797 protein-coding genes, 1 tRNA gene, 3 rRNA genes, 12 pseudogenes and 3 riboswitches (2 of these 816 running past the window's edge) are annotated in these 922,746 nt (G+C 71.1%); of the genes and pseudogenes, 499 read left to right on the top strand and 314 right to left on the bottom strand.

The features are described 5' to 3' along the window. From secD to HUT12_RS10820, 4 genes are all read left to right on the top strand, one after another. Window positions 1–506: the 3' end of a protein translocase subunit SecD gene (secD, locus tag HUT12_RS10805; protein ID WP_176093287.1), read on the top strand. The gene continues 1,378 nt to the left of window position 1, outside the view; only the last 506 of its 1,884 coding nucleotides appear in the window; its start codon lies beyond the left edge, outside the window; its stop codon occupies window positions 504–506. A 1-nt stretch (window position 507) separates the two neighbouring features. Beyond that, complete coding sequence (gene secF, locus HUT12_RS10810) at window positions 508–1,716, top strand: protein translocase subunit SecF (RefSeq protein WP_176093288.1); 1,209 nt, start codon at window positions 508–510, stop codon at window positions 1,714–1,716. 101 nt (window positions 1,717–1,817) lie between these two features. Next, the gene (locus tag HUT12_RS10815; RefSeq protein WP_131055195.1) at window positions 1,818–2,384 is read left to right on the top strand and encodes an adenine phosphoribosyltransferase; all 567 of its coding nucleotides are present in this window, start codon (window positions 1,818–1,820) and stop codon (window positions 2,382–2,384) included. 197 nt (window positions 2,385–2,581) lie between these two features. Beyond that, window positions 2,582–5,026 (top strand): bifunctional (p)ppGpp synthetase/guanosine-3',5'-bis(diphosphate) 3'-pyrophosphohydrolase, encoded by a 2,445-nt coding sequence (locus tag HUT12_RS10820; RefSeq protein WP_176095730.1) that lies wholly within the window; start codon window positions 2,582–2,584, stop codon window positions 5,024–5,026. Between the two features lie 70 nt (window positions 5,027–5,096). On the opposite strand, the gene HUT12_RS10825 is transcribed toward HUT12_RS10820, so the two are convergent. Then, a complete protein-coding gene (locus HUT12_RS10825) occupies window positions 5,097–5,930 on the bottom strand; it encodes a peptidylprolyl isomerase (protein ID WP_131055198.1) in 834 nt (277 codons plus the stop codon). Between the two features lie 62 nt (window positions 5,931–5,992). Next, entirely contained in the window at window positions 5,993–6,904 is a 912-nt protein-coding gene (locus HUT12_RS10830) for a peptidylprolyl isomerase (RefSeq protein ID WP_176093289.1), read from the bottom strand. 247 nt (window positions 6,905–7,151) lie between these two features. On the opposite strand from HUT12_RS10830, the gene HUT12_RS10835 reads away from it, so the two are divergent. Together HUT12_RS10835 and hisS are read left to right on the top strand one after the other, a co-directional pair. After that, window positions 7,152–7,871 (top strand): MBL fold metallo-hydrolase, encoded by a 720-nt coding sequence (locus HUT12_RS10835; RefSeq protein ID WP_131056184.1) that lies wholly within the window; start codon window positions 7,152–7,154, stop codon window positions 7,869–7,871. 54 nt (window positions 7,872–7,925) lie between these two features. Continuing rightward, window positions 7,926–9,254 carry a histidine--tRNA ligase gene (hisS, locus tag HUT12_RS10840; protein ID WP_131056186.1) on the top strand — a complete coding sequence of 443 codons (1,329 nt, stop codon included), beginning with the start codon at window positions 7,926–7,928 and terminating at the stop codon, window positions 9,252–9,254. Window positions 9,255–9,348: 94 nt separating this feature from the next. Here hisS and HUT12_RS10845 read toward each other — a convergent pair whose 3' ends face one another. Next, on the bottom strand, window positions 9,349–9,855 hold the full coding sequence (locus tag HUT12_RS10845) for a PaaI family thioesterase (protein WP_176093290.1): 507 nt from the start codon (window positions 9,853–9,855) through the stop codon (window positions 9,349–9,351). 55 nt (window positions 9,856–9,910) lie between these two features. Between HUT12_RS10845 and HUT12_RS10850 the strand changes: the two genes are divergently transcribed. Next, window positions 9,911–10,381, top strand: a complete 471-nt coding sequence (locus HUT12_RS10850) for a helix-turn-helix domain-containing protein (RefSeq protein ID WP_176093291.1) — start codon at window positions 9,911–9,913, stop codon at window positions 10,379–10,381. On the opposite strand, the gene HUT12_RS32750 is transcribed toward HUT12_RS10850, so the two are convergent. Both HUT12_RS32750 and HUT12_RS33175 read right to left on the bottom strand, forming a co-directional pair. Continuing rightward, window positions 10,326–10,757, bottom strand: coding sequence for a hypothetical protein (locus tag HUT12_RS32750; protein WP_254876773.1), 432 nt, complete (start codon window positions 10,755–10,757; stop codon window positions 10,326–10,328). The genes HUT12_RS10850 and HUT12_RS32750 overlap by 56 nt on opposite strands. A 68-nt stretch (window positions 10,758–10,825) precedes the next feature. Beyond that, complete coding sequence (locus HUT12_RS33175) at window positions 10,826–10,960, bottom strand: hypothetical protein (protein WP_303393480.1); 135 nt, start codon at window positions 10,958–10,960, stop codon at window positions 10,826–10,828. Between the two features lie 247 nt (window positions 10,961–11,207). Here HUT12_RS33175 and HUT12_RS10860 point away from each other — a divergent pair, with 247 nt between their 5' ends. The 5 genes and pseudogenes from HUT12_RS10860 (at window position 11,208) to HUT12_RS10880 (ending at window position 17,178) form a co-directional block, all read left to right on the top strand. Beyond that, window positions 11,208–12,260: a S1 family peptidase gene (locus tag HUT12_RS10860; RefSeq protein ID WP_176093292.1), complete on the top strand. Its 1,053-nt coding sequence runs from the start codon at window positions 11,208–11,210 to the stop codon at window positions 12,258–12,260. Between the two features lie 280 nt (window positions 12,261–12,540). Then, window positions 12,541–14,346, top strand: coding sequence for an aspartate--tRNA ligase (gene aspS / locus HUT12_RS10865; RefSeq protein WP_131055628.1), 1,806 nt, complete (start codon window positions 12,541–12,543; stop codon window positions 14,344–14,346). An 80-nt stretch (window positions 14,347–14,426) separates the two neighbouring features. Further along, window positions 14,427–15,201 (top strand): annotated as a pseudogene (locus HUT12_RS10870) (NAD(P)-dependent oxidoreductase). An 88-nt stretch (window positions 15,202–15,289) separates the two neighbouring features. Next, window positions 15,290–15,883, top strand: coding sequence for a helix-turn-helix domain-containing protein (locus tag HUT12_RS10875; RefSeq protein WP_176093293.1), 594 nt, complete (start codon window positions 15,290–15,292; stop codon window positions 15,881–15,883). Next, window positions 15,880–17,178 (top strand): MFS transporter, encoded by a 1,299-nt coding sequence (locus tag HUT12_RS10880; RefSeq protein WP_176093294.1) that lies wholly within the window; start codon window positions 15,880–15,882, stop codon window positions 17,176–17,178. Before HUT12_RS10875 ends, HUT12_RS10880 begins: the two co-directional genes overlap by 4 nt. Here the strand turns inward: HUT12_RS10880 and HUT12_RS10885 are convergent. Then, a complete protein-coding gene (locus HUT12_RS10885; RefSeq protein WP_176093295.1) occupies window positions 17,085–17,876 on the bottom strand; it encodes a GNAT family N-acetyltransferase in 792 nt (263 codons plus the stop codon). The two genes, HUT12_RS10880 and HUT12_RS10885, sit on opposite strands and share 94 nt — an antisense overlap. Window positions 17,877–17,994: 118 nt before the next feature. On the opposite strand from HUT12_RS10885, the gene HUT12_RS10890 reads away from it, so the two are divergent. Further along, the gene (locus tag HUT12_RS10890) at window positions 17,995–18,204 is read left to right on the top strand and encodes a hypothetical protein (RefSeq protein ID WP_176093296.1); all 210 of its coding nucleotides are present in this window, start codon (window positions 17,995–17,997) and stop codon (window positions 18,202–18,204) included. A gap of 75 nt (window positions 18,205–18,279) precedes the next feature. Next, window positions 18,280–19,818, top strand: coding sequence for a replication-associated recombination protein A (locus HUT12_RS10895; RefSeq protein ID WP_131057797.1), 1,539 nt, complete (start codon window positions 18,280–18,282; stop codon window positions 19,816–19,818). 228 nt (window positions 19,819–20,046) lie between these two features. Here the strand turns inward: HUT12_RS10895 and HUT12_RS10900 are convergent, their stop codons facing one another. Further along, window positions 20,047–20,244: a hypothetical protein gene (locus tag HUT12_RS10900; RefSeq protein WP_176093297.1), complete on the bottom strand. Its 198-nt coding sequence runs from the start codon at window positions 20,242–20,244 to the stop codon at window positions 20,047–20,049. A 2,837-nt stretch (window positions 20,245–23,081) separates the two neighbouring features. Here HUT12_RS10900 and HUT12_RS10905 point away from each other — a divergent pair. From HUT12_RS10905 to nusB, 25 genes are all read left to right on the top strand, one after another. Next, the gene (locus HUT12_RS10905; protein WP_131055270.1) at window positions 23,082–23,738 is read left to right on the top strand and encodes a hypothetical protein; all 657 of its coding nucleotides are present in this window, start codon (window positions 23,082–23,084) and stop codon (window positions 23,736–23,738) included. Between the two features lie 149 nt (window positions 23,739–23,887). Then, window positions 23,888–24,349, top strand: a complete 462-nt coding sequence (locus tag HUT12_RS10910) for a DUF948 domain-containing protein (RefSeq protein ID WP_131055269.1) — start codon at window positions 23,888–23,890, stop codon at window positions 24,347–24,349. Between the two features lie 20 nt (window positions 24,350–24,369). Next, window positions 24,370–24,675 (top strand): hypothetical protein, encoded by a 306-nt coding sequence (locus tag HUT12_RS10915; RefSeq protein WP_131055267.1) that lies wholly within the window; start codon window positions 24,370–24,372, stop codon window positions 24,673–24,675. After that, a complete protein-coding gene (alaS, locus tag HUT12_RS10920) occupies window positions 24,672–27,350 on the top strand; it encodes an alanine--tRNA ligase (protein ID WP_176093298.1) in 2,679 nt (892 codons plus the stop codon). The genes HUT12_RS10915 and alaS overlap by 4 nt, the downstream gene beginning before the upstream one ends. A 73-nt stretch (window positions 27,351–27,423) precedes the next feature. Then, on the top strand, window positions 27,424–27,885 hold the full coding sequence (gene ruvX / locus HUT12_RS10925; protein WP_176093299.1) for a Holliday junction resolvase RuvX: 462 nt from the start codon (window positions 27,424–27,426) through the stop codon (window positions 27,883–27,885). Then, window positions 27,882–29,078, top strand: a complete 1,197-nt coding sequence (gene mltG, locus HUT12_RS10930) for an endolytic transglycosylase MltG (RefSeq protein WP_176093300.1) — start codon at window positions 27,882–27,884, stop codon at window positions 29,076–29,078. The genes ruvX and mltG overlap by 4 nt, the downstream gene beginning before the upstream one ends. Then, on the top strand, window positions 29,075–29,914 hold the full coding sequence (locus HUT12_RS10935) for a shikimate dehydrogenase (protein WP_303393481.1): 840 nt from the start codon (window positions 29,075–29,077) through the stop codon (window positions 29,912–29,914). The genes mltG and HUT12_RS10935 overlap by 4 nt, the downstream gene beginning before the upstream one ends. A 163-nt stretch (window positions 29,915–30,077) precedes the next feature. Continuing rightward, window positions 30,078–30,245: a DUF397 domain-containing protein gene (locus tag HUT12_RS10940; protein WP_254877044.1), complete on the top strand. Its 168-nt coding sequence runs from the start codon at window positions 30,078–30,080 to the stop codon at window positions 30,243–30,245. 386 nt (window positions 30,246–30,631) lie between these two features. Then, window positions 30,632–32,341 carry a glycosyl hydrolase gene (locus HUT12_RS10945; RefSeq protein ID WP_131054027.1) on the top strand — a complete coding sequence of 570 codons (1,710 nt, stop codon included), beginning with the start codon at window positions 30,632–30,634 and terminating at the stop codon, window positions 32,339–32,341. 258 nt (window positions 32,342–32,599) lie between these two features. Then, window positions 32,600–34,507 carry a hypothetical protein gene (locus HUT12_RS10950; RefSeq protein WP_176095733.1) on the top strand — a complete coding sequence of 636 codons (1,908 nt, stop codon included), beginning with the start codon at window positions 32,600–32,602 and terminating at the stop codon, window positions 34,505–34,507. A 93-nt stretch (window positions 34,508–34,600) separates the two neighbouring features. Next, window positions 34,601–35,143, top strand: coding sequence for a DapH/DapD/GlmU-related protein (locus HUT12_RS10955; RefSeq protein ID WP_131054028.1), 543 nt, complete (start codon window positions 34,601–34,603; stop codon window positions 35,141–35,143). After that, window positions 35,136–36,761 (top strand): lipopolysaccharide biosynthesis protein, encoded by a 1,626-nt coding sequence (locus tag HUT12_RS10960; protein WP_176093301.1) that lies wholly within the window; start codon window positions 35,136–35,138, stop codon window positions 36,759–36,761. Before HUT12_RS10955 ends, HUT12_RS10960 begins: the two co-directional genes overlap by 8 nt. Window positions 36,762–36,876: 115 nt before the next feature. Then, window positions 36,877–38,118, top strand: coding sequence for an O-antigen ligase (locus HUT12_RS10965; protein WP_236145809.1), 1,242 nt, complete (start codon window positions 36,877–36,879; stop codon window positions 38,116–38,118). Further along, window positions 38,115–39,698, top strand: a complete 1,584-nt coding sequence (locus tag HUT12_RS10970; RefSeq protein ID WP_131054030.1) for a lipopolysaccharide biosynthesis protein — start codon at window positions 38,115–38,117, stop codon at window positions 39,696–39,698. The genes HUT12_RS10965 and HUT12_RS10970 overlap by 4 nt, the downstream gene beginning before the upstream one ends. 7 nt (window positions 39,699–39,705) lie before the next feature. After that, window positions 39,706–40,608: a sulfotransferase domain-containing protein gene (locus tag HUT12_RS10975; protein ID WP_131054031.1), complete on the top strand. Its 903-nt coding sequence runs from the start codon at window positions 39,706–39,708 to the stop codon at window positions 40,606–40,608. Continuing rightward, window positions 40,605–41,867, top strand: a complete 1,263-nt coding sequence (locus HUT12_RS10980) for a hypothetical protein (RefSeq protein ID WP_176093302.1) — start codon at window positions 40,605–40,607, stop codon at window positions 41,865–41,867. The genes HUT12_RS10975 and HUT12_RS10980 overlap by 4 nt, the downstream gene beginning before the upstream one ends. 224 nt (window positions 41,868–42,091) lie before the next feature. Continuing rightward, window positions 42,092–42,568, top strand: a complete 477-nt coding sequence (locus HUT12_RS10985) for a UDP-N-acetylglucosamine--LPS N-acetylglucosamine transferase (RefSeq protein ID WP_131057871.1) — start codon at window positions 42,092–42,094, stop codon at window positions 42,566–42,568. A 68-nt stretch (window positions 42,569–42,636) separates the two neighbouring features. Continuing rightward, the gene (locus tag HUT12_RS10990; RefSeq protein WP_176095734.1) at window positions 42,637–43,254 is read left to right on the top strand and encodes a glycosyltransferase; all 618 of its coding nucleotides are present in this window, start codon (window positions 42,637–42,639) and stop codon (window positions 43,252–43,254) included. After that, complete coding sequence (locus tag HUT12_RS10995; protein WP_176093303.1) at window positions 43,251–44,171, top strand: glycosyltransferase family 2 protein; 921 nt, start codon at window positions 43,251–43,253, stop codon at window positions 44,169–44,171. The genes HUT12_RS10990 and HUT12_RS10995 overlap by 4 nt, the downstream gene beginning before the upstream one ends. Window positions 44,172–44,267: 96 nt before the next feature. Further along, window positions 44,268–45,446: a chorismate synthase gene (gene aroC, locus HUT12_RS11000; protein WP_131053405.1), complete on the top strand. Its 1,179-nt coding sequence runs from the start codon at window positions 44,268–44,270 to the stop codon at window positions 45,444–45,446. Further along, window positions 45,443–45,964, top strand: coding sequence for a shikimate kinase (locus tag HUT12_RS11005; protein ID WP_131053404.1), 522 nt, complete (start codon window positions 45,443–45,445; stop codon window positions 45,962–45,964). The genes aroC and HUT12_RS11005 overlap by 4 nt, the downstream gene beginning before the upstream one ends. A gap of 9 nt (window positions 45,965–45,973) precedes the next feature. Then, window positions 45,974–47,050: a 3-dehydroquinate synthase gene (gene aroB / locus HUT12_RS11010; RefSeq protein WP_131053403.1), complete on the top strand. Its 1,077-nt coding sequence runs from the start codon at window positions 45,974–45,976 to the stop codon at window positions 47,048–47,050. Then, window positions 47,047–47,487 (top strand): type II 3-dehydroquinate dehydratase, encoded by a 441-nt coding sequence (gene aroQ / locus HUT12_RS11015; protein ID WP_131053402.1) that lies wholly within the window; start codon window positions 47,047–47,049, stop codon window positions 47,485–47,487. Before aroB ends, aroQ begins: the two co-directional genes overlap by 4 nt. 511 nt (window positions 47,488–47,998) lie before the next feature. Continuing rightward, on the top strand, window positions 47,999–48,559 hold the full coding sequence (efp, locus tag HUT12_RS11020) for an elongation factor P (protein ID WP_131053401.1): 561 nt from the start codon (window positions 47,999–48,001) through the stop codon (window positions 48,557–48,559). A 23-nt stretch (window positions 48,560–48,582) separates the two neighbouring features. After that, on the top strand, window positions 48,583–48,993 hold the full coding sequence (gene nusB, locus HUT12_RS11025) for a transcription antitermination factor NusB (RefSeq protein WP_176093304.1): 411 nt from the start codon (window positions 48,583–48,585) through the stop codon (window positions 48,991–48,993). Window positions 48,994–49,109: 116 nt separating this feature from the next. On the opposite strand, the gene HUT12_RS11030 is transcribed toward nusB, so the two are convergent. Next, window positions 49,110–49,598, bottom strand: a complete 489-nt coding sequence (locus HUT12_RS11030) for a transcriptional regulator (RefSeq protein ID WP_117229180.1) — start codon at window positions 49,596–49,598, stop codon at window positions 49,110–49,112. A 314-nt stretch (window positions 49,599–49,912) separates the two neighbouring features. On the opposite strand from HUT12_RS11030, the gene pyrR reads away from it, so the two are divergent. The 20 genes and pseudogenes from pyrR to HUT12_RS11130 form a co-directional block, all read left to right on the top strand. Next, on the top strand, window positions 49,913–50,500 hold the full coding sequence (gene pyrR, locus HUT12_RS11035; protein WP_131053399.1) for a bifunctional pyr operon transcriptional regulator/uracil phosphoribosyltransferase PyrR: 588 nt from the start codon (window positions 49,913–49,915) through the stop codon (window positions 50,498–50,500). After that, window positions 50,497–51,423, top strand: coding sequence for an aspartate carbamoyltransferase catalytic subunit (locus HUT12_RS11040; protein WP_131053398.1), 927 nt, complete (start codon window positions 50,497–50,499; stop codon window positions 51,421–51,423). Before pyrR ends, HUT12_RS11040 begins: the two co-directional genes overlap by 4 nt. After that, entirely contained in the window at window positions 51,420–52,751 is a 1,332-nt protein-coding gene (locus HUT12_RS11045; protein WP_131053397.1) for a dihydroorotase, read from the top strand. Before HUT12_RS11040 ends, HUT12_RS11045 begins: the two co-directional genes overlap by 4 nt. Next, a complete protein-coding gene (gene carA, locus HUT12_RS11050; RefSeq protein ID WP_131053396.1) occupies window positions 52,748–53,911 on the top strand; it encodes a glutamine-hydrolyzing carbamoyl-phosphate synthase small subunit in 1,164 nt (387 codons plus the stop codon). The genes HUT12_RS11045 and carA overlap by 4 nt, the downstream gene beginning before the upstream one ends. Continuing rightward, window positions 53,904–57,275, top strand: a complete 3,372-nt coding sequence (carB, locus tag HUT12_RS11055) for a carbamoyl-phosphate synthase large subunit (protein ID WP_131053395.1) — start codon at window positions 53,904–53,906, stop codon at window positions 57,273–57,275. The genes carA and carB overlap by 8 nt, the downstream gene beginning before the upstream one ends. After that, window positions 57,272–58,312 carry a quinone-dependent dihydroorotate dehydrogenase gene (locus tag HUT12_RS11060; protein WP_176093305.1) on the top strand — a complete coding sequence of 347 codons (1,041 nt, stop codon included), beginning with the start codon at window positions 57,272–57,274 and terminating at the stop codon, window positions 58,310–58,312. Before carB ends, HUT12_RS11060 begins: the two co-directional genes overlap by 4 nt. 460 nt (window positions 58,313–58,772) lie before the next feature. Then, window positions 58,773–60,047: an adenosylmethionine--8-amino-7-oxononanoate transaminase gene (locus HUT12_RS11065; protein WP_131055413.1), complete on the top strand. Its 1,275-nt coding sequence runs from the start codon at window positions 58,773–58,775 to the stop codon at window positions 60,045–60,047. Between the two features lie 76 nt (window positions 60,048–60,123). Next, a complete protein-coding gene (gene pyrF, locus HUT12_RS11070; RefSeq protein WP_131055411.1) occupies window positions 60,124–60,960 on the top strand; it encodes an orotidine-5'-phosphate decarboxylase in 837 nt (278 codons plus the stop codon). A gap of 171 nt (window positions 60,961–61,131) precedes the next feature. Next, a complete protein-coding gene (mihF, locus tag HUT12_RS11075) occupies window positions 61,132–61,449 on the top strand; it encodes an integration host factor, actinobacterial type (protein WP_117229171.1) in 318 nt (105 codons plus the stop codon). A 25-nt stretch (window positions 61,450–61,474) separates the two neighbouring features. Beyond that, window positions 61,475–62,008 carry a guanylate kinase gene (locus HUT12_RS11080; protein ID WP_176093306.1) on the top strand — a complete coding sequence of 178 codons (534 nt, stop codon included), beginning with the start codon at window positions 61,475–61,477 and terminating at the stop codon, window positions 62,006–62,008. A 52-nt stretch (window positions 62,009–62,060) separates the two neighbouring features. Next, a complete protein-coding gene (gene rpoZ / locus HUT12_RS11085; protein WP_007075826.1) occupies window positions 62,061–62,324 on the top strand; it encodes a DNA-directed RNA polymerase subunit omega in 264 nt (87 codons plus the stop codon). Between the two features lie 13 nt (window positions 62,325–62,337). Further along, a complete protein-coding gene (gene coaBC, locus HUT12_RS11090; protein WP_131055407.1) occupies window positions 62,338–63,549 on the top strand; it encodes a bifunctional phosphopantothenoylcysteine decarboxylase/phosphopantothenate--cysteine ligase CoaBC in 1,212 nt (403 codons plus the stop codon). A gap of 86 nt (window positions 63,550–63,635) precedes the next feature. After that, window positions 63,636–64,829: a methionine adenosyltransferase gene (gene metK, locus HUT12_RS11095; RefSeq protein ID WP_176093307.1), complete on the top strand. Its 1,194-nt coding sequence runs from the start codon at window positions 63,636–63,638 to the stop codon at window positions 64,827–64,829. 7 nt (window positions 64,830–64,836) lie between these two features. Further along, complete coding sequence (gene metK / locus HUT12_RS11100; RefSeq protein ID WP_176093308.1) at window positions 64,837–66,030, top strand: methionine adenosyltransferase; 1,194 nt, start codon at window positions 64,837–64,839, stop codon at window positions 66,028–66,030. Beyond that, window positions 65,979–68,021 carry a primosomal protein N' gene (locus HUT12_RS11105; RefSeq protein WP_254876774.1) on the top strand — a complete coding sequence of 681 codons (2,043 nt, stop codon included), beginning with the start codon at window positions 65,979–65,981 and terminating at the stop codon, window positions 68,019–68,021. Before metK (HUT12_RS11100) ends, HUT12_RS11105 begins: the two co-directional genes overlap by 52 nt. 282 nt (window positions 68,022–68,303) lie before the next feature. Beyond that, complete coding sequence (locus HUT12_RS11110) at window positions 68,304–69,287, top strand: AAA family ATPase (RefSeq protein ID WP_131055808.1); 984 nt, start codon at window positions 68,304–68,306, stop codon at window positions 69,285–69,287. 55 nt (window positions 69,288–69,342) lie between these two features. Continuing rightward, window positions 69,343–70,611 (top strand): cytochrome P450, encoded by a 1,269-nt coding sequence (locus HUT12_RS11115; protein WP_131055814.1) that lies wholly within the window; start codon window positions 69,343–69,345, stop codon window positions 70,609–70,611. Window positions 70,612–70,654: 43 nt separating this feature from the next. Next, complete coding sequence (gene def / locus HUT12_RS11120; protein ID WP_131055810.1) at window positions 70,655–71,215, top strand: peptide deformylase; 561 nt, start codon at window positions 70,655–70,657, stop codon at window positions 71,213–71,215. Between the two features lie 4 nt (window positions 71,216–71,219). Beyond that, window positions 71,220–72,146 (top strand): methionyl-tRNA formyltransferase, encoded by a 927-nt coding sequence (gene fmt, locus HUT12_RS11125; protein WP_131055812.1) that lies wholly within the window; start codon window positions 71,220–71,222, stop codon window positions 72,144–72,146. A gap of 44 nt (window positions 72,147–72,190) precedes the next feature. Then, a pseudogene (locus tag HUT12_RS11130) lies at window positions 72,191–73,558 on the top strand (RsmB/NOP family class I SAM-dependent RNA methyltransferase); the annotation flags it as partial. Between the two features lie 52 nt (window positions 73,559–73,610). Here HUT12_RS11130 and HUT12_RS11135 read toward each other — a convergent pair. Continuing rightward, window positions 73,611–74,495 carry a septum formation family protein gene (locus HUT12_RS11135; protein ID WP_176093309.1) on the bottom strand — a complete coding sequence of 295 codons (885 nt, stop codon included), beginning with the start codon at window positions 74,493–74,495 and terminating at the stop codon, window positions 73,611–73,613. Window positions 74,496–74,573: 78 nt separating this feature from the next. Then, the gene (locus HUT12_RS11140) at window positions 74,574–75,461 is read right to left on the bottom strand and encodes a septum formation family protein (RefSeq protein ID WP_176093310.1); all 888 of its coding nucleotides are present in this window, start codon (window positions 75,459–75,461) and stop codon (window positions 74,574–74,576) included. A 246-nt stretch (window positions 75,462–75,707) separates the two neighbouring features. Here HUT12_RS11140 and rpe point away from each other — a divergent pair, with 246 nt between their 5' ends. The 8 genes from rpe to HUT12_RS11180 all read left to right on the top strand — a co-directional run bounded on the left by rpe (window position 75,708) and on the right by HUT12_RS11180 (window position 84,138). Next, a complete protein-coding gene (rpe, locus tag HUT12_RS11145) occupies window positions 75,708–76,388 on the top strand; it encodes a ribulose-phosphate 3-epimerase (protein ID WP_176093311.1) in 681 nt (226 codons plus the stop codon). Continuing rightward, window positions 76,354–77,370 carry a response regulator gene (locus tag HUT12_RS11150; protein WP_254876775.1) on the top strand — a complete coding sequence of 339 codons (1,017 nt, stop codon included), beginning with the start codon at window positions 76,354–76,356 and terminating at the stop codon, window positions 77,368–77,370. Before rpe ends, HUT12_RS11150 begins: the two co-directional genes overlap by 35 nt. 375 nt (window positions 77,371–77,745) lie before the next feature. Continuing rightward, on the top strand, window positions 77,746–78,807 hold the full coding sequence (ribD, locus tag HUT12_RS11155) for a bifunctional diaminohydroxyphosphoribosylaminopyrimidine deaminase/5-amino-6-(5-phosphoribosylamino)uracil reductase RibD (RefSeq protein ID WP_176093312.1): 1,062 nt from the start codon (window positions 77,746–77,748) through the stop codon (window positions 78,805–78,807). Between the two features lie 2 nt (window positions 78,808–78,809). After that, the gene (locus HUT12_RS11160) at window positions 78,810–79,427 is read left to right on the top strand and encodes a riboflavin synthase (protein WP_131057555.1); all 618 of its coding nucleotides are present in this window, start codon (window positions 78,810–78,812) and stop codon (window positions 79,425–79,427) included. 76 nt (window positions 79,428–79,503) lie between these two features. Next, window positions 79,504–80,763, top strand: a complete 1,260-nt coding sequence (locus tag HUT12_RS11165) for a bifunctional 3,4-dihydroxy-2-butanone-4-phosphate synthase/GTP cyclohydrolase II (protein ID WP_131057558.1) — start codon at window positions 79,504–79,506, stop codon at window positions 80,761–80,763. Window positions 80,764–80,768: 5 nt separating this feature from the next. Further along, window positions 80,769–81,269, top strand: a complete 501-nt coding sequence (ribH, locus tag HUT12_RS11170) for a 6,7-dimethyl-8-ribityllumazine synthase (RefSeq protein ID WP_176093313.1) — start codon at window positions 80,769–80,771, stop codon at window positions 81,267–81,269. A gap of 251 nt (window positions 81,270–81,520) precedes the next feature. Further along, a complete protein-coding gene (locus HUT12_RS11175; protein ID WP_131052973.1) occupies window positions 81,521–82,663 on the top strand; it encodes a helix-turn-helix domain-containing protein in 1,143 nt (380 codons plus the stop codon). Window positions 82,664–82,968: 305 nt separating this feature from the next. Continuing rightward, window positions 82,969–84,138 (top strand): helix-turn-helix domain-containing protein, encoded by a 1,170-nt coding sequence (locus tag HUT12_RS11180; protein ID WP_131052971.1) that lies wholly within the window; start codon window positions 82,969–82,971, stop codon window positions 84,136–84,138. A gap of 86 nt (window positions 84,139–84,224) precedes the next feature. On the opposite strand, the gene HUT12_RS11185 is transcribed toward HUT12_RS11180, so the two are convergent. From HUT12_RS11185 to HUT12_RS11205, 5 genes are all read right to left on the bottom strand, one after another. Then, a complete protein-coding gene (locus tag HUT12_RS11185; protein WP_131052970.1) occupies window positions 84,225–84,878 on the bottom strand; it encodes a hypothetical protein in 654 nt (217 codons plus the stop codon). Window positions 84,879–84,952: 74 nt separating this feature from the next. Beyond that, the gene (locus tag HUT12_RS11190; protein WP_176093314.1) at window positions 84,953–86,956 is read right to left on the bottom strand and encodes an acyl-CoA dehydrogenase; all 2,004 of its coding nucleotides are present in this window, start codon (window positions 86,954–86,956) and stop codon (window positions 84,953–84,955) included. A gap of 83 nt (window positions 86,957–87,039) precedes the next feature. Continuing rightward, window positions 87,040–87,789, bottom strand: coding sequence for an amino acid ABC transporter ATP-binding protein (locus tag HUT12_RS11195; protein ID WP_303393483.1), 750 nt, complete (start codon window positions 87,787–87,789; stop codon window positions 87,040–87,042). A gap of 2 nt (window positions 87,790–87,791) precedes the next feature. Next, on the bottom strand, window positions 87,792–88,637 hold the full coding sequence (locus tag HUT12_RS11200) for an amino acid ABC transporter permease (RefSeq protein WP_131052967.1): 846 nt from the start codon (window positions 88,635–88,637) through the stop codon (window positions 87,792–87,794). Continuing rightward, window positions 88,634–89,494, bottom strand: coding sequence for an ABC transporter substrate-binding protein (locus tag HUT12_RS11205; protein WP_176093315.1), 861 nt, complete (start codon window positions 89,492–89,494; stop codon window positions 88,634–88,636). Before HUT12_RS11205 ends, HUT12_RS11200 begins: the two co-directional genes overlap by 4 nt. A 120-nt stretch (window positions 89,495–89,614) precedes the next feature. Between HUT12_RS11205 and HUT12_RS11210 the strand changes: the two genes are divergently transcribed. The 10 genes from HUT12_RS11210 (at window position 89,615) to pheT (ending at window position 99,108) form a co-directional block, all read left to right on the top strand. After that, window positions 89,615–89,896: a phosphoribosyl-ATP diphosphatase gene (locus HUT12_RS11210; RefSeq protein ID WP_217706071.1), complete on the top strand. Its 282-nt coding sequence runs from the start codon at window positions 89,615–89,617 to the stop codon at window positions 89,894–89,896. Between the two features lie 44 nt (window positions 89,897–89,940). Beyond that, entirely contained in the window at window positions 89,941–90,786 is an 846-nt protein-coding gene (gene hisG / locus HUT12_RS11215; protein WP_131052965.1) for an ATP phosphoribosyltransferase, read from the top strand. Then, window positions 90,783–91,838: a DMT family transporter gene (locus HUT12_RS11220; protein WP_217705969.1), complete on the top strand. Its 1,056-nt coding sequence runs from the start codon at window positions 90,783–90,785 to the stop codon at window positions 91,836–91,838. Before hisG ends, HUT12_RS11220 begins: the two co-directional genes overlap by 4 nt. Next, window positions 91,835–92,362, top strand: coding sequence for a PH domain-containing protein (locus tag HUT12_RS11225; RefSeq protein ID WP_131052963.1), 528 nt, complete (start codon window positions 91,835–91,837; stop codon window positions 92,360–92,362). The genes HUT12_RS11220 and HUT12_RS11225 overlap by 4 nt, the downstream gene beginning before the upstream one ends. A gap of 668 nt (window positions 92,363–93,030) precedes the next feature. Continuing rightward, a complete protein-coding gene (infC, locus tag HUT12_RS11230; protein WP_131052962.1) occupies window positions 93,031–93,666 on the top strand; it encodes a translation initiation factor IF-3 in 636 nt (211 codons plus the stop codon). Between the two features lie 20 nt (window positions 93,667–93,686). Then, entirely contained in the window at window positions 93,687–93,881 is a 195-nt protein-coding gene (gene rpmI, locus HUT12_RS11235) for a 50S ribosomal protein L35 (protein ID WP_131052961.1), read from the top strand. Window positions 93,882–93,914: 33 nt separating this feature from the next. Continuing rightward, window positions 93,915–94,307: a 50S ribosomal protein L20 gene (rplT, locus tag HUT12_RS11240; RefSeq protein WP_131052960.1), complete on the top strand. Its 393-nt coding sequence runs from the start codon at window positions 93,915–93,917 to the stop codon at window positions 94,305–94,307. Between the two features lie 67 nt (window positions 94,308–94,374). Continuing rightward, window positions 94,375–95,172: an RNA methyltransferase gene (locus HUT12_RS11245; protein ID WP_131052959.1), complete on the top strand. Its 798-nt coding sequence runs from the start codon at window positions 94,375–94,377 to the stop codon at window positions 95,170–95,172. A 255-nt stretch (window positions 95,173–95,427) separates the two neighbouring features. Further along, window positions 95,428–96,498 carry a phenylalanine--tRNA ligase subunit alpha gene (gene pheS, locus HUT12_RS11250; RefSeq protein ID WP_131052958.1) on the top strand — a complete coding sequence of 357 codons (1,071 nt, stop codon included), beginning with the start codon at window positions 95,428–95,430 and terminating at the stop codon, window positions 96,496–96,498. 39 nt (window positions 96,499–96,537) lie between these two features. Continuing rightward, window positions 96,538–99,108 (top strand): phenylalanine--tRNA ligase subunit beta, encoded by a 2,571-nt coding sequence (pheT, locus tag HUT12_RS11255; protein WP_176093316.1) that lies wholly within the window; start codon window positions 96,538–96,540, stop codon window positions 99,106–99,108. 79 nt (window positions 99,109–99,187) lie between these two features. On the opposite strand, the gene HUT12_RS11260 is transcribed toward pheT, so the two are convergent. Then, window positions 99,188–99,787 carry a Crp/Fnr family transcriptional regulator gene (locus HUT12_RS11260; RefSeq protein WP_254876776.1) on the bottom strand — a complete coding sequence of 200 codons (600 nt, stop codon included), beginning with the start codon at window positions 99,785–99,787 and terminating at the stop codon, window positions 99,188–99,190. 451 nt (window positions 99,788–100,238) lie between these two features. Between HUT12_RS11260 and HUT12_RS11265 the strand changes: the two genes are divergently transcribed. The 13 genes from HUT12_RS11265 (at window position 100,239) to argH (ending at window position 114,965) form a co-directional block, all read left to right on the top strand. Next, a complete protein-coding gene (locus HUT12_RS11265; protein ID WP_176093318.1) occupies window positions 100,239–101,054 on the top strand; it encodes a hypothetical protein in 816 nt (271 codons plus the stop codon). Then, window positions 101,051–103,339 (top strand): hypothetical protein, encoded by a 2,289-nt coding sequence (locus tag HUT12_RS11270; protein WP_176093319.1) that lies wholly within the window; start codon window positions 101,051–101,053, stop codon window positions 103,337–103,339. Before HUT12_RS11265 ends, HUT12_RS11270 begins: the two co-directional genes overlap by 4 nt. Further along, the gene (locus tag HUT12_RS11275) at window positions 103,336–104,160 is read left to right on the top strand and encodes a hypothetical protein (protein ID WP_254876777.1); all 825 of its coding nucleotides are present in this window, start codon (window positions 103,336–103,338) and stop codon (window positions 104,158–104,160) included. Before HUT12_RS11270 ends, HUT12_RS11275 begins: the two co-directional genes overlap by 4 nt. Before the next feature lie 224 nt (window positions 104,161–104,384). After that, on the top strand, window positions 104,385–105,587 hold the full coding sequence (locus HUT12_RS11280) for a nucleotide sugar dehydrogenase (protein ID WP_176093320.1): 1,203 nt from the start codon (window positions 104,385–104,387) through the stop codon (window positions 105,585–105,587). Continuing rightward, complete coding sequence (locus HUT12_RS11285; RefSeq protein WP_236145813.1) at window positions 105,584–106,384, top strand: glycosyltransferase family 2 protein; 801 nt, start codon at window positions 105,584–105,586, stop codon at window positions 106,382–106,384. Before HUT12_RS11280 ends, HUT12_RS11285 begins: the two co-directional genes overlap by 4 nt. An 8-nt stretch (window positions 106,385–106,392) precedes the next feature. Further along, window positions 106,393–107,418: an NAD(P)-dependent oxidoreductase gene (locus HUT12_RS11290; RefSeq protein WP_131054061.1), complete on the top strand. Its 1,026-nt coding sequence runs from the start codon at window positions 106,393–106,395 to the stop codon at window positions 107,416–107,418. A gap of 106 nt (window positions 107,419–107,524) precedes the next feature. After that, complete coding sequence (gene argC, locus HUT12_RS11295) at window positions 107,525–108,526, top strand: N-acetyl-gamma-glutamyl-phosphate reductase (protein ID WP_131054060.1); 1,002 nt, start codon at window positions 107,525–107,527, stop codon at window positions 108,524–108,526. Continuing rightward, on the top strand, window positions 108,523–109,692 hold the full coding sequence (gene argJ, locus HUT12_RS11300) for a bifunctional glutamate N-acetyltransferase/amino-acid acetyltransferase ArgJ (protein ID WP_176093321.1): 1,170 nt from the start codon (window positions 108,523–108,525) through the stop codon (window positions 109,690–109,692). The genes argC and argJ overlap by 4 nt, the downstream gene beginning before the upstream one ends. Window positions 109,693–109,891: 199 nt before the next feature. Beyond that, a complete protein-coding gene (gene argB / locus HUT12_RS11305; protein WP_131054058.1) occupies window positions 109,892–110,779 on the top strand; it encodes an acetylglutamate kinase in 888 nt (295 codons plus the stop codon). A gap of 17 nt (window positions 110,780–110,796) precedes the next feature. Next, window positions 110,797–112,008 carry an acetylornithine transaminase gene (locus tag HUT12_RS11310; protein WP_131054064.1) on the top strand — a complete coding sequence of 404 codons (1,212 nt, stop codon included), beginning with the start codon at window positions 110,797–110,799 and terminating at the stop codon, window positions 112,006–112,008. Next, window positions 112,005–112,931: an ornithine carbamoyltransferase gene (gene argF, locus HUT12_RS11315; RefSeq protein ID WP_131054057.1), complete on the top strand. Its 927-nt coding sequence runs from the start codon at window positions 112,005–112,007 to the stop codon at window positions 112,929–112,931. The genes HUT12_RS11310 and argF overlap by 4 nt, the downstream gene beginning before the upstream one ends. Further along, the gene (locus tag HUT12_RS11320; RefSeq protein WP_117230175.1) at window positions 112,928–113,443 is read left to right on the top strand and encodes an arginine repressor; all 516 of its coding nucleotides are present in this window, start codon (window positions 112,928–112,930) and stop codon (window positions 113,441–113,443) included. The genes argF and HUT12_RS11320 overlap by 4 nt, the downstream gene beginning before the upstream one ends. Before the next feature lie 58 nt (window positions 113,444–113,501). Then, window positions 113,502–114,965 carry an argininosuccinate lyase gene (gene argH, locus HUT12_RS11325; RefSeq protein ID WP_176095740.1) on the top strand — a complete coding sequence of 488 codons (1,464 nt, stop codon included), beginning with the start codon at window positions 113,502–113,504 and terminating at the stop codon, window positions 114,963–114,965. A gap of 197 nt (window positions 114,966–115,162) precedes the next feature. Here the strand turns inward: argH and HUT12_RS11330 are convergent, their stop codons facing one another. Then, the gene (locus HUT12_RS11330; RefSeq protein ID WP_131056199.1) at window positions 115,163–115,591 is read right to left on the bottom strand and encodes a DNA-binding protein; all 429 of its coding nucleotides are present in this window, start codon (window positions 115,589–115,591) and stop codon (window positions 115,163–115,165) included. A 415-nt stretch (window positions 115,592–116,006) separates the two neighbouring features. Between HUT12_RS11330 and HUT12_RS11335 the strand changes: the two genes are divergently transcribed. Then, complete coding sequence (locus HUT12_RS11335) at window positions 116,007–116,612, top strand: DNA-3-methyladenine glycosylase (protein WP_176093322.1); 606 nt, start codon at window positions 116,007–116,009, stop codon at window positions 116,610–116,612. A 20-nt stretch (window positions 116,613–116,632) separates the two neighbouring features. Here HUT12_RS11335 and HUT12_RS11340 read toward each other — a convergent pair whose 3' ends face one another. After that, the gene (locus tag HUT12_RS11340; protein WP_176093323.1) at window positions 116,633–117,322 is read right to left on the bottom strand and encodes a LysE family translocator; all 690 of its coding nucleotides are present in this window, start codon (window positions 117,320–117,322) and stop codon (window positions 116,633–116,635) included. 2 nt (window positions 117,323–117,324) lie between these two features. Continuing rightward, window positions 117,325–118,071, bottom strand: a complete 747-nt coding sequence (locus HUT12_RS11345) for a metallophosphoesterase (RefSeq protein ID WP_131056205.1) — start codon at window positions 118,069–118,071, stop codon at window positions 117,325–117,327. Window positions 118,072–118,162: 91 nt separating this feature from the next. Here HUT12_RS11345 and HUT12_RS11350 point away from each other — a divergent pair, with 91 nt between their 5' ends. From HUT12_RS11350 to HUT12_RS11360, 3 genes are all read left to right on the top strand, one after another. Further along, window positions 118,163–118,771 (top strand): ABATE domain-containing protein, encoded by a 609-nt coding sequence (locus HUT12_RS11350; protein WP_131056207.1) that lies wholly within the window; start codon window positions 118,163–118,165, stop codon window positions 118,769–118,771. Window positions 118,772–118,941: 170 nt separating this feature from the next. Next, window positions 118,942–120,072: an LLM class flavin-dependent oxidoreductase gene (locus tag HUT12_RS11355; RefSeq protein ID WP_176093324.1), complete on the top strand. Its 1,131-nt coding sequence runs from the start codon at window positions 118,942–118,944 to the stop codon at window positions 120,070–120,072. Next, window positions 120,069–120,692, top strand: a complete 624-nt coding sequence (locus tag HUT12_RS11360; RefSeq protein ID WP_131057739.1) for an FMN reductase — start codon at window positions 120,069–120,071, stop codon at window positions 120,690–120,692. The genes HUT12_RS11355 and HUT12_RS11360 overlap by 4 nt, the downstream gene beginning before the upstream one ends. A gap of 50 nt (window positions 120,693–120,742) precedes the next feature. Here HUT12_RS11360 and HUT12_RS11365 read toward each other — a convergent pair whose 3' ends face one another. Together HUT12_RS11365 and HUT12_RS11370 are read right to left on the bottom strand one after the other, a co-directional pair. Next, window positions 120,743–121,588 (bottom strand): universal stress protein, encoded by an 846-nt coding sequence (locus HUT12_RS11365; RefSeq protein WP_131057738.1) that lies wholly within the window; start codon window positions 121,586–121,588, stop codon window positions 120,743–120,745. A gap of 79 nt (window positions 121,589–121,667) precedes the next feature. Further along, window positions 121,668–122,423 carry a hypothetical protein gene (locus tag HUT12_RS11370; RefSeq protein WP_254876778.1) on the bottom strand — a complete coding sequence of 252 codons (756 nt, stop codon included), beginning with the start codon at window positions 122,421–122,423 and terminating at the stop codon, window positions 121,668–121,670. Between the two features lie 155 nt (window positions 122,424–122,578). Here HUT12_RS11370 and HUT12_RS11375 point away from each other — a divergent pair, with 155 nt between their 5' ends. The 3 genes from HUT12_RS11375 (at window position 122,579) to HUT12_RS11385 (ending at window position 125,353) form a co-directional block, all read left to right on the top strand. Further along, complete coding sequence (locus tag HUT12_RS11375; protein ID WP_131054947.1) at window positions 122,579–123,058, top strand: GNAT family N-acetyltransferase; 480 nt, start codon at window positions 122,579–122,581, stop codon at window positions 123,056–123,058. Window positions 123,059–123,124: 66 nt separating this feature from the next. Then, window positions 123,125–123,760, top strand: a complete 636-nt coding sequence (locus HUT12_RS11380) for a hypothetical protein (RefSeq protein WP_176093325.1) — start codon at window positions 123,125–123,127, stop codon at window positions 123,758–123,760. A gap of 147 nt (window positions 123,761–123,907) precedes the next feature. Next, a complete protein-coding gene (locus tag HUT12_RS11385) occupies window positions 123,908–125,353 on the top strand; it encodes a hemolysin family protein (protein ID WP_176093326.1) in 1,446 nt (481 codons plus the stop codon). A gap of 32 nt (window positions 125,354–125,385) precedes the next feature. On the opposite strand, the gene HUT12_RS11390 is transcribed toward HUT12_RS11385, so the two are convergent. The 4 genes from HUT12_RS11390 to HUT12_RS11405 all read right to left on the bottom strand — a co-directional run bounded on the left by HUT12_RS11390 (window position 125,386) and on the right by HUT12_RS11405 (window position 127,830). Beyond that, on the bottom strand, window positions 125,386–125,697 hold the full coding sequence (locus HUT12_RS11390; protein ID WP_131054950.1) for a PRC-barrel domain-containing protein: 312 nt from the start codon (window positions 125,695–125,697) through the stop codon (window positions 125,386–125,388). Beyond that, complete coding sequence (locus tag HUT12_RS11395) at window positions 125,684–126,064, bottom strand: hypothetical protein (RefSeq protein WP_176093327.1); 381 nt, start codon at window positions 126,062–126,064, stop codon at window positions 125,684–125,686. The genes HUT12_RS11390 and HUT12_RS11395 overlap by 14 nt, the downstream gene beginning before the upstream one ends. Beyond that, entirely contained in the window at window positions 126,061–127,287 is a 1,227-nt protein-coding gene (locus HUT12_RS11400) for an NRAMP family divalent metal transporter (protein WP_176093328.1), read from the bottom strand. The genes HUT12_RS11395 and HUT12_RS11400 overlap by 4 nt, the downstream gene beginning before the upstream one ends. A gap of 150 nt (window positions 127,288–127,437) precedes the next feature. Continuing rightward, entirely contained in the window at window positions 127,438–127,830 is a 393-nt protein-coding gene (locus tag HUT12_RS11405) for a PaaI family thioesterase (RefSeq protein WP_131054953.1), read from the bottom strand. 99 nt (window positions 127,831–127,929) lie between these two features. On the opposite strand from HUT12_RS11405, the gene tyrS reads away from it, so the two are divergent. From tyrS to HUT12_RS11435, 7 genes are all read left to right on the top strand, one after another. After that, window positions 127,930–129,216, top strand: coding sequence for a tyrosine--tRNA ligase (gene tyrS / locus HUT12_RS11410; protein ID WP_176095741.1), 1,287 nt, complete (start codon window positions 127,930–127,932; stop codon window positions 129,214–129,216). A gap of 619 nt (window positions 129,217–129,835) precedes the next feature. Continuing rightward, window positions 129,836–131,351, top strand: a 16S ribosomal RNA gene (locus tag HUT12_RS11415). Window positions 131,352–131,811: 460 nt separating this feature from the next. After that, a 23S ribosomal RNA gene (locus tag HUT12_RS11420) occupies window positions 131,812–134,925 on the top strand. A gap of 96 nt (window positions 134,926–135,021) precedes the next feature. Beyond that, window positions 135,022–135,138: ribosomal RNA gene (rrf, locus tag HUT12_RS11425) — 5S ribosomal RNA — on the top strand. Together the 16S, 23S and 5S rRNA genes form the textbook arrangement of a ribosomal RNA operon. 151 nt (window positions 135,139–135,289) lie before the next feature. Beyond that, the gene (locus tag HUT12_RS32760; protein WP_254876779.1) at window positions 135,290–136,924 is read left to right on the top strand and encodes a hypothetical protein; all 1,635 of its coding nucleotides are present in this window, start codon (window positions 135,290–135,292) and stop codon (window positions 136,922–136,924) included. Next, window positions 136,891–137,898 (top strand): lipopolysaccharide assembly protein LapB, encoded by a 1,008-nt coding sequence (locus HUT12_RS11430; protein WP_236145966.1) that lies wholly within the window; start codon window positions 136,891–136,893, stop codon window positions 137,896–137,898. Before HUT12_RS32760 ends, HUT12_RS11430 begins: the two co-directional genes overlap by 34 nt. After that, window positions 137,895–138,914: an HAD-IIA family hydrolase gene (locus HUT12_RS11435; protein ID WP_176093329.1), complete on the top strand. Its 1,020-nt coding sequence runs from the start codon at window positions 137,895–137,897 to the stop codon at window positions 138,912–138,914. Before HUT12_RS11430 ends, HUT12_RS11435 begins: the two co-directional genes overlap by 4 nt. Before the next feature lie 57 nt (window positions 138,915–138,971). Here HUT12_RS11435 and HUT12_RS11440 read toward each other — a convergent pair whose 3' ends face one another. Continuing rightward, complete coding sequence (locus HUT12_RS11440) at window positions 138,972–139,310, bottom strand: SCP2 sterol-binding domain-containing protein (RefSeq protein ID WP_131056384.1); 339 nt, start codon at window positions 139,308–139,310, stop codon at window positions 138,972–138,974. A gap of 113 nt (window positions 139,311–139,423) precedes the next feature. Here HUT12_RS11440 and HUT12_RS11445 point away from each other — a divergent pair, with 113 nt between their 5' ends. The 13 genes from HUT12_RS11445 to HUT12_RS11505 all read left to right on the top strand — a co-directional run bounded on the left by HUT12_RS11445 (window position 139,424) and on the right by HUT12_RS11505 (window position 154,938). Beyond that, window positions 139,424–140,056: a phasin family protein gene (locus tag HUT12_RS11445; RefSeq protein ID WP_176093330.1), complete on the top strand. Its 633-nt coding sequence runs from the start codon at window positions 139,424–139,426 to the stop codon at window positions 140,054–140,056. 94 nt (window positions 140,057–140,150) lie between these two features. Then, window positions 140,151–140,375: a hypothetical protein gene (locus HUT12_RS11450; protein WP_254876780.1), complete on the top strand. Its 225-nt coding sequence runs from the start codon at window positions 140,151–140,153 to the stop codon at window positions 140,373–140,375. 15 nt (window positions 140,376–140,390) lie between these two features. Then, window positions 140,391–141,251, top strand: coding sequence for a TlyA family RNA methyltransferase (locus HUT12_RS11455; protein ID WP_176093331.1), 861 nt, complete (start codon window positions 140,391–140,393; stop codon window positions 141,249–141,251). Window positions 141,252–141,330: 79 nt separating this feature from the next. Further along, on the top strand, window positions 141,331–142,215 hold the full coding sequence (locus HUT12_RS11460) for an NAD kinase (protein ID WP_131054652.1): 885 nt from the start codon (window positions 141,331–141,333) through the stop codon (window positions 142,213–142,215). A 57-nt stretch (window positions 142,216–142,272) separates the two neighbouring features. Further along, window positions 142,273–144,030 (top strand): DNA repair protein RecN, encoded by a 1,758-nt coding sequence (gene recN / locus HUT12_RS11465; protein WP_176093332.1) that lies wholly within the window; start codon window positions 142,273–142,275, stop codon window positions 144,028–144,030. Window positions 144,031–144,149: 119 nt separating this feature from the next. Further along, window positions 144,150–145,328, top strand: coding sequence for a putative cytokinetic ring protein SteA (gene steA, locus HUT12_RS11470; RefSeq protein WP_131054654.1), 1,179 nt, complete (start codon window positions 144,150–144,152; stop codon window positions 145,326–145,328). Between the two features lie 27 nt (window positions 145,329–145,355). After that, window positions 145,356–146,294: a copper transporter gene (locus HUT12_RS11475; protein WP_131054655.1), complete on the top strand. Its 939-nt coding sequence runs from the start codon at window positions 145,356–145,358 to the stop codon at window positions 146,292–146,294. Window positions 146,295–146,383: 89 nt separating this feature from the next. Next, entirely contained in the window at window positions 146,384–147,250 is an 867-nt protein-coding gene (locus HUT12_RS11480; protein ID WP_131054658.1) for a hypothetical protein, read from the top strand. A gap of 1 nt (window position 147,251) precedes the next feature. Further along, window positions 147,252–148,904, top strand: a complete 1,653-nt coding sequence (murJ, locus tag HUT12_RS11485) for a murein biosynthesis integral membrane protein MurJ (protein WP_176093333.1) — start codon at window positions 147,252–147,254, stop codon at window positions 148,902–148,904. Between the two features lie 108 nt (window positions 148,905–149,012). Beyond that, entirely contained in the window at window positions 149,013–150,173 is a 1,161-nt protein-coding gene (locus HUT12_RS11490; protein ID WP_176093334.1) for a glycosyltransferase family 4 protein, read from the top strand. Beyond that, entirely contained in the window at window positions 150,173–152,452 is a 2,280-nt protein-coding gene (locus HUT12_RS11495) for a hypothetical protein (RefSeq protein WP_176093335.1), read from the top strand. The genes HUT12_RS11490 and HUT12_RS11495 overlap by 1 nt, the downstream gene beginning before the upstream one ends. A 138-nt stretch (window positions 152,453–152,590) precedes the next feature. Beyond that, window positions 152,591–154,324 (top strand): CTP synthase, encoded by a 1,734-nt coding sequence (locus tag HUT12_RS11500; RefSeq protein WP_131055551.1) that lies wholly within the window; start codon window positions 152,591–152,593, stop codon window positions 154,322–154,324. After that, complete coding sequence (locus HUT12_RS11505) at window positions 154,321–154,938, top strand: NUDIX hydrolase (RefSeq protein ID WP_131055549.1); 618 nt, start codon at window positions 154,321–154,323, stop codon at window positions 154,936–154,938. Before HUT12_RS11500 ends, HUT12_RS11505 begins: the two co-directional genes overlap by 4 nt. Before the next feature lie 60 nt (window positions 154,939–154,998). Here HUT12_RS11505 and HUT12_RS11510 read toward each other — a convergent pair whose 3' ends face one another. Beyond that, the gene (locus HUT12_RS11510) at window positions 154,999–155,328 is read right to left on the bottom strand and encodes a TM2 domain-containing protein (protein WP_343232782.1); all 330 of its coding nucleotides are present in this window, start codon (window positions 155,326–155,328) and stop codon (window positions 154,999–155,001) included. A gap of 217 nt (window positions 155,329–155,545) precedes the next feature. Here HUT12_RS11510 and ald point away from each other — a divergent pair, with 217 nt between their 5' ends. The 9 genes from ald (at window position 155,546) to HUT12_RS11555 (ending at window position 164,078) form a co-directional block, all read left to right on the top strand. Continuing rightward, a complete protein-coding gene (gene ald, locus HUT12_RS11515) occupies window positions 155,546–156,661 on the top strand; it encodes an alanine dehydrogenase (RefSeq protein WP_131055545.1) in 1,116 nt (371 codons plus the stop codon). Between the two features lie 10 nt (window positions 156,662–156,671). Next, the gene (locus HUT12_RS11520) at window positions 156,672–157,661 is read left to right on the top strand and encodes a tyrosine recombinase (protein WP_176095743.1); all 990 of its coding nucleotides are present in this window, start codon (window positions 156,672–156,674) and stop codon (window positions 157,659–157,661) included. 230 nt (window positions 157,662–157,891) lie between these two features. Continuing rightward, complete coding sequence (locus HUT12_RS11525) at window positions 157,892–158,815, top strand: ParA family protein (protein ID WP_117230487.1); 924 nt, start codon at window positions 157,892–157,894, stop codon at window positions 158,813–158,815. 95 nt (window positions 158,816–158,910) lie between these two features. Continuing rightward, on the top strand, window positions 158,911–159,861 hold the full coding sequence (locus HUT12_RS11530; protein ID WP_254877045.1) for a ScpA family protein: 951 nt from the start codon (window positions 158,911–158,913) through the stop codon (window positions 159,859–159,861). Then, the gene (gene scpB, locus HUT12_RS11535; RefSeq protein ID WP_176093336.1) at window positions 159,858–160,772 is read left to right on the top strand and encodes an SMC-Scp complex subunit ScpB; all 915 of its coding nucleotides are present in this window, start codon (window positions 159,858–159,860) and stop codon (window positions 160,770–160,772) included. Before HUT12_RS11530 ends, scpB begins: the two co-directional genes overlap by 4 nt. Next, complete coding sequence (locus HUT12_RS11540; RefSeq protein WP_131056471.1) at window positions 160,759–161,529, top strand: pseudouridine synthase; 771 nt, start codon at window positions 160,759–160,761, stop codon at window positions 161,527–161,529. The genes scpB and HUT12_RS11540 overlap by 14 nt, the downstream gene beginning before the upstream one ends. A gap of 159 nt (window positions 161,530–161,688) precedes the next feature. After that, complete coding sequence (gene cmk / locus HUT12_RS11545; RefSeq protein ID WP_176093337.1) at window positions 161,689–162,369, top strand: (d)CMP kinase; 681 nt, start codon at window positions 161,689–161,691, stop codon at window positions 162,367–162,369. 118 nt (window positions 162,370–162,487) lie between these two features. Beyond that, the gene (der, locus tag HUT12_RS11550; protein WP_131052866.1) at window positions 162,488–163,870 is read left to right on the top strand and encodes a ribosome biogenesis GTPase Der; all 1,383 of its coding nucleotides are present in this window, start codon (window positions 162,488–162,490) and stop codon (window positions 163,868–163,870) included. Between the two features lie 134 nt (window positions 163,871–164,004). Next, a tRNA-Pro gene (locus HUT12_RS11555) sits at window positions 164,005–164,078 on the top strand. Window positions 164,079–164,318: 240 nt separating this feature from the next. Here HUT12_RS11555 and HUT12_RS11560 read toward each other — a convergent pair. Next, window positions 164,319–164,822: a hypothetical protein gene (locus HUT12_RS11560; RefSeq protein ID WP_201272353.1), complete on the bottom strand. Its 504-nt coding sequence runs from the start codon at window positions 164,820–164,822 to the stop codon at window positions 164,319–164,321. A 293-nt stretch (window positions 164,823–165,115) separates the two neighbouring features. Between HUT12_RS11560 and HUT12_RS11565 the strand changes: the two genes are divergently transcribed. Beyond that, entirely contained in the window at window positions 165,116–165,463 is a 348-nt protein-coding gene (locus tag HUT12_RS11565) for a DUF4212 domain-containing protein (RefSeq protein WP_131052853.1), read from the top strand. Next, window positions 165,460–167,145: a sodium:solute symporter family protein gene (locus tag HUT12_RS11570; RefSeq protein WP_131052854.1), complete on the top strand. Its 1,686-nt coding sequence runs from the start codon at window positions 165,460–165,462 to the stop codon at window positions 167,143–167,145. The genes HUT12_RS11565 and HUT12_RS11570 overlap by 4 nt, the downstream gene beginning before the upstream one ends. A 122-nt stretch (window positions 167,146–167,267) precedes the next feature. Here the strand turns inward: HUT12_RS11570 and HUT12_RS11575 are convergent, their stop codons facing one another. Genes HUT12_RS11575 through HUT12_RS11585 form a run of 3 tightly spaced genes read right to left on the bottom strand, consistent with a single transcriptional unit; the run spans window position 167,268 to window position 169,322 of the window. Beyond that, window positions 167,268–168,032, bottom strand: a complete 765-nt coding sequence (locus HUT12_RS11575; RefSeq protein ID WP_176093338.1) for an ABC transporter permease — start codon at window positions 168,030–168,032, stop codon at window positions 167,268–167,270. After that, window positions 168,029–168,754, bottom strand: a complete 726-nt coding sequence (locus tag HUT12_RS11580) for an ABC transporter ATP-binding protein (RefSeq protein ID WP_176093339.1) — start codon at window positions 168,752–168,754, stop codon at window positions 168,029–168,031. The genes HUT12_RS11575 and HUT12_RS11580 overlap by 4 nt, the downstream gene beginning before the upstream one ends. After that, window positions 168,747–169,322 carry a TetR family transcriptional regulator gene (locus tag HUT12_RS11585; protein ID WP_254876781.1) on the bottom strand — a complete coding sequence of 192 codons (576 nt, stop codon included), beginning with the start codon at window positions 169,320–169,322 and terminating at the stop codon, window positions 168,747–168,749. Before HUT12_RS11585 ends, HUT12_RS11580 begins: the two co-directional genes overlap by 8 nt. Window positions 169,323–169,473: 151 nt before the next feature. On the opposite strand from HUT12_RS11585, the gene nhaA reads away from it, so the two are divergent. Next, window positions 169,474–170,775 (top strand): Na+/H+ antiporter NhaA, encoded by a 1,302-nt coding sequence (gene nhaA / locus HUT12_RS11590; RefSeq protein WP_176093341.1) that lies wholly within the window; start codon window positions 169,474–169,476, stop codon window positions 170,773–170,775. A gap of 165 nt (window positions 170,776–170,940) precedes the next feature. Here the strand turns inward: nhaA and HUT12_RS11595 are convergent, their stop codons facing one another. From HUT12_RS11595 to HUT12_RS33350, 12 genes and pseudogenes are all read right to left on the bottom strand, one after another. Further along, a complete protein-coding gene (locus HUT12_RS11595; RefSeq protein ID WP_217705970.1) occupies window positions 170,941–171,264 on the bottom strand; it encodes a monovalent cation/H(+) antiporter subunit G in 324 nt (107 codons plus the stop codon). Window positions 171,265–171,275: 11 nt separating this feature from the next. After that, on the bottom strand, window positions 171,276–171,533 hold the full coding sequence (locus HUT12_RS11600; RefSeq protein ID WP_176093343.1) for a monovalent cation/H+ antiporter complex subunit F: 258 nt from the start codon (window positions 171,531–171,533) through the stop codon (window positions 171,276–171,278). Next, a complete protein-coding gene (locus HUT12_RS11605; protein WP_131052861.1) occupies window positions 171,530–171,889 on the bottom strand; it encodes a Na+/H+ antiporter subunit E in 360 nt (119 codons plus the stop codon). Before HUT12_RS11605 ends, HUT12_RS11600 begins: the two co-directional genes overlap by 4 nt. Continuing rightward, window positions 171,886–173,400: a monovalent cation/H+ antiporter subunit D family protein gene (locus tag HUT12_RS11610; protein WP_131052862.1), complete on the bottom strand. Its 1,515-nt coding sequence runs from the start codon at window positions 173,398–173,400 to the stop codon at window positions 171,886–171,888. Before HUT12_RS11610 ends, HUT12_RS11605 begins: the two co-directional genes overlap by 4 nt. Then, entirely contained in the window at window positions 173,397–173,813 is a 417-nt protein-coding gene (locus HUT12_RS11615; protein WP_131052863.1) for a sodium:proton antiporter, read from the bottom strand. Before HUT12_RS11615 ends, HUT12_RS11610 begins: the two co-directional genes overlap by 4 nt. Beyond that, window positions 173,810–176,614, bottom strand: a complete 2,805-nt coding sequence (gene mbhE, locus HUT12_RS11620; RefSeq protein WP_176093344.1) for a hydrogen gas-evolving membrane-bound hydrogenase subunit E — start codon at window positions 176,612–176,614, stop codon at window positions 173,810–173,812. Before mbhE ends, HUT12_RS11615 begins: the two co-directional genes overlap by 4 nt. A gap of 244 nt (window positions 176,615–176,858) precedes the next feature. Continuing rightward, complete coding sequence (locus tag HUT12_RS11625; RefSeq protein WP_176093345.1) at window positions 176,859–177,557, bottom strand: TrkA family potassium uptake protein; 699 nt, start codon at window positions 177,555–177,557, stop codon at window positions 176,859–176,861. Beyond that, window positions 177,550–178,878, bottom strand: a complete 1,329-nt coding sequence (locus HUT12_RS11630) for a TrkH family potassium uptake protein (RefSeq protein ID WP_176093346.1) — start codon at window positions 178,876–178,878, stop codon at window positions 177,550–177,552. The genes HUT12_RS11625 and HUT12_RS11630 overlap by 8 nt, the downstream gene beginning before the upstream one ends. A gap of 337 nt (window positions 178,879–179,215) precedes the next feature. Then, the gene (locus HUT12_RS11635) at window positions 179,216–180,862 is read right to left on the bottom strand and encodes an ABC transporter permease (RefSeq protein ID WP_176093347.1); all 1,647 of its coding nucleotides are present in this window, start codon (window positions 180,860–180,862) and stop codon (window positions 179,216–179,218) included. Then, window positions 180,862–181,776: an ABC transporter ATP-binding protein gene (locus tag HUT12_RS11640; RefSeq protein WP_176093348.1), complete on the bottom strand. Its 915-nt coding sequence runs from the start codon at window positions 181,774–181,776 to the stop codon at window positions 180,862–180,864. Before HUT12_RS11640 ends, HUT12_RS11635 begins: the two co-directional genes overlap by 1 nt. Window positions 181,777–181,887: 111 nt before the next feature. After that, window positions 181,888–182,361 (bottom strand): hypothetical protein, encoded by a 474-nt coding sequence (locus tag HUT12_RS11645; protein ID WP_357219587.1) that lies wholly within the window; start codon window positions 182,359–182,361, stop codon window positions 181,888–181,890. A 33-nt stretch (window positions 182,362–182,394) separates the two neighbouring features. Next, window positions 182,395–182,562, bottom strand: a pseudogene (locus HUT12_RS33350) (TetR family transcriptional regulator); the annotation flags it as partial. 130 nt (window positions 182,563–182,692) lie between these two features. Further along, window positions 182,693–182,866: riboswitch (cobalamin riboswitch) on the top strand. Between the two features lie 30 nt (window positions 182,867–182,896). Here HUT12_RS33350 and HUT12_RS11650 point away from each other — a divergent pair. The 8 genes from HUT12_RS11650 (at window position 182,897) to HUT12_RS11685 (ending at window position 190,748) form a co-directional block, all read left to right on the top strand. Continuing rightward, window positions 182,897–183,880: an ABC transporter substrate-binding protein gene (locus HUT12_RS11650; RefSeq protein WP_176093349.1), complete on the top strand. Its 984-nt coding sequence runs from the start codon at window positions 182,897–182,899 to the stop codon at window positions 183,878–183,880. A gap of 71 nt (window positions 183,881–183,951) precedes the next feature. Next, complete coding sequence (locus tag HUT12_RS11655) at window positions 183,952–184,944, top strand: iron ABC transporter permease (protein ID WP_254876783.1); 993 nt, start codon at window positions 183,952–183,954, stop codon at window positions 184,942–184,944. Beyond that, the gene (locus HUT12_RS11660) at window positions 184,944–185,705 is read left to right on the top strand and encodes an ABC transporter ATP-binding protein (RefSeq protein WP_176093350.1); all 762 of its coding nucleotides are present in this window, start codon (window positions 184,944–184,946) and stop codon (window positions 185,703–185,705) included. Before HUT12_RS11655 ends, HUT12_RS11660 begins: the two co-directional genes overlap by 1 nt. Further along, window positions 185,702–186,400, top strand: a complete 699-nt coding sequence (locus tag HUT12_RS11665; protein ID WP_176093351.1) for a ferredoxin — start codon at window positions 185,702–185,704, stop codon at window positions 186,398–186,400. Before HUT12_RS11660 ends, HUT12_RS11665 begins: the two co-directional genes overlap by 4 nt. 94 nt (window positions 186,401–186,494) lie before the next feature. Then, window positions 186,495–187,235 (top strand): ThuA domain-containing protein, encoded by a 741-nt coding sequence (locus HUT12_RS11670; protein ID WP_176093352.1) that lies wholly within the window; start codon window positions 186,495–186,497, stop codon window positions 187,233–187,235. After that, the gene (locus HUT12_RS11675) at window positions 187,175–188,275 is read left to right on the top strand and encodes a Gfo/Idh/MocA family protein (protein WP_176093353.1); all 1,101 of its coding nucleotides are present in this window, start codon (window positions 187,175–187,177) and stop codon (window positions 188,273–188,275) included. The genes HUT12_RS11670 and HUT12_RS11675 overlap by 61 nt, the downstream gene beginning before the upstream one ends. A 186-nt stretch (window positions 188,276–188,461) precedes the next feature. Next, on the top strand, window positions 188,462–189,484 hold the full coding sequence (locus HUT12_RS11680; RefSeq protein WP_176093354.1) for a CPBP family intramembrane glutamic endopeptidase: 1,023 nt from the start codon (window positions 188,462–188,464) through the stop codon (window positions 189,482–189,484). 127 nt (window positions 189,485–189,611) lie between these two features. Next, window positions 189,612–190,748 carry a glutamate--cysteine ligase gene (locus tag HUT12_RS11685; protein WP_176093355.1) on the top strand — a complete coding sequence of 379 codons (1,137 nt, stop codon included), beginning with the start codon at window positions 189,612–189,614 and terminating at the stop codon, window positions 190,746–190,748. A gap of 109 nt (window positions 190,749–190,857) precedes the next feature. Here HUT12_RS11685 and HUT12_RS11690 read toward each other — a convergent pair whose 3' ends face one another. Further along, complete coding sequence (locus HUT12_RS11690; RefSeq protein ID WP_176093356.1) at window positions 190,858–192,642, bottom strand: N-acetylglutaminylglutamine amidotransferase; 1,785 nt, start codon at window positions 192,640–192,642, stop codon at window positions 190,858–190,860. A 437-nt stretch (window positions 192,643–193,079) separates the two neighbouring features. Then, the gene (gene glnA / locus HUT12_RS11695; RefSeq protein ID WP_176093357.1) at window positions 193,080–194,477 is read right to left on the bottom strand and encodes a type I glutamate--ammonia ligase; all 1,398 of its coding nucleotides are present in this window, start codon (window positions 194,475–194,477) and stop codon (window positions 193,080–193,082) included. 110 nt (window positions 194,478–194,587) lie between these two features. Here glnA and HUT12_RS11700 point away from each other — a divergent pair, with 110 nt between their 5' ends. Both HUT12_RS11700 and HUT12_RS11705 read left to right on the top strand, forming a co-directional pair. Then, window positions 194,588–195,370: a transposase family protein gene (locus HUT12_RS11700; RefSeq protein ID WP_176092643.1), complete on the top strand. Its 783-nt coding sequence runs from the start codon at window positions 194,588–194,590 to the stop codon at window positions 195,368–195,370. 164 nt (window positions 195,371–195,534) lie between these two features. Beyond that, window positions 195,535–195,735, top strand: coding sequence for a hypothetical protein (locus HUT12_RS11705; RefSeq protein WP_176093358.1), 201 nt, complete (start codon window positions 195,535–195,537; stop codon window positions 195,733–195,735). A gap of 949 nt (window positions 195,736–196,684) precedes the next feature. On the opposite strand, the gene HUT12_RS11710 is transcribed toward HUT12_RS11705, so the two are convergent. The 8 genes from HUT12_RS11710 to HUT12_RS11745 all read right to left on the bottom strand — a co-directional run bounded on the left by HUT12_RS11710 (window position 196,685) and on the right by HUT12_RS11745 (window position 210,334). Then, the gene (locus HUT12_RS11710) at window positions 196,685–198,133 is read right to left on the bottom strand and encodes a TIGR02710 family CRISPR-associated CARF protein (protein WP_176093359.1); all 1,449 of its coding nucleotides are present in this window, start codon (window positions 198,131–198,133) and stop codon (window positions 196,685–196,687) included. 2 nt (window positions 198,134–198,135) lie between these two features. Beyond that, window positions 198,136–200,325, bottom strand: a complete 2,190-nt coding sequence (locus tag HUT12_RS11715; protein WP_176093360.1) for a hypothetical protein — start codon at window positions 200,323–200,325, stop codon at window positions 198,136–198,138. A 6-nt stretch (window positions 200,326–200,331) separates the two neighbouring features. Then, window positions 200,332–202,665: an AAA family ATPase gene (locus tag HUT12_RS11720; RefSeq protein WP_176093361.1), complete on the bottom strand. Its 2,334-nt coding sequence runs from the start codon at window positions 202,663–202,665 to the stop codon at window positions 200,332–200,334. A gap of 85 nt (window positions 202,666–202,750) precedes the next feature. Then, the gene (locus HUT12_RS11725; protein ID WP_176093362.1) at window positions 202,751–204,202 is read right to left on the bottom strand and encodes a hypothetical protein; all 1,452 of its coding nucleotides are present in this window, start codon (window positions 204,200–204,202) and stop codon (window positions 202,751–202,753) included. Between the two features lie 85 nt (window positions 204,203–204,287). Beyond that, window positions 204,288–207,545: a DEAD/DEAH box helicase gene (locus HUT12_RS11730; RefSeq protein WP_176093363.1), complete on the bottom strand. Its 3,258-nt coding sequence runs from the start codon at window positions 207,543–207,545 to the stop codon at window positions 204,288–204,290. Then, window positions 207,542–208,933, bottom strand: a complete 1,392-nt coding sequence (locus HUT12_RS11735; RefSeq protein WP_303393484.1) for a hypothetical protein — start codon at window positions 208,931–208,933, stop codon at window positions 207,542–207,544. Before HUT12_RS11735 ends, HUT12_RS11730 begins: the two co-directional genes overlap by 4 nt. Continuing rightward, complete coding sequence (locus HUT12_RS11740) at window positions 208,924–209,664, bottom strand: PP2C family serine/threonine-protein phosphatase (RefSeq protein ID WP_176093365.1); 741 nt, start codon at window positions 209,662–209,664, stop codon at window positions 208,924–208,926. The genes HUT12_RS11735 and HUT12_RS11740 overlap by 10 nt, the downstream gene beginning before the upstream one ends. Window position 209,665: 1 nt before the next feature. Further along, window positions 209,666–210,334: a VWA domain-containing protein gene (locus tag HUT12_RS11745; protein ID WP_176093366.1), complete on the bottom strand. Its 669-nt coding sequence runs from the start codon at window positions 210,332–210,334 to the stop codon at window positions 209,666–209,668. Window positions 210,335–210,957: 623 nt separating this feature from the next. Between HUT12_RS11745 and HUT12_RS11750 the strand changes: the two genes are divergently transcribed. Continuing rightward, window positions 210,958–211,740, top strand: coding sequence for a transposase family protein (locus tag HUT12_RS11750; protein ID WP_176092643.1), 783 nt, complete (start codon window positions 210,958–210,960; stop codon window positions 211,738–211,740). Between the two features lie 13 nt (window positions 211,741–211,753). Here HUT12_RS11750 and HUT12_RS11755 read toward each other — a convergent pair whose 3' ends face one another. The 3 genes from HUT12_RS11755 to HUT12_RS11765 all read right to left on the bottom strand — a co-directional run bounded on the left by HUT12_RS11755 (window position 211,754) and on the right by HUT12_RS11765 (window position 213,596). Beyond that, window positions 211,754–212,470, bottom strand: coding sequence for a tyrosine-type recombinase/integrase (locus HUT12_RS11755; protein ID WP_217705971.1), 717 nt, complete (start codon window positions 212,468–212,470; stop codon window positions 211,754–211,756). Window positions 212,471–212,768: 298 nt separating this feature from the next. Beyond that, the gene (locus HUT12_RS11760; protein WP_131051034.1) at window positions 212,769–212,963 is read right to left on the bottom strand and encodes a DNA-binding protein; all 195 of its coding nucleotides are present in this window, start codon (window positions 212,961–212,963) and stop codon (window positions 212,769–212,771) included. 162 nt (window positions 212,964–213,125) lie between these two features. Further along, window positions 213,126–213,596 carry a hypothetical protein gene (locus tag HUT12_RS11765; protein WP_176093367.1) on the bottom strand — a complete coding sequence of 157 codons (471 nt, stop codon included), beginning with the start codon at window positions 213,594–213,596 and terminating at the stop codon, window positions 213,126–213,128. 300 nt (window positions 213,597–213,896) lie between these two features. On the opposite strand from HUT12_RS11765, the gene HUT12_RS11770 reads away from it, so the two are divergent. Beyond that, a complete protein-coding gene (locus HUT12_RS11770) occupies window positions 213,897–214,541 on the top strand; it encodes an alpha/beta fold hydrolase (protein WP_176093368.1) in 645 nt (214 codons plus the stop codon). A 100-nt stretch (window positions 214,542–214,641) separates the two neighbouring features. Next, window positions 214,642–215,235 carry a hypothetical protein gene (locus HUT12_RS11775; RefSeq protein ID WP_176093369.1) on the top strand — a complete coding sequence of 198 codons (594 nt, stop codon included), beginning with the start codon at window positions 214,642–214,644 and terminating at the stop codon, window positions 215,233–215,235. Between the two features lie 55 nt (window positions 215,236–215,290). Here HUT12_RS11775 and HUT12_RS11780 read toward each other — a convergent pair whose 3' ends face one another. Further along, entirely contained in the window at window positions 215,291–215,872 is a 582-nt protein-coding gene (locus HUT12_RS11780; protein WP_176093370.1) for a hypothetical protein, read from the bottom strand. 40 nt (window positions 215,873–215,912) lie between these two features. After that, on the bottom strand, window positions 215,913–216,479 hold the full coding sequence (locus HUT12_RS11785) for an HAD domain-containing protein (RefSeq protein WP_357218011.1): 567 nt from the start codon (window positions 216,477–216,479) through the stop codon (window positions 215,913–215,915). A 615-nt stretch (window positions 216,480–217,094) separates the two neighbouring features. Between HUT12_RS11785 and HUT12_RS11790 the strand changes: the two genes are divergently transcribed. The 8 genes from HUT12_RS11790 (at window position 217,095) to HUT12_RS11825 (ending at window position 232,240) form a co-directional block, all read left to right on the top strand. Then, window positions 217,095–223,856, top strand: a complete 6,762-nt coding sequence (locus HUT12_RS11790) for an RHS repeat-associated core domain-containing protein (RefSeq protein WP_368660243.1) — start codon at window positions 217,095–217,097, stop codon at window positions 223,854–223,856. A 14-nt stretch (window positions 223,857–223,870) separates the two neighbouring features. Beyond that, window positions 223,871–224,395 carry a hypothetical protein gene (locus tag HUT12_RS11795; protein ID WP_176093373.1) on the top strand — a complete coding sequence of 175 codons (525 nt, stop codon included), beginning with the start codon at window positions 223,871–223,873 and terminating at the stop codon, window positions 224,393–224,395. Window positions 224,396–224,984: 589 nt separating this feature from the next. Then, window positions 224,985–225,869: an ATP-binding cassette domain-containing protein gene (locus HUT12_RS11800; RefSeq protein WP_254876785.1), complete on the top strand. Its 885-nt coding sequence runs from the start codon at window positions 224,985–224,987 to the stop codon at window positions 225,867–225,869. Beyond that, on the top strand, window positions 225,866–226,405 hold the full coding sequence (locus HUT12_RS11805; RefSeq protein ID WP_176093375.1) for a hypothetical protein: 540 nt from the start codon (window positions 225,866–225,868) through the stop codon (window positions 226,403–226,405). Before HUT12_RS11800 ends, HUT12_RS11805 begins: the two co-directional genes overlap by 4 nt. A 3-nt stretch (window positions 226,406–226,408) precedes the next feature. After that, on the top strand, window positions 226,409–227,545 hold the full coding sequence (locus HUT12_RS11810; protein ID WP_176093376.1) for a sensor histidine kinase: 1,137 nt from the start codon (window positions 226,409–226,411) through the stop codon (window positions 227,543–227,545). Then, window positions 227,538–228,188 (top strand): response regulator transcription factor, encoded by a 651-nt coding sequence (locus HUT12_RS11815; RefSeq protein ID WP_176093377.1) that lies wholly within the window; start codon window positions 227,538–227,540, stop codon window positions 228,186–228,188. Before HUT12_RS11810 ends, HUT12_RS11815 begins: the two co-directional genes overlap by 8 nt. Window positions 228,189–228,343: 155 nt before the next feature. Then, window positions 228,344–228,826: a hypothetical protein gene (locus HUT12_RS11820; protein WP_176093378.1), complete on the top strand. Its 483-nt coding sequence runs from the start codon at window positions 228,344–228,346 to the stop codon at window positions 228,824–228,826. Window positions 228,827–228,937: 111 nt separating this feature from the next. Continuing rightward, window positions 228,938–232,240, top strand: a complete 3,303-nt coding sequence (locus HUT12_RS11825) for an FG-GAP-like repeat-containing protein (protein WP_176093379.1) — start codon at window positions 228,938–228,940, stop codon at window positions 232,238–232,240. A gap of 162 nt (window positions 232,241–232,402) precedes the next feature. On the opposite strand, the gene HUT12_RS11830 is transcribed toward HUT12_RS11825, so the two are convergent. After that, on the bottom strand, window positions 232,403–233,419 hold the full coding sequence (locus HUT12_RS11830) for an NADP-dependent oxidoreductase (RefSeq protein ID WP_217705972.1): 1,017 nt from the start codon (window positions 233,417–233,419) through the stop codon (window positions 232,403–232,405). 23 nt (window positions 233,420–233,442) lie between these two features. On the opposite strand from HUT12_RS11830, the gene HUT12_RS11835 reads away from it, so the two are divergent. The 4 genes from HUT12_RS11835 to HUT12_RS11845 all read left to right on the top strand — a co-directional run bounded on the left by HUT12_RS11835 (window position 233,443) and on the right by HUT12_RS11845 (window position 236,539). Then, entirely contained in the window at window positions 233,443–234,420 is a 978-nt protein-coding gene (locus HUT12_RS11835) for an AraC family transcriptional regulator (RefSeq protein ID WP_217705973.1), read from the top strand. 69 nt (window positions 234,421–234,489) lie between these two features. Beyond that, complete coding sequence (locus tag HUT12_RS33180; protein WP_303393485.1) at window positions 234,490–234,621, top strand: hypothetical protein; 132 nt, start codon at window positions 234,490–234,492, stop codon at window positions 234,619–234,621. A gap of 49 nt (window positions 234,622–234,670) precedes the next feature. Next, entirely contained in the window at window positions 234,671–235,132 is a 462-nt protein-coding gene (locus tag HUT12_RS11840; protein ID WP_176093380.1) for a hypothetical protein, read from the top strand. Window positions 235,133–235,354: 222 nt separating this feature from the next. Then, window positions 235,355–236,539: a GDSL-type esterase/lipase family protein gene (locus HUT12_RS11845; protein WP_176093381.1), complete on the top strand. Its 1,185-nt coding sequence runs from the start codon at window positions 235,355–235,357 to the stop codon at window positions 236,537–236,539. A 165-nt stretch (window positions 236,540–236,704) separates the two neighbouring features. On the opposite strand, the gene HUT12_RS11850 is transcribed toward HUT12_RS11845, so the two are convergent. From HUT12_RS11850 to HUT12_RS11865, 5 genes and pseudogenes are all read right to left on the bottom strand, one after another. Further along, complete coding sequence (locus tag HUT12_RS11850; protein ID WP_176093382.1) at window positions 236,705–236,851, bottom strand: FxLD family lanthipeptide; 147 nt, start codon at window positions 236,849–236,851, stop codon at window positions 236,705–236,707. A gap of 14 nt (window positions 236,852–236,865) precedes the next feature. Beyond that, window positions 236,866–237,297: pseudogene (locus tag HUT12_RS11855) on the bottom strand (methyltransferase, FxLD system); the annotation flags it as partial. A 339-nt stretch (window positions 237,298–237,636) separates the two neighbouring features. Beyond that, window positions 237,637–237,927 (bottom strand): annotated as a pseudogene (locus tag HUT12_RS32765) (aminoglycoside phosphotransferase); the annotation flags it as partial. Between the two features lie 248 nt (window positions 237,928–238,175). Then, entirely contained in the window at window positions 238,176–238,706 is a 531-nt protein-coding gene (locus HUT12_RS11860; protein WP_176093383.1) for a GNAT family N-acetyltransferase, read from the bottom strand. 49 nt (window positions 238,707–238,755) lie between these two features. After that, window positions 238,756–239,982 (bottom strand): helix-turn-helix transcriptional regulator, encoded by a 1,227-nt coding sequence (locus HUT12_RS11865; RefSeq protein WP_176093384.1) that lies wholly within the window; start codon window positions 239,980–239,982, stop codon window positions 238,756–238,758. Between the two features lie 595 nt (window positions 239,983–240,577). Between HUT12_RS11865 and HUT12_RS11870 the strand changes: the two genes are divergently transcribed. The 9 genes from HUT12_RS11870 (at window position 240,578) to HUT12_RS11910 (ending at window position 249,066) form a co-directional block, all read left to right on the top strand. Then, window positions 240,578–241,675 carry an FAD-binding oxidoreductase gene (locus HUT12_RS11870; RefSeq protein WP_254876787.1) on the top strand — a complete coding sequence of 366 codons (1,098 nt, stop codon included), beginning with the start codon at window positions 240,578–240,580 and terminating at the stop codon, window positions 241,673–241,675. A gap of 1 nt (window position 241,676) precedes the next feature. Continuing rightward, window positions 241,677–242,378: an N-acetyltransferase gene (locus HUT12_RS11875; RefSeq protein WP_254876788.1), complete on the top strand. Its 702-nt coding sequence runs from the start codon at window positions 241,677–241,679 to the stop codon at window positions 242,376–242,378. 96 nt (window positions 242,379–242,474) lie between these two features. Continuing rightward, window positions 242,475–242,864, top strand: a complete 390-nt coding sequence (locus HUT12_RS11880) for a hypothetical protein (RefSeq protein WP_176093386.1) — start codon at window positions 242,475–242,477, stop codon at window positions 242,862–242,864. 56 nt (window positions 242,865–242,920) lie between these two features. Next, window positions 242,921–244,315, top strand: coding sequence for an APC family permease (locus HUT12_RS11885; RefSeq protein ID WP_254877047.1), 1,395 nt, complete (start codon window positions 242,921–242,923; stop codon window positions 244,313–244,315). An 11-nt stretch (window positions 244,316–244,326) separates the two neighbouring features. Beyond that, window positions 244,327–245,355, top strand: a complete 1,029-nt coding sequence (locus HUT12_RS33185) for a hypothetical protein (RefSeq protein ID WP_303393486.1) — start codon at window positions 244,327–244,329, stop codon at window positions 245,353–245,355. Then, a complete protein-coding gene (locus tag HUT12_RS11895; RefSeq protein ID WP_176093388.1) occupies window positions 245,352–246,590 on the top strand; it encodes a histidine decarboxylase in 1,239 nt (412 codons plus the stop codon). The genes HUT12_RS33185 and HUT12_RS11895 overlap by 4 nt, the downstream gene beginning before the upstream one ends. A gap of 452 nt (window positions 246,591–247,042) precedes the next feature. After that, a complete protein-coding gene (locus HUT12_RS11900; RefSeq protein WP_176093389.1) occupies window positions 247,043–247,822 on the top strand; it encodes a hypothetical protein in 780 nt (259 codons plus the stop codon). Then, a complete protein-coding gene (locus HUT12_RS11905; RefSeq protein WP_176093390.1) occupies window positions 247,819–248,184 on the top strand; it encodes a GntR family transcriptional regulator in 366 nt (121 codons plus the stop codon). Before HUT12_RS11900 ends, HUT12_RS11905 begins: the two co-directional genes overlap by 4 nt. A 279-nt stretch (window positions 248,185–248,463) precedes the next feature. Continuing rightward, the gene (locus tag HUT12_RS11910; protein ID WP_176093391.1) at window positions 248,464–249,066 is read left to right on the top strand and encodes a DUF998 domain-containing protein; all 603 of its coding nucleotides are present in this window, start codon (window positions 248,464–248,466) and stop codon (window positions 249,064–249,066) included. Window positions 249,067–249,193: 127 nt separating this feature from the next. Here HUT12_RS11910 and HUT12_RS32775 read toward each other — a convergent pair. From HUT12_RS32775 to HUT12_RS11920, 3 genes and pseudogenes are all read right to left on the bottom strand, one after another. Next, a pseudogene (locus HUT12_RS32775) lies at window positions 249,194–249,426 on the bottom strand (IS5/IS1182 family transposase); the annotation flags it as partial. Window positions 249,427–249,612: 186 nt separating this feature from the next. After that, window positions 249,613–250,575 (bottom strand): DUF4394 domain-containing protein, encoded by a 963-nt coding sequence (locus HUT12_RS11915; RefSeq protein WP_217705974.1) that lies wholly within the window; start codon window positions 250,573–250,575, stop codon window positions 249,613–249,615. A 358-nt stretch (window positions 250,576–250,933) separates the two neighbouring features. After that, window positions 250,934–251,848 (bottom strand): hypothetical protein, encoded by a 915-nt coding sequence (locus tag HUT12_RS11920; RefSeq protein ID WP_176093392.1) that lies wholly within the window; start codon window positions 251,846–251,848, stop codon window positions 250,934–250,936. A gap of 215 nt (window positions 251,849–252,063) precedes the next feature. Between HUT12_RS11920 and HUT12_RS11925 the strand changes: the two genes are divergently transcribed. Both HUT12_RS11925 and HUT12_RS11930 read left to right on the top strand, forming a co-directional pair. Beyond that, entirely contained in the window at window positions 252,064–252,939 is an 876-nt protein-coding gene (locus HUT12_RS11925; RefSeq protein ID WP_131052190.1) for a polysaccharide deacetylase family protein, read from the top strand. Between the two features lie 11 nt (window positions 252,940–252,950). Beyond that, on the top strand, window positions 252,951–253,907 hold the full coding sequence (locus tag HUT12_RS11930; protein WP_161594919.1) for a family 16 glycosylhydrolase: 957 nt from the start codon (window positions 252,951–252,953) through the stop codon (window positions 253,905–253,907). Window positions 253,908–253,930: 23 nt separating this feature from the next. Here HUT12_RS11930 and HUT12_RS11935 read toward each other — a convergent pair whose 3' ends face one another. The 8 genes and pseudogenes from HUT12_RS11935 to HUT12_RS11970 all read right to left on the bottom strand — a co-directional run bounded on the left by HUT12_RS11935 (window position 253,931) and on the right by HUT12_RS11970 (window position 262,712). Then, entirely contained in the window at window positions 253,931–256,144 is a 2,214-nt protein-coding gene (locus HUT12_RS11935; protein ID WP_176093393.1) for a hypothetical protein, read from the bottom strand. Then, entirely contained in the window at window positions 256,141–257,556 is a 1,416-nt protein-coding gene (locus HUT12_RS11940; protein WP_176093394.1) for a lipopolysaccharide biosynthesis protein, read from the bottom strand. Before HUT12_RS11940 ends, HUT12_RS11935 begins: the two co-directional genes overlap by 4 nt. Next, the gene (locus HUT12_RS11945; RefSeq protein WP_131057841.1) at window positions 257,553–258,848 is read right to left on the bottom strand and encodes a glycosyltransferase family 2 protein; all 1,296 of its coding nucleotides are present in this window, start codon (window positions 258,846–258,848) and stop codon (window positions 257,553–257,555) included. Before HUT12_RS11945 ends, HUT12_RS11940 begins: the two co-directional genes overlap by 4 nt. Beyond that, window positions 258,845–259,855, bottom strand: a complete 1,011-nt coding sequence (locus HUT12_RS11950; protein WP_176093395.1) for a glycosyltransferase family 2 protein — start codon at window positions 259,853–259,855, stop codon at window positions 258,845–258,847. The genes HUT12_RS11945 and HUT12_RS11950 overlap by 4 nt, the downstream gene beginning before the upstream one ends. A gap of 1 nt (window position 259,856) precedes the next feature. Continuing rightward, window positions 259,857–260,792: a glycosyltransferase family 2 protein gene (locus HUT12_RS11955; RefSeq protein ID WP_254876789.1), complete on the bottom strand. Its 936-nt coding sequence runs from the start codon at window positions 260,790–260,792 to the stop codon at window positions 259,857–259,859. Window positions 260,793–261,442: 650 nt separating this feature from the next. Continuing rightward, window positions 261,443–261,637: pseudogene (locus HUT12_RS11960) on the bottom strand (IS256 family transposase); the annotation flags it as partial. 74 nt (window positions 261,638–261,711) lie between these two features. Then, a complete protein-coding gene (locus tag HUT12_RS33355) occupies window positions 261,712–261,933 on the bottom strand; it encodes an OmpA family protein (RefSeq protein ID WP_176093397.1) in 222 nt (73 codons plus the stop codon). 53 nt (window positions 261,934–261,986) lie between these two features. Next, window positions 261,987–262,712, bottom strand: coding sequence for a VOC family protein (locus HUT12_RS11970; protein ID WP_131056318.1), 726 nt, complete (start codon window positions 262,710–262,712; stop codon window positions 261,987–261,989). On the opposite strand from HUT12_RS11970, the gene HUT12_RS11975 reads away from it, so the two are divergent. Next, the gene (locus tag HUT12_RS11975; RefSeq protein WP_176093398.1) at window positions 262,707–263,561 is read left to right on the top strand and encodes a helix-turn-helix domain-containing protein; all 855 of its coding nucleotides are present in this window, start codon (window positions 262,707–262,709) and stop codon (window positions 263,559–263,561) included. The genes HUT12_RS11970 and HUT12_RS11975 overlap by 6 nt on opposite strands. Before the next feature lie 210 nt (window positions 263,562–263,771). On the opposite strand, the gene HUT12_RS11980 is transcribed toward HUT12_RS11975, so the two are convergent. The 4 genes from HUT12_RS11980 to sigK form a co-directional block, all read right to left on the bottom strand. Beyond that, a complete protein-coding gene (locus tag HUT12_RS11980) occupies window positions 263,772–265,265 on the bottom strand; it encodes a molybdopterin-dependent oxidoreductase (RefSeq protein WP_254876790.1) in 1,494 nt (497 codons plus the stop codon). A gap of 95 nt (window positions 265,266–265,360) precedes the next feature. Further along, window positions 265,361–265,987: a fasciclin domain-containing protein gene (locus tag HUT12_RS11985; protein ID WP_217705975.1), complete on the bottom strand. Its 627-nt coding sequence runs from the start codon at window positions 265,985–265,987 to the stop codon at window positions 265,361–265,363. Window positions 265,988–266,119: 132 nt separating this feature from the next. Beyond that, window positions 266,120–266,854 (bottom strand): anti-sigma factor, encoded by a 735-nt coding sequence (locus HUT12_RS11990; protein ID WP_176095751.1) that lies wholly within the window; start codon window positions 266,852–266,854, stop codon window positions 266,120–266,122. After that, entirely contained in the window at window positions 266,851–267,471 is a 621-nt protein-coding gene (sigK, locus tag HUT12_RS11995; protein ID WP_176093401.1) for an ECF RNA polymerase sigma factor SigK, read from the bottom strand. The genes HUT12_RS11990 and sigK overlap by 4 nt, the downstream gene beginning before the upstream one ends. 190 nt (window positions 267,472–267,661) lie before the next feature. Here sigK and HUT12_RS12000 point away from each other — a divergent pair, with 190 nt between their 5' ends. The 3 genes from HUT12_RS12000 (at window position 267,662) to HUT12_RS12010 (ending at window position 271,014) form a co-directional block, all read left to right on the top strand. Then, window positions 267,662–269,437, top strand: coding sequence for a serine/threonine-protein kinase (locus HUT12_RS12000; RefSeq protein ID WP_303393487.1), 1,776 nt, complete (start codon window positions 267,662–267,664; stop codon window positions 269,435–269,437). 104 nt (window positions 269,438–269,541) lie between these two features. Next, window positions 269,542–270,333, top strand: coding sequence for a hypothetical protein (locus HUT12_RS12005; protein WP_176093403.1), 792 nt, complete (start codon window positions 269,542–269,544; stop codon window positions 270,331–270,333). Between the two features lie 12 nt (window positions 270,334–270,345). Next, window positions 270,346–271,014 carry a class F sortase gene (locus HUT12_RS12010; protein ID WP_217705976.1) on the top strand — a complete coding sequence of 223 codons (669 nt, stop codon included), beginning with the start codon at window positions 270,346–270,348 and terminating at the stop codon, window positions 271,012–271,014. Window positions 271,015–271,198: 184 nt separating this feature from the next. Here HUT12_RS12010 and HUT12_RS12015 read toward each other — a convergent pair whose 3' ends face one another. Further along, window positions 271,199–274,930: an RICIN domain-containing protein gene (locus HUT12_RS12015; protein ID WP_176093404.1), complete on the bottom strand. Its 3,732-nt coding sequence runs from the start codon at window positions 274,928–274,930 to the stop codon at window positions 271,199–271,201. 546 nt (window positions 274,931–275,476) lie between these two features. Here HUT12_RS12015 and HUT12_RS12020 point away from each other — a divergent pair. Then, on the top strand, window positions 275,477–276,310 hold the full coding sequence (locus HUT12_RS12020; protein WP_176093405.1) for a tetratricopeptide repeat protein: 834 nt from the start codon (window positions 275,477–275,479) through the stop codon (window positions 276,308–276,310). Between the two features lie 134 nt (window positions 276,311–276,444). On the opposite strand, the gene HUT12_RS12025 is transcribed toward HUT12_RS12020, so the two are convergent. Next, the gene (locus HUT12_RS12025; RefSeq protein WP_176093406.1) at window positions 276,445–279,174 is read right to left on the bottom strand and encodes a PIG-L family deacetylase; all 2,730 of its coding nucleotides are present in this window, start codon (window positions 279,172–279,174) and stop codon (window positions 276,445–276,447) included. Between the two features lie 493 nt (window positions 279,175–279,667). On the opposite strand from HUT12_RS12025, the gene HUT12_RS12030 reads away from it, so the two are divergent. Further along, complete coding sequence (locus tag HUT12_RS12030; RefSeq protein ID WP_176093407.1) at window positions 279,668–280,816, top strand: ROK family protein; 1,149 nt, start codon at window positions 279,668–279,670, stop codon at window positions 280,814–280,816. A 167-nt stretch (window positions 280,817–280,983) separates the two neighbouring features. After that, window positions 280,984–281,472 carry a hypothetical protein gene (locus HUT12_RS12035; protein ID WP_176093408.1) on the top strand — a complete coding sequence of 163 codons (489 nt, stop codon included), beginning with the start codon at window positions 280,984–280,986 and terminating at the stop codon, window positions 281,470–281,472. A gap of 259 nt (window positions 281,473–281,731) precedes the next feature. On the opposite strand, the gene HUT12_RS12040 is transcribed toward HUT12_RS12035, so the two are convergent. Together HUT12_RS12040 and HUT12_RS12045 are read right to left on the bottom strand one after the other, a co-directional pair. Beyond that, entirely contained in the window at window positions 281,732–282,175 is a 444-nt protein-coding gene (locus HUT12_RS12040) for a hypothetical protein (RefSeq protein WP_176093409.1), read from the bottom strand. A gap of 170 nt (window positions 282,176–282,345) precedes the next feature. Beyond that, entirely contained in the window at window positions 282,346–284,202 is a 1,857-nt protein-coding gene (locus HUT12_RS12045) for a sigma-70 family RNA polymerase sigma factor (RefSeq protein WP_176093410.1), read from the bottom strand. Window positions 284,203–284,332: 130 nt separating this feature from the next. Here HUT12_RS12045 and HUT12_RS12050 point away from each other — a divergent pair, with 130 nt between their 5' ends. Continuing rightward, the gene (locus tag HUT12_RS12050) at window positions 284,333–286,846 is read left to right on the top strand and encodes a S8/S53 family peptidase (protein ID WP_176093411.1); all 2,514 of its coding nucleotides are present in this window, start codon (window positions 284,333–284,335) and stop codon (window positions 286,844–286,846) included. A 210-nt stretch (window positions 286,847–287,056) separates the two neighbouring features. Here the strand turns inward: HUT12_RS12050 and HUT12_RS12055 are convergent, their stop codons facing one another. The 4 genes from HUT12_RS12055 to HUT12_RS12070 all read right to left on the bottom strand — a co-directional run bounded on the left by HUT12_RS12055 (window position 287,057) and on the right by HUT12_RS12070 (window position 292,781). Beyond that, a complete protein-coding gene (locus HUT12_RS12055; protein WP_176093412.1) occupies window positions 287,057–288,028 on the bottom strand; it encodes an NAD(P)-dependent oxidoreductase in 972 nt (323 codons plus the stop codon). After that, entirely contained in the window at window positions 288,025–290,511 is a 2,487-nt protein-coding gene (locus HUT12_RS12060) for an alpha/beta fold hydrolase (RefSeq protein ID WP_217705977.1), read from the bottom strand. The genes HUT12_RS12055 and HUT12_RS12060 overlap by 4 nt, the downstream gene beginning before the upstream one ends. Before the next feature lie 86 nt (window positions 290,512–290,597). Further along, on the bottom strand, window positions 290,598–291,620 hold the full coding sequence (locus tag HUT12_RS12065) for a 3-oxoacyl-ACP synthase III (RefSeq protein WP_131051834.1): 1,023 nt from the start codon (window positions 291,618–291,620) through the stop codon (window positions 290,598–290,600). 261 nt (window positions 291,621–291,881) lie between these two features. Beyond that, the gene (locus HUT12_RS12070) at window positions 291,882–292,781 is read right to left on the bottom strand and encodes an SDR family NAD(P)-dependent oxidoreductase (protein ID WP_176093414.1); all 900 of its coding nucleotides are present in this window, start codon (window positions 292,779–292,781) and stop codon (window positions 291,882–291,884) included. On the opposite strand from HUT12_RS12070, the gene HUT12_RS12075 reads away from it, so the two are divergent. Then, window positions 292,780–293,079, top strand: a complete 300-nt coding sequence (locus HUT12_RS12075; protein WP_368660244.1) for a hypothetical protein — start codon at window positions 292,780–292,782, stop codon at window positions 293,077–293,079. The two genes, HUT12_RS12070 and HUT12_RS12075, sit on opposite strands and share 2 nt — an antisense overlap. A 92-nt stretch (window positions 293,080–293,171) precedes the next feature. On the opposite strand, the gene HUT12_RS12080 is transcribed toward HUT12_RS12075, so the two are convergent. Then, complete coding sequence (locus HUT12_RS12080; protein WP_254876791.1) at window positions 293,172–294,074, bottom strand: alpha/beta fold hydrolase; 903 nt, start codon at window positions 294,072–294,074, stop codon at window positions 293,172–293,174. Window positions 294,075–294,178: 104 nt separating this feature from the next. Here HUT12_RS12080 and HUT12_RS12085 point away from each other — a divergent pair, with 104 nt between their 5' ends. Continuing rightward, window positions 294,179–294,778, top strand: coding sequence for a TetR/AcrR family transcriptional regulator (locus tag HUT12_RS12085; RefSeq protein WP_176093417.1), 600 nt, complete (start codon window positions 294,179–294,181; stop codon window positions 294,776–294,778). Window positions 294,779–294,991: 213 nt separating this feature from the next. Next, window positions 294,992–295,999 carry a zinc-dependent alcohol dehydrogenase family protein gene (locus HUT12_RS12090; protein WP_176093418.1) on the top strand — a complete coding sequence of 336 codons (1,008 nt, stop codon included), beginning with the start codon at window positions 294,992–294,994 and terminating at the stop codon, window positions 295,997–295,999. 34 nt (window positions 296,000–296,033) lie between these two features. Here HUT12_RS12090 and HUT12_RS12095 read toward each other — a convergent pair whose 3' ends face one another. Together HUT12_RS12095 and HUT12_RS12100 are read right to left on the bottom strand one after the other, a co-directional pair. Continuing rightward, on the bottom strand, window positions 296,034–297,815 hold the full coding sequence (locus HUT12_RS12095; protein ID WP_176093419.1) for a substrate-binding and VWA domain-containing protein: 1,782 nt from the start codon (window positions 297,813–297,815) through the stop codon (window positions 296,034–296,036). Window positions 297,816–297,901: 86 nt separating this feature from the next. Beyond that, window positions 297,902–299,167, bottom strand: a complete 1,266-nt coding sequence (locus tag HUT12_RS12100) for a serine/threonine-protein kinase (protein WP_176093420.1) — start codon at window positions 299,165–299,167, stop codon at window positions 297,902–297,904. A 235-nt stretch (window positions 299,168–299,402) separates the two neighbouring features. Between HUT12_RS12100 and HUT12_RS12105 the strand changes: the two genes are divergently transcribed. Continuing rightward, on the top strand, window positions 299,403–299,795 hold the full coding sequence (locus HUT12_RS12105; RefSeq protein ID WP_176093421.1) for an SH3 domain-containing protein: 393 nt from the start codon (window positions 299,403–299,405) through the stop codon (window positions 299,793–299,795). A 170-nt stretch (window positions 299,796–299,965) separates the two neighbouring features. After that, a complete protein-coding gene (locus tag HUT12_RS12110) occupies window positions 299,966–300,337 on the top strand; it encodes a helix-turn-helix transcriptional regulator (RefSeq protein ID WP_131051837.1) in 372 nt (123 codons plus the stop codon). Window positions 300,338–300,407: 70 nt separating this feature from the next. Here the strand turns inward: HUT12_RS12110 and HUT12_RS12115 are convergent, their stop codons facing one another. The 5 genes from HUT12_RS12115 to HUT12_RS12135 all read right to left on the bottom strand — a co-directional run bounded on the left by HUT12_RS12115 (window position 300,408) and on the right by HUT12_RS12135 (window position 307,121). Next, window positions 300,408–301,868, bottom strand: a complete 1,461-nt coding sequence (locus tag HUT12_RS12115; protein ID WP_176093422.1) for an SDR family NAD(P)-dependent oxidoreductase — start codon at window positions 301,866–301,868, stop codon at window positions 300,408–300,410. Between the two features lie 238 nt (window positions 301,869–302,106). Further along, on the bottom strand, window positions 302,107–303,102 hold the full coding sequence (locus HUT12_RS12120) for an ABC transporter permease (protein WP_161594909.1): 996 nt from the start codon (window positions 303,100–303,102) through the stop codon (window positions 302,107–302,109). Beyond that, complete coding sequence (locus HUT12_RS12125; protein ID WP_176093423.1) at window positions 303,092–304,582, bottom strand: sugar ABC transporter ATP-binding protein; 1,491 nt, start codon at window positions 304,580–304,582, stop codon at window positions 303,092–303,094. The genes HUT12_RS12120 and HUT12_RS12125 overlap by 11 nt, the downstream gene beginning before the upstream one ends. Then, window positions 304,579–306,048, bottom strand: a complete 1,470-nt coding sequence (locus HUT12_RS12130; RefSeq protein WP_176093424.1) for an amidase — start codon at window positions 306,046–306,048, stop codon at window positions 304,579–304,581. Before HUT12_RS12130 ends, HUT12_RS12125 begins: the two co-directional genes overlap by 4 nt. 26 nt (window positions 306,049–306,074) lie before the next feature. Continuing rightward, window positions 306,075–307,121 carry a sugar ABC transporter substrate-binding protein gene (locus tag HUT12_RS12135; RefSeq protein WP_176093425.1) on the bottom strand — a complete coding sequence of 349 codons (1,047 nt, stop codon included), beginning with the start codon at window positions 307,119–307,121 and terminating at the stop codon, window positions 306,075–306,077. A gap of 386 nt (window positions 307,122–307,507) precedes the next feature. Here HUT12_RS12135 and HUT12_RS12140 point away from each other — a divergent pair, with 386 nt between their 5' ends. From HUT12_RS12140 to HUT12_RS12210, 16 genes are all read left to right on the top strand, one after another. Then, window positions 307,508–308,224: an aspartate/glutamate racemase family protein gene (locus tag HUT12_RS12140; RefSeq protein WP_176093426.1), complete on the top strand. Its 717-nt coding sequence runs from the start codon at window positions 307,508–307,510 to the stop codon at window positions 308,222–308,224. Next, window positions 308,221–309,015 carry an alpha/beta fold hydrolase gene (locus HUT12_RS12145; RefSeq protein WP_176093427.1) on the top strand — a complete coding sequence of 265 codons (795 nt, stop codon included), beginning with the start codon at window positions 308,221–308,223 and terminating at the stop codon, window positions 309,013–309,015. The genes HUT12_RS12140 and HUT12_RS12145 overlap by 4 nt, the downstream gene beginning before the upstream one ends. A gap of 85 nt (window positions 309,016–309,100) precedes the next feature. Then, complete coding sequence (locus tag HUT12_RS12150; protein WP_176093428.1) at window positions 309,101–309,895, top strand: 2-keto-4-pentenoate hydratase; 795 nt, start codon at window positions 309,101–309,103, stop codon at window positions 309,893–309,895. Beyond that, window positions 309,892–310,830 (top strand): acetaldehyde dehydrogenase (acetylating), encoded by a 939-nt coding sequence (locus HUT12_RS12155; RefSeq protein WP_131051819.1) that lies wholly within the window; start codon window positions 309,892–309,894, stop codon window positions 310,828–310,830. The genes HUT12_RS12150 and HUT12_RS12155 overlap by 4 nt, the downstream gene beginning before the upstream one ends. Then, window positions 310,827–311,882, top strand: a complete 1,056-nt coding sequence (dmpG, locus tag HUT12_RS12160; RefSeq protein ID WP_176093429.1) for a 4-hydroxy-2-oxovalerate aldolase — start codon at window positions 310,827–310,829, stop codon at window positions 311,880–311,882. Before HUT12_RS12155 ends, dmpG (HUT12_RS12160) begins: the two co-directional genes overlap by 4 nt. Then, entirely contained in the window at window positions 311,879–312,829 is a 951-nt protein-coding gene (locus tag HUT12_RS12165; RefSeq protein WP_176093430.1) for a PDR/VanB family oxidoreductase, read from the top strand. Before dmpG (HUT12_RS12160) ends, HUT12_RS12165 begins: the two co-directional genes overlap by 4 nt. Before the next feature lie 88 nt (window positions 312,830–312,917). After that, a complete protein-coding gene (locus HUT12_RS12170; protein WP_131051816.1) occupies window positions 312,918–314,102 on the top strand; it encodes an aromatic ring-hydroxylating dioxygenase subunit alpha in 1,185 nt (394 codons plus the stop codon). Next, window positions 314,092–314,913: an alpha/beta fold hydrolase gene (locus HUT12_RS12175; RefSeq protein ID WP_176093431.1), complete on the top strand. Its 822-nt coding sequence runs from the start codon at window positions 314,092–314,094 to the stop codon at window positions 314,911–314,913. The genes HUT12_RS12170 and HUT12_RS12175 overlap by 11 nt, the downstream gene beginning before the upstream one ends. A gap of 78 nt (window positions 314,914–314,991) precedes the next feature. Then, window positions 314,992–315,123, top strand: coding sequence for a hypothetical protein (locus HUT12_RS33190; protein WP_255446597.1), 132 nt, complete (start codon window positions 314,992–314,994; stop codon window positions 315,121–315,123). Window positions 315,124–315,151: 28 nt separating this feature from the next. Continuing rightward, the gene (locus tag HUT12_RS12180) at window positions 315,152–316,471 is read left to right on the top strand and encodes a M20 family metallopeptidase (protein ID WP_201272292.1); all 1,320 of its coding nucleotides are present in this window, start codon (window positions 315,152–315,154) and stop codon (window positions 316,469–316,471) included. Next, complete coding sequence (locus tag HUT12_RS12185; RefSeq protein ID WP_176093432.1) at window positions 316,468–317,400, top strand: MEMO1 family protein; 933 nt, start codon at window positions 316,468–316,470, stop codon at window positions 317,398–317,400. Before HUT12_RS12180 ends, HUT12_RS12185 begins: the two co-directional genes overlap by 4 nt. A 30-nt stretch (window positions 317,401–317,430) precedes the next feature. Further along, entirely contained in the window at window positions 317,431–318,282 is an 852-nt protein-coding gene (locus HUT12_RS12190; RefSeq protein ID WP_131051813.1) for an alpha/beta fold hydrolase, read from the top strand. Continuing rightward, window positions 318,279–319,301, top strand: a complete 1,023-nt coding sequence (locus tag HUT12_RS12195) for an LLM class flavin-dependent oxidoreductase (RefSeq protein ID WP_131051812.1) — start codon at window positions 318,279–318,281, stop codon at window positions 319,299–319,301. Before HUT12_RS12190 ends, HUT12_RS12195 begins: the two co-directional genes overlap by 4 nt. Next, window positions 319,298–320,626 carry an MmgE/PrpD family protein gene (locus HUT12_RS12200; protein WP_176093433.1) on the top strand — a complete coding sequence of 443 codons (1,329 nt, stop codon included), beginning with the start codon at window positions 319,298–319,300 and terminating at the stop codon, window positions 320,624–320,626. Before HUT12_RS12195 ends, HUT12_RS12200 begins: the two co-directional genes overlap by 4 nt. 100 nt (window positions 320,627–320,726) lie before the next feature. Continuing rightward, window positions 320,727–321,416, top strand: coding sequence for a TetR/AcrR family transcriptional regulator (locus HUT12_RS12205; protein WP_131055310.1), 690 nt, complete (start codon window positions 320,727–320,729; stop codon window positions 321,414–321,416). Window positions 321,417–321,593: 177 nt separating this feature from the next. After that, on the top strand, window positions 321,594–322,616 hold the full coding sequence (locus tag HUT12_RS12210) for an asparaginase domain-containing protein (RefSeq protein WP_161595020.1): 1,023 nt from the start codon (window positions 321,594–321,596) through the stop codon (window positions 322,614–322,616). A 1-nt stretch (window position 322,617) separates the two neighbouring features. On the opposite strand, the gene HUT12_RS12215 is transcribed toward HUT12_RS12210, so the two are convergent. Continuing rightward, on the bottom strand, window positions 322,618–323,175 hold the full coding sequence (locus HUT12_RS12215) for a dihydrofolate reductase family protein (RefSeq protein WP_131055305.1): 558 nt from the start codon (window positions 323,173–323,175) through the stop codon (window positions 322,618–322,620). 191 nt (window positions 323,176–323,366) lie between these two features. On the opposite strand from HUT12_RS12215, the gene HUT12_RS12220 reads away from it, so the two are divergent. Further along, window positions 323,367–324,092: a flavodoxin family protein gene (locus tag HUT12_RS12220; RefSeq protein WP_131055303.1), complete on the top strand. Its 726-nt coding sequence runs from the start codon at window positions 323,367–323,369 to the stop codon at window positions 324,090–324,092. A gap of 335 nt (window positions 324,093–324,427) precedes the next feature. Continuing rightward, window positions 324,428–325,369, top strand: a complete 942-nt coding sequence (locus HUT12_RS12225) for a DUF5996 family protein (protein ID WP_131055301.1) — start codon at window positions 324,428–324,430, stop codon at window positions 325,367–325,369. A 66-nt stretch (window positions 325,370–325,435) separates the two neighbouring features. On the opposite strand, the gene HUT12_RS33195 is transcribed toward HUT12_RS12225, so the two are convergent. Then, a complete protein-coding gene (locus HUT12_RS33195; protein ID WP_176093434.1) occupies window positions 325,436–328,171 on the bottom strand; it encodes a LuxR family transcriptional regulator in 2,736 nt (911 codons plus the stop codon). Between the two features lie 309 nt (window positions 328,172–328,480). On the opposite strand from HUT12_RS33195, the gene HUT12_RS12235 reads away from it, so the two are divergent. The 4 genes from HUT12_RS12235 (at window position 328,481) to HUT12_RS12250 (ending at window position 337,538) form a co-directional block, all read left to right on the top strand. After that, window positions 328,481–328,789 (top strand): GNAT family N-acetyltransferase, encoded by a 309-nt coding sequence (locus tag HUT12_RS12235; protein ID WP_131053373.1) that lies wholly within the window; start codon window positions 328,481–328,483, stop codon window positions 328,787–328,789. A 120-nt stretch (window positions 328,790–328,909) separates the two neighbouring features. Beyond that, window positions 328,910–329,155 carry an Arc family DNA-binding protein gene (locus tag HUT12_RS12240; protein ID WP_131053372.1) on the top strand — a complete coding sequence of 82 codons (246 nt, stop codon included), beginning with the start codon at window positions 328,910–328,912 and terminating at the stop codon, window positions 329,153–329,155. Then, complete coding sequence (locus tag HUT12_RS12245) at window positions 329,152–329,580, top strand: type II toxin-antitoxin system VapC family toxin (RefSeq protein ID WP_236145745.1); 429 nt, start codon at window positions 329,152–329,154, stop codon at window positions 329,578–329,580. The genes HUT12_RS12240 and HUT12_RS12245 overlap by 4 nt, the downstream gene beginning before the upstream one ends. Window positions 329,581–329,828: 248 nt before the next feature. Beyond that, window positions 329,829–337,538, top strand: a complete 7,710-nt coding sequence (locus tag HUT12_RS12250) for a hypothetical protein (RefSeq protein ID WP_176093435.1) — start codon at window positions 329,829–329,831, stop codon at window positions 337,536–337,538. 79 nt (window positions 337,539–337,617) lie between these two features. Here HUT12_RS12250 and HUT12_RS12255 read toward each other — a convergent pair whose 3' ends face one another. The 8 genes from HUT12_RS12255 to HUT12_RS12290 all read right to left on the bottom strand — a co-directional run bounded on the left by HUT12_RS12255 (window position 337,618) and on the right by HUT12_RS12290 (window position 349,931). After that, entirely contained in the window at window positions 337,618–338,511 is an 894-nt protein-coding gene (locus tag HUT12_RS12255) for a hypothetical protein (RefSeq protein ID WP_131053370.1), read from the bottom strand. Window positions 338,512–338,688: 177 nt separating this feature from the next. Continuing rightward, a complete protein-coding gene (locus HUT12_RS12260; protein ID WP_176093436.1) occupies window positions 338,689–341,433 on the bottom strand; it encodes an ABC transporter permease in 2,745 nt (914 codons plus the stop codon). Beyond that, window positions 341,430–344,588, bottom strand: a complete 3,159-nt coding sequence (locus tag HUT12_RS12265; RefSeq protein ID WP_176093437.1) for an FtsX-like permease family protein — start codon at window positions 344,586–344,588, stop codon at window positions 341,430–341,432. The genes HUT12_RS12260 and HUT12_RS12265 overlap by 4 nt, the downstream gene beginning before the upstream one ends. Before the next feature lie 7 nt (window positions 344,589–344,595). Continuing rightward, complete coding sequence (locus tag HUT12_RS12270) at window positions 344,596–345,318, bottom strand: ABC transporter ATP-binding protein (RefSeq protein WP_176093438.1); 723 nt, start codon at window positions 345,316–345,318, stop codon at window positions 344,596–344,598. After that, the gene (locus HUT12_RS12275; RefSeq protein ID WP_131051509.1) at window positions 345,315–346,244 is read right to left on the bottom strand and encodes an ABC transporter ATP-binding protein; all 930 of its coding nucleotides are present in this window, start codon (window positions 346,242–346,244) and stop codon (window positions 345,315–345,317) included. Before HUT12_RS12275 ends, HUT12_RS12270 begins: the two co-directional genes overlap by 4 nt. A 59-nt stretch (window positions 346,245–346,303) precedes the next feature. Next, complete coding sequence (locus HUT12_RS12280) at window positions 346,304–346,882, bottom strand: hypothetical protein (RefSeq protein ID WP_176093439.1); 579 nt, start codon at window positions 346,880–346,882, stop codon at window positions 346,304–346,306. Between the two features lie 84 nt (window positions 346,883–346,966). Continuing rightward, window positions 346,967–348,397 carry a class I adenylate-forming enzyme family protein gene (locus HUT12_RS12285; RefSeq protein WP_176093440.1) on the bottom strand — a complete coding sequence of 477 codons (1,431 nt, stop codon included), beginning with the start codon at window positions 348,395–348,397 and terminating at the stop codon, window positions 346,967–346,969. Beyond that, window positions 348,387–349,931: an NAD(P)-binding domain-containing protein gene (locus HUT12_RS12290; RefSeq protein WP_176093441.1), complete on the bottom strand. Its 1,545-nt coding sequence runs from the start codon at window positions 349,929–349,931 to the stop codon at window positions 348,387–348,389. Before HUT12_RS12290 ends, HUT12_RS12285 begins: the two co-directional genes overlap by 11 nt. Before the next feature lie 63 nt (window positions 349,932–349,994). Between HUT12_RS12290 and HUT12_RS12295 the strand changes: the two genes are divergently transcribed. From HUT12_RS12295 to HUT12_RS12330, 8 genes are all read left to right on the top strand, one after another. Beyond that, entirely contained in the window at window positions 349,995–351,491 is a 1,497-nt protein-coding gene (locus HUT12_RS12295; protein WP_176093442.1) for an aromatic amino acid ammonia-lyase, read from the top strand. 10 nt (window positions 351,492–351,501) lie between these two features. Continuing rightward, complete coding sequence (locus HUT12_RS12300) at window positions 351,502–353,064, top strand: NAD(P)-binding domain-containing protein (protein WP_131051504.1); 1,563 nt, start codon at window positions 351,502–351,504, stop codon at window positions 353,062–353,064. Window position 353,065: 1 nt separating this feature from the next. Beyond that, window positions 353,066–354,127 carry an alpha-hydroxy acid oxidase gene (locus HUT12_RS12305; RefSeq protein WP_176093443.1) on the top strand — a complete coding sequence of 354 codons (1,062 nt, stop codon included), beginning with the start codon at window positions 353,066–353,068 and terminating at the stop codon, window positions 354,125–354,127. Further along, on the top strand, window positions 354,124–355,461 hold the full coding sequence (locus HUT12_RS12310; protein ID WP_236145574.1) for a cytochrome P450: 1,338 nt from the start codon (window positions 354,124–354,126) through the stop codon (window positions 355,459–355,461). The genes HUT12_RS12305 and HUT12_RS12310 overlap by 4 nt, the downstream gene beginning before the upstream one ends. Further along, on the top strand, window positions 355,458–356,726 hold the full coding sequence (locus tag HUT12_RS12315; RefSeq protein ID WP_131051502.1) for a cation:proton antiporter: 1,269 nt from the start codon (window positions 355,458–355,460) through the stop codon (window positions 356,724–356,726). The genes HUT12_RS12310 and HUT12_RS12315 overlap by 4 nt, the downstream gene beginning before the upstream one ends. Before the next feature lie 52 nt (window positions 356,727–356,778). Continuing rightward, window positions 356,779–357,450, top strand: coding sequence for a response regulator transcription factor (locus tag HUT12_RS12320; RefSeq protein WP_131051501.1), 672 nt, complete (start codon window positions 356,779–356,781; stop codon window positions 357,448–357,450). Next, window positions 357,450–358,727 (top strand): HAMP domain-containing sensor histidine kinase, encoded by a 1,278-nt coding sequence (locus tag HUT12_RS12325; RefSeq protein ID WP_176093444.1) that lies wholly within the window; start codon window positions 357,450–357,452, stop codon window positions 358,725–358,727. Before HUT12_RS12320 ends, HUT12_RS12325 begins: the two co-directional genes overlap by 1 nt. 84 nt (window positions 358,728–358,811) lie before the next feature. After that, window positions 358,812–359,348, top strand: a complete 537-nt coding sequence (locus HUT12_RS12330; RefSeq protein WP_176093445.1) for a hypothetical protein — start codon at window positions 358,812–358,814, stop codon at window positions 359,346–359,348. A 49-nt stretch (window positions 359,349–359,397) separates the two neighbouring features. Here HUT12_RS12330 and cpt read toward each other — a convergent pair whose 3' ends face one another. Next, entirely contained in the window at window positions 359,398–359,925 is a 528-nt protein-coding gene (cpt, locus tag HUT12_RS12335) for a chloramphenicol phosphotransferase CPT (RefSeq protein ID WP_176093446.1), read from the bottom strand. A 205-nt stretch (window positions 359,926–360,130) separates the two neighbouring features. On the opposite strand from cpt, the gene HUT12_RS12340 reads away from it, so the two are divergent. After that, complete coding sequence (locus HUT12_RS12340; protein ID WP_176093447.1) at window positions 360,131–360,514, top strand: helix-turn-helix domain-containing protein; 384 nt, start codon at window positions 360,131–360,133, stop codon at window positions 360,512–360,514. 9 nt (window positions 360,515–360,523) lie between these two features. Here the strand turns inward: HUT12_RS12340 and HUT12_RS12345 are convergent, their stop codons facing one another. From HUT12_RS12345 to HUT12_RS12355, 3 genes are all read right to left on the bottom strand, one after another. After that, entirely contained in the window at window positions 360,524–360,910 is a 387-nt protein-coding gene (locus tag HUT12_RS12345) for a RidA family protein (protein ID WP_176093448.1), read from the bottom strand. A gap of 148 nt (window positions 360,911–361,058) precedes the next feature. Continuing rightward, the gene (locus HUT12_RS12350; RefSeq protein ID WP_176093449.1) at window positions 361,059–361,889 is read right to left on the bottom strand and encodes an RNA methyltransferase; all 831 of its coding nucleotides are present in this window, start codon (window positions 361,887–361,889) and stop codon (window positions 361,059–361,061) included. A 90-nt stretch (window positions 361,890–361,979) separates the two neighbouring features. After that, window positions 361,980–362,813: a phytanoyl-CoA dioxygenase family protein gene (locus HUT12_RS12355; protein WP_176093450.1), complete on the bottom strand. Its 834-nt coding sequence runs from the start codon at window positions 362,811–362,813 to the stop codon at window positions 361,980–361,982. A 266-nt stretch (window positions 362,814–363,079) separates the two neighbouring features. Here HUT12_RS12355 and HUT12_RS12360 point away from each other — a divergent pair, with 266 nt between their 5' ends. Further along, window positions 363,080–363,847 carry a trypsin-like serine protease gene (locus HUT12_RS12360; protein ID WP_176093451.1) on the top strand — a complete coding sequence of 256 codons (768 nt, stop codon included), beginning with the start codon at window positions 363,080–363,082 and terminating at the stop codon, window positions 363,845–363,847. 115 nt (window positions 363,848–363,962) lie between these two features. Here the strand turns inward: HUT12_RS12360 and HUT12_RS12365 are convergent, their stop codons facing one another. Continuing rightward, the gene (locus tag HUT12_RS12365) at window positions 363,963–364,892 is read right to left on the bottom strand and encodes a YafY family protein (protein WP_254876792.1); all 930 of its coding nucleotides are present in this window, start codon (window positions 364,890–364,892) and stop codon (window positions 363,963–363,965) included. On the opposite strand from HUT12_RS12365, the gene HUT12_RS12370 reads away from it, so the two are divergent. Next, window positions 364,869–365,912: an alpha/beta hydrolase gene (locus tag HUT12_RS12370; protein ID WP_254876793.1), complete on the top strand. Its 1,044-nt coding sequence runs from the start codon at window positions 364,869–364,871 to the stop codon at window positions 365,910–365,912. The two genes, HUT12_RS12365 and HUT12_RS12370, sit on opposite strands and share 24 nt — an antisense overlap. A 280-nt stretch (window positions 365,913–366,192) precedes the next feature. Here HUT12_RS12370 and HUT12_RS12375 read toward each other — a convergent pair whose 3' ends face one another. Further along, complete coding sequence (locus HUT12_RS12375) at window positions 366,193–366,633, bottom strand: hypothetical protein (RefSeq protein ID WP_131051489.1); 441 nt, start codon at window positions 366,631–366,633, stop codon at window positions 366,193–366,195. Between the two features lie 378 nt (window positions 366,634–367,011). Here HUT12_RS12375 and HUT12_RS12380 point away from each other — a divergent pair, with 378 nt between their 5' ends. The 3 genes from HUT12_RS12380 (at window position 367,012) to HUT12_RS12390 (ending at window position 369,709) form a co-directional block, all read left to right on the top strand. Then, on the top strand, window positions 367,012–367,458 hold the full coding sequence (locus tag HUT12_RS12380; protein ID WP_176093453.1) for a VOC family protein: 447 nt from the start codon (window positions 367,012–367,014) through the stop codon (window positions 367,456–367,458). A 285-nt stretch (window positions 367,459–367,743) separates the two neighbouring features. Continuing rightward, complete coding sequence (locus HUT12_RS12385; RefSeq protein ID WP_176093454.1) at window positions 367,744–368,514, top strand: DUF6585 family protein; 771 nt, start codon at window positions 367,744–367,746, stop codon at window positions 368,512–368,514. A gap of 316 nt (window positions 368,515–368,830) precedes the next feature. Further along, on the top strand, window positions 368,831–369,709 hold the full coding sequence (locus HUT12_RS12390; RefSeq protein ID WP_176093455.1) for a hypothetical protein: 879 nt from the start codon (window positions 368,831–368,833) through the stop codon (window positions 369,707–369,709). A gap of 607 nt (window positions 369,710–370,316) precedes the next feature. Here HUT12_RS12390 and HUT12_RS12395 read toward each other — a convergent pair. Next, complete coding sequence (locus HUT12_RS12395) at window positions 370,317–370,895, bottom strand: hypothetical protein (protein WP_254876794.1); 579 nt, start codon at window positions 370,893–370,895, stop codon at window positions 370,317–370,319. A gap of 209 nt (window positions 370,896–371,104) precedes the next feature. Between HUT12_RS12395 and HUT12_RS12400 the strand changes: the two genes are divergently transcribed. The 3 genes from HUT12_RS12400 (at window position 371,105) to HUT12_RS12410 (ending at window position 373,082) form a co-directional block, all read left to right on the top strand. Further along, entirely contained in the window at window positions 371,105–371,485 is a 381-nt protein-coding gene (locus HUT12_RS12400) for a PadR family transcriptional regulator (RefSeq protein WP_131051486.1), read from the top strand. Next, window positions 371,482–372,378, top strand: coding sequence for a hypothetical protein (locus HUT12_RS12405; RefSeq protein ID WP_176093456.1), 897 nt, complete (start codon window positions 371,482–371,484; stop codon window positions 372,376–372,378). The genes HUT12_RS12400 and HUT12_RS12405 overlap by 4 nt, the downstream gene beginning before the upstream one ends. Before the next feature lie 176 nt (window positions 372,379–372,554). After that, window positions 372,555–373,082, top strand: a complete 528-nt coding sequence (locus HUT12_RS12410) for a nuclease (RefSeq protein ID WP_236145570.1) — start codon at window positions 372,555–372,557, stop codon at window positions 373,080–373,082. 51 nt (window positions 373,083–373,133) lie between these two features. Here HUT12_RS12410 and HUT12_RS32795 read toward each other — a convergent pair. Both HUT12_RS32795 and HUT12_RS12415 read right to left on the bottom strand, forming a co-directional pair. Beyond that, window positions 373,134–373,739: pseudogene (locus HUT12_RS32795) on the bottom strand (zinc-binding dehydrogenase); the annotation flags it as partial. A 329-nt stretch (window positions 373,740–374,068) separates the two neighbouring features. Next, complete coding sequence (locus tag HUT12_RS12415) at window positions 374,069–375,040, bottom strand: aldo/keto reductase (RefSeq protein ID WP_176093457.1); 972 nt, start codon at window positions 375,038–375,040, stop codon at window positions 374,069–374,071. Between the two features lie 108 nt (window positions 375,041–375,148). On the opposite strand from HUT12_RS12415, the gene HUT12_RS12420 reads away from it, so the two are divergent. Next, a complete protein-coding gene (locus HUT12_RS12420) occupies window positions 375,149–375,661 on the top strand; it encodes a MarR family winged helix-turn-helix transcriptional regulator (RefSeq protein WP_176093458.1) in 513 nt (170 codons plus the stop codon). A 61-nt stretch (window positions 375,662–375,722) separates the two neighbouring features. Here the strand turns inward: HUT12_RS12420 and HUT12_RS12425 are convergent, their stop codons facing one another. From HUT12_RS12425 to HUT12_RS12435, 3 genes are read right to left on the bottom strand one after another with little or no spacing between them, the layout of a single operon-like run. Next, window positions 375,723–377,213 (bottom strand): CoA-acylating methylmalonate-semialdehyde dehydrogenase, encoded by a 1,491-nt coding sequence (locus HUT12_RS12425; protein WP_176093459.1) that lies wholly within the window; start codon window positions 377,211–377,213, stop codon window positions 375,723–375,725. Between the two features lie 50 nt (window positions 377,214–377,263). Next, a complete protein-coding gene (locus HUT12_RS12430) occupies window positions 377,264–377,710 on the bottom strand; it encodes a dimethylsulfonioproprionate lyase family protein (RefSeq protein WP_131051478.1) in 447 nt (148 codons plus the stop codon). Then, window positions 377,707–378,495 carry a hypothetical protein gene (locus HUT12_RS12435; protein WP_131051477.1) on the bottom strand — a complete coding sequence of 263 codons (789 nt, stop codon included), beginning with the start codon at window positions 378,493–378,495 and terminating at the stop codon, window positions 377,707–377,709. Before HUT12_RS12435 ends, HUT12_RS12430 begins: the two co-directional genes overlap by 4 nt. Before the next feature lie 355 nt (window positions 378,496–378,850). Between HUT12_RS12435 and HUT12_RS12440 the strand changes: the two genes are divergently transcribed. From HUT12_RS12440 to HUT12_RS12520, 17 genes are all read left to right on the top strand, one after another. Continuing rightward, entirely contained in the window at window positions 378,851–380,464 is a 1,614-nt protein-coding gene (locus HUT12_RS12440) for an ABC transporter substrate-binding protein (RefSeq protein WP_131051476.1), read from the top strand. A 121-nt stretch (window positions 380,465–380,585) separates the two neighbouring features. After that, window positions 380,586–382,646: a hydantoinase/oxoprolinase family protein gene (locus HUT12_RS12445; protein ID WP_201272280.1), complete on the top strand. Its 2,061-nt coding sequence runs from the start codon at window positions 380,586–380,588 to the stop codon at window positions 382,644–382,646. After that, window positions 382,643–384,649: a hydantoinase B/oxoprolinase family protein gene (locus HUT12_RS12450; RefSeq protein ID WP_176093460.1), complete on the top strand. Its 2,007-nt coding sequence runs from the start codon at window positions 382,643–382,645 to the stop codon at window positions 384,647–384,649. Before HUT12_RS12445 ends, HUT12_RS12450 begins: the two co-directional genes overlap by 4 nt. A gap of 90 nt (window positions 384,650–384,739) precedes the next feature. Beyond that, window positions 384,740–385,039, top strand: a complete 300-nt coding sequence (gene eutM, locus HUT12_RS12455; RefSeq protein WP_117230296.1) for an ethanolamine utilization microcompartment protein EutM — start codon at window positions 384,740–384,742, stop codon at window positions 385,037–385,039. Window positions 385,040–385,074: 35 nt separating this feature from the next. Further along, a complete protein-coding gene (locus HUT12_RS12460) occupies window positions 385,075–385,848 on the top strand; it encodes a hypothetical protein (protein WP_176093462.1) in 774 nt (257 codons plus the stop codon). Beyond that, window positions 385,845–387,002, top strand: coding sequence for a class I SAM-dependent methyltransferase (locus HUT12_RS12465; protein ID WP_131052473.1), 1,158 nt, complete (start codon window positions 385,845–385,847; stop codon window positions 387,000–387,002). The genes HUT12_RS12460 and HUT12_RS12465 overlap by 4 nt, the downstream gene beginning before the upstream one ends. A 1-nt stretch (window position 387,003) precedes the next feature. Then, entirely contained in the window at window positions 387,004–387,633 is a 630-nt protein-coding gene (locus HUT12_RS12470) for a hypothetical protein (protein ID WP_131052472.1), read from the top strand. A 19-nt stretch (window positions 387,634–387,652) separates the two neighbouring features. Beyond that, entirely contained in the window at window positions 387,653–387,940 is a 288-nt protein-coding gene (locus tag HUT12_RS12475; protein WP_131052471.1) for a EutN/CcmL family microcompartment protein, read from the top strand. A gap of 1 nt (window position 387,941) precedes the next feature. Then, window positions 387,942–388,451 carry a BMC domain-containing protein gene (locus HUT12_RS12480; RefSeq protein ID WP_254876795.1) on the top strand — a complete coding sequence of 170 codons (510 nt, stop codon included), beginning with the start codon at window positions 387,942–387,944 and terminating at the stop codon, window positions 388,449–388,451. 1 nt (window position 388,452) lies between these two features. After that, complete coding sequence (locus tag HUT12_RS12485) at window positions 388,453–389,241, top strand: alpha/beta fold hydrolase (protein ID WP_176093463.1); 789 nt, start codon at window positions 388,453–388,455, stop codon at window positions 389,239–389,241. Beyond that, window positions 389,238–390,653, top strand: coding sequence for an FAD-dependent oxidoreductase (locus HUT12_RS12490; RefSeq protein WP_176093464.1), 1,416 nt, complete (start codon window positions 389,238–389,240; stop codon window positions 390,651–390,653). The genes HUT12_RS12485 and HUT12_RS12490 overlap by 4 nt, the downstream gene beginning before the upstream one ends. A gap of 192 nt (window positions 390,654–390,845) precedes the next feature. Continuing rightward, window positions 390,846–392,018, top strand: coding sequence for a CoA transferase (locus tag HUT12_RS12495; protein WP_254876796.1), 1,173 nt, complete (start codon window positions 390,846–390,848; stop codon window positions 392,016–392,018). An 11-nt stretch (window positions 392,019–392,029) separates the two neighbouring features. Beyond that, window positions 392,030–392,665 carry an isochorismatase family protein gene (locus HUT12_RS12500; RefSeq protein ID WP_217705979.1) on the top strand — a complete coding sequence of 212 codons (636 nt, stop codon included), beginning with the start codon at window positions 392,030–392,032 and terminating at the stop codon, window positions 392,663–392,665. Then, complete coding sequence (locus HUT12_RS12505; protein ID WP_176093467.1) at window positions 392,665–393,678, top strand: ABC transporter permease; 1,014 nt, start codon at window positions 392,665–392,667, stop codon at window positions 393,676–393,678. The genes HUT12_RS12500 and HUT12_RS12505 overlap by 1 nt, the downstream gene beginning before the upstream one ends. Next, on the top strand, window positions 393,671–394,537 hold the full coding sequence (locus HUT12_RS12510; RefSeq protein ID WP_131052465.1) for an ABC transporter permease: 867 nt from the start codon (window positions 393,671–393,673) through the stop codon (window positions 394,535–394,537). Before HUT12_RS12505 ends, HUT12_RS12510 begins: the two co-directional genes overlap by 8 nt. Next, the gene (locus HUT12_RS12515; protein ID WP_131052464.1) at window positions 394,534–395,571 is read left to right on the top strand and encodes an ABC transporter ATP-binding protein; all 1,038 of its coding nucleotides are present in this window, start codon (window positions 394,534–394,536) and stop codon (window positions 395,569–395,571) included. Before HUT12_RS12510 ends, HUT12_RS12515 begins: the two co-directional genes overlap by 4 nt. Further along, window positions 395,568–396,527, top strand: a complete 960-nt coding sequence (locus HUT12_RS12520; protein WP_176092177.1) for an ABC transporter ATP-binding protein — start codon at window positions 395,568–395,570, stop codon at window positions 396,525–396,527. Before HUT12_RS12515 ends, HUT12_RS12520 begins: the two co-directional genes overlap by 4 nt. A gap of 43 nt (window positions 396,528–396,570) precedes the next feature. Here the strand turns inward: HUT12_RS12520 and HUT12_RS12525 are convergent, their stop codons facing one another. Then, window positions 396,571–397,227: a GntR family transcriptional regulator gene (locus HUT12_RS12525; RefSeq protein WP_131052462.1), complete on the bottom strand. Its 657-nt coding sequence runs from the start codon at window positions 397,225–397,227 to the stop codon at window positions 396,571–396,573. Between the two features lie 74 nt (window positions 397,228–397,301). Here HUT12_RS12525 and HUT12_RS12530 point away from each other — a divergent pair, with 74 nt between their 5' ends. After that, a complete protein-coding gene (locus HUT12_RS12530) occupies window positions 397,302–398,204 on the top strand; it encodes a hydroxymethylglutaryl-CoA lyase (protein ID WP_131052461.1) in 903 nt (300 codons plus the stop codon). Between the two features lie 267 nt (window positions 398,205–398,471). On the opposite strand, the gene HUT12_RS12535 is transcribed toward HUT12_RS12530, so the two are convergent. Next, window positions 398,472–399,317, bottom strand: coding sequence for an NAD(P)-binding domain-containing protein (locus HUT12_RS12535; RefSeq protein ID WP_254876798.1), 846 nt, complete (start codon window positions 399,315–399,317; stop codon window positions 398,472–398,474). A 129-nt stretch (window positions 399,318–399,446) separates the two neighbouring features. On the opposite strand from HUT12_RS12535, the gene HUT12_RS12540 reads away from it, so the two are divergent. Beyond that, a complete protein-coding gene (locus HUT12_RS12540) occupies window positions 399,447–399,785 on the top strand; it encodes a helix-turn-helix domain-containing protein (protein WP_131052456.1) in 339 nt (112 codons plus the stop codon). 111 nt (window positions 399,786–399,896) lie between these two features. On the opposite strand, the gene HUT12_RS12545 is transcribed toward HUT12_RS12540, so the two are convergent. Further along, entirely contained in the window at window positions 399,897–401,399 is a 1,503-nt protein-coding gene (locus HUT12_RS12545) for a cellulose binding domain-containing protein (protein WP_131052455.1), read from the bottom strand. Window positions 401,400–401,558: 159 nt separating this feature from the next. Here HUT12_RS12545 and HUT12_RS12550 point away from each other — a divergent pair, with 159 nt between their 5' ends. Next, the gene (locus HUT12_RS12550) at window positions 401,559–402,704 is read left to right on the top strand and encodes a helix-turn-helix domain-containing protein (RefSeq protein ID WP_176093469.1); all 1,146 of its coding nucleotides are present in this window, start codon (window positions 401,559–401,561) and stop codon (window positions 402,702–402,704) included. A 72-nt stretch (window positions 402,705–402,776) separates the two neighbouring features. On the opposite strand, the gene HUT12_RS12555 is transcribed toward HUT12_RS12550, so the two are convergent. Together HUT12_RS12555 and HUT12_RS12560 are read right to left on the bottom strand one after the other, a co-directional pair. After that, the gene (locus HUT12_RS12555) at window positions 402,777–405,080 is read right to left on the bottom strand and encodes a helix-turn-helix domain-containing protein (protein ID WP_176093470.1); all 2,304 of its coding nucleotides are present in this window, start codon (window positions 405,078–405,080) and stop codon (window positions 402,777–402,779) included. Window positions 405,081–405,137: 57 nt separating this feature from the next. Beyond that, window positions 405,138–405,569, bottom strand: coding sequence for a DUF4260 family protein (locus HUT12_RS12560; protein WP_176093471.1), 432 nt, complete (start codon window positions 405,567–405,569; stop codon window positions 405,138–405,140). Window positions 405,570–405,729: 160 nt separating this feature from the next. Between HUT12_RS12560 and HUT12_RS12565 the strand changes: the two genes are divergently transcribed. Beyond that, window positions 405,730–408,861, top strand: a complete 3,132-nt coding sequence (locus HUT12_RS12565) for a LuxR family transcriptional regulator (RefSeq protein ID WP_176093472.1) — start codon at window positions 405,730–405,732, stop codon at window positions 408,859–408,861. Between the two features lie 10 nt (window positions 408,862–408,871). Here HUT12_RS12565 and HUT12_RS12570 read toward each other — a convergent pair whose 3' ends face one another. Genes HUT12_RS12570 through HUT12_RS12605 form a run of 8 tightly spaced genes read right to left on the bottom strand, consistent with a single transcriptional unit; the run spans window position 408,872 to window position 416,207 of the window. After that, entirely contained in the window at window positions 408,872–409,240 is a 369-nt protein-coding gene (locus HUT12_RS12570) for a holo-ACP synthase (protein ID WP_176093473.1), read from the bottom strand. Then, the gene (locus tag HUT12_RS12575; protein WP_217705980.1) at window positions 409,240–410,457 is read right to left on the bottom strand and encodes an acyl-CoA dehydrogenase family protein; all 1,218 of its coding nucleotides are present in this window, start codon (window positions 410,455–410,457) and stop codon (window positions 409,240–409,242) included. The genes HUT12_RS12570 and HUT12_RS12575 overlap by 1 nt, the downstream gene beginning before the upstream one ends. Further along, on the bottom strand, window positions 410,450–411,148 hold the full coding sequence (locus tag HUT12_RS12580; RefSeq protein ID WP_176093474.1) for a hypothetical protein: 699 nt from the start codon (window positions 411,146–411,148) through the stop codon (window positions 410,450–410,452). Before HUT12_RS12580 ends, HUT12_RS12575 begins: the two co-directional genes overlap by 8 nt. After that, window positions 411,145–412,017, bottom strand: a complete 873-nt coding sequence (locus tag HUT12_RS12585; protein WP_176093475.1) for a hypothetical protein — start codon at window positions 412,015–412,017, stop codon at window positions 411,145–411,147. Before HUT12_RS12585 ends, HUT12_RS12580 begins: the two co-directional genes overlap by 4 nt. Window positions 412,018–412,029: 12 nt before the next feature. After that, window positions 412,030–412,287 (bottom strand): acyl carrier protein, encoded by a 258-nt coding sequence (locus HUT12_RS12590; RefSeq protein ID WP_131051154.1) that lies wholly within the window; start codon window positions 412,285–412,287, stop codon window positions 412,030–412,032. A gap of 48 nt (window positions 412,288–412,335) precedes the next feature. Further along, entirely contained in the window at window positions 412,336–413,634 is a 1,299-nt protein-coding gene (locus HUT12_RS12595; RefSeq protein ID WP_254876799.1) for an alanine racemase, read from the bottom strand. After that, complete coding sequence (locus HUT12_RS12600) at window positions 413,631–415,016, bottom strand: ATP-grasp domain-containing protein (protein ID WP_176093476.1); 1,386 nt, start codon at window positions 415,014–415,016, stop codon at window positions 413,631–413,633. Before HUT12_RS12600 ends, HUT12_RS12595 begins: the two co-directional genes overlap by 4 nt. Window positions 415,017–415,025: 9 nt before the next feature. After that, complete coding sequence (locus HUT12_RS12605; protein ID WP_217705981.1) at window positions 415,026–416,207, bottom strand: 3-oxoacyl-[acyl-carrier-protein] synthase III C-terminal domain-containing protein; 1,182 nt, start codon at window positions 416,205–416,207, stop codon at window positions 415,026–415,028. 377 nt (window positions 416,208–416,584) lie between these two features. Between HUT12_RS12605 and HUT12_RS12610 the strand changes: the two genes are divergently transcribed. The 6 genes from HUT12_RS12610 (at window position 416,585) to HUT12_RS12635 (ending at window position 423,197) form a co-directional block, all read left to right on the top strand. Then, window positions 416,585–418,381, top strand: a complete 1,797-nt coding sequence (locus HUT12_RS12610) for a condensation domain-containing protein (protein WP_176093477.1) — start codon at window positions 416,585–416,587, stop codon at window positions 418,379–418,381. Beyond that, complete coding sequence (locus tag HUT12_RS12615) at window positions 418,378–419,286, top strand: ABC transporter ATP-binding protein (RefSeq protein WP_217705982.1); 909 nt, start codon at window positions 418,378–418,380, stop codon at window positions 419,284–419,286. The genes HUT12_RS12610 and HUT12_RS12615 overlap by 4 nt, the downstream gene beginning before the upstream one ends. Next, a complete protein-coding gene (locus HUT12_RS12620; RefSeq protein WP_254876800.1) occupies window positions 419,283–420,170 on the top strand; it encodes an ABC transporter permease in 888 nt (295 codons plus the stop codon). Before HUT12_RS12615 ends, HUT12_RS12620 begins: the two co-directional genes overlap by 4 nt. A 28-nt stretch (window positions 420,171–420,198) precedes the next feature. Continuing rightward, on the top strand, window positions 420,199–422,016 hold the full coding sequence (locus HUT12_RS12625) for a carbamoyltransferase C-terminal domain-containing protein (RefSeq protein ID WP_176093478.1): 1,818 nt from the start codon (window positions 420,199–420,201) through the stop codon (window positions 422,014–422,016). Between the two features lie 266 nt (window positions 422,017–422,282). Beyond that, the gene (locus tag HUT12_RS12630) at window positions 422,283–422,939 is read left to right on the top strand and encodes a hemerythrin domain-containing protein (protein ID WP_176093479.1); all 657 of its coding nucleotides are present in this window, start codon (window positions 422,283–422,285) and stop codon (window positions 422,937–422,939) included. A gap of 87 nt (window positions 422,940–423,026) precedes the next feature. Next, a complete protein-coding gene (locus tag HUT12_RS12635) occupies window positions 423,027–423,197 on the top strand; it encodes a hypothetical protein (RefSeq protein ID WP_162854322.1) in 171 nt (56 codons plus the stop codon). Window positions 423,198–423,432: 235 nt separating this feature from the next. On the opposite strand, the gene HUT12_RS12640 is transcribed toward HUT12_RS12635, so the two are convergent. Together HUT12_RS12640 and HUT12_RS12645 are read right to left on the bottom strand one after the other, a co-directional pair. Next, window positions 423,433–423,720, bottom strand: coding sequence for a hypothetical protein (locus HUT12_RS12640; RefSeq protein WP_176093480.1), 288 nt, complete (start codon window positions 423,718–423,720; stop codon window positions 423,433–423,435). 252 nt (window positions 423,721–423,972) lie between these two features. Next, on the bottom strand, window positions 423,973–424,554 hold the full coding sequence (locus HUT12_RS12645) for a TetR/AcrR family transcriptional regulator (RefSeq protein ID WP_176093481.1): 582 nt from the start codon (window positions 424,552–424,554) through the stop codon (window positions 423,973–423,975). Between the two features lie 66 nt (window positions 424,555–424,620). Here HUT12_RS12645 and HUT12_RS12650 point away from each other — a divergent pair, with 66 nt between their 5' ends. Beyond that, complete coding sequence (locus tag HUT12_RS12650) at window positions 424,621–425,631, top strand: hypothetical protein (RefSeq protein WP_176093482.1); 1,011 nt, start codon at window positions 424,621–424,623, stop codon at window positions 425,629–425,631. A 93-nt stretch (window positions 425,632–425,724) separates the two neighbouring features. Here HUT12_RS12650 and HUT12_RS12655 read toward each other — a convergent pair whose 3' ends face one another. After that, window positions 425,725–426,135, bottom strand: coding sequence for an ATP-binding protein (locus HUT12_RS12655; RefSeq protein ID WP_254877049.1), 411 nt, complete (start codon window positions 426,133–426,135; stop codon window positions 425,725–425,727). A 197-nt stretch (window positions 426,136–426,332) separates the two neighbouring features. Between HUT12_RS12655 and HUT12_RS12660 the strand changes: the two genes are divergently transcribed. Beyond that, entirely contained in the window at window positions 426,333–426,686 is a 354-nt protein-coding gene (locus tag HUT12_RS12660) for an STAS domain-containing protein (RefSeq protein WP_176093484.1), read from the top strand. A gap of 14 nt (window positions 426,687–426,700) precedes the next feature. Here HUT12_RS12660 and HUT12_RS12665 read toward each other — a convergent pair whose 3' ends face one another. The 7 genes from HUT12_RS12665 to HUT12_RS12695 form a co-directional block, all read right to left on the bottom strand. Further along, entirely contained in the window at window positions 426,701–427,957 is a 1,257-nt protein-coding gene (locus tag HUT12_RS12665) for a PP2C family protein-serine/threonine phosphatase (RefSeq protein ID WP_176093485.1), read from the bottom strand. Window positions 427,958–428,022: 65 nt separating this feature from the next. Beyond that, window positions 428,023–428,991, bottom strand: a complete 969-nt coding sequence (locus HUT12_RS12670) for an NAD(P)-dependent alcohol dehydrogenase (RefSeq protein ID WP_131051165.1) — start codon at window positions 428,989–428,991, stop codon at window positions 428,023–428,025. A 20-nt stretch (window positions 428,992–429,011) separates the two neighbouring features. Next, window positions 429,012–429,278, bottom strand: coding sequence for a hypothetical protein (locus HUT12_RS12675; RefSeq protein ID WP_131051166.1), 267 nt, complete (start codon window positions 429,276–429,278; stop codon window positions 429,012–429,014). Then, window positions 429,275–429,628: a winged helix-turn-helix domain-containing protein gene (locus tag HUT12_RS12680; RefSeq protein WP_131051167.1), complete on the bottom strand. Its 354-nt coding sequence runs from the start codon at window positions 429,626–429,628 to the stop codon at window positions 429,275–429,277. The genes HUT12_RS12675 and HUT12_RS12680 overlap by 4 nt, the downstream gene beginning before the upstream one ends. Window positions 429,629–429,828: 200 nt before the next feature. Continuing rightward, window positions 429,829–432,285: a low temperature requirement protein A gene (locus tag HUT12_RS12685; protein ID WP_176093486.1), complete on the bottom strand. Its 2,457-nt coding sequence runs from the start codon at window positions 432,283–432,285 to the stop codon at window positions 429,829–429,831. A 133-nt stretch (window positions 432,286–432,418) separates the two neighbouring features. Continuing rightward, a complete protein-coding gene (locus HUT12_RS12690; protein ID WP_176093487.1) occupies window positions 432,419–434,056 on the bottom strand; it encodes a triacylglycerol lipase in 1,638 nt (545 codons plus the stop codon). 266 nt (window positions 434,057–434,322) lie between these two features. Beyond that, a complete protein-coding gene (locus HUT12_RS12695; protein ID WP_176093488.1) occupies window positions 434,323–434,901 on the bottom strand; it encodes a hypothetical protein in 579 nt (192 codons plus the stop codon). Window positions 434,902–434,986: 85 nt separating this feature from the next. Here HUT12_RS12695 and HUT12_RS12700 point away from each other — a divergent pair, with 85 nt between their 5' ends. Further along, window positions 434,987–435,598: a CGNR zinc finger domain-containing protein gene (locus tag HUT12_RS12700; RefSeq protein WP_176093489.1), complete on the top strand. Its 612-nt coding sequence runs from the start codon at window positions 434,987–434,989 to the stop codon at window positions 435,596–435,598. A gap of 214 nt (window positions 435,599–435,812) precedes the next feature. Here the strand turns inward: HUT12_RS12700 and HUT12_RS12705 are convergent, their stop codons facing one another. After that, window positions 435,813–436,628 (bottom strand): DUF3152 domain-containing protein, encoded by an 816-nt coding sequence (locus tag HUT12_RS12705; RefSeq protein ID WP_176093490.1) that lies wholly within the window; start codon window positions 436,626–436,628, stop codon window positions 435,813–435,815. 131 nt (window positions 436,629–436,759) lie between these two features. On the opposite strand from HUT12_RS12705, the gene HUT12_RS12710 reads away from it, so the two are divergent. The 5 genes from HUT12_RS12710 to HUT12_RS12730 all read left to right on the top strand — a co-directional run bounded on the left by HUT12_RS12710 (window position 436,760) and on the right by HUT12_RS12730 (window position 441,690). Further along, window positions 436,760–437,263: a SigE family RNA polymerase sigma factor gene (locus HUT12_RS12710; RefSeq protein ID WP_131051172.1), complete on the top strand. Its 504-nt coding sequence runs from the start codon at window positions 436,760–436,762 to the stop codon at window positions 437,261–437,263. Next, window positions 437,260–437,988 (top strand): hypothetical protein, encoded by a 729-nt coding sequence (locus HUT12_RS12715; RefSeq protein ID WP_176093491.1) that lies wholly within the window; start codon window positions 437,260–437,262, stop codon window positions 437,986–437,988. Before HUT12_RS12710 ends, HUT12_RS12715 begins: the two co-directional genes overlap by 4 nt. A 75-nt stretch (window positions 437,989–438,063) precedes the next feature. Next, window positions 438,064–438,657 (top strand): TetR/AcrR family transcriptional regulator, encoded by a 594-nt coding sequence (locus tag HUT12_RS12720; protein WP_176093492.1) that lies wholly within the window; start codon window positions 438,064–438,066, stop codon window positions 438,655–438,657. A gap of 199 nt (window positions 438,658–438,856) precedes the next feature. Then, window positions 438,857–440,401 (top strand): MFS transporter, encoded by a 1,545-nt coding sequence (locus tag HUT12_RS12725; RefSeq protein WP_176093493.1) that lies wholly within the window; start codon window positions 438,857–438,859, stop codon window positions 440,399–440,401. Between the two features lie 185 nt (window positions 440,402–440,586). After that, window positions 440,587–441,690, top strand: a complete 1,104-nt coding sequence (locus tag HUT12_RS12730; RefSeq protein ID WP_176093494.1) for a glycosyl hydrolase 53 family protein — start codon at window positions 440,587–440,589, stop codon at window positions 441,688–441,690. 88 nt (window positions 441,691–441,778) lie between these two features. Here HUT12_RS12730 and HUT12_RS12735 read toward each other — a convergent pair whose 3' ends face one another. Continuing rightward, window positions 441,779–443,329, bottom strand: coding sequence for a hypothetical protein (locus HUT12_RS12735; protein WP_176093495.1), 1,551 nt, complete (start codon window positions 443,327–443,329; stop codon window positions 441,779–441,781). Between the two features lie 132 nt (window positions 443,330–443,461). On the opposite strand from HUT12_RS12735, the gene HUT12_RS12740 reads away from it, so the two are divergent. Beyond that, a complete protein-coding gene (locus HUT12_RS12740; RefSeq protein ID WP_176093496.1) occupies window positions 443,462–444,106 on the top strand; it encodes a response regulator transcription factor in 645 nt (214 codons plus the stop codon). Between the two features lie 66 nt (window positions 444,107–444,172). Here HUT12_RS12740 and HUT12_RS12745 read toward each other — a convergent pair whose 3' ends face one another. Together HUT12_RS12745 and HUT12_RS12750 are read right to left on the bottom strand one after the other, a co-directional pair. Continuing rightward, window positions 444,173–445,516: a sensor domain-containing protein gene (locus HUT12_RS12745; RefSeq protein ID WP_176093497.1), complete on the bottom strand. Its 1,344-nt coding sequence runs from the start codon at window positions 445,514–445,516 to the stop codon at window positions 444,173–444,175. Window positions 445,517–445,641: 125 nt separating this feature from the next. After that, on the bottom strand, window positions 445,642–446,814 hold the full coding sequence (locus tag HUT12_RS12750) for an acyl-CoA dehydrogenase family protein (protein WP_131051179.1): 1,173 nt from the start codon (window positions 446,812–446,814) through the stop codon (window positions 445,642–445,644). 171 nt (window positions 446,815–446,985) lie between these two features. Between HUT12_RS12750 and HUT12_RS12755 the strand changes: the two genes are divergently transcribed. Genes HUT12_RS12755 through HUT12_RS12815 form a run of 13 tightly spaced genes read left to right on the top strand, consistent with a single transcriptional unit; the run spans window position 446,986 to window position 460,116 of the window. Then, on the top strand, window positions 446,986–447,753 hold the full coding sequence (locus tag HUT12_RS12755) for an IclR family transcriptional regulator (protein WP_176093498.1): 768 nt from the start codon (window positions 446,986–446,988) through the stop codon (window positions 447,751–447,753). Continuing rightward, window positions 447,750–448,988 (top strand): CaiB/BaiF CoA-transferase family protein, encoded by a 1,239-nt coding sequence (locus HUT12_RS12760; RefSeq protein ID WP_176093499.1) that lies wholly within the window; start codon window positions 447,750–447,752, stop codon window positions 448,986–448,988. The genes HUT12_RS12755 and HUT12_RS12760 overlap by 4 nt, the downstream gene beginning before the upstream one ends. Continuing rightward, window positions 448,985–450,208: a thiolase family protein gene (locus HUT12_RS12765; RefSeq protein WP_176093500.1), complete on the top strand. Its 1,224-nt coding sequence runs from the start codon at window positions 448,985–448,987 to the stop codon at window positions 450,206–450,208. Before HUT12_RS12760 ends, HUT12_RS12765 begins: the two co-directional genes overlap by 4 nt. Then, window positions 450,192–451,475 (top strand): ABC transporter substrate-binding protein, encoded by a 1,284-nt coding sequence (locus HUT12_RS12770; protein WP_176093501.1) that lies wholly within the window; start codon window positions 450,192–450,194, stop codon window positions 451,473–451,475. The genes HUT12_RS12765 and HUT12_RS12770 overlap by 17 nt, the downstream gene beginning before the upstream one ends. 19 nt (window positions 451,476–451,494) lie before the next feature. Further along, window positions 451,495–452,328, top strand: coding sequence for an amidohydrolase family protein (locus tag HUT12_RS12775; RefSeq protein ID WP_131051184.1), 834 nt, complete (start codon window positions 451,495–451,497; stop codon window positions 452,326–452,328). 2 nt (window positions 452,329–452,330) lie between these two features. Beyond that, window positions 452,331–453,212, top strand: a complete 882-nt coding sequence (locus HUT12_RS12780) for a branched-chain amino acid ABC transporter permease (protein WP_161594881.1) — start codon at window positions 452,331–452,333, stop codon at window positions 453,210–453,212. Continuing rightward, a complete protein-coding gene (locus tag HUT12_RS12785; RefSeq protein WP_176093502.1) occupies window positions 453,212–454,234 on the top strand; it encodes a branched-chain amino acid ABC transporter permease in 1,023 nt (340 codons plus the stop codon). The genes HUT12_RS12780 and HUT12_RS12785 overlap by 1 nt, the downstream gene beginning before the upstream one ends. Then, window positions 454,231–454,950, top strand: coding sequence for an ABC transporter ATP-binding protein (locus HUT12_RS12790; RefSeq protein ID WP_131051187.1), 720 nt, complete (start codon window positions 454,231–454,233; stop codon window positions 454,948–454,950). Before HUT12_RS12785 ends, HUT12_RS12790 begins: the two co-directional genes overlap by 4 nt. Continuing rightward, window positions 454,947–455,717 carry an ABC transporter ATP-binding protein gene (locus tag HUT12_RS12795; RefSeq protein ID WP_217705983.1) on the top strand — a complete coding sequence of 257 codons (771 nt, stop codon included), beginning with the start codon at window positions 454,947–454,949 and terminating at the stop codon, window positions 455,715–455,717. The genes HUT12_RS12790 and HUT12_RS12795 overlap by 4 nt, the downstream gene beginning before the upstream one ends. Continuing rightward, complete coding sequence (locus tag HUT12_RS12800) at window positions 455,701–456,663, top strand: thiamine pyrophosphate-dependent dehydrogenase E1 component subunit alpha (RefSeq protein ID WP_176093503.1); 963 nt, start codon at window positions 455,701–455,703, stop codon at window positions 456,661–456,663. Before HUT12_RS12795 ends, HUT12_RS12800 begins: the two co-directional genes overlap by 17 nt. Next, window positions 456,660–457,616 carry an alpha-ketoacid dehydrogenase subunit beta gene (locus tag HUT12_RS12805; protein WP_176093504.1) on the top strand — a complete coding sequence of 319 codons (957 nt, stop codon included), beginning with the start codon at window positions 456,660–456,662 and terminating at the stop codon, window positions 457,614–457,616. The genes HUT12_RS12800 and HUT12_RS12805 overlap by 4 nt, the downstream gene beginning before the upstream one ends. Then, on the top strand, window positions 457,613–458,416 hold the full coding sequence (locus HUT12_RS12810) for a hypothetical protein (protein WP_176093505.1): 804 nt from the start codon (window positions 457,613–457,615) through the stop codon (window positions 458,414–458,416). Before HUT12_RS12805 ends, HUT12_RS12810 begins: the two co-directional genes overlap by 4 nt. After that, on the top strand, window positions 458,413–460,116 hold the full coding sequence (locus tag HUT12_RS12815) for a thiamine pyrophosphate-binding protein (RefSeq protein WP_176093506.1): 1,704 nt from the start codon (window positions 458,413–458,415) through the stop codon (window positions 460,114–460,116). The genes HUT12_RS12810 and HUT12_RS12815 overlap by 4 nt, the downstream gene beginning before the upstream one ends. A gap of 78 nt (window positions 460,117–460,194) precedes the next feature. On the opposite strand, the gene HUT12_RS12820 is transcribed toward HUT12_RS12815, so the two are convergent. Further along, the gene (locus HUT12_RS12820; RefSeq protein WP_176093507.1) at window positions 460,195–461,595 is read right to left on the bottom strand and encodes a S8 family serine peptidase; all 1,401 of its coding nucleotides are present in this window, start codon (window positions 461,593–461,595) and stop codon (window positions 460,195–460,197) included. A 210-nt stretch (window positions 461,596–461,805) separates the two neighbouring features. On the opposite strand from HUT12_RS12820, the gene HUT12_RS12825 reads away from it, so the two are divergent. Continuing rightward, a complete protein-coding gene (locus HUT12_RS12825) occupies window positions 461,806–463,464 on the top strand; it encodes a hypothetical protein (RefSeq protein WP_176093508.1) in 1,659 nt (552 codons plus the stop codon). Here HUT12_RS12825 and HUT12_RS12830 read toward each other — a convergent pair. Further along, entirely contained in the window at window positions 463,383–465,317 is a 1,935-nt protein-coding gene (locus HUT12_RS12830; protein ID WP_176093509.1) for a hypothetical protein, read from the bottom strand. The two genes, HUT12_RS12825 and HUT12_RS12830, sit on opposite strands and share 82 nt — an antisense overlap. Window positions 465,318–465,449: 132 nt before the next feature. On the opposite strand from HUT12_RS12830, the gene HUT12_RS12835 reads away from it, so the two are divergent. After that, complete coding sequence (locus HUT12_RS12835) at window positions 465,450–466,994, top strand: S8 family serine peptidase (RefSeq protein ID WP_176093510.1); 1,545 nt, start codon at window positions 465,450–465,452, stop codon at window positions 466,992–466,994. A 12-nt stretch (window positions 466,995–467,006) separates the two neighbouring features. Next, entirely contained in the window at window positions 467,007–468,203 is a 1,197-nt protein-coding gene (locus HUT12_RS12840) for a S8 family serine peptidase (protein ID WP_176093511.1), read from the top strand. 7 nt (window positions 468,204–468,210) lie between these two features. On the opposite strand, the gene eccCa is transcribed toward HUT12_RS12840, so the two are convergent. Further along, entirely contained in the window at window positions 468,211–472,158 is a 3,948-nt protein-coding gene (eccCa, locus tag HUT12_RS12845; RefSeq protein WP_217706076.1) for a type VII secretion protein EccCa, read from the bottom strand. A 187-nt stretch (window positions 472,159–472,345) separates the two neighbouring features. Here eccCa and eccD point away from each other — a divergent pair, with 187 nt between their 5' ends. The 14 genes from eccD to HUT12_RS12915 all read left to right on the top strand — a co-directional run bounded on the left by eccD (window position 472,346) and on the right by HUT12_RS12915 (window position 499,298). Beyond that, a complete protein-coding gene (eccD, locus tag HUT12_RS12850; protein WP_176093513.1) occupies window positions 472,346–473,743 on the top strand; it encodes a type VII secretion integral membrane protein EccD in 1,398 nt (465 codons plus the stop codon). Window positions 473,744–473,748: 5 nt separating this feature from the next. Further along, entirely contained in the window at window positions 473,749–475,146 is a 1,398-nt protein-coding gene (gene eccB, locus HUT12_RS12855) for a type VII secretion protein EccB (protein WP_176093514.1), read from the top strand. A 58-nt stretch (window positions 475,147–475,204) separates the two neighbouring features. After that, window positions 475,205–475,504: a hypothetical protein gene (locus HUT12_RS12860; protein WP_131053794.1), complete on the top strand. Its 300-nt coding sequence runs from the start codon at window positions 475,205–475,207 to the stop codon at window positions 475,502–475,504. Window positions 475,505–475,532: 28 nt separating this feature from the next. Further along, window positions 475,533–475,829, top strand: coding sequence for a WXG100 family type VII secretion target (locus tag HUT12_RS12865; protein ID WP_131053793.1), 297 nt, complete (start codon window positions 475,533–475,535; stop codon window positions 475,827–475,829). 13 nt (window positions 475,830–475,842) lie between these two features. Continuing rightward, a complete protein-coding gene (locus tag HUT12_RS12870; RefSeq protein WP_131053792.1) occupies window positions 475,843–476,166 on the top strand; it encodes a hypothetical protein in 324 nt (107 codons plus the stop codon). Between the two features lie 45 nt (window positions 476,167–476,211). Beyond that, window positions 476,212–478,572, top strand: a complete 2,361-nt coding sequence (locus tag HUT12_RS33200) for a hypothetical protein (protein ID WP_176093515.1) — start codon at window positions 476,212–476,214, stop codon at window positions 478,570–478,572. Window positions 478,573–478,586: 14 nt separating this feature from the next. Then, complete coding sequence (locus HUT12_RS12880) at window positions 478,587–479,057, top strand: YbaB/EbfC family nucleoid-associated protein (RefSeq protein WP_176093516.1); 471 nt, start codon at window positions 478,587–478,589, stop codon at window positions 479,055–479,057. Further along, on the top strand, window positions 479,054–479,389 hold the full coding sequence (locus HUT12_RS12885; RefSeq protein ID WP_131053789.1) for a hypothetical protein: 336 nt from the start codon (window positions 479,054–479,056) through the stop codon (window positions 479,387–479,389). The genes HUT12_RS12880 and HUT12_RS12885 overlap by 4 nt, the downstream gene beginning before the upstream one ends. 29 nt (window positions 479,390–479,418) lie before the next feature. After that, on the top strand, window positions 479,419–491,136 hold the full coding sequence (locus HUT12_RS12890) for a toxin glutamine deamidase domain-containing protein (protein ID WP_176093517.1): 11,718 nt from the start codon (window positions 479,419–479,421) through the stop codon (window positions 491,134–491,136). Continuing rightward, window positions 491,133–492,167 (top strand): hypothetical protein, encoded by a 1,035-nt coding sequence (locus tag HUT12_RS12895; protein ID WP_176093518.1) that lies wholly within the window; start codon window positions 491,133–491,135, stop codon window positions 492,165–492,167. Before HUT12_RS12890 ends, HUT12_RS12895 begins: the two co-directional genes overlap by 4 nt. A 75-nt stretch (window positions 492,168–492,242) precedes the next feature. After that, window positions 492,243–494,405, top strand: coding sequence for a hypothetical protein (locus tag HUT12_RS12900; RefSeq protein ID WP_176093519.1), 2,163 nt, complete (start codon window positions 492,243–492,245; stop codon window positions 494,403–494,405). Then, window positions 494,402–497,716 carry a right-handed parallel beta-helix repeat-containing protein gene (locus HUT12_RS12905; protein ID WP_176093520.1) on the top strand — a complete coding sequence of 1,105 codons (3,315 nt, stop codon included), beginning with the start codon at window positions 494,402–494,404 and terminating at the stop codon, window positions 497,714–497,716. Before HUT12_RS12900 ends, HUT12_RS12905 begins: the two co-directional genes overlap by 4 nt. A 146-nt stretch (window positions 497,717–497,862) precedes the next feature. Beyond that, window positions 497,863–498,426, top strand: coding sequence for a sigma-70 family RNA polymerase sigma factor (locus tag HUT12_RS12910; RefSeq protein ID WP_254876801.1), 564 nt, complete (start codon window positions 497,863–497,865; stop codon window positions 498,424–498,426). A 44-nt stretch (window positions 498,427–498,470) separates the two neighbouring features. Beyond that, the gene (locus HUT12_RS12915) at window positions 498,471–499,298 is read left to right on the top strand and encodes a zf-HC2 domain-containing protein (protein ID WP_176093521.1); all 828 of its coding nucleotides are present in this window, start codon (window positions 498,471–498,473) and stop codon (window positions 499,296–499,298) included. 3 nt (window positions 499,299–499,301) lie between these two features. Here the strand turns inward: HUT12_RS12915 and HUT12_RS12920 are convergent, their stop codons facing one another. After that, window positions 499,302–500,978: a ricin-type beta-trefoil lectin domain protein gene (locus tag HUT12_RS12920; protein ID WP_176093522.1), complete on the bottom strand. Its 1,677-nt coding sequence runs from the start codon at window positions 500,976–500,978 to the stop codon at window positions 499,302–499,304. A gap of 233 nt (window positions 500,979–501,211) precedes the next feature. On the opposite strand from HUT12_RS12920, the gene HUT12_RS12925 reads away from it, so the two are divergent. From HUT12_RS12925 to HUT12_RS12940, 4 genes are all read left to right on the top strand, one after another. After that, window positions 501,212–501,913: a CPBP family intramembrane glutamic endopeptidase gene (locus HUT12_RS12925; RefSeq protein WP_176093523.1), complete on the top strand. Its 702-nt coding sequence runs from the start codon at window positions 501,212–501,214 to the stop codon at window positions 501,911–501,913. A gap of 367 nt (window positions 501,914–502,280) precedes the next feature. Further along, complete coding sequence (locus HUT12_RS12930) at window positions 502,281–503,681, top strand: hypothetical protein (protein WP_176093524.1); 1,401 nt, start codon at window positions 502,281–502,283, stop codon at window positions 503,679–503,681. 61 nt (window positions 503,682–503,742) lie between these two features. Beyond that, window positions 503,743–504,987, top strand: a complete 1,245-nt coding sequence (locus HUT12_RS12935) for a MoxR family ATPase (RefSeq protein WP_131053554.1) — start codon at window positions 503,743–503,745, stop codon at window positions 504,985–504,987. After that, the gene (locus tag HUT12_RS12940; protein WP_176093525.1) at window positions 504,984–506,225 is read left to right on the top strand and encodes a VWA-like domain-containing protein; all 1,242 of its coding nucleotides are present in this window, start codon (window positions 504,984–504,986) and stop codon (window positions 506,223–506,225) included. Before HUT12_RS12935 ends, HUT12_RS12940 begins: the two co-directional genes overlap by 4 nt. Window positions 506,226–506,379: 154 nt before the next feature. On the opposite strand, the gene HUT12_RS12945 is transcribed toward HUT12_RS12940, so the two are convergent. Beyond that, window positions 506,380–507,303 carry an AraC family transcriptional regulator gene (locus HUT12_RS12945; RefSeq protein WP_176093526.1) on the bottom strand — a complete coding sequence of 308 codons (924 nt, stop codon included), beginning with the start codon at window positions 507,301–507,303 and terminating at the stop codon, window positions 506,380–506,382. Between the two features lie 100 nt (window positions 507,304–507,403). On the opposite strand from HUT12_RS12945, the gene HUT12_RS12950 reads away from it, so the two are divergent. Continuing rightward, window positions 507,404–508,318 carry an NADP-dependent oxidoreductase gene (locus HUT12_RS12950; RefSeq protein WP_176093527.1) on the top strand — a complete coding sequence of 305 codons (915 nt, stop codon included), beginning with the start codon at window positions 507,404–507,406 and terminating at the stop codon, window positions 508,316–508,318. A gap of 15 nt (window positions 508,319–508,333) precedes the next feature. Here HUT12_RS12950 and HUT12_RS12955 read toward each other — a convergent pair whose 3' ends face one another. Beyond that, a complete protein-coding gene (locus HUT12_RS12955) occupies window positions 508,334–509,059 on the bottom strand; it encodes an SDR family oxidoreductase (protein ID WP_131053558.1) in 726 nt (241 codons plus the stop codon). Between the two features lie 128 nt (window positions 509,060–509,187). Here HUT12_RS12955 and HUT12_RS12960 point away from each other — a divergent pair, with 128 nt between their 5' ends. Both HUT12_RS12960 and HUT12_RS12965 read left to right on the top strand, forming a co-directional pair. Then, on the top strand, window positions 509,188–509,676 hold the full coding sequence (locus HUT12_RS12960; RefSeq protein ID WP_176093528.1) for a MerR family transcriptional regulator: 489 nt from the start codon (window positions 509,188–509,190) through the stop codon (window positions 509,674–509,676). 207 nt (window positions 509,677–509,883) lie between these two features. Further along, window positions 509,884–511,098, top strand: coding sequence for a S8 family peptidase (locus tag HUT12_RS12965; RefSeq protein WP_131053560.1), 1,215 nt, complete (start codon window positions 509,884–509,886; stop codon window positions 511,096–511,098). A 147-nt stretch (window positions 511,099–511,245) separates the two neighbouring features. Here the strand turns inward: HUT12_RS12965 and HUT12_RS12970 are convergent, their stop codons facing one another. The 3 genes from HUT12_RS12970 to HUT12_RS12980 form a co-directional block, all read right to left on the bottom strand. Beyond that, window positions 511,246–512,460 (bottom strand): DUF2786 domain-containing protein, encoded by a 1,215-nt coding sequence (locus tag HUT12_RS12970; RefSeq protein WP_254876802.1) that lies wholly within the window; start codon window positions 512,458–512,460, stop codon window positions 511,246–511,248. A gap of 148 nt (window positions 512,461–512,608) precedes the next feature. Beyond that, complete coding sequence (locus HUT12_RS12975) at window positions 512,609–513,874, bottom strand: ricin-type beta-trefoil lectin domain protein (RefSeq protein WP_254876803.1); 1,266 nt, start codon at window positions 513,872–513,874, stop codon at window positions 512,609–512,611. A 236-nt stretch (window positions 513,875–514,110) separates the two neighbouring features. Next, window positions 514,111–515,691 carry a non-reducing end alpha-L-arabinofuranosidase family hydrolase gene (locus HUT12_RS12980; RefSeq protein WP_176093530.1) on the bottom strand — a complete coding sequence of 527 codons (1,581 nt, stop codon included), beginning with the start codon at window positions 515,689–515,691 and terminating at the stop codon, window positions 514,111–514,113. A 251-nt stretch (window positions 515,692–515,942) separates the two neighbouring features. Here HUT12_RS12980 and HUT12_RS12985 point away from each other — a divergent pair, with 251 nt between their 5' ends. From HUT12_RS12985 to HUT12_RS13020, 8 genes are all read left to right on the top strand, one after another. Further along, window positions 515,943–517,520: a phenylacetate--CoA ligase family protein gene (locus HUT12_RS12985; RefSeq protein ID WP_176093531.1), complete on the top strand. Its 1,578-nt coding sequence runs from the start codon at window positions 515,943–515,945 to the stop codon at window positions 517,518–517,520. Between the two features lie 2 nt (window positions 517,521–517,522). After that, window positions 517,523–517,963 carry a DUF4188 domain-containing protein gene (locus HUT12_RS12990; protein ID WP_176093532.1) on the top strand — a complete coding sequence of 147 codons (441 nt, stop codon included), beginning with the start codon at window positions 517,523–517,525 and terminating at the stop codon, window positions 517,961–517,963. After that, the gene (locus HUT12_RS12995; protein WP_176093533.1) at window positions 517,960–519,048 is read left to right on the top strand and encodes a hypothetical protein; all 1,089 of its coding nucleotides are present in this window, start codon (window positions 517,960–517,962) and stop codon (window positions 519,046–519,048) included. Before HUT12_RS12990 ends, HUT12_RS12995 begins: the two co-directional genes overlap by 4 nt. Continuing rightward, the gene (locus HUT12_RS13000; RefSeq protein ID WP_176093534.1) at window positions 519,049–520,020 is read left to right on the top strand and encodes a nitroreductase; all 972 of its coding nucleotides are present in this window, start codon (window positions 519,049–519,051) and stop codon (window positions 520,018–520,020) included. Between the two features lie 290 nt (window positions 520,021–520,310). Further along, window positions 520,311–522,023, top strand: a complete 1,713-nt coding sequence (locus HUT12_RS13005) for a cellulose binding domain-containing protein (protein WP_176093535.1) — start codon at window positions 520,311–520,313, stop codon at window positions 522,021–522,023. A gap of 157 nt (window positions 522,024–522,180) precedes the next feature. Next, window positions 522,181–522,483 (top strand): DUF1905 domain-containing protein, encoded by a 303-nt coding sequence (locus HUT12_RS13010; protein WP_176093536.1) that lies wholly within the window; start codon window positions 522,181–522,183, stop codon window positions 522,481–522,483. Window positions 522,484–522,970: 487 nt separating this feature from the next. After that, window positions 522,971–523,933 (top strand): LamG-like jellyroll fold domain-containing protein, encoded by a 963-nt coding sequence (locus HUT12_RS13015; RefSeq protein WP_176093537.1) that lies wholly within the window; start codon window positions 522,971–522,973, stop codon window positions 523,931–523,933. Between the two features lie 473 nt (window positions 523,934–524,406). Continuing rightward, entirely contained in the window at window positions 524,407–525,969 is a 1,563-nt protein-coding gene (locus tag HUT12_RS13020; RefSeq protein WP_176093538.1) for an Ig-like domain repeat protein, read from the top strand. 63 nt (window positions 525,970–526,032) lie between these two features. Here HUT12_RS13020 and HUT12_RS13025 read toward each other — a convergent pair whose 3' ends face one another. Together HUT12_RS13025 and HUT12_RS13030 are read right to left on the bottom strand one after the other, a co-directional pair. Beyond that, window positions 526,033–527,850 (bottom strand): HAMP domain-containing sensor histidine kinase, encoded by a 1,818-nt coding sequence (locus tag HUT12_RS13025; protein ID WP_254876804.1) that lies wholly within the window; start codon window positions 527,848–527,850, stop codon window positions 526,033–526,035. Further along, the gene (locus HUT12_RS13030) at window positions 527,847–528,554 is read right to left on the bottom strand and encodes a response regulator transcription factor (RefSeq protein ID WP_176093539.1); all 708 of its coding nucleotides are present in this window, start codon (window positions 528,552–528,554) and stop codon (window positions 527,847–527,849) included. Before HUT12_RS13030 ends, HUT12_RS13025 begins: the two co-directional genes overlap by 4 nt. Before the next feature lie 90 nt (window positions 528,555–528,644). On the opposite strand from HUT12_RS13030, the gene HUT12_RS13035 reads away from it, so the two are divergent. From HUT12_RS13035 to HUT12_RS13045, 3 genes are read left to right on the top strand one after another with little or no spacing between them, the layout of a single operon-like run. Then, window positions 528,645–529,868, top strand: a complete 1,224-nt coding sequence (locus HUT12_RS13035) for a hypothetical protein (RefSeq protein WP_176093540.1) — start codon at window positions 528,645–528,647, stop codon at window positions 529,866–529,868. A gap of 32 nt (window positions 529,869–529,900) precedes the next feature. Then, entirely contained in the window at window positions 529,901–530,680 is a 780-nt protein-coding gene (locus HUT12_RS13040; RefSeq protein WP_131052987.1) for an ABC transporter ATP-binding protein, read from the top strand. Next, on the top strand, window positions 530,677–531,894 hold the full coding sequence (locus HUT12_RS13045; protein ID WP_176093541.1) for an ABC transporter permease: 1,218 nt from the start codon (window positions 530,677–530,679) through the stop codon (window positions 531,892–531,894). The genes HUT12_RS13040 and HUT12_RS13045 overlap by 4 nt, the downstream gene beginning before the upstream one ends. Window positions 531,895–532,042: 148 nt before the next feature. Here HUT12_RS13045 and HUT12_RS13050 read toward each other — a convergent pair whose 3' ends face one another. The 7 genes from HUT12_RS13050 to HUT12_RS13080 form a co-directional block, all read right to left on the bottom strand. After that, complete coding sequence (locus HUT12_RS13050; RefSeq protein ID WP_176093542.1) at window positions 532,043–532,624, bottom strand: hypothetical protein; 582 nt, start codon at window positions 532,622–532,624, stop codon at window positions 532,043–532,045. A 149-nt stretch (window positions 532,625–532,773) separates the two neighbouring features. Beyond that, window positions 532,774–534,393: a CotH kinase family protein gene (locus HUT12_RS13055; protein ID WP_176093543.1), complete on the bottom strand. Its 1,620-nt coding sequence runs from the start codon at window positions 534,391–534,393 to the stop codon at window positions 532,774–532,776. Beyond that, window positions 534,393–535,070, bottom strand: coding sequence for a DUF4956 domain-containing protein (locus tag HUT12_RS13060; RefSeq protein WP_131052984.1), 678 nt, complete (start codon window positions 535,068–535,070; stop codon window positions 534,393–534,395). Before HUT12_RS13060 ends, HUT12_RS13055 begins: the two co-directional genes overlap by 1 nt. Window positions 535,071–535,085: 15 nt before the next feature. Further along, entirely contained in the window at window positions 535,086–535,850 is a 765-nt protein-coding gene (locus HUT12_RS13065; protein WP_236145708.1) for a polyphosphate polymerase domain-containing protein, read from the bottom strand. A gap of 265 nt (window positions 535,851–536,115) precedes the next feature. Then, window positions 536,116–537,789, bottom strand: a complete 1,674-nt coding sequence (locus HUT12_RS13070; protein WP_254876805.1) for a right-handed parallel beta-helix repeat-containing protein — start codon at window positions 537,787–537,789, stop codon at window positions 536,116–536,118. A gap of 707 nt (window positions 537,790–538,496) precedes the next feature. Next, entirely contained in the window at window positions 538,497–539,834 is a 1,338-nt protein-coding gene (locus HUT12_RS13075) for an amidohydrolase family protein (protein ID WP_176093544.1), read from the bottom strand. A gap of 26 nt (window positions 539,835–539,860) precedes the next feature. Then, window positions 539,861–540,589 (bottom strand): Atu4866 domain-containing protein, encoded by a 729-nt coding sequence (locus HUT12_RS13080; RefSeq protein WP_176093545.1) that lies wholly within the window; start codon window positions 540,587–540,589, stop codon window positions 539,861–539,863. Between the two features lie 127 nt (window positions 540,590–540,716). On the opposite strand from HUT12_RS13080, the gene HUT12_RS13085 reads away from it, so the two are divergent. Beyond that, the gene (locus tag HUT12_RS13085) at window positions 540,717–541,544 is read left to right on the top strand and encodes a helix-turn-helix domain-containing protein (protein WP_176093546.1); all 828 of its coding nucleotides are present in this window, start codon (window positions 540,717–540,719) and stop codon (window positions 541,542–541,544) included. A 21-nt stretch (window positions 541,545–541,565) separates the two neighbouring features. Here HUT12_RS13085 and HUT12_RS32590 read toward each other — a convergent pair whose 3' ends face one another. The 4 genes from HUT12_RS32590 to HUT12_RS13100 form a co-directional block, all read right to left on the bottom strand. Further along, the gene (locus HUT12_RS32590; protein WP_254876806.1) at window positions 541,566–541,697 is read right to left on the bottom strand and encodes an Atu4866 domain-containing protein; all 132 of its coding nucleotides are present in this window, start codon (window positions 541,695–541,697) and stop codon (window positions 541,566–541,568) included. Window positions 541,698–541,770: 73 nt separating this feature from the next. Next, window positions 541,771–542,232: a DUF6069 family protein gene (locus tag HUT12_RS13090; protein ID WP_176093547.1), complete on the bottom strand. Its 462-nt coding sequence runs from the start codon at window positions 542,230–542,232 to the stop codon at window positions 541,771–541,773. Window positions 542,233–542,260: 28 nt separating this feature from the next. Further along, a complete protein-coding gene (locus HUT12_RS13095) occupies window positions 542,261–543,253 on the bottom strand; it encodes an RNA polymerase subunit sigma-70 (protein WP_176093548.1) in 993 nt (330 codons plus the stop codon). Between the two features lie 146 nt (window positions 543,254–543,399). Continuing rightward, window positions 543,400–543,999 carry a TetR/AcrR family transcriptional regulator gene (locus tag HUT12_RS13100; protein ID WP_254876807.1) on the bottom strand — a complete coding sequence of 200 codons (600 nt, stop codon included), beginning with the start codon at window positions 543,997–543,999 and terminating at the stop codon, window positions 543,400–543,402. Window positions 544,000–544,090: 91 nt separating this feature from the next. Between HUT12_RS13100 and HUT12_RS13105 the strand changes: the two genes are divergently transcribed. After that, window positions 544,091–544,840 carry an SDR family NAD(P)-dependent oxidoreductase gene (locus HUT12_RS13105; RefSeq protein WP_176093549.1) on the top strand — a complete coding sequence of 250 codons (750 nt, stop codon included), beginning with the start codon at window positions 544,091–544,093 and terminating at the stop codon, window positions 544,838–544,840. A 12-nt stretch (window positions 544,841–544,852) separates the two neighbouring features. Here the strand turns inward: HUT12_RS13105 and HUT12_RS13110 are convergent, their stop codons facing one another. Together HUT12_RS13110 and HUT12_RS13115 are read right to left on the bottom strand one after the other, a co-directional pair. Further along, a complete protein-coding gene (locus HUT12_RS13110) occupies window positions 544,853–546,469 on the bottom strand; it encodes a LamG-like jellyroll fold domain-containing protein (protein WP_254876808.1) in 1,617 nt (538 codons plus the stop codon). 825 nt (window positions 546,470–547,294) lie between these two features. Beyond that, window positions 547,295–547,924 carry a TetR/AcrR family transcriptional regulator gene (locus HUT12_RS13115; RefSeq protein ID WP_176093550.1) on the bottom strand — a complete coding sequence of 210 codons (630 nt, stop codon included), beginning with the start codon at window positions 547,922–547,924 and terminating at the stop codon, window positions 547,295–547,297. A gap of 252 nt (window positions 547,925–548,176) precedes the next feature. Between HUT12_RS13115 and HUT12_RS13120 the strand changes: the two genes are divergently transcribed. The 4 genes from HUT12_RS13120 (at window position 548,177) to HUT12_RS13135 (ending at window position 554,059) form a co-directional block, all read left to right on the top strand. Beyond that, window positions 548,177–550,348 (top strand): MMPL family transporter, encoded by a 2,172-nt coding sequence (locus HUT12_RS13120; RefSeq protein WP_254876809.1) that lies wholly within the window; start codon window positions 548,177–548,179, stop codon window positions 550,346–550,348. A 258-nt stretch (window positions 550,349–550,606) separates the two neighbouring features. After that, window positions 550,607–551,320, top strand: coding sequence for a hypothetical protein (locus HUT12_RS13125; RefSeq protein ID WP_176093552.1), 714 nt, complete (start codon window positions 550,607–550,609; stop codon window positions 551,318–551,320). Window positions 551,321–551,654: 334 nt separating this feature from the next. Next, a complete protein-coding gene (locus tag HUT12_RS13130; protein ID WP_176093553.1) occupies window positions 551,655–552,332 on the top strand; it encodes an HAD family phosphatase in 678 nt (225 codons plus the stop codon). Window positions 552,333–552,685: 353 nt separating this feature from the next. Continuing rightward, window positions 552,686–554,059 (top strand): hypothetical protein, encoded by a 1,374-nt coding sequence (locus HUT12_RS13135; RefSeq protein ID WP_176093554.1) that lies wholly within the window; start codon window positions 552,686–552,688, stop codon window positions 554,057–554,059. Window positions 554,060–554,233: 174 nt separating this feature from the next. On the opposite strand, the gene HUT12_RS13140 is transcribed toward HUT12_RS13135, so the two are convergent. From HUT12_RS13140 to HUT12_RS13155, 4 genes are all read right to left on the bottom strand, one after another. Next, complete coding sequence (locus HUT12_RS13140; RefSeq protein WP_176093555.1) at window positions 554,234–554,719, bottom strand: hypothetical protein; 486 nt, start codon at window positions 554,717–554,719, stop codon at window positions 554,234–554,236. Window positions 554,720–555,079: 360 nt separating this feature from the next. Further along, a complete protein-coding gene (locus HUT12_RS13145; protein ID WP_176093556.1) occupies window positions 555,080–555,520 on the bottom strand; it encodes a hypothetical protein in 441 nt (146 codons plus the stop codon). Between the two features lie 121 nt (window positions 555,521–555,641). Further along, complete coding sequence (locus HUT12_RS13150) at window positions 555,642–556,433, bottom strand: NAD-dependent epimerase/dehydratase family protein (RefSeq protein ID WP_368660247.1); 792 nt, start codon at window positions 556,431–556,433, stop codon at window positions 555,642–555,644. A gap of 53 nt (window positions 556,434–556,486) precedes the next feature. Further along, window positions 556,487–557,631 (bottom strand): IS3 family transposase gene (locus HUT12_RS13155; RefSeq protein ID WP_176092604.1). Its coding sequence is split into 2 segments (ribosomal slippage): window positions 556,487–557,358 and window positions 557,358–557,631, totalling 1,146 coding nucleotides; the frame shifts between segments, so codons are not numbered across the junction. 123 nt (window positions 557,632–557,754) lie between these two features. Between HUT12_RS13155 and HUT12_RS13160 the strand changes: the two genes are divergently transcribed. From HUT12_RS13160 to HUT12_RS13170, 3 genes and pseudogenes are all read left to right on the top strand, one after another. Next, window positions 557,755–558,408, top strand: a complete 654-nt coding sequence (locus HUT12_RS13160; RefSeq protein ID WP_217705952.1) for a tyrosine-type recombinase/integrase — start codon at window positions 557,755–557,757, stop codon at window positions 558,406–558,408. A 291-nt stretch (window positions 558,409–558,699) separates the two neighbouring features. Beyond that, window positions 558,700–559,257 carry a hypothetical protein gene (locus tag HUT12_RS13165; RefSeq protein WP_176093559.1) on the top strand — a complete coding sequence of 186 codons (558 nt, stop codon included), beginning with the start codon at window positions 558,700–558,702 and terminating at the stop codon, window positions 559,255–559,257. Window positions 559,258–559,309: 52 nt separating this feature from the next. After that, window positions 559,310–559,507: pseudogene (locus tag HUT12_RS13170) on the top strand (IS5/IS1182 family transposase); the annotation flags it as partial. Between the two features lie 90 nt (window positions 559,508–559,597). On the opposite strand, the gene HUT12_RS13175 reads toward HUT12_RS13170, so the two are convergent. Beyond that, the gene (locus HUT12_RS13175; protein ID WP_176093560.1) at window positions 559,598–560,038 is read right to left on the bottom strand and encodes a hypothetical protein; all 441 of its coding nucleotides are present in this window, start codon (window positions 560,036–560,038) and stop codon (window positions 559,598–559,600) included. A 230-nt stretch (window positions 560,039–560,268) separates the two neighbouring features. Continuing rightward, window positions 560,269–560,535 (bottom strand): tetratricopeptide repeat protein, encoded by a 267-nt coding sequence (locus HUT12_RS33360; protein WP_368660248.1) that lies wholly within the window; start codon window positions 560,533–560,535, stop codon window positions 560,269–560,271. Between the two features lie 158 nt (window positions 560,536–560,693). Here HUT12_RS33360 and HUT12_RS13185 point away from each other — a divergent pair, with 158 nt between their 5' ends. The 3 genes from HUT12_RS13185 to HUT12_RS13195 are packed head-to-tail and all read left to right on the top strand — an operon-like array spanning window position 560,694 to window position 565,384. Further along, a complete protein-coding gene (locus tag HUT12_RS13185) occupies window positions 560,694–562,085 on the top strand; it encodes a glycoside hydrolase family 43 protein (RefSeq protein ID WP_131051037.1) in 1,392 nt (463 codons plus the stop codon). A 44-nt stretch (window positions 562,086–562,129) separates the two neighbouring features. After that, on the top strand, window positions 562,130–563,947 hold the full coding sequence (locus HUT12_RS13190) for a family 43 glycosylhydrolase (protein ID WP_176093562.1): 1,818 nt from the start codon (window positions 562,130–562,132) through the stop codon (window positions 563,945–563,947). 27 nt (window positions 563,948–563,974) lie between these two features. After that, window positions 563,975–565,384 (top strand): RICIN domain-containing protein, encoded by a 1,410-nt coding sequence (locus HUT12_RS13195; protein WP_176093563.1) that lies wholly within the window; start codon window positions 563,975–563,977, stop codon window positions 565,382–565,384. A 102-nt stretch (window positions 565,385–565,486) separates the two neighbouring features. Here the strand turns inward: HUT12_RS13195 and HUT12_RS13200 are convergent, their stop codons facing one another. Next, on the bottom strand, window positions 565,487–565,903 hold the full coding sequence (locus HUT12_RS13200) for a pyridoxamine 5'-phosphate oxidase family protein (protein ID WP_236145524.1): 417 nt from the start codon (window positions 565,901–565,903) through the stop codon (window positions 565,487–565,489). A 457-nt stretch (window positions 565,904–566,360) separates the two neighbouring features. Further along, window positions 566,361–567,047, bottom strand: coding sequence for an AraC family transcriptional regulator (locus HUT12_RS13205; protein ID WP_217705985.1), 687 nt, complete (start codon window positions 567,045–567,047; stop codon window positions 566,361–566,363). A gap of 193 nt (window positions 567,048–567,240) precedes the next feature. On the opposite strand from HUT12_RS13205, the gene HUT12_RS13210 reads away from it, so the two are divergent. The 3 genes from HUT12_RS13210 (at window position 567,241) to HUT12_RS13220 (ending at window position 568,860) form a co-directional block, all read left to right on the top strand. Continuing rightward, entirely contained in the window at window positions 567,241–567,621 is a 381-nt protein-coding gene (locus tag HUT12_RS13210; RefSeq protein ID WP_176093564.1) for a hypothetical protein, read from the top strand. Next, complete coding sequence (locus HUT12_RS13215) at window positions 567,618–567,983, top strand: DUF4345 family protein (protein ID WP_176093565.1); 366 nt, start codon at window positions 567,618–567,620, stop codon at window positions 567,981–567,983. Before HUT12_RS13210 ends, HUT12_RS13215 begins: the two co-directional genes overlap by 4 nt. A 157-nt stretch (window positions 567,984–568,140) precedes the next feature. Further along, window positions 568,141–568,860 (top strand): VOC family protein, encoded by a 720-nt coding sequence (locus tag HUT12_RS13220; RefSeq protein WP_176093566.1) that lies wholly within the window; start codon window positions 568,141–568,143, stop codon window positions 568,858–568,860. A gap of 124 nt (window positions 568,861–568,984) precedes the next feature. Here HUT12_RS13220 and HUT12_RS13225 read toward each other — a convergent pair whose 3' ends face one another. From HUT12_RS13225 to HUT12_RS13255, 7 genes are all read right to left on the bottom strand, one after another. Then, a complete protein-coding gene (locus HUT12_RS13225; protein WP_176093567.1) occupies window positions 568,985–569,644 on the bottom strand; it encodes a class I SAM-dependent methyltransferase in 660 nt (219 codons plus the stop codon). A gap of 710 nt (window positions 569,645–570,354) precedes the next feature. Further along, window positions 570,355–570,567: a hypothetical protein gene (locus HUT12_RS32805; protein WP_254876810.1), complete on the bottom strand. Its 213-nt coding sequence runs from the start codon at window positions 570,565–570,567 to the stop codon at window positions 570,355–570,357. Window positions 570,568–570,744: 177 nt separating this feature from the next. After that, window positions 570,745–571,889 (bottom strand): IS3 family transposase gene (locus tag HUT12_RS13235; protein WP_176092604.1). Its coding sequence is split into 2 segments (ribosomal slippage): window positions 570,745–571,616 and window positions 571,616–571,889, totalling 1,146 coding nucleotides; the frame shifts between segments, so codons are not numbered across the junction. An 81-nt stretch (window positions 571,890–571,970) separates the two neighbouring features. Next, window positions 571,971–573,332 carry an IS4 family transposase gene (locus tag HUT12_RS13240; RefSeq protein WP_176092250.1) on the bottom strand — a complete coding sequence of 454 codons (1,362 nt, stop codon included), beginning with the start codon at window positions 573,330–573,332 and terminating at the stop codon, window positions 571,971–571,973. Window positions 573,333–573,481: 149 nt separating this feature from the next. After that, on the bottom strand, window positions 573,482–574,978 hold the full coding sequence (locus HUT12_RS13245) for an alpha/beta hydrolase (RefSeq protein WP_217705986.1): 1,497 nt from the start codon (window positions 574,976–574,978) through the stop codon (window positions 573,482–573,484). A gap of 215 nt (window positions 574,979–575,193) precedes the next feature. Further along, window positions 575,194–575,796, bottom strand: a complete 603-nt coding sequence (locus HUT12_RS13250) for a response regulator transcription factor (protein ID WP_131050853.1) — start codon at window positions 575,794–575,796, stop codon at window positions 575,194–575,196. Beyond that, a complete protein-coding gene (locus HUT12_RS13255) occupies window positions 575,793–576,944 on the bottom strand; it encodes a sensor histidine kinase (RefSeq protein ID WP_131050854.1) in 1,152 nt (383 codons plus the stop codon). The genes HUT12_RS13250 and HUT12_RS13255 overlap by 4 nt, the downstream gene beginning before the upstream one ends. 104 nt (window positions 576,945–577,048) lie before the next feature. Between HUT12_RS13255 and HUT12_RS13260 the strand changes: the two genes are divergently transcribed. The 3 genes from HUT12_RS13260 to HUT12_RS13270 are packed head-to-tail and all read left to right on the top strand — an operon-like array spanning window position 577,049 to window position 579,358. Next, on the top strand, window positions 577,049–577,930 hold the full coding sequence (locus tag HUT12_RS13260; protein ID WP_131050855.1) for an ABC transporter ATP-binding protein: 882 nt from the start codon (window positions 577,049–577,051) through the stop codon (window positions 577,928–577,930). A 25-nt stretch (window positions 577,931–577,955) separates the two neighbouring features. After that, window positions 577,956–578,675, top strand: a complete 720-nt coding sequence (locus tag HUT12_RS13265) for an ABC transporter permease (RefSeq protein ID WP_131050856.1) — start codon at window positions 577,956–577,958, stop codon at window positions 578,673–578,675. Beyond that, window positions 578,672–579,358, top strand: coding sequence for a GPP34 family phosphoprotein (locus HUT12_RS13270; protein ID WP_131050857.1), 687 nt, complete (start codon window positions 578,672–578,674; stop codon window positions 579,356–579,358). The genes HUT12_RS13265 and HUT12_RS13270 overlap by 4 nt, the downstream gene beginning before the upstream one ends. On the opposite strand, the gene coaD is transcribed toward HUT12_RS13270, so the two are convergent. Continuing rightward, a complete protein-coding gene (gene coaD, locus HUT12_RS13275) occupies window positions 579,336–579,761 on the bottom strand; it encodes a pantetheine-phosphate adenylyltransferase (protein ID WP_254876811.1) in 426 nt (141 codons plus the stop codon). The genes HUT12_RS13270 and coaD overlap by 23 nt on opposite strands. A gap of 29 nt (window positions 579,762–579,790) precedes the next feature. After that, window positions 579,791–580,324 (bottom strand): DUF6817 domain-containing protein, encoded by a 534-nt coding sequence (locus HUT12_RS13280; RefSeq protein WP_176093569.1) that lies wholly within the window; start codon window positions 580,322–580,324, stop codon window positions 579,791–579,793. A 285-nt stretch (window positions 580,325–580,609) separates the two neighbouring features. Between HUT12_RS13280 and HUT12_RS13285 the strand changes: the two genes are divergently transcribed. From HUT12_RS13285 to HUT12_RS13305, 5 genes are all read left to right on the top strand, one after another. Continuing rightward, entirely contained in the window at window positions 580,610–581,365 is a 756-nt protein-coding gene (locus HUT12_RS13285) for a hypothetical protein (protein WP_176093570.1), read from the top strand. 102 nt (window positions 581,366–581,467) lie between these two features. Next, window positions 581,468–582,622, top strand: a complete 1,155-nt coding sequence (locus HUT12_RS13290; protein WP_176093571.1) for a helix-turn-helix transcriptional regulator — start codon at window positions 581,468–581,470, stop codon at window positions 582,620–582,622. After that, window positions 582,619–583,152, top strand: a complete 534-nt coding sequence (locus HUT12_RS13295; protein WP_176093572.1) for a hypothetical protein — start codon at window positions 582,619–582,621, stop codon at window positions 583,150–583,152. Before HUT12_RS13290 ends, HUT12_RS13295 begins: the two co-directional genes overlap by 4 nt. 210 nt (window positions 583,153–583,362) lie before the next feature. Further along, window positions 583,363–585,237: an ABC transporter ATP-binding protein gene (locus HUT12_RS13300; RefSeq protein ID WP_217705987.1), complete on the top strand. Its 1,875-nt coding sequence runs from the start codon at window positions 583,363–583,365 to the stop codon at window positions 585,235–585,237. After that, a complete protein-coding gene (locus tag HUT12_RS13305) occupies window positions 585,234–587,054 on the top strand; it encodes an ABC transporter ATP-binding protein (RefSeq protein ID WP_176093573.1) in 1,821 nt (606 codons plus the stop codon). The genes HUT12_RS13300 and HUT12_RS13305 overlap by 4 nt, the downstream gene beginning before the upstream one ends. Here HUT12_RS13305 and HUT12_RS13310 read toward each other — a convergent pair. After that, window positions 587,033–587,299, bottom strand: coding sequence for an acyl carrier protein (locus tag HUT12_RS13310; RefSeq protein WP_131050859.1), 267 nt, complete (start codon window positions 587,297–587,299; stop codon window positions 587,033–587,035). The genes HUT12_RS13305 and HUT12_RS13310 overlap by 22 nt on opposite strands. A 200-nt stretch (window positions 587,300–587,499) precedes the next feature. Here HUT12_RS13310 and HUT12_RS13315 point away from each other — a divergent pair, with 200 nt between their 5' ends. The 4 genes from HUT12_RS13315 to HUT12_RS13330 all read left to right on the top strand — a co-directional run bounded on the left by HUT12_RS13315 (window position 587,500) and on the right by HUT12_RS13330 (window position 593,039). Then, window positions 587,500–588,927 (top strand): condensation domain-containing protein, encoded by a 1,428-nt coding sequence (locus HUT12_RS13315; RefSeq protein WP_176093574.1) that lies wholly within the window; start codon window positions 587,500–587,502, stop codon window positions 588,925–588,927. Between the two features lie 120 nt (window positions 588,928–589,047). Beyond that, window positions 589,048–590,721 carry a lysine--tRNA ligase gene (lysS, locus tag HUT12_RS13320; protein ID WP_217705988.1) on the top strand — a complete coding sequence of 558 codons (1,674 nt, stop codon included), beginning with the start codon at window positions 589,048–589,050 and terminating at the stop codon, window positions 590,719–590,721. A 114-nt stretch (window positions 590,722–590,835) separates the two neighbouring features. Beyond that, window positions 590,836–591,939 carry an Ldh family oxidoreductase gene (locus tag HUT12_RS13325; protein ID WP_176093575.1) on the top strand — a complete coding sequence of 368 codons (1,104 nt, stop codon included), beginning with the start codon at window positions 590,836–590,838 and terminating at the stop codon, window positions 591,937–591,939. Further along, window positions 591,936–593,039 (top strand): glycosyltransferase, encoded by a 1,104-nt coding sequence (locus HUT12_RS13330; protein WP_176093576.1) that lies wholly within the window; start codon window positions 591,936–591,938, stop codon window positions 593,037–593,039. Before HUT12_RS13325 ends, HUT12_RS13330 begins: the two co-directional genes overlap by 4 nt. Before the next feature lie 38 nt (window positions 593,040–593,077). Here HUT12_RS13330 and HUT12_RS13335 read toward each other — a convergent pair whose 3' ends face one another. The 7 genes from HUT12_RS13335 to HUT12_RS13365 form a co-directional block, all read right to left on the bottom strand. Further along, the gene (locus HUT12_RS13335; RefSeq protein ID WP_176093577.1) at window positions 593,078–594,148 is read right to left on the bottom strand and encodes a sulfotransferase; all 1,071 of its coding nucleotides are present in this window, start codon (window positions 594,146–594,148) and stop codon (window positions 593,078–593,080) included. Next, complete coding sequence (locus tag HUT12_RS13340; RefSeq protein WP_131050865.1) at window positions 594,145–595,827, bottom strand: radical SAM protein; 1,683 nt, start codon at window positions 595,825–595,827, stop codon at window positions 594,145–594,147. Before HUT12_RS13340 ends, HUT12_RS13335 begins: the two co-directional genes overlap by 4 nt. Before the next feature lie 64 nt (window positions 595,828–595,891). Beyond that, window positions 595,892–596,362, bottom strand: coding sequence for a DUF6027 family protein (locus HUT12_RS13345; RefSeq protein ID WP_131050866.1), 471 nt, complete (start codon window positions 596,360–596,362; stop codon window positions 595,892–595,894). Window positions 596,363–596,390: 28 nt separating this feature from the next. After that, on the bottom strand, window positions 596,391–597,365 hold the full coding sequence (locus HUT12_RS13350; RefSeq protein WP_131050867.1) for an arginine deiminase family protein: 975 nt from the start codon (window positions 597,363–597,365) through the stop codon (window positions 596,391–596,393). Beyond that, complete coding sequence (locus tag HUT12_RS13355; protein ID WP_176093578.1) at window positions 597,340–598,689, bottom strand: sulfotransferase; 1,350 nt, start codon at window positions 598,687–598,689, stop codon at window positions 597,340–597,342. The genes HUT12_RS13350 and HUT12_RS13355 overlap by 26 nt, the downstream gene beginning before the upstream one ends. Continuing rightward, the gene (locus tag HUT12_RS13360) at window positions 598,683–600,719 is read right to left on the bottom strand and encodes a methyltransferase domain-containing protein (RefSeq protein WP_217705989.1); all 2,037 of its coding nucleotides are present in this window, start codon (window positions 600,717–600,719) and stop codon (window positions 598,683–598,685) included. Before HUT12_RS13360 ends, HUT12_RS13355 begins: the two co-directional genes overlap by 7 nt. Beyond that, window positions 600,716–601,171 (bottom strand): rubrerythrin, encoded by a 456-nt coding sequence (locus tag HUT12_RS13365; protein ID WP_176093579.1) that lies wholly within the window; start codon window positions 601,169–601,171, stop codon window positions 600,716–600,718. Before HUT12_RS13365 ends, HUT12_RS13360 begins: the two co-directional genes overlap by 4 nt. 346 nt (window positions 601,172–601,517) lie before the next feature. Here HUT12_RS13365 and HUT12_RS13370 point away from each other — a divergent pair, with 346 nt between their 5' ends. Then, window positions 601,518–602,270, top strand: coding sequence for a class I SAM-dependent methyltransferase (locus HUT12_RS13370; protein ID WP_201272239.1), 753 nt, complete (start codon window positions 601,518–601,520; stop codon window positions 602,268–602,270). Window positions 602,271–602,335: 65 nt separating this feature from the next. Here HUT12_RS13370 and HUT12_RS13375 read toward each other — a convergent pair whose 3' ends face one another. Continuing rightward, window positions 602,336–603,508 carry a sulfatase gene (locus HUT12_RS13375; RefSeq protein WP_201272240.1) on the bottom strand — a complete coding sequence of 391 codons (1,173 nt, stop codon included), beginning with the start codon at window positions 603,506–603,508 and terminating at the stop codon, window positions 602,336–602,338. 146 nt (window positions 603,509–603,654) lie between these two features. Between HUT12_RS13375 and HUT12_RS13380 the strand changes: the two genes are divergently transcribed. Genes HUT12_RS13380 through HUT12_RS13395 form a run of 4 tightly spaced genes read left to right on the top strand, consistent with a single transcriptional unit; the run spans window position 603,655 to window position 607,825 of the window. Continuing rightward, window positions 603,655–604,425: a QueT transporter family protein gene (locus tag HUT12_RS13380; protein ID WP_131050871.1), complete on the top strand. Its 771-nt coding sequence runs from the start codon at window positions 603,655–603,657 to the stop codon at window positions 604,423–604,425. A 7-nt stretch (window positions 604,426–604,432) separates the two neighbouring features. Then, window positions 604,433–606,115, top strand: coding sequence for an ABC transporter ATP-binding protein (locus HUT12_RS13385; protein ID WP_131050872.1), 1,683 nt, complete (start codon window positions 604,433–604,435; stop codon window positions 606,113–606,115). Next, complete coding sequence (locus HUT12_RS13390) at window positions 606,112–606,909, top strand: energy-coupling factor transporter transmembrane protein EcfT (RefSeq protein WP_176093580.1); 798 nt, start codon at window positions 606,112–606,114, stop codon at window positions 606,907–606,909. Before HUT12_RS13385 ends, HUT12_RS13390 begins: the two co-directional genes overlap by 4 nt. Window positions 606,910–606,958: 49 nt before the next feature. Continuing rightward, on the top strand, window positions 606,959–607,825 hold the full coding sequence (locus tag HUT12_RS13395) for an HAD family hydrolase (protein WP_176093581.1): 867 nt from the start codon (window positions 606,959–606,961) through the stop codon (window positions 607,823–607,825). Here HUT12_RS13395 and HUT12_RS13400 read toward each other — a convergent pair. After that, window positions 607,770–608,963 carry a DUF455 family protein gene (locus HUT12_RS13400; RefSeq protein WP_176093582.1) on the bottom strand — a complete coding sequence of 398 codons (1,194 nt, stop codon included), beginning with the start codon at window positions 608,961–608,963 and terminating at the stop codon, window positions 607,770–607,772. The two genes, HUT12_RS13395 and HUT12_RS13400, sit on opposite strands and share 56 nt — an antisense overlap. Before the next feature lie 212 nt (window positions 608,964–609,175). Here HUT12_RS13400 and HUT12_RS13405 point away from each other — a divergent pair, with 212 nt between their 5' ends. Both HUT12_RS13405 and HUT12_RS13410 read left to right on the top strand, forming a co-directional pair. Continuing rightward, complete coding sequence (locus HUT12_RS13405) at window positions 609,176–609,931, top strand: phytanoyl-CoA dioxygenase family protein (RefSeq protein WP_161594865.1); 756 nt, start codon at window positions 609,176–609,178, stop codon at window positions 609,929–609,931. Between the two features lie 61 nt (window positions 609,932–609,992). Next, entirely contained in the window at window positions 609,993–611,624 is a 1,632-nt protein-coding gene (locus HUT12_RS13410; RefSeq protein WP_176093583.1) for a radical SAM protein, read from the top strand. Between the two features lie 31 nt (window positions 611,625–611,655). Here HUT12_RS13410 and HUT12_RS13415 read toward each other — a convergent pair whose 3' ends face one another. Further along, complete coding sequence (locus HUT12_RS13415; protein WP_176093584.1) at window positions 611,656–613,077, bottom strand: sulfatase-like hydrolase/transferase; 1,422 nt, start codon at window positions 613,075–613,077, stop codon at window positions 611,656–611,658. Between the two features lie 119 nt (window positions 613,078–613,196). Here HUT12_RS13415 and HUT12_RS13420 point away from each other — a divergent pair, with 119 nt between their 5' ends. Further along, the gene (locus tag HUT12_RS13420; protein WP_176093585.1) at window positions 613,197–614,141 is read left to right on the top strand and encodes an NAD(P)-dependent oxidoreductase; all 945 of its coding nucleotides are present in this window, start codon (window positions 613,197–613,199) and stop codon (window positions 614,139–614,141) included. Further along, window positions 614,131–615,030 carry a PHP domain-containing protein gene (locus HUT12_RS13425; RefSeq protein ID WP_176093586.1) on the top strand — a complete coding sequence of 300 codons (900 nt, stop codon included), beginning with the start codon at window positions 614,131–614,133 and terminating at the stop codon, window positions 615,028–615,030. Before HUT12_RS13420 ends, HUT12_RS13425 begins: the two co-directional genes overlap by 11 nt. Here the strand turns inward: HUT12_RS13425 and HUT12_RS13430 are convergent. Continuing rightward, window positions 614,983–616,485 carry a class I adenylate-forming enzyme family protein gene (locus HUT12_RS13430; protein WP_176093587.1) on the bottom strand — a complete coding sequence of 501 codons (1,503 nt, stop codon included), beginning with the start codon at window positions 616,483–616,485 and terminating at the stop codon, window positions 614,983–614,985. The genes HUT12_RS13425 and HUT12_RS13430 overlap by 48 nt on opposite strands. Window positions 616,486–616,593: 108 nt before the next feature. Between HUT12_RS13430 and HUT12_RS13435 the strand changes: the two genes are divergently transcribed. Together HUT12_RS13435 and HUT12_RS13440 are read left to right on the top strand one after the other, a co-directional pair. Beyond that, window positions 616,594–618,264: a thiamine pyrophosphate-binding protein gene (locus tag HUT12_RS13435; RefSeq protein ID WP_176093588.1), complete on the top strand. Its 1,671-nt coding sequence runs from the start codon at window positions 616,594–616,596 to the stop codon at window positions 618,262–618,264. A gap of 40 nt (window positions 618,265–618,304) precedes the next feature. Then, a complete protein-coding gene (locus HUT12_RS13440; protein ID WP_176093589.1) occupies window positions 618,305–619,612 on the top strand; it encodes an NAD(P)/FAD-dependent oxidoreductase in 1,308 nt (435 codons plus the stop codon). On the opposite strand, the gene HUT12_RS13445 is transcribed toward HUT12_RS13440, so the two are convergent. Beyond that, window positions 619,601–620,494, bottom strand: a complete 894-nt coding sequence (locus HUT12_RS13445) for an aminoglycoside phosphotransferase family protein (RefSeq protein WP_254876812.1) — start codon at window positions 620,492–620,494, stop codon at window positions 619,601–619,603. The genes HUT12_RS13440 and HUT12_RS13445 overlap by 12 nt on opposite strands. Window positions 620,495–620,667: 173 nt before the next feature. On the opposite strand from HUT12_RS13445, the gene HUT12_RS13450 reads away from it, so the two are divergent. The 5 genes from HUT12_RS13450 to HUT12_RS13470 are packed head-to-tail and all read left to right on the top strand — an operon-like array spanning window position 620,668 to window position 626,278. Beyond that, on the top strand, window positions 620,668–621,684 hold the full coding sequence (locus HUT12_RS13450; protein WP_131050885.1) for an ATP-binding cassette domain-containing protein: 1,017 nt from the start codon (window positions 620,668–620,670) through the stop codon (window positions 621,682–621,684). Then, a complete protein-coding gene (locus HUT12_RS13455; RefSeq protein ID WP_176093590.1) occupies window positions 621,681–622,505 on the top strand; it encodes an ABC-2 family transporter protein in 825 nt (274 codons plus the stop codon). The genes HUT12_RS13450 and HUT12_RS13455 overlap by 4 nt, the downstream gene beginning before the upstream one ends. Continuing rightward, on the top strand, window positions 622,502–623,311 hold the full coding sequence (locus tag HUT12_RS13460; protein ID WP_176093591.1) for an ABC transporter permease: 810 nt from the start codon (window positions 622,502–622,504) through the stop codon (window positions 623,309–623,311). The genes HUT12_RS13455 and HUT12_RS13460 overlap by 4 nt, the downstream gene beginning before the upstream one ends. A gap of 16 nt (window positions 623,312–623,327) precedes the next feature. Next, on the top strand, window positions 623,328–624,404 hold the full coding sequence (locus tag HUT12_RS13465) for a hypothetical protein (RefSeq protein ID WP_176093592.1): 1,077 nt from the start codon (window positions 623,328–623,330) through the stop codon (window positions 624,402–624,404). Beyond that, on the top strand, window positions 624,401–626,278 hold the full coding sequence (locus HUT12_RS13470; RefSeq protein ID WP_176093593.1) for a GMC oxidoreductase: 1,878 nt from the start codon (window positions 624,401–624,403) through the stop codon (window positions 626,276–626,278). Before HUT12_RS13465 ends, HUT12_RS13470 begins: the two co-directional genes overlap by 4 nt. On the opposite strand, the gene HUT12_RS13475 is transcribed toward HUT12_RS13470, so the two are convergent. Beyond that, on the bottom strand, window positions 626,256–627,485 hold the full coding sequence (locus HUT12_RS13475) for an aminotransferase class V-fold PLP-dependent enzyme (protein WP_254877050.1): 1,230 nt from the start codon (window positions 627,483–627,485) through the stop codon (window positions 626,256–626,258). The two genes, HUT12_RS13470 and HUT12_RS13475, sit on opposite strands and share 23 nt — an antisense overlap. A gap of 52 nt (window positions 627,486–627,537) precedes the next feature. Further along, window positions 627,538–627,653, bottom strand: a riboswitch (SAM riboswitch). A 492-nt stretch (window positions 627,654–628,145) separates the two neighbouring features. Between HUT12_RS13475 and HUT12_RS13480 the strand changes: the two genes are divergently transcribed. From HUT12_RS13480 to HUT12_RS13505, 6 genes are read left to right on the top strand one after another with little or no spacing between them, the layout of a single operon-like run. Then, window positions 628,146–631,724 (top strand): hypothetical protein, encoded by a 3,579-nt coding sequence (locus tag HUT12_RS13480; protein WP_176093595.1) that lies wholly within the window; start codon window positions 628,146–628,148, stop codon window positions 631,722–631,724. A gap of 52 nt (window positions 631,725–631,776) precedes the next feature. Beyond that, window positions 631,777–631,962, top strand: a complete 186-nt coding sequence (locus tag HUT12_RS13485) for a hypothetical protein (protein ID WP_176093596.1) — start codon at window positions 631,777–631,779, stop codon at window positions 631,960–631,962. Then, window positions 631,959–634,391, top strand: a complete 2,433-nt coding sequence (locus HUT12_RS13490; protein WP_176093597.1) for a LamG domain-containing protein — start codon at window positions 631,959–631,961, stop codon at window positions 634,389–634,391. The genes HUT12_RS13485 and HUT12_RS13490 overlap by 4 nt, the downstream gene beginning before the upstream one ends. 33 nt (window positions 634,392–634,424) lie before the next feature. Further along, window positions 634,425–635,699 carry a ComEC/Rec2 family competence protein gene (locus HUT12_RS13495; protein WP_176093598.1) on the top strand — a complete coding sequence of 425 codons (1,275 nt, stop codon included), beginning with the start codon at window positions 634,425–634,427 and terminating at the stop codon, window positions 635,697–635,699. Between the two features lie 2 nt (window positions 635,700–635,701). After that, window positions 635,702–640,177 carry a DUF6603 domain-containing protein gene (locus tag HUT12_RS13500; RefSeq protein ID WP_176093599.1) on the top strand — a complete coding sequence of 1,492 codons (4,476 nt, stop codon included), beginning with the start codon at window positions 635,702–635,704 and terminating at the stop codon, window positions 640,175–640,177. Next, entirely contained in the window at window positions 640,170–642,005 is a 1,836-nt protein-coding gene (locus tag HUT12_RS13505; protein ID WP_176093600.1) for a hypothetical protein, read from the top strand. The genes HUT12_RS13500 and HUT12_RS13505 overlap by 8 nt, the downstream gene beginning before the upstream one ends. A 105-nt stretch (window positions 642,006–642,110) precedes the next feature. Here HUT12_RS13505 and HUT12_RS13510 read toward each other — a convergent pair whose 3' ends face one another. Further along, window positions 642,111–642,947 (bottom strand): alpha/beta fold hydrolase, encoded by an 837-nt coding sequence (locus HUT12_RS13510; RefSeq protein ID WP_176093601.1) that lies wholly within the window; start codon window positions 642,945–642,947, stop codon window positions 642,111–642,113. A 62-nt stretch (window positions 642,948–643,009) separates the two neighbouring features. Next, window positions 643,010–643,711, bottom strand: coding sequence for an alpha/beta fold hydrolase (locus HUT12_RS13515; RefSeq protein WP_131053149.1), 702 nt, complete (start codon window positions 643,709–643,711; stop codon window positions 643,010–643,012). A gap of 459 nt (window positions 643,712–644,170) precedes the next feature. Here HUT12_RS13515 and HUT12_RS13520 point away from each other — a divergent pair, with 459 nt between their 5' ends. Beyond that, window positions 644,171–644,473, top strand: coding sequence for a hypothetical protein (locus HUT12_RS13520; protein ID WP_176093602.1), 303 nt, complete (start codon window positions 644,171–644,173; stop codon window positions 644,471–644,473). Between the two features lie 93 nt (window positions 644,474–644,566). Here HUT12_RS13520 and HUT12_RS13525 read toward each other — a convergent pair whose 3' ends face one another. After that, window positions 644,567–647,431, bottom strand: coding sequence for a BTAD domain-containing putative transcriptional regulator (locus tag HUT12_RS13525; protein WP_176093603.1), 2,865 nt, complete (start codon window positions 647,429–647,431; stop codon window positions 644,567–644,569). Between the two features lie 86 nt (window positions 647,432–647,517). Between HUT12_RS13525 and HUT12_RS13530 the strand changes: the two genes are divergently transcribed. Together HUT12_RS13530 and HUT12_RS13535 are read left to right on the top strand one after the other, a co-directional pair. Beyond that, on the top strand, window positions 647,518–650,265 hold the full coding sequence (locus HUT12_RS13530) for a LuxR family transcriptional regulator (RefSeq protein WP_217705991.1): 2,748 nt from the start codon (window positions 647,518–647,520) through the stop codon (window positions 650,263–650,265). A gap of 119 nt (window positions 650,266–650,384) precedes the next feature. After that, the gene (locus HUT12_RS13535) at window positions 650,385–650,864 is read left to right on the top strand and encodes a sigma-70 family RNA polymerase sigma factor (RefSeq protein ID WP_254876813.1); all 480 of its coding nucleotides are present in this window, start codon (window positions 650,385–650,387) and stop codon (window positions 650,862–650,864) included. A 7-nt stretch (window positions 650,865–650,871) separates the two neighbouring features. Here HUT12_RS13535 and HUT12_RS13540 read toward each other — a convergent pair whose 3' ends face one another. After that, on the bottom strand, window positions 650,872–651,408 hold the full coding sequence (locus HUT12_RS13540) for a TetR/AcrR family transcriptional regulator (protein WP_131053144.1): 537 nt from the start codon (window positions 651,406–651,408) through the stop codon (window positions 650,872–650,874). A gap of 87 nt (window positions 651,409–651,495) precedes the next feature. On the opposite strand from HUT12_RS13540, the gene HUT12_RS13545 reads away from it, so the two are divergent. Beyond that, window positions 651,496–652,386, top strand: a complete 891-nt coding sequence (locus tag HUT12_RS13545; protein WP_131053143.1) for an NmrA/HSCARG family protein — start codon at window positions 651,496–651,498, stop codon at window positions 652,384–652,386. Between the two features lie 72 nt (window positions 652,387–652,458). On the opposite strand, the gene HUT12_RS13550 is transcribed toward HUT12_RS13545, so the two are convergent. From HUT12_RS13550 to HUT12_RS13605, 12 genes are read right to left on the bottom strand one after another with little or no spacing between them, the layout of a single operon-like run. Continuing rightward, window positions 652,459–652,896, bottom strand: a complete 438-nt coding sequence (locus HUT12_RS13550) for a RidA family protein (RefSeq protein WP_254876814.1) — start codon at window positions 652,894–652,896, stop codon at window positions 652,459–652,461. Then, on the bottom strand, window positions 652,893–653,624 hold the full coding sequence (locus tag HUT12_RS13555) for a 2-keto-4-pentenoate hydratase (protein WP_176093604.1): 732 nt from the start codon (window positions 653,622–653,624) through the stop codon (window positions 652,893–652,895). Before HUT12_RS13555 ends, HUT12_RS13550 begins: the two co-directional genes overlap by 4 nt. Beyond that, complete coding sequence (gene dmpG / locus HUT12_RS13560; protein ID WP_131053141.1) at window positions 653,621–654,658, bottom strand: 4-hydroxy-2-oxovalerate aldolase; 1,038 nt, start codon at window positions 654,656–654,658, stop codon at window positions 653,621–653,623. The genes HUT12_RS13555 and dmpG (HUT12_RS13560) overlap by 4 nt, the downstream gene beginning before the upstream one ends. Continuing rightward, window positions 654,655–655,587 carry an acetaldehyde dehydrogenase (acetylating) gene (locus tag HUT12_RS13565; protein ID WP_176093605.1) on the bottom strand — a complete coding sequence of 311 codons (933 nt, stop codon included), beginning with the start codon at window positions 655,585–655,587 and terminating at the stop codon, window positions 654,655–654,657. Before HUT12_RS13565 ends, dmpG (HUT12_RS13560) begins: the two co-directional genes overlap by 4 nt. Next, complete coding sequence (locus HUT12_RS13570; RefSeq protein ID WP_176093606.1) at window positions 655,584–656,378, bottom strand: 2-keto-4-pentenoate hydratase; 795 nt, start codon at window positions 656,376–656,378, stop codon at window positions 655,584–655,586. The genes HUT12_RS13565 and HUT12_RS13570 overlap by 4 nt, the downstream gene beginning before the upstream one ends. Beyond that, a complete protein-coding gene (locus HUT12_RS13575) occupies window positions 656,375–657,886 on the bottom strand; it encodes a 2-hydroxymuconic semialdehyde dehydrogenase (RefSeq protein ID WP_176093607.1) in 1,512 nt (503 codons plus the stop codon). The genes HUT12_RS13570 and HUT12_RS13575 overlap by 4 nt, the downstream gene beginning before the upstream one ends. A gap of 18 nt (window positions 657,887–657,904) precedes the next feature. After that, a complete protein-coding gene (locus HUT12_RS13580; RefSeq protein ID WP_131053137.1) occupies window positions 657,905–658,180 on the bottom strand; it encodes a EutN/CcmL family microcompartment protein in 276 nt (91 codons plus the stop codon). Next, on the bottom strand, window positions 658,180–658,506 hold the full coding sequence (locus tag HUT12_RS13585; protein ID WP_176093608.1) for a BMC domain-containing protein: 327 nt from the start codon (window positions 658,504–658,506) through the stop codon (window positions 658,180–658,182). Before HUT12_RS13585 ends, HUT12_RS13580 begins: the two co-directional genes overlap by 1 nt. Before the next feature lie 22 nt (window positions 658,507–658,528). Continuing rightward, the gene (locus HUT12_RS13590) at window positions 658,529–658,819 is read right to left on the bottom strand and encodes a BMC domain-containing protein (RefSeq protein ID WP_117230022.1); all 291 of its coding nucleotides are present in this window, start codon (window positions 658,817–658,819) and stop codon (window positions 658,529–658,531) included. A gap of 10 nt (window positions 658,820–658,829) precedes the next feature. After that, on the bottom strand, window positions 658,830–659,669 hold the full coding sequence (locus HUT12_RS13595; RefSeq protein WP_176093609.1) for a 2-amino-5-chlorophenol 1,6-dioxygenase subunit alpha: 840 nt from the start codon (window positions 659,667–659,669) through the stop codon (window positions 658,830–658,832). Further along, on the bottom strand, window positions 659,662–660,642 hold the full coding sequence (locus tag HUT12_RS13600) for a tRNA U-34 5-methylaminomethyl-2-thiouridine biosynthesis protein (protein ID WP_131054367.1): 981 nt from the start codon (window positions 660,640–660,642) through the stop codon (window positions 659,662–659,664). Before HUT12_RS13600 ends, HUT12_RS13595 begins: the two co-directional genes overlap by 8 nt. After that, window positions 660,639–662,657 (bottom strand): hydantoinase B/oxoprolinase family protein, encoded by a 2,019-nt coding sequence (locus HUT12_RS13605; protein WP_176093610.1) that lies wholly within the window; start codon window positions 662,655–662,657, stop codon window positions 660,639–660,641. Before HUT12_RS13605 ends, HUT12_RS13600 begins: the two co-directional genes overlap by 4 nt. Window positions 662,658–662,825: 168 nt before the next feature. Here HUT12_RS13605 and HUT12_RS13610 point away from each other — a divergent pair, with 168 nt between their 5' ends. Continuing rightward, entirely contained in the window at window positions 662,826–663,650 is an 825-nt protein-coding gene (locus HUT12_RS13610; protein WP_254876815.1) for an IclR family transcriptional regulator, read from the top strand. 5 nt (window positions 663,651–663,655) lie between these two features. On the opposite strand, the gene HUT12_RS13615 is transcribed toward HUT12_RS13610, so the two are convergent. The 8 genes from HUT12_RS13615 to HUT12_RS13650 form a co-directional block, all read right to left on the bottom strand. Further along, window positions 663,656–665,275 (bottom strand): thiamine pyrophosphate-binding protein, encoded by a 1,620-nt coding sequence (locus HUT12_RS13615; protein WP_176093612.1) that lies wholly within the window; start codon window positions 665,273–665,275, stop codon window positions 663,656–663,658. Further along, a complete protein-coding gene (locus tag HUT12_RS13620) occupies window positions 665,272–666,021 on the bottom strand; it encodes an enoyl-CoA hydratase/isomerase family protein (protein WP_131054371.1) in 750 nt (249 codons plus the stop codon). Before HUT12_RS13620 ends, HUT12_RS13615 begins: the two co-directional genes overlap by 4 nt. Beyond that, window positions 666,018–667,376, bottom strand: a complete 1,359-nt coding sequence (gene purB / locus HUT12_RS13625) for an adenylosuccinate lyase (protein ID WP_176093613.1) — start codon at window positions 667,374–667,376, stop codon at window positions 666,018–666,020. The genes HUT12_RS13620 and purB overlap by 4 nt, the downstream gene beginning before the upstream one ends. Continuing rightward, window positions 667,376–668,926, bottom strand: a complete 1,551-nt coding sequence (locus tag HUT12_RS13630; protein ID WP_176093614.1) for a class I adenylate-forming enzyme family protein — start codon at window positions 668,924–668,926, stop codon at window positions 667,376–667,378. Before HUT12_RS13630 ends, purB begins: the two co-directional genes overlap by 1 nt. A gap of 4 nt (window positions 668,927–668,930) precedes the next feature. Continuing rightward, on the bottom strand, window positions 668,931–670,940 hold the full coding sequence (locus HUT12_RS13635; RefSeq protein ID WP_176093615.1) for a hydantoinase/oxoprolinase family protein: 2,010 nt from the start codon (window positions 670,938–670,940) through the stop codon (window positions 668,931–668,933). A gap of 73 nt (window positions 670,941–671,013) precedes the next feature. Continuing rightward, window positions 671,014–671,844: an ABC transporter permease gene (locus tag HUT12_RS13640; protein ID WP_176093616.1), complete on the bottom strand. Its 831-nt coding sequence runs from the start codon at window positions 671,842–671,844 to the stop codon at window positions 671,014–671,016. After that, a complete protein-coding gene (locus HUT12_RS13645) occupies window positions 671,841–672,665 on the bottom strand; it encodes an ABC transporter ATP-binding protein (protein ID WP_236145888.1) in 825 nt (274 codons plus the stop codon). The genes HUT12_RS13640 and HUT12_RS13645 overlap by 4 nt, the downstream gene beginning before the upstream one ends. A gap of 17 nt (window positions 672,666–672,682) precedes the next feature. Then, window positions 672,683–673,639, bottom strand: coding sequence for an ABC transporter substrate-binding protein (locus tag HUT12_RS13650; RefSeq protein WP_176093617.1), 957 nt, complete (start codon window positions 673,637–673,639; stop codon window positions 672,683–672,685). Window positions 673,640–673,973: 334 nt separating this feature from the next. Between HUT12_RS13650 and HUT12_RS13655 the strand changes: the two genes are divergently transcribed. From HUT12_RS13655 to crcB, 3 genes are all read left to right on the top strand, one after another. Continuing rightward, window positions 673,974–674,735 carry a MaoC/PaaZ C-terminal domain-containing protein gene (locus tag HUT12_RS13655; protein WP_254876816.1) on the top strand — a complete coding sequence of 254 codons (762 nt, stop codon included), beginning with the start codon at window positions 673,974–673,976 and terminating at the stop codon, window positions 674,733–674,735. Window positions 674,736–674,962: 227 nt separating this feature from the next. Continuing rightward, window positions 674,963–675,478 carry a CrcB family protein gene (locus HUT12_RS13660; RefSeq protein WP_176093619.1) on the top strand — a complete coding sequence of 172 codons (516 nt, stop codon included), beginning with the start codon at window positions 674,963–674,965 and terminating at the stop codon, window positions 675,476–675,478. Next, the gene (gene crcB / locus HUT12_RS13665) at window positions 675,475–675,849 is read left to right on the top strand and encodes a fluoride efflux transporter CrcB (RefSeq protein WP_176093620.1); all 375 of its coding nucleotides are present in this window, start codon (window positions 675,475–675,477) and stop codon (window positions 675,847–675,849) included. Before HUT12_RS13660 ends, crcB begins: the two co-directional genes overlap by 4 nt. 57 nt (window positions 675,850–675,906) lie before the next feature. Here the strand turns inward: crcB and HUT12_RS13670 are convergent, their stop codons facing one another. Next, window positions 675,907–677,481 carry a DUF4139 domain-containing protein gene (locus HUT12_RS13670; RefSeq protein WP_176093621.1) on the bottom strand — a complete coding sequence of 525 codons (1,575 nt, stop codon included), beginning with the start codon at window positions 677,479–677,481 and terminating at the stop codon, window positions 675,907–675,909. Between the two features lie 453 nt (window positions 677,482–677,934). Between HUT12_RS13670 and HUT12_RS13675 the strand changes: the two are divergent. Together HUT12_RS13675 and HUT12_RS13680 are read left to right on the top strand one after the other, a co-directional pair. After that, a pseudogene (locus HUT12_RS13675) lies at window positions 677,935–678,657 on the top strand (endo-1,4-beta-xylanase); the annotation flags it as partial. Between the two features lie 119 nt (window positions 678,658–678,776). Then, complete coding sequence (locus HUT12_RS13680; protein ID WP_176092250.1) at window positions 678,777–680,138, top strand: IS4 family transposase; 1,362 nt, start codon at window positions 678,777–678,779, stop codon at window positions 680,136–680,138. Window positions 680,139–680,197: 59 nt separating this feature from the next. Here HUT12_RS13680 and HUT12_RS13685 read toward each other — a convergent pair whose 3' ends face one another. The 5 genes from HUT12_RS13685 to HUT12_RS13705 form a co-directional block, all read right to left on the bottom strand. Beyond that, window positions 680,198–680,482 (bottom strand): hypothetical protein, encoded by a 285-nt coding sequence (locus HUT12_RS13685; protein ID WP_176093622.1) that lies wholly within the window; start codon window positions 680,480–680,482, stop codon window positions 680,198–680,200. A gap of 9 nt (window positions 680,483–680,491) precedes the next feature. Then, a complete protein-coding gene (locus tag HUT12_RS13690; protein WP_176093623.1) occupies window positions 680,492–681,283 on the bottom strand; it encodes a DUF6082 family protein in 792 nt (263 codons plus the stop codon). Window positions 681,284–681,332: 49 nt separating this feature from the next. Continuing rightward, a complete protein-coding gene (locus HUT12_RS13695) occupies window positions 681,333–681,947 on the bottom strand; it encodes a DUF6879 family protein (RefSeq protein WP_176093624.1) in 615 nt (204 codons plus the stop codon). Continuing rightward, the gene (locus tag HUT12_RS13700) at window positions 681,940–682,209 is read right to left on the bottom strand and encodes a hypothetical protein (protein WP_176093625.1); all 270 of its coding nucleotides are present in this window, start codon (window positions 682,207–682,209) and stop codon (window positions 681,940–681,942) included. Before HUT12_RS13700 ends, HUT12_RS13695 begins: the two co-directional genes overlap by 8 nt. A gap of 244 nt (window positions 682,210–682,453) precedes the next feature. Beyond that, the gene (locus tag HUT12_RS13705) at window positions 682,454–683,599 is read right to left on the bottom strand and encodes a helix-turn-helix domain-containing protein (RefSeq protein ID WP_176093626.1); all 1,146 of its coding nucleotides are present in this window, start codon (window positions 683,597–683,599) and stop codon (window positions 682,454–682,456) included. A 485-nt stretch (window positions 683,600–684,084) separates the two neighbouring features. On the opposite strand from HUT12_RS13705, the gene HUT12_RS13710 reads away from it, so the two are divergent. Next, a complete protein-coding gene (locus HUT12_RS13710; protein ID WP_254877051.1) occupies window positions 684,085–684,651 on the top strand; it encodes a phospholipase D family protein in 567 nt (188 codons plus the stop codon). A gap of 133 nt (window positions 684,652–684,784) precedes the next feature. Here HUT12_RS13710 and HUT12_RS13715 read toward each other — a convergent pair whose 3' ends face one another. The 3 genes from HUT12_RS13715 to HUT12_RS13725 form a co-directional block, all read right to left on the bottom strand. Then, window positions 684,785–685,216, bottom strand: a complete 432-nt coding sequence (locus HUT12_RS13715) for a hypothetical protein (RefSeq protein WP_176093627.1) — start codon at window positions 685,214–685,216, stop codon at window positions 684,785–684,787. 159 nt (window positions 685,217–685,375) lie between these two features. Then, window positions 685,376–691,849, bottom strand: coding sequence for a hypothetical protein (locus HUT12_RS13720; RefSeq protein ID WP_176093628.1), 6,474 nt, complete (start codon window positions 691,847–691,849; stop codon window positions 685,376–685,378). Window positions 691,850–692,302: 453 nt separating this feature from the next. After that, the gene (locus HUT12_RS13725) at window positions 692,303–693,283 is read right to left on the bottom strand and encodes a LysR family transcriptional regulator (protein ID WP_176093629.1); all 981 of its coding nucleotides are present in this window, start codon (window positions 693,281–693,283) and stop codon (window positions 692,303–692,305) included. A 225-nt stretch (window positions 693,284–693,508) separates the two neighbouring features. Here HUT12_RS13725 and HUT12_RS13730 point away from each other — a divergent pair, with 225 nt between their 5' ends. From HUT12_RS13730 to HUT12_RS13750, 5 genes are all read left to right on the top strand, one after another. Continuing rightward, complete coding sequence (locus HUT12_RS13730; RefSeq protein WP_217705993.1) at window positions 693,509–694,501, top strand: glutamate ABC transporter substrate-binding protein; 993 nt, start codon at window positions 693,509–693,511, stop codon at window positions 694,499–694,501. An 11-nt stretch (window positions 694,502–694,512) separates the two neighbouring features. After that, window positions 694,513–695,193: an amino acid ABC transporter permease gene (locus HUT12_RS13735; protein WP_217705994.1), complete on the top strand. Its 681-nt coding sequence runs from the start codon at window positions 694,513–694,515 to the stop codon at window positions 695,191–695,193. Further along, window positions 695,190–695,984: an amino acid ABC transporter permease gene (locus tag HUT12_RS13740; RefSeq protein ID WP_131056158.1), complete on the top strand. Its 795-nt coding sequence runs from the start codon at window positions 695,190–695,192 to the stop codon at window positions 695,982–695,984. Before HUT12_RS13735 ends, HUT12_RS13740 begins: the two co-directional genes overlap by 4 nt. Before the next feature lie 29 nt (window positions 695,985–696,013). Continuing rightward, window positions 696,014–696,805 carry a class II glutamine amidotransferase gene (locus HUT12_RS13745; protein WP_176093631.1) on the top strand — a complete coding sequence of 264 codons (792 nt, stop codon included), beginning with the start codon at window positions 696,014–696,016 and terminating at the stop codon, window positions 696,803–696,805. A gap of 77 nt (window positions 696,806–696,882) precedes the next feature. Next, window positions 696,883–697,449: a DUF2087 domain-containing protein gene (locus tag HUT12_RS13750; protein ID WP_176093632.1), complete on the top strand. Its 567-nt coding sequence runs from the start codon at window positions 696,883–696,885 to the stop codon at window positions 697,447–697,449. A 58-nt stretch (window positions 697,450–697,507) separates the two neighbouring features. Here the strand turns inward: HUT12_RS13750 and HUT12_RS13755 are convergent, their stop codons facing one another. After that, on the bottom strand, window positions 697,508–697,684 hold the full coding sequence (locus tag HUT12_RS13755; protein WP_161595041.1) for a hypothetical protein: 177 nt from the start codon (window positions 697,682–697,684) through the stop codon (window positions 697,508–697,510). Between the two features lie 86 nt (window positions 697,685–697,770). Beyond that, on the bottom strand, window positions 697,771–698,994 hold the full coding sequence (locus tag HUT12_RS13760; protein ID WP_254877052.1) for a serine hydrolase domain-containing protein: 1,224 nt from the start codon (window positions 698,992–698,994) through the stop codon (window positions 697,771–697,773). Between the two features lie 404 nt (window positions 698,995–699,398). Between HUT12_RS13760 and HUT12_RS13765 the strand changes: the two genes are divergently transcribed. The 6 genes from HUT12_RS13765 to HUT12_RS13790 all read left to right on the top strand — a co-directional run bounded on the left by HUT12_RS13765 (window position 699,399) and on the right by HUT12_RS13790 (window position 706,959). Then, window positions 699,399–702,503 (top strand): hypothetical protein, encoded by a 3,105-nt coding sequence (locus HUT12_RS13765; protein ID WP_176093634.1) that lies wholly within the window; start codon window positions 699,399–699,401, stop codon window positions 702,501–702,503. A gap of 169 nt (window positions 702,504–702,672) precedes the next feature. Continuing rightward, the gene (locus HUT12_RS13770) at window positions 702,673–703,158 is read left to right on the top strand and encodes a hypothetical protein (RefSeq protein WP_176093635.1); all 486 of its coding nucleotides are present in this window, start codon (window positions 702,673–702,675) and stop codon (window positions 703,156–703,158) included. Window positions 703,159–703,213: 55 nt separating this feature from the next. Continuing rightward, window positions 703,214–705,190 (top strand): GAF domain-containing sensor histidine kinase, encoded by a 1,977-nt coding sequence (locus HUT12_RS13775; RefSeq protein ID WP_254876817.1) that lies wholly within the window; start codon window positions 703,214–703,216, stop codon window positions 705,188–705,190. 52 nt (window positions 705,191–705,242) lie between these two features. After that, window positions 705,243–705,884: a response regulator transcription factor gene (locus tag HUT12_RS13780; RefSeq protein WP_131054581.1), complete on the top strand. Its 642-nt coding sequence runs from the start codon at window positions 705,243–705,245 to the stop codon at window positions 705,882–705,884. A gap of 111 nt (window positions 705,885–705,995) precedes the next feature. Then, window positions 705,996–706,517, top strand: coding sequence for an SRPBCC family protein (locus HUT12_RS13785; protein ID WP_254876818.1), 522 nt, complete (start codon window positions 705,996–705,998; stop codon window positions 706,515–706,517). 64 nt (window positions 706,518–706,581) lie between these two features. Then, window positions 706,582–706,959, top strand: a complete 378-nt coding sequence (locus tag HUT12_RS13790) for a helix-turn-helix transcriptional regulator (protein ID WP_176093637.1) — start codon at window positions 706,582–706,584, stop codon at window positions 706,957–706,959. On the opposite strand, the gene HUT12_RS13795 is transcribed toward HUT12_RS13790, so the two are convergent. Further along, window positions 706,946–707,500 (bottom strand): hypothetical protein, encoded by a 555-nt coding sequence (locus tag HUT12_RS13795; RefSeq protein ID WP_176093638.1) that lies wholly within the window; start codon window positions 707,498–707,500, stop codon window positions 706,946–706,948. The two genes, HUT12_RS13790 and HUT12_RS13795, sit on opposite strands and share 14 nt — an antisense overlap. Before the next feature lie 100 nt (window positions 707,501–707,600). Continuing rightward, the gene (locus HUT12_RS13800; RefSeq protein WP_176093639.1) at window positions 707,601–708,557 is read right to left on the bottom strand and encodes an FAD-dependent oxidoreductase; all 957 of its coding nucleotides are present in this window, start codon (window positions 708,555–708,557) and stop codon (window positions 707,601–707,603) included. Between the two features lie 110 nt (window positions 708,558–708,667). On the opposite strand from HUT12_RS13800, the gene HUT12_RS13805 reads away from it, so the two are divergent. Beyond that, window positions 708,668–709,576, top strand: coding sequence for a LysR family transcriptional regulator (locus HUT12_RS13805; RefSeq protein ID WP_217705995.1), 909 nt, complete (start codon window positions 708,668–708,670; stop codon window positions 709,574–709,576). A gap of 28 nt (window positions 709,577–709,604) precedes the next feature. Here HUT12_RS13805 and HUT12_RS13810 read toward each other — a convergent pair whose 3' ends face one another. Genes HUT12_RS13810 through HUT12_RS13825 form a run of 4 tightly spaced genes read right to left on the bottom strand, consistent with a single transcriptional unit; the run spans window position 709,605 to window position 712,618 of the window. After that, window positions 709,605–710,084 carry a hypothetical protein gene (locus HUT12_RS13810; protein WP_131053317.1) on the bottom strand — a complete coding sequence of 160 codons (480 nt, stop codon included), beginning with the start codon at window positions 710,082–710,084 and terminating at the stop codon, window positions 709,605–709,607. Then, window positions 710,081–711,328 carry a signal peptidase I gene (locus HUT12_RS13815; protein WP_176093640.1) on the bottom strand — a complete coding sequence of 416 codons (1,248 nt, stop codon included), beginning with the start codon at window positions 711,326–711,328 and terminating at the stop codon, window positions 710,081–710,083. The genes HUT12_RS13810 and HUT12_RS13815 overlap by 4 nt, the downstream gene beginning before the upstream one ends. A 12-nt stretch (window positions 711,329–711,340) precedes the next feature. After that, window positions 711,341–711,973, bottom strand: a complete 633-nt coding sequence (locus tag HUT12_RS13820; protein ID WP_131053315.1) for a hypothetical protein — start codon at window positions 711,971–711,973, stop codon at window positions 711,341–711,343. A 9-nt stretch (window positions 711,974–711,982) separates the two neighbouring features. After that, complete coding sequence (locus HUT12_RS13825) at window positions 711,983–712,618, bottom strand: SipW-dependent-type signal peptide-containing protein (RefSeq protein WP_217705996.1); 636 nt, start codon at window positions 712,616–712,618, stop codon at window positions 711,983–711,985. A gap of 159 nt (window positions 712,619–712,777) precedes the next feature. Here HUT12_RS13825 and HUT12_RS13830 point away from each other — a divergent pair, with 159 nt between their 5' ends. Continuing rightward, the gene (locus tag HUT12_RS13830; protein ID WP_176093641.1) at window positions 712,778–713,515 is read left to right on the top strand and encodes a VOC family protein; all 738 of its coding nucleotides are present in this window, start codon (window positions 712,778–712,780) and stop codon (window positions 713,513–713,515) included. Between the two features lie 13 nt (window positions 713,516–713,528). Here HUT12_RS13830 and bluB read toward each other — a convergent pair whose 3' ends face one another. After that, on the bottom strand, window positions 713,529–714,164 hold the full coding sequence (gene bluB, locus HUT12_RS13835; RefSeq protein WP_176093642.1) for a 5,6-dimethylbenzimidazole synthase: 636 nt from the start codon (window positions 714,162–714,164) through the stop codon (window positions 713,529–713,531). 39 nt (window positions 714,165–714,203) lie between these two features. Further along, window positions 714,204–714,407: riboswitch (cobalamin riboswitch) on the bottom strand. A 65-nt stretch (window positions 714,408–714,472) separates the two neighbouring features. Between bluB and HUT12_RS13840 the strand changes: the two genes are divergently transcribed. The 3 genes from HUT12_RS13840 to HUT12_RS13850 all read left to right on the top strand — a co-directional run bounded on the left by HUT12_RS13840 (window position 714,473) and on the right by HUT12_RS13850 (window position 717,008). Next, the gene (locus HUT12_RS13840) at window positions 714,473–715,630 is read left to right on the top strand and encodes a MalY/PatB family protein (protein ID WP_254876819.1); all 1,158 of its coding nucleotides are present in this window, start codon (window positions 714,473–714,475) and stop codon (window positions 715,628–715,630) included. Between the two features lie 58 nt (window positions 715,631–715,688). Then, complete coding sequence (locus HUT12_RS13845) at window positions 715,689–716,297, top strand: TetR/AcrR family transcriptional regulator (RefSeq protein WP_131053312.1); 609 nt, start codon at window positions 715,689–715,691, stop codon at window positions 716,295–716,297. A gap of 147 nt (window positions 716,298–716,444) precedes the next feature. After that, a complete protein-coding gene (locus tag HUT12_RS13850) occupies window positions 716,445–717,008 on the top strand; it encodes a hypothetical protein (RefSeq protein WP_176093643.1) in 564 nt (187 codons plus the stop codon). On the opposite strand, the gene HUT12_RS13855 is transcribed toward HUT12_RS13850, so the two are convergent. The 4 genes from HUT12_RS13855 to HUT12_RS13870 are packed head-to-tail and all read right to left on the bottom strand — an operon-like array spanning window position 716,992 to window position 718,900. Beyond that, the gene (locus HUT12_RS13855; protein WP_131053309.1) at window positions 716,992–717,276 is read right to left on the bottom strand and encodes a DUF427 domain-containing protein; all 285 of its coding nucleotides are present in this window, start codon (window positions 717,274–717,276) and stop codon (window positions 716,992–716,994) included. The genes HUT12_RS13850 and HUT12_RS13855 overlap by 17 nt on opposite strands. A gap of 41 nt (window positions 717,277–717,317) precedes the next feature. Beyond that, window positions 717,318–717,815 (bottom strand): metallophosphoesterase, encoded by a 498-nt coding sequence (locus HUT12_RS13860; RefSeq protein WP_131053308.1) that lies wholly within the window; start codon window positions 717,813–717,815, stop codon window positions 717,318–717,320. Window positions 717,816–717,858: 43 nt separating this feature from the next. Further along, on the bottom strand, window positions 717,859–718,449 hold the full coding sequence (locus tag HUT12_RS13865; protein WP_176093644.1) for a DinB family protein: 591 nt from the start codon (window positions 718,447–718,449) through the stop codon (window positions 717,859–717,861). 52 nt (window positions 718,450–718,501) lie between these two features. Further along, window positions 718,502–718,900 carry a helix-turn-helix domain-containing protein gene (locus HUT12_RS13870; protein ID WP_236145741.1) on the bottom strand — a complete coding sequence of 133 codons (399 nt, stop codon included), beginning with the start codon at window positions 718,898–718,900 and terminating at the stop codon, window positions 718,502–718,504. 88 nt (window positions 718,901–718,988) lie between these two features. Between HUT12_RS13870 and HUT12_RS13875 the strand changes: the two genes are divergently transcribed. Further along, complete coding sequence (locus HUT12_RS13875) at window positions 718,989–719,369, top strand: VOC family protein (RefSeq protein WP_131053306.1); 381 nt, start codon at window positions 718,989–718,991, stop codon at window positions 719,367–719,369. On the opposite strand, the gene HUT12_RS13880 is transcribed toward HUT12_RS13875, so the two are convergent. Further along, a complete protein-coding gene (locus HUT12_RS13880; protein ID WP_176093645.1) occupies window positions 719,279–720,289 on the bottom strand; it encodes an AraC family transcriptional regulator in 1,011 nt (336 codons plus the stop codon). The two genes, HUT12_RS13875 and HUT12_RS13880, sit on opposite strands and share 91 nt — an antisense overlap. A gap of 89 nt (window positions 720,290–720,378) precedes the next feature. On the opposite strand from HUT12_RS13880, the gene HUT12_RS13885 reads away from it, so the two are divergent. Further along, window positions 720,379–721,212: an NAD(P)H-binding protein gene (locus HUT12_RS13885; RefSeq protein ID WP_176093646.1), complete on the top strand. Its 834-nt coding sequence runs from the start codon at window positions 720,379–720,381 to the stop codon at window positions 721,210–721,212. A gap of 62 nt (window positions 721,213–721,274) precedes the next feature. Here HUT12_RS13885 and HUT12_RS13890 read toward each other — a convergent pair whose 3' ends face one another. The 3 genes from HUT12_RS13890 to HUT12_RS13900 form a co-directional block, all read right to left on the bottom strand. Next, the gene (locus HUT12_RS13890; RefSeq protein WP_236145740.1) at window positions 721,275–721,562 is read right to left on the bottom strand and encodes a hypothetical protein; all 288 of its coding nucleotides are present in this window, start codon (window positions 721,560–721,562) and stop codon (window positions 721,275–721,277) included. A gap of 114 nt (window positions 721,563–721,676) precedes the next feature. Next, window positions 721,677–722,045: a VOC family protein gene (locus tag HUT12_RS13895; protein ID WP_176093647.1), complete on the bottom strand. Its 369-nt coding sequence runs from the start codon at window positions 722,043–722,045 to the stop codon at window positions 721,677–721,679. Between the two features lie 28 nt (window positions 722,046–722,073). Then, window positions 722,074–722,391, bottom strand: a complete 318-nt coding sequence (locus HUT12_RS13900; protein WP_176093648.1) for a MerR family transcriptional regulator — start codon at window positions 722,389–722,391, stop codon at window positions 722,074–722,076. Between the two features lie 799 nt (window positions 722,392–723,190). On the opposite strand from HUT12_RS13900, the gene HUT12_RS13905 reads away from it, so the two are divergent. Next, window positions 723,191–726,577 carry a S8 family serine peptidase gene (locus HUT12_RS13905; protein WP_176093649.1) on the top strand — a complete coding sequence of 1,129 codons (3,387 nt, stop codon included), beginning with the start codon at window positions 723,191–723,193 and terminating at the stop codon, window positions 726,575–726,577. 140 nt (window positions 726,578–726,717) lie between these two features. On the opposite strand, the gene HUT12_RS13910 is transcribed toward HUT12_RS13905, so the two are convergent. The 4 genes from HUT12_RS13910 to HUT12_RS13925 form a co-directional block, all read right to left on the bottom strand. Beyond that, window positions 726,718–728,277 (bottom strand): MFS transporter, encoded by a 1,560-nt coding sequence (locus HUT12_RS13910; RefSeq protein ID WP_176093650.1) that lies wholly within the window; start codon window positions 728,275–728,277, stop codon window positions 726,718–726,720. Further along, a complete protein-coding gene (locus HUT12_RS13915) occupies window positions 728,274–728,831 on the bottom strand; it encodes a TetR/AcrR family transcriptional regulator (protein ID WP_176093651.1) in 558 nt (185 codons plus the stop codon). The genes HUT12_RS13910 and HUT12_RS13915 overlap by 4 nt, the downstream gene beginning before the upstream one ends. A gap of 453 nt (window positions 728,832–729,284) precedes the next feature. Continuing rightward, on the bottom strand, window positions 729,285–729,635 hold the full coding sequence (locus HUT12_RS13920; protein ID WP_131053450.1) for an Lsr2 family protein: 351 nt from the start codon (window positions 729,633–729,635) through the stop codon (window positions 729,285–729,287). Between the two features lie 519 nt (window positions 729,636–730,154). Further along, the gene (locus HUT12_RS13925) at window positions 730,155–730,823 is read right to left on the bottom strand and encodes a lytic polysaccharide monooxygenase (protein ID WP_236145754.1); all 669 of its coding nucleotides are present in this window, start codon (window positions 730,821–730,823) and stop codon (window positions 730,155–730,157) included. 411 nt (window positions 730,824–731,234) lie between these two features. On the opposite strand from HUT12_RS13925, the gene HUT12_RS13930 reads away from it, so the two are divergent. From HUT12_RS13930 to HUT12_RS13980, 11 genes and pseudogenes are all read left to right on the top strand, one after another. Beyond that, the gene (locus HUT12_RS13930) at window positions 731,235–732,527 is read left to right on the top strand and encodes a GAF domain-containing protein (protein WP_176093652.1); all 1,293 of its coding nucleotides are present in this window, start codon (window positions 731,235–731,237) and stop codon (window positions 732,525–732,527) included. Window positions 732,528–732,596: 69 nt separating this feature from the next. After that, a complete protein-coding gene (locus HUT12_RS13935; RefSeq protein WP_176093653.1) occupies window positions 732,597–733,511 on the top strand; it encodes an aldo/keto reductase in 915 nt (304 codons plus the stop codon). Between the two features lie 136 nt (window positions 733,512–733,647). After that, a complete protein-coding gene (locus HUT12_RS13940; protein WP_176095781.1) occupies window positions 733,648–734,205 on the top strand; it encodes an RNA polymerase sigma factor in 558 nt (185 codons plus the stop codon). Continuing rightward, window positions 734,202–735,002, top strand: coding sequence for a hypothetical protein (locus HUT12_RS13945; protein WP_176093654.1), 801 nt, complete (start codon window positions 734,202–734,204; stop codon window positions 735,000–735,002). Before HUT12_RS13940 ends, HUT12_RS13945 begins: the two co-directional genes overlap by 4 nt. Window positions 735,003–735,070: 68 nt before the next feature. Beyond that, complete coding sequence (locus HUT12_RS13950) at window positions 735,071–735,871, top strand: ABC transporter ATP-binding protein (protein ID WP_176093655.1); 801 nt, start codon at window positions 735,071–735,073, stop codon at window positions 735,869–735,871. After that, the gene (locus tag HUT12_RS13955) at window positions 735,868–737,202 is read left to right on the top strand and encodes a hypothetical protein (protein WP_176093656.1); all 1,335 of its coding nucleotides are present in this window, start codon (window positions 735,868–735,870) and stop codon (window positions 737,200–737,202) included. Before HUT12_RS13950 ends, HUT12_RS13955 begins: the two co-directional genes overlap by 4 nt. After that, window positions 737,199–737,798 (top strand): hypothetical protein, encoded by a 600-nt coding sequence (locus tag HUT12_RS13960; RefSeq protein ID WP_131053458.1) that lies wholly within the window; start codon window positions 737,199–737,201, stop codon window positions 737,796–737,798. The genes HUT12_RS13955 and HUT12_RS13960 overlap by 4 nt, the downstream gene beginning before the upstream one ends. Before the next feature lie 264 nt (window positions 737,799–738,062). Then, a pseudogene (locus tag HUT12_RS13965) lies at window positions 738,063–738,851 on the top strand (class I SAM-dependent methyltransferase); the annotation flags it as partial. A 73-nt stretch (window positions 738,852–738,924) separates the two neighbouring features. Beyond that, the gene (locus HUT12_RS13970; protein ID WP_131053459.1) at window positions 738,925–739,308 is read left to right on the top strand and encodes a metalloregulator ArsR/SmtB family transcription factor; all 384 of its coding nucleotides are present in this window, start codon (window positions 738,925–738,927) and stop codon (window positions 739,306–739,308) included. Further along, window positions 739,305–739,781, top strand: coding sequence for an SRPBCC family protein (locus HUT12_RS13975; RefSeq protein WP_176093657.1), 477 nt, complete (start codon window positions 739,305–739,307; stop codon window positions 739,779–739,781). Before HUT12_RS13970 ends, HUT12_RS13975 begins: the two co-directional genes overlap by 4 nt. A gap of 152 nt (window positions 739,782–739,933) precedes the next feature. Then, window positions 739,934–742,360 carry a tetratricopeptide repeat protein gene (locus HUT12_RS13980; protein WP_176093658.1) on the top strand — a complete coding sequence of 809 codons (2,427 nt, stop codon included), beginning with the start codon at window positions 739,934–739,936 and terminating at the stop codon, window positions 742,358–742,360. Window positions 742,361–742,411: 51 nt separating this feature from the next. On the opposite strand, the gene HUT12_RS13985 is transcribed toward HUT12_RS13980, so the two are convergent. Then, window positions 742,412–743,236 carry a serine protease gene (locus HUT12_RS13985; protein ID WP_176093659.1) on the bottom strand — a complete coding sequence of 275 codons (825 nt, stop codon included), beginning with the start codon at window positions 743,234–743,236 and terminating at the stop codon, window positions 742,412–742,414. Window positions 743,237–743,436: 200 nt separating this feature from the next. On the opposite strand from HUT12_RS13985, the gene HUT12_RS13990 reads away from it, so the two are divergent. Genes HUT12_RS13990 through HUT12_RS14000 form a run of 3 tightly spaced genes read left to right on the top strand, consistent with a single transcriptional unit; the run spans window position 743,437 to window position 746,233 of the window. Continuing rightward, a complete protein-coding gene (locus tag HUT12_RS13990; protein ID WP_176093660.1) occupies window positions 743,437–744,213 on the top strand; it encodes a (Fe-S)-binding protein in 777 nt (258 codons plus the stop codon). A gap of 17 nt (window positions 744,214–744,230) precedes the next feature. Further along, window positions 744,231–745,640, top strand: a complete 1,410-nt coding sequence (locus HUT12_RS13995) for a lactate utilization protein B (RefSeq protein ID WP_176095782.1) — start codon at window positions 744,231–744,233, stop codon at window positions 745,638–745,640. Next, complete coding sequence (locus HUT12_RS14000; RefSeq protein ID WP_176093661.1) at window positions 745,622–746,233, top strand: LUD domain-containing protein; 612 nt, start codon at window positions 745,622–745,624, stop codon at window positions 746,231–746,233. Before HUT12_RS13995 ends, HUT12_RS14000 begins: the two co-directional genes overlap by 19 nt. Before the next feature lie 28 nt (window positions 746,234–746,261). Here HUT12_RS14000 and HUT12_RS14005 read toward each other — a convergent pair whose 3' ends face one another. Then, window positions 746,262–747,437 carry a low temperature requirement protein A gene (locus HUT12_RS14005; protein ID WP_176093662.1) on the bottom strand — a complete coding sequence of 392 codons (1,176 nt, stop codon included), beginning with the start codon at window positions 747,435–747,437 and terminating at the stop codon, window positions 746,262–746,264. 333 nt (window positions 747,438–747,770) lie between these two features. Here HUT12_RS14005 and HUT12_RS14010 point away from each other — a divergent pair, with 333 nt between their 5' ends. Further along, window positions 747,771–748,547 (top strand): hypothetical protein, encoded by a 777-nt coding sequence (locus tag HUT12_RS14010; RefSeq protein WP_176093663.1) that lies wholly within the window; start codon window positions 747,771–747,773, stop codon window positions 748,545–748,547. Window positions 748,548–748,590: 43 nt separating this feature from the next. Here the strand turns inward: HUT12_RS14010 and HUT12_RS14015 are convergent, their stop codons facing one another. Then, entirely contained in the window at window positions 748,591–750,039 is a 1,449-nt protein-coding gene (locus HUT12_RS14015; RefSeq protein ID WP_176093664.1) for an aldehyde dehydrogenase family protein, read from the bottom strand. A 146-nt stretch (window positions 750,040–750,185) separates the two neighbouring features. Here HUT12_RS14015 and HUT12_RS14020 point away from each other — a divergent pair, with 146 nt between their 5' ends. Further along, on the top strand, window positions 750,186–751,325 hold the full coding sequence (locus HUT12_RS14020; protein ID WP_176093665.1) for a thiolase family protein: 1,140 nt from the start codon (window positions 750,186–750,188) through the stop codon (window positions 751,323–751,325). After that, on the top strand, window positions 751,322–752,116 hold the full coding sequence (locus HUT12_RS14025; RefSeq protein ID WP_176093666.1) for an SDR family NAD(P)-dependent oxidoreductase: 795 nt from the start codon (window positions 751,322–751,324) through the stop codon (window positions 752,114–752,116). Before HUT12_RS14020 ends, HUT12_RS14025 begins: the two co-directional genes overlap by 4 nt. Here HUT12_RS14025 and HUT12_RS14030 read toward each other — a convergent pair. From HUT12_RS14030 to HUT12_RS14070, 9 genes are read right to left on the bottom strand one after another with little or no spacing between them, the layout of a single operon-like run. Continuing rightward, a complete protein-coding gene (locus HUT12_RS14030) occupies window positions 752,096–752,503 on the bottom strand; it encodes a nuclear transport factor 2 family protein (protein WP_176093667.1) in 408 nt (135 codons plus the stop codon). The genes HUT12_RS14025 and HUT12_RS14030 overlap by 21 nt on opposite strands. Beyond that, window positions 752,500–753,528 (bottom strand): CaiB/BaiF CoA-transferase family protein, encoded by a 1,029-nt coding sequence (locus HUT12_RS14035; RefSeq protein WP_176093668.1) that lies wholly within the window; start codon window positions 753,526–753,528, stop codon window positions 752,500–752,502. Before HUT12_RS14035 ends, HUT12_RS14030 begins: the two co-directional genes overlap by 4 nt. Then, entirely contained in the window at window positions 753,525–753,833 is a 309-nt protein-coding gene (locus HUT12_RS14040; protein WP_131055210.1) for a DUF4387 family protein, read from the bottom strand. The genes HUT12_RS14035 and HUT12_RS14040 overlap by 4 nt, the downstream gene beginning before the upstream one ends. Continuing rightward, complete coding sequence (locus tag HUT12_RS14045) at window positions 753,830–755,248, bottom strand: acyclic terpene utilization AtuA family protein (protein ID WP_176093669.1); 1,419 nt, start codon at window positions 755,246–755,248, stop codon at window positions 753,830–753,832. The genes HUT12_RS14040 and HUT12_RS14045 overlap by 4 nt, the downstream gene beginning before the upstream one ends. Window positions 755,249–755,251: 3 nt before the next feature. After that, window positions 755,252–756,316 (bottom strand): acyl-CoA dehydrogenase family protein, encoded by a 1,065-nt coding sequence (locus HUT12_RS14050; protein WP_176093670.1) that lies wholly within the window; start codon window positions 756,314–756,316, stop codon window positions 755,252–755,254. After that, the gene (locus HUT12_RS14055) at window positions 756,313–757,725 is read right to left on the bottom strand and encodes a 4-hydroxyphenylacetate 3-hydroxylase N-terminal domain-containing protein (protein WP_131056652.1); all 1,413 of its coding nucleotides are present in this window, start codon (window positions 757,723–757,725) and stop codon (window positions 756,313–756,315) included. The genes HUT12_RS14050 and HUT12_RS14055 overlap by 4 nt, the downstream gene beginning before the upstream one ends. After that, window positions 757,722–758,897 (bottom strand): acyl-CoA dehydrogenase family protein, encoded by a 1,176-nt coding sequence (locus HUT12_RS14060; protein ID WP_176093671.1) that lies wholly within the window; start codon window positions 758,895–758,897, stop codon window positions 757,722–757,724. The genes HUT12_RS14055 and HUT12_RS14060 overlap by 4 nt, the downstream gene beginning before the upstream one ends. A gap of 2 nt (window positions 758,898–758,899) precedes the next feature. After that, window positions 758,900–759,691, bottom strand: coding sequence for a crotonase/enoyl-CoA hydratase family protein (locus HUT12_RS14065; protein WP_176093672.1), 792 nt, complete (start codon window positions 759,689–759,691; stop codon window positions 758,900–758,902). Beyond that, window positions 759,691–760,464, bottom strand: coding sequence for an SDR family NAD(P)-dependent oxidoreductase (locus HUT12_RS14070; protein ID WP_131052315.1), 774 nt, complete (start codon window positions 760,462–760,464; stop codon window positions 759,691–759,693). The genes HUT12_RS14065 and HUT12_RS14070 overlap by 1 nt, the downstream gene beginning before the upstream one ends. Before the next feature lie 210 nt (window positions 760,465–760,674). Here HUT12_RS14070 and HUT12_RS14075 point away from each other — a divergent pair, with 210 nt between their 5' ends. The 15 genes from HUT12_RS14075 to HUT12_RS14145 all read left to right on the top strand — a co-directional run bounded on the left by HUT12_RS14075 (window position 760,675) and on the right by HUT12_RS14145 (window position 773,283). Next, the gene (locus HUT12_RS14075) at window positions 760,675–762,237 is read left to right on the top strand and encodes a class I adenylate-forming enzyme family protein (protein WP_176093673.1); all 1,563 of its coding nucleotides are present in this window, start codon (window positions 760,675–760,677) and stop codon (window positions 762,235–762,237) included. Next, complete coding sequence (locus HUT12_RS14080) at window positions 762,234–763,070, top strand: enoyl-CoA hydratase/isomerase family protein (protein WP_176093674.1); 837 nt, start codon at window positions 762,234–762,236, stop codon at window positions 763,068–763,070. Before HUT12_RS14075 ends, HUT12_RS14080 begins: the two co-directional genes overlap by 4 nt. Window positions 763,071–763,129: 59 nt before the next feature. Beyond that, window positions 763,130–763,807 carry a TetR/AcrR family transcriptional regulator gene (locus tag HUT12_RS14085; protein WP_161594924.1) on the top strand — a complete coding sequence of 226 codons (678 nt, stop codon included), beginning with the start codon at window positions 763,130–763,132 and terminating at the stop codon, window positions 763,805–763,807. 132 nt (window positions 763,808–763,939) lie between these two features. Continuing rightward, window positions 763,940–764,953: a LysR family transcriptional regulator gene (locus tag HUT12_RS14090; RefSeq protein WP_176093675.1), complete on the top strand. Its 1,014-nt coding sequence runs from the start codon at window positions 763,940–763,942 to the stop codon at window positions 764,951–764,953. Window positions 764,954–765,150: 197 nt separating this feature from the next. Further along, the gene (locus tag HUT12_RS14095) at window positions 765,151–766,230 is read left to right on the top strand and encodes an ABC transporter substrate-binding protein (protein ID WP_176093676.1); all 1,080 of its coding nucleotides are present in this window, start codon (window positions 765,151–765,153) and stop codon (window positions 766,228–766,230) included. Window positions 766,231–766,247: 17 nt separating this feature from the next. After that, window positions 766,248–767,051 carry an ABC transporter ATP-binding protein gene (locus HUT12_RS14100; protein ID WP_131052317.1) on the top strand — a complete coding sequence of 268 codons (804 nt, stop codon included), beginning with the start codon at window positions 766,248–766,250 and terminating at the stop codon, window positions 767,049–767,051. Then, the gene (locus tag HUT12_RS14105; RefSeq protein ID WP_131052309.1) at window positions 767,048–767,932 is read left to right on the top strand and encodes an ABC transporter permease; all 885 of its coding nucleotides are present in this window, start codon (window positions 767,048–767,050) and stop codon (window positions 767,930–767,932) included. The genes HUT12_RS14100 and HUT12_RS14105 overlap by 4 nt, the downstream gene beginning before the upstream one ends. A gap of 3 nt (window positions 767,933–767,935) precedes the next feature. Further along, window positions 767,936–769,084, top strand: a complete 1,149-nt coding sequence (locus HUT12_RS14110; RefSeq protein WP_131052308.1) for an acyl-CoA dehydrogenase family protein — start codon at window positions 767,936–767,938, stop codon at window positions 769,082–769,084. Window positions 769,085–769,087: 3 nt separating this feature from the next. Beyond that, window positions 769,088–769,606 carry a gamma carbonic anhydrase family protein gene (locus tag HUT12_RS14115; RefSeq protein WP_131052307.1) on the top strand — a complete coding sequence of 173 codons (519 nt, stop codon included), beginning with the start codon at window positions 769,088–769,090 and terminating at the stop codon, window positions 769,604–769,606. Between the two features lie 12 nt (window positions 769,607–769,618). Then, entirely contained in the window at window positions 769,619–770,779 is a 1,161-nt protein-coding gene (locus tag HUT12_RS14120) for a CaiB/BaiF CoA-transferase family protein (RefSeq protein WP_176093677.1), read from the top strand. Between the two features lie 68 nt (window positions 770,780–770,847). Further along, entirely contained in the window at window positions 770,848–771,183 is a 336-nt protein-coding gene (locus HUT12_RS14125) for a hypothetical protein (RefSeq protein ID WP_131052305.1), read from the top strand. 53 nt (window positions 771,184–771,236) lie between these two features. Next, window positions 771,237–772,022: a spermidine synthase gene (locus HUT12_RS14130; RefSeq protein ID WP_176093678.1), complete on the top strand. Its 786-nt coding sequence runs from the start codon at window positions 771,237–771,239 to the stop codon at window positions 772,020–772,022. Window positions 772,023–772,118: 96 nt separating this feature from the next. Beyond that, on the top strand, window positions 772,119–772,466 hold the full coding sequence (locus tag HUT12_RS14135; RefSeq protein ID WP_131052303.1) for a helix-turn-helix transcriptional regulator: 348 nt from the start codon (window positions 772,119–772,121) through the stop codon (window positions 772,464–772,466). Beyond that, entirely contained in the window at window positions 772,463–772,930 is a 468-nt protein-coding gene (locus tag HUT12_RS14140; protein ID WP_176093679.1) for an SRPBCC domain-containing protein, read from the top strand. Before HUT12_RS14135 ends, HUT12_RS14140 begins: the two co-directional genes overlap by 4 nt. Next, complete coding sequence (locus HUT12_RS14145) at window positions 772,927–773,283, top strand: nuclear transport factor 2 family protein (RefSeq protein ID WP_131052301.1); 357 nt, start codon at window positions 772,927–772,929, stop codon at window positions 773,281–773,283. The genes HUT12_RS14140 and HUT12_RS14145 overlap by 4 nt, the downstream gene beginning before the upstream one ends. A gap of 95 nt (window positions 773,284–773,378) precedes the next feature. Here HUT12_RS14145 and HUT12_RS14150 read toward each other — a convergent pair whose 3' ends face one another. Both HUT12_RS14150 and HUT12_RS14155 read right to left on the bottom strand, forming a co-directional pair. Beyond that, window positions 773,379–773,567 carry a DUF397 domain-containing protein gene (locus HUT12_RS14150; RefSeq protein WP_176093680.1) on the bottom strand — a complete coding sequence of 63 codons (189 nt, stop codon included), beginning with the start codon at window positions 773,565–773,567 and terminating at the stop codon, window positions 773,379–773,381. Next, on the bottom strand, window positions 773,564–774,418 hold the full coding sequence (locus HUT12_RS14155) for a helix-turn-helix transcriptional regulator (protein ID WP_176093681.1): 855 nt from the start codon (window positions 774,416–774,418) through the stop codon (window positions 773,564–773,566). Before HUT12_RS14155 ends, HUT12_RS14150 begins: the two co-directional genes overlap by 4 nt. A 410-nt stretch (window positions 774,419–774,828) precedes the next feature. On the opposite strand from HUT12_RS14155, the gene HUT12_RS14160 reads away from it, so the two are divergent. Genes HUT12_RS14160 through HUT12_RS14170 form a run of 3 tightly spaced genes read left to right on the top strand, consistent with a single transcriptional unit; the run spans window position 774,829 to window position 776,272 of the window. Then, window positions 774,829–775,047, top strand: a complete 219-nt coding sequence (locus tag HUT12_RS14160) for a hypothetical protein (protein ID WP_176093682.1) — start codon at window positions 774,829–774,831, stop codon at window positions 775,045–775,047. Further along, complete coding sequence (locus HUT12_RS14165) at window positions 775,035–775,316, top strand: hypothetical protein (RefSeq protein WP_254876821.1); 282 nt, start codon at window positions 775,035–775,037, stop codon at window positions 775,314–775,316. Before HUT12_RS14160 ends, HUT12_RS14165 begins: the two co-directional genes overlap by 13 nt. 14 nt (window positions 775,317–775,330) lie before the next feature. Then, window positions 775,331–776,272 carry an acyltransferase domain-containing protein gene (locus HUT12_RS14170; protein WP_176093683.1) on the top strand — a complete coding sequence of 314 codons (942 nt, stop codon included), beginning with the start codon at window positions 775,331–775,333 and terminating at the stop codon, window positions 776,270–776,272. Window positions 776,273–776,293: 21 nt separating this feature from the next. On the opposite strand, the gene HUT12_RS14175 is transcribed toward HUT12_RS14170, so the two are convergent. Next, window positions 776,294–777,769 carry an NAD(P)/FAD-dependent oxidoreductase gene (locus HUT12_RS14175; protein WP_176093684.1) on the bottom strand — a complete coding sequence of 492 codons (1,476 nt, stop codon included), beginning with the start codon at window positions 777,767–777,769 and terminating at the stop codon, window positions 776,294–776,296. Window positions 777,770–778,095: 326 nt separating this feature from the next. Here HUT12_RS14175 and HUT12_RS14180 point away from each other — a divergent pair, with 326 nt between their 5' ends. Beyond that, the gene (locus tag HUT12_RS14180; protein WP_176093685.1) at window positions 778,096–778,521 is read left to right on the top strand and encodes a Fur family transcriptional regulator; all 426 of its coding nucleotides are present in this window, start codon (window positions 778,096–778,098) and stop codon (window positions 778,519–778,521) included. A gap of 40 nt (window positions 778,522–778,561) precedes the next feature. Then, the gene (katG, locus tag HUT12_RS14185; protein WP_176093686.1) at window positions 778,562–780,838 is read left to right on the top strand and encodes a catalase/peroxidase HPI; all 2,277 of its coding nucleotides are present in this window, start codon (window positions 778,562–778,564) and stop codon (window positions 780,836–780,838) included. A 108-nt stretch (window positions 780,839–780,946) separates the two neighbouring features. On the opposite strand, the gene HUT12_RS14190 is transcribed toward katG, so the two are convergent. From HUT12_RS14190 to HUT12_RS14205, 4 genes are all read right to left on the bottom strand, one after another. Further along, entirely contained in the window at window positions 780,947–781,567 is a 621-nt protein-coding gene (locus HUT12_RS14190; RefSeq protein WP_176093687.1) for a DUF1775 domain-containing protein, read from the bottom strand. Continuing rightward, window positions 781,564–783,462 (bottom strand): FixH family protein, encoded by a 1,899-nt coding sequence (locus tag HUT12_RS14195; protein ID WP_176093688.1) that lies wholly within the window; start codon window positions 783,460–783,462, stop codon window positions 781,564–781,566. Before HUT12_RS14195 ends, HUT12_RS14190 begins: the two co-directional genes overlap by 4 nt. Window positions 783,463–783,477: 15 nt before the next feature. Continuing rightward, on the bottom strand, window positions 783,478–784,185 hold the full coding sequence (locus HUT12_RS14200) for a YcnI family protein (protein WP_176093689.1): 708 nt from the start codon (window positions 784,183–784,185) through the stop codon (window positions 783,478–783,480). A 110-nt stretch (window positions 784,186–784,295) separates the two neighbouring features. Continuing rightward, the gene (locus HUT12_RS14205) at window positions 784,296–785,135 is read right to left on the bottom strand and encodes a class I SAM-dependent methyltransferase (protein WP_254876822.1); all 840 of its coding nucleotides are present in this window, start codon (window positions 785,133–785,135) and stop codon (window positions 784,296–784,298) included. Window positions 785,136–785,377: 242 nt separating this feature from the next. On the opposite strand from HUT12_RS14205, the gene HUT12_RS14210 reads away from it, so the two are divergent. The 3 genes from HUT12_RS14210 to HUT12_RS14220 are packed head-to-tail and all read left to right on the top strand — an operon-like array spanning window position 785,378 to window position 786,440. Further along, window positions 785,378–785,740 (top strand): DUF2089 domain-containing protein, encoded by a 363-nt coding sequence (locus HUT12_RS14210; protein ID WP_176093690.1) that lies wholly within the window; start codon window positions 785,378–785,380, stop codon window positions 785,738–785,740. Continuing rightward, window positions 785,737–785,997, top strand: coding sequence for a hypothetical protein (locus HUT12_RS14215; protein WP_176093691.1), 261 nt, complete (start codon window positions 785,737–785,739; stop codon window positions 785,995–785,997). The genes HUT12_RS14210 and HUT12_RS14215 overlap by 4 nt, the downstream gene beginning before the upstream one ends. Before the next feature lie 20 nt (window positions 785,998–786,017). Then, window positions 786,018–786,440, top strand: a complete 423-nt coding sequence (locus HUT12_RS14220) for a hypothetical protein (RefSeq protein ID WP_176093692.1) — start codon at window positions 786,018–786,020, stop codon at window positions 786,438–786,440. Window positions 786,441–786,482: 42 nt separating this feature from the next. Here HUT12_RS14220 and HUT12_RS14225 read toward each other — a convergent pair whose 3' ends face one another. The 13 genes from HUT12_RS14225 to HUT12_RS14285 all read right to left on the bottom strand — a co-directional run bounded on the left by HUT12_RS14225 (window position 786,483) and on the right by HUT12_RS14285 (window position 801,835). Further along, a complete protein-coding gene (locus tag HUT12_RS14225; RefSeq protein ID WP_176093693.1) occupies window positions 786,483–787,970 on the bottom strand; it encodes an FGGY-family carbohydrate kinase in 1,488 nt (495 codons plus the stop codon). Next, complete coding sequence (locus HUT12_RS14230; protein WP_131053019.1) at window positions 787,960–788,481, bottom strand: PPC domain-containing DNA-binding protein; 522 nt, start codon at window positions 788,479–788,481, stop codon at window positions 787,960–787,962. Before HUT12_RS14230 ends, HUT12_RS14225 begins: the two co-directional genes overlap by 11 nt. Before the next feature lie 20 nt (window positions 788,482–788,501). Further along, on the bottom strand, window positions 788,502–789,389 hold the full coding sequence (locus HUT12_RS14235) for a carbohydrate ABC transporter permease (protein ID WP_131053020.1): 888 nt from the start codon (window positions 789,387–789,389) through the stop codon (window positions 788,502–788,504). A gap of 4 nt (window positions 789,390–789,393) precedes the next feature. Next, window positions 789,394–790,266: a carbohydrate ABC transporter permease gene (locus tag HUT12_RS14240; RefSeq protein ID WP_217705998.1), complete on the bottom strand. Its 873-nt coding sequence runs from the start codon at window positions 790,264–790,266 to the stop codon at window positions 789,394–789,396. A 133-nt stretch (window positions 790,267–790,399) separates the two neighbouring features. Continuing rightward, window positions 790,400–791,749 carry a sugar ABC transporter substrate-binding protein gene (locus HUT12_RS14245; RefSeq protein ID WP_161594951.1) on the bottom strand — a complete coding sequence of 450 codons (1,350 nt, stop codon included), beginning with the start codon at window positions 791,747–791,749 and terminating at the stop codon, window positions 790,400–790,402. Next, entirely contained in the window at window positions 791,746–792,585 is an 840-nt protein-coding gene (locus tag HUT12_RS14250) for a cyclase family protein (protein WP_131053023.1), read from the bottom strand. The genes HUT12_RS14245 and HUT12_RS14250 overlap by 4 nt, the downstream gene beginning before the upstream one ends. Further along, entirely contained in the window at window positions 792,582–793,403 is an 822-nt protein-coding gene (locus HUT12_RS14255) for a cyclase family protein (RefSeq protein ID WP_131053024.1), read from the bottom strand. Before HUT12_RS14255 ends, HUT12_RS14250 begins: the two co-directional genes overlap by 4 nt. A gap of 92 nt (window positions 793,404–793,495) precedes the next feature. Continuing rightward, window positions 793,496–794,233 carry a GntR family transcriptional regulator gene (locus tag HUT12_RS14260; RefSeq protein WP_161594952.1) on the bottom strand — a complete coding sequence of 246 codons (738 nt, stop codon included), beginning with the start codon at window positions 794,231–794,233 and terminating at the stop codon, window positions 793,496–793,498. Between the two features lie 400 nt (window positions 794,234–794,633). Beyond that, complete coding sequence (locus tag HUT12_RS14265; RefSeq protein WP_131053026.1) at window positions 794,634–797,447, bottom strand: DUF5682 family protein; 2,814 nt, start codon at window positions 797,445–797,447, stop codon at window positions 794,634–794,636. Next, the gene (locus HUT12_RS14270) at window positions 797,444–798,556 is read right to left on the bottom strand and encodes an AAA family ATPase (protein ID WP_131053027.1); all 1,113 of its coding nucleotides are present in this window, start codon (window positions 798,554–798,556) and stop codon (window positions 797,444–797,446) included. The genes HUT12_RS14265 and HUT12_RS14270 overlap by 4 nt, the downstream gene beginning before the upstream one ends. A 14-nt stretch (window positions 798,557–798,570) precedes the next feature. Then, window positions 798,571–799,974, bottom strand: a complete 1,404-nt coding sequence (locus tag HUT12_RS14275) for a VWA domain-containing protein (RefSeq protein ID WP_176093695.1) — start codon at window positions 799,972–799,974, stop codon at window positions 798,571–798,573. Beyond that, window positions 799,971–801,368, bottom strand: coding sequence for a hypothetical protein (locus HUT12_RS14280; RefSeq protein WP_176093696.1), 1,398 nt, complete (start codon window positions 801,366–801,368; stop codon window positions 799,971–799,973). Before HUT12_RS14280 ends, HUT12_RS14275 begins: the two co-directional genes overlap by 4 nt. Next, complete coding sequence (locus HUT12_RS14285; RefSeq protein WP_176095785.1) at window positions 801,368–801,835, bottom strand: hypothetical protein; 468 nt, start codon at window positions 801,833–801,835, stop codon at window positions 801,368–801,370. Before HUT12_RS14285 ends, HUT12_RS14280 begins: the two co-directional genes overlap by 1 nt. Window positions 801,836–802,195: 360 nt before the next feature. Here HUT12_RS14285 and HUT12_RS14290 point away from each other — a divergent pair, with 360 nt between their 5' ends. Then, a complete protein-coding gene (locus HUT12_RS14290; protein ID WP_176093697.1) occupies window positions 802,196–802,387 on the top strand; it encodes a hypothetical protein in 192 nt (63 codons plus the stop codon). A gap of 43 nt (window positions 802,388–802,430) precedes the next feature. Here the strand turns inward: HUT12_RS14290 and HUT12_RS14295 are convergent, their stop codons facing one another. Beyond that, complete coding sequence (locus HUT12_RS14295; protein WP_131054996.1) at window positions 802,431–802,886, bottom strand: STAS domain-containing protein; 456 nt, start codon at window positions 802,884–802,886, stop codon at window positions 802,431–802,433. Window positions 802,887–803,116: 230 nt separating this feature from the next. Further along, window positions 803,117–803,797, bottom strand: a complete 681-nt coding sequence (locus HUT12_RS14300; RefSeq protein WP_236145901.1) for an HAD family hydrolase — start codon at window positions 803,795–803,797, stop codon at window positions 803,117–803,119. Between the two features lie 151 nt (window positions 803,798–803,948). Here HUT12_RS14300 and HUT12_RS14305 point away from each other — a divergent pair, with 151 nt between their 5' ends. Both HUT12_RS14305 and HUT12_RS14310 read left to right on the top strand, forming a co-directional pair. Further along, the gene (locus HUT12_RS14305; protein ID WP_176093699.1) at window positions 803,949–804,701 is read left to right on the top strand and encodes an alpha/beta hydrolase; all 753 of its coding nucleotides are present in this window, start codon (window positions 803,949–803,951) and stop codon (window positions 804,699–804,701) included. A 417-nt stretch (window positions 804,702–805,118) separates the two neighbouring features. Continuing rightward, window positions 805,119–805,529 (top strand): helix-turn-helix domain-containing protein, encoded by a 411-nt coding sequence (locus tag HUT12_RS14310; RefSeq protein WP_131054994.1) that lies wholly within the window; start codon window positions 805,119–805,121, stop codon window positions 805,527–805,529. 10 nt (window positions 805,530–805,539) lie between these two features. Here HUT12_RS14310 and HUT12_RS14315 read toward each other — a convergent pair whose 3' ends face one another. Beyond that, entirely contained in the window at window positions 805,540–806,055 is a 516-nt protein-coding gene (locus HUT12_RS14315) for a phosphoesterase PA-phosphatase (protein WP_236145902.1), read from the bottom strand. A 316-nt stretch (window positions 806,056–806,371) separates the two neighbouring features. Here HUT12_RS14315 and HUT12_RS14320 point away from each other — a divergent pair, with 316 nt between their 5' ends. The 3 genes from HUT12_RS14320 to HUT12_RS14330 all read left to right on the top strand — a co-directional run bounded on the left by HUT12_RS14320 (window position 806,372) and on the right by HUT12_RS14330 (window position 809,374). Then, window positions 806,372–806,884: an ImmA/IrrE family metallo-endopeptidase gene (locus HUT12_RS14320; RefSeq protein WP_176093701.1), complete on the top strand. Its 513-nt coding sequence runs from the start codon at window positions 806,372–806,374 to the stop codon at window positions 806,882–806,884. Between the two features lie 14 nt (window positions 806,885–806,898). After that, the gene (locus HUT12_RS14325) at window positions 806,899–808,113 is read left to right on the top strand and encodes an MAB_1171c family putative transporter (RefSeq protein WP_176093702.1); all 1,215 of its coding nucleotides are present in this window, start codon (window positions 806,899–806,901) and stop codon (window positions 808,111–808,113) included. Window positions 808,114–808,249: 136 nt separating this feature from the next. Then, window positions 808,250–809,374 (top strand): AbfB domain-containing protein, encoded by a 1,125-nt coding sequence (locus HUT12_RS14330; RefSeq protein ID WP_176093703.1) that lies wholly within the window; start codon window positions 808,250–808,252, stop codon window positions 809,372–809,374. A 345-nt stretch (window positions 809,375–809,719) separates the two neighbouring features. Here HUT12_RS14330 and HUT12_RS14335 read toward each other — a convergent pair whose 3' ends face one another. Next, a complete protein-coding gene (locus HUT12_RS14335) occupies window positions 809,720–811,243 on the bottom strand; it encodes a non-reducing end alpha-L-arabinofuranosidase family hydrolase (protein ID WP_176093704.1) in 1,524 nt (507 codons plus the stop codon). Between the two features lie 749 nt (window positions 811,244–811,992). Between HUT12_RS14335 and HUT12_RS14340 the strand changes: the two genes are divergently transcribed. The 4 genes from HUT12_RS14340 (at window position 811,993) to HUT12_RS14355 (ending at window position 815,093) form a co-directional block, all read left to right on the top strand. Then, a complete protein-coding gene (locus HUT12_RS14340; RefSeq protein ID WP_131053868.1) occupies window positions 811,993–812,400 on the top strand; it encodes a Fur family transcriptional regulator in 408 nt (135 codons plus the stop codon). Between the two features lie 141 nt (window positions 812,401–812,541). Further along, window positions 812,542–812,934 carry an SCO5389 family protein gene (locus tag HUT12_RS14345; protein WP_176093705.1) on the top strand — a complete coding sequence of 131 codons (393 nt, stop codon included), beginning with the start codon at window positions 812,542–812,544 and terminating at the stop codon, window positions 812,932–812,934. Beyond that, complete coding sequence (locus HUT12_RS14350; protein WP_236145790.1) at window positions 812,924–814,012, top strand: LLM class flavin-dependent oxidoreductase; 1,089 nt, start codon at window positions 812,924–812,926, stop codon at window positions 814,010–814,012. Before HUT12_RS14345 ends, HUT12_RS14350 begins: the two co-directional genes overlap by 11 nt. A gap of 124 nt (window positions 814,013–814,136) precedes the next feature. Then, window positions 814,137–815,093, top strand: coding sequence for an ATP-binding protein (locus HUT12_RS14355; RefSeq protein ID WP_176093706.1), 957 nt, complete (start codon window positions 814,137–814,139; stop codon window positions 815,091–815,093). A gap of 100 nt (window positions 815,094–815,193) precedes the next feature. Here HUT12_RS14355 and HUT12_RS14360 read toward each other — a convergent pair whose 3' ends face one another. Beyond that, window positions 815,194–816,450, bottom strand: a complete 1,257-nt coding sequence (locus HUT12_RS14360) for a GTP-binding protein (protein WP_131053865.1) — start codon at window positions 816,448–816,450, stop codon at window positions 815,194–815,196. Between the two features lie 147 nt (window positions 816,451–816,597). Here HUT12_RS14360 and rpmB point away from each other — a divergent pair, with 147 nt between their 5' ends. From rpmB to HUT12_RS14380, 4 genes are all read left to right on the top strand, one after another. Next, the gene (gene rpmB / locus HUT12_RS14365) at window positions 816,598–816,834 is read left to right on the top strand and encodes a 50S ribosomal protein L28 (protein ID WP_131053864.1); all 237 of its coding nucleotides are present in this window, start codon (window positions 816,598–816,600) and stop codon (window positions 816,832–816,834) included. Beyond that, window positions 816,834–817,001, top strand: a complete 168-nt coding sequence (rpmG, locus tag HUT12_RS14370; protein WP_095565727.1) for a 50S ribosomal protein L33 — start codon at window positions 816,834–816,836, stop codon at window positions 816,999–817,001. The genes rpmB and rpmG overlap by 1 nt, the downstream gene beginning before the upstream one ends. After that, window positions 817,001–817,306, top strand: coding sequence for a 30S ribosomal protein S14 (gene rpsN / locus HUT12_RS14375; RefSeq protein WP_131053863.1), 306 nt, complete (start codon window positions 817,001–817,003; stop codon window positions 817,304–817,306). Before rpmG ends, rpsN begins: the two co-directional genes overlap by 1 nt. A 120-nt stretch (window positions 817,307–817,426) precedes the next feature. Next, window positions 817,427–818,101 carry a hypothetical protein gene (locus HUT12_RS14380; protein WP_161594980.1) on the top strand — a complete coding sequence of 225 codons (675 nt, stop codon included), beginning with the start codon at window positions 817,427–817,429 and terminating at the stop codon, window positions 818,099–818,101. Between the two features lie 88 nt (window positions 818,102–818,189). Here the strand turns inward: HUT12_RS14380 and HUT12_RS14385 are convergent, their stop codons facing one another. Beyond that, window positions 818,190–819,059: an amidohydrolase gene (locus HUT12_RS14385; RefSeq protein ID WP_131053861.1), complete on the bottom strand. Its 870-nt coding sequence runs from the start codon at window positions 819,057–819,059 to the stop codon at window positions 818,190–818,192. Between the two features lie 113 nt (window positions 819,060–819,172). Here HUT12_RS14385 and HUT12_RS14390 point away from each other — a divergent pair, with 113 nt between their 5' ends. From HUT12_RS14390 to HUT12_RS14415, 6 genes are all read left to right on the top strand, one after another. Continuing rightward, the gene (locus tag HUT12_RS14390; protein ID WP_161594979.1) at window positions 819,173–820,432 is read left to right on the top strand and encodes a M20 family metallopeptidase; all 1,260 of its coding nucleotides are present in this window, start codon (window positions 819,173–819,175) and stop codon (window positions 820,430–820,432) included. A 64-nt stretch (window positions 820,433–820,496) separates the two neighbouring features. Then, window positions 820,497–821,504, top strand: a complete 1,008-nt coding sequence (locus tag HUT12_RS14395; protein ID WP_176093707.1) for a Gfo/Idh/MocA family protein — start codon at window positions 820,497–820,499, stop codon at window positions 821,502–821,504. Between the two features lie 15 nt (window positions 821,505–821,519). Continuing rightward, window positions 821,520–822,818: an ABC transporter substrate-binding protein gene (locus tag HUT12_RS14400; RefSeq protein ID WP_254876823.1), complete on the top strand. Its 1,299-nt coding sequence runs from the start codon at window positions 821,520–821,522 to the stop codon at window positions 822,816–822,818. A 61-nt stretch (window positions 822,819–822,879) separates the two neighbouring features. Beyond that, a complete protein-coding gene (locus HUT12_RS14405; RefSeq protein ID WP_176093708.1) occupies window positions 822,880–823,839 on the top strand; it encodes a carbohydrate ABC transporter permease in 960 nt (319 codons plus the stop codon). Beyond that, window positions 823,836–824,669, top strand: a complete 834-nt coding sequence (locus HUT12_RS14410) for a carbohydrate ABC transporter permease (RefSeq protein ID WP_131055423.1) — start codon at window positions 823,836–823,838, stop codon at window positions 824,667–824,669. The genes HUT12_RS14405 and HUT12_RS14410 overlap by 4 nt, the downstream gene beginning before the upstream one ends. A 122-nt stretch (window positions 824,670–824,791) precedes the next feature. Next, on the top strand, window positions 824,792–825,109 hold the full coding sequence (locus HUT12_RS14415; RefSeq protein WP_161595024.1) for an L-rhamnose mutarotase: 318 nt from the start codon (window positions 824,792–824,794) through the stop codon (window positions 825,107–825,109). A gap of 56 nt (window positions 825,110–825,165) precedes the next feature. Here HUT12_RS14415 and HUT12_RS14420 read toward each other — a convergent pair whose 3' ends face one another. Next, window positions 825,166–826,296: a mandelate racemase/muconate lactonizing enzyme family protein gene (locus HUT12_RS14420; protein ID WP_131055419.1), complete on the bottom strand. Its 1,131-nt coding sequence runs from the start codon at window positions 826,294–826,296 to the stop codon at window positions 825,166–825,168. Between the two features lie 130 nt (window positions 826,297–826,426). On the opposite strand from HUT12_RS14420, the gene HUT12_RS14425 reads away from it, so the two are divergent. From HUT12_RS14425 to HUT12_RS14460, 8 genes are read left to right on the top strand one after another with little or no spacing between them, the layout of a single operon-like run. Continuing rightward, complete coding sequence (locus HUT12_RS14425) at window positions 826,427–827,362, top strand: thiamine pyrophosphate-dependent dehydrogenase E1 component subunit alpha (RefSeq protein ID WP_176093709.1); 936 nt, start codon at window positions 826,427–826,429, stop codon at window positions 827,360–827,362. Next, window positions 827,355–828,335 (top strand): alpha-ketoacid dehydrogenase subunit beta, encoded by a 981-nt coding sequence (locus HUT12_RS14430; protein ID WP_131057882.1) that lies wholly within the window; start codon window positions 827,355–827,357, stop codon window positions 828,333–828,335. Before HUT12_RS14425 ends, HUT12_RS14430 begins: the two co-directional genes overlap by 8 nt. Then, window positions 828,332–829,093: an SDR family NAD(P)-dependent oxidoreductase gene (locus tag HUT12_RS14435; protein WP_176093710.1), complete on the top strand. Its 762-nt coding sequence runs from the start codon at window positions 828,332–828,334 to the stop codon at window positions 829,091–829,093. The genes HUT12_RS14430 and HUT12_RS14435 overlap by 4 nt, the downstream gene beginning before the upstream one ends. Before the next feature lie 43 nt (window positions 829,094–829,136). Further along, window positions 829,137–830,456 carry a hypothetical protein gene (locus HUT12_RS14440; RefSeq protein ID WP_161595002.1) on the top strand — a complete coding sequence of 440 codons (1,320 nt, stop codon included), beginning with the start codon at window positions 829,137–829,139 and terminating at the stop codon, window positions 830,454–830,456. Continuing rightward, complete coding sequence (locus HUT12_RS14445) at window positions 830,453–830,752, top strand: YciI family protein (RefSeq protein WP_161595003.1); 300 nt, start codon at window positions 830,453–830,455, stop codon at window positions 830,750–830,752. Before HUT12_RS14440 ends, HUT12_RS14445 begins: the two co-directional genes overlap by 4 nt. Then, window positions 830,749–832,320 (top strand): hypothetical protein, encoded by a 1,572-nt coding sequence (locus HUT12_RS14450; protein ID WP_176093711.1) that lies wholly within the window; start codon window positions 830,749–830,751, stop codon window positions 832,318–832,320. Before HUT12_RS14445 ends, HUT12_RS14450 begins: the two co-directional genes overlap by 4 nt. Window positions 832,321–832,377: 57 nt before the next feature. Continuing rightward, window positions 832,378–832,656 carry a helix-turn-helix transcriptional regulator gene (locus HUT12_RS14455; protein ID WP_131054497.1) on the top strand — a complete coding sequence of 93 codons (279 nt, stop codon included), beginning with the start codon at window positions 832,378–832,380 and terminating at the stop codon, window positions 832,654–832,656. 12 nt (window positions 832,657–832,668) lie between these two features. Next, window positions 832,669–833,058: a VOC family protein gene (locus tag HUT12_RS14460; RefSeq protein WP_131054498.1), complete on the top strand. Its 390-nt coding sequence runs from the start codon at window positions 832,669–832,671 to the stop codon at window positions 833,056–833,058. Between the two features lie 73 nt (window positions 833,059–833,131). On the opposite strand, the gene HUT12_RS14465 is transcribed toward HUT12_RS14460, so the two are convergent. Together HUT12_RS14465 and HUT12_RS14470 are read right to left on the bottom strand one after the other, a co-directional pair. After that, window positions 833,132–833,812 (bottom strand): lytic polysaccharide monooxygenase, encoded by a 681-nt coding sequence (locus tag HUT12_RS14465; RefSeq protein ID WP_201272429.1) that lies wholly within the window; start codon window positions 833,810–833,812, stop codon window positions 833,132–833,134. A 262-nt stretch (window positions 833,813–834,074) separates the two neighbouring features. Further along, window positions 834,075–834,896 (bottom strand): helix-turn-helix domain-containing protein, encoded by an 822-nt coding sequence (locus HUT12_RS14470; RefSeq protein WP_131054499.1) that lies wholly within the window; start codon window positions 834,894–834,896, stop codon window positions 834,075–834,077. A 102-nt stretch (window positions 834,897–834,998) separates the two neighbouring features. Here HUT12_RS14470 and HUT12_RS14475 point away from each other — a divergent pair, with 102 nt between their 5' ends. The 10 genes from HUT12_RS14475 (at window position 834,999) to HUT12_RS14520 (ending at window position 857,873) form a co-directional block, all read left to right on the top strand. Next, window positions 834,999–835,913, top strand: a complete 915-nt coding sequence (locus HUT12_RS14475) for an oxidoreductase (protein WP_131054500.1) — start codon at window positions 834,999–835,001, stop codon at window positions 835,911–835,913. 129 nt (window positions 835,914–836,042) lie between these two features. Then, window positions 836,043–836,411: a hypothetical protein gene (locus HUT12_RS14480; protein WP_131054501.1), complete on the top strand. Its 369-nt coding sequence runs from the start codon at window positions 836,043–836,045 to the stop codon at window positions 836,409–836,411. A 144-nt stretch (window positions 836,412–836,555) separates the two neighbouring features. Next, window positions 836,556–836,723 (top strand): hypothetical protein, encoded by a 168-nt coding sequence (locus tag HUT12_RS14485; protein ID WP_161595004.1) that lies wholly within the window; start codon window positions 836,556–836,558, stop codon window positions 836,721–836,723. Next, the gene (locus tag HUT12_RS14490) at window positions 836,720–838,315 is read left to right on the top strand and encodes a sensor histidine kinase (protein WP_176093713.1); all 1,596 of its coding nucleotides are present in this window, start codon (window positions 836,720–836,722) and stop codon (window positions 838,313–838,315) included. Before HUT12_RS14485 ends, HUT12_RS14490 begins: the two co-directional genes overlap by 4 nt. Next, the gene (locus HUT12_RS14495) at window positions 838,312–838,989 is read left to right on the top strand and encodes a response regulator transcription factor (RefSeq protein WP_131052233.1); all 678 of its coding nucleotides are present in this window, start codon (window positions 838,312–838,314) and stop codon (window positions 838,987–838,989) included. Before HUT12_RS14490 ends, HUT12_RS14495 begins: the two co-directional genes overlap by 4 nt. 471 nt (window positions 838,990–839,460) lie before the next feature. Continuing rightward, a complete protein-coding gene (locus HUT12_RS14500) occupies window positions 839,461–844,761 on the top strand; it encodes a type I polyketide synthase (protein WP_176093714.1) in 5,301 nt (1,766 codons plus the stop codon). 1 nt (window position 844,762) lies between these two features. Then, complete coding sequence (locus tag HUT12_RS14505; protein WP_131052235.1) at window positions 844,763–848,023, top strand: type I polyketide synthase; 3,261 nt, start codon at window positions 844,763–844,765, stop codon at window positions 848,021–848,023. Further along, on the top strand, window positions 848,020–856,152 hold the full coding sequence (locus HUT12_RS14510) for a non-ribosomal peptide synthetase/type I polyketide synthase (RefSeq protein ID WP_131052236.1): 8,133 nt from the start codon (window positions 848,020–848,022) through the stop codon (window positions 856,150–856,152). Before HUT12_RS14505 ends, HUT12_RS14510 begins: the two co-directional genes overlap by 4 nt. Before the next feature lie 5 nt (window positions 856,153–856,157). Then, complete coding sequence (locus HUT12_RS14515) at window positions 856,158–857,288, top strand: LLM class flavin-dependent oxidoreductase (RefSeq protein ID WP_131052237.1); 1,131 nt, start codon at window positions 856,158–856,160, stop codon at window positions 857,286–857,288. Window positions 857,289–857,345: 57 nt separating this feature from the next. Beyond that, on the top strand, window positions 857,346–857,873 hold the full coding sequence (locus HUT12_RS14520) for a flavin reductase family protein (RefSeq protein ID WP_236145639.1): 528 nt from the start codon (window positions 857,346–857,348) through the stop codon (window positions 857,871–857,873). Window positions 857,874–858,134: 261 nt separating this feature from the next. Here the strand turns inward: HUT12_RS14520 and HUT12_RS14525 are convergent, their stop codons facing one another. After that, window positions 858,135–859,679, bottom strand: a complete 1,545-nt coding sequence (locus HUT12_RS14525; RefSeq protein ID WP_161594921.1) for an MFS transporter — start codon at window positions 859,677–859,679, stop codon at window positions 858,135–858,137. A gap of 236 nt (window positions 859,680–859,915) precedes the next feature. Continuing rightward, the gene (locus HUT12_RS14530; protein ID WP_131052239.1) at window positions 859,916–860,290 is read right to left on the bottom strand and encodes a cupin domain-containing protein; all 375 of its coding nucleotides are present in this window, start codon (window positions 860,288–860,290) and stop codon (window positions 859,916–859,918) included. Window positions 860,291–860,369: 79 nt separating this feature from the next. On the opposite strand from HUT12_RS14530, the gene HUT12_RS14535 reads away from it, so the two are divergent. Then, window positions 860,370–860,843, top strand: coding sequence for a MarR family winged helix-turn-helix transcriptional regulator (locus tag HUT12_RS14535; RefSeq protein WP_176093715.1), 474 nt, complete (start codon window positions 860,370–860,372; stop codon window positions 860,841–860,843). Window positions 860,844–860,952: 109 nt separating this feature from the next. Then, window positions 860,953–861,588: a TetR/AcrR family transcriptional regulator gene (locus tag HUT12_RS14540; RefSeq protein WP_131052241.1), complete on the top strand. Its 636-nt coding sequence runs from the start codon at window positions 860,953–860,955 to the stop codon at window positions 861,586–861,588. A gap of 46 nt (window positions 861,589–861,634) precedes the next feature. Here HUT12_RS14540 and HUT12_RS14545 read toward each other — a convergent pair. Beyond that, window positions 861,635–862,267, bottom strand: a pseudogene (locus HUT12_RS14545) (acyl-CoA dehydrogenase family protein); the annotation flags it as partial. A gap of 6 nt (window positions 862,268–862,273) precedes the next feature. Here HUT12_RS14545 and HUT12_RS14550 point away from each other — a divergent pair. From HUT12_RS14550 to HUT12_RS14580, 7 genes are read left to right on the top strand one after another with little or no spacing between them, the layout of a single operon-like run. Further along, window positions 862,274–862,663 carry a hydantoinase B/oxoprolinase family protein gene (locus tag HUT12_RS14550; RefSeq protein WP_254877054.1) on the top strand — a complete coding sequence of 130 codons (390 nt, stop codon included), beginning with the start codon at window positions 862,274–862,276 and terminating at the stop codon, window positions 862,661–862,663. Next, entirely contained in the window at window positions 862,660–863,907 is a 1,248-nt protein-coding gene (locus tag HUT12_RS14555; RefSeq protein ID WP_176093716.1) for an amidohydrolase family protein, read from the top strand. The genes HUT12_RS14550 and HUT12_RS14555 overlap by 4 nt, the downstream gene beginning before the upstream one ends. Then, entirely contained in the window at window positions 863,904–864,317 is a 414-nt protein-coding gene (locus HUT12_RS14560; protein ID WP_176093717.1) for a nuclear transport factor 2 family protein, read from the top strand. The genes HUT12_RS14555 and HUT12_RS14560 overlap by 4 nt, the downstream gene beginning before the upstream one ends. Further along, entirely contained in the window at window positions 864,314–865,318 is a 1,005-nt protein-coding gene (locus HUT12_RS14565; RefSeq protein ID WP_176093718.1) for a zinc-binding dehydrogenase, read from the top strand. The genes HUT12_RS14560 and HUT12_RS14565 overlap by 4 nt, the downstream gene beginning before the upstream one ends. Beyond that, entirely contained in the window at window positions 865,315–865,644 is a 330-nt protein-coding gene (locus HUT12_RS14570) for a TIGR04076 family protein (RefSeq protein WP_176093719.1), read from the top strand. Before HUT12_RS14565 ends, HUT12_RS14570 begins: the two co-directional genes overlap by 4 nt. Next, window positions 865,644–866,642: an LLM class flavin-dependent oxidoreductase gene (locus HUT12_RS14575; RefSeq protein WP_176093720.1), complete on the top strand. Its 999-nt coding sequence runs from the start codon at window positions 865,644–865,646 to the stop codon at window positions 866,640–866,642. Before HUT12_RS14570 ends, HUT12_RS14575 begins: the two co-directional genes overlap by 1 nt. 11 nt (window positions 866,643–866,653) lie before the next feature. After that, window positions 866,654–867,748, top strand: coding sequence for an alpha/beta hydrolase (locus HUT12_RS14580; RefSeq protein ID WP_176093721.1), 1,095 nt, complete (start codon window positions 866,654–866,656; stop codon window positions 867,746–867,748). A 54-nt stretch (window positions 867,749–867,802) separates the two neighbouring features. Here HUT12_RS14580 and HUT12_RS14585 read toward each other — a convergent pair whose 3' ends face one another. From HUT12_RS14585 to HUT12_RS14635, 11 genes are read right to left on the bottom strand one after another with little or no spacing between them, the layout of a single operon-like run. Then, window positions 867,803–868,447, bottom strand: coding sequence for a helix-turn-helix domain-containing protein (locus tag HUT12_RS14585; RefSeq protein ID WP_176093722.1), 645 nt, complete (start codon window positions 868,445–868,447; stop codon window positions 867,803–867,805). 51 nt (window positions 868,448–868,498) lie between these two features. Further along, entirely contained in the window at window positions 868,499–869,122 is a 624-nt protein-coding gene (locus tag HUT12_RS14590; protein ID WP_217705999.1) for a GNAT family N-acetyltransferase, read from the bottom strand. After that, entirely contained in the window at window positions 869,119–870,663 is a 1,545-nt protein-coding gene (locus HUT12_RS14595; RefSeq protein WP_176093723.1) for an ABC transporter ATP-binding protein, read from the bottom strand. The genes HUT12_RS14590 and HUT12_RS14595 overlap by 4 nt, the downstream gene beginning before the upstream one ends. Beyond that, the gene (locus tag HUT12_RS14600) at window positions 870,660–871,493 is read right to left on the bottom strand and encodes an ABC transporter permease subunit (protein ID WP_176093724.1); all 834 of its coding nucleotides are present in this window, start codon (window positions 871,491–871,493) and stop codon (window positions 870,660–870,662) included. Before HUT12_RS14600 ends, HUT12_RS14595 begins: the two co-directional genes overlap by 4 nt. Beyond that, on the bottom strand, window positions 871,490–872,434 hold the full coding sequence (locus HUT12_RS14605) for an ABC transporter permease (RefSeq protein ID WP_176093725.1): 945 nt from the start codon (window positions 872,432–872,434) through the stop codon (window positions 871,490–871,492). Before HUT12_RS14605 ends, HUT12_RS14600 begins: the two co-directional genes overlap by 4 nt. Continuing rightward, entirely contained in the window at window positions 872,431–873,978 is a 1,548-nt protein-coding gene (locus HUT12_RS14610) for an ABC transporter substrate-binding protein (RefSeq protein WP_176093726.1), read from the bottom strand. Before HUT12_RS14610 ends, HUT12_RS14605 begins: the two co-directional genes overlap by 4 nt. Before the next feature lie 29 nt (window positions 873,979–874,007). Further along, a complete protein-coding gene (locus HUT12_RS14615) occupies window positions 874,008–875,312 on the bottom strand; it encodes an MFS transporter (RefSeq protein WP_254876824.1) in 1,305 nt (434 codons plus the stop codon). After that, window positions 875,309–876,337, bottom strand: a complete 1,029-nt coding sequence (locus tag HUT12_RS14620; protein WP_176093727.1) for a dipeptide epimerase — start codon at window positions 876,335–876,337, stop codon at window positions 875,309–875,311. The genes HUT12_RS14615 and HUT12_RS14620 overlap by 4 nt, the downstream gene beginning before the upstream one ends. Continuing rightward, a complete protein-coding gene (locus tag HUT12_RS14625; RefSeq protein ID WP_176093728.1) occupies window positions 876,334–877,389 on the bottom strand; it encodes a PLP-dependent cysteine synthase family protein in 1,056 nt (351 codons plus the stop codon). Before HUT12_RS14625 ends, HUT12_RS14620 begins: the two co-directional genes overlap by 4 nt. After that, the gene (locus tag HUT12_RS14630; RefSeq protein ID WP_176093729.1) at window positions 877,386–878,213 is read right to left on the bottom strand and encodes a DUF364 domain-containing protein; all 828 of its coding nucleotides are present in this window, start codon (window positions 878,211–878,213) and stop codon (window positions 877,386–877,388) included. Before HUT12_RS14630 ends, HUT12_RS14625 begins: the two co-directional genes overlap by 4 nt. Next, window positions 878,210–879,508, bottom strand: coding sequence for an ATP-grasp domain-containing protein (locus tag HUT12_RS14635; protein ID WP_176093730.1), 1,299 nt, complete (start codon window positions 879,506–879,508; stop codon window positions 878,210–878,212). Before HUT12_RS14635 ends, HUT12_RS14630 begins: the two co-directional genes overlap by 4 nt. Before the next feature lie 101 nt (window positions 879,509–879,609). On the opposite strand from HUT12_RS14635, the gene HUT12_RS14640 reads away from it, so the two are divergent. The 4 genes from HUT12_RS14640 to HUT12_RS14650 all read left to right on the top strand — a co-directional run bounded on the left by HUT12_RS14640 (window position 879,610) and on the right by HUT12_RS14650 (window position 883,627). Beyond that, window positions 879,610–880,053 (top strand): GNAT family N-acetyltransferase, encoded by a 444-nt coding sequence (locus HUT12_RS14640; protein WP_176093731.1) that lies wholly within the window; start codon window positions 879,610–879,612, stop codon window positions 880,051–880,053. A gap of 902 nt (window positions 880,054–880,955) precedes the next feature. After that, window positions 880,956–882,104, top strand: coding sequence for a helix-turn-helix transcriptional regulator (locus HUT12_RS14645; protein WP_254877055.1), 1,149 nt, complete (start codon window positions 880,956–880,958; stop codon window positions 882,102–882,104). 184 nt (window positions 882,105–882,288) lie between these two features. Continuing rightward, window positions 882,289–882,447 (top strand): hypothetical protein, encoded by a 159-nt coding sequence (locus HUT12_RS32815; RefSeq protein WP_254876825.1) that lies wholly within the window; start codon window positions 882,289–882,291, stop codon window positions 882,445–882,447. Further along, window positions 882,437–883,627, top strand: a complete 1,191-nt coding sequence (locus HUT12_RS14650; protein ID WP_254876826.1) for a helix-turn-helix domain-containing protein — start codon at window positions 882,437–882,439, stop codon at window positions 883,625–883,627. Before HUT12_RS32815 ends, HUT12_RS14650 begins: the two co-directional genes overlap by 11 nt. 81 nt (window positions 883,628–883,708) lie before the next feature. On the opposite strand, the gene HUT12_RS14655 is transcribed toward HUT12_RS14650, so the two are convergent. Continuing rightward, complete coding sequence (locus tag HUT12_RS14655) at window positions 883,709–884,170, bottom strand: GNAT family N-acetyltransferase (RefSeq protein WP_176093734.1); 462 nt, start codon at window positions 884,168–884,170, stop codon at window positions 883,709–883,711. Window positions 884,171–884,479: 309 nt separating this feature from the next. On the opposite strand from HUT12_RS14655, the gene HUT12_RS14660 reads away from it, so the two are divergent. Further along, window positions 884,480–885,871: an RICIN domain-containing protein gene (locus HUT12_RS14660; RefSeq protein ID WP_176093735.1), complete on the top strand. Its 1,392-nt coding sequence runs from the start codon at window positions 884,480–884,482 to the stop codon at window positions 885,869–885,871. An 85-nt stretch (window positions 885,872–885,956) separates the two neighbouring features. Here the strand turns inward: HUT12_RS14660 and HUT12_RS14665 are convergent, their stop codons facing one another. Further along, entirely contained in the window at window positions 885,957–886,727 is a 771-nt protein-coding gene (locus HUT12_RS14665; RefSeq protein WP_131052414.1) for a FadR/GntR family transcriptional regulator, read from the bottom strand. Window positions 886,728–886,874: 147 nt separating this feature from the next. On the opposite strand from HUT12_RS14665, the gene HUT12_RS14670 reads away from it, so the two are divergent. From HUT12_RS14670 to HUT12_RS14685, 4 genes are read left to right on the top strand one after another with little or no spacing between them, the layout of a single operon-like run. Next, window positions 886,875–888,143: an ABC transporter substrate-binding protein gene (locus HUT12_RS14670; protein ID WP_176093736.1), complete on the top strand. Its 1,269-nt coding sequence runs from the start codon at window positions 886,875–886,877 to the stop codon at window positions 888,141–888,143. Between the two features lie 4 nt (window positions 888,144–888,147). Then, window positions 888,148–889,113, top strand: a complete 966-nt coding sequence (locus HUT12_RS14675; protein WP_176093737.1) for a carbohydrate ABC transporter permease — start codon at window positions 888,148–888,150, stop codon at window positions 889,111–889,113. Continuing rightward, window positions 889,113–889,940 (top strand): carbohydrate ABC transporter permease, encoded by an 828-nt coding sequence (locus tag HUT12_RS14680; protein ID WP_131054886.1) that lies wholly within the window; start codon window positions 889,113–889,115, stop codon window positions 889,938–889,940. The genes HUT12_RS14675 and HUT12_RS14680 overlap by 1 nt, the downstream gene beginning before the upstream one ends. Before the next feature lies 1 nt (window position 889,941). Continuing rightward, a complete protein-coding gene (locus HUT12_RS14685) occupies window positions 889,942–891,198 on the top strand; it encodes a mandelate racemase/muconate lactonizing enzyme family protein (RefSeq protein WP_176093738.1) in 1,257 nt (418 codons plus the stop codon). A 93-nt stretch (window positions 891,199–891,291) separates the two neighbouring features. On the opposite strand, the gene HUT12_RS14690 is transcribed toward HUT12_RS14685, so the two are convergent. Next, window positions 891,292–894,837, bottom strand: a complete 3,546-nt coding sequence (locus tag HUT12_RS14690) for a ThuA domain-containing protein (protein WP_131054888.1) — start codon at window positions 894,835–894,837, stop codon at window positions 891,292–891,294. 437 nt (window positions 894,838–895,274) lie between these two features. Here HUT12_RS14690 and HUT12_RS14695 point away from each other — a divergent pair, with 437 nt between their 5' ends. The 6 genes from HUT12_RS14695 to HUT12_RS14720 all read left to right on the top strand — a co-directional run bounded on the left by HUT12_RS14695 (window position 895,275) and on the right by HUT12_RS14720 (window position 903,257). Further along, window positions 895,275–896,786 (top strand): sugar ABC transporter ATP-binding protein, encoded by a 1,512-nt coding sequence (locus HUT12_RS14695; RefSeq protein ID WP_176093739.1) that lies wholly within the window; start codon window positions 895,275–895,277, stop codon window positions 896,784–896,786. Then, window positions 896,783–897,757, top strand: coding sequence for an ABC transporter permease (locus HUT12_RS14700; protein WP_176093740.1), 975 nt, complete (start codon window positions 896,783–896,785; stop codon window positions 897,755–897,757). Before HUT12_RS14695 ends, HUT12_RS14700 begins: the two co-directional genes overlap by 4 nt. Next, on the top strand, window positions 897,754–898,737 hold the full coding sequence (locus HUT12_RS14705; RefSeq protein WP_176093741.1) for an ABC transporter permease: 984 nt from the start codon (window positions 897,754–897,756) through the stop codon (window positions 898,735–898,737). Before HUT12_RS14700 ends, HUT12_RS14705 begins: the two co-directional genes overlap by 4 nt. A gap of 11 nt (window positions 898,738–898,748) precedes the next feature. Then, on the top strand, window positions 898,749–899,933 hold the full coding sequence (locus HUT12_RS14710) for a substrate-binding domain-containing protein (RefSeq protein WP_176093742.1): 1,185 nt from the start codon (window positions 898,749–898,751) through the stop codon (window positions 899,931–899,933). A 6-nt stretch (window positions 899,934–899,939) separates the two neighbouring features. After that, window positions 899,940–900,791 carry a sugar phosphate isomerase/epimerase gene (locus tag HUT12_RS14715; protein ID WP_176093743.1) on the top strand — a complete coding sequence of 284 codons (852 nt, stop codon included), beginning with the start codon at window positions 899,940–899,942 and terminating at the stop codon, window positions 900,789–900,791. 72 nt (window positions 900,792–900,863) lie between these two features. After that, window positions 900,864–903,257 (top strand): RICIN domain-containing protein, encoded by a 2,394-nt coding sequence (locus HUT12_RS14720; RefSeq protein WP_217706000.1) that lies wholly within the window; start codon window positions 900,864–900,866, stop codon window positions 903,255–903,257. An 80-nt stretch (window positions 903,258–903,337) separates the two neighbouring features. Here the strand turns inward: HUT12_RS14720 and sodN are convergent, their stop codons facing one another. Next, window positions 903,338–903,742, bottom strand: a complete 405-nt coding sequence (sodN, locus tag HUT12_RS14725; RefSeq protein WP_131054169.1) for a superoxide dismutase, Ni — start codon at window positions 903,740–903,742, stop codon at window positions 903,338–903,340. A gap of 245 nt (window positions 903,743–903,987) precedes the next feature. On the opposite strand from sodN, the gene HUT12_RS14730 reads away from it, so the two are divergent. Together HUT12_RS14730 and HUT12_RS14735 are read left to right on the top strand one after the other, a co-directional pair. Then, window positions 903,988–904,911 carry a CDP-diacylglycerol diphosphatase gene (locus tag HUT12_RS14730; protein WP_176093744.1) on the top strand — a complete coding sequence of 308 codons (924 nt, stop codon included), beginning with the start codon at window positions 903,988–903,990 and terminating at the stop codon, window positions 904,909–904,911. 357 nt (window positions 904,912–905,268) lie between these two features. After that, window positions 905,269–906,039 (top strand): Crp/Fnr family transcriptional regulator, encoded by a 771-nt coding sequence (locus tag HUT12_RS14735; RefSeq protein WP_176093745.1) that lies wholly within the window; start codon window positions 905,269–905,271, stop codon window positions 906,037–906,039. A gap of 99 nt (window positions 906,040–906,138) precedes the next feature. Here HUT12_RS14735 and HUT12_RS14740 read toward each other — a convergent pair whose 3' ends face one another. Both HUT12_RS14740 and HUT12_RS14745 read right to left on the bottom strand, forming a co-directional pair. Further along, entirely contained in the window at window positions 906,139–907,446 is a 1,308-nt protein-coding gene (locus HUT12_RS14740) for a hypothetical protein (protein WP_176093746.1), read from the bottom strand. A gap of 375 nt (window positions 907,447–907,821) precedes the next feature. Further along, entirely contained in the window at window positions 907,822–908,361 is a 540-nt protein-coding gene (locus tag HUT12_RS14745; RefSeq protein ID WP_176093747.1) for a DUF4240 domain-containing protein, read from the bottom strand. Between the two features lie 500 nt (window positions 908,362–908,861). Here HUT12_RS14745 and HUT12_RS14750 point away from each other — a divergent pair, with 500 nt between their 5' ends. The 14 genes from HUT12_RS14750 to HUT12_RS14815 form a co-directional block, all read left to right on the top strand. Next, entirely contained in the window at window positions 908,862–909,818 is a 957-nt protein-coding gene (locus HUT12_RS14750; protein WP_131053153.1) for an ABC transporter permease, read from the top strand. A gap of 38 nt (window positions 909,819–909,856) precedes the next feature. Continuing rightward, window positions 909,857–910,648, top strand: a complete 792-nt coding sequence (locus tag HUT12_RS14755; RefSeq protein WP_131053154.1) for an ABC transporter ATP-binding protein — start codon at window positions 909,857–909,859, stop codon at window positions 910,646–910,648. Further along, entirely contained in the window at window positions 910,645–911,466 is an 822-nt protein-coding gene (locus tag HUT12_RS14760; RefSeq protein ID WP_131053155.1) for an ABC transporter permease, read from the top strand. The genes HUT12_RS14755 and HUT12_RS14760 overlap by 4 nt, the downstream gene beginning before the upstream one ends. Before the next feature lie 20 nt (window positions 911,467–911,486). Continuing rightward, window positions 911,487–912,665 carry an ABC transporter substrate-binding protein gene (locus HUT12_RS14765; RefSeq protein WP_201272375.1) on the top strand — a complete coding sequence of 393 codons (1,179 nt, stop codon included), beginning with the start codon at window positions 911,487–911,489 and terminating at the stop codon, window positions 912,663–912,665. Between the two features lie 113 nt (window positions 912,666–912,778). Next, window positions 912,779–913,570, top strand: a complete 792-nt coding sequence (locus HUT12_RS14770; RefSeq protein WP_161594958.1) for an IclR family transcriptional regulator — start codon at window positions 912,779–912,781, stop codon at window positions 913,568–913,570. Between the two features lie 58 nt (window positions 913,571–913,628). Then, window positions 913,629–915,113, top strand: a complete 1,485-nt coding sequence (locus tag HUT12_RS14775) for an NAD-dependent succinate-semialdehyde dehydrogenase (RefSeq protein ID WP_176093748.1) — start codon at window positions 913,629–913,631, stop codon at window positions 915,111–915,113. Beyond that, window positions 915,107–915,976 (top strand): nitrilase family protein, encoded by an 870-nt coding sequence (locus HUT12_RS14780; RefSeq protein ID WP_176093749.1) that lies wholly within the window; start codon window positions 915,107–915,109, stop codon window positions 915,974–915,976. Before HUT12_RS14775 ends, HUT12_RS14780 begins: the two co-directional genes overlap by 7 nt. A gap of 129 nt (window positions 915,977–916,105) precedes the next feature. Next, entirely contained in the window at window positions 916,106–916,669 is a 564-nt protein-coding gene (locus HUT12_RS14785; RefSeq protein WP_199489138.1) for an amino acid synthesis family protein, read from the top strand. A 30-nt stretch (window positions 916,670–916,699) separates the two neighbouring features. After that, complete coding sequence (locus tag HUT12_RS14790) at window positions 916,700–918,064, top strand: aminotransferase class III-fold pyridoxal phosphate-dependent enzyme (protein WP_176093750.1); 1,365 nt, start codon at window positions 916,700–916,702, stop codon at window positions 918,062–918,064. Between the two features lie 47 nt (window positions 918,065–918,111). Then, a complete protein-coding gene (gene hydA, locus HUT12_RS14795; protein WP_131053160.1) occupies window positions 918,112–919,527 on the top strand; it encodes a dihydropyrimidinase in 1,416 nt (471 codons plus the stop codon). A 42-nt stretch (window positions 919,528–919,569) separates the two neighbouring features. After that, window positions 919,570–920,577: an LLM class flavin-dependent oxidoreductase gene (locus tag HUT12_RS14800; protein ID WP_176093751.1), complete on the top strand. Its 1,008-nt coding sequence runs from the start codon at window positions 919,570–919,572 to the stop codon at window positions 920,575–920,577. A 109-nt stretch (window positions 920,578–920,686) separates the two neighbouring features. Next, the gene (locus HUT12_RS14805; protein WP_131053162.1) at window positions 920,687–921,517 is read left to right on the top strand and encodes a nitrilase-related carbon-nitrogen hydrolase; all 831 of its coding nucleotides are present in this window, start codon (window positions 920,687–920,689) and stop codon (window positions 921,515–921,517) included. Next, window positions 921,514–922,212, top strand: a complete 699-nt coding sequence (cofC, locus tag HUT12_RS14810) for a 2-phospho-L-lactate guanylyltransferase (protein ID WP_131053163.1) — start codon at window positions 921,514–921,516, stop codon at window positions 922,210–922,212. The genes HUT12_RS14805 and cofC overlap by 4 nt, the downstream gene beginning before the upstream one ends. A 69-nt stretch (window positions 922,213–922,281) precedes the next feature. After that, on the top strand, window positions 922,282–922,746 hold the 5' portion of the coding sequence (locus tag HUT12_RS14815) for a DMT family transporter (RefSeq protein WP_176093752.1). The gene runs 519 nt beyond the window's last position; the window shows 465 of its 984 coding nt (coding positions 1–465); the start codon lies at window positions 922,282–922,284; its stop codon lies off the right edge, out of view.

Here is a 922,746-nt window from a genome sequence, read left to right on the forward strand (position 1 = left end):
TCGGCTCGGTCATCTTCCTGAGCCTGGTCGCGTCGGCGCTGCTCCTCTTCGGCGCCATGGTGTTCCTCGGCCGGCAGATCGGCTTCACGCTCACCCTCGCCGGCATCGCCGGCATCATCGTCTCGCTCGGTGTGGCGGCGGACTCCTTCGTCATCTACTTCGAGCGACTCAAGGACGAGATCCGCGAGGGCCGCAGCCCGCGCAGCGCGGTGCCGCGAGCCTGGATCCGGGCCCGCCGGACGATCATCTCGGCGAACGCCATCACCATCCTGTCGGCGGTGGTGCTCTACATCGTCTCGGTCGGCACGGTGAAGGGCTTCGCCTTCGCCCTCGGTCTGGCCACGGTGCTCGACCTGCTCGTGGTCTTCCTGTTCCGACACCCGATCATGACGATGCTCGCCAGCACCAAGGCGTTCCTGTCCCCGCGGGTCAGCGGGCTCGGCCGGGTGCTGCCCGCCCGCTCGGCGCCGACCCAGCCCCGCAACCAGCGCGCCAAGGAGGCGTGACATGTCCGCTGAGAACGGTCTGGCAGCTCGCCTCTACCGGGGCGAGGCCGGCCTCAACATCGTCGGCCGGCGCAAGATGTGGTTCACCATCGCCGCGGTGCTGGCGACGATCGCGCTGGCCAGCGTCATCTTCACCGGGTTCAAGCTCGGCATCGAGTTCGCCGGCGGCAACTCGTTCCAGATCCCGACCAGCGTCGGCACCCTCCAGGACGCCGAGGCGGCCACGAAGGACGTTGTCGCTGCCCAGGGCGGCCAGGTGGTCACCGCGCAGCAGGTCGGCGGTGGTAGCGGCAACTTCTACGAGCTGCGGACCACCGAGCTGAACGGCGAGCAGGTCCAGGCGGTCAAGACCGCCCTGGGCCAGCAGTTCACCATCGACCCGGAGTCGATCAGCAGCAACCGGGTCAGCGAGGCGTGGGGCAGCCAGGTGACCAACCGGGCCCTGCTCGGTCTGGTCATCTTCCTCGCGCTGGTCACCGTCTACCTGGTCCTGCGCTTCGAGCTGAACATGGCCATCGCGGCGCTCTTCTCGCTGCTGATGAACCTGGTCCTCACCGCCGGCATCTACTCGATCGTCGGCTTCGAGGTCACTCCGTCGACGATCGTCGGATTCCTCACCATCCTCGGCTTCGCCCTGTACGACGTGGTGGTGGTCTTCGACAAGGTGCAGGAGAACACCAGAGGGATCACCGCGAACAACAACCAGACGTACGGCGAGGCGGCCAACCTGGCCGTCAACCAGAGCCTGATGCGGTCGATCAACACCTCGGTGGTCGCTCTGCTCCCGGTCGGTGCCATCCTGTTCATCGGGGCCGGCCTGCTCGGCGCGGGCACCCTGAAGGACCTCGGTCTGGTGCTGTTCGTCGGTATGGCGATGGCCTTCATCACCTCGATCACGCTGGCCACGCCGCTGCTGGTGGTGCTCAAGAACCGCGACCCGCGGATCGACGCGCACAACAAGCGGGTGCAGGCCCGGCGGGCCGGGATCACCAAGGGCGAGACGCCCGCCAAGGGCTCCCGCAAGGCGGCGGCGACCGAGGCGATCGAGGCGGACGAGGAGCCGGTGACCGCCGAGACGGGTGCCGCCCTGGCCGGTGCCGCCGCGCCGAAGGTGGGCGCGCGTCCGGCCGGCAAGCGTTCCGGCGGGGCCCGTGGTGGCCGCCCCGGCGGTGGGGGCGGTAACCGCCCGGGTGGCGCCAAACGGCGCTGACCGGGCCGGGACCGACCCGGTAGGGACGAACACGACGGCGTCCTGCATGCTGTGCGAGCAGCGTGCAGGGCGCCGTTGTCTGGCGGAAGGGACCAAGCGTCGTGACGGAGACCCACAGCAGCGCGGTACGCGGCGACAGCGGCCCGGAGACCGCCCGGCTGGTGGCCAGCCGGGTGCTCGATGTGCCCGACTTCCCGAAGCCGGGCGTCATGTTCAAGGACCTGATGCCGCTCTTCGCCGACGGTGAGACCTTCCGGACGGTGATCGACGGCATCGTCGCGCACCACGGGCGGGACTCCTTCGACACGGTGGTCGGCATCGAGGCGCGGGGGTTCGTGGTCGCCGCCGCGATCGCGTACGCGACCGGGGTCGGTGTGGTGCCGGTGCGGAAGGCCGGCAAGCTGCCCCGCCCGGCGTACGCCGCCTCGTACGAGCTGGAGTACGGCGAGGCGACGCTGGAGGTGCACCAGGACGCCTTCACGGCGGGGCACCGGGTGCTGGTCGTGGACGACGTACTCGCCACCGGCGGCACCGCCGCGGCCACGCTGGACCTGGTGGAACGGGCCGGTGGCACGGTCGCCGGTTTCACCGTGCTGCTGGAGCTCTCCTTCCTGGGCGGGCGGGCGAAACTGGCGCCCCGTCCCGTCCATGCCCTGCTGACCGTTTGAACCGACCCGCCCCCGGCGACGGAGGCGGCACGGTACGTCCGGCGGAGCGGCAGGGCACCGTCGGTGCGGGTAGCATTGCCCATTGCTGACCGGACGGTGAGCCGTCCGAGAGGCGCGAGACCAGACCGGCCGACGCACGGTCGGTGTTTCCCCGGCGAGCGGTGAGGAGGCCGGTGTCCCACGATGTCGTCCCTCCGGTGGAGGGCACGGTGCACCCGACAGGTGACGCGAACGGCTCGCTGACCGACCCCGACGGCGCCACACCGGCCGTCGCCGGGGCACCCGGCCGGGTGCCGTCCAGCGGCGACGTGGCGGTCCCCACCGCGTCCGACGGCGCGTCCGTCGCGACCACCGGTGACCCGTTGCCGAGCAGCGGATTCGGGCTCTCCAACGCGCCCACCGGCCGACGGGTCCGGGCGCGGCTGGCGCGGTTCAACGCGCCGTGGCAGTCCTCGCAGGTCAGCGAGGTGTTGGAGCCGCTGATCTCGTCGCACCGGGAGAACCATCCCAAGGCGGACGCCCGGCTGCTGCAACGGGCCTTCGACACCGCCGCGCGGTGGCACTCGGGTCAGTACCGCAAGTCCGGCGACCCGTACATCACGCACCCGCTCGCGGTGGCCACCATCCTGGCCAACCTGGGCATGGACACCACCACGCTGGTCGCCGCGCTGCTGCACGACACCATCGAGGACACCGAATACTCACTGGACCAGATGCGGACGGACTTCGGTGGCGAGGTCGCGCTGCTGGTCGACGGCGTCACCAAGCTCGACAAGGTCAAGCTCGGCGACGCGGCGAAGGCCGAGACGATCCGCAAGATGGTCGTCGCCATGGCCAAGGACCCGCGTGTCCTGGTGATCAAGCTGGCCGACCGGCTGCACAACATGCGGACGCTCTCCTTCCTGCCCGCGCCCAAGCGGGAGCAGAAGGCCAAGGAGACGCTGGAGATCCTCGCCCCGCTGGCCCACCGCCTGGGTATGAACACCATCAAGTGGGAGCTGGAGGACCTCGCGTTCGGGACGCTGTTCCCGAAGCGGTTCGAGGAGATCAACCGGCTGATCGGGGAGCACCAGCCGCAGCGTGAGGCGTTGCTGCGGCAGGTGACCCAGAAGGTTCAGGTGGATCTGAAGGCCGCCAAGATCAAGGCGGAGACGACGGGTCGGCCGAAGCACCTGTACTCGATCTACCAGAAGATGATCGTGCGGGGTCGGGACTTCAACGACATCTACGACCTGGTGGGTGTGCGGATCCTGGTCGACACGGTGCGGGACTGCTACGCGGCGTTGGGTGTCATCCACGCGAACTGGCAGCCGGTGCCGGGCCGGTTCAAGGACTACATCGCGATGCCCAAGTTCAACATGTACCAGTCGCTGCACACCACGGTGATCGGGCCGACCGGCAAGCCGGTGGAGATGCAGATCCGCACGTACGCGATGCACCGTACGGCGGAGTTCGGCATCGCGGCGCACTGGAAGTACAAGGAGAAGGGCACCCAGATCGTCGGTCCGCCGGCGCACATCGACGAGATGACCTGGCTGCGGCAGTTGCTGGACTGGCAGCGGGAGGCGGCGGACCCGAGCGAGTTCCTGGACGCGTTGCGGTTCGACCTGTCCAGCCAGGAGGTGTACGTCTTCACCCCGAAGGGCGACGTGATCCCGTTGCCGACGGGGTCGACGCCGGTGGACTTCGCGTACGCGGTGCACACCGAGGTGGGGCACAAGTGCATCGGGGCGCGGGTCAACGGCAAGTTGGTGCCGTTGGAGTCGACGCTGTCCAACGGCGACGTGATCGAGATCTTCACCTCGAAGTCGGAGACGGCCGGGCCGACGCAGGACTGGTTGGGCTTCGTCAAGAGCCCCCGGGCGCGGACGAAGATCCGGCAGTACTTCAACAAGGAGCGGCGCGAGGAGGCGATCGAGGAGGGCAAGGACGCGATCGTCAAGGCCATGCGCAAGCAGGGCATGCCCCTGCAGCGGATGCTCACCTCCGACAACCTGATGGCGATCGCCCGGGACCTGCACCTGGCCGACGTGGCGTCGTTGTACGCGGCGGTGGGGGACAGCCAGGTCTCCGCGCAGTCCGTGGTGCAGAAGCTGATGGCCACCTACGGCGGCGAGGAGGGTGCGGCCGAGGACATCGCGGAGACGGCGGTGGCCACCCGGCCGCCGCGCAGCCGGGCCTCCAGCCACGACCCGGGTGTGGTCGTACGCGGTGTCAGCGACGTCTGGATCAAGCTGGCCCGCTGCTGCACCCCGGTGCCGCCGGACACGGTGTTCGGCTTCGTCACCCGGTCCGGCGGGGTGAGCGTGCACCGCGACGACTGCGCCAACTCCGAGGACCTGCGCGCCCAGGGCGAACGGGTGGTCGAGGTGAGTTGGAAGCTCACCTCCGCCTCGACGTTCCTGGTCGCCATCCAGGTGGAGGCGCTGGACCGGCACAAGCTGCTCGCCGACGTCACCCGGGTGCTCTCCGAGGAGCGGGTCAACATCCTCTCCGCCACCGTCACCACCACCCGGGACCGGGTGGCGGTGAGCCGGTTCAGCTTCGAGATGGCCGACCCGAAGCACCTGGGGCATCTGCTGGCCGCCGTCCGCAAGGTCGACGGGGTCTTCGACGCCTACCGGGTCACCTCCGGCGCCTGACGCGTACGACCGGACGACGAAGAGCGCCCGCCGGCTCAGCCGGCGGGCGCTCTCGCGTGGAACCGAGGCGTCAGGCGTCGCTCATGGTGAGGTCGGTGATGACGATCTCCTTCTTCGGGTGACCGCCGCCGGCCTGCTGGGCGAACGCGCCGTCGTCACCGGCGGCGGCGACGTCGTTGACGATGTCCATCCCGCCGGTGATCGTGCCGAGCACGGTGTAGTTCGGGTCCAGCGGTGAGTCGCCGTAGACGATGAAGAACTGGCTGCCGGTGCTGGACGGCTGGCCCGAGTTGGCCATCGCGATGACGCCGGCCTCGTACGGCGGGCGCTTGTCGGTGGGCAGGTTCTCCTCCGGCATGCGGTACGCCGGGCCGCCGGTGCCGTCGGTCTCGCGCCAGCCGTCGCCGGTGGAGCTCGGGTCGCCACACTGGAGCACCTTGATGCCCTCGGTCACCAGCCGGTGGCACTTGGTGTTGTCGAAGAAGTTCTGCTCGGCCAGGTGGGTGAAGCTGCCTGCGGTGCAGGGCACCGCCGACCGGTCGATCCGCGCGGTGATCGGGCCGAGGTTCGTGGTGATCGTCATGGTCTGGGTGCCGACCCGGCTCTGCTCGGCGTTCGGCAACCCGACGTCCTTGGTCGTCGGGGTCCGCTCACCCGCCGGGATCTCCACCCAGCCGCACTCCGCGGTGCTGCCGCCCTGGGCGGCGGTGTCGCCGCCGCTGTCGTCGCCGATCAGGTTGGTGGCGAGCCAGGCCGTGCCGGCGACCACCAGCAGCAGGACCACTCCGGCCCCGACCACCGCCTGGGTCTGGCGGCGCTTGCGCGCCCGCGTGGCCCGCTCGGCCATCTCCTTCTCGAGCCGGGCGCGGGCCGCCGCGCGCTGCCGCTCTCTGGTGGACGTCACGCCTCGATCCTCCTGGACTGTATGTGGATGCCGCTGGGGCGGGTGGAACCGCCGATTACCGATCAGCCGGCGCTTGCGCTGGCCTCGGGCGCGCCGGAGGCCGCCGGGCTCGCCGTGCCCGCCGGCGTGGGCTCGGCCGGCGACGCCGGGTCCAGCCCCGGCTCGCCGACGGTCAGGCTCTGGATGACCACGTCGTCGTCCTTCGGCTTGACCTTCTCCCCAGCCTCATTCTCCACGGTCGGCAGTGCGCCGATCTTCTCCACCACGTCCAGGCCGCCGGTGACCCGGCCGATGACCGGGAAGCTCGGCTCGGCGGTGGTGAAGTCCTCGAAGAAGATCAGGAACTGGCTGCCGTTGGCACCCGGCGGGTTGCTGATCATCGCCACCGTGCCCTTGGGGTACGTGGGCGGCTGGTCCGGCGACGGGCTGGGCGACGCCTCCGGGGCGGTCGGCACGTTCTCGTTGTGGAACGAGTACGACGGGCCGCCGAGACCGGTGCCGCTCGGGTCGCCGCAGCGCACCGCCCCGTCGGCCGTGATCTCGTGGCACTTGGTGTCGTTGTAGAAGCCCTGCCCGGCCAGGTGGGCGATGCTCGCGGCGGCGCACGGGGCGTTCGCGAGGTCCAGCTCGACCGAGATCGGGTCGCCCTGGTTGGTGGTGATCGTCATCGGTTGGGTGCCGGTCACCGGCAGGCCCGTGGCGGCCGGCTCGCCGACCTGGCGGAGGTTCGGGTTGCCCTCGGTGTTCTGCGGGGTCCAGAGGCAGACCTCGTCGTTCGCGGTGTCCTGTGTCGGCTCGCTGTCGAAGGCGCCCAGCGCCCACGCCGAACCGGCGACGACGAGCACGAGGATCAGGGCGGTGCCGACACCGGCTCGGATCCGTCGGCGGCGCCTGACGGTGGCGGCCCGGCGGGCCTGTTGCCGGTCGAGCTTGGCCCGCGCCAGTTTGCGCTGCCGGTCCCTGCTGGAAGCCACCCGTGCTCCCCTTTCCTCTACCCTGGTCGTCACCTGGTGGTCGCGTACCCGTCGGGCGGCAGGTGCGCCACGCCACACGCCCGCCAGAGTGTACGGGTACCGGCTGGGAAAGTCGTGTACGAGGTCGGTGCACATCCGCATCGGAGTCCGTCACTGCCCCCGCGCGCCGGTGGGACGACCGGCCCGAGCCCGCCGGGGGACGCCGGTAGGCTGCTGGCGAGGACGACTCGACGGAAGGGGAGCGGACGTGCTCGTGGCCGGCTTTCCCGCGGACGCCTTCGGCACCAACTGCTATGTGGTCGCCGCCGCGCCGGGGGAGCAGTGCGTGGTGGTCGACCCCGGCATCGGGGTGATCGACCGGCTCGACGCGCTGCTCGCCGAGCATCGACTGCACCCGGCGGCCGTGCTGCTCACCCACGGGCACCTCGACCACACCTTCTCCGTCGCGCCGGTGTGCGGCGCGCGCGGCATCACCGCGTACGTGCACCCGGCGGACCGGGAGTTGCTGGCCGACCCGACCAAGGCCCTGTCGATGGACCTCACCCAGCTCTTCGGTGGCCGGCTGCCGTACGCCGAGCCGGAGGATGTCGCCGAGCTGTCCGACGGGACGACGCTCAGCCTCGCCGGTCTGGAGATCACCGTCGACCACGCACCGGGCCATACCGGCGGGTCGGTGCTGTTCCGGCTGCCCGGCGCCGGCTCGCCGTGGGAGGCCGAGCAGATCTGTCTCTCCGGTGACGTGCTGTTCGCCGGCTCGATCGGCCGCACCGACCTGGCCGGTGGCGACATGCCGACGATGGTCGCCAGCCTGCGGGACAAGATCCTCCCGCTCGCCGACGACACCGTCGTGCTGCCCGGCCACGGCCCCACGACCACCATCGGCCGCGAGCGCGCCACCAACCCGTACCTCGTCGAGGTGGCCGGGATGGGCGGCGGACGACCGGCGGCCCCCACCCGCGGCCTGTAGTCGCCGCGGACCAGGACCTCCCCGCGCCGCTCGCGCGGGTGCCGAAGGAGCATCATGAGCAAGCCCACGCCCATCTCCGGCTTCCCGGAGTGGACGCCCGCCCAGCGGATGATCGAGCAGTACGTCCTGGACCGGATCCGGTCCACCTTCGAGCTGTACGGCTTCGCGCCGCTGGAGACCCGGGCCGTCGAGCCGCTGGACCAGTTGCTGCGCAAGGGGGAGACCTCGAAGGAGGTCTACGTGATCCGGCGCCTCCAGGGCGATCCGGAGGGTCCGGCCGGTGACGACGCCCTCGGCCTGCACTTCGACCTCACCGTGCCGTTCGCCCGGTACGTGCTGGAGAACGCCGGCAAGCTCCAGTTCCCGTTCCGCCGCTACCAGATCCAGAAGGTGTGGCGGGGCGAACGCCCTCAGGAGGGCCGGTACCGCGAGTTCCTCCAGGCGGACATCGACATCGTCGACCGGGACACCCTCGCCGGGCACCACGAGGCGGAGATGCCGCTGGTCATCGGCGACGCGTTGCGGGCGTTGCCGATCCCGCCGGTACGCATCCAGGTCAACAACCGCAAGATCTGCGAGGGGTTCTACCGGGGCATCGGGCTGACCGACCCGGAGGCGACGCTGCGCGCGGTCGACAAGCTCGACAAGATCGGCCCGGCCGGCGTGACGGAGCTGCTGGCGACCACGGCCGGGGCGAGCGAGGCGCAGGCCAAGGCATGTCTGGCGCTGGCCGAGATCTCCGCGCCGGACGCCTCGTTCGCCGACGCGGTCCGCGCGCTCGGGGTCAGCGACCCGTTGCTGGACGAGGGGGTCGCGGAGCTGACCGCCGTGGTGGAGACCGCCGCCGCGCACTCGCCCGGTCTCTGCGTGGCCGACCTGCGGATCGCCCGTGGCCTGGACTACTACACCGGCACGGTCTACGAGACGCAGATGATCGGGTACGAGAAGTTCGGCTCGATCTGCTCCGGCGGCCGGTACGACAACCTGGCCAGCGCCGGGACCACCCGCTTCCCCGGGGTGGGCATCTCGATCGGGGTGACCCGGCTGCTCGGTCTGCTCTTCGGCGCCGAGGCGCTGACCGTCTCCCGGTCCGTGCCGACCTGTGTGCTGGTGGCGGTGACCAACGAGGAGCTGCGGGCCGACAGCAACCGGGTCGCCGAGGCGCTGCGGTCGCGGGGCGTACCCACCGAGGTGTCGCCGAGCGCGGCGAAGTTCGGCAAGCAGATCCGGTACGCGGAGCGACGCGGCATCCCGTACGTCTGGTTCCCGGGCGCGGAGGGCGCCCCCGACGAGGTGAAGGACATCCGCTCCGGTGAGCAGGTCGTCGCGGCGGCGGGGGAGTGGTCGCCGCCTCGGGCGGACCTGACACCGCTGGTCAGCTGAACCCGGATGTAAGGAAGGGCCCCCTGCTAACGCCTCGCGTATAGCAGGGGGCCCTTCCTAACGTCGGGCCGAGCGGCCGGCAGCGGCGGAGCCCTCACTCCAGGGGGAGCAGCAGGCAGCTCGACGTGGCGTGCGCGACGAGGCGGGACTGCCCGTCGGTCAGCCGGGCCTCGGCCAGGGCGGTCCGTCGACCGCGTTGCAGCACGGTGCCTTCGCAGCGAAGCGTCCCGGAGCGGACGGTCACCGGGCGGAGAAACTTCACGTTGAGGTCCAGCGAGGTGTAGCCCATGCCGACCGGCAGCGTGGTGTGTACGGCGCACGCGGCGGCGGTGTCCAGCAGCGTGGAGAGCACGCCGCCGTGCACGGTGCCGAGCGGGTTGTAGTGGAACTCCTGCGGCTCCAGTTCGACGACGACCCGGCCCTCCTCGGCCTCCATCCGGGACATGTCGATCAGGTGCATGACCGGTGGGGCGGCCAGCTCCCCGGCGATCATCGCGCGGAGCAGTTCCAGTCCGCTGCGCCGGCCGACCTGGTCGGCGTTGAGGCCCGGGTCGGACCAGGAGAAGGTGCGGCTGCGCGTCGCCCCCTGCATCTGCGTCATGGACGCAGCCTGTCAGGGCTTGCTGGGTCTGTCAATCAGACCTAGCCTGGCGGGCATGAGACCCGTGGCCCTGGACTGGTCGATCGACAACTGCACGGTCGCCCGCGCCATGGAGGTCCTCGGCGAGAAGTGGACCCTGGTGGTGCTCCGCGAGGTGTTCAGCGGCGTCCGCCGCTTCGACGACATGCGGGTACGCACCGGCGTCCCCCGGCAGGTGCTGGCCAACCGGCTGGCCACACTGGTCGCGCAGGGGGTGCTCCGGCGGGAGCCGTACCGCGAGCCGGGCAGCCGGCTGCGCCACGAGTACCGGCTCACCCCCAAGGGAATGGATCTGTGGCCGGTGCTGGTCGCCGTGCTGGCCTGGGGGGACCGGTACCTCGCCGACCCGGAGGGGCCGCCGCTGAGCGTCGGACACCGCGACTGCGGCGCCGAGGTCGGGGTGGAACTGCACTGCGCGGACGGGCACCACGTCACCGACGCGCGTGACGTGGTGCCGCGTCCGGGCCCGGGCGCCCGTCGACGATGACGCCCGGCCGGTCTCCGGCGGTGGTGCCCGGCCGGTCTCCGGCGGTGGTGCCCGGCCGGTCTCCGGCGGTGGTGCCCGGCCGGTCTCCGGCGGTGGTGCCCGGCCGGTCTCCGGCGGTGGTGCCCGGCCGGCCTCCGGCGGTGGTGCCCGGCTGCGACCAGGCGAAGCCGACGGGGTAGGAGACGTTCGCCAGGACCTGCTGGCCGCTGGCGTTCGGGTGGAAGTAGTCCCAGGCGGAGAGCGGGGAGAGGCTGAACGGGTAGCCGAAGACCGCGTTGCCGTCGTACCGGCAGTTCGGCCTGTACGCGGCGCAGGCGGCGGCGAACTGGCCGTTGAAGTCGATCACCCGCTGCCGTACCCGGTGGCGTCGGTCCACCTCGGTCTGGGCGGTGGAGGTCGGGTTGGCCAGCAGCGACTGGCCGGTGCAGGCGTCGTTCGCGCCGATCAGGATGGTGACGTACCCGGCTCTCCGGCTAACGGCGGTTCCGGGCCGGGTGCGGCCAGGGCGGGGGCGGTGGCGAGCAGGACGAGGACGGTGGCGGCGGCGAGGGTGGCCAGCGCGCGTCGGACGAGGGTCATGGGTGGCCTCCGGTTCACGGTTGCCGGGTGGCGGCGGTGAACAGAGCGTATAGATGACCGTCTGTGTCCACAATGTTGCAGAGAGGTGACGTGGGGGTGGTTGGTCGATTCGGCCGGAGGCGGGGCTTGTTGACGATCTTAAATGTGTGAATACTTTCCCTCGCTTGGCCATTTCCCCAGGTGGCCGAGTTGCCCCCGCTCCTGTCGACGTGACAGGGCACGAAACCCCCTACCGGGAGGCTGTTACATGCGACCCACAAGGTCAATGCTCCGCCGCGTCTTCTCCGTCGCCGCCGCCGGAACTCTGGTCGCCGGCGTACTGGCCGGTGCCCCGGCCCAGGCGGCGCCCGCGTCCGCCACACCCGACGCGGCCTCCGCCCTCGCCGACCGCCTCGGCGACCGCGCGGCGGGTGCCTACGCCGACGCCAGCGGCGCCATGGTCGTCGCGGTGACCGACGCCGTCGCGGCCCGCCAGGTGGCCGCCGCCGGCGCCACCCCGAAGCTGGTCACGCGTGGTGCCACCGAGCTGAACCGGGCCACCGCCGTGCTGGAGCGCTCCGCCGCGATCCCGGGCACCGCCTGGTGGACCGACCCCGCCACCAACCAGGTCGTCGTCTCCGTCGACAGCACCGTCACCGGCGCCAAGCTGGAGCAGGTCAAGGCCGCCGCCGCCCGCACCAACGGCGCCGTCCGTATCGAGGCCCAGGCCGGTGTGCTGAGCACCCGCATCTCCGGTGGCGAGGCGATCTATGCGCAGGGTGGCGGGCGCTGCTCGCTCGGCTTCAACGTGCGCGCCGGCAGCACCTACTACTTCGTGACCGCCGGCCACTGCACCAACATCGCCGCGAACTGGTACAGCAACTCGGCGCAGACCGCGCTGCTCGGTTCGCGTACCGGCAGCGTCTTCCCGGGCAGCGACTACGGCATCGTCCGCTACGCCAACCAGAGCGTCGTGCAGCCGGGCAACGTCTACCTCCACAACGGCACCTACCGGGAGATCACCGCTTCCGGCAACGCGTACGTCGGCCAGTCGGCGCAGCGTTCCGGCAGCACCACCGGTGTGCGCAGCGGCTCGGTGACCGCCCTCAACGCCACCGTCAACTACGCCGAGGGCCAGGTGCGCGGCCTGATCCGGACCAACATCTGCGCCCAGCCGGGCGACAGCGGCGGCTCGCTCTTCAGCGGCACCATCGCGCTCGGCCTGACCTCCGGCGGCAGCGGCAACTGCAGCATCGGCGGCACCACCTTCTTCCAGCCCATCGGACCGGTGCTGAGCCGGTACGGCGTCAGCGTCTACTGACCCGTACTCACGTATCTGACCTTCTCCTCCGCCAGCGGGCCGCCGGATTCCTCCTCCGGCGGCCCGCCCGGCTTGTAAGCAGGGGTCCCCTGCTAACGCCTGCGGTATAGGAAGGGTCCCCTGCTAACGCCAACCGGCGCGCTGGTGTTAGTAGGGGACCCCTGCTATGCACGAGGCGTTAACAGGGGGCCCTTCCTTGCACCCGGGGAACGGGGACGGGGGAGGGCTGACAGAATGCCGGGAGCAACGGACGTAGAGCCAGACGAGGGAGACGCACGTCGTGATCCGTACCCATGACGCCGGCAGCCTGCGCGCGACGGACGCCGGCACCACGGTGACGCTCGCCGGGTGGGTGGCCCGCCGGCGCGACCACGGCGGTGTCATCTTCGTCGACCTGCGCGACGCATCCGGCGTGGTCCAGGTGGTCTTCCGCGAGGAGGACGCGCACGCGCTGCGCAACGAGTACTGCGTCAAGGTCGTCGGTGAGGTCACCCGTCGCCCGGCGGGCAACGAGAACCCGGAGCTGCCGACCGGCGAGATCGAGGTGACCGCCGCCGAGTTGGACGTGCTCTCCGAGGCCGCTCCGCTGCCGCTGCCGATCGACGACCAGGTGGTGGCCGGCGACGACGTCCGCCTCAAGTACCGCTATCTCGACCTGCGCCGGGGCGGCCCGGCCCGGGCGATGCGCCTGCGCTCGCGGGCCAACCAGCTCGCCCGTGGCGTGTTGCACGAGCGGGACTTCCTGGAGATCGAGACGCCGACGCTGACCCGGTCCACCCCGGAGGGCGCCCGCGACTTCCTGGTCCCGGTCCGCCTGCAACCCGGCAGCTGGTACGCGCTGCCGCAGTCCCCGCAGCTGTTCAAGCAGCTGCTCATGGTCGGCGGCATGGAGCGGTATTACCAGATCGCCCGCTGCTACCGCGACGAGGACTTCCGGGCCGACCGGCAGCCGGAGTTCACCCAGCTCGACATCGAGATGTCCTTCGTCACCGAGGAGGACGTGATCGACCTCGGTGAGGAGATCGCCGCCGCCCTCTGGTCGGACCTGGCCGGGTACGAGATCCCGCGCCCGATCCCGCGCATCACCTGGCACGACGCCATGGCCCGGTACGGCTCGGACAAGCCGGACCTGCGCTACGGCGTGGAGCTGACCGAGCTGACCGACTACCTGCGCGGCACCCAGTTCCGGGTCTTCGCCGGGGCGATCGACGCGGGCGGGTACGTCGGTGCGGTGGTGATGCCCGGCGGCGCCGGTCAGACCCGCAAGGAACTGGACGGCTGGCAGGACTGGGCCAAGGCGCGCGGTGCCAAGGGACTGGCGTACGTGGTGTTGGACGCCGAGACCGGCGAGCCGCGCGGGCCGGTGGCGAAGAACCTCTCCGCCGAGCACCTGGCCGGGCTGGCCGACGCCGTCGGCGCCAAGCCGGGCGACGCCGTCTTCTTCGCTGCCGGCCCGGAGGCACGCCCGGCCCAGGAGCTGCTCGGTGCGGCCCGGATCGAGATCGCCAAGCGGGCCGGTCTGGTCGACGAGAGCGCCTGGGCGTTCTGCTGGGTGGTGGACGCGCCGATGTTCGAGAAGACGGACGATGGTGGCTGGACGGCCGTGCACCACCCGTTCACCTCGCCGAACGCCGAGTGGATGGACCGCTTCGAGGAGGCGCCGGACCGGGCGCTGGCCTACGCGTACGACATCGTCTGCAACGGAAACGAGATCGGCGGCGGCTCGATCCGTATCCACCGTCGTGAGGTGCAGCAGCGGGTCTTCGAGCTGCTCGGCATCACGCCGGAGGAGGCGCAGGACAAGTTCGGCTTCCTGCTGGAGGCGTTCAGCTACGGCCCGCCCCCGCACGGCGGCATCGCGTTCGGCTGGGACCGGGTCTGCATGCTGCTCGCCGGTGTCGACTCGATCCGCGAGGTCATCGCCTTCCCGAAGACGCGCGGCGGCTTCGACCCGCTGACCGGCGCACCCACCCCGATCACCGGGCAGCAGCGCGCCGAGGCCGGTATCGACGCCAAGCCGAAGCCGGCCCAGGTCCCGCACACCGGCACCGCCGGCCCGGCCGCCCCGGTCGCCGACCCCACCTGACCGACACCGCGTGAGGTCGGTGGGGCAGCACCCCGCCGACCTCACGGCGCGTCGCGGAGCGGTCCAGGGGGTGCAGGTCGGTGCGGTTACTGGTGGTGGGTGGCAGCGGGTTCCTAGGCCGTGAGGTGTGCCGGCGGGCGGTCGCTGTCGGGTGGGATGTGGTCGGCACATACCACTCGGGGCAGGTCGAGGTCCCCGGTGTGGTGTCACACCGGATCGACGTGACCGATCGGGCCGCGGTGCGCGAGCTTGTCACACGGGTACGCCCGGACGCGGTGGTCGGCACCCCCTACCGGTACGCCGACGGGGCGGCCCACGTCGCGTGCGCGTCTGGTGCACCTGTCCAGCGACGCGCTACACGCCGGCCGTTCCGAGGCGTACGCCGATGACGATGTGCCCAGCCCGATCTACCCGTACGGTGCGGCGAAGGCGGCCGCCGAGACGGCGGTGCGGGCCGTCGACCCGGGCGCGGTGTTGGTGCGTACCTCGCTGATCTTGGGGGAGGGGAGTCCGCAGATCCGGCTCTGCCGGAACGCGCAGGCCGGGCGGGCCGCCCTGTTCAGTGACGAACTGCGCTGCCCGGTGGATGTCGGCGACCTGGCGGCGGCCGTGCTCGAACTGGTGGAGTCCGACTACGCCGGTCCGCTGAATGTGGCCGGGGTCGACGCGGTCAGCCGGGCCGAGCTGGGTCTGCTGGTGGCCCGGCGGGAGGGCCTGGACCCGACCGGCCTGCACACCACCACCGGGGTCGCTGCCGGGGTGCTCCGTCCCGGCGAGGTGCGCCTGGACTCCACGCGCGCCGCCACGCTCCTGCGGACGCGGTTGCGTGGCGTCACCGAGCTTCTCGCCGTCTGAGTCGAACCACGAACACCGCTCCGCCCGGATGCACGATCTCTATGCACAATACTTGTGCATAAGAACTGTGCACCGCTACGGTGTGGTCATGGGAGACGTGCAGAAGCCGGCACCGCGACGGGTGCGGATCGATCATCGGCAGGTCCGGGCGTTGGCGCACCCGCTGCGTAACCGGCTGCTCGGTGCGCTGCGGGTGAAGGGGGCGGCGACCGCCACCACCCTCGCCGAGCTGCTGGACACCAACACCGGCGCGACCAGTTACCACCTGCGCCAGTTGGCCGAGGTCGGGCTGGTCGTCGAGGAGACCGACCGCGGCGCCGGGCGGCAACGCTGGTGGCGGGCCGCGCACGACGTCACGAGCTTCGAGAGCACCGACTTCGACGACGATCCGGACGCGCGGGCCGCGATCGAGTGGATCCAGGCCGACCAGGTGCGCCTCTTCGTCGAGCACGCCGAGCGATGGTTCGCCGTACGCGACCAGTGGTCGCCGCAGTGGCGCGAAGCCTTCGGCATGAGCGACGTCTTCATGACCATCCCGGCGGCCCGGCTCAAGGAACTCCAGGCGGAGCTGTTGCAGATCCTCCAGCGCTACCACGCCGAGGCGGATCCCGATGCGCCCGGCGCCGAGCAGGTGCAGGTCGTCCTGGCCAGCCACCCGCTGCTGATGGGGGAGAAGCGGTGACGAGCGACCTGTCCGTGCTCCAGATCCGCCGTCGTTTCCTGGTCCTGCACGGGCTCCGGTGGTTACCGGTCGGTCTGATGATCCCGGTGACCATCCTGCTGATGCAGGAGCGGGGCCTGACCCTGACCCAGATCGGCCTGGCCGTCGGCGCGCAGGGGGTGGTGGTGCTCGCCCTGGAGCTGCCGACCGGCGGGTTCGCCGACGCGCTGGGCAGCCGGCCGGTGCTGGTGGTGGCGAACGTGGTCGGCCTGGTGTCGCTGGCCCTGCTGGTGGTCGCCGACTCCTTCGCCCTGCTGGCCGCCGTCTGGGCGTTGCAGGGCGTGTTCCGAGCCCTGGACAGCGGGCCGTTGGAGTCCTGGTACGTCAACAGCACGCTCGCCGCCGACCCGGACGCCGCGTACGAGAAGGGGCTCGGTCAGGGTGGCGCGGTCCTCGGCCTGTCGATGGCGGCCGGTGCGCTGCTCAGCGGCGGGCTGGTGGCGCTGGGGCCGGTGGGTCCGGTCAGCGCGCTCACCACGCCGATCGTGATCGCGGTCCTGTTGCAGGCCGTCGCGCTGGTGGCGTTGCTGGCGCTGCTGGTGGAGCAGCGCCCGGCGGCGGGCGCGGGTGCGCTGCGGTCCTCGGTCCGCGCGGCGCCGCGGATGGTGGGCGAGGCGTTCGGCCTGCTGCGTCGGTCCCGGGTGCTGCTCGCGTTGGTCGCGGTCGAGCTGTTCTGGGGCTTCGGCATGATGACCTTCGAGGGCCTGCTGCCGGTGCGGCTGGCCGAGGTGGTGGGTGACCCGGACCGGGCCGCCGCCCTGCTCGGTCCGGCCAACACCGTGGCCTGGCTGGCGTCGGCCGGCGGTGCGGCGCTCACCCCGCTGCTGATCCGTCGGCTGGGGGCCGCACCCGGTGCCGCCCTGCTGCGGATCGTGCAGGGCGTCACGGTCGTCGGCATGGCCCTGCTGGCCGGTCCGGTCGGCGTGCTGATCGCGTTCATCGCCTGCTACGCCGTGCACGGCGCGTCCAATCCGCTGCACATGGGACTGCTGCACCGGCAGGTGGACGGTCCCTACCGCAACAGCGTGATCTCGGTGAACTCGATGGTGGCCATGCCGGCGGGAGCGTTGGGCGGGGCGGTGCTCGGCTTCGTCGGCGACCGGGCCGGGGTGGGCACGGCGATGCTGGTCGGCGCGGTGGTGCTGGCCGTGGCCGCGCCGCTCTATCTGCCGGCCTGGCGGGCTGCCCGCGCGTCCGCCGGGGCGTCCGCCGGTGCGGGGAGACGGACCGAGGTGAGCGGGAAGGCGCCGGTGTAGCCGAGCCGCCGGTACAACCGGATCGCGCCGGTGTTGTCCGGGTAGACGCCGAGCGCCACCATGTCGTACCGCCGGGACAACGCCCGGGTCATGCCGGCGGTCAGCGCCGCGCCCAGCCCCTGGTTGCGGTGTGTCGGGCAGACGACCAGCCCGGCGAGGAATCCGACCTCGTCCCGGGTCCGGTCGGCCCCGGCGGCGATCAACCGGTCGCCGTCGCGGATGCCGTACCAGTCGACGATCCGGGGATCGCCCGGCCGCGCCGTACTGGTGGGGAACGCCGCGTCGATCAGCGCGGTCAGCGCCGGATGGTCCGCCGCGTCCAGGCGGACCACGTGTTCCTCACCGGGCTGCGGCGGCGGCGCGCCGGTCGTCCAGAGAAAGTCCCAGTCCCGGTACGCCGCCACGACCGCACCGGCGCGGTCGGTGGCCGGATCCCGCCGGGGCAGGTGCACCCACTGGCCCGGGTCGAGCGTCCGCTCCTCGGCCAGCGCGGCGACCAGTGTGACAGCCGCGTCCGGCGGCCCCACGGCGGCGCAGACCGTCGACTGTGGCGACGACAGCAGCCAGCACACCGCCCCCTCGTGTCGCCAGCCGCGCACCGGGGCGTGGCGCGGCACCGTGTGCCGGAAGAAGGGGTGGTGGTCCACGGCGGTCAGGATCGCCTCCCGGCCCACCAGCGCCTCCGCAGGGATGATCACCGCAACAGCCTAGGTGGGGGCGCTGCGGGGCGGCTCGCATCCAGGGTGGAGATTGGCGAGCCGACCGATCGGGTACATCCCGCGCCGAACCTACTGGAACCCCCACCGGAGGAACGACATGCTCGCCATCGCCGCCGCTGCGGTCTTCGGCTTCGCCCTGTTGCTCGACCTGCTCGACACCGACCTCGGCGCACCGGACCTGTTCAACTGGAACACGCTCGTGCTGATCGGCCTGCTGCTGCTGGCCCTCTTCCTGGCCGGCGTCGGCCGGGGCGGCGGTGGCGGTGGCGGCCGCTGGTACCGGGGCCGCCGGCCGGGGCGCGGCTGACCGAGAACGATCACCCCGGGCTCGACCGGCAGCGCGATTCCGGCGTTGTCGGTCGAGCCCGGTACTGTTCTCGTGATGGAGTCCGACGCCCTGTTCACCCTCAGTGAACCCACGGCAGCACCCGGTGCGCCGACGGGTTCCGGCGGCGTCGGCGGCTTCACTCCGGCCGGTCCGGACGCGCCGCTTCCGGTCCGGATGCGCCCGGCCACCCTGGACGAACTCGTCGGTCAGGACCACCTGCTCGCCCCGGGAGCGCCCCTGCGGCAACTCGTCGCCGGCAACGCGCCGATGTCGGTCATCCTCTGGGGCCCGCCGGGCAGCGGCAAGACGACCATCGCCCACCTGGTGGCCGCCGCCACCGACCGGCGGTTCGTGGCCATGTCGGCGCTCTCGGCCGGAGTCAAGGACGTCCGGGCCGTGATCGACACCGCCCGGCGGCAGCGGCGCACCGGTGGCCCGCCGACCGTCCTCTTCATCGACGAGGTGCACCGGTTCAGCAAGACCCAGCAGGACTCCCTGCTCGCCGCCGTCGAGGACCGTACGGTCACGCTGCTCGCCGCCACCACGGAGAACCCGTACTTCTCGGTCATCTCGCCACTGTTGTCGCGGTGCGTGCTGCTCACCCTTCAGCCTCTCGACGACGCGGCGGTCCGCGCGCTGCTGCGCCGGGCCCTGACCGACGAGCGTGGTCTGGGCGGCGCGCTCGTCTGCGAGCCCGAGGCGGAGGACCACCTGGTCCGGTTGGCCGGTGGGGACGTCCGCAAGGCGCTGACCGCGCTGGAGGCGGCAGCCGGGTCGGCGACCGCGCTGGGCGCCGGCCGGATCGACCTGGCCACCGCCGAGCGGGCGGTGGACACCGCAGCCGTGCGGTACGACCGGGCCGGTGACGCCCACTACGACGTGACCAGCGCGTTCATCAAGAGCATGCGCGGGTCGGACGTGGACGCCGCGTTGCACTGGCTGGCCCGGATGCTGGTCGCCGGTGAGGACGCCCGGTTCATCGCCCGACGGCTGGTCATCTTCGCCAGCGAGGACGTCGGCATGGCCGATCCCGGTGCGCTGAGCGTCGCCACCGCGGCCGCGCACGCCGTCGAGTACGTCGGCCTGCCAGAGGTCCAGCTCAACCTCGCCCAGGCGGTGATCCACCTGGCCACCGCCCCCAAGTCGAACTCGGCCACCGCCGCGATCGGCGCGGCGATCGCCGACGTCCGGGCCGGTCGGGGTGGCCCGGTCCCGCGCGGACTGCGTGACGGCCACTACGCCGGCGCCCGAGGGCTCGGCCACGGCATCGGGTACCGCTACCCGCACGACGACCAGCGGGGCGTGCTCACCCAGCAGTACGTGCCGGACGACCTGGTCGGCACCGACTACTACCAGCCGAGCCACCACGGTGCGGAACGATCGGTGGCCACGCGGCTGCCGCTGCTGCGCCGGATCGTCCGCGGGCTGCCCGCGCCCGCCCGCGTACCGGCGGAGAGCACGGGTGACCGGGCGGCGCCGACGGACCGGGCCGAGACGCCGCCGTCCGGAGTCGACGGCGGCCCGTCCACGGGCACGGACGCCCACGCGGCGGATGAGGTCGGCCGCAGCGCCGACGGGAAGGGTCAACAGTGAAATCGTCGGAGCGACCGGAGGACGGCCAGGAGGAGCGGCGTCCCAAGGGCCGCCGCTGGGGCCGGAGCAAACCCGAGGCCGCCCCGGAGGACCCGGGCCCCGGTGAGGACTTCGGCTGGATCGACGACCTGCGCTCGGCGAAGCAGCAGCGCGGCGAACTCGGCCCGGACGGGGTCGCCCCGCCTCCGGACGGCCCCGGCGCCCGCCCCGGCCCGCCGGCACCGCCGGTCACCGACCGTCCCGGCCAGGTACCTCCGGTCCGTCCGGGGCAGCCGCCCGCCGGACGCCCGGCGTCACCGGCCGGGTCCGTTCCGCCGCCGCCTCCCGGATCCGTCCCGCCACCTCCCGGAGCAGTCCCGCCGCCGCCCGGCGGCCGGGCCCCGATGCCGCCCGGACCCGGCGCACCGGATCCGTCCGCCGGTCCACCGGCTGCTCCGCCCCGCCGGCTCCCGACCGAGACACCACGCTCCCGTCCGGTCGACGGGCCGTGGCCTGGCGCACCGGCCCCCCGGCCGCCCGCCGGTCCGCCGCCTCACGCTGGTCCGCCCCCGGCTGGTCCGCCTCACGCCGGTCCGCCTCACGCTGGTCCGTCTCCGGCAGGTCCGCCTCACCCTGCTTCGCCCGCTAGCGGGCCCCGGCCGGCCGCCGCCGCGCCTCCGGCCTCCGGCCCCCGGCCACCCGCCGGACCTGGCGACCGGGCTCCAGGTCGGCCGCCGTTCGCTGCCGGTCCGTCGCCGACGGAACACGGCGACCGGGCCCCGGGTGGACCGCCGTTCGCGGCTGTCCCGCCGCCCGGCGGGCGGCGGGAAGCCGGCCCGACGGGCGAGCCGACCGGTGGCTGGTCGTCCGTCGAGGCGGGCGGTCCGCCCGGTTGGCGTGGGCGTCCCGGACCCGCCGAGCCGCCCTCGGGTGCGCCGGGCGGTCCCACCTCCGCGATGCCGACCGGCCCGGTCCCTGGCACGCCGACCGGCCCGGTCCCGGGTGTGCCGACCGGGCCCGAGTCCGGTGGACCGGCCGGCCCCGCCCCGCATCAGCCCGCTCCACGGCGGAACCCCTCCGGGCGGCCCAGCGGGATTCCGGCCAGCGCGCGCCGGACCGTCCCGCGCGGTCCCGCCCGGGGCACGCCGCCGGATCCGGGCGCTGGTCCGCGTACCGCTGACCGCACCGACCCCGACGTGACCGCCGGCGGCCGGAGCGGAGGCCTCGGTGGCCCCGCCGTCGCTGGTGGGCCCTCCGCCGAGCCGGCGGGAGGCCGCCGGGGTGGACGGCGCCGCGCCGCCGAGCCCGAGGAAGAGCAACCGATCGTCCCGCTGTCCGGCAACGCGCCGGAGATCCCCGGCGTGCCGTCCGGCGACCCGTCGGCGATTCCTGTCGCCCCGCCGGAGACCCGCACCGCTACTCCGGCAGGCACCGACAGTTCGTTCCGGGGCCGCCGCGCCGCGCTGGAGGAACCGGCGACGCCACCGGCCGCGCGCCGGACCGACGAGCAGACCGAGACACCGGTACGGGGCCGCCGCGCGGCCGACGTCCAGGAGACGCCGCCCCAGGGGCGGCGGGCCGCCGACGAATCCGGGCGCGCTCCCGCCCCGGGCGACACCGGCGAACGACCGTTCGCGGCCCGGCCGGGTGACACGGGTGGGCGTCCCTTCGCGTCGCGGTCCGGCGACACCGGTGAGCGGCCCTTCGCCTCGCGGCCCGCTGACACCGGTGAGCGTCCCTTCGTGTCCCGGCCGGCTGACACGGGTGAGCGTCCGTACGTGTCACGGCCCGGTGACACCGGTGAACGGCCGTTCGCGGCCCGGCCCGGTGACGGTCGGGCCGGGCGTCCGGAACGGCCGGCCGACTGGCTGCGGCAGGCCGGGCGGGGACACCACACCGATCCGGCACTGCCGACGGTCAAGAGACGGCCCGGTACCCCGCCCGGCGGTCCGGCCGGGCACTCGGGCGGTACCCCGTCCGGCGGTACGGCGATGCTCGGTGGTCGTCGTGACCCGGACGGCCCCTCGCGCGCGATGCCGGACGACCAGACGGAACCGGGCGGGATCCCGGGCTGGCCCGCCGCAGCCATTCCCGGAGCCGGCAACGCCGCGCCGGTACGCCCCGGTGGTGCGCGCCCCGACGGACCGTCGACCGACGGGCCACCGACCGACCGTGGTCGGCCCGACGGGTCGCCGGCCGAGCACGGCCGCCCCGACGCACCGCGCGCCGGTCGTGGTCGCCCCGACGGCACGTCGGTGGATCGTGGTCGCCCTGACCGAGCGCCGGTGGATCGTGGTCGGCCCGACGGGCCACCGGTCGGGCGGGGCCGGGCCGAACCACCCGGTGGAGCCGGACCGGCCGGGCCCGGGGCAGTCCCCGGCCGACCCGGACCCGAGGCGTCCACGGGCCGCGCCCGACCGATCGGTCACCCGGACGGCGGTCCGGGTGGGCCCCCGCGTGGCACCGCTCCGACGGACGGCATGCCCCCCGGGCCGCCGAGGGGCAGCGCACGCCCCGACGCCGGTCCTGCGGCGCGTGGACCGCTGTCCCCGGACGCCACCGCGGCGCGTGGACCGGTGTCGCCGGACGGCGGGCCGCCGCGTGGTGCCGTACCCCCCGACGCCGGCTCTGCGCCGCGCGGACCGGTGCCTCCGGACGCTGGGCCGCCGCGTGGCGCGACGGGCCCCGAGACGATGGCGGCAGGTCCCGGCGCGGGACCGGGCCGTCCCGGCGGCATGCCACCGGGACCCGCGCGCGGTGCCGCCCGGCCCGCTGGCCCGCCCCACCCGGAGGGGGGACCGCGCCGCCCCGACGGCGGTCCGGCACGCCCTGACGCGGGCCCCCGTCGCCCCGACGGCGGTCCGGCGCGCCCCGAGGGCGGTCCAGGTGGTGGGCCTGACAGTGGTCCGGGACGACCCGAGGGTGGCCACGGGCGTCCGGACGCCGGTCCGGTGTCCGGTGCTGCGCCCGGCCGTCCGTCGCCGCCCGCCGCAGGTCCCGGCGAACCGCCGGCCGCAGTGGCCCGCGCCACCGCGTCGGCCCCCCGCCCCGACGACCGGCCGGCCGGTCGGGCCACGCCGCCACAACGGGACCCGGCCCGCGAGCCGTCCGGTGCCGCACCGGTGCCCCCGCCGCCGCGTTCCGGGGAGGCGCCTGCGGTGGCCCGGGCCGCCGCCGTGGTGCCCTCCGCCGACCCGACCGGGCCCCGGCCCGCACCGGATCCGGCGCTACGGCGACCCACCGACCCGGACGACGGGGACGGCGACCGGCCCGACGAGGAGGCACTGGAGGCCGACCCGGAGACGCGCCGTCAGGCCGGTGCCGGCCAGCGTCGCCGTACGCTGCTGCTGGCCCTGGTCGCCGTGCTCCTGCTCGGTGGTGTACCGGCCTTCTTCGGCGTGCAGGCGATGAACCGGGACCCGGTCTTCGTCTCGCTCGACGAGCTGGAGGTGCCGGAGTGGGCCGCGGCGCAGCCGGAGGACTTCACCAGCGGCAGTCGCTGGTGCCTGCTCGACTGTCGGCTGCGTGAGCGGACCGCCACCTCCGAGCGGTCGCCGGAGGAGACGGCCCAGGTGTACGAGGACGCGCTGAGCCGCGACGGCTGGCAGCCCTGGCAGCCCGCGTACTGCCCGGGGCAGGAGGAGAAGGGCAGCTACACCTGCTGGCGGCGCGACGAGTTGACGCTGGACCTGTGGGTCCGGGAGCCGACCTGCGTACCGCCGCCGGTGGACGGTGAGCCGGCGGTCGTGCCGTCGCCCGACCCGTCGACCGCAGCCGAGGAGTGCTCCGGTTCGTTGGTCTCGGTGAAGGTCCGCAATGCGATCGACGACGAGCGGACCAGGCCACAGCCGGACACCGATCCGTCACTGACCGGTGAGGATCCCTACCCGACGCTGACCGACGATCCGCTGGGCGAGTTGACGCCGTCACCACCGTCCTGAGCCGATTGTCATCACGGACGGTAGGGTCTGCATCTGGCGGCCCGCCCGCTGCCAGCAGGCGCGAGGCGGGCCACCGATGACGGCGTGGGCGAGAAGGTCGTACGTCTCGTGGGCCGTGGTGTCCCGGGACCGTGTTGAGGAGGACAGGCGTGGGCTTTTTGGAGGTCGCGGCGTTGATCGCGGCTATCGCGTTCGCGATGCTGGTGCTGATCCTGACGCTGCCCATCCTGCGGCTGCGGCACACCGTGGACGCGACCACCCAGATGATCAACGACCTCAACGACCGGACCGGGCCGTTGCTCGGTGACGTGAACACCACCGTGCGGAACGTCAACGTCACCCTCGAACAGGTGCAGACGTCGCTCGACGGGGTGAACCTCCAGCTCGCCAAGGTCGACACCATGACCAGTCACGCGCAGAACATCAGCGCCAACGTCGCCAACCTGGTCACCGTCGTCTCGGCCGCCGCCGCCAACCCGCTGGTCAAGGTGGCCGCCTTCGGCTACGGCGTGCGCAAGGCCGCCTCGGCCCGGCGCAGCGCCGAGACCGAGCGCGAGGTCCGCGACACCATCAAGTCCCAGCGGCGCGCCGCCCGGCGCGGCAACCGCTGACCGACGGCGGAGGTACGAGCATGAAGCGGCTGTTCTGGCTGGGCATCGGTCTGGCCGTCGGCGTGGTGGTGGTGCGCCAGGCGACCCGTGCCGCGCACGCCTACACCCCGGCGGGGATCGCCGACAACCTGTCACAATCCGCTGGCGGTCTCGTCGAGGAACTGCGTAGCTTCGTGGCGGACGTACGCGCCGGGATGGCCGAGCGGGAGCACGAGATCCACGAGGCGTTCGCCCAGGGCGAGGCGTTCGACGACCAGTTCGCCGACGTGCGCGACGAGCCGCGCATCGGTGACAGAGACATCTTTCCGGAGGAACCCCAGCGATGAAGACGGCGGAGATCAAGCGGCGGTATCTCGCCCACTTCGAGGCGAACGGCCACGCCGTGGTGCCGTCCGCTCCGCTGCCCGCCATCAACGACCCGAACCTGCTGTTCGTCAACGCCGGCATGGTGCAGTTCGTCCCGTACTTCCTCGGGCAGCAGACGCCGTCGTTCTCCCGGGCGGTGAGCGTGCAGAAGTGCATCCGCACGCCGGACATCGACGAGGTCGGCAAGACCAGCCGGCACGGCACGTTCTTCCAGATGAACGGCAACTTCTCTTTCGGCGACTACTTCAAGGACGGCGCGATCCCGTTCGCCTGGGACCTGGCCACGAAGCCGGTCGAGGCGGGCGGCTTCGGGCTGGACCCGGAGCGGGTCTGGGCGACGGTCTACCTGGACGACGACGAGGCGTACGACATCTGGCGGCGCGTCGGGGTGCCGGTCGAGCGGATCGTGCGCCGGGGCAAGAAGGACAACTTCTGGTCGATGGGCATTCCCGGCCCGGCCGGCCCCTGCTCCGAGCTGTACTACGACCGTGGGCCGGAGTACGGCGCCGAGGGCGGCCCCGAGGTCGACGAGGACCGGTACCTGGAGTTCTGGAACCTCGTCTTCATGCAGTACGAGATCGCGGACGTGCTCGACAAGGAGCAGTTCCGGATCGTCGGTGAGCTGCCGAAGAAGAACATCGACACCGGCATGGGCCTGGAGCGGATGGCCTCCATCCTGCAGGGCGTCGACAACCTGTACGAGATCGACGAGGTCCGGCCGATCCTGGACCGGGCCGCCGAGCTGACCGGCAAGCGGTACGGGACGCACTCCGGGCACGCGGCGAACCAGTCGCACCCCGACGACGTCCGGCTGCGGGTGGTCGCCGACCACGTGCGCACCGCGTTGATGCTGATCGGTGACGGGGTGACCCCGTCCAACGAGGGCCGTGGCTACGTGCTGCGGCGGATCATGCGCCGGGCGATCCGCGCGGTGCGACTGCTGGGCTGGCAGGAGCGGGCGCTGCCCGAGCTGCTGCCGGTGGCCCGGGACTGCATGGCCCCGTCGTACCCGGAGCTGGCCGCCGACTTCGACCGGATCTCCGCGTACGCGTACGCGGAGGAGGACGCGTTCCTGGCGACCCTGCGGGCGGGCACCACGATCCTGGACACCGCGATCAGCGAGACGAAGTCGGCGGGTAGGCCGGCGCTCTCCGGGGACAAGGCGTTCCAGCTGCACGACACGTACGGCTTCCCGATCGACCTCACCCTGGAGATCGCGGCCGAGCAGGGCCTCCACGTCGACCAGGAGGGCTTTCGGCGGCTGATGGCCGACCAGCGGTCCCGCGCCAAGGCCGACGCGCAGGCCCGCAAGACCGGGCACACCGACCTGTCGGCGTACCGGTCGGTGCTCGACGCCGGTGGTCCGGTGACCTTCACCGGTTACACCGAGGTCTCCCGCGAGTCGACGGTGCGGGCGGTGCTCGGCACCGACGGGCCGCGTGCGGCGGCGGTCGAGGGTGACCTGGTCGAGCTGGTCCTGGACACCACGCCGTTCTACGCCGAGGGCGGCGGGCAGCAGCCCGACGTTGGCATGATCACCGTGGGCGGCGGGCAGGTCGAGGTCCTCGACGTGCAGCAGCCGGTGCCGGGGCTGATCGTGCACCGGGCCCGGGTGCTCCGGGGCGAGGTGCGGGCCGGCGAGACCGGGTACGCCGAGATCGACTCCAGCCGTCGACGGGCCATCTCCCGGTCGCACACCGCGACCCACCTGGTGCACCAGACCATGCGCAACTTCCTCGGCGAGTCCGCCACCCAGGCCGGTTCGCTGAACGCCCCGGGTCGGCTGCGGTTCGACTTCAACACCGCGACCGGGGTGGCGCCGAGCGTGCTGCGGGACGTGGAGCAGCAGGTCAACGAGGTGCTCCTGGCGGACCTGGAGGTGCACGCCTTCGTCACCTCGTTGGAGGAGGCGCGCCGGATCGGCGCCATGGCGCTCTTCGGCGAGAAGTACGGCGACCAGGTCCGGGTGGTCGAGGTCGGTGACTACGCCCGCGAGCTGTGCGGTGGCACCCACGTGGCCCGCTCCGGCCAGCTCGGTCTGGTCAAGATCCTCTCGGAGTCGTCCATCGGTTCCGGCGTCCGTCGGGTCGAGGCGCTGGTCGGCATGGACGCGTTCAACTTCCTGGCCCGCGAGCACCTGCTGGTGGCCCGGCTCGCCGAGCTGTACCGGGTCCCCTCCGACCAGGTGGCGGACCGGGTCGAGCAGACCGTCACCCAGTTGCGCGACGCGGAGAAGGAACTGGAGAAGCTGCGCGCCCAGCTCGTACTCGGCGGTGCGGCGGCCTTCGCCGCGCAGGCCCGGGACGTGCGCGGGGTGGCCTACGTCGGCATCGAGGCGCCCGAGGGGGCGGCCGGCAACGACGTCCGCACGTTGGCCCAGGAGATCCGGGGCCGGATCGACGCGGCCCGGCCGGGCGTGGTCGCGGTGGCGGCCCGCGCGAACGGCAAGGCGTCCCTGGTGGTGGCGGTGAACTCGGCCGCCCGCAGCCGTGGTGTCGCCGCGAACGATCTGGTCAAGGCGGCGTTCTCCGGGCGCGGCGGTGGTAGCCCGGACCTGGCCCAGGGGGGCGGCCTGCCCGAGTCGGAGGTCCCGAACCTCCTGCTCGCAGTGGAGAAGACGGTCGCCGAGGCGTGATTCCTCAGTACCTGACGGCAGGGCGGACCGACCCGGTCCGCCCTGCCGCCTATTCCGGGCGAGGTGACGAAGCGTGACCGGGTTGTCCCGCGGTGTGCGGTTGGGCGTGGACGTCGGACAGGTCCGGATCGGGGTCTCCCGGTCGGATCCGCACGGGGTTCTCGCCACCCCTCTGGTCACCCTCTCGCGGGATCAGAACCCCAGGTCAGACGCGGTACCGACGGACCTCGTCCAGGTGGCCGCACTGGTCGCCGAACATGAGGCGGTCGAGGTGGTGGTGGGCCTACCGGTCAACCTGGCGGGTAAACACGGCCCCGCAGCGGAGCACGTGAAGGCGTACTCTCGACAACTGGCCGATGTGATAGCGCCTGTTCCGGTGACGCTGACTGACGAGAGGATGTCCACGGTCGTGGCCAGTCGTAGGCTTGCCGAGCGCGGTGTCCGGGGGAAGAAACAACGGGCGGTGGTCGACCAGGCCGCCGCGGTGGAGATTCTGCAGAGCTGGCTGGACGCGCAGCGGAGGCGGACCGAATGATGGACGATCTGGACCTCGGGTTCGACGAGCAGGACCGGGGGGACAAGGGCAAGCACCGGCGTGGCCGCAAGCGCGGCGGCCGGTCCGGTGGCGGCAAGGGCAAGACAGTGCTCGCCCTGCTGCTGGCGCTGGTGCTGCTCGGCGGCATCGGCGGCGGCGCCTTCTACGGCTTCGACCGGATCCAGAGCTACTTCGTCACACCGGACTTCGACGGCGACGGCACCGAGGACGTGACGATCCAGATCCCGCAGGGCGCGTTCCTCGCCGACATGGCCGTGGTGCTCCGCGACGCCGGCGTGATCAAGAGCACCAAGGCGTTCACCGAGGCGGCGCAGGAGAACTCCCGCAGCCGCAACATCCAGCCCGGCACGTACAAGCTGCGCAAGGAGATGAGCGGCGCGAACGCCCTGGCCGCTATGCTCGACCCGCAGAACCGGATCGTCAACGGGCTCACCATCCCCGAGGGGCGCACCGCAAAGAGCATCTTCAAGCTGCTCAGCGAGCAGACCGACATCCCGGTCAAGGAGTTCGAGGCCGCCGCGAAGGACCCGGAGAAGCTGGGCGTACCGGACTGGTGGTTCAAGCGGGAGGACGGCAAGAAGTCCGCCAAGTCCATCGAGGGCTTCCTCTTCCCGGACACCTACGAGATCCCGCCGAACGCCACCGCCGAGGCGATCCTGGGGCAGATGGTCGACCACTTCCTCTCCGTCACCGGGCAGATGAACTTCGCCGACCGGGTGCAGAAGGAACGCGGCGGGATCAGCCCGTACGAGGCGTTGATCGTGGCGTCGCTGGCCCAGGCCGAGGCCGGCACCAAGAAGGACCTCGGTCGGGTCGCCCGGGTCGCCTACAACCGGGTCTACTCGGGCACGTTCGACTGCAGCTGCCTGGAGATGGACGTCACGGTCAACTACTACTTCGAGTCGATCGGGCAGGAGGGCAAGACCTCCGGCCAGATGACGCGGAGCGACCTCGACAACCCGAAGAACCCGTACAACCGCAAGCTCCCGGGCATGGTCCCGACGCCGATCAACAACCCGGGCAAGGAAGCGCTGGAAGGCGCGATGGACCCGCCCCCCGGCGACTGGCTCTTCTTCGTGGCGATCGACAAGGAAGGCAACTCCGCCTTCACCAAGGACTACAGCCAGCACGAGCGCAACATCGAGAAGGCCAAGGAGAACGGCGTCCTGTGACGGTGGTGGCACGGCGGGCGGCAGTGCTGGGCAAGCCCATCGCCCACTCGCTCTCCCCGGTGATCCACAACGCCGGCTACGCCGCCGCCGGGCTCACCGGCTGGTCGTACACCCGGATCGAGTGCGCGGCGGCGGAGCTGCCGGACCTGGTCGCCGGGCTGGGCCCGGAGTGGGCCGGGCTGTCGGTGACGATGCCCGGCAAGGAGGCGGCACTGACCGTCGCCGCCGAGGTCTCGCCGGTCGCCGCCGCCGTCGGCGCGGCCAACACGCTGGTACGCCGCCCCGACGGCACCTGGTACGCGGACAACACCGATGTCACCGGCATGGTCGACGTGCTGACGTCCGCAGGCGTACGCGCGAGTGCGTCCGTCACGGTGCTGGGTGCCGGTGGCACGGCGCGGGCGGCGCTGGCGGCGGCGGCCCGACTCGGCGCGACCGGCGTGACCGTGGTGGCCCGCCGCCCGGTGGCCGTCGACGAGTTGGCGCCCGTGGCGACCGCGCTGGGCCTGACGCTGACCGCCGCTTCCTGGGCGGACGCGGCGGAGCTGACCGACGTCGACCTGCTGATCTCCACGGTGCCGAAGGGCGCCGCCGACGAGCTGGCCGATGTGGTGCGCTGGCGTCCCGGCACGGTGCTCTTCGACGCCATCTACGACCCGTGGCCGACCCCGCTGGCCGCGTCGGCCGCTGCCGCCGGCTGCCCGGTCGTCTCCGGCCTGGACCTGTTGCTGGCCCAGGCCGTCGGCCAGTTCGAACAGTTCACCGGCGTTCCCGCCCCCCGCGCCGCAATGGCCACCGCACTGACCGCCGCTCGGGTCGCTGCTCAGGTCGACTGACCGCCGTGTGGTCGGCTTGGCCGTCGCGCGCTTACCGCATCTCGGGTCGACTGACCGCTCGATCCAGGATCGAGTGGCCTTCTTCTGCTCGGGAAGCCACTAAATCCTGGATCGAGTGCCTTCGCCGCCTGTGGTCGGGGCGTCCGGGGTGGGGCCGTCCGGGGTGGCGGCGTGGGGCTGCCCAGGCGAGGAACCGGGTGAAGAGGGTGGCCGGGTCGGGGCCGTCGTGCTGGTCCGCGACACCAAGGACCGGGACGGCGGCACCCTGCGGTTCGCGCCGACCGCCTGGCAGTCGTTCGTCGCGCTGGCGAAGCAGGCCGCCCCGAACTGAGCCGCACGTGCGGCACCGAAGGCCCCCGACCACGTCGGGGGCCTCCGTCGTGCCCGTGCCGCTGAGTGCGCCCGTACCGCTGGGTCGCGGCATCGCCCGGCGCGGACTTGCGTATCGGTCGTCACTGGGGTAGATCATCGATCCCGGCCCGGATGCGACGCCGCTCGGCGCTGAGATGTGGTCCCCGCTGCGGCGCTGACCTGCGGATCGGCCGGTGCTGAGTCGCCAGACTGCCGGTACGCTGCCGCAGCTCCGACCGGGCGCGGTGTCGCAGCGTCGGCTTAGGCGAACTTTAAGACGCGCTTAGGTTCCCCGGTCATTCACACGCTCTGTTGTGTACGCCGATACGCTCCACAGCGTTATCGCCGAATTCACAAGGAGTCTGAGTGACCAGGCGCGGACTGCACCGCCTCATCCGGCATCAGGGCCCCCGGCGCAAGGCCGTGGTGCTCGGTGTCCTCGGCACCACGGTCGTACTCGGCATCGGCGCGACCATGGTGCCCCTGATCGCCGACGACGACCTCTCCATACCGGTGGTGTTCGACACCACCGCCACGAGCGTTCCGCAGGACGGCGACAACAGCGTCAAGACGACGTTGGCCACCTGCGCCGCCCCGTGTGACGGCAACCCCCGTGGGGACCGGCAGGCGGTCCTCGCCTTCTCGGTGACCTCACTTCCCGCGAACGCGACGAACATCCGGGCGACGTTGCGGGTGCACTCCTGGCAGGCGTTCGACGCGGCGGTGACCGCGCACGACTCCGGGCTCGACGCCCGGGCCGCCCGGCCGGCTCCCGGTCAGGTCGGTGCCGCCCTGGACGCGGTGTCCGGCGTCGGCAAGGGCTTCAACGAGTGGGACGTCTCCAAACTGGTGACCGGCAACGGCACCTGGACGGTGTCGCTGGCACAGGCCGGGCTGGGCAGCCGGATCTACTGGGCGTCGGGGGAGAACCGCAACCCGGACGTCCGTCCCCGCCTGGTGTTGCGCTACGACGCGGGTACGCGTCCGGCACCCGCCCCGTCCAGCGTCTCGCCGACGCCCTCGGCCGCGTTGCCGACCCGTCCACCCGCCTCGCCGACCGTGTCGCCGAGCGTGAGCCCGAGCCCGGCCCGGCCCAGCCCGACGCCGACCAAGCCACCGGCGGACCCCGGTGCGTGCGGTCAGGTGTCGGCGAAGCTGGTGCCGTCCTGCGGTGCCTGGTGGGGGATGTACTCACCCTCCGGGGCGGGCAGCGGATGGGACCACGGTAAGGCGATCACCGACGTGGAGAAGCAGGTCGGGCGGACGTTCGACATCGTGCACCGCTACCACGACTTCTCCAACAGCGGCAGCAACGGTGCCTTCCCCGACGCGTACCAGCAGCAGCAGATGCGCGAGGGTCGGCTGATGTTCTTCGCCTGGGAGAGCCGGGTCTTCTCGTCCGGCACGGTGCTCACCTGGCGGGACGTCTACAGCGGCCGGTACGACCAGACGATCGACGACGTGGCCGGCCGGATCAAGGCGGCCGGGGTGCCGGTGTTCATGGGCTTCGACCACGAGCCGGAGGACGAGCCGGAGAAGGGCAGCGACGCCGAGTTCGTCCGTGCCTGGCGGTACGTGCACGACCGGTTCGCCGCGGCGCAGGTCCGTAACGCGGTGTGGGTCTGGACGATGATGGGCTGGTCCGGCCACTACAACCGGTACGCCGGCCTGTACCCGGGTGACGCCTACGTCGACTGGGTGGCCTGGGATCCGTACAACTTCCACGTCTGCAACGGCAGTACGACCTGGAAGAGCCCGAGCACCACGATCGGTTCGTTCTACCGCTGGTTGGACGACACCGGGATCGGCAAGGGCAAGCCCCGGATGCTGGCCGAGTTCGGCACGAACTTCGACAGCGCCGACCCGAACGCCAAGCGGCGGTGGTTCGAGGAATTCCCGGCGGCGCTGAAGGCGCATCCGAAAATCAAGGCGGCGATCTACTTCAACTCTCCGGGGATGACGAAGACGACGAACGTCTGCAACATGACAATGAACCAGGACCCCAGCGCGGTGGCCGGATTCGCCGCCGCCGGACGCGACAGTTACCTTCGGCAACCCACCGGAGGCAGCCGCTGACCTGAGGTAACCCGCGGGCGGTCCGGTGCCGAAGAGGTGCTGTCCGACATGCGACCGCCCGCGGTGTTGTCTGCAACTGGATGAACTGACCGCCCAATCGGCGGATGTCGCCTCCGGGGCGAACGGGAGAAGCTACGCAACGCACATTCCCGTCCACCCTGGAGGCGCAGCGTGCCCATAATCTCCTTCCCGTGGCGGAACACCCGCCGAAAGCGCGTACGGGCAGGGGCTGTCGCATTAGCAACCGTCGCGGCCGTCCTGGCCGTGCCCAGCGCGACATCCGCCGCCGTGGTGCCGGTTCCCGAACCGGCGACTCTGGTGTCCGCGAACCCCGCCGACGAGACCCCGCACGCGCGGGACGGTGAGGCCCGTGCCTTCGCACAGGTCGGCAACACGGTGTTCGTGGGAGGAAGCTTCACCCAGATCCGGCAGACCGTCAGTACGCCGTGGATCACCCAGCGTTATCTCTTCGCCTACGACCGGACCACCGGGACGATCTCCACCGCCTTCCTGCCGGTGCTCGACGGGGCGGTCAACTCGCTCATCGCCGGTCCCGGCGGGACGCTGATCGTCGGCGGCGTCTTCAAGAACGTCAACGGGGTGGCCCGCCGCAACCTGGTGGCGCTCGACCCCTCCACCGGCATGATCATCGACAGCTGGGTGGGCCGGTCCGACGGTGGCACCGTGCGCGACCTGGTGCTGCACGGCAACTGGCTCTACGTGGCCGGCGCGTTCAACTGGCTCAACGGCACGGCGCACGCCGGGCTCGGGCGGCTGAACGCGACCACCGGTGCGATCGACCCGACCTTCAACATCAACACCTCGGTCGGTCGACACGACACGAGCATGTACGCGTGGGCCATCGACGTGTCGCCGGACGGCAACACGCTCGTGGTCGGCGGCAACTTCATGTTCGTCAACGACCTGCCGCGCAACCAGATCGCGCTGATCGACCTGACCGGTACGCCGAGCGTGATCGACTGGAGCAGCGAACGGTTCGTGGCGCCGTGCGCGGCACCCACCACCTTCGTGCACTACGTCCAGGATGTGCGTTTCGGTGGTGACGGCAGCTGGTTCGTCGTCGGCACCAACGGCGGCGCGGGCTGGCCGTCGGCGTACTGCGACGTGCTGGTGCGCTTCGAGACCGCCGCCCGGGGCAGCGGTCAGAACGCCACCTGGGCCAACTTCACGGGCAACGACACCATCACCTCGGTCGAGGTGGCCGACAACATCATCTACCTCGGCGGGCACTTCCGCTGGTTGAACAACCCGAACGCCAGCGACAAGGCGGGCAACGGCGCGATCGACCGGCTCGGCATCGGCGCGGTCAACTCGGCCACCGGCATGCCGGTGAACTGGAACCCGCGTCGCAGCGGCGGCTCGGCCCTGCCCTCGGGCGCCAGCTCGTGGGGCTCGACCGTGCCGGTCCTCTGGCGGGGTCCGGACGGCCTGTACTTCGGGCACAACTCCGACGGCATGGGCAACGAGTACCACGGCCGGCTGGGCATGTTCCCGGTCAGCGGTGGACGCACCATCACTCCGCGCAACCCTCCGACGGCCGCCAGCGGTCACCTCTACCTGAACGTCGGTAGCGGTTCGGTGGCGAAGGTGCCGTTCGACGGCAGCACCCTCGGCACCGCCACCACGGTGAGCCAGGCCAACTACACCGGTGCCGGGGCGACCTGGCGGGTGGACGACCGGATCTACTGGTCGCGGCTGGTCTCCGGTTCGCCGACCGGCAGTCGGATCGACATCTCGATGTTCAACGGCACCACCATCGGTGTGCCGTGGGAGGCGTCCGGCTACAACGACTGGTTCAACCCGGCGCAGCTGAACGGGGCGTTCTTCCTCGACGGGCGGCTCTACTACACCCGGACCGGGACGAACAACCTGTATTACCGGTTCTTCGAGATCGACGGCAACTACCTGGGTGCCACCGAGTTCACGGTGCCGACCACGGGCATCACCTGGTCGTCCGTACGCGGCATGGCCTGGGTGAACGGGAAGATCGTCTACGGGGCGACCGACGGGTCGCTGCGCAGCGTGCCCTTCGACCCGACCCTGGCCCCCGCTGCGGCGGCCACCGGTGCCGAGGCTACGGTGATCGCCACCGCTACCACGGAGCTCACCTGGTCGACGTCGTCGATGTTCTTCTCCGTGCAGTAGCGTTCACTGTTCGTAATGTAACCTCGGTAAATTGTTCATGTTGGGCCGGCGGCGGATCCACCGTCGCCGGCCCACGGAACGTGGGGAGGACCGTTGACCGGCATCCGGCGTGGATTCGTGGTGCGCATGGTCTTCGCGATCAAGCGTCGCTGGTACGCCCTGCGCTATCCGCGCCTGACCCTCGGGCGGGACGTCGAGATCCGGGGACGGATTCGGCTGCGGCGCGGGGTCCGCGTGACCATCGGTGACCGGACCAGGGTGAACAAGCTGGTCCGTTTCGCCGGTCCGGGCGAGGTGCGCGTCGGGGCCGACTGCCTGCTCAACGCGACATGGGTGGGCACGTGGACGTCGGTGACGATCGGGAATCGGTGCCTGTTGTCCGACTGCGAGTTGCTGGACAATGACTTCCACAACCTGCCACCGGCTCAGCGGCACGATCCGCCCACCCCGGCCACGCGTGCGCCCATCACGGTCGAGGACAACGTCTGGATCGGCGCGCACGCGCTGGTCATGAAGGGTGTACGGATCGGCCGGGACAGCGTGGTGGGGGCTGCGACCGTGGTGCGGACGGACGTGCCGCCCGGAGTCGTGGTCATCGGCAACCCACAACAAACGGTGAAGAAGTTCAATGACTGATGCCGCTCCGAGCCCCTGGGCCAACGACGGTGCGAACGCCGAGTCGTCGCCCCGCTCCGTCACCATCAGCGACGTGCTGCGCGTGCCGCTGCACCGGATCCGGCAGGTCGGCGCGGTCGCCGCGCTCGGGCTGCTGGCCGCCGCGGGCTACGCGTTCCTGGCCCCGTCGGCGGTGAGCGCAAACGCGGTGGTGGCGGTCCGTCCGGTGGTCACCGACGCGTTCACGCCCAGCGGCGCCAACGCCGACCGCGCGGTGAACATGAACGTGGAGAGCCGCATCGCCACCGGCACCGAGGTGGTCGGGAAGCTGGCCGACGAGTTCGGCTCGGACCAGCGTTCGGTCCGCGACGCCCTCGAGGTCGAGGTGCCCACCGGTGGGCAGATCCTGCGCTTCGTCTACCAGGCCCGCAGCGCCGACGACGCGGTGCTCGGTGCCAACCTCGCCGCGGAGAGCTACCTGAACGTCCGGCGGGCCATGTACGAGCGGCAGCGCGAGGAGATGCTCCGCTCGTACGACGAGAGCATCGAGAAGGTCGCCACCCAGCAGGCGGCGGCGCAGCGACGGGTGAACAACTCCCGGGACACCGCCGCCAGCAACGTGGCCGTCGCCGAGCTGAGCGCGATCAACAACCAGCTCACCCAGCTCAACTCCGCCCGCACCGAGATCGCCGCCGTCGACGTGAACCCGGGGTGGGTCACCCAGTCCGCCGAGCGGGCGCTGACCTCGGCGGCCGGCAACGCACCCATGCTGATGGCCGCCGGGCTGCTCGGTGGTGCCCTGATCGGTCTGGTGCTCGCGTTCGCCTGGGAGTCCTTCGACCGGCGGGTGCGGACCGTCGTCGACGCCAAGGACAACACCGGTCTGCCGCTGCTGGGCACCATCCGGTACACCGGCCTGCGCGGGCGGGCCGTCGACGCGGACGTGCGCTACGTCGCGATGGCCATCGCCGAGCGGGTACGCCATCCGGCCCGGGTCGCCGTGGTCACCGCCCGGGAGGACGCCAGCGCGATCACCGCCGGGCTGGCCGTGGCGCTGGCGGTGGCCGGTCGCGAGGTGTTCGTCGCCGACGACAGCGGCCGGATCGACCGGCTGCGCGCCGCCGTGCAGGCCGACCGGGACCGGCTGCCGCCCAGCATCGACCCGAGCCGGCCCACCGTGCCCAAGCCGCGCACCGCACCGGCCCGGCCGGTCAGCATGGAGGGGCCGGACGACTCGCCCACCGAGATCATCCGCCGTCCCTCGCCGCACCCGCCGGGTGCGCGTCCCTCGACCGACCCGGAGGCGACGATCACGATTCCCCGGGTCACCTCCGCCAAGGCCAGCGTCACCCCGGTCGTCAACGGTCAGGTGAGCACCGGTGACCAGGTGACCGTGGGCGCCGGCAGTGTCCGGTTCGGCACCTGGCGTCAGGGTGCGGACCAGCGTCTGGTGCTCTACAACGCCCCGCCGGCCGAGGCCGACGAGCGGGGTGTGGCCGTGGCCCGGCAGGGCACCGCGGTGGTGGTGGTCGAGCGGGACCGGACCAGGCAGACCGATTTGCGTCGGCTCGCCGAGCGACTGCGGGCGGCCGGGGTGAATCCGCTCGGCTTCGTGCTCTCGCGCAGCGGCCGAGGCTGAGGCGGTGCCGGTGATCCAGGCACCGCCGGCCACCGAGCCGGCGCCGCCGGCAGCCGCCGACACCCCGTCGGTCCTCGCCCCGCCACCACGGCTGCCGCTGTGGCCGCTGATCGCCATGTTCGGGCTGGTGCCGATCTGGTGGCTAGCCGGATTCTTCTATCTCGGCTGGCCGCTGCTGGGCGCGTTGCTGTTCGTGCTGCTGGTCACCCGAGGGCGGGTGCCGTTGCCGCCGGCCACCGGGATCTGGCTGCTGTTCCTGGCCATCGTGCTGGTCAGCGTCACCCAGTTGCAGTCGCCGGTGTCGTTGCTGACCTTCGCCCTGCGGCTGGGCTTCTACCTCACCGCGGTGGTGGTCGGCGTCTACGTCTACGCGGTCGCCCGGGAACGCCCCGACCAGACCGCCGTCCTGGTGCCGCTCTGCGCGTTCTGGTTCGGGCTGGTCGTGCTGGGCTGGCTGGGTGTGATGGTGCCGAGGTTCGAGATGACCACGCCGGTCGAGGTGCTGCTGCCGGGCGGGGTGTCCGGCACCCCGTTCATCAACGACATGGTGCACCTGGCCACCGCCGAGTACAGCGCCCGGTCGTTGAACCCGATCTTCCGGCCGGCGGCACCCTTCGCGTACACCAACAACTACGGCAGCGCGTACGCGATCACGCTGCCCTGCGTGGTCGCCTTCACGATGCTGCGCCGACGGGGGCTGCTGCGCTGGGCGCTGCTCGCCTCGCTGCCGCTGTCGCTGGTGCCGGCCTTCCTCACGCTCAACCGCGCGATGTTCCTCAGCCTCGGCGCCGGCCTGGCCGTGCTCGGCCTGCGCGCCGCGTTGCGCGGCAACGTCCGGGTGGCGGCCTCGATCGTCGGCGTGGTGCTGGTCGGTGGCCTGGTCACGCTCTTCATCCCGGTGACCGAGTTGATCGGGAACCGGGTCGAGTCCAGCGACACCAACACCGACCGGTTCTCGCTCTACTCGGAGGTGTTGCGCCGGGTGGGCGACTCACCGTGGCTGGGCTACGGCGCCCCGGTGAACGTCGACACCGTCTCCGCCGACGCGCCGATCGGCACCCAGGGCCAGCTCTGGATGGTGCTGTTCAGTCACGGCGTACCCGCGCTGCTCTGCTTCCTCGCCTGGTTCGTCGTCGCCGCGTTCGTCTGTGCCCGCGCCACCTCGGCAGCCGGGCAGTGGCTCTCCATCGTCCCGGTGGTCTGCCTGGTGCAGGTGCCGTTCTACGGGATGGCCAACCAGAACCTCGCCGTCGCCTTCTTCGCGGTCGGCTTCGCGATGGCGCTCACCGAACGGGAGGTGCACCGCGCGGACAGGCGGTCCCGACCACGACCACGACCGGCGGTGCGACCGACATGACCGTCACCACCAGTTCCCCGGCCGGGGACCGGCCCGCCGGAACGGATCCGGGCCGGGACGACGGCGCGACCGAGACCCGGCGCAGCGTCCGCAGCGGTGTCGCCGGGCTGGTCGGCGCCGCCACCAGTGGCCTGTTCGGCTTCGTGCTGGCGGTCGTCATCACCCGGGGGTACGGCACGACCGGGTCCGGCGCGTTCTTCGCCGCGATCGGCGTGGTGACCGTCGCCGCCGCGGTCTGCACCCTGGGCGCGGAGACCGGGCTGATGTGGGCACTGCCCCGGCGCCGGGCCGGGGCGAGTGGCGACGCCGCCCGGGTGCTGCCGGTGGCCCTGGTGCCGCCGCTGCTGTTCGCGGTGCTGATCGCGATCGGTGGTGCGTTGCTCGCCGGTCCGCTGGCCGGGCGGCTGCTCGGGCCGGAGGGGGAGTCGCTGCTGGTGGTCACGTTCGTCGCGGTGCCGGTGGTGGTCGCGATGAACCTGCTGCTGGCCGTGGTGCGGTGCGTGCGCCCGATCCGCTCGTACGTGGCGGTGCAGTTCCTGCTGCTGCCGGTGGCCCGACCGGCGCTGGTCGGCATGGCGTTGCTGGTCGGCGGCGGGCTGGTCGCCGGCATGACGGGCTGGCTGGTGCCGGCCGCCGTCGGGTTGCTGGTCTGTCTGATGATGGTCGCCCGGCCGCTGGGCGTGGGTCGCGGCGTCCGGCTGCGTCCGGAGCCCACGGACTGGTCCACGTTCTGGCGGTTCGCGCTGCCTCGGGCCGCCTCCGCCGCGATCGACGCCGGCAGCATGTGGGTCGGCGTCCTGCTCACCTCGGCCCTGGCCACCCAGGCCGACGCCGGTGTCTTCGGCGCGGTCGGCCGGTACGTCCTCGCCGGGCAGTTGGCGATGCAGGGCCTGCGGGTGGCGGTCTCGCCGCAGTTGTCGCGGTTGCTCGGGAGGGGCGAGCGGGTCGCCGCGGCGGCCGTGCACCGGCAGTTGACCACCTGGGGGCTGGTGCTGTCCTGGCCGGTCTACCTGCTGCTCGCCGTGTTCGGACCGGCCTTCCTGGCGCTGTTCGGTCCCGAGTTCACCGCCGGTGCCGCCGCGTTGACCGTGCTCGCCCTGGCGATGCTGATCAACACCGGCGTCGGCAACGTGCAGAGCCTGCTGCTGATGGGTGGGCGCAGCGGCCTGCACCTGGCCGGCGCGCTGGCCGGACTGGTGGTCACCGTCGGTCTCGGCCTGGTGCTGATCCCCGCGTACGGCGCCACCGGCGCGGCCCTGGCCTGGGCGGCCGGCATCGCGACCGAGAACCTCACGGCGGTCACCTGCGCCCGGCTGGTGGTACGCCAGCCGTTGGTCGACGCGGGGATGCTGCGGGCGGCGGCGGCCACCGTCGGCGGCGTCGGGCTGGCCTCGGTCGCCGGCCTGGTGGTGGGCGGTCGGGGCATTCCCGGCCTCCTGGTGGCGGTGGCCGTGTTGGCCGCCGGCTGCGTCGGCTTGTTGACGTTACCCCGGGTGCGACGCGGCATCCGGGCGACCATGGTGCAGATTCGGGGCGGGTCGCCGCAGGGCACCCCGCCCCCGCCGTCGAAGGGCAGGTGAGGTCGTCGTGTCGTCCATCCGGGACCGGGTGAAGCAACTGGTGCCGACCCAGGTGACGAATCGGGTGCGGGAGAGCCTCGTCGACTACGGTGTCCGCACCAGCGACCGGCGTCCGCTGCCGGACTTCCTCATCATCGGGACCAAGCGGGGCGGGACCACCTCGCTGTGGAACTACCTCATCCAGCATCCGCTGGTGCCCCGGCTCTTCCCGGCCTGGAACACGAAGTCCTCGCACTACTTCGAGGAGCACTGGGGTCGCGGCGAGGCGTGGTACCGCTCGCACTTCCCGACCCTGCGCCAGCGGGAGGCGCTGGAGAGCCGCCACGGCGGCCCGGTCCGCGTCGGCGAGGCGGCACCGCTGTACATGTTCCATCCGCTGGCCGCCGAGCGGGTCGCCGCGCTGATGCCGACGGTGAAGCTGATCGTGCTGCTGCGGGACCCGGTCGAGCGGGCGTACTCGCACTGGAAGGAGCGGCGGACCAACGGCGTGGAGCCGCTGGACTTCGCCGCCGCGTTGGCCGCCGAGCCGGAGCGTACGGCGGGGGAGCGGGAGCGGTTGATCGCCGAGCCGGAGTACTTCAGCGAGCCGTACGACTGGCACACCTACCGGGCCCGGGGCCGCTACCTGGAGCACCTGGAGCCGTGGCTGGACCGGTTCGACCGTTCGCAGCTGCTCTTCCTGCCCAGCGAGGACCTGTACGGCGACGCACGGGCCACCTACCGCCGGACCCTGGACTTCCTCGGCCTGCCCGCTTTCGACCTGCCGGACTTCAAGGTCTACAACGACCGGCGGTCGGCACCGCTGGAGGCGGACCTGCGTGCCGAGCTGACCGAGTACTACCGCCCGCACAACGAGGCGCTGCGGCAGCGGCTGGGGCTGTCGCTCGACTGGCCGGACCGGGTCGCGTGACCACGGCGGCCACCGCGACGGCCGACCCCCGCTCGCGGGACGACGGCCTGGGCTGGGTCACCCGGGCGGTCTTCGGCGACGAGCGGATCGCCCTCTCGGTGGACGCCGGGCCGCCCGCCGGGCACACCGTGGTGGCCCGGTACGCGGTCGTCCCGTCGATCGCCCGGGCCCGGTTCCTGCTGCCGCTGGGTGCGCCCCGGGTGACCGCGGCGGCGCTGCTGGCGTACAACGCGTTGCGGCCGGCGAAGGTGCGGGCGGTGCGGGCCGCGCTCGGTGCGGCGGCCCGGGTCGGCATCGTCGACCGGGCCTCGTTCCCGGTGCTCACCGTCGCGGTGCCGACCGGGCTGGACCCGGCCGAGGCGCTGCTGGCCGCCCGGGTCGCCGCCGCGCTCGGCGACGAGCCGCTGTACGCGGCGTGCGGGGTCCGCCCACCGGATCCGAACCACAAGCCGACCCTGCAACTGTTCGACCGCACCGGTGCGCCCCGTGGCTACGCGAAGATCGGCTGGAACGACGCCACCCGCGCCCTGGTCACCACCGAGGCGGCGGCGTTGCGGGAGGTGGCCGCCTCGGCCGGGGTGGGCGGGCATCCGGGCACCCCCCGGCTGCTCACCGAGCTGAGCTTCGCCGGGCAGGTGGTGGCGGTGGTCGAGCCGCTGCCGGCGCGGATCCGGGGCGTACCGGTCGACGGGCCGCCGGAGGTCGCGGCGCTGCTCGCGGTGGCCCGCCGGGGTGGGCCGGCGACCGCCTCCCGGCCGCTGGCCGGTTCGGCGTTCCTGGCCCGGCTGGCCGAGCAGGCACAGCGGTCCGCCGCGGCCGAGGGGGTCGGTGACCGTGCGGTGACCGCCGTCGCCGCACTGGCCCACCGGTACGGCGACGTGGACGTGGAATTCGGCCACTGGCACGGCGACTGGGTGCCGTGGAACCTCGGTCGGCACGACGGTGACCTCGTCGCCTGGGACTGGGAGCACAGCGGGCCGGAGGTGCCGGTCGGATTCGACCTGGCCCACGACGCGTTCCAGCGGTCGGTGGTGCTGCGCGGCGAACCGGCCGCCCACGCCGCCGGGCAGGTCGACGCCGGGCTGGCCCGGCACGGTGCCGCCCTCGGGTTGGATCCGGCCCGGCAGCGGCTGGTCGCCGACGCCTACCTGGTGGAGATGTGGTTGCGTACCTGGCGGCTCGCGGACGCCGGGGCGGGGTGGAATCCGGCACTGCATCCCGCGTTGCTGGACGTCATCGAGAAACGACATAGCGGCTGATCCATCCGCAGCACCACACTGTCGATGTCGGACAGTGACGAGAAAGTTCCAGGTGGTGACGATGGTCGGCGGCCGGTCGGCCACTCGGCCCACCGCAACCGCCACGTACGGAGATCACGTCACACCCGGTCACACCTTTCACCGCCGGGCGACGTGTGGTCTGCTGCTGCGTGGCGCCGACAGGAATTCCAAGCGAACTTGTGGGGAGTCGCGTGGACGCGAAGATCGACGAGCCCGGGTCCGACCAGCAGCCGGTGTTACTGCTGGTCGGTTCGAGTGGCGGGCACCTGGCCCAGCTGCTGGCCCTACGGCCCTGGTACGAGACGTGGCGACGGTGCTGGGTCACCTTCGACACCCCGGAGGCGGTGTCGCTGCTCGCCGGGGAGGACCTGGTGCCGGCGTACCATCCGACCACCCGCAACGTGCGCAACCTGCTGCGCAACGCGGTGCTGGCGGCCCGGGTGCTGCGGCGGCGCAACGTGGCGGCGGTGGTCACCACCGGGGCCGGCGTGGCCGTCCCGTTCGTGGTGCTCGCCCGGCTGCGCGGGATCCCGACCGTCTACATCGAGGTCTACGACCGGATCGACACGCCGACGCTGACCGCCCGGCTGTGCCGCCCGTTCCTGTCGGCGATGCTCGTGCAGTGGGAGGAGCAGCGCCGCCAGTACCCGGAGGCCACCGTCGTCGGGACGCTGCTGTGAGCGCGGCCGGCGACGCGCACCGGGTCGCGCCGGTACGCCCGCGCCCCACCCGGGTCGAGCCGGGCCGGGTGCCCGCGCCGCGCGGGCCGCACCCGGACGGCCGCACCCACGTCCTGGTCGCGGTCGGCACCGACAAGCACCCCTTCGACCGGCTGGTCGACTGGCTGCGGGACTGGCACGGCGAGGTCGCCGGCGAGGTGGTGCTGACCGTGCAGCACGGGCACACCCGCGCCGACGGGCTGCCCGACGCGGTGCCGTTCCTCGGCCACGCCGAGCTGCAGACCGCGATGGCCGGGGCCGACCTGGTGGTCTGCCACGGCGGGCCGGCCACCATCCTGGAGGCGCGCCGGCACGGGCACATGCCGATCGTGGTGCCCCGCGACCCGACCCGGGGCGAGCACGTCGACGACCACCAGTTGCTGTTCGCCCGCCGGCTCGGTGCGGCCGGGCTGGTGGCGCTCTGCGAGTCCCGGCAGGAGCTGCTCGACGCGCTCGCCGCCGGTCGGGCCGACCGGTCCCGGTTCGCCGTGACGGTCGACGCCGAGGCGGTCGAGGGGCAGCGGGCCGCGGTCCGCCGGGTGGGGACCATCGTCGAGGAATTGGTGGCCGAGGCCGCGCAGCGGCGTCACCGGCCGTGGTGGCGGCCGTGGCGTGGGCCCGGTCCGAACGGAAGGCGGAACCGATGACCTCCTACCCGAGCGTGAGCGCCGTGGTGCCCACCCGGGATCGCCCCGAGCTGCTGCGGGCCGCGGTCCGCGCGATCGTGGCGCAGGACTATCCCGGCCCGGTCGAGGTGGTCGTGGTCTACGACCAGTCCGAGCCGGACCCGTCGCTGGTCAATCTCTCCGGCCCGGACCGGACGGTCCGCGTGGTGACCAACACCCGCACGCCGGGGCTGGCCGGGGCCCGCAACTCGGGCACGCTGGTGGCCACCGGTGAGCTGATCGCCTTCTGCGACGACGACGACGAGTGGCTGCCCGGGAAACTGCTGGCACAGGTCGACGCGCTGAACGCGGTGCCCGGCGCCGAGTTCGTCAGCTGCGGCATCCGGGTCACCTACGACGGGCACACCGTCGAGCGGGTGCTGGACCGCGACTCGATCAGCCTGGCCGACCTGCTGCGGGACCGGATGACCGAGCTGCACCCGTCGACCTTCGTGATCCGCGCGGCCGCGTTGCGCGACGGGTTCGGGCTGGTCGACGAGGAGATCCCGGGCAGCTACGCGGAGGACTACGAGTTCCTGCTCCGGGCCGCCCGTAGCGCCCCGCTGGTGAACCTGCGCGCCCCGTACGTGACGGTGCGCTGGCACAAGCGGTCGTACTTCGCCCAGCGCTGGGACACCATCTCCGAGGCGTTGCAGTGGTTGCTGGAGCGGTATCCGGAGTTCGCCACCCAGCCGGCGGGGGAGGCCCGGGTCGCCGGGCAGATCGCCTTCGCCCGAGCCGCCTCGGGGGACCGTCGCGGAGCGGTGCGCTGGGCCCGGCGCACCATCCGCCGCAACCCGCGCGAACCCCGGGCGTACCTGGCCCTGGCCGTGGCCGGACGGGTGGTCCGCGCCGACGCCGTGCTGCGCACGCTGCACAAGCGCGGCCGGGGCATCTGACCGATCGGGTCTCGGCGTGCCGTTCGCCGCGTCCGCAGGGCGGGACGCGGCGGGCGGTGCGCGTCGGCGGGCACCGGGCGTGACAGACTGGCCGCTGTGTTGCGCTGGTTGACCGCAGGGGAATCACACGGGCCCGCTCTCGTCGCGATGCTGGAGGGGGTGCCGGCCGGGATCGAGGTGACCTCCACCGAGATCGCCGGGGAGTTGGCGCGTCGCCGGCTCGGCTACGGCCGAGGTGCGCGAATGGCCTTCGAGCAGGACGAGATCGAGATCATCGGCGGCCTGCGTCATGGCGTGACGCTCGGTAGTCCGGTCGCGATGCGGGTCGGCAACTCCGAGTGGCCCAAGTGGCGCACCGTGATGGCCGCCGACCCGGTCGATCCGGAGGAGCTGGCCCGGCAGGCCCGCAACGCCCCGCTGACCCGGCCCCGGCCCGGTCACGCCGACCTGGCCGGCATGCAGAAGTACGGCCACACCGACGCCCGGCCGATCCTGGAGCGGGCCAGCGCGCGGGAGACCGCCGCCCGGGTGGCCGTCGGCACGGTGGCGAAGGCGCTGCTCCGTCAGGCCCTCGACGTCGAGATCGTCTCGCACGTGGTCGAGTTGGGTCCGGTCGCCGTCAAGCCGGGGCTGCGTCCCCGGCCCGAGGACGCCGAGCGCATCGACGCCGACCCGCTGCGCTGCCTCGACCCGGAGGCGAGTGCCCGGATGGTCGCCGAGGTCGACGCCGCGAAGAAGGCCGCCGACACCCTCGGCGGCGTGGTCGAGGTGCTGGCGTACGGCGTACCGCCGGGCCTGGGCAGCCACGTGCAGTGGGACCGCAAGCTCGACGCCCGACTGGCCACCGCGCTGATGTCGATCCAGGCGATCAAGGGTGTGGAGATCGGCGACGGCTGGCAGCAGGCCCGGTCCCGGGGCTCCGAGGCCCACGACGAGATCATGCCCACCGCCACCGGCGTCCGGAGGGTCACCGACCGGGCCGGCGGGCTGGAGGGCGGCATCACCACCGGTGAACCGCTGCGGGTGAAGGCCGCGATGAAGCCGATCTCCTCGCTGAACCGCGCCCTGGCCACGGTGGACGTGACCACCGGCGAACCGGCCACCGCGATCAACCAGCGCTCCGACGTCTGCGCGGTGCCCGCCGCCGCCGTCGTCGCCGAGGCGATGGTGGCGCTGGTGCTGGCCGAGGCGGCGGTGGAGAAGTTCGGTGGCGACTCGATCGCCGAGATGCGGCGTAACCTGACCGGCTACCTCGACGCGCTGGTGATCCGGTGACCGCTCCGACCCGCCCGGTCTGCGTCCTGGTCGGCGCACCCGGCTCGGGCAAGACCACCGTCGGGCAGGGGCTGGCGGAAGCGCTCGGGGTCGAGTTCCGCGACACCGACGCCGACATCGAACGGCTCGCCGGCAAGCCGATCCCGGAGATCTTCCTCGACGAGGGGGAGGCGCACTTCCGCGCCCTGGAACGCGCCGCGGTGGCGGCGGCACTGGCCTCCTGCTCCGGCGTGCTCGCCCTGGGCGGTGGCGCGGTGCTCGCCGAGGAGAACCGGGCCGCGCTGGTCGGGCACCGGGTCGTGCACCTCTCCGTCGAGTTGCCCGACGCGGTCAAGCGGGTCGGTCTCGGTGCCGGACGGCCGCTGCTGGCGATCAACCCCCGGGCCACCCTGAAACACCTGATGGACCAGCGCCGGCCGCTCTACACCGAGGTGGCCACCCACACGGTCGTGACCGACGGCCGGACGCCGGAGGAGATCGTCGCCGAGATCGCGCAGCTGCTGCGCACGGAGGGTTAGGTTCCCGCGATGGACGAGGTGACCCGGATCCCGGTCGGCGGCGAACGGCCGTACGACGTCCTCGTCGGGCGGGACCTGCTCGACACGCTGCCGGGGCTGCTGCCCGACGCGACCCGGGTGGCGGTGCTGCACACCGCGGCGCTCAAGGAGTCGGCCGACGCGATCGGCACCCGGCTGGCCGCGTCCGGTGTGACGCCGCTCGCCATCGAGGTGCCGGACGCCGAGGCCGGCAAGCACGTCGACGTGGCGGCACACTGCTGGGACCGGCTCGGTGAGGCCGGCTTCACCCGTACCGACGCGGTCGTCGGGTTGGGTGGCGGCGCCGTCACCGACCTGGCCGGCTTCGTGGCGGCCTGCTGGCTGCGCGGGGTCCGCTGGGTGCCGGTGGCCACCTCGCTGCTCGGCATGGTCGACGCGGCGGTCGGCGGCAAGACCGGCATCAACACCGCCGCCGGCAAGAACCTGGTGGGTGCCTTCCACCCGCCGGTCGGGGTGCTGGCCGACCTGGCCACGCTGGACAGCCTGCCCCCGGTCGAGTTGGCCGCCGGAATGGCCGAGGTGGTCAAGTGCGGCTTCATCGCCGATCCGGCCATCCTCGACCTGGTCGAGCAGGCACCGGCGGCGGCCACCGACCCGACCGGCCCGGTCGTCCGGGAACTCATCGAACGCGCGATCCGCGTGAAGGCCGATGTGGTCGCCGGAGACCTGCGCGAGTCGGGCGTACGCGAGGTGCTCAACTACGGGCACACCCTCGCCCACGCGATCGAGAAGGCCGAGGGGTACCGCTGGCGGCACGGTCACGCGGTCGCGGTCGGCCTGGTGTACGCCGCCGAACTGGCCCGGCTGGCCGGCCGGCTGGACGAGTCCACCGCCCGCCGGCACCGCGACGTGGTGACCGCACTCGGCCTGCCCACCGAGTACCCGGCCGACGCCTGGCCCGGGCTGCTGGCCACGATGCGGGTCGACAAGAAGACCCGGGGCAGCCGGCTGCGGTTCGTGGTGCTCGACGGGCTGGCCCGCCCGGCCATCCTCGAAGGCCCCGACGACGACCTGCTCCGTGAGGCATACCGGGCGGTATCCCCATGAAGGTCTACGTGCTCAACGGGCCGAATCTGGGGCGGCTGGGCACGCGTCAGGTCGACGTCTACGGCGTGACCAGCTACGCCGACCTGGTCGAGCTCTGCGAGTCGACCGGACGCGAACTCGGACTGAGCGTCACCGTCCGGCAGACCGACGCCGAGCACGAACTGCTCGGCTGGCTGCACGACGCGGCGGACGAGGGCGCTGCCGTGGTGCTCAACCCGGCCGCGTGGTCGCACTACTCGATCGCGGTCCGGGACGCCTGCGCCCTGTTGCGCGCCCCGCTGGTCGAGGTGCACATCTCCAACATCCACGCTCGGGAGGAGTTCCGGCACCACTCGGTGGTCTCGGCGGTGGCCACGGGAGTCATCTGCGGGCTCGGCGTGGACGGCTACCGCCTGGCCCTGCACCACCTGGCCACCCACCTCGACCAGGACGGCTGACCCGGCCCGCTGCGCTGACCCGGCCCGCTGCGCTGACCCGGCCCGCTGCGCTGACCCGGCGCGTGGCCGAGATTGATACCCGCTCCGGCGCTGAGGCGTGACGGTAGCCGGGAGTGACGGTCGCGCTGAGTGATTGCCCGGAGCGGCGGTCGTGGTGGTCCCGCTGGCCTTTGCTCTGCTTCAACCCACGCAATAGCTGCTGAACAGGGGCGATGTGGGGCGTGGTCTCCGCTGTCCGGGTTCGATCAACGCGGACGGTGACCGTTGCGTGGGTTGAAGCAGAGCAAAGGCGGCGTGGGGGGGGTGATCCTGGGGAACGGCGACGCTACCGGCCGTGACGATCGAATGGGTGCGGTGGTCCTCCGGGCCCTGCCCGATCGCCCCGACTGGCGGGACCGGGTGGCCGCCGGATCGGGGGTCGCGGGGTGAGCGGGACGGCGGCGGGCAGCGGGTCGGGCGGCGGCGAGTAGACTTGTCAGGTCTGTCCGCCAGCTGATGATCAAGGCAGGAAATGGCCACCACCAACGACCTGAAGAACGGCCTGGTACTCAACCTCGACGGGGAGCTCTGGGCCGTCGTCGAGTTCCAGCACGTCAAGCCCGGTAAGGGTGGTGCGTTCGTGCGTACCACGCTGAAGAACGTGCTCTCCGGCAAGGTCGTCGACAAGACCTTCAACGCGGGCACCAAGGTCGAGACCGCGACCGTGGACAAGCGCACCATGCAGTACCTCTACGCCGACGGCGAGGACTTCGTCTTCATGGACATGGAGACGTTCGACCAGATCACGGTGCCCGGCGGGACGGTCGGCGAGGCCGCCAACTATCTGCTGCCCGAGGCCGAGGCGATCGTGGCCACGCACGAGGGCGTCCCGCTGTACATCGAGCTGTCGACCTCGGTCGTGCTCGAGGTCACCTACACCGAGCCCGGCCTGCAGGGTGACCGTTCGACCGGCGGCAACAAGCCGGCGACCGTGGAGACCGGCGCGACCGTGAACGTGCCGCTCTTCATCACCACCGGCGAGAAGATCAAGGTCGACACCCGCGACGGTCGTTACCTCGGCCGCGCCTCCTGATGGCCGAGGGTCCCAAACAGCAGATGCCGGCGCGCCGCAAGGCGCGCAAGCGGGCGCTGGACGTGCTCTTCGAGGCCGACCTGCGTGATCGTCCACCGGTGGAGGTGCTCGCCGGTTACATCGAGCGGCTCGACAAGCCGCATCCCGAACACCTCGGGTACGCGGTCGGCCTGGTCGAGGGCGTGGCCGGGAACCTGGACCGGATCGACGAGCTGATCGCCAGTTACGCCGAGGGCTGGACGCTGGACCGGATGCCGACGGTCGACCGGAACCTGGCCCGGATCGCGGTCTACGAGCTGCTCTACATCGACGAGATCGACGACGCGGTGGCGATCAGTGAGGCGGTGGAGTTGGCCCGACAGATGTCGACGGACGACTCGCCACGCTTCCTCAACGGTCTGCTCGGCCGGATCGCCGAGTACGCGACCCGCTGAACGCTCCCGCCGACAGGCCGGACGCACCAGGGCCGGCGCGACAACCGGTCCCGCGACAGCCGGACCTACGACAAAGGGGCCCATGCCGGATGGCAGGGCCCCTTTGTCGTCAGGGGTCAGGAGGCGAAGAACGCCCGCGGGTCGGCGACGAGCACACCGTGCTCGGTCAGGCGCTCGATCAGGCCGGACGGGGAGGCGTCGTAGACGATGGCGAGGGCGCGCAGGTCGTCGGCGCGGATCGACAGCACCCGACCGTTGTAGTCGCCCCGCTGCTGCTGGATGGCGCGGGCGTACCGGGCGACGTAGGCGAGCTCCTCGCTGGCCTCGTCGTAGAGCCGCTCCAGGTCCAGCACGATCTTGCTGGTGGGCTCGTGCCGCACTCCGCTGCCGTCGGGCAGCAACTCCGATACGGGAACGCGGTAGAACTCGGCCAACTCGGCCAGACGGGACACGGTGACGGCACGGTCGCCGCGCTCGTACGAGCCGACCACCACCGCCTTCCAGCGCCCGTTCGACTTCTCCTCCACGCCCTGCAGGGACAGGCCCTGCTGCTGGCGGATGGAGCGCAGGCGGGCGCCCAGAGACTTGGCGTATTCAGAGGGCATTCGGACACTCCCAGTGCTGCTCGGGGTTCTCCCAGCGATCGCTACGGAGCGTGACGGTACGGGGATTCGTACACCCGGTCAAGTGGTCGAGAGCCGCCGGTTGGAGGCTCCGGGTGAGTTGTCCCGTTCTGCCCGCTGAACCGATACGCGTACGGTCACGCCGTGCGTGGCCGGGACCACTCGCTCCCGAGGGTGGTCGCGGCGACGACCACTGGTAACGTGGCCGAAGCCCCTCCGCCGGCCGATCTTGACCGGTCCGGAGTACCCGACGTCCTTTAACGACCCGTCCCGTGAGGCGGGGAAGGAGGTCCGCCGTGGCCTACCCATCGGCTGCCCATTCGTCGCCGCCGCGACAACCCTCGGTGAAGGTGATCCTGACCAGCGCCGACGTGCAACGCGTCGTCGACCGGATCGCACACCAGATCCTCGAGAAGACCCAGGGCGCCGGCGACACCGTGTTGTTGGGCATCCCGACCCGTGGCGCCCCGCTCGCCCGGCGCCTCGCCGCGCGGATCAGCGCCTTCGAGGACGTCTCCGTTCCGGTCGGCGTGCTGGACATCACGCTCTACCGCGACGACCTGCGCCGCAACGCCACCCGGGCGGTCGGTCCGACCCAGCTCCCGGCCGGCGGCATCGACGGCATGCGGGTGGTCCTCGTCGACGACGTGCTCTTCTCCGGCCGCACGGTCCGCGCCGCGCTGGACGCGCTCGGCGATCTCGGACGGCCCTCCTCGGTGCAACTCGCCGTGTTGGTCGACCGGGGCCACCGGCAGTTGCCGATCCGCGCCGACTACGTGGGCAAGAACATCCCGACGGCCCTCGCCGAGAGCGTCAAGGTCACGCTCGCCGAGACTGACGGTGCCGACGAGGTCCGTCTCTACGGGGAGGTAGCCCTCTCGTGATCAGGCACCTGCTCTCCGGCGCCGACCTGGACGCCGAGACCGCGACCCAGATCCTGGACACCGCCGGGGAGATGTCCGCGGTGGCCGGGCGTGAGGTGAAGAAGCTGCCCGCGCTGCGCGGCCGGACGGTGGTGAACCTGTTCTACGAGGACTCCACCCGTACCCGGATCTCCTTCGAGGCGGCGGCGAAGCGGCTCAGCGCCGACGTGATCAACTTTTCCGCGAAGGGTTCCAGCGTCGCCAAGGGCGAGAGCCTGAAGGACACCGCGTTGACCCTCCAGGCGATGGGCGCCGACGCGGTGGTGGTCCGCCATCCTGCCTCCGGTGCCCCGCACCGCCTCGCCGACTGGGTCGACGGCTCGGTGGTCAACGCCGGTGACGGCACCCACGAGCACCCGACGCAGGCGCTGCTCGACGCGTACACGATGCGCTCCCGGCTGGGCCGCCTGGCCGGCCTGTCGGTCGCGGTGGTGGGCGACGTGCTGCACTCCCGGGTGGCCCGCTCGAACGTGCTGCTGCTGTCCACGCTCGGCGCGAAGGTGACCCTGGTCGGGCCGCCGACGCTCATCCCGCGCGACATCGTCGCCGCCCTCGCTCCCGGCACCGACGTCTGCTACGACCTGGACGCGGTGCTGCCGTCGTCGGACGTGGTGATGATGCTGCGGGTGCAGCGGGAGCGGATGGGCGACTCCTACTTCCCGTCCGCCCGCGAGTACGCCCGCCGCTACGGCCTGGACGGCCCGCGGATGCGCCGGCTTCCGGAGCACGCGATCGTCATGCACCCCGGTCCGATGAACCGGGGCATGGAGATCACGCCGGAGGTCGCCGACTCGCCCCGCTCCACCATCGTCGAACAGGTCGCCAACGGGGTCTCCGTGCGGATGGCCGTCCTCTATCTGCTGCTCGGGGGGAACAACCGGTGAACTCGTACCTGATCAGGAACGTCAGCGTGCTCGGTGCCGCACCGACCGACCTGCTGATCCGCGACGGCGTGGTCGCCGAGGCCGGCGCGGGGCTCTCCGCGCCGGACGCGACCGTGGTCGAGGCCGCCGGGCTGGTCGCCCTGCCGGGCCTGGTCGACCTGCACACACACCTGCGCGAGCCGGGCCGGGAGGACGCCGAGACGGTCGAGACGGGGTCGCGGTCGGCGGCGCTGGGCGGGTACACGGCGGTCTGCGCGATGGCGAACACCTCGCCGGTGGCGGACACCGCCGGGGTGGTCGAGCAGGTGTGGCGGCTCGGTCGGGAGGCCGGGCTGGTCGACGTGCAGCCGATCGGCGCGGTCACCGTCGGGCTGGCCGGTGAGCGCCTCGCCGAGCTGGGCGCGATGGCCGACTCCGCCGCCCGGGTGCGGATCTTCTCCGACGACGGGCACTGCGTCGCCGACCCCCGGCTGATGCGCCGCGCGCTGGAGTATGTCAAGGCGTTCGACGGCATCATCGCCCAGCACGCCGAGGAGCCCCGGCTCACCGAGGGCGCGCAGATGCACGAGGGCGAGGTCTCCACCCGGCTGGGCCTGACCGGCTGGCCGGCGGTGGCCGAGGAGGCCATCATCGCCCGGGACGTGCTGCTGGCCGAGCACGTCGGCAGCCGACTGCACGTCTGCCACGTCTCCACCGCCGGCAGCGTCGAGGTGCTGCGCCAGGCGAAGGCCCGGGGGGTACGGGTCACCGCCGAGGTGACCCCGCACCACCTGCTGCTCACCGACACTCTGGTCGGTGGGGGAAGCGAGCTGGCCAGCCCGGAGGTCGCGGACGGATGGAGCCCGGCCGGGTCGTACGACCCGGTCTTCAAGGTGAACCCGCCGCTGCGGACCGCCACCGACATCGCCGCCCTGCGGGCCGCCCTGGTCGACGGGGTGATCGACATCGTGGCCACCGACCACGCCCCGCACGCGGTGGAGGACAAGGAGTGCGAGTGGGCGTACGCCCGGCCCGGGATGCTCGGGCTGGAGACGGCGCTGTCGATCGCGCTCGACGTGCTCGGCCCGGAGTGGGACCTGATCGCCGAGCGGATGTCGCGCACGCCGGCGCGGATCGCCGGTCTGACCGAGCACGGGCACGACCCGGCGCCGGGCATACCGGCCAACCTGACCCTGGTCGACCCGGAGGTCCGCCGGGTGATCGAGCCGGCCGAGATGGCCAGTCGTAGCCGCAACACCCCGTACGCCCGGATGACGCTGCCGGGTCGCATCGTGGCGACCTTCCTGCGTGGCGAGGCGACGGTCCTGGACGGAAAGGCAATCAAGTGAGTCGTAGGCGTCCCGCGATTCTCGTCCTGGAGGACGGTCGCACGTTCCACGGCGAGTCGTACGGCAGCGTCGGGGAGACCTTCGGCGAGGCGGTGTTCAACACCGGCATGACCGGTTACCAGGAGACGCTGACCGACCCGTCGTACCACCGTCAGGTCGTCGTGCAGACCGCCCCGCACATCGGCAACACCGGGGTCAACGGCGAGGACGACGAGTCACGACGCATCTGGGTGGCCGGGTACGTGGTGCGTGACCCGGCCCGGGCCAGCTCGAACTGGCGGGCCACCGGTGGCCTGGAGGACCGGCTCGGCACCGAGGGCATCGTCGGCATCAGCGGGGTGGACACCCGGGCGTTGACCCGGCACCTGCGCGAGCGCGGCGCGATGCGGGTCGGTATCTCCAGCGTCGAGGACGACCCGCGGGCGCTGCTGGCCCGGGTACGCGAGTCGCCGCAGATGCTCGGCGCGGACCTCTCCGCCGAGGTGACCACGGCGGAGCCGTACGTGGTGCGGGCCGAGGGCGAGCACCGGTTCACGGTGGCCGCGCTCGACCTGGGGATCAAGCGCAACGTGCCGCGTCGGCTCGCCGCCCGTGGGGTGACCACGCACGTCATGCCGGCGCACTCGTCCATCGAGGACCTGCTGGCGACCGGGGCGGACGCGGTCTTCTTCTCGCCCGGTCCGGGCGACCCGGCCACCGCCGACGGGCCGGTCGGGTTGGCCCGGGAGGTGCTGCGGCGGCGGATGCCGCTGTTCGGCATCTGCTTCGGCAGCCAGATCCTGGGGCGGGCGCTCGGCTTCGGCACCTACAAGCTCGGTTACGGCCACCGGGGCATCAACCAGCCGGTCATCGACCGGGTCACCGGCAAGGTGGAGGTGACCAGCCACAACCACGGCTTCGCGGTGGAGGTGCCCGGCGTGACGCCGGGTGCGGTGGTGCCGGACCAGGTGATCGAGACCGAGTTCGGCGGCGTGCAGGTGAGCCATCTCTGCCTCAACGACAACGTGGTCGAGGGGCTGCGGGCCCGGGACGTGCCCGCCTTCACCGTCCAGTACCACCCGGAAGCGGCAGCCGGTCCGCACGACGCGGACTATCTCTTCGACCGGTTCGCCGAGTTGATCGAGGGCCGGACCCACAGCGAGGGGCGTACGAATGCCTAAGCGGACCGATCTCAAGCACATCCTGGTGATCGGCTCCGGGCCGATCATCATCGGGCAGGCCTGCGAGTTCGACTACTCCGGCACCCAGGCCTGCCGGGTGCTGCGCAGCGAGGGGATCCGGGTCAGCCTGGTCAACTCGAACCCGGCGACCATCATGACCGACCCGGAGTTCGCCGACGCCACCTACGTCGAGCCGATCACTCCGGAGTTCGTGGAGCTGGTCATCGCCAAGGAGCGGCCGGACGCCGTGCTGCCCACGCTGGGCGGGCAGACCGCGCTGAACACCGCCGTGGCGCTGCACGAGGCCGGTGTGCTCGACAAGTACGGCGTCGAGCTGATCGGCGCGGACGTCGAGGCGATCCGTCGCGGTGAGGACCGGCAGCTGTTCAAGGACATCGTGGCCAAGGCCGGCGTACGCATCGGGATCGAGGACCCGGCCGGGCTGGTGCCGCGGTCGCGGGTCTGCCACTCGATGGACGAGGTCCGCGAGACGGCCGGTGAGTTGGGTCTGCCGGTGGTGATCCGGCCGTCGTTCACCATGGGCGGCCTCGGTTCGGGCATGGCGCACACCGACGCCGACCTGGAGCGCATCGCCGGTGCCGGGCTGGACGCCAGCCCGGTGCACGAGGTGCTGATCGAGGAGAGCGTGCTCGGCTGGAAGGAGTACGAGCTCGAACTGATGCGGGACCGCCACGACAACGTGGTGGTGGTCTGCTCGATCGAGAACGTCGACCCGATGGGCGTGCACACCGGCGACAGCGTGACCGTGGCGCCGGCCATGACGTTGACCGACCGGGAGTACCAGGACCTGCGTGACCTGGGCATCGCGGTGCTGCGTGAGGTCGGCGTGGACACCGGCGGCTGCAACATCCAGTTCGCCATCAACCCGGCCGACGGCCGGATCGTGGTCATCGAGATGAATCCCCGGGTGTCGCGTTCCTCGGCGCTGGCCTCGAAGGCGACCGGGTTCCCGATCGCGAAGATCGCCGCGAAGCTGGCCATCGGCTACACCCTGGACGAGATCCCCAACGACATCACCCTCAAGACGCCGGCGGCCTTCGAGCCGTCGCTCGACTACGTGGTGGTGAAGATCCCCCGGTTCGCGTTCGAGAAGTTCCCCGGCGCGGACCCGGAGCTGACCACCACGATGAAGTCCGTCGGCGAGGCGATGAGCCTCGGGCGCAACTTCACCGAGGCGCTGAACAAGGCGATGCGTTCGCTGGAGACCAAGGCGACGGGTTTCTGGACCCTGCCCGACCCGGCGGACGCGACGAAGGAGAACACCCTCGCGGCGTTGGGCGTACCGCACGACGGCCGGCTCTACACGGTGGAGCGGGCGCTGCGGTTGGGCGCCTCGATCGCCGAGGTCAGCGCCGCCTCCGGCGGGATCGACCCGTGGTTCCTGGACCAGATCGCCGGGTTGGTCGAGCTGCGTGCCGAGATCGTGGCCGCGCCGGTGCTCGACGCCGGACTGCTGCGCCGGGCCAAGCGGGCCGGGCTCTCCGACCGGCAGCTGGCCGTGCTGCGTCCGGAGCTGGCCGCCGAGGACGGGGTACGCACGCTGCGGCACCGGCTGGACGTCCGGCCGGTCTACAAGACGGTGGACACCTGCGCCGCCGAGTTCGAGGCGAGCACTCCTTACCACTACTCCTCGTACGACTCCGAGACCGAGGTGGTCGGCTCGGCGCGGCCGAAGGTGCTGATCCTCGGTTCCGGGCCGAACCGCATCGGGCAGGGCATCGAGTTCGACTACTCCTGCGTGCACGCGGTCCAGGCGTTGCGGGAGGCGCCGGCCGGTCCGGCCGGCGCCGGCGGGTTCGAGACCGTCATGATCAACTGCAACCCGGAGACGGTCTCCACCGACTACGACACCGCCGACCGGCTCTACTTCGAGCCGCTCACGTTCGAGGACGTGCTGGAGGTCTGGCACGCCGAGGACACCTCCGGCCGGGAGGCCGGCGGGCCGGGCGTGATCGGGGTGATCGTGCAGCTCGGCGGGCAGACGCCGCTCGGGCTGGCGCAGCGGCTCAAGGACGCCGGGGTGCCGGTGGTGGGCACCTCCCCGGAGTCGATCCACCTGGCCGAGGAACGTGGCGCGTTCGGGGCGTTGCTGGCCCGGGCCGGGCTGCGGGCGCCGGCACACGGCACCGCCACCTCGTACGAGGAGGCGAAGGGGATCGCCGACGAGATCGGCTACCCGGTGCTGGTCCGCCCCTCGTACGTGCTCGGCGGGCGGGGCATGGAGATCGTCTACGACGACGTGACGCTGCGCGACTACATCGGGCGGGCCACCGACATCTCGCCGGACCATCCGGTGCTGGTGGACCGGTTCCTGGACGACGCCATCGAGATCGACGTGGACGCGCTCTGCGACGCCGACGGTGAGGTGTACCTCGGCGGGATCATGGAGCACATCGAGGAGGCCGGCATCCACTCCGGCGACTCCTCGTGCGCGCTGCCGCCGATCACCCTGGCCAGTTCCCACGTGGCCCAGGTGCGCGGGTACACCGAGGCGATCGCCCGGGGCATCGGCGTACGCGGCCTGCTCAACGTGCAGTACGCGCTCAAGGACGACGCGCTGTACGTGCTGGAGGCCAACCCGCGTGCCTCGCGGACGGTGCCGTTCGTCTCCAAGGCCACGGCGGTGCCGCTGGCCAAGGCGGCGGCCCGGATCGCGCTCGGCGCCACCGTCGCGGAGCTGCGCGCCGAGGGCATGCTTCCGGCGACCGGGGATGGTGGCTCGCTGCCGCCGGACGCCCCGATCGCGGTGAAGGAGGCGGTGCTGCCGTTCAAGCGGTTCCGCACGCCGGCCGGCAAGGGGGTGGACTCGCTGCTCGGTCCGGAGATGAAGTCGACCGGCGAGGTGATGGGCATCGACACCGCCTTCGGGCACGCCTTCGCCAAGTCCCAGTCGGCCGCGTACGGCTCGCTGCCCACCCAGGGCAAGATCTTCGTGTCGGTGGCGAACCGCGACAAGCGCGGCATGATCTTCCCGGTGAAGCGCCTGGCCGACCTGGGCTTCGAGATCGTGGCGACCAGCGGCACCGCCGAGGTGCTGCGCCGCCACGGCATCGCCTGCGAGCTGGCGGCCAAGCACTACGAGGCCGGTGCCGACGACGACGCCGTCTCGCTGATCCGCTCCGGTCGGGTGGCGCTGGTGATCAACACTCCGCAGGGTTCCGGCGCGAGTGCCCGCTCCGACGGGTACGAGATCCGCAGCGCGGCGGTGACCGCGGACATCCCGTGCGTCACCACGGTGCCCGGTGCCGCCGCTGCGGTGATGGGCATCGAGGCCCTGATCCGGGGCGACATGCAGGTACGCCCGTTGCAGGACCTGCACGCCACTCTGCGGGCCAGCCGGTGATCTTCGAGCGGACGCTGCGGCGCGGGCTGTTCCGCATCGGTGGTGGTGACGCCGAGGCGGCGCACGAGTGGACGCTGCGCCGGTTGGCCGCCCTCTCCGGGCGGCCGGTCGCGCTGGCGGCACTGCGGGCCCGGTACGCCGTGCCCGCCCCCCGTACGGTCTTCGGGGTGCGGTTCCCCAACCCGGTCGGCCTGGCGGCCGGGATGGACAAGGACGGTGCCGCGCTGCCGGCGTGGCCGGCGCTCGGCTTCGGCTTCGTCGAGGTCGGCACGGTCACCGCGTACCCGCAGCCGGGCAACCCTCGGCCGCGGCTGTTCCGGCTGCCGGACAGCGAGGCCGTGATCAACCGGATGGGGTTCAACAACGCCGGGGCCGAGGCGCTGGCCGCCCGGCTCGCGGCGTTGCCCCGTCCGCTCGGCGTACCGCTGGGGATCTCGCTGGGCAAGTCGAAGGTGACGCCGCTGGACGAGGCGGTGGAGGACTACCGGGCGTCGTACCACGCGTTGCGCGGGCACGGCGACTACTTCGCGGTCAACGTCTCCTCGCCGAACACGCCGGGGTTGCGCGCGTTGCAGGACCGCGCCCACCTGGATGCGCTGCTGGCCGCGCTGGTGGGGGAGAAGCCGGTGCTGGTGAAGATCGCGCCGGACCTGACCGACGCGGCCATCGCCGAGCTGCTGGAGGTCTGCCTGGCCCGGGGCGCGGCCGGGGTGATCGCCACGAACACCACCCTCGGCCGCACCGGGCTCGCCCCGGCCGACGAGGCCCGGTCCGCCGAGACCGGGGGGCTCTCCGGCCGCCCGCTGGCCGACCGGGCCCGGCAGGTGGTGTCCTTCGTGCACACCGAGACCGGTGGCCGGCTGCCGATCATCGGCGTGGGCGGCATCGTGGACCCCGACGACGCCGCCCGGATGTTCGACGCGGGCGCCAGTCTGGTCCAGCTCTACACCGGCTTCATCTACCGGGGGCCGGCTCTGCCCCGCGCGGTCGCCCGCGCGGCGGCGGCTGCCCCGGCTCCGGCCACGACCGGGTCGTGAGCCGGATGAGGCGGCGGCGCCACCCCCGCTCCCGCCGGAGCGGACGGCCACGAACACCAGGCGCCGCCGCCCCCACCATGCCGACCTCGGCATGCTCGCCTCACCCGGGGCAATCGCCTCTCCCCGAAGGCCCGCCTCTCCCCGGACACCGTCGTGCCTCCGTGCCCCGGAGTCCGTCCGCGCGCTGGCGGGGTACGGCCGGTCGGCCGGTGGGGTGCTCCCGCGTGGCCTTTGCTCTGCTTCGACGGGCGCATCGGTGGGGTCCGGCCGGTCGGCCGGAGGAGTGCCTCCGCGCGGCCTTTGCTCTGCTTCAACCCACGCATCGGTTTCAGCCGAGAACCAGTGCGTGGGTTGAAGCAGAGCAAAGGGGCCACAGGGGAGTGCGGGGCGGTCGCGCGGACGGCGAGTCCCCGCTACCGGAGGCGGGAGTGGGCATGGGCAGCGTGGAGAGGGAGGGCGGATGACGCCGGAGGAGATCCTCACCGCCGACGCGGCGCACGTCTGGCACCCGTACGCGGCGCTGCCGCCGGCGGTGCCGCCGTACCTGGTGACGGAGGCCGAGGGCGTACGGCTGCGGCTGGCCGACGGCCGCACGCTCGTCGACGGCATGTCGTCCTGGTGGTCGGCGATCCACGGTTACCGGCATCCGGTGCTGGACGCGGCGGTGACCGACCAGCTCGGCCGGATGAGCCACGTGATGTTCGGCGGGCTGACCCACGAACCGGCCGTGCGGTTGGCCCGGACCCTGGTCGAGTTGGCGCCGGAGGGGTTGGCGCACGTGTTCCTGGCCGACTCCGGGTCGGTCAGCGTCGAGGTCGCGGTGAAGATGTGCCTGCAGTACCAGCGGGCCGTCGGTCGGCCGGAGCGCCGCCGGCTGGGCACCTGGCGGGGCGGGTACCACGGCGACACGTTCCACCCGATGAGCGTCTGTGATCCCGAGGGCGGCATGCACCACCTCTGGGGCGACGTGCTGCCCCGGCAGGTGTTCGCGCCGGTGCCGCCCGGTGGCTTCGCGTCCGATCCCGACCCGGCGTACGAGGCGGCGCTGGTGGAGGCGGTGGAGCGGCACGCCCACGAACTGGCGGCGGTGATCGTCGAGCCGGTCGTCCAGGGGGCCGGTGGGATGCGTTTCCACCATCCGCACTACCTGCGGGTGCTGCGGGAGGTGACCCGGGCGCACGGGGTACTGCTGATCTTCGACGAGATCGCCACCGGCTTCGGTCGGACCGGGACGATGTTCGCCGCCGAGCACGCCGGGGTCAGCCCGGACGTGATGTGCGTCGGCAAGGCGCTCACCGGCGGCTACCTGACGCTGGCCGCCGCGCTCTGCACGGCGGAGGTGGCGCGGGGCATCCGGACCGGCGGGGTCCTGGCGCACGGCCCGACGTTCATGGGCAACCCGCTCGCCTGCGCGGTCGCCAACGCCTCGCTGGGACTGCTGCGGGCCGGTGACTGGGCCGGTGAGGTGGCGCGGCTCCAGCGCGGCCTGCATGACGGGCTGGAGCCGCTGCGCGGCGCACCGGGCGTGACGGACGTGCGGGTGCTCGGCGGGATCGGCGTCGTGCAGCTGGACCACGAGGTGGACGTCGCCGCCGCCACCGCCGCCGCGGTGGCCGAGGGCGTGTGGCTGCGGCCGTTCCGGGATCTGGTCTACACGATGCCGCCGTACGTCACCTCGGACGCCGATCTGGCACGGGTGGCGACCGGTGTCGCGGCAGCTATCAGGGCGGGCTGAGTAGATCGTCGCGGATCAGGGACACAGGTTGAGTAGACGAGCGCGACAGGTTGAGGACGAGAGGAAAAGCTGGCTGATGGAGAGTTTCGGCACGCGGCTGCACCGGGCGGTCGACGAGCGGGGTCCGCTCTGCGTAGGCATCGATCCCCATCCGGAACTGCTGGCGAAGTGGGGGCTCGACGACGACGTCGACGGGTTGCGACGCTTCGCCCGGACCGTCGTGGACGCCCTCGGTGACCGGGTTGCGGTGGTCAAGCCCCAGTCGGCCTTCTTCGAGCGGTTCGGGTCTCAAGGGGTGGCGGTACTTGAGTCAACTATCCGACAGTTACGAGATTCCGGATCGCTCGTTCTGCTGGACGTCAAGCGCGGCGACATCGGTTCGACCGTCCGCGCGTACGCCTCGGCGTACCTGGACCCATCCAGTCCCATGTATGTCGACGCGGTGACCGCGAGCCCCTTCCTGGGGGTCGGCTCGCTCGCTCCGATGTTCGAGCTGGCCGTCGAGCACGGCGGCGGAGTCTTCGTCCTGGCGCTCACCTCCAACCCCGAGGGCGCCTCGGTCCAGCGTGCGCGCGGTGCCGACGGGCGCACCGTCGCGCAGACCGTGATCGACGAGATTTCCCAGCTCAACGCGGGTGCCGCCCCGCTGGGGAGCATCGGCCTGGTGGTCGGTGCGACGGTCGGCGAAACCGGCTGCGACCTCTCCGCGGTGAACGGTCCGCTGCTCGCACCCGGGCTCGGCGCACAGGGCGCCACGGCCGACGATCTACGGGTCGTCTTCGGTTCGGCCCTTACCTCCGTGCTGCCCTCGTACTCCCGGGAGGTGTTGGGAGCGGGCCCACGGCCGGAGGCGCTGCGGGCCGCGGCGGAGCGCGCCGTGGCGGACTGCCGGGCGGCCCTGGCGATGTCATGACTGACTGACGGCTCGGTCACTTTGCGGTGATCATCGCGTGCCCACGTTGCCGAAAGCTCCGTTGACCGCTAGTTTTCCCCGCGCTGGGAACCCCTTGGTTCACAGCGACACCACGTTTCACAGATGCGGCGGTGCGTCCCGCCCGTCGCGATAGGGACCTGAGGAGAACTGGTGCCGCTCCCGTCACTGACCCCTGAGCAGCGCGCAGCCGCGCTGGAGAAGGCTGCGGAGATCCGCAAAGCCCGTGCCGAGCTGAAGGAGCAGCTCAAGCAGGGCAAGACCACCCTCGGAGCCGTTCTTGCGCGCGCCGAGTCCGACGATGTCGTCGGCAAGCTGAAGGTGTCGGCCGTGCTGCAGGCGATGCCCGGAATCGGCAAGATCCGAGCCACCCAGATCATGGAGAAGCTCAAGATCGCCGACAGCCGTCGCCTGCGTGGCCTCGGCGAACAGCAGCGCAAGGCCCTGCTTGGGGAGTTCGCCGCCAACTGAGCACGGCTGCGTGTAGAAACAAGCAGTGAGCTTGGATGACGAGACGCGCCCGGCGGCTCGGCTCACTGTCCTGGCCGGCCCATCCGGCGCCGGTAGGGAGAGTGTCGTCGAGCTGGTCCGGGCGCGTTCTCCGTCTGTGTGGACGCCGCTCGCGGTCACCACCCGGCCCCGCCGGGAGGGCGAGATGGAGGGCGTCCACCGGCACTTCCTCGCCCCGCGGGAGTTCGACCGCCGGGTGGCCCGCGGCGAACTGCTGGAATGGAGCCGCTACGGGGCGTACCGGCGTGGCACGGAGCTGGCGCCGGTGCGTGACCGGCTCGCCGCCGGAGCGCCGGTCCTGCTGCCGCTCGACCTCGACGGGGCGCTGCTGGTCCGCGCGGTGGTACCCGACGCGCGACTCGTCCTACTCCATCCGCCCGGCCGCCGTCCGGGTACGGCCGTCCTGACGTCCTTCGACCGCAGCGTGTCGCACGACCGCACCGAGCGCGTGGTGGACGAGCTGGTAGGGTTGATCGGTTCTTCATTCCTGGCTTCGGCCCGGCCGCGTCCGCGCGGTTGAGCGCCGGCCCCGCGTGCCACGCGGTCCGTGCGAAAGACGCAGAGGTTAATCCGTGGGATCCATCGCCAACCCCGAAGGCATCACCAACCCGCCGATCGACGAGCTCCTGGAGAAGACGACGTCGAAGTACGCGCTGGTCATCTTCGCGGCCAAGCGCGCGCGTCAGGTCAACGCCTACTACAGCCAGCTCGGCGAGGGCCTGCTGGAGTACGTCGGCCCGCTGGTCGAGACGACCCCGCAGGAGAAGCCGCTCTCGATCGCGATGCGCGAGATCAACGCCGGCCTACTCACCGCCGAGCCGACCGACCAGCCGTAGGCTCCGCGCGTCGATGAGCGCCCGGATCATCCTCGGTGTCGGTGGCGGCATCGCCGCCTACAAGGCGTGCGAGGTGCTACGCCGGTTCACCGAGTCGGGCCACCAGGTCCGGGTCGTGCCGACCGCCGCCGCGTTGCGGTTCGTCGGCGCGCCGACCTGGGCGGCGCTCTCCGGTCAACCGGTCTCCGAGGACGTCTGGTCCGACGTGCACGAGGTGCCGCACGTCCGCCTCGGTCAGCAGGCCGACCTGGTGGTGGTCGCACCCGCCACCGCCGACCTGCTGGCCAAGGCCGCGCACGGCCTCGCCGACGACCTGCTCACCAACACCCTGCTCACCGCCCGCTGCCCGGTGGTGCTGGCGCCGGCCATGCACACCGAGATGTGGGAGCACCCGGCGACCGTCGCCAACGTGGCGACGTTGCGGGCCCGGGGCGTACGCGTCATCGAACCGGCGGTGGGTCGGCTCACCGGTGCCGACACCGGCAAGGGCCGGTTGCCCGATCCGGCCGAGATCTTCGCGGTCGCCCGCCGCGCGCTCCGCCGGGGCGTCGACGCCCCCGCCGACCTGGCCGGCCGGCATGTCCTCGTCACCGCCGGCGGCACCCGTGAACCGCTGGACCCGGTGCGCTTCCTCGGTAACCGGTCCTCCGGCAAGCAGGGCTACGCGTTCGCCCGGGCGGCGGTCGCCCGAGGTGCCCGGGTCACGCTGATCTCGGCGAACGTCGAGCTACCCGACCCGGCCGGAGCGGACATCGTCCGCGTCGGCACCACCGGCGAGTTGCGTGACGCCACGCTCGCGGCCGCCGTCGACGCCGACGCGGTGGTGATGGCGGCGGCTCCGGCCGATTTCCGTCCCGCGACGTACGCGCCTGGCAAAATCAAGAAGTCGGACGACGGCACCGCGCCCAGCATCGCGCTCGTGACCAACCCGGACATCGCCGCCGAGTTGGGCCGGAGCCGCCGACCGGAGCAGCTGCTGGTGGTGTTCGCTGCGGAGACCGGCGACGCCGAGGCCAACGGACGGGCCAAGCTCGCCCGTAAGCGGGCCGACCTCATCGTGATCAACGAGGTCGGGCCGGACAAGGTCTTCGGTGCCGAGACCAACGCGGCCACCGTCATCGGTGCGGACGGTTCGGTCACCCAGATGCCCGAACAGTCCAAGGAGGACCTCGCCGACGAGGTGTGGGACCTGGTGGTCTCCCGGCTCGCCGACGGCGCCGCCTGACCACGATCCACCTGTTGACCATCGACCGGCGCTCGGCGGTGAGTGACTAGACTGCCGCGGAACGACGTCCACAACTTAGGAGTGCCGTGACACGCCGCCTCTTTACGTCCGAATCGGTCACGGAAGGCCACCCGGACAAGATCGCTGATCAGATCAGTGACGGTATTCTCGATGCCCTGCTCACTCAGGATCCGCATAGCCGTGTGGCGGTGGAGACTCTGATCACGACTGGTCAGGTGCATGTGGCGGGTGAGGTGACGACGAAGGCGTATGCCGATATTCCGTCGATCGTGCGGGAGACGATTCTGGGTATCGGGTATGACTCGTCGAAGAAGGGTTTCGATGGGGCGTCGTGTGGGGTGAGTGTGTCGATTGGGGCGCAGTCGCCGGATATTGCGCAGGGTGTGGATAACGCCTTTGAGTTGCGGACGGGTTCGTCGGAGTCGGCGTTGGATGCGCAGGGTGCCGGTGATCAGGGGATGATGTTTGGTTTTGCGTGTTCGGAGACGCCGGAGTTGATGCCGTTGCCGATCGCGTTGGCGCATCGGTTGGCGCGTCGGTTGTCGGCGGTGCGGAAGGACGGGACGGTGCCGTATCTGCGTCCGGATGGTAAGACGCAGGTGACGATCGAGTATGAGGGTCTGCGTCCGGTGCGGTTGAACACGGTGGTGGTGTCGTCGCAGCATGCGGCGGACATCTCGTTGGAGTCGTTGTTGGCTCCGGATGTGCGGGAGCATGTGATCGGGCCGGAGTTGGAGGGCCTGGGGTTGGATGTTGAGGGGTATCGGTTGTTGGTGAATCCGACGGGCCGGTTTGAGATCGGTGGTCCGATGGGTGATGCGGGGTTGACGGGTCGGAAGATCATTGTGGATACCTATGGTGGGTATGCGCGGCATGGTGGTGGGGCGTTTTCGGGTAAGGATCCGTCGAAGGTGGATCGGTCGGCGGCGTATGCGATGCGGTGGGTGGCGAAGAACGTGGTGGCGGCGGGGTTGGCGGAGCGGTGTGAGGTGCAGGTGGCGTATGCGATCGGTAAGGCGCATCCGGTGAGTTTGTTCGTGGAGACGTTCGGTACGGAGACGGTGTCGGTGGCGTCGATCGAGCGGGCGGTGTCTGAGGTGTTCGATCTGCGTCCGGCGGCGATCATTCGGGATCTGCACCTGTTGCGTCCGATCTATGGGCAGACGGCGGCGTATGGGCATTTCGGTCGGGAGTTGCCGGATCTGACGTGGGAGAACACGGACCGGGCCGCCGACCTCAAGTCGGCCGCAGGAGCCTGACACAAGCGTGTCACGCCGCCTCTTTACGTCCGAATCGGTCACGGAAGGCCACCCGGACAAGATCGCTGATCAGATCAGTGACGGTATTCTCGATGCCCTGCTCACTCAGGATCCGCATAGCCGTGTGGCGGTGGAGACTCTGATCACGACTGGTCAGGTGCATGTGGCGGGTGAGGTGACGACGAAGGCGTATGCCGATATTCCGTCGATCGTGCGGGAGACGATTCTGGGTATCGGGTATGACTCGTCGAAGAAGGGTTTCGATGGGGCGTCGTGTGGGGTGAGTGTGTCGATTGGGGCGCAGTCGCCGGATATTGCGCAGGGTGTGGATAACGCCTTTGAGTTGCGGACGGGTTCGTCGGAGTCGGCGTTGGATGCGCAGGGTGCCGGTGATCAGGGGATGATGTTTGGTTTTGCGTGTTCGGAGACGCCGGAGTTGATGCCGTTGCCGATCGCGTTGGCGCATCGGTTGGCGCGTCGGTTGTCGGCGGTGCGGAAGGACGGGACGGTGCCGTATCTGCGTCCGGATGGTAAGACGCAGGTGACGATCGAGTATGAGGGTCTGCGTCCGGTGCGGTTGAACACGGTGGTGGTGTCGTCGCAGCATGCGGCGGACATCTCGTTGGAGTCGTTGTTGGCTCCGGATGTGCGGGAGCATGTGATCGGGCCGGAGTTGGAGGGCCTGGGGTTGGATGTTGAGGGGTATCGGTTGTTGGTGAATCCGACGGGCCGGTTTGAGATCGGTGGTCCGATGGGTGATGCGGGGTTGACGGGTCGGAAGATCATTGTGGATACCTATGGTGGGTATGCGCGGCATGGTGGTGGGGCGTTTTCGGGTAAGGATCCGTCGAAGGTGGATCGGTCGGCGGCGTATGCGATGCGGTGGGTGGCGAAGAACGTGGTGGCGGCGGGGTTGGCGGAGCGGTGTGAGGTGCAGGTGGCGTATGCGATCGGTAAGGCGCATCCGGTGAGTTTGTTCGTGGAGACGTTCGGTACGGAGACGGTGTCGGTGGCGTCGATCGAGCGGGCGGTGTCTGAGGTGTTCGATCTGCGTCCGGCGGCGATCATTCGGGATCTGCACCTGTTGCGTCCGATCTATGGGCAGACGGCGGCGTATGGGCATTTCGGTCGGGAGTTGCCGGATCTGACGTGGGAGAACACGGACCGGGCCGCCGACCTCAAGTCGGCCGCAGGAGCCTGACCGGCACGAGGAGTGACGACCGGCGACCCGCTGACGGGTCGCCGGTCGCTCGTGTCTGTGTCGACGTACCGCTGCCGCACCTGGATCGGCTCTTCGACTACCTGGTCCCGTCGGACCTCGCCGACGACGCGGTCCCCGGCGCGCGGGTGAAGGTCCGCTTCGCCGGTCAACTCGTCGACGGTTGGGTGCTGGAACGGGCCGACCGCTCCGACCACCCGAAGCCGGTGTACCTGACCAAGGTGGTCTCGCCGGTGCCGGTGCTGGCACCCGAGGTGGCACGGCTGGCCCGGGCCGTCGCCGACCGGTACGCCGGCAGCCTCGCCGACGTGCTGCGCCTCGCCGTGCCGCCCCGGCACGCCCGCGTCGAGAAGGAGATCCTCACCCCGCCCCCCGACCAGGCGCCGTCGGTCACCGAAGCCACCCCCACCCCGGAGACACCCGATCCGGGTGGGTGGCGGGACTACCCGGCCGGACCGGCGCTGCTGCGCGCCCTGACCGAGGGGCGGTCGCCCCGGGCCGTGTGGTCGGCGTTGCCGGGGGAGGACTGGGCGGCCCGCTACGCCACCGCCGTCGCCGCCACCGTGGCCTCCGGCCGGGGTGCGCTCGTGGTGGTCGCCGACGGCCGGGACCTGGACCGGCTCGACGCCGCGCTCACCGCCACGCTGGGCGCCGGGCGGCACGTCTGCCTCTCCGCCGCGTCGGGACCGGCCCGTCGCTACCGGGCCTTCCTGGCCGCCCGCCGCTCCACCGCCCCGGTGGTGATCGGCACCCGGGCGGCCATGTTCGCTCCGGTGGCCCGGCTCGGTCTGGTGGCCGTCTGGGACGACGGTGACGACCTGCACGCCGAGCTGCGGGCCCCGTACCCGCACGCCCGCGAGGTGCTGCTCACCCGGGCCCAGCTCGACGACGCGGCGGCGCTGGTGGGCGGTTACGCGCGTACCGCCGAGGCGCAACTGCTGGTGGAGACCGGCTGGGCCCGCGAGGTGGTCGCGGACCGGGCGGTGCTGCGGGCGCGTACCCCGGCGGTCGCTCCGACCGGCGACGACCCGCAGCTGGCCCGCGATCCGGGCGCGGCGACCGCGCGGCTGCCGAGCCTGGCCTGGACGGCGGCCCGGGAGGCGTTGCGGGCGGATCTGCCGGTGCTGGTGCAGGTACCCCGTCGGGGTTACATGCCCTCGGTGGCCTGCCAGGACTGCCGGACCCCGGCCCGCTGCCCGCACTGTGCCGGGCCGCTGGCGTTGTCCTCCGCCGGTCGGCCGCCGGCCTGCCGCTGGTGCGGCCGGGTCGCCGCCGCGTACGCCTGCCCGCACTGCGGGGGACGGCGGCTGCGTGCCTCGGTCACCGGTGCCCGGCGTACCGCCGAGGAGTTGGGCCGGGCCTTCCCCGGGGTGGCGGTCCGGACCTCCGGGCGGGAGGAGGTGTTGGCCGACGTGCCCGGCGGCGCCGGACTGGTGATCGCCACGCCGGGTGCCGAACCGGTCGCCGAAGGTGGGTACGGCGCGGTGCTGCTGCTGGACACCTGGGCCATGCTCACCCGGGCCGACCTGCGGGCGGGGGAGGAGGCGCTGCGCCGGTGGGCGGCGGCTGCCGCGCTGGCCCGGCCGGCGGCGGCGGGCGGCCGGGTGGTGGTGGTCGCCGACGGCGCGTTGGCGCCGGTGCAGGCGTTGCTGCGGTGGGATCCGGGCTGGTTCGCCGCCCGGGAGTTGGCCGAGCGGCGGGAGTTGGGCTTCCCGCCCGCGATGCGGATGGCCAGCGTGACCGGGCTGCCGGTGGCGGTGGCCGACCTGCTGGCGCAGGCGCGGCTGCCGGAGGAGGCGGAACTGCTCGGCCCGGTGCCGGCCGACGGCGACCGGGAACGGATGCTGGTCCGGGTGCCCCGGGCGCGGGCGGCGGCCATGGCCGAGGCGTTGCACGCGGCGGCGGGGTCGCGCACCGCCCGCAAGGCCGCCGAACCGGTACGCCTCCAGGTCGACCCGCTCACGCTGTTCTGACGCCGAACGGTGACGCTGAGTGACTGTCGGTCGCCGGATGTGACCTGATCCTCGCGTGTGGTGTCGACGCGCCGCTCCCGAGTTGCGCGCGCGGGAGTCCCGTGGTCAAGGTGGTAGCATCGCCCGTCATGCCGGGGCGCACGACGAGTCCAGGTCGTGACGCGGCGTCAGGCACGTGGAGCCGGAGTTGTCGCGGGTCGGCGTGGTGACGGCGGGACCGGGTCGGTCCGGCGCGATATCGATGACGATCCAGTACAGCCGGTGATCAGGGGTGGACCAGTCGTGACCGTTCGTCAGTCGATCGTCTTCAACGGTGACCTCGGCAGCGGCAAGAGCACCGTGTCGGTGGTGATCGCCGAGCGGCTCGGCCTGCGCCGGGTCAGCGTCGGTGACCTGTACCGGCAGATGGCCCAGGAGCGTCAGATGACCGCGCTCCAGCTCAACCTGCACGCCGAACTCGACCAGGCGGTCGACGGCTACGTCGACCAGCTCCAGCGCGACATCGCCGCCTCCGGCGAGAGCCTGGTGATGGACTCGCGGCTGGCCTGGCACTTCTTCACCGACGCGCTCAAGGTGCACATGATCACCGAGCCGGGTGAGGCGGCCCGCCGGGTGCTGCTGCGGCCCTCCGGCCCGGCGGAGAGCTACACCTCGATGGAGGAGGCAAAGGCCAAGCTGCGGGAACGCAGCGAGAGCGAGCGCAACCGCTTCGTGGTCCGGTACGGCGTGGACAAGGCCCGGCTGCGCAACTACGACCTGGTCTGCGACACCACCCGGGCGCCCGCCGGCGAGGTGATCGAGCGGATCGTCGACGCGTACGAGGGCCGGCTCGCCCCGGAGGTGCTGCGCGCCGCGCCGCCGCTGCTGCTGCTCGACCCGGCCCGGGTCTACCCGACCGAGGACGTGACGGAACTGCGCGGGCTCTGGGACTCCAGCGTCGTCGACGAGGTCGTCGCCGCCGGTGAGACCGCCCTGGAGCCGTTGGAGATCGGCTACACCGGCGAGTACTTCTTCGTGGTGGACGGGCACCGTCGCCTCAGCGCCGCGCTGCGCGGCGGGTTCCGGCTGGTGCCCGGCCGGCTGGTGGCCGAGGTCGACGAGCCCGTGGTGGGGGGGATGAGCGCGGTCGACTACTTCGCCGCGCAGGCCCGGCCCAGCCTGATCCACGACTGGGAGGCGGCCCACGACATCCGCCTGCCGCTGCCGGAGCACGCGCTGCTCGGCGGGGACGCGGTGCTGGCGGGGGAGTCCGGCACCGCGGGGTGAACCGCCGCCGTGCGGCGCGGGCATGATGGAACCTCCCGACCCGCAGGAGGCCGCCATGGACGCCGCCGGCACGCTCGCGCTACTCATGTCGCCCACCGGGCGGGTCGATCCCTATCCGGCGTACGAGCGGATGCGTGCTTTCGGGCACGTCGTCCCGGCCGGTCCCGGCTTGTTCGTGGTGACCGGGTACGCCGAGGCCGACGAACTGCTCCGGGACCCGAGTTTCCAGGTGCTCGACGGCGAGTTGCGGGACCAGGTCCTGCCGCAGTGGCGGGAGAGCCCGGCGCTGTCGTCGATCGCCCGGTCGATGCTGCGGACCAACCCGCCGGACCACAGCCGGATGCGGCGCCTGGCGGCGGGCGCGTTCACCCCGCGCCGGATCGCGGGTATGCGGGACGTGGTGTCCGCCCAGGCCGACGAGCTGATCACGGCGATGGCGGCGGCCGGCCGCGACGGCGTACCCGTCGACTTCATGGCCGAGTTCGCCTACCCGCTGCCGGTCGCGGTGATCTGCGAGCTGCTCGGTGTACCGTCCGCCGACCGTCCGCTGTTCCGGCGGTGGGCGGCCGACCTGACCGGGGTCCTGGAACCCGAGATCACCCCGGCGGAGCTGGCCGTGGCCGACGCCGGTGCCACCGAGCTGCGCGACTACTTCACCGAGCTGGTGGCGGCCCGCCGCCGACAGCCGGCCGACGACCTGACCACCGCGCTCGTGCAGGCGCACGACGCCGGTGACCGGCTCTCCGGCGAGGAGCTGCTGGCCAACCTGGTGGTGCTGCTCGTGGCGGGCTTCGAGACCACCACCAACCTGCTCGGCAACGGCCTCGCGGTGCTGCTGGCGCACGCGCGGGAGGCCGACGTGCTGCGCCGCCACCCGGAGCACGCCCCGGCGTACGTCGACGAGCTGCTCCGCTTCGACTCGCCGGTGCAGTTGACCACCCGGACCAGCACCGCGACCGTCCGCCTCGGCGGTGTCGAGGTGCCCGCCGGCAGCTGGATGTTGGTGCTGCTCGGCGCGGCCAACCGCGACCCCCGGCGGTACCCTGAGCCGGCGCGGTTCGACCCGTGGCGGGCCCAGCTCGGCCCGCTCTCCTTCGGTGCCGGCCCGCACTACTGCCTCGGTGCGGGGCTGGCCCGGCTGGAGGCGCAGGTGGCGTTCCCGGCCGTGCTGCGGCGACTGCCCGGGCTGGCTTCGGCGGGCACCCCCCGCCACCGCACCCGGTTGACCCTGCGCGGGTACGACACGCTGCCGGTCACCGTCGGCGAGCTGGCGCCGCACGCCGATCGTGGTGCGCCGACCGGCACCTCCGCGGGCACTCCGTAGACTGGTACGGCACTCCCGTCCCACCGTTAAGGAGCCGACCCGCGTGACCGTTCAGCCCATCCGTCTGTTCGGGGACCCGGTGCTGCGCACGCCGGCCGATCCGGTGGTCGACTTCGACGTCGAGCTGCGTTCGCTCGTCGCCGACCTGACCGACACCATGCGTGAGCGCAACGGCGCCGGCCTCGCCGCGCCGCAGCTCGGGGTGGGCCTGCGGGTGTTCACCTTCGACGTCGACGACGTGCTCGGTCACCTGGTCAACCCGGTGCTGGAGTTCCCCGACGAGGAGGAGCAGGACGGCCCGGAGGGCTGCCTGTCCATCCCCGGGCTGTACTTCGACACCAAGCGACGGCAGAACGTGATCGCCAAGGGCTTCAACGGCTACGGCGACCCGATGCAGATCGTCGGCACCGGCCTGATGGCGCGCTGCGTGCAGCACGAGACCGACCACCTGGACGGGGTGCTCTTCATCGACCGGCTGGACCAGGCCGGCCGCAAGGAGGCGATGAAGGCGATCCGGCAGGCCGAGTGGTACGACGTCGCCGCGCCGCCCACGGTGAAGCTGAGCCCGCACGGCAGCGGCAGCCCCTTCGGTCTGGGGCGGTGAGTCGATGCGCGTGATCTTCGCCGGTACGCCGGCCGTCGCCGTCCCCGCCCTCGCCGCCGTGGCCGCCTCGCGGCACGAGCTGGTGGCCGTCGTCACCCGGCCGGACGCCCCGGCCGGACGCGGTCGTGGCCTGCAACGCTCACCGGTCGGCGCCTGGGCCGACGAGCACGGCGTCGAGGTGCTGACCCCGGCCCGTCCCCGGGAGCCGGAGTTCCTGGAGCGGCTGCGCGAGCTGGCACCGGACTGCGTGCCGGTGGTCGCCTACGGCGCGCTGGTGCCCCCGGTGGCGCTGGAGATCCCCCGGCACGGCTGGGTGAACCTGCACTTCTCGCTGCTGCCGGCCTGGCGGGGTGCCGCACCCGTGCAGCACGCCGTGCTGCACGGCGACGAGCTGACCGGGGCCAGCGTCTTCCAGTTGGAGGAGGGGCTGGACACCGGGCCGGTGTACGGCACCCTGACCGACGAGATCCGACCCGCCGACACCTCCGGCGACCTGCTGGAGCGGCTGGCCGACAGCGGTTCAGGGCTGTTGGTGGCGGTGCTGGACGCGCTGGAGGACGGCACCGCCCGCGCCGAACCGCAGCCCGCCGACGGGGTCTCGCTGGCCCCGAAGCTGACCGTCGAGGATGCCCGGGTGCGCTGGGCCGACCCGGCGTTCGCGGTGGACCGCCGGATCCGCGCCTGCACCCCGGCGCCCGGCCCGTGGACGACCTTCCGGGACGAGCGGGTGAAGCTCGGCCCGGTCACCCCGGCACCCGACGGCCCCGATCTCAAGCCCGGTGAGCTGCTGGTGGAGAAGGCGCGGGTGCTGGCCGGCACGGCCACCGTCCCGGTCCGCCTCGGCGAGGTGCGGGCGGCGGGCAAGCGGGTCATGCCGGCGACCGACTGGGCACGCGGTGTCCGGGTCGCCACCGGGGAGGAGTTCGCGTGAGGGAGACCACCGCTCGTCGAGGGCCCGAGCGCCGTGGCCCCCGGAGCGGGCGCAACGCCGCGGACCGGCCACGTCACGCCGCGTACGAGGCGGTCGCGGCGGTGCACCGGGACGACGCGTACGCCAACCTGGTGCTGCCGGCGATCCTGCGCGACGAGGGACTGATCGGCCGGGACGCCGCCTTCGCCACCGAGCTGACCTACGGCACGCTGCGCCACGTCGGCACGCTCGACGCGATCCTCACCGCCGCCGCCGGTCGGGACGTGCAGCGGATCGATCCGCCGGTCCGTGACGCGTTGCGGATCGGCGCGTACCAACTCCTGCACACCCGGGTGCCCGCCCACGCGGCGGTGTCGTCCACCGTCGACCTGGTGCGGGTGGTGGGCCCGGGGGCCACCGGCTTCGCCAACGCGGTGCTGCGCGAGGTCGCCGAGCGCGACAACGAGGCATGGGTGGCCCGGCTGGCACCGCCGCTGGAGACCGACCCGATCGGTCACCTCGCCCTCGCCTACAGCCATCCACAGTGGATCGTCCGGGCGTTCTCCGAGGCGCTCGGCGGGGACCTCGGCGAGACCACCCGACTGCTGATCGAGGACAACGAGCGCCCGCCGGTGCACCTGTGCGCGCGGCCGGGCCGGGCCGACCCGGTCGAACTCGCCGACGAGGTGCGTGGCGCTCCGGGCGCCTTCTCGCCGTACGCGGTCTATCTCGGCGGCGGTGCCCCCGGCGACCTGGCGGCGGTGGTCGACGGCCGGGCGCACGTGCAGGACGAGGGGTCCCAGTTGGTGGCCGACGCCCTCGCCGCCGCGCCGCTGGACGGGCCGGACGGCCGCTGGCTCGACCTCTGCGCCGGTCCCGGCGGCAAGTCGGGGCTGCTCGGCGCGATCGCCGCGCAGCGGGACGCGCGGTTGACCGCGGTGGAGGTGGCCGAGCACCGGGCCCGACTGGTCGAGAACGCGACCCGGGGGCTGCCGGTGACCGTGCTGCACACCGACGGCCGGCTGGTCGGCGGCGAGCCGAAGCTGCCGGAGGAACACTTCGACCGGGTGCTGGTCGACGCGCCCTGCACCGGCCTGGGCTCGCTGCGTCGCCGGCCGGAGTCGCGCTGGCGGCGCCAGCCCTCGGACCTGCCCGCCCTGACCCGGTTGCAGCGTGAGCTGCTCACCGCCGGGCTGCGGGCGGTACGCCCCGGCGGGGTGGTGGCGTACGTGACCTGCTCGCCGCACGTGGTGGAGACGCACGTGACGGTCACCGAGGCGGCCCGCCGCTGCGGCGCACCGGTGGACTTCGTGGACGCCCGGCCGTTGCTGCCGGCCGGCATGCCCGGGCTCGGCGACGGGCCGACCGTGCAGTTGTGGCCGCACCGGCACGGCACCGACGCGATGTTCCTGGCTCTGCTGCGCCGCACCTGAGCCTCGCCGCACCGCGTTGCCGGGCATGGGCGAAGCGCCCCGGGCCCGCCGGTCAGGTGATCGGCAGGGCCCGGGTGCCGCCGCCCTTGAGTGACCGGGTCAGGGTGCGCTCGTGCAGCCACAGGAAGCACTGCACCCCACGGTCGCCGCTGCGCCAGTCCGGCTCGGAGGGGTGGTAATAGATCGTGCCGACGCGGTATTGCAGGTTGCCGTCGTCGGGTACGCCGGCGTACTTCGCGATCAGACTGCGGCAGGCGCGGTGCGCCCGCGCGCTGTCCTTGAGGAACGCCGAGTAGCTGGTGGCCGGGGCCTTCCACACCCCGACGAACTCGGCCCGGTGCCGGGCGCTGCACTTCACGGCCACCATCTCGGTGACGTCGTCACCCTTGGTCTCGGCCTCGAAGCAGCCGTGCCGCAACGGCGACGACCCCTCCAGCGTGCCCGCCAGGCTGGCGGTGCGGCGGACCGGGTTGGGGGTGTCCAGCCCGCGCATCTCGTGGGCGTCGCAGCGGAACCAGCGGGCCCCGCCGGTCCAGGCCCGGGGCGACGGGAAGACGACGGTCAGCCCGATCCGGGCGGTCCGCCAGTCGCCGCCCAGCACGCCCCGGACGGCCCGGTCGCACTCGCCGTACGCGGTGCGCATCGCCCGGCTGCCGGCCTCGGGCGGAGCCGTCCCGCCCGCCCCGGTCAGCCGCCCGACGTGCAGCGTCTCGGCCCGGTGCGGCTGCGCGCAGTCCACCGGCGCGTACCCGCCGAGGTATCCGACGTCCTGCGGTTGGGTGTGGCAGGTCTGCGCCGCCGGGGTGAACACCTCCGGCGCGGCCATCACCGGCCAGTCGTCGACCAGGTCACCGTCGATGCCGGCCGGTCTGGTGCTGCACGCGGCCAGCGCCAGCGTCACCGCGCCCAGCGCGACCCCGATCCACCACCGTCGCATCCCCCGTCGACCTCCTGCCGCGCGTGGCCGTGACCGCGGACACGGCACGCCACGGTGCGGCAGCATACGGCACCGTGGTCAGGTGACGGGTAGTCCCTGCGGGCCGACACCGCGCATGGAGCCGGTCAGCTTGCGGTCGTCGCTCCACAGGAAACACCGCACTCCCCGGTCGCCCTCCTCCCACTCGCGCTGCGACGGCGGATAGAAGATCGAGCCGGCACGGTACGGCAGGTCGGCGTTGTTCGGTACGTCGGCGAAGGAGGCGATCAGCTCCATGCACCGCTGGTGCGCCCGGGCGGAGGAGTCGACGAACTCCTTCCAGCTCATGTCCCGCTCGACGTAGACCCCGACGAATTCGGCGCGGTGCGGTTCGGTGCAGAGCACCGGTGCCATGTAGTTGAGGTTGTCGCCGATCAGCTTCGGGTCGAAACAGCGGTGCACCAGCGGCGAGTCGCCGATGAGGGCACCGCGCAGGCTGCCGGTGCGGTTGACCGGGCGGGTGTTGTCGATGCTGTCGGTCTCGCTCAGGTCGCAGCGGAACCACCGGGCGCCGCCGTTCCAGGCGGAGACCGAGGGCAGCGCGATGTTCATCGTCAGTCGTGCGGTGTGCCAGTCGCCGCCGAGCACCAGGCGGGCCCGCTGGTCGCACTCGGCCCGCGCGGTCCGCAGCGCCGCCGAGCCCGGTTCCGGTCGCCGTCCCCGCGCGTCCGACCCGGTGAACGTGCCCACGTGGACCGCCTCGGCGAGGTGGTTGCGGGCGCAGTCCACCGTCTCGTATGTGCCCGCCTGCACGATCGGGGTGATCCGGGGCAGGCAGGCACCGGTGGCCGGGACGAACATCGTCGGCGCCCGCAGGGCGGGCCAACCGTTGGTGATGTCGCCGTCCGTCCCGCCCGGCCGTACGCAGCCACTGAGCACCATCGCCGCCGCGCCGGCCAGCGCCAGCGTCGCGAGCCACCGTCGCATCGTCCGCCCTTTCCGGGAACCGTCGCCCGGCTGTCGGCTCCCGTGCCCACCGGCCTGCACGTTACCGTCACCGTCCCCGATGGAGTGTTGCCGCGATTCGGACCATTGGCCAGTCAAGTCCCCGCTTCGTCCGGTTCCACTGGTCCGAAGGGGGTCATTCTGCACCAATGGTCACGCCCGAGTCACCGGGCGTCCCCGTTGGTGGCGTGCTGCCGCGACCGTCGGGCGCGTTCGTACACTGGCCCAGTGACCGTACCGCCGCCGATCGTCGCGCCCAGTATCCTCGCCGCCGATTTCGCCCGTCTCGCCGAAGAGGTCCGTGCCGTCGAGGACGCCGCGGACTGGCTGCACGTCGACGTGATGGACAACCACTTCGTGCCCAACCTGACCATCGGGCTGCCCGTCGTGCAGAGCCTGCGGGCCGCCACCCGGCTGCCCTTCGACGTGCACCTGATGATCGAGGACCCGCAGCGCTGGGCACCCGGCTACGCCGACGCCGGCGCGTACAACGTGACCTTCCACGCCGAGGCGTGTGACGACCCGGCGGCCCTGGCCAAGGACCTGCGGGCAGCCGGCGCCAAGGCCGGCCTGGCGATCGACCGGGACACCCCGATCGAGCCGTACCTGGACCTGCTGCCGAGCTTCGACACGCTGCTGGTGATGACCATCAAGGCCGGCTTCGGCGGGCAGCGGTTCATGCCGCAGTTGCTGGAGAAGGTCCGCCTCGCCCGGCGGCACGTGGACGCCGGCCATCTCGAACTGCGGATCGAGGTGGACGGGGGGATCGCCGCCGACACCATCGAGCAGGCCGCGGCAGCCGGTGCCGACGCCTTCGTCGCCGGCACTGCGGTCTACGGCGCGGACGACCCGGCCGAGGCCGTACGCCGACTGCGTGCGCTGGCGGAGCGCGCGGCGCCCGGAGCCTGAGGTGGAGCCGGCCGGGGAACACAAGGACGTGATCCTGGTCGTCGACGACGACCGGGACATCGCCCGTTTCGTCGAGGTGAACCTGCGACTGCACGGCTTCGAGGTGGTGCTCGCCGGGGACGGTCAGGAGGCGCTCGAACTGATCGAGCGGCAGCGGCCGGACCTGGCCGTGGTGGACCTGATGATGCCCCGGGTGGACGGCCTGGAACTGACCCGGCGGCTGCGCGCCGATCCGATGACCGCCGCGCTGCCGGTGATCATGCTGACCGCCAAGGGGATGACCGTGGACAAGGTCCACGGGCTCAGCGCCGGTGCCGACGACTACCTGGTCAAGCCCTTCGACACCGCCGAGCTGGTCGCCCGGGTCAGCTCCACGCTGCGGCGCAACAAGGAGTTCCGCGAGGTCTCCCCGCTGACCGGGCTGCCCGGCAACAGCCGGATCCGGCGGGAGATCGCCGACCGGATCCGGGTCGGCTCGGACTACGCCGTCGGCTACATCGACGTCGACCGGTTCAAGAGCGTCAACGACCGGTACGGCTTCTCCCGGGGTGACGGCTTCATCTCGGCGCTGGCCCGCAGCCTGCACCGGGCGGTGGTCTCGGTCGCGTTGCCCCCGGCCTTCCTCGGGCACGTCGGCGGCGACGACTTCGTCTTCGTCTGCACCCCGGAGCAGGTCCTGCCGCTCACCTCCCGGGTCTCGGCGGACTTCGAGACGGCCGCCGACGCGCTCTACGACCCGACCGACCGGGAACGCGGCTACGTGGAGCTGAAGGACCGGCGGGGCAACGTCCGGCGGGCCGCGCTGGTCACGCTCTCCATCGGGGTCTCCGTCTCGGACCGGGACAAACGCCTCACCGACCCCCTGGAGGCGATGACGATCGCCTCGGAGATGAAGACCGTGGCCAAGAGCCAACCGGGCTCGTACGTGGCGGTGGACCGCCGTCGGGGTGTCGCCGACCCCGGTCACCGACATGTGAAGTAGCTCGCCGGGGTGGCGCAGAACCCTGCGAAGCGTGTAAGACTTCCCTCAGTACCCACCACGCGCTGGCGGGACTCGGTGTAATTCCGAACCGGCGGTGATCCACGGTCCGACCGTGGTAAGCCCGCGACCCGGGAGCGGTTCGTCCGCCCGGTGGACCTGGTGAGAATCCGGGGCCGACGGTTGGGGGCGGCTGGTCCGCACCCAGACAGTCCGGATGGGAGACAGCGCGCGGGACGGCACGGGCGTGTGGTTCGCCGGACTCTCGGCGTGCCCACCGTCTGCCGGGGGCGGCTGTGCCGTACCCGGATCTGCGCCGCCTGCTCGCGAGTCGATCTTCCTGCCCGCGCGAGCAGAGCGAGAGGGCAGGGCCAGGTGATGGCGAGCGTCTCCGTCGACGAGGCGATGCGTCGCGCGATCGAGCTCGCGGCGCGCGGACTCGGCACGACCAGTCCGAATCCCGTGGTCGGCTGCGTCCTACTCGACGCCGACGGCGAGGTGGTCGGCGAGGGCTTCCACGCGTACGCGGGCGGACCGCACGCCGAGATCGTCGCGCTGGCCCAGGCCGGGCGGCGCGCCAAGGGCGGCACCGCAGTCGTCACCCTGGAACCCTGCGACCACACCGGCCGCACCGGCCCCTGTAGCGCCGCCCTGGTCCAGGCCGGGGTCGCCCGCGTGGTGATCGCCGTACCGGACCCGAACCCGGTCGCCACCGGCGGCGCGGCGACCTTGCGGGCCGCCGGGGTCCGGGTCGACCTGGGGGTACGCGGCACCGAGGCGGAGAGCGGCAACATCGCCTGGCTGACCGCCATGCGCCGGGGCCTGCCCTTCGTCATCTGGAAGTACGCCGCGACGCTCGACGGCCGTTCGGCGGCGGCCGACGGCACCAGCATGTGGATCACCTCCGAGGCGGCCCGGATGGACGTGCACGCGCTGCGGGCCACCGTCGACGCGGTGGTCGTCGGCGTCGGCACCGTGCTCGCCGACGACCCCCGGCTCACCGTCCGCAACCTGCGCGACGGCAGCCTCGCCATCCAGCAGCCGCTGCGGGTGGTGGTCGACTCGGCGGGGCGTACCCCGGCCGACGCCGCGGTCCGCGACGGTGCGGCCCGGACCTGGATCGCCACCGCCGCCGAGGTGGGCACCGGCCCGGACGGCGGCGTGGACCTCTTCGCGCTGATGGCCGCGCTGCACGGGCGCGGGGTACGCGCCGTGCTGCTGGAGGGCGGCCCGCGCCTGGCCGGGGCGTTCCTCGCCGCCGGCCTGGTCGACCGCGTCGTCGGCTATCTCGCTCCCCGGCTGCTCGGCGCCGGACCCGCCGCTCTGGTCGACGCGGGTGTGAGCACCATCGCCGAGGCCATCGACCTGGAACTCACCGACGTTACGCAGATCGGTCCCGACCTGCGGATCACCGCGCTGCCCCGAAAGAGGGAGGGCTAGGCATGTTCACCGGCATCGTCGAGGAACTGGGCGAGGTCGTCGGGATCACCCCGACGGCACAGGATTCGGCCACGGTCGCCGTACGCGGCCCACTGGTCACCTCCGACGCCCGACACGGCGACTCGATCGCGGTCAACGGCGTCTGCCTGACCGTGGTGGAGGTCGACGGCGGAGTGTTCACCGCCGACGTGATGGGCGAGACGCTCCGGCGTACGGCGCTGGGCGCGCTGCGCGCCGGCGACCCGGTCAACCTGGAACGCGCCGCCGCACTGAACAGCCGCCTCGGCGGTCACCTGGTGCAGGGGCACGTCGACGGGGTGGGCGAGGTGATCTCCCGGGAACCGGCGCCGCGCTGGGAGACGGTCCGGTTCCGGCTGCCCGCCGCACTCTCCAAGTACGTGGTGGAGAAGGGGTCGATCACCGTGGACGGGGTGTCGTTGACGGTGGCCGAGGTCGGTGACGACTGGTTCTCCGTGGGCCTGATCCCCACCACGCTCTCGCTGACCACGCTCGGCGGCCGGACCGTCGGCGACCCGGTCAACCTGGAGACCGACGTCCTGGCCAAGTACGTCGAGCGCCTGCTCACCGCGCGCTCCACCGGAAGCGGAGTGCCGGCATGAGCGAGCGTCAGCGAGCGAATCATCGGTGCAGTAAGGCGCTGCCTCATGGCGGCACGGAGCGAAGCGGAGTGCCGGCATGACCTTCGATCGCATCGAGGACGCGCTGGCGGAGATCGCCGCCGGTCGACCGGTCATCGTCACCGACGACGCGGACCGGGAGAACGAGGGCGACCTGATCTTCGCCGCCGAGTTGGCCACCCCGGAACTGCTCGCGTTCACCGTGCGGCACACCTCCGGCTTCATCTGCGTACCGCTCACCGAGGACGAGTGCGACCGGCTCGACCTGCCGCCCATGCACCACACGAACCAGGACCGGCGGCAGACCGCGTACACGGTGACCGTGGACGCCCGCGAGGGCGTGAGCACCGGTATCTCCGCCGCCGACCGGGCGCACACCATCCGGCTGCTCGCCGACCCGGCCACCGGCCCGGCCGACCTGGCCCGACCCGGTCACGTGGTGCCGCTGCGGGCCCGCACCGGCGGGGTGCTGCGTCGGCCGGGGCACACCGAGGCGGCCGTGGACCTGACCCGGTTGGCCGGGCTGCGTCCGGCCGGCGTGCTCTGCGAACTGGTCAACGACGACGGCACCATGATGCGGTTGCCGGACCTGGAGAAGTTCCGGGCCGAACACTCGCTGACCCTGATCACCATCGCCGACCTGATCGCCTACCGACGGCGCACCGAGAAGCAGGTGGAGCTGGTCGCCGACGCGCGGATGCCCACCGAGCACGGGGTGTTCCGGGCGTTGGGCTACCGCAGCGAGTACGACACGGCCGAGCACGTGGCGCTGGTGATCGGCGACATCGGTGACGGGCGCGACGTGCTGGTGCGGGTGCACTCCGAGTGCCTGACCGGCGACGTCTTCGCCTCGGTGCGCTGCGACTGCGGGCCGCAGCTCAACGCCGCGCTGGAGCGGGTGGCCCGGGAGGGGCGGGGCGTGGTCCTCTACGTCCGAGGCCACGAGGGACGCGGCATCGGCCTGTTGCACAAGCTCCAGGCGTACCAGTTGCAGGACCAGGGCCGGGACACCGTCGACGCGAACCTGGACCTGGGCCTGCCGGCCGACGCCCGGGACTACGGCACCGGCGCGCAGATCCTCTACGACCTCGGGGTCCGCACGATGCGGCTGCTGACCAACAACCCGGCCAAGCGGGCCGGGCTGGAAGGCTACGGGCTCACCGTGACCGGCCGTGAGGGCCTGCCGGTGCGCCCGCACCCGGAGAACGTGCGCTACCTGCGCACCAAGCGGGACCGGATGGGGCACCTGCTCGACCTGGACGAGGTGTCGGAGGCCCCGATGGGCCGTCCGGTCGCCGGCAAAGAGATCGGAGCGTAGGCGAGATGGCGGGTTTCGGCGAGCCGGGGACGACCCCGGTCGACGCGTCCGGGATGACCGTGGGAGTGGTCGCCGCACGGTGGCACGGTGAGCTGACCGACCACATGCTGGAGCGGGCGGTCGCCGCCGCGCAGGCGTGCGGGGCGCGGGCCGTGACGGCCCGGGTGGCCGGCTCGGTGGAGCTGCCGGTGGTCGCGCAGGCGTTGGCCCGCCGCTGCGACGTGGTGGTCGCGCTCGGCGTCGTGATCCGTGGCGCGACCGCGCACTTCGACTACGTCTGCCGCTCGGTCACCGACGGGCTGACCCGCATCGCGCTGGACGAGGGCAAGCCGGTGGCACACGGCGTGCTCACCGTCGACACCATCGAGCAGGCCCGCGACCGGGCCGGGCTGCCCGGCTCCGCCGAGGACAAGGGCTGGGCCGCCACCGTCGCCGCACTCGACGCGGCGCTGGCCGTCCGGCAGGTCGCCACCGCCGGCAACCAACGCGTCGGCTTCGGCGCCTGACCGCCCGTCACCCCTCCGTCGCCGGAGGGGTGACGGGCGGTCAGTGCAGAACTGCGAGCCGGCGCTTCAATTGATCAATGAATCGGTGGAGGATGTCGCTGGGAACCGCAACCTCTCTTCTTGGGTGGGTGCCTACGCGGATCGGAACGTGGCCTTTCGGCAACGACCAGCAGAGGCGAATTTCTCAGCGTGAAGCGGCGGATCCCGACGCCAAGTCCTAGGACAGGTCCGGACGACGAGGGGACCGGGATATGCCTCCACGTGCCAGCACGATTGTGGACCCGCGTTTCGCTGCTGAGTTGCGGCGGTTGCGTGAGGAGCGGGGGCTTTCTCTGCGACAGTTGGCCGCCGTTGTCAACCACGGCAAGAGCCTGATTCACCAGTTCGAGTCGGGGCAGACCAAACCCACCGTGGAGATCGCGGCCCGGCTGGACCGGGCGCTCCAGGCACAGGGAGCATTGGCCGGGATGGTGTCGACGGCTCCGGAGGTGGGGGAGCGGCTGGCATTTGCGGCGCTGCGGCCCCACCACGTCGATTCCGCTGCGGTCAACGCTCTCGGCAATCTCCTCGCGGGTTACCGCCTCTTGGAGGATGCCATCGGGTCTGGACCCGTGATGGGAGCGGTCCGGATGCAACTCGACACGGTGGTGTCCCTGCTGCGCGACGCACCTGTGGGGACGAGAGCCGAGATGGTGGACATGGCTGCTCAGTGGGCACAGTTCGCGGGATGGCTGGGTATCGCCCGAGGGGACGCGAGTGCGGCGACTACCTGGCATGCGCGGGCTCTGCAATGGGCGAACGAGGCCGGCAACAAGAATCTAGTCGCCACTGTGCTGTCGTTTCAGGGCCACCAAGCGGAGTGGCAGGGTGATCTGCCGGCAATGGTCGGACTGTCCCGCGCCGCTCGACGGGACGACAGCGTCGATGCTGCGCTGCGAGCCTACTGCGCAGGTCAGGAGGCTAGAGGATTGGCTATGGCGGGCGCGGCTGCCGCCGAAGTGAGTAGCTGCTTGGCCGAGGCGTCCGAGTTGGCCGACCAGGCTGCGGAGGGGCCATTGTCCCCGTGGGGCTACTGGTACACGCGGTCGTTCTTCGCCGTGCAGCACGGCATCGCGTGGCGCTACCTCGGCGCGACCGACAGCCGTGCGAACGACCGAGCGCTGGAATTGCTGATGACGGGTGTCGCAGGGGTGAGCGAGGAGGCGGCCGGAGCGGATTGGCACGGGCGCAACCTCGTGCACCTTGCCATCGCACAGGGGCAGGCTGGCGACCTGACAGCGGCCCGCGAGACGTTGGCAGCGGCGGATCAGATAGCCGTTGCCTCCGCGTCTCGACGGCTGACCAACGAGGTCATTGCGGCTGTCCGCGAACTCGCTCTGTCCGGCATGCCGTAGCGGACGAGGCGACTCGCTCGACTTGCTCTCCGTGATCTCAGGATGATCGAGGGTGACGGCGGCAGCAGTTATCATCCTCCATCCTCTTGCCGCCGCGCCCTCGTCGAAGGGCCGGGAAATGGGCAGCAGAGACCGTCGGGCATCAGCGAGCCGTGGCGAAGAGATCGAGGCGGCCGAGCGGGAGGCCGCAAAGCAGCGGATTCTCGATCTCGCCGAAGCGGAGCGGATACCGGCCGAGGAGACAACCCGCGTGCGTCGGGCCGGCCGGGGCCGTCGTGCGGAGTGAGGTGCCGATAGGGCGCCGCATGGCGCAGTGGCGGGTGCGGCGGCGAATGACCCAGCAGATGCTCGCCGATCGGCTGGGAAAGTCGAAGAGTTGGGTCGACAAGGTGGAGCGAGGTGCCCGTGCTCTCGACCGGTACCCCCTGATCGAGGAGATCGCGCGGGTCCTGCGGGTTGATCCCTCCGTGTTGCTTGGTCGCCACGTCGGTGGGCTCTCATCGACGGTCAGCGACAGAGCCGACGGGTTGGACGAGGTCTATGCCGTCGTCGCCTGCCATGACGTGTTTCGACCCAGCGCATCGAGCCGGTCGAGCGCTGTCGAAGAGGTTCGGCGACAGGTCACGCATGCCTGGTTGACCTATCACCACGCTCATTACCCGCAGGTGTTGCGGACTCTTCCGGAGCTGTTGGCGTCCGTGCAGCACACACATCGGTCCGATGTCCGGGCAGGAGTCGAACTCCTGGTGCAGGCGTACCGGATCACCTCGTTAGTGTCGGTGAAGATCGGCGAGGTCGCTCTGGCATGGCTGGTGGCAGACCGGGCAGTGACCGTCGCGAACCTCGATCCGTTGCTGGCGGCAACCGCTGCAATCCCACTCGGTCAAGCCTTACGGGCAGCAGGCCGGAACCAACTCGCGGTTGCGGTAACGATCGCTGCGGAACGCTGTCTCGACCAGGGGCAGGCGGGAGCGGGAGATCTGTCCGTGCGGGGCACGCTGTTGCTGCAAGCCGCGATGGCTGCTGCCGCCGCCTCGGACACGTCTGGTGCGGTGGCGTCGATCGAGCAGGCTGCTGGAATCGCCAACCGGATCCGAGACGGGGGTGCGGACTGCCACGTCACCTTCGGGATGACGGCAGTGGAGATGGCCCGAATGGTCGTGGCGACTGAACTCGGTGATGTCGGCGACGCTCTGTTCCGGCACGAGAACATCCTGCGACGGGGGTTGCTGCGGCGGTTGCCCGGGGAGTATCAGGCGGCCTACCTCCTCGACGCCACGCGGGCGTACCTCCAAGCGGGTGACATGCGGGGGGCCGGCCGCACGCTGGTCGAGGCGCATCGGACGGCACCGGCAGAGGTCCGGTGCCGTCCGCTGGCTCGTACGCTGATCGCCGAGATCGCCCGGGGCTCACCAGCAGCGGCCGACGTCGCGCGACTGGCGACGCTGGTCGGCGTGACGCGACGAACGCCGTGAATCGGGACCGGCCCTCGTTGAGACAGCCGTCGCCACGAGTGCCGTCTGTCGCCGGGGGCCGCGTCCGGGTCCCCGGCGACGGCGGCTCAGGCCTCGTCCTCGTCCGGGTCGAACTGCTCGCGGACGGCCTGCTCGACGGTCTTCGCGCCCAGCGTGGTGACCACCTGGTTGCGGACCGTGCAGCCGGCCCAGTAGGCGCCGGTGGGCTGCGAGCCCGTGATGCTCATGTAGTCGCCGTCCCACTTCGCGACGTCCTTGTTGACGGATTCGAGGTCGGCATCGCTCTTGAGGACGTGCGGGATGCCGTTCTTGCTGATGTACATGAAGTCCGTCGGCATGTAGATCGTCACGTCGTTCACCCCGGCGGCGGCCAGCAGCGTGCCCAGCGTGGTGACGTCGTGCCCGGTGTGACAGACGAGGAACCAGAGCGTCCGGCCGCTGATGCCGGCCGGGGTGAACTTCGCCGTGACGTCCTGCACGAACTCGTCCAGCCAGCGCCCGCCGACCCAGGGCCGCTCCTCGTGGTGCCGGTCGTCGAGCGCGTAGCCGGAGTGGGCGAGGACGAGTACCGGCTCGCCGGGTGCGAGCGGGGGTGCGAGCGGGGTCTGCATCTCAGCGATCTTGCTGTTCAGCACGGACCGGGCGACGTGTGCCGCGACCGCCTCGTTGGCCTGCAGGCGCGTGAGGTCGGCCGCGAACACGCGGCTCAGCTTGCTCTTGCTCTCGATGATCCAGATCACCAGGAGGTCTCCCGTCGGTGAGGCGTGTCGCCCCAGGATGGGGTACCGCTGGTGATCACCCTGTCCGCGATCCGTTACCGATCAGTCGGGAACCGGTCGTGAGCGGCCATCGCCTCCTGCCGGTCGCCCTCCTCCCGCAGGATGGCGCAGTGCAGCCACGCCTCCGGGATGGCGAAGCCGTCCACCAGCGTGCGCATCTGCGGGCGCAGCTCCTTGAGCAGGCTGTTCACCACTGCGGTGATCGCCTTGGCGCGGGCCGGGGTGAGCCGGCCGTGCTCCAGGAACCATCCCTTGTGGGCCTCGATGACGCTGAGGGCGTACAGGTCGCAGACGCGGGAGAGCAGGGCCGCGACGGCCGGGTCGGTGGTGCGTTCGATGCCGGCGACGAACGCCTCCAGCGTCACCCGGTCGATGTGCGCGGAGGCGACGGTGAGGACGTGGTCCTGCACGTCGTTGAAGATGTCGAAGGGCCGGTCCCGCTTGCTGTTCGCGCCGTTGCGCAGCCGCCGGACGGCGCCGTCGAGGAGGTGCTTCTCGCGGTCCTCGAAGACGGAGAGCTGCCAACCCCGGTCGGTGACGGCGACCTCCTCGTCCCGGCCGGGCACGGCGCTGACGAGCCGCTCGATGAGTGCCCGCGCGGCGGTACGCTCCAGCACCATCTCGCGGACCTGCTCGGCGACGAAGGACGCCCGCCCCCAGCCGTCCAGCGAACCGAACTCGTCCTTGTAACCGGTGAGCAGTCCCTTGGCCACCAGTTGCAGCAGGACCGTGTTGTCGCCCTCGAACGTGGTGAAGACGTCGGTGTCGGCCTTGAGGCCGGGCAGGCGGTTCTCGGCCAGGTAGCCGGCGCCGCCGCACGCCTCGCGGCACATCTGGATGGTCCGGGTGGCGTGCCAGGTCTGGGCGGCCTTGAGGCCGGCGGCCCGCGACTCCAGCTCCCGCTGCCGGTGCTCGTCGACCGGCTCGTCGCTGCCCTGCACCTCGTGGACGGCGGCCACCAGTTCGGCCTGGGCGAAGTGCAGCGCGTACGTGGTGGCCAGCGCGGGCAGTAGCTTGCGCTGGTGAGCCAGGTAGTCGTTGAGCAGCACCTCACGGTCGGCGTCGGGCGTGCCGAACTGACGGCGGAGGTCGCCGTAGCGGACCGCGATGGTCAGCGCCGACTTGGTCGCCGCCGCCGCCGCGCCACCCACGCTGACCCGGCCCCGGACCAGGGTGCCGAGCATGGTGAAGAAGCGTCGGGAGTCGTCGGCTATCGGGCTGGCGTAGGTGCCGTCCGCCGCGACCTGGCCGTATCGGTCCAGCAGCATGTCGCGCGGCACGCGCACGTGGTCGAAGCTGAGCCGCCCGTTGTCCACGCCGAGCAGCCCGGCCTTGGGGCCGGCGTCGCCGATGGTCACGCCGGGCATCGGGGTGCCGTCGGCGTCGCGGATCGGCACCAACCAGGCGTGTACGCCGTGCCGCTGCCCGCCAGTGATCAACTGCGCGAAGACCACCGCCATCCGCCCGTCCCGGGCGGCGTTGCCGATGTAGTCCTTGCGGGCGGCCTGGTGTGGGGTGTGCAGGTCGAAGGTCTGCGTCTCCGGGTCGTACGTGCAGGTGGTGCGCAGCTGCTGGACGTCCGAGCCGTGACCGGTCTCGGTCATCGCGAAGCAGCCGAGGAGGTCGCCCGCGACGATGTCCCGGAGGTGGGCGTCGTGGTGCCGGCGGGTGCCGAGCGCCAGCACCGCCCCGCCGAACAGCCCCCACTGCACGCCCGCCTTGACCATCAGCGAGAGGTCGACCTGCGCCAGCATCTCGCTGGCCACGATCGAGGCGCCGATGTCGCCACGGCCGCCGTACTCGGTGGGGAAGGCCGTCGCCATGCCCATCTCGGCGGGTAGCTCGGGGAGCAGCCGGCTGATCCGATCCCGGGCCTGCTCGCTGCTCTCCCCGTAGACCGGGAGGAAGCGGGCGTCGAGCTTGTTCCGGTGTGCGTCGCGGACCTCGGCCCACGGCCCGTCGAGGACCTTCCGCAGGTGGGCGACGTCGACGGGGTCGGAAGCGGAACGGGTCACGGCTACCTCTACAGACGTCGTCATGGTCGGTTTGTACCCAATCAAGGGTACAAACCTGCCGGTCGGCGCAGGTGACCGTCGTCACGATGCCCGATACGCGACGCCGCTCAGCCCGGCAGCCGACCCGCCTCGATGATCCGGGCCAGGAACTGCCGGGTACGCGGCTGCGTCGGCGCCCCGAACACCTGGGCCGGCGGGCCCGACTCGACCACCCGGCCGCCGTCGAGGAAGCAGACCTGGTCGGCCACGTCCCGGGCGAAGCTCATCTCGTGCGTGGCCAGCACCATGGTCATGCCGTCGGTCTTGAGGTCGCGGATCATCGTGAGCACCTCGCCGACCAGCTCCGGGTCGAGCGCCGAGGTGACCTCGTCGAGCAGCAGCAGCCGGGGCGAGTTGGCCAGCGCCCGCACGATCGCCACCCGCTGCTGCTGGCCGCCGGAGAGCCGATCCGGGTACGCGTCGGCCCGGTCCCCGAGCCCCACCCGTTCCAGCAGCTCCCGGGCGTGCGTCTCGGCGTCGGTCCGGGACCGTCCGTGCACCCGACGCGGGGCCAGCGTCACGTTGTCCAGCACGCTCAGATGCGGGAAGAGGTTGTACGACTGGAAGACCATGCCGATGCGGCGGCGTACCCGGTCCGGGTCCACGCCCGGGGCGGTGATCTCCTCGCCGTCCAGCTCGATCGTCCCGTCGTGCAGTTCCTCCAGCAGGTTGACGCAGCGCAGCAGCGTCGACTTGCCGGAGCCGGAGGCCCCGATCAACGCCACCACCCGGTGCTCGGCCACGGTCAGGTCCAGCGAGTCCAGCACCACCCGCCCACCGAACTCCTTGCGCAGCCCCCGACACCGCAACACGTCCACGGTCAGCCTCCGGACTGGCGTCGGGCCGCCCGCAACGTCACCTGGTCGGTGACCGCGATCAGCGGGATGGCGAGCAGGACGAAGAGCACCCCGGCCACGATGTACGGCGTGTAGTTGAACGTCTGGGCGGTGGCGATCTGCGCGGCCCGTACCGCGTCGATCGGCCCGGCCAGGGACACCAGCCCGACGTCCTTCTGCAACGCCACCACATCGTTGAGCAGCGGCGGCGCCACCCGCCGGACCGCCTGCGGCAGCACCACGTGCCGCATCGTCTGCCGATAGGTGAGCCCCAGCGAGCGGGCCGCCGCGAGCTGGCTGGAGTGCACCGACTCGATGCCGGCGCGGAACACCTCGGCCAGGTACCCGCCGTAGGTGAGCACCAGCGCCAACCCGCCCAGCACCAGCACCGGCGGCATGCCCTGCAACCGCAGTCCCGGCACGCCGAGGGTGAGCACGTACAGCACGATGATCAGCGGCAGGCCGCGGAACGTGTACGTGTAGCCCGCCGCGAGCGCCCGGATCGGGAAGAACACCGGCCCGCGCAACGTCCGCAGGACGGCGATCAGCAGCCCGAGCAGCAGTGCGCCGATCGCGCAGCAGACCAGCAGGCGGACGTTGAGCCAGAGCCCGGTGAGCACCCGGGGCAGCGCGTCCCGGGCGATCTCCGGATCGAGGAACGACTCGCGTACCCGGTCCCAGCCCGGTGCCCCGGTCACCGCGACCGCCAGCAGCGTGCCGATCGCCGCCGTGGAGGCGGCGGCGACCAGCACGCTCAGCACGGTCTGCCGGCGGCGGTACGCGTCCCGGGCCCGCTGCGCGGGCGACGGATCGTGGGTGAGGGTGCTCACGTGAGTTCGGGTGCCCCCGCCACCTGGGCGAGCCACTGCTGCTCCAACTGCTTCAGCACACCGTCACCGGAGAGCTGACCGATCGCACCGCTGACGCAGCCGGTCAGCGGGGAGTCCTTGTCCAGCAGCAGCCCGAACGCCTCCGGCGAACCCACCTGGGGGAACTGCCCGACGATCACCGCGTCGTCGATCTCGGCCGAGGTGATGTAGAACGCGGTGGGCAGATCCACCACCAGTCCGTCGATCTGCCCGTTCTGCAGGGCCTTCTTGGCGTCGTCGTTGCTGTTGTAGACCTGCGGTTCGACGGTCGGCTTCACCAGGTCGGTGATCGCCTGGTAGCTGGTCGTGCCGACCTGGGCGCCGAGCTTGGCGTCGCGCAGGTCGGCCAGGGACTTCTTGCCCGCGATCGGGGACGACTTCAGCGCGATGACCGACTGCCGCACCAGGTAGTACGGCGCGGAGAAGTCCACCGCCCGCTTGCGCTCGTCGGTGATGGAGAACTGGTTGATGTCGAAGTCGAACTCCTTCGGCCCGGGAGCGACGGCGGTCTCGAACTTGACCCGGGTCCAGACCACGTCCGCGCGGGAGTACCCGAGCTTCTCGGCCACCGCGTACGCCACGGCGGACTCGAAACCCTCGCCGTTGTCGGGTTTGTCGTCGACGAACCACGGCTGGTAGGCGGGCTCGTCCGTGGCGATGGTGAGCTTGCCCGGCGTGCGGGTGACCAGGCTCTCCTTGTCGCACGCGGCGGACGCGGTGGGCTGGGGGGCGGGTGCGGATTCGGGCGCGCAGGCGCTGACCGCGAGCAGGACCGAGCCGGCGGCCGCGAGCGCGAGGAGGCGAGGAGTGCTGACCATGGCGCACAGCGTACGACCCGCATCGGCGGACGTCGAAGGGGTGTCCCACCATGTCGGTAGGGAATTCGGGTCCCGCCCAGCGGTCGGCACCGGACCCGTGGTCACGGCGACCGAGGGCGACTGAGAGAATCCGATTCCGTGAAGACGTTCGAGGAGTTGTTCGCCGAGCTGCAGGCCAAGGCCGCCGCCGGCACCCCGGGCTCCGGCACGGTCGCCGCCCTGGAGAAGGGTGTGCACTTCATCGGCAAGAAGGTCGTCGAGGAGGCGGCCGAGTCGTGGATGGCCGCCGAGCACGAGGGGCCCGAGCGCACCGCCGAGGAGATCTCCCAGCTGCTCTACCAGGTCCAGGTGCTGATGCTGGCCAGCGGTCTCGACCTGAAGGACGTCTACCGACATCTGTGAGTGCCCCGCCGTCGACCTCAACCCGATCGAAGGAGCACTCCGTCATGCTGCGTGTCGCCGTACCCAACAAGGGCGCCCTGGCCGAGTCGGCCGCCAAGATGCTGCGCGAGGCGGGCTACCGCCAGCGCACCGACCCCAAGGACCTCGTCTGCCGGGACGAACCCAACGACATCGAGTTCTTCTACCTGCGGCCGAAGGACATCGCCACCTACGTCGGCTCCGGTGACCTGGACGTCGGCATCACCGGCCGGGACCTGCTGATCGACTCCGGCGCGCCGGCCGAGGAGATCGTCGACCTCAACTTCGGGCGGGCCACCTTCCGCTTCGCCGCCCGCCCCGACGACGTCGACGACGTCCGGGAACTCGGCGGCCACCGGATCGCCACCGCGTACCCGGGCCTGGTCGAGCGGCACCTGGCCGAGCTGGGCGTGAAGGCCGAGGTGACCCGGCTCGACGGGGCGGTGGAGAACGCCATCCGGCTCGGCGTCGCCGACGTGGTCGCCGACGTGGTCGAGACCGGCGCCACCCTGCGCCAGGCCGGGCTGGTGGTCTTCGGCGAGCCGCTGCTGCGCTCGTCGGCGGTCCTGGTCCGTCGCGCCGGCGCCACCTCCCACCCGCAGGCCGAGCAGTTGCTGCGCCGGCTGCACGGGGTGCTGGTGGCCCGCCGCTACGTGATGCTCGCCTACGACGTACCAGCCGGTCTGCTGGACCGGGCCAGCTCGCTGACCCCCGGCATCGAGTCGCCGACCGTCTCCCCGCTGCACCGGGAGGGCTGGGTGGCGGTGCAGGCCATGGTGCTCCGCGACGACGTACACCAGATCATGGACGAGCTCTACGACCTCGGCGCCCGAGCGATCCTGGTCACCAACATCCACGCCTGCCGGCTGTGAGACCGCGCCCGGCGGCGCTGGCGCTCGTCCTGGTCACCCTCGGCGGCGTCGCGTCGGCGGCGCAGGGCGCGGTCAACGCCGAGTTGGGGCAGCGGACCGGCAACGCCACCCTGGGCGCGGTCGTCAACAACCTCGGCGGCTGCCTGCTGGTGCTGGTCGGGCTGCTGGTGCTGCCGTCCATGCGGACCGGGCTCGTCGCGCTGCGGCGGGCCCGGATGCCCTGGTGGTCGTACCTCGGCGGGCTGGGCGGCGCGGCCATCGTGGTGCTCGCCGCCTACGCCGTGCCGGTGCTCGGCGTCGCGGTCTTCACCATCGCCCAGGTCGCCGGCAGCAGCCTCGGCGGGCTGGCCTCGGACCGGTCCGGCCTGGCCCCGGTGGGCCGGCTGCCGCTCACCCCGCCCCGGGTCGCCGGGGCGCTGTTCGGGGTGGCCGCGGTGGCGCTGGCCCAGACCGGTCGACCCGTCGGTGACCTGGCCGTCGGCGTGCTCCTGCTCGCCGTGCTCGGCGGTGTCGCCGTCGCGTTGCAGGCCGCGCTCAACGGCCGGATCTCCGCCGCCGGTTCGGCCGCCGCCGGGGTCGCGGTCAACTTCGTCGTGAGTACGCCGGCGGTGCTGCTCGTCGCCGCACTGGCCGGCGCCTTCACCGGCCCGTCCGTCAGCTGGCCGAGCGGTTGGCACCTCTACACCGGCGGCCTGCTCGGCGTCGGCATCGTCGCCGCCCTGGTGATCGGCGTCCGCGCGGCCGGCGTCCTGCGCACCGGCCTGGCCCTGGTCGGCGGCCAACTCGTCGGCGCCCTGCTCCTGGACGTGCTGCTGCCGCAGGGCCCCGGCGCCCGGCTACCGGTCCTGGCCGGTGCCGTGCTCACGCTGCTCGCCGTCCTGGTCGCCGGCCGAGGCCCCCGCGCCGCCACCGCCCCCGCCACCGGCACCCCACCTCCGCCCCCGGCTCCACGTGCCTCCCCGGTCGCCGAGGTCGGGCCCGGTGGGGACGACGGTGTGGTCCGTGTGGCGCCGGACGACGTGCCGGGGCCGGATGGCAAACTGGGGACATGAGTGAGCGGCGGGACGCGACGCAGGTCAGTGCCGGCACGAGCGAACGCGAGCCGGCGGACGGCACCGAGCGGATCCGCCTGCGACCGCGCCGCATCCGGCTGGTCTGCTGGATCTCGGCAGCCGTACTCGTCGTCGTCTTCGCGCTGATCGCCACCACGCTGACCGGCCCGACCGGCAACGGCTACGGCAGTTTCCAGCGCGGCGACCAGTTCGCCATGATCGGGCTCGGCGTCCTCTTCGCCCTCGGCACACTGCTGTTCACCCGCCCCCGGGTCGAGGCGGACGCCCACCGCATCCGGGTCCGCAACATCATCGGCTCGTACGAGCTGCCCTGGGAGGTCGTCCGCGGCGTACGCTTCGACCGCGGCGCACCGTGGGCCGCCCTGGAGCTCTACGACGACGACCTGCTGCCCGTGGTCGCCCTCCAGGCCGCCGACAAGCAACTCGCCGTCGACGGAGTCCGTGCCCTGCGTCGCCTGCACCAGGCGCACCTGACCGCCGTCGCCGACCGCGCCACCCGCTGACCCGCCCCCACCTCCGTCCCGACCGGTCCCCGGCCAGCCCCAGCCCAACGTCGACCGGACCGCAACGCCGCCGGTCGCTGTCGAGCTGAGGGCGTCGACGGATCGCCTCGTCTTCAGTTCATGGGTGATGGCGTCGACGGTTCAGGTCGATAGGGCGGGGTCCGAGTGACTGTTCGTCGTGCCCTTTGGAGCTGAGGGCGTCAACGGGTCGCTGCGTCCTCGGTTCTTGGCGATGGCGTCGACGGTTCAGCTCGACAGGGCGCGAACTCGGGTTCCTGACCGTGGCGCCGGCGGGGGAGTGCACCAGTCCCGGCACGGGAAGAGCCAGCGCACGGTCGAGCCGGCACAGGGGCGGGTCGGTTTGGGGGCCCGGTTACCCGGGGTGTAGTGTGGTCGAGTCGACCAGGCTGTCCGCGTTGCGCGGGCGGCCATGAAAGTGGGGCGCCTGCTCCCACCCGAGTCGCCGACTACGGCGGCCGGGTCCGGTCTCCGGTTCCGGGCATGTCCCGGGCCGGGATGCGCGATCCTGTGATCGTGCCGACCGGTCGAGCGGGCCCTGGCATGTGCCGGGGCCTTCTGCTTTCCGGGTCGGCTCCCAACCGGGAGCCGCAGGGTCGGACACGCATGAAGAACCGACTCGAGGAGGCCCCATCAGCGTCGAACCACGCGTGAACGAGCAGATCCGGGCACGTGAGGTCCGACTGGTCGGCCCCGAGGGTGAGCAGGTGGGCATCGTCCCGCTGGAGCGCGCCCTTCAGCTGGCCGCGGACGTCGATCTGGACCTGGTCGAGGTTGCGCCCATGGCGCGCCCGCCGGTGTGCAAGCTCATGGACTTCGGCAAGTTCAAGTACGAGAGCGCACTCAAGGCGCGCGAAGCGCGGCGTAACCAGCAGCAGACCGTCATCAAGGAGATGAAGCTCCGGCCGAAGATCGATCCGCACGACTACGAGACCAAGAAGGGTCACGTGGTGCGGTTCCTCAAGGCCGGCGACAAGGTCAAGGTGACGATCATGTTCCGCGGTCGCGAGCAGAGCCGCCCGGAGCTGGGTTACCGGCTCCTGCGCCGGCTCGAGAGCGAGATCTCGGAGCTGGGGTACGTCGAGGCCGCTCCCAAGCAGGACGGTCGAAACATGATCATGGTGCTCGCGCCGCACCGCGCCACCAAGGCCGCCGCGGTCGCCGCGGTCGCCTCCCGGGGCGGGGCGCCCCGGGACCGGGCAGCGGATGAGTCCGCCGCGCCGGAGGCCGGCGAGACCGCAGCAGCCGGTGACACCGGCACCGTCGCCGACAACAGCGGCGAGTAACAGGGGAGAAGACGTTCCACATGCCGAAGATGAAGAGCCACACGGGGACGGGCAAGCGGGTTCGCGTGACCGCCAAGGGCAAGATCATGAAGCAGCAGGCCGGTCTGCGTCACAACCTGGAGAAGAAGCCCTCCACCCGTACCCGGCGGCTGACGGGCCTGGTCGAGGTCGCCAAGTCCGACGTCAAGCGCCTCAAGAAGCTGCTCGGCCGCTGACGCGCGCCAACCTGAGTCCAAGAAGGAGTTGAGATGGCACGCGTCAAGCGGGCTGTGAATGCCCAGAAGAAGCGTCGTACCCTGCTGGAGACCGCGAGCGGTTACCGCGGTCAGCGCTCCCGGCTGTACCGCAAGGCCAAGGAGCAGGTGCTGCACTCGATGCAGTACGCCTACCGGGACCGTCGCGACCGCAAGGGCGACTTCCGGCAGCTGTGGATCCAGCGGATCAACGCGGGTGCCCGTGCCAACGGGATGACCTACAACCGCCTGATCCAGGGCCTCCGCCTGGCCGGCATCGAGGTCGACCGCAAGATCCTGGCCGACATGGCGGTCCACGACGCTTCGTCGTTCGCGGCGATCGTCGAGCTGGCCCGGGCCGCGGTCAAGGCCGAGGGCACCGGCGGCGCGCCGGCTCAGGCCGCCTGATCCCCGCACAACGCAGTGAGGCGTCCCCACGACCGGGGGCGCCTCGCGCGTGTGTGGTGAGGACGAGATGACCTTCACACCGCGTACCCCCAGGGTGGTCGCCGCCCGCCGACTCCAGCGCCGCCGGGACCGCGAGGCCACCGGCCGGTTCCTGGCCGAGGGGCCGCAGGCGGTCCGCGAGGCACTGGCCCGCCCGCGTACGGTCCGCGAGCTGTTCGGCACGCCGACCGCTCTCGACCGGTACGCCGACCTCGCGGCAGCCGCGGCCCGCGACGACGTACCCGTCTCCGAGGTGACCGAGGAGGCGCTCGCCGCGCTCGCCGAGACCGTCGCGCCGCAGGGCCTGGTCGCCGTCTGCGAGCACGTCGACGTACCCCTGGAGACCGCTCTGGCCGGACGGCCGCGCCTGGTCGCGGTCCTCGCCGGTATCCGTGACCCGGGCAACGCCGGCACCGTGCTGCGGACCGCCGACGCGGCCGGGGCCGCCGTGGTGGTCTTCGCCGGGGAGGCGGTCGACCCGTACAACGGCAAGTGTGTCCGCTCCTCGGCCGGCAGCCTGTTCCACGTCGACGTGGTCCGCGAACGCGACCCCGCCGAGGTGGTCGACGCGGTGCGGTCCGCCGGGCTGACCGTGCTCGCCGCCACCGGGCACGGCGCCGACGACCTCGACGACCTGGCCGACGCCGGTCGGCTCGCCGCGCCCACGGCCTGGCTGTTCGGCTCCGAGGCGCACGGCCTCCCCGCCGAGCTGGCCGGGGCCGCCGACGCCCGGGTCCGGGTGCCGCTGCACGGGCGGGCGGAGAGCCTCAACCTGGCTGCGGCTGCGGCCGTCTGCCTGTACGCTTCGGCGAGAGCACAGCGCTGACCTCCGGTCAGGCGCACCGCACGAGTAGGCACCGCACGAGACATGCCGTGCGACAAGACTCAGCACGAGGAGAGCGGCCCCCATGGTGAACGCGACCGGGCGTTCCTTTAGCCAGCCCGCCGGTGTCGGCGGGCGGCGGGCCTGACCTGCTCCCCACGCGACTCCCACCGGCGGGCTGCGGCGTAGCCGCGCGTCCGTAGACTCGCTTCGCCGCCCGTGAGGGCCGGCACCGCCGTGAGGGAGTGCCCGTACGCCATGAGCTACCGCAACGATCCGTACGACCCGAAGCAGGTCGCCCTGCTCGACCCGGCCGCCCTGGCCGAGGCCGTGTCCGAGGCCGAGAAGGCGTTCGCCGCCGCCGGCGACCCCGACGCGCTGGCCGTGGTGCGCCCGGCGCACCTCGGTGACCGCGCCCCGGTCTCGCTGGCCCGCCGGGAGATCGGCGCGCTGCCGCCGGCCGCCAAGTCCGACGCCGGCAAACGGGTCAACGAGGCCCGCCGCGCCATCGAGCAGGCCCACGCCGCCCGCGCCGAGGTGCTGGAGCGCGAACAGGCCGAGCGGGTGCTGGTGGAGGAGCGCGTCGACGTGACGTTGCCCCACGACCGGCGGCCGCGCGGCTCCCGACACCCGGTCAGCCTGGTGACCGAGCAGATCAGCGATCTGTTCGTCGGGATGGGCTACGAGGTGGCCGAGGGCCCCGAGGTCGAGTTGGAGTGGACCAACTTCGACGCGTTGAACATCGGGCCGGACCACCCGGCGCGCGGCCTGATGGACACCTTCCACATCGCACCCGCCACGGAGTCCGGGCTGGTCCTGCGGACCCACACCTCACCGGTGCAGGCGCGGACCATGCTGACCCGCAAGCCGCCGATCTATGTGGTCGTGCCCGGCCGGGTCTATCGCACCGACGAGTTGGACGCCACCCACGCGCCCGTCTTCCACCAGGTCGAGGGCCTGGTGGTGGACAAGGGCATCACCATGGCCCACCTGCGCGGCACCCTGGACCACTTCGCCCAGGCGATGTTCGGCGCGGGGGCGCGGACCCGCTTCCGGCCGCACTACTTCCCGTTCACCGAGCCGTCGGCCGAGTTCGACGTCTGGTTCCCGGAGCACCGCGACGGCCCCCGGTGGGTGGAGTGGGGCGGCTGCGGCATGGTCAACCCCCGGGTGTTGCGCGCCTGCGGCATCGACCCGGAGGTCTACTCGGGGTTCGCCTTCGGCATGGGCATCGACCGCACGGTGATGTTCCGGCACGGGGTCAGCGACATGCGGGACATGGCCGAAGGCGACGTGCGGTTCACCCGCGCGTTCGGGGCCGGTGTGTAGGGCGACGGGTACGAGTCACGGAGACGGTGGTCACAAGTCATGCGAGTTTCTGTCAGTTGGCTGCGGGAGTACGTCGATCTCCCGGCCGACCTGCCCGCCGCCGACCTGGAGCGGGCCCTGGTCGACCTCGGTATCGAGGTCGAGTCGATCGTGGACCTGGCCGACACGGTCCAGGGGGCGCTGGTGGTCGGTGAGGTCCTCGATATCGAGGAGCTGACCGGCTTCAAGAAGCCGATCCGGTTCTGCCGGGTCGACGTCGGGGCCGCCAACGGCACCGGCGAGCCGCAGGAGATCGTCTGCGGGGCGCGCAACTTCGCCCCCGGCGACCGGGTGGTGGTGATCCTGCCCGGCGGCGTCCTGCCGGGTGGCTTCGCGATCGGCGCCCGCAAGACGTACGGGCGCAACTCCAACGGCATGATCTGCTCGGAGCGTGAGCTGGGCCTCGGCGACGACCACGACGGCATCGTGGTGCTGCCCGAGGGCACCGCCGGCAAGCCCGGCGACGACGCCCGCCCGATGGTCGGCCTCGACGACGTCGTGGTCGAGGTGGAGATCACCCCGGACCGGGGCTACCAGATGTCGCTGCGGGGGCTGGCCCGTGAGTTGGCGCTCGCCCTCGGGGTGAACTTCCGGGATCCCGGTCTGGTGCCCGCGCCGACCGGCACCGCCGACCCGGTGTACCCGGTCGAGGTCCGCGACACCGTCGGCTGCGACCGGTTCGCGGCCCGGCTGGTGCGCGGCGTGGACCCGACCGCACCGAGCCCCGAGTGGATGCAGCGGCGGCTCACCCTCGCCGGCATCCGCACCATCTCCCTGCCGGTCGACATCACCAACTACGTGATGCTGGAAACCGGCCAGCCGATGCACGCCTTCGACGCGGACCGGATCACCGGTGCGCTGGTGGTTCGACGGGCCGAGGCGGGCGAGAAGCTGACCACGCTCGACGGGGTGACCCGGGTGCTCGCGCCGGAGGACATGGTCATCTGCGACACCGGGGCGCCGAACCCGCTCGCCGGCGAGGGCGTGCCGATCTCGCTCGCCGCCGTGATGGGCGGCGAGACCAGCGAGGTGGTGCCCGGCACCGTCAACGTGCTGTTCGAGGCCGCGCACTGGGACCCGGTGATGGTCGGGCGCACCGCCCGCCGGCACAAGCTGTTCAGCGAGGCCGCCAAGCGGTGGGAGCGGGGCGTCGACCCGGCCCTGCCGCTGGTCGCGCTGGACCGCGCGGTGCGGCTGCTCACCGAGTACGCGGGCGGCACCGTCGCCGACGAGGTGCTGGACATCGACCACGTCGCACCGCGTACGCCGGTGGTGCTGCCGGTCGACCTGCCCACCCGGCGGGTCGGCGTGGAGTACCCGCCGGCCCGGGTGGTGGCCCTGCTGGAGCAGGTCGGGTGCACCGTCGCCCGGGGTGCCGACCGGCTCGCCGAGGACGCGGGCGAGGTGGGTGCCGTCGGCGGTGTCGAGGCGCTCAGCGTCACCCCGCCCACCTGGCGGCCCGACCTGACCGATCCGGCCGACCTGGTCGAGGAGGTGGCCCGCCTCGACGGGTACGACAAGGTGCCGTCGGTGTTGCCGACCGCGCCGCCCGGGCGGGGGTTGACCGCGCGGCAGCGCCGTCACCGCGCGGTGTGCCGCTCGCTTGCCGAACGCGGCTTCGTCGAGGTGCTGGCGCACCCGTTCGTGGCGACCGAGCTGGCCGACCAGCTCGGGCTGCCCGCCGACGACCCGCGTCGCCAGGCGGTCCGGTTGGCCAACCCGCTCTCCGAGGAGGAGCCGCTGCTGCGGACCACGCTGCTCGGCCCGCTGCTCGGCATCGTCCGCCGCAACCTCGGTCGTGGTCTGCGTGACCTGGCGCTCTACGAGACCGGCGCGGTCTTCCGCGCGCGTCCGGGTGCCGGCCGACCGCCGGTCATGGGCGTCGACCGGCGGCCCACCGACGAGGAGTTCGCCGCCGCCGACGCGGTCGTCCCGGACCAGCCCCGGCACGTCGCGGTCGTGTTGACCGGTGACGTCGAGCCGGCCGGCTGGTGGGGTGCGGGTCGGGCGGCCGGCTGGGCGGACGCCGTGGAGGCGGGTCGGGCGGTGCTGGCCGCCGCCGGGGTGCCGCAGGACAGCATCGAGGTGCGGGCCGCCGAGTACGCCCCCTGGCACCCCGGCCGGTGCGCCGCGTTGCTGGTGGACGGCACGGTGGTCGGCCACGCCGGTGAACTGCACCCGACGGTGCTCGCCACGCTGGAGTTGCCCCGCCGGACCAGCGCCATGGAGCTGGACCTGGACGCGCTGCCGGAGGCGCCGGTGGCGCTCGCGCCGACGGTGTCCGGCTTCCCGCCGGCGCTGATCGACGTGGCGTTGGTGGTGGACGAGTCGGTCCCGGCGGAGGCGGTGCGGCAGGCTCTCACCGAGGGCGCCGGCACCCTGCTGGAATCGGTGCGGCTGTTCGACGTGTACGCCTCCGAGCAGGTGGGCGCGGGCCGCAAGTCGTTGGCCTACAAGCTGACCTTCCGCGCACCGGACCGGACGCTGACCGTCGAGGAGGCGGTGGCCGCCCGGGACGCCGCGGTGGCCCGCGCCGCCGAGCGTTACCACGCCACCCTGCGCGGCGCCTGACGCGTATGTAAGGAGGGGTCCCCTGCTAACGCCTCGTGCATAGCAGGGGACCCCTCCTAACATCCGGGGTGTGCTCCGGTCAGTTCTCGTCGTCGAGGCGACCGAGGGCGCGCAGCCCGTCCAGGTCGCGGACGGTCATCCGCCGATAGTCCGTGTCCACCAGGCCCTCGTTGCGCAACTCGCGGAGACTCTTCTGGATCGAGGTCTCGGAGGCGCCGCAGATGGTGGCCAGCTCCGACTGGGTCAGCCGGACGTCGATGACGACCCCGCCGGCCGCCTGCCGACCGTGGGTGCGGGACAGCTCCGCCACCACCCTGGCCACCCGGATGGTCACCGGGTAGGAGGTGAAGTCGATCCGCCGCCGGTTCGACCACCGCAGCCGGTCGGAGACCATCGCGGCGAGTTCGAGCGCGGCGTCGGGATGGCCCTTCAGGAACGTACGGAACCGGTCGGACGGGATCACGCAGTACCGGGCGGGCCCGCAGGCGGTGACGGTCGCCGAGCGTGGCTGGTCGTTGAGCGCCGACATCTCCCCGATCAGGTCGCCCCCGACCCGCAGGGACAGCAGCGCGGTTCGTCCGTCGGCCAGCGCAGCGGTGACCTTCGTCAGGCCCTCCTCGATGAGGATCAGGTGGGACTCCCGCAGGCCTTCGTGGATCAGGATCTGACCGGCCGGCACCCGGCGACGGACCCCGAGTTCGAGAAGGGCGGCGCGTACGGGAGGACCCAGTCGTTGAAGAAAGGTGCCGTGAGGCCACTCCGGAATCTGGGGTGGATCTCGCCGCATCAAGGCTCCCAATCTGCTTAGCCAACGACAGCGGTCGAAGCGTAGCCGGTCGCCTACAATCTTCGGCGCCCACCGGAACAGAGCCGCTGTGAGCAGGAATCCGACCAGCAGACCGAGGGTAGGCAGCAACTCCAGATCCAGCCCCAGGAGCAGGTCGATCGGAACTGTCCACATACGGCGAGTACACCGCCCGGAGCTGGCCGGAATGCCCGCTCAGGACGGAATGACGGTTGGTCGACAACCCCTGTGATGCCGTACTTCTACGGGGTCTGCGCCCGTCGCCACGGCTTGGATGTCCCCTGGTGCCAGGACCGGCAGGGTGTGGTGACGAAGGGGTGACGACATGAGACATCCAGAACGGCGGATGCTGATCTGCGTGGACATGGAGCGCTACAGCGGGCGCGGTAACGTCCAGCAGTACGAGGCGCAGCAGGACTTCCACCGAGTGCTGCGGGAAACGGCCGAGGAGGTGGGCCTGCGACGGGAAGACTGGAGGACGCAGCAGTCCGGTGACGGAGAACTGGCGATCCTGCCCCGCGAGCTTCCCGAGGCACACCTGATCGGTCGGTTCGTGCCGGAGCTGAACCGTCGACTGCGTCGCTACAACGCCAGTCGCCTCCCGGCGGCCCGCATCCGGCTGCGGATCGCGGTGCACCAGGGCATGGTGCACCTGGACGGCGCCAACGGCTTTCCCGGTCAGGCGGTCGTACTGGTGAGCAGGCTCTGCGACGCCGCACCGGTACGCCGTGCGCTGGCCGCGTTCCCGGACGCCGGGATCGCGCTGGTGGTCTCCTCGGACATCTATCGCGACGTGGTCACCGAGTATCCCGAGCAGATCCGCCCGGACCGCTTCAAGCGGATCGACGTGCGCATCCCGGACAAGCAGTTCCAGGCTCAGGGGTGGCTCTGCGTCGTGGATGAGGACGTCGCCTCGTGGGTGGGGGACGAGTCGCCGGAGGTGTCCGGTGGGGTGAGCGAGCCCAGGCTGGAAGAGGAGAGGCGGGGCGGCTACCCCGCGTACCGTGCCCCGGATCCGGTGGCCGGCGGAATCCGTACCGGTGACATCCGTGTCGACGGCCAGAACGCGGTGGGACACGGCGCCATGGCGATCGGTTCGGTGGGCCGGGACGTCCATCTCCGTCCTGGTACGGACCGATGACCGACCCGAACCCGCAGTCGGCTCCGCACGACTCCGTGACCGGCACCGTCCCGGACACGCCGCAGTCCGCGCCGCCGAGTGGTGAGACACCAGCGCCCCACGACGGACCGGCACCGGAGGCCGGTGCGGGCACGTCGGGGCCGGCCGAGCCGGCCGGGCCGGAGGAGCCGGAGGACGTCGAGGAGCCACTGGATCCCGGCGATGTGCTGCGCCGACTCGCGGGTCTGCTCGGCGGCGTCGCCGGCGTCGAGGTGGGCGACGTCCTCGTCCGGGGACAGAACGCCACCGGACACGGTGCGATGGCGATCGGCACGGTCAACGTCACCGCGACGGCAGCGCAGGCGGGCCGGGTCTGGTCCGAGACGCTCAGCGCGACAATCGTCCGGGACGTGGTCCACGGCTACGCCCCGGCCGTCAGTGACCAGCAGCTCGACCGGGTACTGAAGCAACGCCACGTGGTGTGCTTGTCCGGCCCTGCCGGCAGTGGGCGTTTCACCTCGGCGCTGGTCGGAGCCGCCCGCCGGCACGGTCTCGACCGGGTCGGCGTACTCGGTGTCGCGCAGCCCGCCGACCTGCTCGGTGGTGCGACGGGCCCCCGGTCGGGGTGCGGGTACGTGCTGCGGCTCACCGACGAGGCGGTGCGCGGCGTCGACGGTTACACGTTGGTCCAGTTGGCGTCGCGGGCCGAGTCCGAGGGGGTGACGCTGCTGCTGGTCGGTGACTTCTCCCGACGTGCCCGGGACCTTGGCGGGCACGTCATCGAGCATCGACCGGCGCCGGCCGGGGACGTGTTCCGCGCTCGGCTGCGACGGGAGTTGGCCGGACGCTGCGTCGGTTTCTGCGCCGACCGCTGCGACGGGGAGTGCCTGGAGCGTTACGTGGACGAGGAGTGCGCCCGCCATCCGCTGCTCGCCACCTATCTCGCCGCCGAGCCTCGGTCGCGCGAGGTGGTGCCGGTGGTCGAGGCGATCGCCCGGACGCTGCCCCGTGCCGGCCAGCTCACCGAGCGGCTGGCGCAGTTGCTTCCCCAGCAGCTCCGGGAGCGCGCCGCGCGCATCCTGGATCCGCAGGACGGTGCCGGCATCCCGGTGGGCTGGTCCGGCGAACAGGTACGTGCGTTCCGACTCTCCTGTGTGGTGTTGGCGGGGCTGTCGACAGCGGAGATCCGGTTCGCCGCCGGCCGGCTGGTGGCGGCCGACGCGCCGGAGCGTCCGCCGGGGGCTCCCGTGCCGGAGCGGTCACCGGCGACGGCGGTACGGCTGCGGGGCACCGCGCTCGACGATCTGCTCGGGGCCACCCTGCGTGCCGCCGTGGTGGTGGAGCCGGCCGACGGATGGGCCGTCGGTGGGGTACGGGTGCAGTTCGCGACGGGCAGCGAGGATCTGCGGTCGGCCGTGCTCGACGTCGCGTGGGCCGAGTGGTGGCCGCCGGAGGTCCTGCTCGGCTGGCTCGCGGACATGGTCCGTACCGACCTGCCGGAGGTGCGGCAGGCCGCGGCGGGGGCGATCGGTTGGTCTGCCGGCCGGGACGTCCGGGCGGCTCTGGACGCCGTGCGGGACCTGGCCCGGGACCGGCGAGCCGGGGTTCGGCAGGCCGCCGCGATCATCCTGGTCGCGATGGCACTGCAGCCTCGCCTGCGTCAGCGGGTACGGGTCGAGTTGGACGGCTGGGCCGCCGGAACGGCCGCGCACCTGCGGGACACCGTGGCCCGAGCCCACGAACTGGGGTTGGCCCGTCTCTGGCCGGACGCGGCCCTGGTCCAACTGCGGATGGTCGCGTCGGCGCGGATGCAGCGGTGGAACAACTCGGTGTCACGCGGGCTGGTCGAGGTGTACCAGGGCGGGAACGCCGCCGCGCTCGTCCCCGACCTGGCCGGATGGACCCGTTCGAGCGATCGGGAGGTGCGGCTGCACGCCGCGAGGACCCTCCGGGTGCTGGCGGAACGGTGGGCGCCGGCACCCCGGGAGCAGTGGCCGGAACTGCTGGACCTGGCCCGGGCGGAGATCGTGTCCCCGCATGACCTGGCCGAGCTCTGGGCGACGGCGTTGAGCCTCCCGGAGACGGCGTACCGCGCCTGGCGGACGCTCGGTTTCTGGCTGGACCGGGCCGACGGGCAGCCGGAGGTCGCCGGCCACGTACTGGCGCTGCTGCGGCTCGTGGTGGCCGGACGGCCTCCGCTGCGCCGCCGGCTCGACCACCAGTTGCGTCATGTGTGGCGTCCCGTCATGCCGCGCAAGCCGCTACTCGACGATGTCGAACGACTGATTCGTGAGGACAGCCGATGACCACTGCATCCCCGGGGAACACGCCCACGCACCATGCCGTACCGCGTCAGCCGGAGCGCTCGTGGTGGCAGCGCATCTTCTCGCCGATGCCCGTTGCGCCAGTGCCTGTGCCGAGGCCCGCGCCGGTGCGGGTGACCTTCCGGCAGGACGTACCGAGACCGATGCTGGTGCCGGCCAAGGGGGACGCCTTCGACTTCTGCCTGTACGTGGCCTACCTGTGGACGGCGTCGAACATGCCCTTCGAGGAGCTGCAGATGCGTGCCGAGGGTCTGCTGCCGTGGGCGCGGAGCATCGTCCGGGAGCGCGTGATCGACCTTGCCCGCGAGTACGAGCCGCACCGGGCCCACGATCTGGAGCGGGCGCTGAACAACGTGTTGATGCACCAGCGGTGGCCGCAGGAGCAGGGCCAGCTGCCGCAGTTCGGGGTGCGTATCCGGGTCAGCCCGGAGGATCGGGTGCGCGAAAGACTCCGTCCGTACTGGGAGGAGCGGATCAGGCTGGAGTGCGACCACGAACTGCAGAAGATCCGGGCTCGCCAGGCCGACGAGTTGACTCGCCGGTGGGGCACGGTGCTGCGTGACCTCGAGGACGACCCAGTCACCGCCCACGCGGCGGCCCTGGCCGGGGAACAGTTCGCCGATATCTTCCGGCGCTACGTCGAGGAGCGTCGGGGCAGCGTGCCGGACCTGGTGCGGCTGCTCCGCGAGGCGGTCAAGGGGCACAGCGACCTTGCTCTCGGGCCGTCCGAGTACACGCAGGCGTGGGATCTGGCACTGCGCACGTATGAGCGGCAGCACGGGTTGTCCGAGCAGGTCAACTGAAGCGTCAGGGCGCTCGTAGAGATGTTAGGAAGGGTCCCCTCCTATGCATGAGGCGTTAGGAGGGGACCCTTCCTTGCATCCGGTCCTTGCATCCGGGCAGAGATCGGCCGAAAGGCTGGCATCGATAGCTGTTTGGTTACCCGCGAGTCACGTGCGAGCGGTTAGCCTGCTTGGACCCCGCGCACCGCCGCCGATCAGACCCGCCACCCCACGGGAGCCCCCTCATGTCCGACGAGCCACCCCCTGCGGTCGACGTCTGCATAGTCGGTGGTTGTGGCCGGGTCGGCCTGCCACTGGGCATCGCCTTCGCCGCCCGCGGACTCTCCGTCGTGTTGTACGACCTCAACGCCGACGCGGTGGACACCGTCAACGCCGCCACGTTGCCGTTCGCCGAGGCGGGTGCCGCCGCACCGCTGGCCGAGGCGGTGGCCGCCGGTCGTCTGCGGGCCACCACCGACCCGGCGGCCGTCGGCCTCTCCGCGCATCTGGTGGTCGTGGTGGGTACGCCGGTCGACGAGCACCTCAACCCGGATCTCGGTGCCGTGCCCCGGGCCCTGGAACGCTGTGCGGAGCACCTGCGGGACGGTCAGCTCGTCGTGCTGCGCAGCACCGTCTATCCGGGAGTGACCGCGCTGACCGAGAAGCTGCTGGCCGCCAAGGGTGTGCACGCCGACGTCGCCTTCTGTCCGGAGCGTATCGCCGAGGGCCACGCGATGACCGAGTTGTTCGCGCTGCCGCAGATCGTGGCCGCGCGGACGCCGGAGGCGCAGGCCCGGGCGGAGCGGCTGTTCCGGCACCTCACCGAGCAGATCGTGCCGTTGCAGCCGGAGGAGGCGGAGCTGGCGAAGCTGTTCACCAACACGTGGCGTTACATCAAGTTCGCCACCGCCAACCAGTTCTGGATGATGGCCAACGACGTCGGGCTGGACTTCGCCCGGATCCGGCACGCCGTGGCGTTCGACTATCCGCGCGCGGCGGACCTGCCGATGCCGGGCTTCGCCGCCGGACCGTGCCTGTTCAAGGACACCATGCAGTTGGCCGCCTTCAACCGGAACAATTTCGTGCTCGGTCACTCGGCCATGCTGATCAACGAGGGGCTGCCGCTGTATCTGGTGTCCCGGTTGGAGGACCGCTTCGATCTGGCCACGTCGACCGTGGGCATCCTCGGCATGGCGTTCAAGGGCGGCAGCGACGACCCTCGGGAGAGCCTGGCGTACAAGCTGCGCAAGATCCTCGCGTTGAAGGCCCGCGAGACGCTCTGCACCGACCCGTACGTGGTCGACGAGCGGCTCCTCGACCTGGACGAGGTGGTGCGCCGGTCGGATCTGCTGGTCATCGCGGCCCCGCACGAGCAGTACGCCCGCCTCGACACCGACCGGCCGGTGATCGACATGTGGGGCCTGACCGGGCAGGGGGTGCGGGTGTGAACCCGCGCGTCTCGGTGATCGTGCCGGTCTACGACGAGGGCGAGGCGATCGTCCGTTGCCTGGAACGGATGCTGCGGGAGTTGATGCTCCCCGCCGAGGTGCTCATCGTGCACGACCAGCCCGAGGACACCACGGTGCCGTACGTGGAGCAGATCGCGCGGACCGATCCTCGGGTGCGGGCGGTGCTGAACACCTACGGCCGGGGCCCGGCCAACGCGATCCGGTTCGGCATCGACGCGGCCCGGGCGCCGGTCGTGGTGGTGACGATGGCCGACGGCTGTGACGACCCCCGGCAGATCGACGAGCTGGCCCGGCTGGTGGACCGGGGTGTGGTGGTCGCGGCGGCGTCCCGGTACATGCCGGGCGGCCAGCAGGTCGGCGGACCACGGCTGAAGCGGATCATGTCCCGGTGGGCGGGCCGGAGCCTGTACACCTTCGCCCGGGTCGGCACCCGGGACGCCACCAACAGCTTCAAGGCGTACGACACCGCGTTCGTGCGGGAGGTCGGTATCGAGTCGCGGACCGGCTTCGAGATCGGGCTGGAGCTGACCGCCAAGGCGACCCGGCTGCGGCTGCCGGTGGCGGAGATCCCGACGATCTGGCTGGACCGACCGCTCGGCGAGTCCCACTTCGACCTGGGGCGTTTCCTGCCGGGCTACCTGCGTTGGTACGTCTTCTCCTACGGTCGGCGGCTGAGCCGGGAGAAGATGGCCGCCCGGCGCGGGCCGGCGGTCGTGGCGGTCCCGCGCGGCGCCGGGTACGAACAGCGCGGCACCGAGTACGAGAAGACGGCTTAGGAGCGTACGTGGCGAAGGTCCTGGTTACCGGTTCCGCCGGCTTCATCGGCGGCTATCTGGTCTCCGAGTTGCTCGATCGCGGGCACGAGGTGGTCGGGATCGACGACTTCTCGAAGTACGGGCCGGTCACCCACAGCTACGACACGCACCCGCGTTTCCGGTTCGTCGAGGGTGACGCCCGCGACGTCGGCCTGCTCACCGACCTGCTCGACGGCTGCGACCACCTGGTCGCCGGTGCGGCGATGATCGGCGGGATCTCCTACTTCCACGCGTACGCCTACGACCTGCTCGCCACCAACGAACGGATCATGGCGGCCACCTGTGACGCGGCGATCCGGGCCCATCGGGAGGGTCGGCTCGCCAAGGTCACCTATCTGTCCTCCTCGATGGTGTACGAGTCGACGACGCACTGGCCGAGCCGGGAGGGCGACGAGCGGCGGATCCCGCCTCCGCTCTCCTCGTACGGCTTCCAGAAGCTGGCCGTGGAGTACTACGCCCGGGCGGCCTGGGAGCAGTACCGGCTGCCGTACACGATCGTGCGGCCGTTCAACTGCGTGGGCGTGGGGGAGGGGCGGGCCCTGGGCCAGGCCGAGGTGCTCTCCGGCAACGTCAAGCTGGCCATGTCGCACGTGGTGCCCGACCTGGTGCAGAAGATCGTCAAGGGGCAGGACCCGCTGCACATCCTCGGCGAGGGCGACCAGGTGCGGCACTACACCTACGGCGGTGACCTGGCACGGGGCATCGCGCTCGCCGTCGAGCACCCGGCCGCGTTGAACGAGGACTTCAACCTCTCCACCGCGCGGTCGACCACCGTACTGGAGCTGGCCGAGGTGATCTGGCGCAAGATCAAGGGGCCGGACGTGCCGTTCCGTCACGTCAGTGACGACCCTTTCGAGTACGACGTGCAGAGGCGTGTGCCGGACACCACCAAGGCCGCCGAGGTGCTCGGTTTCACGGCCGCCACCTCGCTGGACGAGATGCTCGACGAGGTCGTCCCGTGGGTGACCCGGGCGGTGGCCGAGGGGCGGCTCTGACCGTCCCGTCCGCACCCGGTGACATCACCATGCAGCGGTATGCATGACCTTGCGGTCAGTCATCGGCCGCTGCTAACCTCTTCTGCATAGTCATGCGGAGGTAGGTATGGGAATTCGGGTCGCAGTCGCCGGGGCGAGCGGATACGCCGGAGGTGAACTGCTGCGCCTGTTGGCCGGGCACCCCGAGTTCGACCTGGTCGCCGCCACCGCGCACCGCCAGGCGGGGCAGCCGCTGGACAGCGTGCACCCGCAGCTCACCGGCATGGACCTGACGTTCGCGGCGACCACCCCGGACGTCCTGGCCGATGCCGACCTGGTCTTCCTCGCCCTGCCGCACGGTGAGTCGGCGGCGCTCGCGTCCCGGCTGCCCGCGCAGGTGCGGGTGGTGGACCTCGGCGCCGACCACCGCCTGGTCGACGGGGACGCCTGGACCCGCTACTACGGCGGCACCCACGCCGGCGCGTGGACCTACGGGCTGCCCGAACTGCCCGGTCAGCGGGAGCGCATCGCCGCCTCGACGCGGGTGGCCAACACCGGCTGTTACGCGGCCACCATCGTGCTGGCGCTGGCACCACTGATCGCCGCCGGAGCCGCCGACCCGGCCGACGTGGTGGTCGTCGCCGCCAGCGGCACCTCGGGCGCGGGCCGGGCCGCCAAGACCCACCTGCTGGCCAGCGAGGTGGCGGGCGACCTGTCGCCCTACAAGGTCGGCGCCCACCAGCACGTACCCGAGATCAAGCAGGCCACCGGCGCGACCGGGCTGTCGTTCACGCCGGTGCTGGCGCCGATGCCGCGCGGCATCCTGGCCACGGTCACCGCGCGGCCGACCGGCGAGGTGGACCCCCGCGCGGTGCTGGCGCAGGCGTACGCGGACGCGCCCTTCGTGCACCTGCTCCCCGAGGGCCGGTGGCCGCACACCGCCGCCACCCTCGGTGGCAACTCCTGCCACCTCCAGGCCACCGTCGACGTCGACTCCGGTCGGCTGATCGTGGTCGCCGCCCTGGACAACCTCGGCAAGGGCGCCGCCGGCCAGGCGGTGCAGAACGCCAACCTGATGTTCGGTCTGCCCGAGACCACGGGCCTGTCCTGCTTCGGAGTCGCGCCATGACCGTCACCACCCCCGGCGGGTTCCGGGCGGCCGGGGTCGCCGCCGGCCTCAAGACCAGCGGCGCCTCCGACGTGGCCCTGGTGGTCAACGACGGCCCGGACGCCGGGGTCGCCGCGGTCTTCACCAGCAACCGGGTCAAGGCCGCCCCGGTGGTCTGGACCCAGCAGGTGGTCCACGGCGGCCTGGTCCGGGCGGTGGTGCTCAACTCCGGCGGCGCGAACGCCTGCACCGGCCCGGCCGGCTTCCAGGACACCCACGCCACCGCCGAGCACACCGCCGCCGAACTGAGCGCGGTCAGCGGCCGGGAGTACGGCGCCGGTGAGGTGGCCGTCTGCTCCACCGGTCTGATCGGCGAGCGGCTGCCGATGGAGAAGCTCCTGCCGGGAGTGGCCTCGGCGGTGCGGGCCCTGGCCGGTGACGGCGGCGACGCCGCCGCCGAGGCGATCATGACCACCGACAGCCGACCGAAGACCGCCGTGACGCGCGGTGACGGCTGGACCGTCGGTGGCATGGCCAAGGGCGCCGGCATGCTGGCTCCCGGCATGGCCACCATGCTCTGCGTACTCACCACCGACGCGGTGGCCCCGCCGGAGACGCTCGGTGCGGCGCTGCGGGCCGCCACCCGGGTCACCTTCGACCGGGTCGACTCCGACGGCTGCATGTCGACGAACGACACCGTGCTGCTGCTGTCCAGCGGTGCCTCCGGGGTCACGCCGAGCGAGGCGGAGCTGACCGGCGCGGTCACCGCCGCCTGCCACGACCTGGCGAGGCAGTTGCTGGCCGACGCCGAGGGCGCCACGAAGGAGATCGCCATCGAGGTGGTCGGCGCGGCGAACGAGGACGAGGCGGTCGAGGTGGGCCGGTCGGTGGCCCGCAACAACCTGGTGAAGACCGCGCTGTTCGGCAACGACCCGAACTGGGGGCGGATCCTCGCCGCCGTCGGCACGACCGCCGCCACGTTCGAGTCGAACGAGATCGACGTCGCGGTCAACGGGATCTGGATCTGCCGCTCCGGCGCCGCCGCCGAGGACCGGTCCCGCGTCGACCTGACCGGACGCGACGTCACCATCCGCATCGACCTGCACGCCGGCGCCGCCGAGGCGACGGTGTGGACCAACGACCTGTCGCACGGGTACGTGCACGAGAACTCGGCGTACTCGACGTGAGCGCGAGGAACGCAGCGAAGCGGAGTCCCGCAGTCGCGAACAGAAGGTCAGCGACGTGAGCGCGAGGAACGCAGCGAAGCGGAGTCCCGCAGTCGCGAACAGAAGGTCAGCGACGTGAGCGCGAGGAATGCAGCGAAGCGGAGTCCCGCAGTCGCGAACAGAAGGTCAGCGACGTGATCTATTACGGAAGGCCGGTCCGGTGACCCTGACCTCGGATCTGACCCGCGCCCAGGAGAAGGCCGCCACCCTGATCGAGGCACTGCCCTGGCTGGCCCGTTTCTCCGGCTCCACGGTGGTGGTCAAGTACGGCGGCAACGCCATGGTCGACCCCGAGTTGCAGCGGGCCTTCGCCGCCGACATGGTGTTCCTGCGCTACGTCGGGCTCAAGCCGGTGGTGGTGCACGGCGGGGGGCCGCAGATCTCGGCGATGCTCGGTCGGCTCGGCATCGACAGCGAGTTCCGGGGCGGCCTGCGGGTGACCACCCCGGAGGCGATGGACGTGGTCCGGATGGTGCTGGTCGGGCAGGTCGGCCGGGAACTGGTCGGGCTGATCAACGCGCACGGCCCGTTCGCGGTCGGGCTCTCCGGCGAGGACGCCGGGCTGTTCACGGCGGTACGCCGGCACGCGTACGTGGACGGCGAAGCGGTCGACGTGGGTCAGGTCGGCGACGTCGAGTCGGTGGACGTCTCGGCGGTGGACGACCTGATCGGAGCGGGCCGGATTCCGGTGATCTCCACCGTGGCGCCGGACGTGGACGGGGTGCTGCACAACCTCAACGCGGACACCGCCGCCGCCGCGCTGGCGGTCGCGCTGCGCGCCCGCAAGCTGGTCGTGCTCACCGACGTGCCCGGCCTGTACGCCGACTGGCCGGACACCTCCAGCCTGGTCAGCGAGATCGGCACCACCGAGCTGGCCGCACTGCTGCCGTCGCTGGAGTCGGGCATGGTGCCCAAGATGGAGGCCTGCCTGCGCGCGGTCAGCGGGGGCGTACCCGCGGCCCACGTGGTCGACGGTCGGGTCGCGCACTCCACCCTGTTGGAAGTTTTCACCTCGGAAGGCTTCGGGACGATGGTGATCCCCTCATGAGCGGGCGGAGTGCCGGCATGACGCTGGTCGAGCGGTGGCGGCAGTCGATGATGGACAACTACGGCACGCCGCCGCTGGCCCTGGTGTCCGGTTCCGGCGCCGTGGTCACGGACGAGGCCGGTCGGGAGTACGTGGACCTGCTCGGCGGCATCGCCGTCAACTCCCTCGGGCACGCGCACCCGGCCGTGGTGGCCGCCGTGTCGAAGCAGGTCGCCACGCTCGGGCACGTCTCCAACCTGTACGTCGCCGAACCCCCGGTGGCCCTGGCGGAGCTGCTGCTGGCCCTGGCCGGACGCCCGGGTCGGGTGTTCTTCGCCAACTCCGGCGCCGAGGCCAACGAGGCGGCGTTCAAGCTGTCCCGGCGTACCGGCCGCACCCACGTGGTCGCCACCGTCGGTGGTTTCCACGGCCGGACCATGGGTGCCCTGGCGTTGACCGGTCAGCCGGCCAAGGCCGACCCGTTCCGTCCGCTTCCCGGCGAGGTCGACCACGTCCCGTACGGTGACGTCGCCGCCCTTGAGGCGACGGTGACCGACGCGACCGCGATGGTGATCCTGGAGCCGATCCAGGGCGAGAGCGGCGTGGTGGTCCCACCGGCCGGCTACCTCGCCGCCGCCCGGCGGATCACCGCCCGGCACGGCGCGCTGCTGGTGGTCGACGAGGTGCAGACCGGTGTCGGTCGCACCGGACACTGGTACGCGCACCAGGCCGAGGGTGTCGAGCCGGACGTGGTGACCCTGGCCAAGGGGCTCGGCGGCGGACTGCCGATCGGTGCCACCCTGGCCTTCGGCCCGGCTGCGGACCTGCTGGTCGCCGGGTCGCACGGCAGCACGTTCGGCGGCAACCCGGTGAGCTGCGCCGCCGCGCTCGCGGTGATCTCCACGATCGCCCACGAGGGGCTGCTCGACCACGTCAAGCGGATCGGGGAGCGGCTGCGCCGGGGCATCGAGGGGCTCGGGCATCCGCTGGTCGGCGGGGTGCGGGGCGCCGGGCTGCTGCTCGGCGTGACCCTGACCGCGCCGGTGTCGGCCGCCGCCGCCGAGGCGCTGCGCGGCGCCGGTTTCCTGGTGAACCCGATCCAGCCGGACGTGCTCCGGCTGGCCCCGCCGCTGATCCTCACCGCCGACCAGGCCGACGCGTTCCTGGCCGCGCTGCCCCTCGCCCTCGACGCGGTGACGCCCACCCCCGGCCCGGCCGGTGACCTCGACCCGACGGAGGCCAAGGCATGACCCGGCACTTCCTGCGTGACGACGACCTGTCGCCCGCCGAGCAGGCCGCCGTGCTCGACCTGGCGGCCCGGATGAAGGCCGACCGGTTCGCGTACGCGCCGCTCGCCGGTCCGCGGTCGGTGGCGGTGCTCTTCGACAAGCAGAGCCTGCGGACCCGGATCTCGTTCGACGCCGGCATCGCCGAACTCGGCGGGCACCCGCTGGTGGTGGACACCCAGGTCACCCACTTCGGGCGGGGGGAGACGCTGGCCGACGCGGGGCGGGTGCTGTCCCGCTACGTGGCCGCGATCGTGCTGCGGACGCACGGTGACGACCGGATCGCCGAGGTCGCCGAGGGGGCCACCGTGCCGGTGGTCAACGCGCTGACCGACGGCTTCCACCCCTGCCAGCTCCTGGCCGACCTGCTGACCGTGCGGGAACGCTTCGGCGACACCGCCGGGCGCACCCTGGCGTACGTCGGCGACGCGGCGAACAACATGTCCCACTCGTACCTGCTGGCCGGCGCGACCGCCGGGATGCACGTCCGGGTCGCCGGTCCGGAGGGCTTCGCGCCCGACGCCGACGTGGTGGCCCGTGCCGAGGCGATCGCCGCCGACACCGGCGGCAGCGTCCGGGTGCTCGTCGACCCGGTCGACGCGGTCCGGGACGCCGACGTGGTCGCCACCGACACCTGGGTCTCGATGGGGCAGGAGGGCGACGGGCTGGACCGCGCCACCCCGTTCCTGCCGTACCAGGTCAACGAGGAACTGCTCGGGCACGCCGCACCGACGGTGATCGTGCTGCACTGCCTGCCGGCGCACCGGGGCGAGGAGATCACCGGCGAGGTGCTGGACGGCCCGCGCAGTGCCGTCTTCGACCAGGCGGAGAATCGGCTGCACGCCCAGAAGGCGTTGCTGGCGTTCCTCCTGGAGGAGAAGACATGAGTGCACCGCTGACCCGTGCCGCCCGGCACGCCCGCATCGTCGAGCTGATCCGTGACCGGGCCGTCCGTTCACAGACCGAGCTGGCCGAGTTCCTCGGCGACGAGGGCGTCCAGGTCACCCAGGCCACGCTCTCGCGGGACCTGAAGGAACTGGGGGCGGTCACCGCCCGGGGCGGCGACGGTCGGGCCGTGTACGTCATCCCGGAGGACGGCCACCGGCCGTTGCGCGACGCCGAGGCGGCGCCGGCCCGGCTGGTACGGCTGCTGCGGGAACTGCTCAACGAGGTCGACTCCAGCGGCAACATCGCCGTGCTGCGGACGCCGCCGGGGGCCGCACAGTATCTGGCCAGCGCGTTGGACCGGGCGGGACTGCCGGAGGTGGTCGGCACCATAGCCGGTGACGACACCATCCTCGTGGTGGCCCGCGAATCCGACGGCGGGGCCGCGCTCGGCGAACGGCTCGCCGGCTGGGCCCGTCGCGACGAGTACACCGAAGGGAACACAGCACCATGACCGAGCGGGACTTCGGGCGGGACGCCCGGTGCGGAGCGTCGCGGTGGTGACCGCCAGAATGGGCCAGGTGGACGACAAGAGCCTGACCGAGAACAGCGCGCCCGCCAACCGTACGAGCCTGTGGGGTGGCCGGTTCGCCGGTGGCCCGTCGGAGGCGCTGGCCCGCTTGTCGGTGAGCGTCCAGTTCGACTGGCGGCTGGCCCCGTACGACATCGCCGGTTCGCGGGCCCACGCCCGGGTGCTGGCCGGCGCCGGCCTGCTCGACCCGGACGAACTGGGCCGCATCCTCGCCGCCCTGGACGACCTGGAGGCGGCCTGCGCCTCCGGCGCGTTCCGGCCCACGGTCGACGACGAGGACGTGCACACCGCCCTGGAACGCGGGCTGCTGGAACGGCTCGGCAGCCTCGGCGGCAAGCTGCGCGCCGGCCGGTCCCGCAACGACCAGGTCGCCACCGACCTGCGGCTCTATCTGCGCGACCACGCCCGGGGGGTGGCGTCGCGGCTGGTCGAGCTGGCCGAGGCGCTGGTGGAGCAGGCCGAGCGGCACGTGGACACCGCCGCGCCCGGGATGACGCACCTGCAGCACGCCCAGCCGGTCACCTTCGGTCACTGGCTGCTCGCCCACGTGCAGCCGCTGCTGCGGGACCTGGAGCGGCTGCGCGACTGGGACCACCGTGCCGCCGTCAGCCCGCTCGGCGCGGGCGCGCTGGCCGGGTCGGGGCTGCCGCTGGACCCGGTGGCGGTCTCCAAGGAGTTGGGTTTCCGCACCTCGTTCGCCAACTCGATGGACGCGGTCGCGGACCGGGACTTCGTCGCCGAGTTCCTCTTCATCACGGCGCTGGTCGGCGTGCACCTGTCCCGCCTCGGCGAGGAGGTGGTGCTCTGGACGTCGCACGAGTTCGGCTGGGTGGAGCTGGACGACGCCTTCGCCACCGGCTCCTCGATCATGCCGCAGAAGAAGAACGCGGACATCGCCGAGCTGGCCCGGGGCAAGTCGGGACGGCTGGTCGGTGGGCTGGTCGCGGTGCTGACCATGCTCAAGGGTCTGCCCATGACGTACGACCGGGACATGCAGGAGGACAAGGAGCCGGCCTTCGACGCGGTCGACACCCTGGAACTGCTGCTGCCGGCCCTGGCCGGGATGATCTCCACCATGACGGTACGCGTCGACCGCCTGGTCGCCGCCGCGCCGGTGGGCTTCTCGTTGGCCACCGAGGTGGCCGACTGGCTGGTCCGCAAGGGTGTGCCGTTCCGCGACGCGCACGAGATCACCGGCAAGCTGGTGGCGCTCTGCGCGGTCCGGGACTGTGCCCTGGACGAGGTCTCCGACGACGACCTGGCCACGGTCAGCGAGCACCTCGACCCGAGCGTGCGCGACGTGCTGTCGGTCCGCTCGGCGCTGGCCGCCCGGATCACGCCCGGCTCGACCGGCCCCGGCCCGGTCGCCGACCAGCTCGCCACCGCCGCCGACCGGTTGGCCGGTTGGCGGGAGTGGGCGGCGGAGCAGGTCGTACCCCGCTGAGGCGGACGGCCCGGCCGACATCGGCCGGGCCGTCCGCTCGTTTCCCCAGTACGTCGGCTTCGGAGGACGGGCTCGTCGCTCCGGGTACTTGTGGTTGGTGTCCTTTCGAGCTGAACCGTTCGTGCTGTCGGGCCTGGGGCCCGCCGGTGGTGGCGACCTCCGGGGCAGGGTGCTGCGACCCTGGTGCAGCACCCGGCTCAGTCGGCGGCCTGGTCCGGTCGGGTGCGGGCGGCCAGCCGGTCGTAGCGCTGGCGGGCGGCCTGGGCGCTGCCCAGGCCGAGTCCGTGCCCGATCGCCTGCCAGGTCAGCCCACGGCTGCGCGCGAGGTCCAGCAGTCCCGCCTCCATGGTGTCGATCTCCGCCCGCAGGTGCGGGAAAAGGGTCAGCGCGGCGAGCAGGTCTCCCTCGTCGACCGGTTCCTCACCGTTCGTAGCTTCGGCGGCCCCGGCGGCCAGGGCCAACACCACGGCGATCGCCGCGTACGGATCGGCCGCGTACGGGTTGGTGTGTCGACGGCGCTGGGCCTCGGTGGCGGCGTGCCGCTCGGTGAGCCGGTGCAGGGCCGCGTAGGTGCGGTGGGCCGGATCCTGGGCTGCCTGTGCTGAGGTGCGGGCGGAGGCGGTCATGCCCCCAGTCCACTACTTCAACGAAGCGTTGTCAACAAGGTGTTGAGCCCTTGAGGTCGGAGGGGCGTCGATCGGCGGGCGTCGGTGGGGCGTCGCTTGTCCATCGAGGCGCCTGTCGAGCGGACCGCAGCAGCGGATCGGGCATAGCCGTCCGCACCTGGGGGCGGGCGATAGCGCCGACGGTTCAGCTCGAAAGGCGACCAGGAGGAGCACCGCAGGCCCGATTCGTCGAGGGTGCGCTCCCGCCGAGGGGTGGGATCGACATGCCGACCGTCTCAGCCGAGCGCGATGTCGTCCCGGACATGTTCGGCCGCGACCTGGACTCCCAGGTCATACCCGGGACGGACCATGCTGGGCTCTCCGAGACGTCGGCGCGTGGTTGCCGATCGAACCCCGGTCGCGGTTACCTGGACGGGTGGACCACTCCTGGCTGACCGCGCCCGCCGCCGAGATCGCCGAGACCGCGCGCAGGCTGCTGGGCTGGGAGGTCTCGGCCGGCGGCGTTCGGATCAGGCTGACCGAGGTCGAGGCGTACGCCGGGACGGGCGAGGACCCGGCCTCACACGCCCACCGGGGGCCGACACCGCGTACGAAGGTCATGTTCGGTCCGGCGGGCCACGCCTACACGTACTTCGTCTTCGGGATGCACTGGTGCCTCAACGTGGTCTGCGGGCGCGAGGGGGAGGCGGCGGCGGTCCTGCTGCGGGCCGGTGCGGTGGTCGACGGGGTGGATCTCGCCCGCAAGCGTCGCGGCGAGGTGCCCGACCGGGACCTGGCGCGCGGCCCGGCCCGGTTGGTGGTGGCGCTGGGGCTCGACGCGACGGCTAACGGCACCAACCTCGTCGACGGCAGCGGGCCGTTGCTGCTGACTCCGCCGACGCGTCCGGTCGCGCCGTCCGAGGTCTCCGCCGGCCCCCGCGTCGGCGTGGCCGCCGCCCACGACGTCCCCTGGCGCTTCTGGATCACCGGTGACCCGACGGTCAGCACCTACCGTCGCCACGTGCCCCGGCGACGGCACTGACTCGGGTCTGCCAGGCCGCTCTATCCGACCGCGGTGCGGACACCGAGACCGACCAGGAGCGCGCCGGTCAGCCGGTCCAGTGCCCGGCGGACCCGGAGGGTGCGCAGCAGCCGGGCCGCCGCACCCGAGACCACGGTCCAGCCGGCGAGCCAGCAGGTGTGCAGCACCGCGTGCGCCGAGGCCAGCACCAGCATCGGCACCAGCACGGAGCGGTGGGAGCCGAGGAACTGCGGGGCCAGGGTCAGGTAGACGGCGGCGGCCTTGGGGTTGAGCACGGTGCCGAGCAGCCCCTGCGCGTACGGATGGTGCCCGCGCCACGGCAGGCGCCGGGGCCGGCGGACGGTGGCCGGGCCGTCGGACAGAGCAGAGCCGTCGGACAGCGCAGGGCCGTCGGGCGGGGCAGAACCGGTCGGGTGTCGGCGACGGATCGTCGACCACAGCAGCCACAGCCCGAACCCGACCAGATAGGCGGCGCCGAGCAGCTTCACCGTCCAGAACGCCTGCGACGAGCGCAGCACCAGAGCGGCGAGGCCGATGGCCGCGAGCGTGCCGTGCACGTAGATCCCGGTGACCGTACCCAGGATCACCCACCAGCCCTGCCGGGGCCCACCGGCGGCGACCCGCGAGACGACCAGGGTCAGGCTGGTGCCCGGGGTCAGGGTGATCGGCGCGACGGCGACGAGGAAGCCGAGCACGGCGACCCTGTCCAACCTCAGACCACCACGCGGTAGTGGGTGGTGAACAGTCCCGCGTCGTCGTACACGTGGAACGCCACCCCGGGTGGCTGGCGCAGGTCGACCAGCGGTCCGTCACCCTCCCAGGGCAGTCGGAGCGTGGAGACGACGCCGGGCGCGATCCGCAGGGGTCGGCCGGCGAAGGTGCTCGCGGCGGCGGTGTGGAAGTGGCCGGTGAGCACGGCGACGACCTGTGGGTGGGCGGCCAGCAGGTCGGCCAGCGGCGCGGTGGGGGAGAGCCGCATCGAGTCGACGACGGGGTGGTGCAGGGCGACCGGCGGGTGGTGGAAGGAGACGAAGACCGGAGTCCCGGCCGGCACCGAGCCGAGTTGTCCGGCGAGCCACTCCATGGTCTCCTCGTCGAGGTGACCGTCGTTCTCGCCCGGGATCGACGAGTCCGCGAGCAGGAAGACCGCGCCGGCGACGTCGTGCCGGGTGTTGATCGGGCCGTCGCCGCCGCCCGCGTCGCCGAGCAGACCCTTGCGGTACGCGTCGCGCACGTCGTGGTTGCCGGGGCAGACCATCACCGGCAGTGGCGACGCGAAGAGTTCCGCGGCGAGCCGGTACTCGGCCTCCTCGCCGTGGTCGGCGATGTCCCCGCTGATCAGGATCGCGTCGACCGGTCGGGGCAGGGCGTGCAGGTGGTCCATCACCCGGGCGGTCCGCTCGGCCGAGCGGGGATGACTGTCGAGGTGCGTGTCGCTGAGGTGGGCGATGACGAGCACAGCAATCCCCTAATGGTTGTAGCGTCCGCAAGCATTAGGGAAACTACACTCGATCGCACGGGGCGCGTCAAGCAGGACCTGAGGAGGCCCGATGTCACAGCAGCTCGTGCTCGCCCTGGCGAGCACCATCCGGCACGACGGCAACGGGGGCGTGGCCGACGACCTCGCGGACGTGGCCGGGCTGGCGGCCTGGCTCCGGGAGCAGGCCGAACCGCTGCGGGAGTACGCCGCCGAGCCCTTCGCCGGTACGCCGGACGAGCACCTGCGGCGCGACGTGGTAGCCGTACGCCGTGCCGTCCGGGCACTCTTCGCGCACGCGGTCCGTCCGGGGCCGCCCAGCCGGGCCGACTCCTCGACGTTGATGCCCGTGCCGGACGCCGTCGAGCGACTCAACGAGGATGCCGGCCGGCTGCCCGTGCGGCCGGTGCTGAGCTGGCCGGACGGGTCGACGCCGACGATCGCCTGGCGGGGTGCCGCGACCGACGCCCGGCGGTGGCTCGTCGCGGTGCTGGCCCGGGCGGCGATCGAGTTCCTCACCGGCCCGGCCCGCACCCACCTGCTCGCCTGCCCGGCGCCGCGCTGCGTGCGCTACTTCGTGAAGGACCATCCGCGCCAGGCGTGGTGCAAGCCGTCCTGCGGCAACCGTGCCCGGGTGTCCCGGCACTACCAGCGCCACGCGGCGAGCCCGACGGTTCCGTAGTGTTTCGGCGGCGTCCTCGGCTTCCCGGCGGCGTCCTCGGCCGGGCGGATGAGCGCGGCGTGACGGGGGACACTGGTGGGGGCCGGGGTTACGGAATAGTTGACGAGTCAAATATGTTGTCCGCGACGCCGGGTACGAACCGCCCGGGTCGGACGACACGAGGAGCTGTCATGCAGTTCGGAGTCTTCACCGTCGGCGACGTCACGGTCGACCCGACCACCGGTCGTGAGCCGACCGAGGCGGAGCGGATCAAGGCGATGGTGGCCATCGCGCTCAAGGCCGAGGAGGTCGGTCTCGACGTCTTCGCCACCGGCGAGCACCACAACCCGCCGTTCGTGCCCTCGTCGCCCACCACCATGCTCGGCTACATCGCCGCCCGCACGGAGCGGCTGCTGCTGTCCACCGCGACCACGCTGATCACCACCAACGACCCGGTGAAGATCGCCGAGGACTACGCGATGCTCCAGCACCTGGCCGACGGCCGGGTCGACCTGATGATGGGGCGCGGCAACACCGGCCCGGTCTACCCATGGTTCGGGCAGGACATCCGCAACGGCATCCCGCTCGCCATCGAGAACTACGACCTGCTGCGCCGGCTCTGGCGGGAGGACGTGGTCGACTGGTCGGGCAAGTTCCGTACCCCGTTGCAGTCGTTCACCTCGACGCCGCGACCGCTCGACGGCGTGCCGCCCTTCGTCTGGCACGGCTCGATCCGCAGCCCCGAGATCGCCGAGCAGGCCGCGTACTACGGCGACGGGTACTTCGCCAACCACATCTTCTGGCCGGCCGAGCACACCCGCCGGATGGTGGGCCTCTACCGGCAGCGTTTCGCGCACTACGGCCACGGCTCCGCCGACCAGGCCATCGTCGGCCTCGGCGGGCAGGTGTTCCTGCGCCGCAACTCCCAGGACGCGGTCCGCGAGTTCCGGCCGTACTTCGACAACGCGCCGGTCTACGGGCACGGCCCCTCGCTGGAGGAGTTCACCTCGCAGACGCCGCTGACCGTGGGCAGCCCGCAGCAGGTGATCGACCGGACCCTCGGGTTCCGGGAGTACGTGGGCGACTACCAGCGTCAGCTCTTCCTGGTCGACCACGCCGGCCTGCCACTGAAGACGGTGCTGGAGCAGCTCGACCTGCTCGGCGAGGAGGTCGTGCCGGTGCTGCGCAAGGAGTTCGAGTCGCTGCGGCCCGCCCACGTACCTGCGGCACCGACGCACGCCTCGCTGCGCGCCGCCGCCGAGCGGGCCGCCTCGGGCGGCGACGCGCTGGCCGGCGCCGCGTCGGCGGAGGGGGAGCGGTGACCGTACGCGCGATCGCCGTCGTCTCGGCCGGCCTCAGCCAGCCGTCGTCGACCCGGTTGCTCGCCGACCAGCTCGCCACGGCCACCCGTGACGAGCTGGTCGGGCGCGGCGAGCAGGTCGAGCTGCACCACGTCGAGTTGCGCGAGTACGCCCACGACATCGTCAACCACCTGCTCACCGGGTTCGCCCCGGACGCCCTGCGGCAGGTGCTCGACCAGGTCACCGGCGCGGACGGGCTGATCGCCGTGACGCCGATCTTCAACGCCTCGTACAGCGGCCTGTTCAAGTCGTTCTTCGACCTGCTCGACGCCGACGCGCTGGGCGGACGGCCGGTGCTGATCGGGGCCACCGGTGGCACCGCCCGGCACTCCCTCGCGCTGGAGCACGCGCTCCGCCCGATGTTCGCCTACCTGCGGTCGGTGGTGACGCCGACGGCGGTGTTCGCCGCCTCCGAGGACTGGTCCGGCGGTACGGCCGAGGGCGCGCTGCGGTCCCGGATCACCCGTGCCGCCGGTGAACTCGCCGAGCAGGTGCACCGTGCCGCTCCGTCGAGCGGGCCGGCCGACCCGTTCGCGCTCGGCACCGACTTCGAGCGGCTGCTGCGCGGCGGCAATTCCTGACCGTACGACGCGGACGCCCTCGCCGTGACCACGGCGAGGGCGTCGGTGACTCAGACCTCCGGTCCGTGCGGGTGGGCGACCAGCACCGGGCAGCGGGCGTGCTGCACCAGCGCCTGGCTGACCGAGCCGAGCAGCAGGCCGGCGAAGCCGCCCCGACCACGGGAGCCCGCCACCACCAGGGCCGCGTCGGACGTCGCCTCGATCAGCGCCTGGTCCGGCTTCGCCGCGGTGATCAACCGCTCCGCCACGGTCAGCCCCGGGTGGCTGCCCCGGGCCGAGGCCGCCGCCGTGGCCAGCAGTGCCGCCGCCTCCCCGCCGTCGTCCGTGTGTCGCTCGTCGGCGACGTGCGCCAGCACCAGCGTGCCGCCGCGCCGGACCGCCTCCTCGGCGCCGTACCCGAGGGCCAGTTCGGCCGACTCGGAGCCGTCCACCCCGACCAGCACCGGCCCCTCCGTCGGCAGGGGACGGTCCGGCGGCCGGACCACCAGCACCGGACAGTGGCCGTGCGCGGCGACCTGGGTGCCGACCGAACCGAGCAGCAGCCCCGCGAAGCCGCCGAGACCCCGGCTGCCCACCACGACCAGTTCCGCCCGCCGGGACTCCTCGACAAGCGTCGCGCCTGGGCCTCCGGCCACCTGGCGTACCTCGACGGTGAGCCCCGGCCACCGGTCGGCCAGCTCGGCGGAGGTCTGTTCGAGCATCTTCCGGCCGTCCTCGGTCGGTGCCGGCACCCCCACCTCGTACGGGTTGATCGGCACCCCGTAGCCGAGCGGGTGCAGGTAACCGTGCACCAGGTGCAGCGGGCGGGACCGCCAGACCGCGGCCTGTGCCGCGTGTTCCGCGGCGACCAGGCTCGGCGGTGATCCGTCCACCCCCACCACGACAGGTCGATTCATCGGCCCTCCAGATTCGCCTCTGCCCAATTGTCGGGGCCGTCCCCGGCCGGGACCGGCCCCGACACACCATGCCCGCTCGCTACCAGCCTGACCCACCCGGCGCGGCCACGGTCCGTGGACCACGGTTCCGGTCCGGGTGGCCGGGTCGGCCGGCGGACTCCGCGAGATCACCGACCGCGACCAGCCCCAGCGGACGCAACCCGACCGGGTGGGCGGTGTCGACCGGTGCCGTCCCCACCAGGGCCGCCGCCAGCGCCAGCACCCGCAGCCCGGTGTCGGCCATCCGCTGCGCGGCGGCGGTCAGGGTGGTCACGTCCCCGTCGACGGCGTCGAGCAGCGGCATGCGCAGCACCCCCTCCGGCGTACCCGTGCAGACCACCAGGTACCGGCGGTCGCAGCAGCGGTGCACCATGGTCGTCCGGCGCAACCGGCGGTCGAAGGGGCGGGCGGCGATCCGTGGCCAGGCCGTCCGGGTGGAGACCGGGTCCAGCCCGCAACGGGCCGCGAAGGTCACCAGCGCCGCCTCCACCGGATCGCCGACGGCGTACCAGTCCGGTCGGTCGGCGTCCGGCGGGGCCACCGAGGCGTCGGCGCAGAGCAGCCCGGCCCGCGCCAGCCGGCGCAGCTCGTCCGGCACGGCCACCGGTGTGCCGTCGCGGTGCACGCCGCCGAACGGGGCGTACCCGGTGCCGGTCACGTCGAAGCGGTCGCCGTCCGGGGTGACCACGTGCCGTACCGCCCACCGCCTCTCGGTGCGGGCGCCGCGCGCCCCCTCCACGACCACGCCGGTGCGCGCCGTCGTCGTCCCGCCGGTGACCTGGACCTGTCCGGCCAACGTCCGCTCCGCCCTGTGCCGGGGCCGTCCCGCTGACGGCTCTCCCGGTGCCAGCCTGGTCCGGTCCGACGCCGGGCGGCAGGGGCGATCCGCCCGCGTGGCCCGGGACCAACGGCCCTGCCCGACCGAAGGAGTCACTGCGTATCGTCTGAGGAATGACCGACGACCTGCGGCTGCGGCCCGTCGGCGAGGACGACCTGCCGGAGTTCTACGCCCACCAGCTCGACCTCGAGGCCAACCGGATGGCCGCCTTCGGTCCGGCGGACCCCGCAGACCCGCGGGTGTTCGCCGCGCGCTGGGTCCGGATCCTGACCGACCCGGACATCGTGTCCCGCACCGCGACCGTCGGGGACACCGTGGTCGGTTACGTGCTGGCCTTTCCCGTCGGGGACCGCACCGAGGTCAGCTACTGGATCGATCCGGCCCGGTGGGGCCGGGGCCACGCCACGCGGGCACTCGGCGCGCTGCTGGAGGAGGTGACCCGACGGCCGCTGCACGCGCGCGCGGCGGTCGACAACGCCGGCTCGCTGACCGTGCTGCGTCGCTGCGGGTTCGTCGTGCGCGGCACCGACCGGGGGTACGCCCCGGCCCGCGACCAGGAGGTCGACGAGTACGTCCTGGAACTGCCCGCCTGAGCGTCCGCCCCGCCTGACCGTCCGCCCCGCCGGGGCGTTGACCTGGGCGGCGACTACCCTCGCGGGGTGAACTGGCTGGATCTCGTCGGCTGGGCCGGCTCCGCGTTGCTGGTCTGGTCGCTGCTGCAGACGCGCATCCTGCGGCTGCGCGCCCTCAACCTGGTCGGCTGTTTCGTGCTGATCGGCTACAACGCCGCCGTGCAGGTGTGGCCCATGGTGGGGCTGAACGTCGTGCTGGCCGTGATCAACGTGTGGTACCTGCGCGGGCTGCTCACCACCCGGCACGACGAGCAGACCTACCAGGTGGTCGAGGTCGGTGCCGACGACGCCTTCCTGGCCCACACGCTGCGGGTACACGCCGCCGACATCGCCCGGTTCAACCCCGGTTTCCACCCGGGGCGGGTGGCCGGCCGCACGGCCTTCCTGGTGGTACGCGCCGACGAGATGGTCGGCGTGGTGCTGGCCCGGGACGTCGGCGACGGCGTCGCCCAGATCGACCTCGACTACGTCACCCCGCCGTTTCGCGACTTCACCCCGGGGGAGTTCGTCTACCGGCGCAGCAGCCTCTTCACCGAGCGTGGTTTCCGCCGTGTGGTCAGCCCACCGGGCATGGTCGGCGCGTACTACCACCGGCTCGGCTTCCGCCGGGAGGGCGACTCGTTCGTGCTGGACCTGCCGGCACCGACGGTGCCGTCGAGCTGACCTTCCGCGTCGGTGCCGCGCCCGGTCGGAAGCCTCCTTCCGATACCAGGATTCGGCGTCGGGACGACGGGGAATTGGCACCGCTACGCCGCGGGGCCTCCGCCGGCGACGCCACCCGGCGTGGTCCAGTGAGGGAGAGAACCGGGCGTGCAGAGCTACTGGAGCCAGCTGGCCCTGGTCGGAGTCCTGATCGTGATCAACGCGATCTTCGCCGGTAGTGAGCTGGCACTGGTGTCGCTGCGGGACAGCCAGGTCCAGCGGCTGGAGCGCACCGGCCGGGCCGGACAGGTGCTGGCCCGGCTCGCCCGGGACCCGAACCGCTTCCTGGCCACCATCCAGATCGGCATCACCCTGGCCGGCTTCCTCGCCTCGGCCGCCGCCGCCGTGTCGCTGGCCCGGCCGCTGGTGCCACTGCTGGACGACGTCTTCGGCCGGGCCGCCGAGATGGTCGCGATCGTCCTGGTCACGCTGGTGCTGACCTTCGTCACCCTGGTCTTCGGCGAACTGGCCCCGAAGCGGATCGCGATGCAGGTGCCGGAGCGCTGGGCGCTGCTGGTCGCCCGCCCCCTCGATCTGCTCGCCGCCCTCACCCGGCCGGTGGTGTGGGTGCTCGGTGCCACCAGCGACCTGGTGGTGAAGCTGTTCGGGCTCGACCCGAAGCCGGAACCGGACGAGATCAGCCCCGACGAGCTGCGGGACATCGTCTCCGGCCACCACGGCTTCACCAAGGAACAGCAGACCATCATCGCCGGGGCAGTGGAGATCGCCGACCGCCGGCTGCGCGCCGTGCTGGTGCCCCGGCTGCGGGTCTTCTGTCTGGACAGCGGCACCACCGCCGAGGACGCCCGGCTGGTGCTCGCCGCGTCCGGGCACTCCCGGGCGCCGGTGGTCCGGCACGGCGGGCTGGACGAGGCGGTCGGCGTCATCCACCTGCGCGACCTGGTCGGCGTCCGCGACGACCGGCCCGTCGACGAGTACGTCCGCCCGCCCATGCTGCTGCCCGACTCGGTGCCGGTGGTCGACGCGCTGCGCCAGTTCAAGGCCGAACGGCAGCACATGGCGCTGGTCGTGGACGAGCGGGGCGCCGTGGACGGCATCGTCACGCTGGAGGACATCCTGGAGGAGATCGTCGGCGAGATCTACGACGAGACCGACCGGGACGTGCGCTCGGTGCGCACCGAGCCGGACGGTGCGCTGCTGCTGCCCGGCACCTTCCCGGTGCACGACCTGCCGGACATCTCCGTGGAGCTGCCCAGCCGCCCGGAGGGCGACTACACCACCATCGCCGGCCTGGTCCTGGCGGCGCTGGGCCGCATCCCCGGGCAGGGCGAGCACGTGACCGTCGACGGCTGGCTGCTGGAGGTCACCGAGGTCGACACCCGGGCCATCCACGGGATGCGGCTGTGCCGCCCCGGCGACCCGGACACCCCGGCCGCCTCCGCCGAGCAGTCCTCGACCGACCCGGCGGAGCACGCGCCGGCCGACGCGCAGGCCTCATCGGTGGCGGAGCCCGCGCAGGCGTCATCGGTGGTGGAGCCCGCGCGGGCCGCGACGCCGGAAGAGCGGACCGTGCTGGACGGCACCAGGCCCTGAGGCTCGCCTGCTCTCATGGCACCCGCCTTCGGTCAGCCCGGCGGCACCCCGTCGCCGGGCGGTTCCGGTAGCGGGGGATCCAGCCGGACCCGGTGCAGCGGCACCTGCACGGTGCTGCGGCCGAGTCGCCGGGCCACCGCGCGGAGCGCCCACGGGGCGGACGGATGCCGCTCCGGCCCGATCAGACGCCCGCTCACCCGGCCGTACCAGTGCCGGGTCACCACCAGGTCGGTCAACCGCAGCGGCCCGGCCGGACCACCCCGCACCACCAGGTCGACCACCCGACCCAGCCGCCGGCCGTGCTCGTCGTACACGGTCCGGCCGAGCAGCTCACCCGCTCGCACGCCCGGACCCCGGGATGCGGCCGATCAACCTGCGACGCAGCCATTCCTCCACCGGTGAGGGCGTCAGCTCCTCGGCCGGTACCCGCAGCCGCACCGCGCTGTCGACCCGGTCGACCAGGTCGTACGGGATGCGCAGCGGCGCTACCGGGCGGTCCGTGACGAAGCGTTCGGCGGTGAGCACCAGCATCCGTCCGAGCCGTCCGCCGACCCGTGCGCCGAGCGCGCCGGGCCCGCTGAGCAGCGTGCACAGGTACGGCACGCCGTTCGCGTCGAACGCGAACTCCACGTCGTCCACCTTGCCGACCAGCCGACCCGCCACGTCGACGAGTTGGCGGTCCAGCAGTTGCCGGCTCACCCCGATCCTCACTGTCCCATCCTCGTGCCCACGGCCAGCGGAACGGCGGCGATCGCCGCCGCGACGATGACCAGCAGGATCACCGCGCCGAGCAGGTTGAGTGCCCGCCCGTTGACCCGGTCGCCGAGGTACGTGCGGTCGTTGGCGACCACCAGGATCGGCAGGTACGTCAGCGGCAACGCCACCGCGCTGATGATCAGCATGTACTCGGTGAGCGTCACCGGGTCGATGGTGGTGAGCAGCAGCAGGACCCCGAGCAGCACACTGACCAGCAGCACGGTGTGGAACCGCGCCGCCTCGCGCGGGCTGACCCGCTTGCCCCACTGCCACCCGAAGTACTGCGCGGCGGCGTACGCGGCGGAGAGCCCGGTCTCCAACGCGGCGCCGAAGGTGACGGCGAAGAACGCCAACGCCGCCACCGCCAGTCCGACCGTGCCGAAGGCCAGCACGACCGGGTGGGCGACCTCGTCCAGGCTGCTCACCGTCAACCCGGCCGGCCGCAGCACCACGGCGGCGGTGGCGATCAGCGACAACGCGAGGAACCCGCCGATCGGGAACCCGACCAGCACGCTGAACCGGGCGTCGGCCAGGTCGGCCGCACTCCAGCGTTCCTCCACCCCGCCGGAGGAGAAGAAGAACACCTCGTACGGGCTGACCGTGGAGGCGAACAACGCCACCGCCACGAACCAGTACGCGCCCCAGCCCTGCCCGGAGTCGCTCGGCGAGATCGCGCTGCGGCCGAGCTCCGCCCAATCGGTGGGCAGCCAGAACAGCGCCACCGCGAAGACCACCAGGGTCAACCCGGCGAGTCCGAACACCCGCTCCATCAGCGGGAAGCGCATCCGCCACAGCACCAGCCAGACGGCCGTCCCGGCGATCGGCACCCACACCAGGTACGGCACCCCGGTGGCCAGCCGCAGCGCCAGCGCCACCCCGCCCAGTTCGGCGGCCAGCGTGATCACCGTGACCAGGTACGACGCCGCCAGGTTGACCAGGGCCACCCGCGCGCCGAGCCGTTCCCGGACGAGGTCGAAGACCGCCCGGCCGGTCACCGCCGCGATCCGTCCGGCCATCTCGGCGTACGCGCAGATGGCGACCACCCCGAGCAGCAGCACCCAGGTGTGCGCCATGCCGAATCGCGCGCCGGCCTGCCCGGCGGCGACCAGGTCGCCGATGTCCACGAAACCGCCGACCGCGGACAGGATGCCGAGCGTGGCGGCGAGCAGCTTCCTCACGTCGGCGGCGGGGCGGGCGCGGTCATCGACGCGACCATATCGCCGTTAACGCGTCAATTTTCCACAAAACCGGCATCCGCTGCCGGGCTCAGCCGTGGTCAGGTGCGCGCACCACCGAGCCGCGCCCCGGCGTCGGACGTCCGGTCGGGGTCAGGCGTTCGGGTAGAGGTTCTGCAGGCGTACCTGGCCGCGGGCCACCAGCCGGCCATCCGCGTCGGTGATCTCCACCTGCCAGAGCTGCTGGCTGCGTCCCCGGTGCACCGGGGTGCCCACCGCGGTCAACTCGCCGTCGCGCACCGCCCGCAGGAAGTCCGTCTGGTTGGACACGCCGACGACCTGCCCCCGGTCACCCAGCCACACACCGCCGCCCACGCTGGCCGCCGTCTCCACCACCGCGCAGTAGACCCCGCCGTGCTGGAGCCCGTACGGCTGGTGCAACTCCGGGCGTACCCGCCAGCGAATCGTCACCCGGTCACCGCTGATCTCGGTGAACTCCAGCCCGAGCAGTCCGGCGAAGCCGCTCGACACGTCCGGGAACTCCACGGCAGCCTCCTCGATCTTGGCGTCGTCAGCGTAACCGGAGCGTCGGCACGGGCTGACCCGGTAGGGCCGAACCCGGCCGATGGGGGAGAATCGGTGACCGTGACCGAGAGCAGCCTCCCGCCGCCCCGGCGGGACTCCCTGACCGATGACCTGCGGTGGCGCGGCCTGATCCAGGACTCCACCGACCCCGACGAGCTGCGTGGGCTGCTCGACGGCAGCGGGGCCGCGTTCTATGTCGGCTTCGACCCGACCGCGCCGAGCCTGCACGCCGGCCACCTCATGCAGGTCACCACCGCCCGCCGTCTCCAGCTCGCCGGGCACCGACCGCTCCTGCTGGTCGGCGGCGCGACCGGGCAGATCGGTGACCCGAAGGAGAGCGCGGAGCGGACGCTCAACGCCCCCGAGGTGGTGGCCGGATGGGTGAGCCGCATCCGCGACCAGCTCGCCCCGTTCGTCTCGTACTCCGGGGACAACGCCGCCGAACTGGTCAACAACCTGGACTGGACCGGCGAGATGTCGGTGGTCGAGTTCCTCCGCGACGTCGGCAAGCACTTCCCGGTCAACAAGATGCTGGCTCGCGAGGTGGTGCGGGCCCGGCTGGAGAGCGGGATCAGCTTCACCGAGTTCAGCTACCAACTCCTGCAGGCCAACGACTTCTTCGAGCTGCACCGCCGGCACGGCTGCCAGCTCCAGTTCGGCGGCTCGGACCAGTGGGGCAACATCACCGCGGGCGTGGACTACGTACGCCGTCGCGGGCTCGGCCCGGTCCAGGCCTTCACCACTCCACTGGTCACCAGGTCGGACGGCACGAAGTTCGGCAAGACCGAGGGCGGCGCGGTCTGGCTCGACCCGGAGATGACCAGCCCGTACGCCTTCTACCAGTTCTGGATCAACGTCGACGACCGGGACATCGGCCGTTACCTGCGCTACTTCAGCTTCCGCTCCCGGGAGGAGCTGGAGGCGTTGGAGAAGGAGAGTGCGGAGCGCCCGGCGGGTCGGGCGGCACAACGGGCCCTGGCCGAGGAGTTGACCACCCTGGTCCACGGCGAACGCGAGATGGCGCAGGTGGTCGCCGCCAGCCAGGCGTTGTTCGGGCGGGGCTCGCTGGCCGACCTGACGCCGGTGACGCTGCGCGCCGCGCTCGCCGAGGCCGGCCTGGTACGCCTCGACCACCTACCGGACGTGGCCACCCTGCTCAAGGAGTCCGGCCTGGTGCCGAGCATGAAGGAGGCCCGTCGGGTGATCACCGAGGGTGGTGCCTACCTCAACAACGAGCGGGTGACCGCGGTCGACGCCGTACCCACGGCGCAGGACCTGTTGCACGGGCGGTACCTGGTGCTGCGACGGGGCAAGCGCTCGTTCGCCGGCGTCGAAGTGGCGAGCTGAGCGCGGTGTGACGCGGGACGCGCCCGGCGGATTTGACGATCAATCCGTCGGGCGCGTAACTTTCTCTCTGTCAGCGCGGAACGGACGAAACGGTCGAAAGACCTAAGGCCGGGGTGCTGGTCAACCCCTCGAGTGCGGTGTATACACTCATCGAAACCGAGGCCGGGTGGTGCACCCCGATTCGCCGCGAGGCGGATTTGGCGAGGCGGAACCGACCGGGTAGGGTTGACGACCGGCAGGGAACCGGGCGAGCTAGCGGGAAATCGCAAGCGGCCGGCCTGCCAAAGCCACGAGACGAGCGGCGACAGCCGAACGGATCTGTGGTGCCCGACAAAAGGGTGGAAGCGCGACAAACCAGCGGAAGCGGGTTTGACACGGTTGAAACCAGCGGGTAACGTAGTAAAAGTGCCCGCCGCGAGGTGGGTGCGGGTGATGCCCCGGAGGGGTGCCTGCTGGTGTGGGTGTTCTGATGGTGTGTGGTTGTTCTTTGAGAACTCAACAGGGTGCTTGATAAGCCAGTGCCAAATTGTTTTATGATGCCCCGTGCCAACTTTCGGGTTGGTGGGGATTCCTTTGGCAACAACATTTTGTTGCTGGGGTTTGCTTTTCCAATAGGTTTTTGTTGGAGAGTTTGATCCTGGCTCAGGACGAACGCTGGCGGCGTGCTTAACACATGCAAGTCGAGCGGAAAGGCCCTTCGGGGTACTCGAGCGGCGAACGGGTGAGTAACACGTGAGCAACCTGCCCTAGGCTTTGGGATAACCCTCGGAAACGGGGGCTAATACCGAATATTCACTCATGGGCGCATGTTTGTGGGTGGAAAGTTTTTCGGCTTGGGATGGGCTCGCGGCCTATCAGCTTGTTGGTGGGGTAATGGCCTACCAAGGCGACGACGGGTAGCCGGCCTGAGAGGGCGACCGGCCACACTGGGACTGAGACACGGCCCAGACTCCTACGGGAGGCAGCAGTGGGGAATATTGCACAATGGGCGGAAGCCTGATGCAGCGACGCCGCGTGAGGGATGACGGCCTTCGGGTTGTAAACCTCTTTCAGCAGGGACGAAGCGCAAGTGACGGTACCTGCAGAAGAAGCGCCGGCCAACTACGTGCCAGCAGCCGCGGTAAGACGTAGGGCGCGAGCGTTGTCCGGATTTATTGGGCGTAAAGAGCTCGTAGGCGGCTTGTCGCGTCGACTGTGAAAACCCGTGGCTCAACTGCGGGCCTGCAGTCGATACGGGCAGGCTAGAGTTCGGTAGGGGAGACTGGAATTCCTGGTGTAGCGGTGAAATGCGCAGATATCAGGAGGAACACCGGTGGCGAAGGCGGGTCTCTGGGCCGATACTGACGCTGAGGAGCGAAAGCGTGGGGAGCGAACAGGATTAGATACCCTGGTAGTCCACGCTGTAAACGTTGGGCGCTAGGTGTGGGGGGCCTCTCCGGTTCTCTGTGCCGCAGCTAACGCATTAAGCGCCCCGCCTGGGGAGTACGGCCGCAAGGCTAAAACTCAAAGGAATTGACGGGGGCCCGCACAAGCGGCGGAGCATGCGGATTAATTCGATGCAACGCGAAGAACCTTACCTGGGTTTGACATCGCCGGAAATCCTGCAGAGATGTGGGGTCCTTCGGGGCCGGTGACAGGTGGTGCATGGCTGTCGTCAGCTCGTGTCGTGAGATGTTGGGTTAAGTCCCGCAACGAGCGCAACCCTCGTTCGATGTTGCCAGCGCGTTATGGCGGGGACTCATCGAAGACTGCCGGGGTCAACTCGGAGGAAGGTGGGGATGACGTCAAGTCATCATGCCCCTTATGTCCAGGGCTTCACGCATGCTACAATGGCCGGTACAATGGGCTGCGATACCGTGAGGTGGAGCGAATCCCAAAAAGCCGGTCTCAGTTCGGATCGGGGTCTGCAACTCGACCCCGTGAAGTCGGAGTCGCTAGTAATCGCAGATCAGCAACGCTGCGGTGAATACGTTCCCGGGCCTTGTACACACCGCCCGTCACGTCACGAAAGTCGGCAACACCCGAAGCCGGTGGCCCAACCCTTGTGGAGGGAGCCGTCGAAGGTGGGGCTGGCGATTGGGACGAAGTCGTAACAAGGTAGCCGTACCGGAAGGTGCGGCTGGATCACCTCCTTTCTAAGGAGCACCATCCGGCGAAAGCTGGTATGGAGCCCGCGACCTGCGAATGTCGGGTCGGGGTGCTCAATTGGCGGAGACACTGGCGAGTTTTCTTTCGGCAACGGCCGGCAGGTTCGAGTACGGCCATCTCTTTGCGGGGGTGGTGTGGAAAGAGTTCTGCTGGTGCGGCTGTGGGGGAATGATTAGCACCCTGTTGAGTCCTGAAGGAACAACCCTTTGGTGTTGTTTGCTTCAGAACCGATGGTCGGGACGTGATGTTCCGGATTGGTTTCCAGGCATGACCTGGTGTGGCATACCGCCGGCGGTGGTCGGGTTTGGTGTCGCGCTGTGGGTTGTGGGTTGGTTGTTTGTTGAGAATTGCACAGTGGACGCGAGCATCTTTGTGGTCAAGTTGTCAGCTGTGGGTTGTGGGTTGGTTGTTTGTTGAGAATTGCACAGTGGACGCGAGCATCTTTGTGGTCAAGTTGTCAAGGGCGAACGGTGAATGCCTTGGCACCAGGAGCCGATGAAGGACGTGGGAGGCCGCGATAGGCCTGGGGGAGCTGTCAACCGAGCTGTGATCCCAGGGTGTCCGAATGGGGTAACCCGGCATCAGTCATGTGATGTCACCTGCACCTGAACTCATAGGGTGTGTGGAGGGAACGCGGGGAAGTGAAACATCTCAGTACCCGTAGGAAGAGAAAACAAATAGTGATTCCGTGAGTAGTGGCGAGCGAAAGCGGATTTAGGCTAAACCGGTTGCGTGTGATACCTGTCAGGGGTTGCGTGGTCGGGGTTGTGGGACTCTGTGTGGTGAGCTGACACTCATCGAAGAAGTTACAAAACCAGTTGTTAGTCGAATGGTCTGGAATGGCCGACCGTAGACGGTGAAAGTCCGGTAGGTGAAAGCAGCTGGTCTTCTATGGATGTTCCCGAGTAGCGGCGGACTCCTGAAATCTGCCGTGAATCTGCCAGGACCACCTGGTAAGCCTGAATACTTCCTGGTGACCGATAGCGGACGAGTACCGTGAGGGAATGGTGAAAAGTACCCCGGGAGGGGAGTGAAATAGTACCTGAAACCGTTCGCCTACAATCCGTCGGAGCCTTGAGGGGTGACGGCGTGCCTTTTGAAGAATGAGCCTGCGAGTTAGTGGCATGTGGCGAGGTTAACCCGTGTGGGGGAGCCGTAGCGAAAGCGAGTCTGAAGAGGGCGTTTGAGTCGCATGTTCTAGACCCGAAGCGGAGTGATCTAGCCATGGGCAGGCTGAAGCGCGGGTAAGACCGTGTGGAGGGCCGAACCCACCAACGTTGAAAAGTTGGGGGATGACCTGTGGTTAGGGGTGAAAGGCCAATCAAACTCCGTGATAGCTGGTTCTCCCCGAAATGCATTTAGGTGCAGCGTCGCGTGTTTCTTGCCGGAGGTAGAGCACTGGATGGTCTAGGGGGCCCACAAGCTTACCGAAATCAGCCAAACTCCGAATGCCGGTAAGTGAGAGCGCGGCAGTGAGACTGCGGGGGATAAGCTTCGTAGTCGAGAGGGAAACAGCCCAGATCACCAGCTAAGGCCCCTAAGCGTGTGCTAAGTGGAAAAGGATGTGGGGTCGCACAGACAACCAGGAGGTTGGCTTAGAAGCAGCCACCCTTTAAAGAGTGCGTAATAGCTCACTGGTCAAGTGGTTCCGCGCCGACAATGTAGCGGGGCTCAAGTACACCGCCGAAGCTGTGGCATTCACACGTGTGCTTCGCAGGATTCTTTCGGGTTTCTTGTGCAGGTGTGTGGATGGGTAGGGGAGCGTCGTGCCGGGGGTGAAGCAGCCGAGTGATCGAGTTGTGGACGCGGCACGAGTGAGAATGCAGGCATGAGTAGCGAAAGAAGGGTGAGAAACCCTTCCGCCGGATGACCAAGGGTTCCAGGGCCAGGTTAATCCGCCCTGGGTGAGTCGGGACCTAAGGCGAGGCCGAGAGGCGTAGTCGATGGACAACGGGTTGATATTCCCGTACCCGCGAAAGAGCGTCCCTGATGAACCTCGTTGTGCTAACCACCCAAACTGTTTGAGACCTTCGGGTTGATGATGGGGAGCGTGGGAACCTGGCGGGTAGTAGTCAAGCGATGGGGTGACGCAGGAAGGTAGCTGAGCCCGGCCGGTGGTTGTGCCGGGGTAAGCGTGTAGGCCGTGCCATAGGCAAATCCGTGGCGCATGTAGGCTGAGACGTGATGCCGAGCCGATTCAGGTGAAGTCAGTGATCCTATGCTGCCGAGAAAAGCCTCTAGCGAGTTCTTAGCGGCCCGTACCCCAAACCGACACAGGTGGTCAGGTAGAGAATACCGAGGCGATCGGGCGAACTGTGGTTAAGGAACTCGGCAAATTGCCCCCGTAACTTAGGGAGAAGGGGGGCCGGAGACGTGAAGCCCCGCGCGGGTGGAGCGTTGTATGGCCGCAGAGAGCAGGGGGAAGCGACTGTTTACTAAAAACACAGGTCCATGCGAAGAAGTAATTCGATGTATATGGACTGACGCCTGCCCGGTGCTGGAACGTTAAGGGGACCTGTTAGCTCTTCGGGGCGAAGCGGAGAACTTAAGCGCCAGTAAACGGCGGTGGTAACTATAACCATCCTAAGGTAGCGAAATTCCTTGTCGGGTAAGTTCCGACCTGCACGAATGGCGTAACGACTTCCCCACTGTCTCAACCACAGGCCCGGCGAAATTGCAGTACGAGTAAAGATGCTCGTTACGCGCGGCAGGACGGAAAGACCCCGGGACCTTTACTATAGCTTGACATTGGTATCTGAGTTAGCTTGTGTAGGATAGGTGGGAGCCGGTGAACCTCATACGCCAGTATGGGGGGAGGCAATCTTGAAATACCACTCTGGTTGATTCGGGTATCTAACTTCGGACCGTTATCCGGTTCAGGGACAGTGTCTGGTGGGTAGTTTAACTGGGGCGGTTGCCTCCTAAAAGGTAACGGAGGCGCCCAAAGGTTCCCTCAGCCTGGTTGGCAATCAGGTGTTGAGTGCAAGTACACAAGGGAGCTTGACTGTGAGACTGACGGGTCGAGCAGGGACGAAAGTCGGGACTAGTGATCCGGCACTTGCGTGTGGAAGCGGTGTCGCTCAACGGATAAAAGGTACCCCGGGGATAACAGGCTGATCTTCCCCAAGAGTCCATATCGACGGGATGGTTTGGCACCTCGATGTCGGCTCGTCGCATCCTGGGGCTGTAGCAGGTCCCAAGGGTTGGGCTGTTCGCCCATTAAAGCGGTACGCGAGCTGGGTTTAGAACGTCGTGAGACAGTTCGGTCCCTATCCGCCGTGCGCGTAGGATACTTGAGAAGGGCTGTCCCTAGTACGAGAGGACCGGGACGGACGAACCTCTGGTGTGCCAGTTGTCCCGCCAGGGGCACGGCTGGTTAGCTACGTTCGGAAGGGATAACCGCTGAAAGCATCTAAGCGGGAAGCTCGCTTCAAGATGAGGTATCCCACCCACCTTTGGTGGGGTAAGGCCCCCAGCTAGACGACTGGGTTGATAGGCCGGAAATGTAAGCCCGGTAACGGGTTCAGTTGACCGGTACTAATAGGCCGAGGACTTGACTATCAAAGTTGCTACGCGTCCACTGTGTAACTCACAACAAACAAACACACCCCGACACGTTGGTGTTGGTGCGGATTGTGTTTGACATGTTGATAAGGTTACGGCGGTCATGGCGGAGGGGAAACGCCCGGTTACATTCCGAACCCGGAAGCTAAGCCCTCCAGCGCCGATGGTACTGCACCCGGGAGGGTGTGGGAGAGTAGGACACCGCCGGACACACGTTACAGTCGAGGGCCGCCCGAAATCGGGACGGCCCTCGACTGCGTTGCGTCGTGGAACGACGTATTCAGGAAGGATGTACCAGTGAGTTCTGGACCTCAGGGCGACGACCGTCCCCGGGGCTACGAGGGACGGCCCGGCGACCGCGATGGCGACAACCGCCGTGGCGACCGTCCGTCGTACCGCGACGATCGCGGTCGGGAGCGTGACTCCCGCGACGGTGGACGTGGCGCCGGCGGTTACGGTGCTGACCGTTCCCGGTCCGGTGGCTTCCGTCGGGACGGCGACCGTCGTGAGGGCGGCTACCGAGGTAGCGACCGGGGCACCGGCGGCGGCTTCGGTGGCGACCGACGTGGCTCCGGTGGCGACCGGGAAGGCTCCCGCGGCGATCGCGGCACCGGCGGCTTCCGTGGTGAGCGGCGTGAGGGCGGTTTCGGCGAGCGTCGCCAGGGCGATGACCGACCGGGTTTCCGCCGCGACAACGACCAGCGCGGCACCGGCGCCCGAGGCGACCGGCCTACCGGTGGCTTTCGGGGCGGTGACCGTCGCGAGGGTGGTTTCCGTGGTGGCGACCGTCGCGAGGGTGGCTTCCGGCCGGAGCGTCGCGATGGTGGTGACCGTCGTGAGGGTGGTTTCCGCAGCGACCGCCGGGACGGCGACAGTCGGGACAGCGGCTTCCGCCCCGACCGTCGTGACGGTGGTGGCGACCGCCGTGAGGGCGGTTTCCGTGGCGGCGAGCGCCGTGAGGGCGGTTTCCGTGGCGGTGACCGTCGTGAGGGTGGCTTCCGGCCGGAGCGTCGTGACGGTGGTGACCGTCGTGAGGGCGGTTTCCGGGGCGGCGACAGTCGCGAGAGTGGCTTCCGTGGTGGCGACCGTCGTGAGGGCGGTTTCCGGCCGGAGCGTCGCGATGGTGGTGACCGTCGTGAGGGCGGCTTCCGTGGCAGCGACAGTCGCGAGGGCGGTTTCCGTGGTGGCGACCGCCGCGACGGCGGTTTCCGTGGCAGCGACCGCCGCGACGGTGAGCGTCGTGAGGGCGGTTTCAGCAGGGGCTCCCAGGACCGGGGTGGTTTCCGCAGCGACCGTCGCGATGGTGACCGTCGCGAGGGCGGTTTCCGTGGTGAGCGTCGCGAGGGTGGTTTCCGGGACGGCGGTTCGCGGGACCGGGACGGTGCCTCGCGCGGTCCCGCACGTGACTTCGGCTCGGGTGATCGGCGTGAGGGCGGGTACCGGCCGGATCGACGGGACGAAGGCTCTCGCCGGGGTGGCGACGACCGCCGTCAGGGCGACGGCGGTGGCTACCGGCGTACCGAGGGCGGCTTCGGCGGTGCCCGCCGGGAAGGCAGCGCACGCGACGGTGACCGTCGTGAGGGCGGTTTCCGGGGCAACGATCGCCGCGAGGGTGGCTTCCGGCCGGACCGTCGGGACGGCGACCGTCGGGACGGCGGCTTCCGTGGCGGTGAGCGTCGTGAAGGCGGCTTCCGGGGCGGTGAGCGCTCGGAAGGTGGTTTCCGGGGCGGTGACCGTCGTGAGGGTGGCTTCCGCGACCGCGCGTCGAGCGGCTCGGGCTTCCGGGACGGTGAGCGTCGGGACGGTGGCTTCCGCGACGACCGGGACCGACGTGACGGGTCGGACCAGGCCGAGGGTGGGCGTACGCCGGCCCCGGTGCTGCCGGACGAGATCGTCGCGACCGATCTCGACAAGGACGTACGCGCGGAGCTGCTGTCGCTGTCGAAGGGGGTCGCGGACAGTGTGGCCCGGCACCTTGTGGCGACCGGGCAGCTGATCGACGAGGACCCCGCCGAGGCGCTGGCCCACGCGATGGCCGCCCGTCGGCTGGCGTCCCGGATCGCCGCCGTGCGTGAGGCGGTCGGTCTGGCCGCGTACCACGCGGGCGAGTGGCAGACGGCGATTGCGGAACTGCGGACGTACCACCGGATGAGCGGTGTGCAGAGTCACCTCGCGGTCCTCGCGGACTGTGAGCGGGCGCTGGGTCGGCCCGAGCGGGCCATCGACCTGTTCCGTGGAGCCGAGCAGGAGAAGCTGGAGGCCGCCGTCGCCATCGAGCTGCTGATCGTGGCCGCCGGTGCGCGAGGCGACCTGGGTCAGCGGGACGCGGCCGTGGCCATGCTCCAGGTGCCCGAGCTGACCACCGACACGGCCCAGCCGTGGACGGCCCGGCTGCGGTACGCGTACGCGGACGCGCTGCTCGCGGTGGACCGCCGGGCCGAGGCCCGGGAGTGGTTCTCCCGTGCGGCCGAGGTCGACGCCGAGGCGGAGACCGACGCGGCGGAGCGGCTGCTCGAACTCGACGGCGTGGTCATCGAGGGCGACGACGAGGACGAGGCCACCGAGGAACTGGTCGCGGGCCCCGGCACTCCGGGTGCGGTACCGGCCCGGCCGGACAGCGAGCTGACCGAGGACGGGCGCCCCGACGACGTCGATACGGCCGAGGACGCGGTCGACGACGTTGCTGGGGTCGAGGACGAGCACACCGACGACGTCGACGCGGTCAGCGACGATCGTGCCGACAACGACGCGATCGAGGACGAGGACGCGGTCGGGGACGACCGGGTCGTGGCCGTCGAGGCGGAGTCTCGTGGTGACGAGGTCGTCCAGGCGGATGCCGTGACGGCGTCCGACGCTGCGGCGACGAGTGGTGCCGTGACGGCGTCCGACGTCCCGGCGGCGAGTGGTGTCGGCGAGTCGTCCCCGGCGGACGGCGAGCGGTCCGGGGATTCGGAGACCGAGCGGCGATGAGCGGTGACGGGGAGCGGCTGGTCGACGGGTACGCCCTGGTCGTCTTCGACCTGGACGGGGTGATCTATCTGATCGACCGGCCGATCCCCGGCGCGGTCGAGGCGGTCGCCCGGCTGCACGGCGAGGGTCGGGCGGTGGCGTACGCGACGAACAACGCCTCGCGCCGGCCGGCCGACGTGGCCGACCTGCTCACCGGGATGGGCGTACCGGCGCGGCCGGACGAGGTGCTGACCAGCGCGGCCGCCGCCGCTCAGCTGTTGGGGGAGCGGCTGCCGGCCGGCGCCCCGGTGCTGGTGGTGGGTGCCGAGGCGCTGCGGGCGGAGATCCGCGAGGCGGGTCTGACGCCGGTCTCCGGTGCCGACGAGTCGCCGGTCGCGGTGATCCAGGGGTACGGCCCGCAGGTCGGCTGGGCTGACCTGGCCGAGGCAGCGGTGGCGGTACGCGGCGGGGCCGCGTGGATCGCCACCAACACGGACCGGACGCTGCCCAGCGGGCGGGGCCCGCTGCCGGGCAACGGTTCGTTGGTCGCCGCGCTGGCGACCGCGCTGAACCGGCAGCCCGACGAGGTGGTGGGCAAACCGTCGCCGGAACTGTTCGCCACCGCCGCGCGACGGGCGGGCGAGGGCCGGTCCCTGGTGGTCGGTGACCGACTGGACACCGACATCGAGGGTGCCAACCGGGCGGGACTGGACAGCCTGTTGGTGCTCACCGGCGTCAGTGACGTACCCGAGTTGCTCGCCGCGCCGCCGGACCGCCGGCCCACGGCGGTGGCCTGGGACCTGGCGGGGCTCTTCGAGCCGACCGCGATGGTGCGGGTACCGGCGGCCGATGCGGAGCACGGTGGCTGGCGCGTCACGACCGGGCCGGACGGCTGGGAGCTGACCGGCGCGGGTCGACCGCTGGACGCGCTCGCGGCGCTCTGCGCCGTGGCGTGGGAGCGTCGGTCGGAGGGTGTGCCGCGCCCGGGTTCGCCGGAGGCGGCGACGGCGCTGGAGGCACTCGGCCTGACCGGCTGAGCCACGCGTGCCGAGAAGTGCCACCGCTCCTGTCCGGTGCGGTGAGCGTGCCGGCACTCAGAGCAACTTGCGCAGTTTCATCAGGTCGAACGGGTTGGCCTTGATCGAGACGCGTCGGCTGGCCACCGCGCGGGTCACGTCGAGGTCACCACGGACCAGGGCGATCAGGTCGTCGCTGGTGGTGGTCATGGCGATCTTCGCCTTGGGATCGTCGCCGTCGGTCAGCCCGAGCAGCCGTCCACCGGTGAGTCGACCGTGGAAGGCGGTCTCCAGGTCGCTGATCCGGCAGGCCAGGGTGCGGTCCAGGTCGACGTGCTCGCGGACGGTCTCCGCGTTGCGGTCCAGCCGCGCGGCCAGATCCTGCAACGCCTGCCGACACTCGTCCACGGTGGCCACCGTCGCCTCCTCGCCTCACACCACGTCGTACTCCGGGCACCGTACCGCACGGGACCCCGACCGCGGCCCGGTAGCGTGACACCTGCCGGAACCGCGGGTGAAAGGACTCAGGCATGCAGGACGCGTGGCGCGCCTACCTCGAACTGGCCATGGGCCTGACGGAGGCGCCCCGGAAGAAGGCGCAGGACGCGGTACGCCGGTTGGCCGGTTCGACCGGCGCGACCGCCGCACAGCTCCAGACGTTGGCCGAGGAACTGCGCTCGACCGGCGCGGAGAACCGGGAGGCGCTGACCAAGCTGGTGCGGTTCGAGGTCGAACGCGCGCTCGGCGCCGTGGGGCTGGCCACCGCCGACGAGGTCGAGGAGTTGGAGCGGCGGGTACGCGAGCTGGAACGCCGGCTGCGCGCGGCGGCCGACACCACCGCCGTACCGTCGCCGGTCTCCGGAGGTCCGGAGGTCGGCACGCCCGCCGACCTGGCGGCCGAGGCCGCCGAGACCGCAGCGGCGGCCCCACCGACCGGGCACGCGGCGGCGAAGAACCCGGTCGCCAAGAAGGCCGTGGCGAAGAAGGCGGTCGCGAAGAAGGCGGGTGCCGTGCCGCCGCCGGAGGATCAGCCGGCGGCGAAGAAGGCCGTGGCGAAGGTCGCGAAGAAGGCGGTGGCGAAGAAGACGCCGGGTTCGGTGGCACGTCCCGCCGACGGTGACGCCCCGGCCCGACCCGCCAGCCGCCCGGACACCACGCCGTGACCGGCCGTCGCTCGCGGCGCCCCGGGCCGACGCGGTCGGCCGTGGGGCGGCGAGACGTCGGATCGGGTGCTGCGACGCGGGCCGGAGCGCGGCGGTGAGCGTGTCGCCACGGCCCGGGCCACCACCGGGACCGCGCCCGGGTCCACCGCCGCAGTCGTGGAGCGAGGACGGCGCCGACGACGGGGGACACCCGGCGGTGGACGCCGCCGTGCAGGCGATGGCGAACGCCGCGAACCTCGCGCCGGCCGACCAGATCGCGCAGTACGAGGCCGCGTACCAGACGTTGCGGGAAACGCTCGCCACCATCGACCAGGCCTGAGGAGACCCTCCGCCCATGGCACGTCGTAACCGGTTGGACGCCGAACTCGTCCGTCGTGGCCTGGCCCGATCCCGGGAGCAGGCCGCCGACCTGGTGGAGGCCGGTCGGGTACGGCTTCGGGGGGTGGTGGCCCGCAAGGCCGCCGCGATGGTCGACCCCGCCGACCCGCTGGTGGTCACCGGCGCCGACCCCGCCTCCGAGTACGTCTCCCGGGGCGGACACAAACTGGCCGGTGCGCTGGCCGCCTTCGCCCCCGGTGGGCTGACCGTGACCGGCCGGCGGTGCCTGGACGCCGGGGCGTCCACCGGCGGCTTCACCGACGTGCTGCTGCGGGCGGGCGCGGCCGAGGTGGTGGCGGTCGACGTCGGCTACGGACAGCTCGCCTGGTCGCTGCGGACCGACGAGCGGGTCCGGGTCCTGGAACGGACGAACGTCCGGACGCTGACCGCCGAGGCGATCGAAGGGCAGGTCGACCTGACGGTGGCCGACCTGTCGTTCATCTCGCTGCGGCTGGTGCTGCCGGCCTTGGCCGCCTGCACGGCCGTCGACGGCGACCTGGCGTTGATGGTCAAGCCCCAGTTCGAGGTGGGCCGGGAACGGGTCGGTGCGGGTGGCGTGGTGCGGGACCCGGCGCTGCGGGCCGAGGCGGTGCTCGACGTCGCCGCGTCCGCCGCGACGCTCGGACTGGGGCTGGCGGAGTTGGCGGCCAGCCCGCTGCCCGGCCCGAGCGGCAACGTCGAGTTCTTCGTATGGTTACGCCGGGACGCGCCAGCGGCCGACCCGGACCGGGTACGGGCCGTGGTGGCGGCCGGGCCCGGTGCGCCGGCGGCCGCCGGTGACGCGCGTGACGAGGTGACGAAGGAGGTGGCCGGGTGAGTGAGGGCAACTCCGCCACGGCGGGGGTAGGTCCGGGTGGTTCGACGCGACGGCCGACCCACGGCGGGCGGGCCTTCCGGTGACCCGTACCGCCCTGCTGGTGACCCACACGGGTCGCCGGCGCAGCACGGAACACGCGCGTACGGTCGCGGCCGACCTGATCGCCGCAGGCTTCGAGGTCCGGGTGGTGGCCGAGGAGGCCGAGGATCTCGACCTGCCGGGCGCGGTGCCGGTGACCGGGCCGGAGGCGGCCGAGGGTGCCGAGATCGTCTTCGCGCTCGGTGGTGACGGCACCTTCCTGCGCGCCGCCGAGCTGGCCCGCCCGGCGAAGGTGCCGCTGCTCGGCATCAACCTGGGCAAGGTCGGCTTCCTGGCCGAGGCGGAGATCGACGATCTGGATCTCGCGGTGCGCGACGTGGTGGGCCGCAACTACAGCGTCAACGAGCGGCTCACCCTGGACGTCACCGCCGAGTTCGACGGCGGGCCGACGATCGAGTCGTGGGCGCTCAACGAGATCAGCGTCGAGAAGGGCGAACGGGCCCAGATGCTGGAGCTGCTGGTCGATGTGGACGGTCGCCCCCTGTCGCGGTACGGGTGCGACGGGGTGGTCTGCGCCACGCCGACCGGCTCGACGGCGTACGCCTTCTCCGGCGGCGGGCCCGTGGTCTGGCCCGAGGTGGAGGCGCTGCTGCTGGTGCCGATCAGCGCGCACGCCCTGTTCAGCCGGCCGCTGGTGACCGCGCCCACCTCGACCTTCTCGATCACCGTGGACCCGTTCACCACGCTGGCGGTGCTCTCCTGCGACGGGCGGCGGGTCTACGACCTGCCGCCGGGCGCCCGGGTCACGGTGCGTCGCGGTGTCCTGCCGGTGCGGATCGTGCGGCTGCGCGACCGGTCGTTCACCGACCGCCTGGTGGCCAAGTTCGACCTGCCGGTGCACGGCTGGCGGGGCAACCGCCGCTGACCCGGGTCGCCGCGCCGGCTGGTCAAGTGTCGGGCCACGCGTCTACTGTCGGGTGCTGTGCTGGAGGAGCTACGGATCACCGGACTGGGCGTCATCGAGGACACCACGCTGCCGCTCGCCGGTGGCATGAATGTCATCACCGGCGAGACCGGTGCCGGTAAGACGATGGTGGTCACCGGCCTTGGCCTGCTCTTCGGGGGCCGTGCCGACGCGGGGCGGGTGCGTGCCCAGCCCGGTCGGGCCGTCGTCGAGGGGCGCCTGCGTCTCAGCGGTCGGGTCGCCGAATCGGTGCACGCCCGGATCACGGACGCCGGGGGCGAGCCCGACGACGACGGCGCGATGCTGCTGAGCCGGACGGTCACCGTGGAGGGTCGCTCGCGGGCGCATCTGGGCGGGCGGAGCATGCCGGTGTCGACGCTCGGCGAGGTGGGCGAACAGGTGGTGGCCGTACACGGCCAGTCCGACCAGTTGCGCCTGCTGCGTCCCGCCGAGCAGCGGGCCGCCCTGGACCGCTTCGCCGGGCCGGAGCACGAGAAGCTGCTGGAGGCGACGCGCGAGGCGTACACGCAGTGGCGTCGGGTGGTGGACGACCTGGCGGACCGGCGGCGCAACGCGCGGGAGCGCCACCAGGAGGCGGATCTGCTGCGGCTCGGGCTCGACGAGATCACCCGGGTCGATCCGCAGGCCGGTGAGGACGACGAGCTCAAGACCGAGGCGCAGCGGCTGGAACACGCCGAGGGACTGCGTACCGCGGCGCAGGTCGCCCACCAGTGCGTGGCCGGCGGGTTGGAGGCCACCGACGACACCACGGACGCCTCGGCGCTGCTCGGCACCGCCCGGCGGACGTTGGAGGCCCAGGCCGGCACCGATCCGGCCCTGGGTGAGCTGGCGGCGCGGTTGGAGGAGGCGGCGACCCTGGTCGCCGACGTGTCGGTGGAACTGTCGACGTACCTCACCGGGCTGGACGCCGACCCGGCCCGGCTGCAGAGCATCTACGAGCGCCGGGCCGCGCTGCGGGCGTTGACCCGCAAGTACGCCGACGACGTCGACGGGGTGATCGCCTGGGCGGAGCGGGCCCGGACCCGACTGTCCGACCTGGACATCTCCGACGAGGTCCTTGAGGAACTGGACCGGGAGGCGTCCCGGCTGGCCGGTGAGGTGGCCGAGTTGGCCGGCCGGTTGTCGGCGTCCCGCCAGGAGGCGGCGGTGCGCTTCGCCGAGCAGGTGACCGTCGAGTTGGCCGGGCTGGCCATGCCGCACGCCCGCGTCGAGGTGGCGGTGCTGCCCCGGCCGGCCGGGCGGACCGAGCCCACGTTGCCGGTCAACGGGGTGGAGGTCGGTGTCGGGCCGGACGGCGGCGACGAGGTCGAGTTGCGGCTGCTGGCCCATCCCGGTGCGCCGTCGTTGCCGTTGCAGCGCGGCGCGTCCGGCGGTGAACTGTCCCGGGTGATGCTCGCCATCGAGGTCGTCTTCGCCGGTTCGGGCGGTCCGCCCACGCTGGTCTTCGACGAGGTCGACGCGGGGGTCGGCGGTCAGGCGGCGGTGGAGATCGGCCGTCGGCTGGCCCGGTTGGCCCGCAGCCACCAGGTGCTGGTGGTGACCCACCTGCCGCAGGTGGCCGCGTTCGCCGACCGCCACCTGGTGGTGGCGAAGGACACCGGTGGCGCGGTGACCACCAGCGGGGTGCGGGTGGTGGAGGACACCGAGCGGGCCCGGGAACTGGCCCGGATGCTCGCGGGTTTGCCGGACTCGGATCTGGGTATCGCTCACGCGGAGGAGTTGCTGGCCGTCGCGGCCCGAGAACGGCGGTCGTGAGAACCGTCATTGTGAGCGGAGGCACACCGGCCTTCGCCCATCTGTGCTTCCCTGGGTAGGCGGCCCTGCTCAGGCATGTCGCGACAGATTCGCCTGCCTCACATGCCAGGATGGTCACGATGCGTCTACCCACGTTGCGCCGGACCCGGAACGCGGAACCGGGACGAATCCTCGGCACCGCCCGCCTCGACCGCCGGACGAAACGCCTGGTCGGTCGGCTCCGCCCCGGTGACATCGCCGTGATCGACCATGTCGACCTGGACCGGGTCGCCGCCGACTCGCTGGTCGCCGTGGGCGTCGGCGCGGTCCTCAACGCCAAGCCGTCGGTCTCCGGCCGCTATCCCAACCTCGGTCCGGAGGTGCTCGTCGCGGCGGGCATCCCACTCCTGGACGACCTCGGTGAGGGCGTCTTCGAGCGGATCCGCGAGGGCGACACCGTGCGGATCGAGGGCAACACCGTCTATCTCGGCGACGAGCCGCTGGCGCACGGCAGCCTGCAGGACGCCGAGAGCGTGGCCAAGGCGATGAGCGACGCCCGCGAGGGCCTGTCGGTGCAGTTGGAGGCGTTCGCCGCCAACACCATGGACTACCTCAAGCAGGAACGTGACCTGCTGCTCGACGGTGTCGGCGTACCGGACATCGCGACCGAGATCCAGGGCCGGCACTGCCTGATCGTGGTGCGGGGGTACGACTACAAGGCCGACCTGGACGTGCTGCGCCCGTACATCCGGGAGTTCAAGCCGGTGCTGATCGGCGTCGACGGCGGGGCCGACGCGCTGGTCGAGGCGGGCTACACGCCGGACATGATCATCGGTGACATGGACTCGGTCACCGACGACGTGCTGCGCTGCGGCGCCGAGGTGATCGTGCACGCGTACCCGGACGGCCGGGCTCCCGGTCTGCCCCGGGTCAACGGCCTGGGGGTGCCGGCGGTGACCTTCCCCGCCGCCGCCACCAGCGAGGACCTCGCGATGCTGCTGGCCGACGAGAAGGGCGCCTCGCTGATCGTCGCGGTGGGCACCCACGCCACCCTGGTCGAGTTCCTGGACAAGGGGCGCGGCGGCATGGCGTCGACGTTCCTCACCCGGCTCAAGGTCGGTGGCAAGCTGGTTGACGCCAAGGGTGTGAGCCGGCTCTACCGGCAGAGCATCTCGGGTTCCTCGTTGTTGCTGCTGGTGCTCTCGGCGGTGGCGGCGATGGCCTCGGCGGTGGCGGTGTCCACCGTCGGCAAGGCGTATTTGGGCGTGGTCTCCGAGTGGTGGGACAATTTTGTGTTCCAGCTCGGCCAGCTCTTCTAGCTCCCGACCGATCAAGAGGCTGCAAGCGTGATCAACTTCCGGTACCACGTGGTGTCCCTGACCGCGGTCTTCCTCGCGTTGGCGATCGGCCTGGTCGTCGGTACAGCCGCCCTCAACGGCCCGGTCGCGGACTCGCTCAAGGAGACCGTCAACTCGCTGCGCAAGGACAACCAGCAGATGCGCCAGACGGTCCAGAACATGCAGCGCGAGCTGGAGCTGGAGGAGGAGTTCGCGGCCGAGATGGCCCAGGTGATCCTGCCGGGCAAGCTGACCGGCAAGCGGGTGCTGGTGCTCAGCCTGCCCACCGGCCGGGACCACACCGAGGGCGTGGTCAAGATGCTGGAGCTGGCGGGTGCCGTGATCACCGGGCGGGTCGACCTGCAGGACAAGTTCATCAACCCGGAGAACAACAACAACCTGCTGGAACTGGCGGTCACCGCGGCCCGGCCCACCAGCGCGCCGACCAGCGGACTGCCCGGCAACGGGCACGGCGTGGAGACCTCCAGCGCGCTGCTGGCCACCGTGCTGCTGGATCAGCCCGCCGGGGCCGAGCCGGTCACCGAGGCCGACCGGCGGGCGGTGGTGACCGCGTACGGCAACGCGAACTACCTGACCACCGCGGACCGGATCACCGACGCCGCCGAGGCGGTCGTGGTGATCAGCGGCCAGCCGTACGTGGACAAGGACTCCGCCAAGAAGGACGAGTCGGTGGTGAAGATCGCCGAGCAGTTCGACCGCACCGGCGGCATCGTGGTCGCCGGCAACGGCTCCACCGGCGGCAACCTGGTCTCCTTCGTCCGGGGCGACGCGGTGCTGGCGCAGACCATCTCCACCGTCGACAACGCCAACACCGTCCAGGGGCAGCTCGTCACCTCGCTGGCCGTCGTGCAACAGCTCAACGAGCGCAAGGCCGGCCAGTACGGCGTGGGTGACAACGTCGAGCTGGTGCCTAGACTGCCCCAGTGAGTCGACGGGACACCCCGGGTGTCCGGTTCGACGATGTCGCCCGCCGACCGGCGGCGCAGACGGCGTGAGCGAGCGAGGTGAGCTGGGGCGTGGGCGTACTCGGTCGACTGCTGGCGGCGGGGGTCGGTGCGGCTGCCGCCCGGTACGCGCTCCGTGAGATCCGTACCTCCCCGGCCGGTCCGACACTGGCGCGAACGAACTTCCGTGGCCGTACGGTGACGCTGGCGGCCGGGCCGGCGCTGGCGGTGAGCGCCTCCGGGGCGGCGGCCGGTGGTGCGCCCAGCGTGCCGGGAGGAGCGGCGGTCCTGGTGGCGGGGCTCGGCGCCGGTGCCGTCGGGCTCTACGACGACGTGGTCGGCGCCCGGCCGGAGCAGAAGGCGGACAAGGGCTTCGCGGGACACCTCGCCGCGCTGCGGCAGGGGCGGGTCAGCACGGGCCTGGTCAAGATCGTCGGAGTGGGCGCGGCCGGTCTGGGGGCCGCCGCGCTGCTCGCCGCCGACCCCCGGGTGGCCGGGCACCGTGGTCGGCGACGCCAGGGCGGGCTGGGCCGGACCGTGGACGTGCTGCTCGGCGCCGGTGTGGTGGCCGGCACCGCCAACCTGCTCAACCTGCTCGACCTGCGACCCGGGCGGGCGCTGAAGTCGGGCCTGCTGCTCGGCGCGCCGCTGCTCGGTGGCGCGACCGGTGGGATCGCCGCCGGTGCGGTGGGCGCCGCCGCCGGGCTGCTTCCCGCCGACCTCGACGAGGACGTGATGCTCGGCGACAGCGGCGCGAACGCGCTCGGCGCCGTGCTCGGCGTGGCGCTGGCCGCACGCACCGGCCCGATCGGTCGGGCCGGGATCCTGGCGGTGCTCGCCGGCCTGACGGCGGCCAGCGAGAAGGTCAGCTTCACCGCCGTCATCGCGCGCACCCCGGGCCTGCGTGAACTCGACGCGCTGGGCCGTCGCGACGACTGACGTGACCAGACCGACACCCCTCGCCGGCGCCGGCCGGGTGGCCGGGGCCGCCGCGCTGATCGCCGTGCTCACCGTGGTCAGCCGGCTGGCCGGGTTCGGCCGTACCGCCGTCTTCACCTGGGTGGTGCAGGACAGCGACCTGGGCGCGATGTACGTGATCGCGAACACCGTCCCCAACATCATCTTCGAGATCGTGGCCGGCGGGGCGCTGGCCAGCCTGGTCGTACCGCTGCTCGCCGGTGCGGTCGCGGCCGGCGACCGGCGGGCCGTGGCGGCGACCACGAGCGCGCTGCTGACCTGGACGGTGACGCTGCTGGTGCCGTTGGCGGTGCTGGTGGCCCTGGGCGCCGAGCAGATCGTGTCGGTCTTCCACAGCCGCAGCCCGGAGGAGCTGGCGGCCGGGGCCCGGATGCTGCGGGTCTTCGCGCCGCAGGTGCCGCTCTACGGCATCGGGATCGTGCTGACCGGTGTGCTCCAGGCCCACCGCCGCTTCGCCTGGCCGGTGATCGCGCCGCTGCTGTCCAGCCTGACGGTGATCGTGGCGTACCTCGTCTTCGTGGCCGTGGCCGGTCCGGGGGCGAGCGTGGCGCAGGCGGGCCGGGGCGCGGAACTGATCCTGTCCGGCGGCACCACGCTCGGTGTGGTGGTGCTCTCGCTGTCGCTGCTGATCCCGTTGCGGCGGCTCCGCCTGCGACTGCGCCCCGGATACGGCTTCCCGGCCGACGCGCGGGCGCGGGTGGGTGGTCTGGTCACCGCCGGTGTGGTCACCGTCACCGCCCAGCAGGTGGCCACGCTGGTGATCCTCTATCAGATCTCCGGTGGTCGGACCGAGGCCCCGCAGGTGTTCAACCTGGCCCAGACGTTCTATCTGCTGCCCTGGGCGGTGCTGGCGGTGCCGCTGGCCACGGCCGCGTACCCGGCGTTGGCCGAGACGGCGGCCGGCGGCGACGAGGCCGGCTACCGGGACACCCTGTCCGGCACGGTGCGCGCGGTGCTGCTGTCCAGTTGCCTCGGCGCGGCGGCGCTGGTCGGGGTGGCCGGTCCGATCGGCCGGTTCTTCCCGCTGGACGCCTCCGCCACCGCCACGGCCGTCGCCGGCTTCGCCCCGGGGCTGCTCGGGTACGGGCTGTTCGCGGTCCTCTCCCGCGCCCTGTACGCCCGGGGCGCGACCCGGGAGGCCACGCTCGCCATCAGTGCCGGATGGCTGGCGGTCACGCTCGGTACGCTGCCGATGGCGGCGCTGCTCCCCACGGCCGACCGGGTGCTCGCCGTGGCGCTGGCCAACTCGGCGGGCATGCTGCTGCTCGGCGGGCTGCTGCTGCTGGCGGTCCGGCGCGCGGCCGGTCCGGCGGCGCTGGCCGGTGCCGTGCGGGCCGGTGCCGCCGGGGTGCTGGCGGGTGCGAGCGCCGCCCTCGCGGCGCTGCTGCTGCTCGGTTGGTGGGGCGGGACCCCGACGCGGTCGGCGGCGCTCGTGCAGGGCATGCTGTCCGGAGTCCTGGTCGTCGTCGTCTTCCTCGGCGTGGTCTGGTTGGTCGACCGGCGGGACGTGCGGCCACTGCTGACCGGGTTGCGTCGACGCCTACGCCGGACCCGGAGCGGAGGCGGGCGAGGGGACGGGAAGGCAAGCGCCGAAACGGAGGGTCGATCCGGGTGAGCGCGAGGAGTGAGCTTGCGAGCCCCGCAGTCGCGAACGGAAGGTCGGCTCGGTGAGCGCGAGGAGTGAGCTTGCGAGCCCCGCAGTCGCGAACGGAGGGCGTGACCGGTGAGCGCGAGGGGTGCGGATGCCCGGTGGGGCACGGTGGTGTTGTTGCTGGCCTCCAGCACCGGTGGTGTCGGGCAGCATGTCCGGGCGGTGGCCCGTGGGTTGACGGCGGCCGGTGAGTCGGTGCTGGTCTGCGGGCCGGCGGCGACCCAGGACCAGTTCGACTTCGTGGCGACCGGGTCACGGTTCGCGCCGGTGGAGATCCCGGCCAGCCCGACGCCGGGTGACGTCCGTGCGATCACCACGCTGCGCCGGGTGCTGGCCGGTGAACAGGTGGGTGTGGTGCACGCGCACGGGCTGCGCGCCGGCTTGGTCGCGGTGCTCGCCCGACCGGCCGCCCCGCTGGTGGTCACCTGGCACAACGCGGTGCTCGCCGGTGGGCTGCGGGGCAGCCTGTCCCGGTGGGCCGAGAAGATGGTGGCCCGGGGCGCCCGGGTGACGCTGGGGGCGTCCGCCGACCTGGTGGCCCGGGCCGTCGGGCTCGGGGCCGGGGATGCCCGGCTCGCCCCGGTGGCCGCTCCCGAGCTGCCCGCGCCGCGCCGGGGCCGGGCCGCCGTACGGGCCGAGTTCGGGGTGGCCGCCGACCAGCCGTTGATCCTCTCGGTCGGTCGGCTGCACCCGCAGAAGCGGTACGACGTGCTGGTGGACGCCGCCGCCCGGTGGCGGGAACGGGTGCCGCCGCCGGCCGTGGTGATCGCCGGGAGCGGTCCGGCGTACCTGCCGTTGGCCGCCCGGATCAGTGCCGCGCGGGCGCCGGTGACCCTGCTCGGGCACCGCACCGACGTGGCCGATCTGCTGGCCGGGGCGGACCTGGCGGTGGTGACCAGCGACTGGGAGGCCCGACAACTGTTCGCGCAGGAGGCGCTGCGGGTCGGCGTACCGCTGGTGGCGACCGAGGTGGGTGGCCTGCCGGACCTGGTGGGGGACGCCGCGGTGCTGGTGCCGCCGGGCGACGTCGACGCGGTCGACGCGGCGGTCGGTGACCTGCTCGACGACGCGCCGCGCCGCGCCGAGCTGGGCCGTCAGGGTGTCGCGCGGGCCGCGACCTGGCCCACCGAGGCGCAGACCGTGGCCCAGCTGGTCGCGCTCTACGCCGAGTTGACCTCGGGCGGGGCCGGGCCGACGCCCGGTGCCGACACGCCGTCGACGGGACGCCGGTGATGTTGCGCCGAATCGCACCGATCCTGTTGACCCTGGTCGTGGTGGCGCTCGGCGTCACCGTGCTGGCGGCCCGTCCGGAGAGCCCGCCGCCCCGGCAGAGCGCCGACTACGTGGTGCTGGTCGGGGTGGCCGGGCTGCGGTGGGAGGACGTGGACGCGCAGCGGACGCCGACGTTGTGGCGGATGGCGCAGGAGGGCTCGATCGGTTCGTTGTCGGTGCGGTCGGTGTACCGACCCACCTGCCCGGTGGACGGCTGGCTCACGCTCGGCGCGGGGGGCTTCGCCGCCTGGGCCGGCAGCCCGACCGACGGGCAGTGTCCGCCCGCCGACGTGACGGTGGAGCAGCCCGACGGCATCGGCGCGAACCTGCCGCAGCAGGAGAGCGTCGTGCTGCGCAACCAGGAGCGGCTGCCGTGGGGCACGGTGCCCGGCGCGCTGTCGGAGTCGGTGCGCTGCTCGGTGGCGGTCGGCCCGGGTGCGGCGGTGGCCGCCGCGCGGCCGTTCGGTCGGGTCGACCGGTACGCGCCGACGCTGCCGGAGGATCCGGCCGAGCTGCTCGGATCCTGCGTGCTGAGCATCGTCGACGCCGGCACCGTCGAGGGTGAGGACGAGGCGTCGCGGTCGGCGTCGGCGCAAGCGGCCGACGCCCAGCTGGCCCGGGTGCTGACGGGTCGGCCGCCGCGGTCCCTGGTGATCGTCGCCGGGGTCTCCGACACCGAGCGGCCGTCCCGGCTGCACGTGGCCGTCGCCGACGGCCCCGGCTGGGAGGAGGGCTGGCTGACCTCGCCCAGCACCGGTCGGCAGGGCTACCTGCAACTGATCGACCTCGCGCCGACCGCGCTGGCGGCGCTGGGCCGTCCGATGCCGGACCGGCCGTTCCTCGGCCGGCCCGCCGAGTCGGTCGGTGGGCGGCCGGCCGACCTGGCCGCCGCGATCGCCGAGCCCGCCGACGCGGACCGGGAGGCCGCCGCGCAGCGGCAGGTGGCGGGCGGATTCTTCACGGTGCTGGCCGCCGTGCAGGTAGCGCTGGCCCTGGCGGTGTTGCCGCTGCTGCGCCGCGCCCGCCGGCACGCCGGACCGTACGGGCCGAAGCCGGTGTCCCGGCGGGTGGTGGCGGTGGTGGAGCTGCTGCTGGTGGCGGCGGCGCTGGCCATCCCGGCGGCCCTGCTCGCCGAGGCCGTGCCGTGGTGGCGCAACGTCCACCCGGCCGCTTCCTTCGCCGGGCTGACCATGGTGCTGCTGGCCGCCGCGACGTTGCTGGTGCGGTTGACGCCGGGATACGGCACCACGTTGGGACCGCTCGGCGCGGTGGCCGGTCTCACCACGTTGGCCGTCGGCCTGGACGTGGTCACCGGGGCCCGTCTCCAGCTCAACGGTGTGATCGGGTACTCCGCGTTGGAGGGCGGCCGGTATGCCGGGCTCGGCACCGTGGGGCTCGGCGTCTTCGTGGCCGGCGCGCTGCTGACCGGCGGCTGGCTCGCCCAGCAGGTGCACCGGACGTGGCGACCGATGGTGATGGTGCTGGTGGGCGGTGCCGCCGTGGTGGTGGTCGGCAGTGCGTACCTGGGTGCCGACTCGATCGGCGCGATCGCGGTGACCGCCGGGGTGAGCGTCGCGGCGGCGATCAGCGCGGGCGGGTGGCTGACGTTGACCCGGTTGGCGTGGGCGACCATGGCCGGACTGGCGGTGATGGTCGGGTTCGCGGTCGTGGACCTCGGCCGCCCACCGGCCGATCGCGGCAGCCTGGGCCGGTTCCTCGCGGCACTGGGCGACGGCACCGGTGGGTTGACCGTGCAACGGTCCAGCGCCTCGAACATCGACACCCTGATGAACAGCCCGTTGACCGTGCTGGCGTTGGCCGGTGCGTTGCTGGTGTGGTTCGCCCTGCTCCAGCCGTGGGGCGGGCTGATGCGGCTGTTCGGCATCTATCCGGCAATCCGGGCGGCGATGGCGGGCACCGGTGTGGCCGTCGGCATCGGCGGGGTGCTGAGCGCGGCGGCGCTGGACGTGGCGGGAGCGGCGGCGGCCGTGGTGGTGCCGATGGCGGCGCTGTCGGCGTTGCGGGTGCTCGACCACTCGGCGGACCGCACCCGGCCCGGCACCGACCGGCCGTCGGACACCATCCGGTCCGACACCCGGGCGGGCGACGCGGCCACCCCGGGTGCCGAGGACACGGCGTGCGCCGGTGCGCCGGTCGAGGACGCCGCCGGGGCCGGTACCGAGGGTGAACGCGGGCGTGGCCGGGCGGTACGGTCGTCGGCCGAGGTCGCGACCGGGTGACCCCGGGAGCGGTACCTCGGGTGCGGCCCGGGAGTGCCTTAGGCGAGGTGTTACCGTGGAATCCCGTGGATCGCGTGATCACTTCGCTGATTGGCTCGGCGGTCTGCACGACCGCGACGGACGACACGGGAGCAGGCCTTGGCCCCTTCAGCACGGACGACCAGGCACATTTTCGTCACCGGGGGAGTCGCCTCCTCGCTGGGTAAGGGGCTCACCGCCTCCAGCCTCGGCAATCTGCTCACCGCGCGGGGACTTCGTGTGGTGATGCAGAAGCTCGACCCGTACCTCAACGTGGACCCCGGCACCATGAACCCGTTCCAGCACGGCGAGGTGTTCGTGACCGAGGACGGCGCCGAGACCGACCTGGACGTCGGTCACTACGAGCGTTTCCTGGACCGGGCGCTGTCCGGCAAGGCGAACGTCACCACCGGCCAGATCTACTCGGAGGTGATCGCCAAGGAACGGCGCGGGGAGTACCTGGGCGACACCGTCCAGGTGATCCCGCACATCACCAACGAGATCAAGTCGCGGATCCTGGCGATGGCCGATCCGGACGACGACGGCCGTACGCCGGACGTGGTGATCACCGAGGTGGGCGGCACGGTCGGCGACATCGAGTCGCTGCCGTTCCTGGAGGCGATCCGGCAGGTCCGTCACGACCTGGGCCGGGACAACTGCTTCTATCTGCACGTCTCGCTGGTGCCGTACCTGGCGCCCTCGGGGGAGCTGAAGACCAAGCCGACCCAGCACTCGGTGGCGCAGCTGCGCAACATCGGTATCCAGCCCGACGCCATCGTCTGCCGCTCGGACCGGGAGATCCCGGACAAGCTCAAGCACAAGCTGTCGCTCTACTGCGACGTCGACGCCGAGGCGGTCATCGCCGCCCCGGACGCGCCCAGCATCTACGACATCCCGAAGGTCCTGCACCGGGAGGGGCTCGACGCGTACGTGGTGCGCCGCCTCGGGCTCTCCTTCCGGGACGTGGACTGGGAGGGCTGGGACGACCTGCTGGAGCGGGTGCACCAGCCCCGGCGCACGGTCACCGTGGCGCTGGTCGGCAAGTACGTCGACCTGCCGGACGCGTACCTGTCGGTCAGCGAGGCGATCCGGGCGGCCGGCTTCGGCAACCGGGCCCGGGTGCAGGTGCGTTGGGTGCCCAGCGACGACTGCGTCACCCCGGCGGGCGCGGCGGCGGCCCTGGCCGGTGTCGACGGCATCGTCATCCCCGGCGGGTTCGGCGTGCGGGGCATCGAGGGCAAGATCGGCACCGCCCGGTACGCGCGGGAGAACGGCATCCCGCTGCTCGGGCTCTGCCTCGGCCTGCAGTGCATGACCATCGAGGTGGCCCGGCACCTGGCCGGGCTGGACGGCGCCAACTCCGTGGAGTTCGACGCCGAGGCCGTGCACCCGGTCATCGCCACCATGGCCGACCAGGAGGACATCGTGGCCGGCAAGGGCGACCTGGGCGGCACCATGCGGCTCGGCGCATACCCGGCGGCGCTCGCCGAGGGGTCGATCGTCGCCGAGGCGTACGGCAGCACCGAGGCCAGCGAACGGCACCGGCACCGGTACGAGGTGAACAACGCCTACCGCGACCAGCTCGCCAAGGCCGGGCTGCGGATCTCGGGTACCTCGCCGGACGGGCGGCTGGTCGAGTTCGTCGAGCTGGACCGCGAGCTGCACCCGTTCTTCGTGGCCACCCAGGCCCACCCGGAGCTGAAGAGCCGCCCCACCCGACCGCACCCGCTGTTCGCCGCGTTCGTCCAGGCGGCGGTGGCGTACTCGCAGGCCGACCAGCTTCCGGTCGACCTGGACGGTGCCGAGCGGGCCGCGCGCAACGGCACCGCCACGACCGTCCCCTCGGCGTCGTGAGCGACGCCGGCAGGGCGGTCGAGCACCGCTACGAGGTGCTCTCCCGCGAGGTGCAGTACCGCGGTCGGATCTTCGACGTGGTCACCGAGCAGGTGAGCATGCCCGGCGGCGGGACGGCCCCGCGTGACCTGGTCCGGCACGTCGGTGCGGTGGCCGTGGTGGCGTTGGACGACGCCGGCCAGGTGGTGCTGATCCGGCAGTACCGCCAGCCGGTCGGCCGGCGCCTCTGGGAGCTGCCGGCCGGGCTGACCGACGTCACCGGCGAGGACCCGGCGGTGACCGCGGCGCGGGAGCTGGCCGAGGAGGTCGACCTGACCGCCGGTCGGCTCGACGTGCTGGTCGACGTGCACAGCTCACCCGGGTTCACCGACGAGCTGGTCCGGGTCTTCCTGGCCCGGGACCTCGGCGAGGTGCCGGCGGAGCAGCGGCACGACCGGCACGACGAGGAGGCCGACCTGCAGATCGTCCGGATCGACCTGGACGAGGCGGTCGGCATGGTGCTGGCCGGTGAGGTCACCAACGGCCCGTGCGTGGCCGGGCTGCTGGCCGCCGCCCGCGCCCGCGACGCCGGTTGGTCGGTGCTGCGCCGGGCGGACACCCCGCTGCCGGGCTGAGCGGGAGGACGACGACAGGGGCCGCGCGGATCACCGCGCGGCCCCTGTTCGCATGCCGGATCAGTCGCGCAGCGGGCGACCCTGTCCGTCGACGCCACCGTTGACCAGGATCAGGATGCCGTCGATCAGACCCCAGAGGCTGCCGATACCGCAGGTCACCAGCGTGACGACGAGCTGGATGACGCCGGTCTTGGTGTCACCCATGTAGAACCGGCCGACGCCGAAGCCGCCCAGCAGGATCTGCAGGACACCGGCGATGACCTTGCTCTTGTCGGAAACGCCCTGGGGGTACCCGGGCTGATAGGGGGGAATAGTCATGAGGCGACACGATAGTGATCCACACCGACGCTGTCCGCACCGGTAGGCACCACGTGGGACGATGTCGACCAATACTGTCCTGTCGGCTGAGGTGGACCCGGCCGGTGGGCTGCCCGTACACCTGACACATCGTCAGGGTTCGCGGCCACCGGATGTCATGGTGCACGCTCCCGCGACGCGCCGGTACGCCTAAACTGCCGCCCACGGGACCGGTCGACCGTCGCGGCAAAGGGGCCGCCGCGGCACCGCCCAGTCGGGGGAGCCGTCCCCGGAGAGAGGTGTCTGCATCGTGAAGGTCGGCATCCCCCGCGAGGTCAAGAACCACGAGTACCGGGTGGCGATCACGCCCGCGGGCGTCAACGAGTTCACCCGCGGCGGTCACCAGGTCTTCGTCGAGGCCGGTGCCGGGGTCGGCTCCAGCATCACCGACGAGGAGTTCACCGCGGCCGGCGCCAAGATCCTGGACACCGCCGACGAGGTGTGGGACGCCGCCGACATGGTGCTCAAGGTCAAGGAGCCGGTCGCCGAGGAGTACCACCGGATGCGCGAGGGGCAGGTCCTCTTCACCTACCTGCACCTGGCCGCCTCGCGCGACTGCACCCAGGCGCTGCTCGACCGCAGGGTCACTGGCATCGCGTACGAGACGGTCGAGCTGCCGGACCGCTCCCTGCCGCTGCTCGCCCCGATGTCCGAGGTGGCCGGCCGACTCGCCCCGCAGGTCGGCGCCTTCCATCTGATGCGTACCGGAGGCGGCCGGGGCGTGCTGCCCGGTGGCGTCTCGGGCGTGTACGCGGCGAAGACCGTGGTCATCGGTGCCGGGGTCTCCGGCATGAACGCCGCCGCGATCGCGCTGGGCCTGCAGTCCGAGGTGCTGCTGCTGGACAAGAACGTCGGCCGGTTGCGGCAGGCCGACGCCATCTACCGGGGACACCTGCAGACCGTCGCCTCCAACGCGTACGAGATCGAACGGGCCGTGCTCGACGCGGACCTGGTCATCGGCGCGGTGCTGGTGCCCGGCGCCAAGGCACCGAAGCTGATCTCCAACGAGCTGGTGTCCCGGATGAAGCCCGGCAGCGTGCTCGTCGACATCGCCATCGACCAGGGTGGCTGCTTCGAGGACTCGCGGCCGACCACGCACGACGAACCGGTCTACCGGGTGCACGAGTCGATCTTCTACTGCGTGGCGAACATGCCCGGCGCGGTGCCGAACACCAGCACCTACGCGCTCACCAACGTCACCCTGCCGTACGCCCTCGAACTGGCCAACCACGGCTGGCGGGAGGCGTCGCGGCGCGACCCGGCACTGGCCCTGGGCCTGAACACCCACGCCGGCCAGGTCGTCTACGGCCCGGTGGCCGAGGCGCACGGCCTGCCCACCCTCGCGCTCACCGAGGCGCTGGGCTGAGGGGGAAGCGCTGAGCACGGCGACCGACGAACGGGCCGGCCCCGAACCGGCGCCGGCCCTGCGTCGTGCGCTGCGCGGCTACCTCGACCACCTCACCGTCGAACGTGGACTGGCGGTGAACACCCTCACCTCGTACCGCCGCGACCTGGACCGCTACCTCGACTCGCTGGCCGCCGCCGGGGTGGACGACCTCGCCGGGGTCTCGGCCGGCGAGATCGAACGGCACCTGGCCCGACTGCGCACCGGTGACGACGGCCGCCCGCCGCTGGCCGTCTCCTCGGCCGCCCGCGCCGCCAGCGCCGTGCGTGGGCTGCACCGCTTCGCGCTGCGTGAGGGCCTGGTCGGCGCCGACCCGAGCCGTGACGTACGCCCACCCACCCCACCGCGCCGACTGCCCCGCGCGCTGCCCGTCGACGCGGTGGTCCGGCTGCTGGAGACCGCCGGCCCGGTGGACGCGGCGGGGGAGCAGGCGCCGCTGGCGCTGCGCGACCGGGCGCTGCTGGAGTTCCTGTACGGCACCGGCGCCCGCATCTCCGAGGCCATCGGCGCGGCCGTGGACGACGTGGACCTCGACGACGGGGTGGTGCTGCTGCACGGCAAGGGCGGGCGCAGCCGACTGGTGCCGGTCGGCGGGCACGCGCTGCGGGCGCTCGGCGCCTACCTGGTCCGCGCCCGGCCCGGACTGGTCACCGCCGGCCGGGGCACCCCGAGGGTGTTCCTGAACGCCCGGGGCGGCCCGCTGACCCGGCAGGGCGCCTGGACCGTGCTGCGTCGCGCCGCCGCCCGGGCCGGCCTGCCGGTGGAGGGGTCCGAGGCGGTCTCCCCGCACACCCTGCGACACTCGTACGCGACCCACCTGCTCGACGGCGGCGCCGACGTCCGGGTGGTGCAGGAGTTGCTCGGCCACGCCTCGGTCACCACCACGCAGGTCTACACGCTGGTGACCGTGGACCGCCTGCGTGAGGTCTACGCCACCGCGCACCCGCGTGCCCTGCACTGACCCGAGGCGCGGGAAACGCCGCCGGCCTGGCCGGTGGAGGTGGGGCGGGACGGCACCGGTCGGTACCACCGCCCGACACGCCGAGCGGGTAGTGAACGCCCTGCTCGTCGGTGGCGTACAGTCGGGATCGGCGCGGCCTGGCGGCGGGATGACCGGGGTGCGCAGCGGCGCCGCGAAGGACGTCGGGCGGCTCCGACGCCAGATGGTCGTCGGGAGGGGGCAACGAGGACATGGCTGGCAACGGTGACCGTGCCGAGACCTGGACGTCGGAGCTCCGCGAACAGCAGAACGCGCTCGGCTCGGACCTGGGTCCGGCCGACCCGGCCGCCTACACGATGCGCAAGCCCATCCCCGAGCCGATGCCCACGGACCGGCACGGCCCGGCGCGGATCATCGCGATGGCCAACCAGAAGGGTGGCGTCGGCAAGACCACGACCACCATCAACCTCGGCGCCGCGCTCGCCGAGTACGGCCGCAAGGTGCTCCTGGTCGACTTCGACCCGCAGGGCGCCCTCTCGGTCGGGCTGGGCGTCAACCCGCACAACCTCGACCTGTCGGTCTACAACCTGCTCATGCAGGACGACGTGACCGCCGAGGACGTCCTGATCAAGACCGACGTGGCCGGGCTGCACCTGCTGCCGGCCAACATCGACCTCTCCGCCGCCGAGATACAGCTGGTCAACGAGGTCGCCCGCGAGATGGCTCTGGCCCGCGTGCTCAGAAGCGTCCGCAAGGAGTACGACTACATCCTGATCGACTGCCAGCCCTCGCTCGGCCTGCTGGCGATCAACGCGTTGACCGTGGCGCACGGCGTCCTCATCCCGCTGGAGTGCGAGTTCTTCAGCCTGCGCGGTGTCGCCCTGCTGCTGGACACCATCGACAAGGTGCGCGAGCGGCTCAACTTCGACCTGGAGTTGGAAGGCATCCTCGCCACCATGTACGACAGCCGCACCACGCACTGCCGGCAGGTGCTCCAGCGGGTGGTGGAGGCGTTCGGCGACAAGGTCTACCAGACGGTGATCACCAAGACGGTGAAGTTCCCCGAGTCGACCGTCGCGGGTGCCCCGATCACCACGCTCGACCCGGCCTCCTCGGGGGCCCGTAACTACCGTCAGTTGGCCCGCGAGGTGATCGCCGCGCAGGCGGAGCGGTAGGCCGGTAACCATCGGTGTCCAGGCCGTGGACTACGGTCGTCGGCGTGAGCGCGCCGCCAGCCGACCCGACCACCGCGCCGGAGCATCCGCTCGCGGTGACGGAATCCGGCGCGCCGGAGGAGACCCCGGTCGCCGTTGCGGACGACGCTGCGGACACCGGCAGGTTCACGGTCCGGCTGGACAACTTCACCGGCCCGTTCGACCTGCTGCTGCAACTGATCGGCAAGCACAAACTCGACGTCACCGAGGTCGCCCTGCACCAGGTGACCGACGAGTTCATCGCGTACATCCGGGCCATGGGCGACGACTGGGACCTGGACGAGGCGAGCGAGTTCCTGCTGATCGCCGCCACCCTGCTCGACCTCAAGGCCGCCCGGCTGCTGCCCTCGGCCGAGGTGGAGAACGAGGAGGACCTGGCGCTGTTGGAGGCGCGGGACCTGCTCTTCGCCCGACTGTTGCAGTACAAGGCGTACAAGGAGGCGGCGGCGCACATCGCGGTGCTGGAGGAGGTCGGCGGACGCCGTTATCCGCGCGCGGTCACCCTGGAGGCCCGCTACGCCGATGCCCTGCCCGACCTGGTGCTCGGCATCGGCCCGCAGCGACTGCTCAAGCTCGCCGTCCGGGCGATGACCCCGAAGCCGGTGCCCGAGGTCTCCATCGCCCACGTGCACATGGTGCGGGTCAGCGTCCGGGAACACGCCGCGATCATCAGTGAACGGCTTCGCCGCGCCGGCACCGCCACCTTCTCGCTGCTCTGCGCCGACTGCGAGGCCACCCTGGAGGTGGTCGCCCGGTTCCTGGCGCTGCTGGAGCTGTACCGGCAGGGTGTGGTGGCCTTCGTGCAGGAGCAGGCGCTGGAGGAGCTGACCGTACGCTGGACCGGTCCCGCCGACGGCAGTCCGGCCCTCACCATCGACGAGTACGCCGGCAACCCGGACGAGGCGGCCCCCGGGTCCGGTGCGCCGACGACCGCGTCCGGAGCGGCGTCGACGGGGTCCGGTGTGTCGACGGACGAGGCGGTAACGACGGAGGAGCGCGCCGGATGAGTAACGAGGAACGCCGGGACTCGCTGGCCGACCAGGCCGCCGCCTGGGTCCCGCCCTGGCAGCGCTCCGCCCCCGAGTCCGTCGCCCCGGACCCGGCCGACCCTGATCCCGTCGAGGCTGAGCCCGTCGAGCCCGATCGCGCGGAGCCCGAACCTGCTGCCCCGGAATCCGCCCAGCTCACCGCACCCGCAGCCGTCGAATCGGCCGAACCTGCGGATCCCGCCCCCGAACTCGGGGCTGCCGGGGATCTCGGTGCGGAGGTGCCCCTGGAGGGGTCGCCGGGTGCCAAGATCGCGGAGGAGGGGGCGGGGCGGAGGCAGCGGGGTGGGCGGACGCGGGTGGTGCCGGAGCCGCCGCCGGTCCTCGACGACGCCGAACTCCGCGGGGCGCTGGAGGCGATCCTGCTGGTGGTGGACGAACCCGTCAGCGAGCTGACGCTGGCCCAGATCCTCGAACAGCCCGCCGAGCGGGTCGGCCCGATCCTGGACGAGATCGCCGCGGGCTACACCGCCGCCGGACACGGGTTCGAGCTGCGCCGGGCGGCCGGCGGGTGGCGGCTCTACACCCGGCCGGAATACGCCACCTACGTGGAACGGTTCGTCCTCGACGGGCAGTCGGTCCGGCTGACCCAGGCCGCGCTGGAGACCCTCGCGGTGGTGGCGTACCGGCAGCCGGTGACCCGGTCGCGGATATCGGCCATCCGGGGCGTCAACTGCGACGGGGTGATCCGTACCCTGGTGACCCGTGGGCTGATCGAGGAGTGCGGCACCGAGTCGGACAGTGGGGCCTATCTGTACCGGACGAGCACGATGTTCCTGGAGAAGCTCGGCCTGAACAGCCTCGACGACCTGCCGCCCCTGGCCCCGTTCCTCCCCGACGACGTAGAAGAGCTTGCCGATGCCGCGCGATGACCGCACCCCCCGCCCCGACGCCCCCGTCTACACCGGCCCGGAACGCCTCCAGAAGGTGCTCGCCGCGGCGGGGGTCGGGTCCCGGCGTGCCTGCGAAGACCTGATCTTCCGTCGGCGGGTGACGGTCGACGGGCGGGTGGCCCAGCTCGGCGACAAGGTCGACCCGACCACATCCGTCATCCACGTCGACGGCGAGCGGCTGGTGGCCGACACCCGACTGGTGTACCTGGCGTTGAACAAGCCCCGTGGCGTGGTCTCCACGATGGCCGACGAGAAGGGGCGCACCGCGCTCGCCGACTTCGTCGGCAACCGGGTCGAGCAGCGTGTCTACCACGTCGGGCGGCTCGACGCGGACAGCGAGGGCCTGCTGCTGCTCACCAATGACGGGACCCTGGCCCACCGGCTGATGCACCCCTCCTACGGGGTGGCCAAGACGTACCTGTGTGAGGTGGCCGGGCCGATCCCGCGCAACCTCGGCAAGCGCCTCGCCGCCGGCATCGAGCTGGAGGACGGCCCGGTCACCGTGGACTCGTTCCGGGTGGTGGGCAGTCTGGGACGTACCGCCCAGGTCGAACTGACCCTGCACGAAGGCCGCAAACACATCGTCCGGCGTCTGCTCGACGAGGTCGGACACCCGGTGAGCCGGCTGGTGCGTACCTCCATCGGGCCGATCCGGCTCGGCGACCTGCGTCCCGGGCGCACGCGGCGGCTGACCAACGCGGAGGTCGCCGCCCTGTTCAAGGCCGTGAGTGACTGACCCCGCGCTGGCGGGTACCGCTGACGGTAGGCTCCTGGCGGCCCGGGGCAGGGCCGGCGGGCCGTGCGCCACGGCGCCGGGCATGATGGAAGCTGTGTGGGCAACCGCTCGCGTCCGCCGATGAGGCGGATCGCGGGGTACGGGCTGAGGAGGACAACGGTGGAGGAAAACGTACCGGCTGGGCGCTGTGTGGTGGCTGTGGACGGGCCGTCCGGTTCGGGTAAGTCCACCGTCTCCCGGCGGCTGGCGGCGAGCCTCACCGCCCGCTACCTCGACACCGGCGCGATGTACCGGGCGATCACCTGGGCGGTGCTGCGCTCCGGCGTCGACCTGACCGACGCCGAGGCGGTCGGCAAGGTCGCCGCCGAGGTCGACCTGCGGATCGGCACCGACCCCACCGGGTACGGCGTGACCGCCGACGGCGTGGGCGTCGAGGCCGAGATCCGGGGTCCCGAGGTGACCGCCGCCGTGTCCGCAGTGGCCTCCGTGCCGGCGGTCCGGGCGCTGCTGGTGGCCCGGCAGCGCGACATGATCGCCAAGGCGGGCCGGATCGTGGTCGAGGGCCGCGACATCGGGTCCGTGGTCGCCCCCGACGCCGACCTCAAGGTCTACCTCACCGCCTCGGCGGCGGCCCGCGCCGCGCGCCGCAGCGCCGAGGACGCCTCCGACGTGGCGGCGACCGCCGCCGACCTGGCCCGGCGAGACAAGATCGACTCGACCCGCAAGGCCGACCCGCTCGCCCAGGCCCCCGACGCCGTGGTGCTGGACACCACCGAGTTGGGCATCGACGAGGTCGTGGCGAAGCTGCGGGCGCTGCTCGCCGAGCGGAACGTGGCGTGACCGGGCGCGACAACCTGCCGGGTCTGCCGGCGATCGGACCATCCGGCGCGGTGGCGCGGGCGTTGCCCGCCACCGGCCAACGAAACGAGGCGTGGGCGTGACTGACAACGACGGTTGGGTGGAGCTGCGGGAACCGGACCTCGACATCGAGGAGCCGGCCGGTCCGCAGCCGGTGGTGGCCGTGGTCGGCCGCCCCAACGTCGGCAAGTCCACTCTGGTCAACCGGATCATCGGGCGTCGCCAGGCGGTCGTCGAGGACGTGCCCGGCGTGACCCGGGACCGGGTCCCGTACGACGCGCAGTGGTCCGGTCGGACCTTCACCGTGGTGGACACCGGCGGCTGGGAACCGGACGCGAAGGACCGGGCGGCGGCCATCGCCGCGCAGGCCGAGACGGCCGTGTTCACCGCCGACGTGGTGATCTTCGTGGTCGACGCGACGGTGGGCTCCACCGACGTCGACGAGGCGGCGGTCAAGATGCTGCGCCGCAGTGCCAAGCCGGTCATCCTGGTGGCCAACAAGGCCGACAACACCAACATCGAGCTGGAGGCCACCTCTCTGTGGTCGCTCGGCCTCGGCGAGCCGCACCCGATCTCGGCCCTGCACGGTCGAGGCTCCGGTGACCTGCTCGACAAGATCCTGGAGGCGCTGCCCGAGGCGCCGAAGATCGTGGAGAACCGCCCGCGCGGCCCGCGCCGGGTCGCGCTGGTCGGTCGGCCCAACGTCGGCAAGTCCAGCCTGCTGAACCGCTTCTCCGGCGAGGAACGCGCCGTGGTCGACGCGGTCGCCGGCACCACCGTCGACCCGGTCGACAGCCTGGTCACCATCGGCGGCGACACCTGGCACCTGGTGGACACCGCCGGCCTGCGCAAGCGGGTCGGCAAGGCCAGCGGCACCGAGTACTACGCCAGCCTGCGGACCGCCTCGGCGATCGAGGCGGCCGAGGTGGCGGTGGTGCTGCTCGACTCCAGTGAGCCGATCAGCGAGCAGGACCAGCGCATCCTGACCATGGTCACCGAGGCCGGGCGGGCACTCGTCATCGCCTTCAACAAGTGGGACCTGGTCGACGCCGACCGTCGGTACTACCTGGACAAGGAGATCGACCGGGAACTGCGCCGCATCCCGTGGGCGATCCGGCTGAACCTGTCGGCACAGACCGGACGGGCCGTCGACAAGCTCGCCGCCTCCCTGCACCGGGCCCTGGCGAGCTGGGAGACCCGGATCCCGACCGCGCAGCTCAACGCGTGGCTCACCGCCCTGGTGCAGGCCACCCCGCACCCGGTACGCGGGGGACGGGCCCCCCGCATCCTGTTCGCCACCCAGGCCGGGGTCGCCCCGCCGCGCTTCGTGCTCTTCACCACCGGCCCGCTGGACGCCGGCTACCAGCGCTTCGTGGAACGCAAGCTCCGCGAGGAGTTCGGCTTCGAGGGCAGCCCCATCGAGATCTCGGTACGCCCCCGCAAGAAGCTCGGCCCCGGCGGCCGAGGCAAGGCCCACGGCTGACCCACACCCCACCCTCCTAGGACGCTCTAGGGGTGGTGGGGGTGGTCACGATCGTGGGGAGGGGGCTGTGCGGCGCAGAGGAGAAGCTGCGCTAAGCTGAACCGGCTGTCGCGGGCAGGATGACGCGAGAGCATCGGGACGTGGCGCAGTTTGGTAGCGCACTTGACTGGGGGTCAAGGGGTCGTCGGTTCGAATCCGGCCGTCCCGACGCAGGTCAGAGGGCTGATCCGGAAATCGGGTCGGCCCTTCCGGCGTTCTGGGGACCACGCCGGTCAAGTGGGTCACCCGGCAGCGCTCCTTGACCGCTCGTCAAAGCGCTGAGCGTTGGCACGTCACCACTCTTGCCTCCGACCCGTCTGTCGCACCCGTCAGTGCCACGCGCGCAGGTCGTTGATCTGGCCGCCGTCTAACGTGGGCGGTGCGAGCTTCCTCTGCCCTGCGGCGGAGTTCAGCGCAGCGCGAGGAGCCGCATTCCGGTACGGATCAGGACGACCGTGCCGCCGGCAGCCATGACCATGCCGATGCCGGGCATCAGTTGACCCCAGGCGCCGGTGCTGGCGCTGAGACTGATGAGGCGGGCAGCCTGCCAGCCGACGATGAGGGCCACGGTCACCCCGGGGATCAGGCTGTGCGCTATGGCCACCTTGCGGTACGGCAACAGGGCGCCGGCGATGGCGAGGAATCCCACGCTCAGCGTCCACAGACCTGGACCTGCCGCGCCGTTGATCGAACCGAACGGCGTGATGACCCAGGGCAGCACCGAGCCGACGAGCACGAGCAGGCCACCGACGAGCATGCCGAGGCTGCCGGCGTGGAGGATGCGGCGGCGGACCGGAGCGGCGGGGGATGCGGTGTCTGCCATCACCGGATGGTAGGTGCTCAGTGTTCGTTCACCGAGCGGCTGATCGGTGAACGGCCGGAGCGCGTCGGTGGACGGTCCGCCGGGCAGCACGAACAGGAGCAAACCGGACGGCGATCGATGCTCACGCGTACCGTTCGACCGCTCGTCGCCTGTCAGGGACCGCTCACCGCCCCGAGGGCCCACCCCGCAGATCACCTATTGCCCGACGCGCGCGGGTCGCGTTCGCTTTCCCAAACCTGAGGGTGTGATCGACCGCACATCCCGTGGCTGGGATTGCTACCGGGGTGTGGATCGGGCCGCGGCACCACCACCGCGACCTCGCGGTCGGCGTGCCGCAGCCACTCGCTGGAGCCGGTTCCGTACCGACTAGGAGGGCACCACACATGACCGAGGTAACCCCAGACCAGACGGGTGGTGGCGGTGAGCCACCACCGTCGCCACCTCCGGCATCGCCGGACAACGGCTGGCGCAGAGAATATTGGAGCCGGAACCTCCGGCTCATGGTCATCCTGTTGGCCATCTGGTTCATCGTCTCGTTCGGGTTCGGCGTTCTGCTGGTCGAACCGTTGAACGAGATCGTCATCGCCGGCTTCCCGCTCGGCTTCTGGTTCGCCCAACAAGGATCGATCTATGTCTTCGTGGTCCTGATCTTCGTGTACGCGAAGATGATGGACCGTCTCGACCGCCAGTTCGGTGTCGACGAGCAGGAGACCGAGGGGGCGGCGTCGTGAGCCAGATCCAACTCTGGACCCTCATCTTCATCGGCGCCTCGTTCGCCGTGTACCTCTACATCGCCTGGCGCAGCCGGGTGAAGGAGACCGCCGGCTTCTATGTGGCCGGTCAGGGGATCCCCACCATCGCCAACGGTGCCGCTGTCGCGGCCGACTGGATGTCCGCGGCCTCGTTCATCTCGATGGCCGGCCTGATCGCCTTCCTCGGCTCGGACGGTTCCATCTATCTGATGGGCTGGACCGGCGGTTATGTGCTGCTGGCCCTGCTGATTGCGCCCTACCTGCGCAAGTGGGGCAAGTTCACCGTGCCCGAGTTCGTCGGTGACCGCTACTCGGAGCTGGTCCGCACCGTCGCCGCCGTGGCCGCCATCATCATCTCGTTCACCTATGTGGTCGGGCAGATGCGCGGTGGCGGCATCGTGTTCAGCCGATTCCTCGGCCTCGACGTCACCGGTGGTGTCATCGTCGCCGCTGTGATCATCGGCCTGTACGCGGTGCTCGGCGGCATGAAGGGCATCACCTGGACCCAGGTGGCCCAGTACTCGGTGCTGATCGTCGCCTATCTGATCCCTGCGGTGGCGGTGGCCCAGCAGATGACCGGCATCCCGATCCCGCAGGTGTCCTTCGGGCAGATCCTCGACGAGCTCAACGCGATCAGCCTGGAGCTGGGGATGGCCCAGTTCACCGACGCGTTCGCGGCGCGGCCGCAGATCGACGTGTTCCTGGTGACCATGTCGCTGATGATCGGCACCGCCGGCCTGCCGCACGTGATCGTTCGCTTCTACACCACGAAGAGCGTGCGCGGAGCCCGCTACTCGGCGTTCTGGGCACTGCTGTTCATCGCCCTGCTCTACACCACGGCTCCGGCCGTCGGCGCGTTCACCAAGTTGAACCTGTTGCAGGGCGTCAACGGCGTGTCGGCCGACGCGTTGCCCGCCTGGGTGGACAACTGGGCGGCGACCGGCCTGGTCACCGTCGGGGATGGCGTGACGACGATCGGATCGGTCAGCAACAATCCCGCCTCCGGCGCGGACCTGATCGTCAACAACGACATCCTGGTGTTGGCCAGCCCGGAGATCGCCGGCCTGCCGGCCCCGATCGTGGGTCTGGTCGCCGCTGGTGGCCTGGCCGCCGCGATGTCCACCGCTGCCGGACTGCTGCTGGTCATCTCCTCGTCGTTCTCGCACGACCTCTACTTCCGCCGGGTCAAGCGGGACTCGACCGACAAGCAGCGGCTGCTGGCCGGTCGGATCGCGATGGGTCTGGCGGTGCTGATCTCGATCTACGCCGGAATCAACCCGCCTGCCTTCGTGGCCCAGGTGGTGGCGTTCGCGTTCGGCCTGGCGGCGGCGAGCTTCTTCCCGGTCATCGTGCTCGGCATCTTCTGGAAGAGATGCAACTCGGCGGGTGCGGCAGCCGGCATGATCACCGGCATGGTGTTCACCGCCACCTACATGATCTATACGTTGCCGGTGTTCGGCACCGCGGCCAACCCGCACATCCTCGACATCAGCCCGGAGGGCATCGGCACCATCGGTGCCATCGTCAACTTCATCGTGACGATCGTGGTGTCGAAGATGACGGCGCCGCCACGGGACGAGATCGCGGAGATGGTGGAGAACATCCGCTACCCGTCCGAGCGTCGCCCCGTGGCTGCCGGCAACGTCACCGGAACGCCCTGACCCGAATCATCCACATCGGCACCCCACCGGTCGCCGGCCCCACACAGGTGGGGGCCGGCGACCGGTGAGCATCCACGAACGATCGGCGCACTCGACCTCAGCCGCCCGGTCCACGGCCCGGGTCAGCGATCGAGTTGGAGCCGGGCCCAGGCGGTGATGGTCAGTGCGGCGAAGATTGCCGGTACGACCGTGACCAGGGCGAGTTGTGCGGGGCTCACGGCGTCGGGTCGTAGCGCCCACAGGGCGGGTGCGGCGATGGGGAACCATGCTCCGGTACCGGCGATGGCGGTGACCTGTGCGGTGACGATCAGCCCGATGGTGGTGGCGATGCCGGGCAGCAGTCCTCGTCCGAGTGTCGCCGCCCACGCGGCCGGGGTGGCGACGAGGGCCGACGAGACGGTGAGCACGAGTTGTCGCCCGAGAGCCGCGCTGACGTCGGTGTTCCAGGCGCCCAGGCCGAGAAGCGTCCCGGTCAGCGCGATCGCGGCGGTCAACGCGATGGCCACCAGTGCCGTCCAGAACAGGTGCGACAGCAGCTTGGCCGCGACGAGGACCGGTCGGGAGACGGGCTGGGCGAACAGGCCGGTGACGGTGGCGTCGCTGAATTCGCGGCCGACGAGCCAGCTCAGGGCGACGCCGAAGGCGAGCAGACCGCCGGCGGCGGTGCTCTGCGCGGCGACGCCGGTCAGCAGGGCCCATCCGGTGGCGTCGGCCAGTGGACCGAGCTGCGCGATGACCTGGTCGTTTCCGCTGCGGGCCGCGTAGGTGAGCGCGCTGGTCAGGATGGTGATGCCGGCGACGAGCAGGACGGTGGTGGTGCGGATGACCCTTGAGGCCGCCAGTTTGTGGAGTTCGACGTCGAGTGCGGCGGTCAGGGCGGGAGTCATCGCGGGTGGTCCTGTTCGTGCTGGTAGACGAGGGCGAAGAAGGTGCGTTCCAGGTCGGCGGTGTCGGGTTCGAGGGTGCCGATGAGCCGCCCGCGGTTGACGACGGAGATGCGGTTCGCGATGCGGGCCACCTCGTCGAGGTGGTGGCTGGAGACCAGGATCCCGGCACCGGCTTCGGCCCGTCGGGACAGGACGGTGCGCAGCCGGATCACGCCGGCCGGGTCGAGGGCGTTGGTGGGTTCGTCGAGGACGATCAGGTGAGGGTGGTGCTGTGTCGCGGCGGCGAGACCGAGGCGCTGCCGGTTGCCTTGCGACAGCCGTCGGGTGGTGATGGTGGCGTACCGGGTCAGGTCGAGTTCGGTCATGGCGTGTTCGGCCAGGCTGGCGGCTTCTGCGGCGGGTCGGCGGCGGAGGCGTGCGGCGAGCCGCAGGTTGGTCCGGACGTCGAGTTCGGGGTAGGCGAAGGGGTGTTCGACGAGATGGCCGACCCGGGCCCAGTCGTCGGCGGTGAGCTGGGTCAGGTGACGGCCGTTGATCTGGCAGGTGCCGGTGGTGGGGTGCAGCATGCCGAGGATCAGACGCATGAGGGTCGTCTTGCCGGCGCCGTTGAGACCGACGAGGGCGTGGATCTCGCCGGGGTGCACGGTGAGGTCGATGCCGAACACGCCCGCGCCGTCGCCGAAGTCGTGGGCCAGGGCGGTGGTCGTGAGTCGTTCAGTCATGGCGGGTGCCCTCGACGGTGTCCAGGGCGACGCTGATGGCGTCGGTGAGGCTGGTGGGCGGCGTAGCCGTCGCCCATTCCAGGAGGGCGCAGGTCAGTGCCGCGAGAGCGACGGCGGCGGCGACCCGGGCGGGTAACGGCGGGACGCCGTCGGTGATGAGTCGGTCGGCGATGGCCGTCTCGGTGGCCGCAGTGGTGCGGGTCATGCCGGCGCGCAGGGTCGGGGAGTGGGCCACGATCCGGACGCGGCGTCGTGTGGTCTCGTCCGCCAGGTCGTCCAGGCGCGTCAGCGCTGCGCGCAGACCGCGCGTGACCCGGTGCAGCGGTGGCAGTGTGTCCGGTTGCCCGGCCACTGCCTCGGCGATCAGGGGGTCGTACGGGTCGTCGAGGACGACCATCTCCTTGCTGGTGAAGTAGCGGAAGAACGTCATCTCCGAGACCCGGGCGCGGGCGGCGATCTGGGCGACGGTGGTGCCCTCGAATCCCTGTAGTTCGAACAGGTCCAGGGCGTGGCTGACCAGGCGGTGACGGGTGTCGGCCCGTTTGCCGTGCAGGGGTGGTTGCCTCACCCGTCGAATGTTAGTCACTAACATTCCGCGAGTCCAGGCATCCGAACCGCAACGGCGGGTGGAGTGATCATGGCGGCGCGGGGAAGCCGGGGAGGGCGTGTCTGTCGGCGATCGGCCCCGACAGGCATCACGCGTGACGGAGGCCCGGTTCATGGCGGAAGTGCATCGAGACTCTCCTTCGCCCCGGTATGGCAGGTTCCGGCGATGGGTGTCGTTGGAGACCACGAGTGGGGCGCTGCTCCTCGTGGCGGCCGTCGCGGCGCTGGTGGTGGCGAACTCGCCGTGGCGCGGGGCCTACGCCAGCCTCTCCGCAGCGAGGATCGGGCCGTCCGACCTGCATCTGGATCTGTCCGTGTCGGCGTGGGCGGCCGACGGGCTGCTCGCGATCTTCTTCTTCGTGGTGGGTGTGGAGCTCAAGCAGGAGATCGTCGCCGGGAGTCTGCGCCGGCTCGGCGAGGCGGCGGTGCCGGTGCTCGCTGCGGTCGGCGGGATGCTGGCTCCGGCCGTGGTCTTCGTGGTGGTGGTCGTGGCGCGGGGCGACCCGGCGGCGTTACGCGGCTGGGCGATTCCGACCGCCACGGACATCGCGTTCGCGTTGGCCGTCCTGGCGATCTTCGGTCGGGGTCTACCCGTCGCGCTCCGCACGTTCCTGCTGACCCTGGCGGTGGTCGACGACCTGTTGGCGATCATCGTGATCGCCGTGTTCTACAGCGGCGATCTCGACGGGCTCGCTCTCGTGCTCTCGTTCGCCGCGGTGGCACTGTTCGCGGTGGTTGCCCGGTCGAGACGACCGAGCTGGTGGCTGTTGCTGCCGGCGGCGGCGCTGGCGTGGGGTTTCATGCACGCGTCGGGGGTGCACGCGACCATTGCCGGGGTGCTGCTCGGGCTCTGCGTGACGGTCCGGCCGGTCTTCGGCGAGCCCGAGGGTCGGGCCCACCGGTTCGAGCAGGCCGTGCGTCCCGTCTCGTCCGGCTTCGCGTTGCCGGTGTTCGCGTTCTTCGCCGCAGGCGTCACGCTCGTCGACGGCGAGGGCATCGGGGTCCTGTTCGCCCAGCCGGTGCTCCTGGCGATCGTGCTCGCCCTGGTGGTCGGCAAACTCCTCGGCGTGCTCGGGGTCACGGCGTTGGTCACGCGGTTCACCGGTCTGCGGTTGCCGGATGCGATCGGGGTACGTGACCTGTTGCCGATCGGGTTCCTCACCGGCATCGGGTTCACCGTCTCGTTGCTCATCTCGGAGCTGTCGTTCCCCGATGCCGTGCACACCGACGGTGCGACGGTCGGCGTGCTGGCCGGTACGCTGCTCGCCGCCTTCCTCGCTGCGCTCACCCTGCGGTGGGACGCCCGTAGGGCGCGGGAGCGGGACATGAACAGGGACGGTGTCGTCGACAGCGACACCCGTCCGATCCGCGATCCCGCCGAGGAGGAACCCGGCCCGGGGTTCGGGAGCCGATGAGCACAGCGCCGGCCCCGCACGCACGGACCCGCCGCGGGTCGTGCTACTGGCCGACCAGAAGTCGCATCAGCAACGCCATGAGGGCCACGAACAGCACGGCACCGGCGAGGACGAGGATTCCGCCGTTGGCGTCACACCATTGGCTCCATCGGGAGGGCATCACTGTCACCCGTTCCTTTCCGGCTGATCGGTGATCTCGCCAGGGTCGGTGTTGCTGCTGAATCGGTGACCGGACAGCACGGCGGACCGGGCGATCACCATGCCGCCGACGGCCGAGGTGGCCAGTTGCAGCACGATGGCGATGATCGCCTTGACCGTGTTCGACAGGTGGGGGTCGAGGAAAGCCGCTCCGGCGACGATGAACGTGATGCCGAGCCCGGCGGCGGTGGCCACTGCCGAGGTGCGGGTGTAGGGGTCGGGCAGGCGGTGCAGTCCGATGGCCGCGGCGACGAAGATGGCCGCGCCGAGGAGTGCGAGGACCTGTCCCACGATCTCCAGGATCATCGGCGTCCGTTCGCGATCGCGCGGGCCAACGAGACGGCGGCGAGGAACGCCACCAGGGTGGCGACCAGGACCAGGTCGAAGGTGCCGTGGCGGTGGGCGCGTACGCCGATCAGTGCGATGAGACCGATGACGGCGAAGGTGAGCAGGTCGGCGGCGATGGCCCGATCGGCGGGGGTGGGTCCACGGGCGATGCGGTAGGCCGACACGAGGAAGGCGAATCCGCAGCCGGCGGTGGCGATGTCCAGAAGGATCATGGTCGGTCTCCGAGGCTCAAGGCGAGCAGCATGCGTCGTTCCATGTCGCGAAGGTCGGCCAGGGCGCTCTCGGTGTCCTGGTGGTACATGGAGTGCACGAGCAGCGCCTGACCGTCCTGGTCGTGGGCGACCACGCCGAGGGTGAGGGTTCCGGGCGTGAGAGTGATGAGCACCCCGATGAGCGCCACGTGCAGGTCGGTGCGGGAGTCCAGCGGCATGCGCACCACACGGGGGGTGGTGGTCAGGCCCGGCGTCAGGATGTCGACCAGGACCGTCCAGGAGGACTGGACGATCTGGCCGGCGAACCAGAGCGTGAACAGCACGAGCCGGATCGGAAGGGTGAGTACGCGTGTCATCGCCGCACCGCCTCGAGGTAGGAGGAGGTGTCGAGCAGGCCGTCGGCGGCGGTGGAGGCCAGGCCGAGCAGGAACTCCCCGCCGAGGCCGAGGCAGACGGTGACGGCCGCCAGGATCGCGGCCGGTACGACCAGGCTGGTCTTCACCGTGGTGCGCTCGGCGGTGAGCAGTTGTCCGGTGCCGGCGGCCGGGTCGTCGGGACTGTCCGGTGGGGGAGACGCGGCGAACACCGCGTTCCAGATCTTCAACATGGACAGCAGCGTGATCAGGCTGACCGCGAGCGTGATCGCGACCACCGCCAGGTGGCCCGCGTCGGCGGCGGCCATGATGAGGGTCAGTTTGGCCACGAACCCCGACAGCGGTGGCAGGCCGGCCAACGACAGCGCGGCGAGACCGAAGCTGACCGCCAGCACGGGTTCGCGGCGGACGATTCCCCGGAGCCGGTCGAGTCGGCCGGTGCCGTAGTGGGTCTCTATCGCGCCGGTGGACAGGAACAGCGAGGCTTTGACGATCATGTGGTGCAGCAGGTAGAAGATCCCGGCGGTCAGTCCGGCGGGCGTGAACAGGGCCACTCCGAGCAGGATGTAGCCGATCTGGCTGACCATGTGGAAGGCGAGGATCGAGCGCATGGTGTCCGCGCCGACCGCGGCCAGCACGCCGACGAGCATCGTCGCGCTGAACACGACCAGGCCGATCCACAGGTAGCGCTGGTCCCCGTCGAACACCACGGCGTAGATGCGGTAGATCGCGTAGATCGCCACCTTGGTGTGCAGGCCGGAGAAGAGGGCGGTCACCGCCGGGGAGGTCGAGGGGTAGGCGCGGCCCAACCAGCCGTAGGTCGGCACCACCGCCGCCTTCATCGCCAGCGCGAACAGGCAGATCGCGGTCGCGGCCGCCACCAGCGGTGAGTCGGCGGCGGCGCCGGCGAGTTCGGCGAGGTTGACGGTGCCGGCCGTGCCGTAGAGCAGCGCGATCCCGGCGAGGAGGACGGTGGAGACGAAGAGGTTGAACGTGACGTACAACCGGGAGCCGCCCACCGCCGCCGGGTGGCCCTGCTGCCGCCGGGCGAGGATGAACAGCCCGTACGACGGCAGCAGCATGACCTCGATGAAGACGAAGAGGTTGAACACGTCGGCGGTGAGCAGCGCGCCGTTGACGCCGGCGGTCAGGGCCAGCACGAGCGGTGCGAACAGGCGCAGCCGTCCGGTGCCGCTGGCGAGCGCGAACAGGACACATACCAGGGTGAGGAGCCCGGTGACGGTCACCATGAGCGCCGCGAGGGTGTCGGCGACGAACGGGATCGCGATGCCGGACGTCCAGCCGCCCACGCCATGGGCGAGAACGGTGCCGTCCCGGGTCGTGGTGACCAGGGCGACACCGGCCGCCAGGTTGGCGGCGAGCACGGTGACCAGCAGCCGGATCGGCCATCGGGTGTCGGCACGCGCGAAGGCGGTGATTCCGGTCCCGGCGAGCGGGACCGCGACGAGAAGCGTCAGCAGCGTACCGGTCACGACGTCACCTCCTGCCGGTCGCGGGGCTCGCCGGTGCGGTCGTGCCCGGTGCTCGTGGTCGCCGCTCCGGTCGGCCTCTCGGGATCGTCGGGTTGCGGCGCCTCGGTCGACTGGTCACCCGACGGTCGGGGCCGACCGGTGACGGCCAGGACGAGCAGGTAGATCGTGATCGCGAAGGCGATCACGATGGCGGTCAGCACGAACGCCTGCGGCAGCGGATCTGCCGTGGTCGCCGGATCCGGGTCCGGCCCGAGCGGCTCACCGCGCCGGTTGATGCCCCCGGCGCTGAACAGCAGCAGGTTGACGGCGTGGCTGAGCAGGACGAAGCCCAGCACGACGCGGAGGAAGTCGCGTTGCAGCAGGAGGTAGACCGCTGCGGTGACGAGCGCTCCGACGGTCAGCGCGAGAATCACGGCGTGGCCCCCTCGGTCTGGCGGGCGTCGGCCCGCGTGTCGGTGTGGGGCTGGTGCGGTGGCGTCGGCGGTCGTCGGCCGGGTGTGTCGGTCGAGGCGGCGCCGAGCAGGCGTAGCGCCGCCAGGATCACCCCGAACACCGCCAGGTACACGCCGACGTCGAAGACGAGGGCGGTGGTCAGCTTCACGCCGAGAACCTCGGCGTGCAACGGCCGCAGGAACGAGCCGTCGACCAGGCCCAGCGCGCCGGTGCCGACCGCCACCAGGATGCCGGCGCCGGCGATGGCCAGGAAGGGCCGCTGGAGCATGCGGGTACGGGCGGAGGACGCCGACAGGTACGCCAGCGCCAGCGCGCAGGTCCCCAGCAGGGCGGCGATGAACCCGCCGCCTGGTGCGGTGTGGCCCCGCAGGAGCGCGTAGAGCGAGCCGAGCAGCATCAGCGGGACCAGGAAACGGTCGAGCACGGTCAGGAACACGGCGTTGCGCTGCGGATCGGACAACGGGTTGTCGACCTGCGGCTCCGACGTGCCCCCGACGGCCGGGTGGGCGGTGAGCAGGGCGCTCACCGCCATCGCCGCGACGGCGACGACGACGAGTTCACCGAAGGTGTCCAGGGCGCGGAAGTCCACCAGGATGGTGTTGACGATGTTGGTGCCGCCGGTGAGGGTCTGCGCCTCGCGGATGAAGTGTTCCCCGGCCGGGGAGAGCGAGCGGTGTCCGGTGAACGCCAGCGTCGCCAGGGTGGCGGTGGTCCCGGCGGCGAGGGCGGCTGCGGCGGCCAGCACCGAGCGCCTGGTGCCGACGGCAGCGAAGCGGGGACGCATACGACGGAGCACCAACACCATGATCACGACGGTGAGGATCTCGACCAGCAGTTGCGTCAACGCCACGTCGGAGGCGCCGAGCACGAAGAACCACATGGCGACGGAGAACCCCACGACGCCGGTGGCGATGACCGCGGTCAGGCGTACCCGGGCGCGGACCACCGTGACGATCCCGACCATCATGACCACCAGTAGTCCCACGTCGATCGCGTGCGGGCGCAGGGTGGGCGGTGCTCCCGGCCACCCGGCGACCACCCCGAGGCCGGCCAGTCCGAGCAGTACGACCGGCGCCGCCATGTGGGCGGCGGGGGCGTCGTTGCGGGTCAGCGCACCGACCCGGCGACCGAACGCGATGGTGTTGTCGTGCAGGGACTGGACCGCCCGTACCCCTGAGCCGGGGAACAGCGCCCGGTCCAGGAGCCGGTCGGTGTGGCCGCGCCACACCGTCAGGAGCACCCCGGCCGCGATCGCGAGCACCGACAGCATCAGCGGCCCGCCGAAGCCGTGCCACAGGTAGACGCCGCCGATCTCGGAGAGTGTGGTGCCGGCGGTCGCCGCCGCCGCGCCGCGCACGAGATCGGCGAGCAGCCAGCCGGCGACTCCGAAGACGGTGCCGGCGAGTGCGGTGAGGCTGATCGCGGCGGACATCGACGCGGTCGGACGCCAGGGCCGGACCTCCGGGGCGGGGCCGGGGAGAAGGGTGAGGATCACCCGGGCGCTGTAGGCGACGGTCAGCACCGCACCGGCGGCGGCGACCAGCGCCACCAGCCAGCCGATCGCCGGTGCGGCGGGTGCGTCGAGCATGGCCTCGAAGATCATCTCCTTGCTGATGAACCCGAGGGTCGGCACGATTCCGGCCATGCTGGCCACGGCGAGTGTGATCATCGCGGCGGCCCACGGCATGGACCGGGCCAGGCCACGGAGGCGGCGCAGGTCGCGGGTGCCGGTCCGCCGTTCCATCAGCCCGACGTGCATGAACGCCGCCGACTTGAACAACGCGTGCGCGGCGATGTGCACGCTGGCGGCCAGCATCGCCTCGGTGGTGCCGATGCCGATCACCGCGACCAGCAACCCGAGTTGGCTGACCGTCGAGTACGCCAGCAGTTCCTTCATGTCGTGCCGTTGCAGCGCGAACAGTGCGCCCATCACGGCGGTGAGCAGGCCGACGGTGACCAGCAGGACCGGCCAGACCGGCGCGTGCGATGCCGCACCGGCGAAGAGCATCAGCAGGTAGATGCCCGCCTTGACCATCGCGGCGGCGTGCAGGTAGGCGCTGACCGGTGCGGGTGCGACCATCGCGTCGGCCAGCCACGCGTGGAACGGGAACTGGGCGGCCTTGGTCATCGCCGCCACCGCGACCAGCACCGCCACCGTGGTGCCGAAAGCCGCGTCGGCGGCCCACGCCGGATGCGCGAGGGCGGCGGTCAGGTCGGTGGTGCCCGTGCGGGCCGCGACGAGCGCCACGGCACCCAGCAGCGACAGCCCGCCAGCCACCGTCACCAGCAACGTGCGGGTCGCCGGTGGTCCGGCGGTGGGGCCGGACCGGGCGATCAGCAGGTACGAGCAGACGGTGGTCAGCTCCCAGGCCACCCAGAGCACGACCAGGTCGTCGGCCAGCACCAGCAGCAGCATCGCCGCGGCGAATCCGGTCATCAGGGTGTAGAAGCCGGTCGGCCGCCGATCGGTGAGGTACGACGTCGAATAGACCATGATCACGGCGCCGATCCCGAGGACCAGCACCGCGAAGAGCATCGAGAGCCCGTCGAGCCGCAGTCGCAGCGCCACGTCGACCGTCGGCATCCACGACACGGTCTCGGACACGGTCCGTGTACCCGCGCCGGCCTGGATCAGTACGCCGACGGCCAGCAGCAACCCGCCGCCCAGGGCCCAGCCGGCCTGTCGGCCGAGCAGGCGGGTGAGGACGGGGACCAGCGGCACGGATACCGCGACGACGAGCAGAGCCAGGGTCAGGGACATGGCACGGCCCTGGTCCGGGCGATGGATACGCGTGATCTCAGCGTGGGGGTGACAAGGTGCACGGGGTCTCTTTCGGGGTCGGCTCGACTATCGCCGACCAGGCTTCCCGGCACACCTGCCACGCAGCCTAGTACACGTCTTCCCTGCTGAGCGAACCCAGCAGGGCGAGATCAATGCCTCATCGACCTGTCCGAACCCCGCCGTCGACGGTGCCGGGAGCGGTCGGCGGGCGAGAGCCGTATCGTCAGCGCAACCTGCCGAACGCTTCGGCCCTGGCCGTTTCGCCCGCCACGATGATGGTGTCGTCGCTGCCGAGAACCGTGTCCGCCGTCGCGTAGCCCCAGGTGCCGGTGCGGGGCTTGACCGCGACCACGGTGATGCCGTGGGTGGCCCGGACGTCGGTGGTCCCCAGCGGTCGACCGACGACATGGGCGGGCGGACGCGTCTTGACCATGGCGAACCCGTCCTCGATCTCGATGAAGTCGAGGATGTCGCTGCGGACCAGATGCGCCTCGCGGCGTCCCATGTCGTGCTCCGGGTACACCACGTGGTGGGTGCCGAGCTGCTTGAGGATCTCTCCGTGGGCGTCGCTGGTGGCTTTGGCCCACACCGTCGCCGCGCCGAAGCGCAACAACAGCGAGGTCGTGAGGATGCTCGACTGCAGGTCGCTGCCGATCCCGACCACCGCGCGGTCGAACTGGTGCACCGACAACTGCCGTAACGTCGTCTCCTTCGTCGAGTCGGCGCGCACCACGTGAGTGAGACGGCCGTTGAGCGACTGGACGGTCTCTTCGTCGGCGTCGATGCCCAGGACATCGGTGCCGGTGGCCATCAGCTCCAGCGCCAACGCGCTACCGAAGCGTCCCAGGCCGATCACGACGACCGCGTCGGCGCCGAGAGAACGGCCGGGCCGTCGGAAGGAGAAGGGGTTCGACTTAGCCAATGATCGGCCGCTCCTTGGGTAGTTCGTACAGGCGGGTGCGGTGGCGGAACACCAACGCCGTGGCCAGGGTGATCGGCCCCAGGCGGCCGACGAACATCAGCACCACCAGCAAGACCTGTGCTGCTGCCGGCAGATCGGCGGTGATGCCGGTGGACAGGCCGACCGTGGCGAAGGCCGAGACGACCTCGAACAGGGTCCGGTCCAGACCGAAGTCGGTGGCGGCCATCAACGCGATGGTCGAGGACACCACGACGGCCACCGCCAGCAGCGCGATGCTGATCGCCTGGCGGTGGGTGGAACGCGGTAGCCGCTTGCCGAGGATGTTGACGGCTCGCTCACCCCGGATCTCGGTGATGATCACGAATAGCAGCACCGCGAAGGTCGTGACCTTGATTCCTCCGGCGGTCCCGGCCGGCCCGCCGCCGATGAACATCAGGACGCTGGTGCCCAGCCAGGTGACCGGTTCCATCGCTGAGGTGTCCACGCTGTTGAACCCCGCCGAGCGCGCCATCGTCGAGTGGGTGAACCCGGCGAGGAGCTTGGCGGGCACGCCCAGCGGCCCGAACGTGCCCCGGTTCGACCACTCGCTCACGGTCACGAAGATGCTACCCAGCAGGAGCAGTGTGCCGGACATCAGCAGGACGATCCGGGTGTTCATCGTCCAGTGCAGGGGGCTACCCCACTCTCTGCGCAGTTGCAGCAGCACCGGATAACCCATCCCGCCGAGGATGACCGCCGCGCACAGCGGCAGACACACCCACGGGTCCGCGACGTAGCGCACCAGGCTGTCGCTGTGCAGCGCGAACCCGCCGTTGTTGAACGCGGAGACCGTGTGGAACACCGCCAGCCACGCGGCACGGCCCGGTGCGGACTCGTAGCCGGCGAGCAACCGTACGAACACCACCAGCGCGACCACCGCCTCGATGGCCAGCGTGGTCTTCACGATGCCGGTGACCAGCGCACCGACGCTGCCGATGTCGACGGTCTTGACCTCCTGCGCCATCGACAGCCGCGACCGCAGACCGATCCGACGCATCACGCTCAAGCCCAGCAACGAGGCGAACGTCATGACACCGATCCCGCCGATCTGGATCAGTACGAGGATCACCACGTGTCCCAGCGGCGTCCAGTAGGTCGGCGTGTCGACCACCACCAGGCCGGTGATGCAGACCGCCGACACGGCGGTGAACAGCGCCTCGACGAAAGTGGCCCGCCCCGGCCCGGGGTGCGCGGCGGGCAGCATCAACGCCCCGGTACCCAGCACCACCGACACCGCGTACGCGAAGACGATGACCTGCGGCGGGCGGATCCAACGCCTCATCCGGCCACGCCAGGCGACGTGTGGTGTCGATGATGAGGATCGGAACGACCTCGCCGGGCACCACTGCGGCGACCCGAGACCGGACAGTCGCCCCCAGACGGTACGTGGCGTGTCAGCAGCGTACGGCGAGGTCGTCTCCTCGCACTGCTCTCGGCCCGAACCGACACCGGCGGTCGCCTCTCACTAGCCTCGCGACGCCCGTGTCCGAACGTCGGCCGACCAGACTTCCCGGCACACCGGCGGCCATGTTACGCACGACCCGCCGGCCGGGGCCGGCGGGTCGTGCGTATGAGGCGGCTCCCACCTGCGTCACCGACCAGCCACGACGAGCCGGGGCTCAGGCGCCGCCGGTCAGGTCCCGTCGACCGAAGGCGGTCACGGCCGCCCGGAGCAGGGCACCGGAGAGCAGGATCAGCACCGCGACCGCGACCACGCTGACGTTCTCGCGCGGGTACTCGCCGACGTGCGCGAACGGCGACAGCCGGAGCAGCCCGTCGGGGATGTCCAGGATCGGGGCGAAGTAGGCGGCGATCAGCCCGTATCCGAGCGGCACCCAGATCACCGGCAGTGCCCGGGGTGCGGTCGCGTACAGCACGGCGGCGATGGACAGTACGAGCCAGACCGCCGGGGTGTGCGCGACATGACCGATCAGCAGGGGGGCGATCAACCCGGCGTCGCCGGTGCTCACCGCAGCACCGACGCCCATGCCGAGCCCGGCGACCAGCAGCAACCAGAGCACGCCGACGGCGGTGACTGCCACGTGGCCGCCGAGCCAGCCGGCCCGGCTCACCCCGGTGGCCAGCACCGGCTCGGTCCGTCCGTCGGTCTCCTCGGCGCGCAGCGTGTGCATCGCCAGCACCGCGTAGACCCCGACGGCCAGCGCCATGGTCACGCCCATCATGCCGAGGTAGCCGTCGAGCATGTTCGCCGGGCCGCCCATGATCTCCACCAGGTCCGGTGGGGCGTCGGCGAAGCCGTCGACCAGCGGTTGGGTGAACGACCCGTAGGCGACACCGGCTACGAGCAGGGCGACGCTCCAACCGATCAGGCCGGCCCGCTGTAGGCGGAACGCGAGCGCCGACGGTCCGTCCAGCCACGCGGCGGCCCGGGGCGATCCCGGCCGGGGCGGTACCAGGCCGGCGCCGAAGTCCCGGCGCGTCGACAGGACGTAACCCAGCGCGGCGGTCGCCGACGCGGCCAGTAGTGATATCACCAGAGGCCACCAGCGGTCGTAGACGTACGGCGCGGTCTGCTGGGACCAGCCGATCGGCGACAGCCAGGACAACCAGGTCGCTCCGCTGCCCTGCACCGTTGCCATGTCGCCCAGCCCACGCAGGACGAACGCGGCGCCGAGCGTGGCACCGGCAGCGCCGGAGGCCGCCCTCGGGTACTCCGACAGTTGGACCGTGAGCGCGGCGATGCCGCCGAAGACCAGCGCCGCCGCCCCGATGGACGCGCCGAACAGCAGCGAGCCGGTCGGGTGGTAGCCGCGGGCGGCCATCATCGCGCCGGTCAGCACGGCTACCAGCACCGCCATCGCGGCGGTGAGGATCAGTGCGGCGGTGAGCGGAGCGTGCCGGCCGACGACGTTGGCCCGGATCAGTTCGGCGCGGCCCGAGCGTTCCTCGGCGCGGGTGTGCCGCACGACGGTCAGCATCCCCATGAGGCCGGCACCGATGATCACGTAGAGCCCGTACTGCCCGGCGAGAAACCGCTCGACGGTCAGGTCGTCGAAGCCGAAGCCGGGTCCGCCGAACAGCGCTCCGGCGGGGCTGGAGGTGAAGGCGGTCAGACCCGCCAGGTCCTGCGGGGTCTGGGCGACGGCCTCCAGCGCGGTGGTGAAGTACGCCATCAGCAGTGGCAGGCCCAGCGTCCACGCCGGGAACCGCAACCGGTCCCGGCGCAGCATGAACCTGAGCAGGGTGCCGGTCCCGGTGGCGGAGGAACCGGTGCGTACCGGGCCGCGCGGCGTCGTCGTGGTCATCACGCCACCTCCGTGGCCGAGGCGTGCGCGGGCTGGTCGCCGTAGTGACGCAGCAGCAACTGCTCCAAGGTCGGCGGGCGGACGGTCAGTCCTTGCACCTCCAGGTCGCCGAGCCGGCGCACCACGGCGGCGAGGTGTTCGCCGTCGACCTCGAAGCGGAGGTGGCCGTCCTCGGCCCGCAGTCCGTGTACACCGGCCATCCCGGCCACCGCGTCGGCGGGCTGGTCGGTGACCACGTCGACCGACGTACGGGTCAGGTGGCGTAGCTCGGTCAGCGAGCCGGTCTCGACGATGCGTCCCTGCCGGATGATCGAGATCTGGTCGGCGAGCACCTCGACCTGCGCGAGGATGTGACTGGACAACAGCACCGACCGGCCGGCCTCCTTGGCCTCGCGGATGCACTCCTGGAACACCGCCTCCATGAGTGGGTCAAGCCCCGCGGTGGGCTCGTCGAGCAGCAGCAGTTCCACGTCGCTGGCGAGCGCGGAGATGAGCGCCACCTTCTGCCGGTTGCCCTTGGAGTAGGTGCGGCCCTTCTTGCTCGGGTCCAGGTCGAAGCGTTGGCACAGTTCGTCGCGGCGGACCGGGTCGGCACCGCCGCGCAGCCGGGCGAACAGGTCGATCGCCTCGCCGCCGGTGAGGTTCGGCCACAGTTCCACGTCGCCGGGGACGTACGCGAGCCGACGGTGCAGGGACACCGCGTCCGCCCACGGGTCACCGCCGAGCAGCCGGGCCTGGCCTTCGTCGGCGCGCAGCAGGCCCAGCAGGATCCGGATGGTGGTGGACTTGCCGGCGCCGTTGGGGCCGAGGAAGCCGTGCACGGTGCCGGCGGCGACGTGCAGGTCCAGCCCGTCCAACGCGCGGACGCGGCCGAAGGACTTGGTGACGTGTCGGATGTCGATGGCAGCAGTCATCGCGGGAGACCTCGTTCGAGGAAGGCCCGGCACACCGGGCCGGAACGGATGCCGCCGACCGGTGGGACCGGCGGTGGAAGGAGGGGCCACGCCCAGAGGGCAATGTGGTGACTACGGTGCAGCGGTGTCCGCGCCGGGGGCGGCAGGCGGATCCGGGACGTACATCAGGTACTCGTCGAGCATCGACCGGTCGACGAGCAGCCCTTCGGTGAACAACTCCAGGGCCGGCAACGTGAGATCGTCGATGTAGCGGCGGAACAGGGCCGCGAACTGGTCCGGGGCGGCACCGGCTCCGTGCAGGGTGAACCAGAGCACCATGCTGCCGGTGGCCTGGTAGGCCAGATACCGCGCACGGGCGGCGGGGTCCCGGCTGGGCTTGATCACACCGGCGGACTCGGACGTGGAGAGGTATTCCTCCGCGTCGGCGATCATGTGCTCGATGAGTGTGGCCACCAGCTCACCACCGGCCTGCATGCTGCGCAGCAGGTATCGCACGATCGGCGCGTACTGCTCGACCTCCGCCAGTTGCGCCAACAGGGTCGTGCCGGTGCCGTCGGTCAGTGTCTTCGCCTTCTGCTCGCGCATCACGGCGAGCACCTGTTCGTCGCAGGCGCGACGCAGGCCGTCCTTCGAGCCGAAGTGATGAACGATCAGACCGGCGGCGACACCGGCGTCGGCGGCGATGGCGCGCAGCCCGGCACCGAATCCCTCCCGAGCGAAGCGGGAGATGGCGGCGTCACGGATACGGCTCGCGGTGGCGAACTCGCCACCGCGCCCTGCCGACATCACGTCGTCCGACGCCACGACACCAGATTAAACACCCGTTCAACGATCCCGCAATGGCCGTCCCGGGGCAGGCGGAGCCGACGTGGACTCCCGCCATGATCTAGGCCACTGACGGTGCTGCCTGCGTTGGTTAGGGTGACCTCGCCGTGGTGCTCGGGAAGCCGGTGTGAAACCGGTGCGGCCCTCGCCACTGTGATCGGGATGCTGGAGGCCACCGCAAGGTCACTGGGCGTATGCCTGGGAAGGCCGGCCACCGGCGCACCACCCGTCAGCCAGGAGACCGGCCACGGCACCTGTACGACCCGTCCACGAGGTGCTGGAAGGTGGTCCCGCTATGCGGTTCCCTGCGTCCTGGCGCGTTGCCGCGCCGCTCTCCGTCATGCTCGCCCTGGTCGGCGGATGCTCCGCGACCGGCCACAGTGAGCCGACTGCCACGGCCCCCGCCGCCGGGCCGGTCTCGGTGACCAACTGCGGCACACCGGTCACGGTCCCGAGCCCTCCGGCGCGGGTGGTGACGATGAACCAGCCTGCCACCGAGATCATGTTGGCGCTCGGCCTGGAGGACCGCATGGCCGGCACCGCCTACCTCGACGACGAGGTGCTACCCGAGTACGCCGCCGCGTACGCGAAGGTGCCGGTGTTGGCCAAGGAGTACCCGTCGAAGGAGAAGTTGCTCGAACTGGAGCCCGACTTCGTCTACGCCTCCTTCGCGAGCGCGTTCGGCGACGAGGGGGCCGGTGACCGCGCCGACTGGCAGAAACTCGGCGTGGGCACGTACGTCTCCGCCGCCGGATGTCCGAAGGAGACGCGACCGGCGAAGCTGGCGATCGACGACGTGTTCACCGAGATCCGGGAGATCGCCACGATCTTCGGCGTCGCGGAGCGGGCCGAGACGCTGATCGCCGACCAGAAGCAGCGCATCGCGAACGTGTCGGCGGGCGCGAAGGGCACGCGGGTGCTCTGGTGGGACGGCGGCAACGACGCGCCCAGTGCCGGCGCCTGCTGTGGCGGCCCGGCGATGATCATGTCTGCGGCCGGGGTCACCAACGTCTTCGACGACCTGACCGGCAGTTGGGCCGACACCAACTGGGAGGCCGTCGTCGAGCGCAACCCCGACGTCATCGTGCTCGTCGACGCGAGCTGGGACACCGCCGCCGACAAGCAGGCGTTCCTCGAGAAGCACGCGGCGCTCAGGGACCTGCCGGCCGTCAAGGGCAAGCGGTACGTCACCCTGGCCTTCTCCTCCACCGCGGCCGGGGTGCGGAACGTGCTCGCCGTGGAGGCGCTGGCCCGGGGCGTCGGCGGGGTGAGCAGCTGACCACCGTCACCACCCGGCCGGCGCAGACTACGCCGGCGAAGCCGGTCCGAGCGGTGCGCATGGTGGCCGTGGTGGTCGTACTCGCGGGTGGCCTGGTGTTGTCGGTGGGCGCGGCCGTGACGGTGGGGCCCGCAGACCTGTCGCTGGGCACCGTGTGGCTGGTGATCACCGATCATCTCGGCCTGACGAGCGCCGACGTGCCGCTGCTGCGCGACCACATCGTGTGGGAACTGCGGCTGCCGAGGGTGCTGGGCGCCGCCGTGGTCGGGGCCGGCCTCGCCGCCTGCGGGGCGGTCATGCAGACCGTCACCCGCAATCCGCTCGCCGACCCGTACCTCCTGGGTGTCTCCTCGGGGGCGTCGCTGGGTGCCGTGGCCGTCCTGGTCCTGGGACTCGGCGCGGGTGCCGTGGCGCTCACCGGGGGCGCGTTCGTGGGGGCGCTCGCCGCGTTCGCCGTCGTGGTCGCCGCCGCCGGCCGGCGCGCGGTCCTGCGACCGACCCGGGTGGTGCTGGCCGGCGTCGCCGTCGCGCAGCTCTGCGCCGCGCTGACGACGTTCGTGATCATCTGGGTGGCCCATCCGCATGCCACCCAGAGCATCACCTTCTGGCTGTCCGGCTCGCTCGCCCGCGTCGACTGGACCGCACTGGCGTGGGCGACGCCGCTGCTCGCGGTGGGGTTCGCCGTGATCCTCCGGTTCGCCCGCGCGCTCAACGCGTTCGCGTTCGGCGAGGAGGCCGCCGCCGCCCTCGGCGTGGACGTCCGGCGTGTCCGGTGGCTGCTGCTGGTCACCACGGCGCTGCTGACCGCCGTGCTGGTCTCGATAAGCGGCGCGATCGGGTTCGTCGGCCTGATCCTGCCGCACGCCGTGCGGCGGTTCACCGGCCCCGACCACCGGCGGCTGCTGCCGGTCGTGGTCCTCGCCGGAGCGATCTTCCTGATCTGGGTGGACACCGCGGCCAGGACCCTGTTCGACCCCCGCGAGCTGCCGGTGGGCGTGCTGACCGCCCTGCTCGGGGTGCCCGCGTTCGTGCTACTGCTGCGCCGAGGGGACCGGAACACCTGATGCTGGAGATCCGCGACGTCTCGTGGTCGGTGCCGGCCGCGCGACTCCTCGACGGCGTGACGTGCGCAGCGCCGCGCGGCACCCTGGTCGGACTGCTCGGCCCCAACGGGTCCGGCAAGACCACCCTGTTGCGGGTCGTCGCCGGGTTGATCGCCCCCCGATCCGGGACCGTGACCGTCGCGGGCGACGACGTGGCCGGGCTGCCGCGTGCCACCGCGGCACGGCGGATGGCCCTGCTCGCCCAGTACGCCGAGACCGACCTCGACCTGACCGCGCTCGACGTGGTGCTGCTCGGCCGCACCCCGCACCGCCGCTCCCGCTGGTCGGACACCGACACCGACCGGGCCGCCGCCGCCGACGCGCTCGACCGCGTCGACATGACCGGGTACGCCCACCGCCGCTGGCAGACGCTCTCCGGCGGGGAACGCCAACGGGTCCAACTCGCCCGGGCCCTGGCCCAGGAACCGCAACTGCTCCTGCTCGACGAGCCCACCAACCACCTCGACATCGGCCACCAGCTCCAACTGCTGGGCCTGGTCCGTCGCAGCGCCGTCACCACCCTCGCCGCCCTGCACGACCTCAACCTGGCCGCGATGTTCTGCGACCTCGTGGTGGTGCTGCACCACGGTCGGGTCGTCGCCACCGGAACGCCTGCCGACGTGCTGACGCCTGCGCTGCTCGCCGACGTGTACGCCGTGGACGCCGACGTGACGGTCCATGATGGACGACCGGTCATCACCTACCGGGCCCCGGCAGTATGAACGTCCTGCTCGTCTCGCGCGGGGCGGCCCACCACGGCGGCCACGACGCGATCCACCGCCTCGCCGCAGCGGTCGCCGAGGCCGTGGGCGTACCGGTGCGGGCCTGTTTCCTCGACGGCGCCGAGCCCTCCCTGCACGTCGCCCTCGACGCCGTACCGGAGCATGACGAGGTCCTGCTCGTGGCCGTGCACCTGCCGCCCGACCGGTACCTCGACACCTGGCTCCGCCGCGCGGTGGCCCACTGGCGTACCACCCGGGACCGGCAGGTACGCGTGCTGCTCGCCCCGCCGTTGGCGACACAGCCCGCGCTGGTCACGGCAGTCAGCGACGCCGTCACCGGCGACCACACCACGCTCGACGGCAACCCCGGACCGTTCCGCAGCCCCGCCTGGTCGCAGATCACCCGACACCGCCGACACGTGCTGGTGTGCCGTGGGCCGCGCTGCACCGCGTACGGCGCCAACCAGGTCGCCGCCACCCTCGGCGACCGCCTGAAGGCGAACGGCCTCGGCGACGACGACGTCCTGGTCACCTCGACCGGCTGCCTGTTCCCCTGCAACCTCGGGCCGCTCGTCGTCGTGCATCCCGACGACACCTGGTACGAACACGTCGACGCGGACCTCGCCGTCCTCATCGCCGACGTGCACCTGCGCGACGGCACACCGGTCGACGGCAGACGCCCACGCGACTCGTGACCGCGAAGCCCGGTACGGTTATCGACGGTCGTCATGGCGTGGGCGTCGGCCCGGACGGAAGCGTCCTGGGGCGACGGGTCGGGAAGGAGCGGGTGTGGTGCGGCGCAGAGCCCTCGTGGTCCGAGGCGGATGGGCGGGTCACCGGCCGGTCGAGGCGACGGAGCTGTTCATCCCGTTCCTCGAACGCAACGGATACGAGGTACGGGTGGAGGAGTCGACGGAGGTCTACGCCGACGCCGCCGAACTGGCCGCCACCGACCTGATCGTGCAGTGCATGACGATGTCGCAGATCACCGGGGAGCAGGTGGCGGGCCTGGCGGCGGCGGTCGTCGCCGGGACGGGTTTCACCGGCTGGCACGGCGGCATCGTCGACTCGTTCCGGGCCTCCTCGGACTACCTGCACCTGGTGGGCGGCCAGTTCGCCGTCCACCCCGGCGTCGAGCCGTGTGCCCGTGGCGGCGGAGAGCAGGACAGCTTCCTGCCCCACTCGGTCACGATCACCGACCTCGGCCGGAACCATCCGATCACCGCCGGGATCGAGGACTTCGACCTGGTCACCGAGCAGTACTGGGTGCTGCACGACGACTTGATCGACGTCCTGGCCACCACCACCCACCCGACTCGGGAGTGGCACCCGTGGCACCGGCCGGTCACCTCGCCGGCGATCTGGACCCGCACCTGGGGAGCCGGGCGGATCGTCGTGACGACTCCGGGACACAGCCTCGACGTGCTGGAACACACGGCCGTCCGTACCGTCATCGAGAGGGGAATGCTGTGGGCGACCCGCACGGCGTCGGCATCGTCGGTCTCGGGGTCATCTCCCGCGCGTACCTGAGCACGCTCGCCCACCACCCCCGGGTCCGCGTCGTCGCGGTGGCCGACCTGGACGCGGCCCGGGCTTCCGCTGCCGCCGCGACCATTCCCGGCGCCGAGGCGGTGAGTGTCGAGCGGCTGCTCCACCACCCCGAGGTGGCGACGGTGCTGAACCTGACGATCCCGGCGGCGCACGCCGAGATCTCGGGCGCGGCGATCGACGCCGGACGGAACGTCTACGTCGAGAAGCCGCTCACCGTCACGTTCCCGGAGGCCCGGTCGCTCATCGACCGGGCCTCGTCGGCGGGCGTCCGGGTCGGATGCGCGCCGGACACCGTCCTGGGCACCGGTACGCAGACCGCCCGGGCGGCGATCGACGGTGGACTGATCGGCCGCCCACTCTCCGCGTCGGCCGTCATGGTCACTCCGGGCCACGAGCGGTGGCACCCCGACCCCGACTTCTACTACGCCCCGGGTGGAGGCCCGCTGCTGGACATGGGGCCGTACTACGTCTCGTCGCTGGTCCACCTGCTCGGGCCGGTGCGTGCGGTGATCGGGGCGGCGAGCCGGCTGCGGGATACCCGGACCGTCGGCTCGGGCCCCCGACTCGGGCAGCGGATCCCGGTCGAGGTGCCGACCCACGTCAGCGGCGTGCTGGAACACGCGGACGGCGCCCTGTCCACCCTCACCACCAGTTTCGACGGTGTCACCACGACGGCCGCGCCCATCGAGGTGCAGGGGGAGAGCGGCACCCTCGCCGTACCCGATCCGAACACCTTCGACGGCGAGGTCCGTCATGTCGCGCTCGACGGCCCCGGGTGGCGGGTCCTCGAACCGGGGGCCGGCTACGTCGCCGCCACCCGAGGGGTCGGCCTGATCGATCTCGTCGGGGCCGACGAGGCGCGTCCGCCCCGGGCCAGCGGCGAGGTGGCGCTGCACGTCCTCGACATCATGACCGCCCTGCTCCGGTCGGCCGCCGAGGGCCGACGGGTCGAGTTGACGACGACGGTGGCACGCCCCGCACCCGTCCCGTTGACCCCGGCGCAGGAGTGGTCCCGGTAGCCGGTCCTCGGCGCGGGCGACCGGCCTTGTGGAGCACGTGCTGAGCGCGTGAGCGGCGACCGTACCCGCAGCCCGTGCCGGTGGCTGCGCGGACGGGGCAGCGGCGCGAATTCCTACGATAGTCGTAGCCGGGGTTCATGCAGACGACAGACGATCCGGCGGGCGCGTCCGGACAGGCTGTAGCGCATGACGATCACGCTTCCCGAGTCGGCGAGCCCCACTCCGGCGCCCGCTCCGGTCCCGTATCACCGGCTCGCCCGTACCGACCGGCACCGCTGGTGGCGGCCCCTGCTCGGCACCCTGCTGATCATGGTGGGGTTGCCGGTGGTGCTGATCGGCGGGTTCGGGGCCGCCAGCGCCGTGGTGTGGTTGCTGGACGGGCCGGAGGATTTCCTGGGCGGCGGCCCGGAGGTCGAGCTGGCCATCACCATGGTCACGCTGGGGCTGCTGATTCCGTTGACGCTGCTGGCCGCCCGCTGGGTGCAGCGTCGTCCGGCCGGGACGGTGTCGTCGGTGGTGGGCCGGTTGCGGTGGCGGTGGCTGGCGACGTGCCTCCTGGTCGCCGTACCGGCGTTGGTGCTGCATCTCGGGGTGCTGAGTCTGCTGCCCGGTGGCGGCCAGGCGAGCGACTGGGCCGGGTGGGAGCGGGTCGCGGCCGGTCTGGCCGTCGTGGTGCTTCTGGTGCCGTTGCAGGCGGCGGGTGAGGAGTACCTGTTCCGGGGCTGGATGATCCAGGCGTTCGGGTCCTGGATCCGGTCGCCGTGGCCGGGGATCGCGGTGTCGTCGGTGCTGTTCGGCCTGGCCCACGGCTGGGGCACCGGCTGGGGCATGGCCGACCTGGTCTTCTTCGGCGCGGTGACGGCGGTCGTGACGATCCGCACCGGTGGGCTGGAGGCCGCCATCGCGCTGCACGTGGTGAACAACGTGGCCGGGATCGGGCTGGCAGTCGTCACCGGCACGCTGGAGGCACAGCAGGCCGACGTGTCGGCGAGGGCTGCGATGATCAGCATGTGCGTGACCGGACTCTACGGTGGTGTGGTGCTGTGGTTGGCCCGTCGCCGCCGCGTCGAGAACGGCACCGGCCACGGATCGGTCGGCAACGACGACGCGTTCGACCTGGTCAGCATTCCGCTCTGGATCTTCGGTGCCTACCTCGCGGTGGTCACGGTCGCGCCGGACGTCGCGCCGGTGTCGTGCTGCGCGGCCTGATCTGCGGCCGGACGGGGGCGTGTGATGGGCGTGGTGGTGGCGGGGACGTCGTTTGCCGGTGTCGTGCTCGGGAAAGCGGGGTCTCCGGCGGCGAGCATCGTCGCCACTGGCGGATGGGACGTCGAGGATGGGTGATCACGGGGTGTCGGCGCCGGAGTTCGAGGTGACCCCACCCCTGACCCTGGGGGTCGAGGAGGAGTTCCTGCTGCTGGACCCGGCGACCGGGGAGAGCCTGCCGGTGGCCGGGCAGGTGCGGGCCGCCCTGCCCGCCGATGCCCGTCGACAGAGCCGGCAGGAGTTCCGGCACAGCATGGTCGAGATGGTCACCCCGGTCTGCACCGAACTGAGCGAACTGCGGGAACACCTGCTGACGCTGCGCCGCGCCGCCGCCGACGCCGCCCACGCCGCCGGAGCGAGCCTGGTCGCCCTCGGCGCCACCCCGGTGCGGGAGGAACACCGGTCCGTACCGGAGGAACCGCGCTACCACGCGATGTCCCGCCGATTCGGCCCGGTCGCGCACGATCCCGCCGTCTGCGGCTGTCACGTGCACGTGGGCCTGCCCGACCGGGAACTGGCCGTCCAGGTCGGCAACCACCTACGGGTGTGGCTTCCGGTCATCCACGCCATCACGGTGAACTCGCCCCTGCACGACGGGTACGACACCGGGCACGCGAGCTGGCGTTCCATGCAACTGGAACGCTGGCCGAGCATCGGACCGACCCCCTACTTCGCCTCCGCCGCCGAGTACGACGCCACCGTCGCCGACCTCGTGGAAGCCGGGATCATGCTCGATCCCACGATGGTCTACTGGTATGCCCGTCCCTCGGCGAACTACCCCACGATCGAGATCCGGGTCGGTGACGTCTGCCCGAGCGTCGACGACACCGTGCTGCACGCGGCGCTGGTCCGTGCCCTGGTCACCACCATGGTCGACGACATCCGGCGTGGCACCCCCGCACCCCGGCTGCGCAGTTGCCTGGTCGCCGCCGCCCACTGGCGGGCCGCCCACCACGGGCTCGACGGTGACCTCATCGACCTGCGGACCACCCGGCCCCGACCGGCCTGGGACCTGGTCGCCGACCTGCTGACCGTGGTCAGCCCGGCATTGGGCGTGCACGGCGACCTCGACTACGTGCGGCAGCAGCTCGACCGGCTCCGCCGCACCGGCACGGGCGCCGCCCGGCAGCGGCTCCTGCTCGGCGACACCGGCGGCGACATTCCCACGCTGCTGCACCACCTCGCCGTCCAGACCACCACCGGCTGACCGGCTCCGGGCGCGCACGGCTGCCGTGCTCGGGCGCGTGCACGGTGACCAACCGGCCCGCCCGTTCGCCGGAGCGGGTGGGGTGCCCCGCCACCCAGGGGGCGGTCGGTCAGCGGATGTCGTGGGTCTGGAGCCAGAGTTCGAGCAGACCGAGCTGCCAGAGCTTGTTGCTGCCGGCCGCCGCCTGCGCCGCGTCGGGGTCGTCGAGCAGGTACGCGACGTACTCCGGCCGGAACAGGCCCCGCTGCCTGGCGGCCGGGGCCCGGAGAGCGTCGACGACCATGTCCCGTACCGCGCCGTCCACGTTGCGCAACGCGGGAACCGGGAAATAGCCCTTGGGCCGGTCGATGACGTCGGCGGGCAGCACCTCCCGCGCGACCTCCTTGAGTACGCCCTTGCCGCCCTGGGCCACCTTGTGCTCCGGCGGGCAGGCCGACGCCAACGTCACCAGATCCTGGTCCAGGAACGGGGTGCGGACCTCCAGCCCCCAGGCCATGCTCATGCTGTCGACCCGCTTGACCGGGTCGTCGGGAAGCATCCGGTGGGTGTCCAGCCGCAGGACGGCGTCCAACGCGGTCTGCGCGCCGGGCGCGGCCAACTCGGCGAGGAGCAGCTCGCGGCTGGCATCGTGGTCGCAGGCGTACGCGGGGGAGACCACCCGGCGCAGTTCGGCATGATCACGGTCGAAGAACGCCGACGCGAAGGTCTCCACCGCCCCGTCGCGCGGCACCTCGGCGAGCGGCTGGTGGTAGCCGTACCCGGCGAACACCTCGTCGGCGCCCTGCCCCGACTGGGCCACCTTGACGTGCCGGGCCACCTGCTCGGACAGCAGGTGGAAGGCGACCACGTCGTGGCTGCCCATCGGCTCGGTCATCGCGGCCACCGTGGCGCGTACCGCCGGGACCAGGTCGTCGTCGGCGAGCCGGATCCGCTGATGGTCGGTGTCGAAGGTGCGGGCGACCAGGTCGGAGAAACCGAACTCGTCGCCGGCCTCGCCGCCACGGCTGTCGAACCCGATGCTGAAGGTGCGCAACTGCTCCTGCCCGGCCTCGGCGAGCAGCGCCACGATGAGGCTGGAGTCCAGTCCACCGGAGAGCAACACCCCGACCGGTACGTCGGCCACCAGCCGTCGGCGTACGGCGGTGCGCAGTGCGCCGCCGAGCGCCGCCTGCCAGTCCCGGGCGTCCATGCCGGAGTGGGCGGGGTCGCGGGCGTACTCGGGTCTCCAGTAGACGCGTTCGCGGCTGCGCCCGTCCGCCTCGATGACCCGCAGCGTCGCCGGTGGCAGCTTGCGCACGCCGCGCAGCACCGTGCGGGGCGCCGGGACGATGGAGTGCCAGGAAAGATAGTGGTGCAGGGCCACCGGGTCGATGGTGGTGTCGACGTCGCCGCCGCGCAGCAGCGCGGGCAGGGTCGAGGCGAACCGCAGCCGTCCCGGGGTCTCGGTGAGATAGAGCGGCTTGATGCCGAGGCGGTCGCGGGCCAGGACCAGCCGTCGACGCGTCCGGTCGACCAGCCCGATGGCGAACATGCCGACCAGGTGGTCGACGAACGCCTCACCCCAGTGCGCGTACGCGACGAGGATGACCTCGGTGTCGCTGGTCGAGGTGAAGTGGTGCCCGGCGGCGCGCAGCTCCTCGCGCAACTCGGGATAGTTGTAGACACAGCCGTTGAAGACCAGGGCGAGCCCCAGATCCTCACGGACCATCGGCTGGGCACCGGCCTCGGAGAGGTCGATGATGGTGAGCCGCCGATGCCCGAGAGCCACCCAGTCGTCGCTCCACAGCCCTTCGCCGTCCGGCCCACGGGACCGCATCGCCGTACTCATCCGGTCCACCGCGTCGGTGTCCGGCCTCGCGCCGTCGAACCGTGCCTCCCCGCCGATTCCGCACACGTCAGTGGGTCCTGATTCCTGCGGGTGATGCCGGCACCGGTGACGACTCCTGTCTTCGGAGGCAGGTAGTGGTGGTGCGCCGCGACGTGCCGCCGAGTCGGGTGGGCGGTCCGCATACCCGCTGGTCAACGCCCGAAACCGCCACCACGCGGCGCCGCTCGCTGCCGTACTGGCGTGTGGCCGTGCCTGCCACCGTGCGGTCGTGCCTGCTGTGTGCGGCCGGGTCCGCGTCGTGTGGCCGTGCCCGTCGCCGGGAGTCGTGCCAACGCGGCCTGCTGCCGGGTCTCGGCGAAGCGTTGTGGCGTGCTGGGGGAGGTGGGGAGATTTGTTGTCGCTCCAGCGACAACAAATCTCCCCACCTTCGCCGTGGTTGGTGGCCCCACCCGTTCGGGCCGGCTTCGCGGTAGCGGAGCCGGCCCGAGTGGTGTTGATGGGTGTCAGCAGTCGAAGTACATGGCGAACTCGTGTGGGGTCGGGCGCAGGCGGACGGGGTCGACTTCGTTGGCGCGTTTCCAGTCGACCCAGGTGGAGATCAGGTCGGGGGTGAAGACGCCGCCTTCGAGGAGGTAGTCGTGGTCGGCTTCGAGGGAGTCGAGGACGGCGGGGAGGGAGCCGGGGACCTGCTTGACGTCGCCCCATTCCTCGGGCGGGAGGTCGTAGAGGTCCTTGTCGATGGGGGCGGGGGGTTCGATTTTGCTCTTGATGCCGTCGAGGCCGGCCATCATCATCGCGGAGAAGGCGAGGTAGACGTTGGCGGACGGGTCGGGGACGCGGAACTCGACGCGTTTGGCCTTGGGGTTGCTGCCGGTGACGGGGATGCGGGTGCAGGCGGAGCGGTTGCGTTGGGAGTAGACCAGGTTGACCGGTGCTTCGTAGCCGGGCACGAGGCGGCGGTAGGAGTTGACCGTCGGGTTGGTGAAGGCCAGCAGTGACGGGGCGTGGTGTAGGAGGCCGCCGATGTACCAGCGGGCGGTGTCGGACAGGCCGGCGTAGCCGGTCTCGTCGTAGAAGAGGGGTTCGCCGCCGAGCCAGAGGCTCTGGTGGGTGTGCATGCCGGAGCCGTTGTCGCCGAAGAGGGGCTTGGGCATGAAGGTGGCGGTCTTGCCGTTGGCCCAGGCCTCGTTCTTCACGATGTATTTGAAGAGTTGGAGCTGGTCGCCGGCGTGTAGCAGGGTGGAGAACTTGTAGTTGATCTCGGCTTGGCCGGCGGTGCCGACCTCGTGGTGGGAGCGTTCCACGGTGAAGCCGGTGTCGATGAGGCGGCGTACGATGCTGTCGCGGAGGTCGGCGTAGTGGTCGACCGGGGGGACGGGGAAGTAGCCGCCCTTGTAGGCGGTCTTGTAGCCGCGGTTGCCGCCTTCTTCTTCGCGGCCGGTGTTCCAGGCGCCCTCGATCGAGTCGATGTAGTAGAACGACTGGTGGGCGGAGGTTTCGTGGCGGATCGAGTCGAAGATGTAGAACTCGGCCTCGGCACCGAAGTAGGCGGTGTCGGCGATCCCGGACGCGGCGAGGTACGCCTCGGCCTTCTTCGCGACGTTCCGCGGGTCGCGGGAGTAGGCCTCGCGGGTGAACGGGTCGTGGATGAAGAAGTTCAACGCGAGGGTCTTCTGCGCCCGGAACGGGTCGATGAAGGCGGTGGCGACGTCCGGGAGCAGGAGCATGTCCGACTCGTGGATCGCCTGGAAGCCCCGGATCGACGACCCGTCGAACGCGAGACCATCAGTGAAGAAGTTGTCGTCGACAGACTCCACCGGCAGATTGAAATGCTGCATCACACCCGGCAGGTCACAGAAACGTACGTCGACGAACTTCACGTCCTCGTGAGCCATTTTCATCGTGACGGTGCAGGTCACGGGTGGTGCGGGAAGCCGGTGTCCAGGTAGGACGAGGCTCCCGGTAAGACAGCAATCGACCAAGATCAGATGCCCCAACCGGGAGCCTCGCTGTGCTGTCTTACCCTGCCGCGATTCCGTTGTCCACCCGCAGCCTGAACCACCTCGCCGCCCTCATCCGAACCCGCCGCCAGCAGCGACGGTCCCGGTGGCGACGCCTCGCCCCCGGCCGGCAAGCCCTGCTCGCCCTTGCCCACTTGCGCAACGGCGACACCCTGGCCCGCCTGGCCGTCGGATTCGAGATCGGCGTCACGACGGCCTGGCGCTATGTCCGCGAGGCCATCGACCTGCTCGCCGCGACCGCCGGCGACCTGGCCACGGCCATGACCAGGATCCGGCTGCTCGCCTACGCGATCCTCGACGGCACCCTGATCCCGATCGACCGGGTCGCCAACCAGAAGCCGTACTACTCCGGGAAGCACAAGCGTCACGGAGTGAACGTGCAGGTCATCGCCGATGCAGCCGGGCGTCTCGTCTGGGCCTCGGCCGCGCTGCCCGGCTCGACGCACGACCTGACCGCCGCCCGCGCCCACGGCATCATCGACGTCTTGACCAGCGCCGACGTGATGACCTTCGCGGACAAGGGCTATCAAGGCACCCACGGCAGCGTGCGCACCCCGTTCAAGCGGCGCCGCTTCCGGCCGAAGCTGTCATCCCGGCAGAGAGCCGTCAACCGGGCCCACGCGAAGATCCGCGCTCGCGGCGAACGCGCGATCGCCACCCTCAAGACCTGGAAAATCCTGATCAAGCTGCGCTGCTGCCCACGCCGAGCGACCGCGATCGTGCAAGCCATCCTCGTCCTGCACCACGTCGAAGCCGACCGCCACGCACGATGAAATGGCTCGATGATCGGCTGGATGGCTTCGGGTGGCAGGTCGAGGTCGAGCCGTGTGGTCAACGTGTCGTACAAATCGCGCAGGCGCGCCTCGCGTTCCACCGGGGCATCCTCTGGCCCTGTACGGGACAGGTAGGCGCGCACCTCGTGGGATTTTCTTAGCATGTGTACGACGTCGGTGACGCTGAGCTTTCGCGCCATCCCTTTGCCGATGGTGGCCAGCAGGGGCGGCAGCACGCGCCCGGCATGCCCTTCGGCGTACCGCAGGAACAGGTCGGTCGGTTCCGTGACCTGGTTTGCGACACCTCCAGCCAGCATGCCGACGCAGGCGTCGGCAAGTCGGACCGGCGCCCGGCGAACCCATGAGTTCGCAGGTCGGGTGATACGGCGTCGCTTGTGCGTGACGTGCCGTAGCAGTGACGAACTGGTGGCATGGGTGAAGTACTGCGACGCTGGTCGGTATGCCTGGTCGTACAAGTGAATAGTCAGCGTGGCGCTGGTCTTGGCGTCAATCTGGGCAGCCATGGATCGCACGTCGGGGAACTTCTCCGGCTCGCCGAGGGCGCGCACGGCCTGCCGGATCAGCGTGTCGGGGATCAGCCCGGTGCTCGATAGGAAGGTCAACATCGCCGGCGTGGTCTTAATCTCCGAGGCGCGTAGCTTGCTGGCGGCGGCGGGGTTGTGCAGGCACCAAAGACCGAGGATGCACGTCTCCATCGAGGTGCGCGCCAACAGCGCTGCGGCCTCCCGCTGGCGGGTTCGTACCGCACGGCGCGTCTCGCGCTGCAGCCACAGCAACCGCAGCAGTGCCAGTTGCGCGAAGTCCAACCCAGTTGTGGTCGTCGCATCCTGCGGCCACGGGGTGCGGATAGCGAGGTCGCGGGCACGGCTCCGGACGCGGGCGCGGCGCAACAAGTCGGGATACGGCAACACACCACGAAGGACCATTCGGGCGATCACCAGCACGATGGGTGTCACAGTCGACAGCATCGCAGGTCCACCATGCTCCGACCTCGCAATTTCGCCCGGGTCGGCCCATTCTGTCGTACCGGGCCGGCAAGATGTGGTCATGCCGATCCGGCAAAGGCGAAGTGCGATTGGACCACTGCTGCTGTGCCTGCGGGGGAGAGCGGCCCCGTGCCCACGCTGTGCGCACCAGACGTTGTCAACGGCGCTGGCGACCACTGGCTCAAGCATCCGGCCCCGATGCTGCCGTCACGCTGCGGCGGGTTCCCAGAAAAACAGGAACTTTGGGTGGTAGATGAGAACGGGCTTTCCCTCGTCTTTGTCTGGCCAAAGAGAGCTATGTTTCGGCTCATCGATCTTTAAGGATGAACTGAAGTCGATCGCACAGTATGCGCACGTTGGTGTCGGACCCGTGTAGCTGCCAGAATGTGGACAGCAGGTGCTCTGCTCGGCCGCGCAGTCGCTCCGATTGTTCGGGAGTGATTGTCCGGTACCCGTGCGCCAGAACCGAGTTGTTGCGAATCTCCGCTAGATCGCGCAGATTGGCGATCGCAGAGGGGGTGTTCAGCTTCGCTCTGGTTACGAACTCATCGTTGAGTGAATAGAGCAGAGTGGCGGACTGGATGAGGCTGATGCTTGACGGGAGTTCGTTGCTGGCCCGACCCCCGGTGACCTCCAGTGCCTGCTGGTAGCCGCAGGTAACGGCATCCAAGTTGCCCAGGAGGCTGTAGTCGGGATTTTTGCATGTGAAGCCGGGGGATATCAGCTCAAGGCGCCGCGCCAAACAGCCCTCGATTGTTCGATAAAAGAGCAATGCGGCAAAGTCCTGCCGTCCGATCTTGCGGTAGTGCTTTCCGAGTACGAAGAAGCTGACCAGCAGGGCGGCCGGGCTCGGTGGCTCTGTGGTCAGTGTCCGGAGAAAATTCAATTGATCAGCTACGGTCTTGCTGGTTTGCTGGGTCAGTTCACGCTCCGCCGCTTGCTGTGCCGCATCGACTGCTCTGATGCATGCCGGTAGGGCGGACAGATTGAGATCGCACCATGCCCGATACAGGGCGCTGACCGAGCGCATGAAACGCGCGCGGGCCGGTTCGGCAATCTGCTCGCACAGCTCGCTGTACTGGGCGTGGGCGCTATCGAACGCTCCGCTGCGAAAGGTTTCAAGTGCGGCCGCCATCTCCTGTTCTCCGAAGAGGGCGGTTGGATTAGCCAGCAGTAGCGGTCGTTCATCGCCCGGCACGACACGACGGAACTCGGGGTCGTACTCTCCGTCCAGGTAGCAGAGATCGAGGTTTAACTGCCAAGCGGCGAGGGCGGCTGCCGCGCTCATGACCTTCTTGCCGCCGGTTATATCGATGATCGCCGAAGGCTTCCGCCTGTCCGGCGTTTCATATCTCGCCAGTACGTCCTTCACCTCTCGGTACACACCTTGCGGGTCGGTCGGTTGTACGGGGCGATGCATGAAGTCCTGGTACCGCAGGCGGCCGCCGCCGACGACGTGCTTACCGATGAAGTCGATGCTCGCGTCCGCCTGCGCTGAGTAGATCACGAGTAGCCGGGTGGGGCGGATGAGCTCATACGCGAGGATCGTGGTGAGCGGCGAAAAACCGCTCATGCTGATTAGCAGGTCCACGGGGCGGGCGAGAGCCCGATTCCCCCGCCGGATGCGGGTGACCACCTCATCGAGCATTTCACTGAGAAAGTAGGACGTCGCCTGATCCGACGGCGATCCGTCACACCACCGATCCTCGCCCCGCAGGATTCGTCGCAGCTTTACGTCGTGCTGGATCGCGCCCATGCTTATCTCCTGGTTCCCGATTCGTCGGAGCCCAGGCACCGTTGACACTCTGGCCTGGACCGCAGGGTCGATCCACCGCACTTGCCGCAATCCGGACAGATGTACGCCGCGGTTGCGGCAACCTCCCAGCACGGCACCGCGAGCACCTCATTGCCGGGGCCGCTCGTCGCGTCCGAGCGGCTACTCACCGCCTGCCGGTTACCTGTTTCGATCACCGGATAGTTCGTCCCGCACGAGCCGCACGATCGGGTCCCCCATTCGTTGTGGCACCTGGGGCAGGTGGCGACGAATGTGCCCGATCTGGGGTGGAAGTCTTGGGGGGACGCGAGCTCAGTGCCACACACCGGGCAGTGGGCCAGTCGGCGCAGGTGCGCCAACGCGGCGTCGACGTCCTTGAGGAGGGCATCCGCAGCGGTGTGGTGTTCCCCGCGCCTGCCCGGAGGTACGCGCTGCGCGCGCCAGCGGGCGACCCGGTCGCGCAGAACCATCCGCTCCGCCTGGGTCGGCGGGCGTTCCAAAGCGAGGTGCCGCTCGTCCGTGGTGGCGCCCAACCACCTCTCGCCCGCGGCCGCCAGTTCGCCGAGCAGGTCCTTGGGACAGCGGACCCGGGGCGGATACAGGGCGGCGTCCGACGCGATCCGGGCCCACTGAAGAGCCCGCGTCATGCGCTCCACGCTGTCGATCTCGGTCGGGGTCGCCGGCAGCAGCCCGACGCCCCAGCCGCCAGGCAGGTCGTTGCCGATGGTGTCGGCGCGGGCGCGCAGGCGCAGGGGCAGCGCCTGAAGCTCCTGGCGGGTCCCCGGGTAAACGACGACGCGGGGCGCGCCGGCGCCGGCGCGGGTTCGGTCCAGTTCGTCGACGAATGCGAGCAGGTCTGGGGCACCGTTGGCGGTGAGCGGGTGCGACAGCGGTACGCATACCAGCAACGGACGATCGTCCCGGTTCACCTCCACGCTGCCGTCAGTCCTGATGCGCAGCACGACCGTGTCGTCACCCGGCCCGATGTAGTGGATGTCTGGTCCGCCGGTAGTCGGGGCATCGACAGCGGTGGTCTGATAGCCGAGGGTGTCCAACGACCTAGCGACGAGCAGTGCGACGAATTGGTCGTAACTGTTGCAGAATATGCGGGGTGCGACTGAGAGGTGGAGCCCTACCTCGCGCCTGACTCGCGCCCAGGCTCGCCACAGCGCGGCCACCCGACGGTAGTCCTCGTGGTGAATGAACATGTTGGTCTGCCGGAGGTCCGAGGAGAACTCCCTACGCCGACTCACCCGGCGGTCCTGGTAGAGCCAAGAGGTGAGCAGCCGGCCGAGCCGTCGGCGGTGCTCCTGGGTACGACCAAGGAGTCGTCGCACGTCGTCGTTGAGATCCACGTGGTTGGCGAACTCGCCGACGAGCCGGGCGAGCCGGTGCCCGATACGCCAAGGCCGGTCCCTGAGCTGACCGGCGAGCTCTTCGAGGTCCGCCAGGACGCTGCTGGTCGCCTCTAGCTTCTGCCGCCGCCACTCGAGGAACGCGATCAGGTGGTCAACCAGCTGGACTGCGGCCTGATTCTCGTACAGGTCCGGGTCCGGGTCATAGTGGATCGCCCGGAGGCGTCGGGGGAACACTCCGGTGACGGACCGTCGCTGCCAGTCCTCGGTGTGTGCGGCGAGGTAGGTGATGGCGTCTGGGGCCATCCGACGGGTACGCGAGAGGAAAGCGACGCTCGTCTCGGGCCGGAGCCTCGTCTCGGGGCGCTGGCACACGGCTTCCAGGCGGCCCAGGTCGGCGTCGATGGCCTGCTCCAGCAAGTCCACCGGATCGTCGTCGCTCACCCCACGCAGCTGAGCGATGAGGTCGGTGGCCAACGGTGGCACGGCGACCCAGCGCTCGTAGGCCGTCCCATCAGGCGAACCTGGCTCGGCCGGAGATTCGTGGGCGGCGGTGCCCAGGGCATTGGCGATGGCGACGGTGCGCGCCGCTAACGCCGGGTCGGGCAGCGCATCGCGGGAGAAGTACCCCTCGCCGAGGCTGCCGAACACGCGTACCGACCAGCGGCCGGAACCCGTCGGAGTGACGGGCGTGTGCGGCCCGGCGTCGTGCCCGTTGACCTTGCCGGGCACTGTCAGCTGGTAGCGGCCGAGCAGCGGGCGGGCCGGTAGTCGCCCGGCCCGCGCTCCGGTCACCCGGTCCCAGAACTCGTGCGCCACGGATCCTCAGGCCCCTGCTTCGATAAGTTCGTCGAGCAGCGCCCGCGCGGCGACTGGACCGTCCCCGCCGTCGACCTGGGTCGCGCCGAGGTGGGACCAGCCCTCGTCGATGAGGTCACGCAGTTCCTGAAGCTTCTCCGGTCGCAGGTTGTAGCGGCCGCGTAGCCGTCGCAGGACCCGGGTGGCGAGGATGTGGTCGGCGGCTTCGCCGGGCGACCCACCGGCAGCCACCACGACCGGAGCGAAGTCCCTAACCTGCTGTTCGAGCCGAGGCCCCCAACCGATCTTGAACTCAATGGCGAGGGTACGGGCGAGATATTCCCGGAGGAAGGAGACCACCTGCTCCTGGGCATCATGGTGGTCACGGCCCGCGTTGCCGAAGCTTCTGGCCAGGGCCCGGCGGGAGATCGCCTCCCGGGGCGGGACCTTTCGCGGCGTCAGCGGCGGTGGTGTGGTCGGCAGTTCGATGACGTGTGCGCGGTCGTAGGTCTTGTCGGCGAACTGCACGGTCGTCTCGTCGTGGTTCGACGTCCCGAAGAACCATACGTTATCGGGAATCGGCAGGTGGATGCCTTTGTCCACATCGAGCAGCCGTGGTCGGGGCTCCATTTGGTGGCTGGTGAGCTGAAGTCGGAACCGCGAACCCATGTTCTCCAGCCCGGAGAGCACATCGGCGAAGTACTGCTCGGGGTGGGCCAGGTTCATCTCATCGAGGATGATGAAAAACGGACGGTTCCGGTGGGCCGGGCACGCGGCCTGGTAGATCGCCTTTGTGAAGGCGGTCTCGTAATACCGGCGTTCGAATGCGTTCAGGTGGCCGATGAGGTCCTGCCGGTCACGCCAGCCAGCCTGCACCTCGATGACCGCGAAGTCGGCGCCGATCGCCTTGGCGAACGCCTTGGGGAACGTGGTCTTGCCGATCCCGCTGATGCCCTGGAGGATGTGCAGCCTGCTCATGGCCATGCCGCCGAGTAGGCAACGGATGTCACGTGCACGGTACGCCAGCGGCGTGCTGCCGCGTCGATTTGTCTCGTCTGCCAGGATGCGCTGCTGGGCGTAGGCGACCAGGTCGGTGAGGTCGGGCGAATTGTCGGTGACCCTCCGTTCCTGCTGGAGGTCCGGATTGTCATCCAGCTCCGTCAGGCCTGGGAACGGATTGACTCCGTGCGCGCTGCTGACCAGCTTGTCCAGCTCGACCTGGGTTTGAGCCAGCAACTCCTTGTGCCTGTCGACGGAGTGCTGAAGCGCATCGCGGTGCTCGCGCAGCTCCTCCAGCTCCGTGTTGGCGATCCGGTACGCGTTCTGCTCGGTCCGCAGTTTCTTGTTGTCGAACTCCAGCCTGGCGCGGACCCCCGGGCACTCGGCGTGCTCGCGCTGAAGTTGGGCCAGCAATTCCAGGTCGGCTGCGGCGGGCACCGTGGCAACCCGCTGCATCAGCCGTTCGTTCTCCTCGGTGAGTTGACGTACCCGCTGGTGCAGCAGTTCAGGTGATTCGAACCCGGCGAGGCGTAGCGACTCGTTCCGCTCGTCGAGCTGTCGTTGCAGGTCGCGGGCGTGCCCCTCCACGACCTCGTACTGCCTGGCGATTCGGTCCCGGGTCAGTTCCAGCTGCCTGAGCTGAGCCGCGACAGCTAGCTCCGCCCGCTGTTGTAGGTAGGCGCGGTCCTCTTCCTGGTTCTCCTCCAGTGCCCGTAACTGTCGCTCACGCTCGCGGAACTGCCTCTCCCGGTTGTCCGCAGCCGCCTGCCTTTGCTCCAGCTCGGCTTCCGCCTTGAGCCGCGCTGCATCAAGTTCGGCCGCTCGGCGGCGCCACTGCTCCTCCTGCTCCGCGTGAAGCCGCTCCACATCGGTCAGGAGCCGATGGCGTTCCGCCGTGAGGTCCGCCAGCAACTGACCGCGCTGCTCGGTCAGCCGGTGCAGGTGGGCGCGTTCCTGTTCGAGGTAACCGGCCTCGGCGTCGAGGCGGCCCTGCTCGACCTGCAACGCCCGGGCGTTGAGCTCCCTTTCCCGCCGGTCCAGCTCGGCGCGGCGGTCGTCGAGCTGCCCCTCGGCCTCGTCGTGCCGGCGGCGATCCTCGTCCAGCTCGGCACGGGCGCCGTCGACAGCTTGCCGTGCGTCTGCCGCCGCTTCATTCGCGTCGGCGATCCGCTTCGCCTCCGCGTCGAGTTCGTCTTGCCGGTCGGCGACCCTCGTCAGCTCTTCGTCGATTTGCTGACGGGCCTTGCGGTACAAATCCGCCAACTGCTGTGCCTCGACCCACGCCTCCTGGGCCCGGCTCAGCGGGAGGTCCGCAGGTACGGGTGGCGGCGAATCCGGCGTGACCCCTTCCCGGTCCGCCACTGCTGTGGCGTCCCGGCCGCCCCGTCGGACGTCCCGTAGGAGGCTGTCCGCCTTTGGGTTCGTCTGCTGAGGTATGCCGCCGGTCTTACGTCGAGACATCCAGGCCCCTACTCGCTGTCGTCTGCTGGAAGAGAAGGTGGGAAACGGTCCAGTAGGCCAGGTCGAGTACGTCGTCGGCCTCGTGCGCTGTGGGCTCCCGGTCCTCGCCGTGGGAACCCTGGTTGCGCAGCTTGGTCGTTCCGTCAAGCCGGTCGAGGAGGTCGGGGCGGTGCCGGATGCTGCTGCGTAGCGGATGGTCTGGGTGCTCGGCGCTGGCGAGCAGCACCGCGACCAGCAACGGGCGGAGCGAAGGCAGGTGCCCTTTCGCGGCGCGGGCGACCTGGTCGCCGTCCTGTTTCAGCATTCCGTCAGGCACCTGCCCACCGATCTCCGACAGCTCACGTGCCCGATCGAGGGCGGCTTTGAGCGCCTTAGGCGCCAGGACGGGGTCGCGGAGCTGGCGGAGAATGTGCTCCGCGAGTGGGTACGCGTTGTGGACCCTGGCGAAGACGTGTTCGAGGACCTTGCCAAGGTTGTTGACCGCAGTCTGTCGGTACCGCCCGCCGACATCGGCCAGCAGCCGAGCCTCGGCGAGGTCGGCCTCCACCTCGGTCAGCAGTTGGAGGATCTTTTGGTGGTCCGTATCGTGAATCGGAGCGCCCAGCCGGCGCTCGATCCGCACCGCCGCCTCCGCGCGCCGGCGGGTGTATTCCGCCCGCCTCTTCTCGGCATCGTCCTCGGTGAGCTGGCCTTCGATCCCGGCGAGGAGGGCGGCCAGAGTGTCGTCGTCGGCCAGCCGGGCCCGCACCGATTCCTTGAGCCAGGCGTTCGGCCAGCCCGTGAAGGGATCAAGCACCTCCCAGTCGGTGCTGGTGACCGCGTCGTCGGGCAGGTACAGGTAGCCGGCCAGCAGCACCGGATCGGGCCGTTCAGTGATGAAGGAGACCCGGGAGACCTGAGCCGTCGGCGGTGACGCCTCGTTCTCAGGGCTCGCCCCGTCGGGTTCGCTGGCCGTGGCCGCTGCACGCGCCGCGGCGATGATCTCCCCTGGGCTCGGCCGGGGTGGCGGGGTGAGGCGGCGCGCCTGCGCCACGACCGGTTCGACCGGTGGTGAGTCCCGCCGGGTGTCCAACCGCAGCCGCGGCCGGCCCCCCGATCGGTAGTCGACGTGGGCGTAACCCAGGGTTTCGACCAGCGCCGGCCACAGACGATGGGGCGACGGAGCGCAGAAGGGGTCCTGGAAGAGATGCACCAGCCGGGTCTGCGATGCGTCCGCGCTCTCGCCGGCCAGCATGGCCCGTCCTGTCTCCGTCAGGTTGCCTCGGCTGTCGATGAGTCGTTGCTGCTGCAACATGAGCAGGATCTGATTGCACAGGTCTCGGTGCAACCTCGTGAGCCGGGCCATCTCGCTCGGGCTGGTGACTCCTGCCTGACAAAGCCGGGCGATCACCCGGGCAAAGGCGTCCAGGTGCCGACGGGTCAGATCCGGCACCAGCACCCGCCAGCACCAAGCCGGCCACAGTATCCACCGGCCGCCCGGCGGAAGGTCCTTCCTAAGGGGGCCCAACTCAAGCACTGGTGTGTCAGGGGCGAACGACACGGCCGTACCGTCCTTCGCAGAGTCTCCGGAACGCGACCAGTCCGCGGACCTCACCGCCGGTAGCCGAGGCGTCGAACATGGCGGCGTCACCTACCGCGATGAGCAGCCGTTTCTGCCTGCTCATCGCGACGCAGAGCCGGTTGGCGAGCAGGAGATGGCCGTACTTGCGGCGATTGGTCCTCGGTTCGCCGCCGGGCAAGTCGTTACTCCGGGTCACCGACAGGAGTACGACGTCGAACTCTCGCCCCTGAAACGCGTCGACGGTACCGACGTGCAGCCGGCCGGCGAGGGCTCCGATCGCCTCGTAGTTCCCTGACACGTTCCGGGTGGCCAAGCCGACGATGTCGAGCGCCTTCCAGATGGCCTGCACCTGCGCACGGTAGAAGGCGACCACACCGAAGGTCAGGTCGGCGGGAACCTCACCGCTGAGCGTGGTCAACTCGCCGGCGATCCAGTCCGCCTCCACCTTGCGAGACTTGCTGCGGCCAGCGGTCTCCCCGCCGTGCCTGATGCGCGACAGGTCGGCCCAGATCGCCACGGCGTCGCCGTACCGCTCGACGCCATGGTGTAGCGCGGTGCTGTCCGAGCCGGAGTCGAGTGCGGTGTCGTCCGAGTAGAAGGCGTCGCTGACGAAGTCACCAAGCACCTGGTGCATCCGGAACTGTGTGTCAAGGGTGATCTCCCGCTCCGCCTGGCCTTGGGCCTTCGCGTTGCGAAGATATTGGAAAAGCCGTTCGAACATGCTTTGCCGGAGCGCCAACAGCATCTCGTCCTCCGCCGATGACTCGAGCTCGCGCTCGATGTCCGGTTCGAGAAGGTGGGGGAGCTGTCGATGGTCGCCAACCAGGATGATCCGGCGACTGGCCAGACAAAGCGGGATCATCAAGTCGAGCGGGTTGGCCCGGGCTGCCTCGTCGACGATGACAGTCTCGAACCGGATCTGCTGGCCCCGGACGTGGTCGGCCATTGTGCCGGAGCTGGCCTGCTGGCAGGTGCTGGCGAGAACGCTGGTGAAGTTGCGGATCGCCTCGGCGACGCCGTCCGGGTCGTTCTCCAACTCGTCGACGAAGGCGGTCACCGCGGCGGTGACGCCGTCTGCCGAAGCCATCAGCCGCTCCTGAAGGGCGCGGACGACGTCGCTGAACAACTGGATCAGATCGTCGTCGGGGACGGCCTGCACCGGGCCGGTGACTGGTGTGGCGAGGTCCAGCAGCCGGTCCCGCAGGTCCGCGAGACGTTCCAGGAACGGCGGTGGCGCGGCGTTGTCGAAGGCCGCCGCCTCCGCCAGCAGCGCCCGGTCCGCGTCGGCGAGGGCGGTCGGCTGAGCCGAGAGCCGTAGCAGGGCCCTGCGGGCCATGTGTGGGCCGTCATCGGCGAACGCGATCGGGTCGACGCGGATCGCCGCGATCGACCGGCGCAGTGGTGCCAGGTCGTCCACCATGAACCGGGGCCTGCCGCTGGCCTCCGTCAACTCGACGTGCGCGGAGATCAGGCGTGCGCGGATTCCGACGGGCAGGTGGCCGCCAACCAGGTTATCGATCTGGGCGATCAGGTCGGCGGTGCGCTCCGGGGTCGGTGGCTGTAGCCCGTACCCGACGACTAGCGCCTCGACGGTGCGGACGGCGCGGAACAGGTGGCCCTCCTCGGGGAGTTCCGCGCGGAGTTCCGCCGCTTTCCGAGCGCACCAGTCCCGCATGCCACGGTCATCGCCCTCCCGTGGCCGCGCGGTGACCTTGACCGCGGGCAGCCCGAGTACCTCCGTCCGCCGGACAACCTCGTCGACGGCGTCGTGCTGGAAGCTGGTTAGTAGCACGCTGTGCCCGACGTTGCCGGCCTCCTTGCGAAGCTGCGCCAGGCACTCCTGGATGGCGGTGATCACGCGGGTCTTGCCGGTCCCGGGCGGGCCCTGGATGAGCGCGATGTCCGGAGTGTTGAGTGCGATCCGGACCGCGTCCTCCTGCTTGGAGGTGAAGTCGTGGTACTTCCGAAAGGCGTGGAGCTCCCGAGGCTGGATCATCCGCATGGGCGCGGAGTACGAGGGCAGCAATTGGCCCTCGAGGATCGGCCCGAGTTGGGGCATCGGGGTGCGCAGCTCCTCGATTAGTTTCCGGGCGTTTCGCTGGCGGTTGATCCGGACCCGGTCGCCCATCAGGCTCAGGTAGAGATCCCCGGTCGGCGGCGGAGGGGTAGATTGCCGCCCCTGCGGTGCCTGGAGGGAGATGGTGCAGGCCGACTGGTTGATTTGCGTGATCCTGCCGCTGAACTCGGACGCCGGTGGCCGGTCCTCCAGTTTCAACGTGTGGTCGCGCAGGCCGTCGGGCGCCCGGTCAGACGCGGCGAGGTCGTTCTCGTCGCCGAGCCGGGACAGGAACTCTCGCCCGCCGTTGGGGTCGAGGTGGAAGCGGTAGGTGCGGCTGTCCACCCGGCGGACCTGGAGGTACCGCGACACGCCGAGGGTGAAGGCCCGCTCGACGACCTGCCGACGTTCCTTCTCGCTGTATTCATCCCAGCGGTTGAGATACTGGCGGCCGCTGCTCAGCAGCTCGGTGAACTCGGTGTGATGCCGCTCCCGGAAGGTGCCGGCAAAGGTCTCGTCACGGAACGAGGCACCCGCCTCGACCAACGTCAGGGCGACGGCCGTGCGGTCGGCCCGGTTGGCCCACCGCACCGTACGCAGCCACAGCCGACCGTCCCGGCTCTCGACATGCGCCGTGATCCTCGACCCGTGTAGTCGGAATCCCTGGTCAAAGCTCACCGCGCGTTCGGGCGCTGCCGATGCGAGGAACCGGGGTGCGCGATTCGTCCCGGTGGGGGCCGCGACCAGGAACTCGTCGGCCAGCCACTTCGTTGCCTGATCGACGCGCCGCCGACCAGACAGCAACCGGGCCAACGCCTGGAGGCTGTGGTCGTCGAGACCGATCACCAGGTCCCGATCCCACCGGACGTGATGGGCGAAGCGGTGCACCTGTACGGTGATCGTGTCGTCTCCGACCCTGCTCACCCAGGCGACCCGTGCCCCGCCGCTGTCGAGGACCTCGTCCAGGTGGTCCTGGTCGGCTGGTCCATGGCCCTCAACCGGCCAGACGCCCTTGTCCACGACGAGCATGGCCGCACTGCTGGCCCGCGATGTGCGCAGCGTCGCCTCGTGACCGATCTTGACTGAGTTGCCGGAAAGCGCCTGGTCGAGCGGCTTCAGGACGATGCTCGTCGTCGCGCCGCATTGGAGATCCTGGAGCCTCACTGTCGACCCCCCGGGTCCGTCGCGAAGCACAGCCAGCGGTTCGGGCGGCCCAGCCGGGCGAGCCGGAGGCTCCACATCTCGCCCGCCCTGCCGGCCCGGATGCTTGCCACCTTCTCATGCGGCAACGTGTGGAACTTACCGCCGTCTGGAGCGACGAGCTCGATCGCACGGCCGGCGTAGTTGCCGATCTTCATGTGGTCGCCCTCCCAGCGGAGCTGGAGCATTAGCCGGTCGGGGTCGGCCACCCGGCCGAGCACGAATCCGCGCGACACGCGGAGTTCGTCGCCCTGGACGGTGACCAGCTCACCCCGGTCTGCGACGGGCGGTCGGGAGTGGTCCGGTGTCATGCCATCGGGAAGATCGAGCAGCAGTCGAACGTGCAGGGTGGGCGGGCGGGGAGCCTCGTCGCACCATGGGCAACGCTCCACCGAAAGGTCAAGCTGGTACGTCAGGCCACACGCCGGGCAGGGCACGACGGACGTGCCGGCGTCGCGCAGGGCATCAGCCCATCGCCCGGCGCCAGGTCTCCGGTCGCGGCGCCGCAACCCGTCCACGAAGGTCGCCCGGAACATGCTCTCCAGAGCGGGAGGGAGCACTAGGCCGCGCGGTTGGATACCCCTGGTCGACACGTTGGAACGGTCGGTCGGATGGTCGACCCAGGGGTAGGATCCGTTCAACGCCTCTGCCTCTGCCTCCTCGTCATCCTCGTAGAGTTCGTCGCCCACAAAGGGGTGGTCCAGGGTGAGCAGCTCGAAGGCGACGACCGTGAAGGCGAAGATGTCGCTGAGGCTGTCCGCCCAGCGGCCTGCGCCGGGACGCAGCTCCGGGGCCGAGTAGCGGCGGGTGTAGACGGGGCGTCCCCGGGCGCCGGCGTAGGAGACGTTGTCGGTGTCGATGAGCCACACCTGGTCGCGATCGAGCAGCTCGGAAACGAAGATATTGCTCGGCGACGGATCCTGGTAGACGAGGCCCCGGGCGTGCAGTGTGGCGAGCACGTCGGCGAGCCGGGCGAGCAGGCTGAGTCGTCGCCTGAGCCCGCCGGTGTCGCGGTAGTGCTCGACTGCACGGGACCCTGCCGGAACGGAGGTCAACCTGCTCAGCGGGGTAAGGCCGTCGAGCAGGTCCATCACGTACCCCACGTGTGGCGGTGCGAGGGTGTCGATCGGGCTAGCGATGGACAGACCATCGAGTGGCAGGCGGCGGAGCGCCTTCAGTCGTACCGCCCATTCGGCAGCCCGTTCGGACGTCGCTTCCCGGAGCACTTTGACTGCGTGCCGGCCCCCCTCGACCTCGTACACCGATCCCTGGCCGCCCCGACCCAGCTCGCGGACGAGCCTCAGTGTGGTGCCGTTCGCCGTGCGGACTTTACTCGGAAGGGTCAGTGACATGCCGACGCACCTCGATTCGTCCAGTGCAGGGCCAGCGTCTTGTCGTCGAAGTGACCGGGCGTCGGCCAGGCGCGCAATTCGGCGACGAGGCGACGGTGTCGTTCCGGGGGTGGCAGCGGCCTGAACTCCTGTTCCAAGTGATCGATGAACGGGCCAAGCGACTCCGGGCGAAGGTCGTCAGCCACTCCGTCGGTGGCCAGCAAGACCCGGAATTCGCTGGGCGGCGACGGCAGCCACCGGCTGCGCCATAGCGGCCGGCGGCCGGGCAGACCCAGCGCGTCGGTCTCATTACCGAAGCCAGCCCGCTCGGTCACCAGCCGTTCGGTGGCGTGCCCAGAGCCGAAGGCGATCAGTCCGTCGCCGACCTGGCCTACCAGCACGCCTCCGGAGCGGTGGATGAGGGAGAGCATCACCGTGGTGCTGCACTCGGCCGGATCCCGGGGGGCCAGCTCGGCGCGCCAGTTGGTCTCGATGCGGGCGAAGAGGCGCGACGGGTCTGGTACCTCGTGGTCGGCGAGTCCCCGCACGGCCCGGTGTACCGCCCGGCACACCGCGACCGCGCCGAGTCGGCTGTGCGGCCGGGAACCTAGCCCGTCGGCGACGACGACCAGCGAGCCGAACCGCCCGTGGGTTCCCCACCAGGCGTCCTGCTTCGCAACATGGTGCCGGCGGTGCGCCGGCCCGCAGACCGAGGCGCCGAACCAGGTTCGAGTGGTTGGTCCCGTCCCCACGTCAGTCGATGACGATGTCGGCCGAGCGGTCGGCGAGTGGCGGCGGTCGGAAGTCGAGCTCGCCGCCGGTCGCCTGCTGGCTGACGCTCATTGTCAGCCAGTCGAAGAACTCCACGATGCGGTGGGCGTTCTCCGCGCGGACCACTCCCTCGGCGCCGGCGGTGGCGAACCGTTCGAGCACGTCCACCGCTTCCTCGTCGACGTCGTTGCCGATGGCCACCGCGAATCTGGTCGCCTTCCTGGCTCTAGGTGCTCCGAGCAGTTGCTCCATGGCGCCTTCCCAGTCGTCGGTGGGGCGACCGTCGGAGGCAAGGACCAACACCGGCTTGGCGGAGCGTCCCGGCACCTGTGCCCGGTCCTCTAGCAGGTCACCGGCGATGCCGAGGGCCCGGCCGAGCGGAGTCGGCCCCTCGGCGGGCATGTCGCGCCACTTGAGGCTGCCAGCCGGGGTGAATGGCTGGTGGATCCGGGCGACACCCCCGAAGGTGATCACCGCAACGGTGATCTCGTAGGTTGCCTCACGCAGCTCGGTGAACGACCGGATCATTTCCCCGATGCTCCGGTTGAGTGTTTCGATCTTCGATTCGTGCGCCATGCTGCCGCTTACATCCGCCAGAATCAATACTGGCAGCGTGCGGGGCGTTGTGGTGACGAAATCCTTGAGGGGCATTGGAATCCTCGGAGTCACGGAAACCAAGGCGGCGGAGGGCGCATGGCATCCGAGGGGTTGGGCCGTAATCGTCGTTGGATAGTAGTGGCCCAACCGGAATGACTGCCACTGAGAAACTTGCCTGTCGGAATGCCGACACGAGTCTGGCGGGTCCGTCATGGTGTGTGCAGGGCGACGCCTTGGCACTCCGATGCTACCCAAATCAGGATCCAGTTTTGTCCAAATGCCATCGATGAGCTGCTGGCTACGCTCCACGCCGTCGATCCATGGCCGCCTTGATCATGCGGGTGCGTTTGCCGATGCCATCATGGGAGCCGGGCCAGCGATGCCGGGGAACCGTCATTGGCCCGTTGGTCGTGCGCCTACAGAAAGGGGTCATGGCTGCGGGCGTGCCTGGAAGGGGACGTCGTGCACGACGGCGTCGCTGACCTACCGTAGCCCTATCGGTCGTGCCCCGGGCAGGGCGCTGAACGCCGGGTCCATGGCAAGGAATTTCCACTGAGCCATTTTCATCGTGACGGTGCAGGTCACGGGTGGTGCGGGAAGCCGGTGTCCAGGTAGGACGAGGCTCCCGGTAAGACAGCAATCGACCAAGATCAGATGCCCCAACCGGGAGCCTCGCTGTGCTGTCTTACCCTGCCGCGATTCCGTTGTCCACCCGCAGCCTGAACCACCTCGCCGCCCTCATCCGAACCCGCCGCCAGCAGCGACGGTCCCGGTGGCGACGCCTCGCCCCCGGCCGGCAAGCCCTGCTCGCCCTTGCCCACTTGCGCAACGGCGACACCCTGGCCCGCCTGGCCGTCGGATTCGAGATCGGCGTCACGACGGCCTGGCGCTATGTCCGCGAGGCCATCGACCTGCTCGCCGCGACCGCCGGCGACCTGGCCACGGCCATGACCAGGATCCGGCTGCTCGCCTACGCGATCCTCGACGGCACCCTGATCCCGATCGACCGGGTCGCCAACCAGAAGCCGTACTACTCCGGGAAGCACAAGCGTCACGGAGTGAACGTGCAGGTCATCGCCGATGCAGCCGGGCGTCTCGTCTGGGCCTCGGCCGCGCTGCCCGGCTCGACGCACGACCTGACCGCCGCCCGCGCCCACGGCATCATCGACGTCTTGACCAGCGCCGACGTGATGACCTTCGCGGACAAGGGCTATCAAGGCACCCACGGCAGCGTGCGCACCCCGTTCAAGCGGCGCCGCTTCCGGCCGAAGCTGTCATCCCGGCAGAGAGCCGTCAACCGGGCCCACGCGAAGATCCGCGCTCGCGGCGAACGCGCGATCGCCACCCTCAAGACCTGGAAAATCCTGATCAAGCTGCGCTGCTGCCCACGCCGAGCGACCGCGATCGTGCAAGCCATCCTCGTCCTGCACCACGTCGAAGCCGACCGCCACGCACGATGAAAAGAGTGGCTGATCATGTTCCGGAGGCCATGTAGGCGGCGAGGATGTAGTTGGGGTGGCGGTCGAGGTTCTTGCGGGCGCGGTCGTAGCGCATGGTGGTGCGCGGGTCGGCGTGGCGAGCGGCGATCTGCACGTCGCGGAGGCTGACGCCGGCGTCGACCATGGTCGTCACGAACGTGTGGCGCAGCATGTGCGGGTGCATCCTCGGCATCCGGATCCCTGCGGCGTGGGCGAGGTGTTTGAGTCGGCGGGTGGCGGCGTGCCGGTCCATCCGCCCACCATGGATGTTGCGCAGGATCGGCCCGGCGTTGCGGTCGTCGACGGCCCGGTCGATGGCTCGGGCCACGGCTGGCGGTAGTGGGACGAGGACGACCTTGCCGCCTTTACCGCGTACGCGTAGGACCCGGTGGCCGTGTTCCTCGCCGAGGTCGGTGATGTTCGCCCCGCAGGTTTCGAAGATCCGCAGCCCGAGCAGGCCCAGGAGCGCGACCAGGGCGAAGTCGTTCGGGTTCGAGGAGTTGCGAGCGGTGGTGATCAGGGCTTCGAACTGTAGGTGCCCCAGTCCGAGGGTCGGTGATTCGGCTGGCACGGTGGGTCGGCGGACGTAGTCGGCCGGTGAGTGCTCCAGGATGGCGTCGATGACGCAGACCCGGTAGAAGCCGACCACGACGGACAGCCGACGGGAGACGGTCGAGGGCTGGTACCGGCGGATGTCTTGCAGCGATCGCACGTACCGCTCGATGTCCACCCGCGCCGTAGTGAGCGGGTCCAGGTCGTGGTCGGCGCACTAGCGCAGGAAGACACGTAGGTCGGACTCGGTGTGCACGCGAGTCTGGCCGCGGTAACGGCCCAGGAAGGCCGACACCGCGGCGCGCACAACGAGTTGATCGGCCGGTACCACAGGAGACGCGGAAGCAGGAGAGGTAGCCATACATCACCGTGCGTCACCACCGGTGATGAACACCAGTCCACCCCGAGCGGCAGATGCGGGCGTCGGGGTCCACTTGGCACGTCGGGTCAGGCCGTCGTCAGCTCAGCCCCAGATTGTGCTGTTCGAGGGCGGCCTCAATGATGTCCAGTGCTTTCGGCCCCATGCCGTGCAACCTGGCAAGCTCCGCGCGCGGCACACCCGCGAGCTGGCGTAGCGCGGTGTAGCCGGCAGCGTCCAGCGCCCGCGTCGCAGGTGCGCCGATCTTCGGTAAGGTGTCAAGGGACAAACTCACCGCTCGATGCTAGACCGCCGACCCCACCTCCGATGCACTTGTCGCGGCAGAAGCGGACGTGGGCGGGCACGCTCGCCGTCAGTGTGTCCTGCATGATGGTTGTCGCCGACGTATCCCCCCGGCCGCATGGACGACAGTCGTACCTCAGCGGATGCGGCGATGCTACGGAATGCTCTCCTTCCGCATGGGCTCCACGCTGTCGGCCGGCACCGTCGCAATCATGTAACCCTCGGTCAGGTCTGGCTGCACGTCGACCATCGCGTTCCTACCGACGTAGCGGACGACGAACCTGGTCTCGCGCAACCACGTCTCGTCATAGTCGGCAAGACTCTCCGACGCTTCACCCACGAATCGCACTTCGTCACCCGGCTTGACCGCAGCATCCGCCGGAGCCTCATCGCGTTGGATGGCCGTGATCGCCTGGATGAGAGTCTTCAGCGGTTCGGTGTCCGCGCCGTAGTGAACCAGATGGCCTGCCTGGCCGAAGATGACATCGGCCTGGGCTCTGCTCAAGTCGGCGAGCGCCTCGGCCGCACCGGCCGCCAGAGCCGGTCCCCCCGACGTGTCGAGTTGCGCCGCCAACGCTAGGAGCAGGCGATCGATGACACGTTCCGTAGTCTCCTCGTCCGTCACCCGGCAAGCCTATGACCCAGCCGACGGCACCGTTGTCGGCCAGCGCATGCAGGGCAGATCCGGTGTCATGCAGACGGCCAGTCCGTCGGCATCCGCTCATCGGCTCGTCCGGGACGTCGGCGACCGGCACCGGCGTCATCTTCGATGACGCACACCTGGTGCGGCAGATCCGGTCGATACGGGAACAGCGCTGAGGTTGGAGGTCTCCATCTTGGTCGAGTGAGGTCTTCGGCGGCTGACCTGGTGCTGGCGAACCGGGCCGTGTGAATGGCTGTCGTACCCGTGTGTGAGGCTTCGGGCATGGCGACTTTCGTTCTGATCCACGGCGGTGGGGGCAGCGCCTGGGACTGGCATCTTCTGGTCCCTGAGCTGGCTGCCGCGGGCCATGACGTGGTGGTGCCGGAGCTGCCGATCGAGGACAGGTCTGCGGGGTTTGCCGAGTTCCGCGAAACGGTCGTCAGCGCGGTCGGCGACTGCGGCGACCTGGTGGTCGTCGGACACTCGTACGGTGCGTTCACCGCGCCGCTGATTGCCGACATGCTGCCGGTGCGGCTGATCGTCCTGCTCACGCCGATGATCCCGCAGCCCGGTGAGAGGCCCGGGGACTGGTGGGACAACACCGGTTACCGCAGCGTGGAAGGGCTCAGCGAGGAGCAGCAGTTCTACAACGGCGTGCCGGCCGAAATCGTCGCGGAGGCCGCGGCGCATGGCCGGGACCAGGTCAGCGCGGAGTGGAACGAGCCGTGGCCCCTGGACGCCTGGCCGGAGGCGCCGACGAAGGTGCTCATCGCCCGCGAGGACCAGTTCTTCCTGGCGGACTTCCAGCGCCGGGTGGCCGCCGAGCGACTCGGCATCACCCCGGATGAGATCGACGGTTGCCACTCAATTGCACTCAGCCGCCCGAAGCAACTCGCCGACCGGCTGACCGCGTACCTGCTGCACTGAAGGCGCCAGCAGCCTGTCCCACGGCCCTGACGGCTCAGTGTTTCGGCACCGCATCGCGGCATGAGCGGTTTTCCTATTGCTGGATATCGAGTACTGGCCGATGATCGACGTCGTAGTGGATGCGAACCGGCTGTCGACGTTGTGGGACCAACGGTGGCCGGGTTGCTCGAAGCTGCCCTATGAAGTGCGGGAGATCCGGGACCAGTGGGTGCGGTTCCACGCCTTGCCAGGCTCGCAGCGTTACCCCGACACGGAGATCGAGTACGGCATCGTTCTGGCTCGACACAACACCGTCTTGGCGGAGTTGGTGACCGGCCCCGCCGTGCTGGTGATAACCGCTGGCTATTCGGACCAGCCCGACCCGCGGGAACCCGGCCGATCAGCTGAAACCATCGAGGCGCACCGGTCCGGGGCATATTGGACGAGTAGCTGCATCGATGACGAGCCGGGCTTCGAAAGCTGGATGCATCTCTATGCCAGCGAAACAACCTGGTCGCCCGGCTGCCTCGACCCGCTGCTACGCCACGTATCCGACGGCGTCATCGGCAACGTCCTTGTCTGTGACGTAGTTCTGAGCTGGCTCTATCACCCGTACGACGGGGGCATGGACATCGTCCTGCCCACCACCGCTGACCGTGACGCCCTGCGGAGCCGACACCAGGACTGGCTCTCCGCACACCCACGAGGCCTGTAGGACTCATGTCCCAGATACTGCCAAGCAGCGCGAGTACCGAATGGCGCGTCGCGTCTCAGGTGCTGGCGGGGTAGTACTTCATGCCGTCGGGGCTGGGCGTCAGGATCGCGTGATAGCGCTGGTCGCCGTTGTTGCCGTGGTCCTCATAGACTTCAAAACCGATGAGTGCACGGTGGAACGGCACCTCGCCGTGAACGGCGATCGCGATGTCAGCCAGCCACCGGTCGAGCGGGCTACGCCAGGTCAACGATTCCACGCCGCTGGATTCGTCGAAGGGGTAGCCGCCGACGCGGCGGTCGACTCGGGTCAGCGCGCCCAGCGGTAGGTAAAGCTCCAAGGTATCCGTCCCCTCGTACCGGGACAGGAAAGCACCGCAGACGACGCGGGCGCCCGAGGGCAGCGTCAGCGTTCCGCGTACGTGACCATGCTCGTGGAGAGCCACCACGCCAAGGTCGACTGCCGCGAACCCGGTCCCGTCGCCGCGAAGACGATGGCAGCCCTGGACGTCGGCGGCACGCCACAGGCACGATAAAACCCGGCCGACGGTGGCATCGTCAGATGCGCCGAGCACCAGGCACAGTTCGTAGAAGCCACCCGTCCAGTTCTCGTCGTCGTTCATATCGTCCGCGATCCGCACCGCATCACCATCGCCGATTCGCCCGCAGACGTCACCCTGGTTATCCGTGCCGCACCGCGTCGCGGCCATGAGCCGACGAGCCGGTACGCGACGGATGGCCCAGCGGATCAAGCTGTCTGTTCCGGTGGTCGAGCCAGCGGCGCACTGCCGCGAGGTCGAGGTCGGTCAGTCCCACGTGCGGGTCGACGCGGTTCAGCAGCGTCGGGTGTGGGTGATGTGCGGCGGCCCATCGCCGGTCGGCGTCGGTGATCTCGTCGTCGAGCCAGACGAATGGACGTTCTGCCGCCCACCGCGCCACCGATGCGGTCTTCCAGTGCACCCCGCTCGGTGGTTCTTCGTCATCGTCGATCCAGTCGACGACAGGCAGAGCAGGTAGGCCGAGCCGAGGTGCCACTACCTCGTTCGCCTCGGCCATCCACGTACTCGCCCAGACCAGCTCACCCGGCAAGGCGAGGAGCCGGCGACCGTCATCGAGGTCAAGACGATCCAGCAGGGGATTGCCGTAGCAATCGGGACCGTCTTCCGCGCTGCCGCTGTGTGCACGCCCGGCAGCGGCTGGCCGGGCCCGAAACGGGATGAGCACACCGTCGATGTCAACAAAGACCACCGGTCTTCCGTCGCTGGCAGACACCGCCGAACCGTACCGCTCATCGGCGGTCAGCGATCGTCGCGGCCAGCTACCCGAACCTGACGTAGCGCGCGGCCTGCGGCTGAAGCGGATGCAGGGCAAGGCGCTGAATTGGCGCACTCCGCGTGGCGTTGATGACGGACACGACCTCGACGAGCGCCGGCACATGGCCGGCCTAACCCTGGGCGATACGGCAGGCCGCCCAACCATGACTACGTCGGGGCGCCACCGACCGGGGCAGCCCACCTCACCTCCTGCCGGCGGCGAATGAGCGAAACTCTTTGCAAGATCGCTGTGCGTGAGGATGCTGGCCTCGGTCAGGCGGTGATTGGTGGGCGCTGGGCGTTTTGGGTCGGTAAGGAGTGGCGGCGGGTCTGCTACTGAACATTGCCTGTCGATGCGGAGCGTGTTTGTCCCTGGTGGACCTTCGTTCGGGTCACCTCGGTGAGGTCTTGTGTCGAGGCTTGGCGATGTCTAGCGTGTCGATCACTTTCTTGATCGACGGGGAGTGTTGCCATGTTTGCTGGCTGCCGCGGGGGCACCGCATTTGACCGTTTTGGCGTACGTGGAAGGGTCAGGGCGGGAGTTCTGGCGGTGGCGGTGCTGGCGGCGTTGCTGCCGGTGGTGCAGGTGCGGGAGCCGGCGGCGGCTGCTGCGCCGGCCTTAGCGCCGGGTGATTCGGCGTCGGTGGCGAGTCGCGGTTTGCGGCAGGTGGAGCAGGGCCCGGATCCGGACGATGAGCATGCGGTGACTGAGCCGTTGCCGGAGGCGGAGTTCCCGGCCGGTGGTGAGACGGTGCTCGATCTTCAGGACGCGGCCGCTGCGCGGCAGGCGTTCGGTGTGACCGTGGCGCAGGCAGGCGACAGTGTGGCGGGGCGTGGTGTCGCCGTCGATGAGGTCGGTGCGGTGCGGGTGCGGGCGTTCGACCGGGCGGCGTCGGTGGCGTTGGGTAATGCGGGTCCGTTGTATTCGTTGGCGCGGGCGGACGGGTCGACGGCCACTGGTGCGGTGCGGGTGGAGATCGACTATTCGGGTTTCGCGCAGGCGTTCGGTGGTTCGTTCGCGGATCGGTTGACCTTGGTGCGGTTGCCGGAGTGTGCGGCGTCGACGCCGGAGGTGCCGGAGTGTTCGGCGGGTCCGGTCTGGGTGTCGTCGGTGAACGATCCGCATGCGCAGAAGCTGACGGCGGTGGTGGACGTCGGTGGTGACCCGAGCGGTGCCGGTGGTCGCACTGGGGTGTTCTCGGGATTCGCGACGGACAGTGCGGTGGCGTCGGCGGGCGTGTACGCGTTGGCGGCGTCGGCGTCGGGTGGGTCGACGGGGTCGTACACGGCGACTGACTTGAAGGAGTCGGGTTCGTGGCAGGTGGGGGAGAGCGCGGGGTCGTTCTCGTACTCGTATCCGTTGCCGGAACCGCCGCTGCCGTACGGACGTGCGTTGGGGCTGGGATTGTCGTACAGCTCGTCGGCGGTCGACGGAATGACCCACGGGACGAACAACCAGTCGGGCCCGGTGGGCTTGGGTTGGTCGTACACGCCGGGGTTCATTGAGCGGGCGTACAAGCCGTGTCCGGCGCATCCGACGGAGATGTGTTGGGAGTCGCCGGACGACCATGATGGTGAGGCGGCCACCACCGATCAGGGCTCGGCGTTGATGACGATCTCGTTGCAGGGCCAGTCGACGCACATCGTGAAGACCACGACCGGGGTGTGGAAGACCGTCGATGACCTGGGTTGGCGGGTGGAGTTCCTTCCCGGTGGTGCGGAGGACGACGGCTACTGGAAGGTGTGGACGCAGGACGGCACGGAGTACCGGTTCGGGTTCGAGCGGGATTCGGTGTGGAAGATGTCGTTCCTGGGCGATGAGGCGGGGGAGCCGTGTCATGGCTCGTATCCGGGTTCGTGTCGGGATCCGTGGCGGTGGAACCTGGACCGGGTTCGGGACGCGAATGAAAACGACACGGTGCTGTCGTGGACGCGGGAGACGAACCATTACAAGCGGGCGTTGACCGGGTCGGTGTTGGAGTACGACCGTGGTGGCTACCTGTCGGAGATCCAGTACGCGAAGAACTCGACCGAGGCGGGTGCGGTCCCGGTCGGCCGCACGGTGCTCAGTTGGGCGAGCCGGTGTGTGGAACGCACCGCCGAGGACGACCCGTTGAACAACACGCCGGCGGCGTGTCCGTCGATGTCGTCGAGCCCGTCGTCGTATCCGGACGTACCTGCTGATCTGAGTTGTGGGTCGTCGTCGTGCGGCAACTACAGCCAGTCGTACTTCACCAGCCGGATCCTCGATCGGGTGACGTCGTATCAGTGGAACGCGGGTGCGGCGGCGTGGAACAACGTCGGTCGGGTGCAGTTGTCGTACAAGGTGATCAACCCGCCGGGGCTCACGGAGCGGGTGTTCATCCTGGACTACATCCGGCCGGTGGGGTTGATCGGCGCGGACGCGAACAAGATCGATCTGCCGCCGGTGAACTTCGACTACGTCGACGGGGTGCAGCCGGACTACCGGGACGGCCGGGTCGACTACGACGAGGCCGGGTTGGGCGTGTCGGCGATGCGGATGCCACGGCTGCTCGTGGCCCGTAACGGCATGGGCGGCCGTACCGAGGTCACCTACGGCACGCAGCGGCCGTGTCCGCAGGGCGGGTCGAACCAGTCGGGCTACACCACCTGGCACAACAGCAAGCAGGGCAACTGGGACGTCAACACGCAGGACTGCTACCCGATCTTCCACACCCCACCCGGCGCGGACCCGGGCTTCGGGATCTTCCACAAGTATCTGGTCAAGAAGGTCGTGGTGAAGGACCAGGTGGGTGGCTCACCGGACCAGGTCACCCAGTACGACTACTCCGTCGGCACCCCGGCCTGGAAGACCCCCCACAGCCCGCTGATCGCCGACGAACACGAGACGTGGAACCTGTTCGCGGGCTACAACAAGGTCCGTGTCGTGCAGGGCTCAGGCACGGACCCGTCGAAGTACACGGTGTCGACGTCGACGTTCTTCCGCGGCATGTACCACGACTACTACGACCCCGGCAGCGGCGGCGGCCTCAAGGAAACCACCGTCACCGACTGGGCCGGCAACACCTACGACGACCACTACGCACGCGCCGGACGGGTCCTGCAGACCCAGCAGTACCGAATGACCACCTACAACGCCAACCCCGCCAACGCCTCCTACACCGAGGTCGGCAGCACCCGCTACGACCACGTCATCCAGGGCAACCTCAACGGCCCCGGCTGGTGGAACCCCCGCCAGGTCCGCGTCGGCCTGGAGAACCACCGCGTCAAACTCGAGGACGGCAACTGGCGGGAGACCTCCCAGCACACCGTCTACGACGCGACATACGGCCTACCAGTACGTTTCCACCAGTACCACCAGACCGGCGTCGCCGACAACATGTGCACCTCCTACACCTACGCCCGACGCAACGAGCCAGGCTCCTTTTACCTGGTCAACTACCCGGAACGGGTCGAGACCTGGTCCGGCGACACCTGCGGCTCAGGAACACTCCTGTCGCGCACCGTCACCTTCTACGACACCTACACCGTCGAAGGCTCCCAGACACCGTTCGACGGCAACGTCGCCGAGGTCCGCACCTACCACAGCCCGACCAGCTTCGTGTCTACTGGTCGGAGCACCTTCGACAACACGGGTCGACCGATCACCTCGACGGACTCGGCAGGGCTGACCACCACGACCAGTTACAGCCCGGCGGTGAACTGGCCGGACAACGGAATCACCAGCACGGTCGGTGGCGGCTTCAACCACGCCACCGTCACCCTGGTAGACCGGCACACCGGGCAGCCCTCACAGATCAGAGACCCGAACGGCAAGGTCACCGACCTCGTTTACGACCAGGTCGGCCGGCTCGCCGAGGTGTACCTGCCCGGGCAGGCCAAGTCATCCGGGGTGCCATCGCTGCGGTTCAGCTACCAGATCACCTCCAGTGGCACCGGCCAACCAACCGCACCCTCCCGCACCAGGACCGAAACGCTGCGTTCCCACAGCGGCAGCCCTGTGTTCTTGAACTCCTACCAGTACGTCGATGGTCTCGGCCGAGCCAGGGAAACCCAACAACCCGGCCCGAACGGCGGACGCATCGTCGCCGCCACCACCTACGACGCCCGCGGCAACGTCGCTGCCACCACCGACCGCTTCCACAACAGTTCCGCAGCCGGTGCCGGACTGGTCAACCCGAACCTGACCGCTGTCCCCGCTGTCCGCGAGACCACCTACGACCACCTCAACCGGGCAACCGTCGAGGTCGACAAGAAACTCGGCACCGCCTGGCGGCAGAGCACCGCGACCTACTACGGCGACCGCGTCATGGTCGTGCCCCCGGCCGGGGGCACCAAAACCGTCAGCCACCTCGACGTACGCGGCAACGTCACGCGCCTGGACGAGTACACCTCAGCCACCAACCCGAACACCCACCAGAGCACCACCTACACCTACGACCTCCTCGACCAACTCACCGCCGTAGTCGACCCGGCCGGCAACACCTGGACCCACACCTACGACCTCGCCGGCCGTCTCACCCAGAAGGCCGACCCGGACGCAGGCACCAGCAGCACTCACTACGACGCTGCCGGCCGACTCTCCTACACCATCGACGGCCGCGGACAGAGAATCTCGGCCCAGTACGACGGCAAGTCCCGGACCATCGGCCGCTGGGCCGGCGACGTCGGCACCGGCACCCGATTGGCGAGTTACGTCTACGACAGCCTCGCCAAGGGACAGCTGACCTCGTCCACTCGCCACGACATCGGCGGCAACTACACCACCACCGTCACCGGGTACACGGACCGCTACCTGCCCACGGGTACCAGCGTCACCATCCCGGCAGCCGAAGGCGCCCTCGCCGGCACCTACACCAACACACTCACCTACGACAAAGCCGGAAACGTCACCACCAGCACCCAGCCAGCCATCGGTGGACTACCCGCCGAAACACTGACCTTCGGCTACGACAACAACGGCTACCCCACCACCATGACCGGCCTCGACACCTACGTCGCCGCCACCAGCTACTACGCCCACGGCCCCACCCACCAACTCCTCCTCGGCGCCACCGGCAAACGGGTACGCCTCACCCAAACCATCGACCAGCAGACCGGACGCCTCGACGCCACCAACATCGACCTCGAAGACAGCCCCGGCACCTTCACCAGCAAGTACGCCACCGGCTACCGCTACGACGCCATCGGCAACATCACCTCGATCCTCGGCAGCACCGACGGCACCGCCGACCAGATCGAATGCTTCCGCTACGACCCCCTCCGCCGACTCACCACCGCCTGGACCGGTAACACCCCTACTGCCACCGCCTGCGACCAAACACCGCAACGAGGCGGCAGCATCGACCCCTACTGGCGCTCCTGGGGATTCGACACCGTCGGCAACCGCACCACCCAAACCGACCACAATCCCGCCGGCAACACCACCTGGACCTACGCCTACCCCAACCCGGGCGCCAGCCGACCCCACGCCGTCACCAGCATCACCGCCACCGGCCCCCTCGCCACCACACCGACCCGGTCCTACACCTACGACACCGCCGGAAACACTCTCACCCGCCACACCGACAGCGGAGTGGCGCAGCAACTGGCGTGGGATGCCGAAGGTCGCGTCGACACCCTCAGCGAAGGCAGTGACGAGACCACCTACATCTATGACACCGCAGGCAACCGGCTGATCAGCCGCGGTCCTGACAAAGCCACCCTCTACCTCGGCGCCACGGAACTCACACTTCCCGCCGGCGCCACCCAGACTGACGGAACCCGCTACTACAGCGCCGCCGACGGCATCATCGCGGTTCGCACACACACCGGCCTCGTCTGGAGCGCAGGTGACCACCACGGCACCGAGCAGATCCAAATCAAGGCCGACAACCTGACCACCACCCGCAAGCGACTCCTGCCCTACGGAGAAGATCGCACCACGCCACCCTCCATTTTCCTCGGCACTCGGGGATTCGTCGGCGGCACCCAAGATGACACCGGTCTCACGCACCTCGGCGCCCGAGAATACGACCCCACAATCGGTCGATTCATCAGCGTCGACCCCATCCAAGACCTCGCAGACCCACAACAATGGAACGGCTACAGCTACGCCAACAACAACCCGACCAGCTTCAGCGATCCCACCGGCCTCTACGCCATCGGCGACCACGGAGGCAACCTCCGCGACTACAGCCCCAAACCCGGCAAGCACAAGATCGTCGACCACCGCCAACCCCACGAGAAGCGCCACAAGCCGCCCCGAGAGCCCGAAAGGACGCAGCCGAAGGGCGGCGGCGGGAAAGACCCGGAACGCGCGCGTAAAGCTGCCAAGGACGCCTTCCTGCAGACCTACACCGAAGACAACCTCGCCTGCCGCGCCCACCGCAGCACCTGCTCCGCCATGCGAGACGCCGTCATGAATGGCTACGACCCCATCAAGGCCGAAATCCAGGTCCAATGCGGCGACTTCAGCTACGATCGATTCGCCTGCATGAACAGCCTCGGCTGGGAATGGGACTGCGGCGTCGCCCCCTGCCCAGAGTCCTGGATCTACAGCTGGGAACTCGCACTAGCCGCCACTGACGCCATAGCGATCATGGCCACCGTCAAAGCCATCCGGCATCTGTGCAGCTTCAGCCCCGAAACCCACGTCCTCCTCGCCGACGGCACCACCAAACCCATCAGCCAACTACTGGTCGGCGACGAAGTCTTAGCAACTGACCCGAAGTCCGGTGAGAGCGGGAAACGGCGGGTCACGCACGTGTGGGTCCACGAAGATGACGTCCGCACCCTCGGCGTTGATGGAGCCACCCTCGCCACAACCGAAGATCACCCCTTCTGGAATGAGACGGACCGAGAGTGGCAGCAGGCAGCGGCACTCGAGCCCGGCCACCGGCTTTCTAGTCCTTCGGGTGAAGTAGCGGCGGTCACCGAGAGAGTATCGTTGACCGGCTGGCGCGCCCTCGCCTACAACCTCACGATCGCAGACATCCACACGTACTATGTGCTCGCTGGCAAAACCCCGGTGCTGGTCCACAACACCTGTCCGGAAGCTGCCCGTCTTACTAGCAGCCCTAGCGTTCCGGTAATTAACAGCAAAACGGTGCACATGGACAAGAACGGCCGCTTCCGGATCGATGTCGAGAACCAGAATCCGGGACGCCCTGGCGCAAATATTCACCTTCAGCCCATGGGGCGCGGTGCCTCAGGTAAATACTACTATCATCAGAGCACGGGACAGTGGATTTCGGAAAGCGGAGAGGTGCTGGCGCCAAGGATTGCAAATCAGGTGCCGCGAAGTGCGATCAGTAAGGCTTATCAATATTTGGGGATTACGCCGCCGTGAAGATGAATTCTCACATGTTCGACGTTCTCGTTCGTGGACCTGTGGAGCTAAACCATGACCTGTCACCCGACTTGGATGAAGTCGCAAGGGCTGGCTGGGCACTCGGCCCCTGCGGTGCAATCCTGCTGAAGTCCTTGTGGGGGCCTGGATGGCGCACCAACATTGACGCCTCGGAAGTGGGATCCTACGAGTACGAGGTGAACGATGTTTACGCTTCACTGTCCGACCTTGCAGTGAACAAGGCGGCGTATCTGAATGGCGCGGCTATACGAGGCATCTCGTTTGCTACCCGCATGCTGAGAGATGCCTCCGATTTTCCGGAGGCCGATAGCCTACTGGCGGTAGTGGGCATATCGGTGGATGAGGAAGATGAGGACTTCTTGTTGCAGGGAGCCAGTGTTAGGTTTTTTAGCCGTCGCGGCGATTACCCAACCTGGTTCGAAGACCTGGAACGGTATCGGAAGGAAGCGATTGCTGTAGTTGATATGGCCGATCTTGCCGGGCCTGACCCATTAACCCAATTTCGCCGCAGGAAGTGACACTGGAAATACGGCGACTCCTGAGAATTCGGAGAGTGGTGAGGGTCTGCACGCAGTGGTCGTTGTCAGCCCGCGTTGCCGTCACGGTTGCCGTCAGCCGACCAAAGACATGGCGCATTCTCCGACGGATTTCACCGCAGGGGAGTGGGAGTCCGGTGGCGTCGCCTCGCGGTGTGCCGTCGATCCCCGGAACCACTCCCCAACGGTGGAGGGAAGCGGGTGGTGGAGCAGTGGGGGCAGCGTCGGCTTGATGAGCCGACGCCGTCGGAGATTGAGCAGCTCGGTGAGTACGTCAAGGCGAATGTGGTGGCTCGCTGTTATGCGCGGGGTGGGCGTAGTGCGGTGGAGCATCTGATCGCGGCGTGATCAGGTGTGCCAGGAGACGGCGGACCTTCGCCGAGGGTAAGGGGGATGAGGTCGTCATCGGATCTGGTGCCCCTCTTACGCGGCGGCGGCGGTGACGGCGAGGTAGGCGTGGGCGCACACATCGAGTGAGCGCCGACATCGCCCGGCGTGGTACGGCGGTACCACGCCGGATGGGCACCGTGGTCGGATGGCGGGCCGCCCGACCGTCCGTAACGTCGGCCCGGTGATCGAAGTTCACGCCCTGACCAGGAGGTATGGCGACGTCTCGGCAGTGCGGAACGTGTCGTTCCGCCTGGAACCCGGTGTCCTGCACGGGATCCTCGGCCCGGCCGGCGCCGGCAAGTCCACGACGCTGCGCCTGATGGTCGGGCTGGAACGGGTCACGTCCGGCCGCTGCCTGTTCGACGGCCGGTCCTACCGTGATCTGGCGTACCCGCTGCGGGAGGTCGGCGTCCTGCTCGCCCCGCCGCCGGCTCATCCCGGCCGCACAGGCCGCGACCACCTGCGGATCCTCGCCCGGACCCACGGGATCCCGGACCGCCGCACCGATGAGGTCCTGGAGCTGACCGGGCTGGCCGACGTCGCGCGGCTGCGGGCCGGCGTCTATTCTCCCGGCCTGCGGCAGCGGCTCGGCCTGGCCGGGGCGCTGCTGGGTGACGCGCCGGCCCTGCTGCTCGACGATCCGGCGGCCGGGCTGGACCCGGACGGTGTCGCCTGGCTGCGCGCCCTGCTCCGGACGCTCGCCCGCGAGGGCCGGGCCGTCCTGGTCACCGGCCGCCTGACCGGGGAACTGGCCCGCGACATCGACCGGCTGATCATTTTGGGGCGGGGCCGGGTGCTCGCCGACGCTCCGGCGGCCGAGGTGATCGCACGGAACACGGTCCCGGCGGTGTGGGTCCGCCCGGACCGCCCGGGCGACCTGGAGAAGTTGCTGCGTGGGCACGGCGCGGCCGTCGCTCTGCGCCCGGACGGCCGCTTGGAGATCACGGGGCTGACCTCGGCCGACATCGCGGGGCTGGCCGCTCGCGCCGGGATCCTGCTGATCGAGAACACCCCGGTGCACGCCTGCCTCAATGACGTCTACCTGGCGCTGGCCCGCGGCCGATGATCCGCCTCGTCGCCGCCGAGTGGCTGAAACTCCGTACCCTGACATCGTTCTGGATCTGCGCGGCAACCGCGCTGGTCCTCACCCCCTCGGCCGCGGCGCTGTCCGGGCTCCTGGCCGCTGCGGTCCTCCAGACGGTGATCATCGTGCTGGCGGCTGTCGTGCCCGGTGCGGAGTACGCCACCGGAACCATCCGGACGACCTTCCTGGCCACGCCCCGCCGGATCGCCGTGATGACCGCGAAGGCCCTGGTGGTGACCGTGGTCGCGGCGGTGCTCGGGGCCGTGTGCCTGATGCTGGCGTACGCTGTCGTGACACCGGTCGATGTGCGCTACGGCACAGTCGTGGGCCGCTCGGCCGTCGATATCGGATACTGCGTGCTCGTGGCGCTGCTCGCGTTCGCCGTCACGCTCGCCGTCAAGCACACGGCGTCCGCTGTCAGCCTCGCCCTCAGCGCCGTCCTGCTGATCAGATTGGTGCTGATGGTGGTGAGCATGATGTTCGGGGCCGACCCGTCGACGGCTTTCTGGAACCTCTGACCCGTGGAGCCCGACACCGGGATCCGGGTCTTCTGGGCCCACCATCCCCACCTGGCCACCGTCATCGTCGTCGTGGTCAGCCTCACGGCCGGCCTCGACTTCGACATGCTGACCGGCGACATGACCCGCGCCAGCTGGTGGGCGGTGGCCGTCAACACGGTGATCTCGCTGGCGCTGATCTGGCGGCGGTCGTGGCCGTGGGCGGTGCTGGCGGTGACCGTGACCGGCGACGTCCTGTCCGGCGACACCCAGCTGATCGCGTTCGCCGTGGTGATGTATGCGCTGGTGGTACACCGCTCGTTGCGGGCTGCGACGATCGGCGCGGTGCTCTCGGTGGCCGTGCTCGGGGTGGTCACCTTTCAGCATGAGGGCCGCTACGGGCTCGGCCCCTTCATCGGCCTCTACGGCCTCGCGGTGATTATTCCGGTGCTGGTCGGCGCGACCGTCGCCACCCGCCGCCGGCACGTGCGGTCACTGGAGGACCGGGCCGCCCGGCTGGCCCGTGAGAAGGAGCAGGAGGGCAAGCTGGCCGCCGCCCGCGAGCGCGTGCGGATCGCCCACGACATGCACGACATCGTCGCCCACAACCTGACCATCATGGTCCGCCTGGCCGACGGCGCGACCGCGGTCGCCGACACCGACCCGGAGCGTTCCCGCAAGGCCGTGCAGCGGGTCGCTGCCCTGGGCCGGGAGGCGATGACCGACATGCGCCGGCTGCTCGGCGTGCTGCGCGAGGACACCCCGGACACTCCTGGTGACCTGGAGAGCCTGATCGAGACGTTCCGGATCGCCGGCCTGCCGGTGACCTTGCGCCGCCACGGGCCGGATCCGTCCTCACCGGGTCTGCAGCGGGTGGTGTTCCGGGTCGTGCAGGAGTCGCTGACCAACGCGCTGCGCTACGCCGACAGGCCCACCGACGTCCTGGTCGACCTGGACTACGGCGACGACCCGATCCGGATCATGGTCGCCGACGACGGCCGGGGCACCACGCCGGCCCCGTCGGTCGGCAGCGAGCAGGGTCTGAACGCGATGCGCGAACGAGTCGCCATGTACGGCGGCACCGTCGAAGCCGGCCGTCAGGTGGTCGGGTGGACCGTACGAGTAAGCCTGCCCCATCCCGCAGAAGGCGCCGATGTCTGAGATAACCCTGCTGCTCGTGGACGACCAGGAACTGCTGCGCGAGGGCATGGCCATGGTCCTCGGCGCGGCACCCGGCCTGCGTGTCGTCGGTGAGGCCGGCGACGGCCGGGCCGGTGCCCTGCTGGCCCGGGAACGCCGCCCCGACGTGGTGCTGATGGACGTCCGCATGCCGATCATGGACGGGATCGACGCGACGCGGGACATCGTCGCCAACTGTCCCGGCACCCGGGTCCTCATCCTGACCACCTTCGACCTGGACGAGTACGCGTTCACCGGCCTGCGCGCCGGGGCCAGCGGCTTCCTGCTCAAGGACGCGCCCTCGGCCGACCTGATCGACGCGGTCCGCACCGTCGCAGCCGGCGCGGCGGTGGTCTCGCCCCGGATCACCCGCGCCCTGCTCGACCACTACCAGGGCGGGCGGGCCCCCGACCCGGCGGGCACTGGCCTGCTGGAGGAACTGACCGCCCGGGAGCGCGAGGTGCTGGTCGCGATCGGCCGTGGACTGTCCAACCCTGAGATCGCCGGGGAGTTGTTCCTGTCCGAGTCGACGGTGAAGACCCATGTCGGCCGGGTGCTGGCCAAACTCGGGGCCCGCGACCGGGTGCACGCGGTGATCTGGGCGCACACGAACGGGCTCGTCTGAGTCGTGTGGTACCGCGGTACCACTCAGGATGAGCACCGTGGTCGGATGGCTGCCCGGCGGGGCGTCCGTAGTGTCATTCCCGTCAACGAGGTCGATGAAAACGGCCTCTGAGCAGGAGAAACCCGCCCCGCGTCGCGCCGGAAGAGGAATGTGTCATGACCACCAGAACCCGCGTCAACCCCCTCGTGATCTGGGCGCCGGTCTCGGTCGCCGTGCTCGTCGCCGCGTTCGTGGCCTGGATCGGCTGGCCGGCCGGACCCGCCCAGCTGCCGCAAGGCGCCTCGACCGTCGACGTCTATCTGATCAGTGACGAGCTGAGCGAACCGGCCGAGCGCGGCCAGACCGACGGTTGGTTCGGCGGTCTCGGCCTGCCGTGCGGCACCGACGCGTGGTACGTCGAGGCGAACAACACCGCGATGTGCGCGGCGCTGGACGGCCCGAAGGGCACCGTCGTCGTGAACACCAGGGACAAGCAGATCTCGCTGCCCGACGCGTCGCAGGCCGCGCTGAAGGTCTGGGCCACCGAGGCCGACGCCGGCACCGAACAGCACACCACCCGCGTCCTGCTGGTGCAGGACAGCACCGCGGTCGCGATCGTCGCCCTGGCCAGTCCGGCCACCGCCGCCCCGGTCGACTAGCCCCACACCCGAATCGCGTGACGGGCGCCACCGGCGTCCGCGGCCCAGTCGCGCCCCTTTCCGCAGACAGGAAGTCCGATGAAAACAAAAATCCCCCTATTTGTCCGCAGCGTGTTGAGTGCGCTTCTCGCCGTGGTGCTGGCCCCGGTCGCCGTCGTGGTTCCGGCACGTGCCGCCGCTGACTTCACCTGGCGATTCGACGTCCGCTACCCGGCCGAGCAGGAACACTTTGTCGAGCGGGCGCTCGCGAGCGCCTACCCCGCCCGCTACTACGACCTCGATGCCGACGACATGCCGCTCGACCCGGACGAGCTGGTCAAGCGGGACCTGACATGCGATGTCGGCAGCATCGCCGACAAGACCGCCGATGAGCTCATCTTGTGCGGCCTGAGGAAGAAGTACAACGCGAACCCGGACGGCACGCTGCCGAAGAAGGTGGAGATCGAGCTCCATCAGGGCACGGACACGACCACGATCGAGATCACGGACACCACGCCACCGGACGCGAACGGAGGAGAGTGGGCGTCGGCCGGAATGTCGATCGTCGGTAATGTCCTGCGGGTCTTCCTGGAGGCAGCCTGCCTCGACTACCGCGTCAACCGGGGGCACCTCGCTTCTGACCCGGTCGTGGTGGCCACCTGTGCCGCCTTCGGCGAGGCACTGTCCAACTTCATCAGTCGTACTGCGGAGAACGCGAGGACCGGCCTGATCAACGACCTGCACGCCTGGGGCGCTGATGTCATTGCCGTGCTCGTCGCCGCCGGGGTTGCCGGCCTGTGGGAGTGGAAACTTGTCGGCCAGGTGGTGGACGATAAGGGGGAGTTCTTCCGACAGGTCGTGGCCGTCATCGACCGGATGGCGAGTGGTGTCGGCCGGGTCTGCCCGTTGTGCAGGACGTACCTCGGCTCCGTCTACAAAGCGCTGTACGACAAGTTCATCAGGTCCGCCCCGCCGGTCCCGGCGATCCCGCGGGGGCTGGCCGCGTTGCGGGTGATGCCGCTCGGTGACTCGATCACCTACGGCGTCGGTGTCGACAACCCGGACGGCACGGGATATCGCGCACGCCTCTTCGACGGGCTGAAGGACGACGCGGTGCTCGACCTCGTCGGCTCGCAGAGTTCGGGGACCCTGCCGGACAAGAACCACGAGGGCCATCCGGGCTGGCGGATCGACCAGATCGACCGGCTGGTGGAGTGTGCGATCCCGCGCTACCGGCCGAACGTGGTGCTGCTGCACATCGGCACCAACGACATGTCGCGCAACTTCGAGGTGGCCGGCGCTCCGGCTCGGCTGGACGCCCTGATCGGCAAGATCGTCACGCTGGCCCCGGAGACCACGCTGCTGGTGGCGCAGCTCGTGCCGGCGTACAACGCGGGCACCAACAACCAGGTGCAGGCGTACAACCGGGCTATCCCCGGCATCGTCGCCAAGCACGCAGCCGCCGGCAAGCGGGTCCGAGTGGTCGACATGAGCGCCGTGACCCGGGACGACCTGACCGACTCGGTCCACCCGAACGCCGACGGCTACCGCAAGATGGCCGACGCGTTCCTCGGCGCCGTCCGGGCCGCCCGCGCCGCCGGCACCATCGTCGACCCGGTCGGTGGGAGAGCCGACGCGTGCGCTGGTGAGGTCGGCAAGGCGCCCGACTCGATCTCAGACGGCAGCACCGCGTCCGGTACCGGGTGGCGCTGGGAGGGCATCGTCGCCCCGGGCGTCGGCGCACCCCGCAACCGGGTGCAGTTCGCGGACGTCGACGGGGACGGCCTGGACGACTACCTGGTGCTCGACGATCAGGCCAGGGTCAAGGCGTGGACCAACGCGCACACCCTCGGTGGCGGGTACGGCTGGAAGTATCGCGGGACGGTCGCGACCGGGGTGGGGACGGTTCCGGAGAACGTCAGGTTCGCCGACGTCGACGGGGACGCACTCGACGACTACCTCGTGGTGGACGGCACCGGCCGGGTGTCGGCGTGGATCAACCAGTTCACCCCGGCGGGCGGGTTCGGCTGGTCGTACGCCGGGGTGATCGCCACCGGCGTCGGCGCCACCCGCGACCAGGTGCGGTTCGCCGACATGACCGGCGACGGCAAGGACGACTACCTGGTCGTCGACGATCAGGGCCGGGTCACCGCGTACGCCAACGCGTACTCGACCGCCGGCGCGTACGGGTGGTCTTCGATGGGGCAGGTGGCCAGCGGCGTGAACGCGACCCGGGACCGGGTCCGGTTCGCCGACGTCAACGGCGACGCCCGCGACGACTACCTGGTCGTGCACGACGAGGGGCACGTCAACGTCTGGTTGAACACGCTTCCCGCCCTGACCGTCCAGGCACCGGGAACCCGACCCCCGAGCATCGTGTGGCAGAACCACGGACGTACCCTGACCGCCGCCGGCGCGAACCGCGACCAGGTCAGGTTCGCCGACATCAACGGCGACGGCAAGGACGACTACCTGTTGGTCGACTCCGCCGGCCGGGCCGCCGCCGCGCTCAACGACAGGTACGGCCGCCCGGACGTGTGGGACTGGCAGGGCGTCATCGGCCGCAACCCGGACCCCACGACCCGCAGCGGCATGGTCGACCTGACCGGCGACGGCCGAGCGGACTGGGTGGCGATCCGCGCGGACGGCAGCGTCGCCGCCTGGGTCAACCGGGTAGGCCAGGGCGGCGGTTACGGCTGGGACTACGCCGGAGCGATCACCACCGGCACCACTCCGGGCCGGGACCGGGTCCGGTTCGCCGACGTGGACGGCGACGGCAAGGACGACTACCTCGTCCTCGACGACAACGGCGCGACCCGGGCATGGCTCAACAGGTACACGCCCGACGGCGGCTTCGGTTGGAACTACGTCGGTGTCATCGCCCCGGGTGTCCAGGCACCCAAGGAACAGGTGCGGTTCGCCGACATGGACGGTGATCGCAAGGACGACTACCTCGTCCTCGGCGACGACGGCGGAGTGAGGGCCTGGCTCAACAGGCGTACCGCATCCGGGTGGGGCTGGGACTACGCCGGGTCGATCGCGCCGGGCCCGCACCCGGTGCGCGACGAGATCCACCTGACGGACCTCAACGGAGACTTCCGGGCCGACTACCTGCTGGTCGACGCCGCCGGACGCGCCTGGGCCTGGCTCAACGCGTACGGCAACAACCGCTTCACCTGGCGTTTCGACGGACTGGTCGCCTCCGGGGTCGGGGCGAGCGGCTCGCAGGTCAGGTTCGCCGACCTGAACGGCGACCGTCGGGCCGACTACCTGGTGGAGAGCCCGGACGGCCGGATCAAGGCGTGGACCTTCCACGGGTACGTGGTGAACGAGCCGGCGTCGCAGACGCCGATGCCCGGCGCACCGACCGCCCCAGACGTCGACATCACCTTCGATCCGTGTCTGCTGGAGGTGGCCAACCGGCTGCCCTGCTGACTCTCTCAACGAGCGCGACCGTCACCCGCCCCCGTCCGGCGGGTGACGGTCGCGCCACGACTGCGCCAACTCCACGCCGAGACGCTCGGCGGGGGCGAGGGTCGTCATGGGTACCGACGGCAGCCAAGACGACGTGCCCTCCGTCGGCGGGTCGTCCTCCGATTACGGGAGCAGGATGAGTTTGCCGCCGGGCCGCCCGGAGCAGCTGAGTTCGGCGGCTTCCTGGATGGCGTCGAGGGTGACGGTGCGGGCGATCGTGACGGTCAGGACGCCACTGCCGGCCAGCCGGGCGATCTCGTTCAGTAGGTCGAAGCGCATGTCGATATACGTGATCCGGGTACCGAGTTCAGCCGCGACGGCGAAGTCCGAGATGGTCAGGACCCGGTCGGGGTTGCCGGTCAGGTCGATCAGGGCCGGCAGCGAGCTACCGGACGGGCTGGTCTGGCCGGGGCGGTCGGTCCGGCCAGCGATCGGGGTGGTGTCCAGAGCCCGGTCGATGCGGCCGGCGGCCAGGGTGGCGACCCGCTCGCTCATGCCTTCGCCGTAGCCGGTCACGGTAGCGCCGGCCTGCCGTAAGGTGGTGGCCTTGGCCGATCCGGAGGTGGCGATCACCCGGACGCCGCGGTGCAGAGCGAGGCGCACCGCCGCCTCGCCGACGGTGGAGCCCGCGCCGTGAACCAGCAGCAGCTCACCCGGCTGGACGCCGAGGTCGTCGAGGGCGTGCCACGCTGTGTCGGCGGCCATCGGCAGCGCGGCGGCCTGCTCGTCGGCGACACCGTCGGGAAGGCGTGCCCATGTGGTCATCAGCGCGTACTCGGCGGCGCCGGCCGTCGGGCCGTCGTAGGGCGCCGGTCCGAACACCCGGTCGCCGACCTCGATGTCGGTGACGCCCTGGCCGACCGCGTCGACGACGCCGGAGACCTCAAGTCCGAGGCCGCGCGGCGGTGGCGGCAGTTGGTCGGCGAAGAGGCCGGCGACGATCGCCCAGTCGGCGGGATTCAGGCCGCACGCCCGTACCGCGATCCGGATCTGGCCGGTGCCCGGTGCGGGTGTGGTGACGTCGCGGAGCACGAGGACGTCGGGGGTTCCGAAGCGGTCGAACTGCAGAGCCCGCATCCGGTGACGACGATCGTGCCGGGGCTCGGTGGCGTCCGGGGCCCGCACTGCCTTGTTGATCATGTTGTAACCGTACGGAACGCAGAATGACCCAGTCGATGCTCTTCTGCGTCAGATCGTTAACCTTGCGCATCATGGATGTGGTGAGTGACGTGCTGAGAGTGGCCAGGGTTCGAGGCACGCTCGGCGCGTGCGTCGAGGCCGGCGGGCGGTGGGCTGTCGCCGGCGAGGACAGCTCGGCTGCGGGTCTGCACGCCATCACCGCGGGCGAGGCATGGCTGACGAGGGCGGGGCATTCGCCGCTGCGGCTGGACGCCGGTGATGTCGTCCTACTCGCGGCGGGAGTCTCCTATGTGCTGGGAGACGCCCCCGCTTCACCGGTGACAGCCTGTGATCCGGTCGAGCTGGCCCGGGTCCGGCGGACGGGCGAGGCGGTCCGGCTCGGCACCAGTGCCCCGGACACCAGGATCATCACCATCACCTACGAATCGGACTGCGACCGCACCTTGAAGACCCAACTCCTTTTCGCCCTGCCCGAGCTGATGCACGTCCAGGGCAGCACCGGTGCCGGCGGCCTCGACGACACCGTCCGGATGCTCGGCCGCGAACTCGCCCATCCGCAGATTGCCACCACGACGGTGCTCGCCTCGCTTATCGACATCGCCCTGATCCAGGTGCTGCGCGCCTGGTTGCCCACTCGTGCCGGCGAACGCCGGGGCACTTGGCTCGGCATGATGGGCGACCTGGTGGTCCACCGCGCATTGCAGCACCTCCATGCCGACCCTGCCCGCCAATGGACCACCGAGAGCCTCGCTGCCGCGGTCGCCGCCTCACGGTCGACCCTCACCCGCCGCTTTTCCGCGGCTGTCGGCCTGGCACCCGCCGCCTACCTCACCCGATGGCGGCTGGACGTCGCCGCCAGCCGTCTGAGGACCACCGACCAGCCCGTCGAGTCCATCGCGGCAGCCGTCGGCTACAACTCCGCGCCGGCGTTCAGCCGTGCCTTCACCCGGTCACATGGTGCCCCGCCCGGGCGTTACCGGACGATGTGCCGCCCGAGCTGAGCAGGGACCCGAGACTGACGCGGTGAACTCAGACGTTCCCCGCACGGTCAATGCGGTGGATACGTCGGAGTGGATGTCCTGCCCGCCTCGTTCGAGGGCCTGCCCGAGACGCTGGACGCGGCCACGAAGACGGAGATTGCTCACCGGCTGGAGCGTGGTGGTCTGCTGACGCAGGCGCAGTGGGCCGACCTCAACCCCTGACCTGGGTACTGGTTGACACTGACGTGGTGATCGGCCCGATACTCGACGGGTGATCTATGCGACTGCGGACGCCTCGGAGGGCGATGACGTCGAGTCCGTCAATCTTGACTGGGAGCAGGGTCGCAACCTCAACAGCTGTCGGGAGCCCGGGGATGTCGACGCGGCCTTCGACCGAGGCGAAGGGCACGTCGGGGTTGCGCTGATCGCTCTGGTGCACAACAACCCCGACACCGATGCGGTCCTGCCCAGGGTCGCCCGAGGGCTACGGTCGCCGAATCCGGAGACCCGTCGACAGAGCCTGCTCGCTCTGACGCATACAGCTCGACTCCATGGCCGGGTGGACGCGATCACCGTGGAGCTGCTTCACGCCCTGCTGTCCGACCGGACTCCGATCAACGACGAAAGTGCGTACGAGGTGCGAGGCACGGCGACTCAGACGGTCGGGGACCTCCAGGTGTTCCTCCCATCTGAGCAGCTGCCGGCCTGGGTGAACCACTTCACCGGCTGCTGAGGTGCCAGAACGCCCCAGGCCAGCGGCTCCGGGGGCTGCTGCACCGATAGGTGACATCTGAGTTGGCTTACCCTGGTGCCGGGCTGGAAGGAAATCGCTGTGCCCGAGCTTAAACCCCCGCTATGAGGCGGCACGGTACGGCCGCGAGCACGACTGGCAGTACCCGGTACTCGGATGGTCCTCGCCCTGCGCGACCACCCATCCCGACCATGGATTGAGAGTATGACCTCCTCCTGGATCACTACCCCGATCAGCACGGACATCCTGCGCGGCGCACTTGACGTGGAGCACACCGTACGTGGGCTGTTGCCGCATCGGCTGCCAGCCTGGGCCCGCGCCCAGAACACCGACGGACAGCTCGCCATGGTGGAGGCCCAGCCCGCCGGCGTGCGGTTGGCCGTTCGCACCCAGGCCACCGTAGTCGAGCTGGACACGCTGCCCACCCGATACATCTATCCCGGCCTGCCGTCCCGCCCCGACGGCGTCTACGACCTGCTTGTCGAGGGCCAGCTGGCCGGCCAGGCCAGCGTCACCGGTGGCGACACGGTAACCATCGACATGACCACCGGGACGACGGAGCGTCGGTCTGGTCCACCCGGCACCCTCCGCTTCACCGGCCTGCCCGACCGGATGAAGGACATCGAGATCTGGCTACCGCACAACGAGACAACCGAGCTCGTCGCCCTGCGCACCGACGCACCGGTGACACCGACACCGCAGCAGGGACGCCGGGTGTGGCTGCACCACGGCAGTTCCATCAGTCAGGGCTCCAACGCGACCAGTCCCACCGCCACCTGGCCCGCTCTCGCCGCGTCCTTCGGCGATGTCGACCTGGTTAATCTCGGCTTCGGCGGGAGCGCGTTGCTCGACCCGTTCACCGCCCGATCCATGCGCGACACTCCGGCCGATCTCATCAGCGTGAAGATCGGCATCAACCTGGTCAACACCGATGTGATGCGGCTTCGGGCGTTCGCCTCGGCCGTACATGGGTTCCTCGACACCATCCGCGAGGGCCACCCGAGCACGCCGTTGCTGGTCGTCTCCCCGATCTACTGTCCGATCCACGAGGACACCCCCGGCCCCGGTGCCTTCGACCTCGCCGCCCTCAGCGCCGGCCAGGTGCGGTTCCGGGCCACCGGCGACCCGGCGGAACGGGCAAGCGGGAAGCTCACCCTCGGCGTCATCCGCGACGAACTGGTGCGGATCACCGCCCAGCGCGCGACCCGCGATCCGCATCTGCATTACCTCGACGGCCTTGACCTCTACGACAAGACCGACTTCGCCGAGATGCCGCTGCCCGACGAGCTTCACCCGGACACCGCCACCCACCGGCGCATCGCCGAACGCTTCGCGAAGCAGGCATTCACCGCCGACGGCCTCTTTGCGGGACGTGACTCCTTGCCGTGAGACAGCGAGGTCAGGTCGGGCCAGGCCGGCAGGACCAGGCCGTCCGGGTACGCGGCGACTCTGATCAACGCCGCACCAGGAGTGGAGAACACGATGCACCACCGAGACAGGGCAGGGCCCGGCGTCGGCGGACGCCGGGCCCCGAGAGTGGGTGTGAAGGGTCGGTTACTTGCCGCCGCCGGAACAGGCGTTCGAGCCGGTGTTACCCGAGCCGCAGCCGTCGTCGGTGCTGGTGGCGTACCCGCCGGCGGCGGGCCCGGAGTCCACCAGCGTGATGTCCAGGTCCAGCTCGTCGAGTTCCGTGTTCTCCACTCGCGTTTCCCTTCCTATGCGGGGGTGAAGGTGAGGACCATGCGGCTGTGCCGCTTGTCCAGCACCGTCCCGGCCGGCACGTCGCCGTCGGGAGTACCTGCGGGCAGAACGGCTCTCCCTGGGCGCAGCCGTGCTCAGCCTCCCCGTGCGCTCAGCACCGCAGACGGCTCGCCGGCGTCCACCCATGCGCGCATCTGTGCCACCATCCGCGCCGCCCACACGGCCGCGTCCGGCCCGTGCGCACACGCGCCGACGTCGAACACGTCGCCGCTCCACCGCAGCGCCGACCGGTACACGAACGTGCCCCGGTGCAGGGCGGCGGGTGTACCGAAGCGCCACGCCGGGGCCACGACACCGGCGTCCACGGCGTCCTGCTGCGCCGTCAACACCACGACCTCGTCTACCTCGTCGCGAAGACGGGCCGCCAGCCACAGATCCAGATCAGCACGGCTACGCACGCGGGGGTGATCCTGCCTTTCCGTACTGGCGATGAGCGCCGCGAGGCTGCTCCCCGCGCACGCGGGGGTGATCCCTAACCTCGCGCCTGGGCGGGCGGCAGGGTGCGCTGCTCCCCGCGCACGCGGGGGTGATCCCGTGGTGATCGGTCGAGGCGCAGGAGTCGCCGTCGGATGGGGTCGCGGTGCTGACGGTCGGATGGGACGGTGGATTTCCACGTCCGTGCGGTGCCCGCCGGTGCCGCCGTTGCTGGTGCAGCAGGTCAGAACGGGTGCCCGGCGGCCTCATGTGGGACGTAGGGCTGAACGAGGCGGTCTCGCCTTGCGCGGCTACCGCCCGAGTGCCGTGAACGGTGTCCGGCGTGTGGAGTCGTCGCGGTCCTGGATGGATCGCAGGCGGAAGGTGAACTCCCGCGCGATGTCTGGGCCAGAGGCGAGCAGCGGCACGGCGGCGGCGACCATCTTCAGTTCGCGCGTTTCGCGCAGGAGCGGCCAGGCGGGGTCGGTGGTGACGGCGTAGTCATAGGCGGTGGAGAGGCGGCGGTGGGTGCCGGATCGGTGGAAGCGGGTTTCTCTGACCGGTACGACAACGAGGCCGATCTGCCAGGGGCCGAGACAGGTGCCGCCTGGCCTCCGGGTGGCCGGTGCTTCGGCAGATCCGGATGTTGCGGATGACCTTGTGGCTGGCGCAGTCGGCGGACATTGACGTGCAGCGACGGCGACAGTTGACACATCGACTCAGCACGTTGCGCGACGGATCGGCTCCGGCTGGCTGGACAGGTTTCTAGACCTGCTACTCGGCGATCCCAGGGCGCAGGCGACAGCGACTGTGGTTGTGGGGCTGATCGGGGAGGCGTGACCCCAATGGTTCATGTGGCCGATCCCCTCAACGGTAGGACCAGCAGGTCCATCGTGGGGCCCCACGGAAGCACCGACGTTGCGGCCTGTTGCCACCCCGCTCGTTCATACATCAGACGGGCAGCCGACGCGGGGTTGGACGCGAGAGTCGCGTACTTCTCCGGGCGGCCGGCAAGTAGCTTGCTCATCAAATCCGCACCGATGCCCTGACCTCGATGACCCGGGTGCACCATCCACTCCATCACGGCGAATTTGTCCGCGTCGAGAACCTCTGGTGACGGATCCTGATCGGCGCGTGACCACCAGGTGCCGGTCGGCATCGTCCAGCCGTAGGCGGCACCGACCAGTAGCGCGCCATCGTTAGCGGTAACCAGACTGAACCCCAGCCGGGTCACCTCGTCCGGGAGACCTGCACGAAATCGAGCTACCTGCTCGGGTCCCTCACGGTACGGAGACTCCGCGTAGGTCGCCGCATACAGGTTTTGCAGGGCGTCGAACAGCCGGAGGGCATCGTCCCTTGCGACACTGCTGTACGCGACCATTCCTCGATGGTATGTCCGGCCTATCGGAGGTGCGTACCGAAGGGTGCGGTCAATCGGGGAGCGTCAGCTGGGTGCGTTCCACGAGTTCGCTGTATGACGATCGCCGCCGCTCGGTGTCGGGCACCGCCGCAACAACTTTCCGCGCGACCGTACGCACGAGTTGGTTGTGCTGGCTGGTGGGCAATCGGTCTAGCAGATCAGCAGCCAGGTGCAATCCGTCCGGTACGTGCCCAGTCCGGATGAGCGCCTCCGCTCGGTGCAACTCCACCTGCGTGCGTAGTCGTATCTGTGATGCTGGATAGAGGGCGAGCGCTCGTTCTTGCGCCTGCTCTGCCCGTCTGTAGTTGTTGGCGTGCGTGTAGACCCAGGACTCGGTGTGCCGCAGCCGGTGTTCCGGCCATCCCCACAGGCTCTCGACATCGTTGACCACGTTTGCCGGTAGCCGTTCCGCCTGCTCGGCCAACCGCTCCACCGTTGCCACCGCTTCCGAGTGCCGTCCGGCGAGGGAGAGCGCCTGCGCTCGCCCGGAAAGCAGACCACACGTGGCAGCGGTGGCCTGCCCCGTCAACAGTGGCAGCGCTTCGTCAGACAACGCGACCACCTGCGCCGCCGGACGTCCGTCGTAGGAACCGTCCACCACATCCCACGCCCGCACCATGACTTTCGTGTCCCGGTCTCCGGACTCATCGGCGAGCCGTTGCGCAGTGTGCCACCAGCGACGGGCGGCGATCGTCTGCCCGGATGCGAACAGTCCGAGCGCGACGATGATCGACAGTTGGCCACCAGCCCACAGTAGGCGCGGCCGGCGCTCTCCCGGCTCTGCGGCGATCTGATGTTGGAGCACTGCCAGATCGTGGCCCAACTGCATCATCACCTGGCCGCGCGGCTGCTGGTAGTAAGCCCTGCCGTAGGCGGCTATGATCTCCGGCCACTCGTCATGATCGATGTCCACGGCGGCGGTGAGGCCGTGCCGTAGCGCCTCCAATCCGACGAGGCGATCCCCGGTGGGCGCAGCGGCGATCGCGCCCATGGCATGAAGAACTGATCGTCTGCGCATGTCACTGCCACCCGCCTCACGTACGTAGGCCTCGTCCAGCGTACCGCCGGTTGCCAGTGCTTTCTCACATGCCTCCGCCATCGCCTTCGTCGGACGACGCTCGCCTCGCTCCACCTGGGAGATGTGGCTGTACTGGAAGTTGATGCGAGATGCAAGGTCGCGCAGGGACAGACCGGCTGCGGTGCGGTGTTGCCGGAGCAGGTGCCCGAACGATTCCACATGACCCCCAGATTTGTGCGCAGATGCGTGTGCACACAGTGCACACCTGCCGATCGCTCAGCATATCGGTAAGGCTGAGCGTGCCAACGCATTAGAGGGCAACGGATTGATGGTTCCCGGGGCCTACTCGACGGCCTATCCAGGTCGGGGAGCTGTGAAGCCGAGCACCTGTCTCATTGGAATCCGACAGAAGTCTTGAGAAACGAAGGTGACGGGTGAAGGTCCAGACTCGACGTTGCTTCAGGCTAGCTCATCGGGTCGGTCTCGATAGTGCTGGACGGCTCGATAGCGGTACCCCTGGACCTCTTTCGGGGGTCGTCGGAACTTCGGCGCTACGGAGCATTCCTCGCCGTCCTCAGGCCCTTCAAAGGGCAGAACTGCGTGGCGGGGATGCCGCACCTGTGACGCAAATGATGAAGCTCCCCGACCTTCTTGCTACTCAGTCCAGCAAGCGTCGTTCGGCATCACTCGCGCAGGCTCAGTCGTCATCGATTCAGGAGAAGTTGGCATGGTAGCGGAGCCTCCGCAGACGTGGTCAGCGGCTTCGGAGGCCCACGCCGCTGACCACTTCTGGGCGTACCTGGAGGACCGTAGTGTGCGGTTCCTGCCGCTCCAGCTTGCGCCGATCTTCTTCTCGACGCTGCGGGAGTCGGTCGCGGGCCGGGGTGATCCGGCGGCCCGGCGGGCGGGTCTGGCGGTGTTGGCCCGCATGTACCGCCGGTTCGGTCTGCAGTCGTATCACGACACGTGTATCGCGGCGGCCATGGTGGACACGGTCCGGCGGTTCCCCGACGACCGGTGGGGTCAGGCCCCGGCCGGTGCGTGGGAGCGGGGGTGTCGACGGGCGTTGCGGTTGGCGGACCGGGCGGCGGGCGTGGTGGGGGAGGGGCCGCAGGTCACCGTCGGTGAGGTCGAGGCCCGCGAGTCGCCGTCGGACGGTGTCGCGGTGCTGACGGTACGGCCGATGCGGCGGCTGCGGTACCTGCCGGGTCAGGCATTGCCGGTGTGTACGCCCCGCCGACCCGGGCAGTGGCGGTGGCTGTCCCCGGCCAACGCGCCGCGTCCGGACGGGACGGTGGACTTCCACGTCCGTGCGGTGAGCGGCGGTCGGGTGTCGCCGCTGCTGGTGCAGCGGGTCACGGCGGGGGAGACGCTGTGGTTGGGGCCGCCCTGCGACGTCGGACTGTCTCTCGCTGCTGCCGGTGACGCGGATCTGCTGCTGGTGGCCGGCGGCACCGGGTGGGCGCCGCTACGGGCCATGGTCGACCAGGTCGCCGCCGCCCCAGGCGGGCGGCGGGTGACGCTGGTCGTCGGCGCCCGCACGGTGCTGGACCTGTACGACGCGGTCGCGGTGGACCGGCTCGCCCACACGCACCCGGACTGGCTGACGGTGGTGCTCGCGTTCTCCGCCGACCCGCACGTCGACCCGGCCGTGCAGGGCGACGCGTTGAGTCTGGCCCTCTACCACTACCGGCAGGGACAGGCGATCTATGTGTGCGGCCCCACCCCGCTGATCGCCGCCGCGCGGCGGCGGCTGCCGCTGACCGGAATCCCCGCCGGTGACGTGCACCTGGCCACCACCTTCGACCGGGCCCTCGACACCACCCGGTGGACGAACCAGCACCCCGACACCACCGGCCGACCGGACCCGTGCACCGGCGACCACCCATCCGACCGATCCTGGGGGAGCTGACATGCCGCCGACGAACCCGGCCGTGCGACCCGCCCACCACGGCGACTCCGCCGCTCTGGCCGCCCTGCTGGCCGGGCAGCTGCACCGCCAGCGGCTGGGTGCCTGGCTGGTACCCGACCCCACCGCACGCCCGACGATGCTGCACTCCTACGCCCGGCTCATCGTCGCCCACGCCCTCACCCACGGCCGGGTCGACACCACCGACGACCACACCGCCGTCGCCATCTGGCACACCCGACCCGAGACCTCGACCGCCGGCCACGACACCCTGCCCCTGCTGCCCGGCGGACGTCACGGCCGCTTCGCGCTGCTGCACACCTACACCGCGACGGTCCACCCCGGCACACCCCACCACCACCTCGCCCACCTGGCCGTCCGCCCCGACCAGCACGGCCAGGCTGCCGGCCACGCACTGCTGACCCACCATCACCGGCACACCGACCCGCAGGCACTCGGCGCGTACGCGGACGTCAGCACCCACCGCCCCCGCGACCACCTCCTCGCCCGCGCCGGCTACCTACCCCGTACCCCGATCCTGCTGGCGCCCGGCGGTCCAGTGCTGTGGCGGATGTGGCGCCCACCCCATCCGGCCCGCCACCCCCGCTCGTGCGCTGCGGAGTTGCCCCGTCGAGTCCGCCTCCACCGGGCCGCGACACCGTTCCACAGCACCGTGCTCACCACCGCCACGCCACGGTCACCCTGACCCGCTCACCCCGCCGACCATCAGCCGCTGCCGCCCACCGCCGCCCAGCAGGCCACTGCACCACGCCCTCGCACCCTCCAGAAGGGACCACTTCCCATGCTGTCCACCAGCCACCCCCACACCACCCTCGCCCTGCGCAGACGCACCCTGCACCGCGCCACGACCACACCCCTGGGCGTGTCGGCCCCCACCGCAGCGGGCGCCGACACCACCCCGGGAGCCGCCATGCCCAGCGAATACCTGTGGGGCTACGCCATCCGCCGCCAATGGCCCGACGGCAGCCACGACCTGTTCGGCTTCACCCCCGACCCGCAGACCGCCGCCCACCGCCTCACCCGCGACCGCAGCTACTGGCGCACGGGCCCCATCCGCCCGACGGCCGTGTACCTGGTGCCCACCAACGACGCCACCGTCCACCACCACCCGGTCACCGGCTGCCGCCACCACAGCTGCCCCGACAACCCCGACCGGAGGCCCACCCCGTGACCGGACAGGTCCCCGTCGCCCTCGCCCGCCGCACGCTCAGCCCCGTCGGCCTGTGGATGTTCGGCGCCGCCGCCTCCGCACCCATGGTCGTCCTCGCCGCCGGCATCCCCGCGATCTACGCCACCACCGGCGTCGTCGCCCTACCCCTCACCTACCTGCTCGTCGCCGCAGGCGTCGCCGTCCTCGCCGTCGCCTACACCAGCATGGCCCGACAGATCACCCACCCCGCCGCCTACTACGGCATCCTGGCCCACACCCTCGGCCGAGGATGGGGCGTCGCCGCCGGCATGGTCGCACTCCTGGCCTACGGCGCCATCCAGACCAGCCTCTACGGCCTCGCCGGCGCCACCCTCGCCGCCCACCTCGGCGGCACCTGGTGGGTATGGGCCGCCATCACCCTCACCACCGTGGCCACCCTCGGCGTCCGCACCATCGTGCTGTCGACCCGCCTGCTGGCCGCAGTCCTCGCCCTGTCACTGCTGATCATGGCCGTGTTCGTGCTGGCCGCCCTGACCCGCCCCACCACCGACACCCTCAGCTGGCACGGCTTCGACGCCTCCGGCCTCGCCGTCACCGGCATCGGCGGCGCCGTCGCCTTCAGCGTCGCCTCCCTCATGGGCATCGACGCCCCCGCCAGCTTCGCCGAGGAAACCACCGACCGCGCCGCCATCAGCCGCGCCACCATCGCCGCCGCACTCCTGCTCGGCGCCGTCTACGCCACCGCCGCCTGGGCGATGGGCGTCACCGTCGGCCCCGACCACATCGCCCACGCCGCCGCCGACCCCACACCCCTGCCCTACACCATCCTCGACCGCGCCGGCACCGGCTGGTCCACCGCCGCCGCCGTGACCCTGATCCTCGCGATCGTCACCTCGATGCTCGCCTTCCACAACGTCTTCGCCCGCTACGTGTTCGCCATGGCCCGCGAAGCAGTCCTCCCGACCCGCCTCGCCGGCACCAGCGGCGGCACCCGCCTCACCGCACCCCGCGGCGGCTCCCTGACCCAAACCGTCCTGGCCGCCGCCACCGTCGCCGGGTTCGCCGCCACCGGCGCCGACCCCGTCACCACCATGTTCACCTGGCTGTCCACCCTCGGCGCGATGGGTCTGCTCACCCTGCTCCTCGCCGCCTCCATCGCCGCCCTCACCGCCCCGGCCAGCCTCCACCACACCCACACCACCCGGTGGCAACGACGCATCGCCCCCACCCTCGGCGTCGCCGCCGGCACCACCCTGCTCACCACGATGCTCGGCAACACCGGATCACTGCTCGGCGCCGCACCCGGATCACCGCACCCGTACCTGCTGCCGGCGATCCTCACCACCACCGCCGCCCTCGGCGGCATCTGGGCCGCGCACCTGCGCCGCACCCGCCCCGACATCTACGCCGGCATCGGCCGCGGCACCCCATCCACCCACGCCGTACCCGACGCCATCACCATCTCCATCTGACGAGGCCCGCCATGACGATCCACGCCGCCACCGACGCCGGACACCACCGCCACGACCCGCTGCACCCCAGCTGGCAACCGCCACAGCACCCACCGCCGGCCACCGCGCACCGGCCCCCACCCGGCCACCGGCCCCCACCCGGCCACCCACACCACTCGCCCTACCCACCCACCCCGCACCCACTGACCGCGCCGCACCCCACGCCCACCACGCCAGCCGACACGGCCCGCCACCCCGACACCGGCCACCACCCCGACAGCCTCACCGACCCGGGCCACCACACCACCGCAGACGATCCGGACGACCTCGCCGGACACCGCCACCGCACAGACCTACGACGCCAGGTCGCCTACCGCGCCAAACGCCTCAACCACGGCCACCTCGTCGAAGCCGACCTCCGCTACGGCACCCGCGACGCCCTCGGCCCTCACGCCGTCATGCTCTTCTTCACCACCCCGGCCCCCGCCGAGCCCCACGGCTACCGCCTGCACACCAGCTACCGCCTCTTCCTCGCCTCACCCGAAGCCGACGACCTCACCCGGCTCCTGCACGACCTCACCACCGTCGCCCACACCGCCATCACCCACGCCGCCGCCACCGGACACCGCTGGCACCCCCACGGCCCGCACGCCGCCATGGTCAACGGCGGAGACATGACCCTCCCACCCCACGCCCACCACGTCGGCACCGGTGTGTCCACCCTCGACACCGACGACGGCCGCTGGGACCAACTCGCCCGCAGCCTGCGTACCCCCACCGCCACCGGCCCCCGCCGCTCCGCCTGGGACCTCAAAGGACAGTGCTACCTGCTCCTCACCGACGGCACCGCCATGCACATCGACCGCAACCCCCACGCCCGCCTCGGCGACGACGGCATCCGCAGCAGCACCCCCCTCGACCCCACCTGGAACCCCCACTGGCACAACCCCCACCGCACGCTCACCCAACACGGCGACCACACCACCCGACAACGGTGGCGCCACCTCGCCGCCCTGCACAGCCTGCTTACCACCCACCTGCACCCGGGACGGCCCGCGTGACCGCCACCCTCGACCCCACCACCGCCGCAGACCTGCGACACACCCCGATCGACCCCACCGCCGTCCTCGACCACCTCACCGCCGACGCCACCGCCACCGCACCCACCAGCATCGGCTACCCCGGCGCCGTCGACCTCGACCACAGCGCCGTCATGACCCGCCTCGGCACCCGCCTCTGGAACAACATCGGCGACCCCACCGACACCACCGGCGCCGCCCACACCCGCACCCTCGAACACGCCGTCATCACCTGGACCGCCGACCTGCTCGCCATGCCCACCGACGACCGCTGGGGCTACGTCACCACCGGCGGCACCGAGGGCAACCTCTCCGCCCTGCACACCGCCTACCGACGCTGGCCCACCGCCCGCATCTACCACTCCACCGCCGCCCACTACTCCATCCCGAAAATCATCGACCTGCTCGGCGCCCGCGCCGTCCCCGTCCACGCCGCCCCCGACGGCGAAATCGACTACGACGACCTCGCCGCACAGTTGCGCAAACGCCGACGCTGGCCCGCCATCGTCGTCGCCACCGCCGGCACCACCATGACCGAAGCCGTCGACGACACCAGCCGCATCCACGCCCTCCGCACCGAGTACGGCATCCCCGGGCACCTGCACGTCGACGCCGCCCTGTCCGGCATCCCGCTCGCCCTCGACGGCCGACTACGCCTCGACGACACCAGCGGCATCGGCTCCATCGCCATCTCCGGACACAAGTTCCTCGGCACCCCCACCCCCTGCGGAATGGTCCTCATCCGCGACCACCTCCGCCGCCCCCACCTGCGCCACGTCCCCTACACCGCCGCCACCGACACCACCATCACCGGCTCCCGCTGCGGCCTGGCCGCCGCCCTGCTCTGGCACGCCATCGCCACCCACGGCCGCGAAGGACACCGCTGGCGCACCGCCGAAGCCCGCCGCCTCGCCGCCCACGCCGTCGACCAGATCCGCGCCACCGGCTGGACCGCCTGGCGCCACCCCCACGCCTTCACCGTCGTCCTACCCACCCCACCTGCCGCCGTCCGCGCCAAGTGGCTCCTCGCCAGCGACGGACCCGTCAGTCACCTCATCTGTATGCCCGGCATCAGCAAAGGTCAGATCCATGCCTTCGCCGCCGACCTCGCCACCGCCATCACCACACCGGCGCTCGCCCTGCCACGACCCCGCACACCCGGCGCAGCCACCCCTGACCATCGCGCCGTCCCCCGCCCGACCTCCGCCACCACCTGAACATCGGCCCGGACCAGTGAGAACCCGACTCGCAGCCCGGGCCCACCCGGGTAGCCGCCGTCGACGCGGCCACCCCGACCGGCCGCCGCTCACGCAGGGACGACGGCCGGTCCCGGGGCCGGCGGCAGTGACTTCCTCCGGCTCCTGCCGCCGGCCACCCCATCCATCACAAGGAAAGCCTCATGTCGTCCATTGTTATGAAGATCGTGGTCGTGGCGATCGTCGTTCCGCTCGTCCTCGCGTGCGGCCTGTCCATCGCCCCGCCGGATCCTGGCCGTCCAGTGGCGGATGGGCTCGTCGTCAGCAGTCCGTTGCGATCAAATCAGGTGCCGGGTGTACGGGAGTCGTGGGGACCCCGCCGGTGGCGCCGGGAGCGTCCTCCGCCCTTGACTTTGTCGCATGCTATGCAGCATTCTGCTGATACAAGACTTGCGACATTCGGAGGTGGTGGCATGCGCCAGGCAGATGTCCCGGAGGCGAGGCGGTGGCTGGCCCGGCACGGCCTGACCGACGTCGAGCCGACCCCACTGATCGCGACACGGCTGGAGGCCCGCCGGCACGCCAAACTGGCCGACAGCGTCCTGTTGGCCGGGTTCCTCATCGGTGCGGCGGTCACGCACGCTGCGGGGCGGCTCGCCGACCCGGCGTTCTCCTGGCCACCGTTGCTGGCACTGGTGGCGTTGGCCGTCGGGCTGCTGGTGGGGCAGTGGCTGATCGGCTGGTGGGTACGGCGGGTCGACCGGCGGGCGGGCGCCCAGCTTCCCCGGCGGGTGGCCCACCCGGTCGAGCTCGGCTGGCCGGCGGTGCTGGGCCGGTCACACGCCATCTACACCGCCGCCACCTTCACCGCCGCACTGCTGCTGGCGGTGAGCGTACTGCCGATGTCGGACCTCGGCCTGCGGTACGGGGCGATCGTCGTCCTGATCGGCCTCGCCGGGGCCGGCGCCGGGACCGTCCTGCAACTGCGCCAGGTGCTGGTCAGCCCGGCCGTGGCAGAGGACGAGGCGTCACTCACGGCCGACGTCATCATGCGCGTCGAGGACGCCCGTGCCCTCGCCACACCCAGCCTGGTGTGGTCACTGCCGCCCATCTTCCTGTACGGGGAGTCGCTCGGCTGGTGGAACGCCGCCGCCCTGGCGCTCGTCGTGGCGGGAGTGATCGCGTTCGGCATGATCCAGATGCGGACCGCAGGTGTCGGGACGGCGGCACGGCAGGCCCTGGCCGCCCGATGATCGTCATCGACGCGGGCTCGCCGACGCCGCCGTACGAACAGCTCCGGGCCCAGCTCGCGCGGCAGATCCAGGAACGCTCGCTCGCTGTCGGTACGAGACTGCCGACGATCCGTCGGCTTGCGGCCGACCTCGGCCTCGCCGTGAACACCGTCGGTCGGGCCTACCGGGAGTTGGAGGAGGCCGGGCTGATCGAGACCCGTGGACGGGCCGGCTCGTTCGTCTCCGCCGCCGGCGAGCAGGCCCTGGAGCAGGCGCACCAGGCCGCCCGCGAATACGCGGCGGTGATCTCCAGCGTCGGCATCGACCGTACCGAGGCGATCCGGATCGTCGAGGCGGCGCTGGGCCGACCGGCGATGCCGTGAGCCACCGCCGAGCCAGAGCCCGGCGTCGAACTCGGTTGCTTGCCAAATCGCGGTGACAGTCGCCGTCGCCGTTGAATCTCGTGCCTCAGATGATGGATCGGACCGTAGGGGTGGTCGGTGAGCGAGTAACCCCGAACACCAGGGCGCACGTTCGGCAGCGCGCAGAGTACTGGTCTTGTCTGCTGCGGGCTCCGTGACCATCGGCACTGTGGTGGCCGGCAGCCGCGCGATGTACTGAGACTTCGGAGAGTCCGACGCGCTGGTAGGAAGAAGAGTCACGTGGTCTTCTGGGTGGGCGGCGCCGGTGCGGTGCTGTTCGTGTTGGTGTTCCTCATCGACGGTTGGAGCCGGCCGCACTACGCACCAGTACGCCACCCGGTCAGCGCTTTGGCGCTCGGCGGGCGAGGCTGGATCCAAACGGCGAACTTCCTCGTCTCTGGCTCCGCGATCACGGTAGGGGCACTCGGGGTGGTCGTCGAGGGGCCGGGCGTCCCGGTCGGTGTGGTCCTGACGGTCTTTGGGCTCGGCATCGTCGCATCCGGGGTGTTCCGGATGGATCCGATGCTCGGATATCCGCCGGACGCTCCAGCAGGGATACCCGAGGGGCACAGCGCCCAGCACCGACTCCACGATCTCGCCGGTGCCGTTGTCTTCCTGTCCCTACCCCTCTCCGCGGCTGTCGGCGCGTTCACGCTGCCCGGGGCATCCTGGAGAATCACCTCGGCCTGTTTCGCCCTCGCCCTGTTCTTCGGATTCAGCCGGTTCGGCAGGGCGTGGGACGAGGTGTCACCGCGCCTCGGCCTCGTCCAACGCGCCATCATCATCCCCGGATGGGGCTGGCTCGCCGCCCTGTTCACCGCCCTGGCGCTCGGACTGAGCTAGCTTGACCACCGGCTGTCCTGGGCGCGCAGCTCCCGCATCCCGGTGTGCCTTGTCCCTCAGCGTGGCACGGCGTGGATGATTGCCGCCCTGCAGTGAAGCGGGCGATAGCGATGGCGTTTGGAAGAAAGGTGTGGACTGAACCGTCGGCGCCTTGGTGCGCCGTGTCGGCGAAGGTCATCACGTTCGCGTCGGCCAAGTCGGCGATGACTTGCACACCAATGCCGTGTCGTCGGTGTTTTCTGCAGTAGGAGGGCTTCTGGTCGTACACGTGGTCGATCGGTATCAGAGCGTCGGCGAGGATCGTGTTGGCCAGCCGTCGGATCCTGCTCATCGCCCGTTCAGGTCATCGGTGGTGGAGGCGCGACGTCCCCATTGGGGTCGGGTCATGTTGTAGGGCCGGTGGCCGTTCCGCCGGGAGTGGCTTTGGTGCCCTGGCCTGCGGAAACTCCGCGAGTGTCACAAACGCCCCTGCGGGTCTGCCCTTTGTGGAAGGTTTCGCTCGGGGAAGGTTGCCGACCTTCGACGGTGCCGAACGAGCAGAGGCGGTCACTGCCGCAGGAGCAAGGCGAGATCAAGCACCACACGACCGCTGAAGCTGCCCGTCGTGTGAGCTTCGCCGGTCAGTAGGTCGACTCGGTACACCCGGCTGCCGGCGGCGCCGTTGAGCACGGCGTAGGCGTTGTTGGCCACGGCGCGATCGCCACGCAGAGCGCTGTGGATGTCGAAGCCTGCTTGTAGCGCCGCGTTGACTCCGAGTGAGCCGGTGGCGGCCAGTTGCCCGGAGTTCGCGGGGGATTGCAGCGCGACCTGGTCGAGGGTGGTGTCGATGTCGAACAGGGTCGTGGCAGTGGCGGGGTTGAGGTCATTGTTGGTGTAGGCGGCCCCGGTGACACCGATGGCGGCGGTGGCGGGCGGGTAGGTGAGGGGGCCGTCAACGATGGTCGTACCGCCGGGGTTGATGTTGTGGCGCAGGTTCTGGCCGGTGTCGCTGATGACTCGGAGTCGGTCGGCGGCGGGGTTGAAATCGACGCCGAACGACGTGCCGTTCAGTGCGACGGTCAGTTGACTGACCTTCGTAGCGACGGCGGTGCGGGTGCTCAGTGCGTAGACGCCGCCGGTGTTGCCGACGCCGTAGAGGTTGCCGTCCTGAACGCGGAAGTCGATGCCGATGAGTACTTCGCTACCGGGCAGGTCGACCGAGCCGATGGTGCAGGCCAGGGCAGGGGTATTGACGGCGAATTTGATCAGCTGCTGATCGGCGGTGAGGCCGACGGCGACGAGCCCGTTGCGCCCGCCCGCGTTCAGTAGGTCCCACAGCAGCGTGCAGGTGCCGGTACGCAACGACGGTAGGCCGTGAGACGGGATGCCTTCTGCGGTGCTGTGGCTCGTTGGGGCGGCGCTGACCGGTGTCGAGGTGACCCCGACGGTGGTGACCACCATCGTGGCGGCGCAAAGCAGCCCACGGAAAAGCGTACGGTGCATGAGAGGCACTTCCTTGATCAGAGGCACCGACGGACTCCTCGGCGGAATCCGGCGCCCTAGTGGCGGCGGTGCGGGGATGAATTCCCTGGTCAAAGCCTATGAGCGGTGAATCCCCAGGTCTTGTCGGATATCATACTTTCCTCCGACTTTCGCACCTTCTGCACAGAGCAGTGACCGAAGACGCCCTACCTCGCTCGGAGCGTTGATTGCCCGCTTCGCGACCAGAGCCCGCTTGGAACGATCTTGGGGAAACGCGCTGGGCGCACATGTTCCATTGCCGCAGCTGGACGTCGTCGTCGCCGACCAGGATCTGCGCGGGTAGCCGGTGGCGGTTGCGGTATCGCTGCCAGGCGTCGCGCCACTGCGGCCGGGTGGGCCGGCGTGGTCAACCCGCCGGCCCAGACCGGACGCAGGCCCGGTACACCGCCTCCTCGAACGCGGTGATCGCGGCTTTCAGCTCCTGGGTCGCCGGCACCACGGTCGCCCGCGTGGTGTCATCGGTGGCGACCAGCATGCCGCAACGCTCCCGACCCGCGCGCCACCGCTCGACCTCCGCCGTCACGGGCAGCAACTCCACGATGTGTCGTAGCTGGGTCCCGGTGTCGCCCGGCGGGGGAGAGGAGCAGACGAAGGCATACCACGACTCCAGATGACGATCGCTTTCCTTGCCGATGGCGATGAGAGCCGCCCGCCGCTGCTGGTTGGTGAGCCGAAGCTCGACGACAGGCAGGTCCGCCTGCGGCGGCACGGCCCGGAAATGGGTCTTCACCAGGTTCGCGATCGTCTGGGCGGCGTGCTGGACCTCGCTGCCGACCTCCACGGCCGTGGACTGGCGGACCCGGGAACCGAGTTGGCCCATGCGGTCCCGTGTCTGCCCCATCCGGCGTACCGGCTCGGTGAAGTCCTCGCTCACGGCGATCAGCTCCACCTCGGTGTCCGGGCCCCACCGGCCCTGGTCGAAGCAGTAGCGGGCCACCTCGTTCAAGAACCGTCGGGCGGACTCCCGCACCGGATCCACGCTCCACTGCGGAGTCTGCTGCTGCCGAGCCCGTTCCCGTCGCCGCCCCTCGACCAGACGGGCGGCCTGCTTTGCCATGACCAGGGCGGGGTGCAGCCCGCTGCGCCGGTCTGCCTCGAACTGGAGCTGGGCGTCGACGGCATCGCTCGCCGCCGAACCCGGCGGACGTTTGTCGACCGGCGAGAAGTCGTACGACGTGTGGTCGGGCGTCCGCCGCCGGCGTGCCTGCCGCCCGCCCCAGGTGCCTCGTGCGACCTGCTTGTCGTTCGGCGCAGGTGTCATCTCGCCCCCTCCAGCCAAAAATCCACGATGGTGGTCGCGCGAGCCAGCGTGACACCCGGGGTCTGCTACCCGACAGGGCGGGTCGTCCGAGGGTCAGCGGAGGGGGTGACGCTCTCGACCGTGGCGATGCGCCGTCCTCACGTCGGCCACGACAGCGCGACCGGTGAGCGCGCCAAGCAGCCAAAACAAGGCGATATGCCCGCTATGGTGAGCGTATGGCGGTGCGGGCTGGCGAGGGCATGACGGAGGAGCGGCTCGGCAACCCCACTCCGATGTCCGTACTGATGTACCACTCGATCTCCCGGCTCGACGGCGGCCGACTCCGGTCGCTCGCTGTCGAACCGCGACGGCTTACCGACCACCTGGCGACGCTGTCGGACGCCGGCTACCGTCTGGTCGGCCTGAGCGCGGCCCTGGACTCCCTCGCGGCGGGCCAATCGGACACCCCACAGGTGGCGCTGACCTTCGACGACGGGTACGCCAACTTCCTCACGGCCGGTCTCCCCGCTCTGACGGCGGCCGGCGCGTCGGCCACCCTCTACCCCGCAGTCGGCAGCCTCGGGGGCAACGCGGACTGGCTCGGGCGGCAGGCGGACGCGTTCGGTCCGCTGCTGACCTGGGAACAGTTGCGGGATGTCGCAGAGGCCGGCGTGGAGATCGGCAACCACGGCCTGATCCACCACCCGCTCGACGTACTGCCTCGGGGCCGGCTCGAACAGGAGATCCGGGACAGTCGGGACCGACTGGAGCAGGAGCTCTCCCGTCCGATCCGCTCGTTCTGTTACCCGCACGGCTACCACAACCCGCAGGTACAGGAACTGGTCCGGGCCTACGGGCACGACAACGCCTGCGAGGTCGGCCGGCGGCGCTACCGTCCGATGGCCAACACGCGTTCCGCCGCCACCGGGGCCGGCGACAGTCGCATGGCCATACCCCGGCTGCAGCCCACCCCCGATCTGACCGGGGCGGACCTGCTGACGCTGGTCCGAGGTCACGGCCCGACGATCGGACCCGAGGTGCGACGTCTGGCGCAACCCGCATGGCGGCTGACCCGGCGGCTCGCCGCCCGTGCTGGCTGGCGGCTGACCTGAGGAGAGCGGCGATGGGCCGGGCCCGGTCGTGGTGGCGTCGCCTCGTACGCCGGCCCGACGACCCGGTTCCGGCGCAGTCCCGGCTCGCACGGCCAGGTTTCGGACCCTGGTGGACCGGGCTGGCGGTGCTCGCCACGGTGGCCACGGTCGGGTTCGTCGTGGTGATCGATCCGTTGAGCAACCACCGGTCCGGCCGGAAGAACACTCCACATCCGTCGCACCCGGTGCCCGGTGGCACCCCCGGCCCCGGCAGCGGACAGCTACCGGGCCAGGTCGGCTCCTCGGGTGTACCGATGCCCCGGGGCGATCTTCCGGGCTGGCGGCAGATCTTCGCCGATGACTTCTCCGGCACGGCACTCAGCAGCGACTGGTTCGCGTACGAGGGGCAGCCGGACGGCGACCCGGGCGGGTGGTTCGATCCGTCCCACGTCATGGTCGCCGACGGCCTGCTGACCATCGGCGGCTGGCGCGAGCCCGCCCGGGGTGACCTGTACGTGACCGGAGGCGTGTCGAACCGGCACGCTGTCAGCCGCAGCTACGGCCGGTACGACATCCGCTTCCGGATGGACCAGGGCACCGGTATCGCCTACGCCCTGTTGCTCTGGCCGGCCGACAACCAGTACCCGCCGGAGATCGACATCGCCGAGGACAACGGGCGCGACCGCCGCCGGATGTACGGCGTCCTGCACCCGCCGCAGGGGCGGCCGGTCGAGCGCAGCGTCGCCGGTGACTTCACCCAGTGGCACACCGCCGGTCTGGAGTGGACCCCCGGGCGGCTCGTCTTCACCCTCGACGGTGTGCCCTGGACCACCATCACCGGCGACGGCGTTCCCCGCGAGCCGATGGCGCTCGCGCTGCAGAGTCAGGCGTGGTACTGCGGGCACACCTGGGAGGCGTGCCCGGACGCGACCACACCGGCCCGGGTCGACCTGACGATCGACTGGGTGACCATCTACGCGCCGACCTGACCGGGACGCCGCTGTTCAGCGGGTCATCCGGTGAGCCGGTAGACCACCACCCCGTCATCCCGGTGGGCGACCGACCACCCGGGCGCGGCGTCGAGCGCCTGGGCGAGCCGATCCACCGCGCCGTCGGGCAGGTGCCCGAAATAGGCGACCTGTCGGCGCATCCCGTCGCTGACCACCAGGTAGGTCTCGGTCCCGGCGAAGCCGCGCAGGAACTCCTCGATCTGCGGGACATGTTCCGGGCCGAGCAGGGCGTGCCGCAGGCCGGCTCCCTCGACGAGATCCGGTTCGCCGACGGCGACGCTCCGGTTGAACTCACCGTAGTCGGCGCTGAGCCGACCCGGAAAGTTCGAGGAGACGGTGGCGATCGTCGAACCGGGGGCGGCGGTGGCGTAGAGATGACGCGCGGCACGCACCTCGGCCGTGCTCTGCCGGTCGACCATGAGCTGACCGTGCCGGCCCTGCATGGTGGCGAGCGCGGCGACCCCGAGCACGGCGGCCAGGACCGCCGCCGCAGCGACCGGTACCCGGCCTGTACGGGCCGACCCGGGTCGGCCCGCGTGGTCGCGCGGTGCCAGCAGCGCGGCGGCGATCAGGTACGCGCACCACGGCGCGGAGAAGAGGAAGACCCGGTAGATCGCCTCACCGCCGTAGTTCTGTGCGGCGAGCAGCAGGAACGGGGCTGCGGCCAGCACCGCTGGCACGGTCACCGGGTGGGAACGGCGCCATCCGTACCACGCGGCCAGCGCGGCCCCCGTCCAGACGGCGAGAGCGAGCACCCGCACCACGATCGCCGAGAACGCCTGCCCGTCCGAGCCCCAGCCGTCGGCGTTGCCGGAGGCGTTGGCGAAGAGGTTGAGGCCGTCGAAGATGGAGAAGGAGCCGCTGACCATGCCGTACCTCGGTGCGAGGTAGGCCAGCAGCATCGCGGCCAGCGGCAGCGGCAGCCACCCCGGCCGGACCTGGCGGAGCAGCACCAGCGCGGTGATCTGCGCCAGCAGCAGGTACGGCGAGAGTTGGTGCCCGGCGGTGAGCACGGCGAAGACGCCGAGGAGGCCGGCGATCGCCGTCACCCGGACCCGCCCACCGGCGGTCGCCGTGCCGGGACGCTCTCCGGGGGCCGCTGCCGGCCGGTCGGGGACCGGGCGGCGCAGCCAGCGGAGCACCACCAGCAGGGCACCGAGGCTGAGCAGGAACGCCAACGCCTGAGGGGAGAGGTAGTCCTCCTCGATCCAGTTGATGCAGAGGAACCCGAAGACGGTCAGGTAGCCCACCCGCCGGTCGGCGTGGAGCGTGCCGGCGACGGCGAGAAGCACCAACGCGCCCGCGAGGTTGAAGAAGACCGCCGACCAGTCGGCCAGCGCGGTCACGCCGACCCCGGAGACGTCGGCGAGCTGGGCGGTGGCCGCGAAGAGGGCAGGCCACTGCTGGTAGATGTCGCCCGACGCGCCGACGCCCCCGCTGGTCTGGATGAACTCGACAACGCCGAGGTGCTTGAACGTCCAGGCGTACTGGGGCTGGTCGAGCAGGAGCGGCGTGGTGCCGTGTAACAGCAGGACGAGCAGCACCAGGTACCCGGGGAGGGAACGGGAGGGCACACGCCGCCCGGGGCCGAGGAGCCCGACGGCGAACCCGGCGACGCAGAGCGCCAGCGCGCCGAAGAAGGCCGGATGGACCGTCGCCAGAAGACCGTACTGCCCGACCCGCGTCACGTCCGTACCGGCGAGCGCCACCAGCCAGAGGGCGACAGCGGTGGCGAGCACGGCGGGGTGCGTCGCGGCCCGGACGCCCGGGGCGGTGGCCAGCCGGAAGCCGGCGCGCCAGGGCCGGGCGGGGCGTCGCCCGGCCCGGACGAGCCCGACCAGCGAGACGATCCCCACCACGGCGGCCCCCGCCAGGGCCAGCGCCGACGGGTACCACCGACCGGTCCAGGCGGCCAGGGTCGCGGTCGCCGTCCAGCCGCAGACGCTCACCAGCAGCGCCAGCGCCCAGCCGGCCAGCGGCTGGCGGACCCGGCGCAGACCGACGAGCGCGGCCCCCGGCCCGAGGCAGGCGAGGCCGAGCGCGGCCAGCGCGCGCAGCGGCTGACCGGCCACCATCCCCACCGGTACGGCGAGCGCGACCAGAAGTCCCGTCCAGGACAGCGCCCGCTGGTGGCGGCGCGGACCGGCATCCGTGCGTGGTGCGGCCGACGCCGCCCGGCGCAGGATCGGCGGGCTCGGGGTGGCGAGGCGGCTCATGTGGAACCTCCCAAAGGTGCGGCGACCGTCTCCGGCCGTACGGCCCAGGCCGGACGGTGCTGCGGTGCCACCACCGCTCGCAGGCGTCGCCGCAGACCCGGCAACAGCACCAGGGCGGTCGCCGCCTGGGCCAGCAGCAGCGCCACCGCGGGTGCGACGATGCCGAGCCGGGGCAGGCCGTACCAGCCGCCGCCGAGGAAGAGCAGGGCGGCGGTGGACTGGACGAGCACCATGCGCCACATCCGCTTCTCCATGATCGCGAAGGCGGCGTAGAGCAGGATCACCCCGGTGAACGGCAGCGAGAGACCGATCAGCCGCAGGGCGTCCGCCCCGTGCGCCGCGTACTGCCCACCCAGCGGCGCGAGGAGCGCTCCGGCGGCACCGCCGAGCGTCACGGCTCCCGCGCCGACGACCAGTCCGACCAGGACGAGCGCCCGCCGGACGTGGACCCGGGCCTCGGCGCCGTCGCTCGACGCGGCCACCACGAACGAGATGACCACGTTCCACAGCAGGGTGGTCCCGGCCACCCCGATCGTCCACGGCACATAGAAGTAGGCACTGGCGGTGGCGCCGAGCGCGTGGGCGACCAGCACCGGCGGCAGGAACGCCACAGCGTTGTTGACCAGACCGGTGACGTACTCCGCCGAGGCGAAGCTGGTCATCCCGTGGCGGGCCCGGCCCGGCAGCGGAACCGTCCCCACCCGGGGGGTCAACCGGGCCAGGATCCACCAGTTCGTCACCAGCATGGTGACGAGCATCGGCAGCACCCAGGCCAGCAGCACCCCGTCACCGGCGACCACCCCGGCCAGCAGGGGCAGCAGCGCCAGTTTCGCGCCGGAGGCGACGATGTTCTTGGCCGGCACCAGGCCGGGACGGCGTAGCGCGGCCAGCACCCCGTCCTGGATGAAGAAGATCGCCGAGGCGAGCACCGCTACCACGAAGACCAGCCGGTGGACCGGCCGGTCGCCGATCAGACCGCTGCCCAGGCCGAGCGCCAGGAAACCGACCGCGAGCGCGAGGGACATCGCCGCCGACGCGCCGTACCCGACCAGGACCAGGCGTCGGGTACGGGCGCCGGCGCCCGGCAGGAAGCGGGCGTAGAGGCTGGTCAGGTTGAGCTGGGCGAGACCGGCGAGCAGCGACATCGAGGCGACCACGCCGGAGGCCCGGCCCACCGCCTCGGTGGGAAACCAGCGCGCCGCCACCACCCAGAACAGGAAGCCCAGCGCCGCGCTGGCCACCGTGGAGGACATCAGCGCGACCGCCGTGCGGACCAGCAACGGCCGCCGTCCGGACGGCACCACCCCAGGGACGGCGCCGCCACGGGCGACCCCGGCACCACCCGACGGCTCGGCGACCTCCGGCGGGCACGCGGGCGGCCCGGTGCCGGTGGTCGGCGGGAGAACGTTCATCGGGGAGGACCTTCCGGTGCCGTCGAGGAGGTCGGGCGCCAGCGGCGATCGCGCCACCGGGCGCGCAGGTAGGCCAGCGGGCCGCGGATCATGCCCCGCCGGTTGGCACCGAGCAGTTCACGCGGGAACCCGGCACCGATCCCGGCCAGTCGCGGGCCGTCCGCGCGACGCAGGTCACGCAGGGCGGTCGGCGCCAGCCGCGCCAGCGGCAGCAGCGTCCCCGGCCGGGCGAGCACGAGGCTGGTGTACGCGGCGGTCAGCCCGGTGCCATAGCCGACCATCTGCTGGCGCAACCCGGCCAGGTCACGCCGGTGGTAGTGCCGGACCAGGGCAGCCGGGTGATACACGACCGTGCCGCCGGTCAGGAGCACCTGGGTCAGCGCCAGGGTGTCCTCCGACCCCATCGCCACCGTGCCCGCGCCGAGAGCGGGGTCGAACCCGCCGATCCGTTCCACGGCACCGGGCCGGAAGGTCATGTTCCCGCCGGTGCCGAACGGTGGCAGCGGATAGAGCGGGCTCTGGAGGTGCGCGGTGGCCGGGGAGAAGACCTGGGGTGTGAACCCCCGCCCCTTGCTGTGCCCGCCGAACTCCTCGAACCACAGCTGGGCGTCGGTCTCCAGCTCGGCCGGGACGATGGCACCGGAGACGACGTCCGCCTCGGGGTGTGCGAGCAGCGCCCGGCCCAGCTCGGCGAGCCAGTATGGGTCGGCCGTCTCGTCGTCGTCGATCCAGGCGAGGATCTCGCCGGGCGCGACGGCGACCGCGCGGTTGCGGGCATGCGACAGTCCCGGTCGCGGTTCGACGACGTACCGCACCGGCCCACGACGGGCGGCCTCGGCGACCACATCCCGGGTGGCCGTGCTGCTCGGGGCGTTGTCCACCACGAGGACCTGGAACCGGGGATAGTCCTGGCGGAGGAGGCTGTCCAGGCAGCGGGCCAACCCGCGCGGACGTTCCCGGGTGCAGACGACCACGGTGATGTGCGGTGCGTCCCGCAGCACCTCGGCGCGTTCGGCCAGGTACGCGGAGCCGTCGGTGGGCACCGGCCCACCCCACCGGGCGCCGATCTCGCGCCCGAGGTCGGCCCCGGTCAGCCCGGCCTCGGGTACCGCGAGCAGGAGCGAGCCGATCGGCTCGGTGTGCCGTCGGACCAGCAGCCAGGCCCGTTCGACACGCCGACCGTCCGGGCCGTACGCCGGGATCGCCGGCAGCGGCTCGGTCAGCTCGACATCGCGTACCAGGGCCGGCAGCCGGCCCGTGTCGGCGACCGGCGTCGAGACTGGCGTGTTCATCGGTCAGCTCCAATCCGGTCTGGATCCACCGGTGCCGGCGGCACCGGCGGGGCACCGGCCGGCGAGGCCAGTTCCACCAGGGCGCCGACGCCGGCGGCGGTCGCACCGAGCAGGACCGCCCCGGCCCGGAGAGCGGGCTGGGCACCCCGTCCGCCCAGCGACCCGGCGAGACCCCGCAGTACCGCCCGGGGCAGTGTCCGGAGCAGATAGCCGCGCTCGGCATCGAGGCTGCGTCCGGAGTGGTCGCGGCCACCGAAGGCACCTCCGTCGAGCAGCCGAGCCATCGCGACCTTGCCCCGGCCCTCGGCCACGCAGCGGTGCAGGAAGGCACGCAGCGTGGCCCGCTCGGCCGGCACCGGGTGGACGACGACGGCGTCCGACACGTGCACCCAGTGGCCGCCCGCGTGCCGGGTCAGTCGCAGGCAGAGCTCCGTGTCCTCCGGCCGGGCACGGTCTCCCACCTTGCCGAAGTCGGTACGGAAACCCTGGACGGCCTCGAAGGCGTCGCGGCGCACGGCCATGCTGGCGGACCAGACATTGCGCACCCGCACCGTGCCGGTCGAGGGACAGGTACGGGAGACGCCGACCGTCCAGAGGAACTCGTCGGGCAACCAGGTCGGCCGGAGGGTCTCCCAGTCCGGCGCGATGCCCCCGCCGGTGCCGACCACGGCCGGGTCGGCGAGCGGCTCGCACAGCCCGGCCAGCCAGCCGGGCTGCGCGATCACGTCGTCGTCGAGGAAGACCACCACGGGGGTGACGGCATGACGGGCACCGGTGTTCCGGTTACCGGAGACACCGCGCGGCAGGCGGTTCTCCAGCACCGTCACGTCGGGCAACTTCCGACGGACCAGTCGGTGCAGGTGCGGGTTGTGGTCGACCACCACGATGATCTCCGCAGGCGGCGGGCTCTGCTCCCGGACGGCCTGCACCACCCGGACCAGCCGGGGAAGGCGGTGTTCGCTGTGGGTGGGGATGACCACGCTGACCGGGGACTGCGCGCGGGGCATCTCAGCGCACCTCCTCGGTCCAGGTGTCCTGGCCGCCGTGGTCGCGCTGGCCGAGGGGGGCGGCACCGGCGTGGTGCAGGGTCGCCGCCACGGGTGTCGGGGCGGGCCGGGGGAGGGACACGCGGACTTGTCCCGTGGCGGGTGCGGCGGGACCGGAGGCGGCGTGCGCGGCATGGTTGGCGAGGCCGGAGTCCTGGTGGCGTCCGCGCCGGGCGCGGCGGAACTCGCTGAGGATCGTGCGGAGCACGCGGGAGCCGTCGCGGAACGTGTGGAGGTTACTCTCGCCATGGATCCGCAGGTACTCGATGCTCGGCACCTCACGTACCTGGTAGCCGGCGGCGGCCATCCGGATGTTGATCAGGGTCTCGATCTCGAACCCGTCGCCCCAGAGCTTGCCTTTGGGCGGTGGCGTCGACGCCGGGTGGGGCAGCTCCATGGCCGGGACCAGATCCCGCCAGAAGGCGTTGTAGCCGTAGCAGAGGTCGGTGAAGCGGGTGCCGAAGAGGGCGTTGACGATGCCGTTCAGCGCACGGTTCCCCCAGCGGCGCAGCGGGGTGATGTCGTCGCTTCCGCCGCCGTACCGGAAGCGGGTTCCCTTGGCGAAATCGGCGCCGGACACCAGGGCCTCGACGAAGCTGGGGATCTCCTGCGGGTCGGTCGAACCATCCGCGTCGATCATGACCACGATGTCGCCGGTGGCCGCAGCGAAGCCGCAGGCGAGCGCGTTGCCCTTGCCGGTACGGGTCTGCTCGATCACCCGCACGGTGGGCCAGAGCTCGCGGGCCACGTCGGCGGTGCCGTCGACCGAGCCGCCGTCGACCAGGATCACCTCGGCGACGCCGTGGGGCAGACGCGCGAAGACGTGCGGCAGGTTCCGGGCCTCGTTGCGGGCCGGGATCACCACGGACAGCGAGGGATACCGGTCGTACGAGGGCATGGGGTGACGGTCAGGGGCGAACGTGGACATCGCAACAGGTCCCTTCCGGCAGGTCAGCCGTCTGTCGGTGGGCGGAGGACCGCGTCGTCCGGGCCCGTGGTCGTCACGGCTCTTCAACGGCCAGCCACGGTGGATATTTCGCTTATGTCCGGCAAACCGACGGCCGTGAATGCCCTGTGTCCCGTCCGTCACGTGCGCACCACAAATACGCCCGAAACCTCACATAATCTCCACAGTGAGGAAACTCACTACGGCCGAATGCCGGGGACGCGGCGAAGGCCGCCTGCTACCCAGAACTGCCGGAGCCAACGCACGCACTCACCACGGCGCCGTGTCGACAATCCCGGGTCAGGATCGCCGGCACGGCGCCGTCGTGAGTGCGGACGAGCCCGTCCGAGCGCAGCTGGTCCCGGACGGGCTCACGGAGGTCCTCCCGCTACTGACCGCAGGCTTTCGCGGTCCAGTCGAGCGAGCCGAGGGAGCAACCCTTGATGTCCGTGCCGACTCCGTCCGTCTTCGCGGCGTCGAAGTGCACGGAGGCCGAACGGGCGGCGGTGATCCCGAGCAGCGGCCGACCGTCGGGGAGCGCGTCACGGTAGCCCGTGCTGAGGCTGGTGAAGGCTCCCCAACCGCTCGCCCGCAGTACCTTCGAGGTGATCGGTCATCTCCTCGTTGAGCGCGGTCTCCAGGACCGTCTTGGTCAACTGCTTGAGCAGCCCGTCCGGGCCGGTCAACGACAGCCCTTGTTCCTTCGCGGCCCGGACCAGCTCAGCAGCGGCTTTCGCCTCCGCCGACGGCTCGGGCCGCTTCTTACGTCCGGTCTGGTCGTTCAGTGTCGCGGTCATCACGGCACCCTCCTCACCAGGCACAACGCCCGGCAGGTCAGGCCGGAAACACCTTTAGATCCACAGGCCCTAGCTCAGAGGCTGAGTTTCCCGGGTGCTCGGTGATGTCGGAGACCCCCAACTGCCTGGGCGCGGCGCATCGACAGTGGATTGTCGATGGCGTCGGTGCCGGAGGAGTCGGCGTGGCCTGCCACCGTCACCACTGCGGCGGGGGAGGCGTCGATGAGCTTCGCCGTACGGGCCATGACCGACCTGGCTACGGAGGTGAGGGTGGCCTTGTCCACCGCGAACAGCACATCGGCGGAGAGGTTGACCTGCAGGTCCCTGCCGTCGTCGACGCGGTCGACACCTACGGCCGGTCGCCCTGGACTGAAGGAGGGTTTCCGGCGCGGAGGCTCGCCATGTTCGCGATCGTCCCGTTGTCGAACCAGAGGATCTCGGTGTAGATGCCGGTCAGCGGGCGGGAGTCGAAGTAGGCGAAGCGGCTGCCGCCGGTCGAGAAGTCGCCAGCCTGTTCGACCGGGCCGAAAACGGCGGCCAGATCGGCGGCTGCGGCGTCGAAGTCGTACACCTGGAAACCGAGGTGGTGGAAGCCACCGGCCGGTCGTTCGTCGAGGAACTCGGTGTAGAGGTTGGGATCCCCCTCGGGGCGGGGGCTGATGACTTCGATGTTGACGTCGCCGATGTAGCCCAGAGCCATGTCGACACGCAGGTCGATTGGCTCACCGCGCAGCGTCGTCGCCAGCAGCGGCGCGTTCTCGAGAATCCAGAACCCGGCGGGGCCGTAGACCTTCTCCAACTCGGCGCACTTGGCATGCAGGTCGGGTGCGACCACACACCACTGGAAGAAACCCTGGGCCAGTTGGTTGGTTGCCGGGCGAGCCAGGTCGAACACGGTCAGTTTCTCGATGGTCTCCGGCATCGGGGCCTCCTCGGGGACGGGGTGCTGCGAGTCATGATCGAAGCTAGGCGGGAAGCCGCCGACCGTCCGGTCTAAAGTTGCGGTCATCTGCGGCAGATGTTGAGGTGTGTCATCGAACTGGGAGAGGAATTCCGGCGGCTGACCCGCGTGCACTTCGATAGTCGCCGGGCGGGCTGGCGATCGCTGGACCTCGAACTCCTGTCGGTCGACGCCGAGGCCGAGCGGGTCGAGCTGCCGGCGATCGACGCCCAGCTGATCGACCTGCAGATCCACGGAACCCGGCTGGTCTCCAGCCGCCGCAGGAGCGGCTGGGCGACGGGCCTGCTGGGTCCCGGATCGCTGTCCACGACGGCGCCCGGCGCGACCAGCAGCCTGCGCTGGAGTTCACCGACCGGCGACGACCACGTCACCCAGATCCGGCTGCTGATCCCCGCGCCGACCATGACCCGGGTCGCAAGCGAGGCGTTCGGCGGCAGCGCCAGCCGGTTCCGCCCGCCGGACGGGCTGGCGTTCGACGACGACGTGCTGCGCGCCCTGCTGACCCGCCTGCACCGGGCCGCCCGGGCCGGGGTTTCCGAACTGTACGCGGCCACGGCCGCCGAATTCATCGCGGTCCACCTGCTGACCAACCACGGCACCGCACCCGCCCCGCCCCGGCCGGCGCGCGACGACGCCCGGGTCGCCCGCGCCGTCGATCTGCTGCATGACCGGCTCGACCGCCCGGTGACCCTGGCCGAACTGGCCGCCGAAGCCGGCCTCAGCCGATTCCACCTGCTGCGACTGTTCCGGCAGCAGACCGGCGAGACCCCGGCCCGGCTCCACCAGCGCCTTCGCCTCGATCTCGCCCGGCGACTGCTGCGCACCACCTCGCTCACCGTCGCGGCGGTCGCGCACCGATGCGGGTTCGCCGACCAGTCGCACTTCGCCAAGGCTTTCCGCCGCCAGGTGGGCGCGTCCCCCACCGGCTACCGGGCGGACGCCCAGCGGCCGAGTGACCGATGATCGGTTCCACGAAGGCAGGAAGGTGACCTGAGCGGAACAGGTCGACACACCGTGTTGTGGCGATCACCAGCAGGGTAGTTTCGAAGTCGGGGGTCGCACCGCACGTGAAAATCGACGACAGCATCCGGACGCCCGATCTCGTGACGATTCGGCGATCCGACGACCTGGCCCAGACCACAGCCGGGCGGCCGGGTCGCCAAGCCCTGCTGTTCAGGTAATGGTGAGGGTGATGCTGTGCCAGCCTGTGGCGCCGTCGGGGTATGGCGTCCTGCGCTGTTCCGGCTGGGTGGTGCCGGTGCTGTCGGATGCGCGGACGCGGATGGTGTGGCTGCCGGGTGTGGCGTTCCAGCGGTACGCCCACTGCCGCCACAGATCTGGTGACGGTCCCGCGGCGAGGCGCGCGGTCTGCCACGGCCCGTCGTCGATCTGCACCTGCACGGCGGTGATACCGCGACGTTGGGCCCAGGCGACCCCGGCGATCATGACTGGTCCGGCGGGGCGTCGGGTGAAGGGTTTGGGGGTGTCGATGCGGGAGGCGGTCTTGACCGGTGCGTCGGGTGCCCAGCCGCGTTCGACCCAGTAGGTGTCGAAGGCGTCGAACGTGGTGACGGTCATCGCGGTGAGCCATTTGCAGGCGCCGACGTAGCCGTAGAGGCCGGGGACGAGCATGCGTACCGGGAATCCGTTGTCCAGGGGGAGAGGTTCGCCGTTCATGGCGACGGCGAGCATGGCGTCGCGGCCGTCGAGGATCGCCGCGAGTGGGGTACCGATGGTCATACCGTCGACGGCCCGGCTGACGAGTTGGTTCTGGCCGGGTCGGATGCCGGCCTCCCGGAGCAGGGGAGCCAGTGGCACCCCGCTCCAGCGGGCGGTGCCGATGTAGGGGCCACCGACTTCGTTGGATACGCAGTTGAGGGTCAGGTCACGTTCCATCAGGCCCCGGGCCAGTAGCTCGTCGAAACGCCACGTTCGGGGTCGGTCGACGGCGCCCTCCAGGGTCAACCGCCAGCGGTCGACGTCGACCTGCGGGACGGTGAGGGCCGTGTCGACGCGGTAGAAGTCCCGGTTCGCCGTGATGAACGGTGCCACGCCGTCCACTCCGGCGGACGTGTCGGCGGGCAGCGTCGCCGCGGGTTGCATCGGGGCGGGAAGGACGACGGTGGCGCGGGAGCGGCTGCCGGCGGCGTTGCGGGCGGCGAGCGCCGTCCCGGCGGTGGCCGCACCGGCCGCGGTCGCGGTGGTGCCGGCGGCGGTGACGAGGAACTGACGGCGGTTGAGTAGTCGGGGCCGTCCAGCGGTGCCGGGAGAGTTGGTCGTGGCGGTGCGGAGCAGCAACAGCATCGCGGCGGCGCCGACGGCCGCGCCGCCGAGTGTCGGCAGGGTGTCCAGTGCGGTGGCGGTGGGGCGGGTGAGGATCGCGGTGACGCCGATGCCGCTGAACGCGGCCAGCCCGAGTAGGCCGTAGCGGCGCCTCTGGAACGCCGCCACCCCGATCGCCGCCGCCGCGGCGGTCAGCACGGCGTAGACACCGGTCAGAAGGACGAGCTTGTCGGCAGTGCCGAAGGTGCGGATCGCCCACGCCTTCACAGGTTGGGGGGCGGCGTCGATGGCGGTGGCGCCGACGGCCAGCACCGGATCGGAGGCCGGGCCGAGGAACGCGGCGACCAGCCGGGCGACGCCCAGTGCGATGGCGGCGCTCAGCACGCCGACCAGGACGGCGCGTGGACGCCACCGGTGGGGTCTGGGGCGTGGCCCCGACCGGCGGTCTGCCGGCCGGGGCGCGGTCGGTGTGGACATCGTCAGCTCGCGGGCATCAGGACGGTGTCGACGATGTACACGGTGGCGTTGGCGGTGGAGACGTTGCCGCAGACCACCAGCGAGGTGTCGTTGACGGTGAACGAGGTGCCGCTGCCGGTCACCGTGAGCTCGTCACCCTGCAGGGTCTCGTGTGTGCCGGCGATGGTGTCCGGGGACAGTTGGCCTTCCACCACGTGGTACGTCAGCACGTCCTTCAGGGTGGCGTCGTCGGCGAGGACCTTGTCCAGGTCCGCCTTGGGGATCTTGCCGAACGCGTCGTTGGTCGGTGCGAACACCGTGATGCCCTGCGCGCTGTTGAGCGAATCGACCAGGTTGGCCTTGTCCACGGCGGTCACCAGCGTCGACAGCAGAGGGTTGCCCGAGGCGGCGGTCGCGACCGGCACCTTGGCCATGGCCTCGAAGCTGCCCGGGTCCGCCGTGTCGGTGGGCACGGCGGCGCAGCCGGGACCGAACTGGGCCGCCGCCGATGGCGACGCCATGGGGGCACTGGCCGACATGCTCGGGGCGGTGCCGGTGTCAGCGGTGTCGGTACTGCTGTCGCCGTTACCGCAGGCGGACAGGGCAAGAACGGCGATCGCGCCGGCGGCGACGAACGTACGCCGAGACATGTGAGCTCCTTGCATCCGGGGTTGGTGGTGCGTTCACCGGTGTTTCGGAGCCTGAGGCCGGGCGGATGGCCGCCGAACGCGAATTTCTTCGTGCCGACCCGTTCACGGTGTCTCAGACCAGTGCCGCCCCGCTCACCGCAGTGCCACCAGGACGACGACGTCAGTCGGTGCCGGCGAACCGGACGCGGGCTCGTTGGACACGCCGAACGCCGCGACGTCGGTCAGCGGGCCGACGAGGGTGGTCGTGGCCGTTCCTCCGGCGGGGAGCAGGCCGACCGCACGCGGTGCTCCGGCCGACGGGATCAGCCACAGTTGATAGGCCCGGCCGACACCTGGATCGGGTAGTTCCCGCAGCACGGCGACTGCCTGGTCTCGCTGCGCGGACGACACCACCGTGGCACTGCCGCCGCCGTCGACGGCCTCCTGGTGGACACGCGCGTCGCCGGCAGCGACCACCTCGGCGATCTGGCGGATGCGATCGTCGCCCGGCTGCTCCTGCCGATCGCGGTCGTCGACGACCGCCCACGTGACGACGCTCGCGCCGGTTGCTGCGACGGCGGCGATCGAGGCGGCGGCGACCCACTGCCGCCATCGCGGCGTCGAGGCGGTGCGGCGGCTCTCGGCGGTGGTGAGGCGTTCCTGGGGAGTTCGGGCCGCCTGCCCCAGGGTCCGCTCTCGGAGTCCTGCGGGCAGTGCCGTGTCGTCGGGTGTGTCGTCGGCGAGGCGGGCGGCGGTCTCCCGTAGTTCGGCCACTTCCAGGCGGCAGGTGTCGCAGGCGGTGAGGTGCCGCTCGAACCCGGCTCGTTCCACCTCGTCGACGGCATCGAGGGCGTACGCGCCGGCGAGGGTGTGGATGTCGCTGTTCATGCCCGCTCTCCCATCGTGACGCCGAGGCAGTCGCGCATCCGGATCAGTCCGTCCCGCATGCGTGTCTTCACCGTGGGTAGTGGCGTGTCCAGCCGTTCGGCGACCTCCCGGTAGGTGTAGCCGCCGTAGTAGGCCAGCGTCACCGCCTCGCGCTGCAGGTCGGTCAACCGCCCCAGGCAGCGGCGGACCTGCTCCCGATCCAGCCGGGCGCTGACCGCCTCGGCCACCTGGTCGTGCGGCACCTCCACGTCCGTCGCCGCGACGCGTTGCGTCCGGTCGGCCAGCGCCTGCTCCGAACGGACCCGGTCCACCGCACGCCGGTGCGCCAGCGTCAGCACCCAGGCGAGGCCGGAGCCACGATCGGCGTCGAAACGGGCCGCGGTACGCCACACCTGCACCATGACCTCCTGCGCGACCTCCTCGGCGAGCTGCGGGTCACGCAACACCCGCCGGGCCAGGGCGAGAACCTTGCCGGTGACGGCGTCGAACAAGCCGGCGAATGCCTCCTCGTCGCCACGACCCACCCGCTGCAACAGCTCCTCCACGCTCGGTGGTGGTGGCGGAGTCACGTGCAGCGGTCGCCATCGACGAGCCCGCCCTTGGTTGGATTCCGCCATCTTCTGTCCCCTCTCCGTGCACGCATACCGCTCCCGTTCGGTTCGACGCGGGATGCCCGGTCGGATGGGTCGCCACCACCTGCCGCACCGCCGGTCGCGGCAGGGTCACTATCCGCCACATCTTTCCTGATGGAGTCGACGTGACCTCGACACCCATCCGGCCAGCCGTCGGCTACGAAGACCTCTCGTGATGGAGGATGCGCAGCTTATCGGGCGGTATCGGCTCATCCGATGCATCAGCCAGGGTGTCGCGGGCCGGTTGTGGCTGGCACGGGACGAGTTGTTGGACCGCGACGTCGCGGTCAAACAGGTGCTGTTCCGTGTCGGTCTGACCGAGCGGGAGGATGCGGAACTGCGGGAGCGGACCCTGCGGGAGGCGCAGGCGGCGGCCCAACTGGTGCACCCGAACGTGGTGTGGGTCTACGACGTCATCACGGTCGAGGACCAGCCGTGGATCGTGATGCAGCACGTTCCCTCGCGATCCCTGCACCGGGTGCTCACCGACGACGGGCCACTGCCGGTCGACGCCGTGGCGCGGATCGGGATCGAGCTGGTGGGGGCGCTGGGCGCCGCGCATCGAGCGGGGGTGCTGCACCGCGACGTCACCCCCCGCACCGTGCTCATCGCCACCGACGGGCGGGCCCTGCTGGGAGGCTTCGGATCCGCGGTGATCGAGGGCGTGGCGGCGGTCAGCCAGTCGTGGGGCATCACCACCTCACCGCAGTACGTGGCCCCGGAGCGGGTCCGCGACGGCGTCTCCTCGCCGGGGGCGGACCTGTGGGCGCTCGGTGCGACCCTGTACGCCGCCGTGGAGGGCCGTCCGCCCTACAGCCGACCCGGGCTGGTGCAGACGTTGATGGCGCTGGCCACCGACCCGCCGGACCGGATGCAGCGCGCCGGCCCGCTCGCACGGATCATCGAGGGACTGCTCGAACGGGACGTACGCCAGCGGATGGGTGCCGCCGAGGTGACCCGCAGGTTGCGGAAGATCACCGGGCCGGTGCTGGCGTCGTCGTACCCGCACGCGCGACGCGTCGCACCCGCCGATGACCCCAGCCCTCAGCCGGGACTGCCGGACGCCGCCCACGACACGACCCGCGCACTGCCCACCACGTGGCCGGACGCCCGCACCCGGGTGCTTCCCGCCACCAGGTCCGGCGACACGACGCAGGTGCTACCCGTCAGCGGCACTCCGGCCGACCGGAACACACCGACGGCGCGGCTGCGGGCACTCGCCACGGCCGACGGCCGGACGGGCCTGCGCAGCGCGCTGACCCTCGTGGTCGCGGTCGCCGCCCTGGCAGCGGGTGGCGGCCTGGCCGTGGTCGGCGCGCAGCGCACCCTCGACGGCCTTCACAGTGCCGTCACCGGAACCGGCGGCGGCACACCCGCCGACGACGGCGGGCAGGCCCCGGTCGGCGCCACGGCGAGCACGATACCCGCGGCGCCGTGTCTGGCCCCAGCTCAGGAACCACCTCGCATGGTGTCCGAGGATGCGTCCGCACGCGGCGACCGTGCCGTGCCGCCGGACTGGTCGTGGCACGCCGACGATGAGGGCTTCGGCATCGCGGTACCCCCGGGGTGGCTCCGTTTCACCGATGGTGACGTCGTCTGCCTCCAGGATCCACACCAGGATCGACTGCTGGCCGTGGATCTCACGGTGCAGAGACGGACGATCCCGAGCGACCACTGGAGCGCTGAGGCCGACCGCCTGACCGAGGCCGGCGCGCTGCCCGGCTACACGAGGATCAGCATCGGCCCGCTGATCCGGCCCGGCGGCGCCGCCGAGTGGGAGTACGCCTGGGACGGGCCGGACGGCGAACGGCGGCACGCCCGTCGACTGTTGGTCAACGGCACCAGCCCAGGGATGGCGTACGCACTGACCTGGGTGACCCCAGACGCCACCTGGACCGACAGCGAATCCGTCTACCGCGTCCTGTCCGGCAGCTTCCGTCGCAGCGCGTGAGCGATCTGTGCGTGCCGGACCCATCCGGCTCGTCCGCCGCACCGAACACCCGACGACGACACCCGGGCGCCGCAGCCGGGTCCACCTGATAGGAGAGACCTTTCGTGAGACTGACCCGCAGCCTGCTCGCCCTGCCCGCAGTGGCGCTGGTCCTCGCCTTCCCCGGGACGGCGTATGCCGACGAGAGCGTCCAGGTCAAGCTGCTGGACCTCAACGAGACCGGCGCCACCGGCACCGCCACGCTGACCGCCACCAGCGGCGGCGACCTGAAGGTGCAGATCAGATCGCAGGGCATGACACCGAACTCGCCACACGCGCAGCACATCCACGGCGCGGCCAACGGCATGGACTTCCACTGCCCCGACAAGTCCGCCGACGCCGACGGCAACGGATACGTCAGCACCGAGGAGGGCCTGAAGATGTACGGCGACATCTTCATCTCCCTCACCACCACCGGAGACACGACCAAGGCCAGCGGCCTGGCCGTGGACCGCATGCCCACCGCCGACGCCGACGGCAACCTGACCTACGAACGCACCATCCCGGCGGCGGAACTGCCCGCCGGCACCATCGAGCACCTCAAGGACCTGCACATCGTGCAGCACGGCATCGACGCCAACGGCAACGGCAAGTACGACATGGAAGCCCTCGGCGAATCGACCTTCGCCAAATCGGTCGGAGTCAACGGCATCCCGGCCGAAGCCACCGACCCGGCCACCTGCGGCATGGTCAGCGGCGCCGCCGCCGGTTCCGTCCCCGCCGGAGGTGTCGCCACCGGCGACGGCAGCACCGGCATCAGCTCCGGAGCCCTCAGCCTGTATGCGATCGGCGGTCTGGCGCTGCTCGGTGTGGCCGGCCTGGCCGTGACGCGTCGCCGCCTGGCGCGGCAGAACTGACCGGAACGCACGATGACCATCACCCGGCTCGCCACGCGTGGCGGTGACCGCCGGAGGCGTACGCTCCCGGCGGTCACCGCCATCCTCACCGCGATAGCCACCATCAGCGCCGGGGCTTGCTCGTCCGGCGACGTACCCGTCGGCGCCCCGCCGCCGCCGAAGGCCGACGCCGCCGCCTCATCCGGCGGCCAACGCGACGAACTCACCACCGGTCCACTGATGCCCAGCTCACCGCCAACCCGGGTATCCATCCCGTCGCTGAAGATCAGCGCCCCGACCGTGCCGCTCGGACTGCAACCCGACGGCACCATGCAGGTGCCCGACACCGCCACCGACGTCGGCTGGTACACCAAGGCACCCACACCCGGCGCCCTCGGGCCCGCCGTCCTCGCCGGCCACGTCAACTGGAAGGGCCACGACGGCAGCTTCCACGACCTCGCCGCACTCGCGCCTGGCGCCACCCTTACCGTCGACCGCGAAGACGGCAGCCGGGCCACGTTCACCGTCACCAAAACCGAACGGCACCCCAAGGACACTTTCCCCACCGACGCCGTCTACGGCCCCGTGGACCACGCCGCACTGCGGCTGATCACCTGCGGCGGCCCATTCGACACCGCACGCGACAGCTACCGCGACAACATCATCGTCTACGCCACACTCACACACGCCCAGCCCGCATAGCCACGCCAACCAGCCGATGGCCCGCAGCCACGCTCTACCGGCTTTCCGTGGCCGCCCCGCGGGGGTACCCGGCTGTGGAACATCCCGCTGACCGGAACCTACGGCCGGCTGCGCACCGTGGAGTGCGGGCCGGACGAGCCCACCCCGGCCGGGTCCCTGTCGTGGGGGCCCGGCCGGGAGGGGATCAGCTGGTGGCCGCCTCCCAGACCCAGGTCTGGATCGGCCCCGGGCCGGAGGGGTCGACGGTGAGCTGCTGACCGTACCCGTGCTCGGTGAGGTACAGGTCGGTCGGCACCCCGTTGACCTCGGTCCGGTTGGCCAGGGTGAAGGAGTCCCCCTCCTGCCGTACGCACCACAGGTACTCGTCGGTGTCCGGGCGGAAGTCCTGCAGGGTCACCCCCGCCCCGAAGGTGGCGTTCCCGGTCGCCGAGGAGCTGAGGTACCGGCCCCCGTTGACCAGGTAGTAACAAGGGGTGTCCCCGGTGGACCCGGCGGGGATCCGGATGAACCGCTGGTTGGTGCCGTCGGTCTCCTGATAAAGGATGATCGGGGTGTTGACGCCGGTGCTCTCCCCGGAGACGTCGGCGACCAGGTCGTGGGTGCCCTCCAGCGGGTAGTGGGTGATCTCCTGCAGGTCGGTCATCTCGGCCTCAGACTGGAGGAAGAAGCGTTGCCGGGCCGACCCGTCGGGATCCCGGCCGGCGAGCAGCCCCAGCTCCGGCACGACGGTCAGCAGTTGGTCGGTGACCCGGTTACGCAGGGTCCAGGTGCCGTCCTCCTGCGGATCGGGCCACCAGAGTTGGTCCAGGGCCTCCTGGTGCCACTGGACCACCCAGCCGTCCCGGGCTCCCTCTGCCTGCCCCATCAGGCTGCCGGTCAGCAGGTTCATGATCTGGTAATACCCGGGGTGCTCTCCGCTGCGGATCAGGGACCACTTCTGCTGAAAGCCGCTGTGGTACGGGGAGTCCACCAGGAGGTGGCTGGTGCCGTTGTGGACGATGTCGACGACGTTGGTGGTGTCCGCGCTGCGCAGCAGGATCCCCTGCCCTGAGGGTGGCTCGGCCACCGGGGGCCGGGGCTCGGCGGCGGCCTGCAGCACCAGGTCGAACTGCACCGGCAGGTGGTCGGAGAGAACGACGTCGGTGCGCACCGTGCTGCCCGTGACCCGGGGCGCCGCCACCCCACGGGGTACCACCGCGTAGTCCAGCAGTGCGGTCGGGTTCGTGGAGGGGTGGGTCGCGGCTGCGGGGGTGTGCACCGCGAAGTGGGCGGCGTCCAGCACGGCGGCGAGGTTGTCCGGGTGTCGGTTGAAGTCCCCCATCGCCACCCAGTCCCGGGGGGTGTTGTTCGGCCCGGCGGTGAGCATCCGGACCCGGATTGCCTCCAGCAACCCCGGCAGGTCGTTGCCCCCGGGGGACCAGCCGTGCAGGCTGAAGAAGACCGTCCCGCCGACGGTGACCCCCAGGGCGGGGCGACCTCCCAACGGGCTGGCCACCACGACGATCCCGGCCGGGTCGACCCGCTCCCGGGTGGCGATCGCCAGGTTCACCCGGCCCGCGGGTTCTGGGTTGGTGTCGGTCCACAGCCAGTAGAGGTATCCCCCGGGGCGACTGTTCGTGCCGCCGTACCGGTACTCCTCGACGTCGGGGGTGAAGAGGCCGTGTTGCGGGTCCTGGCGCACGAAGTCGAGTTGCGGGTGGTCGGCGAGGTGGTGGGCGCCCCCCGGAGGGCTGCCGGCCTCCTGCAACGCCAACACCTCCGCGTCGCGCAACAACCGCAGCAGTCCGCTGGTGTACTTGTTGTCATAGGAGCCGTCGGCGCGCGACCCCGCGCCCTGCATGTTCCAGGTGGCTGCCTTGTGGGCCTCGTCCTGCCGAGGGTCGAGCTGCCCGGCGTCGTGCAGGAACAGGGAGGGGCGGCGTCGGTCGGCCAGCTGGACCACCCCCTGGCCGCCGGAGTAGTCCAGGGTCTCCCGGCCGGACCAGTCGGGGATGACCGCGCCGGACTGGGTCAGGTGCCGGAACCGGGCGGGGTGGGCCGGGTCCGAGCCGAACTGGTGCACCGCGTCGGCGGGCACCCCGGGGCTCGCCGCCGAGTAGGGGGTGTAGGGCGCGAAGGGACCCCCGGGGGTGGCCTGCTTGGTCAGGATGTTGCCGTGGAAGACGTTCTGCGGCCCGGTGGAGCCCGACCACTTGATCGCCTTCGGTCCGGCCCCCCACCAGATCGGGTACCAGGTGCCGTCGTCGAGTTCACCCCCTTCCCCGCCGCAGTTGGCGGTGCAACTGCCGGAGCGGTGTTCGTAGGGCACCCGCACGGTGTTGCCCTCGAAGAGGTTGTACCGTTCCCAGCCGCCGTGCAGGTTGAGGTCGGAGTCCAGGTCGTTGCGGAAGGCGACGTTCCGGCTGGCCGACCACTGGAAGGTGAAGTGCCGCAGGTTGCGGCTGGTGTTGTACGCGTACAGGGAGTCCCAGACCCGGCTGCCGCGCAGGTACCCGTTGCCGCCCTTGCCCTTGTTCCAGGCCCCGTCGAAGGTGTTCCCCTCGATGTGCAGGTTCCGGGCGACCTCGGTGACCAGGGGGTGGGAGCCGGTCATGGTGCCGTTGAGGCCCCGGGCCCAACTGTTGGCCGCCCACTTGAACAGGACGCCGTGCATGGCGTACTCCGGTGCCAGGTTGCCGTAGTTGTGCACCGCGTCGGCGGGGGAGAGGGCGTAGCTGCCGCCGCCGACCTTGGGCAGCCCGGTCATGTCCTGGGTGAAGGCGAAATCCTCGAACCCGACCCCCTCGACCACCTTCAGAGGAGTCACCTTGCTCTGGAAGGGGGTCTCGGTCAGCAGCGGGGCGGAGCCGTCGGAGACCGAGTCCACCGGCAGGTCGAACTCCAGGGGCCGGTCCAGGGTGATGGTCTTCGCACTGCCGGAGACACCGACGACCCGGAACATCTGCTGGCGCATGTGCAGGTTCTCGAACATGCTGCCGTGCTCGGCGTAGCTGAGCCCCTGCTCCTCGTAGAACTTGATGCTGTTGGCCGCTCCCACCCAGACGTGCCCGCCCAGGCTGAACTTGCCCATGTCGGCGTTGCTCACCAACTGGATCACGCTCTGCCCGGCCCGGGCGGAGAACCCGGGGTCGGCGGAGCGGGCGGCGACCCGGATCCCGGAGACCCAGTGCTGGTTGACCGAACCCTCGAAGAGGTCCTTGCGGTTGGCCGGGGCGGACTGCCACTCGTCGGCGTACCGGGTGGCCACCTCCCGGTTCTGCACCTTGAACAGGGCCCGGCCCGGCCAGATCCAGCCGCCCCGACCGGTGTCGTTGCCGCTGCCCCAGGTCATGGTGGTCGGTTCCCAGCGGCTGCCGTCGGAGCTGAGGGTGTCGTACCGGGTGTTGGTGTCCGGGCGGAACACCACCCGGGTGCCTCCGGTGCCGGAGCCCTGCCCCTTCAGCAGCAGGAAGCTCGCGTCAACGGAGATCTGCCGGGAGACGTCGAGCCGGCCGGCGGGTAGCTCGATCAGAGAGAGCCGGTAGTGGCTGGCGGTGGGGGAGCAGTCCGAGCGGATCGTGTCGATGGCCTGTTGCAGGCCGGCGCTGTCGTCCACCCCGTCGTCGGGGACCACCCCGAACTGGCTGGCCAGTCGGGACGGTTCGATGCGGCAGGGGGCCGCCCCGGTGACGTATCCGGCGGACGGGACCTGGCCGCCCAGGTATCCGGCTCGGGACCAGTCGGGCAGCCCCTCCCCGGCGACGAACCGGTTGGCCACCCCCAGATCCGGCTGGCCGGGTGGGTCGGCCATCGCGGCCGAGGGCAACGTCCGGGCCGGGGGGCGGGCCCCGGCGGCGGAAGCCGGGGTTGCCACCCACGGCGGTACGAGCATCGCGACGGTCAGGACCGCGGCGAGCGTGGTGCGATCGATTGTCACGCATGAAGGATCGGGGAGTCGAGACCGGCTGTGAAGGTCCGACGACTATGGGTGATCCCACAGTCGGATCGGCGGCTCCCGCAACCCGTGCCCCCCGGGGGCTCGTCAGATCCAACCCGACCGTCGTCGCGGCGACGACGACCCTGGTGAACGGCCGCGTCCACCGGTGCAGGGGGCTGATCGTCGATGTCCAGCATCTGTCCCGGCGCACGACCGTGCTGCTGGCGACCATGGTCACCGTGGCGGTGGGCTTCGCCTCGCCGGGCGTCGCCGCACCAGCGCCGGCGTCGGAGCCGACGAAGGTGACCGCTGGCAAGACGGAGATCAAGACGGCCACTGTCATCGAAGGAACCGCAGGTAAGGCGACGACCAAGACGGTACCCGACACCCGCAGCGGCATGTCCGCCGATCCGATCCAGGTGACGTGTCCTGTCTACAACTCGGCACGCCGCCGGGCTAGAACACGACCGGCCCCAGTTCACGACCGACCTCGCCGCCACGCTCTACCGTCACCTCGAGGGCGGCGGCTACACCCACGCCGAGGCGTTGCACGGCTACGCGCTCGAAGCGGCACAGTACAGCGGCGACCCGGCCCGACACGGCGTGGCGCTGACCAACATCGGTGCCGTACACCGGCTGCTCGGCCGCTACGAACTCGCCGAGACGCACCTGTCCGAGGCCGTCGCGATCCTGAACCGGTGCGGCGACCAACTCGGCGCCGCCCGGGCCCTGTCCAACCTCGGCATCGTCTACGAACGTCTCGGCCGCGACGACGCCGCCGCGCACCAACGGGCCGCGCTCGCCGCCTACCGCCAGGCCGGCGACCGGTACGGCGAAGCATCTACGCTGGTGAACCTCGGCAACGCCAATACCCGCCCGGGCCATCTCGGCGAGGCGTACGACCAACTGCTTCGCGCCACTGCCCTGTTCCGCGAGGCCGGTGCCGCGGTCGGAGCGGCCAGCGCCCTGACGAACCTCGGCGACGTGTGCACCAGCCTCGGGCGGCACGACGAGGCGGCCGGGCATCTGTCGGCGGCACGCGACATCTTCCGCGCGGCCGGACACGTCTACGGCGAAGCCGTCGCGCTCACGAACCTGGGCCGGGTGCACGGCATTCGCGGCGACCACGCGCGGGCCATCGGCGACCTGACCGTGGCGATCCGCATCCTGCGTTCGATCGGGCATCGCTACGGGGAGGCGAGCGCACTCAACATCCTCGGTGAAGTACTGACGGCCGTGGGCCGTACCACCGAGGCCGTGGCCCGGCACGCCGCCGCGCTGTCGATCGCCACCGCGACCGGCGACCACGACGAACAGGAACACGCACACGAGGGCATCGCCCGCGCCCAGCGGGAGCCGCTACGCACGACAGGCAGGTGATCCAGACTCCGTCCGGGCCGATTCCGAACTATGCGGTAGGCGGCTGTCAGTTCCGGGCGGGTACGCCGATGGGCCGGGCCGCAAGGCCCGGCCCATCGGGGCCGCGCGTCAGATCGACGCGCTGACCTGTCCGGTCAGCTCAGCCGGTGAGCGAGACCGGTGGTGGCGGCGCCGTGCTCGTACGAGACGAGCAGCGACGTACCGGCCGGCAGACGCCCGCTCAGCGGCAGGACAAGGGTGTGGCTCTTGCTCAGCGTGGCCGTGGTCTGTGCCAGCACCCGCTCCCCGTCCCAGATGAAGACCCGGGCGGTGCCGCGCTGCTTCACCTGGAGGTCCACCGAGACCTTCGAGGAGGTCCGGACGACCTTCTTGATCTTGACCGTGTTGCCCGGTAGTGCCGCGTAACCACCCGGCGCCACTCCGTCCGAGACGGACTGCAGGATCGTCTGCGGTGATTCGACGCTCAGCGCCGCGGTGTCGGGCATGATCGGCGCCTTCGGCGCCGACGGCAGCGCCGGCAGACCCGGCAGGGTCGTGATGCCCCACCGCCACGGGTCGGCCCGCACACCGCTCCAGGTCGACCAGCCGACCCGGGTCTGCGCGGTCAGGTCCTGCGTGTCCGAGTCGTTCACCAGGATGTTCAGGCCCATCCGCGCCGGGTCGACGGCGTCCGGCAGCACGTCGAACGGCACCTTGACCTCGATTCGGTAACCGGTGTACGGGTTGCTGGTGACGACAGAGGCGATCTCGAGACCCGGTGCGGTCTCCGGGCCACCCTGGTGGTTGTCCCGCTCCCGGGCGAAGCACGGCGGGTTGCCGTTGGCCGGGTCGTCGGTCGTCGGGAAGAGCGCCACGTTGAACACCGTGGAGGTGTTCGCCGAGTTGCCTCGCGGGTCGATACCGAACTCGATGTTGTCGTTGCGGCGCGGACGCTTGCAGTCCTCGGGAGGCAGGACGGTGCCGAGTACGTCGTCGGTGATGGTGAAGATGGCGTACAGGGCATCGTCGGTGTAGGTGAGCTGCGCGGTGCCGGAGATGTCCTGCGGCGGTGCGTCGGTGCCCTCCCAGCGGGTGGAGATGTCGATGACCTCGCCGGTGTACTCACCCGGTGCGGCCGTGCCGTCGACGGACGGCGCGGTGGTGGCCCTCGGGATCGTGGTGACCGGCACCAGGTTGAACGCCCCCGGCTCGGTGGCGCTGCCACCGTGGTAGCTGGTCTCGATCCGCACCCGGTACGCGCCGTTGTCCGGCGCCCGGTTGGCGGTCGGCAGGGAGGCGTCGGTGTTGGTGACCGTGAAGGTCACCGAACCGCGGGCACCCGGCTGCAGCCCGGTGTACGGCAGTTGCTGCTCCGCCACCGAGAATCCGGCCGGCACGTGCAGCTTGACGGTTCCGGACTGGACCTGGGTGCTGTGGTTGGTCAGGTCGACCCGGACGCTGCGGGTGGCACCACTGGGGATGCTCAGCAGGGACTCGATGAGCGCGTTGAGCTGCTGGTTCTTGTTGCGCAACGTCCACTCACGGAAATCGGCGATCTCCGGCAGCGGCTCAAGGGTGCCCCGGACCGGAGCGGTCGCCTGCACCCGCGCACTGCTGGTGCCACTGCCGTCCTTGCGGCTGGTCATCGTGGCCTCGATGCGGAACCGCGTACCCACCTCGAGCTGCGCGGGCGGGGTGACCGTGAAGCTCTTCACGACCTGCTTGCGCGGGGTGAGCGTACCGACGTCGCCCTTGCCGCTCACCTTCCAGCCGGCCGGAACCTTCAGGGCGACCTTGGCACCCGGGACGGCCCGCTCGGCGTACAGGACCGTGTCCACGCGGATGGGCTGTCCGGCGAGGACCTCCCAGTTCTGCGGTCGTACGTGGATCTCGGTGCCGAGCGGCAGCCCACCGGGAGCGCGCAGGGTGGCGCCCTGGAGCGCCCCGGTGCCGGCGCCCACGTTGGGGTCCGGATACGGGGTGCGGCTGTCGATCAGGTTCAGCCGGTTGCAGCCGATGCTGGCCGGGTCGGTCGTCGGGAAGGCGCTGTTGCCCCAGCCCTGCGACACGTACTCCCGGCGGGCGAAGGTCTGGACCGTGTTCCACCGCTGGCCGTCGTGACGCGCCGACTCGTAGCCCTGCCAGGTGCCGAAGATGACGTCACTGGACTCGGTCGGCGTGAAGGTGGTCTCGCACGCGGGGCCGCTGCTGCCGGAGCCGCTGCCGCCGGTCTGGAAGATCCGGGAGACCCGCCAGGGCTTGAGCCCTTCCTTGGTGATCTGTTCCGGGAAGGCCTTCGGGTCGGCCGCGGCGTAGAAGGCCTCCACGGCCAGCATGGCGGCCTTCTGGTGGTTGCCGTGGTTGCCCTGGGTCGCGGAGGGGTTCATCGTGAGGATGACCTCGGGCTTGGTGGTGCGCAGGACCCGCACGATCCGGGACAGGGTCTCCTCGTAGCCCCAGACCTCCTCGGTCAGGGGAGCGCTGGCGGTGTACCAGAAGTCGAGCGCGTCCAGGTTGTAGATGTGGTCGATACCGGACCAGGCCACCGCCCGCCGCTCCTCGGCCTCCCGGAGGATGCCGAGTGCAGGGCCTTCCTCGAGGCCGACGGCATTCCCGCCGCCCTCACCGCGGGTGGTGGTGATGACGCCGGCCTTCATTCCCTGGTACTCGTTCCAGTACCCGAGCATGCCGAGTTGGCTGGCCTCGTCGTCGGGGTGCGCGCCGATGAACATGATGTCCAGGTCGACCGGCTTGTCGGACTTCTTGGACGGGCTCTTCGAAGTGGACTTGGGCGATGAGCCCTCGGGGTGGGCCTGAACCGGACTGGCCAGGCCCAGCGACAGCAGACCGCACATGGCGATCGTCGCTGTGGTGCGCCATCTCATGGGCATACCTCTCGTGGGGACGAGTGCTGCGTCTAGGGCGGCTACCGGCGGGCCGAAGGTCGACAGACGCGTGACTCGCGCCGGGCATCGATCGCGGACAGGTGTCCGCTGGAGACCGGGAACGGTCTCCGTGCGTCGTGGTTGCTAGACGGTGGTGGTGCGCGTGCCGTCGCAGACTGGGCGGTACGCGCGATGGGGGATAGCGGCTGGTCAACGTAGAGGTGATCAACCGGAAGGCCTTCGGGCGGTAACGCTAGGGATGCGTCAGATACATAGTCAAGAGTTTCCGGCGACTTTCTTCCTTCTCTGAAGAAACGATTGCGCTGAGGACGGTACCTGTGGCGGTCCCGCCACCCGAGTCGATAAGAAAGGTTTGCCCGGCTTGGAGCCTTTTTGGTAGCTGGGGTCGATGTCCCATGCGCCGGTAGGACTGACGTGCGTCGAGATAATTCCGTTACTTGACGCCGCCTTTTCTTCTCAGTAGGAAGGAAGCGTGTCCAAGCAAGCGCCGACCAGTCCGGTCAGTCGCGAACGCTCCCGGGAGATCAAACGCCTCTCGGTGATCGTGGCCGCCCGGCAGGCGCGGCTGCTGTCCCGAGTGGACCTGACCGAGACGACCGGCCTCCCCGCAGCCACCGTGACCGCACTCGTGCGGGAACTCATCGCCGAGGGCTACCTCATCGAACGGGGACCGGGTGCTGCCACCACCGGGCGACCCCGGGAGATGCTCGAGTTCAACCCACGCGCCGAACTCGTCGCCGCGGTCTCACTCGAGCCTCCGCGGATCAGCTGCGAGATCGCCGACAGCGAAGGCGTCCTCATCGCGCACCGCACCGCGCGGCTCGGTGACGACGTGGTCGACACCATCTGCACGTTCGTCCTCGAACTGGTCGGCAGCAACCTGCCGGCGCTGCGTGGGGTCGCGATCGCCGTGCCCGGGGTCTCCACGAACGGTGCGGTACGACTCGCACCGTCGGTGGGACTGGTCGATGCGTGGCCGATCGGCGAGTCGGTGCAGCGGCGGCTCGGCGTACCCGTCGTCGTCGACAACGACGTCAACCTCATGGCTGCCGGCGAGTGCGTCTCCGGCGCCGGGGCGGACGTCACCGACCTGCTCCTGATCCACGTGGCCGACGGCATCGGCGCGGGACTCGTCCTCGACGGCAAGGTCCGCCGGGGCGCCAGCGGCGCGGCGGGCGAGGTCGGCTTCCTACCCCTGGACAGCGCACCGAGACGCAGCAACCGCGGTGTCGGCGAGTTCGAGGCCCGGTGGTCGGCGAACGCCATCGCGAAACGGGTGGTCGCCCTGCATCCGGGACGCCGACCCGAGTCGCCGGTACGGGAACTGATCCAGCTGGCCGCCGCGTCCGCACCGGCCCGCGACTATCTCGACGAGGTCCTCGACGCCTGGGCCAGGCTCATCCTCTCCTGCGCCTGTGTGGTCGATCCGGGACTGGTGCTGCTCAGCGGCGCCGCCGCCGAGCTTGACGACGCGCGCCTCGCCCAGATACAGAGCCTCGTCTGCGCCGGGACTCCGGCTCCCACCCAGGTACGCCGAGCCACCCTCGGTGACCAGGCGGTGCTGCATGGAGCGATCAGCTACGCGCTTTCGGCCACCTTCCCCCTGCCCCTGCTGCCCTGACCGGGAGCCTTCACCACCCTCGAAGCCGGAACCACGCTGGTGGTCCGTGCCGGACAGATCGCGACGGCCACCCTCTCGTCCGCGGGAGAAGATCCCGTCCCTGCCGGGCACGGATCCTCCCGGTGCGGGTGCGTCGGATGTCGTCGGGTTGGGCTATCCTCGCCCGCGTGGATGATGGCATCTGGGACCAGGACTCCGACGCTTCCCTGGTTATCCGTACCGACTTCTCCCGTTCGCAGGAATGGGAAGAGATTCAGGTAGCGATCGCTGAACCGCAGACGAAGGAAGGGTTCACGGCGTTCGTTGCATTCGTCGATGACCGCGCCTTCGAGAACATCACGCCGCCGCAACTGGTGGAGATGGTGCCCGCAGACAGCGATCACGCCGTCGCTTTCCTCGTCGACGAAGAGACGCTCACCCACCCGGACCGCCCGATCCTGGTGGTGAACCTCGACGACGAAGATGACGAAGACGACGAGGACGAAGACGACGAGGACGACGACGAACAGGGCCAGGGGCCTCAGTACTCTGCCACGTTCCGAGTCGTGCCGTCAGAGATGTGGTCGGTGCAGAACAATCTCACGATCGCGAACATGGACTGGGAGGATTTCGCCGAGAACGTCGACGGCGACGGCATCTTCCGCGGCTTCAAGTAGCACCCCACTATGGTGCGCGCCAGGGTAATACGGCCCACGCTTGAGGTCAGCGACTGCGAGAGGCGGGCAGCCGCCACATAGCTGACGTCCGAGGAATTGAACGCGAAGATGAACGTGTCGATCGGGGAGCGGGCACTCTCTTCCTGCATGCCCCAGTAATACCGGCCGTTTCACGTGCGCTTGTCCCTGGCCGCCTTCCGACCATGGTGAACCACCCTGGTCACAGCACTACTAGCCGCACCCGGACAAAGGCGTCGGGTCAGGTCCGCTTGCGGCTCGCGATCTCGTCAGCGAGCTGCTGCACGCGGGCGGGGTCCGCGTCCCTGGCAAGGGCGACGTAGTGGTCCATGACGGCCGGCCGGTAGCGCACGGGCAACGTCTGTCCTGGGGAGAGTCGGGTGAGCTCGGTGATCGTGAGGTCTTCGTCTGCGATGCCGCGAAACGAGGTGCCGTCGGCGGTCTCCACGTCGAACATCAGGACCACGCGTGGACTGCCATCGTTGCTTACCTCTCGCCAATCGACGAGAACGCCGAGCGCAAGCGTCCCCGTACGCAGTTCCGCATTGCGCTTCTGTGCATCTCTGCTGAGGAGCGGGTTCGGCGCGATGCCCGGGAAGTCGGGTCCGACGCCGAGCGATTCCCGACTCAGGTCGGGCCTGAGCTGCGCCACCAGGTCGTTGAGCTTGTTCTTCCAACCGAACATCCTGACACCTTTCTCACGCCGGTGCCGGAATCTCGGCCTGGCGCTTCGTCCTCACCGCGATCATAGGTCGCTGGTCATTAGGGGCACCCGCCGCCAGGTGGGTGCCCCCAGGATCGGTAGGGGAGCGGCCGGAGGCCACCCTTCGGGCGACCGGTGCCGGGCGCGGCCGGTCAGCCCGGCCGGATACAGGGATCGGCGACCGTGGTGGCCGAGGTCCGCGCGGCCTGGCCGTCCACACCGGTTGCTTGTACCCACCACGTCACCGTCGCCGTCCGGAGCCGCTGCACTGTGGCCCGCGCCGAGCTTCCCTGTCCGGTCATGGCCCGACTCGCCGTACGGCCACCCGCCGGTCTCCAGTACACCTGCGCCGCCTCGACTGTGGTGCTGCCGGTGGCGTGGACGACCAGGTTGTAGCTGTCCGCGCCGCAGCGCACGTGCGCGTCGGCCGAGACAGTGAACGGCGCGACCAACCGCGCCGTGGCCGAGGGTCGGGGCGCCGCCGGGCGTGGGGTGCTCGGCCGGACCGGACTCGGCCGCACCGTGGTCGGCCGTACTGTGGTCGGTCGGAGCGCTGTCGGGCCTGCGGTGGGCGGGGTGGTCGGCGTGGGCGGTGGTTCCGCACCGACGGTCCCACCGTCCTGCCGGGGCGCAGGTGCCCCACCGGAGACGCCGTCGGTGTCGTCCCCTCGCCGGCCCGCCGGGTCCGCCGCCCCGGCAGGCCCCGTCGGCCCGTCGGCCGGTACGCCGGCGACAGTCACCCGGTCGCCGATGAGCGGCCCGGGCGTGAGCGCCCAGACACCGGCGCCGACCAGGAGCGCCCCCAGGAGGGCGGTCGCGGCCACCCGACGTCGCCGACGCGACCTCGCGGACGCCTGACGACCGGAAGACCCTGCGGTACGCGCACCCCCGCCTCGGGTCGGCCCGCCGCGACGGGCCGTCGGCTGGTCCGCCTCGGCAGCGGTGTCGTCGCCCGCCTCCACGCCCTGCCCCGCCCCACCGGCAGATTCCCCGGTCCGCACCGCCACCTTCCCCGACGAGGAGCCCTCCGCCGCGTCACCGGAGCCGTCCCCCGACGAACCCTGGGGGGAGACACTCTCCGACGGGTCCCCGGACGAACCGCCCCCCGACGAACCCTCCGGGGAGACACTCTCCGACGGCTTGCCGGACGAACCGGCGCTCACCGGATCGCCCGGCGAGACGTCCTGCACCGTCTCCCCGGGCGAGACCGCATCGGTGCCGTTCTCGGCTGTCTCGGAGGTGGTCGGGTCCGGCCACGACGCGTCAGCGGCGACGAGGAACGCCGGTGCCGTGTAGGCCGACAGCAACGCCGCCGGACTTAGCTGGTCCCGCCGGAGCAGTCCGCACCGCCCACAGTCGTCGACGTGCCGGGCGACCCGTTTCCGCAGGGTCGGGGTGAATCGGCCCTGCCAACCCGCCACCAGGTCCGCCAGAGCCGGACAGTCCCGGGCACCGCCGCGCGCCACGAGCAGAGCGCCGAGCGCCCGCTCCAACTGAGAGCGGGCCCGAGACAGACGGGCGTGGGCGTGGTTGGCGGGCAAACCGAGGGCCGCGCCGATGTCGGCGGACGACAGATCGTGGCGGATCGCCAGGTGGACCACCTCGCGGTCACCGGGGCTGAGGGACGCCGCAGCGGCGTGGACGAGAGCGCGCACCTGGTCGGCATTGACACCCACCCCCGGGTCCGGCAGGTCAGCGACCGGGTCGTCGGTCTCTCCCCACGGCCTGGAACGGGCCCCCTCGCGAAGGTACCGCAGGCACTCGTTACGCACGATCGCGTACAGCCAGGGACGAAGACGGTCAGGATCGCGCAGTTGATCCATACGCCGGCCGGCGACGAGGAACGCGTCATGAAGGGCGTCGGCGGCGGCCTCCGGCTCGTGCACTATCGCCCGGGCGTACGTGTGCAGCCGGTCGGCGTAGCGCCGGTACACGCCCTCCAGCCCGGCCGGGTCACCCCGGCGTACCGCCTCGACCAGGCTCCTGTCGTCCTGAGCCGCCGTATCCATCCCTGCTCCCGCCCCCCGTCGACGGTTCCATTAGAGCGAAGCGGAAAAACTTCTGGACTTTTCTGTTGGCATCCCGACCCTCGGCTGCTCCCACCGGTGTCACCGCATCACCGACATCGAGGAGACACCGATGACACCGACACGTCCCGTCCACCGGCGGGCACCCGTCCGCCGCCTGCTGACCGCCGCCGTGGTGGCCACACTCGCCGGTGGGCTCGTCACGTCCACCCCGCTGGACGCCGTCGCCGCGCCCACCCCCGGCGGCCCGGCCACGGCCTCCGGCCCCACCGTGGCGCCGCCGCTGGCCTTCCGGGTCGACCCGGCACTGTCCGCACCCCGCCTACCGATCGACCCGGTGGGTCGGCTCGGAACCGACCGGGAGCTCGGGGTGGTGGCGGGGCCGAGCGGGTCCCCCGCCGGGCTGGTCCTCGACGAGGTGATGGTGCGGGTCGCCGACCAGGCCGAGTTGGACGCCTTCCTGACGCGCTGGGGCGGACAGGTCCTCGACTCGTTCGCCCCGGACGACCAGGGGCAGGACCACCTGGTCCGGGTGGACGCCGACCGGGCCGACCCGGCCGGGCTGGTCGGTGACCTGCTCGCCGCCGAGCCCCGACAGTCCGGCGAGTACCGGGTCGGTGACGAGCGGGCACTGCGGCTGCTCGCCCTGGCCGCAGCCGAGTGGCGAGTCGGCACCGAACTCGTCCTCGACTGGCTGGTGGAGCCGACCGGCATCACCGACGGCGAGGTCTTCGAGGCGCCCGACTTCGCGCACAACGTCTTCGACTGGTCGTTCATGCGGGCCGGGGGTGCGATGGACACCGGCGTCGCGCCCGCCTGGCAGCTCCTCCAGTCCAAAGGTCGGCTGACCAAGCAGGTGAAGTACCTGGTGCTCGACGGTGGGTTCACCCACAACCCCGACTTCCCGGACAAGGTGTCGCTGCACACGGTGGAGTGGGGCAAGGCCAACACCAACGACTGCACCGGGGGTACGCCCTGCCCGTGGCACGGCACCGACGTCGTCCTCGCCGGCATGGGCCGGGTCGACAACGACTACGGCACCGCCGGACCGGCCGGACCCGTGGTCAAGGAACTCGTCGCGGTTCGCAACGGCATCGACTACTGGACGGTGCTGCGCCGGCTGGAGAAGGTCGCCGAGGCGACCCACCCGGACGTGGTCAATCTCAGCTTCACCCGCGACGTCGACCTCGGCAAGTCCCACGCGCGTACCTGGACCGACCGGCGGATGAAGAACGTGCGGGACACCGGCGCGTTGATCGTCGCCGCCGCCGGGAACAACGGTGTGGACGTCGACGGCGACACCCTCTACGTACCCTGCGAGAGCACCCACGTGATGTGTGTGGGCGGTATGCGGGACACCGCAGCGGTGGCGGGCGGGTCGAACTACGGCACCAGCGACCACACCCGCTCGGTCGAGATCTACGGTCCGATGTGCGTCAGGGGTCTCGCCGACCCCGGGAAGCCGGGGAACAACACGACCCGCGCGAACGCCTGTGGCACCAGCGTCGCCGCACCGTTTGTGGGTGGGGTCGCCGCCCTGGTGCTGGCCGCCGATCCCACCCTCACCGCCACCGAGGTCCGGGACATTCTCAACGACACCGCGCACGTCGGTGGACTGGGCGCCAAGGTGACCGGCAGCCAACGCCGGATCGACGCCCTGGGCGCGGTCGCCGAAGCGCTGGGAGTGAAGGTCGGCAAGCCGACGGTGACCATCAGCACCCCGAAGACGGGTCAGCAGTTCGGGGTGGGGCAGACGGTGGACCTGTGGGGCTCGGCAACCGACTTCCTCGGCAAGGAGATCCCACTGACCTGGACCAGCAGCATCGACGGCCTGCTGGCCCAGGGGTCGCAGACCTTCGCGACGCTGTCGGCCGGTACCCACGTCGTCACCGCCACCGCCACCGACAGCCTGGGCCGCACCGGCTCCGCCGCGGTGACCGTCACGGTGGTGGACAGCCCGACGACGGTGGCGGTCATCTCGCCGCCGGTGGGATCGACCCTGCCCGCCGGGCAGTCGGTCGGTCTGGTCGGCACCTCTCACGACCCCGACGAGCCCGGGTCGGTACCCGACTCGCAGGTGTCGTGGACGGTGCGGCGCGGCAACACCGTGGTGTTCCAGAAGAACGGCCACCAGGCACTCCTGCCGGCGGCCACGGTCACACCGGGCTCGTACACGGCGACCTTCACGGCGGACGGCGTCAGCGCCCACCGCGCCTTCGCAGTCGTGGCGGCACCGGCCGGGAAGACCACGCCGACGGCCACGATCACCGCCCCGGCACAGGCCCTGACGCTGACCACTGACGACGGCACTCCCCGGACGGTCGCCTTCGCCGGTACCGGCACCGACGCCGAGGACGGGGCGATCAGCGGGATGCGTCTGCGGTGGACCGCGTACGGCGACGGGGGTGTCAAGAAGGTGCTCTGCCAGGGCAGCGCCGTGCCCACCGGCGGCCCGGTCGACGACGTGGTGCTGCCGAAGAGCTGCTCCGGTCTCACCGCCCCGCTGGGCCTGTTGGACAGCGGGACCACGGTCACCACCTGGGTGGTGTGGCTGGAGGTGTTCGACTCCTCCGGTCTGGTCGGGGTGGACTCCGTGCCGATCCGAATCGAGTCGGTCACTCCCTGACCCCGGCTGCGATACCACCTGCTCCCGGTGGCGTGTCCCGTGTCGCTCCGGCGGCGCGGGACACGCCCGCTACGGCCCGGGGAGGCAGGGCGTGGACATCTACCGGCGCGCACGGTCCACCGGTAGGGAACTGCATCGTCGTCAGCCGCCGTTGTCGACCCGGCCACAGTGATGCGCCAAGGGCCCGTCGGTGGCCACGAGCGCGGGAACCTACCGGTACGCCGCAGCCAGCCGAACGAAGCCCTCATCCAGCGTCACCTGTGGTGACCAGCGCAGTGCCTCTCGGGTCCGGCTCTGGTCGAACCAGTGCGCGGTGGACAACTGCTCGGCCAGGAACCGGGTCATGGGCGGCTCGTCGGTGCGCCCCAGCGTCGACCACAGCCACTCCACTGCGGAGCCGCCGGCCTTCGCTGCCGCCACCGGCACCCGGAGTCTCGGTGGCGCCGCCCCGGCGGCGACGCAGATCCGCTCGACGAGTTCGCACACCGTCCGTGGCTCGCCGTTGGTGACGACAAAGGCCTTCCCGTGTACGTCCGTCTCGGGCACCCGGTCGAGCGCGGCGACGAGGGCGTCGACGGCGTTGTCCACGTACGTGGTGTCGATCAGGGCGGTTCCCTGGCCGACCAGTGCCAACCGGCCGGCCTGGGCCCGCGCGACGATGCGCCCCACCAACTGGGTGTCACCCGGTCCCCAGACCAGGTGGGGGCGGATCGCCACCACGGCGAAGTCGGGCGAGTCGGCGGCCAGCGCGAGCAACTCCGCCGAGGCCTTGCTGCGGGCGTAGTGTCCCCGGGCCCGCTCGGGGTCGGCGGCGCCGGCGTCGACGCCGACCAGACCGGTGCCATGGTGAGCGACCGACGGCGAGGACACGTGCACGAATCGGGTCACCCCGGCTGCCCGGGCGGCGGCGAGCACGGTGGCCGTACCGCCGATGTTGATGTGCTCGAACTGTCGCCACGGGCCGGTCATCGACACCTTCGCGGCCAGGTGGACGACGGCGTCGACCCCCTCCGCAGCCGCCCGGACGGCTTCCGGATCGGTGATGTCGCCGTGGCGCTCGTCGACCCCGACCAGGCCGCTGGGTCGACGTTGCAGGACGCGGACCTCGTCGCCCCGCCTCCGCAACGCGGTGGCAGTGGCGCCGCCGAGCATGCCGCTGGCACCGGTGACCAGGACTCTCACAGTCCGCTCACCCTCCCGCCGGCGAGCACTCGTTCCGCCCAGTCCCGTAGCCGCGTGCGGTCGATCTTCGAGTTGTGGCGGATGTCGGTGGGCAGGGACGGGACCACCAACACGGCCGCGACCGGCGGCACGGCCGCGGCGCGTACCGCGTCGGTCAGTTCCCGGCTCGCCAGTCGCGCATGGCGGGTTGCGGGCAGGGTCTCGGCGACGACCACGACCTTCGCCACTCCGGGCGGCCCCACACCGACCACTGCGGCGCGCGCGATCTGCGGCACCGATTCGACCTGCTGCTCGATCCCGACCGGGGCGAGCACGCCGTCGGAGGTGAGCAGGATGTGGGCCAGCCGACCCTGCACCCACAGCCGGCCTTCGGGATCTAGGTAGCCCACGTCGCCGGTGCGGTGCCACCCGGGATTGCGGGAACTGTCCCGTTCGGTCAGCCAGAGCCCGTCGTACCGATCCTTCACATGCCCGGCCCTGACCAGGATCTCGCCCGTCAGCCCAGGAGCACCACCAGGGTGCTCGGACGGCGTACCGGTCGAGTCCAGCGCAGCGATCGCCACCTCGACGCCCGGCAGCGGCCGGCCGACGCACACACCGTCACCCGGCTCGGCCTCGACGATCTCGTCGAGGGTGATGTCGGTGACCGGGAGGACCTCGGTCATCCCGTAGGGGGTGTGCGGCTGCGCCTTGGGCATCAAGGCCCGCGTCTGGGTCAGCAGCGCGGCGGGCACCGGCGCGCCCGCGCTCAGCAGCAACGTCACGTTCTCCAACGCGGTGCGCTGGCGATCGTCCACCCCGTCGCCGGTGTCGACCACGTTGCGCAGCGCGGCCGGTGACGCGAACACCGCCGAGGCGTCGACTGCGGCCACCGCCTCGGCGAGAGCGGCGGCGGTCAACGTCCGTGGGGCGGTGACCTTCATGTCCGGGATCGCCGACGGGGTGCCGAGAGCCGGTCCGAAGAGTGCGAACGGCGCGAAGGCCGCCACGATTCCGTCGTCGGCGGTCACTCCGAGGCCGAACAGCGCGTCACGCATCGCGGCGAGTTGGCGATGGGTGTAGACCACACCCTTCGCCGGCCCGGTCGAACCGGACGTGAACAGCACGGCCGCGTCGTCGTCCGGCTCTGGCGCGGCCGGAAGGTCCCGGACGTCGGCACCGAGACGGGCGAGCTTGCCCAGGGTGAGCGCGCCCATCACGGCGGCGCCAGGTCCGGCCCCGAGAGGCCTTCCGGGCCACCGCAGGGCGCGGGCGAGGGCGAGCCCGGGGCCGACGGCGACGAGGTGCGCGGGGTCGGCGCTGCGCAGCGCCCGGCTCATGCCGCCCAGTCCCAGCCCGGGATCGGCTACCACGATCACCGCACCGATGCGAAGGCACGCGTAGACGGCGGCGGTCAGATCGGCGCCGGGCGGTACGAGCAGTGCCACCCGATCGCCGCGACGCACGCCGGAGGCCGACAACCCGGCCCCGATCTCCCGAATGCGTCGCCACAACAACGACCAGCTGATCTGCCGACCGTTCTTCGCCAGCTCCACCAGAGCGACCGACCGGTCCTCGGCACGCTCCGCCAACGCCGCCCACAGTGGACGCCACGGCACCGCCGGTTCCGGCGACGCGTTCGGCTCGGCGGGCCGGTGGTCCAGGTCGACCAGCCACTGGGCGACCGCACCGGCGACGTCAGCGTCCTCGGCGAGCAGGTGACCCGCGCCTTCGAACCGGTGCAACTGGGCATGCGGCAGCCGGCTTCGCAGGTCACGCAGGTGCACCTCGCCGAAGACCGGGTCGCGTGGCCCCCACAGCAGCAGCGCCGGTATCCCCGCCAGCGTGTCCAGACGCTGCGCGACCTCTTGCAGCGCCTGCCAGCTCGGATGTTCAGGCCCGAGCGGGATGTCCGCGACGAAGCCGCCGATCGCCGCCCGTCGCTCCACACCGCGGTACGGAGCGAGATAGCCCGCTCGGACAGGCTCCGGCAGCCACGGGTTCGCCAATGCGAGGGTGGCCTGCAGGAACGTCTGCGTCCGCACGGTCACCGCCGGCAACACGCCGGGCAGCCGGGCCAGGCGAATCAGGGCGGGCGCCGGCGACCCACTCGGCTGGTGCACCGCGGTGTTGGTCAGCACGACACCACGTAGCTGATCCCGGTGACGCAGCGCCCAACCCAACGAGATGGACCCACCCCAGTCGTGCCCGACGGTGACGACCGGCCCGGTGATACCGAGCGCGTCGGTGACCGTGGTGAGGTCGTCGATCCGCTGCGCCAGCCCGCGTACGGTGCCAGTGCGCTCCGAGAATCCCATGTCCAGGTGGTCCACGGCGACCACCCGCCACCGCGGTGCGTCAGCCCGTTGGAACCGGGCCAGCAGGTGCCGCCACAGGTACGACCAGGTGGGATTGCCGTGCACGCACAGCAGCGTCCCCACGGGTTGGATCGCGCTGTCCGAGTCGGCAGCGGCGGTGTCCAGGACATGCCAGGTGCGCTGCACGCCCTGACTGTCCGTTGCCGTGACCCACCGGGACCAGGCACTGTCCAGACCGGGCAAACCGAGCGGCGGCCCTTCCTGCCGGCTGCTCACCACACGATCTCCAGGGCGCACGTGTTCAGGCCCGAGCCGACCCCCATGCACAGCACCCGGTCACCGGAGTGGAGTGATCCCGCGTGGTGGGCCAAGGTCATCGGTAGCGATGCCGGGCCGACGTTGCCCCACAGCGGGAACGTCGCCGGGACCCGCCGAGGGTCGAGGCCGAGCCGCCTGACGACGCCACGCGTGTGGGCCGCCGAGACCTGATGCATGACGTAGAGGTCCATGTCCTGCCAACCCCACGACCGCGCATCCGCCCAGGTCGCCTCCGCGAGCTCCACACCCGCGTCGAGGAGACCCTTCGCATCGGTACGCATCCGCGTGTTGTCCCCGACGCACAGCTCGTGATGCTGGGTGGCCGCCCTGCTCACACCGCCGATCAGCCGATGCTCCTGGTGATGGCTGCCGGCGGCGCCCAACACCATCGCGGCCGCGCCGGAGCCGAGGGTCAACGTGGCGAACTGCTCCCGGACGTCGTCGCGGGTGGAGTCGGATCGACGTAACCGCTCGATGGTCACCTGCTGGGCCTCGCGGGAGCTTTCGCCCGCCACGATCAGCGCGTACCGGATCTGCCCGGCGTCGATCATGTTGGCCGCGACCTGGATCCCGTTGACGAATCCGAGGCAGGCGTTGGCGATGTCGAAGTTCAAGGCCGACGGTGGCAGGTCCAGAGCGTGGTGGATCGCGACCGCGGTCGAGGGCTCCAGATGCGCGCGGGACACCGACGTGTTGATCAACAGGCCGACGTCACGCGCGTCGACACCGGCTTCCGACAGTGCCTTGGCGCCGGCCGTTGCCGCCGCCTCGGCGAATCCGAAGCCCTCCGGCCACCACCGTCGTTCCTGAACTCCGGCGATCCGCTGAAGCATCCCTGGGCGCAGTCTCAGCCGCCGGAAGGTCTCGCTCAGCTGCTCGTCGAACTGATCAGAGGTGACGATGACCGGCGCCTCCAAAGCCGTAACCGACAGTATCGCCGTGTTCGCGTAGCGATACTCAGCGTTGCCATGCGTCATCCAGCCTCCGCCCGTCGCCCACCCTGAGGGCTCGAAGCTATCCACTCGGCCCCCCCGCGCACCAACGGTCAGTCGGCATCGCGGCGAACGTCACTCGCCCGCGCACGCCCGTCGACAGGCCGCGGCCCGCCAGTTCACCTGCGGGCGGCGACGTCGACCCGCAGGTGCACATGCTGCACCCGGCCATTATGTCGGGCGGGCTTGTCTCGCCCACGGCTCTGTCTCGCATTCGGCGGTGACGAGGGGGCCGGTTGGCCTGCTCTACAAGGTGACCGGCAGCCCGACCAGTTCGGCGCTGTCTCGCCACAGGCGATCCCGTACGTCGTCGCGGCGGGCCAGCTCGGATGGGGAGGTCCAGGTGAGCTGCCCTCGCACGAGCCGTGCGTAGTAGGCGCCGACGGGCGGCACCGTGCGGCCCGAGGCGATGTCGGCCAGCGCGCCGCCGGCCGCCGCGACGGTGTTGAATCGGGGCATCAGTGCCCGCAACGGGGTGCCGAAGCGCCAGATGAGGCGGACCGGGGGCGGGGTGTTGCGCAGGAGGCCCGTACCCGGGGTCGGGCCCGGGTCGAACGCGACGATCCGCAGCCGTGACGCCTCCGGCTGGGCGGCGAGGCCCCGGACGGTGAGGATGTTGCAGAGCTTGGACGAGGCGTAGGCCCGGCCGCCCGCCGCGCGGGCCTGCTCGTCGCGTTGTGGATCCCGTTCCGGGTTGGCCAGCAGCCGGGCGTCGGCGTGGTGGGGCGGGGTACTGCTCAGCATGGTCCTGACAGTCGGGTCGTGCGTGCCGCTGGTGGTCAGCGCGACAACGGCACCAGATGCGAGCTGGGGCAGCAGTAGCCGTAGCAGGAGGTAGTGGGCGAGGTGGTTGACGGCGAAGGTCGTCTCGAAGCCGTCCACCGTGCGCTCGTCGCCGGAGGTCAGGCTGACACCCGCGTTGAGCACGAGCGCGTCGACTTCCGTCGACCCGAGCCGGTCCCGCACCGCGGTGGCGAAGGAGCGGACGCTGTCGAGCCGGGCCAGGTCCAGCGGGTACGTCTCGACGCCCGCCGGCCCGGCGCCCCGCGCGCCGAGCAACAGCCTGGTGCCGGTGGACTTCGTCAGCTGGCCCAGGGCGTACGCACCGAGGCCGGACGTGCCTCCGGTCATCAGAATGGTCTTCATGGTGCTGCTCCAGTCGGGTGGTCGGAGAGGCAGGGAGCTTGCGAGACGAGGCGTGGACCTGCACGCCGACGAGGGCGCCGTGGCCGAGGCCACCCGAGACCTTCAGCAGTCGATCGGTGAACTGCTCGGTCGCGCCCAGCAGGCAGCCAGAGTCCGCGTCGACATTGACGTGCGAACGCTCATCGCGCTGATAGCCGGTGCCGCCCACGCGATCGGGTACGTCAGCCAGGATTCCGCAGTAGAGAGCCGCGTACTGGCGGTGACTTTCGACGGCCTCCGCCCACCGCTGTCGCCCTGAGAGGCGGCGGCAGGGCGTCGGCACTGCACGCCACCGGGCGGTGTTGTGGCGGATCATCGAGGCCGCGAGCGGTCGTTCACATGAGGGCGCACCTACTTGGTGTCGATGGTGAACGTGCCGGAACTGTCAGCGGCCTGCTTCTCCCATGCCTGCCAGGACGTCGAGTCCAGACCGAGGACGTCGAGCAGGTAGGCGGAGACGGCGTCCGCGACGAGTGCGACACGGGCGGGGTCTTCGTCGGTGGTCTCCTTGACGGCCTCTCCGGCGACCCCGCCCAGGGTGTGCTCGCCGTCGGAGATACTGAGCAGCCGCTTCGGTGCCGGGCTCAGGTGGTAGGCGTCGGTGAACCAGTCGGGGCCGCGGGTGGACATGGCGGACTGGTCCTTGCCCCCGGCGACCACAAGGGCCGGGGTCGTCATCGTGGCGTAGCCGGGGCGCATGAACGGTAGGTGCGCCACGGCGAACGGGGTCAGGCTGTCGCCGGTGCCGGTCGCGGCGATGAGCGCGCCGGCCTTGACCGCAGGGTGGGAGTAGTCCTCACCCGGCGTGCCGGCGGCGTCCAGGACGCGGGCACCTAGCAGCGCTCCGGCGGTCTGTGCGCCCCAGGAGTGCCCGACGATCGCGATGCGCGTGTGGTCCGCTCGGGCGGGCAGGCCGCCAACCTGGTCGAAGATGTCGCCGAGGTGGTTCAGGATGGCGTGCAGGTCCGCGATTCGCACGCGCCAGATGCCGGCGAAGCGGGGGTCGTCGAAGCCGATGCGGTTGCGGCGGGAGTCCAGGTGGGTGGGCTGCACGACGATGAACCCGGCGGCCGACCACCGTTCGATGAGTGGCTCGTACCCGTCCATCGACCAGGCATTGCCGTGGGAGAAGACGATGACGGGCAACGTGTCGCCCTCGATGGGCGCGGTGACCTTGACCTGAAGCGGGATGCTGCGGCCGGTGGTGGGCACGGTGAGTGGCTTGACCGAGACGATCTGGCGGTTAAGCGGCATAGCAGGCATGAGTGCCTCCAGTGCGGGTCGTGGGTTTGCTAGGTTTGACGGAACGTCGTTCCGCAAAGTTAGCGGAACATTGTTCCGCCAACAAGGGGGGTGCGGTGTCCGACACAATCGGTGTGCGCCAGGCAGGTGCACGTCGCAGCCGCGAGGCGGTGCTGACGGCGGCGGCCGCAGCGTTCGTCGAGCAGGGTGTGCAGGCCCCCGTCCGCGACATCGCCGGTCGCGCAGGTGTGGGAGTGGGAACGGTGTACCGGCACTTTCCGACGAGGGCGGATCTGGTGAGTGCCGTCTATCGCCACCAGGTCGACGACTGCACCGCCCTGGCCGCGCACCTGCGGCAGCAGCCGATCCCGGCCGTGGACGCTCTGGATCGGTGGATCACGGCCTTCGTCGATTTTCTGGTGACCAAGCATGGTCTCAGCGTTGCCCTGGGCTCGAACGACCCGAGCCTGGCCAAGCTCCACGCGCTGGTGCTCGACGAGCTTGTGCCCGCGTGCGAGACGCTGCTGGCGGCGAGCCAGGAGGCCGGGGAGATCGACCGGCAGATCACCGCGTACACGCTGCTGCGAGGCATCGGCAACCTGTGCATCCTCGGGCCGGACTACGACAGGGGTGACGCCAAGCAGATGGTCGCCCGCCTCCTGGCCGGCTGCCGCAGATCCGACGCACCCGCGCCACCGGCACCCTCTTCGACCTGATGCGGTGAGCCGGAACGCGACGATCGGTTCGCGGGCGGCGATCGACTTGCCCGCGAAAGGAGCTTGCCCGTGCGCCGTGCGACAGGCCTGTCACCGCCCTCGCGGATGCTTGCCCTATCGCCACTGGAGCGTGCGGATCGTGCGCGCGACACTGAGGAAGAACCGCCCGTCCCGGCGCATCGCACGCCCAGAACCACCAGGAGGAGCGTCGATATGACCGACCTGATGAAGGCCGTCGTGCTCGCCCGTTTCGGAGGGGCCGATGCTTTCGAATTGCGCGACGTCTCCGTGCCGCGAGTCGAATCCCGCCAGGTGCGGGTACGCGTCCATGCGACCGCCGTCAACCCACTCGACTATCAGATCCGTCGTGGCGACTACGCGGATCACGTGCCGTTGCCCGCGATCATCGGGCACGACATCTCCGGCGTGGTCGAGGAGGTCGGGTCCCACGTGACCGAGTTCCGCGCCGGCGATGCGGTGTACTACACCCCCCAGATCTTCGGCGGCCCCGGCTCCTACGCCGAGCAGCACGTCACCGACGTCGACCTCGTCGGCCGGAAGCCGGAAAACCTCACACACCTGGAGGCGGCGAGTCTGACCCTCGTCGGCGGCACGGTCTGGGAGGCCCTGGTGACGCGAGCTCAGCTCACCGTGGGAGAGACTATCCTCATCCATGCGGGTGCGGGCGGCGTCGGCACGATCGCGATCCAGGTCGCGAAGGCGATCGGCGCACGCGTGATCGCCACCGCGAAAGCCAGCGACCACGAGTTCGTACGCTCTCTCGGAGCCGATGCGGCGATCGACTACACGTCGACGGACTACGTCGACGCCGTAGCCGAGATGACGCGAGGCGAGGGCGTCAACGTCGTCTTCGACACGATCGGCGGCGACACGCTCACACGAAGCCCGCTGACGCTTGCCGACTTCGGGCGCGTCGTCAGCATCGTCGACATCGCGCAGCCGCAGAACCTCATCGAGGCGTGGGGCAAGAACGCCGCCTATCACTTCGTCTTCGCACAACAGAACCGAGGCAAGCTGGACGCGCTCACCACGCTGGTCGAACGCAGTCTCGTCAAGCCGGTCATCGGCGCGACTCTTCCGCTCGCTCGCATGGGCGAGGCTCATGAACTACTGGAGAACAGGCGGTCGTACGCGCTCCGCGGCAAGGTCACGATCGATGTGGCGGGCGAAACCGTTGCGCTTCCCCCTCGCATCTCGTAACAGCGGTTCCGGCCCATGCCGGCCAGGGGGTACGTCAGAAGCTGCTGACCAGCTTCACGAACGCCTCGTCGATCATGGCGGGGTCGGTGGCGTCGTAGGCCTTACCCGACGACGCTTTGGCGATCCTGTCCAGGGTGGCGAAGTCCGACTCCCGGTCGAAGGCGATGCAGAACACCTTCACCGGACGCTGCGGGTCCAGGGCGACCTCGTCCAGCAGGCGGGCCAGGTCGTTGTCCTTGGTGTACTCGTTCTTGCCGTCGGTCAGCACGACGATCGCGTTGATCCGCTGCGGGTCGTACCGGTCGAGTAGCTCCCGATGTGCGGCCCGGACCGTCGCGTAGAGCGCGGTGCCACCCTCGACGTGCAGGCCCTCGATCTTGCGAGTGATCCGCTTCTGGTCGAACGCGTCGAGAGGAACCTCCTCACGGTAGGGACTCTTCGGTCGCTTCGAGGTCTCCGAGGAGAAGGACCAGAGCCCCACCCGGTCCTCGGAGTTGAGCAACGCGAGGCCCTTGCCCGCCGCCGTCGAGGCGACCTGGAAACGGGTACGGGTGCCGATCATCGCCTGCATCGACCCTGACGTGTCCAGGGCGATCAGGATGTTGGCCTTCTTACGGAGGGTGCGCCAACCGTCCAACATCGCAGCGACCACCTGCGGGTCCGGGGGCTCGAAGTAGGTCAGCCCGCCGGCGGGCTCGTCACCGACGCTGGCCAGCAGCTCCGCCGACGCGCGGCGTTCGTGGTCCCGGAAACCCAGGTGGGTGAAGCTCTCCTGCTGGGCGTCCTCGGTCAGGAATGCCTGGAAGTCGGCCGCTGCCGCGCGCTGCCGCTCATCGGCGGAGGGCAGCACCACGAACGGGTGGTCCAGGTTGAACGTGCCCTCCTTGGGGTGGACGGCGACCAGGGGGACGTTCGGCCGGCGGCCCCGCTCCTGCCCCTCCTGCCGGGGGCTCAACGCACCCGTGTTGTAGAGGTCCACCAGTTCCTCCTGCAGGACGATGGCACTCATGTCGTCCGTACGGCCCGCCAGGTCCGCCTCGGCGAGGCTGCGCAGCAGGTCCACCGAGTCGTCGCTGTAGTGCGCCACGTTGGCCTCGATCCGGCGCACGAACTGGGTGACCGCAGGTTTGGCCAGGTCGGACCGGGTCAGGTCACTGGCCCGTTGCACCGCCGCGTAGTAGGTGGCGATGGTCGCCGCCAGCCCGGAGGTGGACAGGTTCGGATTGTCCTTGCCGAACGTGAACCGGCCCCATTCCGGCTTGCCGAAGCCCGCCCACCCATCCCGCCCGGACAGGCCCAGGATCTCCCCCCAACCCAGCGGCCCGCGCTGGCGTACCAGCTCGGCCTTCGGCTGCGGCATCGCGATCACCAGCGGGCTGTTGGCGATCGACGAGTAGCGGTCCGGCGTCTGCGGCGCCCGCCCAGCGGCCATGTCGAGCAGCCGTAGCTGACCCGTCCACAGGCTCGACGTCGGTAGCCAGACCTGTGGTCGCGGCAGGCCGGTGTCAGTCCATCCGGTGGCCAGCGCCTCGGTGGCCTTGCCCGAGTTCAACGCGCTGACGTGCACCTGGGCGCAGCCGCCGCCGTCGATCGACCGGGTGCTGCGGTTGTAGCGCTCGGCCAGTTCGACCAGCAGCTCCGCCTTCTCCGTGGAGGAGTTGACCTGGAGGGCGATGGCGCAGTCGGTGCGGGGCCCCTCGCTGCCCGCTTCGCGCTGTTGGACGAAGGCGAACGCCCCGACGATGACCACCAGCCCGGCGGTGACGGCGGCGGTGTAGGGCAACCACTGCCGGGTACGCGGAGCGGATGGGGTCATCGGGAGGTCCTCCTCGGCGGGCGGCTGGTGGCAGTCAACCTATCGATCCGGCGCCAGCCGGCGCCTCAGCCCTCCACCGTACCGAGTCATCCGTGGTCGGACCCTCCTCCGAACGCCGTCGCGACGAGTAGCCGAACCAGGTAGACCACGACGAAGGTGACCGCTCCGACGGCGGCGGCCGGGCCGATCGCGCTCGACGCGATGTAGCCGGCGGCGGCGCCTGCGAAACCGAGGAAGAGTGCGGTCGAGATGCCCCAGGCGTCCACGGACTCTCGACGCAGTCGCCGCAGCGCGCCGTCATGACCGGCATCGACGGCGGGCTCCGTCACGGGCACGTGTTCCACCCGGGTCGGCCGGGCCTGGGTCGGCACCGTCGGCTGGGCCGGAGTCTGCGGCAGCGTCGGGTGCGGCTGCGGTGCCGTCGGCGTGATCTGGGGGAGCGGGTGGTTCGGTGTCGGCGCACCCGCTGTCTCGTTGCCGACTTCGAGCAGATTCTCCCGACGTAGCGGTGTGGTGAGCGTGGCGTCCTGTCGGAGCAGCCGTACCAGTACACCTTCGGCACCCGGGCGATCCGCCGGATCCTTGGCCAGGCACTCCCGGATCAGATCGTCCAGTGCGGCAGGCAACGCGGGCAGCTCGGGCGGATCGTGCAGCACCCGGTGCATCACGGCGAAGAGCGAGTCATTGCCGAAAGGCGGCTGACCGCCGGCAGCGAAGGCGATCGTGGCCGCCCAGGCGAAGACGTCGCAGGGCGGACCGACCGCGTCGTTGCGGAACCGCTCCGGCGCCATGTAGGCGGTGGTCCCCATGACCCGGCTGGACGCCGTCTCGGTGACTCCCAACGCGCGTGCGATGCCGAAGTCGATCACCCGAGGGCCGTCCTTGCCGAGTACGACATTGTCCGGCTTCAGATCGCAGTGCACCACGCCGGCGCCATGGATCGCGGCGAGCGCGGTGACAGTGCCGACCGCGAGCCGGTGGAGGGCGTTGCCGGTCACCGGGCCGTGCTCGCGGACCTGTCGGTGCAGGGTCGGACCCTCGATGAACTCGCTGACCACATAGGGCTGCTCGCCGTCCACCTCGGCGAAGAGCACCTGCGCGGTGCAGAACGGAGCGACCCGGCGGGCGGCGGCGATCTCCTTCACGAACTGCGAGCGGGCCCGTGGATCACTCAGATCGGCGTTGATCATCTTGACCGCGACCCGGTCGCCGTCGTGGTCCTCGCCGAGAAAGACGACCCCCTGCCCACCCGCGCCCAGCCGGCCGACCAGCCGGTACCCGCCGGCGGTGACCGGATCGTGCGTCCACAGTTTCGTCAATCCTGGCACCGGCGTGCCGGTCAGTTCTGACATCCCGACTCCATCCGCGTCATGCCCGGCCACCGGCGGCGCAGGACACGGCCATCGTGCCATGTCCGCCGCTGGTGACCGAGAACTCCGAGTACGGGCTGAGGCCGCCGCCAAACAAATGACTGTGATCGACTTCGATGCGCGCCCTAGAGTGAAGTAGATCGATATTTTGCCGCCGTTCTCGCTGCTCCGGGCAATGCCGCATGGGCGGGGACGACTACGAGACAGGGAGTGGCAGATGAAACTCACCACCGTCGCACGCCTGACCGCGTGCGCCGTGGCCCTCGGCCTGCCGGTCGTGGCCGCCGGCCCGGCGATCGCGCAAACCGCCCCGCAGACCTCGACCGAATCGACCACGGCGATGGCGCCACGTTGTGGTTGGCTGCCCGGCGCCAACGAACCGTACAGCGTCGGCTTCTCGGGTGCCGGTATCCGCCTGCGGACCGGTCCGTCGACGACCTGCACCGTGCTGGGCCTGGGCTACGCGGGCCAGAGCGCGACCCTGCGCTGCGGCGCGGTGGGCGACGACGGGTGGAGCTGGTACTACGTCAGGAACAACAGCACCGGCGTCACCGGCTTCGTCCGCGGTGACGGCCTGACGGGCGTACCGATCTCCACCCTGGCCTGCTGACCCCCGGCGTCGACCGGCAGCGGTCGACACCGATCTCCGGGCCGCGTCGGGCACCTGTCCGGCGCGGCCCGCGCCGCCCACCCGGTCCGACGGCTCCGGGCGTGGGCTCACCCGATCTCCGGGTGATCCTGCCCTCGTTCACCAGCGGATTGATGGGTTTTGCTGCAACGATGCAAGACGTGGGAACTGTGAAGACTACGACGCCTGCCATCTCGCCCCTCGCCGGCGAGCCGATCGAGCGTGCCGATGCCGAACGGCTCGCGGGGGTGCTGAAGGCGTTCGCCGACCCGGCCCGGCTGCGACTGCTCAGCCTGATCCAGTCGGCTCCGGAGGGAGAGGCGTCGGTCAGTGACCTCACCGAGCCTCTCGGACTCTCCCAGCCGACCGTCAGCCACCACCTGCGGATCCTCACCGAGGCAGGCCTGCTCGAACGGGACAAGCGCGGCGTCTGGGCGTACTACCGCCTGGTGCCGTCCGCCATCGCTGCGGTCGCCGACCTGTTGACCCCACCCCGCAAACGCGCAACGAAGAAGACCCGCTGACCGACACCGTGGAACACCGCTGCCGGCGGCGGGTGACAGGGCCCGTGAGCCGACCTCCGGTGGCAGCCGATCACCAGGCGCAGGGTGCGTAGTCCTTGAGGAAGCAGCCGTACAGGTCTTCGCCCTGTTCGCCGCGGACGATCGGGTCGTAGACCCGGGCCGCGCCGTCGACCAGGTCCAGCGGGGCGTGGAAGCCGTCCTCCGCCAGCCGCATCTTCGTCGGGTGCGGCCGCTCGTCGGTGATCCAGCCGGTGTCGACGCTGGTCATGAGGATGCCGTCGGTCAGCATCTCCTGGGCGCTGGTGCGGGTCAGCATGTTCAGCGCAGCCTTGGCCATGTTGGTGTGCGGGTGCCCCGGCCCCTTGTAGCCACGGCCGAACTGGCCCTCCATCGCCGACACGTTCACCACGTACTTGCGGCGGGCGGCCGCTGCGGCCATCGCCGGTCGCAGACGGCTGACCAGCACGAACGGTGCGGTCACGTTGCACAGCTGCACTTCGAGCAACTCGACCGGGTTCACCTCGTGCACCCGCTGCACCCAACTGTTGACCGGGTCGAGGTCCGGCACCAGACCGCCGGCGTCGATGGCGCTGGCTGTCGCGATCCGGTCCGGCGAGGCGGAACCGCTGGTCAGCGCCAGCGCGGTGAGCGCGTGCGGGGTGATGGTGGGAGAGTGCGCTGGGGCGACCAGGCTGCCCGCCGGGTCGCCCCGGCCGGCCGGCTTGGCGAACGTGATCATTTCCGGTAGCGGGCCGTCCGGCAGGGCCGCCGCCTCTGCGGCGACCAGGTGCGCGTACGCGGCAGGCGTGCGGCGGACGGTCTGCGCCGCATTGTTGATCAGAATGTCGAGTGGTCCCTGATCGCTGACCGAGTCGGCGAGGGCGATCACCTGGGCGGGGTCGCGCAGATCGATCCCGACGATCCGCAGGCGGTGAAGCCACTCCGCGCTGTCGGGCATCGCGGCGAATCGGCGGACCGCGTCGTGGGGAAACCGTGTGGTCACCGTGGTGTGCGCGCCGTCGCGCAGCAGCCGCAGCGCAATGTACATGCCGATCTTCGCCCGGCCGCCGGTGAGCAGCGCGCGCCGGCCGGTCAGGTCGGCGCGGGCGTCCCGGCGCTCCCGGTTCAGGGTGGCGCAGGGCGGGCAGAGCTGATGGTAGAAGGCGTCCACGTCGCGGTAGCGCTGCTTGCAGATGTAGCAGCCGCGCGGCTTGTGCAGGACGCCGGCCGTGGCGCCCACGGTGGGGGAGGCGAGCAGGTTGCCCTGGGTCTCGTCGTCGATCCGGCCCGGGGCCCCGGTGGCGGTGGCCGCCGTCACCGCGCGGTCGGCCGCCGCGATGGCATCCCGCCGTTCCTCGCGTCGCCGCTGCTTGATCGTTTTGTAGAGCTTCGCGGTGGCCCGCTGCACCCGCACCACGTCGGGGTGGTCGGGAGGCAGGTCCTCCAACGCCTCGAAGACGCTGAGACAGGTCTCCAGCCGGGTCGGGTCAATGCGGTAATGACCGTTCTCCGTATTTTTGTCCGCTGTCATGCTCTCGCTGTCTCGTCCCGTTCCCTGCGCCGGAGCCATCCGGCCCACCCCCACGTCCGACCAGGAACTGTACGCACCGCACGGCCTCCGACGCATCCCGCGCCCGTGCGCCGACCCGACGACGCGCACGGGCGGACAGCTTTTCTGGTGCTGGGCTGGCGGGTGGGAACTCACCCGCCAGCGCCGCTGGTGTGGAGAACCGGTGGTGCGGGCTACGGTGCCAGGGCGTGCGGCGGTGTCAGGCTCGCCCCCGGCTCTGCAGCCGGTCGAGTGCCACGGCTGCGATGAGGACCGTGCCGGTCACCACGCCCTGCCAGAACGAGGAGACTCCCATGAGACCGAGTCCGTTCTGCAGGACCGCGATCAGCAGCACCCCGACCACCGTGCCGCTGATACCGCCGATACCGCCGAAGAAGCTCGTTCCGCCGAGCAGGACGGCCGCGCCGGCGGTCAGGGCGATGGTGGAACCCGCGGTAGGTGAGGCAGCCGAGAGGCGGCTCGCCATCACCAGGCCGGCCAGCGCCGCGGTCAGTGACGCGATGGTGTAGACGGAGATCAGCACCGCCGTGACGTTGATGCCGGCGAGTCTGGCGGCCTCGCGGTTACCGCCGACGGCGTAGACGGCCCGGCCGAACGGGGTGAAGCGCAGCACGGCGCCGGCCAGCAGCACCGCGCCCAGGGCGATCCAGATCGGCGCCGGTACGCCGAGGACACTTCCGTTGCCGATGGCGTAGAAGATGCCGGGGGAGTCGATCGAGTACGTACTGCCGTTGGTGGAGACCTGGACGAGCCCGCTGATCAACGTCATCGTGCCGAGGGTCACCACGAAGAAGTTGAGGCGGAAACCCCCGATGAGCAGGCCGTTGAGCCCGGCGCCGAGCAGCGCCCCGGTCGCGAGCCCGGCGACGAGCGCCACCGGCGCCGGTGCCCCGGCATCCAACACGAAGTAGACCGTGACCCCGGTCGCGGCCATCACCGAGCCGACCGACAGATCGAAGCCCGCGCTGAGGATGACGAAGGTGAGCCCGACCGCCACCAGCATCAAGGGACTGTTGGTCGCCAGGACGTTGAGGATGTTCGCCTTCGTCAGGAAGAACGGTTGGGTGCTGATCAGATAGACGAGCAGGATCAGCAGGCCACCGAGGGCGCCCCCGTACCCCTTGACGCTCTGGTAGACGTGGCCCACGACGGCCCGGCCGGCCGGTTGCGCCGCGATCGCAGTGTCACTGCTCATGTCCACCGGCCGCATAGTGGGCCACCTCCACCTCTTCCAGTCCGTCGCACTCGCGCTCGGCCACGACGCGCCCGTCGAAAAGCACCAGCACCCGGTCGCAGACACCGATCAGTTCGGAGTTCTCAGAACTGCTGAGCACCACCGCCACCCCGGCGGCGGCCAATTCGTCGATCAGGCCGTAGATTTCCGACTTGGCACCCACGTCGATGCCCCGCGTGGGCTCGTCCAGCAGCAGAAGCCGGGGGCCCAGCGCGATCCACTTGGCGAACACCACCTTCTGCTGGTTGCCGCCGGAGAGCTCGCCGGCCAACCGGTCGGGGTCCGGTGGCCGGATCCGCATCCGCTCGATCAGCTTCGTGACCGTGGCGGCCTCGCCGCGCCCGGAGATCGGCCGCAGCGAGAGCCGCCCCCGGGCGAGGGTGATGTTCTGCGCCACGCTGCGGCTCAACACCAGGCCCTCGCCCTTGCGGTCGCCGGTGACGAAGGCGACGCCGGAACGGATCGCCGCTCTGGGCGAACCGGCGCGCAGTTGCCGGCCGTTGACCTGGATCCGGCCCTCGGTGGGCCGGTCGGCACCGAACACCGCGCGCAACACCTCCGTACGCCCGGAACCCACCAGCCCGGCCAGCCCGAGCACCTCGCCGGCCCGGACGGTGAAGGACACGGTCTCGGCCCGGCCACCCGCCGCGAGCCCGGAGACCTCCAGGACCGGTTCCCCCGGACTGCGCCGACGGGAACGGTGGAAGTAGTCGTCCAGGGAACGCCCGACGATCAGTCGGGTGATCCGGTCCTCGGTCGCCTCCGCCACGGGCAGCGTGCCGACCACCTGTCCGTCGCGCAGCGCGGTGATCCGGTCCGCGACCTGACTCAGGTCGGGGAGCCGCTGCGAGATGAAGATCAGCCCCAGGCCCTGGTCCCGCAGGCGTCGCACGATGTCGAACAGGGCCTGGGCCCGGTCCTCGGTCAGCGAGCTGGTCGGTTCGTCCAGCACGATCACCCTGGCCTGGGTGGCCAACGCGCGGGCGATGGCCACCACCTGACGGTCGTTGGGGGCCAGCGCCGACACCGGTGTCTCGGGATCGAGGGTCGACTGGAGCTGGTCGAGGACCTGTGCGGCCTGTTCCCGCATCCGTCGCCGGCTGACGACCGTGCCGGCCCGGGGCCACCGTCCGAGGACGATGTTCTCGCCGACGCTGAGGCTGTCGACCAGCGGAACCTCCTGCGCGACCGCCACGACGCCGTGCCGGGCGGCGTCCTGCGGGGTACGCAGGGTGACCGTCTCACCGTCGACGCGGATCTCCCCGGCGGAGGGTTGCAGCTCACCGTAGGCGATCTTCATCAGGGTCGACTTGCCCGAGCCGTTCTCCCCGACCAGCCCGTGCACCTCACCCGGGCGCACCTCGAAATCCACCCCGGAGAGCGCGGCCACCGGGCCGAACCTCTTGTGGATTCCGGTCAGTTGCAGCAGCGGAGCGCTCATTCCCGTACCCCCGCTCCGGGCCGGGCCGTCGTGCCGGCCAGCCCGACCGGATGCCGACCGGCCCACGGGCGGGCGTCCTCCAGCTGCGCGGCGAGCTGGAGCAGCAGGTCCTCGCGGCCGTAGTCGGCGACGAGTTGCACGCCGAGTGGCAGGCCGTCGCGTTCGAACAGCGGCACCGCCACGGCGGGCTGGCCGGTGCTGTTGAACTGGGGAACGAACCGGAGGAACTCGATGGACCGCCGGACCCCGGCCGGCCCGTCGAACCAGCCCAGCGGCGGCGGCGGCCACGGCGACACCGGCGTGACCAGCACGTCGTGTTCCCGCCACCAGGCCAGCATCCGCTCGCGGTACCGGTCCATCCAGGCCATCACCCGCCGGTGACTGGTGGCGTCGAGGGCCCGCCCCCGCTCGATCCAGAAACGCGAGATCAGGCCGTGCTCGCTCTCGTCGACCGGGCGACCGACCATCGTCGGGATCAGCTCGGCGAGGAGGCTGACCGCAGGGCTCAACGCGTCCACGAACCGTTCGTGGTAGTCCGGGTCGAACAGCGCCTCGGGGTGTGAGGTCCGCACGGTGTGCCCGAGCTGGCCGAGCAACTCGCCGCACTCCCGTACGGCGTCGCGGTTGGCGGGCTCGACGAACTCCGGCGGCAGCCGGTCGGCGTCGAGGAGCCCGATGGTGAGCCCGGCGGCGGGACGGGTGATCGCCTCGGTGTAGCTGCTCGACGGTGCAGGCGCGACCGCCGGATCGCCCGGCTCGTAGCCCTGGAGCAGGTCGAGCAGCGCGGCCGTGTCGCGCACCGACCGGGTGAGCACCCCGAACGTCGCGTGACCGACCAGGGCGTCCGGGGTGTCCGGGCCGGAACTGACCCGGCCCCGGCTGGGCTTGAGCCCGACCAGCCCGCAGTAGGCCGCCGGGTTGCGGATCGACCCGCCGCCGTCGCTGCCCTGGGCGAGGGGGACCATGCCCGCCGCCACCGCCGCGGCGGCGCCACCGGAGGAGCCCCCGGCGACCCGGTCGAGGGCCCACGGGTTGCGGGTCGCGCCGTGCGCGGCACTCTCCGTGCTGCCCGCCAGGCCGAACTCGGGGACGGCGGTCCGGCCGAGTACGACGAAACCGGCGGCCCGCAACCGGCGGGTGGCGTGGGCGTCCCGGGTGGCCCGGTGGTCGGCGTCGCGCAGGACCACCGAACCCTGCTGGTCCGGCTCGCCGGCCATCGTGCAGCCGAGGTCCTTGAGCAGCATGGGCACTCCGGGGAAGGGCAGGTCCGAGCGCCCGGCCAGGGCGTCGGCCTCGGCGACCGCGGCGGCGAAGCGGCGGTGGATCACGGCGTTGACCGTCGGATCCATCCGTTCGATCCGCGCGACCGCCGCCCGCACCAGGTCACCGGGCGTGAGCCGGCCCGCGTGGACCAGGGCCGCCTGGCTGTGGGCGTCCAGCCAGGTCAACTCCTCGGTAGTAGTCATCGCTCTCCCTGCTCGGTGCCGGCCGGTCAGCGCAGGTGGTCCGGGCATCCCCCGTTGGCGCAGGTCAGCTCGCCACTTTCGATCTGCCTGATCGCCTCGTCCCAGTCCAGGCGCTCGCCGATGGTCTCCTGGGTGTAGAGCTCCGGCTGCAGGTAGGTGACCGGCTTGACCGTCTCGCCCGCGAGGAGCCGCCGCATGATCTCGACCCCGACGAGGCCCTGACGCCAGGGAACGAGGTCGACGATCGCGTCGATCTGCCCCTGCTGCACCGCGCGGGCACCCTCCGGGTCGCCGTTCTGCCCGACGATCACGACACCGTTGATGCCGGCCCGCTTGAGCGCCACCGCGGCGCCGATCGCGCTCGCCGTGTTGTAGGCCATCACCGCGTCGATCTCGCCCCGGAACCGGGCGATCGCCTCGGTGGCGGCCCGCTCCCCGCCGGCCTGGTCGTCGGTGGCGTTGTCGACGGTGCCGAGCCACTCGATGCCCGGCCGGTCCTCGGTCACGTACTTCTCGTAGTTCTCGACCATGAACTTGATCGAGGGAACGGGAGCGCCGATGCCGATACCGAGCACGCGGCCCTTGCCGTCGAGCCGCTCGGCCACATGGTCGGCGAGCAGCCGGGCGCCGCCGACGTCGGAGTTCTGGTTGAAGGCGGCGTCGTAGGGCGCGACCGGTTCGGTCGGCTCGTTCTCGGAGATGATCGCGGAGGCGCCCAGCACCTTGATCCCGGCGGTGCGGGCACGTTCGAGGGCGGGGTCGACCGCGTTCGGGGCGAGCGGGAAGACGATCACGCCGTCCATCTGCTGGGCGACGAACTGGTCGATGTCGGAGACCTGCTTGTTGGCGTCGAGGGCGGCGTCGAGCACGGTCACGTCGATGCCGGCGCGCTTGCCCGCCGCGATCGTGGCCTGCCCCCAGGCGCGGTCGAGCGGTTGTGACGACACCGGGTCCGACAGGCCCACCCGGTAGGAGCCGTTCGCGGCGGCGGAGTCATCGCTCCCGCAGGCCGCCACGGAAGGTAGGAGAAGAACTGCCACCGTCGCCGTCACGGCAGAGGTTTTCCACTTCATCTGGCACTCCCAAATGGTCGAGACACCGCGGGACGGATCGGGGATACGGGGTTCGGCAACTACGGGGAACTTCGGCGGCCTGCATCACTGAGGACATCACGCTCCGTGCGGGCCACACGCTTGCCGTACTATGTACCGTTCGATGTCACCCGGTCAAGGGGTGGATACGTGATCGTGACTTCCAGGGTCTCCCACCAGCTCGATCGAGAGGTCGGGTCGTCCTCTCGTTGGCCTTTCGCCGGGCGTGCACCCTTTTCTGAAGATGAAGGTGCTCACGCGAAGTAACTGCGGGCGGCAATCCCTGGTCGTTCCGGACAGCCTACCGTACGTTGTACGAGTCGACACCGGTTCGGTGACGGCCTTCGGCGAGACACGGAGGTGGTGGTATGAGTCTGGGATTCGGCACGGCGGCGCGGATCGGACATCTCTATCCGTCCGGTGGCCTCTGCGACTACGAGTTGCAGTTGATGGCCCCCGACGGGGTGCAACTGGTGACCACGCGGATGCCGTTCCGTCGTTCGAGCCTGGCCGACGATCATGCGCTCCTGGCCGACCTGGAGGCGCACAGCCGGCTGCTGGCCGACGCCGAGGTCGACCTCATCGCGATGAACTGCACCGCGGCCACGCTGCTCGCCGGCCCGGAGTCGGTGAACGCCCGCATCCACGCGAGCACCGGTCTGCCCTCGACCACGACCATCGAGGCGGTGCTGGACGCGCTCGAACGCGCCGGGATCGGCCGGATCGCGTTGCTCACCCCGTACGTCGAGGAGGTGACCTCGGCCGAGGTCGAGCTGCTCACCGCCCGCGGTCTCGAGGTCGTCTCCGTCGCGAGCCTGCCCTGTGCGACCCCGGTGGAGCAGGCCACGCACGACCCGCAGGTCTGGCGGGACCTCGCCGCCGGTCTGGGCGGCAGTACCGCGGACGGGCTGTTGATCAGCTGCGCCGGAATCCGGCTGGCGCCGGTGCTGGCCGCGATCGAGGAGGACTTCGGCCGACCGGTGGTCGCCAGCAACCAGGCACTGCTCTGGCACTGCCTACGGATCTGCGGCGTGGCCGAGCGGCCACCGGGATACGGCGCGCTGTTGGCGGGGGAGTTCGATTGAGCGCCCGCCGTCGGTATGTCGACACCGCTCTCGGGCAGGTGCACCTGGTCGAGTGTGGCGCGGGCCCGCCGGTCCTCTTCCTGCACCAGACCCCGCGATCCTGGCACGAGTACGCCGGGGTGCTGCCCCTGGTGGGTCAACGCACCCGCGCGATGGCGATGGACACCATCGGGTTCGGCCAGTCGGCGCGGGTGACCGACCCGTGGTCGATCGGGCTCTTCGCCGACGGGGTCGAGGCCCTCCTCGACGCACTCGACCTGCCGTCCGTGGCCCTCGTCGGCAACCACACCGGCGCGGTGGTGGCGGTCGAGGTCGCCGCGCGGGCCGCCGAGCGGGTTTCCGCGCTGGTGCTCTGCGGCATGCCCTACGTCGACGAGGCACGTCGCCGCCGGGTCCGGGCCCAGCCGCCGATCGACCACGTCGAGCCGCGTGCCGACGGCACCCACCTGACCGAGCTGTGGTCCCGCCGCCGGGGCTTCTACTCACCCGGCGAGGAGCGCTTCCTGACCCGGTTCGTGGCCGACGCGTTGGAGGTCGCCGACCGGGTCGAGGAGGGGCACGTGCGGGTGAACGAGTACCGGATGGAGGACCGGCTGCCGCTCGTCCGCGCGCGCACGCTCGTGCTCTGCGGTGCGGACGACCACTACTCGCTGCCGGACGTGCCGATCCTGTCCCGGCTGCTCGCCTGCCGCAGCGTGGTGCTGGCCGATGGCGGGGTCGCCCTGCCCGAGCAGCGTCCCGAGGCTTTCGCCCGAGAGGTGCTCGCGTTCCTCGACGGTGCCGAACGGTGAACCCTTGACCCGTCGTACTATGTACGGTACAAAGCTTTGACGTGGTCGACACAGGCCAACGCCCCCCGATCGGCAGGAGCATGACGTGACCGAGCAGCAGCTCACGGAGGCCGCTGAGCGCCTGCACGAGGCGGTGCGCACCGGCCGGCCGTGCGCGCCCGTGCGGGATCTGTTCGCCCCGGGTGACGTCGACGGCGCCTACGCGGTGCAGCGGCTCAACGTCGCACGTGCCCAGGCCGCCGGCGCGCGACGGGTCGGCCGAAAGATCGGCCTGACCTCGGTCGCGGTGCAGCGGCAGCTCGGCGTCGACCAGCCCGACTTCGGCACGTTGTTCGACAGCATGGCGGTGGGTCAGGACGAGCCGATCGCGGCGACGCGGCTGCTCCAGCCGAAGATCGAGGCCGAGGTGGCGTTCGTCCTCGCGGTGGACCTGCCGGACCGTCCCGTCACCACGCTGGACGTGCTGCGGGCCACGGAATTCGTACTTCCGGCTCTGGAGGTGGTGGACAGCCGGGTGGCGGCCTGGGACATCACCATCGTGGACACCGTCGCCGACAACGCCTCCAGCGGCCTGTTCGTGCTCGGCACCAGGCCGGTGTCGCCGGGCGCGATCGACCTGCCGGCGGCGCCGATGCGGCTCGACCGCGACGGCGTGGAGGTCTCCGCCGGCGCCGGCGCGGCCTGTCTGGGCGATCCGGTCAACGCGGTGGTCTGGCTCGCCAACACCGCCCAGCGCCTGGGTGATCCGCTGCGCGGCGGCGAGCTGGTGCTCAGCGGGGCGCTCGGCCCGATGGTCCCGGTGACCCCGGGGGCGCGGTACGCGGCCACGATCGGCGGCCTCGGCACGGTGCGCGCGACGTTCGGCGAGGAGGGCCAGTGAGCAGCACGACGAAGGTGGCCGTGATCGGCTCCGGAAACATCGGCACCGACCTGATGATCAAGGTGCTCCGGCTCTCCGAGACGCTGGAGATGGGCGCCATGGTCGGCATCGACCCCGCCTCCGACGGGTTGGCCCGCGCCGGGCGGCTCGGCGTGCCGACCACCGCGCAGGGCGTCGAGGGGCTCGTCGCGATGCCGGGCTTCGCCGACATCGAGATCGTCTTCGACGCGACCTCGGCGGGCGCGCACGCCCACCACGACGCGGTACTTCGCCGCCACGGCAAGCAGGTCGTCGACCTGACGCCGGCGGCGATCGGGCCCTACGTGGTGCCGACGGTCAACCTCGACGAGCATCTGCAGTCGCCGAACGTGAACATGGTGACCTGCGGTGGCCAGGCGACCATTCCCATCGTCGCCGCGATCTCCGCGGTGACACCGGTCCGCTACGCCGAGATCGTGGCCTCGATCGCCTCCCGGTCGGCGGGGCCGGGCACCCGGGCCAACATCGACGAGTTCACCGAGACGACCGCCCGGGGCCTGGAGGTGGTCGGTGGGGCCACCCGGGGCAAGGCGATCATCGTCCTGAACCCGGCCGAGCCGCCGCTGATCATGCGCGACACCGTGCTGTGCCTGGTCGACGACTGCGACCAGGCCGAGGTGGCCGCCTCGGTCGCCGAGATGGTCGCCCGGGTCCAGGAGTACGTGCCGGGATACCGGCTCAAACAGCAGGTCCAGTTCCGGCGGGTGGCGCAGGGGGAACCGGTCGACGCGCTCACCGACGCCCCCGGCGGGCACGACTGCTGGGTGGTGCAGGTCTTCCTCGAGGTGGAGGGGGCCGCCCACTATCTGCCCGCGTACGCCGGGAACCTGGACATCATGACGTCCGCCGCGCTGCGCGTCGCCGAGCGGATGGCGCGACGGGAGGCACAGGCATGAGCGGGCCCCGGGTCTACGTCCAGGACGTGACGCTGCGCGACGGCATGCACGCCGTTCGGCACCGTTACTCGATCGCCCAGGTGACCTCGATCGCGGCCGCCCTCGACGCGGCCGGCGTCGCCGCCATCGAGGTCACCCACGGCGACGGGCTGGCGGGCAGCAGCCTCACCTACGGACTCGGCGCCCACACCGACTGGGAGTGGATCAGCCAGGCCGCCACGGTGGTGCGCGACGCGAAGCTCACCGCGTTGCTGCTGCCGGGCATCGGCACGCTGCACGATCTGCGCCGCGCCCACGACCTCGGCGTGACCTCCGTGCGAGTCGCCACCCACTGCACCGAGGCCGACATCTCCGCACAGCACATCACGCACGCCCGTGAACTGGGGATGGACGTCTCCGGCTTCCTGATGATGTCGCATCTGGCCGAGCCGGCGGAACTGGCCCGACAGGCCACGCTGATGGAGTCGTACGGAGCGCACTGCGTCTACGTGACCGACTCCGGCGGTCGGCTGACCATGGACGGCGTCCGCGACCGGGTCCGGGCCTACCGCGACGCGCTGCGCCCCGAGACGGAGATCGGCATTCACGCGCACCACAACCTCGGGCTGGGGGTGGCGAACTCGGTCGTCGCGGTGGAGAACGGCGCGTCGCGGGTGGACGCCTCGTTGGCCGGCCAGGGCGCCGGCGCCGGCAACTGCCCGCTGGAGGCGTTCATCGCCGTCGCCGATCTGCTCGGCTGGCAGCACGACTGTCAGCTCTTCCCGCTGATGGACGCGGCGGACGACCTGGTCCGGCCCACGCAGGAGCGACCGGTGCGGGTGGACCGCGAGACGCTGACGCTCGGCTACGCCGGGGTGTACTCCAGCTTCCTGCGGCACGCGGAGGCGGCGGCCGAGCGCTACGGGCTCGACACCCGGTCCATCCTCGTCGAGGTCGGCCGACGAGGGCTGGTCGGCGGGCAGGAAGACATGATCGTGGACGTCGCGCTGGACCTGGCAGCGGCGTCGACCGCCGCCTCCGGCACCGGCGATGCGGAGGGAGAGCAGCCATGACGGTGTCGGAACCGGAGTGGGAGCTGCTGGTCCGGACCATGCGGTGGGAGTCCGACTGCGTGATCTCGGTGGTCCTCGAGGACCCCGACGGCGGCGAGCTGCCGGCCTGGGCGCCGGGCGCCCACATCGACCTGCTGCTGCCCGCCGCGACGCGGCAGTACTCCCTCTGTGGCGACCCGGCGGACCGGCGCCGCTACCGGGTGGCCGTGCTGAACGAGCCGGCCAGTCGGGGCGGCTCGCGGTATGTCCACGAGTCGCTGCGCCCCGGCGACCTGGTCCGGGTGCGTGGCCCCCGCAACCGGTTCGCGCTGGAACCGGCGCAGCGGTACCTCTTCATCGCGGGCGGCATCGGCGTGACGCCGCTGCTGCCGATGGTGGCGCAGGCGCAGGCCGACGGCGCCGACTGGCGGCTCGTCTACGGCGGCCGGTCGCGACGCACCCTGGCCTTCCTCGACGAACTGGACCACCACGGCGACCGCGTCCATGTGGTGCCCGAGGACGAGGCGGGCCTGTTGAACCTCGCCGAGCTGCTCGGCGACCTCCGGCCGGGCACCGTCGTCTACTGCTGCGGGCCCGAGAGGTTGCTCGACGCCGTCGAGGAGCGTTGCGCCGGATGGCCCGGCGGGACGCTGCACCTGGAGCGGTTCCGGGCCCGGGAGGTCGTCGTCGAGGGGGAGGACCGCCCCTTCGAGCTGGTCTGCGCGGCCTCCGGCGTCACCGTGACGGTGGGGGCCGACGAGAGCGCGGTGGATGCGCTGGACGCGGTGCAGGTCTCCATTCCCAGCGCGTGCCGGGAGGGCATCTGCGGCACCTGCGAGGTGAAGGTCCTCGACGGCGTCCCGGACCACCGCGACTCTCTGCTCACCGACGAGGAGCGGGTGGCGGGCCGCACCATCATGCTCTGCGTCTCCCGGGCTTCCGGTGAACGTCTGGTCGTGGACGCGTGACCTGGGGATCTCTTGACTCCCGTGCACTAGACCGTACTATGTACCGGACATGCGTAGTCCGGCGAAACGCCAGCCGAGAGGACGGGTCATGACTGTTCAGCCCAAGGACGAGAGCGCGCCGTCCCGCCCCACCGCCGGTCGCGCGAACCGACCCCAGCCCGGCCAGGACTGGTCGCAGTGGCCCACCTACGACGCGGCCACGCTGGGCTTCCGCAACTACTGGTACCCCGTGGTGTGGGAGCGCGAGATCGGCGACAAGCCGCACGCGGTGACGCTGCTGGGCGAGAAGATCGTGCTGGTCCGCAAGGGCGACGTCGTGCACGCCCTGCACGACCGGTGCCCGCACCGCGGCGTGCCGCTCTCCCTCGGCCGGCGTCAGTTCCCCGGCACGGTCAGCTGCCCCTACCACGGCTGGACCTTCGACGTCACCAACGGCAAGCTCGCCGCCGTCCTCACCGACGGCCCGGAGTCGCCGATCTGCGGCCGGGTGTCGGTCAAGACCTACCCGACGGCACAACGCCTCGGACTGGTCTGGGTCTTCGTCGGCGACGACGAGCCGCACCCGATCGAGCAGGACATCCCGGCGGAGCTGCTCGACAACGACCACGTGCTGGGCGGCAAGTACGACATCCGCGAGGGCAACTGGCGCTTCGCCGCCGAGAACGGCTTCGACGAGGGGCACGCGAAGTACCTGCACAACACCGCGCTCTGGCGGCTGTTCAAGGTGATGCCGGCCTGGAACAAGACCCGGGTGGAGGAGCACGGCCCCTGGCTGATCCGGGTGCAGGACGAGGTGCACTGGGACGCGCACTTCCCGGGCCTGGGCACCTTCACCAACAAGCGCTGGTGGAAGCGGATGCCGCTGCCCGACGCCCCGGGCAAGGGCAAGAACGTCAACCCCGTCATCGCCGGCCTGAACCTCCCCGGCTTCGTCTCGATCCGGTTGCCCGGGCTGCTGCGGGTGGCGTACCCGGACTTCATCCACTACGAGTGGTACGTGCCGGTGGACGCCGACCGGGTCCGCTACGTGCAGATCATGGTGCGGTTCGAGGACGGACCCAAGGGCCTGCTCTTCAAGGCGAAGTACCTGGCCGCGATCCGATGGCTGTTCCACGGGCAGTTCACCGCGCAGGACGCGTGGATGGTCGACGTCATGGACGCCCCGCCGGAGAAGCTCTACCGGCCCGACCTGTCCATCACCGGCTGGCGGCGAATGATCGAGAAGGCGGCGCCCACGCCGCAGCCGCACAAGGCACCGCCGAATGGCTGCTGAGGCACTGCGGGTCGACGCCGCCGGAGTGGCGTTGCACTACCGCGAACTGGGCACCGGCCGACCCACCGTGGTGTTGCACGGCGGCGGTCCCGGATGCTCGGCGTGGAACGACTTCGGCCCGGTCGCGGATCGGCTCGCCGCCGGGCGCCGACTGATCCTGCTCGACCTGCCGCAGTTCGGGGCCTCCGACGTGCCCGTGGTGACCGATCCGGTCTTCAGTTGGCACGCCCGGCATCTGCTCGCGGCCCTCGACGCGCTCGAACTGCCCACCGTGGATCTGGTCTGCCAGTCCTTCGGCGGCTCGGTCGCGCTGCGGCTGGCCGCCCTGGCACCCGAGCGGGTGAGGCGGATCGTACTCACCGGCAGCGTGCCGATCCCGAACCCGACCGGCACCGGTGTCTCCGGACCGGCGATCCGGGACACCTACTTCGGCGGCGACGGACCGTCGTTGGCGAAGATGGCGGACCTCATCGGCAGGTACGAGTGGTTCGACCGCGCGGGAGCGCCGGCGCAGACCGTGCGCGACCGGTACGCGGCGAGCATCCGGCCGGAGTGCCGGGCCATCGCCACCGACGCCGGCCGACGCGGCGCCCCCGAGGACCTCACCCGACACCTCCCACAGGTGGCGGCGCCGGTGCTGCTGCTCTGGGGCTCGCACGACCCCTTCGCCGACCCGGCGTACGCGCTGCGCCTCGCGTCGGCGCTGCCCCGCGCCGACGTCCACGTGCTCGGTCGCAGCCGACACCACCCGCAGCAGGAGCGGCCGGCGGCCTACACGGCCGTGGCCCGCGCCTTCCTGGACGCCGACTGACCCGCCTCGCCGACTGACCCGCGTCGCCGACCGGCGAACCAGCGGACGTCCCGCAGTACACCCAGTGGAGGAGGACCCATGCGCAAAGTGTTGCTGTCCGTTCCGGTGCTGGCCGTCGCGGCCCTGACCATCCCGCCGGTACGCCGGTGGCTGGACACCGTGCTGATCCGCACCACGGGCACGACCGTCCGGACGAACCGGAGGGTGTGAGGTGTCCGCGACCGCGAGGAGCACCGACGTGAGCACGACCCCCCAGGAGCGGGAGTGGATCACCGCCGCCCGGGACCAGATCGACCGGGCCGAGCTGCGCGACCTGATCGCCGGGATGACGAGCATCCCGAGCCCCACCGGGCAGGAGGCACCGCTGGCACGGTGGCTCGCCCAGGAGTTGACCACCCGCGGTCTGGACGGCCGATACCAGCCGATCGACGAGGAGCAGGGCAACGCCGTAGGCCGCCTGCGCGGCGACGGGACCGGCGCCGACCTGCTGCTGTACGCCCCGATCGACACCCTCACCGTCGGCACCGAGCAGGAGGACCTGCCCTGGATCGGCGACGAACTGCGGCGCGACATGCGGGCCGAGGCGTCGATCGAGGGCGACTACGTGCTCGGCCTCGGTGCGAGCAACCCCAAGGGACACGGCGCGTGCCTGATCGCCGCTGTCGACGCCGTCCGCAGGGCCGGGGTGCCGCTGCGCGGGGACGCGATCGTCGGCCTCGGCGCGGGCGGCATGCCCACCAACCGTCGCCCCGGGGCGACGCGCTACAACGCCGGTCAGGGCAACGGCTGCTCGTTCCTGCTGGAACAGGGCGTCTGGGCGGACTACGCCCTGATCGCCAAGCCCGGCTGGGCCGTGCACTGGGAGGAGGTCGGGCTCTGCTGGTTCGAGGTCACGGTGCGCGGCACGTACGGCTATGTCGGTAGCCGGCACCGGGTGCCGTACCGCAACGCCATCGTCGACGCCGGCATCGTGGCCCAGGGCCTGGAGCGCTTCTTCGTGGCGTACGCCGAGTCGCACACCCGGGGTCTGGTCGCGCCGCAGGGCCACATCGGCTCCATCGAGGGCGGCTGGCCACGCACCGCCGCCATCTCGCCCGCCCAGTGTCGACTCCGGGTCGACCTGCGGCTCGGCCCGGACCAGGACCCGATGTCCGTCAAGCGGGAGTTCGAGGCGGCGCTCGCCGGGATCGTCGCGGCCAACCCCGGACTCGACGCCAGCTCGGAGATGACGTTGTCGATCCCGGCCACGGCGACCCCCGAGGAGAACTGGATCGTCCGGGCGGCAAAGGCCGCCTGGGCGGAGAGCGAGGGCCGGCCGCACGAGCCGATCCTGGCCAGCAGCGGCGCGACCGACGCGAACATCCTGCGCGCCCGGGGGCTACCGACCGCGCGGATCGGCATGAACCGGGCCGGCGCGGGCGCCCCGCTGCCGGTCGACTTCCCGATGGGCATGAACGTCGTGGACGTACGGGAGATGGAGCGACTCACCCGCACCCTGATCCACGCGATCGTGACCACCTGCACCCGCGACCGCGCAGAGCTGGAGAAGCTGCCATGAGCTCGATCGTCCTCGGTGTCGGCGCCTCGCACAGCACCCTGATGAACACCCACTGGGACGAGGTCGCGGACGAACCCGGCGCGATCGACTTCCGGGCGGGCCTCGCGGCAGCCCGCGACGAACTCGCACAGGCCCGCCCGGACACCGTGGTCATCATCGGCTCGAACCACTTCCGGGGCATGTTCCTGGACCTGATGCCGGCGATCACGGTCGGGGTGGGGGAGGTGCTCGGCGCCGGAGAGGCGAAGACCCCCGAGGGGCGGCTGCCCGCCGACCCCGAGCTGGCCCGGCACCTGGTCGACACCCTGAGCGAGGACTTCGATCCCGCCTTCTCGCTGCGAATGCAGGTCGACCACGGGATCACCCACAGCTACCAGCACCTGGTGCCGTCGTTGGACGTGCCCATCGTGCCGGTGGTGGTGAACATGTTCGCCCCGCCGCTGCCGTCGTTGCGCCGCTGCCATGCGCTCGGCGCGGCGATCGGGCGGGCGATCCGCGCAGACGGGCGGGACAAACGGGTCGCGGTCATCGCCTCGGGTGGCCTGTCCCACCGGCTGCCCTGGCCCAAGTGGTACGAGACGCTCTCCGACGACGACCGCTTCCTGGTCGAGGCATGGCTGGAGGGCCGCAACTCCTGGCAGGAGTACGAGGTCCGCCGACGCCAGATCATCCGGGCCGCCGAGGCGGACATCAACCCCGAATTCGACAGGCGGTTCCTGGCGGCGTTGGAAACCGGCGACCTCAGCGAGTTCGTCGGGCTCTCCGCCGAGCAGGTCGACGAGGAGGCCGGCAACGGCGCCCAGGAGATCCGTTCGTGGGTGGCCATGGCCGCCGCGGTCGGCCCGGCCCAGAGCACCACCCACGCGTACGCGCCGATCGCGCAGTGGCTGACCGGCATGGCCGTCGCCTCGCTGCGTCCCGCCTCCTGACCGTAGACAGACTCCCGAATCGAGGTATCCATGAGCATCTGGACCGACCTGACCGAGCTGGAGTTCCAGCTCCGCTTCGTCGACGCCAACGGGGTCCGCACCCGGACGCTACAGGCGGGTTCGGGCGACCCCGTGATCTTCCTGCACGGCACCAGCGGGCACCTTGAAGCGTTCGTCCGCAACCTGCCGGCGCACGCCGCGCGCTTCGCCTGCCACGCGATCGACATGCTGGGCCACGGCTACACCGACACCGTGGCGGAGCCCTACCGCATCGAGCGGTACGTCCGGCACGTGCTGGACTACGCGGATGCCGAGGGTCTGGACCGCTTCCACATCGTCGGCGAGTCGCTGGGCGGCTGGGTCGGCGGACGGCTCGCGGCCGACCACCCCGACCGGGTTCGTCACCTGACGCTGGTCGCCCCCGGCGGCACCGTCGCCAACCCGACCGTGATGGAGCGGATCAAGACCAGCACCCGCGCCGCGGTCACCAGCGACGACATCGACCTGACCAGGAAGCGCCTGCACCTGCTGATGTACGAGCCCGCCAAGGACGTCAGCGAGGAACTGGTGGAGATCCGCCACGCGATCTACCACCGTCCCGAGTTCGTCGCGGCGATCGACAACCTGCTGGCGTTGCAGGAGATCGAGAACCGCCAGCCGGACCTGCTCACCGAGGAGCAGATGGGCCGGATCCAGGCGCCCACCCTGATCGTCTGGGGCGCGGAGAACCCGTTCGGTGAGATCCCCGAGGCCAACCGCATGCACAAGAGCATCCCCGGCTCCACACTGGAGATCTTCCCGAAGTGCGGCCACTGGCCGCAGCACGAGCACAGCGAACGCTTCGACGAGCTGAACATCGCGCACCTGTCGAGAGCGGCGTGAGCGTCCGGATCGGCATCCGGCTGCCGGCCTGCCGCCCGGTCGACCAACTGGCCCGGGCGGCACAGCGCGCCGAGGAACTCGGCTTCGACGAGGTCTGGGTGCCGGACTCCCAACTGCTCTGGCGAGACGTCTTCGCCACCCTGACCGCGATGGCGCTGCGCACCGAGCGGCTGCGCCTCGGCACGGCGGTGACCAACGTGGAGACCCGGCATCCGTCGGTGGTCGCCTCAGGGGCACGGACCGTGGCCGAGGCGGCGCCGGGCCGTTTCGTGCTCGGCGTCGGAGTGGGCAACAGCGCGGTGGAGCCGGTCGGGCTGCGCTCCACCACCCAGGCCAACCTGCGGGAGCGGCTGGGGCAGGTCCGCGACCTGCTCGGCGGCGCGGAGGTCGACTTCGGCCCGGTGCGCTCGCGGCTGCGCGACCCGGACGCCGAGCTGCCGGTCTTCGTCGCGGCGAGCGGACCGAAGAACCTGCGGCTGGCCGGTGAGATCGCCGACGGGGTGATCCTGCTCTCCGGGGTCTCCCCGGCGACCCTCACCGCAGGTCTCGGCCGGGTCCGGGAGGGCGCAGAGGCCAGCGGCAGGTCCCTGGCGGACCTGGAGATCGTGGTGTCGGCGTACTGCCACGTCACCGACGACGTCGAGGCCGACGCCCGGATGCTCAAGCCGATCTGCGCGGGGATCGCGCAGAAGGGCGGCGCCGCCGCGCTGGCCCTGGCCGGGATCGACGTGCAGGTGCCGCCGGTCGTGCCGGGGCTCTACCCGGACACTGTGCACGCCGAGGACTGGGCCGAGGCGGTCCGGGTCTGCGGTCAGTGGATCACCGACGAGATGGCGGTGCGTTTCGCCCAGGCGTTCTGCCTCTTCGGCACCACCGCACAGATCGCCGCCCGGATCGACGAGGTCGCGGCGGCGGGAGCGACGAACGTCTTCCTCCAGCACGTCGGCTCCTACGACCTGCCGTACGAGCTGATGGAGTCCTTCGCGGACAACCTGTCCGCCAGAGAACGGTCGGCATGAGCGGCTCGCTCGTCCCCGCACTCGTCGCCCGCGCCGACGCGGTGGTCGACGCCGTCGACCCGAGCGTGCGCACGCGCGTCGGCCTGCACCTGCTGGACGCGCTGGGCTGTCTGGTCGCGGGCGTGACGCATCCCAGCGTCGCCCCGCTGCGCCGCTTCGCCGACCTCGTCGACGAGGCGGGGCCGGTGCCCGTGCTGGGCGACGCCTCGCCCCGTTCGCTGCGGACGGCGGTCCTGCTGGAGTCGACCTACCTGCACCTGGACGAGTTCGACGCGATCCACTCGGCCGGTGCCGTGGTGCCACCGGCGGTCGTCGTACCGGCGGCGCTGGCCGTCGCCGCCCGGGTCGGCAGCTCCGGCCGGGACCTCGCCGATGCGCTGCTCGGCGGCTACGAGGTGGTCGTCGAGGCGGGGCTGCGGCTCGGCGGCCCGGGACTGTACGCGTACCGCTGGTGGCCCACCGCCGCGCTCGGCGCGCTCGGGGCGGCCTGGGCCACCGCCCGGTTGCTGGGTCTGGACGAGGCGGGCCGGCGGCAGGCGGTGGCGCTGGCCGCGCACGCCAGCGGTGGCCCGATCGGCGGCGGGGCGCTGGGGGAGGGGCACTACCTGGCGGGCGGTCGGGCGGCGGCCTGCGGCGTGGAGGCCGGCTACCAGGCGGCGGCCGGTCTGCGTGGGGACGTCGCGTTGCTGGACGGGGGGCTGCCGGGAGCGGCGGTGCCACCGACGCCGCCGACCGGGAGCAGCATGCCGCACCTGCTCGGCTGTGCCGTCAAGCGCTACCCCTTCGCCCGGCCGTTGCATGCCGCGCTCGCCGCGCTGGACCGACTGTCGGCCGAGGGCACGCCGGTAGCGAGGGCGCGGCGGGTGGAGGTGCACCTACCGGCCCCGTTGTGCCGCTTCGTCACCGACACCCGGTCGCCGCAGGGGCCGGCCGAGGCGGCAGCGAGCGCCACGGTCGCGGTCGCGGCCCATGTGGCCGGCCGCACCCGCGACGTCACCTTCATCCGCGCGGCGCTGTCTCCGGCGGCGCCCCCGGTCGAGCTGGTGCCCGCCGAGGACCTGACGGCGGATCTGCCGGCGCGCTGGAGCGCTCGGGTGGAGGTGTATCTGCCCGACGCGGAGCCCGTCCGGGCGTACGTGGGCGATGCGCCCAGCCTGGACGACGAGCGGGAGATCATCGAGAAGTACCACCGGAACGTGGGAGCGGCGATGCCGGGCCCCACGACGGAGCTGATCGGGCTGTGTGCCGGCCTGGACGAGCTGCCGTCGGCGGCCCGGCTGCGTGCGGTGCTTCTTGCGACGGTGACGCCGACGACGATCGGATGAGGCGCCCTCAGCCTCGCGGCCGATCGCAGGAACGCTGTACGGTATGGTGCACCAACGAGGATCGGTGGTGAGTGCTTCACGGCCACTTGGAGGATCGACGATGCCGGCTTCCCGCACGAGCAGAACGTCGCTGCCCCGCAGCACGGTCACCCGCGAGCACATCATCGAGGCGGCGACGCGGATCGCGGACGAGGAGAGCATCGAGGCCCTCACCATCCGCCGGCTCGCCGCCGACGTCGGCAGCGGTGCGATGACGCTCTACAGCTACTTCCGCAACAAGGAAGAGATACTCGACGCCATCGCCGACCACGTGCTCGGTGGCTTCACCCTGCCGCCGGCAGAGGAGACGGAACCGCGGGCGGTGGTGCAGAGCCTGGCCTCGGCGTTCCTCCGGATGATGCGGGAGCATCCCAGCATCGTGCGGCTCTTCACCACCCGCGTGACCACCAGCCCGGATTCGCTGCGTGGCGCGATGGAGGCGGTGGTGGGCAGGCTGCGCGAGGTCGGGTTCGAGGGCCGTGAGGCGGTCCAGGCGTACGGTCTGATCGTCCACTACACCCTCGGCTTCGCCAGCTACCAGGCACCCCGACCGTGGGGCAAGCCCGACCTGCCCGACGTCGAGGAGTTGTGCCGCCAGCGGACCCACTTCTACTCCGCGTTGCCCCTGGCGGAGTTCCCGAATCTGGTGTCGCTCGCCGGCGACGTGACGACGCTGCCGAGCGACGAGCAGTTCCAGTTCGGATTGGACTGCCTGCTCGACGGGCTCCTGCGTCGGATTCAGGCGAACTGACCAGCGGAAACACCTTCCGCCCCGCGCCTCGTTCCGCCGCCAACCGTTCTTGATTACCCGTATCGTACGAAGTACGATACGGGTAATGTCAGGCTCGGAGTTCCGATCACCAGGAGAGGTGGCCCCGACGATGCTCGGGAGAGCCACCGCGTCGGCGCGCAGACGACCGGCGCGGACGTGAACGCAGCGAAGGTCGTCGCCCTGGTCGGCACCGGCGGCACGATCACGGGCTGGTCGCCGAGCAGTCTGGACCTGACCGGTTACGCGGAAACGGAGTCGCAGCGGCTGTCGCTGGCCGAGGTGGTGGCCGCCGTGCCGGAGGTCGCCGACATCGCCGAGATACGGCAGATCAGCCTCCCCGCAGCCCCGAGCCACGCCCTCGACCTGCCGGACATGCTCGGCATCGCCGGACACGTGCGCACCGCCCTGGCCGACGACGAGGTGACAGGGGTCGTGATCACCCACGGCACCAACACCCTCGAGGAACTGGCATTCCTGCTGGAGTTGGTGCTCGCACCCGGCAAGCCGGTGGTCCTCACCGCCGCGATGCGCCCGCTCTCGGCGCTGAGCGGGGACGGCCCGCTCAACCTCGTCGACGCGGTACGGGTGGCAGCCAGCCCACAGGCGGCGTCGCGGGGACCGGTGGTGGCGATGAACGGGGCGATCTGGTCACCCCGTCGGGTGACCAAGGCCAACACCGCCGGATCCGACGCCTTCCGCAGCGCTGAACTGGGACCGCTCGGCTTCGTCGACCCCGATGGCACCGTGATCTTCCACCACCGGGAGGAACACACCCCGCCGGTGCTGGACGTCATGGGCGCCTCCGTACCACGGGTGGATCTGGTCGTCTCCTATCCCGGCGCCGACGGGGTGCTGGTCGACGCGGCGGTCGCCGCCGGCGCGGCCGGTCTGGTCAGCGCCGGCACCGGTGCCGGATTCCCCACTCCCGCCGAACACGCCGCCCTGGTCCGCGCGGTAGCGGCTGGGGTGGTGGTGTGCCAGTCGTACCGCAGCGCTGCGGGCCGGGTGCGACTCAGCCCCCGACTGCGCCGAGCCGGCATCGTCGCCGGTCAGGGCCTCAACCCCGGCAAGTGCCGGATCCTGCTCGCGCTCGCCCTCGCCACGGGCGCCGAGGCCGGACGGATCCAGGAACTACTCGACCGCGTCGACGGCCGCGAACGGGGCGACGGACCGCGGTGACTCAACGCGCGCGACGGTAGTGCACGGCCACCACACCGTTGCGGAACGGCTCCGCCGAGACCAGTTCGAGCCGGCGCGTGCCGGGCAGCCCGCCCTGGTGCAGCGTCGGACCGTGGCCGGCGATCCGAGGGTGGATGAGCAACTCGTACTCGTCGATCAGGTCCAGCCGGTCGAGCTCGGTCGCCAGCGTGCCGCTTCCGAGCAGGACCCCGGCCGGTGTCTCGTCCTTGAGCTTCTGCACACCCTCACGCAGGTCACCGTCGATGTGGTGGCTGTTGGCCCACGGGAAGTGGTGGCGCGTCGACGACACCACGTACTTGGGTTTGGCCTCCAGCTTGACCGCCCACTCACGCAGGGCCGGCGGCGCCTGTTCGTCGCCGCGAGCGACGGCCGGCCAGGCGCTCTCCATCATCTCGTAGGTGACGCGGCCCCACAGCATGGCCCCGGCCTCGTCCATGAGACGAGTGAAGAAGGCGTGCGTCTCGTCGTCGGCGATCCCCTCCTGGTGGTCGACGCAGCCGTCCACCGTGAGGTTGAGTCCGAAGGTGAGCAGTCCCATGACCGGCGAGTCTAACTCCGGACGTCGCCCCACCCGGGGAACTCCGGTCCGGCGACGCACATGAGGCGAGTCGCGCGCAGGACCGACCGATTGACCGGCCGATCCGGCGCGAGCCGCCGCCTCCGACACTCGTGACGTGGGCCTACCCGAGCGACGGTCCGCCGGTACGACCGACCACACGGAAGGACCCCATGACCGCGACGGCGATCGAGAAGCCCGACTTCACCGGGCTGCGTGCGATGTACATCAACTGCACCCTCAACCGGTCTCCCGGCCGTAGCCACACCCAGGGGGTGGTCGACCGCAGTGTGGCGATCATGGAGGCGAGCGGGGTCAGCGTGGACCAGATCCGCGCGGTCGACCACGACATCGCCACCGGCGTACGACCCGACATGACCGAGCACGGGTGGGACGGCGACGAGTGGCCGGCGTTGCTGGCGCGGGTGTTGGCGGCCGACATCCTGGTCATCGCGGGTCCGATCTGGCTGGGTGACAACAGTTCGGTGACGCGTCGGGTGATCGAGCGGCTGTACGGCTATTCGGGTGTCCTCAACGAGCAGGGCCAGTACGCGTATTACGGGCGGGTCGGTGGCTGTCTGCTCACCGGCAACGAGGACGGCCTGAAGCACTGTGCGATGAGCATCCTGTACAGCTTGCAGCACATCGGTTTCACGGTGCCGCCGCAGGCCGATGCGGGGTGGCTCGGCGAGGTCGGCCCCGGGCCGTCCTACCTCGACGAGGGTTCTGGTGGGCCGGAGAACGACTTCACGAACCGCAACACGGCGTTCATGACGTACAACCTGCTGCACCTGGCGTCGATGATCCGCCAGGCCGGTGGGTTTCCGGCATACGGCAACCAGCGCACCGCCTGGGACGCGGGAGTGCATCCGGACGCCGCCAATCCCGAATACCGCTGACGCCACGGCCGAACCCCGGACAGGACCGGGCTCTCGCCTCCGCCACACCACGAACAGGATGAGGACCGACGAGCACCACCTTCGGGGCCGTGGAACTGGCGCTGCCGGGCCAGGTCGTCGAGATCGGCGCGGTCGTCCTGCTCGACCTGCCGCGCTGACCCGTCGTGCCCCCTGGTCGACCGTGCATCCGCAAGCAGGCCGCAGCGTTCGCCACGTGGAACCCACCGGACGCGCCTACGCTCGGAAGGCGCTCGACGGGTGCGACCGGCCGAACCCGAGGACCCGACTCCGACGACCGTTACCTGCTGGTGACAGCGCCAAGGATGTGAGTGATCATGACAGATCCGGTATCGATGAGTTGGCCGAGCCTGCGGGTGTCGGACTGGACCGACACCCGCGACACCCTGCACATGTGGACCCAGATCGTGGGCAAGATCCGTATGGCGCACGCCCCGATGGTCAATCACTGGTGGCAGGTGACGTTGTACGTGAGCCCACGCGGGTTGACGACGTCCGCCATCCCGTACGGGACGGGAGCCTTCGAGATCGAGTTCGACTTCATCGGCCACCGGCTCGACGTGCGTAGCAGCGACGGTGGGGTGCGGAGCCTTCCGCTGCGGCCGATGGCGGTCGCCGAGTTCTACTCGCGGGTGATGGCGATGCTCGACGAACTCGGGATCGCCGCACCGATCCGACCGCGCCCCAACGAGGTCGACCCGGCGATCCCGTTCGCCGAGGATCATGAGCATGCCTCCTACGACGGTGCGGCGGCGGCGCTGTTCTGGCGGCAGTTGGTGCAGGCGAACCGGGTGGTGGGTGAGTTCCGGTCGCATTTCGTGGGCAAGGTCAGTCCGGTGCATTTCTTCTGGGGCGGGATGGATCTGGCCTGCACCCGCTTCTCCGGCCGGTCGGCTCCGCCGCATCCGGGTGGGATGCCCAACTGTGGGGACTGGGTCATGGTCGAGGGCTACTCCCGCGAGTTGTCCAGCTGCGGGTTCTGGCCCGGCGGCGGTGCCGAAGGCGCCTTCTACTCGTACGCCTATCCCACACCGGACGGCTTCGCCGAGCAGCCGGTCGGCCCCGATGGCGCGTTCTTCAGCACCGAGTTCCAGCAGTTCCTGCTGCCGTATGAGGTGGCGCGTGCCGCACCGGATCCGGACCGTGCGGTCGCCGAGTTCCTGCGCACCAGCTACGAGGCCGCCGCGAACCTCGGCCACTGGGACCGCGCCGCGTTGGAGGACGACCCACTGCGCTGGCAGCGCACCGACGCACCCTGACGACCGCCACCGGTGTCGGCACCCACCGGCGGCTCGAACGGTCCACGGCACCGCCCGCACGGCGGTCTAGCTGAGCCGCAGGTCCCCGTCGAAGTCGATCCTGGCTAGCTCGGCACGCGAGGTGATGCCCAACTTGGGATAGACGTTGGCCAGGTGGTGGCCGACCGTACGGGGACTGATCAACAGCTGCGCCGCGATCTCCCGGTTGGTCAGACGGTCCGCAGCCAACTGCGCCACCCGCAACTCCTGCACGGTCAACCCCGCAGCGGTCGAAGGATCGGCCCCACGCCGGTCGGTCAGCGCCAGCTCGCGTAGCGCCCGCCCCCGCAGGGGGCCCGCGTCCAGGCGGTCGAAGGTCTCGGCTGCGGCGACCAGCTGAGTACGGGCGTCGGCCCGGCGACGTGCGCGCCGCAGCCACTCCCCGTACAGCAGCCGAGTGCGGGCGTACTCGAACGGCTGCGCCCCCGCTCCCGCGACGTCCAGGGCGGCTCGGAACGAGACCTCGGCCGCCGAGCCGCCCTGGACGAGGGCCCGGAGACGATGACCGGCCGCGCGGGCCCAGGTCGCCCCCGACCGCTGCGCCCACTCCTGCACCATGGCGATCTGAGACTCGGCGACGTCGCCGTCACCGACCTGCACCGCCGCTTCGACGGTGTCCACGGCGGCGAGCAACGCGAAGGTGGCATGGGACGCCTCGTGGCCCGACTCGACGAGGCACAGCAGGTCGCTCAGCGCCTCCTGCGGACGACCGTCGAACAGCGCCGCCCGGCCACGAAGCCAGTACGCCGACGCGGTGAGCGCCCGCACCCCACGCGGTACCGAGAATCGCAGGATCCCCCTGGTGTGCTTGTCGACGGCGCGATGGTCGCCCCGGGCCGCAGCCAGTACGCCCAGGCAACTACGGCTCTGCGTGGCGAGGTGCGCCGCCCCGACCTCCTCGGCCAACCGCAGGCCCTCGGCCGCCGCCGCCTCGGCAGCACCCCACCGGCCCGCCGCCGTGTCGAGGACCGCGATCTGCGCCAACACCAGCGCCAACGCGGTGAGCTCGTGTCGACGTCGCAGCTGTGCGGCCTGCACCCGCAGCACGTCGAGCAGCCGAGCCTCCACGCCCCAGACCTGGGCCAACGGTACGGGCGGAAGCAACTCCCAGGCGACCGTACCGAGCCGACCGACGGCATCGCTGGCCAGCTCCGGGGACGGCGGGGGAAACTCGCCGCTCAGGTCGTAGCAGGACCACCAGTTCCGCAGCACGGGCATCAGCCCCGACACCGTCGCGTCACCGTCGGTGTCCACGGCCCGCAGCCGGTGCAGCGACTCCTGCTGCAGGTCGGAGCGACCAGCAGTCCAGGCGGCGCGGACCGCGACCGTACCCAGCTCCACCGCGCGTCGGGCCTCGGTGACCACGGCCATGTCGCCCGCCAGGTAGTGGTGGGCACGCTCAGGCATGCCGTACGCGAACTCCAGGATCCCGCGCAGCCCCCCGCTCAGCCGGACGACGGGCTGCACACCGCCCAGGCGTTCGGCCTCTTCGAGCACCTGCCGCGCCGTGTCGGCCTGGCCGGCATGCCAAGCGGCGCGGGCGGCCGCAGCCAGCCGGCGTGCGGCGTCCCCCGGCTCCGGCGACAGCTCGGCGGCCCGACACAGAGTCCGCGCCGCCATCGAACCCGCACTGCGTCGCAGACATTCCTCGGCGGCGTGTTGCAGCAGCGTGGCGACGTCCTCGTCCGGCCCGTCCGCAGCGGCCGCCAGGTGCCAGGCCCGCTCCATGGTGGCGTCCCGCGGCAGAGCCTCGGCCAGCGCCCGATGCGCCGCCTGCCGTTCCGAGAAGGGGGAACCGTCGTAGACGGCTGCCGGGATCAGCGGATGCCGGAACTCCAGGCGGGCACCCGAGGCACGGAGCAGACCCGAGCGCAGGGCCGCGTCCCAGGTGGCGGTGTCGACGCCCCAACCGGCCCCCGCCCGGTGCACCACGTGCCGGTCGCCCCGACCCTGGGCGGCAGCCAGCAGCAGCAACGCCCGGGTCGACGGCTTCAGGGCCTCGAACCGTGCGCGGAATGCCCGCCGCAACCGTGGCCCCACCGACACCGCGTTCCCGGACGGCGACAGCGTCGAATCGCCGTCGGTCTCGTGATCGAGGGCGGGCAGTTCGTGCAGCGCCAACGGGTTGCCTCCCGCCGCCTGCACTGTCCGCTCGACAAGCGTCGCGTCGGCCTCCGGCACGACGGCGCTCACGAGCCGGCGGGCGTCGTCGTCGGCCAGACCGCCGATCTCCAACGTCGGCAGCCCCTCCCACGGCCCCGAGGCAGGATCCTCGTGTCCGGTCAGCAGCACCGCGACCGGCTCCGTCGCCACTCGACGAGCGACGAACCCCAGGCAGTGCGCGCTCGCCTCGTCGACCCACTGCGCGTCGTCCACCACGACCAGCACCGGTCGCTCCCGCGCAAGACCGGACAGCAACGACAGCACGGCGGCGCCGATGAGGAAACGGTTGGCCGGGTCCCGGCTCATGCCCAACGCACCCCGCAACGCCGCAGCCTGCGGGACCGCGAGCGTCTCCAGCCGATCCAACACCGGCCACAGCAGTTCGTGCAGCGCCGCGAACGCGAGCCCTGCCTCCATCCGGGTGCCCCGACACCGCAACACCGTCGCGTCGGACGCCGCCTCGACGGCGTACCCCAGCAGAGCGGTCTTGCCGATGCCCGGCTCACCCCACAGCACGAGCCCGGAACCCGCGCGATCCGCCGCCCGATCCAGCAGCCGGTCCAGCACCGCGGTCTCGGCGCGCCGTCCGAACAGCTCCATGTCCCACCCCAGAATGTCGCGCCCGGCCGTGATGGCACCGCCGTTTTCAAGGCTATAGCCCGGTCTGCCCCATCGCGGACGACCGATCGACCGACCGATCCGCGTCGGCCACACTGCGGCACACTCGATCCGTGACCCCTTTCCGGCCGGACCGCTGCTTCTCCCGGCGGATCGGTCCGTTCGCGCTCGACCGCGTCGGGCGCGTCACCCATGACAGCGCGGACACGTCCGAGGCGTCAGTGACGCGGTGTCACGAACGCTGGTGACGTGGTGTCACTGCTCGTAGCAACACCGAAAACTGGAGGACGTATGGCAGTGAATGTGAAGGATGTTCCCGAAGCTAGCCGGTACGAGGCTCGGGTGGAGGGTGAGTCCACGGTTGCGGGTTTCGCGCAGTACATCCGTACCGCGGAGTTGGTCGCGTTCGTGCACACGGAGGTCTCGCCTCAGTACGAGGGCAGAGGAGTGGGCGCGGCCCTGGCCCGTGCCGGTCTGGACGAGGCCCGCGCCGCGGGTCTGTTGGTGTTGCCGACCTGCCCGTTCATCGCGGGGTGGATCGCCCGGCATCCCGAGTACCGGGACCTGGTGTACCAGTCCCGCAGCAGAGTCACCGACTGACCGGCAGGGCGCGGCGGCGATACCGGTCAGCGATACACCACGTGCGCTCTGAGCGCATCGAGGCGGCCGCCTGACCTGCGTGCTAGCATTGCTCTCATTGTCTCAGGTGAGGAGATGGTGATGGCAGCGCTCAGCATCAGAGATCTCGACGACGCGGTGCGGGAGAAGTTGCGCCGTCGCGCTGCGCAGCATGGCCGATCGATGGAGGCCGAGATCCGCGACATCCTCACCAGGGCAGTCGCCGAGGATGCGCCGGTGAATGACCTATTCGGCGCACTCACTGATCGATTCGCCAGACTCGGGGGCGTCGAACTGGAGCTGCCGTCTCGGTCGACATCACCCCGCGCAGCGAGCCTGCCCGAATGATGATCGTTCTGGACACCAACGTCGTTTCCGAACTCATGCGGGCCGAGCCCGCACCGGTGGTTCTCGCGTGGATCCAGCGGAACTCGCGTGCCGGCCTGTACACCACGGCGATCACTGTCGCTGAGATCCGCTACGGCATTGCGCGGCTGCCGGCAGGGCAGCGCCGGGAGTCACTGCACCAGGCCGCCAACGAGATCTTTGCCGCCTTTCCCCGCCAAGTGCTGCCCTTCGACCTCGGCGCAGCCAGCGCCTATGCCGACGTCGTCGCCGGGCGGGACAGGCTCGGCCACCCGATCGACGGGTTCGACGCCCAGATCGCCGCCATCTGCCGCGCCCAAGCTGCCACCCTCGCCACCCGTAACACCAAGGACTTCACCGATACAGGGATCGGCGTCGTCGATCCCTGGCAGGAGCCGTCCGCCTGAAGCCACTGTTCGGTCTGCCACATCAGCGGCACGTGTGAAACGCTCCCGAACCCTGGCAGGTCGAGCAGCCCAAGACCGTGAGCTGAACCGAGACCACCCACCGTCCGGTCCGTGCGCCGGGCCGCGCCCATCAGGGATGTGTGTCCCTTGTCGACATAGATTCCGGCGATGCCGGGGACGACCCGGCGGCCCGAATGGGGACTTTCGGCGGTCCGGCCGAGGGATGTCATGTTGGCCGGTGGGGAGGCGTGCCGGCGTCACGTCGCTTCGGTGATGACGGCGATGAGGCGAGGTACCTGGTGCGCGGCGGAAACGTCTGCAAAGAGATCATGGCCGTTCCTGGCCGGTTCGTGTTGACCGGAGCGATGACCCAGGAACGCCACTCGACCGCGTTGGCCGTGTCGATTGCCACGCCACCACCAGCCGAGGGCATGCTGGTACATCTCATCGAGGAGTCGCCGCGTTCGGCGGTGGGGTTGGACCATCTGCGCGGGCAGCCCTTTGCCGATGAGATGGTGCTGGTCCCATGGGACATCGATCGTTGGACGACGGGACCACGCCCGCTGCCGGATGACCCGGAGGCACTGGGCGGCCTGGCCGATCTGTACCGGATACAGGTGCAGGTGCCGGTGGGTAGCGCCCGTTTGCCTCGGCTCGTTCCGGTCGGCGTGGATGGTCGGGAGTCGTCGTGGCCGGACGCCGACGCGGTACGCGTGTTGCCGTGGTCGCAGGTCGCGGGACGGGCGGTGGTGCAGGCGGCGTACGCGCGTGTCGTGGCGGGCGAAGAACCGGGTCGGCGGCGGCTGGACGGGGTGTTGGCCGACCTGGCGGGGATTCAGCAGGGCTTGCGGGTAGCGATTCCGCCAGGGTCCCTGGCTGCCGCTGTCCACCTCGCGTGGGCCGGCACTGAGACGCAGGCGGCGGAGCTGGTGCGGCGGGTGCTGCCGGTCGCCGTCTCGAAGTTGCCGGAGGTGGTCGGTGAGGCTCCGGAGGCGGTGGACGCCACCGTGTTGCTCGACGCCCTGCGAGACAACCCGGGTTCGGTCGCCCTGGCGTGGTTGCGGCAGCCCGGTGGGGCGCCGACGGTGGCGTGGCTGCTCGGGGACGGCGCGGAGGTGCGGTGGATCGGGGCCCTGGAGTCGCAGGGTGCGGGAACCCTCATCGGATCGATCGACGACCGACGGTTGACCGCGCTGCGCGGCGGCCTTACGGCGGTGCTGCTGGACAGCGCTGGCGGGCGCCTTCGACCGGCCAGGGCGACAGAATCGATCGTCGCGCGGGCCCGATCCGCTCCGGCGTCCGGTCAGGTCTCCGACGTGGTGCGACCTCGTCTCGCCGAGTTGCGTCGGATGTTGATCGAACGCTCGGGTGAACTGACGAAGCTGCGCTCTGAGATGGTGACAACCGGAGCGGTCAGGGACGCGGGGAGTGTGGCAGCCTCGGTTGGGGCTGCCGGCCTGACCGGGCGGGAGCGAACCCTGCAGGCGGAGATCGCCCGGCTGCGCGCCCGCATCACCGAGCTCACCAGGATCGCGGCTGACTTCGGGGTTGAGATGACCCCGACAGGTCTGGTCAGCCAAATCAGGGTGCGGCAGTCAGGAGGCGGTGACCCGGGTTGGCTCGATGTGCCGGTGCTTGTCGATGGGACGGGCGTCCACGGCCTGCATCCGGAGACCAACGAGCGGACCGGGGACTTTCGCCTGGTCGACGGTGAATGGCGGGCCCGGCTGCGTGGGGGCAGCGGGATGCCGGGCGACGACTTTCGCCAGGACGACGAATTCTGGGAGGGTATGTGGGTCGGCGACCGGGCCTCGCTGCCAGTACCGATGGACGTGGACGCGACGGTGGATCCGGCCCTTCTGCCGGTGGTCGATCCGGTCCCTCCGCCGGTCCTCGACTCGGACAAGCACTGGCAGCCCCCGCAGAGAGCGGCGTTTGTCGGCACGCTCTCCACCACCGGGAAACTGGCGGTGATGGGCCGCCTCGTGAAGCTGAGGCCGGTGAGCCGTAGCACCACGGTCGGGTACTGGACCGACGACACGAGGGTGTGGGTTCAGCTGCCTGATGGCGGTCGGGTCATGGTCGTCTACCCGCACCCGGTCTTTGGTCTGCGTGGCACCAGAACGAGAATAGTCGAGGGCTGGCGGCGGGTGCCCGGCGTGGAGGCGACGGCCGCTCGGCGAGGCATTCCGGATAGTAAGAGTCGGCTCTCTGTAGACGGTCGCCGGATAACGCTGAACGGCCTCGGCGGGACTGAGGTCGAGTACCGGTACGACGCGACGACGGTGTGGCTGCTGTTGCCTGATGGCAGAAAGATCATGGCTACCCACTCACATCCGGTCTTCGACCCGGCGGCGGCCGGGCCGGTGACGGAGGCCGGCTGGTCACGCGAACCGGGCGAAACGGCCACGTGGCACAGCGGCAAGATGTCGGGGAGTCGACTCTGGGTGAACCACCGACGAGTGGTTCTCGGGTCCGACGTTCACGCCGATGCCGATCTCCGGTACACGTATGACGCGACGACGGTGTGGCTGATCTTGCCGAGTGGACAGCAAATCATGGTCACGTATCCATACCCGGCCTTCTACCCGGCTGGTGCCAGTCCCGTGGTGGAGGAGGGTTGGCCGCGGGAACCGAGCGGGAAGGCGGCAATGGCCCGGCTCGGGACCGCCGGTGACAACGGTCTGGATGTCGACGGGCGGGAGGTTCCGTTGTGGCCGACACACGACGGGAGCCCTATCAAAAGCCAGGTCGCGTACCGGTTTGACGAGACGACGGTGTGGGTGCGGTGGCGTGATGGCCGGAAGGCCATGGTCACCTACCCGCATCCGGTCTTCGGTCCGTCGGCAGCGGGTCGGGTGGTGGTGGATGGTTGGCGCGATCCCAACTACCTGATGGTCTCTGACAACTGGCCCGAGCCGGGCGGCGGTCCGATGGAGCTGGACGGATCACTGCAGGCGACGGTGGTGCCGGTGCCGGGATCCACCGGCGTGGTGGTGGGCGGTGGCGAGCCGAGTCGGCTGAGGAGCGATGGCTGGATGCCTCCGCAGGAGGCAGCGTCCTCCGCAATGCTCCATAGCGGCACGATGACCGTGAAGGGTCGCTCGGTGCGGCTGCCAACCAAGTACGGCGATACCGAGGTCACGTACTGGGCTGACGATACGAGGCTGTGGGTCCTTCTGCCGGATGGCAGAAAGGCCATGGTCGTCTTTCCGAATCCCGTCTTTGGCTCCGGTTACGATCGATCGACGGTGATCGGAAGCTGGGAGCGGCAGCCGAGTGGGCTCGCGTCGGCGGCTCGTCCCGGCACTCTGGACAGGCAGAAGCGACTCGCTGTCGACGGCCGCGTCGTGCTGCTGGCCGGTCACCTTGAGGCCAAAACCAAGGTCGAGTACCGGTATGACGCGACGACGGTGTGGGTGCGTTCGCAGGACGGCCGGGAAGTCATGGTCACCTATCGGTATCCGATCTTCGACCCGGCGGCCGCGGGACCGCTGATGGTGGAGGGCTGGCCGCAGCAGCCGAACGCGATGGCGGAGTTCAGAAGCAGCAATCTGGTGCAGGGACAGGTACGTGTCAACAACCGTGTCGTGCAACTGGGGAGGAAGTACCCCGACAGCCCGCTCGACTACGCGTACGACGCGAGGACCGTATGGGTGCGTTTAGCCAATCGCAGGAAAGTCATGGTCACCTATCCGTATCCCGTCTTCGACCCGGCTGACCGTAAGCCGGAGGTGGAGGAGGGCTGGTCACGGGAACCGAGCGCGCAGGCGGCGATGGCCCGACTCGGCACAGTCAGTGCCTTCGGCCAGATCTCAGTCGACCGGCTCCTCCTGTACTTCGGGAAGAAGATCGGTGGGACATCGACTCAGGGACCGGTCGCGTACCGGTTTGACGAGACGACGGTGTGGGTGCGGTGGCGTGACGGCCGGAAAGCCATGGTCACTTTCCCCTATCCGGCTGCTGCCCCGGCTGCTGCGGGTCCGGTGGTGGTGGATGGTTGGCGTGATCCCAACTACCTGATGGTCTCTGCCGACTGGGACGGTGGCCCGGTGGATCAGGGTGAGGATCCGGTCTCGCTCGATGTAATTCGCCAGGACGAGGAGTTCCGGGCGGACATGTGGCACGACAGTGAGAAGGAGTCACTGTCCGGCCCGATGGACCTGGACGGAACGGCTGATGACGATGCTGTGTCAGTGGTGGTGGATCCGGCCGACACGTCGTTGGCGGATGCCCCCGCAACACCCGCGGCGAGTGTGAGCGACGCGGAAGCCAGCGATGGCGAGCCGAGTCAACTGACGGAGGATCCGTGGCAGCCGCCGCAGAGCGCACCATCCACCGGCAAGATCCGCAACCGGAACTTGCCGGTCATGGGCCGCGACGTGCGGCTGAGATCGAGTCACGCAGGTGCCACAGTTCCGGGCGGCACGATGGACCCGGCCCCCATGTCCGTGGTGAATCTGGCCGATCTATCGATGGTGGATGCCCCGGCAGCGCCGGCGGTGGGTGTGGGCGGCGCGGAAAGCGATGTTGGCGGGCCGAGTCAGCTGAGTGAGGAGCGGTGGCAGCCGCCGAAGGAGACGGCGTCCGCCGGCAGGCTCTCGTCCGGGACCCTGATGGTGATGGGCCGTGAGGTGTCGACGAGGTCGAGGTACGCCAACGTCTGGGTCGAGTACTGGACCGACGACACCACCGTGTGGGTGCTTCTGCCTGACGGTGATCGAGTCATGGTCGTCTACCCGCAATCGGTGTTCGGCCCGCCCGGCGCTAGATCGACGTTCGTCCATGGTTGGCTACGGGGGCCGAGTACGCAGGCGACGGCGGCTCGGCGCGGCATGACGAACAGTGCGGGTCGACTTGTTATCGACGGCCGCAAGGTGTCTGTGGGTAGATACCGTCGTACCGAGGTGGAGTACCGGTATGACGCGACCACGGTGTGGTTCGCTCTGCCGAGTGGCGAAAGGGCCATGGCCACCTATCCGTACTCGGCTCTCATCCCGGCTGCTGCCGGACCTTCGGTGGAGGACGGCTGGCCACGACAGCCGGACGCGACGACGGAGTGGGGCACCGGCAAGCTGTCACGAGGAGAACTGTGGGTCAACGACCGGCGGGTCAAGTTCGGGGCCGACAAGTACCCCGATGCTCAGGTTCTGTACGCGTTCGACGCGACGACGGTGTGGCTGACTCTGCCGGGTGGCAAACAGGCGATGGCCACTTTTCCGTACCCGGTCTTCTATCCGCCGGGTGCGGAGCCGGTGGTGGTGCAGGGCTGGCCGCGGGAACCGGGCCCAGGGGCAGCGACGGCCCGGCGCGTCACCGTGACGCACGGCGGTCATCTGTCTGTGGACGGGCGCACGATTGCGCTGGGAGAGACAATCGATGGGACGTCGACCGAGGGCCTGGTCGGCTTGCGATTCGATGCGACGACGGTGTGGGTGCGGTGGCGTGATGGTCGGAGGGCCATGGTCACGTTCCCGCACCCGGTGCTCGATCCCGCTGCTGCGGGCCCGGTGCTGGTGGATGGTTGGCGTGATCCCAACTATCTGATGGACTCGGACCTCTCGCCCGAAGAGGACGATGGTCCGGCAACATCGCTGCCCGTTCTGATGGATCTGGACGAGCCGCTGAACGCGGCCGTCCGGCCGGCGGTGAATTGGGTGAGCTGGCCGCCTCCCGAGGAGACAGCGTCCACCGGCGATCTCCGCAACGGAAAATTGATCATCCAGGGTCGCGTCGTGCAGTTGGGGCCGAGGCACGGAAGCGGCACCGTCGAGTACTGGACTGACGACAAGACGGTATGGGTACGGCTGCCGGATGGCAACGAGGCCATCGTCGTTTACCCGACCCCGACTTTCGGCACGAGTGGTGCCACGCCGACCCTGGTGCAGGGCTGGCCGCAGCAGCCGGATGACCTGGCGGCGGCAACTCGGTCCGGTAAGCCGGACAGCGGCGGCCAGCTGCGTCTCGACGGCCGCCACGTGTCGCTGGGCGCACACTTCGCGGCCGGGGGCGAGGTCGAGTACCGATACGACGCGACGACGGTGTGGGCGCGTTCACCGGGTGGTGGCACGGAGATCATGGTTTCCTTTCCGTTCCCGGTATTCGATCCTGCTGCTGCCGGTCCGGTGGTGGCGGACGGCTGGTCACGCCAACCGGACCCGTCGGCGCGGTTCGTCCGCGCCGCCCTGAAGCAGAGGACTCTGAAGGCGAACAACCGGTTCGTGCGTATCGGGGAGCGCTATCCCGATGCCACGGTCGACTACACGGTGGACGCGACGACGGTGTGGGTGCGGTGGCCCGATGGTCGGAAGGCCACCGTCACGTACCCGTACCCGGTCTTCGATCCGGCGGAACGGAGGCCCGTGGTGGTGGAGGGCTGGCCGCAGGAGCCGGGCGAGCAGGCGACGCCGGCCCGGCTCGGCACGATCAGTGCCGCGGGTCAGATGTCAGTCGACAAGCTCATGGTGTATTTCGGGCAGCGGATCGGTGGCAGATCGCCGCGGGCCGTGGTGGCGTATCGGTTCGACGCGACCACGGTATGGGTGCGGTGGCGTGATGGTCGGAAGGCGATGGTCACGTACCCCTATCCGGCTCTTGTCCCGGCTGCCGTAGGCCCGGTGGTGGTGGATGGGTGGCGTGATCCCAACTACCTGATGGTCTCCGACGACTGGCCTGAGCACGACGGCGGCCGAGCAAATCCTCGTGAGGAGCCAGTCTCGCTCGGCCCGCCCATGAGCGCTCAGTCGGTGGCAGCCACTCACGAGAGTGCCGCTGTCGCCGAGGTGTCGGTCGGCCGTGGTCGCCGTGGGGTAGCCGATGACCGGGGTGTGGTGGTGGTGGGTGAGATGGCTCGGTGGCGGGAGTGGTCGCAGGCTTCGGCGGTGGTGGTGGCGGCGCAGTCGTCTGCGCGTCCGGTGGTGGTGGTCGATGCGGGCGAGGGCCTGGGGCCACGCAGTGCGGTGCTGTCTGCCCTCGGCATGGTGTTGTTGCAGTTCGGCCGCCGTCGACAGCAGCCGCTGGTGGTGGCGACGGGGCTGGTCTCCGAGGTGACGACGGTGGTCGGTCGTTACGGGTTGCCGGTGATCGGTCCGGATGGTGCGGGTCCCGATGCGAGGTGGCAGGTTGTCGGTCCGGATGGTGTGGTGCACTGGTCGGCCCGGGCGTTCAGCATGGCCTCGTTCGCAGTCGCCGGTGAGGTGTCGCCGAATGCGGTGCAGCGTGCCGATTCCGAGGTGCTGACGCAGTGGTTGGCGCAGCCCGACTGGCCGGCGGCGGAGAGTTTCCTCCGGGAGAACACCGGCGATCTGCTGCATCCGCAGATCCGGCAGGAGTTGGTGCAGTTGAGTGAACAGGATCCGGCCAACCGGTTGCTGCCGGTCTTCAAGACCATTCTTGACCTGGTGGGGGAGAACGGTCGCGCGGTCGATCCGGCTGACTCCCGGTATCGCGCTCCGGGACCGTCCGTGGTGGAGCCGTTCGACGGGGTGCGGGGGCCGCTGTCGGTGACCTTCGCTCTTGACTATCTGGAGCCGAAGCCCGATCCGTCGCACCGTAAGCCCTGGGATGACCGGTTGCTGCGGTTGATGTATCTGGACCCGCGAGCTCGTGATCGGGCAGGGCTTCTCGCTGCGGGGGTGCTCGGTGAGCAGCGGGGGCGAGTCGATGACGGCAGGTGGAACGCGACCGTGTTCGGTGCGGTGACCACGGCGCTGGGAATGACCGTGGAGCAGGCTGTGGAGCAGGCCGCCAAGCCATGGCCCGTGGGTGCCTGGGGGAAGGCGTTGGAGGATGTGGCCTGCTGCGAGGCGAACCCGGAACACCGGATGTACTGGATTCCCCGGATGGACGAGTTGCGTGACCTGGTCTCGGTGATCGGTATTCCTGGGTGGATCGACGGTCCGGCGCCGGCACATGGGCAACTGTTGGAGGTGCTGACCGAGACGCTCGCCAGTTGTTGAGGCGCCTGCGCCGTACCGTCTGCCCGTTCCTGAGCGACCGAGCCCCCGTGGCGGGACGAGGGTCGGCGCAGCGTATCGATCAGAGATAGACCACCCGGCTGCGGCGGTCGGCGGTGACCGCGTCCAGTCCCGGCGCGTCGAGGTCCACGTAGAGCTGGAGCAGTTGCACCACCGGGTCGAGGTTGACCCCGGCCGGGAGCGGAAGGTTGATGGTGTCGTTGTTGGGCCGGTTCGGTGAGCTGGCGGCGTCCCACACCGCGCGGACCACGTTGCCGTCCGGGCCGGTCGCCTCGACCTGGGCCCGCAGCGTCTTCGGGGTGCCGGTGGCCTCGATGACCGCGGTGAACGATCCGGTCGCGGGATCCTTGGTCACCGAGAGCTTGACGCCACCGACGACCTGCACCACGGCCCCGATCGTCAGGCCGCGTACCGCGAAACTCAGCGTGCGGGCCAGCCCACCGGTGAACCCGGTGGAAGCCGGGTTGGGGGCCACGAAGACCTGGCCGTCGGTGAATGCGTGCAGATCGGGCTCGCACTTGTACGCGCCACCCTTGGGCAGCGGCTGGTACACGCTGGTGTTCGTCGCCGGTTCCGACTGGGTCAACGTGTAGGAGAGTCCCACGTCGTCACCGGAGACGTTGTGCGCGTACAGGTTCGGTTCACCATCAATGTTGATCACCTCGAACTGCACGCCACCGGTCTGGTACGGGTCGGAGGTCTGCCCCCGCTGCGCCAGCACGAGCATCGGCAGGACGTTCGCCGCCACGCTCGCCACCTGCACCAGGGAGCCCAGCCAGTCGTCGAGCCCGGCCAGGCTGGCCCGTGCCGGCTGCACCGCTGCGGGGCCGGGAGCCGCCGTCGCGCTGCCCGGTGCGGCCAACCCGACCGTTGCGGCGGCACCGCCGAGCACGGCCGCGCCCCGCATCACGTCCCGGCGACTCACCGACCGACGACGGTGCTGTTCGTCCTGCATCTCCGACCTCCGCATCCGGCTGTGGTGTGCCGCGAGGCCGGTGTCGCACCCGTCGCCACACCGTGGGTGAAGGTGATGTTACTTGCGGTAAATATCGAAGTCTATCGTTCAATGGGGTGGGTTCGTGTTTCACCACGCGACGATGAACCACGGCACCACGGTCGACCAGGATGCCGGTCACTCGCCGGCGCGGAGGACCTCGCTCAGCCGGTCGCGTCGCCGCAGCGCCGCCTCGACAGGTACGACTGCGGCGGCCGTCGCCACCAACGTCGCACCGAACAGGCCGAGCAGCCACCACGGCAGAACCGTCGCCGGATCGGCGGCCTGACCGGTGAGCAGCCGCAGTTCGAGCGGGCCGAGCGTCAGGTGCGCGAGCAGGGCCCCGAGCAGCGGGCCGCACACCGCGGCGACCACGACCGGCGGCAACAGTTCTCCGGCGGCGACCCAGCGGGCGTCGCGGGGCCGCAGGCCGAGGGTCCGCAGCCGACTCAGGGTCTGCCACCGTTCCGAGGCACCCGCGGCGGCGGCGAGGGTGAGGCCGAGCAGTCCCAGCGCCAACACCACGATCGCGGCCGTCCACGCCAGTCGGAGTGTCCCTGCGGTCAGCGGAGCCGCTCGTTGCACCCGCTGCACGTCCGTGCGCAGGACGACATCGGCGGCGACGCCGGTTGCCGACACGGCCTGCGCCGCACCGGAGCCGGTCACCCAGACGGTGTTCGGAACGGCGGGCAGCCCCGCCTCGGCGAGGGCCGTGGCGTCCACGATGACGACGTCGCCGGCGCCGCCGACGGAGGGAGCGGTACCGACCGAGGTGAGACGGATCGCCGGGCCGCCGTCCCGTGACAGCTGCAGCCGGGTGCCCGTCGGCACGTCGCCGCCGCCCGATCGGACCAGCGCGGGGACGTCCGCGGAGCCGGGGCCGGGTGTCGCGAGCCGCGCCAGCGCAGGCGCGTCGGGCAGCGGGGTGGTGGCCAGCAGGCGCGCGAACGCGGCGGCGTCCACGACGACCAGGCGTGGGGTGAGCGGCGTCGACTCGGTGAAGACGCGCGCCGAGTCGGTCACCTGCGCGACGACGACCTGCTCGACCCCGGGTGCGGCAGCGATGCGCTCGGCGAGTGCGGGCGTCGCGCTCGCGGCGTCGGCACCGACGTCGAGACGGGCGTCGGCACCGACGGTGCTCCACGCGCCGTCGGTCAGACCCCGGGTGATGGTGGCGCCGACGACGAGCGCGAACGACGCGAGCGCCGTGGCACTGATCAGCACCAGCAGCGGCAGCGCCCGTGCGGCCGTGGTGGCTGCCCGCGCGGCGCCGAACACGGCCAGCGGACGGCGTGAGCGCAGGGACTGGCGCAGCGCGAACCGCGCTCCGACGGGCAGCAGCCGCAGCACGACGAGCGCGCCGGCGAGCGCGCCCAGCGCGACGGCACTGATCGGGAGGACCAGGTCGCCGGTCAGCTCGCCGGCATCGTCGTCGGAGGCGACGGGCAGGAGCCCGCGCTGGTGCAGCGTCACGACGGCGGCGAGCGCCGCGATCAGCAGAGTCGCCTCCACCGCGGCACGACGCAGCCGGCCGGTGGCCAGGATCCACCGCCGCGCGGCCGGATTGGCCGGTTGGCGCCGGTCGCGGCTGGCGCGGGCCGCAGCGAGGATCCCGAACGTCGGCCCGGCCACGGCACCGGCCAGGACCACGGGGACGGCCCAGGTCCAGGAGACGCCCGGTGCGGCCGCGCGGGCGAGTACGAGCCCGACGGCGGCGGCCGACAGCGCCACCATCGTGGACTCGACGACCAGTTCCACACCGAGGTCGGGGAGCGCCGCACCGCGCTGCCGAGCCGCGGCCAGTGCCGGAGTGCGGCGACGGACCAGCAGGTCGGCGGCGAGCAGCAGGACCAGTACCGTGGCGGTCAGCACTCCGGCGAGCAGGACAGCGGCCTGCACGGACGCGGCGCTGATCTGGGTACGGGAGTCGCGTAGGACGCTGTCGAGCGACGATTCCCACTTCAGGGAGTCGTCGCGGACCGCCGACGAGCCGGAGGCTGCCTTGAGCTTGACCACCTGGCCGGCGAGCGTCGCGGTGGCACCCCAGGTCAACGCGCCGGGTTCGGGGGCGAAGTGGACGGTGCGCCGCAGTTGGTCCTGGTCGAAGGCGAGCCGGGCGTCCGGCAGCGACTCGCGTGACAGCAGACCGGCGAACCGGGTGGTGCCCACCCCGTCGGCACCGGGCACGGGACGCAGCAGCGCCGGGGCGAGTCGCCAGGCAGGGTCGGCGCTGTCGGCGGGTCGATAGATCCCGCTGATCCGGACGTCCTTGCCGTTGCCCTGGCCGTCCTGGACCGCGAGGCGATCGCCGGGGCCCAGGCGGAGGGCGGCGGCGTCGGCCTCGGAGAGGCCGACCTGCACCGGCCAGGGCGGTCCGTTATAGGGGACCTCGACGGACCGCTCGGGGACCGTGGGGCCGGGTGCGCTGCCGGCGATCCAGGTCACGTCCGGGCCGCCGAGGTCATCGGCCAGGTAGGTGAGCTGGAAGGTACGCGGCAGGTTGCCGCCGGTGATGGTGAGGACCGGGGTGTTGACCACGGCGATGGGCGGCAACAATGCGGCGTCCAGGTCGGGTCCGAGCGCGAAGGCCGCCCGTTCGCGGAAGTCCTCGACGTCCTCGGCGAGGCGGGACATCCGGAACCGGCCGCCGGTCGGCCCGTCGTCGCGTTCCCAATCGGCGTGCACGAGAACGTTCGCGTCGGTGCCCGCGCGGCGGACCGTGTGCTGGACGGCGTCGTCGGCGGCGGCACGGAGCAGCGCCGGTACGGCCCCGGCGAGCAGCGCGACGGCCGTGATGACGGCGGCGGTGAGCAGCAACGCCCCGGCGTCGGCCCGGCCCCGGCCGCGGACGCTGGGCCAGTGCGGCGCCGGCCGCCGCGTCACGGTGCCACCCGCAGGTGCGCGGCGTCGGCCCGGCGGACCTGGACGGTGACCACCGCGGCGACCGCGAGCAGGCAGGCGGCCAGCAGGACGGCGAGCAGCGCAGCCTCGGCCGGCCACGGCCAGTGCGGCTGGACGGCCGGGATGGGCGCGGCGCCGGTGTCGGAGCGGACCAGCAGGGGAGCGACGAGGCCGGTGGCGAGCGCGCCGACGGCCGCGCCCGCCGCGAGCAGGGGCAGCAGGATGACGGTGTGCTGACCGAGGAGCACGGCCCGGATGCCGCGCCGGGTCATCCCCAGGCCGCGCAGCCGCGCCACCTCCACGGCGCGGGCCTGCAGATCGCAGGTCACGTGCAGGACGACGCCGGCGAGCAGCAGCAGGGCCGAGGCCGCGACGAGAAGCCGCAGTACGGCGGGCAGCGCGGCGTGCAACGGGCCGCCGGTGAGACGGGCGGTCTCCGCCTCGAGAGTCGTGACGGTGCCCAGGTGCAGAGCGGTGGCCCGCTCGGCGATGTCGGGACCGGTGGGGTGGCCGACCCACCAGGCGTCGACCGGGAACGTCAGGTCGCCGGTGACGGCGCGGGCGCGCGACAGCATGTCCAGGTCGGCCAGGACGGCGACGGCACCGGGGGCCGACGGTACGGTCGGCACGACCTCGGTGACGACGATCGGGACGGGCGTGGTGCCGACCGTGACGCTGAGCGTGGTGCCGATGCCGCCGACCGCGTCGGCGAAGCGGGCGGAGACGGCGACGGGCACCGGGCCGGGGTCGGGGAAGGCGGTGGCGACGAGGGTGCGGGCGCCGTCCGCGCCACCCAGGTCGACGGTTGCCGCCATCCGCAGCGCGGTCTGCGTCGGCGTGGCGGCGAGTTCGACGGTGGGGTCGCGCAGCCTGGTCGGGATCGGCGGCGCGGACGTGGCGGTCCACCCCGCTGCGTCAGCCGATCCGCTGGGCGGCACGGTGAGGGTGACGGCGACGGCGACGCGGCTGCCGACGGCGGCATCGAGGTCGGCCGTGATCGGCAGGGACACCGCGACCAGGTGCAGTCCGTCGGCGGTCGCGCACGCGGGCAGCCGGTGCTCCCGGCCGTCGAGCGGCACGGCGGGACCGGTGCAGGACAGGCGTAGACCGGCGGCGTCCTGCAGCAGCAGCTGGGGGGTCACGGCGAGTGGAGTGTCGCCGGTCGCGGTGCCGCTGAGCAGCAGAGGCGCACCGGCGGCGAGCGGGAGACCGGTGGTGCGGGTCGGTGGGGCGAGTCGCGCACCGACATCGGTCCAGGTGCGGTCGTGGTCGAGTCGTCCGCGGAGCAGCGTGTCGGCGCGGGTGGTGTCGACAGCGACCAGGCGCGGCGCGTCGCCGGCGGTGCCGAGCCACTGACCGACGGCGGTACCCCGGCGGAGAACGGGACTCACCGCCCCCGAGGTAGCCGCGGCGACGTCCACGCCGTCTCCGGACAACGGCGTCGCGCTGAGGGACAACGCCAGGTCGGTGCCGACGGAGAGCGCCGCCTGGTCACGCTGCGACTGGTGCCACGTGGTGTCGAAGGCGAGGCCGAAGGTCGCCGCCGCGCAGGCCAGCCCGACGAGGAGACCGGCGGCGACCGCCTGGGGCCGGCGGGCGGCTTCGGCGACCGCCAGCACCACGGCCAGCCCACGCGCGCGGTACGCCAGCCGGTCGGCGCCACGCAGGGCGGGCAGTACCACCCGCAGCGCCAGGGCGGCACCGGTGGCGAGCAGCAGCGCCGGTGCGAGCACCCGGACCGTGTCGGCGCGAGGGCTGGCGATGGTGGGCTGCGCGTACAGCTGCCACCACGCGGTGGCGGCGAGAGCCGCGAGCATCAGGTCGGCGCCGGAGCGGGCCAGCAGTTCGCGGCGGGTGCGTCGGTCGCCGGGTGCCGGGCCCGGCCGGATCGCCAGGACGGTCAGGACAGCGGCGAGCGCCAGCGCACCGCCGGCGACGGCGAGGACCTGCGCACCGGTGATGCCCGGCCGGGCGCCCAGGCCGGCGTCGGCCAGGGGAGACAGGTGGGTCAGGCCGGCGTGCAGGGCCGACGACGCCGGGATCGCGAGCGCGGCGGCGACGGCGGCGACGAACCCGGCGTCGAGTGTCGCGGTGGCGGCGAGTTGACGGCGGCTGGTGCCGAGGGCGGTCCGCAGGGCGGTCTCGTCGGCCCGTATGCCGGCGGTCAGCCGGCCGGCGAGGACGAGTGCCGTCGCGGTCAGGACACCGCCGAGGACGGCGATGGCGAGCACGAGAGTGGCGGTGGCGTGCCGTTGCTCGTCGGCGGTACGCAGGGTCAGCGGCAGGTCGGAGGCGACCCGAGCGAGCCGGACGCGCTCGCCGAGGGTCCCGGCCAACAGACTGTCGGCGTTACGGACGGCCCCGGCCACCGTCTCCAGGTCGCGGCGGGTGACCTGGGACAGGTCCGGATGGGCCGTGACCTCCATCCGGTCGACGGTGGCGCCGGTGGTGAGCAGGTCGGTGAGGTCGACGAGGAACGGTCCGTAGGCGTTGACCGGCTGCCGGAAACGGCCGTCCTGGTGGCCGGTGGCGACGCCTGCCGCGGCCAACGGGTCGCGGTCCCAGCCGCGACCCGGCATCGGGCGCACCACACCGACGACGGTCACGTCGACGGCCGGGACGGGATCGTGGGCCAGCTCGGCGCCGAGGCGTACCCGGTCGCCGGGGGTGAGGCCGAGCAACCGGGCGGTGGACTCCAGCACCACCGCGTCCCCACGCTCGCGCGGCCAGCCTCCGGCGATCAGCTCGGCTCGGGTCGGCAGGTCGTCGAGCCCCGACAGGTACGCCTGGGCCGGCACGGTGGTGCCCGCGGCGAGCCCGGGCGGCAACGCCCGCAGCACGGTCGAGGCCCGCGCGGTGGTGGTCACCGGGAACGGGGCGAGCGCGGCGGCCAGCACGGTGCGGGTGTCGGCGGCGACGGACCGCGCGTCCGGACCTTCGACGCTGCCGGTGTAGACGGTCACGTCGACGTCGGCGGGAGCGGCGCGACCCATGGCGACCTCCAGCGCCCGCTCGGCGGTGCGGGTGTTCAGCAGGGTGCAGGTGCCCAGCAGGGTCGCGCCGACCGTGACCACCCCGATCAGAGCCGCCAGCAACGGCCACTGCGCGCGGGCACGCCGGCTGACCAGCCTCAGCATCGGCGCGTCACTCCGCGCCTGGCACGGGCTCGTCCGGCCGTCCGGCCGTCTCGTCGTGGAGCTGCCCGTCGTGGATCCGGATCACCCGGTCGGCCAACGCCATCATCACCGGATCGTGGGTGGACACCAGGGCGGTGACGCCCTCGGACTCGACCACCCCACGCAGCAGGGCCATCACCGACAGGCCGGTCTCCGCGTCCAGTTGCCCGGTGGGTTCGTCGGCGACCAGGAGCCGGGGCGAGGCGGCCAGCGCGCGGGCGATCGCCACCCGCTGCTGCTGGCCGCCGGAGAGCTCGGCCGGTCGCTGCCGGGCGTGGTCGGCCAGACCGACCAGATCCAGCAGCAACGCGACCCGCCGCTCGCGCTCGGTCGGGGCCATGCGGGCCAGCCGCAGCGGGGCGGCGACGTTCTCCGCGGCCGAGAGCACCGGGATCAATCCGAAACTCTGGAAGATGTACGACACCTTCTCGCGCCGCAGCCGGGACAGACCGTCCTCGTCGAGCGCGGTGACGTCGGTGCCGTCGACGTGCACGGTGCCGGAGTCCGGGCGATCCAGGCCGCCGATGGTGTTGAGCAGGGTGGTCTTGCCTGACCCGGACCGGCCGACGAGTGCCACCATGGCACCGGGAGCCACGTCGAACGACACACCACGCAGGGCGTGCACGACGCTCGGCCCGGTGCGGAAGCGCCGGTGCACGTCGCGCACGCGCAACAGCGGCTCACTGTTCATTCGCCGTCTCCCGAGGGCCGGATCGTGATGTGGTCGGGTTCCAGGGCCAGCCGGACCCGTCGGGTCAGCGCCAGCGCCTGGCGGAAGTCGCGGGGCACCTGGACCCGCCCGGCGCGGTCCATCACGGCGTACTCCTCGGCGACCATGTGCGTGTCGCCCACCGCGTCGGTGGTGGTGCGGCGCAGCACCTCGCTGCTGGTGCGCCCGTCCCGGATCGCGACGGTCCGTTCGACCTGACCGCTGACCTGCGGGTCGTGGGTCACCACGACAACGGTGACGCCGTAGCGCCGGTTGACGTCCCGCAGTACGCCGAAGACCTCCGCCGACGTGGCGGCGTCCAGTTCGCCGGTCGGCTCGTCGGCGAGCAGCACCCGTGGTCGGTTGGCCAGCGCCACCGCGATCGCGACCCGCATCTGCTGTCCGCCGGAGAGTTGACCGGGGCGCCGATCGGCGCAGTCGGCGACACCGAGGCTGTCCAGCAGCTCGGCCGCGCGGTCCCGGCGCTCGGCCTTCGCGGTGCGGGCCGCCGTCATCGGCAGGTCCACCATCTCCCGTGCGGTCAGGTACGGGATCAGGTTGCTGGCGGTCTGCTGCCGGACGAACCCGACGGTGTGCCGCCGGTAGTGCACCCGGTCGGTGCGGGACATTCCCAGCAGGTTCCACCGGTCGACCCGGACCCGTCCGGCGGTCGGGGCGTCGATGCCGGCCAGGATGGACAGCAGCGTCGACTTGCCCGACCCGGATGCACCGACGACGGCGACCAGTTCCCCGCTGTCCACGGTCAGGTCCAGTCCCTGCAGTGCCTGCACCTCGATCGCACCGGTCTGGTAGATCCGCACCAGGTTCTCGCACACGATGAGCGCGTCCCGACCGAACTCGGGTGCCCGCGCGGGTGGCTGCGGCAGGGACAGCGGTGTGCGGGACATTGCTTCCTCCGTCCGGGTGGTGCCGACGCCGAGCCAGCCTATGTCTGCGCCACCGGCGGTCAGTCGGGGCGCTGCTCGCGGCCCGTGTCGTTCAGGCCGTCGACGAGGATCTCCGCCTCGTCTGTCGAGATGGCCATCGTGGTGCTGAGCAGCTCGATCGCCTGTTCGCGCTGCCCGGCCTCCACCAGTGCCGCGATCCGGAGCCAGGCGAACGTGTCGGCCATCGCGTCGTTCTTCCCGCCGGGTGCCGACGGCCACCCGGCCGGCGGAGCAGTGGCGTCCTGAGCTGATCGCTCTTGCGCCGTGGCATCCGGGTAACCCACGCCGGGTGCCGCCGCATCCGCGTCGGACACGTCGGACGTCGGCGCGTCAGAAGGGGCTTCAGCAGGGACGGGATCACGGGAGGCCGCCTCGCGCATGCGGGCGTCGGCGATCCGGGTGGCCGCGTCCCGCAGGCGGGTGTCCGCGTCCGGGGACGCCGCCGCCCGCGTCTGCATCTCGCGTACCTGGGTGCCCAGCAGGTCCTGGCGGCCACTGCGGCGGCGCAGGACGATCGTGATCACCGTGATGAGCGTGATCGCGACGAGGAAACCCGCCACCAGCTCCACCAGGCTCACGTCGGTGCCACCGGGGCTCATCAGGTCAGCCCGTCTCGACCGGGACACGGCCGGCCGGCCCCGCCACTGCCGCGATCCCACCTCATGCGGGGCATCGTAGTGCTGCTAACAGGTCATGCGTGCCAGGGTGCGCTTGTCCGGCTTACCGCTCGGCCCCACCGGCACCCGCTCGATCGACTGGATCGTCTGCGGCGCCGACGCCCCTCCGAGGGTCTCCGCCACCAGGGCACGCAGTCGTGCCGCGTCGGGTGTGTGGCCGTCGGCCGGCACCACGTAGGCGTGCACCGCCTCCCCGGTGAGGTCGTCGGGTCGGCCGACGACGTAGGCCTCGGCCACGGTGGGGTCGGCGGCGAGGACCCGTTCGATCGGCCCGGCGTACACGAGGGTGGCGTGCACGATGATGACGTCCCGGATCCGGCCGAGCAGGTGCAGGTAGCCGTCGCTGTCCAGGCGGGCAAGGTCACGGGTGCGGACCCAACCGTCGACGAAGACCTCGGCGGTCTCGACGGGGTCGCCCTGGTAGGCGGTGGCCTGCGCCGGTGTCCGCACGAAGAGTTCACCCTCGGTGGCGGGGCGGCCGTCGGCGTCACGGATGGACAGCTCGGTCACCGAGGGTGCTCGGCCGACCGAGGCGAGCACGGTCGGGGAGGCCAGCATCTCGGCCGGCGTCACCATGGTGATCATGCCGGTCTCGGTCTGGCCGTAACCGTGGAAGATCACGGGGCCGAGGACGTCGAGTGCTTCGGCGAGCCGACCCGGCGCGAGGGGGGAGCCGGAGACCAGCAGCGCCTGCAGGCTGCTCAGGTCGGTGGGTGCGGTGCGGTGGTCCTGGACGAGTTGGTGCAGTTTACCGACGGTGATCACGCTGGCGGTCGCCCGGTTCCGGCTGATCATCCCCGGGAAGCCGGGGGACCGGTCGGCGATCAGGGTGCCACCTGCGGTCAGGGCGAGAACGGCGTACTCCAGCATCACCTGGCTGCTCAGCGAGCCGAAGACGAGATAGCGCTGGAGGCGGGGGGCGAGGTCGGCGACCGCCGGGGGCCAGCGGTCCGGGTACGGGGCCCAGGCCGCACTCATCGCCGCGTAGGTCTGGGCGCAGCCCTTCGGGGTGCCGGTGCTGCCGCTGGTCCAGGTGATCCGGGCGATGTCGTCCAGGCGTCCGGCCGCGACCAGCGTGGTCCCGGGGTCGGGGGTGGCCGCCAGGTCGGTGACGTGCGCGTCGGTGACGTGCAGGGGGTTGTCGTCGAGTTGGTGGGTGAGCTGCGCCGAGGGCAGGTCGGGACGGATGCCGGAGACCCGGGCGCCGACGGCGAAGGCCGCGATGATCGTCGCGAACGCCTCGGCGGTGACCCCGAGTTGCAGGGCCACTCCGACACCGGGCCCGGCTCCGGCGGCGCGTAGTCCGGCGGCGATCCGGCGGACCAGTCCGGACATCTGCGCGGCGGTGACCGTCCGGTCGCCGTCGCGGAAGACCGGTCGGTCGCCGCCGGTGGCGAGCAGGTCCAGCACGGGCTGTGGCCAGATCTCAGTCGGCATCGGACAGCACGCCTTTGAGGAAGAGCACGAGTGGCTGGTGGTGCACGGCGGGAAGGTCCCAGTGGTTCTCGAGGTTCTCGGCGAGGTGGTGCTCGGCGACGAGCCGCCCGCCGCGGTGCACCCGGATGACCGGATGCAGGTAGCTGGCGTCGTGGGCGTGTTCGGCGTCGTTCTCGGCGATGCGGGGGATCGTGATGTCGAAGGGGTCGACCTGGTCGTGGTCCGGTCCGTACTCCAACGTGGCCACGACGGCGAACGGTGCGGGTCCCAGGCCGCCGTCGTGCAGGTAGTCGACCGGTACCTCCTCGTGGTAGCGCGCGGTGTCACCGGAGACGGTGACGACGTCGCCGAGGACGGCGAACTGCTGCCACAGTGCCGAGGTGCGGTTGAGGCGGGTGATGAGGGCGTCGGCGATCGCCTCCGGAGTGTTCTCCAGTGGTGTGGACGGCCAGGGTGAGTCGTGGTGGCGGACGGTCAGGATGCGGTGCAGGGCGCGCACGCCGTACCGGAAGCCGTGGATGAATCCGCTGGTGGAGCGTTTGAAGTCGCGTTGTTGGGTGAGGGTGCCGGCGAAGTGCAGGCCCGGGACGTTCACCGACTCGTAGGCGGAGTTCTGCTCGGGGAAGCGGTCGTTGTGCACGAGTCGCGGTCGGGCGGAGGGGTCGAAGATGCTCGCGTCGAATCGGAACCCGGTGCAGAGGATGATCCGGTCGTAGTCGAGGTGCCGGGTCGACTCGACGGTGCGGGCGTAGCGGAAGTCGATGCGGTAGCCGCCGTCGTCGCGTCGGGTGATCCGTTCGACGGTGCCGTCGAGCACCGCGTTCTGTGACTTGAGCTGGTAGGTGTCGAGGAAGTTGTTGTTCACCGCGCGCAGGTGCCCGACGTAGTGGGACTGCCACGCCAGTTTGATCGAGTGCGGGCCGGCGACGTGGATGACCGCGGCGGTCTCGACGAGCGCGTCGGCGGTCTCGAAGGCCGAGTTGCCCTTGCCGATGATGAGCACACGCTGGTTGGTGAAGTCGTCCGGGTCGACGCTGACGGTGTCGTACCGCTCGGCGAGTGCGATGCCCTCGATCGGCGGGACGTAGAGCTGGGAGACCCCGGTGGCGACCACGACACGGTGGGCGGTCAGGGTGTCCTCGCCGGTGCAGACGGTGAACACGTCGCCGTCCCGTGCGACCCGGGTGACCCGGGTGTCGTATCTGACCTGTAGGCCGTGGGCGAAGTCGGCGAGGTACCGCAGCAGGTCGTCCGCGTGGGGGAAGTAGCGCCGGCTGTAGTTCTTGAACAGCAGCGCCGGATCGTCGGTGAGCAGCGAGTTCCAGTCCGCCCGCAGGTTGAACTCCGGATCCTCGGAACCGGTCCAGATCTTGTTGATCGAGATGAGTTGCCGGTGCCGGGGATAGGTGGTGAAGAAGGTGCCCGGTGTGGGACCGGCTTCCAGCACCAGATAGTCACGACCGTCGCGCTGCAACAGGGCGGCGAGCTGGAGTCCAGCCGGTCCGGCTCCGATGATCAGGTAATCGAGCGGCATGCAGCGCAACGTAACGAGCTGATCTCAGAGCGTTCTGAGATTCCGCCTCTAGGGTCCGGTCGCATGACGAGAAAGGTAGATCTCGCGGCCCCGCTGCGGATCGCCGACCTGAGCGCCGCTCGCGACCCGGTGACGGTCGTGGTCGGGCCGCAGGTCCGGCAACGGGTCGCGACCGCCCGCGCGTTCCTGTCCGACGTGCTCGGCGACGACCGCGCGGTGTACGGCGCCACCACCGGCTTCGGTGCCCTGGTGGGGTACGCGGGCCGGGCCGAGCTGCGCGACCAGGCCGACAACACACTCGCGCACCTCGGTGCGGGGCAGGGCCCGGACCTCGGACCGGAGGTCGTCCGCGCGACCCTGCTGATCCGGGCCCGGTCACTGGCCCGAGGCGCATCGGGAGTCTCCCCGCACGTCATCGACGCCCTCACCGCGATGCTCGCGACCACCTTCGTCCCTGCGGTGCCCCGACTGGGATCGGTCGGCGCCAGCGGCGACCTGATCCCACTCGGCGCGGCCGCCCAGGCGCTGCGAGGACGCGGGTACGCCTACCTCGACGGCGTACGACTGCCCGCCGCCGAGGCGCTGGACAAGGCGGGTCTGACACCCCTGCCACTGGACGGCCGCGACGCCCTGGCCCTGGTCAACGGCACGTCGCTGACCACCGCGGCGGCGGCCCTCGCCCTGGACTCGGTGCGCGCCTCGCACCGGGCGGTCCAGATGCTCACCTGCCTGCTCGCCGACCTGCTCGGTAGCGACCCGCAGTTCCTCGACGCCCGGCTCCTGCGCGCCTACGGCCACCCGGGTGCCACCGACGTGGGCGCGTACATGCGCCGGGTCAGCGCCGGGCTCGTGCCGTCCGGCACACGCCCACTACAGGAGCCCTACAGCATCCGCTGCACACCACAACTGCTCGGCGCGGCGCAGGACGCCCTGCGCTACGTCGACTCCGTCGTCACCGCCGACCTCGACGGCGTCAGCGACAACCCGTTGTTCTTTCCCGACGAGGACCTCGTCGTGCACGGCGGCAACTTCTTCGGCCAACCGGCCGCGTTCGCCGCCGACCTGCTGTCGATGGTCGTGGCGCAGGTCGGCAACCTCGCCGAACGTCAACTCGACCTGCTCGTCGACCCGCACCGTAACGGCGGTCTGCCACCGATGCTGGCCGCTGGACCGGGACAGCAGCACGGCCTACAGGGCGTGCAACTGGCCGCGACCGCGCTGGTCGCCGAGATCCGCCGCGACGCCGTACCGGCGAGCATGCAGAGCCTGCCGACCAACCTGCACAACCAGGACGTCATCCCGCTGGGCACCCAGGCCGCGCTGCGGGCGCTGGACCAGGCCCGGCTGCTGCACCTGATCGTCGGGTCGCTCGCGGTGGGGCTGCGCCAGGCCGCGTACGTCGGCGCCCGTGAACCGACCGCGCCCGGCTGCGCCGAGGTGCTGGCCGCGCTGGTCGCGGCCGTACCGCCGATCGACCCCGACCGGCCGTTGGACGGTGACGTACGGCGCGCCGCCGACGTCATCGCGACTGTCGACGTTTCTCCGAACTCTCTCACCTGAGGTGGCTGCTGTGACGCTTGACTATCTGATCATCGGGGCCGGGCCGGCCGGCCTGCAGCTCGCCGCCCTGCTGGAGGCCGACGGTAAGCACGACTATCTGGTGCTGGAGGGCGCGGACATCCCGGGGGCGTTCTTCGCCCGCTATCCCCGCCACCGGCAACTGATCTCCATCAACAAGCCGCACACCGGCTCCGACGATCCCGAGGCGAATCTGCGGCTGGACTGGAACTCGCTGCTCAGCGACGATCCCGCACTGCGGTTCACCGGCTACACCGAGCGGTACTTCCCGCACGCCGACGTGATGCTGCGCTACCTGGCGGACTTCGCCGCGAAGACGGGCGCGAAGGTCCGCTACGACTCCCGGGTGACGTCGGTCGGCAAGGTCGACGGGATCTTCGAGGTCCAGGCCGGACAGACCTACCGGGCGCGGCGCCTCATCGTCGCCACCGGTGTCTCCCGGCCGTACCTCCCGCAGATCCCGGGCCTGGAACTCGCCGAACAGTACGCGGACATGTCCGTCGACCCGCGCGACTACCTCGACCAGAAGGTCCTGATCATCGGCAAGGGAAACTCCGCCTTCGAGACCGCGGACAACCTGATGGAGACCACCACCCTGATCCATCTCGCCGGGCCGAGTTCGGTCCGGATGGCCTGGCGGACCCACTACGTGGGGCACCTGCGCGCGGTCAACAACAACTTCCTCGACACCTACCAGCTGAAGTCCGCGAACGCGATCCTGGACGGCGACGTCCGACGCATCGAGCGCGACGGCACCGGCTTCCGGGTCACGTTCGCGTTCTCCCGCGCCGACGAGGTGACCAAGGAACTCTGGTACGACCGGGTGCTCGCCTGCACCGGATTCGCCTTCGACCCGTCGATCTTCGACGACACCTGCCGCCCGGAACTGACGATCAAGGACCGCTTCCCGGCCCAGACCCCCGCCTGGGAGTCGGTGAACGTCCCCGACCTCTACTTCGCCGGAACCCTCAGCCAGCAACGCGACTTCAAACGCTCCACCAGCGGCTTCATCCACGGCTTCCGGTACGCCGTGCGGGCCCTGCACAAGATCCTCGAACGACGGTACGACGACACGCCCTGGCCGTCGGCGGCGCTGGACGCCACCGCGGAGTCGATCACCGATGCCATCATCGCCCGCGTCAACCGCACCTCCGCCCTGTGGCAGCAGTTCGGCTTCCTCGCCGACGTGGTCACCGTCGCCGGACCACACGCGCGCTACCACGACGAGGTACCCGTCGACTACTTCACCGAGACCGGCCTGCGCACCGCCGACCACGACCACCGGCACGCTTTCGTCGTGACCCTGGAGTACGGCCCCGAGCACGACCAGGTGGATCCGTTCGACATCACGGTCGGCCGGGTCGCCCAGAACGTCGTCGGCCAGGCCCACGCCGCCGCCTACCTGCACCCCGTCGTCCGCTACCACCGGGACGGGCAGGTCGTGGACACCCACCACCTGGCGGAGAACCTGGAGAACCAGTGGGACCGACCCGATGTCCACGTCGCGCCGCTGACCGCGTTCCTCGACCGCTGCCTGAGCAGCGCACAGGGCTGACATGCTCACCCTGGACGGAACGCAGCTCAACCTGGCCGACGTGGCCGACGGTGCACGGCGTCGCCTGGACCCCGTGCACTGGGACTTCTTCGCCGGCGGGGCCGGCGACGAACGCACGCTGCGCGCCAACGAGGACGCCTTCACCCGACGCTGGATCCTGCCCCGGATCCTGCGCGGCACGCGCGACCGCGACCTGCGGATCTCACTTCTGGGCAGGCGAGTCTCGATGCCGGTGCTGATCGCACCGACCGCCTTCCACCGGCTGGCCCACCCCGAGGGAGAGGTGGCCACCGCGCGCGCCGCCGCCGACGCCGACACGATCATGGTGGTCAGCATGGCCGCGACCCGGCCGGTCGAGGAGATCGCCGCCGTCGGCGGGCCGCTGTGGTTCCAGCTCTATCCACAGTCGGATCTCGCGTTCACCGCAGCCCTGGTCCGGCGCGCCGAGGCCGCCGGTTGCCGCGCCCTGGTCGTCACGGTCGACTCGCCCGTGTTCGGCCGACGCGAACGCGACCTGCGGCACCGCTTCGTCGACCTGCCACCCGGCCTGGTCTGCGAGAACATGCGCGACCCGAGCGGCCGGATCCGCGACATCGAGATGGACGCCGGGCTCGACTGGGGACGCATCGGCCGGCTGCGGGAACTGACGACGCTGCCGATCCTGCTCAAGGGGATCCTGCACCCCGCCGACGCCCGGCTGGCCGTCGCACACGGCATCGACGGTGTGCTGGTCTCCAACCACGGCGGCCGACAACTCGACGCAGCGGTCCCCACCCTCGACGCGTTGCCCGGCATCGTCGCCGCCGTCGAGGGTCGACTACCGGTGCTGCTCGACGGCGGCATCCGCCGGGGAACCGACATCCTGGTGGCGCTCGCACTCGGCGCGACCGCAGTGCTGATCGGACGCCCGGTGCTCTGGGGCCTCGCCGTGGGCGGCACCGACGGCGTGCGGCACGTCCTCGACCTGCTGTACGCCGACCTCGACCGGGCGATGGCGCTGGCCGGCGCCGCCGTACCCGGCGACCTGACCGGCGACCTGGTCACCACGGCGGCACCCGGATGAGCACAACGACCGTCCTGACCGTCCTGATGGTGTGCGGCGCCGCCTGGACCGTCCCGTACTGGCTGCCACCGGCCGTCGTCCGGCTCCGGGAATGGGTCTTCGCCAGAGTCAACGGCAGTGAGGGCATTCCGGTCCCGGGCCCCACCGTCGGCATGGACCACTTCGAGCGGGTGTACGCGGACCCGGCCGCCGACGGCCGCAGCCGGGGAGCCGGACTGTCGGACCTGTTCTGGTACTGGCTGGCACCCGGGCCGCAGATGCACCAGGAACACCTGGAGCCGGGCGAGCGCTACCGGACGGTCGCCGCCACCACCAGACGGGTCCTGGCCATCCGCCGGGAACGCGCCGACGCCCTCGCCACCGCCGCCACCCGCCGGGTGCTCGACGAACTACCCGCTGACCGAACCAGCCACGTGCGGCTGCGTGACCTGATGATGCCGGTCTGGGCCGAGGTCTACCACGAGCTGGTCTTCGACGAGGTGGCCACACCCGCGGCCCGGGCCCTCATCGTCGCCAACGCCGACGACGTCGTCACCGCGCTCAAGTGCCTCGGGCCGCGCCACATGCACCGACGCGACCGGTTGACCCGACACCTGCGCGACCGGATCGAGGCAGGCACGTGTCCGGTGACACTGCCACCCCCGTTCTCCACCCAGGACACCGCCTGGTACCTACAGGGCGCCTTCTTCAACACCGCGATCGTGCAGATGTCCGAGGCGATGGCGCACGTGCTGCTGGCGCTGGCCACACATCCCGAGCTCCAACACGATGCCGACGACGACGCGCTCGACCGGGTCATCGACGAGACACTGCGGGTGTACCCGCTCTTCGGCGTCGCCCACCGGATCACCTCGGCACCGATCACGCTGCCCACGGGGCTGTCCCTGCCCACCGGGTCGGTGCTGCTGTTCAACTACCCGGCCTTCCACCGAGGGGGAGCCGCCGCCGATGGCCGGTTCGCCCCGGACCGCTGGCGCACGCTCGCGCGCGGCGACGCACACTTCATCCCGTTCGGCGTACCCGCCAACCGGGCCTGCCCGGCCCGCGGCACCGCGCCGATCATGCTGCGCGCGGCGACCCGCGAGGTCCTGCGCCGGTACGCCCTGACCTCCTCGGCCTCCCACACCCGGTCGCTGCCGAGCCGAGGCCCCGCCTACCTGACCCCGCCCGGGCACCCCGGCCCGGGACGGCTGCGGCTGGCCGCCATGCGGCTGCGGGACCGGTGGGCCGATGTGGGCCGCAGCGTCCGACAACTGGTCTTCGGCACCTTCATGGTCGTCGACGCCCGCCGGAAACGGTTGTGCACCACCTACTTCGAGAAGGCGGTCCGATGACCCCCACAGAGCTGGCACCACGGTTCTTCATCGCCGTCACGGTGATCCTGATCTTCTGCAAAGGAGTCGCCTGGCTCCTCGGCAAAGCCGGCCAGCCCGCCGTGGTCAGCGAGATGCTCGCCGGCGTACTGCTCGGTCCGTCGCTGCTCGGACTCTTCCTGCCCGACGTGCAGAACGCCCTGTTCCCCGCACCCCTGCTGCCGATCCTCTACGTCGTGGGCCAGGTCGGTCTGGTGCTGTTCATGTTCCAGGCCGGGTACGCGTTCAGCGCCCACCGGGTCGCCGGCCTCGCCGGCACCGCCGGAGTGGTCTCCCTGGCCGGGGTCCTCGCGCCGCTCCTGCTGGGAGTGCTGCTGGTCCTGGTGACCGCCGACGCCGTCCCGGTCAGAGCCGACGGCACCTCACTCGGGGTCTCCGCCGCGTTCGTCGGCGTCGCCCTGGCCATCACCGCGTTCCCGATGCTGGCCCGCATCATCACCGAACGCGGCCACGCCGGCACCCGGCACGGCACACTCTCCCTGGCCAGCGGCGCGATCGACGACCTGGCCGCCTGGATCATGCTCGCCGCCGTCCTCGCTGTCGCCTCCGGCCGCGCCGGTCCCGCGATCGTCACCGCCGGCGGCACGCTCCTGTTCGGACTTCTGCTCTGGTTCGGCGGACGTCCGATCACCACCGCGCTGATGACCCACCGCGCTCTCAACGACCGCGCCCGGCTGCTCGGCACCGTCGCGCTGCTCTTCCTGGTCGCCTGGTACACCGACGAGATCGGGCTGTACGCGGTCTTCGGCGCGTTCGCCGTCGGCGTGGTGATGCCGCGCACCGACAACACCGACCGGGTGGTGGACACCCTCACGCCCGTCGCGGCGACGCTCTTCCTGCCGTTGTTCTTCACCTACTCGGGTCTGCGCACGGAATTCGGACTGCTCGGCTCACCGCCGGTGCTGCTCTTCGCCCTGGCGTGCGTGACCGCGGCGATCGTCGGCAAGTTCGGCGCCTGCTGGGCTGCGGCCAGGCTTCGAGGGGAGCCGTCGGGTGTCGCGTTGCGCGTCGGCGCACTGATGAACGCCCGCGGCCTCATGCAGCTCATCGCGCTCAACGTCGGGTTGGAGGCGGGCATCGTGAACCCCGCCCTGTTCACCGTGCTGGTCCTGGTCGCGCTGGTCACCACCCTGATGACCACGCCGATGCTGAGCTGGATCGCGCGTCGGGAAGCCCGACACTCCGACACCACACACCCACCCGCGATGGCGGTTTCACATAGTTGAAGAGACAACTATTGGTTATTGCATCGGCATGGATCTATGGGATCGTGGACACATGCGGGGGGAAAGATCGAACCGGCTACTGCTGGTCGAGGACGACGACGACCTGACCGAGTTACTCACCGAGACGCTCAGCCACGACGGCTACCTCGTCGACCGCGCCTCCGACGGCCAACGCGGACTGCATCTCGGGCTCACCCGACCCTACGACGTCATGGTCATCGACCGTAAGCTGCCCGCCCTCGACGGCCTCGACCTCGTCACCCGGCTACGCGCCCGCGCGATCCCCGCCCGGACCCTCATGCTCACCGCGCTGGGCACCGTCGGCGACCGGATCGCCGGACTCGACGCAGGCGCCGACGACTACCTGATCAAACCCTTCGACCTCGACGAACTCAGCGCCCGCGTCCGGGCCCTGTGCCGACGCACCACCGAGCCGACCCACGTACTCCGTATCGGCGCCGGACTCCTCGACCTCGCACCCCGCGACGCGGTCCTACCCGACGGCACCCGAATAGCCCTGTCCACCCGCGAATTCGAACTACTGCGGGTCCTGGCAGCCCAACCCACCACCGTCCACCCACGAACCACCCTGCGCCGCAGGGTCTTCGAGGAGGCCGCCGCCGCATCCATCGTCGACACCTACGTCTACTACCTCCGCCGCAAACTCGGCCGCACGGTCATACGCACCGTGCACGGCCTCGGCTACCGGCTCGGCACCCTCTGATGCAGGCGACCGACCACGCGATCCTCCGACGGACCCGACTCCGCATCGGCCTGTTCGTCGGCCTGACCATCGGCGCCCTACTACTCCTGGCCGGCGGCATCTCCTACGCGATCCTGGTCCACAGCCAGGAAGCGCAGATCCAACGCGAGTTGGCGTGGGGCACCGCACACGGCTCGATCGCCGGCCCACCCGCCTGCAGCTGGATCTTCCACTACGACGGCACCACCGTGCACACCGGCCTCAACCCACCGCCACCGGGCTTCCCGCTGACCGGCGCACTGGACGCCGTGGCGACCACCCGGACCACCGAGACCACCACGCTCACGCGCAACGGCACCACCTACCACATCCGCACCGAAGCCCGCGGCGACCGCGTGATCCAAGCAGTGTTCGACGCCCGCTTCCAACTGTCCGACCGCCGGCACCTTCTGCTCGCCTTCAGCCTCGCCGCAGCGGTCGGCGTACTCGCCGCCATGCTGACCGGTGTCATCGTCGGCCGCCGCGCCGTCGCACCACTCGCCGAAGCCCTGACCCGACAACGCCGTTTCGTCGCCGACGCCAGCCACGAACTGCGCACCCCGATCGCCCAGGTGCACACCCGAGCCCAACTGATGGCCCGACGAGCCCGCAACGACGGCACCCCCACGAACCTCGACGACCTGGAGCGGCTGATCGGCACCACCCGCCGACTCGGCGAAGTCGTCGACGACCTGCTGCTCTCCGCACGCCTCGCCGCCGCACCCGCCGACCGGCCACCAGACCCGCCGGTCGACCTCACCGCACTGATCGCGACGACGGTCGCCGCCGAGACCGAACGCGCCGCCGAACGTCAGATCACCCTCGCCCTGGACATCCCCGCCGACCCACTGCCGGTGCCCGGTGTCGAGTCGGCCCTGCGCCGCGTCGTCGGCGAACTTCTGGCGAACGCGCTGACCCACACCCCCGCAGGAGGCCGGATCACCGTCACGCTGCGGACCGTCGACAACTGCGCCGAACTCGTCATCGCCGACACCGGAAACGGGTTCGACCAGGCGGACGCCAGACGGATCTTCGACCGGTTCCACCGCGGCCCAGGCTCCGGAGACCGCCGATTCGGCCTCGGACTGGCGCTGCTCCAGGAAGTCGTCACGAGCCACCACGGCACCATCGAGGCCGAGGGCCATCCGGCCCGAGGCGCCCGCTTCACGGTGCGCCTTCCCACGCGGTCACCGATCCTCACGCGGAGAGCGGCACGGATCAGGAAGCTCCGGACACGGCAGCTACGAGTCGGTACGTGAACAACTGCCCAGGTGGGCCGCTCGGTCGGCGACCGCCCACCTGGTAGCTTCCTACCGCAGAGCCGCCGCCACCGTGGGAGATCGATGATCGCCGAACACGTCCGCGATGCGGCAGCCACCGCTGTCGTCTTCGGGTTCTTCGCCATGAGTTGGTTCGGCTGGGCACAGGAAGCACCTCCACCGCGCTGGCGCAAGCCACTCGTCGCCGCCTCGATCGCGGCCGTGCTCGTGCTGGTACTCGGAGCACTCGCGGCCTGGCGGCACTGGTCGGATGGCACGTCGTTCACCGCGGAGACCAGCCGCACCTTCGGCATCGTGGTCGGCATCGAATTCGCGCTCGCCGCGCTCGGTGCCGGCATCCTTGCCGCCGTACGCCGCCGCGACATCATCCCGGCCTGGATCGCGTTCGTCGTCGGCGTGCACCTGTTCCCGGTCGCCGCCCTGATCGGCTACCCGCTGATCCACGTGGTGGCGGCGCTGATCACGCTGGTCTCGCTCGCAGCCGTGCCGGTGGCCCGCAACCGTGCCCTGCCGGTCAGCGCGGTCACCGGGCTCGGCACCGGCGGTGTGCTCCTCACGGCCGCCGTCTCCTCCCTGATCATCGCCCTGCTCGGCTACTGAACCGTGTCCCGCTCATAGGGCTCCACGGCGAGTCGGATACCGAGGACTACTACAGGCACGCCACGATCTCGTGGGCACACCGGATCGACTCGGTATGCGTGGTGTCGACCTCCAGGTCGTACACCACGCCCCGGTGAACCACGTCAGCCTGCGCGACGGCCATCCCTCGAATCCGGTCGCCACGGGCGATCTCCCGGCCGGCGGCGACCTCCGCATCGCAGCGGACACCGACCCATCTCACGTCCAGGCCGTCGAGCACGGCCCGCCACCGCTGCTGAGATCCGGCGCCGCCGAGGAAGACGTCATCGATGATGACCCGGGCACCGGCGCCAGCAGTCGCGGCGACCCCGGCCATCCACGCCTCCTGGAGCCGGTCGAACTCCGGCCCGACGATGACGGTGCCGTCTGCGGCAAGCTCGATACTCTCCGGCGAACGCCTGGTCGCGGGCATCGCCTCGATAAGCCGGTCGACCCCCGTGGCGAGCCACGGATCCGGCAGGATCGCCTGGAGACAACGGACGATCCCCGACTTCCCTGCGCTCGATCCGCCGTTGAGCACGATCACCTGCGTGGGCATGAGCTCACGGTACGGTCCCGCACCTGCAGTGTCGCTGGATATCTGGGAGTGTCCGCACGCGCGCCGACCGCCTCGCCGCACTGGCCGCCCGCCCGATCAGCGTCGGGCGCGAACGGCTGCGGCAGTGGCGGCCGACAGGTCGACAGGGGCGCCCAGGAGTCAGAGTCCGGGCGCCCTTTCTCGGGGGTGAACTAGGGTGGGCCGGATGGGGAACAGACAGGAGATCGGCGTGTTGCCGCCCGAGGCCGACCTGGCTCGGGCCGATTCGCTGGCGCGGGAGATCTTCTCGGACATCGCCAACAAGTGGTCTCTTCTCATCATCGAGTTCCTCGGCCTGCGGACCATGCGGTTCAACGAGCTACGCCGCGAGGTGGGCGGCATCAGCCACAAGGTGCTGGCGCAGAACCTTCGTACGTTGGAGCGCAACGGCCTGGTCGAGCGCACCGTGTACCCGACTGTGCCGCCCAGCGTCGACTACTCGCTGACCGAGGCCGGCCAGGCGCTATGCACAGTGGTCGACGGCATGTGCGACTGGACCCAGACATACCTGGGCCACATCGAGGACTCGCGCACACGCTTCCCGAGTTGATCGGTGCGGTTAGTCGATCACGGCCGTCGCCTCGATCTCGACCAAGTGCTCGGGGACGTCCAAGGCCACGATGCCGAACAGCGACGCGGGCGCCTCGATGGTGACACCCAGCTTCGCCGAGGCGCGGGCGATCCCGTCCAGCACCTGCGGCATGAGCTCGGGCTTCCAGTCGACCACGTGCATCGTCAGCTTGACCACGTCAGCGAACGTAGCCCCGACGCCGGCCAGCGCCGTGCCCACATTGAGGTAGCTCTCTTCGACCTGCGTGGCCAGATCGCCGCCTCCCCACGCGACCTGACCGGCGACGTGGACAAGTTTCGAACCCGTTGCCACCGACACCTGCTTGTAGATCGGGATCTCGGGCAACCCGGGTGGATCGATCAAGTGAACAGCCATGAACCGACCGTACGGGCAAGGAGCCAGGCCCGGAAGAGAGCACTTTGCCGAGCCCAGGGCACCTTTTGGTAACCGCGTCGTTCGCCGCTGTGGTTCCGGTCGGATCGACCCCGATGCCATCGTGGCCAGACGTTGAGGCCGGAGGACCCTACCGCCGGGCCACGGCGGCCCGCTGACGTGCCGATTCGTACAGCACGACAGTCGCGGCGGTCGCCGCGTTCAGGGAGCTGGCGGATCCGACCATGGGAATCCGGACGAGTTGGTCGCATGCCTCGCGCCAGCCGGAACTGAGGCCGGTGGTCTCGTTGCCGATCAACGCCAGGGTGGGTTGCGTGAAGTCGTACTCGGCGGCGTCCAGACTGCCGCGCTCATCGGTGCCGACGATGCTCATGCCGATGCCTTGGGCGCGGAGGTCCGCTACCCAGGAGAGAACGGCCTGGTGGGAGGGCACCCGGACCACGGGCACGGCGAACAGCGAGCCGGTGCTCGCCCGGACCGCCTTCGGGTCGTACACGTCGGCGGCGTGGCCGGTGACGATGACACCACCGGCGCCGAAGGCATCCGCCGACCGCACGAGGGTCCCGATGTTGCCGGGGCTGGTGGGCCGGTCGAACACGACGGTGAGCATGGTCGGACCGACCGGGACACGACGCAGGTCGTCCTCCGGCAACGCGACCACGGCCAGCAGCTCGGGAACCGTGTCTGCCTTGCCTCCCAGCTCGTGCATCAGGTCCTGGGAGACGGCGAACGTCTCGGCCCGGACCGCGTCCAGGGTCTCGCGGGCCCAGCCGGACAGCTGAACACTGCTGTCGTAGAGCAGCTCCCTGATCTGCCAGCCGTGTTCGACGGCCATGGTGATCGGCCGTACGCCCTGCACGAGGAACTCGCCACGCCGCTGCCGCTTGGTCCGATTACCGAGGAGAGCTTCCCACTGCTGGAACCGCGCGTTGCGGCCACTGACTCGCAGAACCACTGCCAACCCCGTCTCCGTACTCGCCCATACCCTGCCTGCCACCCGTCACCGGCCTCCGGCTTCCCGGGGTTACCGACACGACTTTCTGCCAGGCGCTCAGGAACGCACGGAGCGAGTCGCCACGGCGCTGCGGTCGGTGCCGTCCCCGTCCGGACCGAGGGCATCCTGTCCGAGACCCCGACGGATCGCGATCTCTACGGGTGAGTATGCGCCATCGGCCCGCTCCAGCTCGTACGGCGCGGCTGGCATCAGCGGCGGTTGCGCCATGAAGCGGGGCCGCGTTCCGTGGTGCGGCTGCGCCGCGTGCACCAGGAACGGGTGGCACAGGAAGACATCACCCGGAGATCCGGTCGCGAGGGCGAGTGGCCGGTGCTCGGACGCCGCCACCAGGTCAGGCGCAAGAGCCAGTCCGCTCGCTCCGTCCTCCCCGTACTTCTCCAGCACCTTCGGCACGTCGAGGTGGGAGCCGACCCGGATCCGGGTCGGGGCGTCCGCCTCACCGACCTCACTGAACAGGAACAGCATCAGCAGTGCCCGCCCTTGGGAGCGCAGATTGGTGAAGTACCAACTCTCGCCCTCCGGCAGATAACTGCCCTCGATGTGCCAGCCCGCGTCGTCCGGCTCCTCCTCGTGCGGGAAGCGCAGCGGAAACGCGCCCAGCGAGTAACGCGGCTCCCAGCGTCCCGCACCGACGAGCAGGTCGTACGCGTGATGGAGGAACGGGGAGTTCGGAGCGGCGGCGAACGGCCCCTGCGCCAAGCCGGGCACCCAGTGCACGGGCTGCGTCCACGTCGCTGAATCGTCCGGGTCGCAGCCCGTCTCCCGCCAGAGCAGCCGCGCGCAGTCCGCCGCGACGCGCGGCGCGACGGCGCCCTCCAGCTTGACGAAGCCGTCCCGAAGAAAACGGGATACCAGGGTCGTGTCATCCATACCCCCATCGTGCGACGGCGCCGGCCCCGATCACCCGACACTTTCCGTACCTCTTGTGTCGGGTGCCCACCGGTGCGCCGAGGTCACCAGGATGGCTCCACCCCGACAGCCGTGGCGCGATGCGGAATGCCAGCTCAGTGGACGTGCCGCTCGGGCGTTGCGCAGTGCGCTGTCCGATCCGGCGCGCCGATTGCCTCCGGAATGCAACGAAGATGCCGTCGAGTTCCGTTCTACCTCCGTACCGGTAGATCTTCGAAGGGTGTCAGATGCGTGTGAAACGACTCCTGGTCGCCGTGGTGGCGGTGGCCGCCGTGCTGGTGTCGGCCGCTCCGGCCGCCGCCATCAGCGGCGGTGAACGGGCCGCGCCCGGTGAGTTCCCGTGGATGGTCCGGCTCCTGCCGGTGGGTTGCGGCGGAACCCTCATCCACCCGCAACTGGTGCTCACCGCCCAGCACTGCGTCGATGAACAGCCCGGCGACAGTTTCACCGTCGTCTCGGGCGCCGTCGACCTCAAGCACCCGCGCCGGACGGTGACCCGATCCACCGCCCACATCGGCGGAACCGAGTGGTGGAATGGACCGGACTGGGCGGTGGTCAAGCTGGAGCGGCCACTGGACCTGCCCGTCCTGCGGCTGGCCACCGAGCCCCGACAGGTGCGGACGCTGACCGTGGCGGGCTGGGGCACGAAGAAGTCAGGCGACCCTCAGGAACGTTTTCTCCACAAGGTGAAGCTGCCGTTCCTGCCGGACGAGCAGTGCTTCGACGATCCCTGGTGGGATGAGCACCCCGAGTACCCGAGGTCGACGATCTGCGCGAAGTCGGTGAAACAGAAGAGTCACTGCGCCGGTGACTCCGGTGGGCCCGCCCTGCACCGTCTCCCCAACGGCATCTGGGAGCAGGTCGGCATCGTGAGCGCCGGTTCGGACTGTGACTGGGACAACGGAGAAGAGCCGACCCCCAACTACACCGACGTCGCCTACTTCAGCCAGAGCATCCAACGCGCCGCCGACCAATTGCTCTCACGCTCCAACTGATCACCACCCGGCAGAGGCAGCCCCACCGGACACGGCGCCGACACTCGCGTCGGCGCCGTGTCCGGATCACATCTGAGACCGAGTACGCACGGGCGCCAGCCAGGGCACGCCACGCCTACCCGTATCGTCCGACGAGCGCGTTGCCGATCGAGGCCAGGTGGCCTCGTACTCCCGGAGGGCCGGTCACCTCGATCCATTCGACCAGCCCGGCCAACTCGCCAGCGAGGGTGTGTTCGTCGTTGCCGCGGATCACGACCTCGATGCGGCCGTCGGGCCTGGAACCTCCCACCTCGAGCCGACTGCCGAATCCGATCCGGAGCACGCCTATCCCTTGCGGCGTACACACTGCCTGCACTTCGAGGGGTGTCCGCCTGCGATCGACCTCGTCGGCGATCGCGCGCCAACTCTCGGCGAGGTCGAAGTCGTCGGGCCGGTGCACCGGGTCGCGGGTCGCAACGGCGGTGGACACGCGGTCGATGCGGAAGGTCCGCCGACCGGCGTCGGTGTTGGCGACGAGATACCAGGAGGGGCCTTTGGCCACGATGCCCAGCGGGTGCACGGTGCGCTCGGTTGCAGTGCCGTCGCGGTCGACGTAGCCGAGCCGGACCTGGACGCCACGGATCACCGCGTCCTGGAGCGCGTCGAGGAAGCGAGGCGGTCGGGGCTCGACCCGGCTCCACCCCCATCGCTGCGGGTCCGTGACGAGCGACGACGCTGCCGCCTCGGCCTGCACCCGGAAGGGTTCCGGCAGAGCTCGGACGAGTTTGCGCAGCGCCGCCTTCACGGCCGGCGTCGCGGACGAAGCCGGGCCGGCGACCAGGAAGAGGGCGCGGGCCTCACCCGCGGTCAACCCGGACAGGTCGGTGCGGGCACCGCCCACGAGGCGCCAGCCGCCGCCCCGGCCCTGCACGGAGTACACCGGAACCCCGGCCACACCCAGGGCGTCGAGGTCGCGGCGGGCGGTGCGCTCGGATACCTCCAACTCCCGGGCTACCTCCGCTGCTGTCACCTGCTCGCGCCGTTGCAGCAGCAGGAGGATGGCCATCAACCGGTCGGCTCGCACCCCGCCGACACTTTCACGAAAACCGGTCAGGAGGTGACCGGTATCGGTCGGCAGGATGCCGGCATGACAAACGGTTTTCCCGAGCCCACCCGCATCGCCGTCAACGGGGTGGAACTCGAAGTCTTCGAAGTCGGCCGGCAGCACGCGGGGAACCCCGTCGTGCTCTGTCACGGCTGGCCGGAGCACGCCTTCTCCTGGCGCCATCAGATGCCCGCCCTGGCGGCAGCGGGCTACCACGTCATCGTCCCGAACCAACGAGGCTACGGAAACTCGTCCCGCCCGACCGACGTCACCGACTACGACATCACCCACCTGTCGGGTGACCTCGTCGCACTGCTCGATCACTACGGATACGCCGACGCCACCTTCGTCGGCCACGACTGGGGTGCCGCCGTCGTCTGGGGCCTGACCCTGTTGCATCCGAAGCGGGTCAACAAGGTGATCAACCTGAGCCTGCCGTACCTCGAGCGAGGGGACAGGCCCTGGATCGAGGCCATGGAGGAGATGCTCGGAGGCGACTTCTACTTCGTCCACTTCAACCGGCAGCCGGGCGTCGCGGACGCCGTCTTCGAGGAGAACACGTTCCAGTTCCTGCGGAACCTGTACCGCAGGGACGTGCCCCTCACGGCGCCGCAGCCGGGCAACGCGATGATCAACCTCGCCAGGAGGAAAACCCCACCCGGCGAGCCCATCATGAGCGACAGCGAACTGGCCGTCTTCGTCTCCGCCTTCGAAGCAACCGGATTCACCGGCAGCGTCAACTGGTATCGAAACCTGGACCGCAACTGGCATCTGCTGGCGGACGTGGACCCGATCATCCGACAACCCACCCTCATGATCTACGGCGACCGCGACACGGTCGCGAGGTCGCAGAGACTGACAGATTTCGTGCCGAACGCCGACGTGGTCAGCCTCGATTGCGGTCACTGGATCCAACAGGAGAGGCCGGACGAGACAAACCAGGTGATCCTCGCGTGGCTGGACCAGCGGGATCCCGCCTAGGGCCTGTGTCGAAGTCCTCGGTCGAGCCGAGGCGGAGTCCAGGCTGCGGTCCGGCAAGGCGGGAATTGGTCCGGATACCGGTGTTGTATCCGGACCAATTCCCAACGCGGCCGGTCGTCGCCTGGGCCCGCCGCAGGCCGGCCAGGGACTTCGACACAGGCCCTAGCGCTTTCGCAGCAGATCCGCTGCTTCAGGTCGCATGAAGGATGTGCGGACCGTCGTCGCTGATCATCCTGCGGGCTGCCCGGGTCGGCGACGACCTGATGGACCCGGCAGCCGGTCAGCGGCGACCGGTGGCCAAGGCGACGAGGTATTGCCCGCCGCCCGCGTCGACACTCGCGGTCACCGGCAACCCGGGCACCAGCCGGGAGAACCGGTCGACCAGCCAGTCCGCCGCCTCCTGGGCATCCTTCCGGCTCGGACAGCGGGCGACCAACTCGCGGCCCCCCTTGCGTTCGAGTCGCTCGGCGACGGCGATGAGCGGTGCGGGCTCCACCACGTGCAGACGGTCCGGCCAGGCGATGACCACCTTGACCGCGCCCTTGCGGGTGTTACAGGCACGATGCGCGAGCCGCTCGGTGACCTTGGCCTTCTTGTCGGCGGTCCGGCTGTCGACGCTGGGACCGCGCGGGTCGTTCACCGACATGTGGGCGTCGACCACCTCGTCGCAGACCCAGCATCGCCAGTTGTCACGCCTCGCGACGTCATCGAGGAGACTCATCCGAGCAACCTAGCCTGCCAGCCCCCGGCGAACGACAGGCCGGGCCACAACGAGCACCGCCGGTCGGGAGATGACGATAGGGGAGAGGCCGAGGCAGCCTGGGCCGACGCGAACGAGATCGAGGCAGTTGACTTCGATGTCATGGCGAAGGCCGAGATGCGCGCGGAAGCTCGGCGTCGGGCGGTGAGAGCGAACGAAACGGTGCGGGCTGCTCCCCGAACGCACTTCCCGTGATCCGAAGACCGACACGGTCCTGGACTTCGGCCTCCCCGAGTCATGGATGCATAAGGTGGCGACAGGCCCGGTGAATCGGCTCAGGTGCCGAGAACGCCGACCGGGGCAGAGGCGCTGGTCGGCAGGGCGATTGGAGATCAGCTCATGTCATTTGTGCGGCGCTTCGACCACGTCGGCATCACCGTCGCGGATCTCGATGTGGCGTGCGCCTTCTTCGTGGCGCTCGGCCTGCAGGTCGAGGGTAGGACGTTCGTGGAGGGCGAATTCTTGGACACGGTCTGCGGCATTCCCGACTCCCGTACCGAGATCGTCATGCTGACGTCGCCCGACGGCGGCGCCCGCGTGGAGCTCTCAAGGTTCGTGCGGCCCGAGCTCGTAACGGGCTCGCCGACCGCCATGGCCAACGAGCTGGGACTGCGCAACGTGGCCTTCGAGGTCGATGACGTGCACGCCGTTGTCGAGTGGGCGGCGAATGAGGGTTACGGACTGGTCGGCGGCATCGGTGAGTACGAGGGAGCGTGGCGGATGGCCTACGTCCGAGGGCCGGAAGGGATCATCGTTTCCCTGGCCGAGCGGCTCGGTCAGTCCTGACACCCTGGACCTGCCGTGACGGGAGCACGGCGGGGGATCCACCCCCACGGTGGCCCTCGAACCCGCAGGCTCCACTGTGATTACATCCCGGCCGTGCCCGTTCCTTCCGTGGCAGGGCGCGATGTCAGCGAAAGCGGTCTGTCTACCGCCGGAGTCTCTCCGGCCAGCGTCGCTGTTGGTCAGTCTCCGGGACCGGTACTCCTCCTCGGGCCTCTCCAACGACCTGCCAGGCGGTTTCGGCGTCTCCAGAACTTCGACGTGGCCTGGGCGCTCTAGCCTGAAAGCATGTCCGGCTTACCAGACTCGATAGAGGACGCCGCGCGGGAGAACGGATTCGGTCGGGTGGAGCGGGCCTTCCGGCCGACCTACTCGCTCAGCGTCACCTCCACCTTGATCTTCCTCGGGTTCGCAGTGATCTTCGGCTTTGCCACGACCGCAGTCACCGCCACGGTCGGGATCGTGGTCATGGGTGGTCTGACCGGTGCGGCCGTGCTGCTCGCCGGGTGGGGCGCGGTGGACACCCGGCGGCTGATCAGGCGCCGGTTCTACCTGTGCGACGGCGGCCTGCTGGCCGCCGAGGACCACACCCGACTCACTCACGTGATCGCCTGGAACGACATCGCCGAGGTCTGGCGTTACCACCTTCGCATGTACAGCGAGAGCGGCGCGACGACGATGCACCGCTGTCGGTTGCGGCTCGCCGACGGCACCAGGATCAACCTGGAGAAGCCGCCGCTGGTCGACGGTGAGGACCTTGGCGAGCAGGTGGAGCGCCGTTCGGCCTCGGCCCGCCTCCCGCAGGTGCTCGCCGAACTGGAGTCGGCTGGACGTGTGGAGTTCGGGCCGCTCACGGTGACCCCGGACGGGATCGCCTCGGCCGGCGGGTATGCGTCCTTCTCCGACATCGCCGTGGTACGACTGCGTCGGGTTCGGCTCAAGATCTGGATCCGCGGCGCCGAGAAGCCAGTTTCGGTCCAGGTCCGCCGGGTGCCGAACCTGTGGGTGCTGTTGTTGCTCCTCGAACGCAACGGTCTACCGGCCGAGATTGATCGGTAACGGACAGCCGAGCACACGCGTCGGGGAAGCAGTGCGACAGGCATCCGGAACCCGCCCGAGCACGGGCGACCCTCACTGACGCGCTGCCGCGACAACGACGATCCTCTGCGGTCGCATTCGATCAGTCCAGCGCGACCTCTGGGCCGTCGCCCGGGGGGCAACAAGACCAACAAGTCCCTTCTCAATCGATCTGCATGGATGACAGGAAGGGCGTTGCCCGGGACGGAAACGGTCAGCAACCTGTGCATGACCGAACCCCGAGCAGAAGGAGCGTGACCGTGACCTCCACCCACTCGCCGACCGGTACGGAGTGACGATGCGACGCAAGCTGCTGAGTGTGTTCACCGCGCTGGCGCTCGCCGGTGGCGTGGTAGCGGTACCGGCGAAACCAGCCAGCGCTGCCGTCGACTTGGCGACCATCATCAAGGTCTACGGGTACGTGCAGAAGGCGTACGGGTACTGGAAGTCCCTGCAAGGATTCCTCAACAGCGGCGGCAGCAGTGGCCTGTCGCTGGAGCAGGCGACCCAGGCGATCATCAGCGAGATCCAGACGTCCCGCAACGAGATCGTCTCCCACATGACCTCTATCGCGACGGCAGACGTGCGGGCCTGCGCCGTCCATCACGTCATCGAGTTCGCCGACATCGAGAGGTTCAACGACCAGATCCTGCAGCAGTGGGCGCAGGACGCCACCTCATGCGTCACCCGCATCTCCACCCTCTACACCTCCCTGCCGGCCAACAGCTACGCCGCCTGGAACGACCTCGGTGCCGCGTTGGGTGTGGTCGGACCGATCGCCCTCATCGCCCGGACGCGGGCAGGCTTCGGCACCGCCGGCCTGACCGACCTCCTCGTGCAGGCGTTCCAACGGGTGGCCGCCACCTTCCCCGTGAGCTGCGGGATCGTGCCAGAAGGCTTCAACTACAGCGACGAACAGTGGCCGACCTACCCGATCTACATCTCGACCGTTTATACATGCACTTCCGCCGGCTTTTTCCAGATCCCCTACGCCGGTGTCAGCTGGTGGGGATACGCCTGGTGGCAGATCCACGTCTACCTCGACCAGAACTGCCGATGCGCCTCCTCGCATCCGGACTACAGCAACATCGACGGTCAGAACCTGATCGCGGCGACCGAGGCGAAGACGGCCCGGGGAATCGCCCTGGACGCGCTGGCGAAACTACGCAGTCCGTGACACCGCTGGCCCGGCCCCCTGGGTGATGCCGTCGCGGCGGCCCACCGGGTGAGCGAGGACGGGTGACCGGCGCCAAGCCGGTCACCCCACCACGGTGGCGCACCAGAACAACCCTCAATGGCTGCTCGACCTGACGTGTAGCGACCGTGACGAAGCGCTGCCGGCAGTGTCGGTGCCCCTCGTCCTGTACAACACGGTCGCGGCGGCGGACTGCTCCGGCGGTCCCGGCAGTGGCACTGCGCCACGACATGCCGTAACCGGGTCACCGCCTGCGAAACAGCCCCTGGCTCCGCATGCCGGTCAGGCTGCGGGTCGGCGCGTCCCGATAGCCCAGCCGGACCGTGCGTTGACTGGCGGCGATGAATCGACAGCCTGCCTGACGCCGCCCGGAGACGGCAATGGCGCAACCACGACGACCGCGGTGTGCACCGGGATTCTGGCAGCAGCAGCAGCCGCACGCTGGCGAGTCCTGTAGGCAATGGCGATGCCGAGATCGGGCATGGCCCGCAGTCTGGCCGATGGGTGTGGCGGCAGCGGCTCGGCTGGACGTTGATCTGCTGCCGGTACGGATTGGTGCCAGGTTGATCTGCATGAGGAGGAAGGGGCGTCAGGCGGGGGCGACCTCGCCTTGGGTCAGCTTGAGGTTCGGGAACTCGTATCGTTCCCGCATGGCGGCGGCCAGGTCCGCGGTCGGTTGGTCGACCATGACCATGACGCCGGATCCGTCGGCGCGGGGTGCCACGGACGCGACGGCCACTCCTTCGGTTTGCCAGTACGGGATGTCCTTCTTGATGCTGTCCGACACCTCGTTGAGCACGGTGCGTGGATGCTGCGCGTCGGCGAAGGCCAACTGGATTTCCGGGTGTCGAAGGCGCAGACCGGTGTCGAGTTCGTCCACTCGTGGCACTGGCACGCGGTGGATCACCAGCGCCGCTCCATCGGCGCTCATTCCTGAGTACGAGTTGGTGAGATAGGTGCGTTCGGCGTCCCGGCTCAGCAGATCTCGCGGTGTGTCACCAGAAGCCGTGGAGGGCGTCGTCAGGAGTTCCCGGGTTTGGGCCGGGTTTGGCCCCGCCGGCTGTCCAAGATCGTTGGCTTCGGATCCGGCGCACCCGGCTGTCGCCGCCAGGAAGCTGGCTGCTGCGACCAAGCCGATTCGTTGCAGACGCATGGCAAGAATCAGCATAGCTGCGGACCTGCCGTCCGTGCGGCCGACGGTGAGGTCATCGGGTCAGCTGGTGGCGATGGGGTGTGGTGGCGGTCGACATCGTCATCCCGTGATTGTCCGACGGTGACGCTCGACCGGCGGGCGTGGCGACGCACAGCTCGATCCAGCTCCAGTGGACGGTATGGTCACCCTAGCTGGATACTCATCTAGCTTGTATATTGAGCGTCATGCGATCTACTTCGCGTCCCGCGCTCCGAGAACCGTCGTATTTCGTCCTTGCTGCCCTGCTCGGTGGCCCGCTCCACGGTTATGCCGTGATCAAGCGGGTGACCGAGCTGTCCGACGAGCGGGTGACACTCGCTGCCGGCTCGCTGTATTCGGTGATCGACCGGCTGCTCGGCGAGGGACTCATCACCGCCGATGGTGAAGAGATCGTCAACGGGCGTGCCCGTCGCTACTACCGGCTCACCGACGAGGGTTACCACGTACTCGCCGAGGAAGCCGACCGGCTCGCCCGCGCCGCCCGGGTGGTCATGGACCGCCTGCCGCAAGGGGGTTCCCCCCAGGGGAGCGCCCGACCTTCTATCGGGAGGATCAGACCAGCATGAGTTCTGATGTTCTGGAGAAGCGCTACCGCGTGCTGCTGCGGGCGTACCCGGCCAGCTACCGCCGCGAACGTGCCGACGAGCTGATCGACACGTTGATCGGTGACGAACCGACCACCCGCCGCTGGCCCAGCGTCCGGGAGGCGGCCTCGCTAATCCGGGGCGCCCTCCGGGTACACGGCGGCAGCACCGCGGCGCGACCCACCGCCGTCCTGCTCTGGCAGGGCATCCATCTGGCCGCGATGGCGCTGCTGGCGCTGGGTGTGCTCATCGGCCTGGACGACATCGTCGAGGCGTTCCAGTTCGGCGGACTCTCGGACCCTCTGGCCGTCCTGCGGAATCAGGGCATCCACACGATCATGGTGGGCGCGGCCCTGGTGGCGCTCGTCGCGGGACGTACCCGCACCGCTGCCGTCCTGGTGGTGGCTGCGGCGGTGGTGCCGACCGCGATCTCCCAGTACCTGTTCCTCAACTCCCTGCCACAGTGGTGGGCGCCGGTTCTCGCCACGCCTCTGATCGTGGTGGGCCTGCGGCGTCCGGCGGACGTGCCGCCAGCACCCCGGGTCAACGCCGTTCTGGTCACCGCCGGGATCCTCGCCCTGCACCTGATCTCCGCCGGAGGCTTGCGCAGGGTCGACACGAGCGCACAGATCGTTGCCGCCGGCATGGTGATAGCCGGTGCGGCCGCCTTCCTGTGGGTGGCGACGGCCGACCAGCGCCTGTTGATCGCCGCCGCTCCCACCCTCCTGCTGGGCACGCTCCATCAACTGGGCAACGCCGGGCCGTCGGGGGAACTCCTGTACCGGCCGGACGCCCTGCCGTCCCTGGTCGTCGCGGTCCTCATGGCGATCGGCGCGGTCGTGTCGACCAGGTTGCGGCAGCGCACCCGCGCCTGACCGATCCCCGGGCGGTCCGGCCTCGGCCGGACCGCCCGGGCTGGTAGGCAATACCCTGACCATGAGCACAGTGTTCTCCGGCGCGTCACCGCGCGGGCTCGACCGGTCCGCGCTCGCTGTTCGACTTGAGAGGCACGTCTATGCCCGAAACACCGGAACCCGTCACATATCTCATCGTGGACGGGGAGAACATCGATGCCACGCTCGGCAACAGTGTTCTGGAACGCCGGCCGGCCCCCGCCGAGCGACCCCGGTGGGAGCGTCTGCGGGAGTTCGCGCGGGACACGTGGCAGCGGCCGGTGAAGGGACTGTTCTTCCTCAACGCCTCGGGTGGCGGTCTGCCGATGCCCTTCGTCCGGGCTCTCCTGAGCATGGAGTACCGGCCCATCCCGCTCGCGGGGTCGCCGGATCAGAAGGTGGTGGATATCGGCATCCAGCGGACGTTGGAGGCCATCGCCCGGCGCTCGGGCAATGTCATGCTGGCAAGCCATGACGGCGACTTCCTACCGCAGGTCGGCGAACTCCTGCAACGTGATCATCAGGTCGCGATCGTCGGATTCAAGGAGTTCCTCAACGCCGGCTTCGCCGACCTGCCGGGCCTGCAGATATTCGACATCGAAGAGGACGCGGGCTGCTTCACGAACGTGCTTCCGCGGGTGCGCATCATCGACCTCGAAAGCTTCGATCCCGAGCGCTTCCTGTAGGCCGGACCGCATCCACGGACCGGCCGCAGGGGCGGCCGGCGCCGTACCCCTGGCTCGGTAGGTGCTGTCGATCTTCACCGGTAGGGTGCCGCTGTCGACGAGCCTGTCCAGATCACGCAGGTCCTGTCCGCTGGGACGCATGGACAGGAACCGGTAGGTGAAGTCTCCGGCGCGTGCGCGCCGCCGGGGCACGAGTGTGGCGAGCCACAGGGCCGTCTCGAGGGCTGCGGCACGCCAGGCGGGCATCGGGTAGTCGTGCCGGATCGATCCGGGCGTCGGGATCGGGGTGATCGTCACGAACCGGCCGCCAGGGGACACCAACTCCAGCAATGCGGTCATCTGAGGACCGCCGACGAGGTCGAAGATCCTGCTGAACCGCGCATGGGCGGCGCCGACGCGTCGGGATCGGTAGTCGATGACCTCGGCGGCGCCGAGGTTACGCAGGAGCGGTTCGGACGCGGCGGAGGCGGTGGTCACGACGTGGGCGCCGGCCTGGGCGGCGAGTGCGGTCGCGAACATGCCCACCATGGTGGAGCCACCGGTGATGAGTAGCCTGTCGTCGGCCTGGACCACGAGGGCGTCGCGGATGGCCTGGAGGGCGGTGGTGCCGGCCAGCGGGACGGCCGCAGCGGCGGTGAAGTCGAGTGTGCGCGGCATCGGTGCGACCAGGTCTGCTTCGATGGCGACCTTCTCTGCCAGTGCACCGAGGCGTGCCTTGTTGGTGCGGCCGAAGACGGCGTCGCCGACGGCGAGGCTCGTCGCTCGGGAGCCGATGGCCGAAATGAAGGTCTCCAGATCGGGTCGATGTCTGTCTGGTCGGGGCAGACGACGTGCCGTCCAGGCGGGGTCGGGCGGGCACCGGATCGGCGGCGTGCCGGGCGGCTCCACGATCTGACCATCTGCTGACGGCGGACGTGACGACGCTGCTGACCTCGGACAGACCGCCCGGCGATCCGTTGTGCAGCCGCTGCGTGCGTCCACTGTCCTCACCCTTCGATGCCGGCCATGTCGGCCGCGGCGTGTCGATCGCCGGAGGCCGGGGTCAGGTTGTTCAGGCGGGCGATCTGGCCGGCGGTGAGGCGGATGCCGTCGGCGGCGCAGTTCTCCTCAAGTCGGTCGACGCGCCTGGTGCCCGGAATGGGCGCGATGCCCTCACCCTGCGCGAGTAGCCAGGCCAGCGCGATCTGCGCGGGCGTGGCACCCACCTCGCCGGCGACGTCGCGGACCTCCTCGACGATACGCAGGTTGCGGGTGAGGTTGTCGCCGGTGAACCGGGGGTTGGTGCGCCGCCAGTCGGTGGCGTCCAGGCCGTCGAGGGAGCGGATGTCGCCGGTGAGGAAGCCGTGTCCGAGCGGCGAGTAGGGCACGAGGCCGATGCCGAGTTCCCGCAGCGTGCTCAGCACGGCGCCGTCGGGGTCGCGGGTCCACAGCGAGTACTCCGTCTGGACGGCGGCCACCGGATGCACCGTGTGGGCCCGGCGGATCGTCGTCGCCGACGCCTCGGACAGGCCGATGTGGCGCACCTTGCCCGCGACCACCAGTTCGCGCAACGCTCCTACCGTGTCTTCGATGGGGGTGCCGCGGTCGACCCGGTGCTGGTAATAGAGGTCGATGTGATCGGTGCCGAGCCGTCGTAGGGAGCCCTCCACGGCCATGCGGATGTTGGCGGGGGTGCTGTCCGTTCCCGGTCTGCCGGTGTGCGAGACGAGGCCGAACTTGGTGGCCAGGACGACCTCGTCGCGGCGGCCCCTGATCGCGCGACCCACCAGTTCCTCGTTGGTGTACGGCCCGTACACCTCGGCGGTGTCCAGATGGGTGGCGCCGAGGTCCAGAGCACGCCGGATCGTCCGGATCGACTCGGCTTCGTCGCGGCCGGCTCCGGTGTAGTAGGCCGACATTCCCATGGCCCCGAGGCCGATGCGCGAGACGTCGAGTCCGCCCAGTGAGGTGGTGTGCATTACGTGGTCCTTCCCGGTCGATCCACCGGCGCCACCCGGCTAACTTGACGCTTCAAGTTCTACCTGCCTGAACTTGAAGCGTCAACAACTGACGCGTAGGGTGCCCTCATGACCAGGGAAGGGGCAGCGGCGAGGTCCACCGGAACCCGGTGGCTGAGTGACGACGAGCGGGCGGCATGGCTGGCCAACTCGGCGATCATGATCAGCCTGCCGGCTGCCCTGGACGCGCGGATGCAACGCGAGTCTGAGCTGACGTTCTTCGAGTACATCGTGCTCTCGGTGCTGTCCGAGGAGCCGGAGCGCACGATGCGGATGAGTCGTCTGGCAGCGCGGGCAGCGGCATCGCTGTCCCGCCTGTCGCACGTCGTCGGTCGGCTGGAGAAACGCGGACTGATCGCGCGCTCACGGATCCCCGGCGCGGGCAGAGCCACCAACGCGACCCTCACCGAGGCCGGCCACCAGGTTGTCGTGGCCGCGGCGCCGGGACATATCACGGCGGTCCGCGAGTACCTGATCGACCAGCTCGAACCCTGCGACCTGGCGGCCTTGAGCCGCATCGGGACTGCGGTCGAGGCCGCCATCAACCGCGCCACTGCCCCGTCCGGGACATCCGCGCCATAGCCGCGAGGGGCCGGATGCGCTGACCGGCGTAGAGAGGTCCGCGCCGGTCAGCGCCGACCGGTCAGGTGGCGGTGGGGAAGTGGAAGTCCGGGCGGGCCGTCGGGGTGGTGCCCGGCCACCTGGAGGTGACGACCTTGCCACGGGTGTAGAACGCCACGCCCTCCTGGCCGTGGATGTGGGTGTCGCCGAAGAGTGACGCCTTCCAGCCGCCGAAGGAGTGGTAGGCCATCGGCACCGGCAGCGGCACGTTCACCCCGACCATGCCGACCGAGACGGTACGCACGAAACGGCGGGCCGCCGCTCCTGCGGAGGTGAACAGGGCGGTGCCGTTGCCGTACGGGTTGGCGTTGATGATCCTGATCGCCTCGTCCAGGCTCTCGGCCCGCAACACCACCAGCACCGGTCCGAAGATCTCCTGCTGGTACGCCTCCATGTCGGGGGTCACCCGGTCCAGCAGGCACGGGCCGACGAAGTATCCGTTGTCGTGGCCGTCCACCCGCAGGTCCCGGCCGTCGACGACCACTGTGGCCCCGGCCTTCTGCGCACCGTCGACGGAGGTGATGACGCGGTCGCGCGCCTCGTCGGTGACCACCGGACCCATCTGGGACGACACCTGGTCGCCGGGGCCCACCACGATGTCCGTGGCCTCCCGCCTGAGCAGGTCGACCAGTTCGTCACCGGCGGCGCCGACCGCGACCACGGCCGAGATCGCCATGCACCGTTGCCCGGCCGACCCGTACGCCGCCGAGGTGATCTGCCGTGCCGCCTCGGCCAGGTCGGCGTCGGGCAGCACCACGGCGTGGTTCTTCGCTCCGCCCAGCGCCTGCACCCGTTTGCCGGAGGCGGCGGCGCGTTGGTGCACGTGCCGGGCGACCGGGGTGGAGCCGACGAACGACACCGCCGCGACGTCCGGGTGGTCGAGCAGCGCGTCGACCGCCTCCTTACCGCCGTGCACCACGTTGAACACGCCGTCGGGCAGGCCCGCGTCGGCGTAGAGCTGCGCGACGAGGTTCGACGCGGACGGGTCGCGTTCGCTGGGCTTGAGGACGAAGGTGTTGCCGCAGGCGATGGCGATGGGATGCATCCACATCGGCACCATCACCGGGAAGTTGAACGGGGTGATGCCGGCGCAGACCCCGAGCGGCGCGCGCAGGGAGTACGAGTCGACACCGGTGGAGACCTGGTCGGAGTAGGCGCCCTTGAGCAGCTGCGGGATGCCGCAGGCGAACTCGACGACCTCCCGGCCCCGGATCACCTCGCCGCGGGCGTCCTCGACGGTCTTGCCGTGTTCGGCGGTGACCAGCCTCGCCAACTCGTCCTCGTGCCGTTCGACCAGGTCACGGAAGCGGAAGAGGACCTTGGCGCGCTGGGACAGGGACACGTCGCCCCACGACTCGAAGGCCCGGGTGGCCGCCGCGACGGCCTGGTCGATCTCGGGCTGGGCGCCGATCGCGACCTGTGCCTGGGGCTCGCCGGTCGCGGGCTGGTACACGGTCGCGTACCCGCTGCCGGCGACGGACGCCCCAGCGATCCAATGTTCGATGCTGCGCACCCTCGTCTCCTTCGTCGATCCACGGTTGCGTCGATGTGCGGTGGGTCCGGCTAGAGCCACCTGGTGCCGATTCCCCGCAGGTCGGGGGTGCTGAAGGAGTACACGAGCTCCATGCCGTCGGCACTGCCGGTCTCGATGGCGTGGGCGACGCCGGCGGGGATGTACATCGCGGTGCCCGGTCCCGCCTCGAACTCCTCGTCGGCCAGCGTGAACCGGGCCGTCCCGGAGAGCACGTAGTAGAACTCGGCGGAGTCGGCGTGCAGGTGCAGCGGGTGGGCCATCCCGGGTTCCATGCGGTAGACGCCGGTGAGGAACTCGCACTCCGGATCGCCGGTGGTGTCCCGGTCGACGAGACGGTGCACCAGTCCCTCGTCGTCCGGGTTGTGGTTGAGGGCGGAGATCAGTTCGTACTCCAGCTCGTCGCGGCGCACGACGAACGGCGGGCGCGGCGTCCCCGGTGCGCTGCGGCGGTGGCCCTCGTGGGGTAACCGGGTCACCGTTCGGCGTCCACGCTGGTGGCGCCGAGGGGGATCTGCGGGCTGGTGAGTGGTCCGTGGTGCTTGGAGAGGCAGATGGCCTCCCAGCCGGTGACCACGCCGTGGATGACGCCCGGCGCCCAGCACAGGTACTCACCGGCGTGGTACACGTGCTCCGGGTCGGTGGCGCACCAGCCGCCGAGGAAGAAGATCTCCTCGGTGCTGTGGTGGAACTCCAGGGCGGTCTTGGCGAACCTCCGGGGCAGGACGAACAGGATGGTGTCCTTGCCGCTCTCCTCGACCTTGCGCAGCCGGATGCACTGGGTGGGGACCTCGAGGTCGCCGTGGCTGCTGGTGTCGGTGACCCCCGCGAACGCCTCCCGCACCGGCTGCCAGTTGGCCTGGTCGAAGATGTCGACGGTCTCGCCCAGCGGTGTCGACGGTGCCGGTGGTGCGTCCGTGCGGACCTCGAAGGGGGAGTCGGTCCAGAAGATCAACGTGGCGCCGTGCTCCGACGAGATCGGGCCGAGTTCGGTGCCCGAGGGCAGGAAGAGGTAGTGCCCGGGGCGGCACTGGCGCCCGGCGATGGTCAGGTCGCCGTCGCGGACCAGCAGTTCGAGGTCGGCGCCGTTCCAGTGCGCCGGCATGTGCCAGCCGGGCGGGACGTCGACGACCAGCGTCTGCGCTCCGGTCTCCGGGTCGGCGTTGATCTCGCGGGTGAGAAGTCCGAAGGGCAGACCCGCTGCCCGCCACACGCGGTGCGGCACCTGATCGATGATGACCCGTCGCTTACCGGCATGAGTCACGGTGACCTCCTTCACGTTGAGGCGGATTGTATGTAATCCGTGGGAGGGCGTCTAGGTCCGCGAGTGGCACTCGCGCTGGCTTCGCAGCTAGTAGCTCTGGGCTCAGTGCGGCGCTAGGGTGTCGCAAAGTCCGTGTATGCAAAGCCTGGCAGGGGTGCACGTGCTCCGGTGCGTGCGGGCGTCTGCCGTGCTGACCGTCGGGTGCCCGCTCCTGACTGATCGGGGTGGCCCCGATCTGGCTGAACGAGGCCTTGACAGCCGGCAACCTGTATACAAACATCGCATCCTGTGATCCGCTTCACCAAGTCAAGTACGCCTGATAAAGCAACCTTGCACACAATGTGGAGGTGTCGGCATGGGAACGACTTCCGTTCGGATGCGCGCCGTGGCGGCGCTCGCCGTGACGAGCCTGGTAGTCGCGGGCTGTAGTGGAAACGACGGCGACGACACGGACGCCGGCAGCAGCCAGGCGTTGACCGTCGCCGCGCCCGGCGTGGTCTCCAGCCTCGATTCCGAGCGCTACCAGGGCTTCATCTCGATCGACCTGCTACCCAACATCTCCGGAACGCTCGTGCGCTTCACCAAGCCCGAGGCCGGCGCGACGACCCTCCAGACCCCGGACCAGATCGAGCCCGAGCTCGCCGAATCCTGGGAGCTCAGCGACGACCGCAAGCAGATGACCTTCACCCTCCGCGACGCCAAGAGCCAGTTCGGCAACGCCCTCACCGCCGAGGACGTGAAGTGGTCCGTGGACCGCATGGTCAACAGCGAGGGCGTACCGATCGCCAAGATCCTCATGGGCATCGGCGGCTGGGACATCGAGAACCCGGTCACCGTCACCGACGACCGGACCGTCACGATCAACGTCGCTCAGCCGAACGCGGTCAGCGTCTCGATCCTGAGCACCTTCTTCATGACGATCTACGACTCGGTCGAGGCCAAGAAGCACGCCACCGGCGACGACCCGTACGCCTACAAGTGGCTGGGCGAGAACACCGCCACCTTCGGCCCGTACGAGGTGCGCTCGTTCGACCCGGGCAAGGAAGTCCGGCTCACCGCCAACAAGAACTACTTCCGGGGTACGCCCACGGTGACCGACGTGGTAGTGCGTGCCGTCGCCGACACCTCCAACCGGCTCCAGCTGGCTCAGAGCGGGCAGGTCGACGTCGCCAGCGCGCTCACCTTCGACCAGCTCTCCTCGCTGGAGAACAGCGACGGCGTCCGGCTCGAACGGGTGCTCTACCCCAACATCGACGTGCTGGTGCCGAACCTCAAGGCCGAGCCCTTCGACGACAAGCGGGTCCGCGAGGCCATCTCCTACGCCGTCGACCGCACGGCGATCGTCGACTCCGCGTACCAGGGGTACTCCACGGCGTCGAGCGACTTCATCCACGACGACTTCGGCGCCCCGGCGGCGGCGCAGCCCTTCACCCACAACATCGACCGGGCCAAGCAACTGCTGGCCGAGGCCGGCCTGCCCAACGGCTTCCCGATGGAGCTGGCCTACAACGCGGCCAACGTCGGCGCACACAGCGAACAGGTGGCCGTCCTGCTGCGGTCGCAACTGGCCAAGGTCGGCATCGAGGTCAAACTGAACAACGTCGCCTCCGGCGCCGACTTCGACGCCGCCAAGCGCGAGGGCAAGCTGCAGAGCTGGTTGGCCACGAGCACCCCGCTGGTGCCCGACCCCGCCTACTACCTGCAGGTCTTCTACTCCACCGGCGGCCTGACCAACCTGCAGAACTACAGCTCCACGACCGTCGACGGGCTGTCCCGGCAGATCCTCGAGACCCAGCCCGGCCCCGAGCGGGAGGCGTTGGTCAAGCAGGTCAACGACTTCATGGTGGGGGACATGCCGGCCATCCCGCTGGTCGACTCCCAGAAGTTCTACGCCTTCCGCGACGGTGTGACGGGCTTCGTCAGCTACTCCCAGGGCCACGTCAACTACTACGACATCTCCGTCTCCTGACCCGGCCGGCGTCCCCGGTGCACACGCCGGGGACGCCGACCGGCGGGGCCCACACCCGGTCCCCGTCGGGCCGACGACGACGTTCCGAGACAGCTGACGTTCCCGAGAAAGCAGGTCGTTGATGTACCGACTTGGAGTCGACGTCGGTGGCACGTTCACGGACGTCCTTCTGATCGAAGAGGCGACCGGCAGGACCCGCCGCACGAAGGTGCCCTCCACGCCGCAGGACCAGTCCGTCGGCGTCGTCGAGGGCGTGACCCGGGTCCTCGCCGACGCCACCGCCCGCGCGGCCGACATCCGTCAGTTCCTGCACGGCACGACCGTGGCCACCAACGCCGTCCTGGAACGCCGGGGCGCCCGGGTCGGCCTGATCGTGACCGTCGGCTACCGGCAGGTCCTGCACATCGCCCGGTCGTTCGTGCCCGGCGGACTCGGCGGCTGGATCGTCTGGGACCGACCCGCCGAACTGGTCGCACTGGAGGACGTCCGCGAGGTCCGGGGCCGCCTGGACGCCCGGGGCACCGAGATCGACCCGCTGGACGAGTCGGCCGTGCGGGCCGCCGTCCGCGACCTTGTCGACCGGGGTGTGGACGCCCTGGCCATCGGCTTCGTCAACTCCTACGCCAACCCCGCCCACGAACAGCGGGCCGCCGAGATCGCCGCCTCCGAGGCACCCGACGTACCGGTCTCCACCTCCGCCGGCGTCCTGCCCGAGCTGGGCGAGTACGAGCGGACCCTGACCACCGTCGCCAACGCCTACGTCCGGCCCGGCGTCGGCGCCTACCTGCGCAACCTCAGCAGCAAACTGGTCGCCGAAGGACTGGTCGGCGACCGCCGGGTGCTGCGCTCCGACGGCGGACTGATGACCTTCGAACGGGCCGAGGACATCCCGGTCAGCCTGCTGATGAGCGGACCGGCCGGCGGCGTCGCCGCAGCGGTGGCCCTCGGACCGGCCGCCGGTTTCCGGGACCTGCTCACCCTCGACATGGGCGGCACCTCCACCGACGTCGCCCTGATCGAGGACGGCACCCCGGTCATCCGCCGCGAGACGACCGTGGCCGACCTCGCCGTCCGATCACCCTCGATCGACGTACAGACCGTCGGCGCCGGCGGCGGCTCCATCGCCCACGTGCCCGAACTGACCGGCGCGCTCCGGGTCGGCCCGGCCAGCGCCGGCGCCCTGCCCGGACCGGCCACCTACGGTCGCGGCGGCGTCCTGCCCACGGTCACCGACGCCAACGTCGTGCTGGGCTACCTGCCGCACGCGCTGCTCGGCGGCGCGATGCCCCTCGACGTGGAGAAGGCCCGCACCGCCGTCGGCACCGTGGCGACCAGGCTCGGCGTGACGGTGGAGGCCGCCGCCGCCGCGATCATCGACATCGTCAACGAGAACATGCTCGGCGCCCTGCGACTGGTCTCGGTGCAGCGCGGCTACGACCCGAGACGCTTCGCCCTGTTCGGCTTCGGCGGTGCGGGCCCCCTGCACGCCAATGCCCTGGCCAAACTCCTCGGCTCGTGGCCGGTGGTGATCCCGCAGTCCCCGGGGGTGCTCTGCGCCTACGGAGACGCCTCCACCGGTGTGCGCGCCGAGGCGAACAAGTCACTGGTCCGCCCCCTCGACGACCTCGACGAGACGCACCTGCGGCGCGAGTTCACCGACCTGGCCGCCCAGATCGACACCGAGTTCGACCGGGCCGAGGTGCCCGCCGAGGCCCGGACGGTCCGCTTCGAGGCCGACGTGCGCTATCACGGGCAGGGCTTCGAGGTCCCCGTCGGCGTCCCGGCGTCCGGCCAGGAGCCGCTGATCCCCACGCTGCGCGACGGTTTCGACGAGGCCCACCGACGCCTGTTCGGCTTCGCCCTCGACGAGCAGCACGAGATCGTCAACATCCGCGCGGTGGGGGTCTCCGACGCCGAACGGATCAGACCCGTCGAGATCGAGTCGGGCGACCACGACGCCTCCCGCGCGGTCATCGGCCGCCAACGCGTGTACGTCGACGGCGGCTGGCAGGAAGCGGCCCTCTACGACCGCACCGCCCTGCGTGCCGGCGACGAACTGCGCGGGCCCGCGATCGTGGTCGAGATGGATTCCACCAGCCTGGTCCTGCCGGGCTGCGTCGCGCGCGTCGACAGGCTGGGCAACCTGCTCATCCTGCCCGCCGAGGAGAAAGGGCTCCGATGAGTGCCGTCATCGTCGAGACGACCCGGCCCCAGCGTCCGGTCGAGGTCGAGACCGCTGTGCTCGACATCGTCGAGAACGCACTGCGTAACGCCCGTTTCGAGATGGACGCGGTCGTCCTGCGCACCGCGATGTCCCCGGGCATCCGCGAACAGAACGACGCCTTCCCGCTGATCGCCGACCGCAAGGGTCGGATGGTCGCCGGACAGTTCGGCTCCTTCATCGACGGCTTCCTCTCCGGCTACGACGGCACGGTGGAGGAGGGCGACGTCTTCTTCACCTCCGACCCGTACGCCTGTGACGGCGCGATCAGCCACGCCAACGACTGGCTGGTGCTGCTGCCGATCTATGCCGACGGGACGTTGGTCGGCTGGGCGGCGATGTTCGGCCACATGAGCGACGTCGGCGGCAAGGTGCCGGGAAGCCTCCCGACCGACGCGGTGTCGATCTTTGAAGAGGGCGTCATCGTCCCGCCGGTGAAACTGGTCCGGGGCGGAACGCTCGACCAGCAGCTGCTGGACACCGTCCTGAACCAGGTGCGCCTGCCGAACTGGAACCGGGCCGACCTCAACGCGGTGCTGGCGTCCTGCCGGACCGCCGAGACCCGGGTCCGGGAACTGTGCGAGCGCTTCGGCCTGGACACCTACCTCTCGACGCTGGACCTGCTGCTGGAACGCAACCGGCAGGCCATGGCGAAGCTGTTCCGGCAGGTCGTGCCCGAACAGCCGGTCACCTTCGAGGACTACATCGACGACGACGGGCGCGGCAGCGGACCGTTCCGCATCCGGTGCACCCTCTGGCGCGACGGCGACCGGGTGGTACTCGACTTCACCGGCACCAGCGACCAGGCCGAGGGCTCGATCAACTTCCTGTTGAACGAGAACGTGCTGCGGATGTTCTTCGGCGTGTACACCATCATGGCCGTCGACCCGTTGATCATGTTCAACGACGGGTTCTATCCACTGGTCGACGTCCGCATCCCCGAGGGCAGCCTGCTCAAGCCCCGACGACCGGCGGCACTGTCCTGCCGGACGCACGCCCTGGGCCGCCTCTTCGACGTCCTGGCCGGGCTGCTCGGCCAGTGCCAGCCGGACTTCCTCTGCGCGGCCGGCTTCTCGTCCAGCCCGCACCTGATGTACTCCGGCCTGGACCGCTCCGGCACCTGGTTCCAGCTCTACCAGATCGGCTTCGGCGGGGTACCCGCCCGACCGATCGGCGACGGCTTCGACGGCCACTCGATGTGGCCCTCGTTCACCAACGTGCCGAACGAGTACCTGGAGGCGTACTACCCGCTGCGCATCGAGTCCTACGAGTCGATCCCGGACTCCGGCGGCGCCGGCCGCCACCGCGGCGGCAACGGCATCCGGGTGGGCTACCGGTTCCTCGAACCGGGCGAGGTCTCCATCCACGACGACCGGTGGTTCACCAAACCCTGGGGTGTGCTGGGCGGTGAGCCGGGCCAGCGCGGCACGAAGATCCTGGAACGGGCCGACGGATCGCAGCAGACCGTGCCGGCCAAGTGCGACCACGTCGGCGTACGCCCCGGCGACCTGCTGCACTTCGTCACGTGGGGTGGCGGCGGCTGGGGCGACCCGCTGGAGCGCGACCCGGAGCAGGTGCGCCACGACGTCGAACGGGGACTGGTCACCGTCGAGGGCGCCCGCCGCTACGGGGTGGTCCTGGTCGGCGACCGCGTCGACGAGGACCAGACCCGCCGACTCCGCGCCGAGATCGCCGTGAACCGTGCGGAGCTGCCCCGCTTCCACCGCGGCGGCACGGTCGAGGAACTGCGGGCCCGCTGCCGGACCGAGACCGGCCTGGAACCGCCCCGCGAACCGGCACCCAGCCGCGCATCCGCGCAGCCCACCGGCGGCACCGGGCCCGGCGGCACGCCGTCGGCGGCACCGGGCGGCGCACGGTCCACCGGAACGCGTCCGCAGACGACCCCCCGCACCCCGCTGGAGGTGCTCGTGCACCGCATCGCCCGGCAGGTGACCGGGCGATGAACGAGCACCCCCGCCACACCCGCAAGGCCCTGAACAGCGGCGGACACCCGTCCGCCGACGAACTACCGGAGGAGAACTGTCATGGCTGACCTGCAGATGTCCGCGCTCGGAATGATCGAGACCCGCGGCCTGGTCGCGGCGATCGAGGCTGCCGACGCGATGGTCAAGGCCGCCACCGTCGTGCTGGTGGGCACCGAGTACGTCGGCGGTGGCCTGGTCACCGTGGTCGTGCGCGGTGACGTCGGCGCGGTCAAGGCCGCCACGGACGCCGGGGCGGCCAGCGCCTCCCGGCTCGGTGAGGTCGTCTCCGTGCACGTCATCCCGCGCCCGCACGGCGAGGTCGAGGCGATCCTGCCGACCGGGGCCACCCGGGGCGGAACCAAGGCCTGAACAGGGCGCCGCGTGCTCGTCGAAGGAGTTGATACATGAGTCGGGTATGGACTGCGGTCGATATCGAAGACGTCGCCCGGTCGACCGGGCCGCGCGAAATCCTTCTGGGCGCGCGTGACCTGATCTCGCCGCACGCGGAGGACCTCGCCCGCAACCTGGGCATCGACGTCCGCAGAGCAGGACAGGACGCGCCACCGCCGACGCCCGCGCCACCGGCACCGACCGGTTCCGGCGGCACGGGCGCCGGGTGCGGCGACGCCGACGACTGCTCGTGCGGCTGCACCAGCGCCGAGGAAGAGGCGGAACGGACCATCCGTACCGTCGCCGCCGCCGTGCTGTCGGCGAACCCGGACGCCGACGCCTCGACGGTGGCCAACGAGACGCTCAAGGCGCTGGGTGCGTTCGGCGGACCGGGAGTGGGCCGCCCCGACCAGGCACAACCGCTGCCCGGGCAGTCGCTGCCCAAGAAGGCGAAGGGCGCCCGCCCGCAGTTCTTCGCCGAACCGGGCATGGAGGCCCTCGTCTCGACCGTGGTCACCCTCTCCTCCGAGGTGTGGGTGCTGCGGGAACGGTTGACGACCCTGGAACAGATCCTCGCCGACCGGCGGGTGGTCGAGCGCGGCGCCGTGGACGCCTACCCGGTCTCCGACGCCGACGCGCAGGCCCGCGAAACCGAGGCGGCGGCGTTCGTCGCCCGGGTGCTGCGGGTCTTCTACGAGTGGCGCGAGGAGATCGTGCGGGAGGAGACCCCGGAGTCCTACCGGGAGGTCATCCGGCAGGCCTTCGCACAGGTGGGGGAGGGGAAATGACGCAGCAGGAGCACGGTGTCCTGCCCCGCGAGAACCACGACGAACTCGCACGCGAGAACTTCGTCCGGGCACTGAAGTCGCACATCTCCACCGAGGTGACCCCCGGGGTCCGGGAGCTGTACGCCCACCGCGTCGCCCCCCGCTACCAACAGGAGATGGGCGTCGCACCCCGGGACCGGGAGGCGGTCCGCCGCGCCATGGAACCGGAGCCGTACTACCAGCTCTGGAGTTCCGTGCGCCGGGCGAGCCAGGACCTGCTCTGGAACGTGGTGGCCGACAGCATCGCCCGGCAGTGGGACGACCTGGCCGCCCGCGCGCAGCGGGCGGAACGGGGGCTCGGCTCCCTCGACCTGGATCCCGCCTTCGAACTGCCCTGGTACTTCTGGGGCATCGACATCCACGCCATGCCCGGCGGCTACCGGGGTGAGTACGTGGCGGACGACCTCACCGCCGGAGCCCTCTACGACCGGGGCGTCTACGTCTACGCCATGGGCCAGATGGGTGCCCTCAACGACGACTACGGCCAGTCCGTGGTCAACAACTACCTCAAGCAGTCCCACCGGGACTTCCGCCCGAAGCGGATCCTGGAGATCGGCTGCGGGGTGGGCAACTCGACGCTGCCCTACGTCGACGCCTACCCGAACGCCGAGGTGCACGGCATCGACGTCGGCGCGGCCCTGCTGCGCTATGGCCACGCCCGCGCCGAGTCACTCGGCCGCAAGGTGCACTTCTCGCAGCAGAACGCCGAGGCGACCTCGTTCCCGGACGGGCACTTCGACCTGATCGTCTCGCACATCGTGCTGCACGAGGTGCCGCCGGACGCGGTACGCGCCATCCTGCGCGAGTGCCACCGGCTACTCGCCCCCGGGGGCATGATGATCCACGCGGACTTCCCCGGCTACGCCGGACTCGACCCGCTGGTGCAGTTCCTCATCGACTGGGACACCTGGAACAACAACGAGCCGTTCTGGGGCCCGATGCGGGACATGGATCTCCTCCAGGCCGCCCGGGACGCCGGATTCACCGGCGACTGCTCGGAGCTGTCCTGCAAACGCGAGTGCGTCGAGGAGGTCAGCACGCCGACCGGTCGCGTCCTGCAGAGCGGCGAACGTCGGCGCAGTGGCACCCTCTCGCTGCTCGTGGGTCGGCGCTGACATGGCCGGCAGCGAGGTCGAGCTGCGCACGTACGCCTTCGTCGACCGACTCCAGCCACAGATGGCCGCACTGCTCGGCAGCGTGATGTCCGGTGACCCGGTCGTCGAGGGGATGTCCCAGCTCTTCCTGGAGATCTCGCCCGGCAGCGACGTCTACGCCCTGGTCGACGCGGCCGTCAAGGGCGCCGGGGTCCGGCCCGGCTCCCAGGTCGTCGAACGCCAGTACGGCATGACGGAACTGCACTCGATGTCGCAGGACGCCGTACGCCAGGCCGGTCGCACCATCCTCGACCTGCTCGGGATGACCGAGGCCGACGCACAGCCTGCGGAACTGGTCTCGGCGAAGGTCGTCTCCAATATCGACGCCTATCAGGCGCAGCTGGTCAACCGGTCGAAGAAGGGCTCCCTGCTGGTGGCCGGCGAGTCGATGCTGGTGGTGGAGTGCCAGCCGGCCGCCTACATCTCCGCCGTCGGCAACGAGGTGGAGAAGTCCGCCGACGTCAAGATCGTGGACGTGCGCGGCGTCGGCCAGTTCGGTCGGTTGTGGGTCTCCGGGCTGCACGCCGAGATTGAGTCGGCCCGGCAGGCCGTCCGGCAGGCCTTCGAGAAGACGCCCTGGTCCCGGCGATAGAGGAACGAGGTGATCCGGTATGCGTATCGCCCGGGTGATCGGGTCGGTGGTCAGCACCATCAAGGCCGACACGCTGACCGGCGCCAAGCTGCTCGTCGTCACGCCCCTGGGTGAGGGACACGCCGTGGAGCCGTACGTCGCCGTCGACACCGTCGGCGCGGGCCGGGGCGAGGTCGTCCTGGTCGCCTGCGGCAGTGCCGCACGACTGGCGGAACGGCAATCCAGCCAGGCGCCCGTGGACTCCACCATCGTCGCGATCGTCGACCGGTTGGAGACCGAGGCGTGGGTCAACTATGTGAAGGACTGACGTGGACCTGTGGAATGCGGGTGCGCTCGGCATGGTCGAGACGCGCGGACTGGCTGCCTCGATCGTCGCCGTCGACGTGATGACCAAGGCAGCCGAGGTGACGGTGATCGGCGTCAGCCGCATCGGCGACGGTCTCGTCACGGTCTCCTTCATCGGCGACATGGCCTCGGTGACGGCGGCGGTGGACAGCGCCCGACGGGCGGTCGCGGCGACCGGCGGCACGATCGCCGCGACCGTCGTGGGTCGTCCCGCCGTGCCGGCCCACCTCGTCCGGGACACCCCACCGACCGGCCGGCACCCCCGCGCGGCCGAAGGACCCGACGACGCCGGACCGGAACCCGAGGCCACCCGGGTGGAGGACCGGCCGGACCCGGTCGGGGAGAGCACCGTCGAGGGCGACCGCCCCGCGTCGCCCGCACCCGGCGGGAGCCCGAAACGACGCTCCGCGCGGTCGACGGCCCCGAAGCGGCGGCCCCCGCCGCCCACCCCACCGATCGAGCGAGGGGAGTGACATGCGCGGATACGTGGGCCCGCAGGGGGCCCAGATCCACTACCGCAGCAGCGGCACCCGGGGACCGGCCCTCGTGCTGTTGCACGAGTCGCCGCAGGCCTCCAACGTCTTCGCGCCGGCCATGCCCGCGCTCGGCCGATCACTGCGCGCGTACGCCTTCGACACCCCCGGGTACGGGCAGTCCGACCCGCCGCCCGAGCCCCCGGACATCCCCGGCTACGCGCGCCTTCTGCTCGACGCCGTCGACGCGCTGGGCATCGACGAGTTCGCCGTCGCCGGACAGCACACCGGCGCCTCCCTGGCGCTGGCGGTCACCGACCTGGCCACGCCCGGCCGGGTCACCCACGCGATCCTGTCCGGCCTCGTGCTCGACCGGGCCGAACGCGAACAGTTGGGTGCCACCTGGGCGCCGGACAAGCCGATCGACCCGTCCGGCCAGCATCTTCGCGACCTCTGGGCGCGCTACCTGGACATCTGGGAACAGCCACCGGAGCTGGTCAACCTCGCGGTGGCCAACATCGCCTCGGTGTTCGACCGGTACAACTGGGCCTACCGCGCCGCCTTCCGCTACGACCCGACCGAGCCGCTGCGCACCGCACCCTGCCCGGTCCTGCTGCTCACCGCGGCACGCGACATGCTCGCCCACTGCGACGACATCGCCCGGCTGATCCGTCCGGACGCGACGTCGATCCAACTGACCGACACCACCGGGCAACTGCCGTGGCGGGTGCCGGAGGAGTTCGCCGCCGCAGTGGTCTCCTTCGTCACCGGATCCGGGCGGACACCGTGACCGGCCACGCCGACGTTTTGGTGATCGGTGCCGGCACCGCAGGTCTGCCCTGCGCGATCGAGGCGGCCCGGGCCGGGCTCCGGGTCGACCTGGTCGACACCGGCACCGACATCGGCGGCACCCTGCGGGTCTCCGCCGGGCACATGAGCGCCGCCGGCACCCGTCGGCAACGCGCCGCCGGCATCGACGACGACCCGGACCGGCACTTCGCCGACGTGCAGCGCATCGGGCACGGCCACGGCGACCCCGCCCTGATCCGCCTGGCCGTCGACGAGGCACCCGGCGTCGTCGACTGGCTCGACGAGAACGGCTTCCCGTTCGCACCCGGTATGCCGGTTCTCTACCACGGGCACTCGCCGTACTCCCGGCCCCGCACCTACTGGGGCGTCGACCGGGGCCGCTCGATCCGCGAGACGCTACGACCACTGCTCGCCGCGCAGGTGGACGCCGGCCGGGTCACCCTGCGGCTGCGCTCGCGCGCCCTGCGACTGACCACCGAGGGCGGTGCCGTCACCGGCGCCGTCGTACGCACCCCCGAGGGTGACCGCGAGCTGCGCGCCGGCGTCACGGTGCTGGCGTCGGGCGGGTACGGGGCCAACCCGCAGATGTTCTCCGCGGTGACCCCGGGCGCACCCCGCCTGGTGACCAACGCCGAGCCCACCTCCACCGGCGACGCGGTCGAGATGGCGACGCCGCTGGGTGCCACCGTCCGCTTCGCCGACCTGCACACCCCGCGCCTCGGCCTGCTCGAACGTCGCTCGACGCCGGGCCGGGTGGACTTCTGGTCCGAGGTGGCGCATCTGGCGCCCGCCGAACGCGCACCCCGGGAGATCTGGGTCAACGCCGACGGCGACCGGTTCGTGGCCGAGGACCTCGGCGACGTCACGCGTCACGAGCGGGCCGTGCAGAGCCAGCCGGGCGCCGCGTTCTGGATCGTCTGCGACGACGCGGCCGTCGACGCCGGATCACCCCTGGTGCCCGCGTGGGGGCCGGACGGGCTCCGCGCCCAGGCGCGGCAGGGGGACGTCGCCTGGGTCGCCGACGACCTGACCGACCTGGCCGTGCGGGCGGGAATCGATCCGGACGGCCTGCGGCGCACCGTGCGGGCGTACCACCTGGCGCTCGACCGGGGCGTCGATCCGCTGGGCCGACGCGCCCTGGACCACCGGGTGGCCCGGCCGCCCTTCTACGCGGTGCGGTCGGCCGCCGCGCTGCTCTGCAGCTTCGGCGGCCTGGACGTCGACCCCACCTTCCGGGTACGCCGCGACGACGGCGGGGTCGTCGCCGGTCTCTACGCCGTCGGTGAGGCCATCGGCATGGGAGCCACCAGCGGCGCCGCGTTCTGCGGGGGAATGGCGGTGACCCCGGCGTTGGCGTTCGGGCGACTGCTCGGCCGCCGGCTCGGCGGGTGACCCGGATGGCACCGCACTGACCGTCCTGTATGCACGGAGGTTCATCACGGGAATCAGCTTTGGCTCTGGCCGGTAAAAGCCGCTGTTGACAGCGGGTGACGCAGAACTATTGTATACAAACACCCAGTCGGGTGGCTGCTATGAGAGGTGTCCATGTCTAGCGATACGCACCACGAAGGACCGCTCCACGGCGTGCGCGTGATCGAGTTCGGGTCCCTGCTCGCGGGCCCCTTCTGCAGCCAACTGCTGGCCGACTTCGGCGCCGACGTCATCAAGTGCGAGCCGCCGCGCCAGGGCGACCCGATGCGCGAGTGGGGCCAGGAGAAGCCACACGGCAAGTCACTGTGGTGGCCGATCGTCGCCCGCAACAAGAAGTCGATCACCGTCGACCTGCGCACACCCGAGGGCCAGGCGGTCGCCCGACAGCTGATCGCGCAGAGCGACGTGGTGGTCGAGAACTTCCGACCCGGGACGATGGAACGCTGGGGCCTCGGCTACGAGGACCTGTCCGCCGACAACCCCGGCCTGGTCATGGTGCGCGTCTCCGGCTTCGGCCAGACCGGACCGTACTCCAGCCGACCCGGCTACGGCTCGGTCGGCGAGGCGATGGGCGGCCTGCGCTACGTCGTCGGCGACCCGCAGACCCCGCCCAGCCGGGTGGGCGTCAGCCTCGGCGACTCCCTCGCCGGCACCTTCGCCGCCCTGGGTGCGGTGATGGCCCTGCGGGTACGCGACCAGAGCGGTCGCGGCCAGATCGTCGACTCGGCGATCTACGAGGCGGTCCTGGCGATGATGGAGTCGCTGCTGCCCGAGTACACGCTCGGCGGCCACGTCCGCGAACGCACCGGCGCGATCCTGCCGAACATCGCACCCTCCAACGTCTATCCCACCCGCGACGACGGCCTGCTGCTCATCGCCGCCAACCAGGACACCGTCTTCCGGCGCCTGGCCGCGGCCATGGACATGCCCGAACTGAGCACCGACGCCCGCTTCGCCACCCACGCCGCCCGAGGCCACCACCAGGGCGAACTCGACGCGATCATCGCCGAGTGGTCGGGCCGGCACGACACCGAACACCTGATGGCCGTCATGATCAAACACGACGTCCCGGTCGGCCGCGTCTACCGCGCCCCGGAGATGCTCGACGACGAGCACTTCGCCGCCCGCGAAGCCATCGTCCGAGTCGACCACCCCGAATTCGGCGAGTTCCCGATGCAGAACGTCGTGCCGCGACTGTCGAGGACACCCGGCCGGGTCAAATGGACCGGCCCCCGCCTCGGCGAACACACCGACCAGGTGCTGACCGACATCGTCGGCCTGGCCAAGGCCGAGATCAACGAACTGCGTGCCAGCGGCGTCATCTAGAGGCGGACACGGTGAATGACCTCCACGCGGACTACCGCGACGCCGGCTTCGGCGGCGACCTGGGCCACGGCACCCGCCGCGCGCTCCTCATCGTCGACCTGGTGCGCGCCTACCTCGACCCGGCCTCCCCCCTCTATGCCGGCGACGAGAACCCGCCGGCCCTGCGGGCCTGCACGGTCCTGCTCGACGCCGCCCGACGCCACGGCGTCCCGGTGATCCACACCCGGGTCGAGCTCGCCCCCGGCGGGATCGACGGCGGCCTGTTCGCCCGCAAGGTGCCCGCCCTGCGGGTCTTCGAACGCGGCAGCGAACTCGCCGACGCGCCGCCGGCCCTGGCACCCGCCGCCGGCGAGGCGGTCGTGACCAAGCAGTACGCCAGCGCCTTCTTCGGCACCAGCCTCGCCAGCACCCTGCGCGTCATGGGAGTGGACGCCCTGCTCATCGCGGGCGCCTCGACCAGCGGCTGCGTCCGGGCGAGCGCCGTGGACGCGCTGCAACACGGCTACGTGCCACTCGTCGTCGCCGACGCCTGCCTCGACCGGGACCCACGCCCGCACGAGGCCGCCCTGTTCGACCTCGGCGCCAAGTACGCACAGGTCCTGACCCTGGACGAGGCGACCACCCTGCTCGAACCGGGAGGTGCGTGATGCGGGTCCTCAGATACGCCCGCCGACGGATCCTCTTCCTCCCGGTCGGCCTGCTCTCCGTCATCGTGCTGGCATTCCTGCTGGTCAACGCGCTGCCCGGCAACCCGGCCGGCGTCATCGCCGGACCGGCCGCCTCCCCGACGGAACTGGCCGAGATCGAACGCCGACTCGGCCTGGACCAGCCCCTGTGGGAACGCTTCGTCACCTACCTCGGCAACCTGGTCCAAGGCGACCTCGGCTCGTCCTACTACACCGACCGGCCCATCCTCGACGAGATCCTGCGGTTCGCCCCGGCGACCCTGGAACTGGTGTTCCTCTCGCTGACCCTCGCCGCACTCCTCGGCATCGGCCTCGGCACACTGGGCGCCTACCGCAAGGGCACGGTCGCCGACCGCACCTCCCGCTTCATCGTCACCACCTTCCAGTCCATCCCCGACTTCTTCCTGGCGCTGCTCCTGATCTACCTGCTCTTCTATCTCGCCGGGTGGGCGCCGGCACCGGTCGGACGACTCGGTCTGATGGACGAACCACCGCCGACCGTGACCGGGGCGCTGCTGCTGGACTCCCTGCTCGCCGGTGACATGGGCACCTTCCGATCGGCGGTGGCGCACTCCGTGCTGCCCGTCCTCACGCTCGGCATCTACTACTCCGCGTACTTCGCCCGCAGCACGTACGCCTCCCTGGTGCCGGCCCTGGAGTCCAAACAGGTCGAATTCGCCCGCGCCAGCGGCCTGCGCGAGCGCACCGTCCTCGCGTACGCCTTCCGCCAGGCCCGGACCCCGATCCTGACCTACGGCGGCATCCTCCTCGCCGCGCTGCTCGGCGGCGCGGCCATCATCGAGACCATCTTCTCCTGGGGTGGCTTCGGCGAGTGGGCGATCGACTCGATCCTCCAGCTCGACATCCCGGCCGTGCAGGGCTTCATCCTGGCCGCCGGACTCGGGACCCTGTTGGCCTTCACCGCGCTGGACATCCTGGTCGCGGCGCTCGACCCGAGGGTGCGCTATGACTGAGACCCTGGCCGCCGACCCCACCACGGTCACCGCCCCGACGACCAAGAAACGACCCCGGGGCCACCGACGGTGGCGACTGTGGGTGCCCGGCACCATCCTGACCAGCATGCTCGCCGCGGCCTATCTCGCTCCACTGCCGCACGACCCGGCGGAACCCTCCACCAACACCCTCACCGCCCCCGACGGCGAGCACTGGATGGGCACCGACAAGTTCGGCCTCGACGTGTTCAGCCGCCTGGTGGCCTCCGCCGGGGTGGACATCCCGTTGGCCCTCGCCGGCATGCTGATCTCACTCGTGATCGGCGTGCTGCTCGGGCTCGCCGCCCTGCACCGCGGACCGTGGGGCGAACGGGTCGTCCGGGCCCTCGACGTCTTCCAGGCGTTCCCGCTGCTGATCCTGGCCATCGCCCTGGTCGCGCTGATGGGCAACAACATCGAGAACGTCGTCGTCGCCATCGCCATCATCAACGTCCCCCGCTTCGTCCGACTGGTCCGCAGCGAGGGACTGACCATCCGGGAGAGCCGCTACATCGAGGCGGCCCACGCCATCGGCGCGACCGGGCCGCGCGTGATGTTCCGGCACGTCCTGCCGAACATGACCGGCATCATCCTGGCCCAGGCGTCACTGGCGGTCGCGCACTCGATCGTCGTGATCGCCTCCCTCTCCTTCCTCGGCATCGGCATCAACGCCGCCGACGCGAGCTGGGGCGCGATGATCCAGACAGGAGCGCAGAACATGACGACCGGCCAGTGGTGGGTCTCGGTCTTCCCCGGACTCGCCATCTTCCTCACCGTGCTCTGCTTCAACGCCATCAGCGACGAACTGCAGGACACCTTCGGCCGGGCGAGGCAACGATGAGCCTGCTCAACGCGCGACGACGACCCGACAGTCGACCCACCCCGCCGCCGTCCGACGGCTCCGCCGGACGCCTGCTGGAGGTCAACGGCCTGACCACCCGGTTCGACACACCCGACGGCCTGGTCCACGCGGTCAACGGCGTCGACTTCCACGTCGACCGGGCCGAGATCGTCGGCGTCGTCGGCGAGAGCGGATGCGGCAAGTCGGTGACCATCCGGTCCATCCTCGGCCTGGTCCGGCCCCCCGGTCGGGTGGTCGAGGGCACCGCCCGCTTCGACGGGGTCGACCTGCTCGGCCTGCGCCGCACCGAGCTGCGCCGACTACGCGGCAAGGAGATCGGCTTCATCGCCCAGAACCCGTTCAGCGCCCTGAACCCGGTGATGCGCATCCACCGGCAGTTCGCCACCATCATGGCCGCGCACGGGGTCAAGGCCGACGGCGAGGTCCGGGACCGGGCCCGTACCGCCCTCACCGACGTCGGCATCGCCGGACCGGACCGGGTCCTCGACGGCTACGCCCACCAGTTGAGCGGCGGCATGGCCCAACGCGTGGTGATCGCCATGGCCATGTTGCTCAACCCGACCTTCGTGATCGCCGACGAACCGACCACCGGCCTGGACCTGACCGTGCAACGGCAGATCCTGGACCTCATCCGCCGACTGGTCCGCGAACACGACCGCTCGATGCTCCTGGTCACCCACGATCTCGGCGTCGTCGCGCAGTACTGCGACCGGGTCGTCGTCATGTACGCCGGCAAGGTCATCGAACACGGCACCGTCCGGGAGGTCCTCAAGGACCCCCGCCACCCGTACACCCAGGCGCTCATCCGCGCCATTCCCCGGCCCGGTCAGCCGCTGGTGCACCTCACCGGTCGACTGCCCGACCTGATCGACTACCCGTCCGGATGCCCCTTCCGGGACCGCTGCCCGCACGCCTTCGAACCGTGCGCCCAGGTGGTCCCGGCCGCGGTGACCCAGACCTCCGGCCGGACGTACTGGTGTCACCTGCCCCAGGAGAAGGAGGCAGCGCAGTGAGTCTGCTGGAGTTGACCAACGTCAGCAAGGAGTTCCACGTCGGCGGCAGCACGCGGGTCTACGCGCTGGACGACGTGTCGCTCTCGGTGGACGCCGGAGAGACCGTGGCGGTCATCGGCGAGAGCGGATCCGGCAAGTCGACGCTGGGGCGGCTGGCACTGCGCCTGATCGAACCGACCCGGGGCTCGGTACGCTTCGACGGCACCGACATGCTCGCGCTGCCCGCCGCCGAGATGCGCAAGCTCCGCGCGAAGATACAGATCATCTTCCAGGAGCCGTTCGAGTCGCTGAACCCCCGGATGCGGGTGGCCGACATCATCGGCGAACCACTGGCCATCCACCGGCCTGCGATGACCACACCACAGCGCCGTGACCGGGTCGCGCAGATGATCGAACAGGTCGGACTCGCCCCCGACATGGCACGACGGTATCCCGGCGAACTCAGCGGCGGGCAGCAGCAGCGAGTCGGCATCGCCCGAGCCGTGGTGACCGAGCCGTCCCTGGTCGTGCTGGACGAACCCACGTCCTCCCTCGACCTGTCGGTCCGCGCCCAGATCCTGCGCCTGCTCGCCGACCTGCAGGCCGAACTCGGCATGGGCTACCTGTTCATCTCCCACGACATCCACACGGTCCGGTACGTCAGCGACCGCATCGCCGTCATGTACCGGGGGCGGGTCGTCGAGACCGGCCCGTCCGAGCTGGTGTTCTCCGATCCACAGCACCCGTACACCCGCGCCCTGCTGGCGGCGGCCCTGCCCGTCGATCCCGACCAGGAACTGGCCCCGGCCCGGCTGGTCGGTGACCCGCTGAGTCCGACCCAGCTCGTACCGGGATGTGTCCTGCACGGACGCTGCCCGGTCGGTGAGGACCGATGTGTACAGACCGAGGTGCGGCTGACGCCGATCGGCGCCGACCGGGAGGTGGCCTGCATCAAACCCGGAGCGCCCGGGAGCTGACGCCCACGACGGCGGGGAGGCGGGTGCGGGCCCGGCGGACCGGTCACAGGTCGGGGCGGTCCACCATGCCGTCCAACAGCACCGTCCGGGCGGCCAGCACGTGGGCCCGCATCGTGCTCGACGCCCACTCTGCGTCCCTGGCCCGCAGCGCCGCCACCAGGTCCCGGTGGTGCGCCATGCTGCGGGCCAGGGCGTCCGGCGTGTAGAGGCGGAACGCCCGCACGACCAGCGGCACCTCCACGACCGCGGACAGCAGCGAGGTGAGCCGAGGGCTGGCGGCGGCCTTCAGGACCGAGTTGTGCAACTCGGCGTTGAGGGTGGCGATCCGGTCCAGGTCCTGCGGACCCATCCGCCGGGCCAACTCCTCCATCTGGTCGCAGAGCGCGTCCAGCCGGTCCAGGACCTCGGCGTCGATGCGCTTGGCGGCCAGGGCCGCGCCGTAGCTCTCCAGCCGGGCGCGGATCTCGTAGATGTCCTGCAGATCGCCGAGCGACCATTCGGCGACCCGCGCCCCACGGTTGGGCTGGAAGACGACGAGGCCCTCCGCGGTGAGCCTGCGCAGTGCCTCCCGGATCGGCGTCCGGCTGACGCCGAACTGCCGGGACAACTCCATCTCGCCCAGGCGGGCGCGCGGGCCGATCGAGCCGTTCAGGATCGCGCTCCGCAGCGCCTCGTACGCGTCCTCCGCGGCATTCGTCACCCGTGCCTCCGTCGTGTGAGCCGCATGTCGTCGGCACCCTTGCCGCCGCTCTGACAGTCTGAGATTGTATACATATGGTGGTTCAGGTGGTGGAGGTGTCTCCACGGGACGGTCTGCAGAACGAGCCCGAGATCCTGTCGACAGCAAGCAAGATCGAGTTGATCCGGCGCTGTGTCGAGGCAGGAGCCCGACGGGTCGAGGCGGTCTCCTTTGTCCGCGCCGACCGGGTGCCGCAGATGGCCGACGCCGAAGCGGTGATGGCCGCAGTGCCACGACGCAGCGACGTATCGTACATCGGCCTAGTGCTCAACCGACGCGGGCTGGACCGTGCGCTGGCGGCAGGAGTGGACGAGGTGAACTGCGTCGTGGTCGCCACCGAAACCTTCAGCCAGCGCAACCAGGGCGCCTCCGTCGACGCCATGCTCGGCGCCTGGACCGACATCGCCAAGGCCGCCCACGCCGCCGGAGTCCGGGCCAGCGTGACCGTGGCCGCCGCGTTCGGCTGCCCCTTCGAAGGCGACGTCTCCGCAGCGACCGTGGGTGACCTGGCGCGCCGCCTGGTCGAGGGCGAACCCGACGAGATCGCCCTCGCCGACACCATCGGTGTGGGCGTACCCGCCCAGGTGCGGGCCCTGGTCTCCGCCGTGACGGCGGCGGCGCCGGGCGTGCCGCTGCGCGCCCACTTCCACGACACCCGCAACACCGCCATCGCCAACGCGTTGGCGGCGGTCGAGGCCGGCGTGACCGTGCTCGACGCGAGCGTCGGTGGGATCGGCGGATGCCCCTTCGCCCCGGCCGCCACCGGCAACGTGGCCACCGAGGACCTCACGTACGCGCTGCACCGCTCCGGCCACCCCACCGGCCTCGACCCGACGAAGGTGATCGAGACGGCGGCGTGGATCGGCGACCAGCTCGGCAAGGACCGGCTACCCGGCGCCCTCGGTCGGGCCGGCTGGTTCCCGACCGACCCGCAGTAGCCGGACCGAACGCTCCGAACAGCGGCTTCTTGCAGAGCGGCGACGTGGCCCGCGACCGTGCCCTGCCGGTCGGCGTCGGCTGCCTCCTCGCAAGCACATCGGCAACATCTTCGGCAAACTCGACCTGCCAGCCACGACGGACGGCCACCGGCGGTACTCGCGGTGCTGGCCTACCTGCGGCGTGGAGCCGCACCGGAACCGACCGCGGCGTGGCTGCCCAGGTGCCAGATCGCAGAATCCGCCGTCGGCCTGGTATGCGTGCGCCGGTCACCGCAGCAGCAGGTCGATCGTGCCCGTCAGGTCCTCTTCGCCGCTGCCCTCGGCGAGGCGGCGACGCATCAGCGCGAAGTAGGGGCTGAGCAGTTCCGGGCTGACGCCCTGCTGCTCAGCGGTGCGCAGGAAGGTCGGCATGCCGGCCACCTGCATGGCGAGGGTCGAGACGACACCCGTGGTGTAGTCGCCGCTGCGCAGCTGATCGGCGGTCTGGTGAACCGCCGGGGCCATCGCCACGAGCCAGTCGGCGAGCAACGGGGCCAGCGACGTGGGATCGATGTCCTCCCTGCGGATCAGCGCGAAGGCGTGCGCGGCTCCCGCGAACATCCCGTACATCGCGCTGAGCAGGGCCACGTCGTGCAGGGCCGCGAAGCCTGCGTCCTCGCCGACATAGGTGGTGCCCGCCGGAACGCTCAGGGTCTCCTGATGCCGCTCGAACAGCTGCCGTGAGCCGCTGTAGAAGGCGTACCCGCCGGCCTCCGGAACGCCGATCATCGGAGGGACGGCCATGATGCCGCCGTCCAGGTAGCGAGCACCGCGCTCGCGGGTCCACTCGGCGCGGGCACGGGCCTGCACAGGGGTGCTGGTGGTGAGGTTGACCAGGTCCTTGCCGGTAAGGTCGGTGCCGGCCAGCACCTCCTCGACAGCGGCGTCGTCCAGCAGGCAGACGACGACCAGGGTGTTCGCGGCGACCGCCTTGGCCGCGCTGTCCGTGACCCGTACGCCCTCGGCATCGAACGCCGCGGCACGGGCTGGGGTGCGGTTCCAGACGGTCAGTGGGTGGCCGGCGGCCATCCAGGCACGGGCCAGAGCGGTGCCCATCGCGCCGAGGCCCAGCATCGTGACGGAGGTTCCAGCAGTGTTCGGTGCCATACGGGTGAGCCTGGCCAGGGACCCGATGATGAACAAGTACGCACTTCGGAGTGGGTGGTTACCCCGGGGTGCGCGAGCAGGTCAGAAGGTGGGGGCATGACGACGCTGAACCGGCCGGGCACACCGGATGGACATGTGTGCGGGATCGATGCCGCGATGGAGGTGATCGGCGGCAAGTGGAAGGTGCTGATCCTCTGGGCTCTTGACGAGCACCCCTGCCGGCGGTTCGGCGAACTGCGTCGACTGCTTCCGGGGATCACCGAGAAGGTCCTGGCCTCACACCTGAGGGAGATGGAGGCGGACGGCGTCGTACGTCGTGTCTCCTTCGACGAGGTGCCGCCTCGCGTCGAGTATTCGCTGACCGAGAGCGGCGCGCGCCTCAACGACGCACTCGAGCCGCTGGCAGCGTGGGGGCGTGAGCGCTCGACGGCGTGATCAGTCCCAGGAGAGGGCTGGCCAGTGGGGGAGACGGCGGTCCCCGGGATGGGGCGGCGCGCGAACAGGGGCCCGGCAGCGTGTGCTGCCAGGCCCCTGGTGCGTGATCGGTCAGGCGCAGGTGTTGCCGTTGAGGGTGAACGGTGCCGGCGTGTTCGGCGTGCCGGTGGCGTTGAAGCCGAAGGTGACGGCCCCGCCGTTCGGGATGCTGGCGTTGTAGGCCAGGTTCGACGCCGTGACCGCGGTGCCGTTCTGGGTGACCGCGGCGTTCCACGGGGTGGTGACGGTGCTGCCGGCCGGCAGGTTCCAGGTCAACTGCCAGCCGTTGACGGCGGCGGCCGAGTTGTAGACGGTCACGTTCGCGGTGTACCCGCCCGACCAGGTGGTGACCTGGTAGGACACCTGGCAGGTGGCCGGACCGGCGGTGGCGGTCACCGGGACGATGTCGCCGAAGTCGTCGCGGACGGTGGCGAAGTCCTGGAAACCGATGCCGGTGCCGGCGCCGCTGGTGTGGGTGCCGGCGGCCAACACGGAGCCGTTCGGGTTCACCTGGTAGAGCGGGCCGCCGCTGTCGCCGCCGTAACCGGTCTCCCCGCCGTCCAACTGGGTGGCCTCGACCAGGTCCTGCTCGTCGGTGTAGTGGAACTGCACCTCGAGGTTGCAGATCGGGGCGCCGTGGATCTCGGCGGTGGTCTGCCCGGACTGGCAGAGGATCTGGCCGGGGAAGACCTGGGTCCAGCCCGCCACCGGCACCGTCGTCGACTCGTGCAGGCCGCCGACGTACACGTCACTGCCGGCCGACGCCGCGCTGAGCAGGGCGATGTCGTGCGGCTCGTGGCGCTCGACGATGAACCCGATCGGGTCGCCGACGCCGTCGAACCACTCACCGCCGAGCGGCCCGCAGTGCGCGGCGGTCAGCACGTACGGGGTGTCGTCGGCGAGATCGCGCACCCCGAAGCCGGACGTGCAGAGGGCGCCGCCGCCGTTCCAGATGCGTGCGCCACCCTTCCACGGGGCCGCGTCGTCGAAGCGGGTGGCGTGCTGCTCCAGCTTCTCCGCCGCGACGGTGCTGGTCTTGACGCCGGTGGCGGGCAGCGCCGGGACCTTCGCACCGCCGGTGGTGTCGACGGCGACCTCCAGCCCGCTGCCGTCGGTCTTGATCCGCACGGCGTGCGCGGCATCCGCACGATCCTTCGCCACGACCGGGCGCAGCTTCGCCGCCGCGGCCTGTAACTCTCTCCCGCTGTACCGGGCCGGCTCCACCCGTACCTCGGCGAGCTTCTCGACGCTTCTGACGGCGGTGGCGATGTCGGCCGGTACGGCTCCCTTCCACCAGAGCGTGACGTGGCCGTCGACCAGGCCGAGGCCGGCGTAACCACGCGGGGCACCTGCCTCCACGGCGGATCGGATGACGCTGGCGGCGTCGACGAGCGCCACCTGCCCGGCCATCCGCTCCTGTACGGCGGGTGACAGTCTCTCGAACAGATTCGCGGCGGGTACGCCGGATGGCGCGGCCGGCGGGGCGGCGGCGACACCGCCCGTGGTCAGGCCGACAGTGGACAGCGCGAGCGTGGTGGCAGCGGCCACTCGCAGGGCGGTTCGGAAGGTCTGCATGGCCCAGAGTCAACCGAGAGTGACGACGCAGAACCATGCAGAAAGACCGGCAACTTCACCGTGAGCATGTGGCCAGTAACACAACGCCAGCGCTGCTCCTACCGGAGCGTAATCACTAGCGTCGCTGGGGACGGCCGAACACACACCGGGGACGGGGCTGTGAGTGACGACGGACGACTCGCCGGCGGTTCCGCGCTGAGGGCGCTGCGTACCGCCGCCGGACTGACCATCGACGACCTGGCCGCACGATCGGGCGTCAGCCTGCGCACCATCGGCGGCATCGAGCGGGGACGCATCCGCCGCCCGCACGAGGGCACCCTCACGGCGCTGGCCGAGGCCCTGCGCCTCGGGCCGGACGACGGTGATCGGCTGCGCGCCGCGGTCCGGATCGAGCCGGCGGTGATCGGCCTACCCAGACTGACACCCTGCTTCACCGGGCGCGACGACGACCTCGACCGGCTGACCGGCGCCGTGTCCCGACACCGGGTGATCGAACTGGCCGGGCTACCGGGCATCGGCAAGAGCGCCCTGGCGGCACAGGCCGCCACCAGACTGAGCGGCGACTTCCCCGACGGGGTGCGCTTCGTTGCGCTGCGCGGCTCGTCCGCCCCGCACCCCGCCGCGCTGGCCCGGGACCTGGCCCGCTCGCTCGGCGCTGACCTGCCCGACGACGACGCTGGTGCGGTCGTGGCGTGGCGGCGGCTGCTCGACGAGCGGCGCGTGCTCCTGATCCTCGACGATGCGACCGACGCGGTCCGGCTGGCACCGCTGCTGCCGCACCGGGGGGAGTCGGTGGCGGTCGTGACCACGTCCGGGCCGCTGAGCCTGCCACCGAGGCGCGCCCGGCGGGTCCTCACACCGTTGCCCGTGCCGGACGCCGAACTGGCGCTGCACCGGATGATCGGACCGGCGGTCCCGGACGCCGGCATAGCCGAGCTGGCGCGGCACTGCCACGGCCTTCCGCTGGCGCTGCGCATCGTGGCGAACCGGGTCCGTACCCGGCACGGATGGTCGATCGCGCGCCTCACCGCGCAACTCGCCCGGCCGGGACGGCACCTGGAGGCCCTCACCGCCGGAGACCTGTCGGTGGGCGCGGCCCTCGACCGCGGTTACCGGCAGATGCCGGAGTCGCTGCGCGCGGCGGTCCGCGCGCTGGCCGCGCCGACGCCACCGGCGGCAGCGCTCGCCGACCTGGCCGGCTGCGGATGGATCGCTCCCCACCACGAGGTCAATCCGATCCTGCACGCGTTCGCGGTCGCCCGCACCCGGGACGTTCGTCCGGCGGTGCCGTCCACCGCAGCCTGACCCGGCTGCGGCCCACCGGTCCGCACGCACCCTGCGGCTCTGCACACCTGCGCCACACCGGGCCGCCGTAGCTTAACCCCTTTCCGCACCGGCCTTCAGTTCGGCCTGCGCCGCACCGGCCTTCAGTTCGGCCTGCGCCGCACCGGCCTTCAGTTCGGCCTGCGCCGCACGGGCGTTCAGTTCGGCCTGCGCCGCACGGGCGCGAGCGACGCTCTCGGCATCACCGAGGACCCCGGCCAGCTCGATCGCCACCGCCAGGTGCTCACCCGCCTCCGCGCTGCGGCCGGTCCGGCGCAGCGCCTCGGCCAGCTCGATCAGCGCCCCCAGCTCCTGGGTCCGTAGCCCGCAGGCGCGCGCGCCCGCCACCGCCTCGCCGAGGATGCCGACCGCCTCACCCCAGCGCCCCAGATCCGCCAGGTTCAACCCGATCCACCGGCAGGTGATCGCGTCCGAGTAGGCGCGCGGCACCGCAGCGATCGGAAAACTCGTGTCGCGCAGGAGCCGCAGCGTCCGCCGGTGCACCCGCAGCGCGTCCGGCGTGCGGCCGAGCGCCCGCAGCGCGATGCCGAGCATCGACATGGCCTGCGCCGTGCCCTCGTGGTCCCCGGCCGCGCGCAGCACGCCGCCTCCCCGCCGTAGCAGCCGCTGGGCCGCGTCGAAGTCGCGCAGCCGTAGTTGCGCCGAGGCGGCGTACAGCAGCGCCCAGCCCTGCTGGGCACGGTCACCGGCGCGCCTTGCCGACCGCAGCGCCGCCTGGGCGGTGGCCAGGCCGGCGGAGGCGTCGTTCAGACAGAGCGTCTGCGCCCAGGAGAGATAGTTCAGGTGCGTGGCCTGCCGGGCCAGGTCGCCGGTGCGGGTCGCCGCCTCGGCGGCCAGCCGGAAGACCTCCGGCCAGATGTCCAGATAGATCCGCTGGTCGGAGAACCAGTGCAACGCGTCGGAGACCGCCACGACGAGATCGTCCTGCCCGCTCTCGGCCGCGATCCGCAGCGCCGGGAGCCAGTTCGCCCGCTCGGCGTCGAGCCAGTCACGGGCCCGGTCCGCGTCCGAGTCGTCATCCGCCGCCGGCCCACCGGGCTCGAAGTGCCGCCCGGCTCGCACGGTCGCCTCCAACAGCCAGGTCACCAGGCTCTCCCGCAGCGCCGGCACGGCCGACGGTTCGTCCCGCTCCAGACAGGTCGCGGCGAAGTCACGGACCAGGTCGTGCAGGCCGTAACGGTCCGGTGGTCGGAGCCCGAGCAGCCCGGACTCGACCAGCCCGTCGAGCCGATCCTCGGCCTCGGCCAACTCGACCCCACACACGGCGGCGGCGGCGTCCGCCGTGAAGTCCGGACCCGGAATCAGCGCCAGTCGCCGCAGCGTCGCGCGCCCGGTCACCGGGAGCCAGCGGTACGACAACGCGAGCGCCGCAGACAGGCCGGAGTCGTCACCCTCGATGACGGCGACGCGGTCCCGGGCCTGTGCGAGCCGAGCGTTCAGGTCGGAGACGGTGAGCGTCGGGTCGTCGCGTAGCCGCTGCCCGGCGATCCGCATCGCGAGCGGCAGGTGCCCACAGTGCCCGGCCAGTGCGGTGATCCGCTCCGGCGCGACGCCCTCGACCCGGCCGATGGTCCGCAGCAGCACCGTCGACTCGGCCGGAGACAGCGGCTCCTGCGGCAGCCAGTGCACCGCCTCCAACCCGCTGAGCCACCGCCGACAGGTGAGCAGCACAAGGGCCGGGCCGTCGCCGGGCAACAACGGCCGTACCTGCTCCTCGGAGGCCGCATTGTCCAGCACCAGCAGCGCTCGCCGGTGTCGCAGCAGCCCACGGTAGATCCGGGCCCGGTCGTCGACGTCGGTCGGTATCCGCGACTCGCTCAAGCCGAGTGCCAGCAGCAGCCGTTGCAACACCTCACCGGCGGTCGCCGGGTGCTGATGCGTGCCGCGCAGGTCGACGAAGAACCGCCCGTCCGGGTACCGGTCGGCGAGGTCGTGGGCCGCGCGCAGCGCCAGCGCCGTCTTGCCCACGCCGGGCTGGCCGGTCAGCACCGCGACGACGGCCGAGGGCTGTGCCGACTCGGCGAGGTCACCGAGCCTGCCGAGTGCCTCCGCCCGACCGGTGAAGTCTGCGGGCGGTGCCGGCATCGGGCACGGTCCGGGCGACAGGCGGCCGGCGTCGGCGGTCTGCTCGATCAGGGCGCGGTCGGCGGAGGGCGGCGCCAACACGTCGAGGACTGCGGTCAGGGTCCGGCGCTGCGGCCGGCGGACCAGGTCACGCTCCAGGTTGCTCAGCGCCCGGGTGCTCACGCCCGATCGGTCGGCGAGTTCCTCGATCGTCAGCCCGGCCGCCACCCGATGGTGCCGCAACAGCCGCCCCAGACTGGTGTCCTCGCCCACCCGCACCCCGATCCCCGTGTCCGTACTACGTGGACGGTGCCATCGTATCGACGGGTCTCATGATCTTGTGTTATCCCGTTCCTGTCGGCGGGTCAGCGCGGCCTGTCGAGCTTTCCCGATCAGACCGAGATGGGTGTGTTCGAAGCCCTCTGCCGTCTTGAGTCCGTAGCCGACGGCGCGGTCGACGGCGATGTGGAACGCCCACGCCACGGCCAGGATGCCGATCCAGTCGATCCGGTCACCGAACCCGGCCGCGACCACGGCCACCACGCCCAGCGCGGCGGGCACCAGATAGGAGTGCGCCAGGTTGTAGCAGGCGGCGCCGAGACGCGGGCCGCGCAGGTAGCCGAGCATGGACAGGTCGAAGACGAGGAAGAGCGCGAGCAGTGACCACCACGGGTACCCCACGGCGACGGTCACCACGACGGCGAGGGCCGCCACGGCAGCGGCCTCGACACGCTGCACGACGACCGGGCTCAGGTACGCCATCTCACACCTCGATGTCGATGTCGGTCGGAAGGTCGGGTGGACGTTACCGTCGTCGGAGGCGACCAGGTGCCCGTACACCCCTGACCGCACCTCGGGAAGTTGTGTACTCAGAGCGTTGAATCGCTCACCCAGCGTAGATCATCGATTACAATCTATTTCTGTGGTGGGTGGGGAAGCCGACGGCGTGTCCAACGCGTCACACGGTCGGACGACGATCGGGAGGCAACCAGGTCGAGCGAGCGACCCCCTGGTCGGCCGGGACGGCGAACTCCACCGCCTGGACCAGGCGATCGGGCGCCTCACCGACGGGGCCCAACTGATAGAGATCAGCGGCGACCCCGGCATCGGCAAGTCCCACCTGCTCGCGGAGCTGACGCACCGGTGCCAGCGTCGCAGCCTTCCGGTGCTCACCGGCCGGGTCCCACCGGGCGGAGCGGTCTTCCCGTTCGGCGCCCTCATCGACGCCCTGGACGACCGGCTCCGTACGGTGCGGGCAGACGCCTGGGGCGCCCTGCCGACCCACGACGCCCGGGTACTGGCCGACATCTTCCCGAGTTTCCCGTATCGCACCGAGAACGGACCCGCGCCGCCGACGGTGCCGCACTTCCGACGTCTGCGCGCCATCCGGTCCATGCTGGAGGTCCTGGCATCGACGGGACCTCTGGTGGTGATCCTCGACGACCTGCACCGCGCCGACGACGACACCATCGACGCACTCTGCTACCTGGTGCAGTCCCCGCCGCAGGCGGCGACGCTGCTGGCGTTCGGCTACCGCACCCGTCAGGCACCACCGAGACTGCGCGGCGCGGCGGCCAGAACGGGCACCTCGCTGGTGCGGCTACCGCTCACACCCCTGTCGCCGACCGCCGTACGCACCCTGCTCGCCGACTGTGTCTCGGACGCCGAGAGTGACGAACTGTACCGATGCAGCGGCGGCAATCCCCGCTACCTGTGGGCACTGCTCGACGGCGCGCGCGCCTCGACGCACGACCTGACGCCCGCGCGGGGGACCGCTTTCCCCGTCACGGGGACGGCACCGGAACCCGCCACCGCGCAGCCCGGCCGGACCTACTCGGCAGCGGAGACCGCGATCGCCGCCGAGCTGGACGAACTCTCCAGCCAGAGTCGGCTCGCCGCAGCGGGAGCAGCGGTGGTCGGTGAGGTCTTCGACCTGCCGGCCGTCGGGGTGGTCGCCGAACTCGTCGAGGAGACCGTCCGTCGCACGATCGACGAGTTGGCCGGCGCCGACATCGTCCGGCACGTGCCGGACACGACCCGGTTCAGGTTCCGCCATCCTCTCGTCCGCCACGTGGTGTACCACGGCAGCCAACCCGGATGGCGGCTCGGCGCCCATGCCCGGGCCGCCGCCGCGCTGGCCGGTACCCCGGACGAGGAGGTCGCCCGGGCGCCGCACCTGGCACTGGTGGCCACCCCCGACGACGCCACCGCACCCGGCACGCTCCGCCGCGCCGCCGCAGCCGTCGAGCGCGACTCCCCGGAGACGGCCGCCCGGTGGCGTCAGGCAGCGCTGCGGCTGACGTCGGTCGCCGGCAGCCCACCGGCCGACCGGCACCTCCTCCTGCGCCAGGTCGCCACGGCCTACGCCGCCGCCGGACGGCCCCGGCACGCCCGGGACATGCTGCTGGCCGCGTTACGGCAGCCGGTCGCGACACCGCCCGCCGAACGGGCCGATCTGGTCATCCGATGCGTACGGCTGTGCCTGTCGCTCGGCGAGCCCGCGCCCGCCCGCGACCTGCTCGCGGAAGAGGTCACCCCGCCGGATCCGTCCTGCCGGTCCAGCCGGGTGAACCTGCTGCTGGAGCAGGCGTTCCTGGAACTGGCCGACGGATCGGCCGTGGCGGCTCGGGCAGCCGCCATCACGGCACTGCGGCTGGCACAGGACGACCGGCCGAGGACGACGGAGCACATCCGCGTCAAGGCGGTGCTCGCCGCCGCCGACGGGCTGACCGGCGCCTTCGTGTCGGCGGCGGCGACGCTGACCGACGTGGTGCCCCTGCTGGACGCCACGGGCGACGCAGAACTGGCCGCCCACCCCGACGCGATCTACTGGATCGGCTGGAGCGAGTTCGCGCTGGAGCGCTACCCCGACGCGCTGCGGCACCTGGAGCGGGTCAGGGCGAGTCCGACCGATCGCCCGGCCCGGGCAGCCCGGCCGGGACCCGATGTGGTGACGCTCTGCGACGCGCTGCTGGCGCGTACCTGGATCCTCGCCATCACCGGCCGCCACACCGTGGCCGTCGGTACCGCGGCCATGGCCGCCGACGTCGCCTACCGCTCCGGCAGCCCGCATCTGCGGCAACGGGCGGCGATCCTGCGCCGCTGGGTGGCGGCGGAGCGGGCCGGCAACCGTCCCGGCCCACGCGGCCCCGGCCCGGCGGACTCGGCCCCCGGTCGCTCGACCCGATGGTGTGCCGGGGGCTGTGCGGCCGGCACGTCGGGCCGCCCCGGGGACGCGATCGGCGGCTGCACGGACCTCTCCTGCTCCCCGTCGGCCGCCGACTCCGGTGGCTGGTCGGCCATGCTGACCCGCCTGATGCTCGCCGAACTGCGACTCGCCGGGGGCGATCCCCGGGGCTGCCTGGACCTGCTGACGACCGTGCCCGCGCTGACCTCGCTGCGCGGAGTCGACCCGGGAACCCGGATGGTCCACCAGGAACTGGTGGTGCGGGCGGCGGTCGCCGCCGGTGACGTCACCGCAGTCACCGCGGCGGCCGTCGACGAGGTCGCCCCGGCCACGGGAACCACCCGCCAGCACGTCCCCGCCGAGCCGTTGAGCGGCCCGACCACGGCGACGCGACCCCACGGGGCGGTCGGTCTCGCTCTCCTCGCCCGCGCACAGCTGCTCGTCACCGAGGAGCCGACCGCCGCTGCCGAGATGGCCGCTGCCGCCGCTGCCGAACTGGCCGCCGCCGGCCTGACCCCGGCGGCGAATCGGGCCCGCACCCTCGCCCGTCCCGCCGACCGGCAGGGCAGCCGGCGCGGCGGTGCGTCGGAGACCCGGCACCGGAACGGCCGTGCGGCACTGGCCGGTATGACGCGCCGGGAGCGGCAGGTCGCCGAACTGGTCCGCGAGGGCCTGACGAACCGGGAGATCGCCGCCGTGCTGGTGGTCACCGAGAAGACGGTCGAGATGCACCTGTCCCACGTGTTCGTCAAACTCGGTGTCCGCAACCGGGTGCGGCTCGCTCGACGCCTGGATGCGATGGCGTCGAGCGGCCTGCCCTCCGCCGATGCGCTACCGGACCCGCCCCACCCCACGGGCGAGGACTGAGCCGCCCCGCTCACCAACCGGCGGCCACCGCCGCCACCATGTCGTCGGAGTGCGTGATCGAGACGGTCAGGCCGGAGACACCCGCCTGCGCCGCCATCCGGGCGGCGGCCCCGGCCAGGGTGACCTGGGGTGCGCCACCGGGCGCCCGGGCCACCACGATCTCGGACGGTGCCACTCCTTCGAACAGGCCCGTCCCGAGCACCTTGAACACCGCTTCCTTGGCCGCGAACCGACCCGCGAGGAACTCGCGCCGCCGCCCGGGAGCCAACGTCGTGGCGTACTCGATCTCGGCGGCGGCGAAGGCGTACCGGGTGAACCAGGCCCGGTCGCAGAGACGATCCAGCGCACCGAGCGGCAACAGGTCGATGCCGAGGCGCATCAGCGCACACCCTCCGGCCCGACGGCACCGGCGCCGCTCCCCTTCAGCAGTCCCTGGAAGACCGACAACAGGTGTACGTTGCCGGCGCCCTCCATGAACTCGAAGGCACGCACATCCCGATAGACCTTCTCCAGCCAGGGATCGTCGAGCAACGACGCCGGTCCCAGCAGTTCGGCGGCGAGCACCGTGGCGTCCTCGGCGACCCGGGCGGCCCCGGCCTTCGCCGCGGCGATGCGATGGGGATCGATCAGGCCACCGTCGATGTCGGCGGCGATCCGGTGGATGAGTCGACGGATCGCCGCGATCCGGTCCTCGACGGCCGCCAACCGGTCCCCACCGGCCCCACCGTCGCGTACCCCCTGCCCGCGTACGTGGTCGCAGACCGCCTGGGCGCAGCCCACCGCCATCGCGGCGATCCCGGGACGGGCGCGGTAGAACACCTGTCGGGCCCCGTGCAGGCCACGCTGGGTGGGCCGCCGATGCTGACCCAGCAGGTTGCGGTCGGGAATCCGGACGTCCTCGAAACGCATCCGACTGATCCGGGCACCACGCAGGCCGACCGACGGCAGAAGCTCGGCGCTGAAACCGGGGGACGAGGCCTCCACCAGCGCCGCCTCGATGCCCCACGGACCGGGCGCGCGCCGGCAGAACACCAGCCCCACCTGGCCCCGTGCGCCGTTGCCCACGTAGGTCTTCTCCCCGTTGAGCACCCAGCCGTCGCCGTCCGTCGCCGGCCGCAGCGTCGTCGTCAACTCGGTGGCGGCCGAACCCTTGGCCGGCTCGGTGACCGCGAAGAAGGTGTGGTCCGGCCGTGCGGCGAACCGACGGAACCAGCGGTCGGTCTGTTCCTCGTCGGCGAGCGCGTGGATGGCGTCGCTGGACAGCGCCGGTCCGGGACCGGCGAGCAGCACGTTCGGGTCGGCGTAGGAGAACCGTTCCCAGACGACGGCCTGCGCCAGCGACGTACCGCACACCGCCGCGACCTGCGGCGGCACGTCCAGTGCGGGCCAGTACCGGCGGGGAATGGAGAAGAACCGGTAGAGCAGGACACCGGGCAGATCGAGGTGGTCGTCGATGGCGTCCGGATCCTGGTCGAGCAGTTCGCCGAGCTTGCGGAACTCGCCCGACACCGACCAGCAGTGGCGGTCGAGCGCCCGCATCCGGTCGTCGCGCAGATCCGATCCGACCAGCGGGCCGCCGCGGTTCACCTCAGCCATCGCCCTGTCTCCTTCCCGAGTGCAGGTAGACGTTGCCGGCGACCTCGGCCAGATGCAGGTCCCCGGCCGGTCCGTCGACGAGGAAGCCACTGGCGCCGAGCAGCCGAAGCAGGTCGCGACCGACGCCGACCAGACGGCGGTGGGTACGCCACCGGGCCGCCACGTCCTGGTCCCGACGCGCCGGCGGCGTCGCGTCCACCTCGGCGAGCCGGATCGCCACCTCGGCGAGTTGGGCCTGCACGAGTTGTCTGGCCAGCAGGGTGGTGCCGGCGGAGGTGCGGGCACCCAGATGACGCAGGGTGTGCCGGAGCACCTCGTGCAGCAGCCGTCGGTGCAGGTCGAGAAGGCCGGTGGCGAACGCCTCGGCGACCGCCTGCGGCACCGGGACGATCGTCGTCGACCGCCCGTCGCCGACGGGGTCGGGGACCGTGGGGTGCGCCGACGGTGTGGCAGCACCGGAAGCGGCGCGGGACACCACGACACCGAACCGGGCCAGTGCACCGGGCGCAGCGGCGGGTAGCGCCGCCGGGGAGGCCACCACGTGCCCGGTGGGGGAGGGCACCGGGCCGGTCGGGGAGAGCCGGTGGTGCAACTCGTCCAGCGCGTCGGCGTACCACCGTGCGGGGGCAGGGGGCAGCGTGGTGTCCGGCACCACGGACCCGACATCGGCGGGTGCCCGGGGCGGTGTCATGGTGCCTGCTCTCGGGTCGATGCGGAAACGGATACGGCGGTCGCGTACTCCGGCGCGGTGCTCGCTCGTCGGCGCAGCAGACCGGCCTGGCTACGCCCGGTACGCGGGTCGGTGTCGCAGAGCACGAGCGTGCGGTACTCGTCGGCCCAGGCGCGATGCGACCGGGCCAACTCCCGCCAGACGCCGGTGCAGTAACTGCCGGCGTCGACCCGGTGGACCGGCAGCCCGAGGGCGGCCAGTGTGCCCGCGTCGACCCACGGGCCCGCCACCACCAGCGTCGAGTCCACGCCCGACCCGGTGGTCATCGCCCCGATCAGGCGTCCCAGCCCGGACGTGCTCGACACCGGCGCGGTACCCACGAACTCCCATCCGCCACCACCGCCGAAGACGAGCAGGGCACCGGAGTTGGTCAGCTCGTGGTCCGTCACGAAGGGATCGTGGTACGGCAGGCTGTTCTGCTCGCAGACGAAGAGCGCGAGGCTGGCGCACCGCCCCGACCGGGCGTACGCGTCCGCCACCTTCAACGCCGTGTACGGGGCACGTAACCCCTGCTCGGAAATGGCGAAGCTGTGGCTGCGATCGCCGAGCAGGTGGTTCACGTACGGGGTCACGTGCTTGAGCGACGACGGATCCGGGATGCCGTAGGCGAAGATCAACAGGTCGGGGCTGTCGATCGGCAGCTCCCGCAGCAGGTCCTCGGCCAACTCGGTGAACCCGACGTTGGCCGCCTGCGCCAACCGCCCCGGATCCGGCCGTACCCCGAACGGGCGCAGGATGTCCCGCTGGATGGCGTCACGGTCGTCGTCGGTGGCCGGCGGCAGCCGGTCGCGGCGCACCAACGCGGTGGCCGAGGTCAGGGACAGCGGCATGCTCACTCCCACTCAGGCGTGATCGTCCAGGTTCGCGACCACGTAGTCGGCCACCGTGCCGATGGTCTTGAAGTCGGCGATCTCCAGCCGCTCCGGGTCGACGTCGATGCCGACGCCGTCCTCCAACGCCATCAGCAGTTCGAGCACGGAGGTCGAGTCGACGTGCAGGTCCTCGAAGAGCCTCGTCTCCTCGGGCAGCCCGGAGATCGGGCGTTGCAGCACGTCACTGAGAGACTGCTCGATCTGCGAGACGACCTTGCTGCGGTCCATGACGGGTCCTTTCGGGTAGGCCGACCGGGGATGGCGGCAACGGGCGGATCAGGAGGCGGGGAAGGACACCAGACGCTGCGATCGCAGCAGATCGTCGACGGTGTCGCGGCTACGCACCAGGTGACCGACCCCGTCCACCACGAGCACCTCGGCCGGGTGCCCGTGACTGAGGAACAGCACCGGTGAGGCGCTGGGACCGTACGCGCCGGAGCGGCTGACCCCGAGCAGGTCACCGGGGCGTACCTCGGGCAGCCGGACCCGCTTGGCGATCACGTCGTTGGGGGTGCAGAGCGGCCCGGTGACGGTGTACACCTCGCTCGCGGAGGTGTCCGGCCGGGTCAACGACCGCACGGGGAAGTTCCGTTTGACGAAGCTGCCGAGGCCGACCGCCGCCATGTGGTGGTTGGTGCCGCCGTCGGCGACCACGAACCACTCACCACGGGACTGCTTGACGTAGCGGGCCCGCAGTACGTACGTCCCGGACCAGCCGACCAGGTAACGCCCGAGTTCGGTGATGATCCGGGTGTCCGGGTACCGCGCCAGGAACTCGTCCACCGCCCGGTTCACCCCCTCGGCGGCGGCGGTCGCGTCGAGGTCGCTCTCGTTGTCGAAGTACGGAACGCCCCAGCCGCCGCCGATGTCCACCGTCTCCAGCGGTACGCCGAGTTCCCCGGCGAGGGACTCGGCCACGCCCAGGACGCCCCGGGTGTTGTGCACGACGGTCTCCACGTCCAGGATCCGGGTTCCCAGATAGGCGTGTACCCCGATGACGCGTACCCGGTTCAGCGCGGTCACGGCGGCCTTCGCACCCCGCAGGATCTCCTCGTCGATGCCGAACTGGCGGGGCTTGCCGCCCATCGCCAGCCGCGAGCCGTGCGTCTCGAACTCCGGGTTGACCCGCAGGATCACCCGCGTCCCGGCGGCCTCCGGCAGGGCATCCAGCGCGGCCAGTTCGGCGAGGGACTCCACGACCACCGCGTGTGTCCCGCCCTCGGCGCAGCAGGCCCGCAACTCGTCGTCGGACTTGCCCGGTCCGAGGAAGATGAGGTCGTCCGCGCCGACCCCGGCCCGCCGGGCGGTGGTCAACTCGGCCAGGGAGGAGACCTCCAGCCCCGCGCCGAGCGACCGCAACAGGGCACACAGGCTGATGTTGGGGTTGGCCTTCATGGAGTAGAAGATGTCGATGCGCGGATCCAGGTCGGCACGCAGCCGCTCGAAGCGGCGCCGCAGGTGATCACCGTCGTAGACGTAGAGCGGTGTGCCGTACCGCTGCGCCAACTCGGCGATCAGGGCGGGATCGGTGACGATCTCGCCGGTGGCGTCGGCCGGTTCTGCTCCGTTGCTCACGGGGAGACCTCCTGGCTGGGGCGGGTGGCGGTGAGTCGGGTGGCGAGCGCCCCGCGCAGGGCATCGTCCAGGGCCCTCAGACGATCGGCGTCCGTGGTGACGAGCAGGGCGTACAACCGGCCGTGGAACGGTGGCGGCCGGTCGGCGTCGGCGTTGACGGTGCCGAAGCAGGTGACGACGACCCGGTCGGGACCGGCCGGGTCGACCAGCGTGGCGAGCGTCCGGTCGACGTCGGCGAACGACACCGGCGCGGTGAGCGTCAGCGGGTACTGCCGGGCCAGCGCGACCTGCCCGGGTGCCTGGCACAGCTCGGCCAGGCTGCCCTGGTAGGTCGACATGTTGAGCCGGGCGTTGATCTCCAGCACCGGGTACACCACGCCGTCGAGGTCGACGATGGCGTCCACCCCGACCACTCCGGTGTAACCGTCGTCGCGGAGCCGGGCACCGACCAGCCGGGCGGCGCGGTCGATCTCGGCATGCTGGGCGTCGGTCAGCGTGGCGGGCATGATGTGTCCCTGGTGGACGCCACCGTCGGTGAGCGCCTGCTTGACGAAGTCGAGCCGGATCCCGCCGTCCCGGGCCACGGTCACCTGGTAGTTGAGGTCGTACCGTTTCGGCAACCATTCCTCGACCACGACGTGCAGCCGGTCGTCTCCGCTGTGTTCGGCCCGCCGGCGCACCATCCGCAGGATCCGGTCCGCCTTGCGGGGCGAGTCCAGGACCAGCAGTCCCTTGCCGGACACCCCGTAGGAGTCCTTCACGACGATCCGCCGGCCCGCCGCGAGGGCGGGACGGTACCGCTCCAGGACCGTGGCCAGCTCGTCGCAGGTCTCGCACTCGTCGCCCGGCACGACGCGCAGCCCGGCGGCGGCGGTCAGCCGGCGCCCGTAGATCTTGCCGTTGACCCGTTCGAAGGTCGCCGCGTCCGGCACCGCCAGCGGCACACCGCAGCTCTCGGCCAGCTTCTGTTCCAGGTCCGTGGTGGCCATCGGAAGCAGCCGCGCGCCGGCGGCACCGAGCGCCGCGAGCCGGGCCAGCAGCACCGGCGAGTCGAGAACGTCCTCAGTGGTGGAACGGTCGGCGGAGACGTTCTCCGGCACGACGATCTCGGGCACCGGCAGACCGGTCCGGTCCAGGTAGGCGCGGTACTGCGGATCCAGCGGGTACTTGCAGACGAGCACGTCGTCGGCGCCGGCGAGCAGGACGCCCAGTTCCTCCATCCGCCGCACCACGTTCGTGCCGGTGGCGAATCCCGGGTTCGGCAGCCCGACGTGCTGGCGGGCCCAGCGGTGCTCGGCCTCGAAGTTGCAGATCAGGATCAGCCGGCCGGCGGGATCGCCGAGCAGGCGCTGTTTCAGCGAGCGAAGGTAGCCCGTGTCCACGTCGTCCTCTCAGTACTCGATGACCATGGCGGCGTAGCTGGAGCCGATCCCGACCGAGGTGAGCAGGTACGACTCGCCCTCGCGGAGCAGGCCGCGCTCGCGCATCGAGACCAGGTTCAGGAAGGGGTCGGAGCAGTTGCAGTGGCCGTAGCGGGGGATGTTGTCCAGGAACACCCGCCGCCGGTCCAGGCCCACCTGGGCGCAGAGTCGCAGCCAGAGCGAGGCGTTGACGTTGTGCGGGATCACCATGGCGATGTCCGACAGCTCCTTTCCGGCCTGCGCGAGCGCGTCCGACATCGCGGTCCAGAGGTGGGTGTTGTAGGTGTCGCCGAAACGACGGAGCTGCTCGGCGGACATCCGGAACCCGTCGGCGAACTCGCCCTCGGTGCGGGCCGCGTAGGAGAGCACCCGGCTGCCCGCGCCGTCGGGTGACCGGCCGGGACCGGCGGCGAGCCCACCGGAGCGGTACCCGTCCGGCGTGTCCAGGCCGACCAGCAGGGCCGTCGACGCCTCGCCGGTGATCGATACGTGCAGGACGTACCGCAGCACACTGTTGAACGCCTTCTCGCCGGTGACCACGAGGGCCTTGGCCATCGGATCGCCGTCGGCACGCAGCAGCTCACCGGCGATGTCGACGGCGGCGAGTCCACTGGCACAGAACTGCTGGGTCACCGCGAACGCGTCGGTTCCGGACAGGCCGAGCCGTTTCCGGAGCTCGTCGGCGGCGAGGACGTGCGACGGAGCGGGATCGGGCAGGGTGTGCGCGTAGAGCAGGTAACGGACGACGGTGGGATCGGGCAGCTCGCGCAGCGCCGCGCCGGCTGCCGGTACGAGCAGGTCGAACAGGTCACCGTCGGGGTCCGCCCGGACCTCCGCCATGCCTCGGATCCGACGTAGCACCTTCGTCTGGTAGCGGTTGAGCCCGCAGGCCGCCCCGATCTCCTCGACCGTCCACGACCGGGCGGGCGTGAACGCCTCGACCCGGTGCAGGACGGTGGCCGCCCGCACGAGGTCGGACGGCGGTGCGATCGCGCCACGCCGGCCCTCGTCCCGCGCCCGATCGACGGTGTCGCCCCGCAGGACCGTCGCCTGCGGGGTCGGGGGCACCCCAGGTGCCCCGACGGCACGTGTCGTGACGGGACCCGACCGGACCAGGTCCGGCCGGTGCGTACGGGAGAAGGTGTCGGCCACTCGTTCCTCCGGATTCGCGGGGCGGCCCGCCCGGGCGGCGTCGACGAGGCGGTGCACCGTTGGCGCGCGATGTCGGCGCGGATGCCTGGACCGAGGCGACTCGCTGGAGGGTCCGGCCCGCCGGTCGGCAGCGCCGGCCGCCCGGCCACACGGCAGACGATAGGCAGATCCAGATGCTTCGGTGAATTGGGGAAACCCCTGTAATGATCTGATAAACGTCAATGCCGAAGGTGGGGATTTCCCGAAGTGACTCCAGGGTCCGGGCGGATCTAGCGTTGGCCGTTAGGTGCCATCCGGATATTGGCTTATGGCGGTTACCTGCCATTTCGTCGACCGGGCCGGGAATGGGGTGGCGGCCGGTCCAAAGGAGAGAAACGATGGGAATCCGACCTATCGACCTGGTGCCCCCACCCGAGGACGCGCCGCCTGCGGTGAGGCTGACGCACGTGGACCAGCTGCGCGTCCGGTTCACCGGTGAGCGGGACGGCGAAGGACCGATCACCCTCGGACAGGCGAACATGCTCAGCTGGATCGCCAAGGAGAAGCCGTACGGGCGGTTCGCCGCCGGCCCCCTGGAACTGCCACCCGGTGCCTCGATGGTCGACGTCACGGCCGCCGTCGAGGTGCTGATGGCCCGGCACGAGGCACTGCGCACCCTCTTCCCCGCCGACGGGCGGACCCAGCAGGTGCTGCGCTCCGGCGAACTGGCCGTCGACGTGTTCACCGCCGACGAGGAAGCCGACACGCAGGTGCTCGTGAACGAACTGATCCGCATCCTGCGCAGCGAGGAGTTCGACCTGTCCCAGGAGCTGCCGATCCGGGTCGCGGTGACCGCCGTGGACGGCGTACCCACCGCCGCGGCCGTGGTCTACTCGCATGTCGTGGTCGACCTGCCCAGCATGGTGATGCTGGCCAGACAGTTCACCGAACTCGCCGCCGAGCCCACCCGCCGACAGGTCGGCCCGCACGGGCACCAGCCCCTCGACCAGGCCGCAGCCGAGCGCTCCGAGCGGGGACGACGCCGGGCCGAGGAGGCGCTCCGCTACTGGGAACGGATCTTCACCACCATCCCGCAGAACCTCTACGCGGTGCCACCGGCACCCGACGGGCCGGGTGGATCCTCATCCTCCTGGCTCTGGTCACGCGCCGCCGCCCTGGCCCTGCCGCACATCGCCGCCCGCACCGGTGCCAGCACGTCGATGGCGGTGCTGGCCGCCGTCTGCGCGGTCCTGAGCCACCGCACCGGCCACCGCCAGATCGCGATGCCGACCCTGTGCAGCAACCGTTACGAGCGCCGGCTGCACGACTACATCGGCCCGCTGGCCACCGACAGCCTGGTGTCGGTGGAGGTCACCTGCGCCGGCTTCGACGAACTCATCCACCGGGCCGGCACCGCCGTCCTGCGCGCCAACCGGTATCCGGCGGGCCAACCCCAGGAGATGGACCGGCTGGCCCGGATCACCGACGAGCGCGGCATCCACGTCGCCCGCCGCTGCACCTTCAACGACTCCAGCGCCGCCATGGGGTCCGGACCCCCGACACCGGCCGTGACCGACACGACGGCGACGGACCCGACCGAGGCGCGCCGGGCACTGACCGAGTCGACCGTGGTGCCACGGTCGTGGGGGGAGATCCGCGCGCTGCTCGCCTTCCGCCTGCTGGACAAAGAGGGGCAGATGATCCTCGGCGTGCTGACCGCCGACCGCCACCGCATCACCGACGCCGAGAGCGCACTGCTGCTGACGGCCGTCGAGCGGCTGCTCGTCGAAGCGGCGGCGGGTGACGTCGACCTGGACCGGCTCGGCGAGGTGACCGCAGTGGCACCCCTGACCCGGGATGCCGACTGGCGCTTCGTCGACTCCAACTGGATCCAACTCTCCCAGACCCAGCACCTGCTCGACGACGCGCTGCCCACCGCCGGCGCCCGGGTCTTCGCCGTACCCGACGACCACGGCCGTCCGGAACTGGTGGCGTACCTGGCCAACGGCGACGCGACCACGCCGGGCCGAGCCCACCGGGCCTGCCTCGAACGGCTACCCGGCCGGGACACCGCGATGGCCCCGCGACGGTACGTCGTCTGCGCCCGCGCGCCGCACGATCCGGCCGACCTGTCGCAGTGGCGACGCATGCCGGTGCGGCACACCGGAGACGGGCGGGAAGGTACGCCACAGTGACCACCTCCCACGACGGGGACGCGATCGTGCTGTCCGGGCTGCGCAAGTCCTACCACGGACGACCGGCGGTCGACGGGATCGACTTCACCGTCCGTCGAGGCGAGGTCTTCGCCCTGCTCGGACCGAACGGCGCCGGCAAGACCACCACCGTGGAGATCCTGGCCGGGCACCGCCGCCGCGACGGCGGTGAGGTCCGGGTACTCGGCGCCGACCCCGCCGACGGTAGACCGGAGTGGAAGGCCCGGATCGGCGTCGTCCTGCAACGCGCCGACGACCTCACCTACTCCAGCGTCCTCTCGGTACGCGACTGGGTCCGATCGGTCGCCGCCTACTACCCGACGCCCCGCCCCCCGGACGAGGTGATCGAGCTGGTCGGGCTCTCCCGCCAGGCGCGGGTACGCGCCTCCGCGCTCTCCGGCGGTCAACGTCGCCGGCTCGACGTGGCCCTCGGCATCGTCGGCCGACCCGAGCTGCTCTTCCTGGACGAACCCACCACCGGATTCGACCCGGAGGCCCGGGTCCGCTTCTGGTCACTGCTGACCCAGCTCGCCCACGACGGCACCACGATCCTGCTCACCACCCACTACCTGGAGGAAGCCGAACGCCTCGCGGACCGGGTCGCGGTGGTGGCCGCAGGACGCATCGTCGCGATCGCCACGCCACAGACCCTCGGCGGACGGGCCAGTGCCACCGCCACGGTGCGGTGGACCGGACCCGACGGAACACAGAGCCGGCGTACCGGTGATCCGACCGCGGTCGTGCGCGAACTCGCCCAGCGCTTCGGCGGCGCCGTCCCCGATCTGGTCGTCCAGCGCCCCAGCCTCGAGGACGTGTACCTGGAGATGATCGGGCAGTCGCCGACGCGCGCGGACACCCGCCAACCGGTGACCGGAGGACCGGCATGACCACCGTCAGCGAGGGCGCCCGCCCGACACCCGAACACCCGGCCATGACCGCGCCGACCGGCGGACACCGTGCACCGGCCCCCCGCATGCCGAGACTGCTCCGGGTGGTGGCCGCCCGCACCCGCGTCGAGTTCCTCTCCCTCGTCCGCGAACGCTCGGCGATGGTCTTCACCTTCGCCTTCCCGCTCACCCTGCTGGTCATCTTCGGCTCGGCGCTGCACGGCCAACCGATCGCCGCCGGGGTCGTCTACGAGCAGTACTTCGTCGCCGGCATGATCGCCGCCGGACTGTTCGGATGCAGCTTCCAGAACCTCGCCATCGTCATCCCCCTGGAACGGGACATCGGCGGCCTGAAACGACTGGCCGGCACACCCATGCCGAAGTCCGCCTACTTCGCCGGCAAGATCGTGATAGTGGCGTTCACCGCGCTGGTGCAGAGCGTGCTGCTGATCGGGATCGGCGTGATCTTCTACGACCTGACCCTGCCCACCACCGTCGGCCCCTGGCTCACCTTCCTCTGGGTGGCCGCACTCGGCACGATCGCCTGCACCCTGCTCGGCATCGGCGTGGCCGGAATCGTGAAGAACGGCCGGACCGCTCCGGCGATCGTGTCGCCCCTGGCGACCGTCCTCCAGTTCGTCTCCGGGGTGTTCTTCGTCTTCGCCTCCCTCCCCACCTGGATGCAGAGCATCGGCACGATCTTCCCGCTCAAGTGGATGACACAAGGGATGAGATCGGTCTTCCTGCCCGACTCCTTCGCCGCGCACGAGGTGGCCGGCGACTGGGAACACGGGCGGATCGCGCTGGTGCTCGGCGCCTGGTGCCTGATCGGACTCGTGGTGGCGGTACGCACCTTCCGCTGGCGCAACCGCGCCGACGGCTGACCATGAACTGCACCCCTGAGGAGAAGAGATGACGGGTCAGCGGCGGGCGGTCGTGCTCGGCTACAGCGGGCTGCACGGATCGGCGGAACTCAAACAGTCCTGCTTCCCGGGCCTCGACGAGCGGGAGGCGCGCCTGTTCCAGGGACTGGACTCCGCCGCCGCCCTCGTCGTCGACGGCGAACTGGTCGCCGCGGTGCAGCAGGAGCGGTACTCCGGGATCAAGTTCGACCACGCGTTCCCGGCCGACGCGATGGCGAGCTGCCTGACGATCGCCGGTCTGGACGCCACCGACGTCGACGCGGTGGCCCACAACTTCGACCACTCCCACATGCGGGTCTTCGCCGAGGGCGAGGAGTACGCGCGACGCCGCTACCGCGAGATCCTCGACCCGGCCCGACAGACCGAGCTGCTGCACCGGTTCATGCCCGCCCTGGCCCGGCACCGGGTGACACCGGTGTCCCACCACCACGCGCACGCCCTCACCGCCGCCGTCCCCTCCGGCTACGACGACGCACTGGTCGTGGTCGTCGACGGCATGGGGGAGTTGTACGCCATCAGCGTCTACGCATGGCGGCACGGACAGCTGACCCGCCTGGCCGCACTGGACTACCGCGCCAGCCTCGGCCTCCTCTACGCGATCCTCACCATGCACCTGGGCTACTGGCCCAACAGCGACGAGTACAAGGTGATGGCACTCGCCGCGATGGGCGACCCGGCGCGGTACCGCGACGTGCTGGCCGACGCGGTGCACTGCCAACCGGACGGACGGCTGGACGTGCCGCTGCTGCGACTCAACCGGGAGCCGTGGGCCCGGGAGACCTTCGCGACCTCGCGGGACTGGCTCACCGAGCGGGCCTGCCCGCAACGACGCGCCGGCGAGGAACTCACCCGGGAGCACATCGACCTCGCCAGCGCCGCCCAGGAACGCGTGGAACAGGCCCTGACCCACCTGCTGTCGTACTGGGTACGGCGGACCGGGCTGCGGCGGGTGGCGTTCGCCGGCGGCGTCGCGCTGAACTGCGTCGCGATCGGCAAACTGGCCGCCTCCGGCCTGGTCGACTCCGTGTACGTGCAACCGGCCGCCGGCGACGAGGGAACGGCGGTCGGCGCCGCACTCGCCCTGGCCGGTCCGGCCGCCACCGCCGCCCACTACCCGTCGATGACCTACCTCGGCCCGGACGTCACCGAGGACGGACCGCCGGCCGACCAACCGTACTGGTCCGTGCCGGTGGGCGAGGGCGTCGCCGAGGTGGCGGTCGCACGGCTGCTGACGGAGGGCAGGATCGTCGGCTGGGCCCAGGGTCGGCTGGAGTTCGGCCCGAGAGCACTGGGCAACCGCAGCATCCTGGCCGACCCGAGGGACCGTGGCGCGCGGGAGCGGGTCAACGCCGCGGTGAAGTTCCGCGAGGAGTTCCGCCCGCTCGCCCCGGCGGTCAAGGCGGAGCGAGCCGACGACTGGTTCGTCATACCGCCGGGGACGAACATGCGGCACATGACGGTGGCCGTGCCGGTACGACCACCGATGGCGCAGCGGATCGCGGCGGTCGTGCACGACGACGGCACCGCTCGGGTGCAGGCCGTCCATCAGACGGACAACCCACGGTTCTGGCGGATCCTGGACGAGTTCGAGCGGCTGACCGGGACACCGGTGCTGATGAACACGTCGCTGAACGTGAAGGGCCAGCCCACCGCCCGGGCGGGCGCGGAGGCGTACCGCACCTTCGACTCGTCGAGACTGGACGTCCTCGTCCTCGGCGACCGGCTCTACGCCAAACCCGACGCGGTGGCGGCGGTCGAACGGGCGGTGACCCACGCCGCGCGACACACCGTGCTCAAGGTGCGATAGGCGAGCCGGAGAACACCCCGGCCGCTGCTTTCCCTGTTCGCCGTAGTCAGCGCCTCCGTTCAGCCTGGTGCGCGACGAACAACCGGTCACCGTCGTCGGCGCGGCGACAGAACCAACGAGCTCGGCCGGCGTGGTGAGCGTCGTCGGTGGGTACATCGGGCCCGTACGCGGCCGGACGAGATGTCCTGTCACGTACGGGTTTCAGTGGAAGGTGGGTCCACACAGGTGGGAGCCGCCCTTCCTCGAATCGAGCGGAAAGAAGGACCATGGCCGACAGCCGTGACATGTACGTCGTGCACAGCCTCTTCAGGCGCGAGTTCCCGGCCGCTGCGGCCCTGGTCCGGACAGTGGCTGCGGATGACGCGCCGACCACCGCCCGTGTCGCCGACCACGTGCTGCTGCTCACCGGCGCGTTGCACACGCATCACACCGGTGAGGACACGCATGTCTGGCCGAAGTTGCTGCAACGCGGTCCGGACGAGATCGCGCCGCTGGTCCAGACCATGGAGAGTCAGCACGAGAGCCTGCACGCGGCACTGGCCGACGTGGAGGAGCGGGCGACCGTGTGGCGCTCGACCGCGACTGAGGCTGACCGGGAAGCGCTGGCCGCAGCCCTCGACGCGTTGATCGCGCCGATGTCGGCACACCTGGACGCCGAGGAGGCCCACGTGCTGACGTTGATCGACAAACACCTGACCGACGAGGAGTGGGCCGAAGCCGGGAAACACGGGCTGGCCTCGGCGCGGAAGAGCCAGCTGCCGATGATCTTCGGCATGCTGCTGCACGACGCCAGGCCCGAGCACACCGAGAGCCTCAGAGCGGTGATCCCGGGCCCGGTCTGGTTCGTGCTCTCCCGCCTGGGCCCGGTGGCCTACGGCAGGTACGCCCGGCGGCTGGGCCTCGACCGGGTGGGCGCCGCCTGACCGCGTGGGGCGGTCGGCCCGGGGTCGGCCGCCCCCTGGCCTGCCGTGTGAGAGGCGGCGGAGCCGGTCGTGGCGGATAATTGCCCGATGACAAATCCTGACCTCGATCCGGACGTCTATCCGCCCCTCGACCCTCGTGAGCCCGTGCCGGACGACGTCGGTGAGCTTCTTCCCGACACGCCCGGCGAGCTACCGGAGGCGCCGGTCGAGCCGTCGCCCGACGACGGTGAGCCGGGAGGCGTACCCGAGCCGGCATGACGGCGGTCGCGAGCGGCGCCGATCAGCAGTCCCGGTCGGCCGGGGACCAGCGCCATGAGGCGCCAGGTGGACCGCCGCGATCGCCCAGGCCGCCCCCGGCCTCTGCGCCGTCGCCGTCGGCGAGTTCACGCCGGACCGACAGGTGTCGCCCAGTCCGTCATCGCGGACCGGGCGACGCTGTCATCCGTGCGGTGTTCCTCGACGGTGTGCGAGGGGAGCGACGACGCCGGGTTTGCTAGTCCTGCCAGACGTTGAGGGCCCAGGCGAGGACGTACCAGACGCAGACGTACTCCCGCCCGGAGGCGATTCCGGCGATGTGGCAGGTGATCGGGTCGGGGAAGACACCCTGGAGCAGCCAGGCGCCCGCCGCGGCCTGCGTGACCGGCGCGGCACTCACCGCCGCGGTGACGGCGGTGACGGGAGCGGCCTGGGCGGCCCCGGCCGTCGTTCCCAGGCCGGTGGCGACCAGGGTGACCACCAGGGTCGTCGTAGCCAGTCTCTGCCGCAATGACTGTTTGCGCATCGGGTTCTCCTCCCACGCGCCCCGGGCCGGATGTCCGGCCCAGGGCGTCCGTCGACGATCGATGCGTTACATGCTGCGCGGAGAACGGGCTCGGGTCGTCGGCCCACGACCTGACCCGTCGCGTACGCCAGGCGGGTGAGTCCGACCGTCCGCGTCCCCCGACAGGTGGACCCGCCGCGCGAGCCGGTGCCATGCCCCGGGTGCCGATACCGAATCCCGGCGCATGGACGATGCTGCTCGGTCCGTCGGTGTTCAGGCGCGGCCACGTACGAGGGGCAGGAAGACCTCGTCGACGATGTCGAGGAGCACGTCGTCGGGGACCGAGGGGACGCCGCGCATCGCGTACTCGGCTCGTAGCAGCATCATGGGCGTTGTCGCGACGCGCGGATGGGCGGCCCTCGGCGGTGCCTCGCCGCGTGCCACGGCACGTTCGAGCATGCTCAGCCAGACGCGGTCCATGGTGTCCGCGCCCGAGCGTTCGCGCATGAGGTCGAGCAGCGCCGGGTCGTCCGCCGCCGCCGCCAGCAGGGCGCGGAGGACCGTTCCGTGCGGAGAGGACCACGTCTCGTTCGCCCGCCGCAGCATGTCGAGTGCGTCGCCCCGCAGGCTGCCGGTGTCGGGGTTCGGCATCACGGCGTCGGAGAGGTAGCGGTATGCCGCGATCCCCAGTGCTGCCCGATGTGGCCACCGGCGGTAGATGGCGTTCTTGTTGGTCCCGGCCCGGGCGGCGACGCGGTCCATGGTCAGCCCTGCGTAGCCGGACTCGCGCAGTTCCTCCGCCGCCGCGTGAAGGATGGCCTGTTCCAGCTCCGCGCCCCGGCGCCTGGTGCCCATGTCTTGCAGGGTACTGGAAGTACCTTATAAGGTACTCGGCGTACCTTAGATGTGAAGGGGTCCCCGATGCGCGTCTTCGGCATGAACTACGACACCGGCTTCGTCAGTGCCGGATCCACCACCCACGAACCGTTCGCCCCCGAGACCGTGCGGCGCGACCTCCGCGTCATCCGCCAGGAACTGCACTGCGACGCGGTCCGCGTCACCGGCGGTGTCCAGGAGCGGCTGGACCTGACCGCGCACATCGCCGCCGAGACGGGACTCGAGGTCTGGTACTGCCCGTTCACCAACGGTCTCGACCGCAAGGAGCTCATGGCGTTCGTGCTCGACGGCGCCGAACGGGCCGAGCGGCTGAGGCGCAGCGGCGCCTCGGTGGTGTACCTTGCCGGCTCCGAGATCTCGTTGGTCACCAACGGCTTTCTACCCGGCCGTGACCTTGCCGAACGCATGGCGCTGTTGACCGAACCGATGAGGATGCGGGAAGCGATTCCTGCCGCGCGCGCCGCCGTGCGCGACTTCCTCGCCGAGGCGGTGCCCGCGGTGCGGGACCGGTTCGGCGGTGCCGTCGGCTACGCCTCGATCCCGTTCGAGGACGTCGACTGGGCCTCGTTCGACATCATCGCCAGCGACGCCGGTTACCGCGACGCGACCAATGCCGCAGCGTTCCCGCAGACCCTGGCGGCGGCGGTGGGCCAGGGCAAGCCGTACGCCGTGACCGAGTTTGGCTGCTGCACGTATCGCGGCGCGGCCGATGTCGCGGGAGGAACGGAACCTGTGGCGTACGACGAGCACGGCCGTGCGGCGAAACTGACCGCGGAGTTGGAGCGTGACGAGGAGGGCCAGGCTCGCTACGTGCTGGATCTGCTGCGCGACTACGAAGCCGGCGGGGTGGAGGCGGCGTTCGTGTACACCTTCGCGAACCGGCACCTACCGACCACCGGTGACCCGGCGCACGACTACGACCTGGCCGCGCGAGGGATCGTGCGGGTGTTGCCGGACGGCTCGTGGACGCCGAAGGCCGCGTTCCACGCACTGGCCGAGTACGGCCGCACGCGCACTCGGACGGGGCCCCGGTGATCCTGGTCGGCACCCTGCGCGTGTGCGCGATGCTGCGAGCCGACCCGACCGCCCGGGCGATCGGCAGGGGATTCAGCCGACGAGCCCGGATCCTCAGGAGGTGGACGGCGCCGCCACCGTGCTCAGGTATTTGGTGAGGCGGAGCAGCACGTGACCGGGGTCCGCGTCGAGGAAGGCGGCGGTATCGGCGAGGGCGCCGATCAGAGGCAGTCCACGACCACCGACAGTCAGCGGATCCGGCAACTCGGCGGCGAGCTGCGTGTCGTCGGGGGTGTCGCCGCGATTGCCGACCTCGATCAGGCAGTCGTGACCGTCGATGAGGATCGTCACGTCGACGGTGCTGCCACTGTCCGCGTGCAGCACCGCGTTCGCGCAGGCCTCGGACATCATCACCGCGAGGTGATCCCGTGCCTCCTCACCGACGTCGGTGAGGCTGAGCAGAGTGGTCAGGACGTGGCGGGCGCGGGTCACCGAAGAGGGCTGTCGTGGCAGTGACAGTGTCATGGTCACGCGCATTCCCGCAGCTCCCTCTCGGCCGTTCCGTGGCCGCGTCGGTTTCCCGGTGCCGTACCGACTGTGATCCACCGTACCCGGGCCTGATCCGCTGAAACGGCCACAGTGCCGCCGTGCGGTGTGCCCGTTCGCGGTGGTTTCGCCGCCGCGCGCATAGGCTGGTGTGCGGCACGCGTGAGGAGGCTGTTGTGGATCTGCAGGTGTCGGCCCGTCCCGGCCGGGGGTGCACGGTGGTGGAGGTGCAGGGTGACCTCGACATGGCCACCTCCCCGCGGTTGCGGGGCACCCTGCAGAAGCTCGTCGACGCCGGTGACCGACAGGTGGTGGTGGACCTGGCCGGGGTGGCGTTCATGGACTCCAGCGCACTGGGTGCGTTGGTGGTGATGTTCAAGTCGTCGCGCGAGGCCGGCGGACGGCTCAGCCTGGCCGGCGTGCGGCCCGCGGTGCGCCGCGTGCTGAACATCACCTCGGTGGATCGGGTGATCGACATCTACGACGACGTCCCGGGAGCCGAAGCGACATATCGCCCTTCGGCGGTGTGACCGGCAGGAGTCGGTCAGTCGGGCAGCGCCGCGCTGGCGCGTTCCGCATCGGCGCCGGCGTTGGCGAGCCGACCGCGCTCGTGCCCTCCGTACCAGTCGAGGATCAACAGCGTCGCGTCGTCGGCCAGGGTGGGTCCGGCCACCTCGAGCACGGCGTCGGCCAACGCCCGGACGGCCTCGCGCGGGTGCAGGTCACGCAGCGTCGGCAACACCGCCGGAAGGTCCAGGCCGGCGGCGTTGCGTTCCAACATGCCGTCGGTGACCACGACCAGGCGATCGCCGGGCTGCAGCGTGACCTCCTCGTGCTGGTACTCGGCATCGGCGAACATGCCCAGCGGGAGGTTCCCCGGCAGCCGTACCGGCTGCGTCTTCCCGCCGCGCACCAGTAGCGGCGGCACGTGCCCGGCGTTGAGCAGCGCGCAGACCCCGGTGCGGAGGTCGAGGCGACCCAGGACCGCGGTGACGTAGCTGCCGCGCACCACGGCGTGTTCGGCCACCGCGGCGTTCGCGACGTCGGCCTGCTCGACCAGGCCGGCGGGGAGGCGGCGGGTGTTGCGCAGGCTCCCGACTCCCAGGGTGGCAGTCAGCGCGCTGGACACGCCGTGACCCATCGCGTCGGTGACGCTGAAGTGCAGGACGTCGCGGCCCAGGCTGTAGTCGAAGGTGTCGCCGCCGATGCTGGCAGCCGGCTCCAGCCACCCGGAGAGCGTGAACGCGCTCGCCTCACAGGTGAACGACCCCGGCAGCAGGCGACGTTGGATCTCCGCGGACAGCGTGAACGGGGTGGTGCGTTGACCCCACTCGAACAGGTCGGTGTGTCTCCGGTTGGCGATCACCACGAAGGCCAACGCGTGCGCCGTGCGGGCGATCTCCCCCAGCGCCTGCGCGGTCGGCTCGGTGGGTAGCGTCATCTCCAGCAGACCGATCGCCTCACCACGGTCGGTGACCGGCGCCAACACCGTCCAGCCGTGGGCCTGCTTGGTCACCTGCACCGTCTGGGTCCGCAACGCCTGCTCTGCGGGACCCTGATCGAACGGCTGCACGGTGGCGACCTCGTCACCGTGGCGGCGGGTGCCACCCGCATCGTCGAACGGCACGTGCGCCAACCGCACCAATGCCCGACCACTGAGATCGACGATCAGGAACGAGACGTCCGACGCGCCGAGCGCGGCACCGACCTCACGGGTGACCGCCTCGACCGCCTCGACCGGTGAGGCGTCCTCCGCCGCGTCCAACAGGCCGGCCAGCACACGCCCTTGACTGCTTTCCACCCCCGGGTCTATGGAACCACCCCGCCGACCAGCACCACGCGCGAAGGCGGGCACCGGGCGACGCCTCACAGGGTGATGACCACCTTGCCGCGCGCGTGTTCGTCGGCGAGGTAGCGGAACGCCTCGGCGGTCCGTCCGAGTGGAAAGGTGCGGTCGACGACCGGCGTGAGGCGGCCCGCGTCGACGAGCTGGGTGAGCGCCAGCAGGTCACTCTTGCGGCCGATCGACGAGAGTGGTCGCACCGGACGCTGCCGCATGAAGGGCGCGGTCAGCATCGTGATGAGGTTGCGTTCGAACCCACCCAGCAGCCGGCCACCCTTCTCCACGCCGACCAGGACGAGCGTTCCGGTCGGGGCGAGGAGCTGACGGAGCCGGTTCACCGGGCGGTCACCGATCAGGTCGATGATGACGTCGAAGCGGTGGGGGCTCCGGGTCACGTCCTCGCGGGTGTAGTCGACGACGTGCTCGGCGCCGAGCGACCGGATCAGGTCGACCTTGGTGGAGCTGCCGACGCCGGTCACCTCGGCGCCGTACGCCCTGGCTATCTGGACGGCGAAGGTGCCGACCCCGCCGGCGGCGCCGATGACGAGGACCCGCTGTCCGGGGCGGGGGCGGGTCCGGCCGTCGAGGGCCTGGAGGGCGGTCATGCCGGAGACCGGCATGGCGGCGGCCTGCGCGAACGTGAGCGCCGCCGGCTTCGGTACGAGGTTCTTCGCCGGGATCGAGGCGAATTCGGCATAGAGGCCGGTGCCCCAACCGAGCACCTCGTCACCGGGTGCGAACTCGGTGACGGCGCTGCCGACGGAAAGCACCTCACCGGCGCCCTCGGTCCCCGCGATGCGGTGCCTCGGGGCACGGGGTCCGACGATGCGGACCGCGTACGGCCGTCCCGCGAGCAGGATCCGGTCTCCCCGGTGGATGCCGGCGGCCCGGACCCGTATCAGGACGTGGCCCTTCCTGGGTTCGGGCCGCGCGACCTCACGCAGCGTCAGCGTGTCCGGTGTGCCGTAGCGGTCCTGGGTGATGGCCGTCATCGTGTCCGCCGCCGAGCCGGTCATTCGACGGTTCGCAGGATCTGCTCGATGGAGGCGGTGCGGGTCCGCAGCTCGGCGACGTCGGCGGCCACCCGCTGCTGAGCGTCCAGCGTGTTCTCGGCCAGTTTCTCGTAGCGGCCCACGAGCTGCCGTAGCTCCTCGTCACGCTGGGCGTCGATCCGGTTCTTGCGGAACTCCAGGACGGTGGCGGCGGTACCGCCGAGGATCAGGAAGGCGAACAGCAGCAGACCGAGTACGAGGACCGTCTCGGGCCAGGTCTGTGTCATGGGGAGCGCTCCTTCGGTGCCGGACCCGTCGCGGGTTCGGAGCTGGTGAGGGTCTGTGCGGCGGCGACGAGGGCCGACGCGGTCAGGTGCAGGTCGAACTCGGCGACCTCGTAGTACTTCATGGCCTTGCCGTCGTCGGACAGCTCGAGGCTGCCGATGATCAGGCCGGCGGCTTCCAGTCGTTGCAGGTGCATGTGCAGCAGGGGTCGGCTCACGCCGATCTCGCGGGCCAGGTGGCTCACGTAGTCGCGGCCACCGGCGAGCTTCGCCATGATCCGCAGCCGGAGCGGATTGGCCAGTGCGGCCAGCATCTCGACCAGCTCGTCGCCGGTCGGCTGGGCCACTGTCATCATCCGCCTCCATGTGTAAGAGAAACCTTACATGTGAAAAGCTAGCAGGGCGGGTGGGGCTTGACAAGCCTGGGACCTGTCAAGCCTGTGGATCCGGCAACCCGCGGTCGTCACCACGCAGAGGACACCTGGGGGTAGCTCGCGCGGGGGACGGGCCCCGCGCCACCGTCCCGCCCGGCACGGGCCGGTCGGCGGCGACGTCAGGCCGGCTGTGGATCGACGCCGGTGCGCCCCCGTCGGCTGGCGAGCATCTCGATCGCCGCGAACACGATCCCGAGGCCGGCCAGCAGCACCAGGTTCCACAGCACCGACAGCGGCGCGGTCAGGGGCGCGAGCACGGTGAGCAGCACCGCACCGCCGATCCTGGAGCCGCTGACCCGCCTCCACACCCGCCACCAGAACGCCTGGTTCGCCGCGATGTAGGCGACCGCACCGAGGTAGAGCGCGTAGTGACCCAGAGCGTGCGTGTGGGCGCCCAGGGGGCTGCCGTGCAGGATCAGGGTCTCGCGCAGGCCGAACGCGAACAGGATCAACCCGGCGACCATCGGCAGGTGCAGGTACGTGTAGGCGTCCCGGGCCAGGTGGACCCGCTCCTCGCCCCGGGCGGCCTGCAGGGCGTCGTGCGCGAGCCCGGCGTCGGTGTGGAAGTAGGACCACCAGATGGTGCAGATGGCGATCGAGGCGGCGACCAGGAGCAGGACCAGCAGCAGCGACGTCGCTTCCTGCGCGCCGGAGAACCCGAGGGCGATGATGGTCTCACCGAACGCGATCAGCATGATCAACGCGTAGCGGTCGGTCCAGTGCCGCACGGTGCGGATCCGCCACCTGCGCAGCCCGCTCCGGTAGCTCCCGAGGATCTCGGTCACCACCGCGACCAGCCACATCATCGTGATGATCAGGTCGATCGGTGGCGCGTCGCCGAAGGTCACCTCCACCACGATGCTGCCGGTCAGCAGCGCCAGCGCCACCGCACTGGGCCACGCCGACTGCCGGACCACGGCCGGCAGGTCCGGTTGGTCCCGCGCGGCATACCAGACCAACGCGGCCTGGACGATCCAACCGGTGAGGTACGCGGCCACCACGACGCTGGCACCGGGGAGTCCACCGGGAGTCGACTCGAAGGTGTGTGGCAGCGCGATGCCCAGAATCAGCGTCAACGCCATGACGCCGATCATCGCCAGACGCACCGGGACGGTCTCGTGCCGGATCGCGTTGGTCACCCAGGAGAAGCTCGCCCACGCCCACCACAGCAGTGCCAGCAGGATCAGCCCCTGCACCACCCCGAAGACCGAGTTCTCCCGCACCATGAGGACAGTGACCTGGATGAACGCGAACACGAAGACGAGGTCGACGAGGAGTTCCTTCGGGGTGGCTCCCGGGATCTTGGCGACTTCGGGGTCGACCCGCGCGTGCAGTTGCCGGTGGCGTCGCCGGAACACGGTGCGGTCGGCGACGACCATCGCCGTGACCCCGAGCAGGAGCAACGCGAGCGCACCCAGAGGTGGGGTACGGGCCGCCAGTGGCAACAGCGCCAGCAACGTTACGCTGCCCACCACCGGGCTGCGCCCGAGCATGCCGAGGGCGCGACGCTGAAAGGCGATCAGTCCGCCGAGATAGACGATGACGCCCCCGAACAACAGAACGGCGCTCGCGGCGTGCCAGGGATGGTCGGCGGTGCCGGTGGCGGAGGAGACGGCGTGCTTCAGGCCGAGCGCGAGCACGATGAGTCCGCAGATCATCGGCAGGTGCAGGCCGCTGTAGGCGTCCCGGGCGATCCGGGACTGCTCGGCGCGGGGGAGAGCCTGCATCGCGTGTTCCGCGACGACCTTCGCGACGTCGAAGTAGGTCCACCAGAGCACGGAGATCACGGCGATGCTGAGTGCGGCTCCGGCCAGAAGCTGCCAGGTGACGGGCTCGTCGCCGCCCAGACCCTGGCTGACCCCGACCGAGATGACCGTCTCGCCGAGTGCGACGAGGATGATCAGGCCGTGCCGCTCGGCGAGGTGTCTGCTGGACACCACCTGCGCATTGCCGCTGCTGACCACCCGCAGCGCACTGAAGTTGATCACGATGACCAGGGCGAACAACACGGTCCGCAGGTGCCGGTCGTCGATCGGCAGGTCGAGCCGGGGCGGCAGCCAGATCGCGCAGGCCAGGATCACCCCGGCCGGCAGGTAGGTCAGCCAGGACGCGATCACCGGACGTCGCCCGGCCGGGCCCTGCGACCAGTGCAGATAACTGAGCACCGCCAGCACGGAATAGATGATCAACAGGTAGCCGGACGCGACGAGCAGCGGTTCGAAGACGCCGCCGGACTCGGCGGTGAAGGTGCCCGGAATGGCGACGCCCATGATCAGCAGCGTCGTGGCGATGCCGAAGACGACCAGGGGCAACAGGCCCTTGTCCAGGTACACGACGTTGCCGAGCCAGGCGCAGGAGTTCCAGCAGTGCCACAGCATCAGCACCACGATGGTGCCCTCGGCGACCCCCAACCATTCGAGGTGGCTGGCCATCAGGTTGGTGACCCGCAGGAACGCGAACACGAAGAACAGGTCGATGAAGAGTTCCATCCAGCTCACCTCGCCGGTGGACCCCTCGGTGCGAAGGACGAGGAACCGACGCCGGAGCGCGGCCGGTGTCGAGCCCCCGTCCCTCATGCCCCTACTGTGCCGATCGGGCCGGGGCGCGGCGGCCACAACGGGGAATTCACGCGCCGCCGACGGCACCGTCCGAGCGCTGGCCACCGCCGCTCGACCCGCGGTGCCGGAGCCGGGACGGCAGGTGGGCGGATCAGCCGGTCGGCAGGCACACCTTCCCGGTGAAGGCGGGGTCGGGTTGCTGGAAGCGGGACCAGGCGGGATTCGCGGCGATCGGCAGCGGAGGCGCCTGCCAGGCCGCACCGAGACGCTGCAGCAGGGGGTACTCGTCGCGTTCGTGCCGGATCGGTTCGCCGGAGAGGAAGGCGAGCAGCCGGTCAGCGACCAGGCTTCGGTTGAGGAGGCCACCGTGCACGCCCGGCATCTCGAAGACGGGGATGCGGCTGTACTCGCCCGGTGGTGCCTCGGCGGCGGTGGTGGTGGGGATGAAGGCCACCATCCGGATCCCGGGTACGGGGCACATGAGTTGGTTGCGATAGAACGGCGCGTCGTCGACCAGGGACCGGATGAACGGTTCGTCGGGACCGGTGTGCGGGCCACCGACCAGACGCATCGCGCCGAACGCCAGCCGCAGTTGCCACCCGGTGACCACGCCGAAGCCCCGGTTCTCGTGGGGCGGGGGATAGTAGGCGCGTCCCGCGTTGATCAGGGGGCTGAACATGGCCAGGGTGTCGACGGCGGGATGCGCCCCCTGCTGCAGGTAGCTGCGGGCGACCATGGCGCCCTCGCTCTCGCCGATGAGGGCGATCGGTCGTCCGGTGCGCTGGTGCAGCCGTCGCACCTGCTCGTCGAGCAGTCGGACACTGTCGGCCACCGAGATCGCGGTGTCGCGCGATCCGTAGGGCAGGGGAGCGCCGTGCGAGCTCAGCCCCCGGTAGGAGAAGCGTTCGACCCGCTCGTCGGGAGGCTGCTCGCCCCCGTAGGACGAGCCGTAACCGGCCAGGACGATGACCGCCTGCGGCACGTCGGGTGGCAGCGGGTGGTCCAGGACCACCGCCTCGGCCCGCAGGTCCTTGCCCGGTACGGCGTCGACCAGCACCGGGATGAGCATCGGCACCGCGAGGGCCAGCACCACCGCGACGGGGGTCGCCGGCACCCACGCCCACCGCGTCGACGGATTGATCAGCGCGGTACGGATGATCCGGTTCCACAACAGCCCGTTGACCACCCCTGCCACGGTGGCCACCGGCACCGTCCACCATCCCGGCAGACTCCAACACAACGCGCCGGCCATGGTCAGCACCACGAAGTTCAGCAGTGACCAGCCCACCAGCGAGATCGACGGCAGCCCCCGCCACCACGGCGCCAGCACCGCAGCCCGTTGCAGGAACGGCGCCAGCAGGAACATCGGCACCACCGAGGCCAGCAACACCCAGGACAGCGCCACCACCGACGCGGCCACCGAGATCAGCGCCCACGGCGCGACGAAGACCGCCACCAGCGCGGCGAGCCCGAGATTGCGTCGCAGCAGCCACCGCACCGGCGGTCGTGGCACCTCGCCCGGCCACGCCAACACCACCAGCAGCGTGTGGAACAGACCCCGAGCCACCACCAGCATGCCGAGCCAGAGCGCGAACGAGGGCCAGGAGTCGTGGTAGACGTACAGCCATCGCAGGTCGTGGTAGGTGTCGTACGGCCACACCGCCGCTGTCTGCGGCGCCAGACCCTGCGCCGCGACGAATCCCAGTGAGACCACGACGGCGGCCTCGATGGTCGGGGACACCGAGGTGAGCAGCAGCAGCGCAGCCAGTCTGCGGTCCGCCGCCAGCACCCCGCCTCCTCACCGTCGCCCCGTCCTGCACCGACGGGGTGGATCGCCGTCGCCGCCGGTGCCGAGGTCTTCATGATGCGCTGGCTGGTCGTCGCGAGCGGCGCAAACGGCGTAGCCGGGCCGTCTGTCCGTGGCCCACCAGATCGACGTGCTCACCGTGCTGCGCCGCTGTTCGTACCCGCCGACACGCGAGACCCGGCCGCCGGCTGACCTCCGCCACCCGCCTCTGCGTCGGACGCGCGGCCGGGCCGGGCCGCGTCGCACGCTCAGTTCGCCGCGTCGCCGAGGGCGACGCAGACGTTCTCCTGCCGGCCGACGGCGAGTGCCAGTCCACGGGTGCCGGTCGCGTCGATCGAGATGACGTGCAGGCCGTCGAGGATGTAGTAGCCACGCGGGTGGAGATCGCCCGGCCGGAACCCGAACCCGGCCGGCCCTACGATGGTGTAACGCAGCCAGCCGCCGTCCGGCCGGTACTCCAGCAGCCCGGAGCCGCCCGCGTCCCGGCGTACGGCCTGCCCGGTGTCGGTGTTGACGAAGTCCACGGTCAGCGGTCCCGCGAACTCCTCATGTTTGACGGTGCCGTCGGGATACCGGGCGAGCACCCGGACCCGGATGTCCTGCGAGACGACGCGGACGCCGAGCGGGAACGAGCAGTAACGGCCGGCCGGGCCGGTCCATTCCTGCTGGACGTAGGGGCGCCAGGGCTCGGGGTGGGGGCCGCGTCCGGCCTGACGATCCGATGCCGTCGACGGTGTGCCGGTGCCCCGAGCGGCCACCGGGCCGGCGGGAGCGAGCAGCAGGGCCGTGGCCGTGAGGGCGGCGAGCACTGTCCTTGCCAGGTGCATGTCATCCACCTAACCAGTTCTCAAGTATTAACCGGTGTTGATGAGATTACTGGTTAGGTGGGCGGAGTCAAGGCACACTGTCGGGATGCACTGGGTGAACGTCGAGGGCTATCCGATGCCCATCCCGATCGGCGGGCATCCCGCCCTCGAACTCTGCAACACCTGGGCCGGCTGGAGCGCCCCACCCAGCCCGGAACGCGAATGGCTGCGCGACTTCGACCGCCTCGCGGTATGGACCGGGCACGTCAGGCTCCTCACCCCGACCAGCGTCGCCCGACTCCGCGAGCAGGGCCGCCGCGACCCCACCGCCGCCCACGAGGTGCTCGCGGCGACTCGCCAGCTGCGTACCGCACTGCACGACATCCTGCTCGACCCGCACGACACCGACGCGTTCCGGCACGTCGCCGAAGAGGCACAACGCGCCGCCGCCGCCGCGACCCTGGAGACCGACCGCACCGGGCTCGCCCACTGGTCACTCCCCGACGACCTCGGCCTGCGACTCCCGCTCCTGGCCGGTGCCCGCGCCGCCGCCGACCTGCTCACCACCCCCGCCCGCACCGAGGTACGCGCCTGCCCCGCCGACGACTGCGGATGGCTCTTCCTCGACCCCCGGGGCCGACGCCGCTGGTGCAGCATGGCCACCTGCGGCAACCGCGCCAAGGTCCGGGCCTGGGCCGCCCGCCGACAACCGCTCTGATCCCCGCCCTGACGAGCCCGACGGTGAAGAGGCCGGCACGTGTCCACGCCGTCGACAGCGTGAGCACGTGCCGCCGAATCACATCCCGGCCCACCAACAGCCTCCGGACGGGCTGCACCGGTGTGACGGTCCTGCCGCGACCGTGGTCGGTCGATCAGGCTTGCCGCAGTCCGTTCCGAGGTGGGACGGATAGGTCTGACGGTAGCGGTGTGCCTCAGTCGCCCGGCATGCCCCGGTCGCGGGGCGGGATCCGATCCTCGTAGGCCCCGGGCGGCCCGGAGTGACGTCTGCCGTCGAGGTACGGCAGGCCGTTGGCGGTGCAGCCGTGCAACCCCAGTGTCTGCTGCTGCATCACCGGAGCCGGTCTGCCACGTCCCGGGCACAGTTCGTGGCCCATGCCGAGGCGGTGACCGACCTCGTGGTTGACCACGTACTGGCGGTAGCGGTCGATGTTCTTGCCGAAGCCGGGTGCTCCTTTGACCCACCGGGCGACGTTGAGGACGACCCGATCACCGTTGCGGCAGGAGGTGTAGCCGTCCGGCGTGTCCTGGCACAGCACGTCCCGGGTGACCGGGGTGGCCAGGTAGACGGTGAAGTCGGGCCGGCGGCCGGGGCCGACCCGGTGCAGTTGCCACCGTCCGCCGGCGGTCCAGCCCTGCGGGTGGGCGAGGGCCGCGGTGACCTGGTCGGCGAACTCGGCAAGCGGAATGCCCTGGATGCCGCGTTCCATCGCGACCTGGTAGCGCAGCAACTGCCCGGCGCCCCGCCGCCCCGAGCCTGGCTCGCCGGGCGCGATGTCCCACGTGTTGTCGCCCGTCGCCGGATAGCTGACCGGCGGCGGAGGCGGTTGCGCGAGGGGATCGGCGGTCACCGCCGGTGCGGCGGTCACCGCAGGCCCGGGGGGTGCGGCGGCCCGCGCGTCCGCGTCGGCGGTCGGGGCGCATCCGGCCAGCAGCACGGCGATCAGCGGTGCGACCAACGGCGGAAACGCATCCCGGGCGGTCCGCACCCCGGTGTCGAACGAGCTCATGGTCCTCCGTCCATGGGGCCTGCCGCTGGTCGTGGCAGGTGGGAGAAGGACGGCCGACGATTCCGGAAAGTTGATCCGTTGGCGGCTCAACCTTTTCGCGGTCCCGCCCGTCAGAGACGTCGTGAGGCAGCATGGCCAGGGGTGACGCGGAGTTCGTCGAGTTCGTCCGGGCGGCATCGGGACGGCTGGCACACGCCGCGTACCTGATGACCGGCGACCATCACCAGGCCGAGGACGCCGCGCAGGCCGCTCTGGTCCGGACGTACGCCTCCTGGTCGAGAGTCAGACGCGACGACCCCTACGCCTACACCCGACGGGTGATGACCAACTACATCGTGGACGGTTGGCGGCGTCCGATCCGGGAGCATCCCACCGACGAGGTGCCGCACCGGCATCGGGATGACGTCGCGGACGAGGTCGCCGCCAGACGGACGTTGCAGCACGCTCTCGGCACGCTCACTGCTCGTGAACGGGCGATCGTGGTGTTGCGCTACTTCTTCGACCTGCCGGAACTGCAGGTGGCCCGCGAGCTGGAGGTCTCGGTGGGCACGGTGAAGAGCACGAGTTCCCGTGCGCTGGAGAAGCTGCGTCAGACCCTTGTCGAGTTTCCGGACACGCGGGGAGGGGATCGATGACCGAGGCAGACCGTCTCCGTGCGGCGATGCAGGCGACGGAACACGCCGAGTGGGGCCGGTTCGACGTCGAGGCCATCATGCGCGACGGCCGTCGGCTGCGCCGTCGCCGCTGGGCGGTCCAGGGTGGCACCATCGTGCTCGCGATCGTGCTGGTCGTCGGCGTCGCGGTCGCGTGGGACCGACCTCGCCCCCCGGAACCGGCCGCGCCACCGCACCCGGCACCCACCGCGACCGCCACCGCATCGACTGAGCAGACACCCACCGGCGTCGCGACACCCCCACCGGTGATCGGCGACGTCGTGCGGACCGGCATCTGGTATGGCGACGAGGAGCGGGTGTTCTACGTCGTCCCGGTCAGCGTGCCCCGCGCGCCCGGGGTGACGATCGGGTTGGCCGCCGGCCGGCGTGCCCCCACCCAGCAATTGACCTTGGACTTCCTGGTCAACGACGTCGAGGGTGCCGACCGCCGGCCCGGTTTCCACCAGATCGGGTACGAGCCGTCGGGTGAGGTGCTGCCGGACGACCCAGTGCCCACCTTCGGATACTTCGTCGGGCCCGCCGCAGGGATCGTCGGCACGGTCGGCGGCCAGACGGTCACGGCGCGGTTGGCTCGTTGGAGTGCGGACACCGATGTGGTGATCTTCTGGTTCCCTCCGCAGGCACTCCGGCCGGGGCAGCGCTTGGACGGCATCCGCGCCTGGGATGCGCGGAACCGGGAGCTCTGAGCACGTTCACGCCGACGCCCTCATCTGTCCGCTTGCGTTGTAGTGTCGACCAAATGGTCCGTAGCGGAGTCGAGGGTGGGTGCGCCGGTGACTGAGGGGCGGCAGACGCGCAACGCGGAGCGCACTCGGCGTGCCGTGCTCGATGCGGCCACCCCGATGATCCTGGAGAGAGGCGACGGCATCACCCTGGCCCAGGTCGCCACCGCCGCCGGGGTGTCGAAGAGCGGCTTGATCCACCACTTCGGCAGCCGGGAGCAGCTCGTGATGGCCGTGGTGGAGGATGCGTACGAACGCTTCCAGGAGGCGGTCCTCAGCCATCTCGACCTGTCGGAGAACTACCCCGGCAAGATGCTCCGCGCCTACGTTCGCGCCCTCTGCGCGGGAAGCACCGACGTCGTGGCGGCGCGCGACGTCGCGTCGGTGCCGATCTGGAACGGCCTGTACGCGGTCCCCGGGATTGCCGCTGTGGTGCGGGAGCGCAGTGAGTGGTGGAGCGAGCAGCTCGCCGCCGACGGGCTGAGTGCCGAGCGCGTCCAGCTCGTGCGCCGCGCCGCCGAGGGGGTCGCCATCGCGGTCCTGCACGGGGAGGAGGACGAGGCGAGCATCGCGACCGCGCGCCGGCTCCTGCTCGACCTCGCTACGGACGGCACCTTCCCCGCGCCCATCTGACCTCTCCCGCGGCCTTTGGGGCCTGCTGTGCCGTTCGGCGCAGCAGGCCCTTTTGCGTGCGGGGGTCCTGGTAGGGCCCGTCCGAAGGAGCGTGGCCGCACGCTCGTCCGCCACAACAAACCATCTGTGTTGTCTAACCGACCATCTGGACGGTAGCTTGGCGACGTCGCCGCCCCGCCGACTGCCGACAGGAGTCTCGATGAATGACGCCCCTCCCAAGGCCACCGCCAGAACCTGGATCGGTCTCGCCGTCCTCGTCCTGCCCCTGCTGCTGATCACGATCGACGGCACCGTCCTGATCCTGGGCCTACCGGCGATCTCCGCCGAGCTGAGCCCCACCGGCATCGAGCAGCTGTGGATGATCGACATCTACTCGCTCGTTCTCGCCGGCCTGCTCGTGGCGATGAGCACCGTGGGCGACCGCTTCGGTCGACGACGTAACCTGCTCATCGGCGCAGTCGTCTTCGCGATCGCCTCCGTGGCCGGCGCGCTGGCCACCTCGCCGTGGATGCTGATCGGCGCCCGGGCCCTCCTGGGCATCGGCGGAGCGATCATGATGCCCTCGACGCTGTCCCTGGTGCGCAACATGTTCCTCGACCGGCAGCAGCGCCGCTACGCGATGGCCGTGTGGGGCGCGATGGCGTCGGTGGGCGCGGCGGTCGGGCCGATCCTCGGTGGCTGGGTCATCGAGGCATTCAGCTGGCAGGCCGCGTTCCTGATGAACATCCCCGTGATGCTGCTTCTCGTGATCGTCGGTCCGCTGCTGCTGCCCGAGAGCCGCAACCCCGAGCTGCACCGGATCGACCTGCTCAGTGTCGTGCTCTCCCTGGTGGGCATGATCGGTGTGGTCTACGCCCTCAAGACCCTGGCCGGTGGCAAGGACACCGGTCTCGCGGTGGCGGCCCTCGTCGTCGGCCTGATCGCAGTCGCCCACTTCGTCCGCAGGCAACTCACCCTGCCGACGCCGCTCATGGAGGTCCGGCTGTTCACGGTGCGGCACTTCCGGGGCGCCGTGATCGGAGACCTGCTGTCGATCTTCGCGATGGTCGGCGCGCTGGTCGCCCTCATCCAGCACCTCCAACTCGTGCTCGGCCTCAACCCGCTCCAGGCCTCCGTCTGGCTCATACCTCAGGCGGTTCTCGCCGGCACCGCCGGATTCGTCGCGGCGACCCTGGTCAAGCGCGTCCTGCCCGCGTACGTCATCGCGGCCGGCCTCCTGGTCGCCGCCGCAGGCTTCGGGTTGACCACGTTCCTGGCGCCGACGTCGAGCCCGGCCCTGGTCGCGACCGCCCTCGCGCTGGTCTCGCTCGGCGCGGGCATCGGCCTGACCCTGAGCAACGACATCATCATGAGCTCCGTCAAGCCCGAACGAGCCGGTCAGGCCGCCGCGACCTCGGAGACCGCCTACGAGATCGGCACGACGCTGGGCACCGCCGTCCTGGGCGGGATGCTCGTCGCCTGGTACACCAGGGCCTTCACCGCCGGAACCGAGACGCTGCACCTGCCGGAGTCCCTGGCCGAACGGGCATCCTCGACGATGGCCGAGGCCCTGCTGGTCGCCGACGAGGTCGACAGCGGCACCGGAGCCTCGATCCTCGGTGTCGCGACGACCGCGTTCACCGACGCGATCACCGTCACCGGCGCGATCGGCGCAGGGATCATGGTCCTCGCCGCGATCTGGTCCCTCGTCACACTTCGAGGTGCGGCCGCCAACGCGGACCTCGCCGCGGAGCACGAGCACTGACCCGTGCCGCCCACCACCAACTCATCGATGTACGTCGACACTCGGCGGGCTGACTGCCACACTGGATGCGCCTCTGACCACGGTCGGCGTACCCACCACCTCACCTGGTCCCCGAACCGTCCGGCAGCCCCGCCGGACGTGCCCGCTCCCCGGCGGGCATCGCATCCTCCCCGTGAAGGAGCGCCATGAAACGGTCCCTCCGGGCCGCCCTGGCGGTGGTCGTCCTCGCCGCCCCGCTGGCCCTGACCGCCCCCGCGCAGGCGGCCACCACCCTCACCATGCGCGGCGCCGACGTCTCGTCCCTGCAACGCAGCCTCGACCTCGGGGCGCGCTACTACAACGCCTCCGGCGCCCAGGCCGACCCCTACGACATCCTCGCCGCCAAAGGCGTCAACTACCTGCGGCTACGCGTCTGGAACAACCCGATCAGCGGCTACAACAACAAGGCGAAGGTGCTCCAGCAGGCCAGGACGATCAAGGCGAAGGGCTTCAAACTCCTGATCGACTTTCACTACTCGGACACCTGGGCCGACCCGGGCAAGCAGTATCCGCCCGCGGCCTGGGCCACCCACTCCCTGAGCCAGTTGCAGAACGATGTCTATACCTACACCCACGACGTGTGCAGCGCCCTGAAGGCACAGGGCACCACCCCGGACGCGGTGCAGATCGGCAACGAGATCAACGTGGGCATGCTGTGGCCGACCGGTCGGGTCGTCAACGACGACTTCGCCCCGCTGGCCAGCCTGCTCAAGCAGGGCCACCGCGCCACCAAGGCGTGCAACGGCGGCACCCAGGTATGGATCCACACCGCCAACGCCGACAGCCTCGCCAACGCCCGCTGGTTCTACGACGGCATCCGGTCCCAGGGCGTCACCTGGGACGTCGCCGCACTGTCCTACTACTGCATGTGGCACGGTTCGCTGGCGAACCTGTACAACGTGATCGCCGACGTGAAGTCCCGCTACGGCAAGCCGGTGGTGCTCGCCGAGACCGCGTACCAGTTCACCACGGCGAACGCCGACCACCAGGGGAACGCGATCCCCGGCACCGTGCTGTGCGACAACATCCCGGCCACCTGGGCCGGGCAGGCACAACAGTTCAGCTGGGTCCAGAACACCGTGCGCAACGCCGGCGGCGTCGGCGTCTTCTACTGGGAGCCGACCTGGTACGCGATCCGGGGCAACGGCTGGGACCCGGCGGACATCAACGGCAGCGGCAACGGCTGGGACAACATGGCCGTCTTCGACTGGAGCGGACGCGTCAACCCGCACGTGGTCTGGACCCCGTGACCCGCCACCCCTGGTCCGGCGGTTGAGCCGACCGCCTCGATCTGGCCGCCGGGGAGGTCGGCGACGCACAGCAGCGACTGCGGGGCGGTCACCGGTGGCCGGGACCGCTTCGCGGTCGTACCGCGTAGAGGCCGCGCCACGGTGCACCGCCGCTCCACACAGCAAAGGCACCGACCAGCGTCAGGGCGTACACACTGCTGGTCGGTCCGGTCAGGAACCAGGCGATCCCCGCCAGTACGGCCAGCGCCACCACGACCCCGAGGTGCCGTGCCGCCGATTCGGGATGGCCGAAAGCACCCGGCATGACCGGGTCGAGCTGATAGTTGCCGGGCGGGCGACCCCGGGCGGTGCTCGCCGGCCAGAGCCGCCCCACTCCGGCGACGTCGACCAGGTACATGCGCCGTAGGCCGGGGCATCGGCGAAGGTGGACCGGCAGCGGTCGGCGGGCCTGCGACACCGGGACGTGGTCGGCTCCCCACTGGTAGCCGTCCAGCCAGCGCACCAGTCGACGGTCCCAGATGACGCGCTGATACCAGATCCGGCCGCCGCTGTGCAGTTCGAGCCAGAAGGCGGTCGGTTCGGTGCCCCAGAGCAGGTGTGCGGCATGGACGCGCGCGATGCCCGGCGCAGGCCGTCGCACCGTGCCGAGGGCCCAGCGACCGAGCCGCCAGGCCCACGCATCGAGCAGCAGGAAGCCCGGTGCCAGAGCCAGGCCGGCCATGACGTTCCGGTCGCGGGACCCGAGTGCGAAGAGTTCGGGCTGCACCGGTGTCACCTGCTCCGGATGCGACGGGTCGTACCGCAGCGGGACCCGACTGCCCGCCGGCAGCCGTCCGGCGTCCAGGGGAGTCAACCGCACCAGCCGGTCGGTGCCGTCGCCGTCGCGGTAGGCCACCTCGATCCGGTCGTCGGCGCCGAGCCGGTCGGCGGTGACCGTGCCCACCGCGACTGCGCTCATGGCCGCGTCCAGATCGCGGTTCCAGGCCGCCAGCTGCCACAGCACACCGCCGGTGGACAGTGCGAGCAGCAGCCAACTCGCCACCACCCGCCAGATCGCGACGTTGGCCCGCGTCCGCTCGGCGGCCACCGGCGGTGCCACCGCCGTACCGTCGGTAGGTGCCGGCAGGAGGTCCCACTCCCGGGCGAACTGTCGCAGCCGCGCCACCGTGTCGGGATCGGCTGACGACACCCCCTGGGGCGTGACAGCGGTCGTCCTCAGCTGCACCACAAGGATCCGGCCGCCACCGCCGAGGAGGAGGACCGCGACGAGTGCTCCCCAGATCCCACCGGTCGTGTCGGGCTGATGGGCACGCCGTGCCGACGGGCCGGTGACCGAAGCCGGAACCTCGTCACCGTAGGCGGGTGGCTCCGCGAACAGCGAGGTGAGCGAGACCGCGTCGAGACGGATCGTGCCGTCGTCGGAGACGAACGGTCCCGAGCACCGCCATCCCCGGCCCCCGCCGTCCTCCTGCTCGTGGCAGTCCTCCACGACGACGACTCCCGGGACACCGACATGTTCCGCGCGAATGGAATCGACCGCCAGCCCGGCCACGAACATCCCGGCGAGGACGGGCACGATCCCGTACCCGACCAGAAAGGCCCACTCACGCAGCGACAGTTCACGTATGCGATGCCACATGCCCGCTCCCGTACGCCGTCACGTGACTCCCGGAACGAGTCGGGCCGGCGTTACCACTGTAGACACATCCACGAGCGACCCGATGTGTGCGAAGATGCGCCGACCGATTTCCACCGATGACGGGGTGCAGGCGTGCGGGTCGTACTGGCGGAGGACCTTGCCCTGCTGCGGGACGGTCTCCACCGGTTGCTGACGGCCTCCGGCTTCGACGTCGTCGCCGCCGTGAACAACGGGCCCGATCTGAGGGCGGCGCTGATCGAACAGCGGCCGGACGTCGCCGTCGTCGACGTCCGGATGCCACCGCACCACACCGACGACGGGTTGCGGGCGGCCATCGAGGCCCGTGCGGTGGTGCCTCGGCTGCCGGTGCTCGTGCTCTCGCAGTTCGTCGAGCCGCTCTACGCGCGTGAGCTGCTCGTTGACGGCGCGGGCGCGGTCGGCTATCTGCTCAAGGACCGGGTACTCGACGTCGGTCAGTTCATCGAGTCCGTCCGGCGGGTGGCCGCGGGCGGCACCGTGATGGATCCGGAGGTCATCGCCGAGCTACTCGCCGGCCGGGCACGGGGTCGGTCCCTCGAGTCGTTGAGCCCACGGGAGCGGGACGTTCTCGCGCTGATGGCCGAAGGACGGTCCAACGGTGCCATCGCCGCCCGGATGTTCGTCTCCGAGAAGGCAGTGGTCAAGCACGTCAGTAGCATCTTCACCAAACTGGGGTTGTACCTCTCGACCAGCGACAACCGACGGGTGCTCGCCGTGCTCGCCTACCTCGACAGCTGACGGAGCGGCACCCGGACCACCCGGAGCGCCGGCCCGGGGTGGTCGACGTGCGGGCCGGACCCGGAGTTACCGCTCCGCGCCGCCCACCGGGCTGCCGGGGCCCGGCGGCGTCGAGAACTCGGCATCGGCTCCGCCGGGCAGCGGATCCGCGACGACGGACGCGCCGGCGGTGGGCAGCGCGATCGTCAGCATGGTCCCACCGGTGGCCGGTCCGCCGATCTCCAGCGTGCCGTCGAACACGGCCAGACGCTGCCGTACGCCCTCCAGACCGCCCCCCGGCACGAACACCGCGCCGCCCCGGCCGTCGTCACCGACCTCCAGGAGCAGCCGGTCGTGCTCCCGGCGGCCACGCACCCATGCCCGGCGTGCCCCGCTGTGCTTCACCGTGTTGGCCAGCGCCTCGGAGATCGTGAAGTAGGCAGCCGCCTCGACCGAGTCGCTGAGCCGGCCCGCACCGTCGATGTCGACGTCGATCTGCAGGGGCATCCGGATCGCTAGGGACTCCACGGCACCGACCAGGCCCCGGTCGCTGAGCACCGGCGGACGGATGCCCTTGATCAGCGCGCGGAGCTCCGCGATCGCCTGCGCGTTGTGCGTGCGGGCCTCGGCCAGCAACGGCCGTACGGTCGGATCGTCGCCGATCAGGTTCTCCACCATGCCGAGGCTCATGCCGAGTGCGACCAGATGTGCCTGCGTGCCGTCGTGCAGGTCGCGTTCGATCCGCCGCAGTTCCTGCGCCTGGGCGTCGACGGTCTGGGTGCGGGTCGTGGTGAGCTGGTCGACGCGCTCGGCGAGCAGGGCCCGTGGGCCGGGGCGCAACATGACGGCTGTCAGTTCGCCGTACCAGCGCATGATCACCGGGGTGATCAGCCAGCAGAACCACAGATAGAAGATCCCCCACGGGATGCCGTTGGCGGCGGCACTGCGAGTGTCGTGGATCGTCGTGCCGAACGGAAAGTCGAGACTCGCACCGGCGGGCAGCGTGCTCCACACCAGCGGTAGGAGCAGACCGAGCACGCCGGCGAGGAAGGCCGCGACCGGCACCGTCAACAACGCCACCCCGGCGGTCGTGTCCACGAACAGCCAGCGGGTGTCGCGCCAGGTCGCTGGATCGCGTAACACCGTGCTGAATCGGGCCCACCACCCGGCGGAGGGCAGCGGACGGTACTGCCGCCCGACGGTGATTCCCAGCTCCCGATGCACGAGGAGGCGCCGGCTGTCGGCCATCGCCCGAGCGGCGAGGACCGCACCGGTGAACAGCGGCAGAGTGACCCACAGCGCGGCGAGCGTCAGGGTGGTCAGCACCCAGGCCAGCACCAGCACCTCGGCGAACGCCAGTCCGATCAGGACGCACGCCCAGCCCAGCAACCGCCGACGGGCAGCGAACGAATACACCGGATGAGTCGTCATGGGGTTGATTATTCGTCCGTCCCGGCGCGGGCGAAGTGGACTTGAGTCTACCTTCGAACGGGGCGTGCCCTACCCGCACGGTCGACGCCGCGTCCGGTACCGACCGTGCCGGAGGGTGGGACTGGTCAACGGAACGCGGCGGTACCGGTGAGCGCCTGACCGATGACCAGTTGGTGCACCTCCGACGTGCCCTCGTAGGTGAGCACCGACTCCAGGTTGTTGGCGTGCCGCAGCACCGGATACTCCAGGCTGATCCCGTTCGCGCCGAGCACCGTCCGGGACTCGCGGGCGATCCGGATCGCCTCGCGGACGTTGTTGAGCTTGCCGGCGCTGATCTGGTGCGGTTGCAGCAACCCCTGCGTCTTGAGCGTGGCAAGGTGCAGTGCCAGCAGCATCGCCTTGCCCAGTTCCACGCCCATGTCGGCGAGCTTGAGCTGCGTGGCCTGGAAGGCCGCGAGCTTGCGGTCGAAGATCTCCCGCTCCCGGGCGTACGCGATCGCGGTGTCCAGACAGTCGCGGGCCGCGCCGACGGCACCGAAGACGATGCCGAACCGGGCCTCGTTGAGGCAGGAGAGCGGCGCGGACAGCCCCGCCGCGTCCGGCAGCATCGCGTCGGCGGGCAGCCGGACGTCGTCCAGGATCAGCTCGCTGGTGACCGAGGCGCGCAGCGAGAGCTTGCGGGTGATCTCCGGTGCGGTGAAGCCGGGTGTACCGGCCGGCACGAGGAAGCCCCGGATGCCGTCGTCGGTGCGGGCCCAGACCACGGCTACGTCGGCCACCGAACCGTTGGTGATCCACATCTTCGTGCCGGCGAGGACCCAGTCACCGCCGTCGCGCCGGGCGTGGGTTCGCATGCCTGCGGGGTTGGAGCCGAAGTCGGGCTCGGTCAGCCCGAAGCAACCGATCGCCTCGCCGGTCGCCATCGCCGGGAGCCAGCGTTGCTTCTGCTCCTCGCCGCCGTAGCGATGGATCGCGTACATCGCCAGCGAGCCCTGCACCGAGACGAGGCTGCGGAGGCCGGAGTCGCCGGCCTCGAGTTCGAGGCAGGCCAGGCCGTACGCGGTGGCGGTCGCCCCCGCGCAGCCGTAGCCCTCCAGGTGCATCCCGAGCAGTCCGAGACCTCCGAGAGTCCGGGCGATCTCGCGGACCGGTAGCGCCCCGGCTTCGTACCAGTCGGCGAGGTGCGGGCGCAGCTCGCGGTCGACGAACCGGCGCGTGGTGTCGCGGATCGCGACGGCCTCGTCGTCCAGTCCCCGGTGTAGGTCGAGCAGATCCACTGCGGATTCGAGCAACGGCATGGGCCTTTCGTACGCCATGTTGCACAGGCGGGTCAAGAGTTTGTCGACAGCGCTGTGACCTGCTGTTTCATCAGAGAATCTTTAACGGTCAGTGTCTTGACTTGTACGAAAGCCGATGCCTATGGTGTCGCCCAACGGGACAGATGGCCGTTCAGCGGGACAGGAGCGATCATGGTTCGTGGTGACGAGACGCTCGACTCGGTGGACCGGGTCGCCGCAGTGCTACGGGCCTGCGCGGCCCATCAGGGCGGCAAGAGCGTCCGCGACCTGGCCGCCGATCTCACCCTCAGCAAGAGCGCGGTGCACCGGCTGCTGGTCTCCCTCGAACACGTCGGTTTCCTGCACTACGACTCGCCGTCCGGCCGCTACTCCATCGGCGAGGGGATCCTCGAACTCGCCGCCACCTATCCGCGACGCAGTGACCTGGTCGGCGAATCCCGTCCGATGCTCAGCGACCTCTGGTCCGAGGTCGGCGAGACGGTCTGCCTGCACATGGCAGTCGGCTGGCAACGCATGACGATCTTCCAGTACGAGTCGCCGCACGACCTCCGGTTCGCCACCTCGATCGGGGAGCTGTATCCGCTCTACGCCGGTGCGGCCGGACGCGCGCTGCTCTCCCTGTTCCCCGACGGCGAGATCGAGCAGTACCTGGACGACGTCGACCTCAAGCCCGTCACCGGGCGCACCATCGTCGGCAAGGACGACCTGCTCGACGGCATCGCCCGTACCCGCACCGACGGGTACGCGTTCAGCCACGGTGAGCGGGTGACCGGCGCGATCGGCATCGCGGCACCGATCGCGGTGCCCGGCCGCCCGCCCTTGTGCGTCTCGGTCTACGGCCCGGCCGAACGCATCCGCGCCGCGCAGACCTCCGCTCTGGCCAAGGCCGTCGTCCGGACCGCGCAGGCCTGCGCCGCAGCACTGGGCGGCGGCCGATGACGGCCCGCCCACTGGACGGGGTCCGCGTCCTCGACCTCACCATCTTCCTGTCTGGCCCACTGGCCACGATGTATCTCGCCGGGCTCGGCGCAGAGGTGGTGAAGATCGAGCGTCCCGGCGCCGGCGACCCGGCACGCGGCAATCCGCCGTACCTCGGCAGCGACGGGATCAGCTTCGGCCGCCCGGACGGCGACCAGATGTCACTGTCCATGCTCAAACGCGGTCGAGGCAAACGCAGCCTCGCGATCGACCTCAAGCAGGATCGCGGTCGGCAGACCTTCCTCGACCTCCTCGCGGTCTCCGACGTCGTGGTGGAGAACTTCCGTCCGGGCACGATGGCTGCCCTCGGGCTGGCGCCGGCAACCCTGTTGGCGGCCAACCCCCGCGCGGTGGTCTGCTCGATCTCCGGATTCGGTCAGACCGGCCCGAACGCGGCCCTGCCCGCGATGGACCTGGTCGCGCAGGCGCTGTCCGGGATGATGTCGTTGACCGGCAGAGCGGATGATCCGCCGTTACGCACCGGAATCGCCTCCGGCGACGTGATCGCCGGACTGACCGCCACCATCGCGATCCTCGCCGCGCTGCGGCACCGGGACCGCACCGGAGAGGGACAACTGCTCGACATCTCGATGCAGGACGCACTCCTGGCATCGGTGTTCGACGAAGCGCCCGACCTCTACACCCGACGCGGGATCCCGGTGCGCACCGGTAACCAACGCACCCGCCTCACCCCGTTCAACAGTTACCGGGCCGCCGACGGCTGGCTCGTCATCACCTGCGGCAACGACGGACACTGGCGGTCGCTGCTCACCGCGATGGGCCGCGCCGACCTGGTCACCTCCGGCTTCTTCGCCGCACAGGAACAACGGATGGCCGAGGCGGCGGAGGTCGACGCGTTCGTCGAGCAGTGGACATCCGCCCGCTCCCAACACACCGTGATCGAGACACTGCGGGAGCACGGCGTGCCGTGCGCACCGGTGCTCGAGGTCCTGCAGATCGTCGACGACGCCCATGTGCGTTTCCGTGGCGTGCTGCGGCCGGTCGAGCATCCGCTCGCCGGGCCCGTCAACGGGATCGCGGCGCCGGAGCTGCCGATGGCCTTCTCCGCCACCCCGGCCGGATTCGACCGGGCCGCACCGACGCTCGGACAGGACACCGACGTCGTCCTGTCCGGGCTGCTCGGCCTCGACACCGGCACCATCGCCGAACTCCGCGAGCAGGGGGTAGTGGGATGACATCCGAGGACGCGACCCTGGTGGTCTCCGCCGTCCGCACCCCGGTCGGCCGGTACGGCGGCAGCCTCCGCGACGTGCCGACGGTCGACCTCGGCGCGCTCGTGGTCGGGGCGGCCGCCGAACGGGCCGCGGTGGCCCCCGACGAGGTGGGCTCGGTGGTTCTCGGCACCTGCCTACCCGGCCCGCCGATGACCGCCGCCCGGGTCGCCGCCATGCTCGCCGGCCTTCCCGAATCGACACTGTCGCTGACCGTCGACCGGGCCTGCTGCTCGGCGATGACCGCCATCGGCGTCGCCGACGCCCAACTGCGGACCGGCCTCACCGACCTGATCGTGGCCGGCGGCATGGAGAACATGAGCGCGACGCCGCACCAGTTGCCCCGACGCTGGGGCAACCGCCCGGCCGACGTGGTGGCCGAGGATCCGTTGATCATCCGCAACCCGGTGCTCGGCGCCCCGGTGGCCCGGTACACCGGCGAGGTCGGCCTGGAGTTCGGATACGGTCGCGAAGCCCAGGACGAATGGGCGCTGACGAGCCAGCGACGGTGGGGTGCCGCCCACGAGGCCGGCCGCTTCGACGCGGAACTGCTGCCGGTGGCCCGGCCGGACGGCAGCGTCGTCGACCGGGACGAGCCGCCGCGCCCCGCCGTGACCCCCGAGCAGTTGGCCAAGCTCAAGACGGTCTACGGCAGCCCGACCGTCACCGCGGGCAACGCGCCCGGCCTCAACGACGGCGCCGCGGCCGTGCTGCTCGCGACACCACGGACGGCCGCCGAACGGGAACTGCGCCCGCTGGCGCGGATCCTCGGCTTCGCCTCGGTCTCCGGCAATCCGCGGTACGCCGCGGCACTGCCCGCCGATGCGATCGAGCTGGTGCTGAAGAACGCCGGAGCGACGCTCGCCGACGTCGACCTCCTGGAGGTCAACGAGGCGTTCGCGGCCACGGCGCTGGTCACCACCCACAAGTTGGGGGAGACCTACGGGATGGACGTGGCCGGGCTGCGTGCCCGGACCAACGTGGACGGGGGAGCGGTGGCGATCGGTCATCCGGTGGGCGCGTCCGGCGCCCGGATCGTGGTCCACCTCATTCATGAGATGCGGCGACGGGGCGGTGGCCTGGCCATCGCCTCGATCTGCGGCGGTGTCGGCCAGGCCGATGCGATCTACCTCGAGGTGTTCCCGCCGTCGAACAAGGAGAACGGCAATGGCTTTCCGCAATAGATTCCTCATTCCCCTCGTGATTCTCGGGCTCGTCGCGACCTCCGCGTGCGGCGACGACTCCTCCGCCGACGGCGGTGACAGCGGCCCGGTCCGGCTGGGCGCGCTGTTCCCGCTCACCGGCCCCAACGCGGTGCTGGGCACGGAGACCTTCCAGGGCGCCGAGATCGCCCGACAGATGTTCAACGAGCGCGGCGGTCTCGACGGCCGCCAGATCGAGTTCGCCCAGGCCGATGCGCCCGACGCGAACGCCGCCACCAGCGAGGCGACCCGCCTGATCAACCAACAGCGGGTGCCGATCATCATCGGCACCCAGTCGAGCGCGCTGAGCCTGCCCGCCACTCAGGTCGCCGAGCGCGCCGGGAAGATCTACTGGGAGACCGTCGCCACCTCCGACCAGATCACCAAACGCGGGTTCAAGAACGTCTTCCAGTACAACGCCACCGGCACCGCGATCGGCACCATGCAGGCCAGCGCGGTCGCCGAGTTCCTGGCACCGGCGCTGAACACCACACCCGGCGCGCTGCGGGTCGCGGTGGTCGCCGAGGACAGCGCGTACGGCGCGACGATCGGAGCGGCCGCGCTCGCCAAGGCAGAGGAACTCGGCCTGAACGTGGTGGCCAACGAGAGCTACAACGCGGCACAGACCCGGGACTTCTCGTCGCTGGTGCTCAAGCTCAACCAGCAGCGGGTCGACGTGATGATCGGCGCCCTGCTGGTCGACGACACGGTGCTGTTCTTCCGGCAGGCCGCACAGACCGGTTTCGCCCCCAAGGCCGTCCTGGTCACCGGTGGCGTCTCCAACCCCGCCTTCCTCAACACCTTCAAGGAGAAGACCAACGGGATCCTGGTCGGCGACACCCCCGCGTCGGCCTCGCTGCCGGACTCCGCACTGACCCCGGACGCGGTGGCCGTCCGCGACGAATACCGCAAGCGCTACATCGAGGCGTACGGCGAGGAGAAGCTCTCCACCAACTCCGACCTCGGCTTCTCCGGCACCTGGGTACTGCTCAACGAGGTCCTGCCGAAGGCTGCCTCACTCTCCACCGACGACATCCGGGCCGCCGCGCAGAGCCTCGACCTTCCGCTCGGCTCGACCCTGCTGGGCTACGGCATCAAGTACTCGACCGACGAGGCGAACGCCGGCCTGAACACCCGGGCGCTGACCACTGTCACGCAGTGGCAGGACGGCAAGCTCGTGACGGTCTACCCCAAGGAGTTCACCACCGCCCAGCCCATCGACCTGCCACTGCCTGCCTGGGGCAACTGACTTTAGGAGACGCGAACCCATGATCACGTTGCCGAACGGCACCGACGCATTCATCGTCGACGTGCACGCCCACGTGGGTGAGAGCCAGCTGGTCGCCAAGACCTCCGACGTCCGATCCGGGGTGTTCGGACCCGACCTGGCGATCGAGTTCATGGACGAAGCCGGCGTCGACATGGCCTGCTTCTTCCCGACGTCCAACCCGATCTCGGACTACTCCAAGGCCAGCATGGTGCTGGCCGAGGCGGGCCGGCAGCACCCGGACCGGATCATCGCCTTCGGCCGGATCAACCCGAACTACGGCGTGGAACACAACATAGCCCTGATCAACGACCTGGCCGACGCCGGTGTCAAAGGACTGAAGTTCCACCCGCTGCTCGACGGCGCCTACCCCATCAACGACGCCCGGCTGGTCAAGCCACTGATGGACACGATCGCCGAGCGGGAACTCGCGGTCATCGCGCACTGCGGCGAGGTCTGGACCGCCACCCCGGCGCTGATGGCCGACCTGGCGATGGACTTCCCGACCATCAACTTCATCGTCGGCCACATGGGCCTCTACGGGTTCCACCACGAGGCGTTCGCGTTCGGCAAGCGGCTGGACAACCTCTACCTGGACACCACCGAGTTCTACCCGGCGTGGTGGATCTCCGAAGCGGTCCGAATCGTCGGCGCGCACAAGGTCCTGTGGGGATCGGACATCCCGTACCTCCCCTACGGCCAGGAACTCGACAAGATCACCAAATGGTCCGGTGTCGCCGAGGAGGACATGCCCGCGATCCTCGGCGGCAACCTGGCCCGCATCCTCGGCATCACCATCCCGTCCGAGTCCACACCCTCGCGGACGGCGGGATAGCCATGCCCCTGGCCCAGCTGGTCGTCTCCGGCGTACTGATCGGCGCCCTCTACTCGCTGATCGCCGTCGGCCTCAACCTGGTCTTCGGAGTACTGCGGGTGGTGAACTTCGCGCACGGTGAGCTCGTCATGCTCTCGATGTTCGCCGCCTACTTCCTGCACCAGTGGTGGAACATCGACCCGTTCCTGTCGGTGCTGATCACCGCTCCGGCCGGATTCCTGCTCGGTGCCCTGGTGTACGTGGTCGTCCTTCGCCCGATCATGGGCAAGGGCTTCTTCGTCCAGGTCTTCGCCACGCTGGGCCTGTCACTCCTGCTGCTCAACGGCATGCTCTACCTGGTCAGCGGCACCTATCGCACAGTGACGACCAGCTACACCGACAACACCGTCCGCATCTTCGGTACGGTCGTGTCCACGACCCGGCTGGCGGCGTTCGGGGTGGCGGTCGTCGTCGCGCTGGCGCTCTGGGCGTACCTGCACCACACGACGTGGGGCCGGGCCATCCGGGCGACCGCCCAGGACCCGGCCGCCGCGTCCACGCTCGGCATCAGCGTCGACCGCATCTACCTGCTCACCGTCGCGGTCAGCGCCGCCATCGCCGCCGTCGCGGGCAGCCTTTTGGTGCCGATCATTCCGATCTATCCGGGGGTCGGCGAGCAACTCGTGCTCGTCGGATTCGTCGTGGTGGTGCTGGGCGGGCTCGGCTCGTTCGGCGGCGCGCTCGCCGGCGGTCTGCTGATCGGTGTCATCGAGACCGTCAGCGGCTACTTCATCGGCGAAGCCGTCAAACAGGCGTGCTACTTCATCGCCCTGATCATCGTCCTGCTCCTGCGTCCGGCCGGCCTCTTCGGCACCCGTGGCGCCGAAGAGTTCCGGGTGGCCTGATGCGACGAGCGATCCCCTACCTCGCCGCGGCACTGGTCGCGATAGCCCTCCCACTGGCGCTGACCAACGAGCCGTACTGGCTGGACATGCTGGCACTGCTCGGATTCTGGGCGGCACTGGCCGGTTCGTGGAACCTGCTCGCCGGATACACCGGCCAGGTCTCGCTCGGTCACGCCGCGTTCAGCGGGATCGGGGCGTACTCGACCGCGCTGGCCGCCACCAAACTGACCAGCAACGCGCTCGTCGGCCTGCTCCTCGGCGTGGTCCTGGCCGCGGCCATCGCGGCCATCGTCGGACTGCTGACGCTGCGCCTGCGCGGACCGTACTTCTCCATCGCCACCATCGCCTTCGCCCAGGTCGCCTCGATCACCGCACTGAACTGGAAAGACGTCACCGGTGGGGCAGAGGGGATCTTCCTGCCGTTCGAACCCGGGCCCGCCAACCTCATGTTCGAATCACCCGCGACCTACGCCATCATCTTCCTGCTCTGCGCGGTCCTGATCGCCGCCGCGACCGCCTGGATGGCCCCCTCACGCACCGGCCTCTTCCTGCGCGCGATCCGCGACGACCCGGTCGCCGCCGCCTCGCTCGGCGTCCGGGTCACCGCGCTCAAACTCGCCGTCTTCGCGGTCTCGGCCGCCATCGCCGCCGCCATGGGCGCACTCAACGCCGCACGTATCGGCTACGTCGACCCGACCGGCACCATGACCCTGCAACTGTCCATCCAGGTCGCCCTCATCGCCGCGATCGGCGGCATGGGCAGCCCCGCCGGCCCGCTGATCGGCGCGATCGGCATCATCCCGCTGCAGTTCCTGCTGCGCGCCGAACTGGGCGGCCGGTTCGGCGCCCTCTACCTCGCCGTGTACGGCCTCCTGCTGGTCATCGTGCTGCGGTACGCCCCCGGCGGCGTGGTCGACCTGGCCACCCGCGCGTACCGACGGATCCGACCCGGTCCGACACCACCGGCCATGCCCCCACCACCGGCCCCGGCCACCACCGCGCCCGAGGAGGTGCGCTCGTGACCGCCCTGCTCGAACTCCGCCACGTGGACAAACGCTTCGGAGGCGTACACGCCACCCGCGACGTCAGCTTCACCGTCGACGAGGGCGAGATCCTCGGCGTGATCGGTCCGAACGGCGCCGGCAAGTCCACCCTGTTCGAACTCGTCTCCGGCTTCGTCAACCCGGACTCCGGCGAGATCCTGCACGCCGGCCGACCGATCCACCGCCTGTCCCCGTCCGCGGTGTCCCGCCGGGGCGTGGTCCGAACCTTCCAGAAGCTGCGGCCCTTCCCCGACCTGACCTGCCTCGAGAACGTGATGATCGGTGCGCTGGTCGGCGAGCGGCGAACGTCCCGGGCCCGACAGACGGCCGACGCGGCACTGCACCGGGTCGGCCTGGAACACCGCCGCGACGTGCACGCCCGTGGGCTCTCCACCGGACAGCGCAAGCGACTGGAGGTGGCGCGCGCCCTGGCCACCGGCGCCCGGCTGCTGCTGCTCGACGAGGTCACCGGCGGGGTCGACCCCGGCGCCCGCCAACAACTCGTCGACCTGGTCCGTGGACTCAACGCCGAGGGGGTGAGCATCGTGCTGATCGAGCACGACATGCGGGTGATGGAGTCACTGGCCCACCGGGTGCTGGCCCTGCACCTCGGACGCGTACTCACCCTCGGCCCACCCGCCGACGTGATCGCCGACGAGCGCGTCCGCCAGGCATATCTGGGAGGGCAGGCATGACCACGCCCCTGCTGGAAGCCCGCGACATCACCTCCGGTTTCGGTGACTACCAGGTGCTGTGGGGTGTCGACCTCACCCTCGAGGAACACGGCATCACCGCCATTCTCGGCCCGAACGGCTCCGGAAAATCCACCATGATGGCCGCGCTGTCCGGGGTGCACCGCTCCTGGGGCGGCGAGGTCCTGCTCGCCGGCGAACCGGTGCAACACCTGCCCGCACACCAGCGGGTTCCGCTCGGCATCTGCCACGTGCTCGAACGCCGACGGCTCTTCGGCTATCTCTCGGTACGCGAGAACCTGCTCCTCGGCGCCACCCTCAAGCAGGCGCGCAAACACCGCGTGGCGTCCGAGGAGCACGCGTACTCGCTCTTCCCGATCCTGGCCGAACGCGGCAAGCAACTGGCGCACCAGCTCTCCGGTGGCGAACAACAGATGCTGGCGATCGCCCGGGGTCTGATGGCCCGACCCCGGGTCCTGTTGCTCGACGAACCGCTGCTCGGACTCTCACCGGCCCAGGTCGAAGTGGTCGCGGACGTGATCCGGCGACTGCGCGCCGAGGGCGTGACCATCCTGCTGATCGAGCAGAACGTCCAGCTGGCCCTCGGCGTCGCCGACCGGTGCGTCCTGCTACGCGGCGGTCAGGCCGTGCTCGACGCACCCAGCGCGGACCTCACCGAGGACATCGTCATGTCGGTCTACGTCGGTGGCGACCCGGGCGAGGCCCTGCGCCGCAGCCGGGAAGGAGACACCCATGCCGGACAGCCCTGACCTCATCGACCTCTACCGGCGGATGGTGCTCATCCGCGTCTTCGAGGAGCGCGCGGTGGAGCTGCGCCGCGAGGGCCGCATCCACGGGACGGTGCACCCGTACATCGGACAGGAGGCGGTCGCCACGGGAGTGTGCGCGGCACTCGGCACCGACGACCGGATCGCCTCCACCCACCGCGGACACGGCCACCTGCTGGCCAAGGGCGGCGACCCAGACCGCACCATGGCCGAACTGTTCGGCCGGGTGGGCGGCTACTGCCGAGGTCGCGGCGGATCCATGCACGTCGCCGACGTCGACCTCGGCATTCTCGGCGCGAACGGCATCGTCGCGGCCGGCGTCCCACTCATCCTCGGGTCCGCCTTCGCCGCCACCTACCTCGGCGAGCCACGGGTGTCGGTGGCGTTCTTCGGCGACGGCGCGACCGGGCAGGGCGCGTTGTGGGAGTCGCTGCACCTCTCGGCGACCTGGAAGCTCCCCACCGTCTGGGTGTGCGAGAACAACCAGTACGCCGTACACACCCCGGCCGCCGACGCGCTGCCCACCGAGCGGATCCACGAACTCGTCCCGCCCGCCACCATGCCGTCGGTGCGGGTCGACGGCAACGACGTGGAAGCCGTGCACGCCACGGCGGCCGAGGCGGTCGACCGGGCCCGGTCCGGCCACGGACCGACCTTCATCGAGGCGGTCACCTTCCGCACCACCTGGCACAGCTTCCGGTACGCCAACCAGCCCGACCGCCGCCCTCAGGAGCAGCGGGACGACTGGGCGACCCGAGACCCGATCGTCCTGCTCGGCAACCGGCTACGCGCCGACGGACACGACCTGACGGCCGTCGAGTCCGAGGTCCGGAACCGGATCGAAGAGGCGGTGTCCTTCGCCGACGCCAGCCCGTACCCCGACCCGTCCACCCTGACCGAGGACGTCTTCGCGGAGGTCACCCGATGAGTGCGGCCACCACCTACGACGAGGCCGTCGACCTCGCGGTCCGGCACGAGATGGAACGCGACCCTCGGATCTTCTTCCTCGCCACCGACCCACCGGACGGGCTGGCCGCGCACTTCGGCCCGCAGCGCGTGCGCCAGACACCGATCTCCGAGCCGTCGTTGACCGGCATGTGCGTCGGCGCCGCCATGTGCGGGCTCCGCCCGATCTTCCTGTGGCGCAACGTCACCTTCGGTTTCGGCGCGCTCGACCCGGTCTTCAACCAGGCGGCGAAGCTGCGCTTCATGCTCGGCGGGCAGGTGCGCATCCCCCTGGTGATCCGGGTCAGCTACGGCGCCGGCACCGGCCTGGCCGCACAGCACATGCAGTCGCCGTACGCCATGTTCGCCGCCATGCCGGGCCTCAAGGTGGTCGCGCCGTCCACCGGCGAGGACGCGTACGGCTTGATGCGCACCGCCCTGCTCGACGACAACCCAGTGGTGTTCTTCGAAGGCGTCCGGCTGTCCCCGCAGGCCGCCGACGTCCCCGACACGCTCGGCGAACCCATCCCGTTCGGCGTCGCCCGCACCGCCCGGGCCGGCGACGACGTGACCATCGTGGCCATCGGCCATCAGGTGCACGAGGCGCTGGCCGCCGCCGCCGACCTCGCCGCCGCGGGAATCGACGCCGAGGTGATCGACCCCCGTACCCTCGCGCCGCTGGACACCGCGACGGTCACCGCCTCGGTGCGGCGCACCGGTCGACTCGTCGTGGTGGACGAGGCACCCGCCGCGTGCTCGATCGCATCCGAGATCGTCACGTCGGTCTGCGAGGACCCGGCGGCACTGTCGGCGCTGCGGACACCGCCACGACGGGTCTGCGCGGCGCCGGTGCCGATCCCGTACACCAGACCGTTGGAGCAGGCAGCGGTCCCCTCCGCGCAGCGCATCGCCGACGCCGTCCGGGACCTGATGTGACGACCGTCGTCGTGGTGCACTCGGTGACCCGCCTCGAAGCGCCCGCCGCCGGGGTGATCGCGGTGACCGGCTCGCACGGCGGACTGTTCGCCGCCGTCACCGCAGCCCGGCACCGGGTGGCCGCAGCCGTGTTCAACGACGCCGGGCTCGGCCGGGACCGTGCCGGCGTGTCCGGCCTGGCCTGGCTGGACCGGTACGCCGTACCCGGGATCGCCGTCTCGCACCTGAGCGCGCCGATCGGGGACGGACAGGCGGTCCTGGACACCGGCGTGGTCTCCGTGGTCAACGAGACGGCCGCCGCCCACGGATGCCGGCCCGGCCAGCCCGCCCGCGTCGCCGTGTCCATGGAGTTCGCCGCCCCGTCCGACCTGGACTTCGCCGACGACGTCGAGGAGGCCCGGCACACCCTCGCCCCCGACGTGGTGGGTCTCGACTCCGTCTCCCTGGTCACCCCCGCCGACCGCGACCTGGTGGTGGTGACCGGGTCACACGGTGCACTGCTCGGCGGCGTACCGGCCTCCGCCGTGAAGGTGGACGTCCGCGCCGCCGTCTTCAACGACGCGGGCGGCGGACCGGACGGGCGTGGCACCACCCGGTTACCGGCGCTCGCCGCCCGCGGCATCCCGGCCGTCACGGTCGGCGCCGACACCGCCCGCATCGGTGACGCCCGCTCGACCTACGCCGACGGCATCGTCACCGTCGTCAACGAACCCGCCGCAGCCGCCGGGATACGGCCCGGCATGACCGTTCCACAGGTCGTCTCCCGCGTTCGCCGCCACACCCCGAAAGAGGCGTCATGACCAGCACGATGTCCGGGGGCGAAGCGCTCGCCCGGTCCTTCGCCGCGCACGAGTCCGGCGACATGTTCGGCATGGGCGGCTTCCAACTGCTGCCGTTCTATGCCGCCGTCCGCACGCTCGGCATGCGCCACCACCTGATCAACGACGAACGCACGGGCGCGTTCGCTGCCGACGCCTACGCCCGGATGACCGGCCGTCCGGGCGTGTGTGACGCCACCCTCGGCCCGGGCGCGACCAACCTCGTCACCGCACTGGCGGAGTCGACCAACGCGGGAGTACCGCTGATCGCCGTCACCGGGGACACCCACCGCGGATACAGCGGCCGGCACATGACTCAGGAGACCCAGCAGGTCGAGATCCTGCGCCCGGCGGCCAAGGCACTGCTGCGGGTGGAACAGCCCGAACGGATCCCGGAACTGGTCAGACGGGCCTACACGATCGCCACCTCCGGTCGACCCGGCGCGGTGGTCCTGGACGTGCCCGAGGACGTCTGCCACGCCCAGGTGACGATGCCCGACGACGCCTTCTGGACCGACTCCGAGACGCACCGCGTACCGGCCCGACGCACCCGGCCCGACCAGCACACGCTGGACCGCGCGGTGGCGCTGCTGGCCACCGCCGAACGTCCCGTCCTGCTGGCCGGTGGCGGCATCCATCTCTCCGGTGCACATGAGGCGCTGGCTGCGTTCGTCCGCGCCTGGGGAGTCCCGGTGGCGCACACGATGAGCGGTAAGGGCTCGGTGTCCTGTCTCGACCCGCTGTCGATCGGTCTGTTCGGGCGCTACTCGCGCTTCGCCAACGACCTGATCAAAACCGCCGACCTCGTCGTGGTGGCGGGGTGCAAGCTGGGCGAGATAGCCACCGAGCGGTACGACCTGCTGCCGCCGGCCACCCCGATGATCCACATCGACGTCCTCAGCGAGGACTTCGGACGAACCGCCCGACCCACCGTCGCGCTGTGGGGCGACGCGGCCAGCACCCTGACCGATCTCGCCGCTGCCTCCTCCACCACCACCCGGACCGGCTACCTTGAGGAGATCGACGGGCGGCGCCGGACCTGGCAGGAGCGGACCCGGCCCAGACTGACCACTGACGAGCGTCCGATCAACGTCGCCCGCCTGGTGCACGAACTCAACGGCATGCTGCCCGCCGACGCCGTGCTGATCGCCGACGGCGGGTTCGCCGCCCACTGGACCGGGCTGCTCTACGACACCAAACAGGCCGGGCGCGGGTACGTGGCGGACCGCGGCCTCGCCTCGATCGGCTACGGCGTACCCGGTGCGCTCGGCGCGGCGCTGGCCGTGCCCGACCGCCCGGTGGTGGCGCTCTCCGGCGACGGCGGTCTCAACATGTCCCTCGGTGACCTCGAGACGCTGCGTCGAGCGGACGTCAACGCCACCATCGTGGTGGTGAACAACGCGGCCTCCGGATACGTGAAGGCCCTGCAGCACGTGCTCTTCGACGGCGGCTACCAGTCCTCCGACCTGTCCGAGATCGACTACGGCGCCGTGGCGTCGGCACTCGGCTGCCACGGCGTCCGGATCGAGGATCCGGACGCGTTGGCGCCGGCTCTCACCGAGGCGGTGACCACGCCCGGCCCGAGCGTCGTCGACGTGGTGGTGACCCGGGACCCGGCGAAGATGCTGCCGGGAGTCGACAAGCGGGCCGCCTCGAAGCGCGCCGACGACCGCATCGCCTGACGTCTCGTCGGTGTCCGCGCTGTCGCCTGGACCGTGGAGGCCGGGCTCCTCAGGTAGGCAGCGGGACCCGCACACCGGTCACTGTCGCCGTCGCCCCTGTCGGACACCGACCACCAGCAACCCGATCATCCCCAGCAGGACCACCACCACGACGGCGAGGCCCGGACCCCGGTCGACGGTGAACGTGCCGGTCCGCCCGCCTGTGGTCTCCGCCTGCGCGGCGGCACCGACGGTGGCGGCGGGGTCGATGACACCCCAGCCGTACCGGGGATCCGGCGCCCGTTCCTGACCCAGTTCGGCGCCGTCGACGACGCGGGCGACCACGGCGGCGGCGTCCAGGTCCGGGTGGGCGGAGCGGACCAGCGCGACCAGGCCGGCCACGAACGGCACGGCGAAGTCGGTGCCGCTGGCCTCGACCTCCCCGGTGCCGCCCAGCCCGACACTGGCCACCGCGACGCCGGGCGCGAGCACGTCCACGGCCCGTTTCGGGTACGGGTACGCCGGTTCGTCGTCCGTGCCGACCGCCCCGACGCGCAGCAGACCGTCGTACGGGCCGTCGCCGAGCGCGGAGCCGGCCGGCGGGGCGGCGACCACGAGCACCACGTCGGCGTCGGCCGCGAAGCCGAGCAGGGCGGCGCGGTGCGCCTCGGTCAGAGTCACCTCGGCCGGCACCATCACCACGTCGGCACCTGCGTCGACCGCCAGCCCGACGGCGTCTACCACGTCGTCGCCGGCAGCCTTCCCGTCACGCAACGGGATCCGGACCGGGAGGATCACGGCCCCGGGCGCCATCCCGGTGAAGTGACTTCCCGGGCGTGCCTGTGCTGCGACGATGCCGGCCAGGGCCGTGCCCCGCCCGAGGCAGTCGGTGTCGCCCCGGCCGTCGACGACGTTCACGTCGGCACCGGGGCGGACCCGCCCGGCGAGCGCCGGCACGGTGGCGTCGACGCCGGAGTCGACCACGGCCACGGTCACCCCGTTGCCGGTGCTCCGCTGCCAGGCGACGCTCGGCGCGAGCCGCAGCTGCGCCCACGGCACCGCCATGTCGCTGGTGGTGGCCGCCGAACCGCAACCGTCGCCGGAGGAGCGGCCGTCCGCTCTCGGCGGCGGTGGCGTGGGCGGGGTCGGTACGCGGGTCGGCAGGAGTCCGTGCAGGACCCCGTCGCCGTACGCGTCCCAGGGCAGGACGAGCAACCAGCCGACCCGGAGCGCCGTCGGGTCGGTGAGCACGCCACCGTCCGGCTGGATCCGTCCCTCGTTCAGCGCGACGATCGACAGGTAGCGGTCGCCACTGCCCAGCAGCCGGGTCGAGATGTCCCACAGCGACTCCGGCGCGCCGCTGCCGGTGCCCCGCACGACGTAGTACTTGACGTGGGAACCGGCCGGATTCGGCACCGGTTCGGCCCGGGCCGGGACCGGGGCGCCGAGACACAGCAGGGCGGCGACCAACGGTGCGACGAACCGTCGTGGTGCTCCCAACGATCACACCTCCAGGTCACCCCAGCCGGCCCCGTCACGACTGCCCCGCCGTCTTGCAAGATACCCGGGTCCGTCGCGGCCGTTGACCGATCACCGCGCTCCCACCACCGTGTGAACCAGACGGTGGCGGCGCGCGTAGTGGGTGCGGCAACCCGGGCGCAGCGGGCCGGTGGTCCGGAGTGGATTCCAGTCGGGAAGGGACGGTCGACGATGGGGCTTCGCGTCAGTCGACGCCGTACCGGTGGCCTGGCTGCCGTGGTGCTGGTGTCCGCCCTGGTGGCGCTCGCGACTGCCGGCCCGGCCCGCGCCGCCGCACCTGCGGACACGCCGACACCGGCGACCACGGGGTCCGCCACGACCCGCTACTACGTCGTCGGCGCGACCGATCAGGGCGCACCGGAGTTCCTTTACCAGATCGCGGCACGCACCCTCGGCGACGGCAACCGGTTCCGGGAGATCTTCGACCTCAATCGGGACCGCCTGCAGCCGGACGGTGCGCGGCTCACCGATCCGCTGGTGCTGCGCGAGGGCTGGCTGCTGGAGCTGCCGGCCGACGCCGACGGCCCCGGGGTGACGGTGGGACCACTGCCGGAGGTGACGGAGCCGGCCGGGTCCGTCGGCGAGGCGCCGGCCGCCGGACCGCCGCCGAACGCCCCTGACCCGGACGGTTTCGGCGGCTTCCTGTTCCGGTTGGCGGCGTTCGGCGTCATGGTGATGCTGCTCGCGGTCGTGCTGTGGATGCTGCGGCGTGGGCGGCCGGGAACGAGCCAGGCCGACACCGCTCCGATCGGGGAACCGCCCGCACCACGGATCCGACCGGAGCGCAGCCCGGTGCCCCGACCGCAGGCCACCGGGGCATCCGGTCCGCCGACGGCCGCCGTCGTCGTTCCGGCTGACACCGCAGCGCCGGTCACCGTCTCGGCATCCGCCCCCGACAGGAGAACCGCCGTCCCGCCACCGGTGCCCGCCTCCGTCGGCCTGACCACCGAAGTCGGGCCGAGCCCCGGGCGCACCATTCTCAGACCGGACTCGACGAGCGCCCCGGACCTCACCGACGGCCCGGACACCACCGACGCGCCGGACCGTCCGAGCGGCCCGGCTGTCACGTCGGGCAGCCCGGCCTCCACGGCACCCGGTCCGATCGTCGCGTCGAGCTCACGCGACGGGGGCGACCAGCGGCTCGCCTCGGGCCCGCCGGAATCCGCCGTGCGCCCCCGGCCCGAGAGCGGGACCAGTGGATACACCAAACTGCGCACCGACCTCGACGACGCCTCCACCGCACTGCGGGTCCAGCTCGTCGGTGCGGCCGGCCCCTCCGCCCCGCCCGCGTACGCCTGGTTGGCCGACGACGAGCAACTCACCGGTGCCCGGGTTCCGGTCCGGCTGGGCCACCGCGACGGGTGGGGCCTCTGGGTCGACCTGGCCCGGACCCCGGACGTTCTGACCGTGACGGGTGACCCGGTCGCCTGCCGGCAACGGGCCGCGTCACTGGCCCGGCAACTGCTGGCGGCGGACGTGGACGTGATGGTCGTCGGCGACGCGCTCGGTGCCGACCCGCCGCCCGGCGCCCGATGGTTGGACGAGTTCCCCCTGGACATGCCCGACCCCGGCAGCACAGCGGCCGTCGTGTTCAGCGGCGGGCTGCGCGGCGCACGGTTGCGGGCTGCGCGGCGGATGGCGGCGGACAGCGGTGGCGCAGTGGTGCCGGTGCTCACCGGGGAGGTACTCCGCGCCCGATGGTCGATCGTGGTCGAGGTGCCGACCCCGACCGAACCGGTCGCCCCGACTCAGGCGGACGGCGGCACGGCCGACAGCATCGCCGCCAACGACGCGGCGCCCGACGACCCGGGGACGACCATCCAGCCCTGAGCCGTCGGCCGGAACCTGCGGGTGACCGTCACCCGGGGGTAGGCCCGGGTCGGCAGCACCAGAGCGATCCCGGCGGCCCGCAGGCGCGGGGCCCGCGAGCGCACCAGCGGCAGGCTGTCCAGCCGGTCCGCGGTGGCCGCGACGTCGATCGCCCGCCGCGCGGGCACCCGCAGCTCGACGAGCCAGTGGCCGTCCCGGACACCGGGCTGCTCGCGGTGCAGGGGCAGCCAACCGCCGGGTAGCGCCCGAGCCGTGACGGGCACCAGCGCGTAGCAGCGGCCGAAGCGGGCCCGTGGCCAGCGGTCCGCGTCGTTGGGCAGGCCGACCACCCCGTGCCGGGCCCCGGCACACCGCAACCGGACCGGAACCGGCTCGTCGAACTCCCGCTCCAGCGTGGACACCGAGGCCCGGTCCAGGGAGTACGCGGCGAGCATCCGGACCCGGTCGAGCCGACCGGCCGGCAGCAGGTACGCGTCGGCCTGCGCCAGCAGGTGCTGCAGGTCGGCGGGCACGTGCAGGTCGAGAGAGGTGACCCGGACCGCCCCGCCGGGTGCCACCCGGGCCCGGAACAGGTACCCGCCCCGGCGGCCGGCGGCGGCCTGCGCCAGATCGGGACGACCGATCAGGAACAGCTCCGCAGCCGGTACGCCGTCGGCCAGCACCTCGGCAGGCGACACCGGTGTCGTCACGTACAACTCGACCGGGGCGGTGTTCACCGGCAGCCCGTCCGTCAACCAGCTCACGCCGTACCCGGCGGGGCGTTGCGGATCGGCGGCCAGCACCGGCCGACGACCCGGTCCTGCGTCGGTCGGCACGTCGGCCGGCGTCACGCTGGTGCGAGGGGCCGCCGCCAGACCGGCCATGATGACCTCGGTGGTGGGCAGCAGGCGACCGTCGGCGGTGCTCAGGTAGCGCGGCGGCCCGCCGGACCCGTCGTCCGGCTGATGGTCGTGCCAACGCCCCGGTGCGCCGCCGGCGTCCAGCGCCCGCAGGTCACCGGACTCGGCAAGGATCTCGGCGGTGCCACCGACCGGCGGCGTCCACACCGTCGCACCACTGGCCTCGGCGAGCGCGGCGACTTCGGCGGCCAACCGCACCCGTTCGGCGGGATCAGCCGGCCAGGTCAGCCACAGCCGCAGGTCCCCGCCGTACAACGGCAGGCTGGACAGGGCCGCCGCCAGCGCCGGGCCGGTCAGGATCTCCTGGGTGCCCCGGTAGTCGCCGACCAGGAACCCGGCGGACCGGACCGTGACGGCCACGGTGACCAGATCGGGGTCACCCGGGGCGAGCCGGGCCACCGCCGCCCGCCGGGCGGTGAAATCGGCCCGGGTCGCCAGCGCCAGCCCCCCGGGCAGCGCCAGCACGACGGTCCCCGTCCGGGCCTGCACGGTCCCGTCGACCAGATCGAACCAGCCCGGCAGCGACGACTCCAGGCCGGGCGGCTGAAGCACCGTCCAGTCGACGGGGTCGCCGCTGGCCCGCCCCACGGCGACCGCGTCCCGGGGCGCCTCCGGCTCGTCGGGCAGCCACCGATGGTGGACGTCGGCACCCGCCGGAGTGATCAGCACGTCCTGACCGAGCATGGCGGCGACCTCGCGGAACAGGCTCGCCCGCCGCTCCCCGTCGGCGGTCAGCATCCGCACGTCGTCACCGGCAGCCCCCGACCGGCGTACCAGGTCGGCGATGTCCTTCGCGGTCAGCGCCGGACCGTCCGCCCCCACGGCCGCCAACGCGCCGTCCGGTCGCGGCGCCAACCAGACGTCGAACAGGCCCTCCACTCGGCGGTGCCGGGTCGCGTCGAGGCGACGGATCTGAGGGGGACCGCCGGACGCCGCGCGCGCGATGGGCCGCATATCGTCCATCTATAGCACCGTCGAACGAACCCTGTGGATCACCGACCACACGTGTGGTGAACCGGCCCGGCCCGGCGTGCGTAGTGCAGGCGTCGACGTGAGGTGGACGCACCCGAGTGGAGGAGGCGGTCGGTGACGGCACAGCGGCGTTCGTGGACCCGATGGTGGTGCCGGCTGCTCGTGCTGGCTGTCGTCGCGTCGATGGTCGCACCGCATCGGGCGGTCGCCGCCCCGGTGGAGACCTATGCCAAGTACTACGTCGTGACCTCGTCCTACCAGGGCGAACCGGAACGACTGTCAGTGATCACACAGCGGTTCCTGGGCACCACCGCACGGACCACCGACGTCCTGCACCTCAACGCCGGCCGGGTACAACCCGACGGCGGTCGGCTCACCGACCCGGACAAGCTGCGGGCGGGCTGGATCATCGTGCTGCCGTGGGACGCCTACGGCGAGGGAGTCCGCTACGGCATGCTCTCCTCGGTCGGCGCCCCCACCACACCGACCCCGGGCAGCCGACCGGCGACCACCCCGAGCCCGGCACGCTCCCAGGCGCCCGGCACCGGCCGCTGCGCGGTCACCGCCGGCCCCCAGACCGGCTCGGACTGGGCACAGCAGGAGTTGGCGGCCGAGCAGGCGTGGAAACTCACCGAGGGCGGCGGTGTCCTGGTCGCGGTGATCGACTCCGGGGTGGACGGCAGCCGTGCCCCGCTCGGCGGGCGGGTCACCACCGGGGTCGACATCGTCGCCGGTGACGAGCGTGGCGACGTCGACTGTCTCGGATCGGGCACCGCGATGGCCGGCATCATCGCGGCCCGCGACGACGCAGACGGCTCCGGCGGCGGCGTCGCCCCGGCCTCGGCCGTGCTGCCGGTGCGGGTGGTGACGACGACCCCGCAGTCACGGGCCGCCGACGTCGCCACCGGCATCGAGGTCGCCGTCTCCGCCGGCAGCACCGTGATCGCCCTCGGCGGCTACGTCGACCCGGCCGCCCCGGAGGTGGCCGAGGCGATCCGTACCGCGCTCGCGCACGACGTGGTGGTCGTGGCCGGCGCGTCGACCGACACCGGCGCCGCGACCGGCCCCGACGACGCGGACGGGCTGCTGCGGGTGGCCGGCGTCGGGGCCGACGGCCAGTTGGCCGCCGACTACCGCAGCGGTGGGGTCGACCTGGTCGCCCCCGGTATCGACATCGCCACCCTGGTCGCCGGTAGGGACGGGACGCGGGCCAGCAGCGGCACCCAGTACGCGGTCGCGTTCGTGGCCGGGGCCGCGGCGCTGGTCCGGGCGGCACTGCCCAACCTCGACGCGGCGGCGGTGACCCACCGGCTGCGGGTCACCGCGAACCCGGCCGCCTCGCGCGTCCCGGACCCGCTGACCGGCTTCGGCATGGTCGACGCCGGCGCCGCCGTGACCGCGACCCTTCCCGAGGAGGAACGGCACGAAGGGCTCGCCACCCTCGCCGACGACGCGACCCCCGGCCCGGCAGCGGTCGCCGCGCTGGTGGTGCTCCTGCTGGCCGCAGCCGCCGGAGGTCTGGCCTGGTGGTCACGGCGGGCCCGCAACCGGTCTGCCGACCCGCCCCCGGGTGACGGGCCCGGCCACGACGACCCGCACCGGCACGACGACGACCCGACGGCCCGACCGCCGAGGTCGCCGGCCGACCGGACCGGCTGAGAGGAGACGGCGGTGCCCGTCGGACGAACGGTCTCCCGAGCTGCGCTCGGCACGTGTGTCGTGGTCACGGCGCTGGCCGTACCGGCGGCTCCCGCCCAGTCCCGCCAGAACGAGCCGCCGGCCCTGCCGACGGTGACCGACGGCTGCGTCGGTGCGTCGCCGGTCACCGCCACCGGGATGCCGTGGGCGGTGGCCCGACTGGGTCCGTCGGCGGCCTGGCCGCTGACCCGCGGCGCCGGGGTGACCGTGGCCGTGGTCGACAGCGGGGTCAGCGCCACCGCGCCGGCCCTGCGGGGAGCGGTGACGGCCGGCCGGGACGTGACCGACGCCGGTCGGGCCGACCGGGACTGCCTCGGCCGGGGCACCACGTTGGCCGGCATCGTCGCCGCCCGCCCGGTCAGCGGCACCGCAGTGGTCGGGATCGCCCCGGCGGCGACGGTGCTGCCGATCCGGATCACCGGTCGCGACGGGCGGGTGCCGCCGACCGGGCTCGCCGACGGGATCCGGGCCGCGACCACCCTCGGCGCCGACGTGATCCTGGTCGGCACCGGCCGGCCCGGCACCGACGACCGGCTCGCCTCGGCGGTCGCCGAGGCCGTCGCCCGCGACATCGTGGTGGTCGCCGCCGTCGACGACCGGAGCGCGCCGCCGTCGGCCACCGCCGCACCGCCCTGGTATCCGGCCGCGTTCCCGCAGGTCCTGGCCGTCGGCGGGATCGACCCGGACGGCGTACCGACCGAGGACAGCCCGCCGTCCGCCAGCGTCGACCTGGTGGCACCCGCCACCGGCGCGGTCAGCGTCGCACCCGCCGGCCCCGGCCACTACCGGGTGGGCGGACCCGCCGTCGCCGCCGCGTACGTCGCCGGGGCCGCCGCGCTGGTGCGGTCGTACCGGCCGGAGCTGACCCAGGCGCAGGTCCGCGACCGGCTGCGACTGACCGCCGAACCACCGTCGGCACCGGGCGACCCCCGGCTGGGCGCCGGCACCGTCGACCCGTACGCGGCGGTCACCACGATCGACCCGACACTGGCCGACACCCCGACCCGCGAACCGGTACCACCCGCCGTCCTGGCCTCGGTCCCGGCGCCCGATCCGGCGGTCCGTCGCGCCGCCGTGGCGACCACCCTGCTGCTCCTGTCGACCGCCGTGGCACTGCTCTCGATCGCGGTCCTGCGGCGCGGCCGACGCCGCCGGTGGAACCCGCGCTGACCACGGATCATCCGGCGGCAGCGGCCACCGCCCCGGCCGGCGGCGACAGCTCCGGCGGCGGCGTCCACGCGGTCTGGATCAGTCGATGCCCCCGGCGGGTGCAGAGCAGCGCCCGCCCCGGCGGCAGGATGCGCGGCTTGGTGTTGCCGAGCAGCGGCCCCTCCGACGGCGGACAGGACAGCGCCAGGTCAGGGCTGTTCGTCTCCTGCAGACGGCGGATCAGCGGATCCATCGACATCCGCATCACCCCGGCCGCACCTCGGGTCAGGACCAGGTGGAAGCCGATGTCGGTGCCCTGCGGCAGGAACGGGATCAGTGGTGCGAGCGGGCTGTCGTGCCCGGCGAGCAGGTCGTAGTCGTCGACCAGGACGAACAGTCGAGGCCCGGTCCACCAGTCCCGGCGACGCAGTTGCTCCGGCGTGACGTCGGTGCCCGGCATTCGGCTGCGCAGCCCCTCGACCGCACTGGCCACCGTCTCCTTCGTGGCTCCCGGCGACACCGAGTACCCGAGCCGGTAGGGGGCGGGCACGGAGTCGAACAGCCGACGACGGTAGTCCACCACCATGATCCGGGCCTCCTTCGGCGTGAACCGCCGGGTCACCCCGTCGACCAGCAGGCGCAGCAGACTGGTCTTGCCGCTCTCCGTGTCGCCCAGGGCGGTCAGGTGCGGCACCTCCTCGAAGTTGTGCCAGACCGGCTGCATCCGCTCCTCGTCGATGCCGAGGGCCACCCGCAGGTCGCCGTCCGGCGGCGGCAGCTCGGTGGCCGGCAGCAGGGCCGGCAGCGTACGCACCGGCGGCGCGGGCGGCCCGGCCCAGAAGTCCCGCACCGACGCGGTCAGGTCGCGGGCCCCCTCGGCCACGCTGTCCGCGTCACCGCAACCGTCGATGCGCGGGAGCCCGCCGAGGAAGTGCATCTTCTGCGCGGTCAGCCCCCGACCGGGCAGGTGCGGCACCGTGGCCGCCAACCGCAGGTCGATGGCGGAGTCGACGGCATCACCGAGACGCAGCTCCAACCGGGTGCCGAGCTGGTCCCGCATGCCGTGGTGCACCTCGGACCAGCGGGCGGCGGTGAGCAGCACGTGCACCCCGAAGTTCAGCCCCCGCGCGACGATCTGCCGGATCGCGGTGTCCGCGGCCTCGAACTCCTGCCGCAACGTGAACCAGCCGTCGACCACCAGGAACACGTCACCGTACGGGTCGTCGGTGATCGTGCCCTCGGCCCGCGCCCGCCGGTAGGTCGCCATCGAGTCGACGCCGAGACTGCCGAAACGCCGCTCCCGCTCGGTGACCAGGGCGCCGATCTCCGCGACGATCCGGCTCACCCGGTCGATCTCCAACCGGCCGGCGACACTGCCCACGTGCGGCAGGTCGGCGATCGTCGACAGCGTGCCCCCACCGAAGTCCAGACAGTAGAACTGCACCTGCGCCGGACTGTGGGTCAACGCCAACGCGCAGATCACCGTACGCAGCAACGTGCTCTTGCCGCTCTGCGGACCACCGGCGATGCCCACGTGCCCACCGATGCCGGCCAGGTCCACCACCATCAGCTCACGGACCTGCTCGAACGGTTTGTCCACGAACCCCACCGGCACCGCCAGACGCCCGGCACCGGGCCAGTCCGCGGCCCGCAACCCGGCCTGCGGATCCGGGGCCAGCGCCGGCAGCAACTGATCCAGGGTCGGGGCGGCGGCGAGCGGTGGCAGCCACACCTGATGTGCCGGCGGCCCCTGATCGGTGAGCTGGGAGACCACGACCGACAACACGCTCGGCGCCGCCACGTCCGCCACGTCCGGCGTGACCTCCGCCGCCGAGGGCACCTCCACCGGAGTGCGGTACGGCACGTGCTCCAACAGATACGGCACCAACTGCCGCTGCACCACGTCCTGCCGGGACCGCACGGCCCTGGGCCGGTGCGCGCCGGAGACGTACGCGGCCTTGAACCGGATCAGCGTCGACACGTCGGTCCGCAGGTAACCGTTGCCGGGCTGACTGGGCAACTCGTGCGCGTCCGGCACACCGATCACCGACCGCGACTCCATCGACGAGAACGTCCGCAGTCCGATCCGGTACGACAGGTGCGACTCCAACTGCGCGATCCGACCGTCGTCGAGGCGCTGACTGGCCAACAGCAGATGCACCGCGAGTGACCGCCCCAACCGGCCGATCATGACGAACAGGTCGATGAAGTCACGGTGTGCGGCGAGCAGTTCGCTGAACTCGTCGACCACGACGAACAACGTGGGCAACGGATCCAGCGGAGCTCCCTGGGCGCGGGCACGTTCGTAGTCCAGCGCCGAACTGTAGCCACCGGCCTGCCGCAGCAGCTCCTGCCGGCGGACCAGCTCCCCGTGCAGGGCGTCACGCATCCGGCTCACCAGCGCCGCCTCGTCGGCCAGGTTGGTGATCACCGCCGAGGTGTGCGGCAACCGGTCCAGCCCCAGGAACGTGGCACCGCCCTTGAAGTCCACCAGGATCAGGTTCAACGTCTCACTGGAGTGCGTCGCCGCGAGTGCCAGCACGAGAGTACGCAGCAGCTCGCTCTTGCCCGAGCCGGTCGCCCCGATCAACATGCCGTGCGGGCCCATCCCGCCCAGCGCCGACTCCTTGAGGTCCAACTCCACCGGCGCGCCGTCGGAGTCGACGCCGATCGGCACCCGCAGCCGGTCGGTCGCCGACCGGGGTGCCCAGGCGGCGTCCAGGTCCAGCCGGCTCAGGTCGGCGACCCCGAGCAGCGCCCCCAGGTCGAAGTCGGAGTCGAGCGCCTCGGCGGCGGGCTCGGCGGCGACACCGAGCCGGTACGGCGACAGGATCCGCGCCACCGCCCGGGCCCGGGCGACACTGAGCCGGTCGGCGTGGGCCAACGGCGACCGCTTCTCGCGACCGACCGCGTCGTGCCGCACCATCTCCAGCCGGTCCTCGACCAGGTCGAGCCAGAGCAGATGCCGGGGCGTACTGGCCGGCGCGGTGCCGATGTCGACCAGCACCGCGTTGCGGTACCCGCCGGAGGCCATCCGGGCCCCGGTCGGGATCCGCCCACCGTCACACACGACCAGCACGTACGGCTCGTCGCGACTCGGCGTGGCACCCTGCTCGTAGCGCGGCCGGGCGAGGAAACCCTCACCGAGCAGCCGCTCCACCCCCTCGATGCTCTCCGCGACCAGCCGCGTGGGCCCGGCCGCGTCCTGCTCGACCGGATGCTGGACGTGCGGCAGCCACTTCGCCCACTCCCAGTCGGCGGCACCCTCACCACCCAGACACAACGCGAGCACCACCTCCTCGGGCGCGTGCAGTGTCACCAACTGAGTGATCATCGCGCGCAGCACCGCACGGACACCGTCGGCGTCACCGGTGAACCGGATCAGCGCGAAACCACGCAGGAACACCGCGACCGGCTGGCCCTCAAGCGTGCTGTACGCCTTGATGAAGCGGCGCAGCGACTTCGCCGACAACGGCTCCAGATCCTCGATCGGCTTGGTCTGCAACGGCACGATCGGGGTGGCCAACCGCGCTCGGCCGGTGCCCAACCGCACCTCCAGGAAGTCCGGATGGCTGGCCCGCCGCTCCCACCGCCGCGACGTCATCGCCACCGACCACAGCGCACCCGGGTCGGGATGCCGCCAGGCACCCGCGTCGCGCTGCTGCGCCACGGTGCGTCGCACCCGGCGGCGGTTCTGCGCCAGGTACCGCAGATAGTCGCGGCGGTCGCCGCCGAGCCGACGTTTGCGCTCACCGCCGGAACTCATCATCAGGCCGATCAGCATCCCGCCCATCGCGACCACCATCAGACCGATCATCACCCAGGTCATCGCGCCCCGGCCGCCACCGACGAACATCAGCATCATGACGCCGGACATCACCATCATCGGCATGATCGTCATGACCTGACGCAACCCACCGGACTGCGTCTCGGGCAGCTCGGGCGGCTCCTGGAGACTGATCTCGCCCGCCGGCATCTCCGGGCCGTTACGCCGCGCCGGTCGCCGGAACACCACTGTGGTCACGGTCCGCCCTCCCGTCCCTGCTGCGGACCGCCCGACCGACCGCCCGCGCGCTCCTACTACGCACCGATCCGGGCGACGGGTCAGAAAAAAAATTCCGCACCCGCGTTGAACCGCCTCGAAGACGGCCCGTAGAGAGGGCATGACCATCGCCGTTGGTGAGCAGATGTGCCGACTGGTCGTCTGCGGACCGGACCGGCAGATCGAGCTGGCCGTACCCGCCCAGGTGCTGGTCGCCGACCTGCTGCCGGCGCTGCTGCACCACCTCGGCGAGGACCTGGCAAACACCGGTCTGCTGCACGGCGGCTGGGTGCTGCAGCGCCTCGGCGCACCACCGTTCGACGAGGACGGCACCGTCGCCTCCCTCGGCCTCCGCGACGGCGATACAGTGCACCTGCGCCCGCGCGCCGAACAGATCCCGCCGGTCGACTTCGACGACCTGATCGACGGCGTGGCCACCGGCGCCCGCGCCCGGTCCGGCCTGTGGCAACCGCAGATGGTGCGCTGGGCGGCGCTCGGCGTACTCGGGGTGCTGCTCGGCACCGGCGTCGCCGTGCTGGCGGCACCCGGCCCACCCGTATCCCGCCTGCTCTGCGCGGCCGGGCTCGCCCTGGGCTGCCTGGCTGCCGCGTTCGCGCTCACCCGCGCCGTCGGTGACCGGGCCGCCGGCACGGTGTTCCTGGTCGCCGCCGTCGCACACGCCGGCCTCGCCGGACTGCTGGTGCCGGAGGTCGGCCGCCCCGACGCCACCCTGACGGTGGACGGCCCCCGGCTCGTCGTCGCGGCGACCGCCGTGTTCACCACCGCCGCCCTCGGCCGGATTCTGCTCGGCCGGGCCGGTCCACTCTTCGCCGCTGTCCTCACCGCAGCCCTGTTCACCGCCGCCGGCGCCGCACTCGCCGCGTTCGTCCCGATGACCACCGTCCGGGCCGCCGCCGTCGTCGCGGTCGCCGCCACCATCGCCGGTACGGCCGTCCCGCTTCTCGCGTTCCGTCTGGCCGGACTGCACCTCGAACCGCTGCCCGTGCAGCCCGAGCACCTGCAGGACGGCATCGACCCGGAGCCGAGCGAACCGTTGCTGGCCCGCACCGTCACCGCCGACCGCTACATGACCGCGCTGCACACCGGCCTGGCCGCCGTCACGCTCGGCGCCCTGACGCTGGTCGGCGCCGCCGACGGCTGGGCGGCACCGACCCTGGTCGTCCTCGTCGCCGCCGTACGGCTGCTCGCCGCCCGCCCGATGACCAGCGCGTGGCACCGGTTCGCACTGTGCGGACCAGCCGTGGTGGGACTGGCCACGGTCCTGCTGCACGTGAGCACCACCGGCACCGGCTGGCCGCGCCTGCTGGTGCCGGCCGTCCTGGTGCCGATCGGCGCGGCACTGCTGGTCACCACCGCCCGAACCCTGCCCGGTCGACGGCTCATGCCGTACTGGGGACGCATCGGCGACCTGACCCACACCCTGGCGATGGTCGCGGTCTTCCCGGTCCTGCTCGCCGTCCTGGACGTCTACGCCTTCGCCCGGGCGTTGGGCGGCTGAGGGCCGTGCAGTCACGTCGGGACCAGGTGCAGGCCCAGTCGTACGTGCTGGGTCGACTCACCGGTGCGCTGGTGGCGGGGGAGCCGGAGACACCGGAGAACCCGCACCGTCGCATCCTGGTCGGCAGCCTCGCCGGACTGCTGGTCGCCGCCCTGGTCGTCGCCGGCTTCGCGGTCTACGGATTCCTTCGCCCCGGTGGCGCCGACAGTTGGCGACAGCCACGACATCTCGTCGTCGAGAAGGAGACCGGCAGCCGGTACGTCCTCGTCGACGGCACGCTGCGCCCGGTGCTCAACTACACCTCAGCCCGGCTGATCTTCGGTGCCGCTCCCAAGGTCGTCTCGGTCTCCGGCCGCTCACTGGCCGACGTGCCACGAGGCCGCCCGCTCGGCATCGTCGGCGCCCCCGACGCCCTGCCCGCACCCGGAGCGCTCAAGGGCACCGCCTGGCACGTCTGTGCACCGGCCACCCGGGACGGCGCGGGCACCCAGGCCACCACGACCACCCTGGCGGTCGACCGGTCGACGACCGACACCCTGCTCCCCGCGGACCAGGCGATGGTCGCCCGCGTCGCGGCCGGTCCGACGTTCCTGGTCTGGCAGGGGCGCCGCTTCGCGTTGACCCGCGACTGGCTGAGCCGGGCCTTCGGCTACGACGGCGTACCCGTCCTGGTCGAGCCCGGCTGGCTGGAGCAACTGCCGGTCGGCCCGGACCTCGCGCCGGTGCCCGTACCCGACCGGGGTCGACCGGGACCGGAGGTGGACGGCCGTCCCACCCGCATCGGTCAACTCTTCGTGGTCCGCGTCGCCGGCCTGCCCGAACGTCACTACCTGCTGCACCGCGACGGGCTCAGCCAACTCGGCCCACTGGCCCACGGCCTGGTGGAGAGCGACCCGGACACGGCCCGGGCGTACCGGCCCGCGCCGGTGGCACCGACCGCGATGAGCCCCGCCGCGCTGGCCCGGTTGCCGGTCTCCGCCCAGCCGACCGTCCCCGCCGACCTGCCACCCACCCCGCCGACCCGGGCCGATGCCGGGCCGGGCCGGGTCTGGTGCGTGCAACACACCGACGGTGGCGGCATCGGGGTGACGTCACGACCACCCCTGACCGCACCGGCCGCCCGCACCGTCGACGGCACCGGGGTCACCCGCACCGCCCAGACGGCCGGTGCGGTGTCGATCGCCCCCGGGGTCGGCGGTCTGGTCCGGCTCGGTCGCCCCGGTCAGCTTCCCGGCACCGGCTACTTCCTGGTCACCGATGCCGGGATCAAGTACCCGCTCGCCGACCCGTCCGTCGCCGAGGTCCTCGGCTACCGCCCGGACGGCGCGGCGACGGTGACCAGACCCCTGTTGGACCTGCTGCCGACCGGACCGCTGCTCGCCCCCGAGCTGGCCCGCAGATGACCGGCGCCGCGACCGCGACGGCCGGACGGACCGGACACCCGACACGAAGGAGAGCGAGATGCCCGCACAGAACGAAGTAGACGAACAGACCATCCGCCAACTGCTGTCGGCGTTCGAGGTGGCGATGGCCAACTGCAACGCCGCCGACGCCAGCGTCGACGCGGTCAACTCGTCGATGCAGTGGCACGGCGAGGCCCGCACCCTCTACGGACAGGAGCTGTCCAACTGGCGTGGCGGCCTCAACCAGGTCCGCAACGGCCTGGAGATGCTGCGGACCGCGATGGGCCAGTACCTCCAGGCGACCAGCAACGCCGAGCTGGAGACCTCCTCGCACTCCCGCTGGTACCAGGGCGACTGATCGCCCCCCACGACGAAAGGAATCCCCGATGGCCACCTACGGACTCAACCCCGACGGACTGCTCGGCAGCGGCGAGGAGTTGCGCGGCGTCACCCGGTCGATCGACAACGCCCTCGACGAGCTGAACGCCGTCGTCAACCGGTTCATCACGATGAACCTCGGCGGTGCCGCCGAGTCGTACCGGGCGGCGCAGACCGTCTGGGAGGGCGGGATGACGACGATGAACAACTCGCTCGGCTCCGGTGCCGTCGCCATCGACCGGATCCGCGAGACGTACCAGGTCGCGGACGCACAGGGCGCGGCCCTGTTCCAGGGCAACCTCTGAACGGGGTACGAGAATGCCGATCCACGTCGACGACGGGATGCTCAACGACTTCGTCGCCGTCAACATGACCCTGGCCACGCAGGCGCCCGGTGCTGCCCAGGGCCCGATCAACAACCTGGTCATCCGTCCCGGACACGAGAACTTCGTGGTCGGGCAGACCCTCGCCAACCTGATCCGCACCAACGGCTCCGCGATCCAGGCCCGGCTGGACGAGATCGGCACGCTGTCCGCCACCCGAGGGCAGCAGTTGCGGGCGTTCATGGCGCTCACCGACGGTGCCGAGACGCTCAACGAGATGTCGGCCGCCGAGTTCGGCAGCCGACTGCCGGCCTTCTGACCACCCTCGGGCCCGGGCACGACCTGCGCCAACGGAAGGAGCAACATGACCCAGCCTGGTGACGCGTTCACCGGCAGCCGGTCCATGGAGTGGATGCCGGCGTTGCGGGATGTGCTCGGGTCCGAGGAACAGGCGGACCCGGGGGTCGCGGCCCGCAACACCTGGATCCAGCTCGACACCTCGTTCTGGCAGGTGACCGAGAACGGCAACCAGAGCCCGTGGAACCACTGGATGCCCGGTGACCAGGAGGGCTGGAACCGGATCACCCTCTATCGCAAACGCCGGCACGGCGGCCGGGACTCCCGGATGTACTTCCAGCTCATCCGGGGCTGGGTCACCTTCTTCGAGGGCGGCGACGACTCCCCGGCCAGCCATTCGCAGCGGACGGTGAACGCCAGCGGTCCGATCGTCTCCGGCATCCGCGCCAACCAGTTCCTGGACGCCCAGACCTTCTCCGACGCCGCCCACCTCTACTGGCAGGTGACGGACTGGCTGATGAACGGCGGCCAACCGGCCGTCCGGGCCGTGGTCGACCGGATCGACCAGGACCGGGCCGGCTTCGACGGCACGGCCGCCGACGCGTTCGTCTTCGCCATGGCCGACATGGCCCGGACCATGCTCTATCTCAAGGAGAACATCACCGAACAGGGCGACTGGGTCCAACTACTCAACGACAACAGCACCGCGATCGGCACCTTCAAGACCGCGATGGAGAACGCCTGGAACGCGTTCGTCGCCTACCGCTACCACGACCCGAACTGGCTGGTGTGGGAGGTGCTGCGCGCCATGGAGCGCCAGGTCGACGAGCACGACGCGCGGACGAGCAGCGGGACCTGGACGGCCGGGCCCGAACAGCCGTGGACGTTCTCGTTCCCGGACCAGGGCCTCGGCACGTACGACCTGATGAGCAACGACGGCTGGAACCAACTGAACGATGCGATGAAGTCGACCTGGGTCAGCAACCTGGAGGCGTTGAACCTCGCCTCGGTCAACGCCACCCAGGCGCTCATCACCAGCTTCAACCTGACGATCCAGGCGATGCGGCGCGGGGTCTTCCCGCTGTACCGGGGCGTCTACTACTCGCCGCAGGACGACAACCCGTTCGGCAACGGTCCGAACAACCCGTTCGGCAACGGGCCGGGCGGGGGCGGCTCCGGCGGCTCCGACTTCGGCGGTGGTCCTGGCGGTGACGAGTTCGGCGGCGCGAACATCGGCGGTGGCGGGAACGACGGCGGCTCCGGTGGGGCGGAGTTCGGGGGCGGTGGCGGCGGCTCGGGCGGTGCGGAGTTCGGTGGCGGTGGCTCGGGCGGCGCCGACTTCGGCGGTGGTCCGGGTGGTGAGGGCTTCGGCGGCGCGAACATCGGCGGCGGTCCGGGAGGTTCCGGTTCCAGCGGATCCTTCGACCCGTCCGGCCTCGGTGCGGGGGGATCCGGCGGCGGTTCGGGCGGAGCGTTCGGCGACGGTGGCGCGAGTGGGGGGTCCACCGGCGGGCCGTCCGCCGGTGGATTCGACCCGTCCGGACTTGGCGGCGGCGGATCCAGCGGCACTGTCGGCCTCGACGGGCTGGGCGGTGGTACCGGTGGTGTCGGCAGCGGCGGCGCGGTCGGCCCCGGCACCCTCCTGCCGGGCCTGGGCGGTGGTGTCGTCGGTGGTGCGCCCGGTGGCGGGACGTCCGGCGGCGGTTCCCGGCCCGGTTCCGGTGGTAGCGGCGGCCTGGGCGGCCTCACCCCGCCGAATCCGTCCGGCGGTGACTCGGGTGTCGTCGGCGGGCCGGGCCGTGACGGCTCGGCGTCGGGCGGCGTGTCGACCGGCGGTAGCGGCGGCCTGGGTGGCCTGACGCCGCCGCCCACGTCATACCCCTCGGTCGTCGACCCGGGGGCGGTCGGCGGTGTGGGCTCCGGTGGCTTCGACTCCGGCGGCTCCTCGGCCGGCCTCAACGGCGGTGCCGTCATCGGTCCGATCGGCGAACCACCGCCCGGCTACGTGGCGGGTTCGGCGCTACCCGGCTTCGCCGGTGTGGCCGGCAACGGCACCGGCGCGGTCACCAGTGGCGGGTTCCTGGCCGGTGTGCCGTTCGGATCCCCCGGGGCGGCCGGTGCCACCGGCGTCGGCACACCCGGCATGGGCGGCATGGGCGGCTTCCCGATGATGCCGCCCATGGGTGGCATGGGACAGGGCGGCGGCCGCGACACCGACAAGGACCGCGAACGGAGCACCTGGCTCGCGGAGGAGGAAGAGGTGTGGGGCACCGATCCCGACTGCGCACCGGCCGTGATCGGTCGCGACGACCTCGACGAGGCGGACTCCGGTGAGGGTGTGCGTCCCGGCCGGTCGAACGTGCCGTCGCGTGGCCCGGGATCGCCGTACGGCCCGACGCACCGGGACACCACCCGGCGCCGGAACTAGGAGGAGGTAACGACATGCCCGGTCCGATGCAGGACCAGATCGAGCAGGCGTACGCCGAACTGGCCGCCAGCCAGGCGGCGATCGCCGACGTGCAGTCCCGTCTGGACGGCTCCGAGACGAGCGTGACGTCGAAGAACCGGGTCATCACGGTCACCGTCAACAGCCGTGGCGATCTCGTCGACATCCGGTTCCTGAGCCGGTCGTACCGCAGCATGCCGTCGGCCGAGCTGGCGACCCTGCTCGTCGACACCATCGGAGCGGCCCGACAGCAGGCCCAGGCAGCCGTCGCCACCGCGTTCGCCGCAGTCCTGCCGCCCGGGATGCCGGTCCTCGACATGATCAACGGCGAGGCCGACTTCGAGTCGATGATGCGCGACGCGATCCGGCTGGTGAACGACCCGTGGCCCGGCGCCGATCCGCCCCCGTCCCGGCCGACCGGGGCAGCGGCGGCAGACAGCGGTGACGGCACCGGGAGCCGACCGTGAGCGCCCCGCTGTCGGCGGACACGGACCGGCTGCGCCAGGAGGCGTTCGCCGCCTACTTCGCCCACATGCAGGCGGTCGTCGAGACGTTCGAGGGTGAGGTGGGTGCGAACACCCCGGTCGTGCTCAGCGTCCGCGGCGAGGTCGACGAGGCGGTCGCCGCCGACCTGGACCGCGAGTTGCCGCTGGCGAGGTACGTGCTGACCGGCCTGCGGGAGCTGGCGGTCGGCGACGGCAGCCGCGTGGCGGATCTGGCCGCGTTGCTGGCCAGGTACGAGGCGGAGAACGGGGACACGGCGACCGGCTGGTCCGGCAACGGTCCGGTGCGTACCTGACGGTGCCGGACCGGGGGAGGTGAGCGGAGATGGGAATCGAGGCGTCGGACGACCTGGCCGGTTTTCTCAAGTGGATCTCGGGGGAGGACTTCCCCGGGACCGACGAGGATCGCTTGTTCGGGCTCTCCCGCGCCTACAGCGGCGCGGCTGACGGGGTCGACTCCGCCCTTCCGCTCCTGGTGGACGCCGTCCGCTCCATCCGACGCGGTGTGTCCGGCCGGGCCGACGAGGCGTTCGTCGAGTCGATGCAGGGGTACGTCCGCAATCCCGGCTACCTCGCCGCCGCCGCCGAGCAGTTGCGTGACCTCGGCGCCAAGAGCCGCGCCTCGGGCACCCAGGTCCAGTACGTCAAGATGATGATCATCGGCGCGTTGATCCAGCTGATGATCGACTTCATCGTCGCCCTCGCCTTCTCGTTCTTCAACCCGGGCGCGGCCCTGAACTGGCTGGCCGCCCGGGTCGCCGTGTTCCGCTTCCTGGTCCGTACGCTGCTCGGCCGGCTGATCCAGATGGTCGCCGTCAACCAGGTGGTCGGCATCGGCCTTCAGGTGCTGATGGACGCCATCGTCCAGCGGCTGCAACTGTCGATGGGCACCCGCGACCGCTGGGACGGCAAGCTGACCCGCGACGCCGCAGCGGTCGGTGCGCTCGGTGGCGCGGTCTCCACCTTCCTCGGTCCGGCGATCAACCTCCTGGCCCGGCGGCTCGGTGGCCCCGGTGCGCGAGCACTGACCGACGCCGGTGCCGACTCGGTGCCTCCGCCAAGCAATACGTTCCGCCAGGCGCTGACCACACCCGAACCCAGGCCGACCGGGCGTCAGGCCACTGCCGACGCGGCCGGTGAGATGGCCTCCGAGGCCGCCGTCGAATACCTGACCGAGGGACTCTACGGGGTGATGACCGGCCAGGGATGGAACGTCGGTGGTGCGGCGGCGGTGTCCGGTGCGGTGTCCGGTGCGGCCAGCGCCGCCGGCACGAACATCGGCGACGCGATCCGGCCGGACCCCGACGGCAGTACCCGCGACGCCGAGCCCGACGACCCGGGGCCCCCTCGCACGACGCCGACACCGGATCCCACCTCGAAGTCCTCGTCCCCACCGCCTGATGGCCCCCCGCCGCCCATCGACGGCCCGTCGTCGGCGGACACTCCGCCACCACCCGGCCCGGACGGGGCCGGCGCCCCCGCCGCCCCCGACGGCACCGGCGCGCCCGCCGTGGTCGGTGCGTCCGGAGGCCCCTCCGACGGCAGATCCACCACGTCCACCGGGCCGGACCGAGCCGCCGCATCCGGTACGCCCGGAGGGGGGGATGCCGACCGGTCAGGATCACCACCGTCGGACGGCACCGGGGTCGGCACCGGACACCAGGTCGACCCGACGGGGCCGTACCCGCCCGGCGGACTGGTAGCGGCGGGCGGACCGGTAGCAGCGGGTGCCGTCACCGGCAACGGTGTCGCGAGCGCCCCGACCACCACCGGCGGGAACGGGGGAAACGGCACCGTTGACCCGTCGAGTACCGGCGCAGCCCCGTCGAACGACGCCCGGCCATCGGCGGTTCCGGCGGCAGCCGTCACCACGTCGGGCGGGCCGTTCGTCGCGCCACCGGCACCGTCTGCCGCGCCGGTGCCCCCAGCGCCCGCCGCACCCTCGATGGGCGGCCAGGGGGCCGCGACCCCCACCCCGGTCACCACACCCAACGCCGCAACCACGCCCGTCTCCAGCACCGGCGCGTCCCCGGCGAGCACGCCCCCGAACGGCGGCGGATCGACCGCCGGCCCCACCACGAACGGTGGGCCGTCGCCCACACGTCCCGCCGCCCCCACGCCGGTGCCGTCGGCGGCGACCACCACGATCACCCCGGCCGGTACCACGGTCTCGTCCACCGGCCCGGCACCCACCGGGTCATCCGGTACGCCGTCGAACGCTCCGGTGCCGGTCCGGCCGGCAACCGTGGCGGGCACGGTCGCCACCCCCGTGCCGTCACCGGCGTCGTCCCTGACCACCTCCACCGCCGCGCCGACGCCGGTGCCGTCCGCCTCGACGGACGCCACCCCGACGGACACCACCCCGCAGACGAACGGTGGACCGCGTGGGGACCTCCGCGCGCGGGACGCCGAGTCGGGAACCGAGGCAACGCCGCGAACCGACCCCCGACCGGACGCCACGGTCGTCCAGCGTGACTACCCGTGGCTTCCCGGGATCAACCCGCTCCGGCGTCGCAAGGGCGAGTTCGGCACCAACTGCGTACTCACGGCGATCGTCACCGACATGGCGTTCACCGAGAAACTGCGACCCGGTGAACGCCTACAGTCGTCACCGTCCACGCTGGCTCCACTGGAGCACCTGACCCGCTACCGCGACCGCGCACCGGTGGCCGTGGCGGACTTCGCCGCCGTCACCCGGGTCATGCGCTCCGCGCCGCAGGGGTCGCGGGGCATCGTCGTGGTGCACCGGGCGGGCCGGGACTTCGCCCACGCGTTCAACGTGATCCACGACCACAACGGGGTGGTCTTCCTCGACGGCCAGAACGGTACGCTCGCCGACCTCTCGATTCAGCCCGACACGGTGCTGTTCGTCCCGACCACGGACGGCGTACCGGTCGACGGCCTGGTCCGGGGCCTGGACGTGCCGATCGGCGGTCGCTCGTCGGACACCACCGGCGGACGGCTGGACGCGCCCGCCGAAACCGGGACGGACTCCGACGGCGACGACGAGACGGTCGTCCCGCCGCCGAGGACCGAGGGCGTCGAGGGCATCGAGGGGAACGGGACCGCCAGTGCCGAGGAGACGGCACTGCTCACCGTCGACCACCGGGCCGGGGAGCATCCCGCGCCGGACTCGCTCGACGACGGCCTGGTAGCGGTCGGCTACCTGACCGCCGGTTCCCTGGGTGCCGCGGAGGTGGTCCGGGTGACCGGCCTCGCCGAGGTCGAGCAGGCCGCGCGTGACCTCGTCCGGCAGCGCGGCAGCCGGAAGGTACGCGGCCTCGACGAGTTCCTCCGCCGGCTGCACAACGACGCCGACGGCAGCGGCGACCTGCACGGGCTCGTCGGCCGGGGGGAGCACGTCCCGGTCACCGTCGACGGTCGGCAGGTCGAACTCCGCGTCTCGGTGACGCTCGACGAACTGCGCCGCACCCCTGACCAGGACCCGGACACCGTGCTGACCCGGATCGACCGGGCGGGTGCGGTCACCACCGCGAGCGGCATCACCAAGTCGAAGAGCGGCGGGGTCGACGCCTCGCTGACGGTGAGCCCGGCCGGCGCCGTCGAGCCCGGTCTCGTCGGTGGTGGACTCAACCTGCACGCCACCCTCCGGCGGCTGACGCAGGCGTTGTCCACGCTCCGCTCCCTGGTGACCCACCGGCAGGCCCGGCCGAGCAACGGCGCGGACCGGATCGCGGCGCGGGCGACGTACCGGTTGGAGCTGTGGGAACGCGCCGCCGACGGGACCAACCAGCAGGTCGGCCCGGCCCGGGAGGTACCCACCGAGGCGATCCTGAAGATCCCCCGGCACGCCCTGGTCGCCGACCGGAACGAGCAGCGCGCCGAGGGACTCGGACCGTCGACGACACCCCGGGTACACCAGGTCGAGGCCGCAGTCGTACCCGAGCTGTGGCGGCTGGCCGAGCGCACGCTGCCACCCGGGTTGTTCGCGGTCGGCTCGGCGAGCCGGGCCGAACTGTCGCGCCTGCTCAGCACCCGCAACGTCGAGGCGGCACTGGAGGAGTTCACCGGCGGGCTGCGCATCCCGGCCCTGTGGAACGAGACGACCAACGAGGTCGCCGGGCCGTTCACCATCACGGCCGGCAGCGCCGAGCACATCGTCCGTTCCACCGCCACCGACGTGGTACTCCGCGACAGCGCGCAGGTGGTGGTCGCCAACGAGCACAGCGCGGCGGCCTCGGCGAGTTTCGGGGCGGCGCTCCAGGCCGGGTGGAACGGGCCACGCGACGAGACGGCCGCTCCGCTGACCGGGTCGGTCGGCGTCGGGGTCTCCGGCCGCCGGGAACAGGCGGCGCTGGGCGGCGGCAGCGGCGGACGCAAGCGGGCGGTCATCTACACCGGCGAGACCGAGTTACGCGACTACCCGGTCACCTGGAGAATCCAGGGTGCCGGGATCGACGAGGTCTCCACCGAACCCGACCACCTCTTCGTCCGGGTGGCGACCGACCTGCCGCCGGACCTGCCCACCGGCCAGGGCACCCGCCTGCCGGACGACGCCCAGGTGGTGACCGGACCGCTCGGCGACGGCGCGGTACGGGACGTGACCGGTCTCGCCGAGGTCCTCGCCGACATCGAGAGCGTCCTGCGGGCGTACCCGGGCTTCGTCGTCGACGGACCGGCACCGGTGGACACCATCCGCACCTTGCGGGACCTGATGGAACACCGCCGCAACGAGGAGTCACTGCGGACCGCCCTGAGCCAGCCGGCGGTCCGCGCCATGGTGGACAGCCTCTTCGACACCGGGATCGTGGTGGAGCTGAAGCGGTACGGCTGGTACCGCAACGAGTACGTCCGGATCGTGCTGACGGCCACCCGGACCGCGGGGCGTCGCACCGGCGAGTCGCAGTCGATCTCGATGCGGGAGACCGACATCGGTGGCGACCGCGCGCAGGCACACACCTCCGTCAGTCGGGACTACCAGGCCGGCATCCGCTTCGGCTTCTTCGACCGCTGGCGCAAGCCGTCGTCGCGGGCACTGGCCGCCGCCGGCGTCGGCTACCAGTACACCCGCACCAACGGACGCAAGCTGGCGACCGGGCAGCAGGTCGCCCAGGTCGAGATGTCGGTCAGCCCGACACCGAAGGACGGCCGGACCACCGCCCGCGAATACGAACTGGACCTCGACTTCCAGGTGGAGGTCTCCTCGTACAGCCGCCCCCGGTCGCTGTACCGCACCGTCACGGCCGGCCTGCTGTCGCACCGCAGCGACCGGCGGTGGGTCGGGTTGCCGGACGGGCAGAACCTGGACCCCAATCATCTGGAGTTCTCCGGCACCCCGCAGACCATCCGGCTTCGGCCCGGCCGGATGCGGATCTGGGTGTCCGAGTTGTGGGCCGACCGGATGGGGGTCGAGGAGCCGGCCCCCCGGCCGGACGGTGCCACGGACGACCGGGCAGTCCCGGTCCTCCACGACGTCACCGAGACCGCACCGCCGCCGCTGCCCTTCGCCGGCCTGCCGCTGCGGTTCCACACCGAGGGCGTCGGTCCGCTCGCCCCGATCCGGGACGCGGCGCTGGACCTGCTCGAAGGACTGCCGCACGGTGACATGCTGACCTCCCCCGGGAGTGCGTCCCGTAGCCAGATCGACGCGCTCTTCACCCCCGAGTTCGCCAACGGGCGGACCCGTAATCTGATCAGCCCCGGAGAGACCTCGGGCACGCTGTTCGCCGGGGGAGTGTTCCGCGACGACCTCGGCTCGTTGCAGGTCGCGTTCGCCCCGACCGCCTTCCGCCCGGTCGACCCCGGCTCCTGGGAACTCGAGTCGTCGATGGCGGGCAGCTACCCGATCACCTCGGCGCAGGTCACCGGGGGGATGCACGCCCTGCGCCTGTTCGGCCTGTTCGGGCACCGGGGCGACGGCGACTACGCCGGCAACGCCAGCCTGCAACCCGGGGTGCAGTGGCACGACGACCTGCGTACCACGACGGTCACCGACACCGGTGGCGCCGAACGCAACGTCGTCCAGAGCGGCGCGTTCGTCTTCTACCGGGTCGACGGCGACTGGCACCTGACCGCACGGACCCGGTGGGCCGGTGCCTCCGACTTCCTCGCCGGTCAGATCGGCGTCCGACACCAGCGGGTGTCCGTCGAGAACGGCCTGGTCATCGCCGTCGCCCTCCGCGACGTCCAGACCACCAACGCCTGGATCGAACAGCACAACGCCGATCCGGCCAACGCCGACCGGCAGATCCCGACTCTGCCGCTGCCGCCGGATCCACCCACCCCACCGCAGACCATCCACCTGCCACCGGCGACCGGTGCCCCGACCTGGCGGATCCCGGACAACCTGACGCTGGACTCCGGCGACCTGGGCCGAGCCTGGGTGGACAACCTGGGCGGCCCCGACCTCTACCAGCAGATTCGGGACCGGCTCCGGGAGCAGGGCGTCGACCTGCTCCCGGACGAGCCGCTGCGGGATCCGCTCGGCAACGTCGGCCGGGCCAAGGCGATCTTCGGCCGGTTCGGCCTGGCCGCGTTCGTCGACAGCCTGCTCTCCAACGACCTCCTGGTACGCCTCTACGACCGGCGACGCATGCGCCGGTTCGCCTTCGTGGCGCGGACGACCACCGGAGTCGACGTCCGGATCCGGGCCCGACTCACCCCGCCGCGCCTGACAGAGGTCATCTCCGACCCGACCGAGATCGAGTACTACACGAAGGCCAACCACACCGCCGCCGTGGACAGGTCGAAAGGCATCACCGTGGACGTCAGCGGGAGCTACGTCCCCGGGCGGGACACCAGCGGCAGTGACCCGGAGAACCCTCCCAAACACCACGGCGGAGTGTTCGGCGCCGGCCCCGGTGCCCGCCTCGGACACCAGAGCGACGCGGACCGGTCCACCGCCACGGCTGCGGTCGACGAGCGCGTCGTCACCGGAACCGGACCACTGATCGAGTTCGAGAGCATCCTCGAACTGACCGTCACCACCTCGGACACGCACCGCACAACCCCGATCCGGGTACCGATCCGACTGCGGATCCCCGAGTCCGCCACGCGGGTCCGCGAACCCGCACCCGAACCGCCGTCCGCAGACCGGCCCACCGGCGGACCAACTGCCCTGACCTCCGCACAGACCGAACCGAACGCCATACGGCGGTGGCAGCGCGGCGGCACCCGCCTGCCGACCGAGGCGATGGTCACGTCCTTCCCCGCCGCGCGGGCGTCCGAGGACGCCGCCCGGATGGCGGTCGCCGCCCACGCGTGCACCTCGCGTCTCCAGCGGGCCATCGGCACCGACCCGCTGCGCAACCCACGGTCCATCGTCCCGGCAGCCGTCCACGACCAGGCCACCCCGGAATGGTCCAAGGCCCAGTACCCCCGGATCGCGAACGAGGGCGTCACGACCGGACTGACCGGCCCCGGTATCGCGCCGCGCTACCGCGCGGTCCTCGAACGGTACGCGCGCCTCGGCCCGCCGTCGCTGGCCCGGATCGTCACCGACGACCGGATGGAACGACCCAAACAGGTATCGGTGGCGACCAGCACCCAGACGCAGTCCCGCAACCTCGCCGGCTTCGAGGTCGACCTCCGCACCGGGACCTCCGGCGTCAACCCGGTCACCCGACACGACGCGCCGATGCCGGGCCAGCTCGGAGTCGGCTCGGGCAGCGCCGCCCGGTCCGGTACGACCGCCAACACCGGCTCGAACGTGAAGTACCGGGGTCGCACGATGGTCTTCACCTTCACGGTGCAGGAACGGCACGTGGTCCGCGAGCCGACGGACCCGCTCGGGGACCGGGCCGGCACCGAGGTGACGCTGCCCGGCACGATCGAGGTGCAGGTACCCGAGGAGGTCGCCCGGGCCAACGGCTGGCTCGACGACACCGACCCGGCCCGCCGCCACGCCATCGACTCGACGGTGGCGGCCTGGGAGAACGCGTTGACGAGCCGGGCCGACTGGTTGCAGCGGGCAGCCGAGTGGCGTGCCGCCGAGACCGAGCTACGCGACCTTCCCCCGGACGCGGCAGACAGCCGGCGCGACCAGGCCGAAGCGCAGGCCACGGCGGCCCGGATCGAGAGCCGGGCGGCCCAGGAGCGATACCTACAGGCCAGAGCGGACGCCGAGGGACTCGCCGACCGGCTGGCCGCGGGCCGCGACCGACAACCGGCCGACGCCACAGCCCACGGGATCCCGGCGTTGCCGGAGAACGACGCAGCCCGACGACGGTTCGAGCAGGACCGCGGCCAGGCCCTGGACACCCTCGCCCTGACCACCGCCGAGGACCTGGCGACCGCCCTGGACCGCCACACCGCTGACTTCCGGACGGCGCTGCGCCGACCGCGTACCGCCACCGTCGACCAACTGCGCCACCTGGCGACCGCCCGGGCGCACCGGGACCAACTCGTCCCACTCGCCGACCTGGTGCGTCGCGGTGAGCTGACTCCGGAAACGGGCGACGACGCGGGCCGGGAGCCATCCGGGCAACCCGGTGTCGACCAGCAGCTGGTGGACCTGGCCGCTGCCGCCCGCGCACTGCTCGACCAGGTCACGGCGAACGCGCCCACCGAGCCCGACCTGACCCCGGTGTTGCGGGCCCAGCACCGGGTGCTTCGTCACCAGCTCCCACCACCCGGCGCAGGGCACCGCGCCTGGTTCCAGACCAGGTCCGTCCGGATCCAGCACACCGTGGCCGGTCTCCAGCGCACCGCAGCCAGGCTTACGCACACCGCGGGTCGGCTCCACCGCAGAGCCGCCGGGCGCGACCTGCACAAGGAGTTCCGCCGTCTGGTCGGACCCGGCGGTCGAGCCGGCGGCGACCACCTGCTGGCCCGAGCCGCCGCGCTCCTCGCCCTGGCCGAGGAGATCGAGGCCGCCTGGCGCACCGGCACGAGCGAAGCCGCCGCCCGGTACGCCTCCGAGTTCACCGACCGGCCCCTGTCGCCTGCACCCCCGCCCGGTCTGCCGCCGGTCGACCGGGCCACCGTCGACCGGCGCCTCGCGGCACTCGACCCCGACACACTGGTCCCACTCCGACACCGGGTGGACGCCATCGTCGCCGGCCGCAGCGCCGGTACGCCACAATCGGCCGCCGCGCTGCTCGACCACGGTTACCGGGTCACCGCCGCGCTGCTCGACGGCACCGATCCGCACGTCGTCGCCCGCCGGCTGGCCCACACCCGGGCTCCGTCGACCGACACCGACCCCCCGACGCCCCCGGCCGAGCACCGCCGCCGACGGACCGCCCGTCCCGTCGGCGGCCGTCGCAGAGGTTCGACCACGAGCGAGTCGCACCGCACCGACGACCCGGCCACCCGGGACCGGCTCCGCGCCGACCTGCTCGGCGGGCTGTCCCAGGAACGCCGCAACGACCTCGACGACAGGATCCGCCTGCTCGGGCTCGACGACGGGCAGCCGGTGATGCTGCTCTGGGTCCGCCGCCGGGCACCGGAACCGGGCACGTCCCCCGAACCTGACCTGCCGGACGCCTTCCTGGAACAACTCGCGCGGGAGTACCAGGACCGCCACCCGACCGGACGGGTGCTGCTGATCGGCGACAACCCCGGCCCTGCCCTGCGGAACCGCCGTCCCGACCTGTTCACCGACCCCCACCTGACCGGTGCGCCGCCGACGGCCGACCCGAACGCCGACGACCGTGCCGACCAGGCGTACCTCCTGGACCTGCTCCGACAGGACGGCCACCGGCCACTGCTCTCGGTCGACATGTCGGGCGACACCGCCGACCTGACCGCGCTGCTCGGTATCGACACCGTGCACCTCGAACGAGGCGCGTCGCGGGGCGACCCCACCGATCGGGTCGCCCGCTCCGGCGAGGCGCCGGACGGCCCGGACCCGCAGCGGGACGCGGCGGTGTCGACATGGCGTCGACAGCGGTTCGAGGCCCCGACCGAGTGGCTCGTCCACCACGCCCGACTCGCTGACATCGTCGACCGGCTCCCTGCCGACGCCACCGTCGCGCAACGACGGACACACCTGCGCGAACTCTGGGAGGCGATCGACGACTGGCGGCAGACGGTGACGGAGCAGGAGGTCCGGCTCACCGCCTCGGCCGACGACGCGCCCGACTGGATCGGCCGAGGCGAGGTCCTGGCCGAATCGCTGCTGGCCGCCTACCTCGCTCTCGACCCGGACACCGTCCCCGCGCATCTGCCCGACCCGCTGGTCGGCTCGGTCCTGAACCACCAGATCGCGACCGCCCACGCCCTGATCGTCGAGCTGGACCCGACCCGGTATCTGCGACTGACGCCGGGAGAACTGGACCGGATCTTCGCACCGCCGGAGACGCGGCGAGCCGGCCACGAGGGCACTCCCGACCGATCCGGCCGCGACGAGACCACGCGGACCGACCGCACCGACCAGGACGACGAGGACACGCACGGGGTGCCGCTCGGCTGGCAGGCGCGGCAGGAACGGGGTCTCCTCATCGTCGAGACCGACGGCCTGCGCAGCGTCGACCGGGACGGCGGATTCCCCCGCCCACCTGGACCACCGCCACCCGGGGACGGTCCGACCGACGGGGACGGTCCTACCGGCGGCCGGCCAGCGGGTACGGGCCTCGATCCGGACCGCGACCCGGCCGCAGCGAAGGACGCCTCCCACGCCAGTGGGTCGCCGCACCAGCGGTCCCGGCAGGACACCGGCGGTCACCAGCGACACCCCAACACCCCGGTGGACCGATCCGACGGCAGCCGCTCCGAGGTCGGACCGACCATCGCCGACGTGCGGCGGCTGCTGTCCGTCGCACAGACCCGACAGATGGTCGACGGCCTCCGCGACCGCATCGACCGCATGCTGTCCCGCGTGCCGCACGACAGCCCGGACCACGCCGAGCTGCGCCGGTTGCGCGAACGCACCCGGGCCTGGCGTCCGGTCGGAATCCCGATCGACGTCCCCGGTGCCGGGCGACTGCGGCTGCGTGACGTTCCCGACGACCGCGACTGTCTGTTCTGGGCGGTGCTCGAAGCGAGCCGCCGGCAACGCGTCCCGCTACCCGGCGACCCAGCCGGCCCGGCGGACCTCCGCGCCCATGCCGCCGACCTGATAGCGCAGCAGCCGGCGAGGTTCGAGCCACATCTCGGTCGTACCGCCGGCCAGATCATCGCCGACCAGCTCCACCATCAGCACGCCGACACCCGACTCACCCCCGGCTGGGAGTACGTGCCGGCCACCGCCGAGACCCGGAAGGCCTGGCGCGCCGAGGCGGAGCTCGACGAGCTACGCCGTCGCGCCAGGACACACGGCGTCGTCGGCGTCGACGACCTCACCCGGGAGGACCTGCGCGCGCTGCTGACCGCTCAGGACCCGGCCACTGCTGGGACCCTCGCGGACCACGTCCGGTCCGCCGTCGCCGAGCGGGAGCGTCGGCAGCCGAGGGTGCAGTGGCTCCAGGAGGTCGCCGACCGGATCGACCGCGGCGACCGCAACATCCTCGGGATGCTGGCCGTCCACTTCGTCGATCGTGGCGAGGCCGGCAACGCCGAGGTGGTCAGACGGATCCTCGACACCGTGGAACGGCACGGCCGGGCACCCAGCGGTGTGGAACTGCTGGAGGCCGCGATGCGGCAGCGCGACCTGTGGAACTCGGCGATCGGCGACGACGTGCCGACCGCCCTGGCGCTGGCACTGGACCTCGACCTCGTCGTCGTCCCCATCGACGCGGGCCCCGGCCGCGTGCCGGTCGTGACGGGGGCACCCCAGCCGTTGCAGCCGTCGGCGCCCCACCGTCTCTACGTCGCCCGCGCATTCAACCACTTCCAGTCCCTCGAACCGGCCGACGGCACCACGTGGGCCGGTGGCGTGCACCCGCCACCGTCCGGCACCACCGCGTCGGGGAGCAGCCTCCGGTGGCACCGCTCCGATCTCGATCCGACCGCACTGCATCAGGCCGTCGACGCCGTCGTCATGCGGTACGACCTGTCCCCACCGGTCGACCCGACGTTTCTCGACGGACTGCGCACCCGGGTCCAGGAGGCACTGGTCCAGGGCACCGACCCGGTGGCCGCCGCCGACCGGTTCGCCGCCGTCCACGGCCACCTCCCCACGACCTTCCAGGCGGGACCATGACCGAGCATCCCTCTCTCGCGCTGCACCACCTCCTGCTCCGCCTCGACGGGCACTTCCCCGACGACCTGGTCAGCGAGGCCCGCACCTGGCTGGCCGAGGGCCTGGTGCGCGAGGTGGCCGAAGCGGTCGTGTTCACCGCGCTGACCGGTGACGTCGCGCTGACGGCCGAGGACGTCGTCGTACTCTCCGAGACGCTGTCGTCGTCGGGGGCCGACACCGCCGCCCTCGCCGAGGTCCGCCGCACCGACGGGCCGCCGCTACCCATGTACGCGCTGGCGCCCGCCGACCCCACAGCGCTGGCCGAACAGCGGCTGCCGGCCATCCTCGACCTCACCAGCGGATATGTCGGCCCGGGTGCACCGGACCCGGTGGACACCGCGATCGTCGCCACGATGCCGGCGCTGACCGGCGTCGAGGCGCTGTGGCGGTCGTGGCGCTACCCGACCGACGGCACCCCACCCCGACGCGTCTACCTCGTGCACCGACCCGACGGCGCGCTGCCGAGCGCCGCCGCCCGGTTGCAGGCCGTGCTCCGCGAGGCGGGGGAGAGCACACCACTGGTGCAGGTCTTCGACGACGAGACGGCCCTGCCCGCGCAGCACCGGATCGCCCTGGACTGTGCGGCGCTGCTGTGGACACCCCGGCCACCCGCCCCGGTCCGGTTCGCCGAGTCGCCCGGCTTCGCCCCCGACCAACCCCGCCTCGACGGGCCGGGCCGCGATCGGGTGCTGACCCGTCTCGCGTCCGGCGTGCCGCTGCTGACCACCGCGACGTTCCTGGACGACGCCCTGGACCGCACCCGGACCGGGACCGTACCCACGGACCTGCGCACCGACGGCGAGTGGATCTGGAGCGACATGGTCACCTACTACCTCGACCGGCACCGGCTCGCACCCGGGCCCACCTTCCTGGCCCACCTGCGCGCCTGCGGCCCGCACCCGCCCCAGGTCGGGCCCGCCGCACTGCACCGTGCCCGGGCCGCGCTGTGGGCGACGACCACGGGTCGACGGGAAACTGCGCGCCGACCGTGAACCGCGCCGGTCCGGCGGTCGTAGTGGGGGCACTCGGGCCGGGACACCCACCACCGGCGGAAGGGAGAACCGCGGATGGCCGCGACGACGGTGGCGGTGACAGGGGTGCTGACCGAACCGGTCGGCGACGCGCTGCTGCTGCGCACCGCGGCAGAGGACCGGGACCCGGTGGTACGCCTCGTCGGGTCGCTGCCCGCCGAGACCGACCGGATCACGGTGGTCAGTACGCCGCAGGTAACCGCCCTGCCGCAGTTCTTCGTGGTGCTGTCCCGGGTGCTCGGGGCGGAGCTGGGCGGCAGCGCCGACGGGATCCGGTTGCTGCCGCTCGGTGACTACGCCGACCGTTCCGTCGTCGACCGGGCCGCACGAGGACTGGCGGAGCGGATCGGTCAGGCGGTGACGATTCCACGAGACCCGCTGCCGGTGGACCAGACCAGATTGACCGGCCCGTACGAGTGGCTGGTCTACCCACCCGGCCGCCCGGCCGGAACCGGCCATGTCTGGCCCACCCCGGCACCGTCGACCCGTCCCAACCCTGCGCCGTCGACCCGTCCCACCCCGCCGGGTCGACGCACCGCCACCGGCTGGTCGTTGCTGGACACCGGTTCACCGGTCACCGGTGCGCCCGCCACCGGGACCGCCGCAGCGGGATTCGTGGTGGAGATCGAGGTCGGCCCGACCGGATTCCGGATCGTCGGTCGGCCGGTACCACCGGCGACCCTGGCCACACTGCTCACGACGGTGCGGGCCGACGATCACCAGCCGATGGTGCTGGTCGTCACCGGCACGGCACCGACCGGTCCGGCCGCCGCCGGACTGATCTTCGGTGGACTGGCCACCGCCCTCGGCGAACCGATCCTCGTCTGCACCGACATCGTCACCGCCGCCGCCGACGGCACCCTGACGACCCCGGCGACGTTCCATCGCTGGCCGCCCCGCGTCGGTCCCACCGCACCACGTGCGCAGGAGGTCGGTGCAACGCTGCCCGTCGCCCCGGCGCCGCGCGGCCCTGCGGCGAGCGACGGACCGACGCCGCTGGCCCCTGCCATGCTCATCGAGTTGCGCGACGGCGACCGGTGGCGCGCGCCGAAGGCCGTCGAACCCGCCGAGGGCCCCCGGCCCCCGGACGGACCGAGGGCCGATCCGGCGCGGGTCCCGGCACCCGCGCCGGCAGACCCGCCGGACCCGACCAACCCCGAGCCGCGCCGTACCGACTCGGCGCAAGCCGCCCCCGTTCGGCCCGTCACCGACGCTTTCGTCCCGATCCCCGTGCACCCGGTCCGGACCACGCAGGCCGGTGTTCCGTCGGTCCTGGCCTCCGGCGAGACATCGCCCGACGTACCGGCGGATACCGGGGCAGCCCGGCCGCCGCACCGGCCCACCAGCCCGGGTGGCCAGCACCCGGAGCGGGCGTCCGGACCGGTCCCGCCCCGCGCCGTCGTCCGCAGGCTCGACGACAGGTGGGACCCGGACGACCGGACCCGGCTCCGACAGGTGCTCGACGGCCGCTACGACGGATACGCCCGGATGGTGACCCGGGTGCTGGCCGAGGAGCCCGGACTCCGGGCCGCCGGCACCGCCGCCGACGTGGTCGCCGCACTGGTCGCCCTGTGCGCGTTCTGCGGAACCGAGCGCGACCGGATCAACGCCGCCCTGCGCGGCGGCACCGACGACACCCCGGACCGGCTACTGCTCGCCCGGGGTGCCCTGCACGGACTGCGTCGGCTGCCCACCGTCCTCGGGGCGGTGCACGCCCACGGCGAGGTCCCCGCCCCGGTCCTCGCCGGCTACCGGCCCGGCGACGAACTGGTCGAGCCCGCCTTCGTCGACGTGGATCTGGTCCGGCGGCCGGCCCCGGCGACCACCGTGGAGTTCGCCGTCTGGTCGGCCACCGCCCGCCGCGTCGACCGGTTCGGATCAGGGGCACTCTTCCCGCCCGGCAGCCGCTTCGTCGTGCTCGCGGTCGACCCGGCCGAGACCGACGACCGACCGGCCCGGGTGCTGCTCGGCGACCTGACCGGTGTCGGGTCGCAACCCGCCCACGCGGTCGGCAGGATGCGCGAGCGGCTGCGTCAGGCACTGGAACAGGACGCCCCGCCACCGCCCGACACCGCCGCCCCGCACGCGACCCACCGGCTGCTGCGGTTCGCGCCCGGCCTGCACGACGACGGCCGGCGTCTCGTCTGCGATGCCACCGGTCCGGCATCCGAGCCCGAACGTGGAGGTACCCGACCGTGAGCCAGGGTGTGCTGTCGGTCTCCCAGACCGATCCGGACTGCCTGCCGACCATCTCCGACGCGCTCGCGCTGGCCCGGCCTGGCGCCACCGTCGCCGTGCAGCCGGGCGTCTACCGGGAACGGCTACGACTCACCGGCGACGTGACCCTCGTCGCCGAGGACGGTCGGGGGTCGGTCACCGTACACGGCGTCGATGGTCCGGCGGTGTTCCAAGCCGGTGGCGCCGTGGTGCTGCGCGGGCTGGTCCTCACCGGCGGCGACGAGGCCTTCCCGACGGTCCAGATCGCCACCGGCACGCTGCGCATGACCCAGTGCGAGGTACGCGCCGACGCGGTGGTCGGCGTGCACGTCGCCGCCGGTCGCCTCGAACTGGGCGACTGCCTTCTCAGCAATCCGGGCGGCGCCGGTCTCCTGATCGACGGCGGTGCGGCCGGTACGGTCACCGGCACCACCGTGCGCGACGTGGGAGCGGCTGCCGTCGTCATCGCCGGCGGCGCCGACCCGGTCCTGCGTGACTGCACGGTCACCGACGTGCGGGGCGCGGGGGTGCTGTCCACCCGTGCCGGTCGGGGCCTGGTGGTCGGCTGCGACATCAGCGCGGTCGACGGCCCGGCCGTCGCGGTCGAGCAGGACGGCGCGGTACGCGTCGAACGCTGCGTCGTGCACGACAGCCCAGGCTCCGGGCTGATCGTCACCGGCGGTCGGCCGGTCCTCGACGACTGCGAGTTCCGCGACCTCGGCGGGCACGGCGTCGTCGTCTCCGGGGACGCCGATCCGACCGCCCGTCGGTGCACCGTCACCGCCACCGCCGGCCACGGCGTGATCGTGCTGGAGAACGCCACCGGCGCGCTGCTCGACTGCCGGATCAGCGCGACCCGGGCGGCTGCGTTCGCCGTCACCGGATCGGCCGCACCCCGGGTCGAGGGCGGTCGGATCGAGGGCGGTACCGGGATCGCGGTGCTGCTCGACGGTCCGGTCGGTGGCGCGTTCACCGGGGTGAGCGTGGACGGCGGCCGGACCGGATTCCTGGTGCGCGCCGGTGCGGACCCGGTGCTGACCGACGCGACGGTCCGCGACTGCACCGGCCACGCCGTCGAATCCGTCGACGGCGGCCGGGGCACCGTCCAGGGCGGCACGTTCACCGGCGGCACGGCCACGGTCCGGGTGGCCGCCGACGGCGCGCTGACCCTGACCGACTGCCGGATCCGTGGCGGCGGCGTCGGGTTGCTCGTCGACGAGGGCGGATCGGTCACCGCGACCTCCTGCGACGTCGGTGAGACCGGCGGGTCGGGTGCCGAGGTCGGCTCCGGGGCACGGCTTCGGCTGGCCCACACTCGGGTGCACGGCTGCGCCGGCTCCGGCATCCGGTTCGCCGGCCGGTCCGTGGGGCGGCTCGACCGGTGCGAGATCTTCGACAACGCCGGCGACGGCGTGGTGGTGGAGACGCTGGAGCCGGTCCCGATGGATGGCACGACCGTCCGTGGCAACGCCGGCCGACAGGTGCGCCGGACCGGACCCGTACCGGCGGAGGGCGACCCACGTCAGGACGGCCCGGCACCAGCCGGCCGGCCCGCCCCGACGACGACCGGCATCCCGGCACCGGAACCATCCGCCGCCGTGGACGGGCCGGACCGACCGGGCGGCGACCCGGCCACCCCGTTGTTGGCGGAACTCGACGCGCTGGTCGGACTCGCCGGGGTCAAACGCGAGGTGGCGACCCTGGTCGGACTGCACCGGGTGGCGCAGCGACGGAGTGCCGCCGGCCTGCCGATGCCGCCGATGTCCCGGCACATGGTCTTCGCCGGCGCGCCCGGCACCGGCAAGACCACGGTGGCCCGCCTCTACGGCCAGATCCTGGCCGCCCTCCAGGTGCTGCCCGGCGGACAACTGGTCGAGGTGTCCCGCGCCGACCTGGTCGCCGAACACGTCGGCGGCACCGCGGTGAAGACCACGCAACGGTTCACCGAGGCGATCGGTGGCGTGCTGTTCCTCGACGAGGCGTACACGTTGGCCCCGGTCGACGGCGGCGGCGGTCACGACTTCGGGCGGGAGGCGATCGACACCCTGGTCAAGCTCATGGAGGACCACCGCGACGAGGTGGTGGTGATCGTCGCCGGATACTCCCCGCAGATGCGGGCCTTCCTCGACTCGAATCCGGGGCTGGCATCCCGCTTCTCCCGCACCGTGGAGTTCGACAGCTACACCGACGACGAGCTGGTCACCATCGTCGAGCGGCTGTGCAGCACCCACCACTACTCCCTGGAGTACGACACCCGCCTGGCGCTGACCGGATGGTTCCGGGCGATGCCGCGCGGCGAGTCGTTCGGCAACGCCCGGGTCGCCCGCAAGGTGTTCGAGGACATGATCGGCCGCCAGGCATACCGGCTCTCCGAGGCCGGCGCCTCCTCCGGCGTGGAACTGGCCCAACTGCTGCCGCAGGACCTCGGTGTCGCGCCCGAAGCCGAGGGCAGCCCGGGTACGCCCCGACTCTCCGAACTGGACATGCTGCTCGGTGAACTCGGCAACATGATCGGACTTGCCGGTGTGAAACGCGAGGTGGCCGAACTGATCGACCTGCTCGCCAACATCCGCCAACGGGTCCGGGCCGGACTGCCCGCCCCGTCGGTCTCGCGACACCTGGTCTTCTCCGGCCCACCCGGCACCGGCAAGACCACCGTCGCCCGCCTCTACGGCCGGCTGCTCCACGCGCTCGGGGTGCTGCCGGCCGGGCAACTGGTCGAGGTCGCCCGCGCCGACCTCGTCGGAGAGTACGTGGGCCACACCGCGCACCGGACCAAGGAGGCGTTCGAACGGGCCCGTGGCGGTGTCCTCTTCATCGACGAGGCGTACACCCTCGCGCCGCCGGACGCCCGCAACGACTTCGGGCGGGAGGCGATCGACACCCTGGTCAAACTCATGGAGGACCACCGCGACGAGGTGGTGGTGATCGCCGCCGGATACGAGGCGGAGATGGCCGCCTTCCTGGCCGCCAACGCCGGCCTGCAGTCCCGGTTCACCCGCCGGATCCACTTCGACGACTACTCGCCGGACGAACTCGTCGCGATCTTCGAGGGGCTGGCCCGGGCCAGCGGCTACGAATGCCCGGGTGACACGTTGACGGCCCTGCGCGGCCACTTCGAGAAGGTGGAGACCGGGCGTACGTTCGGCAACGGCCGGTACGCCCGACAACTGCTCGACGAGGTGGTCACCCGGCAGGCGCGCCGGCTCCGCTCGGTCACCGCCCCCAGCGTCGACGACCTGCGAACCCTGCGAGTCGACGACGTCCGGGCCCGAGCGACTGTCCACATGTGACATCGGCGACCATGCGCGAGTCGAAACAGGATCGTCAGGTGACGCCCGTATGCTGTCGCCCGCACCGTCGGTACACGAAGCCGGGCAGGGCCACGGAATCCGCCCCGCCCCGGCATCGACGGTGGCCGGACAGGAAAGGCGGGTCGGTGGCGACGGTGTCGAGCGGGGCCGGTGCGGACGCCTCAGCCACACCGGACGAGACACCGACACCCGACACCCGGATGAGCCTGATCTACGAGACCCACTCCGAACCGCTGTTCCGCTTCCTGCTCAAGCTCTCGCTCGGGGCCCGACACATCGCCGAGGACCTGTTGCAGGAAACGATGGTCCGGGCCTGGCGCAACATCGACCACCTGTCGTCGGACCCGGAGACCCAGCGCCGCTGGCTGTTCACCGTGGCCCGACGGATCGCGATCGACGCGGCGCGGGCCCGACAGGCCCGCCCCACCGAGGTCGGCGCCGTCGACGTCTCCCGGATGCCGACCACGACCGACCACGTCGAGGAGATAGTCGCCGTGCACACCGTCCACGACGCCCTGCCGAGGCTCAAGCCGGAGCAGCGTACGGTGTTGATCGACCTGTACTTCCACGGCCGGTCCACCGCCGAGATCGCCGCCCGGCTCGACATCCCCGAGGGTACGGTCAAGTCCCGCGCCCATTACGGGCTGCGGGCACTGCGCGCCATCGTCGGGCCGACGGACGGGGTATGACATGTGCCATCCGCCGCAGCACCGCGCCGATCCGGACCTGCCCGATGACTGACCTCGACAACGACCACGCAGCAGCGCGGCAGACCTGCGCCCTCTATCTGGCCGGTGCGCTCGACACCGACTCCGAGGCGGCATTCGAGGTGCACCTCGCCGGCTGCACGGAGTGCCTCGACGAGTGCGACCGGGTGGGACCCCTCGCGCTGGCCCTGGCACAACTCGACGACGAGCCGTCCGACCTGGACCCGCACCCCACGCCCGGATCTGTGGCCGTCGTGCCCACGGACACCGCCCCCACCGACGCGCCCACCGTGGCACCGGCCCCTCGGTCCGGCGAGGTCGACGACCAGCCCGGCGCCCGACCGACCTCCACCGGCCCGCAGGGGCGGACGGCCCCGACCGGTCCCCGCGGCGCCCGCCCGGCCACCACCCGACGCCGGTTCTCCCGCCGACTACGGCTCGCTGCTGGCGCACTGGCCGCGACCGTCATCCTCGCCGGCGGCCTGGCCGTCGGGCTGCCCCGGTTGAGCGGCGAGCCGACGGTGGTCACCCCGGTCGGCGTGGCGACCGCCGAAGGCGTGGGAGGTGGTTCGGCTCGCCTGTCGGTCTCGATCGCCGAGACCGAGGGCCGGTCGACGATCGTCGCCAGTGTCGTCGGGTTGGAGACCGGCATCCGTTACCGACTCTTCGGAGTCACCCGTGACGGACAGACCCACGAGGTGGTCGAGTGGGACGGCCGGCCCGGCGCGCAGGAGGTCAGCGGCGAACTCGACGCGACCCTCGCCGAGCTGACCTTCTTCACCGTCGCCCGCATGGACGGCGGCCCGGTCGTCTCGGCCCGCCTGGACACCGTCACCCCCACGCCGACCGACTGAGACTCAGCCCCGACGCCACTTCTGATTGGCCGTACCCGAGCAGGTCCACAACTGCAGCCGGGTGCCCCAGTCCCGGATGTCGACGCACTTGTCGGTGTGCGGATTGACGATGTCGCCCGCACTGGTCAGCCGGAACTGCTGGGCCCAGCCACCGTTGCAGTCGGCGAGCTGGATCGCCGTGCCGTCGGTGGTGCCCGCCCAGGCCAGGTCCATGCACTTGCCGAGCGCCATCATCGTGCCCTTGCTGAACGACCACTTCTGGCCGACGTTGCCGGAGACACACCGCGCCATCTGCAACTGGGCACCATCCACCGACCTGGCCCCCGGCACCTCCACGCACCGGTTCTCCCAACCGATCATCGGACGTCCGGGGTAGCTGGCCGCGGTCGTCGCCGGCGGCGGCGTCGTACGCGTCGGGGTCGCCCGGGCCGGGGTCGGCAGATCCGGCGTCGGTGCGGCCGGCGGGGTGGGCGGGGGAGCGTCGGCGAGCGGCGGTGCCGACGGGCCACCCGACCTCGGGCCAGCGGTCGGCGTGGCCGGGGGCGCACCGAGCCGCGCATCCCGCGTGTAGTGCTCGACGTACGCCAGCACCATGCCGGTGAAATCGCGGAGTCCGGCCGCGTCCGGCACACCACCGGCCTGCTGCACCACCGTCGTGCCCCAGTGGTAGGCGGCCAACGCGATCGGATACGGGTCCGTCCCGAGGCCGGCCAGTTCGCCGGAGAGGCTGCACATCGCCCGTCCCAGGGTCGGGATCGCCACGGTCGGGTCCCACGGCGAGGCCGACGGTGCGGCGTACCGGGCCCAGATCGCCGGCAGGAACTGCGCGATTCCCTGCCCGCCGTTGGGGCCGAGCAGATTGGGGTTGAAGCCCGACGACGCCATCAGCTGCGCCGCCACCCGGGCCGGGGTCACCGTCGCGCAGACCTTCCCGGCGGCCAGCACCAGGTCGAGGTAGGCGGCGGGTACCGGTCGGGGCGCGGTACCCGGCGTCGGCGCGGCCTCGACCGGACGCGGCGGCGGAGTCGGCTCGACGGTCACCGCCAGGTCCGACCGCCCGGCGTAGCCCTCGGCATAGGCGGCGACCGTCGCGACATAGTCCTCGGCGGACGCCGGCACCCCACCGGCCGCGCGGACCGCGTCGGCACCGGAGTGGTACGCGGCCAGCGCCAACCGCCATGGATCGCCGCTGACACCGGCGTGCCGCAGCTGGCCGACGAGGTCACACATGTGCCGGGCGAGGGCCAGGATGTTGGCGGCGGCGTCCAGCCGGGGCGCCTGCGGCCACGGGGCCCACCGCTGCCACGTCGCCTCGGTGAGGGCGGCCACGCCGGCCCCTCCGGCGGTGGAGCGCTGGTTGACCTCGAAACCCGACGCCGCCATCACCTGACCGGCGAGGCGCGCCGGGGTGAGCGCGGGGCACGACAGTGCCGCGGCGACGATCGCCGTCGCCTGGTCGGCCGGCACGTCCTTGCCGACCAGGACGGCCGGCTCGGCGGTGGCGGTGCCGATGCTGGCCGCCACGGCGGAGACCCCGAGCATGGTGAGCACTGCCGTGATCGCGACCGCCCGACGCAGTCGCACGTCCAGCCGGCGGTAGCGGGCAACGAGGCGCCTGGACAGGGACGCGGCCAGGTTGCCGATCCGACGGATGGCGTCGGCGCCAGACGTCACCTGCACAGCGACCCTCCTCGTCATGGAATCCGCTGCCTACTACGCCCGCGAGTCGATCGAAGTTCACGGCCGATCGCCCTGAATCGAAGCCTACTGTCCACCATGGCCGCCGTACGGTCCCGCCCGCAGCACGTTGCTCGACGGCACACTCGGCAAGGTCCGAATCGTTCGGTTTGGGATAGGACAAGAAAGGCAACTATCTGCCTCGGCTCAGTCCAGATACACAGTGGAGGCTCGCGATGGCGGTGGACACGGTGGTGCAGACGAAGCGGCCGGGTTGGCCGGAGATCCTCGTCGGGCTGGCCGTCATGGCGTTGGTCGGCTACGGACTCCCCATCGCCCTCGACCAGACCGGAGCCGCGGACGGGCTGAGCCCGGTCACGTCCGGCCTCATTCTGGCCGCCCTCTCGGGTGTCGCCGGTCTCATCGCATTCGCCGCCGCCGCGCGCATCCGCTCCACGAACTGGAGCGACCTCGGTGTCCGTCCGACGACCGGCCGCTGGCTGCTGATCGGGGTGGCGGGTGGCCTGGTCGCCCTGGTCGTCTCCCGGATCGTAGCCGCCGCGGTCTACTACCTCACCGGACCTGCCGAGAACATCCAGCAGCCGTATCTCGACGCGGCCGGTGGCGGGATCCTCACGCTGATCCTGTCGTTCCTGTTCCTGGCGGTCCTGACGCCCATCGGCGAGGAGTTCCTGTTTCGCGGGATCGTCACCACGGCGCTGCTGCGCTACGGCGCGGTCGTCGGTGTCGTCGGCAGCTCATTGATCTTCGCGCTGATGCACGGCCTGAACCTCGTCTTCGTGACCGCCCTGGTCGTCGGCCTGGTCGCCGCCGAAGTGTTCCGCCGCAGCGGCTCCATCTGGCCCGCCGTCGCGGTGCACGTCACCAACAACCTGCTCGGGCAGGTGCTTGCCCTGCTCGTGGCAGGCGCGTCATGAGCGACCCGTCAGCCCTCCGAGACGCCCAGACCTGAGGCACGGGTTCCTGAGAGGGCGGCACTGGTCCGCCACATCACACCCGGTGAAGAGGCGGGACGTCCAACGATTCCGCATATCGTTCGCCGGTCCCATGGCGGGCCCTTCATGGATGCGCGAACCAGGATGACTTCCTAGGATGCCGCAGGCGGTATGTCGTCCACCACGAAAACTCGGAGCACAGTCCCCGGCCTCTGACCTCCTGTTCCACGGTCTTACTGCCGACGCAGCGCCCTTAGGGCCTTGGCGTGGGTCACGGCACGGCGCTATGCTCCGCCGCGATGAATCCTCCTCGCAGATTGGGGGTCCCGTTCGTGCAAGGTGAGTGCTGATGCGCTCCCCGGCCGCGAATGCGGATTCCCGCCTCTCCCTCTGGCGTCGGGTACGCGAGTACGCCGTACCGCCCTCCATGATCGAAGCTGCGACCGCGCGTCGTCTCGTCGGCGACTGGGCTGGCGCATGCGCTGCCGCCCGAGTCGACGTCGACCTGGACCTACGGGCCGTCGTGCACCGTCATGGCCGTGACCTGGCCGCCCGGATACGGGCTGACCTCCGGCATCTCGCACCTGACCTGTTGCGCTGGCACATGCCGAGGATCGCCCCCGACGGGTTGCTGCGTCCGGGCCTGACCATCTCGCTGGCGCGATACGGTCCGGCCGACCACGCCGACGCCGAGCCGGTGCACCTCGTCGCCCGGACGCCACCGGCCTGGGCGGACGCGGGCCAGCGCATCGGTCTGGCGCTGTGGACCGGTTCCCGCGCCGGGCGCGACTGCGCTCACCCGCATCCGCGCCCCGACCGTCGGTTCCGCCTCGACCTGCACCGTCACCTGTGGGACGTACGCCGTGCCGACGAACTGAGGATCCGGTCGGGCGCCCGACGCGACGTCTCCGACACCGACCACCCGATGCGCGCTGACCCGACATGGGACGCGCTGGGGCAGGGCGGCTACGCGGTGCGCCAGTGGGCGCGCGAAGCGGCCCTGCTGCTCCAAGTCGAGGGCGGCGCCAGCGGTGCCGTGACGGTACGCCTCAGTCCTCGACGTCGCCTGCTGCTGGACCTCGCACCGGCAGGAACGGACCCGCGACCACCCACGGCACACATCGTCGGAGCGCCACGGGCCGGTCGTGTCGCCGGGTTGCCGGTGCTGCCCCATGCGGCGACCTGGATGACGCCTGACGTGGAGTTGCTGCAACGGGGACTGATCGAGGCTGACCGCCTCCACCCGCTGGTGGCCTCCGCGCTCGCGCCCGATCATCCCACGGTCGGTACCCCGGCATCGCCGCACCAGAAGGCGTCACCACATCTCGTGAGGTGCCGGGGCGCCTGGCACCGCATCGGTCTGGTGAACGGCGTTCTCACACCACTCGACCACGACCCGGCTGAAGTTCACCGGGAGGGACTGTTGGTCGCGCTGACCGGCACCCCGCTGCCCTGCCTACAGGCGATCGACGAAGCGTGTCGCCGACCGGAGTCCCTTCCCGACATCCGCGCTCGCCTGGACCACGGCGACACCGCCGGAGCGCTGGCTGCCGTCGAGGCGCTACTCGGGCCGGACGCGCTCCTGCCCGACGGGAAGCTACGGCAGGAACTGGACAACGCCGCCCTGCGCCGGATCACGTTTGGCCTGTTCCGCGCCGGGCTGACCGGACGCGGGCCCGGCACCAGCGTCCGAGACTGGCAGCCCAAACGCGCCCGGCGCTCCCACCCACGTCACGCTATCCCCCGCTGACCAGCGGGACTGCCCCCATCCGGCTCCCGGCCGGCCCGTCACGATCTCAAGGTGATCTCACATGCTGCCTGCTCGTCACCCTGCGGAGTCCGCACCTGCGGCACAACTCGGCGTGGCCGCCGACCTCATCGCACTGTTGCGCGACACCACCACCGAGACCCGCGACGACCCCCAGTTGGAGGCACTGACCCTGGCCGTGGCCGCCGACCTGCCGGTGCTGCTCTGGGGTGAACCGGGAATCGGCAAGACCGCCGCGCTGACGCAACTCGCTGCCACCCTGGACCTTCCGCTCACCACGGTGATCGCCAGCGTCCACGAGCCGTCCGACTTCTCGGGACTCCCGGTCGTCGGTGACGACCCGGCGACCCAGGGTGTCCCGATGGCACCGCCGGACTGGGCCGTGCGTCTGGTCCGCAGTGGTCGCGGCCTGCTGTTCCTGGACGAACTGTCCACCGCCCCGCCGGCCGTGCAGTCCGCGTTGCTGCGTCTCGTGCTCGAACGGCGGATCGGCAGCCTGCACCTGCCGGCCGAGGTGCGGATCGTGGCCGCCGCCAATCCACGGTCCTCGGCCGCCGACGGCTGGGAACTGAGCGCACCGCTGGCCAACCGTTTCGTCCACCTGCAGTGGACCCATGACCAGCAGGTCGTCGTCCGTGGCCTCGGAGGCACGTGGCCTCGGGCGACGATGCCCCGACTCGATCCGCAGCGGCTGTCGGAGGCCGTCGCGTTCGCCCGTCGTGCGGTGTGCGGACTCCTGTCGACCCGCCCGGCCCTCGTCCACCGGCTGCCCACGAACGAGACCGGTCGTGGTGGTCCGTGGCCGTCGCCCCGCAGCTGGGAGATGGCCCTGCGCCTGCTCGCCTTCGCGACGGCGGCCGACGTCTCCCGGGACGTCCTGTCGATGCTGGTCCGAGGCGCCGTGGGCGACGGCCCGGGACTGGAACTCCTGGCCAGCATGGATCGGATGGACCTGCCGGATCCCGAGTCCCTGCTGGCCGACCCGGCCGCCGCCGTCCTGCCGCAGCGAGGCGACCTGCGCCAGAGCGTCCTCGACGCCGTGGTGGAGGCGGTGCGGCGGCGTCCCGAGCGAGCCCGCTGGGATGCTGCCTGGGAGTTGCTGGCCGGAGCGCTGGAGACCGGCGCCCCGGACCTGGTGGTCGTACCCGCCTCCACCCTCGCCCGACTCCGCCAGGAAGACTGGGACGTACCCGCCGCGATGGATCGGCTCACCGGGGTGGTGTCCCTGTCCCGGCGGGCCGACCAGGCGGCGGCCCGAGTCGCGGCCGCCGCAGGGACCGCTCGGTGAGCGCCGGAACGCTGGACCGGGACAAGTTGTTCACCGCCCGGCTGCACGCCGTCCGGGTCCGGCCCTATCTGGCGACGGCGCTGTTCGCTCTGCACGTGGTCGAAGCGCGACGGGTCCCGACGATGGCGGTGGACCCGCGATGGCGGTGCTACGTCTCACCGGCGTTCGTGGACCGGACCTCCGTGGAGGAACTCGCCGGTGTCTGGGTGCACGAGGTGTCACATCTGTTGCGGGACCACCATGGACGCGGCGACCGGGTGGCCCGGACGCGCGAGTTGACAGGGCCGGGGGAGCGACTGCGGATCAACATCGCCGCAGACTGCGAGATCAACGACGACGTCTTCGGCGACGGGCTGGCCCGTCCCGCAGGTGCGGTCGAACCGAGTCATCTGCTGTTGCCCGAGGGGCAGCTGATGGAGGACTACCTGCGACAGTTCCGACTCGGGCCGCGTACCCAGGACTGGGCGTGGCTGGACTGCGGCAGCGGTGCCGACGGACGGCACCGGGACTGGGATCTCGGACCGGACGGCGCACCCGCGCTGAGTCCGCATGAGTGCGACGCCGTGCGATTCCGGGTGGCCGAGGGCATCACCGGCCGACCGGGAAACGCCCCCCGGGGCTGGCGGCGGTGGGCGGAGCAGGCATTCCATCCACCACAACCGTGGCGGGACCTGTTGGGAGCGGCGGTCCGCTCGGCGGTCTCCGCAGCGGGCGTGGGCGAGGACTACACCTACGGCCGGCCGTCGCGGCGCTCCGCGAGCATGCCTGGTGTGGTCATGCCGGCGCTGCGGCGTCGGCCTCCACGGGTCTGCGTCATCATCGACACCTCCGGTTCGGTCAGCGACCTCGAACTGGGCGCGGCCCTGCTCGAGGTCGCCGCGATCGTCCGGTCCGTCGGCGGTCGCCGTGACCTGGTCACCGTGCTGCCCTGTGACGCGTCGGCGCAAGTGGTCCGTGCGATGTGCCGAGCCGAGGACATCCCGCTGGTGGGTGGAGGTGGTACGGACCTGCGCACCGGCTTCGTCCGCGCGCTTCGACAGAGTCCACGCCCGGACGCCATCGTGGTGCTGACCGACGGGCAGACGCCCTGGCCGGACTCGCGGCCGCCCTGCCGTACCGTCGTCGGGCGATTCGACCGCGCCGTCAGGTGGAACGAGGACGACCCGGACTACCGGCCGGACTCCCCGCCGGAGTGGGCGCGCGTGGTCACGATCGGATCCGCTCCCACCGCGCGGTGACCGGCGTCGGGGCGTGACGCCTTGCGCGTCGTGCAGCAGGCGCTGGAGCTGAACGAGAACAGCCGTGGTTCCACACTCTGGGCGTCGTGGATCGGAACGGGGGCATCCTGGTGGACGCGTTGACGTCCGCACGCACGTCCGCGGACCGCTGTCGTTACCGCCCGGCGCGGCGGTATCTGCCGGGGGAGGTGCCGTACCGGCGTTTGAAAGCGGCGGCGAACGCGAACTCCGACGTGTAGCCGACTCGCTCCGAGATGCCGCGCAGCGGCGTGTCGGACTGGTGGAGAAGCCGGGCGGCGGTGGTCATCCGCCACCAGGCCAGGTAGGTCATCGGCGGCTGGCCGAGCAGCGCGGTGAAACGGCGCGCGAACGGTGCTCGGGACAGCCCCGCCTCGGCGGCGAGTGCCGCGACGGTCCACGGCCGGGCGGGGTCGCTGTGGATGGCCCGTAGTGCGGCGGCGGTGGCCGAATCGTTGAGTGCGGCCGCCCAGCCCGTTGCCACGGTCGGCGAGGACGGGTTGCGGTCGAGCCAGGCACGCAGGATGTGCAGCAGCAGGGTGTCGAGTAGTGCCGGGATGATGGCGTCGGTGCCGAGGCGGGGCCGTTCCAGTTCGCTGGCGAGCAGGTCCACGGTGGCGCGTAGCTCCGGGTGTCGCCCGAGGTGCGCGGGCAGGTGAATGAGCGCGGGCAGGTCGTCGAGCAGCGGATGCGTATGGACCGGATCGAGTTCGTACGCGCCGCACAGGGTAACTGTGGCAGCGGCGTCGCCGACGTCCGAGACGTAGCGCGACAGGCCAGGGTCGTTCGGGTCGCAGGCGGGCGCGGTGGGTGAGGTCGTCGGGCTGTCGGCCAGCGTGTGGCCCGGACCGTGCGGCCGGAACACGATGTCCCCGGCGGCAAGCGGCACCGGGTCGGTGTCCGGTGCGATGAGCCAGCACGGCCCCTGGAGGACGATCTGGAAACCGGCGGAGCCGGGTACGGGTGCGAACCGCTGCGCCCACGGGGCGTACCACGCGATCCGCGCGGAGCGCGGCCGGCCGGCTCGCATGACCGTGATCACGTCGCTGAGTACGTCCATCGGGGCCAGGATATCGCCGCGAGGACGATCGAGTATGAATGGGGGACTACAGAGCATGGATCGTCTTCGGGCGCCGCCATAGGTTCGAGTGGTGAGAGCCATGCGAATCCACCAGTACGGCGATGCCTCGGTCATCCGGGAGGAGGACGTGCCGCGCCCGACGCCGGGCCGGAACGAGGTGCTGATCACGGTCGCCGCGACCTCGTTCAATCCGTCCGACATCGGGCTGCGCCGGGGACTGCTGCGTGCCGTCTTCCCGCTGGATCTGCCGTACACCCTCGGCGGGGATGTCGCCGGCACGATCGTCGAGCTCGGCGACGGTGTGGACACCCTCGCCGTGGGCGACCGGGTCGTCGGACGTCTCGACACGGGCGGTGCCGCGGCCGAGTTCGTCACCGCCGCCGCCGACACCGTCGTGGCGGCGCCCACCACCGTTCCCCTCCCGCACGCCGCCGCCATCCCCATCGCCGGTGTCACGGCCTGGCAGGCGGTGTTCGCGCACGCGGGCATCACTCCAGGGCAACGGGTACTGGTCAACGGAGCGGGCGGTGGCGTCGGCGGGTTCGTGGTCCAGCTCGCCAAGCACGTCGGTGCCCACGTCATCGCCACGGCCAGCCCGCGCAGTACCGCAGTGGTCCGTCACCTCGGAGCCGACGAGATCGTCGACTACACGAACACGCCCCTCCGTGACGCGCTCGATGGCCCGGTCGACGTGATCGTCAACGTCGTCGTGGTCGGTGCCGGGCACGCCGCGGCACTGATGTCGCTGGTGCGCCCAGGAGGCGTCGTCGTGTCCGCCGCCGGCGCGCTGACGGCACCCGCCGGGTCGGCGGTGAGGGCAGTACGCTTCGTGGCCCGCAACGACACCCGTCACCTCGCCGCCCTCGTCGCCCTGGTCGACGCCGGGGCCGTCCGTCTCGACATCGCTGCGTCGCGTCCTCTCGCCGACCTGGCCTCGGTGCACCGCGACGCCGAGGCCGGACACATCCGGGGCAAGACGATCCTTGTTCCGTGAGGTGGGCCGGGTAGCTCAGCTGGCGCCCAGCATCTCGGTGACCCGCGTGTAGAACGGGGCCGGGTCGTCGGCGAGGGACGCCTTCACCATCGCGGTCCAGTCGTCGACGATCACCTCGATCGACCCGGCGGCCAGCCCGTCGAGCGATCGACGCGGGACGTCACGGGGGTCGATCTTGGGTCCGTCGTAGTCGGCCGTGATGTCCGTGTCGGCGGCACCGAGGAGTACGCCCTGGACCAGAGTGCCCTGGGCGGCCAGTTCGAGGCGTACACCGTTCGTCATGTTCCACTCGGCGGCCTTGGCGGCGGAGTACGCGCCGGTACCCGGGCCGGCGAACCACGACAGTGCCGAGAGCACGTTCACGATCGCGCCACCGCCGTTCGCGGCGAGTACGGGGGTGAACTCGCGGATCACGTCGAGGGTGCCCCAGAAGTGCGTGTCCATCTCGCGGCGGACCTCGGCGATCTCACCGGTGACGAGCGGGGCGCCGGTCGCGATGCCGGCGTTGTTGACGAGAAGCGTGACGTCACGCGCGGCTGCTGCGGCGGCGACGACGGACTCGTGGTCGAGCAGGTCGAGTCGCAGCGGCACCACGCGGCTGTCGGCGAAGCCGAGGCTCTCGGGGCGACGGGCCGTCGCGTACACCCTGCGCGCTCCGCGTTCGAGCAGCTCGAGCACGAACTGGCGGCCGATTCCACGGTTGGATCCGGTGACGAGGGCGATCTGGTCGGCGATGTTCATGGGTTCCGTGCTCCCTGCCTGGTCATCTCGGGATGGGGTGGGACCGTGTCCGGCCCGACGTCGACTACGGTAAAAGCTGACGTTGACGTCAAGGGCAAGTCGGATTGTGGAGCCGAAGGAGGACGTGGATGCGGATCGGTGACGTCGCGCGGCGCTCCGGCGTGAGTACGCGAGCGCTGCGGTACTACGAGGAGCAGGGTCTGCTCACGTCGGAGCGGAGCCCCAGGGGCCAGCGCACCTATCCCGAATCAGCCGTCGAACGGGTCCGGTTGATCCAACAGTTCTTCGCCGCCGGTGTGCCCAGCCGGTCCATCCTGCAGCTGATGCCCTACGTCGACGCCGGACACGGATCGCGCGAGGCGTTCGCGCTGCTGGCCGTCGAACGTGACCGGATCACCGCCGCCATGGCCGACCTCGCCGCCGCCCGCGACGCCCTCGACCGCATGATCGACATCGCGAACCACCCGACCGCCGAACACTGTCCTGCGCTGCGTGAGCCGCCCTGGACGCCGCACCACCCCGGCGATGCGGCCACGCCGGTCGCCCCTGACCGTGACGCGCCGGGACGTCTCATGGCCGGCAACCAGACGACCGTCTCCGCCGGCCGGGCGACCTGACCTGTCACAGGTCGTTTCGTTACGGCTGGAGCAAGCCGGCAACAGAAGCCTAAAGCAACCGCAACCATCGATGGCTCATCCTTCCCTAGCCTGGGTGTCGCACCGAACCCGGTGCATCACAAGGGATACCGCGCACCGTCGTCCACATTGGACTGTGTGCGGCATGCGCCGGCCGCTGCCACGGCCGGCCCAGGAAGGAGCAGCCACGTGAGGCTCACCCACCTCGCCACCCGCCGCCGGCTCGGTATTCTGGGCGCCGCCACGCTCGCGGGTGCACTACTCGCCACGGCCGGGGTCAACCCGGCGGCGGCCACGCCGGTCACCGGCACCATTCTCGGCGCCGACCTGCCGACCGCCGTCGCGGGCAGCTACATCGTCGTACTCAAGGACGGGCAGCAGCTCACCCGTGCCGGCGCGGAGCGTGTCACCACCCGGTACGGCGGTGGCCAGGTCGACCGGCTCTACGGGCGGACGGTCAACGGCTACTCCGCCACCCTCACCGAGCGGGCCGCCCGTCGGCTGGCGGCCGACCCGACCGTCGCCTACGTCGAGCAGAACCAGCGGGTACAGGCGCTGGCGACCCAGCCGAATCCGCCGTCCTGGGGTCTCGACCGCATCGACCAGCGGAACCTGCCGCTGAACCAGTCGTTCACCTACGGTCCGAGCAACGGGGTGCGGATCTACGTGGTCGACACCGGAGTCCGGATCAGCCACCAGGACTTCGGCGGCCGGGCGGTGCACGGCTACGACGCAGTCGACAACGACTACAACACCGACGACGGTAACGGGCACGGCACCTTCGTCGCCTCGGTCGCCGCCGGGAGCGCCTACGGGGTGGCCAAGAACGCCACCGTCGTCGGGGTCCGGGTGCTCAACAACAGCGGTTCCGGCACCACGGCCGGTGTCATCGCCGGTGTCGACTGGGTTACCGCGAATGCGACCCGGCCGGCGGTGGCCAACCTGAGCCTCGGCGGTGGCGCCAGCACCACCCTCGACGCTGCGGTCCGGCGATCCATCAACGCGGGCATCACCTACGCCATCGCCGCGGGCAACTCCGGTGTACCGGCCACCGGCACCTCACCGGCCCGGGTCACCGAGGCGCTGACCGTCGGTGCCACCGACCGCACCGACACCCGGCCGACCTGGTCCAACTACGGCACCGCGCTGGACCTGTTCGCCCCGGGTGTGTCGATCACCGCCGCGTGGCGGACCAGCAACACCGCCACGTACACCGGTAGCGGCACCTCGTTCGCCGCCCCGCACGTGGCCGGCGCCGCCGCGATCTACCTGCGGAACAACCCGTCGGCGTCGCCGGCGACCGTGAACGCGGCGATCGTCGCCGCCGCTACCCCGAACGTCGTCGTCAACCCCGGAGCCGGCTCACCCAACCGCCTGCTCTACATCGGCACCTTCGGGAGCTGATCGCGAGGCGACCGTCCGCGCCGTGACCCGGTGCGGACGGTCGTCCTGTCGCCAGAACCGCCCGCCGTCGACCGACGCGTGTGGGCCAGGAACCTGCACCTGCTGTGCCAACGGGGTGCGGTGGGCTCGGACGGGCGGGACATCCCGTCACCGCCTGGTGTCGGACGGCAGGGAGGCGCGGTCAGCGGCCTGCCGACCGGACTCCCAACCGTCGCGGCTGTCCACCCGGATGGCCCGGGACCGGACCGTGTCCGGGAAGACCCGTCGCATGGTCTCGCGGATCTGCTCGTCCCGCGCGGCGAGCACCGGAAGCAGGTCGCTCGCGTCGCTCGCTCCGTTCCCGTCCCGTCGATCGGTGGCCTGCGCCAACGCGACCTGCGCCGCGGCGGTCAGCCGTTCGTCGATCCGGTCGGCGAAGGCCACCAGGAACGACTGACGGTACGCCTTCAACCGGCTCCGACCGGCCTTACCGCCCGGCGGCTCGGTCCGGGCCATCGCCTGGTGCGCCTGCACCAGCAGCGAGGTGTAGAGCAGGTCCACCGCGTCGATGTCGGTGTCGAACCCGAAGACGGTGCTGAACGCCAGTTCCGGCGACCAGACCGTGTGGCAGCGGTTCGCCTTGGCGACGGCGGCCAGCAGGGACGCCTTCTCCCCGTCGTGCGGGTGGTCCACGCCGATCCGGCGCGCGTACGGCACCACCGGTGACGCGTCACCGCTCCGCGCTGCCAGCAGCGCCTCGTCCAGGCTGTGCCGGGTGACCAGTTCCTGCGCCTTGGCGGTGTACGCCTGCGCCTCGGCCGGAAAGGTCGTCGACTCCGCCTTGGCCAGCAGGGCGCGTACCCGGTCCAGCAGCCGGGTGTCGATCCGGGACGATCCCGGCCCGGCGACGGGTGCGGCGGCGGACCCGGGCGGCGGGACGAGTACCTCGATCGGCGGGAGCGCGGCCAGGATGGCGAGCAGGCCCAACACCAGATCGAGTACGGCCACCCGGTCGAGCCGCCAGCGGGCCACGAGCGCGTCGACATACCTGGCGTCGTCCGCCCACCAGACCTGCGCCCCGAGGGCGTCCGCCTGCGCCAGCCACCGCCGGTCGACCGTGGTCCGGGGAAACCGTCGCAGGTACGCGGCGACCGCGTCGGTCACCAGGTCGGCCTGGCGCGGCAGGCCCCGCCGCGCGACCACCCGGTGCAGCTCGGCCGGCTGCCATCCGCCCCGCCACAGCCGCGCGAACGCCTCGTCCCTCGCCGCCACCAGCGCCGGGTCGACGTCGACCGACGGTGTGACGGTGAGCGCGTCCAGCCCCGCCTCGTAGTCGACCGCCCCGGCGAGAACCGCCCTGATCCGTTCCCGCACAGATGTCACCAGCCCAAGCCTACGGAGCCCGCAGTCGGACGTACGCGGCAACGGGCGGGCTCGACATGATCGAGCCCGCCCGTTTCATCTGGCGCTCAGACGTGTAGGACCCGGCTGCGCAGCTTGGAGACCTGCGTACCGACGGGGCCAGTCATGATCATCTGGCCGCGAGGCGGAACTGCTGGTTGGTCTGTCCGTGGCAGTCGTAGAGCTGGATCTGGGCGCCGTTGGTGGTGTTCCAGGCGTCGAGGCAGCGGCCGGATTGGACGCCGCTGATGGTGCCGTTGGTGTTGATGTTCCATTGCTGGTTGGTCTGGCTGTGGCAGGCGTAGATCTGGACGGCGGCGCTGTTGCCGGTGCCGGCGGCGTCGAGGCACATGTCGCCGTAGACGCGGAGTTGCTTGGTGCTGGTGTTGTAGGTCCAGGTCTGGTTGGTCTGCCGGTTGCAGTCGTAGAGCTGGACGCGGGTGCCGTTGGTGCGTGACGAGTTGGGGACGTCGACGCACCGGCCGGACTGCGTACCGACGATCTCGCTGGCGGAGCCGGGCGGCGGCGTGGTGGGCGGCGGCGTCGTCGGCCCGGGCGTGGTGGGGGTCGGCGTCGGCGTACCGGTCGGCGGCGGCAACAACGGGCACGTGTTGCGGTAGGTGACCACCCCGCTGTTGTCCACCAGCGGGCAGAGGAACTGGGTGTACCGGGCGTCGTTGTCGACGAACGTCTTCAGGAACGGCAGCATGGTCCGGATCAGCACCGGGTTCGACCGGCCGACCATGAATCCGTGGTCGCCACCGGCGACCTCCAGGTAGACGCTCTCCGTCGTGGCCGGAATGCTGTTGTACAGACCGAGCGCGTACGACGGGGTGACCACCGTGTCCGCCTGTCCGGAGATGATCATCGTGGGCACCCGGTCGTTGGCCAGATTCGACGACGGCGAGTACGGCGTGATGCCGGCCACCGCCTTCAGCGACGGGCGTCGCATCGCGGCGCTCAGCGCCCCGCCGCCGCCCATCGAGTGACCCGCGACGGCCAGCCGGTTCGGGTCGACCCGGTTGCGGACCGTGCTCTGCTGCGTCAGGTAGTCCAGAGCGGCGAGCAACTGGGTGCCGCGCGCCGTGTCGAAGTCGTTGCGGCTGTTGGTCTCGATGCCGATCACCACGAAACCGTGTGAGGCCAGCCACGGTCCCATCCACGCCAGTTCGGCGGAGAACAGCGCGGTGTATCCCGGCGAGATCGCGATGGCACCGAAGGTGCCCTGACTGGTGTCGGTCGGGTAGTAGATCCGACCGCCGTTGAAGCCGTTCCCGGACGGGACGCTGACCGACGTGTTGGCGAAGGGGCCGTTCTCGGCCGCGACGCTGTTCCGGGTGGGGTCCGGACCCCGCTGGTACGGGTTGTCGGCGGCCGACGCCGACCCGGTCGCCATGGTGATGGTGAGCAAGCCGACGGCGGCGGCGAGTCCGGCGGTGGCGAGCGTGAACAGCCGTCCCCGAACGCCGGGGGACGCTCGGTGAGCGTCAGTGATCCCCGAGGGCGGGGGAGGGGGCGCATGTCCTCGCACTGTCGATACCTCCTGGTGGTGGGGGTGGGTGTGGGATGGGCGGGTCCGGTATGCACCGGACCCGCCCGCGCCGGCTGTGCCCTAGCCGGACCTGCGCGCGGTCAGCGTTGCAGGGTGAGTAGTCCGGGGCGGTAGGGCAGGAGGCCGTAGTCGCCGCCGGAGTTGGGTGAACGGCCCTGGTAGAGCAGTTGCAGGTTGCAGGCGTTCACGGTCATGGTCTGGTCGGCGTTGGTGCGCAGTAGTTCGCCGTGGCTGATGTCGTTGGTCCAGGTGGCGCCGCTGTTGGCCTTACCGGCGAAGGGGTTGCTCTCGGTGGCGGCCTGGGGGGTCCAGGTGCCGCCGAGGCTGGTGGCGGTGAAGGAGCGGAAGTAGCGTCCCTGGGAGCCGATGGCCTCGACGAGCATGAGGTACCGGTTCTCGCCCTGGAGTTTGTAGACCTGTACGCCTTCGAAGAGGTTGTTGGTGGTGTCGGTCATGATCGTGGTGTAGTTGGAGCCGAAGCTGCCGGGGAAGTTCCCGATCGGCATGCTGGCCCGGTAGATGCGGCCGTTGTCACCGGCGAAGAACAGATACATGTTCTGGCTGTCACCGATGAGAGCCTGGTCGATCGGACCGGTGCCGGAGTTGGAGATGGATCCGGTGAACAGGGTCTGCGCCGGCCCCCAACTGTTCACGTCCGCCGGGTTGGTCGACGTGCGGTAGGAGAACGCCGGGCCGCCCCACTGGTAGGCCAGAACGAAGAAGAGGTACATGTTCTGGCTGTCGCCGATGAGGGCCTGGTCGATGGGGCCGGTGCCGGAGTTGGAGATGGATCCGGTGAACAGGGTCTGCGCCGGTCCCCAACTGTTGACGTTCGTGGGGTTGGTGGAGGTGCGGTAGGAGAAGGCGGGGCCGCCCCACTGGTAGGCGAGGACCCAGACGTTGCGGGGTGCGAAGTAGAACAGTGAGGGGGCGACGGCGGAGAACGGCATGGCGTTCTGGCTGGCCGAGCCCATCTGGTTCCAGTTCGAGAAGAGGCCGAAGTTCATCGACCCCCAGCTGGTGCCGGTGTCGTGGGTGGTGGCGTAGACGAGCTGCTGGCCGTTGTAGGGGGCGTGGGTGAAGTCCTTCAACGACACCCACCCCGACCGCGGCTGCGCCAACGCGCCGGTCGAGGACCACCGGTACGACGAGGGCAGCGAGCAGTTACCCGACGGCGGCGGCGTGGTCGGGGGCGGCGTGGTCGGGGGCGGCGTGCTGGGCGGCGGGGTCGTCGGGGTCGTGCCTCCGTTGCAGGCCACCCCGTTCAGGGCGAAGTTGGTCGGTGCCGGGTTGCTGCTCGTCCAGGAGCCGTTGAACCCGAAGGACACCGAGCCGTTGGTCGGGATCGAGCCGTTGTAGCTGACGTTCCTCGCGGTCACCGCCGCACCGCTCTGCGTCAGCGTGGTGTTCCACGACTGCGTCACCGTCTGCCCGGCGCCGAAGGACCACGTCAACGTCCAACTGGTCAACGGATCACCGAGATTCGTGATCGAGACGTTGGCGCCGAATCCACCCTGCCACTGCGACGCCACGGAGTACGTGACCGAACAACCTGCCGCTGCGGCGCCGGCCGGCGGTGCGACGACGGCCACTGCCGACGTCGCCAGAATCGCCACACCGGCCGACGCCAGACTGGCATTGACCATTCTGGATCTAGCCATAAAGCATCCTTCCCAGCACGGAGTAGACCAACGCATTTGCGAGGGTCATTGTTAGGTGAGCGTTAACATGCGTGTCAGGGATGCTACGGGAGCGCTCCCAACGCCTCAACCTTTGACGGCGATGGATACATTCGGGTTTTCGCACCCACCGCGACCGGTGCAGACGCCCACCCACGCCTGGGTACGCGTACTCACCGCACTCCGGTTCGCGCGCTCAGGTGTCCACGCGTCGACGCGAACAGGATGGCCACATGGCCGAACTGCCGCACCGACACATCGCCCTGGGTACCGCCGAGTCGCCGCTGCCGGCACTGGCCGCGCGGTGCCGACAGACGACGCTGGCGACCGGCGGCCGGGCGGTCGCCGCACTGACCCGCCTCGCCGGTCGCCACCCCGCCGGATGGCGTTGGCTGGCCCGGCGGCACCACCCGCTCCTGGACCGGCTGGCGGCGGCGAACGCCCAGGCGGTCTGCGAACGGGCCGCCCGGCAGGTCCCCGCGTACCGGTCCTTCCTGCGCACCCGCCCGGCCCGCACCCGCCGCCGCCTGGCCGACTTCCCGGAGACCGACAAGCACGGGTACGTGACCGCCTACGGCGCCGCCGCACGGTGCTGGCACGGACGCATGCCGTCCCGAGGTGTGGTGGTCGACGAGTCGGCCGGCTCGTCCGGGCGGCCGTTCAACTGGCCCCGGGGGGACCAGGAACTGCGCGCGGTGCACCGGGACATCGCCGGCTACACCGGACTCGTCTTCCCGATGCGTCGACCGTTCGTCATCAACGCGTACTCGATGGGGGCCTGGGCCACCGGGACCACGACCGGCGCGGCGATGTCCCGGATCGCGGTCGTGAAGAACACCGGGCCGGACCTCGGGAAGATCGTCGACACGCTGCACGAGTTCGGCCCCGACTACGACTACCTGGTGACCGCCTACCCGCCGTTCCTCAAGCACCTGCGGGACCGGCTCGACGCCGGTGGCTTCGAGTGGGGAAAGTACCGCGTCTTCGCCAGTTGCGGGGGCGAGGGCATGACCGAGGCGCTGCGCGACTACCTGGAGCAGCGGTTCGCCCTGGTCCGCTCCGCGTACGGGGCGTCGGACCTGACCATCGGCATCGGTGCCGAGACCCGGTTCACGGTGTGGCTGCGGCGGCGGTTGCAGACCGACCGTGGGCTGCGGGCCGAGCTGCTCGGCGCCGACGAGCAGCGGTTGCCGATGGTGTTCCAGTACAACCCGTTCGCCACCTATCTGGAGACGAACGACCGTCGGGAGCTGGTGTGCACGGTCACCGGCGACGTACTCCAGCCCCGGCTGCGCTACAACGTCGGCGACGAGGCGGTGCTGGTGCCGTACCAGCGGATCGTGGAGTTGGCGCACGCCGACCCGGTCCGCCGGGCCGAGTTCCGCACGGCCGTCTCGGTGGAGCGGATGACCCTGCCGGTGCTGCTGCTGTTCGGCCGGCGCGACTCCACCGTCTCCTACCTGGGGGCCAACCTGTACCCCCAGGACGTCGAGTACGGCCTCTACACCGGCAACCCGCACGCCGCCGAGATCAACCGCTTCTGCCTGACCCTGGTCGAGGACGCGTCGCTGGAGACCCGACCCGTGATCCACATCGAACTGCGCCGCCCGCTGGCCGCGCCGGAGCGCGACGCACTCGTCGCCGCCTGCCGCAGCGGGGTACGCCGGCATCTCACCTCCGTCTCCCGGGACTTCGCGCAGTCGCTGCTCGAAGACCCGACCGCCGGTGACCTGCGGGTGGAGCTGCACGAGCCGGGAAGTGGCCCGTTCGCCGGCGAACAGAAGATCAAGAACGTCTACCTGGTGAGGTGATCATGCGTACCCGTGACTTCTCCCGCGCGCCCGCGCAGGCCCGCGCCGGCGCCATGTTCATCGGCGGGACCCGCTACGCCAACCCGCTGGTGCTGCTGCGGCTCGCCCCGGACTGGTTCCGGATGGTCCGCGACATGCGCCGGATGTCCGGCTACTGCTGGCACACCGTCTACTGGCAGTTCCCCCTCACGCTCGGCACGATCGCGTTCTTCACCGACCGCGACGCGATGCTGCGCTTCGCGCGGACCCGTCACCACCGGCGGTTGATGGTGTGGCTGACCGACGGCACCCGCAACGCCACCGCCGGGTTCATCCGGCTCTACTCGGCCTCGCCGGACGGGTACTCCAACGGCACCTGGCGGGCCGAAGCGCCGGAGATGGGCCACATCGAGACGTTCACTCCGCTCGGCGCGGAGACGACCGGCCCGGCGGTGATCCGGTGAGTTCCGGTGCGTACCGCTTCGAACGGGTCACCTGCCGCCGTGGGCTGCGGGAGTTCCTCGGGCTCGCCGACCGCCTCTACGCCGACGAGCCGCGCCACGTGCCCATCCCCCGCCAGCAGATCCGGCAGTGGTGGCAGGACGGCATACCGATGTACGTGCTGCGGGACGCCGCCGGCACGGTGGTCGGACGGACCACCCTGCACATCGACGCGGCCTTCGACGCCAAGATCGGCCGCCGGTGCCAGCTCTTCGGGCTGACCGAGTTCACCGCCCCGGCCGCCCGACCGCTGTTCGACGCGATCTCCGCGCACGCCGATCCCGACCGGGACCTGCTCTTCGGCCCGGTGGCGCTGCTGCCCAACCAGGCCGGTGGCGTGATCACCTCCGGGTACGCGGAACGCGGCTTCGTCGACAGCGCCTGGAACCCGGCGCACTACGCCGCCGCCTACGAGGCGTACGGGTTCCAGCGCCGGTTCGAGTCCGACACCTGGATCTGCCCGGTGCCCACCCCGGCCGAGCCGGCGCCCCCGGTGCGCGTGGATCCGGACGGGGCGCGGATCGAGCTGCACCGGGGCGACGTACGGCGTCTCGACGACCAACTCGACCTGCTTCGCGGCATGCTGAACGACTCCTTCGCCCAGCTCGGGTACTACACCCCGATCTGCGCCTGGCAGCTCCGGCGGCAGACCGACGGGCTGGCGTACCTGCTGGACGAGTCACTGCTGCTCTATCTGACGCGGGACGGTCAGCCGGTGGCGTTCACGCTCTGCGTACCGGACATCAGCGAGTTCATGGTGGCGGTCCGGGGCGACCTGCACCTGGTCAACCAGATCCGGCTGCTCGGCACCCGCCGCCGCTACCGGCGGGAGGCGGTGCTGATCGTCAAGGGCGTGGTCCCGGAGTACCAGGGGCGCGGCTACCAGCGGCTGCTCTCCACGCACCTGCACCACAACCTGCACACCGCCGGCTACACCGCGCTGCGCAGCACCTACGTCGGTCGGGACAACCCGGCGTCGGCGGCCCAGTACCGGCGGCTCGGTGGCCGCCCGCTGCACGGCTACACCTTCTATGCCAAGGAGCGGTAGGTGGACGTCGCCGCGTTCCGCGCGCTCGAACCACTGTGCTGGCGGGCGCCGAGCGCACACAACACCCAGCCGTGGCGGCTGCGCTACGAGCCCGGACAGATCCGGGTCGGGTGGGACCCGGCGTACACCCTGCCGGCGGCCGACCCCACCGGCCGCGACCTGCGCCTCTCCCTGGGCGCGTTCGTGGAGACCTGCCTGATCGTCGCCGCCGACGCCGGCCTGCCGATGGAGTACGTCGCCGACCACGACGACCCGTGGGTGGGGCGGTTCCGGTCGGCGCCGAGCCGCTACCCGACGCCCTTCCGCACCACCGAGGTCTGGGATCGGCGTACCCATCGGGGCGGTTTCGTCGGCGGGCCGGACAGCGACGCGCTCGCGGCGGTGGACGCGGTCGCCCGGCAGGCCGGCGGCGGCGTCCGGACCGTGCCGCGCGCCGACCGCCTCGGCGGCCTGCTGCGCGAGGCCGACCGGCAGGTGTACGCGGACCCGGCGGTCGTCGCCGAGCTGCGCCGCTGGCTACGCCTGACCCCGGCGCATCCCGACTACCACGCCGACGGACTCACCGACCGCTGCCTCGGGTTGTCCCGTCCTGCCGCGACCGGGCTGCGCGCGGCGCTGGCCAGCTATCCGGCGCTGCGCCGGCTGTGGCTGCCGAGGCTGCTCGCCGCCGCCGACGATCCGCTCGCCCGAGGCGGCGACGTGGTGGTCCTCATCGCCCCGGCGGCCCTGGACCCGGCCGGGCAGGTGGAGTTCGGGCGGGTGCTGCTGCGCTGCTGGTTGACGCTGCACGCGGCCGGGCTGGCGGCGCACCCGCTGAGCCAGCTCGTCGACGTCGCGGCCACCCGGTCGGCGCTCGGCGCGCTCCTGGACGTCGCGCCGGAGCGGCTGCTGCACGTCACCCGGGTGGGCCGCCCCACCCACCCGGCACCCCGCTCCGCCCGCCGCCCAGATGTAAGGAAGGGACCCTTGTAATACACCAGGCGTTAGTAGGGGGCCCTTCCTTGCACACCTCGGGCGCGGCCCGGCGCGACATCCGGGTTGCGGACGGCCGCCTCGGAGGCGACGCGTCGCAACATTGACATCGATCGTTGACGCGGCATACATTCAGGCCGATCTGGCAAGCGCTTTCACCACCGCCCCCGTCCCGGGCGCAACTGGGCGGCCCCCGCCGCGCCATGGGAGCGCTCCCGTCTCTGCGTCGTCACCGACGGCAGGTCGATGCATCCCATTCCGAGGAGACCGGAGCAGCGATGAAAAGACGAATGAGAGCGTTCACACACAATGCCGCCCGGGTGACCGCCGGTGCCGTACTCCTGGCGTCGGCCGGAGTCGCCGTAGCGATGCCCGCCGGCGCGGCGGCAGCCGGTTGCACGGTGAACTACACGGTGGCATCGCAGTGGCAGGGCGGATTCGGCGCCAACGTCGTCATCACCAACAACGGTGATCCGGTCACGAACTGGACGTTGACCTGGCGCTTCGACGCCGGGCAGACCATCGACCAGGCGTGGAACGCCACGGTGACCCAGAGCGGCGCCGCCGTCTCCGCCCAGAACGTCAGCTACAACGGCACGATCCCCACCAACGGCACCGCCTCGTTCGGCTTCAACGGGTCCTGGACCGGCAGCAACCCCGCCCCGGTCATCTTCGCGCTCAACGGGGTGGGCTGCACCGGCGGCACCATCCCCAGCCCGCCGCCGACCACGCCACCGCCGACCACCCCGCCACCCACCACCCCGCCACCCACCGGCGCGGCGGACATCACGGTCAACAACGCCACCCGCCACCAGACGGTCGACGGTTTCGGGGCGGCGCAGTCGATCTGGGGCAGCGCGTGGTCGACCGCCGAGACGCAGACACTGGTCGGGATGGGCGCCAACCAGTTGGGGTTGTCCATCGTGCGGACCGGTCTGTCGCCGGTGTCGAGCGAGTGGGCGACGCATGTGAACTCGTTGAAGACGGCCAAGGCCTCCGGTTCGGGCGTGAAGATCCTGGCCTCACCGTGGACGGCCCCGGCGGCGTGGAAGACGAACAACAGTCGGGTCAACGGCGGCAAGCTGCGGACCGACTACTACGACGACTACGCCAACCACCTCAACAGCTACGTCCAGTACATGCGCGGGCAGGGCGTGACGATCGACGTCACCTCCGTGCAGAACGAGCCGGACTGGCACCCGGACTACGACTCGATGGACTGGAGCGGCACCGAGCTGCGCAACTTCGTCCGTGACCACGGCACACGGGTGCAGAACACCAAGCTGATGGTCGCCGAGGCGGTGAACCTGAACTACACCTACACCGACCCGACGCTCAACGACACCACCGCCCGCAACAACATCGGCTACATCGGCGGTCACCTGTACGGCACCGAGGCGGCTGGGCGGCTGCGGTCGTACCCGCTGGCCGACCAGCACAACAAGCCGGTCTGGATGACCGAGTGGAACCTGCACGCGGCCGACGGCAACGGCTCCAACATCTGGGGCAACCCGGGCAACCAGACGGTCTGGAACGAGACGCTCGACGACATCATGCGCACGGTGCACCGGTCGATGGAGGCGAACTGGACCGCCTACGTCTGGTGGTACGGCAAGCGCTACTACTCCTTCATCGGTGACGGCGAGGCCGCCTTCGGCACCACGGCCGGCGCACCGCTCAAGCGCGGATACGCCTTCTCGCAGTACTCCAAGTACGTCCGCCCCGGCTACCAGCGCGTCGCCCTGGCCAAGAGCTCCAAGGCCGCACCGCTGGAGGTGACCGCGTACCAGGGTGGCGGCAAGACCACGCTGGTGATCCTCAACCGCTCGACCAGCGCGGTCAACAACGCCGTGATCCAGGTGCCGCAGTCCGTCACCCGGGCGGAGCACTACCTGACCTCGCTGAGCGCCAACGCGGCCAGCCAGCCGACCAGCGTCAACGGCGGGCAGGTCTCGGTCAACGTGGGCGCGCGCAGCATCTCCACCGTCGTCCTGACCCACTGAGCGACGACATGTCCACACCCTGCGTGGCGCGCGAGGACCGCGCGCCACGCAGGGGCCGTCGGGCGTCCGCCCGTGGGCGGTCGCTGCGACCGTTCGCGAGCGACCTTCGACCGGCGGGGCGTCGGCACTGTCGGTCCCGGATGTGATGCTGACCGTCGTGATCGTGACGTTCGACAGTGAGTTGTGGACCTGGGCTGCCCGGCGTGACGAGAGCTGGACCTTCGTCAGCCTGCCGGTCGGGGCGTCGGAGGAGATCCGCGAGCGCTCCGGCGGGACCCGTCGGGGTTTCGGTGCGGTACGCGTCCGGGCCGCCATCGGCGGCAGCCGGTGGACGACCTCGGTGTTCCCCGACAGCGCACGCGGTTGCTACGTCCTCCCGGTCAAGCGCGCCGTCCGCACCGCCGAGGCGCTCGACGTGGGCGACACCGCCACCGTGACCGTCGAACTGGTCGACCACTGATGAGGGCGGTGTCGTCGGAGCTGGTCGGGGCCGCGACCACCACGGGCCGGAGTGGGCCACGCCGAAGTCGTCACCGGGTCGGACCGGGAGCGACGTGCCGTTGGGCAGGGCCGGGTCGCAGGGCCTGAGGGCCCCCGGTCACCGTGGGTACCGCGCAGCGGCACGGCGATCTCAGGAACAACACATAGACGTACGACGACATAAGGGCATCTCCTCGGTGCCCCGGTCGAGCGACCGGTGCGCCATGGAAGGCTCCTACCGCCACCCGCCGAGTGGCTGACAGATCATGGACCATTCCCCGCCCGCGATCGAGTGACGCGCCGTCGATCGCGCGCGTACGGGCGCATTCTCCGGGTCGCATTCCCGTCGAATTCCCGCACTACCGACGCGTCTCGCTACGATTCAATCGCACCGCCGTTCCGGCGGCTCGACTCCCCGTCGACATCGCGGAAATTCCACTGACGACGACCGGAAAGGAATGCCGCTCATGAGAAGTGAGCATCCTTCGCCGCTCGACGACGACGGGGCACGTCGAGCGGACCTTCCGCTGTCGTCGGCAGAAACCGCCGAGAGCGACCTGACCACTCCGCACGACACCCCCGACATCGTCGAGCCACGCACTCCGTCCGCCACCGGGGAGCGGGACGCCGACCCGACCGGGACCAACCCGACCGAGACCAACCCGGCCGGGACGGACACCGCGGTGACGCGCCCCCGGCGACAGCGACTCCGTCGCGCGCTGAGGTCGGTTCCGGGGCTGATCGGCATCGTCGGCGGCCTGGTCGGGATCGTCGCCGGCATCGCGGCGCTGATTCCGAAGGAGCAGCCGTCGGACCCGTTCCGGCACGCGTTGTTCACCGAGCCGTTCACCTCGACCGTCAGCGATCCGGACGAGGTCCTGGCGCGGTACGCGCTCTGGGTCGACACCGAGGACGGCGACGACGACGTGTGGCGGAGCGAGATCGACACCGTCCAGGGTCTGTTCCGCCTCTCCAACCGGACCGACGCCAGCCGGGTGCGCTACATCTGGATCAACGCCACCAACGCCGGTGACCGGGTGCCGGTCGAGATGACCGACAGGCCGGTCTCCGTCGACGTACGAATCGCGGACCGGGCCCTCTCCACCAGCGCGGCCGGATTGATGTACCGGTGGTCCGGTCAGCCGAAGCGGTACTACGCCTTCCTGCTCTCCGGAGACGGCACCTATTCGTTCGTGGCGCGCAGCGACACCCTCGGATTCTCCTACCGCCTGACCGAGCGTTCCGAGAAGATAACCGCCGAGGGCTGGAACAGTCTGGCCATCGTCGGCAAGGGCGATCAGCTCGATCTCTATATCAACGGCACGAAGGTGAAGACGGTCGACGCCGTCGATTTCCCGGACGGCACCGCCGGGGTGATCGCGACGAGTCGCGGTGCCTTCGAGTTCGACAACTTCCGCATCTACGAGTGACGGCGTCGCCGCGATCGCCGGACACGTGAGCCGGCCCCCGATCGGAAGCCGAGACGACTCCGTGGTGACGGTGCGTCGATCCCCGCACGGCCGTGACCAGGAGCGACCTGAGACGTAACGGCCCTGGAACACTCTTGACATCGAAAGGCGACCCCCGCCACACTACCGATGCTAATTCGATTTAGCACAGGACCAGATCCACAGAGTACCGAAACGGGTCATACCCCCACCGGGCAGTAGCCCACGTGGCCCACGAGGAGGCTCTCCATGTCCGACCACCCCGCGCCTCGTCGCGCAGACCCCACCCACCTTCAGCGGCTCCGGCGGCAGTAAGCCGGAGCCGAGAGCCAGGGTCCGAACACGACCACGAGATCCGAACAGCACCGCGAGAAGCGGTTGTAGAGGAGTGTGCTCAGTTGAAGACAGAGACCGGAAAGCGCAGGCTCAGGCGTACCGTCTCGTTGCTCGCGACCATGTCACTCGGAGTCGGCCTCGTCGTCTCCGCGCCGGCTGCCGCCTCGGCCAAGCCTGCGGCCAAGGAGGGTGCGACCGTCAAGGCGGACAAGCACTCACCGACCGGATACACGGTCACCTTCGTCTACCGCAACCCGAACGCCACGCAGGTCCGCCTCGCCGGGGACCTGACCCTGCTCGACGTGAACACCGGCAACACCCGGTACCAGCCGGAGGAGTGGCAGCCGGGTCGGTACCACGCCGGGGGGACCGAGTTCCTCCGCGACATGACCAGGGACAAGAAGGGCAACTGGTCGGTCTCGCTGCCGCTGCACGCGGGCGGCATCAGCTACTGGTACCGGGTCTGGGACCCGACCCAGGGCTGGGAGAACAAGCGCATCTGGGACCCAGCCTCGACGAACCCGCGTCCGCCGGGCGAGTCCTCGTTCCGGACCCGGAACAACGACGTCCTCGACGCCGTGTACGTGCCGTACGCGACCAAGCAGAACGACCCGGTGCTCAAGAGCCGTGCCGAGTACGAGCTGCCGGCCAAGCCCAAGGACCGGGGCACCGTCCGGTACGTCCCGTACACCACCATCCTCGGCGACAGCGGTCACTACCTCGGTGTCTACCTGCCGCCCGGTTACAACGCCAAGCGCGCACAGCCGTACAAGGTGGCGTACCTGGCGCACGGCATCTTCGGTGACGAGACCGACTTCATGGTGCCGGCGAACGTCCCGAACATCCTGGACAACATGACCGCGAAGGGCGAGATCGAGCCCACCGTGGTCGTCACCATGGGCAACCACTTCACGGGCACCAGCCTCGGCTTCGCGTCGTACAACCAGACCAACGCCGCCGACAACCTGGTCCAGACGATCCTGCCGCTCATCGAGGACCGGTACAACGTCGCCACCGACCGGTCCGGCCGGGCGTACGCCGGGTTCTCGTACGGCGGTATGACCGGCGCCCACGTGATCCGCGGCTACCCGACCACGTTCGGGTACTACGGTCACTTCTCCGGCAACCCGTCGCTGAGCGCCCAGGACTACGACAACGTCGCGAACGCGGTCGGCGACGACGACCTCCTCGTGTTCCTCGGCAACGGCGTGTTCGAGGGCAACCTCAACAACCAGAACGCCATCGCCGACAACTTCCGCGCCCGTGGGTACACCGCCCACACCACCCAGGTCCCGGGTGCGCACGACGGCATGACCGCCAGCCAGCTCTTCACGATCTTCGCCCGCGACCACCTCTGGACGGGTGCCGACACGGTCGGTGACGCCCGTGCCAAGGTCAAGGCGAAGGCCGCGCCCGCGTCGGTCCCCGCCGGCCGCGCGTTCACCCTCGACGTCGAGGTGCGGGCACAGAAGAAGCACAAGAAGTCGCCGACGCCGACCGGCGAGATCACCGTGACCTTCGCCGGCAGCACGCACGTGGTGACGCTGAACAAGGGCAAGGCCGTCGTGAAGCTGCCGACCAGCGGGCTGTCCGCCGGGTCGTACGCGGTGCACGTCGCCTACTCCGGTGACCGGACCTACGCGCCCACCGCAGAGGTGCACCAGAAGCTGCGGGTGCGCTGACCGATGAACACGGTGGGCCGTTGACCTCCCCCGTCTCGGTCCACCCGCACCGGCGGGGCCGCGTCATTCCTGACGCGGCCCCGCCGGGGTGTCCGGCAACCGGACGGTGAACAGGCTGCCCTCGCCCAGGGTGCTCTGCACGTCGATGGTGCCGCCGTGTGCCTTCACGAGATGCTGGGTGATCGGCAGACCCAGGCCGCTGCCACCGGTCGCCCGGGTACGCGAGCCGTCCGCCCGCCAGAACCGGTCGAAGATCTTCGGCAGGTGCTCGGCCGCGATGCCCACCCCGGTGTCCCGTACGGTGATCGTGGTGTCCTGCGCGGCGACGGTGACCGACCCCCCGGGCGGGGTGTAGCGGATCGCGTTCGAGACCAGGTTGCCGACGATCTGCCGCAGCCGTACCGCGTCGGCCGGCAACACGGGGTCCTCATCGATCTGCACGGTCAGCGCGATCCCGGCCGCCTGGGCCGTGCCCCGATGACTGTCCACCACCTGCGTGACCACGTCCCGCACGTAGGTCGGCTCGGGATGGATCCGCAGCGTGCCCGCGTCGGCGGCGGCCAGGTCGGCGAGGTCGTCGATGATGTGCTGGAGCAGCACCGCCTCCTCGTGCAGCAGGTCGAGCAGTTGGGCGTCGGTCGGCGCGAGATCGTCCTGGGCCGCCTCCAGCCAACTGCGGATGTTGGTCAGCGGCGTACGCAGTTCGTGCGCGACGTCGCTGACCATGGCGCGTCGCTGCGCCTCGGCGCGGTCCCGACGGTGGGTCGAGTCGTTCAGCGCCCGGGCCAGCCGGCCGATCTCGTCCGGGGCGGAGACCGGGGCCGGCTGCTGCCGGTCGACGGCGTCGGTGAGTGTCCGCAACGGACGGACCAGCCGGCGGCCGACCAGGACCGTGACGATGATGGTGGCCACCAGCACCGCGCCGGTGACCGTGACGATGCGGACGGTGTTCTCGCCGGAGAGCGTGAAGGTGGTCTGGTCGGCGCCGCTGTCCGGGGCGGTGATGAACAGCAGCACGGCCGGGGCCACGTGCGGCTGGAGCATGCTCCGCCGCGACTGTTCCACGCACTCGCTGATCAGGGCCGCTTCGTCTGCGTCCACGTCGACCCGGAAGGTCTCCCGGGGGGCGGGACGGACGCTGCGCTCGTCGACGGAGATGTTGATCAGGTACGCGCTGAAGTCGGGCAGGATCTCCAGTCCCTCGTCGTCGGCCAGGTCGAGGCACTTCCCTGCCAGCTGCCCCAGGGACCGCAGCGCCTTCTCCTCGGCCTGGCCGGCCGTCTCGGGCTTCGCCTCGCATCGATCTGCCGACCCGCGCGGATCCGGCGTGGTCAGCACGACGGTGAACCGCCCGTCGGGCAGCGGCTTGATCTCTCCGTCCAGGCGACTCCCCCGCAGGCACCTCAACTGTTCCTCGGCCTTCGCGAGCAGTTCGTCGCTGACGTCGTCCGGCACCCGGAACGGGCCGACCGCCCGAGGGTCGATGCGGTCGGTGCCGCCGGTGAGGCCGAGGTCCAGGTTCAGCGGGTCGACCACGGCGGCCGGGCGGGCGGCGTCCAGCGAGGGGCCGTCTAGCGTGTCGGCCACGATCGTCCGGTCGTCGGTCATCAGCGTGATCCGCCGGTCCAGTCCGGCGGCCCGCTGCTCGATGAGCGGCGACACCGCGGACCAGTCCGGGTGGGTGGCCGCGTACTCGATCAGCTCGTTGTAGACCTCGGTGTTCTCGGCGAGTGAGCGACCCTGCTCCTGGCTGATCGCCCGGGTCGCGGTCCGGGTGGCCAGCCAGGCGGTGGAGGTGATCGCGGCGATCGCGATCAGCACCGAGGTGACCAGCAACCGGGTCACCAGACTGTGCCGGATCGGCACCCGCCGGGTGCTCACCGGGATGTCGCCGAAGCGCCGGCCAGCTTGTAGCCGACCCCGAAGACGGTCACCAACCAGACCGGCCGCTGCGGATCGCGTTCTATCTTGCGACGCAGGTTCATCACGTGGACGTCGATGGTCCGCTCGGTCGAGCTGCGGTCGAGCCCCCGCGTGTGGTGCAGCAGTTGGCCTCGGGTGAAGACCCGGTTCGGCTGCTTCACCATCGCCACCAGGATGGCGAACTCACCCCGGGTGCAGGCGACCCGGACGCCGTCCACGGTCACCTGGTGCCCGGTCGGGTCGATCTCGATCGGTCCGACCCGCAGCAGCCCGGCCCCGGCGGGCGACGGTGTGCCGGGTCTCGCCCGCCGCAGCAGGGTCCGCACCCGGGCCATCAGTTCCCGGGGGCTGTACGGCTTGGTCAGGTAGTCGTCGGCGCCCAGGTCCAGTCCGGTCAGCAGGTCGTCCTCGGAGGACCGGGCGGTCAGCATCAACACCAGCACGTCGGACTCCCCGCGCAGGGTCTTGCACACCTGGAGACCGTCCATCTCCGGCATCATCACGTCCAGCACCAGCAGGTCGGGGCGGAGTCGGCGAGCCGTCTCCAGCGCCGCCCGACCGTCGTGCACCACCACGGCCTCGTGCCCCTCGGCGGTCAGATAGCGGCGGACCACCTCGGCCTGGCGAGGATCGTCATCGGCGACCAGCACCTGTGCACACATGGCGGCGATGATAGGACTGGATTCCCGACGACAGGGCTCCGGCGGCGATACCTGACAGGTTTCTAACGACCGCTGGACACCCTCGTCGGCATGGATCCGAAGCAGGACGCCCCGACCGAGTTCATACCGCGTGTACCCGATCCGCCCGTACGGCGACGTGGTGTGCGGTGGATCGCCGTGGCGCTCGTGGTGGCGGTGCTGACGGTGGGTACCGGGATCGTGGTGACCCGGCACCGGGCCGACGCACAGCCGGCGTCGAGGGAAACCGACGTGGTCGCGACCACGCCGATCGCGCGCCGTGACCTGTCGACCACCCGGACGCTGCCCGGAAGCATCGGGTACGGCCCGACGCGCCCGCTGGCCGGACACCTGACCGCGACGGTCACCTGGTTGCCGAAGGCCGGCACCACGGTCAAGCGGGGTGGGCAACTGTTCCGGGCCGACGACCGGCCGGTGGTGCTCTTCTACGGCAGCATCCCGATGTACCGGGACATCGCCGGCACGAACCTGGTCGGCCGGGACGTCCGGGTGATCGCCGACAACCTCCGTGCGCTCGGTTACCCGATCGGCTGGCAGCCGTCGCCCGGCGAGCAGGTGACGCCGCAGCCGCCGACCCGCAACGCCGCCGACGATGACGACGACGAGCCGGCGGCGGCAGCGGAATCCCCGGCAGCACCGCAGCGGGTACGCAGCGGCGAGGGCGTCCTCACGCCGGCACTGGTCGCGGCGATCAAGCGCTGGCAGACCGACCTCGGTGTGCCGGCGACCGGCACGATCCCGGTCGGACACGTCGAGGTGGCCAGCGGGGCGGTCCGGGTGGACTCGGTGACCGCCCAACCCGGTGACCCGGCGGAGACGCCACTGATGTCGGTGACCTCGGTCCGCAAGGTGATCACGGTCGGTGCCGAACTCACCGACGCCGCCGCCATCAAGCGTGGGGACCGGATCCGGGTGGGCCTGCCCGACGACCGTGAGGTCCCCGCCCGGGTCGTCTCCGTCGGCCGTGATCTCGTCGCCAGCGACAGCGGCATCGCGAACGGCCCGGCGCTGCTCACCGTGACGGTGGCCGTCGACAAGCCGCAGAGCATCGCCGACCTCGACTCCGGTGAGGTGCAGGTGCACTTCACCGGTCGTACCGCCGTCGACGTGCTGGTCGCACCGGTCGAGGCGCTGGTGGCGTTGCGCGAGGGCGGTTACGCGGTGCAGGGACCAGGCGGGCTGGTCGCGGTCCGCACCGGCATGTTCGCCGACGGCTGGGTCGAGATCACCGGCGACGGACTGACCGAGGGCACCGAGGTGGTGGTGCCCTCGTGACCGGACCCGTGCTCTCGGTGCGTCACGCGTCCATGGTCTATCCCGGCGGGGTCACCGCGCTGGCCGACGTGAGCCTGGACGTCGCCGCCGGGGAACTGGTCGCCGTCGTCGGGCCGTCCGGATCGGGCAAGTCGACCCTGCTCAACATCATCGGCACGTTGGACCGCCCCACCTCGGGCACCGTCCACATCGCCGGCCAGGACGTCGCCACGCTCGGCGACCGGCGGCTGTCCGCGCTGCGGGCCCGGGAGATCGGCTTCGTCTTCCAGCAGTTCCACCTCGCCGACGGGCTCAGTGCCGTCGACAACGTCGCCACCGGCCTGCTCTACGCCGGGGTGCCACGACGGCAACGGCGGGAGCACGCCCTGCGCGCCCTGGCCCGGGTCGGTCTGGCGCACCGCACCGGGCACCGCCCGGGGCAGTTGTCCGGTGGCGAGAAGCAGCGCGTCGCGATCGCCCGCGCCCTGGCCAACCAACCGTCGCTGGTCCTGGCCGACGAACCCACCGGCGCACTCGACACCGCCACCGGTCAGTCCGTGCTGCGGCTGCTGCGTCGGCTCCACGAGGAAGGCACCACCATCGTGCTGATCACCCATGACCGAGGCATCGCCGCGTCACTGCCCCGGCAGATCGAGATCCGCGACGGACGACTGATCCGCGACGACACGCACCCGTCGCCCGTCCCGGCGCTGGCCGTGGAGTCGGCTCCCGCCGTGGAGTCGGTCAGCTCGGCGCGCACCGTGGAGTCGGGCGGCCTGGCGCGTGCCGTGGAGTCGGGCGACCCGGCCGGCGATGCGGTGTCGGACCGGTGACCGGGCCGATCGACCGGGCACCACGACCGGCCCGGCTGGCCGTATCGGACCTGCTCTCGCTCGGGCTGACCGGCCTGCGAGCCCGCCCGCTGCGGGCGGTGCTGTCGGCGCTGGGGATCGCGATCGGCATCGCCACGATGATCGTGGTCACCGGCATCCCGGCCGCCGGCCAGGCCGCGCTGCTGGCCGAGTTGACCGCGCTCGGCACGAACTCCCTCCAGGCGGTGGCGGCACCGGATCGTGATCCGCCGACCAAGCTGCCGGAATCCGCCGTGGTGATGGTGCAGCGGATCGGCCCGGTCACGGCGGCCAGCGCGGTCGGCAACACCCGCACCGTGGTACGCCGCAACGACCTCCTCGATCCCACCGACGGCTCCGGCCTCACCGTGCTGGCCGCCCGCCTCGACCTGTTGCCCACCATCAACGCACGGATCAGCGTCGGCAGCTGGCTGAACCCGGCCACGGCGGAGTTTCCCACCGTCGTACTCGGTTCGGTGGCCGCCACCCGACTCGGCATCGCCGACCTGCCCGCCGGACAACCCGCGCCCCAGGTGACGATCGCGGACCGGCGGTTCACCGTGGTCGGCATCCTGGCCGAGACCCCGCTCTCCCCCGACATCGACCGGTCGGTGCTGGTCGGGTGGCCGGCGGCCCGCAGCGAACTGCGGTTCGACGGCCACCCGACGGTGATCTACATCCGTTGCGAGGAGTCGCAACTGGAGGCGGTACGCGGTGTCCTGGCGGAGACGATCTCGCCGGAGCGTCCCGGCCAGGTGGTGGTGAGCCGCCCCTCCGACGCGTTGGCCGCGAAACGGGCCACCGAGGGCAACTTCTCCGTGCTCTTCCTGGCGCTGGCTGCGGTCGCCCTGCTGGTCGGAGGCATCGGGGTGGCCAACACGATGGTCGTCTCGGTCCTCGAACGGCGTGCCGAGATCGGCCTGCGACGGGCACTCGGGGCGACCCGGGGACAGATCCGGGGCCAGTTCCTGACCGAGTCGACGGTGCTGGCGGCACTCGGCGGTCTGGTCGGCACGGCGGTGGGACTGCTCGCCACCGTCGGATACGCGGCCTGGCAGGGATGGCCGCTGGTGCTGCCCGGCCAGGCGGCGGTCCTCGGGGTCGGCGGTGCCGTGGTGATCGGGGTGCTCGCCGGTGTCTACCCCTGCGTACGCGCGGCCCGGCTACCTCCGACGCAGGCCCTCGCCGCCGCCTGACCCCACCGGCCAGCACAGACGAAAGGGCGCGGCGACCGGTGCTCCGGCCGCCGCGCCCTGCTGTGCGTGTAAGGAGGGGTCCCTTCCTAACGCCTCGTGTATAGGAAGGGACCCCTCCTTACATTCTCGCCGCGCTCGTCGGGCGGCGTCAGTTCTGCGCGGCGGCGACCTTGCGCTCGCACTCGGGTGCGAACTCCAGGCCCATGCTGATCGAGCGGGAGTGGTTCTGGTCCCCGCCGAAGGCGAGCGAGATGCCGTCCTCGGAGACCTCCACGTACTTGACGCCCTTGTCCTTCAGGCACTTCACGACGGCGACCGCGAAGTCCCGGGCCTCCGGGTTGGCCGGGTCCTTCTCCCACGGCGGCAGCGGATAGAACTTCGGCTCACAGATCCGGTTCGCCGCCTCGTACGCCTCCGCCTCCTTGGCGTTGGTCTCGCCGGACGGTCGGCCGGGGTGCCCGGCCGTCAACTTCTCCGGGACACCCTGCTGCTTCAGGCACTTGCGGTACGGCCCGAGCAACGCCTCGTACTCCTCCGACGTGGTGTCGAGCCGCTCGCGCGGACGTTCCTCCTTCGGCTGCGCCGAACCGGTCCGTTCCGGCTCCGGGGTGGCCAACGAGGCCACCTGTCCGCTGCCGTCGTCCGTTTTCTTCTCGTCGGCCGTCGCCCCGCAGGCCGACAGCGCGATCAGCATGACGGCACCCATCAACAGCGTCCGACTCCTGCGCATGACAACGCCTTTCGTCCGATCGGACCGGGACGTTCCCGGGCCACTGCGGCCGGTTCTCGGCCCGGCCGCAGCCAGCCTCCCGATCGGACGTGAGGAACATGTCAGGTCGGCGGGCCCCCCGCCGGACATCGACGGAGGGCCATGACAACTCAGCTCTGGGTGATCACCGGATCTGCGGCGAGGCTCTCGGTGCGTTGACCGATCAGGGTGCGCAGCCGATCCGCGTCGTCCGTCACGGTCTGCGCGTCCTGCCCGTCGACGCTCGACAACACCTCGGTGATGCCGTCGAGTGCCGCCAGTGCCGAGCCGTCGGCATAGACCTGCCGATAGATCTGGCGGTACGCGTCCTCGTACACCTTCGTGAACGTCTCACTGGCAAGGAAGCGTTCCTTGAGGAGGTGGCCGCCCCCACCAGGCCCACCACCACCAGGCCCACCGCCAGCGGGCCCACCACCACCGGGCCTATTACCCTCTCGCCCACCCGTACGCGGCTCCCCGGTGTCGGGACGGTCCGCACGCTCGGGCATCGTGTCGGCAGCGCCGGTCGCGCCTACCGGCTGGCCGGGCATCGTACGGGTGGCACCCCCGCCCCGGAAACCACCACCGAGGCGCCCCTGCTCGTGCGGGCCCTGGCCGGCGTCCCCGCTGAACGTCAGGTTGTAGTCCCAGCCGACCACGGTGAACTTCTTACTGGTCAGGTCGTACCAGAGGTAGTAGTTGCGACCCGGACCGGACATGTCGTCGAAATTGAGCAGCAGGTTCTGCCAGGCCACGTAGCGGGCGAAGGACTCCACGTCGACCCGGTCGGCGAGGTGTTCGTCGAACTCGGTGTCGCTGGCGTTCTCGACCCATCTGATCAGGTCGATGACCGGTTGCAGGTCCTGACTGCCCTTCATGGTGATCTGTTTGAAGTCGTCGTCGTAAGCGGTCGGGTCGTCGCCCTGGTCGGTGAAACTGCCGGTGGCCAGCGCCTTGTAGAGGACCCCACTGCCGTCGATCTTCGCGGTGAAGTTCTCGTCGGGATGTTCCACCACCAGGCGGGCGGTGGTCGGCCGGTCGTTGACGGTGAAGCTGGTGTACGCGTACTCCTGGGCCACCTCACCGGCGTCGCCGAGCAGGTCGAGCGTCACCGCCTCGTTGAGCACCGTGGAGCCGCCGCCCATGCCGGCGACGCGAACGGAGAGTTCCCGATGCCCCTGGTAGCGGCGACCGTCGACGTACTCGTCGAAGCGGATGAGCCAGGGCAGGTTCTCCGGTTCCTCGGCCTGGAGCGAGATCCGCGACATCCCGCCGCCGTTCGGCCCGGGACCGGCACCGCCGCGATCGGCGCCGTCCGGCATGGGACCAGCACCGTCAGGTGCCGCGCCGCCCGGTCCGCCCTGCGGGGTCTCGCCGTTGCGGCTCAGGCTGCGCAGCGTGGAGTTCCCCTTCAACCGGATGCCGACGCTGGGCACGCTGGTGCCGTCGACGACCAGGTCCGCCTCGATGTAGTCCTTCTCGCCCTCGGCATAGAAGGTGTCCAACATCCGTTGGTAGTCCGCGTCGCGGAAGACGAGCGTGATGCGGTGTGCCACGGTCTCGTCGAACAGGTCGACGGTGCCGGCGATGTCCTGGGTGACCAGGTCACCGCCGACCGCACTGCTGGTGACGTACGGGCGGATGCGCACCGTGCTGAGCGTCACCGTGAGGACGAGCAGGAAGGCGGCGCAGCCGGCCAGGAACTTCCAGTAGTGCCGGACCCGGATCGGGATCCGGTGCTTGAGCCTCATCACAGGTCCGTCTGGTCGTAGCCGGTCAGCACCGTGACCCGCTGACCGCCGGTGCGTTCGGCCAGCGCGGCGATCAGGTCACCGGGTTCGGTGCCCTTCTTCAGCCGGACCGTGTACATGATCTCGGTCAACGCGCCGCCCCGAATCGTCTCCATGCTGACCAGCTCGAACTCGCTGGTGTGGCGCACCAGGACGTCCTGGATGGACTCGGTGTAGTTCTCCACGGGCGGGACCTGCACCTTCACCACCTGCCGCTGCACGTTCGCGGCGAACCAGTTGAAGCGGTACATCAGCACGATGATCATGCTGATCACGACGGCGGCGACCACGGCCAGGACGTAGAACCGGGTGCCGCAGGCCATGCCGATACCCATCACCAGAAAGATGAAGCCGACGTCCCGGGTCTCCTTGATGGCGTTCCGGAAACGCACCACGGACAGTGCGCCCACCAGAGCGAACGCGCGGGCGATGTTGGACCCGACGACGAGCATGATCAGCGAGATGAGCATGCCGAGAATGACGAGCGTCTGCACGTACGACTGGCTGTACGAGATGTTCCGGTGGGTGAATCGGTAGACCCAGCCGATCATCGCGCTGAGCAGGAAGGACAGCGACAGGACGAGGGCGATGTCGCCGACGCTGAACGTACCGGAGAGATCCTGGAATTCGAACGGCATGAGAATCGCTGCTCTCTACACGTAGGGATGGGAGACGGCGGCGTCGTCCGTCACGTGGAAGACGGACCGAGGGGCGCGACCGAACGCCTCCACGCTCTGGCAGTACTTCGACAACCGGACGATCGACAGGTTGGTCCGGGCGGCCAGGTCGGTGAACCAGTACGGCACCCGCTCGTTGGCCTTGATCTCCACCACGGCGAGGGTGGCCGGCACGATCAGGCGGTTCTCCGCCTCCGCGCCCAGGTGGAAGTCGCGGTCCCGCCCGCGTACCCGATGGTCGATCGTGACCCGCAGGCCGACGTCGGAGTCCCGCCCGACGAACGCCTCCCGCTGGTAGCCGGTCATCGCGACCGGACGCAGATCCAGTCCACAGACCAGTTCCAGCACCTCTTCGAGGAAGGCCCGCTGGTCGGGATGGTGCGCGACCATCTCCCGGCGGTCGCAGAAATCGCGGGCCAGGCGGTACGGCAGAGCGACGCGACGCTTCTGGGTGACCCGGTTGACCCGTTGCTTGATCTCGACGTGCACGAGGCTGTCGTCGGTGATCGTGGACCGGTCGCCGTAGTGCCTTATCCGCAGTTTGCGACGGAACCGGAGACCTTCGATCTTCTCCCAGTAGAAGAGCAGTCGATCCGTGTCGTAGTAGACGCTCCACACGCCGTATCCGGTCCGGTCACCATGGCTGTCGCGCCCCATTCGCGCGTCCAGTTCGGCACGCAGCGCCGCCACGTCGGCGACCGGCACCACGTACTTGACCTCGTACCGATTGAAGGCGTGCAATCGGCTCGGGGCGCGGAGCGCGTGGCCGGCCTGATCGTCGCGGTCGGCAGCCGGGCCGGACCCGACGATCGGTGCCGATGGTGTACGCGTTGCGGAGCGGGCGGGTGCCCGGTTGCGCCAGGTGAGCATGGGATGTTGGCCGATCCGTAGGCGACAGATGCCAACGAATACCAACAGGCGTACCTATGAACGAGCTTTGTTTCTCGGATGAACCCCCGGTGAACGACGTCGGCGTCACCGGTGACGCCGACGTCGTCCGTGTTCGTTACGGGGTGACCACCCGGCCGCCGAAGGTCACGACCAGCCGGCCGTCGGAGGCGAAGGACCACCCCAACGCCCCCGAGTACGACGAACACCGGGACCCGTTGGTGCCGGACCAGAACTGGTTCGAGCTGTCGGAGTTGCCGACGATCCGGTCGTTCGAGCCGCCGCTGCACGAGGTGTTGTTGCGGAACACCGAGGAACCGCCGTCGAAGTTGAAGTTGCGCTCGGTGTTGCCGATGTTGGCGTTGTTCGACACCGTCATCGTGCCCAGGTTCCGGTTGTAGGTGAACCCGTGCTTGCCGTTGTCGTAGGCGATGTTGCCCCGGATGGTGTGGTTCACCGCGATGTCCTCGCCGCCGAGCTTGAACCCGTTGCGGTCACCGTTGCCGGCCTGACCACCGTTGCTGAGGGTGCCGTTGCCGTAGGCGAGGGAGGACTCGATGGTCACCGCGCCGATCGCGCCGGTGTCGCTCTTGGTGTAGAGGTCGTACCCGTCGTCGATGTTGTTGTGGGCGACCGTGTAGCGGAAGACGTTGCCGGCGCCGACGGTCAGCTTCGGGGCGAACCCGTCGGCGTCCTCACCGTCGGAGTCGACGTTGTCGTGCGACACCGTGCTGACCACGAGGTTGTTGGAGGGCCACTGGTCCCGGGGCGCGTTGGCGATCAGCCGCGAGAGCTGGAGCCCGGAGTCCCTGTTGTGGCGGGTCACCACCCGCTCGACGATGTTGTTGTTGCCGGCGAGCAGGATGCCGTTGTCCCCGGCCCGCTCGACGACGATGCCACGGACGTGCCACCACGATCCGCCCATTTCGAGTCCCCGGTTCGCCGGGTCCTCGCTCTGCGCCGAGAAGTTCAGGACCGGGGTCTCCCCCGCGTACGCGAAAATGTTCTTGCGCGCGCTCGACGTGCCGTTGTTGCCCTGGCCGATGGTGATGGTCTGCGAGTGGCGGTAGGTCCCGCCGCGCAGGAAGATCGTCCCGCCCGAGGTGATCCGGGTGATCGCGGAGGCGAGCGTCGTCGGGCTCGCCAGCGTCCCGGGCGCGCTGTCGGTGCCGGTCGGCGCCACGTAGAGCGTGTTGGACGACGGCGGAGGCGTGGTCGGCGGAGGCGTGCTGGGCGGCGGGGTGGTCGGCCCGGTCGTCGGCGGCGGCGTGGTCGGCGGGGTCGTCGTGCCGGAGGCGTACGTCTCGAACTCGGCGACCCTCGGCGTACCGCTCGCGCTGGTGATCTCGAAGTTGATTTTGCGCAGCGAGGCGGCGGCGAAGGTGATCGTCCCGGCCCCGGTGCCGCTGGCCAGCGTGGCGCCGGTGTCGTTGTTGACCAGTCGCCAGCCGCCGATGACCCCGACCGCGCCGGACGCCTCGCGGATGGTGACCGCGCCGACCGTGGTGGCGGAACCCCACTTGACCGAGATGCGGCCGGTCGAGCCGGACGGCGACCAGTATGTGCCCACGTCGCCGTCGATCACGTTGCCGTAACTGGTGCCGCCGCCCTTGCTGGAGCCGTCGGCGCCGGCACCGATGCTGAGGTTGGTCGCGTTGGCGACGACCGAGGCGGCGACGAGCCCGTCCGCCGCTCCCGACGCGTGGGTCAACGGCAGCGCCGCGGTCACCACGGCCGCCGCGACCACTGCGGTGCCGCCGGCCAGAAGTCTGTGTCGCACTGTGGTTCTCACTGGTGGACTCCTCGGGAGTGAGCGCGGCGCGAGGCACTTCCTGCACAGCCCGACACCGCAGGTGACGACGTTTCGGCAAACCCTCGACCTGGCTATAAAGCGAAACGTCGATGTAACCTCAGGCTAGGAAAGCGCTTACTCGTGGCGCAAGGGCAGGGATGTGCAGGTTTGTTGCAGAACCTCAGCCCGACGGCCACCGCTCCCGTACGCGCCGCCACGCCGGGATGCGGGTCCGGGGCCCTGACTCCCCGTGGCCGCACGCCGACGGGCCGGTGCAGGCCGTCCGGGATCGCGACGCAGCTCAGCCGCGCCACCGGTCCGGCGGCCCCATGTCCTCCCGGCCGCCTTTGCTCTGCTTCAACCCACGCACTGTTCCCGTACGGAAACCGTTGCGCGGGTTGAAGCAGAGCAAAGGGAGCCAAAGGGGGTCACCTGACGGAGCGGCCCAGCACAGTCATCCCTGGCGAAGCCGGGGCAGCAGCCGGAGTACCCGGCCCCAGTAACGCTGGCCGCCCACCGCAGGCTGCCGCGAACGGCACACGAACGGCACCTCGCCCCGTCGATCATGGAGTCGCGGCTAGGCTTTGGTCCCGATTCACCCTTTTCGCGGCGGCCACAACTCCATGATCGCGCGCACGGGGACGGTGGGCGGGGGCGGTGGGCGGGGGGCGGGGGCGGTGGGCGGGGGGCGGGGGCGGTGGGCGGGGTCAGACCGTGGTGGCGGCCTTACGGATCGCGTCGCGGGACGCGGTGACCTGTCGGCGCAGATCGTCCATGTCCACGCCGACGAGTTGCCCGTTCCGCTTGCGGACCTGGCCGGCCACCATCACGGTCTCGATGTTGCGCGGGTCCGCCCCGAGCACGAGTGTGCCGACCGCGTCGTTGAGCGGCATCGTGTTGACGTCGTCGGCGGCGACCACCAGCAGGTCCGCCTGCTTGCCGGGGGTCAGCGAACCGGTGACGTCACCGAGTCCGTTGGTCCGGGCGCCCTGCGCGGTGGCGAAGTCCAGCACGTCGCGGGTGGTGATCCGGTCCGGCGTGGTGTCCGTGCCGTACGCGGCGTTCACCGCGCGCATCCGCTGGATGGCGTGCAGGGTACGCATCTGGGTGAACATGTCGCTGGCCAGCGCCACCTCCACGTCGATGCTGAGTCCGGGTCGGATGCCGACGGCCAGCGCCTCGTCGATCGCGGGTACCGCCGTCTCCAGGCCGATCTGCGCCTCGGAGGTCGGCGCCAGCGACACGGTGACTCCGGCGTCGCCCATCGCCTGCCACGCCTGCGGGGTGAGGCCGGTGGCGTGGATCAGGGTCAGGTCGGGGCCGAGCAGCCCGTCGGCGGCCCAGCGCAGGATCGCCGCCGACGACGGCACGCCGAACACCGCGTCCACGCTGACCCCGAGGTCGAGATCGCGGGCGACGGCCGCCAGTTCCGGCCCGTAGGCCAGGGCCGGACCGGCGATCTCGTCGGTGGCCAACGCCGCCAGGCGCAGGGTCACCAGGCCGCCGTTCGTCCCCTGGTACGCGCCACACAACCGGGCCAGGTCGCCAGGCCACTGGCGGTCCCACTCACCGAAGTGCGGTCCCATCGACGCGTGTACGCCCCGGATGCCGGTGTCGACAAGCGCCTGGATCGCCGCGTCCGAGTGCGCCGCCGTACGGGAGTTGTGCGAGAAGTCGAGCATCGTGGTGATGCCGGCGTCGAGGGCGGTGAGCGCGGCGAGCCGGGTGCCGACGTACATGTCGTGCGGGGTGTACGCGGGCGCGATCCCGGCCAGCGTCGACATCACGTACGCCCCCAGGTCGGTCACGTCCGGGATGCTGCGGCGCATCTGCGCCTGCCAGGCGTGCCGATGGGTGTCGACGAATCCGGGGCTGACGATCCGGCCGGTCGTGTCGACGACGGTCGCGCCCACCGCCTCCGGGTGCGACCGCAGGTCCGGGCCGACCGCGACGATCCGGTCCTCGCGGACCAGCACGTCACCGGATTCCAGGTCGCCGATCGCCGGGTTCATGGTGACGACCGTGCCGCCGCTGAACAACATCATCGGACTCTCCCCCTCGTAGTCGGTGATCATCGGCGCCGCAGGACGTATCCGGCGTGGTACAGCACCCCGTCGGTGAACCGGCCGTACGCCCAGAAGCCCAGGTCGTCGCGGTAGACGATCCGGTCGCCGTCGATCCAGAACGCCCCCTGGTACGCGTGCGGCCGACCGCCCCGCGTCTCGTCGTACCGGCCGTCGGCGGTGAGTTCCTGGTGCAGGAAACCGGTCTCGTCGATCCACATGCCCAGGTAGGGGCTATCGACCGATCGTGGTCCCGAGTCCGGCTCGACCGGAGCGGGCGTGAGTCGGCGACCGTTGGCCAGCGCGATCTCGCCGTCGACGACGATCGCGGCGGCCTGTTCCGGACGCCAGACGATCATCTCCAGCACGGACCGGCCGGAGGTCGGGCCGGCGATCAGGGCGAAGGTGGCCGGGTTTCCGGGGGTGAGCGCGCCGACCCGGTCGGCCGGACGAGCACGCAGGCCGGCGACAGCGACACCGTCGACGACGGCGGGCACGATGGCCAGGCCGGTGCAGTCGATGACGATCGCGCCGTCGTCCTCGGCGGCGGTGTGCAGGCCGGTGCCGACCGCGACGATCTCGTTCGTACCGACCAACAGGTCAGCCGTGGCGAAGTCACCGATCACCGGGTCGAGCGTGTGGATGGCGGCGTTGACGAACATCAGTGGACGGTGCTGGTCACCGGTGTTCCCGGCGATCTCCGCCAGTACCGCCTCGTCGAGCATGGGGCTGCTCATGGCGTACCTCCTGGGGTTGGGTTCGTGCTCCCACCGTCACCGGAGGCGGAGTCGGCAGCCAGGCCGGAGCGAACCAGGGTGTGCCGCACCCTGCCTGGTCGGAGGCCGCGCGGTTACCGTTGGTGGCATGCCGACGACCGCGCTGGGGGCGTTCCTCACCGCCCGACGCGCCCGGTTGACCCCGGGCGACGTCGGCCTGGTCTCCAGTGGGACCCGGCGCGTCGCCGGGCTGCGGCGCGAAGAGGTCGCGGTGCTGGCCGGGGTGAGCGTCGACTACTACACCCGGCTCGAACAGGGCCGGGAGCGCAACCCGTCCTCGTCGGTGCTGGCCGCCGTGGCCCGTGCGCTCGACCTCGGGCCGGATGCCCACGACCATCTCTTCCGGCTGGCCGGGCTCGCACCTGGCAGTACGCCGACCCCCGCCCGACCGCAGGTCGGGCAGAGCCTGCGGGAACTACTCGACGCCTGGCCGGACACCCCGGCCGTGGTCATCGACCGGCGACTCGACCTGCTGGCCGGCAACGCGCTGGCCGACGCGTTCTACGCGGACTTCGCCGAGGCGGACAACCTCGTCCGGATGGCCTTCCTCGACCCTGCCGGCACGACGTTCTTCGCCGACTGGCGTCGTACCGCCGAGGCGTGTGTGGCGAACCTGCGTCTGGCCCTCGGCCACGACCCGCACGACCGGCGGGCGCGGGAGCTGGTCGAGGAGATGGGTGCCGCGAGCCCAGAGTTCCGCAGGTTGTGGGGGCGGCACGACGTGCAGGGCAAGACGCACGAGGCGAAGACGTTCCGGCACAGCGCGGTGGGCGAGCTGACGCTGTCGTACCACGCGTTCGACGTACGGGACGCGCCCGGCCAGCAGTTGATCGTGTACCGGGCCGAGCCGCACAGCCGCAGCGCCGAGGCACTGCGGCTGCTGGGCACCCTGGCCGCCAGCCGCTGGCTCCGCTGAGCCGCGAACCCAACCTGGCCCCTATCCGTCCGTCCTCGCTTGCCGGTGCGCGTCGCTGCCCTCGCGATAGAAGACGTATCCCGCGTGGTGCAGGACGTCCCCGTCGAAGGTGCCGTCCGCGCTGAACAGGCCCCCGAATCTCGAATTCGCCATGTCGACCACGGTAGGTATCCGGTCCGGCAACAGCCTGGTCCCAGTACTCCCAGGAAGAACGCGCTACCCGCCCTTACGGCCGGCTCTCATGACGCCGGAGTTCTCGTGTGAGGACGGGGATCATCACCGCCGCAGGGACGACGTGCAGCCCGAGGAGGGCGGCGATGGTCGCGACGTTTCCGCCGGCCAGGAACGGCGGGATCATCGAGACCACAGTCAGGGCCACCGTGGTCCACACGAAACGTAGGGCGGGACGGGCGCTCCAGCGGAGCAGGGCGGCGGCGATGACGACGCCCACGAGCGAGAAGAAGCCGGTCACCATCGTGAACCCACCTAACGGGATCGCCTCGCCACCCTCGGGGAGCGCGAAGTCGACACCCACCACCCGGGCGAGTGCGGCGGCGAGGGTGGTCACGACCATCGCCGCGAGCGCGGCGACGAGACCGATGCCGACGAGTCGGCCGAATCGACGGGTACGGCGGGGGCGGTCCGCTGCCGGACCGGCGACGACATCGGCGTCATGTGTGCTGCTCATGTCGTTCCTCCTCTCGTTCCTCGTCGGATCAGGCCCGGGACTGCTCGGTGTCGTCCGCCGGTAGCGACGTCGGCACACCGAGCCGGGGGAACTGGTCGGCGTGGAACGTGATGATCTCGGTGATCGCGCCGCCGCTGATGCGCAGGACGTCGATGGTCAGCGGCAGGTACGCGCTTGCACCCTCTCGCCGGTGGTAGAAGGCGACGGCGGGCTGCCGGTTCACCCTGGTGGGGATGCCACGCAGGTTCAACATGTTCTCGAAGCCGTTGTCGACCCAGTCCTTCACCACCGGGTCGCGACCGACGTACAGGCCCGGGGTGGGCGGCATCGAGCAGCGGACGTCCTCCCGCAGCAGCGCGGTGAGCCCACCGATGTCCGTGGCCACACTGGCGTCGGTGTAGCGGCGTACCAGCTCGCGGGTCCCGGCGTCTTCCTCGCCGCCGGTCCAGTCCTGGCGCTCGGCGGGCAGGTGCTCCCGCATGCCGGCGCGGGCCCGCTGCAACGCGCTGTTCACGGAGTTGACCGAGTCCCCCAGGAGTTCCGCCACGTCCTTCGCCGGCCAGCCGAGCACCTCGCGCAGGATCAGCACGGCCCGTGGGCGCGGCGCGAGATGCTGGACCGCGACCAGGTACGCCAGCTCGATCGTCTCCCGCGCGACGGCGACCGCCTCCGGCTCGTCCGCGTCGCCGGTGGTCAACTCGTCGAGCAGCCGGTCCGGGTAGGGCTGCAACCAGAGCACCTCGCCGCCGGTCGCCGGCTCCGGGCGGCGCTTGGCGAGCAGGTCCAGGCAGGCGTGGGTGGCGATCCGGTACAGCCAGGCCCGGAACGTGGACCGTCCCTCGAATGTCTCCCGCCGACGCCAGGCTCGCAGGAACGTCTCCTGCACGGTGTCCTCGGCGTCCTCGAACGACCCCAGCATCCGGTAGCAGTGCACGTGCAGTTCCCGCCGGTGCCGTTCCGCCAGCCCCGAGAACGCCGACTCGTCGACCTCGCCCAGACCACTCATGACCTGCTCGCCCATCACGCCATCCTCATGCCTCGCCGCATCCTGACATAGGTATGACGGGCGCGGGCCCGACAACTCATCACTCCTGCCCGCAGCGCCGGATGCGCAAGGGAGGTGGGTAGATCTGTTGTCGTTGGGGCGACAACAGATCTACCCACCTCTCAGGTCGGCGGCCAGTGCCGCAGGGCGGCGTCGGCCACGCGTTGGAGGTCCTCGCGTGTCGCGCCGCCCGCCGCCTGCACGGCCATTCCGTTCGCGATCGTCATGACGAATCGGGCGATCAGGTCCGGGTCGGCGTCGGCGGGCAGATCCCCCTTCTCGACGGCCAGCTGGAACCGGTCGCGGAGGTGCTGCTGACCTCGGGCGCGCCAGGCGGCCAGGGTGTCGCGCGCGACCTGACCGGTCTCGCCGACGACCAGTGCGCCCTGGACGCCCAGGCAGCCGGCGGGGCATCCGGGCCGGGTGTTGGCCTGAACCGAACCGGTGAGGAAAGCGGTCGCCACCTCGCGGGCGGTGGGTGCTCCCAGCGCCTGGACGACGTAGGCGCCGGGACCTTCCTCGTAGCGTTGCAGGGCCAGGTGAAAGAGCTGCTCCTTGTTGCCGAAGGCCGCGTACATGCTGGTGCGGGAGATGCCCATCGCCTCGGTCAGGTCGGCCAGGCTGGCTCCTTCGTAGCCCTGCTTCCAGAAGACCGTCATGGCCTTCTGAAGTGCCGCCTCGGCGTCGAACCCGCGCGGCCGACCCAGTTGCACCTTCTCCACACGACCATCCTACCCCTTGTGCACCGATCGGTTCAGAAGTGCTACGGTCTAGTTCCGTACCGATCGGTGCGGAAGTTTGGGGAGGTCAGAAATGCGTAGGCTGGAAGGCAAGACCGCCGTCGTCACGGGAGGCGGCACCCGGGGGATCGGCCGGGCCACCGCTGCCCGACTGGTGGCCGAGGGTGCGCACGTGTTCATCACCGGCCGACGCGAGGCCGAGTTGGACGAGGCGGTGCAGACCATCGGCGCGGGCGTGACGGCCGTACCCGGCGACATCACCGTCCCGGCGGACCTGGACCGGCTCTACGACAGGGTCGCGGCCCACGGTCGCGGGCTGGACGTCCTCTTCGCCAACGCGGCCACGGCCTCGTTCGCGACCATCGAGACGATCACCGAGCGGGACCTCGACCAGATCTTCGGGGTCAACGTCAAGGGCACCCTCTTCACTGTGCAGAAGGCGCTCCCGGTGCTGAACCACGGCGCCTCGGTGATCATCAACGCCTCCACCGCCGCCGATCGCGGCACTGCGGGCTTCGGCGCGTACGCGGCCTCCAAGGCGGCCCTGCGGACCTTCACCCGCATCTGGGCCAACGAACTCAAGGCACGCGGCATCCGGGTGAACGCCATCTCACCCGGCCCGATCGACACCTCCGGCATCACCGAACTCGTCGGCGAGGAGAACGCGACGGCCTTCAAGGCCAACGAGGCGGCCCGGATCGCCATCGGACGCATGGGACGCACCGAGGAGATCGCTGCCGCAGTGGCCTTCCTCGCCTCCGCCGACAGCAGCTTCATGCTCGGCGCCAACCTGTACGTCGACGGCGGCGAGAACCAGATCTGAGGATGCGCTGCACTACTCGGGACAGGCGTCGCCCGGGTCGTCGCCGAAATCGCCGAGGAAGAAGTCGAACGTCAAGCCCTGGCCATCTATTTCGAGCAGGGTGCTGTGCGACAGGCCGCACTCACCGCCGAAGGTCGCGGTGACGGTGTAGACCCCCGGCGGCACGCCGGTCAGGGCGTAGCTGCCGTCGGCGGCGGAGGTGGTCTGGTATCCGCCGGGCTGCAACTGGACCACCGCCCCCGCCAACGGCAGGAAGTATTCGTTCCACACGTTCCCGGACAGGCTCGTCGCCGACCTCACGGTGAACTCACCGTCGCCCTTGTCGCTCACCCGGTTTCCGTCGGCGACCGCCGCCGCGTAGACCGGGCGGGAACCCCTGGTGTCGCCGACGTCGAGGGTGACGGTAGCCGTGCCACCCGGCGTGGCGGCATTCACCGTGTTACCGAGTCCCGCGTCGCCCATGCTGTACCGGAAGGCGATGACGTTCGTGTCTCCGCGTGCGTCGAACCGTACGGTGATCTGTCCACCCCCGGTGACCTCGCTGCCGTGCGGGAACGTGACCGTCGGCGGCAGCGGCACGGCCAGCTTCGCCAGCTCCGTCGAGGTCTCGACGGAGGTGTACACCCGTACGTCGTCGACGAGACCTGTGAAGAAGCCGTCGTCGCCACCGTTCCACCTGCGTTTGCCGACCGCCACCTCTGCGGTGGCGTCGAACCCGCCGACCAGGGTCGTGGTCGCGGCCTGGGCGACACCGTTGACGTACAGGGTCATCGTCTTGGTGCTCGCGTCGTAGACGCCGGCAAGATGGGTCCACCTGTCCACCGTCGGTGCCGCGTCGGACAGCACGCTGTGCAGGGCGGCGTCGTCGGTGTCGGCGGCGGCCATGGAGAACCGCCAGCGCTGGTCACCGCCGGAGTAGCCGAGGTGGTATGCGGACGTCCGCGAGCCGCCCACGCTGACCACGGTCTGCACGTCGCCACCCGACGTCGAGCTGATCCTGGCCCAGGCGGTGACGGTGAAACTCGCGTCGGTCCGGATCGGGGTGGACGCGCCGGTGAGAGGATGCGGCGTGTGGATCGCGGCGGTCCTGGTCGCCGCAGTCGTGCCCGGCAGCGACAGCGCGGTGCCCACCCCGGACCGGCCGGCGACCCGGACCGCAGGCTCACCGAGTGTCAGGGCGTTGCCGTGGCCGGAGACATCGGTCGCGACGACGCCCGTCTCCTCGAACGTCCAGTGGGCGGCAGGACCGGAGTCGGCTCGGACGACGAACGTGTACGTCACCTGAGTGGAGATCCGGCCCGCATGACTCTTCGACCAGACATGGAGCACGTTGACGCCGTCATGCTCGGGTGCCACCGTGATCGATGCTCCGTGGTCGGTCGGCCGCGCCACGACGGTCTCCGCTGCGCTCACCACACCGGAGTCGAGGCTGTAGGCGTACTCCTTCACCTCGTGCGCACGGGTCGTCGGCGGGATCACCTCGAACGTGCCGGGCAGTCCGACGCCGCCGCGCGGCGCACCGTCGCCGAGGTAGTCGCTGGAGGTCACCGCCGCCGGTGGCGGTGGCGCCTCGGGCGAGGTGGACGCTGCCGCCCCGGCTGAGGTGGGCGCTGCCAGCGGCGACGACACCAGTGCCAGCGTCAACCCCACCGTCCACCAACGCCGAGACGCACCCGTGCGATCACCAGCCACCTGACACCCCCGTGATCAAGCCAGTCGATGCACGAACAGTAGGCATCGAGGACGTTCGGTGTAAAGAGCGATCACAAGACGTAGCCACAGACGGGTGCGCCGTCCCTACCGGAGCGCGATGAGGCTCCGATAGGGACGCTTGTTCCCGAAGTCAGGACCGACGATGCGGCGCAGACCAGCGCCCGATACGGTCGCAGCCCCGGCGAACGCCACGGCCGGATCGACCGGTGGACGCGTTCACCTCCGGCGCCGGAACCGCAACGGTCCCGGCCATCGGTCACGTTCGGCAACCCGCGACCACGCGCGGACCGAGGCGTGATGCAGCCCGGGGCGAGGCCACTGCATCTCCCGCCCCGGCTCGGGCCCGCAGCGACGGCTTCGCACCGGACGAGTGAACCTCTGCCGCTCTCCCCGGCGCCACCGCACGATCAGCGGTTCGGGAAGGCCATGAATGACGAGGGCGGCGGCGTTGTCGGACTGACAGTGACCATCGGGAGGCGGCGGCGAAAGCCGGATAGGTAGACCGATGGCGGACGGCACGATGAGAGGACGCGTAGACATGATCCCTCTGAAGACCTGACGAAAGGCACGGAAAGAGAGCCGACGACGAGGTCGGCGACCGATGCGCGGAGCGGTGTCAGGTCTACAGAGCGGGCGGGGTCACGCGGGGTGATGTCCTCTCGGAGGGGGCACAGGAAGACGGTCTCGCTGAAACATAGGCCGCAACCGGGTGGAGAGGCCACCGATTAGTCCTGCTGTCGCCTAGCCATCGGTCTCTGCCACCTGCTGGTCCGGCGGCGCGAGGAGGCGCTGCAGCAGCAGCAGGCCGCTCTTGATGTCGGCGCTCCCGTCGAGCAGCCACTGGGTGCTGAGGCCGTCGGCCGCCGCGAGGACGAGCGAGGCCGCCTGGTCCAGGGGGATGTCTGTGCGTACGACCCCGGCCTCCTGACCTTCGGCGAGAAGTCCTGCGATCTTCTCGCGCAGGTCGGCGTACCGCTCGGAGAAGTGGGCGCGCGAGCGCTCGTTGCCGGCCTCCAGGGCGTGGGCCACCATGCTGTTCAGCAACGACATCAGCCCGGGTACGCGCATGCTGTGCTCGGTCGACTGATGGATGAGGTCGACGAAGCTGTCGTCTCCGTCGTACGCGGTCTCGAGGAAGCGGCGGTCGTGTTCCCGCAGCACCTCGATGAAGAGCTGCTCGCGGGTGCCGAAGTGGTGCTTGAGCACCGGATGCGTCACGCCGATCGCCTCACCGATGGCGCGCAGTGAGGTGCCCTCGTATCCCAGCCGGTCGTAGACCGCCAGCACCTCGTCGATGATCTGCTGCCGCCGCGCGAGCCCCTTGGCGTACGGCCCCCGCTTCGGGCGGTCCCGCTTTTCCGGGTCGGTCATGGCCCACCTCCAGAGCGATCGGCGGTCGGCATGGTGCGCCGCCTGCCCGATCCTATGACCACCACCACGAAAATATCCAGTCGGATATTTTCGTGCTAGCGTCTGCGGCACGACAGGCCGTGAGGTCGCGCTTCGTCGGCGGGAGCCGGGCGAGGTGCCCACACGGGACCTGTTCACCGAGACGCAGGAGGACACGGCATGGCATGGCACTTGTTCAGGCTCGGACGCTGGTCTTTCCGACGCCGCTGGACCGTGGCGGGAATCTGGGCCCTGCTGCTCCTCACCGTGGCGCTCGGAGCGACGACCCTGTCCGGCAAGACGAATGACAGCTTCGAGTTGTCCGGCATCGAGTCGACGCAGGCGTTCGACCTGATCAGGGAGCGCGACCCCGAGGCGGTGCCGAACGGCGCGACGGCGCGGGTGGTGTTCCAGGCCCCGGACGGCGAGACGCTGGCAGACCCGGCCAACCAGCAGGCCGTGTCCGACTCGCTCGCCGCGCTCAGGACCGAGAACGTCCGGTCGATCGTCGACCCGTTCGAGGCAGGGGCCGTCTCCGAGGACGGGCGGACCGGCTTCGCCTCGGTCAGCTACGCCCGCAGCGCGGTCGACCTGACCACCTCGGACAGGGAGGCGCTGGAAGCCGCCCGCGACGTCGCCGAGCGGGCCGGACTGACCGCCACCGTCGGCGGAGACGTACTCGGTGTGGAGATCGGTGGCGCCATCGCCGAACTGATCGGCATCGCCATCGCCTTCGTCGTGCTGGCCCTCACCCTCGGGTCGCTCGTCGCGGCCGGGATGCCGCTGCTGACCGCGCTGGTGGGTGTCGGAATCGGTGCCGCCTCCATCGCCGCTCTCACCGGTTTCGTCGATCTGAGCACCACCACCCCCGCGCTCGGCACGATGCTCGGGCTGGCGGTCGGCATCGACTACGCGCTGTTCATCCTCTCCCGCTACCAGGCCGAGGTCCGCCAGGGACGCCCGCTGGAGGAGGCGATCGGCCGCGCCGTCGGCACCGCAGGCTCCGCCGTGGTCTTCGCCGGCCTCACCGTCGTCATCGCCCTCGTCGGCCTCGCCCTCTGCGGCATCGGATTCCTCACCGAGATGGGGCTGGGTGCCGCGTTCACCGTCGCGCTCGCCGTACTCATCGCGCTGACCCTGCTGCCCGCACTGCTCGGTTTCGCCGGTGCCCGCGTCGTGAAGAAGCAGCTCGCCGCCGCCACCGAGGACACCGGCAGCGACCAGAGTTCCCGCACGTCACGTACCCTCGGTCGCCGTTGGGTCGAAGGTCTCGCCCGCCTCCGCTGGCCCGCGCTCATCGTCGGCGTCGCCGTCGCCGCCGTGGCCTCCATCCCGGTGGCCTCCCTGCAACTCGCGCTTCCGGACGACAGCACCAAACCCGCAGGCAGCGATGTACGCGTCGCCTACGACCTCATCGACGAGAACTTCGGCGCGGGCGCCAACGGGCCGCTGCTCATCGTCATCGACACCGCGCAGGCCACCGACCCGGCCGCCGCAGTCGGGACCGCCACCGAGAGGCTCCAGACGCTGGCGGCGGAGGACGACTCCAACATCATCGCCGTGATCCCGGCCATCACCAGCGACAGCCCCGAAGCCCAGCAGGCCTTCATGCAGCAGCTCGGCACGACGCAGTACGTGACCCTCACGGTGATCCCCCAGTCCGGACCGTCGGACCAGTCGACCAAGGACCTCGTCGCCGACATCCGGGCCACGCTCTCCGACCTGCCCGACCAGACCGGAGCCCGCGCCCTGGTCACCGGCGTCACCGCCGTCGGCGTCGACATCTCCAACGAACTGACCGAGGTGTTCCCGCTCTATCTCGCCGTCGTGGTGGGGCTGGCACTCATCCTGCTCATCGCCGTGTTCCGCTCGATCTGGGTACCGGTCAAGGCGGCGCTCGGCTTCCTCTTCTCCGTGGGGGTCTCCCTCGGAGCGACCGTCGCGGTCTTCCAGTGGGGCTGGCTCAACGAACTCGTCGGTCTCGACACCGAGGGGCCGGTGCTGTTCCTGCTGCCGATCCTGCTCACCGGCATCCTGTTCGGCCTCGCCATGGACTACGAGGTCTTCCTCGTCACCCGCATGCGGGAGGCGTACGTCCACGGCACCCCGGCGCGCCAGGCGGTCATCGACGGCTTCACCCACAGCGCCCGCGTCGTGGCCGCCGCAGCGCTCATCATGGTCGGCGTCTTCGCGGGCTTCACCCTCACCGACGACATCATCCTCAAGACCATCGGCTTCGCCCTGGCCATCGGCGTACTGGTCGACGCCTTCCTGGTCCGCATGCTGATCGTTCCGGCCGTCATGCTCATCCTCGGCCGGCGCATCTGGTGGATGCCCCGCTGGATGCAGAAGGTCGTGCCGACCTTCGACGTCGAAGGCGAGTCACTGGCTCGACACCTCGCCTGACGCTCGTGAAGTCGCTCCGATGGGGTAGCGGGATGCAGTAGACCCGCCACCCCATCGGAGCACCTGTTTCTGATCTCCACCGAAGCCGGGCAGGTCACTCCACCGTGTACGGGCGAGGACGCCGCCAGTGCTGGTCGCCCCGTCACCGGGTACGCGTGCACCGGCACCACGATGGAGGAGCGAACAGACCCCACACGATACGAAGTGGGCCCGACGCACTAGCATTGCCGCGGTCCGCAGCGGCTGAAACGAGGCGAGATGCGTTGGCTCCGGCAATTGCTGGGTAGCAGGCCAGTCCAGCTCGATCCAGAGCGGCAGCAGACGCTGCTGCGGGACGTGCGGCACCGGTACGGCGCCGGCTCGCAGGCCCGCTTTCCGGAACAGGTCGAAGCGATCACCCGGACGCTGAACGACGACGACGGCCTGGTGGTAGCGGCCCGGATGGTGAGCGAGGCCGCCAACGAGGCCCACACGCACCTGCAGGCCCAAGCCCACGACGTGTACCGACGCACAGGTCGCAGGCTCCTGGTGCACCGCCGGAACTACCGGCCGCTGTGGAAGGAGGCCGGCCCAGCGCTGCGGTGGCCGCTGTTCACGTTGCCGTGCGGCCTCCACCCGTACGCGCAGGTGTCCGCCGCCGTCGAGGTCGTCGGCAGCCACGCGTCCCGGCTCGATAAGGTGACCGACCCGCTCCCGCTCCTGGCCCACGTGTTCGAGGTACTCGACCTCACCACCGTCGCCATGGAACACGGCCAGGTACGGGTGGACACCGATGCCGCCTCCCTGGCCGACCGACTGATCTCGACCGCCGGGCAGGTCCTCGCGGCCGTCGACGACCCGCCCCGGCTGCCGCCTTCGGTCCGCGAGGTGATGCGCCGCAACAACACCCTCGACGTCCACGATCCGGCCGGTCCCCGCACCGTCGCCGGAATCAACCTGGGCGCACGGATGCGCGAGATTCTCCTGGCCTGAACCCCGCGATCACAGCGCATCCCGGAAACAGACGCCCGACCTGGTATTCCAATCGGCGACCGTGATCACGGATTGGCGCCACCAGTGCCGCCTGTACGACGCCATGACCGGCTACACCGTCGTGGCGGCGGGCTCGCACGACGAGGCGGTTCAGATCTTTTCCGGACATCCGCGTCTTGAGGCCGTCCACCGGAAACTCGATAGCGGTCCTGGAGTGTCCGCCTCCGCCCGGTTGACACTCCCGCTTGACCGTTGATCCCGGCTGAGTTCGTGTCGTAACGCCCGGTCTACGGCGGCCGACCGACCACGGAGGCTGGATTGGGATACTGCCGCGATGACGGTCAAGGCGCTCATCTTCGACTTCGACGGCCTGCTGATGGACACGGAGACGACGCGGCTGGATAGCTGGCGTTGGGAGTGGCGACGGCACGGTCTGGAACTCGATCCGGCCGGCTTCTTCGCCGACCATGGCGGCGACGCGAACGAGCCGCGCTACGCGGCGCTCGCCGCAACGGTCGGGCCGGCCTACGACCGCGAGTCCAGTCACGCGCTGCGGATGGCGTACCGGGCGGAACTGAACGCGGCGCTGGAGCCGGCGCCGGGCATCGTCGGCTGGCTGGACCGGGCCGCAGAGCTGGGGATACGGCTCGCGGTGGCGAGCAGTTCCCCCGTCACCCATGTCGGGGCGATGCTCGACCGGGCCGGGCTGCGGGAGCGGTTCGAGGTGCTGGCGACCGGCGAGGAGGTGGACGCGCACAAGCCTGATCCGGCCGTGTATCTGCTGACGCTGCAGCGGCTCGGGCTACCGGCGCAGGAGGCGGTCGCCTTCGAGGACACCGCGCACGGCGTCGCGGCGGCACACGCAGCCGGGCTGCACTGCGTGGCGGTGCCGAACCCGCATGCGGACCACGCCCGCTTCACGGCTGCGGACCTCCTGCTCGCCAGCGCCACAGACCTGTCCCTGGACGCGGTCATGGCCGCACTGGCCGGGCAGGCGGGCCGCCTCCGCTGAACGGAGGCGACGGAGGCCGGCCGTTCTCCGCAGGCAGCCCCGGCCGGAGCGCGGTCAACCGTTCGTGCCGCAGTCGGTGACGGGCTCGATGGACTGACTGGTCGCCACGATCGTCAGATCCTGGTCGGCGAGCGTCGCAGACAGTTGTCGCAGGCCGGAACGTCCGCAGTGATCAGGAGTGCCTCCTCGTCCGGGCCATGGTTGCAAGCGGCCCTGTCAATACCTCGGCCCACTGGTGTGGAGTGAAGACCTCGGGCGTGAGGTCGACTATTCGGCTGTCGCCGCCGGGCTGCCGTGCGGTTCACGGAGGACGGGGCCGTGGTGGAGTTGCCTGGTTCGTTGATGATGTGTGGGTGTATCTGCGCCGTCCAGTCGGCTCTCGCGTGTTCGCGGTGGTTGTCGCGGCGTTGCTGGTGGGATTCGACGCTTATCTGGTGAACCTGCAGTTCACTGTCCGCGGCTCGGTGTCCGGGCGGCTCTGCATCGGCGGGATCTCGCTGATCGTGCTGCTCGTGGTGGTCAGCTTTCTGCGGTACGCGTTGCAGCGCTTTCAGGTTGATGTAGACCGGGACGGCTGGACGGTGCGGATCGGCCGGTACCGACGTGATCTGCGGTGGGCCGAGATCTCAGCGGTGGTGATCAAGAAACGGGAGATCGAGAGGCGGGGTCACCGCCGGCCGGTTCCCGCGCTCTACCTGGTGCCAGACCGGGGCGTCAGCCTCGACGCGCCGAGTGACCTGCGGGCCACCGTGGACGGGCGACCGGCGGTGCTGCTGTTCGACCTGACCGACCCGAAGATCGAGGAGAAGCAGTTCGTCCGCGACCTGGCTGGTCTGGCCGGTGACCGCCTCGAGGTTCGGATTCACCGCCTCAAGGCGATGCTGCTGAGCGAGGACGCTCGACAACGGCGCAACGGCGGGAAAACGCTCCCCGCTTTCCCACCTGGCGCGCGGGGCGCGCGAACGCGGCGCTGGCTGAACCGGCGGCGCTTCCTGCTCTTCGTCGGCTGGTACCTGTTCGCTGTCGTCCCCGCGCTGCTGCTCACCGGCGTCACGGCCCAACTGCACGAACTGCTCGGCGCCGCGGTCGCGGTCCTGGGCCTGCTCGCGGTCCTCGCCGCGTACGCCCAGTTCGTCACGCTGTTCAGCCATGCCACCGCCCTCGTCGACATTGAGGTGACGATCGCCGGCACGGAACTCGTACGGGTAATCGGCGACCGCATTGACCGCGCCGACATGCACGGCGGCACAGTCGTGGTGCTGCCACCGGGGGCGAAACGCGGGTACGGCAAGGCATGGCTGCTCGGGTTCCCGCACGCCGTGGCGCTACTCGGCGATCCACGGACCGGACAGCTTCGCCACCACGACGACCTGCACGCCCTTTCCGCCGTCCTGCGCGGGTCGCCACACGGCACCGACCGGGCCGCCGCCCGGGACATCGACAGCCTCGCCGCGCAGTCCCAGGTCGGCGACCCGACGGAGCCAGACGGCGCCGACAACGCCCGTCTATGGATGTCGCTGACCAAAGCCGGCCGCATCCTGGCCTGGGCCGTCGTCGTGGGCTCCGTCCTGCTCACCGGTGGCTGGATGCTGGAAAGCACCCACTACCTGGGCGGCGCGGTCGTCCTCATCGGCGTGCCGCTGGCCACCTGGTGGGCGCTGTACGCGCTGTACCGGATACTCGCGCTACTCGGCGCGGCGCGGCAAACGGCCCGGAACAACCACTAACCATCTTCGTGCTGCTGATCACGCTGGCAGGCATTCTGCCCGCAACCACCCGCCAGCTCCCCACGCCAGGAACGGCAGCCCACGAAGGCCCCCAGCGCTGCACCTTCTCGGCGGCATGTGCGTGCAGGTGCTCTCGTGCATCGGTGGGGGTTAATCCGGCGATGGCTGCCGCTATCAGGACGGTTCGGTCCCGATCTCTGAGGGCGTCGGTTGGTCGCGTCCCACGGCGTTGACCCGTGCGCGGTCGCCGTCGAAGTCCGGGTTCAGGCGGCCGGCCAGACAGGACCGGTGCGCGGCGAACGACGCACATCCCGGTCCCTCACTGCTGCGCACATCGACGGTGACGCCGTCGCCGCCAGGGCTGAGGATCGTCAGCTGACCGCAGCATCCGCACGGCCAACTGAACTCGTGTAGGTCCGCAGCACGCATCGTGAGGCGTATCCAGACGGGCGGATGGTACCGGCTGATCTCCTGGACGACCGCGTCGACCTGCTCGCCGACTGGCGGGTACTCCTCGGGCAGCGCGCGAGGTCCGCCCGACGGGCTGTCGATGACGCCGGCGTCGACCGACGCGCCCACCGCTTCATGCCCGAGGACCTCGGCCATGACCCCCCAACGCTCATGACTGATGATCGTCGCCCGTACGGCGGTGCCCACCACCAGGTCACCACCGACACTGTCGAAACGCTGCATCGGTTGATCCTCACGCACCACCTCGTCAGCGACACAGCACCGGCATGCCTACGCCGCCGAGGGGCAGCCAGAGGCGTATCAGGTACGACTTGCAGCACGTCTGCCCGCTCGGCGACATGAGCAGACGACTCGTCAAGGTTGCAGGAGTTCCGTTGCGCCGGCATGGTCGACATCGGCTGATGGCCGAGAAGATAGAAAAAGCAACCTCGAATCTCGAGCCCGGACGTCCACTGTCGCGACGGCCGCGCTCGATCGGCGGCAGATCCGGATACCTGCGAGGTACGATGCTTCAAGACGGACGGCGGTGGATTGCTACGTGTGGGTGACTCATGCTGGCGGAGCGTCAGGCAGCGCGAACCAGCGGCCTTCAACCACCTCGCGTAGGTAACCCTCTCGAACAAGTTGGGTGCAGGCCCCGACGAGGTCCTCAATGCTGTAGCCGTAGTCGGCGGCCTCGTTGAGGAACCAGCGAACTCGCCAGGCATCGAATGCTTCAACCTCGCGCCCGAGCAGCGGATCGGTGACCAGATCGACGTCGACCTCCCTGCCATCGGAACTGATCATCCGGCACCCCGCGCCGTGGACGGTGTACCCGATGCCGCTACGGGTGAAGCCCTCCTGGGGCAACTCCCGGCGCGACCGGACCGCTGCCAGAAGATCCGCGATGTCTGCGACGGGGGACAAGTCGGCGAGTAGCCGACCACGAATCTCGTGCAGGGAAGCGGCGAAGCGCAAAACAGCGTCAACCGACGAAGCATCCCGGGCCATACGCCCCAGTATGAGTGTCCTGCCCACAGGTGTGATCACTGCCGCGGCAGGGTCGTCGGACATCCGCTCATCGGCATGAGAGTGCACCCCTGAATCATGCCTGGAGGGGCTTCAGGGCTGTTCAGGTCAGGTGGAGGATCCTTTGGCGTACCCCAGCATGGTGTGAGGATGTTTCGGTGAGGTCGTCCGGTACCTGGCCGGCGTAGGTGGCGGCGTCGTCGAGCGGCTCGTAGCCCAGCTCTGTTCGGGCGCGGTCGTTGCGCCAGGTCGGGAAGGAGTTTGCGGAGACACCGTGGTAGGTGCCGTACCGCACCTCGGCGGTCAGGGCTGCGGTGACGAGGCGAATCAGGTCCGGTCCGCTGAGCCAGCCCGGTAGCCAGCTGCGTGCCGGCGGCTGGTCGAGCACACCACCGAGGCGCAGGCACACGACGCGTAGACGATGCACGTCGGCGTACAGACGGCCGACATTCTCGGCGAGCACCTTCACCGCACCGTAGGTACAGCAGGGATACGGCGGCATGTCCTCGCCGATCTCGGTCTGGCCGGCATCGACGTGACCACCCATGGCGTGCAACGAGCTGGCAAGCACCACGCGCGGTACGCCCACCGCCACGGCAGCGTCCAGGACGTTCACCACCGCCGTGGCGTTCGGATCACATAACTGCTGCCACGGCTGATCGGGATCCGGATCGGCCGCGAGATGGACGACCGCGTCGACTCCCGCGCAGACGCGACGGGCAAAGCCGGCGTCGCACAGGTCCCCCACGACCACCCCCGGAGAAGGCCTCCGGTCGGTCAGGCGAAGGGTGTACGCAGCCCCCAGCCCCGACAGCAACAAACGAGCAACTCCCCCAGCCGCACCCGTCACCAGAACAGTCGGCCGCCCGTCCGACGCCGCCCGTCGCGTCACCACACCACCCCTCTAGGGACTGCCCCGGGTTTGGTTGACTCGCGGGGTTGAGTGGTTCAGGTCGGGTGTGTGGGCTGGTTGATTGTCTCAAACTCGATCGGGGTGAGGCGTCCGAGGCGTTGTTGCCGTCGTCGGCGGTGGTAGGTCCGTTCGATCCAGGTCACCATCGCCAGGCGCAGGTCGTGGCGGGTGCTCCAGCGTTGCCGGTCCAGGACGTTGCGTTGCAGTAGGGCGAAGAACGATTCCATCGCGGCGTTGTCGCCGCAGGCGCCGACGCGGCCCATCGAGCCGACCAATCCGTTGCGGTGCAATGCCTTCACAAATTTCCTAGACCGGAATTGGCTGCCCCTGTCCGAGTGGACCACGGTGCCGGCCGGATCGCGTAGTCGGACCGCGTTGGACAGCGCCGCGACGGCCAGAGAGGCTTTCATCCGGGTGTCGATGGAGTAGCCGACGATCCGGCCGGAGTACACGTCCTTGATCACGCACAGGTAGAGCTTGCCCTCGGCGGTGGGGTGTTCGGTGATGTCGGTCAGCCACAGCCGGTTCGGGGCGTCGGCGGTGAACCGGCGGTGCACCAGGTCGTCGTGCACCGGCGGCCCGGCCCGCCGCGTGAGCCCCTTGCGCTTGGCGAACACCGACCAGATGCGCTGCTGTGAGCACAGCCGGGCGACCCGGTTCGGGCCGGCGGTGATGCCGTGGGCGGGGAGTTCGTCGGCGATGAACCGGTACCCGAACGCCGGATCATCGTGGTGGATGTCCAGGGCGGCGTTGATCAGATGGGCGTCGTCGACGTCACGTCGCGACACCGGCTCGGCGCGCCATGCGTAGTAGGCCTGCTTACTGAACCCCAACACCCGGCAGGTCACCGCGACGGGGATCCCGTCCGCGGCCAGGTCACCGACCAGCGGGTACATCATTTTGGGGAGATATCCCGGGCGAAGAACGCCGCCGCCCGCCGCAGGATCTCGTTCTCCTGCTCCAGAAGCTTGTTACGCCGACGCAGCTCTCGCAGTTCCGCTGACTCGCTGCTGGTGGCCCCGGAACGGACACCGTCCTCGACATCGGCGAGCTTGAGCCAGCGGTGCAGACAGCCCTCGGAGATCCCGAAGTCCTTCGCGATCTGCCGCAACGGCGCCTCGCCCTTACGCGCGACCGCGACCACGTCACGACGGAACTCCGGCGGAAACGCTTTCGGCATGACAGACATCCTTCCAGCGAGGAACGCATCCTCACAGGTCAGGAGTCAACCAAACCGGGTGCAGTCCCGCTGCAAGACATCCGCCGGTACCAGCCCTCGACCGTCTCCCGTCGGCTGTCCGTCGTGGTCGGCTTCTACCGGGTCTGCGTCATCGACGCCATCCTGGAGCACTCACCGGCCGACTACGTCCGCCGACCCACCGTGCCAGCCGAATCACCGACCCTCGGACTGGGGCACCTACAGTTCGAAGCCCTGATCACCACCGCTCGCAACTCCTCGAACCCGAACGACTTCGCCCTGGTCGCGCTCCTGGGCCTGCTCGGGCTGCGGATCTTCGAAACCTGCGGGGCGAACATCACCGACCTCGGCGAGGAACACGGCCACCGGGTCCTACGCGTACGCGGTAAAGGCGGCAAGGTCGTCCTCGTCCCACTACCGCCAGCCGTGGCCCGAGCCATCGACCGGGCCGTCGACGACCGCAACGCCGGGCCGATCCTGCGCAACATCCATGGTGGGCGGATGGACCGGCACGCCGCCACCCGCCGACTCAAACACCTCGCCCACGCCGCAGGGATCCGGATGCCGAGGATGCACCCGCACATGCTGCGCCACACGTTCGTGACGACCATGGTCGACGCCGGCGTCAGCCTCCGCGACGTGCAGATCGCCGCTCGCCACGCCGACCCGCGCACCACCATGCGCTACGACCGCGCCCGCAAGAACCTCGACCGCCACCCCAACTACATCCTCGCCGCCTACATGGCCTCCGGAACATGATCAGCCACTCACGGCTTTGCCGAGTTGAGGACGCAGGACCGCGACACCACGTACACATCCTGCCCGAGCCAACAGATCCGATTGAACTCGATTCGGCCCAGTCGGAATGTCACTCCCGCTGAAGTACGGGTCATCCGACCTGCAGGGATTGTCGCCGAGGCTGCTCATCCGGGCTCACCCGCCAGGTTCATCCGGCTCGGCATCTCGCGGCTGCCCCGGCGGCGCCGTCGGCCCCGCCGAGAACACCCTGTTTCCCGCGCCAACCGCGACCACAGCGGCTTGAATAGCGGTGTGCAATTGAGCAAGGACGGGCGGAAGTGGCGGATCGGCGCCGCCGCCGAGGTGGAGTGGATCGCCGGTCACACCACCGCCGGCACCTCGATCACCACCGCCATCCCGCCGATCTTTGACGCCTACGCCACCACCCACCAGCCCGACGGCGTCACCGTCGCCGCCTATGAACACGCCCTGGTCCAGGACCTCACCGCACAGACCCCCGAGCAGCCCTGGTGGCTGGCCTACCTCGACACCGGCCCCCACGACATCGTCTTTCCCCGCGGCCCCAGGGTGTCGCTCTACTGGAACTGGCCTTACGTGCTGATCGAGGTCGGACCCGAGCAGGCACTCACCTGGCGCACCGGCCACATGCGCCACGGTGACGGATCGCTACCCGACCTGTTCTTCCCCGCCGATCGCTCATGGCTGGTCTCCGCACTCTGGGACGACACCTGGACCTGCCTCGGCGGCCCGGAACCGCTGATCAACACCCTCCAACAGAACCCTCTGGCCAACACCCGCCGAGTCCGACCCGACGAAGACGCGCTACCACCGGGACTCACCCGCGAGTGACACCCAACAACTGCATTACCCAGATGGAAACCGCTGAGCGAAGGGTCTGTCAAAGCGGCACCGCTTCCGGCCGAAGCCGTCACACCGGCAGAAGGCCGTGAACCGAGCCCACGCGACAATCCCCGCCCGGGACGAACGCGCGATCGCCACCCTCATGACCTGGAAGATCCTGGCCAAGCTGCGCTGCTGCCCACAACGAACGACCTCGATCGTGCAGGCCATCCTCGCGCTGCACCACATCGAAGCCAACCCTACGCAGGATGAAAATGGCTGTGACTTGGCCGCTACACCGTCGAGTGCTGGCCCAAGGTTCGGGTCAGCCCTCGATCTGGTCGGGACGTCATGATTCGGGGCGACGGCGCAGTGAGCGCAGCGCGGGAACCGCGTCGGTGGCGGCGAGCGCCCAGAGCACGAGCAGCGGCTGAAAGAGCAGGCGGACCGCCCGTGCCGCGTCGGTGTCCAGGCCGAATCCGTCACGCCCTTCACTGAACTGAGCGATGTTGCCCGGGAACACCGCGACGAAGAAAGCCGCTACGACCACTCCGGTCAGGCCACGCACGGGCTGTCTCCACGCGGCGAGCAGGGCCAGCCCCAGACAGATCTCGACCACTCCGGAAACGACGACGACGAGGTCAGCATCGAGCGGCAGCCAGGAGGGCACCTGCGCCAGGAACTCCTCGCGCGCGACGGTCAGGTGAGCGACGCCGGCAACGAGCAGCATCACCCCCAACACGACCTGGCCGACCGCGCCCGTCAACCGTCGGACAGACGTGGATGTCATGGTGTCTCTCCCACGGCGTGAACGAGGAACGGACCGCCGGCCCGCTGCGGGCGCGGCTCCCACCACCCTACGAACAGACGAGGCGGTCCGGCTCCAGGCCCCGTACCGCCTCTTCTAGCGGCTGAGCTGTGGGAGTCTCCGTCGAGGTGACCGACCCTGCCACCGGCTATGGTCAGTTCTAAAGATCCACGGACCGCCGCGACACGTAGATGCACCCGGCTCATGATCATTCACCAAGTGAACTCGTGTAGCGATGGCAGCCGGTCCAGGCTCGACTGGGCGCTCGCGGTGTATGGGTGCGCTGCGCCCAGCACGCGTATGTAGTCGGCCAGTACGTCCGTTAGGACGCTTCTTGCCCGATTGTGCTGGCCTCTTATCGCGAGTGCGAGTCCCAGATTGCGGCGCGCGTTCAGCGATGCGGTGTGGTCGGCGCCCAGTATCCGCTCACGGTCCTGTGCCACCCGCTGTCCGCACCTTCGCCTGCGGTTACATCGCACGTCTGACCAATTACGGGTGTCTTGCCGGCATGTTAAGGGACTGATATGTTAGCGCTCACATCGAAGCCTGCGGATGGATTTCTGGACGCCGCACAGGCGACCGATCGCCGTCAGCTCTCTGGCCACAGGCACTAACCACCGCGAGAAAGGCCACCACCATGCCCTTGAATCGACGACAGTTCACCCTGGGCGCGCTCGCCACTGGCGCGCTCACTGCGACCGGACTGACGGTCAGCCCGGGATCTGCCCTGGCGGCACCCAACACGGCATACCTCAACGCCTATTTCACCGAGACGCCGAACCAGTCGGGGTCAAGCTACGGCCTGCATCTCGCGGTCAGCCGGGACGGTCTCAACTGGATCCCGCTGAACCAGAACAACCCCGTCGTCACGCCGACCGCCGGTGACCTCGGCCTGCGCGACCCTTACATCCACCGCAAGCAGGACGGCACCTTCGTGGTGGTCGCCACCGACCTGAGGGGGCTCAACTTCGGGCGCAACAGCCAGTACCTGCACGTCTGGGACTCGACGGACCTGACCAGCTTCACCGGGTACCGCCTGCTCAGGATGCACACCTACAGCAACGTCCATACCTGGGCGCCGACGGTGTTCTGGGACGCGTCACGCGGCCAGTACGGCATCGTCTACTCCGCCAACACCACCACGGACCTGTTCCTGGTCAACTACACCAGCGACTTCCGCACGGTCAGTGTCCCGCAGACCTACTTCAGCCCCGGCTTCCCGGTGCTCGACGCCGACATCCGGGTCAGCGGCGGCGTGACGTACATGTTCTACAAGAACCTCGCCAACGGAAACCTGTACGGTGCCCGCTCCAGTACCGGCGCCCCGAACAGCTTCACCACCTTCACCAGCGGGCTACGCCAGGGTACCGCCATCGAGGGCGCACACTTGGTCCCGCGCAACGACGGCGGCGCCTGGTGGTTGTGGGGCGACTCGTTCGGCCCGATCAACAACGACATGTACCTCTGGTCAACGAGCAACGTCGGCGGCAACTCGTGGGCGGTGGCGAACCAACGTGACTACACGCCGCCGCTGAACTCCAAGCACGGCTCGATCGTCGGCATCACCGACGTCGAATACCAGAACGCCGTCAACCGCTGGGGGCTGCCGAACTGGGTCCGCCTGAAGTCGTCGAACCTTCCTGACTACTTCGTCCGGCACAGCAACGGCGCCATCCGGCTCGACCCATACCCGTTCGACCCTCACCAGGACCAGCTCTGGCGGATGGTCCCTGGCCTGGCCGACTCCACCGGCGTCTCGTTCGAGTCGATCAACCGGCCGGGCAACTACCTCCGGCACAGCGGCTACGTCGCGCGGCTCGCCGCCAACGACGGCAGCTCGACCTTCCGCGCCGACGCCACCTTCTACCGCACCGCCGGCCTGGCCGACAGTTCCTGGTCGTCGTTCCGGTCGTACAACTTCCCCACGTACTACCTGCGGCACGCCGGCTACCTGCTGCGCATCGATCCGCTCAGCGCAGGATCCGCCGCCGCCGACCGCCAGGACGCCACCTTCCGCGTCACCTCGTAGCCACCGCGACCTGACCCCGTAACGACAAGGTGAGGACAACAATCATGGGCAGCTCCCTTGCGAGTCGCCGCACAACCAGCGTCCTGATCGCCCTGCTGCTGGGCGTCTGCGCCGCCGTCACGGCGGTGCTACCGGGGACGAGCGCCAAGGCCGACAACCCGATCGTGCAGCACGTCTACACCGCCGACCCGGCTCCGCTGGTGCACAACGGCCGGTTGTACGTCTACACCGGACGCGACGAGGACGGCTCGACGTACTTCACGATGCGCGAGTGGCGGGTCTTCTCCTCCGCCGACATGGTGAACTGGACCGACCACGGCGTGCCGATGAACCTGGCCACGTTCAGCTGGGCCAGCGCCGACGCCTGGGCCGGTCACGTCATCGAACGCAACGGTCAGTTCTACTGGTATGTGCCGGTGAAGAACCGTGCCACCGGCCGGATGGCCATCGGTGTCGGCGTGTCCAGCAGCCCCACCGGCCCATTCCGCGACGCCCTGGGGCGACCGCTACTCGAGAACGCCGAGATCGATCCGCACGCCTTCATCGACGACAACGGCCAGGCGTACCTGTACTGGGGCAACCCCAACCTGTGGTACGTCCGGCTCAACAGCGACATGATCTCGTACTCCGGCGGCCTGACCCAGATCCCGCTGACCACAGCCGGCTTCGGCACCCGCACCGGCAACCCCACTCGACCCACCCTCTACGAAGAGGGACCGTGGGTCTACAAGCGCAACGGCACCTACTACATGATCTGGGCCGCCGAGTGCTGCGGCGAATACATCGCCTACTCCACCGCCCCCGGGCCCACCGGCCCGTGGACCTTCCGCGGCACGGTCATGCCCCGGCAGGGCGCCAGCTTCACCAACCATCCCGGCATCATCGACTTCGCCGGTGGGTCGTACTTCTTCTATCACAACGGCGCGCTTCCCGGCGGCGGCGGATTCACCCGCTCGGTCGCGGTGGAGAAGTTCACCTACCGGGCCGACGGCACGATCCCGTCGATGAACATGACCACCGCCGGTGTCCCGCAGGTCGGCACTCTCAACCCGTTCGTCCGGCAGGAGGCTGAGACCATCGCCTGGGGTTCCGGCATCGAGACCGAACGCGCCAACAGCGGCAGCATGAACGTCGCATCGATCGAGAACGGCGACTGGATCAAGGTCAAGGGCGTCGCGTTCGGCACCGGCGCGACCACCTTCACCGCCCGGGTGGCCTCTGCCACCGCCGGTGGCACCATCGAGGTACGCCTCGACAGCGCGACCGGTCCGCTGGTCGGCACCTGCCGGGTCTCCGGCACCGGCGGCTGGCAGAACTGGGTCGACACCTCCTGCGCGACCAGCGGGGCGACCGGCACCCGTGACCTCTACCTGCGGTTCACCGGCGGCTCCGGTTTCCTGTTCAACGTCGACTGGTGGCAGTTCACCAGCGGCGGCACGCCCACGCCCTCGGCGTACCGAATCACCAACCGCAACAGCGGGCAGGTTATCGACGTCCAGTCACCCAACCTGAACGACCTGGCCGTGATCGGCCAGTGGACCAGCAACGGCAACACCTGGCAACAGTGGCGCTTCCTCGACGCCGGCAACGGCAACGTCCGCCTACAGAGCGTCAACAGCGGCAAGTGCGTCGACATCAACAACTTTTCCACCGCCGACGGGGCCCAGGTCATCCAATACACCTGCCACAGCGGCCTCAACCAGGTCTTCAACTGGCGCCCGACCGGCGACGGCTACCACCACCTGGTCAACATCAACAGCAGCAAGTGCCTGAACGTGGTCGGCGGCTCCACCACCGCCGGCGCAGCCCTGGAACAGCGGACCTGCGGCACCGCGACCAGCATGCAGTGGTCGCGGAGCTGAGCCCGCCCTGATCGAAGGAGTGGATCCATGAAGGTCACGGAAGAGGCTCGTCCCGCCTCTCCACCCGGACGTCGCTGGCCCGCAGCGCTTGCCACTGCGGTCGCGGCGGTCCTCGCCGCCGCCGGGCTGGCCGTCTTGGCACCGTCGCCGGCCTCGGCGGCGACCGTGGACACGAACGCGTGGTACGTACTGGTGAACCGCAACAGCGGTAAGGCGTTGGACGTCTACAACCTGGCCACCAACGACGGCGCGCGGATCACCCAGTGGTCGCGGAACAACGGCAACCAGCAGCAGTGGCAGTTCGTCGACTCCGGCGGCGGCTACTACCGGGTGAAGTCCCGGCTGTCCGGCAAGGTGCTGGACGTGCACAACTTCTCCACGGCCAACGGCGCGGCCGTCGTGCAGTGGGCCGACCACAACGGCACCAACCAGCAGTTCCGGCTCGCCGACTCCGACGGCGGTCACGTGCGATTGATCAACCGGAACAGCAACAAGGCGCTGGAGGTGCAGGGCGCGTCGACCGCCGACGGCGGCAACATCGTCCAGTACGACGACTGGAACGGCACCAACCAGCAGTGGCAACTCGTCCGCGTCGACGGCGGGACCAACCCCACCCCAGGGCCGACCACCCCGTCCCCGCCGGGCGGCACCTCCGGCTGCGGCAAGGCACCGGGCATCACCAGCGGCACGCACACCATCAGCAGCAACGGCGCGAACCGGAGCTTCATCCTGCGGATCCCGGCCAACTACAACCAGAACAACCCGTACCGCCTGATCTTCGGTTTGCATTGGTGGGGCGGCACCGCGGTCGACGTGGACACAGGCCAGACCGTGGACCGCAACACCTGGTCCTACTACGGCCTCCAGCGGCTGGCGAACAACAGCACGATCTTCGTCGCCCCGCAGGGCATCGGCAACGGCTGGGCCAACACCGGCGGTGAGGACGTCACCTTCATCGACAACGTCCGCATCCGGATCGAGTCGGCGCTCTGCGTCAACACCCGACAGCGGTTCTCCATCGGGTTCAGCTACGGCGGTGCGATGAGCTACGCCCTCGCCTGCGCCCGGCCGGACGTCTTCCGGGCCGTCGTGGTCCAGTCCGCACCCCGGGAACTGAGCGGATGCAGTGGCGGCACCCAGCCCGTCGCCTACCTGGGGGTACACGGCATCGGTGACAACCCGGCCAGCGCACGGGCGATGCGGGACCGGTTCGTCCGCAACAACGGCTGCACCGCGCAGAGCCCCCGCGAACCGGCTGCCGGCAGCCTGACGCACGTCGTCACCACCTACTCCGGCTGCCGGACGGGATACCCGGTGGCTTGGGCCGCCTTCGACGGCGGCCACATCGCCGCACCCCAAGACGGTGCTCCCGGTGACAGCGGACCCCGGACCTGGGTCCCGGCGCTGGCCTGGAACTTCTTCTCCCAGTTCCAGTAGAGGCCCTGACCGGGCCGCTGACCCACGCGGGTGCCAACTCCGCGTGGGTCAGCGGTGGCCGCCATGCGAGTTTCGTCCACCCGGAGACCTCGATACTGTGGATCAGGGCTGGGACGCCACGGTGAGCTTGGCGATGTCTGGGGCGTAGACGGTCATCCAGTGCGGATGCAACCGGTAGTAGACCACGTCGTTGTCCCAGTCGAAGAGGTCGTCGCCGTAGAAGTCCTTCAAGTACGCGAGTACGTCCGGCCAGTCCGTGGCCTGGTTGCCGTTGCGGGGGTTGAGGATCTCCACCGTGCCGTGCGTGAAGACGCCGAGGTCCTCACCACGCATATGCGCGGCACTGGCGGCGGGTCGCGCCGCGAGATGGCGCGCCTTGGCGGCGTCGCGCGCCGTGCCGAAGTACCACCTGCCCCGCAGGAAGTGCCCGTCCACACCACTGATCCGCGGCTCGCCTTTCGCCGTCACGCTCGACAGAGCGAGGGTGCACATGCCGGTGAGGACCTGGGTGAGCTGCACCGCGTTCAGTGTGCGTGCGGTACTGATGATCGAGCGGAGGTGGGCGGTAGAGCCGGCGAGGGAGGCGTCAAGGAGGGCCTGGAGGTCTTCGAGATCTTCTGGGGTTTCGCGCATGGAAGTCCTAGTCTCTCCGTATCTATGCGTGCCTGGTCCGCGCCCATCACCGGCGCCGACCGATGAACCCATGCTCACCCCAGAACCTGACACCTTGTGTCATATTTCTTCGACTGGTTTGCGGACGCCAGCGCGCCGCACGGCATCCGGCGCGACGTGACTGGCTCCCGGCTGGCGACGCGCACGCTCTGCGGCAGAAGCGGACGTTCGGCCAACAACCTGACCGGCGCGGCAAGGGGCACGAAGACAAGGACGGCAGCACCAGGTGCGGTGGCGGCGGCCTTGTCGCTGTACCCGCTGGAGAGCGTCCCTGGCCAGGGACTCGTTGGCGCGAAGGTGGATGTCACCGCGTGTCGAGCACGACGAGGCGGGTGTGTTCGGAGAACAGCCTGCTCGCGGTCAGTCCGAACATGGCGTGGAAGCTGTCGCTGAAGTGTCCCGGCGAGGCGAACCCGGCCTCGGTGGACGCCTGGGTCAGGTCCGCACCTTCGCCGACCGCGAGTGCGACGTGCAGCATCCGTGCCCACAACCGGTACCGGCGGAAGCTGGTGTGGGCGTTCGCCGAGAACAGGTGCAGAAATCGTGACGTCGACAGGTGTACCTCGGCAGCGAGCTGCGGCGCGCTCATCTTCTGGTCAGGGTGAGCACGCATGATGCCGATCGCGGTGCGGATCCGCTCGTCCATCGCGTCAGGGTTCGGAGGGTCGACGAATTCCCGCAGTCGGGCCGGATCGGGGAACGAGGTTTCCTGTACGTGACTGATCAGCGACGACTCGTGCTGATAGTCGAGCCCGACCGAGGGGGTGCGTTCGGTCATGCGAGCGCGGACACCCTCCGCCAGGCCCGAGCCTGGGTCGAGGTAGAAGAAGAGCATCCGACCGTCGTCCGCGATGACCCGGTGTCGTGTTCGCGCCGGAATAAGGGCGCTGCGGGTACGCCGTTCACCGATGTCGTCGGCTTGCAGCGTGAACGGTGCGTCGACGCCCAATGCGAAGCAGTGCACGGAACCGGAGTGCGCATTCAGCCTCATCGAGGGCCCCAGATAGGCCGCCTGTCCGAGCCAGATCCAGATCCTCGCCGGCTCAGCCCGACACGTTTCTGGAAGCAGGACATCGACCACGTGGCCGATGATCGCACACGTGCTGATGACCGCAGAGGAACGACCAACGCGCACGCTACGCCCGCCAGGACGGATCAGGCGGAGACTGGGGCAAGGGCTCCTCGTGGCGGCCGGATTGCTCAACGTGCTGCCCGGCGCTGGTGCCGTATCGCCGGCCTGGGCCCGTACGGCCTACGGCGTGGACGTCACGGGCGCGAACCTGGAGACACTCATGCGGCATCGGGCGATCCTGCTCGCTCTGGTCGGCGTCACCATCATCGTTTCGGCGTTCCGCCCGCACCTGCGCCCCGCCGCGGTGGCCATCAACGCGGCCAGCTTCGGCACCTTCCTGCTTCTCGTGCTGACCACCCCATCGCTGCACCAGCAGGTGGTCCGGGTGGCGCAGGTCGACGCCGTCGCGTTGCTCGTCCTGTCGGCGGGGACGGCACTGCTCGCGTCCAGCCCCTGCGGTCGCCGCACGACGCCGGTTCGAGAGCGCGCATGACGACCACGGTCATCATCATCGTCGGGACGTTCTTCCTCGGCATGGGCGTCTACGCGCTGGCCGCGCCTGCGGCACTTGCCCGCCCCTTCCGCATCGTCATTGAATCAGCAGAAAGCCGATCTGAGATTCGGGCGGTCTACGGCGGGTTCGGCCTGGCGATCGCCGCCGTACTGGCTGCGGCGGCGCTCGATGTCGGCGATGTCCGGACCGGCGCGGTCATCACCGTCGCAGCGGCCCTTGCCGGGATGGCACTGGGCCGGTTGTTCTCCCGGATCGGCGACAGGGCAACGGGGTTCTATCCGATCTGGTGGTATTTCTGGATCGAGGCCATCGGTTCCGCCCTGCTGTTCGGCGTCGCCTGACCCTGATCGTGGCGAGTCGTATGGCGGGTAGGAACGCACCGAAGATGGCGTGGTGCTGCGGCGGTGCGTTCTGAGTCATCGGTCGATCGGATGGCTGACGGCGATGATCGGCTATTTTCATGGGCGACGGACCCGCTGCGACGCTTAGGAAGGAGGCATGACCAACGAGCGGACCGTTCCCCTGCTGCCGTGTGCCTCCATCGACGACATGGAGACCTTCTACGGAGTTCTCGGTTTCCGCACCACGTACAAGCAGCGCAAGCCCCACCCGTGTGTGGCGGTGCAGCGGGAAGACCTGCATCTACAGTTCTTCGAGATCCCCGGATTCGACCCGGAGCAGTCCTACGGCTCGTGTCTCGTACTCACCACGGACATCGAGGGGCTGCACCGGGCATTCGCCGCCGGCATGCGCGCCGCGTACGGCAAGGTGCTGGTGTCCGGAACGCCACGGATGACCCGGCCGAGAGCGCGGAAGAACGCCGACGGGGTGGGCGGATTCAGCGTCATCGACCCGGGCGGCAACTGGATCCGCGTCTTCCGCGACGCCCCCACCGCGCCCATGCCGGCCACCACGCCTGCCGGGCGGCTGGCCAAGGCGCTGGCGAATGCTGTCGTGCAGGCCGACTCCCGGGGAAACGTCGGACAGGCCGTTCGGATCCTCGACAGCGCGTTGGCCCGGCCACAGGCCGACGACGACCCGGTCGAGCAGGTAGAGGTCCTGGTCTACCGCGCCGAACTCGCGATAGTGCTGCACGATCCGAAGACCGCGGCCGAGATGCTGGCCCGCGCCCAGTCCGTCACGCTCACGCAAGACGAAACCGAACGGGCGGCACCCACGTTCGACAACGCCACCGACCTCGCCGCAGCACTGCGATGACTCACTCAACGAACTCCGCCCCCACCACACGTCGGGGACTTCGGCCCTACCCACCGTCCGGCCACACACAGCGTGACGGTGGCAGCCGGCAGGCAGCGCGTCCGCTCGGCGGCGAATGCGCGCCCTACGTGTTCGTGGAGCCGGTCTTGCGGACCAGCAAGTACCCGTACGGGGGCTCCGTCCCTTCCGGTGGCGTGCTGCCCTGGAAGACCGAGGCGAACCCCGCGGCGGTGAAGCGGTCCTCCATCTCCCGGGCCGAGAGCCAGTACCGATCGAAGTCGACGCCAAGACTCCCGACGGGGCTACCGGGACCGTTTCGATGCCCTGACCCGTCGCCGTGTTTGAACGCCGCCACCACATAGCCGCCCGGCCGCACGACCCGGGCCAGCTCGGCAAACGCCCGTACCCGGGCGTCCGGTGCCAGGAAGATCAACGAAAACCAGCACACCACCCCCGCCATCGACGCGTTCCCGAACGGCAACTCCCGCAGATCGGCGACCTCGTAGCCGAAACACGGATGCTCCCGCCGCGCCACCTCCACCATCCCCGGCGACAGATCCACCCCGCACGGCGACAGACCCCGACCCGCGAGGTACGGAAGAAGCCGCCCAGTGCCGCAGCCCACGTCCGCGACCTCTACACCCACGGTCAAGGTCAACTCGGCGAACAGATCGAGCATGGCGCGCTCGACCGGCATGCTCTCCAGCACTCCGACCAGGTTCTCCGCATACCACTCCGACAGCACGTTGTGCGCGTCCCGCAACTCCTCGGTACTGGCGTCCATCCCCCGCTGGCCCTCCCCATCCTCGGCCGTCGCGGCAGCGAATCTACCGCAGGACGCCGGGCTGGACACCGAGTGGAACATCCGACTTCACCCACCGCGACGTTGCAGGGCGTCACGACCGGATGCGGCAGATCCGCGCATCCGGCCGTGTCCAACTCATGCTGCGGGACGTGCGATGAGGATCTCCGCGTGCGGGATGACATCGTTCTGCGGCTCGACCGCGCAACCGCGGAAGATCCGTACGCCGCGTTCCACGAGGCCGGAGTGCACACCGCTGCTGGCGCGGCCATCACCCCGCCCACGGTCGAGGAACCCGCGCGGCTGGGCACTCCTCTGCGGGACCTGGGCCACGCCCTTGGCCGTCGATGCTCTCCGTACGGGGATCACGCGCAGCGGTGAAGGGTCGTGTGTGCTCAACAGCAGGGGTGGATGCCGCGCAAGGCCCGGAAATGCTCTCGCACACGGACGGCAGGATGGCTTCATGGGGATTACCGACCCGTGCGTGACCGTCTCCGAAGCAACCTTCGTGCCACGGTTCTTTCTCGATCCTCACGAGTCGTTCACGTCCAGCGCCGCGAAACCGCTCGGGTCTGTCGGGCCCCAGTGCCAGGCTCGTACCGAAGGGTCGGATGCGGCCAACGCGCTGCTCAGCAACCATCCTGCGCCGGCAGCTATCTGCAGCAGGTCGTGGAGAGACGCATCATCGCGGATCACCAGGTCGGCGGGAAGGTAGGCGGAGTCGGGCCGGGCAGCGAGTTGTCCGGCGTACGCGAGAAGGTCATGCGCGACATGGGCGGCGGTTCCCCGCAGTTCCCGTCGAGCGTGCCGGCCGGGCGCCGCCAGTCCTCGGACTGGTGCGGTGCGAGTACCCGTACCATCTCGGCCACGGCCTGGTCGACATCACGACTGTCCATCAGGCGCATGACGAGGAGCCTGCCAGATCTCAGAGGGCAGTTCGGAGTGTTAGGTCCGTTTCGGGGTGAGGGTGAATACGCCGGGTTCGTCTTCGGTGAGGACTTGGCGGTTGACCATGCGTTTCAGCTTCGCGCGGGTGCCTTCGGGACTGCCCCGGGTTTGGTTGACTCGCGGGGTTGAGTGGTTCAGGTCGGGTGTGTGGGCTGGTTGATTGTCTCAAACTCGATCGGGGTGAGGCGTCCGAGGCGTTGTTGCCGTCGTCGGCGGTGGTAGGTCCGTTCGATCCAGGTCACCATCGCCAGGCGCAGGTCGTGGCGGGTGCTCCAGCGTTGCCGGTCCAGGACGTTGCGTTGCAGTAGGGCGAAGAACGATTCCATCGCGGCGTTGTCGCCGCAGGCGCCGACGCGGCCCATCGAGCCGACCAATCCGTTGCGGTGCAATGCCTTCACAAATTTCCTAGACCGGAATTGGCTGCCCCTGTCCGAGTGGACCACGGTGCCGGCCGGATCGCGTAGTCGGACCGCGTTGGACAGCGCCGCGACGGCCAGAGAGGCTTTCATCCGGGTGTCGATGGAGTAGCCGACGATCCGGCCGGAGTACACGTCCTTGATCACGCACAGGTAGAGCTTGCCCTCGGCGGTGGGGTGTTCGGTGATGTCGGTCAGCCACAGCCGGTTCGGGGCGTCGGCGGTGAACCGGCGGTGCACCAGGTCGTCGTGCACCGGCGGCCCGGCCCGCCGCGTGAGCCCCTTGCGCTTGGCGAACACCGACCAGATGCGCTGCTGTGAGCACAGCCGGGCGACCCGGTTCGGGCCGGCGGTGATGCCGTGGGCGGGGAGTTCGTCGGCGATGAACCGGTACCCGAACGCCGGATCATCGTGGTGGATGTCCAGGGCGGCGTTGATCAGATGGGCGTCGTCGACGTCACGTCGCGACACCGGCTCGGCGCGCCATGCGTAGTAGGCCTGCTTACTGAACCCCAACACCCGGCAGGTCACCGCGACGGGGATCCCGTCCGCGGCCAGGTCACCGACCAGCGGGTACATCATTTTGGGGAGATATCCCGGGCGAAGAACGCCGCCGCCCGCCGCAGGATCTCGTTCTCCTGCTCCAGAAGCTTGTTACGCCGACGCAGCTCTCGCAGTTCCGCTGACTCGCTGCTGGTGGCCCCGGAACGGACACCGTCCTCGACATCGGCGAGCTTGAGCCAGCGGTGCAGACAGCCCTCGGAGATCCCGAAGTCCTTCGCGATCTGCCGCAACGGCGCCTCGCCCTTACGCGCGACCGCGACCACGTCACGACGGAACTCCGGCGGAAACGCTTTCGGCATGACAGACATCCTTCCAGCGAGGAACGCATCCTCACAGGTCAGGAGTCAACCAAACCGGGTGCAGTCCCCAATGCCGCTCAGTTAGGGCGGTGGGCGGGTTGTCAATGCTGCTGTTTCGAGGATGTTGATGTTGATGGTGGCGTGGTAGTTGGTGCGGTCGATGGTGCCTTTGGCGCGGTGTTTGGAGATCGCGCGTTTGACCACGCGGGGGCTGATTCGGGTGCGGCGTGGGGGTAGCAGGTCGGCCAGGATTGCGCGGCCGATGGTGCCGACGAGGTCGATGACGGTGCCGGCGATGACACCAGCGGCTTGGGTGATCTGGTCTCGGGCGGCGTGGACGGCGATGGTGAAGCTGGCCCGGTCGGGGTTGGTCGTGGGCCGGCTGGCGGTGGCGTCAGCCATTGCCAGCCGGACCGCTTGGTAGGTGGTGAGCAGGGCGTGGACCTCTTGACTGATCCCGTTCGGGGTTCGGGCTCGTAGGACCCGTCCGCCCCGCAGGGTGGACTTCAACTCCAGATATGTCGTCTCGATCTCCCAGCGGTGGTGGTAGAGGGTGACCAGGTCCATGGCCGGGAAGCGGCGCTGGTCGGTGAGGGTGGTGATCAGCCGGTACCGGCCGACGTGGCGTTTACCGTTCATGCTCACGACGATCTCGGCGTCAACGACCCGGACCGTCATCGTGCCGATGACAGACAGCCAGGACCCGTCGCGATGGCGGCGGATGACGGGCAGCCGCCGGTCGTCCTTGTCGCGGATGAGCAGGTCAGCGCCGGTGCTGGCGAACTGTTCGATCATCTGACGGGCGGCGAACCCACGGTCGGCCAGCAGCAGCATGCCTGGGCGCAGGCAGCCCAACAGACGCCCCGCACACGTGAGTTCGCCAGTGCTGATGGGGGTGAACACCGCGTCGATGACAGCGCGGGTGCCGCACGCCACGACGGCGACCAGCCGCAGCATCGGATACCCCGACCCACCGTGGCTGCCCGCCTGACGCGGATAGACCGTCAGGTTAGCCGCCGTATCGGGCACGAACATGCTGGTGCCGTCGATCGCGCACACCAGCAGACCCCGCCACCGGGCGGCCCCCGCCGGCGGACCCGACAGCAACCGGAACAACGCCACCAGCGGCTTGTCCCCGACCCGACGGCGAGCCTGCGACAACGCCGAAGACGTCGGCAGCGCCACCGTCAACCCGTCCAGCCCAGCGACCAACCGAGCCCACACCTGCCGGTAACCGACCTCAGCGAACAGCCCCGCCGCGAGCAGCAGATACACCACCACCCGCGACGGCAGATCCCGCACCCGCGACTGCACACCACCGGCCTCAGCCAGAACGGCATCGACCATCTCGAACGGCACCTGCTGCGTCAACTCACCCAGATGGCCCGGCGCGAACCGCCCCGCAGCCACCCTGATCGTGGACGTGATGGCAGACTGTTCCAACGGCGGGGCTCCCGGTCCAGAGGCTGTCTTGGAGTGACAAACCTCTATACCGAGACCCCGCCGTCCACGTCTACACCCCGCTTGACATCCACCACACCGCCCTAACTGAGCGGCATTGGCGTTAGCAGGGGTCCCCTCCTTGCATGCGGTCAGCCGCGCGGGCAGGTTCTGTCGGTGGTCGGCATCGTGCCGTGGACCAGGTACGACGTGGTGAGGTTCAGGGCGCAGGCGTTGCCGCTGAGCACGTAGACGCCGTGCCCGCTCTCGTTGGCGGTCACCAGTCGCGCACGCTGCCCGAACTTCTCGCGCAGCAGCTTGCCACCCGCCAACGGGGTGACCGGGTCCTGTCGGTTCTGCAGGATCAGCACGTTGCGCGCTCCCTCGGCGCTGATCGCGACGGGCGGTTCGGACGGCTCGTGCGTCCAGTAGGCGCAGGGGGTGATGTTCGCACTGGCGGCACCGAACAGCGGATACCGCTTGCGGTCCTCGGCCACGGCGCGGCGGTAGGTGTCCACGTCCTCGGGCCACGCGACGTCGTTGCAGGTCACGGCGAGGAAGACGGTGAAGGCGTTGTCGGTCGGGCTGGGCGTTTCCGTCGTCGTCGGCTGCGGCACCTGCGACGGGTCGAGGTACGCCTGCCAGGTCCGGGCCAGGTTGCCGTACTGCATCTTTCCGTAGAGGTGGGCGAAGGTCAGGTAGCGGAAGATGGGGCCGGTGAGCCCGTCGGGTGACGGCGTCCGGTCGAGCCGTTCGGCGATGGCGAAGTAGGTTCTGCGCACTTGTTGCGGCGTGCGGCCCAGCCCGTAGGAGTCGTGCCGTGCCGCCGCCCACGTCGCGAAGTCGGGGAAGGTCTGCTCCATGCCGAGCGCGAACCGGCGCAGTCCGTCCCGGTCGAGGTGGGTGTCGCCGATGTTGCTGTCCAGCACGATCCGGTCGGTGGTGGCCGGGAACATGGAGGCGTACGCCGCACCCAGCGCCGAGCCGTAGGACGCCCCGTAGAAGCTGGCCTTCGTCTCGCCGAGCGCGGCGCGGATCCGATCCAGGTCGCGGGCCATGTTGGCGGTGGTCAGATGTCGCAGCCGCCCGTCGGGGTCGTTCGCCGCACAGCGGGTGGCGACCTCCTCGGCGATCGCCGCCTGCCGGATGACGTCCGCATCGTCGACGGCGTACGGCGGGATGTTCGCCCAGTAGGCATCGGTGGCGGTGAACCCGCAGCTCATCGGCGTCGAGTGTCCGACGCCCCGGGTGTCCATTCCGATCAGGTCGTAGGCGTCCACGACGCTGGCCGGCAGGCCCTGCCCGATGAGGAACCCCGGCTGGTCCAGGCCGGTGCCACCCGGCCCGCCCGGGTTGAACATCAGCACGCCGCGCCGCTTCTCCGGCTTCGTGCTCGCGATCCGCGAGATCATGAGCTCGATCCGCGTGCCGTCCGGGTCGCCGTAGTCCAGTGGGACGGGCACCGTCGCGCACTGCACCTGTGCCTGCACCGTCGGCGGCACCACCACGTCCGCAGGGCACGCCGTCCACTGTGGTCCGGCCGGCGGTCTGCCGCCCGTCGATTCGCCGGCCGTCGCCGGGACGACCGCCGCCAGGGCACCGACCAGGCCGAGCATCCCGATCAGGGCGATGCCACGCTGTCGTCTCACGTCCAGGTCTCCTGTCGTCGTCGGGGTGGTCCACCGGGTACGGCCACGGTGCCGTGGGGCACGGTCGGGCGGGAGACGCGTCGGGCTCCTTCGCCGTCCGCCGCGATGGACCTACCTCGATGACACCAAGCCCCGTCCGGCGCGGACAGTGACGCCACGTCACCGCTTTCGGGTCGGGATGTCAGTGCGGGCGTACCGCTACGAGCTGACGCGGCTCACAGCCAGTCGTGTTCGCGGGCGTACCGGGCTGCCTCGTGGCGGGTCCGGGTCTGGGTCTTGCGCATCGCGTTGGAGAGGTAGTTGCGGACGGTCCCGGGCGCCAGGTGCAGTCGGACGGCGATGTCGGCGACCGAGTAGCCCTCGCCGGTGACCCGCAGCACGTCGGCCTCGCGTTCGGTCAGGGGGCAGTCCTCGGTGATGGCCAGTGCCGACACGTCCGGGTCGATCCACCGTTTGCCCGCGTGCAGGGTGGCCACGACCGAGGTGATGTGGGCCGGTTCGGCGGACTTGCTGACGAAGCCCTGGACGCCGAGCCGCAGCGCCTTGCGCAGTACGCCGGGACGGGCGTGCCGGGTCAGCATGAGGACCACCTGGTCCGGGAGCGTACGCCGGATCTCCGCGACCGCGCCGAGGCCGTCGACGCCGGGCATCTCCAGGTCGATGACGAGGACGTCGGGCCGGTGCCGCAGGGTGGCCTCGACGGCGGACCGGCCGTCGTGCGCCTCGGCCAGGACGGTGATGTCTCCCTCCAGCGGCAGCAGTGCGGCCAGGGCCGTCCGCAGCAGCACCTCGTCGTCGGCGAGCACGATGGTGGTCATCGGTCATCCCTGCCCATGGTCGAGGGGGTGCCGGCGTGAGCCGTCGGGAACGTCGCGGCGGTCCGGAACCGCCCGTCCTGCTGTCGCACGGTCAACTCGCCTCCGTCGTCCGCCACCCGCTGACCGAGGACGGAGAGGCCGCTGAGTTCGGTGGGTTCGTCGCCGGTCGCGCCGTCGTTGACGATGGTGATGCCCGACGCGGAGAGGGTGATCTGGACCTGGGTCGCCTGCGCGTGCCGCAGGATGTTGGTGGTCGTCTCGCGCAACACCTGGCCGAGCAGCTCGCCGACCCGGGAGTCGACCTCGCCCTCCCGGGTCACCCGGACCCGGATGCCGGCGGCCTCGAAGAGGTTCTTCGCGTTCTCGATCTCCGCGGTGAGGTTGAGCCGCCGTTGCGCGTGGGCGAGTTCCTTGGTCTGCGCGATGGTGTCGCTGACCAGCGCGTACGTCTCCCGCAGTTCCTTCTCCGCCCGGACGGTGTCGCGGACCAGCAGCTTCTGCGCCAACGCGATCTTCAGTTTGACCACGTGCAGGGTGTGGCCCTGGATGTCGTGCAGATCGCTGGCGAAGCGGAACCGTTCCCGCACGACCGCCAACTCCGCCTCGCGTTCCCGGGTCTGTTCGAGTTCCCGGATCAGGTCGTAGAACCGCTCCCCCACCACCGTCATCAGCGTCACGACGACGGTGAGGGCGGCCGGGACGAGGACGTAGGCGACCAGGACCTGGCGGACGTCGTCGCGCTCCACCAGGAGTCGTGTCGCACCGACGGCGGCGACGTAGGCCAGCAGCGCGACCGCCGCCAGCACGCGCCGTCGCACCTCGCGCAGGGCGAGGGAGCCCACGGCGCAGACCCCCCACCAGGCGTTCGGACTGCCGGTGACCAACGCACCGACCGGCCACACCGCTGCCGCGACGACCAGGCACGGCAGGGCGACCCGCGCGAGGTCGTCGGCGGTCCACCGTTCGAAGGCGACCAGGGCCGCCACCACCCCCGGGGCCAGGACGAGAGCGTGCCACCAGGTACGCGAGTCGAGGTACAGCAGGAGCAGCGCGGCGAACACCACCGGCGGGAGTGAGGTGATGAGGTTGATCCGGCGCAGCCGTCCCCGCGTCGACTCGGTGAAGCGCGCCGATCTTGCTGTCACCATCCCAGTATCCGGCAGTGACCGGGCCTGAACAGTGACACCACGTCACATCCGGTCATGACGTGCGCGCACTGACGGGTCCCGACGATCCGCGCTGTCATGGAGGCATGTCCAGCACACCAGTCATCGACGTCGAGCGCCTCAACCTGACCTACGGCGACTTCCACGCCGTGCGGGACCTCTCCTTCCAGGTGCGGCGCGGAGAACTCTACGCACTGCTCGGCACCAACGGAGCCGGGAAGACCTCGACCCTGGAGGTCGTCGAGGGGCACCGGAAGCCGACCTCCGGCACCGTGCGCGTCTTCGGGCACAGCCCGCAGGATCGCCGCGCGGTACGTCCCCGAATGGGCGTGATGCTCCAGGAGAGCGGATTCTCACCGGACCTCACGGTCCGCGAGTCCGTCGGGCTGGTCGGCCGGCTCACCCGGCGTACGGACGACGTCGACCGGCTGCTCGACCTGGTGGACCTCACCGATCGGGCCGGTCGGCGGGTGTCCCAGCTCTCCGGCGGTGAGAAACGGCGACTCGACTTCGCCACCGCCGCCTACGGCACCCCGGAGTTGATGTTCCTGGACGAGCCGACGACGGGCCTGGACATCCAGTCCCGCGACGACGTCTGGGCCACCGTGGACCGGATGCGGGAGAACGGTGCCACGATCGTGCTCACCACGCACTACCTGGAGGAGGCGCAGCAGCGCGCCGACCGGATCGGGTTGATGCACCAGGGTCGCCTGCACCGCGAGGGCAGCGTCACCGAACTGACCCGTACCCTGCCCGCGGTCATCCGCTTCACCCTGCCCACGGCGGTGCCGGCGCTGCCGCTGGCGGCGGTCGTCGACGCCGACGGCACGGTCGTGGTCGAGACCTTCGCCCTGCAGAAGGACCTGCACGTGCTGCTGCGGTGGGCCGAGGAACACGCCGTGGAGCTGCGGGACCTCACGGCCGGGCCGACCCGGCTCGACGACGTGTTCCGCGCCCTCGGTAGCTGATCCCCCCTTCGACAGGAGTGTCACCATGTTGGCCATCGCGTCCAGCGAGCTGATCCAGATCTTCCGCAACCGGCTGGTCCTGATCACCAGCCTCGTCGTCCCGGTCGCGGTCTGCGTGTTCTTCGTCCGCCAGCACGAGACCTTCGCCGCCATCGGCAGCCTCGGCTACATCGCGGCGATCGTCATGTTCACCGTGGCCGCGTTCGGGCTCTACGCCACCGCCGTCACCACCCTGGCCTCGCGGCGGCAGAACCTGTTCCTCAAGCGGTTGCGCTCCACCGCCGAGAGCGACGCCGGCATCCTCGCCGGTCTGTTGCTGCCCGTCGTCGTCCTCGCCGTGCTCCAGGTGACCGCGATCCTGATCGCCCTGGCCGTCGTCGCCGGTCAGCCCTCCGACGTCCTGCTGCTCGGGGTGGCGACCATCGCCACCCTCGCCATGATGGTCGGCCTGGCGCTGGCGACCGCAGGACTGACGAACTCCCCCGAGCACGCCCAGGTCACCACGCTTCCCGTCACCCTCGGCGTGATCGCCGTGGCAAGCTGGGTGGGCATCACCGGCACGGCGGACCTCGCCTGGCTCAAGCGGCTGCTGCCCGGCGGCGCGGCCACCGAGCTGACCGTGAACGCGTGGAACGGCGGCGTCGCCGTGGCCGACTCGCTGCTCCTGCTGGCGCCCACACTGGGCTGGGTCGCCGTCGCCGTCGCCCTCGCCACCCGACTCTTCCGCTGGGAGCCCCGCCGATGACCATCGACTCGTGGAAGCCCTCGGACCCGCCGACCCTGACCGAGGATCTTCTCCTGCTCCTGTTCCAGCCCCGGTCCGGCACCATCGCCGGCGAGAACACCCTCTTCTACGTCCTCGCCGGAGCCGTCCTCGCCGACCTCGCGCTCAACGGCCAGCTGGCCACCACGGCGAAGGGTCGGATCAGCAGCGTCGCGGAGCACGTACCCTCCGACGACGTCCTGAGGGCGACCTGGGACTACCTCGCGGACAAGCCGCGCAGTGCGCAGACCGTCCTGGCGGCGATGGGACCCGGCCTGCGGCAGCCGGTGCTGGACAGGCTCGTCCGGCGTGGCGACATCCGTCAGGAGGAGCGCAAGGTGCTCGGACTGTTCCGCTCCACAGCCCTGCGGGACGGCGGCACCGACCGGCGCGCACGCCTGCTGGACGACGTCCGGCAGGTCCTCGTGGAGGGTGCGGAGCCGTCGGCCCGGATCGCCGCGCTCGCGGCGCTGCTCTCTGCCAGTGGAACGCTTCCCCAGTTCGATCGCGAGATCCCGTGGACGTCGCCGGTGATCACCCGGGCGAAGGAGCTCGAACAGGGGGACTGGGGCGCCACCGCCGCAGCGGAGGCCGTGACCCGCACCGTGACGGCCACCGTCGTCAACAGCACCGTCGCGGCCATCACCGTGCTCCCCCGAAGCTGAGGCCGCCGAGCGTGCGCAGCGCGGTCGAGGAGACTGCGGCGAGGTCGGGCTGGGCGGGCAGGAACACGGTGGGTACGCCCAACGACTGGTTCATCGCCGCGAGTCGGCACTCGGCCTGCAGGTCGCTGGTGTTGCGTACGCCCCGAACGATCGCCCCGATCCCGTGGTCACGGCAGTACGTGGAGGTGAGGCCGCGCCAGGCCGCCACGGTCACGGAGGTCCACTCGACCGGCAGTGCGGCCCGTACGGCGGCGGCGCGCTGCCCCTCGTCGGTGTCGGGATGTTTGACGCTGTTGACGGCGACGAGCACGACCACCTCGTCGAAAAGGTCACGTGCCCGGCTCACCACGTTCAGGTGCCCCGGGGTGAAGGGATCGAAGCTGCCGGGATAGAGGGCTCGCACGCGTACACGGACGGTCGACGGCGCGGTCGTCACGGACGCAGGACCCGCTGTACGTCGCTGATGACCGGCGCCGAGGCGAGAGGCGCCCAGGAGGCGAACAGGTCCCGGAAATAGGAGCCGTACCTGTCCGCCACCGCAGGATCGCGCTCGATGACGTCCAGTTCGTTCACGATGGTGAGATCCACCAGCGCCCGGAGTCGCGCCGCGTCCGGCACCAGCATCCGCCCGGTGAACCGGTCGAACACCTGGCCCGTCTCTGCCAGCTTCCGCCAGGTGCGCTTGCGGTCGCAGGCGCCGTACAGGTAGACGATCTCCTCGGCATCGGCACCGACGAGGTCACGCAGCACCGGGCGATCGGCCAGATCGAGCAGAGTGAGGTCGAACCCGTCGGTGCCGTAGACGGCATGGGTGAGGCCGGCGGTTGCCACGTCACTGCCGCAGCCGAGGGCGTCGAGTCGTTCACCCACTCGGCACAGGTGGGCGTACAGGGTGCCGCCGGGATGAGCGATCCGCTCCGCTCCGCGCTCACGGAGCCACTCCCGCATGCCGCCGTCGGTGCGCATGGCCCAACCGTAGATGCCGGCTGTCGAATCCGTCGGGCGACCGCGCGGCGCGCGTCCCCGCCTCGGGCCAACGCGTCGTGGTCGACCACCGCCACCGTGAATCCGAGGGCACGTGCCGCCTGCGCCTCCGCCGCGAAGTGGTCGTCGGGTTGGCGTGGGCGCATCGGATTCGCGGGGACCATCAGGATCACGGACACATCTTGCCGTGCGGGCTCCGGTTGCCCCGATCCGTCGCCCGGATGGCGGTCCTACAGGGTTCGTTGCGGTTTCCCGCAGGCATTCGGTGTGAACGGCGCAAAGCGCCAGCGGCCCATTGAGACACCAGAACATCCGGTCGACCATCGCCGCAGTTGTCCTCGACGCACCGAAGGGAACCGCATGTTCACAGAGCGCAGGGCTCGGCGGGCCGGCCTGATGGCGGCGACGGTGATGAGCCTCGTACTCGGCGTCGCGATCCAACCCGTAGGAGCCGCCACGGCAGACGTCGGCACGACACCTACCGCCCAGTTGGGTAAGGGGACGGTCGTTGCAAGGACCGTCTTCACGACGAGTACGGGCGAGGAGTATGTCGCCGAGCAGTCGGTGTCCGTCGTCGCCGCCTCGTCGGCGGCCTCGACCACACAGGGGTGTCCAGCACCACCACCGGACTCGACGACGTCCGCTCAGACGGTCGGACTGTTCTGCGTACCCAAGGTCCAGTGTCGGACGCTGGACAGCACCTACCGGATCTATGTCATCCCGACCTACGTCGACCTGGTTCGCTGGCGGATGCGGTACACCTGGTGCTGGGAGGGTTCGATGGTTACCAGCGTGACTCCCACCCCGACTACGCCTGACATCCTCAGCGGAACGATCCGCGTGTCCGGCGGCATCTCCCGCACCCAGGGAAGCCTCCCGGCGCGTGGTGGTGTCGATGTCTACACCGAGGGGCTGCAGTTCGACGTGATCGCGTTCGGTCTGCCGATCAAGGCGTTCAACCCAAAGATCCGCTTCTACCTCACCAGCGTCGGCAACGCCTACAACCTGTCAGTTCTCGCCTGACCGACAACCCGCAACGGCAGGCCGTGACATCGTCGCGGCCTGCCGCCAGCGCCCGGTGCACAGGTCCGTTGGGCAGACAGTGCGGTGTGCGCCGACTGAGCAATGGCGCATGCGCGCCGCCTCGCACGATTGCGGGATTACGCATTCGTCGGCACCGAAATGGTCACGGGACTCCGGACGCGCCGCTCGGCTGCTTGGATGGAGTCCGAAGTGGGAGGCTCGATGCACGGACCCTCGAAGCGGGTCGCCTTCGGCGATGCGATCCCATCCATCGTCCGTTGGGGACACTCGCCGGATTCGGACCTCGTCTACCGCGCTCTGCTCATGCTGGGACCACGTCCAGCTCGGGATATCGGCCGGACGCTGGGCCTGTCGCCAGGCAGGCTCTCGGCTGCCCTGGACGAACTGGTGGCGGTCGGCGCCGTGCTCCTCGGAGTCGCGCCAGGACGAGACGAGCAGGTCTGGTCCGCCCGCTCACCGGCAACCGTGCTGGAGTCTCTGCGGAGCAAACACGCTCAGGACAGTGCCGTGCGGTCGGCGGTCGGTCTACCGCCCCCCGTGGCGACGGTGACGTACGCGCGCGAACACCTCGGTGACGGCCTGATTCACCTGCCGAGCCGGGCTGCAGCCCGGCGACGGCTGGCCGACCTCGCGCGAACGACTCGCCACGAACACCTGGCGATGAACACGGAGATGAGCTTCGACCCAACGTCGGCCCGATCCGCCGTGCCGGTCGACCGGGCACTACTCGACCGTGGCGTCACGATGCGGGTACTCGGCCGGCAGAGCACCGACGAGCGCGATCCGCTCCTCGGGCACGGACGCCGTCCCGACGAGCCGGGCCCTGACTACCGGCAGGCGCCGTGCGTACCGATGAAGCTGATCGTCATCGACCGCCGGGTTGCGTTGTTCCCGGTCTCTCCGCACAACTTCGACCGGGGATACCTGGAGGTCAGTCAAGCGGCCGTGGTATCCGCGCTGGTGAACCTCTTCGATCGTGAGTGGGACAGCGCCCGTCCACCGCGGAGTTTCAATATGCCCACGATCATTCTCGACGACCGGGAGCGGGCGCTGATCGCCCTACTCGCGCAAGGCCACACCGACGTATCCGCTGCCCGCGAACTCCAGGTCAGCGCACGCACGGTGAGCAACATCCTGCGTACGCTGATGGACCGGGTCGGCGTCGAGAACCGCTTCCAGCTCGGGCTGGCGCTCGGGGCGGCTCAGGCCGCCCCGAGCGCTGGAGGTGACCGATGATTTCGCTCTTCCGTCGGCTGGTCGGGACCGGCCTCGTCGTCGCGCTGCTGCTGGTAGCCGCACCGGCCAGCCCAGCGCACGCGTCGCCGACCTTCTGGTCCGCGGTGCCCTGCGCCACCGGGGACATGACCCCGTACGTCGCCGGGCCGTTCGAGATCTGGGTTTCCGGCTGGATCGAACCCTGCCCGGAGACGAACCCTCGACACGTCCTCTCCGCCAGTTTCTCGGTCGTGTACTACCCGGTGAGCGGAGCGCCGTTCCGTGGCCGGCACCTACTGTACGACGGCGCAGGCGTACGCACGGCGTTCGGCGGTCAACTGAACGGCGGCCTTCTCGGTCTCGCCGCCGTCTGTCTGGCGTTCGACAGCACCGGGCGTCTCGCATGCCTGGCCGTCGAAAGCACGGGCACCGGGTTCGTCTCGGTGCCCATCGGTGTGGACGACTCGCGGGTGGCCGCGCCCGTCGGCCTCGAGCCCCGAACCGGCAACGGCGGGCCCGGCACCAATCCGACGTGCGGCAACTGCGTCTGACCGAGTTCGCTACGGACCGGTCAAGTGGTAGACCGACAGCCACCACATGATTACCTGCCGTCCGGCTCGCCATGATCTTCGGACCGTGATCGGCCGGCCATATCGCCTAGGCTCTGGATGTCCTGCCGCGCGACGGATTGACGTCGACACCGACACATCGATACGACCGTCGATATGATCGGCCGACGATCGACGCCTGCGGAGGTTCGGATGCGGATGGCACGGTTCTCGGCGGTGTGGCGTGGTGCCCGGTCACGGCTCGACCGCTGGCTGTCCATCGCCCGTCTCCTCCCGCACGCGGGCGTGCCGACGCTGGGCGCGGCCCTCGCGGTGAACCTCCTGCTCGGTCTGCTGCCGATCGGGTTCATCGTGGCCACGAGCGTGATGGTGCAACGGCTCGCCGAGGCGATCGGTGGCGACGAGCAGGCGTGGAGCGCGACGGTGCTCGCGTTGGGTCTCGCCGCGCTGGCCTTCTTCCTCCAGCAGGTGCTCGCACCGGCGCAGACGGCGTTGGGGCATCTGGTGACGTGGCGGGTGGATGCCTGGTGCACGCGCCGCCTGATGACGTCGGCGTTGGTGGACGCGCCGATCTCGGCGTTGGAGGACGCGACGGAACTGGATCGGCTGAGTCGGGCCCGGGAGGCGTTCGGCCGGACCATGCCGACCCCGGGTGACGCCGCCGCCGGTGCGTTGGCGTTGCTGCCCCGGTACGGGCAACTCGTCGGGGCGGTGGTGGTGCTCTGGGTGGCGTTGTCGCCGTGGGCGGCGGTCGTGGCCGGGGTGACGGCGCTCGTGGTGCGCTTCGGTCAGCGTGGGGCGCTGGGGCGGTTCGGGACGTTCCTCAAGGGTCTCTTCCCGACGTGGCGGCACGCGTCCTATGTGCGGTCGATGGCGGCGGGCGCGGCGTTCGCCAAGGAGATCCGGGTGTTCGGTCTGATCGGCTGGGTCCGGGAGCGGCACCGCTCGGAGTACCTGGACTACCTGCGGCAGTTCTGGGCGGGACGGCGGCGGATCAACCTGCGTCCCTTCCTCGGGTACGCGGCGGTCGGCCTGGTCGGGGCGACGGTCGTCTTCGTGTTGATCGCGCAGGCCGCTGCCGGTGGACGGCTGAGCGTGCTGGAACTGGGGCTGGCGGTGCAGGCGGCGCTGATCCCGATCCGCTTCGGGGTGCACTTCCCGGAGAGCGACGTGCCGACGCAGTACGGCCTCCAGTCGTACGAGGCGATGACCGACTTCGCGCGGTCGGCCCGGTCGCGGGCGGCGTTGGCGGCGCCGGTGGCCGGTGAGTCGGCGGCCGGTCGCCCGGATCGGGAGGTGCGGTTCGAGCAGGTGCGGTTCCGGTACGCCCCGCAGGGTGCGGAGGTGCTGCGGGGGTTGGATCTGACGTTGCCGGCGGGCCGGTCGACGGCGATCGTCGGGCTCAACGGCGCCGGCAAGACCACGTTGGTCAAGTTGTTGACCCGGTTGTACGACCCGGTGGCGGGCCGGATCACGGTGGACGGGCGGGATCTGCGCGAGTTCGACGTGGCGCAGTGGCAGTCCCGGATCGCGGTGGTGTTCCAGGACTTCGTCCGGCTGGAGCTGAGCGCTTCGGAGAACGTCGACCTGGCGGCGGGTGCCGACCCCGACGACGAGGCGCCCCTGTGGGCGGCGCTGGACCGGGCGGGGGCACGTGAGGTGGTCGAGGGGCTCGACGCCGGTCTGCGGACGACGCTGTCGAACCGGTACGCCGGTGGGCAGGACCTCTCCGGTGGGCAGTGGCAGCGGGTGGCGTTGGCCAGGGCGATGCGCAAGGTCGCCGCAGGCGCGTCGATGATCGTGCTCGACGAACCCACGAGCCAGCTCGACGTCCGCGCCGAAGTGGACTTCTTCGACCGTTTTCTGGAGATCAGCCGGGGGTTGACGACGGTGGTCATCTCGCACCGGTTCTCGACGGTCCGTCGGGCCGACCACATCGTGGTGGTGGCCGACGGGGTGGTACGGGAACAGGGCACCCACGAGGAGTTGGTGGCCGCCGGGGGTAGTTACGCCGAGTTGTTCCGGCTCCAGGCCGACCGGTTCGCCGATGCGGAGGCGGGCCGATGAGCGGGTTGGGGCGGGCGGCCCGGTTCCTGGTGGTGCTGGCGCTGCGGACCGACCGGCGGCGGGCGGGGTTGGCCGCCGTCATGATCGCGGCCGGCTATCTGGCCTCGCCGATGGTGGCGGTGCTGCTCGGTCGGCTGGTCGACGCGGCGCTTGCGGCGCGGACGGACGTGGCGGTGACGCTGGCGACGGCGGTGGCCGTGGTGCTGGTCGTCGAGTTGATGATGGCGCACTTCGCGCATCTGCAGTATTTCGAGCTCGCCGAGTTGATGGAGCTGAAGCTGCACGGCGAGTTGATCGAGCGGGCCAACGGCAGCGTGGACCTGGCGCAGCTCGACGACTCGCGGTTCGCCGACGAACTGCAGGTGGTGCGGGACGACATCTCACCGATGCAGGTTCCGGTGGAGGGGCTGCTGCAACTGGCGGGTGTGGTCGGTCAGCTCGTGGTCACGACCGTACTTTTGGGGATGTTGAATCCGTGGTTGGCGCTGCTGCCGCTGGCGGCGGTGCCGCCGGTGCTGCTGGCGCGGCGTGCGCAGCGGTTGGTGGACCGGGCCAAGGACGACACGGCGGAGGGGATCCGGCGCTCGCAGCACCTGTTGCAGGTCGCCACCTCGGCGTCGTCGGTCAAGGAGCTGCGGCTGTTCGGCACCGGCCCGGACCTGGTGCGTCGCCAGCAGGCCACGATGGCGGCGGTGACGTCGACGGTCTGGCGGGCGCAGGCGAGCGGGGCGGCGGTCCGTGCGGCCGGGCAGGCGTTCTTCGCCCTCAGCTACGGGGCGGCGCTCTGGCTGGTGGTGCGGGACGTCGCCGACGGTCGGGGCAGCGTCGGCGACGTGGTGTTGGCGGTGACGCTCGCGGTGCAGGTGAGTTTGCAGGTCGCCAACGGTCTGGGGCTGCTCGGCACGCTCCAGGGTTTCGGCACGACGGTGCGCCGGCTGGAGTGGCTGCGGGCGGCCAGCGCGGTGCCGGACGGGGTGTCGGAGCCGAGCGGGTCGACGGCACCGACCCGGCTGGACGAGGGCATCCGGTTCGAGGGTGTGGGTTTCCGCTATCCGGGCGCCACCCGGCCGGTGTTGCGGGACGTGACCTTCGAGTTGCCGGCGGGCAAGACCGTGGCGATCGTCGGTGAGAACGGTGCGGGCAAGAGCACGCTGGTGAAGCTGCTGTACGGCCTGTACCGACCGACGCAGGGCCGGATCCTCGTCGACGGCGTGGCACTGGACGAGGTGGATGCCGCGCAGTGGCGGTCGCGGACGTCGGCGATGTTCCAGGACTTCGCCCGGCTGGAGTTGACGCTGCGGGAGAACGTCGGGATCGGCGCGGTGCAGCGGATCGACGATGAGGAGTCGGTGCGGCGGGCGATCGACTCGGCGGGGGCGCAGCGGGTCGTCGACGCGGTGGAGGGCGGACTGGACGGCTACCTGGGCACCGGCTTCACCGACGGGCAGGAGCTGTCGGGTGGGCAGTGGCAGTCGTTGGGTCTGGCCCGGTCCCAGATGCGGATCGAGCCCCTCCTGCTGGCGTTGGACGAGCCGGCGGCGGCGTTGGACGCCGCCGCCGAGCATGCGATCTTCGTCCGGTACGCCGAGTCGGCCCAGCGGGCACAGCGACGTGGCGGGATCACCGTCTTCGTCTCCCACCGTTTCTCCACGTTGCAGATGGTGGATCTGATCGTGGTGCTCCAGGACGGTACGGTGCGCGAGGCCGGGTCACACGCCGAGTTGCTGGCCAGCGACGGGCTGTACGCGGAGCTGTACCTGATGCAGGCGCGCGCGTACGGTCCGTCCGGTGAGGATCAGCCGCCGGTGGCGCGTTGACGGTCGATGAGCGCGGCGAGCCCGGCGACGCTGACGTTGTCCATCAGCTCGACGGCGGAGAGTTCGACGTCGAAGAGGTCCTCTGCCTGGGCGAGCATGTGGACCAGTTGCATGCTGTCGGCGCCCAGCGCGATGAGGTCCTGGCTCATCTCGTCGGGGGTGAATCCGAGAAGGGGCTCGACCACCTCGGTGACGAGTCGGCGTTCGGTGTCGGTCGGTGCGGCGGAGGGGCTCAGCTCAGTCATCTCGCTCTCCAGTCGGGGGCGCCCACGATCGCGGGCGGAACCAGTATGGCCCGCCGTCGATGGACCGAGGCGCCGTGCGGCACCGTGACGTCCGACGATATTGACACTGGCCGAAGTGGCTTCATAGGCTACCTTCCGGCCATAAGCGGCACCGCCGGACAGGTGGTGCCGCCGCCCAGACCGGAGCGGGGGATCCCGGTATGGAGAGGAAGCCCGGCCACGATCTCGTGGTGACGGTGCGGGGGGCACGGCAGGCGCAGGCGTCGGCCTCCTGGGCGCAGCGGGAGATCTGGGGCGTCATCTCCTGGTTGGGTGATCAGCCGCAGAGCTTCACGATGCGCGAGATGGTGCCGGTTCCGGAGGGTGTCACGGTCGCCGGGGTGGGGCGCGCGCTGGAGGAGGTCGTCGCGCGGGTCGACGTGCTCCGCACCCGGCTGGTGATGGACGCGACGGGTCTGCGGCAGGAGGTGGACGGGTCCGGCACCCTGACGGTGCCGGTCTGGTCGGCGGCGCCCGATCGGGTGATCGAGGACGCCAAGGAGCTGGTCGCGGCGATGACCGCGACGGTGTTCGACCTGGCCGAGCAGTGGCCGGTGCGGTTCGCCCTGGTCCTGGCCGACGAGACACCCGCCGCGCTGGTGCTGAACGTCTCGCACGCGGCCGTCGACGCGATCGGGTTGGCCCTGCTGAAGACGGAGCTGCGCGATGCTCTGGCGGGGGTGCCGGTCGAGCCGGTCGAGTCGCGGTGGCAGCCGCTGGATCAGGCCGCGTACGAGGCGAGCGAGCCGGGACGCAGGCGTAGCCGGCGGGCGGTGCGGTTCCGCGAGGACCTGCTCGGCGAGGTGCCGGAGTCGCTCGTGCCGCCGTCGTCCGCGCCGCCGCACACGCCGCGGATCGTGCAGGTCGACATCGAGTCGTCGGCCGTCGCGGTGGCCGCGGAGCTGCTCGCCGACCGGCAACGGGTGAGCACCAGTGCGGTCCTGCTGGCCGCCCAGGCAGCGGTGGTCTCCCATCACACCGGTGCCGATCCGGCGTTTCTGACCCTGATCGTCGGCGGCCGGGTGGAACGCCGGCTACAGACGATGATCGGCCCGGTGGTGCAGAACGGCCTGTTCCGGGTCGACGTCGGGACGGGTTCGTTCACGGACCTGGTCACCCGCTGCTACCGGCAGGCCCTGCTGACCTATCAGCACGGCAACCACGACACCGTCGAGCTGGCCGAGGCGCAGCGCCGGGTGGCGGCACGGCGGGGTTTCGTCCCGCAGGTCGGCGTCTTCTTCAACGACGCCCGGGAGCAGCAACGGTGGTCGGGGCTGCCGCAGGTGCGGTCCGCCCCGCAGGAGTTGGCCGAGGATCTCGCCGCGCTGTGCCGTGACACCCGGATCGAGTACGTGACCGGTTGGGAGCAGCAGGACCTGACCGTGTTCCTGAGCGTCTCGGACGCGTCGGGTGCCGCCGCGTTGCAACTGCGGGTGGACACCGCGTACCTCGGCGTCGAGGACGCCCGGCGGATCCTGGCCGGGATCGAGTCGTTGCTGGTCGCCGCAGCGGTCGGCGATCTCGACATGCGCCACGCGGGGCAGGTCCTCGGCGTCCGTCCGGCGGCGGGTCCGACCGGGTCCGACTGACCGCGTCCGACCGTCCGGCCGCTCCGGCACGCCGACGACTCAGCGTGTTCGTGGTGCGTCCGGACAACGGCGGAGTGCCGGCACTAAGGTGGTGGGCCGACACGGCTGGAGGGGAGTTCGGTGGCTGAGGTTGATGCCGGCGACTGGGTGGCACGGGTTGCCGACGACGTGGTGGCGGAGTGGGAGCGCCGGCCCGGGACACCGGTGCTCGTCTGCGCCTCGGGGATCAGTCCGTCCGGGCCGATCCACCTGGGTAACCTGCGCGAGATCATGGTCCAGCACTTCGTCGCCGACGAGGTGAGTCGGCGCGGGTTGCCGAGCCGGCACCTGCTCTCCTGGGACGACTACGACCGGCTGCGCAAGGTCCCGGCCGGGGTCGACCCGTCCTTCGCGGAGTACGTCGGCCGCCCGCTGACCGGGGTGCCGGACCCGTGTGGGGAGCACGAGAACTGGGCCGAGCACTTCAAGGCGCCGTTCCGGGCGGCGTTGCGGCAACTCGGTGTGGTCGTCGACGAGATCTCGCAGACCGCCATGTACACCGGTGGCCGGTACCGCGAGCAGGTCGTCACGGCCATGCGGGCCCGGGAGCTGATCGGGTCGGTGCTGGGCAGGTACCGCACCAAGGTCGACCAGGGCGAGTCCGAGGAGGGGCTGACCGCCCAGGACACCTACTACCCGTACAAGGTCTACTGTGCGGTCTGCCGGCGCGACGACACGACGATCGTGTCCTTCGACGACGAGACCACCGAGATCCGGTACACCTGCGTCTGTGGGCACTCCGACCGGGCCTGGCTGGACCGGCAGGACCCGGGCAAGCTGGTCTGGAAGGTCGACTGGCCGATGCGGTGGGCGTACGAGCAGGTCCTGTTCGAGGCCGCCGGGGTGGACCACTCCTCCCCCGGCTCCAGCTACACGGTCGGCGGCGAGGTGGTCGACCGGGTGTACGGCGGCAAGGCTCCGGTCTATCGCGGCTACTCGTTCGTCGGCACCAAGGGGGCGGCGAAGCTCAGCGGTTCCGCCGGTGCCGCGCCGACGCCGGACGACGCGTTGCGGATCCTGGAGCCGGCCCTGGTGCGCTGGTTGTACGTGCGGCGTCGACCGAACCAGTCGATCACGGTGGCGTTCGACCAGGAGGTGAGCCGGCTCTACGACGAGTGGGACGCCCTGGTGGGGCGGGTGCGGGCGGGCAGCGCGTCGGAGGTCGACGCAGTGGTGCTCGACCGCTCGTCGCGTACTGCGGAGGTGGAGTTGCCGCACACCGCGCGGCCGATGTCCTTCCGCACGCTGGCGTCGGTGTACGACATCACCGCCGGCACCGAGGAGCAGACGCTGCGGATCCTGCGGGACATGACGCCGCAGGATCCGGTGGGCTCGTTGGACGAGGTGCGTCCCCGGCTCGACCGCGCGGCGGACTGGGTGGCCACGCACGTGTCACCGGCGGAGCGTACGCAGGTGCGGAGCGAGCCGGATCGGGAGTTGCTGGCCTCCCTCGATCCGGTCCAGCGCGAGGGGTTGCGGCTGCTCGTCGACGGGCTCGTGGAGAACTGGACGCTGGACGGGCTGACCGCGCTGGTCTACGGGGTGCCGAAGCAGCAGCTCGGTCTTCCGCTGGACACCGCGCCCAGCCCCGAGCTGCGGGCCGCCCAGCGGGCGTTCTTCGGTCTCGTGTACCGCCTCCTGGTGCACCGGGACACCGGCCCTCGACTGCCGACCCTGTTGCTGGCGCTCGGTGCCGACCAGGTCCGGGCGCTACTCACCCCGCAGGAGGCCGACGCGACCGCCGGCCGGGCGTGACCTGGAGTCGACCGACGTCGATCGTGGTCATCCACGGGGATGGATTGCCGGGTGGGTCGGTGATGGGTTAAGAAGGCTGTCTGCCTCCGACACCCGACATCCGACAGGACGCCCATGGCCCTCATCGCCGTCGCAGACCTCCGTCGACTGGTACTCGCACTACTCGGTCAGGCCGGCACACCGGACGACGTCGCCGAGGTCGTCGCCGATTCGCTGATCGGTGCCGACCTGGCCGGGCACGGCTCGCACGGCGTGCTCAAGCTGCCGTCGTACCTGCGGGACATCGCCCAGGGCCGGTTGAAGCCGACCGCGCGTCCGTTCGTCGTCGACGACGCGCCCGCGACCGCCGTCGTCGACGGCGCGGGCGGTTTCGGTCACCTGGCCGCCCGGTACGCCGTCGACCTGGTGGTGGAGAAGGCCGCCCACAGCGGACTGGCGGCGGTGGTGATGTCGCACGCGCACCACACCGGGCGGCTGGGCGGCTGGTCCGAGCGCATCGCCGACGCCGGCCTGATCGGGTTGTTGACCGGCGGGGAGGGTCAGGGTCCGTGGAAGGTCGCGCCGCACGGTGGGACGGACGGTGCGCTGGCCACCAACCCGGTCACCTGGGCCATCCCACGTGCGGCGGGCCAGCCCCCGGTGGTGCTGGACTTCGCCACCAGCATGGTCTCCATCGGGAAGTTGCAGATCGCGCGGGCCGCCGGGGCGCAGAGCGTGCCCCCGGGGTGGGTGCTGGACGCGCAGGGCAGTCCGAGTACCCGGTTGGAGGACTTCTTCACCGGCGGGTACCTGTTGCCGTTCGGAGGCCACAAGGGTTTCGCGCTCGCGGTGATCGCCGAGTTGCTCGCCGTCGGGCTCAGCGACGGTGACCGGTTCGCCGGTGCGGAACGGTCGAGTTGCCTCTTCGTGCTCGCCGTCGACCCGGCCCGGTTCGGGCCACCGGAACGGTTGCACGATTTCGTCGAGGCGACGGTGCGGCGGCTCAAGGCGGTGCCGGCCGATCCGGACTCGGGTGAGGTGCTGGTGCCGGGCGAGCCGGAGCAGCGCGCGCGGGCGGCGGCCGACGGGGTGGTGCTGCCCGACGCCACGTGGCGGGACCTGTGCACGGTGGCCGCCGGGCTGGGCATCGACGCACCGGCGGCGGCCGACGCCTCGGTTGCGGCCGACGCCTCGGTTGCGGGCGGGGCGGAGTCGATCCCGGCGGAGGGCACGGCGTGAACATCCTGGTGGCCGGACGGCTCGGCCGGTACCCGGAGCGGATCATGACGTTGGCCGAGCGGGGGCACCGGTTGACGTACGTCACGATGCCGGCACCGGCACAGCGGCCCACGCCGGACGTGCTGCCGTCGAGTGTGCCGCAGTTCCGGCTGCCGGCGGGGCCGGCCGGTGCGGAGTTGACCCGGATCGCGGCGGAGCACCGCGTCGACGTGGTCTACAGCCTGAAGAACGTCTGGGACGGGTCGTTGCAGTTGCTCGGCGAGTTGCTCGATGCCGGGGTGGGTCCGGTGGTGCGCCACCACAAGGAGCACTTCTGCGAGCCGGCCGAGCTGGAGCGGCGGGCGTTGACCGAGACCGCCGGGCAGATCTACATCAACCAGGAGTCGTGGGACTACTTCCGTGGGGCGTACGGGGTCAGTGACGCATCGGCGCACCTGCTGGACCCGGACTACCTGCCGGCGCGGTACTTCACCGACGACCTGACCGGCAAGCTGCGCGAGCGGGACGGGGAGCCGCACCTGCTGGTCGCCGGTGGGGTGTCCAGCACCCGGGGCCGTACCGACATCCGCGAGCTGTGTGCGGCGTTGAGTCGTCGCCGGGTCCACGTGCACATCTACGGCGGCAAGTACATCGGTCCGAACGCCCAGTCGATCTGGAGTGTGGACAACGCGCACGCCCGCGCCGCGTACGCGCGGCTCGCCGAGAGCGGTTACGTGCACCTGCACGACCACATTCCGCCGGAACGGTTCGTCGCCGAGTGGTCCCGGTACGACGCCGGGTTGATGCACGTGGTGGCGCAGGGCACCCACGAGGTGGGTTTCCAGCGGATGAACCGGCCGAACCGGCTGGTGCCGTACCTGGCCGCCGGGCTGCCGGTGGCCCAGCAGCGCGGCGGCCAGGAGGCCATGGAGCGGATCGTGCGGCAGGAGGGGATCGGTTTCCTGTTCGACGGGTACGACGAGTTGGCCGACGTGTTGCACGACCGGGCGCGGCTGGGTCGGCTCGGCGCCGACGTGCTGGCCCGGCGTGGGGAGTACACGTTCGAACGGCACGCGGACGCGCTGCTGGAGGTGTTGGCGGGCTACGCCGGGCGACGTTGACCGGCGGCTCTGCCGTCGGCGTTAGGAGGGGTCCCCTGCTATGCCGTAGGCGTTAGCAGGGGACCCCTCCTTGCACCGAGGCGGGTGAGGCGGGCGCGGGTGTGGATCCAGCGCACGGTCGCGTCGCGCCGCCACCGGCGTACGGCGTTGCGGTCCTGCCGCAGTGATCGGTACTCGACTCCGGCCCGCAGGACGCCCTCGCGCAGGCGCAGCAGTGCCGGATGGGGCGGTACGGCCGGTCCGGCGTCGACGGGGTAGCCCAGTTCGGCCATGACCGGCCCGGCGGCGGCCTCCACCAGGCCGACCTCGGTGGGGGGCAGGCGGCGGCGCCAGGTGCCGACGCTGCTGGTGGTCACCGGCTGGCCGGCGTTGCGCCACGACTCCGAGAGACTGGCCAGCGCCTTGGCCGTCGGGGTGCGGTCGTGGGCGAAGAGCGCGGGTTCCGGCGACTCCCCCAGCCAGGCGCAGAGCTGCGTGATCATGTCCCGTGGCTGCTGCACCAGGTCCTCGTAGCGCAGCAGGTGGACGGTGTCGGGGCCGTGGCGGGCCAGCGCGGCGGCGGCCGAGGTCTGCTGCCGCGCCCAGAGTCGCCCGGTGAGGTAGGGGTGGCAGTGCCCGAACACCGCCCGGCGGGCGGAGGCGGCCACGTCCCGGGGGTCGCGGACCAGCCAGACGAACCGGGCCGCCGGGTATTCGGCCAGGACGTCGGTGACGTGGTCGACCATGAAGGTGCTCTTGCAGCCCCAGCGGGCCTTCCCCTCCGCCTCGCGGTACTGCTCGTAGAGTTCGGCGACCACCCCGAAGAGGGTGGGGCTGGCCCGGGCCACCGCCAGGTCGGGGTCGACGCGGTGCGGCCACGGGGAGATGTGCCGGTCGAGCAGGAGACAGGCGTCGTCGACGAGCCGCCGCCGGTTGCCCTCGTCGGTGAGGTCGCCATAGCAGTCGGCCACCGGTGCCAGGTAGCGCATGAAGTGCGGCGGGTGCGGGACGGCGATGCGGGAGTGTGCGTTCAGCACCAGGCGGAGCAGGTTCGAGCCGGAGCGTTCGGTGCCGATGATGAGTACCGGGCTCTGGCTGCGCCCGCTCCGCCCGGTGCCGTCCGTCGTCACGCCGAGCCGGCGGTGACCAGTCCTCCGGTCACCTTCTTCGCGCCGCAGGCCATCAGGCTGCTTCCGGCGGCGGCGACCTCCGGCGAGGCCACCTGGTCCAGGGTGTACCGCTCCGATCCGGGCACCAGCGGCGCGCCGGCGGAACTGGCCTCGGCCCGCCAGCCCGAGCCGGCGTACGAGGTGGAGCGCGTGAGCCCGTCGTCGGGGTTGGGGTGGAAGTGCGTGAAGTTCTCGGGCCAGTGCTGGAAGTCCATCACCGGGCCGGGCTGGTAGGCGTCGTAGACGCGCTTGTAGGCGTCGCGGCAGGCCTGCTCGGAGAGTCCGCTGACGTTGAGGAACTCGTCCTCGTGCAGGGCCTGCTCGATGGAGAGCCAGTTGACGTGGTCCAGTTCGCTGCGCATCAGGCCCGACTGGAGCGCCTGCTGGTAGACGGTGGTGCCCGGCATCGCGGAGAGGTACTTGACCCGGGTCACGTGGTTGTACGTCTCGGCGAACTCGACCATGTGGTTGAGGGATTCCTCGCTCTCGTTGGGCAGGCCGACGATGAGCAGGGCGCCGAACCGTACGCCGCCGTCGAACGTGGTCCGCATGGCCCGGACGGTGATGTTCTCCGAGTTGCCCTTGCGGGCCTCGCGCAGCACTTCGGAGCCGAGGGACTCGACGCCGTAGAGGATGATGTCGGCGCCCGCGTCGCGCATCGCGTCGATCCTGGGCTTGTCCATGTCGGCGCACCGGGTCAGGCAGGTCCAGCGTAGGTCGTGGTCCTTGATGACGTCGCAGATCTCGATGGTCTGGCGGCGGTGGGAGCTGAACGTGAGGTCGACGAAGAAGCTGAACTCGATGCCGTAGCGGCTCTTGAGCCAGGCCAGGTCGGCGTCCATCTTCTCGGGTGACTTGGCGCGTACCTGGGGGGTGGTCCGGTAGCAGAAGGAGCAGTCCATCTTGCAGCCACGGCTGTAGGAGGAGATGATCTGCGGCTGGAGGCCCATCGGGCTCTGCGCCTGCGGCCACAGTTCCAGGCGCATCCGGGGCAGCGCGTCGAGGTCCATCATCTGTCCACGCGGCGGGGTGCGCTTGACGACGCCTTCCGGCGTCCGGTAGACGATGCCGCGGATGGTGGGCAGGTCCTGTGACCAGCGGCCGGCGGCGTAGCTCTCCATCAGGTCGAGGATCGTGATCTCACCCTCGCTGATCACCGCGATGTCGCAGGCGGTGTGCTCCATGAACAGGTTGGGCACCGAGGTGACCAGCGAACCGCCGCAGATGATGGGGATCTCGGGTGCATTGTCCCGGACCATGGCCATCAGTTCGTTGCAGAACGGGAAGTTGTCCTCGAAGGTGCAGATGCCCAGGACGTCGGTCTGGCCGATGATCTGGTCGTAGGCGGCCTGGAGGGGGTTCGGGGTGTACCGGACGTCGACGATCCGCACCGGGTAGCCGGCGTTGTGCAGGACGGTGGAGATGTAGGAGGCCCCCTCGTAGGGGGACGTCAGGAAGAACTCCCACCCACGCGGCATGGTGAACGGTGACGGCCCGACGACCAGGGTGAAGCGGGGCAGTGTCGGGTCGGTGGGCACCGGCGTCAGGTCCTGCTCCCGCATCTGTTCCTGGTAGCGGTGGTCGACGGAGTTGGTGGCGTTGGCGTACAGCTCGGGAGCGAGGGAAAGTACACGAGGCATGACTGAGACCTTCCTGTCGTCGCCGCCGGGGCGTCCGGTCGGGACGTCCGGCGATTGAGCACGATTATATCGAGGGTTGTCGATCTAGAGGTCGGTCGTCGTCGGACGGGCCGGACTCACCGGCCACCGGGTAGACGCTCGGGTCGTCGAGGGGGACCTTCAGCCAGGAGATCATCTGACGCACCTGGTGGTAAGCGGCCAGCCGGCGGGCGTCGTCGTCCGCGGCCTCCGCCTCGGCGATCGGCTTCCACAGTCGCCGCACCATGACCGGGCCGATCTCCAGCAGCCCCTCGCTGCCGCCGGTCGCCCAGCGGGCCAGCACGTAGCGGGCCAGCACCCCGACCGGGATGCCCAGGTTGCGCGACATCCCACGCAGGGTCACCAGCGGGTCCAGCATGCCGTACCGCATGACCTCGTCACGGAAGTTGGCGTGCGGGTCGTCCTCCGGCCACGTGGCGCGCCAGCGTTCCAGGCGGACGAGGGGCTCCTCGGCCGGATCCCCGCCCACGTTCTGCTCCGACGCTGATGTGGTCATCTCGCCTCCCACGTCGCTGTCTACGTGCTCACTCCGCCCGGTGCAGGATGCCCGTCATACAGCCCAGCGCCCCGGCGGCCCGGACGTGCTGGTCGACGCCGACCTCGGTCACGGTCACACCGACACCCTCCAGACGACGGCGGATGCCCGGCGCGCCGGCCGGCATCAGGGCCCGCCGGGGCCCCAGCGCCACCAGGTTCATCCCCCGTCGCCGCAGCAACTCGTCGTCCGGCGCGAACTCCACCGAACGGACGTCCCGGGAGCGCAGCAGCGCCCGCAACTCATCGGTCGCCGCAGCGGCGTGCACCGCCGCCAACCGTTCGTCGAGGAAGGTCACCGCGCCCAGGAGGTGCTGGACACCCGGGCCGAGTCGGACGGTGACCACCTGCACGCCCTGGTCCGCCAGGACACGCCGCAGACACTCCGCTCCGGCCGCGCTCGTCCGGAAACCCACCCCGACCATCACCGTGTCGCGGTCCAGCCACAGCGCGTCCGCGCCCTCAAGGGTGGCGCTGCCCGCCACCGTGGCCAGCACCGGGTATCCGGCGGCGGCCAGTGCGGCGGCGGCGTACCGTTCCTCGCCGGCCCGTTGCGCGGCGGCCGTGCGGCCCACCACCACTCCCGCCGGGGTGGCGACGAACAGGTCACGGGTGAAGACGAAGTTCGGTGGCGTGTCCGCCGCCGGGCGGGCCAGCACCACCTCCACGCCCGCCTCCGCGAACGCCGCGGCGACCGCCTCGGTCTCCGCGCGCATGGCGCCGAGGTCCACCCGCGCGGTCATCAGTGCGGCGGCCGGATCGGTGATCCGTGCCAGGCTCTCCGGCGGCCAGCCGAGCAGCACCGCCCGCAGCGGCGCGGACTCCGACCGGTAGCCGCAGCGGGCCCAGAGCCGACCGGCCGCCACCTCCTGCTCGTGGCTGGTCGACCGGGGCGACCACCCGGCACCGCCCAGAGTGCTCGGCGGCGGCGCGGTGGTCTCAGATCCAGGATTCGTCGTCGTCATATCCCAGCTCCTCGGCCAGTCGCCGCTCCGGACCTCCGATGGCGGCGCGTACCAGCTCCGACCGCCGTCGCCATCGGCCGGGTTGCGGCGGCGCGGTCGCGACCACGGGGTCCCGCAGCCCGTCGGCCGCGATCGCGCGGAGCGGTCCGTCCATCGGCACTCCGAGCCAGTCGGTGATCCGGGTCAGCACGCCCGCCCGGCTCTGCGCGGAGCGCACCAGGTCCTCGAACCGCACCCGCAGGTAGGGCAGCCGCAGCGTGGCGGCGTCGTCGAGGATCGCCCGGTGACAGGAGCGCCACTGCAGGGCGCAGACGTCGGGCAGGGTCGCCCGGGTGTAGTCCTGCCAGCCCTGCGGCAGGTCGAACTTCCACCACCAGCGGTCCTCGGGCCGGTCCCGCCCGTAGCCGGTGATGTTCAGGGGCCGGTCCATCTTGTGGGCGTGGAAGCCGTGATAGAGCCAGCCGTCGTACAGGCCGTTGATGGATCCGGCCGGGTTGCGGGTCAGGTGCAGGACGCGCATCCGGGCGTTCGGGAACAGTGCCCGGAGGAACCCCAGCCGGTAGGCGTTGCTGGGCGTCTTGATCACCAGCGGGCGGGTCGCCAGGTCGTGCGCGGTGGCGTAACGCCAGCCGACGGTGAGCACGAAGGGCGGCTCCTCCACCAGCAGGTCGCCGGGCGCGCCCCGCACGTCCTGGCGCCACGGCGGTCCGGCGAGGTGCGGTGGCATGTCGTAGTAGCCGGTGCGGATCGGCACGCCGCGTACGGCGAGGGCGGCGTGCAGCCGGGCGTGGAACCGGGCCGCCTGCGACAGGCAGGCCGGATCGAAGTCGGGCTGCGACCGGAGCTCGGCCAGCACCCGGCGGGCCGTGTCGAGCCAGGCCGCCAGGTCGATCTCCAGCGTCGGCCACTGGATGGTGAACCGCCAGGCCGCGTCCAGCAGGAACTGCTCCGGTGCGACCGTCGGATCCGGTCGACCGACGTCCAGCGACAGTTCCTCGTCGAACACCCGGCGCCGGGCGGGCGGCAGGGCGGCCAGGTGCGCGGCGTCGAGCTGGTCGCTGCCGGTCCCGCTGTCCGGCGGCACCAGGCCGGCGAGCCGCAGGTACGGGTTGAACTCCGCGCGCAGGTGCAGCAACGCGGGTGTCCGGCGCAGCATCTCGGCGAGCATGCTGGAACCACTGCGGGAGCTGGAGGCGAGCACCACCAGGTCCCGGACCCGGCCGGTGAAGTCCCGCACCACGGGTCGCCGTAGCCGGCGCAGTTCGGTCAGCCGGTCCGCCAGGTGGGCGTGACCGGCGAGCCCGGGCGCGGTGCCGGTCAACACACCGGTTTCCGTACCGAGTACACGCACCAGCGCCACTGGTCCCGGACCGATCCGTCGGCGGAGACCTCGAACGGGTGCACCGCCCGCACCTGGGCCGGGGCGTCATAGAAGAGCCGGTAGATCTCCTGGCGGGCGGCGGGGGTCGTCTCGTGGGTGTCGATCCACTTGTCGATCGACTCCCAGAGCAGGTACTCCTCCATCGTCAGGTCGGTGAAGCCGGCGCCGAGCAACAGCCGCCGGAAGTCCGGCTCGCGGAACATCTGGAACAGCAGCGGCTGCTTCTTCTTGAAGATCCGGAACATCCAGTACGCGTCCTCGTCGGCGTACGGGACGATCTGGCCGACGATGAACTGCCCGCCCGGTCTGAGGACCCGGAAGACCTCCGACACCGGCTTCTCCGGGTTCGGCAGCAGGTGCAGCACCTCGCGGTTGACGACCAGGTCGAAGCTGGCGTCGGGGAACGGCAGGTCGTAGACGGTGCCCTGGTGGACCTTGTCGAGCCGGGTGGAGGCGAGCGACACCATCTCCGGGGTGATGTCCAGGCCGATCATCTCGCCGACCCGGCCCCGGAAGGCGTTGCCGACCACCCCGCTGCCGCAGCAGACGTCCAGCATCCGGGCGTCCGGGGCGACGTCGCAGAGCGCCGCGTGCTGGGCCAGCAGGCCCTCGTCGGTGAGCCAGGAGCAGGAGTCGTGCCAGTTGCGCGAGCGGATGCCGAACTGACGCTGGTAGACGGCGTAGTCGACCTCGATCTGGCGGCGCCGGACCTGTGCGGTGCGGCTGGCCAGCCGGGCGGCGAGCCGGGCGCGCGCGGAGTCGAGCGTGCGTTTGACCAGGCGCTGCCCCAGGTCGTCGTCGAGCGCCAACTGCCGGGTCAGCTCGGCCGACACGGCGGCGCGGACGAAGCCGGCGACCTCGCTGCTCTGCAACCGCTTCTTGGTCTGTCCGTCGAAGCGGGGGCTGCGCATCCGGACCGCGACGACCGCGGCCAGCCCTTCAAGGATGTCGACCGTGGTGATCCGTTCCCCGGCGGTCGTGTCGAGCAGGCCGCGGCTGGTCGCGTACGCGTTGATCACCTCGGCCAGCGCGGCCCGCAGCCCGTCCACGTGGGTGCCGTGGTGGTCGGTCCGGACGCTGTTGACGAAGCTCTGGATGTCCTCGGTGTAGCCCTCGGTCCAGCAGAAGGCGGCGTCGAGCGCCAGGTCGTCGGTCTCGTGCCGGACGGTGAGCGGGTCCGGGTGCACCCACACCGCGTCGCGGTGCCGGTGTCGCAGGAATCCGCCCACGCCGGACTGGTAGCTGAGCCGGACGTCCTCCCCGGTGCGCTCGTCGCGCAGCCGCAGGGTCAGCGTCGGGTGCAGGAAGGCGACCTCCTCCAGCCGGCTGCGGATCAGGGCGGCCGAGAACTCCGCGGTCTCCAGGACCGTCTCGTCCGGGAGGAAACGGATGCGGGTGCCGGTGCGGTCCGATGCGCCGACCCGCGTGAGGTCGCCGGCCGGCGCGCCTCGCGTGTAGATCTGTCGGTGGTGGGCGCCGTCGCGCCACACGTCCAGCTCCAGCCGCTCGGACAGGGCGTTGACGCAGGAGAGTCCGACGCCGTGCAGCCCGGCCGAGGTGCGGTAGGACCCGGCCTCGAACTTGCCGCCGGAGTGCAGGGTGGTCAGCAGCACCTCGGCGGCCGGGCGCTGGTGCTCCGGGTGCGGGTCGACGGGTATGCCCCGGCCGTCGTCGCCGACCGAGCAGGAGCCGTCGCGGTGCAGGACGACCTCGACGTCGCGGCAGTGTCCCGCCTCCGCCTCGTCCACCGCGTTGTCGACCAGCTCGCTGACCAGGTGGTGCCAGCCGGCCACACCGACCGAGCCGATGTACATCGACGGGTGCCGGCGTACTCCGTCGAGGCCGGAGAGGACCATGATCGTGCTGGCGTCGTACCTGGTGTCGGCGGGCGCCGGGGGCGGGGGCGGGGCGGCCTGCGTGGACTCCATCGGCTGGCTCACTTCCTGGTCGGCGGTCTGCTGGCCGGTGGTCATCCGGCGACCGGCTCGCCGAGTGACCCGGCGGGTACGCCGCGCAGCGCCTCGTGGGCGGCGCTCAGCTTGGCCAGATGCGCGTGCTTGAGGGCGCGCAGGGTCTCCAGCCAGCTCGCGACGTCGGCCAGCCCCTCCTCGTGTGCCTGCTGGACCAGCGCCGGGTAGCGGGCGGTCGCGGCCTCCATCTCGCTGCTCAGCGCGGCGGCGAGGTTGAGGTCGGTGTCGCCCAGCGGCCGCCCGGTGGCCGGGTCGGCCACGGCCTGCAGGAAGTCGAGATGCCCGTGTGCCACGCAGGCCGCGCTCTCGGCGAGTTCGGTGAACAGCCGGGCGGAGTCGAGCGAGCCCTCGATCTCGGACACCTGGGCGAAGTACTGGAAGCGCAGGACGGTCGATGCTTCGGCGATGAACGCCGCGCGAATTTCGTCGAACAATTCCTCAGTGAGGGCACTCATTGTACCGTTCCACTCCCCCGAATGATTCGGAGCATTTGCCGACCAGCGCGGGAAACGCCGGATTCGGTATCGGAATTCTATTGGACGAAAGGGTGCGGGATTGTCGCCCCCGAATCTCCGTCAAACGTTGACCAGGCACATCACTGCCCGGCCCACCAGGCCCGGTGGTCAGAACTATAGACGCGCCGACCATCGCCCGTCTAGAGTCCAACGTCAATGTCAGTGAGCCTTCGGCAGGGCACGCTCAGCAGCGTTGCGGAGGTTCCTCATCGCCGCCGCGCGCTACCGCACAGCGGTCCCGCGCCGTCGCGGCCGGTCCCGAATTGTGGAAACGACAGGGGGAGCAGTGACAATTAGCGATCAGGACGTCGTCGACCACTTCACCGCGCGGGCGCAGGGCTACGACCGCTCCAGCGCCTGGTGCACCGACACCGAGCTCGGCCGTCTCGTCCTCGACCTGACCTCGCCCCGGCCGGAGCACGAGGTGCTCGACGTGGCCTGCGGGACCGGCCTGGTCTCCCGGCTGTTCAGCGGGCGGGTGGCACGGCTCGTCGGTGTCGACGTGACCGCGGCCATGGCGGAGCAGGCCCGGCCGTCGCTGGACGACCTCGTCCTCGCCCCCGCCGAGGACCTGCCCTTCCCCGACGACTCCTTCGACATCACGGTCTGTCGGCAGGGCATCCAGTTCATGGAGTTGCCGGCCGCGGTCACCGAGATGACCCGGGTGACGCGGCCGGGCGGCCGGGTCGTTCTGATCAACCTCTGCGCCTACGGCACCGACGACCGCGACGAGTACTTCGAGATCCTGCGGCTGCGTAACCCGGTGCGGCGGCACTTCTTCCTGCCGGGCGACCTCGGGGACCTGCTGCGCGAGGCGGGCTGCGGCGACGTGGAGACCCGCAGGTACGTCTCGGTCGAGGACGTCGACGTCTGGTCGGACAACGGCGCCATCGACGAGGACGCCAGGGAGGCGATCCGCCAGGTGTACCGGTCGATGTCACCGGAGTTCCGCCGGCTGCACGCGGTGGAGCAGACCGACGGGCGGATCATCGACCGGATGCTCTTCGAGGTCGCGGCGGGGCGCCCGGCCGGGGACTGACGCGAGGGCGACCTCCGGGCCGGCGACGGGTGCTGCTCCCCCGCCGCCCCGGAGGCCGGGTGTGCTCAGTCCACCAGCGGCGGGGCAGGCGGCGCGACCGTCGGGGAGACCAACGGGACGGGGTGGAACTCGTCCGGGTCGGTCGTCAGGTCGTACCAGTCGACGGCGCCGCCCTCCACGGGCTGCCAGATCGTCTTGCTGCGGCCGTCGGTGCGGATCGACGCCAGCGCCCGCAGTTCCCGGTAGTCACTGGCCTCGCGCTTCTCCTCGGGGAAGTAGGTCTCCGAGTACGCGGGCCGGGAGGTGCCGGTCAGGTCCCGGAAGAACGACGTCATGGACTCGCCGTCGGTGGGGGTCTCCGGCAGTCCCAGCAGGTCCAGGACGGTGGGCATGATGTCGACCAGCCGCACCTGTTCGTGGAACTCGCGGCCGGCCGGCACGCCCGGTCCGGAGAAGATCATCGGCACGTGCTGGGTGGTGTCGTGCAGCAGGCAGCCGTGCCCCTCCTCGTACGGGTGCCCGCGCTCCCCCGCGTGGTCGTTGGAATACCAGCCGCCGAGGTCCTCACCGTGGTCGGAGAAGCAGACGACGAGCATCGAGTCGATGTCGTGCCCGGCGGCAGCCAGCCGGTCGAGCAGCACTCCGAGGTAGTGGTCGCTGTAGGCGACCTCGCCCTCGTAGGGGTTGTCGACGGCCACGCCGACGTCCTCCGGCGGCTCGTACGGCCAGTGCGCGTCGAAGAAGTGGGCGAAGAGGAAGAAGGGCGAGTTCTGTTCGTCCAGCCAGTCGCCGGCCCGCTCGGCGACCATCGGCGCCCGCTTGAGGGCCAGCCCGCGCAGCTTCACGTCGCCGACCGCGAGGGGGTCCCGCCCGTCGGGCAGCAGCGGGATCTCGTCGTCGTAGAAGTCGAAGCCGCGGTCGATGCCGTACCACTTGTTGAGACCCGGGCAGGAGACGACGGCGCCGGTCCGGTAGCCGACCTCGCGTAGTCGTTCGGCCAGTGTCGGCACGTCGGCGCGGAGTTGTTCACGGAACAGGTGACGGACGCCGTGGTTCGGTGGTTGCAGGCCGGTGAAGACCGTGGCGTGGCTGACCGGAGTCAGCGGGCAGGACGACACGGCCTGGCGGAACGTGACGCCTCGGCGGCGGAGCCCCTCCACGCCGGGGAACTTCCCGGAATATGCGACGTCGGCGCGGACGGTGTCGAGCGAGACGAAAAGGACACTGGGCCGGTCCACGAGAACCCCCTCGCTGGCTACGGGCAGTCGGGAGATCGTACCTTATCGATGCTTTCATTGACGACCGCAGAAGTGGTCCGACGTCGACACGTTGACGGTGATCATCGTTGGCGTTATGTTCGTCGCGATCGTCTTAGGGGGGCGCAATGCGGTCGTGCATCCTGATGTGGAAATACCCGCAGATGGTGGTCCTCACGGCCGTCACTGCCGCTCTGTACGCGACCGCGTACATCGCGTTGTCGCCGTTCAGCATCGATCTGGTGCCGGGCGTCCTCAGTTTCTCCATCCGCACCATCTTCCCGATGGTTTTCGGAATCCTGTTCGGCCCGGCCGGCGCGTGGGGCCTCGGCATCGGAAACATTGTCGGCGACCTGTTCACGGGCAGTCTGGCACTCGGCTCGGTATTCGGCTTCCTGTCGAACGCCCTGCTCGGCTACCTCGGTTTCACCCTCTGGTCCCGCTTCGGCCCCCGTCCGGCGCAGTTCGACGCCGACGTCGAGGACGCCCCGGCCGGTGACCGGGTCCGCCCGGTGCTGACCTACCTGGCCATCGGTGTGGTCGCGGCGGCGGCGAGCGCGGTCGTGCTCGCCTGGGGCCTCGACCTGCTCGGCTTCGTGCCGTTCCGGGTGGTCGCGGTCACCCTGGCCGCCAACTTCGTGATCGGCAACTGGGTCGGCGGTCTGCTGTACCTCCTCCTGCACCGGAGGGTCCGGGCGATGGGCGTGACCTGGGACGAGATCATGGATCTCGACGAGCCACCGGGCCGAGGACCCCGCGCGCTGCTGGGCACCGCGCTCGTGGCGGTCGGCGGCATCGCCGGCTGGCTCGTCGGAATCCAGCTCGGCGGTTCCGACCTGCTCACCCCCGTCGTGGGCGTCGGCTTCGTGGCGGTGCTCCTCGGCTCGCTCCTCCTCTGACGGGACGATGTCCTCCTCGCTGACCGCGCAGCAACTGGGCTTCACCTATCGGCGGTCCTCCACGGCGGCACTGACCGGGGTGGACCTGCGCCTGCCGCCCCAGCAGTTCACCGCGTTGCTGGGTGCGGCGGGCGCCGGGAAGTCCACCCTCGCCATGGCGCTGACCGGCCTGATCCCCCGCAGTGTCCGGGGGCGCCGGGAGGGCACCGTGCACCTCGACGGCCGGGATCTCGCCGAGCTGGCCGCCGCCGAGGTGGCACAGCACATCGGCATCGTCTTCCAGGACTTCGAGAGTCAGCTCTTCGCCACCAGCGTCACCCTGGAGCTCGCGTTCGGGCTGGAGAACCTGGCGGTCGAGACGACCGAGATGCGCCAGCGGGTCGAGGACTACCTGCGCCTGCTCCGGCTGACCGAGCTGCGCGACCGGGAACCGGCCACGCTCTCGGGCGGTCAGAAGCAACGGCTGGCACTGGCGGCGGCCCTGGCGCTCGAACCGGAGATCCTGATCCTGGACGAGCCGACCACCGACCTCGACGCGGCCAGCCGCGTCGAGGTGATCCGTGCGGCGCGGTGGTGGCGCGGTCGGCCTCGGACCCTCGTGCTGGTGGAACACGACACCGAGGCGGTGCTCGGCCCACCCGGCGGACCCGGTGCGGACCGGGTGGTGCTGCTGGAGGCCGGTCAGGTGGCGGTGGACGGCCCGGCCGACACCGTCCTGCGGGACCCCGCACTGCTGCGTCGGCACGGGGTCCGACCACCGCAGGTCGCCGACGTGTGCGACCGGCTCGGGCTGCCCGAGATCGCCCTCACCGTGGCCGAGGCGGTGCCGCTGATCGGATCGCTGCGCCCCTCGGCCGGGCCCGCCCGCGCGCGGGGGGCACCCGGACCGGCGGTGGTCAGCGCGCGACACCTCGACCACGAGTACCCCGACGGTCGGGCGCAGGCCCTGCGCGACGTGTCGGTGGACATCCACGAGGGACAGTTCACCGCCATCATGGGGCGGAACGGTTCCGGCAAGACGACCCTGGCCAAGGTGCTCAGCGGGTTGCTCGTCCCCGATGCGGGGCAGGTCGACGTGCTGGGCCGGGACCTGCGAGGGCTGCCCCGCGCCGACCTGGCCCGCCACGTGGGCTACGTGTTCCAGAACCCCGACCACCAGCTCTTCTCGGCGACCGTGGCGGACGAGATCGCCTTCGGGCCGCGCAACTTCGGTCTCCCCGACGACGAGGTACGCGACCGGGTGGACGCCGCGCTGGCCGACGTCGGTCTGACCGAGCTGCGCCGGACCGACCCGTTCCTGCTGCGCAAGGGCGACCGGCAGCGCCTGGCCGTGGCGGCGGTGCTGGCCATGAGCCCCCGGGTGATCGTGCTGGACGAGCCGACCACCGGTCTCGACGAACGACAGCAGCAGGCGGTCATGCGGCTGCTGCGCCGCCTCAACCGGGCCGACCTGACCGTGGTCATGGTCACCCACCACGCGAACCTGGTCGCCGAGTACGCCGACCGGCTCGTCGTGATGACCGACGGGCGCATCGTCCTCGACGGGCCGCCCGAGGTGGTGTTCCGGCGTCGCGACGTGCTCGCCGCCGCGTCGGTGCTGCCGCCGCCCGTGGTGGACCTCGCCGACGAGCTGCGGGTGGACGCGCTCACGGTCGACGAACTCGCCGCTGTCCTCCGAGTAGGTCGGTGACCGTGTACAAGAGCCTCTACCTCCACCGCGCGTCACCGGTGCACGCCCTCGATCCGCGGGCCAAGCTGCTGGGCCTGCTCGCGCTGGCCGGACTGCCGTTCGCCTTCAACGATCCCCGGTACGTGGCGGTGGTCGGGCTGATCGTGCTGGGGCTCTCCGCCGTTGCGGGGTGCCTGGGCAATCTGCGCCGCTTCCGCAACGTCTACCTGCTGGTGTTCGTGGTCAACGTCGTGCTGTGGCAGTTCACCATCGACGGCACCACCACGCTGTTCGTGCTGGGTCCGGTCAGCGTCACCCGGGAGGCGCTGCTGTACGGCATCGCCGCCGCGCTGCGGTTCGTGGTCGTGCTGATGGTCGGTACGCTCTTCGTCTCCTGCACCAGCACCGAGGACGTCACCGTCGGGCTGGTGCACCTGCGCCTGCCGTACACCGTGGCGTTCGTCGTCTCCACCACGTTGCGCCTGGTGCCGGCGTTCATCACCGCGACGGGCACCGTGATCGAGGCGCAGACGGCGCGGGGCTTCGTGGCGGACAGTCGCAATCCGGTACGCCGGGTCCGCCAGCTCCTGCCCGTCGTGGTGCCGTTGATCGTCTACGCGCTGCGACACGGGTCGATGATGTCGCTGGCGATGGAGGCCCGGGGGTTCACCGTGCGCGGCGACCGGACCAGCTACCGCACCCCGGTGATGACCGCCCGGGACGTCGCCGTGCTGGGCGGGCTGGCGATCATCCTGGCCGGTGCGATACACCTTCGACTGTCCGGTTACGGCGTGGTGCTGCCCGGACGGCTGTGACGGCCGGGCCGGGACCGTGGTGTCGCGGGCTCGGCCGGAAGGGAGCACGATGACGCCTCGCCTGATCGCCACCGACGTGGACGGGACCCTGCTGCGCCCGGACGAGACGGTCTCCGCCCGCACCGGTCGCGCGTTGGCCGCGGTGGCCCGCTCGGGTACACCGTTGGCCCTGGTCACCGGCCGTCCACCGCGTTGGCTGCGTCCGGTGCTGGCGGAGACGGCGCACCGTGGGCCGGTGGTCTGCGCGAACGGGGCGATGCTCTACGACGTACCGACGCAGCGGGTGTTGCGGTCGTACCCGATGGAGGTGGAGTGCCTGCGGGCGGTCGCCGAGAACATCCGGCGGATCCTGCCGGACGCGGCGTTCGCGGCCGAGTACGGTGACGCCTTCGTCCACGAGCCCGGTTACCGGCCCCGCTGGGACGTCGATCTGCCCGAGGTGAGCATCGTGGACCTGACGGTGGTGCTCGCCCGACCGGCGGTGAAGCTCCTGGTGCGGCACGCCGAACTCGGCGCGGACGCGATGTTCGCGCTCGTCCGGCCGGCGGTCGGCGACCTCGCGGTGGTGACCCACGGTTCGGGTGACGCCCGGATGGAGATCTCCGCGCTCGGTGTCACCAAGGCCACCGCGCTGGCCGCGCTCGCCGAGGAACTCGGCATCGACCGGTCCGAGGTGATCGCCTTCGGTGACATGCCGAACGACCTGCCGATGATGGAGTGGGCCGGGCGGTCCTACGCGGTCGAGAACGCCCATCCCGACGTCCGGGCGATCGCGGACGAGGTGGTCGGGTCCAACAGCGAGGACGGTGTGGCCGGCGTGTTGGAGCGGTGGTGGCCGGTCGGCCCGCCCCGACCGGCGGTCAGTGCTCCCCGTCCCCGGTCCGCCGCCGCAGCCGCGCCAACTCGGCGGGACTGAAGCCGGAGAGCCGACGGGCGTCGGTGTTGATCGGGTGTTTGTAGGGCGCTCCGGCGTCGTTGGCCTCCAGGAGTCGGTACACCCGTTCCTCGGCCTCCTGGACGGCCTCTTCGCTGCCCAGGAGGTGCCGGAGCCAGCGGTTGCCGTTGGCGACGTGGGTCACCTCGTCGGCGGTGATGTACTCGAACACCATCGCGATGTGGTCCTCGCCGTCGGCCTTGAGTCGACGGTGGACGTTCTCCGCACTGTCGAGCGCCGCGCCCTCACCGATCCGCTGTTCGATGATGAGCCGTTCCGCGAGGTCGCGGCCGAGGGCGAACTTGTCCCACACCTCGTACTGCACCGGTTGGTCGCCGGGGGCCAGCCCGCACTCGTGGGCCCGCTGCATGAACAGCTCGAAGTGGCGGGCCTCGTCCCGGATCTGCTTGGCGAGGTCGTAGCGCAGACCCCACGGCGCCTCGGGGTGGTGGGCCAGGACCGCCGCGCACACCTCGGTCGCGCACAGCTCGATGCGGTACGCCATGTCGTAGAGGATCGTGCCGTAGCGGCCCGGTCCGTCCGGGGGCACCGCCCGCCCCTCGCGCAGGTCGGGTTCGCGCCCGGGTCGTGCCGGGATCTCCGGAAGGGGTGGGCAGGGGGTGTCCGCGACGGGTCCGGTCGGCAGTCGGGACAGGACGTCCTGGCGGAGGGTGGGCTCGTAGGGCAGCACGTCGATGCGGTGCAGCACGTCGGTGAGGCACGCGACGGTGGTCTCGTCGGCGGCGCTCAACAGTCGGGACCGGTGCTGGAAGACCTGGTCCCGCAGGTCGGGGTAGCAGACACCGACCAACGCCGTCCGTTGCCGCCCCGGGTCGGACATCCGGGTCAGCCGGTTGAGCAGGCGCACCTGGGCGGTGTCCGGGGTGACACCGTCGGAGGTGCGGGTGCGCAGTGTGCCGATCCGCTCGTCGATGAGCTGTGCACCCTGGGCCAGCGCCCAGATCTCCCGCGACAGCGCCAGCTTCTGATCGGTGGCCGGGATCCGGACCAGGACGCTCGCGGCGAGCCCCATGGTCTGTTCCATGGCGTCCCGGATCGTCGCCAGCGCCCGCCGGTTCTGGCTGAGGTCGAGTCCCTGTGGCACGAACTCCGGATCCAAGCGGGAACCTCCCCGAGCGTTCGATCCTGCCGGTCGGGCCGTGCGGCTACGCGACGCCGTGGGCCGTCCGCATCCCTCTGAGGGCGGATCCTACAGCGCGTCGCGGGGGCCGAGGCAAGAGCGACACATCCATGGGAGTAACTGTCGTGTCGCGTTCGGACTTCGTCTACCATCGATCTTTGTGATGGCGGTTCGGGAGAGGATGTGACGAGGTGCTCACCGATGAGGAGCGCTTTCTGTTCGACCTGCGGGGCTTCGTGGTCCTCCGCGAGGTGCTCGACCCGGAGCAACTGGGTGAGGTCAACCGGATCATCGACGGCCAGGAGCTTCCGCCGCCCGGTGACACGTTCGCCGACCAGATCTTCTCCGGCTTCCTGAGCTGGGGGCCGGCCTTCACCGACCTGCTCGACCACGAGCGGGTCTTCCCCGTCGTGACCACCCTGCTGCCACGGCCCCGGCTGGACCGCTACTACGGCATCCGGATGCGGGCCGGCACCACGGGCCTGCCCCTGCACGGCGGGGCGCTCGAAGCCGACGGCCAGTCGGAGTTCTACCACTTCCACCACGGCCGGATGGCCAACGGCGTGATCACGGTCAGTTGGGCACTCACCGACATGCTGGCCGGTCAGGGCGGCTTCGTGTGCATCCCGGGCAGCCACAAGAGCAACCACCCGCTGCCGAAGTCCTGGGACTACCGGGCCGAGGCGGTGCACCACGTGCCGATGGCCGCCGGTGACGTGCTGGTCTTCAACGGGGCGATGGCGCACGGCACCCACCCCTGGCACGCCGACCACGAACGCCGGTCGGTCATGTTCAAGTACGCGCCGGGGCATCTCGCGTGGAGCAAGGTCTATCTGGATTGGGCGGCCGAGCTGCGGCAGTCCCTGAGTCCCCGTCAGCAGGCGTTGTTGGAGCCGCCGTACTGCTTGCCGCACCACGAGGACCCCACCGACCGCTTCGTGCGCTGACCCTCCGCTGCCGGCGCGCCCGTCGCCCACCGACGGGCGCACCACCGTCGAGAGGAACGCGATGACCGCACTGCTGCTGTCAGGGCTCGGCCCGGCCTTCATGAACGAGGGGGTGCTGCGCGGCACGCTGTTCGACCCGGACAGCGTGGACCGCCTCCGCACCGACTACTACCCCCACCTGACCCTGGCCGACCTGGGCTTCGAGCGCGAGGGTCGTCGGCACCCGTTGCTGCGCCCGGCGCGCGGGCGGGGGTCCAGCTCGCTGCGCATCGACGGGCTCGACGGGATCACCGCCGCGCCGGTGCCGCACCTGACCACGACCACGCTGGAGTCCATTCTCGATGCCGCCGACACGGACTACGAGGCGTTCGACCTGTCCGGGGTCTGGCAGGGTGACCGGGAGCCGGTCACCCCGTCGGCCCAGGTGCACGTGGTGCTCCTCTCCACCACCTTCGTCTGGGACCACCGCTCGATGTCCCGGGCGATCCGGTGGGCCGTGGACCGCTTCCCCGGGGTGCCGATCGTGCTGGGCGGTCAGTACAGCAACCTGAAGTATCTGAAGATCATGGCGGCCCACCCGGAGGTCACCTGCGTGGTGCGCGGCGACGCGGAGGAGGCGTTGCCGCTGCTGCTGCGGGCCGTCGCGGGCGGCGGTGACTGGCGCGACGTGCCGAACCTGGTGGTACGCACCGACGACGGTCGCATCGCGCACACCGACTTCCGGTACGTGGACATCGAGGCGCACCCCTCCCCCACCATGCGGGGGCGCCGCCCGATCGTGCCGTACGAGTCGATGCGCGGGTGCCCGTTCAGCTGCAAGTTCTGCTCGTTCCCGGCCGCCTCGCCCAAGTGGCGGTACAAGTCGGCGAAGAAGATCGCCACCGACTGGGCCGGGTACGCCGAGGTCAACGGGGCCCGACACATCAGGGCTTCCGACTCGACCTTCACGGTGCCGCCGACCCGTCTGCGGGAACTGTTCGACCTGCTGCCGGAGGTGGGCATCGGCTGGGAGGCGTTCGCCCGGGCCAACGCCATCCGGGACGCGGAGACGGTCGACCGGCTGCTCGCCGCGCACTGCCGGTGGCTGTCCATCGGCTTCGAGTCGATGAGCGACCGGACGCTGACGCTGATGAAGAAGCAGGTGACCGCCGCCGCCAACCGCCGCGCCTTCCAGTTGCTGTCCCGCAGCGACCTGGGCTACCGGTGCTCGTTCATCCTCGGTTATCCCGGGGAGACGCCCGACGACTTCGGCGAGACGTCCACCTTCCTGCGGGACGAGTACGCCGGCCACTTCACCCTGAGCATCTTCTCGCTCCAGGACGAGACGATGCCGGTCTGGGAGGACGCCGAGCAGCTCGGTATCGAGGTCGACGACCCGGAGGCACCGGACTACTCCTGGCGGCACCACGGCATGGACATCCACCAGGCGCGGCGGCTGTGGCGGCAGACGCTGGAGGAGGTGCGGTGGGGCAGCGACACCGCCGTGCACCTGCTCTGGCAGAAGGACTACGAGACACCGCTGATCCCCTGGCGTGACGCCCGGACGAACTTCCGGCTGGAGAAGCTGGTGGAGCGTCTGGCCATGCTGCCCACGACCGAGCCGGACCCGCGCCGGGCCCGACCGAGGATCGTGGGGATCCTCGACGAGCTGGCGCGGGAGGGGGTGTCGGTGCAGCCGGCTCCGGCCGGGTGAGCCGGTCGCGGTGCCTGTGCACCGCGACCGGTCAGATCGCGTACCCGAGGGACCGGAGCTGGGCGCGGATGTCGACGGTGGCGGGTACCGGCTCCGGGGTGGTCCGGGCCAGCGTGTAGGCGTCCAGCAGCGCCCGGAGGTCGCCGTCGTCGGCGGTGGGATCGACGTGTGGCACCAGGTCGTCGTCGAACCGCTCGACCCAGGCGGTCTCCACCTCGTCGATGCCGGCGAAGGACTTGCGGTATCTGCGGGGGACCCGGACGAGGCGGTGCCGGCCCTGGTAGGCGGCCTGCCCGACCAGGACGTGACGCAGTGGGCCCTGCGCCTCGCCGGCCCGCTGGCGTTCCTGGAAGGCGATGAACTCCCCGAGGTCGGAGGTGTACGCCTCGGCGAGGGCCTCCGCGTCGGGAGGTGGGCCACCGCTGCCCCGGGCCGCGTCGGCCAGGCTACGACCGTCCAGGGCGTCGTCCGCCGCCGGCCGCAGACCGGCGAGGTCGAGCACGGTGGGCACGATGTCGACGGTGCGGATCCGGTCCCTGTGCAGGCCGGCGGCGACACCGTCGCCGACCAGGACGACGGGTACCCGCAGCACCGCCTCGGCCATCGAGTTGAAGTGGCCGTTGGTGTGCTCGTCGAACTCCTCGCCGTGGTCGCTGAAGACGACCAGCAGCATGCGCCGACCGGTGGCGGCGACCCGGCGGGTGAGCCGGTCGAGGAAGGGCTCCAGCCGGGTGGTCAGGAAGTGCGCGACGCCGTCCAGGTAGAGCTGCATCAGCAGGTCGTACGCGCCGGTCTCGTAGAGGTGGCCGGCGGCCCGCTTGTAGCGGAACAGCAGTTCGGCGTCCTCCGGGTCGCGGTGGCTCTCCACGAGCCGGTCGACGAACGCCGGCTTCTCCGTGGGCAGCATGGCCTCCAGTTCGTCGACCTTGTCGCGGAATGCCTGGCCGCCGAAGCGGAGGTTGTGGAAGCCGTACGGGGTGTGCACGCCACCGAAGTGGGCCAGTGCCACACAGCCCTCGGAGGCGGCGACGGCGTCGACGAAGGCGTCGTCGTCCTCGTCGAGGTAGACGTCGACGTCCCCGGTGAAGCCGAGTTCGGGGCCGAGGATGATCGGGAAGTCGACCTTCATGATGGTCTGTCTGCCGGCCCGCTTGCCGTGGGTGAAGATCGACGGTGCCCGCAGCCGGCCGTTGTAGAACTCGTGCAGGCCGTTGTGCAGGGGGTAGCGCCCGGTGAGCAGCGCGCCGTGTGCGGCGGCCGTGTAGGGGGCGGCGGTGATCGTGTTCGGGAAGAAGGCACCCCGGCCGACGAGGTCGTCGAGGACGGCGGTGGGTGGTGCCGCCAGATCCGGGAAGCGCCGACGCCAGAGGTTCAACGGGTTGGCGGCGATCGCGTCGCCGCGCAGGGTGTCGATTGAGACGAAGACGATGTGGTCGTACGGCTGCTCGCCCACGGTGCTCCGATCCTTGGTCCGGCGTGCCGGGACTGGTCGACGGCATCGATCGATTCCACTATTATCATGCCGATGATCTCGATCTACAACGGTCGGCGACACCGGCGTCGAGGACGTTGATGCGCGTCCTGGTGACCGGAGCGGCCGGCTTCATCGGCAGCCATCTGGTGGAGCGGCTGCTCGCGCGCGGCGACGAGGTGCGCGGCGTCGACTGCCTCACCTCCGGCTATCCGCCCGCGACGAAACTGGCCAACCTGGCCACGGTCCGCCACCACCCCCGTTTCGAGCTGGTGACCGTCGACCTCGCCAGCACGCCGACCGCCCCGCTGCTGGACGGGGTGGAGGTGGTCTTCCACCTGGCCGGTCAGCCCGGGGTGCGTACCTCCTGGGGCAGCGGGTTCGGCGACTACGTGACGCACAACGTGCTCGTCACGCAGCGGGTGCTGGAGGCCGCCGCCGCGACCGATCCGGCCCCCCGGGTCGTGATGGCCTCCAGTTCCTCGGTGTACGGCGAGGGGCACCGGTGGCCGACGCCGGAGGACGCCCCGGCACGCCCGGTCAGCCCGTACGGCGTCACCAAGCTGGCCGCGGAACACCTGTGCCGGGTCTACGCCGACCTGCGCCGGGTGCCCACCGTGGTGCTGCGGTACTTCACCGTCTACGGGCCCCGGCAGCGGCCGGACATGGCGCTGCACCGGATGTTCGACGCCCTGGCCACCGGCCGGGAGTTCCCGGTCTACGGCAGCGGTGGGCAGGTGCGCGACTTCACCTACGTCGACGACGTGGTGGCCGCGACGATGGCCGCCGGGACGCGTCCGGTGCCGCCCGGCTACGTGTTGAACGTGGCCGGCGGGTCGGCACGTTCCCTGACCGACCTGATCGGGCTCGTCGAGGAGGTGACCGGCCGCCCCGTACGGGTGCGCGACGGCGGGGCGCCCCCGGGCGACGTGTCCCGCACCGGCGGGTGCATCGACCGGGCGCGGGAGCTGTTGGGCTGGACGCCCCGGGTCGGGCTGCGCGACGGGGTCCGGGCCCAGGCGGAATGGCACCTGCGTGCTGACTGAGCCGGCCGGGGTCGTCGCCGACCTGCACGGGCACTCCCGACTGTCGGACGGCTGGAACCGTCCCGCCGAGCTGGTGACCGTGCAGGCCCGCGCCGGTGTGGAGCTGGTGTCGTTGACCGACCACGACACGCTGGCCGGCACCGCCGCCGCGGCGGCCCGGGCCGCCGAGCTCGGTCTGTCCTACGTGGTCGGTGTGGAGATCACGGCGGCTCCGGTCCGGCACGACAACCACCTGCTGGCGCACGGCGTACGCGCCGACGACCCCGACCTGGCCGCGTTGCTGGCGACCAACCGGCGGATCTGGCGACGGGACGCGCTGGCCGCCCGGGCGGCGCTGCGCGAGGCCGGGGTGACGGTGCCGGAGAGCGCCGCGTACGACGACAGCGACGCCCTCGTCATGCCGCACAGTGTGGCGCGGGACGTGATCCGGACCGGTCGGGCGACCCACCCGCAGGTATGGCAGATCATCGACGCGGCGTTGGCCCGACAGCCCCCCGAGGCGTACGCGGGGATGCCGGAGCCGGCGGAGATCGCCGAGGTGGTGCACCACGCGGGCGGGCTGCTGGTGTGGGCGCACCCGGGGCGCTCCCGCAGCCCGGAGCGGATGCGGGCGGTGCTGCCGCTGCTCGACGCGATCGAGGTGCACACCCCTCGGCACGACAGCCACGCCACCGCCGAGTGGGCCGCGCTCTGCGCCGAGACCGGCATTCCGGCCTGCACCGGGCGGGATCACCACGGCTATCCGAGGTACCAGCCGCCGCCGGTGCCGGTGGACCCGCGCTACCTGGAGCGGCTGGCGGACCGGATCGTCCGGCCGGAGGATCCGGTCCGGTCGCCGCGCTCAGCCGCTGGTGGCAGCGGGCGAGCCGACCAGGGTGGAGCGGCGTAGCTTGCCGGTGTCGGTGTGCGGGATCGCCTCCCGGAACTCGTAGGTCAGCGGCATCTTCGCGGTGGAGAGCAGTAGCTGGCAGTGCCGCCGCAGGTCCGCCTTCGCCGGTGGCGCGTCGGCGACCGCCGGGACCACCACCGCGTGGACGGCCTGCCCGAGTACGGCGTGCGGGCGGGCGGCGACGGCCACGTCCGCGACGCCGGGGTGTTGACGCAGCACCTCCTCCACCTCGGCCGGATAGACCTTCACCCCGCCGACGTTGATCATTTCGGCGCGCCGACCGACGATGTGCAGGTAGCCCTCCTCGTCGAGGAAGCCGGCGTCGCCGAGGCTCATGAAGCCGTCCCGCTCCGGCAGCGCCGGCCCGTCGCCGAGGTAGCTGGGCTGCCGGGTGAAGCGGGAGCGCAGGAACACCTCCCCCACCTCGCCCGCCGCCGCGACGCCACCGTCCTCGCGGTACACCCGCACCTCGCAGTCCACCGGTCGCCCGACGCTGCCCGGGTGCCGCAACCACTCGTCGCCCCGGATCCACAACGCGCCGATGCGCTCCTGGCTGGAGTAGCCCTCGTAGAGGGTCTCCGGCGGGAACACCTCCATCCAGGCGCGCTTGAGCTCCGGCGGGGCACCCGCCGAACTCTGGTGCACGGTGGTCACCGAGGAGACGTCGACCTCGCGCAGTGCCGGCACGGCCAGCAGCCGGCGCATCAGGCTGGGCACGATGATGAAGTAGTTGACCCGGTGCCGTTCGATCAGCTCGGGGATGCGGGCCGGCACCACCTGCGGCACCAGCACCACGGTGTGGCCGAGCGCCAGGCCGTGGTAGAGCTTCGTGAACCCCGCGTGGTGCAGCGGGATCATGGCGAGCTGGACCTGCCCGACGTCCAGGCCCACCGCCCGGTCGCCGGCCGACGGGAAGTCGTCGGCCGGGTACACCCAGTCGGGGCGGCGCAGGATGATCCGGGGGCGTCCGGTGCTGCCGCCGGTGGCGTGCGCGGAGCGCGGGGTGCCGGCGGGGAACGCCGCGGGGTCGACCTGCGGTGCCGTCCACAGCTCGGCCGCCGGCACGGTGGTCACCGCGTCGTGCGGAGCGGTGTCCACCACGACGGCGGGGTGGGCCGTGTCGAGCAGCACGGCGAACTCCCGTTCGGTCGACTCGGGATCCAGGGGCAGCACGGTGGCGCTCAGCTTCCAGGCGGCCAGGGTGGCCACCACGTGGTCCAGACCCATCGGCAGGCGCACTGCGACGAGCACGCCCGGGCCCACTCCGGCGGCTGCCAGTCGACCGGCCGCCGCGTCACTGGTGCGGTCCAGTTCGCCCCAGGTCAGCGCGGCGGTCCCGACGGCGTCCGGCACGATGACCGCCGTTCGCTCGGGATGCCGGGCGGCCAACTCCCTGATCCGGTCGCCGATGCGGATCGTCGGGGCCGTCGTTGACAGCTTCTCGGAATGGATCATAAGGTCAATCATATCGAGAACTGTCTTTCGCGAAGACCTCCGAGCCCGGTCCGGGCCGAACCGTCCACGGCCCTGCTGCCGGTCCGCCTCGATGTCAGGGAGTCCTGAATGCGGGTGCAGGAAGCGATCGCGGCCTCGGTCCACCGGCTCGGCGTACGGCATGTCTTCGGTCTGATGGGCCGGGGCAACATGGGATTCCTGCTCGACATGGTGCACCGACACGGGATCGGCTACATCGGGGCGCGGCACGAGACGAACGCGGTCACCATGGCCGACGCGTACGCGCGCAGCACGGGTCGGCTCGGGGTCGCGACGGTCAGTGTCGGTCCCGCGTTCAGCAACGCGCTCACCGGCATCCTGGAGAGCGCGCGCGGCCAGACACCACTGTTGCTGTTCGCCGGGGACACCGCCACGACGCACGGCGACTACGGCCAGTTCCTGGACCAGGCGCCGCTGCTCGACGCGGTCGGGGTCGCCCACCGCCGCCTCGACGAGCCGCACCGGGTCGGCCCGGAGATCGCCGAGGCGGCCCGGCGTGCCGTGCACGATCGTCGGCCGGTGGTGTTGACGGTGCCGCTGGACGTGCAACGCAAGCCGGTCGAGGCGTTGGTCGAGCCGGTCGGGCCGCCCGAACCGGCACCGCATCCGCTTCCGGACGCCGCCGCTCTGGACACCGCCGTGGAGGCGATCCGGCGGAGCCGTCGACCGGTGCTGGTGGCGGGTCGTGGCGCACTCGCACCCCCGGCCCGGGCGGCGCTGATCGAGCTGGCCGAGCGGGCCGGTGCGGTGCTCGGCACGACCCTGCACGCCGACGGGCTGTTCGCCGGTGAGCCGTGGAACGTGGGGCTGCTCGGCGCGCACTGCACCGCGTACGCCGCCGATCTGATGGCGACGGCGGACCTGATCCTGGCGTTCGGCACCGGCCTGGACCGGTACACCACCCGGGGCGGGCACCTCTTCCCGCAGGTGCGGGAGATCGTGCACTGCGAGCTTGATCCCCGGCGTGCCGCGTCGGCCCCGGTCACCGTCCGGTTGACCGGGGACACCACGGCAACCGCCCGGTCCCTCGCCGCCGAACTGCGGCGCGGCGGGCATCGGGCCACCGGCTTCCGCACCGGGCCGTGGGATCCGCCGCCGCCGTCCCCGGCGTCCGCGACCGGCACACCGGCACCCGGCTTCGTCGACCTCACCGATTTGCTGTCCACACTGGACGCGTGGCTGCCGGCACACCGGTCGGTGGTGCAGGAGAGCAGCCACGCGGCCGGGAACGCGGTGGGTCACCTGCGGGTCGCCGCACCCCGGGCACGGGTCAGCACGTTCGACTTCGAGTCGATCGGGTTGGGCCTGGCGACCGCCGTCGGCACCGCCGTGGGCCGCCCCGACGCCCCGACGGTCGCCGCCGTCGGTGACGGAGGCGCGCTGATGGCCCTCGGCGAGCTGGAGACGGCGGTCCGCCACCGGTTGCCGATCCTGCTGCTGGTGCTCAACGACAGCGCCTACGGCGCGGAGGCGCGGGAACTGGAGATGCGCGGCCTGCCCATCACCGACGCGTTGTTCCCGACCACCGACTTCGCCGCCGTCGGCCGGGCGCTGGGGGCGGCCGGGACGGTGGTCCGGGACGTCTCCGACCTGGTGGCGATCCGCGACTGGATCGCCCGCCCGGAGGGGCCGTACGTCCTGGACTGCCGGCTCGACCCGACCCTGGTCTCCGGTTGGTTCCAGCTCGCCATCGCCTCGCCCGAGGGCTACCTGCGCCGGCCACGGTGGCAGCCATGCTGAGACGCCGGCCGGCAGCGGTCGGGCAGGAGGGACGACACTCGTGATCGTCATCATCGGAGCCGGCCCGGCCGGTCTGTCGGCGGCCTACCATCTCGGCGACGAGGAGTACACCGTCCTGGAGTCGGAGGCGGAGCCAGGTGGCCTCTGCCGCTCCTTCGACCTGGGGGGCGCCACCTTCGACCTCGGTGGGCACGCCTTCTTCACCAAGCACGACGACGTCCGGGAGCTGGTCGAGCAGCTCTGCGAGCCGGGCGTGTACGCGCAGCCCCGCGAGGCGTGGGTGCACAGTCACGACACCTTCGTCCGGTACCCCTTCCAGAGTCATCTGCACGGTCTGCCCTCGGAGGTGGTGGAGGAGTGCCTGGTCGGCCTCTACGAGGCCGCCCGCCGGCAGCCGCTCGCCGCGCCACCGGCGAACCTGCGGGAGTGGATCGAGCTGACCTTCGGGCCCGGCATCGCGGCCCGTTTCCTGCTGCCCTACAACGAGAAGCTGTGGGCCTTCCCGCTGACCGAGATCGCGCCGGGCTGGACCAGCAACCGGGTGGTCACCCCGGACGTGGCGGCGATCGTCGGTGGGGCGTTACGGCCCGACCGTTTCTCCGACTTCCCGAACGCCGTCGTGCGGTATCCGGCCACCGGTGGCTTCGCCAACCTCTACCAGGGCTTTCTGCGTACGGTCGGCGACCGGATCCGGCGGCACGACGTCGTGGAGGTCCGTCCCGGTGAGTCGACGGTGCGGGTCGAGGGTGGCGCCACGATCGACTACGACCATCTCGTCTCCACCATGCCGCTGGACGAGTTGGTGCGACGCACCGACGGTCTCGACGACTGCTGCCGGGACGCCGCCGCCGAGCTGCGGCACAACAGTCTCCATCTGGTGAACCTGGTCTTCGACCGGCCGGCCATGACCGAGATGCAGCGGGTCTACTGCGCCGATCCCGACATCCCGTTCCACAAGCTGGTGCTGAACTCGAACTCCAATCCCGAGTTGCGCGCGCGCCCGTGCTTCGGCATCCAGGCCGAGGTGAGCTTCTCCGCGCACAAGCGGGTCGACCCGGAGGGCCTGCCGGATCGGGTGTTGGCGGCGCTGCGCCGCATCGGGATCGCCGGGGCCGACGACCGGGTGAGCGCCGCGAGTGTGGTCACCGTGCCTCGGGCGTACCCGGTGCAGACGCCGGGGACCGTCGAGGCGCGCGGGCATCTGCTGGAGGAGTTCCGGCGGCGGCGGATCCACTGTGCCGGCCGGTTCGGTGAGTGGCTCTATATCAACTCGGACGACGCGGTGCTGCGCGGCCGGGTCCGGGCCGAGGAGATCCTGGCGGACCGGGCCGGTGGCTCAGTCGACTGACTCCGCCGGGGGCAGTCCCAGCACGGTGGTCATCCACGGCAGCGCGACCTGGAGTTGACGGAGCTGGAACTCGCGGACCAGCGGCAGCTTCGGCAGGAACGGCAGACCGGCCCGGCTGGCGAAGAAGCCGGTGACCAGGGTGACCACCCTCGGGTCGGGATCGGTGAGCAGATCGGCCGGCTGCGGTCCGCCTTCCAGGGTGAGGCTGGGCAGCCAGAACGCGAGGTCGAACTGCGGATTGCCGAGGGCGGCGTGATTCCAGTCGAACAGCACCGGCTGGGTGCCACGGAAGCAGAGGTTGTCACTGCGGACGTCGAGGTGGGTGACCGAGTCGCCGTCCATGCCGGCGAAGTCCGCGGCGTCGAGAATGGTGGGCAGGCACTTGTCCAGCCACTGCGGGGAACAGACCCGCAACGCCAGGAACTGTGCCGGGTCGCGGGCGATCTCGGGCCAGCCGCCCTGGCCGTACTGCGTCTGTGAGGCGGGGATCAGGCCGTCGATGGCGGGGCGCGCCGCCAGGTCGCGCAGCGTGTCCCGGACCGCCCGGAGCTGCTCGGGAGACCAGGGCGGCGGCCAGGTCGAGGCGGAGAGATCCTCCAGCACGAGCACGGGCAGCTCACCGTCGTCGTGCCAGCCGAGCAACTCCGGCATGAACGGCGCGTGCAACTGCTGGTAGACGGCGTGCTCGCGGCGCAACCAGATCGCTCCGGGCTCGTCGTCGGCGTGTTTGACGAAGACGGTGCGGCCGTCGTCGAGCCGGGCGAGCCACCGCCGGTTGTTCGAATATCCACGCCGGACGCGGACCGCGTCCACCACCCGCTGCCCGGTCGCGTGGGCGATCCGTTCCGCCTCGTCGATCGCGATCACCGCGTCCGCCTGCATCGAGTCACGATAACAGAGGGCGTGATCAACCAATTCACGCCGGTCACCCATCACCGGGAACGACGATCAATGGGTATTGCCCGCTCGACGGCCACCCCATATCGTCTGGCAATGCTGACTCGACCGGGCGGATCCGCTGTCACGACGGATGTTCACGGCCGGGTCGACGCGCGGTGATCAGGGCGGAGGGGCTCTCCAAGACGTTCCGGCGGTACGAACGTGAGCCGGGCGTGCTGGGTAGCCTCCGGACCCTGTTCAGCCGGCGTCACACCACGGTGACCGCGGTGGACGAGGTCTCCTTCGAGGTGGCGGCCGGCTCCCGGGTGGCGTACCTCGGGGCGAACGGTGCCGGCAAGTCCACCACGGTCAAGCTGCTGACCGGCGTGACGACCCCGACCAGCGGGCGGTGCACGGTCGACGGGATCGAGCCGTACCGCGAGCGGGTCCGCAACAGCGGAAACATCGGTGTCGTGTTCGGTCATCGCAGCCAACTGTGGTGGGACCTGTCGGTGCCGGACTCGTTCCGGATCCTCAAGCACATCTACGACATCGACGAGGCCGTCTACCGGCGCAACCTGTCGCTGTTCCGGGACGTGCTCGACATCGACGCGCTGGGCACCACCCCGATCCGGGAACTCAGCCTCGGGCAGCGGATGCGCGCGGAGATCGCGGCCAGTCTGCTGCACACCCCCGCCGTGGTCTTCTGGGACGAACCCACGATCGGCCTGGACCTGGTGCTCAAGGAGGCCGTCCGGGACCTGGCCAACCAGATCAACCGGGACCACGGCACGACGATCTTCCTCACCAGCCACGACATCAGTGACATCTCCGCCATCTGCGACCAGGTACTGGTGGTCGACCAGGGCCGGATCGTGCACCAGGGCACGCTCGCGGCGCTGCTGCGGACGGCCCGCCATCGGGCGGTGCACTTCGACCACCGGGGAGACGAGTCGCCGGGACAGGTGGCGGCCCGGATCGAGGAGGCGCTGACCGGCACCAGCGTCTCCGTCGACGACCAGCGGCGGGTGACGATCAGCTTTCCCGTCGACCGGCTCACCGCCCGGGAGGTACTCACCTGGGTGCTGCACCGCTTCGACGTGACCGATTGTTTCGCGCCGGAGCCGGACCTGCAGACGGTGCTGCGGGAGATCTACGGTGGTCGCCAGCCGGCGCGGAGCACGGCTGAATGACGGTCGGCGTCCCCTCCCTGCGTCTGCGCCGCTACCTGCCGTTCGCGGTGAGCGGCCTGCAGGCGACCCTGCAGTACCGTGCGAGCTTCTTCGTCAGCCTCGCCACCACGGCGACCAGCACCGCCGTGGTGGTCTTCCTGTGGCGTGCGGTCTACGCGTCCAGCCCCGACACGGGCCCCGGCGGCTTCGGGATCGAGGGCATCACCACCTATCTGATCGCCGCCCAGGTGCTCGGTGTGCTGCACGCCAACCAGGTCGACAGCGAGATCGGGCAGGACATCCTGCGCGGTGACATCGCCGTCGCGCTGATCCGTCCGGTCAGCTACCCGGTGATGCGGATCTTCACCGCCCTGCCGGTGCTGATCACGAATCTGCTGATGGTGGGCCTGCCCACGTTGTTGATCTTTGCGGTGCTCTTCCCCCTACAGTCCCCGGCCCCGGTGGACCTGCTGCTGTTCCTGGCCGCGGTGCCGTCCTCGGTGGTCATCGCGTTCAGCCTCAACATGCTGGTCGGGCTCTGCGGCATCGTCACCACCAACATCTGGGGCATCCGCATCGTCAAGGAGAGCGTCGTGGTGTTCTTCGCCGGTCAGCTCGTACCACTCGACCTGATGCCGGCACCGCTGGCCGCCGCCGCCTCGGTCCTGCCCTTCCAGTCCATGGTGTACGCGCCGGTCCGTCTGCTGACCGGCCGGTACGACGGCGCGTCCGACGCGGCGCTCGTCCTGGCCGGGCAGGTGGGTTGGGCGGTGCTGCTCGCCGGCGCGTGCGCGGTGCTGTGGCGGGTGTTCGTCCGACGCGTACAGGTCCTCGGCGGATGACCCGCCCCGGTCGTACGCCGCTGCGCTACGCGCGGCTGACCTGGTTCCTCGGCGGGGTCAGCCTCCGGCGACTCGTGGCGTACCGCACCGACTTCCTGCTCGGTGGCGTCGGTTTCCTGCTCCGGGTCGGCGTCCAGGTCCTGCTGATCGGCAGCATCTTCCAGTTGGTGCCCACGGTCGGCGGCTGGTCCCTGGACAAGGTGTTGTTCCTGCTCGGCTTCGCGCTGCTGCCCCGCGGGCTGGACCGGCTCTTCACCGACTACCTGTGGGTGGTCGCGTGGCAGTTGATCCGCAGCGGTGACTTCTACCGGCACCTGATCCGTCCGGTGAACCCGCTGTTCAGCGTCCTGTCGGAGCGGTTCTTCTGGCCCGACGCGCTCGGCGAGCTGCTGGTCGGGTTCGCGCTGCTCGGGTACGCGGGCCGGCGACTGGGGCTGGACGTGGACGCCGAGATGGTCCTGGTCGGTGCCGGTCTGGTCCTCTGCGGCACGCTGATCTACACCGGGATCAAGCTCATCTTCGCCTCGATCGCCTTCTGGACGATCACCAGCCAACCCGCGATGCACGCCGCCAACCAGCTCTCCGAGTTCGCGGCGTTCCCGCTGGAGATCTACCCGGGCGTGCTGCGGTCCGTGCTGACGTGGGTGCTGCCGTTCGCGTTCACCGCGTACATCCCGGTGGAGTTCCTGCTCGGCGGCGACGGCCGGTTGGTCTGGCTCACCCCGCTGGTGGCGGCGGGCGCGCTGTGCGTCGGCTACGGCACCTGGAGCATGGGCATCCGCCGGTACGAGATGACCGGTAGCTGAGAGGAGAGGCATCGGTATGAGAAGACAGCTGCCGCTCGGTGAGCCGCTGGCGCGGGGCTACCAGTTCTATGCGTTCCCGTTGGCGATCCTGGCCACCGAGGCACGGGCCCGAGACTGGATCCTGAGCAACTACATCCACGTCGCCTTCGACCCGAAGGCACCGGACTCGCCGGTGCCGTTCGGCTTCTATCTCTACGACCACGCGATCAGTCCGTGGCTGGAGGTGGTCCGGACCAGCCGCGAGTGGGTCGCGTGCGTCGGCGCGGACATCGTCGCGCTCTGCCGCGACTCCATCGGCGCCGGCTACTACCCCTATCTCAACCTGGACGAGCACCACCTGCCGGGCCGGGCGCCCTACCAGCAGTGGCACCAGACCCACGACGTGCTGCTCAGCGGCGTCGACGACGACGAGGGCACCTTCACCGTCTACGGCTACACGGCGAACGGGTCGCTGCGGACCACCACCGTCGGGCAGGACGACGTCGCCCGCGCGTACGCGAGCCTGGACGAGGTGGAGAACGACTGCTTCCAGGTCTACTTCTACCGGTTGCGACCGGACGCCAGCTACCGGATGCGGTTGCACGTGGTGGGCGGCGCGTTCGAGGAGTACCTGTCCGGTGCCAATCCGAGCCGCCGGGTCGACATGCTCCAGGAGGAGTGGGAGCGGGCCTACGGCGTCGACTCCTACGTGCCGCTGCGCGGGTACCTGCGCGACTACCTCAACGGCGACGCCGCGTACGACATCCGGTACCTGCACGTGCTCTGGGAGCACAAGCGGCTGATGACGGAGCGGTTCCTCCGCCTGGCCGAACTCGCCCCGGCACTGGCACCGCTGGTGGACGACTGCCGTGCGATGCAGACCGACGCGGTGGCGTTGCGCAACGGGATGTTGTGGCACGAGCAGAAGGGACGGTCCTCCCGGTTCGTCGAGGAGGCCATGCCGCGCCTGGAGCGCGTCTTCGACACCGAGGTGCGGGTGCTGCGGCAGGCCGTGGAGGAGATCCGGCGTCATCCGACGCAGGAGCCGGCCACGGATCACCGGCCTGTCCATCAGGGCACGCCCACGGACGCGGGACGGGGTGGCGGGACGTGAGTGTGGACGCGGAGTGCGCGGTGCTCCTGCGGATGCCGACCCTGCGCCCGGACGACCACCTCCAGTTGCGGATCGTCGGCACCGGCACGCAGGACTTCCGGTACGACCAGCGCACCGGCGAGTGGACCGCCACGCTCGATCCGGCGGCGCATCCCGACGGTGTCGAGGTCGTCGTCGTCCTCGACGGCGACCCCCAGCTCGACGGGCCGCTGCACCTGAGCACCGCCGAACTGGCCGCCCCGGCCTGCCGCATCGACGGGCGGGTCCACTTCGCGCGGCACCAGGACGTCCTCGTCGGCGAGTCGCACGTCGCCCGGCACTTCTTCCCCGGCGATCCGGAGTCCACGCGGCGCTACGACGTCATCGTCGTCGGCTCCGGTGCCGGTGGCGGCACCCTGGCGTACCAGCTCGCCGAGACGCCGTGGCGGGGCGGTCGGCCACCGCGCGTCCTGCTGCTGGAGGCCGGTAGCTACCTGTTCGGGACGCACACCGGCAACCTGGCCCGCTACCAACCGGTCGGTCCCGACGTGTACCCCAACATCTTTCACCACTGGGGTGCGTTCGGGCGTCGGCGCTGGCGGGCCGCCGACGCCGAGAGCGCCAAGGCACGCATCGCGCAGGGCCTCAACCTCGGCGGCCGGACCCTGTTCTGGGGAGCCTCGGCACCCCGGATGCACCGGTGGGAGTTCCGCGACTGGCCGGAGACGGTCCGCGACGAGTTGTACGACGTCTGGTACGACCGCGCGGAGCAGCTGACCCGTGTCACTCCCCTGGTCCCGTCGTCGTACCAGACGATGGTCAAGGCGAAGCTGCGGGAGTTGCCCGCGTTGGCCGAGTTCCGGCACTTCGATCCCCCGATGGCGATCGAGTACTGCGGTCCGGTCCCCGGCGCGGTGCCGGCGGGTATCTGGTCGGCTGCCGAACTGCTGCTCAGCCGCGCGATGCAGGACGGCCGCTTCGGCAACCTGCGGGTCCACCTGAACCACGAGGTGGTCGGTGTCGAGCGGGCGGCGGGCGAGGTCACCGGGGTGGTGACGTACGACCACCTGGCCGGCCGGGACCGCACCTACCGACTGGCCGACGACGGCGTGGTGGTGCTGGCCGCCGGCACCGTCGGCACTGCCGCCGTCGCGCAGTCGTCCGGCCTCGCCGAGGACATCCCGCTGGTCGGACGCGGCATCACCGACCATCCCATCCACGTGGTGAAGTTCTGGATGCGGCAGGGCGGGGACTGGTACAGCCGGTTCGACTCCAGCAAGACCGTCTCCCGGCACCTCACCGACGCCGCCGACACCGACCCCGCCCACCCGTACAGCGTCACGCTGGACCTCGGCGCCAACCTGAACCAGTTCCGCTTCGTCAACGCGTTGGAGTTCACCGGCGCGAACCTGGCCACCGTCGACGGGAAGATGCCGGGCGAACTCGTGTTCATGGTCGAGGCGCCGCTGGTCGAGCAGAACGCCGTCACCCTGACCGAGACCCGGCCGGTGGGCGGGAAGCCCGCCGCGCTGCCCACCATCCGCATCCATCCCAGCCCGCGCGCCCACCAGGTCCAGGACGCCCTCGACACGATCACCGCCGATGTGGTGTCCGCCTTCGGAGGCGAGGTGTACGAGCAGCTCTGGGCTCCGCTCGGCGGGGTGTCGCACGAGGTCGGCACCATGCGGATGGGTCGCGACACGCCGGGCCGGGAGCGGCCGGGGGTGGTCGACGAGGACCTGCGCGTCGCCGGCCACCGCAACCTCTATGTCTGCGACCTGTCCGTCTTCCCGAACTCACCGGCGGCCAACCCGACGCTGACGTTGGCGGCGCTGGCCATGCGCCTCGCCGCCCACCTCAGCACCGGACGACTCACCGCCCCCGGGGCGTGTTGATCACCTGGCGTAGTCCGTGCAGGAGTCGGTCGACGTGCTCGGCGGTCGTGCCGATGCCGATGCTGGCCCGGATCGCGTACCCGTCGGTGGGGCGGCCGAGCCGCGTGGCCGCGTCGGCCAACAGCTTCCGGCTGAGCGGGTGGGCGCAGAACAAGCCGTCTCGTACGCCGATGCCGTGCTCGGCGGAGAGCCGGTGGGTGATGTCGGCTGCCCGCCGGTCGGCGACGGTGAAGCTGACGATGCCGACCCGGTCGTGGTCGGCGTCGAACGTGCGCAGTTCCGCCACCTGCGGCAGGGCGCCGAGGCCGTCGCGCAGTCGGGCCAGCAGCTCCTGCTCGTGGTGAGCGAGTACGTCCGGTGCGGCGGCGGAGATGGTGGCACAGGCGGCGGCGAGTGCCACCGCTCCCAGCAGGTTCGGCGTGCCGGCCTCGTGTCGGGCCGGGCCGGTCTGCCACTGCACCTCGGCGGGTTCGTCACCGACGTGCCTGGTGGCTCCACCGCCGGACAGGTACGGGTCGGCGGCGTCGAGCCAGTCGGCGCGGCCGGCCAGGACGCCCGCACCGAAGGGCGCGTACAGCTTGTGCCCGGAGAGCGCCAGGTAGTCGATACCGGCGGAGGCCATGGAGACCGGGCGGTGCGGGGCCAGTTGGGCGGCGTCGACGGCGATCCGCGCGCCGTGCCGATGGGCGATCTCCGCGATCTCGGCCGTCGGCCAGACCTCGCCGGTGACGTTGGAGGCGCCGGTCACCGCCACCAGCACCGGCCCCGCGTCGCCCAGGTCGGCCAGCGCCCGGGTCAGCCCGGAGGTCACCTCGGGCAGGTCGGCGGGCACCGGCAGGCGGTGCACGTTCGGCCAGGCGAGGAGGTTCGCGTGGTGTTCGCCGGCCCAGGTCACCACGGTGGTGTGCGGGGGCAGGGCCCGGGCGAGCAGGTTCATCGCGTCGGTGGTGTTCCGGGTGAAGATCACGTGGTCGTCCGGCCGGACGTCGAGGAAGTCCGCGACGGTCTCACGGGACTGCTCGTACGCCAGCGTGCACCGGCGCGACGCGAGGCCGGCGCCCCGGTGCACGCTGGCGTACCAGGGCAGCAGCTCGGTGACCGCGTCGGCGACCGGGACGAGGCAGGGTGCGGTGGCGGCGTAGTCGAGGTTGGCGTACGCGACGGTGGTGCCGTCGGAGAGACGGACCGAAAGGTCGACGCCGAGCACGGCAGGAGCGATCGTGGGCACACTCGTCCTCAGGTGACAGTGGACCCGTGCGGGTCCGCGCTTGCCTCCGGCGATCGCCGACGGCCTGGTCTCACCCGGAGGCACCCCACCGCGGATACGAGGGTTGCCGGTCAGCAGGCCGGGGCCTTTGCGCTGACACTCTTGACCGCTGCCGATGCTGCCACACGGGCGAGCCCGCCCGCCAGTGCCCGTCGGGCACCCGGCATGTCCCTGTTCGTACGACACGAGACAGCCCCTTGAGTCGTCCCGCCTGACCGGTCGGCTCGCTGTCGCGCCGGTCCGGGTGGCCGCTCGGGAACAGACGTGAATCCGACGCCCCGGGTGCGCGATTGCGCGGGCGCGCTTCACCACGCACAGTGACCACAGTCACCTGCCGCCGATCGGCTCGGAGCCCCTTCGCCGCTGCTCTGTCGGCCATGTGAACGCGGGTCGGCGCGGCATGTCGGTGATTCGACGGAACACTGTCCGGAAAGCGTCTCCACCACGCGGAATAGCACACTCCATGATGGACGGACCAGCGGTTCGACTGTCAGCTTTGCGAAACACTTTCGCGCTCTGATCTGCCCTACGGTGAACCGGCGTTACCGCAGCGACCACGCCGCAACCATTGGGGAACGCATCACCATGCGCATACTCGCCGTGCCCGTCAGGGTGGACGCCCTGTGGCTCGCCACCGACCGGACCGTGACCGGACCGACCGCCGACTTCACCCGCCTGCCGTACGTCGACGCCAGCACCGGCCGGGACGCCGACTTCGGTGAGCGCAACCTCAGCGACGCCATCCTGCCCGGGTCGTTCCAGCAGGACCTGCTGTTGCCGGCCGGCATCCACCTGCACTGGTCACTGCCGGACGCGCTGACCCGGTTGACGCACGGCGCCGCGACCGGCGGTGGTGCGCCCGCCGTCGACCTGCCCCGGGTGCCGAACCGGTGGCTGGTCACCCGGACCGCGCCGGGTGGGGCCCAGGACCGCTGGATGGTGGAGAGCGACGCGCTGGGCGACGTCGACCGGGGCGGGGTGACCTATCCGCTGCGGGCGGCCGATCCACGCGGCACCACCGGACGCCCGTGGCGGTATCTCGGCCGGAAGCTGCCGCTGTCGGCGTGGCCCGGTACGCCGACCGACCGGGTGGCCGCGCTCACCGCGCTCGGCTACGGCGAGCCGACCTTCGCCGCGTTCTATCCGAACTCGTCGAGCGTGTTCGGGTTGCACGACGACGGCTACGGGGCGGTGCCGCCGCCGAACGGCCTGCGCTACGACGTGGTCGGCTGGTATGCCGAGACGGCCGACGACGAACTGCTGGCGGTGGTGGCGACGGCGGCCGGGCCGAGCTGGCCGCAGACCATCGCCGACGAACTGGACTGGTCGGTGCCGGCCGACACCGGCGGCGACGCTCCGGCGCGGATGCTCTGCTTCGGTCGGCTGACCTTCGCCGCGACGGCGAAGCGGGCGCCGGTGCCCGGCCCGACGACCGACTCCGAGAGCGGGGTCTGGGTGGCGAACACCGCCACCGAGGCGCTCGCCGCGCACCTCGGCGCGGTGTTGCCCGGGGTGACCGAGACGCAGACCGAGGAGCTGCTGGAGGCGCTGACCGTCGCCGACGAGTTGGAGAGCGGCGTGTTGGACCTGCCGGCCCGGCTGGCTCAGGCCCGGCATGCCGCGTCGTTCGGCACGGTCGCCTCCGGGGTGGCCTGGACGGTCCGCCGGCAGGACGACCCGCTGGACGGCGGGGACGAGGGGGCGCCGGTCACGGTGCCGCAGCGCCAGGCCCGGGAACGGTTGGCGCTGCCGGGGAGCTTCGGCGACCTGCTGGTCGCGCTGAACGAGGCGCAGTCGGCGTACGACGCGGCGGCGGCCGAGGTCGCCGGGGCACGGCGGCGGATCTTCGCGGACTGGACCCGGTACCTGGTCTGTGCGTACCCGCCACCGGGTGCCCGGGAGGACTATCCGGACCCGGATCTCGTCGGCTGGTATCTGCGGCGGGAGGTGTCGGCGTTGTCCGCCCGGTTGGCAAGGCTGGGAAGTTGGCCGCCGGTGGACACCGGCACGAGTCTGGCGCACCGGTTGCAGGCCGCCCGGCAGGCCGCGCAGTCGGCGCTGGACACGGTCAACGCCACGGCGGCGGCGACCGCGCGGAGCCGGTTCGAGTTGCAACAGGTCCCGGGTACGCCGTACCAGGTGCCGAACGAACCGGTGGTGCTGCTCACCGGTGCGGCGGCCACCCCGTCGGACCGGTACGGCCGCGACGGCGCGGACCAGCCGGACGGGCTGCTGCCGTGCCTGGCGGTGGAGCTGGCCGTCTCCGAGGCCGACCTGCGGACCGCGACCGGGGTGACCCGCCTCGGTGACCTGCTCGCGGCACTGGCCACCAAGCTCGCCACCGGGCAACCGGAACATCCCGCGCTGCGGTCGTGGACGGGTCAGCCGTGGCATCCGGTGCTGCTGCACTGGGAGGTCGAGTTCTTCCCGGCGCGGGCGGGCAACAACCTGGACCCGTCCGGGCGGGACTTCGACCCGGCGTTCGTCACGACTAACTACGAGCTGCCCGACGGGGACCGGGAACTGCGCCCCCGGGCGGAGAAGGACGTGCTGGACACGGCGGCGAACGTCTACACCGGCAGCACGGTGTTGTCGGCGTCGGCGCGGCCGGTGCTCTCCACCCGGATCATGCGGTACCTGCGCGGGACACCGCTGGCCCGGGCGAACGACGAGCGGACGGCGGCGGGACTCGACCCGTGGACCGCCGACCAACTGGACGACGACCCGGGACCGCTACTGGACTGGTGCGCGGCGCAGCAGGACGACGCGCGGCTGGGCACGCTCGCGACGGCGTACCGGCATCTCGCCGCGCACGAGGGAAGCAACCTGGCGCAGAGCCTGGGTGGTTTCAACGACGCCCTGGTGATGCTGCAGATGGTGCGTCAGTTGCCGATCACCGACCCGTTGGGTTTTCCAGCCGGGCGGTCGCTGGCGGCGCTCGTGCAGCAGGCGGTGGCGGGTGAGGGGCGGCACGCGCCGGTGCCGCTGAGCGACTTCAACCCGGTCCGGGCGGGGGCGCTGCGGGTGCGGCGCTTGCGGATCGTGGACAGCTTCGGCATCGGGTACGACGTCGACACCGACAAGCCCCGGACCACCACCTGGTTGAGCATGCCGAACCGGCCGACCTGGGTGGCGATGCCGCCCCGGCTGGCGGTGCCGGCGCGGGTACGGCTGGACCTGCTCGACGCCGAGGCCGCCGGGCGAGCGCTGAGCGGGTTGCCGCAGTCCTCCCCGGTCTGCGGGTGGCTGCTGCCCGATCCGCTCGACGACGGGCTGCGGGTGTACGCGGCGGACGGGGACTGGCTCGGCACGCTCTACCTGACCGCCGACCCGGCCGCCCCACGGCAGGCGTGGTGGCAGTCCTCCCCGCAGGGGCCGGTCACCGAGGTCGGGTCGATCGGCAACGTGCGGCTGCGCGCGGTGGTGCAGCGGCTGCGTGGGCTGGGCGCCGACGGGCTGGCCGAGTTCGTGTCCCGGCTCGACGAGTCGCTGGACGCGGTCGAGCCCGAGGACCCGGGGCAGCATCGGGCGCGGGCGGTGCTGGTCGGTCGGCCGGTGGCGGTGGTCCGGCTGGCACTCGATCTGGAGGCGCCGGGGCTGCCCGTGATCCACCAGGACTGGAACGTCTTCCGGCAGGATCTGCGCCGCGTCGGTCGGGAGAGCAACGCGTACCCGTCCGTCCGGTTCCCGGTGCGGCTGGGCGAGCACGGGCGGCTGGGCGACGGCACGCTCGGCTTCTGGCGGGAGCAGCCGGACGGCACCCTGGGCGAGCAGTACCACGACGTGGTCACGCTGGCCGAGCAGGACGGCGACCCGCCGCTCGCCGTCGGGATCGACCTGCCGACGCTGACACTGACCGCGCTGGTGGAGCCGGCCGGGGCGGTACACGCCACCACCGGGGTGCTGCCGACGGTCTCCTGCCGGCTGGATCCCGCCCACCACCATGATGCGCTGGCCCGACTGGAGGTCGGCTTCCTGGCAGCGCCCGTGCTGACCGAGGCCGACGCGCCGGCGCTGGTCACACCGGCGGCCGACCCGGACCGGGTCTGGTCGTGGCGCGAACGCGACGGCGCCTCCTGGGTGGAGGTCGCCGAGCCCCCGGAGCTCGCGGAGGCGTTCCCCACCGCGCTGACCGCTCGCGAGGGCTGGCTCAGCCTGCGTCAGCGCCCGACCGTCTGACCGCTCTCCCCCTCTTCCGGCACGTCCACACCTCGACTCAGAAGGCGACCCGATGCCACAGATCACCCTCGACCTGTCCCTGGAACAGACGAACATGGTCCTGGAGGCGCTCGGCCAACTGCCGTACGTCCGGGTCTACGAGCTGATCGAGACGATCGGCCGGCAGGCCGGTGCGCAGGTGCAGGCCCCGTCCGTCGAGGCCGAGCAGGCCCGTCTCACCCCGGTGCGGTCGGCATGAGCCCGGAGCCGCTGCTGTTCTGGCAGCTCGACGACATCGCCCCGGGCAACGTCGTCGTCGACTACGGCAAGGGGCAGCTCGACGGCCGGCTCGAAGGGAACCCGACCGTGTCGCCGGACGACCAGTTCGGTGCGGTGCTGACCCTGGACGGGGTCGGCGACGCCGTGGTCTCGCCCGCGACCCTGCCGCCGTACACGACCTACACGATGTGCGGCTGGTTCCGGGTGCCCACCCAGACTTCGGGCATGCAGACCCTGATGGGCCGCGACCTTTACGGGGTGCACGTCAACGTGCTCGGCCGCATCATGGCCGACCTGCCGGGCACCAACGTCCGGTACTCCAGCGGCGCCGGCCTGTTCACCTACGACACCTGGCACCACCTGGCGGTGACCCGGGGCACCACGCTGCTTCGGATCCACCTCGACGGTGTGGTGGTGCTGGAGGCGAACGTCGGGGCGCCGCCGACGGTGCAGAGCAGCTTCGTGGTCGGGCGGCCACCCGGCAACGCCAGTCAGTACCAGCCGATGTCGGTGGCCGCGGTACGGCTGTACGGCACGGCCCTGAGCGCTGCCGAGGTCACCGAGCTGATGGCCGTGGACGAGTCGCCGGTGACGTCGTTCGTCCGCACCCACCCGCTCGACTTCGAGTTGGCCAACGTCGACCAGCAGCCGGTGTTGTACATCGACGACGCCGCCACCAGCCAGACGCTCACGTTGCGCGTGACCAACTCGTCCCGGCACGACATCACGCTCTGGCCGCTGAGCGGCGCGCCGTCGGTGACGAACCGGCACCTCACCCTGAGCCTGCGGCCGGGCACGATCGCCCCGGCGAGTACGGTCGGGCTGGCCGCGAGCGGGTGGGCGCTGGCCGCCAACGAGGCCCGTACGGAGCTGTATCTGCGCGGTCCGGCGAACGCGGTCGTCCCGGCCGCCGCGTCGGTCGAGTTGCCGTTGACCGGGCTGCGTGCGGACGGCACCGACGGCACCCGGGTGACCCGGGTCGAACTGGCCTATCAGCGGCTCGGTTACACCGGTGAGACCAGCGAGATCGTCGGCACCCGGCAGCAGTCGCTGGAGGTGGTGAACCACCGGGGTCGACCGGACATCCCGCTGGACGTCGCCTTCGTCGGCGGCAACCGGGTGCTCAGCGACGGGTCGGGCACCAGCTCGCTGCGGCTGCGGGTGGCCAACGTCTCCCGCCGGGTGGCGATCGCGCTGGCCGGCTCCGCCACCGTCGGCAAGGAGCGGGCGTCCGCGCTGGTCCTCTCGTTCGACGTGCAGTTGGCGAACGAGACCCGGGACTGGGCGTTGACCACGGCCGGCCAGGTCGGTGCGGTGCAGGTGGCGTTGAGCGGTGCCACCGGTGTGGCGTGGGACGTCGACAAGATGATCGACGACGAGCGGGCGATGTGGACGCTGACCCCGAAGCAGGACACGACCATCGCCGCCGAGGAGTGGTTGGAGCTGGGGATCGGTCCGGTCCACGGGCTGACCACGCCGGGTCACGCGCCGGTGGTGCTGTCGTACCGCAACGTCCCCGGGTTCCAGGACGGGTTCGTCAGCGTCGACGTGGAGCGGAGCCCGCTGCTGTTCACCGGCACCCAGGTCGCGCTCGGTGCCGGGACGGCGTCGGCGAAACTGCACCTGTTCGACCGGTTCACCGATGCCAACGGTGGAAGCCTCATCGTGGGGCCGACCAACGCGCCGAACCTACGGCTCGGCTACGACCGGACGTACTCCTGGGTCCAGTCGCATTCCGGCGCACCGCTGGCGATCAACCCGATCGGCAACAACGTCGCGGTGGGCGGCACCGCCGCGCCGTTCAAACTGACCGTACGCGCCGCCACCGAGCACCTGCAGCTGCGCCGCGAGGGTCAGACCGGCGGCAACCAGATCTACCTGGAGCTGTACCAGTCGGAGACACCCGCCGACGTGACCACCTACCCGAGCATCCGGTTCCACCACGCGGGCAAGTTCTGGCACCGGCTGGAGTGCCGCCCCGACGGGTTCATGTTCAAGTGGGGACCGCCGACCAGCGACGACCTGAGTGACATCTTCGCCCGCCTGGGCGTGTTCACGTCGATGCGGGTGGACAAGGTCGCGGTCAGCGGGGGCGAGGGCCATCTCCGGGTGGAACGGCGGGACCAGGCAGCCGGTAAGCAGGTGTTCCTGGAGTTGTTCCAGGCGGATGTCCCGGCGAATCAGGGGACCTTTCCGAGCCTGAGGTTCCATCACGCGAACAAGTTCTGGCACCGGATCGAGGGCCGTCCCGAGGGCTTCCTGTTCAAGGACGGCAACACCGGCTCCGACGAGTTGCGGGACATCTTCGCCCGGACCGCGTCGTTCACCTCGCTGCGTCTCGGATCCACCGGCATCGGTGAGTCGGACCTGCGCCGGTTGCTCGATCTGGCACGGCACTTCCCGTTCTAGGTCATCGGTAGCGAAGCGGAGGAGCACGGCACGATGCCGAACGGCAAACGGACGCGGACCACGAGCAAGACCACCGACTCCAGCAAGGCACCCAAGAACACCGAACGCAAGGACGTCAAGGCCAAGAAGGCGATGACCGACGCCGCCCACAAGGCGGCCATCGCGGCGAAGATATCGGTGGAGCTGCTGCAACTGGCCACCACCCTGGAGCCGGTCACCCGATCGACGCCGGCGGTGGTGGGGGCACGCGCGGACACGAACTTCTACGCCACGTTCCTGCGGTCGGGGCAGGGCGACTGCATCGTGCTCAAGACGCCCGGCGGCAAGACGGTGCTCGTCGACTGCGGCTCGACCACGCTGGACACCACGACCGGTGACGCGCACGCGCAGTACATCTGGAACAGCCTGAACGTGCCCCGCTACCTGCTGGGCAGCAGCACGATCGACGTCATGGTCTTCACCCATCCGGACGAGGACCACTACAACTACCTGACGTCCGTGCTCGACGAGGACCGCACCGGTCGGAAGATGACGGTGGGGCGGGTCTACCACAGCGGCGACAGCCAGGACTACGTCGGCGCCATCGACTGGCTCCGAAAACACATGGCCGACGCCACGAAGATCTTCAAGGTGGTGCACAACCTGGAGGTCGATCCGTCCGACCAGAGCGTGGTCCGCGGCGAGATCACGCTCGACGGCGAGGCGGTGGTCGCCGCCACCGCCGCCGACCAGGTGGATCGTCTCGACGACAAGGGCGGTATCCGGATCATCGCGGAGCCGAACTGCACCGTCACCATCCTCGCCGGCGGGGTCGCGCACGACTACAAGACCGACAAGGACACCAAGAAGGCCAGGAACCGCGCCAGCCTGGTGCTGCTGGTCGAGGCGCACGGGAAGAAGCTGCTGCTCTGCGGTGACGCCACCACCAGCACCGAGCACTACCTGATCGCAGCCGGCAAGTACGCCGCACCGACCAAGACCCGGATCACCGGGGTCGACGTGATGCACATCGCCCACCACGGCAGCAAGGTCACGTCAGGCTCGAAGGAACTGCTGGACGTGGTCAAACCCAAGACGGAGGCGATCATCAGCGCGGCCCGGGAGGGCAGCACCTCGCACCACCTGCCGGCCTGGCCCACGGTGGAGAAGTACATCGACAATTTCACGGGCCGCGTCCCTGCCACCGCCCACAAGGGATGGTGCTGGGACATGAACGTGAGCCGGTACAAGGTCCAGCAGATGGACATCCCGGTCCCGGTGTACATCACCGGGTCGCACGGCAACCTCGACATCGCCTGGACGGCCTGATCATGAATCGGCACACCCTGGAGACGCTGCTGGCCACGGTCGCCACCGGCCGGCTCGACCTGCCGCTTTCCAGCCTGGACGCGGACCACGCCACCTATCTCGGCCGTTTCCTGCCCACCGGCCGACTGACCCTGACCGACTGCGTCCGCGTCGACCAGGCCGACGCGGTCGAGGTCCACGGCACCGGCGCACCCGGCCCGTTCGCCGGGCTGGCGGTCACCGCCCGCTTCGCCCTCGCCGCGGACACGGTCACCGGGGTACGGGTCGCCGCCACCGGCGCGCCGACCTGGTCGCTCGCAGACACCTTCCCGGCGCTGGCCGGCACCCTGCTGGCCACGCTGCGCTTCACCGGACCGGTGATGACGCTGGACACGGCGGTGCTGGCACCGACCGGCGACGACCCGACGCCCGATCCGGCCGACGCGGCGATGCGTTTCACCGGCGACCTGCGGATCACCAGCGAGATGGCCGCCATCGCGCTGCTGTTCCCGGGCACGACGCACCCGGTCGTCGGCGACATCACCATGGTCACCCTCGCACCGGACGGCTACCCGCTGCCGCACCCCACGGTGCCGAGCGTCATCCTCTACGGCGCCGACGGGGAGCCCCTCCCCCTCGGCCTGTTCGACGTCACCGACCTGCGGTACGAGATCTTCGGCACCCCCGACCTCAACCTGCACACCGCCGACAGTGAGGTCGTCGCAGTGCTGGTCCTCACCGGCGCGATCGACGTCGGCACCGGTGGGCAGAGCCACCGGGTGCTGCTCTCCGCCCAGGTCGCCGGCTGGGACAACGACATCATCCTGGCCGCCGACTTCAGCGGACTGGGCGCGCTCACCCTCGACGACGTCGCCGACCTCGCCGGGTTGGACCGGTTGACCCTGCCGTTCGACATCGACCCGGACGCCGGAATCAGTCTCGGCGAGGTGGTGGTCTGCCTGGCCCACAGCGGCGGCACCTGGTCGATCAACCACATCGCGCTGACCGTCCGCGCCGAGGCGGACTGGATCATCGTCGACGACCTGCTGGAACTGCAGGCCCTGGAGCTGACCGTACGGGTCGACCGACCGGGCCCGAGTGCGACGCCGTCGTTCCTGGTCAACGGGTTGCTCGGGATCGGTGACGAGGGCACCCTGCAACTCGTCGCCGACCCGAGGTCACGGCACCTCGGCGGCGGTCTCTACGGCGACGCGCCGCTGCGGATCCGCGAGGTCTACCAGCACTTCACCGGCGCCGATCCCGGTCACCTGCCCGACCTGGCAATCACCCGGTTCCAGGCCGACGTGAACCTGCCGGTCGGCACGACCGGCACCACGTTCGGCGGCGAGATCGTGGTGGCGGGCAACTGGTTCCTCACCGACCAGGTCGAGCTGACCAGTCTCACCTTCGATCTGGACCACGACACCACCGGTACACAGATGCAGGCGATGGCGGGTTTCGTCATCGACGACGTCACCGTCACGATGACCGCCGACTACGACCCGGCCCCCGACCGGAAGTGGGAGTTCACCGGCGAGACCGGACCCGGCCAGCTCATCCCGATCGGGCCGGCGGTGGAGTCCCTGGCCGAACGCTTCGACGGCCTCACCCTGCCGGCGCCGCTGGCCGACCTGACCATCGACAATCTCGGCGTCGACGTCTCCACCGGCACCCAGCGGGTCTTCGTCACCGGCCAGGCCCGGTTCCCGGTCGACGACACCGACGTGGCGATCACCGTCACGGTCGACACCGCGCAGCGCTCCTTCGACGGGCTGATCGCGCTCGCGGTACCGGTCGGCGACGGCAGCACGTTCCACCCGCAGCTCGACCTGCACCTGGCCGGTGACGCCACCGCGCGGCGGCTGGCCGCCTCGTACACCCATGCCTCCACCGATCCGGTGCCGGACGTGCGTGCCCTGGTCGGTGCGGTCTCCCCGACCGCCGCCGGCTATGTGCCGCACGGCATCGTCGTCGACCCCCGGCACCTGCTCTTCGCCCTGACCCGGCCGGTCGAGGGGACCGGGACGGCGTACGTCTTCGGGGTCGACCTCGCGCTCACGGTCGACCTGGCCGACCTGCCGGTGGTCGGCGAGCATCTCACCGGCGACACGACGATCGGGATGGACCTGCTCCGGGTCGTGGCGGCCACCGCCGCGCTCGGTGCCGCCGACGTCACCGCGCTGAACGCGCTGCTGCCGGCGGAGATACCCGCGCTGCCGGCAGCAGGTCTGCCGGCCGGGTTCACCGTCGACGGGACGCTGCGCCTCGGACCGTTCGGCCAGCCGGTGTCGGTGCCGGTCAGCGGGGTGAACGGGACGGCGAACCCGCCGGCCGGGCCGGTACCCGCGCCACCGAAGCAGACCGTCACCGGCGACAACACCTCCTGGCTCCCGGTGCAGCGCGCCTTCGGTCCGGTCCAGCTCGCCCGGGTCGGCGTCGCCTTCCGGCAGCACGACGGCCAGGATCCGCGCCTCGCGCTGCTGCTGGACGCGTCGGTCGCCGTCGCCGGCCTCACCCTCTCCCTGGACGGGCTCGAGGTCGGGATCTCGCTGACCGACCCGCTCTCGGTGCCGTCGTTCGGGCTGTCCGGGATGGGCCTGTCCTACGCTGCCGGCCCGGTCAGCATCACCGGCGCGTTCCTCCGGTCGGAGATCGAGTACGAGGGGGTCAGCTATCCCGCGTACGGCGGCATGGCGCAGCTGCGCACCGAGTCGCTGTCGCTGGCCGCGATCGGGTCGTACGCGCAACTGCCGGCGGGGCCGTCGGTCTTCGTCTACGCGTACCTGGACACCCCGGTCGGTGGGCCGCCGTTCTTCCACGTCCGGGGCATCGCCGCCGGATTCGGCTACCACCGGCGTCTGGTCCTGCCGCCGGTCGACGACGTGGCGTCGTTCCCGCTGGTGGCCGAGGCGACCGGAGCGGCGGCGCCGGGCACCAGCCTCGGTGCCGAGCTGCGCAGCCTCGCCACGTGGCTGCCCCCGTCGGTCGGGGACATCCTGCTCACCGCCGGGGTGCACGTCAGCTCGTTCGAGATGCTCGACTCGTTCGTGCTGGTCGCGGCGACGTTCGGGCACCGCTTCGAACTGGACGTGCTCGGGTTGTCCACGCTGACCCTGCCGGCCCGCGCGCCGGGGACCGAGGCGGTCACCCCGGTCGCCGAGGTGCAGTTGGCGCTGCGGGCCAGCTTCGTACCCGACGACGGGTTCCTGGGCGTGCAGGCGCAGTTGACGCGCAATTCCTACCTGCTGTCGCGGGCCTGTCACCTCGTCGGCGGTATCGCGTTCTCGACCTGGTTCGCCGGCGAGCACTCCGGGGACTTCGTGCTGACCGCCGGTGGCTATCACCCGCACTTCCCGGTGCCGGCGCACTACCCGACCGTGCCCCGGCTCGGGTTCTCCTGGCAGGTCTCGCCACAGTTGAGCATGTCCGGGTCGGCGTACTACGCGCTGACCCCGGGGGCCCTGATGGCCGGTGGCGGGCTCAGTGCCGTCTACCAGGACGGGTCGCTGCGCGCCTGGTTCGACGCCGCCATGGACTTCCTGATCTCGTGGCAGCCGTACCACTACGAGGCGTCGCTGCACGTCAGCATCGGGGCGTCGTACACGTACCACTTCTTCGGTACGCACACGATCAACGTGCACGTCGGCACCGACGTCGACCTGTGGGGCCCGGACTTCGGCGGCACCGCGACGATCGACCTGCACGTCACGTCGATCCGCATCTCCTTCGGCGCCGACCGGGGCGGTGGCGCGACGCCGTTGTCCTGGACCGGATTCCGGTCGACGCTGCTGCCGGCCCCGGCCGAACTGGTCAGCGTCACGCTGCGCGGCGACAGCCATCGGGCGGCGGCCGACGCCGCAGACGACGACCTGGGCGTGGTCGACCCGACCACGCTGGTGCTGAGCACCGACAGCAGCGTCCCGAGCAGCAGGGGCAGGCGCGGCACCGGCACCGCCGAGGCGGCGTTGCCGGCCGACGCGGGCAGCACCCGGTTCGGGGTCGGCCCGATGGGGGTGGCCGTCGGGAACGCGACCGCCACCCACCGGATCACCATCACCCGTGACGGCGTCCCGGCCGAGGACCAGTTCGACTACCGGCCGGTGGTCAAGCGGCTGCCGAACGCGTTGTGGGGTGGCCGGCTCACCCCGTCGCCGACCGATCCGGCACTGACGCCGGATCTGCTCACCGGGTACACCATCACACCCCGCCCGACGGTGACGCCCGAGCCGGCGTGGCTGGACCGGAGCGCGGTGCAGGCCGACACGGCCCTGTTCGAGGTCTCCGACGCGATCGGGCGGCGTGCCCCGGCGGCGGTGGCGGATCTCGACGGCAGCGACGCCGAACGCGCGAAGCTGATCGTCGGCAGCATGACGGCGCCCACCGTTGCCGCTGCCCGGGCCGGGCTGCTGACGGACCTGCTGCCCGACGCGTCGGTCGACCTGACCGGCTTCGACACCAGCCAGTTCCACGAGATCCCCCGGGTGGCCGCTCATGTCTGACAACACCGTCACGTTCGCCGCGCACCGACGCCCGGCACTGGAGGCCGGCGACTACGCCATCACCGTGACCCAGGCCGTCGCGGTCGGCTCCGCGACGGAGTCGTTCGGCACCAGCCGCCGGTTCAGCGTCGGCGGCGACCGGTTCGCCCTGCCACCGACCGCGATCCGCGCGGTCTTCCCACCCGACGGCAGCCTGGGCGACCACGGCAACGTGCTGCCGCACGTGGTGCTCGACCGGCCCTCACTGCCCTGGGAACGCGATCCGGGCGGGGGCGGCGACGACCGTCCGCCGTGGTTGGCGCTGCTGCTCTTCGACGAGGACGAGAAGCCGCAGCCACGGACCACCACGGTGGGGGCGCTGACCCGGGAGGGCAGGCTGCCCGAGCCGGCGACCGTCCTGGAGCGACACGACTCCGCCGACGACCCGGTGACCGTGATCGACGTGCCCGCCGCTCTGCTGACCAGCCTGATGCCCGCGTACGCCGAGCTGCGGCTGCTGGCCCACGTCCGGGGTGGCACCGGGCCGGATGCCGACCCGGACGCGGCGGTGGTCGTCGGCAACCGACTGCCCGGCGCCGGTACGACCAGCACGGTGCACCTGGTGTCGCTGGAGCACCGGTTCCGGGCCGACGGACTCGGTGCCCCCGGGCTCGACCTGCCGCATCCGGGCCGGGGTGGCACCGGCGGTTCCACCGTGCCGCTGGTGAGCCTGGCCAGTTGGCGGTTCGCCTGCGTCAGCGCCGACCACTCGTTTCCCGGGCTGGTGCGGGATCTGGCCTCCGACGGCGGCGACCTGCGGTTGCCCGACGTGGGCAACGCGACCGCGAACGGGTTCCTGACCCAGGGACTGGTGCCGCTGCGGCACCGGCTGCGCCAGGGTGGCCGCAGCATCGGCTGGTACCGGGGACCGTTGAGCACCGGGGCGACCGACGGAGGGCCGGTCACCCCGGCCCGCAGCGCGGACGCGTTGCTGAGGCTGCACACCGACGTCGGCATGTTCGACGTCAGCCATGCCGCGGCGTGGCAGCTCGGTCGGCTGCTCGCGCTGCGCAGCACCGACATCAGCAGCAGCCTCTACATTTGGCGGCGTCGCCGGGACATCGCCGCCAAGCAGACCGTTCCGGTCGACTACCCGCTGGCCGTGCCGGCGGCGGACACCGACATGCCGGAGGGCCTGCTCACCTGGCTGCGTGCGCTCGCGCAACTGGACGGTGTGCCCCTGCCCTACCTGCTGCCCGACGAGAAGCTGCTCCCGGCGGAGAGCATCCGCTTCGTCGGTCTCGACCAACGCTGGATCCGACACCTCGTCGACGGCGCGACCAGCATCGGGCGGCTCGGTCCGGCCGACGCGCAGCGGGACGCCGACGATCCGCCGCCGCTGGAGTTCCCGACGGTGACCGGGGCGTTGATCCGGTCGGCGGTCGTGCCCGGTTACCCGGGGCTGCTCGTCGACGCGTACGCCGACCCGGCCGGCACCCGGCGGTTGACGCCCTGGCGCACCGCGCGGCTGACGCCGGACATCCTGCTCTGCCTCTTCCAGGGGGAGCTTGCCCGGCTGGACCTGCACCAACCGCCGGAGGGCCAGCACCTCGCCGTCGAGCAACTCGGCGACGGCACCATCGGCAAGACACTGCGGGCCCCGGGTGGCGTGACGGCCACCCCGACGCCGGTCGGTCCGCTGCCGCTGGGCGCGCTGCGGACCGTGCCGGTGGCCGGGTTGGGTGCGGCGATCGCCGACGCGCTCGGGGTGGCCCCCACCGAACTCGACTCGGGCGATCTGGCGCTGCAGCTCACCGAGACCGCCGAGCGGGTGACCTTCCTGACGTGAACCGGGCGGCCCCCACGTCGGCAGGGCGGCCCGGCACGCGGCCGGCGGCGCGCTGACCCCGGCGCGCCGCCGGACTGCACGGGTATCGCGAACAGCGCGGGCCGGTCAGCGCGTGGTGGCGCGGGCCGCCGTGTCGATCAGGTCGGCCACCGGCTTCGGCTGCGAGACCGTGACCGCGTGCGAGGCCGTGATCTCGACGGTGTGCGACCCGGCCCGCCTGGCCATGAACCGCATCGAGTCGGCGGGGATGGCCAGGTCCTGCGTGGTCACCATGAACCAGGACCGGATGGACTTCCACGCCGTCCGGGTGGCGGTGTCGTCGAGCGCGGCACTGGTGATCGGTCGCTGGGTGACGGCCATCAGGTCGGTGACCTTCCGTGGGACGTCGGCCGCGAACACCCGCCGGAACTGGTCCTGCCTGATGTAGAGGTCGGTGCCCGTACCGGCACCGGGGATCGACACCGGCACGGAGTCCAGGGCCGGGCCCAGTTGTCCGCCCGGGAACTTCGCGGCCAGAGCCGAGGTGCTCTCCCCCTGCTCCGGGGCGAAGCTCGCGATGTAGACCAGTGCCTTGACGTCGGTGTCGCCGTCGGCGGCCTCGCTCATCACCGATCCGCCGTAGGAGTGACCGGCCAGCACGATCGGGCCCCGCACGCTCTCCAGCACGCTGCGCAGGTGTTCGGCGTCGGTGTGCAGGCCGCGCAGCGGATTCGGGGCGGCGACCACCGGATAGCCGTCCCGTTTCAGGTGCGTGATGACGCCGTTCCAACTCGATGAGTCGGCGAACGCGCCGTGGACCAGCACCACCGTGGGCTTGACCCAGGGCCGGTGCCCCGCCGCCGCCTGCGCGGAGCCGGCGACCATCGCGGCCACCGCCACACCGGCGGCGACGGCCGTCCACGGAGCGATGCGCCTGGACAGGAACGGAAGGTTGATCTTCATGGGTGGATCCTCTCGATCGGGAGCGGCCCGAGCGGGCCGGGTCTCGGAGACGGACGGAGTGGTCAGACGGAAGCGGCGGCGCGGAGGATGACGTCGGCCACCGCCTGCGGCTGCGACACCGGAAGCGCGTGCGAGGCACCGGCGACCTCCACGGCCTCCCGCGCGTTGGCGCGTTCGGCCATGAAGCGGAACACCGCGATCGGGATGGCGAGGTCCCGCTCCGGGGAGATGAACCAGGACGGGATCGTCTTCCAGGCCGGCTCGCCGGAGCCCTCGTTGAGGGCGGTGGTGTGGAACGGCCGCTGGGTGGCGGCGTCCAGGGCCGCCTGCTCCGGCGTGAGGTCCGCAGCGAAGTGCTCGTGGTAACTCTCCGGACGGACGTAGACGTCGGCGGTGCCGTCGCGCAGCGGCACCTCGTGGAGGTGTTCGCCGAGGGTGGCGCCCGGGAACTTGCCGGTCAGGTCGGGCACGTTCTCGCCCTTCTCCGGAGCCAGCGCGGCCACGTACACGAGGGCCTTGACGTTGTCGTTGCCGGTCGCGGCGTTGGAGACGACCGCACCCCCGTAGGAGTGGCCGACCAGCACGATCGGACCCTCGATCGTGGCCAGCAGGTCGGCCACCACGGCGGCGTCCCCGGAGAGGCTCCGCAACGGGTTCCCGGCCGCGATGGTGCGGTGACCCGCGGCCTGCAGCCGACTGATCACTGCCTTCCAACTGCCGGACTCGGCGAAGGCGCCGTGGACCAGGACGATGGTGGGCTTCATGAGCTGTCTCCTCGACGTGGGCGGTGACGGCACGAACGGCGCCGTCGATGGGTCCACGGTCGTCTCCCGGGCCGCTCACCGAATCAGTCATCCGCCTGCCGCGAGCAACGGTGCGGCGCGGAGGACGACCGGAAACCGAGTCCTTTCGCCGGAATCGTCCGCTCCTGCTGGTCGCTGTCGGCCGGCGCGCCCCGTCGGGCGGTCGACGGCTGCGGGCGACTCGGTTAGGTCATTCGACCGATGCCCCGGCACCCTCCGCCGCCGGGCTACGTATGCCGCCGAACGAAGTTCACGCCACGGGTCGTCATTTTCTGTCTACATAGTCATCGACCCACACCGTTGCCGATCTCCACGAGGCCGCGAAAGGCTGACCCTGGCGCGCTCACACCACACCGCACGGAATCGATCCAGGGAGGCACCACCATGGGCCGGAGAATTCGTACTGTCGCGGGCCTGACCGTGGCCGGCATCGCCGCCACGGTCGCTCTGCACGCTCAGCCCGCGCAGGCCGCCGTCGAGGTACCCCCCTCGGGGCTGAGCATCTTCGAGGGCACCTTCGCCACGCTGCTGCTGCACGTCGCCGAGCCCGACGGCACCTGCCTGGCCATGCCGCCGACCGCGGCGTCGCTCACCGGGGAACGCATCGTCGAACAGGTCAGCGCCTTCAGCGGGCCCAACTGCACCGGCCTCCAGTGGAACCTCGGCACGTTCCGGACCTTCCCCGCCGGCAAGTACCAGTCCTTCCGGGCGTACTCGTTCTGACCGCTCGCTGAGGCGCTGCCCGCCGCAGCGCTGCTGGAGTTGTGTAAGGAGGGGTCCCCTGCTAACGCCTCGTGTATAGCAGGGGACCCCTCCTTACACGTCCGGCGGCGTGTCGTCGCGCAGCTTCGCCAGGCGGCGCCGGATCGCGGCCTCCTGATCCCGGTCCGTGTCGTTGGCCAGGCTCAACGCCACCAGCCATGCCGTCCGGGCGGCGGGCCGATCATCCATCGCATAGGCGATGTCCCCCAGACCCAGATTCGCCCGGACCCTGAGCACCCGGCCGCCGACGGCCACGGCCAGTTCGTCGGCTGCGGCGAAGTCCGCCAGGGACTCGGCGTACCGCCGCTCGCGCAGATAGAGGTTCGCGCGCCGGAGGTGGCACTGGCTGCGGCGGACACCGTGGTCGAGTTGCTCGCTCATGGCCAGCGCGCGGCCGATGGTTCGAAAACTCTCCGCGCGGTCGCCGAGTTCGTACTGCGTGTCGGCGAGGCGGGACAGCACGTCCACCTGGGCCACCTGCTCGCCGAGCGATTCGGCGATACGCAGTGCCTGGTGGAGACAGGTGACGGACCGATCGTGGTCACCGACCGCGAAACTGACCTCGCCGAGGTTGCGCAGTGTCAGCGATTCCCGGGACGCGTCACCCAGCTCGACGAAGATCGCCAGAGCACGGTCGAGCAGGGTCAGGGCTGCGGCGCTGTCGCCGAGGTAGAAGCGGGCGCCGGCCAGGCTGCGCAGCATGTTCGCCGTACCTGCCGAGTCGCCGGCGCCCTCCGCCGCGTCCAGGCATTCGCGCACCACGGTCGCCCACTCCTGCCACCACCCGTCGCGCTGGTAGAAGCCCTGCACCGTGAGCTCCAACTGCCAGGCGTCGTACACCCGACCGCTGTCGTTGGCCTGGCGCATGACGGCTTTCAGCACGTCCCGTTCGGCGGCGAACCATTCGACGGCCTCCCGGGCGTCCGTCGGGTTCTCGTCGACGACCCCGTCGTACGCGGCGGGCGATTCGGCATCGATCTCGGGATTGATGTGGCGGTTGGCCGCGTGGGCGGCACGCCGGTAGTACCGGAGCAGCCGATCCGCCGCCGCGTCACGCTCCGCGTCGGAGTCGGCGCCGGCCAGCAGCTCCCGCGCGTACGCGGCGATCAGATCGTGGGCGCCGTACCGGCCGGACCGGCGTTCCGTGACGAGTCTGCTCCGCGCCAGTTCCTCGACCACGTCGCCGGCATCCTGCACGGCCAGGCCGGCGAGGCTCGCCGCGGCGGGCAGGGTGACGTCCGGGCCCGGATGCAGGGCCAGCAGACGGAACAGGCGTGCGGCGGACGGGCTGAGGCCACGGTAGGACCAGGAGAAGATGGCCCGTAGGTCGCTGTCGGAATCCTCGATGCCGAACACGTCGAGGCCGCCCTGGGCGTCGCGCAGTTCGGCCGCGACGGCCGACAGCCGCTGTTCGGGATGGGCCAGGGCCCGGGCGGCCACCACGGCCAGTGCCAGTGGAAGCCCCGCGCACCGGTCGACGATCTCGTCCAACGCCTTCCGGTCCGCCAGGGCATGCGTGGACCCGACCCGCGAGACCACGAGCTCACGCGCCTCGTCGTCCGGCAGGACGTCGAGCGCGAGCACGTGCGCCCCGTGTGTCGCGGCGAGACCGGCCAGGCAGTAGCGGCTGGTTACCAGGACGAGGCTTCCCGGAGCACCGGGGAGCAGAGGCCGGACCTGGTCGGCGTCGCGGACGTTGTCCAGCACGATCAGCACCCGACGCTCCGCCAGGACACTGCGGTAGAGCCCGGACCGGGCCAGGTCGCTGGTCGGGATGTCCGGGCCACGGACGCCGAGCGCGTGCAGGAATGCCTGGAGCACCTCTCCCGGGGGCAACGCGGCGTCCGGGTCCAGGCCCCTGAGGTCGGCGTAGAGCTGACCGTCCGGGAACTCGTCGGCCAACCGGTACCCGAGGTGGGTCGCCAGGCTGGTCTTGCCGACGCCGGGGATGCCCTCGATGACGACGATGCGCAGAGCTCCGGCGGCGGTGCGGCCGTGGATGAGCGCGAGCGCCCGCCGCAGGCTGTCCTGGCGTCCGGTGAAGTGGGGAAGGTCCGGCGGTAGCTGGGCCGGACTGACGAGGAAGCCGCCCCCTGACGGGCTCCCGTCGGGCCGCCGACCCGGCGCCATCTCGGGGGCGCCGTGCCGCAGGACCGTCCGGTACGCCTCCTGGAGTTCGCGGCCCGGATCGATCCCGAGATCGTCGGAGAGCCGGCTCCGGAGTTCCTGGTACAGGGCGATCGCTTCGGCCTGCTGCCCGGCTGCGGACAGCGTGAGCAGCAACCTGGCCTGGACGGCTTCGTCCAGCGGACGCTGCGCGGCGACGCGCCGCAGCATCGGTAGCACCAGCCGGGCCGTTCCCGCACGCAGTGCCAGGTCGGTGGCCTCGCCCACCAGGTCGGCGTACTCGTCGTCCACCGACTCGAAGTCGGCGACCGGACGACCGAGCAGGTCCGGAGCGCCGCCGCACGGCCCGCGCGAGAGTTCCAGTGCCTGCACGTACGTCGTCAGCGCCTGAGCGGGGTCGTCGGTTTCCCGCGCCCGACGCACCAGGTCGCGGAAGCGCAGCAGGTCCAGCCCGTGCGCGTCGACCATCATGCGGTAGCCGGCCGCGTCGCTCGCCAGCCACCGTCCGGGTGTCCGAGGGCGCAGGTCGGGTTCGAACAGCCGCCGCAGGGAGCCCAGGTGAAGGTGGACGATGTTCACCGCGCTACGGGGTGGGCGTTCGTCCCACAACAGCGTGACGAAGTCCGTGATGCCGACCGGCCGGCCGGCGCGGGCCAGGAGCAGCGCGAGGATCAGACGCTGCTGGCGTGATCCCGGGTCGACCTCGCGTTCGCCGCGCCACACCTGCACCGGGCCCAGCACGGCGAAGCGTACGGGTGGACCGTCGTCCGGATTTCCGGCACCCATCAGCATCGCGGGCGGTCTATGATCACGCCTCTCAGCTTAGGTCCGTCGGCAAGGCGACTGAACCCTGACCGCCCCCGATCGTCGTTCCGGGTGTGACGTCATCGCATGAGCGGTTGGTCGGGCGCGAGGTGGAGCTGGCGTGCATCGGCCACTTCCTGCAATCGGTACGGCGCGACGGGGATGTCCGGTTGGTGCGCGGCGAGCCCGGTGTCGGCAAGTCGGCGTTGTTGGACGCGGCGGCGGACCTGGGCGAGGCCGCCGGCTTTCAGGTGTTGCGGGCGTCCGGCTCGGAGTTCGAGGCGGACGTCAGCTACTCCTCGCTCAACCAGCTACTGCTGCCGCTGTACGCCGAGATTCGGCGACTGCCCCCGGCACTGCGCGACGCGCTCACCGTCGCGCTCGGTTTCGGCTCCGGCCCGACGCCTGCGGCACTGCTGGTCTGCAACGCCGCCCGGTCTCTGCTCACCACCGTCGCCAAGAAGGCGCCCGTCCTGCTGATCGTGGACGACGTGCAGTGGGTCGACCGGTCCAGCGCCGTCGCGCTCGGCTTCATCGCCCGGCGGGTGGCGAGGTCACCGGTCGGCGTGATCGCCGCCTTCCGGACCGGCACCGAGAGCTTCCTCGACCGTCGTGGCCTCACCGAGGTCACCGTCGAGCCGCTGAGTACCGAAGCCTCCGCCAGGCTGGTGGACTCGCACTTCCCCACCATGACGTCGCCCACCCGGCGACGCCTGCTCGACCTCGCCCGGGGCAATCCGCTGGCCCTGGTCGAGCTACCGGCCACCCTGGCCGGCGCGGCACATCCCTCGGCCTTCGCCGACGTCGTACCGCTCAGCGACCGGCTTCAGGCCGGCTTCGCCAACCGCATCGCCGGTCTGCCCGAGCCCAGCCGGCTGCTGCTGTTGCTCGCCACGTTCGAGGGCAGCGGCGACGTCCGCACCCTGCGCGGCATGACCGACCTGACCCATCTGGCACCGGCCGAACGACACCAGTTGGTACGGGTCGACGACGCGACCGGGCGCATCACCTTCCGGCATCCCCTCATCCAGTCGGCGATCGTGGCGTCCTCCACGCACGAGGAGCGGTGCCGGGCTCACCTGGCCATCGCCGAGGCGTTGCCGGACGATCCGGAACGTCGGAGCTGGCATCTGGCCGCCGCCACCGCCGGTCCGGACGAGGCGGTGGCGGCAGAACTGGAGCAGGCATCCCATCGCGTCATGCAGCGGGGCGACTCGCTGGCTGCCATCGCCGCCCTGATGCGTGCGGCCGAACTGAGCGCCACTCCGCAGAGCACCGCACGGCGACTGGCGCAGGCGGCGTACATCGGTGCGGAGGCCGGCGGTTCCGGCGATGCGACCACCCTGCTCGCCCGGTCGCGGGAGATGAGCGTCGGCTCGGCCGGTGCGCTGCACGCCGCCGGCGCTGCGGCCCTGCTGATGATCAATGGTGACGGCGACGTGCACACCGCACACCGTCTGCTCGCCGGCGCGATCGAGACGGGCGAGCACGGCTGGCGCGCGGACGATCCGGCGCTCGACGAGGCCATGCACACGCTGCTGTTGCTGTCCTGGTATGCCGGCAGTCCCGACCACTGGGCCGTCTTCCATCGACTTCTCGGGATGTTCACGCCGGGTCCGGGCGACCTCCTCTCGGTGATGAGCAGGACCTTCCCCGATCCGGTGCGCACCGGTGCCGCGGCGGTGGCAGACCTGGAGGCGCTGATCGCGTCGTTGCCCGAGGAGGAGGATCTGACCCGGGCCATGCGGATCGGCACCGCCTCGGTCTATCTGGACCGGTTGGGCGAGAACCGCGAGTACTCGTGGCGACTCGTGCGGCAGGGACGCGAAGGCGGGGCACCACGGCGGCAGTTGGCCGCGATGATGCACCTCTGTCTGGACGGGTTCCTCACCGGCCGGTGGGACGAGACCGAGGAGTTGGCCGTCGAGGCGCAGCAGGTCTGCGGTGACAGCGGTCTGGGGTTCCTGAAGTGGTACTTCCTGTACAACCGCGCGATCGTCGCGGCCGGTCGGGGCCGGTCCGGCGAGGCTTTCGAGCTGGCCGACGAGATCACCCACTGGGCGCTACCGCGCGGGGTGGCGGGAGCGGCTGCCATCGCCCATCACCCGCGTGCGCTGGCCGCCGCCGCACAGGGCGACTTCGAGTCCGCGTACCGGCACGCCGCCGCTTCCAGTCCTCCCGGTGTCCTCGCCCCGTACGTGCCGAACTGCACGTACGTGATGTTCGACCTGGTGGAGGCCGCCGTCCGGACCGGGCGTACCGCCGAGGCCCGGGCGCACGCCAAGGCCATGCGCGAGGCGGACGTGGCCGCCCTGTCGACCCGCATGCGGCTGCTGCAGCACGGCGTCGACGCGCTCGTGAGCGACGGCGACGACGCCGCCGCCCGGCTCGCGCAGACCCTGGACGAACCGGCGTCCGAGCGCTGGCTGTACGAGGCGTCGCGGATCCGGCTCGCCTACGCCGAGAAGCTGCGTCGTCATCGGGATCCGTCGGCAGCCCGTCCTCATCTCCTCGCGGCCCGCGACGGTTTCGCCGCGATGGGCGCCGAGCCGTGGCTGGCCCGTACCGCAGCCGAGCTGCGCGCCACCGGCTACCGACCGGTCGTCGCCGAGGAACCGGCCACCGGTCTCGGCGGTCTGACCAGTCAGGAGCTGGAGATCGCCGGACTGGCCGCCAGCGGCCTCACCAACAAGCAGATCGCCGAGCGCCTCTATATCTCCCACCGCACGGTCGGCGCCCATCTCTATCGCATCTTCCCGAAGCTCGGCGTGTCGGCGCGTGCCGGACTGCGTGACGCCCTTTCAGCGCAGTTTCCGAAATAGTGGAATGGTCACCTGAGTGGCAGTAAAGTAGAAATTAAGAGGTACCTCGTACGCTTTCCCCGACACGCTGGAACTGGACGGGGAATTCGATGTCGACAGTCACCGCCACCGAGGATCTCATGCGGGACCTGCACCGCGACAACGGTGGCGCGCTGCTGCACTACCTGCGGAGGCTGACCCCACCGGGGTCCCTCTGCACCGCCGAGGACCTGCTGCAGGAGACGATGCTCCGGGCCTGGCGCAGTCTGGACCAGATGCCGCCGGGCCCGGAGCCGCAACGGCGCTGGCTGTTCACCGTCGCGCGGCGTCTCGCGATCGACGCGTACCGCAGACGGCAGAGACGGCCCGTCGAGGTCGGCATCGTCGAGGCGGACCTCGCGCACTCGGTCAACGCGGCGGAGACGGCGATCGCGTCACTCACGCTGCGACGCGCCGTCGGCGAACTCGGCGCCACCCACCGGTCCGTCCTGGTGGAACTGTACGTGCATGGCCATTCCGTCGACGAGGCCGCCGCCGCGCTCGGCATTCCCGCCGGTACGGTCAAATCGCGCGCCCATTATGCGGTACGACATCTGCGCGATTCGCTGATGAACACCTGAGGGTCGTTCACCGCCGGGAGGGGCTGATTCCTTCCAGGGCGAGTCGCACCAACCGCTCCGCCTCGGTCGCGCTTGTGGATTCCGCTGCCAGTGCGATCGCCTTGACGAGGGTCACCAGGTCGATCATCTCGACGTCCGCGCGCACGGTCCCCTCCTCGGCGGCGCGACGCCGCAGCGGTTCGCCGGCCGCCACGAGCATCGCGGAGCAGGACTCGCTCTCCTGTGGTGCCCTGAGCAGGGAGGTGACCAGGCCGCGGGTGGTCGTGCTGTAGACCGCCAGCTCGCACAGCCAGGTCGTCAGCGCCTCGCGGGCGTCCGGCCCGGTCGACAGGTCGCCGGCGCGGGCACAAAGCGCCTCGACGCGGTCGTGGAAGACCGCCTCCAGCAGCGCCCAGCGGGACGGGAAGTGCCGGTGCAGGGTCGCCGAGCCCACGCCGGCGGCTCGGGCGATCTCCTCCAGCGACGCGTACGCGCCGTCCCGGGCAACCGCCTCGCTGGCCGCCGTGACGATCAGCGCGCGGTTGCGTTGTGCGTCAGCTCTCATCGCCTGCCGTTTGGATAAGTGGGGTGTGCCCCCATATCGTAGCCGACATGAAGTGGGGTGCCACCCCACTTGTTCCGAGGAGGAGACATGGCCGTCCTTGTCATCGGTGCCACCGGCAAGCAGGGCGGCGCCACCGCCCGGGCCCTGCTCGACCGGGGCGTCGCGGTACGCGCCCTGGTCCGCGACACCACCGCCGCCACCGCACTCGCCCTCCGCGAACGCGGCGCCGAACTGGTCCGGGGCGACCTGGACGACCCCGCCTCGCTCCTCGCCGCAGCACGCGGAGTGGACGGCGTCTTCTCCATCCCCTTCCCGGATCTCACCGATCTGCAGGGCGATGCCGAACTGCGCCGGGGACGGCACCTCGTCGAGGCCGCACGCAGGGCGGGGGTGCCGCAGTTCGTCCACAGCAGTGTCGCCGGTGCCGGTGACTTCCACCGCAACCAGCCGGGCTGGGCCGAGGGCCGCTGGGACCGGCACTACTGGGAGAGCAAGGCGGAGATCGACGAACTGGTCCGCACCGGCGGGTTCGCCCGCTGGACCGTCCTCAAGCCCGCGACCTTCATGGAGAACCTGCTGGAGAAGTCCTTCCTGTTCGGCGACTGGTCCAGCGGCACCATCGTCACCGGCTTCGCCGAGGACACCCGCATCGCCTGGATCGCCGTCGACGACATCGGTGCCGCCGCAGCGACCGCCTTCACCGGACCGGGCACGCTCGACGGCAAGGAGGTGGAACTCGCCGGCGACATGCGCACCATGACCGAGGTCGCCGCGATCCTCAGCGAGGTGACCGGCCGGACCGTCACCGCGCCGGTCCTCACCCCGCAGGAGGCGGTGACGCGCGGCCTGCCACCATTCATGATCAGGACTGTCGAGCAGATCAACGAGAACGGCACCCCCGCCCGACCGGAGATCGCCCAGGCACTCGGCCTGCCCACCACCGACTTCCGCACCTGGGCCCGTCGCACCTTCGCCTGACCGCTCGGGTGCCGGGCCGGCTGCGGGACGGCCGGCCCGGCAAGCCCGACGAGGTCGCCCACCCGGTCGAGGTCAGGACCGCCGTCGGGCCACCGCCTGGATCTCGATGAGCAGGTACGGGTGGGGCAGCTGGTGCACGGCGACGGTGGTGCGGGTGGGGCCGTTCTCGTCGAAGTACTCGGCGTAGACCTCGTTGTAGCCGCCGAAGTCGTTCATGCTCACCAGGTAGGTGGTGAGCTGGACGAGGTCGTCGAGGTCGGCCCCGACGGAGTGCAGGATGTCGCGGATGTTGTCGATGACGGCGCGGGTCTGCGCGCGGATGTCGAGGTCCGTGACGCCCATCGGGTCCGCCGCGGCACCGACGATCGTGTTGTCCGGCCGGCGGCTGGACGTACCCGAGACGAAGATCAGGTCACCGGCGACCTTGACGTGCGGGAACCGGCCGCGCGGCGTGGCCTTGCCGGGCACCACACCGTCGTGTCGTGCGCCGTTCTCTCCGGGCGGGGTCACGACGCGACCCGCAGGGACGCGGTGCCGAGCGTGTCGACGGTGACCCGGACGTGTGATCCGGCCCGCAGCGGCACGGCGGCGGTGGCCGCGCCGGCGAGCAGGACCGCACCGTCGGCCAGGTCCACGCCGCTGGCGGCGGCGAGCCGGACCGCCTCGGCGAGTGCCCGGCGGGGATCGCCGAGGATCGCGGCGGTGGATCCGATCTGGACGGGTCGCCCGTCGACCTCCATCAGCACACCGAGGTTGTCGATCCCGTCCGGCACCGGCTGCCAGGCGCCGAGGACGAAACCGCTGGCCGAGGTGTTGTCGGCGATGACCTCGGGCAGGGTGAAGCGGAAGTCGACGTACCGGGAGTCGATGACCTCGAGGGCCGGCGCGACCGCCGTGATCGCGCCGCCGTGGACGAGGAAGGCGACCTCCGGCTCGACCTTGGGGTGGAGGTGCGCGGAGAGCCGGAGCGTGCCGCCGTCGGGGATGCGCATGGCGTCGGTGAGCCGGCCCCAGATGACCTCGTCGACGCCCATCTGTGCCATCTTGGCCCGGCTGGTCAGCCCGAGCTTCAGGCCGACGGGACGTTCGCCGCGCGAGAGGCGGTGGGCGACCACGGCCTGCTGCACCCGGTAGGCGGTGGGTACGTCCAGCTCGGCGTCGGTGCCGATCTGCGGGATCGCGGTACGGCTGGTCGCCGCGTCGTCGAGGCGTCGGGCGAGGTGGTCGGTGGTGCTCATCGGCTTCCTCCGGTCGCGGTGGTCCGGTCGGTGGCGGCGACCAGGTCGAGGGCGACGTCGACGATCATGTCTTCCTGTCCGCCGACCATGCGGCGGCGACCCAACTCGACGAGGATCGAGCGGACGTCGATCCCGTAGCGCTGCGAGGCCCGCTCGGCATGGCGCAGGAAGCTGGAGTAGACCCCCGCGTAGCCGAGGCTCAGCGTCTCCCGGTCGACGCGGACCGGCCGGTCCTGCACCGGCCGGACCAGGTCGTCGGCGGCGTCCATCAGTGCGAACACGTCGCAGCCGTGGTCCCAGCCGTGGAGTTCGGCGACGGCCGCGAACACCTCCAGGGGTGCGTTGCCGGCGCCGGCGCCGTGCCCGGCCAGGGAGGCGTCGATCCGGGTGGTGCCGTGCTCCACGGCGGCGACGCTGTTGGCCACGCCGAGGGAGAGGTTGTGGTGCGCGTGGATGCCGATCTGCGTGGCCGGATCGAGGACCTGGCGGTACGCGTCGACGCGCTCGGCGACGTCGCGGGTCAGCAGCCGGCCGCCGGAGTCGGTGACGTAGACGCAGTGCGCGCCGTAGGACTCCATCAGCTTCGCCTGGGTCGCCAGCGCCACCGGGTCGTTCATGTGCGCCATCATCAGGAACCCGGACACGTCCATGCCGTTGTCGCGCGCCCATCCGATGTGCTGCGCCGAGATGTCCGCCTCGGTGCAGTGCGTGGCGATCCGTACGCTGGTCACGCCCAGGTCGCGGGCGGCCTTCAGGTCGGCGATGGTGCCGATGCCGGGCAGCAGGAGGGTGGTCAGTCTCGCGGTGGTGACCGCCTCGGCCGCCGCGGCGATCCAGTCCGCGTCGGATGCGGCGCCGTGCCCGTAGTTGACGCTGGAGCCGGCCAGGCCGTCGCCGTGGGCGACCTCGATCGCCGCGACCCCGGCCGCGTCGAGGGCGGCGGCGATCGTGCGGACCTGGTCGACGGTGAACTGGTGCCGGACGGCGTGCATGCCGTCGCGCAGTGTCACGTCCTGCAGATAGAGCCGGGTCATGCCGGCACCTTCCGATCGGTGCGGAATGCGACCATCCGTTCCGCCGTGCGCAGTGCGGCGGAGGTCATGATGTCGAGGTTGCCGGCGTACGCGGGCAGGTAGTGCCCGGCACCGGACACCTCCAGGAACACCGACACCTGTACGCCGGTGAACCGGGTGCCCAGCGCGGGCACGTACGTGTCGACGTGGTCGAACTGCACGCGTTGTTTCAGCCGGTAGCCGGGCACGTATCCGGCGACGGTGGCGACCATGGTCTCGATCGACGCGGTGACGGCGTCCCGGTCGACGTCCCGGTCGGGGCAGAGGCAGTAGACGGTGTCGCGCATCATCATCGGTGGTTCCGCCGGGTTCAACACGATGATCGCCTTGCCACGGCGGGCGCCGCCGACGACCTCGATCGCCCGCGCCGTCGTCTCGGTGAACTCGTCGATGTTGGCCCGGGTGCCGGGGCCCGCCGACCGGGAGGCGATCGACGCGACGATCTCCGCGTAGTGCACGGGTGTCACCTGGCCGACGGCGGCGACGACGGGGACGGTCGCCTGCCCGCCGCAGGTCACCATGTTCACGTTGGGCTCGTCGAGGTGCTCGCCGAGGTTGACCGGCGGCACCACGTACGGGCCGACGGCGGCCGGGGTCAGGTCCACCACCAGCCGGCCGTGCTCGCGCAGCAGTGCGGCGTGGCGGCGGTGCGATCCGGCAGACGTGGCGTCGAACACGACGCCGACGTCGGCGAACTCCGGCATCGTCAGCAGCCCGTCGATCCCGTCGGCGGTGGTGGCCACGCCGAGCCGGCGGGCTCTGGCGAGGCCGTCGGAGGCCGGGTCGACGCCGACCATCGCCGTCATCCGCAGCGACTCCGACAGGCGGAGAACCTTGATCATCAGGTCGGTGCCGATGTTCCCCGGCCCGATCACGGCCACCCCGGTCATGCCGCCTCCCCCGGGCTGAAGCAGGCCCGGACCGAGCCCAGGCCGGAGATCCGCGCCTCGTACGTCGCCCCGGCGGTGACCGGCACCATCGGTCCGAGTGCGCCGGACAGCACGATGTCACCGGCGGTCAGCGGCGCACCCGTGCCGGCCAGGGTCTGCGCGAGCCAGGCCACCGCGTGCACGGGATTGCCGAGACAGGCGGCGCCCGCCCCGACCGAGACCGGTTCACCGGCGTGTTCGAGGACCATCCCGGCCAGTCGGAGGTCGACGTCCGCCAGCGTGCGGGGCTGGTTGCCGAGCACGAACAGGCCGGAGGAGGCGTTGTCGGCGACGGTGTCCACGATGGAGATGTCCCAGCCGGTGATCCGGGAGTCGACGATCTCGATCGCGGGCAGGACATGGTCGGTGGCCCGGATCACGTCGGCGGGTGTCACCTGCGTGAACGGCAGGTCGGCGCCGAGCACGAAGGCGACCTCGGCCTCCACCCGGGGTTGCAGCAGCCGACCGACGTCGATCTCGGTGCCGTCCGGGACCGCCATGTCGGCGAAGAGCACCCCGAAGTCGGGCTGATAGACGCCGAAGGCCTGCTGGACGGCGGAGGACGTCAGGCCGATCTTCGCGCCGACCCGGCGGCGACCCGCCGCCTCCCACTCGGCGACCTGTGCCTGCTGCACCTGGTATGCGGCGTCGACGTCGCCGACCGGGATCAGGTCGCCGCGCAGCGGCGCGACGGGGGTACGCGTCTCGTAGGCGGTCCGCAGCAGTCGGGCGGACCGGGCGACATCACTCATGACAGATCCACACAGACGTTTGTCAGTTCGGAGTAGAAGTTCAGGGAGTGGGTGCCGCCCTCACGGCCGACACCGGAGGCCTTCGCCCCGCCGAACGGGGTGCGCAGGTCCCGAAGGAACCACGTGTTGACCCAGACGATGCCGGTCTCCAGGCGCGTGCCGGCCCGGTGGGCGCGGCCCACGTCGCGGGTCCAGACGGTGGCGGCCAGGCCGTAGTCGCTGTCGTTGGCCAGGTCGAACGCCTCGTCCTCGTCGTCGAACGGCGCCACGTGGCAGACCGGGCCGAAGACCTCCTCCCGGTTGACGCGGGCGTCGGGCCCCAGGCCGGTCAGGACGGTGGGACGGACGTAGGCGCCGCCGTCGCGGGCGTCGGCGAAGGTCGGAATGTCACCGCCGGCGAGCACCGTGGCGCCCTCGGTCCGGGCCAGGTCGTAGTAGCCGAGCACCTTGTCCTGGTGGGCGTGGGAGATCAGCGGCATGTTCGCCGTCGCCTCGTCGGCGGGCCAGCCGAAGGTCAGCTCGTCGGCGCGGGCGGCGAGCCGGCTCACGAACTCGTCGAACACCGGTCGCTGCACGAGCAGTCGTTCGGTGCAGAGACACACCTGGCCGCCGTTGGTGAACGAGGAGCGCACCGAGCCCTCGATCGCGGCGTCGAGGTCGGCGTCGGCGAAGACCAGGCCGGCGTTCTTGCCGCCCAGTTCGAAGGAGACCGCCTTCACGCCGTCGGCCGCCGCCCGCATGATCGTCTGGCCGGTGGCCGACTCGCCGGTGAAGGTGATCGCGTCGACGTCCGGATGCTGGGTCAGGAACTCCCCCGCCGAGTCGGGTCCGAAGCCGTGCACGACGTTGAAGACACCGTCGGGCACTCCGGCCGCCGCCATCACCTCGGCCAGCAGTGTCGCCGACGACGGCGTCTCCTCGGAGGGTTTGACCACCACGGTGTTGCCGCAGGCGAGGGCCGGGGCCACCTTCCAGGTCAGCAGCAGCAGCGGCAGGTTCCAGGGCACGATGACCGCGACCACACCGACCGGTTTGCGTACGGCGTAGTTCAGGGCGCGTCCGCCGGTGGGGGTCGGGGTCGTGAAGGACTCCGTCGGGGTGGTCGACACGATCTCGGCGAACGCGCGGAAGTTCGCCGCGCCACGGGGGATGTCGAGGGTGCGGGCCTGCGAGATGGACTTGCCGGTGTCACCGACCTCCGCCGCCACCAGGTCGTCGAAGCGGCGTTCCAGCTCGTCGGCGACCCGGTAGAGGACCGCGGCCCGCTCCCGCTCCCCCATCCGGCCCCAGGGCCCCCGTAGCGCCGAGCGGGCGGCGGCCACCGCGGCGTCCACCGTGGACCGGTCGGCCTCGGCGACGTAGCGGATGGTCTCGCCGGTCACCGGGGAGACCTTGGCGAAGCGCGTGCCGGAGGTGTCGAATACGCCGTCGACGAAGTTCGGCAGGACGGTCGGCTCGCCGGCCGGTCGGCCGGCGAGCAGACTCGGGGACCAGAGCCCGTCGGTCATCACAGGCGTGCCTTTCGGTCAGGACGTGGTGGGCGCGGGGTCGGGGGCTTCGGCGGTGCCGGGATCGGCCACCAGGGCGACCACGGCGGCGTCGACGGTGGACTCGCCGGTCACCGAGGCGGCTGCCTCGTCGGTGACGACCAGCACGGTGGTGCCGACGCCGACGTTGAGCGGGTCGACGGCGACCAGCTCGGAGCCGTCGGGCCGGACCCGGACCAGGACGAGGCGTCGGCCCTGGAGCGAGGGCAGGATGCGGTCCGCCCACACCTTGCCGACGACCTCGCCGAGCACCATCAGGCTTCCCCGCGCAGGCTGGCCATGACCTCGCGGATCCGGGCCGTCTCGGGGTTGTCGAGCAGCGCCGCCGTGGTCGGGTGCGGTTTGGGGTAGACCTGCGAGCTGCGCAGGTCGCCGTGGGCGCGGATGGCGGCCTCGCCGGCGGCGACCGCCTGCCGCACGGCGGCGAGGGTGCCGCGTACGGCGACGGCGAGGTAGCCGCTGGTGACTCGTTCGACGCCGACGCAGCGGACGTCGGCGGTCTTGATCATGGCTTCGATGCCCGCGGAGAGGGCGACGACGCCGCGGGTCTCGACGATGCCGATGGCGATGTCGGAGGACATGTCTGGGTCTCCTTACCGGCTGTCAGTTGCCGACGAGTTGGGGGTCGGCCGCCAGCGCGCTGACGGCGTCGCAGGGGCTGGCGAAGACGATCGAGCGCACCGAGCGGCTCTTGGCCCGGGCGGTCTCCTCGCCGATGTCGACGGCCTCCTCGACGGTGGCGAGGTCACCGCGGACGGCGACGGCGATGATGCCGCCGCCGAGCCGGACGACCTTGGTGACCTCGACCTCGGTGGCCTTCACCATCGCGTCGACGGCGTCGAAGATGGGGGTGAAGCCTTCGGCTTCGACGAAGCCCACGGCTGTGTTCCGCATGCTCTCTCCTCTAGTGGTGGTCTGGCAGGTTCCAGGACAGGACGGCGCCGCCGGTGCCCCAGATGGGGCCGTAGGAGTGCAGGTGTGCCGGGCCGGTGCTCGCCCCGGCGCCGGCGGCGAAGGCCAGGGCCCGGAACTGGCTGTCGGCCTGGGCCTGCCGGGCGAACTCCTCGCGTACGGTGAGGGCTTCGTCGATCTTGCCGGCGGTGAGCAGGTCGAGGATCCGGGTGTTCCACTGCTCGTGGGCGGGTGCGCCGATGCGGTCCTGGTCGGGTTCGATCCACTCCTGGATGAGCCCGGAGGACATCCCGGTCACCACGACGACGGCGGCGCGCAGTCCGGCGTCGCGGGCGGCGGTGGCGCCGGCGCGTCCGACGGTGGCGAGGGTGTCGGCGTCGGCGTAGAGGTTGCAGGAGACCTGTGCCCAGCGCAGTTTCCGCTCGGGGTCGAGCAGTGCGGAGGTGACGATGGTGCCGGTGTCGATCGGGAATCCGTCGTAGCGGGTCCGTCGGGCCTGGAGTCCGTCGGACTGGACCCGGGCGGCCCAGCGTTCGGTGAAGTCGACGTCGAAACGGAGGTCGTAGTCGAGCAGGCCGTAGTCGTAGGCGTACCAGTTCTCGTCGACGTGCTGACCGCGCGGGTTGGGGTCGCACTGGAACTGGTGGCCCAGGACGGTGAACCACTGGGTGGAGAGCAGCAGCACCACGTCGGGTTCGAGTCGGCGTAGCCGGGCGCCCACGTCGCGGGCGGCGTCGGCCAGTGCCGACCAGCTCGGTGCGGCGTGTCCGGCGAGCAGGTGCGGCATGCCGGGCAGCAGTGCGCCGGCGACGATTCCGGTGCGGTCAGCCATGGTGGTTCCCCTCGGGCACCCACTCGACGACCGCGTTGCCGGTGCCGATGATCGTGCCGTAGCCGAGTACGTCGCCGGCGACCTTGGGCCAGCCCATCGCGGCGAGCATCCAGGTGAGGCTGCCGGCCTTCGTCTCGCTGGCGGTGGCCTCGATGTGTTCGGGGATGAGTTCGCGCAGCGGTGCGGTCGGACCGCGTCGGATCGCTTCGAGCAGTTTCATGTCCCACCGGTACTGGTGGTTGTTGTAGGGGTGTTCCCGTTCCATGTCCTCGGGCAGTTCCGGTTCCTCGTGCCAGTGCAGGTGCGACAGCGAATTGGAGGCGAGCAGGACGGCGCGACGGCCGGTGGCTTCGACGGCCCGTCGGGTGGCTTCGCCGAGGACCTCCATCTCCTCCAGGGAGGCGTCGGAGTAGAAGTACGGGTTGTTGTTGGCCGAGAGGGAGACCACGGGGATGTCCCAGGCCGGGTTCGCGAGGTGCAGGGCGCCGATGGTGGCGTAGTCGACGCGGACGCGGGGGTCGTGCAGGGTGCGGGTGACCAGGCCGAGTCCGTTGGCCTCCTCGGCGATGGCCTCGCCGAGTTCGACGTCGGTGCGGAAGTCGTAGTGGTAGCGGAACAGGTGCGGGAAGATCGGTTCGACGGAGGTGCCGCGCGGGTTGGGCACGCAGTTGACGTGGTGACCGACCATGGTGATCCAGTGCGGGGCGTGCACGATGAGCACGTCGGGTTTGTGGACCTCGCGGATGCGTGTGCGCAGGCGCTCGTACGCCCAGCGCAGCGTCTCCCAGCCGCCGGTGGAGCGTGGTTCGTTCTGTGGCGGGTTCTCGGCGTAGATCAGGTGGGGCGGGTGCGGGCTGAGGCAGCCGGCGACGATGCCGCACCGTCGTGCCGTGGTGGTCGGTGACGGGGTGCGTGGGGCGGTGGTGGCACCGCCACGGGCCGGTGTGACCGGCACCCGGAAGACCTTGCTCATGAGCGTCCTTCCCCGCGTAGTACCCGCACGTGGGAGCGGTCGTGTGGGGCGGTGCCGAGGATCTGCAGCCCGTCGTCGTCGAGGGCGAGTTCGTCGGCGGCCAGTGCGGTGTCGTGTCGGATCCAGGCCCGCAGCGGCGCGGGATGTCCGCCGTGGACCTCGACGAGGGTGTCCTCGGCCAGGCCGCTGTCGGGGGCGACGTAGGCCAGGCGTCGCTGGCCGCGCTGGCCGGTGTAGGCCGGCTGGGTGGTGACGATGGTCCGCAGCCAGCGTCGCTGGTCGCGGAGCCGTTCCCGGGTGGCGGCGGTCGCGGTGGGGTCGACCCGGCCGTCGGCGTCGAGTTCGACGCCGTAGCGCTGTCGTGCTTCGGCCGCGGTCAGGTACTCCTGGGTGACGTCGTCGGCGACGTGCTCGGGCAGCCGGTCCAGCGGGTCGCCCCAGCCTCCGCCGCCGGCGGACTCCATGACCAGCAGGTCTCCGGTGCGCATCGGGAAACCGGCGACCTTGCCGGGGGTGGCGAAGTCGACGCGTTCGCCGTCGCCCCGCCGGATGTGGGTCACGGTGGGCGCGCCGGGGCCGCCGTGCCGCAGGCCGTAGGGCGGGACGGTGGTGCGGTCGGTCTGCACCGAGTACGCGCCGCCGCTGGCCAGCAGGCGGGTCTCGCGGCGGCTGCCGAGTCCGCCTCGGCGTGCGCCGTCGCCGCTGGAGCCGGTGCGCAGTTCGCAGGCCTCGACGAGGATCGGGATCTCGGTCTCCAGTCGTTCGACGGACTGGATGGTGGAGATGTCGCCGAGGTCGACGGGGTTCATGGCGCTGGGCCCGTCGGATTCGAGGAATCCGCCGTTGCCGCCGGCCGGGTAGTCGTAGTAGAGGTAGGGCCGGCCGGTGTGTTCGTCGACGCCACCGATGAGGTTCTGGAAGGTGGTGCCGAACTGGTCGGCGGCGATGAGGTCGGGTGCCACCTGGCTCAGTGCGGCCATCACGGCCGAGATGACGCGTTTGCGGACCTCGCTGTGGGCGTTTGCCGGGGCCGGGTAGCTGACGTGCACGACGGTGCCGGGTTCGGTGTGCACCCGCAGGGGCCGGAAGGCGCCGTGGTTGACCAGGCCGCCGGGGTCCAGGGCGGACTTGACGGCGATGAAGACACCGGCGACGGTCATCGCCCGCGAGGAGTTGACCACGGCGGCGACCTGGGTCGACGAGCCGCGGAAGTCGGCCTCGATCTCGTCGCCGTCGATGGTGAGCGCGCAGCGCACGATGGCGGCGTCGTAGTGTCCGTCGGTGTAGAGGTCGAGGTAGTCCTCGTAGCGGTAGGTGCCGTCGGGCAGCGCCTGGATCATGGTGCGCAGGCGGTGCTCGGTGCGGTCCATGTTGGCGGCGACGGATTCGAGGATCAGGTCGGTGCCGTGCCGGGCGACGAGTTCGCGCAGGCGCCGTTCGGCGGTGTGGCAGGCGGCGATGCTGGATTCCAGGTCGCCCCGGCGTTCCTCGGCCATCCGGACGTTGGCGAAGACGATGTCGAACGCGGCCCGGTTGGGTCGCCCCTGCTCGATGAGCTTGATCGGGGGGATCCGCAGCCCCTCCTGGAGGATCTCGGTGGCCTGGCCGGAGACGCTGCCCGGGGTCATGCCGCCGATGTCGGCCCAGTGCATGCGGACGCACGGGAAGAGGAAGAGCTGGTCGTCGACGAAGACCGGGCTGATCAGGGTGACGTCGTTGAGGTGGCTGCCACCGCGATAGGGGTCGTTGACGATGTAGAGGTCACCGGGGCGCATCTCGTCGGCGAAGTCGGCGAAGATCTCGGCGACCGAGGCCGGCATGGCGATGACGTGGCCGGGCATGTCCCGGCCCTGGGCGACCATCTGTCCCTCGGGGTCGAACAGGGCGCAGGAGAAGTCCTGCGCGTCGGCGATCACCGGCGAGTGCGCGGTACGGAAGATCGTTTGTCGCATCTCCCGGACGATCGAGATGAGACCTTCGGTGACGACTTCCAGGTCGATCGGGTTCACAGTCATGCGGATGCCTCACTGGTTCCGGCTCGATCCCGGTGGTGGGAGAACGGACCATCTGGGATGGGCCACCGTGGGTGGGCCATCTCGTCGGGTGGACCATAACGCACTGGACCATATTGTGGTCCTAGGGTTATATTATGAAACCTAGCAACCGAGAAGGTGGGAAGCAAGATGTCGTACGCCACTGAGACCAGCCCGGACGACGCGCCGACGCCCCGCGAGTCCGGCACACAGGCACTCGACCGCGCCCTCAGCGTGCTGCTCGCCTTCCGTGGCAACGACGCCGAACGCAAGGTCAGCGACGTCAGCCGCGAGCTCGGCCTACACAAGTCGACCGCCAGCCGGCTGTTCCGGGCGCTGGCCGACGCCGGTTTCCTGCACCGCAACGAGGACAACGGCAACTACCGGCTCGGGGTCACCGTCTTCGAACTCGGCGCGCGCTACCTCGCCGGCCTGGACCTGCACACCCTCGCCCGTCCCCTGGTGCACCGGCTGGCCGAGGAGGAGGGCGAGAGCGTCAACCTGTCGGTCCTGGAGGACCTCGACGCGATCTCCATCCACGTCGTGCAGGGCACCCGCAACCTGCAGCTCGTCTCCCGGCTGGGCCGGCGCATCCCGCTGTGGTGCAGCGCCGCCGGCAAGGCCCTGCTGATCGACCAGGACGACGCCGCGCTGCGCGCGACGCTGGCCGACGCACCCTTCACCGCGCTGACCGCGAACACGATCACCGACCTGGACACGTTCGTGTCCCGGATGGCGACCGTCCGCGAGCAGGGCTGGGCGCTCAACGACCAGGAGAGCGAGGAGGGACTGCGGGTCGTGGCCGCGCCGGTGCGCGACCGCCACGGCCGGGTCACCGGCGCGATCAGCGTCTCCGGCCCGATCTTCCGCCTCGACGAGGCCCGGGTGACGCAGCTGGCCGCGGCGGCCCGCCGCACCGCCGACGAGCTGTCCCGGCAACTCGGGTACGGCTTCGGCGACGTGTGGGGCGACTGACCCGGTCAAAACTTCTCCTGCACGACGTCGGGGCGGACCCGCACGTGGAGCAGGGCCGGTCCGGCCAACGGCAGCACCTCGTCGAAGGCCGCCCGGGCACCCGCCTCGTCGGTGACCGTCCACGCCGGCACCCCGAGCGCGCGGGCCACGGCGGCGAGGTCCCGCTCGGGGAAGCGGGCCAACTGCGGGTCGACCCCGCGCGGGGCGAGTTTGCGGACCTCCGCGCCGTACGCGGCGTCGTCGAGGAGCACCAGCAGCACCGGTGCGCCGACCCGGGCCAGGGTGTCCAGCTCACCGAGACCGGTGAGCAGGCTGCCGTCGCCCTCGAAGGCGACCACCGGCCGCTCAGGACGGCCCACGGCGGCGCCCACCGCGAACGGCAGTCCGACGCCGATGCTGCCGAACTCCCACGGCGCGAGGAAGGACCGGTCGGTGGCGGCCGAGTCCAGCAGCAGGTTGGGCCAACCGCCGAAGTGACCGACGCCCACCACCGTGGTCCGCTCGCGCGGCAGGCGTTCGGCGCAGATCCGGATGAACGCCCGGGGATCGATCCGGCCCGGCCGGGACTCGATGTCCAGGCCCGCGAACGGATCGGCGGCCGCCAGGTCGGCGGCCAGGTCCGTGCTGCGCCAACGCGGTCGGTGCACCGGTGTCAGCGCCGCCGACACCGCCTCCGCCGTCTCCCCCGCGTCGCCCAGCACCCCGGCCGACACCGGCCAGCGGGCGCCGATCGCGGCCGGGTCGACGTCCACCGCGACCAGCACCGCGTCCGGGAAGAGCGCACCGTGGTCGGCGGTCCACCGGTTGAGCCCGGCACCGAACGTGACCACCAGGTCCGCCCCGGCCAGGGTCCGCCGGGTCAGCGGCCGGGACAGCCCGCCGGCCACCCCGAGGTCGTACGGGTGCCCCCGGAACAGACCGGCGGCCATCAGCGTGGTGGCGAGCAGGGCTCCGCTGCGGTCGGCGAGGTCCCGGATCGCGGCCGCCGCCGGTTCGGCGCCCCGGCCGGCGAGCAGCACCGGGCGGTGCGCCGTGCGGAGCCGGTGGGCGAGCGCGTCGACGTCGGCGGGGTCCGGTGCGAGTGGTCGTGGCGCGCGGGGCACCATCGGCGCCGGGACCGGCGGGTGCTGCGGGACCTGCGCGTCGGCCAGGTCGATCGGCACGTTCAGCACCACCGGGCCGGTCAGCTCGCGGGCGGCCCGGAACGCCAGCCCGACGTCGCGCATCGCGGTGCCGGCGGTGTGCACCGGGACGAACGTGCCCGCCGTTGCCAGCGCGTACGGCTGCTGGTCGAAGTGCTGCACGTGCAGCGGGTCGCCGGGCGGAGTGTCGCCGGCGATCAGGACCAGCGGGGTGCGGGCCTGCCGCGCGATGGTCAGCGCCGCCCCGGCGACCGCCAGTCCCGGCCCCTGGGTGACGGTGGCGACGCCGCAGCGGCCGGTGGTGCGGGCGTACCCGTCGGCCATCATCACCGCGGCGTTCTCGTTGCGGGCCGCGACGAACCGGACGCCGTGCCGCTCGACCAGGTCGGCGACCAGATACATGTTGGCGTCGCCGAGCAGACCGAAGACGGTGTCGACGCCGTGCGCCACGACGGCGTCGGCGATAGCCTCGAACACCCTCACCGCGCGTCCCCGTCGAGGTAGCCGCCGGGCGGGCGCAACGCCACGCTCAGCGCGCCGAGGAAGGAGTCGTTGGCCGCCGCGTCGAAGCGGGGACCGGCCAGCCGGGCGGCACGTTTGGTCATCGTGCGGCCGACCACCGAGGTGGCCAGCAGCCGGTCGGTGATCGCGTCCACGGCGGCGGGCAGGTCGTCGGCGGCGACCACCCGGGTGACCAGGCGCAGGTCGAGCAGTTCAGCGGGTTCGACCCGCTCGCCGAGCAGCAGCCACCGCTTGGCCAGGTCGGCGCCGACGAGGTCGGCGAGGATCGCCATGCCGCTCCAGGTCAGCGGGATGCCGTAGGTCACCTCGGGGAAGGTGAAGAACGCGCTGTCCGCAGCCACCCGCAGGTCGCTGGCGAGCCCGATGACGGCGCCCGAGCCGATGGCCGGCCCGTTGAAGGCGGCGACCGTGGTCTGGTCCAGCCGGTACCAGCGTTCGACCAGGTCGGCGGTGCGCCGCTGGACGTGCATGGTGGTCTCGGGATCGAGGTCGGCCAGCTCACGCAGGTCGGTCCCGGCGCAGAACGCCGTGCCCTCGCCGGTGAGCACCACCACCTCGACGGTGCGGTCGCGTCCGAGTTCGTGCAGCACGTCCTCGAAGCGGCCGAGCATGTCGAGGTCGAAGCTGTTGCGCCGCCTCGGTCGGTGCAGGGTCACCCGGGCCAACCGGCCGGAGCGGTGCAGCAGGACGGACTGATCAGTGGTCATGGTGACTCCGAGGTTAGGAGGGCGCGGTCGACGAGCGCGGCGGCGTGGCCGACGTACGACAGCGGGTCGAGCAGCCCGGCCAGTTCCGGGCCGGGCAGGGCGGCGGCCACCTGCGGGTCGGCGCGCAGCACCTCGACGAACGGCCGGTTCTGCTCCAGGCTGTCGCGGACGATCCGCATCACCAGGTGGTGGGCCTGCTCCCGGCCGAGCGGTTCGGCGAGGCGGAGCATGATCGCCTCGGAGAGCACCAGCCCACCGGTGAGATCGAGGTTGGTGCGCATCCGGTCCGGATCGACGCCGAGGTCACCGAAGACCTCGACCAGCCGTTCCAGGGCACCGCCGATGAGGATGAAGCACTCCGGCAGCAGTTTCCACAGCGTCATGCCGACGCCCATGTCGCGGTCGTCCTGCGCCACCATGGTCTGCATCGCCAGCGGCACCTGGGCGCGCAGCGTGCCGGCCGCGGCGATCACCGCCTCGCAGCGGATCGGGTTGCGTTTGTGCGGCATGGTGCTGCTGCCGACCTGGGTGGCGCGCTGCGGTTCGTGGGCCTCGCCGACCTCGGTGCGGCCGAGGAAATAGATCTCGCGGGCCAGTTTCTCGGCGCTGGAGGCGACCAGTCCGAGGACCATCAGGCACTCGGCGAAGCGGTCCGAGGTGGCGTGCCACGGGGTGTCGGCGACGCCGAGGCCGAGTTCGTCGGCCACGGCCCGTTCCAGGGCGAACGCCTGCGGACCGTAGCCGGCCATCGTGCCGGCGGCGCCACCCATGCTGGTCACCAGCAGGCGTTCGCGCATCTGGACCAGGCGGGTACGGTGCCGTTGCAGTTCGCTCTGCCACACCGCGCAGCGCAGGCCGAACGTGGTCGGCAGCGCCTGCTGGCCGTGGGTGCGGGCGGCCATCGGGGTGGCCCGGTGTCGCAGGGCCAGCCGGCGCAGGATGCGGACCAGTTCGTCGACCTGGCGGGAGACGATGTCCAGGCCGGCCCGGGCGCGCAGCACGAACCCGGTGTCCATCACGTCCTGGGTGGTGGCGCCGAGGTGGACGTAGCGTCCGGCGTCGCCCTGGCAGGCGGCGGTCAGCGCCCGGACCAGCGGCACGAGCGGGTGCACGGTGTCGGCGGCGTCGGCGGCGAGCACCGCGGTGTCCAGCCGGTCGAGCCGGGCCGCGGCGGTGATCGCCTGGGCGGCGGCCGACGGGATGACGCCGAGGCCGGCCTGCGCACGGGCCAGGGCCGCTTCGACGTCGAGCCAGGACTGCATGAGCTGGCGGTCGTTGAAGACGCCACGCATCTCGGCGTTGCCGAAGAAGCTGGTGACGGTCAACGAGTCCAGGAAACACGAGCCGAGCTGCATCAGCGTTGCTCCTCACCGGTGAGCAGGCCGAGCGCGGCGCGCCGGTCGACCTTGCCGGACGGCAGTAACGGCAGGTCCGGCACGGTACGGATCAGCGTCGGCACCTTGTGTCGGGCCAGTCGGGCGGCGGCCGCCCCGGCGAGCCGGTCGGGGTCGGGCGTGGTGCCCGGGGCGGCGACGACGAGGGCGGCGACCTCTTCGCCCCAGCGCGGTGACGGCAGGCCGAGTACGCACACCTGCGCCACGGCCGCGTCGTCGAGCAGGGCCGCCTCCACCTCGGCCGGGCTGATGTTCTCGCCGCCTCGGATGATCAGTTCCTTGACCCGGCCGGTGAGGGTGAGGATCCGGTCGGTGTCGAGCGCGCCCAGGTCGCCGGTGCGCAGCCAGCCGTCGGTGGTGATCGCGGCCTGGGTGGCGGTCGGGTCGTCGACGTACCCGGCGGTCACCGACTCGCCACGGACCAGCAGCTCACCGGCGTGGCCGGGGGGCAGTTCGGTGCGGGTGCCGGGAGTGACGACGACGGCGTCCAGGTCCGCGACGATCCGTCCGACGGTGTCGCCGGGGCTGCCGCAGCTCGCGTCGCCGGGGTCGACGCTGATCGTCGGGCCGGCCTCGGTCTGCCCGTAGATCACGGCGATGCGGTCCAGGCCGAGTACCCGGCGGGTGCGGGCGAGCAGCGCCGGTGCGCAGGGCGCGCCGCCGAGGAAGCCGACCCGCAGCGACGACAGGTCGAAGCGGTCCGGTGCGGCCTCCACGGTGTCGGCGAGCATCGTGGCCATCGTCGGGACGGCCTGGAGCACGGTGCACCGGTGCCGGGCGATCTGGGTGAGCACCGGTTCGGTGCGGAATCGGCTCACCGACACCCACAGCGCCCCGGTGACCAGGGCTAGCACGGCGCCGCTGCTGAGCCCGGCCGCGTGGGCCAGGGGCAGCGGTGAGGCGATCCGGTCGGTGGCGCCGAGTCCGGCGGCGTCGGCGGTCCACCGCGCGTTGGCGATCAGGTTGCGGGCGCTGAGCGCGACCATCTTCGGCGGGCCGGTCGAGCCGGAGGTGAACTGGATGTTCAGGGTGGCGTCCGGGTGTCCGGCGGGAGCGGGCACTGTGCCGTCGCCGATCCCGGCCAGGTTGTCGCCGAGGACGTGCCAGCCGTACGGGCGGGCGGACCCGGGCAGTGCGGCGAGCGCCTGCGCGGCGGTGGCGGCGCCGTCGCGGTCGCGGAGGCGACGGGCGACGAAGAGTCGGCGGGGACGGCTGCGGGCCAGCGCCGTGGTCAGCTCCGGGGTGCTCAGCCCCGGATGCAGGGTCACCAGGGCGGCGCCCCGCCACGCCGCGGCGGCCAGCAGAACCAGCCAGTCGAGGCTGTTCTCGGCCCACACGGCGATCCGGTCGCCCCGGCCGACGTCGAGCGCGGCCAGGGTGGCCGCCCGCCGGCCGGCGAGGTCGGCGAACTCCCCCGCCGACACCGTCCGGTCCAGGTCGAAGGCGTACAGGGGGCGGTCCGGATGCTGGGCGGCGTGCTCCAGGACGGTGGCGTCGAGGGCGTGGATCACCGGATCACTCCTTGACGAGCAGCAGGTTTCCGTGGTCGTCGACGGTCGCGGTCCACCCGGCGCCGACCACGGTCGTGCTGCCGTTCTCCCGGATGACGGCCGGACCGGACACCGTGCGGCCGGGGGCCAGGTCGGTGCGGCGGTGGACGGTGGCGTCGACCCAGCCGTGTGCGCCGTAGACGCGGGTCGGCTCGGGCTGGGGGGTGGTGCCGGACGGGGGCGCGAACCGTACGTCGGGGCGAGGGCCGTAGGCGGTGAGTCGGCAGTTGACGATCTCGACCGGGTGGCCGGAGCGGGCGTAGGCGTACCGGTCGGCGTAGGCGGCGTGGAAGGCCGCGACCAGGTCCTCGACGGTGGCCGGGACGTCCTCGACGGGGACGGCGAGGTCGAAGGACTGGCCCCGGAACCGCATCCCCACCGACAGACCGAAGGTGACCTGGTCGGGTTCGACGCCGTCCTCGGCCTTGAGCTGGGCCCGTGCGGTGTCGCGCAGTTCGGCCACCACGGCACGTACGGCGTGCAGTCCGCTCTCGTCGGCCGCCACCAGCACGGTGCGGACGTAGTCGTGCCGGGCCTGGGCGGTGACGAAGCCGAGGGCGGAGAAGTTGCCCGGCACCGGTGGCACGAGGACCCGGCGGATGCCCAGGTCGTCGGCGAGCACGGTGGCGTGCATGGGGCCGGCGCCGCCGAAGGGCATCAGCACGAAGTCCCGGGGGTCGTGGCCGCAGGCGACCGAGATCTCCTTGATCGCGCTGGTCATCTTGGCGGTGGCGATGGTGAGGATGCCGTGTGCCAGTTCCAGGTCGTCGAGGCCGAACTCGGTGGCCAGGCGGTGCATGGCCGTGCGGGCGGCGGCGACGTCGAGGCGTACCTCGCCGCCGAGGCTCTCCTCGGCGGCGAGGTGGCCGACGAGCAGGTGGGCGTCGGTGGTCGTCGGCTCGGTGCCGCCCCGGCCGTAGGCGGCGGGGCCGGGGGTGGAGCCGGCGCTGCGGGGGCCGATGCGGAGTTCGCCGCCGAGGTCGCGCCAGGCGATCGAGCCGCCACCGGCACCGATGGTGTTGATCTCGACCTGGAAGGTGCGGTTCGGGTAGCCGGCGATCGTCCCGTCGTTGGTCATCAACGGGGTGCCGTTCTTGATCAGGCAGACGTCGGTGCTGGTGCCGCCGATGTCGCAGGTGATCACGTTCGGGTAGCCGGCCAGGCCGGCGACGTGGACGCTGGCGGCGACGCCGCCGGCCGGGCCGGACAGGGCCAGGTTGATCGGCAGCCGGCCGGCCTCCTCGGTGGACACCACACCGCCGCTGCTGGTCATGATCGACAGTGGGTGGGCGTAGCCGCCCTCGGCGAGGGTGTCGCCGAGTCCGCGCAGGTAGTCGGAGACGGTGGAGCGGACGCTGGCGTTGAGCACGGTGGTGGCGAAGCGCTCGTACTCGCCCTGTTCCGGCACCACGTCGGAGGAGATGGTGCAGACCAGGTCGGGATAGCGTTCGGCGAGACGGGCGGCGGCGGCCCGCTCGTGCGCCGGGTTGCGGTAGGAGTGCAGCAGGCAGACGGCCACGGCCTTCGGCCCGGCGGCGGCCACCCGGTCCAGCACGCTGTCGAGGGCGGCGGTGTCCAGCGGCCGCACGACGCTGCCGTCGGCGCCGATGCGCTCGGGCAGGACGTGCCGCAGTCGACGGGGGGTCAGCGGGGGGCGTCCCGCCTCCTTGACGCTGTAGAGCTGCGGTCGGTGCCCGAGCCCCATCTCCAGGACGTCGCGGAAGCCCTCGGTGGCGACCACGCTGACCGGCTCGCCGGAGCCTTCCAGCAGTGCGTTGGTGACCCGGGTGGTGCCGTGGACGAAGCGGTCGACCTCGTCGAGGCGTACGCCGAGCTTGGCCAGGCCCTCGAAGATGGCCGCGGCCGGGTCGTCGGGCGTGGACAGGGTCTTGGCCTCGGCGAGCCGGGCGGTGGCCGGCTCGTACACGATGACGTCGGTGAAGGTGCCACCGATGTCGACGCCGATGCACAGCATGGCGAGCCTTTCGATAGTGGTGGGCGCGCGGGGGTCGGCGGCCGGCAGCGGCGCGCCGTCGGAGGCGGGCGGGTCAGAAGGTGACGCCGTAGCGGCGCAGGGTCTTGCTGGTGACGGTCCGCAGGATCCAGTCGAAGAGGTAGCCGAGCAGGCCCAGGGTGATGATGCCGACGAAGACCCATTCGGTCTTGGCGTAGTTGCGGGCGGTCCAGATGAGCGATCCGAGGCCGCTCTGTGCCGCGACGATCTCGGCGGAGACGATCGTCAGGAAGGAGTTGCCCATGGCCAGCCGGGCGCCGGTCACGACGTGCGGCACGGTCGACGGCAGCACCACCGAGGCCAGGGTGCGTGCCGCGTTGGCGCCGAGCGCGCGGGCGGCGCGCAGGCGTAGTTCGTCGACGGACAGGACGCCGGCCAGCGTGTTGAGCGCGACGATGAAGACGGTGGTGTAGAAGATCAGCGCGATCTTCGACGCCTCTCCCGGCCCGAGCCAGATGATCGCCAGGGTGACGAAGGCGATCGGCGGGACGAACCGGAAGAACTGGATGTACGGGTCCAGCATCAGCCGCAGCCACGGTACGCAGCCCATCAGGAGCCCGACCGGTACGCCGATGACGACACCGAGCGCCCAGCCGGTGAGGATCCGGGTCGACGAGGCGCTGATCGAGCTGGCCAGCGTGCCGTCCTGGATGAGTTCGACCGCACCGCGCCAGGTGAGCAGCGGCGAGGGCAGGAAGAAGGCGGTGTAGTTGCGGCTGACCAGGTCCCAGATGACGACGCCGAGCAGCACCGACAGGGCCGACAGGCCGATCCGGGTCAGCCTGGGTCGGCTGGTGCGGCGGCGGGCCGGGCCGGTCGTGTCCCGGCTGGTCTTCTCCGGCACCGCGCGGAGGTCCACGCTCATCGTCGTGCCTTCCTGTCGGCGCCGTCGGTTGTCGGGCGCTGTCGACCGTCGTGTCCGTCGTCGAGGCCCTGGGCCTGCAGGGTGCGGGCCACCTCGGCGCCGATGTCCTCGCGGAGTTCGCGGAAGAGTGCGGCGCTGGCCGGGTCGGTCAGGTCGCGGGGCCGGGGCAGGTCGCACGGGTAGACGGTCTTGATGGCCGCCGAGGGTCCGGCGGTCATGGTGACGATCCGGTCGCCGAGCAGGATCGCCTCGCCGATGTCGTGCGTGACGAACACGATGGTGGCGCCGGTCTCACGCCAGATCCGGTCGAGTTCGACCTGCATGACCAGGCGGGTCTGGGCGTCCAGGGCGCCGAAGGGCTCGTCCATCAGCACGACCGACGGTTCGTTGGCCAGCACCCGGGCCAGTTGTGCGCGTTGGCGCATGCCGCCGGAGAGTTGGCCGGGGAACCGGTCGGCGCTGTGGCTGAGCCCGACCATCGCCAGGTAGCGGTCGACGTCGGCGGCCCGCTGGGCCTTGCCGACGCCGCGCATGCGCGGGCCGAACTCGACGTTCTGTCGGACCGTCAGCCACGGGAAGAGCGCTTCGGCGCTCTGGAAGACCACGCCCCGGGAGACGTCGGGGCCGGTGACCCGCGCGCCCGCGCAGGTCACCTCCCCACCGACGGGTGTGACGAAGCCGGCGATCGCGTTGAGCAGTGTCGACTTGCCGCAGCCGCTGGGGCCGAGCAGGCAGACGAACTCCCCTGCGGCGATGTCCAGGTTCGCCTGGCGGACCGCAACGAAGTCGCCGAACCGGATGTCGACGTCGCTCACGGACACCGGGGAGCCCGTACGGTTCACGCCACCCCCCTGATCATGACGGTCGCCGGGTCGGCCTTCTGGCTGACGATGTTGCTGTCCTGCTGGAACTGGGCGATCTCGTTGTAGCGCTGGATGTCCTCGTCGGTGAAGTCACGGACCTGGCACTGCACGCCTTCGAGGAGGGACTGGGCCTCGGCGGCGGGCACCTTGATCGCGGTCTCGGTGACGGTGCCGGCCTTGGCCGGGTCGGCGGTGAGCTGCTCGCAGGCCTGGGCGATGGTGTCGACGACCTTCTTGGCCGTCTCCTTGTTGCCCTCGTACCAGGCGCCGTCGACGCCGATCACGAGGTTGTAGACGTATCCGATCTCGCCGCTGGTCAGCAGCACGGTGCCGCCGTTGGCGACGCCCCGCGAGGGCCACGGCTCCCACATGATGTAGCCGTCGACGTCGCCGCGTTGCAGCAGCGCCGGCATCTCGGCGGGTGAGGCGTTGACGAACTCGACGGTGTCACGGGCGATGTTGCGGCTGTCGAGGACCTTGTTGGTGGCGTACTCGTTCACGGTGCCCGGCACGACGCCGTACTTCTTGATGCCGGCGACGTCGGTGATGCCGGAGCGGGCGACGAGCTTGATGAAGCTGGGCGACTGCGAGAAGACCGCGAGTCCCTTGATGTCGCCCCGGGTCGCGCGGTTGAGCAGGCTGGATTCGGTGCTGGCGGTGACCTGGCCCTGCTTGGCCAGGATCGCGTCGAGCCCGCCGGTCCCCTCCTGGTACTGGGTGACGGTCACGTCGAGCCCGGCCTGGTCGAAGAGGTTCTCCTGGTCGGCGAGGTAGATCGGCGAGTACGCCGGGTCGACGCCGACGCCGAAGTTGACGGCGGGGTTGGGGCCGCTGTCGCCGTCGGACTCGCCGGAGGACTGGTTCTCGGAACACGCCGCCATGGCGACGGTCATCAGCAGGGCGGCGGCCGCAGCCGTTACGCGCATTCTCATGGCTACCCCAGACTTCAGCGGCTCATATTGTGGTCTTGGTTTCTTAATATGGGACGCTACTGTGAGGCGCTCGACAACGTCAAGAGGCGCAAGTGAAAGCCTCTCACCACAGACAGTAGCCAGAGACCGCCGAACGCCCCGTCGCGCTCATCAGCACACGGAGGAGATAGCGACCATGAAGTACCTGAACAACCCACTTGATGCGACGAGTCCGAAATCTCGGACGGGCGAGCCGGACAAGACGACCGTCACGCAAAGTGTCGATAGCTCGGCCGTGGATCGGCTCATCTCCCGCAGCGGGCCCACGCCGACGACGATCGAGCGGACCTGGACCGTGACCGACACGCTCCTCTACGCCCTCGGTGTCGGCGCCGGAGCCGACGAACTCCGTTACACCACGGAGAACACCGCCGGGCACCCGCACGCCGTACTCCCGAGCTTCGCCACCCTGCTCGCCGCCGACCCGCCGTACCTCGGCGAACCGGCCGTCGTCCGGCACGCCGGGGAGACCCTGACCCTGCACCGACCGTTGCCACCCGCCGGCCGGGCCCGCATCACCGCCGCCGTCACCGGCGTCCACGACCAGACCAGCGGTGCTCTACTCCACCACCGATCCGAGATCCACGGCACCGACGGCGTCCACCTGGCCACCGTCGAGCGCAGCATGTTCGTCATCGGGGCGGGCGGCTTCGACGGCCCACGCGCACCACGCACCCACTGGCAGCGACCGGCGGAGCACCCCGACCACACCACTGCCCATCACACCCGCCCTGACCAGGCGCTGCTCTACCGCCTCAACGGCGACCGCAACCCACTGCACTCCGATCCGGCGGTAGCCGTCGCCGCCGGCCTACCCGGCCCCGTCCTGCACGGCCTGTGCACGTTCGGCTTCGCCACCCGGACCCTGCTGCGCACGATCGCCGACGACGCCCACGACCGGGTACGACGGCTCAGCGCCCGGTTCACCGCACCACTGTTCCCCGGCGACACCCTCACCGTGCTGGTGTGGCGCCGCCCGGGTGGCGCACTCTTCCAGGCCGTCGACGGCCGAGGCCGTCCGGTCCTCGACCAGGGCACGCTGGACCTGCACGGATGACCACGAGGCCACGTCCGCGCGCCTGAGTCCGCGCCACGGACGGGGAGCCCCTCCCGGCCGTGTCGAGCGGTAGCCTGGACGGGCAGCCACCTGTCGAGGTGGCGGCACGGCGGTGGGGCCCGCCGTACCCGAACCGTGCCGCACCCGGTCACCGACGGTCCCTACCTGATGATCCTCGCGCACGCCCGCACCGGGTGTGGAGACCGCCCAGGTAGGAGCCCGTGCACGTGCCGCGTGACGAACACCGCGACCCAGCCGCCCGCAGCCCGCTGCGCGAACCGGTCGATCCCGACATCGTCGTCCCACCGGGGCCACCCGGTCGGGTGCCGCGACAGATCGAGATCCTCGCCGCGATCGCGGCCGGCGGCGTCCTCGGCGCCTGTGCCCGCTACGGTGCCGTCGTGCTGTTCCCGACCGCGCCCGCGGCGTTCCCGTGGACGACGTTCTGGATCAACATCACCGGCTGCGCCCTGATGGGTGCGCTCCTGGTCCTGATCACCGAACGGCGCACCGCGCACCCACTGGTCCGGCCCTTCCTCGGCACGGGCGTCCTCGGCGGCTACACCACGTTCTCCACCTACGCCCTCGACGGCCAGCACCTGATCGGTGGCGGTCGGGCGGGCACGGCACTGTTCTACCTCGGCGGCACCCTCGTGGCGGCGCTGGCCGCCGGGTGGGGCGCGGCGACGCTCACCCGGCTGTTCCTCGCCACCCGCCCTACCCGGGACGGAGCCGCCGGATGAACTGGCTCATGGTCATCCTCGGCGCCCTCGTCGGCGCGCCCCTGCGCTACCTGATCGACCGCACCGTCCAGGCCCGGCTGGGCACCGCCTTCCCGTGGGGCACCTTCACCGTCAACCTGCTCGCCTGCGTCGCCCTCGGTCTCCTCGCCGGGTTCAGCACCGCGACCACCGTGCCGGCTGCCCTGCAGCACCTGATCGGGACCGGCCTGTGCGCGACGCTGAGCACCTACTCGACGTTCTCCGTCGAGACGATCCGCCTGACGGAGAACGGCGCGACGCTGCTGGCGGTCGCCAACGCCCTCGGTAGCGTCCTGGCCGGGCTGGCTGCTCTCTTCCTCAGCAGCCACCTCGCCATCGCGCTCCTCAGCTGAGTGCGACGGCCCGTGCACCGCTCGGAGGATGTCGCCACGATCGGGTCCGGTCGGCTGCTACTCCCGCCAGCCGGTCAGCTCGACCCCCTTGGCCAGGTCCACCCGGAAGCCCAACGCGATCTCGCCGCTCTCGCCCGGCGCGAGCGACAGCCGCCAGGTCACCTCACCCAACTCCGTCCGCTCGACCGGCGGCGGCACCACGGTCGTCTCGCGTACCACCACCGCCTCGTCACGCGAGACCGGGAGCTGGTCACGCACCTCGACGGTCGCCGGACGGGACGTGTGGTTGTCGACGGTGATGCGGTACTCCACCTCGCGCCGCCGGGTCGACCCGAGCGTGGCCTTGGCCTCGGCGCGTCGGTGCAGCTTCCGCTCCACCCGCATCCGGTCGTCCACCCCGAGCGCCACCTCGGTCTCCTCACCCGGCGCCCACATCGGCAGCCGGGTGGAGGCGACGAAGTCGGCATCGTGGAACACCGAGGCCGGGCCCGCGAGCAGCGCGTGCTCCGAGGTGTTACGGACCGTGGCCCGCAGGTGGGCCTCGGCGGCCCGGACCGGTGCGGTGACGTGGTCCAGCCGGGCCGGTAGCTCCAGCACGGCGATGACGGCCCGGTGGACGCTGCCGTCGGCGGGCACCGCCACCGGCCGGGCCGGCCGGTAGGTGGCCGCGCTGACCCCCTGCTCGACCTCGGCGACGCTCTCCCGCAGCTCCTGCGGGACCGGTGGCGCGGCCCGCGCCAGGCTGGCGGCCGGTGCCGCGCCGAACGCCGGCATCCCGGCCGCCATGACCGGCGGCGCCACGCGCGGCGGCGGCCGGAACCGGTCGAGATACCAGGGCGACAACTCGGGTACGCCGGTCGTCGCCGCCGGTCGGGCGGTGGAGAGGCGGAGGTCGCACTCCGGCCAGTCCTCTCCGGTGCTCTGGCTGACCATCCCGAACCAGGTGACGGTCATGGTCTCGTCGACCAGCCGCAGGTCGTAGGAGGGTTGCCACCGGGCACCCTCCACCAGGTAGGTCAACTCCAGCTCGACGTCGGTGTCGTCGGCCTCGACCGCCACGATCACCTCGGCGGCCAGCCGATCCGGCTGTCGCTTCCCCTGCGCGGCGTCGAGATCCCGCCCGACCGCGGCCAGTTCCTCCCTCAGCTCGGTCCGTCGACGGGTCAGCCCACGCCGACGGGCACGCGAGTCGGCGAGCTGAGCGACCACCGAATCGGTGAAGGCGGCGACGTCGCCGGGCGCGGCGTCGCCGGCGGCCAGCGCGCGGGCGTACGTGCCACCGGCCCGCTCGGCCAACCGGGTGAGGAACTCCCCGCGCTGCTCCTCGACGGCGTCCGCGTCGTCGAGCTCGGCCAGCTCGTCGGTCACCTCGCGACGACGCTGCTCCAGGGCGACGACCTGCGCGTCGGTGCTGCGGGCCTGCCGCCACGTGCTCACGTCCACGCCGAGCACGGTGGCGGCACCCCGACCGCCGACCCGGACCGAGTCCCGCCGCAGGCCGAGCGGCAGCGGCGCGACGCGTACGCGGTGCTGACCGGCCGCCAACCGGAGACCGCCGCGTCGGGTGACCCGGGCACGGTCGGGATAGACGGTGACGCCGACGACGGGGGCATCGATCTCCGCAGTGTCCACGGCGGCGAGGGTAGTCGACAGCTACGACCGTTCCCTCCGGCACTGGTGGCCCGTGTCGGGGCGATGACGAGCGGCCACCGAAACACTTCCGCCACTTTTCCGAAACTACCGGTTGAAAACCCTGGAACATTCTGCCAGCCTGATAGGCATCGATCGATGAGATCGCTAACATTGATCTTCCTGCCCCTGGAGGTGTCCCACACCGTCACCAGGCCCGAGCAACCGGGTGACACGTCCACATCCGAGTCCACCGCCCGCGACCACGTCCCGGCGGGCGACGGGCTCGACCACCGCCACCCTTCACCTGCCGGCCAGCCGGCCAGAGACGACTCACCTCCGCGCGGATGCCGGGCGTGAGCCCTGGTCCGGTCGGCGGACACCGCATTGCGGGTCGCCACCTGAGCGCACCCGATCAGTGACAGATACGTCCCATCCCATCAGTGGAGGATCAGCATGATCTCCCGGACCCGTCCCTCCAGGCGTCGACTCAGAGCGCTCTACGTTCCCGGAGCCGCCGCGCTGGTCGCCGTCTTCGTCGCATCACTGCTGCCCACACTCGCCCACGCCGCCGAGACCACCCTCGCGGCGGCGGCGAACCAGTCCGGCCGGTACTTCGGTGCGGCGGTGGCGGCGAACAAGCTCAACGACGGCGCGTACACGACGATCCTGAACCGCGAGTTCAACAGCGTCACGCCCGAGAACGAGATGAAGATCGACGCGACCGAGCCGCAGCAGGGCAACTTCACGTTCACCAACGCGGACCGGATCGTCAACCACGCTCTCAATCGGGGCTGGAAGGTGCGTGGCCACACGCTGGCCTGGCACTCGCAGCAGCCGGGCTGGATGCAGAACATGTCCGGCACCCAGTTGCGTAACGCCATGCTCAACCACGTCACGCGCGTCGCGACCTACTACCGGGGCAAGATCCATTCCTGGGACGTGGTGAACGAGGCGTTCGCCGACGGTGACAGTGGCGCCCGGCGCGACTCGAACCTGCAGCGCACCGGTAACGACTGGATCGAGGCGGCGTTCCGGGCCGCCCGGGCGGCGGACCCGGGCGCGAAGCTCTGCTACAACGACTACAACACCGACAACTGGAACTGGGCCAAGACCCAGGCCGTCTACCGGATGGTCCAGGACTTCAAGAACCGGGGCGTACCGATCGACTGCGTCGGGTCAATGCCGCTCAGTTAGGGCGGTGTGGTGGATGTCAAGCGGGGTGTAGACGTGGACGGCGGGGTCTCGGTATAGAGGTTTGTCACTCCAAGACAGCCTCTGGACCGGGAGCCCCGCCGTTGGAACAGTCTGCCATCACGTCCACGATCAGGGTGGCTGCGGGGCGGTTCGCGCCGGGCCATCTGGGTGAGTTGACGCAGCAGGTGCCGTTCGAGATGGTCGATGCCGTTCTGGCTGAGGCCGGTGGTGTGCAGTCGCGGGTGCGGGATCTGCCGTCGCGGGTGGTGGTGTATCTGCTGCTCGCGGCGGGGCTGTTCGCTGAGGTCGGTTACCGGCAGGTGTGGGCTCGGTTGGTCGCTGGGCTGGACGGGTTGACGGTGGCGCTGCCGACGTCTTCGGCGTTGTCGCAGGCTCGCCGTCGGGTCGGGGACAAGCCGCTGGTGGCGTTGTTCCGGTTGCTGTCGGGTCCGCCGGCGGGGGCCGCCCGGTGGCGGGGTCTGCTGGTGTGCGCGATCGACGGCACCAGCATGTTCGTGCCCGATACGGCGGCTAACCTGACGGTCTATCCGCGTCAGGCGGGCAGCCACGGTGGGTCGGGGTATCCGATGCTGCGGCTGGTCGCCGTCGTGGCGTGCGGCACCCGCGCTGTCATCGACGCGGTGTTCACCCCCATCAGCACTGGCGAACTCACGTGTGCGGGGCGTCTGTTGGGCTGCCTGCGCCCAGGCATGCTGCTGCTGGCCGACCGTGGGTTCGCCGCCCGTCAGATGATCGAACAGTTCGCCAGCACCGGCGCTGACCTGCTCATCCGCGACAAGGACGACCGGCGGCTGCCCGTCATCCGCCGCCATCGCGACGGGTCCTGGCTGTCTGTCATCGGCACGATGACGGTCCGGGTCGTTGACGCCGAGATCGTCGTGAGCATGAACGGTAAACGCCACGTCGGCCGGTACCGGCTGATCACCACCCTCACCGACCAGCGCCGCTTCCCGGCCATGGACCTGGTCACCCTCTACCACCACCGCTGGGAGATCGAGACGACATATCTGGAGTTGAAGTCCACCCTGCGGGGCGGACGGGTCCTACGAGCCCGAACCCCGAACGGGATCAGTCAAGAGGTCCACGCCCTGCTCACCACCTACCAAGCGGTCCGGCTGGCAATGGCTGACGCCACCGCCAGCCGGCCCACGACCAACCCCGACCGGGCCAGCTTCACCATCGCCGTCCACGCCGCCCGAGACCAGATCACCCAAGCCGCTGGTGTCATCGCCGGCACCGTCATCGACCTCGTCGGCACCATCGGCCGCGCAATCCTGGCCGACCTGCTACCCCCACGCCGCACCCGAATCAGCCCCCGCGTGGTCAAACGCGCGATCTCCAAACACCGCGCCAAAGGCACCATCGACCGCACCAACTACCACGCCACCATCAACATCAACATCCTCGAAACAGCAGCATTGACAACCCGCCCACCGCCCTAACTGAGCGGCATTGCTGCTAACGCCTCGTGTATAGCAGGGGTCCCTTCCTAACGTCCGGGTCAGTGGGTGAGTCGGAGCCGGGCGAGGACTTCGGCGACTTCCTGGGTCTCGTCGTGCTGAGGGGCGTAGACGACGCAGAGGTCATCGTGCAGCGGCCGCAGTTCGTCGACTGCCTCGGCCGCCTCACCTTCGGAGAGCAACACCATGCTGATGTTGCGGCGTAGTTCGAGAGCGGTGGGGGAGGCGGCGCGTACGTGGGTCAGTACCTGCCGGAACTGGCGCAGCGCGGTGGTGGCCTGGCCGAGTTCGGCCCGGAGTGGGCTGCCCGGCGGCGGCGCCGCCATTGTGCGGGTTCAGCCTTCTCCGCTGGTAGCGCGGCCGTGTCGGACGAGGTAGCGGGCGGCGAGTGCCACACCGCCGCCGAGGACGGCACCAAGCGCCAGGTCTACTGCGCGGCTCTGGGGCCTTCCGCTCTGCGACTCATGCGGGTCAGGACCTACCGCGCGATCGTTCGACGATGATCGGCCGTCCGTCGCATCGGCTGGCGGACCCGCAGTGACGGCCGCCTGGTAGCTCCGGTCCACGATCAGGGTGAAACGCCGCGCTCGTCGGGACGTCTCCGCCTTCATGCGTGGGCCCCTCGCCTCTGCCCAGAAACGCCGTCCGGCCATGCCTTTGAAGAACTGATCAGCGAGGACCTCCAGGTGGTCTTCGCTCAGCAGATCAACTTCCCACATGAGTTGCCAGTGCGACACGATCAGGTTGGTGTAGACGTGTTTGCGGAACCACTCCAGGTCCGTTGACTGCTCGATCGGTCCCCAGCACTCCAACAGCCCCGGATCATCGATAGCCATCTTGAGCAGGTCGGTGTGCAGCGCGCGAAGTGCCTGCTCGCGAGCTGCTTTGGCCTCCCTCGCTTGAATGATCAGGGAGATGGCGACCCCCATGAGCGCGAGACCGGCGAGGATCGCCGAGGCTGCTCCATAAGCCTCACCGACGTTGCCGAGCAACGACCAGTCGTAACCGGGTCTCTCGCCGATCCAGAGCAGCCCGGCGGGAGACAGCAGCACCGCAGCAAGGATCGCCAGCACTGCGAGGAGGAGTACGGTCGGCGTCATCGATCGGCGAGCCAAATCGGTGACCATCCGTGACCGGGACACACCGCCTCCACGCTCGAACGTGGAGGCGAGGCTACTACAGGTGGGCGTCGGGTGGTGTCAGCCCGTCGACCTCACGGTCGAAGAACGAGTCGAACGGCTCCGCCCGGGCGAGCATTACCCGTACCTGCGATCGGCAGCCCTCGACAACCTGCGGTTCTGTGAACTTCTCCGCGCCGATCGGAGTTCCGTCGGCGTCGTAGCGGACGTCGTACACGGCCCTGTCGCCAGCCACCATCAGCTCCGGCACCACGCCGTGCTCCTGCTCGTACTCCCAGACCTTGTCGGCGGTGAGCACCCGAATGAGCTCACCAGCCTCGGCGCGGAAACGGAGGAAATTCAATTCCCAGATCAGGTACGGCGTGAGCGGTAGCTCCACGATCCGCAGACGGTGAAGCCCGGATTCTCGCTCGGCGAGCAGAGCGAAGAACTGCGCCAGATCCGGGTTGGGCTGCGCTGCGATCAGCAACGCCTCGTCCCACCTGCCCGCGTCGAACGCCTCCCAGCTCGGGCTGCCAGGCTCCCGGAACGTCTGCATCCGCTCGGTCTTCAGGATCGGCTCGTCAATGGACTCCACCGTGGCGTAGAAGTCCGCCTCATAGGCCGACAGACTCAGCCGTTCCCCGGACGTCATCCGGAGCAGGTCACGCATCCGGGATGTCCGGCTTCGCAGCGAGGATCATGCTGCGCGGGATGACGACCAGACGCTCGTCGCTGCCGACGCTGACGCTGTCCGGAAGCCGGCTGGCGTAGGCATCGGTCAGGTCGCGGCCGATGACCGCCACGTCACCATTCGAGAGCTCCCAGATGTCAGGGCAGGTCGTCGTGCCGCCACTCTCGCCCAGCTCACCAGCCGAGCGGCCAAGTCGTCGCGTGAACGTCGCCGTCGGGTCCGCATTCCATCGTGGCTCCACGCCCATCTCCCACAGTCACGGAACGGGCGTTCAGAATAGCCAGGGTTGGGCCGCGAATCGCGCCAGTGAGTCTCCGTTTCGCACGACCCGAAGTCAATCTTCGTCCCACTCAAGCGGGCACTAACTGACGACGGGCGGCGCTGCCCAGGATTCGGGGGAAGGCGCGGATCAGCTCGCCGAGCGGTACTTCGTGCACCATGCCTCAAGGCCGTCCGGGCGAGGTCGAGACTCGTGGGTCGCGTGGTCAGGGCTGGCGGATCAGGCCGATCACGGCGGCCAGTCGCGCGACGTCGGCCGGTGCGGGCCCGCGGTGGATGATCTCGGCGAGGAGGGTACGCGCGACGGGGCGGCTGCGGACCTCGGCGGGCGCGATGCTGTCGGCGTCGAGCAGTACGTGTCCGGCTCGGCCGGGATCGCCGACGTCGAGGTAGGCGCGGGCGGCGTCGACCAGGTGGGCGGCGCGATGCTCGGGGGGCAGTCGTGGCCAGTCGTCGCTGGCGAGGGCGCGTTCGTGTCGCCGGACGGCTTCGACGGTGTCGCCGAGGCGGTGGGCGGCGAGGGAGCGGGCCACCTGGACGGCGACCGGCCCGAAGCCGGTGTGATACCCGTCGGTGTGGTCGAGGGGTCCTTCAGCGAGAACGGCGGCGTGGTCGAGCAGGTCGTGGGCGTTGCGACGGTCGCCGTCACCGGCGGCGGCGAGCCCGGCCTGGAGGAACAGGGTGCCGCGTACGGCGTCGTCGTCGGTGGTGTCCGCCGCCGTGAGCGCGGCGGTGAGCGCGAGTCGGTGGTGGCCGAGGGCGCGTAGCGCCTGGGCGACGCCGATGGTGGCGCTGGCGGCGAGGGCGGGGTCACCGGCGGCGGTGGCGACGGCCCGGTCGGCGGCGAGCCAGGCGAGGTCGGCGTGATCGAGTTTGACCAGTACGGCGGCGGTGATCCGGTAGGTCGACGCCAGCAGACTCCGAAGGCCGTGGGTCGCGTCGAGCAGGTCGGGCAGCGTTCCCACAAGTTGCGGATACCGGCCGTGCTGGTAGCTCATCCAGGCGTGCGCGACCTGCCGACCGGCCTGCTGCGCCGTGACCGTGCGCTCCGGCTGGTGCTGGTAGCAGGCCAGAGCAGCCCGGATCGCGTCGACACCGTCCAGGCCCGGTGTCGTGGGTGGCGGCCGGCGGGGACCGAGGAGCATCTCCGGATCGAGGCGCAGCGCGTCGGCGATCTCCTGGATCACCGAGTACCGGTCGAGCTGACGTACGCCGCGTTCGACCTTGTCGACCCAACTCTTCGACTTGCCGAGCCGATCCGCGAACGCCTGCTGGGTCATGCCCCGGTGCGCCCGCAGCTCGGCCACCCGCCGCCCGAGAGGTACGGAGTTGTGGTCCCGCCGACGACTCATCTGTTGCCACCGAGCGGGGGCATGGCGTCGGTCGACTCCCCGCAGCGCGGACACCACCGCGACTTCACCCGAAACGCGAACAGCCCGAGCAGGAACCCTGGTACCAGCCCGCCGAGAATGACCGATATAGCTATGTGAACCACGGTTCCCCTTGCATATTGACTGCGCTGGGAGCAGGCAAGGTGCCGAGCCGCTACCCCTCAACCTGACGGCGAGTGCCGCCATATGCGAAAGGTTGCCGGTGCGTCACGGACGGTTGCACCGCCAGCGTGAGACTATGCGGGGACGTCTTCGAAAGGTCCCGAGCCGTGGCGCGAAACGAAGAACTGAGGAGAGCGATGTCGGCGGCCGGATTCACCGCTGCTGACCTCGCCGAACGGTGCGATGTAGACGCAAAGACCGTGGAACGGTGGGTAAGCCGGGGACGTGTGCCGCATCCTCGTTCGAGGGTGCGGGCAGCCCAGGTGTTGAGCAAAGATGTGAGCATGCTGTGGCCCGACATCATCCGGCGCGCTGCGAAGCTTGGGACTGACCGGGAACTGGTCGGCATGTACCCGCGCCGGGCCGATCTTCCCCGATCAATCTTCCGCGAAGCGATCGCGCGTGCCGAATCCCGGTTGTGGTTCGGCGGCTACACCAGCTACTTCGTGTGGCTGGAAGTACCCGATGGTGCCGCAGTCCTCGGAGCGAAGGCCAAGGCTGGGGTTGACGTGCGCTTTCTGCTCGGCGATCCGGACAGTCCAGTCACGGCCGAGCGAGACCGGCTGGAAGCGACCCCGCTCACCTTGGCGACGCGCATTGCGATGACACGAGCTGAGATCAGCAAGGTCGACGCAGGGGTTCCGGTCCGGCTGTCCGATCGTCATATCGCCATGTCCGTCTGGATCTTCGATGATGAGGCTATCGTCGCCACGCACATCGGTGCAGGGCTCGGGCAGGACTCCGTAACGCTGCACCTACGGCGTGCGCAGGACGGCGGAGTGTTCGACCGGTACGTGGAGCACTTCGAGTCGCTGTGGTCCGACGGAAGTCCCGCCGACTCGCAGAGCTGAGGGAAGGCTACTTCCGTAAGGAAGGACAAACCGACGCTGGGCTGCATCAATGCGTGGGACCGCGAGCCGTCAGCCGTCTACGCATTGAGGTGCTACCGCACCGAAGGAGGATCGATCAGTCGGTGATCTTGGCTTACGACAGGTGTTCGGCGGCGAGCTGCTCGGCCTCGGCCACGAACTCGTCCAGCTCGATCGGGGTCAGGTTCGACTCAAGGAGAATCTGTCCGAGGACGAATATCTCGATTCCCAGCACGGTTTCGGCAGGGAGGTTGTCGATCAGTTCCGGCTCTCCCACAGTGGCCCGGATGACGCCTTCCACCTCAAGGGCGGGTGGGGTCGCACCCTGCTGGTACTGCGAACGAGCTGACGACACGAAGGCGGCTATGTCGGTGGGGGTGGCGTTGGCCCCGAGGTGCCGATGAACCGCAAGCGCGAAAGCGGCCTCGATCAGCCGTAGGCTGCCGGGTAGGCCGTGCTGCCTGATGTCGGCTGCCACGGCGTCGGCTGCGTCCCAGTCGGCCCTGGCGAGAGCCCGAATCAGGTCGCGCAGCGGATTAACGTCCACGTCTTCTGAACCTCGCTATCCGTTCGCTGATCACCGCAGTGACCCTATGAGCCGCAACGCCCACCAGGATGCCGAGGACTGCGAGGTTACCGGCGGCCACCGCGGCGTCGATCTTCGGTCGTGACGAGATTGTTGAACTCGCGGCAGAACTCGTCGACGTCAGTAGCCGCAAGACGCGATCAGCGCGGCGAGGTGGTCGAGTCGGGCTGTCGTGGACGAGAGCCGGCCGTCGCCGTGCAGGCTGGCGGCCAGCGGCGTTCCGCTCCACCAGGCCGGGTCGGTCCGCGACACCCATTCCACCCGCAGCGTCGGGTCGATCAGGCACTGCACGCTCGTGATCACGTCGTCGATGCTGCGGAGCACCGCCTCGTCGTGGTCCTGGTCGGGGACCCGGCGGGACAGCTCCAGGACGACGGCGACCGCCGTGGCGATGACACCTTCCACCCGTTGGCTCGTGCTGGTGGCGCCCGCCAGGACCAGTGCGGCGTAGTCGTCGTACGACAGGTGGCGGTCGAACACCGCGCGAAGCAGGAAGCGGCCGGCGCGGGGATCCTGCCACTCCGGCTCGCCGCGCGTCAGGTAGGCGAAGATCTGCCGGGTCGACAGCCCGGCGACCGGAGGATGCGGGCTCCACGGGTCCGCGACGGCCGGGGTGGTCGCCGTCTCAGTCGGTGGTGCGGTGTCGTCACGGGCGGCCAGCTCATGCCGCAGGAGCACGGACATCGCGGCGAGTTCCCGGGCGGCGCGGCTCTCCGCCCACATCTCCTCCAGCACCCGGTTGGCGATCCCGCGCCGCGTGCTGCGGGAGTCGACCAGCCCGAGCTCGTCGCGCACGCCTTCCGAGTCGTACCTGATCCGATCCGCCACCTGCCACGGACCAACCTGGTCGAGCCAGGTCAGGACGCCTCCCGGGCGCCCCTCGGCGGTCGCGGTCTGTTCGAGCGCGTCGAGCATGTCAGGGCGTACGAGCCGCTCTCCCAGCTCGTCGAGAAGGGCCTGCCGCTGCGGCCAGGTGTCGGTGGAGAGCCACCGCGCCAGGTCCCGTGGCAGCGGTGTGCGTGCCACCGTCCGGCTCGCCTCGACTGCTGCGGTCACCAGGTCGGCGGTCGGTCGTTCCCGGAACTGCTCGCGCCGGCCTCCCGCGCCACGCAGCTCCCATACCGTGTCCAGCGCCACCCGGTCCTTGTCGACCGGTGCCGGTACTCGTCGCACGGTCACCACCGCCGCACGGTCGAGCCACGCCTCCAGCAGCGCGTCAGCGCGCAGCACCGCGACGACCACACCACGCCCGTCCCACCAGGCGAGCCGGTCCACCGCCTGACGGAGCGCCGCGACGACGGAGGCGTGCTGCGGCTGTAGCCGGGGCGTGTTGACGATCACCACGTGCCGCTCTGCCTCCGCCGCCCGCACTGCCTGCGTCAGGGAGGTCAGCGCCAGCTCGTCGCGGGGTCCCGGCGGGGCACCGGCGAACCAGACCCCGTCCACGGAGGTGATCTCCTCAGGCATCAGCGGGTCGTCCTCGACAGCTTCGGCGGCGACGACCACCGCCGGACCGCCGTCGGTGCGTACCGCCGACGCGACGGACGGTGGGGCCGCCGCCGTGGACGGCAGGTCGGCCGGGGTCTGCTCCGCGATGGGCGGGGCGTGCGGTGGCGCGACGTCCCGGGCAGGGGAGTGTGTTTCCGGCGTGCCGGGCGTGATCACGTCGGCCGGTGCCGGGGCGGGTGGGGCCTCCGTGGTGCGCAGGTCGATGTTGCCGACGACCCACCGGGTGCCGTGGGGGCCGTCGACCCGGATCACGGCGACGGCGACGACCTGGTGTCCGGGTGTGCCGAGGCCGGCGGCCGACTCCGTCGGGGTGCCGAACCGGAGGATCTCGCGTCGCTGTGCCGAGCCGCCGACGCCCTGACCGTGTGCCGCGTCGACCCCGAGGACCGGCACGGTCGGGCCGCCGGTGTTGGTGACGTCCCGGGTCAGCGGGTGGGCGTCGCCGAAGGTCATCGTCGGCGTCGTCGCCCCGGTGACGGTCGTGGTGAAGCTGTCGGTGTTGGCGTTGATGCCGTCGATGGCCACGTTGCGACTGGAGCTCGCGGGTCGGGGCGCGTAGAGCGCGAACTGCAGTGACGTACCCGGTCTGCCCGCGCGGCCCAGCAACCGGCCCACCGCGGCGGGTTCCAGCATGGTGACCCGGCCCGAGCGGACGAGGCTGGACAGGCGGACGAAGATGCCCTCCGCCGACGTCGAGTTGTGCAGCTGGTCGTCGTCGGCCAGGGACGGGTCGACTGTCCGGATCGCGTGGGCGAGCTGCGCGACGGCGTCGAAGTCGTACACGGAGAACGGTCGGCTCAGCCGCCAGGACGGTCCGGTCACCAGGTCGCGAACCGCTGCCGGGATCTCCAGGTCGATGACGACCGCGTCGGTGGGCGGCGGTACGACGGCGGTCGGGGCGGACGTGAGCAGCAGCGGCGGGACCTGCCGGTGGTCGCCGGCCGGGAGGCGAGGCGTCTCCGCCTGGCTGAAACGCAACGTGACCAGGGCCGCGAAGGCATGGGACGACTCGCCGACCGCACTCGGCGTCGGCAGGTTCGGCCAGGCCCGCCGGACGAGCCGGCCCGTGGTGAGGAGCCCGGTGATCGCGGCCCGGCCCACCCGGACGACGAGTGCGTCCTCCAACGGCATCGAGCGTACGGTCACGCCGAGTGTGTAGGGGACGCGGTCGAACTGGGTGGTGACGATGGTCCGTTCCCAGGTCCGGTACTCCCGCAGGGACGTCGCGGTCTGCACACGCTGGTGTTGGGCGCCGATCGAGAGGGTGGGCTGCGTCTGGTGGCCGTACTGCTTGACGGCCGGGGAGAAGGCCACACTGTTGGCGACGATCCGGGTGACGCTCAGCTTGCTCGCACCCGGGGTCGGCAGCGAGCCGCCCTCGCCGGAGGAGTGGGCCAGGATGGTGTCCAGGCCCGCGCTGGACGAGGTCTGCCGGCCTCGCCGTGCCGCGAGCTGCGCGGCGTCCTCGACCGGCTCTGCGCGGAACTCGACCTCCACGACCCGTGGGCCGAGCCACGACCGGTGTACGAAGTGGAACGAGGCGCGGCCATCGGGGCCGACGTTGATCAGGGTCCGCAGCCCCAGGGTGGACGTGTGGTCGGCGATCCGCGATCGGACACCGGGCAGGTATGCGGCGTTGCCGGGGCTGGTCACGCCCGGTGCCTGGGCCTCGACCAGTGCGCGGACGTGGGTACGTAGCTGCGGACGTGCGCCCCGGGGGACCACTGCGGTGGCGACGCCGAACCCGAGCCTCCCGCGACCGTGCACGAACCAGGAGGGCAACGTGCGGTCGGCGATCGCGAGGCTCTGTTCCGGGTCGACCTGCGGAACGCCGGGGATCTGCCGCAGCTCCGGGTGGTTGATCAGGTCGTTCTCGACGAGCAGGAACTCCACGGCATCGGGCAGTTCGACCGCGACCTGCCACTCGACGTACGGTCGGCCGGCGAGCGTCCCGGCCACCACGTTGCGGAGGCCCTTGGTGACCGTGACGAGATAGACGGCCGTCGCCGAGAAGCGGAACACCGAGACGTCGTTCTCCGTGGTGACCCGGAACGCCATCGTGTTGTCGCTGAACGTCGTGCGGGTGTCCGTCCGCCGGAGATGGGTGTACGTCCCGGCCGGTACGAACTGCGTGACGCTGCCGTACGTGCCGGTGAGCGTCGCCGGCAGTTCGTACCCGACGCTCTGCTCCGCCGTCTGCGACGAGCCGTCGAAGGACTGCAGCCAGCTCTCCATGTCCATGATCCCGGGCGACGGCAGGAGTCTCACGTCGGTGAGGTAGCCCTCGACCGTCACCGAGACGTCGGTGCCCGACACCATGCCGTGCCCGCCGATGTTCTCGGTCACGTACTGGTTGTTGAAGACCTGCAGGGCGTTGGCCGTCAGGTGGTGGGGCGACAGTGCCGCGTGGGCCACCTCCTGCGCCATGCTCTCCGGTCGGTCCAGCGGATCGCCGATCGTCCGTCGTCGCCACCACGCCCACCCGGACCTCGCCGCCTCGCCGAGCCATCGCGCCGTGCGGGCGCCCCACGGCCAGACGGTCCCGCCCTCGGCAGCCGGGGCGTCGTCGCCGGTGGCCTCCGCCGGGGCGGGTGCCTCTGGCACCGCCACGTCGTCCCCGGGGTACGCGCCGGGCATCCGGGGGAGTACGGCGGTGGGTCGGTCGGCGGCGACGGCGTGGTGTCCGGCGCCGATCAGGGCCTTGACCAGCGCACGGATCACCCGGCTGCCCTCCACCCGGTCCACGTGCGCCAGGCTGGGCAGCCGTAGCACCCCGTCGCGGTATATCAGCTCGTCCGGTGGGTTCAGGCCGGCACGATCCTGGTCGGTGACACTCCGCGTGGCGGGATCCCGGTACGGGCGGATCTCCGCTGGTTCGGCGAGCGTGCGGTAGGTGGGTACCGCCAACGTGAACATCCCGTCCGCCTCGGTCGGCGGAGGTGTGTCACCGTGGCTCCACGAGATCTCCAGGCGCATCCGTACCGGCACCTGGAACGCGTGCGAGCCCTCGCCGGTCGGGTTGAGCGCGTACGACTCCTGCCCGAACCCGATCGTGGTGTCGGTGATGGTGGCGGGCCGGGAGAAGCGGTTGACGCCGCCGGAGAAGCCCTGCACCGGACGATCCGTCCCGGTCGTCCCGGCCGGGTTGCTGGAGGACCCGGCGACACCACCGTTCCAGCCGAACGGCGAACGGCTGCGCCCCTCACTGGCGGGCAGCGTCGAACCGGTCCAGTTCAGCGTCTGGACGTCGGGCAGGAACAGGAAGTGGACGGCTCCTGCCTGGGGCCCGTCGGTGAAACGACGCTCGGCGGACACGCGTACCTCGGCACGCTGGATCTCACCGCGGACCGGGAGTTCGAAGACGATCGGGTAGCCACCCTCGATCATCTCGTCCACGGCGCCGCGCAGTCCCACACCCGAGCGGGTCACGTCGAGCTTGCGGACGTTCACCAGGCGCTGCACCCTGGTGGCCTCGTCGGTCAGCCGGTCCAGCGTCGACTCGCCCTCGGGCGGCAGGAAGCCGTGCGCGGCGAGCCAGGTCTCGGCCGTGGCGAACAAAGGCTCGGCACCGGTGACCCGTAACGGCGTGGTGGAGACGCCGATCGACCGGAGCTGCGCGATCTCGGGTGGCAGGTAGCGCGGCGTGGTGGGCCGCCGGATGATCAGGTCCGCAGGTGGTACCCGCAGGATCGCCCGGTGCGCCGCGCCGGAGCCCAGCGGCGTCACCGGTTCGGGGCGGGCCGCGGCACCGGTCGCGCGGACCAGTTCGAGATCGAGGACCACATCGACGCCCTGGGGGATCAGCGGCTTGCGCACCCGCAGCGAGTGCGAGGTACGCGCGCCACCACCCGATCCCAGCGTGTGTGACACCTGGTGCCGCGCTCCGATCTGCCCCCGGACGGCTCCGCCGGTCGGCTCGACACCGGGCTCAGCCGGCGTCGCCGACATGCCGAGGTTCACGAACCCGTCGACGCCGACCGCGTTGGTGACCTCGGCGGAACCGTCGACCCGCAGGATCCGCAGCACGTGCGACTCCAGCACGGCGTCCTGCGTGGCCGGACCGGTGACCTCCCGCGCGACCAGCTCGGTGCGCATCCGGAGATATCCGATCACGGCCCCGTCGTCGTCGAACAACAGCGGCGACGGGTGGCTGCCCGTCCACGCCAACGGGATGTTCGCGCGGAGGCTGTACTCGCCGAAGAACTCCCACAGGTCCCGTCTGGACGCCGACGACAACGCCGCGAGGTACGGCCGGAACGACGCCATGACGTCGCGGAAGATCAGGTCGGCGTTCAGCACCGACTGCACGCCGAAGAGCGGCAGGTCGGTACGGAGGAGTTCCAGCGGTGCCGGTTGGGGCTGCTCCGCGTCCGGGCTTGGCGCCTCCACCAGGTGTTTGGGGAACCACACCGTCAACCGCTCGGGCGGTGGACTCTCCAGGTCGGTCCACGGACGGTTCACGTCGTCGCCCATGCGGAGCTGCCACCGCATCCGGTAGCGGTACGGCCACGAGCGTTCGCGACTGCGCAACAGCGTCAACGCCTGCACCGCGCCGGTGACCGTCGCCGAGGTCGACGTCTGGTTGTACGTCATCGTCGGCTGCACCGTCAGCGCCACCCGCCGCAGCACGCTGTCGCTGTCAGCCGGCAACGGGTGCGAGTAGGTGAACGGCAGGCGTACGGTCCGCAGGTCGCTGGCGCTGCCGCTCTCCGCCACCTCCCACCCGCCGAACGCCCAGCGCTGGAGGGTGACGGGTGGCCCGTCGGGCATCTGCTCGATGTCGGGGTCCGCCTCCACCGGGTCGCGCAGCGACACCCGTAGCCACGGGGTCGGGCCGCCATCGGCAGCGCTCGACAGCGGCAGCCCGGTCTCGCTGCGGATCCGGGGCCACTCGGTGAGCAGGTAGTCCGAGGTGAGACGCCGTTCGAGATCCGCGCCGAAGGCGGCGTGCGTGCCGCGTGTACCGGCCGCCGCCTTCACCTGCGCGAGCAGCCACCCGACGACGACCTCGGGCACCGGCGCGATGTGCTCGAGTCCCTGCATGCCGTCGAACCGCGACCCGTACCGCCGTACCGCCTCGGTCATGTCCCCGCGCGTGGCGGCGGGTGTCGACTGCTCTCCGGAACCGTCCTGTGGCGAAGTCAACCGCTGGTCCCCTTTCTGATCCGGCGGTCGGCGCGACGATTCACCGCCGGACGGCGCGACCGTTCGGCCCGGCACAGCGAGGCGATCGAGGAATGATTCGTCCGCGCACGACAAATGCAGGATTCGCTGCCGAAAGAGGAGCGCGCCGCGATGTCGATGCCGCGGACGGCAGTTTCAAATGCCCGTATACGGCTGTGCCGTCGAACTCAGACGGTGCGGCACATCCGGCGGAATTCGACGAAGCAGCGCCGAATGGGACACCTGCTTGCACTCATGCGAACAGGCTAGATCCGGCGACGGTGCGATGGCGGCAAGTGTGATCCAAAGCACCCGTTAACCTATAGGCTAAGTGGGAGTTACGGGTGTGTCCTGCCTGGTCAGAAGCGCCCGGCGCTACGCTGCCTGTAGTCCGGGACGGTCCGCGCCGACCGGGGTCGCCCGCAGGCGGCCCCGGATCGTGCGGGCGGCCGCGCGCAACTCGCGCACCGTGTGCGCCACCGGTGCCTCGCGCAGGGCCTCCGGCGAGGCCAGTGCGTAGATCCGACGGTGCGGCCAGTTGGCCAGCGGTCGCACGCGCAGCCGACTGTCGAGGTGGGCCGAGATGGCCAGCTCGTTCATGAGGGTGATGCCGACGCCGCTGGTCACGAGGTTCTGGATCGTGACGTGGTCGTCCGCGGTGGCCACCAGGCGGGGCGTGAAACGCGTCGCCGCGCAGGCGGCGAGGAAGCGCTCCCGCACGGTCTCCATGACCCACGGCTCGTCGGCGAGGTCGGCGAAGTCGACCTCGTCACCGTCGGACGTCTCCCGGGCCAGCCGGTGGTCGGCCGGCACCACGACGCACCGGCGATCGGTCATCAGGGACACGCGGCGAAGGCCGCGCTCCGCGTCGGCGGTGGCCTCGTTGGTCCAGTCGCACAGCAGGCCGATCTCGATCTTGCCGGACCGCAGGAGCTGGGCGGCCTCGGGCGGTTCGACCTGCTGCACGACGAGCTGCGGTGCGGGATCCCCGCCGTCGTCAGGCGTGCTCCGGGCGAGCCGGTCCAGCAGCGAGGGGACCAGGGTGGCGCAGCTGCTCCGGAACGCCCCCAGCCGGACGGTGTCGGCCCGCTGCTCGCTCATCGCCCTGATCTCGGCCTCGGCGGCCGCGAGGGCGGTCAGCACGATCTCGGCGTGGTCGGCCAGCCGGCGGCCGGTCTCGGTCAACACGATTCCTCGTCCCGCCCGCATCACCAGGGATGCCCGGGTGGCCCGTTCGAGCAGCCGCATCTGATAACTGATGGCCGGCTGGGAATAACCGAGTGCCTTGGCGGCGGCGGTGTACGAGCCGTACCGCGCCACTTCGGCCAGGATCAGCAACTGATGCGTGTCCAACACGAGTGGAATCATAAGGATCACTTATGAATGCTCGGTGACGTTTTGATTGGACGTTCGGCGGCGTCGGCCCGATGCTTTGTCCGCAACCGAATTCGGCTGACCCCCGCTATCGGACGGTGCCCCCAGATATTCGTCGTCGGCGCCGTCCTGCCCACGGCCGACCACGAGCGGCCGGCGTTCACCCACCCCCGAGTAGTCCCCGGACACACCCTCAGGAGAGACACAGTGGAACCATCGACCGTCCTGGCCGCTCGCGGCCGACGCCGGCTCGCCGGTCGACGGGCTGCCGTCCTGGCCACCGCCGTGGCACTGACCACCGCCCTCGGCGTGACCGCAGGGTGCAGCTCCGCCCCCCTGCCGGCGCCGCCCGGCACCGCCGCCGCCGACGGGGGAGCGGGCGGCGAGTCGATCGAGAAGATCCTGGCCGACGCCCCCGTCGCCGACCCGGCCGACCTGTCGGCCGGTGGCCGGGCGGCCACCATCAAGCAGGCGGGCACCCTGCGCGTCGGGGGCACCGCCACCGCCGCCCTGTTCTCGCTGAAGGACCCGACCACCGGCAAGGTGACCGGCTTCGACGCCTACCTGGCTCAACTCCTGGCCAAGTACATCACCGGGACGCCGTCGGTCGAACTGGTCCAGGTGACGGCGCAGACCCGGGAACTACTGCTGCAGAACGGCACCGTCGACGCGGTGCTGGCCACCTACACCATCACCCCGGCCCGGGCCGAGAAGATCAACTTTGCCGGGCCGTACTTCAACTCCGGCACCTCGATCCTGGTGAAGAAGTCGGAGACCGGCATCACGACGCCGTCGGACCTGGCCGGCCGGACGGTCGTGACCCAGGCCAACTCCACGGCGGTCAACACCCTCAAGCAGGTGGTGCCGGACGCGAAGCTGCTCCTGCTGGAGACCAACGACCAGTGCGTCCAGGCGCTTCGCCAGGGCCGGGCGGAGGCGTACGTGCTCGACCAGGCCATCCTGCTCGGCAACGCGCAACGCGACCCGGAGGTCAAGGTCGTCGGCCAACCGTTCACCGAGGACCCCTACGGGATCGGTCTGCCTCCCGGTGACGCGGAGTTCAAGACGTTCGTCAACGGCTGGCTGACCAAGATCGTCGAGGCCGGGCTGTGGGACCGGATCTGGAAACTGACCCTGGGCACCGCGATCGAGGGCGAACCGCCGACCCCGCCGGTCCTCGGCTCCGTGGCCGGAAGCTGAGCGTAGTCCCCGTGCCGTACGTGTCGGAGGTGGCTGGGATCCCGCTGGTCGACGGCGTGCTCAGCCACCTCGGCCGGCTGGGAGCCGGCCTCCTGGTCACCGTCGAGCTCACGGCGGCCTCGTTCGCGGGCGCGATGGTCCTGGGCACCCTGCTGGCGATCATGCGGATCGTGCCGGTGCCGTTGCTGAGGCTCTGCGCCGCGATCTACGTGCAGTTCATGCGCAACACGCCGCTGCTGGTCCTGCTGGTGCTGTTCGTGTTCGGGCTGCCCGAGATCGGGATCCTGTACGACCTGTTCTGGACGGTCACCACCGCGATGGCGATGTACGGGGCCGCGCTGGTCGCCGAGACGATCCGGTCCGGCATCCGGACCGTGCCGCCCGGTGAGGCGGAAGCGGCCCGGGCCCTGGGCATGACCACGGCACGCAGTCTGCGTCACGTCATCCTTCCGCGCGCCTTCCGCTCGATGGTCCAGCCGCTGGGGAACATCTTCATCGCCATCGCCCTGAGCAGTTCCCTCGCCGCGGCGGTCGGTGTCACCGAGCTGACCGGCGAGACCGACCTGATCAACCTGGAATTCGCCGACGCCGGCCCGACCTTCCTGGTCAGCACGGCGCTCTACCTCATCCTGACCCTGAGCATCGGCTTCGTCACCGGGCTGCTGGAGAAGAAGGTGGCGATCGGACGATGAGCGTGTCCGAGCAGGCCCTGTTCGACCAGCCGGGTCCCCGGGGCCGGCGATGGATCCGGCTGGCGACCATCGGCACCGCCGTCCTCCTGGTCGGTCTGTTCTGGCTTGCGATCACCGAGTTCCACGCCCACGGCCAGCTCGACCCCGCCAAATGGACGATCTTCGGGCAGTGGCCTGTGATGGCCTTCCTGCTCCGGGGCCTCGCGGCCACCCTCCTGGCCGCCGGGGTCAGCGCCGTGATCGCCGCGCCGCTGGGATTCCTGGTCGCGCTCGGCCGGCTGTCCCGGCGACGGGTCATCCGGTGGCCGGCGGTTGCGTACGTGGAACTGTTCCGCGCGGTGCCGATCCTGCTGCTGCTGTTCGCCTTCCTGATCCTGGCGCCTCGCTTCGGGCTACGGCTACCGATCTTCTGGCAACTGGTCGTACCGATCGTGGTCTCGAACGTGGCCGCCCTCGCCGAGATCTTCCGCGCCGGCATCCTCTCCGTCGACAGGGGACAGACCGAGGCCGGGCTCTGCGTGGGCTTGAGCCCATCGGCCACCATGCGGCTGGTGGTGCTCCCGCAGGCCCTGCGGCGCGTCGCCCCGGCGCTGGTGACGCAGTTCATCCGCCTGCTCAAGGAGAGCACGCTCGGCTACGTGGTGAGTTTCCTCGAACTGCTCCACGCGGGCCGGGTGCTCGGCGAGTACACCCACGCCCTCATCCAGACCTACCTCGTGATGACCCTCATGTTCGTCGCGGTCAACGCATTGCTGTCGTGGCTCGCCACGGTGCTGCAGCGGCGTGGCTGACCGCCCACCCTGACCCCGGGAGTATGCACATGTGCCGTCTGTTGGGTGTGGTCGGCGCGTCCGCCGGTCGCCTGACCGAGCTTCTCGCCACCGAACTACCCGGATTCACCGAACTCTCGGCCGAACACGGCGACGGCTGGGGCGTGGCCCACTGGCACGACGGTGAACTCCGCGTCGACAAGGAGCCGACGTCGGCCCGTACCAGCGAGGGATTCACCTCCACGCTGAGCCGGATCACCACCGACGCCGCCCTGCTGCACATCAGGCTGGCCAATCCCGGGTCACCGCTCGTCCTGGCCAACACCCACCCGTTCCGGTCCGCGACGGTCGCCTTCGCCCACAACGGTGACTTCTCCCCGGCCGACGCCGTCGACGATCTGCTCGAACCGGAGATGCGTGAAGCGGTCGCCGGTACCACCGACAGCGAACGGTTCTTCCTCCTGGTCAGGCAGTTCCTGCGCCGCACCGACCCGGTGACCGCGCTCAGTTCGGCCGCCGCCGAGGTACGGCGTCACGCCACCCGGTACAGCGGCCTCAACTGCCTGCTGCTGACCGAGCAGTCGTTGTTCGCCTACGCGGACCATGATCCGGACTCCGCTGTCAGCCGGCGTCGTGGCCCCGGGTTCTTCCCCCTCAACTACCTCGTCGAACCCGATCGCGTGGTGGTCGCCTCGACGGGTTGGGACCAGCCCACCCCGCCCTGGCACCAACTGGACCAACGGCACGTGCTCGAGGTCCGCCGCTCCGATCTGCGGGTCTCCCGACACCTGACGCGGCCCGAGCTGCCCCCGGTCGCGGCCGTGAAGAGCGGCGTCCGATGAGCACGCGCCCGGTGCCACGGTGGCCTTCCCGTTCCGCGCCGTCCGGGTCGAGGTGAGGGCGCTGGCAGAATGATCGGATGTCCGCCGAAGCCGCGCACGCCGCGGAGATCCTCACCGCGCTCGCCACTCCCGAGCGCCTCCAGGCGTTGGCCGAACTCGCCCGCCGGGGCGACGACGGGCTCACGGCCACCCAGTTGGCCCAGGCGCTGGACATCCCCGTACCGAAGGCCGGAGCGGCGCTCGCCCGGCTCCACGCGATCGGCGTGGTCACCGGCACCGGCGTCTACCGGGCCCGGCTCGACGCCCTGCGGGAGACCGCCGCCGACCTGGACCGTCAGCAGCCGATCAGCCGTCTGCTCGTGGTCTATCCGGAGCTGCGGAGCGTCTTCTCGCACGGCCGGCTGACCGCCTTTCCGCCGCCCCTGTCGCGGCGGTGGGAACTGCTGGCCGAGATGCTGGTCCGCTTCCTCGACCTCGACGGCCCGTGCGACGAGGACGAGATCAACCGGCGGCTCTCCGCCGTCACCGACGACGTGGCCGGTGCCCGGCGGATGCTGGTCGACGCCGGCTGGCTGGAACGCGACCGCGCCGGCACCACCTACGGCACGTCGCGCACGCTACCCGCGCGCGAGTCGTCCGCCTGATCAAGCCAGGACACAGACGTGCGGCCGGGACGGTGCTGTCCCGGCCGCACTGTGCGGATCAGATGTTGGAGATGCGGAACACGGTCGCGGCGGTGTCACCGCGCGCCGCGCGGTCTCCGGCGGCCGCCGACTCCTCCGGGGTCGCCCCACGGGCCATGGCCCTGGCCACGGCCGCGTCGCGCTGCTCTTCGATCTTCCGCCTACGCCGCTGGGTGAACCTGCTCCAGATAGACATACAGAAGATCTTCCCGATCGCCGACGGACCAAACCGGATCACGGGCGATCATCGGATCACCCGTGAACCGTCGATGTCCGGACGGGTCAGGGCACCGCCACCACCGCGTCGGTACCCGGCATCCGGGTCACGCTGGGCAGTTGCGGCACCGCCTGCGCCGAACGGCTGCTCACGCCGCCGGTCGGGCAGATCGCGGTGAGCACGAACGTCTGCCAGGCGATGTCGACCGGATGCGCGTCAGGCAGCCCGATCTGGTAGTGGCTGAGGTTGATCCCGGAGGACGCCTGGCGCACACCGTCCCGGCTGTGCAGTGAGTACGTCAGGTGACCGATGACCGCGCCGTCGTGACCCCAGACCTCGCCGCACGGGGTGGAGAGCGAATAGATGCCCAGACCGTAGCCACCGGCCTCCGGCACTCCCGGCACCATCGGCACTCGGGTGAGCATCTGGTCGAGGGTGGCCGGACGGAGCAGATCACCACGGAGCAGCGCCCGGAAGAAGGTGTTCAGGTCCGCCGTGGTGGAGATCATCTCACCTGCCGCGCCGGCCCAGCTCATGTTGAACTCGCTCACGTCGCGAGCGCCGAAGGGGGCGAAGTAGGCGCCACCGTGCGGACCGCGGATCGTCGGATCGGTGCCCGGGAAGGACGTGCCGGTCAGCTTCAGCGGTCGGAGGATCCGCCGCTGCACCTCGGTCGCCGTACTGCTGCCGGTGACCGCTTCGATCAGCATTCCGGCCAGGACGTAGTTGGTGTTCGAGTAGCTGAATCCCGCGCCCGGGGCATTGGTCGGCGGCATGGCCAGACCCATGGCGACCAGCTCGGCCGGAGCGTACGTGGTGACCTGCATCCGGTTGATCGCCGCGTACGAGTCGATCATCGCGTTGGTGTAGTTGCCGATGCCGCTGGTGTGGTTCAGCAGCATCCGGACGGTGACCTGGGCGCCGGTCTCGCCCGGTACGACGTCGGGCAGCCGCTGCCCGATCGGGTCGTCCAGACCCAGTCGGCCCTCGTCGACGAGCTGGAGCACGGTGGTGGCGACGAACGTCTTGGTGATGCTGCCGATGCGGTGACGCATCTGCGGCTGCATCGGTCGTGGCTTGGTCAGGAACGCCTGGCCGGCGGCGCCCTGCCAGTCGTGTCGGCCGTCGCGCACGGCGGCCAGCGCGCCGGGCACACCGGCCTCGGGCACCGCCGCGAGCGCGGCGCGCAGCCCGGTGCGGTCCAGCTTTCCGGCGGACGCGCCGGGCTGCGCCACGGCGGAGGCGGGTACGACAGCGATCGTGGCGACCAGCGTGAGGCTGGTGGCCACCACCTTGAGTGTCCGAAGAGTGCGAGACATGGAAATAGCATCGATGTGTCCTGGTCGGAGTGCATCGTGCTCAGGCGCGAGATTCGACTCCCACTGCGGAGTGAGCCGCATTCGACCAGCGGCCTACCGCAGCACCACCGCCGCAGGTCTCGCGCATGACCCGGCACCCCGCCGGTACAGATGTCCCTGGACGCCGGGCGGTCGTCCCTGCCCTCCGGGACGTCCCGCCCACCAGCCTCGGAACGGTCAGGTTCGATGCGGCCCGGCCCGTCCGGTCCCGGTCTTGGGAGGAACACGTGGTGACGACAGCGGCGAAGGGGTCGGGCAGACCGCCCGGCCGACACGGCAGGCCCCCGGGACGCCGGGGCACCCTCGGACGGTGGTGTGCCGTCGGGATCGCGGCGATGCTGACCGTGACCATGCACCAGACTCCGGCGCGGGCGGTCGAGCAGGTGCCGTTCGACGAGCACACCGTGCACGGTGCGCTCTTCGCTGCCGTGGTGCAGCTCCACGACAACGGTGCCGCCGGGCTCACCGACGCCCTGCTCACCGCCGAACTGCTGGACTGGCGTACGGCGAACCCGAACGCCGACGCCGCCCAGGTGGCGGCACACGCCAACGGCACCCGCGCGGCCGTCGCCACGGTGGCGCCCGACGGCAGCGGGGAGGAGCGGTCCCGCTTCGCCCTGGCGATGGCCCTGCTCGCGCGGCTGGGGGAGACCCCGAGCAGCGGCGCGGTGCTCACCGGCCCGACGGTGCGGACCTTCCTGGACAGCACCGTCGGCGCCGAGGGCGCCAACGTCGTACCGGACATGCTGAACCTGGTCCGGGGCGGCTACCAGGACGCCGCGTGGAACGCGAAGTCCCGCGACGTCGTCCGCGAGACCTGGATGGAGCTGCACCGACGGGCGAAGGTGGACGACCCGCTGACCGTCGGGTGGGACGCCGCGTTCACCGGCCGCACCAAGACGGCGGTCCGCACCCCGGTGGACACGTTGCTGGCCACCCGCATCCACGAACCGCGTCCGGACGGCAACGCCGGCACGCTCGGCCACTACGTGCCGCTGACCGCCATCCGGGACGAGCGCGACGACCCGGCCGCCTTCCGCGCGCTGGTGCAGGACCGTGCCTACGCGGCGCTGGCCGTGCTGGACGCGGGCGGACGCGCCCGGGCCGACGAGGTGGTGGCCAGGGCGGCGACCTACCCGCTCAACGGCGACCCGAAGCCGACCGCGGCGGTCATCGACGAGGAGAAGCGCAAGACCGCCGAGAACAAGACGATCTTCGAGGGGCTCGGCTCCACGGTCAGCGTGCTCTCCACCGTGATGGGTTTCCACGACAAGAAGTTCGGCAAGCAACTGGAGACCATCGGCAAGGCGATCGTCACCTCGGTCACCGCCATCAACACCTACATGACCACCGTGCTCGGCCAGGGGCTGAGCACCGCCGCCGTCGCCATGGGCACCGCGGTGCTCACCGGTAACCTGCTCGGCGCGGCGGTGAGCCTGATCGGTCTGTTCGCCGGCGGCGGCGACCCGAACGCCGCCGTGCAGGCCGAGATCGGCAAGCTCCGGGACCAGATCAACCGCCTGGCCCAGGGCATGGACCGGCGCTTCGACCGGATCGAGGCGGCGCTCGGCGAGATGTACGCCAACCTGGTCGCCCAGCTCGACGCACTGACCCGGTCGCTGGACCAGGTCCACGCCAACCTCGGCCGGATCGCCACCCAGTTGCAGACCATCGAACGCAAGGTCGACGCGATGGCCCTTGCCACCCACGTGGCGTTGCAGAACATCGCCCGTGACCCGCTGAACACGGTCATCACCACCTACGTGCACCACAAGGAGATCACCGGGGAACCGATCCCGGACTACATCAACACGTACTTCCCGAAGGCCGAGTCGCCGACGTTCGAGTTCGCCACGCTGCGCGCCGCCGCCGAGGGCACCTTCACCGTCCCGGCCGGGACGAGCACCGCCGATCCGGTCTCGCAGCTCGACCTCTTCCTGCCCGAGGGTTCGATCAACTACCTGACCCAGTGGGCCGGTCAGCGGGTCGGCGGCGCCTGGACCACCGGACCGGTGGCCAACGCCGCCGCCTGGAAGACCGCCGCCCGCACCTACAACATCCTGCAACTGCAGAACCCGCAGTACGCCAGGCGCATCGACACCGGGCGGGCCGAGGCGGTGGCGCTGGCCGGTGACGAGATCAACGAGCGGGTCCGGCAGTTCAGCAAGCCGACCGACGACGGATCCACCAACGCTCTGTTCACCGCGCTGGTCGACGACTACCGCACCGCCATGAACGGCTGGCGGGACCAGGTCGACAACGTCCGCCGCGCGGTGCTCTGGAACGGTAGCGACGTGATCCCCGAGTACGACATGTGGGGCAGCCCGGACCAGCAGATCGCCGCCGGGAACCGGATCGGCGAGACCGGCTCGATCGGCCCCTGCACCGGGACTCTCGGCAACCGCGCCGTCCCGGCGACCCTGCGGCACAACACCCTGCCGAACCCGTTCCAGTTGGCCGCCCACGGCCTGCCGCCGGCCCACCGGCCCTCCTTCACGAGCTGCTACGAGGCGCAGTTCGTCAACGTGGTGGAGAACCCGGGGCCCCGCTTCCACACCACCAGCGGCGACCTGCAGATCACCGTACGGTCCCGGGTGAAGTGGGCCGGCGGGGACTGGCAGCAGGTCCGTAGTGCCACCCGGGTCTTCCCGATCGGCGTCTACTGTTCCTGGAGCGTCCGCTCCGAGATTCCCGACGGCTACTGCTACGACGAGCGCAAGTTCCTCGACGAGCGGTGGAACACCACCTATCGGACGGCCTTCGAGTCCGCCGCGATCCCGGCGGTGGACGCCCAGACGGCGACCGCCCGGGCCAAGGCCGCCAGCATGCTCGCCGGCCGGCAGAAGTACTTCTACCGGGTCATGCTGGCTGGCTCCGGCACCGCCGCGCCGGACCCCGGCACCTGGGACTCGGCGAAGGCGCTGTGGCAGCAGGGCAAGAAGGTCTCCAACGCGCTGCGGCTGCTCCAGGCGTACACCGAGCTGGGTTGGGGCACTGCCCTGGAGTCCGACGACGGCCTGCGCGGGCTGCTCTTCGGCAGCCACGGCCTGCCGGCCGACTGGGCCCGGCCCCGCAGCGACGCCGACCAGTCCGCCAACCGGCACCTGCACAACGCGATGGCGCAGGCGCTGGCGAACTACGCCGGCTGCACGCAGCACGACGGCTGGGACCCGTGCGGCGGCGACCAGTCCGGGTTCAACCCCCTGGCCAACCAGGGCCAGTACGGTGCCGGCTGCCCGCAGGCCACGAGCGGCGCACCCCGTGACCCGCTCAGCGCCTGCCTGTTCGGCGCCGCCGAGCTGCGGGCCAACCAGCTCGCCGCCCGGTACGCCCACTGGTCCGGGCGGGTGAAGGCCAAGGCGCACGTCGAAGGGCTGCCGGACGTCACCGCGACGGCCGACATGACCCGTGCGGCCAGTCGGGCGATCCGGTTGGGCTGACCGGACGGGCCACGATCCCGCCGACCCGGGACATCCGCCCCGGGTCGGCGGGACACCCACCGGGTGACGATGGGCAGGTCGGACCTTCGCCGACGAACGCGACACCCGCGACGGTGCCACCGTGGACCCCGCGCGTGTCTACGCTTCGCGTGATCCTGAGGAGACCACCATGACCCTGCCCACTCGTGAACCGGACCGTGCCTCCGCCGACACCGACCCGCGCATCGTGCTGGTGGCCGGCGACGACACCTTCTGCCACGTCTACCGCAACCTCGCCGAACTGCTCGACGAGCAGAGGCACTACGACAAGCTCGACGGCCCGGTGGAGTTCTTCGACCCGACCGGCCGGCAGTTGATCCCGGCCTTCTCGCAGGACTGGCAGCTGGTGGAACTGCACCCGTCGCACCGCCCGGCCGCGCCGGAGGTCCTGCGCGAACGCTTCAAGGCGGTGCTGGCGCACGTCGAGCAGTTCGTCCGGGAACGCCCGCAGGTGCTCGGCGACCACCGGATCGACGTCGAGGAGGTGCTCTCCGACCTGCCCGACTGCGACGCTCCGAACTTCACCGACGTCGTCGACGCGTTGCCGTGGCACTCACACGGCCATCGGGGCAACCTGCTGCACAATGCCATGCACGCGGCGGGCTGGGCTCGCTGACCCGACCCCTTTCCGACCCGTCCCGGAGGCTCCTTTGTCGCCGACCCCGCCACCAGTGACCGTCCGCCGTCGGGCCCTGGCGGTGGCGGGGACGGCCGTCGCGCTGCTCGTGGTCATCGGCCACCTGTGGAGCCGGGACGCCGCCGCCCAGGGCCCGGTCGCGGTGACCGCCAGCATGGCCGCCGCGTTCACCGCGCTCGGCACGCTGGTGCTCGCCGGTGTGCCGGGCCATCCGGTCGGGCGGCTGATGACCGCGGCCGGACTCACCGCCGCCGTCGCCGCCCTGTCGCTGAGCTGGTCCGGGATAACTCCGGTCGCCTGGGTGGGGCAGTGGCTCTGGTGGCCGCCGTACGGACTGGTCATCCTCGCCCTGCTGGTCTTCCCCGACGGCCGGCTGCCGGGACGGCGGTGGCGTCTGGTCGCGTACCTGATCGTCGTCACCACCGTCGTGGCCACCGTGGCGTTGGCGGTTGCCGCGCTCAGCGACCCCCGTCGGCTGCTGCTCTCGGCCGAGCCGGCCGCCACCGCCCAGGCCCGTACGCTGGTGCAGATCGCGCTGCTGGCGATCGGCGTCGAGGTGCTGGCGCTGCTGGCGGTGCTGGTCGCGCTGGCCGGTCGCTGGCGGCGTGCCACCGGCGAGACCCGCCAGCAGTTGGCCTGCCTGCTCGCCGCCGCGGTGTTGTTCCTGCTCGGACTGGTGCTCGACGCGCTCAACCTCTCCGGCGCCTGGGTGCTCATGGTGATCGCCATTCCCGGGGCGATGACCCTCGCCGTGCTGCGCTACCGGCTCTACGGCCTGGAACAGGTGATCAACCGCACGCTGGTCTGGCTGGTGATGAGCCTGCTGCTGATCGTGGCCTTCGTCTCCACCGTGAGCCTGCTGCGCGACCTGGTGCTGCGCGGCGACACCTCGAACGCCTCGCTGGTGACCACCGGGCTGATCGCGGTGACCTTCGAACCGTTGCGGCACCGGGTGCAGCGCGGCGTCAACCGCCTGCTCTACGGGGAGCGCGACGAGCCGTACGCGGTCCTGGCCCGCCTCGGGGACCTGCTGGAGAGGACCGTCGAGCCGCAGGCCGTGCTGCCGCTGCTCACCCGGACCGTCGCCGGCTCCCTCCAGGTGCCCTACGTCGCGGTCGAGCTGACCGCCGACCACGACCCGGATCGGCCCCAGAAGGTGCACGCCGAACACGGCCGGCCCACCGGTTCGGTGGAACGGTTCGACATGGTCACCCACGGCGAGCGCGTCGGCTCGCTGGTGGTGGCACACCGTACCCCCGGGACCCGCTTCACCTCCGTCGAGCGACGCCTGCTCAGCGACGTCGCCCTGCACGCCTCGGTGGCGGCGGCGACCGCGCGCCTGATCCGGGACCTGAGGGCCTCTCGCGAGCGACTGGTCACCGCACGGGAGGAGGAGCGCCGCCGGCTGCGTCGCGACCTGCACGACGGGCTCGGTCCCACCTTCGCCGGCATGTCCATGCAGGTACGGGCCGCCCGCAAGCTCGCCACCGACCGGCAGCGACTGGTCGGCATCCTCGACGGGCTCGCCGAGGACCTCCGGACCTGCACCGCGGAGGTACGCCAACTGGTCGACCAGTTACGCCCACCCGCCCTGGACCGTGGGCTGGAATCGGCCCTACGGGCGGAGTGCCAGCGTTTCGACGGCCCCGGCCTGTCGGTGCGCCTGCGGGTGGAGGACGAACTGGACCGGTTGCCCGCCGCCGTGGAGGTGGCGGCGTACCGCATCGTCGGTGAGGCACTGGCCAACGTGGCCCGGCACGCCCAGGCCACCACCTGCGACGTGGTGGTACGCCGGGGTCGCGCCCTGGTCGTCGAGGTGGGCGACGACGGTGTCGGTGTCCGCGCCCGACGCCCGGGCGGCGTCGGTCTGGACTCCATGCGCGAACGCGCCGCCGAACTGGGCGGCGAGTGCGACCTGGTGGACCGCGCACCGCAGGGCACCCTGGTACGGGTACGCCTGCCGTTCCAGCCGGTCGCGTCGGCCCCCGTTCCGGTGGACGGACCCGGCTGACACCATGAGCCGGGCCGGTCGAGGCGGTCGGGCCGGAAGTGGGGCGAGAGAGATGTCCGGACAGGGTCGGGTGCTGATCGTGGACGACCATCCGGTGGTCCGCCGTGGACTGCGGATCATGCTGGAGGGGGAGGGCTGGGTCAGCGCGGTGCTGGAGGCCGCCACCTGCGCCGAGGCGATCCGGCTGGTGATGACCGAGCCGGTCGACGTGGTCGCCATGGACGTCGGTCTGCCCGACGGCGACGGCGTCGAGGCCACTCGCCGGATCGTGCGGGACCGTCCGGCGACGGCCGTGCTCATGCTCACCATGGCCGACGACGACGAGGTGGTGAGCCGGTCGCTGCACGCGGGCGCCCGGGGCTACCTGCTCAAGGACACCGACCCGGACGTGATCGTCGACGCGCTGCGCACCGTGGCCGGCGGTGGACTCGTGCTCGGCCCCCGGGTCGGCCCTCGGGTGCTGGCCGACCTGCAGCGCCGGCCGGTGGAACTGCCCGCACCGTTCAACCAGCTCACCCCGCGCGAACGGGACATCCTGCGGTACCTGTCGGCCGGCGAGACCAACGCCCGTATCGCCCGCCGGGTCGGGTTGAGCGAGAAGACGGTCCGCAACCAGCTCTCCGCGGTCTTCGCCAAGCTAGGGGTCTCCGATCGGGTCCAGGCGGCTCTCCTCGCCCGCGACGTCGGTCTCTGAGAGCCGTCTTCGGCGGCGGACGAGACCCGACCGAAGTTACTCAACCAATTGGTTGACAATCATCGGGGCGTACTGCGATGCTCAACCGCGTAGTTGAAATAGCAGTTCAACATGCTTGTCGACGTTGCCGCGAAGGAGAGCACCACCATGACCGCCAGCACCCGTGAGACCCGGATCGTGGCCGACCCCACGGTCCCTCAGGTGATCATCACCCGCGAGTTCGACGCCCCGCCGGACGCGGTGTTCCGGGCGCACACCGATCCCGAGTTGTTCGCGCGCTGGATCGGTCCGCGAGACATCGCGACCGTGATCGACACGTGGGACTGCCGGAGCGGCGGATCGTACCGCTACGTCCAGCAGACCGAGGGGTTCGAGGGTGGGTTCCGGGGCTGCTTCCACGAGGTGCGGCCGGGTGAGCTGATCGTCCAGACCTTCACCTTCGAGGGGATGCCCGACGGCGTCGCGCTGGAACGACTCTCCTTCGAGGACCTGGGTGGGCGCACCCGGCTGACCGCCACCTCGCTCGTCGACTCGTTCGAGGATCGGGACGCGTTCCTGGCCTCGGGTATGGAGGTCGGGGTTCGTGAGGGCTACGAGCAGCTCGACGGTCTGCTGGTCGAACGGGTCGCATGATGCGTGAGACCGATGTGGCGGAAGCCGTCGGACCGCCGGGCATCGCCGTGCGACGGCGGCCGACATGAGCGCGGACACGTTGTCGCCCGTCTTCTCGGCCCTGGCCGACCCGACCCGCAGGCGGATCGTGGCCCGGCTCGCCGCCGGGGACGCCACGCTGACCGAGCTGGCCGAGCCGTTCGACATGAGCCTCCAGGCCGTGGCCAAGCACCTCGCGGTGTTGGAGGAGGCCGGCGTGGTGACCCGTGGCAGGGACGGGCGTCGCCGGCCCGCCCACCTCGAAGTGGAGGTCCTGGACCTGATGGCCGGGTGGATCGAGCGGTACCGCCAGCGGGCCGAGGAGCGCTACCAGCGCCTCGACGAGGTCCTCGCCGCGATGTCGGACGCCGAGGAGGCGTCCGAGCCCGGCCGCGACGGCCACTCCGGCGTCAGCTCAGGGTGAAGGTCACGTCGTCGAGGTCGAAGGTCGTGACGCCGTTGCCGGCCGTCTCGCTGGCGAGGAAGCTGACCGTCGCGGTGCGCTCGACCGTCGCCGTCCCGCTCGACATGGCGTACTCGCGCCACTGTGCCCCACCGTCGAAGGCGAGTGAGAATCTCGTCTTCGGGGGTATCCCGGTGACCGCCAGCCCGACGTTCAGGTAGTCGCTCCGGCTGCTCTCCGTGGTCGTGGTCCGGACCCGGAAGCGGACCGTCAGGTCGCACTCGGACGGCACGGTGAGGGTGGTCCGCAGCAGATCCGACCGGGTCACGTCCAGCCCGGCGAAGGTGGCGTAGGCGCGGCCGGAGTGGGCGGGCCGCGCCGCGTCACCGAGTACGACGATGCGGGGGCCGGCCGTCCAGCCGGTGGTGCCGCGTTCGAACCCGGGGTTGGCGTGGACCTGCCCGGTGCAGGGCGCGTCGGTCGGCGGTGGATCGGCGGGGGCGCTGCCTGTGGCCAGGAACAGCAGGGCCGCGGCCGAGACGGTGGTGACGAGGGCCTTCATGTGTCCTCCCCGTGTCAAGACAGCTATATAAATCGACTTTGCTCGATGCCGTGCGGAGCGTCAAGCCCTTCCCGGATCGGCGCCGAGGTCGGTGTCCCGCTCAACCGCCCACCGCGAGATCGGCCACCTCGTCGGCGCACCCCCAGGACAGCGTGACCCCGGCTCCGCCGTGGCCGTAGGCGTGCACGAGCCGATGCCCGGAACCGATCGACCGGTCCAGCTCTACCCGGGGGCCGCCGTGGCGTGCCGGACGCAGTCCGATCCGTTCGCCGAGCACCGGGGCGTCGGCCAGTTCCGGCACGAGGGCGACGCAGCGCCGTCGGATCGCCGTCGCGGTGTCCGGGTCGGGCGCGGTGTGCCCCACGCCCGGCTGGTACGTGCCGCCGAGAACCACGTCGTGTCGGCGCGGGTGCACGTAGGTGATCCCCGCCGGGTCGTCCTCGTCGCGTACCGAGACGGTCAGGCCCGGATTCGCCACCAACACCAGGTGCCCGCGCACCGGGTACACGGCCGGGTCGGCGGCGAGCCGGCCGGCGGCCAGGCCGGTCGCGTTGACGACCGTCGGCGCGAGGTCGAACGCGTCGGCGAGCCGGTCCACCCGGCGGCGCAGCAGCCGCCCACCGTCGGCCTCCAACCGTTGCCGGAGCCAGGCCAGGTACGGCGTCATCTCCACCGTCGGAGCGGTGAACCGCAGCACTGCCGTGTACGGCGGCGTCGCCGGCTCCGCCACCAGGTCCGCGCACGCCGCCGACCACCACGGCGGCCCGGTGTCCGGGCCGCGCAGCAGCATCCGGGTCGGCCGGTCGACCACCCCCGGCACGCCGTCGGCCGCCTGGCGGCTCAACTCGATCCGGGTCCGGCGTGCCCAGTCCGACACCCGTGGGTCCTCGTCGGTGTGGCTCGGATACCAGACCGCGGCGGCCACCGCCGACACCGTGTCCGCCGGTTCGTCCGCCGCCAGCACGGCCACCCGTGCCCCGCGTCGCGCCAGGGTGACGGCCACCGTCATCCCGACGATGCCGCCGCCGACCACCACCACGTCCGCCGCTGCCGCCATCGCTCGCTCCCGTCTGTCGTGCCGCCTGTCTCGAATCGTGGCGGTGACGCCACGCTGACGTCCAAGACGACATGGGGCAGTCGGCGATAAGCGGCGCTTATGGTGGCTCCATGTCCGACGTGCCGGCCCGAGAAGCCTGGTCCGACCTGCGCCGACTGCGGTACTTCGCGGTGCTCGCCGAGGAACTGCACTTCACCCGGGCCGCCGCGCGGCTGCACGTCGCCCAACCCGCGCTCAGCCAGCAGATCCGCGCGCTGGAACGTCAGCTCGGCGTGCCGCTCGTGCGCCGCACCAGCCGGGGCTGCACGCTGACCGAGGTGGGCGCGCGGGTCGCCGACGAAGCCGCGCGGCTGCTCGCCGAGGTGGACGCGGCGACCGCCCGCATCCGGGGCCTGGCGGGCGGACGGGGCGGCCGGCTGCGCCTGGCGTACACCCGCTCGGCGCGCGGCGGCCGGGTCGACGACCTGGTGGCCCGGTTCCGGGTCGCCCACCCGCAGGTCGAGGTGGTCCCGGAGACGGCCTGGACGGCACCGAACGTGGCCGGACTGCTGGCCGGCCGGCTCGACGCGGCGTTCGTCCGCCCGCCACTCGACGAACCGGCGCTGGCCTGCCGGACCGTCGACACCGAGGAACTGCTGCTGGCGCTGCCCGCAGGGCACGCTCTCGCCGCCGGTCGCCGCCGGATCAGCCGCGCCGAGGTGGTCGACCTGCCGGCCGTGATGTGGCCCCGGGAGAACGGCCCCGGGATGTTCGACCGGACGATCGCACAGGTCTGGCCGCACGGCGGCTTCCGGCTCGTCCGGCAGGAGCCGGACGACGAGCAGCTGCTGCGGGCGGTGGCGCAGGGCGACGTGGTCGCGGCAGTCCCGGCCGGTCGCGCACGCGCACTACGGATGCGCGGGGTACGCCTGCGCCGCTTCACCGCCCCGACACCCACCGTGGACGTCGCCCTCGCCTGGCCCCGGGACAGCACGAACCCGGCCTTGCGCCGGTTTCTCGCGCTGCTCGGCCAGCCCTGAGCCCGCCGCCGTCGCCCTGCTACAGGGCCTACGGCACGCTGCAGGTGTAGAGCACCGCGGTCAGCATGCCGAGCGAGCCGGTGACCTGCGTCGACGTCCAACCGCCGGGTCCGTTCGCGACCAGTCGGAAGGTGCCGGTGCCGATGGAGAGCAGCCCGCCGGGGACGGTGACGCTGGTGGCCGTGGGACCGAGTGTCCCGCCGCCGGTGAAGCTGCCGGACAGCGACCACGTGAAGCCGCTGCGGGTCAGGCCCCCGACGGGCAGTGTCCAGGTGAAGGTCGGCGGGGTGAGCGTACCCGCGCTGCACTGCAGGTTGGTCGGTGGACTGACGGTGCCGGCCTGGAGGGTCCCCTGGCCGTACTCGGTGCCGGTCCACGCCGCCATCGTCGATCGCGGCGGCGCGAGCACCCCGACGGTGAAGGCGAGCACCAGGGCGGCCGTACCCGCGAGCCACCGGCGCCCGACCTGTGCGGTGGCTGGTCGAGCCGGCTTGCCCGGACGCCTCACGGCCGCCCCACCCGGATGCGGCGTCGGCGTACGGCGAGCACGAGCAGGAGGCCGGCGAGCAGCGCACCGGCCCCGACGGCCGACGGTGTCCGCAGGTCGGGTCCGGTGCGCGGAAGCGGGCCGACCGTGCCGCCGGCCGAGGCCCGGTCGCCGAACCCGGTCGCGGTGACGACCAGGTCCGCCGACCCGGCGGCCGTCGCGCCGGCGAGCAGGCTCGCGGTGACGAGGACCCACCGTTGCTGATCGGCGCGCATCGAGTCGATGGTGACCGGTGCCGTGGTCAACCTGGTGGCCGGACCGTCCGCGAGGACCTGTTTCTCCTGGCCGGTGGGGCAGCCGCCCTTCACCCACCGCTGCGGGCAGACGGCGGCGGTCACCTGGAGTCCGTCCGGCCTGGCGGCGAGCGGGCCGGAGGCCGACAGCGAGATGGTCACCGTGCCCGGCTGCGGCGCGTGTGCCGAGACACCCACCTGCCAGGGCACGGGTTCCTCCGGCGACATGGTGGTCATCCGCGCCTCGTCACCGATCGAGACCAGGGTGAGGTACCGGCTCCGGATGACCTCCTCGGTCGGGTCGGCGCGGGCCGGGCTCGGTGCCGCGAGCACCGCAGCGGTGACACCGGGCAGCACCGCCACGGCCAGAAGGAGGCATCGCAGGGTCGAACTCGGGTGCGCGCCCGTCTCTCGATCCGGTGTCGCCCCGTCCGGCCCCGTCCGCCGATGGCGAGCCGGTGGCCGGGGCTCGCTGCGCGGCCAGAAGGCCCAGGTCACGATCGCGGCGGTGCTGATCGTGATCGCGCTCATCGCGTACACGTTCGACACGGTGCGGACCGCGTACCCGAGCCGGGGCGCCGACCACTCGACCAGCCGTACGTGGGTCACCGCGTACGGAGCGGTGTCGTTGGAGTCGTTCGCGTCCCCGCGCAGGGTGAGCAGGCGCGTGGACCCACCCCCGTCGGCGATCTCGACCACCCGGTGGGTGATCGGTGCCAGCGGCGAACGGTCGACGGTCACGACGTCTCCCACGACGACCTCGGACGCGGGGATCTCCCGCACCACCGCCAGTGATCCGGCGGGGATGCTCGGGCTCATCGACCCGGTCTTGAACAGGATGAGCGAGATGTCGAAGAAGAACGCCAGCGGGACGAGGACGACGCACACCGTTCCGCCGACGGCGAGCAGGGTCAGCGCCAGATCGCCGACCCTCGCGAGGAGTCGACGCCGCTGACGCGCTGGTCCCACCATCCGACCGGTCCTTTACGTAGACGTGGCAGTGAATTCCCAGGTGACCGCACCGGTGGTGCCCTGGTACGCGTTGCCGGCTCCGGACTGCACACGTGCCTCGAAGCAGAACCGCAACTGTGGCGTCGCGCCGGCCGGCGCCGTGATGGCCGACGACACCGGCGACCCGGGAACCGAGGTGATGCCCAGGTAGCTGGGCCCGACGATCCATGTCGGCGTACCGGTGAAGGCGGCGGCCGCGCAGGTGGTGCTGGTGGTGGCGGTCCGCACCACGCGGTACTCCAGTACCGGCAGCAGGGCACCGGCGTTGTTGGACGAACCGGTCAGCGCCACCGTGCCGCCGACGTTCGTCGTGGCTGTCGTCCGGATGTCGAGGTAGGCGTAGAACGAGACCGAGGGGGACATCGCCGTCGCGGTGAACGCCAGCGTCGCGGCGTTCACCGCCGGGGTGTGGCTGGCCCAGGTACTCGACGCGGTCTGCGACTCGGTGCCGAAGACACTGGCCGCGAACGACCCGGTGCCGTACTCGCCGTCCGTCCACGCGGCGAGCGTGGACGTCGTGCCCAGGCCGATGACCAGGGCACCGGCGAGTACGGCACGGGTCCGGCGGAGCCGTGGTGTCCCGGCCGGCGTGCGACGGTTGACCACGGCCACCACCTACACGGATTCGGCGAGGAGCTGCCAGGTCTCCGTGACCGACGTGCCCTGCACCAGACCGGCGTCCGCCGTGACGACGAAGCACAGGAACACCGGAGCGCCGGGTGTCGTGGGCGGAGTGCCCTGGGTCAGGTTGAACGACACCGCGCCGGTCACCGAGTCGAGTGCGGTGCCCTCGGCCACGATCCAGGTCGGAGTCGTGGGTGTCGGAGCACAGTCGCCGAACGTCGGGACGGTCGCGATGCCGTAGGTGAGCCCGACGAAGGTGGGCGGTGCGGGGGTGGCCGAGGCCACCGTGACGGTCGCGTCGTACGTCGTGGCCGCGGTCAGGCGCACCGCGAACGGTGCGGCGACCACGTCGTCCGGGCTCATGTTGTCGAAGCCCGTGCTGAACGCCAACGCCGCCGCCGTGCCGGCGGTCGGGTGCTCGGCGTAGGTGGTGCCGTCCGTGCTGCCCTCCATGCTGAAGCTACCGGCGGTGAACGTGCCCGAGGCGTACTCGGAGTCGTTCCAGGCGGCGAGGGTGATCGTGGCGCCGAGGCCGAGCGCGAGCCCGCCGGCCAGGATCGCCTTGAGCTTGCGACGACCTCCTCGACTGCTCGACTCGCCCGTCGTCATCCCTGTCGGTCCAGTCAACTTGTCCTCCTCGTGCATCCCCGTTGGCGTGCTGTCACGCAGGGACACGATAAAGCTCTAATGCGGACAAGTCGGGCATAAATTCCGAAACTTCACGGAGGTGTATCGACCGGCATCAAGTAAATCGAATTCGTTTCGCGATGCCGCTAGCATCGCCGGATGGCAACGCGACTCGTGCAGATCAACATGAAGGCCCGGGACGACTCCGCGCTGGGCGCTTTCTGGGCGGCGGCTCTCGGTTGGGGGATCTCCAGCGAGGAGCCAGGCGTCACCAACCTCGAACCCGAGGGTGTCGACTATCCCGACCCGGTCGCCGTCTTCGTCGACCTCGTCGTCTCCGCAGAACCCAAGACGGCGAAGAACCGGGTACACCTCGACCTCGCCACCACCTCGGCGGACCATCACGCCGCGACGGTCGCGCGTCTGAAGGAACTCGGTGCCACCCCCGCCGACGTGGGTCAGGGCGACGTCCCGTGGACGGTGATGGCCGACCCGGAGGGCAACGAGTTCTGCGTCCTGGAACCCCGGCCGACGCTCCAGGACGTCGGACCGGTCGCCGCCGTCGTGGTCGACTGCGCGGACCCGCGCGCCATGGCCGACTTCTGGAGCACCGCCACGGACTGGCGTGTGCACGACGTCACCGACCGCGCAGCGGTCCTGCGCTCCGCCGCCGACGTGGGCCCGTACCTGCACTTCCTCCGCACGCCCGACGTGAAGACCGGCTGGAACCGGGTCCACCTCGACGTCCGCCCGTATCCCGGTGACGACCCGCAGGCCGAGGTGGACAGGCTGCGGACACTGGGCGCCACCACCGTGGACGTGGGCCGCGACGATCTCCCGTGGACGGTCATGGCCGACCCGGAGGGCAACGAGTTCTGCCTCCTCGCCCCCGGCTGACGCGCACCCGGGATCAGCGGTCCGACGGCTCCCACCGGTCCCGGTGCACCGCTGCCTGCCAGGGACGGCGCTGCCGCCAGCCGTGTCGCTCCAGGTCCGGCACCTGCTCCAGGTGGGTGACCGGACCCAGGCACAGCCAGGCCACCGGGCGGACACCCGCCGGGATCCGCAGCAGGTCCCGCACGAACGGCTCCCGGTAGAACGAGACCCACCCCACGCCGAGCCGCTCGGCCGTGGCCGCCAGCCACAGATTCTGGATCGCCAGGCACACCGAGTACAGGCCGGCGTCGGCGATGGCGTGCCGACCCAGCACCGTCGGGGACCCCCGGTCCGGGTCGTACGTCACCACGACGGAGAGCGTCGACTCCACCACCCCGTCGATCTTGATCCGGCTGAACCGGCGCGCCTCCTCCCCGTGCAGACCGGCGGCGAAGACGTCCCGTTCCTGCTGCACGTGGCGGTGGAACTCCGCCCGCAACCCAGGATCGCGGACCAGGATGAAGTCCCACGGCTGCGACAGACCGACGCTGGGCGCGGCATGCGCGGCGGCCAGTACCCGATCGAGGACCTCGGCCGGGATCGGCGCGCCGGTGAACTCGCCCCGTACGTCCCGGCGGGCGTGGATGACCTCGTACACATCGTCGAACATGGGCAGGCTCCCGCTGCGCTCCAGGCCCTGCCCTCACGGCAGGGCAACCAGGCGCGAGGCCGGTCTTCGGACTTCCGGATCGTCACCTCACCGCCCGCCTTCCCGGCCCGAGCCGGGCCAGTGGCTGCGCGTGACGCGCGTGGGCGGCAGCTCCCCGGTCACCGCGGCGGGCCCGTGCCGGACTCTCACCGGCTTCCCGATTCTCCCCACCACCGGCGGGGCACCTCGCAACAGTTCGTGCCGCCGAGCACCCTACCGGACACCGTCGTCCGTCGGCGCTGCCCGATCGAGTCACTAGTCTCGGTGCCGTGACCTCCGAGACCACGCCCCTGCGGCAGCTCACCCTCGATCAGCTCCGGAAGCGGACGAGCGAGAAGTGGCGCGCCCACCCGGGCGACGTGCTGCCGATGTTCGTGGCGGAACTGGACGCGCCGCTGGCCGGGCCGGTCGTCGACGCGATCACAGAGGCCGTCCGACGTGGTGACACGGGCTACCCCGCCGGCACCGCCTACGCCGAGGCGCTCGCCAACTTCGCCCGCGACCGCTGGGACTTCGACGGCATCGCCGTGGACCGCACCACGATGGTCCCGGACGTGATGAGCGGCATCGTCGAGGTCCTCGACGTGATCTGCGGCCGGACGGACGCTGTCGTGGTCAACTGCCCGGTCTACGCGCCGTTCTACCAGGTGGTGGGGCGTACCGGTCGCCCCATCGAAGAGGCCCCGCTCGGCACGGACGGCCGGATCGACATGACGGTCCTGGACGACGCGTTCCGGCGCGCGGCACGTCGTGGCTCCCGGCCCGCGTACCTGCTGTGCAGCCCGCACAACCCGACCGGCACCGTGCACACCGCCGACGAACTCGCCGAGGTCGCCGCACTGGCGGACCGGCATGGTGTGCGTGTGGTGGTCGACGAGATCCACGCGCCGCTGGTGCTGGCCGGGGCGAGGTTCACGCCGTACCTGAGCGTGCCGGGCGCCGAGAACGGCTTCTCGGTGATCTCCGCGTCCAAGGCCTGGAACCTCGCCGGTCTCAAGGCCGCCGTCGCCGTCGCCGGACCCGCTGCGGTCGACGATCTCGCCCGCATCCCCGCCTGGGTCAACGAGAGCCCCAGCCATGTCGGAGTGCTGGCCCACGTCGCCGCCCTGCGGGACGGCGGCGGATGGCTCGACGCCCTCCTGGCCGATCTCGACGAGAACCGTCGTCTCCTCGCCCGGCTACTCGCCGAACACCTTCCCGCGGTCCGATACCGCCCTGGCGAGGGCACCTATCTGGCCTGGCTCGACTGCCGCGCCCTCGGCCTCGGTGACGACCCCGCCGCGACTTTCCTCGAACGCGGCCGGGTGGCGCTCAGTCCCGGCCCCGTCTTCGGCACCGGGGGAGCGGGACACGCGCGATTCAACCTCGGCACCACCCCCGAGCTGGTCGCCGAAGGAGTGCGGCGGATGGCCGGGGCACTGACCTGACGCCGGTGGCACTGCCGGCCCGTTCGCAGCGAACGCCGGGATTGCTACTGTGGTGAACATGTATGCACCCGAGGATCGCACCGCCAAGGCGATCATTCGGGACACGGCCCTGGAACTCTTCGGCGAACAGTGGCCGGCGGCCGCGTCGCTCAAGCAGGTGGCGGAGCGCGCGGGAGTCTCGCAGTCGCTCATCATCAAGCACTACGGGTCGCGGGAGGGCCTGGTCGCCGCCGTGGACGCGCACGTGCTGGGCGTGTTGGGCAACGCGCTGGAGGCACTCGCCGAGACAGCCGGTTCCGGCCCGCCCGACCGCTTCCTCGCGTCGGCCGACGCGCTGTCCTCCCCGTCGGCCACCCGGTATCTCGCGCACCTGCTCGTCGGCACCACGTCGCGCTCGGTCGAGGCGTACCGGATGCTGCAGGGGTTCGCCGACTCGCTCATGCACCGGATGGCCGACGCGGGCGCGGTCGCCCCGGACGTGGACCGGGCACAGCTCGCGGTCGTGCTGCTGGCCCACGAGCTCTCCATCATCCTGCTGCGCGACCGCATCACCGACGTGCTCGGCACCGATCCGATGGGCCACGACGGCCTGCGGCGCTGGTGGGGCACCATCGACCGGCTCTACTCCGGCACCGCGATCCAGGAGCCCGTCCCGGCCGACGGCTGAGTGACGTCGTCGAGTCGGGCAGACCCTCGACTCGACGGGTGCACAAACGTTCACTATGCTGAGCGATAGTTCACCACCCGTCCTGCGAGCGAACGGCAGCCATGCCCACGACCTGCTGCCCGGCTCCGTGACCAGGGAAGGGACGTCATGACCGACACCGGAGAAACCCGCACGCGCACCGAGGACGTCGCCGTGTCCGAGCGTGCCCTGGCCCGCACCGGGACCCTCGTCCTCGCCGGCTTCGCCCTGCTCTGGGCGGTCTCCGGCCTGCACCCCGCGCCCGCCGCCGCGCGCATCCCGCTGCTCGTCGCCGCGACCGTGATCACCGCCACCGTCCTCGCCCTGGGGATGACCCGGCCTCGACCGCAGGACCACCGCCGACTGTCGGCGTCCTGGATGCGCCGGTTCAACCGAGTCGGCGTCGTACAGGGACTGTTGATCGGCGGCGTCTGCCTGGTCGCCGTGCCGACCGGACACCCGAGGCTGATCCCCACCCTCGTCCTGGTCATCGTCGCGGCGCACTTCGTGCCGCTCGTCGCGATCCTCCGCCAACGCGAGTACGTGTGGACAGCACTCGCACTCGCCCTGGTGGCGGTCGTGTCCTTCGGCGCCTACGTCATGGGAATGCCGGAACTCGCGGCGGCCGTCACCTCGTTCGGCGCGGCCATCGTGCTCTGGGTGACCGCGGTGGTGGTCACCCGACGACCGTGACGTCCTTCCAGAACGCGACCCGGTCCCGGACCATCTCCGCCTCCGGCAACGGCTCCGGGTAGTACCAGACGGCGTCCACGCTGGTCTTCCCGTCGTGATCGAGCGTGTAGTAGGACGCGGTGCCCTTCCACGGGCAGTGCGTGTGCGTGTCGGACTCGCGCAACAGGTCGTCGCGGAGCGCCGCGCGGGGGAAGTAGTGGTTACCCTCGACCACGACGGTGTCCGTGCTCTCGGCGATGACCAGGTCGTTCCAGATCGCTTTCGGCATGGGCCCAGACTATGCCGATCCGCGCGCCGGTTCACCCCGTGTCAGCGCGGCACCTCGTGCAGCGTCACGGCGTCGAGCCGACCCTCGGTCACCTCGGCGGTGAGGTACGTCGCGTACGGCTGGCGCCGCCGGTCGGTCGGCGAACCGGGGTTGAGCAACCGCAGGCCACCGGGCGCCTCGCTGTCCCAGGGGATGTGGGAGTGCCCGAACACGAGCAGGTCGCAGTCGGGGAACCGGGCCGCGCACCGCCGCTCCCGGCCGCCGGCCGGACCGGTCTCGTGCACCACCGCGATCCGCAGGCCGTCGACGTCCGCGCGGGCGATCTCCGGCAACCGGGTACGCAACTCGGGGCCGTCGTTGTTGCCGAAGACGCCGATCAGTCGGGCACGACGTCGCTCCAGGTCGTCCAGCAACGACGCGTCGACCCAGTCGCCGGCGTGGATCACGAGGTCGGCGGTGTCGACGGCCGCCCACAGCTCGGCCGGCAGGTCCCGGGCACGTTTCGGCAGGTGGGTGTCCGCCATGATGACCAACCGCACCCGGCCAGCGTAACCCCGTCCGCACACGGCGACCGGCCAGGTGCTAGGCGAAGCGGTCGGCCAGTCGGGTCAACCTGGCGAGGTAATCCGGCCACGGATAGTCGGTCGGGATGTTGGTGTTCTCCTGCCGCAGGCCGATTCTCGTGTCGAGCTGCTCGCGCAGGATGTCGGCGTGCCCGGCATGACGCGCGAGGTCCCAGGTCACGTGGACGATGACCCGGTGCAACGTCACCGCCTGCCGCTCCGGCCGCCACCATGGCACCTGTCCCACCGCGTTCAGCGGTAGCCGGGTGATCGTCTGATCGGCGAAGACGGCGACGCGGCGGTACAGGTCGATCAGGCCGTCCTTCGTCTCGTCCTCCCGCGCGTACCAGTCCGCCTGCGGGTCCTCGTCGAAATCCGACTCGGAGACGAGTTCCTCCGGGGTCGGGAACGCGCGACCGAAGGTGGGACCGAAGTAGCCGGCTTCGGTGTTCAGCGCATGCTTGACGATCCCCAGCAGATTGTTGCCGGTCGGCGTGCGGGGGAGTCGGACTTCGCGTTCGCTGAGTCCGTCGAGCTTCCAGATCAGGTCGTCGCGCGTTGCCTGCAGGTAGTGCAACAGCGCCGCCTTCGCGTCGTCTTCGTCAGCCATACCCGCAGTCTTCCTCGTCCGGGCCGCCACCGCGCGGCCGGAGAGGACGGCGTCACGTCTGTTCGAACCGGCGGCGGGAGGCCAGGACGTCGTCCAGATGACGGCGGCTCCACCGGCAGAACCCGTTGATCGTCTGATGGAGTTCCAGACCGGCAGGGGTGAGCCGGTAATCGGTGCGAGGCGGCACGGTGGGGTGGAGCGTCCGGTCGACCACCCCGTTCCGCTCCAGTTGACGAAGCGTCGCGGTCAGCAGCCGGTGGCTGATGCCGGTGACCTTGCGGTGCAGTTCACCGAAGCGACGCGTGTCGGTGCCGATGGCCTCCATGACCGGCAGGGCCCATTTGGTGCCGACCACGCCGAACACCTCAATGGCCACCAGGTGCACCTGGGCCACCTGCGCCGCCGTCGGCGTACCGGGAGACGGCTCGTCCACGTGCCGCTGCTCCTTCACCCGCACCGGTTACCGAAAGGTGCGTACTTACCCCGGCCGTCGTGCGGGCCTACGGTCTGGTCGACGACGTCAACGTACAGGAGCTGACATGACCGTCCTGAAGACGTACGCCCGGCTCTGGGTGGACGACCTCGACACCTCGCTGCCGTCGCTACGGACCCTGGTCGGCGCGGAGCCGGATCTGCGGTTCGGCTTCGACTCGGTCGAGTTGGCCGCGCTCGGTGACTTCCTGGTGATCGCCGGCCCACCAGCGCAACGCGCCCGCTACGCGCACGCCTCGGCGACCGTCGTCGTCGACGATCTGGATGCCGTCGTGGCCGCGCTGACCGCCGAGGGTGGCGTGATCACCACGCCGGAGGCGACCAGCCCTACCGGCCGCTACCTGTACGTCCGGCATGCCGGAGGGGCCGAGGTCGAGTACGTCGAGTGGGTGCCGGAACTGGTCGACCGTATCGTCACCGCCACCTGACTCCCGGACTGCGCGAGCCTGCGGTGCTCGCGGGGACTCACCCCGTGGACACGCTTGAAGGCCGTGCTGAAGCCGAAGGCGTCGGAGTATCCGAGTTGGCGTGCCATGGCGGCGACCGTCGCGGTGGTGCCGGTCAGCATGTCGGCGGCGAGTGTCATCCGCCAGTCGGTCAGGTAGGTCAGCGGTGGCTCACCCATCAGCTCGGTGAATCGTTTGGCCAGCGTCGTGCGGGACACCCCGGCCCGGGCTGCCAGGGAGGCGAGCGTCCAGGGCGCACCGGGGGCGTCGTGCATGGCGCGGAGCACCGGGCCCACCGTGTCGTCGCCCAGCGCCCGATACCAGCGGGGAGCCTCGGCGCCCGGCTGGTCGAACCAGTCCCGGATCGTGCAGACCAGCAGCCAGTCCAGCAGACGGTCCAGCACGACCTGCCGACCCGGGCGGCACCCGCCGAGTTGGAAGTCCAGGTAGTCACGGAGCGACGAACAGTCGTGGTCGTCCGGTACGACCAGCACCGGCGGAAGCACTCCGAGCAGCCGATGCGGGGCCTGCCCCTGGACGTGGTACGCCCCGGCCAGGAGCAGCATCTGCTCGTCCGGTTCCGGTTCCGGTTCCGGTGTCCGGATGCCCGGCGACTGGCGACAGTCGACGTCGCGCAGCTCGTCGGGTCGGAAGGTCGACCGGGGCTCGGCGGAGAGGACGAAGGGTTGCGGCCCCCGCACCACGACAGCCTCGCCGACCCGGACCAGAACCGGCTCGTCGCGTTCCGGGTGGACGATCCACGCCTCGCCACGCAGCGGTACGCAGAGCGTCAGGGGTGCGCCGTCGGTGAACCGCAGCGCCCACGACGGCGAGAGTACCGACCTGCCGAAGGCGGCACCCTCGGCGCGGACGTCCCGCAGCAGCGTGTCGAACGGGTCCATCGCTCCACCATAGGGGTGCGGACGATCGCACATGCCGGGCGTACGACGAGCCATGTCCCGCCGCTGGCCGGGCGGGTTGACTCGTGGACATGACGAAAGAAACGAACGAGATCCTCGTCATCGGGGGGACCGGGAAGACCGGACGTCGACTGGTACGCGCGCTGCGGGCGTCCGGCGAGCAGGTGCGGGCCGCTTCCCGTTCGGGCGAGGTACGTTTCGACTGGACGCAGCCGGACACCTGGCAGCCGGCGGTGACGGGAGCGTCGGCCGTCTACCTGATTGCTCCGGCGGATCCGGCGGTGGCCGACGACTTCGTGTCGTCGGCGGTGACGTGGGGTGTCGGCCGCTTCGTGGCGCTCAGCGGACGCGGCATCGACAAGCTCGACCCCGATTTCTCGCCGAGCATGCTCGGCGCGGAACAGGCGGTACGCGACTCCGGCGCGGAGTGGACGATCATCCGCCCGAACAACTTCCACCAGAACTTCGACGAGGACCTGTGGCGCCAACCGTTGGTCGACGGTCGCCTCGCCCTGCCGATGGGCGCGACTCCGGAACCCTTCATCGACGTCCAGGACATCGCCGACGTCGCGGCGATCCTGCTGACCGAGGACGGCCACCACGGGCAGGTGTACGAGCTGTCAGGCGCGCGGGCACTCACCTTCGCCGAGGCGGTGGCGACGATCGCCGAGGCGTCCGGCCGATCGATCCGGTACGTGGAGTTGACGCCGGAGGAGTACCGGACCGAGGTGCTCGCCGAGGGCTGGTCGGAGGCCGACGCGACGGCGCTGAACAGCATGTTCGCCGGAATGCGGGCCGGGTATCTCGCCCAGCCGACCGACACGGTGCGGCGGCTCCTCGGGCGCGAACCGATCCACTTCGACACCTACGCCGAGCGGGCCGCAGCGGCCGGCGCCTGGTCGTGACGAAACGCCGCCGCAGTCTGTCACCGGTGCTGTCAACAGGCGGCGGCGATCCGTCTCCGTGATCAGAAGGGGGGTGCGTCCTCGCCCATCAGCGCCAGGACGACGCCCCCCTTACCGCGCTTGAGGCCCTGGACCACGACCGTGCCGGTGCTGCCGTCGGGCAGTTCCAACGTGAAGGTCTTCCCGACCGCGTTCTTGGGGCCGTTGCCGGCGCTGTTGGCCGGCCGGAAGTCACCCGCCCACGGCGGGATCCCACCCTTGCGGGCCGGCTCGGCGAAGAGCGCGGCGGTGCCGGGGGTCCGGGTGCCGTCTGCGGAAAGGAGCACTGAGGCGCTGCGATAAGTAGCCATATGCGGCAAGGGTATCCGGGACCGGTCCCGATTGCGCCCCTCCCGCCGTGGCGTGCCGCCGACGACGAGAGGACCGGCCGGCCCGACCGACCTCTCGTCACTGTCCGAGTACCCCTACGCCTCGGCCCAGACGCCCAACTCGTTTCCACTCGGGTCGGTGAAGTGGAAGCGGCGACCGCCCGGGAAGTCGTACGGCCCCTCGACCACCTCACCGCCGGCCTTCCGGACGGCCTCGACGCTCTCGTCCAGGTCGGTCGAGTAGAGCAGCACCAACGGACCGCCGGTCCGCACCTGCTGGTCCAGGCGCAGACCGCCCACCTCGGATCCGGGCGTCGCACCGTGGATCCCGGCGTAGGCGGTCCCGTAGTCGGTGAACCGCCACCCGAACGCGTCGGCGTAGAAGCGCTTGGCGTTGGCCAGGTCGGTGACGGTGAGCTCGACGTAGTCGATGGCATGGTGCCGGTGCGAGGTCTGCTGAGACATGCCCACCATTACTTCACACGGGTACGACTCAGGTGCCGGCTTCCTGTTGACGCCGGTACGCCTCGTTCTGCCGGCGGGCTTCCTCAAGCTGGTCCTCGAGGATGATGATCCGGCAGGCGGCCTCCAGCGGAGTGCCCTGGTCGACCATCTCCCGCGCCCGGGCGGCCAGCCGCAACTGGTAGCGGGAGTAGCGGCGGTGCCCACCGGCCGACCGGGACGGGGCGATGAGTTTCGCCTCGTCGAGCCGGCGCAGGAAGTCCTGCGAGGCGCCGGTGATCTCCGCAGCGCGGCCCATCGTGTAGGCGGGGTAGTCGTCGTCGCCGAACATGTCATCGGGTTGGGCCATATACGAATCTCTCCATGACGAGGGCCCCGGCGCGTCAGCGCCGGGGCCCGGGGTTACGGGTTGGAAACACCATCTACCGACTGATTCGTCGGGTTGTCGTGTCCGCACCTGACGCCGTCAGAGGCGTGGGGTGCGAGGATCGCATAAGCGTGACCGGAGACCACCTCTCGTTCGATGGAAACTGCGGTGTCCGCGCCAGAGTTGCATCTGGGTCCTGGCAGCGGGCGATCCAACGGTGTTCAGCCCTCCCTTTCCTCTGCTTCCACATGTGTCGTGCTGCCCGCCGGTGTCGGAGCCCACGCGACTTCATGGCCCCGCACACGGGCGGCGAGCTGTCCTGCCGGGCTGGCGAGTGCCCTGCCCGTCTTGCCCCTGACCTGGAATCTCGTCAGGTTACTGCTGCGGTTGCAGGTCCTTGCACCGCTTGCCGAGCGAGCCGCGAACGTCCGGGCCCTGCGTGATGCTCGGTCTTGGTCGTCTGCGTCTTTCTCGGACCTCATCTCTCAACACCAGGAACACTAGCCAAGCCCGGAGCGAATGTCTAGCGCTTCGGGCATAGATTTTCTCGGTCACGGTCCGACATTGCGGTATCGCGGTCAGTGCGGAAAAGCGCGGGGCACGCGGGACCGGAGGAGCTCGTCGAGGAGCGCTTGGATGCGGGCGGATCCATCACCGTTCCATGACCAGCCATGCCAGCGGACCGTGCCCCCTCGCGCCCGTAGATCTCCTGTCCTAACAGGAATCTGATGAGTGGTCCGGATGATGCTTCTACGTCGTGATCGTCTGATGTGGAGGTCTGATGAGGGGACTCAAACGGATCGGTGCGGCCGGGCTGGCCACCGCTCTCGTGCTGGGGCTGGGGCAACCCGGCGGTGCTGCGCCGGGCGGCGGTGGTGCGCCCGGTGACGGCGGAACCGGACGCAGTGGCGGGTCGCCGGCCGGGGCCGGCCACCAACCGGCCACGGTCACGCTGATCACGGGGGACCGGATCACCGTCGACCGGGGCGGCCGCGTGACGATCCGTCCGGCGAAGGACCGCGCGGACATCCGCTTCCGGTCCCACCAGATCGACGGTGAGCTGCACGTCGTACCCGTGGACGCGGTGCCGCTGATCGCCTCCGGCGTGCTGGACCGTCGACTGTTCAACGTCAGCAAGCTGATCGAGTACGGCTACCACGACGCCGCGCGCGACCGGCTGCCGATGATCATGGCGTATCCGGACGGGGCGGCGGCCCGGCGCGGCGGCTCGCCGGTGCCCGGTGGCGAGGTCCGGGTGGACCGGGCGCTACCGGCGATCGAGGGCGTCGCGGTCAGCGCGGACAAGACCGACCTGGCCGACGTCTGGACGGCGCTGACCGGGGGCGGACCGGAGACGGCCGACCGCATTCCCGGCGTCGAGCGGATCTGGCTCGACGGGAGGCGCCGGCCGGCGGTGGACCGGGGTGTACGGCAGATCGGCGCGCCCGCCGCGTACGAGGCGGGCTTCACCGGAGCCGGAGTGACCGTGGCGGTCCTGGACAGTGGCGTCGACCTGACCCACCCCGACCTGGCCGACGCGGTGAGCGAGGCGGTCACCTTCGTGCCGGGCACCGATCCGGTCGACCGGTACGGGCACGGCACGCACGTGGCCTCGACCATCGCCGGCCGGGGCACCGCCTCCGGCGGCACGTACCGGGGTGTGGCGCCGGACGCCGACCTGGTCTCCGCCAAGGTCTGCGACGACTGGTGCGAGGACTCGGCGATCCTCGCGGGGATGCACTGGGCGGCCGTGGACAAGCAGGCCACGGTCATCAACATGAGCCTCGGCGGGTGGGACGGGCCGGAGATCGACCCGATGGAGGAGGCGGTGAACACGCTCAGCGCCCAGACCGGCGCCCTCTTCGTGGTCTCCGCCGGCAACGACGGACCGGGCGACCGTACGGTCGGCTCGCCGGGCAGCGCGGACGCCGCGCTCACCGTCGGGGCGGTCGACCGGGACGGAAGTCTCGCGGACTTCTCCAGCCGGGGCGCGCGGGTCGGTGACGACGCCGTGAAACCGGACATCACCGCGCCGGGCGTCGGCATCGTCGCCGCGCGGGCGGCCGAGGGCGTGATGGGCGTACCGGTCGGCGAGCACTACGTCGCCGAGTCCGGCACCTCGATGGCCGCGCCGCACGTGGCGGGCGCGGCGGCGCTGCTCGCGCAGCAGCACCCCGACTGGGACGCGACGCGTCTCAAGTCCACCCTGATGGGCTCGGCCAACCCCCGGCCGGGTGACACCGCCTACCAGCAGGGATCGGGTCTGGTCGACGTCGCGCGTGCCGTGGGGCAGGCGGTGACCGCCGATCCGCCGAGCGTGTCGTACGGCCGCACGCGGTGGCCGCACCACGACGACGACCCGATCACCCGGACGGTCACCCTGCGCAACGACGGAAGCGAGCCGCTCACCCTCGACCTGACCTGGCAGATCATCGGGCCGGACGGCAAGGCCGCCCCCGCCGGCATGTTCCGCACCGCAGCGCCGCAGGTCACCGTGGCGGCCGGTGGCACCGCCGAGGTGGCCGCCACGGTGGACACCAGCGTCGACGGGGTGGACGGCTACTACAGCGGGCACCTGGTCGCGACCGCCGGTCAACGTCGCACCGTCGTCCCGGTCGGGGTGCACCGCGAGGTGGAGAGCTACGACCTGACCGTCCGGCACCTCGACTCGACGGGGGCGGCGGCCGACACGTACTGGACGCTGGTCAACGGGATCGACGGCCCGGCGTACGAGGCGCTCGACGGCACGTCCGGCGGACCCGCCACCATCCGGATCCCCACCGGCCGCTACGCCGTGACCGGCCTCGTCGAGGAGTTCGGCGAGCGGGAGCGCAGCACCGTGCTGAGCCGCCCGGAGATCGACCTGAACCGGGACCTGACGGTCACGCTGGACGCCCGGAAGGGCAAGCGGATCACGGCGACCGTACCGGAGCGCACCGCCCGCCCGGTGCTGGTGCAGGCCGGGGTGCTGGTGGACATGTACGAGAACTCACCGGCGAAGATCGACGTGTGGGCCGGCGGCTTCGACGGCCTCTACACGGCCCAACTCGGAGACCGGGCGACCCACGATCACATCAGCGGCTTCGTCGCACACCAGTGGGCCAGGCCGGACGGCGACGGTGGTTTCGCCGGTAGCCCGTACATCTATCACCTGGGTGAGGGATTCCCCGGCCGGTTGCCCACCGGCTACCGCAAGGACGTGCGGCGCGCGGAGTTGGCCACGGTACGGCACGAACTGCGCGGTGAACGCCTGGGCGACATGATCGAGCGGAGCATGTCGGCGGAGTTCGACGGGGTGTACGGCTGGACCGCGAGCGCGTCGTTGCCGGTCGGCGACGCCTGGACCGAGTACCACAGCACCACGGACTCCGCCTGGTCTGGCGCAGTCAGTGTCGCGCAGAGCGGCGACGGGGAACTCGACGAGGAGTTCCGGAAGATCCTCTACGGCGCGTCGGAGCGATACCGGGCCGGCCGCAGCTACCGGGACGTCTGGAACGCCGCACCGATCGGGCCGACCCTGCTGCGCAACGACACCCCGTTCAGCAGCGCGAGCCGTATCGAGGACTTCATGCGGATCGACATCCCGCTGCACGGCGACGCGGCCGGGCACGGTGGCGTCTCCAACGGGGACAGCGGACGCACCGCGCTGTACCGGGGCGACGAGCTGGTCGAGGAGTACACCGGGGCGCTCGACGCCGGTTTCGGCTTCTTCGAGGTGCCGCCGGAAGCGGCGTCGTACCGACTGGAGACCTCCTCCCGGCGCAGCTTCACCGAGTTGTCCACCGAGGTCGCTCTGACCTGGCAGTTCCGGTCCGCGCGGCCGGCCGGGGACGACTGGGAACGCCTGCCGGTCATGGTGGTGCGGTTCGATCCGAAGCTGGACCGCGACGCCGCCGCGCCGGCCGGTAAGCGCCTCGACATCCCGCTGCGCGTGCTCGGCAACGAGGGAGTCGCGGTGACGCCGAAGAAGGTCACCGTGCAGGTCTCCTACGACGACGGAAAGACCTGGCAGCCGGCCACGGTCACGTCGGCGGGCACGAAGTGGACCGCGACGGTCCAGCACCCCCGCTCCGGCGGGTACGTGTCGCTGCGGACCTCGGTCACCGATCGCGAGGGCAACAGCCTCGATCAGACGATCATCCGGGCGTACCGGCTGACCCAGGGCTGACCTCGTCGACGGCTGCCGCGCCGGACCCACCGGCCCGGCGCGGCAGCCGACAGCGCACGGTGCCGCCCGGTCGATCCGACCGGGCGGCACGGCGGTGAACGGCATGGGTACCGGCCGGACCGGTGCCCGTGACACCGGAGCTAGTGGCCCTTGGTCACGTCCAGTCCCTTCGGGGTCAGGGCGAACACCACGACCACCGACACCAGCATGATCGCGGCGCCGATGCCACCGACCAGCATCAGTCCGTGGGTGAAGGCGTCCTGGGCCTGGGCGGCAGCAGCGGCCCCGGCCGGGCCCAGTCCGTCCAGCACGTGCAGGGCGCCACCGAGCGACTCCTGGGCCACCCCCACCTGCTCGGAGCTCAGCCCCGCTGCGGCCAGGTCCGAGGCCGGGAGTTCGGCGCGGTACAACGCCGCCGCCGTGCTGCCCAGCACGGCCACGCCCAGCACCGCGCCCAGTTCGTAGGAGGTCTCCTCGATGGCGGCGGCGCTGCCCGCGTGCTCGGCGGGTGTCCCGGACATGATGATCGCCGAGGCGATGGCCAGCGAGCCCATCCCGGCCCCGAGCAGGGCCAGGAAGATCCCGACCGGGGTGTAGCCGAGCGGCTCGGGGGCCACGGCCAGGACCGCGAAACCCAGGCCCGCCAGCGCCAGGCCCCCCACCAGGACGGTACGGGCGCCGATGCGCTGGGCCAGCGCCGGTGCCAGCGGCGAGACCACCGTCGCGGCGATGGCCAGCGGCAGCAACGCGACACCCGCCTGCAACGGCGACATGCCCCGCACGAGTTGGAGCCACTGGGCCGAGAGCAGCAGTGCCGACCCCATGGCCATCATGGTGAACAACGCCGCCAACGTGCCGGCCGTGAACGAGGGGACGCCGAAGAGGCGTACCCGCAGCAGCGGCGAATCGCTGCGCAGGCACCGCAGCACGAACCACACCAGCAGGGCGAGCCCCGCCGTCAGGGCCGCCAGCGCCAGCAGATCGGTCGGCCCCTCCTTGGCGATGCGCTTGATGCTCCACACCAGGGCGGTCATGCCCGCGATGGACAGGACGGTGGCCAACGCGTCCCAGCGGCCCGGGTTCGGGTTGCGGGCCTCCGGCAGCAGCAGCACCGCCGCGACGATCGCCGCGACCATCCAGGGCACGTTGAGCAGGAACGCCGCCTGCCAGGCGAAGTGCTCCAGGAGTACGCCACCCACGATCGGCCCGACGGCCGCGCCCAGGGAGGCCACCGCCGCCCAGATGCCGAGCGCCTTGGCGCGTTCGGCCGGATCGGTGAAGAGGCTCCGGATCATCGACAGGGTCGCCGGCATGATCATCGCCCCGCCCACGCCCAGCAGGGCGCGTACCGCGATCACCATCGGAGCCGACTCGGCCACCAGGATCAGCAGGGACGCGCCACCGAAGACCGAGAATCCGGCCAGGAGCAACCTGCGGCGACCCCACCGGTCGCCCAGGGTGCTCATGCTGACCAGGAGCCCGGCCAGGACCAGCGAGTAGATGTCGACGATCCAGAGCTGCTGGGCGGCGGTCGGCGACAGCGCCGCGGCCATGTCGGGCAGGGCGACGTTCAGGATGGTCATGTCCATGACCACCACCAGCAGGCTGGTGGAGAGCACGGCCAGGGCGGCCCATCGGCGCCGGGGGGACAGGTGCCCTGCGGTGGCCCCGGGTGCGCCCGAGGTGTGCGTCGTACTCACTGGTTCTCCGGGAGGGACGTCCCCATCAGGGCGGCGATGGCCATGCGCAGGGCCCGCTCGTCGACGGGCCGGTCGTGCAGCAGGGTGTAGAGGATGACGCCGTCCAGGTAGAGGGCGGTGGCCTGGGCTGCCTCCGGCGTGGCGTACGCCGAGAGCATCTCGGTCGTGCCCCGGATCCAGCGCTGGGCGTACGGACGCAACTCGGGCTGCTGGACGCCGGCGTAGTAGAGCAGGTTCTCGGCCTTGAGCCGCGCGCGGTCGCTCAGGTACTCCATGAACAGCGCGGCAAGACCGTCGGGGCTTCCCGCACAGGCGTGGACGGCCTGCGCGACCTGCCGGATCTCCTCGTCGGCCTGGGCGACGACGATTTCCAACGCACTCGTACGCAGGTCGTCGAGGGAGTCGAAGTAGTAGGTGGTGGCGCCCAGTGGCACCTGGGCCAGCTCGGCCACCCGGCGGTGGGTGAGCGCCTCCCAGCCGTTGTCGATCATCTCCTGCGCGGCGACGTCGAGCATCGCGCGCCGACGCCCCTCGGGATCCCGCCGGGGGGTCATGGGCGCTTCCCGCATGCGGGCCGTCCGGTGGTCATGCTCAGCCTCTCCATCTAGTACGTCCGTACAAGTACAAACGTACTAGAGGCCGCGCGCGGGTTGGCATGACCTGCGTCACCCGCTCCCTTGCTGGCATGGGGAGGTGGAGGCGTCACTGGAATGTCGGTTGCTGTCGACGATCGCGGCTATGCGTTCGGTGCACACGGTCGAGTTCTGGCGTCGAACCCGTCTGCCGGCCCTGTTGGGATGGTCCGATCCGGTCGCCGCCTTCGCTACGCCGGCACCGATGGGGAGATCGGTGGCCGGACGTCGATGCGATTCGCGTGTCACCGGTGAGATTCATGCACCACCGGTAGAAAGCCCGTCACGGTGCGCGTGCCCCCGTGTGTGGGCAGAAGCTTCACCGCACCGGAACGAGCGTTTCGTCGCGCCGTGTGAGAGGTGCCGTGCGGTCGGTCAGCGACCGGCTTTCGCGTGGTACTCGTCCACGATCTCCTGCGGAATGCGGCCCCGGTCGGAGATGTCCTTACCGGCCTTCTTGGCCCACTCCCGGATCGCCTTGTTCTGCTCCCGGTCGGTGCTGGCGGAACCCTGACCACGAGCGGCCCGGCCACCGACGACCACGCCGCCGCGACCCACCTTCGTGCCGTGGGCCACGTAGGAGGCGAACGCTTCCCGCAACTTCGCGGCATTGCTGCTGGACAGGTCGATCTCGTACTGCACGCCGTCGAGAGAGAACTTCACGGTCTCGTCGGCGTCGCCGCCGTCCAGGTCGTCGACCAGCTTATGAATGATCTGCTTAGCCACGTCTGAGCACATTCCCTTCCAGTGGAGACAGTTCCACGAACGTGGTAGTCACAATAGCGCCTACGATACTTGTCGCGTCAACGGGATCCACATAACGGCCCAGGTATTGACCGGTCCCATCGCCGGTGCGGATCTGCCCGTCCCGCGAGAGCCGAAAATGTTCGGTCCGGTAAGTGGACGGCGACTATGCGTCGCGGCGGAGGCGCGATCCGCCGGGCGATCTCCGGCCGGAGGAAGTGTCTGCCGCCGGGCCTTCTTCTTCCGGTGTCGGGAGGTCGGCGACACCCGTCCCGGAGAGATCGCGGTCCGAGTGTCGTCGGCGTGTGTCGTGTAGGCCCTCGACGCCGGCCTCGCGCGGCCGTGGTGGCGCTCCGAGGAACTGTTCGCGGAACGGCTGGCCGGGGCGGCGGAACGAATTGTGGGGGCGGCATTCGTGACGGTGAGTGTCGCCCGACGCACCGCTACTCCGGCCCGGAAGATGCCCGGACCGGAGTAGCGGCGTAATTGCGACCTCGTGGATCAGACGATGTTGATGTCGCTGCACCACATGTAGGTCTGGTCCATGTGCGACGCCTTCCAGATCACGAAGAGGACGTGCTGTCCGCTACGGCCGGAGGTCGAGACGTTGAACGAGATGTTCTGCGTCGGCGCGTACCGCCCGGTCGTCTGGATCAGGTCGATGTTCCCCCACCCGACCTGCTGGGTGGCCGGGTTGAACCCCTGCCGGGTCAGGTAGACCCGGAAGTAGTCGGCGCCGTGGCTGGCCTGGTCGTAGAACTGGAGCGTGAAGCTCCGGCTGACCGTGGTGGCCTTCCAGGCGCCCGGCTGGTTCAGGGCGTTGTTCCGGGAGAGGGCGTTGCTGCACAGTTGGCCGTCGGGCGTACGGGCCTGGAACTGCCCGCCCAGGCCGTCGCGCAACTGGCTCATCCAGTTCCACATGGTGTCGGGGTTGGCCTGGAACGCCCGGTAGCACATCGGGTCCTGCGTCTGCATGGCCGGATCCATGTGCCGGTGGCCCCAGTTCTGCCAACACTGGTAGGCGCGGGTCGCCGGGTTGATGACGGTGCCGTGGGCCTGGGCGGCGCCGGCCCAGGGCAGCATCGCGACCACCATGGTGAGCGCCAGGGTGAGCACCTGGAGGGGGCGGCGGACGGCCGGCCGGGATCGAGGGGGGTGGTGTGAACGCACGGTGCATCCTCCGTTCCGAGCGCTCCGGGACGGTGTGTGGGAGCGCTTCCAACGAGTATTGCATCGAGGGTAGCGCATATCAATGATCGTCTATTCGATTTCGGTGTTTCGGAACTACCGAAGTGGTCGCCGGGATTCACCCGGGCGGCGCTGCTTCGGATCGATCTCGACAGGTCGACATAGGATGATCGACAATTTTCCGGGCGCTGCGGAATGCACATCCCACGTCGCACGGGCAATCGGAGGCGGTGACGGCCGTGGTCACGGACCGCCTGCACCGTCGGCACCGCCCGCGACGCGGTTGAGGAGGCGTGCGCGGCAGCACGGCCACGACTTGTGAGCAGATGGGCGTCGTCCCGTAGGTTGACAGCGCTCGGAACGGGATCGACGGCGAGGGGCGGACCACACATCATGACGGCGCTATCGGGCCGGAGCCCTGCTGCTGCGGGTCCGGCGGGGACCACGCCTGCGGCAGAGGACGACCTGCGCACGTTGTTCGGCCAGTCCATCGCCGTATTCGCCGCACTCGCCGGGCCGTCGCACGTGTTGGAGGCCGCGAACCCGGCATTCTTCGGAACGATCGGCCAGGAACGTGCGCGTACCGGGGTCCCGCTGGCGGACCTGATGCCCGAACTCGCCGGTCAGGGCTTCATCGGCCTGCTGGACCAGGTCTACCGCGCGGGGGAGCCCTACACCGGACGTGACGTCCGGGTCGTGCTGGGCACCGGCCCGCAGGCCCGGGAGACCTTCTTCGACTTCACCTACGAACCGCGCCGCGCCGCCGACGGCACCGTGATCGGGATCCGGGTGATCGGTGTGGAGACCACCCAGGTCAAGCACGCCCAGTGGTTGATGGCCGAACACCGCGCACTGCTGGAGCAGATCGCCCGTCAGGCACCGCTGACCGAGGTTCTCGACGGGATGGCCCGCTGCATCGAGAACCTCGCGCCGCTGGAGGTGCTCGTCTCGGTCCTGCTGGCCGACCCCGACGGCCGGCACCTGCGCCACGGGGCGGCGCCCAGCCTGCCGGACTTCTACAACGAGGCCATCGACGGCATCGCCACCGGCGAGGGCGTCGGTTCCTGCGGCACCGCCGCCCACCGGCGTCAGCCGGTCGTCGTCACCGACATCGCGACCGACCCGTTCTGGAACGACTTCCGCGAGTTGGCCGACCGGGCCGGGCTGGCCGCCTGCTGGTCCACGCCGATCCTGGCCCGTGACGGCGGCCTGCTCGGCACCTTCGCCATGTACCACCGCGTTCCGCGCGTCCCGCAGGACACCGATCTCGCCATCGCCCGGCTCTTCGCCGGCACCGCGGCACTCGCCATCGAACGCCACCACATCGAGCGGGCGCAGAAGGCCGCCGAGGAACGCGCCGCCGCAGCCCACGACGAACTCGCCAAGGCGGTACGCGCCGAGCGCGAACTCCGCGCCGAGGCCGAGCGCCGTGCTGCCGCCGCCGCCGAACTCAACGCTCGGATGCAGTCCGCCGCCGCCGCGCAGGTCGCGGTGCCGCACCCCGAACACTGCCAACTCGGCGGTGCGGCCGGATGCGCCGCACCGGCCGAGATCAAGATCGCCGACTCCTGGGGTGACGCCGCGTGGGGCTGCCCCACCCACGTCGAGGAAGCCATCATCAACGTCCGCTCGGTGTTCATCGCCAACGAGGAACTCGGCGGTCTCGCCGCCTACCTGCACCGCTGAACCGGTGTGCCGGCCGGGAACGACGCGGGTGGCGACGACGGCGCGCGGCCTGCGGTGTTGGATGGGCTGATGGCAACCATCGCGCGCCTGGCCGCAGGCTCCCGGATCGGGTTCGGACTGGCGGCCGTCGGCCGTCCGGGCTACATCAATCTCGGACGCGCCGCGGACCTGCCGGCCGAGCGGACCGTCGAGGCGCTACGCGCCCGCGCGAGCGAACTCCTCGACCAGGCGTACGCCGCCGGGGTCCGCTACGTCGACGTCGCCCGCTCGTACGGCCGGGCCGAGGAGTTCCTCGCGCACTGGCTGCGGAGCCGGCCGGACGTCGACGACGTCGTCGTCGGGAGCAAGTGGGGCTACACCTACACCGCAGGCTGGCGCGTCGAGGCCGAGACGCACGAGGTCAAGGACCATCGCCTCGCCACCTTCGACCGGCAGTACGCGGAGACCACCGCGCTGCTCGGCGACCACCTCGACCTCTACCAGATCCACTCGGTCACTCCGGAGAGTCCCGCCCTGCACGACGTGGCCCTGCACCGGCGACTCGCCGACCTCGGCCGGCAGGGCGTGCTGGTGGGACTCTCGACCAGCGGGCCGCGGCAGGCCGAGGTAATCCGCGACGCGCTCGACGTACGCGTCGACGGCGAGCCGCTGTTCCGCAGCGTGCAGGCCACCTGGAACCTGCTGGAGCCCAGCGCCGGCCCGGCCCTGGCCGAGGCGCACGACGCGGGGTGCCTGGTCATCGTCAAGGAGGCCCTCGCCAACGGCCGTCTCGCCGTACGTGAGGACGTCGGTGACGCGCCCGCGCTCGCGGCGGCGCTGCACCAGCCGTGGGCGGCGATCGTCCTGTCCGGAGCCGCCACCGCCGACCAACTGGCCTCGAACCTGCGGGCGCAGACGCTCACCGTCGACCCGACCCGGTGGGCGGACCTGGCGTCGCCGCCGGACCGCTACTGGCAGGAACGCGCCGCCCTGCCCTGGACCTGACGGACTACGCGCGACACCGACACCGGTGGGCACGCCCGCCGCCGCGCCCGACTGGCAGGACGAAGGTGATGGCCGTCACAGTGATCCGGGACCCGATCGTGGTCCGACCGTCGTCTTACCCGGTGTGAGTACCGGCATGGACGCGGCGGACGAGGGTGAACTCGTGCGGCGCGTCGCCCGTGGTGATCGGCGGGCCTTCGACGAGCTGTATCGGCGTACCGCGCCGTGGCTGGAGGTGCGGCTGCGCCGCCGGTGCGCCGACCCCGACATCGTCGCCGAGGTCCTCCAGGACACCTACCTGACCGTCTGGCGGGCCTCGGGCACCTTCGCCGGAGCCCGGACGGGAAGCGGCGGCGGGGCGCGGGGCACCGCCGTGGGCTGGCTCTGGACCATCGCCGCCCACCGGCTGGTCGACGCGTTCCGTCGCCGGGCCCGCACGGCGCAACTGCCGCAGGTGCCGCTGGCGCCGACGACGGCACCCGCCGCCGAGGACGAGGTGATGGCGGCGCGGATCGGACAGGAACTCGAACAGGCACTGCTCACCCTGCCGCCCGAGGTCCGGGCCGCCCTGCGTGCCACCGTCCTGGACGGGTTTTCGACCCGGGAGGCGTCCGTGCTGCTGGGCGTACCCGAGAACACCGTCAAGTCCCGTGTCCGCCGAGCCCGGATCGCGCTACGGGAGGCCCTGTCATGACCCCCCATCCGACCCTCACCCAGATCGAGCGGTACGCCACCGCGGACCCCCGCCTCGACGAGCCCGGCGTCTGGGCCATCGAGGTGCACCTGGAGGACTGCGCCGACTGCCGGGCGCGGCTGGCCGGCAGCACCACCGCCGACACCCGTGCCATCCTCGCCCAGGTCGCCGTCACCCTGGACCGGGAGATCGCCGAGTCCCCGGCCCCGGTCGCCCGCAGCCGGTCCTGGACGGTGCTGCGCCGCCGGTGGCTGGTCGGCACGCTCGCCCCCTGGCTGGCCATGACCGCCGCGGTACTCGCCTGCGCCGTCCTGCTCAGCGAGTTGTGGACCGCGTTGCCGTCGCTGGTGCTGCTGCTCGCCCCACTGGCCCCGTTGCCCGGCGTCGCGGTCGCCTGGCACCGCCGGGCCGATCCCGCCTGGGAGCTGATCGCCACCACCCCCGGGGCCGGTCTGACGACCCTGCTGCGCCGTACCGCGACGGTGCTGGTGGTCGTCATCCCGCCCCTCGCCCTCGCCGGCTACGGCACCGGCGTGCCACCGGCGCTGACGCTGTTGCCCTGCCTGACGTTCACCGCCGCCACGCTCGTGCTGGGGAGTCTCGTCGGCGTACGCCGGGCAGCGATCGGACTGATCGCGATCTGGACACTCGCGGTGATCACCCCCAGCCTCGCCGCCGCCCGTACACCACTGGTGCTGACCGAGGAGAGCACCGGTGTCTGGGCACTGGCCACGGTCGCCCTGACCCTCACCGTGCTGCTGCGGACCGACGGGCTCCGACAAGCCGCCCAGCAGTAGGACCTCTGCGCCACCGGACGCGCGACGCCGCGTCCCTCTCCACCGACCCCGAACGAAGGAAGATGTCGATGCGTGCCCTGAGCGTGGCCGAAACGGCCGCCACCACCAGTCCCTGGGTCGTCCACGCCGAGAGCCTGAGGGTCCGCGCCGGGCGGCGCCTGGCCGTCGACGGCCTCGACCTGGCCCTGACCACCGGGGTCCACGGGCTGCTCGGCCCCAACGGCGCCGGGAAGACCACGCTGATGCGCTCCCTGGCCACCGTGATCGCGCCGACCGCCGGGCGCCTGACGCTGCTCGGACACCCGGTCGACGGCCGCGCCGACCTGCGTGCGGTCCGTCGCGGCCTGGGCTACCTGCCGCAACACTTCGGCTTCTACCCGCGCTTCACGGTGCGCGAGTTCGTCGGATACATGGCCTGGCTCAAGGAGATGCCCAAGGCGGCGATCCCGGCGGCGGTACAGCGGGCCGTCGACCGCGTCGGCCTGACCGACCGGGCCGACACCCGGCTGAAGACCCTCTCCGGCGGCATGCTGCGCCGCGCCGGCATCGCGCAGGCCATCGTCAACGACCCGCAACTCCTGCTGCTCGACGAACCGACCGTCGGCCTCGACCCGGAACAACGACTCGACTTCCGCGAGCTGCTGCGGGACCTCGGCACCGACAGTTGCGTACTGGTCTCCACCCACATGGTCGAGGACGTGGCGGCGGCCTGCACCGACGTCATCCTGATCAACGAGGGCCGCCTGGTCTGGCAGGGCACCGCCGAGGCCCTCAGCGCCCAGGGCGACCAGAGCCACCCGGGCGACAGCCCGACCGAGCGGGGCTACTCCGCCATCCTGCGTCGGCACCGCGCGGAGGCCGCCCGATGAGCATCCTGGGTGTCGAGATCCGCCGCTCCGCCGCGCTCGGTGCCGCGCTGATCACCGTGCTCGCCGGAGTCGGCGCACTCTACGTGGCTCCGGCCCGATGGTCCGGTGGCCTGATGTCGCTGGCCCTGGTCACCCGCGAGTACCTGTTGCTGATGTGGCCGCTGGCGCTCGCCGCCGGCGCCTGGCAGGGTCGTCGGGAGCACCGCTCGAACGTCGCCGAACTCTTCGGCACCACCGCCCGCCCGCCCGTCCAGCGGATGCTGCCGGTCCTCGGCGCGATGGCCCTCACCCTCGGCAGCGCCTACCTGCTGGTCACCGTGGCGGGCGTCGCCCGGATCGCCACCAGCGCCGGCTACCTGCCTCTGCTCGGTTTCACCGTCGTCACCGGCGTCGGCGCGCTGTCCCTGGTCGCCGCGGCCTGGCTCGGTCTGGGGATCGGGCGTCTGCTCCCCGTTCCGGCGACCGCACCCGCGTTGGGCGTGGCCGGCGTCCTGTTCGTCTCCTTCAGCATGTTCCTCCGCCCGGAGTGGCTGGCCGCGGCGCTGTCCCCGATCCACGGCACGAGCCAGTTCCACGCCTATCAGACGATCGACAACCGGGTCAGTGGTGCGCTGACGATCTGGCTCGCCCTGCTCGCCGTCACCGGCCTGGTGCTGTTCGTCGCCGATAGCTGGCGGACCCGTACGGCGGCGTTGGTGCCGGTGCTGCTCGGGCTCGTCGGGGCGGTGGCGGTGGTGCCCCGGGACCCGGCCGTGCTCGACGCACCGGTCGACCCGGTCGCCCGGGAGATGGTCTGCACCGAGGACGCTCCGACGGTGTGCGTGAGCCGGGTCAACGCCAGGGTCCTCGACGATCTGGCCCCGTTGGCCCGTGACGGTCTGGTGGCGTTGGCGAAACTCCCGGACGCCCCGACCGCCGTGCACGAGGACACCTCCACGTACGGGCGCGACGGGGAGACGCCGTCGCGCGACGACGTCGTCGAGGTGCCGGTCCGGATCGACAAGTACGGTGGGCTCGCGCACCCGGACGTCGTGGCCGTCGAGGTCGTCCGAGGTCTGGGCGTACCTGTCGACATCGAGTGCCGGCAACACCACGAGGCGGTCGACCGGGCGGCGGCGTACTGGCTGCTGGGCCGCGAGCCGCGATCCGACGTCGGGCTCATCCCGGGCATGATCCAGGAGGATTTCGAACTCAACGCCGAGGCGCTCGCCCTGTGGAACGGGCTGCGCGAGGTCTCCGCCGAGGAGGCGCTGGCGCGGGTGACGGCGGTCCGTGACGCCAAACGCGCCTGCGAGGACACCAGCGAACTGCTGTCCCGGAGTTCCCGGTGACCTGGACGCTGCTCTACCTGCGCTCCCGGCGCGTACCCCTGGCCCTGGCCGTCGCCGTCGGCGGGGCGGCGGTGATCTGGACGCTGTGGCGGACCATCGCCGACGAACGCGACGTCGCCCCGACGATGGTGGTGCTGACCGTCCTGCTGATGGTCGCGGTGCTCTCGGCCACCCTGACCGCCCCGGACGAGAACCTGGACCGGACCGCCGCGCTGCGATGGCCGCCACGGCGTGCGGCGCACCTGTTGGCCGGCCTCCTGGTGGTTCTGCTGGCCCTGCTCGCCACGCGGTACACCGGGGCCCGCTTCGGGCCGGCCACGCTGGTGTTCCGCGACGCCGCCGGCCTGCTCGGGCTGACGGCGCTGTGTGCCACGGTGGTGGGCGCCGGTCGATCGTGGTTTCTGCCGCTGGGCTGGACCACCGTCGCGGTCATGTATCCCCAGCAGGGCACCGGGGGAGCGGTCCTGACCTGGCAGGCCCAACCGACCGACAGCACCGCCGCCACGGTGACGGCGGCAGCGTTGGCCCTCGGCGGGTTGATCGCCTACTCGCTGGCCGGCCCGGCCCGCAGGGAAGCCCCCGAATCGATAGCCTGAGGCGTCGTCGGCTATTGATATCCTTCGAGGAAATCGAGCCCGCGTTGCTCGTCATGGAGGTCGTCATGCGCATGCGCCGCACGGTTGTGTCCCTCGCCCTCCTGGCCGTCGCCGGGGTGGTCGCCGCCCTCGGTCTCGACCAGGTCCAGGAGATCTCGCACCTGGCGGGATTCACCTGGTCCAACTAACGCTGACCGCACCTGCTCGCGATCGTTCGCAGTTCACGATCGCGAGCAGGTGCGGTGTGCTACCGGTTCGGGACACAGGGCGGTGGGCATCAGCATGACGCCGGAGGAGCACCTGCGGGTCTGCGGCGCGCAGTTGTACGAGTCCATCGGGTCCGCGTACCCGGCGACGCGACGCACCGAGCCACGCATCGCCGCGCGGGTCTGGGAAGCGCTCGGTGACGCCCGTACGGTGCTGAACGTCGGGGCGGGCACCGGCTCGTACGAGCCCGCCGATCGTGAGGTCACCGCAGTGGAACCCGCGGCGACCATGAGGGCGCAACGTCCCGTGGACGCGGCACCGTGCGTGGCCGCCGGCGCGGAGAACCTGCCCTTCGAGGACGGGGCGTTCGACGCCGCGCTGGCCTTCAGCACCGTCCACCACTGGCACGACCCGATCGCCGGGCTGCGCGAGATGCGGCGGGTGGCCCGTCGTGTCGTGGTGTTCACGCACGACGCCAGTGACACCGGCTGGCGTCAGCGGTTCTGGCTCAGCCGGGACTACCTCCCCGAGGTCGCCGGCCTGGTGGTCGGCCGCCCCTCGGTGGACGAACTGGCCCGCGCGATCGGGGCCCGCATGGAGCCGGTGCTCGTCCCGTGGGACTGTGCCGACGGCTTCTTCGAGGCGTACTGGCGCCGGCCCGAGGCGTACCTGGAGGAGCAGGTCCGCCGCGCGGTGTCGGTGTGGGCCCGGGTCGGGCCGGCGGCCGAGCAGCGGGCCGTACGCGCCCTCCGACAGGACCTCTCCTCCGGCCGGTGGGCCGACCGCAACCGCGAGCTCACCGACCTTGACGCGGCCGAACTGGGCCTGCGACTCCTCGTGGCCTGAAGCTCAGCATCGAACCGGGGATCAGCTCAGGCGAGAGTGGTCTAAAGCGTAACCTATAAGTTACGCTTTAGCTGTGGACGAGGTGGCAGCGGCGATCGCCGATCCGGTGCGTCGGGAGATCCTGCTGATGCTGCGCGACGAGTCGCTCTCGGCCGGGCAGATCGCCGACCGGTTCGTGATCAGCCGGCCGGCCGTCAGTCGGCACCTGCGTGTGCTGCGGGAGGCCGGCCTGGTGCGCGACACGGCCGACGGGCGGCGGCGGGTCTACACCCTGACCACCACGCCCCTGGACGAACTGGTCGGGTGGTTGGGACGGCTGATGCGCCCGTCCCGGTGGCAGCAGCACCTCGACGCATTGGAGACCGAGGTCTACCGCACCCGCCGTGAACGGCGCCCCGCCACCGAGCGGGGCACCACCACCACTGAACGGCATCCATCGACGAAGGAGACGGCGTGACACCGACACCGACCGGCCGACTGTTCGGCGACGACCTCGTGCTGACCCGCACGTTCCGCGCACCCGTCGCCGACGTCTGGGCGAGCCTCACCGAGTCGCCACGGACGGCGCGCTGGTTCGGCCCGTGGCAGGGCGACGCGGCACCGGGGCGGACGATCAAGGTCCAGATGGCGTACGAGGAGGACGAGCCCTGGATGGACGTGACCATCGAGGCGTGCGAACCGCCGAGCCGGCTCACGGTCTCCGCGGTGGACGAGTACGGCAGTTGGCACCTGGACATGACGCTCGTCGAGAGCGCGGGCGTGACCGAGCTGCGGTTCACCCACCACCTGACCGGCACGGAGCACGCCGGCGAGGTCGGGCCGGGGTGGGAGTACTACCTCGACGCCCTGGTCGCCGCGCACACCGGTCAGCCGAGGCCGAACTTCGACGACTACTACCCGGCGATGAAGGAGCACTTCGAGGCGCAGTGACAGGCGTATCCAGCGCCCGCTGTCTCGCTCTGCCAGGACACGTTTTCCCGAGATGTCGCGACATCAGTGGATTCGCCGACCCGCGACGGGAGCGAGTGGGTCGACAATCCTCTATGGATTGGCGATTGCGTCCGGCTGGGGAGGGGTGCGGGATGAGCGGACCGGCTGGGGAGGCGCAGGCGGCTCTGGCCCGGTTCGTCGACGACCTCAGGCGCCTGCGGCAACACTGCGGGTCCCCGTCGCTGAACACCCTGGTGGCCGTGTCGACGGCGCTGGGATCAGCGCTGGCCCGCTCCACGCTCAGCGACAAGCTCAACGCGAAGTCGTTGCCCGAGTGGCCGTTCGTCGTCTCCTACGTGACCGCCTGCCTGGCCCACGCCGCGCAGACCGGCCGCCCGGTGCCGACGGAGATGGCGGAGCTGAGCCGCTGGGACGCGGCGCACTGGCGACTGTTGCGCGCCGTCGACGCCGGCCGTGCGGAGGACCGGCTCCGGGCCGCCGCCCACGCGCAGCTCGCCCGGCGTGCTGAGGACACCGCCCCGCACGTGACGCCGCCGGTGACACCCCGGCAGCTTCCGGCGGCCGTACCCGTGTTCGTGGGACGGCGTACGGTGCTCGCCGGGCTGGCGATGTTGCTGGCACGCCAGCACGGCGCGCCGGGCACCGTTCCGGTCGCGCTGATCAGCGGTACGGCCGGCGTCGGCAAGACCGCGCTGGCACTGCACTGGGCACATCGGGTCGCCGACCGCTTTCCCGACGGACAGCTCTACGTCGACCTGCGCGGGTTCGACCCGGACGGGCCGGTACCGGAACCGGCGGAGGTGCTGCGGGAGTTCCTGGAGGCGTGCGGCGTGTCCGCGCCGCGGATCCCGGCGGGACTGTCCGGCCGCTCCGGACTGTTCCGCAGCCTGCTGGCCGACCGGCAGGTGCTCGTGCTGCTCGACAACGCCCGGGACGCCGCGCAGGTGCGTCCCCTGCTGCCCAACTCGCCCGGGTGCCTGGTGCTGGTGACCAGCCGCAACCAACTGCCGGGACTGGTGGGCATCGAGGCCGCCCAACCGTTCGTCCTCGCACCGCTGACGCCGCCGGAGGCGTACGAGCTGCTCGCCGCGCGGCTCGGTGCGCAGCGTGTGTCCGGCGAGCCGCAGGCGGCGGCGCGGATCGTCGGCGCGGCGACCGGACTGCCGCTCGCGTTGGCCATCGTGGCGGGACGGGCCGCCACCCGGACCGGGCTCAGCCTCGGTCGCCTCGCCGACGAGCTGACCGAGCCGGGGCGCCTCGACGGATTCACCGGCGGCGACCGGACGCTCGACATCCGGGCGGTCTTCTCCTGGTCGTACCGGAGTCTCGACGCGACCACGGCGTGGGCGTTCCGCCTGCTGGGGCTGCACCCCGGGCCGGAGGCCACCGTCGCGGCGCTGGCCAGTCTCACCGGCGTGCCCGCCGCGCAGGCGGGACGGGCACTGGCGGCCCTCGTCGAGGCGAACCTGGTCGCCGAAGCACGGCCCGGCCGGTACGTCCTGCACGACCTGTTGCGCGCCTACGCGGCCGAGCAGGCGGCCACACACGACCCCGATCCGGTACGCCGGGAGGCCCTCGGCCGTCTCCTCGACCACTACCTGCACACCGCGTACGCCGCCGCGCTGCTCCTGTACGACCATCGTGACCCGATCGACCTCGTCCCGGCACGCGTCGGGGCGGTGGTCGATCCGCCCGCCGACCGTGCCGAGGCGTGGCACTGGCTCGTCCGGGAACATCGGGTGCTGCTCACGCTCGTCGCTCTCGCCGCACAGGCCCGCTTCGACACGCACGCCTGGCAGCTCGCCTGGACCCTGAACACCTATCTCGACCGTATCGGCGCCTGGCCGGAGCAACTGGTCGTGCAGGAGGTGGCGTTGGCCGCCGCAGCACGGGTGGACGACCGGGACGGCCAGGCCCGCGCCCACCGTAACCGGGCCGTTGCCTGCCTGCGGCGGGAGGACCACGAGCAGGCCCGGTCCCACCTGGACACCTCGTTGGCGCTCTACGCCGGTCTCGGTGACGCCGTCGGCAGCGCCCGGGTGCATCTGAACCTCGGCATCCTTGCTGAACGTCAGGGACGATTGCGGGACGCCCTCGACCAGGCCCGGCGGGCGCTGGAGCTGTTCATCGGGGCGGGAAACGTCGGCGGCCGGGCCAACGCGCTGAACAACATCGGCTGGTACCACAGCCAGCTCGGCGAATACCCGCAGGCGTTGGCGCACTGCCAGCAGGCGTTGGCGCTGCAACAACAGGTCGGCAACCGGTACTGGCAGGCGCACACCTGGGACAGCCTCGGCTTCGTGCACTACCGGCTGGACCGGCAGCCGCAGGCGATCCGGTGCTATCACCAGGCGCTAATGCTGTGGCGGGAGTCGGCGGAACGCTACTTCGAGGCGACCACGTTGACCCACCTGGGCGACAGTCACCGCGCGGCCGGCGACCCGGACGCCGCCCGCACCGCCTGGTGTGGGGCGCTGGAGATCCTGGAGCAGCTCGACCACGCGGACGCCGCGCAGGTCCGGGCACGGTTGACCGCCGCCCCGGCCCGGTCGGCCTGACCGGGCCGGGGCGGACTCGGGAACGGCCGCCCCGGCCGGAGTGGGCAGGAGTCACCGCCACTGCGCGAGGTTGGCCACGGCCTGCTGGGTGAGCCGGGTGGCGACGCTGTAGGCCACGCCGGGGCCGACCCCGTCCGGGCCGCTGGTCAGGATCCCCAGCGCGGTGCGGGCGAGCGGGCACGGGCAGGGCGGCTTCGGCCAGGGGAAGTCCAGTCGCGGCGGCAGCGGGCACCAGTCCTCCGGGTCGGGGGTGTAGGCGACGGGGCTGCCGTCCTGCCCGCCGCCGAAGCTGTGCGACGTGTAGAGCTGCGTCGAGGTCTCGTAGCGGATGCGGTCGACGCTGGTCCACTGTCCGGGCCGGTCCGCCGGATACCCGTGGCTGGTGGTGCACGAGCCGGTCAGCGGTTGGGTGGTGTAGCCGAGGTCGTACCAGCCGGTGATGGTGCCGATGCCGCAGTTGAGCTGCACCGCCCCGTAGTTGTAGGCCGGGTCGCTGCTGCCGGGGTGGGTGAACGAGCCGGTCCAGTTCTGTGGTGCGAAGAGCTGGGTCGCCGCGCAGGAGCCGAAGGGTGCGGTCGTCCCGTCGTGCCCCGGGTACGCGACGATGTTCGTCCGCCAACTGCCCCGGGAGCCTCCGGTGTGCACGCAGTGCCCGGCGGTCGCCACCGTGCGGGGGCTGATCATGAAGCCGCTGCACCGGCCGCCGGGGAACGTCAGCAGCACGGTGGCGCTGGCGGGATACGTCGTGGTCGACGTGACCGGCACCCGGATGTCCGGTCCGGAGCTCGTGGCGGCCGCCGCCGGTGCCGCCGCGAGGGCGGTGGACGCGAGCGCCACGGCGGCCAGGGCGACGAGCGCCCCACTTCTTCTCGACATCGGTTCTCCTTCGTCGGGGGTGGTGTACGCACACGGTGGCCCGACCGTCTGCTGTCCGGCCGGTTCCCGGACACCGGTGGCGGTCGGACGGCGGTGACCCGGCTGCGCGGCGGCGGCCGGTGCGGCAGACTCAACCGGATCGCGCCCCGCCGGTCCGACCGGGGCGGTACGGACGATCGCGGGGCGGGCGGAGGTGTGACGTGCGGATCGCGGTGTTCGTGACCTGCCTGGCGGACACGATGTTCCCCGAGGCGGCGAAGGCGACGGTGCGGTTGCTGGAGCGGCTCGGGCATGAGGTCGTCTTCCCCGAGGGGCAGACCTGCTGCGGGCAGATGCACGTCAACACCGGCTACCAGCGGCAGGCGTTGCCGTTGGTCCGCCGGTACGCGCGGGTGTTCGATCCGTACGACGTGATCGTGGCGCCGTCCGGGTCGTGTGTCGGGTCGGTACGCCACCAGCACGCGGTGGTGGCCCGGCGGGCCGGTGACGAGCGGTTGGCCTCGCGTGCCGAGTCGGTGGCCGGGCGTACGTACGAGCTGTCGGAGTTGTTGGTGGACGTGCTCGGGGTGACCGACGTGGGTGCCTTCTATCCGCACCGGGTGACCTACCACCCGACGTGCCACTCGATGCGGGTGCTGCGGGTGGGGGACCGGCCGCTGCGGTTGCTGCGTGAGGTGCGGGGTCTGGACCTGGTCGAGTTGCCGGCGGCCGAGCAGTGCTGCGGGTTCGGCGGGACGTTCGCGGTGAAGAACGCGGACACGTCGACGGCCATGCTGGCGGACAAGATGCGACACGTGCTCGCCACCGGCGCGGACGTCTGCACGGCGGGGGAAGCGTCGTGCCTGATGCACATCGGCGGTGGGCTGTCCCGGCTGCGGACCGGGGTGCGCACCGTGCACCTGGCGGAGATCCTGGCCTCGACCGAGCCGGGCGGCGATACTCCTGACCAACGCGGCGAACTGGTGGTGAGGTCGTGAGCCGGACCTTTCTCGGCATGCCGGCGACGGCACCGCAGGGTGTGGGGCAGTTGCGGGGTGCGGAACCCTTCCCGGACGCCGCGCGGAGGGCCCTGGCCGACCCGCACCTGCGCCGCAACCTCCGACACGCCACGGCGACGATCCGCGCGAAGTCCGCTGCGGTGATCGCCGAGGTGCCGGACTGGGAACAGTTGCGGGCGGCCGGTTCGGCGATCAAGTCCGACGTGTTGGCGCGGCTGCCGGAGTTGCTGGAGCAGGTGGAGTCGCGGGTCACGGCGGCCGGGGGAGTGGTGCACTGGGCCGCCGACGCGACCGAGGCGAACAGGATCGTCACCGAGCTGGTCGCGGCCACCGGCAGTGACCGGGTGATCAAGGTCAAGTCGATGGCGACCCAGGAGATCGGCCTCAACGAGGCCCTGGAGTCTGCCGGGATCACCCCGGTGGAGACCGACCTGGCCGAGCTGATCGTGCAACTCGGCGAGGACCGGCCCAGCCACATCCTGGTACCAGCGATCCACCGCAACCGGGCCGAGATCCGGGAGATCTTCCTGCGTGCCATGCCCGGGGCGGACCCGGCCCTGACCGACGAACCGGTGGTCCTGGCGGCGGCGGCCCGACGCTACCTGCGGCAGACGTTCCTCACCACGCCGGTGGCGGTGTCCGGGGCGAACTTCGCGGTGGCCGAGACCGGGACTCTCGCCGTGGTCGAGTCGGAGGGCAACGGGCGGATGTGTCTGACCCTGCCGGAGACGCTGATCACCGTGATGGGTGTGGAGAAGGTGGTGCCGACCTGGCGCGACCTGGAGGTGTTCCTGCAACTGTTGCCCCGGGCCTCGACCGGCGAGCGGATGAACCCCTACACCTCGATGTGGACGGGCGTGACCCCGGGCGACGGCCCGCAGGCGTTCCACCTGGTGCTGCTCGACAACGGGCGCAGCGCCGTCCTCGCCGACGAGGTGGGCCGGCAGGCGTTGCACTGCATCCGCTGCTCGGCCTGCCTGAACGTCTGCCCGGTGTACGAACGCACCGGCGGGCACGCCTACGGCTCGGTGTACCCGGGTCCGATCGGGGCGGTGCTCTCCCCGCAACTGACCGGGATCGCCGACAACGCCTCCCTGCCGTACGCCTCGACGCTCTGCGGCGCCTGCTACGACGCCTGTCCTGTGAAGATCAACATCCCGGATCTGCTGGTGCACCTCCGCGACCAGGCACCCCACCCGCGCGCCGAGGCGACGGCGATGGCCGCCGCCGCGTACACCATGGACCATCCCGCCCTGTACGCGGCCGCCCAGCGCGCCGCCCGGTCGGGCCGGCTGCTCGGTCGGCGCGGGCGGGGCCTGCCGCCGCCCCTGGACGGCTGGACCGCCAGCCGTGACCTGCCCGAGCCGCCCGCCGAGTCCTTCCGCGAATGGTGGTCGAAGCGGTGAGCGGCCGGGACGTCGTCCTCGGTCGGCTGCGCGCCGCGATCGGCGAGAGCGGAGCCGGCATCCCGGTGCTGCGCGACTACCGGCGGGAGGGTGCAGTCGACCTGGACCTGCTGGTGGACCGGCTGACCGACTACCGGGCCCGGGTGCACCGCGTGCCCGAGACGACGGTCGCCGAGACGATCGCCGACCTCCTGCCGGCCTCCGCGACGGTGGTCGTCCCACCGGGGCTGCCGTCGGCCTGGCTGCCCGCGACGGTGACCGTGCTGCCCGACGACGGGCTCGACAACGCCCGGATCGCCGCCGCGGACGGTGTCGTCACCGCCGCTGCCGTCGCCGTCGCCGAGACCGGCACCGTCGTCCTCGACGGCTCACCCGACCAGGGACGACGTGTCCTCAGCCTCCTGCCGGACCTGCACATCTGCGTCGTCCGCGCCGCCCAGGTGGTCGCCGGGGTGCCGGCGGCGCTCGCCCGCCTCACCCCGCACCGCCCACTGACCTGGATCAGCGGACCCTCGGCCACCAGCGACATCGAACTCCACCGGGTCGAGGGCGTGCACGGCCCCCGGACGCTGCACGTCATCCTGCTGCCCTGAGGCGTGGCCCGGCCGCTGTCGCGGCGGGTCACAGCGGTGGCGCGGCCGGTACGGGGTTGCGGCGTCCGCCGAGTGCGACATCGAACAGGACGATCGCCAACAGGACCAGGTTGGCGCAGACCACCGCCAGCAGCGGGGTGAGTGCCAACGCGACCGGGGCGAGCACGCCGAGGAGCGCGATACCGGCCAGCAACGGCCAGGCCACCCGGCCGAAGACCTCGTACTCGAAGCGGGTCCGACCGAGGAGGAAGACCGCCGGTCCGCCGACGACGACGGCGAGCACTTCCGGCCCGACCGTCCCGGCCGGCTCGGTGATGATCAGCTTCGCGCTGGCGGCGGCGGTCACCACCCCGCCGATCATCAGCAGGTGGGTGTAGGGCGCGGACCGTGCGAACCGGCCGGGTTCCCGGGCCTTCTCGATGGCCTGGGTCAACTGCGCCGCGGCCCGGTGTACGTAGATCCGGAACAGCAGCGTGGCGCTGGCGAAGGCCACCACGATCGCCGCGGTCCGGTCGGCGGTGACCGGGTACGCGCTGTACGTCAGGCCGGCGACCAGGATGATGTCGCCCAGGGCGATGATGAAGAACTGGTGGTACCGCTCGGCCGTGTGTTCGGCGATCGGGTTGAACTGGGCCGTGCCGATCCGTCGTCGACCGGGGAACGGGTAACCGAACGCGAAGGCCAGGTAGTCGACGGCCGCCGCCCCACCCCACCACCACAGGCGTCCGTCGCTGTCGGCGAAGGCACCGGCGATCCACCCGACCGAGGAGATCCCGAACCACGCCCAGATCCGCACCGCCCGTCGGCGCGGGACCGGCTCGTGCAACGTCAAAAAGAAGAGGAATCCTCGACCGAGGTGGCTGGCCACGTACGCCCCGGCGAAGATGCCCGCGCGGTCGCCGAACGCGGACGGCAGCGCGGCGGCCATCATCAGCGCGCCGAACATGACGCCGACCGTCACCACCTGGATGACCCAGCTGTCCGGGTTGTAGAGGTCGGTGACCAGGGTGGTCAGCACCCACACCCACCAGACGGCGAGCAGCACGACGCCGGCCTCGGCGACGCCCCGCCAGGTCAGTTCGGCAACCAGGGTCTCGGACAGCAGCGCGAGCGCGACGACGAAGACGAGGTCGAAGAAGAGTTCCAGGAAGGTGGCCCGGCGCGGGGTGGCGGCACTGCGGAGCAGGCTGTTGACAGAGGTCATCGCGGTATCCGGCCGTCGGCCGGCACCGTCACCGCGGATTCCCCTTGCGTCTCCATATGGGCTATATCGTATGAATGTCCCGGCTGTCAGGTGCGCGGTCCGTCGAGTACGCGCCTCCTCCTCGCGCGAACCGTGCCGACTCGCGCCGACCGGGCCCAAAGGCCGGGCGCGGTCAGCAATGACATCCACCGTCTGCTATATATGGGAACGCTTCCACAGGCGGTCGACGGGCCCGTGTCCCACCGTCCCGCCTGGGCACCCGTGACGCACCGGAGGTCGGACGCCGGGTGCCCGGCGGCGGACCGCCGCAGTGGCGACCATCGGAGGACAGGCATGCGCACACTTCTCGCCGCGTTGACCGCCGCGCTGACGCTCGCCGTCACGGCCGGCAGCGTCCCGTCCGACGCCGCGAACGCCTCGCAACGCGGCTCCTGCACCCGGCACCTGCTGTTCTGCGAGGACTTCGAACGCCTGCCGCGCGGCGGTGCCAGCAGCCTGAACTGGGGCATCGACACCCGCAACGGCACGCTCACCGTGGAACGCACCCACCGGGGCAACCAGGTGCTGCACGTCCACACCGTCGACAACGGACGCGCCTTCCTGCGCGTCGACGACTTCGCCGCACCGGGCAACCGCTTCTACGGCCGGATGCGGCTGCGCGTGGACGCCTTCCCCACCGCCCCCGACTGGGCGCACTTCACCCTCGTGGAGGCCACCGGCAGCGGCAGCACCGAAGTCGTCCGGCCGGTCGGCGGCCAGTACGCCCCCACCGTCCCCGGCATCTTCTGGGGCGTCGGCGCCGACGGCGGTCCGACCGGCGACTGGACCAACTGGCGGGAGTCGGCTCCCGTGGTCGAGGACACCTGGCAGTGCTTCGAGTGGAAGATCGACCCGACCGACAACCGCGTCACGGTCTGGATCGACGGGGTGGCGAACCCGGAGCTGACCGCCTCCACCACCGAACACGGCGGCAACGACGTGCCGTTCATCCTGCCGACCGTCAACACCGTCAAGATCGGCTGGCAGCTCTACCAGGGCGGGACCACCCCGGGTGCGTTCGACCTCTGGATCGACGACATCGCCCTGGCCAGCCGCCGCCTCGGCTGCTGACCCACGCTGCCGGCCCCGGGGCTCCACCCGGCCCCGGGATCGGCTACCACTGCAACGTCTGGACCTCCGTGTACTCCAGCACCCCCTCCAGGCCGAACTCCCGGCCGATCCCGGAGCGCCCGAAACCGCCGAACGGCAACCGCACGTCCGGGGTCGCACCGTCGTTGACGCTCACCCGTCCGGCGCGCAGCCGCTCGGCCACCGCGACGGCCGCCACCCGGTCGGCGGACACCACCGCACCGGCCAACCCGTATGGTGAGTCGTTCGCCAGGGCCACCGCCTCCTCGTCGGTGTCGAACGGCATCACCACCGCGACCGGGCCGAAGATCTCCTGCCGGGCGACGGGGTCGTCGTTGCCGACACCGGTCAGGACCACGGGTTCGTGGAAGAAGCCACGGCCGTCGACGCCGACCGGTCCACCGTCGACGACCGCCCGGGCGCCCCGGGCGCGCGCCGCGCGGACCGCTGCGGACACCCGGTCCCGGTGCGCGGCACTGATCAACGGGCCCAGGGTCGTCCGCTCGTCGGCGGGGTCACCCGGTACGGCGGCGGAGAGCCGCTCCGCGAGCGCCGCCACGTAGTCGGCGACCACGGCGCGGTGCACCAGGTGACGGGTGAGCAACGCGCAGCCCTGACCGGCGAGCGTGGTCGTGTTCACGGCACCGATCCGGCTCGCCATCGCGAGGTCGGCGTCGGCCCTGACCACGAGCGCCGACTTGCCGCCGAGTTCCAGCACGACCCGGGTGACGTTGCGGGCGGCCTGGGCCATCACCTGCGCCCCCACCGTGTCCGAGCCGGTGAACGTCACCAGACCGACGCGGGGGTCACCGCTCAGCGCCGCGCCGACGTCGGCGCCACCGGTCACCACGTTCAGCACACCGGGCGGTATCCCGGCCTCGTCGGCGGCCTCGGCCAGGGCGAGGATCTCCAACGGCGTGTACGGCGACGGCTTCACCACCACCGTGTTGCCCATCGCCAGGGCTGCCGCGACCTTCGGCAGGGTCAGCAGCAACGGCGCGTTGTACGGGGTGAGCGCCGCGACCACCCCGACCGGCACCCGGCGCACCAGACTCGCCGTCGTCCGGGGTGGGCTACCGGCCGCACCGGGCGGCGGGGGCAGCATCCGGTCGTGTTCCCCGGTCGCGACCTCGATCGCGTACCCGAGGTGCGCCAGCGCGGCGGCCACGAACGCCGCCGACTGGCCCCGCGGCGCACCCGACTCGGCGACCGACAGTGCCACGTGGTGGTCGATCCGGTCGCTCAGCCTCCGCCGCAGTCGGCGCAGGGCGGCGGCACGGTCGGCCGCCAGCAGTCCGGACCAGCGACCGTCGTGGAACGCCCGGTGTGCGGCGGCCACCGCGTCGGCCGCGTCGGACACCGTGCCGACGGCCGTGGTGCCGATCACCGCCTCGGTCGCCGGGTTCACCACGTCCGCCGTGTCACCGTCGGAGGCCGCGCGCCAGCGGCCGTCGACGTACAGTCCCTGTCCCATCAGGCGACCATAGGGCCGGCCGGAGACCGTCGGCGGTCGCGCGGTGATGGGTAGTGCCTATCGAGCGATACGCGGTTCGTCTTTGTGCACCAGTGGTCCGGCCGGGTGGGATGGGGGAAGGGAGCCCTGCGGCCTGAGGAGCAGTCTTGCGTGATGCGGTGATCGTCGACGCCGTTCGTACCCCGATCGGCAAACGCAACGGGGGCCTCGCCGAGTGGCACCCGGTGGATCTCGCCGCCGAGGTGCTCACCACACTCGTCACGCGGACCGGGGTCGACCCGGCCGAGATCGACGACGTCATGTTCGGGTGCGTCAACCAGCTCGGTGACCAGTCCACCAACGTCGGCCGGATGTCCGCGCTCGCCGCCGGTTGGCCCGAGACGGTGCCGGGCGTCACGATCGACCGGGCCTGCGGGTCCAGCCAGCAGGCCCTGCACTTCGCGGTCGCGAGCGTGCTGTCCGGCATGGCCGACACGGTCGTCGCCGGCGGCGTGGAGATGATGTCGCGGGTGCCGCTGGGCGCGGCCCGCGCGACCGGCATGCCCTACGGCCCCAAGGTCCGCGCCCGTTACGCCCGCGACTCCTTCAGCCAGGGGGAGGGCGCGGAGATGATCGCCGAGCGGTACGGACTGTCCCGCACCGCTCTCGACGAGTTCTCGGTACGGTCGCACACGCTCGCCGCGCAGGCGACCGACGCGGGCGCCTTCGCCGGCCAACTCGTCACGTTGCCGGACACCAGGCTGACCGCCGACGAGGGTATCCGCCGGACCTCCACGGTGGAGACCCTGGCCGGTCTCACACCCGCGTTCCGCCCCGACGGCGTCATCCACGCGGGCAACTCGTCCCAGATCTCCGACGGCGCCGCCGCCCTTCTCGTGACGACCGGTGACCGGGCCCGCGCGCTCGGCCTGACACCGATGGCCCGCTTCCACAGCGGTACGGTCGTCGGCGACGACCCGGTCGTCATGCTGAGCGCGCCCTGGCCGGCGACGCAGAAGGTGCTCGCCCGGGCGGGCCTCGGCATCGACGACATCGGCGCGTTCGAGGTCAACGAGGCGTTCGCGCCGGTACCGCTCGGCTGGCTCGCCGAGACCGGCGCGAAACCGGAGCGGCTCAACCCGCTCGGTGGTGCGATCGCGGTCGGCCACCCGCTCGGCGCGTCCGGGGCGATCCTGATGACCCGGCTGCTGCACCACATGCGCGACCAGGGCATCCGGTACGGCCTGCAGGCGATGTGCGAGGCGGGCGGCCTGGCCAACGCCACGATCGTCGAGCTGGCCGAGTGACCTCCCTGGCCGGTCGGCGGGTGCTCGTCACCGGTGGTTCCCGGGGGATCGGCCGGTCGATCGTCGAGGCTGCGACAGTGGCGGGGGCCCGCTGCGCGGTGCTCTGCCGGGATCCCGCCGGTGCCGCCGCAGCGGTCACCGCGTGCACCGACGCCGGCCTGCCGGCACCGTCGGTGCACGCGGCGGACATCACCGATCCGGTCGGGTGCGGGCGCGCGGTGGCCGACGCGGCAGACGCGCTCGGTGGCGTCGACGTGGTGGTGAACAACGCCGCCCGGGTCTCCGGTGGAGTGCCCGACGGGCTGTTCTCGACGACGGACGCGTTGCTGCGGACCGACTTCGAGGAGAAGGTCGTCGGCTACCTGCGTGTCGTCCGTGCCGCCGTGGCACACCTGCGGGCCGGTGGCTCCGGCCGGGTGGTCAACATCGGCGGCGAGGCGGCACGGATCGCCCGGCACAACGTGAGCTCCGGGGTACGCAACGCCGCTCTCGTCCACCTGACCCACTCGATGGCCCGTGAACTGGGCCCGGACGGGATCACCGCGAACGTCGTCCAGCCCGGTGTGGTGCTCACCGGTGAGGTCCGGGCGATGCTGCTGGCCGCCGCTCCGTCCGGCACGGACCCGCAGGACCACCTGCGACGTCTGGCCGCCCGCCAGTCGCTGCGTCGCTTCGTCGAGCCCGCCGAGGTCGCCGCGGTGGTGGTGTTCCTCGCGTCCACGGCGTCCTCGGGGCTGACCGGGCAGGTGCTCACGGTCTCCGGCGGGACGTCAGCGGCGGTGCACTACTGAGATCCGCTTGGCGGCGAGGACCAGACCGCCGTGCGTGGCCCGGGTGACGAGGTCCTGGTACCGACCCCAGGTCTGCACGATCTGGCCGTCGGTGTCCTTCGACACCGCGTGGAACAGTGACCGGACCGCCACCGGATCGCCGTCGCCGAGCACCTCCACGTTGGACACCAGGTGCAGGCCCGGTGACGCGGCGGCCGTCCAGTACCGGGCGAACAGCCCGACGAACTCCTCCGCCCCCGTCCGCCGCACCCCGTCGGCGCCGACGACCTCCACGTCGTCGGTGACGACCGCGCGCAGCAGGTCGGGGTCGCGGTCGTCGATCCCTCGGCAGTACGCCGCCTGCAACGCCGACACCTCCAGCAGCAGCGTCTGCGCGGCGGGAGTCACCGGACCACCCTGCGCGGGGCCGGAGCGGGGGCCGGGCGCCCGTACGAGTCGACGAACGTGCGCCGCGACGCGAGCGCGGGGTGCTCGGGTGCCTCACCCGGCGTGAGCACCGGGGTCACGCAGGCGTCCACGTCGTCGAAGACCTCCGCCCACTCGGCCCGGGTCCGGGACGCGAAGATCCGGGCCAGTTCCCGCCGCTGGTCTGGCCAGCGGCTGCGGTCGTGCTGCGGCCAGCCGGCCGGGTCGATCCCGAGGACGGTGAGGAACGCCGCGTGGAACGCCGCCTCGATCGCGCCGACGGCCATGAACCCGCCGTCCGCCGTGCGGTACGTGCGGTAGAACGGTGCGCCACCGTCGAAGATGTTGGACTCCCGCTCGTCCGACCACAGTCCGGCCGCCCGCATGTCGTGCAGCAGCGTGGTCAGCGACGCCACCGCGTCGGTCATCGCGACGTCCAGCACCGCACCCCGTCCGGTACGGGTCCGCTCCAGCAACGCCGCGAGCACCCCCATCACGAGGTACGTGCCACCCGCGCCGAAATCGGCGAGCAGGTTCAACGGCGGCAGCGGCGGCCGGTCGGCCGGACCGGTCGGGTGCAGCGCCCCGGCCACGGCGAGATAGTTGATGTCGTGCCCGGCCCGCTGCGCCCAGGCCCCCTCGTGGCCCCAGCCGGTCATGTGGACGTAGACGAGCGCCGGACACGCGGCACACAGCGTGGCCGGACCGAGCCCGAGCCGCTCCGCGACGCCGGGACGGTACGGGTCGACGAACACGTCGGCGGTGGCCACCAGGCGGCGTACCGTCTCCCGACCCTCGTCGGTCTTCAGGTCCACGGTGACCGCCCGTACCCCCGACGACCGGGAGTCGTGGTGCGCGGGCAGCCCGGAGACCCCGACGCCGCCACCCGGGCGGTCCACCCGGATCACCTCCGCGCCCAGGTCCCGCAGGAGCATCCCGGCGAACGGCGCCGGGCCCGCACCGGCGAGCAGCACGACGCGAACCCCGGCGAGCGGCCCCGGACTCACGGCAGGCGCAGCGCGAGCAGTGGCACGAACTGCGCCGCGCTGTCCAGGTCGGTGTCGTCGGGGCCACCGGCGACCGTCCGGCGGGGCATCGTCACCTTGATGGCGTTGGCGGCCGGGTAGTCGATGACCTGGACGGTCGCGGGGTCGACGTGCAGCAGGTCGGCGACCGTCCCGGCGGTGACGGCCCCGGAGTCGCGCCACGTCAGGTACGCCTCCTCGGTGCGGAACACCATGTCCACCGAGACGAGGAACGCCCCGGCGTTGCGGGTGCGGAACGTGCTGCAGTCCGATCGGATGTCGCTCATGCGTTGACCGTCACCTTCTCCACGGCGGCCGTATCGGTGATCTCCAGGGTGAACGGTTCCATCGGGTGTTCCAGTGCCGCGCCGTGCCAGACGCTCCAGGTGAACACCGGGCCGACGTCGACGACCGACGGGGCGTAGGCGAGCGCGCCGTTGGCCGAGTTGGCGACGCCGGGCACCCGTACGCCGTGCATGAAGAACGGCATCGCCCCCGAGACGATCTCGTGCGCGATCTCCTGGTCGGCGGCGACAGCCTCGGCGACCAACCCGATCTCGTAGCAGCCGGCGTACCCGGTGGCCGCGTTCGGCTCGGCGGCGCCGAGGACGGCGTCGTATCCGTAGCGGCGGAACCCGAATGTGTACGCCGACTCGTCCAGGCCGTACCGGTCCCGGGCGGTGCGGTGCACGAGGTCGGTGATCGCGGCGGTGTAGTCGGCGACGTTGGCCACCACGGCGGGGTCGCGGACCCCGAACAGGCACATGCTGCGGTAGCCGAGCTGCTCGACGCCCTCCAGCCGCACGCTGTACGGCTCGGGGGTGAACGTCGCCCCGACCACGCGGACGCTCTGGTCGTCGAGCTGGAGGTACCGGGCCGCCGACGTGTCCAGCGTCCCCGGCGGCTCCCGCAGCAGGTACGGCGTCGCGTTCTCGTACAGCATCTGCGCGGCCACCGACCGGACGGTGCAGCGGGACCGGCCGCCGACCGGGCGAACCGTGAAGCCCTCGTCGTCGACCTCGCCGACGATGCACTCGCCGGCACCGATCGGCTCCTCGATGGCGTACCCGCACTCGACGGTCTTGCCCATGTGCCAGGCCGGGCCGGGCGCGATGCCGCGCAGCAGCGGGACGGCCGCATAGATCGCCGCGTCCGAGGAACGGCCGGCCAGCACGATCTGCGCACCGGCGTCGAGCGCCTCGGCGTAGGGCTCGGGGCCCATCATCGCCACGATCCGCGTCGCCCGCTCGACGTCGGCCTCGGTCAGCTCGGGGCGGCCGTCGAGTCCCCACGTCTGTCCACTCCGGACCTTGCCGAGAACCCAGTCCTTCGGCTGCTCGGTGCGGATCGTGGCGATCCGGGCGGTCCGGCCGTGGGCGGCGAGGATGTCCGTCACGATCCCACGGAACCAGGTGAGCCCGGCGTCGCTGCCGGTGAATCCGGCCGACCCGATGAGCAGTGGCACCCCGATGTCGAGCGCGCCGATCACCATGCGCTCCAGGTCCCGGCGGGTCTGCCGGTAACCGGCCCAGCTCGCCGCGGCGCCCAGGTAGTACGGACCCCAGTCGGTGCTGCCCGCGTCGCAGGCGATGAAGTCGGGCTTCGTCTGTAGCGCGGCGCGGAACGACTTCGTGGAGAAGCCACCGCCCATCACGGCGGCGGGCGCGACGAACCGCACCCGGGACCGGTCGTCAGTACTCATCGTTCACCTCTCGTCGACCAGTGCGAACAGTGCGCGCCGGTGCTGGTCCGGCGTTCCGGCGAGCACCGCGGCGGCGTGCGCCCGGCGCAGTAGGACGTGGGCGGGGTACTCCCAGGTGAAGCCGATCCCGCCGTGCAGTTGGATGGCCTCGGTGGTGACCGTCACGGCGGCCTCGGACGCCTTGACCGCGAGCGTGTGCGCGCTGCGCTCGTCCCCGCCGCACCGGGTGACGTACGCGGCGGCCGACCGCGCCACCTCAACCGTGACGGTGAGGTCGGCCAGCGTGTGCGCCAACGCCTGGAACGCGCCGATCGGCCGCCCGAACTGGTGGCGGGTCCTGGCGTGGTCGACGGTCAGCTCCAACGCGTGCCCGGCCACGCCCACGCACTCGGCGCCCAGCGCGATGCAGGTCGCGATCTCGGCCCGCCGGATCGCCCCGGCGGCGGCGGCACCGTCGGCGAGGACGGTGGCGGGGGTCTCGTCGAACCCCGCCCGCCAGGCCGGTCGGCTCAGGTCCAGCGACGGCAGGGCGGTCAGCGTCGCGCCGGGTGCGTCCGGCGCGACGAGGGCGAGCACCGGCGACCCCGCCACGTCGACCGGCACCAGCATCGGGCAGGGCGGCGGGACGGCCAGCACCGGCCCGACCGTGCCGGTCAGGGTAAGCGCGCCGTCCGCCGCCGTCGACGCGGCCACCCGACGGCCCGAGGCGAACGGCACGTGCACCAGCGTGGGCAGCGGGGACCCGGCGGCGATGCCCTCCAGCAGCTCACCCGAGCGGGCCGTGTCCACCGCCGACAGTGCCGTCGCCGCCGCGACCGCACCCGGCACGAACGGGCCGCCGACGACCGCGCGGCCCAACTCCGCCGCGACGGCGACCAGTTCGGCCGCGCCGAAGCCCAGCCCACCCCGCGACTCCGGGACGAGCAACCCGGCCAGACCCAGCTCGCCGCTGAGCCGCGACCACACGTGCCCGCCGTCCTCCACCGGCACGACGGGGTGGGCGTACGCGCCGAGGAAGTCCCGCAGCGCGGAGCCCAGCTCCGCGGCCACCTCCTCCGCAGCGGTCACGACACGGTTCCCGGCGTCGGATCGGCGGTCGGCTCCTCGATCCCGCACACCTTGCGGGCCAGGTGCTTCGCGTGCGTCATGTCGTAGTGCTTCTCGACGATGAGGCGTTGCGCGTGCAACCCTCCGCCGCCCTGCAGGATGGTCACGCTCTGCCAGCCGCCGAACGTGTCGGCGGTGAAGTCGCGGATGCCGTGGAAGAGCCGCATCCGGTGCTCGGCGTCGACGCCCTCCATCGTGCGCATGTACTTCGCGACGAACTCGCCCGTCTCCGGGTGACGCAGGTCGTCGAGCATCGGCGCGGTGAGGATGCTGCCGCCGGCCACGTCGTGCAGGTTGCGGACCATCTCGGCGTAGTTCAACGCGGCGAAGTACTTCGCCGCGTTGGTCATCAGCTCGTCGGGGGACGCCCAACCCTCCGCGGTGAACTGGGCGTTGTTGACGGCGGCCTCCAGCCCGGCCCGCACCATCGTCGCGTAGTTGATCAGCTCGGCGATCTTCTGGCGGATGTGCGGGATGCGCTGCAACCCGTTGGCCTCGGCGATGAGCTGGGCCATGCCGACGAGCGTGTCGGCCATCTCGACGTAGTGCGCGACGCTGCCGATGCGTTCCCACAGCCCGAGCGAGTGGGCGAACGTGGCGGAGTGCTCCACCTCGCCGTCGAGGAACACCCGCTCGTTGGGCACGTAGACGTCGTCGAAGATGACGAACCCCTCGGCCATGTTGCGCCGACCGCTGTAGGGGAAGTAGTCGGTCGGCAGGTCCGGACGCGGCGCGTACGTGGTGGCGACGATCTTCACGCCGGGCGAGTTGACCGGCACCGCGCAGGCGATCGACCAGTCTTCCTCACCCGGCTTCATCCGCTTGGTCGGCATCACGATGAGGTCGTGGTCGATCGGGGCACCGGTGATGTGCAGCTTCGCCCCCCGGATGACCACCCCGCCGGAGTCCCGGCTGACCACCCGGACGTACAGGTCCGGGTCGTCCTGCTTCATCGGCGACAGGGCCCGGTTGCCCTTGGCGTCGGTGATGGTCTGCACGCAGCGCAGGTCGACCTTCTTGGCGTGCTCGAAGTAGTCCATCACCCGGTCGGCGTACTCCGGCAACTGCGACCGGATCCGGCTGGCGGCGGTCATCAGCATCAGCAGGCTCACCGACGTGGTGCGGGTGGGATTGGCCCACTTGAGCTGCTCGACCTCCTGGTAACGCAGATCCTCCACGCTGCGCGGGATGAAGAACAGCGGCCCGTACGCGTCGTCGCCGGGCCGGTAGAACTCGTCGTAGTTCGCGGCGGTCATCGCGATGCTCTGCCGCAGCAGCGGCTCCTCGGTGACGTCCTCGATCCGCCGGCCCGCGAGGTAGACCTGACGGCCGTCACGGAGGCTCTGCCGGTACTGTTCCCCGGTCATCATGGCGCTGCGGGTCCTTTCGTTCGAGGGTGCCGGTCACGGGGCAGGCCGAGCACCCGCTCGGCGACGATGCCGCGCTGGATCTGGTCGGTGCCGCCGGCGATGCGTTGCGCGGGTGAGCTGAGCAGGAAGTCCGACCAGGCGGAGCCGCCCGAGCCGCCGTCGTCGGCGACCAGGTCGGGTCCGAGCAGCCGCGCGGCGGCGCGGCCGTAGAAGCCGAGGTCGTCGACGAGGGCGAGTTTGCCCACCGACGGCGAGAGCCCCGCGGTGGCGACCCGGTCCGCCGTCACACCGGCGAGCTGCTCGCGGATCCACGCCTCGGCCAGCAGCTCCCGGTCGGCCTCGCCGAGTGGGTTCCGGTCGCCGACCAGGGCACGCAGCCGCCGGAACGGCTGGCTCAGGTACGTCTTGTCCCGGCTGCCCATCGCCGCGCGCTCACTGGTCAGCGTGGACATCGCGACGGCCCAACCGTCGTCGACGGCACCGAGCCGGGCACTGTCGGGGATCCGGACGTCGTCGAAGAAGACCTCGTTGAAGTGGCTGTCGCCGTTGATCTGACGGATCGGCCGGACGGTGATGCCGGGACGGTCCATCTCGACCAGGAAGGCGGTGATGGACCGGTGACGGTCGGCGGGCGCCCCGGTGCGGGCGAGCAACTCGCCGACGTCGGAGAGATGTGCCCACGAGGACCACACCTTCTGGCCGTTGAGCACCCAGTCGTCACCGTCGCGTACCGCCGTGCAGCGAAGCGCGGCGAGGTCGGAACCGGCTTCCGGCTCCGAGAAGAGCTGGCAGGCGAGGGCGTCCCCCCGCCACAGGGCCCGGACCCAGCGGTCCCGCTGCGGCGCGGTGCCGTGGGCCAGGATCGTCGGCGCGACGATGCGCCGGCTGACCGTGAAGTACGCCTGGTCGGGCAGCGCGTACCCGCACAGGACGTCACGCAGCGCGGCGGCGACGTCCGGGTCCAGGCCCCGGCCGCCGTGCTCGACGGGTCCGTCGAACCAGGCGAGGCCGGCGTCGAAGAGCCGTCGCTGGAACGCCGAGGAGACGGCCAGCCCGCTGTCACCGCCGCCGGGCTCGTCCACCACGGCCTCCGGGTCGTGACGGACCAGCCCTTCGGCGGCGGCGAACGCGTGGATCTCGGTGACCAGCGCGTCGAAAGTCGGGTCCGGCATGGTCACCGCCCCGCCCAGACCGGCGCGCGCCGCTCGGCGAACGCGCGCGCGCCCTCGGCCGCGTCCGCCGAGGCGAACACCGGGTCGAACCACTCGTCCTGCCGGGCGAACGCCTCGTCGTCGGACCAGTCCGGGCTGCGCCGCAGCACCTGCAGACTGGCGGCGACCGCGAGCGGTGCGTTCGCGGCGATGGTCTGCGCCAACCGGAGTGCCCCGTCGAGCGCCCCACCGGCCGGCGTGAGCTGGTTGACCAGCCCGCACCCGGCGGCGCGCGGGGCGTCGATCGGTGCGCCGGTGAGGACGAGCTCCATCGCGAGGGCGTAGGGCAGCCGGCGGGGGAGCCGGAACGTGCCGCCGCCCCGGGCGGCCAACCCGCGAGTGACCTCCGGCAGCCCGAACCGGGCGTCCTCGGCGGCCACGACCAGGTCACAGGCGAGCACCATCTCGAAGCCGCCACCCAGGGCCCAGCCCTCGACGGCGGCGACGAGCGGCACCTGCGGCGGAGACTGCACGAACCCGGCGAACCCCCGGCCGGGCACACTCGGCCGGCCCTGGACCGGGAAGTCCCGCAGGTCCATCCCGGCGCTGAACGTGCCACCGGCGCCGGTGAGCACGACGGCCCGGACGCTCGCGTCGGAGTCGAGCGAGATGAACGTCTCGGCCAGCGCCTCCGCCGTGACCCGGTTGATCGCGTTGCGTCGGTGCGGCCGGCTCACCGTCACGACCGCGACGTGACCGTGGCGGTGCAGGAGGACGGCGGGCGCGTCGGCTGGTGCGTGCGGAGCGCCGGCCATCAGCGTGGCGCCATCCGGATCGCGCCGTCGAGGCGAACGGTCTCACCGTTGAGGTAGCCGTTGGAGAGCATGTGCACCGCGAGTGCCGCGTACTCGTCGGGCGCGCCGAGCCGCTTCGGGCTCGGGACGCTCGCGGCCAGCCCGGCGCGCAGGTCGTCGCGCAGCCGCCCCAGCATCGGGGTGTCGAACACCCCGGGCGCGATCGTGTTGACCCGGATCTGCCGACTCGCCAGGTCCCGCGCGGTGACCAACGTGATCCCGTGCACCCCGGCCTTCGCGGCGGTGTAGGACGCCTGGCCGATCTGACCTTCGAAAGCGGCGACCGACGCGGTGAGCACACACGCGCCGCGTTCCCCGTCGACCGGCTCGGCCTCCGCGATCGCCGCGGCGACCAGACGCAGCACGTTGTACGTGCCGACGAGGTTGACCCGGACCACCTCGGCGAAGCCCTCGATCGGTGCGGGTCGACCCTCCTTGTCCAGGATGCGCAGGCGGTCGCTGCCCCGGCCGGCGCAGTGCACCAACCCCCGTACCGGCCCGCGCTCCCGCGCGACGTCCACGGCTGCGGACATCTCCTCGGTGCTGGTGATGTCGGCGGCGACGAACGTCGCGGCCGGGCCGAGCGCCTTCGCCTCGGCGGTGCCGGCCTCGGTCGCGGTGGGCAGGTCGACCATCACCACGGTCGCGCCTCCGGCGACGAGTCGGCGTGTGGTGGCCAGGCCGAGCCCGGAGGCCCCACCGGTCACCACGACGGTGGCCTTGTCCAGATTCACGTTCAGTTCTCCTGCCGCCATTGCACCACTGACGCCATTGACGATTACGGTAAAACGCGGCCACGTCCAATACACCTCTGCGCCGAACAGATAGGGGATGCCTATCGGACGGTTCGGCGCCTTCGTCTTGACACGGATTGTGTGCCGACTAACGTCGTCCGTGGCAGTGGCGCGGGCATATTCGGAAGCACATTCTGCGGGAGTGAGCCGGTGAGATCCTTGGCCTCGGTCGGACCGGGTGACTGGCCCACCATGAGTGCGCACGCCTACCCGGACGCACCGGCGTTGCGGACCCCCGACGGGGTCGCGCTGACGTTCGCCGGCCTGGAGGCCCGCGCGTCGCGGCTGGCGAGCGCGTTACGGGCGGCCGGCATCGCACCGGGCGAACGGATAGCGATCCTGGGCACCGACAGCGTCGGCTACGCGGTGACGCTCTTCGCCTCGCTCAAGCTGGGCACGATCGGCGCGCCGCTGAACTACCGGCTCGCCGCTGCCGAGCTCTCCGCGTTGACGGCGCTGGCCGACCCGGCCGTGCTGGTGCTGGAGTCGCGCTACGCACACCTGCTCGACGACCTGCGGGCTGCGGCACCGGGGCTGCGCCTGGTGTTGACCCTGGACGGACCGTCGGCCGGGATCGCCTCGATCGAGGAGTTCGGCGACGCGCACGACCCGCCCGGCCCGGCCAGCCTGCCGGCCGCGACCAGCGACGACGACGTGTTGCTGTGGATGTTGACCAGCGGGACCACCGGCACCCCTCGGGTGGTCGCGCAGACCCAGCGGATGCTCAAGGCGAACACCGCCAAGGGCGTGCTCGAACAGGGATTCCAGCCGGGGGAGTGCCTGTACGCGGGCACCCCGCTGTTCCACGTCTCCGGGATGGGCTGGCTCTACTACGCGATCTCCCGGGGCGCGGCGCTCATGCTGCTCCCGCAGTTCGACGCGGCGGCGGTGCTGGGCTGCCTGCGTAGCGGCGTGGTGACCCGGTGCCTGCTGGTGCCGAGCATGGTCGTCGCACTGCTCGACCATCCGGACGCGGGTGCGGTCCCCGCCCTGCGCAGCATCGCCTACGGCGGCTCCGCGATGCCTCCCGAGCTCGTCCGTCGGCTGCACGAGACGTTCGGCTGCGACCTGTACAACACCTTCGGCGCCGGCACCGAGGGGGGTGGCCAGACGATCCTGCGTCCGGCCGACCACCGTGCCGCGTTCGCCGGGCAGCCGCACCTGCTCGGCTCGATCGGCCGTCCGATGTTCGGCGTCGACCTGCGGTTGTGCGACGCGGACGGCAACGAGGTCGGCGTCGGCACGGTCGGCGAGATCCGTACGCGCAGCGACACGGTGATGAGCGGCTACGTCGGGAACCCCGAGCTCACCGCCACCAAGGTGGTCGACGGCTGGATCCGCAGCGGAGACATGGCCTGGCGGGACGACGAGGGTTACCTGTATCTCGCCGGCCGCGTCGACGACATGATCCTGCGCGGCGGCGAGAACGTCTTCCCGGCCGAGATCGAGAACGTGCTGGTGGACCACCCGACGGTCGCCGAGGCGGCGGTGGTCGGCCTGCCGGACCAGCGGTGGGGGCAGATCGTCGTGGCGGCTGTCGTCGCCGGGCCCGGTGCCGTGCCCGACCCCGACGAGCTGCGGGCCCACTGCCGGTCCCGGCTGGCCGGCTACAAGACACCGGCGCGGGTCGTGGTCGTCGCCGCGCTGCCGAAGAACGCGTCCGGAAAGACGGTCCGTGCCGCACTCGCCGCCGACCTGGCGGTGACCACGTGAGCGCCCCGGAGCACGGCGTCCCGCCGGCCCGACCGGCCGACCCGGGGGCCGCGTCCGGCGACACCGATGCGCAGGCGGTGCGGGTGACCCGCGACGGACCGGTGCTGACCGTCACGATCGACCGGCCGGCACGACGCAACGCGATGACCTATGCGGCCTGGGACGAGCTGGGCGCGGCCCTGAGCGAGGCGGCGGCCGGCGACGCCCGGGTGGTGGTGGTGACCGGCACCGCCGGGGCGTTTTGCAGCGGTGGCGACCTTGACGGCGGCGACCGGGCGCCGCATCCGCACGCGCAGCTCGCGGCCGTCGCCCGCACCTGTCAGACCCTGGTGTCGCTCCCGCAGCCGACGATCGCACAGGTCGACGGGCTCGCCGCCGGCGCCGGCTTCGGCCTGGCGTTGGCCTGCGACTTCGTGGTGGCCAGCAGGCGGGCACGATTCGGCACCATGTTCCTGGCCCGTGGTCTGTCGCCGGACTTCGCCACATCGTGGCTGTTGCCCCGGCTGGTCGGGCCACGCCTGGCCACCCGGCTGTGCCTACTGCCGGAGATCGTCGACGCCGACCGCGCCCACGAGTGGGGTCTGCTGGAGGACGTCGTGGAGCCGGACGAGTTGCCCGGACGGGTCGAGGCCCTCGCCGCGCGACTGGCGGCGGGCCCACCGATCGCGACCCGGCTCACCAAGCAACTGCTCCGCGACTCGTTCGCCCGTGGCGTCGAGGAGTCCCTCGCCGCGGAGACGATGGCCCAGTCGATCAACCGGCTCTCGGCGGACGCGCAGGAGGGGATCGCGGCGTTCCGCGAACGCCGTCCCGCCCGGTTCGAGGGGCGATGACGGACAAGTCCGGTGCTGCGGAGTGGACGGCGGGCCGTTCCGTCGCCACGATGTCCGACGTGACGGTGAAAGCCTCCGCGGTGAAGGTAGCCGCGTCGCGCGTGGTCGCAGCTCCGGCTCAGCCCCGCACCCCGGCCCAGCACGACCGGCGTAGTCGCGTCCTGGCCAGCGCCTCGGCGATGCTGGCCACGGGTGGCGAGGACGCGCTGCAGATGAAGCGGGTCGCCGAGGACGCGCGGGTGTCGCTGGCGACGGTGTACCGCTACTTCCCGTCCAAGGACCATCTTCTCCTGGCGATGGCCCGGGCCCGGTTCGAGCGGGCGCTGGTCCGGGTCCAGCAGGCCGACATCGACCTGGCCGGCTCGACCGCGGGCGAGCGGGTCAGCGCGTACCTGTTGCGGGAGTTCGCCGCGCAGCAGCGTCAACCGCACGTCACCTCGGCGTTGGCGCGGGTGCTGATCGGCACGAACCCGGACTACCGCGAGACCCACGACGAGGTCCAGCAGATGCACCTACGGCTGCTCTCGGTGATCGCGCACGGCCACGACAGCACCCCCGGGTACGAGGCGTGGATGGTGCTGCGGGTGGTGGCCGGCTGCTTCGGCTCGGCCACCCGCAACTGGATCGCCGGTCTGCTCTCGGCGGACGAGGCGCGGTTCGAGATCGCGCTGGCGTGCCGGTTGCTGGACCTGCCGCCGGAGTCGGTCGGCAGCAGAACCGGTTCTGTCTCTCCGTGACGTTGATCGCTGCGGCTGTCTCTGACCAGGCACTATCGGCGATATCGCGCGTTAACGCAACCGTTGAAAACCAGACTTGATTCTGGAACACTCGCCGGCTAGAACCCCCGGCGATGATGCGTGAGGTGCGGGATGACCAGCATCGAGGTTCGTCAGCTCGAGTACTTCCTGGCCGTTCACGACTACGGCGGGGTGACCCGCGCGGCCAAGGCCCTGCACCTGTCGCAGCCGTCGCTGTCCCAGGCGATCCGCAGCCTCGAACGGCAACTGCGCACCGACCTGTTCCTCCGGGTCGGCCGTGGCCTGGTGCTCTCCGCGGCCGGGCAGGCCCTGGTCGGCCCCGCCCGCCAGGTCGTCCGCTCGGTCGAGCGGGCGCAGGTCGCCGTGCAGCGGGTCCGTGAACTACACGCGGGGCAGATCTCCGTCGCCGCCGGGGCGGGACTCGTCGCCGACCCCCTCGCCCCCTGGCTCGGCCGCTTCCGTCGCAAGTATCCCGACACCGTGGTGCGGGTCGAGGAGAGCGAGAGTGACGACGGCGTCGCCGAACTCGTCCGCTCCGGCGACTGCGAGCTGGGCCTGACCGCCGGCCTGATCGTCTGCGACGAACTGGAGCAGTTGCTGGTCAGCGAACAACACGTCGTGCTGGTCTCGCCGCCCGGCACGCCCTGCTCGGGTGGGCCGGTGCCGCTGGAACAACTCGCCGGTGTGCCGATGGTCGTCGGTGACCGTCGGGGCCAGGCCTGGACGGACGTGGAACGGGCGATGGCGGCGCGGGGCGTCGCCGCCACGGTCGTCGTGGAGGTCGCCCGCACCTCCTCCACCATCCCGCTCGTGCTGGCCGGGGTCGGCTCGACGTTCCTGACCCTGCGCCTGGCGATCGAGGCTCGGGCACGAGGCGCGGTGGTCCAGGAGATCACGCCCGCGCAGGTCCGCCGGCTGCGGCTGCTCCGCCGTCCGGGGGACCGGTCGGTCGGCGTCAACGCCCTCACCGGCGTGATCCACGCCGACGCGAAACGGTGGGTCACCGCGCTACAGGAGCAGCAGGACCTCGGCCTCGGTCTGGTCGCCGCCGGGGCCGCCGTCGATGCCCGCATCCGCGACGCCCGCGCGGCCGCGGCGAGCCGCCAGGTCCGCCTCGCAAGCTGACGCATGCGCGTCGCCGAATGCGACCGATACTTCCCCGCTATGGGTGCAGTCGAACTAGGTATGCGGTAGACCGAATCGTACGTTGACCACCGCTCCCCAGGCCGTGACGATGATTTCGAGCACATTTCCTGTGACCCTCACGCATCTGCATTCGCAGGATTTATTCCAGGCTTTGGAGGAATTCGGTGGCTTCGACGATGAAAAGGCGCAGGGCGCTGGCGATGGTGGCCGCGCTCGCTCTCCTACCTCTTACCGCGTGTGGCGACGACGATTCCGGCACCACGGGTGCCGACGGCGAGATGACGCTCCGCCTCGGATTCGCCGGAGCGGTGTTGTCGCCCGGTGCCGCCATGTACACCTCGCTGCCCGACCTGCTCGGCTTCTGGGGCGAGGACAAGCTCACGGTCGAGATCACCCGGATCGAGGGCACCGCCGTGGCGCTGTCGGCGATGGTCGGTAACCAGATCGACGTCGCCGTCGTCTCCGGCGAGGCGGTCGTCCCGCCGATCTCCGAGGGACAGCCCTTCGTGATCCCGTACTCGCTGAGCCAGCGCGGCATCGTCGTCACCGCCGTGCCCGCGAACAGCGCGATCAACGGTCTCGGCGACCTGGGCGGCAAGACCGTCGGCGTGCCGAACCTCGCCAGCGGTGCGGTCACCTTCACCAAGGCCGGTGCGGCCGAGGCCGGCGTCGACCCGAACAGCATCACGTTCGTCGCGATCGGCACCGGCGCCCAGGCCGCCAACGCCATCAGGAGCGGTCAGGTCGACGCGGTCAGCGACACCGACACCTCGGTCGTCGGCTTCCAGCAGGCCGGGACCGAGCTGAAGCTGCTCGACAGCGCGATCAACGACAAGCTCGTCATCGGCGTCGTCGCGGCGACCACCACGTCCAACATGAGCGGAAAGAAGGACGCGCTGGAGGCGTGGGCCAGGGGCGTCGCCAAGGCCACCGAGTGGATGCAGGCCAACCCCGAGGAAGCGGTCAAGCTGCACTACCGCAAGTTCCCGGAGACCAAGCCCGCCGGTGACGACGCGGCGGTGATCGCCTCCGGCGTGGCCCAGGTGACGGCCCGACTACAGGCGATCAAGGCGGCGGACAACGGCGAGTACGGCTCGATCCGCCCCGACCAACTGGAGTACATCGTCGGCTACCTCACCGAGAACGGGCAGCTCACCAAGCCGGTCGAGGTCGGCGCGATCTACGACGGGTCCCTGATCGCCGGCGTCAACACCTTCGACAAGGCGGCCGTACGTGCCGTGACAGCACCCAGCTGATGGAGGTCAGCGTGACCATGCAATCCACAAGCGGACCGGGTGCCGTCGGCGTGGCCCCCGGGATCGAGGTCAGCGGGGTGTCGAAGACCTTCCGCACCAACGCCGGTGACGTGGTCGCGCTGACCGACATCGACCTGGAGGTCCGGCAGGGCTCGTTCGTGTCGCTGGTCGGCCCGAGCGGCTGCGGCAAGTCCACCCTGCTCCGGATCGTCGCCGGGCTGGAGACCAGCAGCGGTGGCACGACCAAGGTGGCCGGCACACCGGTCGACGGGCCGCGACGGGACTTCGGCATGGTGTTCCAGCAGCCGGTGCTGCTGCCCTGGCTGACCATCTTCCGCAACGTCATGCTGCCGGCCGACGTCGCCCGGGACCGCTCGCCCCAGGCCCGCCAACGGGCTGCCGACCTGCTGGAACTGGTCGGTCTCGACGGCTTCCAGCATCGTTACCCCCGTGAGCTGTCCGGCGGCATGCAGCAGCGTGCCGCGCTCGTCCGGGCCCTGATGAGCCGACCCAGCCTGCTGCTGATGGACGAGCCGTTCGGTGCCCTCGACGCCCTCACCCGCGAGACGATGAACTCCGAACTACTGCGGATCTGGTCGGAGACCGGCGCCACCACGCTGTTCGTGACGCACTCGATCGCCGAGGCGGTGTTCCTCAGCGACGTCGTGGTGGTGCTCTCCGGCCGTCCCGGCACGATCCTCGACCAGGTCCGGATCGACCTGCCCCGTCCCCGCACGTTCGACGTCATGGACTCGCCGGAGGCGTCGAGGCTGACCAGCCACATCCGTGGACACCTGCATGCACGAGGAGCGGTGGGATGACCGTGACCAGGAGCGAGCCCGTCCAGGGCGAGGCCGGGGCGACCGGTCCCGAGCAGCCGGCCGCGCGCAGGCGTCGGTCCCGGTCACTCGTGCGCCGGTACCCCACGCTCATCGTCAGTCCGTTGATCGCGCTCGTCGCGCTCACCGCCTGGGTGTCGGCCATCGAGATCTTCGGTGTGGAGCCACTGATCCTGCCGCCGCCGCTGGACGTGCTCGACGAACTGTGGATCATGCTCACCGGCACGGAGTTGTACCGGAACCTGCTGGTGACGGTCTCCGAGTTCGGTATCGGGTTCGTGCTGGGTTCGGTCTCGGCGATCATCGTCGCGGCGGTCCTGGTGCGCATCCCGCCTCTAGAGAAGGGCTTCTCCCCGTACATCATCGCCTTCCAGAACTTCCCCAAGATCGCCATCGCGCCCATGCTGGTCACCTGGTTCGGCTTCGGCATGGCACCCAAGATCGCGCTGGCCACCGTGCTGGCCTTCTTCCCGGTGTTCGTCAACGTCATCGTGGGACTCAAGTCCTCCACCCGCGAACAACGCGACCTGATGCGGATGCTGCAGGCATCGGAGTGGCAGACGTTCCGGATGCTGCGGGTCAAGGTGGCGTTGCCGTACATCTTCGCCGGTCTGCGGGTCGCCGCCGTGTTCAGCCTGCTGGGCGCGATCACCGGGGAGTTCATCAGCTCCTCCCAGGGGCTGGGCTACATGCTGTTGCAGCGCAACGCCCAACTGCACGTCGACGGGGTCTTCGCGCTGCTGGTGGTGATGGCGGCGATCGGCCTGGCGGTGCACGGCATCCTCGCGCTGCTCAACCGGAAGATCATCTTCTGGGAGGACCACGACCAGGCCAAACGGCCGGCACAGGAAGAGAGCGTCTGACCGATGCGGCGCACGTTGTTCGCACCGGAACACGAGGAGTTCCGGCACCTGGTCCGCAAGGTGATCGAACGGGAGGTGTCGCCGTACCACCAGCAGTGGTGCGAGGACGGCATCGTGCCCCGCGACCTGTTCCGCACCCTGGGCGCGGTGGGGGTGATGGGATTCTCCGTCCCGGAGGAGTACGGCGGAGCGGGCACCGTCGACTACCGCTACAACGTGGTGATCCAGGAGGAGACCGCCCGCGCCGTGGTCACCCTCGGCGGTCTGCGTACCCACCTGGACATCGTGCTGCCGTACCTGCTCGCCTTCGCCGACGAGGGCCAGCGGGAGCGGTGGTTCCCCGGGTTGGCCTCCGGTGACCTGTACACCGCGATCGCGATGAGCGAACCCGGCGTCGGCTCCGACCTCGCCGGCATCAGCACGGTCGCGGTCCGCGACGGCGACCACTACGTGGTCGACGGTGCGAAGACGTTCATCACCGGCGGGGAACTGGCCGATCTCGTGGTCGTGGTGGTCCGCACCGGACGGGAACCGGACGACCGCCGGGCCGGGCTCTCCCTGCTCGTCGTGGAGAAGGGCACGCCGGGCTTCACCGTCGGGCGTCGACTGCACAAGATCGGACTCGCCACCCAGGACACCGTGGAGCTGGCCTTCGACGGGGCGCGCGTCCCCGTCGCCAACCGGCTCGGGCCGGAGGGCGCCGGCTTCACCGCGCTCACGCACAACCTCGCCCAGGAACGCCTCGCGATCGCCGTCGGTGCCGTCGCGCAGGCCACCACCGCTCACGAACACACCATCCGGTACGTCCGCGAGCGGACGGTCTTCGGCCGCCCGCTCGGGCACTTCCAGAACACCAAGTTCGAGCTGGCCGCGATGGCGGCCGAACTGGAGGCCGGGCAGGCACTGCTCGACACGGCGGTGCGGGCGCACCTGGACGGGGAACTGACCCCGGCCGACGCGGCCAAGACGAAGCTGTTCTGCACCGAGATGCAGGGCCGCGTCGTCGACCGGTGCCTGCAACTGCACGGCGGGTACGGCTACGTCACCGAGTACCCGATCGCCCGGATGTACGCCGACGCGCGGGTCACCCGCATCTACGGCGGCACCAGCGAGGTCCTCAAGAGCATCATCAGCAAGTCCCTGGAGCTGTGACCCGTGCCGATCTACGCCCTCGGGGACCTGGTCCCCGACATCGACCCCTCCGCGTACGTCCACCCGGACGCGGTCGTGATCGGCCGTGTCCGCCTCGGAGCCGACACCTCGGTGTGGCCCGGCGCGGTGCTGCGCGGTGACGGCAACGAGATCGTCATCGGCGCGGGCACGAACGTCCAGGACGGCACTGTCGTCCACGCCAGCGAGCGCCACGCCACCCGGGTCGGCGAGCGCTGCGTCATCGGGCACCTCGCCCACCTGGAAGGCTGCGTCGTCGAGGACGACGCGCTCGTCGGTTCGCAGGCCGTCGTGCTCGCCGATGCCGTGGTCGGTGCCGGCGCGCTGGTCGGCGCGGCGGCGCTGGTGCCACCCCGCTTCGTCGTCCCGCCCCGCACCATGGCACTCGGCGTGCCGGTGTCGATCCGCGACACCCCGCCCGATGCCGACGTCCTGCGGATCAACGCCGCGCGCTACGTCGAGTCGGCACGCCGGTACCGCACCTCACTCCGCCGGATCGACTGAAGGGCAACATCGATGCAGCAGCAGATACCGGCGCTGGACGGGGTCCGGGTCGTCGAACTCGGCCAGCTCATCGCCGGACCGTTCTGCGGCCAGTTGATGGCCGACTTCGGCGCCGACGTCGTCAAGGTCGAACAGCCCGACCAGGGCGACCCGATGCGTCACTGGGGCCACAGCAAGAACGGCAGGTCGCTGTCGTGGAGCGTGATCGCGCGCGGGAAGCGCAGCGTCACCGCCGACCTGAAGTCCGCCGACGGCAGGGCCTTCGTCCTCGCGCTCGTCGCACAGGCCGACGTCCTGGTGGAGAACTTCCGACCGGGCACCCTGGAGCGCTACGGGCTCGGCTGGGACGAACTGTCCGCCGCCAACCCGCGACTGATCCTCATCCGGGTCAGCGGCTTCGGCCAGACCGGGCCGTACGCCACCCGGGCCGGGTACGGCTCGATCGGTGAGGCGATGGGCGGCCTGCGGCACCTCGTCGGCGACCCGGACCGGCCACCGAGCCGCACCGGACTGTCGATCGGGGACATGCTCGCCGGGATGCACGCCGCGTACGGCGCCCTCCTCGCGCTCTACGCCCGCCAGCGCACCGGCGCCGGCCAGGTCGTGGACGTCTCCATCTACGAGTCCGTGCTGGCCATGACCGAGGCACTGGTGGCCGACTACGCCATCGCGGGTGTCACGCGGCAGCGTTCCGGGGCCGTGCTCCCCGGCATCGCACCGTCCAACGTGTACCCGACCTCCGACGGCGACTTCGTGCTCGTCGCGGCGAACCAGGACACCGTGTTCCGCCGCCTCGCCGCCGCCATGGGGCGACCCGACCTGGCCACCTCGCCGGAGTACGCCACCCATGCCGCCCGTGGCGTACGCCAGCGCGAACTCGACGACCTGATCGCCGGTTGGACCGTGCACCACCGGGCCGACGAGATCCTGGCGGTCCTGGAGCAGCACGGGGTGCCGGCCGGCCGGGTGTACACCGCCCGCGACATGCTCGACGACCCGCAGTTCCAGGCGCGGGAGAGCATCGTGCGGGTGCCCGATCCCGACCTCGGTCCCATCCCGATGCAGAACGTGGCACCACGCCTGTCGGCCACCCCCGGCACGATCCGCTGGCCCGGCCCGGCGCTCGGCGCCCACGACGCGGAGGTGCGGGCGGCCCTCCTGCCAGGTGAGTAGGGGAGGGCGGTGCGGGTGGCGTCGCCGTTATGTGCAGGTCCGGCGGGAGTCCGGGTACCCTCGGGCGGGTGCGGATCATCGCGTTCATGGCTGTCCTCCTCGTCGTGCTGGCCGCCGTTGCGCTCATCGGAGGGGTGCTGACGGCGGGCACCCGACGTCGCCGTCACGCGGCGCAGGTGTCGGCGCGGTGGACGGTGCGCCACTACGCCATCCCGGGGCGTGGGCACACCGTGGTCGGTGTCAGCCTCACCGACGCCGACGGCCGGATCCACGGTGAGAACGTGGTCGCCCGCATCCCGGACGGCGCTCCCGACTGGCAACGCGACTTCGTCGCGGCCCGCCAGGAGGCCGAGGAGCGCGCCTTCCACCTGAACAGCGACCGCCCGCCGATGCTCGGGAGCTGAGGCCGTCGGGTCGTGCGGCCCCGGCCCCGGCGGGTCGACTAGCCTGCCTGCTCATGGAGGCCACCGACGACCGGCTGGAACTGGTCGTCGACCCGGCCCGGCCCACCGGGCGCACGCTTCTGGCCGGTGGCGTCGAGCAGTCGTACGTGGATCTCGCCGACCCCACCTACCTGCACTTCGAGTACGTGCGTCGGATGGCCGCCGTGGCCGATCTCGCCGCACCGGCCGGTGATCCGCTCGACGTGCTGCACCTGGGCGGCGGCGCGCTGACCCTGCCGCGCTACGTCGGTGCGACCCGGCCCGGCTCGGCACAGGTGGTCGTCGAGCGGGACCCTGCCGTGGTCGACCTGGTGACCCGGGACCTGCCGCTGCGGCAGCCCGGGGTCGAGATCCGGGTGGACGACGCGCGCGAGGCCGTCACCGAAGCCCCCGCCGACGCGTACGACCTGGTGTTCGCGGACATCTACCGGGCGGCCCGGATGCCGCCGCACGTGGCCACCGTGGCGTTCGCCGCCGAGGTCGCCCGGACGCTGCGGCCGGGCGGCGTCTACCTGGTCAACGTCACCGACCTGCCGCCGCTGGTCCTCGCCCGGGTGCAGGCGGCCACCCTGCGCGCGGTCTTCGCCGACGTCTGTGTCGTCGCCGACCGGCGGATGCTGCGCGGCCGGCGGTACGGCAACCTGGTGCTCGCGGCGGCCAGGAGCCCGGGTCGGCTACCGGTGGCGCGCCTGACACAGCGGGCACGCCGTGACCCGGTACCCGGCGACGTGCTGCACGGACCGACGCTCGACGTCTTCGTCGGCGGTGCCCGACCGCGCACCGACGACGCCGGGCACTGACACCCGGCCTTCTCCGCCAGCGTGACGCCTGCCCGTCGACGGCGTATTGGCAAGCAAGTGCTTGTGCAAACAGTGGCTTGTATTAGGGTTGGTGTCATGCCAGCCTCGCTCGTCGCACCCGGGCCTGACCTCGACTCGGCCTTCGCCGCACTCGGTGATCCCGTCCGCCGTGCCCTGGTGGCTCGCCTCGCACAGGGTGATGCCACGGTGGGTGAACTCGCCGCGCCGTTCGCCATGACCCCGCAGGCGATCTCGCACCACGTCGGTGTCCTGCGGCGGTGCGGTCTCGTGGAGCAGCGGCGCGAGGGCACCAAGCGTCCGTGCCGGCTCCGGGTCGACCACCTGTCGCAGCTCAGCACGTGGATCGACGATCAGCGCCGCATCTGGGACGACCGGCTCGACGTCCTGGCGCAGCACCTAGCCGACGACGGAGCGCCACGATGACCGCCCGCGCGGAACTGCACGGCGACGAACTGATCGCACGGCGGCGTCTCCCGGCGGCACCGGAGCGGGTCTGGGTGGCCTTCACCTCGCCGTCCGGCATCGCGGCGTTCTGGGGCGGTACGCACGCCACCGTGCCGCCCGAGTCGGTGACCGTCGACCTGCGTCCCGGTGGAGAGTTCGCGCTCGACACCCGTGGGCCGAACGGCGCGACCCGGCGGCTCCGGTTCGTCTATGTGAGCGTCGACGCACCGCACCGGCTCGTGTTCGACGAGTCCACCACGGGCCTGCGGACCACCGTCACCGTTCACCCGGCCGACGGTGGCGCGGATCTCACGGTTCACCAGCGCCGACTGCCGCCCGAACTGCGGACGGCCCAGGCAGCCGACGGGCTGGCCTCGATTCTCGACGCACTAGCCACTCACTTGCACCATTCCGATATCACGCCAGGACGGAGCACCCGATGACCCAGCAGACCCAACGCCACCTCGTCGCGGAGTACTTCGAGGGATTCCGGACGAGCGACCACCGGCGAATCCTCGCGACCCTCAGCGACGACGTCGAATGGGTCATCCACGGCCACCGCACCACCCACGGCAAGACGGCGTTCGACGGCGAGATCGAGAACCCGGGTTTCACCGGCAGCCCCGAACTCGACGTGCAGCGTGTCTACGAGGACGGCCCGGTCGTCGTCGCCACCGGCGAGGGACGTGGCACCAGCGTCGATCACGGGCCGTTCCGCTTCGCCTTCAACGATCTGTTCACGTTCCACGACGGGTTCATCGCCCGCGTCGACTCCTACGTCGTTCCGCTGTCCTGAGGCACGCGGTGCCGGGTCGATCACCGCGCAGGGCTGTGGAAGGTGGTGGTTGGCGAGTGTGGTGACCGACTGCCACCACACTCGCTGACCGGTGCTCAGGCGTCGAAACGGCTGGCCTTGATGCCCTGGACGAAGTCGGTCCACTGGTCGGCGGTGAAGGACAGCGTCGACCCCTGCCGGTCCTTGCTGTCGCGGACCATGACGATCTGGGACGGGGTGGCAACCTCGACGCAGTTGCCGCCCCCGTTGCTGCGCGTGCTCTTCTTCCACCTCAGTGCCGTCATGTCTGTTCCTCCGCGATCGATGCGATGAGCTTGCGGGACTGCGCTTCGGTCAGCGCCGGCTTCTCCATGGCGGTCCACGCCTCCCCGTACGTTGTGACCTCGCTCGGCTTGTCGAGGTACAGGGCACCGGTGAGACTGTCGGAATAGATGATCGACGGTTCGGTTCCTCCGTCGAAGTCGAGGATCGTGAACGTGCCGCTGGTCATGTTGCCCAGGTGCAGACCGACGGCGATCGGGACCACCCGCAGCGAGACGTTCGGCTGTCGACTGACCGTGACCAGGTGCTGTAGCTGCTCCGTATCCGCACCGCGCCGTAGGACGGACTCGTCGAGCAGTACGTCGAACTGTGGGGCACGGGGCGTGAGGCGTGTCAGGAGAGCTTGTCGACCAAGGCGCACGGCCACGCCTCGCTGTATCTCCTCGCGGGTCATCTCGGGTCGGGCCACCTCGTAGACGCGGGTGGCGTACGCCTTTGTCTGCAAGAGGCCAGGGACAAGCTGCGCTTCGTAGGTTCGCAGGCGAGCGGCTGCGGCTTCCAGCCCCACGTACAGCTCGAACCACTCAGGGATGGCGTCGCCATACGAGTGCCACCAGCCACGGCCCTTCGTCTCCTTGGCGAGGCCCATCAGTGCCTCGGTCAATTCTGGTGACGCTCTGTATATCTTGCACATCGCTTCGACGTCGAGCGAGCGCATCGAGGTGGCGCCCGTCTCGATGCGCCAGATCTTCGGGGTCGACCATTCCAGCGACTCGGCTGCCGCCTTGATCGTCATGCGGGCTTCCTCGCGAAGCTGCCGCAGGTACCGACCGAGCTGGCGCCTCGGGACTGTTGAGCCGGTATCTGTCGTCACTGACCTATCCCTCTCCGTGACTACATACCGGGCGATGCCTGCGCTCGGTATGTAACACCTGTCGGCCACGCTTAGCAAACGAATCTATCAATATGAAATACCCCAATACGTTTCATTCAAAGTGAAATATTGCACTATCCACGCCTGTCGGGGAATCTGGCACCGGGTGTGGCGGCCGGATGACCGTGCGTGGCCCGGTCGCCATGCTCCCTATCGACAGGGGGCGGTATGTCCTGGCATCTGACCTACGACCAGTTCCTGCTTGCGGCGGCTCTCACGCTTGCGCGTCGGCATCGGCCGAGGTGGAACCACCTGCTGAGGCGGGTGACGTGTCGGTGTGGTCGGGATCTGCCGTGTCGGGTGCGGTACCGGGTGCCCGTCAATCGGGGCCACTGGCCGGGGGAGGCGTCGTGACGGCGCACGGACCGGTGGTGCCGATCTGGACGTGCGCGGGCTGTGGTGCGCCCTGGCCGTGTCGGACACGTCGTCAGGAACTGCGGGCCGAGTACGACCGGGCTCCGGTCTCCCTGACGCTCTACATGGGTTCGTGCCTGTTGGCGGCGAGTCGGGACATGGGGTGGGCTCCGGCGGGGCTGCTGCACCGGAGGTTCCTCGGATGGCTGACCTGAGCAGACCCCGGGCCGGTGACCTGCTGCGGGTGGGGCCGGAGGCCAGTGTGCAGTTCGTCCGGCCGATCCTGTTCCGGGTGATCCGGGTGCTGGAGTGGACCACGTACGACGGGTGGCGCTGGCTTGAGGGTTACCAGGTCAACGATCGGGGAGAAGCGGTCCACCGCAGGGCGATCTTCGTCCAGCCGGCCGGACTGCGGACTGTCCCGGCACCCGTGGTGGCCGCGCACCCCCGCCAGAGGAGGGCTCCCAAGAAGTCACCTCGCTGAGTAGGTTCGTCGATGTGGACCTGGAGGACATCGCCGCCCGGCTCGGCGTACCCGTCGAGGACGTCACGCGCGTCGACCGGCTCGCCGGTGACCGGCCGTCGGCCCCGTTGCCCGCGAAGGCCGACGCGCCCGAGATCCTGGACCGGCTCGCCGTACGCCCGGACGACGCCGCCGAGATCCTGGCCGGCTGGCCCGATCCCGACTCGGCGCTGTGGACCCCGGAGCTGCGGTGGCTGCTCGACCGTTCGATCGCCCTGGTCCGCGCCGACCTCGGCGGACACGAGTGGCTGCCGCCCGGCCCGGAGGTGCCCCGCGATCGCGGACCCGCCTGGCGGCACCTGTACGTGTACGCGTACCTGGCCCTGCTCGACGTGGTGCGGGCCTTCCACCGCGACCACGGCGTCCCCGAGGCGGTGTCCTGGACGACCCTGGCGGACCTGGGCCGCAACCTCGCGATCGACCGGCGGATGCACCGCGAGGGCTGGCCGGTCATGCAGAGCTGGTTGACCCTGCACGCGCGCGGCAGCGTCTACGAGCTGGGCCGGTTGCAGCACCAACGCGGCGACACCATCGGCCTGCACGTCCCCGAGTCGGGGCCGCTGAGCCCGCAGGCGGTCGACGACTCGCTCGACCGGGCCCGCGTCTTCTTTCCGCGCCACTTCCCCGACGAGGAGTACACGGCGTTCTCCTGCGGCTCGTGGCTGCTCGACCCGCAACTGCGGGAGTACCTGCCGGAGGACTCCCACATCGTCCAGTTCCAGCGCCGGTTCACCCTGGAGCCTTACGAGGAGCCGGAGGGACTGGCCGCCGACGTCGAGGTGCGGCGGTTCGTGTTCCGCAGCCTGAGCACGCCCCTGGACGACCTGCCGCGCCGCACCGTGCTGCACCGCGCGGTCGTCGACCACCTGCGCGCGGGTCGCCACTGGCACTGGCGTCGGGGGCATTTCCCGATCTGACCATCCGCGTCGGTGCCGGAGTCAGCCGGTCGGCTGCTCCGGCGCGCCGTGCCGCGCGGCCTCCGGTCCCGGCACGGCCGCCCGCTGTCCGGGTGCGTCGGCACCTGTCGGCCCGTCCGACCCGGTGGCGGCCGCGGTCACCGCGGGCGTGGCGGACTCGGTGGCCCCCCGCAACGCGGTACGCGCCAGCACCTGCTGCAACGTCACGGTCCGCTCGGAGCGGCCCCGACCGATGAAGCTGACGAACCAGTGCAGTACGGCGGTGACCCGGTTCTTGAAGCCGACCAGGTACAACAGGTGCACGGCGAGCCAGAGCAGCCACCCGGTCAGTCCGGCCAACCGCAGCCGACCGACGGTGGCCACCGCCGAGAAGCGCGAGATGGTCGCCATGCTGCCCTTGTCGCGGTATCGGAAGGGCTGACCCGCCGGCTCGCCCCGCAGTCGGCGCAGGATCTGTCGGGCCGCGTACCGTCCGCCCTGGATGGCCACCTGCGCCACGCCCGGGAGCCGGTCCAGCGACATCAGGTCGCCGACGACGAACACCTCGGGATGCCCGGGCAGGGTCAGGTCCGGCTCGACCTTGACCCGACCGGCCCGGTCGGTCTCGGCGCCGGCCCGGGAGGCCAGGTGCGCGCCCAGCGGTGACCCCGACACCCCGGCCGCCCAGATCTTCGTCCGGCACTCGATGCGCCGTCGCCGGCCGTCCCGGTCGGCCACCTCGATGCCGTCGTCGTCCACGCCCACCACCGTGGCGCCCAGCTCCACGTCGACACCGAGGCGGTGCAACTGCTGCAACGCCTTGCCGGAGAGCCGGTCCCCGAACGTGCCGAGGACCGAGTCACCGGCGTCCAGCAGGATGATCCTGGCCTTGCGGGGGTCGATGCGGCGGAACTCGCCCGGCAGGGTCCGGTGCGCCAGCTCGGCGATCTGCCCGGCCATCTCCACGCCGGTGGGTCCGGCGCCGACCACCACGAACGTCATCCACCGGGCGATCGTCGCCGGGTCGGTCTCCAGCTCGGCCAGCTCGAACGCCCCGAAGATCCGTCCGCGCAGTTCGAGCGCGTCGTCGATGCTCTTCATGCCGGGCGCGTGCTCGGCGAACTCATCGTGGCCGAAGTACGACTGCGTCGCCCCGGCGGCGACGATCAGGCTGTCGTACTCGACGCGGAACGTGGTCAGCGGCGCGTTCGCGGTGACCGTCCGGGTCTCCAGGTCGATGTCGGTGACCTCGCCGAGCAGGACCTCGGCGTTGCGCTGCCGACGCAGGATCTCGCGGGTGGCGGGCGCCACCTCGCCGGGGGAGAGGATGCCGGTGGCCACCTGGTAGAGCAGCGGCTGGAACAGGTGGTGGGTGGTCCGCGCGACCATCGTCACGTCCACCGGTGCGCGGCGGAGCGCCTTGGCCGCGAAGAGCCCGCCGAAGCCGGATCCGACGATCACCACCCGGTGCCGCCGGTCACCGGTGCCCGTGCCGTCGGCGGTCCTGTCTCGGTTCATCTGCGCTCTCCGTCCCGGTGTGAGCCACGCCCTCGGGCGTCTGCACGTCATCCTCAGGCGCGCTCCCGGCCTGGCGGAACCGGCGGCTCGATCAATCTGTTCTGATTTCCGGTGCGTCGGCGGCGAAACCCGCACCGTGGTGGCTCCGGCCACGCCCGGAGCAGGGCGCCGTGTCCGGCACCGTGCGCCGTCCGTTGCCTCTGTGGCGGTGCTCACCGGCGTCGCCCGTCGCCCATGCGAGGGTCGACGCGAACAGACCGTGACACGGACGTGCGGAGCGTCAGCAAACTTGATTGATTCCAAAAGAGTGGAGTAGGTTGGCCGGCATGACGTCCGACTTCGAGGCCCAGCTCCGCGCGGTCTCGTTGCGCGTGACCCGGCCTCGACTGGCGGTGCTCGCGGCGCTGCGGGACCACCCGCACGTCGACACCGACGCGGTGACCCGGCTGGTACGAGCCGACCACCCCACCGTGTCCCACCAGGCCATCTACGACGTGCTGCGGGCGCTGACCGACGCCGGTCTGGTGCGGCGCATCCAGCCCGCCGGAGCCGTCGCCCGATACGAGTCCCGGGTGGGGGACAACCACCACCATGTCGTCTGCCGCTCCTGCGGCGCGATCGCCGACGTGAACTGCGCCGTCGGCGACGCACCCTGTCTCACCGCCTCCGACGACCACGGTTTCGTGGTCGACGAGGCGGAGGTCGTCTACTGGGGCACCTGCCCCGACTGCGACCGCACGCACCACCAGTGACACGCACCACCAGTGATCCGCCAGGTCGGAAGGAAGCACATTGAGTAACCCACAGCACGACGGTCCGTCGAGTGCCCAGGGCGTGGACAAGAAGGCCGAGTCCGGCTGCCCGGTCGCGCACGACTCGGTGACCGCGCACGGCAGCGAGAGCGAGAACCCGGCGATCGACTCGCCCACCCCGAAGACCGGCGGTCGCCCGCACACCAACCGGGACTGGTGGCCCAACCAGCTCGACCTCTCGGTGCTGCACGCCCACTCGTCGAAGGGCAACCCGCTCGGCGCCGACTTCAGCTACGCGCAGGCGTTCGCCAAGCTCGACGTCGAGGCGCTCAAGCGGGACATCACCCAGGTCCTCACCACCTCGCAGGACTGGTGGCCGGCCGACTTCGGCCACTACGGCGGTCTGATGATCCGGATGAGCTGGCACGCCGCCGGCACGTACCGCATCGAGGACGGCCGTGGCGGCGCGGGTGACGGCGGGCAGCGCTTCGCCCCGCTCAACAGCTGGCCGGACAACGCCAACCTGGACAAGGCCCGCCGCCTGCTGTGGCCGGTCAAGCAGAAGTACGGCCAGCAGATCTCCTGGGCCGACCTGCTCGTACTCGCCGGCAACGTGGCCCTGGAGTCGATGGGCTTCAAGACCTTCGGCTTCGCCTTCGGCCGCCCCGACGTGTGGGAGCCCGAGGAGATCTTCTGGGGTCCGGAGGACACCTGGCTCGGTGACGAGCGCTACGTCTCCGAGCAGGAGATGTCCCAGGGTGTCGGCGCGACCGAGATGGGCCTGATCTACGTCAACCCCGAGGGCCCCCGTGGCAGCGCGGACCCGCTGGCGGCGGCGCACTTCATCCGGGAGACCTTCGCCCGGATGGCGATGAACGACGAGGAGACCGTCGCGCTCATCGCCGGCGGCCACACCTTCGGCAAGACCCACGGTGCCGGCGTCGCCGACGACCACGTGGGCCCCGAGCCCGAGGGTGCCCCGCTGGAGGCGCAGGGCCTCGGCTGGCTGAGCACGCACGGCAGCGGCAAGGGCGCCGACACGATCACCAGCGGCCTTGAGGTCACCTGGACCGACCGGCCGACCGAGTGGAGTAACCGCTTCTTCGAGATCCTCTTCGGCTACGAGTGGGAGCTGACCACCAGCCCGGGTGGCGCCAAGCAGTGGGTCGCCAAGGACGCCGAGGCGATCATCCCGGACGCCCACGACCCGTCGAAGAAGCACAAGCCCACCATGCTGACGACGGACCTGTCGCTGCGCGTGGACCCGGCGTACGAGCGGATCTCCCGGCGGTTCCTGGAGAACCCCGACGAGTTCGCGCTCGCCTTCGCCAAGGCGTGGTACAAGCTGCTGCACCGCGACATGGGTCCGGTCAGCCGCTTCCTCGGCCCGTGGGTCCCCGAGGCCCAGCTCTGGCAGGACCCGGTGCCGGCCGTCGACCACGAGTTGGTCGGTGACGCCGACGTCGCCGCCCTCAAGGCCAAGGTCCTGGAGTCCGGGCTGAGCACCGCCCAGCTCGTCTCCACCGCGTGGGCCTCGGCCGCCAGCTTCCGCTACACCGACAAGCGGGGCGGCGCCAACGGTGCCCGGATCCGTCTCGAGCCGCAGCGTAGCTGGGAGGTCAACCAGCCGGAGCAGCTCGCCGCGGTGCTGAAGACCCTGGAGGACATCCAGCGGGAGTTCAACTCCGCCGGTGGCGCGAAGATCTCCCTGGCGGACCTGATCGTGCTGGCCGGCTCGGCCGCCGTCGAGAAGGCGGCGCGTGACGCCGGGGTCGAGATCACCGTCCCGTTCCACCCGGGTCGCACCGACGCCAGCCAGGAGCAGACCGACGTCGAGTCGTTCCGGGTCCTGGAGCCGCGTGCCGACGGGTTCCGCAACTACCTGCGTCCGGGTGAGAAGACCCAGCCGGAGGTCCTGCTCGTCGACCGGGCCTACATGCTCAACCTGACCGCGCCCGAGATGACCGTCCTGATCGGTGGCCTGCGCTCCCTCGGGAACAACGTCGGCGACAGCCGCCACGGCGTCCTCACCGACCGGCCCGGCGTGCTCACCAACGACTTCTTCGCCAACCTGCTCTCCCCGGGCACCCGGTGGAAGGCGTCGGAGTCCGAGGAGAACGTGTACGAGATCCGCGACCTGGCCACCGACGAGGTGAAGTGGACCGCCACCGCGGTCGACCTCGTCTTCGGCTCCAACTCGCAGCTCCGGGCGCTCGCCGAGGTCTACGCCAGCGACGACGCCCGCGGCAAGTTCGTGGCCGACTTCGTCGCCGCCTGGACCAAGGTGATGGAACTCGACCGGTTCGACCTGGCCTGATCCACGTCGCACCGCAGGGGCCCCGGCCGATCGTCGACGATCGGCCGGGGCCCCTCCCGTTCCGAAAGACCGTACGGGCACTCCCGCTCCGGCAGGCCCCGCCGACGCCTACGCGGGCCGACGGGCGACCAGCAGACCCACCCCTGCGGCGAGAACGACGAACACGACCACCACGGTCACCGCCTGGCCCAGCGTCGCGCCCCCGCCCTCCGACGGTGTCCCGCCGCCTGCGGCGGCCGGCGGCCCGACGGACGCCTCCGGCGGGGTCTCGAGCACGGCGTTGGTCGCGATCAACCGTGGCGCCGGGTAGTCGCTGTCGGCGGTGCGGTCGATCCAGTCGAGCGAGTTGCCGTCGGCACACCGTTGCAGCACCGGGAAGTGCAACGTGTCGCCCGCCTGGGCCACGATCCGCGTGGTCACTCCCACCTCGGCGGTCTCCCGCCCCGGTCCGGTGAAGGTGACACGATCCCCGGAGAGCGCGGCGGACCACCCCTCCGGCTCCACGGTGCCGGTCGCGGTCACCCCCTCGGGCAGCGCGACGACCAGCTCGGTGGTGGGGGAGTCGTCACAACTGTGGTCGAAGGCGAACGTCAGGGTCGTGGTGCCGTCGCCGTTCGGCTTCGCCTCCGCGACCTCGACGTGCGCCGCTGCGGGCGCCGCCCCCCACGCCAGGTACGCGACCACACCGGTCGCCACGGCAGCCGCCCGGATCCACCGTCGCGTCCTCATCCGACGTCCACCGTGACGCGGGCGACCGGACTCTCGTACTTCGAGGTCCGCACGCTGACCTGGACCACCCAGGAACCGGCGAGCGGCAGGTCGACGACCGCCTCGTACCGGCCCGGCCCGGTCGGCGAGAGCGTCCGCTCCAGCGGACCGACGTCCATCGCGGGTAACTGGACCGTCAACCTCGGGTCGTCGACCGGTGCGATCGGCTGGCCCGCCGCATCGAGGATGTTCAGTTCCATCGAGTTCACTCCTACCACCCCGGGGGTCAGTCGGACGACGGCCCGACCCGACCCCAGCGGCGCCTCCGCCACGATCGGACGGTCCCCGGCGTCGGCCGGCGGACGCGTACCGGTGTCGGTGACCGGGCTCTGCGTGACCAGGAACCCGGTCGCGGCGACCACACCGACCAGCAGCGCCGCCTCCCACCGGACCGAGCGGCGCAGCAGCCGCCACGCCGCCGGAGGTCCCTCGTCGCGGTCGGTGGCCACCACCCGGGGCACCAGCCGGAAACGGTTGTGTGCGGCCACGGCCAGCACCACGACGGTCAGCCCGACCTTCGTCAGCAGGGCCAGACCGTAGGCCGTGCCCCACAGCGCCTCCCAGGACCCCAGGATGCGCCACCCGAGCAGCGCCCCGGCGACACCGAGCAGGCCGACGAGGACGGCGGCGGTGCGCGAGAACGCGGACACCGTACGCGCCGCCGCTCCCGGCGGCAGGTCGGCCGACCGGGCCAGCGTCCAGGCCAGGGCCGCCAGCCCGCCCAGCCACACCCCGGCGGTGACCACGTGCAGCACGTCGGCCGGGACGACCAGCCAGGCCGGACCGTAGGTGCGGGTGTGCCCGACCAGGGCGACCGCCCCCCAGGCGAGGACGACACCGGCGAACGCCACGGCCGTCAGCGCCGCCCGCCGGCCGGGACCGGTTGCCACGGCTGTCGGTGGTTCCTCGGCGGTCGGTGGGGCCTCGGCCACCACGGTGGCGGGCGCGGGGCCGACGGCCTCAGGGGCGGGCGGGAGCCCGACGGCCTCAGTCGTGGGCGGGGGCCCGGCGGCCTCAGTCGTGGGCGGGGGCCCGGCGGCCGGAGTGGCGGGCGGGGGCCCGGCGGCAGCGGTCGCCCACCACGCGGCACCCAGACCCAGCAGCACCAGCACGGAACTCAGGGACTCCTCGGCACCGAGCCCGGCGGTCCAGAGGGCGGGGTCGACCAGTCCGTCCAGGTTCCGGCCGTCCTGCCAGGCGGGGACGGCCGGCACCAGGACCAGCCGCGCCAGCACGGTCAGCCCCACCGACCAGGCGGCCAGCCGCCGCAGCCGCCGCCGCAGCACCGGCGCGTCGGCGCGCAGCAGGACCAGCAGGAAGACGAGTACGCCCGCACTGACCAACAGGCCGAGGTAGGCGAGCGCCTCGAAGACCTGACGCAGCACGTCCAGCCCGCGTCCCGGACTGCTCTCCGGCACCGCCACGGCGGAACTGCTCGGCGCGCCCACCGCGAAGCTGAACCCACCCGATACGGGATGGCTGTCGGCGGAGATCACCCGGAACGTGACGATGTAGGTGCCGCCGGGCAGCTCCGGCGGCACGGTCAGGACCACCGTGGTGTCCACCGACCGGCTGTCGCCGGACAGCTCCTCGCCGGCCGCGTCGAGCAGCCGCACGCCACCCGGGCGGACCGCGACCGGTTCGTTGAAGGTCAACGTGATCTGGCCCGGCGTGGTCGCCAGCACGGCACCGTCGGCCGGGTCGGTGCCCAGCAGGACGGCGTGGGCGGCGGCCGGGGTCGCCGGTACGACGGCCGCCAGCAGGCCGAGCAGGACGGCGAGCACGGCGGACCACGCCCACCGCGCTCGCCTGCCGGCTGCCGCCCGCCGTGCCGTCAGGCCGCTCGGGGACGTCACCTGCGTCTCCGCCCGTCAGGCCGTCCTGCGGGTACGCACCAGCGCCAGCCCGCCGGCCAGCAGACCCAGCGCGCCGAGGACCAGGGCGATCCACCCGACCGCGCCGGTGCCACCGTCGCTGGACTCCGTGCTCGTCTGCGCCACCGGCTGCACCGAGGCGTCGTCGGCGTCGCCGTCGGCCTGCGCGGTCAGCACGAACTTCGGTGCCGGGTACTCCAGCTCGTCGGCGTTCTGGCCCTCGGCGGGCAGCTGCACCCAGGGCGTCTCGCCCTGCTCGCAGGTCTGCACCGAGGGGAACGTGAGCGTCTCACCGGCGGCGTCAGGCAGCTTCACCGACAGCTCGAAGGTGTCCCGCAGGTCGTCCGGCAGCGGCGTCCTGGCGGTGTAGACCACCTCGGCGACCCGCTGGGTGACCTCGTTGCCGTGGCTGTCCTTGACCGGCGGGTTGAGGTCCGCCATCACCTTCTCCACCGTCCAGTTCGGATTCACCGTCGGCGTGACCGTGACGATCTGCTCGGGAATCTGGATGGACACCTTGGTCGTCGCCGAACCGTCGCAGCCGTGCGGCACACCCATCGTCAGCACCGCGTACGAGCCGGCGGTCGTCACCGACGGGCTGATCGTGACGTGCGCGGCGGCCGGTGAGCCGGTCAGCGCCACCGTCGCGGCGGTGAGGAGCCCGAGAGCACCGAGCTGTGCGACCCGACGACGTGTGAAGAGCATGTCTGGACGACCTTCCGGGAGGGGGTGCGGCGACCGGTGCGTACGCACCTCAGTTACCTGGTCGGGCACGCCCCGCCCGGAGTTCCCGGCATCGTCGGATTTCTGCCCGATCAGGAATCGGCGCGGGTGCCGAGGGCGAACCGGATGGTGGTGGTCAGCCGGAGCCCTGCGCCGTCGGGGGACAGCACGTCTGCCACGTCGGCGAGGGCGGCGGGCAGCCGCTCGGGCGGGATGCTCTCCAGGATCGCGCGGGATCCGTGTGACCAGACCCAGGCGACGAAGTGGTCGCTGTCGCGGAACCGGCTCTCGAACGGTACGTCCTCGACGGTGACCTGGTGGTAGCCGGCACGCCGCAGCAGGTCGCCGGTCGATTCGCGGGTGGCGAAGTCGTCCTCCCGGCCGGTGGCCGGTGGTTGGCGGCGCTCCGACGGCACGTGTCGGGCCAGCGTGCCGAGCGCCTCGCTGAAGCGCGGGTCGTAGGCGGCGAAGGTGGTGACACCGAGCCGCCCGCCGGGGCGCAGGAGCCGGTGGTAGGCGCGCAGTGCGGGCAGCGGCGCCGGCAGCATGAACACGACGAGTCCGGCGAGCACCGCGTCGAAGGTGGCCTCCGGCAGCGGGGGGTCCTCGGCGTCGGCGACCTCCACCCGGACGTTCGGCAGGCCGGCGGCGGCCACGTCGGCGCGGGTCAGGTCGACCATCGTCGGAGCCAGGTCGATGCCGACGACATCGCCGTCGGGCCCCACCGCCTGCGCCGCGGGCATCAGGACGGCACCTCGTCCGCATCCGACGTCGAGGACCTGTTGTCCCGGGCGCACCCCGGCCCGGCGGACCAGTTCCCGCCCCATCGGGCCGAAGAACTCCACACCGACGCGGTCGTAGGTGGCGGCGCTGCGGTCGAACACCGCCGCCGTGTCGTGGCTGGCGCGGCTCGCGCTGATTCGGTTACTCACGGGCTTCCCCCTGCGTCTCTGCTGGTGCCGTCGAATCATCGATCGTCGTGCCTCTATACCCAGCACGCCCGGACCTTAACGATCACGGTATTCGTTCCACCCTTCGCGCCGCGTTCGATTCCGGGTCGACGCGGTCGCTGGACCAAGATCACATTAACTATCCTCAGTTCTGGCCGTTGTAAAATTAAGAAAATCAAGGTACAAATAAGTCGCACGCAGGTCGACGGCGACAGGAGGCACAGGTGGACTGGCAGGAACTGACGGATCTGACCCGCGGGCAACCGTTCGTGGTCGAACGGGTCCGCCTGACCGACAACGGCGTCGCGGTCGAAGGACAGTTCGAGCCGCCGCAACTGGCGCAACTCGGTGTCGACGACCAGGTGTTCGTGGCCGCCTTCGTGCGGTCGCACGGGTCGATCAAGGAGATGGAGCGGATCTTCGGGGTGAGCTACCCGACGATCAAGTCCCGCCTGAACCGGATCGCCGCGCAGCTCGACTTCGTCGACACCGACCCGGCGCCCACCGGCGTCGACGTCGTCGACCGACTGCGGCGAGGGGAGATCGACGTCGCGCAGGCGCTGGCGGAGCTGGAGAGATCGCGATGATCCCGCAGCTGGTGACGATCCGTCACCGCCGCCCCGACGGCCGCTGCCGGCGACGATTCGTGCCGGTCCTGCCGGTCCTGCTGCTGATCAGCCCACTACTGCTGCTCGCCGTGCCGGTCGCACTGGTCGCCTGCCTGGTCACCCGGGTGAACCCGGTGGCCGCGCTCTGGGGCGTGGGACAGGTGCTGGGGGCCCTGCCCGGCACCCGGATCGAGATCGCGCAGGGCGACAAGACCCTGCTGGTAAGCGTCAGATGAGTCGAGGAAGAGGGACCGACATGAACGAACAGCGCCGCCAGATCCTGCAGATGCTGGCCGACGGAAAGATCACCGCCGACGAGGCGGAACAGCTCATCGGCGCCCTGGAGCGTGAGCAGCCGGAGTCGCCGTCGGCCGTCCTGACCCGCCCGAAGGCCCGACCCAAGTACCTGCGCGTGATGGTGACCACGCAGGACGAGGACGGTCCGGGCCGGGTCAACATCCGGGTCCCGCTGCAACTGCTGCGCGCCGGGGTGCGCCTCACCAGCCTGGTCCCTCCGCAGGCACTCAGCAAGGTCAACGTCGAACTGGCCAAGTCGGGCGTACCCATCGACCTGACCCAGCTCAAGCCCCAGCACATCGAGGACCTCGTCGAACAGCTCGACGACATGACCATCGACGTGGACCAGTCCGAGGCCAAGGTGCAGGTCTTCTGCGAGTGACCCTCGCCCCGGAGGTCACTCCGCATCGTGGCCCTGGAGGTCTCAGCCGGCCTCCGCCCGTTCGGTCATCCCATGGACGATGTCCCGGGTCGCCGGATACAGGGAACGGTATGCCGTGTAGCCACGGTGGTAAGCGGCGGCCGTCGACGGATCCGGTTCCACCCGGGCAGCCCACCGTGTCCAGTCGTCGTCGCGGTCGACCAGCCCGACCGCGAGGCCGGCAAGGTAGGCGTCGCCGTAGCTGGCCCCGATCGTCTGCTCGGGGACCAGCTGCGGCTGACCGGTGACGTCCGAGATGATTCGGGTCCACAGCGGACGGGCGCCCCCGCCCACCGCGATGACCCGCTCGGGTGGCGTCAACAGACCGGCCATCTCGTCGAGGTGGTGCCGGACCGCGTACCCGATTCCTTCCAGCACCGCCCGATAGAGATGTCCACGCCCGTGGTCGAGGGTCAGGCCGGCGACGACACCACGCGCCTTCTCGTCGAACAACGGAGTTCGCTCGCCCGCGAAGTACGGCAGCACCACCAGGTCGTCGGCGCCGGCGGGCACCACGGCGGCCTCGGTGGCCAGCCGCTCGTAGTCGGTCCCGCCGACGAGATCGCGCAGCCACTCGACCACCGCACCCGAGGTGGCGGTGCCACCCGCGACGCAGAAGCTGCCGGGAAAGAGGCCGGTGGTCGCCCACAACCTCGGATGGACGACCGGTGCGGTCACCGTGCGGGTGAGGAACATGGTGGTGCCGTACATCAGCATCAGGTCGCCGGCTCTGGTGGCACCCACGCTGGCGGCCTCAGCCCAGGCGTCGATCGTGCCGGCGGTGACCGGGACGCCCTCGGGCAGGCCGGTGAGCCGTGCGGCGTCACGCGTGACCCGGCCGGCGATCTCGGTGGGCCACAGCAGTCTCGGCAACTCCAGTCCCGGGGCGATCTGCGTGGCCAGGTCGTCGATCCAGGACTGCCCGTGTAGGTCATAGAGCGGGTCGCTCTGGCTGGCCGAGTGGTGGTCGAGGACGTACTCACCGGTGAGCCGGAACACCAGGAACGAGCTGGCCATGAAGAACCGACAGGTGTCCGCCCAGACCTTTGGCTCGTGCCGTCGGACCCACCGCAGCTTCGGGCCAACAGCCTGACTGGTCAACCGGTTGCCGCCGCGCCGGACGATCTCGTCGGCACCGATGGCGTCGGTCAGTTCGGCGATCTCCGCTGTCGCCCGGGTGTCGACGCCGTACAGGATCGCGGGTCGCAGCGGCCGTCCCTCCATGGTGGCCGGCAGGACGCACGGACCGATGCCGCTGACCGCGACGGCGGCGACCGGCCCGGGAGCCGCCGCGAGCAGGTCCCGCACGATGGCGACGAACTCTGCCCACCAGATCGCCTCGGCGTCGTGCTCCACGTGGCCCGGCCGGGGCCGCGACACCCGGTGCGGGCGGGTCGCGACGGCCAGTACGGCCCCGGCCGGATCGGTGAGGACGCCCTTGCTGCTCGACGTGCCGATATCCACGCCGAGCAGGCAGGGGTCACCGGCCATCGGCAGGTCCCGCGTCGCACCCGTGCAGGCGGATCTGCGGCAGACCGGTGACCTCCCGGTCGTACTCGCGGTCGATGCGGATGTCGGTCAGCTCCTGGAGGAAGACCTCACCCTGGCTCCAGACGGTGGCCCGGAAGACGTGTCCGCCACGGACGTTGCCACCCGCCTCGGAGAACAGGGCGTGGCAGTGCGCCCACAGCTTGCCGTCGAGGGTGGTGACGTTGCCCTGGATGGAGAGGATCTCCATCGGGCGTTGCAACACGACGGTGTCGATCTCGTCGGCGAACTCGTGCTCGCGGTGGATCGGCAGCGTGGTGATGTCTCGGGGGTTGCGCAGGTAGACCTCCTGGATGGTGCCGATCACCGAGAGGATGACGGCGGTGTGTACGCCGTGGTCACGGCACACCTGCTCGATCGAGTCGGTCAACTGGGCGCCGGGCTTGATGCTCGCGGCGATCACACGGCCGTTGCCGGCGGCGCGACTGACGACGGCGGGTACGGTGCTGGTCATGGTGCCTCCCGAGGTGCTGGTTACTTGACGCTGCCCATCGTCATTCCGGTCACGATGTGCCGCTGCGCGGCGAGGGTGAGGACGAAGACGGGCAGCATGATGATCGAGGCGTAGGCCATCATCGGCCCCCAGTCCAGGGACGCCTCGTGGACGAAGTTGAAGACGGCCACCGGCAGGGTGCGGCTGTCGCCGTCGGAGAGGATCAGCGCCATCTTGAAGTCGTTCCAGCTGAAGATGAACGCGAGGATGCCGGCGGTGAGCATGCCGGGTCGGGTCAGCGGCACGGCGATCCGCCAGAACGTCTCCAGCTTCCCGCACCCGTCGACCTGCGCCGCGTCGTGGACCTCGTCGGGCAGGGCGGCGAAGAAATTCACCATGATGAAGACGGTGAGCGGGAACGTGATGATGACGTGCGACAGGATCAGTGCCGGGTAGGTACCGACCATCCGCAACGCGGTGAACGCGACGAAGAACGGCACCAGATAGGCCACCCCGGGTAGCAGACGGGCGGTCAACAGTGACAGCGACAGTTTGGTCTGCCGGTAGCGGGCGATGCTGTAGGCCGCAGGCACACCGATGAGCAGCCCGAGCAGGCTGGAGCAGGTGGCGACGACCAGGCTGTTGGTCATGTAGCGCGCGAACGGGGTGCGGGTCAGCGCCGCCTGGTAGTTGTCCAGGGTGGGCGTGAAGTCGAACCACTTCGGCGGGATCGTGTAGATGTCGACCTGTTGCTTGAACGACGACGTCAGCATCCAGAAGAACACGAACAGCGCCGGAGCGAGCGCGACGGTGACGGTGACGGCGAGCGCGATCCGACCGAGGATCGATCCACGCCGTCGGCGAGGTCTGGCCACCGGTCGGGTCGGCGGTGGCGCGGTGGCTCGGGTGGCGGTCAGGATCTCGGACATCGGTTCACCCCTGGTCGGTCCGCGCCCGGAGGCGGGTGAAGACGATCGCCACGACGAAGACCAGCAGGGTCAGCCAGACCAGCAGCATCGACCCGTACCCGAAGTGCAGGTACGACAGGCCCTGCTTGAAGGCGTACAGGTTGAGGGTCTCCGAGGCGGTGCCGGGACCGCCGTCCGTGATGACTTTGATGATGTCGAACGTCTTGATGGCGTCGATGAGTCGGAACAGCGCGGCGACGAGGATGACCGGGCTCAACAGCGGCAACGTGACGCTGACGAAGGTACGCACCGGCCCGGCGCCGTCGACCTTGGCTGCCTCGAACGGTTCCTGCGGAAGTGCGGCCAGCCCGGCCAGCACGATGAGCATCACCAACGGTGTCCACATCCAGGTGTCCACGATCGCCAGTGCCGGGATGACGAGGTTGGCGTCACTGATCCAGAGCAGGGTCGGTCCACCGACGGACTGCACGAGGTAGTTAAGGATGCCGATGGTCGGGTCGAACATCATCTTCCAGACCAGGGCGACAGCGGCCGGCGTCGCGATCATCGGGAACATGAACAGGGTGCGGGCCACCCCTCGACCAGGGAAGCGCTGGTGGAACAGCAGGGCCGCGCCGACGCCGAGCACGACCTGCAGCCCCACCGACAGGGTGACGAAGTAGACGGTGCGCCAGATGCTGCCCCAGAACTGGCTGTCGCCCAGTGAGCGGGTCAGGTTGTCCAGACCGACGAACTCCGGTGGTCGCAGCCCGCCAGACCACTCGTGGAAACTGAGATAGACGGTGTAGCCGATCGGGAACGCCAGCATCGCGACGACGACGATCAGTGCCGGGGCCGGCAGGATGTACCGGTCGTAGCGGTCCAGGACGTCGAGCAACGTGCGGCGGGGTACGGGCTGCGGGGGCTTGCGCGCAGACCGTGGGGGGCTTTCGGTGAGCGGAGCCATCGGGACCAGGTCCTCCCTTGCGAGGTCCGCGGCCGGAGGCGGGGCCTCCGGCCGCGACCGATCACTAGCGCATCGCGTCGAGCAGGCCCTGCAGCTTGTCGTTCTGCTGGTCGGCCGTCCGCTTGAGGGCGTCGCCGGTCTGGCCTTCCAGGCCCTTGTTGGCGACCAGTCCCGCGATCTCGCGGGCCTCGACGCCCGGGGTCACCGGCGGGTTCATCCGGGCCCGTGCCGTCTCGGTGCTGCTCAGCACCACCTGGGTGAACTCGGGAGTCTTGTCCGCCTGCTTGAACTCGGGCGACCCCCAGGCCGACGCACGCGGGCTGGGCCAGCCGGTGAGTTTCAGGTCGAGGTTCATCTGCTTGCTGGTGGCCCACTGGATGAAGTACCAGGCGGCGTCACCCTTCTCGGAGAAGGGGTTGATGCCGTAGCCCCAACCGCCGATGAACGGCGCGGCGTCGCAGTCGGCACGGGGGACGGTGGTGTACCCGACGTTGCCGGCCACCCGGGACTTCGTCGGATCCTCCAGGTCCTTGACGAACAGGTTCACGTCCAGGAAGGCGAAGACGTTGCCCTGCGCGAACTGCTGGGAGGGCACCGGCCAGTCGAATCCGGCGATGCCGGGCGGCCCGTACTTCGTGCCGAGCTGTCCGTACGCCTCGTATGCCTTGAGCGCCTCCGGCGTGTTGATCGCGGCCTTGCCGTCGGCGACCCACTCACCGCAGTGCGCGTACAGGAATGACGAGAACGGTGTGGTCGTCTGGTACGGGATGCCGCGCAGCGCGAAGCCGTACACCCGGTTGCCGGGGTCGTGCACGGCCGCAGCGGCGGCGTCCCACTCCGCGAAGGTGGTCGGCACCTCCAGACCCGCCTTCTCCAGCAGGTCCTTGCGGTAGTAGACCAGGTCGGTCTGCATCTCCCAGAGGACGGTGACGGTCTGCTCCTCGACCGTCATCGCCTTGCGGATGCCGGCCCCGAAGTCCTCGAAGTCGTACTCCGGGTTGGTCATCCCCGGGTTGGTGAGGTAGGGACCGAGGTCGGTGTACCAGCCGTTCTTGGCGAACTGCAGGCCGTCGACCTCGGGGAAGGTCGCCATGACGTCGAAGTCCGAGGCCCGCGAGGTGAGCCGCACCGGCAGGTTCTGCCGGTAGCTGGTGACGTCGGACCCCTCGATCTCGACGGTGATGCCGGTGAGGTCGGTGAACTCGGCCAGCCCGGCCCGCAGACTCTCCACCTGACCGGTGTCGGCCACGTAGACCTTGATCGACTGGCCGTCGTAGCGCTTCCAGTCGAAGGTGTCGCCGGTGTATTCCGGACCCTGGTTCCCGGCGCCGCCCCCGCCGCAGGCGGTGACGGCCAGCGTCGCGGTCAGGGCTATCGCGAGGGTTCGTGTTATCGATCGAAATGATTGTTTCATGTCGGTTCTCCTGACGAGAAGACCGGTGCTTCGGGAGCACCGTCGTCGCCGGAAATCTGGGCGACCACGGTGCAGGGCACCTCGCCGACGCCCTGCACGTTGAGCGGGGCGAGGGTGAGCCGGATCCGGCGCCCGGCGAGGGCGCCACATCCGACCAGTCCGGCCACGGTCCAGATGGACTCGGTCAGAGCCAGGGTGGCGGCCCAGTCGTGCCGCACCTTCTCGGGCCGGTAGTGGTGGAGATAGATCGTGGCAGCGTCCGACGGGTACGCCGGGCGAAGCCAGGGCTGTAGTGCGGTCCACTCGGTCCGGGCGTGGTCGCCACCCGGCCGGTCGAGGTACAGGCAGTCGGTGAGCAGCATGTCCGACGAGTTGGCGCGGAGGCGTTCGACCAGCAACTGGGCCGCCGTGACGCTGAGGTAGGGCCCGTCGAGGTAGTACGCCGCGTCGGCGAAGCGATCCGGATCGTCCCCCCACCCCGTGGCCAGGACCACCGCGTCACCGGCCCGCAGGTCGGCGTCGTCCAGAGCGGCACGGATCGCGTCAGCGGAGATCTCGCCGCCCGGCCCCACCGGGCAGGACAGCACGACCGCCGCCCGGCCGAGCAGCCGCTGTGGTGGCAGCTGGTCGACGGTGGCTCCGGTCGGCGAACCGAGCGCCGGACCCAGCAACCGGGTCGCGGAGCCACTGCCCATGGTGATGTGGAAGAGGTTCGCGCCGTTGTAGGTCAGGGTGGCGATCTCCTCGGTCCGGTACGGCGCCTCCCAGGGGAAGAAGCTGCCGGCCGGTGACTCGGTGGTGATCGGGCGGGTCAGGTTGATGGTGCGCAGGGTCATCGGGCCTCTCCCGCCTCGTCGCCGTCCACGGCCAGCACGGTGCACGGGGCTCCTTCGGCTCCCGCGAGGAACAGGGGCAGCACGGTGATCCGGACCCGCTTGCTGCGCAGCGCGCCGCAGTTGGCCACCGCGGCGACCGGGGACATCGCGAGATGCAGGACGACCGACGACCCCCAGTCCGGGGCACCGCCGCCGGCCCCGCGTTGCGGCGTGTAGTGCCGCATGTAGATGCGGGCCTGCGGGGAGGGGAACGGCGGACGGTCCCACGGCTTGCGGGAGGCCCACTCCGGGAACATGAAGCCCTCGCCGAGATTGCCGATGTACGCGCAGTCGGTCAGCATCAGGTCGCTACCGCGTTCGGTCATCACCTCCGCCAGCCGCTTCGCGCCGTCCAGCGAGAAGTGCGGGGTGGTGGTCGCGTAGTCGTCACCGAGAGTGCGGTAGCGCTCGTCGTCGCCCCACCCGGTGCGCAGCAGCACGGCGTCACCGTCGCGGTAGTCGGGATCGCCGACGACGGCGCGCTCGATGTCGTCGGCCTCGATCTCCTCGCCGGCCTGCTTCGGGATGTCGATGACGACCGTCTCGCGGTCGACCAGCGTGCCGTAGTCGAGTTCGTGGATGCGGGGTGCGTCGTCGTCGTAGCAGGCGCCGAGCATGAGACGGGTGCCCGCCTCGCTGTGGAAGCTCATGTGGTGGGTCGAGACACCCTGCCGTTCGTGAGTCGTCACGGGCGTGAGCTGGAACGGGGAGTCCCAGGCCCACACGTTGCCGACCGGCATGAACGGATAGAGCGGCAGCGTCAGGTTGACTGTTCTCATCGGGCCTCGCTATCTCTCGGTGCGGTCCGGGGCATCGGCCTGGCGAGGTTCCGGCGCAGGGTCGATCAGGCGCCGGCGGCGCACGGGGTCGATCAGGCGCCTGGGGCAGCCTGCGGAAAGTAGAGACGGGGCTGGGCGGCCGCCCAGCGGCTGCGTTGGTCGGCCATCACGCCGCCGACCAGGTAGACGTGGTGGATCACCTGCTCGGAGATGGCCTCGGCGTCACCGTCACGCACGACGCCGAGCAGGACCCGGTGCGACTCCGCGATGTCCTGCACGCCCAACGTCGGGCCGACCATGTTGAGCCACAGACGGAAGAGCACATGCTGCTCGTCCCAGGCCTTCATGATCCGGGGAAGTCCGCACGGCGCGCAGAGGGCGCGGTGGAACCGGTAGTCCAGGTCGGCGATCCGGCGGGTGTCACCGGCCGCCGACGCCTCGTGCATCTGGGAGATCAGATCCTCGAGGTCGGAGACGTCGGACGGTCGCAGCCGCGGTGACGCCTGCTGGTAGGCCAGGGTCTCCAGCACGGTGCGGACCATGTGCAGTTCGTGGACGTCGTCCTCGGTCAACTGGACGACGCGGGTGGTGCGCGCGGACTCCTCGACGAGCAGGCCGTCCCGCTTGAGTAGCCAGATGGCCTCGCGCAGTGGCGCGCGGCTGACGCCGAGTTGCCGGGCCAGCGACTCCTCCACGATCCGGGTGCCCGGCGGCAGAGTGCCGTCCAGGATCGCCGCCCGCAGTACGTCGTAGGTCGACTCGCTGAGCACGACCTTCTGGGGCACGCGCAGCGAGGTGACGGACGATGCGGGTTCGGCCGAGTTGACCATGCGACAACCTTCCCGAAGGGGGCCCGGATTTGATGAAGCCCGGCGACTTATCGTCGACGGTGTACGGTAGACGGAAACGTAGCCGTAACATGAATGACCCGTCAAGAGGTCAGCTCGGCCGGGTCTGGACGCCCGAAAGCGCTGGTAGACGCTCTGTGAGCGAAGGGTCGACGCTGAGCAGCCCGGGGCATCGCGACGCCGCCGTAGCGCGGACGTGACAGCCGAATCCGGGATTGCGTCGATGGGCATCAACCGGGGGCACGGACGAGTGGCCTGCGGCCGAGCGGAGTGAGCCGGCGGCGACGCATACATACCGCGCGCCGCACGGGGTCGGGCGCCATGCATCCCGCAGACGCCGCTTGCGGCGCGTGGGGCGCAGATGCCCCACGCGCCGCCGGTGCTACCTGTCGGACAACAGTGACGCGACCGCCTCGGCGGTGCTCGGGTGCGCCTCCACCAGGACCGCCGCACCGCTGCGGGGAGCACACCAGTCGCCCCGTACACCGAGGAGGCCGGCGACCGCGTCCACCGGCTCCGGATGAGCGGCCAGCAGGGCGTGCACCGGCCCGGCCGCCCCACCGGAGAAGCGCGGCGCGACGGTGGGGACGGCGGGGGAGGTACGCAGCCAGGGCGGGACCCACGAGTCCAACTCGGAGAGTGTGCCCGGGAACGTGCGCCCCGCCTCGCGGACCAGCAACGGCACCGACTCGGCGCCGTGCTGCCGCAGGGTGGTGACCAGGTTGGGCAGCCAGGGCAGCAGGACCGGGTCGGGCAGTCGGGCGAACGCGGTGGACATCGTCTCCACCACGAACGGCGCGAGCCCCGGCACCGGTTCCAGCGCGTGCACGAACCCGGACAGATACTGCGGGAAGGCCGGCACCACCAGCGGGTTGGCCAGCAGCTCCTGGCACTGGGCCCGCAGCTCGGTCAGAGGCAGCAGACCGAGCTGGTGCCGGGCCGCCCAGAGCAGGGCCACCTTGGCCGGCGCCTCCGGATGGGACTGACCCACCGCGAGTTCGAGCTGGGACCGGTCGCAGCCGAGGGAGAGCGCCAGACTCTCCAGGCTGAACAGGAACCCGAGCATCGCCCCGACCTGCCGGACGCCGGTCTCCTCCTCGACGAACGCGGTCGGCAGCAACGTGCAGTAGTGGGCGTACCCGGTGGTCACGAACGCCGCGCACCAGGCCGGCAGCGTCGGCGCGGTGGCCTGGTGGTGGGCGAGCAGCCGGCGGATCCGGCGCAGCACGCGCGGCGCGTCGTCGACGGTGCGTTCGGCGGCGAGCAGCTCCACCGCCCGGGCACCCAGTTCGTCGACCAGCCGAGGGCTGTCCAGCAGCCGGATGGCGTCCTCGACGGCGGCGAGAGCACCGGCGGCGGTGGCGTCCGGGCCGTGTGCCGCCCGACGCAGGCGCTGTTCCAGCACCTGCTCGACGGTCACCCCCTCGTACCCGAGTTCGATCAACGCGCGTTGGTGACGGCCCAGCGCCAGATCCCAGCTCTCCTGGATGGACCGGTGGCCGAGCCGACGCTCACCCATGATCGGCCGGACCGCGTCCGGCGGCAGCACGTGCCGCAGCATCCAGAGCAGGTCCGAGCAGCCGGCCAGCTCCGGGTTGCCGTGCAGATCCAGCAACGCCCGCTGCATGGTCCGCTTCTCCAGGTCCAGACCGAGCGGCTGGAGCCGGTCCAGCACGTCGCGGGCCAACGGCGGCAGGGCGTCGTAGCCGACCTGCCCGATCCGGTCCCCGCCGAGCAGGATCTCGCAGAGCCGCCGCACGTCACGTCGACCCGGCACCACGTCCTTCTCGATGCAGGTCACCGCCGCGTCGGCGAAGTCGTACGGGGTGGGCCGGGCCCGGTTGCGCAACCCCGCCAACAGGATCGAGGTCTCGAACACCGCGATCGCGTCGGCGGTGCTGGCCAGGTAGCCGTTGCGCCGGGCCAGCCGGACGATGTCCACACACCACCGGCGCAGCTCCGCCTCGTCGAGCCCGTCGAGGGCGGGTGGCGCGGCGAGGAACCCGGAGAGCCGGTCGCTGACCGCCTCGTCCGGTGCCGGATCCGGCGCGGCGCGTCCCCGCCGGCCCCGGGGCGTGCCACCCCGCTGACCGTCCAGCCGGTACGGCGTCAGGCGTGACCCGCTCACCGCCTTGGTCCAGCTCGCGGCCGCGATCGACACCGATCCGGGTGCGAGACCGAACTGGGCCTCGATCGCCGAGTGGCTGGACGGGATCAGGCCGTACCGCCACCGCGTCGCGGTACGCGGGGAGATGTCGAAGTCCGGGGCGGTGGAGTCCAGGCCGAACTGCGCGACGCGGCTGGCGGCGTGGAAGGCGCCGCAGACGTAGAGGCAGTCCTCGGGGTCGGCCCCGGAGGCGGCCAGGTGCTGCCGGATCCGGGTCCACATGTAGCGTTCCCGGTCCTCGTCGCGGTCGGTGCGGTCCGACCCGACGGGACGCAGCCGCCGGAACAGGCTGCCGATCAGCACCATCACCTGACGGTAGGTGTCGTGGTCGGCGACGGTGAGCGGCCGTTCGACGTACTGGTCCCACCACTCCGACCAGTGCCGCACCTTGCCGTGGTGCAGCAGGTGCGCCTCCAACTCGGCGAACCGGGGACGCAGGTCGCCGATCTCCACGCCCACCGCGTCGCCGTGCAGGGCCGCCTGCTCGCCCGCCTCGGCACCGCTCTCCGCGCCGGCCACCTCGCCCTGGGGCGGGGTCCCGCCCCGGGGCGACCACTGGAAGACGTGATCGGTGGAGCGGTCGACCAGCACCAACTCCACCCCGGGCGTCTCCAACGCGTACGCGATCGCCTGGTACTCGGCGGACGCCTCGGTGACCGGCGCGATCACGCTGAGCGGACCCCACGCGGCGGGGAAGCCGTCGAGTTCGGAGGCGAACGCCTGCACCGCCACCGGCAACCGACAGTTGCGCAGTTCCCCCAGCAACGGTCGGAGGTCCTCGCAGAGCTCCAGATAGATCACCCGAGGCTGCTTGCTCCGCAACCGGCGCACCATGGCCAGCGCCGAGGCCGGCGAATGGTGGCAGACCGGGAAGATCTCCAGCCGCTCGCCCAGGGCGCGGTCCACGTCGTCGACGATCCCGGCGAGGATGTCGGCCAGCGCGTCCGGACCGCCCGCGAAGGCGGCGGCCGCATCGGTGAGCTGGTCACGCAGGGCACCGAACGCGCCGACGGCGGCGGGGGCGCTCATGACAGGGCGGCGATCGCCTGACGGCCACCGTCGAGGAAGCCGCGCCATTCACCACCGTCCTGGGTGGCCCGGGGCTCCACCACCGCGTGCAGGTACTTGTTGAGGATGGCCAGGTCCTCCGGGCTGCGTCGGGCCAGCGACCCCATCAGCGACCCGGCCAGCGTCTCGGCGCGCAGCGTCCGGTCGCCGAAGAACTGGCTGTGCAGGATCGCGTCCTCCAGCACCCCGATCTGCTCGGCGGTGGAGAGCGCCGACTCCAACTTCTCGTCGTCGCTGGTCGCCGACGCGGCGGCGGCCCGCAGGTCGGCGAAGCTCTGCAGCAGGATGTCCAGCAGCGTCGGCGGCACGTCCAGCTCCACGTGGTGCCGGCGCAGCAGCTCCTCGGTGCGGAACCGGACGATCTCCGCCTCGCTGCGCTTGTTGGTGACCACCGGGATCCGGACGAAGTTGAAGCGTCGCTTCAACGCCGACGACAGGTCGTTGACGCCCCGGTCCCGGCTGTTGGCGGTCGCGATGATGGAGAACCCGGGCTGGGCGAAGACGATGTTGTCGTCGTTCAGCTCGGGGATGGAGACGTACTTCTCCGACAGGATGGAGATCAACGCGTCCTGTACGTCACTGGTGGAGCGGGTCAGCTCCTCGAAACGCCCCACCACGCCCTGCTCCATCGCGGTCATGATCGGCGACGGGATCATCGACTCGCGCGACTGTCCCTTGGCGATGACCATCGAGACGTTCCACGAGTACTTGATGTGGTCCTCGGTGGTGCCGGCGGTGCCCTGCACCACGAGCGTGGAGTTGCGGCAGATCGCCGCCGACAGCAGCTCGGCGAGCCAGCTCTTACCGGTGCCCGGGTCACCGATGAGCAGCAGGCCCCGGTCCGACGCCAGCGTCACGATGCTGCGTTCGACGAAGCTGCGGTCGCCGAACCACTTCTGCGGGATCTCCCGGTCCAGACCGTCGGCGCGTTCCGAACCGAGCACGAACAGCCGGACCATGCGCGGGCTCAACCGCCAGGAGTACGGCTTCGGACCGGTGTCCACCGACTCCAGGAAGTCGAGTTCGTCGGCGTACTTGACCTCGGCGGGGGCACGCAGCATCTCGGACATCAGGGGTGTCTCTCCTAGGTGAGGAAGCTCTTGAGCTCGAAGACGAGTTTGCGGATGTGGCCGGAGACGACCGGGGTGCCCAGGTCCTTGAGGCGCTGCCGGAACCAGGGGTTGACGCTCTGCTGGCCGGAGCTGCTGACCGAGCCGACCGGGATGAACCGCACCCCCGACCGGTGCACCGCCTCGATGCCGTCGAACAGGGGTTGGGACCGGCCGAACTCGTAGAAGTCCGAGATCCAGACCATCACCGTGTTCCTCGGCTCGACGATCTTCGGGCGGGCCATCGCCATCGCCAACGGCCCGTCGTTGCCACCGCCGAGGTTGGTGCGGAGCAGGACCTCGAACGGGTCGTGCACCCACGGGGTCAGGTCCAACGCCCGCGTGTCGTACGCGATCAGGTGCACGTCGACCTTGGGCAGCCCGGCGAAGATAGACGCCAGGATGGTGCAGTTGACCATGGAGTCGACCATCGACCCGGACTGGTCCACCACCACGATCAGCCGCGACGGCGTGGTCTTGCGCGCCGTCTGCCGGTAGTAGAGCCGGTCGACGTAGAGGCGCTCGTCCTCCGGACTCCAGTTCGTCAGGTTCTGCCAGATGGTGCGGTCCAGGTCGAGGTTGCGATAGACCCGCTTGGGCGGCACCGACCGGTCGATGCTGCCGACGCTGGTCTGCGCGACCTGGGTCCGCAACACCTCGGCGACCTCGTCGACGAAGCGGCGGATCAGCGCCTTGGCGTTGGCCAACGCGACGCCGGAGAGATTGGACTTGTCCCGCAGCAGCTGCTCGATCAGCGACATGCTGGGCGTGAGCTGGCGGGCCAGCGTCGGGTCCGCCAGCACCTCCCGCAGGCGCATCCGCCGGACCAGGTCACCCTCGATCCCGGCGAGGGTGGGGCCGAGCCCGGTGCCCTGCCGGCGCAGCTCGCCGGGCGCGCTGCCGAGCGCCTGCTCGAACCACCCGGCGTCCGCCTGCCAGCCGGCCAGTTGACTCGCGGTGACCGGCCCCGCACCGGTGGCGAAGACGTTGAGCAGCAACTTCGACACCAACGCGGCTCGCCGGACCTCGGCCTCACCGGGCTGATGCGGCCCGCCGGTCGACCCGGCCTCCGCCTCGGTGCCGGCCTCCGCCTCGGGGTTGGCCTCAGCGTCGGTGCCGGCCTCAGCCTCGGGCTTGGGGCCGGTGTCTACGAGCAGGCCCCGCAGTTCGTCGGCCACCTCGGGGAAGCGTTGCACCACGGTGTCCACCGACACCGACGGGTCCAGCAGGGCGGCCGGCAGGCCGAGGTCCTCGACCACGGCCATGCTCGCCGACTCCAGGGTGGGCTGCTCGTCCGGGTCGAAGATCCGACCCAGCAGCCGCCAGTAGAGCACCTGCCGCCGGTTCGCGGCGGCCCGGTCGTCGGGGGAGTGGGTCATCGGCGCAGCAACCGTCCCGCGCGTTCGCGCAGCACGGCCACGGCGTCGCCCGCCCTGGCCTCGGCCTTGGCCACCTTCGGGTCGGTGACACCCTCGGCCCAGTCACCGTTGTGCGCCTCGACGGGCGCACGTTTGACGCTGGCCTGCACCGCCAGCGGCTGCACCCACCACCGCCCGTCGTCCCAGCGGGCCAGGCCGAGGCATGCGGTCGAGGCGGCCACGAGTGCGGCGGTGAGCGGACCGGCCGCCGGCAGCCGCTCGACGGCGACGCCGATCGACTCGCCGTCCCGGTCCAGGGTGAGCCCGTCGCCACCCTTGCGTACCCGGTAGCCCTCCAGCAGGACCGGCTCGGCGATCGCGGCCGGATGCCGGTCCAGCGGGGCGGTGGCCGCCGCCGTCGCGTCGGCGAGCAACAACCGGCCGGTGGCGAACGGGTCGGCCGGCTCGCCCGGCCGGGCCTGCGCCTCGCACCAGGTCAGGTCTGCGCCGCGCACCGGCAGGTCGGTGACGGTCGCCGACCGACGCTGCGCCACCGCCGCCAGCAGCACGGGGTACGCCGCCAGGAGCCGCCACACCGCCGGCCCGGTGATCGTCTCGACCTTCGCCGCCGCCACCGCCGTACGGACCAGTCGGGCCGGTCCGCCGTCGGAGGGTTCGAGCACGGCGTGCACCTGCACCTGCACCGCCGTGGCGTGCTCGTGCACGTCCACCCCGAGCGGGAGCAGACGCCCGGAGACCCGCTCGACGTCGTCCACCGGACCGGACCGGTCCTGCGCGAGCAGCACGGCGCGGCTCCACAGGTCACCCCAGCGTCGGGCCGGCACCTGCGGCATCGTGGCCACCGGCAGGCTCGCCCGCACCTCGGCGGCGAGCCCGTCGAGCAGCACTGCCATGCGGCGCAGCCGTGGCTCGGCCAGGGCGGCCTCGACCGGCGAGCCGACGGCGGAGAGCAACTCGTGGTCGACGCCGCGCCAACCGGCCACGGCCACCTCGTGCAGCCAGGCTGCGGCCGCGCCGCTCGCGGCAGTGGGCTCGACCGGTGCACCGGCCGGTGCCGCCCACGGGGCCCGGTCCCGCCCGACTGCGGTGTCGAACCGGTCGAGCAGTGCGTCGTGCGCCGCACCGAGCAGCGCTGACCGGGTGCCCGCCAGGACGGCGAGGTCGTCGGGGCCGAACCCGCCCGCCGTCACCCGGCCCACCGCGTCGGCCGCGCAGGCGCCCAACGGGGTGCCCGCCACCGCGTCGGCCAGTGCCGTCAACGCTGCCGTGGCCTCGTCCCCGACCCGTGCGAATCCGCTGACCAGTGCCGCGTCGAAGCCGGCCACCACCGTGTCGGCATCGGCCAGGCCCGCCGGAAGGTCCTGCTGCAGGTGTGCCAACTGGGTGCCGAGCATCAGCGAACCGCCCCGGTTGCCGGGAACCAGTGCAGCTCGGGCAGTGCGGTGCTGCTGTCCGGCAGTTCGAGGTAGGCCAGGTGGCGCAGGAACCGGCTGAACACCACGGCGGCCGGGGTGGGCTCGTGCCGGGTGTCCATCCGGGCCAGCAGGTCGGCCCCGCCGCGCACCTCGTCACCGGCGTCGACTCGCAGGTACCGGGCGACGCGCGCGACACCGTACTGCAGGACGGCCTCCTCGGCGAGGGCCTGGAGATGCTTGCAGGGCGCACCCCGCAGCCCGCCGCATGGCCGGTTGTTGTTGGTGCTGCAGTGGTAGGCGTGGGTGCCGGCGGTCACCGACGAGACGTAGACCCGATCGATGTCCGAGCCGCTGGAGACGACTCCCTGCAATCGGCCGTCGGCCAGTTCGACGAAGGGCACCTTAGCCAGCTTGCGGGGGCGGGCCGGCGGCACCACCGCCACCACGCTCCGCCGCCGCCAGGCGGTCCCGTCCAGGTCCGTCACCGCAATCCTCCCGCCCGCTGCGGACTCGGCGTCCGCCGTGGTGATGCGTGCGCCGACCGGTCCCGGCGCCGCCGTGCTGACAAGATCATGGCCCACGGGTACGACATCCCGCCGCGCCGAGGTCGTCCCACCATCCGCCGACCACCAGGCCATCCTCCTAGGATGCTCTACGGGAAGTGTGCGCTCTCTCACCCGCACCCGGCAGGTGCAACGACGGGGGAACCCGGCGTTAACCTCGCGGCCCGCGATCGCCGACGGTGGGCAGCCGGAGGCGTACCTGCGGATCCGCATCTCGAACTCTTCGCGGTCTGGAGGTAGGGCGTGACGTACGACGACGACCACATCCGGATTCTGCTGACCCAGGCGGTGCCGGTCCTGCGGCCCCCGCAGGACCGACTCGACCTGGTGGAGCATCGCGTCCGCCGTCGCCGCCAGTGGATCGCCGCCGGTAGCGCGCTGGCGGTGCTGCTGGCGGCCGGACTGACCGTCGGCGGCATCGGGGCCGCCGGTTAGGCCGACCGCCACCGGCGTAGACGCTGTCTGCCGGGTTGACCTGTCAGCAGGATGCCGGTCGATCCGGCTGTCCCGCGTCCACGAGACGTCCCGGAACGACGGCGGCCGGCGGGCGGTGGGGGCCGGTCACCTCGCGCGTGATCGACGCGGTCTGTCCGGCGAGGTGGCCGGACGCCCGCAGGACGTGCTCCGCGCCGCTGAGCGCGATCACCCTCGCCGTGCCGCTGGTGGCGGTGACGGTGATCCGTTGCCCGCGTGCGGCGGCGGTCTCCCCGATCACGAGCAGCGCGGAGAGAGCGGCGCAGTCGAGATACCTCAGCGGAGTCAGGTCGAGCACCAGATGGGTGATCCACTCGGGGGTCAGGAGTAGTCCGAGGTGGTGCTGGATGCGCGTGGCGGTGGCCAGATCGGCCTCACCGGACAGGGTCACGTGCCGGGTGCTCGGGCTGGCGTCATAGTGGTGGAATTGCAGGAGTTCCTGGTCAGTGACGACATTCATGCGAATGCTCGGTCCCTGCCCTGGCGAAGGGCACTGGCGCGGCCGGATGAGGTTGCCACCATCGATCCGGCGCCGGGGAGGACAGCGCTTCAGGTGCCGACCTCGACGTGGCGCGTAGGACGCCTTGCCTCGACCGTACCCGCCGCCGGCGACCGATGCCACGCCCGCCGGTGCCGCAGTGGCCGACCGGGGTCGGGATCGCCGTCCGGCGACCCCTGCTCCGCCGCAGGTCACCCGCTGGAGACCGGGGTGACCGGATCGAGCTGCCGGACCGCGTCGACGATGGCGGGGAAGGCGTCGACGAAAGCGTCGACGTACCGGGGGTCGAAGTCCGCGGGCGTCCGGATCCGGCTCTGCAGACAGCCGATGAAGTGCAGGCCAGCGCCGCCGGCAGCCAGCGCGTCTCCGGGAGAGTCCCCTACGTAGACGCACTGGGCCGGCGGCAGTCCCGTGGACGCCAGGAGTTCGTCGAAGGCGCGGGGGTCCGGCTTGCGGAAGCGCATGTTCCCGGCGTGGTAGACGCCGCTGATCCGGGTGGCCAGGACGTGGTCCGGTGCCAGCATGTGCCGGATCTCGGCCTCGGTCCGCGACGTCAACAGGAACACCTTCCGGCCGGAGAGCACGAACTCGTCCAGTGCCCGCAGGTTCTCCGGCGGGACCACGTCCAGACGACCGTCGGCGACGTGCCGCTCCAGCGCCCGCTGGTGCAACGCGGTGAACCGGGCCAGGTCGAGGCCGGGCGATCGGATGGGCATGGCGTCCAGCAGTGGTGCGCCCCACGTCGACAGGTGGACGTGCGGGGGGATCGGAGGTCGGCCCATCTCCGCCAGCACCTCGTTCTCCAACGCGAGCGCGGCGGCCTGGGTGAGACACAGGGTGTCGTCGACGTCCACGATCACGGCCCGGATCACTCGCCCAGCGTAGACTTCTTCCGAGTCCGTGCGAGAGACCGAGGAGGTGGCACCCGTGACGTTGTGGAAATGGGCGCTCCCCTCTGGGGCCACGGTCGGGCGATAGGTCGTCCGGGAGCGCCGTTCACGAGCACTCCCGAAAGGCACGACCATGCGATTCACTACCGCGCATCGGCTCGACGACGGCGTCCGCGAACGCGAATTCGTCCTCGGCGAGATTCCCGGCATTCTGTGGACGCCCGCGTCCGCATCCGCGCCGGTCCCGCTGATTCTGCTCGGCCACCCCCCGCTCGGACTGCGCACGATGTACCCCCGTCTGGTGGCGCGAGCCCGGCACGCCGTGGCAGAGGGCTTCGCGGCAGCCGCCATCGAGCTTCCCGGCAGCGGTGACCGGCCCCGTTGGGCCGCCGCCGAGCAGGCCCGTGTCGATCTGCGCCGGGCGTTGGAGGCCGGTGAGCCGGTCAGCGACGAGATCGTCGACGCCCTCGTCCTACCGCTCGTCGACAAGGCGGTCCCGGAGACGCAGGCCGCCATGGACGCGCTTCTGTCGCTGCCCGAGATCGGCGGCCCGGTCGGGTACTCAGGGGGATTGATCTCCGTTGGTATCCGGCTCGCGGTGGTCGAGCCCCGTATCGTGGCCGCCGGTTTCTTCGCCGGGAGTCTCGTGCCTCGCATCATGTTCGAGCAGGCACGCCAGGTCACCATTCCGCTTCACGTGCTGTTGCAGTGGGATGACGAGGGGAACGACCGGCAGGCGGCCCTGGACCTGTTCGACGCTTTCGGCTCGACCGAGAAGACGCTGCACGCCAACATGGGCGGACACACCGGTGTCCCGCAGTTCGCCGGGGAGGACGCGGCCCGGTTCTTCGCCCGGCACCTGCGCCCGGTGCCCGCGAGCGCCTGACCGGACTCGGGGAAGCGCATCATGGCGCCGCCGGTCGGGTGATGTGTGATCCCAGGTGGCCCGGGGCGTGCACCGCCCCGGGCCAGGCGCCAGGGGGGCGGGCGTTCCGGACGCGGAGGGCAGACGAGCCCTGCGCCCGCTACCGGCCGCCCGAGATGCGGCAACGCACGCCGTGACAGCCTGCGTTTCCCCGTGCCGTGCCCACCACTGACGCTCGTCACCCGACACTGATACCGATTCGACATCTGCCGGTGGCCGTGGATGTCTTTGGGTATCGGGCAGTGTCCGCTACGGTGTCACTGCCACAATAGTTGTCGAGTGCAGCTCAGTAGAGCACAGCGCCGCGACGTTCAGCAACTATCGTGGTCGACCCCGGACGGGTCGCGACGGATGTCGCAGGTGGATCGGAAGGTGGTCATGGCCGACGTTGGTAGCGCCGACGGGCCGACCTCGTTCGCGGCCCGATTGCGGCACCTGTTCGAGACGCGACTCAAGCCCGGCACCGACAAGGCGTTCTCGCCGGACGAGGTGGCCAGGGCGACCGGTCTGTCCACCAGCTACGTCAACTATCTGCTCCGGGGAGAGCGTGACAATCCGTCGCGTTCGGCCATCCAGCAACTGGCCAACTTCTTCCGGGTGGAGCCGAACTTCTTCTTCGACCGGGTGACCGACGCCGAGTCCGTCAGCGACCCGGATCTGGAGACGATCACCGTGCTCGCCCGCCGGATGCCGCCCGGCGCGCCCCGGGCCAGTCTGCGGGCGATCGTCGAGCAGGTTGCCGCGCTGGAGGCACGGAGCAAGGCGCGCCGGGACCGCTTCGACCCGTAGCGCGCCCCGATCACCGCAGGGCGAGAAACGTCGGCGCCGCGACGAGCACCCCCACTGCGGTGCCGGCGATCACCTGGGCGACGGTGTGATCCCGCAGCCGTACGCGCGACCAGCCGACCAGCGCCACCAACGGGGCGGTGGCGAGGAGCACGGGACCGAACGCGACCACGAGCACCCCCGCCGACCCGGCGGCCACCGCGGCGTGGATGCTGAGCTTCCAGACGAGGTTCACCGCGGTCACCGCCACCCCGAGCAGGAACATCACCACGATGATCGCGGTGACCGGTCGGGGCGCGCCGAGACCGATCATCAGAGACAGTCCCACGAGTACGGAGAGCAGGCCGTACAAAAGAGGGGTCCGGCGCTGTTCGCGGACCCGGATGTGGTGGTCGGTCAGCCGCCCACGGCGGACGTCCCACCAGATCAACGCGTTGGGGATCGCCGAGCAGAACAGCGCGCCGACCAGCGCCCAGCCGAGGCCGTCGACGAGGGGCGACACACTCGTCACTCCGATGACGACGGGCATGGCCGCGGCCAGCAGTGCCGGTGCGAACACCTCGGTCACCACGCGCGCGGACCGTAGCGCCAGTCGACCGGCCTCGACCTCCCTGGTGTCGTGCACGTCCCGCATTCTGCCCCGTCGGGCCGGGACATCGCGGCAGGGGCTCGCGCCGCGTGGGGATCCCGCGATCGACGCCGGTTGGTTATGCTGCCCCCTTGTGCCGCCACTATTGTGGCGCGGCGCGAGGCTCGATGGACCGGACGTCGGACCAGGACACGAGGGCGGACGGCAGGCACGGGATCGTCTCGGTGGAGGCTCGCACGGGGGAGGCGCGGCGACGATGTGGCGGCAGAGACGGCAGATCCAGAAGCTGATCCGCCAACTCGTGGTCGACCTGCCGGCACCGCTGACGCTTCCCGGGACGATCTCCGCACTGGCCGCCGCCCGTCGCCGGGACATCCAGGTCCTCGCCATGACGATGGGCGAGCAGGCCGGTCCGTGTGGGCTGTGGGTGGCGACCACGGAGACGGATTACGTGCTCTACAGCCGCGACTCGTCCCCGGTCCTGCAGACCCAGACGATCCTGCACGAGTTGATGCACATCGCCCTGCGACACACCGGGAAGGTGGTGCTGCCGCCCACCACGCCGGAGCTGCCCGACGCGGCGGACGTGCAGGCACTGCTGGCCCGCTCGTCGTCGACGTTCCACGACCGCCAGGAACACGACGCCGAGCTGCTGGCCACCTACCTCGGCGCACAGATGGCCACCGCCGGCCAGGTGGGCGGCTTCGACGACCTCGCGGACGAGACGGCGGCGGTGATGTACCGCATCGCCGCCACGCTGACCGACTGAGCCGGGAGGTACGCATGCTGGTGGCGGCGGGCCACGTCGTGGCGCTGGTGGTCGCCGTCGCGGCGTTCGTCGTGAAGCTGGGCGCGCTACGGCGTGACCCGTCGAACCCGAGGATCCTGGCCAGTCTGGGGATCTGCCTGGGCTGCGGCGTCGCCGTCACCGCAGGGTGGGCCCCGGTGCACAGCTTCATCGACGGAGTGTCCGGGGTGCCGAACCTGGCCAAGCCCGTCGAGCACGGCGCGGCGCTGATCACCGCCACCGCCATCCAGTTCCTCTTCCTGCACCTTGGGGATCCGCAGCGGGCGCGTCGGTCGATGCGACGGCGATGGCTGTTCCTGGCGGTGGTGGCCACCGTCATGATCACGATGTTCTGGGCGGCCGACTTCGCCGAGTCCGAGCCGATGCACTTCGCCGAGCGCTACGGCGACAAGCCGCAGGTCATCGTCTACATGCTCGCGTTCCTGGCGTACCTGGGCGTCTCCGTGGTGGACATCCTGCGCATGTCGCTGGGCTACGCGCGTTTCGCCGGCACCCGGCTGAAGGTCGTGATGCGGCTGCTGAGTGCCGGTGCGTTCTTCGGCGCCGCCTTCGTGGCGCACAAGGCGCTGTTCCTCGCCTGGAGACTGGCCGACACCACACCCGCCTGGTCCGAGCCGGTCGCGTCGCAGTCACTGGTCACGCTCTCGGTCGTCCTGATCTGTTCGAGCTTCGTGCTCTCCACGGTGTGGCGGACCGTCGACGGTCTGCGGGCGTTCCCCCGCAAGAGCGCGCTCCACCGCGACCTGCATCCGCTGTGGCACCTGCTGTACCAGGCCGTGCCGAGCATCGCGCTGCACCCGCCCCGCCGGCCGGAGCGCAACCCCCGGTGGGTGTGGGGGATCGGACAACGGTTGTACCGGCGGTGCGTGGAGATCGGCGACGGCCTCCAGGCGGTGGGCCCCCCGGATCCGCTGGTGGTGGCGCAGGCCCGGCGGCGCGCCGAGGAGGCCGGTTGGGACGAGGCGCGGGCCGCCGCCGCCGGGGAGGCCGCCGGGATCCTGGACGCCGTCCGGCGGTACGCGCAGGGACACGTGGCCGGCGGCACGGTGGAGCCCGGCGTCGAACCGCCGTCGGGAGACATCGCACCCGCCGACGTGGAGGCCGACGCGCGTCGTCTTGCGCCGCTCTCCAGGGTGCTGGGTGAGCCACTGGTCCGCGATTCCGTCGCCGGTACCCTCGACACCCACTAGGTCGGCCAGGGCGTCGGCACGGCACCTGGTCCTCGACGAGGACTGGCGCCGACCCGTGTGGTGATGAGAGCGTATGGGCCGCAACCAGATGACTTGTCCGGGCGGGCGCGTGCGCGGGAAGCGGCAGGAGACCACCATGTCCGAGAAGGGCACCAACCAGCCACGTCTCCGTATCGGCGGCTGGCTCTCCCCGTCCGACTCCGATGCCACCCCGACAGCCTCCGTCCGATCGGGCGGCGGTCGCCATGACCGGCCCGCTGATCTGCCGCGACGCAGCACTCCGTCCCCGCTCCTGCCCCGCATCGTGCTGTCCGCGTCCGCCCGGCCGACCCGTACCTCCGCCGAGGCCGGCACCGTGTCCGGTCCGGCACTCGCGGGTGACGCGCCCGCCACCGACCTGCTTCCGCCGCCCGGCGGGCCGCACCGGCCCGACGGTGCCGGCGCGGCCGACGTTCGGCGCAAGCTGTTGCTCTGCGGGGTCGCCGTGGTCGCCGTGAGCACCGTCGTCGGCGCGACGGCACTGTACGGCGGTGACGCGCCCGAACCGGTACGCGGCGAGTTCGCTGCGGCGGTGCCCGGCCCGGACGTGGACGGGCCACCGTTCGGCCCGGGTGACCCCGGCGCCATCACACCGTCGGCAGCCACGGGGGTGCCCACCCTGTCTCCCGGCGCCATCCCGACCACCGACGGCGGCGGTGCCAGCGTGTCCCGCCGCGCCACTGCGGCCCCCACGTCCGCGGGTCCCGTCCCCGCCGTGCCACCACCGGTGGTGAGCGTCCCCGCGAGTCCCTCGTCGACGCCGACGGCTCCGGCCGGCACCGCCCTGACCCCGGGTACCCGCATCGGTCTGGAGGTGGCCGCCCTGCCCGGCCGTCGGGTGCGGCACGCCGGCTTCCAGGCCCAGGTCGACGCCGTCGACGCCGGCAGCAGCGCCGGTGCGAGGGCCGACTCCGGGTTCGTCGTGCGTACCGGCCTCGCCGGCGCCTGCCTCTCCTTCGAATCGGTCAACTTCCCCGGGCACTACCTGCGGCACCACGAGTTCCGGGTGTTCCTGCACCGTGCCGAAGGCGGCGACGTGTTCCGCGCCGACGCGACGTTCTGCCAGGTCGGCGGCATCGGCGGTACGCACACGTCACTGCGGTCCTACAACTACCCGAACCGGTACCTCCGCCACGACGGTCAGCGGCAGATGCAGGTGTCCCCGATCGGCGACGGCGCCTCCGCGTCCTCGGCCACTTTCGTGGTCCGACCTGCCCTGTGACATGCGCGTAGACCCCGCTCCTCGCTTTCGGACTGGGAGCCGCTCGGGCGGCGGCTGATCGTGGAGCACGGCAACGTGGGGCAGGGCAGCACGCCGAAGATCTGAGCGGCGTGACCGGCCATGTCCCGGCCGCGGCGGAACTGGTGCGACGCGCTGCCGGGGTGATCGCCGCCAGACACCGTGGTGACCTCGCCGCCACCGCCGGACGGCCCGAGACCTGACCGGCGGAAACGCCACCGGCGGCCCTGTCCCACGGGTACGGGACAGGGCCGCCGGGGTGCTCACCCCGGCGGGCCCACTGCGGGCCCGCCGGGTGTGTGGCGGTGGTTCAGCGTTGCAGGGTGATCAGCGTTGCAGGGTGAGCAGTCCGGGGCGGTACGGCAGGAGGCCGTAGTCGCCGCCGGAGTTGGGTGAACGGCCCTGGTAGAGGAACTGGAGGTTGCAGGCGTTGACGGTCATGGTCTGGTCGGCGTTGGTGCGGATGAGTTCGCCGTGGCTGATGTCGTTGGTCCAGGTGGCGCCGCTGTTGGCCTTACCGGCGAAGGGGTTGCTCTCGGTGGCGGCCTGGGGGGTCCAGGTGCCGCCGAGGCTGGTGGCGGTGAAGGAGCGGAAGTAGCGGCCCTGGGAGCCGATGGCCTCGACGAGCATGAGGTATCGGTTCTCGCCTTCGAGTTTGTAGACCTGTACGCCTTCGAAGAGGTTGTTGGTGGTGTCGGTCATGATCGTGGTGTAGTTGGAGCCGAAGCTGCCGGGGAAGTTCCCGATCGGCATGCTGGCCCGGTAGATGCGGCCGTTGTCTCCGGCGAAGAAGAGGTACATGTTCTGGCTGTCGCCGATGAGGGCCTGGTCGATGGGGCCGGTGCCGGAGTTGGAGATGGATCCGGTGAACAGGGTCTGCGCCGGTCCCCAACTGTTGACGTTCGTGGGGTTGGTGGAGGTGCGGTAGGAGAAGGCGGGGCCGCCCCACTGGTAGGCGAGGACCCAGACGTTGCGGGGTGCGAAGTAGAACAGTGAGGGGGCGACGGCGGAGAACGGCATGGCGTTCTGGCTGGCCGAGCCCATCTGGTTCCAGTTGGAGAAGAGGCCGAAGTTCATCGACCCCCAACTGGTGCCGAAGTCGTGGGTGGTGCCGTAGACGAGCTGCTGACCGTTGTAGGGGGCGTGGGTGAAGTCCTTCAACGACGCCCAGCCCGAGCGCGGCTGCGCCAACGCGCCCGTCGACGACCACCGGTACGACGACGGCAGACCACACGTACCCGACGGCGGCGGAGTGGTGGGCGTGGTCCCACCGTCGACGCGGACGAGCTGCCACTGCTGGTTGGCGCCGCCCCAGTCGTCGTACTGCACGATGTTGCCGCCGTCGGCGGTCGAGGCGCCCTGCACCTCCACCGCCTTGTTGCTGTTGCGGTTGATCAGGCGCACGTGCCCGCCGTCGGAGTCGGCCAACCGGAACTGCTGGTTGGTGCCGTTGCCGTCGCTCCACTGCACGATGTTCGCGCCGTTGGCGGTGGAGAAGTTGTAGACGTCCAGCACCTTGCCCGAGTGCCGGGACTTCAACCGGTAGTAGCCACCACCGGAGTCGACGAACTGCCACTGCTGCTGGTTACCGTTGTTCCGGGTCCACTGGGTGATTCGCGCACCGTCGCTCGTGGCCAGGTTGTACACGTCCAGGGCCTTACCGCTGTTGCGGTTGACCAACACGTACCACGCGTTGGTGTCGACCGTGGCCGCAGCGGCGGGCGTCGCCAGCACCGCGGCGGCGGCACCACTGACCATCACCGCTGCCACGCCGGCAGCGATGACCCGCGGCAACCACCGGCGCCGCCGCGACGGCGGTGCGATCGATGGAGATCTACCGAAGGCAGACATGATCCTCCTTCAATGACCAACAGATGAGCGGTCCACCCGGAGCCGGGCGCACCGTGACGCACGGGTCGGACGCGAGCACGGGATGGCAGCGCTAACATGATCGCCGCTCTCCTCGGGCGCGCCCGATCCCAGATCCGGCGTAGCGAGCTTGCCCGGTAGACCGCAGGCGCCGTCCTTAGGCATCGACTGTGAGCGATAACATGCCGTTCGTCAAGTCGTAACGTTCCCGACTCGACACCCCCGCGCCGGAGCTGCCGCACCGACGATCAGGGGTGGCCGTGCACGCCCGACGAGCCGGCGGGGTGAGCCTCCGGAGTTCCCGTCGTCGCGATCGGGAGTCGACCCGCCGTGTCAGCTGTCGAACCAGACGACCAGTCGCACGTGGTCGCCGGCCACCGCGTGCCAGGCGCCCGTGATGGCTCGCCTTGCCGACCAGGAGCTCTCCGGCGCTCGTCGGCCGGTACTCGTGAATCCGGTCGTCCACCCGGGCGCATCGACCGACGACCATGGCGAACCCGCGCCTCCCGGCCGGACCTCCACGCCGCCGTCGATGTCGGTGCCCACCGTATGCCCGCCTCATGCCGCACACGCCCGCCTCGGTGGCGGACACCACCGAGACGCGCAGTGGCCGGAGGCCGGCGCGACGGTGGCTATCATAATGGCCCGGCGACGAGTCGATGTGCCTCGCGTCGCCGACCCGGCCGCGAGGGTGGCACGCCGGCCCGAGGCCCGGACGAAGGGGAGTGGCGATGGCGATCAAATCGATTCCGGGCGCTGCCCGCAACACCAGGCAGCGGGCCGAGGTCGTCGGGCTGCTCGACGAGCTGACCGAGTTCCGTAGCGCCCAGGGGTTGCATGCCCAACTGCGGGACCAGAAGGCGTCGGTCGGCCTGACCACCGTCTATCGCACGCTCCAGGCGTTGGTGGACGCGGGGGAGGTCGACACGGTACGCCTGCCCTCCGGTGAGCAGTTGTACCGCCGGTGCAGTCGGACCCACCACCATCACCTCGTCTGTCGCGACTGCGGTCGCACCGTGGAGGTCGTCGGCCCGGCGGTGGAGGAGTGGGCCGAAGGTGTCGCGGCCCAGCACGGTTTCACCGACCTCAACCACACGCTTGAGATCGTGGGTGTCTGTGCCGACTGCGCGGCCCGATAGCGCGGCTCCTCTCGGGGCTGACCGGGGTGGCTCGCCGGACTCCGTGGTGGCTTTCCGTGTTCGGGCATTGACGGGTGGTCACCGGCATGGTGTGCTCAGTCTAACGAAAGCGAAAACCGTGATCGTTAACTGAGGAGGAGCATGTCTCTCACCGTGCCGCCCGACCTGCTGCGGGCCGCCGAGTCCGGCCCGGTCGACGACGAGGAGTTCGTGGCCTGCGTACGGGAGTCGTTGCCGTACGCCTGGCAGACCGTCAGCCGCGTGGCGTCGGATCTGGCTGCCTCGGGCGAGGAGTTCGCCGACAACGTGCTCCCGCCACCCAGCGAGGCGGAGCGGGGGCAACTGCTGCGGGCCCTGGCCAGCGACGCCATCCGGTCCAGCCTGGAGCGTCACTTCGGCGTGAAGCTGGCCTTCCAGAACTGCCACCGGGTCGCGGCCTTCCGGCCGGCGGCAGTCGACTCCGACACCTACCGCCGGTTCGTCTCCACCCGGGGCCAGTTGCTCAACCAGTCGCCCGAGCTGCGTGACTGCTGATCACCACCGCACCCGGCGAGCGGAACGCGGTGTGCACGCGCACCTGTTCCTGCTCGCCGGGCAGCGGCCCGGCGACACCCACGCCGACGCGCTCGCCGACGCCCACCGGTACGGCCGTGCGGCGGAGACCGCCGGATTCACCGGGGTGTGGATCGCCGAGCACCACTTCATCCCGTACGGCGTCTGTCCCTCGGCGGTCGCCTTCGCCGCGCACCTGCTCGGCGCCACCCGGCGCATCACGGTCGGCACCGCCGCCTGTGTGCTGTCCAATCGGCACCCGGTGGCACTCGGGGAGGAGGCGGTGCTGCTGCACGAACTCTCCGGCGGCCGGTTCCGGCTGGGGGTGGGCCGGGGTGGCCCCTGGGTGGACCTCGAGGTCTTCGGTACCGGCCTGGACCGGTTCCGGCACGGCTTCGGCGACTCGGTGGAACTGCTGCTGCGGTGGCTCTCCGGCGAACCGACCGTGGCCGGCAACGCGCGCTTCCCGTTCCGGCCGGTGCCGGTGGTGCCGCGACCGCGCAGCGGGGTGCCGCTCTGGGTGGCCGCGACCACCCCGGGCACCGTCGACCTCGCCGCCCGGTACGGCCTTCCGCTCCTGCTCGGCCTGCACGCCGACCTGGCCGAGAAGGCGGAACTGCTGGCCCGACACGCGCGGGTGGCCACCGCGTACGGGCACGATCCGGCCGGCATCCACCACGCCAGCGCCCATGTCGCCCAGGTGGCGGCGACCGACGACGCGGCGGCGCGGGCGGTTCGCGCCGGTCTCCCTCCGCTGCTGGCCGGCACCCGGGAGTACGTCCGGCTGGACGGTGCCGCAGGCGGGCGTCGCGATCCGGAGCGCTATGTGGACCATCTGATCGACATCCACCCGGTCGGTTCGCCCCATCGATGCCGGGAGGCGGTGGCCCGGGCGACGGCGCTGCCGGGCGTACGCCATCTGCTGTTCATGGTGGAGGCGGCCGGTGGCCGGGACGCCACCCTCGACACGATCCGTCGGCTCGCCGTGGACGTCCTCGACCTGCCCGTCCCGCAGACCGAGCCGGAGACGGCGTGGTCTGCCGGGGGTGGCGCCCCGTAACCGAGACGGAATCCCGGTGACCATTTTCTGACGCGATCAGCGGGTTCCGCGCGGCGGAAGCCGCACCACCCGTTACCATCGCGCTTGTGGAAACGGTTCCCGTTAGCGTCAAGGGGTGGTCGCGGTGAAGGTAGCGTTCGTCGGCAAGGGCGGCAGCGGGAAGACGACGCTCACCGCGCTCTACGCCCGTCACCTCGCCGCCGCGGGCCGGCCGGTGCTGGCAATCGACGCCGACATCAACCAGCACCTCGCCGTCGCCCTCGGTGGATCGGACCACGCCGCCACCCCCGTGCCGCTCGGTGCCCACCTGCCCGCGATCAAGGAGTACCTGCGCGGCGACAACCCGCGCATCGGCTCCGCCGCCGAGATGGTGAAGACCACCCCGGCGGGGCGGGGGTCACGCCTGCTCCGGGTGGACGAGGAGAACCCGATCTACACGAGCTGTGTGGCGCCCGTCGGTGAGGTGCGGCTGGCGGTGACCGGCGAGTTCACCGCCGAGGACCTGGGGGTCGCCTGCTACCACTCCAAGGTCGGTGCGGTGGAGTTGCTGCTCAACCACATGCTCGACGGCCCCGGCGAGTACGTGGTGGTGGACATGACCGCCGGTGCCGACTCGTTCGCCTCGGGGCTGTTCACCCGCTTCGACCGCACCGTGCTGGTCTGCGAGCCGACCGTACGCGGAGTCGGCGTCTACCAGCAGTACGCCGGCTACGCCCGGGACTACGGGGTGGCCCTGTCCGTGATCGGCAACAAGGTCGAGGACGCCGCCGACGTGGAGTTCCTCCGCGCGCACGTCGGCGACGACCTGCTGACCTGGGTGGGGCGCTCGGCGTACGTGCGCCGGGCCGAGCGGGGCGTCCTCGGACCGCTGGAGGAGGTGGAGGCGGAGAACCGGGCCGCGCTGGGCCGGCTGGCCGAGGTCGTGGACGCCACCACCCAGGACTGGGCGGCCTTCACCCGCTGGGCCCACGAGTTCCACCGGCGCAACGCCGTGGCCTGGGCCAACGACCGTACGGGTGTGGACCTCAGCATGCAGATCGACCCGGACTTCCAGATGGGACCGGCGACGGTATCCGCCTGATCGCGACAGCGGGCCCGGCCGGGTTCGACGGGCCGCGTCCGGACGCGGTCCGCGCGAGCACTGCCACCCGGGCAGCGGCCGCGCGGACCGGTGACGCCGGTCAGGCGTCGGTCATCGGGAAACACCCGGCGAACGGGTCGGGGTAACCGCGCCAGACGTCCTCGCCGTCGGCGAGTTCGGCGTCGGTGAGCAGGCATCCGGTGAGGGTGTGCCGCAGCGCGGCCGGGTCGAGGTCCAGACCGACGAAGACCAGGTGCTGGTTGCGGTCGCCGTAGTAGGGATCCCATTCGAGGGCGGCGGCGAGCCTGCGATGGTCGGAGACCTCGTCCCAGTGCGTGTCCGGCAGGCAGGTCAGCCAGCGCCCGAGCGAGCCGAGGCCGAGGCCGCCGCCGGCGAAGTCCCAGGCGACGACCGCCTCGGGTTGGCTGGCCAGCCAGAGGTGCCCCCGGGAGCGGATCACGTCGGCGTTGACGTCCTCCAGCACCGCGTGCAGGCGCTCGGCGTGGAACGGCCGGCGGGCCCGGAACACGACCGAGACGATCCCCTGGTCGGGGTGGGGTTCGTGGACACCGAGCAGGTGCCCTTCCAGGCCGCGGACCAGCACGCCAGGGGTCTCTGGTCGGTGCCGGTCGGTCCGGCGCAGCCGCCGGGCCAGGGCGTGCGCGTCGACCAGGTCGTCGTCGACGCGGATCTGGATCGCCCACGGCGCGATGCGTGCCAGCAACGTCGCGAGGCGGTGCGTGTCGTAGCCGCCGTCGGGGGAGTGTCCCCACAGGACGTGGGTGTCGGCGTACTCGATCTGCCGGACGACGACGTCGGCGAGTGCCCGGTCGTCGTCGGCGGCGGCGTGGATGTCCAGGGTCTTCAGGTCGTCGGTGCTGGCCAGGCCGTCGAGCAGGTGTTCGGCGTCGACGACGGTGACGTAGGAGTCGACGTGCAGCAGGTCGGTCAGCGGCGTGCCGTCGACGAGGCAGTGGGCGCAGGCGGCGGCGACCGCCTCCGGCTCGACCACCTCCGGCAGCATCAACACCAGGTCCCGGTGCGGATGGGTGCCGGCCAGCCGGGCGAGAGTGGGGAGGACGTCGTCGCGCAGTGTGCAGGAGACGCAGCCGTGGGCCAGCGTGATCCGCTCGTCCTCCAGCACCCCCGACCGGTCGCGGACCACCCGGTGCACGACACCGGCCCGTACGTCGCCCAGGTCGTGCCGGACCAGCAGCAGCGCCGGGTCCGCGGTGAGCAGCGTGCGGGCGACGGCGTAGGTCGCGGCCGGCCAGAAGCCACTGAGCACGGTCAGTGAGGGCGGTCCGGCTCGCTGGACGGCGGCCGGGCCGGTCGACGTGACGGATGACGTGGACATCACAGCCCTCTCGACGTAGTTGAAAACGGTTGTCATTATAGACACGTGATCGTTCCCGAGACGAAGCCCGTCGCGCCCGCCTCCTCGGCGTGGACCCCGGACCTGTCGGGAGCGGTCCTGTCGTTTCCATCTGTGAAGGAGCAGGCCATGTCGCGACGCTGCGACGTCACCGGGGCGAAGCCGAGCTTCGGCAACGCCGTGTCCCACTCCCATCGGCGGACCCGCCGCCGGTGGAACCCGAATCTGCAGAACCACCGCTACTGGCTGCCCTCGGAGCGCCGCTGGATCCGGCTGACGCTGACCGCCAAGGCGCTGCGGACCGTGGACCGCGACGGCATCGAGAAGGTCGTCGCCCGACTGCGCGGCAGGGGGGTGACGGTCTGATGGCCCGGCAGACCGACGTCCGGCCGATCGTTCGCCTGCGCAGCACGGCCGGCACCGGCTACACCTACGTGACCAGGAAGAATCGCCGAAACGACCCCGACCGGCTGGTGCTGCGCAAGTACGACCCGATCGTGCGCCGGCACGTCGAGTTCCGCGAGGCACGCTGATGGCCCGCACCGGCCTGGTCGGTCGTCAGGAACGCCGGGTGGAACTCGTGGCCCGGTACGCCCCGCACCGCGCCGCTCTCAAGCGGGCCATCGCACACCCGGGGACCGACCCGGCCGACCGGGAGGACGCGGTACGCCGACTCGCCCGGCTGCCCCGCGACTCCAGCCCGGTCCGGCTGCGCAACCGCGACATGGTCGACGGTCGCCCCCGAGGTGTTCTCGCCCGGTTCGGGCTGTCCCGGGTCCGGTTCCGCGAGATGGCCCTGCGCGGCGAGCTGCCCGGCGTCCGCAAGGCGTCCCGCTGAGACGCGACACCGAGGGACCCGGTGCCGCCACCGACGGGTGAACCCCGATTGTCCCGCCCGGCGTCCGGTGCCGACGTCGGGCGGGCGCGGCTGTCGGAGGGGCGTGTGAAGATCCTCGCCGTGACCGAATGGATCTACAACGAGCGTCCGGCGGGCGTACGGTTCCTGACCGAGCGCATCGGGGAGCCCGGACGCGACGAGATCGAGGCCGAGATCTGGGCCTGGATCGTGCGCGGCGAGACCGACGCCGACGAGTTCGTGGACTTCTTCGACCAGGACGAGCAGCGCCACGGTGCCACCGACGAGGAGTTACGCGCGGCGTACGGGACGGCGCTGGCGGCGCGGCGGGAGCAGCAACGCGGGTGGGGCGAGGTGTGCGGCAACCTCACCCGCGCCTTCGCCGAACTCCACCGGCGCGGAGTGGTGGCCAGGGAGAACTTCAGCTGCTGCGGCACCTGCGCGGCGGGCGAGATCCACGACGAGCGGGACGACTCCCGGCACTGGCACGGTTACCTCTGGTATCACCAGCAGGACACCGAGTCGCTCATCGACAGCGAGGACGGCCAGGTCTGGCTCGGCTACGGCGCCTATCCGCCGGTGGACTTCGACGAGGCCGCCTATGCCGCCCTCTCCGAGGCCGAGCAGCAGGCCGGCTACCAGGCCGACCTGGAACGCCTCCTGGACGACCTCGTCTTCCCGGTGCTGCGCGAGCACGGCCTGCGGGTGGAGTGGAACCGCAAGCAGTCCCAGCGGATCCGCGTCACCGGCGCCCAGTGGTACGCGTCGGTGATCTGAGCGTCGGCACCGGCGGGCCGCCCCCGGCTCGCCGGTGCGACACCCGGTAGGACTGCCGGCTGGCGGGCTGCTGCACCCCGGCGCGACCTCAGGACGACGGCTCGGCCGCTGACACGTCGCCTCCCGTGGCGGTCGCCCGGTCGAGGACGCGGCGCAGGTTGGCGCCGAAGACGTCCGCCCGCTCGGTGGGGGCGAGGTCGTCCAGACCGACGGGCTCCAGCGTCTGCGCGAACGACACGTGGTCGAGGCTGGGCGGGAAGTCCGAGCCCCAGTACAGTCGGCGGCTCCCGAAACGCTCCAGGAGCAGCTCGACGAAGGGGCGGGCCGCCGCGTGCGGCCAGGCGTGCGGCGGCTCGCTGACCGCGTACAGGCCGGAGATCTTCACCCCGACGTGCGGCAGTGGGGCCAGGTCGAGCAGCGGTGTCAGGGTCTCGGCGGCCTGCTGCGGGTTCGGGGGCGTCGCCCGGCTCCCGGGCAACCCGAGATGGCTGAACAACACCGGGCATCCGTCGAGGGCGGCGAGCGCGGTGCCGAGTCGGCGGGTGGCGGCCGGGGTCGCGTTGAGGCTGAGCACCGCACCGGCCGTGATGAGGTCGCCGGCGGAGCCGGCCACCCAGTCGGTGAAGCGGTCGGCCGCCTCGGCGTCCGTCAGGTACACGGCCAGCCCGACGAACCCGGCTGCCCACCAGCGGGCCAACTGCCCGTCCGCCGGTCCACCTGGTGGAACGTAGGCGACCGGGGCAATCCAGGGGTGCCGGGCGGCGAGACCGGCCAGGTAGTCGTTGTTCCCGGCGAAGCGCGACTCGCCCTCGTATCCGACCACGAGGGCCCGATCGATGCCGTGCACACGACGGATGTCCTGATATGCGGCGATCTCCTGGCCGCCGGCAGGGGAGCGCCCGTACCGGCCCGGGTAGCCGTCGGCGAACAGGTGCAGATGGGCGTCAGCGCGGTCCATGGTCACGGACGATAACCCAAATTCTGGCGGGTTATTGACGCGGACACCCCCCTGACTTAGGTTCTTGTCTCAATTAGGTCCGGATTGCAGGTCGCGAGCGAGGGGTGGGCCGGGTGGCGCGGGGACACGACGGGGTTGATGAGCTGGTACGGCTGAGGCGTCAGCTCCATCGCCACCCCGAGCTGCGGTTTACTGAACACCGTACGGCCGGGACATTGGCCGAGAAGCTTCAGCCGTTTGGGCGGCTGCGGACCGGAATCGCCGGTACCGGATTGCTCCTCGAACTCGAAGGGTCCCTCCCGGGGCCGTCGGTCCTTCTTCGGGCCGATATGGATGCCTATCCCGTGCAGGACGCCAAGACCGCCCCCTACGCGTCGACGAACGCCGGGGTCTGTCACGCCTGCGGACACGACGTGCACATGACCGTCGCCTACGGCACCGCCGCCCGGCTCGCCGCCGCACCGCCGGCCCGGGGCTCGGTCACCGTGCTGTTCCAACCGGCCGAGGAGATCCCGTTCGGCGAGACCTCCGGAGCCGCCGCGGTCCTCGTCGACGAGGCGCTGTGCGGCCGACGCTTCGACGCCGTACTCGGCCTGCACTGCTGGCCCGACCTGCCGGTCGGCGCGCTCGGTGTGGACCGCACCACCGCCATGGCGGCCAAGGACGCGTTCCGCGTCGAGGTCCTCGGCCGGGCCGCGCACGCCGCCACCCCGGCGCTGGGCCGCGACGCCATCCTCGGGCTCAGCGGCATGGTGAACATGCTGCACGCCGCGGTGGCCCGGTCACGCAACGCCGACGAACTCGTGGCCTTCAACATCGGCACCATCTCCGGCGGGGCCAGCCAGAGCCAGGTCGCCGGGTACGCGGAGGCCACCGGCACGCTGCGCACCCTCGACGAGGGCACCCGCGAGCGGCTCAAGACGGTCATCGAGCGGGTCGCCCGCCAGCAGGCCGCCGCGCTCGACCTCGGCGTTCGCTTCACCTGGGCCAACGAGATGCCGCCGGTCCGCAACGCGGCCGAACTCGTCGCGCTCGCCCACGCCGAGCTGCCCGGCCTCATGCAGGTGACGGACCTCGCGGTGCCGCCGCTGACCACCGACGACTTCGCGCTGCTCGGCGCACTTGGCCCCAGCCTGTACGTCAAGCTCGGCGTCACCGGCGAGCGTGGTGGCGCGCCCCTGCACTCCGGCTCGTTCGACGTCGACGAGCGGTGCCTAGAGGTCGGTGTGACCGCCTTCGAACGGCTCACCCGGGCGGTGTTGGACGGACGGCTCACCGTCGATCCGACCGGCAGCGCTACCGCCGCCGGTGCCGCTGTGGCCGTACCGGCACCCGCCGGGCCGGACGCGACCGTCGCGGCGGTGACGGCGTGAACCGCGTGGCGGGGCGCGCTGCCCCGGTACCCGTCGAGGGCACCCGCTCCGGCGGAGGCGCGGCATGAGCGCCGTGCCGGAGGTCGCCGTCGTCGGCGCGGGAGCGTTCGGGCTGCGGCACGTCGCCGCGTACCGGTCGCTCGGCGTACCCGTGACCGCGCTGGTCGACCCGGACCCCGCCGTGCGCGACCGGGCCGCCGCCGCGCACGGCGTCGCCCGCACCTTCGGCACCGTCGAGGAACTGCTCACCGCCGGCGCCCCGCAGGCCGCCTCGGTCTGCGTACCCGGACCCGCCCACCGCGCGGTCGCGGTCGCGCTGCTCGCCGGCGGGGTGCCGGTCCTGGTCGAGAAGCCCCTCGCGGCGACGGTCGCCGACGCCGCCGCGATCGTCGCGGCGGCCCGCACCCACCGGGTCCTCTGCCAGCCCGGACACATCCTGCGCCACAGCGCCCCGCACCGGGCGCTGTACGACGCGGTCCGCGCCGGCCGGCTCGGCCAGGTGCTGGCCGTCTCCTCCCGTCGGGACCGGCCGCGCGCACTCAGCCGGCTCTTCCCCGACGAGCACCCGGCCCTGCTCACCGCCGTGCACGACGTCGACCTGGCCATCTGGTACGCCCAGTCGCCCGTGGTCGAGGTCCGCGCGACCGCCCGGACCCGACCGGGACCGGCCTCGCCGGTCCTGGTGTGGGCGGAGCTTCGGCACGCCAACGACGTCGTGTCGTCGATCCGCAACAGCTATCTCCTACCTGACACCACGCCCAACCACACCTCGGACCTGGTCGAGGTGTACGGCACCGACGGGGTCGCCCACGTCGACCTCGGCCACCCCACGCTGCTCGTCCAGGCCGAGCGGACCGAGGCGCCGGACTGGCTGCTCTCGCCGGCCGACGGCGGCGGCGCGCTCGCCGCCGAACTACGCCACTTCGTCGGTCAGGTGACCGGCACCGAGTCGTCGGCGGTCGTCCCGCTCGCCGACGGACTGCACGTGGTGCAGGTCGCCACGGCCATGGCCGACAGCGCCGCCGCCGGTGGCGAACCCCGTCGGATCTCCTCCCTCGAACCCCTCTCCTGACAGGAGCTTGCGCCGATGTTTCGACGTAGATTGACCGGCGTTCTCGCCGCCGGTGTGGCCACCGCCGCGATGCTGGCCGGATGCGGGGGCGGTGGCGACGCCGCCGACGGCCCGGTCACCCTGAAGGTGCTCACCTGGGAGCCGGGCGGCTCCGAGTACTGGCAGCAGGTGAAGACCACCTTCGAGGCCAGCCACCAGAACATCAAGCTGGACCTGCAGTCGGTCCCGTTCGACAAGTACCCGGAGGTGCAGGGGCCGTACATCACCTCGCAGTCCGGGCCGGACGTGATGGCGAACAACGCCGGACTGGAGCTGTTCGACCGGCGGGGCGCGTACGTGCCACTGGGTGACCGGGCCGCCGAGATCAACAAGGACCTGGTCACCTACAGCGGCGCCTGCGAGGGCTTCGACACCAGCAAGGCCTGCTTCGGCGTGCCCTTCTCCTACCAGGGCAACGTCCTCTACTTCAACAAGGACGTGCTGCGCGGTGCCGGGCTGGACCCGGAGAACCCGCCGGCCACCTGGGACGAGTTCGGCGCCGCCTGCGAGGCGATCAAGAACTCCGGCAAGACCTGCCTGGCGCTGGGGCTGTCCGGCACCTTCCCGGCGTACTGGGACTTCCCGGAGATCGCCCGCAACTACCTGACCGAGGACGACATCCGCGGCCTGCTCGCCGGCACGCTGTCCTGGAAGGACCCGAAGCTGGTCCAGGTCCTGGAGAAGCTCGCCGAGATCACCACCAAGGGCTGGACGAACAAGAACGCACCGTCGATCACGATGCTGCCCGACGGCGCGGACATCTTCCAGCGCGGTGACGCCGCCTTCGCCGGCACCATCATCTCCGACGCGGTGAACTGGGAGGCGTTCGGCAAGGCCCTCGGCGACGACAAGCTCGGCGTCACCCGGTGGCCGGTGATCAACCAGTCCGCGCCGCTGGCCGGGAAGTTCTCCGGCATCGAGGGCGCCGTCTACGGCGTGACGCAGTGGAGCGAGAAGAAGGAAGCCGGCCTGGAGTTCATCACCTGGCTGGCCGGCAAGGAGAACGGCGAGCTCTGGGTGAAGCACGCCAAGGGTCAGCCGCTCAACAAGAACGTCGACCCCGCGTTGCTGCCCTCGTCGCCGGCCTTCAAGAAGATCCAGGAGTTCGTGGCCGAGCCGACCCTGCACGCCGGTGTCATGCTCTCCGGCCCGGAGGCCGACGCACTGGCCCGAGGCTGGCAGCAGATCACCCTCGGTCAGCTCACCGTCGACAAGTGGGCCGACCAGATGCAGCAGGCGCTGGAGCGCAGCCCGACGAAGAAGCAGGGCAACTAGTCGCACCGGGTGGGGTGGCCGGGCGCCACCCCACCCGCCAGCCTCCGGGGAGGACAGCCCGATGAGCATCTCCACCGCGTCGGCCGCCGATTCGGCCGTCGCGACGAACCCACCCCCGCCGGTACGCCACAACCGGCGACCCCGGCACGCCCGGGAATGGTGGCTCGGCGCCCTTCTGGTCCTGCCGGGAATGGCCCTGGCGGTCACCTTCAAACTGGTGCCGCTGATCCGGGGCGTCATCACCAGCTTCGAATCCTCCAGCGGGTTCGGCGACAGCTCCTTCGCCGGCTGGGACAACTACACCCGGATGTTCGACGACCCGGTGGTGCTGGCCAGCTTCCGCAACGCCCTGCTGGTGGTGGCCACCCTGCCGGTCTGGATCGTGCTGCCGCTCGTGCTGGCGGTGCTGATCCACCAGCGGGCACCGGGCTGGAAGTTCTTCCGGGCCGTCTACTTCGTCCCGTACACCATCGCGCCCATCGTGGTCGGCATCATGTTCCGGCAGATCCTCAGCCCGGACGGACCGATCAACGCCCTGCTGCGCGCCGTCGGGCTGGAGCCGCTGGCCATCGAGTGGCTCAACGGGCAGAACAGCGCGCTCTTCTCCCTCGTCGCGGTGGCCCTGTGGAGCTTCTTCGGCCTCGGCGTGATGACCTACCTGGCCGGGCTCGCCACCATCCCCGAGGAGGTGCTGGAGGCCGCGTACCTCGACGGGGCCAACTTCTGGCGGCGCCTCTACTCCGTCGTGGTGCCGATGCTGCGCCCCACCGTGGCGTACTGGAGCGTGCTCTGCGCCTCCGGCGTGCTGATCTGGCTGTTCCCGCTGATCTACGCGTTGACCCAGGGCGGCCCCGGCAACGCCACCATGCTCCCCGAGTACCTGGTCTTCCTCACCACCTTCCAGTTCCTCGACCGGGGGTACGGCTCGGCCATCGGCATCGCCCTGTTCGTCTTCGTCGCCGTGTTGTCGATCTTCAGCGTGCGGCACATGTTCAAAGAGGGGACCCGGAAGCCGCGATGAACCGGCGACACTCCGCCCAGATCGGGCGCTACCTGTTGGTCTTTGCGTTGGTGGTGGTCGCGGTGGCGGCGCTCTACCCGCTGCTGTTCACCGTGGTCAGCTCGCTCAAGACGCAGACCGGGTTCGCCCGGGACCCGCTCGGACTGCCGGCCGGGATCACCTTCGAGAACTACGTCGAGGCGTTCAAGCGGATGAACATGCCCCGACTGCTGTTCAACTCCATCATCACCACGGTCGGCGGACTGGTGCTGTCGGTGCTGGCCGCCATGCTGATCGCGTACACGGTGACCAAGCTGCGTTTCCGGGGCGGCAAGCTGGTCTTCCTGTTCATCATCATCACCCTGACCATCCCCAGTCAGGCGATCATCTACCCGCTCTACCAGACCGTGCTGGACCTGGGCATGTCCGGGGAGTACCAGGGCCTGATCCTGGCGTACGCGGCCTTCGGTCTGCCGCTGGGCACGTACCAGCTCGCCGGCTACTTCCAGCAGGTGCCCGACGAGCTGATCGAGGCCGCCCGCGTCGACGGCGCCGGACACTTCACCATCCTGTTCCGGCTGCTCGCCCCGATCGCCACCCCCGCACTGGCGGCGCTGGCCATCTTCAACTTCGTCTGGATGTGGAACGACCTGTTGCTGCCGCTGGTCATCATGGGCGGCTCGGACTCCAAGACGCTGATGGTCGGCGTCTCCCTGCTCAGCGGCCAGTACGACGTGTCGGTGCCGCTGGTCAGCGCCGGCCTGATCGTGGCCCTGCTCCCGGTGCTCATCATCTACCTGGTGTTCCAGCGCCAACTCGTCTCCGGTGCGCTCGCCGGCTCCGGCAAGTGAGCACACCGGCCGACCGGCCCGACCCGGATACTCCTCACTGTCCGGGCGCGGGTCACCCCGGTCCCGCCCCCGATCCCGGCACCGGATCGGGGGCGGGACCGGCCCGTGGGCCGGGAGTGCAGGTGTGCCACCTGTACCGCCTGCGTCCCGGGGCGGAGGCCGAGTACGAGCGCCGGCACGTCGAGCTGTGGCCGGAGATGGCCGCCCTGCTCGACGAGGCGGGCGTGTACGACTACCACATCTACCGGCACGGTCTGCTGCTGATCTGTGTGCTGCGGACCCGGTGGGGCTTCGCGCACGCCGGCCGGGTCACCGGCGCCTCCGAGGTGCAGGCGCGCTGGACGGCGTCGTTGTCGCACCTGTTCGCCGAGATCGCCGACGCCGACGGCGAGCCGCTGTGGGCGTATCCCGTCTTCCACCATCCCGGCCGTCGGATGTAAGGAGGGGTCCCCTGCTAACGCCTCGTGTATAGCAGGGGACCCCTCCTTACATGCGTCTAGACGGCGTATGCGATGGAGCCGTCGGCGCGGTGGGGGATGCGGGTGAGCGGACGGCCGGTCAGGTCCAGCGGGGTCTCGTCGGTGAGGTCCAGGGTGACGCCGAGGCCGGGCTCCTCGGGGATGGGCAGGAAGCCGCCCTCGCGGCGCACGCAGGCCCGCGCCGGACCGTCGGCGAGGGTGTCGTCGAGCGGGGAGTACTCCTGGGTCACGAAGTTCGGGATCGCCGTGTCCAGGTGCACCGAGGCCATGGTGAGCAGCGGTCCGAGGCAGTTGTGGCTGACCACCGCCGCGTGGTACGACTCGGCCAGCGCGGCGATCTTACGGGCGTGGCTGATGCCGCCGGCCAGGCCGAGGTCGGGCCGGACGTACTGGGCCCCGCCCTGCGCCAGCAGCTCCTTGAACTCCCAGATGGTGTGCAGCCGCTCGCCGTTGGCCATCGGCACCCCGAGCGCGCGGCGGCTCAGCTCAGCCTGGCTGCTGACGCTGTCGATCTGGATCGCGTCCTCGACCATCAGCGGGTGCAGCCGGCCGACCGCCGGGACGACCGCCTCGGCCTGCAACGGGGTGAGCTTGCGGTGCAGCTCGATGAGCAGGTCGACGTCGGATCCGACCGCGTCGCGGACGGCGGCGGTGGTGGCCTCGGTGTCGGTGACCAGTCGGGCCAGCGACAGGTCACCGTAGTCCGCCGGCAGCGGGTCGAACTTCACCGCGGTGAACCCGTCGGCGACCGCCGCCGCGGCCTGGGCGGCGAGGTCCTGCGCGCCGGTGCCGGGCAGCAGCAGGTGCAGGCGGATCCGGTCGCGGACCCGACCGCCGAGCAACTGCCAGACGGGTACGCCGAGACGCTTGCCGAGCAGGTCCCAGAGCGCAAGGTCGATCGCGGAGACGGCGGCGGTGAGCACCGATCCCCGGAACGGTCCCATCCGGTACAGGTGGTGCCAGTGGTACTCGATCCGGCTCGGGTCGGCGCCGAGCAGGTGCGGACGGAACGCCTCCACGACCGCGTGGACCGCTCCCGGATACCCCCAGCAGGCGGACTGTCCGACGCCGACCAGTCCGGTCGAGGTGTGCACCGCGACGAAGTGCGCGTCGCCCCGCACCACCGACTCGACGGCGGTGATCTCCATGCTGCCCCCAAATTAGAGCCCTATAACGGCCACAAACTTGCTCATGCACTCTTCCATAGCATGATGTCCCTGGTCTAGGCTCCAATCCGAACGAGCCGGAATAGGGCTCTAATTCATCTATGGGGGTGTGATGGGTCTGCCGGACGACTACCGGGCGATGGCCCGGATCCGCCGGTTCGAGGAGCGGCTGGCCGCCCTCAAGGACGACGGCGAGATCCCGGGCTCGATCCACCTGTGCAACGGTCAGGAGGCGATCCCGGTCGGTGCCGCCCGCGCGCTGCGCGACGGTGACCACGTGACCGCGACCTACCGGGGGCACGGCTGGGCGCTGGCCCGGGGCGTGGACATGACCGGGCTGTTCGCCGAGATGATGGGTCGTGACTCGGCGGTCAACGGCGGCCGGGCCGCCTCGCCGTACCTCTCCGACCCCGGACGCTGGTTCATGGGGGAGAACTCCATCGTCGGCGCCGGCGTACCGATCGCCACCGGTGCCGCGCTCACCGCGCAACGCACCGGCAGCGGCGCGGTCTCGGTGGTCAGCATCGGTGACGGCGCGATGAACCAGGGCAACGTGCACGAGGCGATCAACCTCGCCGCCGTGCTCGACCTGCCGCTGGTCCTGGTGGTGGAGAACAACGTCTACTCGGAGATGTCCCGCATCGAGGACATGGTCCGCATCCGACAGCTCGCCGAGCGCGCCGCCGGGTACGGGATCCCCGGCCGGGTCGTCGACGGCAACGACCCGGACGCGGTCGCCGAGGCCGTCGCCGAGGCGGTCACCCGCGCCCGCGAGGGCTCCGGCCCGTCCATCGTGGAGGCCATGACCGAGCGCCTGGTCGGCCACTACAGCGGCGACGTGCAGCATTACCGGCCGGCCGGGGAGATCGCCGCCGCCCGCGAACGCGAGCCGCTGGCCCGCATCCGGGCCGCCGCCGACGCCGCGCTGACCGCCCGGCTCGACGCCGTCGACGCGGAGGTGGAGGCCGAGGTGGAGGCCGCCGTCGTGGCCGCCCGCGAGGTGCCGTTCCCCGACCCGGCGACCATCAAGGAGTACGTCTATGTCTGAGTCGCTGCGGTACATCCAGGCCGTCAACGCGGCCCTGGCCTGGTCGCTGGAGAGCCGATCCGACACCGTCTACTTCGGTGAGGACGTCGCCCTGCCCGGCGGCCCGTTCGGTGCCACCAAGGGACTGCACAAGCGGTTCGGCAGCGACCGGATCTTCGACACCCCGATCTCCGAGACCGGCTTCCTGGGCATGGCGCTCGGCGCGGCCATGACCGGTCTACGACCGATCGCCGAGATCATGTACGCCGACTTCTCCTTCGTGGCGATGGACCAGATCGTCAACCAGATCGCCACCATCCGCTACTCCAGCGCCGGCCGGTGGAAGGCCCCATTGGTGATCCGGATGCAGCAGGGGTACTCGCCGGGCGCCTGTGCCCAGCACTCGCACTCGGTGGAGGCGTACTTCGCGCACACCCCCGGCCTGCGGGTGGCGCTGCCGTCCACCCCGGACGACGCGTACCAGATGCTGCGTACCGCAGTCGTCAGCGACGACCCGGTGGTGGTCGCGGAGGCCCGGATGCTCTACCCGACCCGGGGCCCGGTACGCACCGACGCACCGGTCGAGCCGATCGGTGGCGCCCGCGTGGTCCGCGACGGCCGGGACGCGACCGTGGTGGCCTGGTCCCGGATGGTCCCGGCAGCCCTGGCCGCCGCCGACCAGCTCGCCGCGGAGGGGATCGAGACCGAGGTGATCGACCTGCGGTGGCTCAACCCGCTGGACTTCGACACCGTCGGCGCGTCGGTCGCGCGCACCGGCCGCCTGGTCGTCGCCCACGAGGCGAACCTGACCGGCGGATTCGGTGCGGAGATCGCCGCCCGGGCCGCGTCCGAGTGCTTCGCCGACCTGCGGGCCCCGGTGGCCCGGGTGGCCGCCCCGGACGTGCCGATGCCGGCCGCCCCGGCATTGCAGAAGGCCGTGGTGCCCGAGGCGGAACACGTCGCCGAGGCGGTCCGCGGAACGGTCCGCCGGTGACCGGCGTCGCCCCGACGGCCGGCCTGCTCACCGGCCGCCGGGTGGTCGTCGTCGGCGGTGCCTCCGGCATCGGGCTCGCCACGGTCCGGGCCGCCGCCACGGCGGGCGCGGCCGTCGCGGTGCTCGACGCCGACGCCGACGGTGCCGCCGGTGCCGCCGCGCAGGCCCGCGCCGTCGGGGCGACGGCCGTGGCCCACGCCGTGGACGTGACCCGGGAGACGCAGGTCGCCTCGGTGCTCGACGCGGTCGCCGCCGACCTCGGCGGCATCGACGCGGTGCTGCACGTCGCCGGGATCATGCGCGGGCAGGGCACCGACGTCACCGACCTGCCGCTGGAGCTGTGGCAGCGGGTGATCGAGGTCAACCTGACCGGACCGTTCCTGGTCGCCAAGCACGCCGTACGGCACCTGACCGACGGTCACGGGGTGCTCGTCCTGGTCGGCTCCAAGGCCGGCGTGCTGACCGGATCCGGGTCGGTACCCTACGGCGCGAGCAAGGGAGGACTGCACGGCCTGGCACTGACGCTGGCCCGGCACCTCGGTCCACGCGGGATCCGGGTGCACACCCTCTGTCCCGGTGACATCGACACACCGCTGATGCGGCGGTCGCTGGACGAGGCACGGACCAACGGCACCGACGGTGCCCAGGTCGCCCGGATCGAGGCGGCGCTGGGTCGTCCCGAGGACGTGGCGTCGGTGCTGACGCTGTTGGCGGCACCGGCCAGCGCCGGCATCGCCGGCACCGTCTACACCGGCTGAGCAGCCCGACCGACGGCGAGGGTGACGACGTGGAGGCGGCAGCGTGATCGGGATCATCGGCCCGGAGGACTCGATCCGGCTCGTGCAGGAGGTGGCGGCCGGGGAGGGCCGTGCGGAGGAGGTGACCACCCGCGCGTACACCGACCCTGAGCAGGCCCCTGACCTCGCCCGTGAGCTGGACGACCTGTGCCAGGTGCTGCTGTTCACCGGGCGCATCCCGTACGCCTTCGCCGCGGCGGCCGGTGGGCTGCGTGCCGAGATCGACTACATCCGGCACGCAGGGATCGACCTGTACCGCACCCTGTCCCGGATGCTGTTGGCCGGCGGCGGGCAGTTGCCCCGGGTCAGTGTGGACACCATCGAGGCGGAGACCGTCCGGGAGACGTACCACGACATCGAACTGAGCCCGCCCACCGACATCCTGCCGATCGCCGACTCGTCCGGCCTGCTCTTCTCCGGTCTGGCCGAGATCACCGCCTACCACCGCGAGCGGTACGAGTCCGGCGCCGTCGAGGCGTGCCTGACCTGCCTCGGCGCGGTGCACCGGGAACTGCGCGAGCGCGGGGTGCCGGTCTGGCGTGTCGAGCACACCCGTGCCTCGGTCCGCGACGCGCTGCGCCGAGCCTGGCTCGCCGCCGAGGTACGCCAGTCCCGGGCCACCCAGATCGCGGTGATGATGATCGAGGTGGCCGAGTCGGCGAACCGTCCGCAGGACCCCTACCAGGCGGAACGGCAGCGCCTGCGGCTGCGCGAGGCACTGCTGGAACACGCCGAGCGGATGCGCGGGCGACTCAACACCATCGACGACCGGACGCTGGTCATCACCACCAGCCGGGGCACCGTGGAGAGCGCCATCGCCCGGCACCGGGCCGGGCACGCCTCGCTGCTCAGCCTGCGCGGAGTCGACGGCGACCACACCGTCGGCTTCGGCGCCGGCACCACCATCGCCGCCGCCGAGGCCAACGCCCGACAGGCTCTCGCCCTGGGCCGGGGCGGCGAGACGCACGTGGTCTTCCCGGACGGGGAGATCTACTCCACCCGGGAGAGCGCGGTCAAGCAGCGGCTGCGCGAGACCACCCCCGGGGTGCTGCGGGTATCCGAGCAACTGCGCCTCGGGCCGCTGTCCACCCGGCGTCTGCTGGAGGCGCTGCACCAGATGGACCCCCACCAGGTGACCGCGCGGGGTCTGGCCGACGCGTACGGGGTGGAGACCCGCTCGGCCCGCCGGCTGCTCAAGGCGCTGCGCGCGGCCGGGTTCGCCGAGGAGGTCGGCGTGCACGTCAGCACCGGCGCGGGTCGGCCGCAGAGTGTCTACCGGGTGGCCCTGCAACGCCTCGTCGGGGCGATCGGGGCGGACACGTGATCTTCGAACCGACCTTCCTGGTCACCGCCACCTTCGCCGCCGACGCGGTCCACCGACGCGAGCCGCACCGCACGGCCCACCTGGCCCACGTACGCGGACTGCTCGCCGACGGCACCGCCCTGCTCGCCGGGGCCCGCGCCGATCTGAGCGCCTCCGTCCTCGTGCTGCGGGCACCCGACGCGGCGGCCGCCCGCGCCCTCGTCGCACACGATCCGTACTGGCGACACCGGGTGTGGACGGCTCTCGACGTCGTCGACTACCTGGCCGCCACTCCGCAGTCCCTCGGGAGGTCATGATGTCGTACCGCCAGATTTCCGGCGTCCGGGTGCACGGCACCGAGCACGCGCCGTTCGCGGCCACCCTGCTGGTCGAGACGCTGGGGGAGGGGCCGGAGCCGGTCCGGTTCGTCCCCGACCCGACGCTGCCCGAGGGCGGCTTCCGGGTCGAGGTGCCGGCCACCGGGGAGATCCGCGTCGTCGGCGATCCCTTCGCCGGCCTGGTCTACGCCGTCCGGGACCTGCTGGCCCGGGCCACCCCGGCCGGCCTGCCGGTCGGGTCACACCAGAGCGCACCCGGGCTGCCGCTGCGGACACTGTGGACCTGGGACCACTCCACCAACTGGGACCTGCGCCAGCTCGGCCAGCAGGAGATCGGCGCGCTGAACCCGTATGCCAAGGGCGCCGACGCCTTCGGGGCCGACTACCGGCGACTGGTGGACTTCTGCAGCGCCGAACGCATCGGCGGGATCGTGGTCTACGGGCTGCTGCGGGACGCCCACGGTGGCGTCGAGGCGGCCCGGGACCTGTGCGAGTACGCCAACGCCCGGGGCGTACGCATCATCGCCGGGGTGGGCATCAACGCCTACGGCGGCATCTACTTCGACGGACGGCACCGCTACAACCTCGCGACCTGGCTGCGGCAGCGCCCCGATCTGGCGGCCGAACTGCCGAAGAAGGTCGGCTTCGACATCGACGAGTTCGGCGACCTGCACTTCCCGGCCAGCGAGTACATGATGGCCGCCTGCCCGTCGCAGCCGGAGAACCTGGCGTGGCACCGGGACGCCATCGACTGGCTGCTGGACACCCTGCCGGTCGGCGGGATCAACTTCGAGACCGGCGACTACGGTAGCTGCGCCTGCGCGCGGTGTGTCGACCGCACCGGTGGCGAGCGCACCTCCTGGTCGTACGAGGCGATGCGGTCGGTGTACCCGACCCTGCTGGACACCGCCCGCCGACCCGGCCCGGCCGGGGTGCCGCTGCGCCACCTGGTCGAGGTCTACTGGGACAACATCTTCGACCTCGACGCGCAGGGGCCGCTGGCCGACCTGCCCGACGACGTGGCGTACCAGTACTGCGTCAACCGGGGCTTCTGGTACGACAACCGGGACCGGTTGACCGCCGAGCACGTGGCGGCACTGCCGCACCGCACCAACGTGCTGCGCACGCACGCGGGGTCGCAGTGGAACCGGCAGCGGCACTCGTGGGTGCCGGAGATGTACACGGACATGGCCACCCGGACCGCCGCCGCCGGCATGCGCGGGTTGACCATCTTCGCCGAGGCGTCCGCGTACCACCCGACCAACGAGATCAGCTACCTGGCGTACGCCAGGTTCTCCTGGAATCCGGGGCTGACCTGGGCCGACTTCTGGCGTGACGAGGTCGCACCCCGGTTCGGCGGGTCGAGCGAGGCGGAGGCGTTCCGCGACGGCGCGGCGCTGCTCGACGACCCGGCAGCCGGGGCGGAGGCGTTGCGCAAGGTGGGTGGCGACGCCCTGTCGATGGTCGCCGCCACCAGCGGAGAGGTGCAGCGTCGCTGGTTGTGGCTGGCCGAGCGGACCGTCCGGCACGCTCACTCGGTCGGCTGAGCCGGACGGCGCGTGGCGGCTTGACAGGCAAGTAGGCACTTGCCTATAACTGTGTCGGTGGACGCGGAACCGGATCTGTTCAAGGCCCTCGGTGACGCGACGCGGCGCATCATCCTGGACGAGCTGGTCGACCGGGACGGCCAGACCCTGTTCGAGATCTGCGGCCGGTTGGCAATGAAGCACGGCCTGACCTCGTCGCGTCAGGCCATCTCGCAGCACCTGGCGGTGCTCGAACAGGCCGGGTTGGTGCACGTCCGGCGACAGGGCCGGTACAAGTTCCACCACATCGACACCGGCCCGCTGCGCGCGATCGCCGAGCGGTGGCCCACCGACTGAGAGGAAGCAACCGTGCTTCGCATCAACATCACCAGCGTGGTGGTCGACGACCAGGCGAAGGCGCTCGCCTTCTACACCGAGAAGCTGGGCTTCGTGAAGAAGACCGACGTGCCGGCCGGTGAGGCGCGCTGGCTCACCGTGGTGTCCGCGGCCGACCCGGACGGCGTGGAACTGCTGCTGGAGCCGGAGGGCCACCCGGCGGCCCGACCCTTCAAGGAGGCGCTGGTCGCCGACGGTATCCCGTACACCCAGTTCGCCGTCGAGGACGTCCACGCCGAGGTCGAACGCCTCAAGGGGCTGGGTGTGCGGTTCGTCCAGGACGCGACCGACCTGGGCCCGGTGGTCACCGCCGTGCTCGACGACACCTGCGGCAACCTGATCCAGATCGCCGCGATGAAGTAGCGGGTACGCGGCGGCTCCGGCCCGGGACAGGTCCCGAGCCGGAGCCGATGCCGCAGTGGGCGGTGTTACCGGATCAGCCGAAGTTCACGTCGCTGCACCACATGTACGCCTGGTCGAGGTGGGAAGCCTGCCAGATGACGAACACGATGTGGTGTCCGGTGTATCCGGACGTCGAGACGTTGAAGGTGATGTTCTGAGCCGGGGCGTAGCGCCCGGTCTGCGTGATGAAGTCCAGGTTCCCCCAGCCGAGGGTCTGGGTGGCGGGGTTGAACCCGTTCTTGCTGACGTACACCCGGAAGTAGTCGGCGCCGTGGCTCGCCTGGTCGTGCAGCTGGACCGTGAAGTTGTTGCTGATGTTGGTCCGCTTCCACGCCCCGGGCTGGTTCAGGCTGTTGTTCCGGGACAGGCCGTTGCTGCACAGCTGCCCGTCGGGAGTGCGGGCCTGGAAGTTGCCGCCCAGCCCGTCCCGCAGCGCGCTCATCCAGTTCCACATGGTGTCCGGGTTGGACTGGAACGCCTGCCAGCACATGGGGTCCTGCTGCTGCATGGCCGGGTTCGTGTGGTTGCTGCCCCAGGTCTGCCAGCACTGGTACGCCCGCGACGCCGGGTTGATGATGGTGCCGTGGGCCTGTGCGGTCCCGACCCAGGGGATCATCCCGGCCACCAGGGCGAGCAGCAGTACGAGCGCCCGAAGGGGCTGGCGGGCAGCGGGCCGGACTCGCGGGCCGGATTGGTCGGGCTTGTGTGAACGCACGTTACGTCCTCCGTTCAGCGATCGGATCGATGTGGGAGCGCTTCCAAGGCCCAGCATTACACCGATGTTTCCGATTATCAACGATGGTCGATGAAAGATCGATGTGGGCGGACTGGATGCGGTTGGTCCGAGTCGCCCGCAATCGCAGCTCAGCGGGGCTTTCAGGATGGATGGACCAGGCTCGCCGATCGCCCGAGATTAGATTTCCGGAAGTCGATTCCTGTCCGGTTCGCACTGCTGTGGTCGGGGTGGGTCGCCGCCGTCACCCGGCGTACGCGGCGAGCAGCGACAGCCGCTCGGCGGCGGCACTGCCCGGTGCGGCGGTGTAGGCGATCAGGATCGGCCCGGTGCGTCCCGGCGGCGTGTACGCGTCCCAGTCCAGACGCAACTCCCCGACCTGGGGATGGGCGAAGACCTTGCTGCCGTGGACCGACTCGCGTACGTCGTGACGGGCCCAGAGCCTGCCGAACTCCTCGCTGCGGATGGTCAACGTGCCGACGATCTCCTGCGCGCGCGGGTGCTCCGGATCGACGGCCACCGCCGCGCGCAGGAAGCCCAGATAGTCCAGCACCGTCTCCCGCCACCCGGCGCACCGGTCGCGCGCCTCGGCATGGGTGAACATGTCGATCAGCACGTTGCCCGGGCCGATGCCCGGGTAGAGCGCCGTGGCCATCCTGTTCCAGGCGAGCAGGTCCAGATGACGGCTGACCACCACGGCCGGGGTGTGCAGGCTGTGCAGCAGCCGGTGGATGCTCTCCGGGACGGTCTCCCGGGAACGGCGCCGGGGAGTCGGCGGCCGCTGCGCCCGGCGGGCCAGCGCGTGCAGGTGACGGGTCTCCTCGGCGTTGAGGGCGAGCGCGCGGGCGATGCCGGTCAGCACGTCGTCGGAGGGGCGCACGTCGCGTCCCTGCTCCAGACGTTGGTAGTAGTCGGTACTCACGCCCGCGAGCAGGGCCAACTCCTCGCGGCGCAGGCCGGCGACCCGGCGGCGCGGCCCGGGAGTCAGACCGAGATCCTCCGGCCGCAGCCGGGAGCGGCGGTTGCGCAGGAAGTCCGCCAACTCGCGGGCGTAGGCCGTGGTCACCCCCCGAGTCTGCCGGTCCGGTCCGGCCGCAGGGTAGGTCCGGTGGTCCCAGGTTGGCGAGGTCTCTCCGGCCGACCGCGCCACCTCCTAGCGTCGACGACCATGCCGAACTGGACCGAAGAACAGATTCCCGACCAGCAGGGACGCCGGGCGGTGGTGACCGGGGCGAACTCGGGCGTGGGGCGGGTCACGGCCCTGGAACTGGCCCGCCACGGCGCCTCGGTGCTGCTCGCCGTGCGCGACGTCGCGGCCGGTGAACAGACCGCCCTCGACATCCGACGCCGGGTGCCGGGGGCCGACGTCGAGGTGCGGAGACTGGACCTGGCCTCGCTCGACTCCGTCCGCGCCTTCGCCGCCGCCCTGCCCGGACCGCTCGACCTGCTCGTCAACAACGCCGGGGTGGCGCTGACCGGCGCCCGTCCGGCCCCGACGGCGGACGGATTCGACATGCAGATGGGGACCAACGCACTCGGCCCGTACGCGCTGACCGGCCTCCTGCTCGACCGGTTGACCGCCGGACGGCAGCCTCGGGTGGTCACCGTCTCGTCGATCGTGCACCGGCGGCGCGGCCTGGACCTCGCCGACCTGAACTCCGAGAAGTCCTACCACGGCCCGACGGCGTACTCGAGGTCCAAGCTGGTCGCGACCATCCTCGGCCTGGAGTTGGACCGTCGGCTGCGTGCCTCCGGGTCACCGGTGATCAGCGTGCTCGCCCATCCCGGGATGACCCGGACCAACCTCACCCCCCGCGCGTTGGCCAACCGCTCCGTGCTCCTGCGTGCCGTGGGTCGACTCAGCCCGCTGCTGATCAGCCGAGTCGAGGCGGGTGCCAGACCCCAGCTCCACGCGGCCACCGCGACGGGCGTACGCGGTGGGCAGTTCTTCGGGCCGCGCGGTTTCCAGGAGATCCGTGGGCCGGTCACCGAGGTGCGGGCGAGCGCGACGGCACAGGACCCGGAGAACGGCCGGCGTATGTGGGCGGAGGCCGCCCGGCTGACCGGCGTCCGATATCTGTGAGCCGCTGGCGGACAGAGCGCGGTCGCACTTTCGTCGTACCGCGCCGCGTCGCGGATCCGACGAAGCACTGACGATTCGGCGGTCGATTCCCGAGACGCTGGACCTCCCCATCACGACGGAGGAACTGTCATGCGAAAAGTCGGCCTCGTCATCGCCGCCGTCATCGTGGTCCTGTGCGGTGGCATCGGGTGGACCGTCTACCAGGCGATCGCGCTGGGCAAGGAGGTGCTCGGTGCCGGCGTCACGCGGGAGCAGTTCGACGCGCAGCAGGTGGGGGCGGCGGAAGCGGACGTCCGCACCGCCCTGCCCGAGCCGCTGAGCGGGATGCGCGACAAGGACCTCTACCCCGACGACCCGGGGCGGCAGGGCATCCCGGCCGGCGCCTCGTGCATTTATCACACCGTGGCGCCGTTGGGCGAACCGGGCCCGGAGTTGTGGCGATTCTGCTTCGTCGACGGGACCCTGGCCGAGAAACGGGGCATCACCATTCCCGAATGAGCGGGACACGGAGAGAAAGCCGCCGCCCGGGTGTTCGCCGCCCGGGCGGCTTCTCGTGACGGACGCGGGTCAACGAAAGTGCGAGGCGTGGTTCCGTCGTCCGCCAGACGCCGACCCGGACCGGCTGTCGCGACACTGTGGAGCATGACAGCGATCGTGCACGCGGAGGTACGGGACACCCTCGACAGCGCGGGCTGGGCGGCGTCGGCCAGGATCTACCGGAGGCGGACCGGTGCCGGGCTGCTGGAGGCGTACGAGGCGGTCGACCGGATCGGCCACGACGAGACCCGAGGGCGAGGACCGACCCGATGACCGTGGGCAGTCGCACGTTGCTGTGGGTGACCCGGTGGCGGGAGCGGGCCGGTCTGAACGGGGTGTGGCGGTGGGTCTACGAGATCGCCCTGGTGCTGCTGGTGACCGTGGCGGCGACGATCGCGGCGGCCGTCACCGACTGGTACCCGTCGATGCCGTGGCTGGTCGCGGTGACCACGCCGATCCTGATGGTGCTGCGGTTGACCAGTCCGCTGCCGGCCTACGTCGCCGCGGCTCTGGTCGGTCTGGGCACCGGCGGGCCGAGCGGCCTGCTGCTGGTGGTGCTGAGCGCCTCGCTCGGCTACCGCCTCGCCCGGTGGTGGCAGGTCGCGGCCGGGCTGGTGCTGGCCTGGGTCTGCTTCGTGGGGTCCATCGTATGGACGGACCCGCTGGGCGTGGACCTGGTGGTGATGTACTCGGCGTTGTTCGTGCTGATGGCGGCCTTGCCGGCCGGTGTCGCGCGGCTGGTCCGTCGCCGGCGGGTGCTGCTGGCCGCCCTGCACCACCGCAACGTGCAGTTGCACCGCGAGCAGAGTGAGGTGGCCCGGCGGGCGCAGACGCGGGAGCGGGCCCGCATCGCGCGGGACCTGCACGACTCGCTGGGACACAAGCTCACGCTGATCTCGCTCTACGCAGGGATGCTGCGCACCGCCGACGACGACGGGCGATCCGAGGCCGCCGATCTGGTCCGCCAGACGTCCTCGGCGGCGATGACCGAGTTGCGGCAGATCCTCGGCATCCTGGGGCAGGACGACAGCCAGTCCACGGTGCGCCCACTGACCGGCCTGGACGATCTCGCCACGCAGGCACGTGCCTCCGGTGCCGAGGTGGAGATCGTCCGGGAGGGGGAGTCCCGACCGCTGGCGGCACTGACCGAGCACGCCGCGTACCGGGTGATCCAGGAGGGCCTGACCAACGCGCTGCGCCACGCCCAGGGCGGCGCGATCGTGCTGTCGCTGCGGTACGAGCCGGACGCGCTGGTAGCCGGGGTGACCAACACCGTGGGGCGGCGGGTCGTGCGGGCCACCTCCGGCCAGGGACTGCTCGGGCTGACCGAACGGGTCCGGGTCGCCGGCGGCATGCTCTATCACGGGTCGACCCTGGACGGCGGGTTCCGGCTGGCGGCCACGTTGCCGTACCCGGGTGACGAACGCGCTGCGCCCACCGCCGCGCACCGGCCGCCGCCCGCCGCCGAGCCGGAGGCCGACTTCGCGGTGCTGATGGAGCGCGACCGCCGCCGGTCCCGGCTCGTCCTCGCCGCGACCGCGCTGTCCGTCGCCGGTTGCCTGGTGCTCTGCGTGGCGGGGATCTGGCTGATGACGGCGCTGGTCATCGTCGACCGCGACACCTACGACGCGGTCCGGATCGGACAGTCCGAAGCCGAGGTACGCGATCTGCTACCGGATGCCGACGTGGCGGTGGCCGAGGTCGTCGGTGGTCGGGACGTACCCGGCGCCGTCTGCGTCGACTACCATGCGTCTATCCTGGACCGGCACGACACCGACGCCGACCTCGGCCAGACCCTCTACCGGTTCTGCTTCCGCGACGGGGTGCTCGTCGACAAGCAGATCTTCCAGGAGCAGCCGTCATGACCGCACCCCGGCGGGTCCTGCTGGCCGACGACGACTCGCTGATCCGTACCGCGATCCGGACGATCCTGCACCCGGCCGCCGACATCGACCTGATCGCCGAGGTCGCAGACGGGCGGGCCGCCGTCGAGCAGGCCGTGCGGCAGCGTCCGGACGTGGCGCTGCTGGACATCCAGATGCCGGCTCTCGACGGTCTGGCCGCGCTCCGGGAGATCCGCCGTCTGGTGCCGGCCGTCCAGGTGGTGATGCTGACGACCTTCGGTCAGGACGAGTACGTGGCGCAGGCGCTCTCCGCGGGTGCGGCCGGCTTCCTGCTCAAGGAGTCGGCCGCCGACGAACTCGCGTACGCGATCCGCGCCGCCGCGACCGGCAACGCCTACCTGTCCCCGAAGATCACCCGTCAGGTCCTCGACCGGCTACCCGCCGCGACCGTGCGGCCGGAGGAGGACCTGGTCAAGGTGGGCATGCTCAGCATCCGGGAACGCGAGGTCCTGGTCCTGGTGGCCCAGGGCCTGTCGAACGCCGAGATCGGCCAGCGGCTGTTCGTCTCCGAGGGCACCGTCAAGACGCACGTCTACCGGGTGTTCGCCAAACTCGGCTGCGACAACCGGGTGCAGGCCGCGATGTTGGCACAACGGGCCGGGCTGTTGGAGCCGCAGGCGGACTCGCCACGCTGACCGGAACGCGTGTGCGGCAACCGGGTTGCCGACCGCGTCGACCGGCCCTTCTATCAATCGTTTACATCGCGGTCAAGCGCGTAAATCACTGTGCCGTTGTTTTGTGTGGAAGTCGTCGTACATCGCGCTCGGACGCCGGCCCGGCCCTCCCCTGACAAGGCGAAATGCGGACCGCCAGAATTTCACGGGCTATGTCGGGAAGATGGATATTTGCGTTAACGGCAGAAGAACCCGTTCGGCGGCACCTGTAACATTATTCCGGACAAAGCGGCTATTCCTTGTGGGTGGCGGGCAGAAATATCCCCTCATAAAGCGCGAATCGGATGGTTATGTCAAGCTCCTTGACATCCCTTAAACGCAGCTTGTAACGTGCGTTGCGCTGGCTGATGTTCATGAGTCAAGAGCTCGGTTAACCGCTTTGCCCGACGGGGGTAAGAATTGACGGCGGAAGACAGGAATTCCTCTGCGCCGATGCGCTACGACGAATTGGCCGACTGGCTCCTCGCGGAAATCGGCCGCCTCGTAGGTCGTGATCCCGCCACCATCAGGCAGGACGACAAATTCTCCAGCTACGGGCTGGACTCGCTGCGGGCGACGCATCTCGTGAAGGCTCTGGCCGACCTGCTCGGCCGACCGGTGCCGGTGACGCTGCTGTTCGCCAGACCGACCGTCCGCAGCCTGACGACCGGCCTGCTGGAGGGCGTGCTCGACGGCGCCCTTGTCACCGGAATCGCGGCGCCCGCCGCCGCGCCGACGACCATCAACGACCCGATCGCCGTCGTCGGCCTCTCCTGCCGGCTACCGGCCGGTGACGGACCCGCCCAGTTCTGGCGTGCCCTGCTCGACGGGTCGGACGCGGTGCGTCAGGTGCCGCCGGACCGGTGGAACCCGGAGTCGCCGGTCGGTGGGGGACCGGCCGACCCGGCGACGGCCGTCACCGCGCAGGCTGGGTTCCTCCCCGGCCGCATCGACGGCTTCGATCCACTGTTCTTCGGCATCTCGCCCCGCGAGGCCCAGGAGATGGACCCCCAGCAGCGACTCTTCCTGGAGGTCGCGTGGGAGTCGATGGAGGACGCCGGCCTGGCCGACGGGCGACTCGACGGTAGCCGTACGGGCGTCTTCGTCGGCGCCATCTGGCACGACTTCGCCGACCTGGCCCAGCGTGCCGCGTCCCGGCTGACCTCGCACTCGGCGACCGGACGTGCGCTCAACATGGTGGCCAACCGGCTGTCGTACGCCCTCGGGCTGCGCGGACCCAGCGTCGTGGTCGACAGCGCCTGCTCATCGTCGTTGCTCGCCGTGCACCTGGCCTGCCAGAGCATCTGGGCGGGAGAGTCCACGACGGCCATCGCCGGTGGGGTCAACCTGCTGCTCGACCCCACGTCCATGGTGGCGCTGACCCGCTTCGGCGGGCTGGCGCCCGACGGCCGGTGCAAGGCGTTCTCCGCCGACGCGGACGGCTTCGGCCGAGGGGAGGGCGCCGTCGCGCTGGTGCTCAGGCCCCTGCGCCTGGCGCTGGCCGACGGCGACGACATCTACTGCACGATCCGGGGCTCCGCGACCAACAACGACGGCCGCAGCAACGGCCTCACCGCACCGAACCCCGTCGCGCAGGAGGAGGTGCTGCGCGAGGCGTACCGGCGGGCGGGCGTCGACCCGGGCGAGGTGCACTACGTCGAGACGCACGGCACCGGCACCATGCTCGGCGACCCGATCGAGGCCGGCGCCCTCAGCGCGGTGCTCTGCGCCGACCGGCCACCGCAGCAGAACCTGGTCATCGGCTCGGTCAAGACCAACATCGGGCACCTGGAAGGCGCGGCGGGCGTCGCCGGCCTGCTCAAGGCCGTCCTGGTGCTGCGGCACCGGGCGATCCCGCCGAACCTGCACTTCGACCGGCCCAACCCGCACATCGCCTTCGACGACCTGCGGCTGCGCGTACCCACCGAGGTGGAGCCGTGGCCGGCGCAGCAGCCGCCGCTGGCCGGCGTGAGCGCGTTCGGTTGGGGCGGCACCAACGTGCACCTCGTGCTGGAGGGCTGGACAGAACCCGCCCGGATGACGGTGCCGCCCGTCGAGAGAACCCGACCCGAGGGCACCCGTCCCCGGGTCGCTTTCGTCTGCTCCCCGTACGGTCAGCAGTGGACGGGCATGGGCCGCGACCTCTACCGGACGGAACCGGTCTTCCGTGCCGTGGTGCGGCGGTGCGACCACGAGTTCCACCGGCTGACCGGCATATCCCTGGTCGAGGAGATGTTCCGGGACCGGGGCCGCGAGGACGCCGAGGACGTGGGCGTCATGCAGCCACTGCTGTTCGCCGTCCAGGTCGGCCTGGCCGCCTGGCTGGAGGACCGGGGGATACGGCCGGACGCGGTCGTCGGACACAGTCTCGGCGAGGTGGCCGCCGCGGTCATCGCCGGCATCCTCGACCTCACCGCCGCGGTGCACCTCATCCACCACTACAGCGACCAGCAGCGGCGGGTGGCCGGCACCGGCGGCGGCATGGCACTGGTCGAACTCTCCGCCGCCGAGGTGACCGCCCTGCTCACCGAGCGCGGCCTCGCCGCCGTGGTCGCCGCCGAGAACGGACCCCGCTCCACCGCCCTCACCGGTGACCGGGAGACGCTGCGGACGCTCGTCGCGCAGTGGAAGGCCGACGGGGTGCTCTGCTCGTTGATCCGGGTCGACCTGGCTGCGCACGGGCCGGCGATCGACCTGGTCAGCGACGACCTGCGGACCGCGTTGGCCGGGCTCACCCCGCGCCCCGGACGCCTACCGATGATCTCGACGGTGACCGGCCGCCCGCTCGACTGGCGGCAGGCCGGCGCCGACTACTTCGTCCGGAACCTGCGCCAGCCGGTGCTGCTCGCCGACGCCGTCCGGTTCCTCCTCGACGACGGCCACGACCTGTTCCTGGAGATCAGTGCCGCTCCGGTGCTGCTGCCCGCGCTGCGGCAGAGCGTCGAGAACGTCGACCGGCCCGCGCAGGTGCTGCCCACCCTGCGCCGCGACGACGACCACGGCCTGGCGGAGACGCTGGCCGAGTGCCGCGCCCTCGGCCTCGACGTCCGCCCGCCCGCCCACCACGAGGACACCGCCGAACTGGTCACCCTCTCCGCGCAGCACCCGCAGGCGCTGCGCGACCTGGCCCGGCAGGTCGCCGCCGGGATCGGCACCCCGGCGGAACACCCACCCTCCATGGCCGACCTGGCCGCCGCCGCGCTCCGCCGTTCCGGACAGTCGCACCGGCTCGCGGTGGTCGCCCACCAGGTGCCCGAACTCGCCGAGCACCTGGGCCGGTTCGCCGCCGGTGAACGCGTCGTCGGCCTCGCCGTGAGCGACCGGGCGGTCGACGCGCCGCCGCGTACCGTGTTCGTCTTCCCCGGTCAGGGCTCCCAGTGGGTGGGTATGGGGCAGGGTCTGCTGGGCCGCGCGGAGGCGTTCGACGCCGCGATCCGCGCCTGCGACGCCGCCTGCCGCCCGCACCTCGGCCGGTCGGTCCGCGACCTGCTGCGCCAGCCGCCCGACGCCGCGAGTTTCGGCCCGATCGACGTGGTGCAGCCCCTGCTCTTCTCGGTGCAGGTCGCGCTCGCGGCACAGTGGCGTGCCTGGGGAGTGACCCCCGACGCCGTCGTCGGCCACAGCATGGGCGAGGTCGCCGCCGCACACGTCGCCGGCATCCTCAGCCTGGACGACGCCGCGCAGATCATCTGCCGACGCAGCCGGCTGATGCGCCGGCTCAGCGGCCAGGGCGCGATGCTCGCCGTGGAACTGACCGTCGACGAGGCCCGGGAGGCGATCAGCGGACACGAGGCGGTGGTGTCCATCGGGGTGAACAACAGCCCCCGCTCCACCGTGCTCTCCGGTGACGTGGCGGCCCTCACCGGCATCGCCGAGACGCTGGAACGCGCCGCCGTGTTCTGCCGGTGGGTCAACGTCGACGTCGCCTCGCACAGCCCGCAGATGGACGTGCTCCGCGACGACCTGCTGGCCGCGCTCGACGGGCTCACCCACCATGCCGCCCGCCTCCCGCTGTACTCCACGGTCACCGGCACGGTCGTGCACGGCACCGACCTCTTGCCCGACTACTGGGTCGACAACCTGCGCGAACCGGTGCTCTTCGGCGACCAGATCGCCCGACTGCTGGCCGACGGTGCCGGCGTGTTCGTGGAGGCCAGCCCACACCCCATCCTGCTGCCGGCGGTCGAACAGGTGGCCGCCGCCTCCGACGGCACCGTCACCGTCCTGGCCAGCATGCGTCGGCACGAACCGGAACGGGACACCCTGCTGTCCACCCTCGGCGCCCTGCACGTGGCCGGTGTTTCGGTCGCGCTCGACCGGGCACTCACCCCCGGCGACGCTCGGGTCACGCTGCCGCCCTACCCCTGGCAGCGGGAGCGGTACTGGCCGGAGGGCATGGCCGGCTTCGACGGCGGCGACACGCCCCCGCCCGTCGCCGCGCCGACCGGAGCCGCCACGGCCGTGCTCGCCGACCGCCTGGACTCACCGATCGTCCCCGGGCACCACTACTGGCAGATGCGGTACGACGCCGACACCGCCGCCATCGGGGACCACCGGATCGGCGGCCAGGTCGTCGTCCCCGGCGCGCTCTATGTGGACGTCGCCCTGCGCGCCGCCGCCGAGACCCTGCCCTGCGCCCCGTCGGTCCTGTCCGACCTGGTGTTCAGCCAGGCGCTGGCCATCCCTGACCGGGGCAGCCGCCGGGTGCAGGTCACCCTCGACGCCACCACCCGTCCGGCACAGCTCCAGGTCTTCGGCGTCAGCGACGACGGACCGACGCCGGTGATGCGTGTCCTGCTCACCGCCGCCACCGGGGACCCACCACCACCGGTGGACCCGGCCGCCGTGGCCGCCCGTACGCCCACCCTGGTCGAGGGGGCCGCCTTCTATGCCGACCTCGCCACCCGGGGACTGCGCTTCGGCCCCGCCTACCAGGGAATCCTGGAGATCCGCCACAACGATGTCGAGGCGCTGGCACGCATCGGGTCGCCCACCACGGCCGCGCTGCCGGACACCCGCGTGCATCCCGCCGTGCTGGACGCCGCCCTGCAGTCCGCACTCGCGCCGCTGCTGGCCACGGCGACGCCGGACACCGCGTACCTGAGCACCGGCGCCGAACGCGTGGTCGTGCACCGGGCCCCGGGCACCTCAGCGTGGGCGCACGCGGTGCACCGGCCGGTGTCCGACGAGCGGTACCCGGTCGCGGACGTACGCCTGTTCGGCTCCGACGGGGAACTGTTGGTCGATCTGCGCGGGCTCGGTCTGGTGCGGACCCGTGGCCTGCCCGTCGAGGCGTCCCCGGACGACACCACCCCGACGCAGCTCGCCACCGGGCCGACCCTGGCCGAGGTCACCGACCCGCAGCAGCGTCGCGCGCTGCTGGCCGCAGCGGTGCTGACCCACGTCGCCGAGGTCGTCCGCCTGCCGGAACACCGCCTCGACGAGGGTACGCCGCTGCGCAGCATGGGCGTCGACTCGGTGATGGCGCTGGAACTGCGGCACCGGCTGGAACGGCTCACCGGCCTGCGCCTGTCGGCGACGTTGATCTACAACCACCCGACCATCGACCAGATCACCCGCCATCTGGCCGACCGACTCGGCCAACCGGAAGACGCCCGGCAACCGGCGGCGGCACGCCGACCCGAGCCCGCGCCGACGGCGACACCGACGCCTGCGGACGAGTCGCTGGACAGCCTCGAAGCGGAGCTGGCGGCGGAACTCGCCGAGCTCAACCGACGGATGGAGATGATCTGACATGGCCGACGGATCTCGTCCGGGAGACCCGGCCACACCAGGACCACAGGCCACGCTGACCGCGGCCCTCTCCGCCGTCCGGCAACTCCGGCAGAAGGTCGACGCGCTCGAACGCTCCGCCCGCGAACCACTCGCGATCGTCGGCATCGGGTGCCGGCTGCCCGGCGGCGTCACCTCGGCGGAGACGTTCTGGCAGGCGCTGATCGACGGTGTCGACGGCATCGTGGAGGTGCCGCGCGACCGGTGGCACACCGAGGACGCGCCGCCCGGGGACGTGTTCCGCCAGGGCGGATTCATCGACGGGGTGGCGGACTTCGACCCGTACTTCTTCGGCATCTCCCCGCGCGAGGCGGCCCGGATGGACCCCCAGCAGCGACTGTTCCTGGAGACCTCCTGGGAGGCGCTGGAGAACGCCGGCCTCACCCGCGACCAGCTCCGGGGCAGCGCCACCGGAGTGTTCGTCGGCGCCAACGCCACCGACTACCTCCAGTTGCAGCTCGCCGACCCGGCCGACGTCGACACGTACACGGTGGTCGGCGGTGTCGGCTGCATCATCGCCAACCGGCTGTCGTACCTGCTGGACCTGCGCGGACCGAGCCTGACCCTGGACACCGCCTGCTCGTCCTCGCTGGTCGCCGTGCACCTGGCCGGTCAGAGCCTGCGGACGCGGGAATGCGACACCGCCGTGGTCGGCGGCATGAACGTCATCCTCTCGCCGACCCTGACCGAGGCACACGCCCGAGGGCTGCCGTTGGCGCCGGACGGCCGGTGCAAGACCTTCGACGCCCGCGCCGACGGGTACGGCCGGGGCGAAGGCGTCGCCGTGGTGGTGCTCAAGCGCCTCTCCGACGCGGTCGCCGCCGGGGACCGGATCTGGGCGGTGATCGCCGGCTCGGCGGTCAACCAGGACGGCCTCACCAACGGCCTCACCGCGCCCAGCGGACACGCCCAGCGCGCGGTCATCACCACGGCACTGCGCAACGCCCAGGTCAACGCCGGGCAGGTCACCCTCCTGGAGGCACACGGCACCGGCACCGAACTCGGCGACCCGATCGAGGTCGAGGCGCTCGGGGAGGTCTACGGCGCGGCCACCGACGCGACGGACCGGTGTGCGCTCGGCTCCGCCAAGACCAACCTCGGTCACCTGGAGGCCGGCGCGGGCATCGTCGGCATGATCAAGGTGGCGCTCAGCATCCGGCACCGCGCGATCCCGCCGCTGCTGCACCTGGAGAGACTCAACCCCCATCTCGACCTCGACGACACGCGGCTGTTCATTCCGCGCACCGCGCAGAGCTGGGAGGTGCCCACCGACCGCCGCTACGGCGCGGTCAGCTCGTTCGGGGCCGGCGGCACCAACGCCCACGTGGTGCTCGGGCCGGCGCCCGAGCCGCGTACCCCGGTCGTCGTCGACGAGTCCGACGGCGAGCCCGTCGTGCTGTCCCTCACCGCGGCGGCACCCGAGGCGTTGACCGCGATGGCGCGGGCCTACGTCACACATCTGCGCAGCCCCGAGGCGCTGGCCCGACCGCTGGCCGAGATCGCGTACGCCACCGTGGTCCGCCGGACCCAGCACGACCACCGACTCACCGTGGTCGCCGCCACCCACGAGGAGGCGGCCCGACGGCTCACCGAGTGGCTCGACACCGGCGAGGCGTCCGGCGTCAGTCGTGGCCGGGCCCGCAACCGGGCCGGACGCAAGGTCGTCTTCGTGGTGCCGGGCCAGGGTGGACAGCGCGCCGGCATGGGCGCGGAGCTGATGCGCCACTGCCCGCACTTCCGCGCCGCCGTGACCGAGTGCGACGAGGCGTTCCGTCGGGTGCTCGGCCGCAGCATCCTCGACGCGGTGCACGGCCTGCCCGAGGGCACCGAACTGACCGGTATCGACGTCATCCAACCGGCCCTGTTCGCGATGGCGGTCGGTCTGGCCGCCCGCTACCGCGCCGCCGGTGTCGAACCGGACGCCGTGGTCGGGCACAGCATGGGCGAGATCGCCGCGGCGTACCTGGCCGGGGCGTTGGGTCTGGACGACGCCGCGCGCATCGTCTGCCGGCGCAGCGCGTTGTTGCTGCGGATCGCCGGGCAGGGCGAGATGCTGCTGGCGGCGCTGCCCACGGCCGCCGCCGAGGAGCTGGTGACCGGGCACGAGCACCTGGTGTCGGTGGCGGTCTGCAACAGCCCGACCTCGACGGTGCTCTCCGGTGACCCGGTGACCCTGGCCCGCATCGCCGACCGGCTGCGGGCCGACAACGTCTTCAGCCGGCCGGTACGCGTCGACGTCGCCTCGCACAGCCCGCAGGTCGACGCCCTCACCGACGACCTGCTCACCGAGTTGGCCGGGATCCGTCCCCGCGCCGGCACGGTGCCCGTCTTCTCCACCGTCACCCGCCAGTGGTGCGACGGCTCCGGCTTCGACCCGGACTACTGGGTGCGCAACCTGCGGGCGCCGGTGATGTTCTGGCCGGCGGTCCAGGCGCTGGTCGCCGAGGACCATGGTGTCTTCGTCGAGCTCAGTCCACACCCGATCCTCACCGGCGCGGTGGAGGAGGGCTTCGACCGTGCGGACCGCGACGGCCTGGCACTGGCGTCGCTGCGACGCGACGAACCGGAGACGTACGGGCTGGCCACCGTGCTCGGTGCCCTGCACGCCAACGGACTGTCCGACGCCCTGCGCCGCCGGGCCCCCGACCCGGTGCCGATGGTGCCGCTACCCGGATACACCTGGCAGCACGAGCGGCTCTGGTTCGACCAGACCGACCGTCCGCGTACGCGGCCCCGGCCGACGGCCACCGCATCCGAGCCGACCACACCGGAGCCGCGCACACCGGAGGTGACCGATACCTCGCCGGACCCGACGACCGGGCCGACCGCCCGAACCGCCGACGATCTCCGTCGGCTCGTCCTCGACGTGGTCTGCGACATCCTGCGGATGGACGCCTCGCGGATCGAGCCGCACGACGGCTTCGTGCAGCTCGGCATGGACTCCATGCTCGCCGCCCGGATCCGTGCCCGGCTCGGCGCCGCACTGGACCACCGGCTCCCCGCCACCGTCATGTTCGAACACCCGACCGTGGCAGCGCTCACCGCGCACCTGACCGCCCTGGTCGCCGGGGCCGGCGACGACGCGCCACCGGACCTCGACGTAGCGCCGCCGGTGGCACCGCACCGGGTGGTGGAACACGTCGAGGAACTGTCCGAGGAGGAACTGCTCGACATGTTGGCCGAGGAACTGAACGCGTCCACCGGCACCGGGGAGATCCGATGACCGGCCCCAAGGACCGCCAGGCGATCCTGGTGGAGAGCCTGCGCGAGATCCGCCGTCTGCGCGACGAACTCGACGCGACCCGCGCGGCGGCGACCGAACCCGTCGCCATCGTCGGGATGGCCTGCCGGATGCCCGGCGGCGTCCGCACCCCCGACCAGTTCTGGCACCTGCTCGACCGGGGCGAGGACGCGATCACCGAGGTTCCCGCCTCCCGGTGGGACGTGGACCGCTACTACGACCCGTCACCGGAGACGCCCGGCACGATGTACACCCGGCGGGGCGGCTTCCTCGACGACATCGACCAGTTCGACGCCGCCTTCTTCGGCATCTCCCAACGCGAGGCGGCCTGGCTCGACCCGCAGCAACGGCTGCTGCTCGAAGTCGGCTGGGAGGCCGTCGAGGACTCCGGTCAGGCACCCGACGGGCTGGCCGGCTCGGCCACCGGCGTCTGGTTCGGGGTCACCACGTACGACTACTGCCAACGCCAGATGCGCGAGGTCGACGCGGCGACGCTGGAGGCGTACGCGCTGACGAGCAACGCCTCGACCTTCGCCGCCGGCCGACTGTCGTACTGGCTCGGGCTGACCGGGCCCAGCCTCTCCGTCGACACCGCCTGTTCGTCGTCCCTGGTGGCCGTCCACCTCGCCTGCCAGAGCCTACGGTCGGGGGAGACCTCGATGGCGTTGGCCGGCGGCGTCAACGTGCTGCTCGCCCCCGAGTGGTCGGTCGTCGCCTCGCGGGCCCGGATGCTGGCCCCCGACGGTCGGTGCAAGACCTTCGACGCCGCAGCCGACGGCTACGTCCGCAGCGAGGGCTGCGGGGTGGTGGTGCTCAAGCGACTCTCCGACGCGCTCGCCCAGGGCGACCGGGTCCTGGCCGTCATCCGGGGCTCGGCGGTCAACCAGGACGGCCGCAGCGGCGGCATCACCGTACCCAACGGCAGCGCCCAGCAGGAGGTGATCCGCGCTGCGTTGCGGGCCGCCTCGGTACGCCCCGAGGAGGTCGGCTACCTGGAGGCGCACGGCACCGGCACACCGCTGGGCGACCCGATCGAGTTACGTGCCGCCGACGCGGTCCTCGGCCGGCGGGACCCGGCCGAGCCCCTGCTGGTGGGTTCCGTGAAAACCAACATCGGTCACCTCGAACCGGCCGCCGGTATCGCCGGTCTGATCAAGGTCGTGCTCAGCCTGCGCCACCAACGGATCCCGGCGCACCTGCACCTGCGTACGGTCAACCCCGACATCGGTCTCGACGAGATGGCGCTGGAGATCCCCACCACCGCCCGGGACTGGCGCAGCGGCGACCGCCCCCGCATCGCCGGGCTCAGTTCCTTCGGTGCCAGCGGCACCAACGCCCACCTGATCGTCGCCGAGGGACCACCGGAACCGGTGGCCGCGCCCGACGAGTCCCCCCGGACCGCCCACCTTCTCCCGATCTCCGCCCGTTCCCCGCAGGCCCTCGACGAACTCGCCGGCCGCTACGAGGCACTGCTGGCCGAGCCGGCCGGTGCCGGAGCGGTGGCGGACGTCTGTCACTCGGCGGCCACCGGCCGCGCCCACCTGCCGTACCGGCTGACCGCCGTCGGCACCGACGCCGCCCACCTGCGTGACCAGCTCCGGGCGGCGCGGGCCGGGAGGACCGCGCCCGGACTGCGCCGCGACCACGCCCGGCCGCACGCCACACCCGGCGTGGTGTTCCTGCTCACCGGCCAGGGCGCCCAGTACCCGGGCATGGCCGACCTGCTGTACCGGACCGAACCGGTGTTCCGGCAGGTCATCGACGAGTGCGCGGAACTGCTTCGACCGCTGCTGGACACGCCGCTGCACACGCTGCTCGCCGCCGCCGGACCCACACCCGTCGCGCCGGACGCCGTGCCGCTGCACGACACCCGCAACACCCAACCGGCGCTGTTCGCGGTCGAATACGCCCTGGCCGCACTCTGGCGCTCCTGGGGGATCGTGCCGGCGGCGCTGCTCGGGCACAGCGTCGGCGAACTGGTCGCGGCGTGCCTCGCCGGAGTCTTCGACCTGGCCGACGGACTCCGGCTGGCCACCCGACGCGGCCAGCTGATGCACACCACCGCCGCCGGGGCGATGGCGAACGTGTCGGCTCCGCCGGCCCGGCTCGAACCGGCACTCGCGCCGTACGCCGGGCGGCTGTCGGTCGCCGCGGTCAACGGCCCCGCCGACGTGGTCGTCTCCGGCGAGCCGGCGGCGCTGGCGACCCTGCTCGACACGCTGGAGTCGCAGGGGATCCGCAGCAAGCGGCTGACCACCACCCGTGGCTTCCACTCGCCGCTGATGGACCCGGTGCTCGCCGAGTTCGAGCGCGAGGCGGGCACGCTGACGTACCACCCGCCACGGATCCCGGTGCTCTCCAACGTCACCGGCACCTACCACGGCGCCGACGGGTTCTCGGCCCGCTACCTGCGCGAGCACGTACGCGGCACGGTGCGCTTCGCCGATGCCGCCCGGACCCTGCTCGACGACGGCCACACGGTCTTCCTGGAGGTCGGCCCCGCGCCCGTGCTCGCCGCGATGGTGCGGCGGATCGACGACGCCTCCGTCGTCGACCGGCCCCGGCTGTTCCTGCCCTCGCTGCGCAAGGGCCACGACGACTGCCGGACCATCCTGGACAGCCTCGGCGCGCTGCACACCCGGGGCGTCGCGGTGGACTGGACCACGCTCGGCCGGGGACGCCGCCGGGTACCGGTGCCGACCAGTGTCTTCCGCCGGGAACGGCACTGGTATCCCGCAGCGGAACCGGGACGCACCGTCCCGGCCGACCGGGCCGGGGAGACGACGGCGGCCGTCCCGGACACCGCATCACGGTCGCTGCTGGGACGCCGGGTGCCGTCCCCGCTGGACGTCGTCCAGTTCGAGTCCCGTCTCGACGCCGCACGCCACCCCTGCCTCGGCGACTGCGTGATGGACGGCCTGCCGGTGGTGAACATCGGCGTCTACCTGGAAGCCGCCCTGGCCGCGGTCCGGCACCTGCGCGGACCGGGCCCGATCGAGGTGACCGACTGCACGGTGACCCAGAGCCTGGTCCTCGAACACGGACGTGCCGTCGACGCCCACCTGCTGGTCGAGCCCGACGCCACCGGGCACCTCGGCTACCGGTACTACGCCGCCCACCCGGACTCCGACGCGGACCCGACCTGGGTGCTGCACAGCCGGGGCCACGCCGGCCTGCTGCCGCCGTCGGCACCAGAGTCCCCGGTCGACCTCGCCGCACTCCGGGCCGACCTGGCCGGGGAGCTGACCGGAGCCGAGTTCTATCGGCGGATGTGGCACCGCAAGCTCTATCTGGGCCCGTCCGCCCAGTGGGTGGACCACGTCTGGCAGCGTGACGGCGAGGCGGTGGCCCGGATGCGTGCCGGGCACCCCGACGAGACCGACGACTATCTGCTGCACCCGGGTCTCACCGACGCCATGTTCCAGGCCCTGTTCGCCTGCCTCCCCGCCGATCGGCAGGCCGACGCCGCCTACCTGCTCGTCGGCATCGAACGGTTCCGCTTCCACGGCATGCCCGCGTACGGCGGCGAGTTGTACTGCCACGTACGGCTGCTGCCCACGGCGGGCCCGGCGACGCTGCACGCCGAGGTGCGTCTCTACGACGACGCGGGGCGGGCGGTCGTCTCCGCCGACGGTGTCCTGCTCAAGCGCGCCGGCCGGGAGAACCTCAGGCGCACCGACGCCCCCGCACCCCGAGCCGTCGTGACCGCCGCACCGACGGTGGCCGCGTCACCGCCGCCGACCGCCGTGCCCACCGGCCCGCTGGACCGGTCGACCGTCGAGAAGCTGGTCGCCGACGCCGTCGCCCGCGCCCTGGGCGCCGCCGACGGTGACGGGCTCGACCGGCACGAGCCGGTGCAGAACCTCGGCCTGGACTCGCTCATGGCGCTGGAGGTGAAGGAGGGGCTCTCCGCCGCCTTGGGGGTCTCGCTGCCGATGGTGGCGTTCCTGGACGGCAGCAGCATCGTCAGCCTCGCCGAGACGGCGCACACCCGCCTCGGCGGTGCCGCGTCGACGGACCGGCCTGCGCCGGCCGGACGCCCGGAGAGCACCACCGTACGACCGGCCCCGGCCGACCGGTACGCACCGTTCCCGCTCACCGACCTGCAACAGGCGTACCTGGTCGGTCGCTCCGACGCGTTCGAACTCGGCAACACCTCCACGTACTTCTTCCTGGAGGTCGACATCGAGCAGCTCGACGTCGACCGCCTCGGCGCGGCACTGCGCCGGATGGTGGACCGCCACGACATGCTGCGGGCGGTGGTCAGCCCCGAGGGCCACCAGCGGGTCCTGCCGCAGGTGCCGCCGTACCGCATCCGGGTGGTCGACCTGCGCGCCGAGAGCGACCGGCGACGCGACGAGCGGCTCGACGAGATCCGTGCCGAGATGACCACCCAGGTCTTCGACACCACGGTCTGGCCGTTGTTCGACGTCCGGGCGACCCGGGTCGACGCGCACCGCACCCGGCTGCACTTCGGCTTCGACGCGCTCATCATCGACGCCTGGAGCACGTCGATGCTCTTCCGCGAACTGGCCGCCGCCTACCGGGGCGACGACGCGTCGCTCCCGCCGCTGGAGCTGACGTTCCGCGACTACGTGCTGGCCCGCGAGCAGGAGATCGGCGGGCCCCGGCACACCGAGGCCCGGGAGTACTGGATGCGGCGGCTGGAACACCTGCCCCCGGCACCGGAGCTGCCGCTGGCCACGAGCCCGGCCCAGGTGGACCGGCCGGTCTTCACACACCGGTCGGCACGCCTGGACACGGCCGACTGGACGCGCTTCAAGCAGTTCGCCACCGCTCGGGGCGTCACCGCCTCGGCGGCCCTGTGCACCGCGTACGCGCAGGTGCTGGCCGCCTGGAGCAAGTCCAGCCGGTTCACCCTCAACGTGCTCTTCTTCAACCGGGCACCGGTGCACCCGGACGTCAGCCGGATGCTCGGCAACTTCAGCACCACGTCGCTGCTGGAGGTCGACAGCACCCGTACCGACGACTTCGGCACCCGCGCCGTGCGGGTGCAACGGCAGCTCTGGAGCGACCTGGAACACAGCCAGTTCAGCGGCGTGCAGGTGCTGCGCGAACTGAACGCGGCCGGTGGCGGCTCGGCCCGGGCGACCATGCCCGTGGTCTTCGCCAGCACGGTGAACTTCGCCGCCAAGGACGACGGCGCGGCGGCCACCGGGCTGGCCCAGCACCTGCTCGACCTCGGCTCCGGTGGCCGCGAGGTGGCCAGTTCCATCCGGACGCCCCAGGTGTGGCTGGACCACCAGGTCGTCGAGGACGCCGGTGCGCTGGTCGTCAACTGGGACGTGATCGAGGAACTGTTCCCGGCCGGGATGATCGACGCGATGTTCGACGCGTACGTCGGGACGTTGCGCGACCTGTGCCGTGACGAGTCGACCTGGCGTCGCCCGGCCCCCGTGCTGACCCCGGAGACGGACCTGGCGGTCCGGCGCGCGGTGAACGCCACCACCGGCCCGCTGCCGGCGGGGCTGCTGCACGCGCCGTTCCTCCAGGCGGCGGCCCGGTACCCGGACCGGCCGGCGGTGATCACCACGGACCGTCGCCTGACCTACCGGGACCTCGACCGCCGCTCCGACCGGGTGGCGCAGTGGCTGGCCGACAACGCCGCCGGCCCCGGCACCCTGGTCGGCGTCGTGATGGAGAAGGGCTGGGAGCAGATCGTCGCCGTGATCGGCGTCCTCAAGGCGGGCGCCACCTACGTGCCGGTCGACGCCCACGTCCCGCCGGAGCGGCTCCGCCTGCTGCTGGACAGCGCGGCGATCTCGCTGGTGCTCACCCAGTCCTGGGTCGAGGAGCGGACCCGGTGGCCGGAGGGCGTGGTCCGCACCACCGTGGACACCCTGCCCGCCGGCCGGACCCGCCGGTCCGCCCGTGCCCGCCAGGCCAGCCCCGACAGCCTCGCGTACGTCATCTTCACCTCCGGCTCGACGGGCCTGCCCAAGGGCGTCATGATCACCCACACCAGCGCGCGGAACACGATCGACGACGTCAACGAGCGCTTCGGGGTGACCGCCGAGGACCGGGTGCTGGCGCTCTCCGCCCTCAACTTCGACCTCTCCGTCTATGACGTGTTCGGACTCCTGGGTGTCGGTGGCGCCGTCGTCCTGCCCCCGCCGGAGGCGCAACGGGAACCGGAACGGTGGTGGGAACTGGTCACCACGCACCGGGTGACGATCTGGAACAGCGTGCCCGCCCTGGCGGAGATGTTCGCCGAACACGTCCTGACCCGCACCGACGACCGCCCGATCCCGCTGCGGGTGGTGATGATGAGCGGGGACTGGATCCCGGTGACCCTGCCGGACCGGCTCCGTCAGGTCGCGCCGCAGGCCGCCCTCTGGAGCCTGGGCGGGGCGACCGAGGCGGCGATCTGGTCCATCCTGTACCCGATCGACGCGGTCGACCCGCGCTGGGCGAGCGTCCCCTACGGCCTGCCCATGCGCAACCAGCAGTTCCACGTGCTCAACGACGCGCTGCAACCCTGCCCGGTCTGGGTCACCGGGGACCTGTACATCGGCGGTGTCGGCCTGGCGCAGGGCTACCTCAACGACGACGAACGCACCCGGGCCGCCTTCGTCCGCCACCCCCTCACCGGCGAGCGCCTCTATCGCACGGGAGACCTGGGTCGTTATCTGCCGGGCGGCCTGATCGAGTTCCTCGGCCGGGAGGACTTCCAGGTCAAGGTGCAGGGCTACCGCATCGAACTGGGGGAGATCGAGGCCGCGCTGTCGCAGTGCGAGGGGGTACGCTCCGCCGCCGTCGTCGCGCACGGTGCCCGGCAGGGCGCCAAGCGCCTGCACGGCTACGTGGTGCTCGATCCGGACCACGCCGACCCGGACCACGCCGAGCCGGGCGAGATCGCGGTCAAGGCGATCGACCAGGCGCTGCGGCGGATGCTGCCGGAGTACATGGTGCCGCAGCACCTGACGGTCCTGGACGAGTTGCCGATGAGTGCCAACGGCAAGATCGACCGGTCGGCGTTGCCGGAGCCGGACAGCGGCGACGCCGAGGGTGAGTCGGCCCTGCCCCGCGACGAGGTGGAGCGGCAACTCGCCGACCTCTGGGCCGAGTTCTTCGCGCGGGACCGGGTGGGCGTCACCGAGAACTTCTTCACCCTGGGCGGCAACTCGCTGCTCGCGGTACGCCTGATGGCGCGGATCCGGGCGCGTACCGGTCGGGTGCTGCCGCTTGCGGAACTCTTCGCCCGGCCGACGATCCGGCACCTGGCCGACCTGGTCCGGGACACCTCCGCACCGGACCGTCGGGCGGCCCTGGTGCCGATCCGGACCGGCGGGGACGCGGTCCCGTTGTTCTTCGTCCACCCGGTCGGCGGCGACGTGCTCTGCTACTCCGCACTCGCCGACCGGTTGGGACCGGGGCAGCCGTTCTACGGGTTGCAGGTGCCCGACGTGGACCCGGCCCCGCAGAGCCTGGCGGAGCTCGCCGCGCACTACGTGGACGTGGTGCGGCGGGAGTTCCCCGCCGGACCGTACCGTCTCGGCGGCTGGTCGATGGGCGGCATGATCGCGCTGGAGATGGCCCGCCAGATCACCGCCACCGGGGCGGAGGTCGAGGTGGTGCTCGCCGTGGACATCATGGAGCCGCCCCGGCGACGCGAGGACGCCGTCGACGAGACGGTGCTGCTGTCCTGGCTGGCCCGCGACCTGGCCGGGCTGACCGGCCGGGTGTGGCGACCCGACCCGGCCACCTTCACCCCCGAGGCGGACAACTCGGCGCTGGACCTGTTGTACGCCGAGGCGCGCCGCCGCGAGGTCCTGCCGGCCGAGGTGGACCTGGACACGCTCACCGCCATCGCGGACCGCTTCTCCCGCAACTTCCGGGCCCTGCTCGACCACCAGCCGCAGCCCTACTCCGGTCGGGTCTGCTTCCTGCGCGCCCGCGACGGCGGCGCCGACGTGGAGACCACCCAGGCGTGGATGGACCTGGTCACCGATGGGATCCGCCTCGACGTGCCGGGCGACCACTACACCGTGATGCAACAGCCCCACCTCGCCGTGCTGGCCGACGAGATCGGCAAGCTCCTGCCCCCGCCCGCAGCGGATCCGCAGGTTTCCCCACTGACTGAAGGGTGAGTTCGATGTCCCTCACGTTCGGCGCGTTCATCCCGCCGTTCCACTCCCTCGGCGAGGATCCGACCACCGCGATCTGGCGCGACCTGGACCTCATCGAATGGCTGGACACCCTCGGCATCGACGAGGCGTGGGTCGGCGAGCACCATTCCGGCGGCTGGTCGACGATCAGTTCCCCGGAGGTGTTCCTGGCCGCCGCCGCCGAGCGGACCCGGCGGATCAGACTGGGTACCGGCGTGATCAGCCTGCCGTACCATCACCCGCTCACCGCCGCGAACCGCGTGGTGCAGCTCGACCACCAGAGCCGGGGCCGGGCCATGTTCGGCGTCGGCGCGGGCGTCTCGCCGGCCGACGCGCACATGATGGGCATCGCCGCCTCCGACCAGCGGCGGATGATGGCCGAGTCGCTCGACGCCGTCGTCCACCTGCTGACCGACCCCACCCCGCTGACCCGCAAGACCGACTGGTTCGAGCTGCGCGACGCCCGGCTGCACCTGAAGCCGTACACCCGGCCGTCCCTGGACGTGGCCGTGGCCAGCGCCGGTTCGGAGCGCGGCATGCGCCTGGCCGGACGCTACGGGCTGTCCGCGCTGACCTTCGCCGGCCGTCCCGGCATGGTGGAGCCGCCGTTGGCGCAGTTGTGGGCGGCGGCCGAGGACGAGGCCGCCGCGCACGGCAGGACGATGGACCGGGCCTCGTGGCGCGTCGCCATCTGCGTGCACATCGCCGACACCCGGCAGGAGGCGATGGACCAGGTCCGCGCCGGGATGGGCCACTGGTTCCGGGAGTACGTCCAGGACACCGTCGGCGCCGAGGCGAAGCTGCCGGAGGGACGCGAACCCGAGGTGGCGATGGAGACCCGCACCGCCATCATCGGATCGGTGGAGGACGCCGTCGAGGCGATCGCCCGCATGCAGGCCGACAGCGGCGGTTTCGGCACCCTGCTTGTCAACACCCAGGACTGGGCCACCCGGGAACAGACCAAGCACAGCTACGAGCTGCTGGCCCGGTACGTGGCGCCGCACTTCACCGGCGCGCTGGAGAGCCGCCGGGCCTCGCAGCGATGGGTGTCGGAGAACCGCGGTGACTTCTCGGCACAGGCCCGGGAGGCCGCCCGCCGGGCGTCGTCGCCCCGTTGACCGTCCGCGCCGTGCTCCGGGCATCCGGGCACGGTCAGGCACGAGGGAGGAACGGCCGTGGGAACACCCGTCGGTGCGGTACGACCAGTCCTGGACAGCGTGGCGTTCCGCGACGCGATGTCGCTTCTCGCGGCACCGCTGACCGTGGTCACCACCCGAGACCGCGAGGGGCGACGCTGGGGTTTCACCGCCAGTTCGGTGGTCTCCGCCTCGCTGGCACCGCCCCTGCTCGTCGTCGGCATCGGGCACGAGTCGAGCTGCTTCACGGCCATGGTGGACGCCGGCGAGTTCGCGGTGAACCTGCTCGGCGAGGAGCAGCAGGGGACCGCCCGCCGGTTCGCGGCCCGGGGTGCCGACCGTTTCGCCGGATCGGACTGCCGGGACCTGGCCGGCAGCACGGTGCCGTACCTGGGCGACGCCCACGCGGTGTTCCGCTGCACGCTTGCCGACCGCCTCACCGTCGGCGACCACGACCTGTTGGTGGGCCACCTGACCGAGGTCCACGTCTCGGGCGAGGCGCGGCCGCTGTTGTGGTACCGCCGTGGCTTCCACGTCCCCGTGCCCGGGCAGCCCGCGGGGGGCTGAGCCCGGCCCACTGTTTCCCCGGTCAGTCGACGGACCGGGGGACATGAGCACCGACGGTCGCGCCGGTCATCCGCCGACGGGCCGCCGACCGTCCCCATCCCCGACGGTCCGGTGCCAGGAGTACGCGCCGGGTCGCGTCCACACCAAGGACGTGACCCGGCGCTTTCGTCGTCTGTGTCCCCGAGGTGACCCGTCGTCGGGCCCGACGCAGCGGGTCCACGGCCGTTCACGGCCGTGGACCCGGGTGCGCGCGGGGAGTGGTCAGCCCACCGGCTTGGCCGCCACGCTCTGCGGCTGCTCCGTCGAGGTGGCCGGTGGCGCCGGGGGCGCGGGCGGCATGGGCGGCGGGGGCAGCTGCTTCGGCAGCCACCGCAGCGAGATCACCGCCGCGCCGAGCACGACGACGATGGCCACGATCATGGCGGCGCGCATACCGGTGAGGTACGCCTCCATACCGGCGTCGACCAGGGTGGCCCGTCCGTCGGTCAGGCCGGCGGACGCGATCGCCCGCAGGGTGCCGCCGATCGAGTCACCGGCCTCGTCGCGCAGCCCGGCGGGGAGCACGTCGACCGCGTCGCCGAGGGAGCTGCGGTAGACGCTGCCCAGCACGCTGCCGATCACGGCGACGCCGAGCGCACCGGCCACCTGGCGGGCGGTCTGCGTGACCGCCTGCCCGGCACCGGCCTTCGGCAGCGGCACCACGGACATCAGGGAGCCGGTGGCGGGCGCCATGATGCAGCCCCAGCCGATGCCGAACAGCAGTTGCGCGACGATGAGCAGCCACACCCCGGTCTGCCGGTCCATCAGGGTGGTCAGCACGAAGGAGAGCGCCATGACCACGGCACCGGCCGCCACCACAGTGCGTGGCCCGAACCGGGCCGCCAGCTTGGGCGACCGCGCGGAGGTGAGCACGGTGCCCACGCCCATCGGCAGCATCAGCAGGCCGGCCTGCATGGGGGAGTAGCCGCGCACCGCCTGGTAGTAGAACTGGATCACGAAGATCGCGCCGATCAGGGCGAAGAAGCACAGGGCGATGGCGGCCGTGCCGGCGGAGAAGCGGCTGCTGCGCAGCAGCGTCACGTCGAGCGACGGGCTCGCCATCCGGCTCTCCACGAGGACCAGGACGGCGATCAGCACCAGCCCGGCGACGATCGATCCCAGCACCGGCAGCGAGAGCCACGCGTTGTCCTCGCCGCCGACCACGATGCCGTAGACCAGCAGGCCGATCGCCACGATCGACAGCAGGACGCCGAGCGGGTCGAAACGCGACTTCATCGGGCTGCGGCTCTCCGGCACCCAGAGGGCGATCAGCACGACGCTGATCAGCACCAACGGGGCGTTGATGAGGAAGATCGAGCCCCACCAGAAGCTCTCCAGCAGCAGGCCGCCCAGGATCGGGCCGACGGCGAAGGCCACCCCGGCGGCGGCGGCCCAGGTGGCGATGGCCTTCGGGCGCTCAGGCGGGGGGAAGGTGGCCATGATGACGGCCAGCGTGACGGTGGGGATGACGGCCGCGCCGACGCCCATCACGGCCCGCCAGAGGATGAGTGACTCGACGTCGGCGGCGTACGCGGCCAGTGTCGAGGCGATACCGAAGATCAGCAGCCCGGCGACGAGGACCTTCTTGCGACCGAACCGGTCCGCGCAGACCCCGCCGGTGAAGATGAAGGCGGCGAACGTGATCAGGTAGGTGTCCAGCGACCACTGGAGTTCGGCGTTGCTGGCGCCGAGGCTGAGCTGGATCGGGTTCAGCGCGACGTTGATGATGGTGATGTCCATGACGACGATCAGTACGATGACCGCCATCAGCGTCGAGATCGCCCGGCGCCGGGCCGGGGTCAGCGGGGGTAACGCGGGAGCTTGGGGTTGCATTGCCGTCCTTTGCAGACTGGCATCACCACGCCAAACCCGGGCGTCGAAGGCTCAACCGGAGGGGTGGTAATGCGATCGAACCCAGGTGATGGGGGGAGAGGAAGCGCCACCAGCCCGCCCGGGACTGGTGGTGCCTCCGTACCTCGGCGGAGTCGACACCCGGGGGCGGGTCACTCCGCCCAGGGCAGCGGCACCTTGTTGTCGCTGTTCGGGAGCATGGCCTTGCCGCCCACCTTCATGGCGACGAGGGCCTGGGCCGGGCCGCCGACGGCCTTGAGCTGACGCGTGACGCCGCCCGGAAGGACGAGCGCCTGGCCGGCCTTGACCAGCTTGGTCTCGTCGCCCACGGTGACCTCGAAGGCGCCGGAGATCGGCATCCACACCTGCTCGGCGTCGATGCCGTGCACCGGGGTGGCGGCGTCCTCGCCGAGCTCCACGCGCCAGGTGCTCACCTCCGCGCTGCCCTGGCTCGGGCCGGCGAGACCGAACATCCGGCCGGCGGGAGTGGTGGTGGTGCGGGCTTCCGTCTCACTGACGACATTCATCGGCGACCTCCGAGTAAATTAGCTTTACTTGCGTATCGTCAGTAAAGTCCTGCTTGCAGGCTGTGTCAAGCTGTTTTGCATGACTGAACCGGACCCACTCGAGCGAACTCCGCTGACCTTCCTGTTGGGCATGGCGTTCCAACTCGTCCTCACCGAGTTCGTCACCAAACTCGACGCGATCGGCTACGACGACCTGCGTCCCATCCACGGATTCGTCTTCCAGCTCCTGCAGGGTCCGGGTGCCACCAGCACCGAGCTGGCCGGTCAACTCGGCGTGACCAAGCAGGCGGCCGGGCAGATCGTCGACTACCTCGAAGGGGCCGGTTACGTCGAGCGCCGCCCGTACCCGCTCGGGGGTCGTCGCAAGCTCGTCGTCCTCACCGACAAGGGCCGCGAGCACATGCGGACGGCGGGCCGCACCCTGGCCGAGATCGAGTCCCGGTTGGCCGTCAGCCTGGACGACGAGGGGCTGACCGCGCTGCGCCAGGAGCTCGCCCGGGTGATCCGGAACATCGCCGGTGACGACGTACCGCCGTTGCGACCCTTCTGGTAGCGGGCACGGAGTCACCCGCGTGAATCGCCGGGCGCGCGGTCCCCACAACCTTCCGACCGGGCGGTAGGATGACGGGACATTGACGGGGTATGAAAGGCGGAGGCCACAGATGGCTCGTGCGACGTCCAGCCGCCCGGCAACCACACGCCGCCGGCAGCGTTGGCCCGACGGCTACGACCCGGAGAACACCCGTCGATCCCTGATCACGAGCGCCCTCGAACTCTTCGAGCGTCGGGGCTTCGACCGCACGTCGGTGCAGGAGATCGCCGACCAGGCGCGGCTCACGAAGGGCGCCTTCTACCACCACTTCGAGAGCAAGGACGACCTGCTGCGGCACATCCAGGAGGAGTACCTGGAGGCGCAGCTCGCCGCGATCGAGCGGATCGAGAGCGGCAGCGACGACCCGAAGGTGCGGGTCGCGGAGCTGATCCGGCTCAGCCTGACCAGCGTGGCCGAGTACCGCTCCCACGTCACCATCTTCTACCAGGAGCGGCGCTACCTCACCGGTGACCTGTTCGCCGAGGTGACCCGCAAGCGCGACCGGCTGGAGGCGGCCTTCGCCGGCATGATCCAGGACGGCGTGGCGCGCGGCGTCTTCCGGGCCGACGTCGACTCCCGGATCGTCACCTTCGGGCTCGTCGGCATGTGCGCCTGGGCCTACCAGTGGCTCAACGTCGGCGGCAAGCTCAGCGTCGACGACGTGGCACGCCAGTTCAGCGCCATGGTGCTCGACGGGCTGGTCTGACCCGACCCGGCCCGGAGCCGTCGAGCGGCTACCGGGCCGTCACGATTCAGCCGTTGAGCAGCTGGCGGGCCATCACGATGCGCTGCACCTGGTTGGTGCCCTCGTAGATCTGCGTGATCTTGGCGTCCCGCATCATCCGCTCGACCGGGTAGTCCCGGGTGTAGCCGTAGCCGCCGAGCAACTGCACCGCGTCGGTGGTGATCTCCATCGCGGCGTCCGAGGCGAAGCACTTCGCCGCCGCACCGAAGTACGTCAGGTCGGCGTCACCCCGCTCCGACTTGCCGGCCGCCGCGTACGTGAGCTGCCGCGCCGCCTCCAGCTTCATGCCCATGTCGGCGAGCATGAACTGCACACCCTGGAACTCGGCGATCGCCTTGCCGAACTGCTTACGCTCGGCCACGTACCCCTTGGCGTAGTCCAGCGCACCCTGCGCGATGCCGAGCGCCTGCGCGGCGATGGTGACCCGGGTGTGGTCCAGGGTCTTCATCGCGGTGCCGAACCCGGTGCCCTCGGCGCCGATGATCCGGTCGGCCGGGATCCGGACGTTGTCCAGGTAGACCTCGCGGGTCGGCGAGCCCTTGATGCCCAACTTCTTCTCCGGAGCACCGAAACTGACCCCCGGATCGGACTTCTCGACCACGAAGGCGGAGATGCCCCGCGACCGCGCGGTCGGGTCGGTACCGGGATGTTCTTCGAGCGGGTGGAGATTCGGACGGATTCGGGTGGTGCGGGGCGGTTCCGGGGTGGGTGTGGGTTGCGGCGGGATATTCGTTTCGTGTCGTCGGGGGAGTTTCTTTCGGTGATCAAGAAGACGCGGAGTGCGCCGTGGGCGTTGGCGGGTGGGTTGTCGCCGGAGCCGAATCAGGTGGTGGTGTTTCCGGGGACGGATCGTGAGGCGCGGGTGAGTACGCGTCGGACTGCGGTGGTGGCGGGTGATCGGGTGTCGTTGTTGACCGCTGGTGGTGGTGGTCATGGTGATCCGGGGTTGCGGGATCCGGAGGCGGTACGCCGTGACGTGGCGGAGGGATACGTCTCCGCCGACGCCGCCCGTGAGACCTATGGAGTGATCGCATGAGCGCCGTCGAGCCGAACCTGCTGCTGGCCCACTGCACCGTGCTGGACGCGCGCGTGGTGGACGGCGTGGACCCGATCCCGGACGCCGCCGTCTGGGTACGCGGCGACCGGATCGCGGCCGTCGGCCCGTACGCCGAGGTGGCGAAGGAGGCCCGGGCCGCCGGTGCGGTCCGCGAGGTGGACCTGGACGGGGCGTACCTGACGCCCGGTCTGGCCAACATGCACACCCACTTCTCGCTGTCGCTGCCCGGTGCCGGCGGCGACGACGTGAAGACGATGGGGCCGCACGACCTGGCGTACTACATGGCCGACGGGGCCCGGCGCACGCTGCACTGCGGCGTGACCACGGTGCGCTGCGTCGCCGAGAAGGACCACGCCGACTTCGCGTTGCGCCGCGCCATCGCCGCCGGCCGGGCCCAGGGCCCCCGTATCCACACCGCCGGGCGGGCGCTGGTCTGCACCGGCGGGCACGGCCACGAGAGCAGCGACACCCTGGAGTGCGACGGACCGGTCGGCTTCCGTCGGGGCGTGCGGAGCCAGATCAAGGCCGGCGCGGACCTGATCAAGGTGATGATCTCCGGCGGCATCGCCGGGGAGCACGAGCGCATCAACACCCCGCAGTTGTTCGCCGACGAGCTGGCCGCGGTGCTGGAGACGGCCCACGCCTGGGGTCGTAAGGTGACCGCGCATGCCGGGCCCGCCGAGGTGATCGGCGCGGCGGTGGAGCTGGGACTGGACTGTGTGGAGCACGGCTACCAGCTCACCCCGCAGGTGGTGGCGCGGATGGCGGAGCAGGGCACCGCCCTGGTGCCGACGCTGCTGGTGACCCGCTGCAAGGAGTTCTTCGACGAGCTCGGCGTACCGGAGTGGATGCAGTGCCGCTCGCTGGGGGCCGGGCCTCGGCACCTGGAGAGCTTCGCGATGGCCGTCGAGGCCGGGGTGGAGGTGCTGCTCGGCAGCGACATGCCGCCGTTCTGGCACTTCGAGGGCACCAACGCCACGGTCCGGGAGCTGGAGTACATGGCCGAGCGGATCGGCCCGGCGCGGGCGTTGCACGCCGGCACCCGGGGCCCGGTGCGTTGGCTGGGCGTCGAGGAGGACCGGGGCACGGTCGAGGTCGGCAAGCTGGCCGACCTGATCGCGATGGACGAGGACCCGCTCGCCGCCACCTCGGCGTTCCGGGGTGTGCGCTGGGTGATGAAGGGCGGGCGGATCGCCCGGGACGACCGGACGGAGACGACATGACGATCGTGGCAACCGACGCGGCACACATCGCCGCGCTCATCGACGACCTGTACGCGGCCTTCCTCGCCGGGGACCGCGACCGCTTCGACGGGCACCTGCACGCCGACGTGACCACCTGGGAGACCCACCTGCCCGGGCCGTTGCGGACCCGGGCGGAGCTGGACGCCTACCGCGACCAGCGCGATGCCGCCGGTCAGCGCCCGCAGTTGGCGGTGCTCGCGGCGCAGGACAAGCGCATCGACGTGTGGGGCGACGTGGGCCTGGCCCGCTACCTGCTGATCGCGCGGGCCGACGCCGAGCAGCCGCCGTCGTCCGCCCGCGTCACCGACGTGCTGCGCCGCGTCGACGGCCGGTGGCAGATCGTGCACCACCACGCCGAGTCGCTCAGCGAGCCGGTGGCGGCGCGATGATCCGGCGGCTGGTCGCCTACGACACCGGTGAACCCGGCCGGGTGCTGTCGGTCGCCGAGCGGCCCGACGACCCCGCGCCCGGCCCCGGTGAGGTCCAGCTCGCGGTCCGCACCGTGGGGCTGAACTATCTCGACGTCTCGCTCTGCCGGGGCGAGTACCCGGTGCGGCCGGAGCCCCCGATGACCCCGGGCGTCGAGGCGGCCGGTCGCGTGGTGGCGGCCGGTGCCGGTGCCGAGCACCTGCTGGACCAGGAGGTCATCGCCTGCCCGGCGCTGCCGCGCGGCGCCCTCGGCGACACCGTGACGGTGGACGCGACCGTGGTCGTGCCCCGTCCCTCCTCCGTGGACCCGACGGTGGCGGCGGCCCTGCCGGTCACCTACCAGACCGCCTGGTTCGCCCTGGAACGCGCCGGGGTCACCGCCGGGCAGACGGTGCTGGTGCACGCCGGTGCCGGTGGGGTCGGCATCGCGGTCACCCAACTCGCCGTCGCGCGGGGCGCGCGGGTCGTGGCGACCGCCGGTGGTCCGGCGAAGACCGAGGTCTGCCGGGCCCAGGGGGCCTCCGTGGCGATCGACTACACCGGCGAGGACTTCGTGGCGGCGGTCCGGGCGGCCACCGACGGGCAGGGTGTGGACGTGGTCGTCGACCCGGTCGGCGGTGACCTGCTCGCCCGGTCGCTGGACTGCCTCGCGTTCGAGGGTCGCCTGGTCAGCGTCGGCGCCGCCGGTGGCCCACCACCGCCGGTCGACCCGGCCCGGCTGATCGCGGCGAACGCCGACCTGATCGGGCTCTCCTGGGGCTCGCAGTACCCGTGGCGTCGTCCCGAGGCGGTCGCCGCCGCCTACCGGGCGCTGTTCGACCTCTGTGACTCCGGCGCGGTCCGGCCCCCGGTCAGCCGGGTGGTGTCGCTGGCGCAGACCCCGGTGGCCCTGGACGACCTGGCCGCCCGACGGACCACCGGCAAGATCATCGTACGACTCGACGAGGAGGAGCGAGGATGACCGACAGCCCGGACGGCGACATGGAGATCTACGACCTGAAGGTGACCGTGGACCGCATCGAGGGGCGCTCGGTCTGCGGCATGGCCGTCGGCGACTCCTTCGACCTGGTCAACAGCGCCCACCTGAAGCTGCCCGACGGCAAGCACTTCTGCGTCTACGCCCTCGCCGCCGTGCTGCCCTTCCTCGCCGCCAAGCAGCGGGACCTGGCCGCCGGGGACTGGCTCGACCAGGACTCGCTCTTCGCCTGCCCGGACCCGGAGGAGCGGCTGATCATGAAGGTGGAACGCACCTGCCGACGCCGGATGAACTCGGCGGACCTCACCTGATGACGGTCGAGATCGGACTCGGTCTGCAGAGCGACAAGCCGGCCGGCGCGTACGCCCGGCTGGCCCGTGCCGCCGAGTCGCACGGATTCGACGTGCTGACCGTCTTCGGCGACCTGATGTACCAGCCGCCGATCTTCCCGCTGCTGGAGATGGCCCAGGCCACCAGCCGGGTACGCCTCGGCCCGGCCTGCCTCAACCCGTACAGCCTGGCGCCGTACGAGATCGCCGGTCAGCTCGCCGCGCTCGACCTGGCCTCGGCCGGACGGGCCTACCTGGGGTTGGCGCGCGGCACCTGGCTCGGCGCGGTCGGACTGCCCCAACCGAAGCCGCTGGCCACCATCGAGGAGGCGGCGGCGGTCGTCTACCGCCTGCTGCGCGGCGACCGGGACGGGTACCGGGGGCAGGTCTTCACGCTGGCCCCGGAGACCGCGCTGCGCTACGCCGTGCAGCGCCCCGATCCGCCGTTGCTGATCGGGGCGTGGGGACCGAAGGGCGCGGCCCTGGCCGGCCGGATCGCCGACGAGATCAAGGTGGGCGGCAGCGCGAACCCCGACATGGTGCCGGTCGTCCGGGACCGGCTCCGGGTCGGTGCTCTCGCCGCCGGACGCGACGTGGACGAGGTCGGCATCGTCCTCGGTGCCGTGACGGTGGTCGACACCGACGGCGAGGCGGCGCGCGCCAAGGCCCGGACCGAGGTCGCCATGTACCTCGCGGTGGTCGCCGACCTGGACCCGACGGTCACCCTGCCGGACGGCCTGGTGGCGCGCGTCGGGGAACTGGTCGACGCGGGAGAGCACGACGCCGCCGGTCGGCTGATCCCGGACGAGGTGCTCGACCGTTTCGCCTTCTCCGGCACCCCCGAGCAGGTCGCCGCCCAGGCCCAGCAGCTCATCGACGCCGGGGTCCGGCGGGTGGAGTTCGGCACCCCGCACGGGCTGACCGACGACCGGGGCGTCGACCTGCTCGGCACCGCCGTCCTGCCCCTGCTGCGTCGCTGAAGGAGAGCCCCATGGACGTCACCGTGCTGGTCGGCCCGGACCTCGTCGCCGACCTCGCCCTGCTGGAGTCGCTCACCACGGCCACCGCCGCCGACCTCGGCGGCACCGGTCGTCTGGTGGCCGTCGACTCGGCCGCCGCGCTGGAATCGGCGCTGGCGGCGACCGCCGCGCCGGTGGTGGTGCTGCCCGGTCCGACGGCGTCCGCGCGGGCCCTGATGAGCGGGGCCGCACCGCACGTCGTCTGGTACGACCTCACCGTGGCCACGGCCGTCGCCGGTGCCCGCCACCTCTCCGGCCGGGGCGTGTGGGGTCTGGCCTGGGCGATCCGCCACGCGGTGCACCAGCACCGGTCCCCGGCGGTACGCGTCGCCTACGGCGCGCACGCCGACCAGTGGGGTGAGCTGCGACTGCCCACGGCGGACACGGCACGTCCGGTGCCGGTCGCGGTGCTGCTGCACGGCGGCTTCTGGCGGTCGTACTGGGGAGCCGACCTGATGGACGCGCTCGCCGTGGACCTGGCCGCACGCGGCTACGCGGCGTGGAACGTGGAGTACCGGCGGCCGGACCGGCACGGCTGGGACGCCACCACCGCCGACGTGGCGGCGTCGCTGGCGGTGCTGCCCGACGTGGCCGACGCCGGTGTGCTGGACCTGGACCGGATCGTCGTGTTCGGGCACTCGGCCGGTGGGCAACTGGCCCTGCGGGCGGCGGCGGACCTGGCGGTTGACCTCGCCCAGGGGCCACGGGTCACTCTGGCGGTGTCGCTGGCCGGTGTGCTGGACCTGGCCGAGGCCGACGGCCGGCAGCTCGGTGACGGCGCGGTCAGCGCCGCCCTCGGCGGCACCCCGACGACCGTCCCGCAGCGGTACGCGGCCGGCGACCCGATGGCGCGACTGCCGATCGGGGTGTCCACGCTGCTGGTGCAGGGGGCCGGCGACAGCCCGGACCTGGTCGACATCAACCGCCGGTACGCGGTGGCGGCTCGCGCGGCCGGTGACGAGCTGACCCATCTCGAACTGCCCGGCGACCACTTCGACGTGATCGGTCCCGGCTCGCCGATCTGGCAGGCCACCATGGATGAGGTGGGGCGCTGCCTCGGGCGGTGAGCCCGCCCGGAGTTGCCGGCTTGTTTCATCACAGTGAACAAGCCGAGGCTGTCGTCAGAACAGTCGGGGTGTGACGACCGAGACCACGGTGGTCACCGCGTCGGTGTCGTTGTACATCGTGTGCGGCACCGTGGAGCGCAGGTGCACGCTGTCTCCTGGGTGCAGCCGGTGCTCGACGCCGTTGACCTCGTAGAGCAGCTCGCCGGAGATGACGTAGGCGAACTCCTCGCCCGCGTGCCCGTACGCGTTCTCGCGCCGACCGCCGGGGGCGATGTGCACCAGCATCGGTTCGAGCAGCAGGTCCGGCCCGCGTTCGGAGAGCATCCGATAGGTCTGCTGACCGGAGACGTACTGCGTGGCGGTGGTCTCCGCCCTGGTCAGCGAGAAATGGTGGGGCAGCGTGGTGACGGTGCCCCCGACCGGCGCGGTGCTGGCGTCGAAGAAGTCGCCCACCGTCCGGTCCAGCGCCTTGGCCACGCTGCCGAGCGCGGTCAGCCCGATCGACGAGATGCCGCGCTCGACCTGGGAAAGGAAGCCGATCGACAGCCCGGAGCGGGATGCGAGGCCGCGCAGGGTCAGCCCGCGCTCCTTGCGGTACTGGCGGATCCGGGCTCCGACCAGGTCGGCCGGGGTGTGGCCGTTGCTCCCGCCGTCGGGGCGGGCCTGCTCCGGGACCGGATGACTGCCCGTGGACCGCATGGGGACCTCCTGTCGCGCTGGCCGGAACCCGTCCGACCCCCGTGTTCGATGCTATCGAACGGAGGTGGCCCTTGGGGAAGCCCCCGACCGTGCCGAATCGGCGGCGATCCGGTCCCCGTGCACCGGTCTGCGGCCGGGGAGCGGGATCTCGAAGTGGACGGTGGGGGCGGCGTGTGGATCACCGTCGCGCGGGTCGTGCACCAGGTCGGCCACCCCGCGCCAGAACGCCTCCGCGCCGGGCACCCGGGTGTCGGTGTGCAGGTAGACCACCCGGTAGTCGGGTTGATCGGCGGCGAACGCGACGGCTCGCCGCACGAGGGCGCGGGCGAGCCCGTTGCGCCGGTGCTCCGGACGGACGTACACCCGGAAGAGTTGGGCCGTGCTCGCTGCCGGGTAGCGCTCCGCCAGCCAGCGCGGATGCGGCGGGCTGTTCGGCGCGGCGGCACGGACGGCGGTGGTGGCGACCACCTCGTCACCCTTGGTGGCGACGAACAGGGCGTGCCGCGCCGGGCGCAGGTAGGTGCCGGCCAGGTCGACGACGTCGGCGTGCCAACGAGGCTGGTAGCCGTACCCGAAGACCTGGTAGAAGGTGTCCAGCATGACGCTGCGGGCGCCGTCGAGGTGTTGCGGCCCGGCGGTGCGCAGGTCGTACGGTCCGGTCGTCTCGTCGGTCATGTCCTGCTCATCTCCTCGGTGTCGGGTGTGGTTGCGGGTAGCGCGATCGCCGGATCCAGCAGCGCGCGGGTCAGCGGGGACCGGGCACCGGCGGGCAGGTCGGCGGCCCGACCGTGCTCGACGACGCGACCGTGGTCGAGCACGACCACCCGGTCGGCGAGTCGGACGACCTCCGGGTCGTGCGTGATGACCAGCAACGCCAGGCGGTGCGCCTGCCGCAGCTCGTCCAGCAGGGTGAGGATCCGGTCCCGGTTGACGCCGTCCAGCCCGGAGGTGATCTCGTCGCAGACCAGCAGGCGTGGCCGGGTCAGCAGGGCCCGCACCAGGGCGGCACGTTGCAGTTCGCCCCCGGAGAGCCGCTCCGGCCGACGGGTGACCAGGTCCCGGTCGAGGCCGACCTGATCGAGCAGGGCACGCGCCGCCGCCAGCACGTCGGCGGGTCCCTGTCGCCGCAGCCGTACGGCGGGCCGCGTCACCTGCGCCAGCACCGGCGCGTACGGGTGGAAGCTCGCCCGGGGGTCCTGGAAGACGTACTGCACGGCGGCGAGGTCGGCCGGGTCCCGCCGGTCGAGGGAGGCGTGCAGGCGACGGCCGTCGAGGGTGACGGTGCCGGTGTCCGGCCGGTGCAGCCCGGCCAGACAGCGGGCGAGGGTGGTCTTCCCGCTGCCGGAGCGACCGATCAGCGCGAGGCACTGCGCGTCGCCCAGCGTCACGTCGACACCGTGCAGGACGGTGGTGCCCCGGTGCGCGGCGGTCAGTGCCTCGGCCCGCAGCAGCGCCTCCACCGGCGGGGACCCGGCGTCGGGACGGGCCGCCGGAGCGGACCGGGTGGGCTCCCCGACGACCGTGTGCGCCGGACCGGCGGCGGCCACCACGCCCCGGTCCAGGACGATCGCGGTGTCGGCGATCGCCCGGACCAGGTGCAGGTCGTGGCTGAGCAGGACGACGGTGACCCCGGTGGCGGCCAGGCGGCGCAGCTCGGCGGCCACGTCGCGGCGGTGCAGGCCGTCCTGCCCGGTGGTCGGCTCGTCGGCGACCAGGACGCGGGCCCCGGCGAGCAGGGCGTGCGCGATCACCAGTCGTTGCTGCTGCCCGCCGGAGAGCTGGTGCGGGTAGCGCCGCAGCGTGTCGGTGTCGGCGGGCAGCCCCACCCGGGTCAACACCGCCCGGACCGCCTCCCGGACGGCGACGCGGCGGGCCCGGCGGCCGGGGACCGGACGGTGTCGGCGGGCGATCTCGTGCAGCACGGGGCCGACGCGGCGTACCGGGGTGAGCGCGGCCGAGGGCTGCTGCGGGACGTACCCGACGAGCCCACCGGGCGCCGGGGTTCCGGGACCGACCACGCGACCGTCGATCTCGACCCGGCCGGTGAGGCGTACGCCGGGACCGACCTCGCCGAGCAGCGCCCGCCCGAGGGTGGACTTGCCGCTGCCGGACGGACCGACGACGGCGAGCACCCCACCGGCCGGCACCGCGAACGACACGTCCCGCAGCAGCCGGTGTCCGTCGGCGACGGCACCCAGCCCGTCGACCCGGATCATCGGACCTCCTCCCGGACACGCGCGGCGTCCGGCTCCACCGTCGGCTCCCGGCCGGTCAACAGCGCGTCGGTGACCAGGTTGACGCCGACGGCGAGCGCGACGAGCAGCGCGGCGGGTACGACGACCGCCCACGGTTGCAGGAAGATCCCGCCCCGGTTGCGGTCGACCATGACCGCCCAGTCGGCGGCGTCCGGGGCGACCCCGATGCCGAGGAAGCTGGCCGTGGCGACGAGATAGACCGCGCCGATGAACCGCACCCCGGCGTCGGCGAGCAGGACCCGGCGGATGCCCCGCGCGACGTAGCCGACCGCCCGCCGCCACCAGGTCTCCCGGTAGAGCCGCATCGCCTCCATCACGGTGCCGTGGGCCAGCGGCAACGCGGCGGCGCGGGTGATCCGTGCGACCTCGGGCAGGGTCACGACCGCGACGATGACCACCAGCGTCAGCGGCCCGCGTGGCGCGGTGGCGGCCAGCAGGATGAGCAGCAGCAACGACGGGACGGCGAGCAGCAGGTCCAGCGGGCGCATCAGCGCCTCGTCGAGCGGGCGGTGCCGGGTGAGGGCGGCGATCAGGCCGAGGGGTACGCCCAGCAGATAGGCCAGGGCGGTGGCGGCGACCGCGACCGCGACGACGGACCACCCGCCGAGCAGCACCTGCCCGACCACGTCCCGGCCGACGAAGTCGGTGCCGAGCAGGCCCGCGCCGTCGAACGGTCGGGTCCGCGCCTCGGACTCGGTGACCAGCACCGGTCCGGCGACCGCGAGCAGCAGCGGCACGGCCAGCAGCACGATCCCGACGACCGCCCGGGGTCTCCGCCGTCGGGCCGTCACCGGACACCGACCGTACGCGGGGCGAGTCGGAACGCCACCAGGTCCGCGACCAGGTTGACCAGCACGGTGGTGACCGCCACGACCACGCAGAGCCCCTGGATGGTGGGTACGTCCCGGGCGGCGACCGCGTCGACCAGGGCGGTGCCCAGCCCGGGGATGACGAAGACCGCCTCGACCACGATGACGCCACCGAGTAGCCAGTCGGTGGTGCGGGCGACCTGCTGCACGACCGGCGCGGCGGCGGTCGGCAGCGCGTGCGCCAGCCAGCGCCGCCGGGTGGAGAGACCGAGGCGTCGGGCGTGGTGGACGTACTCCGCACGCAGGGCGTCCACCATGCCGGCGCGGGTCAGCCGGCTGATCGAGCAGATTGGCCGGGCCAGCAGCACCAGCAGCGGCAGCACCAGCACCCCCGGCTGGGCGAGCAGGTCGGCGCCGACGGCGGTGGGCGGGAACCAGCCCAGCCGGACGCCGAAGACCGCCACCAGCAGGATGGCCAGGGCGAACTCGGGTACCGCGTACAGTCCGACCGCGAGGGTGGTGAGTGTCCGGTCGAGCCGGCCCCCCTCGCGTCGGGCGGCGAGCATGCCGAGCCCGACGGCGAGCGGCACCAGCAGCACCAGCGTGGCGACCGCGAGCAGCAGGGTCGCGGCGGCCCCGCCGACGATCAGGTCCAGCACCGGCCGTTGCGAGATCAGCGAGGCACCGAGGTCGCCGTGCAGCAGCCCGACCACCCAGTCCAGGAAGCGCCACCAGGCCGGTCGGTCGAGGTCGAGCTGCGCGCGGATCAGCGCGATCCGCTCCGGGTCGGGATGGTCACCGGCGATCACCACCGCCGCGTCCCCGGGCAGCGCCTCGGTGAGGACGAACACGACGGTGGTGATGCCGGCGACCTGCCCGACGCCGAGCAGCAGCCGCTGCACGGTGTAGCGGGTCAGACTCAAGCCAGCCACACCTTGTCGAAGCGGGCCCAGTCCAGGGTGTTCGCGGGCGCCTCGGCGGAGACCCCGCGCACTGTCGGGGCGGTGGCCACCAGGAAGTCGGCGAACCCCCACACCAGCAGCCCGCCCTCGGCGTGCAGCATCCGCTGCATGTCCCCGTACGCGCGACGGCGACCCGCCTCGTCGGTGGAGGAGACGGCGGTGCCGTAGAGCGCGTCGAACTCGGGCCGCATCCAGCGGGTGGCGTTCGTGGTGGAGGTGGTCAGCAGCCGCTGCGAGATGTGCGTCTCGATCGGCATGGCACCGCTGCGGAAGGTGGCCATCACCCCGCCGTCGAGCACGTCCCGCCAGTAGGTGTCCTTGTTGCGCTGCACCGGCTCGACGGTGAGCCCGACCTGACGGGCCTGGTCGGCGAAGACGCTGGCGGCCTCGACGAAACCGGCGGCGACCGGCGCGGTGTCCAACGGGATGCGCAGCCCGCGCGCACCGGCCCGGTCCACCAGTGCGCGGGCCCGGTCGAGGTCGCGGGTGCGCTGCGGGATGTCGTCGGCGTAGTACTGGAAGCCCTTGCCGAAGAGGTCGTTGCCGACCTGCCCGGTGCCGGAGAGCACCGTCTCGACGAGCTGCTCCCGGTCGGTCAGCAGGAACATCGCCTCGCGCAGGTCCCGGTTGTCGAACGGGGGACGGTCCACCTTCATCGTGAAGCCGAGCAGGTTGCTGTTCGGCATCCGGGTGATCGCGACGCGGTCGTTGCCGGTGTGCGTCCGCGCGGTGGTCGGGCTGACGTCGTGCGCGTAGTCGACCTGCCCGCCGAGAAGGGCGTTGATCCGGGCCGACTCCTCGTTGGCGATCACGTACTCCAGCTCGTCGAGGTGCGCGGCACCCTCCCAGTAGTCCGGGTAGCGGGCCAGCAGCAGCGAGCGGCCGGGGGTGAAGCTGCTGACGGTGAACGGGCCGGAACCGATCGGCCGGTCGAACGACTCGGCACCCTCCGGCACGATGTACGCGCCGAACGCGGCGAGGACGTTGCCGAACTCGGCGAACGGCCGGTGCAGGGCGAACTCGACGGTGCGGTCGTCCACCGCCCGGCTGGCCCGCAGGTCGATCAGGGAGAGGCTGGCGCGGGCCCGGAACGCCCGGTCCGGGTCGACGATGCGGGCGTAGCTGGCGAGCACGTCGGCGGCGCGGACCGGCCGACCGTCGTGGAAGGTGGCCTCGCGCAGCGCCACCCGCCAGCGGGTCAGGTCCGCGTTCGGTTCCCAGCTCAGCGCCAGTCGGGGCTGGATCGACACGTCGGGGCCGTAGTCGGCCAGCTTGTCGAAGACGGCCTTGGCCCGCGACGCCTCGTTGAACAGGTTCGCCAGGTGCGGGTCGAGCGTCTCGGTGGCACCGCCACCGGCGAACGCGACCCGCAACCGGCCGCCCCGCCTCGGGGTGTCACCGGCACCGGGGCCGCCGGTGGAGTCGCCGCCGCAGCCGGTGAGCAGGGCGGTGGCCAGGGCGGCGCCGCCGCCGAGCAGCGTGCGGCGGGACAGGTGGATCGACATGGGGTTTCCTCTCGAAGGTGTCGCGGTGTTCAGGCCGCGCCAGGGCGGCGAGGGGTGACGGCGGGCATCCGCGCGTCGCCCGGGACGGTGTCCGGTGCGGGGTCGGCGACCGGTCGGGGGCCGAGCAGGTTCCGGCGGTGCAGCACCCGCACCGCCGCGGCCGAGGCCAGTCCGAGGGCGGCGCAGAGCAGCCACGCCCCGGCCGGGACCCGCTCGGCCGCGCCGTCCGATCCGGTCTGCATGAGACCGCCGACGGCGGTGGTGGCGAGCGCCGCCACCACGCCCGAGGCGAGATAGAAGACGCCGAAGTAGGTGCCGGTCAGCCCGGTGCGGGCGAATCCGGGCAGCAGTTCCAGCACGAACGGCTGCGCCACCATCACCCCCACCGCCAGCGCCAGCGTGGTGACGAGCACCGGCAGGACGCGGACCGCCGGGGGACCGCCCAGCGGTAGCAGCGGCACCAGGAAACCGGCGCCGGTCACCGCCATCCCGGCGGCGATCGCGGTGCCCCGGTCGACGCGGCGACGCAGCCGCGCGGTGATGCGGACCTGCCCCGCCACGGTGACCACGGTGGAGACGACGAAGAGTGCGGCGACCGCCAGCGGCGTGCCGGTGACCGCCTCCGCCTGCACCGGCAGCACCAGATAGAGCTGGGTCTGCAACGCGAAGAGCGCGCTCAACGCCACCGTGAACGCCAGGAACCGGCCGTCGGTCAGCGACTCCCGCCAGTCCCGGCCGACGCTCTGCCCGCTGGCCGTCACCGGCTGCGCCGGCAGCACCAGCGCCTGCGCCACGGTCAACGCGGCGAACACCAGCGCGGCCCCGGTCGCCGCCGCCCGGAAGTCGACCAGCAGCAGCGCGCTGCCGACCAGCGGCCCGATCAGCGCCCCCGCGCTGGCGAACACGTTGAACAGGGCGAACGCCTCGGCCCGCCGGTCCGGGGCGGCCTGGGCCAGATAGGCGCGCACGGCCGGGTTGAACAGGGCACCGGCCAGACCGGTCAGCACCGAGGCGACCAGCAGCGCCGACAGCGACCCGCCGACCGCGAACACCGCGAAGCCGACCGCCCGCAGCCCACACCCGGCGATGATCACCCCGCGTGCGCCGAGCCGGTCCGCCGCCGATCCGCCGAGCAGGAACAGTCCCTGTTGGCTCAGGTTGCGGACCCCGAGGACCAGGCCGACCAGGGCGGCCGAGAGCCCGATCTGGTCGGTGAGATAGCCGGCCAGGAAGGGCAGCAGCATGTAGAACCCGACGTTGACGCCGAGCTGGTTGACCACCAGCAGCCGGATCGGCACCGGGAAGCCGCGCCACGACGCCCAGGTGGCCCTCACCGGGGTGCCTCCGCCGCCGGTGCCACCCCGAGCCCGGCCGCCCCCGACAGGCGCAGCACACCGTCCCGACCGCCGATGCCGGTCCACGGGTCGTCGGCGAGCAGCAGATGGCCGTCCAGGTCCACCCAGCGGGCCAGACCGGCCAGGTGCACCGCCGGGGCGATGCCGAGCGAACTGGCCACCAGGCAGCCGAGCATCACGTCCAGGTCCCGTTGCCGGGCCGCCTCGATCATGTCCCCGGCGGCGGTGATGCCGCCGCACCGCGCCAGCTTCACGTTCACCCCGGCGACCGCGCCCGCCAGCCGGTCCAGGTCGGCCGGACCGGCGGCGTCCTCGTCGGCGACGACGGGCGTGCCGCTGCGGGCACCCACCCAGGCCAGCAGGTCGGGGTGGCCCGGCGGGATGGGCTGTTCCACCGCGTCCAGCCGGTGCGGCGCGAGCGCGTCGAGCTGCCGCACGGCCTGTTCGGCGGACCAGCCGCCGTTGGGGTCGAGCAGCAGCCGGGCGTGCGGCGCGGCGGCCCGGACCGCCGCCACCCGGGCGAGATCGTCCGCGTCGCCGGCCTTCACCTTGAGCACCGAGAACCCGGCGGCGACCAGGCGTCGGGCGGTCGCCGCCGCCTCCGGCACCGGCACCAGCCCGATGGTGTACGCGGTGGCCACCGGCGTCGGCTGCGGCGCCCCCACCAGTCGGTGCACGGGTACGCCCCGGGCGTGCCCGAGCAGGTCGTGCACGGCCGCGTCGAGCGCCCCGCGCACCCCCGGCGGCCCCGGATACGCGCCCAGCTCGGCCCGGAGCGCCTCCGGATCCGGGCAGCCGACCACCCGCTCCGCCCACCCGGCGCAGCACGCCTCGATCGCCGCCCGGTCGAGTCCGAGATAGTGGCTGGTGACGACCTCGCCGTGCCCGGTGACACCGTCGTGCGTCACGGTCAGCCGCACCGCCTCCCGGCTGGCCATCACCGACCGGGAGATGCGCAGCGGCTCCCGCAGCACCAGCGGGTATGCCTGCCAGGTCAGCCTCATGCCGGCACCCGCCCCCGGTCGGCAACCGGATCGGTCACCGTGCGACACCGGCTCCACCGGGTGACCTCCACCGCGCCGGGGTGCGGGATCTCCACCGGGTGTCCGTGACCGGAGTCGAGCAGCCCGTGCCGGGCGCACCAGCCGTCGTCGAAGATGCTGTCGAGATAGCGGTGCGGGCCGTCCGGGAAGACCGTCACCACCCGCGCGTCCGGCCGGGTCCGCGACGCCCAGGCAGCGACCCGGGCCACCGCCCCGGTGCTCCACCCCCCGGTGACGAAGCCGGTACGCGCCAACCGTCGGCAGGTGTCCACCGCCTCCGCCGGACCGACCCAGTGCACCTCGTCGAAGGCCGGATAGTCCACGTTGTCCGGATGGATGCTGCTGCCCAGGCCGCGCATCAACCGGGGACGGGCCGGCTGACCGAAGATCCTCGACCCGACCGTGTCCACACCGATCAGCCGCAGGTGGGGCCAGGACCGCCGCAACGCCCGCGCCAGCCCGGCGCTGTGCCCGCCGGTGCCCACACTGCACACCAGCACGTCCACCGCGTCGACCTGGGCGGCGATCTCGTCACCGAGGCTCGCGTACCCGGCCACGTTGTCGGGGTTGTGGTATTGATCCGGCCAGTACGCCCCCGGCAGCGTCGCGAGCAGCTCGGTCAGGCGGTCCCGGCGGGCCTGCTGCCACCCGCCGGTCGGATGCGGCCGGTCGACCACCTCCAGCCGGGCCCCGTACGCGCGCAGCAGCGCCCGCATCGACGGCTCCAGCTCCCGGTCCACCACCAGCACCACCGGGTGCCCGAAGGCGTGCCCGGCGAACGCCAGCCCGATCCCCAACGTGCCGCTCGTCGACTCCACCACCGGCGCGCCGTCGCGCAACTCGCCCCGACGCCGCGCCCCGGCCAGCATGGTGACCGCCGCGCGGGCCTTCATGCCCCCCGGCGCGGCACACTCGACCTTCGCCCAGAAGCCGCCGTGCGGGTGCGGCAGCGGCGCGTCGACGTACACCAGCGGGGTGTGTCCGACCAGGTTCAACAGTTGCGGCGCGCTCATCCGGACACCCCGTAGCGGTAGAGGGTCGTCGGCCCGCCGTCGAGCCAGAAGAACGGGTACGGCTCGGCCGACACGGCGGTCAGGCCCGCGCCCAGGAACCACGGCAGCACCGCGCTGCCGGTCTGCGCGAACGCCACGAAGGGTTTCCGCTCGGCGCCGGCGTGCGCCAGCAGCGGCGCGAACGTGTCGTTGCCGAGCGTCATGCCGGAGGCCAGGATCGCGTCGCAGCGGTCCAGCACCGCCGTCGCGTCGGGCAGGTGCGGCTCGTCCCACTCGGTGCGGCCCCCGGCCAGGTCGCACGGCAGATACCGACGGCCGGTCGCCCGCAGCCGCTCCAACAGCGAGTTGACCACCCCGACGACCAGCACCGTGCGGCTGCTCGCGGGCAGCAGGTCCACCACCGCCTCGGCGCGCGCCCGTGACTTGGCCAGCGACCCGCCGCCGGGCACGGTGACCGTCGCGTCCGCCGCCTCGGCGTGCGGGCGCACCGACATCAGGTACGCGTCCAGCGCGGCCACCCGCACTGGCAGCAGCGGGTGAGTGAGCAGTTCCGCCACGGACGCGCCGACGCAGTCGTAGGCGGTCTCGTCGGGCAGCGCACCCGGCTCGATGGCGCAGGACCCGACCACCGCGTCGACCCGCAGACTCAGCACGTGGTTGCGGTAGCCGTGCGCCCGCGAGGCGTGCCGCACGCCCTGCCGGGTGACGAACCCGACGCTGACCGTGGCCCGCGCCGGATCGGCCCCGAGCAGTCCCGCGCGCACCGCCTCCACCAGCGCCGACATCGACCGGTACGCCGGCCGGGCCGGCGAGGTGGCGGTCATGCCCCGACCCCCACCCGGGCGTCGGCACCAGCCGGAACGCTCTCGTCGAGGTACGAGACCCGGGCCTGCCCGGCCAGCCGGTCGGCGACCGTCCGCGCACCGGCACCGGCGGTGTCGACCACCATCACGTGACCGAGGTAGTCGTTGTTGCTGCTGGCGTCCCCGGCCCGGTGGCCGTCCGGCTTCACCGACCAGTCGACCACCCGAGGATCCGTCGACCAGGTCCCGGTGCCGTCGATCCGCGCCACGACACCGGGTCGCGGCGGCAGCACGAACGCGATCGCGGCACTGCGTACGCCGGTGTCGGCCGGGGTGAGGTCCGGGTGTTCGCCGAGCGCGAGCTGCGCGTACACCATCGGCAGGTCCACGCCGGTGACCCGGCGCACCAGCTCGGTGATCTGGTTACCGGCGGGCCGGGGGTTGACCTCCACCACGCGCGGCCCGGTGGGCGTCAGCCGCAGCTCGGTGTGCCCGACCGCGCGATCCAACCCGACCGCCTCCAGGGCGGCCACCGCCACCTCGCTGACCCGCTCACGGGTCGCCGGGTCCAGCACCGCCGGGAACATGTGGCCCGTCTCGACGAACCCGGAGGCACCGCCGAGACTCTTGTCGGTGATCCCGACGACCGTGGTCACCCCGTCGACGGTGACCGTCTCCACGCTCACCTCCGGCCCGGTCAGCAGCTCCTCCAGCAGCACCACCGGCACCCTCGGCTGCCGCCGGGCGTTCACCGGGAACGCGGCGAGGGCGTCGAACGCGGCGCGCAGCCCGGTCGGGTCCGCCACCTGCCGCACGTACATGCCGGCGCAGAGGTCCACCGGCTTCAGCACCAGCGGATACCCCAGCTCGCGCGCGGCCTGCGCGGTGGCCGCCCAGCCGTCGGCGAGCGCGAACCGGGGCTGCGGCACACCGGCGCGGGCCATCGCCGTCCGGGCCAGATCCTTGCGGTACGCCCGCCGCACCGCCGCCGGATCCGCACCGGGCAGCCCGAGGTGCGCGGCCACCTGGGCGACCGTGTCCAGGTAGTAGTCGCACGAGGTGAGGACCCCGTCGAAGCGCAGCGCCGCGTGCAGCCGTCCGGCCTGCTCCAACAGCGCGGGTACGTCGTTGGTGTCGACGGTCAGCACGTTCTGCGCGGCCAGCAGCGGATGTGTGCCGCCGGGCGGCGCACCACGCAGGTAGTGGTGCAGGTCCCGGGTCAGGAACGAGAACCGGTGCCCGGCCTCCAACACCGCTCGCGGCAGGAGGTGGCTCATCGCCCCGACCCAGCTCTCCACCAACAACACGTGCGCCATCGGCGCCTCCCCACTCGGCAACAGGCGATGGCAATGGTAACGGTTTTCATTTGCGAGAGGAAGGAGGGGGTGTGGCGTGGCGTGTCGGTAGGGTGACGCCCGTGACGACAGTCGTGCGCACGGCGACCGAGGATGACCTGGCGGCGCTGCTGGGTCTCTACGCCGAACTGCACCCGGACGATCCGGTGCTGCCGCCCGAACGGGCTGCGCGGATCTGGCGTGAGATCGCCGGCCAGCCCGGCCGCACCGTGCTTGTCGCAGTGCGCGACGGCGCGGTGGTGGGCACCGTCGACGGCGTGGTGGTCGCCAACCTCACCCGGGGCGGCCGACCGTTCATGCTGGTCGAGAACGTCATTGTCACGCACGCGGCGCGTCGTCTGGGCGTCGCCGGTCGCCTGTTCGACACGGTCGTCGACCTGGCCCGGACGGCCGGCTGCTACAAGGTCCAGTTGCTGTCCCGCGTGGACCGTCTCCACGCCCACCGGTTCTACGAGTCATGCGGCCTGCGCCCCACCGCCCAGGGCTACCGGCTCTACCTGGACTGACCGCTCCGGCTCGACGTCAGGTGACAGCGCTGCCTGGCCTGTCCGGAGTACCGGCTCAGTCCGCCAGTCGGTGAGCGCACTTGGCTATCCGGAGGCGGGGGATCACCTCACGCTCATCGACCAGGAGGAAGCTGAGACGCTCGTAGAGTCGGCGCGCCGGCAGGGTGACTGACGACAGGTGCACCCCGAAGACAAGCCAAGCCCACCTGAGTGGTTGCCTACCGTGCGCTGAGTACCTTAAGCAGGTTGTCAAAGCCCTCCAGAGCGTCAGCTCGTGCAGTCGTCAGCGCCTCCCAACGGCTATCGCCCTCCACATGCCGTGCTTGATGGAGTGCGTTGATCAGGCTCCCTCGTTGGAACAGCTCATCGGAGGGCAGGTCCGGGCATCGGATCAACGTCCCGCCGGCGCACTCGCTCGCCGGCCTCAAGGTCGTGCTCGATCCGGGATCGAGTGGTTACGGAAGCGAAGGGATGCCACTCGATCCAGGATCGAGCGTGACCTTGGCACGGAGAACATCACCGACCGCACGACGTACGTTCATCGGCATAAGCGTGAGGCCGTGAACGGTCGCGAGCGGGTAGGAGGCGCGACCGGGCCACCCGCAGACCGTATGCGCTCTTGGAGACGGGGGAACAGGACCCCCGTGAAACGTTGGCCAGCAGTGAGAGCCTTGAGCGCCGTGTGTGCATGGGGATTGAGTAGCGTTCCAGCTGGTGGCGGATGCTCGAAGGTCCGCCTCAACTTCTGACGGCTTGCTTGATGATCAAGCACGTGCGGGTGCTGTCGGTGCTGATCGGTGTACCGTCCGGAGTGGCAGCCTGCCGGGGATGGTCGGCAGGGGTTCTCGTGTGAACTGGGAGTGCCGCTGATGGCTCGTCGGCCGATACCTGTTGATCCCTCGATTGGTGATCGTATTCGTGCTCGCCGCGAGTTGCGTGGTTGGAGTGTGCGCTACGCGGCCAGTCGGGCGGGGATCTCCCACACCTCCTGGTCGCGGATCGAGCGTGGCCAGCAGCGCACCGACCGGTACATGGTGGTGGATCTGGCGGCGGCTCTTGAATGCTCGGTAGTGGACCTGACCGGGCAGGCGTACACGCCGGCTGATCGGCAGCTTGACGCGGCGCGCATCGACGCCGAGCGGGTGTGGCGGATCATGATGGACACGCCGATGTCCAAGCGTTCCGATGCGGTGGCGACCGTCGAGCAGGTACGCCGAGAGGCGGCGCTCGTGCGTGGCCTGTACGGGCGGTGTGACTACGCGGGCGCGTTGCGGCGGCTTGTCGACCTGGTGCCGGCGATGCACGGCCTCACCGATCGACGAGCGGCGTTGACGGAGATGGTGCCGGTGTACGGCGTGGCGATGGGGTCGTTGCTGAACGTCAGCTACCCGGCGCATGCGTGGCTGGCGGCGGAGCGGTGTGCCGAGGCGTCCGGGTTGCTTGATGATCCGGTGGCGGCCGGGGTCGCGGCGGCGAATCGGGCGCGGGTGTCGGCCTACTCGGGGGCGTACGGTCCGGCGCGGGCGCTGTGTGACGTCGCGGCTGCCGATCTTGCGGGCAGCAGCGCTGATGGGGCGCTGGACGTGTTGGGGTTCCTGCACCTGGCGCGGGCGCATCACCTCGCCGGGCTGCGGGATCAGGCGGGGGCGGAGGAGCACCTTGCCGAGGCGGGGCGGATCGCGGCGCACACCGGGGAGACCGACAGGTGGGACCTCGCCTGGGGGCCACGGAACGTGGCGCTGTGGCTGATGGCGTTCCTGCTCGACACGGGGCGTCCGGAGGCGGCGTTGCAGACGGCTAAGGGCGTGGAGTTGGCGGGCCTGCCAGCGGTGCGGCAGGTGTATTTCTGGCTCGACATGGGCCGTGCTGCCGAGGCCGTCGGTCGGGACCGGGATGCGGTGCGGATGCTGCTCGCTGCGGAGCGGGTCGGATCGCAACACGCCCGATCGTCGGTGTCGGCGCGGGAGACGGCACGGTCGTTGCTGCGTAAGGGCGCGACCTCGCCGGAGTTGCGGGGGCTGTGCGAGCGGATGAGCCTCGCCGCGTTGTAGTGGTGCGTAAGCGTTCCAGCTAGCAAGTGTGCGTTCCGTAGCGTCTCGATTACAGCGCGGTCCGCATGTTCGTGCTTCTTCGATGTGCTGCGGTCGCGCCTCTGAACCGGCGCGGCGGTGGCCACATTCTCCCGAGTTCCCATACCGCCGCGCCCTGTCCGATGAGGGGTCGTACGTGGGCGGCGTGGAACACGAACGAGGGCACAGCCGTGGCGAGCAGGCGGAAGCAGCGGAGCGGGAGGCCGCGAAGCAGCGCATCCTGGCGCAGGCTGAGGCGGAGCGGATACCGGTCGAGGAGACGACCCGGGCGGTGCCGGATCGGCGGTGGCGTCGTGCCCGGTGACCCGGTACCGATCGGGCGGCGGGTCGCCTACCTGCGGGCGCGGCGGAATCTGTCGCAGCAGACGTTCGCCGACCGCCTGGGTAAGTCGAAGAGTTGGGTGGACAAGGTCGAACGTGGTGTGCGGTCGCTGGAGCGCCTGTCGGTCATCCGGGACATCGCCACCGTGCTGCGGGTGGACGCCGCGACCCTGCTCGGCCGTGATGTTGAGCCCGCCGATGCGGTTGAGCGTCACGAGGGTGTCGCCCGGATCAGGGCGGCGATGTCGACGTACGAGATGGCCCTCGGTCGACCGTCCGCGCGCGGCGAGGTGATGCCGCCGGAGCGGGTGGCGCGGGAGGTCGCGCACGCGTGGACCACCTACCAGCACGCCCGATATCCGCACCTGATCGACCTGCTGCCGGGGCTGTTGACCACGGTGCACCGGGCGTACGCCCAGGACCCGGAGGCGGGCCGGACGTTGGTGGTGGAGGCGTACCGGGTCACCACGGCGTTGTTGGTCAAGCTGGACGAACACCAGCTTGCCTGGCTGGCCGCCGACCGGGCCATGTCCGCCGCGACCGGCGACCGGCTGTTGTTGGCGTGCGCGTCGGTGCAGCTCGGGCAGGTGCTCCGGACGTCGGCGCGGGCGCGCTCGGTGATGCTGGCCGCCGCCTACCAGATCGCCCCACCCGACCCCGACACCGGCGAACCGCCGGAGGTGTCGCTCTGTGGCAGTCTGCTCGTGCAGGCCGCCCTCATCGCCGCGACCTGCGGCAACGACCGCGCCGCTGCTGGCCTGCTGGACGAAGCCGCCGAGATGGCCGCCCGGGTCGGCGAGGGACACGACCACCACCGCACCGCCTTCGGGCCGACCGCCGTCGAACTGGCCCGGGTCACCGCCGCCATCGAACTCGGCGACACCTCGGACGCCGTCGCGCGGCACGAGAAGGCGATCGGGCGGGACGAGTGGCGGTGGCTGCCCGTCGAGCATCGCGCCGCGCACCTCGTCGACGCCGCTCGCGCCTACCTGGACACCGACGACGCCACCAACGCGGCCCGAGTGCTGATCCAGGCCGACGCCACCGCGCCCGCCGAGATCCGGCACCGACCGGCGGTACGAGAGATGGTCGCCCACGTCGCCCGCGACCAGGACGCGTCGACGACGATCACCCAACTCGCCATCAGCCTCGGGCTGGTCTGACCACGCCCTTTCTGTCCCGGAGCCCGACGCGCCACCCTTCTCCCTGGACCGGGGCGAGGCAGGTGACGGCGGGAGGGTGGTTCAGGTCGCCGGTTCGCGGACGTACTCGGCGATTCGGAGGCCGGGGATGACCTCGCGCTCGCCGATCAGGCGGAAGTCGAGACGCTCGTAGAGCCGGCGGGCCGGGAGGTTCGCCGCGCCCGTGGCGACTACCGCGCGCCGGTCGCCGGCCGAGGCGAGGAGCGTCCGCACCAGGGCGGCGCCGGCGCCGCGACGGTGGGCCGTCGGGTCCACCACGAGTCGGTCGATGTCCAGCTCGGTGGGGTTCTCCGACCAGGCCACCGCGCCGACGAGCCGTCCGTCGTGGTGGGCGCCGAGCCAGCGCAGCGGCGCGGCGCGCAGCGCGTCGAGCGTCTCGTGCAGGGGTGGGATGCGGTCGTCGCCGATGAGCGATGCCTCCACCGCGTACGCCGCGTGCTGGATCGACAGCAGCGTTCGGGCCAGTGTCTCGTCTGCGCCGGGGTCGATCTCGGTGATCCGCACCGCGCCATTCTGGTCCCCGGCGAGGCGTAGTGCAGCCACTTTCCGGGCCAGCCCTACATCTGTCGTTTGACGTATGACGTTTGCATCGTTAGATTTCGATGAGCGAGCGGTCCGGTCGTCCGGCGTCGACACGGCGTCCCGACCTGGTGGACCGCTCCCTCGTGGGCTCGTGTCGCCGGATCGGGCGCCGCCGTCCGGGCATCCCCACGACACACCGACGTGCTGACGCCACCACCCGACGCCGGCACCCCCAGCCGGGCGCGCGCGGGCGGTCCCGCCCGCGAGCGACCCCGACCGAAGGAGTGGACCATGACAGTCATCGGCGAGGCCCGTCCCGCCTCCCCGCCGAGACGCGGTCGACGATCCGGACTGGCCGCCGCGCTCGCCGTGGTCATGACGGCCGGCACGGTCGTGGCGGTGAACGCCGCGCCCGCGTCCGCCGCGACGGTCGACACCACCGCGTGGTACGTGCTGGTGAACCGGACCAGCGGCAAGGCGCTGGACCTGTACGCCTCGGCCACCAACGACGGCGCGCGGATCAGTCAGTGGACGCGGAACAACGGCGCGAACCAGCAGTGGCAGTTCGTCGACTCGGGCGGCGGCTTCTATCGGCTCAAGTCCCGGCACTCCGGCAAGGTCCTCGACGTGCAGAACCAGTCCACCGCCGACGGTGCCCCGATCGTCGCTTGGTCGGACAACAACGGGGCCAACCAGCAGTTCCGGTTGGCCGACTCGGACGGCGGTCACGTCCGGCTGGTCAGCCGGCACAGCGGCAAGGTCGTCGAGGTCCAGGGCGCGTCGACCGCCGACGGGGCGAACATCGTCCAGTACGCGGACTGGAACGGCGGCAACCAGCAGTGGCAGCTCGTCCGCGTCGACGGGAGCAACCCCACCCCGCCGCCGACGGGCGGCAGCGGATGCGGCCGTACGCCGACCCTGACCAGCGGCACCCACACGATCCAGAGCGGCGGCAAGAGCCGGTCGTTCATCCTGCGCGTACCCGCCAACTACCAGCCGAACAACCCGTACCGGCTGATCTTCGCCTTCCACTGGCGGGGCGGCACCATGCAGGAGATCTCCAACGGCGGCACCAGCGGGACCGCCTGGTCGTACTACGGCCAGCAGGAGCAGTCCAACAACAGCGCGATCCTGGTCGCGCCGCAGGGGCTCGGCAACGGTTGGGGCAACGCCGGTGGCGAGGACGTCACGTTCGTGGACGACATGATCCGGCGGATCGAGGCCGACCTCTGCGTCAACCCGAGGCAGCGTTTCGCCACCGGCTTCAGTTGGGGCGGCGGCATGAGCTACGCCCTGGCCTGCGCGCGGGCCGACGTGTTCCGGGCCGTCGCGGTGATCGCCGGTGCCCAGATCAGCGGCTGCTCCGGCGGCACCCAGCCGATCGCGTACTTCGGGCTGCACGGCATCACGGACAACGTGCTCAACATCGGTCAGGGGCGCGCGCTGCGCGACACGTTCGTCCGCAACAACGGGTGCGCGGCGCAGAACCCGCCCGAGCCCGGTGGCGGCAGCCGCACCCACATCACCACCGTGTACTCCGGCTGCCGGTCGGGTTACCCGGTGCAGTGGGCGGCCTTCGACAACGGGCACATGCCCGGCCCGGTGGACGGGACGTACGGCGAGAGCGGCATCACGACCTGGACCAAGGGTGAGATCTGGCGGTTCTTCGCGCAGTTCTCCTGACCTCGACAGGACAGCGGGATCACCACGGCAGCCGTCACCGGTCGACGACCGGTGACGGCTGCCGGCGGCGAGTGGAGGGGCGGTGTCAGCGTTGCAGTCGGGTCGGCTTGCCGGAGCCCTTGCGGCGGACCAGCCACGCCTCGGTGATGTGGGTGAACATCGCGTCGGCGGCACCGGCCGGGTCGCGGGCGGCGATCCGCTCGTAGATGCGGCGGTGTCCCCGGTTGGACGCCACGCAGAGCGAGCGCTGGGTGCGGCCCATGTACCGCGCGGTGTTGGCGACCTGGCTCTCCAGCGAGCGGACCACCCCACGGGCGATCCGGTTGCCGGACGCCTGCATCACCGTGTCGTGGAAGGCCCGGTCGTGCTCGTGGTAGGCGACCGTGTCGTCGACGAGTTCGTCCATCCGGTCGACCAGCGCCCGCAGGCGCTCGATGGTCTCGGCGTCGGCCTGCCGGGCGGCGACGTGCGCCATGTCCGATTCGAGCAGCCGTCTGGTGACCACCAGGTCGTCGAGAATGGCGAGGCTGTCGTCCTCGGCGATGGTGGCGGCGAGGACGAGTTCGTCGAGCATGTCCCAGTTCGAGGGCTCGGTGACCGTGGTGCCGGCGCCCTGGCGTACCTGCACCAGGCCCTTCTCCTGGAGGACCTTCACCGCCTCCCGGACCACGGTCCGGCTCACCGAGAAGGTCTCGCAGAGCACGGGCTCGGGGGGCAGGGGAGACCCGGACGGGTGCATCCCGCGCACGATCCGCTGCACCAGCTCGGCGGTGACGGCGCGCGCCAGGTTCTGCGGCCGGCGGGTCCAGGCCGGGGCGGCCGTGGCATCCACGGTCGTCTCCTGCGATGGCGTCATGTCCCCTCCGATTTGCTTGCCGTGGCACGACGTCCGGTGGTCAGTGTACGTCCGACCGTTGACGTCAGACGTCATACGAGTTACGTTTTCGCACATTGTTGGCCTGCGGTGGAGCCGTCGGCCATTGCCGTTCAGAGGTGAACAACGATGAAACAGCGCACAATATGGTCCGCCGTCCTCGTTGTGGGACTGGTAGCGATGGCCGGCTGTGGAAGCGCCACCGGATCGGGCGGGTCCGGCGGTGGCGCGGAGGGCAAGCTGGTGGTGTGGGACTGGAAGTCCGGTGAGGCGTCCGCCGCGCCGTACCTCGACAAGGCCAAGGCGGACTTCGCCAAGAAACACCCGGACGTGACGGTCGAGTTCGTCGCGCAGCCGTTCGACCAGTACTACACGCTGCTGGGCGCGGCGATCCAGACCGGCAAGGGCCCGGACGTCATGCTCTTCAACGGCGGCGGTCAGATCCGGGACCGGGTCGACGCGCTGGTGCCGCTGGACGAGTACCTCGCCGAGGACCGGGAGCGCCTGGCCGGCTGGGACGCCTTCACCAAGGACGGCCGCACCTACGCCGGCCCGGTGACGTTGCAGGGCCACCCTATCTACTACAACAAGGCGGTGTACGAGAAGGCCGGGCTCGACCCCGCCGCCCCGGCGACGACCTGGACCGAGTTCCTCAGCGACTGCGCCGCCATCGCCAAGGCCGGCGCCAAGTGCTTCGCGCTGGGCAACAAGGAGGGCGCGGGCATCCAGTTCTGGCTCTCCGCACTGGGCTCCGCCACGCTCACCGCGCAGGAGTACGACGACTGGGTCGCCGGCAAGCGCGACTGGAACTCACCCCACGTCAAGCGGGTCTTCCAGCTCTGGCAGGAGGCCGGCGACGCCGGGCTGAACACCGACGGCGCCAACTCGACCGCGATGTTCAACGACGGGTTCGCCCTCTTCCAGTCCGGCAAGGCCGCCCACGTCATCGGGCTGATGTCGGACGTCGGGCACTGGAAGGACTTCAACGAGTTCCTGACGCCGGAGAAGCTCGGCGTGATGAACGCCCCGGTGGTCACCGAGGGCACCACCCCGAGCCTGCCCTTCGACGGTGGGATCGGCTACGGCGTGGCCAAGTGGACCAAGGACCCGAAGGTCGCCGCCGACCTGGTCCGCTCGCTCACCTCGACCGAGGCGCTCAACGCCTTCTACGCGGACGCGGGCGCGATCGCCGCCGACACCACGATCGACGTGTCGCAGGGCGGCCCGGCGGTGGCCGGCATCGTGGCCGAGACCGCGGACGGCAAGCCGGCCCTGCACGTGGCGCTCTCCTCCAAGACCCTGGACCTGATGGGCCGACTGTCCCAGCAACTGCTCAGCGGCTCGGCCGGCGTCGACGAGGTGGTGCGGCAACTGGCCGCCTCCGACCAGGCGGGCTGAGTTCGTGCCGATCGGGAACGCACAGTCGTCGGTCCGTCCGGCTCCGGCCGGACGGACCGACGCGGCGACCGACCGTCGCCGGACCGGTGCGGCGCGGGCCGCCGGCCGCCTGCGCTCCGAGCGCCTCGCACCGTACGTCCTGGTCGCCCCCGCCGTGCTGATCATCGTGGTGCTGCGGCTGTATCCGCTGCTGCTCGGCGTCAACTTCTCGTTCACCGGGGACGGGGCCCGCGACGGCACGGCGGTGGGCGTCGACAACTACCGGGAACTGCTGGCCGACCCGCTGTTCCGGACCGCGCTGGGCAACGTCGGGTGGCTGGTGCTGCTGCTGCCGGTGGCGGTGGCGATCCCCGGCCTGCTGGCGACCTTCATCTACCTCCGGGTCCCCGGGCACCGGCTCTACCGCAGCGTCTACTTCTTTCCGGCCGTGCTCTCTCCGGTCATCGTCGGCGCGATCTTCAACCTGCTGCTCGCGGTGGACGGCCCGCTCAACTCCCTGCTCGGCCCGGCCGGTGTCGGCCCGATCGACTGGCTCGGCGACCCGGGCATCGCGATGTTCGTGGTGGTCGGCGTGCACGTCTGGGCCACCTTCGGGATGTCCCTGGTGGTCTTCCTCGCCGGCTTCGCGACCCTCGACGCCGCCCTGCTGGACGCCGCCCGGGTGGACGGGGCCTCACTGCCCCAGGTCATCCGGCACGTGATCGTCCCGGGGCTGTCCCGGACCATCCAGTTCGTCTTCGTCACCACGATGATCGGCATGTTGACCTCGATGTTCGGCCTGCTGTTCGTGATGACCAGCGGCGGCCCGGAGGGGTCCACCTACCTCCCGGAGTACTACATCTGGATCCAGCAGGGCCAGATGAACCGTCCCGCCCTCGCCTCGGCCGCCTCGACGGTCCTCTTCGTGATCATGCTCGTGGTGGGGCTGGTGCAGATCAAACTGCTCAGCCGGGCCGGAAGGGAGAACTGATGTCACGCCTGCGGCCGGGGCGGTGGCTGATCGCCGTCCCGATGCTGGTGCTCGCCCTGGCGACGATCTACCCCCTGCTCTTCACCGCGAACGTCGCGATGAAGACCCGGCGCGACTACATCCTCGACCGCTTCGCCCTGACCGACAAGCTGCGCTGGGACAACATCGAGACGGCGTGGAGCAGCGTCGGCATGAGCCGATACTTCGTCAACTCGGTGATCGTGGTGTCGTCGTCGGTGCTCCTGCTGTTGCTGCTCGGCTCGATGGCCGGCTTCGCCCTCAGCCAGGTGCGCTTCCGCGGGTCGCGGGCGCTCTTCCTCGGCTGCCTCGCGGGTCTCTTCGTACCGTTCCAGGTGATCATGGTGCCGCTGGCCCGGATCATGGCGGACACGGCGCTCATCGACACGTACCCCGGGTTGATCCTCGTCTACGTCGCCCAGTTCCTGCCCTTCACCGTCTTCCTGATGACCAGCTACTACCGGTCGATCCCGCCGGAGATCATCGATGCGGCCCGGATCGACGGCAACAGTCTCTACGGCGTGTACCGCCGGATCATGCTGCCGCTGGGCACCCCGGCGCTGCTCTCCGTCGGCATCCTCAACGCCCTGTTCTGCTGGAACGACGTCCTGATGTCGCTGGTCATGATGCCCTCGGCCGACCAGCGCACCCTGATGGTGGGCGTCACCTCGCTGCGCGGGCAGTACTCCGACGACATCCCGACCTTCGCCTCCGGCGTGCTGATCGCCGCGCTCCCCGTCCTGCTGGTCTACCTCTTCCTCCAGCGCCAGATCGCCGACGGCGTCGCCGCCGGCTCCACGAAGGGCTGACATGCGGATCACCGGATATCGGACGCTCAGCACGGTGCAGGAATGGGGACGCCCCGTCGGTGACGCCAACGGCGTCTTCGCCGACGGGGTGGTGCCGGTGTCGATCGTCGTCGTCGACACCGACGAGGGGATCTCCGGAGTCGGCCTCGGCCCGCACGTGGAGATCGATCGGATCTTCGCGGCCCTCGACGGCGAGGACCCGCGCGCCGTCACGACGCTCTACGACCGGATGCTGCGCCACAGCTTCAAGGCCGGACACGGGGGCTCCGTCTTCGGCACCATCGGCGCGCTCGACACCGCCCTCTGGGACATCAAGGCGCAGGCCGCCGGCCAGCCGCTCTGGCGACTGCTGGGCGGACGCGACCGGCGGGTGCCCGCGTACGCCTCCGGCCTGGACATCGGCCTGACCGACGACGAGCTGGTCGACACCTATCGCGCGTACGCCGCGCACGGCCTGCGCGCCGCCAAGCTCAAGGGCGGTCTGGACATCGCCCGCGACCGGCATCGCCTCGGCCTGGTCGAGGAGGTGCTGACCGAGGCCGGGCACGGACGCCGCCCCGGTCTGATGCTCGACGTCAACGAGGCGTGGACCCGCAAGCAGGCCGTCCGCCACGTCGGCGAACTCGAACGCACCCTCGATCTCATCTGGATCGAGGAGCCCGTCCGCCGTTGGGACGCCGAGGGCCTGGCCACGGTCGGCCGGGGCGTGCGCGCCTCCGTCGCCACCGGCGAGAACCTGACCGGGCTGGAGCAGTACCGCCCGCTGATCGCCGCCGGGGCGGTCGACATCGTCCAGACCGCCGCCGTCTGGGGAGTCACCCACTTCCTGCGCACGTCGGCCCTGGCGCACGCCCACGACCTGCCGGTCAGCCCGATCGGCAACAGTCCGGTCGGGCTGCTGCACGCGGCGACGTCGGTGCCCAACCACCTGACCAGCGAGTTGCAGAACCTGCGTCCACCGGCCGGCGTCACGCTCGACCTGCACGTCGAGGACGGTGCCTTCGTCCTCGGCGACGCACCGGGCCTCGGCGTCCGCGTCGACGAGGGGGCGATCAGCGCCTCCGTCCTCCGTCCGGCGGCCCGCGGCACCGAGGGGCCCGACGTCCGGCCCGTGTCGGCGGGACGGCGGCTGCTGCCGGAGTACGGCGCTCCGGCACCGGCCCGGACGGCGTACCTGCCGACCGGCGCGACGGTCGGCGGCGTGAACGGCCACGGCGGGCGGGCCGGCGCGCCGCTGGCCGAGTCCGACGGCCACTGAACCGACCGGGTCCGCGCACGGCGATCGGGACCGGCTTCCGTGGTGCGGAGGCCGGTCCCGACCGCTGTCATCGGCGGGTCAGCGTCGCGGTCGTCAGGCCGCGCCGAACCGCCACTGCTGGTTGGTGCCGCCGTGGCAGGTCCACTGCACCAGCCGGGCGCCGTCGGTGGTGGCCGCGCCGTTGACGTCCAGGCAGAGGCCGCTCAGCACGCTCCGGACCGTGTAGACACCACTGGTGCCGGTCGCCGTGACGGTGAACTTCTGCTGGTTGCCGGTGCCGCAGGTGGCCTGCTGGAGGAAGGCACCCGCGCTGGTGGACGAGCCGACGATCTCCGCGCACTTGCCGCTGTGCACCGCCTTGAGGGTGACGGCACCGCTGCCGGCGTCGACCGCCTGCCACTTCTGGTTGTTCCCACCGCTGGCGGCCCACTGGTGGATCTGGGCGCCGTCGGCGGTGGAGACCCCGTTGACGTCCATCACCTTGCCGCTGTGCTGCGCGGTGAGGGTCCAGGTCCGCCCGGCCACCCCACCGGTGCCACCGACACCGACCCCCGCACCGCCGAAGGTGTGCGAGTCGAGGTCGAACCAGTTGTTACCGCTGCCCTTGAAGACCAGGTACAGGGTGTGCGTACCGGCCAGGGCGGTGACGTTCACCGGTGGCGTCGACTGGTAGTTGTCCCAGCCGCCGGTGGCCGGCACCGGCGTGGTGGCCAGCAGCGTGCCGGTGGGGGAGCCGGCCCGCAGCTCGATCGTGCCGCCGCCGGACGGTGACGACAGCCGGTAGCTGACCGTGCTGATGCCGGAGAGGCTCATCGGGGTGAAGGCCACCCAGTCGTTGTTGGAGATGTCGCCGATCCGCTTGCCGCTCTCCGCACCGGCCTGGTCGACCACCCGGGTGCCGGACTGGCTGCTGTAGTACTCGGCCTGCTTGTGCTTGGGCTGGAGGATCACCTGGGCGTGCCCGGTCAGCGGTGCGGCCCCGCCCGCCCCGCCGTTGTCGGTGTAGCGCGCGTTGAGCACATAGAACAGGTTCGCGCCGTCCGGATGCCCGCCGAGCAGGTCGGTGGGGATGGTGCCGGAGCAGCCGGGCAGGTCGGTGGTCTCGTGCGCGTGGTCGTCGTGCCCGAGCGCCGGGTTGAGGATCACCTTGGAGCAGTCGATCGCCGCCCCACCCGGGTCGGAGACGCTGATCTGGTAGGAGACCCGGTCACCGAAGGTGAGCATGCCGCCGTGCGCCGGGGTGGTGATGGTGACCACCGGAGCGGTGTTGCCGACGGTGATCGCCACGTTGGCGAAGCCGGTCTTGCCGGTGCTGTCGGTGACCTTGAGCTGGGCGGTGTAGTTGCCGTTGGCGGTGTAGACGTGCGACGGGTTGGCCGCCGTCGACGTGGTGCCGTCACCGAAGGTCCACTGGTAGCTGATCGTGTCACCGGGGTCCGGGTCCGCCGACCCGGCGCTGGAGAACTGCACGGTCAGCGGGGCGTTGCCGCTGGTGGGCGTACCGGTGGCCTTGGCGATCGGGGACCGTCCACCCTGGACGTAGTCGATCCGGTAGAGACCCGAGTCGCTGTTGCCGCCGCCGAAGTTGGTGCCCCACTCCAGCAGGTAGAGCGATCCGTCCGGGCCGAACTCCATGTCCATCGGCTTGTTGAACCGGGTGGTGGGCAGGAACGCGTTGGTCCGGGTGACCGCCGTCGCCGAGTCGAAGTGCACCTCCTTGAGGTAGCTGCGCGACCACTCGTAGAAGAAGTGGACCCCGTCGTAGTACGGCGGGAACTTCGTCTGCGACGGGTTCGCCGCGTTGTAGCGGTAGACCGGGCCGCCCATCGGCCCCGAGCCGCCGGAGCCCAGCTCCGGGAAGGTGGTCGAGGTGCCGTAGCCGTACCACATGTTCGGCGCGACCACCGGGCGCAGGCTGGTCAAACCGGTGTTGTTGGGGGAGTTGTTGACCGGGGAGGAGCAGTTGAACTTGGCTCCGACCGCACCGGTGTCCGGGTTGTACGGCGCGTACGGCTGGTTGTCGCCGTGGCAGAAGGGCCAGCCGTAGTTGCCCGGTGCCTTGATCACGTTCAGCTCGACGAGACCCTCGGGGCCACGGTTGGTGGTCGGCGGGTTCCGGTCGGGTCCGTAGTCGGCCAGGTAGACCCAGCCGTTGGCCGGGTCGATGGAGAAGCGGAACGGGTTGCGGAAGCCCATCGCGTAGACCTCGGGCCGGGTCTGCGCGGTGCCCTGCGGATACAGGTTGCCCGACGGGATGGTGTAGCCGCCGCTCGCCGAGGGCCGGATGCGCAGCAGCTTGCCCCGCAGGTCGTTGGTGTTGCCGGCGGTGCGGGCCGCGTCGAGCATGTGCTTGCCCGAGCGCCAGTCCAGCGGCGCGTAGCCCTGCCAGTTAGGGTCGAGGTTGGGCGCGACGTCGTCACCGGTGCCGATGTAGAGGTTGCCGTCCGGCCCGAAGTCCATGTACCCGCCGGTGTGGCCGGGCTCCGGGTACGTCCGGTCGCGGTACGCCGGGATGTCGATGACGGTGACCCCGCTGGACATGTTCAACGTGTCACCGCTCAGCGTGTAGCGGGAGACCCGGTTGATGTCCGTGGAGCTGCTGGCGGGCGAGTGGTACAGGTAGACGTACCCGTTGGTGGCGAAGTTCGGGTCCAGGGCCAGCCCGGTGAGGCCGTCCTCACCGCCGGTGTAGACGCTGAGCGTGCCGGCGGTGACGGTGCTGCTCGTACTCGGCTTGAAGATCTTGATCTGGCCGCCGCGTTGGACGTAGATCACCCGACCGTCGGGGGTCACGGCCAGGGCCATCGGGTCGACGGTGTTGGTGTCCAGCGAGCGCTTCTCGAAGTTGCCCCAGACCGTGCCGCCGCAGTCGCCGGGCTCGTTGCCGGCGGCCCACTTCACCCCGCCGAGCACATGGTTGCGGAAGTGGGTCTCGCTGTAGGACTCGATGGCGTGGCCCATCGCGGTGGCCCAGACCCGACCGCCGCCGACGGCACGGCACCAGGAGATCGGGTGGTCCGGACCCATCGCCCGGGAACCGGGGTTGTACGTCCGTTCGTCGGCCGTGACCAGCACGTGCACGTCACCGCGCGGGTTCTTGTCGAAGTTGTACCACTCCTCGCTGCGGTTCCAGCGGTCCGGCAGGGTGGCCGTGGAGGGGTGCTTCTTGTCGGCCACGATGGCGGTGCCGGGCAGCACGCCGGGGGAGTGTTCCGGCATGTGCGCGCCGCCGTTGACGGTCTGGTCCCACCACGGGTACTCACCCTCGATGCCCATGTCCGTGGCGTTGTGGACCGCGACGATCCCCTTGCCGGAGGCGAGGAAACCCTCCACCGCCTGACGCTGGGCGGCCGAGGTCCAGACCATGCCGGAGGTCTGGAACATCACGAGGACGTCGAAGGTGGCGAGGTTGGCCGGGGTGAAGACGGCCGAGTCCTCGCTGTGCACCACCTCGAAGTTGTTGGCCGCCGCCTGCTGCTGGAACATCGTGACGCCGGCCGGGATGGAGTCGTGCCGGTAACCGGCGGTCTTGGTGAACACCAGGGCCCGGAAGGCGGGAGCCGCCGCCGCCGGGTTCACGACCGCGAAGGTCAGTAACAGACCCGCGATCACTCCGATGATGGATGTCGTGCGACGCATGGCGTCTCCTCGTGGGACGGGCGGGGGGATACGGGTGGCGCGCCAACGCTTCCGGTGGTGACTCACCGTCATGTCGGACTGAGGTGCCGTCGGGTGGGGGTGGGAAGCCGGAGCGCACCATGCATCGATGTCGTCGGATGTTAACGACGCCATGGATGGTGTCTCCGTGCCGGTGCTGGCTCTCGCGCAGGTGTGTTTTTCCCGGTCCGCGCCGGTGGGACGGTGCCCGAAAGTCCCTGGCGGACGGGGGATTGCGAACTCATACCCGAACATCTATCTTCATACGTGTGATGTTTCGGTTGTGTCAAGCGAAAGTTTGCGCACGACAACACGAAGTGCCGCACCTGGATGACAAAACAGTATGACCGTCCACGCTGGAGGATCTCCGGCGTCGGACGGCACCCGATCTTGGCTACTATCCGTGAGGATCTTCGACGATGTCAGACCGGCGTCCGGTGCCCCTGCTCGCGCTGCGGGGAATCAGCAAGTCCTTCCTCGGCGTCCGCGTCCTCGACGGGGTGGGTCTCGACGTCGCCGCGGGTGAGGTGCACGCCGTCGTCGGCGAGAACGGTGCCGGCAAGTCCACCCTCATGAAGATCGTCTCCGGCGGGTACGCCCCCGACGAGGGCACCGTCGAACTCGACGGCGAGCCGCGCGCCTTCGGCGGCCCCCGCGACGCCCAGCGGGCCGGCATCGGCATCATCCACCAGGAGTTCAACCTGCTGCCGGAACGCACCGTCGCGGAGAACGTGTTCCTGGGCCACGAGCCGACGCGCCGTGGCCTGGTCGACCGCCGCCGGATGCGCGAACGCACCCGGCAACTCCTGGCCTCGGTCGGGGAGACGGCCCTACCGGCCGACGCGCCGGTGGGGCGGCTCAGCGTCGCGCAGCAGCAGGTCGTGGAGATCGCCAAGGCGCTCGCCCTGGACGCCCGGCTGATCATCATGGACGAGCCCACCGCCGCGCTGGCCGACCACGAGGTGACCCTGCTCTACGCCCTGGTGCGCCGGCTCCAGGAACAGGGCATCGGCATCCTCTATGTCTCGCACCGGCTCGCCGAGGTCTTCGACCTCTCCGACCGGATCACCGTCCTCAAGGACGGCCGCCGGGTGACCACCACGGACACCGCCGACACCGGCGCCGACGACCTCGTCCGGCACATGGTCGGCCGCGAGCTGTCGCACTACTACCCGCCGCGCGCCGCCCCGGCCGACGTCGGCGCGGTCCGGCTCACCGTGCGGCGCGGCGGGAACCGCAGACTGCGCGACATCGACCTCGACCTGCGCGCGGGCGAGGTGCTCGGCGTCGGCGGGCTCCAGGGCTCCGGCCGCTCCGCCCTGGCCCGAGCCCTGTTCGGGGCCGCCCCGTTCACCACCGGCGAGGTCGGCCTCGACGGCCGACCGGTCCGGTTGCGCTCCCCGCGTGCGGCGATGCGGGCCGGGATCGCCTACGTCACCGAGGACCGCAAGGGCGAGGGCACGATCGGCCGCCAGTCGGTGCTCGACAACGCGTTGCTGGCCGGCCGCGCCGCCTTCCCGATCCGCTCCGGCCGGGCCGCGCGCACCGCCCGGATCCGGGAACTGCTCGCCGCCGTCGAGGTCCGCGCCGCCGGTGACCACCAGGAGATCCGCTTCCTCTCCGGCGGCAACCAGCAGAAGGTCGTACTGGCACGGTGGCTCGCCCTGCACCCCCGGGTCCTGCTCTTCGACGAACCCACCCGAGGCATCGACGTGGGCGCGAAGTCGGCGATCCACGACCTGGTCCGCCGCCTCGCCGCAGAGGGCGCCGCCGTGCTGATGATCTCGTCCGACCTGCCCGAACTGCTCGGCATGAGCGACCGGATCGTGGTCATGCGCGACGGCCGGATCGTGGGCGAACTGCCCGCCGGCAGCCGCGAGGAGGACGTGGTCGGGCTCGCCCTCGGCACGGTACGGGAGACCGCCGCGTGACCACCCGCGCGCTGCTGCCCGCCCGACGCCCGGTGCCCGGGGTGTTCGTGGCCCTCGCCCTCACCCTCACCATCGGCTGGCTCGTCGTCCTGCTCGACGGCGGTCAACTCGTCAACCAGTCGACGACGGTGAGCCTGCTGCACGTCGCCGCCGGACTGGGCTTCGTCGCCGTCGGGCAGACCCTGGTCATCCTCGGCGGCTCGCTGGACCTCTCCGTCGCGTACGTGGTCAGCCTGAGCACGCTGGTCGCCGCCGAGACGATGGCCGGTCGGGACAGCGCGATGCTGCCCGCGATCGGCCTGACGCTGCTGGTCTGCGCCGGGATCGGGCTGCTCAACGGCCTGCTCGTCACCGCCGGGCGGATCAACGCGTTCATCGCGACGCTCGGCGTCGGGCTGCTGCTCAAGGGATACCTCGACAACGGGTACGCCGGACCGGCCGGCAGCACCTCACCGACCCTCGTGCAGACCCTCGGCTACCAGCGCGTCGGGCCGGTGCCGGTGGCCTTCCTGCTGCTGCTCCTGGTGGCCGGGGCGGCCTGGTTCGCGCTCGCCCGGACCAGGTTCGGCCACCATCTGCTCGCCGTCGGCGGTGACGAGGAGGTCGCCCGGCTCTCCGGGGTACGCACCGACCGGGTGCGGGTCACCGCGCACGTGCTCTGCTCGCTCTGCGCCGGAATCGCCGGCATCTATCTCGCCAGCCGGCTCGGCTCGGGTGCGCCCCGGGTCGGCTCGGAGGGCCTCTACGACCTGGAGTCGATCGCCGCCGTGGTGATCGGCGGCACCGCGCTGGCCGGCGGCCGGGGCGGCGTGATCGGCACGGTCGGCGGCGTGCTGCTGCTCGCCACCATCGACGCCGTCTTCAACCAGCTCGCCGTCGACGCGTTCGCCAAGCAGGTGGTCCGGGGCGTGATCATCATCGCGGCGGTGGCCGTCTACGCCCGCCGGAGCATGCGGAAGGCGGCCGGGTGAGCACGCAGACCCTCCGGCGTCGGCTCGCGCCGGCGCAGTGGACCCGGCCCGGTGGCCTGGCACCGATCCTCGCGATCCTGGTGGTGCTGCTGGTCCTGATCACCGTCCGCCAGCCCGACTTCCTCAGCCCGCCGTCGCTGTTGTCGTTCCTCGGCCGCTCGGCGCCGATCATCCTGCTCGCCGCCGGTCAGTACTTCGTGATCGTCTGCGGCGAGTTCGACCTCTCCGTCGGCGCCCTGGTCACCGCGCAGGTGGTGGTGGCCGCCCGGCTGATCGACAGCGACCCGACGCGGACCTGGCCGGTGGTGCTGGTGCTGCTCGCCGGCGGCGCACTCGTCGGACTGGTCAACGGCCTGGTCACCACCCGGCTCGGGGTGCCCTCGTTCGTCACCACCCTCGGCATGTTCCTGATCCTCGTCGGCGCGGTCTACCTCTGGTCCGACGGGGCGCCGAAGGGCGGGCTCACCGAGGAGTTCCGGCAGTACGGCCGGCGCGCCTTCGAGGACGTGCCGCTGCTCGGCCGAGTCCCGTACGCGCTGGTGATCCTGGTGGTCGTCGCCACGGTGGCGGTGCTGCTGACCCGCGCCGACTTCGGGCGGATCCTGGTCGCCGTCGGCGACAACCCGCGCACCGCCGGGCTCAGCGGGGTACGCGTGTGGCGTACCCGCACCGCCGCCTTCGTCCTCAGCGGCCTCGCGGCGGCGGTCGCGGCGATCCTGATCGGCGGCTACAGCGGGGTCTCCTTCCAGGCCGGTGCCGGCCTGGAGTTCGGTGCCATCACCGCCGTCGTCCTCGGCGGTGTGGCGCTGGGCGGCGGCCGGGGCTCGGTCGTCGGCGCGATGCTCGGCGCCACCACCCTCGAACTGCTCTTCGCGCTCATGAACTTCTACGGCATCTCGGGCGCGCTCCGACCGGCGGTCCAGGGCGCCATCATCCTGGTCGCCGTGGCGGTCGCGGCCCGACGTTCCACGTCCAGATAAAGGGGATCCCGATGAAACGCTCTCTCGCCGCGCTCGGCGCGGTGACACTGCTCGCCCTCGCCGGCTGCGCCACCGACCAACCGGTCGCGAACCCGTCCGGTGCCTCGTCCGCGCCCGCCGGGGCCGGCACCGGCGAACAGTCCTCCTTCTTCGAGCAGGCCGCCTACGACGCCGAGCTGGCCCTGTTGCAGGCCACGCCGACCGGCCCGGCGGACAAACCGTGGGAGCAGGCGCTCGACCCGGCGATGGTGGACACCGCCTCCTACAAGAAGGCCGGGCCGCACCGCATCTGCTTCTCCAACGCGGCGCTGAACAACCCCTGGCGTCAGGTCGGCTACAAGACCATGCAGGCCGAGGTGGCCGCACAGGGGGACCGGATCGCCGAGTTCGTGCACGTGGAGGCCGAAGGTAAGGACCAGAAGCAGATCGCCGACATCAACGACCTGCTCGGCCGCGACTGCGACGCCCTGATCGTCTCGCCGAACACCACCGCCACCCTCACCCCGGCGGTGGAGGCCGCCTGCCGCACCGGCCTGCCGGTGATCGTCTTCGACCGTGGTGTCGACACGGACTGCCCGGTGACGTTCATCAACCCCATCGGCGGGTACGGCTTCGGTCACGTGGGCGCCGAGTTCGTCAGCCAGCGGATGAAGCCCGGCGGCAAGCTGCTCGCGCTGCGCATCCTGCCCGGCGTCGACGTGCTGGAGACGCGCTGGGCGGCGGCGAAGGTCGCGTTCGACAAGGCGGGCGTCGACGTCGTCGGCGTCGAGTTCACCGACGGCGACCCGGCCAAGACCAAGAAGATCGTCGACGACTACCTCCAGCGGTACGGCACCATCGACGGCGTCTGGATGGACGCCGGAGCGGTCGCCGTCGCGGCGGTGGAGGCGTTCCAGGACGCCGGCAAGCCGGTGCCGCCGATCAACGGCGAGGACCAGCTCGACTTCCTCAAGGTCTGGAAGGAGGCCGGGCTCACCGCCATCGCGCCGACCTACCCGACCTACCAGTGGCGCACGCCGATCATCGCCGCCCTGCGGATCCTCGACGGTGAGCAGGTCTCCAAGCCGTGGAAGCTGCCGCAGCCGACCATCACGCAGGAGAACCTGGACAGCTACCTCGACCCGGACATGCCGCCGCTGCACTACGCGATGTGCGGCTGCACCGACCTGCCCGGGTACCCCCAGCGCTGGAAGTAGGCCCCGGTGTACGAGATCGGCGTCAACCCCTGGGTGTGGACCTCACCGGTCGACGACGCGGCCCTGGCCGAACTGGTGCCCCGGATCGCCGGCTTCGGCTTCGACGCGGTCGAGCTGCCGATCGAGCAGCCCGGGGACTGGGACCCGGTCCGGACCCGGGACCTGCTCGCGGCACACGGGCTGAGCGCCGCCGGCGTCTGCGCGGTCACCCCGCCCGGCCGGGACCTCGTCGACGCCGCACCGGCGGTGGTGGCGGCCACCGTGGCGTACCTCAAGGGCTGTGTGGACAGCGCGGCGGCCGTCGGCGCGCCGAGCGTCGGCGGTCCGGTCTACGCCTCGGTGGGCCGGACCTGGCGGATGACGGCGGCCGAACGCGTCGCCTGCTACGCGGACTTCCGCCGGGCCCTGGCCCCGGTCGCCGAGTACGCCGGTACGCGGGGCGTCTCCATCGGGGTGGAGGCGCTCAACCGGTACGAGACGAGCGTGGTCAACACGATCGACCAGGCGGTGGACCTGATCGACGGTCTGCCGTCGAACGTCGGCCTGATGATCGACACGTACCACATGAACATCGAGGAGGCCGACCCGTACGCCGCGCTTGCCGTCGCCGGCCAGTACATCAAGCACGTCCAGGTCAGTGGCACCAACCGGGGCGCTCCCGGCAGCGACCACCTGGACTGGCCGCGCCTGTTCGCGGTGCTGGCCGGCACCGGCTACCGGGGTGCGGTCTGCATCGAGTCGTTCACCGCCGAGAACGAGACGATCGCCACCGCCGCGTCCATCTGGCGGCCCCTCGCCCCGTCGCCGGACCGGCTCGCCCTCGACGGCCTGGCCTACCTGCGCGGGCTCCTGGGCTGAGCCGGCCACCACCCCCGCACGGCCACCACCCGCACGATCACCACCACCCGTCCCAGCCGAAGGAGACCTCCCGTGTCCGGACCGCCTCGTCCCTCCACACCCCGCCGGGTGCTGGCCGCAGTGACCACGGTGGCGCTGACCAGCGTACTCACCGCCACCGTCGTGGCCACCTCCGCCGCCCCGGCCCTCGCCGCCACCACCACCCTCTACGCCTCGCCGACGGGCAGCGGCAGCACGTGCAGCGCCGCCGCGCCGTGTTCGTTGACCGGCGCGCAGACCGCCGTCCGTGCCCTGAACAGCGCGATGTCCGGCGACATCGTGGTGCAACTGGCCGACGGGACCTACCGGCTCACCGCGCCGCTGCGCTTCACCGCCGCCGACTCCGGCACCAACGGATACCGCGTGCTGTGGCAGGCCGCCCCGTCGGCCCGCCCGGTGATCAGCGGCGCCCGCGCGGTCACCGGCTGGTCCCTCGTGGACGCCGGACGCAACATCTGGCGGGCCAACGTCGGCGCCGGACTGGACAGCCGGCAGCTCTACGTCGACGGTGCCGTCGCCACCCGGGCGCGTACCCAGGTCAACCGGGCCGACTTCACCGCCGACAGCACCGGGATGCGGTTCACCAGCAGCGCGCTGGGCTACCTCAACAACCTGGCCAACCAGAGCCGCATCCAGATGGAGAGCGTCAACTCGTTCACCGACCGGTACGTGTCGGTGCAGAGCATCAGTGGCAACCAGATCCGGATGCAGCAACCCGGCTGGAGCAACAACAACTTCGGGTACGACACCTTCACCAGCCCGCACCGGGCCGGGCCGTTGTACCTGAGCAACGCCTACGAGTTCCTGGACACGCCGGGGGAGTGGTATCTGGACCCGGGGAGCGGGGCCCTCTCCTACATCCCGCTGGCCGGGCAGAACATGAGCACCGCCCGGGTGGAGCTGCCGACGGTGCAGTCCCTGATCCAGATCGGCGGCACGTACGCGGCCCCGGCCCACCACATCACGTTCAGCGGGGTCACCGTGACCGGCACGAGCTGGCTCGGCGCCAGCAGCGCGCAGGGCTACGTCGACCAGCAGACCGGCGCGTACATCGCCGGCAACTGGAGCTGGCCCGCCTTCACCTCCTGCCACAACGGCTGCCCGCAGTTCGAGGCCACCCGCCCGAACTGGCAGCAGATGCCGGCCGCCGTGCAGATCTCGGCCGCCAACAACGTCACCTTCACCGACTCCTCGTTCGTCAACCTCGGTCAGACCGCCATCGGGATCGGCAACGACGCCAACGCCCATGGCAGCGGCGTCGGCCTCGGGGCCAGCACCATCACCATCACCCGGTCCGAGATCGCCCGCAACGTCGCCGGTGGCATCGTCGTCGGTGGCGTACGCGCCGACGCCCACCACCCCAGCGACCAGCGCATGGTCAACCGGGACATCACCATCAGCAACAATCGGCTGCACGACCTGGGCATCGAGTACCGGGGCATCGTCTCGGTGCTGACCACCTACGTCACCAACTCCACCGTCTCGTACAACGAGGTCTACAACATGCCGTACACCGGCATGTCCGTCGGGTACGGCTGGGGCTCCAACGACGCCGGGGGCAGCAACCACTACGCCGACCGGGGGCTGTACAACTACCAGCCGCGCTACAGCACCGCCACCACCGCGTCCAACAACCGGGTCATCGGCAACTACGTGCACGACGTCATGCAGCAGATGAACGACGGCGGCTGCATCTACACCCTGTCGGCGAATCCGGGCGGACTGATCGCCGACAACTACTGCCTGCGGACCAACGGCCACTTCGGGCTCTATTTCGACGAGGGCTCCCGCTACTTCACCGCCCGCAACAACGTCTTCTCGTCGACCGGCACCTGGGCCACCGCCAACTACTGGTACGCCGAGAACATGGGCAACTTCACCGTCACCAACAACTGGTCGACCAACGGCAGCAGCAACGTCACCAACGGCGATCGCGGCAACGTGGTCAACGGCAACGTGACGGTGAGCAACAACAACTGGCCCGCCGGGGCGCAGGCGGTGATGGCGGCGGCCGGTCCGCAGAGCGGCGGCGGCCAGCAGAACGTCCTACTCGTCGGCGGGCAGTCCGGTCGCTGCCTGGAGATCGGCGGATCGAGCACCACCAACGGCACGCAGGCCCAGCTCTGGGACTGTCACGGCGGCACCAACCAGCGCTTCACGTACACCGCCGCCCGGCAACTCGTGGTGTACGGCACCAAGTGCCTCGACGCGTCCGGTCAGGGCACCGCGAACGGCACCCTGGCGATCATCTGGGACTGCAACGGGCAGGTCAACCAGCAGTGGACGGTCAACCCGAACGGCACGATCACCGGCGCCCAGTCCGGGCTCTGTCTCGACGCCAGCGGGAACGGCACCGCGAACGGCACGAAGGTGCACCTCTGGGCCTGCCACGGCGGCACGAACCAGCAGTGGAACCTGCGTAGCTGAAGACGTCGGGTGGGACGGGTCCGGCCCCGTCCCACCCGACCCCGGCCGAGGCCGGGCGGCACGTGCCGCCCGGCTCACGGTCACTGCTTCTTGGTCTCCCAGAAGATGGTCGAGATCTCCTCGATCCGGGCCAGGAGCTGCTCGGCCACGGCCGGGTCCGCGGACCCCTTCGCGCCGCCGGCCCCGGCCAGCTTGGTCGCCTCGTTGAAGAGCCGGTGCAGATGCGGGTACGCCTCGAAGTGCGGAGCCTTGAAGTAGTCGGTCCACAGCACCCACAGGTGGTGCTTGACCAACTCGGCCCGCTGCTCCTTGATGATCAGCGAGCGGGTCCGGAACTCCGGGTCGTCGCTCGCCTGGTACTTCTCGCAGATCGCCTTGATCGACTCTGCCTCGATGCGGGCCTGGGCCGGGTCGTAGACCCCGCACGGCAGGTCGCAGTGGGCGCTCGCCACCGTGCGTGGCGTGAACAGACGTGACAGTCGCATGGCTTGCCCTTCTCGGTTTCCTTCCCTCGAACGCTAAAACCTCAACCGCACGTCAGGTCAACGCGGCGGCCGGGAGACGATGATCACCGGTCGGCGGACACGATCAGGGGACCGGCCCTCGACGTCGAGGAGCTTTCGGCTTCTCCGCCCTAATGTCGACATCGCGTCCGATTCGTCCGCCCGGCGTCCCGGCCGGAGGTGGACACCGGCGCGTCCGCGCGGATCGGGAACCCTGGAGGCTGACGGTGGGCGACGACAGGACCGGTACGGAACTGGGCCGACGCCAGTTCGTCAGGCTCTCGGGAACGGTAGGCGCCACGGGCCTCCTGGGCCTGGTCGCGGCCGGTCGGGCGCGCGCCGACGGCGGCCCCGCCGACGGGGGAGGCCCCCCGGCGAACCCGGACGTCCCCGGTGCTCCGGGCGCCGCCGCCTGTCCCACGCCCTCCGCCCTCTGCGGTTACCCGAGCGACACCGGTGGTCGGTACGACCTGTGGGACCGGGTGCAGGTCTGCACCGGAGCGAAGCCCGGACCGCCGTTCCCACAGTGCCTGCGCACCACCGCGACGTACGTGGTCCTCAACGGCGGGTCCGGGTCCAACCACGACTACCTGCTCGTCCCGACCTGCCGTGTCAGCGGCATCGAGTGCCCGTTCATCACCACCGCCGCCGCCCCGAACTACTGGCTCGACGCGTGGCTGAACGCCCAACCCGGCCAGCCCGGACACGTGGTCTATCCACACGTCGGGCTCGGCATCAACTCGGCCGACCCGATGATCCGGCAGCAGGACCAACTCCACATCCACCTGGCCGGGATCCACTCGGGCATCCAGACCCAACTACAGAACCACGACGCCGCGATCACCAACAACCCGGCCCGGTGGCGCGACCAGATCGTGCCGATCTGGGGGCTGACCAGCACCGGCGCCCCCGCCCCGCGCTCCTACCGGGTCCTGCACGTCGCCAACCTCAACGACAATCTCTTCCGCCTCCTGCTCGACAGCGTGGTACGACCGACCGGATCGACCATGGCGGCCCAGGCGATGGCGGTGACCCCACGCCTGATCGGCAACGGGGGCTTCTACGTCCTGAACAGCGAGCCGGGGCTGACCGTCCCGCCGGGCCAGCCCGGCGGCACCGGCACCGTCGACTTCCTGCTCGCCTACGCGTGACCCGAGCGGTCGGGCACCTCGGCCACGATGTGTCGTGTCCGGCCCTGGGCGGCGGAACACGACATGCTACACCAGCCGCGGTGGTGTGCCGTGCGGAGCGGGACGCCCTCGCGCGGTGGGCGACAAGCGGTGCGAGCGGCCATTTCACGGGTTGACGCCACGGTCGAATCGGACCCATTCTGGCCGGGTGGTCACATGTGAGGAACCGTTCGGTCCGCCGGAGCCGGTAAAACGCGCGACTGACGGGCGGCCGGGTGACTCGCTAGCGTATCAGGAACGGACGTCAAGATCATTGATGGTCCGGCGCGATCCCTGGGCACCCACCGCGCTGACGAGACATCGGGACGGTGAACGGAGATGACCCTGGCCAGTACGCGGACCGCCACGAACGTCCTGGACGACATGCTCGTGCCGCGCGGCTCCGAGCTGACACACCGCCTCATGAGGGGCGTACGGTCCGCTCTCTACTCACACACGGTGGCGGCCCGACGGGTGACGCTCGCGGCCGGTGATCTGTTGCACCAGACGGAGGGCGCGGACGGTCGTGTCTATTTCATCGACGGTGGCGCGATATACCTGGAGCACTATTCTCCGACCGGTCGCCGGACCATTATCGACGTGTTGTCGAGGAACGACTACTTCGGCGAGGACTCACTTCCCGGAATGCCGAACCAGTACATTCCCGCTGCCGTTGTCGACACGAATCTGATCGTGCTCGACACCGCCGTCCTGCGGGACCTTCTCGACGACGCGAGCATCTGCGACGTGTGGTTGCACAGCCAGATGTTGAAAGCGCGTCGGCACCGCTCGCTGCTGCTGCAACACACCACATCCGACTGCGAGGCGCGCCTGGCGATGCGACTGCTCGACCTGGCACAGGGGTTCGGGACCGCCTCCGGACGCACCATCCGGATCGGTCTCAAGCTGCGCCACGAGGACTACGCCGCGATGATCGGCACGACCCGCTCCCGGGTCGGACTGTTCCTGCAACGCTTCACCGATCGCGGGATGATCCGGAGAGCACCGTGCGGTTCCCTCCACGCCGATCCGCGCCTGATCGTCGACTACCTGATGGAACGGATGGGCCTGGGGCCGGGCCGGCTGGCTCGTCCCGACGCCGTGGCGTGACCGCTGCGCGCCCTGCGCCGGCCGCCACCCACAACGCCGCCGACTCCCACCTGCGACCACGTCGGCCGCAGGCGGGAGTCGGGGGAGACGACCGAGGGGTCACTGTTGGCCGCTCGGTTCCACGACCTTCTGCGTCGTGGTGCTCGGGGTGGCTGCGCGGGCCTGCTCCCGGGCCGACCGGACGTCGTGCCGGCGACGTCGCTCCCGGGCACCCCGATAGAGGCTGCGTCCCCAGAGCAGCAGCCCGCCGCCGTCGAGAAGGAAACTGATCACCGCGATGGTGACGAAGTCAAACGACCCCATCATGGAGTCCTGGCCGGAGACGAAGAGCAGGAACTGGTAGATGAAGCCCCACAGCAGCGGGATCCCGACGAAGATCAGGGTGAGCAGGGCCATCAGGCGCCCGCCGATCCACGCCAGGGCGTACCAGCGCACGACGCGCATCTCCCGCCGGGGCAGGCCGGACTGGTCCACCCGGGGTGCGCGCCGCACCATCCGCGCGACCAGGTTGCGCAGGTAGTCCTCGGTGTCGGACATCAGGTTCCGGCAACCGAGCGCGGTGGCGACGATGTAGTAGCCGTCGGTCCGCAGGAACAGGAAGGTCTGCCAGATGATCCGGACCAGGTACGTGAAGAGCAGTGCCGTGAGCAGCAGCGCGCCCCACTCCGGCAGTTGCAGGTAGCCCTGCCGGCCCGCCCAGAGGGCGAAGACGAAGGACGAGGCGAGCACACCGTCCACCAGGGTCCCGGCGATGAACGCGACGAAGCGCTGCCGCTTCGGCGCCATCCAGATCGTGCTCATGTCGGTCTGGACCACCAGGATGTACATCTGGTTGCCGATGACGAGCCGCGACGGTACGCCCGCCGCCCGCGCCGCGACCATGTGCGCGGCCTCGTGGATCGCGACCCCGACCAGGGTGAGGATGAACGTCGCCCAGGTCAGCGCCGCGAAGTGGATGGGGAACAGCAGCGTCTCGCCGGGCGTGGGCAGCAGGTCGGGATCGTCGGCGGCGAGATACACGCCGCCCGCGATGACCAGGACGCAGAGCAGCAGCACGGGGAGGCTGACCATGCGGCGGGCCACCGTCGGGCTGAGCCAGTTCAGGCTCCAGCTGCGCCGGGGGCGGGACGTCGCGGCCGGGGTGGGGGCCGGGGCGGGGCCGGGTGCGGCGGCCTCGCCGTCGACCTCGACGAAGCCCTCGTCGCCCAGCGCGTCCAGGAAGTCGGTGATGTCGGGCGTCTCGGAGTACTTCTGCTCGTACTGGCGGACCGCCTCGCCCACCGAGTTGCCGGCGGCCAGCGAGTGGAGCAGATCCAGCCCTTCGGCGGGGATCGACAGGAATACCTGCCGCTCGACATCGCCGATGATGACGGTGTCGCCCTCCGTGCGGTGGTCGAACGGGCGCACTCGGACAAGTGTGTCTGGTGGGTAGCCGGCCATGGTCAGTCGTCCTTTTCGCTCATCTCATGCGGATCGATGAAGGCCGGCACCCGGAGTTGCCGTCCGGGTGCCGGCCTTCAGGTGGCGTGTCACCGTCAGGAGACGACACACGCAGCGGCGACAGCGCTGGTCTTCACCGACTCCAGCCGGCGAACCGTGAGCTTCTTCATGAAAATCACCTCCCTCGCGACTCGGGAACCACTACGGTGCCGGTCGCGGGGGAGATCGTCTGCTCACTTATGTGCATACGCCGATAGCGTGTGTGTGGCATTGAGCGAGTCGAACCGAACATACCTCACAGGCGACGTCGGTCCGGGGGTGTCCTGGTCGTGCCGACGGGAGCTACGCGTCGGCCCAGCCGGCCGGATTGCTGCACGACTCTCGGCTGATCCCCGAGCCGGTCTCCGGCCAGTCACCGAACCGCTCGTGATGCAGGTGGGAGAAGAGGTAGCAGAAGCCCTCGCAGCCGGCGTCGGGCACTGCCGTCGCCGGATTCGCCCGGACTGCCTCGTAGAACTCCCGGCCCAACGCCACGATGTGGCCGCGCGCGTACAGGAAGCCGTCGTCGGAACCGTCGGTGATCTCGTGGATGTCGGCGCGGTCGATGTCGTACAGCTTGCGCTCGATCACCCGGTCGAGGGCGACCAACTCCGCGCGGGACAGGTCGGCGGAGAGCCGGCGCAGCTCGTCGAGGAAGGGGTCGAGCCACGGGTCCATGGCGTACCCGTCGTCGTGCGCCGGATCGCGGTCGATCAGGGCGCGACGCAGGGCCGCCGGCTCCGGCCCCAACCCGGCCCACGCCTGCTCCACCAGCGCCCAGAAGCGGTCCTCCTCCTCGGCCGTCGGCAGCGTCGGGGGGACGGCAAGATCACTGTTCGTCATGGCCGGACGATAGCGGCGAGCACCGACATCGGGAGTCGGCGTGACGCCCGGCGTGCGACCGGGTCGCCGGTCCCGACGCGCGGCCGACGGTCCCGCCGGGACGAATCGGGGACGGGCCGCCACCCGAACGATGGGCGGGTGTGTCCGGACGGTGTGCGGGTGCGCCCGGACGTGTTCCGGGACTGACGGCCCGGCGTCCGCACCGTCCTTGCCGCCTCGTCGCCATGCGGGCGACAAGGACCGCTGGCACGCATGGTGCCTGCGGCGTCGCTCTGCGTGGCGACGGGTGGTGGACGTCTGCCCGGATCGAGGTATCCGCAGGTGGGTGCGGGTTACGAGGTCGTAAATCGTGATCTGAGGACGGCTCAGAACCGTTGACGTGGCCTCGCTCACGCTCCTATGGTGAACCACCAGTTCACTCAGTGATCCGATCCGGGCCGGGGGAACCCCGGCGGATCCCACGCCAGACGACGCTTCCGAGGGATTCGGAGAGTGCCTGCATGACCGTGACAAGAACGACCACCGCCGCGGTGGCCGCCCAGGGCGGACCCGCCGGTCAGGTGGACCCGCCGACACCACGCCGCCGATCCGCCCGACTGGCCGCCGCGAGCAGACGCGGTCGCGATGCCGTCGGTGCCGTCCTCGTGGTGGCGGCGCTCGCCGGCCTGTGGGAGGGGTACAAGGCGGTGGGCCGGGCCGTCGGCGACGTCGTGCCCGGCACCCGGATCGCCTTCCCCGTCGCCACCGACGACCTGTCGATGCCGCACGTGTGGACGATCCTCGGCGCACTCGTCGAACCGGCCCGGCGCGGCGACGCGACCACACTCGGCGTCTATCTGCTCGGCGAGACCAGCGTGACGTTGCGCGAGGCGTTCTACGGCCTGGTGGCCGGCGCGTCGCTCGGACTGCTGCTCGCCGTCCTCTTCCTGAACGTGGTGCCGCTGAGCAAGGGGCTTATGCCTTGGCTGGTGGCGTCGCAGACGGTCCCCCTGGTGGCCATCGCACCGATGATCGTGATCTGGGGCGGCAAGGCCGGCGCACCCCCCTGGGTGGCGGTCACCGGCATCGCCGCCTACCTCGCGTTCTTCCCGGTCACCATCAACACCCTGCGCGGCCTCAAGTCGCCGCCGAAGGTCCAACTGGAGTTCATGCGCAGCGTCGGTGCCGGCCGTTGGCAGGTACTCGGGTGGCTGCGGATGCCCGCGGCGCTGCCCTTCGTCTTCGCCGGCCTGCGCCTCGCGGCGACCGCGAGCGTGGTCGGCGCGATCGTCGGCGAGCTCTCCGCAGGCACCGGCCGGGGCATCGGCCGGGCCATCCTCACCTTCGCCTACTACTACTCCAACGGCCCCGAGAAGTTGTACGCGGCCGTCCTGGTCGCGGCGGCGGCCGGCATCGTCTTCGTGCAGTCCCTGGCACTCATCGAGCGCGTGGCGCTCCGGAACCGGCAGACCCGGTGACCACCCCGTCCGCCTCCACAACTCCTGGAGAGAAGCTGATGTCCGAGGCCGCGATCATTTCCGTGCGAGGAGTCACCAAGCAGTTCACCGGCGGAGACCGCACGGTGACGGCGCTTGAGGACATCGACCTGTCGATCGAGCGGGGCGAGTTCGTGTCCCTGCTGGGTCCCAGCGGTTGCGGCAAGAGCACGCTGCTGCGGATCCTGGCCGACCTCACCGAGCCGACCAGCGGCACGGTGTCGCTCAACGGCAAGACGCCGGCCGCGTCCCGGTTGGACCGGGACTACGGCATGGTCTTCCAGCAGGCCGGACTCTTCGAGTGGCGGACCGTGCAGCGCAACGTCGAACTGCCGTTGCAGGTGGCCGGAGTGGACAAGTCGACCCGGCGGGCCAAGGCCCACGAGATGCTGGAACTGGTCCGGCTCACCGACTTCTCCCGCCACTTCCCCTGGCAGCTCTCCGGCGGCATGCAGCAGCGGGTGGCTATCGCCCGCGCACTCTCGGCGGACCCGGAGATCCTGTTCATGGACGAGCCGCTGGGCGCGCTCGACGAGATGAACCGCGAACGCCTGCAGGGCGAGCTGCTCCGGATCTGGTCGGACACCCAAACCACCGTCGTCTTCGTGACGCACAGCATCTCCGAGGCGGTCTTCCTCTCCTCGCGGATCGTCGTGATGTCCGCCCGGCCCGGCCGCATCGCCGCCAGCATCGACGTCGACCTGCCGTACCCACGGACCGCGGCGACCCGGACCACCGACGCGTTCTTCGCCAAGGTGACCGAGGTGCGCGCGGCGCTGCACGGCGCCCCGGCCGAGCAGGCGGCCCGATGAGCGCCACGCCTCTCGCGCGGACCACCCCGCCCGCCGCCGCGGTGCGGACGGCCCTCGGCCGGTTCCTGCCGGTCGTGCTCACGGCGGTGGTGATCCTCGGCTCATGGCAGTTGGTCGTCACGGTCTTCGACGTCCCGTCGTTCATCGTGCCGGCGCCGGTGGAGATCTCGTCCGCGTTCCGCTCCGAGTTCGGCACGATCATGTCGGCCTCGGTGGTCACCGTGCGGGCGGTACTCCTCGGTCTCTTCCTCGGCGCGGTCGCCGGGGTCACGGTGTCGCTGGCGCTCAGCCGCTTCCCGGGCGTGTCCGGCCCGGTGCTGACCGCCGCCGTCATCATCAACTGCGCCCCGATCGTGGCCCTCGCACCGATCTTCAACAACTGGTTCGGGGTCACCAACCCGATGTCCAAGGCGGGCGTGGCCGCGGTGATGGTCTTCTTCCCGGTCCTGGTCAACACCACCAGGGGACTCCTCCAGGTCTCACCCCTGCACCTGGAGATCATGCAGTCGCTCGCGGCACAGCCACGACAGGTGGCGCTCATGCTGCGGCTGCCCAACGCGTTGCCGTACCTGTTCAACGCGCTCAAACTCGGCAGCACGCTCGCCGTGATCGGCGTGATCGTGACCGAGTACTTCGGTGGACCGAGCAACGCGCTCGGGGTGTACATCGCCTACCAGGCGGCCCTGCCCCGCTTCGAGTACGCCTGGGCCGGGATCGCCGTGGCCAGTGCCCTCGGTCTGCTGCTGTTCGGTGCCACGTCCCTGCTGGAACGCCTCCTGATGCCCTGGCACGAGTCCCTGCACGACAGCGACTCCTAAGAGCCCGGATCCCCCACGAAATGTTGGAGTCAGATATGGCCCTGCACCTACGGCGGACCTCGCGGAGGAACCGCCCGATCACGATCGCCGCCAGCCTCGCCGCCGTCCTGCTCGCCGCCTCGGCCTGCGGCGGCATGTCCGACGGCCCGAGCGAGTCCGCGGCCGAGGCCGCCAAGAACTGCGAGTCGACCACCAAGGTCCGGGTGGTGCTCCAGTGGGTCGCCCAGGCCCAGTTCGCCGGCTACTACGCGGCGAAGGAGAAGGGGTACTACGCCGAGGAGTGCCTCGACGTCACCATCCAGGAGGGCGGCGTCAACATCGTCCCCCAGCAGGTGCTCTCCGCCGGCAACGCCGAGTTCGCGGTCAGCCACGTCACCAAGACGATGGTCACCCGGGAACAGGGCGCGGACCTGGTCAACATCGGCCAGGTGTTCCAGCGCGGCGCGTACCTCCAGGTCGCCTGGGCCGACTCCGGCATCAAGGAGCTGACCGACCTCAAGGGCAAGAAGGTCGGCAGCTGGGGTTACGGCAACGAGCTGGTGCTCTTCGCCGCGATGAAGGACGCCGGTGTCGACCCGACCAAGGACGCCGAGATCATCCAGCAGCCCTTCGACATGTCGCTGCTGCTGCGTAAGGAGGTCGACGCCGCCCAGGCCAAGACCTACAACGAGTACGCCCAGTTGCTGGAGACCAAGAACCCGGACACCGGCGAGCTGTACCAGCCGTCGGACTTCTCCGTGATCAACCTCCAGGACGCCGGCTACACCAGCCTTGAGGACGGCGTCTACGCCCGGGGTGACTGGCTCAAGGAGCAGGTCAACCAGGACACGGCGGTGAAGTTCCTCAAGGCGTCCTACCGGGGCTGGGGCTTCTGCCGCGACGAGCTGGACGACTGTGTGGACATCGTGCTCAACGCCGGTAGCGCGCTGGGCAAGGGACACCAGACCTGGATGCTCAACGAGATCAACAAGCTGATCTGGCCGGCCGCCAACGGCGTCGGGATGATGGACCAGGCGGCCTGGGACCAGACGATCAAGATCGCGATGGGCGGCGGGGTGCTCAAGGGCGTGCCGGACTCCGACGCGTTCCGCACCGACCTGTCGAAGCGCGCCAACGACGAACTGAACGCCGACGGCTTCGACGCCAACGGGAACTCCTACACGCCGGAGACCGTGACGATCACCGAAGGCGGCAGGTAGGCGAGCGGCCGGGTGCCGCGCGGCTCCCGCCGTTCGGCACCCGGCCGCAGCCGATGGCTTCTGCCAAGATGTGGGCCGTATCTCACGGCTGACGGCAATTGATGGAGGTAGCGATGGCGCCCAGTGAGGCGGGCCTGGTGCGACGCACGATCTGGCTCCTGCGGGCGGTGGCGGCGCACCCGGAAGGTGTCGGGCTCAGCGAGGTCGCCCGCGAGGCGGGTATCCCGAAGGCCACCTGCTATCGGGTGCTCACCGTGCTGGAGCGGGAGAGCTGGCTCACCCTGGATCCGATCACCCGTCGCTACCGGGTGTCCCTCGGTCTGCTCTCCATCGTGGGCGGACTGCTCGACGGCGGTGGCGCCTACGGCCACATGCGCGAGGTGCTGCGCAACCTCGCCGAGGAGACCCGGGAGACCGCCGGCTTCGACGTGCTGCTGCCACCACAGGTGATGGTCGTGGCGCAGGTGCCGGGTCCGTCGCTGATCGGGCAGACGCTCAAGCCGGTACCCCGTACCCAGCCGGTCTGGGCCACCTCCACCGGCAAGGTGCTGCTGGCGGCGCTGAGCGCGGAGTCGGTGTGGGAGGACTTCACCGAGGAGTTCGCCGAGCACGCCCCGCCGGAGGTGGGCGACCTGGAGTCCTTCGTGGCCTCGTTGGACGCGGTCCGGGAGCGCGGATTCGCCTTCGCGTACGACGAACTTGAGGTCGGGGCGGCGTCGGTCGCGGCACCGGTGCGGCTGCGCGGCAACACGCCGTACGCGGTCTGGATCGGCGGGCCGACGTACCGGATCACCCGCGAGCGCATCGACACCATGGCGGAGTCGGTGATCAAGGCCGCCCGGCAGCTCACCGACCTGCTCAGTAACGCAGACATCGACATTCCGAGTGCCTTCGCCAGACGCTAGGGCACCCGCCGACCGCACCGGCTCGTCCACGGCGAGGTGTGCGGTGAAGGAGGAGACAATGGCCGTACCAGCCGAGGTGTTGGCGGCGGCACTGACGGTGGTCGACAAGACCCCCAAGGGGCTGTACGTCGACGGCGAGTGGCGCGCGGGTCGGGACGGCGCCGTCCTGCCCGTGGAGGACCCGGCGACCGGCACGACCGTCGCCGAGGTGGCGGACGCCTCGGTCGAGGACGGGCGGGACGCGCTGGCCGCCGCCGCCCGGGCCCAGGCCGGGTGGGCCGCGACCCCGCCCCGGGAACGGGGCGAGGTGTTGCGGCGGGCGTTCGACCTGATCATCGAGCGCCGTGACGACCTGGCCCGGATGATGACGCTGGAGATGGGCAAGGCGTTCGCCGAGTCCCAGGCCGAGGTGAGCTACGCCGCCGAGTTCCTGCGCTGGTTCGCCGAGGAGGCGGTCCGCATCGACGGCGGCTACCTGCCGGCGCCGGGCGGCAACTCGCGGGTCGTGGTGATGCGCCAACCGGTCGGCCCCTGCCTGCTGGTGACCCCGTGGAACTTCCCGATGGCGATGGGCACCCGCAAGATCGGTCCCGCCCTGGCGGCCGGGTGCACCGTCGTGGTCAAGCCGGCCAAGCAGACCCCGCTGTCCATGCTGGCGCTGGTGCGGATCCTGGAGGAGGCCGGTCTGCCCCGGGGCGTGGTCAACGTGATCACCACCTCGCAGTCCGGCCGGGTCACCTCGGCCCTGCTCACCGACGAGCGGCTGCGCAAGCTGTCGTTCACCGGTTCGACCCCGGTCGGCCGGACCCTGCTGGCCCAGTCCGCCGACCGGGTGCTGCGGACCTCGATGGAACTGGGCGGGAACGCGCCGTTCCTGGTCTTCGCCGACGCCGACCTCGACCTGGCCGTCGAGGGGGCGGTCCAGGCCAAGATGCGCAACGTCGGTGAGGCGTGCACCGCCGCGAACCGGTTCTATGTGCACCGCTCGGTGGCGTCGCGCTTCGTCGAGGCGCTCGCCGAGCGACTCGGCGGGCTGCGGGTCGGGCACGGGCTGGACCCGTCGACCGACGTCGGGCCGCTCATCGACGGCGTCGCGGTGACCTCGGTCGCCGAGCTGGTCGCCGACGCCACGCAGGCCGGTGCGGCGGTCGTCACCGGTGGCGGGCCGGTCGAGGGAACGGGGCACTTCTTCGCGCCGACCGTGCTCTCCGGTGTGCCGGACGACGCCCGGTGCATCCGCGAGGAGATCTTCGGCCCGGTCGCCCCGGTGGTGGTCTTCGACGACGAGGACGAGGCGGTCGGCCTGGCCAACGCCTCCGAGTACGGCCTGGCCGCGTACGTCTTCACCGAGAACCTGGGCCGTGGTCTGCGGGTGACCGAACGGCTGGAGAGCGGGATGGTGGGCCTCAACCAGGGCGTCATCTCCAACCCGGCGGCCCCGTTCGGCGGCGTCAAGCAGTCCGGTCTGGGGCGCGAGGGCGGGACGGTCGGCATCGACGAGTACCTCACCGTCAAGTACGCGGCGGTGCGGGCACCATGGTGACCCGCTTCCTGCTCGCCGGGGTGCAGATGGCCCCGGTCTTCGGTGACGTCGCGGCGAACGTCGCCGGCACGTCCGCCTGGATCCGGGCGGCGGCCGAGCGGGGAGCCCGACTCGTGGTGTTGCCCGAGGCGGCCTCGGCGGGGTACGTCTTCGCCGACCGGGCGGAGGCCACCCGGTACGCCCAGCCGGTGCCGGACGGGCCGACGGTCGCCGCGTGGGCGCGGCTCGCCGCCGAACTGGACGTGTGGATCGTGGGTGGGGTGACCGAGCGCGACGGCGACGCGGTCTTCAACTCGGCGGTGCTGATCGGTCCGACCGGGCACCTCGGCACGTTCCGCAAGGCCCACCTGTGGAACGACGAGAAGGACATCTACGACCGCAACGTCGAGGGCTTCCCGGTCTTCGACACGCCACTGGGCCGGATCGGCATCGGGATCTGTTACGACGCCTGGTTCCCCGAGACGTTCCGCAGCGCCGCGGTGCAGGGGGCCGACCTGGTGGTGCTGCCGTCGAACTGGGTGCCGGTGCCGGGACAGCCGAGGGCGGCACCGGCGATGGCGAACCTGATGTGCATGACCGGCGCGCACTCCAACCAGTGCTACGTCGCCGGGATCAGCCGGATCGGGGCGGAACGCGGTCAACCCTTCATCGGCCGGTCGGTCCTGGTCGGACCGGACGGCTGGCCGATCGCCGGCCCGGCCAGCGGGGACCGTGAGGAACTCGTGCTGGCCGAGGTGGACCTGATCGGTACGCGGGCGCAACGGCTGCACAACCCGTTCAACCAACCGCTCGCCGACCGGCGGACCGATCTCTATGTGACCGACGGACCGGCTCTGCCCGCAGTGCTGCCGTCACCGCGCTGACCTGCGTGGACGGCGAGAGATGAACCTCGCCGGATAGCCGGATACGTCCCTGGGGGCTATTGACTCGCACCCTCGGCAACGCCAGGATATGAACCAATGGTTCATCCAATGAACCACTAAGGAGTGATCGTGAGCATCCGGGTTCGCAAGCTGATCCGTCACCTCGAAGAGACGCGGCTGGAGAACGGCAGAGCGGTGCAGCCGGTGCACCGGGTCGCCTTCGCCGGCGTGGTCATCGAGAATCCCTACCCCAGCGAGTACGTGCAGGACCTGGTCACCCTGGCCGACGAGATCGGCCAGGAGATCGGCGAGCTGGTCGGCCCCGCCTGCGTGGAACTGCTCGGGGCCGAGGTCGAGGCGTTCGGCAAGGCCGCGCTCGTCGGCATCGACGGCGAGGTCGAGCACGGCTCGGCGCTGATCCACAACCTGCGCTTCGGCAACGTCTTCCGGACGGCCGCCGGTGGCACCGAGCTGCTGCCCGCCGCCGAGAAGGTCGGCGTACCCGGCAGCCCGATCGACATCCCGCTCAAGCACAAGCTGGACTCGAAGACCCGGTCCCACCACCAGACGGTGACCCTCCAGGTGGCCGACGTGCCCCGGCCCCGGGAGATCCTCGTGGTCTGCGCCGCGTCGAACACCGGACGCCCGCTGGCCCGCCTCGCCGCCTTCGGCGCCGAGCTCAAGAGCAACTGACGCCAGCGCTCGACGGGACGGAGCCAGCCGATGACCATCACCGACACCGACACCACCACCACCTGGACCAGCGAGCGGCTCAAGGAGACCGACAAGGAGTACGTCATCCACTCCTGGTCGGTGCAGGGCAAGCTCGACCCCATCCCCGTGGCCGGCGGATCCGGTTCGTGGTTCTGGGACTACGACGGCCGCCGCTACCTCGACTTCCAGTCCCAACTGGTCAACCTGAACCTGGGCCACCAGCACCCCCGACTGGTCGAGGCGATCCGCGCCCAGGCCGAACAGCTCTGCTACATCGGACCCGGCTTCGCCGAACGGTCCCGGGCGGAACTGGCCGAGATGATGGCCGGCATCACCCCCGGTGACCTCAAGATGAGCTTCTTCACCACCGGCGGCGCGGCGGCCAACGAGAACGCCGTCCGGCTGGCCCGGCACGTCACCGGCCGGCAGAAGGTCATCGCGCGGTACCGCTCGTACCACGGCGCCACGGCGGGCGCGATGTCGCTGACCGGCGACCCGCGCCGCTGGGCGGCCGAGCCGGGGATGAGCGGCGTGGTGCGGATGCTCGACCCGTACACCTACCGCTGCCCGGCCGGGCACCCCGACCCGTGCCCGGTCTGCTCCGGCGGGCCGCACCTGGAGGAGATCCTCCGGTACGAGAACCCGGAGACCGTCGCCGCCGTGATCGTCGAGCCGGTCACCGGCACGAACGGGCTGCTCTACCCGCCGGACGGCTACCTGCGCTCGCTGCGCGAGGTCTGCGACCGGTACGGCATCCTGCTCATCTTCGACGAGGTGATGGCGGGATTCGGGCGTACCGGCGAGTGGTTCGCCTGCGACCACTGGGACGTCGTGCCGGACATCCTCACCACCGCCAAGGGGCTGAACTCCGGGTACGTGCCGCTCGGCGCGATGACGGTCTCCACCCGGATCTCCGAGTGGCTGCGCGACAACATGTTCTGGGGCGGCCTGACGTACGCCGGGCACCCGCTCGCCTGCGCCTCCGGCGTGGCCTCCCTGCGGATCATGCAGGACGAGGACGTGGTGGGCAACGCGCGGGCGATGGGGGAGCGGCTCGGTGCCGGTCTGGCCACGCTGGCGGAACGCCACCCGAGCATCGGCGAGATCCGGGGCCGGGGGCTGTTCTACGGCGTGGAACTGGTCCGCGACCGCGACACCCGCGAACCGCTCGTGCCCTTCAACGCCAAGGGACCGGCCGCCGCACCGGTCGGCCGGCTGCTCAAGGCCGCGATGCAGCGGGGCGTCTACCTGACCGCCAACTTCAACGTCCTGCGGCTGACCCCGCCCCTGGTCATCACCGCCGACGAGATCGACCTGGCGCTCGGCGTCCTCGACGAGGTGCTCGACCTCGCCGACGAGCACTACCAGAACTGAGCCACGGCCCGGCGGGTGACGGACCCGCCGGGGAGAGGAGAGGCACGATGCCGACGACGCTGATCACCAACGGCACGGTCGTCAACGCCGACGCCGCGATCCGCGCCGACGTGCTGGTACGCGACGGCCGGATCGTCGCCCTCGGCACCGGCACGGACTGGACCGCCGACCACGTGGTGGACGCGACGGGCAAGCTGGTCATGCCCGGTGGCATCGACGCGCACACCCACCTGGAGTACCCGGTCGACGGCTTCAGCACCCACACCGCCGACGACTTCCACAGCGGCACGGTCGCGGCGGCGTGCGGCGGCACCACCACGGTCATCGACTTCGTCAAGAAGGAACCCGACCGGACGCTGTACGACACGTACCTGCGGCGGCGGGACACGGCGGCGGCCAAGGCCGTGGTGGACGTCGGCCTGCACGCCATCGTCCCGCCCCGCGCCGCCCAGCCGGACGTCCTCGACGACCTGCGCCGGCTGGTCGGCGAGGGCGCGACGAGCTGGAAGTTCTTCATGGCCTACCCGGGCCAGATGGTCGACGACGACGAGCTGCTCGACGGCTTCGAGCTGGCCCGCGACCTCGACGTGCTGCCGATGGTGCACGCCGAGAACGGACACATGGTGGCCCGCGAGGTGCGGCGCCTGGTGGACAGCGGCCGGACCGCCGAGAGCTTCCACATGCGGGCGCACGGGCACGACTCCGAGGCCGAGGCGGTGCACCGCGCGGTCGTGCTCGCCGACACCATCGGCACACCGCTGTACGTGGTGCACGTGTCCAGCGCGGAGGCGGCCGACGAGATCAGCCGGGCCCGGGCCGCCGGGTCACGGGTCTACGGCGAGACCTGCCCGCAGTACCTCGTGGTGGCCTACGAGGACTACGCCGACCTGGGGGAGCGGGCCGCCGCGTACGTCTGCTCCCCGCCGATCCGGGAACGCAGCAACCAGGACGGCCTGTGGCGGATGCTCGCCACCGGTGCCCTCTCCACCGTCGCCACCGACCACGCCGGTTTCTGCCTGCACCAACCCGACGACCTGCCGCCGCAGAAGCTGCGCAGCCCCGGCTACTTCCCCAAGGTGCCCAACGGTGTCCCCGGCGTCGAGGACCGGCTGATGGTCCTCTGGCAGTCCGGCGTGGTGAGCGGGGTGATCGACCCGTGCCGCTTCGTGGACCTGGTCGCCGCCCGCCCGGCCAAGCTGTTCGGCCTCTTCCCCCGCAAGGGCGTCGTCGCGGTCGGGGCGGACGCCGACCTGGTGGTCTGGGACCCGGCCGCCGACCACGTGATCACGGCGGCGGGCTCGCACACGCGCACCGACTACAACATCTACGAGGGCATGCGCGTGACCGGCCGACCGGTGCACGTCTTCTCCCGGGGCGAGCACCTGGTCGACCCCGACGGCCTGCGGACCGACACCCCCGGCCGGGGCGCCTTCCTGACCCGCGACGCGCCGCGTCTCCTCTGACCCACCGAATCCCCTGCACCACGTACGAGCGGAGCTGGACAGATGACACTTCCCCTGGGTATCCACGTCGGTGAGCGACTCAGCCTGGAACAGACCTACTGGCAGGCCGAGTTCGCCGACCAGAACGGGTTCGAGTCCGTCTGGGTCGCCGAGGGACGACTCGCCCGCGACGGCATCGTCCCGGCGGCGATCATCGCGAGCAAGACGCGCAACGTGAAGATCGGCACCGGTGTGGTCAACAACAAGAGCCGCAACGCGGCCCTGATGGCGGTCACCTTCAAGACGCTGGACGAGATCGCGCCGGGCCGGGCCATCCTGGGCATCGGCGCCTGGTGGGAGCCGCTGGCGACCAAGGTCGGCCAGCCGCTGTCCAAGCCGCTCAAGTCGATGCGCGAGTACATCACCGTCCTCCAGACGTTCTTCCGCAACGAGGTCGTCAACTTCGACGGTGAGTTCGTCCAGATGCAGGACGTGCGCTTCGACAGCATGTACCGGGAGAACAAGCCGGTGGACATCCCGATCTACATCGGCGCGGTCGGTCCCCGGATGCTCGAACTCGCCGGTGAGATCAGCGACGGCGTGCACATGGACTTCCTGCTGCCGCCGTCGTACATGGTGGGTGCGAAGCAGGCGATCGGCCGTGGCCTGGCCAAGCGGACCGACGGCCGCGACGCCATCGACCTGACCCAGATCGTCTCGTGCAGCGTCAACGACGACGACCCGCAGGAGGCCATCGACGCCTGCAAGGCGTTCCTCACCCTCTATCTGTGCCAGCAGCCGCACATCGCCGAGCACTGCGGGGTGGAGCGGGAACTCGTCGACCGGTTGCAGGAGATCGCCGGCTGGCCCGCCACGCCCGAGGACATCAAGCGGGCGATGCACCTGGTCCCGAACAGCCTGGTGCAGAACGTCACCGCCTGCGGCACCACCGACGACGCCTTCCAGAAGCTCCAGGCGTACCAGGAGGCCGGCGTGCGCTGCCCGATCATCTCCACGCTCGGTGACAAGGAGCAGACCCTCACCCGGCTGGCCCAGGCCGCAAAGGCATGACCGGGGCCGGAACCCCTGACCGCAGTCCTGATCAGCGCTCATCAGCGGTAGCAGACCGTTCGGGGCCGGCTCTGACCGGCGTCGCCCCGGTGGTCGGAAAGGTCCCCTCGTGAAACTCGCCGCCCTGCAACTCCGCGCCACCGACGACCGGACCGAGACGATCGGCCGCGCCGCCGACCTGATCGACGCCGCCGCCGACCAGGGCACCCGGATCCTGCTGCTGCCGGAACTGTTCGCGGTGCCGTTCGTCCAGCCCGAACCCGACCTGGACTACTTCCGGTACGCCGAGGGACTCGACGGTCCCTCGAACCGGATGGCGGCCGAGCGGTCGAAGCGGCACCGGATGACGGTCGTCTCCTCGATCTTCGAGGCGGGGCAGGTCCCCGGCGTCTACCACAACACGGCCTGCACCTACGTCGACGGTGAGCTGAAGTCGGTGTACCGCAAGTCGCACCTGCCGTTCTCCAACGGCTTCCCGGAGAAGTTCTACTTCCAGCCGGGCGGCACCGAGCCCGACGTGGTGCAGACCGGCGAGACCGGGGTCGGCACCATCATCTGCTACGAGCGGCACTTCCCCGAACTCAGCCGCGTGGTGGCCCTGCGCGGCGGCTCGGTGCTCTGCGTACCGGTCGCCTCGGCGAGCGCGCCGATGCGCGAGGTGTTCCAGTTGGAGCTGCGCGCCCACGCCGTGTTCAACGGGCTCTTCGTCATCTGCGCGAACCGGGTCGGCACCGAGGGGACCAAGGAGTACTTCGGCCTCAGCGCGGTCTACGGCCCCAACGGCGACGTGCTCGCCCAGGCCGCCGACGACCGGGACGACATCGCGGTGGCCGAGGTCGACCTGGACCTGGTGGACCTGTCCCGCCGTCGCCGCCCGTTCCTGCGCGACCGCCGGCCCGAGCTGTACGGTCGGCTGACCCGGATGGAGCCGGAGACGTGACCCCGGGTCCGTGGGTGGTGGTCGTACCCGCCAAGTCCTTCGCGGCGGCCAAGACCAGGTGTGTCGGCCTGGCCGCCACCGACCGTGCCGCGCTGGCCCGGGCGATGCTGACCGACGTGCTCGGTGGGCTGACCCGGGCCCGGCGGGTCCGCGCCGTGGTCGTCGCCACCACCGACCCGCAGGTCACCGCTACGGCGTTGGCCTGCGGTGCCGTGGTCGCCGGCCGCGTCGGCCCGCCGGACCTGAACGCGGAGGTCCAGGCGGCGCTCCGGCTCGCCGGCGAGGCGTACGGCGACGCGCGCCTGGCCGTGGTGATGGCCGACCTCGCCGCGGCCCGGCCGGCGGAGTTCGACGCGGCGCTGGCGGCGGCCGGAGCGTACCCACGGGCGGTCGTGTCGGACGCCGACGGTACCGGCACCACCCTGCTGGCACTGACCGAGGCCGCCGACTTCCGTCCCTACCTCGGGCCCGGCTCGCGCCGCCGCTTCCTCGCCGACGGCTACCACGACCTGCCGGTGCTCGCCCCGGGGCTGCGCCGGGACGTGGACACTGTGGCCCACCTGCTGGACCTGCGGGTCGGTGACCTCGGGGCCGGCACCCGGGCGTGGGCCGCGACACCACCGTCCGTCGGCCCGCCCGTCGGCACCCGGCCCGTTCGGCGGGCCCATCCGCACGGCATCCGGCACCCGGCCTGAGGTGACCTCGGCCCGGACGTCGAGAATGATTCACTGATCACGAGGTCGGCACCCCACCGGAGGAACACGATGCGCCCGCTCACCAGCCGGGCCACCGGCGATCGCACCTGGCTGGTCGCCGTGGCCGCCAGCCTCTGGGGTTTCTCCAGCCTGCTGCGGGAGCCGCTGGCCCGGGAACTCCCCGCGTTGAGCGTGGTGCTGGCCGAACACGTCGTGCTGGTGCTGCTGGTGTCACCCTGGGTGATCCCGGCCGTCCGCGCGCTGGCCCGCTCCTCGGCGCGGACGAAGCTGGCCGTGCTGGTGATCGGCGCCGGCTCCTCGGCCCTGGCCACCACGCTCTTCACCGCCGCGTTCCGGCTGGGCGACCCGATCACCCCGCAGGTGTTGCAGAAGCTCCAACCGGTGCTCGCCCTGGTCCTGGCCGCGCTGCTGCTGGGGGAGCGGGTCGGTCCCCGGTTCCCGCTCTTCGCGGTGCCCGCGCTCGTCGGCGCCTGGCTGCTGGCCTTCCCCGACCCGCTGGCGGCGCAGCCGCGC

Source organism: Verrucosispora sp. NA02020, assembly GCF_013364215.1.
Taxonomy (GTDB): Bacteria; Actinomycetota; Actinomycetes; order Mycobacteriales; family Micromonosporaceae; genus Micromonospora.

What these genes read in the sequence shown, in the direction of transcription:
- secF (WP_176093288.1), top strand. Translation starts at nt 508, where the DNA reads ATGTCCGCTGAGAACGGTCTGGCAGCTCGCCTCTACCGGGGCGAGGCC.
- hisS (WP_131056186.1), top strand. Translation starts at nt 7,926, where the DNA reads ATGAGCAAGCCCACGCCCATCTCCGGCTTCCCGGAGTGGACGCCCGCC.
- HUT12_RS10845 (WP_176093290.1), bottom strand. Translation starts at nt 9,855, where the DNA reads ATGACGCAGATGCAGGGGGCGACGCGCAGCCGCACCTTCTCCTGGTCC.
- HUT12_RS10850 (WP_176093291.1), top strand. Translation starts at nt 9,911, where the DNA reads ATGAGACCCGTGGCCCTGGACTGGTCGATCGACAACTGCACGGTCGCC.
- HUT12_RS33175 (WP_303393480.1), bottom strand. Translation starts at nt 10,960, where the DNA reads ATGACCCTCGTCCGACGCGCGCTGGCCACCCTCGCCGCCGCCACCGTC.
- HUT12_RS10860 (WP_176093292.1), top strand. Translation starts at nt 11,208, where the DNA reads ATGCGACCCACAAGGTCAATGCTCCGCCGCGTCTTCTCCGTCGCCGCC.
- HUT12_RS10875 (WP_176093293.1), top strand. Translation starts at nt 15,290, where the DNA reads ATGGGAGACGTGCAGAAGCCGGCACCGCGACGGGTGCGGATCGATCAT.
- HUT12_RS10890 (WP_176093296.1), top strand. Translation starts at nt 17,995, where the DNA reads ATGCTCGCCATCGCCGCCGCTGCGGTCTTCGGCTTCGCCCTGTTGCTC.
- HUT12_RS10895 (WP_131057797.1), top strand. Translation starts at nt 18,280, where the DNA reads ATGGAGTCCGACGCCCTGTTCACCCTCAGTGAACCCACGGCAGCACCC.
- HUT12_RS10915 (WP_131055267.1), top strand. Translation starts at nt 24,370, where the DNA reads ATGAAGCGGCTGTTCTGGCTGGGCATCGGTCTGGCCGTCGGCGTGGTG.
- alaS (WP_176093298.1), top strand. Translation starts at nt 24,672, where the DNA reads ATGAAGACGGCGGAGATCAAGCGGCGGTATCTCGCCCACTTCGAGGCG.
- mltG (WP_176093300.1), top strand. Translation starts at nt 27,882, where the DNA reads ATGATGGACGATCTGGACCTCGGGTTCGACGAGCAGGACCGGGGGGAC.
- HUT12_RS10960 (WP_176093301.1), top strand. Translation starts at nt 35,136, where the DNA reads ATGACTGATGCCGCTCCGAGCCCCTGGGCCAACGACGGTGCGAACGCC.
- HUT12_RS10965 (WP_236145809.1), top strand. Translation starts at nt 36,877, where the DNA reads ATGTTCGGGCTGGTGCCGATCTGGTGGCTAGCCGGATTCTTCTATCTC.
- HUT12_RS10970 (WP_131054030.1), top strand. Translation starts at nt 38,115, where the DNA reads ATGACCGTCACCACCAGTTCCCCGGCCGGGGACCGGCCCGCCGGAACG.
- HUT12_RS10995 (WP_176093303.1), top strand. Translation starts at nt 43,251, where the DNA reads ATGACCTCCTACCCGAGCGTGAGCGCCGTGGTGCCCACCCGGGATCGC.
- aroB (WP_131053403.1), top strand. Translation starts at nt 45,974, where the DNA reads ATGGACGAGGTGACCCGGATCCCGGTCGGCGGCGAACGGCCGTACGAC.
- aroQ (WP_131053402.1), top strand. Translation starts at nt 47,047, where the DNA reads ATGAAGGTCTACGTGCTCAACGGGCCGAATCTGGGGCGGCTGGGCACG.
- efp (WP_131053401.1), top strand. Translation starts at nt 47,999, where the DNA reads ATGGCCACCACCAACGACCTGAAGAACGGCCTGGTACTCAACCTCGAC.
- nusB (WP_176093304.1), top strand. Translation starts at nt 48,583, where the DNA reads ATGCCGGCGCGCCGCAAGGCGCGCAAGCGGGCGCTGGACGTGCTCTTC.
- HUT12_RS11030 (WP_117229180.1), bottom strand. Translation starts at nt 49,598, where the DNA reads ATGCCCTCTGAATACGCCAAGTCTCTGGGCGCCCGCCTGCGCTCCATC.
- carB (WP_131053395.1), top strand. Translation starts at nt 53,904, where the DNA reads ATGCCTAAGCGGACCGATCTCAAGCACATCCTGGTGATCGGCTCCGGG.
- HUT12_RS11065 (WP_131055413.1), top strand. Translation starts at nt 58,773, where the DNA reads ATGACGCCGGAGGAGATCCTCACCGCCGACGCGGCGCACGTCTGGCAC.
- pyrF (WP_131055411.1), top strand. Translation starts at nt 60,124, where the DNA reads ATGGAGAGTTTCGGCACGCGGCTGCACCGGGCGGTCGACGAGCGGGGT.
- coaBC (WP_131055407.1), top strand. Translation starts at nt 62,338, where the DNA reads ATGAGCGCCCGGATCATCCTCGGTGTCGGTGGCGGCATCGCCGCCTAC.
- HUT12_RS11115 (WP_131055814.1), top strand. Translation starts at nt 69,343, where the DNA reads ATGGACGCCGCCGGCACGCTCGCGCTACTCATGTCGCCCACCGGGCGG.
- fmt (WP_131055812.1), top strand. Translation starts at nt 71,220, where the DNA reads ATGCGCGTGATCTTCGCCGGTACGCCGGCCGTCGCCGTCCCCGCCCTC.
- HUT12_RS11135 (WP_176093309.1), bottom strand. Translation starts at nt 74,495, where the DNA reads ATGCGACGGTGGTGGATCGGGGTCGCGCTGGGCGCGGTGACGCTGGCG.
- HUT12_RS11140 (WP_176093310.1), bottom strand. Translation starts at nt 75,461, where the DNA reads ATGCGACGGTGGCTCGCGACGCTGGCGCTGGCCGGCGCGGCGGCGATG.
- ribD (WP_176093312.1), top strand. Translation starts at nt 77,746, where the DNA reads ATGGCGAGCGTCTCCGTCGACGAGGCGATGCGTCGCGCGATCGAGCTC.
- HUT12_RS11160 (WP_131057555.1), top strand. Translation starts at nt 78,810, where the DNA reads ATGTTCACCGGCATCGTCGAGGAACTGGGCGAGGTCGTCGGGATCACC.
- HUT12_RS11165 (WP_131057558.1), top strand. Translation starts at nt 79,504, where the DNA reads ATGACCTTCGATCGCATCGAGGACGCGCTGGCGGAGATCGCCGCCGGT.
- ribH (WP_176093313.1), top strand. Translation starts at nt 80,769, where the DNA reads ATGGCGGGTTTCGGCGAGCCGGGGACGACCCCGGTCGACGCGTCCGGG.
- HUT12_RS11175 (WP_131052973.1), top strand. Translation starts at nt 81,521, where the DNA reads ATGCCTCCACGTGCCAGCACGATTGTGGACCCGCGTTTCGCTGCTGAG.
- HUT12_RS11180 (WP_131052971.1), top strand. Translation starts at nt 82,969, where the DNA reads ATGGCGCAGTGGCGGGTGCGGCGGCGAATGACCCAGCAGATGCTCGCC.
- HUT12_RS11190 (WP_176093314.1), bottom strand. Translation starts at nt 86,956, where the DNA reads ATGACGACGTCTGTAGAGGTAGCCGTGACCCGTTCCGCTTCCGACCCC.
- HUT12_RS11205 (WP_176093315.1), bottom strand. Translation starts at nt 89,494, where the DNA reads ATGGTCAGCACTCCTCGCCTCCTCGCGCTCGCGGCCGCCGGCTCGGTC.
- hisG (WP_131052965.1), top strand. Translation starts at nt 89,941, where the DNA reads ATGCTGCGTGTCGCCGTACCCAACAAGGGCGCCCTGGCCGAGTCGGCC.
- HUT12_RS11225 (WP_131052963.1), top strand. Translation starts at nt 91,835, where the DNA reads ATGAGTGAGCGGCGGGACGCGACGCAGGTCAGTGCCGGCACGAGCGAA.
- rpmI (WP_131052961.1), top strand. Translation starts at nt 93,687, where the DNA reads ATGCCGAAGATGAAGAGCCACACGGGGACGGGCAAGCGGGTTCGCGTG.
- rplT (WP_131052960.1), top strand. Translation starts at nt 93,915, where the DNA reads ATGGCACGCGTCAAGCGGGCTGTGAATGCCCAGAAGAAGCGTCGTACC.
- HUT12_RS11245 (WP_131052959.1), top strand. Translation starts at nt 94,375, where the DNA reads ATGACCTTCACACCGCGTACCCCCAGGGTGGTCGCCGCCCGCCGACTC.
- pheS (WP_131052958.1), top strand. Translation starts at nt 95,428, where the DNA reads ATGAGCTACCGCAACGATCCGTACGACCCGAAGCAGGTCGCCCTGCTC.
- pheT (WP_176093316.1), top strand. Translation starts at nt 96,538, where the DNA reads ATGCGAGTTTCTGTCAGTTGGCTGCGGGAGTACGTCGATCTCCCGGCC.
- HUT12_RS11265 (WP_176093318.1), top strand. Translation starts at nt 100,239, where the DNA reads ATGAGACATCCAGAACGGCGGATGCTGATCTGCGTGGACATGGAGCGC.
- HUT12_RS11270 (WP_176093319.1), top strand. Translation starts at nt 101,051, where the DNA reads ATGACCGACCCGAACCCGCAGTCGGCTCCGCACGACTCCGTGACCGGC.
- HUT12_RS11275 (WP_254876777.1), top strand. Translation starts at nt 103,336, where the DNA reads ATGACCACTGCATCCCCGGGGAACACGCCCACGCACCATGCCGTACCG.
- HUT12_RS11280 (WP_176093320.1), top strand. Translation starts at nt 104,385, where the DNA reads ATGTCCGACGAGCCACCCCCTGCGGTCGACGTCTGCATAGTCGGTGGT.
- argC (WP_131054060.1), top strand. Translation starts at nt 107,525, where the DNA reads ATGGGAATTCGGGTCGCAGTCGCCGGGGCGAGCGGATACGCCGGAGGT.
- argJ (WP_176093321.1), top strand. Translation starts at nt 108,523, where the DNA reads ATGACCGTCACCACCCCCGGCGGGTTCCGGGCGGCCGGGGTCGCCGCC.
- HUT12_RS11310 (WP_131054064.1), top strand. Translation starts at nt 110,797, where the DNA reads ATGACGCTGGTCGAGCGGTGGCGGCAGTCGATGATGGACAACTACGGC.
- argF (WP_131054057.1), top strand. Translation starts at nt 112,005, where the DNA reads ATGACCCGGCACTTCCTGCGTGACGACGACCTGTCGCCCGCCGAGCAG.
- HUT12_RS11320 (WP_117230175.1), top strand. Translation starts at nt 112,928, where the DNA reads ATGAGTGCACCGCTGACCCGTGCCGCCCGGCACGCCCGCATCGTCGAG.
- argH (WP_176095740.1), top strand. Translation starts at nt 113,502, where the DNA reads ATGGGCCAGGTGGACGACAAGAGCCTGACCGAGAACAGCGCGCCCGCC.
- HUT12_RS11330 (WP_131056199.1), bottom strand. Translation starts at nt 115,591, where the DNA reads ATGACCGCCTCCGCCCGCACCTCAGCACAGGCAGCCCAGGATCCGGCC.
- HUT12_RS11350 (WP_131056207.1), top strand. Translation starts at nt 118,163, where the DNA reads ATGTCACAGCAGCTCGTGCTCGCCCTGGCGAGCACCATCCGGCACGAC.
- HUT12_RS11355 (WP_176093324.1), top strand. Translation starts at nt 118,942, where the DNA reads ATGCAGTTCGGAGTCTTCACCGTCGGCGACGTCACGGTCGACCCGACC.
- HUT12_RS11365 (WP_131057738.1), bottom strand. Translation starts at nt 121,588, where the DNA reads ATGAATCGACCTGTCGTGGTGGGGGTGGACGGATCACCGCCGAGCCTG.
- HUT12_RS11375 (WP_131054947.1), top strand. Translation starts at nt 122,579, where the DNA reads ATGACCGACGACCTGCGGCTGCGGCCCGTCGGCGAGGACGACCTGCCG.
- HUT12_RS32760 (WP_254876779.1), top strand. Translation starts at nt 135,290, where the DNA reads ATGGCGACAACCGCCGTGGCGACCGTCCGTCGTACCGCGACGATCGCG.
- HUT12_RS11435 (WP_176093329.1), top strand. Translation starts at nt 137,895, where the DNA reads ATGAGCGGTGACGGGGAGCGGCTGGTCGACGGGTACGCCCTGGTCGTC.
- HUT12_RS11445 (WP_176093330.1), top strand. Translation starts at nt 139,424, where the DNA reads ATGCAGGACGCGTGGCGCGCCTACCTCGAACTGGCCATGGGCCTGACG.
- HUT12_RS11455 (WP_176093331.1), top strand. Translation starts at nt 140,391, where the DNA reads ATGGCACGTCGTAACCGGTTGGACGCCGAACTCGTCCGTCGTGGCCTG.
- steA (WP_131054654.1), top strand. Translation starts at nt 144,150, where the DNA reads ATGCGTCTACCCACGTTGCGCCGGACCCGGAACGCGGAACCGGGACGA.
- HUT12_RS11495 (WP_176093335.1), top strand. Translation starts at nt 150,173, where the DNA reads ATGTTGCGCCGAATCGCACCGATCCTGTTGACCCTGGTCGTGGTGGCG.
- HUT12_RS11525 (WP_117230487.1), top strand. Translation starts at nt 157,892, where the DNA reads ATGGCTGGCAACGGTGACCGTGCCGAGACCTGGACGTCGGAGCTCCGC.
- scpB (WP_176093336.1), top strand. Translation starts at nt 159,858, where the DNA reads ATGAGTAACGAGGAACGCCGGGACTCGCTGGCCGACCAGGCCGCCGCC.
- HUT12_RS11540 (WP_131056471.1), top strand. Translation starts at nt 160,759, where the DNA reads ATGCCGCGCGATGACCGCACCCCCCGCCCCGACGCCCCCGTCTACACC.
- HUT12_RS11565 (WP_131052853.1), top strand. Translation starts at nt 165,116, where the DNA reads ATGACCGAGGTAACCCCAGACCAGACGGGTGGTGGCGGTGAGCCACCA.
- HUT12_RS11575 (WP_176093338.1), bottom strand. Translation starts at nt 168,032, where the DNA reads ATGACTCCCGCCCTGACCGCCGCACTCGACGTCGAACTCCACAAACTG.
- HUT12_RS11580 (WP_176093339.1), bottom strand. Translation starts at nt 168,754, where the DNA reads ATGACTGAACGACTCACGACCACCGCCCTGGCCCACGACTTCGGCGAC.
- nhaA (WP_176093341.1), top strand. Translation starts at nt 169,474, where the DNA reads ATGGCGGAAGTGCATCGAGACTCTCCTTCGCCCCGGTATGGCAGGTTC.
- HUT12_RS11600 (WP_176093343.1), bottom strand. Translation starts at nt 171,533, where the DNA reads ATGATCCTTCTGGACATCGCCACCGCCGGCTGCGGATTCGCCTTCCTC.
- HUT12_RS11605 (WP_131052861.1), bottom strand. Translation starts at nt 171,889, where the DNA reads ATGACACGCGTACTCACCCTTCCGATCCGGCTCGTGCTGTTCACGCTC.
- mbhE (WP_176093344.1), bottom strand. Translation starts at nt 176,614, where the DNA reads ATGTCCCTGACCCTGGCTCTGCTCGTCGTCGCGGTATCCGTGCCGCTG.
- HUT12_RS11630 (WP_176093346.1), bottom strand. Translation starts at nt 178,878, where the DNA reads ATGAGGCGTTGGATCCGCCCGCCGCAGGTCATCGTCTTCGCGTACGCG.
- HUT12_RS11635 (WP_176093347.1), bottom strand. Translation starts at nt 180,862, where the DNA reads ATGACCACGACGACGCCGCGCGGCCCGGTACGCACCGGTTCCTCCGCC.
- HUT12_RS11640 (WP_176093348.1), bottom strand. Translation starts at nt 181,776, where the DNA reads ATGACTGCTGCCATCGACATCCGACACGTCACCAAGTCCTTCGGCCGC.
- HUT12_RS11645 (WP_357219587.1), bottom strand. Translation starts at nt 182,361, where the DNA reads ATGCGCGAGCAGAAGGCGAAGACACTGACCGACGGCACCGGCACGACC.
- HUT12_RS11650 (WP_176093349.1), top strand. Translation starts at nt 182,897, where the DNA reads ATGCGGTTCCCTGCGTCCTGGCGCGTTGCCGCGCCGCTCTCCGTCATG.
- HUT12_RS11660 (WP_176093350.1), top strand. Translation starts at nt 184,944, where the DNA reads ATGCTGGAGATCCGCGACGTCTCGTGGTCGGTGCCGGCCGCGCGACTC.
- HUT12_RS11665 (WP_176093351.1), top strand. Translation starts at nt 185,702, where the DNA reads ATGAACGTCCTGCTCGTCTCGCGCGGGGCGGCCCACCACGGCGGCCAC.
- HUT12_RS11680 (WP_176093354.1), top strand. Translation starts at nt 188,462, where the DNA reads ATGACGATCACGCTTCCCGAGTCGGCGAGCCCCACTCCGGCGCCCGCT.
- HUT12_RS11685 (WP_176093355.1), top strand. Translation starts at nt 189,612, where the DNA reads ATGGGTGATCACGGGGTGTCGGCGCCGGAGTTCGAGGTGACCCCACCC.
- glnA (WP_176093357.1), bottom strand. Translation starts at nt 194,477, where the DNA reads ATGAAAATGGCTCACGAGGACGTGAAGTTCGTCGACGTACGTTTCTGT.
- HUT12_RS11710 (WP_176093359.1), bottom strand. Translation starts at nt 198,133, where the DNA reads ATGGGCGCGATCCAGCACGACGTAAAGCTGCGACGAATCCTGCGGGGC.
- HUT12_RS11735 (WP_303393484.1), bottom strand. Translation starts at nt 208,933, where the DNA reads ATGTCACTGACCCTTCCGAGTAAAGTCCGCACGGCGAACGGCACCACA.
- HUT12_RS11745 (WP_176093366.1), bottom strand. Translation starts at nt 210,334, where the DNA reads ATGCCCCTCAAGGATTTCGTCACCACAACGCCCCGCACGCTGCCAGTA.
- HUT12_RS11770 (WP_176093368.1), top strand. Translation starts at nt 213,897, where the DNA reads ATGGCGACTTTCGTTCTGATCCACGGCGGTGGGGGCAGCGCCTGGGAC.
- HUT12_RS11775 (WP_176093369.1), top strand. Translation starts at nt 214,642, where the DNA reads ATGATCGACGTCGTAGTGGATGCGAACCGGCTGTCGACGTTGTGGGAC.
- HUT12_RS11795 (WP_176093373.1), top strand. Translation starts at nt 223,871, where the DNA reads ATGTTCGACGTTCTCGTTCGTGGACCTGTGGAGCTAAACCATGACCTG.
- HUT12_RS11805 (WP_176093375.1), top strand. Translation starts at nt 225,866, where the DNA reads ATGATCCGCCTCGTCGCCGCCGAGTGGCTGAAACTCCGTACCCTGACA.
- HUT12_RS11815 (WP_176093377.1), top strand. Translation starts at nt 227,538, where the DNA reads ATGTCTGAGATAACCCTGCTGCTCGTGGACGACCAGGAACTGCTGCGC.
- HUT12_RS11820 (WP_176093378.1), top strand. Translation starts at nt 228,344, where the DNA reads ATGACCACCAGAACCCGCGTCAACCCCCTCGTGATCTGGGCGCCGGTC.
- HUT12_RS11830 (WP_217705972.1), bottom strand. Translation starts at nt 233,419, where the DNA reads ATGATCAACAAGGCAGTGCGGGCCCCGGACGCCACCGAGCCCCGGCAC.
- HUT12_RS11835 (WP_217705973.1), top strand. Translation starts at nt 233,443, where the DNA reads ATGACCCAGTCGATGCTCTTCTGCGTCAGATCGTTAACCTTGCGCATC.
- HUT12_RS11845 (WP_176093381.1), top strand. Translation starts at nt 235,355, where the DNA reads ATGACCTCCTCCTGGATCACTACCCCGATCAGCACGGACATCCTGCGC.
- HUT12_RS11860 (WP_176093383.1), bottom strand. Translation starts at nt 238,706, where the DNA reads ATGGTCGCGTACAGCAGTGTCGCAAGGGACGATGCCCTCCGGCTGTTC.
- HUT12_RS11875 (WP_254876788.1), top strand. Translation starts at nt 241,677, where the DNA reads ATGCCGCCGACGAACCCGGCCGTGCGACCCGCCCACCACGGCGACTCC.
- HUT12_RS11880 (WP_176093386.1), top strand. Translation starts at nt 242,475, where the DNA reads ATGCTGTCCACCAGCCACCCCCACACCACCCTCGCCCTGCGCAGACGC.
- HUT12_RS11885 (WP_254877047.1), top strand. Translation starts at nt 242,921, where the DNA reads ATGTTCGGCGCCGCCGCCTCCGCACCCATGGTCGTCCTCGCCGCCGGC.
- HUT12_RS33185 (WP_303393486.1), top strand. Translation starts at nt 244,327, where the DNA reads ATGACGATCCACGCCGCCACCGACGCCGGACACCACCGCCACGACCCG.
- HUT12_RS11900 (WP_176093389.1), top strand. Translation starts at nt 247,043, where the DNA reads ATGCGCCAGGCAGATGTCCCGGAGGCGAGGCGGTGGCTGGCCCGGCAC.
- HUT12_RS11905 (WP_176093390.1), top strand. Translation starts at nt 247,819, where the DNA reads ATGATCGTCATCGACGCGGGCTCGCCGACGCCGCCGTACGAACAGCTC.
- HUT12_RS11920 (WP_176093392.1), bottom strand. Translation starts at nt 251,848, where the DNA reads ATGACACCTGCGCCGAACGACAAGCAGGTCGCACGAGGCACCTGGGGC.
- HUT12_RS11925 (WP_131052190.1), top strand. Translation starts at nt 252,064, where the DNA reads ATGGCGGTGCGGGCTGGCGAGGGCATGACGGAGGAGCGGCTCGGCAAC.
- HUT12_RS11930 (WP_161594919.1), top strand. Translation starts at nt 252,951, where the DNA reads ATGGGCCGGGCCCGGTCGTGGTGGCGTCGCCTCGTACGCCGGCCCGAC.
- HUT12_RS11935 (WP_176093393.1), bottom strand. Translation starts at nt 256,144, where the DNA reads ATGAGCCGCCTCGCCACCCCGAGCCCGCCGATCCTGCGCCGGGCGGCG.
- HUT12_RS11940 (WP_176093394.1), bottom strand. Translation starts at nt 257,556, where the DNA reads ATGAACGTTCTCCCGCCGACCACCGGCACCGGGCCGCCCGCGTGCCCG.
- HUT12_RS11945 (WP_131057841.1), bottom strand. Translation starts at nt 258,848, where the DNA reads ATGAACACGCCAGTCTCGACGCCGGTCGCCGACACGGGCCGGCTGCCG.
- HUT12_RS11950 (WP_176093395.1), bottom strand. Translation starts at nt 259,855, where the DNA reads ATGCCCCGCGCGCAGTCCCCGGTCAGCGTGGTCATCCCCACCCACAGC.
- HUT12_RS11955 (WP_254876789.1), bottom strand. Translation starts at nt 260,792, where the DNA reads ATGCCCTCGTACGACCGGTATCCCTCGCTGTCCGTGGTGATCCCGGCC.
- HUT12_RS11985 (WP_217705975.1), bottom strand. Translation starts at nt 265,987, where the DNA reads ATGTCTCGGCGTACGTTCGTCGCCGCCGGCGCGATCGCCGTTCTTGCC.
- HUT12_RS11990 (WP_176095751.1), bottom strand. Translation starts at nt 266,854, where the DNA reads ATGAACAGCGACATCCACACCCTCGCCGGCGCGTACGCCCTCGATGCC.
- sigK (WP_176093401.1), bottom strand. Translation starts at nt 267,471, where the DNA reads ATGGCGGAATCCAACCAAGGGCGGGCTCGTCGATGGCGACCGCTGCAC.
- HUT12_RS12000 (WP_303393487.1), top strand. Translation starts at nt 267,662, where the DNA reads ATGGAGGATGCGCAGCTTATCGGGCGGTATCGGCTCATCCGATGCATC.
- HUT12_RS12010 (WP_217705976.1), top strand. Translation starts at nt 270,346, where the DNA reads ATGACCATCACCCGGCTCGCCACGCGTGGCGGTGACCGCCGGAGGCGT.
- HUT12_RS12025 (WP_176093406.1), bottom strand. Translation starts at nt 279,174, where the DNA reads ATGAGATGGCGCACCACAGCGACGATCGCCATGTGCGGTCTGCTGTCG.
- HUT12_RS12040 (WP_176093409.1), bottom strand. Translation starts at nt 282,175, where the DNA reads ATGTTCGGTTGGAAGAACAAGCTCAACGACCTGGTGGCGCAGCTCAGG.
- HUT12_RS12045 (WP_176093410.1), bottom strand. Translation starts at nt 284,202, where the DNA reads ATGGATACGGCGGCTCAGGACGACAGGAGCCTGGTCGAGGCGGTACGC.
- HUT12_RS12050 (WP_176093411.1), top strand. Translation starts at nt 284,333, where the DNA reads ATGACACCGACACGTCCCGTCCACCGGCGGGCACCCGTCCGCCGCCTG.
- HUT12_RS12065 (WP_131051834.1), bottom strand. Translation starts at nt 291,620, where the DNA reads ATGACGCATGGCAACGCTGAGTATCGCTACGCGAACACGGCGATACTG.
- HUT12_RS12075 (WP_368660244.1), top strand. Translation starts at nt 292,780, where the DNA reads ATGGTGCTGCTCCAGTCGGGTGGTCGGAGAGGCAGGGAGCTTGCGAGA.
- HUT12_RS12070 (WP_176093414.1), bottom strand. Translation starts at nt 292,781, where the DNA reads ATGAAGACCATTCTGATGACCGGAGGCACGTCCGGCCTCGGTGCGTAC.
- HUT12_RS12080 (WP_254876791.1), bottom strand. Translation starts at nt 294,074, where the DNA reads ATGCCGCTTAACCGCCAGATCGTCTCGGTCAAGCCACTCACCGTGCCC.
- HUT12_RS12090 (WP_176093418.1), top strand. Translation starts at nt 294,992, where the DNA reads ATGACCGACCTGATGAAGGCCGTCGTGCTCGCCCGTTTCGGAGGGGCC.
- HUT12_RS12095 (WP_176093419.1), bottom strand. Translation starts at nt 297,815, where the DNA reads ATGACCCCATCCGCTCCGCGTACCCGGCAGTGGTTGCCCTACACCGCC.
- HUT12_RS12100 (WP_176093420.1), bottom strand. Translation starts at nt 299,167, where the DNA reads ATGTCAGAACTGACCGGCACGCCGGTGCCAGGATTGACGAAACTGTGG.
- HUT12_RS12105 (WP_176093421.1), top strand. Translation starts at nt 299,403, where the DNA reads ATGAAACTCACCACCGTCGCACGCCTGACCGCGTGCGCCGTGGCCCTC.
- HUT12_RS12110 (WP_131051837.1), top strand. Translation starts at nt 299,966, where the DNA reads ATGCAAGACGTGGGAACTGTGAAGACTACGACGCCTGCCATCTCGCCC.
- HUT12_RS12115 (WP_176093422.1), bottom strand. Translation starts at nt 301,868, where the DNA reads ATGACAGCGGACAAAAATACGGAGAACGGTCATTACCGCATTGACCCG.
- HUT12_RS12120 (WP_161594909.1), bottom strand. Translation starts at nt 303,102, where the DNA reads ATGAGCAGTGACACTGCGATCGCGGCGCAACCGGCCGGCCGGGCCGTC.
- HUT12_RS12125 (WP_176093423.1), bottom strand. Translation starts at nt 304,582, where the DNA reads ATGAGCGCTCCGCTGCTGCAACTGACCGGAATCCACAAGAGGTTCGGC.
- HUT12_RS12130 (WP_176093424.1), bottom strand. Translation starts at nt 306,048, where the DNA reads ATGACTACTACCGAGGAGTTGACCTGGCTGGACGCCCACAGCCAGGCG.
- HUT12_RS12135 (WP_176093425.1), bottom strand. Translation starts at nt 307,121, where the DNA reads ATGAAGTGGAAAACCTCTGCCGTGACGGCGACGGTGGCAGTTCTTCTC.
- HUT12_RS12140 (WP_176093426.1), top strand. Translation starts at nt 307,508, where the DNA reads ATGAGTCTGGGATTCGGCACGGCGGCGCGGATCGGACATCTCTATCCG.
- dmpG (WP_176093429.1), top strand. Translation starts at nt 310,827, where the DNA reads ATGAGCGGGCCCCGGGTCTACGTCCAGGACGTGACGCTGCGCGACGGC.
- HUT12_RS12165 (WP_176093430.1), top strand. Translation starts at nt 311,879, where the DNA reads ATGACGGTGTCGGAACCGGAGTGGGAGCTGCTGGTCCGGACCATGCGG.
- HUT12_RS12170 (WP_131051816.1), top strand. Translation starts at nt 312,918, where the DNA reads ATGACTGTTCAGCCCAAGGACGAGAGCGCGCCGTCCCGCCCCACCGCC.
- HUT12_RS12175 (WP_176093431.1), top strand. Translation starts at nt 314,092, where the DNA reads ATGGCTGCTGAGGCACTGCGGGTCGACGCCGCCGGAGTGGCGTTGCAC.
- HUT12_RS33190 (WP_255446597.1), top strand. Translation starts at nt 314,992, where the DNA reads ATGCGCAAAGTGTTGCTGTCCGTTCCGGTGCTGGCCGTCGCGGCCCTG.
- HUT12_RS12185 (WP_176093432.1), top strand. Translation starts at nt 316,468, where the DNA reads ATGAGCTCGATCGTCCTCGGTGTCGGCGCCTCGCACAGCACCCTGATG.
- HUT12_RS12190 (WP_131051813.1), top strand. Translation starts at nt 317,431, where the DNA reads ATGAGCATCTGGACCGACCTGACCGAGCTGGAGTTCCAGCTCCGCTTC.
- HUT12_RS12200 (WP_176093433.1), top strand. Translation starts at nt 319,298, where the DNA reads ATGAGCGGCTCGCTCGTCCCCGCACTCGTCGCCCGCGCCGACGCGGTG.
- HUT12_RS12205 (WP_131055310.1), top strand. Translation starts at nt 320,727, where the DNA reads ATGCCGGCTTCCCGCACGAGCAGAACGTCGCTGCCCCGCAGCACGGTC.
- HUT12_RS12215 (WP_131055305.1), bottom strand. Translation starts at nt 323,175, where the DNA reads ATGGGACTGCTCACCTTCGGACTCAACCTCACGGTGGACGGCTGCGTC.
- HUT12_RS12220 (WP_131055303.1), top strand. Translation starts at nt 323,367, where the DNA reads ATGACCGCGACGGCGATCGAGAAGCCCGACTTCACCGGGCTGCGTGCG.
- HUT12_RS12225 (WP_131055301.1), top strand. Translation starts at nt 324,428, where the DNA reads ATGACAGATCCGGTATCGATGAGTTGGCCGAGCCTGCGGGTGTCGGAC.
- HUT12_RS33195 (WP_176093434.1), bottom strand. Translation starts at nt 328,171, where the DNA reads ATGGAGCTGTTCGGACGGCGCGCCGAGACCGCGGTGCTGGACCGGCTG.
- HUT12_RS12235 (WP_131053373.1), top strand. Translation starts at nt 328,481, where the DNA reads ATGGCAGTGAATGTGAAGGATGTTCCCGAAGCTAGCCGGTACGAGGCT.
- HUT12_RS12240 (WP_131053372.1), top strand. Translation starts at nt 328,910, where the DNA reads ATGGCAGCGCTCAGCATCAGAGATCTCGACGACGCGGTGCGGGAGAAG.
- HUT12_RS12245 (WP_236145745.1), top strand. Translation starts at nt 329,152, where the DNA reads ATGATGATCGTTCTGGACACCAACGTCGTTTCCGAACTCATGCGGGCC.
- HUT12_RS12255 (WP_131053370.1), bottom strand. Translation starts at nt 338,511, where the DNA reads ATGCAGGACGAACAGCACCGTCGTCGGTCGGTGAGTCGCCGGGACGTG.
- HUT12_RS12265 (WP_176093437.1), bottom strand. Translation starts at nt 344,588, where the DNA reads ATGCTGAGGCTGGTCAGCCGGCGTGCCCGCGCGCAGTGGCCGTTGCTG.
- HUT12_RS12270 (WP_176093438.1), bottom strand. Translation starts at nt 345,318, where the DNA reads ATGAACAGTGAGCCGCTGTTGCGCGTGCGCGACGTGCACCGGCGCTTC.
- HUT12_RS12275 (WP_131051509.1), bottom strand. Translation starts at nt 346,244, where the DNA reads ATGTCCCGCACACCGCTGTCCCTGCCGCAGCCACCCGCGCGGGCACCC.
- HUT12_RS12280 (WP_176093439.1), bottom strand. Translation starts at nt 346,882, where the DNA reads ATGAGCCCCGGTGGCACCGACGTGAGCCTGGTGGAGCTGGTGGCGGGT.
- HUT12_RS12285 (WP_176093440.1), bottom strand. Translation starts at nt 348,397, where the DNA reads ATGCCGACTGAGATCTGGCCACAGCCCGTGCTGGACCTGCTCGCCACC.
- HUT12_RS12290 (WP_176093441.1), bottom strand. Translation starts at nt 349,931, where the DNA reads ATGCCGCTCGATTACCTGATCATCGGAGCCGGACCGGCTGGACTCCAG.
- HUT12_RS12295 (WP_176093442.1), top strand. Translation starts at nt 349,995, where the DNA reads ATGACGAGAAAGGTAGATCTCGCGGCCCCGCTGCGGATCGCCGACCTG.
- HUT12_RS12305 (WP_176093443.1), top strand. Translation starts at nt 353,066, where the DNA reads ATGCTCACCCTGGACGGAACGCAGCTCAACCTGGCCGACGTGGCCGAC.
- HUT12_RS12310 (WP_236145574.1), top strand. Translation starts at nt 354,124, where the DNA reads ATGAGCACAACGACCGTCCTGACCGTCCTGATGGTGTGCGGCGCCGCC.
- HUT12_RS12315 (WP_131051502.1), top strand. Translation starts at nt 355,458, where the DNA reads ATGACCCCCACAGAGCTGGCACCACGGTTCTTCATCGCCGTCACGGTG.
- HUT12_RS12320 (WP_131051501.1), top strand. Translation starts at nt 356,779, where the DNA reads ATGCGGGGGGAAAGATCGAACCGGCTACTGCTGGTCGAGGACGACGAC.
- HUT12_RS12325 (WP_176093444.1), top strand. Translation starts at nt 357,450, where the DNA reads ATGCAGGCGACCGACCACGCGATCCTCCGACGGACCCGACTCCGCATC.
- HUT12_RS12330 (WP_176093445.1), top strand. Translation starts at nt 358,812, where the DNA reads ATGATCGCCGAACACGTCCGCGATGCGGCAGCCACCGCTGTCGTCTTC.
- cpt (WP_176093446.1), bottom strand. Translation starts at nt 359,925, where the DNA reads ATGCCCACGCAGGTGATCGTGCTCAACGGCGGATCGAGCGCAGGGAAG.
- HUT12_RS12340 (WP_176093447.1), top strand. Translation starts at nt 360,131, where the DNA reads ATGGGGAACAGACAGGAGATCGGCGTGTTGCCGCCCGAGGCCGACCTG.
- HUT12_RS12345 (WP_176093448.1), bottom strand. Translation starts at nt 360,910, where the DNA reads ATGGCTGTTCACTTGATCGATCCACCCGGGTTGCCCGAGATCCCGATC.
- HUT12_RS12355 (WP_176093450.1), bottom strand. Translation starts at nt 362,813, where the DNA reads ATGGATGACACGACCCTGGTATCCCGTTTTCTTCGGGACGGCTTCGTC.
- HUT12_RS12360 (WP_176093451.1), top strand. Translation starts at nt 363,080, where the DNA reads ATGCGTGTGAAACGACTCCTGGTCGCCGTGGTGGCGGTGGCCGCCGTG.
- HUT12_RS12365 (WP_254876792.1), bottom strand. Translation starts at nt 364,892, where the DNA reads ATGGCCATCCTCCTGCTGCTGCAACGGCGCGAGCAGGTGACAGCAGCG.
- HUT12_RS12375 (WP_131051489.1), bottom strand. Translation starts at nt 366,633, where the DNA reads ATGAGTCTCCTCGATGACGTCGCGAGGCGTGACAACTGGCGATGCTGG.
- HUT12_RS12380 (WP_176093453.1), top strand. Translation starts at nt 367,012, where the DNA reads ATGTCATTTGTGCGGCGCTTCGACCACGTCGGCATCACCGTCGCGGAT.
- HUT12_RS12385 (WP_176093454.1), top strand. Translation starts at nt 367,744, where the DNA reads ATGTCCGGCTTACCAGACTCGATAGAGGACGCCGCGCGGGAGAACGGA.
- HUT12_RS12390 (WP_176093455.1), top strand. Translation starts at nt 368,831, where the DNA reads ATGCGACGCAAGCTGCTGAGTGTGTTCACCGCGCTGGCGCTCGCCGGT.
- HUT12_RS12395 (WP_254876794.1), bottom strand. Translation starts at nt 370,895, where the DNA reads ATGCTGATTCTTGCCATGCGTCTGCAACGAATCGGCTTGGTCGCAGCA.
- HUT12_RS12400 (WP_131051486.1), top strand. Translation starts at nt 371,105, where the DNA reads ATGCGATCTACTTCGCGTCCCGCGCTCCGAGAACCGTCGTATTTCGTC.
- HUT12_RS12405 (WP_176093456.1), top strand. Translation starts at nt 371,482, where the DNA reads ATGAGTTCTGATGTTCTGGAGAAGCGCTACCGCGTGCTGCTGCGGGCG.
- HUT12_RS12415 (WP_176093457.1), bottom strand. Translation starts at nt 375,040, where the DNA reads ATGCACACCACCTCACTGGGCGGACTCGACGTCTCGCGCATCGGCCTC.
- HUT12_RS12420 (WP_176093458.1), top strand. Translation starts at nt 375,149, where the DNA reads ATGACCAGGGAAGGGGCAGCGGCGAGGTCCACCGGAACCCGGTGGCTG.
- HUT12_RS12440 (WP_131051476.1), top strand. Translation starts at nt 378,851, where the DNA reads ATGGGAACGACTTCCGTTCGGATGCGCGCCGTGGCGGCGCTCGCCGTG.
- HUT12_RS12445 (WP_201272280.1), top strand. Translation starts at nt 380,586, where the DNA reads ATGTACCGACTTGGAGTCGACGTCGGTGGCACGTTCACGGACGTCCTT.
- HUT12_RS12450 (WP_176093460.1), top strand. Translation starts at nt 382,643, where the DNA reads ATGAGTGCCGTCATCGTCGAGACGACCCGGCCCCAGCGTCCGGTCGAG.
- HUT12_RS12460 (WP_176093462.1), top strand. Translation starts at nt 385,075, where the DNA reads ATGAGTCGGGTATGGACTGCGGTCGATATCGAAGACGTCGCCCGGTCG.
- HUT12_RS12465 (WP_131052473.1), top strand. Translation starts at nt 385,845, where the DNA reads ATGACGCAGCAGGAGCACGGTGTCCTGCCCCGCGAGAACCACGACGAA.
- HUT12_RS12470 (WP_131052472.1), top strand. Translation starts at nt 387,004, where the DNA reads ATGGCCGGCAGCGAGGTCGAGCTGCGCACGTACGCCTTCGTCGACCGA.
- HUT12_RS12475 (WP_131052471.1), top strand. Translation starts at nt 387,653, where the DNA reads ATGCGTATCGCCCGGGTGATCGGGTCGGTGGTCAGCACCATCAAGGCC.
- HUT12_RS12485 (WP_176093463.1), top strand. Translation starts at nt 388,453, where the DNA reads ATGCGCGGATACGTGGGCCCGCAGGGGGCCCAGATCCACTACCGCAGC.
- HUT12_RS12505 (WP_176093467.1), top strand. Translation starts at nt 392,665, where the DNA reads ATGCGGGTCCTCAGATACGCCCGCCGACGGATCCTCTTCCTCCCGGTC.
- HUT12_RS12510 (WP_131052465.1), top strand. Translation starts at nt 393,671, where the DNA reads ATGACTGAGACCCTGGCCGCCGACCCCACCACGGTCACCGCCCCGACG.
- HUT12_RS12515 (WP_131052464.1), top strand. Translation starts at nt 394,534, where the DNA reads ATGAGCCTGCTCAACGCGCGACGACGACCCGACAGTCGACCCACCCCG.
- HUT12_RS12530 (WP_131052461.1), top strand. Translation starts at nt 397,302, where the DNA reads ATGGTGGTTCAGGTGGTGGAGGTGTCTCCACGGGACGGTCTGCAGAAC.
- HUT12_RS12535 (WP_254876798.1), bottom strand. Translation starts at nt 399,317, where the DNA reads ATGCTGGGCCTCGGCGCGATGGGCACCGCTCTGGCCCGTGCCTGGATG.
- HUT12_RS12540 (WP_131052456.1), top strand. Translation starts at nt 399,447, where the DNA reads ATGACGACGCTGAACCGGCCGGGCACACCGGATGGACATGTGTGCGGG.
- HUT12_RS12545 (WP_131052455.1), bottom strand. Translation starts at nt 401,399, where the DNA reads ATGCAGACCTTCCGAACCGCCCTGCGAGTGGCCGCTGCCACCACGCTC.
- HUT12_RS12560 (WP_176093471.1), bottom strand. Translation starts at nt 405,569, where the DNA reads ATGGCGTACCTGAGCCCGGTCGTCGTGCAGCGTGTCGAGGCCGCTGCC.
- HUT12_RS12570 (WP_176093473.1), bottom strand. Translation starts at nt 409,240, where the DNA reads ATGCGCCTCGGCATCGACCTGTTGCCGCTCGGTGCGCTGGATCGTCTC.
- HUT12_RS12575 (WP_217705980.1), bottom strand. Translation starts at nt 410,457, where the DNA reads ATGGCTGAGGTGAACCGCGGCGGCCCGCTGGTCGGATCGGATCTGCGC.
- HUT12_RS12580 (WP_176093474.1), bottom strand. Translation starts at nt 411,148, where the DNA reads ATGACACCGCCCCGGGCACCCGCCGATGTCGGGTCCGTGGTGCCGGAC.
- HUT12_RS12585 (WP_176093475.1), bottom strand. Translation starts at nt 412,017, where the DNA reads ATGCCGCTGTCCCTGACCTCGGCCACCGCGTTGGTGCGCCGCGACCGG.
- HUT12_RS12590 (WP_131051154.1), bottom strand. Translation starts at nt 412,287, where the DNA reads ATGGACCGCAGCAAGGTCGTCTCGCAGATCGAGCAGTCTCTCAGTGAC.
- HUT12_RS12610 (WP_176093477.1), top strand. Translation starts at nt 416,585, where the DNA reads ATGGGAATCCGACCTATCGACCTGGTGCCCCCACCCGAGGACGCGCCG.
- HUT12_RS12620 (WP_254876800.1), top strand. Translation starts at nt 419,283, where the DNA reads ATGACCACCGTCAGCGAGGGCGCCCGCCCGACACCCGAACACCCGGCC.
- HUT12_RS12625 (WP_176093478.1), top strand. Translation starts at nt 420,199, where the DNA reads ATGACGGGTCAGCGGCGGGCGGTCGTGCTCGGCTACAGCGGGCTGCAC.
- HUT12_RS12630 (WP_176093479.1), top strand. Translation starts at nt 422,283, where the DNA reads ATGGCCGACAGCCGTGACATGTACGTCGTGCACAGCCTCTTCAGGCGC.
- HUT12_RS12635 (WP_162854322.1), top strand. Translation starts at nt 423,027, where the DNA reads ATGACAAATCCTGACCTCGATCCGGACGTCTATCCGCCCCTCGACCCT.
- HUT12_RS12640 (WP_176093480.1), bottom strand. Translation starts at nt 423,720, where the DNA reads ATGCGCAAACAGTCATTGCGGCAGAGACTGGCTACGACGACCCTGGTG.
- HUT12_RS12645 (WP_176093481.1), bottom strand. Translation starts at nt 424,554, where the DNA reads ATGGGCACCAGGCGCCGGGGCGCGGAGCTGGAACAGGCCATCCTTCAC.
- HUT12_RS12650 (WP_176093482.1), top strand. Translation starts at nt 424,621, where the DNA reads ATGCGCGTCTTCGGCATGAACTACGACACCGGCTTCGTCAGTGCCGGA.
- HUT12_RS12655 (WP_254877049.1), bottom strand. Translation starts at nt 426,135, where the DNA reads ATGACACTGTCACTGCCACGACAGCCCTCTTCGGTGACCCGCGCCCGC.
- HUT12_RS12670 (WP_131051165.1), bottom strand. Translation starts at nt 428,991, where the DNA reads ATGACGGCCATCACCCAGGACCGCTACGGCACACCGGACACGCTGACG.
- HUT12_RS12675 (WP_131051166.1), bottom strand. Translation starts at nt 429,278, where the DNA reads ATGACACAGACCTGGCCCGAGACGGTCCTCGTACTCGGTCTGCTGCTG.
- HUT12_RS12680 (WP_131051167.1), bottom strand. Translation starts at nt 429,628, where the DNA reads ATGACAGTGGCCCAGCCGACCGGCGACGAGCTGGTCGAGATGCTGGCC.
- HUT12_RS12685 (WP_176093486.1), bottom strand. Translation starts at nt 432,285, where the DNA reads ATGAGGGACGGGGGCTCGACACCGGCCGCGCTCCGGCGTCGGTTCCTC.
- HUT12_RS12695 (WP_176093488.1), bottom strand. Translation starts at nt 434,901, where the DNA reads ATGCACCTGGCAAGGACAGTGCTCGCCGCCCTCACGGCCACGGCCCTG.
- HUT12_RS12700 (WP_176093489.1), top strand. Translation starts at nt 434,987, where the DNA reads ATGCACTGGGTGAACGTCGAGGGCTATCCGATGCCCATCCCGATCGGC.
- HUT12_RS12705 (WP_176093490.1), bottom strand. Translation starts at nt 436,628, where the DNA reads ATGAGCTCGTTCGACACCGGGGTGCGGACCGCCCGGGATGCGTTTCCG.
- HUT12_RS12710 (WP_131051172.1), top strand. Translation starts at nt 436,760, where the DNA reads ATGGCCAGGGGTGACGCGGAGTTCGTCGAGTTCGTCCGGGCGGCATCG.
- HUT12_RS12715 (WP_176093491.1), top strand. Translation starts at nt 437,260, where the DNA reads ATGACCGAGGCAGACCGTCTCCGTGCGGCGATGCAGGCGACGGAACAC.
- HUT12_RS12725 (WP_176093493.1), top strand. Translation starts at nt 438,857, where the DNA reads ATGAATGACGCCCCTCCCAAGGCCACCGCCAGAACCTGGATCGGTCTC.
- HUT12_RS12730 (WP_176093494.1), top strand. Translation starts at nt 440,587, where the DNA reads ATGAAACGGTCCCTCCGGGCCGCCCTGGCGGTGGTCGTCCTCGCCGCC.
- HUT12_RS12735 (WP_176093495.1), bottom strand. Translation starts at nt 443,329, where the DNA reads ATGTGGCATCGCATACGTGAACTGTCGCTGCGTGAGTGGGCCTTTCTG.
- HUT12_RS12745 (WP_176093497.1), bottom strand. Translation starts at nt 445,516, where the DNA reads ATGACGACTCATCCGGTGTATTCGTTCGCTGCCCGTCGGCGGTTGCTG.
- HUT12_RS12750 (WP_131051179.1), bottom strand. Translation starts at nt 446,814, where the DNA reads ATGCCGTTGCTCGAATCCGCAGTGGATCTGCTCGACCTACACCGGGGA.
- HUT12_RS12755 (WP_176093498.1), top strand. Translation starts at nt 446,986, where the DNA reads ATGGTTCGTGGTGACGAGACGCTCGACTCGGTGGACCGGGTCGCCGCA.
- HUT12_RS12760 (WP_176093499.1), top strand. Translation starts at nt 447,750, where the DNA reads ATGACGGCCCGCCCACTGGACGGGGTCCGCGTCCTCGACCTCACCATC.
- HUT12_RS12765 (WP_176093500.1), top strand. Translation starts at nt 448,985, where the DNA reads ATGACATCCGAGGACGCGACCCTGGTGGTCTCCGCCGTCCGCACCCCG.
- HUT12_RS12770 (WP_176093501.1), top strand. Translation starts at nt 450,192, where the DNA reads ATGGCTTTCCGCAATAGATTCCTCATTCCCCTCGTGATTCTCGGGCTC.
- HUT12_RS12775 (WP_131051184.1), top strand. Translation starts at nt 451,495, where the DNA reads ATGATCACGTTGCCGAACGGCACCGACGCATTCATCGTCGACGTGCAC.
- HUT12_RS12780 (WP_161594881.1), top strand. Translation starts at nt 452,331, where the DNA reads ATGCCCCTGGCCCAGCTGGTCGTCTCCGGCGTACTGATCGGCGCCCTC.
- HUT12_RS12785 (WP_176093502.1), top strand. Translation starts at nt 453,212, where the DNA reads ATGCGACGAGCGATCCCCTACCTCGCCGCGGCACTGGTCGCGATAGCC.
- HUT12_RS12795 (WP_217705983.1), top strand. Translation starts at nt 454,947, where the DNA reads ATGACCACGCCCCTGCTGGAAGCCCGCGACATCACCTCCGGTTTCGGT.
- HUT12_RS12800 (WP_176093503.1), top strand. Translation starts at nt 455,701, where the DNA reads ATGCCGGACAGCCCTGACCTCATCGACCTCTACCGGCGGATGGTGCTC.
- HUT12_RS12805 (WP_176093504.1), top strand. Translation starts at nt 456,660, where the DNA reads ATGAGTGCGGCCACCACCTACGACGAGGCCGTCGACCTCGCGGTCCGG.
- HUT12_RS12815 (WP_176093506.1), top strand. Translation starts at nt 458,413, where the DNA reads ATGACCAGCACGATGTCCGGGGGCGAAGCGCTCGCCCGGTCCTTCGCC.
- HUT12_RS12825 (WP_176093508.1), top strand. Translation starts at nt 461,806, where the DNA reads ATGGGGCTTCGCGTCAGTCGACGCCGTACCGGTGGCCTGGCTGCCGTG.
- HUT12_RS12830 (WP_176093509.1), bottom strand. Translation starts at nt 465,317, where the DNA reads ATGCGGCCCATCGCGCGCGCGGCGTCCGGCGGTCCCCCTCAGATCCGT.
- eccCa (WP_217706076.1), bottom strand. Translation starts at nt 472,158, where the DNA reads ATGCCGGCGGGCGAGATCAGTCTCCAGGAGCCGCCCGAGCTGCCCGAG.
- eccD (WP_176093513.1), top strand. Translation starts at nt 472,346, where the DNA reads ATGACCATCGCCGTTGGTGAGCAGATGTGCCGACTGGTCGTCTGCGGA.
- HUT12_RS12860 (WP_131053794.1), top strand. Translation starts at nt 475,205, where the DNA reads ATGCCCGCACAGAACGAAGTAGACGAACAGACCATCCGCCAACTGCTG.
- HUT12_RS12865 (WP_131053793.1), top strand. Translation starts at nt 475,533, where the DNA reads ATGGCCACCTACGGACTCAACCCCGACGGACTGCTCGGCAGCGGCGAG.
- HUT12_RS12870 (WP_131053792.1), top strand. Translation starts at nt 475,843, where the DNA reads ATGCCGATCCACGTCGACGACGGGATGCTCAACGACTTCGTCGCCGTC.
- HUT12_RS33200 (WP_176093515.1), top strand. Translation starts at nt 476,212, where the DNA reads ATGACCCAGCCTGGTGACGCGTTCACCGGCAGCCGGTCCATGGAGTGG.
- HUT12_RS12880 (WP_176093516.1), top strand. Translation starts at nt 478,587, where the DNA reads ATGCCCGGTCCGATGCAGGACCAGATCGAGCAGGCGTACGCCGAACTG.
- HUT12_RS12890 (WP_176093517.1), top strand. Translation starts at nt 479,419, where the DNA reads ATGGGAATCGAGGCGTCGGACGACCTGGCCGGTTTTCTCAAGTGGATC.
- HUT12_RS12895 (WP_176093518.1), top strand. Translation starts at nt 491,133, where the DNA reads ATGACCGAGCATCCCTCTCTCGCGCTGCACCACCTCCTGCTCCGCCTC.
- HUT12_RS12900 (WP_176093519.1), top strand. Translation starts at nt 492,243, where the DNA reads ATGGCCGCGACGACGGTGGCGGTGACAGGGGTGCTGACCGAACCGGTC.
- HUT12_RS12915 (WP_176093521.1), top strand. Translation starts at nt 498,471, where the DNA reads ATGACTGACCTCGACAACGACCACGCAGCAGCGCGGCAGACCTGCGCC.
- HUT12_RS12925 (WP_176093523.1), top strand. Translation starts at nt 501,212, where the DNA reads ATGGCGGTGGACACGGTGGTGCAGACGAAGCGGCCGGGTTGGCCGGAG.
- HUT12_RS12930 (WP_176093524.1), top strand. Translation starts at nt 502,281, where the DNA reads ATGCGCTCCCCGGCCGCGAATGCGGATTCCCGCCTCTCCCTCTGGCGT.
- HUT12_RS12935 (WP_131053554.1), top strand. Translation starts at nt 503,743, where the DNA reads ATGCTGCCTGCTCGTCACCCTGCGGAGTCCGCACCTGCGGCACAACTC.
- HUT12_RS12945 (WP_176093526.1), bottom strand. Translation starts at nt 507,303, where the DNA reads ATGGACGTACTCAGCGACGTGATCACGGTCATGCGAGCCGGCCGGCCG.
- HUT12_RS12950 (WP_176093527.1), top strand. Translation starts at nt 507,404, where the DNA reads ATGCGAATCCACCAGTACGGCGATGCCTCGGTCATCCGGGAGGAGGAC.
- HUT12_RS12955 (WP_131053558.1), bottom strand. Translation starts at nt 509,059, where the DNA reads ATGAACATCGCCGACCAGATCGCCCTCGTCACCGGATCCAACCGTGGA.
- HUT12_RS12960 (WP_176093528.1), top strand. Translation starts at nt 509,188, where the DNA reads ATGCGGATCGGTGACGTCGCGCGGCGCTCCGGCGTGAGTACGCGAGCG.
- HUT12_RS12975 (WP_254876803.1), bottom strand. Translation starts at nt 513,874, where the DNA reads ATGGCGACCGGGTCGGCGTCGGCCGCCGACAACCCGTACCAGCGGGGT.
- HUT12_RS12980 (WP_176093530.1), bottom strand. Translation starts at nt 515,691, where the DNA reads ATGGCTAGATCCAGAATGGTCAATGCCAGTCTGGCGTCGGCCGGTGTG.
- HUT12_RS12985 (WP_176093531.1), top strand. Translation starts at nt 515,943, where the DNA reads ATGGCCGAACTGCCGCACCGACACATCGCCCTGGGTACCGCCGAGTCG.
- HUT12_RS12990 (WP_176093532.1), top strand. Translation starts at nt 517,523, where the DNA reads ATGCGTACCCGTGACTTCTCCCGCGCGCCCGCGCAGGCCCGCGCCGGC.
- HUT12_RS13005 (WP_176093535.1), top strand. Translation starts at nt 520,311, where the DNA reads ATGAGAGCGTTCACACACAATGCCGCCCGGGTGACCGCCGGTGCCGTA.
- HUT12_RS13015 (WP_176093537.1), top strand. Translation starts at nt 522,971, where the DNA reads ATGAGAAGTGAGCATCCTTCGCCGCTCGACGACGACGGGGCACGTCGA.
- HUT12_RS13020 (WP_176093538.1), top strand. Translation starts at nt 524,407, where the DNA reads ATGTCACTCGGAGTCGGCCTCGTCGTCTCCGCGCCGGCTGCCGCCTCG.
- HUT12_RS13030 (WP_176093539.1), bottom strand. Translation starts at nt 528,554, where the DNA reads ATGTGTGCACAGGTGCTGGTCGCCGATGACGATCCTCGCCAGGCCGAG.
- HUT12_RS13035 (WP_176093540.1), top strand. Translation starts at nt 528,645, where the DNA reads ATGGATCCGAAGCAGGACGCCCCGACCGAGTTCATACCGCGTGTACCC.
- HUT12_RS13040 (WP_131052987.1), top strand. Translation starts at nt 529,901, where the DNA reads ATGGTCTATCCCGGCGGGGTCACCGCGCTGGCCGACGTGAGCCTGGAC.
- HUT12_RS13050 (WP_176093542.1), bottom strand. Translation starts at nt 532,624, where the DNA reads ATGCGCAGGAGTCGGACGCTGTTGATGGGTGCCGTCATGCTGATCGCG.
- HUT12_RS13055 (WP_176093543.1), bottom strand. Translation starts at nt 534,393, where the DNA reads ATGAGGCTCAAGCACCGGATCCCGATCCGGGTCCGGCACTACTGGAAG.
- HUT12_RS13060 (WP_131052984.1), bottom strand. Translation starts at nt 535,070, where the DNA reads ATGCCGTTCGAATTCCAGGATCTCTCCGGTACGTTCAGCGTCGGCGAC.
- HUT12_RS13075 (WP_176093544.1), bottom strand. Translation starts at nt 539,834, where the DNA reads ATGATGTTGTTCAGCGGCGGCACGGTCGTCACCATGAACCCGGCGATC.
- HUT12_RS13080 (WP_176093545.1), bottom strand. Translation starts at nt 540,589, where the DNA reads ATGAGCAGCCCCATGCTCGACGAGGCGGTACTGGCGGAGATCGCCGGG.
- HUT12_RS13085 (WP_176093546.1), top strand. Translation starts at nt 540,717, where the DNA reads ATGCCGACGACCGCGCTGGGGGCGTTCCTCACCGCCCGACGCGCCCGG.
- HUT12_RS32590 (WP_254876806.1), bottom strand. Translation starts at nt 541,697, where the DNA reads ATGGCGAATTCGAGATTCGGGGGCCTGTTCAGCGCGGACGGCACCTTC.
- HUT12_RS13090 (WP_176093547.1), bottom strand. Translation starts at nt 542,232, where the DNA reads ATGAGCAGCACACATGACGCCGATGTCGTCGCCGGTCCGGCAGCGGAC.
- HUT12_RS13095 (WP_176093548.1), bottom strand. Translation starts at nt 543,253, where the DNA reads ATGGGCGAGCAGGTCATGAGTGGTCTGGGCGAGGTCGACGAGTCGGCG.
- HUT12_RS13105 (WP_176093549.1), top strand. Translation starts at nt 544,091, where the DNA reads ATGCGTAGGCTGGAAGGCAAGACCGCCGTCGTCACGGGAGGCGGCACC.
- HUT12_RS13115 (WP_176093550.1), bottom strand. Translation starts at nt 547,924, where the DNA reads ATGACCGACCCGGAAAAGCGGGACCGCCCGAAGCGGGGGCCGTACGCC.
- HUT12_RS13125 (WP_176093552.1), top strand. Translation starts at nt 550,607, where the DNA reads ATGCGTTGGCTCCGGCAATTGCTGGGTAGCAGGCCAGTCCAGCTCGAT.
- HUT12_RS13130 (WP_176093553.1), top strand. Translation starts at nt 551,655, where the DNA reads ATGACGGTCAAGGCGCTCATCTTCGACTTCGACGGCCTGCTGATGGAC.
- HUT12_RS13145 (WP_176093556.1), bottom strand. Translation starts at nt 555,520, where the DNA reads ATGGCCCGGGATGCTTCGTCGGTTGACGCTGTTTTGCGCTTCGCCGCT.
- HUT12_RS13175 (WP_176093560.1), bottom strand. Translation starts at nt 560,038, where the DNA reads ATGACATCCACGTCTGTCCGACGGTTGACGGGCGCGGTCGGCCAGGTC.
- HUT12_RS13185 (WP_131051037.1), top strand. Translation starts at nt 560,694, where the DNA reads ATGCCCTTGAATCGACGACAGTTCACCCTGGGCGCGCTCGCCACTGGC.
- HUT12_RS13190 (WP_176093562.1), top strand. Translation starts at nt 562,130, where the DNA reads ATGGGCAGCTCCCTTGCGAGTCGCCGCACAACCAGCGTCCTGATCGCC.
- HUT12_RS13195 (WP_176093563.1), top strand. Translation starts at nt 563,975, where the DNA reads ATGAAGGTCACGGAAGAGGCTCGTCCCGCCTCTCCACCCGGACGTCGC.
- HUT12_RS13205 (WP_217705985.1), bottom strand. Translation starts at nt 567,047, where the DNA reads ATGAGGCTGAATGCGCACTCCGGTTCCGTGCACTGCTTCGCATTGGGC.
- HUT12_RS13215 (WP_176093565.1), top strand. Translation starts at nt 567,618, where the DNA reads ATGACGACCACGGTCATCATCATCGTCGGGACGTTCTTCCTCGGCATG.
- HUT12_RS13220 (WP_176093566.1), top strand. Translation starts at nt 568,141, where the DNA reads ATGACCAACGAGCGGACCGTTCCCCTGCTGCCGTGTGCCTCCATCGAC.
- HUT12_RS13225 (WP_176093567.1), bottom strand. Translation starts at nt 569,644, where the DNA reads ATGGACGCCAGTACCGAGGAGTTGCGGGACGCGCACAACGTGCTGTCG.
- HUT12_RS32805 (WP_254876810.1), bottom strand. Translation starts at nt 570,567, where the DNA reads ATGCGCCTGATGGACAGTCGTGATGTCGACCAGGCCGTGGCCGAGATG.
- HUT12_RS13250 (WP_131050853.1), bottom strand. Translation starts at nt 575,796, where the DNA reads ATGACCACCATCGTGCTCGCCGACGACGAGGTGCTGCTGCGGACGGCC.
- HUT12_RS13255 (WP_131050854.1), bottom strand. Translation starts at nt 576,944, where the DNA reads ATGGTGACAGCAAGATCGGCGCGCTTCACCGAGTCGACGCGGGGACGG.
- HUT12_RS13260 (WP_131050855.1), top strand. Translation starts at nt 577,049, where the DNA reads ATGTCCAGCACACCAGTCATCGACGTCGAGCGCCTCAACCTGACCTAC.
- HUT12_RS13265 (WP_131050856.1), top strand. Translation starts at nt 577,956, where the DNA reads ATGTTGGCCATCGCGTCCAGCGAGCTGATCCAGATCTTCCGCAACCGG.
- HUT12_RS13270 (WP_131050857.1), top strand. Translation starts at nt 578,672, where the DNA reads ATGACCATCGACTCGTGGAAGCCCTCGGACCCGCCGACCCTGACCGAG.
- HUT12_RS13280 (WP_176093569.1), bottom strand. Translation starts at nt 580,324, where the DNA reads ATGCGCACCGACGGCGGCATGCGGGAGTGGCTCCGTGAGCGCGGAGCG.
- HUT12_RS13290 (WP_176093571.1), top strand. Translation starts at nt 581,468, where the DNA reads ATGGCGCATGCGCGCCGCCTCGCACGATTGCGGGATTACGCATTCGTC.
- HUT12_RS13295 (WP_176093572.1), top strand. Translation starts at nt 582,619, where the DNA reads ATGATTTCGCTCTTCCGTCGGCTGGTCGGGACCGGCCTCGTCGTCGCG.
- HUT12_RS13300 (WP_217705987.1), top strand. Translation starts at nt 583,363, where the DNA reads ATGCGGATGGCACGGTTCTCGGCGGTGTGGCGTGGTGCCCGGTCACGG.
- HUT12_RS13305 (WP_176093573.1), top strand. Translation starts at nt 585,234, where the DNA reads ATGAGCGGGTTGGGGCGGGCGGCCCGGTTCCTGGTGGTGCTGGCGCTG.
- HUT12_RS13310 (WP_131050859.1), bottom strand. Translation starts at nt 587,299, where the DNA reads ATGACTGAGCTGAGCCCCTCCGCCGCACCGACCGACACCGAACGCCGA.
- HUT12_RS13315 (WP_176093574.1), top strand. Translation starts at nt 587,500, where the DNA reads ATGGAGAGGAAGCCCGGCCACGATCTCGTGGTGACGGTGCGGGGGGCA.
- HUT12_RS13325 (WP_176093575.1), top strand. Translation starts at nt 590,836, where the DNA reads ATGGCCCTCATCGCCGTCGCAGACCTCCGTCGACTGGTACTCGCACTA.
- HUT12_RS13340 (WP_131050865.1), bottom strand. Translation starts at nt 595,827, where the DNA reads ATGCCTCGTGTACTTTCCCTCGCTCCCGAGCTGTACGCCAACGCCACC.
- HUT12_RS13345 (WP_131050866.1), bottom strand. Translation starts at nt 596,362, where the DNA reads ATGACCACATCAGCGTCGGAGCAGAACGTGGGCGGGGATCCGGCCGAG.
- HUT12_RS13350 (WP_131050867.1), bottom strand. Translation starts at nt 597,365, where the DNA reads ATGACGACGACGAATCCTGGATCTGAGACCACCGCGCCGCCGCCGAGC.
- HUT12_RS13360 (WP_217705989.1), bottom strand. Translation starts at nt 600,719, where the DNA reads ATGACCACCGGCCAGCAGACCGCCGACCAGGAAGTGAGCCAGCCGATG.
- HUT12_RS13365 (WP_176093579.1), bottom strand. Translation starts at nt 601,171, where the DNA reads ATGAGTGCCCTCACTGAGGAATTGTTCGACGAAATTCGCGCGGCGTTC.
- HUT12_RS13380 (WP_131050871.1), top strand. Translation starts at nt 603,655, where the DNA reads ATGCGGTCGTGCATCCTGATGTGGAAATACCCGCAGATGGTGGTCCTC.
- HUT12_RS13385 (WP_131050872.1), top strand. Translation starts at nt 604,433, where the DNA reads ATGTCCTCCTCGCTGACCGCGCAGCAACTGGGCTTCACCTATCGGCGG.
- HUT12_RS13395 (WP_176093581.1), top strand. Translation starts at nt 606,959, where the DNA reads ATGACGCCTCGCCTGATCGCCACCGACGTGGACGGGACCCTGCTGCGC.
- HUT12_RS13410 (WP_176093583.1), top strand. Translation starts at nt 609,993, where the DNA reads ATGACCGCACTGCTGCTGTCAGGGCTCGGCCCGGCCTTCATGAACGAG.
- HUT12_RS13420 (WP_176093585.1), top strand. Translation starts at nt 613,197, where the DNA reads ATGCGCGTCCTGGTGACCGGAGCGGCCGGCTTCATCGGCAGCCATCTG.
- HUT12_RS13430 (WP_176093587.1), bottom strand. Translation starts at nt 616,485, where the DNA reads ATGATCCATTCCGAGAAGCTGTCAACGACGGCCCCGACGATCCGCATC.
- HUT12_RS13435 (WP_176093588.1), top strand. Translation starts at nt 616,594, where the DNA reads ATGCGGGTGCAGGAAGCGATCGCGGCCTCGGTCCACCGGCTCGGCGTA.
- HUT12_RS13445 (WP_254876812.1), bottom strand. Translation starts at nt 620,494, where the DNA reads ATGCAGGCGGACGCGGTGATCGCGATCGACGAGGCGGAACGGATCGCC.
- HUT12_RS13455 (WP_176093590.1), top strand. Translation starts at nt 621,681, where the DNA reads ATGACGGTCGGCGTCCCCTCCCTGCGTCTGCGCCGCTACCTGCCGTTC.
- HUT12_RS13460 (WP_176093591.1), top strand. Translation starts at nt 622,502, where the DNA reads ATGACCCGCCCCGGTCGTACGCCGCTGCGCTACGCGCGGCTGACCTGG.
- HUT12_RS13465 (WP_176093592.1), top strand. Translation starts at nt 623,328, where the DNA reads ATGAGAAGACAGCTGCCGCTCGGTGAGCCGCTGGCGCGGGGCTACCAG.
- HUT12_RS13485 (WP_176093596.1), top strand. Translation starts at nt 631,777, where the DNA reads ATGCCACAGATCACCCTCGACCTGTCCCTGGAACAGACGAACATGGTC.
- HUT12_RS13490 (WP_176093597.1), top strand. Translation starts at nt 631,959, where the DNA reads ATGAGCCCGGAGCCGCTGCTGTTCTGGCAGCTCGACGACATCGCCCCG.
- HUT12_RS13495 (WP_176093598.1), top strand. Translation starts at nt 634,425, where the DNA reads ATGCCGAACGGCAAACGGACGCGGACCACGAGCAAGACCACCGACTCC.
- HUT12_RS13500 (WP_176093599.1), top strand. Translation starts at nt 635,702, where the DNA reads ATGAATCGGCACACCCTGGAGACGCTGCTGGCCACGGTCGCCACCGGC.
- HUT12_RS13505 (WP_176093600.1), top strand. Translation starts at nt 640,170, where the DNA reads ATGTCTGACAACACCGTCACGTTCGCCGCGCACCGACGCCCGGCACTG.
- HUT12_RS13510 (WP_176093601.1), bottom strand. Translation starts at nt 642,947, where the DNA reads ATGAAGATCAACCTTCCGTTCCTGTCCAGGCGCATCGCTCCGTGGACG.
- HUT12_RS13515 (WP_131053149.1), bottom strand. Translation starts at nt 643,711, where the DNA reads ATGAAGCCCACCATCGTCCTGGTCCACGGCGCCTTCGCCGAGTCCGGC.
- HUT12_RS13525 (WP_176093603.1), bottom strand. Translation starts at nt 647,431, where the DNA reads ATGCTGATGGGTGCCGGAAATCCGGACGACGGTCCACCCGTACGCTTC.
- HUT12_RS13535 (WP_254876813.1), top strand. Translation starts at nt 650,385, where the DNA reads ATGCGGGACCTGCACCGCGACAACGGTGGCGCGCTGCTGCACTACCTG.
- HUT12_RS13540 (WP_131053144.1), bottom strand. Translation starts at nt 651,408, where the DNA reads ATGAGAGCTGACGCACAACGCAACCGCGCGCTGATCGTCACGGCGGCC.
- HUT12_RS13545 (WP_131053143.1), top strand. Translation starts at nt 651,496, where the DNA reads ATGGCCGTCCTTGTCATCGGTGCCACCGGCAAGCAGGGCGGCGCCACC.
- HUT12_RS13555 (WP_176093604.1), bottom strand. Translation starts at nt 653,624, where the DNA reads ATGAGCACCACCGACCACCTCGCCCGACGCCTCGACGACGCGGCGACC.
- dmpG (WP_131053141.1), bottom strand. Translation starts at nt 654,658, where the DNA reads ATGACCCGGCTCTATCTGCAGGACGTGACACTGCGCGACGGCATGCAC.
- HUT12_RS13565 (WP_176093605.1), bottom strand. Translation starts at nt 655,587, where the DNA reads ATGACCGGGGTGGCCGTGATCGGGCCGGGGAACATCGGCACCGACCTG.
- HUT12_RS13570 (WP_176093606.1), bottom strand. Translation starts at nt 656,378, where the DNA reads ATGAGTGATGTCGCCCGGTCCGCCCGACTGCTGCGGACCGCCTACGAG.
- HUT12_RS13575 (WP_176093607.1), bottom strand. Translation starts at nt 657,886, where the DNA reads ATGACCGACGGGCTCTGGTCCCCGAGTCTGCTCGCCGGCCGACCGGCC.
- HUT12_RS13580 (WP_131053137.1), bottom strand. Translation starts at nt 658,180, where the DNA reads ATGGTGCTCGGCGAGGTCGTCGGCAAGGTGTGGGCGGACCGCATCCTG.
- HUT12_RS13585 (WP_176093608.1), bottom strand. Translation starts at nt 658,506, where the DNA reads ATGTCCTCCGACATCGCCATCGGCATCGTCGAGACCCGCGGCGTCGTC.
- HUT12_RS13590 (WP_117230022.1), bottom strand. Translation starts at nt 658,819, where the DNA reads ATGCGGAACACAGCCGTGGGCTTCGTCGAAGCCGAAGGCTTCACCCCC.
- HUT12_RS13595 (WP_176093609.1), bottom strand. Translation starts at nt 659,669, where the DNA reads ATGGCTGACCGCACCGGAATCGTCGCCGGCGCACTGCTGCCCGGCATG.
- HUT12_RS13600 (WP_131054367.1), bottom strand. Translation starts at nt 660,642, where the DNA reads ATGAGCAAGGTCTTCCGGGTGCCGGTCACACCGGCCCGTGGCGGTGCC.
- HUT12_RS13605 (WP_176093610.1), bottom strand. Translation starts at nt 662,657, where the DNA reads ATGACTGTGAACCCGATCGACCTGGAAGTCGTCACCGAAGGTCTCATC.
- HUT12_RS13610 (WP_254876815.1), top strand. Translation starts at nt 662,826, where the DNA reads ATGTCGTACGCCACTGAGACCAGCCCGGACGACGCGCCGACGCCCCGC.
- HUT12_RS13620 (WP_131054371.1), bottom strand. Translation starts at nt 666,021, where the DNA reads ATGACCACTGATCAGTCCGTCCTGCTGCACCGCTCCGGCCGGTTGGCC.
- purB (WP_176093613.1), bottom strand. Translation starts at nt 667,376, where the DNA reads ATGCAGCTCGGCTCGTGTTTCCTGGACTCGTTGACCGTCACCAGCTTC.
- HUT12_RS13635 (WP_176093615.1), bottom strand. Translation starts at nt 670,940, where the DNA reads ATGCTGTGCATCGGCGTCGACATCGGTGGCACCTTCACCGACGTCATC.
- HUT12_RS13640 (WP_176093616.1), bottom strand. Translation starts at nt 671,844, where the DNA reads ATGAGCGTGGACCTCCGCGCGGTGCCGGAGAAGACCAGCCGGGACACG.
- HUT12_RS13650 (WP_176093617.1), bottom strand. Translation starts at nt 673,639, where the DNA reads ATGAGAATGCGCGTAACGGCTGCGGCCGCCGCCCTGCTGATGACCGTC.
- crcB (WP_176093620.1), top strand. Translation starts at nt 675,475, where the DNA reads ATGAACTGGCTCATGGTCATCCTCGGCGCCCTCGTCGGCGCGCCCCTG.
- HUT12_RS13685 (WP_176093622.1), bottom strand. Translation starts at nt 680,482, where the DNA reads ATGGCGGCGCCGCCGCCGGGCAGCCCACTCCGGGCCGAACTCGGCCAG.
- HUT12_RS13690 (WP_176093623.1), bottom strand. Translation starts at nt 681,283, where the DNA reads ATGGTCACCGATTTGGCTCGCCGATCGATGACGCCGACCGTACTCCTC.
- HUT12_RS13695 (WP_176093624.1), bottom strand. Translation starts at nt 681,947, where the DNA reads ATGCGTGACCTGCTCCGGATGACGTCCGGGGAACGGCTGAGTCTGTCG.
- HUT12_RS13705 (WP_176093626.1), bottom strand. Translation starts at nt 683,599, where the DNA reads ATGAGTCGTCGGCGGGACCACAACTCCGTACCTCTCGGGCGGCGGGTG.
- HUT12_RS13710 (WP_254877051.1), top strand. Translation starts at nt 684,085, where the DNA reads ATGCTGTGGCCCGACATCATCCGGCGCGCTGCGAAGCTTGGGACTGAC.
- HUT12_RS13720 (WP_176093628.1), bottom strand. Translation starts at nt 691,849, where the DNA reads ATGACCGAGGCGGTACGGCGGTACGGGTCGCGGTTCGACGGCATGCAG.
- HUT12_RS13740 (WP_131056158.1), top strand. Translation starts at nt 695,190, where the DNA reads ATGAGCGTGTCCGAGCAGGCCCTGTTCGACCAGCCGGGTCCCCGGGGC.
- HUT12_RS13745 (WP_176093631.1), top strand. Translation starts at nt 696,014, where the DNA reads ATGTGCCGTCTGTTGGGTGTGGTCGGCGCGTCCGCCGGTCGCCTGACC.
- HUT12_RS13750 (WP_176093632.1), top strand. Translation starts at nt 696,883, where the DNA reads ATGTCCGCCGAAGCCGCGCACGCCGCGGAGATCCTCACCGCGCTCGCC.
- HUT12_RS13755 (WP_161595041.1), bottom strand. Translation starts at nt 697,684, where the DNA reads ATGTCTATCTGGAGCAGGTTCACCCAGCGGCGTAGGCGGAAGATCGAA.
- HUT12_RS13765 (WP_176093634.1), top strand. Translation starts at nt 699,399, where the DNA reads ATGCTGACCGTGACCATGCACCAGACTCCGGCGCGGGCGGTCGAGCAG.
- HUT12_RS13770 (WP_176093635.1), top strand. Translation starts at nt 702,673, where the DNA reads ATGACCCTGCCCACTCGTGAACCGGACCGTGCCTCCGCCGACACCGAC.
- HUT12_RS13780 (WP_131054581.1), top strand. Translation starts at nt 705,243, where the DNA reads ATGTCCGGACAGGGTCGGGTGCTGATCGTGGACGACCATCCGGTGGTC.
- HUT12_RS13785 (WP_254876818.1), top strand. Translation starts at nt 705,996, where the DNA reads ATGCTTGTCGACGTTGCCGCGAAGGAGAGCACCACCATGACCGCCAGC.
- HUT12_RS13790 (WP_176093637.1), top strand. Translation starts at nt 706,582, where the DNA reads ATGAGCGCGGACACGTTGTCGCCCGTCTTCTCGGCCCTGGCCGACCCG.
- HUT12_RS13795 (WP_176093638.1), bottom strand. Translation starts at nt 707,500, where the DNA reads ATGAAGGCCCTCGTCACCACCGTCTCGGCCGCGGCCCTGCTGTTCCTG.
- HUT12_RS13800 (WP_176093639.1), bottom strand. Translation starts at nt 708,557, where the DNA reads ATGGCGGCAGCGGCGGACGTGGTGGTGGTCGGCGGCGGCATCGTCGGG.
- HUT12_RS13805 (WP_217705995.1), top strand. Translation starts at nt 708,668, where the DNA reads ATGTCCGACGTGCCGGCCCGAGAAGCCTGGTCCGACCTGCGCCGACTG.
- HUT12_RS13815 (WP_176093640.1), bottom strand. Translation starts at nt 711,328, where the DNA reads ATGGTGGGACCAGCGCGTCAGCGGCGTCGACTCCTCGCGAGGGTCGGC.
- HUT12_RS13830 (WP_176093641.1), top strand. Translation starts at nt 712,778, where the DNA reads ATGGCAACGCGACTCGTGCAGATCAACATGAAGGCCCGGGACGACTCC.
- bluB (WP_176093642.1), bottom strand. Translation starts at nt 714,164, where the DNA reads ATGTTCGACGATGTGTACGAGGTCATCCACGCCCGCCGGGACGTACGG.
- HUT12_RS13845 (WP_131053312.1), top strand. Translation starts at nt 715,689, where the DNA reads ATGTATGCACCCGAGGATCGCACCGCCAAGGCGATCATTCGGGACACG.
- HUT12_RS13850 (WP_176093643.1), top strand. Translation starts at nt 716,445, where the DNA reads ATGACCGACACCGGAGAAACCCGCACGCGCACCGAGGACGTCGCCGTG.
- HUT12_RS13855 (WP_131053309.1), bottom strand. Translation starts at nt 717,276, where the DNA reads ATGCCGAAAGCGATCTGGAACGACCTGGTCATCGCCGAGAGCACGGAC.
- HUT12_RS13865 (WP_176093644.1), bottom strand. Translation starts at nt 718,449, where the DNA reads ATGGCTGACGAAGACGACGCGAAGGCGGCGCTGTTGCACTACCTGCAG.
- HUT12_RS13875 (WP_131053306.1), top strand. Translation starts at nt 718,989, where the DNA reads ATGACCGTCCTGAAGACGTACGCCCGGCTCTGGGTGGACGACCTCGAC.
- HUT12_RS13880 (WP_176093645.1), bottom strand. Translation starts at nt 720,289, where the DNA reads ATGGACCCGTTCGACACGCTGCTGCGGGACGTCCGCGCCGAGGGTGCC.
- HUT12_RS13885 (WP_176093646.1), top strand. Translation starts at nt 720,379, where the DNA reads ATGACGAAAGAAACGAACGAGATCCTCGTCATCGGGGGGACCGGGAAG.
- HUT12_RS13890 (WP_236145740.1), bottom strand. Translation starts at nt 721,562, where the DNA reads ATGGCTACTTATCGCAGCGCCTCAGTGCTCCTTTCCGCAGACGGCACC.
- HUT12_RS13895 (WP_176093647.1), bottom strand. Translation starts at nt 722,045, where the DNA reads ATGTCTCAGCAGACCTCGCACCGGCACCATGCCATCGACTACGTCGAG.
- HUT12_RS13900 (WP_176093648.1), bottom strand. Translation starts at nt 722,391, where the DNA reads ATGGCCCAACCCGATGACATGTTCGGCGACGACGACTACCCCGCCTAC.
- HUT12_RS13905 (WP_176093649.1), top strand. Translation starts at nt 723,191, where the DNA reads ATGAGGGGACTCAAACGGATCGGTGCGGCCGGGCTGGCCACCGCTCTC.
- HUT12_RS13915 (WP_176093651.1), bottom strand. Translation starts at nt 728,831, where the DNA reads ATGACCCCCCGGCGGGATCCCGAGGGGCGTCGGCGCGCGATGCTCGAC.
- HUT12_RS13930 (WP_176093652.1), top strand. Translation starts at nt 731,235, where the DNA reads ATGACGGCGCTATCGGGCCGGAGCCCTGCTGCTGCGGGTCCGGCGGGG.
- HUT12_RS13935 (WP_176093653.1), top strand. Translation starts at nt 732,597, where the DNA reads ATGGCAACCATCGCGCGCCTGGCCGCAGGCTCCCGGATCGGGTTCGGA.
- HUT12_RS13940 (WP_176095781.1), top strand. Translation starts at nt 733,648, where the DNA reads ATGGACGCGGCGGACGAGGGTGAACTCGTGCGGCGCGTCGCCCGTGGT.
- HUT12_RS13945 (WP_176093654.1), top strand. Translation starts at nt 734,202, where the DNA reads ATGACCCCCCATCCGACCCTCACCCAGATCGAGCGGTACGCCACCGCG.
- HUT12_RS13950 (WP_176093655.1), top strand. Translation starts at nt 735,071, where the DNA reads ATGCGTGCCCTGAGCGTGGCCGAAACGGCCGCCACCACCAGTCCCTGG.
- HUT12_RS13955 (WP_176093656.1), top strand. Translation starts at nt 735,868, where the DNA reads ATGAGCATCCTGGGTGTCGAGATCCGCCGCTCCGCCGCGCTCGGTGCC.
- HUT12_RS13980 (WP_176093658.1), top strand. Translation starts at nt 739,934, where the DNA reads ATGAGCGGACCGGCTGGGGAGGCGCAGGCGGCTCTGGCCCGGTTCGTC.
- HUT12_RS13985 (WP_176093659.1), bottom strand. Translation starts at nt 743,236, where the DNA reads ATGTCGAGAAGAAGTGGGGCGCTCGTCGCCCTGGCCGCCGTGGCGCTC.
- HUT12_RS13995 (WP_176095782.1), top strand. Translation starts at nt 744,231, where the DNA reads ATGCCGGCGACGGCACCGCAGGGTGTGGGGCAGTTGCGGGGTGCGGAA.
- HUT12_RS14000 (WP_176093661.1), top strand. Translation starts at nt 745,622, where the DNA reads ATGGTGGTCGAAGCGGTGAGCGGCCGGGACGTCGTCCTCGGTCGGCTG.
- HUT12_RS14005 (WP_176093662.1), bottom strand. Translation starts at nt 747,437, where the DNA reads ATGACCTCTGTCAACAGCCTGCTCCGCAGTGCCGCCACCCCGCGCCGG.
- HUT12_RS14010 (WP_176093663.1), top strand. Translation starts at nt 747,771, where the DNA reads ATGCGCACACTTCTCGCCGCGTTGACCGCCGCGCTGACGCTCGCCGTC.
- HUT12_RS14015 (WP_176093664.1), bottom strand. Translation starts at nt 750,039, where the DNA reads ATGGGACAGGGACTGTACGTCGACGGCCGCTGGCGCGCGGCCTCCGAC.
- HUT12_RS14040 (WP_131055210.1), bottom strand. Translation starts at nt 753,833, where the DNA reads ATGAGCGACATCCGATCGGACTGCAGCACGTTCCGCACCCGCAACGCC.
- HUT12_RS14045 (WP_176093669.1), bottom strand. Translation starts at nt 755,248, where the DNA reads ATGAGTACTGACGACCGGTCCCGGGTGCGGTTCGTCGCGCCCGCCGCC.
- HUT12_RS14055 (WP_131056652.1), bottom strand. Translation starts at nt 757,725, where the DNA reads ATGATGACCGGGGAACAGTACCGGCAGAGCCTCCGTGACGGCCGTCAG.
- HUT12_RS14060 (WP_176093671.1), bottom strand. Translation starts at nt 758,897, where the DNA reads ATGCCGGACCCGACTTTCGACGCGCTGGTCACCGAGATCCACGCGTTC.
- HUT12_RS14065 (WP_176093672.1), bottom strand. Translation starts at nt 759,691, where the DNA reads ATGGCCGGCGCTCCGCACGCACCAGCCGACGCGCCCGCCGTCCTCCTG.
- HUT12_RS14090 (WP_176093675.1), top strand. Translation starts at nt 763,940, where the DNA reads ATGACCAGCATCGAGGTTCGTCAGCTCGAGTACTTCCTGGCCGTTCAC.
- HUT12_RS14095 (WP_176093676.1), top strand. Translation starts at nt 765,151, where the DNA reads ATGAAAAGGCGCAGGGCGCTGGCGATGGTGGCCGCGCTCGCTCTCCTA.
- HUT12_RS14100 (WP_131052317.1), top strand. Translation starts at nt 766,248, where the DNA reads ATGCAATCCACAAGCGGACCGGGTGCCGTCGGCGTGGCCCCCGGGATC.
- HUT12_RS14105 (WP_131052309.1), top strand. Translation starts at nt 767,048, where the DNA reads ATGACCGTGACCAGGAGCGAGCCCGTCCAGGGCGAGGCCGGGGCGACC.
- HUT12_RS14110 (WP_131052308.1), top strand. Translation starts at nt 767,936, where the DNA reads ATGCGGCGCACGTTGTTCGCACCGGAACACGAGGAGTTCCGGCACCTG.
- HUT12_RS14120 (WP_176093677.1), top strand. Translation starts at nt 769,619, where the DNA reads ATGCAGCAGCAGATACCGGCGCTGGACGGGGTCCGGGTCGTCGAACTC.
- HUT12_RS14130 (WP_176093678.1), top strand. Translation starts at nt 771,237, where the DNA reads ATGGAGGCCACCGACGACCGGCTGGAACTGGTCGTCGACCCGGCCCGG.
- HUT12_RS14135 (WP_131052303.1), top strand. Translation starts at nt 772,119, where the DNA reads ATGCCAGCCTCGCTCGTCGCACCCGGGCCTGACCTCGACTCGGCCTTC.
- HUT12_RS14140 (WP_176093679.1), top strand. Translation starts at nt 772,463, where the DNA reads ATGACCGCCCGCGCGGAACTGCACGGCGACGAACTGATCGCACGGCGG.
- HUT12_RS14145 (WP_131052301.1), top strand. Translation starts at nt 772,927, where the DNA reads ATGACCCAGCAGACCCAACGCCACCTCGTCGCGGAGTACTTCGAGGGA.
- HUT12_RS14150 (WP_176093680.1), bottom strand. Translation starts at nt 773,567, where the DNA reads ATGACGGCACTGAGGTGGAAGAAGAGCACGCGCAGCAACGGGGGCGGC.
- HUT12_RS14165 (WP_254876821.1), top strand. Translation starts at nt 775,035, where the DNA reads ATGGCTGACCTGAGCAGACCCCGGGCCGGTGACCTGCTGCGGGTGGGG.
- HUT12_RS14175 (WP_176093684.1), bottom strand. Translation starts at nt 777,769, where the DNA reads ATGAACCGAGACAGGACCGCCGACGGCACGGGCACCGGTGACCGGCGG.
- HUT12_RS14180 (WP_176093685.1), top strand. Translation starts at nt 778,096, where the DNA reads ATGACGTCCGACTTCGAGGCCCAGCTCCGCGCGGTCTCGTTGCGCGTG.
- HUT12_RS14190 (WP_176093687.1), bottom strand. Translation starts at nt 781,567, where the DNA reads ATGAGGACGCGACGGTGGATCCGGGCGGCTGCCGTGGCGACCGGTGTG.
- HUT12_RS14200 (WP_176093689.1), bottom strand. Translation starts at nt 784,185, where the DNA reads ATGCTCTTCACACGTCGTCGGGTCGCACAGCTCGGTGCTCTCGGGCTC.
- HUT12_RS14215 (WP_176093691.1), top strand. Translation starts at nt 785,737, where the DNA reads ATGATCCCGCAGCTGGTGACGATCCGTCACCGCCGCCCCGACGGCCGC.
- HUT12_RS14220 (WP_176093692.1), top strand. Translation starts at nt 786,018, where the DNA reads ATGAACGAACAGCGCCGCCAGATCCTGCAGATGCTGGCCGACGGAAAG.
- HUT12_RS14225 (WP_176093693.1), bottom strand. Translation starts at nt 787,970, where the DNA reads ATGGCCGGTGACCCCTGCCTGCTCGGCGTGGATATCGGCACGTCGAGC.
- HUT12_RS14230 (WP_131053019.1), bottom strand. Translation starts at nt 788,481, where the DNA reads ATGACCAGCACCGTACCCGCCGTCGTCAGTCGCGCCGCCGGCAACGGC.
- HUT12_RS14235 (WP_131053020.1), bottom strand. Translation starts at nt 789,389, where the DNA reads ATGTCCGAGATCCTGACCGCCACCCGAGCCACCGCGCCACCGCCGACC.
- HUT12_RS14245 (WP_161594951.1), bottom strand. Translation starts at nt 791,749, where the DNA reads ATGAAACAATCATTTCGATCGATAACACGAACCCTCGCGATAGCCCTG.
- HUT12_RS14250 (WP_131053023.1), bottom strand. Translation starts at nt 792,585, where the DNA reads ATGACCCTGCGCACCATCAACCTGACCCGCCCGATCACCACCGAGTCA.
- HUT12_RS14255 (WP_131053024.1), bottom strand. Translation starts at nt 793,403, where the DNA reads ATGAGAACAGTCAACCTGACGCTGCCGCTCTATCCGTTCATGCCGGTC.
- HUT12_RS14260 (WP_161594952.1), bottom strand. Translation starts at nt 794,233, where the DNA reads ATGGTCAACTCGGCCGAACCCGCATCGTCCGTCACCTCGCTGCGCGTG.
- HUT12_RS14265 (WP_131053026.1), bottom strand. Translation starts at nt 797,447, where the DNA reads ATGAGCGCCCCCGCCGCCGTCGGCGCGTTCGGTGCCCTGCGTGACCAG.
- HUT12_RS14270 (WP_131053027.1), bottom strand. Translation starts at nt 798,556, where the DNA reads ATGTCCGAGATGCTGCGTGCCCCCGCCGAGGTCAAGTACGCCGACGAA.
- HUT12_RS14275 (WP_176093695.1), bottom strand. Translation starts at nt 799,974, where the DNA reads ATGACCCACTCCCCCGACGACCGGGCCGCCGCGAACCGGCGGCAGGTG.
- HUT12_RS14280 (WP_176093696.1), bottom strand. Translation starts at nt 801,368, where the DNA reads ATGCTCGGCACCCAGTTGGCACACCTGCAGCAGGACCTTCCGGCGGGC.
- HUT12_RS14295 (WP_131054996.1), bottom strand. Translation starts at nt 802,886, where the DNA reads ATGAATGTCGTCACTGACCAGGAACTCCTGCAATTCCACCACTATGAC.
- HUT12_RS14305 (WP_176093699.1), top strand. Translation starts at nt 803,949, where the DNA reads ATGCGATTCACTACCGCGCATCGGCTCGACGACGGCGTCCGCGAACGC.
- HUT12_RS14310 (WP_131054994.1), top strand. Translation starts at nt 805,119, where the DNA reads ATGGCCGACGTTGGTAGCGCCGACGGGCCGACCTCGTTCGCGGCCCGA.
- HUT12_RS14315 (WP_236145902.1), bottom strand. Translation starts at nt 806,055, where the DNA reads ATGCCCGTCGTCATCGGAGTGACGAGTGTGTCGCCCCTCGTCGACGGC.
- HUT12_RS14320 (WP_176093701.1), top strand. Translation starts at nt 806,372, where the DNA reads ATGTGGCGGCAGAGACGGCAGATCCAGAAGCTGATCCGCCAACTCGTG.
- HUT12_RS14325 (WP_176093702.1), top strand. Translation starts at nt 806,899, where the DNA reads ATGCTGGTGGCGGCGGGCCACGTCGTGGCGCTGGTGGTCGCCGTCGCG.
- HUT12_RS14330 (WP_176093703.1), top strand. Translation starts at nt 808,250, where the DNA reads ATGTCCGAGAAGGGCACCAACCAGCCACGTCTCCGTATCGGCGGCTGG.
- HUT12_RS14335 (WP_176093704.1), bottom strand. Translation starts at nt 811,243, where the DNA reads ATGTCTGCCTTCGGTAGATCTCCATCGATCGCACCGCCGTCGCGGCGG.
- HUT12_RS14340 (WP_131053868.1), top strand. Translation starts at nt 811,993, where the DNA reads ATGGCGATCAAATCGATTCCGGGCGCTGCCCGCAACACCAGGCAGCGG.
- HUT12_RS14345 (WP_176093705.1), top strand. Translation starts at nt 812,542, where the DNA reads ATGTCTCTCACCGTGCCGCCCGACCTGCTGCGGGCCGCCGAGTCCGGC.
- HUT12_RS14360 (WP_131053865.1), bottom strand. Translation starts at nt 816,450, where the DNA reads ATGTCCACGTCATCCGTCACGTCGACCGGCCCGGCCGCCGTCCAGCGA.
- rpmB (WP_131053864.1), top strand. Translation starts at nt 816,598, where the DNA reads ATGTCGCGACGCTGCGACGTCACCGGGGCGAAGCCGAGCTTCGGCAAC.
- rpmG (WP_095565727.1), top strand. Translation starts at nt 816,834, where the DNA reads ATGGCCCGGCAGACCGACGTCCGGCCGATCGTTCGCCTGCGCAGCACG.
- rpsN (WP_131053863.1), top strand. Translation starts at nt 817,001, where the DNA reads ATGGCCCGCACCGGCCTGGTCGGTCGTCAGGAACGCCGGGTGGAACTC.
- HUT12_RS14385 (WP_131053861.1), bottom strand. Translation starts at nt 819,059, where the DNA reads ATGGACCGCGCTGACGCCCATCTGCACCTGTTCGCCGACGGCTACCCG.
- HUT12_RS14395 (WP_176093707.1), top strand. Translation starts at nt 820,497, where the DNA reads ATGAGCGCCGTGCCGGAGGTCGCCGTCGTCGGCGCGGGAGCGTTCGGG.
- HUT12_RS14400 (WP_254876823.1), top strand. Translation starts at nt 821,520, where the DNA reads ATGTTTCGACGTAGATTGACCGGCGTTCTCGCCGCCGGTGTGGCCACC.
- HUT12_RS14405 (WP_176093708.1), top strand. Translation starts at nt 822,880, where the DNA reads ATGAGCATCTCCACCGCGTCGGCCGCCGATTCGGCCGTCGCGACGAAC.
- HUT12_RS14410 (WP_131055423.1), top strand. Translation starts at nt 823,836, where the DNA reads ATGAACCGGCGACACTCCGCCCAGATCGGGCGCTACCTGTTGGTCTTT.
- HUT12_RS14420 (WP_131055419.1), bottom strand. Translation starts at nt 826,296, where the DNA reads ATGGAGATCACCGCCGTCGAGTCGGTGGTGCGGGGCGACGCGCACTTC.
- HUT12_RS14425 (WP_176093709.1), top strand. Translation starts at nt 826,427, where the DNA reads ATGGGTCTGCCGGACGACTACCGGGCGATGGCCCGGATCCGCCGGTTC.
- HUT12_RS14430 (WP_131057882.1), top strand. Translation starts at nt 827,355, where the DNA reads ATGTCTGAGTCGCTGCGGTACATCCAGGCCGTCAACGCGGCCCTGGCC.
- HUT12_RS14450 (WP_176093711.1), top strand. Translation starts at nt 830,749, where the DNA reads ATGATGTCGTACCGCCAGATTTCCGGCGTCCGGGTGCACGGCACCGAG.
- HUT12_RS14475 (WP_131054500.1), top strand. Translation starts at nt 834,999, where the DNA reads ATGCCGAACTGGACCGAAGAACAGATTCCCGACCAGCAGGGACGCCGG.
- HUT12_RS14480 (WP_131054501.1), top strand. Translation starts at nt 836,043, where the DNA reads ATGCGAAAAGTCGGCCTCGTCATCGCCGCCGTCATCGTGGTCCTGTGC.
- HUT12_RS14485 (WP_161595004.1), top strand. Translation starts at nt 836,556, where the DNA reads ATGACAGCGATCGTGCACGCGGAGGTACGGGACACCCTCGACAGCGCG.
- HUT12_RS14490 (WP_176093713.1), top strand. Translation starts at nt 836,720, where the DNA reads ATGACCGTGGGCAGTCGCACGTTGCTGTGGGTGACCCGGTGGCGGGAG.
- HUT12_RS14495 (WP_131052233.1), top strand. Translation starts at nt 838,312, where the DNA reads ATGACCGCACCCCGGCGGGTCCTGCTGGCCGACGACGACTCGCTGATC.
- HUT12_RS14500 (WP_176093714.1), top strand. Translation starts at nt 839,461, where the DNA reads ATGCGCTACGACGAATTGGCCGACTGGCTCCTCGCGGAAATCGGCCGC.
- HUT12_RS14505 (WP_131052235.1), top strand. Translation starts at nt 844,763, where the DNA reads ATGGCCGACGGATCTCGTCCGGGAGACCCGGCCACACCAGGACCACAG.
- HUT12_RS14510 (WP_131052236.1), top strand. Translation starts at nt 848,020, where the DNA reads ATGACCGGCCCCAAGGACCGCCAGGCGATCCTGGTGGAGAGCCTGCGC.
- HUT12_RS14515 (WP_131052237.1), top strand. Translation starts at nt 856,158, where the DNA reads ATGTCCCTCACGTTCGGCGCGTTCATCCCGCCGTTCCACTCCCTCGGC.
- HUT12_RS14525 (WP_161594921.1), bottom strand. Translation starts at nt 859,679, where the DNA reads ATGGCGGTCATCGTACTGATCGTCGTCATGGACATCACCATCATCAAC.
- HUT12_RS14530 (WP_131052239.1), bottom strand. Translation starts at nt 860,290, where the DNA reads ATGAATGTCGTCAGTGAGACGGAAGCCCGCACCACCACCACTCCCGCC.
- HUT12_RS14535 (WP_176093715.1), top strand. Translation starts at nt 860,370, where the DNA reads ATGACTGAACCGGACCCACTCGAGCGAACTCCGCTGACCTTCCTGTTG.
- HUT12_RS14540 (WP_131052241.1), top strand. Translation starts at nt 860,953, where the DNA reads ATGGCTCGTGCGACGTCCAGCCGCCCGGCAACCACACGCCGCCGGCAG.
- HUT12_RS14550 (WP_254877054.1), top strand. Translation starts at nt 862,274, where the DNA reads ATGTTCTTCGAGCGGGTGGAGATTCGGACGGATTCGGGTGGTGCGGGG.
- HUT12_RS14555 (WP_176093716.1), top strand. Translation starts at nt 862,660, where the DNA reads ATGAGCGCCGTCGAGCCGAACCTGCTGCTGGCCCACTGCACCGTGCTG.
- HUT12_RS14560 (WP_176093717.1), top strand. Translation starts at nt 863,904, where the DNA reads ATGACGATCGTGGCAACCGACGCGGCACACATCGCCGCGCTCATCGAC.
- HUT12_RS14565 (WP_176093718.1), top strand. Translation starts at nt 864,314, where the DNA reads ATGATCCGGCGGCTGGTCGCCTACGACACCGGTGAACCCGGCCGGGTG.
- HUT12_RS14570 (WP_176093719.1), top strand. Translation starts at nt 865,315, where the DNA reads ATGACCGACAGCCCGGACGGCGACATGGAGATCTACGACCTGAAGGTG.
- HUT12_RS14575 (WP_176093720.1), top strand. Translation starts at nt 865,644, where the DNA reads ATGACGGTCGAGATCGGACTCGGTCTGCAGAGCGACAAGCCGGCCGGC.
- HUT12_RS14580 (WP_176093721.1), top strand. Translation starts at nt 866,654, where the DNA reads ATGGACGTCACCGTGCTGGTCGGCCCGGACCTCGTCGCCGACCTCGCC.
- HUT12_RS14585 (WP_176093722.1), bottom strand. Translation starts at nt 868,447, where the DNA reads ATGCGGTCCACGGGCAGTCATCCGGTCCCGGAGCAGGCCCGCCCCGAC.
- HUT12_RS14590 (WP_217705999.1), bottom strand. Translation starts at nt 869,122, where the DNA reads ATGACCGACGAGACGACCGGACCGTACGACCTGCGCACCGCCGGGCCG.
- HUT12_RS14595 (WP_176093723.1), bottom strand. Translation starts at nt 870,663, where the DNA reads ATGATCCGGGTCGACGGGCTGGGTGCCGTCGCCGACGGACACCGGCTG.
- HUT12_RS14610 (WP_176093726.1), bottom strand. Translation starts at nt 873,978, where the DNA reads ATGTCGATCCACCTGTCCCGCCGCACGCTGCTCGGCGGCGGCGCCGCC.
- HUT12_RS14620 (WP_176093727.1), bottom strand. Translation starts at nt 876,337, where the DNA reads ATGAGGCTGACCTGGCAGGCATACCCGCTGGTGCTGCGGGAGCCGCTG.
- HUT12_RS14625 (WP_176093728.1), bottom strand. Translation starts at nt 877,389, where the DNA reads ATGAGCGCGCCGCAACTGTTGAACCTGGTCGGACACACCCCGCTGGTG.
- HUT12_RS14630 (WP_176093729.1), bottom strand. Translation starts at nt 878,213, where the DNA reads ATGACCGCCACCTCGCCGGCCCGGCCGGCGTACCGGTCGATGTCGGCG.
- HUT12_RS14635 (WP_176093730.1), bottom strand. Translation starts at nt 879,508, where the DNA reads ATGGCGCACGTGTTGTTGGTGGAGAGCTGGGTCGGGGCGATGAGCCAC.
- HUT12_RS14660 (WP_176093735.1), top strand. Translation starts at nt 884,480, where the DNA reads ATGACAGTCATCGGCGAGGCCCGTCCCGCCTCCCCGCCGAGACGCGGT.
- HUT12_RS14665 (WP_131052414.1), bottom strand. Translation starts at nt 886,727, where the DNA reads ATGACGCCATCGCAGGAGACGACCGTGGATGCCACGGCCGCCCCGGCC.
- HUT12_RS14670 (WP_176093736.1), top strand. Translation starts at nt 886,875, where the DNA reads ATGAAACAGCGCACAATATGGTCCGCCGTCCTCGTTGTGGGACTGGTA.
- HUT12_RS14680 (WP_131054886.1), top strand. Translation starts at nt 889,113, where the DNA reads ATGTCACGCCTGCGGCCGGGGCGGTGGCTGATCGCCGTCCCGATGCTG.
- HUT12_RS14685 (WP_176093738.1), top strand. Translation starts at nt 889,942, where the DNA reads ATGCGGATCACCGGATATCGGACGCTCAGCACGGTGCAGGAATGGGGA.
- HUT12_RS14690 (WP_131054888.1), bottom strand. Translation starts at nt 894,837, where the DNA reads ATGCGTCGCACGACATCCATCATCGGAGTGATCGCGGGTCTGTTACTG.
- HUT12_RS14695 (WP_176093739.1), top strand. Translation starts at nt 895,275, where the DNA reads ATGTCAGACCGGCGTCCGGTGCCCCTGCTCGCGCTGCGGGGAATCAGC.
- HUT12_RS14710 (WP_176093742.1), top strand. Translation starts at nt 898,749, where the DNA reads ATGAAACGCTCTCTCGCCGCGCTCGGCGCGGTGACACTGCTCGCCCTC.
- sodN (WP_131054169.1), bottom strand. Translation starts at nt 903,742, where the DNA reads ATGCGACTGTCACGTCTGTTCACGCCACGCACGGTGGCGAGCGCCCAC.
- HUT12_RS14735 (WP_176093745.1), top strand. Translation starts at nt 905,269, where the DNA reads ATGACCCTGGCCAGTACGCGGACCGCCACGAACGTCCTGGACGACATG.
- HUT12_RS14745 (WP_176093747.1), bottom strand. Translation starts at nt 908,361, where the DNA reads ATGACGAACAGTGATCTTGCCGTCCCCCCGACGCTGCCGACGGCCGAG.
- HUT12_RS14750 (WP_131053153.1), top strand. Translation starts at nt 908,862, where the DNA reads ATGACCGTGACAAGAACGACCACCGCCGCGGTGGCCGCCCAGGGCGGA.
- HUT12_RS14755 (WP_131053154.1), top strand. Translation starts at nt 909,857, where the DNA reads ATGTCCGAGGCCGCGATCATTTCCGTGCGAGGAGTCACCAAGCAGTTC.
- HUT12_RS14760 (WP_131053155.1), top strand. Translation starts at nt 910,645, where the DNA reads ATGAGCGCCACGCCTCTCGCGCGGACCACCCCGCCCGCCGCCGCGGTG.
- HUT12_RS14765 (WP_201272375.1), top strand. Translation starts at nt 911,487, where the DNA reads ATGTTGGAGTCAGATATGGCCCTGCACCTACGGCGGACCTCGCGGAGG.
- HUT12_RS14770 (WP_161594958.1), top strand. Translation starts at nt 912,779, where the DNA reads ATGGCGCCCAGTGAGGCGGGCCTGGTGCGACGCACGATCTGGCTCCTG.
- HUT12_RS14775 (WP_176093748.1), top strand. Translation starts at nt 913,629, where the DNA reads ATGGCCGTACCAGCCGAGGTGTTGGCGGCGGCACTGACGGTGGTCGAC.
- HUT12_RS14780 (WP_176093749.1), top strand. Translation starts at nt 915,107, where the DNA reads ATGGTGACCCGCTTCCTGCTCGCCGGGGTGCAGATGGCCCCGGTCTTC.
- HUT12_RS14790 (WP_176093750.1), top strand. Translation starts at nt 916,700, where the DNA reads ATGACCATCACCGACACCGACACCACCACCACCTGGACCAGCGAGCGG.
- hydA (WP_131053160.1), top strand. Translation starts at nt 918,112, where the DNA reads ATGCCGACGACGCTGATCACCAACGGCACGGTCGTCAACGCCGACGCC.
- HUT12_RS14800 (WP_176093751.1), top strand. Translation starts at nt 919,570, where the DNA reads ATGACACTTCCCCTGGGTATCCACGTCGGTGAGCGACTCAGCCTGGAA.